Source organism: Burkholderia perseverans, from assembly GCF_022870505.1.
Taxonomy (GTDB): Bacteria; Pseudomonadota; Gammaproteobacteria; order Burkholderiales; family Burkholderiaceae; genus Burkholderia; species Burkholderia plantarii.
The window spans coordinates 57,672-980,417 of sequence record NZ_CP045093.1 but is presented as its reverse complement, the minus strand read 5'-3'; the positions used below and the strand labels follow the sequence as shown (position 1 = coordinate 980,417).

The window sequence follows — 922,746 nt, the reverse complement described above, 5'->3', positions numbered from 1 at the left end:
CCGAGCGGATCTTGGCGCGATTGCGCACGATGCCGGCATCGGCCATCAGGCGCTCGATGTCGGGCTCGCCGTATTCGGCGATGCGCCGGAAATCGAAATCGTCGAACGCCGCGCGGAAGTTCTCGCGCTTGCGCAGGATCGTGATCCAGGCCATGCCGGACTGGAAGCCTTCCAGGCAGATCTTCTCGAACAGCCGCCGTTCGTCGTCCACCGGCACGCCCCATTCGGCGTCGTGATAGTCGGGCATGTCCGGCTGCCAGTAGCAGCGCGGCACGCCATGCCGATCGAGAATCAGCCCCGGGTTGTCTTGCTCCACGCTCGTGTTCGTTCCGTTTTCCAGGTTGAGATGCCGGCGGCCGCCGGCGCCATCGCTAGCGCGCGGCCGCGCCCACCGCCCGCAGCGCGAACGTGAACACGGCCCCGCCGCGCGGATCGTCGACCAGCCGCGCCTCGCTGTCGTGCAGCTGCAGCATCCGTTGCACGAGCAACAAACCGAGCCCGCCGCGATGCGCCTCGCCCGCGCCCGGCGCGCCGTCCGAGCTGCTCACCGACGCCCCCACCGAGCGCCGGAACAGCCGCTCGCGCAGCGCCGCCGGCACGCCGGGCCCGGTGTCGCGCACCGTCACGCCGACCGCGCCGTCGTGCGCGGCCAGCTCCACCGCCACATGGCCGCCTTCCGGCGCGTGGCGCAGCGCATTGTCGAGCAGATTGGTCAGCACGCGCTCGATCATGCCGAAATCGGCATGCACGTTCGGCAGGCGCGGCTCGATCCGCGCGTCGAGCGTGACCTCGCGCGCCTTGGCCGTCAGCTCGAACTTGGCCAGCACGTCCTGCACCAGATCGACGAGCGAGCCGTCCTCGAGCGCCGGCTGCACCAGCCCCGATTCGAGCCGGGCCAGCTCGAACAGCGCGCGCGCGAGCCGCCCCACCTTGCCGCTCTGCGCGAGCGCGATCGACAGGTAGCGCTCGCGCTCGTCCGGCGTGAGCGTGGCGCCCTTCAGCGCGAGCGTCTCCAGGTAGCCGTGCAGCGAGGTCAGCGGCGTGCGCAGGTCGTGCGAGAGGTTCGCGATCAGCTCGCGGCGCTGGCGGTCCTGATGCTTGAGCGCGCGCCACTGCTCGCCGATGCGCGCGGCCATCTGCTCGAAGGTGGTTTCGAGCACGGCGATCTCGTCGCGCGCGCCGGCCGCCGACCAATGCGGCAGCGCCGGCTGCGCGTCGGGTTCGCCGTTCGCATCGAAGCGGCGCATCGCGTCGGAGAAGCGGCGCAGCGGCCGCGTGATCAGCGCGAACGCGGTCAGGCCGGCCAGCAGCCCGAGCAGCGCCACCAGCGCGATCGACCAGAGCGTGGTGCGCAGCACCGTGCTGGCCGCCACGCGCGCGGCCAGCTCGTCGTGCGCCTCGCCGAGCAGCACCACGTAGATGTAGCCCGACGGCGCGTGGCCCGGCAGCTGCAGCGGCGCGGCACTGAACACCTTGCGCGCGTCTAGGCTGCGCGGATCGTCGCCGAGGATCGGCAGCGGCTGGCCGGCGAGGAAGCGCTTGACCGGCGCGAGATCGACGCGATCGCGGCGCACCCGGCCCGGCGGCGCGTCGTCGCCGCGGATGCGCCCTTCGTTGTCGAGCAGGTAGACCTCGACGCTCGGATTCACGCCCATCAGCTGGCCGAACAGCTGGCGCACCGCGTCCTGGCGCAGGCCGTCGTCGTCCATCAGCATGGTGCTCTGCGCGATGTGGCCGGCCAGGTCGCGCGACAGCCGCTGCACCACCTCCTTCTCGTGCATGTCGCTGGAGCGGATCTGCAGCCACGCCGAGGCGCCGCAGCAGGCCAGCAGCAGCACCGAGAACACCAGCGACAGGCGCTGGGTGAGACTCAGGCGGCGCATCATGCGTGACTGCCCGCGTCGGCGGCCGGCCCCGGCGCGACCAGCTTGTAGCCGCGGCCCCAGACGGTCAGGATCCGCGCCGGCTGGGCTGGATCGGCCTCGATCTTGGCGCGCAGCCGGTTGATGTGGGTGTTCACGGTGTGCTCGTAGCCCTCGTGCTGGTAGCCCCACACGGCGTTGAGCAGATCGGTGCGCGAGAACGCCTTGCCGGGATGGCGCGCGAAGTGATAGAGCAGGTCGAATTCGCGCGGCGTCAGGTCGATCGCGGCGCCGTCCACGGCCGCCTCGCGCGTGAGCGGATCGAGCGTCAGGCCGCCCACGTCCACGCGCCCGGCCTCGGCGCGCGTGTCGCGCGAGAGCGCCTCGACGCGCCGCAGCAGCGCCTTCACGCGCGCCACCAGCTCCAGCATCGAGAACGGCTTGGCGAGATAATCGTCGGCGCCGAGTTCAAGGCCGAGGATCCGGTGAACCTCGCTCGAGCGCGCGCTGATGATGATGATCGGCGTGTAGCGCTCCATCGCCCGCGCGCGGCGGCAGATCTCGAGGCCGTCCACGCCGGGCAGCATCAGGTCGAGGATCAGCGCGTCCCAGTTGCCCTGCTCCAGGCGCCGCAGGCCGTCGTCGCCGTTCGCGCAGTGGACGACCTCGTAGCGCTCGTCGCGCAGGTGCAGCGCGAGCACGTTCGCGATGTCGGCATCGTCTTCGACGATCAGGATGCGTTTCAGTGGATCCATACGCGTGAAGGGAAGTGAAGGGTCGGGGCCGGCCTGCGCCGGCACCGTTCGGCATGGCCCGATTGTCGGGCATTCGCGGCGGCGAGTCGTCACGATTTCGTGATGTTTCGGCGGGGTTTCTGCGTGGCTCCAGCGTGGCTCCAGGTTGGCGCCAGCGTGGCCCCATGTCGCCCCGACGTGGCTCCGGCGCGAGCTTGCGGCGGCGCGGCATCGGTTGCGCCCGTGCCTCGCGCCGGTTGCACCGCCGTCGCCCGGCCGCTCGCCGCCGAGTTATCACGAAAACTTTAACTTTCCGTGAGGACTTCGCGACCGTGGGGTCCTTACGCTGTGCGGCAAGTCACCCACCGTCCGACAGGAGTCCACCATGACCAGCCGCCGACGTTTCCTGCTCACCGGCGCCGCGATCGCCGGCGCCGTCGCCGCGCTCACGCGCAACGGCGTGTTCGCGCAACAACCGCCCAAGCCCGCCGCTCCGGCCGAACTCACGCTCAGCGACGCCGAATGGCGCAAGCGCCTCACGCCGGCACAGTACACGGTCCTGCGCGAAGCGGGAACCGAGCGCCCGTACAGCAACCCGCTCAACGACGAACACCGCTCGGGCACCTTCGCCTGCGCCGGCTGCGCGCTGCCGCTGTTCTCGTCGGCCACCAAGTTCGACAGCCACACCGGCTGGCCGAGCTTCTGGGCGCCGCTCGACCACGCCGTGGTGACCTCGACCGACACCTCGTTCGGCATGGTCCGCGACGAGGTCCACTGCCGCCGCTGCGCGGGCCATCTCGGCCACGTCTTCGACGACGGCCCGAAACCGACCGGGCTGCGCTACTGCATGAACGGCACGGCGATGACGTTCCGCCCGTCGTCGGCCTGAACCCGCCCCACCGTCTTCCTACAGGAATTCCTACAAGGACTTCGCCATGTTGCTCGTGATCCTCGCTTATCTCGGCGGCGTGCTCACCATCGTGAGCCCGTGCATCCTGCCGGTGCTGCCGTTCGTGTTCGCCCGCGCGGACCGCCCGTTCGTGCGCAACGGCCTGCCGCTGCTGGCCGGCATGGCCGTGACGTTCGCGGCCGTGGCGACACTGGCCGCCGTCGGCGGCGGCTGGATCGCGCAGGCCAATCAGGCCGGCCGCTGGCTCGCGATCGCGATGGTCGGCGTGTTCGGCCTGACGCTGCTGTTCCCGAGCCTCGCCGAACACATGACGCGCCCGCTGGTGGCGCTCGGCAACCGGCTGACCGGCGTGGCCTCGACGGCCGACGGCGAGGGCCGCAGCAGCATCGGCGCATCGCTGCTGCTCGGCGTGGCCACCGGCCTGCTGTGGGCGCCGTGCGCGGGCCCGATCCTCGGCCTCGTGCTGACCGGCGCCGCGCTGCGCGGCGCGAGCGTGGGCACCACGCTGCTGCTGGTGGCCTACGCGGCCGGCGCGGCCACCTCGCTGGCCGCCGCGCTGCTGGTGGGCGGCAAGCTGTTCGCGGCGATGAAGCGCTCGCTCGGCGCCGGCGAATGGATTCGCCGCGGGCTCGGCGCGGCGATGCTGGCCGGCGTGGGCGCGATCGCGCTCGGCCTCGACACCGGCGTGCTCACGCAGGTCTCGACGATCGCCACGGGCGGCCTCGAGCAATCGCTCGTCGATCGCTTCGCGCCGCGCGGCAACGCCATGCATGGCGCCGCGGGCAGTGCCGTGGCCGATGCGAACGGCCCGGCCATGACGGCAACCAGCGCGGCGGCCGGCGATGGTCCGGCGATGATGGCGGCGGGCGATGCGATGCGCGCCGCCGCCAACGGCGCAGGCAACGACGCAGCCGCCGGCAATGGCCCCTCGATGATGGCCGCGGGCGACGCCATGCGCGCCGCCGCCAACGGCGTGGGCACCAACGCAGCCGCCGGCAATGGCCCCTCGATGATGGCCTCGGGCGACGCCATGCGCGCCGCCGCCGACGGCGCGCAGCACGACAGCGACGCCCCCGCCGCGAACGCGATGATGTCCGCGGCCACCAGCGCCGCGCGCCACGACGCGTCGATGCTGCGCGTGTCGGCCCCGGCGCTGCCCGTGGAAGGCACGCTGCCGCCGCTGTCGGGCGCAACCGAGTGGCTCAATTCGCCGCCGCTCACCAACGCCTCGCTGCGCGGCAAGGTGGTGCTGATCGACTTCTGGACCTACTCGTGCATCAATTGCCTGCGCACGCTGCCCTACGTGAAGGCCTGGGCGCGCAAGTACAGGAACGACGGCCTGGTGGTGATCGGCGTCCACGCGCCCGAATTCGCGTTCGAACGCGACATCGGCAACGTGAAGAAGGCCACCCGTGACCTCGGCGTCACCTACCCGGTGGCGATCGACAACGGCTACTCGATCTGGCGCGCGTTCAACAACGAATACTGGCCAGCGCACTACTTCGTCGACGCGCAGGGCCGGGTCCGCTACCACCACTTCGGCGAGGGCGACTATGTGCAATCGGAACGCGCGATCCAGCAGCTGCTCGTCGAGGCCGGCCATCCCGACGCGGCGCAGGTGCCGGTCGGCATCGACGGCCCGGCGGCGAGCGGCGCCCAGGCCGCCGCGGACAACGCCGACATGCGCTCGCCGGAAACCTACGTAGGCTACGCGCGCGCCGAGCACTTCGCGTCGCCGGGCGGCGAGCTGCACGACAGCGAGCACGACTACGCGGCGCCCGCGCAACCGGGCCTCGACGACTGGGGCCTGGCCGGCAGCTGGAAGGTGGGCGACGAGCAGGCCACGCTCGCCAAGCCGGGCGGCCGGATCGTCTACCGCTTCCATGCGCGCGACCTGCATCTGGTGCTCGGCCCGGGCAGGAACGGCGCGCCGGTGCGGTTCCGCGTGACGGTGGACGGCACCGCGCCGGGCGCCTCGCACGGCGCCGACGTGAGCGCCGACGGCACCGGCACCGTGATTGGCCAGCGTCTCTATCAACTGATCCGGCAGAGCGGCCCGATCGCCGATCACACGTTCTCGATCGAATTCCTCGACCCCGGCGTGCAGGCGTTCGCATTCACGTTCGGTTGAACACCGCACCACCCGATATCCGACTTGCGCAAGGAACCCACACCATGAACCCGATCCGACACGACGTTGCCACCTCCCCCCGCCGCCGCGGCTCGCGGGCCCGCCTGATCACGCGCCTGGCCGGCGGCGCCGCCGCGCTCGGCACGGTCGCCGCGGTGCTGCTCGGCTGGCAGCCGGCCGCGCTCGCCGAGGCGGCCAAGCCGCTGCCCGCGCCCACCCTCGACGAAAAACCCGGCGCCTCGCACACCGAGACGGCCGTGTTCTCGGGCGGCTGCTTCTGGGGCGTGCAGGGCGTGTTCGAGCACGTGGCCGGCGTCAGGCAGGTGGCCGCCGGCTACGCGGGCGGCGCGGCCTCGACGGCGCAGTACGAGACCGTCAGCGAGGGCGACACCGGCCACGCGGAATCGGTGCGCGTGGTCTACGATCCGACCCAGATCACCTATGGCCGGCTGCTGCAGATCTTCTTCTCGGTCGCGCACGATCCGACCGAACTGAACCGCCAGGGCCCCGACACCGGCACGCAGTACCGCTCGGCGATCTTCCCCGTCGACGCGCAGCAGAAGGCGATCGCGGGCGCCTACATCACGCAGCTGACCGACGCCCACGTGTTCTCCTCGCCGATCGTCACGAAGATCGAGGCCGACAAGAGCTTCTATCCGGCCGAGGGCTATCACCAGGATTTCCTGGTGCGGCACCCCGAATACCCGTACATCGTGATCAACGACCTGCCGAAGGTGGCCGCGCTGAAGGCCGGCTATCCGAAGCTGTACCTCAACACGCCGGTGCTGTACGCGAAGAACGGCGTCTGAGGCGCGCGGCGTGTAGGGCCATGTAGCATCGATCCGGCAATCACGGCCGGGGCGTGTCGATCGACGCGTTCCGGCCGCGTCGTTTCCGGCGTTCAATGCGCGGGGGCTCCGGCCACCGCCAGCGCGGGCAGTTCAGCCAGCAGCGCTTCGCGCGAACGCAGGCCGGCGTTCACGTCGTGCGGCGCGTCGTCCTGGATCAGGTTCGCGAACACGACGCTGCGGCCGCCGCGCGACGCCCAGCCGACGAACCACCCATACGCATGTGCGCGATCGAAGCGGCCGTCGCTGCCCGGCGAGCCGGTGCCGGTCTTGCCGTGCACGATCCAGCCGTCGGGCTGCGTGTCGATCAGCGTGATCCGGTCGGTCATCTCGAACGCGTGCGCGCTCACCGGCAGCGTGCGGTTCACGATCGCGCGCAGGAACGTGATCTGTTCGCGCGGCGCAATGCGCAGCGATCCGGTGTTCCAGGCGCCCTTCATGCCGGCGAATTCGCCGGGGCCGGGCGACACGTCCGCGTTGCCGTAGCCGAAGCGCTTCGTGTACCGCGCGAAGCGCGCCTGGCCGAGCCGCTGCGTGATCTGCTGCGAATACCAGAACACCGAATAGCGGATCCAGCGCGCCGGATCGGTGGGCTGGCGCCACGCGTCGCCGCCCCAGTCGGGGTAGCCGGCGCGAAACGGCAGCGTGGGCGCGTGTTCGTCGGCCAGCACGCCGGCGTCGAAACCCATCAGGCTCAGCGCGATCTTGAACGTCGAGGCCGAGGTCACGCGCGTCGCGCAGCCGTCACCGCGTTCGGTGAGCACGCTGCCCGCGCGGCCCGGCGTGGCGTCGGCGACGATCGTGCAGAGCGTGCGCGTGTCGGCACTGGCGGGGCGGCTCGCCAGCGCCGCGGCCAGCAACGTCAGCACACCGAGCACGCGAGCCGCGCCGGCGCGCGTCGGCCGCGCGCTCCGGAAATTCGATGGAAGCATCGAGGTTCTCTCTGTTGGTATGAGTGAGATGAGGAAGGCAGCGGGGAAGAAAAACGAAGAGGAAATCGCGCCTCGCGGCCGGCGCGCCGCCGTTCAGAACAGCGCCGGCTGCCGCGAACTCGCTTCGAGCGCGAGCAGCGCGGCCTTGCGGTCCTTGCCGCCGGCGAAGCCGGTCAGGTCGCCCGAGGTGCCGATCACGCGATGGCACGGCGCGACGATCGACAGCGGATTGCGGCCGTTGGCGGCGCCCACCGCGCGCGTGGCGCGATGGTTGCCGATCTGCACGGCGATGTCGCGATAGCTGCGCGTCTCGCCGAACGGGATCGTCAGCAGCGCATGCCAGACGCGCTTCTGGAATTCGGTGCCGTGGAATTCGAGGTCGATCTCGAACACGGTGCGCTCGCCGGCGAAGTATTCGCGCAGCTGGCGCGCCGTCTCGACGAGCGTGGGATTCGTGTCGTCGTCGCGCATCGCGCCGACCTTCACGCGCGTCGGCCGGTCGTTGTCCCAGAGGATCGCGACGAGCTTGCTGCCGCGCGCCACCAGCGTCAGTTCGCCGACCGGAGACGGCATCCGCATGCATACTTGAGACATCGCTTTCTCCTCGCTCGCTGTTCCCTGACTGACAGGCACCAGTGTAACGGCAAACGTGTGCGCCCCACCGTCCGGAACCTGCGCTTGCCTTCGCGGCGGCGGCCGGGCCATGCGGGCCGCGATTCCCGCTATTGGCGAGTGGCGGGACGACACACGAGCCTGCCATAATTCCCCGTTCCTCCCCACCCGCTCGCGCCTGCCGCGCGAGGCTTTCATCGCTTACACGAAGCACCGACACCCACGATGTCCCACGAACACGCTCCCCACGATCACGCCGTCGAACACGCCGCCCGCTCGGGCGACCCGCTCTCGCGCTGGGTCGCGGTATTCACCGCGATCCTCGCCGCGCTGGCCAGCCTGCTCCACTACGAGGAAGGCGTGCTGCAGACGCAGGCGCTGATGTACAAGAACGACGCCGTGCTGCTGCAGAGCAAGGCCAGCGACCAATGGAACCTCTATCAGGCGCAGTCGAACAAAGGCCACATGATGGAAGTCGCGGCCGAGCTGGCCGGCCCGGAAAAGCAGGCGCACTTCCGCGAGCAGATCGACAAGTACAACGCGCGCAAGAAGGACATCTCGGACAAGGCGAAGGACCTCGAGCGGCAGGTGGAGGAAGCGAACCACCAGTCGGAGAGCAAGGAACACCCGCAGCACCTGTTCGGGCAGGCGCTCGCGCTGATCAGCGCGGCGATCTCGCTGGCGGCGATCACCTCGCTGACGGGCAGCCGGCGGCTGTTCGTGCTGGTCGGCTTCGCGGGGCTGGCGGGCGTGGGCGTGTCGATCGCGGCGTTCCTGCATATCTAGGCGCGCGGCGCCCGCCCGCCTGCTTCAGGGCGGGCGCCGACGCATGCCGACTCCGGCCCTGCTGCGCCTCATGCGAACGAGGCCGGATCGGCGTTGCCGCCGCAGATGATCACGGCGATCCGCTCGCCGGGCGAACGCAGGTAGGCGCCCGACGCCAGGGCCGCGAACGCGGTCGCGCCGCCGGGCTCGGCGACGATCCTGAGCGTGTCCCACAGGCCGCGCTGCGCCTCGCGGATCTGCTCGTCCGTCACCAGCACCGCGTCGCTCACGGCCGGATGCAGCACCGCGAACGGCACGCCGCCCACGCGCCGGCAGCCGAGCGAATCGGCGGCGATGCCGCCCGTCTCGACGTCGACCGGCTCGCCCGCCCGCAACGCGCGATGGAGCGTCGGACAGCGCTCGGGCTCGACCGCCACCACCTTGACGCGTCCGGCGAACCACGCCGCGATGCCGCCGATGAACCCGCCGCCGCCGACCGCCACCAGCACCGTGTCGAGGTCCGGCAGCTGCGCCTCGAGTTCGAACGCGAGCGTGCCCTGCCCCGCCAGCGTGGCGGGATGGTCGAACGCGTGAACGTTCAGCGCGCCCGCTTCGGCGGCCCGCGCCTCGCTGGCCGCGAGCGCCTCGACATAGGTATCGCCGGACACCACGACCCGCGCGCCGAGATCGGTCAGCATCCGGCGCTTGAGCGCGGTCGCGAGGCTCGGCACATGGATCTCGGCCCGCACGCCGAGCTTCTGCGCCGCGTAGGCCACCGCGATGCCGTGGTTCCCGCCCGACGCCGCGATCACGCCCGCGGGCGGCAGCGGCTGGCCGAGCAGCCGGTTGAACGCGCCGCGCGGCTTGAACGAACCCGTGACCTGCAGCGATTCGAGCTTCAGGAACGTGTCGCCGGGCACCTCATGGCGGCCGGCTTCGAGCCGGATCACGGGCGTGGTGCGAAGGTACGGCGCGATACGCTGCGCGGCGAGGCGGATGTCGTCCTGCGTGATCATGAGCGCGCCTCCTGAACCGCTTCCGGCCCGCGCGCGGCGGACATCACCGTCACCGGCACCTGGCGACGCTCGTCGACCGTCAGGCGGAAGATGTCCGGGCGGCTGTAATGGCCCGTCACGTCGAAATCGAATTTGCCGCGCGCGATGTCCCGCAGGTCGACGGCCGCCGTCAGCACGGTTTCCTCGCCGAACGCGGGGCCGGCCAGGATGCGTCCGAACGGGTCGATGATGCAGCTTCCGCCCGCCTGCACTACCGCTTCACGGTCGTCACCGAGCACGCTCGGGTAGGCCTCGGGGAAATCGCCGCGCCGCAGGAACTGGTTGCTCGCGAGCACGTAGCAGCGGCCTTCCACGGCAACGTGCTGCATCGAGGCGACCCACGTCGGCCGGGAATCGGCCGTGGGCGCGCAGTAGAGCTGGATGCCCTTGGCATACATCGCGGTGCGCATCATCGGCATGTAGTTCTCCCAGCAGATCACGGCGCCGAGCTTGCCCAGCGCGGTGTCGAACACCGGCATGGTCGAGCCGTCGCCATAGCCCCAGACGAGACGTTCGGCGCCGGTCGGCATCAGCTTGCGGTGCTTGCCGAGGTAGGCCCCGTTCGGGCCGAAGAACAGCACGCAGCAATAGAGCGTGCCCGCCTCGCGCTCGATCACGCCGATCACCAGATGCACGCCGTGGCGCGCGGCGATCGCGGCCAGTTCGTCCACGCATGGCCCCGGCACGTCGATCGCCGCCTCCCAGTACTCGCGATAGGCGTCCCGCCCTTCGTCGCTGCGTCCGCCGACATACGAGCCGAACGCGTGCCCCTTCGGATAGCCGCTCACGAACGCCTCCGGAAACACCACCAGCCTCGCGTCGCGAGCGACGGCCGTGGCCACCAGGTCGTCGACCTTTTCCAGCGTCCGGCGCAGGTCGAAGGGCACCGGCGTTCCCTGCACCACCGCCGCGATCCACGGTGCCGCGATGTTCGAGTCATTCATTGTCGCCTCCTTGCGCATTCATTGTGTATCTATAGTGAACATGCTAGTATCAATAAAGAACATGATACGAGCTTGCCCGATGCCGGGCAAGCGGCGCGTGTTCGTCTTGGTTCAAGCGTCGGGAGAGAGGTGATGGGGGAAATCGCGACAGTCAATAGCGTCGAGCACGCGATTCGCCTGGTCGAGTTGCTGGCCGGCTCGGAGCAGGCGCTCGGCGTCAGCCAGCTGGCGCAGTCGCTCGAGCTGCCGCGCGCGACCGTCTACCGGCTGCTCAAGACGCTCGCGCAACGCGAGTGGATCATTCAGGACGACAAGACCTATCGGCTCAGCTTCCGGCTGGCGGGGCTGTTTCAGGGCGTCGGTGCCGGCGCCGAGGCGGCGCTGGCCGAGCGGATCGCGCCGCTCCTGCATCAGCTGGTGAGCGAGACCGGCGAGACGGCGCACTTCGCCGTGCTCGACGGCGATCGCGTCGTCTATCTCGCGAAGGTCGACTCCCCGCATCCGATCCGCATGTTCTCCGAGCACGGCTGGCGCGGGCCGCTGCATGCGACCGGCGCGGGCAAGATGCTGCTGGCTTCCGCCGAGGCGACGCTGCTGGCGCGCGTCTGCGACGCCGGACTCGAACGCTACACGGCGCGCACGATCGTCGACCCGGCGCGGCTGCAGGCGGAACTGGCGCGGATCCGCAAGCAGGGCTACGCACTCGATGCCGAGGAACTGATCGACGGCCTGACCTGCGTGGCGGTGCCGGTGATCAACGCGGGACAGGTGCGCGGCGCGATCTCGGTGGCCGGCCCGACGAGCCGGCTGGGCAAGCCCGAGGCGCTGGCCAAAATCCTGAAGGCGGCCTTGAAGCGCTTGCCGGCGGCGCTGTAGGCGCGGCGTTCGCGGCGGCGTTCACGATGCCGCGGATCGATTTGAAGATTCGTCACATGGCGCCGTTTCGCGCGAAATATACTGGCGGGCGGCCTTTCGAAGGCTGACGCGTGAACGCGTGCGAACCGCCCTCACACGCTTCACCAGGAACAGAACAGGAGATGCCACGCGCCACCCGCTTCGCAGTGTTTTGCCCTGTCTCGTCGCCGCGGCGGCGCTGGCCGCGATGCCGATCGCCGCGCTTGCCTGCACGCGCGTGGTCTATCTGGGCGCCAACGACGACGTCATCACGGCGCGCTCGATGGACTGGAAACAGGACATCGCCACCAATCTCTACGTCCTGCCGCGCGGCATCGCCCGCAACGGCGAGGCCGGCCCGAACTCGCTGACATGGGTCGCCAAGTACGGCAGCGTGGTGGCCACCGCCTACGACGTCGCCACCACCGACGGCATGAACGAAAAGGGTCTCGCCGCCGAGCTGCTCTGGCTCGTCGAATCGCAGTACCCGACGTTCGACCCGCGCTCGAAGCCGGGGCTCACCATCGCCGCCTGGGCGCAGTACGTGCTCGACAACTTCGCGACCGTGGCCGAGGCCGTGGACGCGCTTGGCAAGGAGCCGTTCACCGTCGTCACCGACAGCGTTCCCGGCGAACAGCGGCTGGCCACGCTGCACCTGTCGATGTCGGATGCCAGCGGCGACAGCGCCATCATCGAGTACATCGACGGCAGGCAGGTGATCCACCACGGCCGCCAGTACCAGGTCATGACGAACTCGCCCACCTTCGACGAACAGCTCGCGCTGAACGCCTACTGGCAGCGGATCGGCGGCACGGCCTGGCTGCCGGGCACCAATCGCGCGGCCGACCGCTTCGCGCGCGCCGCGTTCTACGTCAACGCGATCCCGAAGAGCGAGGATCCGACGATCGCGCTGGCCAGCGTCTTCAGCGTGATCCGCAACGTGTCCGTGCCGTATGGGATCAGCACCGAGAACGAGCCGAACATCTCGTCGACGCGCTGGCGCACCGTGGCCGACCACAAGCGCCGGCTCTACTTCTTCGAGTCGGCCCTGACGCCGAACACGTTCTGGGTCGACCTGAAGAAGCTCGACTTCGCCGCCGGCGCGCCCGTCAGGCGCCTGGACCTCGGTCGCGACCAGCGCAATACCTTCAGCGGGGAAGTGTCGGGCGAGTTCCGGGCCGCGCCGCCGTTCACGTTCCTGGGCCTCGGCGCCAGGAAGTCGCTCTGACGCGCGGTGTCCGGCTGCCGCGCGGTCGGACATCTCGACAAACCGATTGCCCGCCATGCAGTCAGACCAAAAAAATATATCTTAATGATCTGACTTTCCCTCGATCACCCTGCATGCCTGGCATCCGAGTGGCTCCGCGCCCGCCCATCCTGCCTGCAAATCCCGCAAAATCACACTAACCTCGGCCGATATGGCCGCCAACGCCCAAAGCCGCCCCCGTCTAGGCACAAACCCCACCCCACCCTGCGTTGCCTCCTCTCCCGTTCCCCGCTAAGATCGCAGCTGGCCCACTGGTCCGGCCAATTTCAGGTCGAACCGCAACCGGACACGAAACAGGAGACACGATGAGACTGGAAGGCAAGGTAGCCGTGGTCACGGCGGCAGGCGCCGGCATCGGGCAGGCGGCGGTGCATGCGCTGGCCCGCGACGGCGCGCAGGTCTGGGCGACCGACGTGAAGCCCGAACTGCTCAGCGCGTTCGACGGCGTCGCCAACGTGCGCACCGCCCCGCTCGACGTGATGAACCGCGCGGCGATCGACGCGTTCTTCGCCACGCTGCCGCGCGTGGACGTGCTGTTCAACTGCGCCGGCTTCGTCCACAACGGCACGATCCTCGAAGCCACCGACGAGGACTGGTCGTTCGCGTTCGACCTGAACGTGCGCTCGATGTTCTGGACCATCCGCGCCGCGCTGCCGGCCATGCTCAAGCACGGCGGCGGCAGCATCGTCAACATGGCCAGCGTGGCGAGCAGCATCCGCGGCCTGCCGAACCGCTTCGTGTACGGCGCCTCGAAGGCGGCCGTGATCGGCCTCACCAAGGCGGTGGCCGCCGACTACGTGCTGCAGGGCATCCGCTGCAACGCGATCTCGCCGGGCACCGTCGATACGCCCTCGCTGCAGCAGCGCATCAACGCCTACGACGATCCGGAGGCGGCCCGCAAGGCCTTCGTCGCGCGCCAGCCGATGGGCCGCATCGCGCGCGCCGAGGAAATCGCGCCGATCGTCACGTTCCTCGCCAGCGACGACGCCGCGTTCGTCACCGGCCAGACCTACTCGGTCGATGGCGGCATGACCATCTGACCTCGCCCTTCGTTTTCACCCGGATTCACCAGGAGCAGACTCAATGAAACTCGCCCGTTATGGCCAGCCCGGCCACGAAAAGCCGGCCCTCGTCGACCAGGACGGCAAGCTGCGCGACCTGAGCGGCGTGATCGCCGACATCACGCCGGCCACGCTCGATGCCGCCACGCTCGCGAAGCTGCGCGCGCTCGACGTCAACTCGCTGCCGCTCGTGGAAGGCTCGCCGCGCTACGGCTGCCCGATCAACGGCATCGGCAAGTTCCTCGCGATCGGCCTCAACTACTCCGACCACGCGGCCGAGACCGGCATGCCGGTGCCGAAGGAGCCGGTGGTGTTCACCAAGGCGATCTCGTGCATCCAGGGGCCGAACGATCCGGTGATGCTGCCGCGCGGCTCCGAGAAGACCGACTGGGAAGTGGAGCTGGGCGTGGTGATCGGGCGCGTCACGCGCTACGTCGAGCGCGACCAGGCGCTCGAGCACGTGGCCGGCTACTGCACGATCAACGACGTCAGCGAGCGCCACTTCCAGCTCGAACGCACGCCGCAATGGGACAAGGGCAAGGGCTGCGATACGTTCGGCCCGATCGGCCCGTGGCTCGTCACGCGCGATGAAGTGCCCGACGCGCAGAACCTGGCGATGTGGCTCGAGGTGAACGGCAAGCGCGTGCAGGACGGCTCGACGAAGACGATGATCTTCGACGTGGCCGAGATCGTCAGCCACCTGAGCCAGTTCATGACGCTGATGCCCGGCGACGTGATCACCACCGGCACGCCGCCCGGCGTCGGCATGGCCATGAACCCGCCGCAGTTCCTGCGCGACGGCGACGTGATCCGGCTCGGCATCGAAGGGCTCGGCGAGCAGCAGCAGACGGTCGTGCCGTTCAAGCTGTAAGCGCGCCCGCGCCGATCCAGGCGGCACGCACGCCCGTGCCCGGCGGCGGCCCGCATCGCGGGTTCGCCGCCGGGCGCCTGCCCTATAATGTGCGCCCACGCCCACCCGCGGCGCCCCGCAAGCCGGTCCACCCGACCACCCGAACCCTCCGACGAATCCCGCCATGCCCTTCCAGCCGATCGAAACGAAACGGCTCTACAGCCAGATCGCCGCGCAGATCACCGAACTGATCGAGGCGGGAGAATTCATCGTCGGCGAACGGCTGCCGGCCGAACGCGATCTCAGCGCGCGGCTCGGCGTGAGCCGCTCGTCGCTGCGCGAGGCGCTGATCGCGCTCGAGATCGAGGGCACGGTGGAAGTGCGCAGCGGCTCGGGCATCTTCGTCCGGCAGCGCGGCGCGAACGCGGCGGTGGCGGCTGCCGCTCCGGCACCGCAGCCGGCCGCCTCGGCAGCCGCGGCGCGCATGCACGCGGTGTCGCCGTTCGACGTGATCCGCGCGCGCGCCTACCTGGAGCCCGAGATCGCCGTGCAGGCGGTGCGGCATGCGTCCGACGCGCAGATCGAGACCGTGCTCGGCTGGCTCGACAAGCTGCGCGGCAGCAAGGTGGGCGATCCGCAACTGAACGAATACGACCGGCAGTTCCATCTGAGCCTGGCCGAGGCGTCGGGCAACAGCGCCTACGTGGTGCTGCTCGACCAGCTCTGGATCCATCGCACGACGCCGCTCTACATGACGCTCGAACAGCACTTCCTCAGCGCGCCGTGGTGGGCCGAATCGATGGAGGAACACGAGGAGATCTACGCCGCGCTCAACGAGCGCGACGTGCGCCGCATCAGCCTGGCGATGGGGCTGCACATGCAGCATGCCGAGCAGCGGCTCGCGGGACAGTTCAAGTAACCCGAGTCACGCAAGTCACGCGCGGGCGGTGGCGGGCAAGGCCGCCGCCGATCATGCCCGGCGGCACGCCGTTCACGACTCATGACGCCGGGCGCCATCCTGCCGCCCTTCTCGCCCTTCCCTTCTCGTCCTTCCCGACTCGCCACGCACCGGCCGCACGCGCCGCCGCGTCCCTCGCGACGGCACGCACCACCGGCCGCGTGCTCAGTGCGAATGCCGCGGGTTGCCGCGCGTCTCGATCACCTTCAGATACAGCGTGGCCGGCTCCAGGCAGCCGCCCGTCGAGAGCTGGCCGACCGTCTGCCGATACAGCTCCTGCCAGGGCGTCTGCGAAGGCGGCACCGAGAACCCGGCGGTCTCGCGGCGACGCGCGAGTTCGGCCTCGTCCACCAGCACGTCCACCTTGCGCGCGTTCAGGTCCACGCGGATCCGGTCGCCGGTGCGCAGCAGCGCGAGGCCGCCGCCCACCGCCGCCTCGGGCGACATGTTGAGGATCGACGGGCTCGCCGAGGTACCGCTCTGGCGGCCGTCGCCGAGCGTCGGCAGCGAGGTGATGCCGTCGCGCACGAGCGCGGCCGGCGGCGCCATGTTCACCACCTCGCCGCTGCCGGGATAGCCGACCGTGCCGGTGCCGCGAATCACCAGGATGCAGTGCTGGTCGATCTCGAGCGACGGATCGTTGATGCGCGCGTGATAGTCCTCGGGGCCGTCGAACACGATCGCGCGCGCCTCGAACGCGTTCTCGCTGCCCGGCTCGCTCAGGTAGGTCTGGCGGAACGCCTCGCCCACCACCGACATCTTCATGATCGCGCTGTCGAAGAAGTTGCCCGACAGCACCATGAAGCCGGCGCCGTGCTTGAGCGGCGTGTCGGTGGTGCGGATCACGTCGCGGTCCGAGGTGGCCGAGCGGTCGGCGATCCGGCCGATCGTGTCGCCCGACACGGTGCGGCAGTCGCGATGCACGAGGCCTGCTTTCGACAGCTCGTGGAACACGGCCGGCACGCCGCCCGCGCGGTGGAAGCTCTCGCCGAGATAGTCGCCGGCCGGCATGCAGTTGACGATCAGCGGCACCGCTTCGCCCACCCGCTGCCAGTCGTCGAGCGACAGCTCCACGCCGACGTGGCGCGCGATCGCGATCAGGTGCGGCGGGCAGTTGGTGGACGCGCCGAGCGCCGAGGCGATCACGATCGCGTTCTCGAAGGCCGGCTTGGTCATGATCTGCGACGGCCGCACGTCCTCGCGCACGAGATCGACGATCCGCTTGCCGGTGGCGTAGGCCATCTGGCCGCGCTCGCGGTAGGCGGCCGGAATGCTCGCGCAGCCCGGCAGCGACATGCCGAGCGCCTCGGCGAGGCTGTTCATCGACAGCGCGGTGCCCATCGTGTTGCAGTGGCCGATCGACGGCGAAGAGGCCGTGGTCAGCTCCATGAAGCCTTCGTAGTCGATCTCGCCGGCCGCGAGCAGGTTGCGCGCATGCCAGATCACGGTGCCCGAGCCGACCCGCTTGCCCTGGTGCCAGCCGTCGAGCATCGGGCCGCCGGACAGCACGATGGCCGGCATGTCCACGGTGGCGGCCGCCATCAGGCAGGCCGGGGTGGTCTTGTCGCAGCCGGTGGTCAGCACCACGCCGTCGAGCGGGAAGCCGTGCAGCACTTCCACGAGACCGAGATAGGCGAGGTTGCGGTCGAGCGCGGCGGTGGGCCGGCGGCTCTGCTCGGCGAGCGGATGCACGGGGAATTCCATCGGGATGCCGCCCGCGTCGCGGATGCCGGCCTTGGTGCGCTCGGCCAGCGCGATGTGGTGGCGGTTGCAGGGCGCGAGGTCGCTGCCCGTCTGCGCGATGCCGATGATCGGGCGGCCCGACTGGATTTCCTCGCGCGTCAGCCCGTAGTTCATGAAACGCTCGACGTACAGCGCCGTCATGTCGGCGTGCGCCGGATCGTCGAACCACTCCTGGCTGCGCAGCCGCCGCGTGGTGTTTTGCGTCATCTTGCCTTCTCCGTGTCCTGGTCGTTCCCGACGTCGCGGTGCCGCGCCGGCGCCCTGCCGCGACCGTCTCCTCTCGATATGTGTTCCGGCGCCGTCGGGTCGATTCCAGCAGGATCGACCTGGTCGGATCGGCTCATTTGGTTACCGGTAACCTCGACGCAGATGGTAGCACGCCTGAAGCGGGTTCGCGAGTGTTTGCAAATGGTTCGGGGGCCCCGGCGGCGGCCGATGCCCGCCGCGTTCACGCGCTTTCGCGCGGCACCACCGAATAGCGGATCTTGAAATGACGCGTGGCGGCGCTCGCCGCGGTGCCGCCCGCCATCGCCGCGCACAGCACCTCGCCCGTCATCAAGCCGATGCCGTGTGCATCGACCGTCACCGTGGTGATGCTCGGATGCGAGCATTCGGCCACCTCGAAATCGCCGAAGCCGGCCACCGCGATGTCCTCGGGCACGCGCATCCCGCGCCGGTGGCACTGCATGATCGCGCCGAACGCGGACATGTCGCTGACCGCCATCACCGCGTCGGTGTCGGGCCAGCGTTCGAGCAGCTGGTCGAGCGCCGGGCCGCCGTGGATCATGGTGGCCGGCGACTGCCCGAGCTGCACCACGCGCGGCTCGCCGAGGCCCAGCGCGCGCATGCCGAGCCGGTAGCCCTTGAGCCGCTCGGCGCCGCGGCGGTCGGCGTTGCTCGCGCCGCCGATGAAGCCGATCCGGCGATAGCCGCGCGCATGCAGATAGACCAGCATCTCGCGCGCCGCGCGCTGGTTCGAGAAGCCCACCGCCGCGTCGATCGGATCGGCAGGCAGGTCCCACATCTCGACGATCGGCACGCCCGCGCGCCGCAGCAGCGCGGTGGTGGCCTCGGTGTGGAACGCGCCCGTCAGCGCGACGCTGCGCGGCTGGTAGCGCAGCAGCGAACGCACGAGGCGCTCCTCGCGCTCGATGTCGTAATCGGTGTCGCCGATCAGCAGTTGCAGCCCTTTCGGCTCGAGCGCCGCCGACAGCCCGCGCACCGTGTCCGAGAAGTTCGAACTCGACAGCGACGGCACCAGCACCGCGACGAAATCCGAGCGCCCCGACGAGAGCGTGCCGGCTGCCGCGTCGGCGACGTAGCCGAGCGCCTCGATCGCGCGCAGCACGCGCTCGCGCGTCTCGGCCGCCACCACGGTATGGCCGGCGAGCACGCGCGACACCGTCATCTTCGATACGCCCGCGAGCTTCGCGACGTCGGACATGCGCGGCGGGCCGTCGGGGCGGATCAGATGCGCCGCGGGTACGGATTGACTGACATTGACCATGGATAGGAGTCCCGCAGGTTCGGGCGACGAGAAGGTCTGGGTGCTTAATTCGGCCGACATCATACGGGACTCGCTTCGACTCCGGGCCTGCCTGAGGCGAAATCGCACGGCGAACGCGCAATGGCCGCATTCGTCTGCTGATTCGCCCGTCACTCTCGACATCAACCGCGAATCGGTCGCGTCGATCATTGACGAAAACGATGGTAGAGGCGACCGCTTGCCGATCGGCCCCGCGATGGCGGATGGCGTCTCGAACGTGGTCGCGAACGCGGTGATGGACCTGATGGCGAGCGCGCTCGTGAAGGCATCACGGCCGGTTGGTTGCCGCGTGTCGATGCATGCGCCGAATGCAAATGAAAGCCTGTCATGGCAAGCTGCTCGCCGGCCGCCAACGGACGAGGCACGGGGCAGCCGCTGCGTCGTCGCACGACGCATCACGCACGAGAACAAAGCCGACCTCTTCACGGGAAATGTATGCGTAAAACAAAATGGCTTGCCTGCCTGCTGCTCTTTCTGTCGGCCGGCAATCAGCAGGCGTGGGCCGTCGCCCCCCCCGACATCAACCCCGCCACGATCGACGCGCTTCAGGCTCAGCGACAGCATTTCGGCGACGGCGCGCAGGTCGATCCGCAGCAGTTGGCGCGCGACGTGCAAGCCGCGATCGCGGACGCCGTGGCGCTCGATCGCGTCGGCAACGCCGCCGGTGCGATCGGTCGGCTGGAGCAACTGAAAAAATACGCGCCGCTCGATCAATTCCCCGACATCGACGTGCAGACGCTGTGCGGCGGCCTCTACCAGAAGCTGCTGAAGATCGATCTCGGCAACGCCTGTCACGATCGCGCCCAGGCGCTAGCCGAGATCCTGAAGAACCGTTCGGGCGGCGGTACCACGCCCGACGATCCGGTGCGCGTGGTGATGGTCCGCGAAATCGGCGAATGGGTGCGCCTGCGCCGCGGCACGGTCAAGGCCGTCGAGGCGCAGCAGAGCCGCGGCAACGAACTGCAGAAGGTGTCGTACTCGACGCCGGGCGCCGACGGCACGACCTCGGCCTACTTCCTGGTCGATCCGCGCGTGATGGCGGCCACCATGCGCCAGCGCTCGACCTTCGATCCGCTGCCGATCGATGCCGGCGCCGACAACCCGTACGCGAAGGCGCTACGGCAAGCCCACGAGCAGCGCCTCCAGTTCCTGGCCGATCGCAGCTTCGATTACCCGGTGCTGATGCAGCTGTGCCACGACACCGAAGCGCAGGCCATGAAACTCGCGCAGCAAGGCGACTTCGACGGCGCGCTGGCGACGATGCAGGCGATCGAAAAAATACGCCCGATCCGGCAGATCCCGAACTTCAACGTGATCTCCGTCTACAGTTACCTGCTCGGCAAGACCGGCCACCTGAGCGAGCAGGCCGAGATGCGGCTGTTCCTGTTCGGCATCACGCAGGACATCGCACACAGCGGCGACGGCCTGAGCACCGCGACGGCGATCCACGTGGTGTCGGACGACGAGGAATACACGTGGCTGGCCTCGCGCCATCTGCGCCTGACGAAGCAGGCGCTGCTCGAGAACGGTGCGTCGCGCTACGACGAGCTGAGCACCGTCGATGCCAACGGTCACGCCCAGCCGCCTTATTACTTCGAGGTCTCGCAGGCCTACGTCCGGCAGAGCCCGGTGCCGGTGCAATAAGTGGCGTGTCGCGGGCTGCGCAGACGACAAGGCCCGCGTCCACCGTCGGTGGCGCGCAGGCGAACGTCGCGGACAGCGTCGTGGTCACGATCGGCGGCAGCCCGGCCCGTTACCGGCACGCCGTCGTAGCCGGACGAGATGCCCGATGAACGCGTCCGTATGCGGTCATACGAACATGGATCTTCGGCCTTCGGCCAGTAACGAATATGCACGGTTCGACGGCGATTTCGATCTCGTCTATAGCGCAAGCCATCGCTACGCACGCAAAATTCCAAATACCTCTTAAAATCGCAAGCAAACACAATCTGACATCCGGATTATCGAAAAAATAATTCTCTTCTGGCCGCCGCAATATGAATGCGTAGCTATTCCTCCATACCGACCGCAAGAGACCGGCATCGGCGAGGGATATTTACACGAGGTACTTTCAAATGCCATTCGACTGGAGTAGCCTGTCGCTGCAATCTCGATCAGGAAAACGACGCGGCTTTCGATACCCACAAACGATCAGACCAAGAGACCATGAAAGCAAAATTCCTCGTACCAGTTAGCACGTTGGCTGCCGCCATGGCAACTCAACATGCCGGCGCGGCCATCGCGCCTCTCGAAAACGTCACTCCGGCTCCGCCGGCCGTGAACGATACGGCAACCAACGCGATTGCCGCTCTGGAACCGCAGCAATTGACCGTGCGAGCCGGTGACGATGCCTACGGCTTCGTGCTGAAGCGCACCGAGCATGGCCAACTGATGGCGTATCACAGCTCGCATTCGTCTCACTCTTCCCATAGCTCGCACTATTCACATCGATCCTCGTCGTCATGAGCACGGCTGGAAGCAGCTGCGAAATCCGCTTCGACAGGCAGGTCTATTCAGCAGACGCGGTACAGAAAGCGGCATACCGCTTCGCCGATCGCATGGCCGTGAATCTGCAGGTGACCGATACCTATGTGATTTGCGCGGCAACCATCGATTCCGGTGTTGCCGCGCCTGATGATGTGGTTCGCGATTTTCAGAAAGAAGTACTGGATCAAAATCTTCGTCTGAAGATTGCAGCGGAAACCGAGTCGATCAGACATCTCATACTTGCCCATGCTTTTTCAAAGACTGGGCTGACGTAGGAGTGGGGCGTGAGCAAGTTCCTCCCGCCGTCCGCTTACGCGGCGCACGGCGCGTATAGGCTGTTGCCGTTCAATTTCGGAAAATTAAACGATGAACACTATGTAGTCACCAATATGGTCGGCGAATATATCGTCGTTGATCGGCCAAATCTGGAGAGACTGGTCAACCATGATTTGCAGCCGGACGAGCCGCTTTTCCGCGATCTCCGGGCAAAACACTTCGTCGAAGTTGCGGGCGATCGCTCCCCGCGCGAGTTGCTGGCGCTGAAAACGCGGACACGCTATCAGCGACTTCCGAATTTCACGAATCTGCACATCTTCGTTGCCACGCTCCGCTGTGACCACAGCTGCCCTTACTGTCAGGTGTCGAGGCAGTCGGAAGACCGGTCGGCATACGATATGACGCGTGAAATCGCAGACCGGTCGCTGGACCTGATGTTTCGCTCGCCGTCCCGGGCGCTCAAGCTCGAATTCCAGGGCGGCGAACCTCTGTTGAATTTCGATCTGGTTCGCTACGTCGTAGAGAAAGCACAAGCGCGTGCCGCATCGGAATCGCGCGAGCTCGAGATCGTGATCGCGACGACGCTTTCGCTGGCAACCGACGAGATTCTCGAATACTGCAACGACCACCGGATATTGCTGTCGACCTCGCTCGACGGACCGGCCGATCTGCATAACCGCAACCGCCCGCGGCCAGGCAGGGACAGTTACCAGCGCTACATCGACGGGCTGCAACGTGCTCGAGAAAAAGTCGGTTTCGATCGAGTGTCGGCACTGATGACGACGACGCAGCATAGCCTGCCGCGCGTGCGCGAAATCATCGACGAATATGTCACCCACGGCTTTGATGGAATCTTCTTGCGGCCGCTGTCCCCTTACGGTTTCGCCATCAAGACGAAAACGATCGCCGGTTACGATCTGGCGCGCTGGCTGGATTTCTATTTTGAAGGGCTCGACTACATCCTCGAGTTGAATCGTGCGGGCACGCCGTTCCGGGAACACTACGCGGCGCTGGTCCTGCAGAAAATGCTGACGTCGAATGATCCAGGTTATGTTGACTTGATGAATCCGGCCGGCGCCGGCATCGCCGCCGTCGTGTTCAACTACGACGGTGGCGTCTTCGCGTCGAACGAAGCTCGGATGCTGGCCGAAATGGGCGACATGACGTTCAAGCTCGGTAACGTACTGGAACACGACTACAAGGAAATATTCCTTTCCGAGCAGTTGCTCACCGCGCTTGAAGATTCGTTCACCCTGTCGGCCCCGATGTGCTCCGAATGCGCCTTCGAACCGTTTTGCGGTGCCGATCCGGTTTATGCGCACGCGGTTCACGGCGACGTGCTCGGACGCAAGCCTGCCTCGGACTTCTGTCGGCGAAACATGGCGATATTTCGTCGGCTCATTTCAATGATGGAGTCCGATGCCGATGCCAAGAAAATTTTTCAGAGCTGGGTGGCGCGATGCTGAAACTGGGCGGGAAGGTCATTTCGATCACGCCGGTCGACGAGAGCACGACCATGCCGCGTGTGGCACAAGCCACGGCGCGACCGGGCGCGCTCTTGCCGATCGTCTCGGGTTCGCGCCCAGTTCCCGACGCAGTTCGCCGCACAAGCGCATATTTGCTGCGCGGTGCGGCGGAGCCGATGCGCTACGGCCATTACTTCGTGTTGAGACGCGACGCCCACATCGTATCGCCCGGCATGCTCGATGCGCCGCTGACGATCCTGCCCGACGAATTCGACTATCTTGATGACGGCGATATCGTGCGACTCAATGCCGGAAACGGTGACATCCGCGTGCTGTATCGTCGCAATAGCCCACACAATACGATCCTCGTTACCGAGCAATGCCAGCACTACTGTTTGATGTGTTCGCAACCCCCCAAGAACATCGACGATAGTTGGCTCGACGACGAGGCGAAGGCTTTGATCCGGTTGATGCCGCGATCGACGGAAGTTCTCGGCTTCACGGGGGGCGAGCCGACCCTTTTCGGGGATCGATTTCTCGATACGCTGCGTTTGACGAAAACGCTCCTGCCGCAGACGAAAATTCATATTCTCTCGAATGGCCGGCGGTTCGCGGATCGCGCATTCGCCAAACGTTACGCAGCGGTGGATCATCCCGATGTCACGATCGGCATTCCGCTGTACTCGGACGATCCGTCACTGCACGACTATATCGTGCAGTCAGCGGGAGCTTTCGACGAAACGGTGCGAGGCATCCTGAATCTCAAGGAGGCGCGGCAGAAAGTTGAGATTCGCATCGTGTTGCATGCATTGAGCGTGCCGAGGCTCGAGCAGCTTGCCACGTATATCGTGAGGAATTTGCTGTTCGTCGATCACATCGCGTTGATGGGCCTGGAGATCACCGGTTTCACGCGAGCGAATCTGGACGAACTCTGGATCGATCAGTCGGATTATCGAGACGTGCTGAGCCGAGCCGTTCGTATTTTCGAAGCATACGGAATGCATGTCTCGGTCTACAACCACCAGCTGTGTCTGGTAAACGACGATGTCGGACGGGCTTACCGGAAGTCGATCTCGGACTGGAAAAACGAGTATATCGACGCATGCGCGCCGTGTGAGAAGAAACATGAATGCGGAGGCTTCTTTTCATCCGCAGTTCAACACGAGAAATTCAGCGCACACATCAAGCCGATGACGACGTGACGGTCCTCGATGCGGCGACGCACGCCCCCGCCGCCGTCTCAGCAGGAAGCTCGGAGCCGAATCGCAGCCGCGAGGGGCTGCCTCACGCCCCTCAATCCCACCGCCGCCCCCCACGATAATGCCGCCCATGCCCATACCGCCCGCGCCGATCATCCTCCTGATACGAATTCGATCTCGACACATTTCCCCCCAACGCCGCTCCCGCCCCACCACCCAAGGCAGCCCCGATCAGCCCACCCGACCGCCCGCCCATCGCGTTCCCCGCAGCCGTCCCCGCCCCGCCACCCAACGCACCACCAATCACCGCCCCGGTCCGCTCACGCCGGCTCGACGTCACCGCCCCGCCCGCGCCACCACCCACCGCACCACCAATCACCGCGCCGGTGCTGCCGCCCACCGCGCCCCCAAGCGCCGCGCCGGCCACGCCACCGAGCGCGCCGCCCAGGGCATTGTTGAGATCGCCGCGTGCCAGCGCCGGCGTGGAAAGCGCGGCGCCGAGGGCCGCCACCGCAACGAGTCGGGTCAGTAAGTTGGTCATGGTCAACGCTCTTCTTTGATGGTCAGGACAGGATGTGAACAAAAGACGATGCGAGTGTAGCCAGGCAATGGAAAGGATTTCGTAACCACATCCACAGCAACCCGCAAGAGTTGTAACCAATTCACGCCCGATTCCCGAAAGCGCCCGCCTCGCCCCGCCGTCGCCCTCACTGCTGTAAAAACTACATCGCCGCGCCGACTTTGCATCGCGGCGCAACACGCCGGCCTCCCCACACCCACGCGGCACCACGCGCCCCCTGTCCCCATTACGCAAAAACAGCAGGCACGTACATTGCATTACCCATCGCCGTCAGCGGCCAAGGCCGCCCCATCCGCCTTATGGACGGTTAAATGGATTCCCCTTTCTCCCCGCATCTCTACTTCTGCGACGCCCGCTTCGTCGGCGCGCTCGACGCGTGGCCCGCCTGGTTCGAGCGCATCGCTGCAGGCGGCTTCGATCACGTGGTGATCGGCGCGTTCAACACGGCAGGCCGCGGCGGCCATCCGCGCGTGGTGGCCGATCACGATCGCCCCACCGAAGCGCTGGCCACCCAACTCGACACGGCCGACGCACTCGCCCACCTGGTCGAACAGGCGCGTGAATTCGACCTGAAGCTGATGCTCGACGTGACGCTGGACCGGATCGCGGTCGAGCATCCGCTGCGGCGCGCCTCGCCCGACTGGTACGTGGAGCGCCATCACGACGACGCGCGCATCGATCCGCGCACGGCGGGGTTCGAGCAGACGGTGGCCTATGCCGACCTCACCCACCCGGACGTGGCGGACGCGCTGTCGGGCTGGTGGCACGGCCGCTTCGCGACGCTCTCGGCGGCCGGCATCGCGGGCTTCCTGGTGGACGCCCCGCAGCGCCTGCCGGCCGAATGGTGGCGCACGTGGCTCGCCTCGCGCCACGGCGAGCTGCAGGACGTGCGCTGGCTGGCCGGCATCCCGGGCCATGCGCGCGACACGCTGGCGGCGTTCGAGGGCGCCGGCTTCGACGGCGTGTTCTCGTCGCTGCGCTGGTGGGACGGCCGCGCGCCCTGGCTGGTCGACGAACACGCGCTGCTGCGCCGGGTGGGCTCGCCGATCGCCTACCCGGACGCGTTCGAAGGCCCGCGCCTCGCCCATGATCTGCGCGGCGCGACGCGCGAGGCGCAGGAGCGCGGCTACCGGCGCGCGCTGGAAGCCGCGGCGGCGCTCGGCACGGGCTGGCTGGTGCCGATGGGCTTCGAGCGCGGCGTGGCGATCCCGCTGATGACGCCGCATGCGCAGCCGGGCGCGTTCCGCGACGCGTTCGAGGCCGCGCCGTTCGACCTCTCGGACGCGCTGGCCGAGGCGAACCGCCGGCGCCACGCCTCGCCGGTGTTCGCCTCGCGCGGCGAGCTGGCGGTGTTGAGCGGCGCCGACGCGGCGGCCACGGTGCTGCTGCGCGGCAGCGACGCCTCGCTCGAACAGGCCGACGACGCACTGCTGATCGCGCTGAACCCCGATCTCGACCACGCGGCGCGCGTCGATCCGGGCGCCTGCCTGGCCGGCGTGCCGGGCGCGTTCACGCGCTTCGCGCCGCTCGCGGCCGCGCGCCGCGCGAAGGCCGCGCCGCTCGACGCGTTCGAACTGCCGCCGGGCGGCCTGACGCTGCTGCGCGCCTCGCGCGCGAAGCCGGTCAAACCAGGCAAGGACGCCAAGGACACGAAAGACGCCAGGGACAGCAAGGACGCGAAGGGCAAGGCCGGCAAGGACACGCCCGACGACACCGCCGCCAACGGCAGCGCACGCCGCCGCGGCAAGCCGGGCGCGAACGCGCTCACGGCGGCGCTGGCGGCCGACCGCATCGCGATCGAGCGCGTGGAGCCGGCGGTGGACGGCGGCCGTTTCGCGGCCAAGCGCGTGGTGGGCGAGCGCGCGGTGGTCAGCGCGACGCTGATCGCGGACGGCCATGCGCGGCTCGGCGCGGTGGTGGCCTGGCGCGCGGCCGACGAAGCGGACTGGCACGAGGTGCCGCTCGCGCCGCTCGGCAACGATCGCTGGCAGGCCGCGATCCCGCTCGACCGGATCGGCCGCCACCTGTTCCGCGTGGTGGCCTGGCGCGACGACTGGGGCTCGCTGGTCGACGATATCGGCAAGAAGCACAAGGCCGGCCAGGACGTGGCGCTGGAGCTGCAGGAAGCGCGCGCGCTGCTGGCCGATGCGCTCGACGCGGCGAAGGGCACCCACGACGACGATTCGGTGGCCGACCTGCGCCGCCTCGCGGCCGAGTTCGATTCGGCGGACGCGGAGCGGCGGCTCGCGCTGGTGCTGGCGCCGCCGGCGGCGGCGGCCTACGCGGCGCTCGGCCGGCGCAGCGCGCAGACGCAGGACCCGACCGTCTATCCGATCGACGTCGAGCGCCGCGCGGCGCGCTTCGGCAGCTGGTACGAAATGTTCCCGCGCTCGGCGTCGGACGATCCGCAGCGCCACGGCACCTTCGAGGACGTCGTCCGCCATCTGCCGCGGGTGCGCGAGATGGGCTTCGACGTGCTTTATTTCCCGCCGATCCACCCGATCGGCCTGACGGCGCGCAAGGGCCGCAACAACAGCCTGCGCGCGGGGCCGGAGGACGTCGGCAGCCCCTACGCGATCGGCTCGCCGATCGGCGGCCACGCGGACGTCCACCCGAGTCTCGGCACGCTCGCCTCGTTCCGCGCGCTGGTGGCCGCGGCACACGCGCACGGCATCGAGATCGCGCTCGACTTCGCGGTGCAGTGCTCGCCCGATCACCCGTGGCTCGCGCAGCATCCGGGCTGGTTCGCCTGGCGCCCGGACGGCTCGCTGCGGTTCGCTGAGAACCCGCCGAAGCGCTACCAGGACATCGTCAATCCCGACTTCTACGCGGCCGACGCGATGCCGGACCTGTGGCTCGCGCTGCGCGACGTGGTGCTGCACTGGATCGAGGCGGGCGTGAAGCTGTTCCGCGTCGACAACCCTCACACCAAGCCGCTGCCGTTCTGGGCCTGGCTGATCGACGACATCCGCGCGCGCCACCCGGACGTGGTGTTCCTGTCGGAAGCGTTCACGCGCCCGGCGATGATGTACCGGCTCGCCAAGGTCGGCTTCTCGCAGTCGTACACCTACTTCACCTGGCGCGAGTCCAAGCACGAGCTGCGCGCCTATCTGCAGGAGCTGGCCGACGGCGCGCCGCGCGAGTTCTTCCGGCCGAACTTCTTCGTCAACACGCCCGACATCAACCCGCGCTACCTGCACAACGCGCCGCGCTCGCAGTTCGTGATCCGTGCGGCGCTGGCGGCGCTGCTGTCGGGCGTGTGGGGCATGTACAGCGGCTTCGAGATCGGCGAATCGGCGCCGCTCGACGAGGCCGGCGAGGAGTACCGCGACGCCGAGAAATACGAGCTGCGCGCGCGCGACTGGCGCCGGCCCGGCAACCTGGCCGGCGAGATCGCGCTGCTGAACCGCGTGCGGCGCACCCACCCGGCCCTGCAGACGCATCTCGGCATCACGTTCCTCGATTCGCCGAACGATTCGGTGCTGGTGTTCCGCAAGGCCACGCCGAACTTCGACAGCGTGATCGTGGCGGCCGTGAGCCTCGACCCGTGGGCGCCGCAGGCCACCGATTTCATGCTCGACGCGGCGCTCTACGCGGGCTGGGCCGTCCCCGAGGGCGCGGCGCTGCGCGTGACCGACCTCGCCACCGGCCACACCGGTCAGTGGCACGGCACGCGCCAGTACGTGAACCTCGACCCGCATGCGCTGCCGTTCGCGATCTGGCGCATCGCGCCCGACGCGCCGCATCTGCCCGCTCACGCCACGCAGCCGGCCGCGTCCGGCTCGGGAGACCCGCGATGATCCGCGAAGAACCGCTCGACCAGCTGCCGCTCGACCAGCTACCGCATGCCCCGTTCCAGCCGGCCGCCGGCAACCCGCGGCGCACCACGCGCCGCGCCGCCGCCTCGCGCACCGTCGATCCGGGCGCCGCGCCCGCCGATCCGCTCTGGTACAAGGACGCGATCATCTACCAGTTGCACGTGAAGTCGTTCTTCGATTCGAACGGCGACGGCATCGGCGACTTCCCGGGCCTGATCTCGAAGCTCGACTACATCGCCTCGCTCGGCGTGGACGCGCTGTGGCTGCTGCCGTTCTATCCGTCGCCGCGCCGCGACGACGGCTACGACATCGCCGACTACCGCAACGTCCACCCCGACTACGGCACGCTCGCCGACGTGCGCCGCTTCATCCGCGAGGCGCACGCGCGCGGCATCCGCGTGATCACCGAGCTGGTGATCAACCACACCTCGGACCAGCATCCGTGGTTCCAGCGCGCGCGCCGCGCCAAGCCCGGCTCGGTGCATCGCGACTACTACGTCTGGTCGGACAGCGACACGAAGTTCTCCGGCACGCGCATCATCTTCGTGGACAGCGAGCCGTCGAACTGGACCCACGACCCGGTGGCGGGCCAGTACTACTGGCACCGCTTCTATTCGCACCAGCCGGACCTGAACTTCGACAACCCGGCGGTGGTGCGCGAGGTGCTGCAGGTGATGCGCTTCTGGCTCGATCTCGGCATCGACGGGCTGCGGCTCGACGCGGTGCCGTACCTGGTCGAGCGCGAGGGCACCAGCAACGAGAACCTGCCCGAGACGCACGCGATCCTGAAGACGATCCGCGCGGCGATCGACGCCGAGTATCCGAACCGGATGCTGCTGGCCGAGGCGAACCAGTGGCCGGAAGACGTGCAGGAATACTTCGGCGACGAGGACGAATGCCACATGGCGTTCCACTTCCCGCTGATGCCGCGCATCTACATGTCGATCGCGAGCGAGGACCGCTTCCCGATCATCGACATCATGCGGCAGACGCCGGAACTCGCGCCGAGCAACCAGTGGGCGATCTTCCTGCGCAACCACGACGAGCTGACGCTGGAGATGGTCACCGATTCCGAGCGCGACCTGCTCTGGCAGACCTACGCGAGCGACCGCCGCGCGCGCCTGAACCTCGGCATCCGCCGCCGCCTCGCGCCGCTGATGGAACGCGACCGGCGCCGCATCGAGCTGATCAACTCGCTGCTGCTGTCGATGCCGGGCACGCCGGTGGTCTACTACGGCGACGAACTCGGGATGGGCGACAACATCCACCTCGGCGACCGCGACGGCGTGCGCACGCCGATGCAGTGGTCGGCCGACCGCAACGGCGGCTTCTCGCGCGCCGACCCCGAACAGCTGGTGCTGCCGCCCGTGATGGGCGCGCTGTACGGCTACGACGCGGTGAACGTCGAGGCGCAGTCGCGCGACCCGCATTCGCTGCTGAACTGGATGCGCCGGATCCTCGCCACGCGCCGCGCCACCCAGGTGTTCGGGCGCGGCACGCTGCGCTTCCTGCGCCCCGAGAACCGCAAGATCCTCGCCTACCTGCGCGAGCTGCCCGACGCCACGCCGGTGCTGTGCGTGGCGAACCTGTCGCGCGCCTCGCAGGCGGTCGAACTGGACCTGTCCGAGTTCGCCGGCCGCGTGCCGGTGGAGATGACCTCCGACTCGCCGTTCCCGGCGATCGGCGAGCTGCCCTACCTGCTGACCTTCCCGCCCTACGGCTTCCTGTGGTTCCAGCTGTCGGCCACCGGCAGCGAGCCGGGCTGGCACCGCCCGCACGCGGAGCCGCTGCCCGAGTACACCACGCTCGTGATGCGGCGCGGCGATACGCATCCGGCCGCCGAGCTGGTCGCCACGCTCGAGGCGGAAGTGCTGCCGTCGTGGCTCACGCGGCGCCGCTGGTTCGCCTCGAAGGACCGCTCGCTCGAAGCGGTGCGCCTCGACTGCGTGACGCCGATCCCGGGCGAGGCGTTCCAGTACGCCGAGCTGGTGGCCACCGTCGACGGCCGCGAGGATCGCTACGCGGTGCCGCTCGCGGCCGCCTGGGGCGACGAGACCTCGCATCCGCTGTTCATGCGGCTCGCGCTCGCGCGCGTGCGGCGCGGCCCGACGGTCGGCTACCTGACCGATGCGTTCGCGCTGCCGTGCTTCGCGCACGGCGTGCTGCGCCGGCTCGCGGACCCGCGCGACGTGCCGCTCGCGGACGGCGGCACGCTGGTGTTCACGCCGGAGCCGGAACCGGCGCTGGCGCAATACGCGCTCGGCGATGCGCCCGAGGTGCGCTGGCTGGCCGCCGAGCAGAGCAACAGCTCGCTCGTGATCGGCGAGGCGCTGGTGCTGAAGCTGGTGCGGCGCGTGGCGCCCGGCATCCATCCCGAGGCCGAGGTCAGCCGCCATCTCACGCGCGCCGGCTACCGCAACGCGCCGGCGCTGGTCGGCGAGGTGCGCCGCGTGGCCGCCGACGGCACGCCGCACACGGTCGCGATCGTGCAGAACTTCGTCGACAACCAGGGCGACGCCTGGGCGCGCTCGCTCGATTTCCTCAAGCGCGCGGTGAGCGATCTCGCGCTCGCGGCGGCGGCCACGCCCGACGCCGGCGAATCGGCGCAGGCGGCCGTCGAGCTCGACACCTACGCCGCGTTCGCCGGTGCGATCGGCACCCGGCTCGGCGAGCTGCACGTGGTGCTGGCCGCGCCGAGCGACGATCCGGCGTTCGCGCCCGAACCCGCCACGCCCGCGCACGTCGAAGGCTGGACCGCCGACGCGCTGGCCATGTTCGAGCGCGCCGCGGCCCTGCTCGCGCCGCGCCTGGACGAACTCGACGCCGACGCGCGCGAGGCCGCGGCCGCGCTGCTCGCCTCGCGCGAGGCGATCGCGCAGGCCGTCGGCACGCTGGTGCCGCGCGAGCTCACCGCCACCTGCATGCGGATTCACGGCGACTTCCACCTCGGCCAGGTACTGGAAGTCAACGGCGACGCGATGCTGATCGATTTCGAGGGCGAGCCGGCCCGGCCGCTCGAGGCGCGCCGCGCCAAGTCGCATCCGCTGCGCGACGTGGCCGGGCTGCTGCGCTCGCTGTCGTACGCGAGCGCGGCCGCGCAGTTCGCGATCGAGAAGGCGCCCGCGCCGACGGCCGACCTCAAGCGCACGCTGTTCGACCGCTTCGGGCAGGCCGCCGCCGACCGCTTCCTCGCCAACTACCGCGACGCCTGCGAAGCCGCCGCCGAGCCGTTCGTGGCGCCCGAGCACGCCGAACGGCTGCTGATGCTGTTCCTGATCGAGAAGGCCGCCTACGAGCTCGGCTACGAAGCCGCGAACCGCCCGGACTGGCTGCGCGTGCCGGTGGTCGGGCTCGCGGCGCTGGCCGCGCAGCTGCTCGGCCGCCCGCTCGCCGAGCCCCCTCATTCACCCGATCACCCTGCTGCACCGGAGAAAAAACAATGAGCGATACGCTCTTCGCCCCGGACGACATCGCCGCCCTGCTCGACGCGCGGCACCCGGACCCGTTCGCATGCCTGGGCCGGCATCGCGACGGCGAGCGCACGGTGGTGCGCGCGCTGTTTCCCGGCGCGCACGCCGTGCAGGTGGTCGCGCGCGACGGCGGCCGCGTGCTCGGCGAACTCGAGCGCGTGGCGCCGGCCGGCTGCTTCGCCGGCGAGATCGAGGCCGATGAGCCGTACCGGCTCGCGATCGACTGGATGACCGCCACCCAGGAGATCGAGGACATCTATGCGTTCGGGCCGCTGCTCGACGACGCGGCGCTCGCGCGTTTCGCCAACGGCGATCCGTTCGCCGTACTCGACTGCCTCGGCGCGCGACTCGCCGAGATCGACGGCGTGGCCGGCGTGATCTTCGCGGTCTGGGCGCCGGCCGCCGCGCGCGTGTCGGTGGTGGGCGACTTCAACGCCTGGGACGGCCGGCGCAACCCGATGCGGCTGCGCCGCCCGTGGGGCGTCTGGGAGCTGTTCATCCCGGCCGTGCATGCGGGCGCGCGCTACAAGTACGAGCTGCGCACGCGCGACGGCCGCGTGCTGCCGCTGAAGGCCGACCCGTGCGCCCGCGCCACCGAGGCGCCGCCGCTGACCGCCTCGGTGGTGGCCGACCACGCCGCGCGCGAACGCTTCGCCTGGCAGGACGGCGCCTGGCTCGCGCGCCGCGCCGAGACCCAGGCGGCCAACGCGCCGATGTCGGTCTACGAGGTGCATGCCGAATCGTGGCAGCGGCTCGGCGATCCGCCCGGGCGCACGCCGAGCTGGGACGAACTCGCCGACCGGCTGATCCCCTACGCGGCCGGCATGGGCTTCACGCACGTCGAGCTGATGCCGGTGGCCGAGTATCCGTTCGGCGGCTCGTGGGGCTACCAGCCGCTCTCGCCGTTCGCGCCGTCGGCGCGCTTCGGGCCGACCGAGGGCTTCGCGCGCTTCGTCGATCGCGCGCACGCGGCCGGGCTCGGCGTGATCGTCGACTGGGTGCCCGCTCACTTCCCGACCGACCAGCACGGCCTCGCACAGTTCGACGGCACCGCGCTCTACGAGCATGCCGATCCGCGCGAGGGCTTCCATCCCGACTGGAACACGCTGGTGTTCAACGTCGGCCGCCACGAGGTGAGCGCGTTCCTGATCGCCTCGGCGCTGGCCTGGGTGCGCGACCTTCACGTGGACGGGCTGCGCGTGGACGCGGTGGCCTCGATGCTCTATCGCGATTACTCGCGCGCCTCGGGCGAGTGGATTCCGAACCGCTACGGCGGGCGCGAGAACCTCGAATCGATCGCGTTCCTGCGCACGCTCAACGACACGCTGCACGGCGCCGGCGCGCCGCCCGGGGTGCTGACCATCGCCGAGGAATCGACCGCCTGGCCCGGCGTGACGGCGCCCGTCGCCGACGGCGGCCTCGGCTTCGACTTCAAGTGGAACATGGGCTGGATGCACGACACGCTGTCCTATCTGCACGAGGACCCCGTGCATCGCCGCTATCACCACGACCGCATGACGTTCGGCCTCGTCTACGCGTTCTCGGAGCGCTTCGTGCTGCCGCTCTCGCACGACGAGGTGGTCCACGGCAAGGGCTCGCTGGTCGCGAAGGTTCCGGGCGACCCGTGGCAGCGCTTCGCGACGCTGCGCGCCTACTACGCGTTCATGTGGGCGCACCCGGGCAAGAAGCTGCTGTTCATGGGCGGCGAGTTCGCCCAGCCCGGCGAGTTCGCGCACGACGCGCAACCGCCCTGGGAGCTGCTCGACTCGCCCGCGCATCGCGGCGTGCAGCGCCTGGTGCGCGACCTGAACCGGCAGCTGGCGGCCGAGCCCGCGCTGCACCGGCTCGACGCGAGCCCCGAGGGCTTCGGCTGGCTGATCGGCGACGACGCCGCCAACAGCGTCTACGCGTTCATCCGCCGCGACGGCGCCGGCCGCCTGCTGGTGGCCGTCTGCAACTTCACGCCGGTGCCGCGCGACGGCTATCGCATCGGGCTGCCCGCCGCCGGCCGCTGGACCGAGCTGCTGAACACCGACAGCGCGGCCTACGGCGGCACCAACCGCGGCAACGACGGCGCCGTGTTCGCGGAGGAAGCGCCGCTGCATGGCCAGCGCTGGTCGGCCTCGCTGCGCCTGCCGCCGCTCGCCACCGTCTGGCTGCGTCCGGACTGAACCGCGCCGGCGGCGTCCCGCGCCTGAAACATCGTCATCCGAAACAACACGCGACAACGAGGAGAACATCATCATGCGTGCTGCGACCGCCGACCGGCTCGAGCCGGGCAGGCCGTACCCGCTCGGTGCGAGCTGGAACGGCCTCGGCATCAATTTCGCGGTGTTTTCCGCGCACGCCACCCGCCTGCAGCTGTGCCTGTTCGAGCCGACCGGACGCAAGGAGATCGCCCGGCTCGACCTGCCTGAATGCACCGACGAGATCTGGCATGGCTACCTGCCGGGCGCGCATCCCGGCACCGTTTACGCGTTTCGCGCCGACGGCCCCTACCAGCCGCAGCATGGCCACCGCTTCAATTCCTCGAAGCTGCTGCTCGATCCCTACGCGCGCAAGCTGATCGGCCAGTTCCGCTGGTCCGACGCGCTGTTCGGCTACCGGCTCCACTCGAACCGCGCGGACCTGTCGATCGACCGCCGCGATTCGGCGCCGGCCATGCCCAAGTGCGTGGTGGTGGACGAATCGTTCGACTGGCACGGCGACCGCCGCCCCGAGGTGCCGTGGCAGGACACCGTGATCTACGAGACCCACGTGCGCGGCGTCTCGATGCGCCGCGACGGGTTGCGCACGCCGGAGCGCGGCACCTTCGCCGCGCTGGCCTCGCCCGAATTCATCGACCATCTGCTCAAGCTCGGCGTCACCACCGTCGAGCTGCTGCCGGTGCAGGCGTTCCTCGACAGCCGCGAGCTCGTCAATCGCGGGCTGCGCAACTACTGGGGCTACGACACGCTGGCGTATTTCGCGCCGCAGCCGTCGTATCTGGCCACGCGCCGGCTCGACGAGATGCGCATCGCGATCCGCCAACTGCACGCGGCCGGCATCGAGGTGCTGCTCGACGTGGTCTACAACCACACCTGCGAGGGCAACCAGCTCGGCCCGACACTGTCGTGGCGCGGCCTCGACAACGCCAGCTACTACCGCCTGCAGCCGAACGACCCGCGCTACCACATCGACGAGACCGGCTGCGGCAACACGCTGAACCTCTCGCATCCGCGCGTGCTGCAGATGGTGATGGACTCGCTGCGCTACTGGTGTACCGCGTTCAACATCGACGGTTTCCGCTTCGACCTCGGCGTCACGCTCGGCCGCGAGCCGCACGGCTACGACCGCGGCTCGGGCTTCTTCGACGCGCTGTGCCAGGACCCGGTGCTGGCCACCCGCAAGCTGATCTCCGAGCCGTGGGACCTCGGCCCCGGCGGCTACCAGCTCGGCAACCACCCGGCCGGCTTCGGCGAATGGAACGACAAGTTCCGCGACACGGTGCGCCGCTTCTGGCGCGGCGACGCCGGCATGCGGCCCGAGCTGGCCGCGCGGCTGGCCGGCTCGGCCGACCTGTTCAACCACCACCGGCGCAAGCCGTGGGCCTCGGTGAACTTCGTCTCGGCCCACGACGGCTTCACGCTGGCCGATCTCGTCTCGTACTCGTCGAAGCGCAACGAAGCCAACGGCGAGGAGAACCGCGACGGCCGCGACGACAACTGCAGCGCGAACTGGGGCGTGGAAGGCCCGACCGACGACGCCGGCATCCGCGAGGTGCGCGAGCGCGTGGCGCGCTCGATGCTGACCACGCTCTACGCGGCGCTCGGCACGCCGATGCTGCTCGGCGGCGACGAGTTCGGCCGCAGCCAGCAGGGCAACAACAACGCCTACTGCCAGGACACCGAACTGGCGTGGTTCGACTGGGAGGCCGCCGCCGGCGACGCCGGGCGCCAGCTGACCGGCTTCGTCGCGCGGCTTGCCGCGCTGCGCCGCGAACACCCGCTGCTGTCGGGGCCGGGCTACCCGTCGGGCGACCGCGAGGCGGCGCCGGGGCTGCGCGAGATCGACTGGTTCGACGAACGCGGCGGGGCGATCTCGATCCCCGCCTGGCAGAACCGCGAACTGCGCGCGCTGACGATGCGCCGCGTCGGCCCCGATCGCGACGGCGAGACCGAAGTGCTGCTGCTGATGCTGAACGGCTCGGCGCAGCCGCTCGTGTTCGTGCCGCCCGCGCCGCCACTCGAGTTCCGCGTGCTGGCCGACAGCGCGCGGCCCGACCTCGAGCCGCAAGCGCTGCCGGCCGAGGGCATCGAGCTGGCCGCGCACGCGGCCGTGATCGCGGCCGCGCGGCTGCCCGCCGGGCAGACCGCGAGCCTCGACCCCACGCGTGCCGACGCGGCCGACGACGCGCGCCACGAGGACGAGGGCGACGACGATCCGCACGGCGCTTCCAGCGGCAACCCGGACGACAACCGGAACGACAACCCGGACGGCGCGGACGACGGCGGCACCGAACCGCGAGCCGTGCCCGCGCCCGGCACGGAACCCGAGCCCGAGCCGACCGCCGGCGCGGTGCCGGCCCATGACGAACCCACGCCGGTGTCCTGAACCCGACACCGGCCCGCATCCGAGAACATCGCGATGACCGATTCCCTGACCTTTCCCGCCGGCCGCCACGCGTATCCGACCTCGTTCGGCGCCAGTTGCATCGATCCGCACCGCACCCACTTCCGGCTCTGGGCGCCCGCCTGCCAGGCGGTGAGCGTGGAGCTCGACGACGGCGAACGCCGCGCCAGCGTGGCCATGACGGCGCGCGACGGCGGCTGGTTCGACGCCACCGTGCCGTTCGGCCCCGACACGCGCTACCGCTACCGGCTCGACGGCGGCGAGGCCGTGCCCGATCCGGCCTCGCGCTTCCAGCCCGAGGGCGTCCACGGCCCGAGCCAGGTGGTCGACCCCGGCGCCTATCGCTGGCGCCAGGACGACTGGCGCGGCCGGCCCTGGCACGAGACCGTGCTCTACGAACTGCACGTGGGCGCGCTCGGCGGCTATCGCGGCGTGACGCAGCGGCTCGGCGACCTCGCCGCGCTCGGCGTGACCGCGATCGAGCTGATGCCGCTGGCCGAGTGCCCCGGCACGCGCAACTGGGGCTACGACGGCGTGCTGCCGTTCGCGCCGTCGTCGTCCTACGGGCGGCCCGAGGAACTGAAGGCGCTGGTGGACGCCGCGCACGAGCTGGGGCTGCAGGTGTTCGTCGACGTGGTCTACAACCACTTCGGCCCCGACGGCAACTGGCTCGCGCGCTACGCGCCGCCGTTCTTCCGCGAGGGCAAGACCACCGGCTGGGGGCCGGCGATCGACTTCCAGCGCGACGAGGTCGGGCGCTTCTTCATCGACAACGCGCTCTACTGGCTCGAGGAATACCGCATCGACGGGCTGCGCATCGACGCCGCCCATGCGATCGACGACGACCGCTGGCTCGGCGAGCTGGCCGCGCGCGTGCGCGCCTACGCGGGCAGCGAGCGGCACGTCCATCTGGTGCTCGAAAACGAGCGCAACAGCGCGCACCTGCTCGCCGACGTGGGCTTCGACGCGCAGTGGAACGACGATTTCCACAACAGCGCGCACGTGCTGCTGACGGGCGAGCGCGACGGCTATTACCGCGCCTACGCCGACGCGCCGCTGCAGCGCTTCGCACGCACCCTCGCCGAGGGCTTCGCGTACCAGGGCGAGCCCTCGCCGCTGCACGACGGCCGCCCGCGCGGCGAGCCCAGCGCGCACCTGCCGCCCACCGCGTTCGTGGCGTTCCTGCAGAACCACGACCAGATCGGCAATCGCGCGTTCGGCGAGCGGCTGCGCGCGATCGTCAACGACGAGGCGCTGCGCGCGGCCACCGCCGTGCTGCTGCTCGCGCCCTCGGTGCCGCTGCTGTTCATGGGCGAGGAAACCGGCTCGACGCAGCCGTTCCAGTTCTTCACCGATTACGAAGGCGAGCTGGCCGACGCCGTGCGCGAGGGCCGGCGCCGCGAGTTCGCCGCGTTCCCGGCGTTCGAGAATCCCGAGCGGCGTCATCTGATTCCCGACCCGAACGACCCGGCCACCTTCGCGCGCTCGTCGCTCGAAGCGGTGGATGCCGACCGCGAGAGCGACGATGCACGCAGCTGGCGCGCGTTCTATCGCGGCGCGCTGGCGGTGCGCAACGGCTTTGTCGTGCCGCATCTGCCGGGCACGCGCTCGGAGGGCGTGAGCCTGCTGGACGGCGGCGCGGACGCGGGCAGCAACGCCCCGGCCCACGACGATCCGCGCCACGGCGACCCCGGCATCGCGCCCGACCACTCGCGCCTGCTGCCGGACGACCCGGAGCAGCCGGCCGAACGCGCGGCGGCCGCGACGCTCGCCGAGGCGATCGAACGCGATCACGCGGACGGCAACGACGACGAAGCCGCCGGCACCGGCCGTGCGCCGCGCGCGGGCGCCGAGCCTCGTGCCCTGATCGCGCGCTGGCGGCTCGGCAACGGCGCGCGGCTCGCGATCGCGCTGAACCTCGACGACACGCCGATCGCGCTGGCCGAGCCGCCGCCCGGCAAGATCGTGTTCGAGACGCCGCCGCGCGTGCGCGACGCGCTCGCCGACGGGCGGCTCGGCCCGCACGCCTGCCTCGTCTGGCTCGACGCGCCGGCCGGCGCGCCGGCCGAGGGGCGTGGACGATGAGCACCGGACCCGACGCCTCGCTCGCCGCGCTGGCCCGCGCGGCCGGGCTCGAGCCCGAATGGACCGACGCGGCCGACCAGCCGCGGCGGGTCGGCGACGATGCGCTCGCGGTGCTGCTCGACGCGCTCGGCCTGCCCGCCGCCACGCTGGCCGATCGCGAATGGAGCCTGGCCGCGCTGACGACGCCGGCCGCGCCGCCGCCGCTGGTGACGGCCACGGCCGGCGAGGCCGTGCCGTGGCCCGCGGCGGCCGGCCGGGCCGGCGGCGGCTACACGCTCACGCTCGAGGACGGCGCCCGCGTCACGGGCCGGCTGGCGGCCGATCCGGCCGGCGGCGGCGCGCGGCTGCCCGCGATCGACGCGCCCGGCTATCACCTGGTGGAAACCGACGCGGCCAGCGTGACGGTGGCGGTGGCGCCCGCGCGCGGCTGGACCGTCGGCGACGCGGCGTTCGTGGCGGGCCGCCAGCGGCCGTGGGGGCTCGCCGCGCAGCTCTACGGGCTGCGCCGCGCCGGCGACTTCGGGATCGGCGACACCACCGCGCTCGCGGCCCTGGCCGGCAGCGCCGCGCGGCTCGGCGCCGACGCGCTCGCGATCAGCCCGACCCATGCCACGTTCCCGGCCCAGCCCGAGCGCGACAGCCCGTATTCGCCTTCCTCGCGCCGCTGGCACAACCTCGCCTATATCGATCCCGACGACGTGGCCGGCCCGCGGGCCACCGCCGCCGTGCTTGCCGAAACCGGGCTGGCCGACACCGCCGCCCGGCTCGCCGCCGCGCCGCTGGTGGACTGGCCGCTGGCGGTCCACACCAAGCTGCGCGTGCTGCGCGCGCTGTTCGAGCGCTGGCGCGCGCATCCGTCGCCCGATGCCGACGCGTTCGCGCGCTTCGTCGCCGACGGCGGCGCCGCGCTGCACGCGCATGCCTGCTTCGACGCGCTGCACGCGCAGGCGCTGGCCGACCGCCGCGAGCCCGACTGGCGGCGCTGGCCCGAGGCGCTGCGCGGCGGCCCCGACGCGCCCGGGGTGCGCGCGTTCGCGGCCGCGCACGCCGACGACGTGGCGTTCTTCTCGTTCGCGCAATGGCTCGCCGCGCGCGGGCTCGACGGCGCGCGCCGGGCCGCGCGCGGCGCCGGCATGTCGATCGGCACCATCGCCGATCTCGCCGTGGGCTGCGCACCCGACGGCAGCGACGCGTGGGCCGCGCCCGGCCTGATGCTGGGCAACGCCTCGATCGGCGCGCCGCCCGACCTGTTCAACGCCGACGGCCAGGCCTGGGGCGTCACCACCTGGACCCCGTCCGCGCTGCGCGCGAGCGGCTTCGCGCCGTTCATCGCGCTGCTGCGCGCCGCGTTCGCGCATGCCGGCGGCGTGCGCATCGACCACATCCTCGGCTTCGCGCGGCTCTGGATCGTGCGCGACGGCACCTCCGCGCGCGACGGCGCCTACCTGCGCTATCCGCTCGACGACCTGCTGCGGCTGGTCGCGCTCGAATCGTCGCGGCATCGCGCGATCGCGATCGGCGAGGATCTCGGCACCGTGCCCGACGGGCTGCGCGAGCGGCTCGCGGCGCGCGGCATCGCCGGGATGCGCGTGCTCTGGTTCGAGCGCGACGCCGATGGCGCATTTCGCCGGCCCGAGCGCTGGGACCGCGACGCGGTGGCGATGCCGTCCACGCACGATCTGCCGACGCTGGCGGGCTGGTGGCGCGGCGTCGATCTGGCCTGGCGGCGGCATGTGGCGGCGCCCGAAACTGGACGCGAGGGCGGCGACAAGGTTGCGGACGCATCGAGTGAGGCAGCGCCGGCGACCGATGTCGCGACGCCGTCCATGCCGCCCGACCGGCACGACGCGTTCGATGCGTTCGCCCCCTCACGCTCGCCCGCCGATCCGCCCGTCACCTGGCCGCCTTCGTCCGGTCCCGCGCCCTCCGCGGCAGCGTCGGCCCAGCCGCAGGCAGCGGCACCGCTCGCGCGCGATGCCGAAACCGCGATGCCGGCCGGCAGCAGCGATCAGCCGGCCGCCTCCACACCTTCAACTCATCCTCTATCCCGCGACATGAATCCATCGCCCCTTGACCACGCGCCCACCGCCGCGCCCCCATCGCTGCCGCCCGACCTGGCCGAGCGCGACGCCGACCGCGCCGCGCTCTGGCGCGCGCTCGTCGATGCGCGGGTGGTGCCGCCGCCGGCCTCGTCCACGCCGCCCGCGCCCGACGCGCCGCCGGTAGCCGCCGCGCTCGCGTTCGTCGCGCGCAGCGCCTCGGCGCTCGCGCTGGTGCCGCTCGAGGATCTGCTGGCGCTGCCCGCGCAGCCGAACCTGCCCGGGCCGCCGGTCGGCCATCCGAACTGGCGCCGCCGCATGCCGCGCGAGACCGCCGACCTGCTCGACGACGCCGCCGGCGCCACGCTCGCCGCCGTCGCGCTGGCGCGGCGCACCGGCACGGAGGCGCCATGAGCACGCCGCGCGCCACGCTGCGGCTGCAGCTGCACGCCGGCTTCACGTTCGACGACGCGGCGGCCCACGTCGATCTGTACGCGCAGCTCGGCATCAGCCATCTCTATCTGTCGCCGATCACGCAGGCCGAGCCGGGCTCGATGCACGGCTACGACACCGTCGACTACGGCCGCGTGAGCGAGGCGCTCGGCGGCGAGCACGGCCTCGTGCGGCTGGTCGGCGCGCTGCGCCGGCACGGCATCGGCACGCTCGTCGATTTCGTGCCGAACCACATGGGCGTGGCCGGCTCGTCGAACGGCTGGTGGAACGACGTGCTCGAATGGGGGCCGCGCAGCCGCTACGCGCGCCACTTCGACATCGACTGGCGCCCCGCCGACCCGCTGCTGCGCGACCGCGTGCTGCTGCCCTGCCTCGGCCGCCCGTATGGCGAGGCGCTCGCGGCCGGCGAGATCGTGCTCGGCTGCGACGCCGCCGCCGGCCGCTTCGTGATCGCCTGCTCGGGGCGCACGCTGCCCGTCGCGCTCGCCGCCTATCCCGACATCCTGCGCGCCGCGAAACAGCCCGGCCTCGACACGCTGGCCGCGCGCTTCGCGCCGCTGGTCGAGGCGGCGCCCGGCACCCCGCGCATCGACCTCGCGTTCGAGGCGCTGCGCGACTACGTTGCCGCCCACGGCGCGACCGCGCTCGACGGCGCGCTGCGCCACTACGCGAGCGACAGCGACGCCGGCCGCGCGCGGCTGCACGCGCTGCTGGAGCGCCAGGCCTATCGGCTCGCCTGGTGGCGCACCGCGCCCGACGAGATCAACTGGCGCCGCTTCTTCGATATCGACACGCTGGCCGGCATCCGCGTGGAGGACGACGCGGTGTTCGACGACGTCCACGCGCTGCTGTTCCGGCTCGTCGACGCGGGGCTGGTGGACGGCGTGCGGATCGATCACGTCGACGGCCTGGCCGATCCGCGCGGCTACTGCCGCAAGCTGCACGCGCGGCTCGCCGCGCTGCGCGACCCGGCGCCGTACCTGGTGGTGGAGAAGATCCTCGCGACCGGCGAGGCGCTGCCCGCCGACTGGCTCACCGACGGCACCACCGGCTACGACTTCATGAACGACGTGGGCGCGCTGCTGCACGATCCGGCCGGCGCCGAGCCGCTCGCGCAGCACTGGGCCGAGCTGTCGGGCAGCACCGCGACGTTCACCGACGAGGCGCTGGCCGGCAAGCGCGAGGCGGCCGCGCGGCAGCTTGCCGTGGAGGTCGAGCGCGTGACCGACGCGCTGCACGCGATCGCGCGCGCCGACCCGCGCACGCGCGACTTCGCGCGCAACCCGCTGCGCCGCGTGGTGGCCGAACTGGCCGCGCAGCTGCCCGTCTACCGGCTCTATCCCGTGGACGGCGAGCGCGCCGCCGAGCGTCCGTTCATCGAGGCCGCCAGCCAGGCCGCGCGTCGCGCGCTGCCGCGCACCGATCACGAGGCGCTCGACCGCGTGCTCGGCTGGCTCGGCTGGCCCGAACTCGCGCGCGGCGGATCGGGTGCGGAATCGGGGGCAGCCCCGGACGCCGAACCGGCGGCGGACGTGGATCCGGCGCTGGCCCGCCAGGCGCGCATCGCGTTCGCGCGGCTCAGCTCGCCGCTCGCGGCGAAGGGCGTGGAGGACACCGCCTGCTATCGCTACGGGCGCCTGCTGTCGCGCAACGAAGTCGGCGCCGACGCCGGGCAGTTCGCGCTCTCGCCCGACGCGTTCCACCTGCGCAATCTCGAACGCGCGGCACGCACGCCCCACACGCTGCTCGCCACGGCCACCCACGACCACAAGCGCGGCGAGGACGTGCGCGCGCGGCTCGCGGTGCTGAGCGAGGCGCCGGTGCCGTGGCGCGCGGCCGTCGACGCCTGGGCCGCGCGTCACGACGCGCAGCGCCGCGCGCCGGCCGAGGGCGCGCCGCCGGCGCCGGGCCGCGCGGTGGAGGCGATGCTGTACCAGACGCTGGTGGGCTGCTGGCCGCCCACGCTCGCGCCCGACGACGCCGAGGGCCTCGCCGCGCTGGCCGATCGCGTCGTGCAGTGGCAGACCAAGGCGCTGCGCGAGGCGAAGCGCGAGACCAGCTGGCTCGCGCCCGACGAAGGCTACGAAGCGGCCTGCGAGGCGTTCGTGCGCGAGCTGCTCACGCCGCGCGGCGAGGACGATTTCGCCCATGCGCTGCATGCGTTCGTCGCGCACATCGCGCCGGCCGGCGTGGTCAATTCGCTGCTGCAGGCGACGCTGCGCATCGCCTCGCCCGGCGTGCCCGATCTGTACCAGGGCACCGACCTGTGGGACTTCAGCCTCGTCGATCCCGACAACCGGCGCGAGGTGGACTTCGCCGAGCGCCGCGCCACGCCCGTCGGCGGCCCGCTGGCCGGCTATCTGCGGACCTGGCCCGACGGCCTCGTCAAGCGCGCGCTGGTCACGCGGATGCTGGCGCTGCGCGCCGAATACGCGGGGATCTTCACGCACGGCGCCTACCTGCCGCTCACGGTGGAAGGCGCGGCGCGCGACCACGCGATCGCGCTGCTGCGGCGCGATACGCGCACCGCCGTGCTGGTGGTCGGCAGCCGGCTCGCGCACGGCCGGCTCGCCACCGACGGCGCCGGCCCGCGCATCGACGCGGGCTTCTGGGGCGATACCGCGATCGTGCTGCCCGACGACGCGCCAGCCCAATGGCACGAGCGGCTCGGCGCGGAGCGCCGTGCGACGGCGACGAACGGGCGGCTGCGCGTGGCCGAACTGCTCGCCGAACTGCCGGTGGCGGCGCTGGTCGGCATGCCGTGAAGGGGAGGTACGGCGAGGCGCGCTCGCGCCTCGCCGGCATGTGGATGCCACGCGACGATCAACAGATAAAAATTCCGCGATCGATTATCGAATCAAGATGATCTTTCAAACAAAATAAAAAACTTCCAAAAACTCTCCCATTTACCCAAGCCGGAAAATTCTCCTTGATTCGGCCACGCGAACAAGGAAGTATTTGCGCATTCAGGAGAGCTGCATGGTGGCCTTCCCCAGTCGTTGCAGCATCGCGTGCCACCGCCCAACCGCAACCACCGAGGAAAGAAAATGGCCAACCTTGAAAATGGCATCAATGCGTGGATTTTCCTGGACGAGGACGAACCGCCCGACACCAACTACAACAGCCCCGCCAGCTGCTATCAATCGCTGATCAGTTCGCGGGTCTACGACAGCGCCAGCTTTCTCGGCATCGCTTTTTTCAAGGTGGTCCCCGCCGCGCAGGGCTCCACGATCCAGATCGGCGACAAATCCCATCCCGTATCGCCGTCGCAGAGCCTGTCCAATCAGGATTATCTGAATTTCGTGCTGCGCGACGGGCGTCAGGTCAATCCCGGCATCAAGTTCCTGGCCACCATGGTGTACTCCGGCGCCCACACCCTGGCGTCGATTTTCTCGGCAGGCGGCGACGCGCAAACCCAGGCCACCGATTTTGCAAACAACCTGGTCGCCTATCTCAAAGACAACGGGATGAATGGGCTGGACGTCGACTGGGAAGGTGATGTATCCGACGACATGACGCCGGCGCAATTCCAGATCCTGTTTTCCACGATTCGCGCGGTATTCGATCAACAACCGGTCAAGTATTACCTGTCGTTCACGCCGGCGTGGTCCTGGGGAAAAATCGATTACGCCACGCTCGATGGCCTGTTCGATTTCGTCTCGCCCCAGTTCTATGACGGCACATCGCTGGAGAGCTTCCTCGAGGCCAAGGTCCCGCCGGCCCTGATCGGTTACGGCGCGCAATTCGAGCCGGGCAATTCGGCGCCCAATAGCAGCGCGCAACAGGTCTGGAGCGCGGTGTCGGAAGGCTTTTCCTTCAACGGTACGCAATACGATTATCAGGACATCTTCATGTGGCGCCTCAACTCGGGCAATTTCCAGTTCGAGCAGGCGCAGTTCATGATTCTGGGCCAGCTCGGCAATCCGCCCACCGGCAACAGCTTCGACGACACGCCGATCATCCGCGCAGCGGGCAATCCGCAGCTGACGCAACTGACGATCCGCTCGGGTAACGTCCTCGACGCGATCCAGGCCGCCAACACCGGCACCGGCCCCTACAACTTCGGGACCGCGCCGGACGCGAAAACCGGCACGTTCACCTTGCTGCAACATGGGGGGAACGGCGGAAGCGGACAAACCATCCAGATCCCGCTCGACGATCCGATCGTGTCCGTGTCCGGCTACACGGGCGTGTGGTACGGCTGGCAATGCGTCCTGCAACTCACGCTGACCGGCAAGAGCGGCGCCACCTACGGCCCGTTCGGCAGCATGGCCGGCGCGACCCGCCGCGATCCGTTCGTGCAGGCGGCGCCCGCCGGACAAAGCGTGGCGGGCTTCAGCGGCACTACGGTGACGGTGCCGCTGGCGGGCGGCAGCCGGACGGCGATCATCGCCACGCTGAGCGCCGTGTTTGCCTGAAATATCCAATCAGACGTTTCGACACCGGCGGCACCCGTCGTCCAAGGCCATGCAGACGCATGGCCTTCTTTGCTGCCGGATCCATCAAGCCAACCGGCTGCCCGTTCGAATATTTCATTATTCAATCAATACCATTCAGATTACTTTCAATTGAAGCGAACCGCTGCGAATCGCGTGCGATAGCCGCGCAAGCAACTTGACATCGCCCTGCCGCGCGGCGACTATTTGGCGTTCGTTAAACGAAACGATGTTCTCATTACGAACATTCGAATAACAATAGGGCTGGCCGCCTTCCTCTCGCGTTCGATCCCGGATGCAGGGAAGGCGCGATATGAACCCGCTGTGCCGTGGCAATCGCCTCGTGTACGTGGAGGAGCGCCGCACCCTGATCCCGATCGCCTTCCGGCGGCCGCCCGGCCGCTCGCGCCCGGGCTCATCCGCACGCCGATCCGCCGCCCCGGCCAGCCAGCAGACACACGCTGAGCAACTGAACCACAGCATGAAAAGAGACAACCCCATCGCCCACGCCAACGACCGGCGCGGTGTCGTCGCCGCCCTCGTCTACCTATTCGAGCGCGTCATGCCCGACCCGTTCGTGCTGTCGATCGGCCTGACGGCCCTGGTCGCGGTGCTAGCGCTCGCGCTCGGCCCGCAGGGCAACCTCCCCACGCTGCTCGACTCCTGGTACACGGGCACCTTCGGCATCCTCGGCTTTGCGCTGCAGATGATCCTGATCCTCGCCACCGGCTACGCGATCGCCGAGGCGCCGGTGATCCAGCGCGGCCTGCGCGCGCTGGCCGCCCATGCACAGACGCCGACGCGCGCCGCGCTGCTGGTGTTCCCGGTGGTCGGCATCGCGGCCTGGCTGAACTGGGGCCTCGGCCTGATCGTCGGCGCGCTGCTCTCGCGTGAAATCGCGCGGCGCGTGAAGGTCGATTTCGCCTGGCTGGTGGCCGGCAGCTACTCGGCGTGGTCGGTCTGCAACAGCGGCCTGTCCAGCTCGATCGCGCTCTCGCAGGCCTCGCACGGCAACGCGCTGAACCTCGTCGAGAAGGCCACCGGCCAGGTGGTGCCGCTCGGCGCGACGGTGTTCGCGCCGTTCGTGTTCATCCCCACCGTGCTGGTGGTGGTGGTGATGACGGCGATCTTCATCCGCATGCATCCGCGCACCGAGGACGTGGTCGCGTTCAGCGAGGCGGCCGAAAGCGAAGCCGGCGGCGCGAGCGACGACCCGCACGCGCGCGTCGGTACCACGCCCACCTTCGCCACGCGCCTGGAAAACTCGATGCTCGGCACGCTGCTGCTGCTCGTGTTCGGCGTCGGCTATCTGGTGATGGAGTGGCGCGCGCACCGCTTCGACCTCGACATCAACACCACCATCCTGATCTTCCTGCTGATCGGCCTCGCGCTGCAGCGCACGCCGATCGCCTATGCCAACGCGATCCGCCGCGCCGCGCGCCAGACCGGCTCGATGCTGCTGCAATACCCGGTGTACGGCGGCATCATGGGCATGATGAAGGGCACCGGCCTGGCCTCGATGATCGCCAAGACCTTCGTGACGATCGCCACGCCGGCCTCGCTGCCGCTCTGGAGCTACCTCAGCTCGCTGATCATCACGCTGCTGGTGCCGAGCGCGGGCGGCCACTGGGCCGTGCAGGGACCGTTCGTGCTGCCCGCCGCGCTGAGCCTGCACGCCTCGGTGCCGCGCACCGCGATGGGCGTGGCGATGGCCGAGAACGTCTCCAACATGCTGCAGCCGTTCTGGGCCGTGCCGATCGTCGCGATCGCGGGCATCCGCATCCAGCGCGTGATGGGCTACACGGCCGTCACGTTCGCGGTGTCGCTGGTGATCTACGCGGTGGCGCTGTGGCTCGTGCCGTGAGGCGCGCCGGCCGCGCCTGAGGCCGGCCGGCACGATCCCGCCACGCGCGGCGGCGCTTCCCATGCCGCCGCGCGAATCGTTTCGACTCTCCCCCTTCGCCGTTCGTCAGCCGCGGGGCAGCCGGCGTTCAGATGCCGTCGGCATCCGCATCGTCCGGCCCCGAGAAATAGCGCAGAATCCGCGCCTTCTCGTCGGACGACACCACGCCCGGCATTGCCGCGGCCCCACTCGCCCCCATCTCCGGCTGCGCCGTTTCGGGCAGCGCCGCGCGCGGCGTGACTGACGGCATGCGCCCCTGCGCGTCGAGCGCCGCCACGAAGCCCTCGCCGGGCATGAAATGCAGGTCGTAGGGCTCGCCGCCCACGAACGCGATCTCGTCGGGCACCGCGTCCGGCTGCTCCGGCACGTTGGCGAGCGCATGCCGCATGAACTCGATCCAGACCGGCAGCGCATTGCGCGAACCATACTCGCGCGCGCCCATCGAGGCCGGCGTATCGAAACCCATCCAGACCACGGTGGCCAGCTCGCGCTGATAGCCGGCGAACCAGCCGTCGCGATAGCGGTTGGTGGTGCCCGTCTTGCCGGCCAGGTCGTGCCGCTTCAGCACGTTGGTGGCCGCGCCGGTGCCGTGCGCGGCGGCGGCACGCAGCATGTCCGTCATCAGGTAGCTGTTGGCGGCATCGATCACGCGCGGCGCGCCGGCGCCCGCGCGGGCCGGCGCGGCCTCGAACAGCACGCGGCCCGCGCCGTCCTCGATGCGGGCGATCAGGTACGGCTGCACGCGAAAGCCGCCGTTCGCGAACACCGCATAGGCCACCGCCATCTGCAGCGGCGTGACCGCGCCCGCGCCGAGCGCCATCGGCAGGTTCGGCACGATCAGGTCCTCGCGCAGGCCGAACGCGCCGACGATGAAGCGCTTCGCATAGGCGGGATCGATCGCGCGCAGCGTGCGGATCGCGACGAAGTTCTTCGAGCGCGCCACGCCCTCGCGCAACGTGATCGGGCCGAGCGGCACGCCGTCCTCGTGCGGGCGCCAGACCGGGCCGCCGGGATAGCTGGCGGGAATTTCGACGGGCAGGTCGTCGACCACGGTGGTCGGGCCGAAGCCGCGCGCCAGCGCCGCCGAATAGAGGAACGGCTTGAAGCTCGAACCGGGCTGGCGCCACGCCTGCGTCACGCGGTTCAGCTGGGTCGCCGTCATGCCGTTGCCGCCCACCAGCGCGCGGATCGCGCCGTCGTCGGGCGCGATCGCGACCAGCGCGGCCTGCACCGCGGGCAGTTCGGCGAGCGCCCAGTGGCCGCCATCGGCGCGCGTGACGCGCACGATCGCGCCCGGCGCCAGCCGCACCGGCGCGCGACGGCCCGCGGCGCGCAACCGGTCGAGGCCGTGCCCCGCGAGCACGACGTGCGTGCCGTCGGCGAGCCGCGCGTCCACGCGCGCGGCACTGCTCGCCACCACCACCGCGCACGGCAGCCCCGCCACCTCGGGCCGCTGCCGTATGGCCTCGATCACGGCGTCCGAAAGCCGCCCCGCCGCCGGCACCGGCAGCGCCACCGTGGCCTCCGGTCCCGCGTAGGCATGCCGGCGCGGGTAGGCCAGCACGCCGTGGCGCACCGCCTCGAACGCGGCGGCCTGATCGTCGAGCGCCACCGTGGTGGTGACCTTGAAGCCGCTCTCGTAGGCGGCCTCGCCGTAGCGCTCGACCATCATCTGCCGCACCAGTTCGCTGACCGAGCCGGCCGGTACCGAGTCGCGTCGCGCGGCGGGCCGCGCGTAGGCTGGCTCGTCCAGCGCGGCGCGATACTGCTCCGGCGTGATGAAGCCGACCTCGCGCATGCGCGCGAGCACGTAGCGCTGGCGCGCCAGCGCGCGCGCCGGATCGCTGACCGGGTTGAACGCGGACGGCGCCTTCGGCAGCCCGGCCAGCATCGCGGCCTGGCCGAGCGTCAGCGCATCGAGATCGCGGCCGTAGTAGGTGCGCGCCGCCGCGCCGAAGCCATACGAGCGCTCGCCGAGATAGATCTGGTTCATGTAGAGCTGCAGGATCCGGTCCTTCGGCAAGCTGCGTTCGATCTTGATCGCGAGCAGCACCTCGACGAGCTTGCGCGTGAAGGTCTTGTGGCGCGACAGGAAGAAGTTGCGCGCGAGCTGCATCGTGATGGTGCTGCCGCCCTGGGCCTTGCCGCCGCGCACGGCATCGACCAGCACGGCGCGCAGCAGGCCGCCCACGTCGATGCCGCGATGCTGGTAGAAGCCGGCGTCCTCGGCCGCCAGCAGCGCCTGCTTCATGCGCGTGGGGATCGCGTCGGCGTCGAGCGGGATGCGCCGCTCGATGCCGTATTCGGCGAGCTGGTGGCCATCCGACGAGTAGATGCGCAGCGGTTCGGCCGGCTGGTAATCGCCGAGCGCGGTCACGGGCGGCAGCGCCGGGTAGACGACGAACGCGATATAGGCCGCCGTGGCGCCGCCCGCGACGAGGCCGGCGCAGACGAGGCCGATCGCGATCGTGCCGAGCACGCGCCGGACGCCGCGACGGCGTGGCGGGCGCTTGCCGCCGGAGGGCTCGGGCCGGCCGGTGGGGTCGGAGGGAGGGAGATGGGAGGAGTCGGGCTTGCGCAGGAACATACGGGAAACGAACCGGAACGAGTGCAAATGCGAAGGCAGATGCGGGTGGGAAGCGGCGGTGCAAGGGCACCGTGTCCGCGCGTCGCACGGGCGGCCACATCGGCGAGGCGCGCGAGACGATCCGGCGCGCAGGCCGGATCCATCATGAGGAATCCGTAACGATCAAGGGCCGCGTGAGGCGGAGATCGCGAATCACGGGGCCAACGGAATCGGACAGCAGCGTTCGGGACAGGCCGATCGGGCCGGCGGCGGCTCACCGCTCACGCGGGGCCCGGCGCGGACATGGCGGGTACGCGGCCGTGCGATGGCGCGCGAGGTCCGCGTGCCGGGCGGAATGCGTCGGGAAACGCGAGCCGGGAGCGGCCCGGATCGGATCGGCCGACGCGCGGCTCAGGCCGCGCCGCCCCCGGCCTCGAACGCCGTGCGATAGGCGTAAAGCCCCGGCTGGCCGCCCGTCATCAGGAACAGCACATCGTCGCCGGGGCGGTACTTGCCCGCCTCCACGTCGGCCAGCAGCCCCGCGAACGCCTTGCCGCCATAAACCGGATCGAGCAGCAGCCCCTGCGTGCGCGCCATCAGCCGCACGGCGGCCAGCATGCCGTCGGTCGGCACGCCGTAGCCTTCGCCGCGCTGCGCGCCGTCCACGCGAACCGCGCCGGCGGGCGGCGGCGCCAGTTCCAGCAACGCGCAGGCCGCCTCGACCAGTTCCACCGTGACCGCCGCCGCGGCCGGCGCCGGCGCCAGCACGCCGTGCGCGAGCACGCGCTCGGGCCGCCGGCCCAGCGCGTGCAGGCCCGCCACCAGTCCGGCCTGGGTGCCGCCGCTGCCATTAGGACAGACGATGCCGGAGAACTCGATGCCGAGCGCCCGCTCCTGCTCGACGATCTCGGCCGCGCAGGCCGCGTAGCCGAGCGAGCCGAGCCCCGTCGAGCCGCCGGTCGGGATCACTCGCACCTTGCGGCCGGCCGCGCGCAGCTCGTCGGCGCGCGCCTGCGCGGCGTCGATCGCCGGCGTGCCGTCCGGCGCGATCCGCACCGTGGCGCCGAACAGCGCATCGAGCAGCAGGTTGCCGTTATGTTCGTAGTCGTCGTCGCTGCGCGGCACCGCGCGCGACAGCACCAGTTCGCAGCGCAGGCCGGCCAGCGCCGCCGCGGCGGCCGTGAGCCGCGCGTGATTCGATTGCAGGCCGCCCACCGTGATCACCGTGTCGGCGCCGTCCGCGAGCGCCTGGCCGAGGTGCAGTTCGAGCTTGCGCAGCTTGTTGCCGCCGCCGCCGAGCGCGAAGTGATCGTCGCGCTTCACATGCAGCCGCACGCCGTTGGCGCGCTCGCCGAGCGCCGCCTCCAGCCGCGCGAGCCGCTGGATCGGCGGGATCGCGTCGAGCAGCGCGAAGCGCGGAAAACGAACGCCATGGAGTTCCATCGTCGACATCGGTGCTTCTCCTTCCTCAGTGCCGCCGGCGCGAACGGTGCGCCGGCTCCGGTCATGGCGACACATTCTGGGCGCGCGGCCCGGCGCCGGCAAACGAGCATTTCTACCCGCAGCATTAGCGCAATTACTGCGACACCCAACCGGGTCGGCCGGCCATGCCGGCGCGCGCTCACTCGCCGTCGCGCGCGTCCTCTTCCTCGCGGCTCAGCGTCAGCCCGCCGGCCGGCAGCGGCAGCGCCGTGCGATAGCGCACCTGTTTCAACGCGAAGCTCGAGCGGATGTTCGACACGCCCGGGATCGTCGTCAGCTGATCGACGATGAAGCGTTCCAGCCCGTGCATGCTCGGCACCAGCACGCGCAGCAGGTAGTCGGCGTCGCCCGACATCAGGTAGCACTCCATCACCTCGGGCCGCTTGTCGATGGCCGCCTCGAAGCGGCGCAGCGCGTCCTCCTGCTGCTTCTCCAGGCTGACCTGGATGAACACGTTGATCTTCAGGCCGAGCGGCTCGGGATCGAGCAGCGTGACCTGCCGCCGGATCAGCCCGAGCTTCTCGAGCGCCTTGACGCGGTTGAAGCACGGCGTGGGCGACAGGTTCACGGCGCGCGCGAGTTCGGCATTGGTGATGCGCGCGTTCTGCTGGAGCTGGTTCAGGATCGCGATGTCGGTGCGGTCGAGGCGGGTCGGGTCGGCGGGCATGAATGTAACAATTCCGGAAATGGCGCGATTACCGGAATATTTATACTGAATCGCCGTCGCAACGCAATACAAAACAGACACACGTTCCGGAACCGCGCCAGTACGCTTGTCGGACCGCCGCGCCTACGATCGCGGCGCCCCCGCTCCCCCTTTTCCGGAACCGGATCATGACCGACCTGTCGAACGGCGTCCCGTCGATACTTGCCCAGCCCCTCAATCCGATCGACGACGATCCCGCGGAAACCGGCGAATGGCTCGCCGCGCTCGACGGCGTGGTCGAGCATGCCGGCCCCGAGCGCGCGCGCTACCTGCTCGAACGGCTCGCCAGCCACGCCGCCACGCAGGGGCTCGCGGCCCGGCGCGGACGCGCCACGCCCTACGCGAACACGATCGCACTCGACACGCAGCCGCCCTACCCCGGCGACCTCGAGATCGAGGCGCGGCTCGCCGCGGCGCTGCGCTGGAACGCGCTGGCGATGGTGGTGCGCGCCAACCGCGCCTACGGCGAGCTGGGCGGCCACATCGCCAGCTACGCGTCGGCCGCCGACCTGTTCGAGGTGGGCTTCAACCATTTCTTCCGCGCGGCCGGCGCCGGGCACGACGCCGATCTCGTCTATTTCCAGCCGCACTCGGCGCCGGGCGTCTACGCGCGCGCCTATCTGGAAGGATTCCTGAACGAATCGCAGCTCGATCACTTCCGCCGCGAGATCGACGGCCCGGGCCTCTGCTCGTATCCGCATCCGTGGCTGATGCCGGACTTCTGGCAGTTCCCCACCGGCTCGATGGGGATCGGGCCGATCAACGCGATCTACCAGGCGCGCTTCATGCGCTACCTCGCGCACCGCCAGCTGCTGGACACGGCCGGGCGCACCGTCTGGGGCTTCTTCGGCGACGGCGAGATGGACGAACCCGAGGCGATCGGCGCGCTCTCGCTGGCCGCGCGCGAGCAGCTCGACAACCTGGTGTTCGTGATCAACTGCAACCTGCAGCGGCTCGACGGCCCGGTGCGCGGCAACGGCCGCGTGATCGACGAACTCGAGACGCTGTTCGCCGGCGCCGGCTGGAACGTGATCAAGGTGCTGTGGGGCTCGGACTGGGACGCCCTGTTCGCGCGCGATCGCGACGGCGCGCTGCTGCGCGCGTTCGCCGATACCGTGGACGGCCAGTTCCAGACCTTCTCGGCCAACGACGGCGCCTACAACCGCGAGCACTTCTTCAGCCGCAACCCGCAGCTGGCGGCACTGGCCGCGCACCTGAGCAACGACGACATCGACCGGCTGCGCCGCGGCGGCCACGACGCGCGCAAGCTGCACGCGGCCTACGCGCAGGCGCTCGCGCATCGCGGCCAGCCCACCGTGATCCTGGCCAAGACCATGAAGGGCTACGGCATGGGCGCAATCGGCCAGGGCCGCATGACCACGCACCAGCAGAAGAAGCTCGGCCTCGACGACCTGAAGGCGTTCCGCGACCGCTTCGCGCTGCCGCTCTCGGACGACGAGGTGGCCGAGGTGACGTTCTACCGCCCCGCCGACGCCAGCCCCGAGATGCGCTACCTGCACGCGCGGCGGCAGGCGCTGGGCGGCTACCTGCCGCGCCGCCGCCGCGAGGCGAGCCGCGCGCTGACGGTGCCGCCCGTCAGCGCGTGGGGGCAGTTCGCGCTGGAGGCCGACGGCAAGGACATGTCGACCACCACCGCGCTGGTGCGCATGCTGGGCGGGCTGCTGAAGGCGCCCGGCTTCGGCGAGCGCGTGGTGCCGGTGGTGGCCGACGAGGCCCGCACCTTCGGCATGGCGAACCTGTTCCGGCAGGTCGGCATCTACTCGCCGCTCGGCCAGCGCTACGAGCCCGAGGATCTCGGCTCGATGCTCTACTACCGCGAGTCCACCACCGGGCAGATCCTCGAGGAAGGCATCTCGGAGGCCGGCGCGATCTCGTCGTGGATCGCCGCGGCCACCGCCTACAGCGTGCATGACCTGCCGATGCTGCCGTTCTACATCTACTACTCGATGTTCGGCTTCCAGCGCGTGGGCGACCTGATCTGGGCCGCCGCCGACCAGCGCGCGCGCGGCTTCCTGATCGGCGCGACCTCGGGCAAGACCACGCTCGGCGGCGAGGGGCTGCAGCACCAGGACGGCACGAGCCACCTGGCCGCCGCGATGATCCCGAACTGCCGCGCCTGGGATCCGGCGTTCGCCTGCGAGGCGGCCGTGATCGTCGAGCACGGCATGCGCGAGATGGCCGAGCAGCAGCGCGACGTGTTCTATTACCTGACCGTCACCAACGAGAACTACGCGCAGCCGTCGCTGCCCGAGGGCGCGCGCGAGGGCATCCTGCGCGGCCTCTATTCGCTCGATCCGGGCCGCCGCGACACGGCGCGCGTGCAACTGCTCGGCGCCGGCGCGATCATGACCGAGGTGCTGGCCGCCGCCGAGCTGCTGCGCGACGACTGGGGCATCGAGGCACAGGTCTGGAGCGTGACGAGCTTCACCGAGCTGCAGCGCGACGCGATCGAGGCCGAGCGCGCGGCACGGCTCGGCGGCGAGGCGCGCGAGCCGGCCGTCAGCGCCGCGCTGCGCGGCGCGCGCGGGCCCGTGATCGCGGCCACCGATTATGCGCGCGCGCTGCCGGAGCTGATCCGCGGCTACGTGCCGGCGCCCTACGTGACGCTCGGCACCGACGGCTTCGGGCGCAGCGACACGCGCCGCGCGCTGCGCGAGTTCTTCGAGGTCGATCGCGGCTCGATCGTGTTGGCCGCGCTGCATGCGTTGGCGCAGCAAGGCGAAATCGGCGAGGAGGTGGTGCGCGCGGCGCGCGAACGCTACCGCAAGGACGCCGGGCGCGCGGCTTCGTGGCGCGCTTGAGCGGGAGCGATTCAGCCAATATCCCAGCACCGGCGAAGCGTGCTCAGGCGCGCTTCGCTCCGGTTAGCGAACGCCGACATATTTCACCGCGCTTTCATGAAGCCCGGCATTTTGATTCAACGCCGCATGATGACATTTTCATAACAAAAACCACCCGCCGCGGCGCCATTTCATTCGGCTTCGCGACACCGGACGATGATCGACCGCACTCGCCTCGGCACACCGGCGATTGATCCACCGCGATTCATTCGAGCCTATTGATTTCCGCGCTCGCGGCCCGCCCCGCATGCCTCGGCGGGCACCCGCCGCGCACCGCCACGCACGCCGCTTCACGCCACTGTCATGCCACGGTAATCGGCGCGCCATTCGCGCCGGATTTCCCGATGGCAAAATTTTCTGAATCGGGATTGTCGTCGCGAGGCGTTTAACCTATGATCCCGGCAAACGGATTTTCCACGACGGAAAATCGACAAGCGCCAAGGCCGATCCGGGGTTTCCCTCCATGCCGTGCCGCGACGTTCCCACCGGAATCTCGCGGCGGCGTCACGCCTTGTGCCGGCCCCCCGCCCCATCCCATCGCGCGGGTCATCGTGGCCGGCGCAACAGCACGCGTGACAGGCACGGCGGCCGGCGGCCCCGTGCGAACCGGAACCGGCATGCCGGGCCGGACGGCGCGCAGCAACGGGCCACGCGCCCGCGGCCATCGCGTCGCGAGGTGCGGGGCCAGGCAACAGCGATGGCATCCATAGGCAAGCGGGGAATCGAATGACGGGCAAATTCCATATCGCCAACATCAGCGCCTCGGCCGCGACCTACTACGTCAACGACACGCGGGTCGGCGCGCCCGCACGCCCGATGAACGCCGCGACGGGCGCGCCCGACATCGTCACCGTGCTGCGTTCGCGCGAGCCGGACCCGTCCGGCACGTTCGCGGTGGGCGCCAACGCGTTTTCCGTGCGCTTCGAGGACACGATCCCGCCCGAGCCCGCGCGGATCGACTACGACATCGTGATCCCCGACAACGAGTCGCTCGACGACGACCTCTACCTCTACGTGTTCCGCGACTCGGCGATGCTGCTGTCGAGCCGCGGCGTGGTGCTGTCGAACGTGTCCTGAGCGCGCCGGCCAGCCCGCCAGCCGACACGTTCCGTCAGAACCCCAGCGAGTTGAGGAACTGATTCGTGTAGCCGAGCGTGCCGGCCTTGCCGTAGTTGTTGCAGGTGTCGGACGAGTCGTTGTCGGAGGTGGCCGGCGCGCAGTCGCGGTCGCGCGAGAACGCCCAGAAATGCACGCCGCCGAGCTGCTTCGACACCGCGTAGTTCGACACCGTGACGGCATCGGCCAGCGTGAACGTCTCGTCGATGCTGTCGTTGCCGCCGATCATCGGCGTCACCTCGATCTGGCTATACGGCACCTTCCAGTAGTTGTGCAGACTCTCGGCCGCGGCGATGGTCGACTTGCCCATGTCGCACGTGCCGCTGCTGTTCAACGTGCAGAGCGACGCGTCCTCGCCGCCCGAATCGGCGAAGTCCATCGTCATCAGGTTGATCGTGTAGTTCTTCAGCCCGTAGTTCCGGATCGCCGTCATCACCTTCACGCCGATGTCGCCGAGGTTCTGGCTCGGGTTGCCGCCCTCCGTCGCGATCGTGAAGCTGTAGCGCAGGTTCGGATAGGCGGCCTGCGCGTTCGCCACGCGCGCCACCAGGTTGTTGATGTCGCTTTGCGTCTGGCCGTTCTCGATGTCGAAGTCGATGCCGATCAGGTTCGCGCTGTAGTACGTCTGGATGAACTTCTGGAAATTCGCGTCGGACGTGCAGAGGAAGCTCGCGCCCGCGCCGCCGGTGGACACGATGTACTGCTTGCCCGCGGTCACGAAGCTCTGCACGTTCGCCTTCGCGAACGACGCGGCCGACACGCCGCTCCAGTCCTCGCTGCCGCAGTTGCCGGTCGCGAACGCCCAGGTCACCGCCTGCAGCCTGGCCGGCATCACGCTCAGCAGCGTCTTCGAGCTGCCCGTCACGGTGGTGTTGAGCTGCGTGCCGCCGAAATCGCCCGAGTAGAAGTACGGGCTGTAGACGAGTCCTGCCGGCGCGGCCACGGCCGATGCCGCGAACGCCACGCCGGCAAGACCGGCTACCAGACCGTTGATCAGTGTCGATGTCATGATGGTTTCCTGAGAGGGGAGACGAGCCGCGGGCAGCAGCATGCACCGCCCGCATGCGATGACGCCGGCCGCCGCATGCGTGACGTCACGGCCCCGCCTGCACGGCGGGACCGATGCCGGCAGGCAGCGGCCGGCGTTTCATTTCGTTGATCCGATTCATTCGCAGTGCGTAACGTCCAGGGCGTTTTTTTCGCGAATCCATCGAATCGTTCCGCTTGCCGATTTCGTTACGTCAATACCGGAACACGCGACGCCGCAAGGCCGGCGAATTCAGTTTCCACGATTTGGACAGCGTGTGACGCGCCGCTTTTTCATGGCGCGCGGCCAGTCATACGCGCGGCTTCTGAATCGCACGGGCACGGATTGGCACGGCGACGCGCTCAGAATCGCGCGGCCGGCATCGATGGAAGCGAAGGGAAAGCGGATCGGTTCGACGTTGTCGAACCGGCACCCGCACACGCGTCAGGTCGCGTCGGCCGGATCGGGCTCGGCCGGCCCGATCTCGAAGTGCGCGGCCGCGTAGCGGGCGCTGCAGTCCCACCGCACCTCGCCGTCGCGGCTGAAGGTGGCCCAGCCGTCCTTGACCACCATCCGTGCCTCGGGAAACACCGCACCGTATCCGTGCGCCGTCGCGGCATGCTGCGTGCGCTCACGACAGACGGCGCGATAGTCGCCGTCGGTCAGCACGCGTGCGTTGGGTTCGGTTGTCATCCTGCTGTCGATCCGTCGTTGCCATGAAACGGCCGCCAGTATGCCGCATCGGCGCGCGCCGGCCGGCGCCGTCGGGTAGCGGCCGGCCGGCGCGGGGCGCTTTTACTGCCCGGCCGCGTACACCTTGCTGCCGTTCACCCAGGTTTCGAGCACGTCGATGTCGCGCATGCCGGCAGCGTTCGGCGCCGTCCATTGCAGCGGGTTCTTCGCCAGGATCACGAGGTCGGCCTGCTTGCCCGGCAGCAGCGAACCGATCTGGTGATCGAGATGGCACTGCCAGGCCGCGTCGATGGTCACGGCGCGCAGCGCCTGGTAGACGTCGAGGCGCTCGCGCGGGTTGAGCACCTTGTCGGCCTCGCTCAGGTCGGGCACATCCTCGAGCGCTTCCATCACGCGTCCGATCGACTGCTCCATGCTGCGCAGCTGGCCGAGCGGCGTCACGAAGTGGTCGCTGTGCAGGCTGATCTTCAGGCCCGCCTTCAGCGCCGAGGCGCAGCGGTCGAGCAGCTGCGCGCGTTCGGCGCCGAGGATCGTGTTCTTGAACGCGGCGCCCCAGTAGCCGACGTGGCCGATCAGGAAGCTCGGCGAGATCGCCATGCGCCGCATCAGGCCGATCGCGTCGTCGTGCAGCAGCGAGGCATGCTCGATGCGATGCCGCTGCTCGGCCCAGGCCGGCGCGCTCGGGTACGGCTGCTTCGGCGGCGGCGGGGGCGGCACCGTGCTGAGCGCGGTCTGGTAGGCCGCCAGCACGTTGGTGATGCCTTCGTCGCCGTTGGCATGCGTGAGGATCGGCCAGCCGGCATCGGCCACCATCGCCATCACGTCGGCCAGCTTGCGCACCGGATCGAAGTTGAACAGGCCATAGGCACCGACGCCGGGCACCTTGTGCTCGTCGCAGCACAGGTACGGGCGGCTCTGGAAGCCGGTCAGCCCCTGGTTCGAGCCGTCGGCGATCAGCTTGATCGCGCGCAGCGTGAACAGCGAGTTCGCGTCGCTCTGCAGCTCGGGCTTGTAGCCCCGCAGCCAGGTCATCAGGTCGTTGCCGTTGCCGTACAGCGCGCCGCCCACCCGCACCGTCATCGACGGCGTCTTCGCCAGCCCCTTCATGATGGTGACTTCGTCCGGCCCCGCGATCAGCCCGACGCTCGCGTCGAACAGCGTGGTGATGCCGCGCTGGTTGGCCTGCTGGAACACGATCGCGAGGCCCGCGAAGATCTGCTGCGAGGTGACGGGCGGCATGGCGGCCAGCACCGCCGCCGACTGCTGCTCGGTCAGCACGCCGTCCGGATGGCTGCCGTCAAGGCCGGCCGCCTTCAGCGCGGGTGTGTTGGCATAGCTGATGTGGCCGGACGCGTTGAGCAGGAAGATCATGACTTCGGTGCTGACGTCGTCGAGGAAGCCGGCGTCGATGTCTTCCCAGACCGTCATCAACGACGGATCGACGCCGTAGCCCGTCACCCACTTGCGCGGCGGCGTCGCCGCGCGCGCCTCCGCGACGGCATCCTGCAGCCGCGTCGCGATCACCTGCCGGTCGTACCGCGTGTTCAGCTTCTGCTCGACGAACGGCGACAGGTCGGTCCAGGTCGTCATCAGCGCGCTCGACACCAGATGCGCATGCGGATCGATCATGCCCGGCAGCAGCGTCTCGTCGGCCGCGAGCGGTCGCTCGACCGGCGCGTATTCGGCCATCGCACGGCGCACGTCCGCCAGATCGCCGCTCTCGATCACCTGGCCGTTCGCGATGCCGAGCGCCTCGACGCACTGCTCGGGATGCTCGGGGTCCGGATGGATGTTGCCGCCATGGAAGATCACGGACTGCGACGGCCCCCGCACACCCGGTCGCGACGCGGCGCCCTCGAGCGCGGCCTGCCATTGGCGGTGATCGTGGCGGTAGGCCGGCAGCAGATGCGGGCTGCAACAGGCACAACCGAATTGAAGACGTTCCAACATAGGGGTTCCTCTTGGTTTTTTACCGCGGTCTCGGCAATGACGATCGATATCGCGGGGCACCATTTTCATTCGATTTTCCTGCCCGAACCGGCACGCCCGCTGATCGCGGCGCACGGCCATGCATGCCGGCCGCGCGCTTTCCCCGGGCGCGGCGCGGCTCAGTTCCGGCGCCGCGCTCGACTATAGCCGATGACCATGACGTTCACCAGATTCGATTAAATACCGTGAAATATTCGAGGAATATTCGATTAACGATCAATCATGCGGCGTGGAATCCGGCAATGCCGCAAGCGTGAATGGATTGCGCGACGGACGACGGCCGGCCGGGGGCGGCCGAAACGCGCGCGAGCGTGGTGGCCCGCCGGGCGCGCAGACTTAGCAAGGCTAATTCCCGTGCACGCCGCAATGAGCCGGAGCTCGGCACCGGTTTGCTAGAATCGCGCCAATTCCCGCGTATTTCCGTCGGTTCGCGGTGCCCGCCGAGTGCGGTGCCGGCTTATCCCACCCTTAGCCACACTGATGCAAAAGATCCTCGACTCCTCGCTGCTCGGCGCGCTGCGCTGCTTCGCCAGCGCCGGCCAGCTGCTGAGCTTCACGCGCGCGGCCGACGTGCTGAGCCTCACGCAGAGCGCCGTCAGCCAGCAGATCCGCCAGCTGGAAAACCGGCTCGGCTACGCGCTGTTCGTGCGCGAGCACCGGCGCCTGTCGCTGACGCGCGAGGGAACCATGCTGCTCGAAGGCGTGCGACGCGGCTTCGACGAGATCGAAACCACGCTGACGCGGATCGCGAGCGCCGACGATCCGGTGCGCGTCGGCTGCTGCCCGTCGTTCGCGATGCACTGGCTGGTGCCGCGCCTGTCCGATTTCCATCTGCAGTATTCGCGCAACCCGGTGCAGCTGAAGGCCGAATTCACGGCGCTCGGCCTGCCCGATCACGACACCACCGGCGTGGACGTGGCGATCCGCTATTCGGCCGACGCGCTCGACGAGGTCGACAACACCGACGCGCTGCTCGACGAATGGCTGCTGCCGGTGGCGACGCCCGCCTATCTGGAACGGCATCCGCAGCTGGCGGCGGGCAAGCTCGACCGCAAGGTGGCGTTCCTGCACGACGCGGCCGCGTGGACCGGCGCGTCGGATTCGGCCGAGTGGCGGGCCTGGCTGGAAGCGGTCAAGCCCGAGTGGCTGCCGCGCATCGACGGGCCGCGCTTCAACCTCGGCAGCATGGCGTTCAACGCCGCGCTCAATCATCAGGGCGTCGCGATCGGCCGCGTGTCGATGCTGCTCGACGAGCTGTGCGACGGCCGGCTGGTGCCGATCGTGCCGGTGGCCGTGCGCTCGCCCGCGCGCTACTGGATGGTGCGCCGTACCGACGGCGCGCCGTCGGTCGGTGCGTTTCGCGCCTGGGTGCGCCAGCAGTGCGGGCAATTCGCGCCGCGGCGCGCGCATGAAGTGGAGCGGCTCGGCGTGCGGCTCGGCTGCACGCGCGAAGCGCTGCACGACGCGGCCTGAAGCATCACGAGGCAGAAGCCACGGCAACCAGCGGGACAGCCAGCGGGACAGCAACCGGAGCGGCCCGCCTGCCGCCGCTCAGTCCGGCACGACCTCGGCCGCGAACGCCTCGACCTCGGCCACCAGCCCCTTCACGGCCTGCCGCACCAGCTCGCCGCCCTTCTCCGGCGAAGCCAGCTTCGGATTCGAACCCATCCGGCCGTCGGGGAAGCGCGCGCGAAACTCGAGCGCCTCGCGGATCGGCCCCATCGGCGCGATCTCGGGCGCGTAGTCGGCCTGCTTGATCGCGTGCGGCAGCGCCCATTGCGTGATCGCGATCTCCGACGGCGTGGCGTGGACGCCATGGCCGCTCGGAAACTGCCGCTGCGCGAGATCGGTCACGCCGTCCAGGTCCCACCAGTTGCGCAGCTTCAGCGCGAAGCCGCAGCGGCGCCGCGCGAAGCTGGCCTGCGCGTAGATCTCCGAGAACGCGGCCTCGATCGAGGCGACGTTGCCGCCGTGCCCGTTCAGGAACAGGATCTTCTCGAAGCCGTGCCCGGCCAGCGAGTGGACCCAGTCGCCGATCGCGGCGATGAAGGTGCTCGGGCGCAGCGAGATGGTGCCGGGAAAGCCGAGGTGGTGTTGCGCCATGCCGATGTTGAAGGTGGGCGCCACCAGCATGTCGGCCGATTGCTGCGCCTCGTGCGCGATGATCTCGGGGCAGAGCCAGTCGGTGCCGAGCAGGCCGGTGGGGCCGTGCTGCTCGTTCGAGCCGATCGGCACGACCACGATGCGGCGGCGCTTCAGGTAGCCCTCGATTTCGGCCCAGGTGGACAGGTGCAGGAGCATGATGATTTCCGTTGGCGGTGCGCGCGGCCCGCGCGACTGCGGGCCGGGGAACGCGCGAGTGGGGATCGGGGCGTCGCGAACGCGCGGCGGCGCGCCGGCCGGGGCCGGTCGCGCGCCATCGCGCTCATGCCGCTATCGTCCCACGCCAGACCTGCAATCGTCACGACGCAATCTTCCCGCCGGAGGGCGGGCCGGCCGGCGTCAGGCCGACGCGTCGAGCACGCCGGCCAGTTCCTCGCTGCCCGATGCTTCCCGTGTGACAGGCCGCGTGGCGGAAAATGTGGCGGGAAGCGTGGCGGAAATCGCGGCACACGGCGCGGCCACGTCGTGCGCCGTCACGGCTTCGGTTCGCACCACGCCGCCGCGATGCGCCAGGCCCGCCGGGGTCGCGCGATGCCAGAGCATGGCGACGATGTCGCGCGCCTCGCGGAAGCTCACCTCCGGCATGTCCTGCTGATCCATGGCCCTGCTCTCCTGATCCTGTTCCTGTTCCTGATTCCTGACAACGCGGGATGTTGCGCGCCCGGTCGCGAGCGATCGAACCGGGCGTGATCGGGGCTGGCGACGACGCGTCGTGTCGTGTCGTGTCGTGAGTACGCACGGGCAGCAGCGGCGTGAACGGCCGAGGCAGGGACCGCCAGACGGAATCGCCAACCCGCGCAGCCCGACTGCGGGGCACACCGCGTCACGCCGCTCGATCACCGCCATCGCTCGCCGCGCTCACGATTCGTCGAGCACCCATTTCACGAGGCCGTGACGCCCCTTGAAGCCGAGCTTGGCCGCCGCGCGCTTGATATACGTCTCGATCGTGCTGTGCTTGACGCCGAGCGCGTCCGCCATCTCGCGGAACGTGCTGCCGGTCAGCAGGCCGACGCACACCTCGATCTCGCGCTCGGACAGCACCACGGAGGCGCTCGTCAGCCGGCGCTCGAACTCGCGGCGCAGCGATTCGTGACGCGTGGTCGAATCGCCCGCGCTGTCCACCGACGCGGCCGGACGGCCCGGCATCGCGTAGCGGCGGTGCGAGGCATGCATCTCGACCAGCGGCATCAGCATCTCCGCGCAGCTCTTCAGGAACGTCATCTCCTGCAGCGTGAAGTCGTAGGCCTGGTCGGGCCGGTACAGCGAGATCACGTAGCGGCGGTTCGCCTTGCGCGACACCAGATGACACTGGAAGCCGAGGCGGCTCGGCTGGATCGCGTCGAACGCACCCTCGGCGGGGCGCGACGTGTTCATGTGGATCAGTTGCGTGTCGGACGCGGCCAGGATGCGCTTCGACAGCGGATCCTCGGCCATGCCGCGGTAGAGCTCGTCCTTCAGGACGGCCGGACGCGGCGTCTGATTGGGGCGGATGTCCTGATCGTGGGACGCGAACGCGCCCAGCAGATGGACGCCGACGATCTCGCCCTTCACCTCGTTGACGGACCAGGCGGTGATTCTGGTCGACTCTACGTTCACGGATCCGACGAGCAATGCGTGCAGATCCGAGGTAAAGCGCTCAGTACCGGTGCTGGATATGATTTTTCCAAGCTTGCCAAATATCTCGACCACGTCGTTTTCCTCGGAATGTGTTGTTGTTGAGCCCATGCGAGAAACAGCCGGTCATCGCCCACCCGCGGCAAAAACCGTTTCACGCCGGTGCCCGGCACCGGCCGCGGCGATCGTGGCCACGATCTCCACGGCTTGCGTCCGGCGCCGGGTACTGCTGCTGCCTGCCGCGCCGATCGGCCGGACCGCACGGCAAACGGTCCGGACCCACGCGGCAATCGATGCGGGACGCGCCGGGCCGGATCGCACCGGCCCATCACGTCCCTGTCGGGCGCCCCGCTCTCACGAGACGCGCCGGGAGGCCGCCCGGCCGCTCGTCTCGGCGGCCGGTCCGGCGCTCCTTCCGGTGGTTCCTCTCAAAACCTCCGGCCAAGAAAAAGGGTAGCCAGCCTCGCTCCGCCGCCACAACCGCGGCACACGAACCGTCGGCGCGAAACCCGAAGCCCGTTTCGCTTGGTGGTTCCGCCCCGGGCTGCACGCTACACGCCGGCAACCATCCAGGCCATGCCGTCCGTCCACCGGGACCGGGGCGGCTCGACCTGTACCGAGCCCGCTGGTATCAGGACTCCGGCATTGCGAATGTACTGGATTTTCGATGACACCGACGTTGCGATGAAAAGAATCCTGTTTGAATCATACCGTTATGCACCACGCGTGACAGCAAATGATCCGCGTACTGAAACAAAACGAAACTTTACAGAAGTCTGAACGTCGAGTTTTCGCGGTCGTGAATTGCCGGCATCAAATACCGGCAATCACGACGCGAGCGAATCGGCTAACGGCAAACGCCCGGTCAAACGGCGTTTCGGGGTAGCGAATTACGCGAGGAATGGAAAGGGGAAATCGGGGGTATAACCGGGTTGCGCCCTCCCGGCTCCGGCAGGACCGGCATCGATCGCGCGATCTCCGCCATGAATGGGGCGGTGACAATGCGAGTGCTACCAATTGATCCGAACCGGTGCATCCTGATTAAAACGGGTTGCACGATGCATTCCCGCGTGGTTTGACTCGTCACCGCTCGCATGCGCCGGCGGAAAGTCTAGCGTTCGCCGTGGTAATGCCGAAAAAATCTTGCGCTCTGCGTCGATACCGTTCGCGTTTGCGCACGACGTTTCGTTCGGCGGCCGGTTTACGAAAAACCGGCCCGGCCGATACGAAAGTCGTGGTATTACCCGGCTCCGGCGCCGCGTCAGTCCTGCCCCAGATCGGCGAGCGGATGCGCGTCGAGCTTCCACGGCGAGGACAGGAAGTGCCGCACGCGTTCGCTGCGCACCTCGGCGAGCGAGGCGGGCGCCCAGCGCGGCCGGCGATCCTTGTCGACCAGGTGCGCGCGCACGCCCTCGACGAAATCGCCGTCCTCGATCGCGCGCGTGCCGATCGCCAGTTCCATCCGGAACGACTCCGCGAGCGTCATCTGCCGGCCGCGCAGCAGCGCGTCGCGCGTGACCACCAGCATCGTCGGCGAGTGGCCGAGCAGCGCGTCGAGCGTGGCCTGCAGCCATTGCCGGTATTCGCGGCTGATGTCCTCGCGGTCCAGGTCGTGGCGCAGCGTGGCGACGATGCGCTCGATCCCCGAGCGCCGGTCGAAGTGGCGCACGATCCACGGCAGCTGGCCGTCCAGCACCGCGTGCGGGACGATGTTGCAGGGCGGCTCGAACACCGCGCGCAGTGCGCTCGAGACGTCGCCCGCCGCCCAGTCGATGCGCTCGAGCCGCTGCTCGAAGGTGTCGAGCCACGAGGCCGGCACGCACAGGTCGGCGAGCCGCGCGACCAGCGCGTCGGCGCCCGACAGCGTGACGCCGGTCAGCCCGATGTAGAGCGCGAGCTCGATCGGCAGCGCCGACAGGAAATGGGTGGCGCCCACGTCGGGCACGAAGCCGATGCGCGTCTCGGGCATCGCGATCTTGCTGCGCTCGGTCGCCACGCGCAGCGCGGCGCCCTGCGCGAGCCCCATGCCGCCGCCCATCGTGATGCCGTCCATCAGCGCGACGAGCGGCTTGGCGAACGTGTGCAGCGCGTAGTCGAGCCGGTACTCGTCGACGAAGAAGCCGAGCCAGTCGCGCGAGCCGGCCTTCGCGCCGTGATAGAGCGCGCGCACGTCGCCGCCCGCGCAGAAGCCCTTGCCGCCGGCGCCGCGCAGCACCACGGCGACGATCTCGTCGTCGCCGCGGCAGCGCTCCACCAGCACCGCCAGCTCGCGCACCATCGCGTGCGAGAGCGCGTTCAGCGCGGCCGGACGATCGAGCGTGATCACGGCGACGCGGTTGACCACGCGCATCGTCACGTCGGGTCCGGACGGCGCCTCGGCCTGCGCGGCGGCCTGGCCCGCGCCCGGGTTCGACGGCGGCGCGCCGGCGTCGGCCGACGCCCTCGGCAGCGTGCTCATCGCGTCTCTCCCTGGCCGCCGGCGCTCCAGTCCGGGCGCCGCTTGCCGAAGAACGCGGCCACGCCCTCGCGCGGCTCGCCGGTCTCGAACAGGTCGACGAAGCGCTCGCGCTCGATCGCCACCGCCGCGTCGAACGGCACGCCGTTGCGCGCCAGCCCGATCAGCCGCTTGCTTGACGCCACCGCGTGCGGCGCGAGCCCGGCCACGCGGCGCGCCAGCGCGAGCGCCGCGTCGCGCGCGCCGCCCGTCTCCACCACGTCCTCGACGAGGCCGATCCGCAGCGCGGTCTCGGCGTTCACGCGCTCGCCGGCCAGCACGATGCGCTTGGCCCAGCCCTCGCCGACCAGCGCCGGCAGCGTCTGGGTGCCGAGCCCGCACGGCAGCAGGCCGATCGACGGCTCGGGCAGCGCCATCTGCGCGTGCTGCTCGGCGATCCGCATGTCGCAGGCCAGCGCGCATTCGAGCCCGCCGCCCATCGCATAGCCGTTGATCGCGGCGATCGTCACGCAGCGCGCGGCGCGCAGCTTCGCGAATGCGGCGCCGAAGCGGGCCGCCATCTCGCGCGCCACGGCGCGGTCGCCGCTCGCGAAGGTGTCGAGATCGGCGCCGCCGCTGAAGAATTTCGGGCCGGCGCCGGTCACCACCAGCGCACGCACGCGCGGCGCGGCGTCGAGCTGCGCCACGGTGCGTTCGAGCGCGGCGAGGCCGTCGGCGCTGAACGCATTGGCGGGCGGCCGGGACAGGGTGACGAGCGCGATCGCGCCGTCGTCGTGTTCGCTCAGTTCGATCATCGCGGGGTCTCGTTCACAGGTTGCTGGTAGAGGCGGATCACCGCCGAAAAGTCGAGCTTGCCGTCGCCGCGGCTGCTCAGCGTCTGGTAGAGCTGCTGCGCGAGCGCGCCGAGATAGACGGGCTGGCGCGCCTGTTTCGCGGCGTCGCCGGCCAGGCCCAGGTCCTTCAGCATCAGGTCGGTGCCGAAGCCGCCGGTGTAGCCACGCGAGGCCGGCGCGGTCTCGATCACGCCCGGGTAGGGGTTGTAGGTGTCGGCGCTCCAGCAGCGCCCGGTGGAGGTGCTGAGGATGCCGCCGAGCACCTTCGGGTCGATGCCGAGCGCGGCGCCGAGCGCCATCGATTCGGCCACGCCCGCCATCGAGACGCCGAGCACGAGGTTGTTGCAGATCTTCGCGACCTGCCCCATCCCCACCGCGCCGCAATGCACGAGGTTCTTGCCCATCGCGCGCAGCACCGGGCCGACCCGCTCGAAATCGGCCGCGGGGCCGCCCACCATGAAGGTCAGCGTGCCGGCCGCCGCGCCGCCCGTGCCGCCCGACACCGGCGCGTCCACGAACGCGCCGCCGCGCGCGCGCACCAGCTCGCCGAACGCCTGCGCGCTGGCCGGATCGATGGTGCTCGAATCGATCACCGTCGCGCCGGGCGCGAGGCCGGCCAGCACGCCGTCGGCGGCCGTCAGCGCGGCACGCACGTGGGCCGCCGCCGGCAGCATGGTGATCACGAACGCGGCATCGGCGGCCGCCTCGCGCGCCGTGTGCGCCAGCGTGGCGCCGCCGTCGGCCACCAGCCGCAGCGCGTCGGCGTTCAGGTCGAACGCATGTACCTCGTGGCCGGCCTTCACGAGGTTCAGCGCCATCGGCGCCCCCATGTGGCCGAGGCCGATAAATCCGATCTTCATCGTGCGTCTCCGGGTTGGTTGGTCGTGAGGCTAGCGGCGCGCGCCGTCAGCCGAGCCGGATCGTGGTGTTGACCGCGCCGGCCGTCGCGTCGTCGTCGAACCAGCGCGCCGTCACGGTCTTGGTCTGGGTGTAGAACTGCACCACCTGCTTGCCGTAGGGGCCGAGGTCGCCGAGCTTCGAGCCGCGCGAGCCGGTGAAGCTGAAGTACGGCACCGGCACCGGGATCGGGATGTTGATGCCGACCTGGCCGATGTCGATCTCGCTCTGGAACTTGCGCGCCGCCGCGCCGCTCTGCGTGAACAGCCCCACGCCGTTGCCGAACGGGTTCGCGTTGACGAGCGCGATCGCCTCGTCGAGCGTGGCCGCCGTCAGCACCACCAGCACCGGCCCGAAGATCTCCTGCGTGTAGATCGACATGTCGGTGGTGACGTCGCTGAAGATGGTCGGGCCGACGAAGTTGCCGTGCTCGTAGCCCGCCACCGTCACGTCGCGGCCGTCCAGCGCGAGCGTCGCGCCGGCCGCGATGCCTTCCTCGATCAGCGACAGCACGCGCGCCCTGGCGGCCTTCGAGACCAGCGGGCCGACGTCGGTGCCGGCCTCCACGCCCGCGTTCACCTTCAGCGTCCTGGCCTTGGCGACGAGATCCGGCAGCCACTCGCGCGCGGCGCCCACCAGCACCACCGCCGAGGTGGCCATGCAGCGCTGGCCGGCCGCGCCGAAGCCGGCGCCGGCCAGCGCGTTGAGGGTCTGCTCGCGGTTCGCGTCGGGCAGCACCACCGCGTGGTTCTTCGCACCCATCATCGACTGCACGCGCTTGCCGTGCTCGCTGCCGAGCCGGTACACGTGGGTGCCCACGGCGGTCGAGCCGACGAACGAGATCGCCTTGACGAGCGGATGCGTGCAGATCGCGTCCACCACCTGCTTGCCGCCGTGGACCACGTTGAGCACGCCCTTCGGCACGCCGGCCTCGATCGCGAGCTTGACCAGTTCCATGGTGGAGAGCGGATCCTGCTCGGACGGCTTCAGCACGAAGGTGTTGCCGCAGACCAGCGCCATCGGGAACATCCAGAGCGGGATCATGGCGGGGAAGTTGAACGGCGTGATGCCGGCGCACACGCCGAGCGGCTGGCGCAGCGTGTAGGTGTCGACGCTGCCGGCCACGTTCTCGGCGAACTCGCCGAGCTGGAGCGTGCCGATCGAGCAGGCATGCTCGACCACTTCGAGCCCGCGGAAGATGTCGCCCTCGGCGTCGGGCAGCGTCTTGCCCTGTTCGGCGGTCAGCACGGCCGCGATGCGGGTCTGGTTCGCGCGGATCAGCTCCTGGTACTTGAGCATGATGCGCATGCGCGCGCCGATCGGGGTGGTCTTCCACTTCGCGAACGCCGCGTGCGCGGCGCGGGCGGCCGCGTCGACCTCGTCGACGGTGGCGAACGGCACGCGCGCGAGCACCTCCTGCGTGGCGGGATTGACGATGTCGCGCCACTCGCTCGTGCTCGACTCGACGAATTCGCCGTCGATCAGCAGCGGGACGGTCGGCACGGCTTGCGCGGCTCGGGGCAGCGGCGTTGCATTCATGGTTCGGCTCTCCTTGAAGGCCGCCGCGTCGCGCGCGGCCGGCCGGTGACTCGGAACCGCGCGCCGCGGCGCGCGGCAATCGATTACGACTGGCTCGGGAAATCCTCTTCCCAGTACTCGTCGGGCATGCGCGCGGCCGGATCGGCGTCGCGCTCGATCTCGCGGCGCCGCAGCTCCACGCGGCGGATCTTTCCCGAGATGGTCTTCGGCAGCTCCGCGAACTGCAGGCGGCGGATCCGCTTGTACGGCGCGAGCTTCTCGCGCGAGAAGCGGAAGATGTCGCGCGCGAGCGCCTCGCCCGGCTCGAAGCCGGCGCGCAGCGTGATGAAGGTCTTCGGCACCGCGAGCCGCAGCGGATCGGGACTCGGCACCACGGCCGCCTCGGCGATCGCCTCGTGCTCGATCAGCACGCTCTCGAGTTCGAACGGACTCAGCCGATAGTCGGACGACTTGAACACGTCGTCGGCGCGGCCGATGTAGAGGTAGTAGCCATCGTCGCGGCGCAGCGCGATGTCGGAGGTGCGGTAGTGGCCGTCGCGCATCGCCCAGGCGGTGGCGTCGGCGTGGTTCGCGTAGCGCGTCATCAGCCCGCCGGGGCGCTCGTCGTCGAGCGGCAGCGCGATCTCGCCCTCCGCCACCGGCGCGCCGTCGGGATCGAGCAGCGCGATCCGGTAGCCCGGCATCGGCCGCCCCATCGAACCGGCCACCACCGGCTGGCCCGGCGAGTTGCCGATCAGGCAGGTGGTTTCGGTCTGGCCGTAGCCGTCGCGGATCGTGACGCCCCAGGCGCGCCGCACGCGCTCGATGATCTCGGGATTGAGCGGCTCGCCCGCGCCGATGATCTCGCGCAGCTTGACCGCGTAGGACGCGAGCGGCTGCTGCACCAGCATGCGCCAGACCGTGGGCGGCGCGCACAGCGTGGTCACGCCGTAGCGCACCAGCGCCTCGAGCGCCTGCTGCGGATCGAAGCGCGAGTAGTTGAACGCGAACACGCAGGCGCCGGCGTTCCAGGGCGCGAACAAGCAGCTCCAGGCGTGCTTGGCCCAGCCCGGCGAGCTGATGTTCCAGTGGATGTCGCCGGGCTGCAGCCCGATCCAGTACATCGTCGAGAGGCTGCCGACCGGGTAGGTGAAGTGCGTGTGCTCGACCAGCTTCGGCTTCGAGGTGGTGCCTGACGTGAAGTAGAGCAGCAGCGTGTCGTGGACGTGGGTGGGCGCGTCGGGCGTGAATGCGGCGTCGGCCGCGTAGCCGTCCTCGTAGCGCAGCCAGCCGGCACGCTCGCCGCCCACGATCAGCCGCGCGAGATCGACGCCGGCCTGGTCGAACTTCTCGGCCTCGGCCGCGTCGACCACGGCGAAGCGCGCCTCGCCGACCATCACGCGATCGCGGATGTCTTCGGCCGACAGCTGCGTGGTGGCCGGCAGCACCACGGCGCCGAGCTTCATCGCGGCGAGCATGGTCTCCCACAGCTCGACGCGGTTCGGCAGCATCAGCAGGATGCGGTCGCCGCGGCCCACGCCAAGCACGCGCAGGTGGTTCGCGATCCGCGAGGACTGCTCCGACATGCGCGCGAACGACACCGGTTCGCCCTCGCCGGTGACGGCGTCGACGATCCACAGCGCGGGGCTCGCGTTGCCGCGCGCCATCACGTCGAAATGGTCGAGTGCCCAGTTGAACGTGTCCAGCTGCGGCCAGCGAAACTCGCGGTACGCCGTGTCGTAGTCGGTGCGGTGCCGCAGCAGGAAATCGCGGGCATCGAGGAAAGCCTGCGCCGTCATCGTCTCGTCTCCTTCCATCTCGCGCAGCGTGTGATCGTGCGTCGTGTGGGGGTGATCATAACGCCGGGCGGCCGCGCGCGGCGCCGCGGCACCTCATGCCAGCAGCTGCCGCGCGATCACCATGCGCTGCACTTCGCTCGTGCCTTCGTAGATCTGCGTGATGCGCGCGTCGCGGTAATGACGCTCCACCTCGTAGTCGGCCAGGTAGCCGTAGCCGCCGTGGATCTGGATCGCGGCGGTGCAGACCCTCTCCGACATCTCGGAGGCGAACAGCTTGGCCTGCGAGGCTTCCGACAGGCACGGCAGGCCCGCCGTGCGCAGCCGCGCGGCGTGGTGCACGAGCAGGCGCGCCGCGTTCAGCTCGGTGGCCATGTCGGCGAGCTTCTCGGCGATCGCCTGATGCTCGGCGATCGGCTTGCCGAACTGGGTGCGCTCGGCCGCGTAGCGGCGCGCCTTGTCGAACGCCGCGCGCGCGATGCCCACCGCCTGCGCGGCGATGCCGATGCGCCCGCCCTCGAGGTTCGACAGCGCGATCTTGAGGCCCTCGCCGCGCGCGCCGAGCAGGTTCTCCTCGGGGATCTCGCAGTGTTCGAGCGTGATCGGGCAGGTGTCCGAGGCGCGGATGCCGAGCTTCTTCTCGGGCTTGCCGACCTGGAAGCCCGGCGTGTCGGTGGGCACGATGAAGGCCGACAGGCCGCGCTTGCCCTGCTCGGGATCGGTCATGGCAAAAACGATCGCCACCGCGGCGCGCGACGCGTTCGAGATGAACTGCTTGCTGCCGTCGAGCACCCAGCGGCCGTCCTTCAGCACCGCGCGCGTGCGCAGGTTGTTGGCCTCCGAGCCGGCCTGCGGCTCGGTCAGGCAGAACGAACCGATCATGCGGCCCGAGGCCAGCCCGCGCAGCCAGCGATCGCGCTGCGCGTCGGTGCCGTAGCTGAGGATCGGGCCGCAGCAGACCGAGTTCTGCACGCTCATCAGCGTCGCGCACGAGGCGCAGCCGGCCGCGATTTCCTCCACCGCGAGCGCATAGGCGATGTAGTCGGTATAGGAGCCTTCCCACTCGGACGGCACCACCATGCCGAGCAGCCCGAGTTCGCCGAGCTGCGCGACCACGCTGTCGGGCAGCGCGCCGTCCTGGTCCCATTGCGCCGCGTTCGGCGCCAGCACTTCGGTGGAAAAATCCCGGACCGTATCGCGGATCATTCGCTGGTCTTCGGTATAGAGCGCATCCATGGCGGGCGTGTCTCCTGTCGGCGGCCCGGCGCCGCCATCGTGGGGCGGCGCGGCCTGATCGTTCGTGGCGCGGGTGCGCGGTGCTGCGATCCCGTCAGTGTAGGCAAGCGCGCGCGCCGTATCGATGCTCGCCGCACTCAATTACAATGATCGTTTTTGCCATACCGCGCTCGCGTCCGCGATCGCGCACCGCCACGCCGAGCCCCGCATGAAAGCCACCGACAAGGGAACCGTTTCCGCCCGCCTCGTCGAGACGAGCCTCGCGCTGGCGCACCGGCGCGGCGCCGATCGCGACCGGCTGCTCGCGCAGGCCGGCATCGCGGCGCCAGGGCTCGCGGCGCCCGACGCGCACGTGAGCGCGCGCCAGTACGGCGCGCTCTGGAATGCGATCGCACGCACGCTCGACGACGAGTTCTTCGGCCAGGATTCGCACCCGATGCGCAGCGGCACGTTCGTCGCGATGAGCCAGGCGGCGCTCGGCTCGCGCACCGGGCTCGGCGCACTGGCGCGCGCGATCGGCGTGATGCGCGGCGTGCTCGACGACCTGCACGCCGAACTCGACGCCGACGCCACGCGCGTGCGCCTGCGCTTCGTGCATCGCGAGCCCGCCGCCGCGCCGCCCGCGTTTACCTACGCCACCTATTTCATCCTCGTCTACGGGCTCACCTGCTGGCTGACCGGGCGCCGCATCCCGGTGCTGAGCGCGTGCCTGCGCAGCGCCGCGCCCGACGTCCCGCGCGACTATCGGCAGATCTTCTGCGACGACCTGCGCTTCGGCGAGGCCCACTCGCACGTCGATTTCGATCCGGCCTTCGCGACGCTGCCGGTGGTGCAGACGCCCGCCTCGCTGAAGACGTTCCTGCGCAACGCGCCGGGCAACTTCATCGTCAAGTACCGCAATCCCGATTCGCTGGCGAGCCGCGTGCGCGCGATGCTGCGCGCACTGCCGCCCGGTGACTGGCCCGACGCGGCCGGGCTGGCCGCGCGGCTGCACGTGGCCGAGGCGACGCTGCGGCGCAAGCTGCGCCACGAGGGGGCGTCGTATCAGGACATCAAGGATGCGTTGCGCTACGAGATCGCCTGCGAGGCGCTGGCCGATCCGGCGCTGACCGTGGCCGACGTGGCGACGGCCGCCGGCTTCGCGGAACCGAGCGCGTTCTACCGCGCGTTTCGCGGCTGGAGCGGACTGAGCCCGGCCGCGTGGCGCGAGCGGGAGACGGCGGCGGGACGCGGCTGAGCACGCGAGGAAAGCGCACGGCAGGACGCGCGCGGCTTGGGCGGTTGGAACCTCGGTAAGCGCTAAGCGGCACCTGCCGGCGCGGCACGTCCGCGATCGGACGGGCGCCGCGGCAGGCGCATCGCGGAGGCGACGCTCAGGTGCTGGTCGCGAGACGCGGGCCGTTCTGGCCGCGCGAGGACGGCGCGGCGGCGGGCGCCGCCGGCACCACGGACGTCGCGGCCACCCACGGCTCGATGCCCTGCTTCTGCACTTCTTCCAGGAACGAGACGCGCGTGCGCCAGTAATCGGACTGCAGCTTCGCGTCGATCACGCGCTGCTCGGCGGCGAACAGCTCCATGCGGGCCGTGACGAGCATCGAGCCGGCGGTTTTCTCGGGAGTGGGGGCTTGCCGCATTGCCCAACGACTGATCCAGTTCAACATGCTGACCTCCGTATCGACCGATGAATCGGAATGCGATGCCGGACCGCGCGGGTCCGGCGACTTACGGTTCTGCAAGCTGCGCGCTGTGTCGTGCCCGGGCCATCGAATGGTTCGACCCACGGTTCCATCCTAGAGTCCCGACCTCGTTTCGGCGATAGCACCTTGCAATCTTTTACATCCGGAACCCGATTTTTTCCGGGCGCCGGTTCGGCGAACCGCTCGCCGTCCTGCCTGCAAAGCCCCGTGGGGCGGCGCTGTACGAGCTTGGGCGGGGCTGCTGGATGCGGCACCGACATCTAAGAGGTGGCAGGAAGCATGCCAGGCGCGCCGCCGCTGCGTTGCACAAGCGCGGTGCAAGCTTCACGCGATGCTCGCGGCCCGGCGTTCACGAGCCCGGACGCACCGCCTGCGGGGCCGGCCAGCGGTAGCCGAGCAGCTGCGAGGCGTCGTAGGCCAGCTCGCGCACCGTGTCGAGCTGATTGCCGCCGAACAGCACGATGGCCTCGCCCTCATGGCGCAGATAGAAGCCGACATGGCCTTGCCAGCCGTCCGGCGCGCCGCGCGTCAGCACGACGATGCAGCCATGCACCGGCACGTCGAGCGGCCGGCCCCAGTCGAGCCACGAGCGCGCCAGCGCCGAGCCGGTGCCGCTGAACCCGGCCCGCGCCAGACACCAGTTGACGAACGACGAACACCACGCGACCGTGTCGTCGTAGCCGGCCAGACCGGCTGCGCCGTGGTATTCGACGATGCGCGGATTGCCGTGGCCCGGGCCGCCGCGCGCGACGCCGGCCTCCGCGAACGCGACCGGCATCCAGGGCGCGAGCGGCGTCATGCGGCGCGCCTCGCGCCGGCCGCGCGCGATCGATGCATGCGCAACGAGCGCCGAATCGAACGGCGGATTGATATTGATATCGCGGACAGCGGCGCGGCGCACGGTTCGGGTTGGCTCGGCATGATCTCGTGGCTTTTTTGGCGACTTATCGTAGTTGGATGGTAGTTGGATGCCGGCTCGGCTGGCAGGCCACGCGCAACACCGGCCCGCGGCGCTATCGTAGCGGTTCGGACGGCGCGCCGGTAGCAGCGTGCCGGGCGGCGCCGGCCTGCGCCGCATCAAGCGAACGCGGCGGCGGGCGCGACGCGGGGCAGCGCAACCGATAGGCGTGCGATCGCGCTGCGTTTACAATCCAGCCGCGCAATCCAGCCGCGCCACCGCCCTGCTTCGGATCCGAGGCCGTACCCGAAGCCGGTGGCCACGCACCACACACGAACGACGTCGCGCACCACGACCAACGACCGGAGAATGCCCTTCATGGACTCGATCAAACGGTATTTCGGCTTCGCCGAGGCCGGCACCGACCTGCGCACGGAGTTGCTCGCGGGCGTCACCACGTTCCTGACGATGGCCTACATCATCTTCGTGAACCCGGCGATCCTCGGCGACGCGGGCATGCCGAAGGAATCCGTGTTCGTCGCGACCTGCCTGGTGGCGGCGCTCGCCTCGCTGATCATGGGCCTCTACGCGAACTACCCGGTGGCCTGCGCGCCCGGCATGGGCCTGAACGCCTACTTCGCCTACGCGGTGGTCAAGGGCATGGGCTTCACCTGGCAGGCCGCGCTCGGCGCCGTGTTCATCTCGGGCTGCCTGTTCCTGGTGGTCACGCTGTTCCGCGTGCGCGAGGCGATCATCAACGGCATCCCGAAGACGCTGCGCGTGGCGATCACGGCCGGCATCGGCCTGTTCCTCGGCATCATCTCGCTGAAGACGGCCGGCGTGATCGTCGGCAGCCCGGCCACGCTCGTCACGCTCGGCAACCTGCACGCGCCCACCACGATCCTCGCCATCATCGGCTTCTTCACGATCGTCACGCTCGACGCGCTGCGCGTGCGCGGCGCGATCCTGATCGGCATCGTGGCGGTGACCGTGCTGTCGTTCTTCTTCGGCGGCAACCAGTTCCACGGCATCGTCTCCGCGCCGCCGTCGATCTCGCCCACGCTGTTCCAGCTCGACATCCATGCCGCGCTCGCCACCGGCGTGATCAACGTGATCCTGGTGTTCTTCCTGGTCGAGCTGTTCGACGCCACCGGCACGCTGATGGGCGTGGCCAACCGCGCGGGCCTGCTGGTGGACGGCAAGATGCATCGCCTGAACCGCGCGCTGCTGGCCGACAGCACCGCGATCGTGGCGGGCTCGGTGCTCGGCACCTCGTCGACCACCGCCTACATCGAAAGCGCCTCGGGCGTGCAGGCGGGCGGCCGCACCGGCATGACCGCGGTGACCGTGGCCGTGCTGTTCCTCGCCTGCCTGTTCATCGCGCCGCTGGCCGGCGTGGTGCCCGCCTATGCCACCGCGCCGGCACTGCTCTACGTGTCGTGCCTGATGCTGCGCGACATGGTGGACGTGCCGTGGGACGACGCCACCGAGGCCGTGCCCGCCGCGCTGACCGCGCTGCTGATGCCGTTCACCTATTCGATCGCCAACGGCGTGGCGTTCGGCTTCATCGCCTATGCCGGGCTCAAGCTGCTGACGGGCCGCCTGAAGGAAGTGAAGGCGGTGGTCTGGATCATCGCGATCGTGTTCCTGTTCCGCTACTTCTATCTGGGCGCCGACTGAGCCGCGCCGCCGGTCCGGACCGCGCCGTGCCGGTGCCGCGTTCGTCGTCCGTGCCGGCCCCGGGGTGGCTATACTATGCGCCCCGGTTGCGTTTCCCGAGACCCATGCGGCGCGTCCCCTGTTCGATCGTTCTCCTGCTCGTCTGCGCCTGCGCGGCGCCCGCTGCGTTCGCGGCGCTGGCCGATGCCGCCGCGCCCGTGCCTGCCGTCGCGGCATCGGCCACTGCATCGGATGCCATCGCCTCCGCGCCGCTCGCGCAGGCCGGCGCGCCGGCCAGGGGGCCGGTATCCACTTACCTGATCCGCAAGTTCGGCGTCGCGAAGCAGAAGGCCGAGCAGATCTCCGACGCCGTCTCGCTGGCCGCCGCGAAGTATTCGCTGCCGCCCGCCGTGCTGCTCGCGATCATCTCGATCGAATCGCGCTTTCGCGAGAAGGCGAAGGGCGCGAACGGCGCCACCGGGCTCATGCAGGTCGTGCCGTCCGTGCATCGCGGGCTGCTGCGCAACGTGAAGGATCTGACCGAGCCCACCGCCAACATCAACGCCGGCTCCGCGATCCTCTACGGCTACATGCAGGCCGCCAACGGCGACCTCGACACCGCCATGCGCCGCTACGGCGGCTCGCGGGCCTATGCGCAGAAGATCCGGCTGCGCGCCGAGGAGTTCGACAAGGACTTGCGGCCCGCCGTGCTGAACATACCCGACACGCCCGCCGCCTCCGACGCGGACCCGGGCGACCGGCGCGCGGCGATCTCGCGTTCGCGCGCGAAGTAAGCCGCGAAGCAGGCCCTGAAGCAGGCCGCCCGTGCCGGCCGGGCCAGCGCCGTCAATCCAGATTCGCCTCGTAGAACCTCACGTAGCCGCTGCGCAGCGTCACGCAGCGCGCCCGCGTGTCGGCGAGCAGCCGCCGGGCGGCGGCCTCGATGCGCGGCCGGTGTGTCGAGAACGCGCCCACCATGTCCTCGAAGCGCGGCGAGGCCGCGCCGAAATGCGCTTCGAGCGCCTCGGCCGTGATCTGGCACTGCACCCGTTCGCCATCGACCAGCGCCGTGAAGGCCAGCGTCAGTTCGCGCCCCGAATAGGCGGGAGCTTCGTTCGGGAAGTGGATCTGCATGGGTGCCGCCTTTGCCGTGACGAGAATGCAAACGGCCGCGCACACCGCTCGCGGCCTTGTCGGCCCGGTGTGCGCGGGACGGCCGGCGGGCGGCGCGCGCGGGCATGATCGCGCGGCCGGCGGCACCGGTTGTCTTCACTGTAGACGCTTTCGCCACGCACGCAAGGCGCGAAAAAAAATGAACCGGCGCGCCGCCGGAGGTGCCGTGCAAGCGTCGGGTTTTCTGCAAGCCCCCATGAAATGGCGGCTCGCGCGCCGTGCGCCGCCATGCGCAACGCCGGCATGTTGCGATGCGCAAGACGCGTTGCCCGAAGCCGCGAATACCGGCATGGGCGACGCGCGGGCGACGCCGCGGACCCACGGGCCACGGCCGGCGCTGCCAGAACACGGCCCACGCGCACGGCCCACGCGCGATGACTTTGGCCGATGCGCTCCCTCGCGGAATTGCGGTCGCGCGCGGCGCCGCGCGCTTGTATCATGACGCGTGCCGACGCGGGCGCTCCCGCGCCGAGCCACAATCGGAGTGCCGCCCACGGCTCCCCTGGAGACAGACATGCCGCAATCCACCGTGCTGCCCGCCGCCGACAACCGTCTCGACCTGCTCGCGCAGGCCCATGCGCGTTCGGCATCGGGCGGCCTGCGCGCCTCCGACCGCCCCGATTACGCACCGCTCTCGCCGCGCGCGATGCGCGAGCTGATCGACGGCAGCCGCTCGCTCTACACGCACGCGCGGCCCGTGATGGAAGCGCTGCACGCGCAGATCGCCGATACCCAGAGTCTGGTACTCCTGACCGATCACGACGGCATGATCCTGCACAGCATCGGCGACGCCGATTTCGTCGAGAAGGCGAACCGCGTGGCGCTGCGCCCCGGTGCGTCGTGGGCCGAGGGCGCGCGCGGCACCAATGCGATCGGCACCGCGCTGGTCGCGAACCAGGCAGTCACCGTGCATGGCGACGAGCATTTCCTGCGCGCGAACCATGTGCTGTCGTGTTCGTGCGTGCCGATCGCCGACCCGTTCGGCCGCCTGCTCGGCGCGCTCGACGTGAGCGGCGACCCGCGCGGCTTCGGCCCGCACACGCTCGCGCTCGTCAGGATGTCGGCGCAACTGATCGAGAACCACCTGTTCGCGAACGCCTGCGACGCCGCCCTGCGGGTGCGTTTCCACACGCACGCCGAGTTCGTCGATTCGCTGTTCGGCGGGCTCGTGGCGTTCCAGTCCGACGGCACGCTGCTGGCCGCGAACCGCAGCGCGCAGTTCCAGTTCGGCGCGACGCTCGACGCGCTGCAGGATCAAGGCTGCAACGCGCTGTTCGGCGTGCCGTTCGCGCGGCTCGCCGACCACGCCGCGCGCGACGCCGGCACGACGCTGCCGCTCACGCTCGCCACCGGCGTGCGCGTGTTCGCGCGCTGCGAGTATGCCGACTCGCCTCGTGCGGACTCCCCCCGTGCCGACGCGCCCCGCACCGGTGGCGCCGCGCGGCCGGCCGCGCCGGCGGCACGCCCGGCCGACACCGCGCCCACCCCGCCCGATGCCGGCGACGCCAACCCCGAGACGATCACGTTCGCCACGCTCGACACCGGCGACGCGCGGCTGGCCGCGGTCCTGCAGCGAGTCGGCAAGATTCGCGGACGCGATCTGCCGGTGCTGATCCTCGGCGAGACCGGCACCGGCAAGGAGTGGCTCGCGCGGGCACTGCATCATGCCTCGCCGCGCCGCGACGGGCCGTTCGTGGCCGTCAACTGCGCCGCGCTGCCCGATTCGCTGATCGAGGCCGAACTGTTCGGCTACGAGGACGGCGCGTTCACGGGCGCGCGGCGGCGCGGCAACCCGGGCCGGATCGTGCAGGCCGACGGCGGCACGCTGTTCCTCGACGAGATCGGCGACATGCCGCTCGCGCAGCAGGTGCGGCTGATGCGGGTGCTGCAGGAGCGCGCCGTGGTACCGCTCGGCGGCGGCCGGGCATTGCCGGTGGACATCCGGGTGGTGTGCGCCACGCACCGCGACCTGCGCGCGATGATCGCCGAACAGACGTTTCGCGAGGATCTCTACTATCGCATCAACGGGCTCGCCGTCACGCTGCCGGCGCTCGCGCAGCGCAGCGACCAGCCCGAGCTGGTGCGGCGCATGCTGGCCCGGCTCGCGCGCGGCGAGACGCTGCCGACGCGCGTGTCCGACGCCGTCCACGAGGCGTTCGCGCGCTGCCGCTGGCCCGGCAATCTGCGCCAGATGGCGAACGTGCTGCGCACCGCCGGCATGCTGGCCGACGACGCGCCCGAGATCGGCATCGAGCATTTGCCTGACGACTTCTGGCTCGATTGCCCCGGTGGACGCGCCGGCGAAACCGGCGCCACGCCGCATGCCGCCGCTTCCACATCGCCCGCCTCCACGTCACCCGCCGCCACCACGCTCGACGCGCACCAGGCCTCGCTGATCGACAGCACGCTCGCTCGCCATCACGGCAACGTGTCGGCCGCCGCGCGCGAGCTCGGGCTCGCGCGCAACACCGTCTACCGGCACCTGCGGCGGCGACGCGGCGAGGCCTGAGCCCCGAGGACAGCAGGCGCTTCGGGTATGCTGGCGGTCCCGCCGCCCTGCCCGGCACCATCCGTTGCCCCGCCCGCCGATGACCGCAGAAGCATCCGAACGCACCTACCGCGTCCGCGTCGAGCCGCTCGGCGCGAGCTTCGACGCGCCCGATTCGCTGTCGCTGCTCGAGGCCGCCGGCTTCGAGGGCGTGTCGCTGCCTCGCTCGTGCCGCAACGGCACCTGTCGCACCTGCCTGTGCCGGCTGCGCGAGGGCAGCGTGCGGTATCGGATCGAATGGCCCGGAGTCAGCGCGCAGGAGAAGCGCGAGGGGTGGATCCTGCCTTGCGTGGCGGTGGCGGAATCGGATCTCGTGATCGAGTACGAGGGGATGGAGGCGTTCTCGCGGTAGCGGGCCGCCCGGTCCGAAAATCAGGCCGGGCCGGGCGTGCGCGCCATCGACCCGCCACTCAGATCAGTTGCAGCGTCGCCCGATTCGTGGCGGCGAGCGGCGCGAAATTACCCGTCGACTGATTCCCCGGCTTGAGGTGATAGACCCTCAGATAAACGCCGCCATTGCCGTTGAGAAATCCATCGAGCACGCCGACGCACGATTTGCAGGGCGGCAGTTCCGTCAGCAGGTGCCAGACGCCGGAAGAGAGATGGCGCCGGTCGATTTCACGCTGCACGTAGTTCGCGAGCAGGTACTCGGAGTCATAGATTCTCCGTGCCGTGGCCGCCGGATAATATTCGTCGACCAGCGACGCGCTCTCCCCCTCGACCGGCTTGATCTCGTGCTCGTAAATGACGTAGCCGAGCGGATTGTCATCGTCGTCGGTGCCGGTGACCGCGTTCGTGACGATGGTGCAGCCCTCGGCGAAATCATCCCGCACCCCCTCCCGGATCGCGTCGTAGATCATGAAGCTCGCGCCGAACACGCGCTCGCCGAATACGTCGGCGCCAAACGAATACGGCGCATCCGGCGGCTGCGCGAAGCTGGTCGTCTCGTCGGGAACGAATCGGAACACGCCGATGTTGCCGGGGAATGCCGCATTGGCCGGAATGTATTGCCGGAAGCGAGCGAGGTCGGCGTTCAGGATCGAAGCGATCGTGTCCAAGTTCCGGCACTCCGTGGTCGGTTGGGATGGCATGGCGACATCGTTGTCGCGTCGGCTGCCACCGCATCATCGCATCACACGATGGACAACGGTACGCCGCCCATGCCGGGATCCGCGAGCGTGACGCATTCGCCCGCCGCCTTCCATCGAACGCCACGGGCGACCCAATCCGGGCCATCATCCTTTTGTCCGGCGCGCGAATCGGCGAGAATCCCCTTTCCACTCCCTCTTCGCCTCGCTCACGCCCATGGATTTCGACGTCATCGTCCTCGGCGCCGGCATCGTCGGCGTCAGCGTTGCAGTGCATCTCCAGGATCGCGGCCGGCGCGTCGCGCTCGTCGATCGCCAGGCGCCCGGCCTCGGCACGAGTTTCGGCAACGCGGGGCTGATCGAGCGTTCGTCGGTGATGCCCTACGCGTTCCCGCGCAGCCCCGGCGCGCTGCTGCGCTACGCGGCGAACCAGGCCACCGCGCTGTACTGGCATCCGCCCTCGCTGCCGTCGTTCGCGCCGTGGCTGCTGCGCTTTTGGCACGAATCGGCGCCGGCGCGCCACGCCGCGGCCGCACGCGACATGCGTCCGCTGATCGAGCGCAGCGTGATCGAGCACGACGCACTGACGGCACGCAGCGCCGAAGCGGCCGCCCTGGTGCAGGCGAGCGGCTGGATCGAGGCGTTCCGCTCGCCGCGCGCGTTCGAGCGGGGCGCAGCGCAGGCGGCCGCGCTGGCCCGCTCGCACGGCCTGCGCTACACGGCGCTCGACGCCGCCGCGCTGCGCGCGCAGCAGCCCTCGCTGCGCGACGGCTTCGCGGGCGGCATCCACTGGCTCGATCCGAAGGCGGTGTCGAACCCGGGCGCGCTGGTCGGCGCCTATGCATCGTTGTGTACGCAACTGGGCGGCACGCTGCTGACCGGCGACGCGACCACGCTCGCCCCGATCGGCGCCGCCCGGGACAGCGGCGGCAACAGCGGCTGGCGCGTGCGGACCGACCACGGCGAGGCGAGCGCGCGCGACGTCGTGATTGCACTCGGCCCGTGGTCCGACGCCGTGTTTGCCCGCTTCGGCTACCGCATTCCGCTGCGCGACAAGCGCGGCTATCACATGCACTACGCGCCGCCTCCGGACAAGCCGGGCCTCTCGGCACCCGTCATCGACATCGAGGAAGGCTACGCGATCGCACCGATGCAGCGCGGCCTGCGGCTGACCACCGGCGTCGAACTCGCCGCGCGCTCGCTGCCGCCCACCGGCATCCAGCTCGCGCGCGCCGAGCGCATCGCGCGGCCCACCTTCGGCCTGGGCGAGCGGCTCGACCCGGCGCCGTGGTTCGGCATGCGGCCCTGCACGCCCGACATGCGCCCGGTGCTCGGCGCCGCGCCGCGGCACCCGGGCATGTGGTTCGCATTCGGCCACAATCACCACGGCCTGACGCTCGGCCCGATCACGGGGCGGCTGCTCGCACAGGCGATCTGCGGCGAACCTCCCGACATCGATCTCGCACCGTTCGACGCGCGCCGCTTCGAATGCTGAGCGTATCGCCCTCGTGACGCTTGCCGGCCGTGCCGACATCGGCGCGACCGGCAACACGCTCCTCAGCTTTCCTATCTTTCGATTCCGCCTGGTGCGATTCACGGCGGAACCGGCGCCCGTCTCCCGGCACCGCGCGCCGCGGAAAACAACGGGCAAACAGACACGCCTGCCGATCCACGCCGGCACCGCCCCACCGCTTCCTGACAAAATTGCCATCTGCGCGTCACGCTCCCATCGGCTTGCGCATTGCATCATGACGCCTGTCCGGAGCAGTTCGGCCGGCGGTGCGAAACGGGCCTCAGGTCCGCCGCCCGCAGGCCGCCTTGCAGCTGCCGGCCATGACGAGCGTATCCGTCACGGCGCGCTGCAAGCCGGACAGGTGCATGACCTCGCCAGGCGGCCGAGGCAGGCGGGCGGAATCGACCGAATCCGCTCCCGCCCGTCGGCCGCGCGAGGCAGGACCGGCACCGACCGTCTCCAAGGGCGAGCGACTTCAAACACGGTCCTCACCCCAGATGCCTATGCGAGTAAGGCGTCTGCCGTGCGGCTCGCTCCTTTTCAACCCCGGATCCCCTCCGGGGTTTTTTCTTTGCGCGGCCGCGCGAAACGCCTCGATTGTTTCTGAATCGACAAAATGTAATTCGATCCAGACAGGATGTTTTTTCTTGCCGTGGGCGCTTACATTTAGCCCCAGATTCTTATTGGAAACCGCTACGGAATCGACAAAACGCAGTTGCAAATACTGCCTAGGCCGATACCGCACGAGCTTTGGGAAACGGCAAATGAAGTCCTCCAAATCAATGCCTGCGCTCGACTCCGACGATGTTCACGTCGAAATCCTCGAGCGCTCCGACACGTTGCTCGTCGTCCGCTGGGTCGAACCCGGCCGCTGCCACTACGGCGAGCAACGCTGGCGCCGGCGCTTCGCGCAACGCACCGGCACCTGCGCGCTGTCGCGCCAGGTGATCCAGCGCGGCGAGGAAGTGTTCCGCCCCGCCGAGCGCCCGGCCCCGGCCAACGCCAGCGCGATGATCTCCGCGGCACAGGTGCTCGGCCTGCAGGGCGGCAAGTAGGCCCCGTGACGACGCCGCGAGGATTCGCGGCGTTTTTCGTTGCACGCGGCGCCCTCGCGCGAGCGCGGCGGTGCCGCCGCGAACGCCTTGCACACGGCCGCTCGTGCCTGCCGGGGCGTGCCATGGGCGGTCCCGGCATCGGACTGCCGGACGCGCTTCCCTGACCCATCGTTAGCCATCACGGCCGCGCCGTCGCGTGCGCTCCGCGCGGATCTCCCAACCCGTCCGCTTCCTTCGACTCCCCCGCTCAAGCGGCGCCATGCCACTGGCGCACCGCATCCAGTGTTTCCGCTCCTCCCGCGTTTCGAATCTCAGTGTTGCACAAAGCGCATTCTTCCGATCATTGCTGCGCCGCGATTTTATCGATTTAAGCAACGATCTATGATCAAAACTAGTATTTACCCTAGGTCATCGGGCGACTACGATTCAGATCAACCGCTGACGACAAAGAGTCGCAGCGACAAACCAGACAAGATACGGAGGTCACCATGAAGTCGCTCATTACCGCAGTCGTTGCCGCAACCGCCCTGACCGCTTCGTTCGCCGCGTTCGCGCAAACGAACCAGCCGGTGACCCGCGCCCAGGTTCGCGCGGAACTGGTCCAGCTCGAGAAGGCCGGCTACCACCCGGGCGTCGCCAGCCCGTACTATCCGGATGACATCCAGGCAGCCGAAGCCCGCGTGGCCGGCCGTGACACCAGCGGCTACGGTCCGCAGGCAGCCCCGACGGTCCGTTCGGGCAGCCCGGGCGCCCCGGCACCGGTCGCCCACGATTCGATCTACTACGGTCATTGATCGGCGAGGCTGCCCCAGCGGCAGCGTCGTCAGGCGGTGAGCCCTCGCGGGCTCACGCGCCGTTTGCAGGCCCCAAACCTCCGCCGCCCCGTCAGGGACGGCTTAGCCCGGGCGCCTGGCGCCCGGGCCTTTTTTCGATCCAGGCGCAAACCGGAATAGCGGATGTCACGATCGAAACAGGCAAATAAATAGCGCGCGTTGCAACGCAGTGTTTCACGCAACGCGCTAATCCCGTGGATATGAATCAAGCCGCGGGATTGCAAAAAAACGGCGCGGCCTCTTACGAGGTCGCGCCGTTTTTTATTGGCTTGCCGATAACGACGCTTCGGACAATTCGTAATCGGCATTGCCACGCCGGTGCATGAACTTCATTGTGATATTCAATACCGGATGCATTCACGCCAATTGGCGATATCGGACTCGATTATTCGGATTTCCATGCGAATGAGCGCCCCCGGGGCCGCCTGCCCGCGCGGCCCGGGTGCGATTCGGCAGGGAGGCCGCGTCAGGCCAGCTGCTTCAGCGTGGCCGGATCGAAGTCGCGCAGGCCGGCCGTGTCGCCGGAACGGATCTTCTCGACCCACAGCGCGTCGCTGAGGATCGCGCGGCCCACCGCGATCAGGTCGAACTCGTCGCGCTCCATGCGCTCGACCAGGTTCGCGAGGCTCGCGGGCGCCGAGCGTTCGCCGTTGAAGGTGCTGAGCACGTCGCCCGACAGGCCCACCGAGCCCACGCTGATGGTGGCCGCGCCCGTGAGCTTCTTCGCCCAGCCCGCGAAATTGAGGCCGTGCTCGCCGTCGATCTCGGGGAACTCGGCTTCCCAGAAGCGCCGCTGCGAGCAATGCAGCACGTCCGCGCCCGCCTCGACGAGCGGCGCGAGCCATGCCGTTATCTCGTCGGGCGTGGTGGCGAGCCGCGCCGCGTAATCCTGCTGCTTCCACTGGCTGAGCCGCAGGATCACCGGCGTATTGGCGCCCACCGCCGCGCGCACGGCCTTCACCACTTCCACCGCGAAGCGCGAGCGCTCGCGGATCGACGCGCCGCCGAACGCATCGGTGCGCGTGTTGGTGCCGCTCCAGAAGAACTGGTCGAGCAGATAGCCGTGCGCGCCGTGGATCTCCACGGTGTCGAAGCCGAGCCGCTTCGCATCGGCCGCGGCCTTGCCGAACGCGGCGATGGCGTCGGCGATGTCGGCGTCGCTCATCGTTTTGCCGCGCGGCGTGCCCGGAGCGGCGAGACCCGACGGGCTCTCGATGCCGTCGCCCGGCGTCCACTCGGTCAGGAAGCTCTTCACCGAGCCGACGTGCCAGAGCTGCGGCGCCATCCGGCCGCCCGCCGCGTGGACGCCGTCGATCACGCGCTGCCAGCCCTGCAGCGCGCCGTCGCCATGGAAGAACGGAATGCCGGGATCGTTGCGCGAGGCCGGACGATCGATCGCCGTGCCCTCGGAAATGATCAGGCCGACGCCGGCCTGCGCGCGGCGCGCGTAATAGCTGGCCACATCCTCGCCGGGAATGCCTTCCGGCGAGAACGAGCGCGTCATCGGCGCCATCACGATCCGGTTTTTCAGGCTCAGTTGCTTCAGTTGGAACGGCTGGAACAGCACGTCGGTATGAGACGACATCATCGGCGCAATCCTCTTCGTTTTTGGGGCGAACCGATGGTATATCTTTTATACTTGATGTCAATCAGGCACCACGAAGCAACCAGGTAGCATCAAGGAAACCACCATGAAGTCATGTCGCCCTTCCGAGGACGTGCTGTCCGCCGCCGATTGTCCGAGCCGGCTCCTGCTGGACCAGATCGCCGACAAGTGGTCGGTGCTGATCATCGCGGCGCTGCACGACGGGCCGCTGCGCTTCAACGCGATCAAGCGGCGGCTCGAAGGCATCACGCAGAAGGCGCTGACGCAGAGCCTGCGCCGGCTCGAACGCAACGGCATCCTCGCGCGGCGCGTGATCACCGCGTCGCCGATCTCGGTCGAGTATGAACTCACGCGGCTCGGCCGCACGCTCGACAAGCCGTTCCAGGCGCTCTATGCCTGGACGGTCGAACACCTGCCCGAAGTGGAGCGCGCGCGCGAAACCTACGACCGGCGCGCCGAGGCCGACTGAGGCGCGGAACGGAGCGCGTCGGCGAGCGCCGCGATCTGTTCGCCGAACAGGCCGGGAAAGTGGTCGGGCCAGCGTTGCGGCGCGCGGCTCTCCACCTCGGTCATCACGGCGTCAAGCCATGCCTGCGCGAGCAGGCAGTCTTCGGAAGCCGTCGCGGGCAGCGTGTCCGCATGGGGCGCGGCCTCCCGCTCCCGGCACACATCCAGCAGGCGATAAACCAGTTCCTGGGTTGCGGCGACCGTCGCCGCCAGTCGGCGCGCGAGCGGCGGGTCGCGCCGCGGCGCGGGTGGCTCGGCTTCGAGCACCTGTTGCAGGACGATCGCGCGATGTTCCAGCTCGCGGCGCGCGGCGAACGCGTCGGGCGTCGCGACCTGACGATCCGCGAGGCCGCGTAGCACGCGTTGCGCGGCGCACAGTGTGCGCACCAGTTCGCCGCGAAGCGGACGGCGTGCCAAGCGCCGCCCCGTGAAAAAAAACACCGCCAGCGCGACCGCGCAGCCGATCACCGTGTCGAGCGCGCGCGCCGTGAACAGCGGTGTGACGGCCGGAAAACCGGCGCCGCCTGCCGCGATCGTCAGCGCGTTCGCGGTGATGAAGACCGCTGCGATCGCATACTGCTGCACCACCCAGATCTCGATGACGAACTGCAGCAGGCCCACGGTCAGCGCGATCCACAAACCTTGCGGATGCGCGGCCAGTACCCCCCACGCGACGATCAGCCCGGCGAGCGTGCCGGACACGCGATGACAGGCACGCCGGAAGGTACCGGACCAGCCTTGCGCCTGATTGAGCACGACGACCGTGGCCGCCATGCCCCAATAGGCGCGATCGAGTCCGAGCGCCAGGCCGATGCCGCCCGCGATCAGCGTCGCCACGCCCACGCGCGCCGCGAGCAGCAGCGAATCGGACCCGGGCACGAGATCTTGCCGCAGCGGCGCGACCACGCGCTGGGGGCGCGGCGGGGGCGGCGCGGCGACGGCGGGCACCGACGGCCGACGCGCATGACGCGCCTGCGCGCCGAGTTCGCGTGCTTCACGCGCCAGTTGCCGGCGCTGCGCGGCATGCCGATCCTGCGCGCCCGTCGCGGCCAGCAGTCGGGAAAACATCGAGTGAAGCCGGCGGTCCTGACACCGCAGCGCCTCGAGCACGGGATCGACCCGGGCGCGCGCGGGCTGCCGGATCATCAGCGACGACCAGGCGTCGTCGAGCGCGCTCGCGGCGCGATGGCGCGCCGCGTCGGCGCCCGGCGTGCCGATGGCTTCGGCGAACGCGGCGACCGCGTCGGCCGCCGCGGCGGTCACGGCACGCTCGGGGCCGCGCCGCTCGAGCAGCGCGCCGATCATGTGCGCCAGCCAGGAGACGATGCCGCCGCACAGCACGTACCCGCCGCTGCGCCACGGATCGGCCCCGCTCGCCGCCATGCCGGTGCCGCTCGCGCAGGCCAGCGCGAACATGTATGCGCCGGGCGGCCCGATGCGCAGCGAATCGCAGACCAGGGTGGCGAGCGCCGCGATCAGCGCGACGGTCACGACCGCGACAGGCTTGTGGGGCGCCACCCAGATGCCGAGCGCCACCACCGCCGCGAGCGCGACGGCAATGACGGCGAGATGCGCCGCGCGATTGCGGTAAGGCCGGTCACTGCCATACAGCGCGCTGAAGGAGCCGATGGTGGCAAGCAACCCCGCCTTGATATCGCCGGCGAAATAGCCGGCCATCACGGGAATGGCGCAGCACAGGCCGGCGCGCACCGCGAACGGGAAACGTCGTTTCGCGGCGGGCGACGCGAGCAGGGAAAACCGCGAGCGCGGCACGGAAAACAGCGCGGCGACGGGCTGTCTGAGCAGAGCGGCGAGGCTTGACGGAGAGGGAAGCTTCATGGAGTCGACCGTGTTCAGGCGTGCGCCGGATCCGGCCGGAGCGGCCTGACCGGCCGCCGCCACTCGCGGGTGCGCGCCGGTCAGGATACGACAGGAGCCCGGGGCGCGTTTGCCCCGCGCGCGTCACCGTTGTTCGGCATGCCCGGGCGGGTATGGCGAAGTCTGCGACGGATCGGGCGGATGACGGCGCGCGCCCGGAATGAACACGGCTCGCGTGAGCCCGGATGGCGCGCCCGCCTGACCCGGGGCAGGTTTTCGGTATCGAAACATCAGTGTCCTGATCGACGGGCATGCCGAGCTTCCGTGAATGCCACCGCAATCGCCGCCTCCGGTTTCGCCGAGTCCCGCGGCAACGCCACGGTTTGCGAACGGCGTCGCCAGTTCCGTCAGGCGCCTTTAAAAAATCAATCACCTCGATTCGCGAACAAGCCCGCTGTCGACATCGCCTTTTCATATATTCAATTCCACTCACATGATTGAATGCGAAGCGTCACGCGGATCCCGGCTCGGCTTTGATTAATCGCCGGCTCGACGCGATTCGCCTTGCGCCTGCAATGCGGGGCGAACGGTTGTGCCGAAGCGATGGCCGGCAGTCGGAAAAAATGGCCGCCAGCCGCCAGGCAAGCCGGTCGCAATTGCCGGGACTCCAATTCGGCAGCTAAATCTATAGACAATCGACGATCGCCAAGATATAACCCGCAACGAATATGAAAATGATTAACCACGTCAGGTGTCAATTGGAGAGGGGAATGAAAGCAATGAAAGCCTGGGCCAGCGTCGGGGCGTTTTCCTGTCTGGCTTGGTTGAGCGCATGTGGGGGTGGAGACGACGGCAGCGCGGCAACCGCCGGCACCGGAACCGGGACCAGTTCTTCAAGCACCGGAACCGGCGGCAGTAACGATACCCCGCCGTCGACGACCCCGACGTCCAACGTCAAACTGGCCGATTCGACAAATAATTTCGCCAACGTCAGGACCGCCTACGCAGCCGTGGACGCACTGACACAGGACGCGCTCGCGCAATACTCGACGTTCGTCACCGCGCTGGGAAGCCCGAGCTTGCTGGCGCAGGGGTCGAGGTCGTCGACTTACTCATGTGCAAGCGGCTCGGAAACCGTGACCATTACCGATACCGACAAGTCGCAATCGCTGTCGGCCGGAGATACGGTGCTGGCATCGTTCGATAACTGCCAGTTCACGACCGGCACGACCACGACAACTTATTTGTCCGGCAGCATCCTGCTGGTCGTCAATTCGCTCACCGGCACCTACGATTTAAGCACCACTCAGCCGTACCATCTCAATCTGGATGCCACGGCAAATCAATTGACATTCACGACCGCGCGCGGCACGACCGGAAAATTGAATGGCACGCTGTCGCTTGATGAAAACATCGATACGCAGACGCAGAGCGGTGGTACTGCCACGCTTAAAAATCTGACCTATACCAACACCTCGTCGTCCGGCAACGTGATTTCCCTTGCCACGCCCGGATTGGCGATTACTTCCAGTCTCGATTCGACCAATGGCCAGCAAATAGAATACGCCGGGCCGCTCAATGTGACTTTCAATAATGGTGCAAGCCAGCTGTATTTGACGGTGTCGACCCCGGCGCCCGTCAATTTATCGGAGCCGACCCGAGGTACCATCGCCCTGGCATCGGGTGACGAAACCGTCAACGCAACCTACACGCAAACGGGCACGGCAGCCAGCACCATCGACATCACCGGCGCTGCCACGCTCTCGACCGACGCGGAAAACATCGATCTCCTGCTGACGCAATAACCGGCGGCGGATCGATACGCCCGCCGCGCTCGCAACGCGGCGCCGCGAGCGCGGCGGAAAACCTCGCCCGACGACGTTCGACGAACCGCCGGCGCCGATTCGCCGCCGTCGTCATCGCGCCAGCCGCCCGCGCAGGAACCGGCACACCTCGGCATGCAGGCGCGCGGCGCCGGGGCTGACGTCGAGCGCGCGCCAGCAGCCATGCACGAGGCCCGCCGCCAGCAGGAAGCGCGCGTCGCCGCCGGCGGCGCGGATCCGTTCGACGTAGACGCGCGCGTCGTCGCGCAGCGGATCGTGCTCGGCGCCCACGGCCAGCAGCGGCGGCAGGCCGTCGAACCGCGCGGCGGCCAGCGGCACCGTGCCGGGCGGCGGCGCCGCGTCGTCGCGATCGCCCCAATAGAGGTGGCGGTAGGCGCGCACCTCGTCGAGCGTCAGCATCGGCGCCCGCGCCTCGGTCACGGCCGCCGGCGCCTGCGGTTCGAGGCCGAGCATCGGATAGACGAGCGCGACGGCCGCGAGCCGCGTGCCGAACGCGGCCGCGGTACTCGCGGCCAGCGTGCCGCCGGCGCTGTCGCCGGCCAGCGCGAGCGGCAGCGCAATGGAGCCGAACGGCAGCGTGCCGTCGAGCGCGGCGCGCGTCACGTCGCGCGCGTCGTCGTGCGCGGCCGGCGCGCGATGTTCGGGGGCCAGCCGGTAATCGACGGCGATCACGTCGAGGCCCGTATCGGCCGCGAGCCGCGCCGCGATCGAGGCATGGCTCGCGAGCGAGCCGAGCGCGAAACCGCCGCCGTGCAGGAACAGCACCGTGCCGCGCGGCGCGGCGCCGGCCCGCGCGAGCCGATAGCGGCGCAGCGCGATGCGGTGGCCGGCCGGCGCGACGAACGCGGCGTCCTCGCTGGCCACGCCCGCCGGCAGCTCGGGCGGCGCCCAGCGCGCGGCGAAGCGCTCGTAGCCGTCGCGCAGCGCCGCGATCGACAGCGCGCGCGGGTCGCCCCCGTCGCCGCCCTCGGCGGCCACGCGCGCCACGAAGCCGGCGATCTGCGCCTCGAGCGCCATCGCGCGCTCAGCGCGCCGTGCGCGGCGGCGGCAAGCCGATCACGCGGCCCGCATGGGCGGGCGCCGGCGCATCCCGCTGCGCGTCGACCAGATCGGCCAGACGCGCGGCCACGTCGGCATCGAACGGCGCGCCACGCGACACGCTCGTGTCGACGTGCATCAGCATCTGCTCGCTCGCGGCGACGGCGCCGTCGATGCCGTCCGCGAACATCTCCAGATACAGATGCACGCGCTTCGCATCCACCGCCAGCACCCTCGCGTCGACGCGCACCGCCGTGCCGAGCCGGATCTCGTGCAGGTAGTTCACGTGTGCCTCCAGCGTGTAGACGGAGCGCCGCCGCGCGAGCCGCGCCGCCTCGTCCAGGCCGATCCGCTCGATCAGCGCATCGGTCGCGAAGCTGAAGATCAGCAGATAGAACGCGTCGCGCAGGTGCCCGTTGTAGTCGACCCATTCGGCGCGCACGACGTCGCGATGGATCGTCAGGCCGGGACCCGGGTTGCCGGGCGTGTCGCAGGTGCCGGTGGCCATCGTCAGTCCTCGTAGCGCATGCCGTGGCGCGCCTTCACGCGCGTGATCGCGGCGATCACCTCGGTGATGCAGTCGTCGCGATAGCGTTCGAGCGCCTTGATGCTGCGCTCGCCCTGCTGCTCGGCGGTGCCGTCCACCACGCGGTCGATCAGCGCGTCGGTCAGCGTCGGCGCGACCAGCCTGGTCCAAGGCAGCTCCAGCGCCGGCCCGAACTGCTTCATGAAATGGCGCATGCCGGCCTCGCCGCCCGCGAGCGTGTAGGTCAGGAACGTGCCCATGAACGACCAGCGGATGCCGGCGCCGAAGCGGATCGCGTCGTCGATCTCGCCGGTGGTGGCCACGCCCTCGTTGACCAGATGCAGCGCCTCGCGCCATAGCGCTTCCAGCAGGCGGTCGGCGATGAAGCCCGGCACTTCCTTGCGCACCCTCAGCGGCCGCATGCCGAGCGCGGCGTAGATCGCGATCGCCGCGTCCACCGCCTCGGACGAGGTGCGTTCGCCGCCGAGCACCTCGACGAGCGGCAGCAGATAGACCGGATTGAACGGATGGCCGACCACGCAGCGCCCGGGATGCGTCGCGCGCGCGTAGAAATCGGTGGGCAGCAGGCCCGAGGTGGACGACGCGATGATCGCGCCGGGCTTCGCGGCGCGGCTGATCTGTTCGTGCAGTTCGAGCTTGAGCGCCTCGCGCTCGGGCGCGCTCTCCTGGATGAAGTCGGCGTCGGCCACGCAGGCCTCGATGGTCGCCACGAAGCGCAGCCGCTCGGGCGAGGCGCCGGGCTTCAGGCCCACGCGCTCGAGCGCGGGCCATGCGTTCGCCACGTTGGCGCGCAGCTGCGGCTCGGCGCCCGCGGCCGGGTCCCACACCACCACGTCGAGCCCGTTCGCGAGCGCGCGCGCCACCCAGCCGCTGCCGATCACGCCGGTGCCGATCGCGGCGAAGGTCTTGATGTCGGTAATCAAAGTCATGGCCTGTCCTTCGTTATCCTGATGATGATGGTGAACCTCATGCATAGTCGGCGATCGCGCGCCGTTCGAGCGCACGCTCGCCGCGCGGCGGCAGGCCCAGCTTCACGCGGCCCTCGGCCGGCGTCAGCACGCGGCCGCCGAGCCGCTCGACGATCTCGCGCGCGCGCTGCACCAGCGAGCCGTTCGAGGCCGGCACGCCGCGATCGAGCCAGAGGTTGTCCTCCAGGCCCACGCGCACGTGGCCGCCGAGCAGCATCGCCTGCGCCACCATCGGCATCTGCATGCGGCCGATGCCGAAGCCGGCCCAGTGCGCGCCGGGCGGCATGTTGTCGACCATCGCCTTCATGGTGCCGGTGTCGGCGGGCGCGCCCCACGGAATGCCGAGGCAGAGCTGGAACAGCGGCGGCGCGTCGAGCAGCCCTTCCTTCAGCATCTGCGAGGCAAACCACAGATGCCCGGTGTCGAAGATCTCGAGTTCCGGCTTCACGCCGAGCTGCTGGATGCGCTTCGCGCCGGCACGCAACTGTGCCGGCGTCGAGACGTAGATCGTGTCGCCGTCGCCAAAGTTGAGCGTGCCGCAATCGAGCGTGCAGATCTCGGGCAGCAGTTCCTCCACGTGGACCAGCCGCGTGAGGCCGCCCACCAGGTCGGTACCCTGCCCGAACTGCATCGGCGCCTCGCCCGCGCCGATCTCGAGATCGCCGCCCATGCCGGCCGTCAGGTTGATGATCACGTCGACCTCGGCCGAGCGGATCCGGTCCACCACCTCGCGGTACAGGTTCGGATCGCGGCTGCCGCGCCCGGTGCGCGGATCGCGCACGTGGCAGTGCGCGACCGTCGCGCCGGCCTTCGCGGCTTCGATCGCCGCCTCGGCGATCTGCTTCGGCGTGACCGGAATCGCCGGATGCCGGCCGACCGTGTCGCCGGCGCCCGTCACCGCGCAGGTCACTATCACTTCATGGTTCATGGTGTTCGCCTCGTGGATTGCCTGGACGCCGCGGCGTCCGTTCGATGGTTCGAAGATTCAATGGGTCGATGCGGGGAGCGCCAGCCCGCGTCACAGGCCGAGCGAGGCCTTCACGGTGGCGAGGCCATCCCTGCCGTCATAGCTCTTCACGCCGGCCAGCCAGCCGTCGAGCACCTGCGGATGCTTGCGGATGTAGTCCTTCGCCGCCTCGGCGGGCCGCGTCTTGTTCACCACGGCAAGCATCAGCTGGTTTTCCATGTCGGTCGTGAAGCGCAGGTTCGACACCAGCCGGCCCGCGTTCGGGCAGCGCGCGGCGAAGCCGTTCGCGGTCAGCGTGTAGACGCGCGCCTCGCCGTAGTTCGGGCCGAACGACGCGTCGCCGCCCGACAGGTAGTTCATCTGCAGCTGGATGTTTATCGGGTGCGGCTCCCAGCCGAGGAACACCACCCATTTCTTCTCGCGCACGGCGCGCTCCACCGTCACCAGCATGCCCGCCTCGCTCGACTCGACGAGCTTGAAGCCGGCCAGGCCGTACTGGTTGGTGTCGATCATCTTCTGGATCGTCGCGTTCGCGCTGCTGCCCGCCTCGATCCCGTAGATCCTGCCGTCGAGTTCGGCGCGATGCTTGGCGATGTCGTCGAAGCTCTTGAGCCCGCCCTGATAGGCATAGGCCGGCACCGCGAGCGTGGCCTTCGCGCCGGACAGGTTCGGCGGCTCGAGCACCGTGATCGACTTCGAATCGAGGAACGGCTGGATCTGCTTCTGCTGCACCGGCCACCAGTAGCCGAGCGAGACGTCGATCTGCTTCGACTTCAGGCCCGCGAACGAAATCGGCACCGAGGCGATGGTCGTGGTGGGCTGGTAGCCGAGCGCGTCGAACAGCATCGACGCGAGCGCCGTGGTGGACGTGATGTCGGTCCAGCCGATATCGGCGAACCGCACCGCGCGGCACGCGGCGGCATCCTGGGCAAACGACGGCGACGGCAGCGCGGCGGCCGCGGCCAGCGCCGCGACCAGCGCTAGGGTCTTGCACGACTTCATGGTGGCTCCCTGTTCGGCGGTTCCGGGCAGGCGCTTGTGAGGAGGGATGGCGTGGCCTGCACCGTACAAGCAAAATAACGGGCCATATTCGCCGCGAGGCGACCGGCCGCGACGTTTTATTGACTGTCAGCGACCTTGGGGGGAAACCATGAGGTTCGGCGCCGCGGCAGGCGGGACGGCGATCCGGGCAAGATCGCGGGCGCCGTGTGGTTGTCCCGCTGCGGCGTGGGCATGGCGTCGGGATCGACGTGGAAATCGACGTGGAAATCGACGTGGAAATCGACGTGGAAATCGCATCGAAATGGCGTGCCCGATACCCGCGCCCGGTGCCCGCGCCCCGATTTCCCGTAACATCGCCATGGCGGAACGCCGCGACGACCACGCGTTCCCCTTACCTTTCAACTTGCGAGACGAACACCATGGCAAAAGCATACTGGCTCAGCATCTACCGCAATATCTCCGACGCCGACAAGATGGCGGCCTACGCCAAGCTGGCCGCGCCGGCCGTGGCCGAAGCGGGCGGCCGCTACCTGGTCCGCAACACGCCGGCCGAAGTGTTCGAGAACGGCCTGCGCGAGCGCGCCGTCATCATCGAGTTCGACAGCCTCGAGGCGGCGCTCGCCGCGCGCCAGAGCCCGGCCTATCAGGAAGCGCTGAGGGTGCTCGACAACGGCGCGGACCGCGACTTCCGCGTGGTCGAAGGCGTCTGACGCCCGGGTAGAATCGGCCCCGACGCATACGGGGCCGACGCATCGGAACTGACACGTGCGGGACTGACACGTGCGGGGCCGGCATATGCGGGGCCGGCATCACGCGGCACGCACGGCCCTGCTGCCGTCCCGCTCTGCTTGCGCATCGGCACCGCCGTCGCCACGGCAGCCAGCCTCTATAATCGAGCGCGCCCCACCCCCACCGATTCGCCCGCTCATGCCGGAAACCTTCCACTTCCTGCTGCTCCCCGGCTTCTCCGCGCTCGGCTGCATGTCGGCGATCGAGCCGCTGCGCGTGGCCAACCGCTTCCGCCCCGAACTCTATCGCTGGCAGCTGCTCAGCATCGACGGCGCGCCGGTGACGGCCAGCAACGGCGTCGCGCTGAACGCCGACGCCGCGTTCGGCGAGGTCGGGCCGACCGGCACGGTGTTCGTGATCGCCGGCTTCGAGCCGCTCGCCTGCTACACGCGCACGCTCGGCGACTGGCTGCGCCGCCAGCATCACGGCGGCGCCACGATCGGCGCGATCGACACCGGCAGCTTCGTGCTGGCCGAGGCGGGCCTGTTCGATCCGGGCCATACGCTGACGCTGCACTGGGAGGCGCTGGCCGCGTTCCGCGAGCGCTATCCGCGCCTCACCGCCACGCAGGAGCTGTTCGAAACGGGCGAGCGGCGCATCACCTGCGCGGGCGGCACGGCCTCGATCGACATGATGCTGGACCTGATCGGCCGGCGTCACGGCGCGGACCTGGCGGCGAGCATCTCCGAGCAGTTCGTGGTGGGCCGCATCCGCCAGCACTCGGACCGCCAGCGGCTCGAGATCGCCGCGCGCTATGGCGTCCACAACCGCAAGCTGATCCAGGTGATCGGCGCGATGGAGCGCCATACGGAAACGCCGCTGTCGTCCTACGCGCTCGCGCAGGACGTGGGCATCACGCGGCGCCAGCTCGAACGCCTGTTCAGCGCGACGCTCGACGACACGCCCACGCGCTTCTACATGAACCTGCGGCTCGACCGCGCGCGCGAGCTGCTGCAGCAGACCGACATGACGATCACCGCGATCTGCGTGGCCTGCGGCTTCGAATCGCCGTCGCATTTCTCGCGCAGCTACCGCGTGCGCTTCGGCGCGAGCCCGCGCAACGACCGCCACGCGGTGCGCTGAAGCGAGCGGTCGCGGGACGGCGCGCGACGGCAGTCCGTCGAAAAAACAGGACGGGCCGGGCGGCACGCATCGCGCCACCCCGGCCCGCCGCTGCGAACCGCATGCCGTCGAGCAGGACGAAGCGCGCTGCGCCTCGCCCCGCCTGCCCGTGAATCAGAACGAATGCCGCATGCCGATCCGCACGTCCGCCTGGGTCGGCGTGGTGGACGGCGTGAAGCTGTAGCCGATCACGGCGTCCACGCCGTTCGAGGCGCGCAGGTAATCGCCCGAGAGATAGATGTCGGTGCGCTTGGACAGCAGGTAGTGCAGGCCGGCCGAGCCCTGGTTCCAGTGATGGCCCTCGAAGCGCGTGTGCTGGTAGCCGCCCACCAGGCTCAGCGCCGGCGTGAACTGGTAGGTCGCGCCGCCTTCGTAGACCTGCATGTGCGAGGACTGCCCGAAGCCCTTGATGGTGGTGTAGGTGAAGTTGCCGATCAGCGTGACCTTGCCGATCGCGTAGCTCGCGCCGGTGCCGAACGTGCCCTGCTTGTCGATGGCCATCGGCGTGCTCGCGAACAGGTCGGTGCGCGCGCCGGTGGCCGGATCGACGCTGACGGTGGGCTGGCCGAGGAAGGTCCTGGTGCCGATCATCGCGTAGGGATCGAACGCGTAGATGCCGCTCGGGTTGTTCAGCTGCGTGTAGGCGGCGCCGGCCGAGAAATCGCCGTGCGCGTAGCTCGCGCCGAGGCTGTAGGCGCTGTTGCGATGGAAGTTGCCGGCCACGTTGCCGAACGAGTACATGCCGCCGAACTTGAAGCCTCCGAACGTGTTCGAGAGGAACTTCACCGAGTTCGGCAGGCGGTCGCCGTTGAAGCGGTCGAAGTCGCCCTGGTGGATCGCGTAGCCGCTCGCCCAGGCCGACACGTTGGTCAGGTAGACCATCTCGTCGGTCATGTCGAGCTGGTCGCCGAACGACAGCGTGCCCCAATCGTTCTGCAGTCCGACATAAGCCTGGCGGCCGAACAGCGCGCCGCCGAAACCGAGCTGCCCGTTGCCGAGCCGGAAACCCGTCTCGAGCGCGAACACGGCCTTCAGGCCGCCGCCGAGATCCTCGGTGCCCTTGAAGCCGATCCGGTTGCCGTAGGACACGCCGTCGTCGAACTTGAAGACGTGCGCGCCGCCTGAATTGCTCGCGTAGGTGATACCGGCATCGATGATGCCGTACAGCGTCACGCTGCTTTGCGCGTGGGCGGCCGGCGCCGCGCCGGCCATCGTCAGCGCGGCGGCGCCCGCCGCGGCGAGCCTGATTTTCTTTTTCATCGTGGCAACCCCAAACCTGCATCGTTGTTGGAAGAATGACCCACGCGACGCGCGAGCCCGACGCCTTGCATGAAACGGGTACCGCCGGCAGGGCCGTTTCGATCCGGCTCACGATCGGCACCCGTCGAGCAAAAATACAAACCCAATTTATGGCCCACCCGTCTGCGAACGACGTCAAATGGTCTGTGTGCGACTGCTCTGGAAAACACCGGCAGCCTCACCCATGCCGCCGCGCCGGCGGCACGCGTCGTTCTGCAATCCGTAGCGACGCGGCGCTCAGTGCAGACCGAGCGCGGCCTTCGCGGCCGGCAGCGCGGGCGCGCCGCTGGTGGTGGTCACGCCGTCGAGCCAGCCGGTCAGCAGCTCCGGGTGGTCGTGCAGCGCGCGTTTCGCGGCGTCGGCGGGGGACTGCTTGTCGAGAAGCATCGAGGCGATCATCGCGTTCTCCAGATCGACGCTGAACGTGACCTGCCGGAACAGCCGCCCGAGGTTCGGGCACTGGCTCGCATAGCCGCTGCGCGCGACGGTGTTGACGGTCGCGCCGCCGTAGTCCGGGCCGAACCACGCGTCACCGCCCGACAGGTAGACCGGGTGGAACTTCGTGTTCATCAGGTGCGGCTCCCAGGCCAGGAACACGATCCACTTGTGGTCGCGCTCGGCGCGCTCGACCTGCGTGAGCATGCCGGTCTCGCTCGATTCCACCAGCGTCCAGCTGCCGTTGCCGAGCGCCTTGTCGGCGATCATGCGCCGGATGTTCTGGTTGGCCGGCGCGCCGGGCTCGATGCCGTAGATGCGGCCTTCGAAGCGGTCCGCGTACTTGCCGAGATCGGCAAACGAATGCACGCCGGCGGCGGCCACGTAGTCGGGCACCGCCAGCGTGAACTTGGCGTGGCTCAGGTTCGCGTGCAGCACCTCGACCGATTTGTCGTCGACGAACGGCTTCACGAGCGGCCCCTGCGCCGGCATCCAGTTGCCGAGAAACACGTCGATCTGCCCTTTCCTGAGCCCCTGGAACGTGATCGGCACCGACAGGTTCGAGACGTGCTGCCGGTAGCCGAGCGCGTCGAGCACGACGCCGGTCATCGCGTTGGTCGCGTCGATGTCGGTCCAGCCCGGCGCGGCCATCCGCACCTCGGTGCAGGCGGCCGGCTCGGCGGCGAACGCGGCCGGCGCGGTCAGCGTCACGGCCATCGTGGTCGATACAGCCATGACGGCCATCGCGGCCGATGCGAAAGCGGCGGAAACCATGCCGCGGCGCTCGCGATGCGCCGGCCGTGCGGTTCGGAAGAGTCGTTTCATCGAGGATTCCTGTGGTGGGGAGAAGGCCGGATTCACTGCGGGCGCGGGTAGCGCGCCATCGCTTCGAGCGCGTCGAGTTCGAGATGGTTGCGCATGTAGCGCTGGCTCGCGTCCTGCAACGGCTGCCAGTCCCACGAGGCGATGCGGCCCTGCGTGGTGGCCGCGAAATGGAAGCGCCGCCGCCGCTGGCTCGCGAGCACGTCGGCATGGATCGCGTCGAGCCGCCAGCGCCGGGCCACCTCGGCGCGAAACTCGGCAACCCGCGCGCCGAGCGCCGGATCGGCGGCCAGGTTGACGAGTTCGCGCGGGTCGTCGCGCAGGTTGAACAGCTGGTCCGGGTCGGCAGGCGAATGGATGAATTTCCAGTCGCCGCGCCGGATCATCACGATCGGCGCGATCGCGCCTTCGGCCAGATACTCGCCGAGCGCTTCGTCGTGGCCGCCGGTGCCGCTCAGATGCGGCACCAGGCTGCGACCGTCGACCGGGTCCGGCCATTCGTCGGGCGTGCCGCCGGTGGCGAACTCGACCAGCGTGGGCAGCAGGTCCACGTGAGAGACCGAGGCGGCCACCCGCGAGGCCGCGAAGCGCCCCGGCGCGTGGACGATCAGCGGCACGCGGCAGCCGCCCTCGAAGAACGTCATCTTGTACCAGAGCCCGCGCTCGCCGAGCATGTCGCCGTGGTCGGCGGTGACGATCACGATCGTGTCGTCGGCGAACCCGCAGGCCTCCAGCGCGTTCATCACGGCGCCGAACTGCGCGTCCGCATACGAGGTCGAGCCGTAGTAGGCGCGCCGCGCGGCCCGTACCTGCGCCTCGCTCAGCGGCGTGCGGTCGGTCTCGCTGACGGCGCGCAGCCGCCGCGAATGCGGATCGCTCTCGTCGAGGCCGAGCGTGACGGCCGGCATCGGGATGTCCTCGTCGCGATAGCGATCCCAGTACTCGCGCGTGATCGCATACGGATCGTGCGGATGCGTGAGCGACATCACGAGGCAGAACGGCCGCGTGTCGTGGCCGGCCGCCTTCTCGCGCGCGAGATCATAGAGCTTCTGGCGCGTGGCGAACGTCACCTCGTCGTCGAAATCGAGCTGGTTGGTGCGCACGCACGGGCCGGCGTCGAGTACCGAGCCCATGTTGTGATACCAGCTCGGCCGCTCGGCCGGTCTGGTCCAGTCCGGCACCCAGCCGAAATCGGCCGGATAGATGTCGGTGGTCAGCCGCTCCTCGAAACCGTGCAACTGGTCCGGTCCGCAGAAATGCATCTTGCCGGCCAGCGCCGTGCGATAGCCGGCGGCGCGCAGATAGTGCGCGAAGGTCAGCGTCTGCGCGGGCAGCTCGGCGGCGTTGTCGTAGGCGCCGATCGCGGCCGGCAGCTTGCCGGCCATGAACGAAAAGCGCGACGGCGCGCACAGCGGGCTCGCGCAGTACGCGGACTCGAACACCACACCGCCGGTGGCGAGGCGGTCGATGGTGGGCGTGATCGCGCCGCGGTGGCCATAGGCGGCGAGCGCGAACGGCGTCAGTTGATCCGCCATCAAGATAAGGATATTCGGCTTCGTGTTAAGCATCGCGAATTGACTGAATTAGAATCGACGGGATCGCGGCAACGCCGGGGAACCCGGGCTGGCCCTCCGGGGCGCGTCGCGGCTGCCGTCACTGTCGCCGGCCGCAATGGCGCGGGGAAGACGTCGATTGCTTATGAGCCATCAGAGGTGCTTATGGACAGACCCGACCGCTTGCCGCCGATGCAGGCGCTCTCCGCATTCGAATCGGCGGCGCGCCACGCGAGCTTCACGGCCGCCGCGCGCGAGCTGGGCTCGACGCAGCCGGCCGTCAGCCAGCGCGTGGTGCAGCTGGAGGAAGCGCTCGGCGCGCCGCTGTTCGAGCGCGGCCATCGCGGCGTGACGCTGACCGAGGACGGCGCGCGGCTCTTCGAGGCGGTGCGCCGGAGCCTCGACACGCTGCGCTGCGCCACGGCCGACATCCGCGAGCGCCGCGCGCGCGGCGCGCTCACGCTCGTCACCGACGTCGGCTTCGCCACCTACTGGCTGATGCCGCGCCTCGCGCAGCTGAAGCAGGAAATGCCCGACGTGGACGTGCGCGTCGTCACGGCCCAGCAGGCCGACCTGCTGCGCGACCCGGCCGACATCGCGATCCTGTTCGGCGACGGCGACTGGCCGTCCTGCACCTCCACGCGGCTGTTCGAGGAAGCGGTCACGCCGGTCTGCTCGCCGGCCTTCCTCGCGGCGCACCCGGGCATCGCCGGGCCGGCCGACCTGCTTGCGCTGCCGCTGCTGCACGTGCAGGCCACCCGGCCCGAGCGCTGGCTGGCCTGGCACGGCTGGTTCGGCGCGCACGGCCTGATCGCGCCGCCCGAGCCGCACGGGCTCACCTTCAACAGCTACGCGCTGGTGGTCCACGCGGCGTTGATGAACCAGGGCATCGCGCTGGGCTGGGCGCCGCTCGTCGACGAGCTGGTGGCCTCCGGGCAGCTGGTGCGCTGCGTCAACGCCACCGTGCTCACCGAGCGCGGCTACTTCGTGGTGCGCCCGCCCTCGCGCCCCGAGGCGCCCGCCGTCGGCCGCTTTCGCCGCTGGCTGTTCGACACCTGCCGCGCGCCGCTCGCGGCCTGAACGGAGAGCGGGTTTCGGCGGTCTGATTTCGTCGACGGCGTTCGCCGGGGCCGATGTCCGGGTCTACATTTATCGACGCCGTTTCCGGGTCTGGCGCACAGATACCAGCATCTCGGCGTTTCGATTCTATCCACCGGGGGGCACAGCTGGTCTACTGGGCACCGGCCGCTTCGGTGCGGCCGCGTGCGGCGCGCCGCGCCGCCGTGATCCGAGGAAAGCATGTCCGGCTCCGAACGCAACTCCCGATTCCTGCTGACGCTGTCGTGCCCGAGCGCCGCCGGCCAGGTGGCCGCCGTGGTCGGCGTGCTCGACCGCCACCAGTGCTACGTCGACGAACTGACCGTGTTCGACGACGACCTGAGCGGGCGCTTCTTCGTGCGCTGCGCGTTCCATCCGTCCGCCGAGGGCGATGCGCCCGACATCGACGCGCTGCGCGCCGAGTTCGCGCCGATCGCGGCGCGCTTCGACATGCAGTGGGCGATCCACGACGCCGGCGCGCGTCCGAAGGTGATGATCCTCGTCTCGAAGCTCGAGCACTGCCTCGCGGACCTGCTGTTCCGCTGGAAGATGGGCGAGCTGAAGATGGACATCGTCGCGATCGCCTCGAACCACGCCGATCTCGAACCGCTCGCGGCCCAGCACGGGCTGCCGTTCCGCCATTTCCCGATCACGCCCGAGACCAAGGCGCAGCAGGAAGCGCAGTGGCTCGACCTGTTCGAATCGAGCGGCGCCGAGCTGGTGGTCCTCGCGCGCTACATGCAGGTGCTGTCGCCCGGCACGAGCGCGCGGCTCGCCAACCGCGCGATCAACATCCACCACTCGTTCCTGCCCGGCTTCAAGGGTGCGAAGCCCTACCATCAGGCACACGCGCGCGGCGTGAAGCTGATCGGCGCCACCGCGCATTTCGTGACCGACGATCTCGACGAAGGCCCGATCATCGAGCAGGTGGTGGAGCGCGTCGATCACGCGTACCGGCCCGAGCAGCTGCTGACGGTGGGCCGCGACGTCGAATCGATCACGCTCGCGCGCGCCGTGAAGGCGTTCATCGAGCGCCGCGTGTTCCTGAACGGCGATCGCACCGTGGTGTTCGGGCAGTAAGGGCTCTCGCTTTCTCACATCGCGGGCTGGCCGCCGGCACGCGATGCATGGGATTTCCTCGTCTCTGACCTTGAAGGCCCGCGCGCAGCGATGCGAGCGGGTCTCTTTTTTTAAACGACAAGCATCAGGCGCCGCGTCAGCTGTAGGTGGCCGGACTCGCGAGCGCGGCGCCGCGGAACAGGCGGGCCAGCAGCGCGGCCACTGCCCGGCGCCCGACGGCCCGGTTCGCGGCCGCCAGCGCGGCGGCCTGCGTGACGACGCGCAGCGTCGGGCGGCCATCCGCATCGAGGCACGGCACCCACAGCGCCGTGACCTCGCCGTCCACCATCCAGGCGAAACCGGCGTCGGCGCCCAGCGCCACCGGTTCGCCGCGCGCGCTCGCGCGTACCGGCTCGCTCGTGTCGCCCACGCGCCGCATGCCGGCCAGCGCGTCGAGCACGGCCGCCTGATCCTGTGCCTCGATCGCGGCGCGCAGCCGCTCGACCTCCTGCCGCCGCCGCGCCAGATCGGCCGGCTGCATCGCCTGCCCGGCGCGGGCCAGCCTGCCGCGCGCGCGATGCACGAGCTGCCGGCAGTGCGCCTCGGAGCGTTCGAGCGCGGCGCCGATCGCGGCGTAATCGCAGTCGAACGCCTCGCGCAGCAGGAACGCCGCGCGCTCGTCGGGCGAGAGCCGTTCGAGCAGCAGCATCAGGCCATAGGACAGCTGGGCGCCGTCCAGCACGAGATCCTCGACGGACGGCGCGACCGGCGCGAGCCACGGCTCGGGCAGCCAGCCGTCCCGCCGCGCATCGCGTTCGGTGCGCAGCGCCCGCAGCCGGTCGATCGACAGCCGCGTGACCACCGTGGTCAGCCACGCCGCCGGCTCGCGCAGCGCGGCCGTGGCGCCGGCCTGCCAGCGCAGCCACGCGTCCTGCACGACGTCCTCGGCCTCCGCGTGGCTGCCGAGCATCCGGTAAGCGATCGACAGCAGGCGCCGACGCTGGAGAACGAAGAAATCGGGGAACGCGCCTGTACGCGGGTCAGGCTGAAAATCGGGCCGAGAGTCGGTCATGCGAGGTGCTCCATCCGGGGTGGGCCAGCGCTCGTAGTCTGCCAGAACGCCGGGGGTTGCGCGTATGACGGACGAGGGCCGCCCGGCGTGACAGGCCGCGCGAAAAAAATTTTCGTCACGCGCGCGCGCGCCGGCCCGTCATGGGCACGGAGCGCGACGCCGCCGCCAACCCGGGCGATCGTGCGCTCCCCTCGTCATTTTTTTCGCCAAAGGATGCGCCATGCCGCTTTCGCTTCAACCGTGGTCGTCGAGTCTCGGGCTCGTGCCGACCGTCATCGAACAATCGGGGCGCGGCGAACGCGCCTACGACATCTATTCCCGGCTGCTGCGCGAGCGGATCGTGTTCCTGGTCGGCCCCGTCAACGAACAATCGGCGAGCCTCGTGGTCGCCCAGCTGCTGTTCCTCGAATCGGAGAACCCCGACAAGGACATCTCGCTCTACATCAATTCGCCGGGCGGCTCGGTCTACGACGGGCTCGCGATCTACGACACCATGCAGTTCATCAAGCCGGCCGTCTCGACGCTCTGCACCGGCCTGGCCGCCAGCATGGGCACCTCGCTGCTGGCCGCCGGCCGCAAGGGCAAGCGCTACGCGCTGCCGAACGCGCGGATCATGATCCACCAGCCCTCGGGCGGCAGCCAGGGCACGGCCGCCGACATCGGCATCCAGGCGCGCGAGGTGCTGTACCTGCGCGAGCGGCTCAACGCCGTGATGGCCGACTGCACCGGGCAAAGCATCGCGCAGATCGAGCGCGACACCGACCGCGACCACTTCATGTCGGCCGAGGATGCGAAGCGCTACGGCCTGATCGACGAGGTGCTAACCACGCGGCACGCGCTGGCCTGACCCAACGTCGACGTGGCGGGCGCCGGCTCAACCCCAGGCCAGGTGATACGAGACCGCGATCGTCAGCGCCGCCGCGAGCAGCGCCGCATACGGCGCCGCGTCGTAGAGCCGGTGCCGGCGCGGCACGGCCAGCGCCATGTCGCGCTGCATCGGCTTCGGGAACCGGCCGCGATCCTGCCAGTAGTGGCGGTAGACGAACACCGGCACGATCAGCAGCATCGCGATCAGCCCGTTGCGCAGCGTGCCGTCGCCCTGCAGGTTCGCGCCCGCCCCGACATAGACGAGGTTCAGGTAGCCGCACACCGAGCCCGCCACCAGCAGCCAGGTCGGGCAGCGGAACGGCCGCTCCCAGCCGCCGCGATCCATGCGGTGGATCCAGCCCGACTGCAGGTTCAGGAACACGAAGATCATGTAGCAGACGTTCGAGATCGACAGCACCGTCATGTAGTCCGACATCATCAGCAGCACGAGGTTGAAGCCGAGGTCGGTCCACATCGCGCGCGTCGGCGAGCCGTGTTCGTTGACGTGCGAGAGGTACTTCGGCAGCCAGCCGTCCACCGAGGCCTGATAGAGCGTGCGCGACGAACCCATCATCGAGGTCATCACGATCAGCAGGATCGACAGCATCAGCATCACGACGAGCGCGTTGGCCACCCAGGCGCCGCCGCCCACCATGCGCGCCATCGCGGCGGCCACGCCGGTGCCGTCGCCGATCTTCGGGTCGAGCATCGCGCCGGTGCCGAGCGCGCCCTGGAACGCCATCGGCACGAGTGTCATCACCACCAGGCACAGCGCGCCGGACCAGAAGATCGCGCGGGCCGTGTCGCGGCGCGGGTCGCGGAATTCGCGCGTGTAGCAGACCGCCGTCTCGAAGCCGTAGGAGGCCCAGCCGGCCATGAACATCGCGCCGAGCGCCATCACCACGCCCTGCCCGTTCCAGGCGCCGAAGCGTTCGGCGGTGAGGTGGCCGTGCGCGTCGTGGCCGAGCGGCAGCAGTGGCAGCAAGTGGGACATCGGCACGTCGCCCGTGACGAACGGCACGATGCCGACGATCAAGAGCGGCGTGAGCGAGGCGATGCCGAGGATGCGCTGCGTGCGGGCCGCCTTCGAGGCGCCGCTGTGCTGCAGCCGGAACGTGATCAGCAGCAGCGCGGCCGCGATCACGAAGGTCGCGTTGATGCGCAGCGTGAGGCCGGGCTTGATGAAGCCGAGATTGGCGAGGGTCCACTGCCAGTGCTGGATCGCTGCGTCGGCGGGGAACAGCGAGGTCAGCGCGTAGCTCGCGGCGAGCCCGCAGCCGAGCGCGAGCATCGGCGACCAGGCGAGCCAGTTGCACCAGACCGACACCGGTGCGATCAGCTTGCCGTAGCGTACCCAGCCGATCGCGCCGTACACCGACGCGCCGCCCGACTTATGCGGAAACAGCCCCGAGATTTCCGCATAAGTCGCGCTCTGGATCAGGCCCATCGTGATCGCGCCGATCCAGACAGCCCACGCCGGCTGGCCGATGGTGGCGCACACGCCGCCGATCGTGAACAGCACGCCGGCCGGCACGCCGCTCGTCACCCAGAAGGCATCCTTCCAGCTGAGGCCGCGGTGCAGCGTGCGGCCTTCTTCTTCATGTGAGATGGTCGTATCGACCTCGCGGGTGCTGCGCGCGCGCAGTCCGGCTTCACTCATCCAGAACCTCCCGGCAGGTATCCGCACAAGGGTCGTAGTGTAACAACGCTTTCACAAAATACCCGTCAAAAGCGCGGATTTTCAGAAAAAAAGAAGCCCGTCCGACCAACGACCGGACGGGCATTCTTTACTTCGTTTTCCTCATCAACAGCGCAGTCGTACCGGCTTCGCGGCTTACTGCGCGCCGTCGGTCCAGGCCTTCACGCGGTCGCCATGGGCCGCGATCCACTGCCCCGCGGCCACGTCCGGCTTCGCGCCGCCCTGGATCGCGAGCATCACCGAATCGAGCTCGCCCGGCTTCCACTGGAACTTCTTCAGGAACGCCACCACCGGCTTGGCCTTGGTTTCCAGCGCCGGGTTCGCGACGCTGTCCACGTGCTCGGCCTCGCCGTAAATCTTCTTCGGGTCGTCGAGGAAGCGCAGGTCCCACTTCGCGAACATCCAGTGCGGCACCCAGCCGGTCACGATGATCGGCTTCTTCGCGTTCTCGGCGCGCGACAGCTCGGCCGTCATCGCGCTGCCCGAACTGGCCAGCAGCGTGTAGCTGAGGCCGTAGGCCTTGATCGCGTCGTCGGTCTTGCGCATCACGCCCGCGCCCGCGTCGATCCCGACGATGCGCCCGGCGAAGTCGGCCTTCTCGCCTTCGAGGTCGGCGATGCTCTTGGCCTTCACGTAGGTCGGCACGATCAGGCCGATCTTCGCGCCCGGGTAGTTCGCGCCGAGGTCGACCACCTTGGTCTTGAACTGATCCCAGTACGCGCCGTGCGTGACGGGCAGCCAGGCCGACAGCGTCGCGTCGAGATCGCCGCGCGCCACGCCCTGCCACATCACGCCCGCGGCCACCGGCACCAGCTGCACCGAATAGCCGAACTTCTTCTCGATGATCTGCGCGGCGACGTTGGTGGTCGCGACGCTGTCGTCCCAGCCTTCCACGTAGCCGATCTTCAGCGTCGGCTTGGTGTCGGCGGAAGCGGGGGCACAGACCGTCAGCAGCGCGGCGAACGCGCCGCACCAGGCCAGCTTTCCGATGAACTTCATGGTCGATCTCCTTGGGGTGGTCGTGGGCATGCCGAGGCATGTCTCATTTGGGGTCTCTCTAGGTTCCACAGCCACAATTCCCCGGTATCGTCGTTTTCCGACACGTCCTTGCTCATAAACGACGCGCCGGCACGGATTGTTTCACTTGTCGACCACCAGGTCCGACAGCGGCTTGCTGCAGCACAGCAGCACCATGCCGTTGTCGATCTCGCGCTGGCGGATGCCGCCGTTGTGCTTCATCTCCACCTGCCCCGACACGAGCTTGACCTTGCAGGTGCCGCACATGCCCTGCGAGCACGACGAGGGCAGCCGCACGCCGGCCTGGCGCGCCGCGTCGAGCACGTGCTGGTCGGCGCCGCAGCTGATCTCGCGGTGGCTCTTCGCGAACGAGACGGTGTAGTGCGTGGTGTCGGGCACCGGCACGCCTTCCTCGACCAGCGTCTCGACCACCTCGGGCGCGGCCTCGTCGAGCAGCGTCTCGAACGAGAAGCTTTCCTCGTGATACTGCTTGCGCTCGAAGCCGGCCTCGTCCAGCAGCTCGCGCACCGCCTTCATGTACGGCGCCGGCCCGCAGGTGAACACCTCGCGCTCCATGAAGTCCGGCGCGATCAGCTTCAGCAGCGGCAGCGACAGGTAGCCCGTCACGCCGTGCCAGTTGGTGCGCGCGCCGATCCGCTCGCAGACGAACGCGGTGCGGAAGTTGGCCTGGTTCGCGGCGATCAGGTCCAGCTCGCGCGCGAAGATGATGTCGTCGGGCGTGCGCGCGCTGTGGACGAACACGATGTCGCGATCCTCGGCCAGATCGTGGTGCGCGCGGCTCATCGACATCAGCGGCGTGACGCCCGAGCCGGCCGACAGGAACAGGTACTTGCGGGCCGGATGGCGCGCGCAGGTGAACTCGCCGGCCGGGCCGAGCACGCGCACCGCCGCGCCCGCCTGCAGGTTGTCGTGCAGCCAGTTGGACACGCGCCCGCCCGGCACGCGCTTGACCGTGATCGACAGCGTGTGCGGGCGCGCCGGCGATGACGAGATCGTGTAGCAGCGGTTGATCGTCTCGCCGTCGATCTCGAGTTCGAGCGTGACGAACTGGCCCGGCTCGAACGCGAACGCGCGGCCGGCGGGCGAGCGGAAGAAGAAGCTCTTCACGTCGTGTGTCTCCTGCCGCACATGGCAGCAGGTCAGCGTTTCCTCGACGTCGCTGGTCCAGCGCTCGGGCAGCGCGCGCCAGAAGTCGGGCTGCGTCACGCGGCTGTCCACCGGTTCGAAATGGGCGGCATCTCGCATCATGTCTCGCTCCGCGTCGCGTCAGGCGCCCAGATAGGCGGCCATGCGGCCGATGTACCAGGCCGAGAACTTCTCGACCAGCCCTTCCGTGTACGGCGAATACGGGCCCGGCTCGTAGGCGCTGCTGGCCGCGCCGCGCTGCGAGAATTCCACCAGCGCGCGATCCTGGTCGTTGGTGGCGTTCCAGACGGCCGTCAGGTTCTTCACGTCGTAGTCGATGCCTTCCTTCGCGTCCTTGTGGACCAGCCACTTGGTGCGCACCAGCGTCTTGCCGGCCGACAGCGGGATCACCGAGAACGTCACGATGTGGTCGCTCATGAAGTGGTGCCACGAGTTCGGCTGGGTCCAGAACGACAGGCCGCCGAGGTCGGCGCGCTCAAATTCGCCGAGCAGCTTCCTCGAGGCGACCTTCGCGTCGAGCGTCTGCGATTCGCCGCTGCGGTCGAGCGGCAGGCGCTGGGTGCGAAAGCCGGTGATGTCGAGCAGGCGCTCGACCTCCACCGACGGCAGCCCCATCTCGCCCCATTGCTGCTCGCGCTCCACGCAGGTGCGTTCGAACGCGGCCATGCCCTCGGCGGTGGCCGGCGACGGCTGGTAGCCGAAGCCGTATTCGTACAGCGAGATGGTCAGCTCCGGATGGTTCGCGACGCAGTGATAGCACTCGCGGTTGTTCTCCATCGTCAGCTTCCAGTTGCCTTCCTCGATGATGTCGATCTGCGCGGCGATCTTCGTGTTCGGCAGGTCGTGCGGCAGCAGGTACGGCTCCATCGCGGCGCGCAGCGTGGCGAAATCGGCGGGCGGCTCGTCGGCGAGGCAGACGAACAGCAGGCCGCCCAGGTTCTGCAGATGCACCGGCTTCAGGCTGTGCTTGCAGCGGTCGAACTTCTCGCCCATGTGCTCGGCGAACATCAGCGCGCCGCTCAGGTTGTAGGTCCAGCTGTGGTACGGGCAGACGATGTTGCCGACCGAGCCCTTGTCCTCGTTGCAGAGGCGCGCGCCGCGGTGGCGGCACACGTTGTGGAACGCGCGGATCGCCATGTCGTCGTCGCGCACGATCAGGATCGAGTCGCTGCCGAGCTCGACCGTCACGTAGTCGCCCGGCTCCGGCACGTCCGGCTCGATCGCGACCTGGATCCAGTGCCTGCGGAAGATCGCGTCCATGTCGAGCTGGAAGATCTCCTCGCTCAGATAGAACGGGGCTTCCAGGCTGTAACCCGCTTGGCGGCGCGCCACCAGCGCACGAATGTCTGCCGTTTGATTCATCGTTTGCTCCGGACTCTATCCTTGTTTCCTGCCGACCGGCACGGGCCGGATATCAGTAATCGATCAGTTGATGCTCGCGCAAATACGCCAGGATCACTTGTGCTTTTTCGACCGAACTCCCCTCAATTACGACGTTGCCGCCGCGGCTCTCGGTGGTGGTCGCGGACAGCATCCGCGCATGCCCCGAGCGCTTCTCGGCGGCCACCAGTTTGACGGGCTTGCGCTCGGCGGGCGCGCTGCGCCAGGCCTCGAAGTCGGCCGACGGCGAGACCGCCGCCGGGCGCGCCTCGATGCGGCCCTCGCGCAGCCGCGCGTAGGCGTAGCGAGGCTCGACGCCGGCCAGCGGATGCACGGCCACCACCGCCGGCAGCGTCACGGCCACCTTGCGGCGCAGGCCCTTGGGCAGGAACTGCCGGATCTCGGCGCAACCGTCGCGCAGCGCGACGTCCACGGCCGTGCCGGCCAGCCCGAAATCGAGCCGCGCCGCGATCTGGTACGGCAGCATGCCGGTGTCGAACGCGCCTTCGGCGCGCGTGCCGGTCAGCACCAGATCGCAGCCGGCCAGCCGCTCGGCGAGCGGGTCGATCGCGTCGTCGCCGGGCCGGCATTCGAGCACCTCCAGCTGGCTCGCGCCGAGCGCGAGATAGTCGGCCAGTGCCGGATTCGCGGGGTCGCCCGCGTGCAGCACTTCCAGCCGCGCGCCGTGTTCGGCGGCCAGCGCGCGGCCGATCTCGAGCGCGGCCGCGTCGTTGCGGCTGTAGCGCGGCGCGCCGCTCACGGGATGCCGGCCGACCGACACCAGCACGGCGATGCGCGACGGCTTGCGGGAGCTGTTCATGCGGCCACTCCTTCCAGATGCCGCGCGCCGGACGCGCCGGGCGCGTCGGCACGGCCGCGGGCCGCGCGCGCGGCGTTGACTTGTTCGATCAGCGCGGCGATGGTCGCCTGCGCGTCGCCCACCACGGTCAGGTTCGCGCGTTTGGCGATCGGCGCGCTCGCGTCGAGGTTCACGGCGATCACGTGCCGGCAGTCCTTGATGCCCTGCAGATGCTGGACCGCGCCCGAGATGCCGAACGCGATGTAGACGCTGGCCTCGACGGTCTTGCCGGTGGCGCCCACCTGCTTGTCGCGCGTGAAGTGGCCGTTGTCCACCGCCACGCGGCTCGCGCCGATCGCGGCGCCGAACACGCCGGCCAGCTGCTCGAACGCGCCGATGTCGGTCACGCCGTTGCCGGCCGAGACGATGAAGTCGGCCTCCTCGAGCGCGACCTGCGCCGCGTCGATTTCCTCCAGGCCGAGATCGCGGTAGCGGCCGCCGGCGGCCCGATTCACTGTGCCGGCCGTGCCGGCGGTGCCCGCCCGCACGTCGCCGCCGAGCGCGAACGACGGATCGAGCCGTTCGCCGGCGCCGACGAACGGCAGCTTCGGCTCCACCGTGTTCGGCGCGAGCAGCACCACGTCGGGCAGCGCGCGCGTGGCGAACCGGCGCTTCGCGTCGGCGTACACACCAACGTGTTTCGCGTCGATCTCGACCACGTTGGCGGCCACGCTCGCGCCGAGCGCGGCGGCGTAGCGGCGGCCGAGATCGCCGTCGCCGGTGGCGTTGTCGGGCACGAACACATGGCGCGGCGAAAGCGCGGCGGCGCAGCCGAGCAGCGCGTGCAGTTCGTCGTCGGGCGCGAACGCGCGGCGCTCGAAGCCGGGCAGCTCGATGAGCCGGTCGATGCCGAGCGCGGCCGGATCGTCCTTCAGCTCGCCGAACGCGAGCAGCGCGACGGCGGTGTGCGCGTCGGCGATCAGCGCCGCGGCGGCCACGGCCTGCCGCGCGTGGTCGTCGAGCGCGCCGCGTTCGGGATGCGCCACCACCAGCAGCACCTGGCCGGCCGCGTCGAGCGTGCGCCGCGGTTTCGCCGCGTCCCTGCCGTGCGCATGGCCGGTCCAGAGCGCGAGGCTGGCGCCCGCCACGGCCGTCTCGCCGAGCGTGATGCGCTTGAGTCCGGCCGCCGTGACCACGAACGGCCGGCGCGGATCGAGTCGTTTGATCGTGTTCATCGAATCACTCCAGCGAGGCGGCGACGAGTTCGGCGACGTCGAGCACGTCGGGGCGCGGTCCCACCACGCCTTCGAGCATCGCGGTGCAGTTCGGGCAGCCCACCGCGACGATCTCGGCGCCGATCGCGCGCGCGTCGGCGATGCGGATGTCGGGAATCCGCTGCTTGCCGGGGATGTCGGTGAGCGGCGCGCCGCCCCCGCCGCCGCAGCAGCGTCCGCGCATGCCGTTGCGCTCCATCTCCACCACCTGGATGCCGATCGTCTTCAGCAGCTTGCGCGGCGCCTCGGTCTCGCCGTTGTAGCGGCCGAGGTAGCAGGGATCGTGGTAGGTGATCTTCTTCTCGCGCAGCGCCTCGCTCGCCTTCGGCGCGATCCGGCCGGCCTCGGCCAGCTCGGCGACGAACGCCGTGTGATGCTTGACCGTGTAGCGCGCGCCGAGCGCGCGGTACTCGTTGCGCAGGCTGTGCATCACGTGCGGGTCGGCCGTCACGATCTGCTTGAACGACAGCGCGTCGAGCGTGGCGATCAGGCGTTTCGCCATCTGCTGGAAGGTGGCTTCGTCGCCGAGCCGGCGCGCGGTGTCGCCGGTGTCGGTCTCGACGCGGCCGAGCACGGCGTAGTCCACGCCGGCCTTGTTCAGCACCTTCACGAACGCGCGCAGCGTGCGCTGGTAGCGCATGTCGAAGGCACCCTCGCCGGCCACGATCAGCACGTCCACGGGGCGGCCCGGCTGCGCCACCGGCGCCTCGAGATCGACCGACCAGTCGTAGCGCGCGGCGGTGTCGAAGCCGCCCATCGTGCCGGTCTCGCGCAGGTTCGCGATCACTTCGGCGCCCTTGCCCGGCACCGTGCCGTGGACCAGCGTCTGGTTGCGGCGCATGTCGACGATCGCGTCCACGTGCTCGATCAGCATCGGGCACTCCTGCACGCAGGCGCGGCAGGTGGTGCAGGACCACAGCGTGTCGGCCTCGATCAGACCCGAGACGATCGGGCCGTCCGGCTGGCCGCCATGGCGGCCCACGGCGATGCCCGGCGTCGGGCTGCCCGCGTAGCCGGCATCGGTGCCGCCCGCCATGCCGGTCACGAGATCCTGGATCAGCTTCTTCGGGTTCAGCGGCTGGCCCGAGGCGAACGCGGGGCAGGCGGTCTCGCACTTGCCGCACTGCACGCAGGCGTCGAAGCTCAGCAGCTGGTTCCAGCGGAACTCCACCGGCTTGCCCGCACCGTACTCGCGCTGCTCGATGTCGGGCAGCTTCAGCGCGGTGGGCGGCACCGCCGTGCCGTTGCCGGTATAGCTCTCGCGGCTCGCCGCGAAGCGCTCCTGGCGCGGATGGAACGCCAGATGCAGCAGGCCGGCGATGGCGTGCTTCATCGGGCCGCCCCGGGCGGCGCCGAACGTCATCGCGAACGCGCCGACGGCGATCAGCAGCGCGCAGAGCACCGCGAACGCGCCCGACATCGCGCCGGCCGGCACCAGCGCGAACAGCACGAGGCCGAGCGCGAACGAGCCGAGCAGCCAGGGCAGCGTATTCCACGGCCCGCGCGACAGCCGTGCCGGCACGTCGCGCGCCGCGCGGCGGCGCCAGACGAACACCGCGCCCACCAGCATCGCCAGCGCGGCGAGGAAGATCAGCCGGTCGAGCCACGGCGAGTAGACCGCGAGGCCGTAGTTGACGAACACCAGCGCGAGCGCGGCGATCGCGCCGCCGGCGGTGGCCACGTGGGTCTTGGCGATGTACGGATCGCGCGCCACCACGTGGTGCAGGTCGACGAAATAGCGCTTCGGGATCGTGAACAGGTGGCCGATGCCGAACGCGCCCGGCGCCGTGGCGCGCCCGCCGCGCCAGTAGGCCGAGCGCTTCGCGACCGCGAACGCGAGCCCCGCCACCGACAGCCACAGCAGCGCGGTAATCAGGAAAGCCGGATTCATGGTCAGAAATCCTTCACGAGGCGCAGCGCGTCGTAGATCGCGCCGTGGATGTTGTGCATCGAGATGCAGTCGCCGACGCGGAACAGCAGGAAGCGGCCGTTGCCGAGTGCTTCGGACAGGCTCGGCTGCGGCTCGGCGGCGAACAGCTTGTGGACGTCCACCTGCCCGCGGTTGACCGATTCGGGCTTGAGCTTCCAGTACAGTTCGTCGTTCGGCGTCGAGCCGTTCTCGATCACCACCTGGTCGACCGCGCGCTCCTCCTGCTCCTCGGTGTACTCGTTGCGCAGCACGGCGATGGTCTTGCCGTCCTCTTCATAGACGCGATCGAGCCAGTAGTTCGGCGTGTGGATCACGCCCTGCGCGTAGAGCCGGCGATAGAAGATCGGGAACGTGGTGCCGCCGCAGTCGTCGGCCACCTTCACGTCGGGCGTGACGATCTCCACCTGCGAGCCGCGGCTCGAGATGAAATCGGCCACGCCCGCGCCGGCGTGTGTGCTCACGCCGTCGTAGATCAGCACGTTCTGCTTCGGCTCGACGCGGCCGGTGAGGATGTCCCACGCGCTGACCGCGAGGCCCTCGGCCACGCCCCATGCGGGTACCTGGCCCGTGAAGGCGGCGCCGCCGGTGGCCAGCACCACGATGTCGGGCTTCTCGGCCAGGATCAGCTTCTCGTCGGCGGCCACGCCGAGCCGGCGGTCCACGCCGAGCCGCTTCGTCTCCATGTCGAACCAGCGCACGATGCCGGCCATCTGCTCGCGCTGCGGCGCCTTGGCCGCGATCATGATCTGGCCGCCCACTTCGGTGTGCTTCTCGAACAGCACCACGTCGTGGCCGCGCAGTTTCGCCACGCGCGCGGCTTCGAGCCCGGCGGGGCCCGCGCCCACCACCACCACCTTGCGCTTCGGCCCGCGCGACTTCTCGATCACGTGCGGCATGGTCGCCTCGCGCGAGGTGGCCGCGTTCTGCACGCAGAGCACGTCGAGGCCGTTGTACTGGCGGTCGATGCAGTAGTTCGCGCCCACGCACTGCTTGATCTCGTCCTCGCGGCCGTCGCGGATCTTGATCACCATGTGCGGATCGGCGATCTGCGCGCGCGTCATGCCGACCAGGTCCACCATGCCGCTGGCGAGCAGCCGCTCGGCCTGGCCGGCGTCGCGGATGCTCTGCGCGTGCATCACCGGGATCTTCACCACCGACTTGATGCCGGCCGCGAGATGCACGAACGGCTCGGGCGGCAGCGCCATCGGCGGCATGCAGTTGGCGAGCGTGTTGTGGGTGTCGGCGCCCGAGCCGATCACGCCGAGGTAATCGATCAGGCCCGACTCGGACATCGCCTGCGCGATCTCCTTCAGCTGCTCGTGGTCGAGGCCGTCCTCGTGGAATTCGTCGCCGCACATGCGCAGGCCGACGCAGAAATCGGGCCCCACCGCCTCGCGCACCGCCTTCAGCACTTCCACGCCGAAGCGCAGGCGGTTCTCCAGGCTGCCGCCCCACTCGTCGGTGCGGAAGTTGGTGCGCGGGCTCCAGAACTGGTCGATCAGGTGCTGGTGCGCGGCCGAGATCTCGATGCCGTCCATGCCGGCGTCCTTCACGCGCTTCGCTGCGGCCGCGAAGTCGCCGATGATGCGGCGGATCTCCTCGACCTCGATGATCTTCGCGTTGCCGCGATGCACCGGCTCGCGCACGCCCGAGGGCGTCATCAGGTGCGGCCAGTGCTCGCCGTGGAATGCCGAGCGGCGACCCATGTGGGTGGCCTGGATCATGATCTTCGCGCCGTGCCGGTGCATCGCCTCGGCGAGCCGCGAAAGCGGATCGACGATCCTGTCGGTCGACAGGTTCACCGACTTCCACCAGCCCTGCGGGCTGTCGATCGACACCGGGCTCGAGCCGCCGCAGACGGCCAGGCCCACGCCGCCCCTGGCCTTCTCTTCGTAATAGCGGATGTACCGGTCGCCCGGCAGGCCGCCCGGCTCCGCATAGACCTCCGCGTGCGCGGTGCTGACGATGCGGTTGCGCAGCGTGAGCTGGTTGAGCGTCAAGGGCTTGAACAGGTTCGGATAACGCATCGCGGGCGACCTCTGGCGTGTTCTTGTCGTGTGGGGTATTGGGGAATCAGGCCGCGAGCGGCGACACGTCGAACACGCAGTGGCCGTGATGGCCGTGATGCTCGCCGGCGCACTGCGCCTCGGTGGAGAACGCGCGCGGCGCGCCCTGGCCTTCCGGCGTGGTGTCGTTGACCCAGTCCATCGCGCCGGCGAACCAGCCCGCAAACATGTAGCAGAGCTTGCCGAGCTGGTCCGGCTGCTGCAGCACGAACGACGAGTGGCGCAGCTCGATGCGCGCATGGGCGCGCTTCGGGTCGGCCTCGATGAGGCTGAACAGGCCCCAGCCGCGCTGCGAGAGGCGGTTCAGGTAATGCTCGAACACCGCCATGCCGCTGATGCCGTGCTGCGCCGCTTCCTTGTCGCACCAGTGGTAGGCGGACTTGTAGCCGGCCTTGTAGAGGATCTCCGCATAGGCTTGCCGGCCCAGCGCTTCCTCCACGGCCACGTGGTTGTTGGTGAAGAAGTGGCGCGGCACGTACAGCATCGGCAGCGCGTCGGTGGTCCAGACGCCGGTGTTCGGATCGACGTCGATCGGCAGTTGCGGTTGCATCGTTGACTCCAGGGAATGACGGGTTGCGCCGGTTGCCGGGCGCGACCCGGCCCGCGCGCCGCCGCTTCGGGGGCGTGTGGCGCGGACCGGATGACATGAAGGGAGCGGGCCGGCGGGCGGCCGCGGGTGCCGGGCGGCTCAGGCGCCCCAGACGTCCTTGAACACGCGCACCCAGTTCTCGCCCATGATCTTGCGGATGCGCGACGCCTTCCAGCCGGCGCGTTCCATCGCGGCGGTCAGGTTCGGGAACTCGCCGATGGTGCGGATGCCTTCCGGGTTCACCACCTTGCCGAAGTTGGTCAGGCGGCGGTAGCGGCCCTTGTCGTGCGTGAGCATGTCGAAGAACTCGGTGCTGTAGCCCTGCGTGAAGTCGGTACCGATGCCCACCGTGTCCTCGCCGATCAGGTTCACCACGTAGTCGATCGCCTCGATGTAGTCGTCGATGGTCGCGTCGATGCCGCGCTTGAGGAACGGCGCGAACATCGTCACGCCGACGAAGCCGCCCGCGTCCGCGATCTCGCGCAGCTGCGCGTCGCTCTTGTTGCGCGGGTGCTCCTTGAGGCCCGAGGGCAGGCAGTGCGAATAGGTGACCGGCTTCTTCGAGAACGCGATCGCCTCGGACGAGGTGTTGCCGCCCACGTGCGAGAGGTCGACCATGATGCCGACGCGGTTCATCTCGGTGATCACCTCGCGGCCGAAATCCGACAGGCCGCCGTCGCGCTCGTAGCAGCCGGTGCCGACCAGGTTCTGGGTGTTGTAGCAGAGCTGCACCACGCGCACGCCCATGTCGGCGAACGCCTCGATGTAGGACAGGTTGTCCTCGAACGCATGCGCGTTCTGGAAGCCGAGGATCACACCGGTCCTGCCTTCGCGCTTGGCGCGGGCGATGTCGTCGGTGGTGCGCACCAGCGTGAGCAGTTCGCTGTTCTCGCGGATCTGCTGCTTCATCGTGCCGATGTTGTCGACCGTCTTGATGAAGCTGTCCCACACCGACACCGTGCAGTTCGCGGCCGTCACGCCACCCTTGTGCATGTCCTCGAAGACCGACCGATCGAATTTCGAAATGTTCAGGCCATCGATGATGATGCTGTCCTGATGCAGCGTGCTCATGTGTTTCTCCAGAATGTCGCGTGGGGTGGGACGACCCGGTTCGAACCGGCAGGCGCCGTGGCCGCGAGACGCCCGCCCTGCAAGGCTTCGGGGCGAGTTTCACGGCGGCTTTGCCGACGGCTCTATTCTTGTCGTTCGGATTTTTCGCCGATTGATGAATTCAGACGCTTTCTTTGCCTTTTCCGACATGCGCGTCCGTTTTGTACAAGTCCGCCACGCGCGTCGTGGCGGCGCTCGCGGCGCAACGCGGGCGGTGCAACCGGCGCGTGTTCGAGGCCACGTCGCGGCGCCACCGATGCGCCGTCGATACACAACCACGACGCGACCGGCACCGGCGCGGTGCCGCCCGCGCGCGCGGCGGTGCAGGCCGGCCCCGCCACGGTGCGCCGCAGCATGGCGCGCGAGGCCCGAAGCACGGCGCGATCAGGGTTTAGCCGTATGGCATGCTTGTTGCGCGGGATTCCACAATAGTCGCGCCGTGTTCCCCGGCCGCACAGAGTCCCGATCCAAGGAACGCTCCCCATGTCACCCGACCGTACCGCGTCGTTGTCCCACTTCGCGTTCGTTCCTCTGCCCAATTTCACGATGATCGCGTTCACGAACGCGATCGAAGTGCTGAGGATGGCCAACTACCTGAGCGGCCAGCCGCTCTATCGCTGGTCGATCGTGACGCCGGGCGGCGGACCGGTGAGCGCGAGCAACGGCCTGAGCGTCGACACGGTGCCGGCCGACAGCATCGGCGCGCCCGACATGGTGTTCGTCTGCGGCGGCGTGGACGTGCAGCGCGCCACCACCGCCGATCATCTGTCCACGCTGCGCCGCTTCGCGCGCGCCGGCGTCGCGCTCGGCAGCCTCTGCACCGGCACCTATGCGCTCGCCAAGGCCGGCCTGCTGGCCGGCTACGCCTGCGCGATCCACTGGGAGAACATGTCGGCGCTGAAGGAGGAGTTCCCCGACACGCGCTTCCTGAAGGAGCTGTTCGTGATCGACCGCGATCGCGTGACCTGCACCGGCGGCGTCGCGCCGCTCGACATGATGCTGAACCTGATCGCGCCGCGCATCGGCACGGCGCGCGTCACGCAGATCGCCGAGCAGTTCATCGTCGAACACGTGCGCGACACCAGCGCCCAGCAACGCATGCCGCTGGTGGCGCGGCTCGGCTCCGCGAACAAGTCGCTGTTCGAGGTGATCGCGCTGATGGAGAACAACATCGAGGAGCCGCTCTCGCGCGAGGAACTGGCGCGGCTCGCGAACATGTCGCAACGCCAGCTGCAGCGGCTGTTCCGCGAGCACCTCGGCATGACGCCGACCCATTACTACCTGACGCTGCGGCTGCGCCGCGCGCGCGAGCTGCTGCTGCAGACCGACATGTCGATCATGCACATTACAATGGCATGCGGTTTCCAGTCGGCCTGCCACTTCAGCAAGAGCTACCGCGACGCGTTCGGCACCGCGCCGACCCGCGAACGTCGCAAGCAGGTCGCACCGCTCGCGCAACCGATGCTGCCGATCGGCGCATCGCAACCGGTGCTCGCGCTGCACGCCTGACGCTCCGCCGCGGCCGGACGCGGGCGCGCGGCACGGCGCCCAAGGACGACCGCACGTGTCAGACGACGCCGCGCTGGCGAGCGCCTATCTCGCCTACCTGACCACCCCGAACGACGACACGGGCTTCGCGCTCGCGCGCGGCCTGCGCGAGGCCGGCCATGCCGCCGCCGCGTCCGCGCAGGTCACGCGCTGCGCCGCCAGCGCGAGCACGCCGCTCGCGCTGGCGCTGGCCGGCATCGAGATGAATTATCTGGGCCGCTTCGCCGAGGCCGAGGCGCTGCTCGCGCGCGCCGAGGCCGGCCTCGCCGACGACCCGAACCGCTACGTGGTCCGCTTCGAGCAGACCATCGCGCGCTACGGCCAGGGCCGCTATCGCGACGCGCACCGGCTGTTCCGCGAGCTGCGCGACGCGCCGTATCGCGCGCGCGTGGTCGAGACGCTCTACCCGGGCCACGGCGGCAGCTTCGACTGGGCCGAGCGCAAGTTCCTCGGCCATCACGATCCGGTGGCCGGCAAGCGCGTGCTGGTGATGATGGAAGGCGGCGCCGGCGACCTGTTCATGCATTCGCGCTACCTCGCCTGCCTGCGCGAGGAAGGCGCGGCCTCGGTGGACGTGCAGGTCGGCGAACTCGCGCGCGGCGTGCTGCGCGAGGACGGCTTCGTGCGCGAGAGCGGCCCGCAGGTGGGCGCGCTGGCCGACCAGTGCGATTGCGTGACCTGGCTGTTCAACCTGTTCGCGCGCTACCAGACGAGCCCCTACCAGCCGCGCTTCGACACGCCCTACCTCGACACGCCGCCGCCCTCGGCGCTGCCCGACGCCGTGCGCGCCGCGCTCGACGCGCCGGGACTCACGCGCATCGGGCTGGTCTGGCGCAGCCAGTCGGGCGTGCGCCACGAGCCGTACCGTTCGCTCGCGCTGGGCGCGCTCGCGCCGCTCCTCGCGCAGCCGGGCTGCCGCTTCTACTCGCTGCAGGTGGGCGACGCCGGCGAGGCGCGACGCGAGGCCGAGCGCGCCGCGATCGCGGCGCACGGCATCGTCGATCTGGCGCCGGCGCTGCACCGCTTCGCCGACACGGCCGCGGTGCTCGGCCAGCTCGACCTGCTGGTCTCGATCGATACCGGCGCCGCGCATCTGGCCGCGGCGCTGGGCCGGCCGGTCTGGCTGCTGCTCTCGCAGGCGGGCGACAGCCGCTGGCTCAACCACGTCGATTTCACGCCGTGGTATCCCAGCATGCGGCTGTTCCGCCAGCCGGTGCTCGGCGACTGGCACACGCCGGTGGCCGCGGCCGCGGCGGCGCTGGCGGAGGGGGAACTGGCGGAGCGGGTAGCCTGAAGCCGCCCGACCTCGTCACCGAATGATCGGGCTGGTTGCGTCCGCAACAACATGACGACGGCCCGCGCACAGGCGCGGGCCGTCTGCGCAGGGCGGCCAGCTCAGGCCACCCCGAATCACGCTCCGACGCTCAGGCCGCGATCAACCCGTGCGGATCGATCACGAACTTGCGCGGCGCGCCGCCATCGAACTTGCGGTAGCCCTCCGGCGCCTGATCGAGCGAGATCACCGTGACGTTGACGATCTCGGCGATCGGCAGCCGGTCGAACAGGATCGCCTGCATCAGGTTGCGGTTGTACTTCAGCACCGGCGTCTGGCCGGTATGGAACGTATGCGACTTGGCCCAGCCCAGGCCGAAGCGGATGCTGAGGCTGCCGTGCTGCGCGGCGGCGTCCTTCGCGCCCGGATCGTCGGTCACGTAGAGGCCCGGGATGCCGATCGCGCCGGCCGGGCGCGTGATTTCCATCAGCGAGTTCAGCACCGTGGCGGGCGCCTCCTCGGCGTGGCCCGACGAGCCGTGGCCGTGCGCTTCGAAGCCGACGCAATCGACGGCGCAGTCGATCTCGGGGCGCCCGACGATGCGCGCGATCTGCTCGCCGAGCGGCGTGTCCTGCGAGAGGTCCACCGTCTCGAAGCCGACCTTGCGCGCGTGCGCGAGGCGCTCCGCGTTCATGTCGCCGACGATCGTCACCGCCGCGCCGAGCAGCCGCGCCGAGGCGGCCGCGGCCATCCCCACCGGGCCGGCGCCCGCGACGTAGACGGTCGAGCCCGGCTTCACGCCGGCCGTGACGGCGCCGTGATAGCCGGTGGGCAGGATGTCGGACAGGCAGGTCAGGTCGCGGATCTTGGCCATCGCCTGGTCGCGGTCCGGGAACTTGATCAGGTTGAAGTCGGCATACGGCACCAGCACGTACTCGGCCTGGCCGCCGATCCAGCCGCCCATGTCCACGTAGCCGTAGGCGCCGCCGGCGCGCGCCGGGTTCACGTTCAGGCACACGCCGGTGCTCTGCTCGCGGCACATCGGGCAGCGCCCGCAGGCCACGTTGAACGGTACCGTGACGATGTCGCCGATCCGCAGCGTCTCGACGTCGCCGCCGAGTTCGATCACCTCGCCGGTGATCTCGTGGCCGAGCACGAGGCCGACCGGCGCCGTGGTGCGGCCGCGCACCATGTGCTGGTCGGAGCCGCAGATGTTGGTGCTGACCACCTTCAGGATCACGCCGTGGCCGATCTTGCGCCCACTCGGGTCGACCATCCGCGGATAGTCGATCTTCTGCACCTCGACCTTGCCCGGCCCCTGATACACGACTCCTCGATTGCTGCTCATCGCTTCGTCTCCTGTCTGTCTGGCTTAGTGCTGCGCGTCGCCCGGCGCGGCCGCGCGCGGGTCGGGCAGCGAGCCCTCAGAGGGTAGTCCGCGAGGCGGGGCGCCGGATGTCCAAAACCCGACACGCGGTTGACTGCCGCCGACATGGGCGGTGCCCGGCAGCATCGTCATTTCGTTGCGAGCCGGCGGCGCGACGGCCCGCGCTCCCGCCGCGCCGCGCGGGGTAAGATCGGGCACCCTCGGTTCCCCGCCCCTGAAGGAGTGTCCACGAAGTGAGCGACATCACGTTCCTGTTCGACCTCGACGGCACGCTCGTCGACACCGACGCCCTGCACCTGAACGCCTACAACACGCTGCTCGCGCGCTGGCAGCGCACGATCGATCTCGATTACTACAAGACCCACGTGATGGGCTTTCCCGACGACATGATCTTCGGCGGCCTGTTCCCCGGCATGCCGGCCGCCGAGTTCACGGCGCTGGCGGCCGAGAAGGAGCAGCGGTTTCGCGATCAGCTCGGCGCGCGCCTCGCGCCGACGGCCGGCACCGAGGCGCTGCTGCGCCGCATCGAGCGCGCCGGCGCGCGCAGCGCCGTGGTCACCAACGCGCCGCGCGAGAACGCGCGGATGATGCTCGAGGCGCTCGGGCTCGCTACGCGCTTCGAGACGCTCGTGATCGGCGGCGAACTCGCGCACGGCAAGCCGCATCCGCTGCCCTACCTCACCGCGCTCGAGGTGCTCGGCGGCGACGCGGCGCGCGCGGTGGCGTTCGAGGATTCGGCCTCGGGCGTGCGCTCGGCCAGCGCGGCCGGTATCCACACCTTCGGCATGCGCACCGCGCTCGACGACGCGCGGCTGCGCGAGGCCGGCGCGCACGAGACGATCCGCGATTTCGAGGATCCGGCGCTCGAAGGGTGGCTCGCGCGAGCGGGCATCTGAGCCGGGCGATCCCCGCCACGACCCAGGCCCGATGAAAAACGCGCCGCGCCCGGCAAGGGACGCGGCGCGTTTCATTTTGATCCGCAGCGCGATCCGGACGGCCCCCGCCGTCCGGATCGGCGCGCCGCTCAGAGACCGAGCGCCGAGATGAAGCGGTTCGTGAAGCCGAGCGTGCCGGCCTGGCCGTAGCTGTTGCAGGTCGGCGAGGCATAGCTCTGCGTGCAATCGTTGTCGCGATCGAACGACCAGAAATGCACGCCGGCCAGCCCGTTCTGCTGCGCGAACGAGGTGACGACGTTGACGTCGGCCAGCGTGAACGTCTCGCCCTGCGTGTCGTTGCCGCCGATCATCGGGGTCAGCTCGATCTGGCTGTACGGCACGCCCCAGTAGTTGTGCAGGCTGTTGGCCGCGGCCACGGCCGACTGGCCCATCTCGCAGGCGCCGTTCACCACCGTGCAGTTGCTCGCGATCGCGCTGCCGTAGTCCATCACCATCAGGTTGATGATGTAGTTCTTGAGGCCGGCGGCCTGGATCGCGTTCATCACCGACACGCCCGTCGAGCCGAGGCTCTGGGCCGCGTTGCCGCCCAGCGTCGCGATCGTGAAGCTGAAGCGCAGGTTCGGGAAGCTGGCCTGCGCCGCCTTCACGCGCAGCACGAGGTTGTTGATGTCGGTCTGGCTCTGGCCAGCCTCGATGTCGAAATCGATGCCCTTCAGGTTCGCCGAGTTGTAGGTGTTGATGAACTTCGTGAAGTTCGCGTCCGAGCCGCAGGTGAACGAGCCGGCCGCGCCGCCCGTCGAGATGATGTAGCTGCGGCCCGCGTTCACCCAGTTCTGGACGTTCGCGCTCGCGACCTGCGCGGCGGTCAGGCCCGACCAGCTCTCGCTGCCGCATTCGCCGGTGGCGAACGCCCAGGTCACCGTCTTGTCCTTGGCCGGCAGCACGTTCAGCAGCGGCTGCAGCGAACCGGTCACGGCCGTCGAGATGACGTTGGTGTTCCAGTTCAGGCTGATCGTGATGTCCTTGTACGGGCTGAACACGAAGTTGGCCGGCAGCGCCGCGGCGGCGGCGGTGACGGCGGGCACCGCCTCCTGGGCCGCGCCGGCGGCCAGCGCATGGCCGGCGGCGCACAGCGTCATGACGGCACCGGAAAGCGCGGCGGCCAGGCCTTTTATAATCTTGGTTTTCAAAGTGAGCTCCTGAGATTAAGGGGAAATTCTTCCTTGATTATCGAATCGAGTTCCCGAACTGCAGGTAATTTCGCAAGGCGATGCGGCGTCATGATTTTGATATCGCCGGATTTACCGCATAAACATCTCAATCGGCATTGCTAAACACGGCACGCCGGATATTCCCGCCTTAATCACAAGGCAACTGTAATGAGTGAGATCAAGCGGGCGCGGCGGGCATGCACGGCACCCTCTCCGGCCGACCGCACGAGCCGTTTCGGCGTGGCGGGCGGCACGGGCGACGGCGCGGCACACCGGAAGCAAGCATAGTATTTTCGACAGGAAATACACCTGTCCATATTGATAGGTAATCCATAAATTTAAAATCGTTTGAATTTAATTCGGATTTATGTAGTTACACCAAAATACGTTTATCGAATCGAAATATCGAATCGCGACGAATGATTAACTGCAACGCCGCCGCGCGATTCGATTTTGCCGCACTGCGCAATGGCAAGCGCTTCGACGCGGCGCAGGCCGGACGAAAACCGAATCGAACGGAGAAAATCCGGCGGGCCGGACGGAGGGAGATGCCGGCGCGTTCGCGCGACGCGCCGGATACGGCCGCGCGCGCCGATTCGCGCGCGCCTGCTGCGTCTACTGCGCCTACTGATTCGCGCGGATCACCGCGGCGGCCGCCGCGTCGGCCTCGGCCACCACGTCGTCGTGGACGCGCGTGCTCTGCCCCGGCAGCGGCTGCTCGTTGTCGAGCAGGTGGCCGCCGCGCTGGTGCGTGTCCACCACCACGCGCATCGACAGCCCGATGCGCAGCGGATGCGCGGCCAGATCGGCCGCGTCGATCGACACCACCACCGGCACGCGCTGCACCACCTTGATCCAGTTGCCGGCCGCGTTCTGCGACGGCAGCATCGAGAACGCGCTGCCGGTGCCGGCCGAGAAGCCCTCGACGTGGCCGTGATAGACCACCTTCGCGCCGTAGATGTCCGACACGACGCTGACCGGCTGGCCGGCGCGCATGTTGCGGATCTGCGCTTCCTTGAAGTTCGCCTCGATCCACAGCGCGTTCAGCTGGATCAGCGACAGCAGCGGCACGCCGGGGCCGACCTGCGCGCCCACCTGCACCGAGCGCTGCGCCACCGTGCCCGCCACCGGCGCGACGATCGTGGTGCGCTTCAGGTTGCGCCAGGCGAGCTTGAACTGCGCGGCGGCCTGCACCACGGCGGGATTGTCCTCCACCGCGAGCCGGCTGCCGAGCACGCGCGCCGATTCGAGCTGCGCGCGCGCCGCGGCCAGCTGCGCCTGCGCGCCGACCATCTGCGCGCGCGCGCGCGCCAGTTCCTCGGGCGAGACCACCTCGACGCTGGCGTTGGCGCGTGCCGCGTAGGCGCGCCGCGCCACCTCGAGATCGGCCTCGCGCGCGCTGACGGCATCGGCATACATCGCGTTCGAGACGCGCGAGTTGGCGGCCTGGCGCACTGCCTGCGCGAGCTGCGCGCGGGCCTGCGCGAGCGCCACCGAGGCCTCGGCGTCGTCGAGGCGCGCGAGCGTCTGGCCCGCGCGCACGCGCTGCGTGTCGCTGACCAGCACGTCGATCACGGTGCCCGGCACCTGCGCGGCCACCTGCACGATGTTGCCGGCCACGTAGGCGTCGTCGGTCTCCTCGTGGTAGCGGCCGCTCAGGTACCAGTCGGTGGCCGCCGCGATCGCGGCCACCGCGACCACGCCGAAGAACAGCGCGAAATGGCGGCGGCGCGCGGCGCGCTTCGCCTGAAGCCGGCCAGCCTCGGGCGTGGCGCTCGCGCCGTGGCGCGGCGCCTCGTTGTTGTCGTCGTGCATGCGCTCAGTCGAAGTGCGAATCGGTCAGTCGGTCGTGGGCGGGAAAAACGAATCCGGAATGGGCGATGGCCGGCCCCGGCAGCTTGCTCGCATCGAAGCCGCCGCCGAGCGCGTCGATCAGCCCGATGCGCAGCGCGCGGCGCCGCGCGAGCAGGTCGATCATGCGGGTGCGCTCGTCGGCCAGCGTCAGGCGCGCGTTGTTGACGTCCTTCTCCATGCCGAAGCCGCGCCGGTGGCGCTCCTCGGCGATGTCGACGATGCGCTGCGCCGCGTCCACCGCCTGCTGCTGCCCGGCAAGCAAGGTATCCATGGTGCGCAGTTGCGTCAACTGGCGCGCGACCTGGCCGAGCGCCTCGTCCACGGTCTGGTTGTAGAGCGCGATGGTCAGGTCGGCGTTGGCCACGTCGCCGGCCAGCTTCGCCTTCAGCCGGCCGCGCTCGAAGATCGGCAGCGACACGGCCGGCCCGATCGAGCCGCCGAACGACTTGCCGCGCAGCAGCCCGGCCGGCGTCAGCGCGAACAGCCCGCCGATCGCGGAGAGGTTCAGGTTCGGATAGAAATCGGCGCGCGCGCCGTCCACCGAGGCGAACGCGGCCTGCACGCGCAGCCGCGCGGCGACGATGTCGGGGCGCCGGCCCAGCAGCTCGACGGGCAGCTGCGCCGGCAGCGGCGCGTCCACCAGTTCGCCCGGATGCGGGCGCGCGAGCGCGAGCCCGCGCTCGGGGCCCTTGCCCGTCATCACGCCGATCTGCACCTCGATCAGCCGGATCTGCTCGCCGGCCGAGGCGATCTGGGCCAGCAGCCGGCTGCGCTTGATGGCGGCGTCGCTGGCGTCGTAGGCGTTGTCGATGCCGCGCGCTGCGCGCTCGCGCAGCACCGCGTCGATCTGCTCGCTGGCCGTGCGCTTCTGCTCCAGCAGCTCGCGCTGCGCATAGACCTGGTCGAGTTCGCAGTAGAGCGTGACGAGCGAGACCGCCAGCGTGAGGCGCGCCTGCTCGGCGTCGACGCGCGCGGCGTCGCGGTTCGACAGGAAGCCGCGCGTGGCGGCGGCGTTGGCGCCCCACAGGTCGAGCTGGTAGTTGAGCCCGGCGTACAGCGACGACGACGAGATGCCCGGATCGCCGAACAGCTCGACCGGCACGTTGAAGCCGCCGGCATTGACGTTGGCCACGCCGTCGCTGCGCGGCACGCGCGCCTTGGTGACCGAGGCGCCGGCCGTGCCGACCAGGCCCGTCATCGCCGAGTACTGCTGCAGCTGCGCCTGCGCGATCGCGATGCGCGCCCTGGCCGCCTGCAGCGTCGGATTGTTCTCGTAGGCCTCGGCCACCAGCGCGTCGAGCTGCGCGTCGCCGAGCTGGCGCACCCAGTCGGGCGCGGGCCACGCGCCGCCCGCGGCCTGCGCGCCGGTCACGCCCGCCAGCGCGTTCGCGGCGGGCACGTGCGGCGCCACCGTGGTGTGGAAGCCGGCCGGCACGCAGCCGCCCAACAGCATGCCGCTCACGAGGATGCCGGCCGCGAGCATGCCGCCCGCCAGGGCCGCGCGCGCCGGCCGCGCCATACGAATCGGTCGGCTCATCCGTGGCGTACCCGCTTCGGCTGGACGCGCGCGGCCCAGCCCGGGCGCGCCTCGTCGAGCGGGCCGAGCCGGCCGAACAGGCCGTCGACCACGCCGAACGCGATGCCCTTGAGCTTGGCACGCTTGTCGTCCTCGCACAGCACGATCTGCACGATCTGCCACAGCGTGAGCAGGTTCGGCACGAGCGCCACCGGGAAGCGCAGGCCGTACTGCATGCCGAGCTGCACGGCGTTGCGCGCGCTGTAGTAGCGGCGATACCACGGGTGGTGCATCGCCGAGATCTCGAACGGCCCGATCCGGTGGCGCCGCTTCGAGCCGATCCGGTGCGCCAGCACCAGCGACGGCACCACGTACACGGGCACGCCGCGCGCGAGCGCGCGGAAGCAGTATTCGGTGTCGACGTGATCGATGAACAGCGTCTCGTCGAAGCGGCCGAGGCAGGCGAACGCCTCGCGCGAGATCACGCTGCCCGACGAGATCAGGAACGCGCAGCGCAGCGCCGGCGCATCGGGCGTGATCGACAGCCGCCGCACCGTCACGCCGTTGCTGGTCAGTTCGGGCAGGTAGCGCCGATCGTTCTCGTCGAAGATGCGCGGGCCGGCCAGGAACGGCTGCGCGCCGAAGCGCCCGCAGAGCGCGCGCATGGTCGGAAAGAACGGCTCGGGCACCGTCGAATCCTGGTCGAACAGCGCGACCGCGTCGACGCCGCGCGCGAACAGCGCGGCCAGCCCCGCGTTGTAGGCACCCGCGATGCCGCCGCGATTGCCGTGATGGATCAGCTCGACGCCGGCGTGCCGCGCCGCCTCGCGCGCGAGCGGGTCAGGGGCCGGCGTGTTGTCGACCAGCACCAGCGCGTCGCAGGCGCGCGCCACCTCGCCGATCCGCGCGAGCTGCTCGTCGCGCGCGTGATAGAGGATGATCAATGCCCCGAGCCTCATCGTCTTGCTCCGCATGCCGTGCCACCAGGGTTGGCCCGCGCGGCGGCGGGCGTGCGTGTCGGGAAGATTCGGCGGATCACGTCGCGGCCTCCCGTCTCAATGTCCGATCGTCATGGCCGCGCCGCGCTTCGGCCGCGTCAGCCACATCAGGCAGGCCAGCGTCAGGCAGGTCATGCTGGCCATGAAATACATGTCGCCGGTGGCCATCATGTAGGCCTGCTTCTGCACCACGTTGCTGAGCGAGGCCAGCTCGCGCGTGCCGGTCATGCCCATCGCGTGCAGCGCGTCGACGTAGCGCTGCGTGTTGCCGTCCGACTTCGTCACCGCCTGCGAGACCACGTCGTAGTGATAGGTGGCGCGGTTCTGCCATAGCGTCACGCTCATCGCGGTGCCGAACGCGGCCGACAGCGTGCGCAGGAAGTTCGACAGGCTGGAGGCCGCGGCGAGCTTGTCGTCGGGAATCCGCGACAGCGTGGCCGCCGTGAGCGGGATGAAGAAGCACGGCAGCCCCATGCCCTGGATCAGCCCCGGCGTGATGATCTGCGTGAACGTCATGGTCAGCGTGAAGTGGGCGTTGTTCCATTGCACGCCGGCGAACACGAGGAAGCCGAAGGTGGCCAGCACGCGCGCGTCGAAGCGGCTCGAATAGAGCCCCACCAGGATCGAGAACACGAACGCGAGGATGCCGAGCGGCGCGGCGGCGAGCCCGGAATGGAACGCGTTGTAGCCCATCACGGTCTGCAGCCAGAGCGGGAACACCACGCCCACCACCGAGAACGCCATCATGCCGAGCGAGATGATCAGCACGCAGAACGAGAACGTGCGGTCGCGGAACAGGCTCAGGTCCACCACCGGATGCGCCTCGCCGCGCTCCCAGATCAGCAGCGAGACGATCGCGAGGCCGGCCGTGATCGCCAGCGTGCGGATCAGCGTGGAATCGAACCAGCCGCGGTCGTGGCCGAGGTCGAGCATGGCCTGCAGCGCGCCCACGCCGATCACCAGCAGCACGATCCCCACCACGTCGATCGGGCCGGCGTGGCCGCCCTCGCGCGACGGCTTCAGCAGCGTCACGCAGACCGTGAACGAGAACAGCCCGATCGGCAGGTTGACGAGGAAGATCCACGGCCACGAATAGTTGTCGACGATCCAGCCGCCCGCCACCGGCCCGAGGATCGGCGCGAGCAGCACCGTCATCGCCCACAGTGCCAGCGCGAGCGTGCGCCGCTCGGACGGGAACGCGCGCATCAGGATGGTCTGCGAGAGCGGCACCATCGGCCCCGAGAACAGGCCCTGCAGCGCGCGGCACGCCACCAGCACGCGCAGGTCGCCGGCCAGCCCGCACAGCAGCGAGGTCAGCGTGAACAGCACGATCGAGGTGACGAACAGGCGCCGCTCGCCGACGCGGCGCGCGAGCCAGCCGGTGAGCGGCACCGCGATCGCGGCCGCCACCGAGTACGAGCTGATCACCCAGGTGCCCTGGCTGTTCGACACGCCGAGGCTGCCCGAGATCGACGGCACCGCGACGTTGGTCACGGTCGAATCGAGCACCTCGATGAAGGTGGCGAGCGACAGCGCGAACGTCAGCAGCGCGAGCCGCGCGCCGCGCATCGGCGGTGAGGCGTCGGCGGGCGGCGCGGGTTCGCCCTTGCCCCCGCCCTCACGCGAGGCATCGGGCGGCGGCACGGCCGCGCTCACGCCGCCGATGGCGCCGGTGGCGCCGGTGGCATCAGGCAGCGCTTCGGGCAGCGTCGCGTCGGCCAGCTGGGAGGCACTCATGCGCCCGACGCCTCCGGTGCCGCGAGACCGGGGCCGTCGGCGGCGCGGCGGCCAAGCGGCCCCGGCTCGCCGTCGATGCCGCCCGGCGCGAGCCGTCCGGCCGGTGTGGCTGGCGTAGCCGATGCCGGGACGAAGCGCTCGATGAAGCGCGCGGCCTCCTCGCAGCCGTCGGGCGCGGCCGCCACGGCGGCGGCGATCTGCGCGCAGCGCACCGCGATGCCCTCGTCGCCGAGCACGTAGCCGAGCGCCGCGGCCAGCGCCGCGCTCTCCACCGGCGCATCCAGGCGCACGCCGCAGCCGCTGTCGGCCACGCGCTGCGCGTTGTCGAACTGGTCGTGCGCCGACGGCATCACCACCTGCGCGATGCCGGCCTCGTAGGCGAGCGAGGCCGTGCCGATGCCGCCGTGATGCACCAGCGCGCGGCAGCGCGGCAGCAGCCGGCGCAGCGGCAGGTAGCGGCGCGTCAGCAGGCGCGGCATCGCGTGGGCCTGGCGTGGCGCATGTGGCTCGCTCGCATCGAGCGGCGCGGCGTCGGGCGTGATCAGGATGCCGCGCGTGCCGGTCGCCTGCATCGCCTCGGCGGTCGCGCGCGCGAAGCCGGCGCCGTCCACGCGCGTCGAGCCGGCCGTGAACACCACCGGCGGCTCGCCCGCCGCGAGGAACGCCTCGAGCCCCGGGTCCGACACCGGCTCGTCGACGTCGTTGAACAGCGGGAAGCCGGTCTGCCGATGGTTGGCCGGCCAGTCGGGCTGCGGCGCCGCGAACCAGTCGGGGAACAGGCACAGCACGCCGTCGGTGGAATGCAGCCAGCGGCCGAGGATGCGCCGCGCCGGGGCAAGCCCCAGTTCCGCGCGCAGCGCGTTCAGCGCCGGCCCGCAGACCTTGTCGAGCACGCCGCGCTCGATCAGCGTGATGAGCCCCGCCTTCAGCGCGAGCGGCAGCCGGCGCGGCACGGTCAGGCGCTTGTGGGTGGGCGGCGCATGCGCCGAGAGCAGCGTGGAGGGCGACACCTGCACCGATACGTAGGGCGTGCCGTGGCGCTCCTGCAACAGTCGCGCGGAGAACGCCCAGAGCGTGCCGATCAGCACCGTGTCGCCATCCACCAGCGCCGAGAGCCGCTCGAAATGCGGGCGCAGCGATGGCGCGATCACGCTCCAGAGCGTGCGGAACGAGGTGCGCGGATGCCACAGCGCCGGGTTCGCCATCGCCTGCGCGTACTCGTGCGCCGTGCCGATCGGCACGAACGCGAAGCCGCAGCGCAGTGCGCTCGCCTCGAACTGCGGATGCGTGCAGAACACCACCTGGTGCCCGCGGGCCGCGAGCGCGCGGCCGACACCGAGCAGCGGGTACACGTCGCCCGCCGACCCGATCGCCGTGATGATCATCTTCGACATCGATACCGCCTCTGATGGGCTCGAAAGGAATGGGCGCCGCGCCCCGCGCATGCGATGCACGCGGCACGCGCGGCAGGCGCGACGCGCGCCCCGTCATTAAGAGTGGGCTGCCGGGGCCGCACCTCGTGCCCGCGGCCCGGCGCGCCGCCGCGCAAATGGCTACGACGGCGCGGCTACGACAACACGGCTAGGACAGCAGCGGCATCGGCGACAGCGAATCGAACGAGCCGTCCGACGAGGACGCGCTGCGCGCCTCGTCGCAGAAGTAGCCGAGGATCGCCGCGCGCACGTTCTCCTGCTGCTGGCGCCCTTCGAGGTCGAGGAAGTGGCCGGCCTTGCCGATCGTCTCGAACTCGGCGCGCCGCACGTAGCTGCCGAGCCGGCGCACGTCGGCCGGGGTGGTGTATTCGTCGAGTTCGCCGTTGATGAACTTCACGCCGCACTGGATCTGCGTGAACTGGTCGAGATAGGCCTCTGGCTTCATCTCGAGGATCTGGTTCACGTGGAAGGCCACCTGGTCCTGCTCGTCGCGCGGCAGCTTGGTCAGGTAGCGGTAGTTGTAGAGCTTCATGATGCGCGGCAGATAGCGGCCCACGGTGTCGTTGAGCAGCTGCGCGGCATGCAGGTTCTCGCCCGCCGCGATGTGGTCGCGGGCGCGCGTGACGTAGTCGACCATCGCGTCGTTGAGGAACGGCGAGAACGAGGCCACCACCGCGCGGCGGATGCTCGTGCAGCCGCGCGAGAGCGCGAACAGCGACGCCACCCCGCCCCACGACACCGACAGCAGGTAGCTGGGCCGGAAGTGCTCGGTCAGGTGCAGCAGGACGTCGACTTCGTCGTCCTTGGTCAGCACGAACTTGCCGGGATTGTGCTGGCGCGACTGGCCCGCGTAGGGCAGGTCGAAGCAGAGGGAATTGAGCCGCTCGCCGAGGTAGCGCACGGTCTGGCCGAACGAGGCGGTGGTCGCGAGCGCACCGTTGACCAGGATGACCGTCTCGAACGACGGATCGTAGACGTGATGCTCGACGTAGACCTGCAAGCCATTCGGCAGCGGGACGACCTGTTTTTCGATAGGCATGGCGTACTCCGGCAATAACCCGGCAATCAATGCGATACACGCTCGCTCGCGCGAAGCGCTCCCCATAGCCTGCCCACGAGCCGACGCCCCCGTGGCGGCTATTCCCTGTGCCGGAATCCGTGCCCGTCTGCCGACGGATGCGGCCGCCATGGGTACGAGACGCAACGCGCTCCGTACACCCACCTCATGGCCCCCGGCGCCTCGTAAAAATGACTTCCGACGCTTGTCGTTATTTCCGATTTCACGCTTGCACCCGCACTGCCTGACACATCACGGCGCGCTTGCGCATGGGTATGAATACTAATACGCGGTATCGCGGAAACTCAACCAATTCGATTTAATTTCAACAGCAAAAATTCAGCTTGCCTTTTCACGAATCTTTAAAAATTGTCCTGGAAATGCTTATTGAAAAGCCGGCTTCACACCGGCGCCATGCATTCTGTGCTATGCCGCGCCGGCCGCCCTGTCAGTTCTATCAGGCGCAGCATGGCTGCCCGGATTCATCAGCGAAATTCCTTTTCCATCAACGATCTCGGCACATGTTGCATGACGGCAGCGCAATGCCCCACGCTGGTGCCGCGGCGCGCGACGCCAGCGCGGCCGCGTTCCCGAGCGGGGCACCGCCGCACCAGCGCGTTGCGCTTCCTTCATTCATAGCGTATTCAAAACGGAAAAAATGTGGAGCTTTAAAGACCTTAAACATAATTCACTGTTTTACAAACTTCACCGATTTTGATTGATGGAGCAACCACGGGTAATGCCGACCGGATTTCTGGTCGATCGCCCGGTAAGAATTTCACCATCCGCGCCGCCCGATCGTCGGCGGTGGCGCGCGGCGGCCGGCGCCGTCCGGAGCCACCCCGCCGCCGGCCGTCGCGCGGTTTTTTATTGATTGAACGTTCAATAAAAAACCGCTAACCTGCCCGCTTTCCCGCCCCCCGCCCCGGTGCCATGCCCAAACTCGGAATGCGCGAAGTGCGTCGCGCGCAGCTGATCGACGCGACGCTGCGCGCCATCGACGAAACCGGCCTGCCCGGCACGACGCTCGCGTCGGTCGCGCAGCGCGCGAACATCTCGACCGGCATCGTGAGCCACTACTTCGGCGACAAGGACGGCCTGCTCGAAGCCACCATGCGCCACGTGCTGCGCGACCTGTGGGCGGCCACCACGCGCCGCCGCGCCGCCGCGCGCAACGAGCCGCGCGCCCGGCTGCGCGCGATCGTGGCCGCGAACTTCGACGACACGCAGGTCAGCACGCCCGTGATGAAGACCTGGCTCGCGTTCTGGTCGCAGAGCATGCATGCGCCGGCGCTCGGCCGGCTGCAGCGCGTGAACACGCGGCGGCTGCACTCGAACCTGTGCGCCGAGTTCGCGCGTGTGCTGCCGCGCGAGCGCGCCCGGCACGCGGCGCTCGGCCTCGCCGCGCTGATCGACGGGCTCTGGCTGCGCGGCGCGCTGGCCGGCGCGCCGATCGACACGCGCACCGCGCAGCAGCTCGCCAACGAATACATCGACCTGCAGCTCGCGCCCGGCGCGGCTGGCGGCGCCACCGATTGATTGATCAGGAGGACTTCATGACGGTTTACGGTCTGCAACGGCTTTACATCGGCGGCGGCTACGTCGACGCGACGAGCGGCGCCAGCTTCGACAGCCTCGACCCCGCCACCGGCGAGCCCCTCGCCGTGATCCAGCAGGCCGCCGCGGCCGACGTCGATCGCGCCGTCGCGTCGGCGCGCGAGGGCCAGCGCGAGTGGGCCGCGCTGACGGCGATGCAGCGCTCGCGCATCCTGCGCCGCGCCGTCGAACTGCTGCGCGAGCGCAACGACGAACTCGCCGCGCTCGAGACGCGCGACACCGGCAAGCCGATCGCCGAGACGCGTGCGGTGGACATCGTCACCGGCGCCGACGTGATCGAGTATTACGCGGGGCTCGCCACCGCGATCGAGGGGCTGCAGATCCCGTTGCGCGAGGACTCGTTCGTCTACACGCGGCGCGAGCCGCTTGGCGTGTGCGCCGGGATCGGCGCCTGGAACTATCCGATCCAGATCGCCTGCTGGAAGAGCGCGCCCGCGCTCGCGGCCGGCAACGCGATGATCTTCAAGCCGAGCGAGGTCACGCCGCTCACCGCGCTGAAGCTCGCCGAGATCTACACCGAGGCCGGCGTGCCGGCCGGCGTGTTCAACGTGGTGCAGGGCAACGGCGTGGTGGGCGCGCTGCTGGCCGGCCATCCCGGCATCGCCAAGGTGTCGTTCACGGGCGGCGTGGAGACCGGCAAGAAGGTGATGTCGCTGGCGGGCGCGTCGTCGCTGAAGGAAGTGACGATGGAGCTGGGCGGCAAGTCGCCGTTGATCGTGTTCGCCGACGCCGATCTCGACCGCGCCGCCGACATCGCCGTGACCGCCAACTTCTTCAGCTCGGGCCAGGTCTGCACCAACGGCACGCGCGTGTTCGTGGAGCGCGCAGTGAAGGACGCGTTCGTCGCGCGCGTGCTCGAACGCGTGGCGCGGATCCGCGTGGGCAGCCCGGCCGATCCGGCCACCAACTTCGGCCCGCTCGCCAGCGCCGCGCAGCTCGACAAGGTGCTCGGCTTCATCGAGAGCGGCAAGGCCGAGGGCGCGAAGCTGCTGGCGGGCGGCACGCGGCTTTTGGACGGCCATTTCGCGCAAGGCCAGTACGTGGCGCCGACCGTGTTCGCCGACTGCCGCGACGAGATGCGCATCGTGCGCGAGGAGATCTTCGGGCCGGTGATGAGCATCCTCGATTTCGCCGGCGAGGACGAAGTGATCGCGCGCGCCAACGACACCGCCTTCGGGCTCGCGGCCGGCGTGGTCACCGAGAACCTGTCGCGCGCGCACCGCGTGATCCACCGGCTCGAGGCCGGCATCTGCTGGATCAATACCTGGGGCGAATCGCCGGCCGAGATGCCGGTGGGCGGCTACAAGCAGTCGGGCGTCGGCCGCGAGAACGGCATCACCACGCTCGAGCACTACACGCGCATCAAGTCGGTGCAGGTCGAACTCGGCCGCTACCACCCGGTGTTCTGAAGTCACGACGACAGGAGGCAAGGCGATGACGACCACGCACGAATACGACTACATCATCTGCGGCGCCGGCTCGGCCGGCAACGTGCTCGCCGCGCGGCTGACCGAGGACGCCGACGTGACCGTGCTGCTGCTCGAGGCGGGCGGCCCCGACTACCGCTTCGACTTCCGCACCCAGATGCCGGCCGCGCTCGCCTACCCGCTGCAGGGGCGCCGCTACAACTGGGCCTACGAGACCGATCCCGAGCCGCACATGGACAACCGCCGCATGGAATGCGGGCGCGGCAAGGGGCTCGGCGGCTCGTCGCTGATCAACGGCATGTGCTACATCCGCGGCAACGCGCTCGACTACGACAACTGGGCGAGCCACGCGGGGCTCGAGGACTGGACCTATCTCGACTGCCTGCCCTACTTCCGCCGTGCCGAGACGCGCGACGCCGGCGCCAACGACTACCACGGCGGCGACGGACCGGTGTCGGTCACCACCAGCAAGCCCGGCGTGAACCCGCTGTTCGAGGCGATGGTGGAAGCCGGCGTGCAGGCCGGCTACCCGCGCACCGACGACCTGAACGGCTACCAGCAGGAAGGCTTCGGCCCGATGGACCGCACCGTCACGCCGCGCGGGCGGCGCGCCTCGACCGCGCGCGGCTACCTCGACCAGGCGCGCGAGCGGCCGAACCTCGAGATCGTCACGCACGCCGTGGCCGACCGCGTGCTGTTTTCGGGCAAGCGCGCCACCGGCGTGGCCTACCTGCGCCGCGGCCAGCCCGTGACGGCGCACGCGCGCCGCGAGGTGCTGGTGTGCAGCGGCGCGATCGCCTCGCCGCAGCTGCTGCAGCGCTCGGGCGTCGGGCCCGGCCAGTGGCTGCGCGAGCTCGACATCGCCGTCGTCCACGAGCTGCCCGGCGTGGGCCAGAACCTGCAGGACCATCTGGAGATGTATATCCAGTACGCCTGCAAGGAGCCCGTGTCGCTGTATCCGGCGCTGAAGTGGTGGAACCAGCCGAAGATCGGCCTCGAATGGATGCTGAACGGCACCGGGCTCGGCGCGAGCAACCATTTCGAGGCGGGCGGCTTCATCCGCACGCGCGACGAGGATCGCTGGCCGAACATCCAGTATCACTTCCTGCCGGTGGCGATCAACTACAACGGCTCGAACGCGATCGAGATGCACGGCTTCCAGGCCCACGTCGGCTCGATGCGCTCGCCGAGCCGCGGCCGCGTGAAGCTGACCTCGCGCGATCCGAACGCGCATCCGAGCATCCTGTTCAACTACATGGCCGAGCCGCTCGACTGGCGCGAGTTCCGCGACGCGATCCGCGCCACGCGCGAGATCATGCGCCAGCCCGCGCTCGACCGCTTCCGCGGCCAGGAGTTGAACCCCGGCGCCGAGCTGAAGTCGGACGCGCAGCTCGACGCGTTCGTGCGCCAGCGCGCCGAGACGGCGTTCCATCCGTCGTGCTCGAACAAGATGGGCTACGACGCGATGGCGGTGGTCGACAACGAGGGGCGCGTCCACGGCCTGGACGGCCTGCGCGTGGTGGACGCGTCGATCATGCCGATCATCACGACCGGCAACCTCAACGCGCCGACCATCATGATCGCCGAGAAGATCGCCGACCGGATTCGCGGGCGCCGGCCGCTCGCACGATCGATGGCGAAGTACTTCGTCGCGAACGGGGCGCCGGCGCGCGCGGGCAAGCCGGTGCGGGAGGCGCAGACCGCCTGATCGTCGCCGCGGTGCGGCCCGCCCGACGCCGCACCGTGTGCTGGAAGCCGTTGCGCTTCTTCATCGAGTTGTTCCCGGTCCGCGGGCACGGCGGCATTCATCGATGTCGTTTCGCGTCGCCGGCTCGCGGCAATACGCGGCTCCCTCGCCTTTGCCAGCCGGTTTTACAGGCCGGCACCGGCCGCCCTGAAAAATCTACAAAAATGGACGAGCCGGCCGGCCATGGCCGCCGCGCCGCGGGCGCCCGCGAGCCCCACCGCACGAACGCCGGCCGCCCACTCCCGGCATGCGGCCCCACATGGCACGAAGCCTGCTTATAACAGCGCCGCCGACGTCGTCGGTCCGGCGCGCGAGACGAACCTCGCCGCGCCCCGGACCGACCGCGTCGAACCCGGCCCGGCGCACCCGCCCGGCAGCCGGCCTCAACGATTTGGAGAAGCCAGCTTGGCAGGTCTCGCCCAACAGTCACGCCACGAGTCGAACCACCGGGGCGTCATCAAGCTTCACCGCGATCAATCGCCCTGGATCGGAATTGTCGAAATGAACAAAGCTGCTGGAAACATCTTGCTGGTCGAAGATTCACCGCTGGACGCCGAACTGACCGAGACGGCGCTGTGGTCGATCGGCATGCACAACCCGCTCGTCACGGTCGGCGACGGCGAGGCCGCGCTCGACTACCTGCTGCGCCGCGGCGCGTGGTCCGAACGCGCGCCGGGCAACCCCGACTTCGTGCTGCTCGACCAGGGCCTGCCGAAGCTGGACGGCTTCGCGGTGCTCGCGGCGATCCGCGCCGAGCCTGCGCTCGACAGCCTGCCCGTGATCATGCTGACGGGCTCGACGAGCGAGCACGACCTGAACCGCTGCTTCGAACTGGGCGCCGACGCGCACATCGTCAAGCCGCTGAAGCTGTCGAACTTCCTGGCCGCGGTGGAATGCGTGAACGGCAAGCTGCAGCTGCCGAGCCAGCTGTTCCCGGCGTTTTTCGGCGGCAGCGCGGCCTGAGGCGCGCGCGAGCCACGCACAGCCGGGGCCGGCGGCGGCGATTCGCGCCATTTCACGAACAAATCATACGAATTCGCCAGAATTGTTCGCCGGCAGCCCATCCTGCCGCGCCCGGATCGCCCCGCGTCCCGCGCGCCTGACGGCCGCTGGCCGCATCGCTATCCTGTTTCACGCATATCGATAGCGCGATTGCTACCATAGCGTTCCCGAAACCGGCCGGCATCGGGGTGCCTCGCGGGCCGTCCCGCCGTGTTCCCGCCACCGCGCCGCCGCCACCGACCTCCCGACCCGTGACCCCAGAACCGATACTCACCGTTTCCCATCTGTCGAAAACCTACGCGTCGGGCTTCAAGTCGCTCGACGACGTGAACCTGTCGATCCGCCCCGGCGAGATCTTCGCGCTGCTCGGCCCGAACGGCGCCGGCAAGACCACGCTGATCAGCACCATCTGCGGCATCGTCACGCCCACCGAGGGCACCGTGACGGTGGGCGGCCACGACATCCACGGCGGCTTTCGCGCCGCGCGCGGGATGATCGGCCTGGTCCCGCAGGAGCTGACCACCGATTCGTTCGAATCGGTCTGGGCCACCGTCTCGTTCACCCGCGGCCTGTTCGGCAAGGCGCCGGATCCCGCCCACATCGAGAAGGTGCTGAAGGACCTCTCGCTCTGGGACAAGCGCGACAACAAGCTGATGACGCTGTCGGGCGGCATGAAGCGCCGCGTGCTGATCGCCAAGGCGCTCTCGCACGAGCCGCGCATCCTGTTCCTCGACGAGCCGACCGCCGGCGTGGACGTGGAACTGCGCCGCGACATGTGGAAGCTCGTCGACCAGCTGCGCACGAGCGGCGTGACGATCGTGCTGACCACGCACTACATCGAGGAGGCCGAGGAGATGGCCGACCGGATCGGCATCATCAACGGCGGCCGGATCGTGCTGGTGGAAGAGAAGACCGAGCTGATGCGCAAGCTCGGCCGCAAGCAGCTCACGCTGCAGCTCGACATGCCGCTCGCGGCGATCCCCGACGCGCTGGCCGGGTTCCGGCTCGAACTGGCCAAGGACGGCGCCGAACTCGTCTACACCTACGATGCCGAGCGCGAGCAGGCGATCGCCGCGCTGCTCGGCGCGCTGGCCGAGAACGGCATCCGCTTCCGCGACCTGCAGACCTCGCAGAGTTCGCTCGAGGAAATCTTCGTGAGCCTCATCGACGGCGGCCGCCCCGCCCCGACGAGCGCCGCTTCCGCCTGACCCGAGACAGGACACCGCATGTTCAACCTGCACGCAGTTCGCGCGATCTACCGCGCGGAAATGGCCCGCACCTGGCGCACCCTGACCCAGAGCATCATCGCGCCGGTGATCTCCACCTCGCTCTACTTCGTCGTGTTCGGCTCGGCGATCGGCTCGCGCATCAGCGCCGTGAACGGCATCAGCTACGGCTCGTTCATCGTGCCGGGCCTCGTGATGCTGTCGCTGCTGTCGCAAAGCATCTCGAACGCCTCGTTCGGCATCTACTTCCCGCGCTTCACCGGCACCATCTACGAGATCCTCGCGGCGCCGGTGTCGTACTGGGAGATCGTGCTCGCCTACGTGGGCGCGGCGGCCACCAAGTCGGTGCTGCTCGGCTTCATCATCCTCATCACGGCCAGCCTGTTCGTGCCGATGCATATCCTGCATCCGGTCTGGATGGTGCTGTTCCTGCTGCTCACCGCGATCACCTTCAGCCTGTTCGGCTTCGTGATCGGCATCTGGGCCGACAGCTTCGAGAAGCTCTCGCTGGTGCCGCTGCTGATCGTCACGCCGCTCACGTTCCTCGGCGGCAGCTTCTATTCGGTCGACATGCTGCCGCCGTTCTGGCGCGTGGTCACGCTGTTCAATCCGATCGTCTATCTCGTCAGCGGCTTCCGCTGGGCGTTCTTCGGGCTCGCCGACGTGCATATCGGCATCAGCCTCGCGATGACGGCGCTGTTCCTGATCGCGCTGCTGTTCGTGGTGGCGTGGATCTTCCGCACCGGCTACCGGCTCAAGAAGTGAAGACCTGAAGGAATCACCGGGGGCCAGCGCGGCGCCGGTCCCCATCCGCGCCCCGGCCCGCCGATGACGCGACTGTTCCAGCCTGATGCCGAATTCGTTCTATTGTGTCGATTAATGGTCACATCTACTGACCGGATACCGCCTCACCCCGAGGCCGGCCCTGCCAGAGAACGCCGTGTCCGCCGCCCCTTCCGCCTCCGCCGCACCCGCGAGCGCCGCCGCGCGCCTCGAACGCCTGCCGTTTTCCCGCTACCACGCGCTGATCTGCGCGGTCATCGCGATCGCGTTCTTTTTCGATTCGGTCGATCTCGGCACGATGACCTTCGTGCTCGGCTCGATCCGTAAGGAGTTCGGACTATCGACGGCGATGGCCGGCCTCGTGGCCAGCGCGAGCTTCTTCGGCATGGTGGCGGGCGCGGCGCTGGCGGGGCTGCTGGCCGACCGCTTCGGCCGCCGGCCGGTGTTCCAGTGGAGCATGGTGCTGTGGGGCGCCGCGTCCTATCTGTGCTCGACCGCGCAGAGCGTCGAGGCGCTGATCTTCTGGCGCGTGCTGCTCGGCCTCGGCATGGGCATGGAATTCCCGATCGCGCAGACGCTGCTGTCCGAGTTCGTGCCCGCCGCCAATCGCGGCCGGCTGATCGCGCTGATCGACGGCTTCTGGCCGCTCGGCTTCATCTGCGCCGGCGTGGTGTCGTACTTCGTGCTGCCGCCGCTCGGCTGGCGCGCCGTGTTCGCGCTGCTGGCGATCCCCGCCGTGTTCGTGCTGGTGGTGCGCCGCGTCGTGCCCGAATCGCCGCGCTGGCTCGAACACCACGGCCGTCGCGACGAGGCCGCGCGCGTGCTCGACCGGATCGAGGCGAAGGTGATGCGCTCGGCCGGCCTCGCCTCGCTGCCGGCGCCGTCGCGGCTCGCCGAGCCGGCCGTCACGCGCGGCCGCGGCGCGCTGCGCGAGATCTGGAGCGGCCCGTACCGGCGCCGCACGACGATGGTCTGGCTGCTCTGGTTCTTCGCGCTGCTCGGCTTCTACGGCCTCACCTCGTGGCTCGGCGCGCTGCTGCAGCAGGCCGGCTTCGCGGTCACGCAGTCGGTGCTCTACACCGTGCTGATCTCGCTGGGCGGCGTGCCGGGCTTCCTCTGCGCGGCCTGGCTGATCGAGCGCTGGGGCCGCAAGCCCACCACCATCGCCTCGCTGGTCGGCGGCGGCGCGATGGCCTACGTCTACGGGCAGACCGCGCTGCACGGCCAGAGCGTGGCGCTCCTGATCGGCACCGGGCTCGCGATGCAGTTCTTCCTGTTCGGCATGTGGGCCGCGCTCTATACCTACACGCCCGAGCTGTACGGCACCGGCGCGCGCGCGACCGGCTCCGGGTTCGCCTCGGCGATCGGCCGGGTCGGCTCGCTGATCGGCCCCTACGCGGTGGGCCTCGTGCTGCCGCGGTTCGGGCAGGGCGGCGTGTTCACGCTCGGCGCGCTGTCGTTCGTGGTCGCGGCGCTGGCGGTGGCGTGGCTCGGGATCGAGACGAAGGGGCGCGCGCTGGAGGAACTGACGGGCGACGAGGGCGAGGCCACCGGGCGACGCTTGGCGACGGGGGCGGCCGACTGAGTGCCGCGGGGATCGCGCTTGCCGGCGGCGCGGTTCCGGGTGTGATGTGAAGCGATCGGATGCGGCGGCCCGGCGGTCGATCTGAAACTTTCCGGCTCGCAGCGGCATGCGGGTGCGGCTGCCGCGAGCGTCCTTGCGCTGCTGCCGCTCGCCGCCCACCGGATTCCGCCGCTCGAAGCCGCCCCGGCAGGCTTTCGTCCTCGAAGTTGTCGTCCCTCCCTGCTGCCCGCCTTTCCACTCCGGCCTAAATCGCACGCCAACGCTCCGCGTTTACACCGACTTCCGTCCCTTTGCGATTGCGCCCGGCTTTCTCGAAGTTATATGATGACGTAACACTTATCCGGCCCGCGCCGCCATCCGCCGCGCCCGATGCCCGTTCCGGCGACGCCGCGGCACTCCGGCCGATGGCACGCCCCCGCCTCACGAACCGATCCGCGATCCCGATGACCACTCCGCTGTCTGCCTCCCACGTCGTCTACGTCTCGAACTCCGAGGACGGCGACCTTTCCGTCTACCATCTCGACGCCGCGCAAGGCCGGCTCGAGCCGTTCGCCCGCACGCCGGCCGGCAGCGTGGTGATGCCGCAGGCGCCCACTTATGACGGCAAGCGCCTCTACGTGGCCACGCGCGGCACGCAGCCGACCATCGTCGGCTACGACATCGGCGAACAAGGCGCGCTGACGCAGCGCTTCTCGACGCCGATCGACGCGAGCCTCGCCTATCTGTCGGTCGATCACGCCGCGCGCCTGCTGTTCGGCGCGTCCTACGGCGGCAACCGCCTGTTCGTGTTCGACGCGAAGCGGCTCGAGAACGGCGACGGCACGCCGCTGCAGTTCATCGACCGGATCCAGAACGCGCACTCGATCATCGTCTCCGACGACGACCGCTACGCCTACGCGGCCTCGCTCGGCCTCGACCGGATCTTCTTCTACGGCATCGCGCGCGCCGGCGACGAGGCGGCGCTGATCGCGCGCGGCGAAGTCGCGACGCCGGCCGGCTTCGGCCCGCGCCACCTGCGCCTCGCGCCGGACGGCGCGACGCTCTACGCGATCGGCGAATTCCACGGCACGGTGCTGGCGATCGCGCGCGATCCGGTGACGGGCGAACTCGGCGAGGCGACCGTGTCCGACCTCGCGCCGAGCATCGCGCACCTGCCGCACGGCGCGCCGCGTCCGCCCGCGCCGACGGCGCCCTGCGTCTGGGCCGCCGACCTGCAGGTGTCGCCGGACGGCCGCTTCGTCCACGCGACCGAGCGCACCGCGAGCCGCATCATCACGTTCCGCGTCGGCGAGAACCGCGCGCTGCACTACGCGAGCTGCATCGAAACCGAAAAGCAGCCGCGCGGCATCCGCCTTTCGCCCGACGGCACGCTGCTGGCCGCGAGCGGCGAGCTTTCGCCGTTCATCTCGCTGTACCGCGTCGATGCGGGCACCGGCGCGCTGACACGGGTGGCGCGCGTGGCGGGCGGCAACGGCTCGAACTGGATCGAGATCCTGCCGCTCGGCGACGCCTGACATAGCGAGGTCGGTGCCGGTGGCGCGCGCCGCCGGCCCGGGTCGCGCGTCGCAAGCGCCGCCAACATGGCGACACCCGACCGCCTCCGGCCACACACATCACACGCACCGGCACTGAAACCGCCCCCTGCATCGCAACGCACGACTCGCGCACCACCCTGGCGCGCCACGTCCGGCTCTTTTCCCGCCCCAACCCCACCCCGTCCCGCCCGCCGTTTGCGACAGCGCGGTGACAAATCCGTCACGCCCGCATGACATTCGCGGGCCGATCCGACGCCGCCACCCACGCCCCGACGCCAATCCCGCGCCCGGCGTCGCAAAGCAGGCGTCGCGGAATTTTTTTCCGATTTCTCTGTGATATCTGTCTGACGTAACGCGGCGCATCTGGCCCCGGCCCGGGCCTCCGATGCCGCGCACGACGTTCGTCGCGCGCGGCACGCGCCGCGTTTTCCCGTCCTCTCGTCCGGAGATCATCGCCATGTTCCAGCAACGCCTGCGCGCCGCCCTCGCCGCCGCGTGCCTCGCCGCCTTCGCGCCGGCCGGCCACGCGCAATACACGACCGACTGGATCGCGAACACCTACGGCACGATCGCCTCGCACGTCGGCAACGACGCGCGCTCGATGTGGGTGGCGCCGGAGGGCGTGATCTACACGGCGTCGTTCTGGGACGAGAACGCCGGCGCCGTGGGCGTCTACCAGAACGGCCGGACGCTCGGCTCGATCGGCACGCACGCGGAATTCCAGGGCGGCGCGATCACCGGCAACGCCACCTCGATCTTCACGCCGCTGCAGGGCAAGAACCTGAGCGGCACGGTGGGCCGCTACAACCGCGCGACCGGGCTGCGCGACCTGTCGATCAACGTCAGCGTCTGGAACGATATCAGCAAGGCCGACGTGATCACCGGCCTCGCCACGGCCGGCACGCTGCTCTACGCGAGCGACTTCTTCAGCAACCGCGTGCGCGTGTTCACCACCGACGGCGTCTGGCAGCGCGACATCACGGTGGCCGGCCCCGGCGCGCTCGCGCTCGACGCGTCCGGCAACCTGTGGGTCGCGCAGCAGGCCGCCGGCACGATCCTCGAATACAGCGCGGCCGGCGCGCTGCTGAACACGATCCGGATGGCCAGCGGCGCGCATCCGTCGGCGCTCTACTTCGACGCGCCGACCGGCCAGCTGCTGGTGGGCGACGAAGGCCCGGACATGAACATCAAGCGCTATTCGCTGAACGGCACGCCGACGCTCGCCGGCACCTTCGGCGTGCAGGGCGGCTACCTCGACACCACCACCGGCACCAAGGGGCAGGTGGGCGACAAGCGCTTCACGCGCGTGGTCGGCATCGGCCGCGACACGGCGGGCCTGCTCTACGTGCTGAACAATCCGTGGGGCGGCGGCTGGGATCTCGGCCGCAACGGCGCGACCGACCTGCAGGCCTACGACGGCAACGGCAACCTGGTCTGGAAGCTGCAGGCGCTGAACTTCGAGGCGGTGGCCGCGCCCGACCCGGTCACCGACGCCGCGCTCTACTACAGCGGCATGAACCTCTACTCGGGCAGCGCGGGCGGCACCTTCGTGGCCAACACTGTCGATCCGTTCACCTATCCGAACGACCCGCGCCTGTCGATGACCGACTACCAGCGCGGCCAGCACTTCGGCCAGCTGACCAGCGTGGGCGGCAACCGGATCCTGGTGGCCACCGGCCAGAACCCCGACATCTACAACTTCTATCACTTCAACCCGGCCGCGAGCGGCTACATCGCGATCCCCGACGGCTCGCTGCCGGGCAAGCTGTTCGGCACCTCGGCGATCGTCACGGGCGGCTTCTGCATCGACGAGAACGGCGATGTATGGGCCGGGCTCGACGGCTCCAGCCAGGTCACGCACTGGCCGTTCGCGGGCTTCGACGCGACCGGCACGCCGTCGTGGGGCAGCGGCACGGCGATGCCGGTGCCGGCCTCGGTGCAGCCGCGCGCGCGCGTGGTGTACCAGGCCTCGACCGACACCATGGTGCTGGCGCAGGGCATCGCCGGCTACTGGGACTGGACGGCGATGAACGGCCACATCGAGATCTATCACGGCTGGAAGGCCGGCAATCGCACGCCGGGCCCGGTCATCGACCTGCCGAGCCCGAACCCGAAATCGATCGCGGTGGCGGGCCGCTATCTGTTCGTCGGCTACGTCCACACGGTGCCGAACATCGACGTCTACGACCTCTCCACCGGCGGCCTCGTGACGACGCTGATCAACAGCAACCCGGGCACCGTGGACGTGGGCAACGACGTCGATTCGATGTTCGGCCTGCGCGCGTACCTGCGCTCGGACGGCGAGTACGTGGTGACCAAGGACAACTACAACGGCTCGAGCATCGTCGTCTATCACTGGACGCCGTGAGATGCATCGCGCTGTCTTTCATTCCGGTGATCGATGCGCGCGCAACCATGAAAAAACGCGCGCCGCATGACGCGGCGCGCGTTTTTCAATCCGTGACCGTCGCGCCGATCGCTCAGCCGGCGGCCGACACCAGCTCGCAGAACTTCTCGAGATCGATGTTGCCGCCGCTCACCAGCACGCCCACACGGCGCCCCTTCAGCTGCGCCTTCATCTGGCGCGCCGCCGCGAAGCCGAGGCAGCCGGTGGGCTCGACCAGCATCTTCATGCGCGAGGCGAAGAAGCGCATGCAGTCGACCAGTTCGGCGTCGCTCGCGGTCAGGATCGCGTTGACGTCGCGGCGGATGATCGGGAACGTCAGCTGGCCCAGATGCTGCGTCTGCGCGCCGTCGGCGATCGTCTTCGGCGTGTCGATGTGGACGATCGAACCCGACGCGAACGACTGCTGGCCGTCGTTGCCGGCCTCGGGCTCGACGCCGTAGAGTTCGGCGGACGGCGACAGCGCGCGCGTGGCGAGCGCGGTGCCCGACAGCAGCCCGCCGCCGCCGAGCGGCGCGAACATCACGTCGAGCGGGCCGACCTCGTTGAACAGTTCGGCCGCCGCGGTGCCCTGCCCCGCGATCACGTGCGGATGGTCATATGGCGGGATCAGCGTGAGGCCCTGCTGTTCGGCCAGCTCGCGGCCGATCTGCTCGCGGTCCTCGGTGTAGCGGTCGTAGATCACCACCTGGCCGCCATAGCCGCGCGTGGCCGCGACCTTCGCGGCCGGCGCGTCGTGCGGCATCACGATCGTGGCCGGCATGCCGAGCAGCTTCGCCGACAGCGCAATCGCCTGCGCGTGGTTGCCCGACGAGAACGCCACCACGCCGGCCTTGCGCTGCGCCGCGCTGAACTGCGAGAGCGCGTTGAACGCGCCGCGGAACTTGAACGCGCCCATGCGCTGGAAGTTCTCGCACTTGAAGAACACCTGCGCGCCCAGCGCCTCGTCGACCGTGCGCGATGTCAGCACGGGCGTGCGGTGGGCGTGGCCGGCGAGGCGCTCGGCGGCGGCGGCGACGTCGTCGTAGGTCGGAGGATTCGGCTGGCTCATCGTGGGCTCACTGGGACGGATCGGTTGGACGGGGCGGCGCGGCGCGCGAGAACCAGGAAACGCAGGGGCTTGGCGGCTCGGACCGGGATTGAGACATTGTGTCCAGAGCGATACAATTTGTCAAACCGGCCGGACGGCGCACTCGGGGGACAAGCCCGAGGTGCCGGACGCGCGATGTTCGCGGCCGGCGCTTCGCCGCTTCCGGTCCCCGCCCGGCGCCGCTCATTTTCCCGAAGGACACCGCCACGATGCCGCTCGACACCCTGCCCACCCCGTCGGCCCTGATCGACGTTCCGCGCATGATGCGCAACATCGAGCGCATGCAGCGGCGGCTCGATGCGCTCGGCGTGGCATTCCGCCCGCACGTGAAGACCACCAAATGCGAACCCGTGGTGCGCGCGCAGCTCGCGGCCGGCGCGCGCGGCATCACCGTCTCGACGCTGAAGGAGGCCGAGCAGTTCTTCGCGCGCGGCATCGACGACATCGTCTACGCGGTCGGCATGGTGGCCGGCAAGCTGCCGCAGGCGCTCGCGCTGCGGCAGCGCGGCTGCAACCTGAAGCTCACGGCCGACAGCCTCGCCGCGGCCGAGGCGATCGCGGCGTTCGGCCGTGAGCACGGCATGAACTTCGAGGTGTGGATCGAGATCGACGTCGACGGCCACCGCTCGGGCGTCGCGCCCGAGGACGCGCGGCTCGTCACGATCGGCCGCGCGCTGGCCGAGGGCGGCATGACGCTCGGCGGCGTGCTCGCGCACGCGGGATCGAGCTACGACTATCACCGCCACGACGAGCTGGTGCGGATCGCCGAGCAGGAGCGCGCGGGCGCCGTGCGGGCGGCCGAACGGCTGCGCGCGGCGGGGCTGCCGTGTCCGGTGGTCAGCATCGGCTCGACGCCGACCGCGCTTGCCGCCGAACGGCTCGACGGCGTGACCGAGGTGCGCGCCGGCGTGTACGTGCTGTTCGATCTGGTGATGCACAACGTCGGCGTCTGCACGACCGACGAGATCGCGCTCAGCGTGCTGACCACCGTGATCGGCCATCAGGAGGAAAAGGGCTGGGCGATCGTGGACGCCGGCTGGATGGCGATGAGCCGCGACCGCGGCACGCAGCGGCAGCCGCACGACTTCGGCTACGGGCTCGTGTGCGCCGAGGACGGCACGGTACTCGGCGACTATCTGCTCGGCGGCGCGAACCAGGAACACGGCATCCTGCAGCGCCGCGGCGAACCCGATCACGCGATCGCGACGCGCTTCCCGATCGGCACGCGGCTGCGGATCCTGCCGAACCATGCCTGCGCGACGGGCGCGCAGCATCCCGAGTATCAGGCCGTCGCGGCGGATGGCGAGGTCGAGACCTGGCCGCGGTTCTACGGTTGGTGAGCGCGCCTCGCGGTCGTTGAGGCGCAGGCCACCGGCTGGTCCGGCTTTGCCTGAGTCCGCCGGCGCGGCTATCGCGACTGCCGCTGCCCGATCGCGGCGGCATCGCGACGTGACGCGCTACGTAGATCGCATTGCCGTAGCGGATCTGCCGACACGCGGCTCGAATCATCCGCCGCCCCGCTGCGTCAGTACCAGCGGCCGCGCCGATCCGCCTACCTCACCACGGCCACGCCACGCGCGTGCCGAGCCGCGCCGCCTCGGCGCGCTCGAACAGCATGCGCGCCACCGTCAGGTCCTGCAGCGCGAGGCCCGTCATGTCGAACACGGTGATCTCGTCGCGCCCGCGCGCGATGCGCTCCGGCGCGGCCAGCAGTTCGCCGAGTTCGACGCAGTCGCGTTGCGGTGCCCACTGCGCCTCGCCGATCTGGCGCGCCTGCGCGCGATCGTCGACCACCAGCCGCACGCGTTCGAGCAGCCCCGCCGGCAGTTCGCGCTTGCCCTTCGTATCGGCGCCGACCGCATTGACGTGCGTGCCCGGCCGCACCGCGCCGGCCTCGAACAGCGCGCCGCCGCCCGGCGTCGCCGTGATCACGACGTCGCTGGCGGCCACCGCCGCGTCGGCGTCGCGCGCGTGCGAGATCGCGCAGCGTTCGCGGAACCGCGCCTCGAAGGCCGGATCGGGCGCGCCGCCGGCCGTCAGGTATCGCACCGTGTCGAGCGAGGGCAGCATGCGCAGCGCGAAGTCCAGCTGCACGCGCGCCTGCACGCCGCTGCCGAACAGCGCGAGGCGCCGGCTGTCCGGCCGCGCCAGCGCGCGCAGGCCGAGCCCGCCGGCGGCGCCGGTGCGCAGGGTGGTGATCGCGTTGCCGTCGATCACGCAGCGCGGGCGCCCGGTGGCCGGATCGACCAGCATCACGGTGGCCTGATGCGGCTCGCCGCCGAGGCCGCGATTCGCGGGCCAGAAGCCGGCCGCCTTGAAGCCGAGCAGCGCCTCGTTCTGCACGTCGCCGGCCTTGATGCCGAACACGCCGCCCGTGGCCAGCGGCTCGCGGATCACCGGAAACACGCGGCCCTCGCCGCGCCGGTGCAGGTCGAACGCCGCGGCCACGGCGTCCAGCACGTCGTCCGGGCTCAGCAGCGCGTCCACCACGTTCTTGTCGAGCAGCACCAGTTCGGCATCGTTTCTCATCGTCGTTCCGTTGTCGGGAGGCGGTTTCGGAACCCCGTCACGCCGACGCGGTCCGGACGGCGCAGCATGCGGGGCTGCTCGTCATTGTACATTTTTTCCAAATCGATATATTTCGTCCAAAACAAGACGACACCGCGGCAGGCCGCCCCAATGCAAAACGGCGCATCGGCCTCCCCTGCGGGACACCGATGCGCCGTTGGCGCAGCCGGCCGCGAACGGCACGGCTGCGGCGGGGCGAGACCGCCCCCGGTCGATCAGAACTTGTGGCGGATGCCCACGCGCGCGGCCACCTGGTTCGTCGCGCCGGTGCCCGACGGGCCGAAGAACGCCGTGCTCGAGCCGATCTGCGCCTGCACGTCCTGCGTGCCGTTGCGGCCCGACGCCTTCTGGTAGATCGCCAGCAGGTAGACGTCGGTGCGCTTGGAGAGCGCGTAGTCGAGGCTCGCGTCGAGCTGGTTCCAGTGGCCCGCGAACGCGTCGTGCATGCGCGTGTAGGTGTAGGCGAGGCCGCCCGCCAAGGCCGGCGTGAAGTTGTAGCGGCCACCCACGTCCACCGCGTCGAGCGCCGTGGTCGCGCCGTTCAGCGCCTCGATGCGCGTGTTCGTGTAGAGCGCGAACAGCGCGGCGTTCGCGAGCTGGTAGCGCGTGCCGATGCCGAACGTGCGCAGGTCCTTGCCGCCGTTGGTGCCGCCCGCCGCCACGTTGGCGAGCGAGGTCGGGAACGCCGGCACTTCGGCGGCCGGATACGTGATGTCGGTATAGGCCGCGCCGATCGAGAACGCGCCGAGCGCGTAGTTCAGGCCGAAGCTGTAGGCGCGCGACGAGCCGGGCTGGCCCGGCGTGCCCGCAACCGGCGCCGAGCCGGCGAACGCGCCCGCCTGGTTCGAGAAGCCGTACAGCGCGCCGAACGTCACGCCCGAGAAGTTCGCCGACGAGAACTTCACCGCGTTGTTGATGCGGCTGTTCACGAGCTGGTCGAAATCGTTGATGTGATACCCGTAGTTGCCGGCCAGCGTGTTGGTGCCGGCCGAGTACTGGTTGCCGAGCACGTCGGTCGAGAACGTGTACTGGCGGCCGAACGTCAGCGAGCCGACGCCGTTCTGCGTGAGGCCCACGAACGCCTGGCGGCCGAACATCGCGCCGCCCTGGTTGAGCGCGCCGGTGCCGGTGTTGAAGCCGTTCTCGAGCACGAAGATCGCCTTCAGGCCGGCGCCCAGGTCTTCCGAGCCGCGCAGGCCCCAGCGCGTGCCCTGCGCGACGCCGTCGTCGTACTTGAAGCGCTTGGCCGAGCCGGTGCCGGCGGCGGCGTGGTTGACGTAGCTGAGGCCGGTGTCGATCAGGCCGTAAAGCGTCACGCTGCTCTGGGCATGCGCGATGGAGCCGAAGGCAGCCAGGGCTGCGACGGCGGTGATTTTCTTGAGCAAGGTCGTCTCCTGCGAGCGGTGGCCTGCCAACGTGCCGGCGGGCACGACAGGGCCGCGCATGGTGCGGGTGAGTGTTATCGATTGAAACGCGGGTGCTGCGGGAGCCGGCCGACCGTCCGGGCACGGATCGCGCCGCGGTGGCTTCGGACGGCGTCCCGCCGAGGGTACCGGGGCGCAAGTTTACTGCGCGGCCGCGCCGTTCCCAAGCAAATCGTAAGCACGATGCAGGGTAGTGGCGAAATTGCATCGCGATGCGCGGGCGGGGCCGGCTGGCGCGGGTCAGCGGCTGGATTGGGGCGTCGATGCTGGGTGTGCCGGATCAATCGGGAGTTTCACCGAGCGGATGCGCGGCGGCGCTTGGCCATGGGAGCGGGCGTGGATGCTTCGCTCGCGGCGACGGTGCTTCGTATTGCGGCGCGGGGCGGGAAGGCCGAGGCGGGACGATCGGGCGAGAAAGCCGGAAGCGGGAGGCCAGGAACGGGCGGCCGAGTTCGGGATGACAAGAGCGATCGCCCAATGCCAGTTGCGGGAAGCGCCGCACGAGCGTGCCGCCTGCCCATCACCGCAGACAAGGCATGAGGGTTCACGCCGAAGCCGAACACCGCCTCCGGGCCACCGGCCAATCAGACGTCAGCAGCGTGACGAGCGACCGATCGCCAAAGTGCCGCGTGGCATGCTTGACGCACGGCATCGCGATGCGATCGCACGCTTCAGGCGAGGAACCCATCGCGGACACCGCGCGCGATCCACGCCGGAGCCGAATCGCCACCCGCTCAGGCGTCGAGCGGCGTAACCAGCGGCTCACCCGCAAAGTGCCGCGTGGCGTTCTCGATGAACAGCGTGACGGTGCGGTCGCGCGCCTCCGGCGAGGTGCCGGCCAGATGCGGCGTCAGCACGACCTGATCGAGGCCGATCAGCTCGGCGGGCGGGGCCGGCTCGCCCTCGTAGACGTCGAGGCCGGCGCCGGCGATGCGCCCGTCGCGCAGCGCGGCCGCGAGCGCCGCCGTATCGACGACGCTGCCGCGCGAGACGTTGACGACGAACCCGGCGGCGCCGAGCGCGTCGAGCACCGCGGCGTCGATCAGGTGATGCGTGCCGGCGCCGCCCGGTGTCGCGACCACGAGATAGTCGGCCCAGCGCGCGAGGTCGATCAGCGTGCCGAAATAGCGGCACGCCGCGCCGTCGCGCGGATGACGGCTGTGATAGCCGATTTCGAGGTCGAAGCCGGCCGCGCGGCGTGCGATCTTCGCGCCGATCCGGCCGAGCCCGACGATGCCGAGCCGCTTGCCCGAGAAGTTCGGCGGCATCGGCAGCGCGTCGCGCCAGACCCCGGCGCGGCAGGCGGCATCGAGCCGGACCACGCCGCGCACCGTCGCGAGCAGCAGTGCGAACGCATGATCGGCGACGCACTCGTCGTTCGCGCCGACGCCGTGCGCGAGCGCGATGCCGCGTGCGCGCGCGGCGGCGAGCGGCAGGTTCTCGTAGCCCGCGCCGAGCGCATGAATGAATTCCACGCGCGGCAGGGCCGCCAGTTCGGCATCGGAAAGCCCGATCGTGCCGTTGGTCAGCACGGCGCGCACGCTCGCGCCATGCATCTCGATGGCCCGGGTACGCGCGGCCTCGTCAGGGGCATAGACGAGTTGGAAGTGTGCGGCGAGCGCCTCGCGCGCGTCGTCTCGCAACAGGATCAGCACCAGCAGGGTCGGTTTCATCGTGGCGGAAAAGCGTCTGGCGAAGCGTTCCAGTCTAGCAAGCGGAAACTGACGCGTGGCTGGCGGGAAGCTGGCGGCGCGGGAGCCACCGCGCCCCGCTCCGTCCTGCGCGCCCTACCGTCAGCGATGCACGCCGGGTCCCGGCAGCCGGGCTTGCCTTCAGATCAGCAGATCCTCGTAGAACGCGCCGAACGGCCGCGTCGGATGCGCGATCTGGATCTCCAGCACCCACAGGCCGCCGGCCGGCACGCCGTCGAAATCGGCGAGCTTGCCGGCCTTGTAGATCGCGTGCGGGAAATCGCTGACGCGGTGGCCCTTCATCTCGACGTTGAGGCGCCAGCCATGCGCCTCGGCGCGCTCGGCCGCGTAGCGATAAAGCGCGATGCCGCCGCAGCCGGTGGTACGCCAGTGTCCGGCCACCTCGTCGTAGATGGTTTTCGCGGCCTGCGCGCAGGCCTGCATCGCCGCGTCGCCGCCGACTACGAAGGTCGCGCCCGCGTCGCCTTCATGGCGCCCCCACACCACGCCGAGGTCGACGAAGAAGATGTCGTCGTCGGCCAGCACGGGATCGGTTTCCGCGCGCTCGGCGAAGGTCTTCAGCGTGTTCTCGCCGAAGCGGATCAGCACCGGATGCCAGAGCCGGTCCATGCCCATTTCGCCCAGCAGCGTCTTGCAGCGCGCGTTCGCCTCCGATTCGCGCATGCCCGCCCGCACCTCGCCGCGCATCGCCTCCACCGCGCGCCACGTCATCTCGCGTGCATGCCGCATGGCGTCCATCGAAAAATGTTCGCCCACCGCTTCTCTACGATCTTCCATCGTTCCACTCGCTGTCGTCGGTCGTGTGCCGGAATTTTACGCTCGGGATATTTCTACCTCGTTATGTTCTACGGTATATTACGATAATTGTCCGGCAACCCGACTGACAGGATGGCGATGCCGACGCGGCGGCCCCGTGCCACCGTGCCGGCGGGCCAACAGGCGTATGAACAAGTCAACCCCATGGACGGACGACGCGGTCCGGCACGGCGAGCTATCCGCGCGCATCGTGCCGGTGCGGCGCCGCGAGGACACCGAGCGGGCGACGCTGATCGTCGACGTGGTGGACGCGTTCGCGCGGCTGCGCGGCAGCCTCGTGCGCTTCGTCGCGCTGTTCGCGGACGGCGCGGCCACCGGCAACGCCGCCGTGTCCGTGTCGCCCGCTTCGATCGACACGCGGCGCTTCGACATGCTGCTCGCCGCACTGGCGGCCGGCGCCGAGCGCGCGCGCTTTCGCCGCCTGCCAGATCTGCGCCGGCTGATCGACCGCGTCGCGCGCGCGGAGACGTTTCGCGACGTGATCTTCGCGCCGCCCCCGGTGGCCGGCCCGGCCGCGCTGCGCGAGGCGGCGCTGTCGCTGGAGCGGCTCGACGCCGAGCTGATCGGGATCTGCGTCGAGCACGTGCTGGAGAGCCGCGCACTCGACGCGCCGGGCCCCGCCCGCCCGCCGAAGCAGGCCGACGATGGCCCCCGCGCCGAACCGCCCCGCCGGGCCGCCCGCCGCAGTCCGGGCCGCACCGCGGACCTCGATCTCCATCTTGATCTCGATCGCGAGATTGCCGTGGTCGCCGGATCGCTGCTCTGAGCCCGCCATGATGCCCGCCGCCCCTCTTCCCCCCTCCGACGAACCGGCCCGGCTGCGGCACGCGCTGGCCGAGCGCGACGCGGCCGCGGTGCTGCTGGCCGGCCGCGCCGCCGCCGCCGAGGAACGGCTCGACGTCGAGCAGGCCCGTGTGCGGATGCTGCGCGAGCAGCTCGACGACGCGCTGCATGCGCTGAACGCGGCCAAGCGCGAGGCGGCGGTGCTCGAGCAGGCGTTCGCGGCCACGCCGGGCGGGCTCGATTTCGCGCGGCCGTCGCTGCGCGCGATGCGCGGCAGGCGGATCGTGTATGTCGGCGGGCGGGCGGGATCGAATGCGGCGCTCGAACGGCTGGTCGGCTCGGCGGGTGGATCGGTCGCGCTCCACGACGGCGCAAACATGAGCGACGAGCGCTGGGAGCGGCTCGTGGCCGGTGCGGATCTCGTCGTGTTCGCCGCCGACCGCGTCGATCGCGAGGCGGCCGCGAGGCTTGCGGCGGCATGCGAGGTGCGAGCGGTGCCGCTGCGGCGGCTCAAGGCCGCGAGCGCGGCCGGCGTGGTCGATGCGATCGCCGCCGAGGCGAACGCGGCGCGGCGTGCGTCGGGGATCGGGCTGGGGTGAGCGCGTGGGGCGGCCGGCGATCGTGGGCCGGCAACGAGGGGGCCATCTGCTCCCCCTCGCTTCGATACCAAGTGCCCTTATGCGGTCGGGGCCGTCGGGATCGCCAGCGCGCCCAAGCCGCTCGCGCCCAGGACCGAATTGATCGCGTTCCAGACGATTTTCACCACCGCATTCCATGCCGCCTCGATGGTGAGCAGTGTCTGCATGCAGAGCACCCGGCAAAAGTTCTCCGCATCGTCCTGCAGGTTTTTCAAGAGCCAGTCCCTGCGGCTTTGCGAAATAGTCCCGTTCGACACACCATTCGCGATCATCATCGATTGGCTTCCAAGGTAATCGGCCTCGGTCGCACACTGATCCTTCATCTTCGCGAAGCCGTCACCCAGTGCCTGCGAGAGGGCAGAGAGAATATCGGTAGAAATGTTCATCACTTACTCCGTAGCTAGTAGTTGAGGTTATCTACTTATCGCTTCAAGCTCGATTCAGCGATGAGTGCGAGCGACACCGCATGTTGATACGCACACTCTTCCGGCAGCACGCCAGCATTCTCTGTCGGCTTCACACCAGTAACCTTACCGGACGCACATGTTCCCGTTGCCGGTGCCGGCGCATAACCTTCGCTTTTGACCGTGGCTTGCACGTTCACCAGCGCATCAACGATGGTGTCGATTATCTTTGGTGTCGCATACACGCAATCCGAGGCTTTTTTGCAAATTTCACTAATCAGCCCTTCCACCCCATTGACGCTCTTGATTTTCTCGACGATGGCCTGACCGGCAGCAGGAATCGGCCGTGTACTTGCCTGCATACGCAAAGATCGATAGCTACCGATGATCTGGGAAAACTGCGCATCGTACTTTTGATGCTCATCGGCTCGCACGCCCTGCTCCAGTGCAGCAAAGAGCGCCAGGGCATTGGCGTTGACCTCGTTGAGCTGGCCAACAGTGGATTGGTCGTAGCTGGGAGCCAACTGGATCATGCAGCCGGACAGAAGACTGGCGGCAATCAGCACAGGCGCTGTGACGATCGATTTGCGAAGCTTGATTTTCATTTATGGTCTCTCATTGATGGGTCGTAGCAAGCGGAGATCTACTTGTTTTACCAAGTCCCCTATCAGAAACTCACCAGCCAACCTGCTCCGCGCATGACGTCGGTTTTTAAAAACACACTTCACAGTCGGGCCCAGAAACAGGCGATCCTCACCTTCATTCGTGTGATTAATATTCAAATCCTTTAATTAACCCACTCGAACGGAGAAGATGTTAATTACAAACCTTTCTACCGTAAATAGCAGATCGCGCGGCACGCATGGAATTTACAATTTTTCAAAGTCCCGACTTGGCACACCACTGGGGCCGCCACACATTCTTCACAGCCGCTTCACACAATCGACTCAACCCCGCAGGCCAGCGCCAAAACCGATTAATTCAATTCATCTGAATTAATCGATTATCGAGTGACTTGAAACGGGAGCGCGATGCCGCGAAGGCATCGGCGTGTCAGCGATGGTTTGGTGAGTCGAGGGGAGATACAGGAACTCAGCCGCTTGAACCCGGCCACGGATGAACCTTGGCAATCCTCGCGCGAAACACCGCGCCTCCCGCAGCGGCCGGCAAGCCCGGCCAACCCGACTCAAGGCTGCATCATCTCTGTCAGCGCGGCGATCTGCTTCGCGCAATGGCGTTGCGCCTCGTCCTCGATCTCGCGATAGAGCGCGACGATCGCTTCACCGACGGGCGTCAGCGTGCAGCCGCCGCCGCTCGCGCCACCCTGCTCCGAATGCGTGGCCGGCGAGCGCAGCGAGCGGTTCAATTCGTCGATGAGCAGCCACGCGCGCCGGTACGACATGCCGAGATGGCGCGCGGCCGCCGAGATCGATCCATGCTCATGCACGGCTTCGAGCAGCGTGACCTTGCCGGGGCCGAGCGCGACGGTGTCGCCGCGGCGGATGCGCATGCGGAAATGGACTTGGGGTGCGCCGACGGGCGCGGGCGGCGACGCGGTGGTGTCGGACGAAGAGGCGGCGGGCTTGGTCATGCGCGCAAGCATACACGAACGCCCTGGCGGCCAGACAGGCGCTCGCGCGCCGGGCTACCGTGTCGCACGGCTCACGCCGGCCGGCCGCCGTCGCCTGGAAAACACCGCCGGTAATCCTCGCAGCCGGGGCAACCGGGCGCGGGCGCCGGCTCGTCGCCGCGTGCCAGCGCGAGGTCGCGCGCGAGAAACTTCTTCCAGCGCAGGTTCGCGGTATTGCGCGCGACGAGCGCCGGGAAATACCGCGTCAGCATCGCCGACACGGCGTCGCGCCCCGACAGCCCGAGATCGCGCCACAGGTGATCGGGACGCAGGCAGGCGTGCGCGATGATCGTGGCGAGACAGCGCGCGTCGTCGGCGTCGACGGCGGGATTCGCGTCGCCCATCAGTCGCTCGCGCAGCGCGACGACGAACGCCGCGTGCGCGGCCGGCAATACCGGCGCGGCGGCGGGCAGCGCCGAAGCGCCGCCGAACCCATCCGGTGAATCCGCCACCCGCGCCGCGGCAACAAGCCGATGCCGTGCCACCAAACCGCCGAGCGCCTCGCGCGACAGCCCGAGCCAGGCCAGTTCACCGCGCGACGCCCGTGCGTCGATCAGCACCGCGAACAGCGCGGCATCGTCGAAATCCGCCATGGCGGTGTGCCCGCGCGCGCCGTCAGGGGACGATCACGCGCGCCACGAGCGAGGCGAGCCGCTTCACGTGGCGCGGCGCCGGCGAGAGATCCGCGCCCGAGAACAACAAGGGGCCGCCGCCCTCGGCGGTCAACGGCTGGCCGCCGCATTCGAAGGCGACGATCGCCTGCTCGCCGATCGCGGTGTTGAACAGTTCGTGCCACGAGAACGTGACGGCGTAGCCGTCGTGGCCGATCGCGAGAAAGACGGTGCGCTTGAAATCGCCGCTGGCCGGATCGTGCAGCCCGGCGCGCGTGAACAGCTCGGTCAGCCGCACGCCGCGATAGCGCTCGACGTCGCGAATGTAGCGCCCGCTCGTGAAGCAGCGCAACGCGAACGGCTCGCAGACCACCGACGGCAGTTCGGCCAGCTGCGCGAGCGACAGCGTGGCCGGGCGCAGCACGTCGCCGCCCACGTGGACCACGCCGGCGACGGGCGCGGCAGGTGCTTGCTCGATGGGAGCGGCGAGTCCGGGCGTGGTCATCGCGCGCCTCAGCCGTCGACGCCGATGATCACGCTCGAGGCCTTGAAGATCGCCGTGGCCGGCTGGCCGACGGCGAGCCCGAGCCGGTCGGCGCTGTCGTTGGTGATGATCGCCACCACCTGCGCGCCGCCCGCCGCCGTGATCGCGACCTCGGCGTTGACGGCACCCTTCGTCAGCGCCGACACCGTGCCGGCCACGCAGTTGCGCGCCGATACGCGGCTGGCGTCCACCTCCACCATCACCAGCACCGACGACGCCTTGACGAGCGCGAACGCCTCGACGCCGGCCGCGAGCCCGAGCGCCTCGGCGCTGCCGTGCGTGACGATCGCCACGATCTCGAGGCCGTCCGCCGCGCGCAGCGTCACCTCGTCGTTGACCGCGCCGGGCTTGACGTCGGCGATCCGTCCGACGAAATGATTACGGGCACTCGTGCGCATGCTCAATCTCCTGTCCGGTTGCCGCCGGCCGACGCGGCCGGCGCAGCTACGGCGCCAGTGTAAACGCAACGGATGGCCCGCGCGACCGCATGCAATCTCCCGAATCGCGCCGGACCACCGTAATATACCGACCTTCACAACGGTACGGAGAACACCATGTTTCGCAAGCTGCTGGTCACCGCCGCGGTCGTCGCGAGCGCTTTCGGCGCCACCGCGCAAGCCGCCGACAACGACACAGTGAACGTGCTGTACGCCGGCTCGCTCGTCAACCTGATGGAGCGCAGCGTCGGCCCGGCGTTCGAGAAGGAGACCGGTCTGCACTTCCGCGGCTACGCCGCGGGTTCGAACAAGATCGCCAACGAGATCAAGGGCAAGCTGCGCCGCGGCGACGTGTTCGTCAGCGCGAGCCCGAAGGTCAACACCAGCCTGATGGGCGAGCCGAACGGCAATTTCGTGACGTGGTACGTCAATTTCGCCGAATCGCCGCTGATGATCGGCTACAACCCGAAGAGCCGCTTCGCGAAGGAATTCAAGACGAAGCGCTGGGACCAGGTGCTGCAGGAGCCGGGCATCCGGATCGGCCGCACCGATCCGAAGCTCGACCCGAAGGGCGCGTTCACGGTGGAGATGATGACCAAGGCGGCCAGCTTCTATCACCAGCCCGATCTGGTGCAGAAGACGCTCGGCACGCCGGAGAACCCGGAACAGGTGCTGCCGGAGGAAACGCTGGTGGGCCGCCTGCAGTCGGGCCAGCTCGACGCCGGCTTCTTCTACTCGACCGAGACCTCGGACCTGAAGATCCCGGCCGTGGCGCCCGCGCCCGAACTGCAGGCCAAGGCGAGCTACACGCTGGCGATCCTGTCGGACGCGCCGAACCGGGACGGCGCGGCGCGCTTCGCGAACTTCCTGCTCAGCGCGAAGGGGCGTGAGCTGCTGAAGGAACACGGCGTGGACGTGGTCACGCCGAAGGTCTCCGGCAACGCGCAGGCGCTGCCGCCGTCGCTGCAAGCCGTCATCGACGCCGCGCAGTAATGGCGCGACGCGTCGCCGGGCCGCTGCGGCTGCTCGCGCTGCTGCTGGCCGCCTACCTGTGCGCGCCGTTCATCGCGAGCCTGCCGCAGATCGGCCAGGCCGACTGGGCCAGCGTCGACTGGGCGCAGACCTGGTCGGCGGTCGGCGTCTCGGCCGGCAGCGCGACGCTGGCCGCGCTCGTCACGCTGCTGGGCGGCGTGCCGCTCGGCTACTGGCTGGCGCGTTCGGGCTCGCGCCTTGCCGCGCCGCTCGGCTTCATCGTGCAGCTGCCGCTCGCGCTGCCGCCGCTCACCAGCGGCGTGCTGCTGCTGTTCCTGCTCGGCCCCTACAGCCCCGTCGGCCGGCTCACCGGCGGCGCGCTGACCGATTCGTTCGCCGGCATCGTGCTGGCCGAAACCTTCGTGGCCGCGCCGTTCCTGATCATCGCCGCGCGCTCCGCGTTCGCGGCGATCGATCCGGTGTTCGAGGACGTCGCCGCCACGCTCGGCCACCGCGCCGGCAGCCGCTTCTTCCGCGTCGCGCTGCCGGCCGCGTGGCCCTCGATCCGCGCCGGGCTCGCGCTGGCCTGGCTACGCGCGTTCGGCGAATTCGGCGCGACCGTGATGGTCGCGTATCACCCCTATTCCCTGCCCGTCTATACCTACGTCGTGTTCGGCGGCCAGGGGCTGCCGGCGATGATGCCGCTGCTGCTGCCGACGCTCGCGATCGCGGTGGCCTGCGCGGCGCTGTCGATCGTGCGGCTCGGCGCGCGCGACGACGCCGGGCCGCCGCCCGCCGCCGGCGGCGACGAGCCGCCGCTCGCGCCCACCGGCGCGGCGCCCGACGCGCTCGCGCCCGAGTCGCGCCTCGTGATCCGGCTGCGCCGGCAGCTCGGCGCGTTCCGGCTCGCGGTGGACTGGGCGCCGGCCTCGCGCCGGCTCGCGATCGTCGGGCCGTCGGGCTCGGGCAAGTCGCTCGCGCTGCGCCTGATCGCCGGACTCGAACCGGGCGACGACGGCAACGCGGTCACGCTCGGCGACACCGCCCTCGGCGCGCTGCCGCCCGAGCGGCGCCAGATCGGCTACATGCCGCAGGACTACGGCCTGTTCCCGCATATGACGGTGGCCGCGCAGCTCGCGTTTCCGGTCGACGCCGATCCGGCCGCCGCGCGCTACTGGGTCGAGCATCTGGGGCTCGGCGCGCTGACGCAGCGGCTGCCGCGCCAGCTGTCGCTCGGCCAGCGCCAGCGCGTCGCGCTCGCGCGCGCGCTGACGCGGCATAGCCATCTGCTGCTGTTCGACGAGCCGTTCTCGGCGCTCGACACGCCGCGCCGGCGGCAGTTGCGGCGCTCGCTGCGCGCGCTGCAGCGCGAGATCGGCGCCGTGACAGTGATCGTCACGCACGATCCCGACGAGGCCGCGCAGCTCGCCGACGACGTGCTCGTGATCGACCAGGGCGAAACGCTGCAGGCCGGCCCCGTCGCCGAGGTGTTCGCGCGGCCGGCGAGCCGGCGCGTGGCCGAACTGCTCGGGCTGCGCAACGTGGGCGAAGGCGTGATGCGGGACGGTACGGGCAACGGCGCGCGCGTCGAGATCGGCGGCGAGATCATGCTCGATGCGGCCGCCTCGGCCGGCTTGCCCGACGCGGGGCGCGCCGTGATGTGGCGCGTCGCGCCGCGCGCGATCCGGCTCGATGCCGACGGGCCGTTCGAAGCGCGGATCGAGTCGATCGACCTGCGCGACGGCGAACGTTGCGCGCGCATCGAAATCGGCGGGCAGGCGTTCGATGTCGCGATCGATGCAGCGCTGGCGGATGCGCCCGTGACTTGCCGGATCGCGATCGATCCGGCCGGTGTCACGGTGTGGGAAAGGGCTGGCCGATAGCGCCGCGCGTCGGCGCTTTTCACCGCGCGTTTCCAGGGCGCGACGCTCGGCGGGCTTCGCTCGATCGCCATGGTTTCACCGGCCGGATCGGATCGCGTGGCGCCGCCGGCCTTGCCCCTGCCCTGTCCTGTCCTGGAACGCGGTCCTCCTCACGGCAATGCGTCGGTCCGCGCCTTTATCGCGTCCAACGCGATAACGCCAGCGCTTTCCTCCCTCCTGCCAGGCCATCCGCCGCTCAACGCAATTCGGCGCGCAAGTCGCGAACGCCCTTGCCCAGTCGCTGCCGCAACAGCGTGCGCAGCGTCGCGCCATCCTCATAGCCGACCTCGGCCGCGATCGCCTCGAGATCGAGCCCGCTGCCGTGCAGCAGCGATTGCGCACGCTCGACGCGCAGATCCTGGAAATAGGCCAGCGGCGACTTGCCGAGCACCTCGCGGCAGCGGCGCTGCAGCGAGCGCGTGCTGGTGGCGAGCGCCTTCGCCGCGTCGTGCAGCGAGAACCCCGACTTGAGCTGCCCACGCGCCCATTGCTCGAAGCGCTGGATCAGCGGATCGGCCTGCGCCAGATGATTCGGGATGATGTAGGGCGCCTGCAGCGTGCGGATGTCGGCGAGCAGGTAGCGCGACACCAGCGACGACAGCTCCGGGCTCACCGTGCGGATCAGCCACAGCGCGAGATCGAGATGTCCCATCGCCGAGCCGGCCGTCACGCCGATGTCGGACGGAATCAGCATGCGCGACTCGTCGAGCCGGATGTTCGGATAGCGCTGCCGGAACAGCGGCGCGAGCGGCCAGTTGGTGGTGACCTGGCGGCCGTCGAGCAGGCCCGTTTCCGCGAGCAGGAACGTGCCGATGCACGAGGCGCCGATCTTCGCGCCCGCCTCGTGCCAGCGGATCAGCTGCGCCCTGGCCTCGCGCAGGTCGGCGCGGTCGAGCGAGGCCAGCAGTTCATCCGGCGAAGTCGTGTTCAGCGCCGGCACGATCACCCAGTCCGGCCGCGGCGTAGCGGCCACCGGCTGCACCGGGATCAGCAGCCCGTGCGAGGATTTCACGCGCTTGCGCATGCCGACGATCGACACCTCGAAATCGGGCGCGCGGCCCATCGCGCGAGCCGCGAGCTTGTTGGCGGCGCCGAGGGCGTCGAGGGTGACGGTGAGCCCCGTGTCGAACAGTCCGTCGAGTGCGAGTACGGCGATGCGCATGGCGTAAATGTCCCTAAAGATGGCATTTATGATCGTACCATCCGGTGCCGCCGCCGGCGCGGGAGATCGTCATGAACGTGTTCATGGCTGCCCCGCCGCATCGCGCGAGACCCTGCGCGCCCGCTCCCGCTCGAGGGATACGACGGCCGCGCGCTTGCGGCGTGATGACGATACCGGCCGTGTGTCCGCCCGCCTGCGCCGATTTGCCCGTGCGGCAATACCGGTGCGCAAGCGTTTATTCGCGCCGGGATGACTTCACATCAAATTTCATCGCCGTGAATTCGCCTAGATTCGAACCGGGCCGGCCAGGCAGGCCAGATCCTTCGCGTCCGGCGACGGCCGGCCAGCCGGACGCAACACGACAACGGCACACCGCGCGGCACAGGTTCGAATCCGTATCGATCCGCATCGGGACGCTTCGTCCTACTGATCGATGTCGGACGCCAATCGCACCTGATTCCGCCGTCGGCCTGACACGGGCCCGATTCGCGTGCCGCTTCCACGACGGTTGTTCCTCTTCCGACAGGAGGTCGAGATGAAGGCAGTCAGGTATATCGCGGCGGGCCAGGCGCCCGAGATCATCGAGGTTCCCACGCCGACGCCCGGCCCCGGCCAGGTGCTGGTGAAAATCGCGGGCGCGGGCGTGTGCCACTCCGATCTGCACGTGCTCGATCACGGCATCGGCATGCTCGGCGCGATCGGCCCGGGCCAGTTCACGCTCGGACACGAGAACGCGGGATGGATCGCCGCGCTGGGCGCGGGCGTCACGGGCTGGCAGGAAGGCGACGCGGTGGCGGTCTACGGGCCGTGGGGCTGCGGGCGCTGCCGCACCTGCCAGACCTCGGCCGAGAACTATTGCGAACATCACGCCGAGATTCCGACCTTCGGCGGCGGGCTCGGCTCGGACGGCGGCATGGCCGAATACATGATCGTGCCGTCCGCGCGCCTGCTCGTGCCGCTCGGCAAGCTCGATCCGGTGCAGGCCGCGCCGCTCAGCGACGCCGCGCTCACGCCCTACCACGCGATCCGGAAGGCGCTGCCGCTGCTGACGCCCGATGCCTGCGCGGTGGTGGTCGGTATCGGCGGGCTCGGGCACATGGCCGTGCAGATCCTGCGCGCGCTGACATCCGCCACGATCATCGGCTGCGACATCGATGATCTGCGGCTCGAACACGCGCGAAGCATGGGCATCGCGCATACGGTCAACACGCGCGACAGCACCCGCGCGGTGGAGGAGATTCGCGAGCTGGTGGGCACGCGCGGTGCCGCGGTTGCGTTCGACTTCGTCGGCGTACAGGCCACGGTCGATCTGTGCGCCGACGTGGTGGGCCGCGCGAGCCGGATCGAGATCGTGGGCCTGGGCGGCGGGACGCTGCACTATCGCGCCAACCGTCCGCCCTATGGCTGCGAGGTCCGCATCCCGTATTGGGGCACGCGCACGGAGTTGATCGAAGTGATCGCGCTGGCGACGTCGGGGAAGATCCGCGCGGAGGTGGAGACATTCCCGCTGGCGCAGGCGGCCGAAGTCTATCAGCGCTTGCGGGAAGGCAGGATTCGCGGGCGGGCGGTGTTGTTGCCGTGAGTGGGAGGAGCGTGGACCGCGCTGAGAATGGTTTCCTTTGAATGATCTCCTTCGTAGTCCTTCGTGGGGCCGGCAGATTGCTGCGAGCGGCCCCACGCATGTGCCCCTTTGGCCGAACCAGCAGCGATAACGGAAGTCTCCGCCGTCCGAGGCATGGCCCCGGAGGGCGGCCGGGTGTCACGCGCTCGCGCTATATCCGGCGCAGCGGTCGATCCGGCTCAAGCGTCACGCCGATGCGGCCGCATCGGCTGTGTCCGCTTTATCGGACTTATCGGCCGTGTCGCTCTTGTCAGGCGTTTGCACCGCCGGCATCGTGCAAGCCAGCGCGGCCACGCCACTGATCGCACCGGTGGTTGGCGCATTGAAGGTGTACGACAGCAGCCAGTAGGGCGCATTCTTGTCCGTACCGACCAGGCGCGTCACTACCGTGTAGCTATCGGCGCGGTTCGACATATAGCCCACCCCGTTCAAATTGTCGGCATGGATCTTGAACGACTGCTGGGTGTCCTGACCGATCGAATAGCCGAGATTGATATCGACAGCGAGTTTCAGGTCACCCGGTGTCGCTTCGGTCACCTGCGCCTTGACCGTTGCCGTATCGAGCTTGCCGGGGGCCGTGTTGCCGTTGATATCGACGGGGCGCGTCGCCGCTTCGAGCTGGCAGTCGAGGGGCGTATCGGGAGTCAGCGTTACATGCAGCGGTGTTCCGATCGCCCACATCCGCCCCTGGTTCCTGGTGTAGGTCGCCCCCGACGAATCGGTGCCGTCAGTCCAGCGGCCAATCGCGTATTGGCCGTTGCCGGCCAGATCGGTCACCGCCCCCTTCGTCAACTTGAACCCGTGATCCGCATCGAAGCCGGTGTAGGCGCCCGGCGCTGCCTCGGTCAAGGCCGAAGCAGCCAGCGTTGCCATCGAGAGTCCGGTTTCGGAGATTTCCCCGTATTTATTGTTGGGCATCGGCGGCGCCATCACGGAAACATTGCCCTTATTGTCGGCAGCCACCGTTTTCGACGTACCGTCCACCGTGATGCCCGTGTCCGCCGGTGTCTTCCCACCACCACCACCGCCAGCGGCCGGCGCCGGCGCCGGCGTGTCGTCGTCACCGCCGCCGCACGCGGCCAGCCCGAGCGCCACGAATGCCGTCATCGCGGCCACCGCCCCGGCCCGCCAAACCCGCCCCTCTCTTTTACGCTGCATGATTTCGCCTTCTCTCGTGAATGGTTCGATGTCCCGTCTCGTCAAGACGGAGAACTGAAACCGGATTGCCGTGCAAATGCGCAGTGGCCCGAAAATCAGTTCGTGCGACAGGACAGGCTGACAGGCGACGCCGATGCTCGACCAATGCGAAACACCGCTACGATCGCCTCGATGTCGGCAATCGCCGGGAACCAATCTTAAAGACGATTATTTTAGAGATTAATTGAAATGAAAGAATGTTAGCTTAAATCAAAATTAAATTGATATCGAATATCTCCGATAGCTATTTCCGAATATTTGATCATTTGGAATTCTCCGATCTCGCCTTGGCGGACTCACTCGCATTCGACGGCTCACGCTCTCGCCACGCCGCCCTGGATACGCCGACACAAGCGATAAAAACGGCACCGGCACATGACGATCAGGTCAATCGGCCAACCCACCGTTTAAAGACATTGGCAATGGCAACAGCATGCGATTCGGCACAATCAGAGTCGTATCGTTTTTTATCTGAAATTAAAACCTGTCATTCCAAACAGGCTTCCAAGATAATCGATTCACGCGAACGCGCAAACGCGCCATTCATCCCCGAAGTTCATCACCCGCATCCGGTCGATTCGCTCGCCGCCTTCACCCCTGCGCGGCCAGCGCCCGAATCCGCCCGGCCGTCTCCTCGTCGATCGGCGTATAGACGATCATGCCGAGATCCGGCCGGCCATCGACGGAAAACGCCGAGTATTCAAGCGCGATCGAGCCGAGCTTCGGATGCTCGAGGCGTTTCACGCCGTCGCCTTCGCCATGGTTCAGCACGTCGTTGTCGCGCCACAGCGCGGCGAACTCCGCGCTCGCGCCGCACAGCTCGTCCACCAGCGCAGCCGCCTCGGAGGCCAGCCCCGCGCGCGCCACGTCGGCGCGAAACGCCCCCACCACGAAGCGCGCCACGGCATTCCAGTCGTGCTGCTTGGCGCGCACGGCCGGATGGCGGAACAGGAAGCGCAGGATGTTGCGCTGGTCGCGCGGCAGCGTGTCGTAGTCGGTCAGCACGACGGCCGCGGCGCGGTTCCAGGCCACCACGTCCCAGGTCGGCGTCTTGACGATCGCGGGGCTCGCATCGAGCGAATCGAGCAGGCGCTGCAGCCTCGGGCTGACGCCGGCCACCAGCTTGTAGCGCACCTCGGGCGGCCGCCCGAGCCCGAGCATGAACAGGTGCTCGCGCTCGGCGTCGGTCAGCAGCAGCGCGCCGCAAATTCGCTCCAGCACCTCGGCCGACGGCGCGCCGCCGCGCCCCTGCTCGAGCCAGGTGTACCAGGTGGGACTGATATTGGCGCGCTGCGCGACCTCCTCGCGGCGCAGCCCCGGCGTGCGCCGGCGGCCGCTGAAACCGAAACTGGCCGGGTCGAGCCGGATGCGGCGGCTCTTCAGGAACTCGCCGAGCGAGGTAGCGGGATGAGTCGACATGGGAATCCTGTTAGTCGCTTTACCATGATGAACTCACTACTTTAACGGGATAACGAATCGTCGGATAGTGAGCGCGTGACGACCCAGGAGAGACTTCACATGCGTATTTTTCTGACGGGCGCGACCGGTTTCATCGGCTCGGCCCTCGTTCCCGAACTGATCGCGGCCGGCCATCAGGTGCTTGGCATGACGCGCTCGGATGCGGGCGCCCAGGCCCTCGCCGAGGCCGGCGCGGAGGTGTATCGCGGCACGCTGGAGGACCCGGAGAGCCTGCGGCGCGGCGCCGAGCAGGCCGACGGCGTGATCCATACGGCCTTCGATCACGATTTCTCGCGCTTCGCCGAGAACTGCGAGAAGGACAAGCGCGCGATCGCGGCACTCGGCGCGGCGCTGGCCGGCTCCGACCGGCCGCTGGTGATCACCTCGGGCACCGGCATGGGCAGCGGCGAGCCGGGCACGCTGGCCAGCGAGGACGTGTTCAACGACTCGCATCCAAACCCGCGCATCGCGTCCGAGCAGGCGGGCCACGCGCTGCTGGAGGCCGGCATCAACCTGTCGGTGGTGCGGCTGCCGCAGGTCCACGACCCGCGGCGGCAGGGCCTCATCACGCCGCTCGTCACCATCGCGCGCGAGAAAGGCAAGGTGGCCTACGTGGGCGAGGGCCGCAACCGCTGGCCGGCCGGCCATCTGTCGGATGCGGTGCGGCTCTATCGGCTCGCGCTGGAAGCCGGCGAGCGCGGCGCGCGCTATCACGCGGTGGGCGAGGAAGGCGTGAGCAGCCGCGAAATCGCCGAGGCGCTCGGGCGCGGCCTGAAGCTGCCGGCCGTCTCGATCTCGCCGGCCGAAGCCGCCGCGCATTTCGGCTGGATGGCGATGTTCGTCGGCCTCGACATGCCCGCCTCCAGCGCGCTGACGCAGGCCCGGCTCGGCTGGCGGCCGAGCGGCCCGACGCTGATCTCGGATCTGGAACAGGCGAAGTACGAGGCATAGGCGCACGCCGAAGCCACCGGCGCCGGCGGCGTGGGCAAGCCGCCGGCACGCGGCACGCGGCCAAGTCCGCAGCCGCGTGCGCTCATGCAAGACGGTGTGTGCCGGCTTGCATGCTCCATGTTTCGCATTCCTGAACGTCCAGCCGAAAATCAAGCCGCGAACGCTTCGCGATTGGCCTCGATGAAATCGCCGACGGTCTGCGGTGCCTGCCCGGTGATCCCGGCGATGACGGTATCCGCGCCGGAGAAAATGCCGTTGCGATAATCGATCGCGATCGCCAGAAAATGCTGGATCAGAAACTCGGGCAGCCCGTAGGACTCCAGGTGCGCGCGATACTGCTCGATCGTCGACGGACGATAGCGGATCTCGCGGCCCAGCACCTCGCCGATCTCGGCGGCGATCTGCGCCTGGCTCAGCTCGACCGGCCCGCACAGCGTGTAGGTCTTGCCGATGTGACCGGCGCGCTGCGTCAGCAAGGCGGCGATCATCCGCGCCTGGTCCTCGGCCGCGATCGGCGCGTGGCGCCCGTCGCCATACGGCAGCGTGATCTCGCCATCCTTCACGATCGTATCGCGCACCCACGGGAACACCATCCACTCCGAGAAGAACGTCGGGCGAATATGGACGACCGGGATGCCCGACCAGTCGAACACGCGCTCGGCAACCCAGTGGTCGCGCGCGGCATGGCTCTGCGAATCCTCGCGCGCGGAGATTTGCGACATCTCCACCACCACCTCCACGCCGGCACGGCGCGCCGCATCGGCGAAGTAGGCGCTCGCCTGGATGTAGCCGGGCAGCACCGGGTAGCACAGATAGGCGCCCGTCACGCCCTGCATCGCGCGAATCACGTCGTCGTGTTCGAGCAGGTCGCCGACGAAGATTTCGGCGCCGGCCTCGCGCAGCGCCTCGCTGCGCGCGTCCTCGCGATGCACGAACGCGCGAACCGCATGGCCGCCGTCGAGCAGGTGTCGAACCGTATGGACGCCGGTCTTGCCGGTGGCGCCGGTGATCAGGTATCGGTGTGCTTGCATGGTGAACTCCATTCGAAGGAAATCGGCTAGATCGCGCCGAGGTGGTGTTTGACATCGTCCAACAGCGTTGCCGAGGCATCGGCATCGCCGAGGATTCGAGACATCGTGACGGCGCCGATCATGGCGGCCAGCGCGAACCGGGCGTCGGCGCGCGCGGCGGCGGGCGGCGGCGCGCCGTCCGGGCGCTGCGCGAGACGCGCGGCCAGCGCGCCGACCAGTTCGTCGAAGCCGCGCGCCGCGGCCGCGCGCGTCTTGCCGCCCGCGTGGGCCAGTTCGCTGCCCATCGCGGCGAGCGGGCAGCCGCCGGTGGGCGTGTCGCGGTGCGCGACCGAGACGTAGGCGTCGACCATCGCCGTGAACGCGTCCTGGCGATCGGCGCCCGCAGCAGCGGAAGCGGCAATGGCCTCGAGCCCTTCGACGACTTCCGCCATCGCGGCCGAACAGGCTTCCGCGACCAGTTGATCCTTGGATTCGAAGTGGCGATAGAAACCGCCCTGCGTGAGGCCGGCGCTCGACATCACGTCGTTGAGCCCGGTGGCCTGGATGCCGTTGAGCCGGAATTCGCGCGCCGCGACCTCGACGATCCGGCGCCGCGTTTCAGCGGCTTCCGCCTTCGACTTCCTCATGGTTCGCTCCGTGACGATTTTTAGAGGGTGACTGCAATCTAATTTGGATGGTAGTTACCCTCTAAATGGAAGTCAAGCGCTGGCAGCATATAAAAAACCGGGATGGATGAGACGGGAGACAGCGCGCTGGACGGACAACGCTTCTGGCTACCCGCGTGCCGGGCCGGCGCCACTTGCTTCTTGCTCCGTGGCAAAAACCCGCGTAGCGTGCCAGGCCACCCGCCCCGCCCGGCGCCGGGACTTTCCGAGTTCGAGCTTCGACCATGACCCGTCTCCTTTCCCTCGCACTTCGTATCGCGTTCGCCGCCGCGGCCCTGCACGGCGCCGCGCAGGCGCGCGATCTCGACCGCGCCGATCCCGAACGCGCGCGGATTCTCGCGGCGGCGCACCGCACGCAGCACGTCGACGGACGCTTCGAGGTGCTCGATCTGTTCCGGGACGGCGACGCGGCGTTCTTCTGCGCCGTCGTGCGCGACGGCGACGGACGCATCGAGCGCACCGACGAGGCGAGCGACCTTTATCTGCTCGCCTTGCGGCAACGGCCCGACGGATGGGAGGTGTACGAAATGGGCGGCGGGCTCGGCAATTACCCGCCCACTGCCGCCGATTGCGCCGTCGCCGGACACGTGCTGAACACGCGCGCCGATATCGCGGCCGCGATCCGGCGCTGGGGTACGCCGGCGCGTTGAGGCGAGGTGGATCGCGCCGATGGGTGGCGGGACCGGATGCGCAAGGTCGAGGTATCGCCCCGCGCCTTCCGCTCCCGATCGCCTGGCGGACGAGGTCGGGCGGCGGCCACGCCGAACACCGCCCGACCTCGCGTCGCACGCCGCCGAAGCGGTCGGCGCGTTGCGCCGCTCAGCCGCCGCTCAGCCGCCGGGCCCGCAGCCGGGCCGGTCGAACAGCGCGCTCATCCCGCACGGCGCGGCGTAGATGCGGTAGCTCGAATGTCCGACGCCGGGCACTTCGATCAGGCGCTGTGCCGTGTGCGGGTCGAGCAGATGGAGATAGGCATAAAACGCCTTGCCGCGCGCGTAGCGCGTCGCCCCCTGCGCCTCGGCCGCGCAGGAGAGATCCTGCCCGTCCGCGTGCGGATCGTTGTCGGCCGTGCCCAGCAGATAGGTCACGTCGCGTTGCAGGTAGCGCGCACGGATCGCCGCCGGTGTAGCGGGCCGCGCCGGATAGGACGGCATCCCGGTTCGCAGCCCGTAGATCCAGTGGTCGAAGTCGGGGCACGAGGCCGCGTCGAACGGCCGGAAGCTGCCCTCGGCATCGGGACGCTCGTCGCTCAGGTACAGATAGCTGGCCGGGTTCGCGACCACATAGCGAACGTGGATCGGTGCGCCGCCGAGCACCGCCTCGCCCTGGCCGATCGCCACGTAGCGCTGCACGAACTGGCCGCCCGCCGAATGGCCGGCCAGCACGATGGTGCGCAGGTTCGGGAACACGCTGCGATCCGCGAGGCGCCGGAAGATCTGGTCGACGACCTCGAACGAGCCGAGGCCGGCCGCGTCGAGTGAAGGCGCTCCCTGCGGCCAGCCGTTGGCGCTCCAGCGCAGCGTCGTGGCGGACAGATGGTGCGCGGCCACGTCGGTCCCGGTCAGGAACTGCGGCGTGACGAGCAGCGTGCCGCGCGCCGCGGCGCCCGCCAGCATCGCGGCATGCTCGCCCGAGCGCAGGTCGCGGCGCGGCCAGCCGGGAATCACCACCACCGCGCGCGTCACGCCTGCCTGGCGGCGCGTCCAGTCGCGCGACACGGCGATCGGCAGCACGAACGGGCCGGCCCGCGACGCGATCGTCAGCCGGCCGGGCTGGACCGTCGGCACCGGCGTCGCGACGAGGTCGCGTTCGTGGCCCGCGACCGGCACCGACGCCGGCGGCGCGGACGCGGCGGCCGCCAGCGTAACGGCCGGCAGCGCGGACAGCGCCCAGGCAAGCGATAACCAGCGAGGCAGACGAGACAAGGCAGGGCTCCTTCAGGTCGTGGATCGGCCGCGTGGCGCCGCGGCCCGCCCGAGCGGCCACGCGCGCCATGCTCCTGCATAACGGCAACCCCCCGCTCCGCGATGACAGCCGCCGCGGCGCATCATGCCTCGTGATGTGCCGCGCTCACCACGGAATCGTCTCGTTCTCCCAGCGCGTGAACTTCCCGGTCGGACCGTCCCGGCCCAGCAGCGCGACGCGCACCGCCTCGCGCGCACCCTGCTCGACGGTATCGACGCCGGCATAGCCGTTGAGGTTGGTCTTCGTGAAGCCGGGCGAGATGGCATTGACCGGAATGCCCTCCGGCTCCAGCTCGATCGCCATCGCCACCGTCAGCGCGTTGAGCGCCGTCTTCGAGGCCGGGTAGACCGGGCCGAAGATACCGCGATACGGGAAAGCCGGATCGAGGTTGGTGGCGAGCGAGCCGACGCCGCTCGACACGTTGACGATGCGCGAGACGGGCGAGCGCCGCAGCAGCGGCAGCATCGCCTGATAGACGGCCAGCACGCCGAACACGTTGGTGTCCCACACCGCGCGCATTTCGTCGAGCGGGACGTTGCTCGGGCGCGTCTTGCGCGCGTGTTCCTCGAGGCCCTGGCTGGGCAGCCGGCCGGTGTGCGAGATCGCGGCGTTGTTGACGAGCAGGTCGAGGCGGCCGAATTCGTCGCGCACGCGCGCCGCCGCGGCGGCGATCGAGGCCGCGTCGGTCACGTCGAGCTGCAGCGCCCGCGCGTTCGGCCCGACCTCGCGGGCCGCGGCCTCGCCGCGGCCGGCGTTGCGCGAACCGACCAGCACCGTATAGCCGTGCGTGACGAGATCCTTGGCGATCTGGAGGCCGATGCCCTGATTGGCACCGGTGACGAGGGCGATGGGTTGATCCTGCATGGTGGTTTCCTTGTCGTGTGGCGCGATGGCGAGCGCCTCCCTTGCACGGGATGCGGCGCACGCCGTCGCGCGGCGTGAAACGGATTGAAACGGATGAACGGGAATGGCGACGGATCGCGGGCGGCCGCCGTGGATGGCAATGGGTAGTTGCAGGCCGGCGCGTATCGATCAGATCAATCGACCGGAATCGACTGAAGGTGACCGGAAGCGACCGCCATGCACCGGCCCGGGCCGGTCAGCGCGCCTCGGCGGCCCACGCCTCGGCGTCGGCGCCGGCCGGGATCCGCAGCGGCGCATCGGGGTCGGTCGCCGCGCGCCACACCGCGTCGGCCACGTCGCCGGCGTGCGTGATCGGCGCGGAGGCGTCGGTCAGCCGCGCGAACACGGCCTTCACGAGATCGGCATAAGCTTCGTGGTCGAAGCCGTGCATGTGGGCGCGCGCGTTGTCGCCGAAACGCGTGTCGGGCGCGCGGCCCGGCAGCACCAGCCGCACCCGCACGCCGAACGGTTCGAGTTCGAGCGCCATCGATTCGGTCAGCGCGTTGACGGCCGCCTTGCTGGCGCGATAGGCGCCGATCAGCGGCAAGGCCTTCAGCGTGACGCTCGACGTGACGTTAACGATCACGCCGGCCCGACGCTGGCGAAACTGCGGCAGCACGGCCTGCGCGACCGCGAGCGTGCCGAGCGTATTGGTCTCGAACAGCGCGCGCGCCGTGTCGAGCGGTACCAGTTCGGCCGGCGCCGCCGCGCCGAAGCCGGCGTTGTTGACCAGTACGTCGATCGGGCCGGCCGCGGCGACGGCCTGCTCGATGCTGTGCGGATCGGTGACGTCGAGCGGCAGCACCCGCAGCCGCTCCGACGCCGGCAGCAGGTCGGCCTGCGGTGTGCGCATGGTGGCGACCACGCGCCAGTCGCGCGCGAGGAAATGGCGCGCGATCTCGAGGCCGAAGCCGGACGAACAGCCGGTAATCAGCACGGTTTGCATGAGAACTCCTGTGGCGGTGATGGGGTATCACTACGATAGATCGCCACAGTCGTACTCGCTACAATCAACAATCCGAATTTCATTTGCAAGAGTCCGGCAATGATCGATCCCTTGGCGGAAGTCGTCACGCTGCTACAGCCGGGTGCCCGGTACTCCAAGCTGGTTCATGGCGCGAGCCCGTGGCGCGTCAACCGCTCGGACGCGGGCCAGCCGTTCTATTGCGTGATCCTGGAAGGCGGCTGCCGGCTCACGATCGACGCGCACGCGCCGATCGAGCTGCACTCGGGCGATTTCGTGCTGATCCCGGCCGCCTACGGCGTGGCGATGTCGAGCCTCGACGCGCCGCCGCCGGGTGCCGACACGCGCGCGCCGACGCCGCTCGGCGGCGGCGAATTCCGGCTCGGCCCGGCGGACCGGCCGATCGACACGCGCCTGATGGTGGGCCATTGCAGCTTCGGCTCGCCCGACGCGGCGCTGCTCGTCTCGCTGCTGCCGCAGATCGTCCACGTGCGCGGCGAGCAGCGTCTGGCCACGCTCGTGCAATTCGTGCGCGAGGAATCGCTCGAACAGCGGCCGGCACGCGAGGTGGTGCTGTCGCGGCTGATGGAGGTGCTGCTGATCGAGGCGCTGCGCTCGACGGCGGGCACCGAGGCGTCGCCGGGGCTGGTGCGCGGCCTGGCCGACGGCCGGCTCGCCGCCGCGATCCGCGGCATGCACGAGCGGCCGACGCACGGCTGGACCGTGGCCGAGCTGGCCCGCGAGGCGGCGCTGTCGCGCTCGACCTTCTTCGAGCGCTTCAATCGCGCGGTGGGCGTGGCGCCGATGGAATACCTGCTGGCCTGGCGCATGGCGCTCGCGAAGGACCTGCTGCGGCGCAACGACGGGCGGATCGCGGAAATCGCGCGGAAGGTGGGGTATAGCTCGGCGAGTACGTTCAGCGTGGCGTTCGCGCGGCATGTGGGCCGGCCGCCTACGCAGTATGCGCGCGAGGAGCAGGCGGAGGAGCGCACGCAGACGTAGGGGCGGCGGCTTCGGTGTGTCGTGCCGGGCGGGGTAAGCCGCGAGTGGTCGCCATGCTGTTGATCCTGGTGGCGCCATCACCGACGCGATCGGGAGCCATGCCTCCCGAATCCCGGTATGCGCGGAAGGAACAGGCGGAAGCACGCACGCGACCATAGCGGCACATGCCTCGGCGTGTCATGCCGGCCCGGCACACGCCACGAGCAGCCGCCGTGCCGGCGCTGTTGGCCCCGGCACCGCCGTCATCGAGGCGATCCGGAAGCCGCGCCTGCCAGATGCCGTCGTGGCCAGGGCTCGACGCGATCGACCCCGAGTCCGCCCTCGAACCGCACTGCCCGCGACCTGCACCGGCCAGCCAGCCTCATGGCTCCACGGCTTAAACCTGCTGCGCCGCCCCGGCCAGCAACGCCCGATGCCGCGCCTCGGTTTCGTCGTCCACCGGAAACAGGCATTCGAGACGCAGCTCCTGCGCCGCCACGTTACGCGGCGCCCCGACCGTCGTCACCATCGAGAAATAGCGCAGCACCACGCCGTCGCGAATGAACCCGAGCGGCACCATCGGCAGCGCCTCGGCCGGCGCGCGTTCGTGATGCGTCTTCCAGCCGCCCGGCACGTCGGGATAGGCGAGCAGTTCGCCGAGCAGCCGCCGCGTCCCCGCGTCGATCATCTGCCCCACCGATTCGCGATACAGGCGCTGCAGCAGGCTGCTCGCCACGCTTTCCCAATCGGCCAGGAACGGGCGCATGCCGTCCGGATCGAACATCAGGTGCAGCATGTTGCGCGGCCCGGCGCGTGCCGCCATGTCGATGAAGCAGTTGAAGAAACGCGGGGCCGCCGGGTTCGTCATCAGCACGTTCCAGTGGCGATCCATCACGATCGCCGGGAACGGCTCGTGCTGGCGCACGACGCGTTCGAGCGCGCGCGTCACGCCATCCATCTCGGCCGCGTTCCACGGCGCGTCCGAATACACGGGCGCGTAGCCGGCCGCGAGCAGCAGCGCGTTGCGCTCGCGCAGCGGCACGTCGAGCGTCTGCGCGAGCGTCAGCAGCGTGTCGCGACCCGGCACGCTGCGCCCGCTCTCGATGAAGCTGATCTGGCGCTGCGAGATGCCGGCTTCGAGCGACAGGTCGAGCTGGCTCACGCCGCGCAGATCGCGCCAGTAGCGCAGCAGATCACCGAGGTCGCTTGGCGGCGCCTTCCGGCTGGAACTCGTGGCGTTCATCGGTTTTCCCTATGGTGACGGTGCGATCCGGCGATGTCGGCGATGTCTGGCTGAAGCGGCCGCGCACGGCCCTTTCGCGCCGTTGCGAACCCGCCGCCCGAACGCCACCCGACGCCGTCCGGTGCCCCGGCAAGACGCGTACCCGCCGGATGCCGATCTCCCTCGCCGGGCCGACCAACGCAGACACCCGCCGGCAAGCGGCAAGCGGCAAGCGGCAAGCGGCAAGCGGCAAGCGGCAAGCGGCAAGCGGCAAGCGGTTCGCAGTATGGAGTCCGCCGCGGCGCGCGGCAATGACATCGGATGTCATTGCCGCATCCGCGGCCTTGCCGTCCCACGCCCCCCCGACCGCGCGAACGGGCGCGAGCCGGACGACGCCGCCACCCCGCCCCGATCACACCAACCGCCACATTCCCGCGCCCTGCCTGCGATCCGCTTCGGCGTTAGCATGCGAAGACTGTCGATCCGGCACCGCGCCGGGCCGCGCCGGGCCGCCGCCTCGCGGCCGCGCGATGCCGGCAGCCGCCCCCCTTCGCCCCGCCTACCCATGCCCAGGAAAAAAGCCAGCGTCTGGCTCAGCGGTCTCGATCTGCTCGCCAGGCTCGCGAAAGTCCGGCCGAAGCCGCCGCGCGCCGCGCGCAAGCCGAAGCCGAAGCTCACGCCCAAGCCCGCCAGGCCCGCCCCGAAGTCCCGCGCGCCCCGCACCACCGCGCCCGGCCCGCGCCACGCGCCGCCGGCGCGCGCGCCGGGCCGCTGGACCCGTTCGTTCCATTCCGCGCCGCCGCTGGCCGGCCAGCTCGTCAACCATCTTGCCTACGCGCTGTACCTGCCGGCCTCGGCGCCGTCGCCGGCGGGCCTGCCGCTCGTCGTGATGCTGCACGGCTGCCGGCAGACCGCGGAATCGTTCGCGGCCGGCACGCGCATCTGCCGGCTCGCCGAGCGCGCCGGCTTCGCGGTGCTGCTGCCCGAGCAGGCGAAGACGGCGCAGGCGCACCGCTGCTGGCACTGGCACCAGCCGGCCGCGCACTCCGAGGCGCCCGCCGTCGCGTCGCTGGTCGCGGCGATGATCCGCGAACACGGCTTCGACCACGAACGCGTCCACCTGGCCGGCATGTCGGCGGGCGCCGGCCTCGCGGCCGTGCTCGCGGTCCATCATCCGGCGCTGTTCGCCGCGGTGGGCCTGCACTCCGGGCCGGTGTTCGGCGCCGCGCAATCGACGATGAGCGCCATGCGCGTGATGCGCGACGGCAGCCGCGAGGACCCGCTGCGCCTGATCGAGGCGGCGGTCGACGTGGCCACCCACCCCGGCATGCCGGCGCTGGTGGTTCACGGCGAACTCGACGCGGTGGTCGCCAGCCGCAACGCCACGCAGCTCGGCACCGAATTCGCGCGGCTCAACCGCCTGCTCGACGCGCAAGGCGCGGTGTGTGCCGGCGAGCAACGCGCCTACCGGCGCGACGACGTCGACTACCTCGACCACCTGAAGGCGGGCCGGCTGGTGGTGCGGGTGGGCATCGTGCGCGGGCTCGGCCACGCCTGGAGCGGCGGCGATCCGCGCGAGCCGTTCCACGCCGACCGCGGCCCCGACGCGAGCCGCATGATGTGGAATTTCTTCCGCCATCAGCGCCGCGTCACGACCCCCGCGGCGCCTCCGCCATGACGGCGCGGCCCGTGCCGGCGCGGCAATCGCATCTCCCGCCGAACTATTTCCCGGTGGCCTTGACCCCCGTCATATCACTCGAACTATTACGATTGATGGTGAAGCGGCGCCTGTCTGATAGTGAAAATTTCCCTGAAATCCCCGGCTGCCGCGAGGCGGCCGGCGGCGGCCCGCGCGGCGCAACCGATCGACGCGCCGGAGCGCGGAGCCGCATTCATTCTGGCATGCGAAGAAATGACATCACAGAAACCTGTCCGCGCGGAAGACAAACGCGTCGTCAACGGCTCCGGCGACATCAACCAGCTCGCGCCGTTCCGCTACGTCTGGGCATGGGAGTGCTTCCTCTCGGCCAACAAGAACCACTGGACGCCGCTCGAGATCTCGATGAGCGACGACGTCCACGATTTCCACCATCGCCTGAGCCCGGCCGAAAAACACGTATTCGAGAACGTGCTCGCCTACCTGACCACCTCCGACATCCTCGCCATGCGCAACATCGGGCTGGCCGTGATGGAGAAGATGACGGCGCCCGAGCTGCAGATCTACCAGGCCCGGCAGGTCTATGAAGAAGCGCTGCACACCTGGACCTACCAGCACTGCATCGAAGTCCTCGGCCTCGACCAGCAGGAGATCTACAACCGCTACCGCGTCGTGCCGCAGATCCACGCGAAGATCGCGCTGTCGAACCGGCGCCTGAACCGGATGCTGGAGCCGGGCCTGGACCTGCGCAACCGCGACACGCTGCACGAGTTCGCGCTCGCCTACCTGTTCTTCGCGGCCGTGTTCGAGGGCACCTGGTTCTACAACGGCTTCTCGCCCGTGTTCGCGCTGCAGCGCCGCGGCCTGATGAAGGCCACCGCCCAGCAGTTCCAGTACATCATGCGCGACGAGGTGCTGCACTGCGGCTTCGGCATTCGCGTGATCCGGCAACTGCTCGAGGAAGAGAACCTGAGCCTCGACCCGCGCGCCGTGCAGGAGATCTGGGAGGAAGCCGAGGCCGCCGAGCGCGCCTACGCGCAATACATCCTGCGCGATCCGATCCTCGGCTATTCGGCGGACCTGCATTGCGAGCAGTTCCGCTTCATCGCCAATCGCCGCGCCACCCAGCTATCGATGCCGGCGCCGTTCCCCGGCGCGACCAACGCGCTGCCCTGGCTCGACGAACAGGCCAACCTGCGCAAGGAGAAGAACTTCTTCGAAACGCGCGTGACCGACTATCAATCGGGCGGCGCGCTGGACTGGCGCTGACGCACCGCGTCCCTCGGTCCCGCCAAGGTTCGTCGGCGTGGCGGCCGGATGCCGGCTTCGGCATCCGGCCGCGTTCATATCCGGCCGCTCATGTCGAGCCTGCGCTCACATCCCTATAATCTGGATCGGCGCCTGTCCTGTCCTTACACGCCGCCATCCGTGCCGCTCAACGATCCGAACGCAGGGAGAGTCCATTGAACATCGACCGGAAACGCCGCGCCTCGCTGCTGCGCCCCGCACTATGGCTGCTGCTCGGGATCGGCGCGAACGCGTTCGCGCAGGGCGGCGGGACCTCGGCCGAGCAGGTGTTCGCGGCCGTCTCGCCGAAGGTCTGGACGGTCAGGGCCGCGCAGCCGCAGGGCAACCAGTTCATGATCGGCAGCGCGGTGCTGATCGCGCCGGGCCGCTTCATCACCGCCTGCCACGTGGTCGAGAAGTCGGTCGACGTCGCGCTGACCAACGGCAACGCCACGTTGAAGGTGGACGAGGTGCTGCGCGATCCCGACAACCGCCGCGACATGTGCCTGCTGCGCGTGGCCGGCCGCTTCGACACGGCGCCGGTGCAGGTCGCGCCGATCAGCACGCTGAAGGTGGGCCAGCGCGTGTACGTGATCTCGAGTCCGCGCGGGCTCGAACTGTCGCTGACCGACGGGCTGATCTCGTCGCTGCGGCAGGAGCCCGAGAGCCAGGTGCCGATCATCCAGTCGTCCACGCCCGTCACCAGCGGCTCCAGCGGCGGCGGCCTGTTCGACGAACAGGGGCGGCTGGTGGGCGTGGTGCGCTCGGTGGCGACGGCCACCGAGAATTTCGCGTTTTCCTATCCGGCCGAATGGGTCGCCCAGCTGCCCGAGCGCTACGCGCACGAGATCGCCGCCTGGCAGAACGAGATGAAGGCGGCCGGCGTGCGCTTCTCCGGCGACGGCAACGTGGTGGGCAGCGGCTTCGCCGCGCTCGCCGACGCCAACGCGCTGCCGGTGCCGGCCGCGCAAAAGGAACCGGTCGCGCTGGCCTACAGGCAGTTCCTGCTGCTGGCCGCGCCGCGCGCGTTCGTGTTCACCAGCGACGGCAAATTCGGCACGTTTTCGAGTTCGACGGAATTCTCGAAGTTTCAGGACGAATGCCGGAAGAGCGGCGTGACGTTCAAGCTCTACGCGGTGGACAACGCGGTGGTGTGGCGGGCGGCCGGCGGCCAGGCCAAATGACGTCCGGGCGGCGCCCTTCGCGCGGCGTCATCCGCGCCGCGCGGCCTCGATCGCGGCGATGTCGATCCTGCCCATCGTCATCATGGCCTCGAAAGCGCGTTTGGCCGCCGCGCGATCGGGATCGGTGACCGCGGCCGTCAGCACGCGCGGCGTGATCTGCCACGACACGCCCCACTGGTCCCGGCACCAGCCGCACACGCTGGCCTCGCCGCCATTGCCGACGATCGCGTCCCACAGGCGGTCCGTTTCGGCCTGATCGTCGGTCGCCACCTGAAACGAGAACGCCTGGTTATGCCGGATCGCCGGGCCGCCGTTCAAGCCCAGGCAGGCGATGCCCGTCACCGTGAACTCGACCGTCAGCACGTCGCCCTGCTTGCCGGCGGGGTAATCGCCGGGGGCGCGATGCACGGCGCCCACGGCGCTGTCGGGGAACGTCACGGCGTAGAACGTGGCGGCCTCGAGCGCGGTGCCGTCGTACCAGAGGCAGATCGTGGTCTTGCTGGTCATGGGAGTGCTCCAGGACGAGAGGGGCGGGCCGCGCCGTCGGGTCGGATCCGGGCGCGGGCTCGACGCGGCGCGTCGGCACCGGTTTGGCGCCGCTGCGGCTTCCATGGAAGGCGAAGCGTTCCGCGAAATCCATTCACGCTTTCACCATGCCGCGAACGCTCGCGAAACGACGCCTCATGCCGGCGATATCCGCACGAGATCCGCCCCCGCTACCACCGCACCGGCAATCCGCACTCCGGCGCGTCCGACAGCGAGCGCTCGCGCACGCGCGCGAGCATCGCCTCGGTCGCGTCGCGCAGGCGGCTGCCGTAAGTCCTCGCGGTCGCCTGCACCGCCGCCACGCAGCGCAGCCGCACGTCCGAAGCCAGCGCCAGCGTCACGTACATCGCTTCGCGCGCGCCGGCCGCGTCGCCGTTCGCCGCCTCGATCGCGGCCAGCGTGGTCCAGTCGGCCGTGCGCCCGCTCTTGCCGTCGGCGCGCGGCACGGCCAGCGCGTACAGCGCGTAGAGGCGCGCCTCGCCGAAGCGTCCGGTCCGGTAGGCGTAGAGCGCGAGGTTGCCGGCCACCTCGCCGTCCAGCGGATCGGCTTCCAGCGCCTTGCGCTGGATCTCGTAGGCGGCCTGCGCGTCGCCGCGCCCGTTGAACGCGGCGATCGCGTCCTGGTTCAGCGCGCGCGCCGCCTTGCGGTCGCGCTGCCAGCGATATCGCGAGAAATCGACCGAACGCCCCGCCTGCCGCGCTGCCTCGGCGATCGCGGCCTGATCGCCGGTGCGGGCCAGCGCGAGCACGCGGGCGATGGCGGGGTCCGCGTCGCGCGCCACCGCCTCGATCGACGAAGGCTGGCGGGCGGCGTCCACGTGATTCGACCGAACCCGAGGCGCCGGCGCGACCGAAGCCGGACTGGCTGCCTGCCGCGGCGCCGGCCGCAGCGATGCCACGAACCGCCGGACTTCGACACCGCCGAACGAGGGCAAGTGCAGCGGCCGATGCGCGAGAAACCACGCCGCGGCGCCGATCACGATCAATGCGGCCAGCACCAGCAAGGTGGTCAGCAGCGCGCGCCAGGTCCGGCCGTTCAGCCGCGCCGCGAACCATCGCGCGCCGGCGCGTTCGGCGTCCCCGGCGCGCGCGGACGCGTCGTCGCCGACGGTTTTTCGGAGCGTTTCGAGGTCGATCGCCATTCAGTGTCGCCGGGTCGAAACCATGCCGCGCTCAGAACGGCGGCTGGCGAAACCCGGGCTCGCCGCAGCGGGGGCAGTCGGCGCGCCGCGTGGTCTGCAGCCAGAGCGACTGGAACGCGTACTGGCCGATGGCGTCGGCGTGCGTGTGCGGAAACAGGTAGTAATCGGGCTCCATGGCCAGCATCAGGTAATGCACGCCCTCGCGCAGCTTGCCGCGCATGAAGCGTCCGATGCCGCCGCCCTCGCCGCCGTCGTCATCCCCGCCGCACAGCATCGACAGCGCGATCTTCACGGCGGCATTGCAGACGAAGTGGATGTCGGAGCCGAGCGCGACCTGCGGCTTCAGCTTGTTGGTGCCGTAGTCGCGCTCGCGCTGCACCGGCGCGCCCGCCACCACGTCGCCGAGCGTCTCGCGCACGCCGCCGGTGGCGCAGCCCATGCACGGCGTATGCGCCGGGTCCACGGCGATCACCTCGCCGCCGCCCGCGCCGCGGTAGAGGCCGACGAACACGGCGGGCTTCAGCAGCGCGTAGCAGAAGCGATCGACGATGCCGGTCGCGGTCGGATCGTCGAGCGCCGAGACCACCAGATCGACGCCGCCCAGCAACTCGCGCAGCCGCGGGCGCAGCGCCTGCACCTCGCTCGCGCAGCCCTGCACGGCGATGTCGGGAAAGATGCCGCGCAGATGCCGGGCCAGCGCCTCGACCTTCGGCGCACCGACGTCGGCGTGACCGTATACGGTGCGCGTGAGGTTGCGCCACTCGACATGGTCGGGATCGATCAGCAGGAAATGGCCGACGCCGGCGCGCGCCAGTTCGTCGGCCACGAACGAGCCCACCGAGCCGCAGCCGACGATCGCCACGCGCTTGCCGGCGATGCCGCCGGGCACCACGCCGGCCAGGCGGTCGAACCAGCTCGGGTCGCGCCGCGGCGGCAGCGGTTCAGCCACGCCGGCCGCCGGTCGGCTTCAGCACCGCGTCGCCGGCGTAGGCCTCGCCTTCCTCGTTGTTCGCGGAGAACGGGAATTCCGAGGGCTGGCCGACCTCGCGCGAGCGGATCATCACGGCCATGCCCTCGGCCCACAGGCAGCTCTTCGCGAACGCCTCGCGCAACGTGCGGCGCGTGCGCATGGAGGCGCCGCCGAGGCAGATCACGCCGTCCGGAAAGATATGGCCGACGTGGATGTTCTGCCACGCCTTCTCGATGGTCGGCGAGACGAGCTGCGCGCAATAGCCGGGAATGTCCTCGTCCGCGCAGAAATACAGCGAGATCGTGAACACCACCTGCAGCTCGGTATCCTTCGTGAAGGTCCAGACGTCCTGCTCGCCGATCCGGTGGTAGACGGTATTGGTCGGAAGAAACCGGGCGACGTCCGCGCGGTCCTGTTCGTAGCGTGTCGACATGGGCTGGCTCCGGGCGCCGCCCTCAGGCGAACACTTCCGACGGCACGATGGTGGTGCGCTCGGCGGTGCGCGCATCGACCGGCATGATGACCTTGCCGTCGCGATCCACCACCACCTGGGCGGCGGGATTGATCGGCAGCGATTCGGTGCGGGTCTGATTCGCGAGCACCGTGGCGCGCAGTGCGTTCAGATCGGTTCCCATTTCGAACTCCCTCAGGTGGCATGTGACGGCTGGGCCGGCGCGGCGCGCGGCGGCTCGGAGCGTGGCGCCGGGCCGCTGGCGTCCGGACCACCCATCGCAGCGTACAGGAGCGCCGCTATTCGTTCAACGGACGCCTCGGCATCGGTAATGCCATCCCATTCGATCGCGAGACTGCGGGTGGCGCCCTCGTGCTGGTAAAGCACCAGCGGCGCGACGACCGGATAGCCGAGCCCGACGAAATACATGAACTCGCGCTGCGCCGGCCCGCTGCAGACGAGCCCGACCAGCTGCGAGCCGGCGATCTCCAGATGCTGCAGCTTGCGGTTGCAGGTGAGCGCGAGGCCGCCGCGCGCGAGGCCGGCGAGCAGCCGCTCGACGTGCGCGAGGATCGGCAGCACGTGCAGCGGCTCCTCGACGATCGTCACGGCGTCGCGCCGGACGTCGCCGGGACGCGCGGCGGCGGCGCCGCGTTCGGCGCGATACCAGTGGAGGAACGACGGCGCCGCGCCCGGATCCAGATCGGGCGACGGCACCGGCTCCGATTGCGGCGCCCGCGAGCGCGGCAGCGGCTGGACGATCGGCAGCGCGATCGCCGCGAACTGCGGGTTCTTCGCGAAGAAGCTCAGCACGGTCCGCTCGTCGCCGGCCGAGGGCCGCACGAGGCCGCGCGGATGGGAATGGACGATGCCCTTGAACTGCAGCCCGGCCTCGCGCTCGACCACCGCCACGTTGGCGATCAGCCGGTCCGACGGCACGTAGCTGACGGCGCTGGTCCGCGCGTCGAAGTCGTATTCGAAATGGGTGACCATCGGGTAATGGCGCGGCCCGTAGAGCGCGCCGCCGCGCTCGGGCCGATGGGAGGCGATGTGCTCCCGGATCTCCTGACAGACCAGATCGGTGACGATCATTGCGGCATACCTGCGAATGCGGTCGACATGAACAGCGGCATCGCGAACCCACGCGCCGCGACGAAGACCCCGCGCGACGCCCGGCGCGGTGCCGCCGAGCATACCGCCGCGCCGGCGGCGCTGTCCACCCGGCGCCGCGCCATTGATTCGCGAAACGGCGCGGAATCACGACGCCGGCGCGCGATTATCGCCATTCCCGCGCATGCCGGATCGTTAATTTCATAACAAAAAACCGCGAGCCCGCCCGACGCCTTGACCGCCCGCGCCGCGCTAACGTATCGTCGTGCGACGTTAAGGAAATGCGTCCCGATCCATGCACTCCCGCTTTGACCGCTTCCGCGCCACGCCGATCGGAAAGCAACTCGAAGCCCTGATCGACCTTCCCGAGCGCTACCCGGAATACGCGGCGCTGTCGCGCGTCGGCATGGCCGCGATCGCGGCGGTGGCCGACGAAATCGCCGGGAAATATCCCGAGATCGAAACCGATACGACCGCCCGCCAGTTCTGCGGCGCGATGGTGGCCGACGTCATGCGCCGCCACGGCCACGAACTGGTACAGGCGCGCGGGCGCGTGGGCGGCCGGCTGTTCAGCTACGGCGCCGTGTTCAGCGCGCGCCCGGTGGTGCTGCCGTTTCCGCGCGTGGTCGAGGAACTGGCCGCGATGCCGGGCCGGCTCGCCGAACACGCGGCGCGCATCCCGCGCGCGCAGTGGGCATGCCGCCCCGACGGCACCGGCTTCTCGTTCGTCGAGCACGTCTGCCATCTGCGCGATTTCGATGCGGTGTCCGCGCAGCGGATCGAGGCGATCCGGCGCGAGCGGCTGCCCGTGATCGCCGCGGTCGACGGCCTCGCCGTCGCGCAGGCGCGCCGCTACCTCGAGCAGAACCCGGGCGAGGCCTTCGAGGCGTTCCGTCAAGCGCGGCGGCGCCTGTGCCTGGCGCTGCGGCGGCTCGGCGCCGCGCAGCTCGAGCGCTGCGGGCTGCACGACGGAATCCGGCGCGTCAGCCTGGAGGAACTCGTGCGCGAGCTGCTCGACCACGACCGCACGCATTGCCTCGAACTCGACGAACTGCGCGAAGAACTGCGCGACGCACTCGGCGCCGAGCACGCCGCGTCCCTCCACCCTCATTCACCCGCGAGACGATCCGCATGAGCCACCGGCCCCCCGTCATCCTCGTCCAGGGCTTCATCGGCAGCCTCGATGCGATCGCCTTCGACACCCCCGAGCCGCTGCACGCCGCGCCGGACCTGCTCGGCTACGGCGCCTACCGGCACGTGCCGTTCGAGGCCATCTCGCTGCCCGAGCAGGTCGAGCACATCCGCGCGTTCATCGCCGCGCGCACCGACGCGCCCACCGTGGACCTGGTCGGCCACTCGACCGGCGGCGCGATCGCGATGCTGTTCGCGCATGCCTACCCCGACCGCGTGCGCCGGATCGTCAACGTGGAAGGCAACTTCACGCTCGACGACGCGTTCTGGTCCGCGCCGGTGGCGCACCTGACGCCGGACGAGGCCGACGCGCGGCTCGCGTCGCTGCGCGCCGATCCGGCCGGCTGGCTGCGCGGCGTGATCCGCGACGCGACGCCGGCGATGGTCGACACGGCCGCGCGCTGGCTCGACCACCAGCCGGCCTCGACGCTGCGCGCGATGGGGCAGTCGGTGATCGCGGTGACCGGTAACGCCGGCTACGCGCGCAAGCTCAGGCAGGTGTTCCAGCGCCACCCGGTGTACCTGCTGTCGGGCGAGCGTTCGCATGGCAACTGGCATCTGCCGGGCTGGGCCGTCGAGCTGTGCGCGGGCCGCGAAGCGCTCGCGGACTGCGGTCACCTGATGATGCTCGAGGCGCCCGCGGCGTTCGCGGCCGCGGTCGAGGGCTTCCTGAGCCGCCCCGAGGCCTGACGGCCCTGCGCCTCATGCCCGCCGCTTCACCTGCGCGCCGGGCGCGGACCGGGTTCAGAAGTTGAACTGGTCGATGTTCGACGCATCGAACGTGGTGGGCGGCCCGAGGATCACCTCGCCGCTCTTGCCGATGGTGCGGCGGCCGAGCTTGCCGGCCTCGAACGATTCGCCTTCCTTGCCGGTGATGGTGCCCGAGGCCAGGTTGGCGGCGGCATAGGCGGCCAGGTAGCCGAGCTGGCCCGGATCCCACAGCTGGAACGCCTTGACGGTGCCGTTCTTCACGAACGCGCGCATCTGGTTCGGCGTGCCGAGCCCCGTCACCGCCACCTTGCCCTTGCTCGACGAGGTCGAGATGTAGCGCGCGGCGGCCACGATCCCCACCGAGGTCGGCGCGACGATCGCCTTCAGGTTCGGATACGCCTGCAGCAGGCCCTGCGTCTCGACGAACGATTTCTGGTCGTCGTCGTTGCCGTAGGCGATCTTCACGAGCTTGAGCTTCGCGTACTCGGGCTTCTTCAGTTCCTCCTGCATCCAGCGGATCCAGGTGTTCTGGTTGGTCGCGTTCGGCGTGGCCGAGAGGATCGCGAACTCGCCCTCGCCGCCCGTCAGCTTCGCGAGCAGCTGGATCTGGCCGCGCCCGATGCTCTCGGCGTTGGCCTGGTTGACGAAGATCTGGCGGCCCTCGGGCGCCGTGTCCGAATCGAACGTGACGACCTTCACGCCCTGCGCCATCGCGCGCTTCAGGTACGGCACCAGCGCGTTCGGATCGTTGGCGGCGATCACGATCGCATTCTGCCGCTGGGTGGTGAGCGTGTTCACGTACTGCACCTGCGAGGACGCGCCCGCGTCGGACGGGCCGACCACCTTGCCCTGCCCGTTCAGCTCCTTGATCGCGGCCATCCCGCCTTCGTCGGCGATCACCTCGTAGGGGTTGTTGATCTGCTTGGGCACGAACGCGATCTTGAGATCGGGCTTGAGGCCGGCCGCGTGCGCCGTGCCGACCACGGCGAACGACGAGGCCAGCCCGGCCAGCGTGACGAACACCGCCGCCGTCGCGGTCCTGCGTAAGGGTCGATGCATGCTGCGTCTCCAGGTTGTGGGCCGGGGCGTGGGCCCGGCCGTGTTGATATGCGTGGATGCGTGGATGCGGGTGAGGCGTCGCGGTGCCTGCGTGCGTCGCGTTCAGCGCGCCATCGCGCGGCGCCGCAGCCGGCGCGCGTGCCACAGCGAGGCGAGGTTCGGGATCAGCACCGACGACAGCAGCAGCACGCCGGTGACGATCGTGAGCGCCTCGCTCGACACGTCCACCAGCGTCAGCGCGTTCTTCAGCACGCCGACGATCAACAGCGACAGCAGCACGCCGTACAGCGAGCCGCGCCCGCCGAAGATGCTCACGCCGCCGAACAGCACGGCCGCGATCACGGCCAGCTCGAAGCCCTCGCCGTTGTCGCCGCGCGCGCTGGTGAAGCGCAGCGTGTAGACCACCCCGGCCAGCGCGCTCATGAAGCCCGACATCACGAACAGGCGCAGCTTGATGCGCGCCACGGCGATGCCCGAGAACGTGGCGGCGGCCGGGTTCGAGCCGATCGCGTAGAGCGCGCGCCCGAACGCGCTGGCCTGCAGCAGCACGGTGCAGAGCACGGCCGCCACGATCACGATCACGAACGGCTGCGGCAGGAAGCTGCCCGCCACGGTGTCCATCCCGAACGCCGTGTAGCCGGGCGGGAAATCGGCGATCGCCTGGTCGCCGAGCAGCACGTAGGCGAGGCCGCGAAACAGCGCGAGCGTGCCGATCGTCACGGCCAGCGACGGCAGCTGCAGCCGCACGATCACCCAGCCGTTGAACAGCCCCGCGAGCGTGCCGGCCGCCAGCACCAGCGCGATCACGAGCGGCATCGGCAAGCCGAGATGCCAGAGCACGCCCATCAGCGCGCTCGACGCGCCGAGGATCGACGCCACCGACAGGTCGATCTCGCCCGTCACGATGATCAGCGTCATGGTCAGCGCCATCAGCGAGATCTCGCCGATGTCGAGCAGCATGTTGGCAAGGTTCGCCGTGTCGAGGAACACCGGCGAGAGCAGCCGCCCGAGTACCAGCGAGGCGATCAGGATCAGCACCAGCAACCCTTCCCAGCCCGGGGCGAACGCGCGCCGCGCCGGGGTCGATTTCGCGTCAGCCATGGTCGCGTTTCCTCATCATGCGTTTGGCGATCGAGCGGGCCAGCAGCGTGTCGGCCGCCACCGCGGCGACGATCAGCGCGCCCTGGATCGCCTGTTCCCAGAACGGCGAGACGTGCAGCACCGCCAGCGCGATGCTGATCACGCCGAGCACCAGCGCGCCGAGCGTGGCGCCGAGGATGGTGCCCACGCCGCCGTTGATGGCCACGCTGCCCACCACGGCCGCGGCCACCACCTGCAGCTCGATGCCCTTGCCGGTGCTCGCGTCGGCGGTGCCGAAGCGCGCCAGCCACAGCGCGCCGGCCAGCCCCGCGAGCGCGCCGGAGATCAGGAAGCCGGCCAGCACGCGGCGGTCGACGCGGATCCCGGCGAGCCGCGCGGCCTCCGGGTTCGAGCCGATCGCGTAGTGCTCGCGGCCGGCGCGGTAGCGCTTCAGGTAGACCGACAGGCCGGCCAGCAGCACCGCCGTGATCAGCACCAGCACCGGCACGCCGGCGAGCGAACCGGTGGCGAGCCGCGAATAGGCGTCGGGCAGGCTGGAGGCGGTGATCTGCCCGCCGTGGACCCAGGCGTAGTCGGCGCCGCGCAGGATGTAGAGCATCGCCAGCGTGGCGACCAGCGAGGGCACGCGCCCGTAGGCCACCAGCAGCCCGTTCACGCAGCCGGCGCCGAGCCCGATCGCGAGCCCGGCGGCCAGCGCGAGCGGCACCGGCAGCTGCGGGAACGCCACGTAGAGGCTGCCCACGCCGTAGGCGCCGAGCCCCACCACCGAGCCGATCGACAGGTCGATGTGGCGCATCAGCATCACGATCGTCATGCCGGCCGTGAGCAGGCTCACGATCGACACGTTCAGCAGCACGTCGCGCAGGTTCTGCAGGTTCAGGAACTGCGGGCGCGCGAGCGCGGTGCCGCCGATCAGCAGCAGCAGCACCACGGCGAGCGTCGTCTCGCGGCTCTTCGCGAGCGCGGCGAGCGCGGCCGCGCCCGCGTGCGGCTTGCGGGTGTCGTCGGCAGGATTCATCACGGGGGTTCCGGTGGTCATGCGGCACGCTCCATCGAGACGTCGTGGCCGCCGAGCGCGGCATGCATGATGCGTTCCTCGGTGGCCTCGGCGCGCGCGATGTCGGCGCGAATCCGCCCTTCGTGCATCACCAGCACGCGGTCGGCCATGCCGAGCACCTCGGGCAGCTCGCTCGAGATCATCAGCACCGCCATGCCCTGCCTGACGAGTCCGGCGAGCGCGCCGTACACCTCGGCCTTCGCGCCCACGTCGATGCCGCGCGTCGGCTCGTCGATGATCAACACGTCGGGGCCGGTGGCGAGCCACTTGCCGAGCACCACCTTCTGCTGGTTGCCGCCCGACAGCGTGCCGACCGGCGCGCGCAGGTCGCCCGCCTTGAGCCGCAGCCGCGCGCCCCATTCGCCGGCCAGCGCCAGCTCGCGCGCAGCCGACACGAGCCCGAAGCGCGCGAGGCGCCCCAGCACCGTCATCGAGGCGTTGCGCGCGATGCTCAGCTCGAGCGCGAGGCCCTGCTCGCGGCGGTCCTCGGGCACCATCGCGAGCCCGGCGCGCACCGCGGCGCCGGGGCGGCCCGGCGCGAGCCGCCTGCCGGACACCACGATCTCGCCCGCGTCGAGCGGATCGATGCCGAAGATCGCGCGCGCCACCTCGCTGCGCCCGGCGCCCACCAGCCCGGCCAGCGCGACGATCTCGCCCGCGTGGACCTCGAAGCCGACGTCCTTGAACACGCCGGTGCGCGTGAGGCCGCGCACCGCGAGCCGCACCGCGCCGCGCTCGACCTCGGCCTTCGGATAGAAGGTCTCGAGATCACGCCCCACCATGGTGGCGACGATGGTGGCGGTGTCGAGCGTGGCGGTGGGCGCATCGAACACCTTCGCGCCGTCGCGCATGATCGTGACGTGGCGCGTCAGCGCGAACACCTCCTCGAGCCGGTGCGTGATGAACAGCACCGCCGCGCCGCGTCCGGCCAGCGTGCGCACGATCGCGAACAGCCGCTCCACCTCGGGCCGCGACAGCGCGGCGGTGGGCTCGTCCATGACCAGCACGTTGGCCTCCAGCGACAGCGCCTTGGCGATCTCGATCACCTGCTGGTCGGCGATCGAGAGCCCGCGCACCGGCTGGCGCGGGTTCAGCTTCACGCCGAGCGAGCCGAGCAGCGCGGCGACGCTCGCGAACATCGCGTCGTAGTCGATGCGGCCGAGCCGGTCGAGCGGCTGGCGGCCCATGTAGATGTTCTCGGCGATCGACAGGTCGAAGAACAGCGTCGGCTCCTGGTAGATCACCGCGATGCCGGCCGCGCGCGCGTCGGACGGCGTGGCGAAGCGGCGCTCGCGGCCGTCCACGCACAGCAGGCCGGTGTCGGGCGCGTGGACGCCGGCCAGGATCTTCACGAGCGTCGACTTGCCGGCGCCGTTCTCGCCGAGCAGCGCGTGGACCTCGCCCGCGCGCAGCACGAGTTCGCCGCCGATCAGCGCGCGCACCGCGCCGAACGACTTGCTCGCGCCGCGCAATTCGAGGCGCGGCGCGGCCGCCTCCGCAGCCGCCTGTTCAGGTATCGCCAAGATCGTCTCCTTCCAGTTGTCGGAATCGGGGCCGCGCCGTCGGCCCGGCGCGCCGCGCATCGGGCGCGCCGCTAGATCCGGTAGAACCGTTCCGCGTTGCCGGCGAACAGCTGCCGGCGCTCGTCCTCGCTCACGCCGCCGACGATGCGCGCATAGGCGCGCCACAATTCGCCGTAGCCGCCGAACAGCCGGTCCACCGGGAAGTTCGACGCGAACATCGAACGCGCCACGCCGAACGTGTCGATCGTCTCGTGTACGTAGGGCCGCAGGCTCTCGACGGTCCACGCATGGTCGAACATCGCGAGGCCGCTGATCTTGACCGCCACGTTCGGGCACGCGGCCAGCTCGCGCAAGCCCTCGCGCCAGGCGCGGTAGCCGGCCGGCGCGTCGCGGTCGACGAACATGCCGGCATGGTTCAGCACGATCGCGACCTCGGGGTGCGCGCGCGCGAGCCGTGCCGCCTCGGGCATCTGCGACGGATACAGCTGCAGGTCGAACGACAGCCCGTAGCGCGCGAGCAGCGGGAACTGCCGCAGCCAGGCGGGATCGCGCAGATAGTGGCGGCCCACGTAGTCGTAATGCGGATCGGCGTGGACGTTGAGGATCTGGCGGATGCCGCGCACGTTCGCGAAGCCGGCGTGCGCGGCGAGCGTCGCCTCCACGTCGGGCGCCGACAGGTCGGCCGCCGCGACGATCGCATGCGGCCAGCCCGGCGCCGACTGCGCCAGCGACTGCAGCCAGCGCGTCTCGTCCACCGGCCGCGCGGGATCGAAATTGGCCTCGACGTGGACCACCTTCGCGATCTCGATGTCGCCGGCATCGCGCTGCAGGTCGGCCGGCAGGTAATCGTGCGCGAGTTCGCGCGCGTCGCCGACGAACGAGGTGCCGGGCTTCGCGAGCCACGGGTAATCACCGGTGCCGGGGCGCCAGAAATGGAGGTGCGGATCGACCACTCGCATCGTCGGCCTCCGGCTCAGGGCAGGTGGAACATCGGCGCGAGCGGCACCTGCTCGGGCGCGCCGTCGGCGCCGGTCGGCATCAGGTCGGCCATGTGATCCCACCATTTGCGCATCACCGCGTCGCTGGCGAGCTGCGCCATGCGGTGGTCCGGCTCGCGCTCGAGCACCGCGAACAGATGATGGGTGGCCTCGTCGAGGAAGATCCAGTAGTCGCGGATGCCGGCCGCGCGCAGCGTCGCGACCAGTTCCGGCCAGATCTCGCGATGGCGGCGCTCGTAGTCGTCGCGCCGGCCCGGATTGAGCCGCATCCGGAAAGCGATCGTCTCCATGATCCTGTCTCCGTCGTTCTCGGTATGTGTGTCGTCGCGGCCCGCACGACGAGATGCAGCGACTATAAACGGCTCCCGATAGCCAACCAATCCGTTATCATCATTGGGCGATCCAGAAAACGAATCACCCGCCCATGACCCTGCCCACCACGGCGTCGTCGCTCGTCAACCGGTTGAAGCTCAAGCACCTCGCGCTGCTCGTCGCGCTCGACGACTGCCGCAACGTGCATCAGGCCGCGAGCGAGATCAACGTCGCGCAGCCGAGCGCGAGCCGCATGCTCGGCGACATCGAGGACGCGTTCGGCTTCCGCCTGTTCGAAAGGAATGCGAAGGGTATGGCGCCCACCGCGCTCGGCCAGTCGGTGCTCGCCTATGCGCGGCGCGCGCTGTCCGACCTCATGCGCTTCGCCGAGGATCTCGACGTGAAGCGGCGCGGCGGCCACGGGCACCTGACGGTCGGCGCGATCATGGGCGCCGCGCCCGACGTGCTGGCGCTGGCGGTGGCCTCGCTGAAGACGGTGCGCCCGCTGCTGTCGGTGCGCATCCTCGGCGAGACCAGCGACCAGATCGTGCAATTGCTGTACCGCCGCGAAGTCGATCTCGCGCTCGGGCGCCTCACCAACGCACTGCAGCACAACGATTTCAGCTTCGAGCCGATCGCGGCCGAAACGCTCGTGCTGGTGGCGCGCGCGCAGCATCCGCTGGCCGCGCGCGAACGCGTCACGCTCGACGAACTCGCGCCGTGGCCATGGGTGGCGCAGCCGGTGTCGAGCCCGGCGCGCGTGCTGCTGGAGAGCGAATTCGCACGCGCGCGGCTCGCCACGCCGGCCAACCTGACCGAATGCGGCTCGATCTTCGCCACGCTGCAGCTGGTCGAGACCTTCGACGCGATCGCGATGCTGCCCGAATCGGTGGTGCGCGACCACGTGAAGGCAAAGCTGCTGGTGGCGCTGCCGATCGAGGTCGGCAAGCGGCTGCCCGGCTACGGCATCCTCACGCGCCGCGACGAGCCGCTTTCCGAGGCCGCCGAGTACTTCATCGGCCTGCTGCGGCGCTTCTCCGATCCGGCCGTGGACGCCGCTTCCGATGGCGCCATCGGTCCCGACTCCGCCACCACGCTCATTGCAGGTTGACGAACAGGCCGCCGTCCACCAGCAGCGCCGCGCCCGTCACGTAGCGCGCGCGGTCCGAGGCGAGGAACACCACGCAGTCGGCGACCTCGTCGGGCGCGCCGAGCCGGCCGAGCGGAATCCGCTTTTCCATGTAGGCGCGCTTGTCGGGATCGGCCAGATCGTCGGCGTTCAGGTCGGTGGCGATGGTGCCCGGCATCACCGAGTTGCAGCGGATGCCGTAAGGCCCGAGCGCAATCGCGCATGACTGCATCAGCGAATGCACGCCGGCCTTGGTCGGCGTGTAGTGGGTCTGCATGCCGCCGCCCACCAGCGCGCTGATCGAGCTGGTCGCCACGATCGCGCCGCCCGTGCCCTGCTCGCGCATCTGCCGCGCCACCGCCTGCGTCACGTAGAACGCGCCGTTCAGGTTCACGCCGACGGTGCGTTCCAGCACCGCCGGCGGCATGTCGAGAAACGCATGGAACGGGCAGATGCCGGCGTTGCTGGCCAGCACGTCCACGCGGCCGAACGCGCCCACCGCGCGCCGCACCAGCTCGGCGCCGGTGCCCGGCTGGGCCACGTTGCCCTCCACCGCGATCGCGCGCCGCCCGGCGCGCTCGACCTGGGCGATCACCTCGTCGACGGCCGAGCCCCGGCCGTAGGACGCATCGTTGTCGCCCCAGTAGTTGATCACGACGTGGGCGCCCTCGCGCGCGCTGGCCACGGCGATCGCGCGGCCGATGCCGCGCGAGCCGCCCGTGACGATCACCACCTTGTCCTCTAGCAGCACCTGAGCCTCCTGGTTCCTGTCATGCACCGGCGATGCACCGGCGATGCGCCGGCGCGCCCCGCGGCGCGGGCCGCCGGCATCCGCGCCCAATATAGGCGCAGCGTGCGCAGCCGAACAATCCGGAAACGGCATGGCGCGATCTGCATTCCGGATCGCCCGCGCTTCGATCCGGAAAACGTATCGCATGCATCGATTTTGGTATTGGTCACGCATCGCCGGGGTGATTACAGTGCTGCTAGCCGTTCGCGGCGTGGCGCTCGCCCGCTTCGCACCACGCCGCCGCGCACACAACGATGGAGACGATGGATGGACGACCCGGCAACCCCGCTCGGCGAGGCGATGGCGCGCGTGACGCGCCGCCTGCTGCCGTTCCTGCTGCTGATGTACGTGATGGCGTTCCTCGATCGCGCCAACGTCGGCTTCGCGAAGACGCAGTTCCAGCTCGACACGGGCCTGTCCGACGCGGCCTATGCGTTCGGCGCCGGGATCTTCTTCGTCGGCTACGCGCTGGTGGAAGTGCCGAGCAACCTGATGCTCGAACGCGTGGGCGCGCGGCGCTGGATGTGCCGGATCATGGTGAGCTGGGGCTTCGTCTCGGCCTGCACCGCGCTGGTCCACGGCAAGACCTCGTTCTACCTGCTGCGCCTGCTGCTCGGCATCGCCGAGGCGGGCTTCTTCCCCGGCGTGATCCTCTACCTCACCTACTGGTTTCCGCAGCGCGCGCGCGGCAAGGCGCTCGGCCTGTTCTACTTCGGCGCGCCGATCGCGTTCGTGGTGGGCTCGCCGCTGTCGGGGCTGCTGCTCGACCTGCACGGGCTGGGCGGCCTGCGCGGCTGGCAGTGGCTGTTCCTCGTCGAGGGCGGGCTGGCGAGCGCGGTGGGCGTGGCCGCCTGGTTCGTGCTCGACGACCGGCCGCGCGACGCGCGCTGGCTCGGCGCCGCGCAGCGCGAGGCGCTGGCCGCCGCGCTGGCCGCCGAGGACCAGGCGCGCGCCGCCCACGGCCCCGCCTCGATTCGCGGCGCGCTGGCCGACCGCCAGGTGTGGTACCTGAGCGCCGTGTACCTGCTGATCCAGATGAGCGTGTACGGCGTGGTGTTCTACCTGCCCTCGCAGGTCGCGCAGCTGATGGGCCGGCAGATCGGCTTCGCGGTGGGGCTGGTGGCCGCGCTGCCGTGGCTCGCCGCGATCGTCGCGGCGTGGCTGGTGCCGGCCTGGGCCGACCGCCATGGCCGCCATCGCGCGATCGCGGCCGTCACGCTGGCCGTCAGCGCGGCCGGCATCGCCGCCTCGGTGGCGAGCGCGTATCCGGCGCTCTCGCTCATCGCGCTCTGCTTCGCGGCGGCCGGCTTCATCGCCGTGCAGCCGGTGTTCTGGGTGCTGCCCGCCGCGACGCTGCGCGGCAGCGCGGCGGCGGCCGGCTTCGGCCTGATCAACTCGTTCGGCGCGCTCGGCGGCTTCGTCGCGCCGAACCTGAAGCACGCGGCCGAGGTCGCGTTCCATTCCTCGTCGGCCGGGCTCTACACGCTCGCGGCCACGACCCTGGTGGCCGCGCTGCTGATCGCGCGCGGCCGGCGCGAACCGCGCGGCGGGCGCCGCGCGCAGCCGCGCTACTCGTGAGCGCCGCGCTTCGTTCAATCCGTTCAATCCGTTCGCTTCGTTTCCCCCTTCCCCCTTCATGGAGAACGCCATCATGTCGGTGCCCATCATCAAGCAGATCCGTGCCTACACGCTTCGCGGCGGCGGCGCGGATTACCACGACCAGGGCGACGGCCACTGGATCGACGACCACATCGCCACGCCGATGGCGCGCTACCCCGAGTACCGCGCGAGCCGCCGCAGCTTCGGCATCAACGTGCTCGGCACGCTGGTGGTGGAGGTGGAGGCCAGCGACGGCAGCGTCGGCTTCGCGGTGACCACCGGCGGCGAGCCCGCCGCGTTCATCGTCGAGAAGCATCTGGCGCGCTTCGTGGAAGGTGCCAAGGTCACCGATCTCGAGAAGATCTGGGACCAGATGTATTTCGGCACGCTCTACTACGGCCGCAAGGGGCTCGTGATCAACGCGATCTCGGGCGTCGACCTGGCGTTGTGGGACCTGCTCGGCAAGGTCCGCGACGAGCCCGTGCACCAGCTGCTCGGCGGCGCCGTGCGCGACGAACTGCGGTTCTACGCCACCGGCGCGCGGCCCGATCTGGCCAAGGAAATGGGCTTCGTCGGCGGCAAGATGCCGTTGCACCATGGCCCGGCCGAGGGCGACGAGGGCTTTCGCAAGAACCTCGAGGAACTCGCGGCGATGCGCGAGCGCGTCGGCCCCGACTTCTGGCTGATGTGGGACTGCTGGATGAGCCTCGACCTCAACTACGCCACGCGGCTCGCGCATGCCGCGAAGGAATACGGCCTCAAGTGGATCGAGGAAGCGCTGCCGCCCGACGACTACTGGGGCTACGCCGCGCTGCGCAAGGCCGTGCCGCCCGGCATGCTGGTCAACACCGGCGAGCACGAGGCCACGCGCTGGGGCTTTCGCCTGCTGCTCGAGATGGGCTGCTGCGACGTGCTGCAGCCGGACGTGGGCTGGTGCGGCGGCGTGACCGAACTGCAGAAGATCTCGGCGCTGGCCGACGCGCACGGCGCGCTGGTGGTACCGCACGGCTCGTCGGTCTACAGTTACCACTTCGTGATCACGCGCCACAATAGCCCGTTCGCCGAGTTCCTGATGATGGCGCCGCAGGCCGACCAGGTCGTGCCGATGTTCCATCCGCAGCTGCTCGACGAGCCGGTGCCGGAGCGCGGGCGGATGCGCGCGTCGGCGCTCGACAAGCCCGGCTTCGGCGTGCGGCTCAACCCGGACTGCCAGCTCGAACGGCCGTACACGCACTGAGCATTGCGCGCCTGCCCGCACGTGCCGGCGGGCGCGAAACCTGCTCGGGCCGGCCGCCGCCGCGCGGTGCGTCTGCCACGCCGCGCCGCATCATGCCTTGCCGCGCCACGCCCCACGCGTGGCGCCCTGCCTTTTTCGGAGACGAATCGATGAACCCGCTGGACAACCCGTTCAAACGCGCGCTCGCCGGGCACACGCCGCAGCTCGGCACCTGGAACAGCTTCGCGAGCAGCTATGCGACCGAGATCATCGCGCAGACCGGCTACGACTGGATGCTGATCGACGGCGAACACGCGCCGAACTCGGTGGCCACCGTGCTGCAGCAGCTGCAGGCGGTCGCGCCGTACCGCACGCGCGCCGTGGTGCGCACCGTCAACCACGATCCGGCGCTGATCAAGCAGCTGCTCGACGTGGGCGCCACCACGCTGATGGTGCCGATGGTGGAGACGGCCGAGCAGGCCGCCGCGCTGGTGCGCGCGATGCGCTACCCGCCGCACGGGATTCGCGGCATCGGCGGCGCGCTCACGCGCGCCACGCGCTGGGGCCGCGTGGGCGACTACCTGGCGCGCGCCGACGAGGCGCTGTGCCTGACCGTGCAGATCGAATCGCGCGCCGGGCTCGAGAACGTCGAGGCGATCGCCGCGACCGCGGGCGTCCATGGCCTCTTCATCGGGCCGGCCGACCTGTCGATCGCGCTCGGCCATCCCGACGATGCCGGCCACCCCACCGTGCAGCAGGCGATCCGCCACATCATCGAGGTCTCGCGCGCGGCCGGCAAGGCCGCCGGCATCCTCGCGCCGGCCGAGGACGCGGCGCGCCGCTACCTCGAGTGGGGCGCGAGCTTCGTGGCCGTGGCGATCGACATCGTGCTGCTGCGCGACGCGCTCGACGGCGCGCTCGCGCGTTTTCGCGCGCCCTCGCCGGCCGGCGCCGATGACGCATCGTCCGCCTCATCGCCCGGCTATTGAGCCGGCCCGCGCCCGCGCAACCGTTCGCCCGTATTCTCGCCATGCTGTCACGCCACTGATTCGCAGCCCCCTCTCGCCGAACCCGGCCCAGGAGACGACCATGTCCAGCACTCCGACGCAATACCAGCAGTACATCGACGGTGAATTCACCAGCTCGTCCGAGCACTTCGAAGTCCGCAACCCGGCCACCGGCGCGCTGCTCTCGCACGCGCCGGTGGCGAGCGAGGCCGACCTCGGCCGCGCGATCGAGGCCGCGCGCCGCGCACAGGCCGGCTGGGCGCGCACCACGCCGGTGGAGCGCGCGAAGTTCCTGCACCAGATCGCCGACGCGCTGCGCGCCGACGTGGCACGGCTCGCCGACGTGATCGTCAACGAGGGCGGCAAGATCCGCGGCCTCGCCGAGGTCGAGGTCAACTTCACCGCCGACTATCTCGACTACATGGCCGAGTGGGCGCGCCGCATCGAAGGCGAGATCATCCCGAGCGACCGCGCCAACGAAACCATGCTGCTGTTCCGCAAGCCGATGGGCGTGGTGGCCGGCATCCTGCCGTGGAACTTCCCGTTCTTCCTGATCGCGCGCAAGATGGCGCCCGCGCTCGTGACCGGCAACACCATCGTGATCAAGCCGAGCGAGGAAACGCCGAACAACTGCTTCGAGTTCGCGAAGATCGTCGCGAAAACAGCGCTGCCGCGCGGCGTGTTCAACGTGGTGGCCGGGCGCGGCGACGTGGGCGCGAAGCTCAGCGCGCACGCCGGGGTGGACATGATCAGCTTCACCGGCAGCGTGGCCACCGGCCAGCGCATCATGGCCGCCGCCGCGCCGAACCTGACCAAGCTCAACCTCGAACTGGGCGGCAAGGCGCCCGCGATCGTGCTGGCCGACGCCGATCTCGACCTCGCCGTCACGGCGATCCGCAACTCGCGCGTGATCAACACGGGGCAGGTCTGCAACTGCGCCGAGCGCGTCTACGTGGAGCGGCCGATCGCCGAGGCGTTCATCGAGAAGATCAGCGCGGCGATGCGCGCCACGCGCTACGGCGACCCGGTGGCCGACGCGAATGTGGAGATGGGGCCGCTCATCAACCAGCTCGGCCTCGACAAGGTGGCCGCGAAGGTGAAGACGGCCGTCGAGCAGGGCGGCACGGTGGTGACGGGCGGCAAGCCGGCCGACCTCGGCCGCGGCTTCCACTACGAGCCGACCGTGATCGCCGGCTGCCGCGAGGACATGGCGATCATGCGCGAGGAGATTTTCGGGCCGGTGCTGCCGATCCAGATCGTCGACGATCTCGACCACGCGATTGCGCTCGCCAACGACTGCGAATACGGGCTCACCTCGTCGGTCTACACGAAGAGCCTGAACAGCGCGATGGCGGCGATCCGCGGGCTGTCGTTCGGCGAGACCTACGTCAATCGCGATAACTTCGAGGCGATGCAGGGCTTCCATGCCGGCGTGCGCAAGAGCGGCATCGGCGGCGCGGACGGCAAGCATGGCGTGTACGAGTACACGCACACGCAGGTCGTGTATCTGCAGACCTGAGGCGCGTCACGCCGGGGCGGCACGGCGATGCAATGGCGATGCGATGGCCCCTGCCCGCCCCGTTGCTCCGGCATTCGGTGCGCGCGAGCATCGGTGGATCGACGCGCCCGCGCGCGGCCGGCTTCCCGAGCGGCTGGACCGAGGTCCCGGACGCCTCGGCCGGCGCGGCGTGCGCGGCCTTGCCGAGGTTGGCGGTGTACGAGGCCGGCGGCGAGGCCGACCGTTTGATGGACGAGCGCCGCCGGCGCGCTCGGCTCAGTACGCGGGCTGCAGCGCACCCAGCCGCGCGACCGGCGCCGATGCGCCGCCCGGCTGGACGCCGAACGTCGCGCGGCCCGGGTGTTCGATGCGGAACACCGCCACCGCGTCGCTGAGGCGCCGCGCCTGATCCACCAGCGAGGCGGCGGCCGCCGCCGCTTCCTCGACCAGCGCCGCGTTCTGCTGCGTGACTTCGTCCATCTGCGCGATCGCGATGTTGATCTGGTCGATGCCGTTGCTCTGCTCGTTCGAGGCCACGGCGATCTCGTTCATGATCCCGCTCACGCGGCCGATCGCGGTGACGATCTCGTTCATGGTCGAGCCCGAGCGCTCGACGAGTTCGGCGCCCGTCTCCACGCGCTGCGTCGACTCCATGATCACCCCCTTGATCTCCTTGGCCGCCGTCGCGCTGCGCTGCGCGAGCGAACGCACCTCGCTGGCCACCACCGCGAAGCCGCGGCCCTGCTCGCCGGCGCGCGCCGCTTCCACCGCCGCGTTCAGCGCGAGGATGTTGGTCTGGAACGCGATGCCCTCGATCACGCCGACGATGTCGCCGATCCGGCGCGCGTTGTTGACGATGTCCTGCATGGTGCCGCCCACGTCGCGCGCGAGCTGGCCGCCCTGGTCCGCGAGGTCCGAGGCGCCGTTGGCGAGCGTGCTGGCCTGGCGCACGTTGTCGGCGGTCTGCTTGACCGTGGAGGTCAGCTCCTCGATGCTGGCCGCGGTTTCCTCCAGCGAGGCCGCCTGCCCTTCCGTGCGTTGCGACAGGTTGGTGTTGCCGGTGGCGATCTCGCCCACGCCAACGTTGATCGATTCGGTGCTGGCGCGCACCACGCCCACCGTCGAGATCAGCGACTCCTGCATCTTCAGCAGCGCCTCGCTGAGCTTGCCCATCTCGTTGCGGCTGCGCACCTCGACCTTGCCGGTGAGGTCGCCGTTGGCGATGCGGCCGAAGCTGTCGACGGCGGCATCCACCGGCTTCACGATCGCGTTGACGAGCCAGATCCGCCCGAACAGCGCGAGCGACAGCGCCAGCACGAGGCCCACCGCCACCGCCACGATCACCATCGAGAACTGGTGCTGCGCCGCCTCGTAGCGCGCCTCGCCGAGGCCCACCTGATGGTTCTCCAGCGCCAGCATCGCCTTTTCATAGGCCGAATAGAGCGGCGAGAGCTTGTGCCCCTGGATCTCGCCGAACGCGGCCTTGTCGCCCGCCTTGAGCGCGGCCATCGCCGGCTCGATCCCCTGGTGCAGGAAGTCGTCGCGCTTCTTCTGCATGTCGTCGATCAGCTCGCGCGCGGCGGCATCGTCGCCGACCTGCGCGAGATACGCCGAGAAGCGCTCGTTCGACAGCTTGATGTACTGGTCGGCGCGCTTGAACGCGGCCTGCGCGCCGTCGGTGTCGCCGATGTTCGTCAGCGAATCGTAGGTGGCCAGCGACAGACGCAGGCGCAGCAGCTGGCCCGAGCTGCCTTCGAGATTCGCCACGGCCGGCGTGTCGACCGTGTACATCTGCTTGAGATCGTGATTCGCCGAGTTCAACGACAGCACGCCGAGCAGGGCACCGGCGATCAGCGCGAAGCTGAACAGGCCGATGATCGCGTTCACACAATGACGAATCGAAAGATTTTTTAACATGTGATTTGATCGATGGTTCGAGCGAAACCCAGGCGCCTGTTCCGCACGATTCTCATTATTTGGACGTATATGTTCTGATATCCGGCTCGCCGTCTCCAAGTTCCGGCGCACGGTGTTTATTACGGCCGAAAAAAATCAGACTTTATTCACTCTCGGTACAAACGCCGATAAAAATATGAGACGCGCGGCACGGGCCATGGGCCGGAGCCGCGGTGGGAAAGGGAAAGCGCCATCCGACCGGGCGCGGCGGCGGGACTGAATCGGTAAAAACCCGAATCAGCGCCATTCGTCATTTCAAAATGAACCGACGGTTCGCGGTACCGGCCAGGTCATACGTTACCTATTGATATGAATCAATGGCGGCGCGCCAGTATCCGGGTTTCCATCTTGCGTTTTCAACGGACCATCTCAATCACGGAATGCGCGCGCGCGGCTGGCGGCGGGCGAATCGCTCGGATTCGGCGCCGCCCGCCGCGCAATCCTCACGCATTCGTCAAGCATCCGGCGCGGCATCGCGGGCCGCACGCAGGAAGCGCGCGACCTGCGCATTCGCCTCGTCCGCCAGTTCGCCGCCGAGCGAATTGAAGCCGTGGACGCCGCCCGGATAGACGGCGAGTGCCGACTCGCCGCCGGCGGCCTGCCAGCGCATGTGCATGAACAACGTATCGTCGACGAGCGGATCGATCGTTCCCACCGAGAACAGGGCCGGCGGCAGGCCGGCGAGATCGGCGTACAACGGCGAGAGCGCGGGATCGGTCGGCGCGGCGTCGCCGCGGAACGTCCGCACCATCGCCTCGACACCGGCGCGATCGATGAACGGCGTGCCCTCGGCGCGGCGCAGGCTCGGGCTCAGCGACAGGTCGTAGACGCCGAACATCAGGTTGGCCGCGCTGAACGCGCCGCCCTGGCCCGCGTCGCGCAGCCGGAGCAGCGTCGACGCCGCCAGATGCGCGCCGGCCGACTCCCCGCCGATCGCGAGCCAGGTGGCGCCGAAGCGGGCCCGCGCATGCTCGATCAACCAGCGCGCGGCCGCGACGCCATCGTCGATCGCAGCCGGAAACACATGCTCCGGCGCCAGCCGGTAGTCGATCGCCACCGCCACCAGCCCCGCCTCGCGGCCGATCAGTTCGAGCTGCGCGTCGAGCAGGTCGTTGGCGCCCAGCATCCAGCCGCCGCCGTGGAGGTGCAGATAGACGCCGCGCACCACCTCCGGCACCAGCACGCGCGCCGCGATCGCGCCGGCCGGCCCCGGAATCGCGAGCGCCTGCGCGCGCGGCGAGCGCGGCATCACCGGCAGCCCGAACGTGCCGTCGGCATAGGCTTCCCGCAGCTTCGCGAGCTCGTCCGGCAGCGAGCGCGCCGCCAGCGTGCGCGCCAGCCGTTCGTTCACGGCCTTCGTGTCGGCGGAAACCGCCTCGGGGCGAAACAGGTCCCGAAGCGACGGAGTGGAAGCGGATCGGTCGAGGATGGGCACGTGCAATCTCCTGGGATATATATCACAATGGGCATTCCATTATTCATCAGCCCCGGACTAATTTCAACAATGACCGATGTGATAAATGGCAGAAAGCGCGGCCGCCCCCTCGCCTTCGACCGGGACGACGCGCTGGCGCGCGCGATGGAAGTGTTCTGGGCGGCGGGCTACGAGGGCGCCTCGATCCCACTGCTGACGCAGGCCATGGGCATTTCGGCGCAAAGCCTCTATGCGGCGTTCACGTCGAAGGACGCGCTGTACCGCGAGGCGATCGAGCGCTACCGGAACACCGCCGGCGGCTTCGGCACGCGCGCGCTCGAAGCCGAGGCCGATGCGCTGGACGCCGTCGCGCGGCTGCTGCACGACGCGGCGATCACGTTCTCGCAAAACCCGGCGACGCCGGGCTGCATGATCACGATGGCCCCGGCCGGCACGGCGGACGAGCCGCTCGTGCGCTTCGGCCGGGCGCTGCGGGCCGAGGCGACGCGGCAGGTGGCCGAGCGGCTCGCGCGCGGCGTCGACAGCGGGCAGGTGCGCGCCGATACCGACTGCGCCGCGTGGGCGCATTACGTGGCGGGCGTGGTGCAGGGACTGTCGGTGCAGGCGCGCGACGCGATACCGGCGCCAGTGCTGATGGAGACCGCGCGGATCGCGGCGCGCGCGCTCGACGCGATTCGTGCGGACAAGCCGGGGCGGGGGCGTGGGGGCGCGCGCGGGTAGGTGCGCGGGGCGGGTCTTCTTGGTGGTGGAAAGGTGGGTTGCGTGGGTGCGGTGCTGCTAGGTCGATGCATCAGGGCCGATGCAGCAATGATTTTGCCTTTACCAACAGGAACGAAATTAAAAACCTACGCCTAAACCTACGCTCAGTCGCTCCAGCTTCAGATCAACGCGAGTGTCGAGGAGCCCAACACCGTAGTCCGAATCGCCCCTAGCTGCACAAAAAAATGGCCCGCATAAGCGGGCCAAGTTTATAGCTGATGCGTAGCGTTGAGTTAACGCTCTTCAGCACTAAGTGCTTCAAGCGCCGCACGGGCCAGGAAACCACTCCTTGTTTCATGCCGCGCACTCACATATTCGTCAATACGACTCAAAACAAACCGCGGCAGGCTAACGTTAATCCGTTCCGGTTTCGTATCAAACTGAGACGGATCAACACTGACGAACGCCCACACTGCACCAGCATAGTCCGGCTCCGCAGCCAGACCCTCTACCGTAGAACACTTGAGCTTCACCGGCTCGCCAAGCTCGACCAACGTGTTGATATGCCCGACAATTGCCTCTCGCGTGTTCTTGATTGCTTCGTCGATGGTATCACCCCACGAGTGAACCCCCGGAATATCCGGAACAATCACGCCGTAGGTACTCCCATCGTCCTTGTGAACTGCGATGGGAAATTCCATACGCCACTCCTTACTTCGATGCTTCGCGTTTTAAAAAATTATTAAGTATTATATAAAAACCACTTTTAAAAATTTCATCTTTGCATCCCCACTAACAATGCTATTGTTTTTTATGAACTCACCGCACCCCAATCCCTGGGAAAAAACCGCCGATCACTTCAGACCGGCGGTTTTTAGGATGCTTCGAGCTGTCCCAATCGGCAAGTCCTTCTTCGGGTGCGGTACCGTCACAAGTCCAAGCTTCTTGGGGTGTTTGAAGTGATGATGACTTCCGGTCACACGCACCTGAAACCAACCATCCTCCTCGAGCATCCGGATCAGCTTAGATGAGTTCATAGCTCCTCCGTATGTCTCGTGTGTAATTATACACACGAGACATACGATGGCAAATTTTTGTGTAGCCGTGTGTATTTTTTTGGCCACAGGTTACTTCATACGTGTGGCTGGTCAGAGTCGACAGACGGCCTCGGCATCGATGCCCTGGAACCCACCGCAGTACCTGTACCCTTCATTCCAATGATGCAGCAGTACCAGCGCTATCTAAAAGGGCCGGGCGCACAAAGCTACGCCACGACCTACGCTTGTCCACGCCGGAATCGGCAGTTACCGATCCACTTCGGCTATTGGTCCAGCGAATATTGAACCACACCGGATTTGGTGGAGGCTCCAACTCTTGAGAGAATGGAGCGATGAACAAGAAGCCAAGTAAGTTTTCCCCGGAAGTCCGGGAGCGCGCAGTGCGCCTGGTACGCGAGCAGCGTAGCGAACACCCGTCGATGTGGGCGGCAGTCGAATCGATTGCACCGATGATCGGCTGCACGCCGCAAACGCTGCTGGATTGGGTCAAACGCGAGGAGGTCGACCGTGGCGAGCGCGATGGCGTGAGCACGGCCGAGCGTGAACGTATCAAGGCGCTGGAACGGGAGGTCAAAGAACTGCGCCGGACCAACGAAATTCTCAAGCTGGCGAGCGCGTTTTTCGCCCAGGCGGAGCTCGACCGCCGTTTCAAGTCCTGAAGGCCTTCATTGATCAGCATCGCGACACCTTCGGGGTCGAGCCGATCTGCAAGGTCTTGCGGATTGCCCCGTCGGGCTACCGACGCCATGCGGCACAACTTCGCGATCCATCCAAACGCTGCGCCCGCGCGAAACGCGATGAGCTTTTGCAACCGGAGATCAAGCGCGTCTGGCAGGGTCACCGGGCACCAGCCTGCGCATCGCGGGCGCAATCTCATGGCTCAGCGCGGCAAAGCCGGGTTCGTCATCCGGCATGTCGAGGCAGACCCGCGTCGAGAACACACCCACGCCGTCGCCCGGCACCATCCGGTGGAAGTCGCGTTCGATCGCGGTATCGGTCGCGAGGCCGACCAGCCCGAGCCGCGCGGCGAAGCCGTAGGGCTCGCCGAGCGGCAGGTCCGGCAGCGGGAACAGCGGTTTCGGCGCGCTCATGTCGGCGACTCCGCAACAGGTATGGCTTGCACGAACGCAATGCAAGGCGCAACGCTCATGCTCATATCGGAAAAATAAATGATCGAAACGCGGCGGTTCGATCCGAAGCGTCCATGCTGTTCATCGTGCCGCCGGCGTGCCGGGCGGCGCCTCGTGACCGGCGGCCATCATTGGTCAACGCGCACGGCCGGGCAAGCGCGAAATTCTGCCGCAGTGTTAGAAAAACTTGCAACCGCGAAGCGGCCCACGCTCATGGCCCGTCTCATCGCGCGCCATTGCGGTGCATCCTGCGCTGGACAAGAAAAACTGATTCACGCATTAGAAAATGCCTCTACCTCGTTGCTGCGTTGCATCGATATCATTCGGCTAGGGATGGATCTCGCCGCCCCCGCGCACGACCGGCCGGTTCGGACACGAACGGCGCACCGGCGACGCGGCGCGCGGCGAGCGGGCTTGCGAGGCAGACCGCCGCCTCGTGACTTCGTCGCCAAATCGAGCAAGGGTATGCCGATGACTGATGCGCTGAGAAATGTGTCGCGTGGCCTGTTCGAAGCCGCGATGACACGGTGGGCGCGAGAGCAGGACACCGCGCTGTCGTTCGCGCGCGACGGCGCCGGCTGCTACGTGCAGCCGGAGGCGCGCGCGGCCTGGAACGGCTGGACCCAGGCCTATGTCGCCGTCGAGGCGCAGCTGCGCGAGCGCGAACAGGCGGCGGCGCGGCGCTTCGGCCGCGACATCGCGTTTTCGCACGCGTGCCTGCGCGACCTCGAAACCGCCTTCGCGTGGCATCGCCTGGGCGGCGAACCGCCCGGCCCGATGGCCCGGTACGATCGACACGACGACATGCGTGATTTGCACGACCTTCATGTCCTGCCGATGCTCGCGCAAAGCGCCCGGCAGGCGGCCGAGGCGCGTCCGCTCGCGCGCGAAGCCACCGAAGCGCCATGTCGCCCGCGGCCCGACGCGGGCCGGCCGGCGCGCGCCGACAGCCGCCCGGCCGCGCTGTCCGGCCTGCCGAAGGAAGCCGCCTGCGCCAGCCGCGCGAGGCCGTTCGAACGCGGTCTCGGCGCCGCCGTCGCCGCGCCGGCCGCGGTGCCGCACGAGATCCTCAGCGGCGACTGGATGACGGCCGAGCGCGCCGCGTTCGAGACGGCGATCGCCGTCGACGTGGTGTGCGGCTGGGCCGACCACGGCCACGTCGCGAGCCGCCGGATCGACGGCACGCTGATGCTCGAGGCGAAATCGGTGCGCGCGCGCGCCCATCAATTCTGGCGGCAGACGGAGCCACCCGACGCGCCGGGCGCGCCGGTTACCGAGGGCCGCGCATCATGACGGCGCCGGCCTCGCTGCCAGGCTCGCCGCGCGGCATCGCGGCCCGCCGCTCGGCATGGCGCTCGCCGCAGGAGCCGCCCGCGCCCAACGGCCATGCCAGCGTCGCGGTGCTGGCCGTGATCGACGACCCGCGCCTGCTCGGCGACGAGCCGCCGTTCGTCGACGTCGCCACCTACTGGCCCGCCACCGGCTGCTGGACCGTGACGCTGCAATGCCGCGGCTCGGACACCGCCACCGATTCGCCCGTGCGCGTGGCGCTCTGGCAGCCGCTGCCGGTGGTGCCGGCAGCGCTGCTCGGCACACCCGGGCGCAAGCGCTTCGGCGCGGCGAAGTCCACCTCGGCATAGCGTCGGCTCACGACCACCGGGGTCTCCTGCTCTGGAACGCACGAACCTCGTGGCTCCCCTTCGATGCAACGCCACCGGGAGCCACGCACCGCACTACGCCGTCGCCACTAAAACGGCGAAACCCCAGCAGCTAAACGACAACGGCTAAAATACCCGCGCGTCATTCGTCCGCGCGGCGTCTCTCGCCGCGCCTCCACCACCCCGCCCTTCCGAATCCAGAGCATGTCGTCAACGCCGGACGCCACCCCGAAATCCTTTCCGCTGGGCCGCTTCGAGATCGATCTCGCCGGCCGCGAGCTGCTGGAGAACGGCGCCTCGGTCCGGCTGGGCGCGCGCGCGTTCGCCATCCTCGAAATGCTGGTCGCGGCCGACGGCCGGCTGGTCACGAAGGACGCGCTGCTGGACGCGATCTGGCCCGACACGTTCGTCGAGGAAAACACGCTGCAGGTGCATCTGTCGGCGCTGCGTCGCGCGCTCGGCGAGGAACGCAACTGCATCATGACCGTGCCCGGGCGCGGCTACCGGCTGGTCCGCCGCGCGGCCGCCGAGCCGCCGCGCGCCACGGCCCATCGCGCCGCGCCGGCCGGCGGTGCCAGCCATGCCGCGCGCCTGCCGCGCCATCCGGACGTGATCGGCCGCGCGCACGCCGTCGCGGCCGTGCGCGCGGCGCTCGACCAGACGCGCGCGCTCACGCTGACCGGCGCCGGCGGCATCGGCAAGACCACGCTCTCGGTGGCCGTGGCGAACGCGATCGAGGCCGAGACGCCCGGCAGCGTCCATCTGGTCGAGCTGGCCTCGATGCAGGGCGCGGCCGAGATCGTCGCGGCCGTCGAGGGCGGGCTCGGCCTGCGGCTGCCGCATCCCGCGTCGGCGGGCGGCCCGCCGCCGGCGCCGGCCGGCGCGCCGCGGCTGCTGCTGCTCGACAACGCCGAACACATGGTCGTCGAGGTCGCGCGGGTGGTCGAATGCCTGCTCGCCGCCGTGCCGGCGCTGCGCATCCTCGTGACGAGCCGCGAGCCGCTGCGGATCGCCGCCGAGGCGGTGTTCGCGGTCGAACCGCTCGACGTGCCGGAGCGCGACGCCGACGACACCGCCATCCTGCGGCGCTCCGCCGTGCAGCTGTTCCTCGCGCGCGTGCAGGCGATGCGCGGCGGCCTTCACGGCAACGGCGGCGGCAACGGCGGCGGCACGGCCGAACTGCGGCTGATCGGCGAGATCTGCCGGCGCCTCGACGGCATTCCGCTCGCGATCGAGCTGGCCGCCGCGCGCGTCGTCAGCTTCGGCGTCGACGGCGTCCACCAGCGGCTGTCCGATCGGCTCTCGCTGCTGTCGGGCGGCTTTCGCACCGCGCTGCCGCGCCACCAGACGCTGCGCGCCGCGTTCGACTGGAGCTTCGCGCTGCTCGATGCCGAGAGCCGCGCGCTGTTCCGGCGGCTCGCGCCGTTCGGCGGCGCGTTCTCGCTCGAGGCGATGTGCGCCGTGGCCTGCGATCGCGAGCTGACGGTACGCGCCGTGGTGGACGGCATAGGCGAACTGGTGGCGAAATCGCTCGTCGGCGTGGAATTCGACGGCCCGGTGGCGCGCTACCGCCTGTCCGAATCGACGCGCGCCTATGCGCTGGAACAGCTGCACGCGGCCGGCGAGCAGCAGACGCTGGCCGCGCGCCACGCGCGCTACCTCGCCTCGCTGTTCCGCGGCGACGACGCTGCGTCCGGCTTCTCCGGCGTGGACGACGAACCCGACATGCAGCAGGCGCTGGCCGACGCGCGCGGCGCCGTCGACTGGGCCTTCTCGCCCGACGGCGACACGCTGCTCGGCGTCGAGCTGTCCGCCACGCTGGTGGTCTCGCTGCTGGAGAACGCGCAGATCGAGGAATGCGGCCGGCGCGCCGCGCAGGCGGTGGCCGCGCTCGAGGCGCTGCCGGCCGGATCGATCGCACCGGTCGACGAGGTGCGCCTCAAGCTCGCGCTCGCCGCGGTGCTGCCGAACCTGACCGGCCCGATCCAGCGCGCCGAGGATCTGTGGTTCGAGGTCCACGCGCACGCCGAGCGCACCGGCAACGACGCGCTGCTCGCGCGCACGTTCTGGGGGCTCTGGAACGTCATGCTGTCGGCCGGCAAGGTCCACGAGGCGCTGCATTACTCGCGGCGCTTCGAGCGCTTCGCGCGCGAGACCGGCAGCGTGCCGCAACACGTGCTCGCGACCCAGCTGACGGCCGTGGCCGAGCATTGCCGCGGCGACCACGAGATCGCGCGCGAGAAGCTGGAGCAGGGGCTGCGCCACATGGAAGCCCATCCCGAGGACGCCGAATCGATCCGGCGCTTCGCCGTGGACCCGCGCGCCATCGCCTGTTCGGGGCTCGCGCGCATCCACTGGCTGCAAGGCGACACCGACGAGGCCGCAAGGCTGACCAGCCTCGCGCTCGGCCTGATCCCGGCCGAAACCATGGAGCCGTGGTTCACGCACGTGCTCGGCGTCGTGGCGGTGCCGCTCGCGCTGATCTCGGGCGATCGCGCGCGCGCCGCGCATTACCTGTCGATCATGAAGTCGCAGACCACGCTGCACCGGCTCACCATCTGGCGCGAGTTCGGCGACTGCCTCGCCGGCATCTTCGCGATCCGCGAAGGCCGGCCCGACGCGAGCCTGCCGCAGCTCGAAAGCTCGCTCGACTCGCTGCAGGCGCGCGGCTTCCGGCGCCTGACCACGCCGCTCGTGGTCGAATGCGCGCTGGCGCTGATCGCCGCCGGCCGCGTCGACGACGCGCTCGCGCGGCTGCACGACGCGCAGGCGTCGTGCGAGAAGCACGGCGCGCTGTACTTCATGCCCGAGCTGCTGCGCGCGCTCGGCGTGGCGGCGCAGGCGCAGGCCGCCGCGCTGCCGGCCGGCAGCCCGGAACGCGCGCGCGGCACGGCACGCGCGCTGGCCTGCTTCTCGGATGCGATCGCCATGGCGCGTTCGCAAGGCGCCCGCATGTGGGAACTGCGGGCCGCGCTCGGCCTCGCGCGCCTGCCGCAGTCGCCCGAGGCGATGGCCGACGCGCGCGACGCGCTGCATGCGCTCGCGCCGCATTTCGATCGCCACAGCAGCGTGCCGGAGATCCGCGAACTCCATGCGGGGCTGCCCGCGGGGGCGTGAGCGCTTCGCATCCCGCCGCCTTGCGCCGCCGCTCCCGCATCAGTCGCGGCGTGCGTGCCAGTCCGGCAGCGGCGCCGCGCCGGCGAGCCGCGCGCGCTTGCTGCGCCGGCCGAGCGCCGGGGACAGGCGCGGCTGGTCGCACCAGATATCGGCCGCGCGGCGCACGGCGGCATCGAACGAGGCGTCCTCGACGGTATGGTGGCCGTCGATCGTCAGCTGCCAGCCGTCGCGCGTGCGCGTGCAGGCAATGCGGTCCTCTTCCATCAGGTCGGCGTACCAGCGCCAGACGCGCGCGTCGTCCAGGTTCGCGCGCACCGCCGCGGCCAGCCGGACCAGTTCAAGCTGCTGTTGCGTGCCCTGCTGTTGCTTGGCCATGTGGCTCCCCGTCGATGCCTGCGTTCACCAGCCGAATTTCGCCTCGACGCCGAGGTAGTCGCCATTGCGCGCGCCGAGCGCGCGCAGCGAATCGCCGACCTCGAAATGGACCGCCTCGAGCGCGAGCGCGAGATTGTCGTTCACGATCCAGTCGGCGCGCAGCTGCCCGTACATGCCGGTCCAGCGGCTGCCGTTGCCGGCCGTGCCCGGCACCACCGCCATGCCCTGCCCGTACACCGAGTCGGCCGTGGTCGCGCGCCACTGCAGGCCCAGCGCCGTCATCAGCGTCAGCGTCGGCGTGACATGGAACGTCACCGACGGCTTCACGTGGATCAGGTTGCTGTAGCCCGCGTAGCCGGCCAGCGTGAAGTAGTAGCCGTTCGGGAACAGCGGGTTGAAGGTGCCGACGTGGCCGTCGCCGGGGTGGCGGTCGCCCGAGGCGCCGTCCACCTGCAGGCCCACGCGCGGCGTGCCCGGCAGCGCGGCGAACGTGTAGCCGGCCAGCGCGCCGAACGCCCAGGCGCCCACCGTGGCGCCGCCGACGTGGCCGGTCTGCCCCATCGCCTCCACGTCCCAGTCGAACGGCGCCTGCTTGCCCGCATAGCGCGCGTCGAACACGTCGCGCCGCTCGGTGCCGCTCGCGTCGGCGAAGCGCGCGCCGTCGCGCTCGTAGCGCGACCAATACACTGACAGGTCGCCGGGGCCCGCGCCGCCGCGCTCCACGCGCACGCCGCTGAATTTCAGGTGACGGTTCGAGGTATCGTCGACATCGTCCACGTCGCGATACTGCACGGGCCGCGTGACGTAGCCGATGAAACGCCACTTGTCGATCTCATAGTCGGCCCAGATCGCGTCGAATGCCTGGCGCACGTTCGGGCCGTCGCGCACCGAGATGAAGCGCTGCAAGTCGAACGCCATCTCCTGCCGGCCGACGCGCGCCTTGAAGGTGCCGGGGCCGAGCGCGTGGACGTAAGCGACGAACGCCTGTTCGAGATCGAGCGGATTGCGATCGACGGGCGATACCGCGTCCTTGCCGAACGCGCGCGCGTCCTCGACCTGCGCGAACGCCTGCACGTGCTCGCCGAGATGCGCGTCCAGATGCAGCTCCGCGCGCTGGATCAGGTAGCTGTCGGGCCGCGTGGTGCCGAGCCCGAACAGCGGCGTGTGGTTCAACTCGAAGCGCTCGCGCAGGTTCGCACCGAGCGACAGATACCAGCTCGGGTCGCTGCCGAGCGGCAGGTACTTGAGGCCGTCCAGCGGCCGGCGCGGCAGGCACGGATCGGCCAGCGCGCCCCAGTTCTCCTGCCAGCGGTTGAACGAGGGAACCGGCCGCGCCGCCTTGCAGGCCGGCGCGGCGGCCGCCGCCGAGGTGGTCGCCGCTGCAGTCGCCGCGGCCGGTGCCGAGCCTTCGGCCGGCGCGGTTTCGGCGGCGGCGCTCACGCCCTGCAGCAGCGCGAACGCCGCCGCGCCGAGCGCGACGCGCCCCGTCCCCCAGCGCGCGCCACCGGCGGCGGCACGCGCGCGGCGGCGCCCTGCTCGCGGCATGCCGCGCATCGTCTCGGCTCGCATGGGCTCAGTTCGCCGCGGCGTTGTCGAACTGGTGCAGCTCGGCCACGTAGCCGCCCGGGAACTCGACCATCGCCGTGCGGCCTTCGGCGTTCGCCGCCGGCTCGACCAGCACCTTGACGTTCGCAGCGCGCGCCTTGGCCAGCGTCGCGTCGAGATCGGTCACGCGATAGCCGGTGGTTTCCAGCCCATAGGGATAGGGCAGCTTGCCGTCGGTCACGAACACCAGCATGTTGCCGAAGCCCGACTCGATGCGCACGCGGCGGATCGAGTCGCCCGGCTTGCCGAGTTCGGCGCCGTCGGCATGACGCGCGTCCGACACGATCCGGCCGTGCGAGAAGCGCACGAAGCGCTTGATGAAGTTCGATGCTTCGTACTTCGACACGTAGACGCGGTTGTCCGGCACCAGCGCGAGCGGCGCATACGACGGCGCCTTGGTGTGCCAGTAGAGCTGCATCGTCAGGCCGCCCGGCCACTGGATCACGGCGTCCTTGCCGATCGGGTCGTCGAACGGCTCGACCAGCACGTCGGCGCCGGCCGCGCGCGCGGCCCGCACGGCGCGGTCGATGTCGGTGACGAGGTAGCCGGTGCGTTCACTGCCGAATGGACGCGGAATCGGCGTCTGGAACGCGAACACCGACAGCATCCCCACCGGCGTCTGCACGTATTGCGAGGCGGTCTTGCTCGGCGTCGGCGTGACCGTGAACACGGCGCGCGGCGAGGCCTTGCCGCCGAAGGTCGCGACGAAGCTGTCGACGAACGCGTCGATGTCGGCGTTCGAGACGTACACATGGGTGGTGTCGTATTGCGGACCGACCGACACCACCGGCGCGTGGTCGGCCGACGACGCGTAGCGCGCCTCGTCCGCGAACGAGGAGGTGGTGGACAGCATCAGGCCGACGGCGGCGAGCGCGACGGCGAGCACGCGCGCCGGGCGCGGGAAGGCGGGGAAGTTCACGTAAGGCTCCTGTCTGAAGAAAGGGAAGGAAAAACGGATCGCCGGCCGGCCGCGCGGGCGGGCGGCCGGGGCTGGCGGCATGGCGTGCCGTGTCATCGGGCGGGCGCCGCTTCCGGCGCCGCGCCGCGCAGCGAGGCCAGCGCGAGCGCGACCAGCAGCACGAGCGGCACACCGAGCGCCCAGAACGACGCGGCGCGCCAGCCCAGCGCGCCGCCGCCGGCGCCGAGCGCGAACGCGGCGATCGGCGGCAGCATCCGCGCGAGGCGGCCGCGCGTCTCGCGGCGCTGCGCGGGCGTGCCGCCCGGCGCGACCAGCTCGTAGACGTCGAGCACGGCCTGCGTGACGTTGCCGGTCATCACGGTGTTGGCCGCGATGCCGCGCGTGGCGAGCTTCGCGTGCGCGTTCTGCACGCCCATCGCGGCCGCGCCGAGCAGCCCGCAGCCCATCGCGAGCGGCGCATCGATGCTGACGATCGGCGCGGCGGCCAGCCCCGCCAGCATGAACGCGGCGAGCAGCGCGAGCTGCAGGCCGTACAGCGCGCCCGCGTGCCGGGCGGCCGTGCCGCCTGTTGCCGGGTCCGCCACCGCGCCGGCCGTGAAGCGGGCGCCGACGATGCCGGCCACGAACGCCGGAAACGCGAGCAGCTTGACGAGCACGCCGCCGCCCGCGCCCGCGATGCCCGAGCCGATCAGGATGAAGTTGCCGGTGACGTGCGCGACGAACAGGCCGAACAGCGCGACGAAGCCGAGCGTATCGACATAGCCGGCCACGAACGCGAGCAGCACGTTCTCGTGGCGCAGCGCCATGCGCATCCAGCGCGCGCCGGAGGACGCGCTCATGGCTGGCGCCCGGCACGGTCCGGCGCGTCGGCCGACGCCACCCGCTCGTGGGTGGACACGGCGGCCGGTGCTGCGGGTGTCACGGGTTCCGCGCGCCGCGCATGCTGGGCCGGCTGCCCCCATTGCGCCTGCACGAACGGAATCGCGTGCTCGCCGATCACGATGCCGAGCAGCCCGGCCAGCGCGACCAGCGGCGGCGCCGGCGACTGCACGCGCGAGAAGTAATAGAGCAGCCCGACCACGATGCCGGCGCCCAGCGAAATCAGATACGACATGTCGATTCTCCTGGTCTGGCCGCGATCCCGCCGCGCGCCTCATGCGCCCGGCCCGGCCCGCGGCCGTCCTGTCCTGTGCTGTCCTGGGTTGCGCCGCCTCAGTCACGCCACGGCGAACCCAGGATCCGGCCGCAGAAATTCTCGCGGCAGTAGTCCGGATCGATCCGGTCGAGCACGTCGGCTCCGGTCGTGCCGGCCGTGGTGCGCGGCCGGTGCGCGAGGCCGCGGCCGAACGCGCCGATCACCGCCTCGCCGAACCCCGCGCCGCGCGGGTAGCGCGCCAGCACGCCGGCGCGCTCGCGGTGCGTATACGCGTAGTAGTGCGAACCGGTCAGGTCGGTGCTGACCGCCTGCGCCAGCACCCGCGCCAGCGGCGACACGCGCGCCGGCAGCCCCGGCGTGGTGTGCAGCGCGATCGCGAGCCACACCTCGTCGCGCAGCGGCTCGCTCGCGCCGTGCAGCCGCAGCAGAGCGCGCGCGGCGTCGGCGCTGTCGAGTTCGTAGCGCACCGTCGAGCGCGCGTAGGCCGCGCTCAAGCCCATGTTCGCGTACAGCGCGCCGACGAACAGCGCGCCGGCCTCGCAGGCCAGCCCGGCGCGCCGCGCATGCAGCGCCGCGAACACGAACACGCGGCACGCGTGGCCGAGCAGCACCGGCGGCAGCGCCGCGCGCGCGCTTTCGGCCGCGGCGACGGCCACCGGCGTGGTCGGAATGCATACGCCCGCCACCTCGCCGCCCACGCTCGACAACGCTGCCCGCATGACCCTCTCCCCGCAATATCGTTATGGTGTGCGCGGCGCCTGCCGTGCGTCCGGCTTCAGCGGCCGCCGCGCGCGCCCCATGGCAGCGCGACGCGGTAGCGCCCCGGCCCGCCGATCGCCACCGTGCCGAACAGGATCAGCAGCATCCAGGCGAACTGCCCCTGTTCGAGCGACCAGTCCGGATGGACCAGCGTCAGCGCGACCACCGTGATCACCAGGATCGGCACGGCCGCGAGCCGCGTGAAGACGCCGGCGATCATCAGCAGCGGGCACAGCACCTCGGCGAAGATCGCGAAGCCGAGCGTCAGCGGCGCACCCAGATGCAGCGGATCCTCGATCACGGCCAGCTGCGCGCTCACGTGCAGCGCCTTCGGCAGGCCATGCACGAACAGCAGCAGCAGGCTCGCGGCCACCCGCAGGAACAGCAGCGCCGCGGCGGTGGTATCGAGGCCGCCCGCCGCCACGGAACCGGCGGGCACGGCGGGCGAAGCGTGGGCGCCACGCATCTCGTCAGGCTTCATCGCGGCGCCTCCGTCAGAACGCGAAGCAGCTGCAACCGAGCGCGCCCCAGAACGCGTTCGTGTCGCCGGCCGGCACGTTGCGGCCCCAGGCCATCCCGTGCGCATGCTGGTGGACGCCGCACAGGTTCGCGCAGCCGTCCGCGCAGGCGCGTTCGAGCGAGGTCATGGGGCGATAGCGCGCGTAGCCGCCGAACTCCGCCACCGGCGACCAGCTCGGGCTGACCGGCAGCGCGGGCGGCCCGTAGGCGCCAAACTCGCCGTCGGCGTAGACCACGCGGCCGTTCACCACCGTCAGCACCGATTCCAGATGCTTGATCGCGTCTTCCTCGATCGTGAAGAAGTCGTCGGTCAGCACCGCGAAGTCGGCGTACTGGCCCGGCACGAGCGCGCCCTTCTTCGTCTCGTCGTTCGAGAACCAGGCGCTGCCCACCGTGTAGCGGCGCAGCGCTTCCATCCGTTCGAGCCGGTCGCGTGCCGCGTACATCGGCGTGCCGCCCACGGTGCGCCCGGACACCAGCCAGTACAGCGAGACGAACGGGTTGTAGCTGGCCACGCGCGTCGCGTCGGTGCCGGCGCCCACCGGCAGGCCGGCTTCGAGCATCTTGCGCACCGGCGGCGTCTGCGCGGCCGCCTCGGCGCCGTAGCGCGCGATGAAGTACTCGCCCTGGAAGGCCATGCGATGCTGCACGGCGATGCCGCCGCCGAGCGCCGCGATCCGGTCGATGTTGCGCTCCGAGATCGTCTCGCAGTGGTCGAAGAACCAGCGCAGGCCGTTGAACGGCGTGTCGGCGTTGACGCGCTCGAACACGTCGAGGAAGCGCGAGATCGATTCGTCATAGGTCGCGTGCAGGCGGAACGGCCAGCGGTTCGCGGCCAGCAGGCGCACCACGCCTTCCAGCTCCTTCTCCATCTCGTCGGGCAGGTCCGGGCGCGGCTCGAGGAAATCCTCGAAGTCGGCCGCCGAGAACACCAGCATCTCGCCCGCGCCGTTGACCTTGAGGAAATCGTCGCCGTCGCCGGGGTGGGTGGCCTTCACCCACTTCGCGAAGTCCTCGATCTCGCGCTTCGCGTTCTGCGTGAACAGGTTGTAGGCGATCCGGATCGACAGCTGGTCGCGCCTGGCCAGTTCCATGATCACGGCGTAGTCGTCGGGATAGGCCTGGTAGCCGCCGCCCGCGTCGATCGCGCTCGTCACGCCGAGCCGGTTCAGCTCGCGCATGAACTGCCGCGTCGAATTCATCTGGTCGTCGATCGCGAGCTTCGGCCCCTTGGCGAGCGTCGCGTAGAGCAGGCCCGCGTTCGGCCGCGCGATCAGCATGCCGGTGGGGTTGCCGCGCCGGTCGCGCTGGATCTCGCCGCCCGGCGGATTCGGCGTATCGCGGTCGTAGCCGACCGCGCGCAGCGCCGCCGCGTTGAGCAGCGCGCTGTCGTAGAGGTGCAGGAGGAACACCGGCGTGTCGGGCGCGATCGCGTTGATCTCGTCGAGCGTCGGGCCGCGCTTCTCGACGAACTGGAATTCGTTCCAGCCGCCCACCACGCGCACCCATTGCGGCGCCGGCGTGCGCGCCACCTGCGCGCGCAGCATCTCGAGCGCGTCGTGCAGCGAGGGCACGCCGTCCCAGCGCAGCTCCATGTTGAAGTTCAGGCCGCCGCGAATCACGTGAAGGTGCGAATCGTTGAGACCCGGAATCACGGTGCGGCCGTTCAGGTCGATGCGGCGCGCGTCGTCGCGGGCCCATTGCATCACGTCGCGGTCGCTGCCGGTCGCGACGATCTTGCCGCCGGCCGAGGCCAGCGCGGTGACGAACGAGCGGCGCTCGTCCTGCGTGGCGATCTTGCCGTTGTAGATCACCAGATCGGCGATGCGTGCCGGTTGCTCGGGGGTGCTCATCGTCGCCCTCCTTCAGGCTGTTCAGGCTGGATGGAATTCGCGTGCGGCGGGCGCGCCGCCGCCGGATTCGGTGGCCGCGCGGCGCGCGCCCGTCGGGGGCGCCGCCGCGGCCGGATCTGGCACGCGCGCGAGGCGCGTGCCGCGTGGGCTCAGCCCGCCTCGCTCGCGTGCTCGCCGAGGATCTGCTTGGCGTAGCGCACGCCGATGCCGTAGGCGCTGTGCGCCTTGAAGATCTCCATGCAGCCGTCGTAGGTCTCGCCGCGCGCCCAGTCGCGTTGCAGTTCGCACATGAACTGCAGCGAGGTGGTGGGCACCGCGCCGGCCTGGATCACGCGCTGCACGGCGCGCTCGTGCGCTTCTTCCGTGACGTCGCCGCAGGCATCGGTCGGCACGTAGATCTCGAAGCCTTCGGCCAGCATCTGCACGGTCGGGAACGCGACGCAGACTTCCGTCCACAGGCCCGCGATCACGATCTTCTTGCGACCGGTGGCCAGGATCGCCGCGCGAAAGCCCGCGTCTTCCCACGAGTTCATCGAGGTGCGGTCGATCGGCCTGGTGTCCGGGAACACCGACTGCACTTCGCTCAGCAGGTGGCCGCTGAAGGTCTCCGAGGCGATCGTCGTCAGCACGGTGGGCACCTTGAACAGGCGCGCCGCCTTCGCGAGGATCTGCACGTTGTGCAGCACCGTGGTGCGCTCGTGCGAGTGCGTGCCGAAGAACATCTGCGGCTGGTGGTCGATGAGCGCGAGCGCGCAGTTGTCGGGGGTCAGCAGTTCGTAGGCCATCGGAAGCTCCATTGAGGGTGGCGAAGAATCGGTTCGCGGTCCGCGAGGTGCGGGGCGCGTGGCATCTCGCGCTCCGCCCGGTGTTCGCGGTTGGCCTGCAGATTACGGAGGCGCGACCTGAAAGTCCTGACGTTGGCCTGAAGCGTGCTGAACGGCTTCGCCGGCGCGGGCAAACCGGCGTTGTGAATTACAAAAAAAGCCGCCCGGCCCCGGAGGGATCGAGCGGCTTCGCGCAACGTCGGGCGACCGGAGGCGGTGCGTACCGCCCGCCTCGATCGACTCGTCAGCCCTTCAGGAACGCCAGCAGGTCGGCGTTGACCTCGTCCACGTGCGTGCTGCACATGCCGTGCGGCGCGCCGGCATAGACCTTCAGCGTGGCCTGGCGCACCAGCTTCGCCGACAGGCGCGCCGAGTCGTCGATCGGCACGATCTGGTCATCGTCGCCGTGCAGGATCAGCGTGGGCACGCTGATCTTCTTCAGGTCCTCGGTGTAGTCGACTTCCGAGAACTGCTTGATGCACTCGTACTGGCCTTTGATCGAGCCGGCCATGCCTTGCCGCCAGAAGTCCTGCACGAGCCCCTGCGAGACCTTCGCGTTGGGCCGGTTGAAGCCGTAGAACGGCGTGGCGAGATCGAGGTAGAACTGCGAACGGTTCGCGGCCACGCCGGCGCGGATGCCGTCGAACACCGACATCGGCAGGCCGTGCGGGTTGGCGGCCGACTGCACCATCTGCGGGGGCACCGCGCCGATCAGCACGGCCTTCGCGACGCGCGCCTCGCCGTGGCGGCCGATGTAGTGCGCCACCTCGCCGCCGCCCGTCGAATGGCCGACCAGCATCGCGCCACGCACGTCGAGCGCGTCGAGCACGGCGGCCAGATCGTCGGCGTAGGTGTCCATGTCGTTGCCCGAGGACGGCTGGCCCGAGCGGCCGTGGCCGCGCCGGTCGTGCGCGATCACGCGGTAGCCCTGGTTGACGAGGAACAGCATCTGCGCGTCCCAGGCGTCGGCCGACAGCGGCCAGCCGTGCGAGAACACCACCGGCGTGCCGCTGCCCCAGTCCTTGTAGTAGATCGGCGTGCCGTCCTTGGCCGCCACGTAGCCGCCGCCGTCCGGGTGGCCCTTGGCGTGCGCGTGCGGGTGGGACGCCGCGGTCGTGCCGGCGGCGGCGGGCAGGCTCGACATCGCCGCCATCGCGCCGGCCACGCCCGCGCCGGCCGAAAGCAGGCGGCGGCGCGCGGCCGAGCGGCGCGTCATGAGGCTTTGCTGGGTCGTCATCTCTTCTCCTTCGATACTCGCCGCGGGGCGGCCGGGCGAGCGGTTGGCGTTGTGCTTGGATGGGATCGCCACCGGGCTGGAGCGCCATGCGCGTTGCGCGGATGCGCGCCGGTCCAGGACGCGAACGCAGCCTATCGGGGAGGAAAACGCCTGTCCTTTGGCAAACCTGAAAAGTTCTGAAGCGCGGGGGTGGGTTAGGGGTTCAGGTGGCTTCAGGTGGGGGGCGGGGCTGGCGAGCGTTTGTCGCCGTGGATCCGTGGGGGATGAGCGTGCGGGGGGCGCGGTGCGGATCACCACCGCCCATAAAAAATCCGGCCGCAGCCGGATGGGTGGTACCTCGATCTGGCCGCCGACCTCAGGTCGCGTCGGGCGCCCACGACGCCTGGTTGCGCGGCAGGTCGCCGGCCGGATCGTAGACATCGAGGCGGTCGTGCTCGTCCAGCTGGTCGTTGAACAGCGCCAGATTCGTGCCGTCCGGGTTCACGGTCGAGCGGAACAGGATTCTCCTGGCGCCGGCGGCGATCGCCTCGTCGCCGAGCACCCAGCTCGGCGGCTCGACACGCAGGTTGAACCAGTCGCGGCGCCAGTCGCAGAAGAACGACTCCCACAAGGGCGGCCAGCGATCGGCGCGATAGCCGCCCGTGAAATCGATCACGGGGTACGCCGTGATGCGGTAGCTCACCACCGTGGCGGGCCGCAGCAGCGATGAGAGTTGCCGATATTCGGCCACCGCGGTGAGCACGTCGAGCGCGAGGTACAGCGCCGGCGTTCCGATCCGGTTCACGCGGCCGCCGTGCAGCGCGGCACCGGCGCCGCTGGTGGGTGCATGCGCCCACATCGGCGCATGCACCCGGTAAGCAATGACGTCCCGCAACGCGGTCGTGATCATCCAGCGGCTCCCGCCTGGAGCGAGGCGACATAGCGCACCACGTCGTCCACGCGGCCCGCCGAAACCAGCGTTTCGGCTGTCTGGTAGTCGAACACGGCCAGCGGCTCGTTGCGGTACCAGAAAAGCGCGCGAGGCAGGTCGCCTGACAGGTCCGTCGCGGCGCGAATGACCCGCATCGCCTCGCGAAGGAATTGCTGAACCGTGGCCGACTGCGGCGCGCGCGCAACCGTATTGCGGTGAACGTGGGCCTGATCGGCCAGCGTCTGCAGATCGATGTTCAGCGCGGCCACATAGCGCCGCGCCGAGAGCACCGGCGCGAGCGTATCGGGCTCACGGAGGGAATTCAGGAAGGCTTCGAAGCTGGCCGGGACGACGCCAGGGGCCAGCGCATCGTGGTCGGCGTCCGGATCGAGCGAGAGATTGATCATGATATGGCGCTCCTTTCATGAACAAAATTTGCACAATTATAGCACTACGCATGGCGGGTCGTGCCTTCTGCAGCGGCCCGCCGTACCACCGGCGGGCGAGGCGGAGCGACGTCCGAGGCCATCTACCGTGCGATTTCGATACGTTCCGCTGCCCGGCACTCGCGTGGACTCACAAAAAACCCGGCCGGAGCCGGGTCGCGCGATGCGGGATGGACTTGTTGGGCACCGCCTGCTTGCCCGGCTTCCACGCCTGGGGTTCGCCGCCAGCGTGGCGGGCTTGGTGGCGGCGCCGGTCTCGTTTGTGGAATGTCCTGATGAATTGCCAGCGGGAGCATCACGGACAGCCGACAGTGCGTGGCCGGAAGAGAAAACCGAGCCGCCACCTACCGCCACCACCGGCCGCCCAAGCCCGCTCAAGCCGGCTCAGCAGCCTGCGCATCACACGCATGCAGCACCTCGAACAGCGCCGCCAGCCGCGCCGCCTCGGGCACGCGCACCGACATGCCGGTGCGCGCGAGCAGCGCGCGGAACGGCAGCAGCAGCTCGCGCATCTGCCCGTCGAAATCGGCCGCATCATGCAGCGACTCGCCAAGATCGAGCACCGCGCGCAATTCGAACAGATGCGCGCCCTGCTCGCGCGCCAGCACGCGCGCCTCGTGCAGGCGCCGCCGCCCCGCCGCCACCGCGCCCGGCGTGCCGTGGCGGCGCGCGCGTGCGATCTCCACCAGCCCGCGCGCGCGCAGCAGCTCGGCCGCGAACCCCTGGTCGCCATGGGCCTCGCCGTGGCGCTGCGTCTGGTCGAGCCACTCGCGCGCCGCCTCGAACCGGCCGGCCGCCGCGAGCGCCTCGGCGCAGGCCACCACCAGCGGCGCCATCAGCCGCTTCATGCCGCGCATCGCGAGCCGGCCGAGGCCCGCCTCCAGCCGCGCGAGCCCTTCGCGCGGCTGGCCCGTGTTCAGTTCGAGCAGGCCGGCCAGGCATTCGCCGTAGTCGCGCCAGCCGTCGAACCGGTTCAGCGCCGCCTGCGAGCGCAGCAGCGCGAGATGGCGCGTGGCCGCCTCGACTTCCCCGCAGGCGAGCGCAAGCGGCACCACCACCACCGCGAGCAGATGACAGAGCGAAGGCTCGGGCAGATCGGCGCGCACGAGGTTCAGCGCGCGCTCGGCCAGCCGCCACGCGAGCGCGGTCTCGCCCTGCAGCCAGGCGATGCGCGCCAGCGTGCCGGTGCCGAAGATGCGCGGATCGACGGCAAGCTCGCCCTCGGCGCGCTCGGACTCGCCCAGCGCGTCGAGCGCCGCGAGCAGCCGTTCGAGCCGCTCGCGCGCCTGCCGGTGTTCGCCGAAGCAATGCAGCGTGGCGGACAGCGTGGTGCCGGCGCACAGCACCTGCCAGCGCGAGCCGCTGGCCTGCGCGCGCGATTCGAAATGCGTCGCGTAGCGCAGCGAGGCATGGATGTCGCCCACCGCCATCGCCGCGTTCCAGAGGCCCCACAGCGCGCGCGTGGCGAACGCCTCGTTGCCCTGCGCCTCGGCGCGGGCCAGCACGCGGCGCCAGAGCGAGGCCGCCTCGCCGGCCGCGCCGCCCGTGAGCAGCAGCGCCGCCGCGTAGGCCGCGCACACGCGCATCTCGCAGACCGGATCGACGGTGTCCTTGGGCAGCGCGTCGAGCGTCGCGAGCGCACGCGCCGCGCGTTCGCGGCATTCGGCGACCAGCGATGCGTCGAGCAGCGTGCCGACCAGCGAGCCCGCCAGCGACACGCCGAGCACCGGATCGCCGTCGGCCGAGAACGCCCAGTCCCAGATGCTGCGCGCGGCGTCGAGCGGCGCCGGGCTGGCCGGACACGCGCCGGCGTGGGGCGCGTGGCAGCCCGAGTCGTCGCAGCGTCGTTCGCCGCCGCGCGATTCGTCGATATGGCGCTGCAGGTAGCGCAGGTGTCGGCGCGCGGCGCGCTGCACCTCGCCCTCGTCGCGCAGCTTCTCCATCGCATAGGCGCGCGTCGATTCGGTGAGCCGGTACAGCGCGATCGCGTCGTGGAACTCCACGGCGATCAGCGATTTCGCGCTCAGCTCGGCCAGCGCCTCGATCGCGGTGGCGATCGGCATGCCGGGCTCGGTCGCCACCGCGCAGACGGCGTCGAACGTGAAGCTGCCGGCGAAGAACGCGAGATGGCGGAACAGCGTGCGCGCGTCGTGATCGAGCAGCGCGTAGCTCCAGTCGAAGGTCGCGCGCAGCGTCTGGTGGCGCGGCAGCGCGAGCCGCAGGCCGCCGCTCAGCAGATCGAGGCGATCGTCGAGACGCGCGGCCACGCCGTCCACGCCGAGCGTGGCGACACGCGCGGCGGCCAGCTCGATCGCGAGCGGCAGGCCGTCGAGGCGGCGGCAGATGTCGGCGACGAGGCGCAGGCTCGCCGCGTCGCCGGCGCAGGCCGCCGCGCCGTCGGGCGCGCTGCCCGGCGAGATCGCGCGGGCGCGCTGCACGAACAGCGCCACGGCGCCGTAGTCGGTCAGCGTGGCCGTGCTCGCGTCGACGGGCGGCACGGCCAGCGGCTCGACGCGATGCACGGCCTCGGCGCGGATCGACAGCGGCTCGCGGCTCGTCACGAGGATGCGCAGGCCGGCCACCGCGCCCGCCAGCGTCTCCGCCAGCCAGGCCACCACGCCGATCACCTGCTCGGCGTTGTCGAGCACCAGCAGCGTGCCGTCGCCGAGGCCCGCGAGCAATTGCAGCGGATCGTGCAGGACCGGCTCGGCGGCCAGGTTCAGCGCCACCGCGAGCGTGGCGAGCACCGCCTCGCGCGAATCGGCCGACGCCAGCTCGACGAACACCACGCCGCGCACGCCCTGCTGCGAACCCGAATCGCGCAGGCATTGCGCGATGCGCAGCGCGAGCGCCGTCTTGCCGATGCCGCCCGCGCCCACCAGCGTGACGACGGACGACTGCGCGAGCCGCGCCAGCACGTCGTCGAGGTCGCCGTCGCGGCCGATCAGCCGGCCGGCCCCGGCAGGCAGTTCGCCCGAGGCGGGCAGCGACGGCGCCAGCGGATTCGCCGGGCCGGCCGACACCGCCAGCCGATAGCCGCGCCCGGTGATGGTGCGGATCAGCTCGCGGTCGGCACGCAGCGCCTTGCGCAGCGCCGCGACGTGAACCTGCAGCCGGTTTTCCTCGACGATCTGGTTCGGCCAGACCGCCTCGAGCAGCGCGTCCTTCGACACCACCGCGCCGTTCGCGCGGAACAGCACGTCGAGGATGTCGAACGCGCGCGCGCTCAGGCGCAGCCCTTCGCCGTGCCGCCTGACTTCACGCCGCTCGAAATCGACGTGCAGCGCGCCGATTTGGACCATGACCGTCTCCAGATGACGCCGGACCGCGGCGCGGGATGGACGCGCCCCGGGCGTGGCACGCGCGGGGGGCGAGGGATGAAGTGCGCGGATGGTAAGCGAACCGTAACATCGCGTCTTGAAGAAAAATACGCTCGGCGCGCCCGTGCTGCCCGCGCCAGCGGGTTTCCGCGCGGCTTTTGAACAAAAGGCGACCTCGCGTTCGCCCCGGTGATACGGGTGCTTCGGTTGCTTCTGCTATTTCTGCTGTTTTGGCTGTTTCGGCTGCCATCGCGCAGGCGGTGTCTGTCGCGTCGATGACATCCCGATGACACGAACCGCGAATCAGGCCGAATGATTCCTCGAACGCCTCGACGAAAGCCGGCGACCCGGCCCGCGTCCACGCCCGCATCGACGCATTCGGCCATTCATATTTGAATTCCCGTGAATGATACGGAGGCCTTTCGACTGATGAAATGCCGATTTTCGAATCGCTGGCTTTCCGGATTTTGCATCATGTTCAGCGGCTGGCTTTCATCCGGCTTGTCGCCCTGTTTTCGCGATGGTATAAACCGAACGCACCATGGCGGCCGCGTGCCGACGGTCGCCATGCCCGGACATTGCGCCATCGCGCGCCGCGCGGTACCTGTCACGCCCGTCACGCCGCGGCGCGAGCGGCCGTCATGCCCCGCCCCGTGCCATCCCTTTCTCCGGAGGAAACCGCCCATGTCGACCGTCGCCGATGCCGGTACCGCCAGCGCCGCCGTCCCGCCGGCGCCGAGGGACACGCTCGGCTGCATGTCGAGCAAGCTGCGCAAGAACCTGCAATGCAAGAGCGGCGATTTCACGTTCCATCGCAAATGCATGGACGCCCCGCAGCTCGAACGCGTGGCACTGCCGGCCAGCGACCGCGGGTTCCTGGTCGGCATTTCGCTGCGCGCGGGGCATCACCGCCGGATCTTCCGCGGCACGCGCGCGGAGGACTGCCATTTCGATCGGCATTCGATTTACATTCGCGATTTTTCAGAGAATTACGTCGCCGATCTTTACGGCAATTTCGACTTCCTGCTGCTCGAATTATCGTCGCGGTTTCTGGTGCGGCTCGGCGACGAGCACGACGCCCCCGCGATCGACGGCCTGCTCTGCGCGGCCGAGCAGGCCGACCCGGTGCTCGGCCACCTCGGCGCCGCGATCGCGGCCGGCATCGAGACGCCGGGCGAACTCGGCGCGCGCTTCGTCGAGCAGGTCGGGTTCGCGATCGGCCTGCATCTGGCGCAGCGTTACGGCAGCCTGCTGCCGCGCGAGGCGCGCCTCAAGGGCCGGCTCAGCGCCATGCACGAAGCGCGCGCGAAGGAACTGCTGCTGCTGCGCGACCACCACGGCTCGTCGCTCGCCGACATCGCGCGCGAGTGCAACCTGTCGCGCAGCTACTTCATCCGCGCGTTCGCCCGCACCACCGGCCGCACGCCGCATCAGTGGCTGCTGGAGCAGCGCACCGCGCAGGCGCGCGGCATGATCGAGAGCACGCGGCTGTCGCTGGCCGACATCGCGATCGCCTGCGGTTTCTCGGACCAGAGCCACCTGAGCCGCGTGTTCACGAAGACGCTCGGCGTGACGCCGGGCGCCTGGCGGCGCGGCGGCGGCAACTGACGCGGCCGGCGGCCAACGCCCCCCGACGCAGCGCCCCAGGCACGCCGGGCAACCGAAGCGGGCGAAGCGGCCGCGTCACTCGCGCCCCGTCTGTCCGACATTTCCCCGACAGCCGCTGCAACAAGCGCGCCCCGCCGCCGGCTTTCTCGGCGAAGATAGCGGCCACGCGCGGCCACGCCGACGCCCACGCGCCATCGATGCGCACATCCACACTGAACGGGGGAAGCAATCGTGTCGACCATACTGCCCAACGTGAAGCACATCGTCGTCGTGATGTTCGAGAATCGTTCGCTGGACACGATGCTCGGCTGGCTCTATCCGGAGGGCGCGGCGCCGCAGACCGTGCTGCCGCCCGGCAGTTCGCCCGCATTCAACGGCGTGAAGCCGGACATGTGGAATCCGTCGACGCACCGGGCAACGCCGCGCACGGCCGGCGCGCCGGACCAGCCGCAAGCGGGCCGGCCCAACGACGGCAAGCCGGTGTTCGTCACGCAGTCCGCCGCGAGCCGCTACGTCCCCGACCCCGATCCGAACGAGACGTTCATCAACATCACCGAGCAGATCCTCGGCCCGCAGAGCACCGACGAGATCGTGGAGCCGATGCACGGCTTCGTCCTGAACTACGAAACGACCTCGACGCACGACAGCACCCAGGTCATGCAGTGCCACAGCGAGCAGCAGCTGCCGGTGATGTTCGCGCTGGCGCGCGCCTACGCCGTCAGCGACGCCTGGTTCGCCTCGGTGCCGAGCCAGACCTGGCCGAACCGCGCGTTCGCCCAGGCCGGCACCTCGAACGGCAACGTCAACAACACCACGGCCAGGCCCGGCAGCACCGGCCTCGACCTGCCCGATCCGTTCCAGTGGGACGTGCGGACCATCTTCAACGTACTGCAGGACGTCGGCGAAAGCTGGGCCGTCTACCACGACACGCTGGTGGTGCCGCCGCTCACGCGCACCATGTTCCCGCAGCTGTGGGACGAGGCGCTGTCGCCGAATTTCCAGCATTTCTCGGCCTTCGAGGACGCCTGCGCGGCGGGCTCGCTGCCAAGGTTCTCGTTCATCGAGCCGAGCTTCGTGATCGAGCCGAACGACCAGCACCCGCCGCACGACGTGAAGGCCGGCGAGCATTTCCTGCACCGGATCTGGAAGGCGGTCAGCCGCTCGCCCGCCTGGAACGACACGCTGCTGCTGATCACGTTCGACGAGCACGGCGGCACCTTCGACCACGTGCTGCCGCCCGCCAACGCGGTGTCGCCCGACGCCGCGAGCGACCCCGGCGACGAGAACTTCCGCTTCGACCGCTTCGGCGTGCGCGTGCCGGCCATCCTGGTCTCGCCGTACATCGCGCCGGGCACCGTGTTCCGCTCGCCCATCGACACGCCCTACGACCACACCTCGATCCTCGCCACGCTGCGCGACTGGCTCGCGATCCCGAACGACAGCATGCTGCCGAGCACGCGCATCGCCGCGGCGCCCACCTTCGAGCAGGTGCTGACGCTGAGCGAGCCGCGCACGGAACTGCCCAAAATCAGCGAGCCGCTCCTCGACTTCATCCACCCGTCGCCGGACGCGCCGATCAACGACCTGCAGCTGAGCCTCGTGTCGGGCAGCGCGCACCGCTTCAATCTCGACGTCGGCGCGGTCACGGCCTCGGTCACCGCGCGCGCGCATGCGGTCACGTTCTTCACGGCGCTCAAGGATCAGGTCGAAGGCAAGGCGAAGCCGACGCCCTCGCCGTAAGCGTCTGGTCTTCCGGGCGGCACCGGCACCGGACATCGGTGCCCGCGTTCGGCAACGGCGCCGCCCTCCCGATCCTGCCATCCCGGCGAGACGTTCTCCGGTCCCGGCCGGCAGGTTTCATGCCGATCCGCATGGCCGAACCTTGCCGTCCTGCCGGTCCGGCATCCGGGCATACGATCCCGAAAGATAATCCTCGGAAGCGGTACCGCGCGCCGCGTCGACGCGGGTATATTTCCGGAAACCCAATTGCCTCCATCGCCAGACCGCGCCGTCGAGCCGGCGGCCAACCTCCCTTTGCATAGCGTGCGATGCAATCCACCCACCCCGATTCCGGCCCCGGCGCGATCGACATGATCGACGTGATCGCCGTCGAGGACGATCTCGCATTCCGCGGCGAGCTGTGCCGCGTCGTTCAGGCCGCGCCGGACCTGCGGCTGCGCGGCGTGGCCGGTACGCTGGCCGACGGGCTCGCGCTGTTGCAGGGGCCGCCCGCCGACGTCCTGCTGGTCGATCTCGGCCTGCCGGACGGCAGCGGCATCGATCTGATCGGCGCGACGGCGGCGCGATGGCCCCGCTGCAACATCATGGTCGCCACCCAGTTCGGCGACGAGGCCCACGTCATCCGCTCGATCGAGGCGGGCGCCGCCGGCTATCTGCTCAAGGACAGTTCACCGGCGCGCATGGTCGACGAAATCCGCAGCCTGGCCGGCGGCGGCAGCCCGATCAGCCCGATCATCGCGCGGCAGATCCTGACGCGGTTCCAGCAGAACCGCTCCGTCCTCCAGGCGGTGCCCGCGCCGGCAGCGGCTGCACCCTCGCCGCTGTCGGCCCGCGAAACCGAGGTGCTCGACTTCATCACCAAGGGCTTCACGACACTGGAAATATCGAAGCTGATGGTGTTGTCCCATTTCACGGTGCGCAGCTTCGTGCGGCGCATCTACGAGAAGCTGGAAGTCACCTCGAAGGCGGAAGCCATCTATGAAGCCAGATCGCTCGGCCTGCTGCGCGACCATTGAAACGGCGGCCGGCGGGTCGCCGCGTACCGCGAACCGCGCGAGGGCATCCGCATGAGCCGCCGCCGCGCATCGTTGCTGGCCGGCCTGCTGTTCGCCGTCTCGCTCGCGCTGCTCGCGGGCGCGGGCGTGTGGTACGTGTTCGGCGACGGGCCGCTGCAATGCGAGGCCTGCGAGCATCTCACGCAGGCGCAGTGGCAGGTCACGCCCGCGCACGGGATGACCGAGCCCGCCGCGACGCTTGACAGCCGCACGCTGCCCGACGCATGGCAGCGGGTCACGCTGCCGCGCGCCTTGCGGCAGCCCGACCCCGCCGGCACGCAGCGCGGCACGACCAACTCGATCGACACGATCGGCAAGATCGCCTGGATCCGCGTGCCGGTGGCCGGCGCGGCACTGCCCGCCGGCCCGCTTGCGCTGTACGGCAGCCGCGTCAAGACCGACGGCACCGTCGCCGTCTATGTCGACGGCCGGCTGGTCCACCGCGCGCAGCGCCAGGGGCCGTTGTGGAACAGCCTGTTCACGCCGCTCTGGGTCGAGCTGGAACGGCATGACGGCGCCCCGGTACGCGAGATCCTGATCCGCCTCGAACAGACGCCCGCCAACGAGGTGGCGCTGACCTCGCTGTGGCTCGGCGGCATCGACGCGCTGCGCGGCCGCTACTACCTGCGCCAGTGGCTGCAGCGCGAAGTGCCCGCCACGCTCAGCGCCGCGTTCCTGGTGGTGGGCGTGTTCGCCCTCTTCGTCTGGTTCCGGCGCCGCCACGAAACCGGCTACCTGCTGTTCTTCAACCTGGCGGCGACCTCGTTCGTGGCGCACCTGCACTACTACGTCGGCGTGCCGATCACCGACGACTGGTTCGCGTGGCTGACGCTCAACGGCCTGTTCTGGCTGATCACGGTCGTGCATTTCTTCCTGTGCCAGCTGCACGGCCGCCCGCTGCGCTGGCTCACGCGCGCGGTGGTGGGGGCGACCACGGCGATCGGCGTGCTGACGCTGCCGCCGGTGGCGATCCTGCCGGTACTGCCGAACGTCCCCGTGATCATTCCGATGATCTACGCCGTCGGGATCGTGATGGGCACGGTCGTCGGCCTGGTGGGCATCCTGGCCGCCTGGCGCCGCTCGTGGGAGGCAAGGCTGGTGGCCGCCGCCGTCGGCATCTGCACGCTGCTCGGCGTGGCGGACTGGCTGATGTACAACAACGTCGTGAGCCTCGAAGGCTGGTTTCTCGGCGCCTACATGAATGCCGTCACGTTCTGCGTGTTCGGCTTCCTGATCTATCGGCGCTACGTTCTCGCGATCGTCGAGATCGAGCAGATGAACGTGAGCCTCGCGCGCCGCCTGCGCGAGCGCGAAGCCGAACTCGAGGAGAGCCACCGGCTGCTGCGCGAGGCCGAGCGGCGCAGGACCATCAGCGACGAGCGCCGCCGGCTGATGCAGGACATGCACGATGGCCTCGGCTCGGCGCTGATCAGCGCGATCCGCTCCGTGGAGCACGGCACCGCCAGCGCCCCGCGCGTGTCGCAAATCCTCAAGGGCTGCCTCGACGACCTGAAGCTGACGATCGATTCCATGGAGCCGGTCGAGGCCGATCTGCTGATGCTGCTCGCCACGCTGCGTTTCCGGCTGGAACCGCGGCTGGAGGAAGCGGGTATCGCGCTGCGCTGGGACGTGCAGGCGCTGCCCACGCTGAACTGGCTGGATCCGTCCAGCGCGCTGCATATCCTGCGCATCGTGCAGGAGGGCATCGCCAACGTGCTGGCCCACACGCGGGCCGGCGAAATACGCGTCGCCACGGCGGCCGATCAGACGGGCGTGCAGGTCACCATCGAGGACGACGGCGAGGGCTTCGACGTCGAGCAGGCGCTCGGCAGCGGAACCGGGCACGGCCTGCACAACCAGCGGCGCCGGGCACGGGCGCTCGACGGCACGGTCGACTGGATCGTCGGGCCGAAAGGAACGCGCCTCGTCCTGTGGCTGCCGCTGGAACGCCACGCGGCACGAGCGGCGCAGGGGGCGCCGGCGGCGCCAGCGGATGCCGCGCTCGCGAACGGCGTTGTCATGACGCCACCGGTGTCGGGCGGCGCGCCGGCCTGAGCGGTTCGCGGGCCGCGCCGACAAAAAAACCGGGGCGGGAACCTGTCCCGCCCCGGCATCTTCACGCTTCAGCGCGCGTCAGCTCAGTGCTGAATCACTTCCATCGACACCGGCCGCGAGAAGTCGAGGTCCTCGCCGTTTTCGGCGCGCACCTTCAGCAGCTTGTCGTGATCGACGGTCCCGCTGAACGTGGCGACGCGGTCGTACGCGAAGTCGGGACGATCGGACAGCCGCACGGCCACGCCGGGATCGGCCTTCACGAACACGGCCTGCCCCTTGATCCACGCCGGCAGCTGCCGGACCGCCGGCTCGCCCGCCGGCAGGCAGTACGTCTGCGCGGAATCGAGGCTCACGATGCAGCCGAGCGGCTTGCTGTCCGGCGTCACGCGCATCGCGTTCGGCTTCGAGAAGTCGAGATACTCGCCGTCGTTCGCCTTGACGTGCTTGAGCCGGCCGGTGTCCGTCGTGCCGAAGAACTGCGCCGACTTCCGGATGCCGGCCGCATCCAGCCGCGGGCTCGTCGACAGTCGCACCGCCACGCCGTCGTCCGCCTGCACGCGCACGTCCCAGCCCGAGAACAGGACCGGCCACTTCCGGTCGCCGTTGTAGCTTTCCTCGCCCGCGGAGAGGCAGTATTGCGTGCCGAACTGCTCGTTGACGAGGCAGGCTCGCGGCTTGACCGCCGACAGGAAGCGCGCCTGCGGATAGACCGACTTGATCCAGCCCGCGAACTTCGACACGCGCACCGCCGCCGACAGGTTGAACTGCCCCGCGTCCGTGACCGCGACGATGGTCGGCCGCGTGCCATGGATCTGCCACCACGGCGCGCCGTCGTCGCCGGCGGTGGCCTGCGCCCAGTGCGAGGACGGGCCGGACGGCTGGTAGATGGCGCTGAGGCCGCCGCCGTCGGGCGATATCGTGTCGACCTGGGTGCGCCCGTACAGCCGGCCTGCGCCCAGATCCGGCCGATTCGAGAAACTGGTCCGGTTCTGACCGACGCCCCACCTGCCGTATCCGATCAGGATCGTGTCGCGGCCCGGTTCGTCCGCGACGTCGTTGAGGACCGGCGGCTCGATCGGGACCAGCCGCGAGCGCCCCTTGATGTCGTCAAGGCGCGGCAGCCTGACGATCGCCATCTGGCTCGACGCGGTATCGGCCAGCGCCTGCGGCCTCACCGGCACGCCGGGCCGCTGCTTGCCGTCCGGCACATAGGCCGTGCCGCTGCCGCCCGCGGCCACCTTGCCGCTCCAGTCCGTGAAGCGGGCCGAGACCGGCGTCTCGAGGCTGCCGCCGCGCAGGTCCAGGCAATGCGCCGCCGTCATGAAATAGGCCCAGTGGCCCTGGTTGCCGATCCAGGTCGCGGTGCAGGCGGCCCCGGGCCGGCCACCGGGCGCGCGCGTCAGTTCGAGCCGGCCGACGCTGAGCCATGCCGCCTCGTTGCTGAGATTGGTCAGCTTCCTGTTGGCCGCCTGGATGGTGCCGGCCACGTTCGACGGGTCGCCGCCGTTCTGCTCGAACGTGGCCGGATCGATCACGATCGCGTGTGCCGCCGACGCGGCCGTCAACGACAGGATGGCGGCAAGGTACAGACCCGGCCCGATTGGGCGAAGTTTATTTTCCATATTCGTCTCGATTGAAAATACATTTGGACTGCGAAATATCGATGCCTGAATGCCTCTATCTCTTCAAACGCTACCCTCCCTGGTCCGTCAAGCCCCGGCGCGGTGGCGACACGCGATCGGGAAACCGCTCAGCGCCGCGCCTTCAGCACGATCGTTCCGCGCCCGCCCGCTCCCTGCGTGAGACCACGCAGGCCAAGCTCACGAAACGCGGCATGCACCGTGTTCAGGTGGAAACCCAGTGAATCGGCGATGGCCTGTTGCGTGGGCAACTTGTCGCCCGGCCGGAATATGCCACCGCCAATGGCTTCTTCGATTTGATCGGCAATCGCCTTCGCGACGGGCCCGTTGATGCGGGAAAAATCCGGACGCCAGTGATGTCGGGCCTTTGCCATGAGAATCAGTCACAACGTGATGTGAAGTATTTTTTCAGGCGAAAACATAACAAGCCGACCCCGCGCGTGAAATAGCGATAGTTCTATTTTTACGATCCGGGAATGGCCGAAAGCGCGTCGAAAATATACTTTCGACAATCTCTCGATTCGGCGCGTTTTTTCGACGACTGATCGACTGGCAACATGACGTGGATTGCAGCGAAACAGCGGCGGGATAGCGTTCGCGCCGAGCCGGATTGGCCGGCAACGCGGGAAGGAGGCAGCGGGCACGAACGGTCCGCGAGGAGCAGGAAAAACGCCGCCCGGACCGGCGGCGTTCAGTGGAGGCGAGCGGCAGGCCCGGGCCGCGTGACCATGAAGCTGGTATCAGGCCGCGCTGGCGCGCTGCGCGCCGGCCGCGCGCGAACGCGGCGGCGGCAGCGGTTCGACCTTGCCGACCACCAACAGGTAGGACAGCGCCCCCACCACGCACAGCACGCCGGCCACCACCAGCGGCACGACGAACGAGCCGCGCGTGATCGACAGCATCAGCCCCGTGAACGTGGTGATGAAGATGCCGGCCAGATTGCCGGCGAAGTTCTGGATGCCGCCGATCGAGGCGACGTGGGCGGGCGTCGGCGCGACCTCGCCCACCAGCGTCCAGACGTTCGCGCCGGCGAACGACAGCCCCGCATACGACAGCGAGAACAGCGCGAGGCAGAGCCCGATGCTGTCGACGTAGGCCGACAGCGCGATCGACGACGACGCGAGCATGCCGCCCACGAGGCAGGTCTTGCGCGCGGCCGTGGCGCTCCAGCCGCGCCGGAACAGCGCGTCGGACACGTAGCCGCCGAGCCAGCCGCCCGGAATCGCGATCAGCGCGGGCAGCATGCCGAGCGTGCCGAGCGACGCGAGCGAGAAGCCGCGCGACTGCAGCAGGTAGCTCGGGAACCAGGTGATGAAAAAATAGATCGCGAAGTTCAGGCAGAACAGGCCGATCATCATCCCCCAGATGGTGCGGTAGCGGAACAGGTCGAGCCACGACACGCGCGGCGCGGCCTGCCCAGCCTCGGCCGGCAGCGACGGCGCCGCGCGTTCGGCCAGCAGCGCCTCGACGGCGGCCGGCGCGAGCGCGCGATAGCGCTCCGGATCGCGATAGATGAACCACCAGGCGAGCGCCCAGACGATGCCGAGCGAGCCCGTCACGGCGAACGAGCCGCGCCAGCCGAGCAGCGAGATCAGCCAGGCGACGAGCGGCAGCGACAGCGCCGAGCCCACCCGCGAGCCGCTGTCGAAGATGCTGCTGGCGAGCCCGCGCTCGCGGCGCGGGAACCAGTTGAACGCGACCTTCGCGAACGACGGGATCGCGGCGGCCTCGCCGGCGCCGAGCATCAGCCGCATGCCCACCAGCTGCCCGAGCCCGCGCGCGGCGCCGGTGGCGACCGTGAACACCGACCACCAGCCCACCGCCAGCGCCAGCGCGACGCGCACGCCCACCTTGTCGATGAACCAGCCGGCCGGCAGCTGCAGGAACGCGTAGGTCCAGAAGAACGCGCTGAGCACGAGGCCCATGCCCACGGCGTCGAGGCCGAGGTCGGCGCGGATGCTCGGCGCGGCGATCGCGAGATTGGCGCGATCGACGAAGTTGATGACGTTGGCGAGGAAGCACATCAGGATCATCGCCCATCGGATTTTCGGCATCGAAGGTCTCCGCTTCGCTGGATTGCCGCGCGCCGCCCGGGATGGGCGAGCGTCGTCGGTCGCACGTCGGGGTGCGAGTGGTGTCGTTATCGGTCTTGTGGTGCTTGAAGCGCGGCGCCCGCGCCGCTTCGGTCAGTCGAACTTCTCGAGCGCTTCCCAGATCCCGTTCAGGTAGACCGCGCCGAGCGCGCGGTCGTAGAGCCCGTAGCCGGGCTTGCCGGTTTCGCCCCAGATCATCCGGCCGTGGTCGGGCCGCGCGTAGCCGGTGAAGCCGGTGTCGTGATACGCCTTCACGATCGCGGCGATGTCGAGCGAGCCGCAGCTCGACAGGTGCGCCGCTTCCTCGAAGTCGCCCTCGGGCGTGATCTTGACGTTGCGGATGTGCGCGAAATGGATCCGCCCCATCGCGCCGAACTCGCGCACCAGCGCCTCGACGTCGTTCTGCGGCCCCGCGCCGAGCGAGCCCGAACACAGCGTCAGGCCGTTGGCCGGGTGGTCGACGGCCTGCAGGATCCGCGCGAGGTCGTCGCGGTTCTTGACGATGCGCGGCAGGCCGAAGATCGGGCGCGGCGGATCGTCGGGATGGATCGCCATGCGAATCCCGCACTCGGCCGCCACCGGCACGATCGCCTTCAGGAAGTATTCGAGGTTGGCCCACAGGCGCGCCTCGTCGATCTCGCGATACTCGGCCAGCAGCGCCTTCAGTTCCTCGGGCCGGTAGCTCGAATCCCAGCCCGGCAGCGAGATGCCCTGGTCCGGATCGATCCGCTCGACTTCCTCGGTGCTGAACGCGAGGCAGGTGGAGCCGTCCTCGAGCGTCTTCGCGAGCTCGGTGCGGGTCCAGTCGAACACCGGCATGAAGTTGTAGCAGACCACCTGGATGCCGGCCGCCGCCAGATGGCGCAGGGTCTGCTGGTAGTTCGCGATCAGCCGGTCGCGCGTGGGCTTGCCGAGCTTGATGTCCTCATGCACCGGCACCGACTCGACCACCTCGAAACGCAGCCCGGCCGCCTCGATCTTCGCCTTCAGCGCCTCGATCTTCGCAAGCGGCCAGACCTCGCCCACCGGCTCGTCGTAGACGGCCGAGACGATCTGCGTCACGCCCGGGATCTGCCGGATGTATTGCAGCGGCACCGGATCGGTATCGCCATACCAACGAAAAGACATCTTCACCGTCCACCCTCCTTCCGGAAAACTTCGCAACGGCGCAATGGCCGGACGACCCGGCCCCACCTGGTTGGACCAGATTCTCACTGGTCGACCAGTTAGGCGGAATAGTGGTTTACCAGTTGGGACAGGCCTGTCCACCGGACGGCGCGGCCCCGGCAGGCGGCGTTCCGCCCGTTTCGGCGGTACGCGTCGGGGCTCGCCCGCAAACTGGTGTACCATTTTCGCGATCCGCCGCCGGGCTCCGCCGCGCGGCCACGGATTGACCGATCGACCGATTTCACGAGCACACCGCATGGCCGAAGTTTTTTCCCCGTCCACGCCCGCCGGCCGCGCCGCCGATGCCGACGCGGCCGACCGTTCCTACGTCGGGCTGGCAAAGCAGATCTATGACCTGATCGCGTCGGGCGACGTCGGGCCGGGCGCGCGGCTGCCGTCGGAGCGCACGCTGGCCGAGCGTTTCGCGGTCAGCCGCACGCAGGTGCGCGAGGCGATCATCGCGCTCGAAGTGCGCGGCGTGGTGGAGGTGCGGGTCGGCTCGGGGATCTACGTGATGGAGACGCACGGCGCCGCGGCGCGCGAGGCACGCGCGACGCCGTTCGAGCTGCCGCGCGGGCCTGGGCCGATCGAGACGCTGCGCGCGCGGGCGCTGATCGAGTCGGAGATCGCCGCGCTCGCGGCCACCGAGCGCAAGGACGCCGATCTCGACCGGCTGTTCGCGGCGCTGCGCACGATGCGCGAGAACATGGACGACAAGGCCGCGAACGAAGCGGCCGACCGCGAATTCCATCTCGGCATCGCGGCCGCGACCGGCAACGCGGTGCTGCATCACATGGTGGCGGCGATGTGGGACAGCTCGCGCGCCGATCCGCTCTGGCGCAAGATCGAGGAACACTTCCACACCACGGCGCTGCGCGAGGCCTCGCAGGACGAGCACCAGCGCATCTTCTCGGCCATCATGGCGCGCGACGCGCAGGCCGCGCGCGAGGCGATGCAGCAGCATCTGGCGCGGGTGATCGGGGAATTCACGCAGGCGTGGCGGTAGCGGGCGGCGCGGGCGCTACCGGCTCCTCTTGCCGTGGCGGCAAGCCGAACCGGGGAAGACGGCGGGCGCGGGCTCAGCCCGCGTGCGGCGGCGGCGCGTCCGCGCCGTCGGACAGTTCGTCGTCCTCGGGCGGATGCGCGTCGAGCCAGGCGACGATCTGCTGGGACGCCTGCAGCGGCGTGACCGTCTCACCGGTTGCGAGTACATCGAACTTGTCGGGATCCATCCCGTCGAGGTTGTCGAGTTGCGCGATCGAGATGGTCCAGCGCCAGTCGATCTGATCGGCGATCGGCGAGGCGATGCCCTCGATGCAACAGCGGCAGCCGTCGATCTCGGCGACGAAACCCGTATGGGTCGGATCATAACTCGCGAACACGGCGGCTCCTCCGGTGACTGGCTCCGCGACGGCGGACCCCGGGCGAGTATCGCACGGCTCGGCGCGCGCGCCGCGAAAAGGCGCGCCGCCGGCCTCCATCTCGTTCCCTGAGCATGCCCGGCAGCAACAACCCGATGCTCACACGCGCCGGTCGGGCCAGTCCGAGTAGCCGGTCGAATCGCCGCCGTACCAGTATTGCTTCGGCGCCTCGGCAAGCGGCGCGCCCACGCGCAGGCGCTCGACCAGATCGGGATTGGCGATGAACGGCCGCCCGATGCTGAACAGGTCCGCGTCGCCGGCCGCCAGCGTCTGCTCGGCCAGCGCCAGCGTGTACTGGTTGTTCGCGATGTAGGCGCCGCCGAAGCGCCGGCGCAGCGCGCCGAAGCTGACCTCGCCGTCCGCCTCGCGGCTCAGCTGCGTCACGCCCTCGATGTCATGCACGTAGAGCAGCCCGAGCTTCGACAGCGCGTCGAGATAGGCGCCGAACGTCGCCATCGTGTCGCTGTCGAGCGGCGTCTCGCCCGGCGCCGTGGTGACGGGCGAGATGCGGATGCCGACGCGCTCGCTGCCCCACACGTCGATCACGGCCCGGACCACCGCGAGCGGGAAGCGCAGCCGGTTCTCGATCGAGCCGCCGTATTCGTCGTCGCGCCGGTTGGTGCTGTCGCGCACGAACTGTTCGAGCAGGTAGTTGTTGGCCGAATGCACCTCCACGCCGTCGAAGCCGGCGCGCTTCGCGTTCTGCGCGGCGCGGCGGTAGTCCTCGACGATGCCCGGGATCTCGGCGGCGTCGAGCGCGCGCGGCGTGACGAAATCCTTCATGCCGTCGTGGACCCGAATCTGGCCCTGCGGCTTGAGCGCGGAAGGGGCCACGGGCAGCGCGCCGTCGTGCAGGTCGGGATGGGACATGCGCCCGGTGTGCCACAGCTGCAGGAAGATCCTGCCCTCGCGGCGGTGGACCGCCTCGGTCACGCGCTGCCATGCCGCGACCTGCGCCTCGGTCCAGATGCCGGGCGTGCGCGGGTAGCCGCGCGCCTGGGCGGAGATGTTGGTCGCCTCGGTGATGATCAGGCCGGCGCCGGCGCGCTGCGCGTAGTAGTCGGCCGCGTAGTCGGGCGGCACGCCGGCATCGTCGGCGCGGCTGCGCGTCATCGGCGCCATCACGATGCGATTCTTCAGTTGCAGCGGGCCGAGCGTGACCGGCTGCAGGACGGGGCTGTCGGAACGGGTGTTCATGATTCGGATTCCTCTCTGATGCGATGATGGAGAACGGCGAGCGAGGCGGCCACCGCTCAATCGACGGTCTTGGCCCACACGGCCTGGGCATTGGTGAACTCGCGCAGGCCGAAGTGCGACAGCTCGCGTCCGTAGCCGCTTTTCTTCACGCCGCCCACCGGAATGCGCGGGTTCGAGGCGGAGAAGCCGTTGATGAACACGCCGCCCGTCTCGAGGCGTCGCGCGATGCGCTGGGCACGTGCGACGTCGCTGGTCCAGAGGCTGCCGCCGAGGCCGTAGTCGCTCGTGTTGGCCAGCTCGATCGCATGCTCGGCATCGTCGGCCACGGTGATCGCGGCGACCGGCCCGAAGGTTTCCTCGTCGAACGCGGCCATGCCGGGCGCGACGTCGGCGAGCACGGTCGGCTCGTAGTAGTTGCCGGCGCCTTCCACCTTCCGGCCGCCGAGCAGCAGCGTCGCGCCGGCCTCGATGGTGCGCTCCACCTGGCGATGCAGTTCGTCGCGCAGGTCGGCGCGCGCCATCGGCCCGATCGTGCTGGCCGGATCGAGCGGATCGCCGGCCTTGACGCGGCGCGCGGCGGCGACGAACTGCTCGATGAACGCCTCGGCGATCGGCCGTTCGAGGATGAAGCGCTTGGCCGCGAGGCACACCTGCCCGGCGTTCTGGAAGCGCGCCTCGATGGCGGCCTTGACGGCCAGTTCGAGGTTCGCGTCGGCCAGCACGATGAACGCGTCGGCACCGCCCAGTTCCAGCAGGCTCTTCTTCAACGCGCGGCCGGCGGTGGCCGCCACGGCCGAGCCGGCCCGCATGCTGCCCGTCAGCGTGACGGCCGCCACGCGCGGATCCTCGATCACGCGCGCCACCGTGTCGTTGTCGGCGTTCAGGTTGGTGAACAGCCCGGCCGGGAAGCCGGCGGCCTCGTAGGCGGCCTGCAGCGCGTAGGCCGAGCCCATCACGTTGGCCGCGTGCTTGAGGATGAAGCCGTTGCCCGACAGCATGATCGGCCCGGAGGCGCGAATCACCTGCCAGAGCGGGAAATTCCACGGCATCACCGCGAGGATCGAGCCGATCGGCAGGTAGGACACGTGGACCTGATCGTCACCGTCGACCGGCGCCGGCTCGTCGGCGAGGATCGCCGGGCCGTGTTCGGCGATCCAGTCGATCGTCGCCGCGCACTTCTCGACTTCCGCGTGCGCGGCGGCCAGGGTCTTGCCCATCTCGGCCGTGATCAGCGCCGCGAGCGTATCGGCGCGCTCGCGCAGCACGGCCGCCAGGCGCCGGTAGGTCGCCACGCGCACCGCCATCGGCGTGGCGCGCCAGAGCCGGTATGCCTCGGCGTTGCCATCGAGCATGCGCTCGACCTCGTCGGCGGTCTGGAACGGATAGTGGGCGATGAATTCGCCGGTGGCGGGATTGCGCGACGTGGCGCCGATCGTGAGGGGGGTGTTCGGGTTCGACATGCTGGCCTCGCTGAGGTTGAAAACAGTGGGAAAGTGCTGCACTGGGATCAACTTTAGGCACATCGGACCGGGTGAAGAAGGCGTCTTGTGATCCTATGAGTCGGAGTCACCGGCAGTGTGGCGCGGGAGGTAGGTCACGAGCGAGAGGTCGGGACGACCGGTGGGCGTGAGCGCCACGTAGGTGAACTCGATCAGGCCGCCCGCCGGGTTGCGCAGCCGCTTGTCGCCCTCGTCGAAGCCCTTCACGTCGACGTCCTGCCACCAGTCGCGAAACTCGGGGCTCAGCGCCGTCAGCTCGTCGATCAGGCTGTCGAACGGCGCCTGGTCCTGCGCCTGCGCGCGCGCGGCGCGAAACGCCGAGATCATGCCGCGCGTCATCTGCTCCCAGTCGAGGATCAGGCTGCGGTACGGCTTGTAGAGGAACAGCAGGCGCAGCGTGTTGCGCTCGTGCGGCTGCAGCGAGCCGTAGTCGACGAACAGGTCCGCGATGGCGTCGTTCCAGGCCAGGATGTCGAGCCGCGTGTTGCGCACGTAGGCCGGCACGTTGATCGAGCGCACCAGCAGTTCGAGCCCCTCGCTGACGCCGCCGCCGTCCGCGACGGCGGGCGCCACCTCGCGCGAGGACAGCGCGAACAGGTGCGCCGACTCCACCGCGTCGAGCCGCAGCACGCCGGCGATCCGGCGCAGCGCGTCGGCCGACGGCTGGATGTCGCGTCCCTGTTCGAGCCAGGTGTACCAGCTGACGCTGACGCCGGCGAGCACCGCCACTTCCTCGCGGCGCAGGCCCGGCGTGCGCCGCGCGCCCTCGGGCAGGCCGAACTCGGCGGGCTGCAGGCGCGCGCGGCGGCTGGACAGGAACGTGCCCAGCTCGCGCCGTTGTTCAGGAGAAGGTCGTCTCGACATGCGATGTCCGGGGAAGGAAAGCGAGGCATCCGCGAGGTGGCGGATGGCGGTGCCGTAGTGTAGCGCGACGGATTCGGCAGGCCGGCATCGGAAAGGGCCGCCGGCATGCAAGCCGGCGGTGTGATCGGGCGGCATCGCTGCATGCCGGCGAACCGGGTGCCGCGTTCGGCTCACTCAACGGCTCACTCAACGGATCGCCCGCCGGGAAAAGCCGGGGCGGGCGCGCTTCAGCGTGGCGTGCGCGGTTTGCCGGCGGCCTTGCCGCGCGGCTTGCGCACACTGAACGGGCTGCCATGGGTAGCGTCACCGGCCTCGCCCGCACGCGGCGGCGCCTTGGGCTTGCCCTGCGCTCCTCGTGCCCCTTGCGCACGCGGTTTCGCGCCAGCCGCCGGTGCGAAACCCGGCGCCGCTTGCGGCACCTTCGGCTTCTTGGGTTTTTTCGGCTTCTTGATCAGTTCGCCGGTGGTGCTGGTTTGCGGCACGCGGTGCTCGGCTTCGAAACCGGGTTCCTCCTCGCGCCGCAGCGTTTGCCGGATCAGCGCCTCGATCGCCGCCAGTTGCGGCGCCTCGTCGGCGCACACCAGCGACACCGCCACGCCGCTCGCGCCCGCGCGGCCGGTGCGGCCGATCCGATGCACGTAGTCCTGCGCCACGATCGGCAGATCGACGTTGATCACGAGCGGCAGGTCGTCGATGTCGAGCCCGCGCGCCGCCACGTCGGTGGCCACCAGCATCCGCACCTCGCCGCGCTTGAAGCGCTCCAGCGCCCGCAGGCGCGCGGGCTGCGGCTTGTCGCCGTGGATCGTATCGACCGCGTGGCCCGCTTCCTCGAGCCGGGCCGCCAGATAATCGACGCCGACGCGGGTCTTCGCGAACACCAGCGCGTGCTGCCAGCCGTTCTCGGCCAGCAGGTGCATGAAGAGTTCGGGCTTGTTGCGTTTGTCGACCGTCACCACCCACTGCCGGACCCGGCTGGCCGCGGCATTGGGCGCGCTGACGCTGATCTGCACGGGCTCGCGCAGCAGCTTCGCGGCCATCGCGCGAATCTCGTCGGAAAACGTCGCGGAGAACAGCAGCGTCTGGCGCTGCACGGGCAAGGCGGCGAACACGGCATCGAGTTCGCGCGCGAAGCCGAGGTCCAGCATGCGGTCGGCCTCGTCCAGCACCAGCGTGCGCACCTGATCGAACTGCACCGCGTTCTGCCGGTTCAGATCGAGCAGCCGGCCCGGGGTGGCCACCAGCACGTCCACGCCCTTGCGCAGCTTCATCATCTGCGGATTGATGCTGACGCCGCCGTAGGCGGCCAGCATCCGCAGCTCGAGGCCGCGGCCGTAATCGGCGAAGCTTTGCAGCACCTGTTCGGCCAGCTCGCGGGTGGGCACCAGCACCAGCACGCGGGCGCGATTGCTCGACACCGAGGGGCCCTGCTGCACCAGCCGCTGCAGCAGCGGCAGCGCGAAGCCGGCGGTCTTGCCGGTGCCGGTCTGCGCGCCGGCCATCACGTCCTTGCCGCCGAGCACGGCAGGAATCGCCTTGGCCTGCACCGGCGTGGGCTCCGCGTAATTGAGATCGCGCAAATTACGCAGCAACGGCTCGATCAGGCCAAGCGAGGCAAAGGACATGGACGTGTTCCGGACTAAAACCGCGATTCTAACGGTTGAACGGCCGGTGCGCGGATTGCGGCGCGCCGGCAAGCGGCCGGACGCGCTGGGTGCCGTCAGAACGTCTGGCTGGTCGGGCGCAGCACGATCTCGTTGATGTCGACGTCGTCGGGCTGCTCGATCGCGAACGCGATGGCGCGCGCCACCGAGGCGGCCGGAATCGCCTGCCGGTAGAACTCGAGCACGGTCTCCTGCGCGGTGCCGGAGGTGCTGAACTTGAGGTCGCTGTCCACCGCGCCGGGCTCGATCGAGGTGACGCGGATCCGCTCGCCCACCTCCTGCCGCAAGCCCTCGGAGATCGCCCGCACCGCGTACTTGGTGCCGGAGTACACCGTGCCGCCCGGCGCGAACACCTTGATGCCGGCCACCGAACTCAGGTTGATGACGTGGCCGCTGCCCTGCGCCAGGAAGCGCGGCAGCGCGGCGGCGATGCCGTAGAGCGTGCCCTTCAGGTTCACGTCGATCATCGCGTCCCACTCGTCGGTGTTCACCTCGGCCATCGGCCGGATCGGCATCAGCCCGGCGTTGTTGACGAGCACGTCGAGCCGGCCGAAATCGGCCACCACCGCCGCGGCCACCGCCTCCACCTGATGCTTGTCGGTGACGTCGAGCGCGTAGGCCCTCGCCTCGCCGCCCGCCGCCTCGATGGCGGCCACCACCTCGTCGAGCCTGTCCCGGCGGCGCGCCGCGACCGCCACCCGGGCGCCGCGCGCCGCCAGATGGCGCGCCGCCTCGGCGCCGATGCCGGTGCTGCCGCCCGTGATCAACACCACCTTGTTCTCGATTCCCTTGCTCATGACACCACCTCGTTCGACGATTGGAAACTGGATTGCGCGTACACCGGGTAATCGGTGAAGCCGGCCTCGCCGCCGCCATACAGCGTGGCGGGGTTCAGCGCGTTGAGCGGCCAGCCGTTCGCGATGCGCGCGGGCAGGTCCGGGTTCGCGATGAACGGACGGCCGAACGCGATCAGGTCCGCGAGGCCGGCCTCGACCAGCCGCGCGCCGCGTTCGGCCGTGTAGCGTCCCGCGTAGACGATGCGGCCGCTGAAGCTGCGCCGCACTTCGCGGCGGAACGCTTCCGGCAGGTCCGGCGCGCTGTCCCAGTCGGCCTCGGCGATCGACACATAGGCGGCGCCGGCCGCCTCCAGCACCTTGATCGCCTCGATATAGGTCTGCTGCGGGTCCGCTTCGACCAGGCCGATGTAGACGCGGTCCTGATCGGTGCTCGTGAAGAGCGGCGTGAAGCGCACGCCGAGCCGCTGCGGCCCGACCTCGGCGGCCACCGCCTCGACGATCTCGCGCAGGAAGCGCAGGCGGTTGTGCAGCGTGCCGCCGTAGGCGTCGTCACGCGTGTTGGCGTGCTCCGAGATGAACTGGTTCACCAGATAGCCGTTGGCCGCATGGATCTCGACGCCGTCGAAGCCGGCCCGCAGCGCGTTGCGGGCCGCCTGCGCATAGAGCCCGACCAGTTCGCCGATCTCGGCCACGGTGAGCGCGCGCGGCTCGGACGGCGCGACCAGCGTGCCGGTGCCAGGACCGGTCGCGATGAACGCCTTGGCCTGCCGGGCCGGAATCGCCGACGGCGCGAGCGGCGCCGCGCCACCCGGCTGCAGCGCCGTGTGCGAGACGCGGCCCACGTGCCACAGCTGCGCGAAGATCACACCGCCCTCGGCGTGGACCGCGTCGGTCACGCGGCGCCAGCCGTCGATCTGCGCGTCGCTGTAGATGCCCGGCGTCCATGCATAGCCCTGGCCGCGCGGCTCGATCTGCGTGCCTTCGCTGACCATGAAGCCGGCGCTCGCGCGCTGGCGGTAGTAGCGCGCGGCGAGTTCGGTCGGCACGTCGCCGGGCTGCGCGCTGCGCTGGCGCGTCAGCGGCGGCAGCACGATGCGGTTGCGCAGCGTGTGCCCGCCGAGTTCGACCGGCGTGAAGAGGGCGGGATGTTGCAAGGTCGGTTCGCTCATGAGGAATCCTTATCGATTGGAGGCGACCCGGCCGGCGGCCGGGCCGGCATGGGTCAGCGCGCGGCGAGCGCCGGGTGCTGCATCAGCGTGGCGGCGGCCGGCGCCGACGAGGCCGGGTTCTGCCCGGTGATCAGCAGGCCGTCGGTGACGACGTAAGGCGCCCAGTCGCCGGTGCTCGAATACACGCCGCCCTTGGCCTTCAGTTCGTCTTCAACGAGGAACGGCACGACGTCGGTCAGCCCGACCGCGGCCTCTTCGGAGTTGGTGAAGCCGGTGACCTGCCTGCCCTGGACCAGCGGCGCGCCGGCCGGCGTGCGGACGTGGCGCAGCGCGCCCGGTGCGTGGCAGACCAGCGCGACGGGCTTGCCGGCCGCGATGAACGCCTCGATCAGCGCGATCGAATTCCGGTCCTCGGCGAGATCCCACAGCGGGCCGTGGCCGCCGGGATAGAACACCGTGTCGAAGTCGGCCTGCGAGACGCTGTCCAGCCGCACCGTGGCGGCCAGCTGCGCGGTGGCCTGCGCATCCTGTTCGAAGCGGCGCGTCATGTCGGTCTGGTTGGCCGGCTCGTTGCTCTTCGGGTCGAGCGGCGGCTGGCCGCCCTTGGGCGACGCCAGCACGATTTCCGCGCCGGCGTCCTTGAACGCATAGAAGGGAGCGGCCAGCTCCTCGAGCCAGAAGCCCGTCTTGCGGCCGGTGTTGCCGAGTTCGTCGTGCGAGGTCAGAACCATCAGGACTTTCATGTCGTTTCTCCGTTGAGTTGAGCGGGTGAGTCAGTGTGAATCGATGAATCGGTCAGTGGGTGACCAGCCATTAGTAGACCAGTCGTCTATAAACAACGTCAAAAAAAGCACTTCCCGAGGAAGTGCGCCGGCTGCCCCGCTATGTCAGGGCGCCAGGTGAAGCATTTGCCGCGTGGTTCCCAACGCCATCTCGAAGGGCTGGACGTTGCGAACGATCTTGACCATGATGCTGGCGCCGAGCCACAGCTGGTAAAGGCTCTGCGCGACCTCGCGGGCCTCACCCTCGATCGACAGCGAACCCTCGGCGACGCCGGCCTCGATCGCCTGCGCCAGGCGGCTGACGATGCCCGCCGTGCCGCGGTTCAGCGTGGCGCGCATGGTTTCCGACATGTCCGCCACCTCAGCGCCGAGCTTGACCGCGAGGCACTTGCCCTGGCAGTCGTAGAACGACTGCGTTTCGCGCCAGACCCGCCAGTAGTCCATGAGCCGTTCGGCCATGTTCAGGCCCGGCTGCGACAGCGTGCGGTCTAGGTCGGCCAGGTAATCGTCGAAATAGCTTTCGAGCAATGCCACGCCAAACGCATCCTTCGAGCCGAAGTAGTGATAGAACGATCCCTTCGGCACGCCGGCTTCCGACAGCAACTCGTTCAAGCCGACGCCGGCAAAGCCTTTGGCGCCGATCAGACGCTGCCCGACAGCAATGATGTTGTCGCGGACGTCGCCGGATTGAGAGGGGTGTGCGTTAGCCATGGACGGACTATACGCACGAATAGACCAGTCGTCTAGAAGAAATTCAAAAAAATTTCGAGGCCACTGCAAGGTGGCTGTCGGGCTGTTCGCTTTCCATGTTTCATGCGCTTTCGCGTGCCCCGGACGCGCGCGCCGGGCATGGGGCTTGCCTTCGGGCGCCGGGCCCGGTCCGACATCGACGGTCGGGCCGCGCGACTCTAGCGTCCACCGCGCGCGCCCGGCGGGAAACGGATCCCGCCGGCAGCACGTTGTCGCGGACGCGATGCGAACCCGCGTGGGTCCACCCGAATTCGCCCCGCGCCGTTCGTTCCCCGTTCGCGCGGCGGCATCGTGAGGCCGTACAATCACGCCCACTCGCGCCGGCCCGTCCCGGCCGCCGCCCTGACCGCGCGCTTTCCGCTGCCCTCGCCATCGAACATGACGACGTCGAAGTACGCCAACCTGGATGCGATACGCGGCGTCGCCGCGATCCTGATCGTGTTTCGCCATACGCCGCTGGTGTTTGCGTCACCGCGCTTCCAGCAGAGCTATCTGGCCGTGGACCTGTTCTTCGCGATCAGCGGCTTTGTGGTGGCCAATGCCTATGAAGCGCGGCTGCGCACGGGCAGCCTGAGCTTCCCGGCATTCGCGAAGCTGCGCCTGATCCGCCTGTTCCCGCTGTACCTGATCGCCACCGCGGTGGGCCTGACGAGCTATTTCATCGCGCTCGCCCGCGCGCACGGCCATCAGGTTCCGTCGACGGCCGCCACCGCGACCTTCGTCGCGCTCTCGCTGCTGATGCTGCCGTCGCGCGCCGCACCGCTCTATCCGGTCAACAATCCGGCCTGGTCGCTGTTCTACGAGATCCTCGCCAACCTCGCCTATGCGCGTGCGCTCGCGAACGGCGGGCTGCGCGTCCTGCTCGGCTGCATGGTGCCGGCGGCGCTCGTGATCGGCGCGCATGCCTGGACGCACCACAATATCGACGCCGGCTGGGACCTGTCCGGCACCGTCATCGCGGTGGCGCGCGTGACGTTCTCGTTCGCGGCCGGCGTGCTGCTCTTCCGGCTGCGCGACCGCGCGCGACGCCCGGCCAGCGCGCCGTGGTCGCTGCTCGCGCTGGCCGTCACGGCGCTGCTGCTGTGCGCGCAGATTCCGGCGCGCTGGACCGGGCTGGCCGTGATCGCGGAAGTGCTGCTGGCGGTGCCGCTGATCGTGCGGCTCGCCACCTCGTTCGAGCCGCCGGCCGCGCTGCTGCCGGCGTTCGATTTCCTCGGCCGCACGTCCTACGGCCTCTATATCCTCCACGTGCCGATGCTCCTGCTGCTCGCGCGCCTGCCGGCCACGCAGGGCCATCACTACGGCAAGGGCGCGCTCGCCGTGTTCGTCGTCGCGATGCTCGTGCTGGTGGCGCTGCTCGACCGCTACGTGGATACGCCCGTGCGTGCAAGGCTCTCGCGCAGGGCGCCGCGCACGGCCGACCTGCCGATTCGCTCGCGCGTGTAGGTTCGCGCGCCACTTCGCCTTCCGCACACCGCTCGGCACGCCGCACCCGGCACTTCGCACGCCACTCGCCGCGCGGCGCTCCTGCGCGGTGTCTCATCGCGCGCCCGCATGCGGCACCGCACCGACCTTGTGTTGTGCCGTCACCGCATGACGGCCGGGGTATTTCGTCGCGCCGCCGGCTCGAAGCATTTCGAGAGCGTGTGCCGCCCGTCGAGCGCGGGTGCCCGCCGGGCGGCGCGCGCGCCGATCGCGGCATCCACACGAGCCCGCGCCGGGACATCGCCCGAAACAATCTATTCGCATCGTTCACGTTAATTCGCGCCGCGCCGGCTCCTACCATGCGCGCACGGAGGCGATGGCCAGACGGCCCACGCCGGCGCGCCACCAGCTCACCCGCCGCGCGCGCCGGCCGGACCCGGCCCGCGGCACCATCCGACCGCGCCGCCGGCCTCGTCTCCGTACTCGCACGCGTCACCGGTCCGCCTCGCGTCCCGGCCGGACGCCACAACGACAACCACGCTCGGATCAGACGATGAAAAAACACTTCGCCGCAGCCTCGCTGCTGCTCCCACTCGCCACCGCCGCCTGGGCACAAAGCTCGGTCACGCTCTACGGCATCGTCGATGCCGGCCTCACCTACCGCAGCAACGAACGAACCGGCACCGGGCCGGGCGCGGCCGGCCATTCGACTCTCGCGCTCGCGGGCGGCGCGCTGTCCGGCAGCCGCTGGGGCATCCGCGGCACCGAAATGCTGGGCGGCGGCTGGCGCGCGATCTTCGCGCTCGAGAACGGCTTCGAGATCGCCAACGGCACCTCGCAGCAGGGCAACCGCCTGTTCGGCCGGCAGGCCTTCGTCGGGCTCGGCAACGAACGCTACGGCACGCTGACGATGGGCCGCCAGTACACCTCGCTCGACGATTTCGTGAACGGCGTGTCGCCGGTGAAATTCTCGGGCGGCTACGCCGCGCACCCCGGCGACATCGACGATCTCGACCAGACCGTGCGCGTCGACAACGCGGTCAAGTACACCAGCGCCAACTACGACGGCCTCACGTTCGGCGCGATGTACGGCTTCGGCAACCAGGCCGGCAGCATGAAGCGGCGCAGCACCTGGAGCGTGGGCGCGGCCTACGCGAACGGGCCGCTCAAGCTCGGCGCCGGCTTCGAGCGCGCCGACAACGGCCGCGCCGGCCCGCTCGCGCCGGGCAGCGGCCGCTGGGACAGCAGCGACGACGGCACCTTCGGCTCGTCGATCAGCGAGGGCTTCGCGAGCGCGCAGACGCAGCAGATCCTCGCCACCGGCGCGACCTGGGATTTCGGCCCGGTGCTGGTGGGCGCCAACTACAGCAACGTGCAGTACCGCGCGGGCGGCAATTCGCTGTACCACGGCCACGCCACGTTCAACATCGCGGGCCTCTTCACGCAGTGGAAGGTGGCGCCCAACACGCGGCTGTTCGCGGGCTACAACTACATGCGCCGCGGCGACGTGGACGGCCTCGACGAAAGCGCGACCTACCACGACGCCTCGCTCGGCGCGTTCTACGACCTCTCGAAGCGCACCACGGTCTACCTGCTCGGCGCCTACCAGCACGCCTCGGGCATGACGCTCGACGCGTCCGGCCGGCCCACCGCCGCCACCGCGTCGGCGTCCGACAAGGCGAACGGCCATTCGGCGGCCACCCGCTCGCAGACCCTCGTCAGCATCGGCCTGCGCCAGCTCTTCTGACCCACGCGGGCCGCGCCGGCCTCGCGCCATCGCGCGCGCGGCGCGGCCGGGGCGGCCGGTGCAAGGCGGCCGGCCGGTGCCGTGCGTTTCGCCATTGGCCGCGCCGCGCGCCGTCGCTTACACTGCCCGCTCGACATCGATCGCGAGCGGAGGCTCCATGCTGCAGATTCTCGGCAAGACACCGTCCATCAACGTGCGCAAGGTGCTGTGGCTCTGCGCCGAGCTGCAGCTGCCGTTCGAGCGGGAGGACTGGGGCGCGGGCTTTCGCTCGACCGACACGCCCGAGTTCCTCGCGCTGAATCCGAACGGCCTGGTGCCGGTGATCCGCGACGGCGACTTCGTGCTGTGGGAATCGAACGCGATCCTGCGCTACCTGGCATCGAGCCACGGCGGCGAGGCGCTCTACCCGGCCGCGCCGCGCGAGCGCGCCCGCATCGACCAGTGGCTCGACTGGCAGGCCACCGACCTGAATCGCTCGTGGATCTACGCGTTCATGGGCCTCGGCCGGCGCTCGCCCGCGCATCAGGACCCGCAGGCGGTGGCCGCCTCGATCGCGAGCTGGACGCGCCAGATGCGCACGCTCGACGGCCGGCTGCGCGAGACCGGCGCGTTCGTGGCCGGCGCGCAGTATTCGATCGCCGACATCGCGATCGGCCTGTCGGTGCATCGCTGGTTCAACACGCCGTTCGAGCGCCCCGCGCTCGACGCCGTCGCCGCTTACTACCGCCGCCTGACGGCGCGCCCGGGCTTCACCGAATACTGCGTCGCCGGGGAGCCCTGAAGCGGGTCCCGAGCCGGCCGTGAATCTGATTTGACCTGAACCGGCCGGCCGCGCTCAGCGCGGCAGCGGCGCGCCCATCTGCTCGCGCCCGACCGGCGTCAGGTCGTCGGCCGTCGCGCGGCCGGTGAAGTCGGTCTCGAAGTGATCGGCGGGAAAATCGGGCGGGCTGCGACCCTCGACGAACTGCGGCCACTGCCGCCGCAGGTACGCGTCGTTCTTCGCGCAGCCCGGCGCCGACGCGATGTACATCACGTTGCTGTAGCCGCCGCCGCGGTGCTCGTCCTCGACCGCGTGGATCACGTCGCCGTGCCAGAACACGGTGTCGCCCGGCTGCATCGGCGGAATCGACGACAGCGCGTCGAACAGCGGCGCGTGGTACTCGGGCCGGATCGACAGCGCGCGGCCCGGCATCGCGCCGCACAGGTCGTCGTCGGCCACGTCGTCCTGCAGCGCGCGCAGCAGGAGGTAGGCCATCGCGTTGGCGATCGGCACCAGCTGCAGCGTGCCGTCGCCGGGACCTTGCGGCGTCAGCGCGGTCCAGCCCTGGAAAGTGCGGAACATCGAGCAGACGGCCGGCGAGGCGATCTCCTCCACCTCGGTGCGCCACGCGGCGTCGAACGGATCGTAGTCGCGCCAGTTGCCGGCGAACACGTGCCGGTAGACGCGCCGGAAATTCGCCTCGATCCAGCGCTCCACCGAGCCGCCGTCGCAATGCGCGGACAGCCCCAGCGAGGCCGAGCCGGGCGGGCGCCGGCGCAGGCGGTCGGCATAGGCCGGCACGCGCTCGGGATCGAAGTGGCGCTCGCCGCCCTCGCCCGTCGCGCGCCACAGCCGGTTCAGGAACACGCGCGCCCGCGTCAGCGCCGGCGACTGGCGCGCGGCCACCTGCGGCGCCGACCAGTACACGCCGTAGATCTGCGGCCGGCTCGACGCGAGCTGGCCGAAATACTTGTCCTCGGCGCGGTGCGCGAGCCGCGCGTCCAGATCGTTGCGCGCGACGTAATCAGCGATCTCGCGATCCCAGCGCTCGGCCTGCTCGCGCGCGAACACGCCGCGAATCACGCAGGCACCGCGCTGCTTCACGAGCGCGATCAGCCCGGCCTCGACTCGCCCGGCAGCGATGTCCTCGAAGCGGATCTCGGGAATCACGGCGGCGCCGCGATCGCGCAGCGCGGCGATCTCGCGCGCCGTCTCGCGCATCGCCGCCTCGACCTCGGCGAACACCTCGCGATGATTCGGCAGCGCCGCGCGCAGTTCGCGTTTGGCCGCGCGGATGGCGGCCGGCAAGTCGTCGATGTGCAGGGCCATGATGTCGTCTCCGGATGGTGGTGGGGTGCTGCAAATCGTATGCCGGCGCGCCCTGCGTCGGTGATACGATCCGGCCTTTGTCCCTGCGGATTCGGCCACATGAAGGCAGCCTACGAGCATGTCGATTTCGGCGCCGGCTGTTCGGTGCGGATCTATCACCGACGGCTGCTGCGGATCCCGTTCGAGTGGCACCACCACCCCGAGTACGAACTGACGCTGACGATGAACAGCCGCGGCAAGCGCTACATCGGCGACTCGGTGGCCGCCTACGGCGCCGACGATCTGGTGTTGGTGCCGCCCAACCTGCCGCACACCTGGGCGTCGAACCGCTCGATCGAGGCGGGCGGCCCGCAGGTGGCGATCGTGATCTGGTTCGACGGCGCCTGGCTACACCGGCTCGCCGACGTCTGCCCCGAACACAATGGCCTGCGCGACCTGCTGCGGCGCGCGGCCTGCGGGCTGCGCTTCGAGGACGGCGCCGGCACGCGCATGCGCGAGCGGCTCGACGCGCTGCTGGCCGACGCGCCGCGCGAGCGATTGAACGCGGTGCTCGAGGTGCTGCATGCGCTGGCCGCCACGCCGGCCGAGCCGCTCGCCACGCCGAGCGCGTTCGGCGCGGCGGCCGGCACGCTCGGCGGCCACGAGCCCGAGCGGCTCGCGCGCGTGCTCGCGCTGATCGACACGCAGTACGCCAGGCCGCTGCAGCTCGCCGCGCTCGCGAAGGCGGCCGGCCTGTCGGAACGCACGCTCACGCGCCAGTTCGCGCGACATCTCGGCGAGAGCGTGGGCCGCTACGTCACGCGCGTGCGGCTCGGCCATGCCTGCCGGCTGCTGGCCGACACGACGCTGCCGGTATCGGTGATCGCCGAGCGCTCGGGCTTTCCGGGCACCGCGCATTTCAACCGGCAGTTCAAGGCCGCGCGCGGCACCACGCCGGTGGCCTGGCGCCGGCAGTTCGCGCAGGCGCGGAACGCCGAGGCGGCGCAGCCGCCTGCGCGGGACGCTGCGCTCGCCACCTCATCCGCCGTATCCACCACGTCATCCGCCGCCTCGCCCGCGCTGACCGAGCGCTCGCCGTCGCTGCGCGACCGGCGCCCGGCGAAAGCCGCAGGCCCCCGCTGAACGCCGGAGCGACGCCTCTGCCCCGCGAGCGCAGGTCGTTTCGCATGTCCCCAAGCGCCGTGTAGGAATTACAAGTGCGCTCGCGTCGCGGGTGATATCGACCACGCGCGCGGCTCTCGTGCGTCGGCGCACATACGCCGCGCCTTCGTTCCCTCTCGCCTTTCCCCGAGTTTCTCGATCCCGCTCCGAGCCCCGCCCCGCATGGCCGCCGGGCGCATCGCCCAGCCGCCGTGCCGCGCCTCGCGGCGTCCCGCCGCGCGAACGGGCACGGGACCTGCTTGAAGGGAAGGCGCGCCGGCCCGTTCCATCCGGCCAGCGCCAGATCGACACGAATGCATCGAGGCGAATGCGTCGGGCGCCGCCCGGACGCCGCGCCCGGCGGCACACGATGCCGCCGAGGCCGCACCGGACGCCGGCCCGATTCTTCTTCGACGAACGAATAAAGAGGATTGCGATGACCCACAGCACGAAACTGACCGATGTCCAGACCCTGCGCGAACGCGCCCGCAAGCACGTCGACGACGGCGCCGTGACGGCCGGCTACGGCGCCGACCGCGACACCGTCCTGCGGTTGCTCAACGAGGCGCTCGCCACCGAAATCGTCTGCATGCTGCGCTACCGGCGCCATCACTACATGGCCAAGGGCATTCAGTCGTCGGCGATCGCCGACGAGTTCCTCACGCACTCGAACGAGGAACAGAGCCACGCCGACATGATCGCCGCGCGCATCGTCCAGCTCGGCGGCAGCCCCGACCTCGCGCCGGACGGGCTCGCGGCACGCAGCCATGCCGAATACGTGGAAGGCTCGTCGCTGGTCGACATGATCGTCGAGAACCTGGTCGCGGAGCGGATCGCGATCGACAGCTATCGCGACGCGATCCAGTACCTCGGCGACAAGGATCCGACCACGCGCCGCCTGTTCGAAACCATCCTCGCGGTGGAAGAGGAACACGCCGACGACATGTCGGACCTGATGCAGGGCCTGCCGCCCGAGCTGAAGAAGAAAGCCACCAACGGCCACATGAACTGAACTTCGCGGCCGCGCGCGGCAGCCCCGCGCGTGGCATGCAACGCACTGCGTCGTCTGGTTGCGCCCGCAGGCATTTCGTTACGCGCAATGCCCGCGTTCGCCGCGAGACGATTCATTCCCGTGACGGCGGGATTCGATCCGTCTGAAACGAGCACGACTTATGAGAGGAGGAAGATCATGAACAAGGACCACGTGAAGGGCACCGCCGAGCAAGTGAAGGGCAAGGTGAACGAGGCCGTCGGCAAGGCGACCGGCAACACGAAGCAGGAGGTCAAGGGTGATCTCCAGCAGGCGGCCGGCGAGGCACGCAAGGGCGTCGGCGACGCGAAGGACGCGCTGAAGAAGTAAGCGGCGCGCCCCGTCCGGAGCGCCGCCCGCCCCCGCCTCGCGGCGGGGCGGGCGGCGGTTCCGGCCCGGCTCGCCGCTCGCCGCGCAGCGCCGTTCGATGTCAAATCAGGAGTGTGTGTGATGAGTTCCACGTCCATCGACGGCGATCTGTCGGCCCTCGAACAACTGGTCGGCTGCCTCGCCAACGGCGAACCGGCGCCGCTCGCCTACTGGCGCGAGCGCCTCGAGGCGATCCTGGCCAGCGACGGCCTGCAGCCGGCGCAACGCGCGCAGCTGCACGGCATCGTCGCGCGCATCATCTCGCTCGAAGGCGAGCGCAGCGCGCTGCTCTCGCACTGAGCACGAGCGGGCGCTTCGCCCGCCTTCGATCGTTGAACGCCGCCGGCATCGGACACGACGCGGCATGCGCCACGCATCAATGCGTGGCCATCTCCCCATACCCGCCCATCGCCGCCGTGGCGAGCCCGCGTTCGCGCGCCGCCACGGCCGCGCGCCACGCCGCGTAATCGGCGCGGGTCCAGTCCAGCTGCACGCCGACGCGCCGTGTCCCGGGCCGGATCTTCGGCTTGTGCAGCGCGAGCGTGATCGATTCGAGCGCCGGCCATTCGTCGAACGACAGCGCGGCCAGCTCCACCACCAGCGTTTCGAGCAGCCGCGTGTGCGATTTGTGCGCGAGCCACGCCGCCACGCGCGCGCAATAGCCGTCGTAGTCGATGTAGCCGCTCGCGCCGTGCTCGGCCGGCTCGCACCGGTAGCCGAGCCGCGCGTCGATCACGACCGGCTGCGGCGCCTCGTGCTCGTGCGGATGGATGCCGATCCGCGCCGGCACCCGCAGCTCGTCGATGAACACGCTCCAGCCGCGCCCGCGCGGCGGTTCGAGCGAGCCGAACGGACCGTCGACCGGCTTCATGGCTGGAGCGGCGCCGCGGCGTCGAGCATGATGCGCACGAAGTAGTCGGCGAAGCTGCGGCGGATCACCAGTTCGTAGCGCTGCTCGCCGGTGGGCACCAGCGTCAGCGAGGCCTTGAAGTAATGGCTCTGCGCGCACTGGCCCACGCCGAAGCCGCGCGGATGCAGGTCGAGCGGACAGCCGCGCGAGATCACGTCGCGCACGCGCTCGCCGCTGATCTCGAGCACGGTGTAGCCGCTGCCGACGTCCACCGCCGCCGCGTAGCACCCGGCCAGCGCCGGCGCGAGCCGGCCTTCGAGCTGGCCGGCCACCACCGGGCCGTGCGAGCGCACCAGCCATTCGTCGGGGCCGAGCCACAGCACGTCGTAGTCAGCGCCGCGCGCCACCGTGTTCGGCTTGACGGGCGGCCGGCAGCCGACCACCTGCTCGAACGCGGCGACGAACGCCGGATCGCCCGCCTCGCCGCGCACGTTGACGAGATCGAGGAACGGCCGCTCGCGCAGCTGGAACTTCTGCGAAGCGCGGCCCTGATGCGGCTTCAGCACGTCCTGCGCGCCGACCAGCGGCGACTCGAGCCGCAGGCCCGCCGGTTGCACGGCCACCGAAGTCTGATTTCTCGTTTCATTCCACATTCTGACGTACCCCTTCGGTGTCGTAGAAAACCGGGCTCGTGATCTTCGCGACCACGCGCTTGCCGTTCGCGAGCGAGATCGCCACCGGCTGCCCCATCTTGTTCAGGCCGCCCTTCACCACCGCGAGCGCGATCGAGCGCTTCAGGATCGGGCTGTAGTAGCTCGACGTGACGTGGCCGATCATCGGCGTCAGGCCGTCGGCGTTCGCGCTCGCGTCGGGCGCCACGATCTGGCCGCCTTCCTCCAGCACGATCGCCGGGTCCTCGGTCAGCAGGCCGACGAACTGCTTGCGGTTCTCGCGCGTCGTGTCCGAGCGCGACAGCGAACGCCGGCCGAGGAAGTCCTTCGACTTCGCCACCAGGCCGCTCATGCCGAGATCGTGCGGCGTGACCGAGCCGTCGGTGTCCTGGCCGACGATGATGTAGCCCTTCTCGGCGCGCAGCACGTGCATCGTTTCGGTGCCGTAAGGCGTGATGTCGTACTCGGCGCCGGCCGCCATGATCGCTTCCCAGACCGCGCGGCCCGCGTTGGCCGGCACGTTGATTTCATAGGCCAGCTCGCCCGAGAAGCTGATCCGCATCACGCGCGATTTCACGCCGGCCACGGTGCCCTCGCGATAGCTCATGAACGGGAACGCGCCGTTCGCGAAGTCGATGTCCTGGCAGACCTTCTGCACCACCTTGCGGCTGTTCGGGCCGACCACGGCGAACGTCGCCCAGTGGTCGGTGACCGACGACAGGCGCACCTTCAGGTCGGGCCATTCGGTCTGCAGCCAGCGCTCCAGCCAGGTCAGCACGCGCGCCGCGCCGCCGGTGGTGGTGGTCATCATGTAGTGCTGCTCGGCGAGGCGCACCGTCACGCCGTCGTCGAACACCATGCCGTTCTCGTCGAGCATCAGGCCGTAGCGGCACTTTCCCACTTCCAGCTTGTTCCAGGGGTTCGTGTAGACCCAGTTCAGCAGCTTGACCGCGTCGGGGCCCTGGATGTCGATCTTGCCGAGCGTGGAGGCGTCGAGGATGCCGACGCTGTTGCGCACCGCCAGGCATTCGCGCGCCACGGCCGCGTGCAGATCCTCGCCGGGCTTCGGGAAATACCAGGGGCGCTTCCAGTTGCCGACGTCCTCGAACAGCGCGCCGTGCTCGACGTGCCATTCGTGGACGCAGGTCTTGCGGACCGGGTCGAGGAAGTCGCCCAGCTCGCGGCCCGCGAACGCGCCGAACGTGACCGGCGTGTAGTTCGGGCGATAGGTGGTGGTGCCGGTCTCGGGAATCGTCTTGCCGAGCGCCTGCGCGAGGATCGCCATGCCGTTGATGTTGCCGAGCTTGCCCTGGTCGGTGCCGAAGCCCATCGCGGTGTAGCGCTTGACGTGCTCGACCGACTCGAAGCCCTCGCGCGCGGCCAGCAGGATGTCGGCCGCGCCGACGTCGTTCTGGAAATCGACGAAGCGCTTCGGCCCGCGCGTGACCTGCTCGCCGCTGCCCACCAGCCAGAGCGGTTCGAGCGCGGCCTCGGCCAGATCGGTCGCCTGCGGCGCGACGGGGCGCTGCGCGCTGCCGAAGCCGGCGGCCCTGGCGGCCTCCACGCCGGCATCGACGGCCAGCCGCAGGCCGCGCGCCAGCGAGAACTCGCCGGCCGCCGCGCCCACGCTGGTCTCGCGCTGCACCGCCTTGCCCGGCACGAAACAGGCCTTCTCGTCGTGCCAGTGCGCCTTGCCGCCCGACTGCGCGAACAGGTGCAGCACCGGGCTGAAGCCGCCCGACATCGCCAGCAGATCGCAGCCGAGCGTGGCGGTGGTGGCGCCGGTCCTGCCGTTCGCGTAGGACGCGATCTCCACCGACTGCACGTGCTGCCGGCCGTTGGCGGTGGCCACCACCGAGCCGCTCATCACGGCCACGCCGTGCTTCTTCGCGGCGGCCGGCAGCGCGCCGTCCGCGCCCTTGCGCGAATCGACCACGGTCACCTTCGCGCCGTGCGCCTTCAGGTCGAGTGCGGTCTGGTAGCCGCGGTCGTTGTTGGTGAACACCACGGCGTTGCGGCCCGGCAGCACGCCGTAGCGATGGATGTAGGTGGACACCGCGCCCGCCAGCATCACGCCGGGCAGGTCGTTGTTGCCGAACACGATCGGCCGCTCCTGCGCGCCGGTGGCGAGGATCACGTGCTTCGCGCGGACCTTCCACAGCAGCTCGCGCGAGCCCTTGCGCATCGACACCGGCTGGTGCTCGGTCAGGCGCTGCGCGACCGTGACGAGGTTGTGGTCCTGATAGCCGAACGCGGTGCTGCGCGTGAGGATCCTCACGTCGGGCAGGCGTGCGAGTTCGGCCTCGATCTTCTCGACCCACTGCAGCGCCGGCCGGCCGTCGATCTCGGCGCGGCACGACAGCAGGCTGCCGCCGAGCTCGCGCTGGTCGTCCACCAGGATCACGCGCGCGCCCGAGACGGCCGCCGCGTGCGCGGCCGCCAGCCCGGTCGGCCCGCCGCCCACCACCAGCACGTCGCAATGCGCGAACTGCTTGTCGTAGCGGTCGGCGTCGAGCTGCTCGGGCGCCTTGCCGAGGCCCGCCGCCTCGCGGATCTTCTCCTCGTACTTCGGCCAGAACCTGCGCGGCCACATGAAGGTCTTGTAGTAGAAACCGGCCGGCATGAAGCGCGCGAACTTCTGGTTGATCGCCATGCGATCGTTCTCGAGCGACGGCACGGCGTTCACGCTGCTGGCCACCAGCCCCTGGTACAGCTCGATCTCGGTGGCGCGCGCGTTCGGCACCGTGTAGGCGCCCGTCTCCAGCTGCACGACGGCGTTCGGCTCGGCCACGTCGGCCGTCACGATGCCGCGCGGGCGGTGATACTTGAAACTGCGCGCGACGAAATGCACGCCGTTGGCGAGCAGCGCCGAGGCGAGCGTGTCGCCCTGGAAGCCCTGATAGGTGCGGCCGTTGAACGTGAAGGTCAGCGGAATCGCGCGGTTGACCCGGCCACCCGCGCTCAGGCGGTCTTTCTGGCTCATTTCGTGTTGCCCTCGTGTGCGTCTTGTGCGTCGTGTGCGGGCACGCCGAACGTCTCGTAGCCCTGGATGTCGTAGCTCACCGTGTCGCGCGTGGCCTTGAACCAGCGGCGGCAGCCCTGCGTATGCAGCCATTGCTCGCGATGCACGCCGCGCGGGTTCCTGCGCATGAACAGGTAGTCGCCCCACTCGCGGTCGGAGAGCGCGTCGGTGTCGAGCGGACGCATGATGTCGGCTTCCCCGCCGCACGAGAATTCGGATTCGGCGCGCGGCCCGCACCACGGGCATTCGATCAGCAGCATGTTGTGGTTCCTCGTGGCGTGGGTCAGTGGGCGACGGCGGCGGCGCCGTGCTCGTCGATCAGGTGGCCGCTGTAGAAGCGGTCGAGCGCGAACGGCGCGTTCAGCGGATGCGGTTCGTCGCGCGCGATGGTGTGCGCGTAGGTCCAGCCCGAGCCCGGGGTGGCCTTGAAGCCGCCCGTGCCCCAGCCGCAGTTGAAGTAGAGGCCCTTCACGTCGGTCTTGCTGATGATCGGGCAGGCGTCGGGCGAGACGTCGACGATGCCGCCCCACTGGCGGTTCATGCGCACGCGCGAGAACACCGGGAACATCTCGACGATCGCCTCCAGCGTGCCCTCGATGATCTGGAAGCTGCCGCGCTGGCCGAAGCCCGTGTATTGGTCGATGCCGGCGCCGATCACGAGGTCGCCCTTGTCGGACTGGCTGATGTAGGCATGCACGGCGTTCGACATCACCACCGTGTTGACCACCGGCTTGATCGGCTCGGACACCAGCGCCTGCAGCGGATGGCTCTCGATCGGCAGCCGCACGCCGGCCATGTCGGCCAGCGTCGAGGTGTTGCCGGCCGCCACCACCGCCACCTTCCTGGCCTTGATGAAGCCCTTCACGGTGTCCACGCCGGTCACGGCGTTGCCGTCGCGGCGGATGCCGATCACCTGGCAGTTCTGGATGATGTCCACGCCGGCGCGGTCGGCGCCGCGCGCGTAGCCCCAGGCCACCGCGTCGTGGCGCGCCACCCCGCCGCGGCGCTGGATCGAGGCGCCGAGCACCGGGTAGCGGCTGTTCAGGTTGATGGTCGGCTCGATCTCCTTGATCTGCGCCGGCGTGAGGAATTCGGCGTCCACCCCGTTGAGGCGGTTCGCGTTGACGCGACGCTGCGTGTCGCGCACGTCCTGCAGCGTGTGCGCGAGGTTCATCACGCCGCGCTGGCTGAACATCACGTTGTAGTTCAGATCCTGCGAGAGCCCTTCCCAGAGCTTCATCGCCTTCTCGTAGAGCCCGGCCGACTCATCCCACAGGTAGTTCGAGCGCACGATGGTGGTGTTGCGCGCGGTATTGCCGCCGCCGATCCAGCCCTTCTCGAGGATCGCCACGTTGGTGATGCCGTGCTCCTTCGCGAGGTAGTAGGCGGTGGCCAGCCCGTGCCCGCCGCCGCCGACGATCACGACGTCGTACTCCTTCTTCGGCTCGGGGCTCTTCCACTGTCGTTCCCAGTTCTCGTGGTACGACAGGCCGTTGCGGAACAGGCTGAATATCGAGTAGCGGCTCATTTGCAGTTACCTTGGTTTAGCATTCGATGACGTTCACGGCGAGGCCACCGCGCGACGTTTCCTTGTATTTCGTCTTCATGTCCGCGCCGGTCTCGCGCATCGTCTTGATCACCGAGTCGAGCGACACGTAGTGCTGGCCGTCGCCCTTCAGCGCCATGCGCGAGGCGTTCAGCGCCTTGATCGCGCCCATCGCGTTGCGCTCGATGCAGGGGATCTGCACGAGGCCGCCCACCGGGTCACAGGTCATGCCGAGGTTGTGCTCCATGCCGATCTCGGCGGCGTTCTCGACCTGGTCGGCGTTGCCGCCCATCACGGCGGCGAGCGCGGCGGCGGCCATCGAGCAGGCCACCCCCACCTCGCCCTGGCAGCCCACCTCGGCGCCCGAGATCGAGGCGGTTTCCTTGTAGATGATGCCGATCGCGGCGGCCGTCAGCAGGAACTCGACGATGCCCTGCTCGTTCGAGCCCGGCACGAATTTCACGTAGTAGTGCAGCACCGCCGGAATCACGCCGGCCGCGCCGTTGGTGGGCGCCGTCACGACCCGGCCGCCCGCCGCGTTCTCCTCGTTGACGGCCATCGCGTAGAGGTTGACCCAGTCGAGCATCGACAGCGGGTCGCGCAGCGATTCCTCGGAGCGGCTGCGCAGCCGGTTGCAGAGTTCGGCCGCGCGGCGCTTGACGCGCATCGGCCCGGGCAGCTCGCCCTCCACCTTGCAACCGCGCTCGACGCAGGCCGCCATGGTCTGCCAGATCGCCAGCAGCCCGGCGCGCACTTCCTCGGCCGGGCGCAGCGCGCATTCGTTGCGGAACGTCAGCTCGGCGATCGACAGGCCGCTCTCGCGGCAGGCGCGCAGCAGGTCGTCGCCGGTGCGGAACGGGTACGGCACCTCGGTGGCCGCGCGCACGCCGTTCACGCGGTCGCCGTCGCGGTTCACCACGAAGCCGCCGCCGATCGAGTAATACTCCTTTTCCACCAGCAGCTGGCCGTGCTCGTCGAACGCCTGGAAGCGCATGCCGTTCGGGTGGACGATGCCGGTGCCGGCCATCATGCGGCGGTAGAACCCCAGGTCTTCCTTCTCCTCGAAGCGCACCGTGTGCCGGCCGAGCAGGTTGAGGGTCTTCTCGGCGCGGATCGCCTTCAGGCGCGGCTCGATCAGGTCGGGATCGATCAGGTCCGGCAGGTGGCCCTCCAGCCCCAGCAGCACCGCCTTGTCGGTGCCGTGGCCCTTGCCCGTCGCGCCGAGCGAGCCGTACAGCTCCACCCGCACGCGGCGCACGAACGCCAGCAGGTTGGCGTCCTCCACGTGCGAGGCGAACCGGCAGGCCGCGATCATCGGACCGACCGTGTGCGAGCTCGACGGACCGATGCCGATCTTGAACAGATCGAAAACGCTGACGTTCATCTGACTGCTTCTCCGGTGGATACGCAACGGTTGGACATTGGGCGTCAGTACATCAAAGCGTAAAATCCGCCGATAGAACAAAAGCGGCATCGAAGTGGGATGCCGCCGCCACCGGGGCGGCGGCATCCCCGAAAACAGCGTTTTGACGATGATCGGCGACGGAAAAACGCAAGTCCGCCCCCGCTCGATCGGCGACGCTCGGTACGTGGGGCGCCGCCGTCCGGCGCTCTCCCGGTTTTCCCTGACTATGCTGCAATGACGCCCGACCTGCCCGCCTCGCTGCTGTCCGCCGACGCCGCCCCCACCCGGCTGCGCTTCGGCATCGTGCTGTTGCCGAATTTCACGCTCACCGCGTTTTCCGGTTTCGTCGACATGCTGCGGCTGTCGGCCGACGACGGCGACCACAGCAAGCCGGTGCGCTGCGCCTGGACCGTGATCGGCGACACGCTCGCGCCGGTGCGCGCGAGCTGCGGGATCCAGATCACGCCGTGGCAGCGCTTCGACGAAGCCGAGCCGTTCGACTACGTGGTGGTGGTGGGCGGGCTGCTGCATTCGGGGCCGCAGGCCGGCCCCGAGACGCTGCGCTTCATCCGCGCCGCGGCGCAGGCCGGCGCGAACGTGGTGGGGATCTGCACCGGCGTGTTCGCGCTGATGCGCGCGGGCGTGCTCGAGGCGCACCGGATCTGCGTGAGCTGGTTTCACTACTGGGATTTCATCGAGCGCTTTCCCGGCGTCGATACGGAGCTGCTGATCGCCGACCGGCTGTTCGTGGTCGACCGGCGCCGCATCACCTGCTCGGGCGGGCGCGCCTCGATCGACGTGGCCGCCGCGATCCTGCTGCGCCACTTCGATCACGCGACCGTGCAGAAGGCACTGCGCATCCTGCTGGTGGGCGAGATGCAGAAAGGCAACGCGCCGCAGCCGCATCCGCCCGGGCTCGAACCCGCCACGCATCCGAAGGTCAAGCGCGCGATCCTGCTGATGGAGCAGCATGTCGGGCGCGCGCTGCCGCTCGAGGAACTGGCCTGCAAGCTCGATCTGTCGGCGCGGCAGCTGGAGCGGCTGTTCAAGGCGGAGACGGGCAAGAGCCCGCAGGCCTATGCCAAGCAGGTGCGGCTGCGCACCGCCGCCTGGCTGCTGACGAGCTCGGACCGCACGGTGGCCGACATCGCGTCGAGCTGCGGCTTCGCCGACGCCTCGCACCTCGGGCGCGAGTTCCGCAAGCAGTTCGGCGCGACGCCGGCCGCGTATCGGGAAAAAGGCGGCGCCGCGGCGGCGGTGCCGGGCGAGACGGCCGAGGACGCCGAGGCGGGCGCGGACCGCGAGGGCGCCAGCGATGCCGGCGCGCCGGCAGGTCCGGCGGCGGCCGCCACCGCCGAGGCGCCCTACGACGGGCCGCCGCTGATCTGAGCCGATTCACGGGCCGGGCCGGCCCGGCGCCGCGCGTTCGACGCGTTCCGCGTGGCCGCGATGCGTCGCGCAGGTTGCGGCCGGGCGGCGCGTCCGGATACGCGCGCGCCGGCTCAAGCGTCGGAATCGGCGCGGCGCGACCGGCTTCGCTTTCGTCGTCCGTCCCCGACAAAGGCGACGGCGAGCGCTGCGTCAGCCGCGACAGCTGCGTCGACAAGGCGCTGAAGTCCAGCGCCGCGGCAGGGTGGCCGGCCGGCGTGATCGGCTTCGAATTCAGCGCCGATTGCGGCAGCGGCGTCGCCAGCAGCGATCCGACCGCGCGCGGCCACGAGTGGCTCGTTTCATGCGGCCGATATTGCGACCATAGCTCGGGGTCGCTTTCCCATGGCGCATCGGTCGGCTGCAGTTGGCTGTCGTAGAACTGCACGCTGTCGCGCAGGCGGTCCCGGTTGCGGTAGACATAGCGCAGCTCGGACGCGGTGAAATCCTTGTTGCCGTGCTGGCTGAAATTGCGCTTGTTGACGATGTTGCCCATCGACGCCTGCATGCCGCCGAGCAGGAAATGCACCGTCCCGCCCTGTTGCGCGGCGAAGTCGATGGCGAGCTTGCAGGCGCGGCGGATGCGATCGTCCTTGAGACGGAAATCGAAACGCTTGCCTCGCTCGCCTTCCTGTTCCGTCAGAAACGCGTGGAAGGCCCGATCGGCCGGATGGGCGGACGCGTCGGGCCGGAACGCCTGCAGCGAGCGGCCCGGCTGGTCCGGCCGATCCGGCAGCGACAGCCCCAGACGGTTGTTGAGGCGATCGACCGTCACGTCGCTGCTCGCTTCGGGCGGGTCGGCCGCCAGATGGTCCTCGAGGTGTTCCTGCACGTCCTCGCGCACGGTGTCGAGACCGTAGAGCCGGTCCAAGCCGGGCTTGAAAGCGTACTGCAACCGTTCGAGCGCGCCCGGTGCCGGCCCGCTCTTCGCCTGCGCGGCGTGGTCATCTTCGGCGCTGCGCTCGGCCTTGCGGCGCGGCGTGCGGACCGACAGGCCGGCCAGCGGCCCGCCCGGATGCTGCTGCGCCGACGGCCAAGTTCCGACGGCGGGCTCGGCCGGGCGCTCGGCGCTCGGCTCGCCGGAGTCCGGTGCCCGGACGGTCAATCCTGTAAGGTGGACCATTGTCGCCTCCCTCGTTCTGATAATGCGTCGGCTCGCCTGCGGTACGAGTCTGCACCGCGCACTATGAGGGGATTTCGGGCCGCGATGGCGCGGAAGGCGCAGTCCAGCCCGGAAAAACGAACGGGCGTGATCACGCCCGTTTATTGCGGGCGCGACGCGCGGCAGCGCCGCGGGTCAGCAGCGATCCGTCGTGCGCCGCCGACGCTGATCGAGCAGTTTCACCACGAAGTCCCAGGCCATCAACACCGCGCCGGCGGCAAACACGATATCTCCGGGCATGCGCATCCACTGCCAGAAGAGCGTGGTGTCGTAGAACGCGAGGCTGCGCGCGAACGCATAGCCGTGCGTGTAGACGGCTTCCAGCTGCGGCCAGCCGACCGGATAGAAATTCATCGTGATCCACATGACGAGGCCGATGTTGTAGAGCCAGAACGCCCATAGCCCGCAACGATCGCTCCACGGCCTGTCGCCGTGCAGATAGCGCAGGACCATGTACAGCAGGCCGATCGCCAGCAGGCCGAAGGCCCCGAACAACGACGTGTGGGCGTGATTGAGCGTGAGGAAGGTGCCGTGCTCGTAGTAATTGACGAGCGGCGCATTGAGCGTGCCGCCGCCGAACACGCCGGCCCCCACGAAATTCCAGAAGGCCGAGCCGAGGATGAAGAGATAGGCGAGCCGATACGGGAATCCCGTTTCGCTCCGGATGCGCCGCTGCTGCTCGATCGCCTCCAGCACCAGCAGAAAGAGCGGCAGGACCTCGATGAACGAAAACATGCTGCCGACCCCGATCCAGAGGTCGGGCTCGCCCGCCCAGTACATATGATGGCCGGTGCCAAGCACGCCGCCGATGAAAATCAGAATCCACTCGAACAACATCGCGCGCTCGGCCATCTGCCGCGACACGAGCCCGAGCGCCATCAGGAAGTAGCCGGTCACCGCCACCGTGAACAGCTCGAAGGCCAGCTCCACCCACAGATGCACGACCCACCAGCGCCAGAAGTCGGTAATCGAAAACGAGGGATTGGGCGAGGCCAGCGGGATCATGCCGAACACGTAGAGCACGGTGACACTGAGCGTGCTGACCCACAGCAGGTGCTCGAGACGGAACAGGCCGTAGAACGAGCCGCCGCCCTGTCTGAACAGCGACGTCAGGGTCGGCCAGAACGCGCGCAGCAATACCAGGCACCAGAGCGCCAGTCCGACGAAAAAGAGCATCTGCCAGAAGCGCCCGAGTTCGAGGTAGGACAGCCCCTGGTTGCCGAACCAGAACCAGTGCTTCCGGATCAGCCCCATCACGCCCAGATAATCGCCGAGCAAGGCGCCCGCCACGATCACCACCAGCACCCAGAAGATCAGATCGACCAGCCGCCGCTGCCCGGCCGGTTCGCGCTTGCCGATCAGCGGCGCCAGAAACAGGCCGGCGCCGATCCAGCTCACGCCGATCCAGACGATCGGCGCCTGGAGGTGGACGCTGCGCAGGAACGCGAACGGCAGCCATCGATCGATCGCGATGCCGTAGAAGCTGGCGCGGTCGGTGTAGTAATGGCCCATGATCGAGCCGGCGAGAATCTGCACCAGCAGGATGACAGCCACCAGGAAAAAGTATTTCCACAAGGCGCGCTGGCTCGGCGTCGGCCGATCGAAACCGCGCAGCGTCGACTCGAACGTTTCGTTGCCGGCCTTCGGCTCGATCCAGAGGCGAAACACGACCAGGATCGCGCCGATCGCGAAAAACACCAGCACGAACGAGACCCAGGTCCATACGAACGTCGCCGCGGTGGGGGTATTGCCGACGAGCGGCTCGGGCGGCCAGTTGACGGTCCATGAATAGTCCTTGCCTGGGCGCCGTGCGACCGTGGTCAGCGAAGAGTAGAGCAGGAAATCCGCCGTTTGCTGCGCGCTGGACGCATCGAGGCTGCGGGCGCCCGTATAGCCGCGAGCGAAATCGTCCTTGAGCAACGCGGTGGCGATCTGCTCGCGCAGCGATTGAATCGCCTGGGCCACGTCATCGGCAATCACGACCCGCGGCCGGCTCAGGTCGATCGCCTGAAGTTGCGCCTGCATGGCGCGTGTCACGCTCGCCTGCCGGTCGGCCGCAATCAGATCGAATGGTTCGCCATAACGCGCAAGCGCCAGATTGTTGCGCACGTCCTTGGCCAGCCGCACCAGATATTTGGCAGTGAAATCCTCACCGAAATAAGCACCCATTCCGTAAAGGCTGCCGTAATCCATCAAATCGGATTTTTGAAAACCGGATTTACCGGCAACGATATCGGCATAACGCATGATTACCGTGCCGTTCGAGGTGGCGATCTGCTGTGGCAGCGGTGCTGCCTGCCGATAGGTGGCGTGCGTCGCCACCACCATTCCGGCCCAGCAGAGCGCGGTAGTCACCACCAGAATCCAGACCAGGATACGACTCACCCGATCTTGCCGTGGATCATCGCCCGCAGGAGTCTTCGCATTCATGGTGGCATTCCCGTCTGGATGGTGGGTTCGCACCGCCCGGAGAATGGGCGTCGTTCGGCGGTTTGCCGATTCGACCTGACATTTACCGCGGACGGAACATGGCTTTCAAAACATGCGCCATTGTTGCATGAATAACGCCGCGCAGATTTACACTGCTTCAATCGATCGCACGATCAGCGATGGGATCGATTACTCTTGAATATTCAAACGAAACTCAGATAAAATTCACTGAATTATTTTAAATTACCGACATGAAAATCATATTTTTCTTGTCTTTTATTTTCATTTCGAATCAACACGAATCGGAATCTCATCGGCAATGGTTCCGCTTCGGCACGGTTCGCCGGCGAGGCGGCCTGACAAGTCAGCTCGTCGGGCTCGGTCGCGCGCGTGGCGCAAACAACAGCCCCGCTCGCGACGGGGCTGCCGGATACCCAGACGGCACTGCGTGCCAGCCGTCGCGCTATTTCTTCGGACTCGACGCGTTGAAGTATGCCTGCCGGACCGTTTGACCTCGGCCCGCATCCGGGCTTGATCTTTCTTCACGACGGCCGGTTCCACGCCTTGCGATGCGGCCAGCTTGCCGATGGCCTGTTCAATCACGGCCTGACGCTGCGCCGGCTTGCTCGGGAGGTCTTTGTTCATGTTGGCGACCTCCTGCGCAAGCGGCACGTTGCCCACCGTCTGGTGGAAATGCGCCGGCGCCGTCGAGGGTGGATAGTGGACAGCGTTGCCGCCCGTCGCCGAGTGTCCGCTGCCGGCATCCCCCTTGGCAAACAGTTCGTGCCAATGGCCCGACGGCATCATCCCATGCGTCGCGAAATCCACCTGATAGTGCAACCGACCTTCGCCATCGTAAAAATTGTTCTGAATCGCGGCGGGGCCTTTCATCTTGGTCAGCTGGGCATAGGGGCTCAAGGTTCCCGGCACGGCTTCGGACGCACTCGAGACGCCTTGCTCACCCGAGCCGTATTTGCGCACCTCCTCCAATGGCCCCATCAGCAGGCTTTTCTGCCGCTGCAATGTACGCGCGCTACGGAAGGCTTTTTGAATCTTGCTCGCTGCCGCGGTCCGCGCCTCCAGCGAGGGCGTTTCGAGCGGCGCAGTATGGTTGACAGGCTGAGACAGCTGCGGCTCTTCACGCGGCGCATGCCACCAACCTGCCGTTGCCCGGCGAGATCCATCGCGTGCGAGAGCAGCACCCAGGTTCCGCGGCGCGACGGATTCGCGGCCGCCGCGGCGCGGGACGGACCGACCGGAGCAGGCATGTCGTCCATGTCGGGCATGTCATTCATTTCGTCCGGGCGACGCCGCGCGTCGCCCGGATGACGTGCCGCCTAGTACGGCGTCAACGCGTTCTTGCGGAACGTGTAGACAGTCGTCGGCGCGCCCTTCAGGTTGCCGTTCGCGTCGAACGCATAGTGCCCGGCGATGCCGTCGTAGCTGATCCCGGCCAGATAGGCGCGGATCTTGGCGCGATCGGTGGTGGTGCCGGTGGCCTGCATCGCCTTCGCCACCATCATCACGCCGTCGTAGAAGTTCGCCGCGTAGACCAGCATGTCGACGTGATAGGCCGCCTGGTAGCGCTGGATGAACGCGCGGCCCGCCGCGGTCTTGTCGAGCGCCGAGCCGCCCTGCGCGCAGAACGCGTCGGCCGAGGCGTCGCCGGCCAGCTGCGGCAGTTCTGCCGAGCACATGCCGTCGCCGCCGAGCAGCTTGGCCGTAATCGCGGCCGAGTGCATCTGCTTGAGCATCGGGCCGGCCTGCGCCGAGTAGCCGCCGTAGAAGATCGCGTCAGGCGCCTTGGCCTTCAGGTTGGTCAGGATCGCGCGGAAATCGACCGCGTTCGAACTCGTGTACTCGCGCCCCACCACGCTCAGGCCGATCCGCTGCGCCTCGTTCAGGAATTCCTGCGCGATGCCCTGGCCGTAGGCGGTGCGATCGTCGATCACGGCCACCTTCTTCGCCTTCAGCACGTCGTGCGCGAAATCGGCCATCGAGCCGCCGAGCTGCGCGTCGCTCGCGCCGATCCGGAAGATCGTGTCGTAGCCCTGCGCCGTCAGCGCCGGGTTCGAGGCCACCGGCAGCACCGCCACGCCGGCGCTCTGGAAGATCCGCGCGGCCGGGATCGCGACGCCGGAATTGTTCGGCCCGAGGATCGCGAGCGCCGGGCTGTCGGCCAGCTTCTGCGCGATCTGCACGCCGACCTTCGGATCGCCCTGGTCGTCCTCCGAATCGAGCGCGAGCTTCACGGTCTGGCCGTTCACGGTCAGGCCGTGCTGGTTGATGTCGGCGATCGCGAGCTTCGCGCCGTTCTCGTTGTCCTTGCCGCTGCCGGCCTGCGGCCCCGTGAGCGGGCCGGAAAGTCCGAGAGTCACGGTCGTATCGGCCATTGCGAATGCCGACACCGCGCAAAGACTGCACGCGGCCACTAGCTTGGTCAGATGGTTCATGTGGTGTCCTACGGGTTGGTTCAACGACGGAAGATCGGAACGGCGGCGGCGCAGGGCGGCCCGGCCTGCCGACGCGCGGCGGGGCGGGGCGGGACGGCGGCACGCTGCGCCGGATGGCCGGATGGTGCGGAGCGACGGCCGCGCCGCGGCCGCGAGGCGACCACGGTGCGCCCGCTCGCGACTACTTGCGCGACTTGATCAGCTTGTCGTCGACCGCCTCCTGCCAGGTGTCGGACAGCGTGAAGCCGGTCTGGAAGCGATCGGTCGGATCGACGCCGACCTGCGAGATCGCGCTGATCCAGGCCTGCCCGGCCACCACCGGCACCACGGCGGGAACCTCGCCGAGCGTGGTGGTCGAGGCGATCCGGCTCTCGAACAGCGAGCCGATGATCGACTCGTGGACGAAGGTCTCGCCCACGCCGATCAGCCCCTTGGCATGCATCACGGCGAGCCGCGCTGAGGTGCCGGTGCCGCACGGCGAGCGATCGCAGCGGCCCGGCGAGACGATCACGGTGTTGCGCGAGGTCAGCACGCCGTTCTCGCGGCGCAGCGGCATCACGAACTCGGTCTGCGTGATGCCCTTGATCAGTTTGTTGAGCGGGTGCGGCGACGGCAGCTGCTCGGCCGCCGCGGCCTTGATCACCTGGCCCAGCTCGCAGAGTTCGCGCGCCTCGTCGGGCGTGATGCCGAAGCCGAGCGCCTCGGCGTCGACGATCACGTAGGTCATGCCGCCGTAGCCGACGTCCACCTTCAGCGTGCCCACCCCCGCCACCTCGATCATGCGGTCGAGATGATTGGCGAACGCGGGCTGGTTGGTGAACTCGACGCGCGTGACCTTGCCGTTCGCACATTCGCAGCGGATCGCGATCAGCCCGGCGGGCGACTCCAGCAGCAGGTTGGTGACCGGCTCGGCCATCGGCAGGATGCCGGTCTCGAGCAGCACGGTGGCCACGCACATGGTGTTGGAGCCCGACATCGCCGGATATTCGGTCGACTCGGCGATCACGTAGCCCATCTGCGCGCGCGGGTCGGTGGGCGGCAGGATGAAGTTCACGCTCTGGTTGGCCGAGCCGCGCGGCTCGAAGATCGCGATCCGGCGCAGCTCGTCGGCCTGCTCCTCCAGGTACATCATCTTCTCGAACATGCTGGCGCCGGGCACGTCGAACACGCCGCCCGTCACCACATTGCCCACCTCGCCCTCGGCGTGGCAGTTCACCACCGTAAATGTCCTGCTCCAGCGCATGGCCGCGTACCTCGTCGAATGAAGGGAAGGAACCGGCCGCCGCGGGCCGGTTCACGACATCGAATTATCCAGAAGATTGAACACTGTCGATTGTATCCAATATGCTGTACGCGTTTTTTGGTGTCAAGCACGAATGCGTCTGGCATGATCACGTCTGGATTCAGTCGATACGAACACGATGCAAGACCTGACCGACCCGCCCGGGTCCCACCCCGTCCGCTCGCCGTCCGGCAAGCTGGTGCGCGCCACCACCGTCGATCTCGCGCTGGAGGCGATTCGCGGCAAGATCCTGCGCGGCGAACTGGCGCCCGGCGCGCCGCTGCGCCAGGAGGCGCTGGCCGATGAACTCGGCGTGAGCCGCGTGCCGGTGCGCGAGGCGATCACGCGCCTGCAGGGCGAGGGCTTCGTCACGATCATTCCGCACAAGGGCGCCTACGTCTGCGCGATCTCGGCCGACGAGGTGCGCGAGACCTTCGAGATCCGCCTGCGGCTCGAGCCGTGGATCTACGGCCGCGCGATGCCGGCCTCCACCGAGGCCACGTTCGCGGCGGCGGCCGAGATCGTCGAGCAGATGGAGACGGCGGCCGAAACCAGCTGGGGCCAGCTGAACTGGCGCTTCCACGAAACGCTCTACGCGCCGTCGGGGCTCGATCTCGCGATCGAGACGCTGCGCCGGCTCAACGATCGCAACGAGCGCTACTTCCGCTTCCAGGTGGTGAACGTGCCGATTCGCGAGCACACGCGGCGCGAGCACCTGGAGATGATCGAGCTGAGCCGCGCGCGCGACGTCCGGCGCGGCGCCGCGCTGCTGCGCGAACACCTGCAGCACGCGATGCGCGACATCGTCGAGGTCGCGGAGAAATTGCTGGCGCAGCGGGAGGGGTGAGGCGGCCGAGCCGCGCGGCACGATGGCGAACGCGACGGGCGATAGCGGTGGCGCGCCGCGAAGCGTCGAGACGCGTGCGGATACCCATCGCCGAGACGCGCCACCGGCGTGGCAGGCGCGCAGCGCGAGAGCTCGCGCCATGGGCCGCGCGGAAGGCCGCGATGCGCGATTCAACGAGGCGGCCGAGCGGCCGCCCGCTTCAAGCCGGCTTCAGACCCGGCTCACTCGCCCCGATGCGCCTGACGGCGGGCGAATTGACGGCCGAGCGTCCTGCGCCTACGCGAAAGTGTTGACGTTGGCGCCCACGCTACCCGAGCTGCTCGACTTGGTCATCATCTGGTTGAGGGCGCTGATCGCCTCCACCAGCGCCCCTACCAGCGTCTCGATTATCTGCAGCGCCGCCGCGCGCTCCTCGTCGGTCGCTGCCCGCGACAGTTGCTTCTCGGCCTGCGCCAGTTGCTGCTCCAGCCGCTTGATGGTCTGTTCGAGCAGGTCCATCGCGCTGGGGCTCGAGTTTTGCCCCGACACGCTGCCGCCCGTCACGCTCGAGATAATCGATGCGCCCATCGCGGCCAAGGTGTCGGCACCGCTCGACGTGGACGACGACGCACCGCCCGAGTCGGCGCCGCCCGCCGTGCTCGCGCCCGACGTCGTGCCGGCAGCCGCGCTCGTCGCATCAGCGCTGGCCGCCGAATTCGCCACGGTCGAGGCACTCGACGCCGGCGATGCCTGCGATGCCCCGGTGGGGGTCTGGGAAGATGCCTGCGCGGTGCCTGTCCAGCCCGAGGCATCGGGCGCAGCGCGCTGCTGCCTGCCGCGATTGGCGCGGCCGGCGCCCGATGACGTCTCGTCCGGCGCGGAACTCGGCGCGCCGGCGGCTGGCGAAATGTTCATGCGATGTCTCCTGACGGTAGGCGAAGCGGCGAGCAGGAACGAGACGCAACGGTCGGGACATGCCCGCAACCGGTGCCGGGGTGTCGTGGTGGCCGGCGAATGAGTGCGCGCCGGCATGCCGATGCTTCGCGCGTTCGCGCCGGTCGTGGGCCGCATCTGCGCGCAAGCCATCCCGACCACCACCCTGCCCGATGCATTAACGGCAAGTTGTAAGGAAAATTGAGCCGTCCTGTCAGGCGCGATCGCATACCGCGCAAGGAGGCGACGCCGGGTTGCCGCCGGCGTCGGCGATCGGGCCGCACGCGCCGCCCCCCCCCTCGGGCAGTGTCGCGGATGCCGCAATGCGGCGCTGGCGCGCCGCCGTGGCTGGCCCCGGACGCGGGCCACCGGGCCGGGCACGCGCCTCGTGCTTCAACGCCTGCTTCAGGGCAACCGGGCGGCCGCCCCTCATCACTGATCGATCGGTGCGGCGGTGCCGGCGTCGATGCGATCCGCGCGTTCGCGACTCAGGCGTAGGTGTCGACGTTGGTGCCCACGCTGCCGGCGCCGCTCTGCTGGTTCGCCTGATTGAGTTCGCTGATGGCCTCCTGCAGCGAGCTGTTCAGCGCCTGCACCATCTGCGTGGCGGTCTGGCGCTGCGCATCGGTTTGCGCGCGCGCCAGTTGCTGCTCCGCCTGACTCAGTTGCTGCTCCAGACGCTTGATGGTCTGCTCGAGCAGATCGGCCGTGCTGGAGCTGGAGCTTTGCCCCGATGCACCGCCACCACCGCCACCGCCGCTCTTGCCGGCCCCCGCTGCGCCCGACGCGCTGGTGGTGGGCGACGTGCCGGAGGTGCTGGAGCTGCCCGATGCACTCGCCGCCGAGCTGCTGCTCGAAGCCGTGGCAGCGCTCGAAGCCGTGGCGCTGCCCGAGGCACTGGCAGCACCGGTCGCGCTCGCACTCCCCGCCGCGGCTGTCGCGCTTGCCGCGCCCGCCGCCTTCGAGGCGCCCGATGTGGCCGATACGCTCGACGCCGCGTTCGCCTGCGTGGCACCCGCGGCCTGCGACGCCTGAGCGGCGCCCGCCGCGGCCGAGGCGTCGGTCGTGGTGGAGCGCGAGTCCGAGCCTTGCTGCCTGTCGCGGTTGTTGCGTCCGGTCCCGGACGACGTCACGTCCAGCGCGGGGTTCGAAGCGCCGGATGCTGGCGAAATGTTCATGCGAATTCTCCTGACTGTTGAACGAGACGGCGACGGCGCGCGTGCCCCGGCCAGCGCGGCAATGCGCGATGCGCGAGCATCCGGCGTCACCTCGGGCCGGGCGTCGCGCCATCGTGACGCCGACCGGCACCGATCCGCCCCCCCGAAAAGCAACGGCCAATAGCCATGCCAAACGTATTAACGGCAGCGCCTGAGGAAAATTGAGCAAAAATCAGAAAATGGGCCGGTGGGTACGGCGGCAGGCCCGCCCCCGTGCCGCCCCCGCACGACGAGGCGGCAAGGCCGCCATCGGAATCCGACGATCGAAGCGCCGCCCATCATGCGCGCGGGCCGTGCGCATGATGGATCGACGCGGCCGCCCGGACCCGGCGCCGTTGCGGCACCGGCATGGTTCACGGCAAGCGGTTCAGTACCCCACCGCCGCGCCGGCCGGCCGACGCGGATCGTTCGCGCCGTAGATGAAGCCGGGCCGCACGATGTCCGACACCGACGAATCGTTGCCCGAACTCGCACGGCTCGCCACCTCGGTGCCGGGCAGTCCGACCAGCACCAGCTCGGCGGCGCCCCACGGCGTCTGCTCGACCATCCTGTAGCCCATCCCGTGCAGGATCGCGAGCGTGTCGGGCGACAGGCCGCGCGTTTCGTAATAGACCTCGTCGGGCAGCCACTGGTGATGGATGCGCGGCGCGTCCACGGCATCCTGCGGCGGCATCGCGTAGTCGATCACGTTCAGCGCGGTCTCGAGCGTGATCGTGATGATCCGCGAGCCGCCCGGCGAGCCGATCACCATGAACACCCTGCCGTCCTTCGTGACCACCGTCGGCGCCATCGACGAGAGCGGGCGCTTGCCCGGCGCGATCGCGTTGCGCGAGCCCTGCACGAGGCCGAACAGGTTCTGCGCGCCGACCTTGGTCGTGAAGTCGTCCATCTCGTCGTTGAGGAAGAAGCCGGTGCCCGGCGCGATCACCACGGCGCCGAAGCGGCCGTTCACCGTGTAGGTGGTGGACACCGCGTTGCCGTCGGCGTCGATGATCGAGTAATGCGTCGTCTCCGGCTTCTCGTGGACGCTGAAGCCCGGCACCACCTGCTTCGACGAGGCGGCCCGGTCGTCGCTGATGGTCTTGCGGATCTCGTCCGCGTAGGACTTGCTCATCAGCCGCTCGACCGGGTTGGCGACGAACGCCGGATCGCCGAGCAGCGTGTTGCGGTCGAGGTAGGCATGGCGCATCGCCTCGGTCATGTAGTGGACCGCCGCGGCCGAGTGATAGCCGAGCGCGCGCATGTCGTAGCCCTCGAGGATGTTCAGCGTCTCGCAGAGCGTGACGCCGCCCGAACTCGGCGGCGGCGCCGAAATGAACGTGTAGCCGCGATAGCTGCACTTGAGCGGCTCGGTGTCCTCGGCCCGGTAGGCCGCGAAATCGGCCGCCGTGATCACGCCGCCGCCGCGATTCGAGGCCGCTTCCACGGCCTGCGGAATCCGGCCGTGGTAGAACGCGTCGTCGCCGTGCCGCGCGATGCGCTCGAGCGTGGCGGCCAGATCCTTCTGCACCAGGCGGTCGCCGGGCTGCAGCGGCGTGCCGTCCTTGCGCAGGAACACGCGCGCCGCGTCGGGATCGTCGCGGAAGCGGTCGGTGGTGGTGTCGAGGATGTCGGTGTCGCCGCGCGTGAGGAGGTAGCCGTCGCGCGCGAGCCTGATCGCGGGCGCCATCACCTGGCGCAGCGTGAGCTTGCCGTACTTGCGCTCGGCCAGGTTCATGCCTGCCACCGTGCCCGGCACGCCGACGGCCAGATAGCCGTACAGGCTCGCGCCCTTGCGCAGGTTGCCGGCCTCGTCGAGATACATGTTCGCCGAGGCGCCGGCCGGCGCCTTCTCGCGGAAATCGATGAAGCGGTCGCGCCCGTCGGCCAGGTGCAGCGTCATGAACCCGCCGCCGCCGATGTTGCCGCAGCACGGGTTCGTGACGGCCTGCGCGTAGCCGACCGCCACCGCCGCGTCCACGGCGTTGCCGCCCTGCTTGAGGATCTGCACGCCGATCTCGGAGGCCAGATGCTGCGACGACACCACCATGCCGTGGCGCGCCTCCACCGCCGGTCCGGAGGCCGCGTGGGCGATCGGTTCAAGGCAGGCGGTCAATACGATTGCTGCGAGAAGGAAGCGCCTCATGTCGCGAACTCCTGGATGGGCGGTGGGAAGGAGATCCGCGGCGGCCGATGGCGCGCTTGAAGCGAGCCCGGATGAGGTCGGCACGCCAGCACGCCGCGACCCGGGCGATCGTAGCATGCATGGCCGCCGGCCGTAGGCACCCGCCGCGGCCGCCCATCAAGGCGATCCGATACCGCCGCACCGGGCTCGCGCGGGCCGGCTCGCGCGGCGGCGCCGCTCAGGCCACCGGCGAATCGGCGTCGAGATGAAGGCGCTTCAGCAGCGCCTGCCGCGAGGTTTCGAGGATCGACTCGCGCAGGTCGCCGTCGGCGAGCCGCGCGCTGATCAGCGCGCCGAACAGCTCCGAGCGCATCGAGCGCGCCAGCACGCCGGCATCCTCGCAGCCCATCCGCTCCAGCAGCCCGGCGATGCGCTGGTGCTGGCGCTCCATGCCGCGCACGAACGCCTCGCGCGCCTCCGCTTCGAGGCGCGGAATGTCCGAGCCGAGCGCGGCGATCGGGCAGCCGCCGTTGCGCGAGGTGCAGTGCGCGAGCGAGAGGTAGTAGTCGATATAGGCGGCCAGCGCCTCGCGCGGCGGCTTGCCCTCAATGCGCTTGTCGAAGCGCGCCACCACCTCGTCGAACATGTAGTCGATGCTGGCCGCGATCAGCGCGTTCTTCGACGCGAAATGCGCATAGAAGCCGCCGTGCGTGAGGCCGGCCTCGCCCATCACCGCCGCCACGCTGATTCCCTCCGGGCCTTGCTCGCGGATCGCCCGGGCGGCGGCGGCCAGCACGCGCCTGCGGCTCTCCTGTTTGTGCTCGGGGCTGTATCGCATCCGTTCACCTCGAAAAGTAAGCCAACAACATAACATGCAGCGCCGCCGGCCGACGCATCGCCCGGCGCGGGCCGGATATCACGTCACGCCCCGGCGCCGCCCGCGCCATGCAGGGCCGCGCTCACCGCGCCGCGCTCGCGAGAGCGGTGTCGTGCGGCCCGCCGTCGGGCGCCCAGCCGCCGCCGAGCGCGCGATAGGCGGCCACCGTCGCGCGCGCGCGATCGCCGCTCGCCAGCACCCACGCGCGGCGCGCCTCCAGCAGGCTGCGCCGGCGCCGCAACAGGTCGCCCTGCGCGGCGGTGCCCTGCGCGTAGCTGCGCTGCGCCGACTGCTCGGCGCGGCCGTCGGCGCCCACCACGGCGCGCCATTGCCGCGTGTTCTCGTCGGCCTCGGCGAGCGCGACGAGCGCGTTCTCGACGTCCTCGCTGGCGCGCAGGATCGCCTGCCGGTACTGCGCCAGCGCCTCGGCGCGCGCGCCCCTGGCCTGCGCGACCTCGGCGTCCACGCGGCCGAAGTCGAACAGCCGCCAGTGGATGCCCGCCAGCGCGGCCGGCTCGAACGCCTTCGCCGTGAACAGGCCGCCCGTGCTCATCCGGTCGAAGCCGAGCAGGCCCGACAGCGAGACATCCGGGTAATACTGCGCGAGCGCCGCGCCGATGCCGGCCGTGGACGCCGCCAGATGCCGCTCGGCCGCGATCACGTCGGGCCGGCGGCGCAGCAGGTCGGCCGGGCGGATCCCGGCCGGCACGCCGGGCGCCACCGTCATGTCGGGCGGCGTGTCGTCGATCGCGGCCGCGTTGGTGCCGGGCGCGTCGCCCATCAGCACGTCGAGCCGGTTGCGCTGCCGCGCCAGTTGCGTGCGCAACGACGGCAACAGCGCGCGGTCCCGGCCCAGTTGCGCATCGGCGTCGTCATGCTCGCGATCGAGCGCGACGCCGTGGCGGACCCGGTCGTCCACCACACGCAGCGCGGCCTCGTCGGTCTCGACCTGCTGGTTAAGCAGCACCAGCGCCGCCTGCGCGCTGCGCAGCTGGAAATACGCGTCGGCCGCCTCGGCGACGATCGACACGCGCGTGCCGAGCCGCGCCGCCTCGGCCGCGGCGGCCTCGTCGCGCAGGGCTTCGGCGCGCCGGTGCAGGCCGCCCGCGAGATCGAGTTCCCAGCTCGCGCCGGCATCGAGCTGCGCGACCGTGACGTTGCGCTGGTAGCCGGGGAACGCGCTCGCCACGCTGCCGAACGGGCTCACCAGCGACTGGTGCAGGCGCTCGACGCTGCCGTCGAGGCTGCCTTGCGGCAGCCATGCCGTATCGGCCTCGCCGGCCGCCGCGCGGGCCTGCGCGACGCGTGCCTGCGCGGCGGCGAGGTCGAGGTTCTGCGCCAGCACGCGCGCGACGATGCGCGAGAGCACCGGATCGTCGAAGCCGGTCCACCAGCGCGCGAGGTCGGTCGCGCCGTCGCCGGTGACGGCGCCGAGCGCGGCCTGCGCGTGATAGCGATCGGCCGTCGCCAGCTCGGGCCGCTGGTAGTCGGGGCCGACCATGCAGCCGGCGAGCGCGAGGCTCGCGAGCAGCGCCGGCGCAAGCCCGCGCGGCACGCGGGCCGCGCGGGTGGCGGGCGGGCGGCCGAGGCCAACACGAATGGGGCGAATGAAGCGGATCATCTGGGTAGTCCTGTTCAATGTCCTGCGTCGCTGCCCGGCCGTTGGGGCGGCGCGACCTTGCGCAACAGCGGCACCAGCACCACGGCGATCGCGAACGCGGCGCCGATCGCGAGAAACGCGTCCGCGTAGGCCATCGTCGATGCCTCGCGGAAGGCCAGCGCGCGCAGCTGCAGCAGCGTGGCCGTGCCGGCGTGGGCCAGGTCGCCGAACGCCTGTCCGAAGTTCGCCTGCGAGCCGGCGATCAGCGTCTGCACCGAGGCGTTGGCGCTCGTCAGCGTGCTGGCGATCCGCTCGAAATGAAAGTTGGTGCGGTTGTTGAGAATCGCCCCGCAGATCGCGATGCCCACCGCGCCGCCGAGGTTGCGCATCATGTTGAAGAGGCCGCTCGCGTATTTCACGCGCGCCATCGGCAGGCTGCCGAGCCCGAGCGTGACGGCGGGTGCCACCGCCAGCACCTGCGGAAAGCCGCGCACGATCTGCGGCCAGAACAGCTGGTCGCCGTCCCAGTCGCTCGTGATCTGCGCGAAGCTCAGCATCGACAACCCGAACAGCGCGAGCGCGGCCATCATGATCCAGCGCGTGTCGAAGCGGCGCGCGAGCATCATGTAGGCCGGCACGCCGAGGAAGCCGCCGAGCCCGGTGGCGCAGACCACCGTGCCGGTCTGCAGCGCCGAGAAGCCGCGCACGTAGCCGAGGAACAGCGGCAGCAGATAGATCGTGCTGAAGATGCCGATGCCGGTGATGAACGAGAGGATGCAGCCGACCGTGAAGTTGCGGTTGGCGAACGCGCGCAGATCGACCACCGGCCGCGCGAACGTGAGGCTGCGCCAGACGAACAGCACGCCCGCGATGCCCGAGATCCAGGCCGCGTGGCGGATGTCGGCGTCGTCGAACCAGTTCCAGCGCGAGCCTTCCTCGAGCACGTATTCGAGCAGGCCGAGGAACACCGCCAGCAGCGCGATGCCGGGATAGTCGGCGTCCTTGAGCAGCGCGAGGTCGGGCTCGTCGATGTCGACCATGGTCGCCACGCCGAGCGCGACCAGCAGGCCCGGCACCACGTTGATATAGAAGATCCAGCGCCACGACATCGTGTCGGTGATCCAGCCGCCGATCACCGGCCCGAGCGCGGGCGCCACCGACGCGATGGTGCCGATCACGGCGGCCGACATCTGCTGGCGCCGGCCCGTGAAATAGTGGAACGACGAGGTGAACACGGTGGGAATCATCGACGCGCCGATCATGCCCTGCAGCGCGCGGAACGCGATCATGCTGCCGATGCTCCAGGCCAGGCCGCAGAGCATGCTGGCCACCGTGAAGCCGAGCGCCGAGGCCACGAACAGCCAGCGCGTGGAGAACACGCGCGTGAGCCAGCCCGACAGCGGGATCGTGATGATCTCGGCGATCAGGTAGGCGGTCTGCAGCCAGCCGATCTGGTCCTGCCCGGCCGACAGCCCGCCGCCGATGTCCTGCAGCGAGGCCGCCACCACCTGGATGTCGAGCAGCGCCACGAACATGCCGACGCACATCACCGCGAACGGCAAGACCGGCGGATGGGCGGGTGCGGCGCCCTTCGCGGCCGCGTTCATTGCGCCGCCGCGCCGGTGCTCGCGCCGGTGCCGGTGCCGCTATCGGTACCGCTACCGGTGCCATTCCTCGCGCCGCCGGCCGAACGCGTATCGACCGTGGCGATCACCGACAGCCCGGCGCGCAGCGCGCCGACCGCCGACACCGCCGGGTCAAGCGCGATGCGTACCGGCACGCGCTGCACGATCTTCGTGAAGTTGCCGGTGGCGTTCTGCGCCGGGATCACGCTGAACACCGAGCCGGTGGCGGGCGCGAGGCTTTCCACGTGGCCGCGGATCGTCAGGCCGCTGTCGACGTCGGCCTCGATCTCGACGTCCTGCCCCTGGCGCATGTGGCGGATCTGGTCTTCCTTGAAGTTCGCGTCGATCCACAGGCCCCGGGCCGGCACCAGCGACATCAACTGCGTGCCGGCCGCGACGAACGTGCCCGGATGCGCGGAGCGGTTGCCGACGTAGCCGTCCACCGGCGCGTAGAGCGTGGTGTAGCCGGTGTCGAGCTTCGCGTTGCGCAGCGACGCCTCGGCCTGCTCGACGCGGGCGTTTGCCTCGTCCTTCTGCGCGTCGATCACCGCGAGCTGGCGCTGCTGCGCGACGACGGCGGCCTGCGAGGCGCGCACGCGGGCGCTGGCCTGGTCGAGCGTGGTCCGGGCGCGCTGCGAATCCTGCTGCGTGCCCGAATGCGATTCGGCGAGGTTCTCGTAGCGCTGCGCGTCGCGATCGGCGAACTGCTGCGCGGCGCGGTCGACGTCGGCCTGCGCCTGGGCCTGCGCGATCTGCGCTCCGATCAGCTCGTGCTGCGCGGCGAGCCGCACCAGCGCGGCCTTCGCGGCGTCCACCTCGGCCTGCGCCGCGTCGAACCGCGCCGTGAAATCGGCCGGATCGAGTTCGATGAGCGGCTGCCCGGCGTGGACGAGCGCGTTGTCCGCCGCCAGCACGCGCGCCACGTAGCCCGACACGCGCGGCGAGATCACCGTGACGTTGCCGCCCACGTAGGCGTCGTCGGTCGATTCGTAGAAGCGCCCGCTCAGCCACCAGTAAAGCCCGTAGCCCGCCGCGCCGAGTGCCACGATCGTCAGGATGACGAAAGGAATGAGGCGCCGCTTGCGAGGTGCGCCGCGCCCTGCCGCGGCCTCGTCGGCGGCGGCGTTGTTGTCTTGCATCGTTGACTCCTGTTGTCGGGGGTGCCTGCGGGCCGGGCGCGCCGCGCGGGCAGGCCCTGGCCGACGACGAGCGGCAGGCATGAACGAAACGCCATGCGCCGCCTTTGTATGACGACCATCATTCAACATGATATGACAGACATCATTCAATGAGCAAGCGTGACGCGAGCCCGCCGGGCCGGCGGCCCGCGCCTTCATTCGTCGGAACATAAGCCGCGCAGCACGAGCGGCGGATGCCGGCGCCGTCGCGCGCTCAGCGGTGCGTGCGCGGTGGCGGCAGGCCCGATTCGCGTGCGAGTTCGACGAACGCGCGGACAGACGCGTTCGACGATTTCCGGGATCCGAACCAGGTCGGCCTGGGCGTGTACGACGTCCACTCGTCGAGCATCCCGACCGGGCAGCAGATCGTCGGATTGGTGAAGAAGGCGGCCGAGCGCCTGTGGATCAACCCGGACTGCAGCCTGAAGACCCGCCAGTGGGCCGAGGTGATCCCGGGGCTGATCAACAAGGTGTCAGCGGCGAAGGCGCTGCGCAATCAGGTACGGTAAGGCGCCGTTTTTCATGCGCTTCGATTCACGAGCCCGACCACAAAGAACGCTGGCCCGCCGCCGGTTTCGCGGCGCCCCACGACGCGCCTTCCAGCGCGAGCAGCGTCTTCTTCGCGTCGATGCCGCCCGCGAAGCCCGTCAGGTCGCCCGACGCGCCGATGACGCGATGGCAGGGCGCGATGATCGAAATCGGATTGCGGCCGTTCGCGGCGCCGACGGCACGCACCGCGCGCGGGCTGCCGATCCGGCTCGCGATCTCGCTGTAAGTACGCGTCTCGCCGAACGGGATCTCGAGCAGCGCGCACCAGACCTTCTGCTGGAACGCCGTGCCACGAAAGCGGATCGGCACGTCGAAGCGGTTGCGCTGCCCGGCGAAATACTCGCCCAGCTGACGCGCCGCCTCCATCAGCACCGGCACATCCTCGCCGTCGTGCAGCGTGCCGAGCGGCACCCGGCCGTCGCGCTCCTTCTCCCAGAGAATCGCGACGAGTTCCGCCTCGCTCGCGACGAGCGTGAGCAGGCCGACCGGCGACGCAACGCGCTTGCCGAAAAACATCGCTGACGGGTTCTTTTCCATATCGAATCCGGCTCCGTTGATTCCTGTTAGCGATGGGTCACATGGAGTATAGAGCAGCCCCGCCGGGCGATGAAGGCTCGCCGTCCATTCTTATGATCCATTTTTAGATGATGCAATTCATCTTTATATGGGTGATGCTTTCGGTCGGGAACCGCACACGTCGTGCGGCCCCCAACCCACCACCGGAGCGCCATGAACATGAAGATCTGGAACATACGCGAAGGCAGCGCGCACGGCGCGCTGCTCGACGTCGTGACTTCGTCCGACGAGAAGACCGGTAAAGAGATCTGCGAGGCCTGGGTGCAATCCGCACAAGCCAGGTACATCGCGCACAAGCACGCGGTGGCCGTACTCGCACCGCATTTCGACTAGCCGGGGGACGCCCCCGCCCTTCACGCGAATCTCATCACGCCGCGTCCTCATCGACACTCGCCTCCGCATCCGCCCCGTGCCGCGCCGCGTGCGGCGGCCACGAACCGGCCAGATGCTGCTTCGTCTCGTCGAGGATGCGGCTCGCCAGCTTCGGATCATCGACGATGCGCGAGATCGTGACGGCGCCGAGGATCGTCGAGAACGCGAAGATCGCCGCTCCCTGGCTCGACATGCCCCGCGCGGCCATGCTGCCGATCAGCTCCAGATAGCCGCGCGTGGCCGCGCGCCGGGTGCCGAGGTCGGCGCGTGCGAGTTCGCTGCCCATCCCGATCAACGGACATTCGACAAGGCAGTCGCCACGGTTCGTGTCCCATAGATAGTTCTCGATGTGATCGACCACGGCCTGCCCGCCGCCCGCCTCGGGCGCGCCGATCGCGAGCAGCGTCGACTGCATGCCGGCCGCGCAGGCCTCGGCCACCAGGTGCTCCTTCGACGCGAAATGGCGATAGAAGCCGCCGTGCGTGAGGCCCGCGGCCGACATGATCTCCGCCACGCTGGTGGCCTGGATGCCGTTGCTCCTGAATGCCTGCGCGGCGGCCTGCACGATCCGCTTGCGCGTGAGCGCCGTCTCCGCTTTCGACTTCCTCATAGCCCTCCTCATCTGCGTTCCAGCGCCGGCCACGCCCGGCCGGCATGGTTCGCGCCACCCGCCACCGGCCGCTCGCGCGGCCCGGGACACGCAACCTCAAAATGGCGCCTTGACATTCTGGATTATACTCATTATCTTCGCATCGGGTAGTGAACATTGATCATCTAACTTAGTGCTGGGCGACGTCTCGACTACTCCGCCTCAGCCTGCTCACTTAACTGGATTCGTCATGAATGACCGTCTTGATCCGACCGGAATGGGAGTCGCCGCCCCCGTCAGCCCGGCCAGACCCCGCGTCACGCGGGGCGTCGGCAGAGCCGTCGCGCTTGCCGCCCTCGTCGTGGCCGCCGCGACCGTGTATTACGTGCATGGCTCGCGCTCCGCGGCTCCGGTGGCGCCGCCGCCCCCGCCGGTCGCGGTCAGCGTGCCGCTGCAGCGCGACATCGAGGGCCGGCTCGGCTTCCTCGGCCAGTTCTCGGCCGTGAACCGCGTCGAGCTGCGCGCCCAGGTGGGCGGCACGCTCACGCGAATCCTGTTCAAGGACGGCGACGTGGTCCACAAGGACGACCTGCTGTTCCAGATCGATCCCGAGCCTTACCAGATCAAGCTCAGCGAAGCGACGGCGCAGCTGGCCTCGGCACAGGCGCGGCTCACGCTGGCCAACCGCGAACTCGCACGGGCGCAGGAGCTGCAGCGCGCCGAGGCCGGCACGGCACAGAACGTCGACCAGCGCGTCGCCGAACAGCGCGCCGCCCAGGCCGCGCTCGACGATGCGAACGCGCAGGTTCGCGACGCGAAGTTCGATCTCGACCGCTGCGCGATCCGCGCGCCGTTCACGGGCCGCATGGGCACGCATCTCGTGTCGGTGGGCAACCTGATCTCGGGAAGCCGCGCCGCCAGCAGCCCGACCACGCTGCTGGCCACGATCGTCTCGCTCAATCCGATCTATCTCGACTTCGACATGAGCGAGAACGACTACGCGACCATCGAACTCGCGCGCCGCCAGCAGTCCGGCCCGCTGGCGAGCCGCGTCAGCCTCTCGCCGACCGGCGACGCCGGCTTCTCGCGGCAGGGCATCCTCAACTTCGTCGACAACACGCTCGACCGTTCGAGCGGCACGATCCACGCGCGCGCCACGATTCCGAACGACGATCTCGCACTGACGCCGGGCGGCTTCGCGCGCGTGCGGCTGGCGGTGTCCGCGCCGCGGCCGGCCCTGCTGCTGCCCGACGCGGCCGTGCTGGCCGACCAGACCGATCACGTCGTGTACGTGATCGACAAGGACGGCGTGGCCACGCCGCGGAAAGTGGAAGTGGGCGACCTGCGCGGCGGCCTGCGTGTGATCCAGGCCGGCCTCGCGCCGACCGACAAGGTGATCATCGACGGCATCCCGACCGTCCACCCCGGCGCGAAGGTCTCGCCGCACGACGGCGCGATCGTCTATGCGCCCGATTCGTCCGACTCGTCCACGTCGTCCGATTCCACCGGCGCGGCCGCGCAGGCCAACGGGAGCGCCCAATCATGAAACTGACGCATTTCTTCATCGAGCATCCGCGCTTCGCCGCGGTGCTGAACATCTTCGCCGTGCTGGTCGGCCTCGTGACGATGATCTCGTTGCCGGTCGCCCAATACCCGAACATCGTCCCCACCACGATCCAGATCGTCACGTCGTATCCGGGCGCCTCGGCCGACACCATCGCGCGCACCGTCGCCACGCCGATCGAGCAGTCGGTGAACGGCGTCGAGAACATGGACTACATCACGAGCCAGTCCACCGGCAACGGCCAGCTCACGATCACGGTGATCTTCAAGGTCGGCACCGATCCGAACGCCGCGCTGCTGCTCACGCGCAGCCGCGTGGAGGACACGCTCTCGCGCCTGCCGCAGGAAGTGCAGCTGCAGGGCGTGCAGGTCAAGAAGACCATCCAGGCGCTGCTGCTCGGCGTCCACGTCTATTCGCCGGACGGCTCGCGCAGCGCCGAGTACATGTCCAATTACATGATGCATATCCGCGATGAGGTCGCGCGGCTGCCCGGCGTATCCGAGTTCTGGATGCTCGGCGAGCGCCAGTACGCGATGCGCATCTGGATCGATCCGGACCGCGCCGCCTCGTATGGCATCAGCGCCAGCGAGATCCTGAACGCGCTGCGCGCGCAGAACGCGCAGGTGTCGGCCGGCGTGCTGAACCAGCCGCCCGTGTCGAGCAAGGGCGCCTACCAGATCAACGTCGAGGCGCTCGGCCGGCTCTCCACGCCCGCGCAGTTCGGCAACATCATCGTGAAGTCCGACCCGCAGGGCCGCGTCACGCGGATTCGCGACATCGGTCGCGTCGAACTCGGCTCGGTCGATTACGGCTCGAAGGCCTATGCGGACCGCGCCGTCTCGACGCCGTGGTGGGTGGTGGCCACGCCCGGCTCGAACGTGGTGCAGGTCGAGCAGTCGGTCTGGGCCAAGATGGCCGAGCTGAAGAAGCACTTCCCGCCCGGCATCGACTACATCCGGATCTACGACCCGACCACCTTCGTGAGCCAGTCGATCCACGAGGTGATCGAGACCATCGCGATCGCGGTGCTGCTGGTGGTGGGCGTGGTGTACCTGTTCCTGCAGAACTGGCGCGCGACGATCATCCCGGTGGTGGCGATTCCGATTTCGCTGGTCGGCACGTTCTCGATCCTCGCGCTGTTCGGCGCCTCGGTGAACAACCTCTCGCTGTTCGGGCTGGTGCTGGCGGTGGGGATCGTGGTGGACGACGCGATCGTGGTGGTGGAGAACGTCGAGCGCAACATGGCGCTCGGCATGTCGCCGCGCGAGGCGGCCCATCAGACCATGAACGAAGTCTCGACGGCGTTGATCGCGATCGCCCTGACGCTGTGCGCCGTGTTCGGCCCCGCCGCGCTGATGTCCGGCATCTCCGGGCTGTTCTTCAAGCAGTTCGCGATCACCATCGCGGCCTCGACGATCATCTCGTGCTTCGTGTCGCTGACGCTGAGCCCGGCCCTCTGCGCGGTGCTGCTCAAGCCGCACGCCCCGAAGGCGCACAACCCCGCGTCGCTGCCGGGACGCCTGCATCACGCCGTCTTCGGCCGCTTCAATACGCTTTTCAATTGGTTGTCCTCACGGTATGGCCACATCACCGGCCGCTTCGTGCGCAAGACCACGGTGATGCTGCTGGTCTACGCGGGGCTGATCGTGGCGACCGGCCTGCAGATGGCGCGGATGCCCTCCGGCTTCATTCCGGACCAGGACATCGGCTACCAGGCGGTGATCATCTTCCTGCCGCCGGGCTCGAGCCTCGAACGCACCGACAAGGTGGTGCGCGAAGTCAACGACATCGTGCTCGAAACGCCGGGCATCAAGGGCATCGGCCACACCTCGCCCGCCACCGGCTACGACGTGACCACCGGCACGGTCGCGCCGAACGTCGGCACGGTGTTCCTCGGCCTGCCCTCGCTGTACGGCAAGCACGTACCCGGCGTCAACGCCGCGACGATGCTGGTGACGCTGCGCAAGCGGCTGTCGGTGGTGAAGGACGGCGTGGTGGTGGTGGTCAACCCGCCGCCCGTGCAGGGGCTCGGCTCGGCCGGCGGCTTCAAGCTGATGCTCGAGGACCGTGCCGGCCTCGGCCCGCAGGCGCTCGCGAAGGCGGCCAACGCGCTGGTGGCCGCGGCCAACCAGGACAAGACGTTCGGCGGCGTGTTCACGCTCTACAACGCGGGCGCGCCCTCGGTGTTCGCCGACGTCGATCGCCTCAAGGCCGAAAAGCTCGGGCTCACCACCACCGACGTGTTCTCGACCATGGCGCTCTACCTCGGCTCGCAGTACGTGAACGACTTCAACTATCTGGGCCGCACCTACCAGGTGCGCGTGCAGGGCGACGAAGCGTTCCGCCGCACGCCCGAGGACATCGCGCGGCTGAAGGTGCGCAACGCGTCCGGCGAGATGGTGCCGATCGGCTCGGTCGCCACCTTCCACGACACCACCGAACCGTATCGCGTGCCGCGCTACAACCTCTATCCGGCGGCCGAGATCATGGGCGCGGCGGCACCGGACCAGTCGTCGGGCGATGCGATCAAGCGCATGGAGCAGCTCGCCGACCAGGTGCTGCCGAACGGCATCACCTACGAATGGACCGACCTCGCGCATCAGCAGAAGAACCAGACCACCTCGCCGCTGACGATCTTCGCGGCCTCGGCGCTGTTCGTGTTCCTCGTGCTCGCGGCCCAGTACGAGAGCTGGAAGACGCCGCTCGCGATCGTGTTGATCGTGCCGATGTGCCTGCTGGCGGCCGCGCTCGGCCTGAGCATGCGCGGCATGCCGATCGACATCCTCGCGCAGATCGGCTTCGTGGTGCTGGTGGGGCTGGCGGCCAAGAACGCGATCCTGATCGTGGAGTTCGCCAAGCAGCGGCAGGACGAGGACGGCGTGAGCGCCGAGCAGGCCGCCGTGCAGTCGGCGCAGGTGCGCCTGCGTCCGATCCTGATGACCTCGCTCGCCTTCATCGCCGGCGTGGCGCCGCTCGCGGTGGCCACCGGTGCCGGCTCGGAGATGCGCCAGTCGCTCGGCACCACGGTGTTCTTCGGCATGCTGGGGGTGACCGTGTTCGGTCTCGCCTTCACGCCGGCGTTCTATGCATTCGTGCGCAAGCTCGGCCTCAGGGACATGACGCCCCTGTCCCGGCAACTCGGCAGTGGAGAAGCCAAATGAAACTTTCGATCTCGAGAACCTCCCGCGCGATCGTCGGCGGCCTGATCGTGAGCGCGGCGCTGGCCGGCTGCGCGGTCGGCCCCGACTACGTCGCGCCGACCACCACCATGGTGCCGTTCCACAACACCGGCGCGGTCGCCGCGCGGCAGGCCGCGCTGCCGGCCCCGCAACTCGACAGCTGGTGGACCGGCTTCGACGATCCGATGCTGGTGAAAGTGGTGCGGCGCGCGCTCGACCAGAACCTCGACCTGCAGGCCGCGATCGCGCGCGTGAGCCAGGCACGCGCGGCGGCCCAGGCGGCCGGCGCGCAGCTGCTGCCGACCGCGAACGCCGGCGCGTCCTACACGGCCGAGCACCAGAGCACCACCAGCCCGCTCGGCGCGCTGGCCAGCGCGTTCCCGAACTACAGCCGCGACCAGAAGGAGTACGTGGTCGGCGCCACGGCCAGCTGGGAGATCGATCTCGCCGGCGGGCTGCGGCGCGCGCATGCCGCCGCGCGCGACGAGGAGCAGGCCGCGGAAGCCGCGCAGCTCGGCACCCGCGTCACCGTCGCCGCCGATGCCGCCGACGCCTATCTGCAGGTCCGCGGCCTGCAGGCAAGGCTCGCCGTCGCGCAGGACCAGATCGACACCGACGCGCATCTGCTCTCGCTGGTGCAGGCGCGCAAGCAGGCCGGCGCGGCCGACGAACGCGAGGTGGCGCAGGCCGAGGCGCTGCTGCGGCAGGCGCGGGCCAGCGTGCCCGCGCTGCGCGTCGGCCTGGAGGCGCAGCTGAACCGGCTCGACGTGCTGATGGGCGCGCAGCCCGGCACCTACGCGGCGGAGCTGGGCACCGATGCCGGCGTGATTCCGCGCGTGCCGGCGATCGGCACCGGCGACCAGCCGCTCGACGTGCTGCGCCGGCGCCCTGACATGATCGCCGCCGAGCGCCATCTGGCGGCGACCAGCGAGACGATCGGCGCCGCGATATCGGACTACTATCCGAAGATCTCGCTGTCCGGCGCGCTCGGTTTCGACAGCATCACGGGCAGCCACCTGTTCAGCGCGAAAACGTTCCAGCCGGTCGGCACGGGCGCGCTGCAATGGCGGCTGTTCGACTTCGGCAAGGTGGACGCCGAGGTCCGGCAGGCGCGCGGGGCGAACGCGGAAGCGCTCGCGCAGTACCGGGCGGCCGCGCTGAAGGCCACCGAGGACGTCGAGGATGCGTTCGTGACGCTCGCGCAGACGGAGCTGCGCGGCGGCGAACTCCGGCAGGAAGTCGCCGCGCTGACGCGGGCTCGCGATCTGTCGGAGAAGGCGTATCGGGCCGGCTCCATCACGCTGACCGACGTGCTCGACGCGGACCGCCAGCTGCTGGTGGCACGCGACGATCTCGACGCGACGCAGGCCGACGCGGCCCGCGCCGCGGTGCGTACCTTCCGCGCGCTGGGCGGCGGCTGGAACGCGCCGCGGCCGGCCGGCAAGACCGACCAGCAGGTGGCTTCAACGAAATGACCCGACCCGGGGCGTCGCATCGGCCGCCCGGCCCGCGACGCCCGTTCGCTGCCGGCCCGGCGAGTTCGGACCACGGGCCGGAATCCGAAGGGCGCCATCGCGCCCCGATGCTGCATCCACTTTTCGAAGACGAGACAAGCCATGTCAATCGCCAATGATTTCCGCAAGCTGCACGACAACACGACCCCGCTGCATCTGCCCAACGCGTGGGATGCCGGCAGCGCCCGGCTGGTCGAATCGCTGGGCGCGCGGGCTGTCGCCACCACCAGCGCCGGGTTTGCCTGGGCGCTCGGCTACCCGGACGGGCGCGTGCTGCCGTTCGACGAAGTCCGCGACGAGGTGCGCCGCATGGTGCGCGTGCTGAAGGTGCCGCTGTCGGTCGACATCGAGCACGGCTATGCCGACGATCCGGAGACGGTCGCCGACCAGGTGATGCAACTGGTCGATCTCGGCATTGCCGGCATCAATATCGAGGACGGCCGCGATCCGGCCTCGCTGCTCGCGGGCAAGATCGAGGCCATCCGCAATGCGCTGGCGAAGGCCGGCGCGGACCTGTTCGTCAACGCGCGCAGCGACGTGTTCCTGGCGAATCTGGTGGACCGCGAGCGGCAGGTGGACGAATCGATCGCGCGCGGCACGCTGTATGCGTCGGCCGGCGCGGACGGCCTGTTCCTGCCAGCGCTCAAGACGCTGCCCGAGATCGAACGCGTGACGGGCGCGATCGGGCTGCCGCTCAACGTGATGGCGCTGCCCGGCCTCGCCGACGGCGCGACGCTCGGCAAACACGGCGTGCGCCGGCTCAGCGCCGGCAGCGGCATCGCGCAGGTGCTGCTCGGCAAGGCGCAGGGGCTCGCCCGGGACTTCCTGCGCGACGGCCGTTCCGACGTACTCGACCAGGCCCTGCCATACTCCGAGATCCAGAATCTGTTCGTCGATCTCGCCGGCCAATGATGGATCGATGAATTGACCGGCCAATCGCTCGACACCATCGACCGACACCAGATTGCCTGAACACCGGCTGAAACCCGCCGGCCGCGCGCGGTCGGCTCCGCCCATGCAGCTTTGATTCGAGAGGAAACACGATGTCACGCTTTGCTTCCGCTTCCGCCGCGGGATCGTTCGCCATCGGCGGCGACGCCGTCGTCAACCGGCTCGGCTTCGGTGCCATGCGCATCACCGGGCGCGGCATCTGGGGGCCGCCCGACGATCACGACGCCGCGATCTCCACGCTCAAGCGCCTTCCCGACTTCGACATCAACTTCATCGACACCGCCGATTCCTACGGCCCCTACGACAGCGAATACCTGATCAAGGAAGCGCTCTACCCGTACCCGGGCATGCTGATCGCGACCAAGGGCGGCCTGACGCGGCACGGCCCCGACATCTGGGTGCCGCTCGGCCGGCCGGAATATCTGCGCCAGTGCGTGCTGACGAGCCTGCGGCGGCTCGGCATCGAGCGTTTCGATCTGTGGCAGCTGCACCGCGTCGATCCGAAGGTGCCGCGCGACGAGCAGTTCGACGCGATCGCCGCGATGCAGAAGGAAGGCCTGATCCGGCACGTCGGCCTGAGCGAGGTCGGCATCGACGACATCGAGGCCGCGCAACGGCACTTCAAGGTCGCGACCGTGCAGAACCAGTACAACCTGGTGGACCGCAAGAGCGAGGCCGTGCTCGACTTCTGCGAGCGGCACGAGATCGGCTTCATCCCGTGGCATCCGCTCGCGGCCGGCGAACTCGCGCGGCCGGGCGCGGTGGTGGACACGATCGCGCGCGAACACGGCGTGGCGACCGGCGCGATCGCGCTGGCCTGGCTGCTCAAGCGTTCGAAGGTGATGCTGCCGATCCCGGGCACCGGAAGCGTCGAGCATCTGGTCGAGAACGTGGCCGGCGCCGGCGTGCAACTGACCGACGCGCAGTTCGCCGAACTGGACCAGCAGGGCCGCAGCGCCGCGGCGCGCTGAAGGCGCGGCCCGGCCTCGCGCCGCCCTGCGGGGCGCCCGGTGCGGGGCCGGCTCGCCGAAGCGCGAACCCTGAAGCACGAATCGCGAATCTGGATTATCATTGCACTCCAGATAATCCGTTTCTCGGGAGAGACATCATGGGATATTCGCAGGCGGAGAAAGCCGAGTCGCATCAACGGATCGTGGACATCGCCGCGCGCCGCTTTCGCGAACTCGGGCTGGACGGCATCAGCGTGGCCGACGTGATGAAGGAAGCCGGCATGACGGTCGGCGGCTTCTACAAGCATTTCGCGACGCGCGACGACCTCGTCGCCGAAGCGATGGCCGCGGCGTGCGAGCAGATGAACGATTCCGTGCTGACGACGCAGCCGACGTTGAAGAAGAGCATCGAGGCCTACCTGTCGGAGTCGCATCGCGACGATCCGTCGACGGGCTGCCCGCTGACCGCGCTCGTCAACGACACGGCGCGCAGCACCGACAGCACGCGCCAGGCCTATACCGACCGCCTCGAAGCGAGCCTCGCGCTGCTGGCCGGCCAGTTGCCCGAAGGCACTCGCGACCAGCGCGCCAAGGCGCTGCTGATCTACAGCGCCTGTATCGGCGCGATGGGTCTGTCGCGCGCGGTGCCTGATGCCGCGCTGTCGAGCGAGATCCTCGACACCGTGGCGGCGGAGTTGATCGCACTGTTCCCGACGAAGAAGGAAAAAGCGGCCGCCTGATCGGGCGCCGCGCGTGCGACTCGGCGCTTACCCTTCACAGGCACACTACCAAGCGGGCGGATTCCTCACCGGGAATCCGCCCGTTTCGTTTCATATTGCCGGCGCTCAGCGCAGCGCGTAACGCGTGCCCGGCTGGCTCAGCGACAGTTGCGACACCAGCGCCGCGCGCGCGGCCTCGAACGCGTTCCAGCCGTCGAGCGTGGGCAGTGACGGCACGGTGGCGAATTCGCCCTGATCGAGCCCGGCCAGCGCCGCATCGACGAGATCGTCCACCGACATCACCATTTCCGCCGGGAGGCTGTCGACCGGCGTGCCCGCCACGTCCCAGAACTCGGTGCGCGTGACGCCGGGCAGCACCGCCTGGATCCGCACGCCCTTGTCGGCCAGCTCGTGCTTGAGCGACTGGCTCAGCGCGAGCACGAACGCCTTGGTCGCGCCGTACACGCCGTTCAGGAACTCCGGCGCCACCGCCACGCCGGACGAGATGTTGATGATGGTGCCCGCGCCGCGCGCCGCGAACGCGGGCGCCGCCGCATAGGTCAGCCGCGTCAGCGCGGTCACGTTCAGGTCGATCATTGCTTCCATCGCGTCGACGTCCGCCTGCAGCAGCGGCGCGGCACTGCCTACGCCCGCGTTGTTGACCAGCAGGCTGATGTCCGGCTCGCTGCGCAGCAGCGCTTCCACGCGGCGCAGGTCGGCCGCGTCGAGCAGATCGGCCGCCACGGTCCGCACCGCGCGGCCGGTGTCGTCGGCCAGCCGCTTCGCCAGTTGGTCCAGGCGGGCCTGGTTGCGTGCCACCAGCACGAGATCGTAGCCGCGGCGCGCCAGGCGGTCGGCATACACCGCCCCGATACCCGACGATGCGCCCGTGATCAGTGCCGTTCCCAGCTTCGCTGCGTGGTTCATCTTTCTCTCCGTAAGAGGCCGGCGTCATTGCCAGGCACTGGAGCGATATTAAGCGTGCACTCATACTCCACAAATGTCGCACTTCCGTCTTTTTAGGACATGAGGTCAATGATGCATCGCGTCGGTGTCGCGCTTTATCCCGGGTTCTCGTTCGTCAACCTCGGCGTCGTTTCGGTATTCGAGTTCGCCAACCTGAGCCTGGCGGAGCGCCGCTACGAGGTGCAGCTGCTGTCGGAGACGGGCGGGCTGGTCGCCTCGTCGGCGGGCGTCGAGGTCAATACCGCCGCGTTCGACGACAGCGTGCTCGACACGGTGATCGCCGTGGGCGACAACGACGCGGCCGCGCCGGCGCCGGCGCTGGTCGCGTTCCTGAAGCAGGCCGCCACGCGGTCGCGGCGCATCTGCGCGACCTGCACCGGCGCGTTCTACCTCGCCCAGGCCGGACTGGTCCACGGCAAGCGCGTGACCACTCACTGGTTCCATGCCGCGCGGCTGCGCAAGGAGTACCCGGCGGTGCGCGTCGAGGAAGACAGCATCTTCGTCAACGACGGCGCCATCTGGACTTCCGCCGGCGCCACCGCCTGCATCGATCTCGCGCTGGCCTTCGTCGAGCAGGATGCCGGCGCCGACATGGCGCGGCTGGTGGCGAAGAAGCTGGTGGTCTACCATCGCCGCGCGGGCGGCCAGACCCAGCATTCGGCGCTGCTCGACCTCCTGCCACGCTCGGACCGGATCCAGAAGGCGCTCGCCTACGCGCGCCAGCATCTGCACACCGGCCTGTCGGTCGAGGCGCTCGCAAGCGCCGCGAACCTGAGCCCGCGCCAGTTCAGCCGCGCGTTCCATGAGGAGACCGGCAGCACGCCGGCCAAGGCGATCGAGCAGATCCGGACCGAAACCGCCCGCCTGATGCTCGAATCGGGCCGCCATTCGATTGAGACCATCGCGCGCGACGTCGGCTTCGGCGATCCGGACCGGATGCGGCGCGCGTTCCTGCGTGCCTACGGGCAGCCGCCGCAGGTGATTCGCCGGGCCACGCGCTCGGCGCCGGTTTTGTCTCGCGGCCGGCAATCGCCCGAGGTCGCGGTGGAGCTGGCGGAAAGCGCGGCGGGTTAGCCGGGCATCGCGCTCTTCCGCTTTCGCACGGGCGCCTTTCACGCACGGCGCCGCGTGCGAGCGGCCGGCGGCCGGTGATTCACTCGCCGCAGCACGCGGCCCGGCCAGCGCTGCCTGACCTCGCGCCACCATCGGCGTGATGTTTCCCTCCCCGCTCCCTCCCTTCTCGCCTTTCCCACGGCCCCGACCGGCCGCCCGCCTCGCGCCCGACATGCCCGTCAAGAACGACGACGTGTACAGGGCGGGCGCTTTGAAATTCGCCGCGTGCTGTACATGGCGACGCTCACTGCAGCCCGCCACAACCAGGCCATCAAGGCGTTCTACCAACGCCTCAAAACCGCAGGGAAACTGCCCAAGGTCGCGCTGGTTGCCTGCATGCGCAAGCTCCTGACCATGCTCAATGCCATGGTCAAATCCAACACCCCCTGGGACGATTCGCTTCATCTCGCTTGACTCGAGACACGGTTACTCAGAACACCACGCGAATCCCGCCCATCACGGCCAGCTGGCGGCTTGAACCGCTGTTCTGCAGGTTCGGGATCTGCGCGTAGTTGACGCTGCGTCCGGTCGCGCCGTCATAGCCGAGCCCCGCGCCGCCCGAGACCTGCCCGATCGCCACGCCGTACAGCGCGGTGCGTTTCGACAGCGCGTAGGTGGTGCCGAGGTTCAGCTGGTGGATCAGCGTGGTGCCGCCGTCCGATACCTGCGCGCGATTGAAGATGTAGGCCGCGCCCACGCTCCAGTCGCTCGACAGCGCATAGGTGGCGTTCAGCTCCGCGCTGTCGAACACCACCGACCGGCCGTCGGGCCGCGCGGCGCTCGCGAAATACGCGCTGTCCTCCAGCTTCGTGTGCGTGTAGACCATCGCCACGTTGGCCTTGCCCATCGCGAGCGAGGCGCCGATGCCGGCGGCCTTGATGGTCGCCGCGTCCTGCAGCCGGCAGAACATCGCGCCGGCATTCGAGCAGGCCAGGTCGCCGAAGTAGCCGCTCTCGCCGCCCAGCACCGTGTTGCGCGGAGCGTTCTGCGTCATGTAGCCGGCGCCGATCGAGAACGGGCCGTGCGTGTACGCGGCCGCAACCGCATAGCCGCGCGCCGCCGCGAACTGCCCGGCCCGGCCGCCGAACGCGAAGGTGCCGCCGAACGTGAAGCCGCGCAGCGACGCGCTCGTGAACTTGACGGCGTTGTTCATGTTGAACGCCTCGTTCAGGTTGTCGATGTCGCCGAAGTGCGAGCCATACGGCGTCGACCAGCTGTTGCTCGAGGCATAGACGCCGAGGAAGTCCGAATACGAATCGTACTGGCGGCCGAAGCCGAGCGTGCCCCAACGGCTGTCGCTGAGGCCCACCCAGGCCTGGCGGTCGAACAGCGAGCCGGCCTGCAGCATCGCGCCGTTGCCGGTGAGGAACTGGTTTTCCAGCGCGAACACGGCCTTCAGGTTGCCGCCCAGCGGCTCGCTGCCCATCAGGCCCCAGCGCGAGGGCATCAGGTAGCCGCCGCCGACCTCCACGCCGTGGCCGCCGCCGGCGGGGTTTTGCTGATTGGTCGAATAGATCACGCCCGCGTCGACCGAGCCGTACAGCGTGACGCTGCCCTGCGCCGCCGCCGGCTGCGCGCCGGCCAGCAGCGCCGCGGCCATGGCGACGAGCGTGAGGGTAAGGATGAGCGCGCGGCGCCGGGAACAGGGCGAGGTATCCATGGCGCGCTCAGAACACGTTGCGCAGGCCGATGGCGAGGCCTGTCTGGTTGCTGCGGCCCGGGTAGTCGGCGCGATAGCTGCCGCTGCCATGGGTGAAGTCGACCGAGCCGTAGATTTCGGTGCGCCGGGACAGCGCGTACTCGGCGAGCAGCGTGGCCGAATAGTTGGTGCCGCTGCCGAGCGAGCCGTCGCGCCGCGCCGCGTTGCGCGCGTGGCCGCCGTAGCCGACCAGCGTGAACGCGAGCGGCGCGGTGGCCTGCCACTTCGCGCCGAGGTAGACGTTGTCGTCGATGCGGTTCGGGCTCACGCGCGGCAGCGCGGCGGCGCCCGGCTGCAGCGAGTCGGAATCGGTCAGGCCGGTGTTGTCCTGCGAATGCAGCCAGCCGGCCATCACGCGCAGCGTCGGCGTGAAGGTATAGATGGCGCTCACGTTGACGATCTGAAACTTCTTGCCGGCCACGTCGTTCTGCTCGAAGCCGACGTCCGTCGACAGCGCGCCGAACCCGTACTCCGCCGTCACGCCCACCATGCTGCCCTCGCCGGCGCGGCCCGGCACGCCGCCGAAGCCAACCATGCCCTCCACGTGCAGCGCGCCGAAGCGGCCGTCGTACTTCACCGAGCTGTTCGTGAACAGGTGCCGGCCGACCGCGTTGAACACCCAGCAGTCCTGCCAGTAGTCGGCGACGGTCAGCGGGTCGTACCCGCCGCCCATCATGTCGAAGAACGGGGTCTGCTGGCGGCCGAGCGTGATCGTGCCGTAGCGGTCGTTCGACAGCCCGACGAAGGCGCTGCGCTGGAACAGCAGGCCCGGCGTGGACAGCTGGCCGGTGGGCAGGTTGAACTGGCTTTCGAGCCGGAAGATCGCGCGGGTGCCGCCGCCCAGTTCCTCGGCGCCCTTCAGCCCCCAGCGGCTCGGCGTCACCACGCCTTCACGCATCGACACGAGGCCGCCGCCGTTCGCGTCGGCATGGGTCTGGTAGCGCACGGCGGTGTCGACGAGCCCGTACAGCGTCACCGAGCCCTGCGCCACGGCCGGTTGCGCCGAGGCGGCGAGCAGCGCCGCGCCGAGCGCGAGCATGGACTTTTTCATGAAACCCCCTTCCGGAATCGCGATCGATCGATTTTTCTTAAGAAAAACGTTGAAATATAAAATTTCGAAATATCGTAACGCTGTCGACGTTTTGTAAGCTGACCTGCATCAATGTCGCAAAAGACGCGCGGCGAAGCGTCATCCAGCGGAGGGGGCGGAAAAGCGAGCCGACGCAAGTAGGCCGACCAGGCGGGAAGATCACCGTTGCTGAAAATTAAGAGGTTGTTGCGGATTAATTTGCGCGAGATGACGACCCTGAGCGCGCCCGTCCTGCCCGGTCGGCGAATCCGAAAAATAGGCGAATTGCCGCATCTCGATAACCTGAACGGGGAACGACTCGCTCATCCGCGGCACGGTCAGCCTCGACCGATCGTCAGGCGCGCCACAACCGTGCGCCCCAAGGGCCAGCGGCCTCGCCGAGCCGTCCGTCGCTGGCCAAACGGAAGATCTGCGTCAATCGACCGCGCATCTGGCACCTGGTGCGCCCTCCTCGCCGCATCGCCCCGCCCCGCGCCGATTCCACCGCCCATGGCGGCTTCGGAACGTCCGCGCGCGCCGCCGGCAGGACGCCATTCCTTTCAAAAACTTGACAAAGATCATGCTCCGGATCGTTGAGGGGCCTATCCTTTTCCTGAATTTCGAAATTTTTGAAATTTACGTCCAAACATAAAAAATCGATGGAGTAAGGTAATGACGACAGATACCAAACCCCCCGCCAAGATCGGGGTTTTCACCTTCGTCATGATCACGGCCGCCGTGGTCGTCAGCGTCCGCACGCTGCCGATGACGGCCCAGCCCGGCATGACGACGCTTTTCCTGACGCTGGCCTCCGCACTGCTGTTCCTCGTGCCCACCGCGCTGGTCTCGGCCGAACTCGCGACCGCGTGGCCTCAGGACGGCGGCATCTTCATCTGGGTGCGCGAGGCGTTCGGCGAGCGGATCGGCTTCGTGGCCGTCTGGATGCAATGGATCCAGATGGTGTTCGGCATGACCTCGATCATCATGGTGATCGCGGCCACCTTCGCCTACGTGTTCGACCCGGCGCTCGCCAGCAACAAGTTCTACATGCTGGCGATGATCCTCGGCATCTGGTGGGGCTGCACGCTCGTCAACATGCGCGGCGTGAAGACGCTCGGCTGGGTCTCGACGGTCTGCGTGAGCCTCGGCGTGTTCCTGCCCGGCGTGCTGCTGATCGGCTGCGGCATTACCTACGTGCTGGCCGGCCATCCGATCATGACCGACGTCTCGTGGAGCTGGAGCAACCTGATCCCCAGCTTCAGCGACAGCGGCACGATGGGCCTCTTCATCGGCTTCGTGTTCGTCGTGATGGGCATGGAGGTCTCGGCCTCGAACGTGTCGTCCATCAAGGACGCGCGCCGCAACTATCCGATCGCCATCATCCTCGTGTCGATCGTCATGGTGCTGCTCTCCGTGATCGGCTCGGCCGCCATCTTCGTGGCGATCCCGAAGCAGCAGATCTCGATGACGGCCGGCCTGATGCAGGCCTTCGACCTCTACTTCCGCCAATGGGGCATGCCGTGGCTCGCGCCGGTGATGGCGCTCTGCGTCGGCCTCGGTCTGGTCGGGCAGGTCAACTCGTGGGTGCTCGGCCCGGTCCGCGGCCTGCAGGCCACCGCCAACTCCGGCGCGCTGCCCGCGTTCCTGCAGAAGTCCAACGCCCACGGCGTGCCGGTGACGCTGGTGCTGATCCAGGCATTCGCCATCACGCTGGTCGGTGTGCTGATCACGGTGATGCCGAACGTCGACAACTTCTACTTCATGTTGATGGGGCTGACCGGCCTGGTCTATCTGGTGGCCTATCTGTTCATGTTCGCGGCGGCCATCCATCTGCGCTACAAGCGCCCCGACGTGGTGCGCAGCTTCAAGGTGCCGGGCGGCAACCCCGGCATGTGGATCTGCGCCGGCCTCGGCCTCGCCGTCTCGCTGCTGGCCGGTTATCTCGGCTTCGTCCCGCCGGGCACGTTCCAGGGCGCGCGCAGCCAGTACGTGGAATTCCAGCTGATCGGCCTGCTGGTGATGCTGGTGATTCCATTCCTCGTCTATGCGTATGGCCGCAAGAGCCGGCGCAGCCGCCTCGCGGCACCGGCCATCCGGCCGGACGTGGCGCCCGCCCGTGTGGTGGTGCCCACGCGCCACCGCAAGTAAGCCGCCACGCAACCGCATTCGTCCGATCCCGTTTTATTAGCAAGGTGTCCAAAATGACTGACAAACAACAATCCAACCTCAACGTCGACGCGCTGTTCCTGGGTCCGAAGTCCGAAAACAACGTGTTTTTCAAGGAAATGGTGGACTACGCCGTGAGCGAGCACATGCACTGGCGCGCCGACTTCCATCCGGAAGATCCGGCGCTGGTCACGCCAGTCGAACAGCATGCGCCGGACTTCCGCCAGACCCTGTACCGCACCGAGGGCATCCTGCGCCAGCTCTCGTCGAAGCTGAAGAACACCTCGGTGCCGTGGTTCTCGCCGCGCTACCTCGGGCACATGAACGCCGACACGCTGATGGTTTCCAACCTCGCCTACGTGATGACGATGATGTACAACCCGAACAACTGCGCGCACGAGGCCTCGCCCACCACCACCGGGCTGGAGATCGAGGCCGGCAACGATCTGTGCCGGATGTTCGGCTACGACCCGAAGCGCGCCTGGGGGCACATCACCTCCGGCGGCACCGTGGCGAACTATGAAGGCGTGTGGGTGGCCCGCAACCTCAAGACGATGCCGCTCGCCATTGCGCAGCACGAGAAGGCGCGCGACCTGGTGGCCGGCCTGAGCGAGCGCGAGCTGCTCAACATGCGCCCCGCCGCGATCCTCGACCTGACCGACGAACTGAAGAAGCGCGGCCTGTTCGAGGAAGTACGCGCGCTGTCGTGCCGTGGCGCGGGCGTGAAGCCGGCCACGCTCGGCAAGATCCTGGTGCCGCAATCGAAGCACTACTCGTGGATGAAGGCGATGGACGTGCTCGGCATCGGCCAGGACCTGATCGTGCCGCTGCCGGTGGACGAGCACTACCGGACCGACGTGGCGAGGTTGCGTGAAATCGTGTTCGAGCTGATCGAGCAGGGCAGCCCGATCCTGGCCGTGGTGTCGGTGGTGGGCACCACCGAGGAAGGCTCGATCGACCGCGTCGACGAAGTGATCAAGCTGCGCGCCGAATGCGAGGCGCAGCACGGCGTGTCGTTCTACGTCCACGTGGACGCAGCCTACGGCGGCTACGTGCGTTCGATGTTCCTCGACGAGCAGGACCGGTTCATGGAATACGACGCGCTGATCGCCCGCTACCGCGCCGACGGCATCGTGCCGGACGGCGTGGTCTGGCCGAAGCGCGCCGTGTACGACGGCTTCAAGGCGATGGAAGAGGCCGATTCGATCACCGTCGATCCGCACAAGGTCGGCTACGTCCCCTACTCTGCCGGCGCGATCTGCATGAAGGACAAGCGCATCGTCGACCTGGTCTCGTACCACGCCGCCTACGTGTTCGAGGAAGTGGCCGAGGAAGCCGACACCGAAGCGCAGGTCGTGCTCGGCGCCTCGATCATGGAAGGCTCGAAGGCCGGCGCCACGGCCGCGGCGGTCTGGGCGGCCCACCGGCTGGTGCCGCTGAACATCTCCGGCTACGGCCGCGTGATCGCGCGCGGCATCGTCGCCGCCGACTGGCTCGCGCGGCGCCTCGCCAGCGCGCCCCCGTTCGTGATCGGCGAGCGCCGGTTCGAGGTGCGCCCGGTCATGCATCCCGACTTCCACATGGTCGACTTCACGTTCAAGGAAATCGGCAACGACAGCCTGGAAGACCACAACCGCCTGAACAAGCGCATGTACGAGATCTGCTCGTATGCGTCGGGCCGCACCTACGCGAACGACTTCCTCACGTCGTCCACTTCGCTGAGCGTCGAGGAATACGGCCACGCCCCGCTGCACTACGTGCTGGAACGCGGCTTCAGCCGCGCCGAGTGGGACGAGGTCGAGAGCGTCTACATCCTGCGCGCGGCCGTGATGACGCATTGCCTGGCCAAGCCCGATGACTTCGACGCGTACTGGGACGCACTGCGCGAGGTGTTCACGGCCAAGCTCCGGCAGATCGTCGACATGGAAGAGAAGGAGAACGCGCTCTTCAACTCGCCGCTGGTCCCGGCCTGAGGCCGCCTTGAACCCGGCCTGAGTTTCGTTCCGAGTTCGTTCCGAGTCCCCCCAACCGCTCCCGGGCACTGCGCCGGGGGCGGCTCCCCGGCCCGGCGCGCCGCCCGACGGGCGGGCCCGCCGCGCCTCACTTTTCTCCACCCCGCGCCACGGCGCGAGGCGGCCCAAGGATTCATCATGCCAATCGGCTTCAAGGCACTGGGCGCCACCCTGCTGCTCTCCGGCACCATGCTCGGCGCCGGCATGCTGGCTTTACCGCTGATGTCGGCAGGAATGGGTTTCGAATACGCGAGCATCGCGCTGCTCTTGATCTGGGCGCTGATGTGCTACACCGGCCTGATGCTGCTGGAGATCTGCCTGTCCTTTCCCGTCGGCTTCGGCTTCGACGCGATCGCCGAGCGGCTGTTCGGCGCGAAGGGCATGTATGTGATCAACGCCAGCCTGCTGTTGCTGCTCTATTCGCTGTCGTCGGCCTACATTTCCGGTGGCGGCTCCACCTACGCCTCCAACCTGCATCACTATCTCGGCATCTCGGCCTCGCCGACCCTGCTGTCATCCGCGTTCACCGTGCTGATCGGCTCGATCGTCTGCATCAGCACCGTCGCCGTCGATCGCGTCAACCGCCTGCTGTTCGCGCTGAACATCCTGATCTTCCTGCTGCTGAGCCTCACGATCCAGCCGTATGTGTCGAGCACCAACCTGCGCGCCGGCGACGACGCCGCGAAATACGTGCTCGCCGCGCTGCCGGTGTTCCTCACCGCGTTCGGCTTCCACAGCAGCGTGCCGAGCATGGTCAAGTATCTCGGCGCGCAGCGGCCGCGCCTGCTGCGCAACGTGTTCGTGACCGGCAGCCTGCTGCCGCTCGGCGTCTACCTGCTGTGGGTGTTCAACACGCTCGGCACGCTGCCGCGCTTCGGCGCGACCAGCTTCTCGGCGATCTCGCGCTGCCACGGCTCGGTCGGCATGTTCCTCGACCAGTTCCACCTGCTCGCGAACAGCCCGCACGTGCCCACGCTGCTCTCGGCGTTTTCGTCGATCGCGCTGTTCACGTCCTACCTGTGCGTCTCGCTGGGCCTGTTCGACGCGCTGGCCGGCAGCCTGCGGCGCGGCGACCAGCTGCGCGAGCGCATCCAGACGGCCTGCATCACCTACCTGCCGCCATTCGCGTTCGTGTTGCTGTTCCCCAAGGGTTTCGTCATGGCGCTCGGCGCCGCGGCGATATTCCTGACTATTCTGGCGGTGCTGTTCCCGGCCACCGCGCTCATCAAGCTGCGCCGCATGGACGGCACGCACCGCCGCCGGCTTGGCGCCTGCCAGCCCGCGTATCGCGTGATCGGCGGCGCCGCCGCGCACCGGCTCGTGGCAGCGGCCGGGCTCGGCATCATCGTGATCCAGATCCTCGTGATGCAGGGCCGCCTGCCGGTGTTCTGACGCCGGCCGGCGGCGGCACCCCACACCCCTCGCTCACCAGCCATCCTCAAGCGGAGAAACACACATGCGGCACGGAACACTGATCAAGGACATGCAGGCACGCGGGCTGATCTCGCAGGTGGCCTCGCCCGAGGCGCTCGACGCGCTGCTCGCGCGCGAGTCGATCACGCTGTATTGCGGATTCGATCCGACCGCCGACAGCCTGCACGTCGGGCATCTGGTACCGCTGCTGCTGCTGCGCCGCTTCCAGATGCATGGCCACCGGCCGATCGCGCTGGTCGGCGGCGCCACCGGCATGATCGGCGATCCCAGCTTCAAGACGAACGAGCGCAAGCTCAACACGAGCGAGGTGGTGGCCGGCTGGGTCGAGAAGATCCGCCGCCAGCTCGCGCCGTTCCTGTCGTTCGACGGCGCCAGCGCCGCACGCCTCGTCAACAATCACGACTGGTTCGCCCGAATGAGCGCGCTCGATTTCCTGCGCGACATCGGCAAGCACTTTTCCGTCAACGCGATGATCAAGAAGGAATCGGTGCAGCAGCGGATCGATCGCGACGAGGTCGGCATTTCGTTTACCGAGTTCGCCTACAGCCTGCTGCAGAGCCATGACTTCGTGGAACTGAACCGGCGCTTCGGCTGCGTGCTGCAGGTCGGTGGCTCCGACCAGTGGGGCAACATCACGGCCGGCATCGATCTGGTGCGGCGCGTGAACCAGGCACAGGCGTTCGGCCTGACGGTGCCGCTGATCACCAACAGCGACGGCACCAAGTTCGGCAAGAGCGAGGGCAACGCCGTGTGGCTCGATGCCGCCAAGTGCTCGCCGTATCGGTTCCATCAGTTCTGGCTCGGCGTGGCCGACGCCGACGTCTACCGCTTCCTGCGCTACTTCACGTTCCTCGACCTGGAAGAGATCGACGCGATCGAGGCCGCGGACCGCGTCGGCGATGGCAAGCCGCAGGGCCAGCGGGTGCTGGCCGAGCACGTCACGCGCCTGATCCACGGCGACGCCGCGCTCGCCGCCGCGCAACGGATCACGCAGAGCCTGTTCAGCAACGATGTCGCGTCGCTGTCGGCGGAGGATTTCGCGCAGCTCGCCCAGGATGGCCTGCCGCACGCGGCCTGCGAGGCAGCGCGGCTGGCGCTGCCCGAGGCCTTGTGCATGACGGGGCTGGCGGCGTCAAAAAGCGAGGCGCGCACGCTGATCGACAGCAGCGCGATCGGCGTCAACGGCGAGCGGGTGGAGCAGATGACAGGCATCGAACGAACGCTCGATGCGGGTGACCGGAAGTTCGGCCGCTATACGCTGCTCAAGCGCGGCCGGAAGCAGTACGCCTTGTTGTGCTGGCAACCATGATGCGGCCGCGCCGACGGGGCACGCCGGCACGAGGCCGCTCAGCCGCGGCCCGCGCCGGCCGTCTTCGTCTCGAACGATTCGGCGGTGAGGCTCTCGGCCACCGCCATCACATGGGAATAGTGCTGCGTCAGCAGCTCGAGCGTGCGGGCCACGTCGTGCGCCAGCACCGCCTGGAGGATCGCCTCGTGCTCGCCTTCATCGCTGTATTTCATGTCGACCGGCAGCTTCGGATCGAACCAGATGTGCCGGTAGCGTTCGAGCCGGTCGTATAGCGACTCCATCAGGTCGACGACCACCGGCGAGCGGCTGCCGTTCATGATCGCGATGTGGAAGGCGGTGTGCCGGTCGGCCCACTCCTGGAGATCGGTGGCCGGATTGCGCGGGTCCATGCGGCTCAGGCGATGGTACGCGGACAGCACCTCGAGCTCCCAGGCCTCGTCGCCCTGCTCGAGCGAGCGGCGCACCGCGTATTCGGCCAGCCCGCGCCGCACGATCAGCACCTCGCGCAGTTCGTCGAGCGAGACCGGCGCCACCCAGAAGCCGCGCTGCGGTTCCGTGACCACGTATTTTTTCCAGACCAGCTGCAGCAGCGCCTCGCGAATCGGCGAGCCGCCCACCGCGTAGCGCTGCTTCAGTTCGTTCAGCAGCAGCTTCTGCCCGGGCTTGTATATTCCGAGCAGAATATCGCGCCGCAGTTCGTTGAAGACCTTGTTCGACAGCGTCGAACTGGCATGGACCGATTCTTTATCCGGCTGAGACATCAAGCGCGTTCCGCTTTGTTATCGGCAGACTGGTTGGTTAAAAAGGTAGCGCATGTTACCCCAACTCGATTGCAAGGAGTTCGTCAGCATCGGGGCAAATCTGTCGCCGGCTTGCTTTTTTACAGGGATCCCGCGTGCTGCCGCCACCGCCGGCGCGCCGCTCGGCGGGACGCTTGCGTGACCTCGACGAGACAAGCGCGACGAACCGCCGCCAGCCCGCCCCGGCATGCCGCTCGCGCGCGGCGAGACGGATCGGCTAGGGCTTGCGCAGCACGATCACCGCGTACTTGCAGCTCGCCCGCCCGTCGTTGCGGAACACGCAGTCGCCCGGCGGCCCGACCTCGAGACAGTCGCCGGCGCGCAGCCGCTGCTGCTCGCCGCCCTCCACGAACACCAGCTCGCCGTCGAGCACCCAGATCAGCTGCTGCATGTGAAGATAGGCCGAGGCCGGCATCGGGATTTCCGCGCCGGGCGGCAGGTCGATCTCGACCAGCGTCAGCGGCGACACCGATTTCGGCGAGACGTGGCGGCGCACGTAGCCGCTTTGCGGATCGACCCAGACGGGTTGATCGTCGACGCGCAGCAGGCGCCCTTCAGCCAGCTCGGCCAGCGCCAGCAGCGCCGACATGCTCAGGTTGAACGCGCCGGCCAGCTTGGCCAGCGAGGTGGCGGTCGGGCTGCTCTCGCCGCGCTCGATCTTGTGGATCATCGCGCGCGACACGCCCGACTGCCGCGCCAGATCCGTCAGCGACCAGCCACGGCGCTCGCGCTCGGCCCGGATTCTCGCGCCGATGCGTTGATCGATGTCGTCTACTATCGTGTACACTCGTTTCAATTTAATGGACGGCCCGGGGAGGCTGGGATGGAAATTCGCGACGCGCGCCAGCAGGATATCGAAGGTATCACGGCAATCTACAACGACGCCGTGATGAACACGCTGGCGATCTGGAACGAGACGGCCGTGGACACGGCGAACCGCACCGCCTGGCTCGCCGATCGCGGCCGCGCCGGCTACCCGGTGCTGGTGGCCGTGGATGCTGCGCAGCAGGTACTCGGCTACGCGTCGTTCGGCGACTGGCGCCCGTTCGACGGCTTTCGCGCCACCGTCGAGCACTCGATCTACGTGCGTAGCGACCAGCGCGGCAACGGCATCGGCCGGCTGCTGATGACGGCGCTGATCGATCGCGCGCGCGCGATCGGCAAGCACGTGATGGTGGCCGGCATCGAGGCCAACAACGCCGGCTCGATCCGGCTGCACGAGACGCTCGGCTTCGAGAACACCGGCACGCTGCGGCAGGTCGGCATGAAGTTCGGCCAGTGGCTCGACCTGACGTTCATGCAATTGACGCTCGACACGCGGGCGACGCCGGACGCGAAGCGACCGTGATGTCGTGATGTCGTGATGTCGTGATGCCGTGATGCCGTGATGCGCCGGCGGACACCTTCCGCCGGCCGGATAATCCGCCCCCCTCCGCTCCGGGACCGCCCCCTCCCGCACGCCGCGCGCTCCGCGCCCGTGCCCCGCCTGCCCGCCCGCACCCGCGACGCATCGTCTTCCCCGGGTAATTCCCGATGCCGGCCCATCTTCCAAAATTTGTATGATGACCACATAACCTGACAAACCTGATCGATTATGTTCGAGAAAATCCCGGCGCGCGCGATGAGCGACACCGTCGCGCAGCAACTGCTCAAGCAGATCGAGATCGGCAGCTTCGCCGGCACCGGCAAGCTGCCGACCGAATCCGTGCTGGCGCAGCAGTTCGGCGTGAGCCGCACGGTGATTCGCGAGGCGATCTCGCGGCTCAAGAACGAAGGCGTGGTCGAGCCGCGCCAGGGCAGCGGCGTGTTCATCTCGCAGCACGGCGCGATCCGGCCGCTGCGGATCGACTACGCGGAGGCCGTGGAAGCGGGCTCGCTCGTGCATCTGCTCGCGGTGCGCCGCGCGATCGAGGCCGAGGTGGCCGCCGAGGCCGCGCAATGCCGCACCGACGCCGACCTGCGCCGCATCGACGAGGCGCTCGCGAAGATCGACGCGGCCGTGGCCGCGGGCCGCGACGGCGTGGCCGAGGACATCGCGTTCCACCGCACGATCGCCGCCGTCACCGGCAACCCCTATTTCCTGAAGACGCTGAGCTTCCTGAACCAGTACCTCGAAGCGGGCGTGATCGTCACGCGCCGCAACGAGGCGACGCGCGAGGATTTCTCGCGCCAGGTGCGCGAGGAGCACGCGGCGATCGCCGACGCGATCCGCGCCGGCGACGCGCTGGCCGCCAGCAACGCGGCCCGCATCCACCTGGTCAACGCCGCGCGGCGTCTCGCGCAGGCGGGCCTTTGCTGATCCATTCGCCCGGCCACCCGGGCATCCGTTCGATACGAGGATTCACATGTCACGACAAGTAGGCGTCATCGGGCTCGGCGCGATGGGGCTCGGCGTCGCACGCTCGCTGCTGCGCGCCGGGTTCCGCGTCCATGCATGCGACGTGCGCGACAGCGTGCTCGACGCATTCGCGGCCGAGGGCGGCATCCGCTGCGCCACGCCCGCCGAACTCGGCGCGCGGTGCGAGGTGGTGGTCACGCTGGTGGTCAACGCGGCGCAGACCGAAACCGTGCTGTTCGGCGAACACGGCGCGGTGCCGGCCATGCGGCCCGGCGCGGTGGTGATCTCGAGCGCCACGGTCGCGCCGGAATTCGCCGTGCAGCTCGGCGCGCGCATCGAGGCGGCCGGCCTGCTGATGCTCGACGCGCCGGCGTCCGGCGGCGCCGCGCGCGCGGCCTCGGGCGAGATGACGATGATGACCTCGGGGCCGGCCGCCGCCTACGCGGCCTGCGAGGACGTGCTCGCGGCGATCTCGGGCAAGGTCTACCGGCTCGGCGCCGAACACGGCGTGGGCTCGAAGGTCAAGATCATCAACCAGCTGCTGGCCGGCGTGCATATCGCGGCGGCCGCCGAGGCGATGGCGCTCGGCCTGCGCGAGGGCGTGGACGCCGACGCGCTCTACGAGGTGATCACGCACAGCGCCGGCAACTCCTGGATGTTCGAGAACCGCGTGCCGCACATCCTGAACGGCGACTACACGCCGCTCTCCGCCGTCGACATCTTCGTCAAGGACCTGGGCCTCGTGCTCGATACCGCGCGCCGCAGCAAGTTCCCGCTGCCGCTGTCGGCCACCGCGCACCAGATGTTCATGAACGCATCGAGCGCCGGCCACGGCGGCGAGGACGATTCCGCCGTGATCAAGACCTTCCCCGGCATCACGCTGCCGCCGGCCCGCTGAATCGCTGAACCGCGCTCCTCATCCTCATCGCCATGACCGATTCCCCGTCCCCCGCCCGTCCGCTGCTCGGCTGCATCGCCGACGATTTCACCGGCGCGACCGATCTCGCGAACATGCTCGTGAAGAGCGGCATGCGCACGGTGCAGACCATCGGCGTGCCCGAACCGGGCGCGCGGCTCGACGCCGATGCGATCATCGTCGCGCTGAAGTCGCGCACGATTCCCGCCGCCGACGCCGTCGCCCAGTCGCTCGCCGCGCTCGCGTGGCTGCGCGAGCAGGGCTGCCGCCAGTTCTATTTCAAGTACTGCTCGACCTTCGATTCGACCGACGCCGGCAACATCGGCCCGGTGGCCGACGCGCTCGCCCGCGCGCTCGGCGCCGACGATGCGCTCGCGATCGCCTGCCCCGCGTTCCCCGAGACGGGTCGCACGATCTATCGCGGCCACCTGTTCGTCGGCGACGCGCCGCTCGACGAATCGGGCATGGAGAACCATCCGCTCACGCCGATGAAGGACGCGAACCTGGTGCGCGTGCTGCAGCGGCAGACGCCGTCGAAGGTCGGCCTGGTGCGCTACGACACGATCGCGCGCGGCGCCGGCGCGGTGCGCGAGGCGTTCGCCGCGCTGCGCGCCGACGGCGTGCGCTACGCGATCACCGACGCGCTGTCCGACGCGGACCTGCACGCGGTGGGCGAGGCCTGCGCCGATCACGTACTCGTGACGGGCGGCTCGGGCATCGCGCTCGGCCTGCCGGCCAACTTCCGCCATGCGGGCCTGCTGCCCGAGCGCGGCGACGCGGCGGCGCTGCCGCGCGTCGCGGGCGGCGCCGTGGTGCTGGCCGGCAGCGCGTCGAAGGCGACCAACGCGCAGGTGGCCGAGTGGCGCGCGAGCCGCCCGGCGTTCCGCCTCGATCCGATCGCGATCGCGCACGGCGAGCCGGTGGTGGCCGACGCGCTCGCGTTCTTCGACGCGCATCCGGACGAGCCGGTGCTGATCTACGCCACCGCCACGCCCGACGAGGTCAAGGCGGTGCAGCAGCGGCTCGGCGCCGAGGCCGCGGGCGCGCTGGTCGAGCTGACGCTGGCCGAGATCGCGCGCGGGCTGCTCACGCGCGGCGTGCGCCGCTTCGTGGTGGCGGGCGGCGAAACCTCGGGCGCGGTAGTGCAGGCGCTCGGCGTGCGCGCGCTGCAGATCGGCGCGCAGATCGACCCCGGCGTGCCCGCCACCGCCACGCTCGACGGCAAGTTCGCGCTGGCGCTGAAGTCCGGCAATTTCGGCGCCGTCGATTTCTTCGCCAAAGCCCTGGCACGCCTGGAGAACCTTGCATGAAAACCGAACACCAACTGCGCGAAACCATTTGCGAAGTGGGCGCGAGCCTGTTCGCGCGCGGCCACGCGGTGGGCACCGCCGGCAACATCAGCGCGCGGCTCGACGACGGCTGGCTGATCACGCCGACCGACGCCTGCCTCGGCCGGCTCGACCCGGCGCGCATCGCCAAGGTCGATCTCGACGGCAACACCGTGTCCGGCGACAAGGCCTCGAAGACGCTCGCGCTGCATCGCGGCATCTACGCGCGCAATCCCGAATCGCGCGGCGTGGTCCACACGCACTCGACGCATCTCGTCGCGTTGACGCTCGCGGGCGTCTGGCGCGACGAGGACGTGCTGCCGCCGATCACGCCGTACTACGTGATGAAGGTCGGCCACGTGCCGCTGATCCGCTACCGGCGCCCCGGCGATCCGGAAGTCGCGGCCGAGGTGGCCGCGCTGGCCGACCGCGTGCGCGGCGTGCTGCTCGAACGGCTCGGGCCGGTGGTGTGGGCGCCGTCGGTCGAGCAGGCCTCGGCGGTGCTCGAGGAGCTGGAGGAAACCGCGCGGCTGTGGCTCATGACGAACCCGAAGCCGGCGCCACTCGACGAGCCCGCGCTCGACGAGCTGCACCGCAGCTTCGGCGCGCGCTGGTGAGAAGCGCCACCCGCACTACCTGCGTCACGCCCGGCCGGCCGGTCCGGCGCGCCACCGGCGCGACGACACCGCCGGCGTGACCCTCGCGCCGCACGCCGACGCGCCGCCCTGATTCACCGACGACGCGTCCACCATACGGCGCGCGCAACCTGCTGGAGACTACGATGACCCCGTACCAAGCCGCGGCTTCGCCCGCCACGACCCAAGCCGATCCGGCCGTGCTCGACGCCACCTACCGCAAGGTGTTCTGGCGCATCGTGCCGTTCCTGATGCTCTGCTACGTGGTGGCCTACCTGGACCGCGTCAACGTCGGCTTCGCGAAGCTGCAGATGTCGCAGGATCTGGCGTTCAGCGAAACGGTGTTCGGGCTCGGTGCGGGCATCTTCTTCGTCGGCTATTTCCTGTTCGAGCTGCCGAGCAACCTGCTGATGCACAAGATCGGCGCGAAGGTCTGGATCGCGCGGATCATGATCACCTGGGGCCTGCTGTCGGCCGCGTTCGTATTCGTCAGGACACCGACGCAGTTCTACGTGCTGCGCTTCCTGCTCGGCCTCGCCGAGGCGGGCTTCTACCCCGGCGTGATCCTCTACCTGACCTACTGGTTCCCCAGCCACCGGCGCGCGAAGATCATCGCGGTGTTCATGTCGGCGATCCCGGTCTCGGGGATCTTCGGCAATCCGCTGTCGGGCTGGATCATGCAGCAGTTCCACGGCGGCGCGGGCTTCCACGGCTGGCAGTGGATGTTCATGATCGAGGCGGTGCCGGCCGTGCTGGTGGGCGTGGCCACGCTGGTCTACCTCGACAACGGCATTCGCCAGGCGAAGTGGCTGGACGAGCGCGAGAAGCAGATGCTGATCGACGAGATCGACGCGCAGCCGCACATGAAATCGCACGAGACGCATTCGCTGCGCGCCGTGTTCGCCGATCCGCGCATGTGGTGGATGTCGCTGATCTACTTCACGTTCGTGACCGGCCAGTACGGCCTCACGTTCTGGATGCCGACGCTCGTGAAATCGACCGGCATCCAGGACACCTTCGTGATCGGGCTGCTCTCGGCGATCCCGTTCGCGGTGGCGATCGTCGTGATGAACCTGTTCGGCCACAGCTCGGACCGCCGCCGCGAGCGCCGCTGGCACCTGATCATCCCGTCGACGATGGGCACCGTGGGCTTCGCGGTGGCTGCGCTGTTCCCGCACAACACCGCCGTATCGATCGTGTTCCTGTCGATCGCGGCCGGCGGCGTGCTGACCTGCGCGCCGCTGTTCTGGTCGCTGCCCACCGCGTTCCTCGCCGGCAGCGCGGCCGCGGCCGGCATCGCCATCATCAACTCGGTCGGCAACCTGGCCGGCTTCGCGAGCCCCTACGTGATCGGCTACCTGCGCGACGCGACGCACAGCACCGCGTCCGGCATGTACCTGCTGGCCGGCATGCTCGTGATCGGCTCGATCGCCGTGTGGCTGACGCCCGCCAGGCTCGTGAACCGATGAGCCGCGCCGCGCTGCGCTGACCTTTCCCCGCCGCGCGCCGGGCACGCCCCGCGCGCGGCGCCGCTCCCTCCTTCTGATGGAACCGCCGCCATGCCACGCTTCGCCGCGAATCTTTCGATGATGTACAACGAGCAGCCGTTCCTCGAACGCTTCGCCGCCGCCGCGCGCGACGGCTTCCGGGCGGTCGAGTACCTGTTCCCCTACGAGTTCCCGGCCGCCGAGCTGAAGGCGCGGCTCGACGGTGCCGGACTCGTGCAGGCGCTGTTCAACGCGCCGCCCGGCGACTGGGCGGCCGGCGAACGCGGCATCGCCGCGCTGCCGGACCGCGAGGACGAATTCCGCCGCGCCGTGGACACCGCGCTCGACTACGCGCGCGTGATCGGCAACGACAAGCTGCACGTGATGGCCGGGCTGGTGGCCGCCGACGCCGACCGCGCGCGCCACCGCGACACCTATCTGCGCAATCTCGCCTATGCGGCGCAGGCCGCGCAGAGTGCCGGGCTGCAGGTGCTGATCGAGCCGATCAACCCGCGCGACATGCCCGGCTACTTCCTGAACCGCCAGGACGACGCGCAGGCGATCTGCCGCGAAGTGGGCGCGCCGAACCTGCGCGTGCAGTTCGACTGCTATCACTGCCAGATCGTCGAGGGCGACCTCGCGAAGAAGCTCGAACGCGACTTCGCCGGCATCGGCCACATCCAGGTGGCCGGCGTGCCCGAGCGGCACGAGCCGGACCTCGGCGAACTGAACTACCCGTACCTGTTCACGCTGATCGACCGGCTCGGCTACGACGGCTGGATCGGCTGCGAGTACCGGCCGAAGGCCGGCACCTCCGACGGCCTCGGCTGGCTGCGCCCGTACCTGTGAGCCGCCGCGCCCACGCTTCGCGCCTCGCTTCGCACCTTGTTGCGCGCCTCGTCGCGCGCCCCTCAACCGGACCACGCACACGCCCATGAAAGTCCTGATCACCGGCGGCGCCGGCTTCCTCGGCCGCCGCCTCGCCACCCAACTGCTCGCCCGCGGCGAACTCGCCGGCCCGAACGGCACGCCCGAGCGCATCGACGAACTGATGCTGCTCGACGTGGTCGAGGCCACCGGCTTCGACGACGCGCGCGTCACCACGCTGGTCGGCGACATCGCCGATCGCGCCGTGCTGGAGCGCGCGATCGACACGCGCACCGGCGCGATCTTCCACCTCGCGGCCATCGTCAGCGGCCAGGCCGAGGCCGATTTCGAACTCGGCATGCGCATCAACCTCGATGCGTCGCGCACGCTGCTGGACGTGTGTCGCGCGCGCGGCCACCGCCCGCGCGTGGTGTTCACGAGCTCGGTGGCCGTCTATGGCGGCGCGCTGCCCGAAGTCGTGCAGGACGACACCGCGCTCAATCCGCAATCGTCGTATGGCACGCAGAAGGCGATCGCCGAACTGCTGCTCTGCGACTACGCGCGGCGCGGCTTCGTGGATGGCCGCGTGCTGCGGCTGCCCACCATCAGCGTGCGGCCGGGGCGGCCCAACGCGGCGGCCTCGTCGTTCGCGAGCGGCATCATCCGCGAGCCGCTCAACGGCGAGGAATCGGTCTGCCCGGTGCCGCTCGACACGCGGCTCTGGCTGCTCTCGCCGCGCCGCGCGATCGACGCGCTGGTGGCCGGCTGCGAACTCGACGGCGAACAACTCGGCGGCCGCCGCATCGTCAACCTGCCGGGGATCTCGGTCAGCGTCGGCGAGATGATCGACGCGCTGCGCGAGGTGGCCGGCGATGCGCCGGTGGCGAAGATCCGCCATGCGGTGGACCCGCGCGTGGTGGCGATCGTCGGCAGCTGGCCGGGCCGCTGGGACGTGGCGCGCGCCGCGTCGCTCGGCCTCGTCGGCGACGCGACGTTCGCCGACGTGATCCGTGCCTATCTCGAGGACGAGCGCGGCTGATAGCGAGCCCGCGTTCCGTCGGCATTCGTCGCGCAAAAACAAAAACCTCGCCGCCGGGGCCTCCGGCGGCGAGGTTTTTTCATCACGCAGGGCAACGCCAACCCGCGCCCCTACACGGCAAAGCGCTCGCTCGCGAACTGCGCGTCGGGCACGCCGGCCGCGAGCGCGGTCTGCCGCACGGCCTGCACGAGCGGCGGCGGCCCGCACACGTAGAGATCGGGCGACGCGCCGGCCTGCGCGAGCGACGCGCCCAAGGCCTCGGCCGGCGTGCCGCGAAAGCCGGCCCACGCCTCACCGGCGCGCCACACGCACAGCTCGACGCGCAGCTGCGGCAGCTCGGCCCGAAGCCGCTCAAGCTCGTCGAGCATGAACAGCTCGCGCTCGTGGTTCACGCCGAAGAACAGCCGTGCATCGGCCAGTTCCTGATACTCGGCCATGCGCCGCAGCATCGACAGGATCGGCGCGAGGCCGGTGCCGCCGGCCACGAACCAGCGCGGGCGCAGGCTCTCGGCGAACAGGCCGAAGCCGCCCATCGGCATGTGGACGGTCAGCGCGTCGCCCGGCCGTGCCCGCTCGCGCAGGTAGGTCGAGAACCAGCCGCCCGCACGCAGCCGGATCAGGAATTCGAGCCGGCCGTCCCAGTTGCTGGTGTTGGCGAGCGAGTATGGCCGGCGCCGGCCGCTGCCCGGCACCTCCAGCTCCGCGAACTGGCCCGGCTCGAATTCCACGGCCGAACCGGACACGTCGTCGGGCACCACCTGCAGCTCGACGCGCAGCGTGTCGGCCGCGATCGCGTCGAGCGCCGCGATCGTCGCGGCACGCACCGGCACCGGATGAAGCAGCACCTTGGCCGCGTCATAGGGTGCCGTGAGCCGCAGATCGCCGAGCGGTACGGTCCGGCACAGCAGCACGGCGTCGGGCTGGCCGGCCGGCAGCGCGTCGGCGCTGTAGTCGCGCATCGCGTAGTCGCCGTCGACGGCATTCGCCTGGCACGCACCGCAGCTGCCGCGCCGGCACTGCGACGGCAGCGTGATGCTGGCCTCGGCCGCGGCCGCGAGCACGTCCTGATCAGGCTCGCAGCTGAAGTCGAAGCGCGCGCCGTCGCGGGTCGTCAGCTCGATTCGATAGCTCATCGCGCCGCCCCGCTCACGCGGCCGTGTGCGCCAGCGCCGCCGCCAGATCCTCGCCCGCTTCGCCGATCGGCCGGATACCGAACTGCTCCACCAGCACGGCCAGCGCGCCCGGCGTGAGGAACGCCGGCAGCGACGGCCCGAGGTGGATGTTGCGCAGGCCGAGCGCGAGCATCGTCAGCAGCACCGCCACCGCCTTCTGCTCGAACCACGACACCACGAACGACAGCGGCAGCTCGTTCACGCCGCAACCAAGTTCGCCGGCCAGCGCGGTCGCGATCCGGATCGCCGAGTAGCTGTCGTTGCACTGGCCGAGGTCGAGCAGGCGCGGAATGCCGCCGATCTCGCCGAACGCGTGCCGGTTGAAGCGGTACTTGTTGCAGCCGAGCGTCATCACGACCGTGTCGGCCGGCGTCTGCTGCGCGAACTCGGTGAAGTAGTTGCGGCCGGGCGCGGCGCCGTCGCAGCCGCCGATCAGGAAGAAGTGGCGGATCTGCCCGGCCTTGATCGCGGCCAGCACCTGATCGGCCACGCCGAGCACCGCGTGCCGGCCGAAGCCCACCGTGATGGTCTGCTCGGGCGCCGTGGCCGGGAAGCCGGGCAGCGCCTGCGCCGCGCGGATCAGCATCGAGAAGTCGTGATGCTCGAGGTGGCGCACGCCGGGCCAGCCCACCGGCCCGGTCGTGAAGATCCGCTGCCGGTATTGCGGCAGCGGCTCGATGATGCAGTTGGACGTCATCAGCACCGGCCCCGGGAAATGCGCGAAGTCGCTCTGCTGGTCCTGCCACGCGCCGCCGTAGTTGCCGGCCAGATGCGGGAACGCCTTCAGCATCGGATAGGCATGGGCCGGCAGCATCTCGCCGTGCGTGTAGACCTGGATGCCGGTGCCGGCCGTCTGTTCGAGCAGCGCGTGCAGATCGCCGAGATCGTGGCCGGACACGAGGATCGCCTTGCCCGCCACCGGCGAGACACGCACCGCCGTGGGCCGCTGCGTGCCGAAGCGGCCGGTGTTCGCGTTGTCGAGCAGCTCCAGCACCATCAGGTTCAGGCGGCCGAGTTCGAGCGCCTGGCCGAGCAGCGCGGTGATGTCGGTGGGTGCGGCCGCGAGCGACACCAGCGCTGCCTCCACGCCCGCGAACACTTCGTCGCGCTCGTAGCCGAGCACGCGCGCATGGTGGGCATAGGCGCAGACGCCCTTCAGGCCGTACAGCACCAGCGCGCGCAGGCCGATCACGTCCTCGCCCACCTCGTCCGCGCCGGCCTCGATGCCCACCGCCGCCGCCTGCGCCAGCAGGCCGGTTAGATCGTCGGCCGGCTGCCAGGCGGCCGGCCCCGGCAGCGCCGGCACGTCCTGCCCGGTTGCACGCGCCTTCGCTTCGCAGGCGGCCTTCACGCGATCGCGGATCTGCGCCGCTTCGCGCAGCATGGCGACGAAGCGTGCCGCATGAAAATTCACATTGGTCAGCGTCGTGAACATCGCGTACAGCACGAAGCGCTCGGCCTCGCGATCGGGCTCGCCGAGCCGGCGCGCGAGCGCGCCATACTGGGCGATGCCCTTCACCGCATGGACCAGCAGGTCCTGCAGGTCGGCCGTCGTCGCATCCTTGCCGCAGTTGCCTTTCGCCGACGCGCATCCGGGCCGCGCGCCGGTCCGGTCGGTCTGCTCGCATTGGTAGCAAAACACGTTGCTCTCCTTGTTCGATCGTGGGGTGCGGGTCGGCGCGAGCGGCGGCGAACGACGTGTCCGACCACCGGGGCGTCTCGCCCGCTTCAAGATGCGTGACCCATGCATCTTTTTTTATGATGTTTCGCGGTCGGGCTTGCCGTTTTGATGCAGATTAAGATTGATGTCGTTGCCTGATTCAGGCCCGGCCGCCGGTTTTCGCCACCTCATTGCGGCATTGATTCATTTATCTTTCAATAAAAATTCAAATACATTACCGATCGACATCACTCCGATTTAGCATAAAAAGTCTTGCGACTGAAAATGCGCTTTGTTAAATTGACGCGCGACAACAGCATGCAAAGGCAAGCGAATAATGCGGCAATCGGGGCTGGTAAAGCGGCAGGCGTATCGAGTCGGGAATAACAACGAATCCGGAGTGCCTCCGGTCCGGCGCCCTGGTCGCCGATCCGCGCGACGTTGCATCGCTACCTTTCGGTCTACGCGCCGTATTCCGCCTCGTCACGGGCCGTGCGCCCACCTCGCTGAGGAGCGACGACACATCGGCGACATATCATCGAATAACAATCCTCCATCGCATCGGCACGGCGATTTTCTTATCGCAATCCTTGACTGCCGGCCGAATGGGCATGCTTCATTGATTCATGTTTCGACGAGCAAGCATTTCCAAGCCTGCATTAGATTAACTTGACTGTACGACAGCCCTGTCCGGGCAGACCGCCAGTCTCTCCAATCGCGACACCACTCACCCGGATTCCGCTGCCTGCCAAATGATCCGGCACACCGCATCCGTGAACCACGACCCGCGCATCCGCTGACCCAGGACCCTTTCATGACTTCAGTAAACGCAGTCACCCAATCCGGCCTGAGCTTGATCAACCAATGGCTCTCCTCGGTGAGCAGCGGCGCGAACGTCGACGACGTCGCCAATCCGGGCATCGTCACCGCATCGGGTAACGGCGTGCAATTGACGGGAAACGCGCTGGACGGGCTCCAGTTGCTCTCGAACGTGCTCGGCAAGGCAGGAGATCTGGCAGAGGGCACCGCCTTGCTCGCCGATATCGGGCAGGCCGTGAGCGAGCAGACGGCAGGCGGTGTCGTGTCGAACAGCACGCTCGGCGCATTGGAGAGTGATGTCGCGGCACTGGTGAATGACGGGCTGCTGACCTCGCTGGCCGCGGCGCAGGCGAGCGGAGCGACCACGGTGACCGTCGGCGGCGCGAGCATCGCCACCTCGGATGCGTTGGCACTGGCCGCGGCCGTGGCCTCGGTGGCCGTGGTGTTGGGGAGCGCCGGCCTGCTGCCGGACGACGTCGGCTCGAGCATCACCGGTTCCGCCCAGTTGTTCACGGGCCTGAACCTCTCCGACCAGACCTCCGACCTCGCGTTGCCGGACGTCGCCGTCACCACCTCGTCGCAACCGGACGTCGTCACCCAGTCCTCCAGCGGCAAGATCGTGACGCAAAAGTGGGAGAGCGACACGGATGCCTACACGATGGTCACGGACTACACCAGCAGCGCGCAGACGGCGATCACCTCGCAGGTCGTCACCGACGTGAATTCGGCCACGGGTCAGACCACCGTCACCGCCATCAACGACACGGCCAACGGCACCGCCGTCTTCAATCAAAGCGTGAGCACGTCGGCGACGGGGGTCGTCGTCGGCAGTGCCAGCGGCACGGAAACGTCCGACGGCGTCATCCAGACGCTGACCCTCAGCGGCAGCGGCGTGAGCGCCACGGTGTCCGACGCGACGATCATCGCGCAGGGCAACACCACGGCCACCCTCAATGGCTCGTCGAATTCGGCGTCGGTCTTCGGAACCGGCAACGCGCTCAGCATCACGGGCGACGACAACGTCGCCTTCAGCTCGGCGGCCGGCAACACCTTCACGTTCGCCGGCTCCGGCAATCAGGCCAATGCGTCGGGCGACGCCATCCAGCTCGCGCAGGGCTCCGTGTCCGCCGAGGTCGTGGGTGACGACAACGCCGTGACCGACGTGACCGGCTCCGGATCGGTCGACATCGAAGGGTCGGGCAACACACTCGCCGCCGGCGCCGGCGTGGTCGCGACGCTGACGGGAAGCGGCAACAGCGCCACCATCGGCGCGGCCTCGGAGAGCGGCGATGAGGGCGGCCCCGCCAGCCAGGTGACGATCGGCGGCAACGGCCAGGCCGCGAGCGACGCCGATCTCGATTCGATCAGCTTTACCGACGGTGCGAACGGCACCGTCAACGTCGACAGCGACTCGCGCGTGGCGATCACCGGCAGCGGCCTGACGATCGACGCCGCCGGGCAGGACGCCATCAGCGCGACCGTCAGCGCCAGCACCCTCAACCTGAGCGGCGCCAGCAACAGCGTCGAGGTAGGCGGCAACGGCCAGGGCGCGGACCGCGCGAACCTCGACACCGTCAAGTTCGCCGCCGGCGCGACCGGCAGCGTCCAGCTCGACGACAACGCCAGCGTCGTGGTCGACGGCGGCGGCATCACCGTGCAGGTCGGCAGCCAGGACGATCTCGCGATCGACGGGGCCGACGACACCGTCAATGCATCCGGCAATGGCGACACGATCACGCTGACCGGCGCGGGCGGCGTGGTCAACGTGTCCGGGCAGAACGATAGGATCAACGCGTCGGGTGACATGATCACGGGTGCCGCCAATTCGTCGATCATCGTCAACGGCTTGAACGACACGATCGCCAACGGCGATGCCAGCACCACCACCGTGAACGGCAACGGCAATACGCTGACGCTCAGCGGCACGGGCAGCACCGTCCATGTCAGCGGACAGGACGACACCATCAACGGCTCGTCCGACTCGATCTCCGGCGCCGACGGCGCGTCGATCACCGTCAACGGCTCGACGAACACGATCGCCAACGGCAGCAACAGCACCACCAACATCGTCGGCGACGACGACACGCTCACGCTCAGCGGCACCGGCAGCATCGTCAACGTCAACGGCCAGAACGCCACCGTCAACGGCTCGTCCAGCACGATTCAGGACGACGCGAACCTGTCGCTCACCGTCACCGGTTCGGGCAACGCAATCGCCAACGGCGCCGGCAGCAGCACCACCATCACCGGCGACGGCAACACGCTCGCGCTCGCCGGCACCGGCGGCACCGTCAACGTCGACGGCCAGAACGCCACCATCAACGGCTCGTCCGACACGATCACGGGCGCCGACGGCGCGTCGATCACCGTCAACGGCTCGACGAACACGATCGCCAACGGCAGCAACAGCACCACCACCGTCGTCGGCGACAACGACACGATCACGCTCGCCGGCACCGGCGGCACCGTCAACGTCGACGGCCAGAACGCCACCGTCAACGGCTCGTCCAGCACGATTCAGGACGACGCGAATCTGACGCTTACCGTCACCGGTTCGGGCAACGCAATCGCCAACGGCGGCGGCAGCACCACCACCGTGACCGGCGACAACAACACGCTCACGCTCGCCGGCACCGGCAACACCGCCAACGTCAGCGGCCAGAACGATGTCGTTGCTGGAGACAACGACTCGATCTCCGGCGTCGATTCGTCGTCGCTCATCGTGGAAGGCTCGGGCAACATGATCGGCAACGGCAGCGACAGCGCGACCACTATCTACGGCACCAACGATCAGGTGACCCTCTCCGGCACCGGCAGTTCCGTCGGCATCGCCGGCCGGAACGACGTGGTCAACGGCTCCGGCGACTCGATCTCCGGTATCGACGGGTCGTCGATCATCGTCAATGGCTCGGACGACACGATCACCAATGCCGACAACAGCACCACCACGATCACCGGCAGCAACGACAAGGTGACCCTCACGGGCACCGGCACCGGCAGCGCCGTCCACGTCGACGGCCAGAACGATGTGATCGCCGCAGCCAATGCCTCGATCTTCGGGGCCGATTCGTCTTCGCTCATCGTGGAAGGTTCGGGCAACACGATCGCCGACGGTAACGGCAGCGCGATCACCATCTACGGCGCCAACGATACGCTGACCCTCTCCGGCACCGGCAGCACCGTCGGCATTGCCGGCCAGAACGACGTGATCAACGGCTCCGGCGATGCGATCGGCGGTATCGACGCATCGTCGATCACCGTCAACGGGTCGGGCAACACGATCGAGAACGGCAGCAACAGCGTGACCAGCGTCAACGGCAACGACAACACGCTCGCCATTTCCGGTACCGGAAGTACCATCAACATCACCGGCCAGAACGACAGCCTCACCGGCACCTCCGACACGATCTACGTGGACGCCGATTCGTCGCTCACCGTCTACGGCTCGAACAACACGATCACTGTCGCCGTCGGCAGCACGGTCATCGACAACGGGACCAACAACACGATCATTTACGCCACGGCCAGCCAATCGACCGCCAGCAACGTCGAGGACGCGGGCAATAGCGCCTCCGGCGTTCAGGCCGCCTCCCGCGCCGAGTCGATCAACACGGCGTCCGCCCCGGCCCAGGGTTCGGACACGTCGACAACGGGTGGGAGCCTCGATACCAGCGTCGCCAGCGCGGCCCACGACATCATGAACTACGATCTGATGTCCTCGAATCAAACGCTGGATCAAACGGATCTGCACGCCATCGGCACGCTGTATGGCGCGTCGGCACAGACCGCGGCACTGATCCAGGCGATGTCGGGCGGCACGGCGGACGGCGTCGGTTCGATCAGCGCGCCCGTCGATACGACCTCGCTGCACACGCAACTGATCGCGGCCTCCCACTAAGCACGCACCGCGTGGGCGCCGACACGCCCACGCAACCAGTCGGACCAGATCCGGCGGCGCCCCACCCGGGGCCCGCCCGGGCGGGAGACCGAGGTAACAAGAGATCGTAGTGAACGCTCCCGACAACAACACCGAAATCGAGCGCGCCGGGGACGACCCGGCCCTCGCCTGCCTCGTCGTCATCGCGCGATTTCACGGCATCGCCACCGATGCCGCCCAGCTTCGCCACGCCGCGGCCCGCGGCGACCAGCCGTTCGACAGCGAGGCCCTGATCCTCACCGCCCGCTCGATCGGCCTGAAGGCGCGCGTCGTGCCGTTCAACCTCGAGCGCATCGATCGCACGCCGCTGCCGGCGCTCTGCCTCGATCAGGACGGCCGGCATTTCATCGCCGCCCGCAAGGACGGCGAGGCGCTGCTGGCCTTCGAGGCCGGCTCGACCAAACCGGTGCTGCTGTCGGCCGACGACGTCGCGCGCCGCTCGACCGGCCGCATGCTCGTATTCGCCTCGCGCGCCTCGCTGACCGGCGCGCTCGCGAAATTCGACTTCTCCTGGTTCATCCCGGCCGTCGTCAAGTACCGCCGCCTGCTGCTGGAAGTCTTCGCGATCTCCCTCGTGCTGCAGGTGTTCGGCCTCGTGACGCCGCTGATGTTCCAGGTGATCATGGACAAGGTGCTGGTCAGCCGCACCTTCAACACGCTCGCCGTGGTCGGCATGACGCTGTTCGTCTGCTCGACGTTCGAGGTGATCCTCACGGCGCTGCGCAACTTCATCTTCTCGCACACCACCAATCGCATCGACGTCGAGCTCGGCGCACGATTGTTCCGCCACCTGATCGCGCTGCCGCTGCCCTATTTCGGCACGCGGCGCGTGGGCGCCACGATCGCGCGCGTGCGCGAGCTCGAGAACATCCGCAACTTCCTGACCGGCCAGGCGCTGACCGCCGTCATCGACCTGTTCTTCTCGATCGTGTTCATCGCCGTCATGTGCTTCTACAGCGTCTGGCTCACGCTCGTGGTGGTGGCGTCGCTGCCGTTGTATGCCGGCGTCTCGGCCGCGCTCGTGCCTGCCCTGCGGCAGCGCCTGAACGAGAAGTTCGCGCGCGGCGCGGACAATCAGTCGTTCCTCGTCGAGGCCGTGTCGGGCGTGGAAACCGTCAAGGCGATGTCGGTCGAGCCGCAGTTCGCGAAGAAATGGGAAATGCAGCTGGCCGCCTACGTGGCATCGGGTTTCCGCGTCACGCAACTGAGCAACATCGGCCAGCAGGTGATCCAGTACATCGGCAAGCTGGTGTCGCTCGCCACGCTGCTGCTGGGCGCCAGGCTCGTGATCGACGGCAGGCTGACGATCGGCGAACTGATCGCGTTCAACATGATGTCCCAGCGCGTGGCGGCGCCCGTGCTGCGGCTCGCGCAGCTCTGGCAGGATTTCCAGCAGGTCGGCATTTCGATGAGCCGGCTCGGTGACATCCTGAACACGCGCACCGAGCTGAGGCAGAGCACGCAGGCCATGCCGCCGCTCACGGGCCACATCCACTTCGAGCAGGTGCGGTTCCGCTATCGCCCAGACGGCAAGCCGATCCTCGACGATCTCTCGCTCGAGATCCGCGCCGGCCAGGTGATCGGCATCGTCGGGCGTTCGGGTTCGGGCAAGAGCACGCTCACCAAGCTGCTGCAGCGTCTCTACGTGCCGGAGCACGGCACCGTCCGGATCGACGGCATCGATCTCGCGCTGACTGATCCGGCATGGCTGCGGCGGCACATCGGCGTGGTGCTCCAGGAAAACTACCTGTTCAATCGCTCGGTTCGTGAAAACATCGCGCTCTCGGACCCGGGCGCGCCGATGGCGGCCGTGATCCAGGCGGCGAAGCTGGCGGGCGCGCATGATTTCATCTGCGAACTCCCCCAAGCCTACGATACCGAGATCGAGGAACACGGCGGCAACCTGTCCGGCGGCCAGCGCCAGCGCATCGCCATCGCGCGCGCATTGCTGACCAATCCGCGCATCCTGATCTTCGACGAGGCGACCAGCGCGCTCGACTTCGAAACCGAACGCGTCATCCAGAACAACATGCGCGCGATCTGCGCCGGACGCACCGTGATCATCATCGCGCACCGGCTCAGCACCGTCCGCCACGCGGACCAGATCTTCGCGATGGACAAGGGGCGCATCATCGAGCACGGCACCCACGACACGCTGCAGGCTTCGGGCGGCTACTACGCCCATCTGCTCTCGCTGCAACACGGATGAAACTCATGTCAATGCGCCTGCAGGCCCTGCTCGACCTGACGCGTCGCTACCGCGCCGTCTGGCAGGCAGCGTGGGATGTCCGCCGGCAACTGGATGGCCCGGCCAAGCTCGACTACGAACTCGCGTTTCAGCCGGCCCATCTCGAACTCGTCGAAACGCCGGTGCATCCCGCCCCGCGCTGGACGGCGCGCCTGATCATGCTGCTCGTGGTGATCGCGATCCTGATCGCCTGTTTCGCGAAGCTCGACATCGTCGCCACCGCGTCCGGCAAGCTCGTGCCGAACGCGCGGGTCAAGGTGATTCAACCGGCGCTGACCGGCGTGGTCAGGGAAATCGCGGTGCGCGACGGCCAGCGCGTGAAGGCCGGCGACCTGCTCGTGAAGCTCGACACCACGCAGGCCGCCGCCGACGAGGAGAACGCGAAATCGGCCCGCTTCGACGCCGCGTTCGCCGCCGCGCGCTCGCAGGCCCTGCTCGACGCCGTGCGGGACGACCGGGCGCCGGTGGTGTCGGGCATCGACGGCGCCTCGGCCAGCCGCCAGGCCGAAGCGCAGCATCTGGTCGACGGCCTCTACCGCGAATACGAGGACAAGCTGGCCTCCGCACGCGCCGAGCTGGCCAAGCGCGAGGCCGAACTCGACAGCACCCGGCAGGAGATCGCCAAGCTCGCCGCGACGGCGCCGCTCGCACGCGCCCAGGCGAACGACTACCAGGCGCTTTCCGTCGACAAGTACGTGGCGAAGAGCGACTACCTCGACAAGGAGCAGGCCGCGCTCAACCAGGAACACGAACTGGCCGCGCAGCGCAGCCACGCGCGCGAACTGGCCGCCGGCATCACCGAGCAGCAGTCGGATATCGCGCAGACGATCTCGCAGTTCCGTCGCGAGCGCCTGGACGATCTGGAGAAAGCCACCGAGCAGCTGACCCAGAGCAGCAACGACGAGACCAAGGCACGCACGCGCAAGGCGCTGCTGAGCCTGACGGCCCCCGTCGACGGCACGATCCAGCAGCTCGCCACGCATACGCTCGGCGGCGTCGTCACCACGGCACAGGCGTTGATGGAAATCGTGCCCGACGAGGCACTCGAAGTCGATGCGACGGTGGAAAACAAGGATGTCGGCTTCCTGAAGATCGGGCAGCACGCGACGGTCAAGCTCGATGCGTTCCCGTACACGCGCTACGGCACGCTCGAAGGCACCGTGGTCGATCTGTCGAACGACGCCGTGCAGGACCGGAAACTCGGGCTCGTGTTCACGGTGCGCGTGCGGCTGCAGGCGAACCGCATGCAGATCGACGATCGCTGGATCTCGCTCACGCCGGGCATGACGGTGAAAGCCGAAATCAAGACCGGCAAGCAAAGCGTTGCCCACTATCTGCTCGGCCCGCTCGTGGAAAGCATGCAGGGGAGCCTGCACGAGCGCTAGGCGCACCGCGCCGGTGCGCGGCATCGGTATCTTTTTCCTGCCGGCGGCTACCGCTCCTTCCCGGTGTTGGCGCCGGTGTCGGTGGCCGCGGCTTCGCCAGTCTCGGTGGTGGCGGCATCATCCTCGATGCCCCAGTCGCCGTAGCGATACCAGTCGTCGCCGAGCAGCTCGCACGGATGCTGGGTGCGGCTGGAACCGTTACCGCAGCGCATCGCGCTGGTGGGGCAATAGTTGTCGCATCCCCAGCAGACCCGTTCCGGGTGCAGGGGATGCAGGGGGAATTTCTTGGCCATGGTGAGTGTCGTCCGTGGTGGTCCGGCGGCATCTGGCGCGCCGCCCTCCGACTCTAGTCCACGAACCGCCCCGCGCCGATACGACATTCCTTCGCACCGCCGGCGCCGGCCGGCCGGCGCCAGTCACCTTTTCGTTAGCGGGCGTAACCTGACGTAACCCGATGTCCGCCCGGAATGGGGCAGTATGTCCGGGATTGCCCCGACGTTACAGGATCATGTCCGCCGTCTACGACTACGCCACCGATCTGCTTCGTTCGTTGTACGACCGCCACATCGAAAACGGCGCGGTGCTCGAGAGCGCCGCGTTCCCCGACGCGGCGCGCTTTGCCGGCGCATGGCGCGAGATTCGCGCGGAAGCGCTCGAGGTGGCGCGCGACCTGCCGCGCATCCCGCGCTTCCACGACATCATGAGCGAGCAGGCCGACATCTCCGCGAACGACAATCGCGACTGGCGCATGTTCATCATGCAAGCCTACGGCGTGCGCTTCGCGAAGAACCGCGCGCGCTGCCCGCGGATCACCGAGATCGTCGACGCTTCGCCCGACGTGCTGTCGGCCTCGCTGTCGTTCCTCGCGCCGGGCAAGCACATCCCGCCGCATCGCGGGCCGTTTCGCGGCGTGCTGCGCGGCTATCTGGTGCTGTCGATGCCGAAGCGCGACGACGGCACGCCCGCCGCCGTGCTGAAGGTGGACGGCCGCGATTACCGGCTCCACGACGGCCAGTTCCTGCTGTGGGACGACACCTTCGAACACGAGGTCTGGAACGACAGCGACAGCGTGCGGATCGTGCTGCTGCTCGACATCCGCCGCCGCGACCTGCCGCTGCGCCTGCAGTGGCTGTCGGCCGGCATCGTTCAGCTGATCCGGCTCGGGATCCGGTTGCGCGGCGGCTCGATCCCGGTCTGAGTCTGGACCAAGCCCCTGCGCGCCTCGGGGGACGCGCGCCGGGCCGCGCTCACTGCACGCCCAGATAGCGCTTCACGGCCGGCAGCCCCGGCTTGCCGTCGAACGTCGTCACGCCGGCCAGCCACTTGTCGAGCACCTGCGGATTCGCCTTCAGCCATGCGTTCGCGGCCTGGTTCGGATCCTCCTTGTTCATGATCGGCACCATCACGTGGTTCTCGATCTGGGTGCTGAACTGCAGGTTCGACACGAACTTAGCCACGTTCGGGCAGCGCGCCGCGTAGTCGGGCGGCGTGGCCGTCAGCACGCGCGCCTCGCCGAAGTTCGGACCGAACACGTCGTCGCCGCCCGTCAGGTAGTCCATCTTGAACTGCACGTTCATCGGATGCGGTTCCCAGCCGAGGAACACGATCCACTGCTTGTTGCGGATCGCGCGGTTCACCTCCACCAGCATGCCCGCCTCGCTCGACTCCACCAGCTTGAACTTGCCGAGCCCGTACTGGTTGCCGTCGATCATCTTGCGGATCAGCGCGTTGCCGTCGTTGCCGGGCTCGATGCCGTAGATCTTGCCATCAAGCTTGTCGGCGTACTTCTGGATGTCGGCGAACGATTTCAGGCCGCCCTGATAGACGTAGTCGGGCACCGCCAGCGTGTACTTGGCGCCGGTCAGGTTCGGCGTGGCCAGCACCTTGATCGTGCCGGCCCTGGTGAACGGCGCGATGATCGGGTCCATGGTCGGCGACCAGTAGCCGAGGAACACGTCGATCTGCTTGCTCTTGATCCCCGCGAACGTGATCGGCACCGAGGCGATGGTCTTGGTCGGCGTATAGCCGAGCCCGGCCAGCATCGTCGAGGCGAGCCCGGTGGTGGCCGCGATGTCGCTCCAGCCCACATCGGCGAAGCGCACCGTCTTGCAGGCCTGCGGATCGGCCGCGCGCGCGGCCGTCCACGGCGTCACGGCCATCCCGAGCCCGCAGGCCGCCGTGATCAGGAATCGTTTCATGTTCTTCTCTCCTCTCAGCTGGGTTCAATACACAAGACAAGACAGGGTGCGGTACAGAGCGGCGCGGCCCGGCGCCGGCGGTTGATTTCCCGCGGGCCGGTTTGCCTCGCCCGGCTCGATGCCCGGGTTTCAGCGCCCCGGCGTGCGGCGCTCGTAGCTCGGCGCGTGGCCGAACTGCGCGCGGTAGGCCTTGCTGAAATGGCACGGCGAGTGGAAGCCGCAGACGGCCGTCACGCGCGCGATCGACGCGTCGGTGGTGCGCAGCAGGTCGCGCGCGCGCTTGAGCCTCAGCGTCAGGTAATAGTGGGTGGGCGAGACGTTCAGGTAGATCTTGAACATGCGCTGCAGGTGCCGCTGCGAGAGCCGCACGAGGCGCGCGAGTTCGTCGAGCGAGAGCGGTTCCTCGATGTTGGCCTCCATCAGCCGCACCACCTCGACCAGTTCCGCGCGCGAGAAGCCGACGCGCGCGTCGACCGGGATCGGCTGCGGATCGCCCGCGCCGCGGATCCGTTCGAGGATGAACTGCTCGGAGACCTGCGCGGCCAGCGACTGGCCGAGCCGCGCGCCCACCAGGTTCAGCATCAGGTCGAGCGGCGCGGTGCCGCCGGTGCAGGTGAGCCGGTCGCGATCGACCACGAACAGCTCGTCGGCGAAGGCCACCTGCGGGAACTCCGCATGCAGCACCGAGAGGTTCTCCCAGTGGACCGTGCAGCGATAGCCGTCGAGCAGGCCGGCCGACATCAGCGCGTAGGCACCGGTGCAGATCCCGCCGAGCGGCACGCCGCGCGCGGCCAGCGCCGCCAGCGCCTCGCGCGTGCGCGCGTCCACCACGTCGCGAATCCGGATCCCGCCGCAGACGATCATCACGTCGGGCAGCGGGCCGTCGGGATCGAGCGGCTCGGTGGGCCGCACCGCGATGCCGTTGCTCGCCTGCACGGGGCCGCCATCGAGCGAATGGATCGACCAGCGGTAATGCTGGGCGCGGCCGACGTAGTTCGCCATCCGCAGCACCTCGACCGCGCTGGTGAACGCGATCATCGAGAAATGCGGCAGCGTCAGGAATCCGAAATGCGCGAGCGGCGGCACGGCCGCCGCTCGGGCGGCAGGCGCGGGCTCGACTGCGAGGCTACTCACGATCGCTCTCCCGACATGAGCAGGTTGCACGAAGCCGGTGCCGGCGGCACATGGCCGCCGGCACCGGCAACAGGAACGAAACGGATCAGGCGAGGCGGGCCGGCAGGCTCAAGGCTCAGGCCTGCACGGCGGCCTTGTTGCCGAACAGCTGCCGGAAGCCCGAGAACAGCGGCGCGCGCGCGGTACCGGGGGCGCGGCCGAAGCTTTCCGTGATGCGGTCGAGGATGATCGCGAGCAGCACCACCGACAGCCCGCTCTCGAAGCCGAGGCCGATGTCGAGACGCTGGATGCTGGCCAGCACGTCGTTGCCGAGGCCGCCCGCGCCCACCATCGAGGCGATGATCACCATCGACAGCGCCATCATGATGGTCTGGTTCACGCCTTGCATGATCGACGGCAGCGCGTTCGGGAACTGCACCTTGTAGAGCAGCTGCCACGGCGTGCAGCCGAACGCCTGGCCCGCCTCGACGATCTCGCGGTTGACGTGGCGGATGCCGAGGCTCGTCAGGCGCACCGCCGGCGGCATCGCGAAGATCACCGTGGAGAGGATCCCCGGCACGCGGCCGAGGCCGAACAGCATCGCGGCCGGAATCAGGTAGACGAACGCCGGCATGGTCTGCATCAGGTCGAGGATCGGCCGCACGATGGTGGACACCCACTTGCTCTTGGCCGCCCACACGCCGAGCGGAATGCCGAGCACGAGGCTGATGAGGGTGGACGACAGCGTCAGGCCCAGCGTGACCACCGTCTGGTCCCAGAAGCCGGTGGCGAAGATCAGCAGCATCGACAGCGTCGTGAAGATCGCGAAGCGCCAGCCCACGCGCCACAGCCCGATGCCGATGAAGATCGCCATCAGCAGCCACATCGGGATCGCCTGCAGGCCGTGCTCGACCAGCGCGGCGAGGCTTTCGATCGCCCGGCCGATCGCGTCGAACGTCTTCGCGTCGTGGTCGAGCAGGTAACGGACCGACTGGTCGACCCAGCTTCCGAGCGGAATCAGTTCAGACATGGGAACCTCGCGAACGCGTGATGGCCTTCAGGAGCACGGCCCGATCGACGGAGCCGCAGTAACAGCCGTCGCCATCGACGACGGGCAGCGCATTCGGGCTCGCGACGACACGCTCGACCACATGATCGAGTGTGGCGTCGTGAGGAATGCATTCGACGTGGCGCACGCTCGGCGCGCTCGCGCCGATCGCCTCGCGCGTGACGAAGCCGCGGATCTTGCGCGACTCGTCGAGCACGAACGCGTATTCGGCGCTGCCGTTCAGCGTGGCCGCGACGTTGGCCGCGTCCAGGCGCGACATGGTGGGCACCGCGCCCGTCTGCATCAGGTCGCTCGCCGTCAGGTAGCGGCTCGTGTCGATGCCTTCGAAGAACGCGCGCACGTAGTCGTCGGCCGGGTTCGCGATGATGTCCTGCGGCGTGCCCACCTGCACCAGCCGGCCGCCTTCCATGATCGCGATGCGCGTGCCGATGCGCAGCGCTTCCTCCAGGTCGTGCGAGACGAACATGATGGTGCGGCGCTGCTCCTTCTGCAACTGCAGCAGTACGTTCTGCATCTCCTTGCGCTTCAACGGATCGAGCGCCGAGAACGCCTCGTCCATGATCATCAGCGACGGGTTCACGGCCAGCGCGCGGGCCAGGCCGACGCGCTGCTGCATGCCGCCCGACAGCTCCGACGGCAGCTTCTTCGCGAACGCGGCGAGGCCGACCTGCTCGAGCACGTCCATCGCGCGGCGCTCGCGGTCCTTGCGGCCCACGCCGGCCACTTCCAGGCCGAACGCGGCGTTCGACAGCACCGTGCGCTGCGGCATCAGCGCGAACGACTGGAACACCATGCTCATGTCGGTACGGCGCAGCGCCGTCAGCTCCGCGCGGCGCACGGCGGCCACGTCGCGGCCGTCGATCAGCACCTTGCCGGCGGTCGGCTCGACCAGCCGGTTGACGAGGCGGATCAGCGTGGACTTGCCCGAACCGGACAGGCCCATCAGCACGAAGATCTCGCCTTCCTGCACCTCGAACGACACGTCGTGTACGCCGACCACCTGGCCGGTGCGCTTGAAAATCTCATCCTTCGTCGACCCGGCTGCGAGCAAGTCGAGCGCCTGCTTCGGGTTGTTTCCAAAAACCTTGCACAGACCTTCGACTACGACCTTGGGGGCATCCATCGAAACCTTCTCCTCGTGTAGCGGGGGCTCACACCATCAGAGCGTGCCTCAATGGTTGCCAGAAAAAACTGCCATGGGCCGACGAATTCCGACAGACGCTTGCGCAAATACGACACCGGCATTTGTCCTGCTCCGCCAGCACCGGCGCGGCTCGCCCGCCACCGCCACGCCCGTTGCGGCGGCGCATCACGCCAAAGCTGGCGACCGGCGCGGCTTTCGGTGTCGGATCATGCGCCGCGTCAACGCGCGAGGCGACGCCGGCGCGCGACGGAAAACCACAAAACGCGAAGTCGTAATTCGACAAGATCATGTCCGTTCGCCGATGCGTGCATGCGGGCCTTCGGCGCACGATCGTTCGCGGCCGTTGCGATGCCGGGCATGAAGCGAGGTGCAACCCGGTCGCACCGGCATCGGGCGGCGCGATGCACCGCCGCACGAGCAGGCCGCCGGCATGCCGGCGATATCGTTGCGCGTGCACGTGTCCGCTCGTTTTGTGAGGATTACCGATCGATCCGGATGGTGACGACGCGCGAAGGCACCCTGGCTCCGTAACGAAAAGACGCGCCGCGATCCCATCGACGTGCTCTGCCGATGCCGCCGAAGAGCGGGCCCAAGCTGTGCGACGCGCCCGCGGCCGCCGGTCTGCCGCCCCCGGCCCGGCGCCGCTTGCCGCGCCGGCGGGCATATCGATAGAACGAAAAGTCGTTTCCCGCCCCGCGTCGGCCTCGTTACCATGCCAGTTCGAGCCTGGAGATCAGGCACCGCATTCCCGGGAGCGCATCTTGACTGCATTCGACCAACATCGCCGGCCGTTCATCGTCGGTATCGGCGGGACGACCCGCGCGGCCTCGTCCACCGAACGCGCGCTGAACTTCGCGCTGCGCGGCGCCCAGGCCGCCGGGGCACGTACCCGGCTGTTCGACGGCCCGTTCCTGCATTCGCTGCCGCACTACGCGCCGGAACAGAACAGTCTCAGCGCCGCGCAGATCGAGCTGATCGAGGCCGTGCGCGACGCCGATGCCGTGATCATCGCGACGCCCGGCTACCACGGCGGCGTGTCCGGCCTCGTCAAGAACGCGCTCGACACGCTCGAGGAGCTGCGTGCCGACCCGCGCCCCTACCTCGACGGTCGTGCCGTCGGCTGCATCGTCACGGCCTACGGCTGGCAGGCAGCCGGCACGGTGCTGAGCTCGCTGCGCTCGATCGTCCACGCGCTGCGCGGCTGGCCCACGCCGTTCGGCGCCGCCGTCAACACGCTCGAAACGCGCTTCGATACCGCCGATACCTGCACCGACACCAAGGTGGCCGGCCAGCTGGAAACGGTCGGCGCGCAGGCGGCCGAATTCGCGCTCGCGTTCGCCTCGCACCGGGCCGCCACCGCCGTGGCCACCGGCGGCGACTTCGCGCCACCAGTGCTGAAATTCGCGTCGAACTGAGCCGCCGCTGAACCATTGAATCACCGGGCCGGGTGCCGTTTTCGCACCCGGCTGCTTCGTTGCTTTCGCCCATTCGCGCCCGTCGCCGATCCGCCTTGCCGGTTTGCCAACCCGTGCGATCCCCTTCCCTCCGCACCGAACGCATACAACCGCCTCGATTGCGCCGGCCGCATCGTTCGCATCGCATGCCGGCCGCGATATGCATTCGCCGATCGCCGCGCATATGCTTCGCCGGAAAGATTGGTTCCGCCGCGCGGCCGGCGCGCTTACGCTGCGAACTCCACGTTTTCCTTCACACGCCATGATTCGTCCGATCCGCTACAAAGGCTACGAAATGGCGCCCGCGGCCGCCCGGCAGCCGAACGGGCTGTTCGCCGCGAACCTGACGATCGAGAGGACGACGGCCGGGAAGCCCCGCGCCTATTCGTTCGACGCGATCGACTTCTTCTTCGACGAAGCGCACGCGCTCGCCTATGCCTCGCGCTGGGGACGCATCTGGATCGACGACCAGAGCTGAGCAACCCGTGCCGGACGGGAACGATCGACCTGGCCCGAAAAATACCGAAATCGACTGCCTATGCAACAATGGGCCGACCACGATTTCAGGCCAGACAGCAAGACGATTCTCATGTCCGACACGCTACAGCACGAGCAGGCGGCCGATCACGCCATGCGCAACTGGGCGCATGACAGCGCCGGCCCGATCCGCGCGGGCTCGGAAGCCCACAAGCAGATGTTCTGCCGGATGCTGCTCGACACCCACAACCCGTACAAGCCGGCCGTCATCGACTGGCCGCCGCTGTCCGCGGCCGAACTGAAGCGGCTCACCTCGCTGCCGATCTGGGACATCGCGGTGCAGACCGAAGGGCGCGCATCGATCCGCGTCGCCACCTTCGCGGCCACCCTCGACGATCCGCTGCTGCGTGCCGCGCTGACCATGGACGGCGAGGAAGAGGCGCGGCACAAGGTCGTGCTGTCGAAGCTGGTGGCCACCTACGGCATCGAGCTGGCCGCCGAGCCGCCCTACCCGCCGCCCGCCGATCCCGAATGGGCCTGGGTGCTGACCGGCTTCAGCGAGTGCATCGATAGCTTCTTCGCGTTCGGCCTGTTCCGCTCGGCCCAGCAGTCCGGCTTCTTCCCCGAGGCGCTCGTCGATACCTTCGAGCCGGTGATCCAGGAGGAAGGCCGCCACATCCTGTTCTTCGTGAACTGGTACGCGTGGTACTGGCGCAACCTGCCGTGGTGGAAGCGGCCGTGGTTCTTCCTGCGCGTCGCCGCCATCTGGATCACGCTGATTCGCGACCGTATCGGCATCGCGCGCGGCATCGACCCCGACGGCGTGGCCCGCGACGCGAACTTTCCGGCCAACGCCGCCACCACCGTGGGCGGCTCGCTGAAACCGCGCGACCTGATCGAGCTGTGCCTCGCCGAGAACGAGCGGCGCATGGCCGGCTACGATCCGCGCCTGCTGCGCCCGAAGTTCGTGCCGCGCATGGCGCGGCTCGCGCTGAAGTTCATCCGGAAGTGACCGCAACCGCGAAGCGGCACGGCATGCCTGGCACGCTGCCCGCTTCACGCCGGCGCCGGGTTCCCGGCGCCATGCACCGCCTGCCGACGCCGAACCGCCCCGGCGCGTAACGTCGAGGGCCCCTCACCCACGTCGGCGGCCTCGCCCCTCGCGTGCGGCGGCAGGATATCGCTGGTCTCCCCCTTCATGCGCCTCCGCGGCGGTGCCGCCGGCATTCGGCGCGCTTCTCGGGGCCTCCGCCAGCCGTGAATCCCGCTTGTCGTAGAGAAACGACACGGCCGGAAATGCGTGTCGGGTTTTCCCGGCAATTTCATAGGCATCCCGAAAATATCGCCCCTTTCGCGCCCGGTTTACCCGGAAATTTCGACGCATCCAAGATCTGATCGGGCATTAAATTCCAATTCAATCGATCCCCAATTGCTCATTTACAGCAAACCGTTCACATTAATTAAATTGATAATAAAATAGTTTCCGATTACATAACCCTCGAAAATACCAAGTATCCGGATTTATCATTTTTACAAACCCGGCAACCACACCATCACGTCCAAAACCGATGATTTGTCAAATGGCACCACGCCATCTTTTATGTAACAAATTTGTAAAGCACTGATAAAATCCTTTTATATCAATGCATAGCATGCTTTCTTCAGACGCTTCAGGGTTGCCTGATCGCCGCCCGGCAAGCGCCTGGCAGAAGCGTTGAACAAATTTAACACCCTGCCCAACCGCGATCGAACACAATGGTTTGCAGTTTCGAACTTCCAGTTTGCAGTTGTTTTCATTAGGTATTAGCCGCCTCCAATAAGATCTGCGCCATTGACCGATTTCCCCGCGCCTCATGAAGAAGCGCCAATGATTTCATGGCATGCGCGCGGCCCCGTGGAGAACCGCCATCATGAATCGTAACTACCGATCGATCTGGAATGAAGCTCTTGGCGCGTGGGTGGCCGCGTCGGAAATCGATTCAGCGAAGGGCAAGCCGAATAAATCGGCGGTGGCCAAGGCGGTAACGACCGCGGTGCTGGTGGCGGGTGCCGGCAACAACGCGGTGCAGGCGCAATACGCGACCGGCGGTGGCGCGACCACCAGCACTTCCGCGATCGCCATCGGCGGCAACGCGGCCGTGCTGGGCGTGTATACGCCCAGCAACACGATCGCCACCGGTACCGGCACGATCGCCATCGGTTCGAATTCGACCTCGACCGGGGCTGCCTCGATCACGCTCGGCTACGGATCGACGGCCACCGGCACCACCTCGATGGCGCTCGGCAACGGCGCGACCGCCACCGGCATCTACTCGACCGTGTTCGGTCACAATTCGTTCGCCACTGCCTCGAGCGCCGTCGCCCTCGGTTCCGGTTCCGGCGCGACCGGCCTGGGCTCCAGCGCGATCGGCAACGACACACGAGCGAGCGGCAGCAGTTCCATCGCCATCGGCGGCGGCGACAGTTCGGGCACCGGCGGTGCCACCGCGTCCGGCGCCACCTCGATCGCGATCGGGCGCTTCTCGGTGGCCACGGCCACCTCGTCGCTGACGGCCGGTGCCGGTGCGACCGCCTCGGCATCGTTCGCGACGGCCGTCGGCCCGAACGCCAGCGCACAGTACGCCAACAGCGTCGCACTCGGCGCCGGCAGCACCACTGCCGCCGCCGCGCCCACCACCGCCGGCTTCCTGACCGGCCAGGCCGCGCCGGGCTCCGAGGTGTCGGTCGGCTCGGCGTCCACGCTGCGCCGCATCACCAACGTCGCCGACGGTTCGGCCGCCACCGACGCCGTGACGGTCTCGCAGCTCAGCACCGGCCTGAGCACCACCACGAGTTCGATCACGAGCCTGTCGACGGTCACCTCGAGCGGCCTGTCGACCGCGAACAGCCGTGTGACGTCGATTTCCACCGGGCTGTCGACCACAGATAGTTCGGTGGCGTCGCTGTCGACGGGGGTGACTTCGATTTCGAGCGGGCTCAGCACGGCCAACAGCAATGTTGCTTCGTTGTCGTCCTCTACTTCGACGAGTGTGGGGTCGTTGTCAACGGGGCTGTCGACGACCAGCAGTACGGTGTCCTCGCTGTCGACCGGGGTGACATCGATTTCGAGTGGGCTGAGCACGACCAATAGCTCGGTGGCTTCGCTGTCGTCCTCAACGTCTACCAGTGTTGGGTCGCTTTCCACGGGGGCTGCTTCGTTGTCGAGCGGGCTCAGCACGGCAAACAGCAACGTTGCTTCGTTGTCGTCCTCCACATCGACGAGTGTGGGGTCGTTGTCTACCGGGCTGTCCAGCACCAACAGCACGGTTTCTTCGCTCTCGACTGGTGTCACTTCGATTTCGAGCGGGCTGAGTACGACCAATAGTTCGGTGGCTTCGCTTTCGACGGGTGCCACGTCGCTGTCCAGCGGGCTCAGCACGGCAAACAGCAACGTTGCTTCGTTGTCGTCCTCCACATCGACGAGTGTGGGGTCGTTGTCTACCGGGCTGTCCAGCACCAACAGCACGGTTTCTTCGCTCTCGACTGGTGTCACTTCGATTTCGAGCGGGCTGAGCACGACCAATAGTTCGGTGGCTTCGCTTTCGACGGGTGCCACGTCGCTGTCCAGCGGGCTCAGCACGGCAAACAGCAACGTTGCATCGTTGTCGTCCTCCACATCGACGAGTGTGGGGTCGTTGTCCACCGGGCTGTCGAGCACCAATAGCACGGTTTCTTCGCTCTCGACCGGAGTAACCTCGATCTCGAGCGGACTGTCCACGACAAACAGCAATGTCTCGTCGCTATCGTCTTCCGCCTCGACGAGCGTCAGTTCCTTGTCCACGGGCTTGTCGACGACCAACAGCAACGTCTCGTCGCTATCGTCATCGACCTCGACCAGCGTCGGTTCGCTGTCCACGGGACTTTCGACTACGAGTAGCTCGGTAAGCTCGCTGTCGACTGGCGCAGCGTCGCTCTCCAGCGGACTCAGCACGACCAACAGCAACGTCTCGTCGTTGTCGTCATCGACTTCGACCAGCGTCGGTTCGCTTTCCACTGGCTTGTCGACGACCAACAGCAATGTGGCGTCGCTTTCCTCCGGCATCTCCACGACGACCAGCTCCATTTCGTCGCTGTCGACAGGTGCCGCATCGTTGTCGAGCGGTCTCAGTACGACCAACAGCAATGTCTCTTCACTCTCGTCTTCAACGTCGACGAGCGTCGGTTCGCTTTCGACCGGGTTGTCGACGACGAACAGCTCCGTAACCTCGCTTTCTTCTGGGCTGTCGACCACGAACAGCAACGTCGGCTCGCTCTCCACTGGACTCTCGACTACCAACAGCACCGTTTCGTCGCTTTCGACCGGAGTGACATCGATTTCCAGTGGCTTGTCGACGACCAACAGTAATGTCTCGTCACTGTCGTCATCGACCTCGACCAGCGTGGGATCGCTGTCCACCGGACTCTCCACGACGAACAGCAACGTGGCATCGCTGTCCTCCGGCATCTCCACCACGACCAGTTCCATTTCCTCGCTGTCGACAGGTGCCGCATCCCTGTCCAGTGGGCTCAGCACGACCAACAGCAACGTTTCGTCGCTCTCGTCTTCGACCTCGACTAGCGTGGGGTCGCTGTCCACCGGACTCTCCACGACGAACAGCAACGTGGCATCGTTGTCTTCCGGCATCTCAACCACGACCAGTTCCATTTCCTCGCTGTCGACAGGTGCCGCATCCCTGTCCAGTGGGCTCAGCACGACCAATAGCAACGTCTCGTCGCTGTCGTCCTCGACTTCGACTAGCGTGGGGTCGCTATCCACCGGCCTGTCGACTACGAACAGCAACGTGACTTCGCTTTCGTCTGGCCTGTCGAGCACGAACAGCAGCGTCGGCTCGCTGTCGTCCTCGACCTCGACCAGTGTGGGTTCGCTGTCCACCGGTCTATCGACGACGAACAGCAACGTGGCGTCGCTGTCTTCCGGCATCTCCACCACGACCAGTTCCATTTCCTCGCTGTCGACAGGTGCCGCATCGCTCTCCAGTGGGCTCAGCACGACCAATAGCAACGTCTCGTCGCTGTCGTCCTCGACTTCGACCAGCGTGGGGTCGCTGTCCACCGGCCTGTCGACTGCGAACAGCAACGTGACTTCGCTTTCGTCCGGGCTGTCGAGCACCAACAGCAGCGTCGGTTCGCTGTCTTCCTCGACGTCAACCAGTGTCGGCTCGCTGTCAACCGGGTTGTCCACCACGAATAGTTCGGTGACTTCGCTTTCGTCTGGACTGTCGACTACCAACAGCAGCGTCGGCTCGTTGTCATCCTCTACTTCGACCAGCGTGGGGTCGCTCTCCACCGGACTCTCGACGACCAACAGCACTGTTTCGTCACTCTCGACCGGAGTGACCTCGATCTCCAGCGGATTGTCGACGACCAACAGCTCAGTCGCCTCGCTGTCGACTGGCGCCGCATCGCTGTCCAGCGGCCTCAGCACGACCAACAGCAACGTCTCGTCGCTCTCGTCTTCGACTTCGACTAGCGTGGGGTCGCTGTCCACCGGGCTGTCGACCACTAACAGTTCGGTGACTTCGCTTTCGTCCGGGCTGTCGACCACGAACAGCAACGTCGGTTCGCTGTCGTCCTCGACTTCGACCAGCGTGGGTTCGCTTTCCACCGGACTTTCGACCACCAACAGCGCTGTTTCGTCACTCTCGACTGGAGCGACCTCGATCTCCACCGGATTGTCGACGACCAACAGCTCGGTCGCCTCGCTGTCGACTGGCGCCGCATCGCTGTCCAGCGGCCTCAGCACGACCAACAGCAACGTCTCGTCGCTCTCGTCTTCGACTTCGACTAGCGTGGGGTCGCTGTCCACCGGGCTGTCGACCACTAACAGTTCGGTGACTTCGCTTTCGTCCGGGCTGTCGACCACGAACAGCAACGTCGGTTCGCTGTCGTCCTCGACTTCGACCAGCGTGGGTTCGCTCTCCACCGGACTTTCAACCACCAACAGCGCTGTCTCGTCACTCTCGACTGGAGTGACCTCGATCTCCAGCGGACTGTCGACGACTAACAGCTCGGTCGCTTCGCTATCGACTGGCGCCGCGTCGCTCTCCAGCGGCCTCAGCACCACCAACAGCAACGTCTCGTCGCTGTCGTCTTCGACCTCGACCAGCGTGGGCTCGCTCTCCACCGGGCTCTCGACAACCAACAGCACCGTTTCGTCGCTTTCGACTGGCGTGACGTCGATATCCAGTGGCTTGTCAACAACCAACAGCAATGTCTCATCGCTGTCGTCTTCGACTTCGACCAGCGTCGGGTCACTCTCCACGGGGCTGTCGACCACCAACAGCAACGTGACGTCGTTGTCGTCCGGGCTTTCCACGACGAATAGCAACGTCGCGTCGCTTTCCTCATCGACATCAACCAGTATCGGTTCGCTTTCCACCGGCGCTGCATCGTTGTCGAGTGGACTCAGCACCACCAACAGCAATGTCTCGTCGCTATCGTCTTCGGCTTCGACGAGTGTTGGTTCGCTGTCCACTGGCCTTTCCACGACGAATAGCAATGTTTCGTCGTTGTCTTCGTCGACCTCGACGAGTGTCGGCTCGCTCTCCACCGGCCTTTCGACGACCAACAGCAACGTGTCGTCGCTGTCGTCAGGGCTCTCCACGACGACCAGCTCGATTTCGTCATTGTCATCGGGTGTCACGTCGCTATCCAGCGGGCTCAGCACCACGAATAGCAATGTCTCTTCGTTGTCGTCGTCGACTTCGACCAGCGTGGGATCCCTGTCCACCGGCCTCTCGAGCACGAATAGCAACGTCACTTCACTGTCGTCTTCCGTGTCGACCGGTTTGTCGACGATAAACAGTAATGTTTCGTCGTTGTCGTCATCGACTTCGACCAGCGTTGGCTCCCTCTCCACCGGGCTATCGACGACGAATAGCAACGTTACCTCGCTGTCGTCTTCGGTATCGACTGGACTGTCGACCACCAACAGCAACGTTTCATCGCTGTCGTCCTCAACCTCGACGAGTGTCGGCTCACTGTCCACCGGCCTGGCCAGCACGAACAGCAACGTCGCTTCGCTGTCGTCGTCAACATCGACCGGCATCGGCTCTCTGTCCACTGGACTGTCGACCACAAACAGTAGTGTCACGTCGCTGTCGTCCGGACTCTCCTCGACAAACAGCAACGTTTCTTCACTGTCGTCCGGGCTCTCATCAGCAACCAGCGCTGTTTCGTCCTTGTCCTCTGGCGTCACATCGCTGTCGAGTGGACTCAGCACCACCAATAGCAACGTCTCGTCGCTCTCGTCTTCGACTTCGACAAGCGTTGGCTCGCTTTCCACCGGCCTTTCGACGACAAACAGCAACGTCTCGTCGTTGTCGTCAGGGCTGAGCACCACCAATAGCAATGTTTCGTCGCTCTCGTCTTCGACTTCGACCAGCGTCGGATCGCTGTCCACTGGCATTTCGACAACGAATAGCAATGTCACATCGTTGTCGTCATCGGTATCGACTGGACTGTCGACCACCAACAGTAATGTTTCGTCGCTGTCATCTTCGACCTCGACGAGCGTTGGTTCGCTCTCCACTGGCCTCTCGACGACAAACAGCAACGTCAGCTCGCTGTCGTCCTCCACGTCGACCGGAATCGGATCGCTTTCGACAGGCCTCAGTTCCACCAACAGCACGGTCTCGTCGCTGTCGTCTTCGACTTCGACCAGCGTCGGCTCACTGTCCACCGGGCTTTCGACCACGAACAGCAACGTCTCGTCACTGTCGTCGTCGACCTCGACCAGCGTCGGATCGCTCTCGACCGGACTCTCGACAGCCAACAGCAATGTTTCTTCGCTGTCGTCGGGACTGGGTACAACCAACAGCAACATCTCGTCGTTGTCCTCGTCAACATCTACAAGTGTCGGCTCGCTGTCCACCGGGCTTTCGACGACGAATAGCAACGTCACATCACTATCGTCCTCCACGTCGACTAGCGTCGGTTCGCTGTCGACTGGCCTCAGCTCCACCAACAGCACGGTCTCGTCGCTGTCGTCTTCGACTTCGACCAGCGTCGGCTTGCTCTCCACTGGTCTGTCGACAACCAATAGCAACGTCACCTCGCTGTCGTCCTCGGCATCGACCGGAATCAGTTCGCTCTCGACGAGCATCGGCTCCCTGTCGACCGGTGTCGGCTCTCTCTCGACGGGTATCGGCTCGCTATCGACCGGCCTCAGCTCCACCAACAGTACGGTCTCGTCGCTGTCGTCTTCGACTTCGACCAGCGTCGGTTCACTCTCCACGGGTCTGTCGACAACCAATAGCAACGTCTCGTCCTTATCGTCGGGATTGAGCACGACAAATAGCAACGTCGGCTCGCTGTCCACCGGACTCTCGACAGCGAACAGCAATGTCTCGTCGTTGTCGTCGGGTTTGAGCACGACAAATAGCAATGTCTCGTCGCTCTCGTCCTCGACTTCGGCCAGCGTTGGCTCACTGTCGACCGGCCTTTCGACAACGAACAGCAATGTCTCATCGTTGTCGTCGGGACTGAGTACGACCAACAGCAATGTCTCGTCGCTCTCGTCCTCGACTTCGACCAGCGTTGGCTCACTGTCAACCGGCCTTTCGACAACGAACAGCAATGTCTCATCGTTGTCGTCGGGACTGGGTACGACCAACAGCAATGTCTCGTCGCTCTCGTCCTCGACTTCGACCAGTGTCGGTTCACTCTCCACCGGGCTCTCGACGACGAACAGCAACGTCACATCATTGTCGAGTGGCTTGAGCACGACCAACAGTAACGTCGGCTCGCTGTCTTCATCCGTGTCGACGGGGCTGTCCACGGCCAATAGCAACGTTTCGTCGCTGTCGTCCGGCCTGAGCACCACAAACAGCAATGTCACCTCGCTGTCTTCGTCAGTGTCCACCGGACTGTCGACGACCAATAGCAACGTCTCGTCACTGTCGAGTGGCTTGAGTTCTACCAATAGCAATGTTGGTTCGCTCTCCACTGGCCTATCAACAACGAACAGCAATGTTTCGTCATTGTCGTCTTCGACGTCGACCAGCGTTGGCTCACTGTCCACTGGCCTTTCGACGACCAACAGCACCGTTACCTCTCTGTCGAGCGGGTTGAGCTCGACCAATAGCAGCGTTGGATCCCTGTCGACGGGCCTATCGTCCACAAACAGCAATGTGAGTTCGCTGTCCTCGTCGGTATCAAGCGGACTGTCGACGACCAACAGTAATGTCTCGTCGCTGTCGTCCTCGACTTCGACAAGCGTCGGTTCGTTGTCCACCGGTCTCTCGACGGCGAATAGCAACGTCACCTCGCTATCGAGCGGCTTGAGCACGACGAACAGCACCGTTGGTTCGCTGTCTACCGGGCTGTCCACAACGAATAGCAATGTCACTTCGTTGTCGTCGGGCTTGAGCACGACCAATAGCAATGTCACTTCGCTGTCCAGTGGCCTTAGCACCACCAACAGCAGCGTCTCGTCGCTCTCCACCGCGACTGGCTCACTCTCCACTGGCCTTTCGACCACGAACAGCAACGTCTCGTCGTTGTCATCCGGCCTCAGCAGCACCAACAGCAATGTTGGCTCGCTATCTACCGGACTTTCGACGACCAATAGCAATGTTTCCTCGCTGTCGAGTGGGTTGAGCACCACGAACAGCAGCGTCGGCTCGCTGTCTTCGTCGGTCTCCACTGGCCTGTCGACGACGAACAGTAATATCTCGTCACTGTCGTCCTCGACTTCGACCAGCGTTGGATCGCTCTCCACCGGGCTGTCTTCGACAAACAGCAATGTCAGTTCGCTGTCGTCCGGCTTGAGTACCACCAACAGTAGTGTTGGCTCCCTCTCGTCGGGTCTGTCCACGACGAACAGCAATGTGTCTTCGCTATCGAGTGGCCTGAGTACCACGAATAGCAATGTCGGATCGTTGTCGACTGGACTTTCGACCACAAACAGCAACGTCACCTCGCTGTCGAGCGGCCTCAGCAGCACCAACAGCAACGTCTCGTCGCTCTCCACCGCGACAGGCTCGCTGTCCACGGGGCTCTCTACGACCAATAGCAATGTGTCGTCGTTGTCCTCTGGCCTCAGCACCACGAATAGCAGCGTCGGCTCGCTGTCGTCGTCGGTATCGACCGGGTTGTCTACAACCAATAGCAACGTGTCCTCGCTGTCGTCCGGTCTGAGCACCACCAATAGCAATGTCGGTTCGTTGTCGACTGGACTTTCGACCACGAACAGCAACGTCACCTCGCTGTCGAGCGGCCTCAGCACCACCAACAGCAATGTTGGCTCGCTATCCACTGGACTCTCGACGACCAACAGCAACGTTTCTTCGCTGTCGAGTGGGTTGAGCACCACCAACAGCAGTGTCGGCTCGCTGTCTACCGGGCTGTCTACAACGAATAGCAATGTCACTTCGTTGTCGTCCGGCCTGAGCACGACCAACAGCAGCGTTGGTTCGTTGTCCACTGGCCTGTCCACGACGAACAGCAACGTCTCGTCACTTTCGTCCTCGACTTCGACCAGCGTCGGATCGCTCTCCACCGGGCTGTCTTCGACAAACAGCAACGTCTCGTCACTCTCCACGGCGACGGGCTCGCTCTCCACTGGACTCTCAACGACCAACAGCAACGTCAGTTCGCTGTCGTCCGGCTTGAGTACCACCAACAGTAGTGTTGGCTCCCTCTCGTCAGGTCTGTCCACGACGAACAGCAACGTGTCTTCGCTGTCGAGCGGCCTGAGTACCACGAATAGCAATGTCGGTTCGCTGTCGTCGTCGGTATCGACGGGGTTGTCGACAACCAACAGCAACGTGTCCTCGTTGTCGTCCGGTCTGAGCATCACCAATAGCAATGTCGGATCGTTGTCGACTGGACTTTCGACCACCAACAGCAACGTCACCTCACTGTCGAGTGGCCTCAGCACGACCAACAGCAACGTCTCGTCGCTCTCCACCGCGACGGGCTCGCTGTCCACGGGGCTCTCGACGACCAATAGCAATGTGTCGTCGTTGTCCTCTGGCCTCAGCACCACGAATAGCAGCGTCGGATCGTTGTCCACGGGTCTCTCGACAACAAATAGCAATGTCACATCATTGTCGAGCGGCCTCAGCACTACCAACAGCAGCGTCGGCTCACTATCTACCGGCCTTTCAGCGACGAACAGCAGTGTCACGTCGCTGTCGTCCGGCTTGAGCACTACCAACAGCAACGTGTCGTCGTTGTCGTCCGGCCTCAGCACGACCGACAGCAACGTCGGCTCGTTGTCGTCGTCGGTATCGACCGGGCTGTCAACGGCGAACAGCAACGTGTCTTCGCTGTCCACCGGACTGAGTACCACCAACAGCAATGTCTCGTCACTGTCGAGCGGACTCAGCACCACCAATAGCAGTGTCTCGTCGCTCTCCACCGCAACGGGTTCGCTGTCTACCGGACTCTCGACCACAAACAGCAACGTCTCGTCGTTGTCGTCTGGCCTCAGCACGACCGACAGCAACGTCGGCTCGTTGTCGTCGTCGGTATCGACCGGGCTGTCCACGACAAACAGCAACGTGTCTTCGCTGTCCACCGGACTCAGCACCACCAACAGCAATGTCTCGTCGCTGTCGAGCGGCCTCAGCACGACGAATAGCAGCGTCGGCTCCCTCTCGTCTGGTCTGTCGACGACGAATAGCAACGTTTCGTCGCTGTCGTCTTCGACTTCGACCAGCGTCGGCTCGCTGTCTACCGGTCTTTCCACCACGAATAGCAACGTCGCGTCGCTGTCGAGCGGCCTCAGCACAACCAATAGCAGCGTCTCGTCGCTCTCCACCGCAACGGGCTCGTTGTCCACTGGCCTCTCGACCACGAACAGCAACGTCTCGTCGCTGTCGTCTGGCCTCAGTACAACCAATAGCAGCGTCGGTTCGTTGTCGTCGTCGGTATCGACCGGGTTGTCCACGACCAACAGCAATGTCACATCGCTGTCGTCCTCGACTTCGACCAGCGTTGGATCACTGTCTACCGGCCTTTCGACCTCGAATAGCAACGTCACCTCGCTGTCGTCCGGCCTCAGTACTACCAACAGCAGCGTCTCGTCGCTCTCTACCGCGACTGGCTCGCTGTCTACGGGTCTTTCGACAACCAACAGCAACGTCGGCTCGCTGTCCACCGGCCTCAGCACCACCAACAGCAGTGTTGGCTCACTATCTACTGGTTTGTCTTCGACCAACAGCAATGTCTCGTCGCTGTCGAGCGGACTGAGCACCACCAACAGCAACGTGTCGTCGCTCTCCACCGCAACAGGATCGTTGTCTACCGGACTCTCGACCACAAACAGTAACGTCTCGTCGTTGTCGTCTGGGCTCAGCACAACCAACAGCAGCGTCGGGTCGTTGTCCACGGGTCTTTCGACCACCAACAGCAACGTCTCGTCGTTGTCGAGCGGCCTCAGCACCACGAATAGCAGCGTCGGCTCACTGTCCACTGGCCTTTCGACGACCAACAGTAACGTCAGCTCCTTGTCGTCCGGCCTCAGCACCACCAACAGCAGCGTCTCGTCGCTCTCCACCGCGACCGGCTCACTCTCCACCGGACTCTCGACGGCCAACAGCAACGTTTCGTCACTGTCGTCCTCGACCTCGACCAGTGTCGGCTCCCTGTCTACCGGCCTTTCCACCACGAACAGCAGTGTCACGTCGCTGTCGAGCGGATTGAACACCACTAACAGTAGCGTTGGCTCGCTGTCTACGGGTCTTTCGACAACCAACAGCAACGTCGGCTCGCTGTCTTCCGGCCTCAGCACCACCAACAGCAGTGTCTCGTCACTCTCCACCGCAACGGGCTCGCTGTCCACCGGCCTCTCGACCACGAACAGCAACGTTTCCTCGTTGTCGTCCGGCCTCAGCACCACCAACAGCAGCGTCTCGTCGCTCTCCACCGCAACGGGTTCGCTGTCCACCGGCCTCTCGACAACCAACAGCAACGTCACTTCACTGTCGTCCTCGACCTCCACCAGCGTCGGCTCGCTCTCCACCGGCCTGGCCACCACCAACAGCAACGTCGCCTCGCTCTCCACGGGCCTGTCGACCACCACCAGCAGCATCTCGTCGCTTTCCACCGTCACCGGCTCGCTCTCCACCGGCCTGGTAACGACGAACAGCAACCTGACGTCGTTGTCCACGTCCACGTCGTCCAGCGTCAGTTCGCTGTCCACCTCGGTCAGCTCGATCGCGAACTCGTCCGGCAAGGTCGGCAACGGCATGGCGGCCGCGCTCGGCGGCGGCGCGACCTACGATCCGGCCACCGGCACGATCACGCCGCCGAGCTACACGACATACAAGGCGAACGGCACCACGGCGAACGTCGACAATGTCGGCGCCGCGCTCGACAGCATCAATTCGAGCGGCGCCAGGTACTTCCACACCAACTCGGCGGGCCTGGATTCGATCGCCACCGGCGTGGACAGCGTCGCGATCGGCCCGAACGCGGTCGCCAACATCGACAACTCAGTGGCGATCGGCGGCGGCTCGGTCGCTACCGTGGCCACGCCGGTGAGTTCGGCCACGGTCGGCGGCATGACGTTCGGCAGCTTCGCGGGCAACAACCCGGTCGGCACGTTCAACATCGGCGGCCCGGGCTTCGAGCGCCAGTTGACGGGCCTCGCGGCGGGCCGCGTCTCCGCAACGAGCACCGACGCGGTGAACGGCAGCCAGCTGTTCCAGACCAACGCGGCGGTGGCTTCGCTGTCCACCAGCATCAACAACGCGGCAAACTCGATGTCGAGCTCGGTGGCCTCGCTGTCCACCTCGACGTCCGCGGCGATGAGTTCGCTGTCGTCGTCCACCTCGACGGCGGTCGGCTCGCTGTCCACCGGCGCCTCGGCCACCACCAGCAGCGTGGCGTCGCTGTCCACCTCGACTTCGACGACCACCGGCTCGCTGTCCACCGGCCTCTCCACGACGAGCAGCAGCGTGGCGTCGCTGTCGACCTCCACCTCCTCCGGCCTCGGCTCGCTGTCCACCAGCCTGTCGTCGACCAACACCTCGGTGGCGTCGCTGTCGTCGGGTCTCGGCACGGTCAGCACCGCGGTGGCCTCGCTGTCTTCGGCGGCCGACAACAACACCACGCGGTCGCTCAGCTCTGGCGGCTACGCGGCGGACATGTCGAAGGCGGGCGCCCAGGCACCGGCGGTCACGGCCGGCTCGAACTCGGTCGCACTCGGCCAGGGTTCGACCGACGACGGACGCTCGAACGTGGTGTCGGTGGGCAGCTCGGCGCAGCAGCGCCAGGTCACCAACGTGGCGCCGGGCACGGAAGGCACGGACGCGGTCAACGTCAACCAGTTGAGTGCGCTCTCGACTTCTATGTCACAATCGTTCGCCGGCCAGCAGAGCCAGATCAACACGCTGGGTACGCAGCTCACGCAGACCCAGCAGGCCCTGCAGCAGACGGACACGATGGCGCGCCAGGGGATCGCCGCGGCCACCGCGCTGACGATGCTGCCGCAGGTCGAACCGGGCAAGACGATCAACGTCGCGGTCGGCGTCGCGCGGTTCGCGGGCCAGTCGGGCATGGCGTTCGGCGCAAGCGCGCACGTGACAACCAACGGCATTCTGAAACTGGGCATCGGCGTCTCGGGCCAAAACAAGACGTATGGTGTCGGATATGGATACAGCTGGTGATCGATACTTCTCATGCCACGCCCCCCCATGGCAATGACAGACGCCTGACCGTCGGAATCTCGCTGTTCGCGAGGGACGGCCAGGCGATCTGGGAAAACGGCATCCATCAGAACATCGCGTTCCTCGCGATGATGCTCAAGCGGTCCGGACGCATCGCCCGGATCCTCTTCCTGAACGGCGGGGACGCGCAGCAGATCCCCGCCGGCCTCGATTTCTCCGATCTGGACATCGCGCTGGTGAACCCGCGCGACGTCTCGCACGAGCTCGACGTGGTGATCGAAATGGGCGCGCAGCTGCCGGTGGACTGGCTGCGCTACATGAAGACGCTCGGCAAGAAGCTGATCATGTGCTTCGTCGGCAACGTCTACGCGGGCCTCTGCGAAACGCCGATCTTCAACCAGCCCTCGGGCCACATCTTCAATGGCGGCCCCTACGACGAAGTCTGGATGCTGCCGAAGGACGACAAGACGGCCAAGCCGCTGCTGCGCACGCTGATGCGCGTGCCGGTCCATTCGATGCCGCACATCTGGTCGCCGCGCTTCATCGACCGGCGCATCGCGGCGCTCGCCGCCGAAGGCATCCGCTTCGGCTACCAGCCGGGCCGCGGCGCCTGGCGGCTGGCGATCCTCGAACCGAACATCTCGGTGGTCAAGAGCTGCCATTACCCGATGCTGGTGGCCGAGGAGTGCTATCGCGCGGAGCCGGCCTCGGTGCAGCATATGTACGTGATCAACACGATGCACATGAAGGACCATCGCACCTTCCTGCACTTCGCGAACAGCCTCGACCTGGTGCGCCACCACAAGGCCACCTTCGAGCCGCGCGTGGAAGTGCCGTCGTTCCTCTCGCAGCACGTGGACGCGGTGATCTCGCACCAGTGGGAGAACCCGCAGAACTACCTCTACTACGACGCGCTCTACGGCGGCTATCCGCTGATCCACAACTCGCCGATGCTCGGCGACGCCGGCTACTACTATCCGGAATTCGATTCGGCCACGGGCGGCCGCGTGCTGCTGGAAGCGTGGCGCGAACACGACGCGAATCTGGCCGGCTACCGCGAGAAGGCGGACGCGATGCTGCGGCGCGTCTCGATCGATAATCCGGCGAACCTCGACGCCTACGTCGAGCGCCTGTTTGCCTGACCGATTTCAGCGGAGAACCTGCATGTCCGATATCCCCGTCCGTGACGTCCAGAACGGCGGCAAGCGTCTCGTGGTGGGCGTCTCGCTGTACGTGCGCGGCGCCGGCCAGTCGCTGTGGGAAAACGGCATCTTCCAGAACTGCCTGCTGCTGGTGCTGCTGCTGCGGCAGTCGCCGCTGGTGGCCGAGGCGGTGATGGTGAACGGCGGCGGCACCGAGCCGGCCGATCCGCAGATGATGCTGGACGAATGGAACGTCCCGCTGGTCTCGATGGACGAGGCGATGGCGCGCTGCGACGTGCTGATCGAGATGAGCGCGCTGTTCAACGCCGACTGGCTCGCGGTGTTCCGCAAGCGCGGCGGCAAGGTGATCACGATGCGCGTGGGCAACGACTACGTGATCGACATCGAGCGCGCGATGTTCGACAAGCCGTCGGGCTTCCTGTTCTCGGGCGCGCGGTACGACGGCATCTGGACGATTCCGGAATTCGAGCACTCGTGCCGCCACTACCTCGAAACGGGGCTGCGCCAGAAGGTGACGATCGTCCCGCACATCTGGCATCCGATGCTGTTCGACAAGGCGCGCGACGCGCTCGAGGAAGGTCGCTCGTTCGGCTATCGCCCGGGCCGGTCGCGCTGGCGCATCGCGATGTTCGAGCCGAACATCTGCATGGTGAAGACGAGCATCATCCCGATGCTGGTGGCCGAAGAGGCCTATCGCGCACAGCCGTCGTTCGTGGAGTTCGTGCGCGTGTGCAACACGCTGCACCTGAAGGACCACACCACCTTCGTGCATTTTGCGCGCAGCCTCGACATCGTCAATCACAGCCTGGCGAGCTTCGAAGGCCGCTTCGCGATCTACGAGTTCATGTCGCAATACGGCGACGCGGTGGTCTCCCACACCTGGGAAAACGCGCAGAACTACCTCTACTACGAGCTGCTGTACGGCGGCTATCCGCTCGTCCACAACTCGCCCTACCTCGGCGAATGCGGCTACTACTATCCGGACTTCGATTGCCAGGAAGGCGGCCGGCAGCTGCTGCGCGCGTTTCGCGAGCACGACGCGAACCTCGATGCCTATCGCGGGCATGCCGCCCGCCTGCTGCATTCGGTCGACATCCATAACCCGGACAACGTCGCGGCCTACACCGAAGCGCTCGCCGCCGCCTATCGCTGACGCGCGGCCCCGCCGCCCCTCTCACTCCCTTCGAACGAGCCAGGAGGTCACTTGAAATCGATCCTGATACGATGCGCGGCCGCATGCGTGGCCGCCGGCGCGGCGAGCCTCGCGCAAGCCCAGACGCCGGCTCCGTCCCCCGCTGCGCCCGCCGCTCCGGTGCTCTCGCTGGCGCCCGTCAACTCCGGCACCTCGGCCGACGAGCTGCTGCGCGACGCCGACTACGCGCTGCAGCTGCTCGATGCGGGCCGCTATCAGGACCTGTGGAACGACGCCGCGCCGTTCGTCAAGCAGCGCTACGATCCGAAGCGCTTCGCGGACGACACGCGGATGTCGCGCGAAGCCGTGGGCGCGATCAAGAGCCGTGGCTGGGCCGCCGTCACGCGGATCATCTACAGCGGCGCGAAGGACGTGCCGGACGGCCTCTACGCGAACGTCGACTACGCGACCACGCAGACCTCGGGCAAGGTCGTCTACGAAAAGGTCAGCTTCCGGCTCGAGAGCGACGGCCGCTGGCACCTGACCGGCTACGTGCCGCGCGTCGCGCAAGGCACGATTCCGGGCAACTGACGGCACACGCGGCGGCCGGCGAAGCCTCCCGCCGCCCGCCGCGCTCCGATGCACCTCGCGCCCGGCACTCCGGCCTCGCGCGAGGCTGCCCGCGCCACCCCGGCGGCTCGTCACGCAGCAGGCAGGCAAAGCCGTTCTCGCGGCCGTCAGGCCCATGGTCCCCTCCCCTCGCATCCCGCCTCGCGGCACTTTCCGCTTGTCTCATCTCAAAAAGAAAACGATAATCATTCCCATTCTCAACAATCCCGGTTTCTGGCAGGCCCGTCCGCTGGATCGTGTACGGACTTCACAATCTCTTCCAGTGGTCGAACGTTACTACCGCGAACTCCTGCGCTTCCTTTCGCAACGCGTGAAGGACATCGACACGGCGTCGGACATCGCCCAGGAGAGCTACCTTCGCGTCCTCACGCTGCGTGGCTCCGGCACACCGATCAGCGATCCGCGCGGCCTGCTCTATCGCACCGCCCGCAATCTGGTCATCGATTCGTTCCGGCGCGCCGGCGTGCGCGACCAGCACGTGCAGCCGCTCGACGACGACTGCGACCGCCCCGCCGATCCGTCCAGCCAGCCCGAAAACGCATTCGAATCGTCGCAACGCACCGACATGCTGGTGGCGGCCATCGAAGCGCTGCCGCCGCGCTGTCGCGAGGCCTTCGTCCTGCACCGGTTCGAAGGCCTGAGCCATCTGGAGATCGCCGCGCGCATGGGCATTTCGCGCAACATGGTCGAAAAGCATGTGATCCGCGGCGTGCTGGCGTGCCGGCGGCAGCTGGCTGCGTGGGAAGGAACAGCCGACGAAACGCAAGCGGCCATCGATTGACTCGCGCGATCCCCGACTTCACGATGTCAGGTTTTTGCCTTGCCATGCGTCTTCCGGATCAGGCCCGCAGACGATACGACAATGAGACGACGCATTCATCCTCCCGATACGCCATCGGCCGCCAGCGAAGCCGAACAACAGGCCGCGACCTGGTTCGTCAGACAGCAGGACAACACCGGCGAGCGGGATGCCGCCGCCTTCGAACGCTGGCTCGCGCAGGACGCCGCGCACCGCGTGGCCTATGCAAGGATCGCCGAGGCATGGCGGACCCTCGACGCGTTGCCGGCGCATGACGTCGCCCGCCTGAAGGCCGGCGGCCCGCGCGCCGCGCCGTGGCCGGGCCGGCGCACCTTCGTGCCGCGCTTCGCGCTGGCCGGAGCGGCGCTGGCGATGGCGGGCGGCGGCGCGCTCGGCTGGCGGTGGCTGCACGAGGCATGGCTCGACACGCCGACCTTCGCGCAGCGCTACGACACGCGCCGCGGCGAGTTCCAGACCGTCTCGCTGCCCGACGCCAGCACCATGCAGCTCGACACCGACACGCACGTGCAGGCGCGGTTCTTTCCGCGCCGGCGCGAGGTGCAGGTGCATCGCGGGCAGGCGATGTTCGCGGTGCAATCGGACCCGCGGGCGCCGTTCCACGTGTTCGCGCGCGACGTGACGGTCACCGTGGTCGGCACGCGTTTCGCGGTCCGCTGCACGAACACGGGCCTCGAGCAGGGCAACGTGCGCGTCGACGTGGAAGAAGGGCGCGTGCGCGTCGCGTCGGCGGCGCAGCCCGGCATCGAACTGACCGCGGGCCAGAGCGTCGCCACCGACGATCGCGGCCGGCTCGAACGGATCGCCTCGATCGCGCCGGCCGATGTCGGCGCCTGGCGCGAAGGCCGCGTCCGCTTCGACGACACCACGCTCGCCCGCGCGCTGCAGGAGTTCGAACGCTACCTGCCGACGGGCGTCGCCATCCACGATCCGGCGGTGGCCGCGATGCACGTGACCGGCAGCTTCGACGTCAGGCAAGCGGCGAGCTTCGTTCGCGCCTTGCCCCGCGTGCTGCCGGTGCGCATCCGCCAGCGCGGCGACGTGACCGAGATCGTGCCGGCGGCCTGACGGCCCGCCGCAAAAAAACTTTTTCAGAACATGTCAGGCTTCGGCGCGCCGATGCGTCTTCTTCAGCAATCGCCTTTACTTGCTACTTGCTGGAGATGTCGTCATGCTGCACCCCCGCCTTCCGCTCGCCGTCATGACGGTGGCCGTGACCCTCGCCGTCGCGTCGCTCGGCGCCACCGACGCCCGGGCCCAGACTCCGCCTGCCTCGGCCCCGGCGCCACGGCTCGATTTTTCGATTCCGGCCCAGCCGCTGGGCAGCGCCCTGAACGAGCTGGCACGCCAGGCCCGGCTGCAGCTCCTGGTGGAACCGGCACTGGTGGCCGGACGCACCGCCCCCGCCGTCGACGGCCGGATGTCGGTCGACCAGGCGCTCGCGCGCCTGCTCGGCCCAAGCCGTCTGGCCGCCGATTCGCGCGACGGCACCGTGACCGTGCGCCGGGCGCAGGCGGCGCCGGCCGGAGCGCCGGAACTGGCGCTGCCGGCCGTGAACGTCACGGGCGGCGCCGACGGTCCGCAGCCCCCCACCGAAAAAACCGGCTCCTACACGATCCACTCGACCGCGGCGGCCAGCAAGATCGCGCTGCCGCCGAAGGAAACGCCGCAATCGGTGTCGGTGCTCACGCGTGCCGAGATGAACGACTTCCAGCTCAACAGCGTCAACGACGCGCTGCGCCACGTGACCGGCGTGACCGTCGAGCCCTACGACTCCTATGCGACCGACTTCACGTCGCGCGGATTCCACATCACCAACCTGCAGTTCGACGGCGTCGGCATGCCGCTGGAGTACACCGCGCAATACGGCGACATCGACATGGCCCTGTACGACCGCGTGGAAGTGCTGCGCGGCGCCGACGGCCTGAACGCCGAGACCGGCAACCCGTCCGCCACCGTCAATTTCATCCGCAAGCGCCCGACCTACCAGTTCCAGGCCTCCGGCGACGTGTCCTACGGATCGTGGGACACCAAGCGGATCGATGTGGATATATCAGGACCACTGAACAAATCGGGAACCGTGGCGGGCCGGCTCGTCGCGGTCCATCAGGACGGCGATTCCTTCACCGACCGCCTGAAGCCGAGCAAGGACATCGTCTACGGCGTGGTCGACGTCAACATCACGCCGAGCACGCTGGCCACGGTGGGCTTCAGCTACGAGATCAACCGTCTGAAGGGCGCCAGCTGGGGCGGGCTGCCATTTCTCGACGCCGCGGGCAACCCGCTCGCCTATGACGTGAGCGCCAGCATGGCGCCGAAATGGGCCTACTTCGACACGCAGGAGCAGCGGGCCTTCGCGGAACTGACGCAGCAGCTCGGCCGGCGCTGGACCTGGAAGACCTCGGTCAACTACAACGACATCTACAACAACGCCAAGTTCTTCTATCCCTACGGATCGCTGAATGCGGACGGCTCGGGCGTGAACGCCTACACGTCGTCGTATGTGTCGTCGAACCGCCAGCTGGTGCTCGATACCAGCGTAAGCGGCAAGCTCGACCTGTTCGGCCGAACGCACGACATCGTGCTGGGCGCCAATTTCTCGCGTTCCGAGTTCACCAATCCGTCCGCGGAAGGCGACGGCGACGGCGTGCCGGTGAGCTACGCCACGCTGCTCGCGGGCAGCTATCCGGAGCCGTCGTTCGGCGCGGCCACCTCGCACATCAACTATCTGGACGTAAGGCGTTCGCTCTACGCGTCGTCGCGCTGGAGCCTGACGGACCGCGCCCACCTGCTGCTCGGCATCAACTATACGCAGGCCGCCAGCAGCGGCAGCTCGGACGGCACCGGATACAACCAGCAATCGACCGGCTCGGCGCCCTATGTGGGCCTGACCTACGACCTGACGCGGCAGATCACGGCCTACGCCAGCTTCACCAAGATCTTCAATCCGCAATCGCAGCTCGACATCAATGGCCAGCTGCTCGGCCCCGCGCGCGGACGCAGCGAAGAAGCCGGCATCAAGGGCGCGTTCTTCGACAACCGGCTGAACACGGCGCTCACCGTCTACCGGGTCCACCAGTCGAACATCGCAACGGAGGCAGGCTTCGATCCGGGCACCGCCAACTATTACTACTCGGGCGGCGAAGCCACCTCGACCGGCATCGAGGCGGAAATCTCCGGACGGATCACGCATGACTGGAACGTCAGCGCCGGCGCGACCATCCTGCGCGTGCAGGACGGCAGCGGGCAGTCGACCCAGCTGTTCGTGCCGCGCAAGTCCGCGCACCTGTCCACCAGCTACCGCCTGCCCGTCTTCGATCACAAGCTGACGGTGGGCAGCAGCATCCGCTGGCAGAGCGCGACGAGCTACGTCGAGGCAGGCGTCGGCGCGGCCCATCAGGGCTCCTACGTCGACGTGGATCTGATGGCCCGATACGACGTGAACCGCCACCTCAGCATCACCGGGACGCTGAACAACGCGCTCGACCGGAAGTACTGGTCGACCATGGAATACAACTACGGCACCTATGGCGCCCCGCTCAACGGCAGCGTCAACCTGACCTGGCGTTATTGAGAGCAATACCGGTGCGGGCGCAACCATTTCGCCATGGTCCGCCCAACCGGCATTGCCCGCCGCGCTCGCGGCACCGGGCCGGCAGCGCCGGTCATGGGCACCGGGCCGGCAGCGCCGGTCATGAGACACCCGCCGCCGGCCACCCGCCAACGCGCCCGCGCCCCGTCGCGGCTCGGGTGCGCCGGCGTCTTTCCTACCGCGCCGGCGCCCGCCTCGCGCGGCAGCCCCACGCATCGTGGCGGGATCCCGCCGCCTCCGCTCGCGCCGCCAGCGAACACCGGACGCTCGCCGCACCGGTCACGGCGGCCACCATCCAGCGACGCGTCCCATCGCAACGGCACCGTCAAAACTGTCCCATCATTCGATGTAATCATCATACGGAATTCAAAAAACTGACGATATTCAATTCCCGATGTACCAATTAATACACAACAATGACAGGTGCTTTTTTGTGATTACCGATAACATTTCGCGCCGCACGCGACGATTTTCTTTTCGATATTGGAATATCGATAAGTTGGTTGCAAAGCGCTTGACAATACTTTTCTATTGATCAAACATTCATGCATATACATGCAAACTAAGTAGCCGAGCGTCGCAACACTTAAGCAACACGCTCAACTACCCGTTCCGAGCGGGAACCGGGGCACGCGGCTCGCTGGTGTCAGCGAACCACGCGTGTCCGCTTCATCCATTCGTGCGAGGAGCGCGGCCTGATACCCACTATAGCGCGCAGAAGCTTGAACGCGGCCGTTGTACCTGTCTGATCTGCTGTTGTGGCTTGACGAAAAAAAGCTGGGCTCATGACGCTGACGATCCTTCGCCGGATCGCCAGCGCTTTGCATCGCCGTGTCGGCGCTGCGGATGCCGGCCGGAATGGGCGAGGCTTGCCTGCCGAAACGAGCTCCCAAGGTAACCGGTTTGTTAATCGATTGCCAAATCGGGGAGTTTCATTAAGAAGAACGAGGGTTTCCATTTCCGTCTACGTAATCCTACGCAATTCGGAAATCGTACCCGTATTCGTTTTACTGGTTTGGAAATTCGATTTCAGTGGCACGGAGCGGTTCAGTGCGTTGCCGTGATTAGTTGGCGCGGCACGAATCGATGCAAAGCGTTACATGGAAAGGACGCCGACCCCATGATAGATCCCGAACTCGCCACGCCGGAGCGCCAAACGGCTCAGCCGCCGGCCGCCGGACCGCTCGCCGCCGATTCGCGCCACCGCGCGGGCGCGACGCTGGCCGATCACGCCGTCGACACGCTGGTCGACGTGCTGCGCCTGCGCGCCACGACGCTGCCGGACCAGACCGCCTTCATCCATCTGGTCGACGGCGAAACCGAAAGCCGTACCGTGACCTATGCGGAGCTGCAGCGGCAGGCCACCGCCATCGCGCGCCATCTCGCGTCGGTCGACGTGGCCGGCAAGCGCGTGCTGATGCTGTTCGAGGCCGGCGTCGACTACATCGCCGCGCTGTTCGGAGTCTGGATGGCGGGCGCGGTGGCGGTGCCTTCGTTCCCGCCGGTCGGCACGCGCGCGCTGGGCCGCCTCGGCGCGATCGCGCGCGATTCGCAGCCCGAGGTGATCCTCACCAACGCGCGCTTCTCGAAGCTGCGCGAGCGGGTGCTCGCGCTGCTGCCCGAGGGCTTCCCGGAGCAGGCCTGGACCGAAATCGACGAGCTTTTTCAAGCCGATATGCATGCATATGCATACAAATCGGACGGAGCGCCGGCAGCGCTGCCGGCGCTCGATCAAGGCGCCCTCGCGCTGCTCCAGTACACGTCCGGCTCGACCTCCGATCCGAAGGGCGTGATGCTCACGCACGGCAACCTGCTCAGCAACTGCCACGGCGCGAGCCGCTGGATGGGCGGCCGGCGCGAGCGGGTCGGTTGCACCTGGTTGCCGCCGTACCACGACATGGGCCTGATGGGCGGCATCCTGCAGCCGATCTACGAAGGCTTCCCCACCGTGATCCTGGCGCCGGGGCACTTCGTCCAGCAGCCGCTGCGCTGGCTCGCGGCGCTCTCGCAGTACCGCGTCACCACCACCATCGCGCCGAACTTCGCGTTCGACCTGTGTTGCAACTCGATCGGCGACGAGGTGCTGCCGCTGCTCGACCTGTCCTCGGTCGAGGCGGTCTACTGCGGCGCCGAGCCGGTGCGCCGGCGCACCTTCGAGCGTTTCGCCGAGCGCTTCGCGCCCTGCGGCTTCCGCGCCGACGCGTTCGGCCCCTGCTATGGGCTGGCCGAAGCCACCGTGTTCGTGTCGGGCAAGGTGGACGGCGTGCCGCCCGCCTTCCTCGAGGTCGATCAGGAGGCGCTGGCCCGCGGCGAGGTGCAGGAGATCGCGGCCGATCATCCGCAGGCCCGCACGCTCGCCTCGTGCGGTGCGCCGGCGCCCGGCCACGACGTCAGGATCGTCGGCCCCGACGGCCGTGCGCTGCCCGACGGCGCCATCGGCGAGATCTGGGTGGGCGGCCCGAACATCGGCATCGGCTACTGGAACCAGCCTCGGCACAGCGAGGAGACGTTCCAGGCGCGTCTGGCCGGCTCGCCACAACGCTACATGCGCACCGGCGATCTCGGCTTCCTGCGCGACGGCGAGCTCTACGTGACCGGCCGCATCAAGGATCTGATCATCCACGCGGGCCGCAATCTCTATCCTCAGGACATCGAACTGCTGGTCGAGGAGACCGACGCGCGCATCCGCCCGAACGGCGTGGCCGCGTTCTCGATCGACGACGGCCAGAGCGAGCGGATCGCCGTGGTGGCCGAGTTCCGGCGCGGCGAGCGGGTGGCCGAGAGCGAGCTGCAGTTGCTGCGCGAGGCGATCGTCGAGCGCGTTACGCGCCAGCTCGGCGCGGCGCCCCACCTGATCCACTTCGCGCCGATGGGCGCGATCCCCCTGACGACGAGCGGCAAGATCCAGCGCTATGCGACGCGCCAGGCGCTGCTTGCGCAGTCGTTGGCAAGCTACCCCAACGCACGCGCCTGAGCCCGCGAAGGACATCATGGACATCCAGACCCAAACCTCTTCCTCGCGGCCCGCGCCGACCGCCGACCGCACCGGCGCCACCGAGCGGCGCCTGGCCTGGCTAACGGTCGGCATCCCGGCCGTCGGCGCGGTCGCGGCCGTGACGCTGGCGATCGTCAACGGCATCGGCCGGCTCGAGATCGGCCTGCTCGCCGTCATGTACCTGGTCACGGCGCTCGGCGTCGAGGCCGGCCTGCACCGCTTCTTCTCGCATCAGGCGTTCAAGGCCGGCCCGATCGTCACGGCGCTGTTCGCGATCTGCGGCTCGATGGCCGCGCAGGGCCCGATCCTGTTCTGGGCCGCCACGCATCGCATGCATCACGCCTTCACCGACCAGGAGGGCGACCCGCATTCGCCGCGCCTGCACGGCGAGGATTTCTCCGGGCGCCTGCGCGGCATCTGGCATGCGCACGTCGGCTGGCTGTTCACGCTGCGCCGGCAGAACTGGAGCCAGTTCACGCCGGACCTGCTGCGCGATCGCTGGATCGTGCGCCTGAACCGCCTCTATTTCGTCTGGATCGGGCTCGGCCTCGCGCTGCCGACGCTGGCCGGCTGGCTGATCGGCGGCACGCCCTACGCGGCGCTGATGGGCCTGCTGTGGGGCGGCCTGCTGCGGATCTTCCTGGTCGACCAGGCCACCTGGGCGATCAACTCCTTCGCGCACAGCTTCGGGCCGCGCCCGAACACCACGCGCGACCAGAGCCGCAACGTGTTCTGGCTGGCGCTGCCGGCGGTGGGCGGCGGCTGGCACAACAACCATCACGCGTTCCCCGCCCTGGCCCGTACCAGCCAGCGCTTCTGGCAGCTCGACCTGTCGGGCGGGCTGATCGAACTGCTGGCCGTGTTCGGTCTGGTGTGGGACGTGCGGCGCCCCGCCCGCGGCCGCGCCGACGCCACCCAGTCCTGAGCGCCCTCGCAAGCTATCCGGAGAATTCTTCATGACGCACCTCGATCTCCCATCCGCACCGACCATCCCCGACGACCAGCCGGTGCGCGGCGTCAGCGTGCTCGACGCACGCGGCGCCCGCATCAAGGCGCGGACCGCGTTCGGCGTGATGACGATCCCGCTCGCCGGTACGCTGGCGGCCGCGTGGCTCGCCTGGGCCGGCTACGCCACGCGCGTCGACGCCTGGCTGTTCGGCGTGATGTACGTGCTGCACATGGCGGGCGTCTCGATCGGCTATCACCGCTTCCTCGCCCATCGCGCGTTCAAGACCTCGCCGCTGTTCCGCGCGCTGATCCTGATCTGCGGCTCGATGGCGGCACAGGGCCCGATCCTGTTCTGGGTCACCACGCATCGCCGCCACCACACCTACAGCGACCGCCCGGGCGATCCGCATTCGCCGAACCTGCTCGGCGACAGCCGCGGCGAACGCCTGCGCGGGCTGTGGCACGCCCACATGCCGTGGATGATGTCGCCCGAGATGTCGAGCTGGAGCTACTTCGCGCAGGACATCCTGAAGGACCGCACGCTGCTGTTCTTCAACCGCACCTACTTCTACTGGGTCCTGCTCGGCCTGCTGATCCCCGCGGTGGCCGGCGGCCTGCTCACCGCGAGCTGGATGGGCGCGCTGTGCGGGCTGATGTTCGGCGGCTTCGCGCGCATGTTCATCGCCAACCAGTTCGCCTGGTGCGTGGGCTCGATCTGCCATCGCTACGGCAGCCGCCCGTTCGAGACGCGCGACCACAGCACCAACAACTGGATCGTGGCCTTCCTGACCTTCGGCGAAGGCCTGCAGAACAACCATCACGCGTTTCCGGCCTGGTACCGGCACGGCGTGAACTGGTGGGAGCCCGACCTGTCGGGCTGGATGCTGACGCTGCTGGGCCGGCTCGGCATCGTCTCGGAGCTGCGCTCGCCCAGCCGCGAGGTGATCGAGCGCATCCGCAAGCGCGAGTCCGGCAACGCCTGAGCGGCCCCGCCGCCCGCGCCGCCACGGCCCGCACCGTTTCGTTTCACCCTTTCAACCCTGACGTGGGAGTACACATCATGGCGTTCATGTCGAGCCTGTTCAACAAGATCGGCTTCATGGAAGAAAAACGTTCGTCCACCCCGCTGACCGAAGCCGGCATCCACCAATGGCTGGTCGAACGGCTCGCCCGGCAGCTCAACGTGCCGGTCGCGCAGATCGACTCGGCCCGCACCTTCGAGTCCTACGGGCTCGATTCTCTGGTCGCGCTGCAAGTGGCCGGCGACCTCGAAAAGCTGCTCGAACAGCGCCTGTCGCCGGCGCTGCTGTTCGAACACCAGAACATCGACGACCTGGCGAGCTACCTCGCCACCGAACTCGCCGCCGGCGAGATCAAGGCCTGAGCGCCACGCCACCTAGGAGCGAACCGATGGCAACGATTCAACTACCGCAGCAGCAAACCCCGGGCTTTCGCGAGTACGTCCAGTCGCTGAAGTCGATCGAGGGCGAACGGCTGGCCGACGCGATTCCGCGCGAGCTTTACGAACCGCGCCTCGCGCGCGGCCTGCTCGGCTTCTTCGCGAGCACCGCGCTCTACGTGGGCGCCGTGGTCGGCGTCCATTACGCGCCGCACTGGTCGCTCTGGATCCCGCTCTGGCTGCTGGCCGGGCTGGGCGGCTGGGGGCTGTTCTGCATCGCGCACGACTGCGGGCACAACTCGTTCTCGAGGAGCCGGCGCTTCAACTTCGCGCTCGGCCAGATCGCGCTGTTCCCGCTGCTCTACCCGTTCCACGGCTGGCGCCACATGCACAACCTGCATCACGCCAACACCAACAGCCTGGAGATGGACACCGACTGGCGCCCCGTGCTGCCGGAGCAATACCGCCGCATGGGCCTGTGGGAGAAGTTCGTCTATCGCAGCACGCGCAGCTGGCTGTTCTGGCTCGGCACCGTGAACTACCAGCGCCACTCGGGCTTCAAGCCGAGCATGTTCCCGAAGCTCGAGGCCCGCAACGACGTGCGCCGCTCGGTGATCATCACGGTGCTGTTCGCGGCGGTCTACCTGCCCACGCTGATCTACTTCACCGGCTGGCAGGGCTTCCTGCTCTACTTCCTCGGCCCCTGGCTCGGCATCCACGCGTGGTTCAGCACCACCACGATGATGCATCACATCTCGGACGACATCCCGTTCCTCACGCGCGAGCACTGGAGCCTGAACGGCAGCCGGCTGATGATGACGACCGACTACGAGTATCCGAAGTGGCTGCACTTCTTCACGCACAACATCTCGGTCCATGCCGCCCACCACGTGGTGCCGGTGATCCCGTTCTACAACCTGCCCAAGGCGCGTGAGGCGCTCAAGCGCGCCTATCCCGGCGCGATCCGGCAGAAGCCGTTCACGCTCGGCGAAGTCTGGAAGGTGATTCGCGCCTGCCATCTCTACGATCCGGTGCATGGCTACTACCGCTCGTTCGAGGCCGTCGCGACGCCGCCCGCGCCCACCCCTCCGCGCGCCGACACGGCGATCTGACGAACCCATCGGCCACCCTGCCAGGAGACCGACGATGTCCAATACCTCCGAGTCATCCCTCCCGCACGGCACGGCGGCGGCAGCCGCCGCGTCCGCGCCGGCCCGCGCCGCGAGCGCGCCGATGTCGTTCGGCAAGCGCGTGCTGAAGGGCTATATCGGCACGCTCGGCGCGGTCTCGCCGGCGGCCGCCGCGCGCCGCGCCACCGACCTGTTCGGCTACACGCGCACGTTCCGCAAGACGCCGCCGAAGGACATGTCGCCGCTCGGCGCGCACCGCTTCGAGATCCGCGGCGTCGAGGGCGTCAAGCACGGGCATCTGTGGGGCAAGGGCGAACGCACCGTGCTGCTGGTGCATGGCTGGGGCGCCGACAGCGCCACCATGTTCTCGTTCGTGCCGAAGCTGCAGAAGGCGGGCTTCCGCGTGGCGGCGTTCGACGCGCCGGCGCACGGCGTCTCGCCCGGCACCGTCACCACCATGACGGCCTTCAAGAACGCCGTGAAGGGCGCGATCGAATCGCTGGGCGGCGTGCATGGCATCGTCTCGCACTCGCTGGGCAGCATCGCCTCGACCGGCGCGATCGCCGAACTCGGCCCGACCAGCGTGGACGGCATCGTGATGCTCGCGCCGCCCTGCACGCTGCCGGCCGTGATCGACCGCTGGTCGGGCGACTTCCTGCAGCTCACGCCGAACGTGATGGACGCGATGTACGCCGAACTGCATCGCCGCAACGGCGTGCCGCCCCAGCACTGGGACATCGGCGCGCTGGGCCGCGGGCTGCAGACGCGGATCTTCGTGATGCACGGGCCGAACGACAAGATCGTGCCGATCTGCGAATCGGAGAACATCGCGGCGGCGCTGCCGAACGTGCGTTTCGAGCGCGTCGAGAAGGTCGGCCACGTGCGGATCCTGTCGGACGCGCGCGTGATCGAAAGCGCCACGCAGTTCCTCGCGATCGGCGGCGAGCCGACGGCGCTGGCGCCGCTGCCCGGCCAGCCGGGCACCCACTGAGGAGCCGACCATCATGCTCTATCCCGAACTGTACCGAAGCCTGGAGCGCGCGCGCTGGGACATGCAGGACGACGTGGACTGGTCGCGCTTCGACGCCTCCCTGCTGTCCGACGAGCAGGCGCTGTCGATCAAGATGAACGCGATCACGGAATGGGCGGCGCTGCCGGCCACCGAGATGTTCCTGCGCGACAACGTCGACGACAGCGACTTCTCCGCGTTCATGTCGATCTGGTTCTACGAGGAGCAGAAGCACTCGCTGGTGCTGATCGAGTACCTGCGGCGCTTCCGGCCCGAACTCGCTCCGACCGAGGACGAGCTGCACGCGGTGCGCTTCCCGTTCGATCCGGCGCCGGCGCTCGAAACGCTGACGCTGCACTTCGGCGGCGAGATCCGTCTCAACCACTGGTATCGCTGCGCCGCGCACTGGCACACCGAGCCCGTGATCCGGCAGATCTACGAGCTGATCTCGCGCGACGAGGCGCGCCACGCCGCCGCCTACCTGAAGTACATGCGGCGCGCGCTGGAGCGGCACGGCGACGAGGCGCGGCTCGCGTTCGCCAAGATCGGCACGCTGATGGCGAGCGCGAACCGCGCCGCCAAGGCGATCCATCCGACCAACCTGCACGTGAACCGCGGCCTGTTCCCGAACGACACGGTGCAGAGCCGCCTGCCCGATCCCGAGTGGCTGGGCCGCTGGCTCGACTCGCAGATCTGCTTCGACCGCGCCTGGGAAAACCGCGTGGCCGAACGGATCCTGCACAACCTGTCGCTGCTGCTGGAGCGGCCGCTGCTGACCGTGAAGGACCTTCACAAGCTGCGCAAGCAGCTGCACCAGAGCCTGGAGGGCGCCGGCGCGGACGCGGCCGCCGCCCTGGAGCATTGATCCGGAGAACGCCCACGATGACCGAACTCACTGTCGAATACCGCACCTGGATGTGCCTGATCTGCGGCTACCTCTACGACGAACGCAGCGGCGATCCGAAGGCCGGCATCGCCGCCGGCACGCGCTGGGAAGACGTGCCCGAAGACTGGCGCTGCCCCGAATGCGACGTGCCGAAGCTCGACTTCGAAATGGTTTCGATCTGACCTTCGTTTCGCGGCAGCCCGGCTGCCATCTACTTAGAACCAAGGACTCCCCACCATGCAATACAGCGATCTTGCCACTCCAGAATTCCTGAAGAATCCGTATCCGGTGTTCGAGGCGATGCGCGCCGAGGGCCAGCTGGTCAAGCTCGCACCGAAGCTCTACGCGACCTCGCACTACGCGTTCGGCGAGAAGCTGCTGCTCGACCGCCGCTTCGGCAAGGGCATCGTCGAGGCCGTCAAGGCGCGCTACGGCGAAGGCGTGATCGACCAGCCGCCGTTCCGCACCTTCCGCTCGATGCTGCCGGGCCTGAACCCGCCCAAGCACACCAACCTGCGCGCGCTGCTGATGAAGTCGTTCAACGCGCGCCAGGTCGAGAAGTTCCGCGAGGCGTCCTACACCATCTCGAACCAGCTCATCGACAAGCTCGTGAAGGAACCGCAGGGCGACCTCGTCACCGGCTTCGCGTTCCTGCTGCCGATGCAGACGATGTGTACGATCCTCGGCGTGCCGCTGTCGGACGGCGCGATGTTCAAGCGCGCCGCCGACCGTGCCGCCGGCGCGCTCAACGTCACGCCGCTCAACGCCGAGCAGCTCGAGGAATCGCGCAAGTCGGCGATCGAACTCGAGACCTACTTCGCCAAGGTGCTGGCCGAGCGCCGCAAGGAGCCGGGCGACGACCTGATCTCGCAGATGATCCTGGCCGAGGAAGACGGCCAGCGCCTGACCGACGACGAGATCGTCGCCAACCTCTGCTTCCTGTTCGTGGCCGGCCACGAGACCACCGAGAACATGATCGGCAACACGCTGATCGCGCTGCAGCACCATCCCGAGCAGCGCGAGCGCGTCAAGGCCGACCTCTCGATCATGCCGAAGGTGGTCACCGAGGCGCTGCGCTACGACAGCTCGGTGCAGATCGCGCAGCGCGTCGCGCTCGAGGAAGTCGAACTCGAAGGCCAGACGATCCAGCGCGGCGACCTGATCTGCGTGTTCCTCGGCGGCGGCAACCGCGATCCGGAGAAGTTCGCGAACCCGAACGCGCTCGACATCGACCGCGAAAACGTACGCCCGCTCTCGTTCGGCGGCGGCCTGCACTACTGCCTCGGCGCGCGGCTCGCGCTGCTGGAGATCGCGGCCGCGCTGGAGACGGTCTACACGCGCCTGCCGAACCTGCACCTGACCAACCTCGACGCGCTGCCGTATCGCCGCAACAACGCGCTGCGCGGCGTCGATTCGCTGCTCGGGACCTGGTAAGCCGCGCGGCGCGAGCCGCCGCGCCATCCCGCGCTTCGTCGGGCGCCGCGCGCGATCGCGCCGGCCCGCGACGGCCGGCACGCCCGCGCCTCGGGCGTGCCGGAGCGCGCGCATTTCATATGACGGTGAGCATCTGAAACCGGCATGAATCGCGGCGAGCGGTGCCGATCGGCATCGATCGTCGCGCCCGCGATACCCGCACCACGCCACCCCGGCCCTCAATGCCAATGCGAAGGAGAACCTCAACTTGAGCGACAACCAATCGGGCGCGCCGGCGCTGCCGCCCACCGCCGACGCGAAACCGAAACGCAAGCGCAAGCCCGTGCTGCTGGTGCTGATCGTTCTGATCGTGGTGTTGCTGGGCTATGCGATCTACTGGTGGCTGCACGCGCGCTTCTACGAGAGCACCGACGACGCCTACGTGGGCGGCAACATCACCGTGATCTCACCGCACGTGGCCGGCTACGTGTCCGAGCTGCTGGTGGAGGACAACCAGCGCGTGCACGCCGGCCAGCCGCTGCTGCGCCTGCAGCCCGGCGACTTCGCGGCGGCGCTCGACGCGGCCAAGGCCAACGAGATCGCGATGCAGGCCGCGCGCGCGCAGCTGGTGGCGCGCCGTGCGCTGCAGCAGACCCTGATCGACCAGGCCAGCGCCGAAGTGGCCGGCAAATCGGCCGCCCTGGCGTTCGCGAGGATCGACGCCACGCGCTACCGCAACCTGCTCAACACCGAGGCCGGCACGCGCCAGAGCGAGGAACGTACCAGCGCGGCGCTCAAGCAGGCCCAGGCCCAGCTCGACGCGGCCACGGCGAAGCTGCGCGAGGCCCGCCAGCAGGTAGCGGTGCTCGACAGCGAGGTCGCCGGCGCCGACGCCACCATCCTGCAGGCCGCCGCGACGCGGCGCACGGCCGAGCTGAACAGCGGCTACACCGAGCTGCGCGCGCCGATCGACGGCTACGTCGGCAATCGCTCGATCCACGTCGGCAGCTACGTCACGCCGGGCACCCAGCTGATGTCGGTGGTGGCGGCCAGCGGCCTGTGGGTCGACGCCAACTTCAAGGAGGACCAGCTCGCGCGGATGCGCGCCGGCCAGAGCGCGAAGATCTGCGCCGACGTGCGCGCCTCGCAGTGCTTCCAGGGCCACGTCCACCTGCTCGCGCCGGCCACCGGCGCCGTGTTCAGCGTGATCCCGCCGCAGAACGCCACCGGCAACTTCACGCGCATCGTGCAGCGCGTGCCGGTACGGATCGCGTTCGACGCGGCCGACGGCGTGCTCGGCGTGCTGCGCCCCGGCCTCTCCACCACCGTGACGGTCGATACGCACGGGGCCGCGCAATGAGCGAACCCGTCAACGCCACGGCCGGCACGCCCGCGCCGGCCGCGCATCCGCCCGCCTGGCCGTTCGCCGTGATGTGCGTCGGCATGTTCATCGCGCTGCTCGACATCCAGATCGTGGCCTCGTCGCTGCAGGAGATCGGCGGCGGCCTGAGCGCGGCGCAGGACCAGATCGGCTGGGTGCAGACCGCCTACCTGATCGCCGAGATCACCGTGATCCCGATGTCGGGCTGGCTCACCCGCGTGTTCTCCACGCGGCGCCTGTTCACCGGCTCGGCGCTCGGCTTCACGGCCGCCAGCCTGATGTGCGGCTTCGCCTGGAACATCGAGAGCATGATCGTGTTCCGCGCGATCCAGGGCGTGCTCGGCGCGTCGATGGTGCCCACCGTGTTCACCTCGTCGTTCCACTACTTCGACGGCAAGCGGCGCGTGATCGCGGCCGCCGTGATCGGCACCATCGCCTCGCTCGCGCCGGCGCTCGGGCCGATCGTGGGCGGCTTCATCACCGACACCCTGAACTGGCGCTGGCTGTTCTACGTGAACCTGGTGCCGGGCCTGCTGGTCGCGTTCGGCGTGTCGCTGAGCGCCGACATCGACCGCCCCGACCTGTCGCTGCTCAAGGGCGCCGACTATCTCGGCATCGCGTTGATGGCGGTGTTCCTCGGCACGCTCGAATACGTGCTGGAGGAAGGCGCGCGCTGGAACTGGCTCGACGATCCGACGATCCGCCGCTGCGCCGTGATCTCGGCCTGCGCCGGCAGCGTGTTCATCGCGCGCTGCCTGAGCGTCGACAACCCGATCGTCGATCTGCGCGCGCTCGCCAACCGCAACTTCACGATCGGCTGCATCCTGTCGTTCCTGACCGGCGTGGGCGCGTTCTCGTCGATCTATCTGACGCCGCTGTTCCTCGGCTACGTGCGCGGCTACGACGCCTGGCAGACCGGCGTGGCGATGGTGCCCACCGGCATCGCCGCGCTGGTGGGCGTGCCGGTCTACGTGATCTTCGCGCGCAAGACCGACCTGCGCTGGCTGATGATGTTCGGCATGGCGATGTTCGGGCTGTCGATGTGGGACTTCCGCTTCATCACGCACGACTGGGGCAACCAGCAGCTGCTCTGGCCGCAGCTGATCCGCGGCTTCCCGCAGGTGTTCGCGATCGCGCCGGCGGTCACGCTCGGGCTCGGCAGCCTGCCGCCGGAACGGCTCAAGTACGCGAGCGGCCTGTTCAACATGATGCGCAATCTGGGCGGCGCGGTCGGCATCGCGATCGTCGGCGCGATTCTCAACAACCGCACCAACGAGCATTTCACCGACATCGCCTCGCGGCTCACCGCCGCCAACCAGCCGATGCAGAAGATGCTCGGCACGCTGCAGGCGCAGCTCGGTCCGACGCTCGGCTCCGCGCAGGCGGGCGCCGCCGCCTCGCTGCGCGAGCTGCACGACATCGCGTTTCGCGAGGCGCAGACCATGGCCTACGGCGACGCGCTGACCGTCATCATGATCGGCTTCATGTTCGCCACGCTGATCGTGCCGCTGATGCGCAAGGTCGTGCCGCCGCCGCCCCCCGACTCGTCGAAGCCAGCCAACTGAGGCGCCCACCATGTTCCGTAAGCTTTCCCTCTCCCCGAGCCGGCCGCTGCGCGCCGCGCGTTCGTGTACCGCGCTGCTGGCCGTGCCCGGCCTGCTCGCGCTGGGCGGCTGCACGGTCGGCCCGGACTATCACCCGGTCGCCTCGCCGCTCGCGCCCGCCTATGCGAGCCAGGACGCGCTGCACACCGTGCAGGCCCAGCCCGCGGGCGCGCCGGTCGCGCTCGACAGCTGGTGGCTCGGCTTCGACGATCCGGTGCTCACGCGGCTGATCGATCGCGTGCTCGCGCAGAACCTCGATCTGGCCGCCGCCGAGGCACGCGTGGCGCAGGCGCGCGCGACGGCCGCCGATGCCGGCGCGCAGGTGCTGCCGCGGCTCGACGTCAGCGGCACGGCCGCGCGCCAGCGGCAGTCGCTCGAATCGCCGCTCGGCCGGATCGGCTCGGCGCTGCCCGGCTACGAGCGCAACCAGAGCTATACGCAACTCGGGCTCGGCGCGAGCTGGGAGATCGACCTGGCGGGCGGCCTGCATCGCCGCGCGCAGGCCGCGAGCGCCGAGGCGCAGGCAGCCGAGGCGCTGCACGCGGGCTCGCGCGTGTCGGTGGCGGCCGAGGCGGCCGACGCGTATTTCCGGCTGCGCGGCCTGCAGGCGCGCCTCGCCATCGTCGACCAGCAGGTCGAGGCCGACGGCCGGCTCGCCTCGCTGGTGCGCGACCGCGTCCACAACGGCGTGGCGACGCGGCGCGAGCTGGCCGAGGCCGAGGCGCGGCTCGCCAAGACGCGCGCGCAGCGCCCGCCGCTCGTGGCCGAGCGCGCGCGCCAGACCAACCGGCTCGACATCCTGATGGGCGCCGCGCCCGGCACCTACTCCGCCGAACTGGCGGCGCCGGGCGCGCCTTTCGCGGTGCCGGGGCTGCCCGCCGACATCCTGCCCGAGGCGCTGCTGCGCCGCCGCCCCGACGTGGTGGCCGCCGAGCGGCGGCTCGCGGCCGGCAACGCCGGGATCGGCGAGGCGCTGGCCGAGTATTACCCCAAGGTGTCGCTGTCGGGCATCCTCGGCTTCGAGGCGCTCGACGGGCCGCTGTTCAAGTCGACCGCGTTCCAGCCCGGCGCGCTGTCGGGATTGCGCTGGCGGCTGTTCGATTTCGGGCGCGTCGACGCCGAGGTGGCACAGGCCAGGGGACGCTATGCCGAGATGCTCGCGTCGTACCGGCAGACCGTGCTGCGCGCGGCCGAGGACGTCGAGAACGCGGTGACCGACTGGGCGCAGATCGGCGCGCAGCGCACGGAAGTCGCGCGCCAGGTGCAGGCCGAGGCGCAGGCGCAGCGCGCCGCGCGCGACGCCTACGAGCAAGGCGACGCGAGCCTGGTAGAGGTATTGCTCGAAAACCAGCAGTGGCTCGAGGCACGCGGCGAGCAGGCCCGCCTCGATGCCGACTACGCGCGCGCGGCGGTGGCGACGTTCCGCTCGCTCGGCGGCGGCTGGAGCCCGCCCGAGGCGCAGCCAGCCGCGCTCGCCGCGGCGCCTCGCGAGGCCGCGAAGGCACCGTGAAAAAGCAGTCCAGACCGGTACCAGGTGGCTCGAAACCGTGATTTCTTGGGATTTTCCTTGTCATAGAATATGTTCAACATATTCCGCCCCCCATCCGACGAGGAAAGCAAGCCATGAGCCTGGGCCCGCTGAAACTGCCGTGCCATTGCGGCACCCTTCGACAGGCCGCGCGCGCGGTCACGTCGATCTACGACGCCCGGCTCGCGCCTCACGGCATCCGCATCACGCAGTTCACGATCCTGATGGCGCTGTACGGGGTCGAGGCGGTGTCGATGCGCGGCCTGTCGGATGCCCTGCTGCTCGACCAGACCACGCTCAGCCGCACGCTCGCCACGCTGCGCGCGCGCAAGCTGGTGCGCTCGCAGCCCGATCGCGAGGACAAGCGCGTGCGGCTGTGGAGCCTCACGCGCACCGGCGAGAAGCTCTACGAAGTCTGCCTGCCCGACTGGGAAGCGGCCCAGGGCGAGCTGGCGCGCCATAGCGGCAAGGGTGACCTGCAGGCGTTCAGCAACGAGGTCTATCAATTGACGGAGGCGCTGGCCGGCTGAATACCGCGCGCGTGACGGATCGCGCGGCCGGCGCGCCTCGGCAAGACGGAGAGGCGATGCGATACGATTCGGAGCACAAGGCAAGAACGCGCGCCCGCATCGAGGCGGTGGCCTCGGCGCGCTTTCGCCGCGAAGGCATCGACGCGGTCGGCGTGGCCAGCCTGATGGAAACGGCGGGCCTCACGCACGGCGGCTTCTACGCGCATTTCAAGTCGAAGGACACGCTGATCGCCGCGGCGATCGCGATCGGCTTCGACCAGACCACGCAACGGCTGCGCGAACGGATGGCCCGGCACGCCTCGCTGCCGAAGCCGGTCGCGTTCATGGCCGCCTACCTCAACGAGCGGCACCGCGATCACCCCGAAACCGGCTGCGCCGCGGCCACGCTCGGCGTCGAGATCGGCCGCGGCGATGCCGCCGTGCGGCGCGTCTTCACCGAGCATCTGGCCTCGCTGATCGACTGCGCGCAGTCCGCGACGGGCGACGCGGCGGGCGAGGTGCTGGCGGGCAAGGCGGGGGTGGACGAGGCCGTGGTGAACGACGAGACGGCCGACGTCGCGCGCCGGCACGACGCCGCGCTGGCCGCCGTGGCGCTGGCGGTGGGCTCGCTGGTGCTGGCCCGCGCGGTGGACGACCCGGCGCTCTCGCGGCACCTGCTCGAAGCCGGCGTCAAGGCCGCGTGGCGATTATCGGATTAGCCGGGCGCGATCCGATGTCGAGGATGCATACGCATGCATCCCTGCCCTGTCTTGATGCGGAACGAATCCATGCCGCGCCCGCCGCCCGGGCGGGCGCGCCGCCGGCTCAGGCCTCGGCGCCCTTCAGGTTCCGCTCGCAGTCTTCCCAGTAGCGCAACGGGTCCTGATGCTGCGGGAAATGGCCGTTGAGCCAGCCGGAAAGCCGCGCCCAGTCCGGATGATTGGCGCCCGACAGCGACGACCAGATCGACGAGCGCTCAAGAATTTGCCCGCTGGCGCGATCGCGGATCAGCAGGCTGCTCATGCCGGTCGAGCTGTTCGACTGGGTTTCGACCAGGTAGCGCGTCAGCAGCCGCAGTTCGGCGTCCTCGGCCCAGCCGTAGACGGCCCGCACCACGTTCGACGGGTCGCGCAGCTCGATCGGCCCGGTAGCGGGGCGCACCGCCTTCCATCCCTCGGGGAATTCCGCCACGATTTCGTGGCCGGCCTCCCGCACCCACCTCACGCGCCAGGCCTGCACGATCGCCCGGCTCAGCACGGCCAGCGACGCATAGGCGGCCGGCACCACGAACGCGATCGGCAGCGTGACGAGGTTGTCCTTCCACAGCGTGGTCTTCTCGTCGGCGCGACGCGTCATGTCGAACGGGCTGGCTTCGAACGGATTGACCGGCCGGCTCGCACTGCTGCCGCCCGCGGCCGGCAGTCCGGCGAACAGACGCTCGGCGTCCTGACGGGTAAGTTTCGGTTTCCCTTGCTTCATGAGACCTTTCACCAACACATTTCCTTGAAGCCGATCGGGTCGGCGCTGGTTGCCGGCATGGGCCGGCGTGGGTTTCTGTTCATTTGGGCGACGCCGCTCGCGGCGCATCATCGGGATGAATGCGCGCGTTCGAACGGCGATCGCCTCGACAATCGGCCTGGCGCAAACCACTGCAAGGCTGGCATTACCGGGTTGGCGCGGCGGACAGGCCACGGATTCTTACCGCCGATGTCCCGACATTCGAAACCGGATCGCGTTTGAAAATGGCGAAATCCCGCGGCGGTACAGGCTCGACGGCGATCGTTGGATCGCGTGCGATGGCCGCGCGGAATTCGGCGCAGGCCGCGCACACGCGCTCATACCCATCGGCGCATGCCTTTCGAGAAGCGGAATAAACCCTTGATTCCCGTATCCGGTCAATGAAAGCCGGTGAGGCTCGCTGCAGCTGCCGCTCCGGCGCCGCGCTTCGGCAAGCGAAGTTGCTTCGCCCGGCGATTCGAACCCGTGCGGGTTCGGCATTCGTCGCGCAATGATCCGTGAAACACGCCGATGTGGCAATTGCCGTTTCGACATGCCCGACTGCAACTGCTGGCTGCAGTCGGCACCGACACGGCGATGATACGCCCGTCCGCCGGACCGCGAGCGGCGGCAAACCATGATCGCCGCATTCGCAATCGGCCTGCCCGCATTATGCCGCCGGAAAATAACAGTCCATTCAAACCCGCGCCCTTTATCGCACCGCGCCGGCAGCGCATAGTACGCGATTCGTGGCCGGCGCCGTCGGCCCACCGACGGAGATCACGATGCGTTACAACCAGCTTGGCGACACCGGCCTCTTCGTGTCCGAGATCTGTCTCGGCACCATGACCTTCGGCCATGCCGAACAGGGCGGAATCTGGAGCGACATCGCGGGCGTGGACCAGCCGACGGCCGACACGATCGTGCGGCGCAGCCTGGCGGCCGGCGTCAATTTCATCGATACGGCCAATGTCTATTCGTTCGGCGAATCGGAGCGGATGCTCGGCCAGTCGCTGAAAAACCTGGCGGTGCCGCGCACCGACGTGGTGATCGCCACCAAGGTGTTCGCGCCGATGGGCAGCGGTCCGAACGATCGCGGTTCGTCGCGCGGCCACATTCTGGCATCGGTCGAGGCCAGCCTGCAACGCCTGCAGACTGATTACATCGATCTCTACCAGGTCCATGCGAACGACCCGGTCACGCCGATCGACGAAACGCTGCGCGCGCTCGACGATCTGGTCTCGCGCGGCCTGGTGCGCTACATCGGCGTGTCGAACTGGCAGGCCTGGCGCATCGCGAAGGCGCTCGGCATTGCCGAGCGGCGCGGCTTCGCGCGCTTCGAAACGGTGCAGGCCTACTACTCGATCGCCGGGCGCGACCTCGAACGCGAACTCGTGCCGATGATGAAGGAGGAAAAGGTCGGGCTGATGGTGTGGTCGCCGCTCGCGGGCGGCCTGCTGTCGGGCAAGTACGGCCCCGGCTCGACCGATGCCGGCGGGCGCCGCGCCACCTTCGACTTCCCGCCCGTCGACAAGGATCGCGCCTGGGCCTGCGTGGCGGCGATGCGGCCGATCGCCGAGAAGCACGGCGCGAGCGTGGCGGCCGTCGCGCTCGCCTACGTGCTCGCCAAGCCGTTCGTGACGACGGTGATCGTCGGCGGCAAGCGGCTCGAGCAGATCGAGCAGAACCTCGGCGCGGCCAACCTGAAGCTCGATGCCGACGATCTCGAGCAGCTCGACGCGGTCAGCGCGCTGGCGCCCGAGTACCCGGGCTGGATGCTGAGCCGCCAATCGGCCGGTCGCGTGCCGCAGCCGTTCGAGCCGAAGGCGTAGCAAGCCGCGCGCCGGCTATCGGCAGAAATCACGAGCGAAAGCGCCGGCAAAAAGCACGGGCCGGCATGCGCAAATCGCATGCCGGCCCGTTCGTGATGCTCCGGTGTCGTGCCTGATGCCAGTTCAGCCGTTCGGGAAATCCGTGCTGCAGGTCAGTGCCTTCCATTGCTCGACTTCGCCACGCAGCGAGTCGAGCTTGGTCTGCAGCAGCTGGTAGGCATCGGAGCCGAGCAGCAGGCGCAGCGGCGGCGCATCGGCTTCCACCACGCGGATGATCGCCGCCGCGCCGCGCGCCGGATCGCCCGGCTGCGTGCCCGAATAGGCGCGCGCCTGCTCGCGGCGCTTGCCGGCCGTCTCGGCATAGTCGTCGATGACGATCTTCGATTCGATCACCGAGCGCCCCGCCCAGTCGGTGCGGAAGCGCCCCGGCTCGACGATCGTCACGTGGATGCCGAGCGGCTTCACCTCGGCCGCCAGCGACTCCGAGAAGCCTTCCACGGCGTGTTTCGACGCGTGGTAATAGCCGGTGGCCGCGAACGCCATCAGCCCGCCGATCGACGACACGTTGATCACGTGCCCCTCGCGGCGCGCGCGCATGCCCGGCAGCACGTGGCGCGTCAGCGAGAACAGCCCGAACACGTTGGTCTCGAACTGGCGGCGGATTTCCTCGTCCTCGCCTTCCTCGATCGCCGAGAAATAGCCGTAGCCGGCGTTGTTGACGAGCACGTCGATGCGGCCGAAATGCGCTTCGGCATCGGCGATCGCCTTGCGGATCATCGCCTCGTCGGTCACGTCGAGCGGCAGCGCGAGCGCGCGGCCCGCGTGCGGCGCCACGAGCGCCGCCAGCTTGGCCGGGTCGCGCGCCGTCAGCACCGCGCGGTCGCCCTGCTCCAGCACCAGCCGCGCCAGTTCGTGGCCGAAGCCGGTCGAACATCCCGTGATAAACCAGACTCGCTCTTTCTTCATCGTCACTCCTCGGGAGAAATCGGTTCGGCAGCCCGGGCCGCGTGGCGGCCGCTGCTGCGTTGCCGATATTGTTGCGTCGCGGGATGACCCGGGCCAGCAACATCCCACCAAAGTTTTGCGCGATCCTGCCATTCTTCGGGCCGCGCCCCGGTGAAGACGACCATTCGATTGCACGATCCTGCCGCCTGCCCTAGGCTACGCGGGCGCGAGCGGCGGCCGGCCTTTTGCCCTCGCGCACCACCCGTATTCCTCTTTTCAGTCCAGCGGAGATGTCGATGCCTGCCCCTCTCGACCCGAACGGCGATGCCCTGCGCGACGCGATGCGCGACGTGATCGAGCGGCATTGCGCGGCGCCGTATCAACCTACCGCGATCGACGGCCTGACGCTGTTCCGGATCGCCAGCGCCGCGCCGCCCAATCACGCGCTCTACAATCCGCGCCTGGTGCTGGTGGTGCAGGGCGGCAAACAAGTGGGATTCGGCGATCTGGCGTTTCGCGTCACGACCGACAACTTCCTCGTGGTGACCGTCGACATCCCCGTCACCACCCAGATCGAGACCACGCCTGACGGCCGCCCGCACATGGCGCTGACGCTGAGCCTGGACCGCGCGCTGCTTGCCGAGGTGCTGCAGCGCGTGGTGGCCGAACCGGTGGCCACGGCCTCGCCGGCCGCGCTCGACGCCGCGCCGCTGACGGCCGGCCTGCTCGATCCGTTCGCGCGGCTGCTCCGGCTGCTCGACACGCCTGACGACATCGGCTTCGTCGCGCCGCTGATCGTGCGCGAACTCTACTACCGGCTGCTGACCGGCAGCGTCGGCCCGACGTTGACGCAATTCGCGCTGAACAGCTCGCACATCGCGAAGATCGGCCGCGTCACGGAGTGGATCAAGGCGCACTACGCCGAACCGATGAGCATCGACGCGCTGGCCGAACTGGCCGGCATGAGCCTGACCTCGTTCCATCGGCACTTCAAGAACCTGACCTCGATGACGCCGATCCAGTACCGCACCCAGGTCCGCCTGCGCGAGGCGCGCCGCATGCTGATCTCGGACGGCGAAGGCGCCGGCGCGATCGGGCTGAAGGTCGGGTATGAAAGCCAGTCGCAGTTCAGCCGCGACTACAAGCGCCTGTTCGGCGCGCCGCCGGCCAGTGATGCGGGGCGCGGGGCGAACGCCCGGGCTTGAGCAGAGGAAGGAAACGGACGCGGCATCGCCGCGGCGCCCCTCACCCCGCGCCGTTGACCAGATTCGCGATCAGCAGATCGTAGTCGGCCACCAGTGCCGGATTCTTCGACGTATAGCGGCGCAGCAGCTCGCGCTGCCGGCTCGTGTAGTGCTCCCAGTCGGCATCGTGTTCGCGCAGCACGCGCGCCAGCACGTTCGCGCCGGCCTGCACGTCGTTCTCGGGGTAGTAGTAGCCGATGTCGGGCACCAGATGCGCGTTGTGGACCAGCGGATAGCCCTGCCAGCAGACGTCGAAATAGAAATAATTGAGCGGGTTCTCCCACTGGTGCGAGACCACCACGTCGGTGAATTCCGACAGGAACACCGGCGTGTCGTAGCGGCCGACGAAGCTCGCCTTGCTGGCGCGCACGATCTCGAGGTAGTTCATCAGCAGCACGAACTCGCGGCTGTGATGCGCGAGGTGCTCCGCGTTCGTCACGTGCGCGAACGCGATCGCGTCGGGCTCGCGGCGGAACACTTCGTCGATGATCAGCATCGGATAGAGGCAGAACTTCACGACGTCGTGGTTCGGCTCCATCACGGTGAGCCGCTTGGCCGGCTGGCCGTTGGGGCGGTACTCGCCGTTCTCGCGCAGCGGCCGCGCGCGCTCGGTCAGGAACATCGGATCCCAGACGAACGGCACCACGCGGCCCGGGCAGCGCCGCAGCGATTGCAGGAACGGCAGCGAGGACGGCGCGATCTGCGGAATCGCCCAGATCTCGTCGTAGCCGCGGTTGATGAACAGCGTGTCCCACAGCTTGCGGCCGAACAGGATCGACTGCGTCGCGTGGATATATTCGAAGCCGCAGCAGTAGCTGACGATCTTCACGCCGCGCGATTTCAGGTAGGCCGTCTGTTCGCCGTCGATCTGGCCGCCCAGCTCGATCATCACGTCGAGCGAATCCTTCATCTCGGCGAACGGGCGCGTGTCGAAGATGCGGCGGTCCCACGGCAGCGCATCGGTGAGCGGCGTATCGGTGGTGTTGACGAGCGTCACGCGGTACGCGTGCGGCGACTTCATCAGCAGCTTCGCGAGGAACAGCGCGTTCTGCTTGATGCCGTTGATCCAGAGGCTTTCGTTCGGCTCGTGCAGGCCGAGGGTGATGCCGATACGCAGGCCGTTCAAATCGACAGGGGCAGTCATCGTGGGCTCACGCAAGGAAGAACCGGGAGAACACCAGGGCCGCGCCGCCGGAGCCAAGGCCGGCCGCGCGGACGGCATGAGTCATCGGCCGCAGTCTAACCGACCTGCCGCGCCGGAATTGTCATGGATGGTCACGCACGGCGCGCCGCACCCAGCCGCGCCGCGCGCCCGATTCAGTAGTGCCGGGTGCCGCGCACGCTGACGGCGGTATCGAACAATTCCTGTGCCCGCGCCAGCTCGTCGAGCGCGTGATCGAGCCGCGATTGCGCGGCCGCGCGCCCGGCGGAATCGACGCTCTCGTCATGGTCGCCGCGCACCGCGCGAAACGCGCGATCGACGTTGCGCGTCGCTTCGAAGAAACGCTGGGCGGCCAGCGCCTCGCGTGAATGACCGATGTTCGCCATGCACCTTCCTCCTCGGGCCTGCCTCCCGGCACGCCAGGGGCGGGCGTTCACGAAGGGAACGCCCGCGGACAAGAATCGCGTTCGCCGCCGCGCCGCATTACACGGCGACACGGCGAACGCCCTCCGAGCCGGGCCATGAGTCGATCGTGCGGCCAGCACGCCGCCCGACGCTACGGCAGCAGGCTGCCTTGCGGGTTGCCTGCCGTGCCGAGCGTCGGCACCGGCTCGGGCGCGGAAAGTTCGAACAGGTCGCGCGTGAAACCGCGCGCGTGTTCCGCGGGCGGGCGGCCACGCAGCCGCTTCACGAAATCCGTGTAGACGGCCACCGGCTCGACCGCCGGCAAGTCGAACAGGTCGCGCGTGAAGCCGCGCGACTGTGCGCCGGCCGAGCGCCCGCGCAGGCGTTCGACCAGCTCGACGTAGGTTTCGAAATCGCCCTCGCGCGCGGCCTTGCCGATCCGCGCGAGGTCGCGCAGCTTCAGCACCGACGGCTGCGCGAGCCGCACCGTGTAGGGCGCGTCGAGCTCGACGGCGAGCGCCACCGGATAGCTGCGCGCGCCCGGTTCCGCCGCGCGCGCCACGCAATCGACCACCACCGCCGCCTGGGCCGCGCCGAGCGGCCTGCCGGTGCCGGCGCTGCGCAGGTTCGCGGGCGTGACGCGCAGGCGCGTGCCCACGCCGAGCGGCGCCGGCGACGCGCAGACCAGCGCGTGGTGCTGCTCGCGCCGCCGCCCCGAGGGCAGCGTGGCGCGACTCGTGATGAACGTGTACGGCGGCAGCTGCCGCACCTGCCCGAGCGCATCCACCCAGGCGTTCCAGAGCAGCAGGCCGCGCGGGCCCGGCTCCATCGCGCGCGCGCGGCCGGCCAGCGGCGTGAACAGCGCCATCAGCGAACCGGCCCGGTGCGCCGCCACCTGCACGCTGCTGCCGAGCGACTGCCCGATGCCCCACAGGAACCGCCCGCCGCCGAGCCGCCGCTCCCACTCCTTGCGCAGCACGGTGGTCGACAGATCCTCGCCGGACTCGGCGCCGATCCTGGTCCAGCAAAACGTCGGGGGCAGGTGTTTCAGTGTCATCAACTCTCTCGGGTGCGGCCACCCGATCTTGCGAGGGGCATTTCAATAATCGCTACTGTATAGTTATAATGCATGACATGGAAGCCCCGAACGCCAATTTTTCGGTTCAGGACCTGCTCGACCGGCTGCGGGCAGACCCGCGCTCGTCCAGCGAAATCGCAAGGCTTTGTGGCATCAGCCAGCCCACCGTGTCGCGCCTTCGGCTGTCCGGCGGGCAGCGGCTCAGGCGCAGCGACCCATTCATCAAGCTATGCACTTTCTACGGAATGGAAGCCCCTGCCGCGGGTGCGCGCGGCGGCAGCTACGACGAGCGCCTGCGTGACGCGATCGTCGATGCCTGGGATGGCTCGGACGAACACGGCCGCGCGCTGATGGTGGTGATCCAGGGGCTCAAGGGCCTCAGCTCGAAGCCCGGGTGACGGCCGCGCGGCGGCACGAATTCAGGCGGTAAACGACAACGCGCCCGGGGGGACAACCCCGGGCGCGTTGTCGTTGGCGAAGCGGAACCGTAAACACATCGCGGGCGGCGCCCGCGCCGCCCTCAATGCGAGATCTTCTCGAGCGCGATGCCGCGCGTGCGCGGCCCCATCAGCCCGATCGACGCCATCACGATCAGCATCGCCGCCGAAATGAACGCGAACACGCCCGCCGTGCCAAAGCCGTTCAGCACCGAGGCGATCACGAACGACGTGAAGATCGCCGAGAAGCGGCTCCATGAATAGACGAAGCCGACCGCGCGCGCGCGGATCGCGGTGGGGAACAGCTCGGCCTGATAGGCGTGGAAGCTGTACGACATGATGTTGTTGGCGAGCGTGAGGCCGATGCCGAGCAGCACCAGCAGCGTGGCCGAGCCGCTGCGGCTGAACAGCAGCCCGCAGACGATCGCCGCGCCCGCCATCGCCACGATCACGCTCTTGCGCTCGAAGCGGTCGCCGATCGCGAGGCCGATCAGCGGCCCGACCGGCGCGGCCAGCGCGATCACGCTCGAATACATCAGGCTGGTGGTGATCGTGATGCCCTGCTTGATCAGCAGCGTCGGCACCCAGTTCGCGAAGCCGTAGAAGCCCACCGTCTGGAACACGTTGAAGATCGTCATCATCACGGTGCGCCTGCGGTACGGCGCCACCCACATGTCGGCGAAGCGGCCGCGCGCGGCCACCGGCTCGGCCGGCCCCGGCGGCGGCAGCGGCCGGCCGTATTCGGCGGCCACCCTGGCCTCGAGCGCGCGCATCACGCGGTCCGCCTCGTCGAGCCGGCCCTGCTGCGCGAGCCAGCGCGGGCTCTCCGGCAGCGTGCGGCGAATCCACCAGACGAAGATCGCGCCGTGCGCGCCGATCAGCACCACCCAGCGCCAGCCGTCGAGGCCGAACGGCGCGCGCGGCACCAGCAGGTAGGCGAGGAACGCGACCACCGGCACCGCGCAGAAGCCCACCGCCTGCTCGCAGGCGAACGCGCGGCCGCGGATCTCCTTGGGCACCAGCTCCGAGATGTACGTGCCGATCGTCACCATCTCGACGCCGAGCCCGAGGCCCACCACGAAGCGCCAGAAGTTGAGGCCGCCCGCCGTGTCCTGGAACGCCATCACGACGTTGGCCGCCGTGTACCAGAGCAGCGACCAGGTGAACACGCCGCGCCGCCCGAAGCGGTCGGCGAGGAACCCGCAGGCGAGCGTGCCGATGAACAGGCCCGCGAACAGCGCGGCGATGAAGCTCGCCACGCCGGTGGTGCCGAACAGCCCGTGCGTGGTCGAACTGAGGATGCCGCCCTTCACGAGGCCGGGCGCCACGTAGCCGCTGTAGAGCAGGTCGTAGAGTTCGAAGAAGAAGCCGAGGCTCAGCAGCACCACGAGCTTCCAGACGGTGCGGGTCGGCGGCAGGCGGTCGAGGCGCGCCGCGATCGCGCCGGCATCGGGCGGCGCGGCGTCGGCAACGGTCGTGAGTCGGTCTTCGATGGCCATGTCGGCTGTCTCCCTCGGTCTTGTCGTGGTGTGCTGTCGTGACGAAGCCGGCCGTCGCGCGGCACGGCGGCAGGTTCGTCGCGCATTGTACCGGGCCGGCCTGCGCCCGCCGCGCCGCTTTTGCGGCGCGGCGGGGCGCGGCCGCGATTTCATGGCTTCATGCGTGGCTTCGATGCGTTTCTATGAGCGGCTTCGATGCGCTTCGATGCGCTTTGTTTTCGCGCGGCTTGCGTCGCGATGTCGTTTCGCTTGTGCCGGCGTCTCGCACTCGCGTTGCGCCGCGAGCTTGCCGCCACGATGCCCATGCACTACCGCCGCCATTCCCGCGCGGAATGGCAGTTATCGCCCGGGGCCGGCTTCCGGGCGGGCGGCCCGGCGCCGATGATGGCGCATCCCTGACCCACTCGTGACACCATCGCCATGAACGCCCTTTTCACGCCCACCCGCGTCGGCCCCTATCCGCTCGAACACCGCGTCGTGCTCGCCCCGCTCACGCGCATGCGCACCGACGCGCACAACGTGCCCGGCGACCTGATGGTCGAGTACTACGCACAGCGCGCGACCGAAGGCGGCCTGCTGATCAGCGACGCCACCGCCGTCTCGCCGCTCGGCATCGCCTACGCCGGCGCGCCCGGCATCTTCAGCCACGCGCAGGTGCGCGGCTGGCAGCGCGTGACGGCGGCCGTCCACGCGAAGGGCGGGCGCGTCTTCCTGCAGCTCTGGCATGCGGGGCGCCAGGCGCATCCGGCCAACATCGGCGGCGCCGCGCCGGTGGCGCCGTCGGCGATCCGCGCCTATGAACAGGCGGCGATCCTCGACGCGCAAGGCAACGTGATCGACGCCGAACAGGTGATGCCGCGCGCGCTCACGCTCGACGAGATCCCCGCCGTGGTCGACGAGTTCCGGCGCGGCGCGGCACTCGCGCGGCTGGCCGGCTTCGACGGCGTCGAACTGCATGCGGCCAACGGCTACCTGCTCGACCAGTTCCTGCTCGACGGCTCGAACCATCGCACCGACCTCTACGGCGGCCCGATCGAGAATCGCGCGCGCTTCCTGTTCGACGTGCTCGACGCGGTGGTCGCCGAGTGGGGCGCGAATCGCGTGGGGGTGCGGCTCTCGCCGAGCGGCAGCTACGGCACCATGTCGGACAGCGATCCGCTCGCCACCTACGGCCACGTCGTGCGCCGGCTCGACCGCTACCGGCTCGCCTATCTGCACACGATCGAGCCGCGCATCCGCGGCAACGAGGATGCCGACGGCAGCGCCGCCGCGGTCTCGACCGCCGACGTGCGCGGCTGGTACACCGGCACGCTGATCGCCGCCGGCGGCTTCGACGCGCGCGGCGCGCAGCAGGCCGTGGCCGCGCGCGCGGCCGACCTGGTCGCGTTCGGCCGGCTGTTCATCTCGAACCCGGATTTGCCGGCGCGGCTGCGCCACGGCGTGCCGCTCAGCGGCTACGACCGCTCGACGTTCTATGGCGGCGACGCGCGCGGCTACACCGATTACGCGGCGCACGAGGCGGCCACGGCCGCCTGAGCCTCCCATGCCTCGCCCGTTGCCGTGCCTCAGACGTCGAACTTCACGCCCTGCGCGAGCGGCAGCTCGCGGCTGTAGTTGATGGTGTTGGTGGCGCGGCGCATGTAGTTCTTCCAGGCATCGGAGCCCGATTCGCGGCCGCCGCCCGTCTCCTTCTCGCCGCCGAACGCGCCGCCGATCTCGGCGCCGCTGGTGCCGATGTTGACGTTGACGATCCCGCAGTCGCTGCCGGCCGCCGACATGAACTGCTCGGCCTCGCGCAGGTCGTTGGTGAAGATCGACGACGAGAGCCCCTGCGGCACGCCGTTGTGCACCGCGATCGCGTCGTCGAGCGTGTCGTATTCGAGCACGTAGAGGATCGGCGCGAAGGTTTCGCGCGTCACCACCGCCGTCTGCGCCGGCATCCGCACGATCGCCGGACGCACGTAGAACGCGTCCGCGCCGCCGGTTTCCACGCGCTCGCCGCCCGTCACCGTGCCGCCCTGCGCGCGCGCGTCGGCCAGCGCGGCCTGCATCGCCTCGAACGCGGCGCGGTCGATCAGCGGACCGACCAGCGTGTCGGCTTCGAGCGGATCGCCGACCTTCACCGACGCGAACGCCTTCTCCAGGCGCGGCAGCAGCGCCGCGCTCACGCCGCGCTGCACGATCAGCCGGCGCAGCGTGGTGCAGCGCTGGCCGGCCGTGCCGACCGCCGCGAACGTGACGGCGCGCACCACCAGGTCGAGGTCCGCGCTCGGCGCGACGATCATGCCGTTGTTGCCGCCCAGCTCGAGGATGCCGCGCGCGAGCCGCGTGCCGAGCACCTTCGCCACCTCGACGCCCATCCGCACGCTGCCCGTCGCGCTGACGAGCGGCACCCGCGGCGACGCGGCCAGCGCCTCGCCCAGTTCGCGCCCGCCGATCAACAGCTGGTTCAGTTCGACCGGCGCCACGCCCGGATGGGCCGCGTCGAACGCGCGGATCGCCTTGGCGAGCAGCGCATCGCAGGCCAGCGCCGTGAGCGGCGTCTTCTCGGACGGCTTCCACACCACCGGATCGCCGCACACCAGCGCGAGCGCCGCGTTCCACGACCACACCGCCACCGGGAAATTGAACGCCGAGATCACGCCGCAGACGCCGAGCGGATGCCAGGTCTCCATCATCCGGTGGCCGGGGCGCTCGGACGCGATGGTCAGGCCGTAAAGCTGGCGCGACAGACCCACCGCGAAGTCGCAGATATCGATCATCTCCTGCACCTCGCCGAGCCCTTCCGAGGCGATCTTGCCGGCCTCCAGCGTGACGAGGCGGCCAAGCGCGGCCTTGTGCTCGCGCAGCACGTTGCCGAAGCCGCGCACCAGTTCGCCGCGCAGCGGCGCGGGCACCGTGCGCCAGCGCAGGAACGCGGCATGGGCGGCGTCGATCTTGCGCGCCGCGTCGGCGGCGCTGTCGGCGGCGAGCGTGGCCAGCACGGCGCCGTCGAGCGGCGAGCGCGCGGTGAGCGCCTCGCCGCGCCGGGCGGCCAGATCGACGCCGAGTTCGGCGAGCAGGGAGGAGACGGAATGCGCGGCAGTCGGCGTGGAATTCAGCGGGGAAGTCATGATGGGTCGGCCATGAATGAAGGTTCGCGAAGGACCGCGCGGCGCCGCCGATCGGGCGGCCGGCGCGCAACGCGGGACGGCGCGGGCGGCCGCGCGCGCCGCGGGATACGCGGCACGCCGCGCGGACGGCCCGGATGGCGCTGCATGTCGGCAGACGATACCAGAGCCGGCGCGATCGGGCCGAACCCGGGACCGGCGGGACCGGCGCGCGCCGTCGCACAGAACAAAAAGACGTTCGGCATCCCGAGGATCGCCTGCCGCCGCGCCGGGCCGGCACCGCTTTCGGCATGGCCTGCAACGCGACTTGCAACGCGGCTTCCGGCAGGCTTTCGGCGCGGCCGGCACACGCCGTCGCGGCGCCCGGAAGCCCCGGACCCGCATGCTAGAATGCGCCGATCCAGCCGCCGACACGACCCCATGAAACAAGGTAGCAACGCCGATGCGCCCGACGGCGCGACGCCGGCCCGAGGCAGCCGCCGCGACGAGTCGCGGCGCAAGTACGACCCGGAGCAGACCAAGCGCAACATCCTGGAGGTCGCGACCCAGGAGTTCTCCGCGATGGGCCTCGCGGGCGCGCGCGTCGATGCGATCGCCGAGCGCACCAACACCACCAAGCGGATGCTCTATTACTACTTCGACAGCAAGGAAGGGCTGTACGAAGCGGTGCTGGAGAAGGTCTACGGCGACATCCGCACGCTCGAACTCGAACTGAACATCGGTGAGCTGACGCCCACCGAGGGCATGCGCCGCCTCGTCGAGTTCACGTTCGACTACCACGACAAGCATCGCGACTTCGTGCGCCTCGTCTCGATCGAGAACATCCACGGTGCGAAATACCTCGAACAGCTGAAGTCGTTCAAGAACCGCAACGTCAGCATCATCAAGACGATCGAGGAACTGCTCGTGCGCGGCGCCGAGGCCGGCGAATTCCGCACCGACATCGACGCGTTCGACCTGCACCTGATGATCAGCTCGTTCTGCTTCCACCGCGTGTCGAACCGCTACACGTTCGGCGCCGCGTTCGGCCGCGATCCGTCGGCGCCGCGGCTGCGCGTGCGCCACCGGACCATGATCGCCGACAGCGTGCTCGGCTACATCGCGCGCTGAACGGCGCCGGGGCGGCACGCGCTTCGTCCGCCCGCCTTCCCGTCTCTGCGTCTTCTCGCTTCCTCAGGCCTGCGGCTCCGGCGTCGCCAGCGCGATGCGCGCCTTCTCCTCGGGGCTGCCCGCCACGAAATATTTCTTCGTCCAGCGCGAATCGGGCTGCAGCGCGAGCGTCGGATGCGCGTCGGCATCGACCTTGCCGCCGCGCGCGGCCTCGATCGCGAGCGCCCGCGCGCGATAGTGCTCGTAGAGCCGCAGGAACTCGGCGAGATAGGTGCCGGCCAGGCGCCGGTCGCGGATCTCGAGCAGGTTCTCGTCGTTGTCGTGCTCGGAATTCGCGCTCATGTTCGCCGAGCCCGTATAGACGATCGGGTTCTCGCCTTCCGCGTCGATCACGATGAACTTGTGGTGGATCACGACGGGCGGATACGACGGCGCGGGTTCGCCCGGAAACAGCCGCAGCTCCGGTTCGAAGCCCTTCGGCACGGTGGCCGGCGAGAAGTACTCGGCGTCGATCACGTCGCGGTTGTCGCGGCTGCGGTGATACAACTCGAGGTTCGCCAGCTGCGTGGTGTTGATCGGCTTGCCGTTGCGCTGGTCCGCGTCGGCCTGCTCGGCGCTCTTCACGCTGATCCGGTTCACCAGCCCGAACATCATGCGCCCCGCGTCGCCGGCCGCGAAGCAGGCGTCGCGCAGCGCCTGGTCGGTCGGCATGAACAGGCAGAACACCACCGAATGCCGGGCCGCCTGGATCGCCGCGACGATCGTGTCGATCTCGATGCGGGTCTTGCCGGGCTCGGGCGAGAACGCCACGCGCACGCTCGCGCTGCCGACCTGCGCCGGTTCCGACCAGCCGTTCGCGAGCTTCGCGGTGTCGGCGATCGACGGGTTCGCGGCCAGCGCGCGGGCGCGATCGTTGTAGAGCCCCGCGAGGATCGCCGAGTCGAAACTGTGCAGCACGTTGGCCTGCTCGGTGAGGCCCTCGGTCGTGAAGTTCGCCGAGCCCGTCAGCAGCACGGCCGGATGCGGATCGACGGCCTGGTCGTCGGTGACGATGAACTTGTCGTGCATGATCCGCGTGCGGTCGCGCGGCGCGAGCGTGGCGAGGCCCCGCAGCGCGTCCACGGCCGGCTGGTTCGGCGAGGGCAGCGGCGGCTTGCCGGTGCGCTTGGTCTCGTGCGAGTCGTAGACGATCGCGAGCGCATCGGCGCCGTGCCGCTTGCCGAACGCCTCGAAGGCCGGCAGCGCCCACAGCGTGTCGGTCAGGTGATAGACGGCCGACACCGCGCGCGTGGCCGGCCCGAGCACCAGGTCGAACACCTGCTGCAGGTCGTTGGCGAGCCAGGTGCGCAGCGCGAGCGCCTGCGCGGCGGTGGGCGTGTCGTGCGCGCCGATGCCGAACGCCGCCACCTGCCGCGCGAACGCCTGCGAGCTGACCACCGCGCGGTTGAACCAGGTGCCCACGCCGTCCACCACGTGATCGGGCAGCGTCAGCGCGCAATGGCCGGCCTCGGCGTCCAGTACCTGCAGCGAGTCGGGATGGCCGACCACCGGGAACACGTCGTAGCGGAACGACTGGCCGCGATCGGGCGGATCGATGCGCGCGTCCCACCACATGAACTTCTGGATCGGCGCCTGATCGGTGGGCGCGTCGCGCTGCGTGTCGGCCACCGGGCCGTCGAAGGTCAGCCGGTTCGGCAGCCAGCTGCTGGCCGCGCGCGTCTTGCCGTCGGCGCTGTGGAAGCCCGGCGTGCGGCGGATCGCGAAGCCGAGGAAATCGTCGCGGCTCGCGGCCGGTGGCCAGTCGAACGCCAGCAGGACCAGGGTCGGGGACAGGTAATTGCGCACGGTGACGGACATCGGCTCGCTCCTCGGCTCGGGTGGAGCGTCCAGTGTCGGCGGCGCGCTTGCCAGCGGGATGACGCGGATGTGACGTTTTCGTGTCGTCGACATGAAAGCGCATGGCGACTCGAGGCCCCGCAGCCATCGGTTGCGGACTCGCCGCGCGCCCGGTTCAGGCGCGTGGCAAGGTCGCCAGGACGGCTTGCCGGAGCCGTGGTCAGCCCCGCGTCCGGCGTATGAGGCTCACGCCTCGCAGACGATCAGCTCGATCCCGCGCGCGGCCACGGCGCGGCGCACCGCCTTCTCGGGCATGCGGTCGGTGACGAGGTAGCGCGTGTTCTCGGTGCCGTTGATGCGCACCGGCGTGACGCGGCCGAACTTCGAATGATCGGCCACCACCACCGCGGTCGCGGCCGACGCCAGCATCCGGCTGCGCACCTCGGCGGCGATCCGCGTGTAGTCGGTCAGGTCGCCGTCCTGCGTCACGCCGCCGGCGCCCACGAACGCGAAATCGACGTGGTATTGCGCGAGCTGCTGGATCGTGTCGAGGCCGAAGGTGGCGTCCTCGTCGTCGGACAGCTCGCCGCCCAGCAGCGTCACGCGGTTCTCGTTGCGGCGCGCGAGCGCGAACGCGATGCGCCAGTCGTTGGTGTAGATCGTGAGGCGGTGGCGGTCGGTCAGCGCCAGCGCGACGGCATGGGTCGTGCTGCCCGAATCGAGCAGCACCGACGCGCCGTCGGGCACCAGGTCGGCCGCGCGCCGGCCGATCGACTGCTTGGCGTCGGCGTTGGCGGCCTCGCGCTCGGACAGGCTCGGCTCGCGGCGGTCGGCGGCCAGCGCGCCGCCGTGGGTGGTGACGACCAGCCCGCGCGTGGCCAGCGCGTTCAGGTCGCGCCGGATGGTTTCACGCGACACGCCGAGCGTGCGCACGAGTTCGGCGACCGACAGGGCGCCCGAGCGGGAGAGTTCGGACAGGATGTACTGGTGACGTTGTTCTGCGAGCATGAAGCGATCCGGGGTGCATCGAAGGCACGGGCGGCCTATTGTAGTACGGCTACTTGACAGGACTGTGAGCGTTCAGCAAGGCGCCGCGCCTGCCCGCGACGCGCCGCGTAACGGTCTGTTGCACGCGCCGACGCGAATCGCGTGCCGCGCCGTTGCTACACTCGCGGCTCGTCAGCAACCGCAGCCGTGGAGCCCCGCGATGTCCGAAGCCAGTACCGCCCTCGAAATCCGCTTTTCCGCCAACCGCCTCAACGACGGCGCCGGCGATCCGTACTGGATCGACCTGACGCTCGACGAGGCGCGCCGGTTGCACGCGCAACTGGCCGCGCGGCTCGACGAGGCGGCCGGCCGCTTCGCGGCGGTGGCGTCGCGCGAAACCTTCATCCTGGGCTGAGGCGGGCGGTCCGACGCGGCCAGACGCGATGGGCTGGCGGCGCCGGCCCACGCCATCTCCTCACCCACGCCGCCGCGATGGCGCCGGCGCCTCGCCCCGGCGACACGCCACCGGGCCAGCGCGAGCGAGTGCAGGTTTTGACAAGACGCGCGGCGCCGCTGCCCCGATACTGCGCGCTTTCCCGTTGCGCCGCCGTCGCGGCCCGCCCCGCATGCCCGCCTTGCTCGCCGCCGCCGCGTTCGTCGCGCTCTGGTCCACCGGCTTCGTCGTCGCCCGCGCGATCCATCCCTACGCCGATCCCAATCTCTACCTGCTGGCCCGCTTCGGCGGCACCGCGCTGCTGTTCGGCGCGATCGCGCTCGCCACGCGCGCGCGCTGGCCCGTCGGCCGCGAGTGGGGCCGCCATCTGCTGGCGGGCGCGCTGCTGCAGGGCGTCTATCTCGGCGCGAGCTACTGGGCCGTCGCGCAGGGCCTGCCGGCCGGCGTGATGGCGCTGCTCGGCGCGCTGCAGCCGCTCGCCACCGCCGTGCTGGCGGTGCCGCTGTTCGGCGAGCGGCTGCCCGCGCGCGGCTGGGCCGGCATGGCGCTCGGCCTGGCCGGCGTCGCGCTGGTGCTCGCGCCGAAGCTGGCCGCGCCGGCCAGGGTGTCGGGGTTGTCGGCGCTCACGGTGCTGGTCGCGCTGCTGGCGATCGCCTCGATCACGGCCGGCTCGCTCTATCAGAAAACCGCCGTCGCGAAGACCGACCTGCGCACCACCGTGGCCGTGCAGAACGCCGGCGCGGCAGCCGTGGCGGCCGGCTTCGCGCTCGCGCTCGGCGAGACGCGCTGGATCGCCTCGCCCACGCTGTGGTTCTCGCTCGCCTGGGGCGTGGCGATGCTCTCGGGCAGCGCGATCGTGCTGCTGGTCTGGCTGCTGCGCCGCGGCGGCGCCGCGCGCGCGACCTCGCTGATGTTCCTCGCGCCGCCGCTGGCCGCGCTGCAAGGCTACCTGCTGTTCGGCGAGACGCTCGGCGCGCTGCAGCTGGCCGGCTTCGCCGTGGCGCTGGCCGGGGTCACGCTGGCGCGGGCGCGCTGAGCGGCGCGTTTGCGCTTATGATGCGCGATCTGACCTGATCCGTTCCGGAGCTACCCCGAGATGACCCGCCCTGACTACGCCGCGCGGCAACGCGCGATCGCCGCCGAACTGCTGGTGGCGCCGAGCTTCGACGCCGCCGCCGAGGCCGAGCGCCGCGTCGCCTTCCTGGCCGACTATCTGCGCTCGACCGGCCTGGCCACCTACGTGCTCGGCATCAGCGGCGGCGTCGATTCGTCGACGGCCGGCCGCCTCGCGCAGCTCGCCGTCGAGCGGCTGCGCGCGAGCGGCTACGACGCGCGCTTCATCGCCGTGCGACTGCCCTACGGCGTACAGCGCGACGAGGAAGACGCGCAGCGCGCGCTCGCCTTCGTCGCCGCCGACGAGAACCTGACGATCGACGTCAAGCCCGCCGCCGACGCGATGCTCGGCGCCGTGACGGCCGCCGGTCAGGCATTCCGCGACGAGGCGCAGCAGGATTTCGTCCACGGCAACGTCAAGGCGCGCGAGCGGATGATCGCGCAGTACGCGGTGGCCGGCGCACGGCGCGGCATCGTGATCGGCACCGATCACGCGGCCGAATCGGTGATGGGCTTCTTCACCAAGTTCGGCGACGGCGGCGCCGACATCCTGCCGCTCGCCGGCCTGACCAAGCGCCGCGTGCGCGCCGTGGCGCGCCACCTCGGCGGCGCGGAAGCGCTCGTGATGAAGGTGCCGACCGCCGACCTCGAGGCGCTGCGCCCGCTGCTGCCCGACGAAACCGCCTACGGCGTGACCTACGACCAGATCGACGATTTCCTCGAAGGCAAGCAGGTGGACGATCACGTCTACGAAACCGTGCTGCGCTTCTACGACATGACGCGCCACAAGCGCGCGCTGCCCTACACGCCGTTCGACTGGCCGCAGCAGCCAGGCGGCGTGGTATGAGCCCCGCACGGCTCGAGGGGGCGCCGTCATGCTGATCGACTGGCACGCGATCGTCGCCGTGTTGTCCGTGTACGTGGTCGGCGTGGTTGCGCCCGGGCCGAACTTCGTCGCCGTCGCGCACAAGGCCGCCTCGTCCACGCGCCCGGCCGCGCTCGCGCTGGTGGGCGGGATCGTCTCCGTCAACCTGTTCTGGGCCAGCTGCGCGATCCTCGGCGTCGGCATCGTGTTCACCGCGTTCCCGTGGATCGCGCTGGTGGTGAAGGTGGCCGGCGCCGGCTACCTGATCTGGTTCGGCTCGCGCCTGATCGTCAAGGCGAAGGCCGCGCCCGCTGTGGACCCCCTGGCCGCCAGCGCCACCGATACCAACCATCGCCGCGCCTACGTGCAGGGCGTGGCCACCAACATCGCCAACCCGAAGTCGATCGCGTTCTTCGCGGCCGTGTTCGCCTCGGCCACGCCCGCGCACGTTGCATGGCCCACCTTCGGCGTGATGCTGTCGGTGGTGCTGGTGGTGTCGTCGTCGTGGTACGGCTGCGTCGCGCTGGTGCTCTCGCACCCGGACGTGGCCGGCGCCTACCGGCGCGGCAAGGCCTGGATCGATCGCGTCTGCGGCGGCGTGATCATCGCGCTCGGCGTGCGCCAGCTGGTGCGCTGAAGGACGCGCCGCCCCGCTCGCGGGCGGCTTCCCGAGGGGCGGCCCGCGTGCCGCCCCGCCCGTTCTTGCGGCGCTGTGAGCCGCCCCCCTGCCCCTCCGCGAAGAAAAATCCGGCCGTCAAGGGCCGCGAAACATAAATACAACGCAACAATCGCGCCGGGCGTTTCCCCATTTCTCTCGAATTGCGCGCCACCGGGCGTGCCGCGTGCTCTTGCGAAGACCGGAACTCTGAATTTCACGGTTCCATCCCGACACGTTTTTCCCTCTACCTACACTCCGTCATCCGTCGCGTGACGGCCCCATAACGATCACCTTCAGGAAGGGAAAAACATGAAGACCACATCGCTCCAGCACACCGCGCTCGGCATCGTCGCCGCCGTTACCGCGCTGTTCGCCGGCGCCGCGCACGCGCAATCGAGCGTCACGCTCTACGGCCTGATCGACGAAGGCCTGAACTTCACGAGCAACGCCGGCGGCCACTCCGCCTACCAGCTCTCGAGCGGCGACACGGCGGGCAGCCGCTGGGGCCTGAAGGGCAACGAGGACCTGGGCGGCGGCAACCACGCCGTGTTCCTGCTCGAGAACGGCTTCAACATCAACAACGGCAAGCTCGGCCAGGACGGCAGCGAATTCGGCCGGCAGGCCTACGTCGGGCTCGCGAGCGACCGCTACGGCACCGTCACGCTGGGCCGCCAGTACGACATCACCGTCGATTCGCTCGGCTTCGCGTCGCTGACCGCCGCCGGCAACTGGGCCGGCGACGTCGCCACCGTGCCGTTCGACAACAACAACGAGGACTGGGATTTCCGCGTCAACAACTCGGTCAAGTACGTGAGCCCGACCTGGAACGGGCTGACCGTCGAGGCGATGTACGGCTTCTCGAACCAGACCGGTTTCTCGAACAACCGCCTGTGGGGCGCCACGGTCAACTACCAGAACGGCGGCCTGACGGCGGCGGCCTCGTACCTGCGCATGAACAACCAGGGCTCGACGGCGGGCGGCGCGGTCACGGCGGGCGACCTGTTCGACGGCACGTCGGAGCAGAACATCGGCGCGGCGGTGTCCTACCGCTTCACGAAGGTGCAGGTGGCGGCCTCGTATTCGCACGTGGACGTCTACAACCCGACCAGCAACGTCTGGCTCGCCAACAGCACGCCGTCGAACGGCGCGGCCTGGAACGCCTGGAAGTTCGACAACATCGAACTCAATTCGCAGTACTACTTCAACTCGGCGTTCTGGCTCGGCGCGTCGTACACGTTCACGATCGCGCACCTGCATTCACAGCAAGGCGATTACACGCCGAAGTACCACCAGCTCGCGCTGATGCTCGACTACGACCTCAGCAAGCGCACGTCGCTGTATATCCAGACGGCGTATCAGCATGCGGTCAGCGCGCATACGGGTACGAGCTTTGACGATGCGCAGATCATTGACGCGTCGGCGGGGGCTTCGTCGGGTGTGAACCAGACCGTGGTGCGGCTGGGGATGATGCACCGGTTCTGATAGTGCCAAGCCGCCGCGCGAGGCGCGGCGGGGTGCTTTGTGTTTGGGCGGGCGGTGCGGTGGTGGTGGTTGGCTGCCGCACTGCCGCCGGTTTGCGTCATCGCGCCTGGCGAGATGCCGGCCGAGGCCGCACCACGGTTGCCGTCGCACGTGCAGCCCTATTGCCAGATCCCAAAGCCGTCTCGCTATCGCGGCAAGGACGCGGGCCGGCCCGACGTCAAGCCGTCTCCCGCCTGGGCGATACCCAACTGGATGATGAGCATGTCCGTCAGCAGGTCCGCCTGCTGGATGAGTTCGACGCCGACTGTTCCGTCGTCGGTGGTTCTCTCCGCGAAGCTGGTCGTCAGCAGTACGGTGAATCGAACGATGAAATCGAGATCAGGCCTTCCTGCATCTCCAACCATACCCGCAATGTAGGTCCGAAACAGATCGGCGCCTTTCGATATGAGCATCTGAAACTCATCAGTTTCTCGCAAATCCACCGATGCAATCCGCAGCGCCCGACGAAGTTCGACCTCCGCCGCTTCGATCAGAAAGAACTCGCGGATGAACTCCCGGAGCCTTGCTCCAGGATCGCGCGCCGGGCCATCGAGAATAGGAGACAGCCGAGCCATCTGCCGCTCCCAAGTCAGCCTGACGACGTAAAAAAGCAGCGCCTCCTTATTCGGAAAGTACTGGTAGAACGACGCGATGTTCACCCCGGCTTTCTCTGCGACCTTGTTGGCAGTGAAGCCTCCCGCGCCTTCGCGAGCCAAAATGTAAGTCGCAGCGTCAGCCAGAGCCTGGACCGTGGCGATGGCACGCCGCTGTCTGGGTAGCTTCTTCGGGGCAAGATCGGATTTGCGAGCCACTGTCCGGGTGTCGGTCCAAATGTGATTAGAGAATATAAGCTTTAACTTATATTCTGTTTGCCATCACGTCAACGAGATCAAGGGTATGGCAAACAAAGAAAGGACGCCGGTCGTCATCATCGGTGCGGGTGTAGCGGGGCTTGCGCTTGCGACTTTGCTGAGTACGGCGGGCGTCGCAAGCATCGTGCTGGAGCGGCGCGACCGCGCGTTTGTTGAGACCCGGCAACGGGCCGGTGTGGTCGACGCCCGGAATGTACGCATGTTCGAGCGTTGGGGATTGGCAGACAGGCTGCTTGCCGGCGCAGTTGCGCAGACGATCGATTATCGGACCGACGGCATGAGCCGCGTGTTCGAAATCACCGGTGATTCCGAGAGCGAAGGTCGTTTCTGCACGCAGCAAATGCTGGTAAGCAATCTGTTGCGTGTGTTCATCGATGAAATGAACGGAGATGTCCGCTTCAATGTCGCGGACGTCACGATCCGCAATGAACCGGGCGTTTGTCCGCAGGTCGGATACACCGATGCCGACCGGATGATTGAAATTGCTTGTGACTACATCGTGGGTTGCGACGCCGATCGGGGCGTCAGTCGCGCATCGATCCCCGATGGCGTGCTGACCACCGTCACCCATGAGTATGGCTACGCGTGGCTCGCTGCACTGGTCGAGGCGCCGCTAAAAGACCATCCGATCATGGGTGTCAGCAAGCACGGCTTCGTTGCCCAACTGCCTCGCGGGCCGCATCGCAGTCGCTACTACCTGCAATGCGAGTTGAAGGATCGGGCCGGGGATTGGTCCGACGAGCGCATCTGGGACGAGATCCGGCTTCGTATGCATGACGAATCGATCGAAAACGCAGTCGTGCATAGCAAGGAGTTCGTTCCGCTGCGCTCGGTCGTTCACTCCCCCATGCAGTATGGTCGGTTATTCCTGGCCGGCGACGCGGCGCATCTGGTGCCCCCGACCGGTGCAAAGGGAATGAATCTCGCACTGTTCGACGTGGACGTGTTGGCGGGCGCCTTGGTCAACGCACTGGTCGACGGCGACGATGTTCCGCTGGCGAGTTACTCGAACACGGTGCTGCCCCACATCTGGCGGTACCAAGCGTTCAGCGCATGGATGACCGACACGATGCACGACGCGGGCGATCCGACGCTTCATGGCTCCTTCCGCCAGATGACCGCTCGCGCCCGGCTCGACCAGCTGTTCCGTTCCGCAGCGGCGAGACGCCTGCACAGTGACTATCAGCGAGGCATGGCTTAAAAGCTGAAGCACGTGGCGTGGCACTCGTCGATCAGCATCGGCCATCTGCTTGTCGCAAGCCATGGCGGGAGCGAACTGCATCCGGCAGCGGTCGAACTCGAAGCGGTCAACGGCAAAACGCAGATCGAGGGACCGCTCAAAGGTCGGAAGTCGCTGGTCGAGCCGCACCGGGCGCCGACTGGCGACTTCCGGCCATAAAGAGGCCTTCGACACCGCTGCCTCGATCGCCGACAATCAGCGCGAGCAACGCCGACGAACAAGGCCGCGGTCATGTCTGGTTCTTGGTCGTCCAGCCAAAGAGCCATCAAAACGGGATCTTCCGTTCCGAAAACCCACTACACGGTCGTGCATCCATGAAAGCCGAGCTTCCTGTTGCCCTTGTCACCGGTTCCACTTCGGGCATCGGCGCCGCCATTGCCCGGCGTCTGTCAAAAGACGGATTTTCAGTCGTCCTGCATTCACGGAGTTCGGCGGAGGTAGGGCACCTATTGGCCGGCGAACTTGGCTCAGCCGTCTACGTGCAAGCGGATCTGGCGAACGACTTGGACAGGGCCAGGCTGGTTCGCGAAGCGATTGCCGCATGGGGGCGACTCGATGTTCTCGTCAACAACGCCGGCATCAGCCGAGTCATCCCCCATGCAGATCTGGCCGCCGCCACACCGGAGGTGTGGCAGGAACTGCATGAGGTCAATGTTGTCGCTCCATTTCGCCTGGTAGCGGAAGCGGAATCGGCACTGCGTGAAGCGAAAGAGCGGGGGAAAGCAGGATGCGTAGTCAATGTGACTTCGCATGCCGGCGTGCGCCCCAAGGGCGCCTCCATTCCTTACGCTGCGACCAAGGCTGCCTTGAACCATGTGACCCGCCTGCTCGCGCTCTCGCTTGCCCCGGACATTCGCGTCAATGCCGTCGCTCCCGGCCTGGTCGATACGCCGCTGACAGCAGAATGGACGCAGGCGCAGCAGCTCTGGAAGGAGCGTTCGCCCATGCGGCGGGCCGCCAGTCCCGAGGATATTGCGCAGGCGGTTTCGCTATTGGTCGCATCAGACTATCTGACCGGCGAGATACTGCTCTCTGACGGCGGGTTGAATCTCACATGACCCAGGCCCGATGGCGTCCTGTCTTGCCCTCGATCCGAGTGACCGATTCCGGAAACTGTGACCGTCGTTGACGGATCGCCGGCGGTCGTTCGCCATTCCCTTCGTTTGCCGACAATCATCGGCCCCATCGCACCGACACCGATAGGCACTCGATACGCCTGACGCCAGATATACCGAACGATTTGCCGCTCCCCGCGCCAACCGGATCGCGGGCGGGCGCCTGCCCGGTCCGGCTGGAAAGAACGCCCCGCGCCTCGCGGCACCGAGAGATACGACACCGCGCTCGAGTTAGCCCCCGAACACGAATCGGCCGAAGCTCCGCCCCCCACATATTTTCTTAGCCCCCCGCGAATCTTGTATCCTCACCGCTCATGAATGATCTCCACGCCGCCCTCTTCGCCTCCCGCGATCCATCGCCCGCCGCGGCCCCCGGCGCCCGCGGCATCTCGCGAGCCGAAGCCGTCTACCAGCACCTCCGCGACGACATTTTCGAACTGCGCCTGCTGCCCGGGGAACGACTCACCGAAGGCACCATCGCGAAGCGCTTCGGCGTATCACGCACTCCCGCGCGCGAAGCCTTGCAGCGCCTGCAAAGCGACGGCCTGATGCAGGGCTACGTCCGCGGCGGATGGGAAGTCGTGCCGATCGACTTCAAGCGCTTCGACGATCTCTACGAAATGCGCGAACTGATCGAGACGTTTGCAATCCGCAAGCTCTGCACCGCACCACCCGACGACATGGCACGCCGCGCGATCGATGAACTGGACGCGATCTGGAAAGTCCCCCCCGCCGCGCGCGAACGCGACGGCCGCAAGGTGGCCGAGCTGGACGAGGCGTTTCACTACACGCTCGTCGCGGCGACCGGCAACGACGAGCTGTCCGCCGCGCTCGAACGCGTCACGGCGCGCATCCGCGTCGTGCGCTGGCTCGATCTCGTGCATGGCGATTGCCTCGATGAAACCTACGACGAACACGGCGTGATTCTCGACGCGATTCGCGCCGCCGACCTGCCCCTGGCGCTGACGCGCATGGAAGCGCACATCCAGGGAAGCCGCGCCGAAGTGCGCAAGCTCACCCTGCACCGCCTGCACAGCGTTCGCACCAAGTCAGCGATGTAATGCACCACGGCAACGTCGCCGGCCACGCTTCCTCCCCGCGTCCGCCGTTTTTCCTCCGCACCCCGCCTCCCCCGCCAACCCCTGCGCTGTAAAGGATCCCGCCCGGTATCACGTCATTTCGATCCAAATTGGCACGCTCCTTGCTTTTGTCGACAAGTACGTACACAAGTAATCGAGCGTAGCCCGGAGCGTGATGTCGACCACCCATTTGAACCCAGTACGAGGCACGCGCGGCATGGCCGTCGCGCCCCATGCGCTTGCCTCCCAGAGCGCCATGGCCGTGATGCGCGAGGGCGGCAACGCCGTCGAAGCCATGATCGCCGCCGCCGCGACCATCGCGGTCGTGTATCCCCACATGAACAGCATCGGCGGCGACGGCTTCTGGCTGATCTCGGCGCCCGGTCGTGAGCCGGTCGGCATCGAGGCATGCGGCGCGTCCGCGGCAGCCGCGTCGATCGATGCCTATCGCGAGCGCGGTCTCGCCTCGATTCCGTTTCGCGGGCCGCTCGCCGCCAACACGGTCGCGGGCACGATCTCGGGCTGGGAGTGCGCGCATCGATGGTCGCAGGAACAAGGTGGCCGCCTGCCGCTGTCGCGCCTGCTCGAAGACGCGATCCACTACGCGCGCCACGGCATCCCCGTGACGCGCAGCCAGGCGCGCTGCACCGCGCAGAAACGCGGCGAGCTGGCCGCGATCCCCGGTTTCGCGCGCACCTTCCTCGACGCCGAAACCGGTGAAGCGCCGCAAACCGGCGTGCTGTTCAGGCAGCCGAAGCTGGCCGCGACGTTCGAACAGCTCGCCGGCGCGGGCCTGCGCGACTTCTACGAAGGCGACCTCGCCAACCGCATCGCCGCGGATCTGCAGGCGCTCGGCAGCCTGGTCACGGCGAGCGACCTCGCACGCCACCAGGCACGCCTGCGCACGCCGCTCGCGCTCGCGCATTCGTTCGGCACCGTCTACAACATGCCGCCGCCGACGCAGGGGCTGGTTTCGCTGATGATCCTCGGCGTGCTGGACCGGTTGCTCGAGCCCGGCATGGACCCGGTCGGCGCCGATTTCGTGCACGCCTGCGTGGAGGCGACCAAGCTCGCCTTCGCGGTGCGCGACCGGCACATCACCGACCCCGACTACATGGACGTCGATGCCCGGAGCTTCCTCGAGCCGGCCGCGCTCGACGCGCTCGCGGCGAAGGTGGAGGGGTCGCGGGCCGCGCCCTGGGGCAACGGCCTCGGTCCGGCCGATACGGTCTGGATGGGCGCGATCGATCGCGACGGCCTGGCGGTGAGCTTCATCCAGAGCATCTATCACGAGTTCGGCAGCGGCGTGGTGCTGGAGCAGTCGGGCATCAACTGGCAGAACCGCGGCTGCAGCTTTTCGCTCGATCCGCGTTCGCGCAATCCCCTGATGCCGCTGCGCCGCCCGTTCCACACGCTGAATCCCGCCCTGGCCCGCTTCAACGACGGTCGCACGCTCGTGTACGGAAACATGGGCGGCGACGGCCAGCCGCAATCGCAAAGCGCGGTGTTTTCGCGTATCGCGCAGTTCGGCTGGAACCCGCAGGACGCCATCGCCGCGCCGCGCTGGCTGCTCGGCCGCACCTGGGGGGCGAGCAACGACACGCTCAAGCTGGAAGCGCGCTTTCCCGCCGGCACGATCGAGGCATTGCGCGCGCTCGGCCACGAAGTCGACGTGCTCGATGCCTACGACGAAGCGATGGGCCATGCCGGCGCGATCGTGCATCACGCGAACGGCACCTTCGAAGGCGGCAGCGACCCGCGCAGCGACGGCTCGGTGGCGAGCTGGTGACTTTCCCGCATTGCCCGAATTGCCCGCATTGATCGAATTGCCCGCAACACCCGCATGGCCCGCCGGCGCGCGCGCGGCGGGTGCCTCTCATCCCGGAGAACAGTAGATGAATACCTTGAACACCCCGTCGGCGCTGCCGATGGGCGTCGCGATGCGGCGCCGCTGGACGCAGCTGATTCTCGGCCTGGTCTGCATGATGTCGATCTCGAGTCCGCAATATGTCTGGACGCTGATGACCAAGCCCTTGATGGCGAAGCTCGGCGTGGCGCTCCCTGAACTGCAGGTGACGTTCTCGATCCTGGTGCTGTTGCAGGCGTTCTGCTCGCCGTTCCAGGGCGCGCTGATCGATCGCTTCGGCCCGCGCGTGCTGATCTCGATCGGCACGCTGCTCTCGGGCCTGAGCTGGATACTCGCCGCGCATGCGAACAGCGCGCCGATGCTCTACCTCACCTACGGCGGGGTGGGCGGCCTCGGCACCGGCATCGTCTACGTGGGCGTGGTGGGGCTGATGGTGCGCTGGTTCCCCGATCGCCGCGGTTTCGCGGCGGGCGTGGCGGCGGCCGGCTACGGCATGGGCGCGATCGTGACGACGTTTCCCATTTCGTCGGCGCTCGCGGCGCGCGGCATCGACGGCACGCTCGGCCTGTTCGGCCTCATTTTCGCCGTGGTCGGCTTCGCCGCTTCGCAGGGCCTGCGCGTGCCCGCGGCGAACGCGGCACGCGCCGGCGCCGCCGGCCACGCGTCGTCGGTGCCGGACTGGCGCCCGGCGCAGATGCTGCGCACGCCGCTGTTCTGGCTCATGTTCGTGATGATGACGATGATGGCGACCTCGGGCCTGATGGTCACCTCGCAGATGGCGAGCTTCGCGGCCGATTTCGGCGTGGGCAAGGTGCTCGTGTTCGGGCTTGCGGCGCTGCCGCTCGCGCTGACCATCAACCGCTTCACGAATGGCCTCACGCGGCCGCTGTTCGGCTGGGTATCCGACCACTTCGGCCGCGAGAAAACGATGACGTTCGCCTTCGCGCTGGAAGGCGTGGCGATGCTGCTGTGGCTGCTCACGCGTGACAACGTCGTGCTGTTCGTGCTGCTGTCGGGCGTGGTGTTCCTCGGTTGGGGCGAAATCTTCTCGCTGTTCCCCTCGACGCTCACCGACACCTTCGGCACGCGTTACGCCACCGCGAATTACGGCTGGCTGTACCTGTCGTTCGGCATCGGCTCGGTGTTCGGCGGCCCGCTCGCGGCGCTCCTGCATCAGCACACCGGCAGCTGGATCCCGGTCTTCACCTGCGCCATCGTGCTCGACCTCGCCACCGCGCTGCTGGCGATGTTCGTTCTCAAGCCCGCGCGAGCCCGCTTTCTCGCGGCCGGTACGCGGCCCTGAGTCCGGCGAAGGCCGCGCGCGAGCGTGCCTCGCCATGAAAAACACCCCGAACGCCGGATCGATGTCCGACGTTCGGGGTGCTGCCAACAAGAGGCGCGAGACACAAGGCCGGGTTCCCGGTTATCTCGTTCAGCCGCCCCGCTTCTTCGCCTGCAGCGCGCGAATCCGCATCACCGCGCCGGTATCGGCCACGGTCCGCTCGTAGAGCGCCGCGACGTCGTGCTTGAGCGCGGTGCGCGAGCCGCCGTCGAGATAGACCATGTGCCCGGACGGATAGAAGCGCGCCGACAGGTTCTTGCGCACGTTCGCATCCTCCAGCGGCATCTGCTGCAGGTCGAGCACGGTCTGGTAGAACGGCGTGACGAAGTCGTAGAAGCCGTTGGCCGACAGCACCTTCAGGTCGGGATTGAGCGCCATCACGGCGGCCAGGTCGCCGGCCGTGTAGAGGATCACGTTGCCCTTCTCGTCGAGGCCCACTTCCTTGCCGGTCGGGTCCGTGTGCTTGAAATCCCAGTTCGCGAACGCCTGGTCGTTCAAGTCCGTGAACGCCGAGTTCGAGGTGTATTTCAACTGCTCGTTCAGATACGAATTCCACATCGCCGTGTAGACGCCCGTCACGGCCGTCATGGTCGGATCGTTGCCGCCCGAGTTCGGATCGATGTTGCCGGCGATGCCGCTCGAGATCGCCGTGACGCGGCCGTCATACGAGCCGAGCGAGAGCCCTTGCGCACGCAGCAGCGTGGTCAGGAACACCGAGTTGCCGCGCGCGTCGTAGCTGGCCACGTCGAGGCTCCACGACAGCAGCGTGGTGGTGTCGATGCCGGTGTAGTCGGACAGCTTCTGCACCACCGCCGCGTCGGTCTGCGGGAACTTGCGCAGCGCGTCGAGATAGTCGGTGCGCGCGAACTGCGCGACGTCCTCGGAGAACGCGCCGAGATCGGTCGGCGTCGGCGTCACGCCGAGCCGCTTGTGGTACCAGGCGTCGGCCGCCGCGGTCGGCAGCGCGCCCACCGGGTTGCCGGCCTGCCGGTAGTCGAGGATCGACGACTGCAGCGTGATGCCGTTCAGGTCCACGCCGTCCTCGTGCAGCTTGTAGGCCAGCACGCAGCTGCGCGCCGTGCCGTAGGACTCGCCGTACAGGTACTTCGGCGAATTCCAGCGGTTGTTCTTCGTCAGGTAGCGCTTGATGAACTGCTTGAGCGAGTCGGCATCCTCGTCCACGCCCCAGAAGTTGCGGTTCTTGAACGGCGCCACCGCGGCCGAGTAGCCGGTGCCCACCGGATTCACGAACACCAGGTCGCTCTTGTCGAGCAGGCTGTCCGGGTTGTCCTCCATCTGGTACGGCGCGGGCGGCGTGAAGCTCGGCATCGAGGTGCGGATCCGGCGCGGCGCGAACGAGCCGAGCAGCACGAACACCGACGACGAGCCCGGCCCGCCGTTGTAGAAGAACGTGACGGGGCGCGCCTCCTCCTTCTGCCCGTCCTGCGTGAACGCTACGTAGAACAGCTTCGCGTTCGGCTGCGAGCTGCTCGCGTCCACCGTCACGAGATGGCCGGCGGTGGCCGTGTAGGCGATCCGCTTGCCGTCGATGGTGGTGGTGTGATGCGTGACGGCGGCGCTTTCCGTCGTGTCGCTGACCGAATCGTCGGGGCCGTTGCCGTAGGCGACCGGGTCGAAGAACGGCGCGTCGCGACCGTGCGCGAGCGCCACCGGATTGACGGTCGGCGGCACGCCGTGCGAATTGTGCGCGCCATGGTGCAGCGGGAACGTCCCGCCGCTTGCTGAGGAACCCGAATCGTTGCTCATCGTCCCGCTCCTTTGATTTTGTCTGATCTGCCTGAACGAACCACCACGAACCACCAAGAACCGCTCATCGCCATCCGCACTACCGCGAACCACATGGCGGTCACACACCGCGCGCCACCGGAAGCCGCCGGCCTCGCCCGGCACCGCCCGCCCGCGTCCGGCCGCCGGACACCCGGCGCCGCCTCGCGCCGGCATGCGGCCCGGTACGCTGCGGACCGGGCGCCGGACGCTTACTGCGCCGCGCCTTGCAGCGCGGCTTCGATCTTCGTGCCGTCGGGGCTGCCGAGGCCCGTGCAGGCGTCCCAGCCGGCGGCCGCCGCGTAGGCGCCGTTGTTGCCGCGCGTGATGTCGTGGAACGCCTGCGGCTGCGCGTACAGCTTCGGATTGGCCCAGCCGATCGGGCTGCCCGCCGCCGCGTTGATGCGCGCGATCAGCGCGGCCCACAGCGGCGCCACGGCGCTGGTGCCGCCCAGCACGGCCGTGGTGCCGGCCACCGAGATCTGATAGCCGGTGGTCGGCGAGGCGTCGCCGGCCACGTCGGGCACGCCGCGCTTCGTGAGCGGCGTGCTGCCGCCGCCCGTCAGCTTCGCCGACAGGCCCTTCTGGTACGACGGCGCGTCGAACACGGCGCTCACGCCGCCGCCGCCCGCGCCGCCGCTGGCCGCCTCGTCGTTCCACACCACCTCGCTGCGGATGCCCTGCCCGGCCTGCGCGTCGAGCGTGGTGCCGCCGCAGGCGAGCACGTAGGGGCTCGACGCCGGGAAATCGACGTGGTTCGCGCCGTCCTGCAGGCCGTCGCTGGAACCGCTGTCGCCGGAGGCCGCGCAGATCGTCACGCCGAGCGCGGCGGCCGATTTCAGCACGTTGTTGAAGGCCTGGATCGACTGCTGGGTCCAGCCGGCCTCGGGGCCGCCCCAGCTGATCGACACCACCGACGGATGGTTCTTGGTGTCGTGGATCGCCTGGTTCACGGCCTGGATGAAGCCCGAATCGCTGTTCGAGGCGAAATAGACGGCGATGGTGGCGCCGGGCACGATCGCGCCGGCCACCTCGATGTCGAGCGCGACTTCGCCGTCCGGGCCGTTCGGATCGTCGGTCGGCGCGTTGCTGCCGCCCGCCACGCCGATGTCGACGAGCGTCGGATGCGGCAGGCCGAGCTGGTCGAAGTAGCCGTTGATGTCGGCCTTGCGATAGCCGCCGCCCAGTTCGATCAGCGCGATGCACTGGCCCGCGCCGTCGCCGGCCGGGAAGTTGTAGACCGAGGCGAGCTGCAGCGGCGTGTAGGTGGTGCCGGTGGTGCCGCGCGCGGGCTGGAACGGCGGGCGGAAGCGGAAATGCGGATGCGCCTGCGGACGCGTGTCGAGGCCGAGCACCGCGGTGACGGCGTCGTGCAGTTCGTCGGGCAGCGCGATCGCGCCGGTGCGCGCGCGAAACGTGCCGACCGCGTGGTGCTCGTACTGCTGAAGCTTGACGCCGAACGCGCTCTCGAACTGCTCGATGGTGCCGGCCAGCACGACCACGCTCTCCACCGGATCGACGCGCTCGACGGTCAGGTGATGCTGGCGCGCGAACGCCTCGGTGTGCTTGACGTCGTCCTCGCGCGAGCCGAAGCGCTGGGCGAAATCCTCGCGCGACACCGGCTTCGCCGCCGGGTCGCCGCTCGCGAGCCGGTCGACGAGCGCGTCGAGCGCCTGTTCTCCTTCGCGTCGCAGCATCACCGTCACATGAATCCGCTCGGCGGGATCGCACGCGCCGACGCATCGGGATTCAGTGACGACCTTCGGCTCGCTGCCAGCGTGAAGATGCCTTGCCATGTTATGACCCTCCAAGTTACCGCGTGTACGGACTACGGAAAATCCGATCCGGCCGGCCAGGACGCCTGGATGGCGGGCCGCCGGCGTCGCTCTCAACGGCGCCGGATCGATCGATCTGAAGTAAACGGCCAGACGAGTGTAAAACAGCGGCGGCGATCGCGCGCGCGAGTTCGCGGCCGGTTCGGCTTGCGGAACGCAACATGTGCAACAAACCGTTGCGACGGGTTGGCGGCGATCCCGGCGACCGGAAAAACCGGCGCGCGCGGTCACGGCGGCGAGCCGGAAACGATGGCCGGGACGCGGCGCGTCAGGTGGAAATCGGGCGGGAAAACGACGTGGAACGATCGATTCGTTGCACGGTGCGCACGCAAAATATTTTTTGCACCGATTTGGGTCGGCCGCGCTCGCGCTCGCTCGATCACCGGCGCCGGAGGGCGATGAACGGCCGGCCGCCGGGCGAGCGGAATTGAAGATCGGAAATCGGCAAGCGCGAAGCCGCGTCGATCACCGCCCCGATGCGCGAGCCGCCGCGCACCGTCAGTCGATCGACAGCCGGCAGGCGAACGCGAACAGCGCGGCGGCGAAGGTCCAGCGCTGCAGCGTCTGCGCGAGCGGATGCGCGCGCATCCAGCCCGAGATCCGCGACGCGCCGATCACGTAGGCGGAATCGAACAGCGCGCCCGTCACCAGCAGCAGCACGCCGAGTTCGGTCACCTGCCAGCCCACCGCGCCCTCGGCCGGCCGCACGAACTGCGGCAGCAGCACCGAGCAGAACAGCAGCGCCTTCGGATTCAGCAGGCTGGTGAGCAGGCCCTTGGCGAAGTTCCGGCGCAGCGGGACACCGGCGCGCGCGGCCAGCGCGTCTCCCGCGACCGCGAACGGCGGCGAGCGGAACACCTGCCAGGCCACGTAGGCGAGATAGGCCGCGCCGCCGTAGCGCACCACGTCGTAGAGCCAGGGCGCGTTGCGCAGCAGCGCCGCGACACCGCAGGCCGACAGCGTGACGTGAACGGCCCGCGCGAGCGCGAGCCCTCCGGCCGCCGCGAAGCCGGGGCGCACGCCGCGGTTGATGCTGGTCTGCAGCAGCAGCGCCATGTCGGGGCCGGGCAGCGCGTAGACGGCGGCGAGCGCCGCGATGTAGAGGGCGAGCAGATGGGGCGAGATCATGGCGTGGACGGACGGAACGAGGATGAGGACGGGCGCGGCGAACAGGCTCGAAACGGGTGGCGACATCGCGGAAAGCGGGCTGGAAACCGGTTGAGAACACGCCCAGCGGCGACGCGGGAACCGGATCGCGCAACGGCGCGCGACAGGCTCCATATTGCCGAAGTTGCTGGAGCGCTTTTGAGCTATCTACCCATCCAGATCATACGAACCAAGCGGTAATCCTCTATATTTCCGTAACGAAAAAACGGAATCCGCCAACCATGTTTGATCTCGACAAGACCGACCGCGCGATCCTGGCCGCCGTGCAGCGCGACGGGCGCATCCCGATCGCGCGGCTCGCCGAATCGGTGGGCTTGAGCGAAACGCCGTGCGCGCGGCGCCTCAAGCGGCTGGAAAGCGAGGGCTACGTCGAGCGCTATCGCGGGCAGCTGTCGCGCAAGCGGCTCGGCTACGGCGTGGTGGCGTTCGTGCTGCTGCGCATCGCCGTCCACGACCGCACGCTCGCCGACCGCTTCGAGCGCGAGGTGCTGGCGATGCCGCGCGTGCTGTCGTGCCATAACGTATCGGGCTCGGCCGACTATCTGCTGCAGGTGATCGCGCGCGATCTCGACGACTACGGCAGCTTCGTGCGCGACGCGCTGCGCGTGCTGCCCGGCGTGACGTCGGTGGAGTCGGTGCTGTCGCTGCGCGAGGTGAAGGCCGACGCGGGCCTGCCGATGCCGTGACGGGGCGCCCCCCGGCGAAGTACACGAAGCCGGAGCACGGCGCGCGCCCGCGCCGCCGCCGCCGCGCGGCCAAAACTCAGCGCGCGGCCGGCACGCGCAGATGCGCGCTGGCGAGATCCTCGAGGAACGCGGCGACGATCGGATCCTTCTTCGCGCGGCGCGACACGACCATGTGGAACGTCACGTCGTAGTTCAGCAGCTCCGGGTTCAGCGGCGCGAGCAGCCCCTGCGCGACGTAGGGCGCCGCGAAATGCTCGGGCAGGTAGCCGAGGTGGTGGCCCGACAGGATCAAGAGCGCGACGGCCTCCATGTTGTCGGCCGTGCCCGTCACGCGGTCGGGCGAGGTGGACAGCTGCGCCTCGGGTAGCGGATAGGTGCGCCAGGCCCACTCGTGGCCGGCCGCGTCGGCGGCAGACAGGCCGCCCGCCCGCTCGAACAGCGGATGCCCGCGCCCGCAGTAGGCCACCTGCCGCTCGACAAACAGCGGCGTGTAGTCGAGCACCGGCACGCGATGCCAGAAATAGCCGACCGCGATCTGGATCTCGTCGCCGAGCAGCTTTTCCTCGAGGTCGCCGGGCGGGCGCACCGAGATCGAGAACTTCACCGCCTCGTCGCGCGTGCGGAACGCGGCGATCGCCTCGGCGATGCGCGCGTTCTGGCTGATCGGCGTGTGCCCGATCAGGCCGATGTTGAGCGTGCCCACCAGTTGCCGGTCCATGTGGCGCGCGGCACTGCCGAATTCGTCGAGCGCCACCAGCAGCTTGCGGCTCATGGCCTGGAAGCGCTCGCCCTTCGGCGTGAGGCGAAAGCCGCTGCGGCCGCGCTCGCAGAGCCGGTAGCCGAGCCGCGTCTCGAGCGACGACAGTTGCGCGCTGATGGTGGACTGCCCGACGTTGAGCACCGCCTGCGCGGCCGTCACGCCGCCCGCGTCGGCCACCGCCAGAAACACGCGGATCAGGCGCAGATCCAGCGTCGACAGATTCCCCAGCACTGATTGCACTCCCGTTGATTACATCGATTTCGATCGATGTTGACGTCGAAACCTTGGCATTTTTCCGGTCCGGCAAAACGCGTACAACTGTGCGTCCCGCCGCGTCGAATGATACGGCAACCGTTCCCCACGAAAGAGAATCATCGAGACGCCTCCATGAACGATCCCCGCTACTTCCAGCCGCTCGGCGGCAACGACATGCCGCGCAGCGGCGGCATCGCCACGATGATGCGCCTGCCCCACGTGCCGGACGCGGCCGGCCTCGACGCCTGCTTCGTCGGCGTGCCGTTCGACCTCGGCACCTCGAACCGCACCGGCGCGCGCTTCGGCCCGCGCCAGATCCGCGCCGAATCGGTGCTGCTGCGCCCGTACAACATGGCCACGCGCGCGGCGCCGTTCGATTCGCTGCGCATCGCCGACGTCGGCGACATCGCGATCAACCCGTACAACCTGCACGATTCGATCGCGCGCATCGAGGCCGGCTACGACGCGATCCTCGCGCACGGCTGCAAGCCGGTCACGCTCGGCGGCGACCACACCATCGCGCTGCCGATCCTGCGCGCGATCCACCGCAAACACGGCAAGGTCGCATTGATCCACGTCGACGCGCACGCCGACGTCAACGACACGATGATGGGCGAGAAGATCGCGCACGGCACGCCGTTCCGCCGCGCGGTGGAGGAAGGCCTGCTCGTGACCGACCGCGTCGTGCAGATCGGCCTGCGCGGCACCGGCTACGCGGCCGAGGATTTCGACTGGTGCCGCCAGCAGGGCTTTCGCGTGGTGCAGGCCGAGGCGTGCTGGAACCAGTCGCTCGCGCCGCTGATGCGCGAGGTGCGCGAGCAGATCGGCGACACGCCCGTCTACATCAGCTTCGACATCGACGGCATCGACCCGGCCTACGCGCCCGGCACCGGCACGCCCGAGATCGCCGGGCTGACCGTGCCGCAGGCGCTCGAGATCGTGCGCGGCACCTATGGCCTGAACATCGTCGGCGCCGACCTGGTGGAAGTCGCGCCGCCCTACGATCCGTTCGGCACCACCGCGCTGCTCGGCGCGAACCTCGCCTACGAGCTGCTGTGCGCGCTGCCCGGCGTGCGATACCGCGACTGACGCGGCGCCAGAACAAAACAACCAGGAGGAGATCCCGATGTCCAGCAAGATGCCGGTCAGGCAACCCCGGCGGGCCGCGCTCGCGTCGTTCGTCGGCACCACCATCGAGTGGTACGACTTCTACAGCTACGCGACCGCCGCGGCGATCGTGTTCGGCCCGCTGTTCTTTCCCGGAGAAAACCGCCTCGTCAGCCTGCTCGCGTCGTTCGGCTCGTTCGCGGTCGGCTTTCTCGCGCGGCCGCTCGGCGGCGTGCTGTTCGGCCATCTCGGCGACCGCTACGGCCGCAAGCGCTCGCTGCTCGCCACGCTGCTGCTGATGGCCTGCGCGACGGTGGCGATCGGCCTGCTGCCCACCTATGCGCAGGCCGGCGCGTGGGCGCCCGTGCTGCTGGTGCTGATGCGCGTGCTGCAGGGCATCGCGGTGGGCGGCGAATGGGGCGGCGCCGTGCTGCTGGCCGGCGAACACGCGCCGGCCGGGCGCCGCACGTTCTTCGCGTCGTTCGCGCAGCTGGGCAGCGCGAGCGGCCTGATCCTGTCGATGCTCGCATTCGGCGCGATCAGCGCGCTCTCGAAGGAAGACATGATGAGCTGGGGCTGGCGGCTGCCGTTCCTCGCCAGCGCGGTGCTGCTGGTGGTGGGCTTCGCGATCCGCGCGAGCGTATCCGAATCGCCGGAGTTCGCCGAGGTGAAGGCCAGCGGCGACACGCTCGCCAACCCGGTACGCGAGGCGCTGCGCCAATGGCCGCTGCTGCTGCTCGCGATCGGCGCGAACGTGTACGGGATCGCCGGCGTCTACTTCAGCAACATCTTCATGATCAGCTACGCCACGCAGTTCCTCGCGCTCGACCGCTCGATGGTGCTGCACTGCATGACGATCGTGGCGGTGCTGCAGTTCGTGGTGCAGCTCGGCGCGGCGTGGATCGCGCAGCGCTTCGGCACCACCCGCGTGCTGCTCGCCACGGCCGCCTGGGCCGCGATCGTGCCGTTCGTGATGCTGCCGCTCGTGCACGCCGGCACGCCGCTGTCGATCACGCTCGGCGTGGGTCTCGCGACCGTCGCCGAATCGGGTTACTACGCGGTGGTGGCCGGCTTCGTCAGCGGCATCTTCGCGGCGCGGATCCGCTATACGGCAATCTCGATCTCGTACCAGGCCTGCGGCGCGCTGGCGGGCGGCCTCACGCCGCTGGTCGCGACGCTGATCGCGCAGCGCAGCGCGCCGCACTGGTGGCCGCTCGCGCTGCAGTACACGGCGGCGGCCGTGCTGTCGGCGATCTGCGTGGTGCAGATCGCGCGCCGCAGCGACGCGGGGCGCCTCGATCGCGGCGTGCATGAGCCGCGTGATCCGCATCAGGCTCGCGCGAGGCGCGGTGCTGCCCGGGCGGCGGCGACGGGAGGCTGATGTCGCCCTCATGCGGTTGCGCTCGCGGTTACGGCTGAACCGCAAGCGTCGCGCCGGGTGAGTCCAATGGAAAACGCGGAATGCGGGCGATGGCCGGCATTCCGCGTTTTTCGTGGTGAGGTTGCGGCGTGGTTTCGCCGGTGCGGGCATGGATCACGCTCACAGCTCGCCGCTCGCGCCTGATGCGCGCGCCGCCGTGCTCAGCCGGCGGCGCGCTCCATCGCGCGCCGCAGCGCCGCGTAGACAGCCGGCCGGTTGCTCTGCGAGGCGTTGAATCGCAGGTAGCGCGTGGCCGTGCGCGAGACGCTGAATACGTTGCCGGGCGCGAGCACCACGCCGTCGTCCAACGCATGGCGCGCCACCATGGCCGCGTCGAGCCCCGCCGGCAGTTCGGCCCACAGGAACATCCCCGCGCGTGGACGGATCCGCACCGCGAGCCCGGCCGCCGTCAACTGCCGCAGCGTCTCGCCCACCGCATCGCCGAGCCGCGCGCGCAGGCCGTCGAGATGGCGCCGATAGCTGCCGTCCACCAGCAGCCGGTGGACCACCGCCGGGTTCAGCCCGCCGTTGCCGAAGGTGGTCGCGAGCTTCAGGTCGATCAGCGGATCGATCCACTCGCGCCGCGCCGCAAGGTAGCCGCAGCGCACGGCCGCCGACAGCGTCTTCGAGAAGCTGCCGATCGAGATCACGCGCTGCAGGCCGTCGAACGCCGCGAGCCGCGGCGCCGGTTCGGTTTCGAAGTCCGCGAAGATGTCGTCCTCCACGATCAGCATGTCGTGCTCGGCGGCCAGTGTCAGCACGCGGTGTGCGACGGCCGGCGCGAGCACCGCGCCGGTCGGATTGTGGATCGCCGAGTTCGTCACGTACAGGCGCGGCCGGTGTTCGGCCAGCACGCGCGCGAATTCGGCCGGGTCCGGCCCGTTCGCCGTGTAGCGCACGCCCACCAGCTGCACGCGATGCGCGCGCAGCAGCGCCTGGAAGTTGAAGTAGCAGGGATCGTCGACCACCACCGTGTCGCCGGGCTCCAGCAGCAGGCGGCAGACGAGATCAAGCGCGTGCGTGCCGCCGTCGGTCAGCAGGATCTGGTCGGGTGGCGCGTCGATGCCGTGCTGCGCGAGCCGCCAGCTCAGTTGCTGGCGCAGCGCCGGCAGGCCGCGCGGCGCGCCGTAGTCGGCCAGTTCGGCCTGCACGTCGCGCGCGACCGCGCGCAGCGCCCGGCGCATGCCGTCGTCAGGCAGCCAAGACGCGGGCAGCCAGCCGCAGCCGGGCTTCAGCGCGTCGCCGCCGCTTTCTAGCGACTGGCGCGTGAGCCACAGCGGATCGAGTTCGCGGTCGAGGCGCGGGCCGACCTCGGCGAGCGCGAACGGCGGCGCGTGGCCCGCCACGAAGAACCCCGAGCCGCGCCGCGCGGCCAGCGTGCCGTCGGCGACGAGCCGGTCGTAGGCATCGACCACGGTCGATTTCGACACGCCGCAGGTCTCGGCCATGGCCCGGATCGACGGCACGCGCGCACCCGGCCCGAGCGTGCGGCCCGCGATCCGGGCGCGCAGCGCCGCCATCACGCGCGCGACGCGCGTGCCGTCGACCTGCGCCGGAATCTCGCTAGCGTTTAGCGCCATCTGTACGGCTCCTGGTTCGGTACAGTTTGCTCGAATTGTGCTGCTCCGTAGCTTAACCCGCCGATGGCCGCATGCGATGCTCGGCCTTTCCCTCTCTTTTCGCCTCGGCCCACGCATCCATGCAGACCTCTACCCAAGGCTGGCTCAACGGTTTTCTCGGCGTCGTGATCTTCAGCGGCTCGCTGCCGGCCACGCGCATCGCCGTCCACGGCTTCGACCCGGTGTTCCTGACGGTCGCGCGCGCCGCGATCGCCGGGCTGCTGGCGATCGCGCTGCTGGCCGCGTTCCGCGAGCGGCGCCCGGCGCGCGCCGATCTGGTACCGCTCGCGATCGTCGCGCTCGGCGTGGTGGTCGGCTTCCCGCTGCTGACGGCGCTGGCGCTGCGGCACGTCACGTCGGCGCACGCGATCGTGTTCGTCGGGCTGCTGCCGCTCGCCACCGCGGCGTTCGGCGTGCTGCGCGGCGGCGAACGCCCGCGCGCCGCGTTCTGGCTGTTCTCCTCGCTCGGCAGCGCGGCGGTGGCCGCGTTCGCGTTGCGCGACGGCCTGCACGCGTCACCGCTCGGCGACCTGCTGATGCTGGCCGCGATCGTCGCCTGCGGGCTCGGCTATGCGGAAGGCGCACGGCTGTCACGCCGGCTCGGCGGCTGGCAGGTGATCTCGTGGGCGCTGGTGCTGTCGCTGCCGGTGATGCTGCCGCTCGCCCTCGCGGCCCGGCCCGCCTCGCTCGCGGCAATCGGCGCACCGGCCTGGTGGAGCCTCGCCTACGTGTCGCTGTTCAGCATGCTGCTCGGCTTCGTGTTCTGGTATCGCGGGCTCGCGCTCGGCGGCATTGCCAGCGTCGGCCAGCTTCAGCTGCTGCAGCCGTTCTTCGGGCTGCTGCTCGCCGCGTGGCTGCTGCACGAGCCGGTGCCGCCCGCGATGGTCGGCGTGACGGCGGCCGTGGTCGGCTGCGTGGCCTGCGCGCGGCGCTTCGCGGGGGCACCGGCCACGCGCGTGGCGCAGTGAGCGGGCTCGCGGCGAGCCGGGTTCGACGCGCTATGTCCCGGCCGGCCGGAGCGGCACGCCGGGCCGCCGACGGATCGCCGACGGGGCCATGACGACGCGCCGGTATGCCGCCGCGCGGGAACGCATGCTGCGCGTCGTCCGGAAGCACGCCGCGGCCGCCCGGCGGCTCACCGTAAGCGATTGGAAAGATTGCGGGCGGCATGCCGTCATGTCATCAAACTGCCTAAGTCGCGGCGCTAGGATCGGGCGATTGACTCCCCCACCACCCCTTCCCTGCCCGCCATGAACCAATCCGCGTCACCCACCGCAGATACCGGCCGCTCACGGCAATTCGGCCTGGTGGTCTTTCTCGTCGTACTCGTCGCCGGCGGCGCGTATGTGCTGAGCCACCTGATGGCCGACCTCGCGCCGGTCGGCGAGCATTCGGTGTTCCCCTACCTGCTGCTCGGCATCGCGCTGCTGATCGCGCTCGGTTTCGAGTTCGTCAACGGCTTCCACGATACGGCCAATGCGGTCGCCACCGTGATCTACACGCATTCGCTGACGCCGAACGTGGCCGTGGTCTGGTCCGGGCTCTGGAACTTCGCGGGCGTGCTGCTCTCGAGCGGCGCCGTCGCGTTCGGCATCCTGCAGCTGCTGCCCGTCGAACTGATCCTGCAGGTCGGCAGCGGCGCCGGCTTCGCGATGGTGTTCGCGCTGCTGATCGCCGCGATCGTCTGGAATCTCGCGACCTGGTACTTCGGCCTGCCGTCGTCGAGCTCGCACACGCTGATCGGCTCGATCATCGGCGTCGGCGTGATGAACCAACTGATGCACGGCGCGTCGGGCACGAGCGGCGTGGACTGGAGCCAGGCGCTCGGCGTCGGCAAGTCGCTGCTGTTTTCGCCGATCGTCGGCTTCGTGCTCTCCGGCCTGCTGTTGCTTCTGCTCAAGGGGCTCGTGAAGGTGCCGCAGCTCTATCAGGAGCCGCCGAAGGACAAGACGCCGCCGTTCTGGATCCGCTGCCTGCTGATCCTGACCTGCACCGGCGTGTCGTTCGCGCACGGCTCGAACGACGGGCAGAAGGGCATGGGCCTCATCATGCTGATCCTGATCGGCACGGTTCCCACCGCCTACGCGCTGAACAAGGCCGTCACGCCGGCCGAATCGCAGACCTTCATCGCCGTCGCGCATCAGGCGGCCGCCACCTTCGGCAAGTACACCAACGGCGTCGCGGCGCCCGCCAACTCGCGCCGCGTGGTCGAAACCTACGTGCAGACGCACCAGATGACGCCGGACACCGTGCCCGCCGTGCAGCAGCTGTCGAACTCGCTCGCGGCCGCGGTCGGCTCCACCGGCTCGATCGCGAGCACCCCGCAGGGCGATGTCGACAACCTGCGCAACACCATGTACCTGGAGTCGGAAGCGATCCGCCTGATGGACAAGGCCAAGCAGCCGGCGTTCTCCGCCGACGATCGCGCCGCGATCAACAACTATCGCGCGATGCTCGACCATGCCACCAAGTTCATCCCGACCTGGGTGAAGGTCGCCGTCGCGCTCGCGCTCGGCCTCGGCACGATGGTGGGCTGGAAACGGATCGTGGTCACCGTCGGCGAGAAGATCGGCAAGCAGCACCTGACCTACGGCCAGGGCGCCTCGGCCGAAGTCGTCGCGATGGTCACGATCGGCGCGGCCGACATGTACGGGCTGCCGGTCTCGACCACGCACGTGCTGTCGTCGGGCGTGGCCGGCACGATGGCCGCCAATGGCTCGGGCCTGCAATGGTCGACCGTGCGCAGCCTGGTGCTGGCCTGGGTGCTGACGCTGCCGGCCTCGATCGTGCTGGCCGGCGGACTCTACTGGGTATTCCACGCGCTGTTCTGAACCTGCCGCGGGCCGGGCCGATCCCGCATCGGTCCGGCCTGGAGTTGTCGCGCAAGAAACGGAGCGGCGTGCGTGCGTGGCGCCGTTACGATGGCCTCCTCATGCCGAATGCGGAGAGCCACGATGTCCCCCAGCCCCGAACGACGCGATGCCGCGCCGTCGTCCATCCCGCCGTCCCCCTGTCTTGACGACGCCGATGCGTTCGCCGGCGCGCTCGCGCCGGCCGCGCTCGACTGGCCGGCCATCTGCGAGGCGCTCACGCGTGACGGCGTGGCGGTGGTGAAGCGGCTGCTCGATCCCGACGCCTGCGATGCGCTGATCGCCGCCTACGACGACGAGGCGCGCTACCGGAGCCGGATCGTGATGGCGCGCCACGGCTTCGGCAGCGGCGAATATCGCTATTACGCCTATCCGCTGCCGCCCGGGCTCGCCGCGCTGCGCCGCGAACTGTATGCGCCGCTTGCGCCGATCGCGAACGACTGGAACCGCGCGATGGGCATCGAGACGCGCTACCCGGCCGATCACGACGCGTTCGTGCGCCGCTGCCACGAAGCCGGGCAACTTCGGCCGACACCGCTGATCCTTCGCTACCGTGAGGGCGACTACAACTGCCTGCACCAGGATCTGTACGGCGAGCATGTGTTTCCGCTGCAGGTCGCCGTGCTGCTGTCACGGCCCGGCGTCGATTTCACGGGAGGAGAATTCGCGCTGACCGAGCAGCGGCCGCGCATGCAGTCGCGCGTGGAAGTCGTGCCGCTGGAACGCGGCGATGCGGCGATCTTTGCCGTCCACACGAGGCCGGTGCAGGGTACGCGCGGGGTGTATCGCGTCAACCTGCGGCACGGCGTGAGCCGGTTGCGGTCAGGGCATCGGCATACGCTCGGCGTGATCTTTCACGACGCGCAGTGAGCGTGGCGCGACGGCGATCGGCGCGAACCGGCGCCACGCGCTGACGACGCCGCCCGCCATGCGCTCGCCTGGTGAATTTCGTTCGATGCGCGCGCAACGAAACGACGGTGCCGCTCAGCCCTTCGAGACGCTCGCGCGCAGCCGGTCGCCGGCATTCGCGGCGAGCCGCGCATAACCGGGCAGCGTCAGCAGGGCCAGCACGCCGGCCGCGAGAAACGCCCAGCGGAAGTCGGCCAGCACGTAATGCGTGCCGGCCGTGTCGCCGCGCAGCATCGACGCGAGCCGCAGCGACATCGCGCCGAACGCGATGCCCATGCCGATCGTCATCTGCTGCGCCGCGCTCGACAGCGTGCTGGCCGCGCTGGTCTGCGGCGGCGGGATGTCGGCGAACGCGAGCGTCGCCAGCGTCGAGAACTGCATCGAGCGCGACAGCCCGTAGACGAACACCACGAACAAGGTGATCACGAGCGGCGTCGAGGCGGTGAGCCAGCCGCATGCGATCGTCGCCACGCCAGCGATCGTCACGTCGACGAGCGCCACGCGGCGGAATCCGAAGCGATCGAGGATCCACGAGGTCAGCGCCTTCATCCCGAGGTTGCCGGTCGCGCTCGCGAGCAGCAGCAGCCCCGACTGGAACGGCGACATGCCGAAGCCGACCTGGAACAGCAGCGGCTGCAGGTACGGCACCGCGTTGATCGCCACGCGCGTGATCGAGCCGGTCAACACCGTGACCGAGAACGTCGGCACCTTCAGCGTCGTGAAATCGAGCAGCGGATGCGGCGTGCGTCGCGCATGCCAGAGCGCCGCGGCGCCGAACACGATCGCGGCCGCGATCAGCCCCAGCGCCTCCATGAAATGCGCGTCCTGCTGCCCGGCCGCTTCGGTGCCGCACAGCATGCAGGTCAGCGTCGCGCCCGTCAGCACGAAACCGAGCCAGTCGAGCGGGCGCGCCTGCTCGGCGCGCTCGTTCCTCACCAGCAGCAGCACGCAGACGAACGCGGCGATGCCGAGCGGGACGTTGAGCAGGAAGATCCAGCGCCACGATGCGTAGGTCGTGATGAAACCACCGACGGGCGGCCCGACCACCGGCGCCACGATGCCGGGCCAGGTGATCGTCGCGATCGCGCGCATCAGCTTCGCCTTGTCGGTGCTGCGCACCACGATCATCCGGCCGACCGGCACCATCATCGCGCCACCCACGCCCTGCAGCAGCCGCGCGGCGGTGAAGGTCCCGACGCCGCTCGACAGTCCGCACAGGACGGAGGCGATCGTGAAGATCGCGATCGCCGAACCGAACACGGTGCGCGAGCCGAAGCGGTCGGCAATCCAGCCGCTGATCGGGATGAACACCGCGAGCGCGAGCATGTAGGCGGTCATGCCGAGGCTCAGCGCGTTCGGGCCGACGCCGAACGATTTCGCCATCTGCGGCAGCGCGGTCGCGATGACCGTCGTGTCGAGATATTCCATGAAGAACGTCGCGGCCACGAGATACGGGAGGAAATCTGTCGTCGGACGACGATCGACGCGAGTGTCGGTCATACGGAATAGCGGGCGGAGAGAATCGGAGAGGTGCGAAAGCGGCAGGCCAACCGGCGCCGGCCGGCTGGCCGTCGGCGCCGCATGGCTGAGGCGACGATGGTACTCCGATTTATCGCCACTGCGGCACGATCGCCGTGCCGAGGCGGTTTTCGACGGTTGCCGGCAGTGAGATTGGAGGGATGAAGGGCGGCGCTCGATCCGGCGGCTGCCGCGTCGGGCACGGTTCAGGCGGTTGCCTGGCGGGCCAGCTCAGACTTCGGTGGCGAGCAGCGCGTCGCGCTGGTCGGCCGTCAGCGCCGCAATTTCGACGCTCGATTCGCCGTGGAAAATCATCGAACCATACACTTCAGCGAGACAACTGCTCGCGCTGTCGAGCGCGTAGTCATCGTCGATCGACGCGTGAATGTGAACTTCACGCCATGCGTTGATCGCGGATTCGATCCTCACGATGGAAATCGGCTGAGTCGTCTTATCGCTGGAAGTTGCAGTCATGATTCCTTGCTGGTGGTCCCGGGCAATTGCGGCAGTGGATGATCGAATACCGAATCCGCCGGGTCGATGAAATGACTGGAGCACACATGCCATTCGCTCCGCATCGGGGACGCGTAGCATACCATTCGATCAATCGAGTGACGCATTCAACCGGGCTTTCGATCGGGAAATTACCGGGACTCTTGAATCTCGATTAGAACGGGGCGAATTGATTGGGAAAATACTTGAGGCAGGATAAACAGGCATGTGTTTTTAAGTACATGCGTTCTTGCGTCTGGAAAAGACAAAACCCCCACTGCCTGGGCAGCGGGGGTTTCGAAGGAGGAAGCCTGACGATTACCTACTTTCACACGGGCAATCCGCACTATCATCGGCGTAGAGTCGTTTCACGGTCCTGTTCGGGATGGGAAGGGGTGGGACCGACTCGCTATGGTCATCAGGCTAAGAGGGATGTCGCGTCGCTGGTTGAGCGCCACGACCAATCTGGAAGAAGTAGTGTTGGGTTGTGCTTGTATGGCACGACATGTCGAGCATCCAACCGCTGCGCACCAAGGATGTTGGTGCAAAACAGACCGGTTATAGGATCAAGCCTTACGGGCAATTAGTATCAGTTAGCTGAACGCATTACTGCGCTTACACACCTGACCTATCAACGTCCTGGTCTCGAACGACCCTTCAAGGGGATCAAGTCCCCGGGGATATCTCATCTTAAGGCGAGTTTCCCGCTTAGATGCTTTCAGCGGTTATCTCTTCCGAACATAGCTACCCGGCGATGCCACTGGCGTGACAACCGGTACACCAGAGGTTCGTCCACTCCGGTCCTCTCGTACTAGGAGCAGCCCCCTTCAAATATCCAACGCCCACGGCAGATAGGGACCAAACTGTCTCACGACGTTTTAAACCCAGCTCACGTACCTCTTTAAATGGCGAACAGCCATACCCTTGGGACCGGCTACAGCCCCAGGATGAGATGAGCCGACATCGAGGTGCCAAACACCGCCGTCGATATGAACTCTTGGGCGGTATCAGCCTGTTATCCCCAGAGTACCTTTTATCCGTTGAGCGATGGCCCTTCCATACAGAACCACCGGATCACTATGACCTGCTTTCGCACCTGCTCGACTTGTCGGTCTCGCAGTTAAGCACGCTTATGCCATTGCACTATCAGCACGATTTCCGACCGTACCTAGCGTACCTTCGTACTCCTCCGTTACACTTTGGGAGGAGACCGCCCCAGTCAAACTGCCTACCATGCACTGTCCCCGACCCGGATCACGGGCCAAGGTTAGAACCTCAAACAAACCAGGGTGGTATTTCAAGGACGGCTCCACCGAAACTAGCGTTCCGGTTTCATAGCCTCCCACCTATCCTACACAGATCGGTTCAAAGTCCAATGCAAAGCTACAGTAAAGGTTCATGGGGTCTTTCCGTCTAGCCGCGGGGAGATTGCATCATCACAAACACTTCAACTTCGCTGAGTCTCGGGAGGAGACAGTGTGGCCATCGTTACGCCATTCGTGCAGGTCGGAACTTACCCGACAAGGAATTTCGCTACCTTAGGACCGTTATAGTTACGGCCGCCGTTTACCGGGACTTCAATCAAGAGCTTGCACCCCATCATTTAATCTTCCGGCACCGGGCAGGCGTCACACCCTATACGTCCACTTTCGTGTTTGCAGAGTGCTGTGTTTTTATTAAACAGTCGCAGCCACCAGTTTATTGCAACCCCTTCACCCTTCTGGCGCAGGCCAGTCAAGCTACAGGGGCGTACCTTATCCCGAAGTTACGGTACCAATTTGCCGAGTTCCTTCTCCCGAGTTCTCTCAAGCGCCTTAGAATACTCATCTCGCCCACCTGTGTCGGTTTGCGGTACGGTCACTGTTAAACTGAAGCTTAGAGGCTTTTCTTGGAACCACTTCCGATTGCTTCGCTTCCTAAGAAGCTCGCGCCACACCCTTGAATTCCGCGCCCGGATTTGCCTAAGCGCCTTCTCCAATGCAGCGACCGGGACTTCCAACACCCGGACAACCTTCCGCGATCCGTCCCCCCATCGCATTTAACAATGGTGCAGGAATATTGACCTGCTTCCCATCAGCTACGCATTTCTGCCTCGCCTTAGGGGCCGACTCACCCTACGCCGATGAACGTTGCGTAGGAAACCTTGGGCTTACGGCGAGGGGGCCTTTCACCCCCTTTATCGCTACTCATGTCAGCATTCGCACTTCCGATACCTCCAGCACACTTTACAATGCACCTTCGCAGGCTTACGGAACGCTCTCCTACCATGCGTGCAAGCACGCATCCGCAGCTTCGGTATATAGCTTAGCCCCGTTACATCTTCCGCGCAGGACGACTCGATCAGTGAGCTATTACGCTTTCTTTAAAGGGTGGCTGCTTCTAAGCCAACCTCCTGACTGTTTTAGCCTTCCCACTTCGTTTCCCACTTAGCTATATTTGGGGACCTTAGCTGGCGGTCTGGGTTGTTTCCCTCTTGACACCGGACGTTAGCACCCGATGTCTGTCTCCCGTGATTGCACTCTTCGGTATTCGGAGTTTGCTATGGCGGGGTAATCTGCAATAGACCCCCCAACCATGACAGTGCTCTACCCCCGAAGGTGAGACACGAGGCACTACCTAAATAGTTTTCGGAGAGAACCAGCTATTTCCAAGTTTGTTTAGCCTTTCACCCCTATCCACAGCTCATCCCCTAACTTTTCAACGTTAGTGGGTTCGGACCTCCAGTACGTGTTACCGCACCTTCATCCTGGCCATGGATAGATCACTTGGTTTCGGGTCTACGCCCAGCAACTGAACGCCCTATTCGGACTCGCTTTCGCTACGCCTGCCCTATTCGGTTAAGCTTGCTACTGAACGTAAGTCGCTGACCCATTATACAAAAGGTACGCCGTCACCCCTTACGAGGCTCCGACTGTTTGTATGCATGCGGTTTCAGGATCTATTTCACTCCCCTCCCGGGGTTCTTTTCACCTTTCCCTCACGGTACTGGTTCACTATCGGTCGATCACGAGTATTTAGCCTTGGAGGATGGTCCCCCCATCTTCAGACAGGATTTCACGTGTCCCGCCCTACTTGTCGTACACTTAGTTCTTTCATACTGTTTTCGCCTACAGGGCTATCACCTGCTATGGCCGCACTTTCCAGAGCGTTCGGCTAACAATACAAATAAAGAGTACAGGCTCTTCCCATTTCGCTCGCCACTACTTTGGGAATCTCGGTTGATTTCTTTTCCTGCGGTTACTTAGATGTTTCAGTTCACCGCGTTCGCTTCACATAGCCTATGTATTCAGCTATGGATACTCCAAAAGGAGTGGGTTTCCCCATTCGGACATCTACGGATCAAAGCTTGTTTGCCAGCTCCCCGTAGCTTTTCGCAGGCTACCGCGTCCTTCATCGCCTGTGATCGCCAAGGCATCCACCACATGCACTTGTTCGCTTGACCCTATAACGGGTCTGTCTCGCCTCCCGAGGGAGAGGACAGTCGTTACAGGTTGAGTTCTCGCATTTGTGCCGTATTCCAATCGAGCCGAACATTTAAGTTCGAATCATCTTGAGATACATCGATACAATCACAACCCGGATAGTTTCCACGCCCATCTCAAATAAGCGCTTCCGCTATCCAAATTACTACTTCTTCTAGATTGTTAAAGAACGACAGCCGATAAGTGCAACGTGTGACTTATCCTCTGACTGGCTCAATCGCCAATGAGGAAACCTCTCATTGAAGATTGGTGGAGGCAGACGGGATCGAACCGACGACCCCCTGCTTGCAAAGCAGGTGCTCTCCCAGCTGAGCTATGCCCCCATGTGTACAGAGACTTCTCAGGACTACCGCCAGACAATTGGTGGGTCTGGTTGGATTCGAACCAACGACCCCCGCCTTATCAAGACGGTGCTCTAACCGACTGAGCTACAGACCCCTGAGTCTGTCTTGATCAACAGCCGATAAGCGTGAACGCTCAATGTTTGCGGTATTAGCTCGAGAAAGGAGGTGATCCAGCCGCACCTTCCGATACGGCTACCTTGTTACGACTTCACCCCAGTCATGAATCCTACCGTGGTGACCGTCCTCCTTGCGGTTAGACTAGCCACTTCTGGTAAAACCCACTCCCATGGTGTGACGGGCGGTGTGTACAAGACCCGGGAACGTATTCACCGCGGCATGCTGATCCGCGATTACTAGCGATTCCAGCTTCATGCACTCGAGTTGCAGAGTGCAATCCGGACTACGATCGGTTTTCTGGGATTAGCTCCCCCTCGCGGGTTGGCGACCCTCTGTTCCGACCATTGTATGACGTGTGAAGCCCTACCCATAAGGGCCATGAGGACTTGACGTCATCCCCACCTTCCTCCGGTTTGTCACCGGCAGTCTCCTTAGAGTGCTCTTGCGTAGCAACTAAGGACAAGGGTTGCGCTCGTTGCGGGACTTAACCCAACATCTCACGACACGAGCTGACGACAGCCATGCAGCACCTGTGTATCGGTTCTCTTTCGAGCACTCCCGAGTCTCCTCAGGATTCCGACCATGTCAAGGGTAGGTAAGGTTTTTCGCGTTGCATCGAATTAATCCACATCATCCACCGCTTGTGCGGGTCCCCGTCAATTCCTTTGAGTTTTAATCTTGCGACCGTACTCCCCAGGCGGTCAACTTCACGCGTTAGCTACGTTACTAAGGAAATGAATCCCCAACAACTAGTTGACATCGTTTAGGGCGTGGACTACCAGGGTATCTAATCCTGTTTGCTCCCCACGCTTTCGTGCATGAGCGTCAGTATTGGCCCAGGGGGCTGCCTTCGCCATCGGTATTCCTCCACATCTCTACGCATTTCACTGCTACACGTGGAATTCTACCCCCCTCTGCCATACTCTAGCTTGCCAGTCACCAATGCAGTTCCCAGGTTGAGCCCGGGGATTTCACATCGGTCTTAACAAACCGCCTGCGCACGCTTTACGCCCAGTAATTCCGATTAACGCTTGCACCCTACGTATTACCGCGGCTGCTGGCACGTAGTTAGCCGGTGCTTATTCTTCCGGTACCGTCATCCCCGAAGGATATTAGCCCTCAGGATTTCTTTCCGGACAAAAGTGCTTTACAACCCGAAGGCCTTCTTCACACACGCGGCATTGCTGGATCAGGCTTTCGCCCATTGTCCAAAATTCCCCACTGCTGCCTCCCGTAGGAGTCTGGGCCGTGTCTCAGTCCCAGTGTGGCTGGTCGTCCTCTCAGACCAGCTACTGATCGTCGCCTTGGTGGGCCTTTACCCCACCAACTAGCTAATCAGCCATCGGCCAACCCTATAGCGCGAGGTCCGAAGATCCCCCGCTTTCATCCGTAGATCGTATGCGGTATTAATCCGGCTTTCGCCGGGCTATCCCCCACTACAGGACATGTTCCGATGTATTACTCACCCGTTCGCCACTCGCCACCAGGTGCAAGCACCCGTGCTGCCGTTCGACTTGCATGTGTAAGGCATGCCGCCAGCGTTCAATCTGAGCCAGGATCAAACTCTTCAGTTCAATACCTGTTACTGTTTTCGGTTCGGTTAAGAACCGGTCGCTCACTCAAAGCTGACAGGTTATGAATTGCTTCATGAACCTGACTTACTTTTGTGTGAGACTCTTGATACTTTTGCTGACCTGATCCGGAGATCAGGACCGCGTCGATCAAGCGTCCACACTTATCGGCTGTTAATTTTTAAAGAGCGTTTCCACCAAGCTGACCGGACTTGCCGGCTTTCTCAGCGGCGCTGCGTTTTCAGCAGCAGAGAAGCGAGATTATGATCAACGTTTCGCAGCGCGTCAACTACTTTTTTCTCGCTGCGATCAACAACCTTCGTTGATCACTTCCCTTCGACAGAACCAACAAGCGGCCAACTTTCGGCGCTGCGTTCGTCCTGCCTGACTTCCCCTTCCGCGCTGCGTTTCCGTTAGCGCGAAAGAGGCGTGATTCTAAGCACCGATCCCGCTTCCTGCAAGCCCTTTCGTGAAGAATCGGCAGAAAAAAACGGCCAAGGGCGCCGCTCACGCGGCGCCCTTGGCGACAAGCCGTTGATATCAAACGAAGAACGCGTGGCTACGGATGAAGACTCGCGCTACGCACGCGCATTGTCTGCCACTCGCGACGCGATTAGCATGAAGTGATCGAGTGGATGCGTGACGCCGCCGGCCAGCTTCGCGCCGTCGTCCCAGCGGCGCAGGCGCACCGCGTCGGCCGCATACGGGCGCAGCAGGAACGTGCGTGCCTCGTCCTCGTCGTAGGCACCGCCCTGCAGCGCCAGGCTGCGCACCGAATCCTCGGACAGCGCCTGTGCGTAGCCGGGTTCGATCGCGCAGAGGCAGCGCTTCGCGTCCACGTGCAGGCGGATCGGCTCGAGCACCGCGTCGGGAAACACGCCGCGCAAAAACGGCAGCGCGTAATACTGATGCAGATCGTCGATCCCGCGCGCGGTCGGCGTCTCGCCCTGCTCGTTCAGCAAATGGCCAAGGTCGTGCAGCAACGCCGCCGTGACCAGCGCGTCGCCGGCGCCCTCGTCCTCGGCCAGTTGCGCGCTCTGCAACGCGTGCTCGAGTTGCGTCACCGGCTCGCCACTGTAGGCGGTGTCGCCGCGCTGCTCGAACAGCGTGCGGATGTCTTCCAGCGTCAATGCCACGTCACCACTCCCTGCATCGGGCGTCCGCCGCGCGCACGCCTCATCGAAAAACCCGTCGCCGATCCAGCGCGACGCCCTTCACTGCGCATGCATCACCGGCCCCGATACGCGCCGCGTGCGCTCGAACGCGAAATCGTCGCCGCGCACCAGATGATTGAGCGCGAGATCGAACACGTCGAAATTGCGCCAGCGCCGCCCCGGATCGACCGCCACCACGCGCCGGTTGAACAGCAGCGGCACGGCCTGCTCGCCGAACCCGCCATGCGAGCGCAGCGGCGCCGTCAGCGCCGACAGGTCGTGCTCGCGTTCGCGCCGGCCGAGCACGGTGTCGTCGCGCGCGACCACCACGACGTCGCCGATCCGGTCCACCGGCAGCTCGAAGCAGGCGGCCGCTTCGTCGCGGGCCAGCGCCAGCGCGATGCCGTCGAGGCCGCGCAGCAGCGCGACCACGTCGTCCGCGGCAAGGCCGGCCGGCAGATGGATCGTCGCGAACGAACCGAGCGCGCCGTGATGCGCGACGTGCGGGTCCGCGATCGGCAGTACCACGCGCGTGCGCGGGAAATCGAGCCAGCCGTCGAGCGCGTCCTGCAGATAGACGACGTTCGGCGTGCCGGTGCGCGGATCGTGCTTCGCGCCCGTGCCATGATCGGCCGTCACGGCGACCACCCAGTCGAGCGCGTCGAGCTGGGCGAGGTGCCGGTCGATCGCCGCATAGAACGCGTTCGCCTGCATGCTGCCGGGCGCCCACTTGCGCTGCACGTAATCGTGCGTGGCCAGATACATCAGATCGACGCGGCGCGTCTTCGCGAGCCGCACGCCCGCGGCCAGCACGAACTCGGACAGCGCGGCGCCATAGACGTCGGGCGACGGCAGGCCGACGAAATCGAGCGCGTCGGCGATGCCGTTCTCGGCCAGCGAGGTCTGCCCGGCCTTCTCGGCCGAGAAGCAGATGCCGCGCAGGCCGGTGGCGAGCAGCCGGCGCAGCTTCTCGCGGGCCGTGACGACCGCGACCCGCGCCCCGGCGCGCGCCGCCGCGGCGAGCACGGTGTCCGCGCGCAGGTCGGCGGCCCGGTTCAGCGCGATATCGGCGCCATCGCCCTGTTGCGCGCCGGCGTCGTGAATCGTGTTGCCGCAAATGCCGTGCAGCGCGGGCGGTGCGCCGCAGACGATCGACAGCTGGTTCGCGTGGGTCAGCGACGGGATCACGCCGTCGGCGCCGAGCGCCGCGCCGTCACGCATCATGCGCGCCAGGAACGGCGCGACGCCGTCGGCGACCGCCGCCTCGAGATAGTCGGGCGATCCGCCGCTGAGGCAGACGATGGCGGTCCGCGCCGGCGGCAGGCGATAGTGGCGACCATTGATCTCGATCGTTTGGTTCGTCGGGTTCAGCATGATTCCTCCTGTTATCGCTCCGATTCGGCGCTCGCGGCCGCCGGTGCCGTCGCGCGATCCGACCCGACGGCCCGCGCCGCAAGTCGAATCCACGGGGCCGATCCACGAATCCAGCCCGTCAATCCCGTCTGTCGATCAACCCTCAATCAGCCTGTCAATCGTCCCATCAATCGGCCCGCCAATCAGCCCGCCAATCAGCGCCGCAGCCGCGGCACCCGCGCGGCGATCAGCATCAGCGCCGCGAGCGAGGCCACCAGCATCAGCAGCGAGAGCGCCGAGGCCGGCAGGTAATAGCCGCGCTCGACCTCGCCGATCACGACGATCGGCACGGTCGCGAAGCCGGGCGGATACACCGTCATCGTCGCGCCGAGCTCGCCGAGCGACAGCGCGAAGCCGAGCGCGAGGCTCGCGCGCAGCGCCGGCACGAGTTGCGGCAGCAGCACGCGGCGCAGCACCATCGACGGCGGCGCCCCGAGGCTCGCTGCGGCTTCGCGCAGCACCGTCAATTCGGGTCGCAGCGCGGCGGCCGCGCATCGATAACAAAACGGCAGGATCAGCGCGAGCTGCACGAGCACGACGATCGCGGCCGAACTCGAAAGGTCGACCGGCTTTTGATGATAGGCGATCAGCACCGCAAGCCCCAACACCACGCTCGGCACGCCGTTGGGCAGCATCACGAGCGCGTCGACGAGCGCGCCCGCGCGCCCCTGTACGCGCCCTTCCAGTGCGAGCGCGAGCCACAGCCCGAGCGCGGTGCCGATCACGGCCACGCCGAAGCCGATCTCGAGGCTGGTGGCGAGCGCGTCGAACTCAGGCTCGCCCAACCGCGAGAACCAGCGCAGGCTGTAGCCGGTCGGCAGGATCGTGCCGGACCAGTGGGTGGCGACGCTCGACAGCGCGACCACCACCACCGGCAGCACGAACAGCCAGAAGCAGGCGAACGCGGCCAGCGCCAGCGCGACGCGCGCGGCGTATTTCAATGCGGTGTCGGACCAGCCGGCGGCCTGCCGCGGCACCGGCGCGCCGGCCGGACCGGCGGGGCCACCATTCAGACGTACATCAGCGGACATCCCGCCCTCCCATCGCCCGGCGATTGATCCGGCGATAAAGCGCGTACAGCGACAGCGACATGGCGAGCATCACGACGGCGCCGGCCGCCGCGGTCGGCAGGTCGAGATCGACCGACGCGCTGGTGTAGATCGCGACCGGCAGCGTGACGAGCCGCGCGCTGCCGAGCACCAGCAGGATCCCGAACTCGTTGAGCGTGAGCAGGAAGCAGAGGATCGTGCCGGCCGCGATGCCAGGCCACGCGATCGGCAGGATCACGCGGCGCGCCAGCATCCAGCCGTTCGCGCCGAGGCTGCGCGCGGCCTCGACGAGCCGCAGGTCGAGCGTGGCGAACGAGGCGAGCGTGGGCCGCACCACGAACGGCGTGTAGAACACGGTCTGCGCCAGGATCACGCCGCCGATGCCGAACAGGAAATCGAGCGGCGGCGCATCGAGATGGAACAGCCGCTGCAGCGCGATGCTGATCGAGCCCTGCGAGCCGTACAGGAAGATCAGCGTGAACGCGACCAGGAACGACGGGAACGCCACGTAGAGTTCGAGGAAACGCGTGACGAGCGAAGCGCCCGGAAACGGCCGGAAGAACAGCAGCGCCGCGAGCAGCACGCCGAGCACGGAGGCGCTGCCGGCACTCACGCAGAGCACCCACAGCGTCGTGCCGAGCACGCCGCGCGTGTCGGGGTTGCCGAAGAACGTGCGATAGGCGGCCAGCGTGAAGCCGTGGTCGCCCGTCACGCTGAGCAGCAACAGGCGCGCGAGCGGATAGAGCACGAGCGGCCCGAGCACCACCAGCGCGAGCACCAGCAGGTGCAGCCGCGCACGGCGCGTCGCCCGGCGCGCCTCGCGCGCGTGGGCGGCCGTCGACGCCTCGCGGCGCGCGGCGGCGGCTGCGCCGTCGAGGTCAGGGCTCGATAAGGACGACATCATCCGCCTCGCGATGCAGGGAAACGCGCGCGCCGCGCGCCGGGGTCAGGCCGCGGCCGCGCTGCAGGGTGACCAGCACGGGCGCGTCGGCGGCCGCGTCGAGCATCACCGAGACCGACAGCTCGGAGCCGTGCCATTCGACCGACGCGATCGTGCCGTTCAGGCCGCCGCTGCCGGGCGGCTTCAGTGTGAAGCGCTCCGGCCGCACGCAGGCCACGCGGTCGCGCACGTCGTGCAGCGGATCGCCGATCGGGTAGACGACGTGCGGCGGCAGCAGGTTCGCGGCGCCGAGATAGCGAGCCACGAAGCCGTCGCGCGGCGTGTCGTAGAGCTGCTGCGGCGTGCCGATCTGCGCGATGTGGCCGTCGCGCATCAGCAGCGCGCGATCGGACAGCACCAGCGCGTCGTCGCGGTCGTGCGTGACGCAGACGATCGTCAGGTTCGGCAGCCGCTCGTGCAGCGCCTTCAATTCGGTGCGCACCGAGGCGCGCAGGTTGGCGTCGAGCGCCGACAGCGGCTCGTCGAGCAGCAGCACGTCCGGCTCGATCACGAGCGCGCGCGCCAGCGCCACGCGCTGCTGCATGCCGCCGGAAAGCTGGGCCGGCATCACGTGGCCGGCGTCGCCGAGCTGCACGAGCTTGAGCGCGTCGGCCACGCGCCGCGCGATCTCGCTCGAGCCCATGCGGCGCGCGCGCAGCCCGAACGCGACGTTCTCGAACACCGACAGGTGCGGGAACAGCGCGTAGTTCTGGAACAGCAGGCCGAGGTTGCGCTTGTGCGGCGGGGTATGCGTCAGGTCGCGGCCGGCCACCGTCAGCGTGCCGCTCAGGCCGTCGGCCTTCACGAAGCCGGCGATGAAACGCAGCAGGGTGGTCTTGCCGCAGCCGCTGCGGCCGAGCACGGTCAGCAGTTCGCCGGCGCCGATCGTGAGCGACAGATCGTCGAGCACGGTGCGCGCGCCGTAGCGCACGCTCAGGTGCTCGATCTGCACGCCACCCGGCGCGGCCGCACGCTGGTTCGCGTGCGAGCGCGCCGGGTCGAGGGCGCCGGGATGAGTCAGGCTGGCAATATTCACAGGCATCCCTCGCGGCCGATCACTTCGGCTTGACGACTTCGGTCTCCTTGCCGGAGCTGCCGATCACGTCCTTCTTCCAGCGCTCGGTCCAGCCGGCCTTCTTCGCCATCACGGCGTTCCAGTCCACCGGAATCAGCTTCACGCCCGCGATCGCGCGCTTGACCGCCTCGCCGTTCTTGCCGGTCAGCGGCACGTCGCTGCGGCCCGGGATGCCGTACATGTCGGGCACCTTGGCCTGCACGTCGGTCGACATCAGGTAGTCGATCAGCTTCTTGCCTTCGTCGGCGTTCGGGCCGCCCTTGATCAGGCCGATCGCATACGGCAGCTGGAACGTGGTGGGCGCCTCGCCGGCCTTCGCCGAGAGGAACACCGGCTTGACCGACAGGCCGCCGTGTTCGGCGTCGTCGAGGTCCATCTGCAGGTCGCCGTTGGCCACGCTGATCTCGTTGCGCGAGAGCAGCACGTTCAGGTAGCCGGTGCCCTTGGTGTGGAACTTCGCGCTGCGCTCGAGCTTCGCCAGGTAGTCGAACGCGGCGTCCTCGCCCATCAGCGTCGAGGTCAGGATGATCACGGCCATCCCGTCGCCGGCCGTGGCCGGGTTCGAGTAGGCGATCTTGCCGGCATAGTCGGGCGAGAGCAGATCGGCGAACGTCTTCGGCGGGTTCTTCACCACGTCCGGGTTCAGCGCGAACGAGAAGTAGTTGTTGACGAAGGTCGCCCACGAACCGTCGGCCGCCTTCGCGATCGCCGGCACGTTCTTGTAGTTGGCGCTCTGGTACGCCTGCAGCAGGCCCAGCTGGCCCGCCTGCTGGATGAACGGCGGCAGCGTGACGAGCACGTCGGCCTTCGGCGAACCCTTCTCGACGTTCGCGCGGTTCACCACCTCGCCGCTGCCGGCCGTGACGATGTTCACCTTCACGCCTTCCTTCTTCTCGAACGCGGGCAGCACGTCGCGATAGAGGTTCTCGAGGCCGTCTGCCGTATACAGCACGACCGCGCCGGCCGCGTGCGCCGGCATCGCGAGCGCCTGCAGCAGGCCGGCGGCGCACGCCGCGAGCGCCAGCTTGCGCATCGTCGTGCCGAACGAATTCTGGAATGTCATCTCGCTTCTCCGTAGGGCGGAAACATCTCGGGCCGGACTCGTGCCGGCGCCTGTCGTCTTCGGGGGCCTGCCTGCGGCCCGGCTTCACGCCGCGCGGCGCGTCCATCGCGCCGGCGGCAAGCGAAGGATCACAGCGTTCGATGACAACTCCATGACGTCACCACTTAATTACAACAAATGACACATTTTGCCACTACGATAGGCCGTGTCCGGTGCGCACCCGCCGCGCGCCGCCCTTCCCCCGCCCCGGAGGCAACGTGATTTCCGACAACGACCCGATTCTCCTGACGCCCGGCCCGCTGACCACCTCGCCGGCCACGCGCCGCGCCATGCAACGCGACTGGGGCTCGTGGGACACGGCCTTCAATCGCCTGACGCAGGACGTGTGCGCGGATCTGGTGCGCATCGCCGGCGGCGACGACACCTATTGCTGCGTGCCGCTGCAGGGCAGCGGCACGTTCGCGGTCGAGGCCGCGCTCGGCACGCTGGTGCCGCGCGACGGCGTGGTGCTGGTGCCGAATCACGGCGCTTACTGCGCGCGCATCGTGCGGATTCTCGAGCGGCTCGGCATCGAGACCATCGAACTGCCGTTCGCCGAGCACGAGGCTGCGAGCGCCGCGGCGATCGAGGCGCGGCTCGCCGCCGAGCCGCGCATCACGCACGTCGCGCTGGTCCATCTGGAAACCAGCGCCGGCATCCTCAATCCGCTCGCGGAGATCGCCGCGACCTGCGCGCGGCACGACGCGCGGCTGATCGTCGATGCGATGAGTTCGTTCGGCGCGCTGCCGGTGGAGGTGGCCGCGAACGGCATCGACGCGCTCGTCTCGGCGAGCGGCAAGTGCCTGGAAGGCGTGCCGGGGATGGGCTTCGTGATCGTGCGGCGTTCGCTGCTGGCGCAATGCGAGGGCCGTTCGCCGTCGCTCGCGCTCGACCTGCACGACCAGCAGGCCTACCTGCAGCGCACCGGGCAATGGCGCTTCACGCCGCCGACGCACGTGGTGGCGGCGCTGCACGAGGCGCTCGCGCAGTTCCACGCGCAGGGCGGCCAGCCGGCGCGCGGCGCGCGTTACGCCGCGAACTGCGCCGCGCTGCTCGACGGGATGCGCGCGCTCGGCTTCGCGCCGTTCCTCGCGGCCGAGGTGCAGGCGCCCGTGATCGTCACGTTCCATGCGCCGCGCGACCCCGCCTATGCATTCGCGCCGTTCTACGCGGCCGTGCGCGACGCCGGCTTCGTGCTGTATCCGGGCAAGCTCACGCAGGTCGAGACGTTTCGGGTCGGCTGCATCGGCGCGATCGATGCACAGCAGATCCGCCGCGCCGTCGCGGCGATCGACGGCGCGCTGCGCGGGCTCGGTATCGCGGTGCGCTGACGGCGTGCCCGCCGGGCCGGCGCGGCGGCGCCTGAACGCGCGCATGAAAAAGCCCGGCGCCGCGCGAAGCGGGCCGGGCCAGCGTTGCCGGTCGGGCGAGGCGGTTACAGCACGATGCGCTTGATGTCGCCGACCACGAAGATGTAGGACAGCGCGCCGATCAGCGCGATCACGCCGATGAAGGCCAGCGCGCCGACGAACGAGCCGGTGGCCGCGACGATCAGGCCGATCACGAGCGGCGTGATGATGCCGGCCAGGTTCGCGGCCAGGTTGAAGATCCCGCCCGTCACGCCGAGCAGCCCCTCCGGCGCGATGTCGGAGACCAGCGTCCAGCCCAGCGCGGCCATGCCCTGCGCGAAGAACGCCACCGACATGATGGCGATCACCGCCTCGTTGCTCTGCACGTAATTGGCCAGCACGATGGTCGAGGTGAGCAGCAGGCCGGCGATGATCGGCAGCTTGCGCGCGACGTTGGCCGATTTGCCGCGTCGCAGCAAATAATCGGAGAAAATGCCGCCGAACATCACGCCGATCGAGGCCGCGATGAACGGCAACACCGCGAAAAAGCCGATCTTCAGCCACGCCATGTGGCGTTCCGTGGCGAGATAGGTCGGAAACCACGTCAGGAAGAACACCAGCGTCGAGTTGCCGGCGAACTGGCCGAGACAGATGCCGGCGAGCTGGCGCTTCTTCAGCAGCCGGCCGGCCATGGCCCAGCTGAAGCGGGCCGGCGCGACCTTCGCCGCGCCGGCTTCGCTCGTGGCTTTCGCCGCGCCGGCCTCGCCGTCGATCAGGCCGCCGCCCTCGGCGATGTAGGCGAGTTCGGCCGCGTTCGCGCCCGGATGATCGCGCGGCTCGCGGTAGAACTTCAGCCAGGCCAGCCCGAACAGGATGCCGACGCCGCCCACCACCCAGAACAGCGAGCGCCAGCCGAACGCGCCCATCAGCGCGAACAGCACCGGGCTCAGGAACGCGAGGCCGACGTATTCGCCCACGGTGTAGGTGCCGGTGGCCATCGCGCGCTCCTTCTGCGGGAACCAGGTGGCCACCACGCGGCTGTTGGTCGGGAAGCACGGCGCCTCGCTGAAGCCGAGGCCGAGCCGGCAGGCCAGCAGCGTGCCGACGCCATGCACGAAGCCCTGCAGCAGCGTACACAGCGACCAGAGCGTCATCGACAGGTAGTAGGTGAGCTTGCTGCCGAAGCGGTCGAGGAACAGGCCGCCCGGCACCTGCGCGAGCACGTAGGTCCACGAGAACGACGAGAACATGATGCCCATCACCGCGGCGCCGATCCCGAGTTCCCTGGTGAGCGCCGGCGCGGCCACGCCGAGCACGGTGCGGTCGAGATAGTTGATCATCGTGCCGATCGCGAGCAGCGCGAGGATCCGGTAGCGCGCCGAGGAGCGGCGCGCGGTGCCGGCCGCCGACGCGGAGGCGGCGGCGGTCGCGGACGGTTGGGGCGAGTGCTGCATCGTAGTCTCCTGGTTATTGTGATGACGGCGGTGGCGGTGGCGGTCGCGGTGCAGGCGGGCTCAGCGCGCGACGAGCGTCTCGAAGTGCGCGAGCATGCGCTCGGCGTCGGGCTCGCGGCCGGTGAAGATCTCGAACGCGTCGACGGCCTGGAACACGGCCATCCCGCCGCCCGGCAGCGTCCGGCAGCCCGCCGCGCGCGCCACGCGCACCAGTTCGGTTTCCAGCGGGAAGTAGACGATGTCGGCCACCCACGGCCGCGCCGCGAGCAGATCGGCCGGCAGCGGCAGCCCGGGATGCTTGAGCATGCCGGTCGGCGTGGCGTGGATCAGGCCCGTGGCCGATGCCATCGCCGCGTCGAGCGCGCCGCCCGCCGTCACGCGCGCCGCCGGGAAGCGCGCCTGCAGTTCGGCCGCGAGCGCGGACGCGCGCGCGGGCTCGACGTCGAACAGCGTCAGCGCCTGCGCGCCGAGTATCAGCGCCGCGTGGGCCACCGCCGCGCCCGCGCCGCCGGCGCCGAGCTGCACGACGCGCTCCATCGGCGCGCCGGCCAGACCGCGCCGGAACGACTTCGCGAAGCCGGACCAGTCGGTGTTGTGGCCGCTGCGTTTGCCGCCCGCGAAGCGCACGGTGTTGACGGCGCCGAGCGCGCGCGCGTCGTCCGACAGCGTGTCGAGATGCGCGATCACGCGCTGCTTGCACGGATGCGTGATGTTCAGGCCGTCGTAGCCCATCCGCTCGGCGGCGTCGAGCAACTCGGGCAGTGCGTCCACGGTGAGGCCGAGCGCGTCGAGATCGAGACGCCGGTAAACATAGTTGAAGCCCTGCAGGCTGCCTTCCCGCTCGTGCATGGCCGGCGACAGCGAGCCGCCGATCCCCTGCCCGATCAGGCCGATCAGGAACGACGTACCGCTCATCGCGTCGTCTCCTTCAGCAGCGCCGCGAGCCGCTGCAGCGCGAACTCATAGCCTTGCGTGCCGCAGCCGCAGATCACGCCGCGCGCCACTGCCGACACATACGAATGATGGCGGAACGCCTCGCGCTGGTGGACGTTCGAGATGTGGACCTCGATCACCGGCTTGTCGATCGCCGCCAGCGCGTCGGCCAGCGCGACCGAGGTATGCGTGTAGGCGGCCGGATTGATCACCACGCCGTCGATGCGCGTGCGCGCTTCGTGCAGCCAGTCGATCAGCTGGTGCTCGGCGTTCGACTGGCGGCATTCGATCTCGAGGCCGAGCGCGGCCGCGGCGTCTGCGCAGCGGCGCTCGACGTCGGCCAGCGTCTCGGCGCCGTAGATATGGGGCTGGCGCGTGCCCAGCAGGTTGAGGTTCGGCCCGTTGAGCACCAGGACCTTCGATTTCGACATGACGCACGACTCCGGAAACAGGATCGACTGACGATGGCGCACCATCGCGCACGACTTTTTGACGTGGCGCAAGTTTGCACGCTCGGCGCGACGCTTGTCTTTCGGGGTTTATGCTTATTTGTACCATCTAGTTAGTTTGTATAATCCGGCTCCACGTCTCAATAAAATCGGGATGTTGCGCGATCCGCGAACGCGGCCGGATTAACCCGGTGGTTCGTGGCCGGCTCGCCAACGCCCCGATTCCTCGCAGGGATTCATCCATGAAGCGCTCGATCGCCACGGTGTCGCTGTCCGGCACGCTCGTCGAAAAACTCAACGCGATCGCCGCGGCCGGCTTCGACGGCGTCGAGATCTTCGAAAACGATCTGCTCTATTTCGACGGCTCGCCCGCCGACGTGCGGCGGATCGCGGCCGATCTCGGCCTCGAGATCGTGCTGTTCCAGCCGTTCCGCGATTTCGAGGGCGTCGATGCCGCGCAGCTCGCGCGTAATCTCGAGCGCGCGCGGCGCAAGTTCGACCTGATGCATGCGCTCGGCACCGACCGGATCCTGGTCTGCAGCAACGTCTCGCCGCAGACCCTCGCCGACGACGCGCTGCTGACCGACCAGCTCGGCGCGCTCGCCGAGGCCGCGCGCGGCGCGGGCGTGATCGCGGCCTACGAGGCGCTGGCCTGGGGCCGCGTGGTGAAGACCTACGGCCACGCGTGGCGGCTGGTGGACGCCGTGAACAGCCCGCACCTGGGCCTCGCGCTCGACAGCTTCCACACGCTCTCGCTCGCCGACGATCCCGACGGCATCGCCGCGATCCCGGGCGAGCGGATCGCGTTCGTGCAGATCGCCGATGCGCCGAAGCTCGCGATGGACGTGCTCGAATGGAGCCGCCACTACCGCTCGTTCCCGGGCCAGGGTGACTTCGACCTCGCGCGCTTCACGGCGCGCGTGATCGAATCGGGCTTCACGGGGCCGCTGTCGCTGGAGATCTTCAACGACGGCTTTCGCGCCGCGCCGACCGCGATCACGGCCGCCGACGGCCTGCGCTCGCTGCTCCATCTGGAAGACGTCACGCGCGCCCGGCTCGCCGCCGAGGGCCGCGCGCCGGCGGCCGGCCAGCCGCTGTTCGCGCCGCCCGCCGCGCCCGCGCACGTCGGCTTCAAGTTCATCGAGTTCGCGGTGGACGCGGCAGCGGCGGAGAAGGTGGCCGGCTGGCTCGGCCGGCTGCGCTTCCGGCTGGCGGGCCGGCACCGCTCGAAGCACGTCACGCTCTACCAGCACGGCGCCGCGTCGATCGTGCTGAACGCCGAGCCCGATTCGTTCGCGGACGCGTTCTTCCAGCGGCACGGGCTGTCGCTGTGCGCCTCGGCGTTCCAGGTGGACGACGCGAAGCTCGCGTTCGAGCGCGCGGCCAGCTTCGGCTTCGCGCCGTTCTCGGGGCGCATCGGGCCGAACGAGCGCGTGGTGCCGGGCGTGCAGGCGCCGGACGGCAGCCTGCACTATTTCGTCGACGAACGGCCCGACGCGCCGACGCTCTACGAATCGGATTTCGTGCTGACCGAGATGGACGGGCCGAGCGAGGTCGGGCCGCTGACCGGCATCGACCACGTCTGCCTCGCGCTGCCGGCCGACGCGCTCGACACCTGGGTGCTGTATCTGCGCACCGCGTTCGGCTTCGAGGCGGAAAAGAGCTGGCTGGTGCCGGACCCGTACGGGCTGATGCGCAGCCGCGCCGTGCGCAGCCCGGACGGCAGCGTGCGGATCGCGCTGAACGCATCGGTGGACCGCCATACGGCCGTGTTCGAATCGCTGGCCCGCTATCACGGCTCGGGGCTCAACCACGTCGCGTTCCGCACCGACGACATCGTCAAGGCAGTGGCCGAGGCGGTCGCGGACGGCGTGACGTTCCTGGCGATTCCGCGCAACTACTACGACGACCTGGCCGCGCGCTACGCGCTGCCGGACGCGTTCGTCGACACGCTGCGCCGCCATCACCTGCTGTACGACCGCGACGAACACGGCGGCGAATTCCTGCATGCGTATACGGAACTGGTGGACGAGCGCTTCTCGTTCGAGATCGTCGAGCGCCGCGGCGGCTACGACGGCTACGGCGCGGCCAACACGGCGGTGCGGCTGGCCGCGCAGGCGCAGCGCAGGAAGTGAGGCGGGCGGCGTTGGCGGGCTGATCGGGGAGCGACGGGGACGCTGGCCCGGGGACGCTCGGCGGATGCGTCTGCGGTGATCGCCGGCGCCTGGCCTTCACATCGGCGGGGCGCGTGCGTCGTGCCGTGTCACGTCGGCGCGCAGCAATTCCCGGACTAAAAAACGCGGTGCCATGGCCGGTCTCCCCGGCCCGCCAGCGGCCTACGCCGCACCGCGTCGCGGCATGCCGGACTGCCGCCTCCGCCCGCCGTTACAAGTCGTAACGCCGCGCCCCTCGGGCATTCCCGCACCCCGCCCGGTTTTAAGAATCGTTTAAGTCTCGATCGTCACACTTCGCCACCAATCGTTCTCAAGATCAAACAGGAGGTTTGCAATGAGCGCCAATGAAGCACCCGGCCGCCCGGCCAGCCCCCTTTCGCGTCCGAAGACGATGCTGCGGCGTCTGCTCAGCCATCATGAAATCGCGACGCTGCTCGTCCTGCTGCACGCGCCGATCGCCGCGAATGCCAAGCCCGAGCTGCCGGCCTTGCAGGAAGCGGGCCTCGTCGAAATGATCGGCAGCGATGCCGACGCGCCGACCTTCCGGCTGACGGCCGACGGCACGGCCGTGCTGAAGGGCCTCGGCTATCGCTGAAGCGCCGTCGTCGGCGCGTGTTCCCGTTTGCGGCACCGCCTCCGGCGCCGTTCCCCGCTGACTCGCCGCCCGGCGTGTTTTCCCGACTCGCTTCCCACCGGCTTTCCGTTCTTCCTCTTACCTGATCAGGAACAGGGTGCTCGCCGGGTGTCGGGTGGATTGACCGTTAGTTGCACTTTGTGGTTGCACTTTGTAGTTGCTCTCTTTGGTTGCACCCGATCACAGTTGGCCGACGCGCATCGCGCCCCAATCCGGCCGCGCGAGTCGCTCCGCTCGTCCTCTCGCCGTCCGCTCCGGAAGGCCCGCGCTTCAAGCGCCGCGTTCCGCCTGCAGCGTCATCCGGTATTCCGTCGGCGTGACGCCGACCGTCGCCTTGAACTGGCGCGAGAACGCGCTGTGGTCGGTGTAGCCGCACAGCGCGGCGACGTCGGTGACCTTGTCGTGCTTGACGAGCAGCGCGGTGGCCGCGTCGAGCCGCGTTTTCAGCAGCACCTGACGCGGCGTCAGGTGAAACACCTTGTGGAAATAGCGTTCGAGCTGCGCGACCGACATTCCGGCCATCTCCGCGAGCTGCTTCAGGTTCAGCGGCTGCACGTAATGCTCCTGGATGTATTGCACGACGTCGGCGAGCCGGCTGTAGGCCGGGTGCGAGCCCTCGTTGGCCTTCAGGTCGCGCGAGATCCCGGCCAGTCCCACCACGCGGCCGTCTGCCTCGCGCAGCGGCTCCTTGGTAGTCAGGCACCAGCCCGGCTGCCGGCCCGGATACAGGTGCAGTTCGAGCTGGTCGGTCAGTTGCTGGCCGGCGTGGATCGCGGCCATGTCCTGTTCGAGGTAGCTGCGCCCGAAGCGGCGCGGGAACACCTCTTCGGTGGTCTTGCCGTACAGCCCGCTCTTCTCCTTGAAGCCGCAGCGCTGCGCGAGCGTGCGGTTGGCCAGCACGTAGCGGCCCTGGACGTCCTTCACGAAGAACGCGACGTCGGGCAGCGCGTCGAGCACCGGCGCGAGCAGCGAGAAGTGCGCGAGCATCGCGTCGAGCCCCTGGGCCGCGCCGGGCGGCGGGCGCAGCGCGTCGGCGAGCGGCGAGGCGGTGGAGGAAGCGGCGGGAAGCGTCATCGCGATGGCGGAGTCGGGGGCGGCGAGTGCGTCGATTCTAGCGGAGCGTGCTGTCGGGGCGTGCTGTCGGGCCTGATATCGGAGCGGGCGGTCGACGCGTGAAAGTGAAGCGCCTTACCGGACCGCCTCGTCGGCGAGCGCCGCCAGCGTGCCGATCCGCACCGGCGCGAACGGCGGACGCGGCACGGCCTCCTGCCAGCCAAGCAGCACGCCGGCCGCCGCGCCGCAGACGCGGCCCTGGCAGGCGCCCATCCCGCAGCGCGTCAGCAGCTTCGCGTCGCGCGCGTCGGCGTGGGCACGCGCGGCGCCGATCGTCACGTCCTCGCAGCGGCACAGCAGCGTGTCGTCGGGCGGCAGCGCGCGCGCCGCGTCGCCGAGCGCGAACGCCGCCGCGACGCGCGCCGAGAAACCGCGCCAGACCTCGCGCTCACGCACCAGCGGCGCGAAGCGCGCGGCATCCGCGGCGACGCCGGCCGCCGCGAGCCCGGCGATGGCGCCTTCGACGCGAGCGAGTTCCATCCCGCCGATGCCGGTGCTTTCGCCGGCCGCGTACACCGCGTCGAGCGAGGTGCGCTGCCGCGCGTCGACCACCACCGCGCCGTCGCGGATCTCGCAGCCGAGCGCGCGCGCCAGCGTCAGGTTCGGCAGCAGCCCGTAGCCGCAGGCAATCCGGTCGCACTCGATCACGCGCGAGCGGCCGCCGGCCGTCTCGATTCGCACGGCTTCGACGCGCGTCTCGCCGTGCGCGGCGCGCACCACGCTGCCGGTCAGGTATTCGCTGCCGGCGAAACCGCGCGTGAGCTTCGCGGCCTGCCAGAGCTTCGACGGCGTGGCCAGCAGCGACAGCCCGAAGCGGCGCACGGCACGCGCCGGCGCCTGTTCGAGCACCGCGACCACGCGCGCGCCGGCCTCGCGCGCGGTCGCGTAGGCGGCGATCAGCAGCGGCCCGCTGCCGGCGATCACGATCCGCTCGCCGCGCACCGGCACGCCGCCCTTGATCAGCGCCTGCAGGCCGCCCGCGCCGGTCACGCCGGGCAGCGTCCAGCCCGAGAACGGCAGCAGCAGCTCGCGCGCGCCGGTGGCCGCCACCAGGCGCCCGTAGCGCAGCGTCGCGCCGCCCGAGGCGGTATCGACGAGCAGCGTGCGTTCGGGCAGCGCAGCCACCACGCGCGTGCCGGACATGAGGTCGACGCCGCTCGCGCGCAGCGCATCGAGCGCCTCCACCAGCGGCGCGGCGGCCGGAAAGATCGGCCCCTGGCGCCAGATCTGGCCGCCGGGGTGCGGATTGTCGTCGAGGACGGCGACGCGGGCGCCCTCGCCGGCGGCGGCCCGCGCGGCGGCGAGCCCCGCCGGCCCGGCGCCGACGATCGCCACGTCGTAATGCGGCTTCATGATGGGGAGTTCCAGGTCGTGTCGATCGTCATGCCCTCGCGGCACGGCGTCTGGCAGGCGAGCACGTGGGCGCGGCCGTCCACCGACACGCGGCATTCGTGGCAGATGCCCATGCCGCACAGCATCGTGCGCGGCTCGCCGCCGACCGACGTGCGCGTGCCGCGCACGCCTTCGACGAGCGTGAGCGCGGCCGCGACGGTGGCGCCCTCGGGCACGCGGCAGGCGCGCCCGTCGATGATCACGCCGATCGCGGCGGCGCCGGCGCGGGTTGTCTCGCGATCAGGCATGGGCGGCTCCGGCAAGCGGCCGGGACGGCCAGTAGGGTTCGGGGGGAATCGGCGGCTCGCCGCCCGTCAGCTGCGCGGCGATCAGCTCCGCCGTCGCCAGCGAGGTGGTCACGCCGAGCCCTTCGTGGCCGGTGGCGAGCCACACGCCGGGGCGCTCCGCCATCGGGCCGATCAGCGGCAGCCCGTCGGGCGTCGCGGCGCGAAAGCCGGTCCAGGCGCGCAGCGCGTTCAGGTCCGCGATACCCGGCAGGTACTGCTTCGCGCGCGCGAGCATGCGCGCCAGCACCGGCATCTCGACGGCCGGATCGGTGCTGTCGAACTGGCGCGACGAGCCGATCAGGATCTGCCCGGTGGGGCGCGGCTGCGCGTTGAACGCGACCGAGGTGCCCTGCGCATGGTGGGCGCTCTTGATATAGCCGAGTTCGAGCAACTGGTGCGTGATCGCGCCCGGATAGCGGTCGGTGATCAGCAGGTGGCCCTTCTTCGGCTGCAGCGCGACGCCGTCGACGAGCTGCGCCGCGGCGAGCCCGTTCGCGACCACCACCTGCGCGGCGGCCAGCGTCTCGCCATCGGCCAGCCGCACCGTCGTGCCGTCGAGCGCGACCACGGTGCTGCGCAGGCGCAGCCGGATCCGCGCGGCGCCGGGCGATTGCGTCAGCAGCCATTCGGCCGCCGACGGCGCATAGACGATCCCGTCACCGTCCACGAACAGCCCGCCCGCGAGCCCCGTCGCGAGCATCGGCTCGCGCGCGCGCAGCCCGGCCGCGTCGATCACCTCGGCCGACACGCCGGCCGCGGCATAGCCGTCGCGCATCGCGCGCGCGGCGTCCAGCTCCTCGTCGTCGGCGGCCACCCACAGCGTGCCGCAGCGCACGTAGGCGTCGCGCTCGCGCAGCTGCGGCGCGAGCGAGCGCCAGCGCGCGAGCGAGCGGCGCGACAGCGCGAGTTCGGCCGGCGTGTCGTTCATCACGACCAGATGGCCCATGCCCGCCGCGGTGGTGCCGCCGCCGATCCCGCCCGCGTCGATCACTTCCACGTCGAGGCCGCGCGCGGCCAGTTCGGCCGCGCACGCGGCACCGACGATGCCGGCGCCGATCACGATCACGTCCGCGCGTGCCATCAGCCGAGCCGGATCCCGTTCGCGAACGGATCGCGCGCGTCGAAGCAGAGCCGGCCCTCGGCCATCACGTGCGCCTGCCCCGTGAGGGTCGGCACGATCGCCGGCTCGCCTTCCACCGGTTCCGCGTGGCGCGCGTAACGCACTTCGAAGACGCTGCCGATCACGCTCTCCTGCAGCCAGGTTTCGCCTTCGGCAAGCTTGCCGTCGGCCGCGAGGCAGGCCGCCTTGGCGCTGGTGCCGGTGCCGCACGGCGAGCGGTCGTAGGCGTCGCCGGGGCACAGCACGAAGCTGCGGCTGTCGAGGTCCGGCCGCGACGGCGGCCCGAACAGCTCGATATGGTCGATCAGCGCGCCGTGCGCGCCGGTGATGCCGGCCGCGATCAGCGCGTCGCGCGTCGCGCCCGAGAACGCCGTCAGCGCCTTCAGCTGCGCGGGCTCGACGCGCTGCCGGTGCTCGCTCTCGGGCACCAGGAAGAACCAGTTGCCGCCCCAGGCGATGTCGCCCGTGAGCGGGCCGTGGCCGGGCACCTCGACCGTCACGTCGTGGCGGTAGCGATAGGCGGGCACGTTGCGCACCGACACCGAACCGTCCGGGTTCAGCGTGGCCTCGACGATGCCCACCGGCGTCTCGATCCGATGCACGCCCGGCCCGATCCGGCCCAGGTGCGCGAGCGAGACCACCAGCCCGATCGTGCCGTGGCCGCACATGCCGAGATAGCCGACGTTGTTGAAGAAGATCACGCCGGCCGCGCAGGTCGGATCGTCGCTCTCGCAGAGCAGCGCCCCCACCATCACGTCGGAGCCGCGCGGCTCGGTGACCACGGCCGCGCGCCAGTCGTCGTGATCGCGACGCAGGCGTTCGAGCCGTTCGGCGAGCGGACCGCGGCCGAGATCCGGCCCCCCGGACACGACGAGGCGGGTAGGCTCACCGCCCGTGTGCGAATCGATGAAGTCGAGTGTTTTCATGCCGCTATCGTAGGAACGCGCGGCGCCCCGCGTCTTGGCGTCATTACGCGCACGTAATGACGAAATCAGCACAGTCAGGGAAACCGCGCATATGCCGATTTCGTCATTTTGTGCGCACGTTACACGCAAGACTCCACCTTTTTCGCTACCTAGACTGCGCTGGAGTCGTTCGTTTCGCGGCAATTCCGGCCGGCCAGCCCGTGTCATGCGGCAAGCCCCGCGCCAATTCCGCGATTCGCCGATTTCAGCACAGTGGAGGGCAGCGGCACGCCGCCCTCACGCGATCGCCAACAAGCCGGCGCACGAGTGCCGGCCACAGCAGTCAAAGGGGAATCGAAAGTGAAGGTGAAGATCTCGCATATCGCGCTTGCCGCAACCGCCGCCCTCGTCGCCGCGGCCACGCCGGCCCTGGCCGCCGATGCCGTCAAGATCGGCTTCGCCGCGCCGCTGACCGGCACCCAGTCGAACTACGGCACCGACATGCAGAAGGGCGTGCAGCTCGCGATCGACGATTTCAACGCGACCAAGCCCGTGATCGGCGGCAAGCCCGTCACGTTCGTGCTCGAATCGCAGGACGACCAGGCCGACCCGCGCACCGGCACGACCGTGGCGCAGCGGCTGATCGACAGCAACGTCGCCGGGATCATCGGCCACTTCAACTCGGGCACCAGCATCCCGGCCTCGGACCTCTACGAGCGCGCGGGGCTGCCGCAGATCTCGATGGCCACCTCCCCGCAATACACGGCGCGCGGCTACAAGACCACCTTCCGGCTGCTGACGAGCGACGCGCAGGCCGGGCGCATCGTCGGCAACTACGTCGTCAACACGCTGCACTACAAGCGCGTGGCGATCATCGACGACCGCACCGCCTACGGCCAGGGCATCGCCGACGAATTCGCCGACGCCGTGCAGAAGGCCGGCGGCACCATCATCAAGCGAGACTTCACCAACGACAAGGCGCTCGACTTCTCGGCGATCCTGACCAACCTGAAGGGGATGAACCCCGACGCCGTGTTCTACGGCGGCGGCGACGCGCAATCGTCGCCGATGATCCGCAAGATGCGCCAGCTCGGCATCAAGGCCGCGTTCGTGACGGGCGAGATGTCGAAGTCGCCGACCTTCCTGAAGGTGGGCGGCACGGCGGCCGAAGGCGCGATCGTCTACATGGGCGGCCTGCCGAAGGAAAAGATGCCGGGCTTCGCCGGCTTCGAGACGCGCTACAAGGCACGCTTCCACGAAGACGTGGTGACCTACTCGCCGTACTCGTATGACGGCACGATCGCGCTGCTGACGGCGATGAAGAACGCGAACTCGACCGACCCGAAGGTGTACGGCCCGTATGTCGGCAAGGTGTCGGTGAAGGGCGTGTCGGCCCCGACCATCTCCTACGACTCGAAGGGCGACCTGCGCGACGCGCCGGTCACGATCTACCGCGTCGACCACGGCGCGTTCAAGGCCGTCGATACGATCGCCGGGAACTGAGATCGGGCGAGATGCCGCCGCGGGCCGGATGGCCCGGGCGGCACGGGCCGCCGCTCGCGGGCCTGTTTTTCCCTGACGTGATCCCCTGAAGTCGTCTTGCTGAAGTTGTGCCCGCCGTCGTTGTTCGTTGTTCGTCGTCCCTAGTCGTCAACCCCTGTCGCTGCTTCATGGAAGTTGTCGTCCACCGCAGTTGTCATCGCCTGACGTCGCCTGTCCGACACCCCCGAAGGACTCCTGACGTTGCCTCACCGCCGTTGCCGTCGCGTGCCGCGCGACCGGCAACGGCCCCGCCGCCGTCCACCGCCCTCCCGGTTTCATTTTGTTAGACGCTTCGCCCGCCGGTATTGGCTTTTCGGCCGGCACGCCCCGTCCCGCAACGCGCTGAGCCCCGTTTATTAACCATTCGGTTCACGCCGACCATGCGGTTTTCCCTGTGTCGGAACGCCGCGTTTCATCCTGTAGAATCCAGCGACCTGCCTGACAGTCGTCCCCGCGTGGCCTTGATCCACGGCCGCGCGGCCCGTGTCGCGCGCCGATCCGGCCCGCCGCCCGGGACGCTTGACGGCGCCGCGCGCCGCGCCCGCCGCAATACTCGAATATCGATCGTCCAGACCATGCAAGCATACGAAACGAGCCACGCGCAACCCGCTGCCGCCGAGCGCGCCCTCACGCGCAGCGACTACAAGACCCTCGGCCTCGCGGCGCTCGGCGGCGCCCTGGAGTTCTACGACTTCATCATCTTCGTGTTCTTCGCGCCGGCGATCGGGCAGCTGTTCTTCCCGCACGACATTCCCGACTGGCTGCGCCAGCTGCAGACCTTCGGCATCTTCGCGGCCGGCTATCTGGCGCGCCCGCTCGGCGGCATCATCATGGCGCACTTCGGCGACCTGGTCGGGCGCAAGCGTATGTTCACGCTGAGCGTGCTGCTGATGGCGATCCCGACGCTGCTGATGGGCCTGCTGCCCACCTTCGATTCGATCGGCATCCTCGCCCCGGTGCTGCTGCTGCTGTTCCGCATCCTGCAGGGCGCGGCGGTGGGCGGCGAAGTGCCGGGCGCCTGGGTGTTCGTGTCCGAGCACGTGCCGAGCAGCCGGATCGGCTATGCCTGCGGCACGCTCACGGCGGGCCTGACGGCCGGCATCCTGCTCGGCTCGCTGGTGGCCGCCAGCGTCACCGGGCACTTCTCGCAGCCCGAGATCACGGCCTACGCCTGGCGCATCCCGTTCCTGCTCGGCGGCGTGTTCGGCATGTTCTCGGTCTACCTGCGCCGCTGGCTGCACGAGACGCCGGTGTTCGCCGAACTGCAGGCGCGCAAGGCGCTGGCCGCCGAGATTCCGCTGAAGGCCGTGCTGCGCGACCACGGCCGCGCCGTGCTGGTCTCGATGGTGCTGACCTGGATGCTGTCGGCGGCGATCGTGGTGGTGATCCTGATGACGCCGACGCTGCTGCAAAAGCAGCTGCACATCCCCGCAGCCACCGCGCTGTTCGCCAACAGCATCGCCACGCTGTGCCTGACGATCGGCTGCGTGACGGCCGGCGCACTGGCCGACCGCTTCGGCGCGAAGGCGGTGCTGGTGGTGGGCTCGCTGCTGCTGGCCGCCTGCTTCTGCACGCTGTACGCGAAGGTGGCCGCCGATCCCTCGACGCTGCTGCCGCTCTACGCCGTCACGGGCTTCCTGGTGGGCACCGTCGGCGCGGTGCCGACGGCGATGGTGCGCAGCTTCCCGGCCGTGATCCGCTTCTCGGGGATCTCGTTCTCGTACAACGTCGCGTATGCGATTTTCGGCGGACTGTCGCCGGTGATCGTGTCGCTGATGATGAAGTCGAACCCGTTCGCCCCGACCGCCTATGTCGGCGCGGTCTGCGTGATCGGCGCGCTCGGCGCGCTTTGCGCGCGCAACGCACGCTGAGCGGCAGGAGGCACCGGCCGTTCCGGTGCCGTCGCTTCGTTGAGTTCGTGGTTCGGTCAGGGCGCCTCGCGGCGCCCTTTTTCATGGCCCGACGCCGTGCGCGGGAGCCGGCCGCGGCACGGCTGCGCTCAGCGCAGCAGCCCGTAGCCGTGCGGGCGCCGCATCGCGTCGATGCTCGCGCCGCCGGCGCCCGTCACGAACAGCAGCAGGAAGCCGCCCGCGATCGCGACGTTCTTCCAGAAGTGGACCACCAGGTCGTGCTGCGCGACGGAGTTCGTCGCGTCCCAGAAGTTGTGGCCGATCAAGGCGGTGAGGATCGTATAGGCCGCCAGCAGCAGCGCGACCGGCTTGACGCGATAGCCGACGATCAGCAGCAGCGCGCCGAGCCCCTCGACGGCGACCACCAGCGGCGCGGCGAACTGCGGAAACGGCACGTACAGATGCTTCAGATAAGCGACGAATTCGCCGTAGCCGAACAGCTTCATCACGCCGCCCCACAAGAACAGGGCCGCCATCAGCAGCCTCGCGATGAAGATCACGCCGGAATCGACGGAACGCGTCATATGTTTCTCCTCTGGATCGGGCGAATCGCGATTGCCTGCTGCCGCGATTCGCAAATTCGCCAGAATAAGAAGATTCCGAGTGGGGTTCCAAGCAAAAGGTTGTAGCAAATCTTTACGCGCGGTGCGCGATTGGCGGCCTGCTCAAAGCGGCCGGCCTGCCGGAAAGGCCCGTGGCAACGGCTCACGGGCGCGATTTACACCGCATTTGAATCGGGAATAATTCCCAGCCGCTCCCTAATAAAGAAAATATTGCGGATCATCTGACTCAATTCACATTAATACGGGTATTACCGAATTAAAACTCCGATTGAATTCAATCACCTTCTAGGCGGAGTAATTTTTTAAAAGAATCGGTAATAAAGTTGCTCGCCGCGCAGTCCCTGCAAATTTTGCCAATTCGCTGCCCCTGCTCAACATGCTCCTGAAAGACATCCTGCAGCGCGACAAGAACAACTTCGAACTGCTGCGTCTGATCGCGGCCAGCGTCGTGATCGTCGGCCATGCCTACCCGCTCTCCGGGGACACCAGCGGCCGCGACTTCGTTCTCGAGCATCTCCGTTTCGACTATTCCGGCGGTCTCGCGGTCAAGTTCTTCTTCCTGCTGAGCGGCCTCGTCGTCACCAACAGCCTGCTGGCCAACCCGGGCCTGCGCCGTTTCGCGGCCGCCCGCATCGCGCGGATCTTCCCGGCGCTGCTCGTGGTGATCCTGCTCACCACCTACGTGCTCGGCCCGCTGCTGACCACGCTGCCGGTCGACGCCTATCTGGGCAGTCACGAGACGCTGCTCTACGTGTGGCAGAACCTGAAGCTGCACAGCAATTACGTGCTGCCCGGCGTATTCGAGAACGCGCCCGACAAAGGCGTGAACGGCGCGATCTGGACCATCCCGGTGGAGTGCTTCTGCTACCTCGCGCTCGCGGCCGCCAGCCTGGTGGGGCTCGCGCGCAACCGCGTGCTGTTCTCGCTGGTGTGCGTCGCGTTCATCGCCGTGCTGATGCGCTATCCGCAGGTGGTCCCGCGGCTGCATCTGCCGCTCGCCTCGGCCTTGATCGTGATCTATTTCGCGGCCGGCGCGCTGCTCGCCACCTGGAAGGACCGCATCGCGCTGAACGGCCCGGTCGTGCTCGCGCTGCTCGTCGCCACGTACCTGTTCCGCGATACCGAAGCGCTGCGCTACTTCGCCTGCGCGACGCTGTTCCTCGGCGCGATCTGGCTCTCCACGCTGCCCGCCGTGCGCAAGCTGCGTCTGCCCGGCGACTTCTCGTATGGCACCTATCTGAGCGGCTGGATCATGCAGCAGCTTGTCCATGCCGCATTCCCGAGCATGGGTGCGACGGGCAACTGGATGCTGGCCGTGCCGCTCGCGATCGGCTTCGGCGCGATCTCGTGGTATCTGATCGAGCAGCCGGGCATGCGGCTCGGCAGGGCGATCGGCGCAGGCCAGCTGCGCGTCGCGCCGCCAGCGGCCCCGCCCGCCGCCGCAGACGACGACGGCATCATCACGCCGATCGCGCCGCTCTCGAGCTGATCGGCCGCTCGAACGACGAACGACGAACGACGAACGATGGCGGCCCGGCAAGGGCCGCACCGTTCGCGTCCGCGGTGCCGTTCAGCGGCTTCCGCGCGCCGTCACCGCCCTCATGCAGGCGCCCGACGCCGCGCCGCGCCCCTTCCGCGCAAAGAAATTTCCCGGACGCGACTAACGCCTCCCACACGACATGCGCGCCTGCTAGGCTTTCACTTCCCCTCTGGCCGGCGCTTCGCGTCCATGTCCGTGTCCCCGTCGAACGCCCTCGAAATCGCCCGGCTCGCCATCAGCGTCCTGACGCCGCTGTCGGTCACCGCGCTCGGCTGGCTGATCAGCCGCCGGCTCAAGCGGCTCGAACTCGTGCAGTGGACCAACCAGAAGCTGATCGAGAAGCGGCTCGCGATCTACGACGTCGTCGCCCCGCAACTGAACGCGCTGCTCTGTTTCTACACGTGGGTCGGCTACTGGAAGGACATCTCGCCCGACGACGTGATCCGCATCAAGCGCGATCTCGACCGCACGCTGCATGTGTATCGGCATCTGTTCGACGACGAGGTCTACCGCGCCTATCACGCGCTGATGCTCGCGCTGTTCGATACGCACTCGGGCGCCGGGCGCGACGCGCGGATCCGCTCGCTCGTGATCGGGCCGAACGGCGATCGCACCATGCATGGCAGCTACGCGTGGCACGCGAGCTGGGCCGAGCGCTTCACGATCGCGAACGTGCTGCCCGGCGACGAGATCCAGTCGCACTATTACCGCCTGATGGACGTGCTGCGCGGCTCACTCGGCGCGAACCGGTGAGCTGCCGCGAGACGGCTCGGCACGCCGCTCGCGTTGCGCGCGCGCCAATGAAAACGCCCGCCGGAGCGCGGCGGGCGTAACAGACGTGACGGCCGTGAAGCCATGCCAACGCGGCGGCCCGAGCGCGGCCATGCCGCGCCGGCCTCGACCGGTCAGGTCACCGGAGCCGGGTTGAACAGCGTCAGCGCGTTGGCCAGCTTCCACTGCTCGGCCCAGGTCTTGCGGCCGCTCGCGACGTCGAGCATCAGGCGGAACATCTGCCAGCCCATCTCCTCGATGGTCTTCTCGCCGGTGGCGATGCTGCCGGCGTCCACGTCCATCAGGTCGTGCCAGCGGCGCGCCAGGTCGCTGCGCGTGGCGACCTTGATCACGGGCACCTGGGCGAGGCCGTAAGGCGTGCCGCGGCCCGTCGTGAAGATGTGCAGGTTCATGCCGGCCGCGAGCTGCAGCGTGCCGCAGATGAAGTCGCTGGCCGGCGTGGCCGTGTAGAGCAGGCCCTTCTTGCCCCTGGCGCTCTCGCCCGGGCTCACCACGCCCGAGATCGCCGAGCTGCCCGACTTCACGATCGAACCCATCGCCTTTTCGACGATGTTCGACAGACCGCCCTTCTTGTTGCCCGGCGTGGTGTTCGCGCTGCGATCCACCTGGCCGCGCTGCAGATAGGCGTCGTACCAGGCCATCTCGCGGATGATCTCGCGCGCGACGTCCTCGTTCGCGGCGCGCGAGGTGAGCTGGGCCACGCCGTCGCGCACCTCGGTCACCTCCGAGAACATGATGGTCGCGCCGGCGCGCACCAGCAGGTCGGCCGCGAAGCCCACCGCCGGGTTCGCGGTCAGGCCCGAGAACGCGTCGCTGCCGCCGCACTGCACGCCCACCACCAGTTCCGAGGCCGGCACGGTCTCGCGGCGGCGCTGGTTCAGGCGCGCCAGATGTTGCTCGGCCATCGTCACGATCGAGTCGATCATCGACATGAAGCCGACGTGCGCCGCATCCTGCAGGCACACCACGCCGCCGTTGTCGGGCTTGTCCACCGCCACCGGGATCACGCCGGCCGGCAGCAGCCGCTCGGGCTGCAGCTTCTCGCAGCCGAGGCTCACCACCATCACCTCGCCGCCGAAGTTCGGATTCATGCTGATGTTGCGCAGCGTGCGGATCGGGATCTCGGCGCCGGGCGCCTCGATCGCGACGCCGCAGCCGTAGGTGTGCTCGAGGCCCACCACGCCGTCGACGTTCGGGTAGCGCGGCAGCAGCTCGCGCCGGATCCGCTCGACCGCGAACTCCACCACGCCCGATACGCACTGCACGGTGGTGGTGATCGCCAGGATGTTGCGCGTGCCGACCGTGCCGTCCGCGTTGCGGTAGCCCTCGAACGTGTAGCCTTCGAGCGGCGCCTGCTCCGGCGCCTTTTTGGTGGCGAGCGGCAGGTCGTCGAGGCCGGGCGGCTCGGGCATGCGCAGCGTGCGCTCGTTCACCCAGCTGCCGCGCGGCAGGTCCTTCGCCGCGTAGCCGATCAGGACGTGGTAGCGCAGCACCGGATCGCCTTCCTTCAGATCGACCAGCGCAACCTTGTGCCCTTGCGGGACGCCTTCGCAGAGCGTCAGCCCGTCGGCGAACTGCGAGCCGGCGGGCAGCCCGCCGTCGTTGACCACGATCGCGACGTTGTCGTCCGGGTGGACGCGGATGTAGAGAGGGGACTGGGACATCAGGGGAAATCCTCGTTGCAACGAGCCGTTAATTAACAGTCATCATACAACATAGGCGGCGCCGCCGTGATTGTGCGTAAACCCTGATGCCGAAAGGCAGAAATCGATCGGGGAAACGCCGGAGGGAGGCTTGCGCCGCCTAAAATGATGTTGTACGATGACATACAACACATCCGGTTAACGAATGAACCCGCGCCCGGCGCACCTAGGACGACCCAACATGACCACGCCTCAGGAACTCAAGCAGATCATTTCGGAAGGGCTGCTGTCCTTCCCCGTCACCGACTTCGACGCCGAGGGCAACTTCCGCCCCAGCACCTACATCGAACGCCTCGAATGGCTCGCCCCCTACGGCGCCTCGGCCCTGTTCGTGGCCGGCGGCACGGGCGAATTCTTCTCGCTCACGCGTGACGACTACTCGAACGTGGTGCGCACCGCCACCGAAACCTGCAAGGGCAAGGTGCCGATCCTGGCCGGCGCCGGCGGCCCCACGCGCGTGGCGATCGAATACGCGAAGGAAGCCCAGCGCCTGGGCGCCAACGGCATCCTGCTGATGCCGCACTACCTGACCGAAGCATCGCAGGAAGGCATCGCCGCGCACGCCGAGGAAGTCTGCAAGGCCGTGCCCGACATCGGCGTGATCATCTACAACCGCGCCAACTCGAAGCTCAACGCCGACATGCTCGAGCGTCTGGCCGAGCGCTGCCCGAACCTGATCGGCTTCAAGGACGGCGTGGGCGAGATCGAGGCGATGGTCACCATCCGCCGCCGCCTGGGCGAGCGCTTCGCGTACCTCGGCGGCCTGCCGACCGCGGAAGTCTACGCCGCGGCCTACAAGGCGCTGGGCGTGCCGGTGTACTCGTCGGCCGTGTTCAACTTCATCCCGAAGACGGCGATGGACTTCTACCACGCGATCGCGGCCGACGACCACGCAACGGTCGGCAAGCTGATCGATGACTTCTTCCTGCCGTACCTGAAGATCCGCAACCGCCGTGCCGGTTACGCGGTCAGCATCGTGAAGGCCGGCGCGAAGCTGGTCGGCCACGACGCGGGCCCGGTGCGCGCGCCGCTGACGGACCTGGACGAAGAAGAAGTGGCGCAACTCGACGCGCTGATCAAGAAGCTCGGCGCGCAGTAAGCGAAGCACGGCGTTGCGGGCTGGTCAGAGGATCGGCCGGCTTGCGGCAAGCGCTTGCGATAACCCCTCGCCTCCCCTCGGGAGCGGGGGGTTTTGTTTTTTTGGGGCGGCGTTGGGAGCAGGTGGAACGTGACGATGTGTAATGTACATCCATGATGTATTTTGCACATCTTGATGGCGTCGATCTCATGCTGTATTTTGCACATCCATGATGTTCAATACACATCGAGGCCTGCCATGAAAAACGCGATGCTCAGCGAACTGTTCGGCGGCACGCAGCGCTTCCTGCTGCTTCGCGCGCTGTATCAGGACCCGGCGCGCAGCCACACTCCGATCGAACTCGCGCGGATCGCCGGCGCGGATCGCGGCAACGTATCGAGGTGGCTGCGGAAATGGACCGAGGTGGGCCTCGCGACGCGGATCGAGCAAGGCCGGCACGTCGCCTACCGGGCCGGCGACGATCCCCTGCTGGCCGGACTCGTCGAGATCGCGCGGCGCAGCGACGAACTCCTCGACGACATCGCCGCCGCGCTGCCCGCCGAGGTCGAAGTGGCGGTGCTGTTCGGCTCGCGCGCGCGCGGGGAGGAATCGGCGCGCTCGGACGTCGACGTGCTGGTACTCGGCGAACGGCTGAGCAGCCTGAAGATCAACGCGGGGCTGAAACCGGTGGGGCGCAAGCACCATCGCGAGATTCATGCGACCGTGACTTCGCGCAAGGAATTCGAGCGCAAGCTCGCCGACGGAGAGGGTTTCGCCCGCAATGTCGTGTCCCAATCCGTCGTCCCGATCAAGGGGGAATTCAGCGATGTTGCGCGATCCGTTTTCCCTGTCCCGGGATGAGCCCGGCCTGGTTCGTCAGGAGCGCACGCGCAACCGGCAAACCATCCAGTCCCAGTTGCGCGCCGCGGTGCAGAAATACCAGGACGCGCTCAACACGAGCGTGTCGGGACCGACCCGGCTCGACGCCGCCTACGACGCCATCCTGTTTTCCGCCCTGGCTGTTTTCGCCGCGCAAGGCTATCGCATCACCGCCCAGGCCGACACCACCGGATCGCCATGGAAGGGCTCGCTGCTTCGCTCGGCATCGGCGAAGGCGCGCATGACGAACTCGACGCGCTGCTCGACCTGCGCAACAGCAAGTACGAAGGCTTCGAATCAGTGGACGAGCCGACGCTGGCCGACACGCTGCACCTGGCGAAACACCTCCTGACCACCGTATCGGCGTGGCTGCAACAGCATCATCCCGCCCTGATCGCGGCAAGCTGATCCACATTCCTCATCCCGATCGCCGCGTCATCGCCCCCGCCAAACGCGGCCTCCCGCATCCCCCCCTCTCGCCCGCCCGCCGCCCCGCCCCTACAATGGGCGCCTTCTCCACCCGCACCGATCCCCGCCGTGAGACGCAAGATGCCCGCGCTGAACGCGCTGAAAGCCTTCGAACTGGCCGGCCGGACCGGCAGCTTCACGCGCGCGGCGGCGCTGCTCAACGTCACCCAGAGCGCGGTCAGCCGGCAGGTGCGCCAGCTCGAAAGCCAGCTCGGCGAAGCGCTGCTCACGCGCCGCCATCACCAGCTCGAGCTGACCTCGGCCGGCCGCGTGCTGCTGCACGCGCTGCAGCAGTCGTTCGACAAGATCGAGCTGACCGTGCGCGGCCTGCAGGAGAAACAGCACCAGAACCGCCTGCGCGTGAACGTGCCGCCCACCTTCGCCGCGCGCTGGCTGATGCCGCGCCTGCCGCGGCTGCGCGAGGCCCACCCCGAATACGAACTGAGCCTGACCACGCGGCTCGCCGACAGCCTCGGCACCTCGCGGCTGCTCGACTGCGCGGTGCGCTTCGGCGACGGCGAATGGGACGGCTTCGACAACGTGCTGCTGATGCACGAGCAGCACATCGCGGTCTGCTCGCCGGCGCTCTACGCGCGCGTGCAGCACGACGGCCCGATCGACCTGAACCGCTTCACGCTGCTGCACGTGCTGGCGGCCGACGACCAGCGCTACCTGACCTGGCAGCACTGGCTCACGGCGGCCGGCATCGACGGCGTGGACACGCGCGGCGGCTACGAATTCGACCTGCTCGACCACGCGATCCGCGCGGCGATCGACGGGCTCGGCATCACGATCGCGGACCGCCACATGGTCGCGCGCGAGATCGCGGCGGGCCAACTGATGCAGGTGCTGAACGTCCACGTGGATGGCCGGCAGTCCTACTGGTTCGTGGCGCGCCCCGAGCAGGCGCACGAGCATCACATCGGACAGTTCCGCGAATGGCTCCGGCACGAGGTCTGGCTCTCCACGCACAACCTGCGCCCGTCGTCGTCGGCCGGCACGCTGCGGGAAGGCTGAGCCGCCCGCCCTGCATTTACCTCATATCTATCCCGCGTCACGCGGCCCGCCTCGGGATAAACCCGAACCCAGCATCGCCAGACCGGGCGGGCCTGTCAGCCGATCGACAGCGACCGCCCCCAGCCTGCGGCCTCGCTCCGCCCGCCCCCGAGTAACGTGAGTTTTTCGCAGGTTCGACGAGAAAAATCGTCGCTTGTCGCGCATCCGGCGCATGACAACAATGCAGTCCTGCCCGGCAGCGTGCCAGCGGGCGTCATCGACCTCGCCGCGCCACGCTGCCTTCCCGGCCCAGGAGGAATGCTGTCGATGCGTGACGAACACAACTACATCAACGGACGATTCGTGGAATCGGCGCAAGCCGGCTTCATCAGCGTCGTCGATCCGGCCAACGGCGAAACGATCGGCCGCGTGCGCGCGGCCTCGGAAGCCGACGCGGTCGCCGCGGTGGCCGCCGCGGTCGACGCGCAGCGCGCCTGGCGCGCGCTGCCGGCCGCGGCACGCGCGGCGCAGCTGCGCCGCTTCGCCGACGCGATCGTCGAGCGCGCGCCGCTGATCGGCGCGGCGCTCTCGCTCGAATCGGGCAAGAGCCTCGACGACGCGACCAACGAGGCGCGCTACGCGGCCGAGATCACGCGCTATCACGCCGAGTGGGCGCGCCGCATCGAAGGCGAGATCATCCCGAGCGACGCGCCGAACGAGAACCTGTTCCTGCACCGCGAGCCGATCGGCGTGGTGGCCGCGCTGATCCCGTTCAATTACCCGGTCTACACGCTGCTGCGCAAGATCGCGCCGGCGCTGATCGCGGGCAACGCGGTGGTGGTGCGCCCGAGCAACCACACGCCGTGCTCGGCCTTCGAGATCGCGCGCGCGGCCGATGCGGCCGGCCTGCCGGCGGGCCTCGTCAACATCCTGGCGATGGATCACGCCACGGCGGCCGTGCTCTGCACGCAACCCGGGGTCGGCATGATCACGCTGACGGGCAGCGTCGCGGCGGGCCGCACCGTGCTCGAATACTGCAAGACCCACATCGCCAAGCCCTCGCTCGAACTGGGCGGCAAGACGCCGGCCATCATCGAGCCGGACGCGGACCTCGAACAGGCCGCCGCCGCGCTGGTCGCCTCGAAGACCACCCACTGCGGCCAGCTCTGCACCGCGATCGAACGCGTCTACGTGCATGAGAGCGTCCACGACCGCTTCGTGGCGCTGCTGCGCGAGCGCATGGCCGCGGTGCGGATCGGCGACCGCCGTACCGACGCCGCGCTGATGGGGCCGCTCGCCAACGCGGCGGCGCAGAAGCGCGTCCACGCGATGGTGGCGCGCGCCGTCGCCGAGGGCGCGACGCTCGAGACCGGTGGCACGCTGCCGGCCGGCCCGGGCTTCTTCTACCCGGCCACGCTGCTGTCGAACTGCCGGCAGGACATGGAGATCGTGCGCGAGGAAAGCTTCGGCCCGGTGATGCCGGTGCTGCGCTACCGCGACCTCGACGAGGCGATCGCGCTCGCCAACGACCATCAGTTCGGCCTGTCGTCGGTGCTCTACACCGAGAACCATCGCGTCGCGCAGCGCGTGGCGAACGCGATCGAGGCGGGCGAACTGTACGTGAACCGCACGCCGGCCGACCCGTACCAGGGCTATCACGCGGGCTGGAAGCGCTCGGGCCTCGGCGGCGACGACGGCAAGCACGGCATGCTCGAATTCACGCAGACGCGGCTCGTCGTGATGCATTACTGATCGGCCGGCCCGGCATCGCTCCGGCGGCGGCATGCCCGACAGCACGCCGCCGCCCGCCCCGAACCACGCAACACCGAACCACGGCAGCACGCAGCACCACGACGCATCACAACAATATTCGGAGACGCGCAGCCCGGCAGGGCCGCTCTCCTCAGGAGAACTGATCATGTCGGCACAAACCACCTCGTCACCCGCGGCGCTCGCCGTGGAATCCGCCGCCCGCCAGGGCCGCGCGCAACGTTACCTGCAATTGCTGCTGCTGGTCGCGGCGGCCGGCGCGATCTACCCGATGCTGTATCTGCGGCAGGTGTACCAGCCGACGATGCTGGCCTTCTTCCATATCAACGACGTGCAGCTCGGCGTGCTCTATTCGTCGCTCGGCACGCTGTTCCTCGTCAGCTACCTGCCGAGCGGCTGGCTCGCCGACCGCATCTCGCCGCGCTACCTGATCGGCTTCTCGCTCGTCGCCACCGGCCTGCTCGGCTTCATCTACGCCACCGCGCCGTCATTCCCGCTGCTGGTGGCGGTGTTCTGCGGCTGGGGCATCTCGACCGGCCTGACGTTCTGGGCGGCCGTGATCAAGCGCGTCAACATGATCGCCGGCGCCGACGAGCAGGGCCGCTTCTTCGGCCTGCTCGACGGCGGACGCGGGCTGGTGGAGGCGCTGCTGGCCACCGTCGCGATCTCGATCTTCGCCTACACCACGCAGTCGCGCGGCGCCAGCGACGCGAGCGGCTTCAAGCTGGTGGTCCACATGTATGCGGTGATCTGCATCGCGCTCGGCGTGATGATCGGCTTCCTCCGCGATCCGCGCGGCGCCTCGGCCGCCACCGGAACGGCCGCGCGGCGCGGCGCGCTGCTGGCCGACCTGCGCACGCTGGCGGCCAACCCGTCGCTGTGGCTGGTGGCGGCGATCGTGTTCTGCGGCTATCAGGTGTTCTGGGCCACCTACAGCTTCTCGGCCTACCTGCACGAAGGCGGCTTCGGTCTCAGCACCACGGCGGCCGGCTTCATCACCACGCTCAAGCTCTGGATGCGCCCGGTGGGCGGCATCGGCGGCGGCTATCTGGGTGACCGCGTCTCGCGCATCTCGGTGCTGGCCGGCGCGCTGGTGCTCGCGGCGCTCTCGCTCGGCGGCCTCGCCGTGGTGCCGGCCCACAGCCCGCAAGTGTTGCTGGTGATGCTGGTGCTGTTCATCGGCATCCTGACCTACGCGGTGCGCGGCCTCTACTGGTCGCTGCTCGACGACTGCCGCGTGCCCGTGCATTGCTCGGGCCTCGCGATCGGCCTGATCTCGGTGCTCGGCTATTCGCCCGACGTGTTCCTGCCGCTGATCAACGGCTACGCGACCCAGAACTTCCCGGGCGCGACCGGCTACCAGATCTATTTCGGCTACATCGCGGCCGTGGCGCTGCTCGGCGCCGGCGCCGCGCTCATGCTCAAACGCCGCCTCGCGCGGCAAAACGGATAACCCGGACTCAAGGAAATCCCGATGAAAATCGTCTCACTCGAAACGTTCAGCGTCGCGGTGCCGCCACCGCACATCGGCGGCATGTACTGGCTGTTCGTCAAGCTCAGGACCGACGACGGCATCGAAGGCGTCGGCGAGATCTACGCGGCCACCTTCCATCCCGACGCGATGATCCCCGTGATCGAGGACGTCTTCGAGCGCCACCTGCTGGACCACGACCCGCATCACGTCGAGCGCTTCTTCCGCGCCTGCTACTCGAGCGGCTTCACGCAGCGCCCGGACCTGACGATGATGGGCGTGGCGAGCGGCCTGGAAATGGCGTGCTGGGACATCATCGGCAAGGCGGCCGGCAAGCCCGTGTACGAACTGCTGGGCGGCAGGGTACACGAGCGGCTGCGCTCGTACACCTATCTCTACCCGAAGAACGCGCGCGGCGAGTACGACTACGACGATCCCGACCTCGCTGCAGAATGCGCGGCCGAGAACGTCAGGCTCGGCTTCACGGCGGTCAAGTTCGATCCGGCCGGCCCCTACACCGCGTACTCGGGCCACCAGCTCTCGCTGGCCGTGCTCGAGCGCTGCGAAACGTTCTGCCGCAAGGTGCGCGAGGCGGTGGGCAGCCAGGCCGACCTGCTGTTCGGCACGCACGGCCAGATGGTGCCGTCCTCGGCGATCCGGCTCGCCAAGCGGCTCGAAAAATACGATCCGCTCTGGTTCGAGGAACCGGTGCCGCCGGGCCAGGAAGAGGCGATCGCCAGCGTCGCGCGCCATACCTCGATCCCGATCGCCACCGGCGAGCGGCTCACCACCAAGTACGAGTTCCACAAGCTGCTGCAGGCGGGCGGCGCCTCGATCCTGCAGATGAACGTGGGCCGCGTGGGCGGCCTGCTCGAGGCGAAGAAGATCGCCACGCTGGCCGAGGTCCATTACGCGCAGATCGCCCCGCACCTCTACAACGGCCCGGTCGGCGCGGCGGCCAGCATCCAGCTCGCGGCGGCCACGCCGAACTTCCTGATCCAGGAAAGCATCATGACCTGGGGCGGCTTCCACAGCGAGGTGGTGAAGACGCCGATCCGCTGGGAGGACGGCTACATCATCCCGTCGAACGAGCCGGGCCTCGGCATCGAACTCGACATGGACGTGGTGCGCGCCCACACGCCGTACACGGGCAAGCGGCTGCATCTGCAGATGGCCGGGCGGCCCGCCGACGTGAAGGACTTTTCGCCCGCGAAGGGCTGACCCCGGGCACCCGGACAGAACGGCGGCAGCCACGGAAGCAGGAAGCAAGACATGGAATACGACTACATCATCGTCGGCTCGGGTTCGGCCGGTGCGATCCTCGCGGACAGACTGTCGGCCGACGGCCAGCACACGGTGCTGGTGCTCGAGGCCGGCCAGCGCGACGACTCGTTCTGGTTCAAGGTGCCGGTGGGGTTCACCAAGACCTACTACAACCGCAAGTACAACTGGATGTACTACAGCGAGCGCGAGCCGGCGCTGGCCGACCGCCCGATCTACTGCCCGCGCGGCAAGGTGGTGGGCGGCTCGGGCGCGATCAACGCGATGGTCCACGTGCGCGGCCAGCGCGCCGACTACGACGACTGGGCGGCGGCCGGCAACCCGGGCTGGTCCTACGACGACGTGCTGCCGGTCTTCCGGCGCCTGGAAACGCATCCGTTCGCCCGGTCCGCGCCGCAGTGGCACGGCGGCAGCGGCCCGATCCACGTCACGCCGATGACGGACGACGTCCACCCGATCGTCCATGAGTTCCTGGCCGGCTGCGGCGAACTCGGGCTGCCGCGCAGCCAGGATTTCAATGGCGCGCAGTTCGAGGGCGCCGGCATCTACGAACTGAACACGAAACACGGCGAGCGCTGCTCGAGCGCGGTCGCCTACCTGCATCCGGCGCTCGCGCGGCCGAACCTGACGATGCTGACGAGCGCGCTGGTGCGCCGCGTCACGTTCGAGGGCCAGCGCGCGACCGGCATCGCCTACGCGCATGAAGGCCGCGAGCAGCACGTCACGGCGCGCCGCGAGGTGATCCTCTGCGCGGGCGCGGTGGACACGCCGAAGCTGCTGCAGCTGTCGGGCATCGGCGACCCGGTCAGGCTCGCCCGGCACGGCATCGCCACCGTGCAGGCGCTGCCGGCCGTGGGCCGCAACCTGCAGGACCACCTGTGCGTGAGCTTCTACTTCAAGGCGAACCGCCCGACGCTGAACGACGAGATGGGCACGCTGTTCGGCAAGATGAAGATCGGCCTGCGCTACCTGCTCCGGAAACGCGGGCCGCTCGCGATGAGCGTGAACCAGGCGGGCGGCTTCTTTCGCGGCGACGCCGCGCAGGACGTGCCGAACCTTCAGCTCTACTTCAACCCGCTCTCGTACCGCATTCCGAAGAGCGAGCGCGCCAGCATCAAGCCCGAGCCGTACTCGGGGTTCCTGATCGCGTTCAACCCGTGCCGGCCGTCGAGCCGCGGCTCGATCGAGCTGGCCTCGGCGCGCGCCGAGGACGCCGCGAAGATCCGCATCAACGCGCTGTCCACCGACAAGGATCTGGCCGAGGCCGTGCAGGGCAGCCGGCTGATCCGCCGGCTGATGACGGCGCCGTCGCTGCGCGCGATGACGATCGAGGAAATCTCGCCGGGGCCGGCCGTGCAGAGCGACGAGGCATTCCTGCAGTACTTCCGCGAGCAGTCGGGTTCGATCTACCACCTGTGCGGCTCCTGCGCGATGGGACCCGATCCGGCGACGGCCGTGGTCGATGCGCGCCTCAAGGTGCATGGCGTCGAGGCGCTGCGCGTGGTGGACGCCTCGGTGTTCCCGAACATCACCTCGGGCAACATCAACGCGCCGACCATGATGGTCGCCGAAAAGGGCGCGGACCTGATCCTCGAGGACGCGCGCGTCGCGCCGGCCTCGCAGGTACGGCGCGTTCCCGCCACCGTGGGCTGAACGCCGCCCCGCCTCCGCTTCACCAACCGCCTTACCACTCGTTTCACCGCCCGCCGCAGGAGACGACCGAGCGGGCCGCCATCAGGCGGCCCGCGCGGTGGCGGGCGATCGTTTGCCGGCGCTTGCCACGCCCGCATCCGGACCGGCCGCGATACCGGTCCGGCCCATGGCCCACGTTGCTTCGATTACACACAGAAAGATTTGGAGATCTAATGAAAAAGACCATCGCGGCAGCCGCCGTCACGGTATTCGCCGCCGCTTCCCCCGTGTTCGCGCAGAGCACCGTCACGCTGTACGGCGTGATCGACGAGGGGGTCAACTACACCAACAACGTCGGCAAGGGCGGCGTGGTCGAGATGGCGAGCGGCTATGCGCAGGGCAGCCGCTGGGGCCTCAAGGGCAGCGAGGATCTGGGCGGCGGCCTGGCCGCGGTGTTCCAGCTCGAGAACGGCTTCGACGTGAATTCGGGCAAGGCCCAGGAGGGCGGCCGGATGTTCGGCCGGCAGGCCTACGTCGGGCTGCAGGACAAGCGGCTCGGCACGCTCACGTTCGGGCGCCAGTACGACTCGGTGGTCGACTACTTCGCGCAGACCACCACCAACGGCAACTGGGCCGGCTACCTGCTCTCGCATCCCTACGACAACGACAACACCGACAACTCGTTCCGCCTCAACAACTCGGTGAAGTACGCGAGCCCGGACTTCGCCGGCCTGCGCTTCGGCGGCACCTACGCGTTCAGCAACGACACCGGCTTCGCCAACAACCGCACCTACAGCGTCGGCGCGCAATACACGCGCGGCGGCCTGCTGATCGCGGCCGCGTTCCTGCAGGCCGACAACCCGGGCGGCACCGCGGCCGGCGCGATCGCCGCGAACGACGCGAGCTTCATCGCCGAGCGCATGCGCATCTTCGGCGCCGGCGTGAACTACACGTTCGGCATCACCACGCTCGGCTTCGCCTATTCGAACTCGAACTACAAGAACCCGACCGGCAACATCTACCTCGGCACGCCGGGCGCGATCGTGGCGCCAGGCACCACGCTCAACGCGCTCAAGTTCCAGAACTTCGAGATCAACGGCATGCTGCAGCTCACGCCGTCGTTCTACGTGGGCGCGCAGTACGTGCTGACGCTCGAGCAGAACGATTCGTCGGCCGGCAACGTGAGCCCGAAGATCCATTCGGTCGGGCTGATGGCCGACTACAACCTGACCAAGCGCACCGACATCTACCTGCAGGGCGCCTATGAGAAGGTGACGGGCGACAAGACCCACTCGATCCTCGACTCGGGCTTCGTGCTCGGCACCGACGCGCCGTCGTCGTCGTCGAACCAGGTGGCCGTGCGGCTCGCGCTGCGCCACAAGTTCTGAGGAACGCGGCGGCTCGCGCCGCCGCTATCTGCCTCAGTACGCTGCGCCTCGGTACCTTGCTTCAGGCGCCCAGCTCGCCGGCCGCGGCGCGCCGTGCGGCCGCGTGCAGCTCGCGCACCGTGTCGAGCGAGAACGTGCCGAGCGCGGCGCGCACCTCGTCGAGCGTGGCCTGCGTGACGGCGCGCGCGCGCTCGGTGCCCTCGGCCAGCACCTCGATCACGTAGCCGGGATCGGCCGCGAGCCGCGCGCGCCGCTCGCGGATCGGCCCGACGAACGCCTGCAGCTTCTCTTCCAGCCGCCGCTTGACCACCATGTCGCCGAGCCCGCCCGCGCGATAGGCGGCCTTCAGGCGCTCGACCTCGGCCACGTCCTCGTCGAACGCGTCGAGATAGGTGAACACGACGTTGCCCTCGACGGTGCCGGGGTCCGACGCGCGCAGGTGGTTCGGATCGGTATACATCTGCCGGACAGCCGCGCGGATCGCGTCCTCGGGCGCGGCCAGCGCGATCGCGTTGCCGAGCGACTTGCTCATCTTCGCGGTGCCGTCGATGCCAGGCAGCCGGCCGAGCGTGGGGATCAGCGCCTCGACCTCGGGCAGCAGCTCGCGCCCGGTCTGGCGGTTCAGGCGCCGCACGATTTCGTTGGTCTGCTCGATCAGCGGCGCCTGATCCTCGCCCACCGGCACGACGTGCGCGCGAAAGCCGGTGATGTCGGCCGCCTGCGCGACCGGATAGCAGAGGAAGCCGGCCGGGATGTCGCGGCCGAAGCCGCGCGCGTGGATCTCGTCCTTGATGGTGGGGTTGCGCTCCAGCCGCGAGACGGTCACGAAGTTCAGATACAGCAGCGTCAGCTCGGCCAGCGCGGGCAGCGCCGACTGCACGGCGATCGTGCTCTTGGCCGGATCGATGCCGACCGCCAGATAGTCGAGCGCGACCTCGAGCACGTTGCGGCGCACCTTGTCGGGATCATGCGCGTTGTCGGTCATCGCCTGCGTGTCGGCGATCAGGATGGTCTGCTGGTGGGTGTCCTGCAGTTGCAGCCGCGTGCGCAGCGAGCCGACGTAATGGCCCAGATGCAGCGGGCCGGTGGGACGGTCGCCCGTCAGCACGACGGGCAGCGGGGTGGCGGGTGCCTGGAGGTCGGACATGGAAAGGCTCTCCGGAGAAAACCGCCGCGGCGCCCGGGGCAACGGATGTCCAGATCCGTGTCGGCCAAACCGCGGCGGACAGGGTCGTGACTCACACGAAACGATGCCGCGCCGTCAGGAGCGGCGCCAGCGGCAAGCGAGGCTGCGGGTGGTCGGAATCGTATGCATCGCGCTAGGGTGCCACAGAACGGCGCCGCGCGGCGCATCGCCCTGCGCGCGGCCCGGCATTGCGCAAGGATGGGCGCGATTTCCGCCGCGATGCTTCGGGCTGCGAATGAGGCTTGCAAGCGTCATGCGTCATGCGGCATACGTCGTGGCTCGATCGAACGCCGTCACGGGCGATTCATCGATGCAGGAAGACGGGAAGAATCGGGGGAGGTCGGGCGGATCGCGTCGTGACGACGGCATGCTGAGCGCAACCGCGCCGGACAGCCCATCACGCATGAGGCTGAATACAGGAGGCGCGCAAAAAGCGCCGGCTTCGACGCCGCCGCATCGAAGCCGGCGAAAAGCCGGACCGGCGCGACGCTCGCCTCGGAGAGCGTCGCCGCGCCGGTCCTAACCGGGTGACAGCCGGCTTACTCCGAACGGCCGTTGCGCAGGCGCGCGATGCCGAGCGGATTCGACTCGCGCAGGCTTTCCGGCAGCAGCGATTCCGGGAAGTCCTGGTAGCAGACCGGGCGCAGGAAACGATCGATCGCGGTCGCGCCGACCGAGGTCGTCATCGCGTTCGAGGTGGCCGGGAACGGGCCGCCGTGGACCATCGCGTCACACACCTCGACGCCGGTCGGGAAGCCGTTCACGAGCAGGCGGCCGGCCTTGCGTTCGAGGATCGGCAGCAGCTTGCGGGCCGCTTCCACGTCGGCGTCGTCGATCTGTAGCGTGGCCGTGAGCTGGCCTTCGAGCGATTCGAGCACGGTCGCGACTTCGTCGAAATCGCGGCAGCGCACGATCAGCGAGGCCGGGCCGAACACTTCATCGCGCAGCGCGTGCTCGCGCAGGAAGGTCTGCGCGTCCACGTCGAACAGCGCGCCCGACAGCGCGCAGCCGCCCTCGCCCGCGCCGCCGGTGCCGAGCTGGCGCACGCCGGCCGCTTCCTGCAGCTTCGCGCGGCCGGTGCGGTACGCGTCGGCGATGCCGCGCGTGAGCATGGTGCCGGCCGGCTTGCCGCCGAGCGCGGCGGACGCGGCCTGCGAGAACGCGTCGAGTTCGGGGCCGTCCACGGCGATCACGAGGCCCGGGTTCGTGCAGAACTGGCCCACGCCCATCGTCAGCGAATCGATGAAGCCCTGCGCGATCTTCTCGCCGCGCGCCGCGAGCGCGGCCGGGAACATCACGAACGGGTTGATGCTGCTCATTTCCGCGTAGACGGGAATCGGCTCGGGGCGCGCGTTCGCGAGGTTGACGAGCGCGAGGCCGCCCTGGCGCGAGCCGGTGAAGCCGACCGCCTTGATCGCCGGATGCTTGACGAGCGCGGCGCCGATCACGCGGCCCGGGCCCATCAGCAGCGAGAACACGCCGGCCGGCATGTTGCTGCGCGCCACGGCGCGCTGGATCGCGCGGCCGACCAGCTCGGAGGTGCCGAGGTGGGCTTCGTGCGCCTTGACGATCACCGGGCAGCCGGCCGCCAGCGCGGAGGCCGTGTCGCCGCCCGCCACCGAGAACGCGAGCGGGAAGTTGCTGGCGCCGAACACGGCCACCGGGCCGAGCGGCACCTTCTGCAGGCGCAGGTCGGCGCGCGGCAGCGGGGTGCGCTCCGGCATCGCCGGATCCACCGAGGCGCGCAGGAAATAACCGTCGCGCACCACGCGCGCGAACATCCGCAGCTGGCCGACCGTGCGGCCGCGCTCGCCCTGCAGGCGCGCGGCGGGCAGGCCCGTCTCGGCCTGCGCGCGCTCGATCAGCGCGTCGCCGAGTTCGAGGATCTCGTCGGCGATCGCCTCCAGGAACGCCGCGCGGCGCTCGAGCGGCTCGGCGCGGTACGCATCGAACGCCTGCTGCGCGAGCGCGCAGGCACGCTCGACTTCGGCCTCGCTACCGGTGCCGAAAGCCGGCTCGGCAATGGTTTCGCCGCGCGTCGGGTCGAACGCATGCACCGTGCCGGCCGTGCCCTTCACCGCTTCGGCGCCGATCAGCATCTCACCTGTCAATTGCATCGCTATGCTCCGTCAGTCGAAAAAAGATTCGTGTCGCGCATTGTAGCCCAACAGATACGATGACTGACTAGAAGAATCGCCACGGCCGGAGCGGGATCGATTCCGATCATTTCATTGAGTGAAAAGGGATTATTGCGACGGATAGAGCAGAGGGAAAACCCTGCTAGGCGCCTCGCGGCCACGGTCCTACACTTCCAAGTTGTACGACGACGTATCAGTCATGCGTCAGATCGATCGTACCCAGACAAATAAACAGATTCTTCTCGCGCTCTCGCCAGGACACTCATGGAAGCGACCCGCACCGCCAATCCGGCCACCACGGTCAAACGGACCGCCGTCCGCTACTGGATCCTGCTGATGATCTTCGTCGTGACGACGCTGAACTACGCGGATCGCGCGACGCTGTCGATCACCGGCACCTCGATGCGCAAGGAGTTCGGCATCGACGCGGTGCAGATGGGCTACATCTTCTCGTCGTTCAGCTGGGCCTACGTGCTCGCGCAGCTGCCGAGCGGCTGGCTGCTCGACCGCTTCGGCGCGCGCCGCGTGTACGCGGGCAGCATCTTCCTCTGGTCGCTGTTCACGCTGCTGCAGAGCACGATCGGCTTCGCCGGCAGCGCCACGCTGGCGGTGGCCGCGCTGTTCGTGCTGCGCTTCGCGGTGGGGATCGCCGAGGCGCCGGCGTTCCCGGCCAACGCCAAGGTGGTGGCGAGCTGGTTCCCGACCAGCGAGCGCGGCACCGCGTCGGCGATCTTCAACGCGGCGCAGTATTTCGCGGCCGTGCTGTTCACGCCGCTGATGGCCTGGCTCACGCACGCGTTCAGCTGGCACCAGGTGTATCTGTGGCTCGGCCTGGCCGGCATGGCGCTCGCGCTGCTGTGGATGCGCGTGGTGCGCAGCCCGGCCGATCATCCGCGCGTGAACCAGGCCGAGCGCGAGCACATCGAGCAGGGCGGCGGCGTGATCGAGACGAGCGGCAGGACGCCGGCCGGCGGCGCGCCCGAGCGGCTCGCGGGCTGGTTCTACGTGCGCCAGCTGCTCGGCAACCGGATGCTGATCGGCGTCTACCTCGGCCAGTACTGCATCAACGTGCTCACCTACTTCTTCCTGACCTGGTTCCCGATCTACCTCGTGCAGGCGCGTGGCATGTCGATCCTGAAGGCCGGCGTGCTGGCCTCGCTGCCGGCCATCTGCGGCTTCCTGGGCGGGGTGCTGGGCGGCATGCTGTCGGACGGCATGATCAGGCGCGGCGTGTCGCTGACGCGCGCGCGCAAGATCCCGATCATCGGCGGCATGCTGCTGTCGATGGCGATCATCGGCTGCAACTACGTGGACAGCGCCGCGCTCGTGATCGCGCTGATGGCGCTGTCGTTCTTCGGCAAGGGCATCGGCTCGCTCGGCTGGGCGGTGGTGGCCGACACGGCGCCGAAGGAGGCGATCGGCCTGTCGGGCAGCCTCTTCAACATGTTCGGCAACGCGGCCGGGATCGTCACGCCAATCGTGATCGGCTACCTGGTGGGCGCGAGCGGCTCGTTCAACGGCGCGCTGCTGTTCGTCGGGCTCAACGCGCTGGTGACGGTGCTCTGCTACCTCGTGATCGTGAAGGACATCACGCGCGTGACGCTGCGCAAGGCACCCGGGCGCTGACGCAATGATGAAGGGCCGGCGCGGCGGGGGCCGTGCGCCGGCAAGACTGCAGGCCGCGGTGGCAGGGGCGAATCGATGATTCGCGCTTGTCGCCGCGGCCTGCGTCGTTTGGGAGGCGGCGCGGCGTGCTCCGCTGTCGGAAGCGTGGAAGGCAACCTTCCCCGCGCGAAGCACCGCTCGAACCACCGTGTCCGCCTCGCGCTCTAACCGCCACCGCCACCGCCACCGCCACCGCCACCGCCACCGCCACCGCCACCACCGCCACCACCACCGACGGCCCGCACCCGCGTCGCGGATCGCGTTGTCGACGAGGTGGTTGACGAACACGCGCCGCGTGTCGGGATTGCCCGGCACCACCAGCATGCCGCCCCCACGGCGCGCCACTGGCGCCGCAGTCGGTCCACGCCCTGAGCCCGCGCGGCAGCGCCGCCGCGAATCGTCCTGGTCCCGTCGTCCTGTTTCGCAACACACGCGAACGACACCCCTCACGCGTTCTCGCCTTCGGCCGCCCGCCATCCCGCCTTGATTGTTTCGAGTGGATCAATACCGCATGCAATTTTTGAAAGCATTCGTTTACAAATCATTACAGCGTCACTAGAATCCAGAACGCAATCAAGAATCATTCTCACTAAGGCCGGCACTCGAGCCGAACAGTCGTTCGATTCGGCGATACCGCTTTCGATACCACCGCTCTCTCGCCCATGTCCAGACGCTTCCCTACCCGGCCCGGCCAGCTCGCGCCCGCGCTCGCCTGCTCCGTGTTCCTCGCCCCGCTCGTCGCGATCGCCCAGACGGCGCCCTCCGCCACGTCTCCTGATCAGGCATCGGCCGCCTCGCCTGCCGCCGCTTCTCGTTCGCACGACACTTCGCAGTCCTCTTCAATCCGCAACGGCAGGCTGCCGACGATCTCGGTGGACGCGCAGTCGGACATGCAGGTGCGCTCGCTGCCGTCCTACAAGTTCACGGCGCCGCTGCTCGACACGCCCCGCTCGGTCACGGTGATCCCCGAGGCCGTGATGCGCGAGAAGAACGTGACCACGTTCACCGACGCGCTGCGCACCGTGCCCGGCATCACCTTCATCGGCGGCGACGCCGCCGCGAACCCGTCGGCGGACCGCCCCGTGATCCGCGGCTTCGAATCGCGCAACTCGATCTTCGTGGACGGCATGCGCGACTCGGGCGTGCAGAACCGCGAGACCTTCGACATCGAGCAGATCAGCGTCATCAAGGGACCCGATTCGGTCTACGCGGGACGCGGCTCGGTGGGCGGCAGCATCGACATCGTCACGAAGGCGCCGAAGAACGACAACTTCACGAACGGCAGCATCGGCTTCGGCACCGACAGCTACAAGCGCGCCACGCTCGACGTGAACCGCAAGCTCAACGACACCACCGCCGTGCGCCTGAACGTGATGGGCAACGACGCCGACCAGGCGGGCCGCACCGACGTCTACAGCAAGCGCTGGGGGATCGCGCCGTCGGTCACGTTCGGCCTGAACACGCCCACCCAGGTCACCGTCAGCTACTACCACCTGAACACCTGGGACATGCCCGACTTCAGCGTGCCGTTCGGCAAGAGCGGCACGCCGATCCCGTCCGACCGCGGCCTGTTCTACGGACTCAACACGCGCGACTACCGCAACAGCCAGACCGACACGGCCGAAGTGCGCGTCGAGCACCGTCTCGACAGCGGCTGGAAGCTGCGCAACACCACGATGTTCGGCCGCTCGACGCTCGACTACGTCGGCACCAATCCGCAACTGAGCTCGAAGGAGCCGGGCATGATCAGCCTGCAGGCCAAGAGCGGCAAGTACGCGACCAACAGCATCGCCAACCAGACCGAGCTGACCGGCAAGGCCACGCTGTTCGGCATGGAGCACACGCTGACGGGCGGCATCGAGTTCAGCCATGAGCAGAGCCGCTACGAGGGCTACCTGGTAGCCGATGCGCAGGGCAACAACATCCGCACCGGCGGCCCCTGCACGGTCGCCTTCGACTGCACGCCGATCGGCAGCTGGAACCCGGACAACCCGTGGACCGGCAACCTGATCCTGAACGGCGACAAGGGCTTCCCCGGCCCGACCATCAACACGCGCACCGACATCGCATCGGCCTACCTGTTCGACACGGTGCGGCTCTCCGAGCGCTGGCGCTTCAACGCGGGCCTGCGCTTCGACCGCTACGACGTGCGCGCGCAGCAGGCCGGCACCGCCGACCTGACGAACACCTCGAACCTGTTCAGCTACCAGTTCGGCCTCGTCTTCAAGCCGATCGAGACCGTGAGCCTCTACACCTCCTACGGCACCTCGGCCAACCCGCCCGGCGCGAACGCCGGCCTCGGCGGCGGCAGCGACCAGATCAGCGTGAAGAACCAGAATCTTTCCCCCGAGCGGGCGCGCAACATCGAGGTGGGCGCGAAGTGGGACGTGCTCGACCAGCGCCTGTCGCTGACCACCGCGCTGTTCCAGACCGACAAGACCAACACGCAGGTTTCCGACGGCCTCGGCAACACCATCAACGCCGGCTCGCAGCGCGTGCGCGGCTTCGAGTTCGGCTTCGCCGGCGACGTCACGAGCAAGTGGCACCTGTTCGGCGGCTACTCGTACCTGAACGGCGTGACCACCAACGCCGGCGCCGGCAACCCGGGCGGCTCGGGCCTGCCGATGCTGATGGTGCCGAAGCACAACTTCACGCTGTGGACCAGCTACGACGTGATCCCGAAGCTGACGATCGGCGCGGGCGCGACGGTGTCGAGCCTGACCTACGCGTCGGTGTCGGCCACCGCGCGCAAGTGGACGCCCGGCTATGCCCGCTTCGACGCGGCGGCCACCTATCACGTGACGAAGTCGATCGACCTGCAGCTGAACGTGCAAAACCTGTTCGACAAGAAGTACTACGCGAGCGCCTACCCGATCTACGCGACCTGGGCACCGGGCCGCTCGGCGATGCTGACGCTGAACTTCTACGAGTAAACACGGCATGCCCGCCACCCGGCGGGCTCTCGCATCTCGCCTGCCTTCGCATGCGGGCCGCTCGGGGTACGCCCGGGGCGGCCCGGCTTCGTGACTGCTCGCCGCTTCGGAACCGGCAAGGCACGCGTGGTCGGCGTACCATGAGCGACGCCGCAACCGGCCGCGCGACGCCGCGCAGCGTCGTGCATCCACCCGCCCCGCCACAACGACGTCGCGCCGGACCGCCGGCTCGCGTGGTGCGCCATGCCTCGCCCGACAGGAACAGGAACCCGGAACATGACGGACGCTTCACGCCCGGCTTCGCCCTCCACCGATACGCGCTACGTGATCGGCATCGACGTCGGCACCGGCAGCGCGCGCGCCGGCATCTTCGACGCGGCCGGCCGCATGGCGGCCTCGGCGCAGCACGAGATCAGCGTGTTCCATGAGCCCGGCGCGATCGTCGAGCAGTCGAGCGGCGAGATCTGGCGCGCCGTCTGCGCGGCGGTGCGCTCGGCGCTCGCGCAGGCGGCGCTGTCGCCCGCGCAGGTCGCCGGCATCGGCTTCGACGCGACCTGCTCGCTGGTGGTGCTCGGCGACGGCGGACGGCCGCTGCCGGTCGGCCGGTCCGGGCAGGCCGGGCGCGACGTCATCGTCTGGATGGACCACCGCGCGCTCGCGCAGGCCGAGCGGATCAATGCGGGCGGCCACGCGGTGCTCGACTACGTCGGCGGCCGGATCTCGCCGGAGATGCAGACGCCGAAGCTGCTGTGGCTGCGCGAGCAGCGCCGGGCCGTGTTCGACGCCGCGTGGCAGTTCCTCGACCTGACCGACTTCCTGACCTGGCGCGCCACCGGCGACCTCGCGCGCTCGACCTGCACCGTCACCTGCAAGTGGACCTATCTCGCGCACGAGCGGCGCTGGGACGACGGCTATTTCCGCGCGATCGGCCTCGGCGTGCTGGCCGACGAAGGCTTCGCGCGGATCGGCGAGCGCGTGGTGGAGCCCGGCACGCCGCTCGGCGCCGGGCTCACCGCGCAGGCCGCGGCCGAACTCGGCCTCGCACCGGGGACGCCGGTGGCCGCCGGCCTGATCGACGCGCATGCGGGCGGCCTCGGCACGGTGGGCGCGGACGGCGAGCCCGAGGCCTGCCTCGCCTACGTGTTCGGCACCTCGTCCTGCACCATGACGACCACGCGCGAGCCGGTGTTCGTGCCCGGCGTCTGGGGGCCGTACTTCTCGGCGATGGTGCCCGCCGCATGGCTCAACGAGGGCGGCCAGTCGCTGGCCGGCGCCGCGATCGAGCGGCTGCTCGCGATGCATCCGGCCGCCCCGCAGGCGCAGCAGGCCGCCGCGCAGGCCGGGCAGTCGCTGCCGGAGTGGCTCGCGGCGCGGGCGGCGGAGGCAGCGGAGCTTGCCGAGGCGGCGGCTTCGGCTTCGGAAGGCGTGTCGGCCGCCGCGCGGCTGGCCGCCGGCCTGCACGTGGTGCCCGAGTTCCTCGGCAACCGCGCGCCGTTCGCCGATCCGCACGCGCGCGCCGTGATCGCCGGGCTCGGCATGGACACCGGCGTCGCGAGCCTCGTCGCGCTCTACGTGGCCGGCATCGCCAGCCTCGGCTACGGGCTGCGCCAGATCATCGAGGCGCAGGCGGCGGCCGGCGCGCCGGTGGCGCGGCTCGTGATCAGCGGCGGCGCGGGGCGGCTCGACCTGGTGCGCCAGCTGCTCGCCGACGCCACCGGCAAGCCGCTGCACGCCACCGAAGCCGGGGAGCCGGTGCTGCTCGGCGCCGCGATGCTGGGCGGCGTGGCCGGCGGCCTGCACGGCGACGTGCGCGCCGCGATGCGGGCGATGTCGCGGATCGGCCGCCGCTATACACCCGCCGGCGGCGACCTCGCGGCGCTGCACGCGGCGCGCTATCGCGCGTTCGAGCGGCTGCAGCAGGTCGCGCGCGAGATCCGCGAGATCGGGTAGGCCCGCGGACCGGCAAGCGGCGTGATCGAACGCGGCAAGCCGTCAGGCAGCGATCGCGAACAGCACGATGGCGGCGTGAAAAACCGCCCCGGAACCGCCGACACCACCGCCGCGCGCCGCGCCATCGTGCTGTCACACAAGGCGTGTCTGATTCCACCATCCCTTGCTGTCTCCTGCGTCGCGCACGGCCGGCTGTTCCCCGCGCGGCGTCCGTCCCGTCGTCGAGGCTCATCGAGATGAAAGAACGCCCGCTGCTCGAATTCGCGCAGCACCCCGTCGAGGACCGTCTGGTCCACGTCGACGAGTTCTGCCTCGACCTGCCGCTGCTGCGCGGCCTGGCGCGCTGCCCGCTCTGCTCGGGCGTGCTGCGCGTGGTGCAGCTGCGCGATCGCAGCCAGGCGCGCCGCTTCGTCCATGCGGCCGGGCCGTTCGCGCGCTGCCCGCTGGTCAGCGACGCGGTGTCCAATCCGCTCGCCGTCGGCGTCGGGCCGCCGCTGACCGAGCGCGCGCGGCAGCTGCGCGCGAGCTTCTTCCAGCAGTGGCAGCGGCATCTGCACACCATCCGGCAGACCGCGAGCGCGTTCCAGGTGGCGCGCTTCACCTGCGCGATCGAGCATGCCGACGTGCTGAAGCTGTGGGCGTGGCCGACGCTCGCGCAGCGCGACATCCCCTACGTGATGCTGGTGCTGACCGATTTCATCGCCGCGCCGCCGACCGAGAAGCAGGCGGCCTGGATCCGTTTCTGGTTCGATGCGTCGGTGCAGCAGATCGGCGACCTCGGCAAGCCGGGCCGGATGGTGCCGCGCCTGTTCCGGCTGCGCTACAAGCGGCCGCGCATGTCGAAATACCCGAGCGTGCGGCACCTGATCGACTGCCAGCAGGTGCCGATGGGCGCGCACGAGATCGCCGATCCGGCCGCGCTGCTGACGGGCGCCGACGACGTGTCCGCGTTCGAATCGTTCGCACAGCGCATGGCGCGGTTGCCGGGGGATTGAGCGGGCGCCGGCGGCGGCAGTGGATGGCGATACCGTCCAAATTCAAAATGATCGGCTCGATCGATTCGAACCGCGATTATTCCGCGCGCGCTTCAAAGCGCGTTCACCGAAGCCGGTGAGATAAAAATAAAACCCTGTCCCGGACAACTTGTTAATGTCTGATTCGATCCGGCATGGCAATGCCATCCGGATCGTCAATTCAAATTCAATATCGACTTCCGGGGCCATCATGACGAACAAGTTATTTCTATACAGCAACGACGCAGCCAACGCCGATACGCTGAGAATGTTCCGAAACAAGGGTTACGATGCCGTCGCGCTGACCAGCGACCCGGCCTTCTTCTGGCAGCAGATCGACAAGGTCGCTTCCGGCGGCTATCTCACCATCATGAGCCACGGCGACAGCAATGGCTTTCTGATGGTCGAGGGCACCAGCGGCAAGGACATGACCGACGCGGAAATCACGAGTTTCGGGGGGAAACTGAAAACCGCCAACGTGACGCTGTACCTATTGTCGTGTCACACCGGCAGCGATCCGTTCTGCGCGAAACTGACGAAAACCAGCTGCAAGTTCGCCGCGCCGAAGGGTTACGCATTGGCGAACGGCACTTCGCAATCGCTTTCGGTGTTGTCCGTCACCGATCCCAAAGCCTCGCCATTGACTTATCCGGGCTGGGGCGGCGATCCGGCGCTCTACCCGAACCGCCCCAACAAGGCGCTCGACATCAAGTAGCCATCGCGCCGTCGGCCGGCACGCCCGCTCAGGTATAGAGCGACGGCTCCGGCAGCTCGCCGGTCAGCGCGTGGCGGCCGAGGTCGCGCAGCCGGTAGTCGAGCGGATCGTGCAGCGTGTGCGTGCGCGCGTTGCGCCAGAAGCGGTCGAGCGCGAGCGGCGCGGCCGTGGCGCGCGCGCCGCAGGCATCGAACAGCGCCTCGCCCGACTCCAGCGCGGCCCGCTGCGCCACCACCTTCGCCTCCGACACGGCCAGCGAGACCTCGGCGCGCGCCTCGGCCGTCAGCGCCTGGCCGCGGTCCCAGGCGCCCTGCAGCGCGCGCGCGGCGCGATCGGCGAGCGCCTCGGCCGCCACCGCCTGCACCCGCATCTCGCCGAAGCGCTGCAGCGTGTACGGATCGTCCTGCGCCCGCTCGACGCCCGAATGGATCCACGGCCGGCCGCGCGTGCCCACGTACTCGCGCGCCTCGGCGAGCGCCCCCTCGGCCAGCCCGACGAACAGGTTGGTCAGCACCAGTTGCGAGACCAGCGTGCGCAGCGTCGCGCGCGGCGTGGGCGGCGCCTCCGAGCGATGCAGCACCTCGTCCGGCTCGATGCGCACGCTATTGAACGACACGCTGCCGCTGTCGGTCTGGCGCTGGCCGATCGGATCCCAGTCGTCGTGGACCGTGATGCCGTCGCGCGCGGTCGGCACCACCGCGAACACCGGCTTGCCGGCGGCCGGATCGTGTGCCGAGATCGTCATGCGCGACGAGCCGCGCGTGCCGGAGCAGAAGCTCTTGATGCCGTCGAGCCGGTAGCCGCCGTCGGCCTCCTGGCGCGCGACCAGCCGCGTGTCGAGCGAATTGACGGCGTTGCCCCACCACCAGCCCTGCTCGACCGTGCCGCGCAGATAGCGCTCGCGCTGCGCGTCGCTGCCCCATACCTCCACGCTGACGATCTGCAGCACCTGGAAGCCGACCAGATGCGCGAGCGCGCTGTCGACGCGCGCGAGCGCGCGAATCGTCTGATAGACGATCGGCCATTCGGCCTCCTGGCCGCCGAACGCGCGCGGCACCGCCAGTGTCTGCAGGCCCACGGCGGCCATCCACTGCTTCTCGCGCGCGGCATGGCCGCCGCGCCGGTCGCGCTCGGCCGCGCTCGCGCGCAGCGCGACGATCAGCTCGCCGAAGGTGCGCGGGGCGTCGGGATCGGCCGCCGCGGCGGTCGACGAATGGAGTTTACTCATCGGGTAACAGGCTCCCTGCCGTTGGATGCTGGACGTTTGAGGTCTGAGGAATCGGAACGATGGCGCACCGCCGCGCGAACCCGGTCGATCGGGCTCCCTATCGCCGGCGCGCTGTCGTAAACACCGATATTGCCGTGCCCGGGATGGCCGGAAAACCGGCGGCGGGCCCGCGGGCCGATGATAGACGCGAACACCGGGCCCGGTCCAACAAGCGATGCGTAAATGGAAATCGGCGAAAACGATAAGCGAGGCGGCCACGCTACGGCACGGTTTTTCATACTGTCAGCGATTTGCCGTTGCGTTTGAAAGCTGCTATCCATGAATGACCGGGATCGTCAAATCCGGCGCGGCAACCGACGGGGCGACGTACCCCATTACCAGACGCGGCGGGTGCCATCCCGCGGCGGCGAGTTCAGCAAGCGAGACCGACCATGACTCACGCATATGCTTCGACGTCCATTTCCCCTGCACTCCTGATCGATCGGCGCGCGAGGCCGCGCAGCGGCCGGGCGCCCGGCGCGTTTCGCCGCTTCGCGTCGGCCGCCTGCTCGCTGATGGCCTCGCTGCTGGTGGCAAGCGGCAGCGCCCACGCAACCGACCTCGTCGTGCCCGCGTATTTCTATCCATCCGGCTCGGGCGCGACCGCCTGGAACACGCTCGCGGCCAACGCGGCCTCGGTGCCGCTCACGGCCATCGTCAACCCGGACAGCGGCCCGGGCACGGCGGCCGACCCCGCCTACACCAGCGCGATCGCGAAGGTGCGCGCGGCGGGCGGCAAGGTGATCGCCTACGTCCATACCTCGTATGGCGCCCGTTCGCTGTCCGACGTGACGGCCGACATCAACAAGTACCTGGCGTTCTACGCGGTGGACGGCTTCTTCATCGACGAGATGGCCAACGACAGCACGAGCGCCCACGTCCAGTACTACCAGTCGCTCTACAACTACATCAAGGGGCTCTCGCCGGGCTATCAGGTGGTCAACAATCCCGGCACGAACCTGCCCGAGATCTACGCGAGCCTGCCGGTGGCGGACCGCTTCGTCGTCTACGAGGACAAGCAGGCCAACTACGCCGGCTTCGTGCCGGACGCCTGGCAGGCCGCCTACGGCGCGAACCGCTTCATCCATATCGTCTACAACGCGACCTCGTCGCAGCTGACCGGCGATCTGCAGCTCGCCGCGGCCAACGGCGCGGGCGGCGTCTACATCACCTCGCTGAAGCTGCCGAATCCGTACAACGGGCTGCCGTCGTACTGGTCGCAGGAAGTGTCGGCGGTCGCGGCGCTCAATCCGGCGCCTGCCGCCGCAGACGGCAAGCACACCCGGATCGCCTTGGCGCGGCCGGGCGGCAGGGGGCGCTGAAGCGCCGGGTGGCGGCACGGATGTAACAGCGTAAAGGCTGTATTTTATAAAAACAGCCTTTACGCTGTATGTTGTGACAACAGTCTTCAGGCTGTAGGATGTCACGATCCAACGTTCGCGCCGCGCGCCCTCATCGTGGACTATCCCGTCAAGACACCCGCCCAGTTGCGTCCCCTGCTGCAAGGCTTCCGCAAGACGGCGGGGCTCACGCAGGCCGCCATGGCCGAACGGCTCGGCGTCACACAGCAGACCTACGCGCGCCTCGAAGCCGATCCGACCCGCGCGAGCGTCGAACGGCTGTTCCGCGTGATGCGCGTGCTCGGCATCGAAATGAAGCTGAGCGGCGCGGCGCCGGAAGCGGCCGAACCGCACGCCGGCCATGACGTCACGCCGCCTTCGTCGGCCACCGGCGCCGAACCGGCCGCCCCCGCGGCCGGCGGCCGGCGCGGCAGCGATACGCCGCGCGAGGACTGGTAACCCCCATGCCACGCGCCTCTCACGCCACGCGCCTCGCGCTCTGGATGAACGGCATCGAGGTCGGCTACTGGGAGCGGATCCAGGGTGTCGACCGCCTCGCTTACGCGCCGGGCTGGCTCGACGATCCGCAGCGCCGCCCGCTGTCCCTGTCGCTGCCGTTCCGCCCCGGCAACCTGCCCTACCAGGGCGCCGCCGTGGCGAACTACTTCGACAACCTGCTGCCCGACAGCGACGCCATCCGCCGCCGCCTCGCGCAGCGCTACGCCGCGCGCGACACCACGCCGTTCGCGCTGCTCGAGGCGGTGGGGCGCGACTGCGTCGGCGCCCTGCAGTTGCTGCCGGAAGGCCAGCCCCCCACCGGTCTGAAACGGATCGCGGGCACGCCGCTCGACGAGGCCGCAATCGCGCAATGGCTGCGCGCGCTGCCGCTCGTCGCGGGCACCGGCCGCGACGCGGCCAGCCATGACCTGCGCCTGTCGATCGCCGGCGCGCAGGAGAAAACCGCGCTGCTCTGGCACGACGGCCAATGGCTGCGCCCCGAAGGCAGTACGCCCACCACGCACATTCTCAAGCTGCCGCTCGGCCTCGTGGCCGGCCTCGGCGCCGATCTGCGCACCTCGGTCGAGAACGAATGGCTCTGCGCGCTGCTGGTGGCCGCCTACGGGCTGCCCGTCGCGCCATGCGGCATCGGCCGGTTCGGGGATCAAAAGGCGCTCGTGGTCGAACGTTTCGATCGGCGCCCCTCGGCCGACGGCAACTGGCTCGTGCGCCTGCCGCAGGAGGATCTGTGCCAGGCCACCGGCACGTCGGGCCTGAACAAATACGAAGCCGATGGCGGCCCCGGCATCGACACGGTCATGGACATCCTGGCCGGCTCGATCGACGCGGCGCTCGACCGGCGCCGCTTCTTCACGACACAACTCGTGTTCTGGCTGCTCGCGGCCGCCGACGGCCACGGCAAGAATTTCAGCATCGCGCACCTGCCCGAAGCGCGCTACCGGGCCACGCCGCTCTACGACGTCCTGTCGTTTCATCCGATCCTGGGGCGCCGCGCCGGGCAGATCGCGCCGCAGCGCCTGCGCATGGCGATGGCCGTGCGCGGCACGCACAAGCATTACGGCTGGCAGGAAATCCGCACGCGCCACTGGATCGCGCAGGGGCGCCGCTGCGGTCTGGGCGAGCAGACGGTGCGTGCGCTGATCGGCGAACTCGTGGCCGCGACGCCGCGCGTGATCGACGAGGTCGCGGCGCTGCTGCCGGCCGACTTCCCCGGCGACCTCGCCGAGGCGATCTTCGGCGGCCTGCGCGCGCAGGCCCGCCAAATGGAAACGGGCCTCTGAAGGCCCGTTCCGATACTTCACCCACGCCAGTCATCGCGACGCGGCAGCCTGCATGAAACACACGCCGCCGCGCCCCGAGCCTCAGCGCTGCGCCACCGCCTGCGTGGCCGACGATGCAGCGGACGAAGCAGCCACCGGCGCCGCGGCCGCCTGCGGCGTCCCCCAGCCACCGCCGAGCGCGCGGATCAGGTTCACCGTCGAGACCGCCTGCGCGCCCGTCAGCTGGTTCGCCTGAAGCTGCGACTGCAGCACCGTGCGCTCGCTGTCGATCACGTCGAGATAGGCGATCTGCCCTTCCTGATACTGCGTGCGCGACAGCTTCGCCGCGCGCTGCGAGGCGCTCACGGCATCGCCCTGCGCCCGGATCTGGTCGTCGAGCAGGCGCAGGTCGGAGAGGTTGTCCTCGACCTCGCGGAACGCGACCAGCACCTGCTGCCGGTAGTTCGCGACCTGTTCCTCGTAGGACGCGCGCGCCTGCTGCACGCCGGCGCTGCGCCGGCCGCCGTCGAACAGCGGCAGCGTGAGCGCGGTACCGGCGAACGGCCCGAGCAGGAACGTGCGGCTCGACCACATGAACAGGTCGCCGAGCGTGGACGCCTCATAACCGAACGCGCCGGAGATGTTGAGCTTCGGGAAATACGCCGACTTCGCGAGGCCGATCCGCGCGTTGGCGGCGGCCATCGCGCGCTCGGCCGCGGCCACGTCGGGGCGCCGCTCCAGCAGCGCCGACGGCAGGCCCGGCGGGATCTTCAGCGTGACCGGCACGATCGGCGCCTCCTTGAAGCCGAAATCGGCCGGCGCCTTGCCGAGCAGGATCGCGAGCGCATGCTCGGAAGCCGCGCGGCGGCGCGCGACGCCGACCGCGTCGGCCTGCGCGCTGGCCAGCTCGTTCTTCGCGCGCGACACGTCGAGATCGTCGATGTCGCCCTCGCTGAAGCGCCGCTGCGTGAGCTTCAGCGATTCCTCGCGCAGCGCCACCGTGCGCCGGTACAGGTCTTGGTCCGAATCGAGCTGGCGCAGTTCGAAGTAGTTCTGCGCGACGTCGGCCTGCAGCGCGAGCCGCACCGACTGGAACAGCGCCTCGCTCTGCGCGGCGTCGGCGCGCGAGGCCTCGACGTTGCGGCTGACGCTGCCGAACAGGTCGGCCTCGTAGGACACCGTGCCCTGCGCGCGCCACAGCGTGGCGTTGATCGGCCCGGAGCCCTGCGGCTGGAACTGCGAGGCCGACGACACGCCTTCGCGCGTCGGCCCGAAGCCCGCGTCGAGCGACGGGAACCACGCCGAGCGCGCGGCGCGCGTGGCGGCGCGCGCTTCCTGCACGCGCGCGGCGGCGGCCTTCAGGTTCTGGTTCGCGTCGAGCGCCTGCTGTTCGAGCGCGTCGAGCGCCGGGTCGCCGAACACCTTCCACCATTCGCCGCGCTGCCCGGCGTCGGCCGGCTCGGCCGGCTTCCAGGTGCCGGCCTGCTCGCCGGCGGCGAGCGTCGGCGCTTCCTTGAACGCGGCGGGCGTGGCCGCCTCGGGCCGCTTGTAGTCGGGCCCGACCGCGCAGGCCGCGAGCAGCGCGGCCGTCAGCGTGCTCAGGCCGGCCAGCTTCGCGAGCCGCAGGATGGTCTTGTCGTTTTTCATGATCGATTCCTCAAGCGTCCGCGGCCGATACGTCGTACCGCGAATTGTCCTTCTGCGCGACGTGGATCTTGCCGCCGGCCAGCGTGCGCAGCACCACGTAGAACACCGGCGTCAGCATCAGCCCGAACAGCGTCACGCCGAGCATGCCGAAGAACACCGCCACGCCCATCGCATGACGCATCTCGGCACCGGCGCCGGTCGAGACCACCAGCGGCACCACGCCCATGATGAACGCGATCGAGGTCATCAGGATCGGGCGCAGCCGCAGTCGGCTCGCCTCGACGGCGGCCTGGAACGGCGTGCGGCCGTCGTGTTCGAGCTCGCGCGCGAACTCCACGATCAGGATCGCGTTCTTGGCCGACAGCCCCACCAGCACCATCAGGCCGATCTGCGTGAAGATGTTGTTGTCGCCCTGCGTGAGCCACACGCCGGTCAGCGCGGACAGCAGGCTCATCGGCACGATCAGGATCACCGCGAGCGGCAGCGTCAGGCTTTCATACAGCGCCGCGAGCACCAGGAACACCAGCAGCACGCTGATCGGGAAGATCACGAGCCCGGCGTTGCCGGCCAGGATCTGCTGGTACGTCAGGTCGGTCCATTCGAACTTCACGCCGCGCGGGAAGGTCTGCGCCGCGATCCGCTCCACCGCCGCCTGTGCCTGGCCCGACGAGTAGCCCGGGGCCGGGCCGCCGTTCACGTCGGCCGCCGTGTAGCCGTTGTAGCGCACCACCATTTCCGGCCCGAAGGTCGGCGTGACGGTGACGAGCGACGACAGCGGCACCATCTCGCCGGCGGCGTTGCGCGTCTTCAGCAGGCCGATGTCGTCGGGCTTCTGGCGATACTGCGCGTCGGCCTGCACGCGCACCTGATACACGCGTCCGAAGCGGTTGAAGTCGTTCACGTAGAGCGAGCCGAGATACACCTGCATCGTGTCGAACACGTCGGTCACGTTCACGCCGAGCTGCTTGGCCTTCACGCGGTCCAGGTCGACGTTGAGCTGCGGCACGTTGATCTGGTAGCTGGTGAACAGCGGGCCCAGTTCCGGCGCCTGCTGCGCGCGCTTGATGAAGTCCTGCGTGGCGTCGGCCAGCCGCGCGTAGCCCACCGCGCCGCGATCCTCGACCTGCATCTTGAAGCCGCCCAGCGTGCCGAGCCCGAGCACCGGCGGCGGCGGGAACACGGCGACGAACGAATCCTTGATGCCCGCGTACTGCTGGTTCAGCGCGCCCGCGATCGCGCCGGCCGACAGCGCCTTGCCGTGGCGCTGGTCGAACGGCTTGAGCGTGACGAACACGATGCCGGCGCTCGAGCTGTTGGTGAAGCCGTTCACCGACAGGCCCGGGAACGCCACCGCGCTCTGCACGCCCGGCTGCTTCAGCGCGATCGAGCCCATCTGGCGGATCACCTGCTCGGTGCGGTCGAGCGAGGCGCCGTTGGGCAGCTGCGCGAACGCGATCAGGTATTCCTTGTCCTGCGCCGGCACGAAGCCGCCCGGCACGATCCGGCCCATCAGCACCGCCGCGCCGAGCAGCACCGCGTAGACGCCGAGCATCAGCGTCTTTCTCGACAGCACGCCGCGCACGCCGCGCCCGTAGCTCTCGGCGCCGCGATGGAACACCGCGTTGAAGCGGCGGAAAAAGCCGCCGAGCACGCGGTTCATCACGCGCGTGAGCCAGTCCGGCTTCTCGTCGTGGCCCTTCAGCAGGATCGCCGAGAGCGCCGGCGAGAGCGTCAGCGAGTTGAACGCCGAGATCACCGTCGAGATCGCGATGGTCATCGCGAACTGCTTGTAGAACTGGCCGGTCAGGCCCGACATGAACGCGAGCGGCACGAACACGGCCACCAGCGTCAGCGCGATCGCGATGATCGGCCCGCTCACCTCGCGCATCGCCTTGTAGGTGGCTTCGCGCGCGCTGAGGCCGGCCTCGATGTTGCGCTCGACGTTCTCCACCACCACGATCGCGTCATCCACCACGATCCCGATCGCCAGCACCATCCCGAACAGCGACAGCGCGTTGATCGAATAGCCGAACATCAGCAGCAGCGAGAAGGTACCGATGATCGACACCGGCACCGCGATCAGCGGAATGATCGAGGCGCGCCAGGTCTGCAGGAACACGATCACGACGATCACCACCAGCGCGATCGCCTCCAGCAGCGTGTGGACCACCGCCTTGATCGACGACCGTACGAACTGCGTCGGGTCGTAGACGATCCGGTATTCGACGCCGGCCGGGAAGTCCTGCTTCAGCTCCTCCATGGTGGCGCGCACCTGGTCGGAGATCTGCAGCGAGTTCGCGCCCGGCGACTGGTTGATCGCCATCGCCACCGCCGGCTGGTTGTCGAGCAGCGAGCGCAGGCCGTATTCGGAGGCGTCCAGATCGACGCGGCCGAGGTCGCGCAGCCGCGTGACCGCGCCGTCCGGCGCCGTCTTCACGACGATGTTGCCGAACTCGTCCTCGGTCTGCAGGCGCCCGCGCGCGTTCACCGACAGCTGCAGCGGCGTGCCGGGGATCGACGGCGACGCGCCGATCACGCCGGCGGCCACCTGCACGTTCTGCTCGCGGATCGACCTGACCACGTCGTCGGCGGTCAGGCCGCGCTCGGCCACCTTCTGCGGATCGAGCCAGACGCGCATCGCGTAGTCGCCCGCGCCCCACAGCTGCACCTGGCCCACGCCCTGGATCCGCGACAGGCGGTCCTTCACGTTGATCAGCGCGTAGTTGCGCAGGTAGGTCATGTCGTAGCGGTTGTCCGGCGAGATCAGGTGGACCACCATGGTCAGCGTCGGCGAGCTCTTGACGGTCGTCACGCCGAGCCGCTGCACGTCCTCCGGCAGGCGCGGCAGCGCCTGGTTCACGCGGTTCTGCACGAGCTGCGTGGCCTTGTCCGGATCGGTGCCGAGCTTGAACGTGACGGTGATCGTCACGTTGCCGTCGCTGTTCGCCTGGGACTGCATGTAGAGCATGTCCTCGACGCCGTTGATCTGCTCCTCGATCGGCGAGGCCACCGTCTCGGCGATCACCTTCGGGTTCGCGCCCGGGTACTGCGCCTTGACGATCACCGACGGCGGCACGACTTCCGGATACTCGGAAATCGGCAGCATGAACATCGCGATGACGCCGCCCAGCAGGATCAGGACGGATAGGACTCCTGCAAAGATCGGACGATCAATGAAGAATTTGGATATGTTCATGAAAAACTCTGTTCTGGTTGTGCGCGAGTGTCAGGGGCTAACCGCGCCCCGTCACGACGCGGCGCTGCCGGCCGGCTGCGAAGCCGCCGCGACCGGCGCCGCCGCCGCGTCGTCGCCGCCCGTCATCGGCACCATATGGACCTTCACCGGTTCGCCCGGACGCACGCGCTGCGTGCCGTTCACCACTACCCGGTCGCTCGCCTGCAGGCCGCCCGCGATCACGCGCTGGTTGCCGTGCAGCCCGCCGATCTGCACCTCGCGGTAGGCGACCTTGCCCTGCGCGTCCACCACGAACACGAACTTCTTGTCCTGGTCGGTGTTGATCGCCGCGTCGTCCACCAGCAGGGCCGGATGCGGTGCGCTGCCGTCCACCTTGATGCGCGCGTAGAGGCCCGGCACCAGCGTGCCGTCGGCGTTGTCGAAGCGCGCGCGCACGCGGATCGTGCCCGACGAGGTGTCGAGCCGGTTGTCCACCGAGTCGATCACGCCGCTGCGCGAGTAGCCGCTCTCGTTGGCGAGGCCGAGATCCACCGGCGCGCGGTGGCCGTCTCGCACGGCGCCGATGTAGCGCAGATAGGTCTGCTCGTCGGCGTCGAACGAGGCGTAGATCGGCGACACCGAGACCAGCGTGGTCAGCGGCGCGGCCGAGGCGCCGGCCGACACCACGTTGCCGAGCGTGATCTCGGCGCGCGAGGCGCGGCCCGCGATCGGCGCGACGATGCGCGTGTAGCCGAGGTTGATCTGCGCGGCTTCCAGCGCGGCGGCCGCGGCCTTCACGTTGGCGCTCGCCTCGCGCGCGGCGTTCTGCTTCTCGTCGTAGTCGCGCCTGGCGATCGCGTTGTCGCCGATCAGGCGCTGCGCGCGCTGCCAGTCGGTCTGCGCGTTGCCGTCGCGCGCCTGCGCGGCGGCCAGCTGGGCCGCCGTGCGATCGACCTCGGCCTGGTACGGGCGCGGGTCGATCACGAACAGCACGTCGCCCTTCTTGACGAGCGCGCCGTCCTTGAAGTTGACCGACACGATGGTGCCCGACACGAGCGGGCGCACGTCGACGCGCTCGATCGCCTCGAGCCGGCCCGAGTAGGTCTGCCAGTCGGTGATCGTCTTCGACAGCACGGTCGCGACGTCCACTTCCTGCAGCGGCGCGGCCGGGGCCGCCGGGGCGCTCGCGCTGGCGCGGATCACGCCGAACGCGCCGCCGCCGACGGCGACGACGACGGCCAACGCGGCAACCGCGATGCGGGAGCGGGGAGTACGTAGGATGGACATGAAGATCTCCGGTTGCGTTGGAATGGTAGGAATCAGTCGTTGGCGTGGGCCTGGAACCGGCAGGTCAGGAAGCGCACGGCCTCCTGCAGCGCGGGGGCGTAGCCGGCCAGCTCGGCATGCGAGACGTCGGGATAGCGGATCACCTGGGTCAGCACGCCGGCCTCGATCAGGCGCGCGGCGTACTTCTCGGCCTCGACGTGCAGCACGTCGTTCTGGGCCGTGGCGATCAGCGTGGCGGGCAGCCGCGCGAGCCGCGCCGATTCGAGCGGCGCCGCGTAGGGGTGCATGCGCTGCGCCGGCTGGGGCAGGTAGGCGCGATAGCAGGCCGCGCACTCCTTCATGGTGATGTCGGAGGCGAGCTGGCGCTCGTCGCCGAGCCGCGTCATGCTCGGATCGAGCATCGGCCCGAACAGCGCCTGCGCGACGATCGTCACGTCGCCGCGGTCGCGCGCGATGAAGGCGAGGCAGTTGGCGAGCTGGCCGCCCGCGTCGTGGCCGGCCACCGCGATGCGGCGCGGGTTGCCGCCGAACGCGCGGGCGCGGGCCTCGACCCAGCGCGCGGCGCGGTAGGCGTCCTCGGGCGCGGCCGGAAACGGATGTTTCGGCGCCAGCGAATAATCGACCGACACCACCAGCGCCGGCACGCGCTCGGCGAGGAAGCGCGCGGCGAAGTCGGCGTCGGCGAGCGAACCGCGCACGAAGCCGCCGCCGTGGAAATAAAGCACTACTGGCAATCCGGTCTTGTCCGGCCGGCGATAGAGGCGCAGCACGATGTCCTGTGCATGACCCTCGATTTCGACGTCGGAGACCGCGAGCGACGTGCCCGCCAGCCCCGGCGCGGCCGTGGCGGTATTCAGCAGATTGCGAAAACCCGATGCATCCATGAGTGATGCGCGTAAGCGCGTCCATTGCGAGATGGAGCGCATTCTGGGTCCGGCAGACATGAGGATAAATGCCTATAATCCGGCAACACAATTCAGGGGCTTTGAACAATCGACGCACGGGCGTGCGAAAAGCGGCGTCCGACCGACTGATTGAGCCGATCAAACCCGGAGGTAAGCAGCGATGGACCGTCTTCAAGCGATGCAGGTATTCACGCGCGTCGTCGATACGAACAGCTTCACGAAGGCCGCGGAGACGCTGAGCCTTCCGCGCGCGTCCGTGACGACGATCATCCAGAACCTCGAGGCGTTCCTCGGTGTGCGACTGATGCACCGGACCACGCGGCGGCTGTCGCTGACGCCGGACGGCGCCGCCTACTACGAGCGCTGCGTGCGGATCCTGGCCGAGGTCGAGGAGACCGAGGCCAGCTTCCAGATCAACAATCGCAAGCCGCACGGCAAGCTGCGGGTGGACATGCCCGGCTCGCTCGGGCGGCTGGTGGTGATCCCGGCGCTGAACGAATTCCGCGAGCGCTTCCCCGACATCGACCTGCAGCTCGGGCTGTCGGACCGCCCGGTCGATCTGCTGCAGGAAGGCGTGGACTGCGTGATCCGGGTGGGCGCGCTGCAGGATTCGTCGCTCGTCGCGCGCCGCGTCGGCCTGTTCGAAGGCATCACGGCCGCCTCGCCCGCTTACCTGGCGCGCTACGGCGAGCCGCGCAGCATCGACGACCTGGCCGACCACCGCGCCGTCAATTATTTTTCGAGCCGCACCGGGCGCACCATGGACTGGGCGTTCCTGATCGAGGGCAGCGAGGTGGAGGTCAAGATGGAAGGCGTGGTGTCGGTCAACGACGCCGACGCCTACGTGACCTGCGGCATCGAGGGCTTCGGCCTGATCCAGCCGCCGCTGTTCATGGTGCTGCCGCAGCTGCGCTCGGGCGTACTCAAGGAAGTGCTGAAGGACCACAAGCCGCTGCCGATGCCGATTTCGGTGGTCTATCCGCACAGCCGGCACCTGTCGCCGAAGGTGCGCGTGTTCGTGGACTGGATCGCCGAGGTGTTCGATCGCTGCCCGCTGCTGAACGGCTCGGGCCGGCCGCCGCTCGACACGATCTGCAGCAAGCGCACGTTCGAGCAGGCCGAGAGCGCGCCGGTGCTCGATACGCCGGTGATCAGCGAGTGGGTGGCGTAAGCGGCCGGGAGGCGCGCGGCTGATTCGGGCTTGGCGCCGGCGTGGCCGGCGGCATCGGAAGGATCGTAGAAATCGGGCGGATCAGGCAAATCGGCCGGGCGGCCGGACCACCTGCCCGATCGCTATTCACATCGAGACCCACATCGCCGGCAATCCACCGCCGGCATACCGGGGCGGCCTCATGGCCGCCCCGTATTCTTTCCGGCGCCGCTCGCATTCGGCGGCACCTGCCTCCGCTCGATCGACGCTCAATCGAGCAAGGCCAGAATTTCCTCGTACAACGCGCGCGGCACCTTCACGCCATGCTCGCGGCTGCGCGCCCGCGCCGCGAAGCGCCGCTGCGAAGGCAGCCGCGCGCCCTGCGCGGCGATCTCGTCCAGCACGCGCTCGCCGCTCGCGCGGCCGGCCTCGCGCGCGTCGCCGGCGAACACCTCGGGGTCGAACGCCAGCAGCAGTTCGCCGTGATACGGCGAGGCGCCCGCGCCGCCGTCGTATTCGAGCGACTCGGCGCTCGTCAGGTCGCCGATCAGCGCGCCTGCCATCAGCTCCACCATGGTCGACAGCGCCGAGCCCTTGTGGCCGCCGAACGTGCGCATCGCGCCGCGCAGCGCCGCGTGCGGATCGGTGGTCGGCCGCCCCGCCTCGTCGAGTGCCCAGTCGTCGGGGATCGGCCGGTTCTGCCGCGCGTGCAGCTCGATGTCGCCGCGCGCGATCGCGCTGGTGGCGAAATCGAACACGTAGGGCGGCTGGCCGTCCGGGCGCGGCCACGCGAACGCGATCGGATTGGTGCCGAACACGGGCCGCGTGCCGCCCGCCGGCGCCACCCAGGCGTGGCTCGGGCACATCGCGATGCCCGTCAGCCCGTGCGCCGCGATCGCCTCCACCTCGGGCCAGAGCGCCGAGAAGTGATAGCAGTGGCGGATCGTCAGCGCCGCAAGCCCCTGCGCGCGCGCCGCCTCGACCAGCGCCGGCAGCCCCAGTTCGAACGCCGGCAGCGAGTAGCCGCCGTGCGCGTCGGCCTCGATCACGCTGCCGGCCACGCGCCGCAGCGTGGGCACCGCGCGCGGATCGACGCGGCCGCTGCGCAGCGAACGCACGCAGACGATCAGCCGGTAGAGACCGTGCGAATGGCACTCGTCGCGCTGGCCCTGCACGATCACGCCGGCGATCGCGCGCGCGTTCGCGTCGGACATGCCGTGGTGCGTCAGCACGCGGCACGCCAGCGTATCGACCTCGTCGAGCGAGAGGGTCACGTCGTCGGCAATACTCATCAATTCTCTCCAGGCCATGCGTCGGCCTCGTTCGCGCGCCGCGGCGGCCGCGGCGGATTGGCGGCGCGCCAGCAGCACGGCGCGCTCGAAAAAGAACCGCCGCGACGGCCGGAAGCGCCGTCGCGGCTGGCCCGGCAGCGCGGCGGGCAGGCTCATTCGTCGTCGTCGAGCCGCAGCCTGTCGGCGGGTACGCCGGTGGCGGCGCCCCAGTAGTAGATGACGATCGCGATCACGGCCACCACCACGGTATCGAGCGGATGCGTCAGCACGCCGATGCCGCCGAAGCTGCCCAGGTACGACGCGCCGATGATCAGCGCATAGAACGCGATCAGCCAGGCCGACGAGCGCACCTGCTCGCCGAGGCTCAGCTGGTCGGTGGGCACGAAGCGCCCGCAGGCGAGATAGACGAAGAACAGCACGATCTGCAGGCCGAGCAGCCAGGACACCGTGCCCCAGCCCGACCAGTAGACGATCAGCGCCGCGATGATGAACGACACCGGGCCGAGCACGCCGAGCGCGCTGGCGCGGAACGGCCGCGGCAGGTCCGGCGCGGTGCGGCGCAGCGCGGCCACCGACACCGGCGCGACCGCGTAGCTCAGCACCAGCGCGGCCGACACCACGTTGATCAGCACGTCCCACGACGGGAACGGCAGGGTCCAGAACACCGACAGCGCGAGCGTGAGCCACAGCCCCGCGCGCGGGATGCCGGTGGCCTCGTCGATCCGCGTGAACACGCGGAAGAACGTGCCGGTCTTGGCCCAGCCGTAGATCACGCGCGGCGTCGCGTTCATGTAGATGTTGCCGCAGCCGCTCGGCGAGATCATCGCGTCGGCCACCACCATGTAGGCCAGCCAGCCGACGCCGAGCACCGTGGCGATGTCGCGGTACGGCAGCGAGAACGCGTGGTCGATGCCGCCCCAGCCGTGCGCGAGCGTATCGGTGGGAATGCCGCCGAGGAACGCCAGCTGCAGCAGCACGTAGATCAGCGTGGACAGCAGCACCGAAAGGATCAGCGCGAACGGGATCGTGCGCTGCGGGTTGCGCACCTCGCTCGCCACCGAGATGATCGGCGTGAGGCCGAGATAGGCGAAGATCACGCCGCCCGCCGACACCGCCATCTCCACGCCCGACATGCCGAACGGCGCGAAGCCGGCCACCCGCAGGTTGTGCGGCTTGAAGAACACGAACAGCACGACGATCACCGAGATCGGCACGATGAACTTGAACAGGCTGATGATGTTGTTGGCCAGCGCGAAGGTCTTCACGCTCGAATAGTTGAGCCGGAAGAACAGGCAGAGCAGCGCGAACTGCAGCAGCCAGCCGATCGTGGTGGGCGCGTTCGAGCCCGGCACGGTCAGCGACGGGAACCAGGCGGCCGCGTACTGGCGCGCCGCTACCACCTCGATCGCGATCAGGCTCGAGAACGCGATCAGCGTGATGAGGCCCATCAGGTAGCCGAGCAGCGGGCCGTGCGAGAACACCGGGTAGCGCACCACGCCGCCCGCGCGCGGCAGCGCCGCGCCGAGTTCGCAATAGATGATGCCAAGCAGCAGCACCGCGAAGCCGCCGAGCACCCACGAGAACACGCCGGCCGGGCCGGCGATGCTGGCCACGTGGCTCGCGGCGAACAGCCAGCCCGAGCCGAAGATCGCGCCGAGGCCGATGAAGGTGAGATCCGTCAGCGACAGATTTTTCTGGAATTTGCCCTGGTTTTGCATCAGGCGTGTCTCCTGCCATGTTGGCCGTGCGCTCGCGGGCGCCGGCGGGTTGCCGCGGTGGACGTCGTCCGCGTGCCGTGCTACTTCGTGGCGAGCCGGGTCACGTACCGTGGACGGCGCCACGGCCGGGCCGCGATCGATGCGACCACACGCGGCTTGCCGTGAGAGGAACCGCGTCGGCCGGCTTGCGTTCGGTCGACGTCCGGCTGCGGCGGATCAGACGAAATGGGCGGCGCAACCTGTGGCCGCCCGGCTGTGCCGGCCCGGCGGTCGGAATTCGCCGGCGCCTGCGCCTCGATCCACGTCACCGGCTCCGGTACACGCGAATCGGGTCATGCTCGCCCCCTCCCGCGGGAAAGTCGGTTCGGTGAGCTGAAGTATCCGTCGGGCAAATCCTGTCCGGCTTGTGATTTTTTGCCGGCGACGGTGATGAAATCAGCACAGCAAGGAACTGTCCGAACCGGCTCACGGAGCGTGCTGAGCAAGGTAAATGGTGGTTCCATCGCCTATCTCCAAAATGCGCACGGAATGCCAGCCGGCTTCGTGCATCGGCGACGTGGCATGCCAACGGAACCGTCGGCGTCAGTCGTTTTACGATGCGACCCCGTCGCCATGCGATGTATTTTTGCAACGCAGCAAACGCGCAACGATTGATGATTCGTGCAGCATCACACTATTGCGCCGTTTGAACCAATGTTGCCGTGCGGCCCACCACGGAGTTCGGCCGTTTTCACTGAAAACCAAGACTGGCAAGGACTTTCTCTGACCCTATTCGCAGTACGGAATTTGATTGTTCCAGCATGGCGACAATTCAATTCGCGTCCATCCCATTTATTGATGCTGCGCTTGCACCTAAATTTCACTCCGTCGCGCAACCAATTGACTGCGCATCCGAATCGAAAAAGGAGTCGAACATGAACCGCATCGCCATCACCCTCGCCGCACTCGCCTTGTCCACCACTGCCGTGTCGGCGTTCGCCGACGGTGGCATCGGCCTGTCGGGCACCTACGGCGACCTGCCGCACGCCAGGAACACCAGCCCGCTGACCCGCGCGCAAGTGCGTGCCGAACTGGCCCAGGCCCAACGCGACGGCTCGCTCGCCGCGCTGCGCAAGACGAACTCGTACCCGCAAGGCGTCGAACTCGCGCAACGCCCGGCGCAATCGGAATCGGGCAGCCCGGCGAGCGAACTCGCCTCGGCCGAACACTGAAACCGGCGGGCCCGCGCGGCCCTGACGGAACCATTCACCGGAAGGAGGTCACGATCATGAACCCGAACGAGCCGAAACCGTCCCAACTCGACCAATGGGATCGCACCGTCCCGGTGTGGATTCCGTTCCGCGCGCAACCGCGCGAGCAGCGCGGCGCCTGAACCGGCGCCAACTCGCCAGCGCGCAGCTCACCGCGCGCCGTGCCGAAATCGAAACCGGCGGCCGCCGCATCGTCTTGATGCCGCGGCCGCCGGTTTTCGGCCGGTTTTCATTTAAGCGCCGGCATGCCGGCACGCCCCGCAACTAGGGTAGCGAGATCTGTTTCAGCTCCTTGGTTCGTTGTTCGGTCACGCTCTTCAAACACGACAACACGATCGCATCACGCAATGAGCCGCCGCTGAAAATGCGGTCCTGCACCTGACAGTCCGCATCCCTGAATTTGATCCATTGCTGTTGCGCCGCCACCAATGCGGTCCGCATCCCGGGCCGGTCGCTATCGGCACTCAGCATGCGGAGCGCCGCTTGGTAGGCCTCGTTCAACTGCGCGTCGGCGCGAACGAAATCGTCGTGCGCACAGACCGCAGCATCACGACCTGATCCATCGTTGCGACAGGGCTCCTCTTGCGCATTGGCAACCAGCGTGAGCGTCACTGCAGCGATACCCAGCAGCGTCGATAAGGCACGCATCTCCATCCGGGAACTCCGAAGAAAACAGCGGGTTTGTTGCGAAATCCATCTCGCCGGCCGGGCTTCGCATTGCATCGCGATCGGCGACGGCTACCGGCCGCGGCGCGGTGTACGCGGCACGCGCTGACCGATCAACCCGTCGAACGCATCAATCGGCCTTGTCGGCGGTGAGCCCCAGGAAGCGGAACGGCTGTGCCGGCTTGAAATCGGCCGACACTTCGCCGCTGAAGGTATTGCGCTGGTCGCGGCCCAGCTCGAGCCGCTCGACCGGCGCGCCGGCCGCAAAGTCCAGCTTCTTCAGATCCACCCAGAACGTGTTCGGCGTCAGCGCCGACTCGAAGAAGTACAGCATGCGCTTGTGATCGGCGACGGTGCGCCAGCGCGTCGACGAGATGTTGGGCTCGTCGTCGGTGGCGATGCCGTACGGCACCGAGACGTTGCGGATCACGCTGAACACGCTCGCGAGCGCGATGGCCGGATCCTCACTCTTCGGAATCGCGTTGATGTAGAACGAGGCGCGCGCGAAGCGATCGGCCGCGCGATTCGTGCCCGGCAGCCAGACCGTGCCGCCGATGCGCTTCCAGTAAGCGTTGAGCGCGAGCTGTTCGTCGAAGCTCGGCGAGTTGGTCATGACCTGGTATTGGCGTCCGTGGTGGATCACCTGCCGGCCGCCGATGTATTCGATGATCGCGCTGTCTCCGCTCGCATCCGACATCGACAGATGCAGCGTGGCGAGCCGCGTCTCGCCGGGCACGTTGTCGGTCACGATCGTGAACGGTTCCTTGCGCAAGGCGTCCACCGCTTCCGCGACGGTCGCGAAGTTGTCGAGCACGTACTGCGCCCAGGCCGCGAGCGTGAGCCCCGGCTTCGCGTGGGCATCGAACGCCGGGTATTGCGATTCGGCGAGCCACAGCAATTCGGCCGCGAGGCCTTTTTCGTTCATGCCGTCGGTGGTGGAAACGTCGTAGCCGGTGGCAACGACGCTGCCGTACTTCGCCACCCATTTCACCGAGTTCGGGCCGGCCTCGCCGGTGCGCGCGATGCCGCGCGGCAGGATGTAGAGATTCGTCGCGACGTCCTGCTTCCAGTCCATCGACCGGGCCGTGATCACGTCGCCGTTGTCGCCGAGATAGACGACACGCGTGCAGGCGAGCAGGTCGACCGGCGTGACCGCCAGGGCCACCGCGACTACGAGACAAGGTAAAACCGAATGGAAAGAGCAGCGCATGGACACTCCGAGGCACTGGCGCGCGAGTTCACGACGAGTTTCCAGCATACAACACGGAAGCAACGCCGAAGAGTCGCACTGTGCGGTGAATTGCTTACTCCGCCTTGACAGAGCCAAAATGAGCGAACTTCGCCCACAACTAGATAAACGCCCCACCCGCAAGGCTCTACCGTCTGGTGTGCATGATGCATGCGCGCCAGCACTTCATGGCCAATTCAGCAACAATCAGCATCACCATTGCCAGTTTTGCCACCCATCCTGGCCTGCGCATCGATCGAAAATGAGAGAGGCAAATCTTCCTCACTCATTTTCAAGAAATAATCAGCACAATCAACTTGACTAGCATTTCGTCGAAACATACATTGATTCGCTATCTCAGTGAAACGCAAAAACAAAATCAGGCACCCTGCTTATCATGGACCGACTCGCAAACGCCACTTACAAAAAAGAGGCCAGCATGCAGATATTTCAAGGAAAAATTGAATCACCAAACAGCGAATCCGGAGAGGAGATCACGATCCTCTTCCCGGACCTCGCGAAAATCAACGACCCCGTCACCATCATACGGAAGAGTCGCCCCATTCACCCCAGCCTGCCAGCTCCGCTCGCCAATCAAAAAGGAATAATCAAGAAAATAGAGACACTCGATCCGCTTACAACCATGGAATTCCACGTCGATGGCGATTATATTTTCAAGGCCGAGATCGACCACAGACAGCATCGGCTGATGCTCGAAATAAGCAATAGTCGGAGCCCTGCAGGCGGCTTCGCGCGGGTCAGCCTCGACGCAGTGGCGGGCGTCGACATAGGTTTTTCCGCAACCAGCACGATATTCAACGATACGAACAGCATCTACCATTGCACGCTATTTGATTCGGGCAGTGCCGTTGACGCGAAAACTCGCGTTTTTTATGCGCTTGGGCTGATTGCCGCCGTCGCTGGGGTCGCAACGCTAGGCGCGTCGAATGTCGTTGGCGGTACCGTGGCTGGGGCTGGTCTCGTGCTGGCGGCGGCGGGGGTGCTCGATGCAGAGCTCCCCAATGCCGCCAATCCGCTGCAGAGCATGCTGATCCCCGGCCGGGGACTTTCGCGAACCAGCTACAAGGCACCGCTACCGGACAATAGTGTTTCGATCATCAGCGTCGATTTGAATGACGGCCGCCACCTGGTCGTCAAGACGGCAACTTATGAGAACCTGGGGGAAAATCCAAGGCTCATGAGCGAAATTATTGGGAAGCTTGATCCCCAAAGCTGGTCTACTCTGATGGAGCTCGATTTGGGCTCCGACAAGGCCCGCTCGATGGAACCCTATTCGATTGTTGCCATCGACGGCATCCTGATTACGAACGACCAAGTGGGTATGGCTTACAACCCGATGCAGACGTACACTGGCTACCCTGGCGGGACAATGACCAGTTTTACCAAAAATGCACAACAAAACAGATATGATAATCCACGACGATACAATCCGTGGGGCAGCGGAAAAAAGCCTGAACTGAAGGCATTGAAATCCGGCACCGTCATTTTCATCAGCACCAACAGCTCGACGCTAACCTCCTCCGGCAGCAATATAAAAATTCTTGGCTCAGACTACAACACAAAAATGTGGGTGCCGGGAGGGTATCGAGTAAGCTCGGCATCGAATAGCGGAGTCAGGATCAGCGGAGTCACCACGATCGCGGCTTTCGAAAAAGCCATTCTCGACAATCCCAATTATTCAATCTACAGCTGGCACAATGGAAGCGATTATGCCATCGGATACACCGCGGACTCAGACGCACGAATCATCGATTCGAGCGACACGCGGGACAACGTTTACATCAAAATCACCGACGAGAAGGCTTTTTATAGAATAAAGTGACCTTCCTGCAGCGCCACGAGCCAAATTTTGGTCATTGCCGCACCGACGGATTCCTTTCCACCCAGCAAAAACCTCAACCCGACATCATGAAACGCTCATTATCGCTTGCGCTCTTCGTTATCGCGGCTGCCGCCAGTCTTTACGGCGCACCTACGGTTGCGGCGCCATCCAGCATCCTCAAAAAGATATGCTCGAATGCCAGTGGTTCGGTCATAGCGGAGACCGCGCCGACCACCTACGTGGAAAGCCTGACCTTGCAGGACATGAATGCGCAGGTGGCATTCAGCGACAATCAAAGCTTCATCATTCCCGCCAACGGCAATTCGCAGTCGCAGGGAGCACAAGCGGACATGGTTCGATATCTCGCCCGGTACGCCTACCTTACCGGCACACCGGTCAATCTTTGCGTCGGCTTGGGCACAATCTGGGCGGTGGAGATTGATAGTAGCGGCACTGGGGAGAACCGCAGCAGCCTCTTACTGGCGCCGCCTGACACAAATCGCCATCCAAAGTAGTCGCCTCGATCCATCTTCGCGTCACCTGCGCAGCGCACTTTGCGACCATTCCCGGCGGGTTTCGGGTGGATGGCAGCATCGATCCGATACAGGGATAGGGATTCGACCGTGTCGAACGGGCCAGCAGCCTGCCGCTGGCGCTCATCGCCCACGGCAGGAACTGTTTGGGGTGGCCCCGATCGGCACGCTGCCCGCCGGCAGGTCGGTGTGCGTCGCCAAGCAATGCGGCGGCATCGACGCGGCGCGGCCGAGCCATGCACCTCGGCGGGCACGCGCAGCGCCCTGAGCGGCACAATCCCGGCGCGGGCTTGCATGACCAGTTGCAACGCCGCGCCCCACGCCACCGGCTGCCGGCGCGACACCCGCGCGAGATGCACCAGGTAGCCGCGCGCGAGCGCGCGTCGTCGGACGATGAACGCGGTGCTGCGCGGCGCGGCGGCAGTACGGCGCCGCGGCACCGCGATGAACCAGCGGTGGCGCCGCTGGCGGGTCAGCATCAGCGGCGCGTGGAAGGCCATGATGCCGATGGCGGCCGGATGGCCGGCCCTGGCGCGTCGAATCAATCTGCGTTGGCATCCGTTTCGCGCCGGCGGTGGCCACGCCGACCGCCGCCGTTCAACGCGCCGGCACGCCGTCGCGCCACTCGCCCCAGTGCGTGACGATGTCCTGCACGAGCGGATTACCGGCGCGATAGAGATTCTCGGTCGCGATCGTGAAGCCGCCCTGATCCGCGTAGTTCAGCAGGTTGTCGGCACTGGTCTGGCCCGGGTACGGGCGATCGAAGTCCGAGCCCGTGCGCAGCAGCGCCACGCGCGAGAGATCGACGCGCTGCGTGGCCGCCGCGCGCGTGAGCGCCTCGTAGGTCGCGTTGTCCTCCTGCGCGGTCATGCAGTAGGTGCCCTTGCCGTCGGTCAGGATCTTCGTCCACTCGCGCGCGCGTTCGCCGATCTTCGTGCCCGAGAACCACGTATTGCCCGACGACGTATCGCAGCGCACCACCGCCGGCGGACGGTTGGCCGGCGCCGTATCGAACTTCGCGCGCGCCGCCTGCGCCTGCGCGTTGTCGGCCAGCACCACGTTGCGCGACAGCGCGTAGGCCGCGTCGGTCAGCTTCGGGTTCAGTTCGAACACCTCGGTCTTGTAGTCGAGCGGCGGCTTCTGGCTCGGGTTCTTCGTGTTGATGCCGAGATAGCCCGTGTGCCACCCGGCCGGGATCTCGCGCGCGTCGAGTTCCCATTGCAGGCTGAAGTCGACCAGGTAGTGCGACCACGCGGCCGAGCCGACCGTGCCCTGCGCCGGATCGACGCCGGCGATGCCGGAGATCAGGAAATAGGTGCGGCGCAGGTCGAATTGCGGCGAGAACGTCAGCGCCATGAGGGTGGCGGCCGCGTTCGCGTAACCCATGCCCGTCGTCACGACGCAGACGTCCTGGCGGTTGCACTGCACGTTCGGGTAATCGGGCGAGAGCCCCGGCACCTTCACCTGCGTCCACGGGCCGAGCCGGTCGGTCCAGGCCTGCCCTTCCGGGCCGAACATCGTGACGATCATCACCTTCGGCGCACGCGTGCCGGCGGGATGATCCGTGACGTCCTGCGAGGCCGCGTCCTGGGCGACGGACGGGGGCGTGGTACACGCGGCGAGCGAGAAAACGGCCAGCGTTAACAGCGAGCGAGTCAGCATCGTCGTTCCTTTTGAATGGAGTGGTGAGAACGGCTCACGGAGACTGCGGAACAGGCGCGCGATGCCAGGCCCGCCGGCACCGCGCGCAGCGAGTCCGCCGTGCCACGCGGAAGGGCACGGCGAGGACGGCGGCGCGCCATGGATGATGCGAGGTCGCGCCGCTGTCCGGTGACAAGCATAGCGAAAACGCAAGCCGGGGCGCCGGGATGCGCGCAGGCGTGGCTGCGGATACGACGGGGCGGGTTCGGGAAGATGGAGTGGCGGTGACGGCTACGCGATGGCTTGCGGCGGGCGACATGCCCCGCCGCCCTGCTCCGCTAGCTGCCCGACGCGATCGGCGACATCGCCGCCGGCGTGACCTCGACGGTCAGATGCGACAGGCCGTCGACGCCGGCCAGGCGCTGGTGGTAGAAGCGCGCATCGCGGCGCGCGCTACCCGTCACGACCGACAGCGCGGCGCTCAGATGCCCGGGGCCGAGGCGCCACAGGTGCAGATCGACCACGGCGTCGCCATCGCCCTCGATTCGCTCGCGGATGCGCGCCGCGAGCGCGGGATCGGGCGTCATGTCGAGCAGCGTCGCGCCGGTGTCGCGGATCAGCACGAACGACCAGTTCGCGATCACGAGCGCGCCGACGATGCCGGCCAGCGGATCCATCCAGTTCCAGCCGAACGCGCGCGCGGCGATCAGGCCCGCGATCGCGAGCACCGACACCACGGCATCGCCGATCACGTGCAGATACGCGGCGCGGAAATTGTGGTCGCGTGCGTGGAACGCTTCCTTGCCTTGGCCCGCGTGCGAGTCGGCATGCCCGGCCTGATGCGCGTGGTGCGCCGCGTCGTCTGCGTGCTCATGCTCATGATCGTGCTCGGCATGGGCATGCGGGTGATCCGCCGCGTGACCGTGATGGCCATGATGTCCGTGGTGGTCATGACCGTGATGCACGCCGCCGAGCAGCCACGCGCAGCCGAGATTGACGGCGAGCCCGAACACGGCGATCGGAATCGCCTCGCCGAACCGGATCGGCACCGGCTCGACCAGCCGCATGATCGCTTCATAGCCGATCAGCACCGCGATCAGCGCGAGCGCGACGGCGCTCGTGAAGCCGGCCAGATCGCCGAGCTTGCCGGTACCGAACGAGAAGCGCGGATCGTGCGCGTGGCGGCGCGCGTAGGTGTAGGCGAGCGCGGCGATCAGCATCGCGCCGGCATGCGTCGACATGTGCAGGCCGTCGGCAACGAGCGCGAGCGAACCGAAGCGCCAGCCGCCCGCGATCTCGGCCACCATCGTCAGCGCGCAAAGCACGATCACGAACCAGGTGCGCCGCTCGCGGCTCGCGTGCGCGGCGCCGAGAAACACATGCTCGTGCCGCGCCGGCCCGGACTGCCTGCTCAATGGTTCGTTCATCGCACTTCCCCCGCTCCTTACTTGAAATAACTGTGGACGACCTCGATCAGTTGCTCGGTCGCGCTACCGCCGGCCTCGTCGGGTTCGGACACCGGCGCATCCATCATATGGCCGCGAATATGCGACTCGAGTACGGCCGCGAGCAGTCCGTTCATCGCGCCGCGGCAACTTGTCAGTCGCTGCAGCACGTCGTTGCAGCCATGCTCTTCCTCGAGCGCGCGTTCGACGGCTTCCAGCTGCCCCTTGATCCGGCGAACCCGGTTCAGCAGCTTCTGCTTGTCCTTGACGGTGTGGCTCATGTTGGATGTTAATATACCATAGGGGGGTATACCTTCCAGTAAAACCCCGTTGTGAAAACGGGAACCCCGACAGGGTTCCCGAGCGAACTTCACGATGCCCACGGCGGTGCTGCCGCCACGGGCGAGACCGTCAGGCGACCTCGATCCGGGCCGGGCCGTCCACCAGTTCACCGATCACGGCGGCCTGCGCGAAACCGTCCGCGTGGAAGCAGGCCAGCACCGCGTCGACCGTGTCGGGCGCGCAGGCCACCAGCAGGCCGCCCGAGGTCTGCGGATCGGTCAGCAGCGCCTGCGCGGTGGCGGGCAGGCCGTCGCCGAGCCGCACGTCGGCGCCATAGGCGGCCCAGTTGCGCCCCGAGGCGCCCGTCACCACGCCGCCCGCGGCGAACGCTTCCACCCCGGCGAGCCAAGGCAGCGATGCATAGCGCACGCGCGCCGTGAGCCCCGCGCCGCGCGCCACCTCGAGCCCGTGCCCGAGCAGGCCGAAGCCCGTCACGTCGGTCATCGCGTGGACGCCCGGCAGCGCGGCCAGCTCGGCGCCGGGCCGGTTGAGCCGGGTGGTCGCGGCGATCATCGCGGCATAGCCCGCGTCGTCGAGCTGGCCTTTCTTCAACGCCGCCGACAGCACGCCGACGCCAAGCGGCTTGCCGAGCACCAGCAGGTCGCCCGCGCGAGCGCCGGCGTTGCGCTTGACACGCGACGGATGGACGATGCCGAGCGCCGCGAGCCCATAGATCGGCTCGACCGAGTCGATCGAATGGCCGCCCGCCACGGGAATCCCCGCCTCCGCACAGACCGCTTCGCCGCCCTTGAGCACGGCGGCGATCGTCTCGTGCGGCAGCACGTTGATCGGCATGCCGACCAGCGCGAGCGCGAGGATCGGCTTGCCGCCCATCGCGTAGACATCGGACAGCGCGTTGGTGGCGGCGATCCGGCCGAAGTCGTAGGGATCGTCGACGATCGGCATGAAGAAATCGGTGGTCGCGACGATCGCCTGTTCGTCGTTGAGCCGGTAGACGGCCGCGTCGTCGGAAGTTTCGGTGCCGACCAGCAGGTCGGGGAACAGCGCGGGCGGCGCGTTGCGCTTGAGCAGCTCGGCGAGCACGCCCGGCGCGATCTTGCAGCCGCAGCCGCCGCCGTGCGAGAGGCTGGTCAGACGCGGCGGATTCGATTGCGGAGTGGAATTCATGACGGCGATCCTGGTTGGCGAAGCGCCTATTATCGGCAATCCGCCGCGAACGCGCCCGCCCGCGCGCCCTGCCTCCGTAATCGGCGCTTGGCGAAACCGCCCCGGCGCCGGCATAATCCACGTCTTGCCGCATTTCGCCTCTCGTTGCCTCATTTCCGGTTCCAATTTCCGGTTCCATGTTTCCGTCCGGCGGGCATCGGGCGGCGCGTCGGCCCTCCGGTCTTGTTTTGCCGCTCATCGTGCGCGCCTCGTGCGCCGCCCCCACGCCATGGATCATCTGCTCGTCGCCCTCGTGCTGTTCTCCGCGCTGCTGCACGCGGTCTGGAACGCGTTCCTGCATGTCAGCGAGGATCGCGTGATCCAGCTCGGCACCATGGCGATTCCGTATCTGGTGGCGGGCGCGGCCGGCGCGCTGTGGCTGCCCCCACCGGCGCCCGGCGCATGGCCTTACATCGCCGCATCGGCGCTGCTCGAACTCGGCTATTGCCTCGCGCTGCTGCGCGCCTACCGCAGCGGCGAATTCAGTCAGATCTACCCGATCGCGCGCGGCAGTTCACCGCTGCTGGTCGCGCTGCTGGCGCTGCCCGCGCTCGGCGAGCGTCCGTCGGCCTGGGGCCTCGCCGGCATCGCGCTGGTCTCGCTCGGCATCATGTCGCTCGCGCTGCGGCGCGGCCTGCGGCTGTCCGGCGAGAGCGTGCCCTACGCGGTGCTCACCGGCGTGTTCATCGCCGCGTACTCGGTGGTGGACGGCATCGGCGTGCGGCTCGCCGGCAACTCGCTGTCGTATATCTGCTGGGTCTATCTGCTCTGGAACCTGCCGCAGTTCGCGCTCGTCTGCGCGCTGCGCGGCGGCCCGCGGCCGCTGGTGGCCTCACGTACCGTGCTCTGGCGCGGGGTGGGCGCCGGCACCTGCGCGCTCGGCGCCTATGCGATCGTCACGCTCGCCTACCGGCACCTGCCGGTGGCCACCGTGTCGGCGCTGCGCGAGACGAGTTCGATCTTCGCGATCGGCATCGGCTGGTTCGCGATGCGCGAGCGCCCGACCGCGCGGCGGCTCGCGGCCTGCGTGATGGTGGTGGCGGGGGCGGTGTTGATCCGGATGTGAGGTCCGGATGTGAGGCCCGGATGTGAGGCGTGGACGTGAGACGCGGCGGCAGGTGCCCGAGCTCGCTTGGGCGGGCCGGCCGGGGCATCGTCCGTCGGCGGTGACACGGGTGTCACCGGTGTTGCCGGTGTCGCGCGCGACGGGCACTGGCCCGCGTCGGGTTCGCCGGCCGCCACGGCCAATGTCGGACAGCCGACGCGCAGCGGCGAAGACGCTCGCCGGCACGCGCACGGTAGCGAAACGGTACGAAACTCGGGCAGGTCGCGCGCTCGTGGCCGGCCGTCCATCGGCCGTTTCGATCCGGTCGGCTCGATGCAATGACGACGCGCCCGACGTCGAAATGGGCCCGCGACCCGCACTCGACACGGGACCGTCGGTACGTTGCCGGTGGTACGGCCTCGCGGTTCGCCGTCGCCGTGATGCGTTCCATGCCGCCGCCTCAATCCCTCGCCCGCTTTTCGATCCCGATGCGCCGCTAATCGGCAAAGCCGCGCTCGTGACCAGCCACCGGCGTGATATCCGGCGTGATATCCGGCGCGATTGCTGGTGCGATTGCTGGTGCGATTGCCGGTGCGACGATCAGCGACTCGAGAGCGTCGTTTCCCCGATCCCGCGCGGCCTCGCGCCTCGGCTCATCTGCCCTCACCTTGGCGGCGTCGAACGGCGCCACGGAAAGTTCCTCGATCGGCACCGCGGGATTGCGGCGCGCGAGAGCGGTGCGTGAAGGCTGCCGCGCCGCATTCGAGTCCGCCAAGCGAGATCGCGGACATGCCCCCACGACATAGCACCGCGCGAATCGCTGCACGGCGGCTTCGGGCCGATGCTTCGGCAGGTGGCAGGCACGGTCGTGTCGGGCATGAAACGCGGGCTCCCGCTCGAACTCGGCCGGTTCGGGCCCGCTGCGCCCCCTCGGCACGAAGTCTGACCTGGATTTCGCCAACTGCCTGAGCACACCGGCCGGCGGCCGACGCACCGGACGGACACGACTCATCGACGCGCCCGATTTCGGCTTCGACGCCGCGCCGCTCCCTGGCGAGATCGGCGGAAATGCGCACGGCCGGGTTGCCGTGCCCGAAAGCGGCAGCGCACGCGACCCGGATCCCGCACGGTCACAACGCGCTTCCGGCAGCCTCGCGCCGGCCGCGGCCCGTTTCTTGCGCACTTTCACCAGGACTGGAGAACCGGTCTTTGCCGGCTGTCTGGAGCGTCTTCGCGACCCGAAGATGCCATCGGCCTGTAATTCTTACAGAAATCCGAGCGAACGGCATGCCGCCCGCAGCGGCGTTCGCATCCTGAAGCCCTCGCGCAAACAGGTGACTGCACATGACATTAGACGACCCGAGACACCGCCCTCCGCAACGAAGCCCGGGTTCCGCGCCGCCCGATGACGGATTGCCATCCTCCGGCATCGAGCCATTGGAAAACGTGGAGACGGGCGTGCCGGGCTTCGACGAGATCCTCGGCGGCGGCCTCGTGCGTGGCGGCCTTTATCTGATCGAGGGGATGGCCGGCGCGGGCAAGACCATCCTGTCGAGCCAGATCGGCTTCCATCGCGTGCGCCAGGGCGACCGCGTGCTCTACATGACGCTGATCGCCGAGTCCCATGACAAGCTGCTCGGCCATCTGCGCGCGCTCGATTTCTTCGATCCGGCCGCCGTCGCGCAGAAGATGATGTTCGTGTCGGGTTATCACGAACTGATGCAGGACGGCCTCGACGGCTTCCTGAAGCTGATCGCGGCGAGCCTCGCGAACTACCGGCCCGGCCTGCTGATCGTGGACGGCTTTCGCAGCGCGCGCGAGTTCAGCGAGACCGAGCTGTCGCTGTCGAAGTTCATCCATGAACTGAACGCGCTGGTGGCCGCGATGGGCTGCACCACGCTGCTGCTCGCGCCGCTGTCGGGCAACGAGCCGCATCCCGAGCACACGCTGGTGGACGGCCTGATCGAGCTGAACCGCTACACCGACGGCATGCGCCGCGCGCGCGAGATCGAAGTCCACAAGATGCGCGCGCGCAACCACCTGCTGGGCCGCCACTTCTTCCGGATCACCTCCGGCGGCCATGCAATGTACCCGCGCCTCGAGGCACACTCGGCGAGCCGGGAGGACGAGCGCGACCTGCGCGAGCGGCTCGACACCGGCCTGCCGAATCTCGACCACCTGCTCGGTGGCGGCTTCGTGCGCGGCTCGACCACCACGGTGATGGGGCCGTCCGGGGTCGGCAAGACGCTGCTGGCGCTGCAGTTCCTGCAGGCCGGCGTCGCGCACGGCGAGAAGGTGGTCTACCTCGGCTTCTACGAATCGCCGCAGCGGCTGATCGGCAAGGCTGAACAGGTGGGCATCCGGCTGCGCGACGCGTTCGCCGACGGCCGGCTCGCCATCCAGTGGCAGCCGGCCGTCGAGCTCGAGGTGGACGAGCTGGCCGCCGACACGCTCGCGCTGGTCCGCCGGCTCGGCGCGACGCGACTCGTGATCGACGGCGTGGAGGGTTTTCGCGATTCCGCGCTGCGTCCGGCGCGCTTCGGCCTGTTCCTGAACGCGTTCACCCATGCATTGCGCAACGCCGGCGTCACCATGCTGGTGATCGAGGAGCTGCCGCTCTATCCGGAACCGTCGAATGGCAGGAACGATCGGCTCTGCGCGCTGGCCGAAAACCTGATCGTGCTGCACTACGCCGACAGCGACGGCCGGTTGCGACGCACGTTATCGGTGGTCAAGCAGCGCGAGAGCGCCCACGATACATCGGTGCGCGAGCTTGCCATCACCTCGGAAGGTCTGAGCATCGCGGACGGACCAACGCTCTTCCCCATGCCCGGCGCATTCCCCGCGAAGGGGCGATGAGCCCGAATCGCCATGGAACGGACCCTAGCGACAGATGAAAACAATCCTGCTTGTAGACGACGAATTCGATGTGCTCGTGGTATGGCGCCTGCTCCTGACGCAGGCCGGCTATCGCGTGCTCACGGCGCCCAACGGCGCGGCGGCGCTCGAGGCGATCAGGGCGCAACGGCCGGATCTGGTCGTGACCGACTTCATGATGCCGGAGATGTCGGGAGCGGACGTGTGCGCCGCGCTGGCGGCCGAGCCGGCATGGCGCGACGTGCCGGTCATTCTCTGCAGTTCGCGCGACGATATCCCGCCGCAGCCGAATCCGTTGATTGCCTACGCACGCAAGCCGCTCGCGTTTGATCGACTTCTCAAGATGATAGGAGACCTGCTGGAAAGGAAGTCGTCGTGACGATTGGCGCGCCATGGCTACGCCGGGCGTAAGACACGGGTGTGGCGCCGCGGCCCGCGCCGGCGCGGTGCGAGGCGGCGCATGCCCGCTCGCGCCGCAAGACCGGCATCGGCCCGGGCACCGCCGCGCGGGGCTGGCGGAGCCGCGCGCGGCGGCGGAAAACCTTCGCCGCTATGGCGCCGTCTGCACGGCTTCCTGCCGCCGCCGGCTGCGCGGCCCGTCGACACGGTCCCATCGAGCGCGACGCGCATGGCTTGTCCGATTCACTTGATCGCGCGGGTCTTGGCGGCGATCCAGTCCATCCCCGCGAGCAGGACCGCGGACAACACGAAAGTCATATGCACCGCGATCCCCCAGACGATCGTCGTCAGCCCGACCTTGTCGAGCGACAGGAATCCACGCAGCACCTCGATCGCCGATATCGCCACGATCGACGCCATCAGCTTCAGCTTGATGTCGGTGAATCCGACATGGCCGATCCATTCCGGCGTGTCCTCATGACCACCGAGCTTCAGCCGGGACACAAAACTCTGATACCCGCCGAATATGATCATGAGCAGGAGGTTGGCCATCAGCGAGAGGTCGACGAGCGACAGCACCCCCAGGATGACGTCTTCGATCTCGCTGCCGAGCAGCGTCACGGCCAGATGCCAGAACTCCTGGCAAAACTTGATCAGCAACATGACCATCCCGAGCGCCAGGCCCGCGTAGATCGGTGCCAGCACCCAGCGGCTCGCGAACAGACCGTGTTCGAACAGCCTCTCGACGACATTCGACGCATGCCCTTCTGTTTTTTCCGTTGGTCGCATTATCTTCCTCGATACCGGCGTGCCGGCTGTTTCGTCGATGTCGGCGCGCCGACGTCTTCCCCTGCGGCCGGCCCGTCCCGCCGATGCGGTTCGACCGGGGACGCGTGCCCTGGCCCGGGTGGACTTCCAGGTCGAGCCGGACGCCCGGGCGGCCACCATGATCGGCACCGGCCCCGCCGCATCGAGCACGGCAACGGCTGCCGCGCGAGATGCAGGCAGCCCCGGAGGGGACGGCCCGGAAACGGTCGCTAGCTGGAAGGGTATACCGAGCGTGGTCGTCGTGGTCGATGAATTTGGAGCGACATGCCCCCGGCTTCTCGCAACCGGCGCCCGCGCGGTCCGGGAACGTTCCGGCATGCCGGGCTGGCCGGCGCGTGGACGCGTCTTCGACCCTATCGGCATGGGCGTGACGCGGCCCGCATGCCGGGCCAAGCCCCGCCGACGCGGAGCGTGGGCGAAGCGCGTCAGCGGGCCGCCACGTCCTGCAACGCGGCGCGGCTGCCCTGGCGCGGCGCGAGCGGGGCCACGGCCAGCGACACGGCCGGCTCGCCGTCGCCCGTGCCGAACGCGACAGCCCCGGGCGCGCCCGCTTCGCCGCCCTGCCCGGCCTCGGGCTCACCTTGCAGGTGCGCGATCGTCTCCGGGGTGATGTGATGCGGATACAGCGTCCATGCACAGGACAGGAACCATTCCGGCTTCAGCAGGGCGGCCAGGCCGAACACCAGAAACACCAGCGCCATGCAGAGCCAGAGCGTCTTCAATTCCATAGGAGTCCAAATTCAATGCATGTGCCGATACCGATGCACCGCGAGAAGCGGATACGCCGTTTCATCGACAGGATCGTGACGAAGCCGGAAACGTCGTGCCGCGCTGCGAGGCGCAGCGGCGCACGAGCCGGCATAACCGCGAAACGGGCAGCGCGCCGCCGGGCTTCGCCAGGCCGCCGTGGCACCGATGATGCACGGCGATGCCGCCGTGCGGGGCGGATCGATCAATCGTGATCCGCCGCGCCGCAAACCGTGCCACAAGCATAACGGCACGCAAGCGCCGCCCGCTTGACCTGGTTCGGGTCGACACCGGGCGCCAGGCCGGCAACGGCGGCCAACCGCACCGGAATTGCGCGGCGTCATCCATCGTCGACGGCATCGCGACGGGCGGATCGTTGCACGCGAAACCATCGCGCTCCGCTACCGGAAGACCGGTTTTCAGCACGGCCGGGCACACCGCCCTGCGTCACATCGATAAGCGCTGTCCGTCACGGAACACGCACGCCGCCAGGTTCATTCCATCGCAACAAGCCGGGAAACCGGCATGGCGATCCGCTCACCCGTCGCGCCGCGCGAACGCGACCGCGTCGATCGCCTGCGCGAGCGTGTCGAACGCCGCGCCGATCTCGTCCTCGTGGACGCAGGCGTAGCCGAGCAGCAGCCCCGGCGCCGCGCGCGACGCATCGGCGTAATAGCCGGACAGCGCGCGCACCACGATATTGCGTTCGAGCGCCGCGCGCGCGACCGCGCGATCATCGGCGCCGTCCGGCAGGCGCATCACGAGATGCAGCCCCGCGTCGCCGCCCATGGCCGGCAGCGCGTCGCCGTAGCGGCGCGCCAGCACGTCGAGCAGCGTCTGGCGGCGCAGCCCGTACAGCGCGCGCATCTTGCGGATATGCGACACGAAATGGCCTTCGGCGATGAACTCGGCCAGCACGGCCTGCTGCAGCAGCTGCCCTTCGCGATAGAGCTCGGCGCTCGCGGTGGCGAAGCTCTCGGCGAGCGGCTCCGGCGCAACCAGATAGCCGACGCGCAGCCCCGGGAACAGCGTCTTGCCGAAGCTGCCCACGTAGATCACCTGCCCGCTCGTGTCGAGCCCCTGCAGCGACGCGAGCGGCCGGCTGCCGTAGCGGAACTCGCTGTCGTAGTCGTCCTCGATGATCCAGGCGCCGTGCTGGCGCGCGTATTCGAGCAGCATGCGCCGCCGCGCGAGGCTCATCACCATGCCGAGCGGATACTGGTGCGAAGGCGTGACGAGCATCAGCTTCGGCGGCGCCGCGAGATCGGCGGCGTCGGGCGCGATGCCCTCGTCGTCGACGGCGATCGGCCGCGTGGTCAGCCCCGACACCTGCAGCACGCTGCGCATGCCCCAGTAGCACGGGTCCTCGGTCCAGATCGCGTCGCCGGGATCGGTCAGCAGCCGCACCGCCAGATCGATCGACTGGTGGATGCCGGTGGTGATCACGATATGTTCGGGCGTGCAGCGCACCGAGCGCGAGGTGCGCAGGTAATCGGCCAGCGCCTCGCGCAGCGAGGCGAGGCCGCCGCCCGGCGCGTAGGTCAGCAGGTCGGGGCGCAGGCGCCGCCAGTACTTGTTGTGCAGCCGCATCCAGACGCGCGCCGGGAAGCGCGACACGTCGGGCACGCCGGGCATGAACGCGCCGCCCTGCCGCTTCGACACGCCCGCGCCGGCCACCAGCCGCGCGCCGCGCGCGGACAGCGCCCCGGCCGCCGAGCGCACCGGCGGCGGCGCGGCCGGCAAACCGCCGGCGCCGCCCGAATTCGCCGCGACATCGGCCGCCGCCGTGCCCACCCCGCCGCGCCGCCGGGCGCCCGCCCCGCCGCCCTTCCCGTTCGCGCCGCCACCCGCCTCGTCCCGCTCGGCCACGCCGACGATCTCGTCCGGCGAACTGTCGGCCACGAACGTGCCGCGCCCGGTGGCCGAGGTCACGTAACCCTCCAGCACCAGCTGCTCGTAGACCTGCGTGACGGTGTTGCGCGCGATCCCGAGTTCGGCCGCGAGCAGCCGCGAGGACGGCACGCGGGTGCCGGCCGGCAGCTCGCGCGACAGGATCGCCTGCTGCAGCAGCCGGTGCAGCTGCCGGTAGATCGGCTGCGCGCCGCCGCCCCGCACGAGGCGCTGCGCCAGCCAGTCGGACAACACGCTCGCACGCAAAATTGGCTCCTATAGATTTACCAGAATGGCTCTGATTTCCAGAGCCAAATTTGATTATAGTCAAGTCCGTCGGAGGCCCCCGCGCCCCTCTTGTTTTGACCGAGTCGAACCGACCGGAAGGAGATATCCCGTGAAGAATGCCGATCTGCAAGCCCGCAAGAACGCCGCCACCCCGCGTGGCGTCGGCGTGATGTGCGATTTCTACGCCGCGCGCGCCGAGAACGCCGAACTGTGGGACGTCGAGGGCCGCCGCTTCATCGACTTCGCGGCCGGCATCGCGGTGATGAACACGGGCCATCGCCATCCGAAGCTCGTCAAGGCGATCGCGGCGCAGCTCGAGCAGTTCACGCACACCGCCTACCAGATCGTCCCCTACGCGTCCTATGTCGAGCTGGCCGAGAAGATCATCGCGCGCGCGCCGGGCAGCTTCGCGAAGAAGGCCGCGTTCTTCACGACCGGCGCCGAGGCCGTCGAGAACGCCGTCAAGATGGCGCGCGCGTTCACCGGCCGCCCCGGCGTGATCGCGTTCGCGGGCGGCTTCCACGGCCGCACCATGATGGGCATGGCGCTGACCGGCAAGGTCGCGCCATACAAGCTGAACTTCGGGCCGTTCCCCGGCGACGTGTTCCACGCGCCCTACCCGAACGCGCTGCACGGCGTGAGCGTGGCCGACTCGCTGAAGGCGATCGACCTGCTGTTCAAGGCCGACATCGATCCGAAGCGCGTGGCCGCGATCATCTTCGAGCCGGTGCAGGGCGAAGGCGGCTTCTACGCGGCGCCGGCCGATTTCGTGCGCGGCCTGCGCAGGATCTGCGACGAACACGGGATCGTGCTGATCGCCGACGAAGTGCAGACCGGCTTCGCGCGCACCGGCAAGCTGTTCGCGATGCAGCACTACGACGTGCTGCCCGACCTCACCACCATGGCCAAGAGCCTCGCGGGCGGCATGCCGCTGTCGGGCGTGGCCGGCCGCGCCGACGTGATGGACGCGGCGGCGCCGGGCGGCCTCGGCGGCACTTACGCGGGCAACCCGCTCGCGGTGGCCGCGGCGCACGCGGTGCTCGACATCATCGACGAGGAACGGCTCGAAGCGCGCGCCGTCACGCTCGGCGACAAGCTCAAGGCGAAGCTGCTGGCGCTGCAGCCCGAGGTGCCGCAGATCGTCGACGTGCGCGGCCCGGGCGCGATGGTGGCCGTGGAGTTCTTCAAGGCCGGCACGCGGGAACCGGATGCGGACTTCACCAGGCGCGTGCAGGCGCGCGCGCTCGAACGCGGGCTGCTGCTGCTGATCTGCGGCGTCCATTCGAACGTGATCCGCTTCCTGTTCCCGCTGACGATCCAGGACGCCGTGTTCGACGAGGCGCTCGGCATCCTCGAGGAAGTGCTGAAGGAAACCGTCGGCGTCGCCGCCTGACGCCAACCCACCCAGGGCGGATCACCCGCCCCGCCTCCGCCACGCCGCGTCCGTTGATTCGTTCGGGACGCGGCGTTTTGCATCGGTTTCACGGGATATCACATGAGCACCGCACTCACCTCCGCACTGAAGGATCCGTCGCTGTTCCGCCAGCAGATCTATTTCGCCGGCGAATGGCAGGACGCCGCGACCGGCGCCACGTTCGAGGTCCGCAACCCCGCCACCGGCGAGTTGCTCGGCACCGCGCCGCTGGCCGGCGCGGCCGAGACGCGCCGCGCGATCGAGGCGGCCAACGCCGCCTGGCCGGCCTGGCGCAAGCGCACCGCGAAGGAGCGCGCCGCGATCCTGCGCAAGTGGTACGAGCTGATGCTCGCGCACGCCGACGATCTCGCGCTGATCCTCACCACCGAGCAGGGCAAGCCGCTCGCCGAGGCGAAGGGCGAGATCCAGTACGCCGCGTCGTTCATCGAGTGGTTCGCCGAGGAGGGCAAGCGCGTGTACGGCGACACGATCCCGACGCCGGCCGGCGACAAGCGCATCGTGGTGGTCAAGGAGCCGGTGGGCGTCTGCGCCGCGATCACGCCGTGGAATTTCCCGGCCGCGATGATCACGCGCAAGGTCGGCCCGGCGCTCGCGGCCGGCTGCCCGATCGTGGTCAAGCCGGCCGAGGCCACGCCGTTCTCGGCGCTCGCGCTGGCCGTGCTGGCCGAGCGCGCGGGCGTGCCGGCCGGCGTGTTCAGCGTGGTGACGGGCGAGCCGAAGGCGATCGGCGGCGAGCTGACCGGCAATCCCACGGTGCGCAAGCTCTCGTTCACGGGCTCCACGCCGATCGGCCGGCTGCTGATGGCGCAGTGCGCGCCGACCGTCAAGAAGGTCTCGCTCGAACTGGGCGGCAATGCGCCGTTCATCGTGTTCGACGATGCCGACCTCGACGCGGCCGTGGCCGGCGCGATCGCCTCGAAGTACCGCAACAGCGGCCAGACCTGCGTCTGCACCAACCGCTTCTACGTCCACGACAAGGTCTACGACGCGTTCGCCGACAAGCTGCGCGCGGCCGTCGAGCAGCTCAAGGTCGGCCGCGGCACCGAGGCCGGCGTCGCGCAAGGCCCGCTGATCAACGAGGCGGCGGTGCTGAAGGTGGAGGCGCACATCGAGGACGCGCTCGCCAAGGGGGCGCGCGTGACCACCGGCGGCAAGCGCCACGCGCTCGGCCACGGCTTCTTCGAGCCGACCGTGCTGACCGGCGTCACGCCCGACATGAAGGTCGCGAAGGAGGAAACCTTCGGCCCGCTCGCGCCGCTGTTCCGCTTCGCCTCGGACGACGCGGTGGTGGCGCTCGCGAACGACACCGAGTTCGGCCTCGCCGCCTACTTCTACAGCCGCGACATCGGCCGCGTCTGGCGCGTGGCCGAGGCGCTCGAATACGGCATGGTGGGCATCAACACCGGGCTGATCTCGAACGAGGTCGCGCCGTTCGGCGGCGTCAAGCAGTCGGGAATGGGCCGCGAGGGCTCGCACTACGGGATCGACGACTACGTCGTGATCAAGTATCTGTGCCTGGGGGTGTAAGCCTCGGCATGTAAGCCGGCCGCCGATCGCTTCGCCACCGGAGCGATCAATACGAAACGCCTTCGCGCGGCAGGTCGCGAAGGCGTTTTTTCATGGCGCGCGCGCCGCGCCCGCTTCCTCGGCCGCGCTCGCGGCCACCGCGTGCAGCCAGCCGAAGTGGCGCATCGCCTCCTCGATCGCGGCGCGCCACTGCTCGGGGCACGACTTGATCCGGATCGAGGTGCGCCGGCTCTTCACCGGCAGTCCGTTCAGCTCCTTCACATGCGCGATCCAGGCGCTCTGCGCGTCGATGCCGTAGCGCTCCTTCACGAACGCCTGAATGTCCCGATAGGTTGCCATCCTCGTGTCCCCGGTGCGATGGCGCGAGCCGGCCGATCCGGCTGCGCGTGCAGCTTCAGCGGAACACGCCGACCGCGTCGACCAGCGAGGTGGCCTGCTGGCGCAGGCTCTCGGAGGCGGCCGCGCTCTGTTCGACGAGCGCCGCGTTCTGCTGCGTGATGTTGTCGAGGTCGATCACCGCGCGATCGACCTGCTCCACGCCCACGCTCTGTTCGGAGGTGGACGAGCTGATCTCGGCGATCAGGTCCGCCACGCGCTTGACCTGGACGACGAGGTCGTCCATCGCGCGGCCCGCGTCGTCCACGCGCCGCGCGCCCGAAGCCACGCGCTCGACGCTGTTCTCGATCAGCGTCTTGATCTCCTTGGCCGCGTTCGCGCTGCGCTGCGCGAGCGCGCGCACCTCGCCCGCCACCACCGCGAAGCCGCGCCCCTGCTCGCCGGCGCGCGCGGCTTCCACCGCCGCGTTCAGTGCCAGGATGTTGGTCTGGAACGCGATGCCGTCGATCACGCCGATGATGTCGGCGATGCGCCGCGAGCTGTCGGTGATCTCGTTCATGGTGCCGACGATCTCGCCCACCGAATGGCCGCCGCGCGCGGCCGCGTCGCTGGCCGACACCGCGAGCTGGTTGGCCTGCGCGGCGGTGGCCGCGTTGCTCGAGACGGTGGCCGTCATCTCGGCCATCGACGAGGCGGTCTGCTGCACGGCGGTGGCCGCCTGCTCGGTGCGCGCGCTCAGGTCGTTGTTGCCCTGCGCGATCTCGCTGCTCGCGCGCTGCACGTTCAGCACCTGCTCGCTGACGTCGTCCACCAGCCAGCGGAACATCAGCCCGAGCTGGTCGATCGTGCGCAGCGTCATGCCGATCTCGTCGACGCGCGTGACGGCCGGGCCGCTGCGGTTCTCGCCGGTCGCCACGTCCAGCGCGCGCTGCCGCACCGCGCGCAGCGGCTGCGCGATCTGCAGGTCGAGCCAGGCCGCGACGAGGCCCGCGGCCACCGCCGCGGAGCCGGCCACGCCGGCCAGCGCCGCGCCCGTCACGCCGCTCGCCCAGGCGCCGGCCGCCACCACCGGCACCAGCGCGACGAGCGGCCCATACATCCGCGTGCGCACCGACATCGTCTTCATCAGCGAGCCCAGGCGGCCGATCCCGCCGCGCACCACCAGCCCCTTGTAGAAACGCCGCCCGCGCGTGCGGCCCTCGCGGAAATCGGCGTAGAGCGCCTCGGCCCCCTCGATCTCCTCGCGCGACGCCCTGGTGCGCACCGACATGTAGCCGAGCGGCTGGCCGCCGCGCATCAGCGGCACCGCGTTCGCGCGCACCCAGTAGTGATCGCCGTTCTTGCGGCGGTTCTTGACCAGCGCCATCCACGGCTCGCCGCCCTGGATGGTGGCCCACATGTCCGCGAACGCCTCGCGCGGCATGTCGGGGTGGCGGACGACGTTGTGCGGCGCGCCGACGATCTCCTCGGCCGAATAGCCGCTGATCTGGACGAACGTCGCGTTCGCGTAGGTGATCGTGCCGTTGGCCGTGGTCGTCGACATCAGCGTCGAGTCTTCGGGGAATTCGTATTCGTGCTGCGTGACCGGCTGGTTATTGCGCATTCGCTGCTCCGGGGCACGGCGCTGGCGGCCGTGCCTGCTCTCTGGGTCGGTGTCGGGTCGGCCGCCCGCGCGCGCCTCATTGCGCTGCAGCAGCCACGGGCCTATCTTCTTTTTTGACGGCAGCCGGGGCCAAAACCTTACCCTTATCGGGCAAAAACATGTCAAAACTATCCTGCTTTTGATTCACATCAAGGAAATTTGATTTTTTGCAGGCAGCGGTTGCCTGCGCGGCCCGGATGCCGGGCCGGATTGTCAAGCTGGGCGCGAGATCCGGCCGCCGGCACGAAACCAAAAAAAACGGCAGCCGGACCGTGAGGGCGGGCTGCCGTCGAGCATCGCGCGGACGCGGACGAGGGGAAATCGACGAGAAGAAGGGGAGCGGGCGGCGGCGCCGCGCCCCCGGAGTTCAGACGCGCTCGATCGCGATCGCGATGCCCTGGCCGACGCCGATGCACATCGTGCAGAGCGCGAAGCGGCCATGGGTGCGGTGCAACTGATACATCGCCGTGGTCACGAGCCGCGCGCCCGAGGCGCCGAGCGGGTGGCCGAGCGCGATCGCGCCGCCGTTCGGGTTCACGCGCGGATCGTCGTCGCCCACGCCGAGCAGGCGCAGCACCGCGAGACCCTGCGAGGCGAACGCCTCGTTCAGCTCGATCACGTCGAACTGGTCGATCGTCATGCCGAGCCGCGCGAGCAGCTTCTGGGTGGCCGGCGCCGGGCCGATGCCCATCACGCGCGGCGCGACGCCCGCGGTGGCGATGCCGAGGATCCGCGCGCGCGGCACCAGGCCGTGGCGCTTCGCGTTCTCCTCGTTGGCCACCAGCAGCGCGCAGGCGCCGTCGTTGACGCCCGACGCGTTGCCGGCCGTCACGGTGCCGTCCGGGCGCACCACGCCCTTGAGCCTGGCGAGCGCTTCGAGCGAGGTTTCGCGCGGATGCTCGTCGCGCGAGACCACCAGCGGGTCACCCTTCTTCTGCGCGATCGTGACCGCGACGATTTCCTGCGCGAGCGAGCCGTCCTGCTGGGCGCGCGCGGCCTTCTGCTGGCTGCGCAGCGCGAACGCGTCCTGGTCGGCGCGGCTCACCGCGTAGTCGGTCGCGACGTTCTCGCCCGTCTCCGGCATCGAATCGACGCCGTATTGCTGCTTCATCAGCGGGTTCACGAAGCGCCAGCCGATGGTCGTGTCGAAGATCTCGGCCTGGCGCGAGAACGCGCTGCTCGCCTTGCCCATCACGAACGGCGCGCGGCTCATGCTCTCCACGCCGCCCGCGATCATCAGGCCGGCCTCGCCGGACTTGATGGCGCGCGCGGCGATGCCGATCGCGTCCATCCCCGAGCCGCACAGGCGGTTCACGGTCGAGCCCGGCACGGCCTGCGGCAGGCCCGCCAGCAGCGCCGACATGCGCGCCACGTTGCGGTTGTCCTCGCCGGCCTGGTTCGCGCAGCCGTAGATCACGTCGTCGATCGCGGCCCAGTCGACGTCGCGGTTGCGCTCGACGAGCGCCTTGATCGGCACCGCGCCGAGATCGTCGGCCCGGACGCCCGACAACGCGCCGCCGTATCGCCCGATCGGGGTGCGGATCGCGTCGCAGAGGAATGCATCGGTCATGGTTGTCTCCGGAACATCATCGGAAGGGGGCGCGCACCGGAAGGCTCGCGGCGGGGCGCCGGGGTTGCGTCAAAATGTTCTTTATACGAACATAAGATCGAATATCGAACGAGTGATGCGATCATAGGGAGCGGGCCGGGGGCATGTCAAGCTTGCGGATGGCGGCCGTGGATGTCGCCGCACATGCCGCCGCGGTTGGCGCGACCCGACCCCATGCGCTACTCTCTACCGTTGACGACCTTGCCCCGACTCATGAGCACCGACGACCTTCAGGCCAAACCCGGCGATTCCTATGTCCAATCGTTCGCGCGCGGCCTCGCCGTGATCCGCGCGTTCGACGCCGAACATCCCGAGCAGACGCTGACCGAGGTTGCCGCCGCCACCGGCCTCACGCGCGCCGGCGCGCGGCGCATCCTGCTGACGCTGCAGACGCTCGGCTACGTGGAGGCCGACGGCCGGCTGTTCCGGCTCACGCCGAAGATCCTCGATCTCGGCTTCGCGTACCTGACCTCGATGCCGTTCTGGAACCTCGCCGAGCCGGTGATGGAGCAGCTGTCCGCGCGCATCCACGAAAGCTGTTCGGCGGCCGTGCTCGACCGCACCGAGATCGTCTACGTGCTGCGCGTGCCGACCCACAAGATCATGACCATCAACCTGTCGATCGGCAGCCGGCTGCCCGCCTACTGCACGTCGATGGGGCGCGTGCTGCTGTCCTCGCTCGACGAGGCCGCGCTCGACGAACTGCTCGCGCAGAGCCCGATCGCGGCGCACACGCCGCGCACGCTGACCGATCCGGCCGCGCTGAAGGCCGAGATCGCCACCGTGCGCAAGCAGGGCTGGGCGATCGTCGACCAGGAACTCGAGGGCGGGCTGATCTCGCTGTCGGCGCCGATCCGCAACCGCCGCGGCAAGGTGATCGCGGCGATGAACATCAGCGGCAACGCGCAGCGGCACACGGCGAAACAGATGGTAAAGGAATTCCTCGAACCGCTGCTGGAAGCCTCGCAGATGGTGTCGGCGCTGGTGGCGCGGCGCGGCTAGGAAAGCGGCGCGGGCGGCGTCCGGCCGCCCGTTCCTCCTCACATTTCCCTCCTTCCGCCCTCGCGCAGATCCCACTCGTTTCCCCCAACCCGAAAATTTTCGGCGAAGTGGCCGCCCGCGCCACAATATTTCCCTTCCTGATTCGTCAACACGGGTATGGAACCGCTGCCCACCCCGCCCCCGCCGACCGCGCAGGACCGTGAAATCGCCGACGCCGTCGCCCGCGAGCGGCCGAGACTGCGCAATTTCATCCGCCGCCGCGTGCTCGACCAGGACGAGGCCGAGGACATCCTGCAGGACGTGTTCGAGGAGATGGTCGAGGCGTACCGGCTGCCGGAGTCGATCGAGCAGATCGGCGCGTGGCTGTTTCGGGTCGCGCGCAACCGGATCATCGACCGCTTCCGCAAGAAGAAGGAAGCGCCGCTGCCCGAACCCGCCGGCGACGACGACGAGGCCTACCGGCTCGACCTCGCGCTGCCCGCCTCGACCGACGGCCCGGAGGCCGCCTACGAACGCGCCGCGCTGCTCGACACGCTGCGCGCCGCGCTCGACGAGCTGCCGGCCGGCCAGCGCGAGGTGTTCATCGCCCACGAACTCGACGGGCGCAGTTTCAAGGAGCTGGCCGCGGCCACCGGCACGAGCGTGAACACGCTGCTGGCCCGCAAGCGGTACGCGGTGCTGCATCTGCGCAAGCGGCTGCAGCCCGTCTACGACGAATTCGGAAATTGAAGCGAAGGAGAACTGAATGATGAGATATCGACGCAAATTCCTCGCCAAGCTGCTGCTGCTCGTGGTGGTGGTGGCCGTGCTGGGGCGCATCGTGATGGGGCTGTGGAACTGGGTGGTGCCCGAACTCGTGGTGGGCGCGCACGCGATCGACTATCCGCACGCGATCGGCCTGCTGGTGCTGAGCCGGATTCTGTTCGGCGGCTTTCGCGGCCATGGCGGCTGCCGCGAGCGCAAGCACTGGCACCACTGGCAGCGCATGACGCAGGACGAACGCGACCGGCTGCGCGGCGCGATGGACGCAGCCGCACGCCGCGACGGGGAGACCGGCGCATGAGCCGCGACGCCGCCACCGCCACGGCCTGCAAGCAGCCGCCCGGCGTGATCGCGCCGTCGGTCAACTTCGCGCGCTGCGAAGGCAAGACCGACTGCGCCGTGGTCTGCCCGGAGGACGTGTTCGAGATCCGCCGCATCGACGACGCCGATTACCGGCAGCTCGGCCTGATGCAGCGCTTCAAGCTGCGCGTGCATGGCATGCGCGTGGCCTACACGCCGAACGCCGACGCGTGCCGCGGCTGCGGGCTGTGCGTGCCGGCCTGCCCCGAGCGCGCCATCACGCTCGTCAAGGTGCGCTGACGCGCCAGCCGCGCGTCAACGCCAAGGAATCGAGGAACCCGACCATGTTGAGTCCACACGAACTGGCCACGCTGATGCTGGTGCGCAACGCGCCCGACCAGCTCGACCCGGCCCGCACCGAACTGGAGACGCTGCGCGACCGCCAGCTGATCTCGCTCGAACCGTCCGCGGGCGAGGCGCGGCGGCCGATGCTGACGGCGGCCGGCGTCTCGCTGCTCGACGCCGCCGCGCGGCTCGCGCGCCGGCTCTACCGCGAGGCCGGCCCGCGCGCGGACGAGCATTTCGCGTATTGAGCGCCCGCGGCCGGCGCCGGCCACGCTGAACGCGCCCGGCCGCCTCTCTTGCACCGGCGCCATCCGGCGCAGGCACAATCCCCCTTGTCCGCCGCTTCCCAGGAAAATCCGTGTCAGACGCCGCTCCCCGTGCCGCCCGCCTCGGCCCGCTGTTCTCCCTGCTGCCGTTCATGCGCCCGTATGCCGGACGCTGGGCGCTCGCGTTCCTCGCGCTGGTCACCTCGGCCGGCGCGACGCTGGTGCTGCCGGTGGCGTTCAAGTACCTGATCGACCGCGGTTTCGCCGGCGGCGACCCGGCCCACGTCGATCGCTACTTCATCGCGCTGTTCGTGGTGGCGCTGGTGCTGGCCGGAGCCACGGCGCTGCGCTTCTATCTGGTCTCGTGGCTCGGCGAGCGCGTGACGGCGGACCTGCGGCGCGCCGTGTACGGCCACGTGGTGAGGATGAGCCCGCAGTTCTTCGAAACCACGCAGACCGGCGAGGTGCTGTCGCGGCTGACCACCGACACCACGCTGATCCAGACCGTGGTGGGCACCAGCCTGTCGCTCGGCATGCGCAACTTCTTCATGCTGCTGGGCGGCCTGGCAATGCTGGTGGTGACGAGCCCGGTGCTGTCCGGCTACATCATCGGCACGCTGGTGGTGGTGGTCGCGCCCGTCGTTATTTTTGGACGCCGCGTGCGGCGGCTGTCGCGCGCGAGCCAGGACAAGGTGGCGAACGCCAGTGCGCTGGCGGGCGAGGTGCTCAACGCGATGCCGACCGTGCAGTCTTACCGGCAGGAGGCATTCGAGGCCGGACGCTTCGGCGACGCGGTGGAAACCGCGTTCGACACGGCGCTGCGGCGCATCCGGGCGCGCGCCTGGCTGACGGGCGTGGTGATCGTGCTGGTGTTCAGCGCCATCGTGTTCGTGCTGTGGCTCGGCGCGCAGGCGGTGCTGGCCGGCACCATGAGCGCGGGGCAGCTCTCGCAGTTCATTCTCTACGCGGTACTGACGGCCGGCGCGGTGGGCGCGGTGGCCGAGGTATGGGGCGACCTGCAGCGCGCGGCCGGCGCCACCGAGCGGCTGTTGCAGCTGCTGGCGGCGCGCTCGCCGGTGCTGGAGGCCGGGCGCACCGTGCCGCTGCCGATGCAGGGCGCCGGCATCCGCTTCGAGGATGTCAGCTTCTCGTATCCGTCGCGGCCCGGCATCGACGCGCTGGCGGGGATCTCGCTCGACGTGCGCGAGGGCGAGCACGTGGCGCTGGTGGGGCCGTCCGGCGCCGGCAAGACCACGCTGTTCCAGCTGCTGCTGCGCTTCTACGATCCGCGCGCGGGACGCATCACGATCAACGGCGTCGCCACCCGCGAGGTGCCGCTCGATGCGCTGCGGCGGGCGGTCGGCGTGGTGCTGCAGGAGTCGGTGATCTTTTCCGGCAGCGTGCTCGACAACATCCGCTACGGGATGCCCGAGGCCACGCTCGACGACGTGAAGCGCGCCGCCGGGATGGCCGCGGCGGCCGCCTTCATCGAGGACCTGCCGCAAGGCTACGACACGTTCCTCGGCGAGCGCGGCGTGAGGCTGTCGGGCGGCCAGCGGCAGCGCATCGCGATCGCGCGGGCGATCCTGAAGAATCCGCCGATCCTGCTGCTGGACGAGGCGACCAGCGCGCTCGACGCGGCCAGCGAACGACTCGTGCAGCAGGCGCTCGACAACGCCGCGCAGAACCGCACGACGCTGGTGATCGCGCACCGGCTGGCCACCGTGCAGCAGGCCGACCGGATCGTCGTGCTCGAACATGGGCGCATCGTGGCGCAGGGCCGGCACGCGGAACTGCTGACGAGTTCGCCGCTCTACGCGCAGCTGGCCGCGCTGCAGTTCGGCGAAACGGTCCGCTGACGCGAAGGCGAAAGCGGCGGCCAAAGCGGCCCGCCATGCCGGTCACGCATGGATCGGCTTAGCGGCGGGCCGCCTCGAAACGCCTGCCGCGCCGGCATGGCGCCCGCTGCGGACCGACACCCGGAATCAATACGAAATTCGAATAAATAATCGCATTTCATTTCCGAAGAATCGCGCGAATAAACACCCACCCCGTCAACCATAAACAATAAAAAATATAATCGATGTCATGCATAACCCCCTCAAACCGCAATACCGACCGATAACCTCGGGCAGCCAGCAACAATGACACCGCGATTACCGAATTGTCATGAAAACCAGGACAAATACCGAAACACAATAAAAAATCCGACGGCACACATACACTGAATTCTCATAAACTCAATAAAATAATAGTTATGTAATGGTTTGGTCGATATGCCATGCCATGCATGGTCCCCGGCGCGCCCGGCCCCTACAATGCTCTGCCAGGCCGGCGGCAGCGATCGCCGGCACCGATGGCAGCGGGCCGGCCGGTTATTTGGGGCCAGCCCGACCATGCCGCCCCACGATCCCGAATTGAAATAGCGCTCGGCAAATCCGCCGGATCGAGCTAACTTTGTTATCACCCAGTCCCGTATCGATAAAAAATGTAAAACGATCCCTACCTCGATCTCGTCCCGCGGTGCTTCCGGCCATCCCGTTCGTAAAACGGCAGGCGTCCGTTTCTCACGATTCCAGGCAATCCGGCGCATCCCGGCCGTCGTGGAAACCGGCCCGTATTTCACCGGAAGCCAGGCATCGCCGTCCCGCCGCCGCCCGCGCGGCCGGTATCCCGATAACGATCAGGCCGCGACAGTGAATGCGAGGGTCAATCCACCATGCATGTCTTGGTTCCCAACTGGCTTGATGAATTCTCCCGATGCAAGAGCTACGACGAGGTGCTGGCGGTACTGACGCGCGCCGCCTCGGCATTGGGATTCGAGTACGCCGCGCACGGCATGCGCAAGCCGTTCCCGATCCACAACCGGCAGACCGTGATGATCTCGAACTACCCGGACACCTGGCGCGAGCGCTATGTCCACGCGCGCTACGTCGAGGTCGACCCGGTGGTGCGGGCCGCGCTCGGCAGCAACGAGCCGGTGGTCTGGTCGGCCGGCAGCGGCCTGTCCGCCGCCGAGTTCTGGGGCGAGGCGTCGTCGTTCGGGATCGTCGAGGGATGGTCGGCGGCCTCGCGCGGCGCGAACGGCACGGTCGGCCTGCTCACGCTGTCGCGCAGCGACGACCTGATCAGCGAGGCGGAACAGGCCAGCTACCGCGGCGTCGTGCTGTGGCTCGCGCAGACCGCGCATGCGGTGGTGGCGCCGTTCCTGCCGGGCGGCAACGTCGCCGGCTCGCCGCTGACGCAGCGCGAGGTCGACGTGCTCAAGTGGACCGCGGACGGCAAGACCGCGCACGAGATCTCGATGATCCTCAGCATCGCCGAGAGCACGGTCAATTTCCACGTCAAGAACATCGTGGCCAAGCTCGACGTGACGAACAAGATCCAGGCGGTGGCCAAGGCCGCGCTGACGGGTTTGCTGCGCTGAAGCACGCGCTGCCGCATCCTCCTGCGCGGCACGCGTGGCCTGCGCTTCCTCGTGCGCGCCGCTAGGCCCGGGCCGCGCGGTGCGGGCGCGCGGCGCGTTCGGCCGGCGGCGGCAGGCGGTTCGCGCCCGGCGGCGGGGCGAGATGCAGCGCCTCGGTGGTCTGCCGGTTGATCTCGATCCAGCAGGCGAAGATCGGCTTGCCGCCGATGCGCTGCGGCCGGCCCGCGCGATGCGCGTCGACGCCCATGCGCAGCAGCAGGCGCTCGATACCGAGCGGCGAGACGGTGACGAGCCGTTCGGCGCCGCACTCGGCCGCGAGCCTGACGCTCGCGCCGAGCATCGCGCGCGTCGCCGCGTCGACGTCGATGATCGCGCGGCCGGCATCGGCCGGATGCGTGACCGCGAAGCGCGACAGCTCCCAGACGCGGTCGTCGTGCGGCGGCGCGGCGCCGTCGAGCAGCGAGGCGAACACTTCGGAGAGCAGATAGGCGCCGCGGGTCGGCAGCAGCCGCGCGCAGCCGCAGATCGCGCCGGCCCCGTCGCGGCCGATCAGGTAGCGCGTGCCGGCGCCGTCGAACTGGTCGAGTTCGAGGCCGTCGCGCACCGCGAGCGGCCACCCCAGCTTCTCGACGAACACCGCGTGGCGGTATTCGGCCAGCGGACGGAACAGCTCCGCGAGATCGCCCCCGGTTCTACGTATCGTTGTCATCATGACGGCCTCCGTAGTGACCACGAGGCCGATTACACACGCCGGGCCGCGCGGGGAAAACTCGCAAAGTTGATAGTATCGCGCCGCCTCGCGCGGGCGCAGCATGGGCATGCCCGCCCGGCCGCCCGCGGCCCCTTTCGAGGAACCCCATGCCCGACGATGGACGCCTCCACCTGACCCGCGTCGAGCTGGAGCGGATCGCGCTGCAGCATCGCTGGTCGGCGCTCGACGACGAGGTGCGCGAGACGCTGGCCGCGCGCGGCGTCCCCTGCCTGCTGTGCGGCGTCACCGAGTGGCAGGGCCGGCATCCGGCCGGCCTCGTCTCGGTGGGCTGGGCCTGGCTGCTGAAGCCGATCGGCGAGGCCGAGCTCGCGCCGGGCTCGATCGGCAGCAACCTGATGCTGACCGGCGAGCATGGCGAGCCGCTCGGCCGGCGCGCCACCGACGCGCTGCTGCGCGCGCGGCTCGCCACCCTCGGCTGGCAGGCCGACGTGTACGTCGCGCTGGCGCGCCACTGGCCGCGCAAGCCGCTGCTGCAGTGAAGCACGCGGCGCGCCGGCCTCAGCGGCGCCGGCGCCACGTCATCCAGCGCTCCTTGCCGGCGAACGCGGGAATCGAGCCGGCCACGCCGTGTTCCTCGACCAGTTCGAAATGCGGCCCCAGCAGCGCCAGCAGCGCGTCGTGCCCGAGCCCGAACGGCGGCCCCGAGGGCGTGGCGCCGATCAGGAAGAAGCCCGCCAGCAGCGCGCCCGGCGTCAGCAGTTCGGCCATCCGCGCCGCGTAGTCGCGCTGGCGCGCGCGCGGCAGCGCGCACAGGAACGCGCGCTCGTAGATCCATCCCGGCACGAACGGCGGCTGGTAGCCGAAGAAGTCCGCCTGCTCGGCGCAGGCCCGATGCGCGCCGAGCCGGGCCTGCGCGGCGGCCGCGGCGGCGGCCGAGAAATCGATGGCGCGCACGCGCCAGCCGCGCTCGGCCAGCCAGAGCGCTTCGTGCGCGCTGCCGCAGCCGGGGATCAGCACCTCGAGCGGGCGCGGCTGGCGCGCCGCGAAGGCCTGGAACGCCGGCGGCGCGCCGCCCTGGTCCCATGGCGTGTGGCGGCGCTCGAAATGATCGTCCCAGTAGCGCGGGCTGGCCGCGTCGAGCGCGTCCAGCAAGTCCGGCTGCCCGGCCGCCCGTGCCGGCACCGCGTCCGCGCCCGGCTCCCCGTGTCCCGTCTCGTCGTGCTTCATGGCATTCCCCCCGGTCATGCATCGCGTCGCTACGCGCACTCGAACCAGTCGAACACGGGCAGGCTGGCCAGCCAGCGCGCCAGCCGCTCCTCGAAGGCATCCCAGTAGCGGGCGTCGAGCCGCTGCTCGCCGAGGCTCTCGATATCGGCGCAATGCTCGCCGGCCAGCCAGATCTCGCGCGCGATCATCAGCGCCGGCAGCGCGGCGCGGCTTGCCGCCGACAGCGGCAGCACCGATTCGTAGCCGCGCGCCATCGCGCCGAACAGGGCCCGCGCGCGCTCGTCGCCGAAGCGCTTGCGCGCATCCCACAGCCAGGTGGCCAGATCGTGCGCGTGCCAGCCCACCCCGCACAGATCGAAATCGAACAGCGTCGCGCGGCCTTCGAAGAAGTGATAGTTCGAGCCGTGGAAATCGCCGACGATCACGCCGTCGCCGCCCGCCGGCAGCGTGGCCAGCGCTGGCTCGACACGCTCGCGCGCCTCGGCCAGCAGCGCGTCGAGCCGCGGCCGCGCCCGCGGGCGCCAGACCGTGCCGATCCGCTCGATCGGCCGCAACAGCAGGAACCCGGCATCGAGCGCGAAGCGCGCGTGGCGCGAGGTGAAGTGCGTCCCGGCGCGATGCACGCCGGCCAGATGGCGGCCGATCCCGGCGCGCCGCGCCTCGCCGTCCTCGCCGTCCGGGAATGGATCGACGTCGCCTCGCACGTAGGAGAACATCGCCAGATAGCGCGTGCCTTCGGGGGCCGGCACCGGGCTCAGCACGTCGCCGTCGAGCGCGCGCAGCGGGTAGGCCACCGGCAGCCCCTGCGCGTGCAGATGCAGCAGGAAATCCAGCTCGAAGCGGTAGTCGGCCTCGCCGGTGCCCCAATGCTTGCTCGCCAGATAGACGCGCAGGAAGCGCGGCGCGCCGTCGTGATAGAGCATGTAGTTGTCGTTGTCGCCGATGGTCCACAGCCGCGTGCGCACCTCGCCGGCGAGCCCGTAGCGTTGCGCGGCCAGACGGCCGACGTCGTCCTGCTGCAGCAGCGATCGCGTCACGCGAATCCGGTGCGGGTCGTTCATCGTTGCAAGGCTCCCAGGAACAGGTTGCCGAGCGTGTCCTGCCCGGCGGCGGTGATGGCCCCGGCGTCGCATTCGAGCACCGCGCACGACGCGGCGCCGTCGCCGCGCAGCGCCACCGTCAGCGTGACCGGGAAATGGAAACAGCCGGTGGTGCCGCGCGCCGCGACCACGATCGCGGCGTCGTTCGCGGCGGCATCGCGCGGGAAGTCGGTGAAGTTCAGGCAGGCGTCGAGCAGCTCGGGCCGGCCTGCCAGACGCGCGATCGCGGGCAGCGGCAGGCCCGCGTGAGATTCGATCGCGGCCAGTTCGTCGAACGCGGCCTGCGCGCCGAGCCGCGCCTCGCTGCGATGGAACGGCACGAGGTTCCAGCACAGCCCGACCATGCCGAGCGGATTGCTCATGCGCGCGGAGCGGCCGTTCGAGACGATGCCGATCACCGGCCGCCGTTGCGGGCGCCATTCGCACAGCGCGCGGTGGAACGCGGCGACGAACAGGCTCTTGAGGCTCACGCCGAGCGCCGCCGCGCGCTGCCGCAGCGCCTGCAGCGTGGTGGCGTCGAGCGCGAGCATGTGCTGGCGCATCGGGCCTGGTGCGGCTTCGGGCCGAATCAGCGCGGCGGCTCCGGAAGCCTCCCCGTCCGCCTCGCCGTCGAGCGCCCAGCCCGCGCATCGCGCGCGCCAATATGCGACCAGTTCGGCTGAACCGAGTTGCTCGCGCTCCAGCGCCACGACCTCGCGATAGCTGGTGTCGGGCGGCTCCGGCGCGATCTCGCCGCGCGCCAGCAGCTGCGCGCCATAGGCGAGCAGGCGCGTCTCGATCTGCAGGTGGCTCCAGCCGTCGTCGAGTGCATGATGCTGCGACCAGATCAACTCGATCTCGCCGCCGCCCAGCTCGAACACGGCGGCGCGGCTCATCGGCACGAGCGAATCGGGCGCCGCGCCGACCGTGAACGGCCGCTCGCGGTCGGCGGCCAGATAGCCGGCCAGCCGCGCCTCCCGCGCGGCGCCGTGGAGCGCCGACAGATCCTCGATCACGAGCGGCATCGCCTCGGGCGCCAGCACGACCTGCACATAGCCGCCCGGCGCGTCGGGATCGCGCACGAAGGCGGTACGCAGCGCCGGGTAATGCGCGGCCACGGCAGCCACCGCCACGCCCGCCAGCGCGGCCGTGAGCCGCGGCGCGCGCAGCCGCCAGCTCGACTGGTTGTGATAGCTGGCCGGGTTGCGCTGCGACCAGTCAAGCATCGCGGCCTGCATCTGCGTGGCCGGATAGAGGTCGACCGCCTGCGCCGCGAGGCGCCGCCGCAGCGCCTCGCCGACCGGCGGCACCACCAGCGGCGCGGCCGTGCCGGCGTGGCCCGGCTGCAGGCAGGCGGCCATTTCGGCCAGGCGCGGCTGGCGATAGATGTCGGCCAGCGTCAGCCGCGCGTCGACGCGCGCGGCGGCGATCACGAGGCTGACCGCCTGCAGCGAATCGCCGCCGAGCCCGAAGAACGAACTCGACGCGTCGATCGCGCCCGGCTCGCGCAGCACCTCGCGCCACAGCTGCGCGAGCAGCGCCTCGCGCGGCGGCAGCGGCTGGCCGGCCTCGACGCCGGCCGCCGGCGCCTGCGATTCGAGCGCCTCCAGCTGCTTCACGGCCACCTTGCCGTTGACGTTCAAGGGCAGGCGCGCCAGCACCGTGATCGACTCGGGCACCGCGAAGAACGGCAGGTGCGCGGCCACGGCGGCGCGGATCGCCTCGGCGCGCGGCGCCGCCGCGCCGGTCACGAACGCCATCAGCCGGCCCGCGCCCGCATGCACGGCCACCACTGCCTGCGCCACGCCCGGCACCGCGCGCAGCGCCTGCTCGATCTCGACGCGATCGATCCGGTAGCCGCGCACCTTGAGCTGGTCGTCGTCGCGGCCGAGGAACGCGATGCTGCCGTCGGCGCGCCATGCGGCGCGATCGCGGGTGCGGAACACGCGCGCGCCGGGATGCGCCGGATCGGCGACGAAGCGCTCGCCGTCGGGCGACGGCCAGCCGAGATAGCCGCGCGCCACCGACGGGCCGGCCAGGCACAACTCGCCCGGCACGCCGATCGGCATCAGGTTGCCGGCCCGGTCGCAGATCCGCACCTCGACGTTGCTCATCGGCCGGCCCAGCGGCACGCGCTCGCCGGCGCCGTCGTGCAACGCCGGGGTCGCGGCGTCGGCCGCGGCCGGCTCGTAGCAGGTCGAATCGACGGTCGCCTCGGTGGTGCCGTAGCTGCCGATCAGGCGCGTGCCCACGGCCAGCCGGGCGCGCAGCGCGGCGAACTCGTCGAGCGTCCAGACGTCCGAGCCGACCACCAGCAGGCGCAGCCCGGCCGGCGCGGCACGTTCCTGGAAGTGGCTCGTCAGCAGGCGCGCCACGGCCGGCGTGATCTCGCAGACGTCGATCCGCTCGGCCTCCAGCAGCGCGGCGATCGCCGGCGGGCTCGCGCGCTCGACCTCGTCGGCAATCACCAGCGTGCCGCCGATCAGCAGCGAGCGACACAGGTCGCCCAGCGCGACGTCGAACGCATGGCCCGCGAGTTGCAGCACGCGCGGCCGGTCGAGCGCGTAATCGTGGCGCCAGACCTGGATCGCATTCGCGACGTTGCCGTGCTCGACCAGCACGCCCTTCGGCTGCCCGGTCGAGCCGGAGGTGAAGTAGCAATAGGCGAGCTGGTCGGGCTGCAAGGCCGGCGCGGCGGGCGGAGGCGGCGCGCCATTCGGACCATCCGGGTCCGCCTCGTCGTAGCAGAGCAGCGGCGCCCGATCGGCCGGCGCGCGCGAGGCCAGCGCGCGATCGGCGACGATCAGCACGCAGCCGCTCGCCTCCACGATCTGCCGCAGCCGCGCGTCGGGATGCTGCGCATCGAGCGGCAGGTACGCGTGGCCGGCGCGCCAGATCGCCAGCAGGCTCACGAAGAAGCGCTCCGAGCGCTCGACCAGGATGCCGACCAGCCGGTTCGGCGCGCCGGCCAGACGCCGGCCGATCGCGGCGGCCAGCGCGCTCACCTGCCGGTCGATCTCGGCGTAGCGCCAGTGCCGGCCGCGATGGACGATCGCGCTGCGATGCGGCTCGGCGCGCACCGTCGCGTCGAAACCGTCGAAAACGAGCGGCGCCGGCCCGGCGAGGCGCGGCGCCTGGAAGCGCCGTTCGAGGTCCGCGCGTTCGTGCGGCGGCAGCAGGTTCAGGCGCGCGAGCGGCAGGTCCGGATCGGCCAGCGCCGCATCGAGCAGGCAGCACCAGTGCGCGAACAGGCGCGTGATGCGCGCTTCGGTGAACAACGCATCGCTGTATTCGAGCAGGATTTGCAGCCCGTGCGGGCCGTCGACGAAATCGATGCTGAGGTCGAACTTGCTGCCGCTTTCGAGCGGCACGTGACGTTCGAGTTCGACGCCGTCCAGCGTCAGGCGCAGATCGTCGGCGCGCTGCCACGCGGCCATCACGTTGAACAGCGCGCCGTGCGCCGGGTCGCGCGCCGCATCGGACTGCTCGACCAGCAGTTCGAACGGGTAGTCGCTGTGCGCGTAGACCTGCGCGCATTCGTCGGCGACCTGTGCCAGCAGCGTGCGAAACGGCAGCGCCGCCGTCGGGCGCGTGCGCACGATCACGGTATTCACGAACATGCCGACCGCCTGCGCATCACGCGCGTCGTGGCGCTCGGTGACGGGCACGCCGACCACCAGATCGTCGCGCTCGGTATAGCGGTGCAGCAGCACCTTGAATACCGCCAGCACGAAGCTGAAGCGGCTCACGCCATGGTCGGCCGCCGCGCGCGCCAGGCGCTCGCCGAGCGACGCGTCGAGATCGAAGCGCAACACCTCGCCGCTGCTGCCGCGCCGCGCCGGGCGCGGGAAATCGGCGGGCAGCGCGAGCGGCTCGGGCAGGCCGGCGACGCGCGGCTGCCAGAAGCTGGCCAGCGTCGGCAGCCGCCGTTGCAGGCGCGCGGCCTGTCGCGCGATCAGTTGCCGGTAGTCGTAGACGGGCAGCGGCGGCGCGGCATCGGGCGCGCGATAGGCGTGGCCGAGATCGTCGAGGACGATGCCGAGCGAGGTGCCGTCGCAGACGATGTGATGGACCACGCACAGCAGCAGCGTGCGATCGGCATCGAGCCGCGCGACGGCCATGCGCAGCAGCGGGCCCTGGGCCGGATCGAACGGCGCGTCGGCGGCGGTGCGCGCGGCGTGAAGCGCGGCTTCGAGCGTCGCGTCGCGGTGCGCGGCGCCCTGCGCCTGACGCGCAAGATCCGGCGCCGGTACGCGCAGCGGCAGCAGGCCGATCGCGCCGTCGCGCGGCTGCTGGCAGGCGATGCCGTGATGCTCGACGATCGCCACGCGCAGCGCCGGATGGCGCCGCACGACCGCGTCCAGCGCCCGTTCGAGCCGGGCCGTGTCGAGCGGCCCGCGCAGCACGAACGCATGCGCGAGGTGATAGGCGCTCGATGCCGGCTCGATCTGTCCGAGCATCCAGAGCCGACGCTGCGCGGACGTCAGCGGCCATGGCGCGTCGGGATCGGTGGTGGCGTCGAGCGTGTCTTCGGCGGACTCGGAAGCCACCTCATCGGCCGGCAACGCGCGACGCGGCCGGCTTTCGAGCAGCGCTGCGTAATCGTCGAACGCGGGCGTGCGCAGCAAGTCCGCCACGCTCGTCTCGCAGCCGAGCCGGCGCTCGACCTCGGCCGTCACCCGCATGCCGATCAGGCTGTCGCCGCCGGCCGCGAAGAAATGGCTGCGCGGGCCATGATCGGGCAGCTTGAGCGCGCGCCGCCAGATCTCGGCGAGCTGCCGGCGGAACGGCGTCATCTCGACGGCGGATGAATCATCCTCGACATCACCCTGCCCCGCCGCCCCGGCCTCGGCACGCAGCGCCGCGAGCGCCTTCGTGTCGATCTTGCCGTTCGACGTGAGCGGAAACCGCGCGACCCAGCTCAGCGTCGCCGGGATCATGTAGGCGGGCAGCGACGCGGCGAGGCTCGCGCGCACGGCCGCCGTGGCGCCCGCGCCGGGCTCGCCCTGCAGGTAGGCATGCAGCGTCGCGTTGCGGCCGTCCGGCCCGGCGATGCGCTCCACCAGGCTGCGCGTGACGGCCGGATGCCGTTCCAGCGCGCGCTCGATCTCGGCCAGCTCGATCCGGTAGCCGCTGATCTTGACCTGCCGGTCCGCGCGGCCGGCGAAGAACAGCTCGCCGTCCTGCTCGCGCACCCGATCGCCGGTGCGATACCAGCGCACGGTGCGCCCTTCGCCATCATCGTCACAAGGCAGCTCGACGAACGCGCGCGCGGTCTTCTCGGGCTCGCCGACATAACCGAACGCGAGCCCGACGCCGCTCACCAGCAGCTCGCCGATCTCGCCGGGCGCGACCGGCCGCAGTTGCGCGTCGAACACCGCCAGCCGCATGTTGTCCACCGGCTGCCCGAGCGGCACGCCGCCGGCGTAGTCGCACCGTGGGTCGACGCGGTGATGGGCGCAGCAGATGGTGGCCTCGGTCGGCCCGTAGGTGCTGAAATAGGCGCAGCAGCCGGCGTAGTGGCGCGCGTCGGCCACCACCGGCGCGTCGCCGCCGGTATTGAGCAGCCGCACGCAGGCCGGCAGCGGCCGGCGCTCGAAGCGCGCCAGATACGCGGGCGGCAGCGACAGCACGCTCACGCCGGTCCGCTCGACGCGCGCCAGCAGGCGCTCCACGTCGCCGAGCGTCGCCTCGTCGGCCAGCACCAGCACCGCGCCGCAACAGAGCGGCATCAGGATCTGGAACAGCGCCGCGTCGAAGGCCGGCGACGAGAACTGCAGCACGCGATCGGCGCGGTTCAGCGCGAACGCGCGGAGATGATCTTCGATCACGTTGCGCAGCGCGGCGTGGCCGACCATCACGCCCTTCGGCGCGCCGGACGATCCCGAGGTGTAGATCACGTAGGCGAGCGCGTCGCCGCCGACGGGCTCGCACAATGGACCCACGTCGCGCGCGACTCCGGCCGTCACGCCGATCTCGCTCGGCACGACTTCGCCGCCGGCATCACGCGCGCCGCGCGGCTCGCAGCCGATCGTCAGCACGGCGCCGGACTGCACGCGGATCGCCTCGATGCGCGCGGCCGGGTAATCGTCCTTGACCGGCACGTAGACGCCGCCCACGCGCCAGATCGCCAGCAGCGCGACCACCGTGGGCGCGCCGCGCCCGGCCACGCACAGCGCGCGGTCGCCGGGGCGCAGCCCGGCCGCCAGCAGGCGCGCCGCCATCCGCTCGACGGCTTCCCACAGCGCCGCATACGACCAGTCGCGCGCCATGTCCGCGATCGCGAGCGCCTGCGGCGCGCGCAGCACCTGCGCCTCGATCGCGCCCAGCAGCGCGCTGGCGCCGCGCGCCGCGAACGGGGCGCCGGGCCGGCGCGGCGCCGCCCGGGCGGGGTCGGCCGCGGCCTGCGCCGGCATGGCCTGCATCGAACCTGTCGCGCTGCCGTTCATCGCGTCAGCCCCCCATGTCGACCGACGCGCTGTTGCCGTAGATCGCGCAGCCCGGCGCGCCCATCGGGCCGTAGCCCGAGAACGGCGGCAGGTTGTACTTGCGCCAGGTCTCGTACCAGGCGATGTCGGCCTGCACGAGGAAATCGAGCGGCGGCGGCGGATGCCCTTCCAGCCGCGAGCCCGGCTCGATGCACCAGGTGTCGAGATGCGGCACGACCCCGTGGGACATCAGCGTCTCGAAGCCCTCGCGCGCCGACGCCACCGCGTCCGGCACGGACTTGAAGCCCCACGGCTGGACCATCTCGATGCCGGACACCATGTTCGGGCTCACGTTGCCCTCGCCCATCACCGTCACCGCGTCGTAGAGGTTGTGCAGCCAGCGGTCGTAGCCGACGTATTTCTGCTTGCCCGGCGCGATCACCTCGAACAGCTCGCGGTCCCACACCTCCAGGTTCGCGTTGTGGCTCGTCACGCCGGCGCGGTGCAGCCGCCTGACCTGCTCGATCGGCTGCGATTCGGTGATCAGCACGATCGGCGTCTGGTTGCCGATCGCGGCGCGAATTCCTTCCACGTAGGGCAGGTTGAAGTCGGTCGGGTTGCCGGCGCCGCCGCGCACCTTGCGCAGGATCGAACCGCTCGTCATCAGCACCGTCACGAGCCGGAATTCGGGCGACGTCTCCTCGTACATCGCGCGGATCGCGGCCACTACCTTGTCCTGTTCCTTGACCGGCTCGGCCAGCACGTGGTCGCCCGACTGCCGGCGCAGCTGGCGCACGTGCTCGTTGATGTCGCAGAACTTGCACTCCTCCTTGTCGCCCCAGTAGTGGCAGACCCGGAACGTCGTCACGAACGCGTAGTGGTTGTAGAGCAGCGGCACCACCTGCTCGTAGCGCGTGCCGTCGTCGAACAGGTTGCCGTAGTAAGGCGGCTTCGACGGCAGCGCGACTTCGGCCAGCAGCTCGCCGTTCTCGCAGATCGCGAGCTTGCCGTCCGCCTCGCAGAGCTGGTACGGCGACTTCGCCGACAGCACCACGCGCACCGAGGTGCGCCGGAGCGCGAGCGGTCCGCCGAGGAACGAGATGTCCTCGGGCGCGAGCGCGCTGATGTCCTCGCCAAGCGCATCGACCGACGACATGTTGTACGAGAACAGGAAGTAGGCCTGCGTGCGGCAGCCGCGCAGCAGCGCGAGCGCGTCGCGGTTGATCTGCAGGCCGAGCCGCAGCAGGTCTTCCTTCAGGATCACTTCCGGCGGCACGTCCGGATAGCGGCGCGTGTAGCGAAACAGCGTGGGTTCCAGCGATTCGACTTGTACCTGCATGGTGTGGGTTCCTGTTGCCTGGGAAGTGTCGGGAACGCGCCGGCCGTGCCGCGCGGAAGAAGGGGCCGGGCCGGCTAGCCTGGCAGGCCCGTCGGTGGTGTCTCGAACGGCGATTCGAACGGCGTTTCAAGCGGTGTTTCGGACCGCGCCTCGCGCGGCGGCGCGCCGTGCAGCTCGCCCAGCAGGCGCCGGTAGGCCGGATCGCCGCGCCGCACCAGTTCGTCGTGGCTGCCGTCGGCGACGATGCGGCCTTCGCTGAACACGAGGATGCGATCGGCATGCCGGACCGTCGAGAGCCGATGCGCGACGATGATGCAGGTGCGCCCGGCCGCGAAGCGCTCGATCGCCGCCTGCGCGCGCGCCTCGGTGACGATGTCGAGGTTCGCGGTGGCCTCGTCGAAGATCAGCAGCCGGCGGTTCGACAGCAGCGCGCGCGCGATCGCCACGCGCTGCCGCTCGCCGCCCGACAGGCTCGCGCCGCGCTCGCCCACCATCGTCGCGTAGCCGTCGGGCAGCGACGCAACCAGCACGTCGAGCCCCACCGCGCGCACCACGGCGTCGATCGTCTTGCGGCGCACGTGGCCGATGCCGTAGGTCAGGTTCTCCAGCAGCGTGCGCTGGAACATCGGCGTGTCCTGCGCGACCAGCGCGATGTGCCGGCGCAGGCTGCCGCGCCGCATCTGCGCGACGTCCTGGCCGTCCACCGTCACGCGGCCCGCGCTCGCCACGTGGATGCCGAGAATCAGCTTCAGGAAGGTGGTCTTGCCGCTGCCGGAGCTGCCCACCACGCCGACCGTCTGGTTCGGTTCGATCGCCACGTCGAGCGCGCGCACCCCGCTCTCGCGGCGCCCCGGGTAATGGAAGTCCACCGCGTCGAAGCGGATCCGCATCTCGGCGGCGCGGAACGCCGCGAGTTCGCGCTGCGCGACGGCCGGTTGCGAGACGTTCAGCAGATCGACGTACTCGTGCAGGTCGGACAGCGAGGTGTGGACGTCGCGCACCGCCTTGCCGAACGTGCCGAGCGAGCTGCGCAGCACGAACGAGGCGCCCACCACCGTGGTGGCCGCGGCGATGTTGCCGTGCCGCGCCAGCAGCTCGGCGGCCACCACCGCGAGCGGCACCACCAGCGTCACCGCCGACAGCGCGTTCTGCAGCATCGCGTTGTCCACCAGCCGGCCCCAGGCCGGCGCGGTGCGCTCGCGCCAGCATTCGCTCAGGCGCTGCAGGCGGCCGGTCTCGTAGTGATGCGTGTCCCAGCTCGTCACCGTGGCGTGGTTGCCGAGCACGTCGGACAGCTCCGCCGAGAGCCGGCTGTCGAGCCGTGCCGACTCGCGCAGCAGCGGCGTGACGTGGCGCCGGCCGAACAGCGCGGTGGCGAACAGCATCGGCGTCAGGCAGACCAGCATCGCGAGCGCGCCGGGCCAGCTGTCGAGCGCGGTCACGCCGATCGCGAACGGGATGCCGAGCGCGGCGGGCAGCAGCGAGAAGTAGCAGCTGCTCACCAGCACGTCGTAGTTCTGGCGCGCGCGCAGGATCTTGCGCACGGTCGCGCCGCTGCGATCCTGGCCGGCCGGGCCGCCGAGCGCGCCGGCCTCGCTGCGGCTCTCCTCGGCGCGCTCGTAGCCCTGCTGCACGATCGCGCACGACACCGTGAGGATATGGTCCATCACCGCGCGATCGGCATAGCGGCGCACGCAGATGCCGAGCAGCAGCAGCGCGGCGATCAGCGCGAAGCGCGTACACAGCGCGCCGAGCGACTGGGCGCCGTGGCTGGCCGCCTCCATCGCGTTGCCGATCATGCGCGTGGTGGCCATCGCCACCAGCACGAACACGAGCTGGCCGGTGATCGCGCCGCTCAGCGGCCGCCATGCCTCCAGCAGCTGGCCGCGCAGGAAGCCGGCCACGCTCAGCGGCCCGGGCTCGCCGCGCGGCGGGCGGGCGTCGCGCGCCGGCCAGGCCAGGGGCGGATCGGTATCGCGCTGGTTCCGCTCCGGCATCGGGTCCGCTCCTTGAAGTGACGACACGCCGAAGCCCGCAGGCCGGCGGAAGGCTTCCAGAGTAGGACAGCGGCGGCGCGCCGTTCAACCTCTCAAGGTTTATAGGTGCGCGCGGCGCCCCGCTCGTGACACTCTTCGTCCGGTACTCGATCCGCGGATCGGACCGACAAGGAATGAACGACCATGGAAATGCATGCGCGATGGGCCGACGCGGCATCGAACCCGGTATCCACTGATATGGACTCCGATTCATCCGCACTGGAGCGGTTCGTGGCCGACGGCCATTGCACGTTCGACAGCCCGTTCAGCCCGCGCGAACTCGACACGCTGCGCGAGCACTATCTGGCGCTGCTCGACGCGAAGATGCGCCGCTTCGGCCTGCACGGCGTGGCCGCCGACCAGGCGCTGCTCGACCGCAACGACGCGGTGCTCAACGACTTCAAGCCCAAGGGCGGCAACCACGACCTGAACCGCTGGAACATGCACCTGCCGTCGCACGGGCCGCTGTTCGACGAGCGCCTGTTCAACGATCCGCGCGTGATGGCGATCGTCGACCGGCTGATCGGCCCCGACGCGGTCTGCTACCTGATCGCCTCCGACACGCCGCTGCCCGGCGCCGGCTTCCAGGGCGCGCACCAGGATTTCACGCGCTTCAGCATCGCGCTGAATGTCCCGCTGGTGGACGTCACCGAGCACAACGGGCCGACCGAGATCTGGCCCGGCACGCACTGCGGCGGCCGGTTCGACACGCAGCCGTGTTTCATTGCCGCCGACGAGGCGCGCCACATCTCGGCCACGCGCCGCTCGCAGCGGCTGACCAACCGCGCCGGCAGCTTCGTGCTGCGCGACCACCGGCTGCTGCATCGCGGCACCGCGAACCGCTCCGACGCGTCGCGGCCGATGCTCTCGCTCTATTACGTCCAGCCCGGGCCGGCGCCCCATGCATGGCTCGCGCGCGCCGGCGTCTGGCTCGCCGAGCGCGTGCGCAAGGCCGGGCGCGGCGCGAGCGGTGCGAGCGGCGGCGCGATCGCCAACCAGCGCCTGCTCAATCTCGGCAACCTGCTCGGCCGCATCGTCGAGGAAAGCGTGCAGAGCGACCGCGACTATCGGCGGCCGATCGAGCAGCACGTGTTCGACGCGCTGTCGCCGCGCGCGCGGCATCTGCTGCGCTACGCGCGCGTGGCCGGCAGCCACGGCTCGCGGGCGCTGGTGCGCGGCTCGTGGGCCGGCAGCCGGCGGTTCGTGCGGCGCTGGTTCGGCGCCTGCATCAGCTTCATCGGCCACGAACTGCGCCGCACGCCGCGCCAGCCGGACTGAGCCGGCGCCGCGCTTCGGGCCGCATTCCAGGCCGCATGCCGAGCCACGTTTCGCGCCGCATATCGATCCACCCATTTCAACCCGGAACCCCGCCATGACCGATCTCACCTTCCCGACCTTCGACCTCTATCGCCTCCTCGAAAGCTGCTTCGAGCCCGAGCCCGGCGAACGGCTCGCGATCCTGATCGACCTGCCCGACCCGTCGCTGGTCGAGAATTTCCGCTATCTCGGCGATCCCGCCTTCGAGCTGCAGGCGCTCGCGCACGACGAGTTCTACCAGCCGCTGCGCGCCGGCGTCGCCGAGCAGCTGAAGCTCGGCGCGGTCGACCTGTACGCCTACCGGACCGTGTCGGGCAGCAACGCCGAGCTGCCCGCGCAGGCCGTGACGCCGGACGGCCGCGTGGTCGATTTCGTCAAGGAGATCTGCGAGGGGCATTCGATCCTGCTGTGCCTGTCCACGCATTCGGCCACCGCGCCGCTGCTCGCGCTGGCGCGCCGGATCGGCTTTCGCGCCGCCACCATGCACGGCATCAACCGCGACGTGATGCAAAGCGGCCTGTGCCTCGACTACCGCAAGGTCGGCGAGGACACCAACCGGATTCGCGTCGCGCTCTCGCCAGCCGAGCGCGCCGAGATCGATTTCTTCTACGGCACGCAGCAGTTCCGGCTCGACATCGAGATCGGCGGGCGCCACGCCGGCAAGAGCTGCGGACGCTGCCCGCCGGGCCAGCGCAACGTCGAGAACCTGCCCGACGGCGAGGTGTATTTCCTGCCGAAGAGCGCGAGCGGCACCTTTCCGCACAAGTTCGAGGACGGCACGCTCGCCGCGCTGCGCGTGGTGGAAGGCAGCATCGTCGACGGCACGCTGCTCGACGGCAGCGCCGACACGCTGGCCGAGGGCCTGCAGCGCTTCCGCGACGATCCCGCCACCGCCGTGATCTGCGAGTTCGGTCTCGGCACCTCGCGGCTGCCCGTCACCGGCACCGGCATCCAGGACGAGAAGATCTTCGGCACCTTCCATCTCGCGACCGGGCGCTGCGACCACCTGGGCGGCTACATCGGCCCGGAGGCGTTCAAGCACGCGCGCAACGCCACCCACGACGATCACCTCTACAACCTCGGCAGGACGCCCGAGATCGGCGCGCAGGTGCGCCTGGTCCGCAAGGACCGCACCGATGTGCTGATCGAGAACTACGTCGCCTCGCCGCTGATGCTCGACCTGCTCGACAACCGCGCCGTCACGCAATGAAATTCCACTGGTTCGTCGAATTCACGTATCCGGGCCTCGCCGAGGAAGCGGGCGCCCGCGACGGCGGCATGTGGGTGACGCCGCCGCGCCGCCACTGCGATCCGGCCCGGGTCGCCGCGCTCTACGACGACACGCTGCGCGGCTACCGGCTCGCGAGCGAACTGGGCTTCGACGGACTGGTGGTCAACGAGCACCATCAATACGCCGGCTCGGTCAGCCCCTCGCCGAACCTGTTCGCGGCGATCCTCGCGCGCGAGACGCGCCGCGCCGCGATCGTGGTGCTCGGCAACAGCCTGCCGCTATACAACCCGCCCACGCGCGTGGCCGAGGAGCTGGCGGTGATCGACGTGCTGTCGAACGGCCGGCTGGTGGCCGGCTTCGTGTTCGGCACGCCGATGGATGCCTGCTTCGCGGGCGGCGTCGCGCCCGGCGAGCTGCGCGAGCGCTGGGCCGAGGCGCACCGGCTGATCCGCGCGGCCTGGGCCGCCGACGCGCCGTTCGCTTTCGCCGGCGCCTACACCCGGCTGGCCCACGTGAACCCGTGGCCGCGCCCGCTGCAGCAGCCGCGCCCGCCGATCTGGCTGCCCGGCACCGGCAGCCACGACACCTGGGCGATCGCCGCGCGCGAGGATTACTGCTACTGCTACCTGTCGTTCGGCGGCACGCAGAAGACGGTGGCGTTCCTCGACGGCTACTGGTCCGCCGTGCATGCCAACGGCTGGGACGACAACCCGTACCGGTTCGCGCTCGCGCAGGTGATCTGCGTGAGCGAGACCGACGCGTCGGCCGAGGCCGACTACGCCGAGGCCGTCGAGCATTTCTTCGGCACCGTCACCGCCGTCACGCCGATGTTCGCGCATGTACCGGTCAGCGACACGCCGGCGCCGAAGCCGTCCGCCGATGCAAAGCCCGATGCGCGAGCCGACTCGAAGCCCGAGCCGCGCGGCCCGCTGCGTTATGCCGACTACGTCGCGCGCGGCCAGGTGATCGCGGGCAGCCCGGCCACCGTGACGGCGGCGCTGCGCGACCTCGCCTCGCGCTGCCGGATCGGCCACCTGATCGGCATCCTGCAGGTCGGCACGCTGTCGGCCGAGCTGACCGAAAAGAACGCGCGGCTGTTCGCGACGCAGGTGATGCCGCAACTGCGCGACCTGCACGACGAGCATGAGGATCGCTGGACGCCGCGCGCGATCGCCGGAGCCCCCACGCCATGAGCTCGACTTCGTCCGCCCTCTCCACCGTGCCGCCGTCCCTCGCGGCGCGCTACCTCGGCGGCGCCGATCCGCTGGTGCCCGAACGCTTCCTGCATGCGCTGTCCTCGCGGCCGGTGCCGGTGATGGCCGCCGGCGAGCTGGCGATGCAGACGCAGGCCGGCGCCAACCCGCTGCTCGACGTGCTCGTCGCCTGCGCGCGCCAGCTGCGCCAGCTTCGCGACGAGGCTGCGGAGATGGCCACCACGCCCCCGCTCCTGATCGCGCACGGCCTCGGCGCGATGCTCGCGGCCGAACTGGCCTGCCTCGACGGCCTCGACTCGGCCCCTACCGCCCCGCTCGTACTGATCTCGCCGCTCGGCCTCTGGCTCGACGCGCAGCCGCTCGCCAACCTGCTCGCGCTCGGTCCGGCCGCGGCCACCGGCCTGCTCTGGCACGACCCGGCGCATCCCGACGCGCGGCGCATGCAGGCACATTGGCCGGCGCGCGGCATGAACGCGCTGAGCCGGATCGCCTGGCCGTTCGCCGAGCACGGCCTGCGCCACCGGCTGCCGCATCTGCAGCGGCGCGTGCTGGTGATCGCCGGCGCGCAGGACCGCTTCACGCCGCCCGCCTACGCGCAGGCCTTCGTCGAACGGCTGCCGGCCGGCCAGGCCGCGCTCGCGATCGTTCCCGACTGCGGCCACCTGCCGATGCACGAACGCCCCGACGCCACGGCCGCCGCCATCCACGCGTTCATCGCCGGGCTCACGCCCACCAACCGGAGTACCGAATGAACTTCGTCTCGTTCTATCTGGGCCGTCACGACAGCAACGTTGCCGCCTGGATCGACGGCCGCGTGCGTTATGCGAAGTCGGAGCGCGCCACCGGCATCAAGCATCACCGCGCCACGCTCGAATTCGTCGAGCGGACCTGCGCCGAATGGGGCCTCGACCGCGTCGATGCGGTGGCGTTCTCGGACGGCCAGCGCAACGGGCTCGGCAGCTGCGCGCCGAACCAGCTGTTCGAGCGCAGCCGCCCGGTGCTGCCGCGCTTCGGCGACACGCCGACCTGGTGCGTCGACCACCATTACGCGCACGTGCTGAGCGGCTGGCCGCTGCTGCCGGTGGCCGAGGCGGCGGTCGGCGTCGCGCTCGACGGCAACGGCGACAACGGCAATTCGCAATCGGTGATTCGCGCGCCCGGCTCGAAGACGCCCGAACTCGTGTTCAGCACCGGCAACCGCTCGTTCGGCATGCTGTTCGAAAAGATCGGCATGCTGATGAAGCTGTCCGGCGGCCTCGAGGATCTGGTCGGCAAGGTGATGGGCGCGCAGGCCTACGGCAGCGTCGATCACGATTACCTGAACGGCATCGACTTCGACGCGATCGCCGACCACGCGATCTACGACCTGATCCGCGCCGTGCCGTGGCGCGGCGCGATTCCCGAGGCGGACCCGCAGATCGTGGTCGATGCGGTCGCGCGGCGCTGGGTGCCGCGCGCCGGCAACGACTTCTTCTCGTTCGACAACCCCTCGTTCCGCGACTGGCTCGCCACCATCCATCACGGCGTGGCCGGATACGTGCTGCGCTTCTTCCAGCGCCACTGCCGCGCCGAGGACACCCTCCTCTACGCCGGCGGCTGCGCGCAGAACGTGGTCTGCAACGAGCTGCTGGCGCGCCACTTCCCGCTGCTCGCGATCCCGCCGCATGCCTACGACGGCGGCCTGTCGCTCGGCTGCCTGGAGCTGCTGCGCATCCAGCTCGACCAGCCGCTGTTCCCGACCGGCGGCTTCCCCTACTGGCAGGACGATCCGGTCGAGGCAACGCCGTCGCCGCACACCATCGAACGGGTGGCCGAGCTGCTCGCGGCCGGCAAGATCGTGGCCTGGCACCAGGGCCGCGGCGAACTCGGGCCGCGCGCGCTCGGCCATCGCTCGATCCTGATGGACCCGCGCATCGCCGACGCCAAGGAAATCCTCAACACGCGCGTGAAGCTGCGCGAGCGCTGGCGCCCGTATGCGCCGAGCGTGCTGGAAAGCCGGGCCGGCGAGTGGTTCGAGATGAGCGGCTCGAGCCGCTACATGCTGCGCGCCATCGACGTGCGGCCCGAGCGGCGCGAGCAGCTCGCCGCGATCGTCCACGAGGACGGCACCGCGCGCGTGCAGACCGTGGCCGACGGCCCCGGCACCGAGCACGAGCCGTTCGCCGCGCTGCTGCGCGCGTTCGAGGCGCGCACCGGCGTGCCGGTGCTGCTCAACACCTCGCTGAATGCCGGCGGCAGTCCGATTTTCTCCACCGCCGCGCAGAGCGAGGCGTTCTATCACGAGGTGGCGCTCGACGCGCTGTGCGTCGGCGACCGCCTGCTGATCAAGTCGACCTGACCGGGAATCCCATCATGTTCGTTGAATTCGATCTCCAGCGCGCCGTCGATTACGAAGGCGCGATGCGCGCCTCGCCGTATGCGCGCGCCGCCGAACTGGAAGCGGCGTGCTGGGCGCTGGCCGAGCGCCGCCGCCCGCCGGTGCGGCGCATCGTCGAGCTGGGCGCCGGCTCCGGCTTCGCCACGCCGGCCCTGCTCGAACAGCTCGCGCCCGGCGGCGAGTTGATCGCCTGCGATCCGTCGCCCCACATGCTCGCGCATCTGCAGCCGCTGGCCGGCATGCGCAAGCTGGTGGCCACGCCGTCGCAAATCGACCTGCCCGACGATTCGGTGGACCTGGTGTTCTCGATGGCGAGCTTCCACCACGTGCAGAACAAGAAGGTCGCTCTCGACGAAATCCGCCGCGTGCTGAAGCCGAACGCCGAGCTGCTGATCGTGGACGTCGATTTCGGCACGCCGGCGCAGCGCTTCTTCGACCACGTGGTCCAGCATCACTGTCGCACCGGCCACGAGGTCGAGTTCCTCGATCGCGCGTTCATGCAGTTGCTCTGCGATCGCGCCGGGATGCTCCACCGCTGGAGCCAGCGCCGCGCCACCGACTGGCAGTTCAGCGATGCGGGTGCCGCGCTCTCGTACATCATGCGACTGCTCGGGCTGGAGATCGGGCTGGCCGAGCTGGCGCCGCTGGTCGAGCACTGGCTGAGCCCCGTGCGCCACGCCGACGGCCGCGTCACCGTGCCGTGGAGCCTCGGCTTCCATCTGCTCGCCAAGCCGGCGGCGCGCGCCGCCTCGTGAGCCGCCGCATGGACCAACCGACGAGCCTGCCAGCAAGCCTTCCCGCGCCCCATGACGCGCCCGATGCCGGGCTGATGCCGGGCGCGCTCGCGTCGCTGGCCGAGGCGATCGGCGACACGCCGCTGGTGCGGCTCGCGCGGCTCGCACCGGCGCCGGAGCCGCACGCCAACCGCCTGCACGGCAAGTGCGAGTTCATGAATCCGGGCGGCTCGATCAAGGACCGGCTCGCGCGCACGCTGCTGACCGAAGCCGCGCGCCGCGGCCTGCTCGCGCCCGGCGGCACCGTGATCGAGACCACCTCGGGCAACACCGGCGTCGGGCTCGCCACGGTCGGCGCAATCCTCGGCTACCGCGTGGTGCTGGTGGTCGCGCGCACCACCACGCCCGACAAGATCAACCTGCTGCGCGCCTGCGGCGCCACCGTGCATCTGGTCAGCCCCGGCCTGCCCGCCGACCATCCCGAATCGGGCACCGCCACCGCGCGGCGCCTCGCTCGCGAGATCCCCGGCGGCTGGTTCGCGAACCAGTTCGGCAACCCGATGAACTGGCAGAGCGCCTATGCCGGGCTCGGCCGCGAACTATGGCGGCAAAGCGATGGCCGGATCGACGCGCTGGTGTGCGGCGCCGGCACCGGCGGCACGCTGCATGGCGTGGCGCGCTTTCTCAAGGAACAGAACCCCGGCGTCGAGATCGTGCTGGCCGAGCCGCCCGGCAGCGCGTTCTCGGCCGCATGGCACGCGCGCACGGCCGCGTTTCGCGGCAGCCTCGTGGAAGGCGTCGGCAACGACGAGGTGCCCGTGGTGGCGAGCCTCGCCGACGTCGACCGCGTGTTCGAGATCGCCGACGCCGAATCGCGCGCGGTCAGCCAGCGGCTGTTCGAGCGCGAGGGCATGCTCGCCGGGCCGTCGTCGGGCTGCATCGTGGCGGCGGCGCTGCGCTACTGCGCAACGGCGCCCGCCACCGCGCGCGGGCGCAACGTGGTCGCGCTGCTGCCCGACGGCGCGCGGCCGTACCTGAACACCTTCTTCGATCCGGCCTGGTGCGAGGCACGCGGGCTGACCGCTGACTGAGCGCCGACTGAGCACCGACTGAGCCGCGCAGGGAGACCTTCACATGCAAATCCATTTCCTCGGCCACGCCAGCCTGCTGATCGAAACCAGCGCCGGCAACATCCTGATGGACCCGGTGTTCGGCGCCTCGCACCAGGAGGGCCTGCTCGACGTGTTCCCGAAGCGCGCGCTGCGCGAACTCGACGCGCTGCGCTTCGAGCTGCTGGTGATCTCCCACCGCCATCTCGATCACTTCGACGTCGAGACGCTGGCCGGGCTGTCGCGCGAGTGCCGCGTGATCATCCCCGACGACGACCTGATCGCGCACGCGCTGCACGAACTCGGCTACCCGAACGTGGAGCGCGTGCATGATTTCGACGAGATCGGGTTCGGCGAGGTGCGCCTCACCATCACGCGCTCGGAGAACCGCGTGCCGGAATTCGGCCTGATCGTGCGCGACGGGCCGTGCCTGCTCTGGAACGCCGTCGACACTATCGTCAGCGAGGCGACCTCGTCGCGCATCGCCGCGCAGCTCGGCCAGGTGGATCTGCTGATCGCGCCATGGCAGCCGCTGCTGGAAAACAATTTCCCGCTGAACCGCTCGCTGGCGTTTCCGCACGAGCGCGTCGGCGCGATGCTCGAACAGATCGCCCGCATCGCGCCGCGCCATGTCGCGCCCGGCTCGTGCATGTTCGCCTACCTGCCGCCCGCCGCGTTCATGAACCAGCTGGTGTTCCCGCTCACGCTGAAGCGCTTCGTGCGCGCGCTCGGCGAGCGCTGCCCGGCGCTGGCCGCGTCCTGCCACGCGGTGCAGCCGTCCGACCTGCTGCGGCTCGACGCGCGCGCCGCAGCAGCCCCCGTCGTCACGCACGCGCCCGGCGCGAGCCGCTTCGCCGTGCGGCTCGCCGACGGCGGCCCCGAGCCGCGCTTCGACCCGGTGCGGTTCGGCGTGCCGTTCGAGCATCCGGCATCCGGCGCCGACGTGCCCGCCGAAGCGCTGCAATGGCGCGTGGCCGAGACCGAATGCACCGACGCGCTGCCGCGCCACATTCTCGGCATGGACCCGGCGCTGCGCGCCGCGCATCGCGAGTGGGACGTGATCTACCAGCTGAACGTGGTGTCGCCCACCCGCACGCAAAGCTGGCACTACCAGCTGGCCGACGCGGCGCCGCGCGCGCAGGGCGGGCCGTCCGACTACGCGAACCTCGAATCGACCATCACGCTCGCCGCGCTGCACGGCCTCGTCGAAGGCACGCTCGGCTGGGACCATGCCCTGCTGAGCGGCAGCTTCCGCAGCTTCGCCTCGATCTATCGCGTGGACCCGCAGGGGCTCACCTATCCCGCGCCGCGCGCCGTCGCCGAGCCGCTGCGCCGCCACTACACCTACGACGCGCAGCTCGAACGCATCGTCGGACGCCAGCTCGCGCGGCTGGGTCGCGCGGGCGCCCGCTGACGCCCGCGCGCCCATGACCGATCCCGTCTTCAAGCCCGACCTGGTGTCCGCGCTGACCGAACGCACCACGCGCGAGGCGCGGGCCGCGCTGTCCGGGCCGCGTCCCGGCCTGCGGCGGCTGATCGCCCTGAGCGGGCCGGCGGTGGTGGCCTCGATCGCCTACATGGACCCCGGCAACTTCGCCACCAACATCGAGGCCGGTGCGCGCTTCGGCTATTCGCTGCTATGGGTCGTGCTGCTGGCCAACCTGATCGGCATGCTGTTCCAGGCGCTGGCCGCGCGGCTCGGCTTCGTGACCGGCCTGAACCTCGCCGAACACTGCCGCCTGCGGCTGCCGCGCGCCGCCGTGTATGGCATGTGGCTGCTGAGCGAACTCGTGGCGATGGCGACCGAGCTCGCCGAGCTGGTCGGCGCCGCAATCGGCCTGCAGCTGCTGTGCGGCCTGCCGCTGCTGGTCGGGATGCTGGTGACGGCGGCCATCGTCAGCGCGCTGCTCGGCTTCGAGCGGCGCGGCTTCCGTCCGCTGGAGCTGATGATCGCCGCGCTGGTCGCGACGATCGGCGCCGCGTATCTGATCGAGCTGGTCATCGTGCCGGTCGCGTGGCCCGCCGTGTTCGCGCAGCTCGTGCCGACGCGGCTGCCGCGCGCCGACGCGCTGATGATCTCGGTCGCGATCGTCGGCGCCACCGTGATGCCTCACGCGCTGTTCCTGCATTCGGGGCTGACGCAGAACCGCGTGACGCCGCAGGGGCCGGCCGAGCTGCGGCGGCTGCTGACGTTCTCGAACCTCGAAGTGGTGGCCGCGCTCGGCGTGGCGGGGCTGATCAACCTGGCGATGGTGATCACCGCGGCCGGTGCGTTCCACGAGCGCTTCAGCGACATCGCGCGGATCGACACCGCCTATCACACGCTGCGCCCGCTGCTCGGCGAGATGGCCGCGCTGCTGTTCCTGACCGGCCTGATCGCGGCCGGCGTATCGAGTTCGGTGGTCGGCGCCATGGCGGGCCAGGTCATCATGCAGGGCTTCGTGAAAAGGCGGCTGCGGCTGTCGCTGCGACGCTTCGTGACGATGGCGCCGAGCTTCGTGGTGATCGCGCTCGGCATCGACGCGACGCGCGCGCTGGTGCTGAGCCAGGTGGTGCTCAGCTTCGCGCTGCCGCTGCCGATGTTCATGCTGATCCGGCTGACCGCGAGCCGCGCCGTGATGGGGCCGTTCCGCAACCGGCGCCTGACGACGGCGGCGGCGACGCTCGCGGCCGGCGTGGTGACGGCACTGAACGCCGTGCTGGTCTGGCAGGGCTGGGCCGGCGTGACGGGCTGAACCGCCCCCGCGCGGCCCGGATGCGCGGCCCTCGCATCGTGTATTTGCGCGCGTTGCCCACGGGACGCCGCGCTCGCCATGACTCCGAGATCCGATGCCGTCCTTTCCCTGTTCTCGGGAGCGGCCGGATTTTCCTACGGTTTCGCGGCGGCCGGGGACGCTTCGACGAAGCACTGCGTTTCCGGAGGACTGCCGGGCCTCGGGCTACCGGCCGGTGCTGCTGGTGCTCGACCCGACTCCGTCCGGCAAGCTGAAAGCGCTCACCCAGGCGTTCCGGAACGCGGGCGGCGAGGCCCACGTGGGCGAAGGACGTCCGGGCCCATGTGAAGCAGCGGTCCGGCGAGGAAATCACGCGGTTCGTGAAGCCCGACATCCGCGATCCGATTCTCCGCATCACCGGACACGCGAACGAACGCCATGACCTGAGCCTCGCCTGCCGCCCTGGCGGATCCAGTCAGGATGCGGGCAGGCTCGAGGTCGCCGTCGGCGGCCAATCGTGGCAGATCCGCCGGCCATCGCAGGAATCGGTTCAGGCGGCCGAAGAGGTGAGGAAAGCGAAGCGGGCCGGGAAGGAAGAGAAAGAAGAGAACGCCGGCAAGGCCGGGAAGACCAGGAAAGCCAGGAAAACCGACGAAGCAGCCGGGCCGGCGCGGGACTGACGGCCGGCGCCGTGCGCGCCCGAGGCCCGCACGGCACGCCGTCGGATCCGGATCTCAGCCGAGGATGTCGACCCAGCCGTGCGCATCGGCTTCGCGCCCGGTCTGGATGCCCACCAGCGTCTTCTTCAGACGCGTCGCCACCGGGCCGGCACCGCCGTCGCCGATCATGAAGCTGTGCTTGCGGCCCTTCACCTGCCCGATCGCCGTGACGACGGCCGCGGTCCCGCAGGCGAACGCCTCCACCAGCCGGCCGCTCTTCGCGTCCGCTTCCCACTGCTCGATCGAGTACGGCTCCTCGCGCACGGTGTAGCCCAGATCGCGCGCCAGTTCGATCAGCGAGGCACGCGTGATGCCGGGCAGGATCGTGCCGGTGAGCGGCGGCGTCTGCAGCGAGCCGTCGTCGAACACGAAGAACACGTTCATGCCGCCCAGCTCCTCGATCCAGCGCCGCTCGACCGCGTCGAGGAACACCACCTGATCGCAGCCCTCGCGCGTCGCCTCGGCCTGCGCGGCGAGGCTCGCCGCGTAGTTGCCGCCGCACTTCGCGTCGCCGGTGCCGCCGGGCGCCGCGCGCGTGTAGCTGTCCGACACCCAGATCGCCACGCCCTTCGACGCGTCGCCCTTGAAGTAGGCGCCCACCGGCGTGGCCACCACGCAGAACAGGTACTGCGCCGACGGCTTCACGCCGAGCACCACCTCGTCGGCGATCATGAACGGGCGCAGGTACAGCGCGCTGCCTTCCGCCGACGGAATCCAGTCGCGCTCCAGCTTCACGAGCTGGCGCACCGCTTCCACGAACAATTCTTCCGGCAGCTGCGCCATCGCCAGCCGCGCCGCCGAGTTCTGGAACCGGCGCGCGTTCTGCTCGGGGCGGAACAGCGCGACCTGGCCGTCGGGCAGCGGGTACGCCTTCATGCCTTCGAAGATTTCCTGCGCATAGTGCAGCACCAGCATGGCCGGATCGATCTGGAGCGCGTGGCGCGGCTCGATCTTCGCGTCGTGCCAGCCCTGGCCTTCCGTGTAGCGGATCGTCACCATGTAGTCGGTGAAAATCTTGCCGAAGCCGGGATTCTCGAGCAGTCGCGCGCGAGCTTCGGCGGAAGTCGGATTCGGATGACGCTCGATCGGGAAAGTCGGGGTGCTGCCGGTGCTCATTGTGGTCCGCTCCTGTTTTATTGGGGCGGCGGGAACGTCCCGCCGCCGCGCTGACCGAACACTGTAATCGACCTGAGCGTTCCGCGCATCCGGAAATCTCCGTGCAAAGCCCGCGAACGCCGCAACAAACCCGGCGCGCCACCGCGTCGGCGTAACGAAACGCGGGGAATTCGCGCATCGTCCGGGCCGCGGCCGCACGCGCCGCGCATGCTCGCGGGAATGCGCGGCAGCCGATGCGAAACGCGCCGGCTCGGTGAGTCGAAACGGGCCGGATGACGGTCGCCGCAGAGGGAAGACGGCCGAAAGGAAGCCGAAGCGGGCCGGAAAGAAGCGCTGAAAGGCATCCGCAACGAGCACGGCGCGGTGGGGCTGGCAGCCCGCGGCGCCCGCGCGCCACCCGCGCGTCGCGGGTCCGCGCCGCCGGCCATGCCGGGGCATGGACAATGTCGTGCCAGGCCGCACAGTGCCGGGCGCGCCGGGCCGGCCACCGGCACCGCCCGGCGCCGCCGCCGGCCTTGCGTCACCTCACGGCTTCGTTACCTCAGGCCGCGCCGATCGCGTCGAGTTCGCGCATCGCGTAGTCGGGCAGGTCGAGCTGCCCGGCGGCGAGGTTCTCGCGCAGATGCGTGACCGACGAGGTGCCCGGAATCAGCAGCACGTTCGGCGCGCGGCGCAGCAGCCACGCCAGCGCGACCTGCATCGGCGTGGCGCCGAGCCGCCCGGCCACGGCGGAAAGCTCCGACGATTGCAGCGGCGAGAACCCGCCGAGCGGGAAGAACGGCACGTAGGCCACGCCCTCGGCGGCCAGCGTGTCGATCAGCGCGTCGTCGTCGCGATGCGCGAGGTTGTACAGGTTCTGCACGCAGACGATCTCGCAGATGCGCCGCCCTTCCTCGATCTGCGCGCGCGTCACGTTGCTGAGCCCGATGTGGCGCACCAGCCCCTTGCGCTGCAGTTCGGCCAGCACGGCGAGCGGCGCCTCGATCGAGCCCTCGGCCGGCCCGTGCGTCGAGAACATCGCGCGCAGGTTCACCACGTCGAGCACGTCGCGGCCGAGATTGCGCAGGTTGTCGTGGACCGCGCTCTCCAGCTCGGCGGCGGAAAACGCCGGCAGCCAGGCACCGGCCGCGTCGCGGCGCGCGCCCACCTTGGTCACGATCACGAGATCGTCGCGGTACGGATGCAGCGCCTCGTGGATCAGCCGGTTCGTGACGTGCGGGCCGTAGAAGTCGCTGGTGTCGATATGGTCGACGCCGGCCTCCACGGCCGCGCGCAGCACCGCCAGCGCGGCGGCGTGATCCTTCGGCGGACCGAACACGCCGGGGCCGGCCAGCTGCATGGCGCCATAGCCGATGCGGTGGACCGAATGGCTGCCGAGCGGGAAAACCTGGGTCGGGGTTGATGCGTTCATGAAGCGCCTCCTGGTAGGGAAACCCGAGCTTACGCGCTGGCGATTCCATCGATAAGCCGCCATAATCCGCACGGCTTGTACGAAGGAGCGAACAATGAACGTCGATCTGTCGGACCTCAGCGCGTTCGTGGCGGTGGCGCGCGCGAACGGCTTTCGCGACGGCGCGCGCGCCACCGGCACCAGCGCGTCCGGACTCAGCGAGGCGGTGCGCAGGCTGGAGGCGCGGCTCGGCGTGCGGCTGCTGAACCGCACCACCCGCAGCGTGGTGCCGACCGAGGCCGGCGAACGTCTTCTGGCGCGGCTCGCGCCGGCGTTCGGCGAGGTGGAGGCGGCGCTCGACGAGGTCAACGGCTTTCGCGACCGGCCGGCCGGCACGCTGCGCCTGAACGTGCCGGTCAGCGTGGCGCGGCTGGTGCTGCCGTCGATCGTGCCGCGCTTCCTGGCGGCCTATCCCGAGATCCGGCTCGAAGTGTCGGCCGACGAGAATTTCGTCGACGTGCTGGCGGTGGGCTGCGACGCCGGCATCCGCTACGAGGAGCGGCTCGAGCAGGACATGATCGCGGTGCCGATCGGCCCGCGCCTGCAGCGCTTCGCGATGGCGGCCGCGCCCGCCTACCTGGACCGGCGCGGACGGCCCGCGCATCCGCGCGAGCTGCTCGACCACGACTGCATCCTCGGCCGCTTCCCGAGCGGCGCGATGCCGCCGTGGAGCTTCGAGCGCGACGGCGAGACGGTGCGCATCGAGCCGTCGGGGCAACTGCTCGTGCAGTTGGGCGCGGCGGTGGATCTGGCCGTCGACGCGGCGGTGGCCGGCACCGGCATCATCCGCCTGTTCGAGGACTGGCTGCGCCCGCACCTGGCGAGCGGCGCGCTCGAACCGGTGCTGGAAGGCTGGTGGGAGACGTTCTCGGGGCCGTTCCTCTACTACCCGGGGCGGCGGCTCGTGCCGGCGCCGCTGCGCGCGTTCATCGATTTCGTGCGCGCCGACGGCGAGGCGCAGGCCGGGGCGGCACCGCAGCCATCCGGCGCCGCGCCGTGATTCAGCGGCCGGCGCCGGCCGTGGTGCCGGTCAGGAACCAGACGGCGAACAGCGGCGTGGCCGCGGCGCGCATCGCATGCAGCTCGCCGCCGCGGTTATGCACGAGCGCGCCGGGGCCGGGCGCCCACCATGCGGTGCCGTCGCGCCACCACTCGCCGTCGGACATCACGACGTAGACCTCGTCGGGCGGATGCCGATGCACGGGATAGGCGACGCCGGGCGCGAGCAGCGACACGCCGACGATCATCGTGCCGAGCGTCGCGCGCCCCGCGCCGCCGATCACGATCGCGTTTGCGTGGCCCTGCTCGAATGCCGGATCGGGTTCGTCGGTCGGGCGCCGATACCAGCGCAGCGCCGGCGCCAGGCGCGCGAAGCCCATGGCCAGCGGCGCGAGCGCGGCGTCGGCGGCCGTGGCGCGATGCAGGGCATCGGCCAGCCAGGTCTCGACGACGTCGGACGTGTGCGGCGCCTCACGCGGCGCCACCGGTGCGGGCACGCCCTCGAGCGCGGCGCGTGCCGCGTCGAGCGCGTCGCGCCCGCCGTGTTCGGCGTCGAGATAAACAGACAGATCGCGCAGCCACGCGGTCAGGCCGATCGTGTCGAGGGAATCCGCCATGCGCGGCCTCCGGATGGAAAGGCAACCGGATCGATGCGGGCGGAGCCGTCACGCGCAACGCACGCGTGGTGAAGGCTCCGCCCTGCCGGTGCCTCGATCGCTCAGGCGTCCGAACGGCCGCCGTACACCGGGAACTGCTTCGTCAGCTCGGCCACCTGCGCGCGCACCCGCTCGATGGTCGCCGTGTCTTCCGGATGGTCGAGCACGTCGGCGATCAGGTTGCCGACGATCTCGGCTTCCTTCGTGCCGAAGCCGCGCGTCGTCATCGCCGGCGAGCCCAGGCGGATCCCGCTCGTCACGAACGGCTTCTCCGGATCGTTCGGGATCGCGTTCTTGTTCACCGTGATGTGCGCCGCGCCCAGCGCCGCTTCCGCCGCCTTGCCCGTGATCTTCTTCGCCTGCAGGTCCACCAGCATCACATGGCTTTCCGTGCGCCCCGACACGATCCGCAGCCCGCGCTTGACCAGCGTCTCCGCCAGCACCCGCGCGTTCTCCACCACCTGTTGCTGATACGCCTTGAACTCCGGCGACGCCGCTTCCTTGAACGCCACCGCCTTCGCCGCGATCACGTGCATCAGCGGGCCGCCCTGGATACCCGGGAAGATCGCCGAGTTGATCGGCTTCTCGTATTCGGCCCTCATCAGGATCACGCCGCCGCGCGGGCCGCGCAGGCTCTTGTGCGTGGTCGTCGTCACGAAGTCCGCATGCGGCACCGGGTTCGGATACACGCCCGCCGCGATCAGCCCCGCGTAGTGCGCCATGTCCACCATCAGGTACGCGCCCACCGACTTCGCGATCTTCGTCAGCCGCTCGAAGTCGATCTTCAGCGCGAACGCCGACGCGCCCGCCACGATCATCTTCGGCTTGTGTTCCTGCGCCAGCTTCTCGGCCGCTTCGTAGTCGATGTCCTCGCCTTCGTTCAGGCCGTAGCTCACCACGTTGAACCACTTGCCCGACATGTTCACCGGCGAGCCGTGCGTGAGGTGGCCGCCGTGCGCGAGGCTCATCCCCATGATCGTGTCGCCCGGCTTCAGCATCGCGAAGAACACGCCCTGGTTGGCCTGCGAGCCCGAGTTCGGCTGCACGTTGGCCGCGTCCGCGCCGAACAGCGCCTTGACGCGGTCGATCGCCAGCTGCTCGACCACGTCCACGTATTCGCAGCCGCCGTAGTAGCGCTTGCCGGGATAGCCCTCGGCATACTTGTTGGTCAACTGCGAGCCTTGCGCGGCCATCACGGCCGGGCTCGTATAGTTCTCGGAGGCGATCAGCTCGATGTGATCTTCCTGGCGCTGGTTTTCCTGCTGGATCGCCTGCCAGAGATCCGGATCGACCGCTTCGATGCTGCTGCTGGAATAGTTGAACATGATTTTCCCGACGTCCGTCATCAAAAGACTTACCCTGCGCCGCGCGCGGCGGCTCCCGGCACGGATCGGCGTCCGCCCGGCGCGCTTCGAACAAATTGCTTGATTCGGTGCGCTATTCAACCGGAAGCGCCGGCCGCCATCTAGAAGAATTGCGACAACGCAATGGGATGGAATCGGCGCGCGACCGGCGCGGTCCGGCCGATGTCGCGCGGCGACAGGTCGGTGACGCATGCTCAACACGGGGACAAAAAAACGACACCCCGGCAAGCCGTGAAGCCTGCCGGGGTGTCCGAGGCGCGCGGGCCGATGCTGCCGCCACCCGCCTGCCTCGATCCGGGGCTCAGCCCGCCGTGGCTTGCGAAGCCGGTGCCGCCGGAGCAGCCTTGCCGTAGTCGACCGGCGCATCGGCCTCGCGCGGCGTGTCGCCCGAATGCTCGATCCAGCCGCCGCCCAGCGCGCGGTACAGGTCCACCAGGTTCGTCCAGCGCGACAGCCGCGCCGAGATCAGCGACTGCTGCGCCGTGTACAGATCCGTCTGCGCCGTCAGCACTGTCAGGTAGTTGTCCACCCCGTTCTTGTAGCGCAGGTCCGACAGATCGTAGCGCCGCTGCTGCGCCTGCTCGTTGCGTTGCAGCGCCGCGATCTGCTGGTCGAACGTCCCCCGAGCAGCCAGCCCGTCCGACACTTCCTGGAACGCCGTCTGGATCGCCTTCTCGTAGTTCGCCACCTCGATGCGCTTCTGCACGTGCGCGAGATCGAGGTTCGCCAGGTTCGAGCCGCCCTCGAAGATCGGCAGCGTGATGTCCGGCGCGAACGACCAGGCCGCCGTCCCCGCCTTGAATAGCCCGCCCAGCGTCGGGCTCGCCGTGCCGAACGCGCCCGTCAGCGAGATGCGCGGGAAGAACGCCGCGCGCGCCGCCCCGATGTTCGCGTTGGCCGCGCGCAGCGTCTGCTCGGCCTCCATGATGTCGGGCCGGCGCGTGAGCAGGTCCGACGGCAGCCCCGCCGGGATGTCGGTGAGCAGGTCCTGCGAGTCGAGCGGCAGGCCCGCCGGCAGGTCGTCCGGCAGCGGCTCGCCCACCAGCACCACCAGCGCGTTGAGCGCCTGCGCCCGTGCGCGTGCCTGCGCCTGCTGGTTCGCCAGCGCCTGCTCGACCACCGTCTGCGCCTGACGCAGGTCCAGCTCCGAGCCGGTGCCGTTGTCGAACTGCAGCTTGGTCAGGTTGTACGAGGACTGCGCCGTCTTCAGCGTGTCTTCCGTCACCTTCAGCAGGTCGTCGGTGGACAGCACCGTCAGGTACTGGTCGGCCACCTGCGAGATCAGCGAGATCTCGGCGGCCTTGCGTGCCTGTGCCGTGGACAGGTATTGCGCGAGCGCCTGGTCCTTCAGGCTCTGGATCCGGCCGAACAGGTCCAGCTCCCACGACGCCGACAGCCCGACGTTGTAGACGTGCGTGACGAGCGGCGCCCCCGTGGTCGAGACGCCGGCCGGCAGCCGCTGGAGCGAGCCGGTGCCGGTGCCGCCCAGCGTGGGCAGCAGCTCGGCGCGCGTGATCTGGTACTGCGCGCGCGCCGCCTCCACGTTGAGCACCGACACGCGCAGGTCGCGGTTGTTCTTCAGCGCCAGCTCGATCAGCTGCTGCAGCCGCGGATCGGTGAAGAAGTTGCGCCAGCCGATGTCGCTGGCGGCCTGGCCGTTCGCGCTCTTGGTCGCGCTCGCGCCCGGCTGCGTCGCGTAGACGCCGTCGGACGGGAACGACCCCGAGACCGGCGCCGCCGGACGCTTGAAATGCGGTGCCAGCGTACAGCCGCTGGCCACCAGTGCGACCGCCATTGCAGTCAAAGCAAATTTTCGCATTGTCACTGTTCCTTGTTGCCGTCGCCGCCTTCCTGGGTCCGGTGCGCGTGTTCCTGCGCGAGACGCAGCGCTTCGTCGGCATCTTCCTTCTCGCCGCCGAAGATCGCCCGCACCTTCACGAAGAACATGGGGATCATGAAGATCGCGAGGAACGTCGCGGTCAACATCCCGCCGATCACGCCGGTGCCGATCGCGTGCTGGCTCGCCGAACCCGCGCCGTTGCTGATCGCGAGCGGCAGCACGCCGAGGATGAACGCGAGCGAGGTCATCAGGATCGGGCGCAGCCGCAGCCGCGCCGCTTCCAGCGCCGCCTCGACCGGCCCCATCTTCTCGCCGATCTGCAGCTCGCGCGCGAATTCCACGATCAGGATCGCGTTCTTCGCCGACAGCCCCACCGTGGTCAGCAGGCCGACCTGGAAGAACACGTCGTTCTCAAGCCCGCGCACCGTGGTGGCGATCAGCGCGCCGATCACGCCGAGCGGCACCACCATGATCACCGAGAACGGGATCGACCAGCTCTCATACAGCGCCGCCAGACACAGGAACACCACCAGGATCGAGATCGCGTAGAGGATCGGCGCCTGCGAGCCCGACTGCAGTTCCTGGAACGACAGGCCCGTCCACGAGTAGCCGATGCCGTTCGGCAGCTTCTGCGAGATCTTCTCCATCGCCGCCATCGCCTGGCCGGTACTGTTGCCCGGCGACGCCTGCCCCTGGATTTCCACCGACGAGATGCCGTTGTAGCGCTCCAGCTTCGGCGAACCGTAGGTCCAGTGGCCGGTCGCGAACGCGCTGAACGGCACCATCCCGCCCGCGCTGTTGCGCACGTACCAGATGTTCAGGTCTTCGGGCGTGACGCGGAACGGCGAGTCGGCCTGCACGTACACCTTCTTGATCCGGCCATCGGTATCGAGGAAGTTGTTGACGTACTGCGAGGCCCACGCGATCGAGAAGGTCTGGTCGATCGCGGCCGGCGTCACGCCGAGCGCGTTGGCCTTCTCGCGGTCGATGTCGACCTTGAACTGCGGCGTGTCGTTGAGGCCGTTCGGGCGCACCAGCGCCAGCGCCGGATCCTTCGCGGCCATCCCGAGCAGCTGGTTGCGCGCGGCCATCAGCGCATCGTGGCCAAGGCCGCCGTTGTCGGTCAACTCGAAGTCGAAGCCGGCGGCGGTGCCGAGTTCCGGAATCGACGGCGGATTGAACGGGATCACCACGGCGTCCTTGTAGGTCGCGTAGTGGCCCATGGTCCGCTTCAGCAGCGCCTGCACCTTGCGGTCGGCGCTGCGGCGCTCCTCGAACGGCTTGAGCTTGACGAACACGAGGCCGGCGTTCTGGCCGCGGCCCGCGAAGCTGAAGCCGTTCACGGTGAACACCGAATCCACCACGTCCTTTTCCTGCGTCGCCATGTGCGTGGTGATGTCGGCCAGCGTGCGCGCGGTGGTCTCCTGGGTCGAGCCCGGCGGCGTCTGCACGATCATGAACATGTAGCCCTGGTCCTCGTCCGGCAGGAACGACTTCGGCAGCCGCACGAACAGGAAGCCGACGCCGACGATCACCGCGAGGTAGATCACGAGCCAGCGGCTCGAGCGCTTGATCACGTGATGCACGCCCACGTGATACTTCTCGCGGCCCTTGTCGAAGTTGCGGTTGAACCAGCCGAAGAAGCCCTTCTTCTCCTCGTGATGGCCCTTCTCGACCGGCTTCAGGATGGTCGCGCACAGCGCCGGCGTGAGAATCAGCGCGACCAGCACCGACAGCACCATCGCCGATACGATCGTCAGCGAGAACTGCCGGTAGATCGCGCCCACCGAGCCGCCCGAGAACGCCACCGGCACGAACACCGCCGACAGCACCAGCGCCACGCCCACCAGCGCGCTGGTGATCTGGCCCATCGCCTTCTTCGTGGCTTCCTTCGGCGAAAGGCCGTCCTCCACCATCACGCGTTCGACGTTCTCCACCACCACGATCGCATCGTCCACCAGCAGGCCGATCGCGAGCACCAGGCCGAACATCGACAGCGTGTTGATCGAGAAGCCCGCCGCCGCCATGATCGCGAACGTGCCGAGCAGCACCACCGGCACCGCGATGGTCGGGATCAGCGTCGCGCGCAGGTTCTGCAGGAACAGGTACATCACGAGGAACACCAGCACGATGCCTTCCAGCAGCGTCTTGACCACTTCCTCGATCGACAGGCGCACGAACGGCGTCGTGTCATACGGGTAATGCACCACCATGCCGTGCGGGAAGTACTTCGACAGCTCCTGCACCTTGCCCTTGATCGCATCGACCGTGGCCAGCGCGTTGGCGCCGGTGGCCAGCTGGATGCCGAGGCCGGCCGTGGGCTGGCCCATGTACTTGGTGTCGAAGTTGTAGTTCTCCGCCCCGAGGTTCATGGTCGCCACGTCCTTCAGGCGCACCTGCGAGCCGTCCTGGTTCACCTTCAGCAGGATGTTGCCGAACTGCTCCGGCGTCTGCAGCAGCGTCTGCTCGGTGATGGTGGCCTGCAGCACCGTGCCCGGCTTGGCCGGCGTGCCGCCGATCTGGCCGCCCGCGATCTGCACGTTCTGCGCCGTGATCGCGGCCGTCACGTCGGACGGCGTCAGGCTGAAGTTGGTCAGCTTGTTCGGGTCGAGCCAGATCCGCATCGCGTACTGCGAGCCGAGCAGCAGCGTCTGACCGACGCCGTTCAGGCGGCTGATCGGATCGAGCACGTGCGAGGCGACGTAGTTCGTCAGGTCGTTGCGGCCCATGCTGCCGTCGTCGGAGTTGAACGCGATCCAGATCAGCCAGCTCGTGCTGGACTTCGTGACCTTCAGGCCGAGCTGCTGCACCACCTGGGGCAGGATCGGCGTGGCCAGCGACAGCTTGTTCTGCACCTGCACCTGCGCGATGTCCGGGTTGGTGCCCGGCGCGAACGAGATGGTGATGGTGGCGTTGCCCGAATCGTCACTGGTCGACGACATGTACAGGAAGTTGTCGAGGCCGCTCATCTGCTGCTCGATCACCTGCGTGACCGTGTCCTCGACCGTCTTCGCCGACGCGCCCGGATAGTTCGCCGTGATCTGCACCGCGGGCGGCGCGATCGTCGGGTACTGCGAGATCGGCAGCGTGAAGATCGATGCGACGCCCGCGAGCATCAGCACGATCGCGATCACCCACGCGAAGATCGGCCGATCGATAAAAAACTTTGCCATTTGAGACCCCTCGTTACTTCGCGGCGGATGCGCCCGCCGCGGATGCCGCCGCGCCCGATGCGCCCGATGCGGCACCGGCCGGTGCCTGCGCGGCGCCGGCGTCGGAAGCGGCGTTCGGATCGGCCGGCAGCTGCGCGGCCACCGGCTTGACGGTCATGCCCTGCTGCACCTTCGCCACGCCCTGCACGATTACGCGGTCGCCCGCCTGCAGGCCGCCCTCGACGATCCAGTCCTGGCCGTAGGTGCCGGCGGTCTTCAGCACATGGGTGGCGACCTTGTTGTCCTGGCCCACCACCAGCGCGGTCGGCTGGCCCTTCGGGTCGTGCTGCACGCCGATCTGCGGCACCAGGAACGCGTTGTCGTTGACGCCTTCCTCGATGCGCGCGCGCACGAACATGCCCGGCAGCAGCACGTGGTTCGGGTTCGGGAAGATCGCGCGGATCGTCACCGAGCCGGTGGTCTGGTCCACCGTCACGTCGGTGAACTGCAGCTTGCCTTCAGCCGAGTAGGTCTTGCCGTCCTCGAGCACCAGCGACACCTTCGCCGCGTTCGGGCCGGCCGTCTTCACGCGTCCGCTCTGGATGTCCTGGCGCAGCTTCAGGCCGTCGAGGCTCGACTGCGTGAGGTCGACGTACATCGGATCGAACTGCTGCACGGTCGACATCAGCGTCGCCGCGCTGGCTTGAACGTAGGCACCCGGCGTGACCTGCGAGATCCCCACGCGGCCCGAGATCGGCGACAGCACGTCGGTGTAGCCGAGGTTGATCTGCGCGGTGTCCACCGCCGCCTTGCCCGACGCGACGTCGGCCGCGGCCTGGCCGGCCGAGGCCACGGCGTTGTCGTAGTCCTGCTTGCTGACCGCGTTGGCGGCCACCAGCACCTTGTAGCGCGCGGCCTGCGCGTTGGTCGAGACCAGGTTCGCCTGGGCGCGCGCGAGCGTGGCCTTGGCACTGTCGAGCGTGGCGAGGTACGGCGCCGGATCGATCTTGTAGAGCCGCTGGCCGGCCTTCACGTCGGAGCCTTCGGTGAATTCGCGACGCAGCACGATGCCGTCGACGCGCGCCCGGACCTGTGCCATCAGGAACGCGTTGGTGCGGCCCGGCAGTTCGGTGATGACCGGCACCGCTTGCGGCTGGACCGTCACGACACCGACCTCGGGCGCCGGGGGCGGCGGCGCCGCGTCCTGCTTTCCGCAGGCGGCGAGCAGCGCGGCGGCTGCCGCGACAGGAAGAATGCGATAAGAAACCCGTTCGACGCGCATGGAGCGACCTCTGTAAGAATCAACGAAACGGCACCGGCCGGCAGTCCATCGCCGGAAACCGATGCGGCAAACACGGGAACGACCAGCACCGGCGCCGCGCTGGCGGCATCGGCCGGCGCCGCCGGTCGCCGGCCCGCAACAGGCGGCCACGACCTGACGACGCAACGAAGGCATCCGTGACGGACAACACTTCACGGACGAAAAACTTCACGGAAAAACCAGGAAGCCCGACGCGGCCGCCAAACCGGAACGCGCGGTTCCGGCAGGCGGCCTCAGCGGGCGAGCGAGCGGTGCCCGGGCTCACGCCCGGACACGCACCCGGATTCGATTACACCGCGCTGACAGGCGGACGGCGAAGCTATCACAAAATGGATGACGATTGCGTTGAACAAAACTCAATTCGTCACGGCGGCGGCCTGCGAGGCGGTGTTGCTGGCGGTGGCCACGCCGTCGTCGGCCTGCACGCGCACCGACGCGGCCTGCAGGTCGTCGACCCAGTGCGACGGGTTCTGGCGGGCCGGATTGAAGCCGGCGCGCTCGTAGCGGACCAGGTCGGCCCGCACCTGGGCGCGGCTCAGCGGGCCGCTGCCCTGTGCGAAGGAGATCGCGGGGATGACGAAAGCGGCCGCGACGCAGGCGGCCTTCCAGTACGACTTCATGATGTTCCGACTCCAGGGAGCTACGGCCTGCACGCCCCTGCGTGCAAACGTCCGTTGCGGCGTCGGCGGATTCCGTTGCGGGCGGCACGCATGGCGCGCCGCCGCGCTCGGGCCTCGACCGGCGCCCGTCTCCTGCGCCTTGCGGCGCCAGCCTCTTGATCCGGACATCGCACGGCCCGGCGGGCGGCGCGACGATGGCGGTGAACGCGTCATGCGGTGAACGTCGCGCGGCGGGTCGCGCCGCGCGGGCGGAGCCGGCGGCCGGTCGGCCGGGCAGGCTCCACGTTCGGCCCGGAAGGCGCGTTCCACTTCCGGGGAACCGCAATGTACCAGCGACGCAATTGTTTGATTAGACGCCCGAGCCGGCATGGCCTTATGAATGTGATTCATGAATCGGCCGGCGCGGCGCACGGCCCGCGCACGCCGCCGCCGTGCGGGCCGGCATCGCACGCCGATTTCGGGCCGATGGTACGATGCGCTCTCGATATTCCGTTATCCCCCGCCATCCGGCGGCGATCTACCGATGGCACGCGACAATTTCAGCGATCTCCTGGCCTTTCTCGCGGTCGCGCGCGAACGCAGCTTCACCAAGGCCGCCACCCAGCTCGGCGTGTCGCAATCGGCGCTGAGCCACACGATACGCGGGCTCGAGGCGCGGCTCGGCGTGCGGCTGCTGACGCGCACCACGCGCAGCGTCGCCACCACCGAGGCCGGCGAGCGGCTGATGCACGTGGCGGCGCCGCGCTTCGACGAGATCGAAACCGAGCTGAACGCGCTGTCCGAACTACGCGACAAGCCGGTCGGCCTGATCCGCATCACCGCCACCGACCATCCGGTCAACACGATCCTGTGGCCGCGCCTGAAGCCGCTGCTGGCCGATTATCCCGGCCTCAAGATCGAGATGTCGATCGACTACAACCTGTCCGACATCGTCGCGCAGCGCTACGACATCGGCGTGCGCTTCGGCGACCAGGTCGCCAACGACATGATCGCGGTGCGGATCGGCCCCGACGTGCGGATGATGATCGCCGGCTCGCCCGACTATCTCGCGCGCCATCCGGCGCCGAAGTGTCCGCAGGACCTGCTCGACCATGCCTGCATCAACCTGCGGCTGCCCACACGCGGCAGCCTCTACGCGTGGGAGCTGAAGAAGGGCAGGCACGACCTGCTGGTGCGTGTGGACGGGCAGCTGATCTTCAACAGCACGCCGCAGATGCTGGCCGCCGCGCTGGAAGGTTTCGGGCTCACCTACCTGCCCGAGGACGAACTGATGCCGCACGTGCGGGCCGGCAACCTGAAGTGCGTGCTGAAGGAATGGAGCGCGACGTTCCCCGGCTATCACGCCTATTACCCGAGCCGCCGGCAGTCGTCGCGCGCGCTGTCGCTCGTGATCGACGCGCTGAAGCATCGCGACTGAGCTTCGCGCGCGCTCGCGTGACCGCTGCCTCAGCCCGATTCGCCGGTCTTCGCGACCGCGATGTTCATGGTGTGCGGAATCGCGATGCCGTTCTTGACCGCCGTGACCTCGGCGAGGATCGACAGCGCGATCTCGGGCGGCGTGCGGCTGCCGATGTGCAGTCCCGCCGGCCCGTGCAGCCGCGCGAGCTGCGCGGCGTCCAGATCGAACTCGGCCAGCCGCTCGCGGCGCGCGGCGTTGTTGCGGCGCGAGCCGAGCGCGCCGACGTAGAACGCGGGCGTCTTCAGCGCCTCCATCAGCGCGAGGTCGTCGAGCTTCGGATCGTGCGTGAGCGCGATCACGCACGAGCGCGCGTCGAGCCGCATCTCCAGCACCGTGTCGTCGGGCATGGTCCGCACCAGCCGCGTGCCCGGCACGTCCCAGGCCTCGACCTGCTCCTCGCGCGGATCGCACACCGTCACCTGATAGTCGAGCCCGGTCGCGATCCGGCACAGGTAGCGCGACAGCTGCCCCGCGCCGATCACCAGCATCCGGTAGCGCGGCCCATGCACGGTGCGCAGGCTCGCGCCGTCGAACGTCACGCCGTCGGCCGCCGTCACCGCGTGATCGAGCGTCGCCGCGCCGGTGGCGAGCGTAAGCGTGCGCGCCACCAGCCGGCCCGCGTCGATGGCCTCGCACAGCGCCGCGATGCCGCTCGCGGCGCTGAGCGGCTCGAGCACGAGTTCGAGCGTGCCGCCGCACGGCAGGCCGAAGCGGTGCGCCTCGTCGGCGCTGATCCCGTAGCGGATCGTCTCGGGCCGCGCGTCGCACGTGATGCCGGCCTCGCGCACGCGCGCGATCAGGTCGTCCTCGATGCAGCCGCCCGACACCGAGCCGACCGCGCGGCCGTCGTCGCGCAGCGCGAGCAGCGCCCCCACCGGCCGCGGCGACGATCCCCAGGTGCGCACCACGGTGGCCAGCAGCACGCGCCGGCCGGCCGCCAGCCAGCGCGCGCTGGTGCGCAGCACGTCGAGATCGACGCTGTCCATCAGCGGGCCGCCGCCGTCGCGCGGCGCAGCTTCGCGACCTCGTCGGCGCTCACCGCCGGCGCGCCGTTGTTCCAGCCCGCGCGCACGAAGGTCAGCACGTCGGCGATCTGGCGGTCGGTCAGCACGTCGGCGAACTTCGGCATCGGATAGGCAGCCGGCACGCCCGCGATCACGAGATCGGCGGTGCCGTTCAGCGTCACGTTGATCAGCGACGCCGGGTTCGCCTCCAGCAGGTTCGGATTGCCGGCGAGCGGCGCGAGCAGCGGCGCGAACGCGCGGCCGTCGGTGCCGTGGCAGTGCATGCAGTACGCGGCGTAGACGGCCGCGCCCGGATCGCCCGCCGGATGCTTCAGCGCGGCCATGGTGCGCTGCGGATCGTAGCGATACGGCGGCGCGCCGGTGCCGCCCGCGGCCGGCAGCGACTTCAGGTAGCGCGCGATCGCGCTCAGGTCGTCGCCGCTCAGGTACTGCGTGCTGTGGTTGATCGCGTCGGTCATCGCGCCGAACGCGCTGGCATGCGCGTTCGCGCCGGTCTTCAGGAACTGCGCGACGTCGGCCTCGCTCCAGCGGCCGAGCCCGGTGTTGGCCTCGCCGGTCAGGTTCGAGGCGAACCAGTTGTCGAGCAGGCCGCCGGTCAGGAACGCGCTGCCGCGCTCGTCGAGCGCCTTCTCCTGGAAGCCGACGCCGCGCGGCGTGTGGCACGCGCCGCAGTGGCCGAGCCCCTGCACGAAGTAGGCGCCGCGATTCCAGACCGGGTCGTGGTCGGCCTTCGCCTGATAGCGCGTGCCGTCGAGGAACACGAGGTTCCAGAGCTTGAGCGGCCAGCGCATGTTGAGCGGCCAGCGGATCTCGCTGTCGCGGTTGGCCTGCGCGACGGGCGCCACGCCGTGCATGAAGTAGGCGTACATCGCGCGCACGTCGTCGTCGCTGACCTTTGCATACGACGGGTACGGCATCGCCGGATAAAGATTATGGCCGTCCTTCGCCACGCCCTCGCGCAGCGCACGCGCGAAGTCGGCCTCGCTGTAGCCGCCGATGCCGGTGGCCGCGTCGGGCGTGATGTTGGTCGTGTAGATCGCGCCCATCGGCGTGGACATCTTCAGCCCGCCCGCGAACGGCTTGCCCTTCGGCGCCGTATGGCAGGCGATGCAGTCGCCCGCGCGCGCCAGGTATTCGCCGCGCGCGACCAGCGCCGCGTCGTTGCTGCCGTCGGCCACCGCCGCGTGGGCGCCCGGCGCCGTGAACGCGGCGCAGGCCAGTGCCGCCGCGCCGAATGCCCGGCGCAGCCGGTTCGGAATCGTCATCGCCGTCTCCCTCATGCCGTTTTCAGTTGATCGCCCACGGGCAGCCGGTAAAGCCGCTTGCCCGTGGCCGCGTGGATCGCGTTGGCCACCGCCGCCGCGATCGCCGAGGTGCCCGGCTCGCCGATTCCGCCCGGCGCCTCCGCGCTCTTGACGATATGCACGTCGATCTTCGGCGTCTGGTTGATGCGCAGCATCCGGTAGTCGGTGAAGTTGCTCTGCTCGACGCGCCCGTCGCGGATCGTGATCTCGCCGTACAGCGCGGCGGTGATGCCGAACACGATGCCGCCCTGGATCTGCGCCTCGACCGTGTCGGGATTCACCACCATGCCGCAATCGACGGCACAGACCACGCGCTCGACGCTGACCTCGCCGTCGGCCACCGCCACGTCCACGATCATGCTGAAGAAGCTGCCGAACGCGTGCAGCACCGACACGCCGCGGCCGTGCCCGGCCGGCACCGCCTGCCCCCAGCCGGATTCGCGCGCGACCACGTCGAGCACGTTGCGCGCGCGCGGCGTGCGGCCCAGCAGCGAGCGTCGGTAGGCGACCGGGTCGGCCTTCGCGCGCACCGCCAGCTCGTCGATGAAGCTCTCCACCACGAACGCGCTGCGCGTCGGGCCGACGCCGCGCCAGAACGCGGTCGGCACGTGGCGCGGCTCCTGGCGCACGTATTCGATGCGCTGGTTCGGGATCTCGTAGGGCAGGTCGGCGGCCACTTCCACCGCGTCGCTGTCCACGCCGTTCTTCACCGCGCCGGGCGCGAAGCGCGCCATGATCGAGGAGCCGACGATGCGGTGCTGCCACGCCACCGGCTTGCCGTTCGCGTCGACGCCGGCCGAGATCCGGTCGTAGTAGTAAGGCCGATACAGGTCGTGGCGGATATCCTCCTCGCGCGTCCAGACCACCTTGACCGGCGCGTCCACCTGTTTGCCGACCTTCAGCGCCTGCGCGATCATGTCGGTCTCGAGCCGCCGCCCGAAGCCGCCGCCGAGCAGGTGGTTGTGCAGCACGATGCGGCTCTCGTCGAAGCCGGTCACGCGCTTCGCGGCGTCGACCGCGAACCCCGGCACCTGCGTGCCGACCCAGATCTCGCAGCCGTCGCCACGCACGTGGACCGTGCAGTTGACCGGCTCCATCGTGGCGTGCGCGAGGAACGGTTGCTGATACACCGAATCGATGCGCGCGCCGGCCGAGCCGAATGCCTTGGCCACGTCGCCGTCGTTGCGCGCCACGGCGCCGGGGCGCTCGGACTCGCGCGCGAGATCGCCGACGATGTCATCCATCGAGACGCGCGCGCCGTCGCCCTCATGCCATTCGATCACCAGCGCCGAGGCACCGCGCTTGGCGGCCCAGGTATGGTCGCCCACCACCGCCACCGCGTTGTCGACGCGCACCACCTGGCGCACGCCCGGCACGCGCTTCGCCGCGCTGTCGTCGACGCTCGCGACGGTGCCGCCGAACACCGGGCTGTTGACGATCGCCGCGTACAGCATGCCCGGCAGCCGCACGTCGAGCCCGAACTGCGCGGTGCCGTCCACCTTCTCGGGCGAATCGAGCCGCTTCACCGGCTTGCCGATCAGCGTGAACGCCTCGGGCTTCTTCAGCACCACGTCGGTCGGCACCGGCAGCTTCGCGGCCGCGTCGACCAGCGAGCCGTAGCCCGCGCGCCGGCCGCTCGGCGCATGCAGCACCTCGCCGTTCGCCGCGCTGCACGAGGCCGGATCGACCTTCCACTGCTGCGCGGCCGCCGCCACCAGCAGCGTGCGCGCGGTGGCGCCGGCGCGGCGCATCGGCTCCCACGCATAGCGGATCGAGGTTGAGCCGCCGGTCAGCTGGCCGCCGCCCAGCAGCGGGTCGCCGTAGCGCTTCGCGTCGGCCGGCGCATGGTCGAGCACCACGCTGTCGAGCGGTACCTCGAGTTCCTCCGCGATCAGCATCGGGATCGACGTGTAGACGCCCTGCCCCATCTCGACCTTCGGCATCACCAGCGTGACCTGCCCCGCGCGATCGACGCGCACGAACGCGTTCGGCGCGAACAGCCCGGCCGGCGCCTGGTCGGGCGCGTCGCCGCCGATCACCGACGGGCGCGTCGCCCCGCCCGAGGCCGGCACCGCGAAACCGAGCAGCAGGCCGCCGCCGGCCGCCGCGCCGAGCGTGAAGCCGGCCTGCAGGAAGCGGCGCCGCGAGATGCCTGCCGCGTTACCGTCGGCCGCGCTCGCGGCGCGGCTCGCTTCGATGATTCCCGAGGACATGGTCAGGCCTCCCGCGCGGCCAGCTTGATCGCCGCGCGAATCCGGTTGTAGGTGCCGCAGCGGCAGATGTTGCCCGCCATCGCCGCGTCGATGTCGGCGTCGTTCGGGTGCGGGTTCGAGGCCAGCAGCGAGGCGGCCGCCATCACCTGCCCCGACTGGCAGTAGCCGCACTGCACCACGTCGAGCTTGCGCCACGCCTGCTGGACCTTCGCGCCCACCGGCGTCATGCCGACCGCCTCGATCGTGGTGATCTTGCGGCCGGCCACGGCGGCCACCGGCAGCACGCACGAGCGCGCGGCCTCGCCGTCGAGGTGGACGGTGCAGGCGCCGCACTGGGCGATGCCGCAGCCGAATTTCGTGCCGGTCAGGCCGACGAGGTCGCGCAGTACCCAGAGCAGGGGCATGTCGTCGGGCGCGTCGACGCTGTGCGTCACGCCATTGATGTTCAACGTGGTCATCGAAAGCTCCCGGTTTTGTGGGGGAATGGTTGGAGCGTGTCGCGGCAAGGCTTGGGGCGGATCAGGCGTCGCAGTCGGTCAGATCTCGCTGCGGCTGCGGATGCGTAGCGGGCACCGCGTGGGATTGCGTGAAGCGGTTCAGTGCATGCGTTTCGAGTTCGAGCAGCGGCGGCACCACGCTGCGCAGGTGATCGATGAAGGTACGCACCTTCGCCTCGAGATGCCGGCGCGACGGATAGAGCGCGTGGATGCCGTGCGAGCGCAGCCGCCAGCCCGGCAGCACGCGCGCGAGCGTGCCGTCGCGCAGCCCGTCGAGCGCGGTCCACACCGGCAGCGGGCCGATCCCCATGCCCGAGCGCAGCGCGTCGGCCATCGCGTCGGCGATGTTGACGACGAACGGCCAGGGCTGCGCGGGCGTGAAGGTGGCGGACGACACCGGGCCTTCCAGCGCCCAGCTGCCGGCCGGCGCGTTCGGCACCACCAGTTGCAGGCAGGCATGATGGTCGAGGTCCGCCACCGAGGCCGGCACGCCGGCGCGCGCCAGATAGGCGGGCGCCGCGCACAGCACGCTGTGGCTGGTGCCGATGCGCTCGGCGATCAGCGTCGAATCGTCGAGTTCGTTGGCGACGACGAGCGCGAGATCGAAGCCTTCCTCGACCAGATCGGGCATGCGCTGTGCGAGCGTGAGGTCGATCGTGACTTCCGGATAGCACTCGCGGTAGCGCGAAAGACGCGGCACGAGATAGTGGCGGCCGAAGCCCGCGCTCGCATGCACGCGCAGGCGGCCCGACGCGCAGCGCACGGCGCCCGAGGCCTCCGCCTCGGCTTCATCGACCAGATCGAGAATCTGCCGGCAGTGGGCGAGATAGCGCTCGCCGGCTTCGGTCAGCGCCACGCGTCGCGTGGTGCGATTGAGCAGCCGCACGCGCAGCTGGGCTTCGAGGGACGAGATCGCGCGCGAGACCTGTGGCGTTGCAACAAAGGCCGACTGCGCGGCCTTCGTGAAGCTGCCTGTCTCGACCACCTTCACGAACAGGCGCATGTTCTCGAGCGTAGGCATTCGACGTCGCTCCGGAAAAGCAACCGGCGCAACGGGCCGGCAATGTCGCGTGGGGGTGCGACCAGACGGCGCATCATCGCACAGACATTGATGAATGGTCTTCATAAGAGCATGCCGAAAATGCGGCTTTTTTCGGATGAAAGCATTGAGTGACAATACGGCTATCAACACACCGCGCTATATTGTTTCCGCTATAGCGCTATCTCCGGCTACCGGGCGTCCTCCGTCGATGCGGAGGAATTGTTGCGCGTGCATCGATCTCGCGGTGCCGCCTCGTCGAGGACGAATCGGTTGCGCCTGGCGTCGATTTGCTGCGATTCAGCGTGGACCCCGTGGTCAGGCCGCAATCCCGCTGCAATACGCATCCGCGCGACGTCGTCTATATTGGCAATGACCGGGTCCTTCCTTCGTCGTCCTGCCCGGTCGCGGCGCGGCATGCCTGCCTCGCGCCGTGTCGCTGCATCGATCTTCAGAGCCTGAGAGCCGACATCGCCATGTCCCGCCCGTTGCAACGGCGGATCGCGTCGCGCCATCGGTGTTGTCCGTGCGCTTCACATTGCATCCCGTCTTCTCCGGAAAAAGGACCATTCCATGACGCCTTATCGCCCGAGATATCGATCGCGGCTGGCCACCGCGGTCTTCGATCTGCTCAATCCGATCCCGTATGGCCTGTTCGTCGGCACGCTGATCTTCGACATCCTCTACGCCAACACCGCGGACATCCTGTGGGCCAAAGGGGCCGCATGGCAGGTCAGCATCGGGCTCGTGATCGCGATCGTTCCGCGCCTGCTCAATCTCGGCCATGTCTGGCTGCCGTCGCGCCATCCCGTGCTGCGCGTCGAGCGCCTCGATTTCTGGCTGAACCTGGTGGGCATCATCGCCGCGATCGCCAACGCGTTCGTCCACAGCCGCGATGCCTATGCGATCGTGCCGGAGAACGTGATCCTGTCGGTCATCACGGTCGTGCTGCTCGGCCTCGCTCAACTCACGCTCGCGCTCGGCAAGTTCGCGGTGCAGGAGGTCGGCCATGAATAAGCGCATCGGAGCCGCCACCGCCCTCGCGTTCGCCATCGCCCTGCTGTTCGGCGCGTGCAGCGAGAAAGCCAGGTACGATCCCGAGCACCAGGCGGGCGCGAACCCGCCGCTGCCGGGCGCGCAAAACTTCATCGTGCCGCCGATCCAGGTGCCGAAGGGCGTCGGCTGGCAGGATGGTCAGGTGCCGAAGGTGGCGGCCGGGCTCGCCATCGAGAAGATCGCGGGCGGCCTCCAGCATCCGCGGCAGGTCTACGTGCTGCCGAACCAGGACATCCTCGTGGTCGAGGCGAACAGCCCGAGGACGGAGCCCGTGACCACACCGAAGCAGCTGATCGCCGGCATGGTGACGAGCCGCGCCGGCAAGGGCGCGCCGGGCGGCAACCGGATCACGCTGCTGCGCCGCAAGGCCGGCGGCGGCGGATGGGACAAGTACCTGTTCATCGACAAGCTGCATTCGCCGTTCGGCGTGCAGTTGATCGGCGACACGCTCTATGTCGCCGACACCGATGCGCTGCTGAAATTCCCGTATACGCCGGGCCAGACGACGATCGCCGCGCCCGGCGTCGAGCTGGCCGACCTGCCGAGCACCATCAACCATCACTGGACCAAGTCGCTGCTGGCGAGCCCCGACGGCAAGAAGCTCTATGTCGGTGTCGGCTCGAACAGCAACGTCGGGGAAAACGGCCTCGACGTGGAATACCGGCGCGCGGTCGTGCTCGAGGTCGACGTGGCCAGCGGCGCGAGCCGTGTGTTCGCCTCGGGCATCCGCAATCCGACCGGGCTGCAGTGGGAGCCGAAGACAGGCAAGCTCTGGGCCATCGCGAACGAGCGCGATGAAATCGGCGCGGACCTGGTGCCGGACTATCTGACGTCGGTGCAGGAGGGCGGCTTCTATGGCTGGCCGTACAGCTATTACGGACAGCATGTCGATTCACGCGTGATGCCGCAGCGGCCGGATCTGGTGGCCAAGGCGATCAGCCCCGACTATGCGATCGGCTCGCACGTCGCGCCGCTCGGCCTGTGGTTCTATACCGGCAACAACCTGCCGGCCGAGTACCGCGGCGGCGCCTTCATCGGCGAGCACGGCAGCTGGGACCGGTCGCCATTGAGCGGCTACGCGGTGGTCTACGTGCCGTTCGAGAATGGCAAGCCGACCGGCGCGCCGAAACCGGTGGTGACCGGCTTCGTCTCCGATGACGAAAAGCAGTTGCATGGTGCGCCAGTCGGGATCACGCAGGATGGCGATGGCGGCTTGATCATCGCCGACGACGTGGGCGATTCGGTATGGCGGGTGACGAAGGCGCGTTAGATCGCACCGAAGCCGGGCCATTGGTCCGGCGTTTTTGCGTCTGGAAAAGACAAAACCCCCACTGCCTGGGCAGCGGGGGTTTCGAAGAGGAAGCCTGACGATTACCTACTTTCACACGGGCAATCCGCACTATCATCGGCGTAGAGTCGTTTCACGGTCCTGTTCGGGATGGGAAGGGGTGGGACCGACTCGCTATGGTCATCAGGCTAAAGGGGTTGTCGCGTCGCTGGTTGAGCGCCACGACCAATCTGGAAGAAGTAGTGTTGGGTTGTGCTTGTATGGCACGACATGTCGAGCATCCAACCGCTGCGCACCAAGGATGTTGGTGCAAAACAGACCGGTTATAGGATCAAGCCTTACGGGCAATTAGTATCAGTTAGCTGAACGCATTACTGCGCTTACACACCTGACCTATCAACGTCCTGGTCTCGAACGACCCTTCAAGGGGATCAAGTCCCCGGGGATATCTCATCTTAAGGCGAGTTTCCCGCTTAGATGCTTTCAGCGGTTATCTCTTCCGAACATAGCTACCCGGCGATGCCACTGGCGTGACAACCGGTACACCAGAGGTTCGTCCACTCCGGTCCTCTCGTACTAGGAGCAGCCCCCTTCAAATATCCAACGCCCACGGCAGATAGGGACCAAACTGTCTCACGACGTTTTAAACCCAGCTCACGTACCTCTTTAAATGGCGAACAGCCATACCCTTGGGACCGGCTACAGCCCCAGGATGAGATGAGCCGACATCGAGGTGCCAAACACCGCCGTCGATATGAACTCTTGGGCGGTATCAGCCTGTTATCCCCAGAGTACCTTTTATCCGTTGAGCGATGGCCCTTCCATACAGAACCACCGGATCACTATGACCTGCTTTCGCACCTGCTCGACTTGTCGGTCTCGCAGTTAAGCACGCTTATGCCATTGCACTATCAGCACGATTTCCGACCGTACCTAGCGTACCTTCGTACTCCTCCGTTACACTTTGGGAGGAGACCGCCCCAGTCAAACTGCCTACCATGCACTGTCCCCGACCCGGATCACGGGCCAAGGTTAGAACCTCAAACAAACCAGGGTGGTATTTCAAGGACGGCTCCACCGAAACTAGCGTTCCGGTTTCATAGCCTCCCACCTATCCTACACAGATCGGTTCAAAGTCCAATGCAAAGCTACAGTAAAGGTTCATGGGGTCTTTCCGTCTAGCCGCGGGGAGATTGCATCATCACAAACACTTCAACTTCGCTGAGTCTCGGGAGGAGACAGTGTGGCCATCGTTACGCCATTCGTGCAGGTCGGAACTTACCCGACAAGGAATTTCGCTACCTTAGGACCGTTATAGTTACGGCCGCCGTTTACCGGGACTTCAATCAAGAGCTTGCACCCCATCATTTAATCTTCCGGCACCGGGCAGGCGTCACACCCTATACGTCCACTTTCGTGTTTGCAGAGTGCTGTGTTTTTATTAAACAGTCGCAGCCACCAGTTTATTGCAACCCCTTCACCCTTCTGGCGCAGGCCAGTCAAGCTACAGGGGCGTACCTTATCCCGAAGTTACGGTACCAATTTGCCGAGTTCCTTCTCCCGAGTTCTCTCAAGCGCCTTAGAATACTCATCTCGCCCACCTGTGTCGGTTTGCGGTACGGTCACTGTTAAACTGAAGCTTAGAGGCTTTTCTTGGAACCACTTCCGATTGCTTCGCTTCCTAAGAAGCTCGCGCCACACCCTTGAATTCCGCGCCCGGATTTGCCTAAGCGCCTTCTCCAATGCAGCGACCGGGACTTCCAACACCCGGACAACCTTCCGCGATCCGTCCCCCCATCGCATTTAACAATGGTGCAGGAATATTGACCTGCTTCCCATCAGCTACGCATTTCTGCCTCGCCTTAGGGGCCGACTCACCCTACGCCGATGAACGTTGCGTAGGAAACCTTGGGCTTACGGCGAGGGGGCCTTTCACCCCCTTTATCGCTACTCATGTCAGCATTCGCACTTCCGATACCTCCAGCACACTTTACAATGCACCTTCGCAGGCTTACGGAACGCTCTCCTACCATGCGTGCAAGCACGCATCCGCAGCTTCGGTATATAGCTTAGCCCCGTTACATCTTCCGCGCAGGACGACTCGATCAGTGAGCTATTACGCTTTCTTTAAAGGGTGGCTGCTTCTAAGCCAACCTCCTGACTGTTTTAGCCTTCCCACTTCGTTTCCCACTTAGCTATATTTGGGGACCTTAGCTGGCGGTCTGGGTTGTTTCCCTCTTGACACCGGACGTTAGCACCCGATGTCTGTCTCCCGTGATTGCACTCTTCGGTATTCGGAGTTTGCTATGGCGGGGTAATCTGCAATAGACCCCCCAACCATGACAGTGCTCTACCCCCGAAGGTGAGACACGAGGCACTACCTAAATAGTTTTCGGAGAGAACCAGCTATTTCCAAGTTTGTTTAGCCTTTCACCCCTATCCACAGCTCATCCCCTAACTTTTCAACGTTAGTGGGTTCGGACCTCCAGTACGTGTTACCGCACCTTCATCCTGGCCATGGATAGATCACTTGGTTTCGGGTCTACGCCCAGCAACTGAACGCCCTATTCGGACTCGCTTTCGCTACGCCTGCCCTATTCGGTTAAGCTTGCTACTGAACGTAAGTCGCTGACCCATTATACAAAAGGTACGCCGTCACCCCTTACGAGGCTCCGACTGTTTGTATGCATGCGGTTTCAGGATCTATTTCACTCCCCTCCCGGGGTTCTTTTCACCTTTCCCTCACGGTACTGGTTCACTATCGGTCGATCACGAGTATTTAGCCTTGGAGGATGGTCCCCCCATCTTCAGACAGGATTTCACGTGTCCCGCCCTACTTGTCGTACACTTAGTTCTTTCATACTGTTTTCGCCTACAGGGCTATCACCTGCTATGGCCGCACTTTCCAGAGCGTTCGGCTAACAATACAAATAAAGAGTACAGGCTCTTCCCATTTCGCTCGCCACTACTTTGGGAATCTCGGTTGATTTCTTTTCCTGCGGTTACTTAGATGTTTCAGTTCACCGCGTTCGCTTCACATAGCCTATGTATTCAGCTATGGATACTCCAAAAGGAGTGGGTTTCCCCATTCGGACATCTACGGATCAAAGCTTGTTTGCCAGCTCCCCGTAGCTTTTCGCAGGCTACCGCGTCCTTCATCGCCTGTGATCGCCAAGGCATCCACCACATGCACTTGTTCGCTTGACCCTATAACGGGTCTGTCTCGCCTCCCGAGGGAGAGGACAGTCGTTACAGGTTGAGTTCTCGCATTTGTGCCGTATTCCAATCGAGCCGAACATTTAAGTTCGAATCATCTTGAGATACATCGATACAATCACAACCCGGATAGTTTCCACGCCCATCTCAAATAAGCGCTTCCGCTATCCAAATTACTACTTCTTCTAGATTGTTAAAGAACGACAGCCGATAAGTGCAACGTGTGACTTATCCTCTGACTGGCTCAATCGCCAATAAGGAAACCTCGGGTCCAAGCATTCTTGGTCCAAGCCTTCTTTATTGAAGATTGGTGGAGGCAGACGGGATCGAACCGACGACCCCCTGCTTGCAAAGCAGGTGCTCTCCCAGCTGAGCTATGCCCCCATGTGTACAGAGACTTCTCAGGACTACCGCCAGACAATTGGTGGGTCTGGTTGGATTCGAACCAACGACCCCCGCCTTATCAAGACGGTGCTCTAACCGACTGAGCTACAGACCCCTGAGTCTGTCTTGATCAACAGCCGATAAGCGTGAACGCTCAATGTTTGCGGTATTAGCTCGAGAAAGGAGGTGATCCAGCCGCACCTTCCGATACGGCTACCTTGTTACGACTTCACCCCAGTCATGAATCCTACCGTGGTGACCGTCCTCCTTGCGGTTAGACTAGCCACTTCTGGTAAAACCCACTCCCATGGTGTGACGGGCGGTGTGTACAAGACCCGGGAACGTATTCACCGCGGCATGCTGATCCGCGATTACTAGCGATTCCAGCTTCATGCACTCGAGTTGCAGAGTGCAATCCGGACTACGATCGGTTTTCTGGGATTAGCTCCCCCTCGCGGGTTGGCGACCCTCTGTTCCGACCATTGTATGACGTGTGAAGCCCTACCCATAAGGGCCATGAGGACTTGACGTCATCCCCACCTTCCTCCGGTTTGTCACCGGCAGTCTCCTTAGAGTGCTCTTGCGTAGCAACTAAGGACAAGGGTTGCGCTCGTTGCGGGACTTAACCCAACATCTCACGACACGAGCTGACGACAGCCATGCAGCACCTGTGTATCGGTTCTCTTTCGAGCACTCCCGAGTCTCCTCAGGATTCCGACCATGTCAAGGGTAGGTAAGGTTTTTCGCGTTGCATCGAATTAATCCACATCATCCACCGCTTGTGCGGGTCCCCGTCAATTCCTTTGAGTTTTAATCTTGCGACCGTACTCCCCAGGCGGTCAACTTCACGCGTTAGCTACGTTACTAAGGAAATGAATCCCCAACAACTAGTTGACATCGTTTAGGGCGTGGACTACCAGGGTATCTAATCCTGTTTGCTCCCCACGCTTTCGTGCATGAGCGTCAGTATTGGCCCAGGGGGCTGCCTTCGCCATCGGTATTCCTCCACATCTCTACGCATTTCACTGCTACACGTGGAATTCTACCCCCCTCTGCCATACTCTAGCTTGCCAGTCACCAATGCAGTTCCCAGGTTGAGCCCGGGGATTTCACATCGGTCTTAACAAACCGCCTGCGCACGCTTTACGCCCAGTAATTCCGATTAACGCTTGCACCCTACGTATTACCGCGGCTGCTGGCACGTAGTTAGCCGGTGCTTATTCTTCCGGTACCGTCATCCCCGAAGGATATTAGCCCTCAGGATTTCTTTCCGGACAAAAGTGCTTTACAACCCGAAGGCCTTCTTCACACACGCGGCATTGCTGGATCAGGCTTTCGCCCATTGTCCAAAATTCCCCACTGCTGCCTCCCGTAGGAGTCTGGGCCGTGTCTCAGTCCCAGTGTGGCTGGTCGTCCTCTCAGACCAGCTACTGATCGTCGCCTTGGTGGGCCTTTACCCCACCAACTAGCTAATCAGCCATCGGCCAACCCTATAGCGCGAGGTCCGAAGATCCCCCGCTTTCATCCGTAGATCGTATGCGGTATTAATCCGGCTTTCGCCGGGCTATCCCCCACTACAGGACATGTTCCGATGTATTACTCACCCGTTCGCCACTCGCCACCAGGTGCAAGCACCCGTGCTGCCGTTCGACTTGCATGTGTAAGGCATGCCGCCAGCGTTCAATCTGAGCCAGGATCAAACTCTTCAGTTCAATACCTGTTACTGTTTTCGGTTCGGTTAAGAACCGGTCGCTCACTCAAAGCTGACAGGTTATGAATTGCTTCATGAACCTGACTTACTTTTGTGTGAGACTCTTGATACTTTTGCTGACCTGATCCGGAGATCAGGACCGCGTCGATCAAGCGTCCACACTTATCGGCTGTTAATTTTTAAAGAGCGTTTCCACCAAGCTGACCGGACTTGCCGGCTTTCTCAGCGGCGCTGCGTTTTCAGCAGCAGAGAAGCGAGATTATGATCAACATTTCGCAGCGCGTCAACTACTTTTTTCTCGCTGCGATCAACAACCCGCGTTGATCACTTCCCTTCGACAGAACCAACAAGCAGCCGACTTTCGGCGCTGCGTTTGTCCTGCCTAGCTTCCCCTTCCGCGCCGCGTTTCCGTTAGCGCGAAAGAGGCGTGATTCTAAGCACCGATCCCGCTTCCTGCAAGCCCTTTCGTGAAGAATCGGCAGAAAAAAACGGCCAAGGGCGCCGCTCACGCGGCGCCCTTGTCAACAAGCCTTTGATAGCAAAAGAAGAAATGCGGAAGGAGCGCGAAATCAGGTTGCGGATGCAACGATCACGATACCTGCACGACACCCCGAGCGACGTCCGCTTACGTTCATCGAGCGATCCAGTTCGCCGTCGACATTCATGCAATGCCTGGCGGCCGTTGCCTTCATCACCGCTTTCAGTTAGTGCGCTGTTCTCCCTGATAGAAACGCGCGAGATCGACCTTCATCGCGTGCAGCGCCGCGTCATCGAGATAGATCATGTGGCCGGTCGGGTAATGGCGGATCTCGACGTTGGCCTGCAGCGAACGCTCGATGCCGAGATGCGAGAGCGCATATTCGGTCGCGTAGAACGGCGTCGCCAGATCGAAATAGCCGTTCAGCGACATCACGCGCAGCTTCGGGTTCTGCCGCATCGCCTCGGCCAGATCGCCGGCCGCGTAGGGCACGGCCAGCCGCTCGCCCCACCACTCGCGATGCTTCCAGTCCCATTGCACCAGCGCCGCGTCGTTGAACACGCGATAGCGGTCGGCCGGACGGTAATCGAGACCGTTCGCCAGATGCTGATGCAGCGCCGCGTCGAACACGCTCGAAATGCTCGCCGCCGACGCATCGAAATCGGGATGCTCGCCGGCATCGTCGTAGTCGATGCCCTCGAAGCGAGCGTCGTAGCGGCCGAGGCTGCGCGACTCGCCGCGCAGCAACTGCTTGCGAAAACGCGTCGGCCCGACCCGCAATCTCGCCTCCTTGATGTATTGCGCGTCGACGCCGGTGTATTGGGCGATCCGCGCGGCGATCGCATCGCGCTCGGCGTCCGGCAGCGCGTCGCCCTGTGCGAGCGCCTGCTCATACGGGCCGCGCGCGAACGCCCGCACCTCGTCGAGGAAGGCGGGCAGGCTCGGCGGCTTCGGCCGCAGCCGGTCGTGATACCAGGCGATCGCCGCGAAGGTCGGCAAATAACTTTCGCTCTCGAAATCGGAGCCGGGCGAGAACGCCGCCGAATCGAGCACGGACGACATCAGGATCACGCCGTTCAGCGCGATGTTGCTCTGGTTCAGGCGGTAGGCCAGCATCGCGGCCCGCGCGGTGCCATACGACTCGCCGAGCAGATACTTCGGCGAATTCCAGCGCTGGTTGACGGTCAGGTAACGCTCGATGAAATGATCGAACGCGTCGAGATCGCCGTCGACGCTCCAGAACGCCTTGCCCGTCGCGTGGCCGACCGTGCGCGAGAAGCCGGCGCCGACGGCGTCGATGAACACCAGATCGGTCTGGCCGAGCAAGCTGTCGGGATTGTCGGCGAGATCGTAGGGCGCCGGCCCGCTGACGGCCGGGCTCGCGGTGCGCGCGCGCTTCGGGCCGAACGAGCCCATCATCAGGAACACGCTGCCTGCGCCCGGGCCGCCGTTGAACAGGAACGTCACGGGGCGTTCGCCGGGCCGCTTGCCGTTGGCCGTGTAAGCAATATAGAAGACGCTGGCCGTGGCCTGGCCGGCGTCGTCGCGCAGCAGCAGGTTGCCGGCCGTCGCGGTGTAGTCGAGCGTGCGGCCGTCGAGACGGATCGAATGGCGCGTGACCGACGCCGCCTCGGGCGGGACCGGCACGAACGCGCCATCGTTCTGCGCCGGATGGATGTCGTCGGGCCGGTGGGCATCGGGCGCGGCGGCTCGATGCGAGGCGTCCGCCTGCGAGGCCGGTGCCGGTGCGGACCGGGCGCGAGCCGGCGGCGGCACGCTGGATGCACGCGCGGGCTCGACCGCCGATGCCGCCGATGCCGCCGCCGGCCCGGCCGAATCCGCCGCGAACGCGGAGCCCGGCCCCGCCGTCGTCGCCAGGATTGCAATCAGCCAGCTCAAGCGACGCGACACGACATTCAGGCGAAACGACATGACGACCTCGATCGGCGGATGGTCTGCGGATTGTCGACAGATCGCGCACGGGCGTCAACGCGCGCGCGACCGCTGCCCCGGCTTTCCGCGCGCGCGGCATCGAACGTGGCATCCAACGCAAACGGGCGAGCCCTGCGGCCCGCCCGTCATCGTGTCTGTCGTTACGCCTGACGGCGCGCCGGCATTCACGCGCGCCGCCACCCCCTCACCGCCAGCGCCACGAGCGAGGTCGCCACGGCCATCACGACCACCGCCGTCCAGCCCCACTGCGCGAACAGCAGCGTGCCGAGCGCCGCGCCGCCCGACATGCCGATGAACATGCCGACGAACAGCACCGCGTTGAGCCGGCTGCGCGAGGCCGGGTCGATGCCGTAGACGATCGTCTGGTGCGCGATCAGCGTGGACTGGAAGCCGAGATCGAAGCCGACCGTACACAGCGCGATCAGCGCCAGTTGGCCCGACACCGGCATCAGCGGCGCGAGCCCCATCGCCGCGAACGACACGGTGGCCACGCCGATGCCGAGCCGCGTCACGGATTCCGCGCCGCGGCGGTCGGCCAGCCGGCCGGCGAGCGGCGCGGCCAGCGCGCCCGAGGCGCCGGCCAGGCCGAACGCACCGGCCGCCGCGCTGCCGAGATGGAACGGCGCGCCGTGCAGCATCACGGCAAGCGTGGTCCAGAACGCGCTGAAACCGATCGAGAGGATCCCCTGCGCGAACGCGGCGCGGCGCAGCGCCGGATGGCGGCGCCACAGATGGCCGAGCGAAGCGATCAGTTCGCGATACGGCAGCTGCGTGGTGGGCCGGAAGCTCGGCAGCCCGCGCGCGGCGGCCACGCCGATCACGGCGACGCTGAGCGCCGCGAACACGAAGGTCGCGCGCCAGCCGAGGCTGCCGGCCAGCACGCCGGCCACCACGCGCGAGAGCAGGATGCCGAGCAGCAGCCCCGTCATCACGGTGCCGACCACCTTGCCGCGATGCGCGTCGGGCGCAAGCGTCGCGCCGGCCGGCACCACGTCCTGCGCGAGCGTCGCCGCGAGCCCCACCGCGAAGCTCGCGGCGAGCAGGAAGCCGATCGACGGTGCGAGCGCGGCGAGCAGCAGCGCGCCAACCAGCACGGCGGCCTTGACGAGGATCACGCGGCGTCGGTCGTAGCGATCGCCGAGCGGCGCGAGCAGCAGGATGCCGAGCGCATAGCCGAGCTGCGTGAGCGTCGGCACGAATCCGACCGCACGCTCGGAGGCGCCGATGTCCGGCCCCAGCACGCCGAGCATCGGCTGGCTGTAATAGAGCGGCGCCACGCCGAGACCGGCGGCGGCGGCCAGCAGCAGCACGAGGCGCGGCGTCAGCACGGACGGCTGGCCGTGCGCGGCATGCGCATGCGCGGGTGCCGGTGCGGCGGGCTCGGCCGCGCGCGGCGCATAGGTCGCGGCGGCGGCCGGCAGCACCGCTTCGCAGCTGCCGCCGGCGGCGGAGTCGAGGTCACAGGTCGAGGTCATGGGTGCGGTTCCGGGTCGTCTTGAATCTGGAACGCGAGTGTGATTGGGGGCGTCCGATCCCGGTAGTAGCACCGCCCGCACATTTGTTATACGCTCAGCGCATGAGCGCCAAAACCCCTGTCACGCCGGCCCCGAGCGGCCGTTCCCGGGCACTGGAAGCGTCGCCCGGTGATGCTGGTTATCGTTTCCAGCTGATGGAAACCTTCGTTCGTATAGTGGAATCGGGCAGCCTGTCGGCGGCGGCGGCGCTGCTGCGGACCACCCAGCCCACCGTCAGCCGGCGCCTGCAGGCGCTCGAGCGCTCGCTCGGCGTGCGCCTGCTGCATCGCTCGACGCATACGATGCGGCTGACCGTGGACGGCGAGCGCGCCTTCAAGCGCGCGAAGGATCTGCTCGCGAGCTGGGCCTCGTTCGAGGCCGACCTGCGCGGCGCGCAGCAGGAGCCCGAAGGCCCGCTGCGGGTGACGGTGCCGCACGCGTTCGGCCAGGAGATCTTCGTCGAGCCGCTGATGCGCTTCCTGCGCGAGCATCCGCGCGTGACCGTCGAATGGCTGCTGCAGGACGAGGTCCGCGACTTCATCGGCAACGGCATCGACTGCGCGATCCAGATCGGCCGGCCGACCGATCCGTCGGTGGTCACGGTCAAGCTCGCCAACGTGTCGAGGATCGTGGTGGCCGCGCCGTCGATGCTCGCCGGCGGCCGCATCCCCGAGACCCCCGAGGAACTCGCCACGCTGACCTGGCTCTCGCTGCGCACCTATTACCGCAACGAGGTCGCGCTCACGCATCGCGGCACGGGCGAGACGCGGCGCTTCACGATCCAGCCGCGCATGAGCACCGACAATCTGTTCGCGATGCGCAGCGCGATGCTGCACGGGATGGGCATCGGCATCAGCTCCGCGTGGCTGCTCGCCGACGATCTCGCGGCGGGCCGCCTCGTCCACGTCGCGCCCGACTGGCAGGCCGCGCCGCTGCCGGCCTATCTGACCTATCCGCACGCGCGGTTCTATCCGTCGCGGCTGCTGCGCTTCGTGGCGGCGATGCGCGAGGCGGTGCCTGGGCTCGTGGCCGACGGGACGCAGACGCTGGGCTGAGGCGCGCTCGCGCCGCCTTTCTTCCCGCCCGCCCCGACATCACCATCACCCACCGCGCCACCCGATCCAGCACCGCCACCAACCCCGCCCCGCACCACCCGCTCGCGCCGCTTCGGATTCCCCGTCCGGCATTCGGATCGCGCCGAGCGGTAAACGGCACGCCTCGCGATGATCGCCTCGGCGCGGCGCCGGCATGCCACCACGCCACGCGCCCGCCTTCCAATCAAGACATCACAACATCACGAGGGATTTGGTCATGACGATTTCACGTCGTTCGATTCTGAAAAGCGGCGCGGCGGCACTCGCCGTCGGTGCGCTCGATGCGCGCGGCCTCACGCGCGCGCTGGCCGCGACGCGGCGCGCGGCGGCGAGTGGCGCCGGCGACGTCGTCGGCAAGGTGACGGTGGGCTACCAAGGCTGGTTCGCGGCGATCGGCGACGGCGCGCCGATCAACGGCTGGTGGCACTGGGCCGGCAACTGGGCCGCGGTGCCCTCGCCCGCCAACAACGCGATCAAGGCCTGGCCCGACATGCAGGGCTACACGCACACCTATCCGACGGCATTCAGCCCGCTCAACAGCGGCGCGCCGGCTACGCTGTTCTCGCAATACGACCTCGACACGGTCAACCTGCAATTCAGCTGGATGCAGCAGAACGAGATCGACACGGCCGCGCTGCAGCGCTTCAACCCGTTCTCGGGCGAGGGCGCCACGCGCGACGCGGCCGCCGCCCACGTGCGCCAGGCCGCCGAAACCTACGGCCGCAAGTTCTACATCATGTATGACGTGACTGGCTGGACCAGCATGCAGACGCAGATCAAGCAGGACTGGACCGCGAAGATGTCGGCCTACACGGCGTCGTCGGCCTACGCGCGCCAGAACGGCAAGCCGGTGGTCTGCATCTGGGGCTTCGGCTTCGACGACGCGAACCATCCGTTCGACGCCGCCGCCTGCGCCGACGTGATCCAGTGGTTCAAGAGCCAGGGCTGCTACGTGATCGGCGGCGTGCCCACGCGCTGGCGCACCGGCGAATCGGTGCGGCCGAACTTCCTCGACGTGTTCCATCAGTTCGACATGATCTCGCCGTGGATGATCGGCGCGATCGGCTCGATCGCCGACGCGAACGCGTTCGCGGTGGAAGTGGCCGCGGCCGACCAGGCCGATTGCGCCGCGCACGGCATCGACTACCAGCCCTGCGTGATGCCGGGCGACCTGTCGGTGCGCCAGCGCGCGCACGGCAACTATATGTGGCGGCAGTTCTACAACCTCGTGAACCTCGGCGTGTCGGGCCTCTACATCTCGATGTTCGACGAGTACAACGAGGGCAACCAGATCGTCAACACGGCCGCGACGCAGCAGGACGTGCCGGCCGGCTCGGGCTTCCTGAGCCTCGACGAGGACGGCACGCCCTGCTCGCCGGATTACTACCTGCGCCTCACGCGCGACGGCGGCCGCATGCTGAAGGGCTCGCTGGCGCTCACGCAGGTGCGGCCGACCGCGCCGGTGACGAACAGCACGACGGGCCTCGCCACTGTCATCAGCCTGCGCTCGCGCACCAACAGCCTCTACGTGACGGCCGAGAACGCGGGCAGCCAGCCGCTGATCGCGAACCGGACCGCGATCGGGCCGTGGGAACAGTTCGACCTGGTCGATGCGGGCGGCGGCGCGGTGGCGCTGCGCTCGCACGCCAACGGGCTTTACGTGACGGCCGAGAATGCCGGCGCCGCGGCGCTGATCGCGAACCGCGCGGCGGTCGGCCCGTGGGAGACCTTCGACCTGATCGTGCAGCCGTTCACGGGCGCCGCGGTGGCGCTGCGCGCGCATGCCAACGGGCTTTACGTGACGGCGGCGAACGCGGGCCAGGGCCAGCTGATCGCCGGTGCCGCGCAGGTGGGCGGGTGGGAGCAGTTCGACCTGGTGGTGTCGTGAGCGTCGGCTGAGAGCGCGCGGCGAGTTGATCGCCGGTGCTACACGGGTGGGTGGGGGGCGTTCAGGCCTGCTCGTGTCGTGAGCGTCGATTAAGGGCGCGCGCTGAGTTGATCACCGACGCTGCGCAGGTCGGTGGGGGTCGTTCGACATGTCGTTTTCGTGAGCGGCCGGCGGCCGGCCTGAAGCGACAAGCCCGGCCGGCCCTTCATGAATACGACCGGACCCACCCGCCACGCGCATCGCCCGCGGCGGGCCTTCCGGCGGCGCATCCGGCTTCCATTCACGCGCCGCGGCCGACCCGCGGCCGTCAGCCCTTCACGAGGCCGCCGTCGACGATCAGGTTCTGCCCCGTCACCGCGCGCGACCACGGCGACAAAAAGAACAGCACCGCGTCGGCGAATTCCTCGGGCGAGGTCACGCGGCGCAGCGGCGTGAAGCCGGCGATCATCTCGAACACGGCCTCGGGCGTGGCGCGGCTCGCGTCGGTGGCGCGCAGCAGGCCGCCCGACACCATGTTGACGGTGATGCCGTCGGGGCCGAGATCGTTCGCGGCGGTGCGCGTCAGCGACAGCAGCGCGGCCTTCGACGCCGTGTAGTCGTGATAGGGCACCACCGGATTCTGGAACAGGTTGGTGCCCACGTTGACGATCCGGCCGAAGCCGCGCTCGCGCATGCCGGGCAGCGCGGCCTGGATCGTGTTCAGCGCGCCCTTGAGCGCGCCTTCCAGTTGCTGCTGCATGCGCTGCCAGCTGATCTCGCCAAGCGTCGGACGCGCATCGCCATCAAAACGGAAACTCGCGAGCGCATTGTTGACGACCGCGTGTACCGGCTCGCCGGCGCGCTCGCTCGCCTCGGCGAACAGCCGGCCCACCGCCTGCGCATCGGTCACGTCGGCCTGCAGCGCGATCGCGCGCGGGCCGAGTTCGGCGGCCAGTTCGCGCGCCGCCGCCTCGCTGTGCAGATAGTTGATGACGACGCCCGCGCCCTCGCGCGCCAGCGCGCGCGTGATCGCAGCGCCGAGCCCGCGCGCGCCACCGGTAACGAGCACCCATTGTTCGGACAGCTTCATCGGCGAGACCTCCGGATCGAAAAGCGCGATTATCGCGCGCGACGGGCGATGGCGCGCGATCGTGTCGAAGCCAAACGGGTGCGCGATAGGCCGCGCCGCGCCGGGCTTCGCGAATCGGCCGGACGGCGGCCGCCCGCCACCGTCACCGCGCGCAACGCAAGCCGCATCGCCGGCCCGCGCACCTCAGTCGAGACCGGCGCGGCGCGCCACCCACGCCGCGAAATCAGCGACGATCGCCTCGCTCAGCTGGTGGCCGACCGGATAGCGGCGCGTGTCGTGCGGCACGCCCAGCCCGGTCAGCTTCGCGTCGGCGCGCTCGGCCCACGACACCGGCAGCTTGTCGTCGTCGTCGCCGTGCGCGATGAAGGCGTCGAGCGTCGCGAGCGCCTCGCGCGGGGCGAGATGCGCGTCGATCTCGGGCAGGATGCGGCCGCTCAGGATCGCGAAGCCGCGCACGTCGGCGGGCGAGCTGAGGCCCACGCTCGCGCTCATGATGCCGCCCTGGCTGAAGCCGCCGATCAGCGTCGGCAGCGGCGCGGCGCCGTCGGCGGCATGCAGCGCGCGGATCAGCCCGATCAGCGCGAGCCGGCTCGCATCGGCGCGCGCGGCGTCGATCGACGGACCGTTCGGCCCGAACTGCACCGGGAACCATGCGTATTGCCCGGGGCCAAGCGTGAGCGGGCCGCGCACGAAGCCCAGTTCGAGGCGCGGGTCGAGCGCCTCGGCCATCGCCATCAGATTGGTTTCGTTGCCGCCGACGCCGTGCAGCAGCAGCAGGCGCGCCCGTGGCGTGCCGTGCGCCGGGCGCAGCCGGTAGGCGAGCGTCGAGCTCGGTTCCTGGATCAGGTCGGGGGTCATCGCGTATCGCTCCGCACGGAAGATGGGGACAGCCGGCGCGGCACGGCCGCGCGACGCAGGATCGCCAGTCTGAAACAATCTCGTCAAGCAATAAATCAACATGAAGAAATGCATTAAATCCTATTTGGAACGAATGACGAGGCGAGGCCGCGTTCCTGTCGAGCGACCGGCGCCGTGGCCACGGTTTTGCAGCGCCCGCGGGCCGCGTAGCACAATGACGGCTTCCCTTGCCGACCGGTGCCGCGCCGCCGTCCGAATCGCCGATGACCACCCAGCCCGCCCCGATCCCCTCCGACGCGTCGCCCGTCGGCGTCTATGCGTGCGACGACGATGCCTGGCTCGTCAGCCATTCGGACCGCCCGCACCTGTTCCGCATCCAGCACCGCCGCGCGGACGGCGCGATCGACATCGACACCGTCGTCGATCCCGACAACCTCGACGCGAAGCTGCGCAAATGGCAGCGCGAAGGCTACACGCGCGGTGACGCGGATGCCACGGGCGCGCCGCCGCCGCATCGGGCCGGCTTCCTGCGCGAACTGCGCGCGGCGGCCCGCGCGACCGCGCAAGCGGCCAGGACACCGGCCACCGACGCGCCGCCCGGCGCGACGCTGGCCGGCGTCACGCTGCCGGCCGGTGCGGGCGGCCCGCTGGTGCCCGCGCGCAACCCCGCCTACCTGTTCGGCGCGCGCGCCGCGAACGTGCTGCGCGACATTGTCGAAAACCGCCGGCTGCTGCTGATCGGCCACACGGGTAGCGGCAAGACCAGCCTGATCGAGCAGACGGCCGCGCACTCCGGCCACGGCGTGCTGCGCGCGAACATGAACGGCCAGACCACGGTGGGCGACTTCGTCGGCTTCTGGACCGTCAAGGGCGGCGCGACGATCTGGGTAGACGGCGTGCTGCCGGGCGCGATGCGCCAGGGGCTCTGGCTGATCGTTGACGAGGTCGATTTCGCCGAGCCGGCGATCCTCGCCGTGCTGACCGCCGTGCTCGAACCGGGCGGCCGGCTGCTGCTGAAGGAGAAGGGCGACGAGATCGTCGCGCCGCATCCGTCGTTCCGCCTGTTCGCGACCGCCAACGCGGCCGGCGCGATGAGCCGCTTCCGCCATCTCTACCAGGGCGCGAACGTGATGAACGACGCGTTCCTGGATCGCTGGCGCGTCTACGAGATCGACTATCTGACGCCGGCCGACGAGGCCGCCGTGCTGCGCCGGACCTTCGGCGAGCGCGTCAGCCCGGCGATGGCCGACACGCTCGCCGCGATCGCGGCGGCCTGCCGGCGCGCGTTCGAGCGCGACGACCTGGCGAGCGCGTTCTCGACGCGGCGCCTGATCGACTGGACCGACCTGATGCTGCGCACCGGCGACCCGGAAGAGGCGGCCGGCCCGACCATCTACGCGAAGGTGAGCCTCGACGATGCCGCGCTGATCCGCGACATCATCCGCCACCACATCGATCTCGACGCGGCGTGACGGCCATGCGCGATCCCGCCGGCATGAACGCGAACGCCCCGGCCGGCACCGGCGACGATCCGGGCGAGCGGCTCGGCAAGCTCGCGCGCGTGCTGACCGGCGACGCCGCCGTGCAGGTGCGGATCTCGCACGACGGCCCGGCGCGGTTGCCGGGCGGCGAGCCGTCGGCGTCCACGCTGCTGGTGGTGCCGGCCAGCGCCGGCGGCGCGCCGCTGTCCGCCGACGAACTGGCGGGCTGGGTCGACCTGCTCGCCGCGCGGCTGCGCTTCGGCGAGCCGGCACGGCGCGCACGCGTCGCCTCGCACGTCACGCGCGCGCTCGCGGAGACGATCGACGACCACCGCGCCAGCCTCGCGCTGCTGGCCCGCTTCCCCGGCGCCGCGCCGCTGCTGGCGCGCCAGCGCGAGGCGGCAGCGCGCGAGACGGCCCTGCGCTGGCCGAAGCTCGGCTGGCGCGAGCGCTTCGTCTGGCGCGTCTCGCGCATGCTTCGCGGCGAGGCGCCACCGCCGGCCGAGCGCAGCGCCTCGCTCGACGCCACGCTGGCCGCCGCCTCGGCGCTGATCGACGCGGCACGCGCCTCGCGCTCCACGGCCGCCAGCATCGACGCGGCGGCGGCAATCGTCGAACGGGTCCGGGCGCTCGCGCGCGGTGACGCGAACAACATGATGATCGGCGTCGATCGCGAGACGACGCTCGATTCCCCGGCGAGCATGGCCGAGGTGGCGAACGACTTCGCCGCCGAAGACGAACCCGGCGCGCCCGATCCACTCGATGCGCGCGCAACCAATCCGGCGCAGCCCGGCGCGACGACGCTCGCCGACACCGCCCCGGCCGACCCCGACGCCGACGCTGCCGGCGACAGCGCCCCCGCGCCGCGCCCGGCCCGCGCCGACACCACACCGGCGCTGTCGATCCCGATCACCACCGCGTTCGACACGATCACCGACCTGACCGGCAGCGGCGACGCCACCGCGTGGCGCAAGCTGCGCGCCGCGGCCCGCGCGCAGACCGCACGCCTGAAGGCCCAGCTCGAGCGCGCGCTCGAAGCCGACGAACAGCTGCACTGGCGCGGCGAGCAGGAACGCGGCGAACTCGATCGCCGCGCGCTCGCGCGCCTCGCCACCTCGCCCGGCTATCGCACGCCGTTCCGCGTGCGGCGCGCGCGGGCCGGGCGCGACACGGCCGTCACGCTGCTGATCGACCGCAGCGGCTCGATGGCGGGCCGCAAGATCGAACTCGCGCGCCTGTGCGCCGCCGCGCTCTGCGATGCGCTCGCCCAGCTCGGTTTCGCCTGCGAGGCGCTCGGCTACAGTTCGATCGACGCGCCGGCGATGCGCGCCTGGCATCAGGCCTGGCTGGCCGCCGGCCACTCGCCGCGCGGCCACAACCGCTTCGTGGAGCGGCTCGACCTGGAGATCTACAAGCGCTTCGATTCGGACAATCCGAGCGGACTCGCGCGCATCGAATGCGGCCACGAGAACCCCGACGGCGAGGCGCTCGCCTGGGCCGCCGAACGGCTGCTCGCGCGCCGCGCGCGGCGGCGCATCCTGATGGTGCTGTCGGACGGCTATCCGGCCACCGGCGACGGCGACCCGGCCCGGCTGCGCGCCGACCTGCGCGCGCGCATCGCCGAAATCGGCGCGCGCGGCATCGAGCTGATCGGCGTGGGCATCCTCGACGACGCGGTGGAGGCGTTCTATCCGACCAGCACCGTGGTCGAACGGCTGGCCGATCTGCCGGCCGTCGCGTTCGCGGCGCTGGGGCGCGCGCTGCTCGGCGAGCGCGGCCGCGCGGGCTGGGTGCGCGGCGCGCGATGAGGGCAGCAATGGCGCACGCGTCTCCGGCGGCGGCCCCGTGGCGAAGCGCCGGCCGCCGGGGCCCGGCCGCGTGCCTATTTCAGGAACGTCAGCGAGGCGAGGCTGCGCGCCGTGGCGTCGTCGTCGCCGACGATGCCCTGCGTATCGGCCACCACCGCATGCCGGCCGTCGCCGACCACGGCCCACAAGCATTGGCCCGCAACGGCATGGAAACCGGTGTCCGGATCGCTGACCCCGCAGGCGACGCGTGCGCGCATGCCCTGCCAGCCGGTCCCGGTGAAACGCTCGACCTCGACCGGATCGCCGCGGCCGAAACTCGTCATCCACTTGCCGCCATCGTTGCGCACGAAGCCTGCTTCCTGCTGCGCGACGGCTTCGAGCGCGCCGTCCACGACGTTGAACTCGACCAGATAGTCGCTGTTCGCCATCTCGGCGCCGACCAGCGCGACGCAGCGCTTGCCGCCGGTGCCGGGGCACGGCGTGACGGGCCGGCGGTTCGATGGGTAATCGAACGCGATGCCGAGGGCCGGGTTCGAATAGCGGCGCCATTCGGCCGGCTTCGCCGCCCGCAGCGCCGCGAGCCGGGCGTGATAGGCCTGGTCGAGGCAGGCCGTGTCGGCGCAGCGGTTGCGCGCGGCGAGCCAGATGCGCTGCTCGCGGGCCAGCTCGCCGGCATCGTCGGCTTGCGCGAGCGCCGCGTGGTAGGCGTCGTTCAGCTGCGTGTCGAGCCGGCCGAGCGCGGCGTCGTCGCAAATCCGGTGCTCGACCGGCGAATGCGCGGCCTGACAATGGAAACTCGCGCCGTGTGCGGACGCGGCGGCGGCCAGTGCGATCAGCAGCGCGCCGGCGCCGATTCGAACCGTCATGATTGCCCCCGTGGCGGGCCGGCGGCAGGGCCGGCTTATGTTCGGAAATTGGATCGAAAATTGCCGGAACCCGAGCGGGTCCGCGCAGTCGCACAGCTTACCGCCGGCCGGATGGCAAAACGCGGAAAGTGGTGTCCGACGCGATATTCGCCGCGATATTCGACGCGATATCCGGGCGGCGCAGGACCCGCCGCGCCGGCCGTCGCGCCATCCGGCCATTGTTCACACGGCGGAAACGTACTGTTCAATCCCGCGACGATGATCGGCGCGCGGAAATCGCCGATACTTCCGCCTGTTCCAGTGCGACGTTTTATGTCGCCTTGATTTCATTGCAGAAAAAATTTCCCATGTCTCCCAGAACTCCGCTCATCGGCTTGATCGCGGCGGCCCTGACACTCTGGCTCGGCGCCTGTTCGAGCGCATCCGACGTCAGCGCGACCGACAAGCCGCACGTCTATACCGTCAACACCACGGCCCACGGCGCCGTGCTCTCGTGGGCCGCGGCCCACCGCAAGGCGATCGGCACCGCCGATGCCTACTGCGCGCAGCAGGGCATGCATGCGAGCCCCGGCGCCGAGCACGTCTCCGACAACGAGGCGAAGCTCACGTTCGAATGCCATCCGACGCTGGTGATGGACCACTGAGCTTCGCGCGGCGAACGCTCGCGCACCGGATCCGGTGCTTGATTGCCTGAGATATTGCCGTGTGTTAACGGCTTGTCGCTGATGCACCGCCCGTGCTGGTCGATGCGGCCGGTGCGCTTGAGTTTGCGCCGGCACGCATCGGCAGTCGCGGCCGAACCGGGCCGCAGTCCCGGCTCCGCCCGCTTCAGGCGTCCACCGCGTCCTGCGCGCTCGCCAGCACCGCGTGCAGCAGCACGTTCGCGCCCGCCTCGGCCCATTCCTGCGTGATCGCCTCGGCCTCGTTGTGGCTGAGCCCGTCGACGCAGGGCACGAAGATCATGCCGGTGGGGGCGACGCGCGCCAGATAACAGGCGTCGTGCCCGGCGCCGGAAACGATGTCCTGATGCGAGAGACCGAGCGCCAGCGCCGCGTCGCGCACGGTCTCGATGCAGCGCGGCGCGAACGGCACCGGCGCGTAGTCGAAGATCTGCTCGATGCGCGCGCCGAGCCCGGTCTCGCTCGCGATCCGCGCCACCTCGGCGCGCAGTTCGGCGTCCATCTCGGCGAGCACGGCCGCGTCGGGATGGCGGAACTCCACCGTGAAGAAGCATTCGCCCGGCACCGTGTTGCGCGAATTCGGCCGTGCCTCGATCAGGCCGACCGTGGCGCGCGCGTCGGGCGCCCGGCCGCGGCCCATCGCGTCGACGAAGCCGATCACGCGCGCGGCGCCCACCAGCGCATCACGGCGCGCGTCCATCGGCGTGGTGCCGGCGTGCGCGTCGACGCCCGTGAACGTCAGTTCGTACCAGCGCTGGCCCTGCCCGGCCGTCACCACGCCGATCGTGTTGCCGGCGCGTTCGAGGATCGGCCCCTGCTCGATATGCAGCTCGTAGGCCGCATGCACCGGGAAGCCGCCCACCGGCGCGTCGCCCGCGTAGCCGATCGCGGCGAGCGCCGCGCCGAGCGTGGTGCCCTGGCGGTCGGTGCGCGACAGGCCGTAGTCGAGCGTGAACGCGCCCGCGAACACGCCCGAGGACACCATCGCCGGCGCGAAGCGCGAGCCCTCCTCGTTGGTCCAGAGCACGACCTCGATCGGCCGCTCGGTCTGCACGCCCGCATCGTTGAGCGCGCGGATCACTTCGAGCCCGCCAAGCACGCCGTAGATGCCGTCGTAACGGCCGCCGGTGGGCTGCGTATCGGCATGCGAGCCGGTCAGCACCGGTGCCGCACCGGCATGGCGGCCCTCGCGGCGCGCGAACACGTTGCCCATCGCGTCGACGCGGATCGCGCAGCCGGCCTCGCGCGCCCAGGCCACGAACAGGTCGCGCGATTCGCGGTCGAGTTCGGTCAGCGCGAGGCGGCAGACGCCGCCCTTCGGCGTCGCGCCGATCCGCGCCATCCGGTCGAGCGACTCCCACAGGCGCGCGCTGTCCACGCGCACGGCGCGAGGCGTGCCGGCCGGCAGCGGTTTCGATTCATTCGTCATCGTGGTTCTCTCCGGTGGCGTGCGCCGCGTCGCGCATCCGGTAGCGGAAGTCGCAGCGCGAGGCGCCCTGCATGATGGTGGTGGTGCGCGTGAGCGCGACACGCGGATCGTAACCGCGAATAAAATACTCGTCGCGCGCGCAGCTCAGCAGATGGCCGATCTCGCCGAGCCCCATCGCGTGATACATCTCCGCATAGGCGCAGCGATGCACGTCGTAGTCGTAGTGCGCGCCGTCCTCGCGCTGCACCTCCACGTCGAGCGCGTCGTCCTTCTCCCACAGCACCTGCAGCGCGACGAACGACGCGATGCTGGTGCCGTCCGGCTCCTGCGCCGCGAACGACTGGCCGGCATCCACGGCCGCGCCGCGCACCGCCTCGGCGATCACGGCCTGCGCGCGCTCGGTGCCGAACTCGCGCTTCATGATTTCGTAGATCGGCTTGATGATCTCCGCCTCGATCCTGCGGCGCGCGAGGATGCCCAGGCGATGGTCGGCCGCGTCGCTCGACGCGGCGGACTGGGTCGGCTCGGTCATGGTGACTCCTGACTTGGGGGTTCGTCGTTATCGTGGGTGATCGGTGCAGTCTGGGTGCTGCCGGTCCTGCCGGGCGGCGCGCGCCGCCCGTCGTGCCGCTTACTGCTTCGCGCCGCCGCCGAGCACGTCGACGACGTTCCACTTGCCGTCCTGCACGCGATAGATCGTATAGGCCGGATCCTTCAGGTTGCCCTGCGCGTCGAACGCGATGCGCCCGGTCACGCCCTGCCGGTCGACGCGATGCAGCGCGGCCACCAGCGTGGCCGGATCGGTCGAGCCGGTCTGCTGCGCGACGGCGATCAGCGTGGCGGCCGCGTCGTAGGCGAACGGCGCGTGCAGCTCGATCGGCGCGTGGTAGCGCGCGCGGTACTGCGCGTCGAACGCGGCGCCGCCCGGCATCTTCGCGAGCGGCCGGCCCGGCTCGAGCGCGGTCACGCCGTCGCCGTCGGCGCCGGCCAGCGAGAGGAAGGTCTGGCTCACGAAGCCGCCCGCGCCAAGCAGCGTGGCGTGGATCCCGAGCTGCCGCATGCGGCGCGCGATCGGCGCGGCCTGCGCGTCGATCCCGCCGAAGAACACCACGTCCGGCTGTTTGGCCTTGATAGCCGTCAGCACGCCGCTGAAATCGACGGTCTTGTCGTTCACGTATTCGCGGTCGACGATCGTGCCGCCGTCGGCTTTCACGCCCTTCACGAACTGGTCGGCGAGGCCCGAGCCGAACGAGGTGCGATCGTCGAGCACGGCGATGCGGCGCGCGTGCAGCGTCTTCACGGCGTAGGCGCCGGTGTAGGCGCCGCCGTCGTCGTCGTGGCCCATGATGCGGAACGCGGTGGCGTAGCCCTGCTGCGTGTACTGATGGCCGGTGGAGGCCGGCGCGATCTCGGGGATGCCGGCGTCGCGATAGACGCGCGAGGCCGGCACGCTGCATCCGGTGTTCCAGTGGCCGACCACGCCGATCACGTGCTGCTCGACCAGCGACTGCGCGACCGTCACGGCGGTGCGCGGGTCGGACTGGTCGTCCACGGCCACCAGCTTGTAGACGACGGGCTTGCCGTCGAGCGTCGGATGGCGGCGGTTCGCGTCGTCGAGCGCGAGCTGCGCGCCGTTCTGCAGATCCTTGCCGATCCGCGCGGACGGCCCGGTCAGCGGCGCCGCGAGGCCGATCAGCACGGTTTGCGGCGCGGCGGCGCCGGCGGGCAGCGCGAACGTGGCGCCGGCGGCGATGGCGAGCGCGGCGGCGGTGAGGGAGACGGATTTTTTCATGGGTGACAGGCGTGTGGGCGATCGATTAAAACATGAAAAATATTAAACAGTCATGCGATCACAACCAAATACGCTTTGATTGAATGCTTATGCCCGGCCGGCAATATCGAACCAATTCCTTAGCCACAAAGGAATCTGGTGATTTTGCCGTCGTCCGGATTATTCGATAGAATTCAAAACATGAAAAATATCGAACAATTGTCAAACGATCCGCCGCTGCGCGCGGTGCGCGCCTTCGAGGCGTTCGCGCGGCTGGGCTCGGTCACGGCCGCGGCGGCCGAACTCGACATCACGCCGTCGGCGGTCAGCCATCAGCTGCAGTTGCTCGACGCGTTCATCCTGACGCCGCTGACGGTGCGCGAGGGCCGCGCGCTGGTGCTGACCGACGAAGGCCGCGACTACTACCGCTCGATCAGCGCGGCGTTCTCGGTGCTGCGCAGCGCGACCGGCTTCGTGCGCGATCGCTCGTCGCTGCGACAGATCACGATCAGCCTGATTCCGCTGTTCGGCATCGGCTGGTTCGTGCCGCGGCTGCACCGCTTCCTGGAGGCGAACACCGACGTCGACGTGACCGTGCTCTACGCGAACCACCGCAACTATCGCAGCGACGCGTCGGATCTCTCGATCCGCTTCGGCGCCGGCGACTGGGCCGGCTATCGCTGCGAGAAGCTGCTGCCGGGCGCGATGGTGCCGGTCTGCAGCGCGGGGTTCCGGCGCCGCTTCGGGCCGTTCCGCAAGCCGGCCGACCTCGCCGCGGTGCCGCTCGTGCATGACGAGGACCGCAGCACCTGGGTGAACTGGCTGCGCGGCGCGGGCGTGCGCAACGTGCCGCCGGTGGTCGGGCCGATGTTCGAGGACGGGCAGCTGACCCTGAGCGCGATTCGCGCGGGACTCGGCGCGGGGCTGATGCGCGCGCCGCTGATCGAGGCGGAGCTGGCGAGCGGCGAAGTGGTGCAGCTGTTCGACAGCGCGCTCGACGACGGCCGCGACTACTATCTGTGCAGCCGCATGGACGCGGACCTGCCGGACGGCGCGCGGCGCCTCGCCGAATGGCTGCGGGAGACGGCGGCCGAATCGATGCGGCGCCTCGCGGCGGCGGGGGACCGGCGTTGAGGGGGCCGGTTTGCGCTAGAAGGTATAGCAGGCGCTGGAGCGGACCACGATCGCGTCAGGCGCGCACCCGACCGGCCCCGAGCCCCCGCCTACCGATCCCCAAGAAAATGCTCGATCGCGAAGTTGAACGCCTCGGGATCCTGCAGCATCGCGAAATGGCTCGTCCCGGGCAGGATCTGCAGCCCCGCGCCCGGAATCGTCGCGGCGATGTATTCGGTGTGCTCGCGCTTGATCGCCTCGTCGTGATCGCCGTCCATCACGAGCACGGGCGTGGTGATCGCCTTCAGCTGCGCATCGCTCCAGTTCGGCTGCGACGCCCACATGTGGCTGATCTGCTCGACGAACGCGTCGTACTCCTTCGGCGTCGGCGACAGGCGGCGGTACTCGTCGCCGCCGCGCCGGATGAAGGCCGCGAACGTCGGGTTCTTCTCGACGTCGGGCATCACGCCGTCGGTCTTCGTGTTCGCGGCGAACGCCACCACCTTGCCGACCCGGTCCGGATGACGGATCGCCATGTCGATGCCGATGATCGCGCCGTCGCTCCAGCCGACGATGTCGGCCCGGCGCAGCTTGAGCGTGTCCATCAGCGCGACCACGTCGTTCGTCATCAGGTCATAGCCGAACGGCTGCGCGTCGCGCGAGCTGCGGCCGTGCCCGCGGCTGTCCACCACGATCACCTGATGGTGCTTCATCAGCGCCTTGACCTGATGGCCGAAGTAATCGGAATTCGACAGGCCGCCGTGCAGCAGGATAACCGGCGTGCCATGGCCGATCGTGGCGTAGTAGAGATGGATGCCGTGGACGTCGGCGATGCCGTGCCGCTCGCCCGCCACCGGCGCCGGTGTGGGCGGCAGCGTCTGCCAGCGGGGTTCGGCCTGCGCGTGCAGCGTGAACGCGGCGCAGGCGCAGAGGAACAGGCGCTGCAGCCGCAGCCGGTTTCGGTTCGGATTGGTGGACATGGGAAGGACCGTGGGCGTTCGAATCGGGAGCGGCCATTATAGGAGCGCGGCACGCGCGATTGCCCGGCTGTTTCGGAAGGCCGGCCGGCGGTTCGGCCCCGCGAACGCGGAACGTTGAGCATGGCTTGAGGAACGAAGCAACGGCGCTCGGGCATCGTCAGGAATCCGATGCGACTCCAACGTGAACCGCGAGACCCGGCCGGAATGCGACGCGGCCCGCTACCGGGCCGCGTCGATCGCTCGAATGAGGGCTCCGGCACGCAAGTGTCGGAGCGGTTGCCTGCCGCGCCACAGGCATGCGGCCGCAAGCTCTGCGGGTTTAGGCGTGATGATCCGGGCACTCGCGCAGTAATCCCGGCTCGACACCGGACGAAGGGGCGCCACGGTGTCTCGCTCTGGCATCCATCATCGCGTGTCCCGGCGCACCGGTACAGCAGCAGCCGCAAGGAAAACGTGCATAGCAGATGGCGCCGCGCAAACCTTCTGCACGCGGGGTTGTCGTTCGCTCGTCTGCTGCGCCGTTTTCGGCGCCATCTGCTGCTTGCCGGTGCGGCACCCGCGTCGTAACGTCGGCGCTTTCGGCACGTCCCGCCGCGCCTTTTCCCCACCACCATGTATCGATATACCGATTTCGACCGCGCGTTCGTGCGCAGTCGCGCCGCGCAATTCCGCGATCAGCTCGAACGCTGGCAGGACGGCCGGCTCAGCGAGGACGCGTTCCGCCCGCTGCGGCTGCAGAACGGCTGGTACGTGCAGCGCCACGCGCCGATGCTGCGCGTGGCGGTGCCCTATGGCGAGCTGTCGAGCGCCCAGCTGCGCGTGCTGGCCCGCGTGGCGCGCGACTACGACGTGCCCGAGCCCGAGGTCTACCGCCGGGCGCTCGACGCCCAGCGCGCGCTCGGCACCGTGCGGCTGCCCACGCGCCACGCGCATTTCACGACGCGCACCAACGTGCAGTTCAACTGGATCCCGCTCGACCGCTCGGCCGACGTGATGGACCTGCTCGCCAGCGTCGACATGCATGGTATCCAGACCAGCGGCAACTGCATCCGCAACATCTCGTGCGACGAACGCGCCGGCGTGGCGCCCGACGAGATCGCCGACCCGCGCCCGTTCGCCGAAATCATGCGGCAGTGGACGACGCTGCACCCCGAGTTCGCGTTCCTGCCGCGCAAGTTCAAGATCGCGATCACGGGCGCCGACGAGGACCGCGCGGCCACCGCCTGGCACGACGTCGGGCTGCGGCTCGTGCATGACGCCGCCGGCGAACTCGGCTTTCGCGTCACGGCGGGCGGCGGGATGGGCCGCACGCCCGTGATCGGAACGCCGATGCGCGAGTTCGTGCCGTGGCGGCACATCATGAATTACATCGAGGCGATCGTGCGCGTGTACAACCAGTACGGCCGTCGCGACAACAAGTACAAGGCTCGCATCAAGATCCTCGTGAAGGCCGAGGGGCAGCGCTTCATCGACGACGTCGAGGCCGAGTTCCAGCAGATCGTCGAGCACGACGGCGGCCCGCACACGATTCCCAATGCCGAACTGGCGCGCGTGCGCGCCTGCTTCGTGGTGCCCGACGCCGTCGCCGCGCGCCTCGCGGGCGCGATCGATGCGGGCGCCGCGGCCCGGCTCGCCGAGGCCGCTGCACGCACGCCGGCGCTGGCCGGCTGGCTCGCGCGCAACGTCGCGCCGCATCGTGATCCGGCGCTGCGGATCGTCACGCTGTCGTTCAAACGGACCCTGCAGGCGCCCGGCGACGCGTCGGCCGACCAGCTCGAACGCGTGGCCACGCTGGTCGATCGCTTCTCGGCCGGCGAGGCGCGCGTCACGCATGCGCAGAACGTGGTGCTGCCGTGGGTCCACGCCGACGATCTGCTCGCGCTCTGGGAAGCGGCGCGCGCCGAAGGGCTGGCGAGCGCGAACGTCCACCTGCTGACCGACATGATCGCGTGCCCGGGCGGCGATTTCTGCGCGCTCGCCAATGCACGCTCGCTGCCGATCGCCGATGCGATCGCCGAGCGCTACCAGGATCTCGACGAACTCGAGGACCTGGGCGAGATCGATCTGCATATCAGCGGCTGCATCAACTCGTGCGGCCATCACCATAGTGGCCACATCGGCATCCTCGGCGTCGACAAGGACGGCCGCGAGTGGTATCAGATCACGCTCGGCGGCGCCGACGGCTCCGCGCGCGGCGGCGAGGCGCGCGCGGGCAAGGTGATCGGGCCGTCGTTCTCGGCGCGCGAGGTGCCCGACGTGATCGACGCGGTACTGTCCACTTACGTCGCGCTGCGTGCCACGCCTGCCACGCCGGACACACCCGCCACGCGCCGCGAGACCTTCATCGAGACCGTGGCCCGGATCGGCATCGAGCCGTTCAAGGCCGCCGCGCAGGCCGCGCGCAGCGCCGAACCCGCCGAGGAGCAGCTCGCATGAACGCACCCGACCGACTTCGCCTGTTGACGGCCGACACGCACGCGGCCGAATCGCCGGACACGACCCACGCCGTGGTCACGCTCGGCAACGACGCCGACGTGATCGAGCATGCCGACGCGATCGCGCGGGCCGCGCGCGTCGAACTGCATTTCCCCTCGTTCACCGACGGCCGCGCCTATAGCCAGGCCTATCTGGTGCGGCGCCGGCTCGGCTTTCGCGGCGACCTGCGCGCGACGGGCGAGGTGCTCGCCGACCAGCTGATGCTGATGGAGCGCACCGGCTTTTCGAGCGCGGTGCTGGCCGACGGCGTCGCGCTCGACGACGCGCTGCGGCAGCTCGAACGGTTTCCGGCGTTCTATCAGGCCGACGTGCGGCAGGCCGCGCCGTTCCGGCGCGACGGGGACGGTTGAACGCGGGCAGCGCGGGCATTCAATCGGATCCCTCACCCTCAAGCGACACGATCCCCGCGCGCCGGCACCACAGTCCGCTCGATGGCCGCCGCGACGCGCGTAACCAGCACGTCGAGCGGCACCCCGGGCCCGAACACGTCCACCACGCCACGCGCGACCAGCGCCCGTGCATGCGCCTCGGGCACGATGCCGCCGACGATCACCGGCACCGCGAGCGCGCGCGCCGCCAGCGCGTCGAGCAGCGCCGGCACGGTCTCGCCATGCGCGCCCGACAGCGTCGAGACGCCGAGCAGATCGACGCTCGCCGTGAGCCGGCGCGTCGCGACGAGTTCGGCAACCGCCTCGGGCGACGTGAACAGCGGCGCGCGCAGCACCTCGAACCCGGCTTCCGCGAACGCCGTGGCCACCACCTCGGCGCCGCGATCGTGGCCGTCCTGCCCGAGCTTTGCGATCACGATGCCGGGCCGGCGGCCAAGCCGCGCCGCAAGCGCACGCACGCGCGCCAGCGCCGCCTGCCAGGCGGGATCGCCGCCGCGCTCGCTCGCGTAAGGCGCCGCGTTCACCACCTCCGCGCCAACCCCGCGCGCACCTTCGTCCGGCAAGCGGTAGCGCGGCCAGACGATTTCGAGCGCCGCCGTGCATTCGCCCACCGTCGCCCGCGCGCGCATGCAGTCGATCGCCAGCGCGAGCAGGTTCGCGCCGCCGTCGCGTGCCGCGTCGGTCAACGCGCGCAAGGCTGCCGCGACGCGCGCCGGATCGCGCCGCGCCCGCGTCTGCGCAAGCCGCGCGCATTGCATCGCGCGCACATGCCGGCCGTCGATCTCGCGGCAGTCGGGCGCGCCGCCCGCGTCGTCGGCCACGAAGCGGTTCACGCCCACCACCACCTGCCGCCCCGCATCGATGCGCGCCTGCGCGGCCCGGGCGCCCGCGCGGACGCGCTCGCACGCCCAGCCGCTGCCGATCACGGCGAGCATGCCGCCTTGCGCGTCGATCGCCCGCAGTTCCTCGCGCACGCGCTGCGCGATGCCGTCGGTCAGCGATTCCATCAGGTACGAGCCGGCCCACGGATCGACGCTGTCGCACAGCCCCATCTCGTGCTGCAGGATTCGCTGCGTGTTGCGCGCGAGCCGCGCGGCGCCGGCCGACGGCAGCGCGAGCGCCTCGTCCCAGGCATTCGTATGCAGCGACTGCGTGCCGCCGAACACGGCCGCCATCGCCTCCACGGTCACGCGCACGATGTTGTTCTCGGGCTCCTGCGCGCTCAGCGACCAGCCCGAGGTCTGGCAATGCGTGCGCAGCGCGCGGGCACGATCGCTGCGCGCCCCGCAGCCGGCCGCGATCTCGGCCCACAGCAGCCGCGCGGCGCGCAGCTTGGCGATCTCGGTATAGAAATCGGTGCCCACGCCGAAGAAGAAGCTCAGCCGCGCGCACACCGCGTCGGCGTCGAGCCCGGCCGCCGTCAGCCGCTCGACATAGGTGCGCGCGTTGGCCAGCGTCAGCGCGAGTTCGAGCACCGGGTCGGCACCCGCTTCCTGGAAGTGGTAGCCGGACACCGACAGCGCGTTGAAGCGCGGCGCATGCTCGGCCAGATACGCGGCCACCTCGGCGACGATCCGCAGCGACGGCTGCGGCGCATGAATCCAGGTATGGCGGACCAGATATTCCTTGAGGATGTCGTTCTGGATCGTGCCGGTCAGCTGCGCGGCCGGCACGCCGCGAGTCTCGGCCGCGACGATGAACGCCGCCAGCACCGGCAGCACCGCGCCGTTCATCGTCATCGACACCGACACGCGATCGAGCGCGATGCCGTCGAACAGCCGCTGCATGTCGTCGACGGTGTCGATCGCGACGCCTGCCAGACCGACCTCGGCCGCCGCCTCGCGGTGATCGGAATCGTAGCCGCGCTGGGTCGGCAGGTCGAACGCGACCGACAGGCCGTTCGCCTGCGCGTCCACGGCCGCGCGAAACGCGAGGTTGGTGTCGGCCGCGTCGGCGTGCCCCGTGTACTGGCGAATCGTCCAGGGGCGCCCGGTGTACATCGACGGATGCGGGCCGCGCACGAACGGCGCCTGCCCCGGCAGCGCGTCGAGATGCGCGATGCCGTGCAGATCCTCGCGCGTGTAGAGCGCGCGCAGCGGTACCGCGCGCTCGCGCGGCGGCACGGTGGCGTCGCTCATGCGGCCTCCCAGGTCTTTTCGGTGATCACGTCGGCGATCTTCATGCCGTCGGCGCCGCGCACGAGTTCGCACCAGTGGCGCAGCCGCGCGCCGTCGCGCTGCTCGGCGAGCGGCTGGACCCGCAGCGTGTCGCCGAGGTCGAGGTTGCCGTGGAAATGCAGCACGCGCGACACCAGCGCGGGCGGGCGCGCGAAGCGGTGGCGCTGCCACTCGGCGCGATCGACGAAGGCCTGGAAGCTCGCGAAATACAGCAGGTCGGCGCCGTTGAAATCGTTGTTCGGGCACGGCAGGAACTCGGCCGCCTCGATCGGGCCGGCGTCCGTGGCCGCGAGCGGCTGTGCCCACGCCGGCACGGCGGCCGGATCGCGCTCGCGCAGCGCGCGACCGCGCGAAGCCAGCGCCGCGACCGCCTCGGGCAGCGTGCCCGCCTCGTCCAGCGCGCCGCCGAGCGCGGCGAAGCGCGCCCGCGCCACCGAGCGGTTGCTGCCGGCCCGCTCGCGCGTGACGAAGGTGGAGAGCATCGTCACCGAACCCACCTCCACGCCGCCGCGCACGATGCGCTGCTCGCTCGCGTGCCGCACGGCGCCCACGCGGCGCAGCGTGAGCGCGATCTCGAACGCGTCGTTCTCGTCGATCGCGGAGGGCGCGGGCAGCACCACGCGAATCGCGACGAACGCCGCGTAGGCGCGCCGGCCGCGATCGTCGACGAAATCGGGCGCGTCGCGGCCCGCATGCGCGGCGAGCGCCTCCCAGTGCCGGTGCCCGCATTCCTTCAAGAGCCAGTTTTCCGCGAGGCCGGTGTAGCCCAGTTGCGGCATGCCGGCCCGGTAGCGGTGAAGCCTCGTCTGCATCGCGACCGCCCCGCCCGTCAGACCGCCGCGCCTTCGGCGACGCGCGCGGCGCCGGCCGCCGTCGAATCGGCTGCGCCTGCGGCCTCGCGAATCCGCGCGACCAGATACTCGGCGTCGCGCGCGATGCCCGAGAAGCGCCCCGAGCCCCAGGTATGCAGCCACGGCAGGCCGACGAAATAGAGGCCGTCCACGGCCGTCACGCCACGCGAGTGAGCCGGGTAGCCGCGCCCGTTGAACACCGGCAGGTCGATCCAGCTGAAGTCGGGCGTGAAGCCGATGCACCAGACGATCGAGCCGATGCCGCTCGTCTCCAGCGGCAGCGCGGCGCGTTCGGCGGCCGGCCGCCAGACCGGCTCGTAGCGCGTGGCGGGCGGCGCATCGATGCCGTGCTTCTCGATGAAGCCGTCGATGCTCGCGTTGATGCCGTTGTAGATCTCGTCGGCGCTGTCGAGGCAGGCGCCGAGGTTGGTCGCGAATTGCAGCGCGCCGTCGCGGTAGTCCTCGAGCCGGCCGTACAGCTCCATGCCCTCGGCCGCGAAGCGGCGCAGGTCGATGTCGCGGCCACCGTCGCGGCCCGTCACGTAGTGGTTGGTGTTGTCGCGCACGCCTTCGCGCAGCGGATGCTGCTCGACCGGCATCTCGTAGTAGCGCATGTCGGCGAGCCAGTCCACCACGTCGCGGCCGCGATGGAAACGCGCGCAGCGCGGCGCGTCGCCGACCGCCAGCGTCACGCGCCGGCCGGCCAGATGCAGATCCTCGGCGATCTGCGCGCCCGACTGCCCGGAGCCGACCACCAGCACGCCGCCCTCGGGCAGCATCGCGGCGTTGCGGTAGTCGGACGACTGCACCTGCACGATCGAGGCCGGCAGCCGCTCGGCCAGGCGCGGCACGATCGGCGTGTGATAACCGCCCGAGGCCACCACCACCTGGTCGGCCGTGAACGCGCCGCGCGAGGTGGCGACCCGATACCGCCCGTTAGCATCGCGCGAGACGCGCAGCACACGCGTGTGTTCGAGTACCGGCGCGTCGACCATCGCGACGAAGCCGTCCAGGTACGCGATGATCTCGTCCTTCGTCATGAAGCCGTGCGGATCGTCGCCGCGATAGGGCCAGCCGGGCAGCGCGCACTGCCAGTTCGGCGTGACGAGACAGAACGCGTCCCAGCGCTGGCCGCGCCAGGTGTGCGTGACGGTTTCCTTCTCGATCACCAGATGAGCGACGCCGGCCTGCTTCAGGTAATAGCTGACGGACAGCCCGGCCTGCCCGCCGCCGACGATGATCACGGGATGGTGCGGGACCGCGTCCGACGGGGCGGACGACGACGGGGAGGGGATCGACATGATGAAGCTCCTGTAGCGGAAATGGGGCGGGCGCGGCGCGTTCAGTCGAGCGCGAGCACCGTGACGGCGGCGTCGGGGACGGCGCCGAACTGCTCGGCCAGCGACTCGATGCGCGCGAGTTCGTCCATCGCGGCCGAGCAGGCGTAGCCGAACTTCGCGCGCACGCGTTCGGAGGCGATGCCGAGCGACTCGCGCGAGCGCGCGACGAAATCGTCGAGCGCGTAGTGCTGGCCCGGCGTGAAGTAGTCGGCCACGATGGTGGACGGCGAGTAGCAGCGGGTTTCGGAAGCGTCGGGCCAGCGGACCCGGAAGTGCATGACGGGCATGATCAGGTTTCCTGTGCGAAGGGAGAAAGTGAGCGGGCCGCGGCGCGCGACGCCAGCCATTCCCGGTAGAGGGCGACGTGCGTGGCGGCGCTCGCGGCCCAGCCGAAGCGCGCCAGCAGCGCGGGCACGGCGGCCGCGAAATCGGGCGCGCGGCGGCCGTCGAGCGCGTCGCCGAGCGCCGTGGCGATCGACGCGACATCGGCGGGATCGGCCCAGACGCAGGTGCGTTCGTCGAGATGCTCGGTGAACGGCGCGATCCGCGAGACCACCACCGGCCGGCCGGCCGCGAGCGCTTCGAGCACCACCAGCCCGAAGCCCTCGCGCAGCGACACCATCGAGACCACGCCGGCCGCGTGCAGCAGCGCGACGATCGCGTCGTCGTCGAGCGCGCCGGTCACGACCACCGGCGCGCCCGCGCCGATCGACAGGCCCAGCTCGGCCGCGCGCGCCACGAAGCGGCGCGTGCAGGCATCGTGATCGAGCAGGCTCGCGCCGCCGGCGATCACGAGCTGCGCCGTGGGCCGGGCCGCGCGCAGGCGCGCGAACGCATCGAGCAGCGCGAGCGTGTTCTTGCGCGCCTCGATGCCGCCGATCGCCAGCACCAGCGGGCCGTCGCCCAGGCCGAAGCGCCGCCGCAGCGCGGCCACGCCGCCGGCCGGCGCGCGGCGGAACCGCTCGACGTCGATGCCGTTCGCGATCTGGTGCGCATCGGCGCCATGTTCGTCGCGCATCCGCGCGGTCCATGCGGCGCTCACGCAGAACACGCGATCGGCATCGCGCCAGGCGCGCCGCTGCCACGCGTCGAGCGTCGGGTTCGTGAACGTGTCGAGATGGTGGACGGTACGCACGAAGCCCGGAATCGCGCCCTCGGCCTTCCACTCGGCGAGCGCGTTGCCGCTGATGCTGTCCTGCGCGTGCAGCACGTCGAAGCGCGCGAGCGCCTCGCGATCGAAGGCCGCGCGGATCGCGGCGATGCGCGTGGCGACCATGCCGACCGTATCGGCCGAATCGGTCGCGGCGTTGGCGGTGCGCGCGAGCACCACGCGATAGGCCGCGCCGCCAGCCGGCGCGGCATCGCGCCGGAACAGATCTTCGCCCGGCGCGGCCGGCGCGATCACCGTCACGTCGTGGCCGGCCGCGCCGAGCGCGCGCGCCAGTTCGAGCGTGTGGACCACGCCGCCGCGCGGATTCACCGAATGCGTGCAGAGGCCGATCCTCAGGGGCCGCGCCGGCATCATGGCGTGACCTCCGGCACGGCGCCGATGAACGGCGTCTCGCGCAGATCCCACAGCTGTGCCGCCGCGTCGCCCTCGGTCACGATCAGTTCGCGCGACGTGTCGAGCGTGCCGATCGCGGCGCAGGCCAGCCCGCGTGCAGTGAAGCGTGCGGTCACCGCATCCAGGTTGGCCTCGCTCACCGCGAGCAGAAATCCGTAGCTCGGAAACGCGCTGAGCCAGCGCTCGAAATCGACGCCGTCGGGGCGAGGCAGCGCGTCGAGCTCGATCCGCGCGCCGACGCCCGACGCTTCGAGCAGCATCAGCGCGGTGCCGAGCACGCCGGCCATGCTGATGTCCTTGGCTGCCTCGCAAAGGCCGTCCTCGGCCAGCGCCGGCAGCAGTTCGAGGTCGCCGCGCAGCCGCGCGGGCGGCGCGCCCACCGAGGCGTTCCAGAACGGATAGGGATCCTCGAAACGGCCGCGCAGGTCGACGGCCATCACCAGCCGGTCGCCGGACCGCGCCGCGAAGCTGGTCAGCAGCCGGCGCGCGCGGCCGAGGATCGCCACCGCGAGCTGCGAGCCATTCGCGCGTGCGTTGCTGTGGCCGCCCACGATCGGCACGCCGTAGGCGGCCGAGGCGGCGGCCATGCCGTCGAGCACCGCGCGCGCGCCGGCCATGCCGTCGCTCCAGAGCGCGTCCACCACCGCGAGCGGCCGGCCGCCCATCGCATAGACGTCGCTGACGTTGACCATCACGCCGCTGTAGCCGGCGAACCACGGCATCGCGGCGACGAAGTCGGCCACCAGGCCTTCGATCGCGAACAGCAGATAGCCGTCGCCGTCGGCGATCGCGGCACAGTCGTCGCCGACCGCCACCGCCTGCGCGAGATCGGCCGCGCCGTTCGGCAGCGCGCGCGCGAGTGTGCCGACCACGTCGGCGATGTCGGTCTTGTGGGCGAAGCCGCGGCTCGCGCGCAGGCGTTCGACGCGCGCGGCCAGCGCGGCGGCGGGAGACATGGCGGCGCCGGTGGTGAGATCGGGCGTGCCGTTCATCGCGCGCCTCCGGCCGGCAGCACGAAGCCCGCATACGGCGTCGTGCACGGCGGGTAATGCGCGAGATCGGCCTGCATGCGATGGTGCAGGCGCCCGTGCAGCAGCTCCTCGCCGAGCGAATCCCAGTGCAGGCGGCGGAACAGCGGCACGTTCTGCGCCTGCACGTGCGCATGGAACGTATGGCAGCCGAGCGCGTGGGCGCTGCGCACCGCCAGCATGATCAGCGTCGAGCCGATCCGGCCATGGTTGCGGAACGCCGCGTGGACGGCGAGCCGCGAGCCGAGCCATTCGCCCGGCGCGAACTCGTGGATCCGCACCGTGCCGACCACCTGGTCGGGCAGCCCGGCGCAGCCGCTGACGGCCACCAGCAGCTGCGCGTGCGTGTCGATCTCGTCGCGGTCGTCGCCGACGAACACGCCCTGCTCCATGCAGAACACCGCGCGGCGCAGCTGGTGCGCTTCCTCGATCTCCCACGGCAGCGCGGCCCACTTGATCCGGTATTCGGCGGGCCGGTAGGCGAGCGCCGCGCCGGCTTCCCACATCGCGTCGCAATCCATGGTCAGGCCTCGTAGGTGGACAGCGACGAGCAGGCGCCGCATTTCCCGCAGCCGGCCTTGATGTCGGCCGAGCGCAGGCCCGCCTCGCGCAGCATCGCGCCGAGCGGCGCGAGCACCTCGCGCATGAACTCGGGCGACGGCGCCGGATGGCTTTCGAGCGGCGTGCCGCTGATCGGCACGAACGGCACCACGAACGGATAGACGCCGCGCGCGATCAGCTGCGCCGACATCGCGAGGATCGCCTCGGCCGTGTCGCCGAGCCCGGCGAGGATGTAGGTGCTGACCTGGCCGCGCCCGAACACGGCCACCGCCGCGTCGAACGCGTCGAGGTAGCGCGCGATCGGCACGCTCGCCTTGCCCGGCATGATCCGCTCGCGCACGGCAGGCGTGACCGCCTCCAGATGCATGCCGAGCGTGTCGATGCCGCTCGCCTTCATGCGCGCGAACCAGGCGTCGTCGTCGGGCGGCTCGCACTGCCCCTGGATCGGCAGATCGACGGCGGCCTTGATCGCGAACGCGCTGTCGCACAGGATGCTCGCGCCGCGATCGCTCGCGGCCGGCGTGCCGGTGGTCAGCACCATGTGCTTCACGCCGTCGAGCAGCACCGCCGCGCGCGCCACCTCGGCCAGCTGCTCGGGCGTCTTGCGCGCGATGGTGCGGCCCGCCGCCAGCGATTGTCCGATCGAGCAGAACTGGCACATCTTGCGGCGGCTCTCGTAGCGGATGCAGGTCTGCAGCACCGTGGTGGCGAGCACGTCGGCACCGTGCAGCGTGGCGATCTGCGAATACGGCACGCCGTCGAGCGTCTGCAGCGCGTAGAAGCGCGGATTCGCCGGGAAGCGGATGTCGGCGATCGGGATCGTGCCGCGCGAGAGCGTGCTCGCGCCGCTCGCGTCGGGCGCGCCGGCCACGAACGGCGAATCCCAGGCGGTGCTGGTATGCACCGGCACCATCACCGTGACGCCGTCCACCGTCACCGCCTTGTGGTCGGACGGCCCGGCCCCGCCGCGCCGGCTCGCGGCGCCGGCCTTCGGATCGACGAGCCGCAGCCCGACCGATTGCAGCTCAGTGATCAGTTGCCGGCTCTGCGCCGACGGTTTCGCGCTGACGGGATTCATCGAAGGCTCCTTCGGAAGCGGGGACGGGGGAAAAGGCGCCGGCCGGCGCCATGGTCGTGACCGGCACGGCCGGGCGATCGTTGATCGCGAGGCTCAGCAGCTCGGGACGCGCGTAATGGCCGACCGAATCCATCATGCGTTTGCGCTTGGTGATCAGCGACATGTCGAGATCGGCGATCACGAGGCCCTCGCCGTCGCGCAGCGGCTCGGCCAGATGCTGGCCCTCCGGCGACACGATCGCGCTCAGGCAGCCGCCGCGCAGCGCCTTCTGCAGCTGCGGATCGGGCGTGATCGACTGCACCTGCGCGTCGCTGAGCCAACCCGTCGAATTGATCACGAAGCAGCCCGATTCGAGCGCGTGATGGCGGATCGTCACCTCGATCTGCTCGGCGAAGATCGGCCCCACCAGCGAGCCCGGGAACTGCGCGCAGTGGATCTCCTCGTGCTGCGCCATCAGCGCATAGCGCGCGAGCGGGTTGTAGTGCTCCCAGCAGGCCAGCGCGCCGACCCGGCCGACCGCCGTGTGCGCGACCTTCAGGCCCGCCGCGTCGCCCTGCCCCCAGATCATCCGTTCATGGAAGGTGGGCGTGAGCTTGCGGCGCTTCACGAGCAGCTGGCCGTCGGCATCGAACACCAGTTGCGTGTTGTAGAGGCTGCCGTGGTCGCGCTCGTTCACGCCGAGCACCACCACCATGCCGTGCCGGCGCGCCCGCCCGGCCACCGCCTGCGTGATCGGGCCGGGCACCACCACCGCTTCCTCGTAGAGCCGCATGTGGTCGGCGCCCGACAGCACGGGCGGCCGCACGAACGAGAAGTACGGGTAATACGACACGACAGTCTCGGGGAACACGATCAGCTGCACGCCTTCGCGCGCCGCCGCGTCGATCGCCGCGCAGACCTTGTCGAGCGTCGCCGCGGCCCGCTCCAGATCGGGTGCGATCTGGGCGGCGGCCGCGCGAACCATGCGTTTGTCGCTCATGTTGGCCCCCGCGGCGTGCTCAGACGGTCCAGGTGTGGATGATCAGCGCGTCGTCCTTCCGGTGCAGCAGCTGGAGGTCGAGCACGTCGAGCGGGTTGATCGGGCGGATGCCCTCGATCAGCGAGGCCTCGCCGTGGCCGTACAGCGCCTGCAGCGCGAAGCGGCACGCGTAGACCTTGCCGCCTTCCTCCATGAACTTCACCAGCTGCTTGTTGAAGTTCAGATGGCCCGGAAACGCCTCGTCGCCGAGCGTCGGGAAGCCGCGCTGCAGGCCCAGCGTCACGCCCGGACCGTAGAGCAGCACCGAGGTCTCGAAGCCCTTGCGCTGCAGGCGCGTGGCCTGCAGCAGGTTCACGAAGCCGATCGAGCCTTCGAACGCGACCGTGTGGAACGTGACCAGCGCCTTCTCGCCCGGCTCCGCCTTCACGTCCTCGAATACCTTCTCTTCGTAGTCGACCAGTACGTCGCCTTTCTGGTGCTGCGGGTGATTGACGGCGGGCATCGTGTTCTCCTTGATTCGTTGGGGGATCGGTGCGCCGGGCGAGCGCCGCCCGGACGCCTCGCTTCACGCAACAGCCATGCCGCCAAGGCGCGCGCCGATGCGATCACCCTCCGATCATTGCGCCCGTGCGATATCGAAATGGTCGTTCCCGCCGCCCGCGAACCGGCGCCGCGCCGGTGCCGGCGCCCCGCCGTCTGGCGCGCCGCGCACCGTGCTGGCGCAGCGCGATGCGCGCCGGCTGTGCGTCCATGCATCAAAACGATCTGTCACCCGATCAATGCAATCATTTTCGCTTCGGTATCCGATCCAGTTTTTTTTCGCACGGGTTCGCGTGTTAACGTGAATCGAGGCGAGTCGACAGGAATCGCCCCGGATCTCAAGGATGCTTCGATGGAACACTCGCTCGCCCACTGGACCCGGCGCCTCGCCGAGAGCCGCAAGCCCGCCTACCTGCTGATTCCGGACCTGATCGAGGAGGATCTGGCGGTGGGCCGGCTCAAGCCGCGCGACCGCATGCCCGGCCTGCGCGACCTGGCCGACGCGCTGCGGCTGAACTACACCACCGTGGCGCGCGCCTATGCCGAGGCACGCAAGCGCGGGCTGCTGGACAGCCGCGCCGGCAGCGGCACGTTCGTGCGCGGGCCGACGCAGACGCTGCCGCTGTCGGGCGGCGGCAGCGTGGAGATGTCGATGAACATGCCGCCCGAGCCGGCCGTGATGGCCGCGCGGCTCGCCGACTCGGCCGCCGCGCTGCATGCGCATGCCGATCCGTATCAGCTGCTGCGCTATCAGGATTTCGGCGGCGCGCCGGCCGATCGCGCGGCCGGGCGCCTGTGGCTCGGCCGGCGGCTGCCCGGCTGCAACGGCGAGGCGGTGCTGGTCTGCCCCGGCATCCACAGCGCGCTGGTGGCGCTCGTCTCGCTGCTGGTGCGGCCCGGCGAAATGCTGTGCGTGGACGCGCTCGCCTATCCCGGCATCAAGGCGATCGCCTCGCAGCTCGGCGCGCGCCTGCAGCCGCTGCCGCGCGACGAGGACGGCCCGCTGCCGCACGCGTTCGAATCGCTCTGCAAGAGCCACAAGCCGGCCGCGTTCTATTGCAACCCGACCTTGCAGAACCCCAGCACGCTGACGATTCCATACCGGCGCCGCGAGGCGCTGGCCGACGTCGCGCTGCGCTACAGCGTGCCGATCATCGAGGACGACGCCTACGCGATGCTGCCGCACAGCGCGCCGCCGCCGCTCGCGCTGCTGGCGCCGGAACTGACCCACTACGTGACGGGGATGTCGAAGAACTTCGGCGCGGGGCTGCGGATCGCCTACTTGCTCGCGCCGTCGGCGCGGCAGGCCCAGCGCATCGCCGGCGCGCTGCGCGCGACCACCGTGATGCCGAGCCCGTACACGATGCTGCTGGCGACGCAGTGGGTCCACGACGGCACCGCCGCCGCGATGCTCGAGGCGATCCGCGCCGAGGGCCACACGCGCCTCGCGATCGCCGCGCAGGTGCTGCGCGACTGGCCGTTCGACGCGCATCCTGACGGCTTTCATCTGTGGCTGCCGATTCCGGCCGACTGCCATCGCTATGCGCCCGATCTCGCGCAGCAGCTGCGCAATCGCGGCGTGGCGGCGGTGGCGGGCGCCGCGTTCTCCACCGACGGCAATCCGCCCAACGCGATGCGGATCTGCCTGGGCGGCCCGCAAACGCCCGAGGATTGCCGCGAGGCGCTGCGGCTCGTGGCCGATGCGCTGGGCGACCCGCATCATCTGGTGACGGCGGCGATCTGAGGAAGTCGGGCACAATGCGCGCGGCGCCCGATTCACGGGCGCCGCTTACCGCACGCTCATGAATCGCGAACAATTTCTGGTCCAACCCGACGTCGACGGCTTCGTCGAATGGCTCTCGTCGTTTTCCGCCACCGTCGTCGCCGATCTGAACATCGGCCGCTCCGCCTATGTCCCGCGCGCCATCATCGGGACCGTGCGCGGCCTCGATGCGATCCTCGACACCTACGCGTGGCGCGCCAGCTGGATCGACACCAACGGCGAGACGGTCGAGTCGCTGCACTGGGACAGCACGGCGCGCAGCCTCGACCGCCTGGGCCGCAGCCTGCGGGACGCGCTCGCGGCCGGCTCCGCCGACGGCGCGCGGCATGCCTGCGGGATGGTGTTCCGGTGGGGCGGCGAGCGCGATCCGAACAAGGGCGCGCGGCCATTCATCGAGCAGCAGTTCGCGGCGCGACGCCTCGTGACCTATCTCGACACGACGCGCGCCGCGTTCAACCTCGGCACGGGCGGGCTCGACCAGCTCGGCTGCGTCGAGGCGATGAATTCGATGCTGACCAAGGTTCACGCGCTCGCGTCCGGCGACGGCCTGCCGATCTACGACTCACGCGTGGCCGCCGCGATCGCGTCGCTGGTGGAGATCTTCCGGCTGCAGCGCAAGCCGCAATGGAAGACGATTCCCGACGAACTGCTGTTCCCGACCATGGCCAACGAAGCGCGCCGCAAGGTGGTGGCGTTGAATCCGCGGGCCATGGTGTCGACGCGGACCCTCATGCGCTACAACAGTTCGGGCATCGCGCGGACGTGGGCGAGCGCCAAGCTGCGGCTCGGCTGGATCATCGAGGCCGTGCTGGAACGCACGCCCGAACTGCTTCGACATCAGCCGCATTCGCGGCAGCATGCGTTCGAGGCCTCGCTGTTCATGCTCGGTTACGACGTCGGCTGTCTGAGCGGCAACCTGTGACGGCGGGCAGTGGGTAACGACGCTCACGCCGCGTCATGCGCGGCGATGTTGCAATATTGCCCCTTGAAATACAGCAGCGGCTGCGTGGCCACCGCGTCTTGCAGGTCCAGCGCCTTCACTTCGCCGATCACGATCAGGTGATCCCCGGCCACGTGTTCGGCATGGATTTCGCAATCGAGCCAGTGCAGGCTGCCGGCAATGATCGGGTTACCGAGCGGCGATGCCCGCCACTCGATGCCGTGCCATTTGTCGGTGCCGCGTCGGGCGAACTGGTCGGAAATCGCGACCTGCTCGTCCGACAGGATATTGACGACGAACCGGCCCGCCCGGCGAATGCCCGGGTAGCTGCCCGAGCTGGACATCACGCTGAACGACACCAGCGGCGGGCTCATCGATACGCTGTGGAACGACTGGCACGTGAAGCCGACCGGCTCGCCATCGACCTGCGAGGCAATCACCGTGATGGCGGATGCGTAATGCCCGAGCGCTTCGCGAAAGCGCAATGGCTCGATGGCGGTGCTGGAAAGTGACATGGTGGATGCGCAATGCCCGGGGCGGTTCGATCGGAAGCGACGAAGGCTTGTCAGTTCGCGAGTTCCCGCCGGATGATTTCCGCGCCCGCGCTCAACGCTTCCAGCTTGCCTCGCGCCACGGCACGCGACAGCGGAGCCATGCCGCAGTTGGTGCACGGATAGAGCTTGTCGGCATCCACGAACTGCAGCGCCTTGCGCAAGGTGCCGGCGACTTCCTCAGGCGTTTCGACGGTGTTGCTGGCCACGTCGATGGCGCCCACCATCACCTTCTTGCCGCGGATCAGTTCGATCAGTTCCATCGGCACGTGCGAGTTATGGCACTCCAGCGAAACCATGCCGATGCTCGACTGCTGCAGCTTCGGGAAGGCTTCCTCGTATTGCCGCCACTCGGACCCGAGCGTCTTCTTCCAGTCCGTATTGGCCTTGATGCCGTAGCCGTAGCAGATATGCACGGCCGTCTCGCACTTGAGGCCTTCGATCGCGCGCTCCAGCGTGGCCACGCCCCACTCGTTCACTTCGTCGAAGAACACGTTGAACGCGGGCTCGTCGAATTGAATGATGTCGACGCCGGCGGCCTCCAGTTCCCGCGCTTCCTGATTCAGGATCTTCGCGAACTCCCAGGCCAGCTTTTCGCGGCTCTTGTAGTGATCGTCGTACAGCGTGTCGATCATCGTCATGGGGCCGGGCAGCGCCCACTTGATCGGCTGCTTCGTCTGCCGGCGCAGGAACTTGGCGTCCTCGACGAACACCGGCCTTTGCCGGGCCACGTCGCCGACCACGGTCGGCACGCTCGCGTCATAGCGATCGCGAATCCGGACGGTCTTGCGGTTCTGGAAATCGACGCCGTCCAGGTGCTCGATGAACGTCGTCACGAAATGCTGACGCGTCTGCTCGCCGTCGCTGACGATATCGATCCCGGCATGTTGTTGCTCTTGCAACGACAGACGCAACGCATCCTGCTTGCCCTCGGCCAGCCCCTCGTCCTGCAGTTTCCACGGCGACCAGAGGGTCTCCGGTTGGGCAAGCCAGGAGGGTTTGGGCAGACTGCCGGCGGTCGAGGTGGGCAACAATTTTTTCACGTTGGATGGCCTTGTGTTTCTGATGGATCAAAGTGCGAAGTTGGCGGACCACTGCTCGAGAACCGCCCGGTGCGGCTTGATGAAATGCTCCTCGGCAAACCTGCCCTGCTCGACAGCCAGCCGGCTGCGTTCTTCCCGGTCGTAAACGATGCGGGTCAACGAGAAATCCTCGTGCTTCAGGCTCGGCTGGTAGGACGTCCCGGCCGCGGAATTCGCGTTGTAGATCTCGGGCCGGTAGATTTTCTGGAACGTGTCCATCGTGCTGATGGTGCCGATCAGCTCGAGATCGCTGTAGTCGCCGAGCAGGTCGCCGGAGAAATAAAACGCCAGCGGCGCAACGCTGTTCGGCGGCATGAAGTAGCGCACCTTCAGGCCCATTTTCCGGAAGTATTCGTCGGTCAGCGAATATTCGTCCTGCTGGTATTCGATGCCCAGCACCGGATGCTGGTTCGCGGTCCGGCGATAGGTCTTGCTGCTCGACACGCTCAGGCAGATCACGGGCGGCTTCTTGAAGTTGGCCTTGTAGGCGCTCGAATTCACGAAGCACTTGAACAGCTTGCCGTGCAGGTCGCCGAAATTCTCCGGCGTGCTGAATCCGGGCTGATGCTTCGTGTGCTCCAGCAGCAGGACGCTGAAGTCATAGTCCCGCACGTAGGACGAGAAGTTGTTCCCGACGATGCCTTCGATGCACTCGTTGGTCTTGCGATCGACGATGCTCGTCTTCAGGATTTCGATCAGGGGCAGGCCGGCGCGGCTGCTTTCTCCGTCGATATTCATTTCGACGGAAATGATGTCCAGCTTGACGCTGTAGCGATCGCCTGCCGGATTATCCCAATGCGCGAGGGCATTGAAACGGTTGTCGATCATCTTGAACGTGTTGCGCAGGTTCGCCTGACGGCTCGCTCCCCTGGCCAGGTTGGCAAAGTTGGTCGTGATGCGCGTGCTGTCCGACGGACGATAGTCTTCATCGAAGCCGATACGCTTGATGGTAAAGGTGAAATCTTTGCTCATGTGGATCCGCAACCCTGATTCCCGGGATGAACCGGCGTTCATCCTTGACGTTCAATATGCGCCGAATTTGCTTTCCGGTTTGTCCTCGGAAAGGTGCGCAGCATCGGCATTCGGGTCAAATTCTATGGCCGGCGATCCATGAAAAAAAGTGAATTTATCTCATAAAACCATTAGCCACGTTCATGTGTATCGAGTGTATCGAGGGGGCTCGTGGCGCGACCTTTCCGGCCGCGAGCGCAGCATTTTCAGGCCGTTTCGCCGGGCGATCCCGGCACGGGCGGCAGGATCAGGATTCGATCGCGGAGTCGTCGTCGCCGTGGAACTTCACGCCGGGCTGAACGCGCTCGCGGCCGCTTTCCTGCCGATGTCGATTGGCATCGCGCGGCGAGTGGACGCCGCCGCAATAGGCCTGCCGGTAGAAGTTTTCGCGCTTGCCGGCCTCGATCATGCGCGCCGAGCGGCCGCCTTTTCGCCGGTTGTATTCCCGATACGGCATGCCGGGATCATGCGAGGCCGCGCGCGCCGCGGCCGTTGACCTGTTGTAGGTTCTCCGCGACGGCTCAGGCCACTTCGGCGTGTTTCGCCTGTTCGATGAAGGCGCGCAGGTAATCGATGCCCACGTCCGCCTCGCGCGTCCCCAGAAAGATGTGCTTGGCGATCCCGTGCTTGCCGAGCCGCACCGGCACCACGTCCATCGCGTCCGCGTATTCCAGCACCAGCCAGCGCGGCAGCGCGGCCACGCCACGGCCGCTGGCCACCATCTGCAGCATGATGTCGGTGGTCTCGATCGCCTTGTGGCGCTTCGGCGTGATGCCGGCCGGCGCGAGAAACAGGCTGTAGATATCCAGGCGATCGACCGGCACCGGGTAGGTCACCAGGATCTCGTTGGTCAGCTGTTTGGGCGTGATGTATTCCTCCTTGGCCAGCCGGTGGTTGCCGGCCACCACCAGCACCTGCTCGTAGTCGAACACCGGTTCGAACACGAGGCCCGGCTTGTCGAGCGGATCGGGCGTGACCAGCAGGTCGATCTCGTAGCCGAACAGCGCGCCGATGCCGCCGAACTGGAATTTCTGCTTGACGTCGACATCCACGTCCGGCCATGCGGCCAGATATGGCGACACGACCTTCAGCAGCCACTGGTAACACGGATGGCATTCCATGCCGATGCGCAGCGCGCCTCGCTCGCCCTGAGCGAACTGCTGCAGGCGTTCCTCGGCCAGATTCAGTTGCGGCAGCACGCGGTTGGCCACCGCCAGCAGATATTGGCCGGCCTGGGTCAGGCGCAGGCTGCGGCCTTCGCGCAGCCAGATGTCGGTGCCGAGCTGCTGCTCCAGCTTCTTCATGCTGTGGCTCAGCGCCGATTGCGTCACGTGCAGGACGCCCGCGGCCGCAGTCAGCGAACCCTGCTTCTCCACTTCCTGCACGATGGCCAGATGAATACGATCAAGCATGGAAAATGAGTGAAATTCATGGAGTTTCGAGATAAGCCGATCTTACTTCATCGGTCGTGCCGCTTGCGATCCGTCCATGCAAAAAAACGGCGCGGCCCCATCCAGGCGCCGCGCCGCTTTCCTTCATGCCGGGCCGAAGCGCCCCGGCAACGCCGTCCTCAATCCTTCGCCAGCGCCCGCTCGACCGTGATGTGCGTCGGCATCATGTTGACGTTGGCGTTATGGATCACCCACAGCGACAGCCCGACGATCACGGCGATCAGGAAGCCCGTGCAGAGGAAGATGCCGGTGTTCGCGCGCTGGCTGCGCGCCGAGCCGATGTGCAGGAAGTAGATCAGCTGCACGATCAGCTGCGCGACGCAGGCCACCGTGATCGCGGCCAGCCCGAAGCGGCGCGGCACGACGTCGGTCATCACCGCGCCGAACGACACCAGCGTCAGCAGCACCGACAGGATCATGCCGATCACGTAGCTCTTCAGCGTGCCGTGCGAGGCGTCGTGCGCGGCATGCGCCGGCGAATGATGCGAATGCGAGCTGGGTTTCATACGAACTCCCGCAGATAAACGAAGGTGAACACGCAGATCCAGACCAGATCCAGGAAGTGCCAGAACATGCTGAGGCAGGCCAGACGGCGGCGCACCATGCCGGTCAGGCCGAACTTCCTGACCTGATGCATCATCACCGCGATCCACAGCAGGCCGCAGGTCACGTGCAGGCCGTGCGTGCCGACCAGCCCGAAATACGCGGACAGGAACGCGCTCGTGTGCGGCCCGGCGCCGTCGGCGACGAGCTTCGCGAACTCGTGGACTTCCATCGCGATGAAGCCCGCGCCGAACACGAAGGTCACCGCCAGCCACGGGATCACCGCGCCGCGCCGCCCGGCGTTCATCGCCAGCATCGCGAGGCCGAACGTGAAGCTGCTGACCAGCAGCAGCATGGTTTCGCCGAGCACGTAGTCGAGCTCGAACAGGCCCTGCCCGGTCGGCCCGCCGGCCGTGGCGTTGGCGAGCACGCCGAACGTCGCGAACAGCGTGGCGAAGATCAGGCAGTCGCTCATCAGGTAGATCCAGAAGCCGAGCGTGGTCTTGCTGCCGTCGTCGTGATGCGCGTGGCCGTGGCCGGCAGCGTGGTGGCCGTCATGGCCGGTTTGCGAGATAGTCTGCGCGCTCATCATGCGACCTCGGTTTCGTTGAGCGGCACGAGCGGCACGTGACGCTGCAGTTGCGCGAAGCGCGCGTTTTCGATCCGCTCGACCTCGGCGGCCGGCACCCAGTAATCGGTATCGGTGTTGTAGCTGCGGGCGACGAAGGTACCGACCATGCCGAGCAGCCCGATCACCACGAACGGCCACATGTGCCAGACGAACGCGAAGCCGAGCAGCATGCCGAACGCGGCGATGATCACGCCGGCCGCGGTGTTGCGCGGCATGTGGATGTCTTCGTAGTGCGTCGGCTGCACGTAGGCGCGGCCGGTTTCCTTGTCTTCCCAGTGCTGCTCGATCGAGGTGATGGTCGGCACGATCGCGAAGTTGTAGAACGGTGCCGGCGACGAGGTCGACCATTCGAGGCTGCGGCCGTTCCACGGATCGCCGGTGGCATCGCGCAGCGCATCGCGGCGGCGCACGCTCACGTAGATCTGCACCAGCATCGCGAGGATGCCGAGGCCGACGAACACCGCGCCCACCAGCGCCACCACCAGCCACGGATGCCACGACGGCACCGAGTAGTGGTTCATGCGGCGCGTCATGCCCTCGAAGCCGAGGATGTAGAGCGGCGTGAACGCGAGCCAGTAGCCGATCAACCAGCACCAGAACGAGACCTTGCCCCAGAACTCGTCGAGCGTGAAGCCGAACACCTTCGGGAACCAGAAGCTGATGCCGGCCAGGCAGCCGAACACCACGCCGCCGATGATCACGTTATGGAAGTGCGCGACCAGGAACAGGCTGTTGTGCAGCACGAAGTCGGCGCCCGGCACGGCCAGCAGCACGCCCGTCATGCCGCCCACGGCGAACGTCACCATGAAGCCGATGGTCCAGAGCGTCGAGCTGTGATAGCGGATCCGCCCGCGGTACATCGTGAACAGCCAGTTGAACAGCTTCACGCCGGTCGGGATCGAGATGATGGTGGTCATGATCCCGAAGAACGCGTTGACGTTCGCGCCCGAGCCCATCGTGAAGAAGTGGTGCAGCCAGACGAAGAACGACAGGATGCCGATCGACGAGGTCGCGTACACCATCGACTTGTAGCCGAACAGCGGCTTGCCCGAGAACGTCGCGATGATCTCCGAGAACGCGCCGAACGCCGGCAGGATCAGGATGTACACCTCGGGGTGGCCCCACACCCAGATCAGGTTGATGTACATCATCGCGTTGCCGCCGAGCTCGTTCGTGAAGAAGTGCATGCCGAGGTAGCGGTCGGCCGTCAGCAGCGCGAGCGTGCCCGTCAGCACCGGGAACACGGCGACGATCAGGATGTTGGTGATCAGCGCGGTCCAGACGAACACCGGCATCTGCATCAGCTTCTGCGTCGGCGCGCGCATGCGCAGGATCGTCACGATGAAGTTGATGCCGGTGAGCGTGGTGCCGAGGCCCGATATCTGCAGGGACCAGATGTAGTAATCCACCCCCACGGTCGGACTGTAGCCAAGCTCGGAGAGCGGCGGATAGGCCACCCAGCCGGTCGCCGCGAAATCGCCGACGAACATCGACACCATCACCAGCATCGCGCCCACCACGGCGAGCCAGAAGCTCAGCGAGTTCAGGAACGGATAGGCCACGTCGCGCGCGCCGATCTGCAGCGGCACCACCACGTTCATCAGCCCGAGGATCAGCGGCGTCGCCACGAAGAAGATCATGATCACGCCGTGCGCCGTGAAGATCTGGTCGTAGTGATGCGGCGGCAGGTAGCCGGCCGCGTCGTTGTTGGCGATGGCCTGCTGCGCGCGCATCATGATCGCGTCGGCGAAGCCGCGCAGCAGCATCACGATCGCGAGCGCGATGTACATCACGCCGATCTTCTTGTGGTCGACCGAGGTGAACCATTCACGCCACAGGTACGGCCATTTCCCCGCGTAGGTGATCGCGCCGAGCAGGGCCGCGCCAAGCACGAGCACCACGGCGAGCGTGCCCATGATGATGGGTTCGTGCCAGGGTATGGCATCGAGAGTGAGCTTTCCAAACATGATGTTTACCGGGTAGCGGAATTGGGCGCGTCGGCGCCGCCGGAAGAAAGGGAAACCGAGGCCAGGCGCGCCGGCGAGAGCGTCGACGACACCACGCCCGGCGAACTCGGCGTGCAGCTCGGGTTCGCCGAGCCGGCGCGCATCGCGGTTTCGAGCACGTTGTCGAACAGGTTCGGCACCACGCTCGCGTAGAGCGTCGGCGCGTTCTTCTCGCTGGGCTGCGCGAGGCGCGCGTAGGCGGCCGCGTCGAGCGTGACGCTCGCCTTGCGGGCGCGCGCGATCCAGGCGTCGAACTCGCCGCGGCTCGTCGCGTAGGTCTGGAAGTGCATGTCCGAGAAGCCCGGGCCGCTGAACGCCGAGGACTGGCCGAGATAGGTGCCCGGCTCGTCGGCGATCAGGTGCAGGCGCGTCTGCATGCTCGGCATCGCGTAGACCTGGCTGCCGAGCTGCGGGATGAAGAACGAGTTCATCAGCGATTCGGCCGTCAGCTTGAAATCGACCGGCGTGCCGACCGGCACCGCGAGTTCGTTGACCGAGGCGACGCCGTAGTCCGGATAGATGAACAGCCACTTCCAGTTCAGCGCGATCACTTCCACGCGCACCGGCTTCTCGCCGGATTCGATCGGCCGGTACGGATCGAGGCTCAGCGTGGTACGCCAGATCAGCACGCCGAGAATGATCACGATCACACACGGGATCGACCACACCACCACCTCGATCGCGGTCGAATGCGACCAGCGCGGCGCGTAGGTCGCGCGCGTGTTGCCGGCGCGGTAGCGCCACGCGAACCACAGCGTCAGCGCGATCACCGGGATCACGACCAGCAGCATCAGGCCGAGCGCGATCAGGATCAGGTTCTTTTCCTGCACGCCGATGTTGCCCTTCGGGTCCAGCAGCACGGCGTTGCAGCCGCCGAGCAGCAGCAGCGCGCTCACCGGCAGCAGGCGCGCGGCCGACGCCGCGCGATGCGCCAGCGAACGCGGGCCCGGGGATGAGGAGGAAAGCGACGACGGGGAATGCGGTGGACCCGATTCGACATCGGGCCGGCTTCGAAAAGAGGGAGTGCGCATGGGGGGATGTCCGTGGTGGCCATACGCGCAAATCCGTCCACTCGCATCGCTGCCCGTCCACGCCGGCCCCCGGAACGCGCGGCCGGCTGGCCGTGCATACAAAACAGAATATGTATGGATTTACGCGCTTCGATGTCGGATGGTAGAGTAAGACATTGCACATACATACCGCGACAGAATGACGCAAAAACTTTCCGGTGCCATCGATGTATGGAATGACGCACTGGCCGAGGGCCGAGGGCCGCGCTATCTGCAGATCGCCAGCTTCATCGAGCGCGCGATCGCCGACGGGCGCCTGCAGCCCGGCGATCGCGTGCCGCCGCAGCGGCAGCTCGCGCAGCGGCTCGGGGTGGACCTGACCACCGTCACGCGCGGCTTCAACGAGGCACGCCAGCGGCATCTGCTGGAGGCGCGCGGGCCGCTCGGCACGTTCGTCGCCGCGCCGAAGGCCGAACTCGCGCAGCGCGTCGACCTCAGCATGAACATCCCGCCGCCGCCGGCCGGTGTCGATCTCGAGCAGCTGCTGCGACGCGGCATGTCGCAAGTGCTGCTGCGCAGCGACATCGACCTGCTGATGACCTACCACGTGGGCGGCGGCAGCGAGGCCGACCGCACCACCGCGGCCGGCTGGCTGCGGCCGATGCTCGGCGAGGTGCCGCGCTCGCGCGTGGCGGTGAGCCCCGGCGCGCAGGCGGCGCTGGCCGCGCTGATCGTCGCGATGACGAGGCCCGGCGACACCATCGCCTGCGAGCCGCTCGTCTATCCGGGGCTGCCGCTCGCGGCCGGCCAGCTCGGCCGCATCGCGCGGCCGATCGAGACCGACGCGCACGGCATGCGGCCCGACGCGCTCGACGCGGCCTGCCGCGAGCCGGCCGGCGCCGGAGGCAGCGGCATCCGGCTGATCTACCTGAACCCGACGCTGCAGAATCCCACCGCCACCACCATGCCCGCGCCGCGCCGGCAGGAACTGCTGAAGGTGGCGCTGCGGCATCGGCTGCCCATCGTCGAGGACGATCCGTACTGGCTGTTCGCGCCCGACGCGCCGCCGCCGCTCGCGCGCATCGCGCCGGCCCAGGTGGCGTATCTGTCGACGCTGTCGAAATGCCTGTCGCCGGGGCTGCGCACCGCGTTCGTCGCGCTGCCCGACGAGCCCTCACGCGACGCGTTCCTGATCGCGCTGCGCTCGTTCTCGCTGATGTCGCCGCCGCTGACGAACTCGCTCGTCACGCAATGGATCAACGACGGCTCGGCCGCGCAGCTGCTCGACGGCGTGCGCGTGGAGGCGCGCGAGCGGCAGCGCGCCGCCGCGCAGGTGCTCGGCGCGGTGGCCGGCGACGGCGCCGGCATCCATCTCTGGTATCCGCTGCCGAGCTACTGGGCGCCCGGCGAACTGGCGGCCGCGGCCGGCGCCGAGGGGCTGGCCGTGGCGCCGTCCACGGCGTTCCATCTCGGCGGGCAGGCGCCGGGCGCGATCCGCATCTCGCTCGGCGCGACGCCCGATCGCACGCAGCTGCACGCGGCGCTCAGGCGGCTGTCGGTGCTGCTGGCGAGCGACGTGTCGAGCGGGCGCGGGATGATCGTCTGAGGGAGCGGCGAAGGGGAAACGCGGGGGGAAGGCGGGGAAATACAGGGAGGGCGGGAAGGACGGCCGCCGGGGCGGCCGGGGTTCGATGCGACGGCCCGGCTTCGGGTCTCGCCGGCCGCGCCCGGAAGCACGATCCGTGAGGCCCGAAGCCGGCGTTCGCTCAGATCTCCACGCCGGGATTGCGCGTGGCCGGCGCGACCGGCACCGGTGCCGGCGTGCGGGCCGGCGCCGCGGCGCGGGCGGGCGGCGCGACCGGCACGAGGTACAGCACCGGGCGCGGCGCCTGCATCACCACCACCGGCGGGCCGACGAACATCGCGTCGAATGGGCCGCCGGCGAAGCCGGGCATGCCGCCGAACGCGGCCTGCTGGAGCGCCTGCATCTGCACTTGCATGCGCGCCTGCAGCGTGGCCATCTCGGCCATCTGGGCACGCATCTGCGACTGCATGCGCGCCTGCATCTGCCGCATCATCGCGGGGGACATCGACGGCGCCGCGGGCGCGGCGCCGCCGCTGCTGCTGGTCTGCATCACGAAGCTGGCACCGCCGTCGGGGCTTTGCCAGCTCCAGGTCTTCACATGGGCCGGACCGGCGGCGGTCTGCACGATCCGGGACGTTTCGTGCGCGGCGACGGGCTGGCCGTCGACCTGCACGAATACCGGATCGGACGCCATCGCGAGGACCGGCGCCAGCACGAACGCGCCGGCGATGATCGCTGCATGAAGTCGCATCGGTTTCTTCTCCTGTCGTTATCGCTCGTCGGGACGGGCGGCGAAAATGTCGCGCGGAAATGTTCGGCGACGAGGCTTAAACGAGGCTTAAAAACGGAGCTCGCCGGCTCGAACCGCCGCTTTCCTGGCAATGCGCTCCACAGCGCACCACGGAGGCCTCCAATCAACCGCCCAAGCCACTCTCCACAATTTCAGAAAAAACCATTAACCACAATTAGTTACGCTACAATTTCGCATCCACCGAACCCTCCAGGCAACCGCCCATTCCGGCCTCCAAGGCTCGCCATGACCAGCATCGCCACATTTCAACCGCTATTCCCCGAGGAGCGCGTCCTGGAGGGCTCGATCGAGCGGGCCGCCGCGCTGATCGACAAGGCCCAACTGCTGTTGAAGGTCGATGGCACCCCGTTGGCCGCCGCGCTCGTGCCGCAGTTGCGCAGCATGAATTCGTACTACACGAACCGGATCGAAGGGCAGCACACGACACCGGCGCTGATCGAGGCGGCGCTTCACAAGCAGTATTCGCCCGATGTGGACGAGTATCGAAAACAGCGCATGGCGATCGCTCACATCGCGGCCGAAGCGGAGCTGGAAGCGGAGTGGCGCGATGCATCGGTATCCGATCTGTTCGAGCCGGCCCGGGTCCGGGAAATCCATGCCCGTTTTTTTGCGGCGATGCCCGAAGCGCTCCGGTTCACGCCGGAAGGGGACCCGATCATCCCGGGCGCGCTACGCGACAAGGAGGTGATCGTCGGGCGACACAAGGCGCCCGAGCTTGCCATGATCGAACCGCTGCTGGCGGCATGGGAGGCGCGCTATCGGCCGATTCGGGCGCGCGAATACCAATTGATCGCCATCGCCTGCGTCCACCATCGGCTGGCCTGGATTCATCCGTTTATCGACGGCAACGGCCGCGTCTGCCGCCTGCATTCGCATCTCGCCCTTCGCGCGGCCGGCTTGACCAATGGCCTCTGGTCGCCGCTGCGCGGCTTTGCCCGCACCCACGAGGCCTATGACACGCGGCTCGCCGATGCCGACATGACGCGCCGGAGCGATCTGGACGGACGGGGCAATCTTTCCCAGGAAGCCCTGGTCCGGTTCATCGACTATTTCCTCGATTGCTGTCTGGACCAGGTCAACTTCATGCTGAAGATGGTCGATTTCGACGGCGTCGCGCAGCGCCTGAAAGACCTGCTGCTTTATCTCGAGGCCAATCCATGGCGAACCGGCTCGGAAAAATCCGTGGTCAAGCCGGCACTCACGGCCATTCCGCTCGAATTCATCGCGCTGCGCCGTTCGCTGCCGCGTGCCGACTTTATCCGGATGCTCGGTGAAAGCGACAGCACGAGCCGCCGCATCATCCGCAGCCTGCTCGACTTCGGCATCCTGAAAGCAGCCTCCCATCGCGACGAACTCGCGTTCAATCTGCCGCTGAAAAGCCTGCGCTTCGTTTTCCCGAAACTCTGGCCCGAAGTCGATCCGGACTGATCCGGTGCCGGGCGTCATGCGTTCACGCCGCGCGCCCGCTCCCCCCGACATAAGCCAGCGCAAACGCCCGGAACCGCTCCACCGCCGGACTATTACGCTCCACGCGCCAGCCGAGATCGAGATCGGCGACCGCCTCGGGCGTCCATAGCGGCCGGAACACCACGTCGCGGATCCCGAGTTCGCGGGCCGAGGCCGGCACGATCGCCAGACCGATCCCGGCGCGCACCAGCGTCACCACGGTATGGGTCTGGTCGAGCTGCTGCACGGCGTCGACGTGGACGCCGGCCGCCGTCAGCAGCGCGACGATGCGATCGTGGAAATACCGGCCGCCATCGGCCGAATACATCACGAACGGCACGCCGTGCAGGTCCGCCGCGGCGATCGCCGTGCGCGCGGCCAGCGGATTCGCGGCCGGCACCACCGCCAGCAGCGGCTCGCGCGCGAGCCGCGCGACGCCGATCGCCGGATCCGCCGCCTGCGCGCGCAGGATGCCGATGTCGAGCGCGCGCGTCTTCAGCGCATCGAGCTGCGCCACCGACACCATCTCCTTCAGCACCAGCCGGATCCCCGGCAATTGCTCGCGCGCGGCCGCGAGCAGCTCGGGCACGAGCCGGTAGCCGGCCACCGCGGTAAAGCCGACCGTGACCTGCCCGGCATCGCCGCGCGCCACGCGCCGCGCCGCGTCGGCGGCCTCGTCGGTCAGCCGCAGGATGCGCCGCGCGTCGTCGTAATAGGCGCGCCCGGCGTCGGTCAGCTTCACGCTGCGGCTGTTGCGCTCGAACAGCAGCAGCCCGAGCGAATCCTCCAGCAGCTGGATCTGCCGGCTCAGCGGCGGCTGCGTCATGAACAGGCGCGCGGCGGCCCGGCCGAAATGCAGTTCCTCGGCCACGGCCACGAAACAACGCAGATGATTGAGTTCGACCATCATTCCAGTTTTTGTATTGATCGATGCGGAATATAGCTTAGACCTCGATCGATCGCCTGCCTATACTCGTTCGCACCCGGTCGCCGGGCCCGCGCGGCGGGCCTTGCCGGCGCACCACCGATTCATCGTTCGAGATCCCACACCGCATGCCGTCCGACATCCTGCTGATCAACCCCGTCCTGCCGTCGCTGGACCGCCAGCTCGCCGAGCGCTACACGCTGCACCGCCACTACGAGCAGGCCGATCCGGCCGCCCACCTGCGCGAGATCGGCGCGCGCATCGGCGGGGTGGTCACGGGCGGCGCGTCCGGCATCCGCAACGCGGTGATGGACCAGCTGCCGAACCTGAAGATCGTCGCGATCAACGGCATCGGCACCGACGCCGTCGATCTCGCCTACGCGCGCGACCGCGGCCTGCATGTCTCGACCACGCCCGGCGTGCTGACCGACGACGTCGCCGATCTCGCGATCGGCCTGCTGCTGTCGGTCTGCCGCGGGCTCTGCCACGGCGACGCGCAGGTGCGCGCGGGCCAATGGGGCAAGGCCGCCGCGCTGCCGCTCGCGCGCAAGTTCAGCGGAATGCGGATCGGCATCGTCGGGCTCGGCCGCGTGGGCCGCGCGATCGCCGCGCGCGCCGCCGCGTTCGGCTGCCCGATCGCCTATACCGACCTGCGCGAACTCGACGGCGTGCCGCACCGCTTCGTCGCCGACCTCGCGCAGCTCGCCGCCGACAGCGACGCGCTGGTGCTGGCCGCGTCGGCCGACAACGCCGAACGCATCATCGACGCGACGGTGCTCGACGCGCTCGGCCCCGACGGCTACCTGATCAACGTGGCGCGCGGCAAGCTCGTCGACGAGCCGGCGCTGGTGCGCGCGCTGATCGAGCGCCGCATCGCGGGCGCCGGGCTCGACGTGTTCGTGGACGAGCCGAACGTGCCGCCCGAACTGTTCGCCCTGCCGAACGTGGTGCTGCAGCCGCACCGCGCGAGCGCGACGGTGCAGACGCGCGAGGCGATGGGCGCGATCGTGCTCGACAGCCTCGCGGCCAGCTTCGCGGGGCAGCGCCCGGCCACCAGCGTCACGCCCTGACGCGGCGGGCGGCGGTTCCGGGCGGCAACTCGCCACCGGCGGCCCGCCCCGCTTCACCGCCCCGCTTCACCGCATCGCATCGAGCAACACCCGGCAGCACCGGACCTCGCGCACCCCGCCCGCGCGATGCCGACAGAACCAGAACCATCCCGTATCGCATGGGAGGAGACACATGAAAAGCATCGACATCACGCGTTCGAACGGCGCCGTCGCGAGCGGCCGGATCGGCCATTTCCGCTACTGGATCCTCGCGCTGATCTTCTCGGTTACCGTGCTCAACTACGCCGACCGCGCCACGCTGTCGATCGCCGGCACCTTCGTGTCGAAGGACCTCGGCCTCACGCCGGCCGCGCTCGGCGTGGTGTTCTCGGCGTTCGGCTGGGCCTACGCGATCGGCCAGATCCCGGGCGGCTGGCTGCTCGACCGCTACGGCGCGCGCCGCGTCTACGGCGCGAGCATCGTGCTGTGGTCGCTGTTCACGATCTCGCAGGGCACCGTCTCGCTGATCGGCAGCGCGGCCGGCGCCACCGCCGCTCTGTTCGTGATGCGCTTCATGCTGGGCCTGGTCGAATCGCCGGCGTTCCCCGGCAACGCGCGGATCGTCGCGACCTGGTTCCCCACCAACGAACGCGGCACCGCGAGCGCGCTGTTCAATTCGGCGCAGTATCTGGCCGTGGTGATCTTCACGCCGCTGATGGCGTGGCTGACCCACCGGCTCGGCTGGCACCACGTGTTCTTCTTCATGGGCGCGCTGGGGCTGGCGATGGCGGTGCTCTGGTTCGCCGTGCTGCGCGATCCGGCCTCGCATCCGCGCATGAGCCGCGCCGAATTCGAGCACATCGCCGCGAACGGTGCGCTGGTCGGCCTCGACGACGCGAAGGCCGGCCCCCGCCGCCGCTTCACCTCGCGCGAGATCGGCGCGCTGTTCACGAGCCGCACGCTGTGGGCCGTCTATATCGGCCAGTACTGCATCACCGCGCTCACCTACTTCTTCATCACCTGGTTCCCGATCTACCTCGTCAAGGCGCGCGGCATGAACATCATGACGGTCGGCTTCGTGGCCGCGCTGCCGGCGATCTGCGGCTTCAGCGGCGGCGTGCTGGGCGGCATGCTGTCGGACTTCCTGATCCGCCGCGGCGTATCCACCTCGGCCGCGCGCAAGACGCCGTTCCTGCTCGGCATGGTGCTCGCCACCTCGCTGATGCTCGCGCCGTGGGCCGGCTCGGATGCGGCGGTGATCGTGATCGTCTCGCTGGCGTTCTTCGGCAAGGGGCTCGGCGCGATCGGCTGGGCCGTGCTGGCCGACGTCGCGCCGCGCGACATGACGGGCCTGAGCGGCGGCATCTTCAACGGCATCGGCAACACGGCCGGGATCGTCACGCCGCTCGTGATCGGCTTCGTGGTGGCCACCACCGGCTCGTTCGACCGCGCGCTCTGGTTCGTGGGCGCGCACGGGATCGTCGCGATCCTTGCCTACGGCGTACTGGCCGGCAGGTTCGAGCGCGTGGCGCTGCCGGCCCCGGCCGCGTGCGGGTCGGGCGGCCGCTGAGCGCGCGCGCCGGCGCACGTCTTCACGCCCACGGTCGGTCAGCCGCTGCGTTTACCGGCCGGCGGATGCCGCGCGGCACCACGCCGGGCGGCGATTCGAGTTCGCGCATCCGGGGCGCCGCGCCGGACCGGGCCCTGGCGCCCGGTCATGACGAACACCGCGTCGTCATCGGCAGCGGCCTGCCGCCTGATCCACCGCGTTCCGCCCCGACGCGGGCCCTGGGCGTCGCGTCGATGCCGCGTGCCGCGGGGACGACCACGTTCACGCCACGCCCACGACCACCTTTCCGAAGTGCGCCCCCGACGCCAGATAGGCGTAGGCGTCCGCCGCGGCCTCGAACGGAAACACCCGGTCGACCACCGGCTCGATGCCCGCCTGCCCGACCGCTCGCACGGCGCCCGCCAGATCGCTGATCGACCCCGTCTGGCTGCCCAGGATGTTCAGCGTCTTCACCATCACGGGCAGCACCGGCATCGTCACCTCCATGCCGCCGATGAAGCCCACCACGTACACCGTGCCGCCGATCCCGGCCGCGTTGATCGAGCGTGCAAACGTGCCGCCCCCGACCGTCTCGACGACCAGGTCCGCCCCCCGGCCGCCGGTTGCCTCGAGCAGCGCTTCATCCCAGGCGGGCCGCGCGCGATAGTTGATCAGCACGTCGGCGCCGAGCTGTTTCGCCCGTTCGAGCTTGTCATCCGACGACGACGACACCACCACCCGCGCACCGGCGGCTTTCGCGAACTGCAGGGCAAACAGGCTCACCCCTCCCGTGCCCAGCAGCGCCACCGTCGACGCCGGCCCGATCCGGCTTTTCACGATGGCGTTCCAGGCGGTGGTGGCCGCGATCGGCAACGTGACCGCCCGCGTGTACGGCATGCCGTCGGGAATGCGCACCAGCGCGCTGGCCGGAACGACCGCATAGTCGGCGAGCGAGCCCGGCATGGTGACGCCGCGAATGCGCCGCGTGTTCGCTTCGGTAGGCAAACCCGCCGGCCAGTCGACCATCGACCCGGCGATCACGCGGTCCCCGATCGCCCAGCCACGCACGCGCTCCCCGATTTCAGCGATCTCGCCGGCGCCGTCCGTGCCGGGGACGAACGGCGCCGACGGGTCGCCCAGCCGCCCTCGCGCCACCATCAGGTCCAGATAATTCAGTCCGGCGGCATGCAGCCGGATCAGGACTTCGTCCGCCGCCGGCCGGGGCGTGGGCATCTCGCCTGGAAGGAGTTGCCAGGTGTCTCCGGGTATCAACTGGAAAGCGCGCATCGTCCGTCACTCCGTCATGGTTGTCGACCAGCCCATGCTAGCCGACGCCAATCTCTATAATCGATCCGGAAAACACGACATCCTTGCGTGGAGTGCATGAATGAACAGCGTGGAAGCGGACGAAATCGGCGCGTTGCTCGCCGTGCTCGAGACCGGCAGTTTCACGGCCGCGGCACGGCAGCTCGGGCGCGACAGCTCGGTCATCTCGCGACGCCTGAAGGCGCTGGAAACACGGCTCGGCACCCGGCTGGTCGAACGGACGACGCGCCGCCTGTCCGCCACGGAGGCCGGCGCGCGCCTGCGCGAACGCGTGCAGGAAGCCATGCAGTTGATCCGCGGCGGCGAGGAAGAAGCGCGCTCGTTGAGCGCGTCGCCGATCGGATTGCTGCGCCTGAGCCTGCCGGCCGGTTTTGGCCGGCGCTGGATCGCGCCCCGGCTGCCCTCGTTTCTCGCCCGTTATCCGGCGCTGGAAGTGGAAGCCGTATTCACCGACCGCTTTGTCGACCTGATCGCGGAGCGCTTCGACGCCGGCGTGCGCATCGGGCGGCTGGAAGACAACCGGCTCGTCGCGCGGCACGTGCGGACGATGCGCCGGCTGCTGTGTGCATCGCCCGCCTATCTCGACACGCATCCGCCCATCCGTCATCCGCGGGATCTGGTTCAGCACGCATGCATCGGGTTCACGCCGATGGCCTCGCATCCGGTCTGGCATCTTTCGCGGCACGGACAGCGCCACGCCGTGCGCACCCGTCCGCGGCTCGCCACCGACGATATCGATGCGTTGATGCACGCCGCGTTGCAGGGAACCGGCGTGGCCTATTGCGCCGACTGGATCGTCGCGAACGCTTTGCGCGAGCAACGCCTCGTCGAGGTATTGCCCGGATGGGAAGTGGCCGGTGACGAAACGATGCATGTGATCCGCGCGTCGGCCCACTTCACGCCGGCGAAGGTGCGCGCGTTCATCGACTGGGTAGCGGAGGAATTCGCGCATCCGCCGTGGGCCAGGCAAACCGGCGAGTCGCCGGGCGCACCGGATACGCGAGCGGGCTCGGCCTGACGCCGGATGACGAGCGTCGGCGAGCACGCCACGGCCGCCCGCATGCAGGTGCCGGGCAAAGCGGCCACGAGGCCGGAACGCCGCCGCGGACCGTTCCGGCAGCGGCGCCGGCGGTAAAAATACCGGCCGCGATCACGGCGGCGCCACCCCGGGACGCCCACCCGGCAATCCTTGCCGATCGCGTGCCGCCTATACCCGCGATCGGCTGCTTTCGCCTTGAGGTTTGTCATCGTCACTTAACAAGGCTCGCCGCACGGCGGCCACTTCGCGTAAACTGCGCCAGATCCTCCCTTCGCGCTTCGCCGCGTGGGTCGAAGCACCCGTAATGCCAGGAGATGCCCCGCATGCACGCAGTGCCCTTGTCGCAACCCGACGACGTGATTGAACCGACCGCCACCACGCCAGTGCGCGATCTGCGCCGCGTGCCCATTCACCCCGATTTCTGGTACCCGCTCGCCTGGTCGCGCGAACTGAAGCGCGGCAAGACGCTCGGCGTGCATTTCGCCGGCGATCCGATCGTGCTGTTCCGCGGCGAGTCGGGCACGGTATTTGCGCTCGAGGACCGCTGCGCGCACCGCCAGGTGCCACTGCATGCCGGCGTAGTGGACGGCGACGCACTGCGCTGCGGCTACCACGGCTGGACCTACGACTGCAGCGGCAAGTGCGTGGACGTGCCCTATCTTGGCAAGGAGCGGCTGCCCAACGGCGTGCGCTCGTATCCGTGCCGCGAGGTGCAGGGCCTGATCTTCGTGTTCACCGGCGATCCGGCGCTGGCCGACGAAAAGCCGCTGCCGGCGCTGCCCACCGTGTCCGATCCGAAGTACAAGACACGCCGTTTCGGCCGCCCGGTGAAGTGCCATTACTCGTTCATGCACGAGAACCTGATGGACATGAACCACCAGTTCCTGCATCGCCGCGAGATGGGGCAGATGAAGGCGCGCTCGCTGGGCCGCCGGCGCGGCGACGGCTGGGTGGAAGTGGACTACACGTTCTCGCGCGCCGAGGGCAAGCAGCCGATCGGCGAGGCGCTCGTGTTCGGTGCGAGCAAGAAGCCGCAGGATCAGAGCGACAAGAGCGTGATGACGATCCGCACCGAATACCCGTACCAGACGCTGAAGATCCTCTCCAGCGAAGGCACGCTGGTGATGGACCTGTGGATCGTCTACGTGCCGCTCGACAGGCAGCAGCGCACCAACCGCACGTTCGGCATGCTGTCGATCCGCAAGCCGTCGTTCCCGTTCGCGCTCGAGATGGCCTGGCCGCTGCTGGTGTGGTTCACCGAGCGGATCTTCAAGGAAGACCGCTGGATCGTCGAGCGCGAGCAGGAAGCGCACGACATGCAGGGCGAGGACTGGAACCACGAGGTGTTCCCCGTCATCAACGACCTGCGCGACGTGCTGCGCACCAACGGCGCGCGCACCGTGATCCCGATCCTCAATCTCGGCGCCGAACCGCGGCCGGCCGCCTGAGGCGGGCCGCGCTCGCTTCCCTCTTCCATGAGCAGCGGGCGCGACTCCGGTCGCGCCCGCGCTGTCTCCGCGCTCCGCTTTCCGCTCTTTCAGGCCGCGAACGCGCCGCGCATCAGCAGATGCTCGAAGTCCTTCAGCGCGGCGGCGGCCGTCGCCTGCGGGCTGGTGCGACCGATCGCGATCAGTTCGCCCATCGCATCGGTTTCGATCCGCACCGCCTTCATGCCGGCGCCCACCCGCGCGAACGGATGATCGGCCGCGTAGGTGCGCAGCTGCACCGCCGCGCCGACGCTGCCGTCGGCCTGCCGCTCGATGCGGCCGACCAGCTTCGGCACCAGGCCGGCCGCGCGCCAGCGCGCCAGATCCTCGCCGCTCACGCGCTCGATCCCCTCGCGCGCGATCGCATCGAGCGCGAGCCGCGCGCCGAAACCGGCGTTCGCGAGAATGCAGACCTTGCAGGCGGTGTCGGAGCCGTCGACGTCGAAGCTCGGGTCGGGCTCGGCCATGCCGAGCCGCTGCGCGTCGGCGAGCGCCTCGGCGAACCCGGCGCCGCCCGTCATCCGGTCGAGCACGTAGTTGGTGGTGGCCGTGAAGATGCCCTCCATCACGCGCACCTCGCAGCCGGCCGCGTTGTAGTCGAGCAGGTCGATGGTGGGCAGCGCGGCCGCGGTCGCGCCGCTGATCTTCAGCGCCACGCCGTTCGCGTCGGCCAGCGCGCGCAGCCCCGGATAATCGACCACCAGCGCGCCCTTCGAGATCGCGACGCCATGGATGCCGGCGCCGAGCGCGGCGCGCAGATAGCCGAGGCCCGCGCCGCCCGTGCGATAGTCGGTCGGCCCCGCCTCGATCAGCACCCGCGGGCGCGCGGCGGCCACGAACGCGGCGCCGGCCAGCGCCGGGTCGAGCGCCACGTCGGCCGCGAGCGCATCGGTGCCGGCGGGCAGCCCGTCCGGCGCGACGAGGCCGCCGCGCGACCGGCTGATGCCGGTCAGCCGCACGTCCACGCCGTAGTGCTCGCGATAGCGCGGCCGGCGCGCCTCGAGCAGCTGCGCAACCCTCCGGCCGATCGCGCCGAACCCCGAGATGGCGACGTTGCAGCGGCTCATGACGGCTCCCGGCGGCTCGCGCTCACTTCGCGAACAGCTTGCCGAGATCGGCGAACGCCTTGAATTCCAGCGCGTTGCCCGACGGATCGAGGAAGAACATCGTGGCCTGCTCGCCGGGCTCGCCCTTGAAGCGGATGTACGGCTCGATCACGAACTGCGTGCCGGCCGCGCGCAGCCGGTCGGCCAGCGCGTGCCACTGCTCCAGCGTCAGCAGCGCGCCGAAATGGCGGACCGGCACGCCATGGCCGTCCACGGCGTTGGTGCGCGCGATGCCCGTTTCGTCCGGCGCCAGATGCGCGACGATCTGATGGCCGTACAGGTTGAAATCGACCCACTCGGCCGAGCTGCGCCCTTCGGGACAGCCGAGCAGGTCGCCATAGAAGGCCCGCGCGGCCTCGAGGCTATGCACGGGAAACGCGATGTGGAACGGAAGCAGCGGGGCGGCGGATGCGCTCATGGATCGGGACTCTGAAGTTGGGGACGGGCGCCGCGCGGCTCTCGCACGGCAGGACGACGAACGCCATCTTACCGATGAGCTTTATCGATAAAAAACGATATTTTTCCGATCTGACAATCGATTTTTTTGATCAAACCGGCGGCCCGGCGAGGCCCGCCCCGGCGATGCCCAGCGCCATCACGCCCTTGCCGCCCGTCGCCATCGCGATGCAGGCCTTCGCGAGCACCTCGGTCGGATCGACCAGCACCGCCCGTGCGCCGTCCGGCGCGACGTAGTCGGCCATCGGCAGCAGCAGCGGCAGCTCCGTGCAGCCGAGCAGCACCACGGCGGCGCCGGCCTCGATCAGCGCGTCGAGCGCCGCGCCGATGTCCTCGCGGCAGCGGCCCTCGGTGAAGCCGGCCTTCACGCCGGCCTTGCCGTAGATCGCCGCCATCACGCGCGCCTGCAGCGCCGGCGGCGGCACGCGCTGCGCGAAGCCCTCGGCGGCCAGCGCGTCGCGGTAGACGCCGCTCGCGAGCGTGCCCGAGGTGGCCAGCACGCCGATCTCGCGCAGCGCCGGGAAGCGCTCGCGCAGATGGCGCGCCGTCACCGTCAGCATGTTGACGATCGGGATGCCCAGATGCGGCTGGATGCGCTCGACGAACGCATGCGCGGTATTGCACGGAATCGCCACCAGATCCGCGCCGCCCTGCTCCAGGCGCTTGCAGGTGGCGTAGAGCGAGACGGTGGGATCGGGGCCGTCGCCGATCAGATGCGCGGTGCGATCGGGAATCTGCGGGTTCTGCTCGACCAGCACCTTCAGGTGGTCCTGGTCGCGTGCGGCCGGCGTGTGGTCGACCAGCTTGCGCAGGAAATCGACGGTCGCGGCCGGCCCCACGCCGCCCACCACGCCGATCCGCATCGGCCCCGGCTCGGCCGCCGGTCCGCCGCCTCCCTCGCCGGCCCCGACGTCCAGCACGTAGTGCGCATAGACCGCGTTCGAATCGATCAGCGGCACCGGCAGCGGGCCGATCGCGTCGGCCGCGAGCGCGATCTCGGTCAGGCCCGGCATGATCAGGTCGGCGCCCTGCGCGACGAGCGACTCGCAGGCGCGCCGCAGCAGTTCGGCCGGGCGGCCGGCCGCGTAGCCGTCGCGAATCCCGTCGGCGCCGTAGACGGCCTCGGTCACCGCGTCGCCGCCGGCCACGTCCCCGGTCATATCCCCGTCCGCATCCTCGGCCGGATAGATCAGCGTGAACCCGGGCGCCGTGAAATACCGTTCGAACAGCCGCGCCTCGCGCGTCGCGGCCGAGGCCAGCACGCCGATGCGCCGCGCCGCCGGATAGGTGCGGCGCACGTGCTCGCGCACCGCCTCGACGATGTCGACGATCGCGAGCGGCGTGTTCGCGCGCAGTTCGTCGATGAAGGTATGGCTCAGGAAGCACGGCAGCACGACGGTGGTCACGCCGCGCCGCTCGAACTCGCGAATCCGGTCGAACACGTAGAGCTTGCGCTCGCTGGTGGCCACGCGGTCCGAGCCGGCGCCGCGCCACGGCCGCTGCTCCAGGATCGCGTCGAGCGGCGCGGCGCCGGGCTGCCCGAGCGCGGCGCGCATCAGCTTGCCGAACACGTCGGCGCCGGCCAGCGGCCCGAGGCCGCCGACGATGCCGTAACGCCGCGCGCCGGCGGCGGGTGCCGGGGCGGCCATCATTGCGCCTCGCCCGGCAGCCGGTCGAGTTCGAAGCGCGTCGCGTCCGCGGCCGGCGCGCCCGCCGCCGCGGCTGCCGCCTCGCGCCGCGCCTCCCATTTCGCGATCACGGCCGTCGCGACGCTGTTGCCGATCACGTTCGTCATGGTGCGGCCCATGTCGAGGATCTGGTCGATCGCGAGCACCAGCGCGACGCCGGCCGCCGGCAGATGGAACATCGGCGCGACCGCCGCGACCACCACCACCGAGCCGCGCGGCACGCCCGCCATGCCCTTGCTGCTCAGCATCAGCACCAGCAGCATCGCGAACTGCTGCGAGACCGGCATGTCGATGCCGAACGCCTGCGCGATGAAGATCGCCGCGAACGACTGGTACATCATCGAGCCGTCGAGATTGAACGCATAGCCGAGCGGCAGCGTGAAGCCGACCACCTTCTGCGGGATGCCGAAACGTTCCAGCTGCTCGATCAGGCGCGGATAGGCGGCTTCGCTGCTGGCCGTCGAGAACGCCAGCAGCGCCGGCTCGCGCACCGCCTTCAGCAGGCCCAGCACCTTGCGGCCGAGGAACAGGTAGCCGACGCCGGCCAGCAGCACCCACAGCAGCACCAGCGCGGCGTAGAACGCGCCGATCAGCTTGCCGTAGGTGAGGATCACGTCGAGCCCGCGCAGCGTGACGGCCGAGGCCACCGCGCCGAACACGCCGAGCGGCGCGGCCAGCATCACGTAGCCCGTCAGGCGCAGCATCACCGGCACCAGGCCGTCGACCGCGCCGACCAGCAGCGCGACGCGCGGGTCGCGTTTCAGCGCGCCGAGCCCGAGCCCGAAGAACACCGAGAACACCAGGATCTGCAGGATGTCGTTGCGCGCCATCGCGTCGAGCAGGCTGGTCGGGAACGCGTGCGTGAGCACGTCCTTCACGTTCAGCGCGGCGGTATTGAGGCCGGCCACGGTGTCGTCGGCGCCGGCCGTCAGGTGCAGGCCGGCACCGGGCTGCAGCAGGTTCGCGAACACCAGCCCGATCAGCAGCGAAACGAACGACGCGCAGAAGAACCACGCCACCGTGCGCGCGCCGATGCGCCCGACGTCGCGGCCGCCCTCCATGCCGGCGAGGCCCGAGACGAGCGTGGCGAACACCAGCGGCGCGATGATCATCTTGATCAGTCGCAGGAAGATGTCGGTCAGGATGCCGAAATAGCCGGCGATCGCCTTGGCCTGCGCGGCGTCGGCCGCGTTCGCATGGCACAGATAGCCGGCGACGCCGCCGAGCACGATGCCCGCGGCGATCCAGAAGGTAAGGCGTGATTTCATGTCCGTCCCCGGGAGGGTGCCGGGCGGGTGCGAGAAGCCGCGCGGCGCGTTGTGAAGGAAAAGTCGGATGACGACGGGCGCGAGGCCGGCATCGGCGCCGCCAGACCGTCAGCACGGATGGTAGGGATGACCAAAAAGGTGATGATGCGAGTGTGGCATGCGCGTATGCGGAATCCGCATGGTGCAGGAAAACACCGGGAGGGGAACCGGACCCGGTGACGCAGAGGAGGCGTCGGGTCCGTCGTGGAAAAGACGAGGATGGGCCGCCGGGCGCAACCGCGGCGCCCGGACGTCGACCAGGCAGTCAGGCCGTGATGCCGGCGCCGTCCGGCTTGCGCGCCTCGAGCAGCCGGCCCACCGCCTGCGCGATCCGTTCGACGCCGGGATTCTTGAAGGCCAGCGGGCCGGCCGCCGGCTCGCGATGGGCCAGCATCGTCGCGTTCGCCTCGAACACGAGCACGCGCCCGTCCGGCAGCAGCGAGAAATCGATCCCGGCGTAGTCGAGGCCGAGGCGCGCGCCGACGGCATCGAGCGCGGCCATCGCCCGCGCGCCGAGCGCCTCGGCCGGACTCGCGAGAAAGCGGCGCTCCTCGTCGAGTTTCCAGGCATGCTCGGTCATCTCGGCCGAGAAGTAATGCACCAGCCAGCGGCGCGAAATGGCCAGATGGTAGGCATGCGGCACGCCGCCGACATGGATCATGCGGTACTTGCGGTAGTGGCCGTCGGCGCCGCGCGAGTCATGGAACGCGGTCGCGTAGCAGGGGCCGGACAGCTCGCCCAGCGCGGCCCACAGCGCTTCGGGCGTGGCCTGCAGCGTGACCTGGTCGCCGCCGTGGCTCGCCGCGGGCCGCAGCAGCACCGGGAAGCCGACGCCGGCTTCGGCCAGCTCGCGCGCGAGCGCCGGCACGTTCGCGGGGCGCGCGGCCAGGCGCACGCAGGCCGGCACCACCAGATCGGCGATGTCGGCCAGCAGCGCGCCGATGCGGTCGCGGCGCGTGCGGGCCACCGCGTCCGGCGCGTTGAGGACGGGGCGCGGGCACGCCGCCATGAAATGCGCGAGCCGCTCGCCGAGCGGTTCGGCCACGTCGGCATCGCCGAGCGCGTTGAAGACGAGATCGTAGGGCGGCAGCTGGCTGTCCTCGGCCGCGTCGGCATAGTCGATCGCGTAACGGATGCGGCAGACGCGGGCCAGCGGCAGCAGGCCGCCGATCGGCACGTTGCCGTTGCCGCGTCCGCAGCCGAGGATCAGCAGGCGCAGCGGCGCCGGCCCCAGCGCCGGCTCGATGAACACACGCTGCAGCCGGTAGGCTTGCGAACGATGCGCGGCGGCCGCCTCGGGCTGGCCGTCCCCGTCGAGCAGCACCGCGAGGTTCTGGTGCGCCGCCGCGATGCCGGGCGCGATCGCCAGCGTGTGCCGGTACCAGTGGCGCGCGTCGGCGTGCCGGCCGTGCATCAGGTAGACGGTCGCGAGGTTGTAGAGCGCCAGCGCGCGCTGCTCGTCGGGCGCCGCGCCGAGCATGCGCAGCGCGGCCAGCGCCAGCTCGTGCGCGGCGGCGCCGGCCGTATCGCCGTGGGTGCGCAGCATCGCGAGCAGCCGCTCGTGCAGATCGGCGTCGAGCGGCGCGCGGTCGAGCCGCCGCGACAGGTCCGCGATCCCTTCCGGCACGACGGCCGCGGCGGCTGTGGTCGAAGCGGGCGACGGATTCGGCGCGGTCATCGGCATCGGCTCAGACGCGCGCGCGGCCGAAATCGGCCAGCGCCTCGCACAGCGCGGCCACCGCCTCGGGCGTGACGGCGTTGTAGAGCGAGGCGCGCAGCCCGCCCAGCGAGCGATGGCCTTCCAGGCCGAGCATGCCGAGCGCGCGCGCCTCGTCGATGAAGGCCTGGTCGAGCCGCGCGTCGCCGAACGTGAACGCCGCGTTCATCGTCGAACGCCAGCGGCGCCCGGCATGCACGGTGACCGCGTCGCCGAGCGCGTCGAGCGTTGCGTACAGGCGCTCGGCCTTGGCCGCGTTGCGCCGCGCCATCGCCGCGAGCCCGCCGATCTCGCGCGCCAGCCAGCGCACCACCAGCGTCAGCACATAGATCGCGAACACTGGCGGCGTGTTGTAGTTCGAGCGATGCGCGACGTGGGTGCGAAAGTCGAGGATCGACGGCAGGCCGTCGGGAATGCGCTCCAGCCAGTCGCGATCGATCAGCGCCACGGTCACGCCGGCCGGCCCGAGATTCTTCTGCGCATGGGCGTAGACCATCGCATGGCGGCTCACCTCGGCCGGCTTCGAAAGAAAGTCCGACGACATGTCGGCGATCAGCGGCGCCGCGATTTCGCCGTCTGGCGCGGCAAACTGCAGGCCCTCGACGGTTTCGTTCGAGACGTAGTGCAGATAGCGCGTATCGGCCGGCAGCGCCAGCGACGCCAGCTCGGGCAGGCTCCGGTAACCGCTTTCGCGGCCGTCCCACACCACGCGGCAGCCGCCCGCCCGGCGCGCCTCGGCGCTGGCCCGCGCGCTCCAGTAGCCGGCATCGACGTAGGCCGGCAGGCCGCGCCCCGCACCGGCGAAATTCATCGGAATCGTGGCGAACAGCAGGCTGCTGCCGCCCTGCAGGAAACAGATCGCGTAGCGCTCGTCCAGCCCCAGCAGCGCGCGCAGGGTCTGCTCGGCCTCGTCCACCAGTGCCAGGAACCAGTCGGACCGGTGGCTCATGCCGAGCACCGACACGCCCGTTTCCGGCAGCGCGAGGATCGCTTCGCGCGTCTCGCGCAGCACCGCGTCGGGCAGCGCGCCGGGGCCACCGGAGAAGTTCAGGACAGCAGGGCTATTCATGCTTGGTCGGCCGGTTGGAACGCATCGATCGAAGCATCGATGTGCCGACAGACTAGCAATCGCGCGGCGCGACCATGAGCGGAGCAGAAGGGAAATCGCCCGCTAATTTCGGTGAAAAGTTGTTGAAATGAAATCCCAAGGAACCGGAAATATTTCGAAATATACGATTCGTGAAATAGCCTGCCGCGTGATGTTCGAGCGAGGCGCTCAGGCCGAAACGCGCAGATGCTGCCACAGCGTGTCGACGAACGCATCGCGGCGCGTGGCGTCGCGATAGACGCGCAGCTCCACGTCCAGATGCCACGCGCTCGGGCCGGCCATGACGAGTTCGCCGGCCGCGAGTTCGTGCGCGACCGCGCTCCGCGGCAGCCACGCGAGCCCTTCGCCCTCGATCACGAGTTTCTTCAGCACCTCGGCCATGTCCGATTCGTAATGCAGCCGCAGTGTGGGCGCCGTGCGGGCGCGCGCGAGCAGCAGCGCCTGGCAGCGCCCGAAGTAGCTGGTGTCGGTGTAGGCGATCAGCGGCAGCGGCTGCTTCGCGGTGCCGGGCAGCCGGAACAGCGGCGCCGCGCGCGGCGTGGCCCGGCTGACGGGCAGCAGCGTGTCGATGCCCACCGTCAGGTGCTCGTAGCGGGCCGGGTCGAGATGGAGCGGCAGCTCGGGATGGTGATAGGCGAACATCAGCTCGCAGTTGCCGTTCACCAGCGCGAGGATCGAATCGTGGACGTTGGCCGGCACGACGCGCGCGCGCACTTCGCCGAAGCGCCGGGCCAGCGCCTTCAGCCAGCCGGGCAGGAAGTTCAGCGCGATGGTGTGGCCGGCGGCGATCTGCAGGCCGCGCCCGCCGATGCGCTGCTCGGTGCGGATGATCGCGCGCGTGTCGTTGAGCTTGTGCAGCACGTCCTCGGCGACTTCGCGAAACAACCGCCCGGCCGGCGTCAGCACCGGCGGAAAGCCGCTGCGGTCGATCAGCTCGGCGCCCACCCATTGTTCGAGCGACTGGATGCGCCGGCTGAAGCCGGACTGCGTGACGTTGCGGAACTCCGCCGCGCGCGAAAAGCTCTGGTATTGCGCGAGGGCCAGGAAGTCCTCGATCCACTTGATTTCCATACGGGGCGGCGGGTTGCCAAGAGAAGGCGATTCGGGCGCATTCTACGCCGCGAGCGAGCGCATCAGGACAGCGAATCGAGCAGCTTGATGAAATTGCGTTTGGCGCGGTGGGCGGTGCGTATCGCATCGAGTTCGGCCGAGAGTTCGGCGTGCTCCCCGTGTTGCAGCCGCAGGTCCGCGATCGCCTTCACGTACTCGAACGCCTGTTCGTAGCGCGCGCCGTAGGCGCCGCGCTCGATCGCCGACGGCAGCAGGCGGTGGTACAGCGCGATCGCGTCGTGCGGATGCGTTCGCGCACGCGCCGCCGCCATCGCCGGCCAGATACCGACACTCACCGCGCCTTCGTTGAACGTCTGCCAGGCGGCATCGGCATCGCCGATGATCAGCAATGCCTTGACGAGTTCGGTACGGTGCGCCTCCTGGTGGATGCCGCCGGGTTTGCCTGTCTGCGGTGCCATGCGGACGACGCCATCGCGCAGATGGTCCAGCGCACGTGTCCGCGTCGCCTCGACACTGCCCGTGCGCGCGGCGACTTGCATCAAGGCCTCGAATGCATCGGCCGTGGGCAGGCTGAGGAAGCGCTGCCATGCGACCGCATCCGCGTCGGCGACATCGCCGCGGCGCAGGTAGGCATCGATGCAGAAGGCGTGAAGCCGCGTGTCCGGGTGCGTCCCGGTTTCGGCCATGCCGCGCAGCGCCCAGGTGATCGCCTCGTCGTCGCGCCCGTATTGCGCGCACGCCTTGGCGACCTGCAGGAACCGATAGCCGCTGGACAGATCCTTCGCGAGGGCCGCGATCAGCGCGTCGACATCGCCGTCGAAGCGGGCCAGCGCCAGCTTGGCGGCTTCGAGCCGAAATCGCCTGCTGTCATGGGAGGCACGACGGCCGGGCCCCAGCGCTGGCAGCGCGTCCCACTGCGTATCGACCAGCTCGCGATAACGGCGCAGTCCTTCGTCGCCGAGCGGCTGCGCATAGTCGGGCAGCACGTCATCGAAAATGCGCCAGTCGTCCATCGACTGAAGATGGTGCAGCCGCTGCGCGAGCGAGACCGGCTCGGGCCGCGTCCGCAGGCAGGCATCGAGATGCACGGCCGCCAGTTCGCCGATCGCCGGCAACACCGCGCCGCCCGAATCATCGATGCGTTCGAGGCTCTCCACCGCGAGCTCGATCGCCAGCTCGGCCAGCTCGACCACCTGCCCGGCCAGCGCGCCATCGAGCCGTTCGCGCAGGCTGTCCGCCAGCGCCGTCAGGCCCGCCGCGTAATCGGCGGCTTCGCGCCAGTCCAGATGGCGGCTCGCGCGAGCGATCCCGCGCACCGCCGCCTTCAGGCCCGCCTTGTCGCCGCCGCTGGCGCGCGCAGCAAGCAGCAGCCTGTCGCGCAGACCGCGATCGTGTTGCGCCGCCTGGCGCAGCCAGCCGCGCAGCGAATCCGGGTCGAGCGTGGCGAGGAAATCGTCGATCAGTTCGGCGTGAGTCCGGCGCGGCTTCCGCGCAGTCTGGGGTTTCGCGGGCGCATCCGGCGGCGCGAACACCTCGGCCCCGGAATTCTCGAGCCATGAGAACGCGACGGCCACCGCATGCTTGCAGAACTGCGAGCGAGCGCCGACCGGGCAATCACAGGCATGGACCAGTTCCTGGTCGCGGCCTGCCCGCAATTCGACCGAATAGATCGCGCCGCCGCGCACCGTGGCATGCAGGCTCGCATCGTCGACATCGAGGCGAGACACGGCTCCGTCATGGAAATAAGCGAGACCGCGCGCGACGGTTTTTTCGTCGGCGAGCGCGAGCACGGCGGCGAGTGTCAGCGTATTGGCAAGTGTCTGGGTCATCGTCACAGCCGGAAACAAAAGAAGAGACGCCCGATATCGTAACGAATCCGTTCGGCCAGCGGCGGCACGCGCGCTAGACGCGTTCCAGCAACGCCTTCAGCAGCTTCGCGCCCGCCTTGCCCTTCGCGGCGCCGGTCCAGAGCCGGTCGATCATCCTGCGGTACATCGCGACCGCGTCGGCGGAGGTCGTGATCGTGGCGATGCCGGTGCGGACGTTCGGCAGCTCGCCGAGCCGGAACGGCGAGGCCGCCACGTGGACGCTCTCGCCGCTCTCGAAGATCTGGAAGGTTTCGCTCGGCAGGTTGTCGTTGACGATGCCGATCCGCACGCCGGCCGCGTCGTCCTCGAGCATGCCGACGATGCGCGCCACCTCGCGGCGCGCGGCGAGCTTGCGTTCGAGCTGCACGCCGGTCGGCAGGCCGAGGCGGCCCACCAGCCCGTGGTGCAGGAACTGCTCGATCTGGCGCAGCCCGATCAGGCTCGTCACGTTCGGCGGCGCCTGCCGGTAGGCGGCCTTGCGTTCGGCCAGGATCGCCATCACGTTGGTCAGCGTGCGCGGCCAGTCGGCATCGGCGGGCGCCGGCGGCGCGCTCTCCGCGAGCATCGTGCGCAGCCAGTCTTCGTAGTCATCCGAAGTGAGCAGGAACGAGAACGGATCGAAATGCGCGACGATGCGCTGCGCGCGGCTTTCGAGCTGGCGCATCCGCTCGAAATAGCTGACCGCCGAATCGTGATATTCCACCTCCACGCCGAGCAGGTTCGCGAGCGAGACGCCGAACAGCGCGGCAAGCCGCTCCAGCGTGTCGATCTTCACGATCTCGCCGCGTTCGAGCTTGTAGACGGCCGCACGCGAGATGGCCAGCCGCTCGGCCACGTCCTCGCTGCGCAGTTCGGCGGCCATCCGGTACGCGCGCAGACGTTCGCCGATGCTGGCGAAGTCGAAGCGCGCGCCGCGAAGACGCTTTTTTCGGGAACCGGCTACGGACATTCAGGACCTCGGGATCGCGGATGGGAATTCGGCACGATATTACGTGAAAGCGCGTGGCCCCAACCGGGCACGACGCGACACGCGTTGGCCGAACCGTGCCCGCACGCGCCGCTTGCAATCGGCCGGCGGCGCAGTTAGTCTAAATATTTAGACGACCGCGCGAGTCGTGACGCTTCTCGAAGCGACGCCATGGCTGTCACCGGACGTCACCGGATTCGCCGATCTCGACGCGTTCGCCGAACGCTGCCGCCGCGCGGCGGCGCGGGCCGACCATGAGGCAGCGGCGCTGGCGCTCATCGCGCAGGCTGCGGCTGCGTTCACCGGGCGGCATGAGGGCACGGCCTTGCCGGCCGGTGCAATGCGGACGGTTCTTGCCGCGCTGCATGAACAGGCGCGGCGGCTCGCCGATGCCGGCGCTCGCGGCAGCAACGCCTTGCTTGCGGCGCTCGATTGCGCCGCGCATCCGGCGGATGAGGCCGGATCCGATGCGGTATTCCGCCCGTCGGCCCCGCCTCGTTCCTGAATCGGGACATTGTTATCGACCAACGCCTGCCCGATAATCTATTTTTTTAGACAAACGGAATACAGCGCGCATTTTGATATCGCCCATCCTCCCTACCCCACCCGGACAACCATGCCAGTTCCCCGCCTCCCGTTCCGCTGCGCCGCGCCGGCCGAGCCGCTCGCGAGACCAGCACGCATGACGGCCAACCGATGGCTCGCCGCGGCGCTGCTCGTCGCGGGCGCCGCGGCCATCGCGCTGTCGGTCCTGTACGGCGTGGTGACCATAGCCGATGCGCGAATCGTCGCCATCGTCCTCGTCTGCATCGTGCTCTGGGCCACGGGCGCGGTGGCAAGCCTCAAGATCTCGCTGCTGTTCTTCGGCCTTGCCGCGGCCTGCACGCCGGTTCCGGTCACCACCCTGCTTGCCGGTTTCGGCTCGGGCGCGTTCTGGCTCGTGTTCAGCGGCGCGGCGATCGGCTTCGCACTGAAGGAAAGCGGGCTCGCGCAGCGGCTCGGCCTGCTGCTCGCGCGGCGCATCGGCGCTTCGTATCCGAACGGGCTGCTCGCGTTCGCCGCGCTCAGCTTCGCGCTCTCGCTCGTGATGCCGTCCACGTTCGGCCGCATCGCGATCCTGGTGCCGCTCGCGGCCGGCTACTGCGACGCGGTCGGGTTCGGCGCCGGGACCAATGGCCGGCGCGGCATCCTGCTGCTCGTGGTGGTCGGCTCGTATGAGCTGGCCGCCGCCGTGCTGCCGGCGAACCTGCCGAACGTGATCATGGCCGGCGTCCTGGAGCGATCGCTGGGCGTGCGGCTCGGCTTCTTCGAGTATCTGCTGCGGTTTTTCCTGGCCGGCGCGATCGTGCGCGGCGCGGTGCTCGTGTATGCCGCGCGGCGGCTGTTTCCGGACCAGGCACAGGCGGCTCGGGCGCCCGATGCGCCGCACTCGGCGCCGGGCCGCCGGGAATTGCATGCGGCGGCGCTGCTCGCGATCACGCTCGGGCTCTGGCTCACGGATTCGCTGCATCACGTCGCCCCGGGCCGCGTCGGGCTCGGCTTCGTGCTCGTCTATTTCGCGACGTCGCCGCCGGCGCAGTTCCGCCGCTTCGTGGCCACGCTGAAGCTCGATCTGCTCGCGTTTGTCGCGGCGATCATCGGGCTGACCGCGCTCGTCGACCGGCTCGATCCGCGCGCCTACGGCCTGCTCGTGCCCGACGCGCTGCGCGATCGCCCGCTGCTCGCGTATCTCGCGCTGACGGCCCTGTCGATCGTCCTTTGCTTCGCCGTCACCTCGAACGCGGAGCCGGCGCTCTACACGCCGTTCGCGGCGCATGCGTTAGCACACGGTTTGCCATTGAAGACGGCCTTGCTCGCGCAGGTCACCGGATACGCAACGACCGTGCTGCCGTACCAGTCGCCGCCGATCGTGTTCGGCAACGCGCTCGCGAAACTGGAACGATGCGCGGCGCGGCGCTATTGCCTCGTGACGGCCTTGCTGGGATTCGTGTTCGTGGTGCCGGCCAATGCGCTGTGGTGGCGCTTGCTGGGCTGGCTGTGAGCCGTGCCGGGCGGAAAGGAAGGAACATGACGGCGGGCGGCGCATGCCCGAAGGCACGACGCGATACGCGCGCCACCAAAGACAATTCCGTCGCAGTCGATGCGACGGAACGAATGGGATGACCGGTAAGCACGCGCCACGAATCAGGCGTTTCTCTGCCTGCTCGTTGCCGTCGCGGCCGATCGTCGAGCGGTTGCCGGGTTGCGGCGAATCCGGTTTCTGGATTCGCCCCGGCGGGACGATCGGCGACGCGAACGCGTTCGCGTGACCGGCAAAGGCACGCGGGTTTCAGCGTGCCGGAACCCTGCGCGGCGACTGCCGCCGGGTTCGATACGCGACATCGGCCGTCGGGGAGCCGGATGCGCCGTCGCAGCCTTCAGGCCGCGCCGCTCCGCATCATGGCACCGGCGGCCGTGCCGCCCGCCATTACATGCGGCGGTGCGCTTCGGCGATCAGTTCGCAGGTGCGGACGTGGATTTCCCACGCGCGCGCCAGACCGCTACGCAGTTGAGCAAACCATTGATTCACAACGGGAGTCGACGCAGTCGCAGCTTTCATGATGACCTCAGGGTTAGTGCCTAGGGGAAAACCCGTATTATACGGATCCATCGCTGCGGTGCAACAGGGATTGGGGTTTTCGCAACAGCGCGGCGCGATGCAGCCGAATGCGAGTCCACACTAAAGTCAGACGATCAAACGGCCGTTATCGATCTTGAGAGAACGATCCAAACGCGCCCTATTATTTCCCGCAGCGCCAATCCCCCTTCTTCCTCCTCACCGCCTCGACCGCGCGGACGCTGCCGTCCCGCGCCCGATCGGCGTTGCGACGCCGGGGCGATTGCCGAGCGATACGGAGACCCTGATGACCTCAATCACCATCCATCTGGACGATTACGATAACTCGACCAAAATCGAGCCCGATAATCTGGTTCACCGAAAAATCTACAAGGCGCTGACTGACGATATCGCGGCGTCGCTGTTGTCCCGGGCCAGCCGCGCTGAAGCCGGCGACTCGAAGGCATCGCGCCCCGACGAAGACCACTATCCGCCCGGCAGCGGCCTGATCCACTTCATCGACGGCTCGCGCGGTGCGGGGAAAACCACCTTCCTGCGCACGGTTTACGCCGATCTGCCGCGCGCCCTGTCGGAAGATCCGCCGGTCGGAAAGCGCGTCCAGGTGCAGCAGCTCGCCTACATCGATCCCACGCGCCTGGAAGGCAGCGAGATCATCCTGCTGAACGTGCTGCGCGCCCTCAAGCTGGTGGCCGACAAAGCCACACCCAGTCTCGACAACGAACGCCGTCGCGAGGATTTCCGGCGGCACTTCAAGCAGCTCGCGGGCGGCCTGAGCCTGTTCCGCAAGGAACACGATCCGCTCGCGCATCACGACCCCGAGCTGTTCTTCGACCGCGGCCTGGCTCGCGCGGCCGACAGCGACTCACTGCGCAACGGCCTGCACCTCGCGATCGACCTCGCCTGCAACATGCTCGGCGTCGACGCGCTGCTGCTCGCGTTCGACGACGCCGACACCAATTCACGCCATGCCTACAAGCTGCTGGAATGCTTTCGCAGCTACCTCGATACGCCGCGGCTCGTGATTCTCGTCACCGGCGACATGGAACTGTATTCCCTGTTGACGCGCCGCGCGTTCTCGCTGCAGTTGCCGACGGCCACCGACGAGCCGGGCGAAAGCCGACAGGCGCAGCGGATCCGCATGCTCGACCATCTTGAGGATCAATACCTGCTGAAGCTGTTCCCGCTGCGCCGCAGGTATCACCTCAAGAAACTGGGGCGCCTGCTCGACGAAGACGGCAAGAACAACACCTACCAATTCCGTTCGACCCGCTGGGACGAGGCTCCTCGCACGCCGATCTCGGTAATGGACGAAATCATCCGGCGTGGCTTGCGCGTGCGCTCCGCGTCCGACGTTTCTCTGTTTCGCGAGCATCTGCTCAAGCAGCCGCTGCGCTCGGTGCTGCAGGTCATGCAGGGCTGCGCACCGTTTCTGCACGAAACCGACGAACAGGCCAAGGACGACACGAGCTGGAGTCGCGATCTGTCCGATGCCGTGCGCGGATCGCTGCGCGCGATGGCGCAGGGCAGCCTCTACAAGAAAGGCATCATGGTCGACGATCTGGCGGCCAACTACCTGCCCACCTTGACCAAAGCCGTGTTCGAGCTGGCCTGCGAGGACGGCGACGTCGATACGGCCGCCTACCTGCGCCCGCAGGCCAGCGACGACGATCTCAACAACTGCTACATGTCGCTTGCCGCCGAGGTAGCGGGGTTGTGCGCCGAGAATCCGTCGAACGCACTGATCTACATGCTGGCCGGCCCCGGCAGCGTCTCGCTGTGGGGCAAGGAAACACGGCGCATGGCGTCGCGGATCAGCCCGGAGTTGTTGATGAAGCAGTTTCGCCAATACATGGCAGTGGGCCGCGTCGAGGACGCGCTGAACTGGGCGCGCCGAGCCACGGCCGTGCTCGCGGCGGCCCATCCGACCTCGCCGAGTTCATCGGTGGTGGACTTCGGCGTGATCGGCCTGAACAAGAGAAAACCGAGTCACGCGAAAAAGGAAGACTTCAAGGTCATCGACGACATCCTGCGCCTTCAGGCGTCGTCCCCGGAAGGACTGCCGACCATCGCGTACAGCATGCTCGACGTCTCGAACCAGAGCAGCCGCGGTTATGCGTCGATCTACAACATTCTCGGCCTGATCGAACGGCTGTTGAGCGCGGAGAGCCCTGCCATCGAGCGGCGCCTGAGCAGCACCTTTCCGCCGCTGACGATCAGCAGCCCGGACTGGGGCGAGAGCATCATCGCCTCGGGCAACGCCGGCGACACGGACAGCGACGAGCCCGATGGCGCCGACGACACTCCCCTCCCGGCAAACAGCGCGCATGGCAAGCTGGTCGAAGCCATGACAGCCTGGACCACCTCACTCGAAGGCATCTTCGAGAATTACGCTCCGTCATCGATCCTGCTCGGCAAGATCTGGGTGCGAACCTATTTCAGCCTCGAAAAGGCCTCGGACCTTGCCCGCAGCGCGAGCCGCGACGGCAACAAGCGTCTGGATGAAATCATGGCGCTCAGCGCAGCCTGCCTGATCAATGCGTTCCTCGTCGAGGAAGCCGACCACAGCCTGGGCAAATTCGAAGGCACCGTGGATCGCACCAATCCGGCCACTTCAGCGGCTTCCACGCTTAAGCACAAGACGGCGTTCCTGCAAGCCAATCGGACACAATTGCCGCTGACCGTCGCGATCGCGAGCTGCCCGCTCGTACTCGGGCTGCTCGGCACCAATGAGCGGAAAATCATGGTGAAGGCATTGGAACTCGGCCCGCTCGGCAATTTGATCCACAAGCTGCCAGAGGCCAGTATCGTCAAGAATGCATTCATCGCCGGCCAATGGCAGAAACATTCCGGATCGGCCAAATCCCAAGCATGAGCGGCCTGCCGATCTCCACTCCGTCGCTGCTCGCCTGTGCGCTGCTGTCGAGCCACCGCGTGCTGGCGCGCCTGCAGGCCGGCTCGCTGCAGGAACCACTGGCCGACGATGACCTGCGCGAAGCGCTCTACCTGACCCATCAGCCGTGGGCAGCGCGCGAGCCCGATCACGTCTTCCGGCGCGCCTGGGAAGCCTGGGATGCCTATCGGCAGCCAGGCGGCGGGCCGCCGCTGCTGGCCGCCATGCGCATCCTCGCCGAGGAGTTCCTGACCGCGCGGCACGGCGAACTGCACGTCAAGCTCGACCGCTTCGGCGTCTGGCAGCAGAGCGTGCTGAGCCGCATCAGCGGGCTGCCGCTGCAGGCCGCCGCCCACGTCTGGCCGCCCAAGGACTGCTTCCTGCAGCCGCTCCTCGCCGCCCCCAGCGCCACCAGCATGCAGGCACCGCGTCAGCCGCACACGCTGCTACTGCCCTACGATCCGCTCGTGGAGGAATATTTCCATCGTGAGGGACTGCACGAGACGCACCTGCACCTGAACGGCAGCACGCACGCCGAACTCTGCTGGCTGCGGGCGCTCGACGCGCCCGACCAGGAGACCGACGAATTCGAAATCAAGCTCGCATCCGGCACCCGCGAGGCGCATGGCCTGCGCGAGCTGGCTCGCTCGATCCAGCCGGATTTCACCATCGTCGAACTGAAGCGGCAGCTCTTCATCGCGCGGCAGTTGCGTGGCTATCTGCTGGCCGCCGCGTTCGACTGCCTGAGCAACGAGGCAGCGCTACCGGCCACGTTCGAGGTGCTCTACACCGAGGCGCTGAGCCTCACACCGCCGCCCCTGCTGCGCAATTCGCCCGACTACGGACGCCTGGCCCGGCGCGGCGCGATCAGCGTCACCACCGAGCGCGAATGGCTGTACCGGCTGCTCGTCCGGCTATCCGAGCGGCCCTCGGTAACGCTTACCAACATGCTGCACGGCTATCTGCTGCTGCAGAACCTCTACTACCGGCTACTGGTGCAGAGCGAGGACCAGTACGGCTTCGACCAGTTCCAGAAGCTGACCTGGACGGACCTGCGCGAGCCCGCGGAAAAGGACTACCTGGAACGCTTCCGCGCCATGCACGGCCCGCTGCCCACGCACAGCCGGATCGTCTACCTGGAAGGGCGTTTCGCGCCGAAACAGATCGATTCCAAGAATATCGAGCTGCTCGAACGCATCCTGCGCGGCTACTGGCGCTACCGGAACGGCGACGATCCACCGTCCGGTTTCACGAAGCTGCTGCGCGATTTCGATGCCAGGCTGGGCGAGCCGGCACAGGGACGCCATCTGCGGCTCGCGCTCGTCGCGCATTTCATCAAGTCGCCTGAAACCACCGACGACAAGCCCTACCGCTTCTACGTCCTGCGCAAGCGGCTCGTCGATCAGGCACATACGCTGTGCTCGATATTCAGTCTGTATCCGTCGCTGCGCCACTGGATACGCGGCATCGACGCCGCCGCGAACGAACTCGACGCCCCGCCCGAAGTCTTCGCCAGCACGTTCCGGATCTGTCGCGCGGCTGGCGTGACCCGGCGCAGCTATCACGCCGGGGAGGATTTCCACCATCTGATGAGCGGCATCCGGGCGATTCTCGATGCGGTGGAACTGCTCGACCTGCGCGACGGCGACCGCATCGGTCACGGCACGGCGATGGGCATCGACCCGGAACTCTGGTTGCAACGCATGCCGGGCCAGGTGCGCCTGCGCAAGGACGAATGGCTGCTGGATCTGCTGGCGGCCTGGCAATTGCTGCAGGCCAGCAACGAGACCGCGCTCGCCTATAAAGTCGAGCGCGAACTGACCGAACTTGGCGGCGAACTGTTCGGCAGCGAGATCAGCGCAGTGACGCTGGATCGCGCCATGCGCCTGCGCGGCCTGAACGTCGCCTATCTCGATCTGGTCTTCTCGCGCTCGACACACGACGAACTGGCCACGAACCGCCCGCGCAAGTCGACCGACATCGTCAGCCCGCTGCACGACGCCGAACGCGCCGAGGCCAAGCGCGTGGACGACGCGATCCGCACCCGCCCTGGCGACTGCAAGCTGCTGTGGCACTGGCTCAGCGACGACGCGCTGCGCGAACGCGGGCGCGAACTGATGCCGGTGGCGTGTGGGCATTTCTCCGCAAGCGAATACGTCACGCTGCAACAGGCATTGATGAGGATCGTGCAGCAGCGCCGCGTGCTGATCGAAACGCTGCCGTCGAGCAACGTCCGCATCAGCCAGTATCAGCACTTCGAGGAGCACCACGTGTTTCGCTGGATGCGCCTGCCCGGCGCATTGAAGGCGGGCGATCCGGAAATCATGGTGACGCTGGGGTCGGATGACCCTGGCATCTTCGCCGGGGAACTGGCAGGCGAGTTCTACCAGATCTATGCCGTGCTGCGAGAGCGCGGGCTGGCCGACAAGGAAGCACTATCGCTGGTGGCCGCCCTCAACGAACGCGGCCGCGAGTACCGTTTCCACGACTTCGCGCTCGGCTGACCGCCCAAAACGGGCGTGAGACCGCCGGCACCCGCTGCCGGCACCCTCACCCTTACCCCAGATACCCGCTGCGCCGCTCGTGGACGGCGAACATCGCGTCGACGTGGCTGCCCGAAATCTGCCGCGCCACGGCCTCGAGGTTGCCCGAATCGGGCTTGCCGATCAGCGCGTAGGACAGTTCGTTCTGCCGCCACGACACCACGGTCATGCCGTGCATCTCGCGTTGCGCGATCGACTGGTCGGGGCGCGCGTCCTTCATCACGCAGAGCGCGACGGGCGTGCCGTGTTCGGGCAGGTAGACGATCTGCACGAGCGGCTTGCCGTCGTAGCGCAGCCGATCGACGGCCTTGAACGTGAAACCGGCCATGCGCAGGTCCGGCACGCGCAGGCGGATGCCGTCGTCGCTGCGGATCGCGCCGACGATCGCCGAGGACACCGCAGGATCGGGCTGGAGGTTTGCGACCGTGTCGCGCGTGTAGAGTTGCTGATAATCGGCGGCCACGCTGATCCATGGCTTCTTCGCGCCGGCCGAGGCGAGCGTCGCGCCGCCGCCGGCCAGGCCTGACCCGAAGCCGCCGGCCGCGAACTGCTGGACCAGGCCCGCGCAGAACGCGCCGGCCACGAACGCTGCGGCGAGCCACAGCGCCGGCCGCGCGACCCGCCGCACCGGCAGCGCATGCACGTTGGCGGCCGCCGGCGATGCGGCTTCGCGCTCGGGTGTGCCCATGCTCGCGCCCGCCGCCGGCTCGCCGGCCGCCCGCGCCTGGGCGGCGCTCGCCATCGTCTCGATCCGCAGGCGCAACGCATCGGGCAGCTCGGGCAGCCGCTGCGCCGCGAACGCGTCGCGATACGGCAGACGCGAGGCACGCAGGCGCTCCACGCTCTGCCGCAACTCGGACGACTCGGCCAGCGCCTGCTCGACGCGCGCCGCGTCGGCGGCGTCGAGCTCGCCGTCGGCATAGGCGATCAGTGTGCTGTCGTCGGGTTTCATCAGGTCGATGGACTCACGAAAGGCGAAAGAGTAGCCGCGATGTGAACCGGTTGTTATCGGTATCGGCACTACCGAATCGCCGACCGAATTCGTCGTTCGTTAGCAAAGCCCTATGATAACCATAGTTCCGCTTTATGAGCAGATACAACATAAAGTGGAACAGTTTTCCGGCGCCATAGGTCGGGATGCGTCCCGCGCCGGGCAATCCTCTGCATAACCGATCAATTCGGCGCGCGCCCGGCCGCTCAATGCGCGTGCCGCCGTACCGCCGCTTCCTCCTGCATGCGGCGATCGAACGAGACGCGATACGCCGACGAGCGCGCGGCCAGCAGCGGGTCCCGGGACGGCGCGATGCCGTCGGGCAGGATGGTCGGATCGAACACGATATCGCGGCACGGTCCGTCGATCTGTGCCTGCGCGTGCTCGATCACCACCACCCCGGTGTCGATCCGCAGGCGGCGCGGCGAGCGTGCCCATTGCCGCGTGGAATCGTCGATCGGATCGCCCGGCATCGCGACCTCGACCACCAGATGCCAGCGCAGCGGGCCGTCGGCAAGCCGCATCATCAGGTCATAGGACAGGAAATCGGGATCGCGCTGCCCGCTCAAGTCGATCGGCCGGTACGGCGCATCGGGCACCGCCGCCCAGCGCACGAAGCGCCGCACGCCATGCTCGTCGGTGGTGCGGAACGTGCTGATGCCGTAGTACGACGCGTTGTCGTAGCGCGACGAGGACGGATGCGCCGCCACGTAATCGCGAAACGCGCGCGCCTCCGGATGACGCTCGAGGAACGCGTGCATCTTCGCGGGATCGGCCCGGCCGGTGCGCGGGTCGCGCGCGTCGGCGGCCAGTTGCTCGTAGAGCGCCTGCGGCGTGCGCACCGCGAAGATCGGCACCGAATTCATCGCGAGGCGCCAGTCCGCATCGTGCGGCAGCGCGATGCGCAGCGCGAAGCTGCGCACCATGCCGGCGTCGTCGGCCTCGCCGGGATCGCTGCCGGGCATCGAGAGCCGCCCGACCAGCGGATAGCGGCCGCGCACGAACACGCTCGCGCGCGACAGCAATGCGCCGCTGCCGCTGCTGTCGAAATGGCCGGTCACGCAGATGCCCTTGGCGTGGTTGCGGCGGAAGCCGGGATGCGCGGTGGTGGTGGCCTCGAACGCGTCGACGAGGCGCGGCGCGGTGAGTCGCGACGACAGCCAGCCGCCGCACCAGACGAACCACGCGACGAGCGTGGCCGGCGCGCCGAGCACGATGGCCCAGCGCCAGGCGAGCGAACGCCTGCTCGGGCGTGGCGCCGTGGCTGGAGAGCGCTCCGGCGGCCCGGGTGGATTATCGGTGGTCATCGACGGTGGCCGCCGCGCGATTCGCTCGGCGGCAGTGCCGGGTGCGGTGCCGAAGAATGGGACGAAGCAGCCAGCGAGCGCTCCGGCGCACGGCGCAGACGGTCGGGCGGGTTATCGGTTGTCATCGACGGCGGCCGGAGCCGGGTCCATGCAGCGGCGGCATGCCGTATCGGCCGGTCAGCGCCGTGGCCATCGTCCCGCCGCCCCGCATTGCGCGACCGGTCAGGCCCGACGGCCATGCCCGCCGGTGGGGTCGGTGGTGTCGGCCGCGCCGATCGTGGTCGGCACCTGGCCGTTGTAGAGCTGCTTGCCGAGCGCATCGAGATCGATGTCGCCGGGCGCGCCGATCAGCGCGTAGCCGAGTTGCCCGCGCCGCCACGCCACCACCGACATGCCGTCGACGCGATGGCCGGCCGGCGCCGCGTCGGCCTTCGCTTCCTTCAGCACGCACAGCGCGACCGGCTTGCCCTTCTCGGGCAGGTAGACGATCTGCACCAGCGGCTTGTCGTGGAAGCGCAGCCGCTGCACGCGCTTGAACGTGAGCCCCTGGCTGCGCAGGTCGGGAATCTGCAGCGCGAGATCGTCGACCTGATGGATGTCGGCCACGGTGGTGGCCGTCGCGCCCATGTCGGGCTGCAGCGCGGCGATGGTGTCGCGCGAATAGAGCTGCTGGTAGCCGGCCGCAGCCTTGATCCACGGCGTCATGCCGGCATCGTTCGAGGCGGCCAGAAAGCCGCCGCCCGACAGCCGCGGCGCGAACTGCAGCGCGAGCCCGCAGCAGAACGCGCCGGCCACGAACGCCACGGCCAGCTTCGGCCACGACACGGCCGGCAGCAGCCGGCGCGCGCGCGGCCGGAGCCGATGCACGTTGTCGCCGAGGGATGCATCGGACTGCGCATCGGGCGCTTCGGATTCCTCTTCGTCGGGCATGGCCTGCAGCGGCATGCCGGCGCGATGGCGGCGGATCAGCTCGTCGACGCTGCGCGCGAGCGATTCGGGCACGGGCGGCAGCGCCTGCTGCGCGAACGCCTCGCCATACGGCAGCTGCGAGGCGCGCAGCAGCGTCACGCGCGAGGCGAGTTCTTGCGAGGTGCCGATCGCGGTCTCGATCCGCGCACGGTCCTCGGGCGGCAGTTCGCCGTCCACATAGGCCAACAGGCTGGCGTCGTCGATCGTCATCGCGCGGCTCGCTGGGTGGAGGCGTCGCGCGCGGTGCCCGCGTCGCGCTGGCCGAACTGCGCGCCGATGGTCTGGCGCGCGCGCGAGAGCCGGCTCATCACGGTGCCGATCGGCACCTCGAGCACCTCGGCCGCCTCGGCGTAGCTGAGCCCTTCGACGGCCACCAGCAGCATCACGATGCGCTGCGCCTCGGGCAGGCGCTCGACGGCGGCGATCACCTCGCCGTTCATCACGGTTTCCTCGGGATTGCGCGCGCCCGGATCGGGCACGGTTTCGAGGAAGTTGTCGTCCCAGTCCATGCTCGAACGGCTGCGCACGTTGCGCGCGCGCAGTTCGTTGATCCAGGTGGAATGGACGATCGAGAACATCCAGCTCAGCGGCGAGGTGCCGGGCCGCAATTGATGGGCACGTTCGAGGCCTCGCACGCAGGCGCGCTGCAGCACGTCCTCGGCGTCGTGCTGGTTCCCGCACAGGCGCAGGGAGAACGCCCAGAGCCGTGGCAGCATGCCCGGCAGCAGATTGGGCAGACTCTCGACATCCGCTGTTGACATGGTTGACTGGCTGAAAGCAGGATCGCCGGCTGGCACACCGGGGAAAACTGGCCGTTGCCGGCAGGTTGAACGAGCTCGCGGATTGTACAACGTCCGAAAAACGTTTGCTGCCGCAAAAACGAAACGGCGAACGCCGCCAACATAGGCAGTTTTCGCACCGCCCGCAAGCGCCGATACGTTGCGTAACACCTGGCGCCCCGGCTTACCTGACGCGGCTGTCAGGGAACCCGGCGAGGCGCCGCGCACGGGTGCGCACGCCGATGGGTCGCGTGCGCTGTTTATGGCTACCTAAACGATTCGGCGTCAGCGCCGGCGAGCGGCTGCGGAGGCAGGCGGGCGGCGCTTCGCGCCGGGTCTCGCTTCGCGTGGCGGAACGCGTGTTCGCGCGCGGTTCGCGAGCATGCAGCGCGAACGCCCTGCCGCGTCACACGGCATCGCGGAATATTTTCGCCGCGCCGGGCGTTCTCCAGGGTGTCCCGCCCGATCGCTCCACGCACCCGCCAACATGCTGCCATCCGACCCGACCCTGCTGCTCGCCCCGATCGACGACACCGCGCCGACCGGCCCGAACCTCGAATACGACGCCGCCTTCACCGAACTCGAGCGCCTCGCGATGCCGACGCCCGAGCGCGCGATGGGCGACAGCCTGAAGGCCGCGCAGGAACCCGACTGGGACAAGGTGGCGGCCGCCGCCGAGGCGCTGTTCGCGCGTACCAAGGACCTGCGCGTGGCGGTCTACCTGACGGCGGCCTACACGCGCCGGCTGGGGCTGGCCGGCTGGGCCGCGGGCCTCGGCCTCGCGCGCGGCCTGCTCGAACGCTATTGGGACGAAGTCCATCCGCGGCTCGACGCCGACGACGACAACGATCCGACCGCGCGCGCCAATGCGCTGATGCCGCTCGGCGATCCGCAAAGCGTGCTCGGCTACTTCCGGCTGGTGCCGTTCGTGCAATCGCCGCGCCTGGGCCGCTTCTCGCTGCGCGACCTGCGCGTGGCGACCGGCGCGATCCAGGCCGCGCCGTCGGCCGACGGCGCGCCGCCGCCCACCCTCGTCGATCTCGACGCCTGCTGCCTCGACTGCGCCGAGCCGCAGTTGCCCGACGCCGCCGCGCAGCTGGCCGACGCGCAGACGCACGCGCAGGCGCTGGCCGCGCTGCTGCGCGAGCGGCTCGGCACGTCGAGCCCCGACTTCGTGCATTTGCTGGCCGATCTGGCCGAGCTGCGGAGATTCGTGGACGCGCAGGTGGTGCGGCGCTTTCCGGAGCGGGCGGCGGCAATGGCGGCCGATGAGGCCGGCGCCGCCGCCGATTCGCAAATCACGACAGCGGCCGACGTCGCCCCGCCACCGGCGCGCGGCAGGATCGCCGGCCACGACGACGTGATTCGCCGCCTCGACGAAATCTGCGAGTACTACCAACGAGTCGAGCCGTCCAGCCCGCTGCCGATCCTGCTCAGGCGCGCGCGGCGGCTGGTCGGCAAGAGCTTCGTGGAGGTGCTGAAGGACATCGCGCCGGGCGGTCTGTCGGAGTTGCAGACGCTGTCCGGGGCGGATGCCGACTGACGCCGATCGACGCCGATCGCGGCCGGCCGGGAGGAATCGCGGCCGGCTTCCTGGAAGCGCTGAAGAACATCGCATCGGGCGGCCTGTCGGAATTGCAGGCACTGTCCCGACCTGACACGGACTGACATCGATCGAAGCCGGCCGAGGAAATCGCGTTCGGCTCAACTCATCATCATGAACCAGCAGACGGCGGCGGCCCCCGCCGCCATGCCGAGCACTATGCAAAGGCAGGTCATCAGGCGGCCGCTCCCGCCGCCTCCGTCGTCTCGCAGGATCCGCGCTGCCTGCCAACCGCCCGCGCCATCATCGCTGCGCCGTCGCCCGGTCCCGGCCCCGTCCAGACCACGCCGCACCGTATCGCGCTCCGTCACGCCCGACGTATCGCCGAGCGCTTCGAGCAGCGCGCGGCGGCGCTGCCGGTAGGCATCGCGATCGAGCCGGCCCGATCGATGCATCTCGTCAAGCCCACGCAATGCGTCGTTGGCCTGCTGCTCGCGTAGGCTCATTGCCGTTCCCTCATCGTCGACCGCGCGCGGCGGCCTGTCGTTGGTTCGTGCGTATCGGTTCATGCCTTGCCGGATCGCGCCGCTCATCCGCCGCTGCCCACCACGCGCGGCTCGCCGCCGTCGGTGCCGTCGCCACCGTCCGCGCCGCTGCCCGCATCGGCACCGGACGCGCCGCCGGCCGTCGCGCGCAACTGGTCGAGCACGGCGCCGAGGCCGCCCGTCGGCAGCGGCGTGCTCGCGCCGAGATCGCGTTCGAGCTGCTGCATGCCGGCCGGATCGGCGGACTGCGCGACCGCGTAGCGCGCGTGCAGGTCCTGGAGGTCGGGGTCGGCGATCGGCTTGCCGCGCGCCGCCAGGATCGCCGCCGCCACGAGGTAGCGCTGCGCGGCGGCGCCGAGACGCGCATCGCCAGGCACCGCGTCGGCGCCCTGCGAGACGAGGCTCGCCGCCTCGGCCAGCTTGCCGCGTCGCGCCAGCGCGCGCGCGTTGGCGAGGTAGGCGGTGGCCACGAACTGCGGCCCCGCGCCGGTCAGCACCGCGCTGCCGGGCTGCAACGCGCGCAGCCGGTTCAGCGCCGCGAGCGCGCGCGGCCCGTCGCCGGCCGAGGCGGCCAGACGCAGCGCCTCGACCTGCGCGGTGGGATCGTCGCTCGCGATCTGCTGGTCGATCCGCTGCTGCTGCAACAGCATCAGCATCCGGTCGCGCTGCTCGGCGAGCCCGGGCGAATGCGGCGCGTAGCGCAAGCCGACCTCCACCAGATCGAGGTACTGATGCGCGAGCCCCGGATCGCCGACCTGCGCGGCCGCCGCGACGATGCCGTCGGCCAGCGTCTCGACGGCCTTGCCGGTCTCGGGCGCATCGTCGCCCTGCAGCGCGGCCATCGCGCCCGCCACACCGTCGAGCCAGGGCTTGCTGGTGGACGGACTGGCGGCCAGTTCGGTCAGCGCGCGGCGCGCGTCGTCGGCGCTCATCGCGCTGGCCGGCCGGGCGGGCCGCGCGGCGGCCGAGGCGATCTCGGCCGCGAGCTGGTCGCGGCGCCGCCGCAGCCGCGCCGAATCGGGGAACAGCTGCAGGCCGAGCGCGATCCGCGCGCGTGCCTCGTCGTACTTGCCGAGATCGATCGACTGGCCGATCGCCGCGTCGTACTTCAGTTCAAGCCGCGTGCCGCGCAGCAGCGCGCTGCCGGGATCGAGCAGGCGGATCCGCTGCAGGACGTCGGCCGCGCTGCCGGGCACGTCCTCGAACAGCGCGTCGCGATCGACCGCTTCGTCGAGCGCGCCGCCGAGCCTCGCGAGCATGTCGGTGCGCTCGTCCTCGATCTGCTTGCGGCGCGCGTCGAACTCCGGCGAAAACAGCTTGAGCCGCTCGCGCATCGCGAACACGCGCTGCACGGCCGCGTAGTCGAAACGGCCGAGCGGCGGGCTCCAGTACGCGTCGAGCCGCTGCGCGAGGAAATGCAGGATCACGTCGCTGCGCGCCAGCACCAGCCGTTCGCGCGCGTCGCTGCCGAGCGCGTCGAGCGCGGCCTGTGCCTGGGCCTCATTCGCGTAGCGATGCGCGTCGCCGTCGGCGAAGCGCGCGATGGTGAGATCGAGTTCGCGCTGGCGGTGGTGGCCGTGCAGCGCGAAGCCGCCGGCCACCACCACGGCCGCGGCCAACAGGCCGGCGAAATACGGCGCGAGCCGCTCGCCGCGGCGGCGCGGGCGCAGCCCCTCGACGAGCGCGCCGATGGTCTGCAGCCGATGCTCGCCGCGAAACGCCACCGCCTCGCAGAGCGCGCGGTACTGGCGGCGCGGCAGCCCCGGCACGGCCGGCGGCAGCGCGCCGCTCGCCAGCGCCACCTCGGCGCTGTGGCGCTCGAACGGATGATGGCCGGTCAGCAGCTCGAAGATCACGCAGCCGAGCGCGTAGACGTCGTCGCGCACCGCCGGGTCGGCACCCTGGATCATCTCCAGGCTCGCGTAGGCCGGCGTCAGCGCGCCGAGCGTGCCGGCGTCGAACACGGTCTGCTCGCCGGCCGCGCCGACGCGCGCGTTGCCGGCCCGCGCAATGCCGAAGTCGAACACCTTCGGCACGCCGTCGCGCGTGACCATCACGTTGCCGGGCTTGAAGTCGGAATGCACGATGCCGCTCGCGTGCGCGCGCTGCAACGCGCGCGCCATCCCGTCGATGAGCGGCCACGCCTCGCGCAGCGGCATCCCCGACGGACGCCCGCGGATCAGCGTGCGCAGGTCGATGCCGTCGATGTACTCCATCGTCATGAAGACGATCGTGCCGTCCTTGTCGAAATCGTAGACATGGACGATGTGGTCGTCGGCCAGCTTCTGCGCGCGCCGCGCCTCGCGCTGCAACGCGATCAGCGAATCGGGGTGGCGCCGGAACTCGTCGTTGAGCACCTTCACGGCCAGGTACGGATCGCGGTCGCGCGCCTCCACCTTGCGCTCGTCGCGCGCGAGGTAGACCACGCCCATGCCGCCGCGCCCCAGCTCGCGTTCGAGCAGGAAGCGGCCCTTCAGCAGCGTGCCGACCGTGGCGTGGTCGCCGCCCTGCGCACTGGCGATGCGCCGCCAGCTCTCGCGGCTCAGGCTGTCGGACTGCGTGCCGCCGCCACCGATGCGCGCGAGCGGGCGCGCCACCACGGTGGCGTCGTCGTCGCCGGGCGACGCGGTATGCGCGGCGGGCCGCGCCGTGGCGTCGTTCACGCCGGGCCGCGCGGCCTGCACGATCGTCAGATCGCCGTGGGTGGTCACCGCGCGCGCGGTGCGGTTCGTCGTGGCGGTGGCCGCGTTCGGCAGGCTGCCGTGAGCCGGTTGCGGGCCGCGCGAGGGACGGCGTGCGAGGCGGCTTGGGAGACGGCCGGCAAGGCGGTGCTCGACGCCGGCCAGGAGCCGCCGCCAGCGCAGGCGGCCCGCGTTCAGGAGTGCGTGGGGATCGTTCATCGGGAAGCGCTCAGGGAGCCTCGAGCCGCACGATCACGGCCGAGAGGTTGTCGCGCGCGCGACGCGCGAGCGACAGTTCGAACAGGTGGTCCACCAGCTGCCGGGGTTCGGCCGGCTGCCGCCGGAACGCGTCGGCCAGCTCGGCATCGCTCAGTTCCTTGTTGATGCCGTCCGAGCAGAGCAGGAACTGCACGCCGGGGCGGCTGCCGGCCACGGCCCAGTCGAGGAACAGCGCGTCCTCCACGCCCACCGCGCGCGTCAGCACGCCCGCGCCGGCAGCCGGCGGCGGCGCGCCGTTGAAGCCGTAGTGCGTGACGTCGACGGGCTGGCCGTGGACGTGGTCGCGCGTGAGCTGCGCGAGGCGGCCTTCCTCGTGGACGTAGACGCGGCTGTCGCCGACCCAGCCGCACAGCACGAAGGCCGGATCGTGGATCACCAGCGCCACGGTCGAGCCGATCACGTCCACCTGCCGCGCGCGCGCGGCGTCGCGCAGCTCGGCGTTCACCTGCTGCAGGCATTCCTCGACCGCGACGGCGAACGCGTAGACGTCGCCGTCGCGCGTCAGCGCGCCGAGCCGCTCGACGATCAGCGCGCTCGCGACATCGCCGGCCGCGTGGCCGCCGAGCCCGTCGGCCACGGCCCACAGGCCGAGGTCGTCGCGCACCAGGATCGCGTCTTCGTTGCGACGGCGCACCTTGCCCGTCTCGGTGTGGCCGGCGGAGCGGCAGCGCGTGTTCATGCATGGACTCCGAGGACCGCGAGCGGCCAATGGGCGGACGGCGCGGCGAGGCCGGCGTGCAGCGCGAGGTGAGCGCGGGCGTCGTCGCAGGTGGGCAGCGCGAGCGCGTCGGCGAGGCATTCGCGCGGCAGGCGCAGCAGCGCGCGCGTGGCGAGCAGCAGCAGGCGGTCGCCGGCTTCGAGGTGGAGCGTGGCCGCGTCGCGGTCGGGCTCGCCGGTCGTGCCGATGCCGGGCATCGCGAGCCACGCGTCGCCGAACAGCAGGTCGTCGAACTCGCCGCCGGCGCCGGCCGCGCGCTCGACGAACGGTGCCTGCAGCACGCCGCGCCGCCAGTGCCAGACGGCGGCCGCGCCGAAGCGCAGGAGGTGGACGGAAGCGCCGCTGAAACGGGCGACGAGGGCCGCGCCGTTTTCGGGCGGCGAGGTATCGCGGGCGGTGGCGCGCAGTTGGGCGTGCAGTGCGAGCAGCGCGCCGGGCAGGCTCGCGGGATCGGCCGCGTGCGCGGCGGCGGTCGCGCGGATCGCTCGCGCGGCGGTGCGGGGGGTGGTCGGGGTGGATGCGTCGTCGTCGGCGCTCAGTACCAGCGTGCGGCCGTGGTCGAGCCACAGCGCGCAGGCCGATTCGTCGTTGACGGCCGAGGCGTGTGGATCGGCAGGCGCTGGCATCGCGGTCGAATGCGGGGCATGGTCGCGATCGGCGGGCACGCCGCCGTCGCCGGCATCCGTCACCGTGCCGTCGATGCCCGCCTCGTCGTCGAGCCAATCGGCATGAATCGTGGCCGCTGCGGTATCGGTCGGGGCCGGCTTCGACGCATGCCGGGCGAGATCGGCGAGAAGGTCGCCGTTCGCAACCGCCTTCGCCGTGCCGCCGGCGTTCGCCTCGCCATCGAGCCAATCGGCGCGAATCGTGGCCGCTGCGGCATCGACCGGGGCCGAGGCATGCGAATCGACGCTCGCGGGCCGATCGCAGTTTGCAACCTCGTTCGCCATACCGTCAGCGCCTGCCTCGTCGCCGAGCCAATCCGCGCGAATCGTGGCCGCGATGGCATCGACCAGGGCCGACAAATGCGAATCGACATTCGTGAGCCGACCGTCACTCGCGATCTCCTTCGCCGTGCCGTCAGTGCTCGCTTCGTCGCTGAGCCAATCCGCGCGATTCCTCGCCGCTTGAACCTCGACCGAAGCCCTCGTACGCGAATCCACACCGGCGAACAGGTCGGCAAGATCATCATCGTGAGCGGTGCCACCCGGCCCCACCGGCTCCAGCAACGCCGCATGGCTGCGCGGCAGCCCGCGCGTCGCGAGCAGGCGCGTGGCACCCGCCGTCCACCACAGGCACCACGGCCCGGGCCGCAGGCAAAGCTGCCGCCACGCCTCGACCAGCATCACGCCGGCGGCCGCCGCGCCCGGCATGTCGAGCCGCCATTGCCCTGCATCCCACGGCAGCACGCGCCAGCGCGCCGACAGGTCCGCCCCGCCCGCCAGCGGCGGCGGCAGCACGGCCACGCGCGCGTCGAACGTCTCGACGCTGGCCGCGTCGGCCTGCGCGCTGCGATAGACGCGTTCGAGCGCGTCGAACCAGGCCGCGTTGCCGAGAATCCGCGCGACGTCGCCGGTGCAGGGCGCGGCGAGCACCATCGGGAACGCGCGGCCGAGCCGGTCGAGCGCCGGCCCCGCCAGCCCGCACCAGGCGCCGCTGCCGCATACCTGCGGCGGCAGCACGAAACGCCAGGCCGGCCCGTCGCGCCACGCAGCCGCCCAGCGTTCGCCCAGCTCGCGCCGGCCGGTCTCCATCGCGCGCTGGAAATGGCGATCCCAGCCCTCGATGAAATCAACCGGCAGCCGCCGCTTCACGAAATCGCCGGCGCCCGGCAGCTTGCCGTAGAAACCCACGCCGCCGCTCATCGCGGGCACCTGAAGCGTCGCACGGCGTCGTCGGCGAACGGATTGCGCAGGCTGGCCGGCTGGATCGGCAGCTTCACCTCGTGGCCGCCGAAAACGAAGCTCGCCACGAAACGCAACTCGCCCTGCTTCTGCAGCCGCCCCGCGTCGAGCGCATGGAACAGCGCCCAATCGCCATCGAACTTGTACGGCGTGCCGAGCGGATGATTCGAACCGTCGAACGCGCTGATCACCACGTGCCCCGGCTGCGGCCCGGGCCACGTCATCGCGCTCGACGCGGCGCTCGCGCCGTTCGCGGCGCTCGCGCCGTTCGCGGCGAACTCGTACTTCTGCCCGTCCACTTCCACCACCACGCGCGCGACCGCCGTGTCGAACTGCGGCGCGAGCAGCGTGAAGCCGACGCGCGGCTGCGCGCCGCTGCCGAAATAGTCCTGCCGGATCTGGTCGGCGAGTTGCGCGCCGGCCAGCACGCCGGCCGGCCCGGGCGGCAGGCCCGGCTTCCAGCGCCAGCTGCTCGCGCCGGTATCGACGCGCGCGGCCAGCGTGCTCTTGAAGAAGCCGTCGAAGCGCCCGCCGCCGCCGAACAGCTCGGCGAAGTTCTGCAGCGGGATGTCCGACGCGCCACCGGCCGCGAACGGATAGCGGCCATCGACGAAGTTCGCGCAGTCGTTGCCGGCCGCCGCGCGGAACTGCTCGGCCAGCGCGGCGCTGCCGCCGCTGGCCACCAGGTCGGCGCTCTTGCCGGTCAGGCCCGAGATCAGCCCCGCCACCTGCGGCGGCAGCTGCTGGGCCTCCTGCCGCGCCGACAGCAGCGCGGGATTGTTCTGCGCGGCGGGATCGCTCAGGTCGTTCATCGTCAGGAGCGTCCTGCCGAGCTGGTCGAGCACGCCGATCGTGTGATCGAGCGGCGTGGCGCCGGGCGTGCCGACGCTCAGCGCGTCGATCGACGCGAAGTGCTGCTCGATCGCGGCGCCGGGCGCGGTGCCCCCCGATGCGTTCGCGTTGCGGCCGGCCAGCGTCACGCCGTAGGGCAGCGGAGCGCCGGCGGTGCGCAGTTCGCCGGCCAGCTTCGTGTTCAGCGCGCGGCGCGCGGCCAGGTTCTCGCCGACGGCTTTCGCCTGCTGCGCGGCCTGATCGGCATCGGGTACAACGCCCGATGCGGCACCCGATGCCGTCGCGCCGTCCTGGCCGCGCAGCAGGTCGCTGGTGTTGTCGCGCACGAGGTTCAGCAGCGCCTTGAGCGGCGAACTCGGCCCGGACAGCTTGGCGGCCACCGTGCTCGCGTCGCGCAGGTTCGCCACTGGTTGCAGTTGCAGGTCGGCCAGCAGCGCGTCCCAGTTGCGGATGTAGTCCTGCTCGTAGAGCGTCAGCACCTGCTGCGCGTAGCGCGAGCGCGCGAGCGGATCGACGCGGCCGGTGTCGAACACCCAGTAGTCCCGGACGAAGCCGTCCACCGCGCGGTCGAGGCCGCCCGTGGCCTCGTAGGCGAAAACCGGCCGCGTAAACAGCACCGGCAGCGGCTGCGCGAGCGGCGTGCCGCTGCGGCGGCGGAACACGTCGCCGAGCAGCCCGAGCGCCGAGTCGAGGCGCAGCGGCGAGACGCCCGAGCGATCGGCGTCGAGCTTCACGCTGCCGTAGATCAGCGTGGCGAGATCGGCCGTCTTCAGCGTGGCGCGCGCCTGGTCGATCAGCGCGCTGTCGAGCGTGAGCGCGCGCGGCGCGGGCGCATCGTGCAGGCGCGCCGAGAAGTGCCGGTCGAGCGCGGCGCGGATCGCCGGATCGTCGGGGAACAGGCGCTGCCATTCGAGCCGCGCCAGCGCGGCCAGCTCGCTCGCGTCCAGATGCTGCGGCTGGCCCAGCATCAGATAGCCCTTCAGGTAGTCGTAGAGCGCCTGCGGATCGTTCGCGCTGGCGCCGAGCCCGTCGCGGAACCGCACGCCCACGCCGGGCAGCAGCGTGCCGTCGAGTTCGCGCAGATAGGCGTCGTGCGCCTGTGCCGTCAGCGCGCGACCCTGGAACAGGCCGAAGCGCATCGGCAGCGGCACGTGATCGCGATAGCGGCCGGCCGAGTCGAGTGTGCCGGCGATCACCTCGAGCCGCGCCAGCGCGCGCGCGAAATACGTGCGGATGTCGGGGACGTTGGCGAGCGTCTCGGCGCCGGGCAGATCCTTCAGCGTGGCCTGCACCTCGGCCACGTAGGCGCGGTTGCGCGCGTAGCTGGTGGCGAAACCGGCCACCATCAGTACCGTGAACAGCGCGATGCCCGCATAGGCGCCGATCTGCAGCAACAGCTTGCGCCGTTCGAGGCGCGGGTCGGTACCGGCCAGCCCCGATTCGCGGAACAGCACGTCCTTGAGCAGCCGCTCGACGAAGTAGGTGCGCCGCTGCGTGTTGCCCGGCTGCACGCGCGCCGCGTCCACGCCGAAGGTGCGCGCCACGGCGCTCAGCATCCGGTCGATCGGCGCGCCCTCCTGGGTGCCCGAGGTCAGGTAGGCACCGCGCAGCAGCGGCGGCGTGCCGTATTCGTTGCGCGCGAACGTGCCTTCCACGAACTGCCGCGCGATCTCGCGGAACGCGCCGAGCTGCTGCGGGAAGCCCAGCACCGCGGCGCGCCGGCCGCGATCGCGCTCGGCGTGCAGCCGCTCGATCAGGCGCGTGCCGAGCCGCTCCAGCAGCAGGTCGTACTCGCCGGCGAAGCGGCCGCAGGCGCTGCCGTCGAGGCTGGCCGCGAGCGGGAACGTGGTGCCCCACACCTGCGCGCGCAGCTCGGGGCCGAGATCGTCGAAGAACTCGCCGAAGCCGGCCACCAGATCGCACTTCGTGAACATCAGGTAGACCGGCACGGCCACCTTCAGGTGTTGCGTCAGCTCGTCGAGGCGCCGCCGCACGGCGCGGATGTGCTGCTGGCGCTGCGCGTCGTCGAAGCCGAGCAGGTCCGAGACGCTGATCGTCACGATCACGCCGTTCAGCGGCCGGCGCCGGCGGTAGCGGCGCAGCAGCGCGAGGAACGCCTGCCACGCCGACGCATCGGCCGCCGCGTCGGAATCCTGGGTGGTGTAGCGGCCGGCCGTGTCGAGGAACACGGCCTCGTCGGTGAACCACCAGTCGCAATCGCGCGTGCCGCCGATGCCGCGCAGCGCCTGGCTGCCGAAGCGCTCGGACAGCGGGAAGTCGAGCCCCGAGTTCTGCAGCAGCGTGCTCTTGCCCGAGCCGGGCGGCCCGATCACCACGTACCACGGCAGCGCGTAGAGGTTGCGGCCGTTGCGGCGCGTGCGACGCAGCGTGTCGATGGCCTCGCGAAAGCGCTGCTGCAGCTGCGCGCGTTCGGCGTCGCCGGGCTCGCCGGCCGCGAGCCGCGCCTCCTGCCCGGCCAGCTCGCCGGACAGCCGCGCCGTCTTGCGCCGCGCGCGCCATTGCAGCAATTGCTCGACCGCCAGCCACGCCAGCACGATCGCGAGGATCAGCGCGAGCCGCGCGGCGGCGCCGGCGAGCGGCTGGTGATCGCCGATGCCGAGGTAGGGGCCGCCGAGCCAGATCAGCACGGCGATCAGCGCGAGGCCGAGCGCCACCGCGAACCACCGGGAGCGCGCCCAGGTCTTCAGGCTGTTCATGGGTTCAGTGCTCCGGGAGATAGAGGATTTCCACGCGCCGGTTGCGCGCGCGGTTCTCGGGCAGGTTCGCCGGCGTGGCGAGCGGCTGCGAGGCGCCGGCGCCGTTCGCCTCGAGCCGGCGCGGATCGTCGAGCCCCTGCGCGAGGATCGCGAGCGTGTTGCGCGCGCGTGCCGTGGACAGCTCGAAGTTGTCCTTGAACTTCAGCGAGCGGATCGGCTGGTCGTCGGTATGGCCCACCACGATCACGCGGCCCTTCACGCGGTTCAGCGCGGCGGCCACCTGGCGCAGCAGCGGCGCCTCGCCCGGCGCGATCTCGGCGCCGCCCGACGGGAACAGCAGGCCGGCGGCAAGCCGCACGGTGGCGCGGCCGTCGGGCTGCTGGTCCACGCTCAGCGCGCCGGCCTGTTCGAGCGGCGCGAGCAACGCCTTCAGGTCGGGGCCGGCCGGCGCCGGCGCGGCGTTGCCTTGCGGCGGCGGCGCATGCTCGATACCGATCGCGGCCAGCTGCGCGCTGACCGGCTCGGCCAGGCCGTTCAGCTTCGTGAAGAAGTAGAGGAAGCTGGCCAGCAGGATCACGGCCGAGGCCGCCAGCGCGACCCACAGCGGCACGTGGCGCATCACCGGATTGCGGCGGTCCTCCACGCCGCGCCAGTGCGGCGCGAGTTCGGCCGCGGGCGCCTCGCGCAGGCCGCGAATCCGGCGGTACAGGTCGTCCTGGATGTCGGCGAGCCGGCCGAGCCCGCCCGGCTCGACCAGATAGCGGCCGCCGAAGCCGAGCGCGAGGCAGACGTACATCAGCTCGATCAGGTCCAGATGGCGCGAGAAATCCACGCCGAGGCGATCGAGGATCTGGAAGAACTTCGCGCCGCCGTAGGTCTCGCCATGGAACGTGACGAGCAGCGTCTGCTGCGCCCAGCCGCTCGCATCGCCCCACGGCGCGTTGTTGACGGCCTCGTCGAGCAGCGTGCAGAGCACGTAGCGCGCGGCCATGATGGTCTGCGTGTTGATGCCGGCGCCCTGCGCGTAGCGCTCGAAGCCGTGGACCTGCGCCACGGCCTGCTCGCGCAGCCGCGCGACGTCGGCCGGCGGCGCGACGCTGTGGCGAAGCTGCACCGTCAGTTGCAGCAGCGGGTTGGCCGCGCGCACCAGCGGGTTGGCCACGCCGGTCATGAAATCGGCAAGCTCGGCGCGCAGCGGCGTGCGCGCGGGAGCCGGGCCGGCGGCGCGTGACGCGGCGGCATCGAACGTCCCTCCGGCCTCGGCCGAAGGCGCGCGCGGCGCCATGATGCGCGTCGCGTCGTCGGCACCGGCGCTGCCCTGCGGGCGCAGCACGGTGGCGTCGATGCGCAGCGCGGCGGGCTCGCCACGGCCCGGTCGGCGGGTGTCGTCGTTCATGCGCGCACCGCCCAGAATTGCAGGTCGAGGCCCGCGAAGCCGCTACCGAAATGCATCGCGATGCCGCCCGAGGTCTTCAGCATTCGCCACATCGACGAGTTGCGGTCGCATTCGAAATAGAGGAAGCCCGAGGTGTACGGCAGCTGGCGCGGCGCGACCGCCATCGGCGAGACGCCGATGCCGGGCAGCTGCAGGTTGACGAGATCGCGGATCTTCTCGACCGGGCCGATCTTCGATTGCGTGGGCAGCTGCCGGCGCATGTCCTCGGCCTTCATGTCGGCCTTCGCGGCCAGCACGAAGGTGGCCGTGTCGAGCAGCGTCGGGTCCGGCACCACGCCCACCCACACGCCGTACTTGCGCTGCTGCAGCGGGATCGGCACGGCGCTCTGCTCCAGCACCGCGCTCAGCGCGATGCGCAGCGCGGCGATCACGGGCTCGAAGCTCTCGCGCAGCTGCTCGTGCCGGTACGGCGGGAACGCGGGCGCGCGCTTGCCCGGCGCCGTGAAGGTGGCGAGCTCGCCGGCCAGCCCAACCAGCACGCGGTACAGCGCCTCCGGATGCAGCAGCGGCGCGGCGGCCAGATGCGCGACCAGCGGCTGGCAGCGGTTGATCACCTGCAGCATCAGGAAATCGGCGATCTCGGCCGCGCCACCGCGATCGGTTTCGGCCACGCGCGCGGCCAGCGCCTCGCCGCGCTGATGCAGCAGGCCGAGCAGCTCGGAGAGGAACATCACGAGCCGGTCGGCCGCCTCGACGGCCTGCGCGCTCGGCATGAAGCCCTCGTCGAGCACCACGCGGCGGTCCGCGCGACACTCGATCACGCGCGCGAGCGGAATCCGCATCAGGCCCTCGGCGGGCTGCGCGTCGGGCACGAGGCGCGTACACATGCCGGCCACTTCGAGCGCGGTCAGCCCTTCCATGCTGCCCGAGGCGTCGCGCACCTCGGTCTCGCGCACCTGGAAGCGATGCAACGCATCGTCGCCGGGCTTGCCGGCATCGGCCCAGGCGCTGTCGGGCCGGGTGGGCGAGCGCAGCGGCAGCGTCAGGTGGATCACCTGATCGCGCCAGTTCGGCTCGATGTCGAGCGGCGGCGGCAGCGGATCGTCGCCCGGCATCGCGAACGGCGTGCCGTCCGGGAACACGCCGCGCGCGCGCTTGATGCCGAGCTTGCCGATCGCGAGCAGGTCGGTTTCGAGTTCGAGCGACTGGAAGCCCCAGGCGTGAGGGCTCAGCGCGCCGGCGCGCAGCTCCACGTAGCGCTCGAAATAGCGCTCCTGCTGCTGCATGTGCTGCGGCCGCAGAAACAGGCCTTCGCTCCAGATGACTTTGTTGCTTTGGGTCATGTCGTCAGGTCGATCAAGGGTTCGGGATGCGTCGCGTCGCGGCTGCGTGGGCAGCCCTGGCGGCGCGCGGGGTCGTGCGGATCGGGGCGCCGCGCCGGCTCAGCGGCGCGGCTTCAGGCGCGCGAGCTGTTCCTCGTAGGCGCGCGCGAACTCGTCGCCGAACAGGCGCCGGAAACATTCGTCGCGGTTTCTCGTCAGCGCCTCGAACTGCTCCTTGTAGCGCTCCCAGTGGCGCGGCCGGCCGCCAAGCGGCAAGCGTCGCGCGCCGCCCTCGGCGTCCTGCTCGATGCGGGCCGGATCGAACTGCGCGAGCAGCGAATCGAACGCCGAGCGCACGCCGGCCAGCATCGCCATCTGGTGATGGCGAATGTCGTCGGCCGCGTCGACGAGCGCGGCGTGGCCCGCCAGGAAACCGTCGTCGGGCGGCGCGAGCAGGCGCCGCACGGCCTCCTGCGCGGTGGGCGCGAACTTGAGCGGGTTGTTCTCGCTGCGCTGGATCAGCGTGGCGGGCAGGCGGAAGCTGTTCTTCAGCTCGGCGCGCGCGCGCAGCACGTCCATCATCGCGTCGACGGCGATCTCGAACAGGGCGGGCAGTTCGGTCGACGGCGTGGGTGGCGGCGGCGGCGTGGCGGGTCGGAGCGGTGCTTCGGGCGGTGCCGCCGGCAACGGCGCGGCGACCGGGGCCGGCGACGCGTCGTGGCGCGAGATCGAGCCGGGCTCGACGGACGGCGCCGGGCGCTTGGCGGGCTCGGTGTTCGTGTTGGGGTGCTGCGGTGCTGGTGCTGGTGCTGACGTTGGCGTTGGCGCCTCGCTCGCGTCGATGTCGTGCGTGACATCGGGCGCCGGCTCGGGCAGCCAGTCGGTCCATTGCGACGGCGACGGCAACGCGTGCGCGGCACCTGTGTCGGTAGCGGATGCGGAGGGCGACGACGGCGACGGCGACGGCGAATCAATAGCGGCCCCCGCCTCGTGACGCGGCGCATCGCTTTCGCGACCCTCGTCCCGCATCACGGGAGCCGGTGCCAACGACGCGTCATCGGCGTGCGCCCCGGCTTCGCGCGGCACCACCCGGCTGCCCGTCGCGTCCCAATCCTCGGGCAGCAGCGGCGCGCCGAGGCGCGCCGCCTCGACACGCGGCGGGCGGAACCGGTCGGCCTCGGCCGGCGTGTGGTTCCAGCCCGGCTGCGCGGGCGCGGCGGCCGGCGTCTCGTCGAAATAGGACGACGGCGCATCGAACAACGCGAGCGGATCGAGGCTCGCGCCCGGCACGGCCGCGTCGCGCGCGCCGGGGATCAGGCCATCCGGGCGCCCTGCATCGCCGACACGATCGCTCGACGACGCCAGCAGCGGGCCGAGATCGAGCGGATCGCGGTTCTCGCCGATCGAAGACAACGAGCCCGCGCCACCCGCATCACGCGGGGCCGCTGCGAGATCCGCCGCCGCCTCGCCGCGCCCGGCCGTATCCTCCCGCCGCCCGCTCGCCTCGCCGCCGAGCCGCACGTCGATCTCGAACGTATCGATCTGCAGCCGATCGCCGTGCCGCAGCGCGGCGGGGTCGCCCTTGCGCAGCGGCGCGCCGTTCAGCAGCATGCCGTTGGTGCTGCGGTCCTCGACGAAATACAGCCCGTTCAGGTAGCGCACCAGCGCATGCAGCCGCGACACGCCCTCGGCGCCGAGCACCCAGTCGCAGTCGTCGGCGCGGCCGATACTGCCGTCGCGGCAATCGAACACGCGCTCGCGCCGGCTGCCGAGCCGTTCGGCGCGCTCGCCCTGCACGGCCAGGATCAGGCTGGGTCCGCTGTTCATCGAAGTCCTCCGTCACCACCGTTGGGAATGCCGAGCAGGCCGAGCGCGTCGCGCACGAACGCCGCCCGTCGCGCGTCGAGCCGCTGCGGCGCGCGCGCCGCCAGATAGTTGAGGGCCGCCATCGCCGCCAGCGCGCTCAGATGCGCGGGCGGCGGCGTGGGCCGCTCGTGGCGCGGGTTCAGGTTGCCGCCGCTCCAGCCGGCCGCGGCGGCGGCCCAGGCGCCGATGCCGCGATAGCGGTGCGCGCTCGCGAACGCGGCGGCGGCCTCGCGGCGCGCCTCGTCGGGCTCGCGCACCCAGGCCTCGGCCAGTGCGAGCCCGGCGCGATCAGGCTCGGCCAGCGCCGCGACTCGATCGGCCGCATCGAGCGGATCGAGCGGATCACGGCTCGCGCACTGGCACACCCAGGCCACCGCGTAGCGATGCGGCAGCAGCCGCGCGAGCAGGCTCAGCGCATCGGCCGCGAGGCCCGCGTCGAGCAGCGTCGAGACGGCCGCGTGCGGCGTCATCGCGGCCTGCAGCCGCGCCATGGCGGGCGCGCCGAGCCGCATCTGGCGCGCGGCGTCGAACAGCGCGCTCACAGGATCATCGGCGCCGCGCCGCCGAGCACCGCGGTGGCCGTACCGATCAGTTGCAGGTTGGTGGACTGCACCAGGCAATCCGCCTCGGACAGGATCTCCATCGCCGCGATCGAACTGACGTTCAGGTTCGCCTTCGAGTTGATCTCCATCGCGAGGCCCGAACTCAGCGTCACGTTCAGGTTGCCGTTGATCGTCAGGTTGGTGCCCTCGATCGCGATCTCGCCGCTGCGGTTCATCGTGATGCTGGCGAGCCCCGTCACGAACCGGATCTGGTTGCCGGCGGTGAGCGTGTAGTTGCGGCCCACCTGCACGTCGTGATCATGCTCGGATTCCTCGCGCAGATCCTTCTGCGCGTGGATCAGCACCTGCTCGGCGCCCTTGCGGTCCTCGAAGCGCAGCTCGTTGTAGTCCTCGCTGCCGCCGCCCTGGTGGCTGCGGCTCTTCACGCCGCTCTGGGTCCGGTTGTCGGGCAGGCTGTAGGGCGGCATGTTGTCGGCGTTGTAGACGCTGCCGATCACGAGCGGGCGGTCGGGATTGCCGTCGAGGAAGCTCACCACCACTTCCTGCCCCACGCGCGGGATGAACTGCGCGCCCCAGCGCTTGCCGGCCCACATCTGCGCGACGCGCACCGGGCACGAGTTGTCGGCGTGCGGCTTGCCGGGGCGGCTCCAGAAGAACGTCAGCTGCACGCGTCCATATTTATCGACGGCGATGTCCTCGGGCGTGTCGCCGGCCACCACGGCCGTCTGCAGGCCGGCGATGCGCGGCCGCGGCGTGAGAGGCATGGCGCGGAACGGCTGGCGCGCGCGGATCGCGCGGAACGCGCAGTGGAACGGCGGCTCCGCGTCGTCGCCGCTGCCGCCGCCCGTCACGTAGTCGGGCTCGACGAGGCGCGTCTCGGTCTCGATCACGAGGTATTCCTGGTTCGCCTCGGCGAGCGGGAAATCCTTGAGCCGGAACAGCGCGCCGGTGGCGAGCCCGTAGGCATCGGTGTGGCCGTGGCTCGCGGCGAGCGGCACGTTCAGCGCGTCGGCGCGCACCTGCGCGTAGCGCTGGCCGTCGGCGAGCTTCTGGTCGTGGCCGACCGTGTCGTAGGACCAGTCGTAGCCGTCGAGGCCGTCCACGCCCGGCGCGTCGTCCTGGTCGGTCAGCGCCTCGGTGGCCACCAGCGAGGCCTTCGGCTTCAGGTAGTCGTAGTCGTCGAGCTGCACGCGCGTGGTGTTGACGGTGCGCGCGGTGTGCCAGTCGCTGATCGAGGCCTTCATGCGCTTGCCGCGCTCGGTGGGCGGCGCGTAGGGAATCTGCTCGAAGCCGGACACGCTCGCGTGCGCGCCGAGCGCGTCGGCCAGCACCATGGTGTGCGTGCCGTCGGCATGCGTGAAGAAGTAGTAGATGCCTTCCTGCTCCATCAGCCGGCTGATGAAATCGAAGTCGCTCTCACGGTACTGTACGCAATACTCGCGCGCCGGATAGCTGCCGCTCAGGCTCGGCTTCAGGTCGCCGTAGCCGATCTCGCCGAGCACCGACTGCACGATCTGCGGCACCGTCATGCCGCGATAGATGCGGCAGTCGCGGCGCCGCGTGGCAAGCCACGGCTTCGGCACCAGCGTGAACGCGTAGACGGCGTAGCGCACCCCGTCGATGTTGACGAAGCCGCGCTGCTCGGCGTCGCGCACGATGCCGTTGAAGTAGCGCGTATCGCCCTGCGGGCTCACCAGCCTGACCGTCATCGGCGTGGCCAGCAGCGCGCGCAGCTCGACCGTGGCGTTGCGGCTGATCGCTTCGAGCCGGTACGTGAACAGCCGGCCGAGCGCCTCGTCGGCGGTCAGGTTCGAAAACAGCAGGCTGCTGCCGAGATTGGAACTGAGCGTGATTGCGTGAGCCATGACGTGATCGCGGAACCTCGTTGCGTGGCGAAAGACCATTTTTCCGGCGCGAAAAACGCGCCCTTCGCCAGTCAGAACGCACGGGCGCCGCGATCTATTCCGTCGTCGCGCGCGAAAAGAATCGGGGACACGCGCGAGCCGGCAAGCGGCGCCTCACAGCCAGTCGTGGAAATAGCGGTCGCGCACGTGATGCATCGGGAAATACCAGTGATCGCGCAGGTCGAGCTTGCGCTGGTCGCTGAACGCGTCGCCGTCGTGCTTCGCGGCCTCGCGCGCGCGGTTGAAGCCGGTGCTGTCGGCGGCGGCGGTCGGCCCCGTCATCTGGATCGTGCTGGTGCGGATGCTCTCGAAGTAGGCGCCGCGCATCTCGTCGTCGCGCCTGAGCTTCGTGAAGTTGCCGGCGATCAGCTTGCGGTAGGCCTTGAGCCCCTTGCTGCCGGCATGGCCGGCGATGATCGAGTTGCTGATCTTCGGCGCCATCTGGCCGTTGAAGCGCTGCTTCCACCACGCGTCGCTGTTCCAGTCCTGCTCGGTGACGCCGTTGGCCCACAGCGCGCTGACGGCCGAGAAGCGCGGATATGACTGATGGCAGATCAGCTCGCCGAGCGCCGAGACGCAATCGACGTCGGTATCCACGTAGATGCCGCCGTACTGGAGCAGGATCTCGATGCGCAGGATGTCGCTGGCCGAGCCGAAGTTGGCGCCGCGATTGACGAGTTCCTGCCGGTAGATCGCCGCGTTCTTGCCCGTCTTCAGGTCGCGCTGCACCTCGCTGAGCGTGATGCCATTGGCGCGGCAGAAATCCATGATCGAGTTGACCTGCCTGAGACGCAGGCCTTGCAGCGCCTCGCCGCGCTGGTCGAAATGGTTCGCGAGGTAGCGGATCGTCTCCGCGTCGCCGCCGCTGCCGAGCCGCTCCGCCACCGCCTGCCACGCCTCCTTGCTCACGCTGCCGTTGTGCTGGGCCGTCACCTGGCGGCGGCGCTCGCCCGTGAGCAGCTGATTCGCGTCGATCCACAGCCGGATCGTCCAGTCGGGGTTGTGCCGCACGAAGGTCGTGATGCAGTCGCGGTTGCGTTGCGGGATATCGCCGCCGATCCAGATGATGTGGATCACCTTGGGAATGGCCTTCATGATGGGTTGCTCCTGATGCGAACGAACGGTCGGGCGGCGCCGGCCGCCGCCCATTAAAAAAAACAGACGTGCGTGGTATCAGCCGGCCGGCAGCGCGGCGGCCTCGGCGGCGGCCGTGGAGAGCGCGTCGTGCGCGTCGAAGCGATACGCGAAATCGCCGGCCTCGACGCCCACGCTCACACGCGCGATCTCGCCGCCGTCGATCATGCGCGTGAGGAAGGCGCGGCTGATGGCGGGCAGCATCGTGTTGGTGAGGATCGCGTCGATCATGCGGCCGCCCGATTCGCTCTCGGTGCAGCGGCTCACCACGCGCTGCACGACGGCCTCGTCGTAGTCGAACGGCACGCGATAGCGCTCCGCCACGCGCCGCCGGATTCGCTCCAGCTGCAGCGTGACGATGCGCGCGAGCATCGCCGGGTCCAGCGGGAAATACGGAATCGCGACCAGCCGGCCCAGCAGCGCGGGCGGGAACACGTCCAGCAGCGGCGCGCGCAGCGCCTGCGCGAGCGCCTCGGCATCGGGCAGCAGCTCCGGGTCGCGGCACAGCCCGGCGATCAGGTCGGTGCCGACGTTGGTGGTCAGCAGGATCAGCGTGTTGCGGAAGTTGATCGAGCGGCCCTCGCCGTCCTCCATCACGCCCTTGTCGAACACCTGGAAGAACAGCTCGTGGACGTCCGGGTGCGCCTTCTCCACCTCGTCGAGCAGCACCACCGAATACGGCTTGCGCCGCACCGCCTCGGTCAGCACGCCGCCCTCGCCGTAGCCGACGTAGCCGGGCGGCGCGCCCTTCAGCGTGGAGACGGTGTGCGCCTCCTGGAATTCGCTCATGTTGATCGTGATGAGGTTGTGCTCGCCGCCGTAGAGCGCCTCGGCCAGCGCCAGCGCCGTCTCGGTCTTGCCCACGCCCGAGGTGCCGGCCAGCAGGAACACGCCGATCGGGCGGTCCGGATTGTCGAGGCCGGCGCGCGAGGTCTGGATGCGCTTCGCGATCGCCTCCATCGCATGGTCCTGGCCGATCACGCGCGCACGCATCAGGCTCGCGAGGTTCATCACGGTCTGCAGCTCGCTGCGCACCATGCGCCCGACGGGCACGCCGGTCCAGTCCGCCACCACGGCCGCCACGGCCTGATGGTCGACGCTCGGCAGGATCAGCGGGCGCTCGCCCTGCAGGTCGGCCAGTTGGGTCTGCAAGTCGCGCAGCTCGACGAGTTGAGCGGCGTGGCCGGCGGCGTCGATATCGGTGGCATCTGCATCGACATCAGGCATCGCATCCACCGCCACCGCCTCGCCGCGCAGTTGCGCGCGCAACGACAGGATCCGCTCGACCAGCCCCTTCTCGCGCGCCCAGTCCGCTTCGAGCGCGGCGAGCCGGGCGTGCTGTGCGTCGAGCGCATCGGCCACGCGCGCCTCGCGCGCCGCCACCTCCACGCCCACGCGCTTCTCGCGCGCGATGATCGCGCGTTCGGTATCGAGCGCCTCGATCCGCTTGCGCGCGTCGTCGATCTCGGCCGGCACCGCGTGCTGGCTGATCGCCACGCGCGCGCAGGCCGTGTCGAGCAGGCTCACGGCCTTGTCCGGCAGCTGCCGCGCCGGGATGTAGCGATGCGAGAGCCGCACCGCGGCCTCCAGCGCCTCGTCGAGGATCTGCACGCGGTGGTGGCGCTCCATCACGGCCGCCACGCCGCGCAGCATCAGGACGGCCTTCGCCTCGTCGGGCTCGTCCACGGTCACGGTCTGGAAGCGCCGCGTCAGCGCCGGATCCTTCTCGATGTGCTTGCGGTACTCGGCCCAGGTGGTCGCGCCGATGGTGCGCAGGTTGCCGCGCGCGAGCGCCGGCTTCAGCAGGTTCGCGGCGTCGCCGGTGCCGGCCGCGCCGCCCGCGCCCACCAGCGTGTGGACCTCGTCGATGAACAGGATCACGGGCCGCGGCGAGGCCTGCACCTCGTCGATCACCTGCCGCAGCCGGTTCTCGAATTCGCCCTTCATGCTGGCGCCGGCCTGCAGCAGGCCGATATCGAGCGTGCGCACCTGCACCTCGCGCAGCGCGGGCGGGACGTCGCCGCGCGCGATGCGCAGCGCGAAGCCCTCCACCACCGCCGTCTTGCCGACGCCGGCCTCGCCCACCAGCATCGGATTGTTCTGGCGGCGCCGCATCAGGATGTCGACCACCTGGCGGATCTCGCCGTCGCGGCCGACGATCGGGTCGAGCCGGCCCTCGCGCGCCTGCTCGGTCAGGTCCACCGTGAACTGCCGCAACGCCTGCCCGCGCCCGAGCGGCGCCGGCGCCAGCGCGCCGCTCGCCTCGCCCGGCTCGGCGGCGTCGGCCCGGAAGCCGTCGGTCGCGCCGAGCGCGTCTTCGGGCGAGCCGGCCACGATCCGCGCGAACGCGTCGGCGAGCGCCTCGGCCTTCAGCTTCGCGAACTCGCCCGACACCGCGTGCAGCGCGTGGCGCAGATGCCGCGTGCGCAGCATCCCGACCAGCAGATAGCCGGTGCGCACCTGCGTCTCGCCGAACATCAGCGTGGCGAACACCCAGCCGCGCTCGACGGCCTCCTCCACCTCGGCCGACAGATCGGAAACCGCGCTGCTGCCGCGCGGCAGCTTCTCCAGCGAGGCGGTGAGGTCGCGGGCGAGCCGCGCCGGATCGACCTCGAAGTGGCGCACGATCCGATGCAGGTCCGAGTCCTGCAACTGCAGCAGCTGGTGAATCCAGTGCGTGAGTTCGACGTAGGGGTTGCCGCGCAGCTTGCAGAACACGGTGGCGCTTTCGATACCCCGATAGGCGAGCGCGTTGAGCTTGCCGAACAGGGCGCCGCGACTGATCTCGGCCATGATGTCAATCCTTTGCAGAGTGTGGCGGCCGCGGCGCGGCCACCGGTTCGAAACGAAACGACGCGCGAAATTTCGGGCGAAACGAGCCCGCCGTCGGCATGGCGACGGGGTTCATCCGAGCGGCGCCACCACCACCTGGTCCGCGTCGGCGGGCTTCGGATAGCGGCCCATCCAGCTGTTGAAGCCCATCCGCCCGGCGCGCCCCAGATGCATCGCCGGCACCTCCTGCCGCTTCAGCACGAGCTGCACGTCCCAGCCCTTCTCGTCGCCGGCATAGAGCCGGACCGCCGCGGCCAGCTCGTCCAGCGCCTCGCCGCCGGGCAGGAAGCGGTTGAACTCGCTGAGGCTCAACGGCCCCAGGCGCAGCCGGAAGCGCTGCTGGGCGCCGCGCACGTGGGCGCCGAGCGTGGCGTTGCGGCCCATCGCGGCCATCGCGCCGCCCATCTTCAGATGGGCATCGGCCGGCAGCGTCATCCAGCCGGGCACGAACTCGATCACGCTGACCGGCACGCCGAAGTAATGCTCGACGAAACCCTTCAGCCCCTCCGCGTTGCGCGCCTGCGGCACCAGCCGGCCGGCGAAGAAGCGCTTGTAGCGGTCCGGCAGCGCGTCGCGCGCCTCAAGCCGCGGCGCGGCGATGCCGATCAGCGCGCCGAGATAGGTGCGAAAGCGATCCTGCTCGGGCCGGTCGTGCTGCACGGTGGGCTGCGCCTCGGCCCAGGCGCGGTAGAACAGGCTCAGCATGCGGTGATGGAACACGTCCGCGAACGCCACCAGCGTGCCGTCCTTCGCGTTGCGCTGGCGGTCCACCGCGTGTTCGGTCAGGTGCAGCGGCAGCGGCCCGTTCGGCCCGAACAGCCCGAGAAAGAGGCCGTGCAGCCGGGCCGGCGCATCGCCCTCGCCCGGCTCGAAGCGCTCGATGCTGCGCGCCGGGAAGTCGAGCGAGGCCGCATGCGCGAGCCGCACCGCATCCTCGGCCGGGCGCGTCGACTGCCCGACGCGCGGGCGCTGCGGATACGCGCACTCGAGCCGCCGCATCGCCTCGAAGAACTCGAAATCGAACGGCCGCTCGCGCAGCGCCGCTTCGAGCGCGCGGGCCGCGGGCGGGCGCGGATCGGGGGCGGGCGCATCCGGGGCCGGCGCCGCTGCCGGCGATGTCGACGCCGCCGCCATCACAGGATCGGGCGCTTGCCGAGCGTCGCGGGCCATCGGGCCACCTCGTTGCGTTCGAGCGTGCGCAGCACCGTCTCCGTGAACGAATTCAGCGAGACGTAGCGCGCGAAGAAGTGTTGCAGCACCGAGCCGAGCAGGAACGCGCTGCTGCCCTCGAACGCGGCGTCCGCGCAGGTCAGCGCGATCTCGAGCCCGCGCCCGTAGGTGACTGGCCCCGGCACCGGCACGCGCCGCGTGACTGGCTTGGCCACCACCTGCCGGATGCCCTCGATCTGCCGGCGCGCGGCCGCGTCGAACTCGTCGTGATAGAGGCCGAGCATCTCGCGCAGCGAGGCCGCGCCCTGCTCGCCGTCCTCGCCGAGCAGCGACAGGTAGTTCAGCTGCAGATGGCTGATCAGCCGCCATGCCGTCTCGCCGGTGGCGGTGGGCGCGCGCGGCCGGGTGGGGCCGGCCACGCAGCGGATCGAGGCCACCGGCGCATCGGTGTCGAGCGTGAAGTCGGTGTAGGACTTGCCCACCGGCATGTGCAGCGGCAGGTCGCGATTGGTGCAGAGCAGCTTCAGGCCGAGCTGGCGCAGCGTGGTGGCATACGGCGCGTCGTGGCCGTCCACCAGCGCGATGAAGGTCTCGCTGCCGACGTAGCTCGAACGCGGGCCGCGCTGCTGCTGGCGCGTGGAGAGCAGGCGCGGCTCGCGGCGCAGCGTATAGAACGCGGCCTCGCCGCCGTGCCAGCTGCGCGAGGTGCTGTCGTAGAACGGCACGAAGCGCTGCTCTGGCTCCTGGCGGTCGCCGTAGCCCTGCACGTCGAGCACGCCGTGAACCTCGAAATCCATCGGCCGCGTGCGGTCGCCGAGCACGTGGTACTCGGTTCGGCCGGCCTGCAGGTGGATGCGATCGGCGCGCCGCTCGAACAGGTTCGCGGCCGGCGTGCAGAACAGCCGGAAGTTGCCCTTGTCGATCGCGTTGTGCAGCCGCGCGACGCTGCGATCGAGCCAGATCACGATCTCGAAGGCATGGCCGCGCGCGCGGGCGAGCGGCGCGCGCAGGCCGGTGAACTCGACGAAGCGGAACCGCTCGGGGCACGCGAAATATTCCTGCAGCAGCCGGTAGCCGCTGAACGAGCGGCCGCTGGCGGGCAGCATCGCCTCGTGCTCGTCGAAGCCGGGCGTGCGCAGCGCCGCCGCGTCGTAGTGGGTCTCGACGAATTCCCCTTCGGTGGCCGCCGCCGTGCGCACCGTGTAGCCGGTGCCGTTGGCGAGCAGCTGCTCGTGGAGCAGGCCCGGCAGCTCGTCGGCGCCGGCCAGGTGGATCGGCAGCGCGTCGAGCGCGAGCAGCTTCGCCTCGACGCCGGCCAGCGTGCGCAGCCGCAAGCGCAGGCCGGCGCGTGCGGTGCGCCCGCGCGGCGGCACGAGTCCGGCCGCGGCCAGTGCGGCCGGCGTCTCGAAGTAGCGCGCCTCGGCCAGCTCGATCGGCCAGAGCGTCAGCGCATGCGCGGTGCGGTATTCGCAGGCGGTGCGGTCGCCGAAGCCGGTCAGGCTGCGCAGCACGGTATGGCGCGCCACGGCGTGCCCGCCGGGCGGCAGGTCCTCGGTCGCGTCCGGCTGCATCTGCACCACCGCCATCGACGGGATCGGCGCGAGGTAATGCGGGTAGACCATCTCCAGCAGATGCTGGGTGAACACCGGGTATTGCGCATCGAGCTTCAGTTGCACGCGCGCGGCGAGAAACGCGAAGCCTTCCAACAGCCGCTCGACGTAGGGGTCCGCGCATTCGAAGCCTTCCAGGCCGAGCCGGCCGGCCACCTTCGGATACGCGCCGGCGAACTCGGCGCCCATTTCGCGCACGTGTTGCAGCTCGCGGTTGTAGTAGCGGAGCAGACGGGGATCCATGGCGATTCAACCCAACAGTGACGAGACGCGGAACTCGCCGGTCTCCAGATCGAGATCGGTGCGCAGATAGAGGCCGAGCGGCATCGGCTGCGCCCACATCTCGGCGTCGATGCGAAAGCTCAGCGCGCGGCTGTCCATCCGCGAGGCGTCGGCGCTGACCGTCACCTGCACGGTGTCGGCGATCAGGCGCGGCTCGAAATCGATCAGCGCGGCGCGGATCCGGCTTTGCAGCTCGCCCGCGTCGATGCCCGACAGCGCGCTGCCGGCCAGGTCGGGGATGCCGAAGTTCAGCACCGAGTTGCCAACCTCGTCGAGGCCCGCCAGCGCCTCGCCGTCCCACTGGCGCGTGCAGTTCAGCAACGCGGCGATGTCGCGCGTCACGCACTCGCGCAGCTTCGCGGCGGTGATCACGCGCTGCTCGCGGCTCTCCTCGGGCTCGGCCGGCGCGAGGTCGGTGAGCCGGTCGAGCAGCGACGGTTGCAGGCGTTCCTGCGGCGTCAGTTCGGCCATGGTGTCGGCGCTCCCGTCGGGGTCGGCGTCAGCGCGCGTCGATCGTGATCGAGCGCACGTCGAGCAGCGGATATTCGGCGCGGTCGGTCACCAGCATGCGCTGGCCGCGCCCGGTGAAGCAGTCCTCGCCGTGCTCGGTCCACGAGGTGCCGGCGGCCAGCGCGAGATCGGCGATGCCCGAGCGCTCGCTGCCGGCGTAGCGGCACGGCACGAAGCCGACCGATTCGGCGCCGCTGAGCCAGACGATCCGCACCGGCGCCCAGATCTTGTCGCGCAGATCGGCCGGCGCGTCGAACGTGAGCGAGCGCAGCTGCGAGAACGGCACCCAGACGTAGCCGCTCTTCAGGATCAGTTCGAGGCAAGGACCGAAGCGCGGATCGGCATCGGCGAGCCAGTCGAACGGCTCGCCGTCGATCGTGCCGGCCACCGTCTCGGCCGCGTCGAACGCGGCCGCGCGCAGCTCGAGCGCGGCTGTCACGCGCCGTTCGGTCAGCGCATGCAGCGACCGCAGCAGCGAGGCGTGCCAGGCGGCCGGCTCGCCGGCCAGCAGCGGGCTCTTCGCGCCGGCCAGCACGGCGTCGCGTTCGAGTTCGCCGCGCAGCGCGAACGCATAGGCGGTGGCCATCGGCGCGTTGCCCGCGTCGAGTTCGGCAGCCACCTTCAGCTGGTGGCCGGCACGCTCCCAGTCGCCGTGGACCGCCAGCAGCTGGAACAGGAACACGCGCAGCGCCGCGTCGGCGGGCCGGCTGCGCACCTCGGCCGACAGCGCGCGCAGCGCCTCGTCGAGTTGCCCGTTGGCAAGCAGCGCTGCCGGGCTGGTGATGGCGGGAGTCAGGTTCACGTCGGCGATTCCGTTCAACGGGGGCGCGGACCGGGCGCGGCCGGCGCCCGGCCTGCCCGGATGGGTGGCGCCAGCCAGCGGCGCCGGATGCGAGGCGAAGCGGCGCGCGGCAGGCAATGCCGTGCGGCGCGCGCCGCGCGTGGTGAGGCTCACTGCTTCGCGACCTGCTGGATGTCGTAGGTGAAGTCCTTGGTGCCGCCGTTGGCCTTGCCTTCGTCGTCCTGCGGCTGGAACGAATACTTGAACTTGCCGAAGTGCAGCGTGATGTTCTCGGTCAGGCGTTCGTCGCCGCCGGTGCCGCCGGTGGACACCGAGGTGATCAGCACGCCTTCGCTGAGTTCGATGGTCAGGAAGTCGGTCTGCTGGCCGGTGGCGTTGGTCACGTAGAGATAGGCGTTGTCGACGCGCGCGCCGGTGCAGCAGGCGTTCAGGATCGCGTTCGAGCAGCTGTCGATGTACTTCGTGATGGTGATGTCCTGGATGTTGGCCTTGCCGCCCGACGCGTAGCCGGCACCCGTGTGCAGGTTGCCGGTGTTGCTGACGCCCCACGACCACGCGATGATCGGCACTTCGTTCTTGTGCTTCGCGTGGTTGGACGCGCCCTGGATCGTGACCGAACCGGAGCCGAATTTCAGGTGCATGTCGAATGCCATAGTGACCTCTGATCGTTACTGATGAATGTGCTCGCCGATCCGACGAACGTTGGGAGCCGGAGCGCAGCCCGCTCCGGCGGAATCTCGCGTCAGGCCGCGCGCCCGGACGGCAGGCGCGACACGAGGCGCAGCGACACGGTCAGGCCTTCCAGCTGGTAGTGCGGCTTCAGGAAGAACTTCGAGGTGTAGTAGCCGGGGTTGTCCTCCACTTCCTCCACCACCACCTGCGCGGCGGCGAGCGGCTTGCGCGCCTTGGTTTCCTCGCTGGAGTTCACCGGGTCGCCGTCCACGTAGTTCATGACCCAGTTCGACAGCCAGTTCTCCATCTGCTCGCGCGTGCTGAACGAGCCGATCTTGTCGCGCACGATGCACTTCAGGTAGTGCGCGAAGCGGCAGCAGGCGAACATGTAGGGCAGCCGCGCCGACAGGTTCGAGTTCGCGGTGGCGGCCGGATCGTCGTATTCCTCGGGCCTGGCCACCGACTGCGCGCCGATGAACGCGGCCACGTCCGAGTTCTTGCGATGCACGAGCGGCATCAGGCCCATCTTGTCGAGTTCGGCCGAGCGGCGGTCGGTGATCGCGATCTCGGTGGGGCACTTCATGTCCACGCCGCCGTCGTCGCTCGGGAACGTATGCACGGGCAGGTTCTCCACCGCGCCGCCCGACTCCACGCCGCGAATCCGCGTACACCAGCCGTACAGCTTGAACGAGCGGTTGATGTTCACCGCCATCGAGTAGGCCGCGTTCTGCCACGTGTAGCGGGCCGAATCGGCGCCCTCGGTGTCTTCCTCGAAATCGAATTCCTCGACCGGGTCGGTCTTCGCGCCGTAGGGCAGGCGCGCCAGCGTGCGCGGCATGGTCAGCGCCAGATAGCGCGCGTCGTCCATCTCGCGCAGCGAGCGCCAGCCGGCATAGTCGGGCGTGGTGAAGATCATCGAGAGGTCGCGAGGGTTGGCCAGCTCGTTCCAGTTCTCCATGCCGAGCAGCGTCGAATCGGCCGCCGAGATGAACGGCGCGTGCGCCGCCGCGGCGACCTGCGAGATGCCGCGCAACAGTTCGACGTCCTGAGGACTGTGGTCGAAGTAATAATCGCCGATCAGGCAACCATACGGCTCGCCGCCGAGCTGGCCATATTCCTCTTCATAGATGCGCTTGAACACGGGGCTCTGGTCCCATGCCACGCCCTTGAAGCGCTTGAGGTTGCGGGCGAGCTCCTGCTTCGACACGTTCATCACGCGGATCTTCAGCATCGGATCCGTTTCCGAGTTCGTGACGAGGTGATGCAGCCCGCGCCAGGCGCCTTCGAGCTTCTGGAACTCGGCGTGGTGCATCACGCGGTTCAGCTGTTCGCTGAGCTTGCGGTCGATCTCGGCCACGTAGGCGTTGATGGTCTGCGCGACGTCGTCGGAGACGATGTTCGAATCACGCAGCACCTGCTCGGCGAGCGTGCGCACGGCCGCTTCGACTTCCTCCTTCGCGCGCTCGTTCTTCGGCCGGAACTCGCGGTTCAGCAGGGCCGCGAAATCGCCGGCTTCTGCTGTAGCGGCCTGGGCCATAGGGGCCTGCGCGGCCGGATCGAATTGCTGCTGGCTTGCCATGGTCTGCTCACTCCTGTCCGGGTTCGGTGTCGGCCGCCTTCGGCGCCGCGCTCAGCGACTGCAGCAGCGCCGGGTCCTTCAGTGCCTGCGCGATCAGCTTTTCCGCGCCCGACTTGCCGTCGAGATAGGTGCCGAGGTTGGCCAGCTGGGTGCGCGCCTCCAGCAGCTTCGCGAGCGAATCGACCTTGCGCGCGATCGCGGCCGGCGAGAAGTCGTCCATGCTCTCGAACGTGATGTCGACCTCGAGGCTGCCCTCGCCCGTCAGCGTGTTCGGCACCGTGAAGTTGACGCGCGGCTTCATCGACTGCATGCGGCTGTCGAAGTTGTCGACGTCCACCTCGAGCGCCTTGCGTTCCTCGATCGGCGGCAGCTCGCCCGCGTTCGCGCCGGACAGGTCCGACATCACGCCCATCACGAACGGGATCTGCACCTTCTTCTGCGCGCCGTACAGCTCCACGTCGTACTCGATCTGGACGCGTGGCGCACGATTGCGCGCAATGAATTTCTGACTGCTCTGCCTCGTTGCCATGCGCTGTTCCTCCGGGTGCATAGGGTTTTGGAAATCCGACGAGCCGCTGGACCGGTGCCGTCGCCGTCCACGACCACAAAACAGCGCGGTGTCGCGATCTATTCCATGGCGGCCGTGTTTTTCGCGGGGCCCGCGATGCCGGCAGCGGCTGCCGGTGCATCGGGTTCGTCATCGTCGTCGCAAGCCAGAACGGCTCGCGGCGCGCGAATATTCCGCGAGAGGCGGCACAAAAACGTTTTGTTACGAATTGGCGCGTGGCGGTGAGTGATGAGTGCGCTTCGGAGGACGTAGCAGTAGTGATACGTCGCGCGATTCGTGGACGACGCACGGAATAAACACGCGGCGCCGATCGTTCAGCAGGTATCCGATTCCTGTCCGGCGGCGGCTTGCCCGCCGATGCCTTGCACCGAATGACACGTTCAAGCCTTTCGATCCGCGTCCTTGTCTCGCGATGCGTCGCGTCGCTGGCCTTGCTCGCGCTTGCCGCGCAAACCGAGGCTCAAACACCGGCCGGCTGGACGCTGGTGCGCGCGACGGCGCCCGTCACGGCGATTCACGAGACGGCGCGCTCTCTGGCGCCCACGGGCCAGCGCTTCGCCGTGAACGACATCGTCGAGACCGCGCCGGCGGGCAGCGCGCAGTTGCAGGACGCGGACGGCAACGTGCTCGCGCTCGGCCCCGACACGCGCGTGCTGCTCGCGCGCGGCGCGCAGGTCGCGCTGCTGCGCGGCTGGCTCAAGCTGCTGTCCGCCTGCGATGGCGGTGCCGGCTGCGCACTGCCCGCCGTCGAGACCGAACGCACGCGCTTCGCGCCGGTCGCGCGCGGCGCGCTCGTGATCGCCGCCGCTCCGCCCGGCTACGACGCCGACGCCGCGTTCTGCGAGAGCGGTGCGGCACGCGTCGATGCGCTCGGCCGGCCCGCCCACGCGAAGCTCGATGCGCCGCGTTTCGCGCAGCGCGCCACCACGAACGAGACGATCGCCGTGCTGCCCGGCCCCGATCCGGCCTTCGTGGCCGCGATGCCGACGGCGTTCCGCGACGCCTTGCGCGCGCTGCCGGTGCCACCCGCTCAGCACGATGCGCCCGCCTCGCACCTGGTGGCCTACGGCGACGTCGCCGACTGGCTCACCAGCTCGCTCGCCGTGCGCACCGCCGCGCCGACGCGCTTCGCCGAGCGGTTCCGGCCGCGCCTGTCGGACCCCGCGTTCCGCCGCGACGTGCGGCAACACCTCGGCGCGCTGCCCGACTGGCGCGCGCTGCTGTTTCCGCCGCCGCGCCGCGTGCCGCCGCGCACCTCATCGGCCGCGCCGCTCGCGCCGCCCTCCGCCTATCCCTCGATCCTCGTGCGCCCATGAAACTGTCGCTCGCCATCAAGTTCAATCTCGTGTTCGTCGCGATCTTCGCGATCGGGCTGATCGCGGCCGGCGTCGTGGCCGACCGCGTGTTGCAGCGGCAGGCGCTCGACGAGACGCGCCACGACGCCGACGTGCTGATGCGCGCCGCCGAGGCGATGCAGGACTACACGGCGCAACACATCACGCCGCTGCTCGCCACGCAGATCCAGTATTCGTTCGTGCCCGAATCGGTGCCGGCGTTCTCGGCCATCGAGATGCTGAACACGCTGCAAAGCTCGTTCAGGAACTTCTCGTACCGCTCGACCATGCTGAACCCGACCAATCCGCGCGACCGGCCGACCGACTGGGAAACCGAGGTGATCGCGCATCTGCACGACCAGCCCGCGCTGAAGGAAATCACCGGGCAGCGGCGCACGCCGGGCGGCGAGCAGCTGCTGTTCCTCGCGCGCCCGAGCCGCATCACCGACGCCACCTGCATGCAGTGCCACAGCACGCCGTCGGCCGCGCCACGCACCATGCTCGAGAAGTACGGCCCCGCCAACGGCTTCGGCTGGGCCATGAACGACGTGATCGGCGCCGAGTTCGTGTCGGTACCGATGTCGGAATCGATCGCGCGCGGCCGGGCGCTCTGGCGCAGCTTCATGGAAGCGCTCGCGGTGGTGTTCGCGGTGGTGCTGGTGGTGCTCAACGTGATGGTGCATTTCCTCGTCACGCGGCGGTTGCAGGTGCTGTCGCGCGCGGCCGACGCGGTCAGCCTCGGCCAGCTCGACGACGTCGAGCTGCCCACTCGCGGCGGCGACGAGATCGCCTCGCTCGCGGTGTCGTTCGGCCGGATGCGCACCAGCCTCGTGACGGCCTTCGAGATCCTCGACGAAACCGGCGCGGCCGGCACCGCGCCGGGCGGATCGCGGCCATGACGCTCGCCGGGGCGCCGCCGGCCCGCATCGGCCGCTACACCGTGGAGCGCGTGCTCGGGCGCGGCGCGATGGGCACCGTCTATCTCGCCACCGATCCGCACATCCAGCGGCAGGTGGCGCTGAAGACGATCCGCGCCGAGCTGCTGCGCGACGCGCACGCGGGCGGCGACGCCGCCGATGCCGAGCTGCCCGCGCGCTTCATCAACGAGGCGCGCGCGGCCGGGCGCCTCGTGCATCCGCACATCGTCGGCGTGTTCGATTACGGCGAGGCCGACGGCGTCGCCTACCTCGCGCTCGAATACGTGCGCGGCGAGACGCTCGCGGCGCGGCTCGCCGCGCATGCCGGCAACGGCAGCACCATGCCGCTGCCGCGCGTGCTGGTGTGGTTCGCGCAGCTGCTCGACGCGCTGGCCTATGCGCACGAGGCCGGCGTGATTCATCGCGACATCAAGCCCGCGAACCTGCTGATCGCGCCGCGCGGCGACTGCAAGATCACCGACTTCGGCATCGCCCAGCTCGATACGGGCCGCCTCACGCAGGCCGGCATGCTGATCGGCACGCCGCGCTACATGTCGCCGGAGCAATATGCGGGCGCGCCCGTGGATGCGCGCAGCGACCTGTACTCGGCCGGCGTGGTGCTCTACGAGATGCTGACCGGGCAGTGCCCGTTCACGGGCTCGTCGGCCGCGGTGATGCGGCAGGTGCTGGACGAGCCGCCCGCGCCGCCGTCGAGCCGCGTGCCGGGCCTGCCCGCCACGCTCGACGCGCTGGTGCTGAAGGCGCTGGAAAAGGCGCCGGACGCGCGCTACGCGTCGGCGCAGGCGTGGCGCGGCGCCGTGCTGGCGCAGCTCGATACGCTCGCCGCGCCGCGCGATCCCGACGAGACCATCGTGGCCGCGCCGCTCGCGCGGCACGCGCTCGCGCCGCCGAATGAAGCCACCGAGGCGGGCACGCCGCCGGGCGGCTGGTCGGTGGAATTGCTCGCGCAGCTGGAGCGCCGGCTTGCCGGCCATGTCGGGCCGGTGGCGTCGCGGCTGGTCCGGCGTGCCGCCGCGCTGGCGAGCGATTCGCGTACGCTCGCGGCGGCGCTCGCGCGGCATTTGCCTGACGAGGCCGCGCGGCATGACGTCGACACGTTGCTGCAACGGCATGATGCGGCGGGGACAGCCATGACGGATGCGGCGCACACGGCGCGTGATGGCGGCGCGGCGGCGGAGACGGTCGCGAGCCCGGCGCTCGACCCGGCCCGGATCGATGCGGCCGCGCGGCGGCTCGCGATTCATCTCGGCCCGATCGCGCGGCTCGTCGCGCAGCGTGCGGCCGTCGGCGCCGATCTGGCCACGTTCCATGCGCGGCTCGCCGATGCGCTGCCGGCGTCGGTCGACAAGCTCGCGTTCCTGCGCGCGCTGGATGAGTGAGGGTGGTGAAGCGGCGGTAGCGCGGGAGGCTCGGGGATCGCGCGCCGCGTCGCCGCGAAGGCTCAGGTGGAGCGTGGCCGCGAGTCGGTTGCTTGAGTCGCTTGAGTCGCTTGAGTCGCTTGAGTCGCTTGAGTCGCTTGAGTTGCTCGGGGCGCCCGGAGGCTGGCGGCCGGCACGCCCAGCAACGCGGCGGCGCGCTGCGCGGCGCGTGCCCAGGCTTGCTCGTGACGCGCCGACGAGCGGCTCGCGCGCGACGCCAGCCATCGGCCCAACCAGCCCGTGCGTGACGGCGGCGCCGTCACGGGCGCGAGATCGGTCAGCAGCTCGCGCAACACGTCGTGCAGGGCGCGCTGGCGCTCGCGCATGACACCGAATGCATCGCGCAGCATCGTGCGCGACGCTTCGGCGTGAGCGCTCGCCAGCAACCGCGTCAGCGCGGCCTCGACGCTGGTGGCGTCGAGCAGCGGGTTCGGCGCCGCATCGCCCGGCACGGTGGCGCGGTCCGATGCGTGGCCGTGCATCGCCATCGCGCCTCCGATCGATTCGCGCAGCAGCACGCCGGCCAGGTGCGCGAACGCAAGCGCGTCACGCGGCGCGGGCGCGGTCGAAGCCATGCCGAGGCCGTCCTGTAGCGCGGCCAGCAGCGCGTCATTCGGCGTTGCTCCGGCTGCGTGGCCGGCTGTCGTGTGGCGCGTGGGCTCCGGCGTCGGAGTGCGCGGCGCGGTGGCGTCGGTGGCATCGACGCCGGCGGCATCGCTGACACCCATGGCGGCCGATGAAGGAAGCGCCGCGTCGCGTGAAGCGTCGATCGGCGGATTCGTCGGATGCGCGGCGTCCCATGCCGGACGCATCGCCGTGTCGGCGCGATCGGCGGCGGCATGCGCCGCTTCGGCGGCCCGCGCATCGGGCACGTGTCCCGCGTCGGCGTCGGGCATGCGTACCCTCGTCGGCACATCGAACGCCTCGTCTGTCCTCGGCGCTTCGTCACGTATCCGTGGCGCGATCGTATGGTCAGTGTGGCTGGTGGCCGGCGCCGCGCCCTCGTCCGCTTCGCGCCCCGGCACGCGCACCCTCGTCGGCGGGTCGAACCCGTCCTCGGGCGGCGCGGCTTCGTCGTCGGCGCCCACCGCCGGCAGCGCCGCAAACACCGTCGGCTCGTCGCCGGCCGACGCACCACGAATGCCGATCTCGATCCGGTATGCGTCGATGCTCAGCGTGTCCGCGTCGCGCAGCACCGCCTCGCGCGACACGCCGAGGATGTGGCCGTTGACGAGCGTCGGATTGCGGCCCGCGTCGGTCAGCCGGTAGTGGCCGTCGCGCCAGTCGATGCGCGCCTGCAGCCGCGAGATCGCGCGGCGCGGATCGGCCAGCACGACGTCGCATTCGGCGCCTCGGCCGATCGTGGCGCCGGCCTCGGGTACGTCGATCGTGCGGGTGGCCGACACGTCGTGGATGGTCAGGGTCAGGCCGGAAGCAGCGGACATATCGAGTTCCTCGCGGGTTCGGCGCCGCGTGGCCGTCGGCATCGCGGCGCGCCCGCCGTCCCGTCTCGCGCGGAGGGTGTCGCGAGACCCACGGGACGATGGCGGGCGTTCGTCGAACAGAACACGCGAGCGCGCGATTTATTCCGTCGGCGGCTCGTCCGGCGCGCGCCGCGGCTCGCGCGCCGCCGCGAACGGATCGTTGAACTCGACGCCTTCGGCAACGGGCTCCATGGTCGCCGCCCTGCCGCGAGGCTCGGCCGGCGGCGGACGATTGCGCGCGGCGAGCGCGAAGAAATCGTCGATCGCCATGCCGCCCCGGCCAACGCCGACGTCGCTCGCGGCGCGCGGCGCGGCCGGCTCGCGCCACGGCTGGCCAGGGCTGTCCGCCGAACCGCGCCGCGCGCCGCCGGGGTTGGCCGCCGCATCGCGCCACGCGTTGCCGAGGCTCGTCGCCGAACCGCGTCGCGGGCGGCCGTCGTTCCCGGCCACCTCGTTCCTGGCGTTCCCGTCGTCCGCCCCGTTCATCCCGGCACCGTCGCCGGAATCGCGCCGGCCCGTGCCCATGTCGATGCCGGAGTCGGCCATCTGCGCGGGGATATCGGCGCCCGAGCCGCGTCGCATGGCGCCGGCCTCCGCCGCCGAACCACGTTGCGACGCGTCGCGCTCGACCAGTGAGCCGCGCCGTGACGCGTCGATCTCGGCCAACGATACGCGCCGCGACGTGCCGATCTCGGCCAGCGACCCACGCCGCGACGCCGCGATATCGCCCAACGACCCACGCCGCGACGCATCGATCTCGGCCAACGACCCGCGACGCGATTCCGTCGCGTCCGCCAGCGACCCGCGCCGCGACGATTCCCGCGACGACGTCCCGCTCCCCTGGCTTCCGGTCCAGCCGCTCTTGCCGCGAATCCCGTGATCGCTGTAGAACCGGCTCAGCTCCGCCTCGGTGCGGATGATGCTCCACCTGCCGCGGTCGCACATCGCGACGGGCAGCGACGGCGCGGTCACGCGTTCGTCGATGCGCGCGCCCGGCTCCCGGTTGCGCATATGCGCGAGGTAGTTGTATTGCGGGCCGTGCTGGACGACGCCGAGCGCCGGCTGGTCGAACGGCCGGCGCGCATCGACGGCGCCCACCGCGCAGTTGATGCCCGAGATCAGGCTCAGCTCCTGCCCCTCGACGAGCGGCCCGCGCGTGCCGCTCAGGTTGATCGCGTCGTGCATGTCGTAGTCGCCCGTCACGAGCGCGCCGACGAAGTCGGGCGTGTGCTGCAGGCGCACGAGATCCTCGCGCAGGTGATCGTGGTCGAGCGGCAGGTACTTCCAGCCCGGCGCCTCGGGTGCGGGCTCGAGCGGCAGCGCCGACATGCCGGGCTGCGAGTGCTGCACGTAGAGGCCGTCGAGCCGCCCGTCGCGATAATGGCCGACGAAGCCGTCGATATCGTTGCGCCGCGCCTCGCGCATCCGCCGCGCCGCTTCGTCCTTGTCGCCGTACACCGTCTCGAGCGCATCGCGCTTGATGGTCTTGTCGGACAGCCCGTGCGGCTTGGGCAGCGCGCCGGCCTCGAGCCGCTTCAGCGTCTGCGCGCCGGCCGGGCGAAAGCTCACGGCAACGTTGAGGATTCGCGCCGCCTCTGCAATCGCAACCAGATGCCGAGGCAGCAGGTAGGTCTCGCCAATCTCGCGCTCCACCGCGTTCAGCGGCCGGTCCCGCATGCGCCGCGCGGCGGCCTCGATGCGCGTGGCCTTGTCGCTCGACAGCGCCGGCGAGAATGGCACGCCGCCGCGCCGTGACGCGCTGGCCGGGCCGCGGTGCCCGGCACCGTCGGACTGCACGGCGGCGCGCTGCAGGCCGGCCAGCGCGCCGAGCAGGCCGTTCTCCACACCGCGCGCTTCGGGGCCGCGTGGCGCGGAAAGCGGCGCTTCATGCGCGGCGGACGGCGCGGCGGCGGAATCGACACGGCTCGAAGGCGGACGGGTGACGCGTGATGCGGACATGGAACGCTCGACGAAATACACGGGCGAAGGGGAGGCGGCGCGATGCGATGCTGCATCGCGTCATGCACCGGGATTGTCGATACAAACCAGGACAGCGGTGTCGTTCACCGGAACCCTTCGTCGGGAATGCGAAGCGCGAGCCGCAGATGACAGCGCGGTGACAGCGGGCGCGCCATCGCGCATCGGCGATGGATCGCGCGCCCCTCGCGGCAGGCGCGAGCGCGCCCGCCCGCCGCCTGCCGTCAGGCCGGCCCGGCGCGCAGCACCTCGCGGATCGCCACGTCGAAGCGCGTGCGCCGGCCGATGCCGAGCGCCTCGAGCCGCGTCGAGTCGAGATGGCAGTCGTAGGGCCGCGGCGTCGCATCGCGCGGCTCGGTGATCGCGTTCAGCCGCGGCGCGAGGCCGAGCGCGGCGCCGATCCGCGCGGCGATCTCGTGCTTGGTCATCGGCTCGTCGCCGGACCACTGGCAGAGGCCCGCCACCGCCTCGCCGGCCGCGTGGCGCTCGATCAGTTGCGCGATCACGAAAGCGACGTCGGGCGTCCAGGTCGGATAGCGGATCGCCCAGGCGTCCATGTCGGCGCGCGCCGCGCCGGGCCGCGCCGACGCGACGACGGGCGGCACCAGGCTCGTGACGGCCGAATCGTCCCAATCGATCATTGGCCCGTACAGCAGCGGCAGGCGCAGCACGCAGGCGCGCGCGGAGGCGCCCAGCAGCGCCGCCTCGCCATCGGCCTTGCTGCGGCCGTAGGCGTTCAGCGGCGCGGGCGGATCGGTTTCGCGGTAGGGCGCGGCGCGGCCGTCGAACACGTAGTCGGTGGACATCGCGAGCGTCCAGGCGCCGAGCGCGTCGGCGCGTTCGGCCAGCGCGGCGAGCGCGCCGACGTTGATCGCGCGCGCGGCGGCCGGATCGTGCTCGCAGACGTCGGGCCGGCGCTCGGCCGCGCAGACGATCACGGCATCGGGCCGATGCTCGGCGAAGAAGCGGTCGAGCGCGTGCGCATCGAGCAGGTCGAGCCGCGTCAGCGCCTCGGGCGCAAGGCCCGCGATCCGCGCGGCCGCGCGCGCCGGCGCGCCGTGCGGATCGCGCACCGTCGCGACCAGCCGCCATTCGCGACGCGGCGCGAGCGCGGCGGCCACGGCGCGGCCGAGCAGGCCCGACGCGCCGATCAGGGCGAGATTCATGCAGGAGGTCTCCGGAAGACGCCCGGCAAGCGGGCAGGCCGCCATTGTGCCGCGTTCGGGCGCGGCGCCCGCGATTCGTCGGGGAGCCGGCTGCTGCGCATCGTCCCGCACGGTGAACGTCTGGCCGTCTCCGCATGGCGTGCGGGCCATGAATTCCTGGCAGGCCGATCTGGCGAGGTTACGCGTACTCATCCGAAAAGGAGGCCTTGGGCGCCGCCAGACTCGGGCGGCCATCGGCTTCGCCGGTGGTCAAGCGGATCATCCGGCCGATCGCGTCACGATCGGCTCAGGTCGGCCAGTGACGCGCCAGATCGAAGGAAAGCTGTCGATGATGGCGGATCGACAGCAGATGGATCGTGTCACCGATCCGGGCATACAGCAGCAGGTAATGCGTCGTCAGGTACTCGCGCAACTCGCCGCCTTCGGCAATGGCATTCAATTGCGCGGTCAACTCGGCCACACCGTTGCTCACCTCCACGGAGCGGATCGGGCGGTCGAGGAAGGCGCGCCCCATCCCGGCAAACGCTCGAGATTGGAAATGACCCGGTCGGTCAGTTCGTCCAGCAGCGCATCGAAGGCTTGCGGTGCTTCGGCTTCACGCAGGAACGCTTCGATATCGCCCGAGATTGCGTTCGAAGTTGGCGGTGAGCTTGACGGTATGGCGGGCTGTCACGGTGCGAACCGGCTGTTCGGCGGACGGCTTCAGTCCGCACCGCCGCCGGCACGCCGCCGCTTGATAGCGGAGATGGCATCACGCGCGTCCTTGACCTTGCCGGCCGCCACGTCGGCCAGGCCCGCGCCGGCATCGGCCTGCAACAGCAGGTGAATGCGCTCCCGCTCCGGTTGATGGTAGTAATCCAGCCGTTCGGCATCGATGATGGCCACGTAGCTTTCGCCGTTCTTCGTGACGATCTTCTCCGCGCCGGCCTTCGCCTGATCGGCCAGTTCGGACAAATTGGCCACGGCTTGGGACAACGAGATCACATCGCGGGCCGAGATCGGCATGGCGGCTCTTCAAGGGGTCGGTTTGTACCGAATAACGTACATGTTATCGCAGCTTGGTGGCGGTCGCTCCGGCCCCGACACGCGCGGCCGGGATCCGGCGACATGCGGTATCGCGCGCCGTAGCGCTTCCCCCAAGCCTTCCGGCAACGCCCAGCCGACGCGCGCCAAACGCGGCCAAACCCGCACCACTCCCGCCCCCCGCCCGCATTTTTGAGCGGCACCGCACCACAACAAGGCAAAATACGGGTTTTTCCGAGCCCGTGCCGGGCTCGCCCCGCCTGCCCGCCTCGTGCGCCGCCGCCAGCCGCGAGCGCCGTCGCGCCGGCAGGCCTGCTCGCGCCGTGCCGCGAGCCCACCGGAGTCGCATGACCATGCCTGAGTCGAATCTGTCGTTCGCTGGCCGCCTGTCGGTCGCCATCGGATCGTTCTTCGCCATCCTCGGCGACGGCAAGCTCGCCGCCGAAGTCCGCAACCTGCGCAACGGCGTGAGCGCGCCCGCCCCCGCGCCCGTGGCCCCCGCGCCCGTCGCACCGAAGCCGGCGCCGGCCCCCGCCCCGGCGGCAGCCCCCGCGCCGGCCATCCAGGCCGCGAGCCCCGACGCCGCGCTGCAGCTGCTCGGCCTGCTGCAGAAGAACGCGCGCTTCGTCGATTTCGTCGAGGAAGACATCGCGAGCTACGCCGACGCCGAGATCGGCGCGGCCGCGCGCCTCGTCCACGAAGGCTGCCGCGCCACGCTGCGCGAGCACTTCACGATCCGCCCGGTCCGCACCGAGGCCGAGGGCACGCGCGTGACGCTGGCCGAAGGCTTCGACGCGAGCGCGAACCGCCTGACCGGCAACGTGGTGGGCGCCGCGCCGTTCACCGGCACGCTGAGCCACCGCGGCTGGCGCGCCGCCGAGGTGAAGCTGCCGAAGCTGATCGGCACGCACGACGTGAGCGTGATCGCGCCGGCGGAGGTGGAGCTGTGAGCGAGCCGCGTTTCTCGATCGGTATCGACCTCGGTACCACGCACTGTGCTTTGTCCTATGTCGATCTCGCCGCGAGCGACGGCGACGCGCCGCAGCAGCAGGTGCTGCCGATCGCGCAGCTGACTTCGCCCGGCGCGATCGGCTCGCCGAGCCTGCTGCCGTCGTTCCTCTACCTGCCGCATCCGGGCGAACTCACGCCGGGCGACCTGACGCTGCCGTGGACCGCGACGCGCGACTACGCGGTGGGCGAGATGGCGCGCAGCCGCGGCGCCGGCACGCCGATCCGGCTCGTGTCGAGCGCGAAGAGCTGGCTCTGCCATCCGGGCGTCGACCGCCGCGCGGCGATCCTGCCCAACGACGCGCCGCCCGAAGTCGAACGCGTCTCGCCGCTCGAGGCCTCGGTGCGCTACCTCACGCATCTGCGCGAGACCTGGGACCACGCGCATCCGGACGCGCCGTTCGCCGCGCAGGACGTGACGGTGACGATCCCCGCCTCGTTCGACCCGGCCGCGCGCGAGCTGACGGCCGAGGCCGCGCAGGCCGCCGGCTACGCGCGCATGACGCTGCTGGAGGAGCCGCAGGCCGCGCTCTACAGCTGGATCCAGAAGAGCGGCGGCGGCTGGCGCAAGGACGTGAAGGTCGGCGACATCATCCTGGTGGTGGACGTGGGCGGCGGCACCACCGACCTCTCGCTGATCGCCGTGGTCGAGCGCGACGGCAACCTCGAACTGCACCGCGTGGCGGTGGGCGAGCACATCCTGCTCGGCGGCGACAACATGGACCTCGCGCTCGCGCACGTGGTCGCGCGCAAGCTGGCCGCGCAGGGCACCCAGGCCGATCCGTGGCAGCTGCGCGCGCTCACCTACGCATGCCGCGGTGCGAAGGAAACGCTGCTCGGCGACCGCACGCTCGACGCCGTGCCGCTGGTGGTGCCGAGCCGCGGCTCGAAGCTGATCGGCGGCTCGATCCGCACCGAACTCACGCGCGCCGAACTCACGCAGATCCTGCTCGACGGCTTCTTCCCGCAGGTGGACGCCGCCGCGCGGCCGGCGGTGCGCACGCGCGCCGGCCTCACCCAGCTCGGCCTGCCCTACGCGCAGGACGCCGGCATCACGCGCCACCTCGCCGCGTTCCTCGGCAAGCAGGTGGGCGCACTGGCCGACCTCGACGGGCTGCCGGCCGCGCCGGCCGAAGGCGCGAGCTTCCTGCATCCCACCGCCGTGCTGTTCAACGGCGGCGTGTTCAAGTCCGAGCTGCTGACCGAGCGCATCCTCACGATCCTGAACGGCTGGCTCTCGGCCGACGGCGCCGCGCCCGCGCGCCTGCTCGGCGGCGCCGACCTCGACCTCGCGGTGGCGCGCGGCGCGGCCTACTACGGCTACGTCAAGCGCGGCCGCGGCGTGCGGATTCGCGGCGGCACGGCGCGCGCCTACTACATCGCGATCGAATCGGCGATGCCGGCGATCCCCGGCATGGAGCCGCCCGTCTCGGCGCTCTGCGTGGCGCCGTTCGGCATGGAGGAAGGCTCCGACGCCGCGCTGCCCGAGCAGGAGTTCGGGCTGGTGGTGGGCGAGCCGGTGACGTTCCGCTTCTTCGGCTCGTCGGTGCGGCGCCAGGATCAGGTCGGCACCATGCTCGACTACTGGTCCGCCGACGAGCTGCAGGAACTCGAAGCGATCCAGGCCACGCTGCCCGCCGAGGGCCGCACGCCCGGCGAAGTGGTGGCCGTGCGGCTGCACGCGCACGTGACCGAAGCCGGCACGCTCGAACTCGAGGCGATGCCGCGCGGCAGCGGCGAGCGCTGGAAGGTCGAATTCGACGTGCGCGGCGGCGTGGACGCCTGATGGCGCAGGCGAAGGCGCGCTACGTCGTCGGGATCGATCTCGGCACCAGCAACACCGTGGTCGCCTATGTCGAGGCGGGCGGCACCGACATTCGCCTGTTCGAGATCGACCAGCTGGTGGGCCTCGGCGAACTGGGCGCGGCGCCGCTGCTGCCCTCGGCGCGCTACCACCCGGCCGAGGGCGAACTGGCCGCCGGCGCGCTCGCGCTGCCGTGGCGGCAAGGCGAAGCCGAAGGAAACAGAACGGCCGACAGCACCACGCCGCCTGCGATCATCGGCCGGCTCGCGCGTCAGCTCGGCGCGCAGGTACCGGGCCGGCTCGTCAGCAGCGCCAAGAGCTGGCTGTCGAACGCCTCGGTGGACCGGCTCGCGCCGATCCTGCCGTGGGGCGCGCCCGAGGGCACCGGCAAGGTCTCGCCGGTGGCCGCCAGCGCCAGCTATCTGGCGCACGTGCGCGACGCCTGGAACCACCGCTTTCCCGATGCGCCGCTGGCGCGGCAGGACGTGGTCCTGACCGTGCCCGCGTCGTTCGACGACGGCGCGCGCGCGCTCACGCTGGAAGCCGCGCGCGCGGCCGGCCTGCCCGCGCTGCGGCTGCTGGAGGAGCCGCAGGCGGCGTTCTACGACTGGCTCTACCAGCACCGCGAACGGCTGCGCGACGCGCTGGCCGGCACGCGGCTGGTGCTGGTCTGCGACGTGGGCGGCGGCACCACCGACCTCACGCTGATCCGCGTCGAACTCGACGCGCAGGGCGAGCCGACCCTCACGCGCGTGGGCGTCGGCAACCACCTGATGCTCGGCGGCGACAACATGGATCTCGCGCTCGCGCATCTGGCCGAGCGCCGACTCGCCGGTGATGGCAACGGCGGCGGCGGCGCGAAGCTGTCGGCGGCGAGCCTCTCGCAGCTGGTGGAGCGCTGCCGAGGCGCGAAGGAGCAACTGCTCGGCGACGACGCGCCCGAGGCGGTCCCCGTCACGCTGCTCGGCGCCGGCGCGAAGCTGATCGGCGGCGCGCGCAGCACGCGGCTCGAACGCGCCGAGGTCGAACGGATCGTGGTGGACGGCTTCTTCCCGGCCGGCCGCGCCGGCGAGCTGCCGCGCCGCTCGCGCGCGGCGCTCGTCGAGTTCGGGCTGCCCTACGCGGCCGATCCGGCGATCACGCGGCACATCGCGACGTTCCTCGCACGCTTCGCGTCGCAATCGTGCGACTCGCTCGCCGACGGTGCCCACGCGGCGAACGGCGAACTCGTTGCGTCCGCATCGAATCCGGCGGACGCCGCAACCGGCGACGCGCCGCCCGCGTTCGCGCTGCCCGACACGCTGCTGCTCAACGGCGGCGTGTTCCGTGCCCGCGCGCCGGCCGCGCGCCTCGCCGACACGCTCGGCGCCTGGCGCGGCGCGCCGCTCAAGGTGCTCAGCAACACCCAGCCCGACCTCGCCGTGGCGCGCGGCGCGGTGGCCTACGGGCTCGCGCGCGCCGGCCTCGCGCCGAAGATCGGAGGCGGCTCGCCGCGCAGCTATTTCCTCGTGCTCGACGGCGAGCGCGACGCGCAAGCAGCGGCCGGAGCCACGGACGAGACCAACACCCCGGCACCGCGCGGCGTCTGCGTGCTGCCGCGCGGCACGCCCGAGGACGAGCCGGTGCGGCTCGACGATCGCACGTTCGCGCTGCGGCTCGGCCATCCCGTGCAGTTCCGCCTCGTCTCGACGGTGGCCGACACGCCGTGGCGCCCCGGCGAGATCGCCGAGCTGGCCGGCGACGATTTCGTCTCGCTGCCGCCGCTGGCCACCGTGGTGCGGCGGCGCGACGGCGGCGCCGGCAAGGCCCGCGAGCGCGCGGTGCGGCTGACGGCGGCGCTGACCGAGGTCGGCACGCTGGAGATGCACTGCGTGGCCACCGACGACGACGCGCAGCGCTGGCAGCTCGAATTCCGGCTGCGCGGCGCGGATGAAACGGGTGCCGACGCGGCCGAGGGCGGCGGGCCCGCCGACGCCGCGCGCCATCCCGGCCTCGACGCCGCGATCGCACTGATCGAACGCGGCTTCGGCGCGCCGTCGGCACGCATCGATCCGAAGGAAGTGAAGCGCCTGCGCGCGCAGCTCGAACAGCGGCTCGGCCCGCGCGAGGGCTGGGATCTCGCGCTGTTGCGCGAACTGTTCGGCGCGCTGTGGGAGCGCGCCGCGCGGCGCCGCCGCTCGGCCGACCACGAGCGGCTGTGGCTCAATCTCGCCGGCTGGTGCATCCGTCCCGGCTTCGGCCAGGCGCTCGATGCATGGCGCGTCGAGCAGCTGTGGACGCTGTTCGACGACGGCATCCAGCACGTTCACGACGCACAGGTGTGGTCCGAATGGTGGACGCTCTGGCGCCGCGCGGCCGGCGGCCTGCCGGCCGAGGCGCAGCAGCAGGTCTGCGAGGCGCTGGCCTGGCTCGACGAAGCGGCCGCGCAGAAGCATCACGGCCTGCCGTTCGATCCGTCGAAGCTCGGCCAGGCCGACATGACGCGCCTCTACGCCTCGCTCGAACGGATCCCCGCCGAGCGCAAGATCGCGATCGCCGAGGCGCTGCTCGACCGGCTCGCGCGCGGCGCGGGCAACCGCCAGGACTGGTGGGCGATCGGCCGGATCGGCGCGCGGCTGCCGTTCTACGGCAGCACGCACGAGGTGGTGCCGCCCGAGGCGGCCACGCGCTGGCTCGACGCGATCCTCGCGCTCGACTGGAAGAAGATCGAACCGGCCATGTTCGCGGCCGCGCAGATCGCGCGCATGACGGGCGACCGCTCGCGCGACCTGCCCGACGCGGTGCGCGACGCGGTGCTGCGCCGGCTCGCGGCCGCACACGCGGCGCCGAGCTGGCTCGCGATGGTGCGCGAGGTCGTCACGCTCGACAGCGCCGACACCGGGCGCGTGTTCGGCGAGGCGCTGCCGGCCGGATTGACGTTGATCCGGTGAGATGAGCCGCGCGCGCAGCGCCTTCGATCAGGTCGCTGACCACGCGCGGCGGCGAGGCCGGCATCGCCCCGATTCACGCGGCCCCGATTCACGCGCTCTCGCCCTGGACGACACCAGCCGATAAGCGCCGCAATCGCACCGGAACCCCCACTGCAGGCTTCCCCCCCGCGCTCCATAATGGCCGTTCGCATACGAAGAGGAGCACGGCATGCAATACGAACTCTATTACTGGCCCACCATCCAGGGCCGCGGTGAATACGTTCGGCTGGCACTCGAAGCGGCCGGCGCGGACTACCTGGACGTCGCGCGCGAACACGGCGGCAAGGGCCACGGCGTGGCGGCGCTGATGGACCTGCTCGACAGCCGCTCGCTCGAAACGCCGCCGTTCGCGCCGCCGTTCCTGAAGGCAGGCGAGCAGATCATCGGCCAGACCCCGAACATCCTGCTGTTCCTCGGCGCCAAACATCAGCTCGCGCCGAAGGACGAAGCGGGCCGGCTCTGGGCACACCAATTGCAACTGACCGTGGCCGATTTCGTCACCGAGATCCACGACACCCACCACCCGATCGCCTCGGACCTCTATTACGAGGACCAGAAGGCCGAGGCGGCGATGCGCGCCGAGGATTTCATCAAGCACCGGCTGCCGAAGTTCCTCGGCTATTTCGACCGCGTGCGCGAGCAGAACCCGCACAAGGGCGGCTACATGGTGGGCAGCCACCTGAGCTACGTGGACCTGTCGATCTTCCAGCTGATCGAGGGCCTGCGCTACGCGTTCCCGAAGGCCACCGCGCGCGTCGAGAAGCAGCACGCGGGCCTCACCGCGATCCGCGATCGCGTGGCCGAGCATCCGCCGATCGCGCGCTACCTGGCCTCGGAGCGACGCATCCCGTTCAACAAGGAAGGGATCTTCCGGCACTACCCCGAACTCGACCGCTGACGGTTCGCGTCACCGCCGGCACGCCGCCCGGCGCGCCGGCACCCCTGATCTTTCAGGCCGCTTTCGCATTCGCAGATATTAGAAGTTCATCTTGCAAGTTGATCTTCCTTTAACTACGATAGCGGCCATGACCACCTCCACCGAATCCGACCGCGCGCTCGAAGCCGCCGTCGTGGACCTGACGCTCGCGATCGGTCAGCTCGTGCGCCGGGTTCGCGCCGAAGTCGATCCGAGCGACTACAACCTGTCCCAGCTGAGCGTGCTGGCGCGCCTCGAACATCGCAGCCCGATGACGATCGCCGAGCTGGCGCGCGCCGAATCGATGAAGCCGCAGTCGATGGGCACGCTGGTGCAGAGCCTGGAACAGGCCGGCCTGGTGGAGCGCCAGTCGCATCCCACCGACGGCCGCCAGTGGCTGATCGCGCTGACCGAGGCCGGCGCGGCCGAGCGCCGGCAGCGCCGCAGCGCGAAGCGCGCGTGGCTGCTCGAAGCGATCCGCGAACTCAGCGTGGAGGAGCGCCGCGCGCTGACCGCGGCCACCCCGCTGCTGCGCCGGCTCGCCGAGCGCTGAATCATGACCTGACGCGTGGCATGCACTGCGGCGTGCCCCGCAGCGCAACGCACGCTCCGTATCGATCCGCCGCGCGGCCGGCCACGGCCCGCACGACATCCGCACCCGCGCGCCGCCGGCCGGCGCGCGAGCTTCACGACTGCGCCCCCGGCCCGGGCGGCGCGGCCTCATCCCGGGCTTGCCCGGGCTCATTCCCGTCAACGGCCCCCGGCCCAAGGAGCTTTTCATGACCGTCACCACCCTCGATCCGAAAACCGCGCTGATCGTCGTCGACCTGCAGAAAGGCATCGTCGCGCTGCCCGTCGCGCACCAGCCCACCGCCATCGTCGAACAATCGGTGCGCCTGCTCGATGCGTTTCGCGAACGCGGCCTGCCCGTGGTGCTCGTCAACGTCACCGGCATGGCGCCAGGCCGCAACGAGCAGCCGCACCGCGGCGGCGAGCTGCCGCCCGACTGGGCCGACCTGCTGCCGGAACTGAAGCAGCAGGCGGACGATATCCTCGTCACCAAGCGCACCTGGTGCGGCTTCACCAACACCGATCTCGACGCGAAGCTGAAAGCGGCCGGCGTCACGCAGGTCGTGCTGTGCGGCATCGCCACCAGCATCGGCGTGGAATCGACCGCGCGCCTCGCCTACCAGCTCGGCTACCACGTCACGCTCGCCGTCGACGCGATGACGGACCTGAACGCCGACGCGCACGCCAACAGCATCGAGCGGATCTTCCCGCGCCTCGGCGAGACCGGCACCACCGACGACATCATCGCGCTGCTCGGCAAACGCAATGCCTGATCGTCCGCGCGACGACGGCGGCCTTCCGGGGGCCGGTGCTGCGGGCCATGCGGGCGATATGAATGACACGCCCGCGCCGGCGGACGCCGCGCAAGCCCCGCAAGCCGCCCAGGCATCGCCTGCTCGGCTCGACCGCTCGGTCTGGAAGATCGCCGGCGTGGCGACGCTCGGTTCGCTGCTCGCGCAGCTCGACGCGACCATCGTCAACGTCTCGCTGTCGAGCCTCGCCACGGCGCTGCATTGCAGCCTCTCGACGATCCAGTGGGTCACGAGCGGCTACCTGCTGGCCCTCACGCTGGCGCTGCCGCTGAACGGCTGGCTGGTGGACCGGATCGGCGCGAAGCGCGTGTACCTGCTCTGCTTCGCGGCGTTCACGCTCAGCTCCGCGCTGTGCGGGCTCGCCTGGTCGGCCGGCTCGCTGATCGCGTTCCGCGTGTTGCAGGGCATCAGCGGCGGCCTGCTCGCGCCGATGGCGCAGATGACGATCGCGCGCGTGGCCGGCGCCCAGATGGCGCGCGTGGTCGGCTATTCGGCGGTGCCGGTGCTGTTCGCGCCGATCCTCGGGCCGGTGCTGGCCGGCGCGCTGGTCGACTACGCGTCGTGGCGCTGGCTGTTCCTGATGAACCTGCCGATCGGCGCGCTCGGCCTCGCGCTCGCGCTGCGCGTGCTGCCGGCCGATCCGCCCGCGGCGGCGCGGCGCCGGCTCGACTGGATCGGCTTCGCGCAGCTGTCACCGGCGCTGGTGCTGTTGCTGTTCGGCTGCGAACGGATCGGGCAGGCCACGGGGCTCGCGGCCGCCGCGGCCGGCGCCGTGCTGCTCGCGTGGTTCGTGCATCGCGCGCGGCGCCGCGCCGACGCCGCACTGCTCGATCTCGCGTTGTTCCGACGGCCGGTGTTCGCGCTCGCCACGGCGATCCAGTTCGTCTGGAACGGCGCGCTGTTCGTCGGCCAGATGCTGGTGCCGCTCTACCTGATCGAGGACATCGGCCGCACGCCGGCCGAGATGGGCTGGCTGCTCGCGCCGACCGGGCTCGGCATGCTCGTCACCTATCCGTCGATGGGCGCGCTGACCGCGCGCTTCGGGCTGCGTCGCGTCTCGGCCGCGGGCTCGCTGCTGGCCTGCGTCGCGACGCTGCCGATGGTCTGGCTCGCGCTGCACGGCTTCGACCTCGGCGTGCTGCTCGTCACGCAGTTCCTGCGCGGGATGGGGCAGAGCGCGATCGGCGTGCCGACCATCTCGTCGGCCTATGCCTCGGTGCCGCGCGCCTCGCTGCCGATGGCCACCACCGCGCTGAACATCGTGCAGCGCCTGGGCGGCCCGGTGCTGACCACGCTCTGCACGACGCTCGTCGCGTGGCGGCTGGCGGTACCGGCCGCCGTCGGCGCGAACCACGGCGGCGCGTTCGCCTGGGGCTTCGCGATGCTGGCGGCGCTCTATGCGCTCACGTGCCTCGGCGCGATGCGGCTGCCGCACCGGATCGAGCCCGTGGCCGGCGCCACGGGCACCACGGCGCGCGGCTGAACGCGGCATGGCCGCCTCGCGACGAGCGGGGCGGCCACCGCCTCGCCCGTTCATCGCGCATGCGCCACGCGCCGATCGATTCGAGCTTGCCTCGCCGGCCACGGCACCTCGCGCGCACGCCCGCCCACACCGCGCGATAATCGCATCCGCCCTCTTCGCTCCCGGAGCTTTCGCGTGACCCCGATCGTCCTGATCCCCGGCCTGCTCTGCACGGCCGAAGTCTTCGCCCCGCAGATTCCCGCGCTGTGGCCGCACGGCCCGGTCATGGTCGCCTCGACGCTCGAAGGTGAGACGATACGGGAGCTGGCCGCGGTGATCCTCGCCAATGCGCCACCGCGTTTCGCGCTGGCCGGCTACTCGATGGGCGGCTACATCGCGCACGAGATCCTGCGTCAGGCACCCGCGCGCGTGACGCGGCTCGCGCTGCTGAGCACCTCGGCGCGCCCGGACCTGCCGATCCACGTCGAGATGCGTCGCGCGCTGGTCGATGCCGCCTGCCACGGCGATTTCGACACCGTGCTCGCGAACGTGTCGATGACCTCGGCCCATCCGTCGCGCCGCCACGATCCGGCGCTCGCGGCCATCAAGCGGCGCATGGCCGCCGCGATCGGCCGCGCCGGCTTCGCGCGCCAGAGCGAGGCCGTGATCGGCCGCGTCGATTCGCGCGCCGGCCTCGCGACGATCGCGGTCCCCACGCTGGTGCTGACCGGCGACAGCGACCCGCTCGCGCCGCCCGATCACGCGCGCGAGATGGCCGACGCGATTCCCGGCGCCACGCTCGTGATCGTGCCCGGGTGCGGCCACAACGCGACGCTCGAATGCACCGATGCCGTCAATGCCGCGCTGCTCGCGTGGCTCGCGGCCTGATTTATCACGAAGTGACATTTTTGGTGCCGCCGCGGCGGTTTTTTCGCCGAAGCGGCGCCGCTGGCGATGGCCAAGGGCAATGGCAGAACGAAACACGCGCCGCGCCGCGCCGCGCGGCCCGCGCGATAACGTTATGAACACCCGCGCGCCAACCCGGCGCGCATCGAACAACGGCGCGCGGGGCTCGTGTATCGTGAGGGCGTACCAGGCCATTCCGGAACATCGATGACCACGATCGATACGATATCGACGCCCCGCTCCAAGCTGTCCGCCGCCTCCCGCCGCCTCACTCCGAACCCGACGAACCCGGTGCCGGCCACCACGCGCCGGCCATCCGGCCCACGCGCGAAGCGGGCCGCCCATGCACTCGCCGTCGCGCTCGCCGGCGGCTTGATACCGATGGTCTGCCGCGCCGAGAGCGACGTGCTCGGCGGCTTCGGCGAACTCGGCGGCGCCGGCCGCATCGCCATCTACGCGCTCGCCGGCGGCTGGCTGCTGCTGACGCTGTTCCTGTTCACGATGCTGCGGCGGGTCCGGCCGCACACGCGCTACGCCGCGAGCGGCCTGTTCCTGGCCGCGCCGTTCCTCTGGCTCGCCATCACCTACGGCTGGTTCGCGATGACCGAGCCGCGCGAATTCACGCCGTCGACGCCCACCACCGCGATGCACACCACCGACACGCCGGTGGAGCTGGGCGGCGCGACCTTCCCGGCCGGCAGCCGCGTCGCCATGCTCGCGCCCGACGATCGCGGCGACGCCTCGCAGCCGGCCGCCGTCGAGGCCGATCGCCCGGTCGCGCTCGGCAAGCTGTCGATCCGCGCGATCCATCGCGTGGCCGGCGGCGCCGACGACACCTACGGCGCGCTGCTCGCGTTCGACCAGACCATCGAGGGCTGGCCCTGCGCGGCGATCGCCGACATGGACACGGTGCTGCGCGTGGAGAACCGCCACGCGCCCACGCCGCGCCTCGTGTCGTGCCAGCTCGCGAAGACCGTGACGATCGGCAGCGTCGCGTGGCCGCCCGCCACCGTCGTGCGGCGCGGCAAGGGCGGCGGCTGGACGCTGTTCTGGCAGGAGCAGACGTTCTCGCAGGTCGAGCGCGCGAAGGCGTTCGCGTTCGACGTCGATTCGATGTCGGGCGACTACGGCGCGGCGCGCCAGCTGCTGTCGTGGAGCGGCACGCTGCACGGCGACGGCGAGGTGAGCGTGGGGGACGTGAAGTTCGGCGGCGATCCCGCGCCGGCGCTCGCCTGGCAGAGCGACGGCGCGATTCGCGTGACGGGGCACGGCGTGGACCCCGGCGGCGCGCCGGCAAATTGCGTGACGGTGACGTTCACGCACACCGGGCCGGCGTATCGGCGCTGCGTGGCGCCGGTGGCGATGGAGGCGGGATCGGCGGTGAAGGGGGCGGGGAATTGAAGGGGGCGGCTGTGCTCGCACCAGGCGCTGGGAAATGGGCAACGAGCGTTACTGGGTCGGATTGACCTGCACCTCCCAGCAGACGGTCGGCGTGGTCGATTGATTGGAAGCATCCCGATTTAGGACGGCATCGTCGGGAAACCAGTTTTGATCGTCGATGCCCTTGACGACATGCCAGACGAAATCGACACGCATCACCTTTCGCGACGACAAGCGCGTCGCCGTGGGCCTAACGCTGGCCCGAAACGCGATACTGATCGGGGGTCATTCCCGTAAGCCTCTTGAACATCACGATAAACGCTGACGAGGTCGCGAATCCGAGCTCGTCAGCGATTCGCTGGACCTGTGCGCCGCCGTCCAAACTTTCTATCGCGCGCAAGAGCTTCAGCCGCTGTCGCCACTCATTGAGCGCCATCCCCAGTTCGAGCTGGCACTTCCGTTCCAATGTCCTCGCGGTGGTGTTCACATGAGCAGCCAATTCTGCATTCGATCGCCTGTCCGCTGGATTGCGGTGCAGTTCCTCCAGGACTATGTTCACCTGCATGGAGTTGCCCGACGGCAAGTACGTGTCGCCATAGGTCGCGCCGAGGATTTGGTCGATCGCGACCTCTGACATTCGCAAGTCAGCGGGACTGACCGGTGAACGAACATCGCGCGCGGCGAGATCGTCGAGGATTGCGCGTAATACGCTACCGACGCTGACCGAGCAAGGTTTGTCAGGCAGGTCTTGGCAGCGGGGGAGCGATAAATACACCGAGCGATAAACAGTCGCCATATTAGCGTAGGAAAAATGCTCTGCGAATGGGGGAATCCATATCGCATGCCGAGGTGGAGACAGGAAGTGTTGGCCATCTATCTCAATGTGCATAACTCCCTGAGAAACGAAGTTGAATTGACCCCAGGCATGCGAGTGCCTTTCCCACTCCCCACGAGCAAACTGCTCGTGACGATAGTAGATCTCCCCTGTAAAGCCGGTAGGGATGCCGTCCGGCAACTTCATTTTGTCGCTCCTCAAATATCGATTGTCGTTTTGGAAGGATACCATTCCTCAACGACATGATCTAAGCTGATATCTTTCAATCAGGCATGTGGCGCGACATCAATGAACTATGTTTTTCCGATCCTCTCCGCACTGTTGTGGGGGGGCAATACTTTGGTCGCCAAAACGGCGGCGTCCGCGATCGGCCCGGTCGAAATCGCCTTTATTCGCTGGTTGTTAGCTGCGATTCTGCTGCTTCCATTTGCAATCAAACCCCTGCGGCAATACCGCGAAACAATTGCGTCGAATTGGTGGAAGCTTGCGTTGCTAGGGATGGCGGGTGGTGTCGTATACCAAACGCTGGCCTATACGGCTGCTGCGTATACTTCCGCGATCAATATGGGAGTGATTCAGGCACTGGTGCCCATGGTCACCATCTTCATGGCAAGTGTCGCTTTTCGCACGGTGCCGACTACCAGTTCAATATTAGGTGCAATCGTGTCTCTCGCCGGCGTATTGCTTGTGATCTCAGGCGGGAGCTTACAGACCTTCATTGCCAACGGAGTGAATCGAGGCGACGCAATGATGCTTCTGGGGGTGTGTTCGATGGGTTTGTACAGCACATTGCTCAAACGGTGGCACCTAGAAATTCCTTTGATTGCCTCTATGTTCTGTCAAGCAGTGTGTGCGGCGACTATTCTACTTCCGTTTTACGTGACCTCTTCTAAACATGTATTAACGGTTGCGAATGGAAGCATGATCTTGTATGCAACGCTCGCCGCGTCGATCGTCGCACCGTTGAGTTGGATGGTCGGGACCAGGCGACTGGGGCCAGCGCGGGTTGCATTGTTTTTTAACCTGGTTCCGATCGTTACCGCCGCTCTTGCAGTCGTTGTCCTGGCAGAAAGATTCACATGGAATTTGCTGCTTGGGGGCGCGCTTGCGCTCATTGGGGTTGCAATCGTCGAAGTGATGAATTTACGACGCGCGGCAGCAAACAAGGAGCGGCTATCGCGGCAACCGCACGGCAAACAGCGCAATTCTGTCAGACCACGGCAACAGGTATAGCACGGGGCGGTAAGTTTTCGAAAGCAGAGAGAAACTCGTCGTTGATGGAACAAGACTCCAAAAGAAGCATTATACGCACCGACATTCACATCCACGAAAACGCCCAAATAAGTCGGCGTCTTATATATTGCGCAACCACAGGCAGACATAAATGCGGTGCATTGCGGTGCGACTGAATTGCAGTCGATGTGGCCTTGAATGACCTGCTACTGACCTTGTTTGAGCTTGCTCTTGCGATTTTCGAGTCACGCAAGCGATTAATTTCAAATGAAAGTCAGTGCGTCGGCAGAATAGATCGAGAGGCGTCGCCGGTCAGGTCGCCTTCGCCGACCTTGCGATTCCCATACATCGTCGCAACGAAATAACCGCAGACGCAGTTCCCGGCCTGAGTGAGCCGGGACAGGGAGAAAAAGTCGCCCTGCCCTCGCTGACATTGTTCGGCATAGGCGACGGACGCGCCTTCTCAGGCATATCTGAACGTCCATCTGCCGTCGAACGGCCCCGAGGCTTTCGCCGCGGCCAGGCCGCCGCGGCCAGTGCGATGACGAGTAATGCGGCTGCGGCGCGATGCCAACTCGGGGGACGTGGGGCCTGCGCATCGGGAGGGGCGGGGTTAGGTCAGTGGATTCTCTTTAAACGGCGGGGAGAAGTCCAGCGCTTGTTCATCGACTCAATCGGACCCGGGCTCACGCGCGCGGGAAGGGCAATCAGGGTGCGGCGCCACGCTTTGAAATAACCGCCTCGGCAAGCTCCGTCATGCCATGCCGAGTCAACGTGACCCAGCCTACGTTGAGCGAAGGCTGATTTTGAAAAGAGCGAGGCGATTGGCAAGTCGTAGGTGGCGGAACAACTTTTCCCTTTTACTGCTTCTATTTTTTTCAGGCACTCAAAAAGTAAAATCGGCAATCCGATGAATGATAGATTCAACCCGAAACAGTTACTCAAAACACCTAAATCGCTTACATTCACTAAGAAATTTCAGCGGCTATGCTCGAGCGACATCAGCTCTTCCGTCCTTATCGTGCAACGCACGGACGGGGAGCGCTGAAGCCACATCTTGGCAATGTCCCGCACGTTCCCAAGCTACTCGCGAGCCAACGACGTACATCCGGTTCTTCGCACGCGAAACCATCACATTCAGTATGTTAGGTGTCTCTCCGGCCCATCTCCGAGCACCTTGCTGAGCTGCCATGGGGGCTCCCATAACTGCGATAACGGCTTCAGCCTCTTTACCTTGAAACGTGTGGATCGTTCCGATCCGGTCCTTCAACCAATCCTTGGCATCAACGCCGAACTGCGCAAAAAGGTCATCGCGCTCGGACAGGAGGCGTCGCAATTCAGCGGCAACCAGACGGAATGGCGAGATGATGTAAATATCGGGCTGCCGCACATCGGCAGCAGCGAGTTTCTCTAGAAGAGCAACCACCAGTCTCCCTTCGTCCGGGCACCATTTCGATGAAGCAGTACCATTGACATCGAACCAGCTCGATTTGCCGAGTATCTTTGCAATCGCGCCTTCCGTCGCATTGCCAGCCGCATAGACCATCTGGCCATCGTACGCAATCTTGTTGGAGATTGAGAACATCGGCAGCTGACAGCGCCGGTGAACCAGGAGAGGGAAACCGACCTGCCGGTTACCAACATCTCCGCGGAACTGAGCCTGATACGGAGAAGCAGCATCCGCAATAGTTTGCACGGATGCTTGCGGCGCTGCCCATTCGGCGTGCGAAACCCGAAAGTAATCACAGATTCCCATTACGAGCCGCTCAGGCAGCGATACAACCGGCGGAATCTGCAACGGATCTCCTACAACAATTACCTTGCGAGTCCGCATCAGGGCACCTACTGCTGCCTGCGGCGTCGCTTGTCCCGCCTCATCAATAAGCAGGTATCCGAGGCTTGCTGGAGGCACATCTCCCAACATCCGGTCAACCGATGCGAATGTCGTCGACACAACGGGAACGACAAGAAATAACGTGGCCCATAGGTCCGGGAGCAATGCCTTCTTTTCATCACTCTTGAGGGCACCGGATTGCATCGCCCCCATCAGCGCCCCTAGATTATGCGAAATCTTTTGAGCCGCAACGTTCAAGAATGCCTGATGCACCTCCATCGCAATCGCGAACAACTCTTCGCGCTTCCGGTGCAGTGACGCCGGCACCCAGGGTGACGAAAGATTCCAATCATCGTGGCTTTGCTCGAAAAACGCGTCATCCACAAGGGATACACCGAGTCGATTTCGCTGGTCCGTCACCTGAGCCTCCAGCGTCGACACGGTCGTCGTGGCCTCACGATGCCGCGTTGTAGCACCCAACAAAGCCGTCGATGCGATATTCAAGGCATCGAAAGCGGCCCGATGTTCACGAGTTGCGTCCACCAATGCTTCGCTCGCAGCGTCTTTTGACTCCTCGATGGGTCGATAATTGGATAGCCATTTCTGGTAACGCTGCGTCTTTAGGATCCGTGCAAAAAAGTTTGGACGCTGGCTAAAGAAAGCCACGCGCGCTTGCTCCAGGTCTGCCAGGGCAGATTCGGCAGATTGCAACGCCACTTTTTTCTGTGCAACAGTCTGTTGACAGTCGAGGTCCACCGATGTGGCTATCTCCCATGCGGCCCTCACTGCAGCAGCTTTTTTTCGAGCCGCGGTCAACTCAAGGCAAAGTCTGCGAACACTTTCGAGTTCCGCTAGTTCCTTCAGAACGGATGCATGCAACGTCGAAAACGAATGACGTACTTTCTGCCACTGTTTTCTCGCGACTTCTGGCGTGGGAGGGTGCTCCTCCACCACGATTGTCGGGACTACCCTGGATACAACATTCCCGTCATCGTCCCGAATCTCCCGGAAGACTTGGTCTCCCCTCGCAGCCTTGAGGTAGAGCCGCAGGCTCTTGTCGTCATCCCACCAGATTGCCTGCTGAAAAAGGCCACGGTTCGTCGCATTGCCGAGAACAGCCGCGACCAATCCCCACGTCGGCTCACCTTCGATGAATTCACCGTCGTCCGATCGACTTGCTTGAAGGCGGTCTGAAACCGTTCGCAAGTATCGCAGGTCAGTTCCGACGGTTTTCCGGGATGGAAGCTCTTTGCTGACGTTTTCAACAGCCTTGTTGTTACTCGATGCGACGACTACCTCGTGTCCCCTCAGTGATTCCGCGACGCGATAGAGATTGAAAAATGCCCGCTCCCCCGCCGCGATTTTCTGTCCCGACGGACTGAACGCGGCAACCGGGTCGTCGAAAGCGACCATCGCCATCGCACGGTCCAGTACGCATCCGGCAACGATGTCGCGCAGAAGCGTGGTCTTGCCGGTACCAGGCGGCCCATTCACAGCAACGATTCCGTCGCTTGCGCCTCGGAGCGTACTCCGGATTCCGTTCACGGCTGCCTGCTGCAGGGTCACAAGCGGAAAGCCGCCCGGAGCGGGCCATTTTGCTGCGGGTATCGCTGCCGGAGCCAGCAACGCCTCCAGCGCGGGGCGATCACTCAGCAGGTCTGGCCCCTTGACGACCGCTCTCAAGCCCAGGAAGCGGGACAGTACTTCCCCGGACTGTCCCGACCCGACAAGTTTCGCAGCACGCCCCAGGTCAGTGAGGTAAAAGGAATTCAACAAATCAACTTCTGGCGAGGAGCGGGCTTTGAAATGGTGATAAACCCGTAGCGCAAATGATGGCGGCTCGATAAGGTCTTGCGGCAGTTTCAAACCGTCGACGAGCCATTGATATGCCTCGTTCATCATCTGCCACGTCAGCGGCATCGGTCGCCCCTCAGCATCGACTCTCCGAAGGCGCCTGGTAAGGCTTTCGACAAGCCTTGACTCGATATCGGTCCACTGGCCCATGCGTGCAAATTCACTGTCGAGCGCAACGGGTAATGCCCAGGCAAAACTTGAGACGGCCACGGATTTGTCCTCGAGCAGGATGCCGTTTCTGTCGACAAGCACTGCGGCAATGGCCGCTTTCTCACGATCGCGCGCGCTGCGTTCTTCATTCTCACCAAATGTCTCGACGAGTCTTTGCGTCGCCCTGTCCATCACAACGCTTCCCAAAACAATTTGGTAGAACAGTTGGTATTTGGGCCGGGACCGTTCGCCTTTCACCCACGGCAAGCTTTCCTGGTCCAGCGCTACAACACACCGTTGGTCACCACTTGCCAAGTCTGCGGGACGACGATAAGTTTGAGGCGATAATGCTTCCATCGCAATCCAGCTGGTCAGAATCGCCGCCGGCTCATCATTCGACCGTTCCAACCGGTGCCCGGAAATTTTGGAAGACACTTGTACTCTTTCCGCTCGCGAGTCGAAATCCTCTCGTTGAGTCCAGCCCGCTCTAGACGAATTTCCTTTGCTTGCGGCACGCTCGTCCGGGTTCTCACCTTCGTTGAGGCCACGGTCTGAAGTTTCGCGATTTTGCAGCGAGGATTCGATGCGTTGCAAAAGAGCTGCCGCACGCGCCGTGCTGCGATGGTTCAACTCGTCCCTGAGTAACCGCTTGAGCTTATCGTCAGCCTGTGCCGCGACAAACAACGCCTCCAGCTCAACGATACTTCGGTCGAAATAAGGTCTTTCCTCTGTCATGGCCCGGGGTAGGTAATGTTCCTTTTCCTAAATTCTAAGGGAAAGTTCGCGCCAGGCTTCCAGCAACGATTTATTTCATCCAATACCTGGCGATTCATATCGTGTTCATACCACCGGCTTGACCTATAGTAGGTCTACTATTTTTTCAACGTAATACAACCATTCCGGCAGCAGTTTTGCCCGCTGGCCGCGAATGGCAGCTTCCGGCTGGTTAACACTCTCCCCAAAGCAACCCACGCCAGCCTCCACTCCACCTCACAGCGCCCCCGCCACCTCCCCACCCCATCTCTTCTCTCCCACCTCCGCCAGCACCACGCAATTCCGCCCGTTGGCCTTCGCCGCGTAGAGCGCGGTATCCGCCCTCGCCATGACCTCGGCCAGCGTATCGCCGGCCCCGATCTCCTCCACGCCGGCGCTGAACGTGCAGGCGACGTCCCCCGCCGGCGCGCTCGCCACCGAGGCGGCGACGATCGCGCGCAACCGGTTCGTCAGGCGCGCGGCCTCCTCCCTGCCGGTGCGCGGCAGCAGCAGCGCGAACTCCTCGCCGCCGATCCGGCCCAGCACGTCGCCGTGCCGCGTCTCGTGCGCGATGGTCAGGGCGACGTGCGCCAGCGTCTGGTCGCCGGCCGCGTGCCCGTGGCGGTCGTTGATGCGCTTGAAGTCGTCGATGTCGAGGATCACGATGGACAGCGGCGATTGCGCGGCCCGCGCCGATTCGAGCAGCGCCTCGCCCCGCGCGATGAAGGCGCGCCGCCCGAGCAGGCCGGTCAGATCGTCGATGGTGGCGAGGCGCTCCATCCGCTCCATCAGCCGGTCGTGGGCCAGCATCACCATGCCCACCGACAGGCACGGCAAGCTCAGCGTGGCCATGCCGAGAAACGCGAGGTTGAGTGGCGTGGCCGTCAGGAACGCCGTTTCATGCACGACGCCGAAGCCGTAGGCCGCGCAGCGGATCGCGTGGACCAGCGCCCCGAGCACGGCGACCACCGACACGAAATCGTAGCTGTACCTGGGCCGGCCCGCCGGCCGGTGCCGTTGCGCGAGCCAGGCGATCGCGAACCGGACGTAGGCGAGGAAGCCCGACACCAGCGTGACGCGCGCGTCGACGTCGGGCGACAACCAGGTCCAGTAGGCGAGCCCGGCCAGCAGCAGACCGAACGCGCCGTACTCCCAGTTCACCGAGGCGCGCAGATGGAAGAAGCGCCGGAAGCCGTGCAGCGCGACGAGCGAGGCGGCCACCAGCAGCACGCTCGCGCCGGCCACCACGCTGTCCGAGCGGCGCAGCAGCAGCAACGCGGTGGCGGCGCCCAGCAGGCCCACCGCCACGCACCAGTGGCGCACGCCCGGGATTCGTGCCTGCAGCAGCGAGCCGAGAACGGCGGCGCTCATCAGGCAGAACAGGGTCGCTACGCCGATAAGCGCGGTCGGGGTGGACATGGCAGCGTGACGGAGGGATCCGATCCATGAAGGCCTCGGGCGTGACACGGGATCGTGCGCCTGCCTCCACGCAAAGCGCATATCGTACCGGAAGATATTTCAGTGCCGATGCATGCGCCGGGTAAAAATTTCGACGGAGTACACGGAAGGGGGCACGGTAAGCCCGCTGTCGGCGGGCGCGTCGCCGTGATGTGCGGACCTGGCCGGCGAACGGCATGAACGGCGGGGAATGTGGATGCAGATACGGATGCGGATGCGGCGGCGCACCGGCCGCCGCGTCCGCGTCAGTTCACGGCCAGCGCCGCGCCTTCGGTCACGCCGTGCTCCACCGCCTGCGAGAGCCGCCGGTAGCGCGCCAGCGCCCACAGCGGGAAGTACGCCGTGTAGCCGTGATATTTGAGGTAATAGATGCGCGGAAAGCCCGGCGCGTTGTGCGAACGGTGCCACCAGAAGCCGTCGCCCTGCTGCACCGACAGCAGATAGCGTATGCCGCGCTGCACCGATTCCGACTCCCAGTCGCCGAATGCCATCTGCGCGAGCAGCGCCCAGGCCGTGAAGTTCGACGCGCTCTCGCCGCCATTGGCGCCGGCCAGCGCCGGATCGAGGTAGCTGTCGTTGGTTTCGCCCCAGCCGCCGTCGGCGTTCTGGCAGGCGCGCAGCCACGCGATCGCGCGCGCGATGTAGGGCTGCGAGGCGCTCTCGCCGGCCAGCGCGAGGCCGGCCAGCACGCTCCAGGTGCCATAGATGTAGTTGGTGCCCCAGCGGCCCCACCAGCAGCCGTCGGCGCGCTGGGTGCGCTTCACGTAGTCGATCGCGCGCGCGAGCGCCGGCTTGTCCTCGTCGCGGCCGGTCACGCCGAAGCAGAGCAGCACGCGCCCCGACACGTCCTCGGTGGGCGGGTCGAGCAGCGCGCCGTGATCGGCGAACGGGATCAGGTTCAGGTAGAGCCGGTCGCAATCGGCGTCGAACGCGCCGAAGCCGCCGTTGCGCGATTGCAGCCCGCGCATCCAGTCGAGCCCGCGCGCGACCACCTGCGCATACGGATCGGTGCCGGTGGTGCGCGCGAGCAGCCGGCCGCGCTGGTGCAGCATCGCGGCCACCACGGCGCTGTCGTCGATGTCGGGGTAATACGGATTCTCGTACTGGAACGCCCAGCCGCCCGCCGGCGTGTCGGCCGGCGCGTTCTCGATCCAGTCGCCGCGCACCTGCGTCACCTGCTTGCCGGCGAGCCATTCGTAGGATGCCGCGATGCGCTGCTGCAGCTCCGCTTCGGAGACCTGAGGATCGCCGCGCGTGTCGGGCACCGCGCGCGCCTGTTCGAGCGCCATCGTGCTCCACGCCGTGTCCCACACCGGCGACAGGCACGGCTGGCAATAGACGCTGCCGTCGGGCCGCTCGACCAGCAGCTTCTCGAGCGCGTTCTCGCAGTCGTGGCGCAGCGGGTGGTCCTCGGGATAGCCGAGCACGTCCATCATCTGGTAGCTGTAGACGATCGGCGGGAAGATCCCGCCCATGCCGTCCTCGCCGTTCATGCGCTCGGCGCACCACGCCTCGGCATGGCGGATCGCGCGGCGGCGCAGCGCCGCCGGGATCAGCGCATCGACGGGGCGCAGCACGCGGTCGATGGTCAGGAACAGGTTGCGCACGAAACCACCGCGCGCGAAGTAGCGACGCTCCGCTTCGGGCGCAGTCACGAACAGCTCGCGGATCGACACGCCGTGCGGGTTCTTCGCGCGCGCCTTCAGCGAACAGAGCACCAGCAGCGGCACCATGGTCGTGCGCGCCCAGTAGGCGATCTTGTACATCGAGATCGGCACCCACTTCGGGAACAGCACGAACTCCACCGGCATGAACGGCGTGGCGCGCCACGGCACCTGGCCGAAGGTGGCGAGCAGGATCCGCGTGAACACGTTCGACTTCGCCGCGCCGCCGAGCGAGAGGATCGTCTCTCGCGCGCGCGCCATGTGCGGCGCGTCCTCGCTGTCGCCGGCCGCCTTCAGCGCGAAATAGGCCTTCACGCTGCACGACACGTCGGGCGCGCCGTCCACGTACAGGTCCCACGCGCCGTGCGTGGCGAGCCGCTGGATCTCGCGCAGGTAGCGCGCCATGCGTGCCTGCCGCGCCTCGTCGATCTTCCCCATGAAATGCATCATCAGGATGTATTCGGCGGTGATGGTGGCGTCGGATTCGAGCTCGAAGCACCAGCTGCCGTCGGCGCTCTGGCGCTGCGCGAGCGCATCGCGGCCGCGCAGGATCGCGGCGTCGAGCAGGGACGGGAGGGGAAGATCGGAATTTTTCATCGGCCGGATCATACCATCCGGCCGGATTGTTCTGCGTGCAGAAACGTCGATGGTAAGATGCGCGCATGAACGACACCCGGCCTCCCGCGCCCGGCATGCCGCCCGCCCCGGCGGACGCCGCGCCCGCCCCCCAGCAGTCCGCGCCGGATCCCGCGCCCGAGCGCGCCGGCGCGTCCGCTGCCGCCGGCGCCGCTTCTCCCTCCGATTCCGCCCACCCCGCCGACGACACGCGCGGCAGCCGCCGCAAGAAGGCGCCGGCCCACGTCCGCTCGGAATTGCTGCGGGCCGCCGCCGACATCGCCACCGAGCACGGCGTGCAGGCCGTCACGCTCGAGGCCGTGGCCGAGCGCGCCGGCGTCAGCAAGGGTGGCCTCCAGTACCATTTCCGCAGCAAGCAGGCGCTGTTCGACGCGCTGTTCGCGCAGACCCTCGAACGCTTCGAAGCCCAGATGAAGACCTCGATCGCCGCCGATCCGCATCCGGGCGGCGCGAACGCGCGCGCCTACCTGCACGCGGCGATGAACGAGACCACGCCGGCCGCGAGCACGAACCTGCTGCGCGTGCTGGTGTCGTCGATGATGACCGACCCCGACGCGCGCGAGCGCTGGGCCGCGCCGATGCGCGAGCTGTCGCGTCCCGATCCGCTGCCGCTCGAACAGGCGGCCACGCTGATGATCTGCCGGCTCGCCGCCGACGGGCTGTGGATTTCCGAGCTGCTCGGCTACCAGAACCTCTCGCCGGCGCTGCGCGACGAGATCGTGCGGCAGCTCGAGGGGATGACGGCGGGGCAATGATCGCGGGGAAAGGATCACGGCGGGGCGCCTGCCCCGCCTCCCGGGCCGCCTGCCGCGTGCGCTAATATTGTAGAAAATATGCGGGCACCCGCCCGGGCGCCCGCATCGTGATCGACCTTCCACTAATCGACAATGCAAAACAAGCGGCCCGGACTGGGTCATATGACGCGGGCGGAGGCGGCGGCTGACGAACTGAGGCGCAGGATTCTCGCCGGAGACATCGCCGAAGGCACCCAGCTCAAGCAGGACGCGCTCGCCGCCGAATTCGGCATCAGCCGCATTCCGCTGCGCGAGGCGCTGGTCCAGCTCGAAAGCGAAGGCCTCGTCCGGATCCTGCCGCACAAGGGCGCGATCGTCGCCGAGTTCTCGATCGACGAGATCACCGAACTGTTCGAACTGCGCGCGCTGCTCGAGCCGATGCTGCTGCGCAAGTCGGTACCCCACCTGGTCGCCGACGATTTCGCCGCGATCCAGCAGGTGCTCGACGCGTTCAGCGACGAGCTGCACGCGAACGCGCCGGCGCGCTGGGGCGAACTGAACACGCAGCTGCACCAGCTGCTGCTGTCGCGCGCGAACCAGCCGAGGACGGCCGGCATCGTCCATTCGCTGCTGCAGCAAACCGATCGCCACACGCGCGTGCAGCTTTCGCTGACCGCGCAAGGCGCGGATCGCGCCGAACGCGAACATGCCGAACTCGTCGAGCTCTGCCGGCAGCGCGATGCCGAGCGTGCCGCGGCCTTGCTGAAGGCGCATATCGAGCACGTCGGCGACGAACTGAAACGTTTTCTGGAATCACGGCGCGGCGCCTGAACGGCGCCGGCATCGGGACGCGGGGCGAAGGCGGGGCAGGCGTTCGCCGCCCCGCTCGTCCGGTCCGCCGGCTCACGGCGGCGGCCCTGCGTTCGGGCCGCGTCGCTCACCTTCATCTACCTCATCGCCTTCACATTGCGCGGCCGCCGGGCGACGGTCGCGCTGCCCACCCCGCGCGTCAGGCGCGTTCGAGATCGGCCGACCACGAGCGATACCACTCGCGGAACAGCGCGTACTGCTTCTCGGCGTAGTTGCGCTGCGCATCGCTGAGCACGTCGGTTTCGTTGAAGTGCAGCGTGTACTCGGTGTCGCCGTTCAGCACCATCAGGTACTTGTAGTACAGCACCAGGTCGGTGCCCTCGTCGAACGACGACAGCACGTTCAGCGCCGCTTCGAGCTCCTTCGCCTGACGGCGCGCGAGCGCATCGCCGGCCGCTGCCCGCTTGCTGAGCGCCACCAGTTGCAGGACCTCGCGCGGCAGCGCGTTGCCGATGCCGGTGATCGCGCCCGTCGCGCCGCAATTGACGAAGCCGTGGAACACCTGCGTGTCGACGCCGGCCATCAGGATCACGTTGTCGTCCTGCGAGGTGATGTGCTCGGCCGCGTAGCGCATGTCGGCCGCGCCGCCGAACTCCTTGAAGCCGACCAGATTCGGGAACTGCTGGCGCAGCGCGAAGAACAGGTCGGCGCGCGTGGCGAAGCCGTAGTACGGGCTGTTGTAGATCACCGCCGGCAGCGCCGGCGCGGCTGCCAGGATCGCCGAGAAGTGGGCCTTCTGGGCCGCCGGCGAGGAGCCGCGCGACAGCACGCGCGGAATCACCATCAGGCCGTGCGCCCCCACCTTCGCGGCGTGAGCGGCGTGCGACACGGCTTCCTTCGTGTTCACGGCACCCGTACCGACGATGGTCGGCACGCCGGCGGCCACCAGGCGCGCCACGCCTTCCTGGCGCTGCGCCTCGGTCAGGAGCGGCCAGTCGCCCATCGAGCCGCAATACACCACGGCGCGCATGCCGAGGTCGATGAGTTCGCGGCCCTTCCTGACCAACGCGTCGAAGTCGGGCGTGCGGTCCTGCTTGCAGGGGGTCATGAGGGCCGGAATGGTCCCTTCGAAAACGTTGGTGGTCATTACAGGTTCCTGAAAGTTCGGTCGGACGGATTGAACATCACACGAAACCAGCCTGGGACGAACCGCGCTCCGGGCGACTGAATTCGATGTACGTATATTTTATACAATGTCAAAAAAGCTGAGAAGCCCCTGATGCGAATCGGCTGGACATCGGCCCGGACATCGCCCGGCATGCCTGCCCGCCGCGCCTTCGCCGCCGCGCGAGTTCGGGTAAAGTCTTCGCTTTGCGCGCGGGCCGCCGCCGCTCGCGCGTCGCCTTCCCGCCTTCCCGCCTTACTGCCGCCTCCGGAGCCCGACGATGCCGCACCCGATCCCGTTCACCACGATCCGCGCGATCGCCTTCGATTTCGACGGCGTGATCCTCGATTCGGTCTGGATGAAGGTGAACCTGTTCCTCGAGTGCTACGAGGACTACGGCAGGCCGCTGATGCCGGCGCAGCGCGCCAAAATGCTCGCGCACCTGACGCATCACGGCGGCGTCGGCCGCGTCGCGAAGTTCGCCCACTACGAAAGCGCGATCTTCGGCCGCGAGCCCGATCCCGAGGTGGTGGCCACGCTCGCGCGGCGCTACAGCGAGCTGTTGATGCCGCGCATCGACGCCTGTCCCGAGCTGCCCGGCGCGCGCGCGTTCCTCGAACGGATGCAGGGCCGGCTGTCGCTGCACCTGATCTCCGGCACCACCGACGACGACCTGCGCCACATCACGCAGCGGCGCGACTTCGCGCGCTACTTCCGCACCATCGCGGGCTCGCCGACCACCAAGCCGGTCGCCTTCGCCGACGTGCTGCGCCTGGGCGGCTGGCAGCCGGCCGAGGTGCTGGCGATCGGCGATTCGTGGACGGAGTTCGACGCGGCGCGCGAACTGGGCATGCCGTTCGCGGGCATCGTGGCGCCGGGCGAGCCGAACCCGTTTCCGGATTCGGTGCCGGTGTATGCGGACAGGGCCGCGCTCGACGCGGCCTGGGAAGCGGCCGACGCGGCGGCGCGCTGAGGCCGGTCCTTTCGATGAAGGCGGCTGAGTCGATCAAGGCGTCGGGATCGCACCGGCGCTACGACGCGGCACGCTGACGATGCGGCGCATCACCCGCGCCGCCTCGTCCACAACGCGCGCCGCGTCGGGCCTCAGGCGCGCCGGGCGTCCGTGCGCGCCTCGATCGCGCGCACCACGGCGGCCATGTCCTCGCCGCCGTGCCCGAGCTTCAGCGTCTCGGTATACAGCTCGAAACAGGTGTCGAGCAGCGGCGAGGCGAGGTTCGCGTTGCGCGCGGCCTCGGCGGCGAGCCGGTTGTTCTTCAGCACGTCGGCGATCGACGCCTGCACCTCGAAATCCTCGCGCACCAGCTTGTCGATCTTCACGCGCGAGACGGCGCTCGCCATCGGCCCGGCGTCGAGCACGGTCTGGAACTGCTTCATGTCGAGCCCGTAGAAGCGCGCGAGGTGCGAGGCCTCGGCCACCGCGGTCACCATCGGGATCAGGAACGTGTTGACCGACAGCTTCATCAGCAGCCCCGTGGGCACCGGCCCGCAGACCACGGATTCATGGCACATCGGCTTGAGCAGCGGGCGCACTGCCTCGACGTCGGCCGGCTCGCCGGCCAGCATCGCCACCAGTTGCCCGGCCTCGGCCGGCTTGCGCGAGCCCGACACGGGCGCCTCCACGTAACGGCCGCCGGCCGCGCGGATATCGGCGTCGAGGCCGCGCGAATATTCGGCCGACACGGTGCCCATGTGGACGATCAGGTGGTCCGCCACGCGCCGCGCGAAATCGGGCGTGCCGCGGCCGAGCACGGCGTCGAGCGCCTCGTCGGTCGCCATCATCAGGATCACGGTGCGTGTGTCGCGATAGACCTCGTCGACCGATCCGGCGACTTGCGCGCCGGCCTCGGCCAGCGCCGCGCAGCGTTCCGGGGAACGATTCCAGACGACCAGCGCGGTGCCCGCGCGCGCGAGGTTGAGCGCCATGGGTTGCCCCATCACGCCGATGCCGATGAATCCGACTTTCATTGAGTGTCTCCGTATCTTCACCATCGCTCGTGGCGATGGCCAGGTGGGGATGGTTGCGGGTTCCGCTCACGATGACGCGCAACGGCAAACGGCGGGCGGCCGGGCGATGCGCCGGCCCGATGCTGTCGAGCCTGCGATCGCACGGCCGCCCGTGGCGGACCCGGTCCGGGCGGCGGCGATCGGCCGCGCGCGCCGCCCAGTGTATCTAAATCGCCGCCACCTGTGCGGCCGCCGCGTAGCGGCTCTCGCGGTACGGCAGCCCGAGGTGGTCGCGCAGCGTCGCGCCGCGCAGCACCGGGTCGAAGTAGCCGCGCGCGGTCAGCACCGGCAGCACGTGGCGGATCATGTCGTCGAGCCCGAAACCCACCACCGGCAGCCCGAGCATGAAGCCGTCGGCCGCGCCCTCCTCGACCCAGCGGATCATCTCGTCGGCCACGCGCTCCGGCGTGCCGATGAACGCTTCCGAGGTGCCGATGTTCGAGCGCCGCGTGGCCACTTCGTAGGCCACCTCGCGCAGCGTCAGCTTGCGCTCGCGCGCGAGCCGCTTGATGTTGTCGGTGGTCGAGCGGAACCCGTCGTTGCCGAGTTCGCCGATCTCGGGGAACGGCCCGTCGAGCGGATAGACGCTGAAATCGTGCTGCTGGAAGAAGTGCCCGAGATAGGCCAGCGCCTCCTTCGGCGAGAGCAGGTCGCGCACCTGGCGATAGCGCTCGTCGGCCTCGGCGTCGGTCGCGCCGACGATCGGCCCGATGCCGGGAAACACCTTCACGTGCTCCGGATCGCGGCCGGCCTGCGCGGCGGCTTCCTTGACGCGGCGGTAGAAGGTGCGCGCGTCGTCGAAGGTGCCGCCGTTCGAGAACACCGCGTCGGCATAGCGCCCGGCGAACTCGACGCCGTCGCCCGACGAGCCGGCCTGGAAGATCACCGGCTGGCCCTGCGGCGAGCGGCGGATGTTGAGCGGGCCGTCCACCGAGTAGTAGCGGCCGCGATGATCGAGCCGGTGCAGCCCGGCCGGATCGAAGAAGCGGCCGGTGGCGCGGTCGCGCACCAGCGCGTCGTCGTCCCAGCTGTCCCACAGGCCCTGCACCACGTCGATGTGCTCGGTGGCGATCTCGTAGCGCGCGGCGTGGTCGGGATGCTCGCGGCCGTAGTTGCGCGCGGTGCCCTCGAGCGAGGACGTCACCACGTTCCAGCCCGCGCGGCCGCGGCTGATCAGGTCGAGCGAGGCGAACTGGCGCGCCACGTTGAACGGCTCGGCATAGGGCGACGACACCGTGCCGACCAGCCCGATCTTCGTGGTCAGCGCGGCGAGCGCGGACAGCAGCGCGATCGGCTCGAAGCGGTTCAGGAAGTGCGGCGCCGATTTCTCGGTGATGAACAGGCCGTCGGCGATGAACGCGAACGCGATGCCGGCCGCCTCGGCCGTGCGCGTGCGCTCGGCGTAGAACTCGAAGTTGACGCTCGCGTCGGGCGGCACGCTCGGATGCTTCCAGGCGTTCATGTTCGCGCCCGGCCCCTGGATCAGCACGCCGAAATTGATGCGTTTCTTTTGCATGACGAAGCTTCCTCGCAAAGTGGGAAAGACCCGCGCGGGGCGCCCGGATGCCTGCCGGCGCCGCGCGGGAGAGGGTTCGATCCGGCGGCGGCGCCGCGCGGCGGCGGGGCACGCCGGGAAGGCGGGCTCGCGGCCCCGGCCCGCGCGGCGGCCATGCCTTGCCGCGCGGGCCTGCTCGGGCGGGTCGGACGCCGCGCGACGCGCCCGGGGGCCGCGCTTGCCTTCGCGCGTGCCTTCGCACCTGAACCCGCGCATGCAGCGGCCCGCGCGCGGCGTGCCACGGCCGCGCCCGGCCGCACGAGCGGCGCCAGATGCACCGCGCTCATGCGCCGAGCCCGCTCGCGGCGGCCGGCCCGCCGTTCTGCCACAACAGCGGCGCGACCGATTCGGCGGCCGTCACCGCGTCGACGCGCCCGATCACGAGATCGTGGCTGCCGTAGCCGTACATCACGTCCACCCGGCACAGCAGCGTGGCCTGCGCGCCGCTCAACACCGGCAGCCCGCGCGCCTCGCGCCACGCGCCGAACGCGAAGCGCGCCGCATGGTCGAGCTTGCCGCTGAACGGCGCGATCAGGTCGGCCTGGCGCGCCTGCAGCAGGTTCACCGAGAAGCGCCGCGTGCGCGCGAGCGGCAGGTAGACGCTCGCGTTGCGATTGATGCAGACCACGATCGCGGGCGGCTCGGTGCTGAGCGTGCTGAGCGCGGTGGCCGTCATGCCGTAGCGCGCGCCGTGCTCGCGCGTCGCCACGATCGACACCGCGGCGGTGAGCCGGCGCATCGCATGCCGGAACTGGCGCGCGAGTTCGGCCTCGTCCCGCGCGTCGCGCCCCGTGCCGGACGGCTCCGGCGCCGGGGCCTGCCGCGCGGCCGCGCCGTTCGCAGCGTGGTTGGCGTGGGCGGCATGCGCGACCTTGGCCGCATCGGCCGCCCCCACCGCGCCGGGCCGCGCGCGTCCCGGCGCCGGCGCGGCCACGGCCGCCTCGAGTGCGGCGCGTATCGCGCCGTCGGTTTTTGCGTTGCTCCATGGGCTGGCCATCGTGTCTCCTCGTCGTGTCGGTTGGTTGGAAGCGGCGCCGCGCCGCTCAGCTCTTGAGCACCGAGTACATCAGCGTGCCGGAGAACATCAGCAGCACCAGCGAGGCGCCGCGCAGCAGCGTCGAAGTGCGTTCGGCCCAGGCGCGCCGCGACGTGATCAGCCCGCCGAGGCACGACCAGCCGACGCCGATCGGCGCGAGCACGATCAGGAACAGCGCGAACGCGGTCAGGTAGACGTGGACCGAGCGGAACGCCTCGACCGGAAACAGCGTGCTCGCGAACAGCAGCGCCTTCGGGTTCATCAGCGTGGCGACGAACTGGTCGCGAAAGCTGATCGGCCTCACGTCGGCCACTTCCGCCAGCACGCGGCTGCGGGTCCACATCTTCAGCGCGAGGTAGAAGATATAGGCCGAGCTCGCGAGCTTGACGATGTCGTAGAGCCACGGCCGCGTCGCCGCGAACGTGCAGAGGAACAGCCCCCACACCGACACCGCCGCCAGGTAGCCGAGCGCCTCGGCGATCACGAGCGGCCAGGTCCCGCGCAGCCCGACCTTCAGGCCCGACGACAGCAGCAGCGTATTGGTGGGGCCGGGCACGACGAGCACCAGCGAGACGTACATCAGCATCCGTAACAACGCATCCTGGAGCGGCACGATGCCTCCTCGATCGGATCAGGATCAGATAACGGGTTGAAGGGTTGAAATAACGGGAGCGGCACCGCCGCGTCAGCCGCGCGCCGGCTCGGCCGGTTCGCGTTCGAAATAACGGTTGCCGTCCGGTTCGAGCCAGTCCGAGCGCGGCGGCGTGAAGATGTCGAGATCGACGGCATCCTCGAGGCACAGCGCGTTGTGCGGCAGGTTCGCGGGCAGATGCAGGATGCCGCCCGGGCCGACCTCGGCCTCGTGTTCGAGCCGCTCGCCGTAGCGGAACAGCAGGCGGCCCGACAGGATCACCGTGAACTGCTCGTTCGGATGCGAATGCGTCGCGACGAACGCCCCCTTCTTCATGAACAGCTTCGCCATCATCAGCGCGTCGCCGTTCACCACCTGCCGCTCGATGCGCGGCGTCAGCACCTCGCGCTCGATGCCGTCCCACGTGCCGTGGCCGTGTTCGTTGAGCCCTGCCATGTCGTCTCTCTCCCGGTTGGGGTGGATCGCTTGTCGAATGCCGGCGCCGCGCCGCTCAGGCGGACAGCTCGCGCGCGGTTTCCTGGCGCCGCGCGGCCTGCTGCGCGTCACGCGCGCGCGCGAGCCGGCTCGCCTCCTCGGTGATGATGTCTTCCTGCCCGGCCACCAGCTTGCGTTCCGCGAGCCGCCGGTACAGCTCGAACTCGTTCACGCCGAACTCGAGCGCGGCCTTCTGGATGTGCGGCACGTAGCCGGAAAAGAGACCGTAGAGGCCGCTGGCGATGTTGGCGGCCGGGATGTGCGGCGTCTTCGGGCTCAGGAACGCGTCGGACTCGCGCGCGAGCAGCGTCACGCGCTCGAAGCTGGTGTTGGCCGCGTGCCCCTCGCGTTCCATCGCGGCCACCAGCGTTTCGAGCTGCGTGTTGCCGGCGCCGGCGCCGAAGCCCTTCACGCAGGCATCGACGATGGTGGCGCCCTCCTCCAGCGCGACCAGGCTGTTGGCCACCGCGAGGCCGAGGTTGTTGTGGGCGTGGAAGCCCACCGCCACCTCCAGCTCGCCCACCAGCAGCCGCACCTTCTCGCGCACCAGCGAAGGCGTCGAATAGCCGGCGCTGTCCATCAGGATCACCGCCTGCGCGCCGTAGCCCTGCATCAGCCGCGCCTGCGCGAGCAGCACGTCGGCCGGCGCCATGTGCGACATCATCAGCACGCCGAACGCGGTGCGGCCGGCCTGGCGTGTCTGGTCGATGAAGCGCCGCGAGACGTTGGCCTCGGTGCAGTGGGTGGCCACGCGCACCACGTCCACGCCGGTCTCGATCGCCAGCTCGATGTCGGCCGACTTGCCGAGGCCCGGGATGAAGTGCACGCCGAGCCGGCTGGTGGTGAGCGCGGCGCGCGCGGTCTCGAGCATGGCGCGGTCGTCGATCGGGGTCTGGCCGAGCAGGCACGACGAGCCGCCCAGGCCGTTGCCGTGGCCCACTTCCACGATGTCGATGCCGGCCGCGTTGGCGGCGCGCGCGTAGTCGGCGATCTGGGCGCTGGTCAACTGGTGGCGGATCGCGTGATTGCCGTCCCGCAGCGTCGCATCACTGATGAGGTTCATTGCGTGGCTCCTGAGCGAAGGGTTGCATGGCGGTGCGTGGCTACCGCGAGCGCCGCGCAGTTGATGATGTCGAGGTTGCCCGCGTACTCGGGCAGGTAGTCGCCGCGCCCGCGCACGGTCAGGCTCACGGTGATGCGCCCCTGGCTTTCGAGCGGCTGCACCACCAGCTGATAACCGGGCACGTACTCGCGCACCTGCTCGGCCATCGCCTCGATGCGCGAGCGCACCCGGCCGAAGTCGCGGTAGCGCGCGTGCGCGTACAGCGTGGTCTGCATCTGGATGCCGGGCTCGGCCGGATTGATGTTGAGGATCGCCTTGGTGCGCTTCGCGCCGCTGAACTTCGCCAGCGCGTATTCGGTGGTGGTCTGGTATTCGTTGATGTTCTCGCGGGTGGCCATGCCGGCGCTGCGCGAGGCGATCGCCGAGACCACTTCCAGGTAGTCGATCTCGTCGACGGCCTGGCGCAGCGCGTAGGCGAGCGGCAGGCTCGCCTGGCCGCCGCAGGTGATCAGGTTGACGTTCTGCACCGCGTGCGTGTCGGGCAGGTTGATGCAGGGCACGCAGAGCCGGCCGACCTTGGCCGGCGTCAGGTCGATCGCGAACTTGCCGGCCTCGGCGAAGAAGCGGTTGTGCTGCGTGTGCGCGGCCGCCGAGGTGGCGTCGAACACGAGGTCGTAGGCGTCGGCGTTGGCCCGCAGGAAATCGAGCCCGTCGCTCGAGGTTGCCACATGGCATTCGCGCGCGAGCCGCAGCCCGTCGCTGTCCGCGTTGCGCCCGACCACGAACGCGAGATCGAACTGCTCGCACGCCTTCACCTTGAACATCAGGTCGATGCCGATGCTGCCCGAGCCGAGGATGGCGACACGGGTGCGTGCGGTGCCGGCGGCGCGGACCTGGCGCTCGGCACGGGTGGATCGGTTCTTCATCTGCCGTTCTCCTCGATCTGTTGGCGGGCGGCCGTGTGGCCGTGCTGCACGGACTGGTCCGCCGACACCTGCGCCAGCGCGCGGCGCAGTTCGGCCAGCACGTCCGGCTCCTCGCTGTGCAGGAAAAAATGGTTGCCGGGAAAGCGCACGTAATGGATCGGGCCGGTGGTCTCGGCGCGCCAGCCTTCCACGCCCTCGTCGCTGACTAGCCCGTCGTGGGTGCCGCGCAGCACCAGCAGCGGGCACGCGAGCGGCGCCTCCTCGGTGTAGTGGTAGAGCGCCGAGATGGTCAGGTCCGCGCGCAGCCGCGGCATCCACAGGTCGCGCATCGACGGCTCGTTGATCAGTTCCTCGGGCGTGCCGTTGTAGTCGCGCACGGTGGCGAGGAACACCTCGTCGGGCAGCGCCTGGATGCCGGCGTCGCGCCACAGGTAGCGCGGCGCGTTGCGCCCCGACGCGACGAACAGGGCCGGCTCGGCGTGGCCGCGCGCGCGCAGCAGGCGGGCCAGGTCGAACGCGATCAGCGCGCCCATGCTGTGGCCGAAGAACACGAACGGCAGGTCGAGCCAGTCGGGCACGCACTCGGCCAGCGCCTCGACGATCGGCGTCGCGCTCTCGAACAGCGGCTCGCCGAGCCGGTACTCGCGCCCCGGCAGCTGCACGGCCACCAGTTCGACCCAGTCGGGCAGGCCGCCGCGCCACGAGCGGAAGATCGAGGCCGTGGCGCCGGCGTAGTGGAAGCAGAACAGGCGCAGCCGCGCCGGCTGGCCGCTCGCCGCCGGATGCACGATCAGCCAGGGGGATTCGTCCACTTGCGCGCTCATGCCCGCACCTCGTCGCGCGACGGCACCGCCACCGGCACCGTGGTGAGCCAGTTCCACTTGTCGGCGTGAGTGCCGCGCACGATGCCGAAGTAGCGGTCCTGGATCGCCTTGGTGACCGGCCCGCGCGCGCCGTTGCCCACCGGCATGCGGTCGATCGAGCGCACCGGGCAGATCTCCACGGCCGTGCCGGTGAAGAAGATCTCGTCGGCGAGGTACAGCATCTCGCGCGGCAGGCTGGTCTCGGTGACGGTGTAGCCGAGGTCGCGCGCGATGCGCATCACGCACTGCCGCGTGATGCCGCTCAGGATGCTGCTGCCCACCGACGGCGTGAAGATCTCGTTGCGATGCACGAGGAACACGTTCTCGCCGCTGCCCTCGCTGATGAAGCCGTGCCCGTCGAGCGCGATGCCCTCGCTCAGGCCGTTCTCGCGCGCCTCCATCGCGATCGCCTGGCCGTTGATGTACTGGCCGCCGATCTTGGCCATGGTGCTGGCCGCGCCGGGGCCATGGCGCCGCCAGCTGCTGACCTGCACGTCCACCCCGCCGGTCAGCGCGGCCTCGCCCAGGTAGGCGCCCCACTTCGTGGTGGCCAGCAGCGCCTCGGCCGGATGCGAGCGCGCGTCGAGGCCGAGCGAATCGCCCGCGCCGCGATAGACGAGCGGCCGGATATAGGCCGCGCGATGGCCGTTCGCGCGCAGCGTCTCGGCGCTCACCTCCATCCACTGCCCGACCGTGAGCGGCGACGGAATGCGCGCCACCTTGCAGCTGAACAGCAGCCGCTCGTAGTGTTCGCGACCGCAGAGGATCGCCGCCTTGTCGCCGATCTCGTAGGCGCGGATGCCTTCGAACACGCTCGTGCCGTAGTGCAGCGCGTGGCTCATCACGTGCACCTGCGCCCGCTCCCACGGCAGCAGCTCGCCGTTCTTCCAGATGTATTTCGCGTTCATCGCCGCTCGTCTCCTCACATCACGCTGTATTCGTTGAAGGCATCCACCACGCTGCGCCCCGCCGCCACGGCATCGCGCACCTTGCGCTCGAGCCGGTTCTTGGCGATCGCGCGCGTGATCACCTCGTGCTCCACTTCGCGTGGAATCACGCACACCCCGTCGTTGTCGCCGAACACGAGGTCGCCGGGCCGCACCCGCACCTCGCCGATGCGGATCGAGCAGCGGAAATCCACCACGTTGTGGCGCCCCTGCAGCCCGTAGGCATGGGTGCCGTGCGCGAACACCGGCAGCCCCAGTTCGCCGATCGCGTTGGCGTCGCGCACGTGGGCGTTGAGCACCACGCCGGCCGCGCCGATCTTCTTCACGCGCGAGGCCAGCAAGTCGCCGATCCGCGCGGCGCCCACCGGGCCGCCGCTGGCGATGTACACCTCGCCCGGACGCAGCGCCTCGATCGATTCGAACAGCAAGCCGAACGGCTTCGCGTCGTAGCGCCTGAGGCCGCCGTGCGGCACCGGCGGATCGTCCTGCACCGGCATCGCGCGGCCGATCATCACCATCTCGGCGCGCAGCGGCCGGATCGCGGGCGGCAGCATCGGCGCGGCGAAACCGAGCTGTTCGAGCACGTCGCTGACGGGGCACGTCGCCAGCTCCTCGCGCATCAGCGCGAACAGTTCCTCATCCGTATTCCATTGGGCCATTGTCTTGTCATCCAGTCAGGGTGGAATCCGGCTCGCCGAGCAGCACGGCCAGCTCCCGGTTGATCTCGTCGAGCACGTCGGCCTGCTTCTCGTGGATGAAGAAGTGGCCGCCCTCGAAGTTGCGCAGCCGGAACCCGCCGCGCGTATGGCGCGCCCAGCCCGCGGCCCCCGCGTCGTCGACCATCGCGTCGGCGGTGCCCTGGAACACCACGATCGGGCAGTCGAGCGGCGGCTCGGCCTCGTAGCGGTAGGTCTCGAACACCTGGCCGTCGGCGCGGATCCTCGGCAGCAGCAGGTCGAGCAGCACCGGATCGTCGAGGATCGTGTCGGGCGTGCCCTCGCAGGCGCGCAGCACTTCCACGAACTGCGCGTCGTCGAGCGTGTAGCGGATCACCTCCGGCACCACGTCGGGCGCGTACTGCGCCGAGACGATCAGCACGCGCGGCAGCGCGAAGCCGGCGCGGCGCAGCCGGCGCGCCACGTCGAACGCGATCCGCGCCCCGGAGCTGTGCCCGAACATCACGTAGGGCCGGTCGAGCCAGGGCGCGAGCGCCTCGGCCACCGGCGCCCCGATCTCGTCCATGGCATGCAGCAGCGGTTCGTCGAGCCGGTTCTCGCGGCCCGGCAGCTGCACGGCGAGCAGTTCCACCTCGCCGGGCAGCTCCGCGGCCCACGGCGCGAACATCGATGCGCCGGTGCCCGCGTAGTGGAAGCAGACGAGCCGCACGCGCGCGTCGGACCTTGGACCGCCGGCGCCGAACAGGAGCCAGTCGGATTCGCGCGTCTCCAGATCGGCGCCGGTCATCGCTCAGGCCGTCGCCGTGGCCTTGGCGGCCAGCGGTTGCGAGACGCGGTTGTGGCCGTAGCGATCCTCACCGGCCACCAGCACCGTCGAGTAGCGGTCGAGCGGCAGCACTTCGCCGAAGTGGTGGAACGACTCCTGGCCCGCGTACACCTTCACGTGCGTCGGCACGTAGCGCGTGGCCCAGCCGAAGCGCACCGAATCCTTGGTCGAGTTCGGGTTCGAGCCGTGCATGCAGCGCGACGTGAAGATGAAGAACTGGCCCGGCTTCACTTCCATGTGGACGGCGCGGTCCTCGTCGGGCTTCCACTTCGGATCGAGCTTGAGCTTCTCGTAGTCGTAGCCGTAGAAGCCGGACTTCTGGCCGTCGTCGAGCACGCGCTGGTTGAAGTTCTCCGGCTCGAACGGGATGTTGCGCTTCTCGTCGAAGTACCAGGTGCGGTGGCTGCCGGGCATCAGCTTCAGGCAGCCGTTGGCCTTGGTGGCCTCGCTCATCGCGACCCAGGCAGTCAGCTCCCACGGGCGGCCTTCCTCGGCCGCGGTCGGTTCGAGCTTCTCGGTGCCCTCGAACTCGACGAAGCTTTCCGCCTGGTGCCAGTCGGTGCCTTCGTCGCCCGGATACTTCGGGAACCACTCGGTGCGCCAGCTCAGCACGTCCGGCCCGAGGATGCTCGAGATCCGGTCGACGATCGCCGGATGGCTGCTCATCCGGCTCAGGTTCGTCAGGTCGAGATGGCGGTCGTAGTTGAGCTTGCTGTCCGGGAACGGCGCGTTGGTGGCGTCGAGCAGATCCATGCGGACCTCCTCCCAGACGCGCGTCATCTCTTCCGGTTCGTACAGCGTGAACGGGCCGGCATAGCCGTTCTCGTAAAAGAACTTCTTCTCGTCCTCGGACAGGTGAAAACGCTTCTGCATCTCAGTTCTCCTAAATTTGCATGGAAGACCATGCGCGGGGTAACGACGGGTACTGCGGGGTTCCACCGCTCGCGCGGCGCCGGGGGCGGACGAATCTCGGGATCGACCGGGCAGCGGGCTCGCGCCCGCCGACGGTCAGCTCGCCGCGTCGGCCGTGTTGCGACTCGCCTCGCGCAGCGCGTCGGTGGCCGCCGCCAGCTCGGCGACGCTCGAACGCGTGCGGTCGAAGAACTGACGCGGCGGCGGCGTGATGCCCACCTTCGCCTTCATCTGCTTCAATACTTCGACGAGATTCAGCGAGTTGCCGCCGATATCCGGAAAACGCGTTTCGGGCGTCACGTTCTTCACGCCGATCACGTCTTCCAGAACCTGAATCAAGATGGCTTCGGTTTTCATGAATTGACTTCCTCCTGGTGGCTTGTATTGATGCGTTGCTGCAAAATCGACAGAAGCGCCTTGCGATCCGTCTTTCCCGACGACAACACCGGAAACTCGTCCAACACCGTCAGATAGCGCGGCACCATGTAGGCGGGCAGCTCGCCCGCGAGCCGCTGCCGGATCGCGGCGAGCTGCGACTCGGTATCCACCGCCTGCGCCTGTTCGAACAGCACGCCGGCCGCGAGCACCTTCTCGCCGAAGCGCGTGTCGAGCACGACGATTTCCGAGCCGTGGACGTGCGGCACGCTGTCGATCACGCGCCGTACCTCGTTCAGATGGATCCGGTAGCCGCCGAGCTTGACCTCGTTGTCGCGGCGGCCCATGTAGAACAGGCTGCCGTCGTCGAGCCAGCGGCACAGGTCACCGGTGCGATAGAACGGCACGCCGCCCACGTGGGTGAGCCGCGCGGCCGTTTCCTCGGGCAGGTGCCAGTAGCCCTGCATCACCTGGGTGCCGCCCACCATCAGCTCGCCGGGCGTGTCGGGCGTGTCGATCGCGCGGCCGTCGTCGCCCACCAGCAGCACCTTCACGTGCTCGAACGGCACGCCGATCGGATAGAGCGTGCGGCGCTCCGGCTCGATCTCGCGGATCACGTGCGCAGTGGACGCGCAGGTCGCCTCGGTCGGCCCGTAGGCGTTGATCACCTGCACGCCGGGGGTCTTGCGCATCCAGCGCTGGACCGTCTTGATGTCGGGCACGTCGGTGCCGGTCAGGATCTGCTTCAGATGCGGCAGCGGCGCCGTGGCGAAGTGCTCGGCCTGGGCGAGCAGGCCCAGCATCATCCCCCACGCGGAAAAGTGCGTGACGTCGTGCGCGCAGAGCGCGTCGAGCATGATGTCGGGCACCACCACGTCGTCGTGGACGTACAGATGCGCGCCCTGCGAGAGCGGGAACAGCATGTCCATCAGGAACACGTCGAAGTGCAGCGGCGAGAAGCTCGCGCAGCGCGACTGCGCCGTCACCTCGTAGACGCGGCGTGTGCCGTCGAAGAAATCGGCGATGCCGCGATGGGCGATCAGCACGCCCTTGGGGCGCCCGGTCGAACCCGAGGTGTAGATGCAGTAGGCGGTGGCCGAGGGGTCGAGATCGGGCAGCGGCAGCGCGCGCACGCAGGCGTCGCGCAGCGCCGAATCGTCGTCGTCGTGGAGCCGCTCGACGTCGCTCACGCGCAGCACCGGCGCCGCTTCGGGCAGCGCCCCGGCCACCAGTTCGGCGATCTCGTCGTCGGCGATCACGAGCGCCGGCGCGATGTCGGTGAGGATGTAGCGCAGCCGCTCGATCGGCATCTTCGGGTCGAGCGGCACGTGGATGCAGCCCGCCTTGAAGGTGCCGACCATGGTCGCGACCATCAGCGCGCAGCGGCTCGCCACCATCACCACCCGGTCGCCCGGCGCGCAGCCATACGACTGCAGGCGCAGCGCGAAACGCGTGCTGAAGACGTCGAGGTCGGCGTAGCTGAAATCGCCGCGTGAATCGGACAGCGCCGCGCGATACGGCGTGGCCTGCGCGTGCGTCTGGATGGCTTGAACGATGTGTCCGGACATCTCGATGACCCTCCTGCGATGTGTCTCTATGGGCACCTTCTGCAAGGCGGGCGACATGGCGCACCGATCCCTTGGGCGCATCGCGTGGTGCATGCAGGCAGGCATGCGCGATACGCTCGGCCGGGTTCGGCCCCTCGGTTTGGTCGGACGGCCGTTGGTGCGACGCCGCATCGGATGCGGCGTGCCCGCGGGCTGCGTCCCTCTCTCTCATTCGTGTTTCTTCTGCTCAATTCCTGAGATGCACATTAACGGGATAGCGACGGGGAATGACTTAGATCGTTTCCTGCATATGCATGGAATTTTTCATCATTCCTGGATATAACCGTCGCCGAGCAGCCCGAGCTGGCGCGCCTTGTTCGCGCTGACCTTGATGTGTTCGCTGTCCAGCTTGCGGTTGATCGCGGTGAACAGCTGGTAGGCCGCGCGTTCGGCGATGCCGAGTTCCGCGGCGACGTGGCGCGCGCTGCCGCCGCGCGCCACCAGCCGCAGCGCCTGCAGCTCGCGCGCCTCCAGCGAGAGCGTGGCGGCCAGCTCGCGGCGGCGCCGCAGCACCTGCCATTCGAGCAGCTCGTTGGCGAGGCCGCGCAGCGGGCGGCGGTGCGCCCACAGCACTTCCTCGCCGCCGGGCGGCTCGGCCGCCGTGCTGACGTGCAGCACGCCGATGGTCGCCACGTCTCGCCGGTGCGCCGGGTGGAACTGGTGGCTGCGCATGCCGTGCAGCGGGCCGTGCCGGTTCAGCCAGTGGCCGGGCGGCATCACCAGCGACGAGCCGCGCAGCGGCCGCGTGTCGTCGTGCGCGTGCGCGACGGCGGGATCGTTCAGGTACCAGTGGCGCTCCACGTACTGCTGCGCCCAGGCCGGATCGCCGCCGATCAGCAGGTGATGCGCGGCGACCTCGCCGCTGCGCTCGTCGTAGACGAACCAGTGGAAGAAGCACTGCACGGCGCCGCAGGCGCCCGTGATGCGCCGCATCAGCGTGATCAGCTCGGCATCGCTCTCGCATTCGGACGCGTAGGCGGGCAGCCGCTCCGGCGCGCGCGCGGCGGCCGGGGCGGGAGCACCGGGGGCGCCGGGCGTGCCTTGCGGACCTTGAACGCCGGGCGTGCCGGCCGCCGCCAGCGCATCGAGCACCGCGCGGTATTCGTCGCCGAGCTGCGCCGCGTAGGGATCCTGCGCGACGAACTCGGCCAGCGCCGCGCGATCGCGTGCGTCGATGCGCTGGATCGAGTGGGACTCGCCGGGCGCGCGCCGGTGCCGCTCCAGCACGAAGCCGTGCCGGGGGCTGCCGCGCGCCACGAGCGAGATCTGCTTGCCGCCCGTCACGCCGTGGCGGACTTGCAGGAGGTCGTCGTAACCGAATTCGGGGATAGGACGGGAAGGGGGAACGGAGTGTCGAGCCATGTGCGCCGGACCACGTGTCGAGTGAGTGGAGGCGATGGCGGTCCGTCCGGCCGCCGCGCTCGCCAATCGAACCGGCACGGCGACAGGAACGGATTGCGCACGGGACGTGAACGCAATGAACGACTGGGACGATCGACTGGATTGGCATGCCTCGCTCCGCGCCACGCGCACCGACGGCCATCGGTGGGATCGAGCGCGCGGCGGATGCGCCGCCGCGCGCCGGTGATCTCGAGCGACGAGAAACAGGCCCGGCCCGGAGCCAACATGGCCGGACGCGGCGCGCCGCCGAAGCGGGCACGCAGCAGCCGGCACGGCCGGGCGGTGGAAGCCGAAGTGACAGACGGACGAACGTGCGCGGCCGGCAAGGGCGGCGGCACGTGACGACGCGGCCGCGCCGCGTCGATGGACGCGGCGCGGCCGCCCGATGTGCGCGGAGCCGGGAGGCCCCGCACCGGGGTCGCGAACGCAGCGCGGCGGCGCAGCGTCGCGCACGGCACGCGACCCCGCTACGGCAGGCCTGGCCGCGGCGGACGGTGCCGGTTCGCTCGTGCGGCCCGAAGCCTCTCCTGGACTCGGGCCGGATTGCGGAGACGATGACGGCGGGTGCGGGAGCGGCCGCACCCGCGCTTGCCCGCGCCGTGCGCCCTCCCGCCCCGCCATTCCTTGTAGCTGAAACTCAGACTTCGTACTCTCTCGTCGTCGAATGCCTGATGGCCGGGTCCGTCGTGCGTCCCGGCCTTGTGTTGTTCATCGTTTGCCGCACGGGATGCCGCGCGTCCTGGCGCGCGGCATCCCGGTACCACCGGTCAGATATGCAGCGCGTGACCGAGCGCGCGCAGCGCCGCTTCCTGCACCGCCTCGCCGAGCGTCGGATGCGCGTGGATGGTGCCGCCCACGTCCTCGAGCCGCGCGCCCATCTCGAGCGACTGCGAGAACGCCGCCGCGAGTTCCGACACGCCGCGGCCCACCGCCTGCCAGCCGAGGATCCGATGATCGTCGCGCCGCGCCACCACGCGCACGAAGCCGTCGGTGCCTTCGATCGTCATCGCGCGACCGTTGGCCACCAGCGGGAAGCTGGCCACCAGCGCGTCGTCGGGCGCGGCGGGGTCGTGCGGCGCGAGCCCCACCGACACCACCTCGGGGTCGGTGAAGCAGATCGCCGGGATCGCGGCCGGCATGAAGCGCCGCCGCTTGCCCGAGACGATCTCGGCCACCATCTCGCCCTGCGCCATCGCGCGATGCGCGAGCATCGGCTCGCCCGCCAGGTCGCCGATCGCCCAGACGTTGCGCATCGAGGTCCGGCACTGGTCGTCGACCTTCAACGCGTTCCCGGCGCGATCGAGCTGCAGCGCCTCGAGCCCCCAGCCCTGGGTGCGCGGCCGGCGCCCCACCGCCACCAGCACGCGGTCGGCCGGCAGCGCCGTCTCGGCGCCGGCGGCATCCTGCACGCGCACCGCGTCGCCGGCCGGGCCCAGGCCCAGCACCTTGCGGCCGAGCTGCAGCGTGATGCCGAGCCGCGCGAGCGCGGCGGCCACCGGCTTGGTCAGCGCCGCGTCGTAGATCGGCAGGATGCGCTCCTGCGCCTCGACCACGCTCACCTCGGCGCCGAGCTTGCGGTAGGCGATCGCCAGCTCGAGCCCGATGTAGCCGGCGCCCACCACCACCAGCCGGCGCGGCAGCGTGGCGGGCGAGAGCGCCTCGGTGGACGACTGCACGATGCCGCCGAACGGCATCGACGGCAGCGCGACCGGCTCGGAGCCCGCCGCGAGCAGCAGGTGCTCGCAGCGGATCCGCACCGGGCCGGCGGCTTCGCGCATGACTTCCACGGTCTTGCCGTCGATCACGCGCGCGTCGCCGCGCACCAGCTCGACGCCGTGGCGCTTGAGCAGCGTGGCCACGCTGCCGGTCAGCTTCCCGACGATGCCGTCCTTCCAGGCGACGGTGCGCGCGATGTCGATCTCGGGCGAGGCCACGCGGATGCCGAGCGGCGAGTCGCCGTTGTAGTGACGGGCCTTGTCGAACTCGTCGGCCGCGTGGATCAGCGCCTTGGACGGAATGCAGCCGATGTTCAGGCAGGTGCCGCCCGGCTGCGCGCGCTCCACCACCACGGTGGGCACGCCCAGCTGCGCGGCGCGGATCGCGGCGACGTAGCCGCCCGGGCCGGCGCCGACGATGAGCAGCGTGGTTGTAATCGGTTCGTTCATCGGCTCAATCCACGAAAAGCAGGGCCGGCTGCTCCAGCAGCGCGCGCACGGCCTGAATGAATTCGGCGGCGTCCATGCCGTCCACCACGCGGTGATCGAACGACGAGGACAGGTTCATCAGCTTGCGCGCGACCACCAGCCCGTGGCGGATCATCGGCCGCTCGACGATGCGGTTCACGCCGACGATGCCCACCTCGGGATGGTTGATCACCGGCGTCGAGACCACGCCGCCCAGTGCGCCGAGGCTCGACAGCGTGATGGTCGAGCCGCTAAGCTCGTCGCGCGCCGCGCGGCCGCTGCGCACCGCCTCGGCCAGCCGCGCCACCTCGGCCGCGAGCGCCCAGACGTCGCGCGTCTCGGCATGGCGCACCACCGGCACCATCAGCCCGGCCTTGCTCTGCGTGGCCACGCCCAGATGCACCGCGCCGTGGCGCGTGACCACGCCGGCCTCGTCGTCGTAGCGCGCGTTGATCTGCGGGAAATCGGCCAGCGCGATCACCATCGCGCGCGCGATGAACGGCAGCATCGTCAGCTTGCCGCGCGTCTCGCCGTGGCGGCGGTTCAGCTCGGCGCGCAGCGTGTCGAGTTCGGTCACGTCGATCTCCTCGACGTAGCTGAAGTGCGGAATGCGCCGCTTCGACTCCTGCATCTTCTCGGCGATCCGGCGGCGCAGGCCGATCACCTGCACCGCCTCCTCGTCGTGGCGCTCGGCATAGCCGCTGCGCGCGGCGGGCGCGCCGCCGCCCGACATGCCGCCGCGGCCCTGCAGATAGGCGTCGAGATCCTCGTGCAGGATGCGCGCCGCCTCGCCCGTGCCGCGCACGAAACGCAGCTCGATGCCGAGATCCCAGGCGCGCTTGCGCACCGCCGGCGAGGCGAGCGGCCGCTCGCCGGGCTCGCGCGCGACGGGCAGCGCGGCCACGGCGTTCGCGGCCGCGCGTTCGCCGCGCCCGGCCACCGGCGCGAGCGTGGCCTGGGCATGGGCCGCTTCACGGGCCGGCTCGCGCGTGGCTTCCTGCACGGGTTCACGAACGGGTTCGTGCTTCGGCTCCTGCACCGCTTCGCGCACCGCCGCCGGCGCGGCCTGCTTCGCCTCGTTCGCGGCCACCGCCGCCTCGCCGCGATGGTTGCCGCTGCCGTCCACCTCGATGCGGATCAGCTCCGCGCCTACCGCCATCATGTCGCCGGCGCTGCCGCCGAGCGCGGCGACCACCCCGGCCACCGGCGACGGAATCTCCACCGACGCCTTGTCGGTCATCACGTCGGCCAGCGCCTGGTCCTCTTTCACGAGGTCGCCCACCTTCACGTGCCACAGCCCCAGTTCGACTTCCGCGATGCCTTCGCCGATGTCCGGCATCTTGATCACATGGATACCCATCTCAGCCCTCCATCACGCGTCGCATCGCCTCGCCCACGCGGCTCGGCCCCGGAAAATACGCCCACTCCTGCGCATGCGGATAAGGCGTGTCCCACCCGGTGACGCGCTCCACCGGCGCTTCGAGCCAGTGGAAGCAGTGCTCCTGGACGAGCGAGATCAGCTCGGCGCCGAACCCGCAGGTGCGGGTGGCTTCATGCACCACCACGCAGCGCCCGGTCTTGCGCACCGACGCGACGATCGCGTCGAGATCGAGCGGCCACAGGCTGCGCAGGTCGATCACCTCGGCGTCGATGCCGGTTTCCTGCGCGGCCGCGAGCGAGACGTGGACGGTGGTGCCGTAGGTCAGTACCGTCATCGCGTGGCCGGGCCGCACCACCGCGGCCGTTTCGAGCGGCACGGTGTAGTAGCCCTCGGGCACGAGGCTCGCCGGATGCTGGTTCCACGGCGTGACGGGACGCTCGTGGTGGCCGTCGAACGGGCCGTTGTAGAGCCGCTTCGGCTCGAGGAAGATCACCGGATCGTCGTTCTCGATCGCGGCGATCAGCAGGCCCTTCGCGTCATACGGGTTCGACGGCATCACCGTGCGCAGCCCGCAGACCTGCGTGAACATCGCCTCGGGGCTCTGGCTGTGGGTCTGGCCGCCGTAGATACCGCCACCGCACGGCATGCGGATGGTGAGCGGCGCGGTGAATTCGGCCGCCGAGCGGTAGCGCAGCCGCGCGGCCTCGGAGACGATCTGGTCGGAGGCCGGATAGAAGTAGTCGGCGAACTGGATCTCGCAGACGGGCCGCAGCCCGTAGGCGCCCATCCCCACCGCCACGCCGACGATGCCGCCCTCGGAGATCGGCGCGTCGAACACGCGCGAGCTGCCGAACTTCGCCTGCAGGCCCTCGGTGCAGCGGAACACGCCGCCGAAATAGCCGACGTCCTGGCCGAACACCACCACGTCGCCGCTGCGTTCGAGCATCACGTCCATCGCGGAGCGCAATGCCTGGATCATGGTCATGGTCGTGGCCGACTGACCCTTCGGTTGTGCTGTGGTCATCGGTCAGACTCCGAGTTGCTGGCGCTGGCGCCGCAGGTGTTCCGGCATGTCCTTGTAGACATCCTCGAAGAAGCTCGCCACGTCGGCGACGCGGTCGTCGCCGAGCGTGCCGAAGCGCTCCGCCTCCTTCTGCGCGGCGATCACCTCGGCCTCGAGCACGCCCTTCAGGTCGGCATGCTCCTGCTCGGACCAGATGCCCTCGCGGATCAGGTGGCGCTTGAAGCGCTCGATCGGATCGCCGAGCGGGAAATGGGTCCAGTCGTCGCCGGGGCGGTACTTCGACGGATCGTCCGAGGTCGAGTGCGGGCCGGCCCGGTAGGTGACCCATTCGATCAGCGTCGGGCCGAGGTTGCGCCGCGCGCGCTCGGCGGCCCAGCGCGAGGCGGCGTAGACCGCCAGGAAGTCGTTGCCGTCCACCCGCAGCGAGGCGATCCCGCAGCCCACGCCGCGCCCGGCGAAGGTCGCGCCCTCGCCGCCCGCGATCGCCTGGAACGTCGAGATCGCCCACTGGTTGTTGACCACGTTGAGGATCACCGGCGCGCGGTAGACGTGCGCGAAGGTCAGCGCGGTGTGGAAGTCGGCCTCGGCGGTGGCGCCGTCGCCGATCCAGGCCGACGCGATGCGCGTGTCGCCCTTGATCGCCGAGGCCATCGCCCAGCCCACCGCCTGGATGAACTGGGTGGCGAGGTTGCCCGAGATCGTGAAGAAGCCCGCCGCGCGGTTCGAGTACATCACCGGCAGCTGGCGGCCCTTCAGCGGATCGCGGTCGTTCGACATCAGCTGGCACATCAGCTCGACGAGCGGCACCTCGCGCGTGATCAGGATGCTCTGCTGGCGGTAGCTCGGAAAGCACATGTCGCCGTTGTCGAGCGCGAAGGTATGGGCGGTGCCGATCGCCTCCTCGCCCAGGCTCTGCATGTAGAACGAGATCTTGCGCTGGCGCTGCGCGATCAGCATCCGCGAATCGAACACGCGCGTCTTGAGCATGGCGTGCATGCCGGCGCGCAGCCGCTCGCGGTCGAGTTCGGGTGCCCAGGGGCCGACCGCGCGTCCGTCGTCGTCGAGCACCCGCACCAGGCCATGGGCCAGATCGCTGGTATCGACCGGCGTGACGTCGATTGGCGGCCTGCGCACCTTGCCGGCCGGGGAAAGTTGCAGATAAGAAAAGTCGGTTTTGCAGCCCGGTCGCCCGGTCGGCTCCGGTACATGCAATTTCAATGGCCCGTATTGGCTCATTTAATCATCTCCACGTTTGATTTTGTCGCCCGCTTCGGCGGTGATCGTAACAATTCGCCGCACGGAGTGATAGAGCCTTTCGTCCCGGAGTCATACCGATTTTCAAAATCTTTTTACGATGTTATTGAAAACCAAAAACAGCACGTAAAAAGTGGTATTTCCGATCACCGCCGGCGCGCGGAAAAGCAAGGCCCGGCGGGGCCGGAGCGCGAATCGGCCGGATTTTCCGGCCGGCGTGCGCGGCGCACCGTTTTTATTTCATCCGTAATCTTCGGGATTTATTCATTACGCGCGGGATTCGCGTGGTTTTTGAATTCGGCGGTGATATTGCGCGCGGCGCGCGACCTGTGCGGGGCTGTGCCGGGAAATCGGCGGCGCGCCGGTGTGAAAGATTGCGCGGGGCGCGGGCAGGCCGGCCGCGGACGTGGGGGAAATCGGAGGGCGGATCAGGAGGAAGCGGTGGAGCAATCCAGGGAGGGACCGGCCCCCCCGGTAATGGGACCGGTCCCCGGCTCGTCGGGCGTGGCGCCCGACGAGCGGGCCGGCGCTAGGCGTCCACCGCCTGGGACAGCAGGTTCCTGAAGTGATTCAGCAGTTGTTGCGCCATCTGCAGATGGGGATCCTCACCGGGCTCGCCCACCACGCCGAGCATCGTGTTCACGGCCGGCAGCATGTTCTGCGCCGGCAGGTGGACGATCTGCATCGTCAGGTTCTGGACGGCCTCGCCGCGGTCAGGACCGGCGAGCTTGTCGATGCGCGGCAGCAGTTCATCGAATGCCTCCTGCCGCTTACCCGGGTCCGGCAGCTGATGCACGCCCGCGGCCAGCGCCGTCAGTTCGGCCTTGCCTCCGCCGCCCGGCTCCAGATGCGAGATCGCGCCGTCGAACGCGGCCTGCCGCACGCCGGGATCGATCGCGTCGAGCCGGTACGCGATGCTGCTGATCGGCGCGCCGCGCGAGCCCGCCGGCAGCTTGCCGATCTGCGTCATCAGCCGCCCGACTTCGGCCTGCTGCCGCTCGGGCGTCAGGCCCGGCACCGAATAGGCGAGACCGGCCAGCATCTGCGCGTGCTCGCCCGGCGTGGCCTGGCCGCTGCTCACCACGTGCTCCATCGACGCGAACGTGTTCTGGAATGCGCGCGCGCGATCGGCCGGCTCGGGCAGCTCGCAGGCCTGGAAGCCGAGGCGGGCGAGCGGATGCGACTGGGCCGCCGGCGGCAGCTCGCCGACCGCGTTCGACACGGCCTGGAACGCTGCCGCGCGATCCTCCGAAGGCAGCGTCTCGATGCGGTTGGCCAGCGCCCCGAGCGGCTTCGCGTGCAGGCTGGGGTCGAGGCCGCCCAATTCGCCGAGCGCCGCCTGCAGGGCCGGCAGCGTCGTGATCGACTCGGCACCGGCGACCATGCGCGCCGACTCGGCGGGATCGGTCGAGCGGGCCGGCGCGGCCGTTTCGGCGCTGTGGGACGCGGCGCGGCTACGGCCGGTGCGGGCGCCTTCGGCGCCGCCCTCGCCGCGAGCGGACGCCGGCGACCGGGAACGCAGGCCGGCCAGTTGCGCCGGACCGCTCTGCGTGGCGGGCAGGCCGCGCCCGGGGCGCGCTTCGGCGCCGTCCGCCGTCCCCGGCGAAACGGGCGTGGACGGCGTGGTGATCGACGGCGACGGCGATGGCGAACGAATCGGAGACATGCGCTTTCCTGGCAAAACCTTGATGGGACCATCGCAGGCCGACGACGGGCCGACAACGGCGAATCGGGTTGCGGGAAAACGAACTGCTGCGGAGCGGCGGGGCCACGTGTGGGGCGCGCTCGGGTCGTGGGCCGGGCCGCGCGGGAGCGGGCATCTGCGCCGGTCGCGCCCGACATCAGGCGCCCGCTGGCCGCCCTCAGGCGCTCACGCCTTCGCGCGCGATACGCGCCTCGTAGGCCTTCAGGTGGTTGTAGGCGACGCGCAGCAGCGGCAGGCCGGCCGCGCCGGGCGCGGCGGCCGGCGCGCGCGCGAGCAGGTCGCCGATCACGTGGTCGGCTTCCACGCGCGAGCGGTTCTCGACGTCGCGCAGCATCGAGGCCGTCATCGGCGACGGCGTGAACAGCAGGCGCCGCGATCTCTCGTGGGTCGACGCGGGCGGCGGATAGCCATGATGCGCGGCGATCGCGCCGGTTTCGGCATAGAGTGCCTCGAGCAGCTGCCGGCCGTCCGGCGCCGCGAGGATGTCGCCGATCGCGGCGCGCATCAGCGTGGTGGCCGCCGCGAGCGTGGCGAGGAAGGTCCACTTGTCCCACATGCGGGCGACGATGTCGTCGCTCGGCAGCACGTCGAAGCCCGCGCCCGAGAACGTCCCGGCGATCGCCTGCACGCGCGCCGGCATGCCGCCGGCGAGATCGCCGAAGCCCACCGCCTGCGAGTCGTTCAGGTGGACGATGCGCTGTTCGGCGTCGAGCGTCGAGGCAATCATGCAGAGGCCGCCCAGCACACGCTCGCGGCCGAAGCGGGCCTGCAGCACGTCGATATGGCGCATGCCGTTGAGCACCGGCAGGATCAGCGTGTCGGGGCCGACGAACGGCGCGAACGAGTCGATCGCGTCGTCGAGGCCGTAGGCCTTGCAGCTCAGGAACACCAGGTCGAACGCGCCGGCGCGCGCGGCGTCGCCGGCCTGCACCGTGTTCACGCCGGCGAGCGTCAGGTCCCCGGCGTGCGGGCTGCGAATCACCAGGCCGTCGCGCGCCAGCGCACGGGCGCGGCCCTCGCGCACGAGAAACGTCACGTCACGGCCGGCCGCCGCCAGCCGTCCGCCGAAATAGCCGCCCGTCGCGCCCGCGCCCACCACCAGAATCCGCATCGCCATCTCCTTGCATTCGTCTTTCAAAGGGTTCGCCATTGATGCCCATGGCGCCGCGCGGGCGCCGGGGCGCGGTGACTGTAGCGGAATTCGGGGGAACGCGTCGGATGGGAGGGGGAGGCTGAGGGCCGCCGGGTGGCGGCGGCAGAGCCGGATTCGCGGCTGCGAACCGGATCGCGAGTGCGCGATGGTCTACGTTTGTCCACGGTCCATGGACCGTGGACAAATCAGGAAACCGAACCGATAACAACAGGCCACCGCAAGATAATCGCGACGGCCAGAAAACTACGCAGCCTCACGCTCCGTCTGCGCAATCGTCTCCGCATCCGGAATCGCTTCGGTTTCCTTCAGAAACGCCTTCAGATAGCGCCCGCGAATATAGCGGCACTCGTCGCGCAGCATCCCGTACAGGATGAAGTCGGTGCCGTCGCTGGCCGCGCCGCGCATCACGCCCTCGCGCACGAAGCCGAGATGCTCGTCGAGGCGCTGCGCGTCGAGGTTGTCCACGCGCACCAGCCCCGTCACGCGGCGGCAGCCGAGCATCGCGAACGGATAGAGGAACGCGGCGGCCACGAACGCCGCCGTGATCAGGTGGCGCGAGCCGTCGAGCGCGAAATGCATCAGCAGGTTCGGCCCGTTGTGCCCCTGGAACACCACGCCGGCCACCAGCTCGCCGTCCTTCGCGAGCCCGATCGCCTTGGCGTCGTCGTAGCGCTCCTCGCCGGTGCGCGCCGCGACGAAGTGCATGACTTCGTCGTGGCGGTCGAATACCAGATTGCGCATGGCGCCTCCGGGGATCAGGACGGCAGCGGAATACCGAACTGTTGCAGCGTCGGGTTGACGTTCGACGCGAACTTCTTCTGGTCGTTGTGCTTCTTCACGGCCTCGACGATCGCGAAGATGATGCCGGCCACGCCGACCACGGCCGCGCCCACCGCCATCACCGGTGCCGCCGCCGCGAGCGCGCCGCCGACCGCGCCGGCCACGCCCTCGGCCGCCGCCGCGCCGCCTTCGGCACCGGCCGCCGCGCCTTCGGCCGCCTCGGCACCCGCCGCCGCGCCCTCGGCCGCGCCTTCCGCGCCGCCCGACGCCGCCGCGCCGGCCGCTTCGGCCGCCGCGCTGTCGCCGCCCAGGCCCATGAAGCCGTCACCCTTGGCGAGATCGCTCAGCGTGTCGGTGACCGTCTTCGCGTCGCTCAGGCCGCGATGCACGTCGTCGATGGTCTGGCCGGCCGACTGGCCGTTGCCGCCGGTGGCCGTGGTGCCGTCGGTGCCGTCGTCGGCGCCGCTGCCGGCCGTGCTGATGCCGCCCGCCTGCTGGAACTCGCCCGACATCTGCTGCATCTCGGGCGGCACCGTCTTCTGCAGGTAGGCCGCCGTGTCCGGGTCGCTCGCCAGCTTCTGGATGTCCTGCTGGAGCGCGGCCACCGTCTTGTCGACGTTGCGCAGCTTGTCCGAGCCGCCGGCCTGCACGTCCACCAGCGTCTCCATCAGCTTCACCATCACCGCCGCCTTCTGTTGCGGCGAGTAGTTCTGCGGGTTCTGGATCACGTCGCCGTTGAGCTGGCTGATGTCGGTGTTGCCGGTGATGTTCTGCAGGCTCGCGTCCTGCAGGAACTGCTGCGAGCCGGCCTGGGTGGTCGGCGCGTCCTTCTTCAGGAAGTTGTCGATGTTGTTGGTCGAGTAGACCTGGTCGCGCTTGTTGGTGGCCTTGTCGTCGCCGCTGCGGTCCAGGTCGTCGAAGCCGCCGTCGGAGCCGAACGCCTGCGCGGCCGCCTTCAGCGACGAACTGAAGCCCGCGTCGTTCTGCAGGTCCTCGATCTGCTTCTGGGTGGTCAGGCCGCCGCCGCTCTTGCCGCCGTTCGTGTAGTTGTTGCCGTTCTTGCCGTGCGACTGGTGGCCCTCGGACTCGCCGGCGATCGCGTTGTAGGCCTTGAGCAGGCCCGCCGAACGCTCGACGTTCACCGAATCGGCATCCGCGTCGGGATGCTTCTTCATGTAGTCCTTGATGTCGGAGTCGGCCTGGTCGAGGTTGGTGCTGACCTGACCCATGAACTTGTCCATCTTCTTCGTGTCGACGGTGCCGTCGGACTTCAGCGCGCCGGTGTTCTGCAGCGCCGACTTCAGCGACGGGTTGTCGTTCACGAACTGCATCGCGGCGGCCTTCTGCGCGTCGGTCGGCGGCTGGCCGTCCGGGCCGGCCTTGCCGCTCAGGATCTGCATCGCCGCGAGCGGACGCTCGAGCGAGGCGCCCTGGTCGGGCGGCGCGAGATCGGCCCACTTCGAGAGATCGGACTGGTCGTTGGTCTGGCTGTAGCTGTCGAGCGCGGCGTACTTGCCGTCATCGGTCGCCGCGCCGCTCGCGGCACCCGCTCCCGCCCCCGCGCCCGTCGCGTCGGTACCGCCCGGCGTGCCGTCCTGCGGCAGCGAGGAGGCATCGGTTTGCGGCATCTGCAGGCCGCTCGACGGCGTCGCGTCGCTGCTGCCCGACGTGCCGCTGGCATCCTGCTGCTGCGCGGACGACACCAGCGCGCGCACCATCTGCTGCAGTTGCGAGTCGATCTGTTCGAGCTGCTGCATGCCGGCCTGCAGGCTGCTCGACGGGTCTGCCACGCCCGTCATCGACGGAGCGGCGACGGTCGGAGAAAACGAGAGCGTTGAGAGCGAGGTCATGGGAACGGAAGATAAGAATTCGAAAATGGAAACACGGAGCGGCGCCCGCCGCCCCGCGTGACGCCGATGCGAACGGCCCGCCGCCGAAGCCGCGGGCCGCCGGCATCAGACGTTGTCGTCGTCGTCCTGCGCCTTCGGCATCTGCAGGCCGCCCATGCCGCCCATGCCCATGCCGAAGCCGCCGGTCGAACCGAACGGGTTCATGGCCAGGCTCTGCATGTTCATCAGCATCTGCGGGTGGAAGCCCTCGATCGCCGGCGACTCGGATGCGGTGGCCGTCGAGGCCGGCATCTGCACTTCGCCCTGCGCGGCCTTGCCGAAGTTCGAGGCGGCGGACAGGCCGTCCGCGCCCGCCACGTCGGCGGTCTCGATGGCCTTGTAGGCTTCCGGGCTGGAGAGCAGCGCCTTGGCGGCGTTCTGCACGTCCGGCGGCGTGCCGGCCGGCGGGTTCATCGCCAGCTGGTACATCGCGTTCGGATCGACGGTCTGCGTGCCCTGTTGCTGGAAGTAGGCCGACAGCGCGCCGGCGGCCGACTGCAGCGTCATCGGCGAGCCGTCCGACATGGTCGGCGCGGACTGCGCGCTCTGCATGCTGTCGAGGCCACCCTGCGCGGCCCACTGCATGTCGCCCTGGCCCGCCACGCCGTCGCTGCCCGACACGTCGTGCGTCTCGATCGCCTGATAGACGTCCGGGTTCTGCAGCATGAACGCGGCGGCCTTCGAGACGTCCGGCGGCGTACCCGTGGGCGGGTTCATCGCCAGCTGATAGAGCTGGTTCGGCGACATCGAGCCGACGTTGTTCTCCTGCATGTACGCCGACAGCGCGCCCGCCGCCGATTGCGTGGTCATGCCCGAGGTGTCGACCTGGCCGATGCCGCCCGCGCCGATCGCGCCGTTGCCGGCCACGCCCTCGCCGGTGCCCGCCGTGTTCGGCAGGCCCGCGCCGCCCGTCGGCGCGCCGGCGCCGCCGGCTTCACCGGTCTGTCCGCCCGTGTTCGGGAACGCGCTTTCCAGCTGCTGCATCAGGCTCTGGATCTGCGACATGTACCCTTGCATCAGCGTGCTGACCGCCTGCTCCACCTGGCTCTGGACCTGCTGCATCGACGACTCGATCTGCGATGCCATGCCCGACACGCCGCCGAGGCTGCCGAGCGGTTGCTGGATCGGCTGGCTGATGCCAAGACCGCTGGGAAAATTCATGTATGGCCTCCTATGGTGTGTTCCAAGAAACGACGTCCCGAATGACTCGCCATACGCCGCCCGTCATAGGAGGCGCAATGCCGTTGCCAATACTAGACAAGGGCCGCACCTCGAAACTTCGTCGATCCGAATCGCTTGCCGGAAATGCGAAGCGGATGCGAACCATGCGCGGTGATCGGCGGCGCGGCGCCCCGGGTCGCTGCGCCTCGCCGCGCAGCGCTTCGTATCGCTGCGCGCGTGCGCCATCGGGTTACGGTCTGATGTTGGTTTACCGACTCTGCGTCTCGCGGCCATGCACGTGTTCTTGTTCGCCGACCGGCTCGCCTCCCGGCGGAAAGCGCCTTGCGCGCGCACACCCGACGGCGGCGCGCCGACGCGCCGCGACGCCGCGCTTCACGACACGGCGCCTCATGATGGAGCGCTTCACGGTGGAGCGCCCGGCGGCCTGCGTTCGCGCGCGGCGCTCGGCACCGGCGCGCTCGCGTTGCTGGCCGCGCTGGCCGGCTGCGCCACGCCGCCGCCCGGCCCGCCCGACGCGGCCGTGCCCGACGCGCTGCGCGGCGCGGCGCCCGAGCAATGGCAGGAAACGCTGAACGCCGGCGGCGACGAGGTGTACCGCTGCCGTCGCGTGGCGGCGCTCGACGCCGGCGCGCCGGGCGAAGCGGCCGGCCATACGCTGCGCTGGCGCGCCTACGGCCCCGAGGCCACGCTGGTGGATGCCCGCGGCCACAACGTCGGCTCGATCGTGCCGGGCCGCTACTTCCTCTCCTACGACGGCAGCTTCGCCGTCGCCGGCACCGAGACCGCCACCATCGTCGACGCGAGCGCGCTGCCGTGGGTGCGCTATCAGGTCCACGCGAGCACCAACGCGCGCGACGGCAGCGGCGGCCGCATGACCAACATCAGCACGGTGGTGCGCATCAACACCCACGGTGGTCTGCCGGCCACCGACCGCTGCCGCCTCGAGGGCGCCACGCTGTACGTGCCGTACTTCGCGACCTATCTGTTATATCGCCGCGCCGCGCTCGCCGAATAACACATCTTTTTGTTTTCCCGGTTAAATCGGCGCAATTCCGGATTTGAATTTCCGCTTACCCGTGGATGACGATCGATGCACGTCGTTTCACCATTGGCATTCCATTACTCACCAAATATCAGCAAACATTACAAATTGAAAAGTTTCTAAATGACATCGACTTTTACCTGTTTCCAGGTATCTGACGAACGCCTTACAAACTTGTCTGACGCAGCGCGCTTGAAGCTTACAAATACATATCGAAACATTTTGTTTAGGTTAAAAACTAAACATTGCATTCCATGATTCGAAAAACATGCCTCAATGGCACCGGAATCATGGCAATTTCTTTCCGGCGGTTAACAATAAGTTACACCCTTGGATTTTCGATGCCTGTACTTTCGCTCCGTGCCAGTAGCCTGCCGGTTCATTTCACGTCGGGACAAGTAGAGGAGGTTCAGGTTGAAGTTCGCCGTATTAACGCCCAACGTCAGCATGTTTGAACGACTGCGCCAGCATTTTCTCGATGCCTCCGTCGAATGCATTCAATTCGAGGACGACGTCGCGCTGGCGCGTGGCCTTTACCGAGATGATTACCGCGTGATTCTGGTCGACGCCGCCACCGGCATCGACGGCACGCGCACCGTATTCGCGCGCCGCGCGTTCTACGGCGGCCGACGGGCGCCGCTGCTGGTGGTCGGTACGTTTACCGATCGCGACAGCCTCGAGCGCGCCTTCGACGCGGGTGCCGACGACGTGGTGCTCGCTCCGTTCGACCGCAACGAGCTAGCGGCCCGCGCGTTCCGCGCCATGCGCCGCGTGGAGGCCGAACCCGCCCCGCGCGACGAGCAGCGCGTCACGCTCGGCGCCTATACGCTCGACCAGCAGGCCAGCACCGTGCAGATCGCGGGCCGCAACGTGCGCGTGACCACGCGCGAGTTCGCGATCGCCTGGCTGCTGTTCTCGCGCGCCGGCGAATACGTCACGCGCCGCCAGCTGGCGGGCGCGATCTGGGGCAGCACCGAGGATATCGTCGGCCGGCGGCTGGAGCAGCATATCTACAAGCTGCGCCGCAAGCTGGAACTGACGGGTGAGTCCGGCGTCGCGCTGCGCACGATGTATGCGCACGGCTACCGGATCGAACAGACCGACGGCATGGCGATCGACGCCGGCGTCGAGGCCGAGGCCGGTCCGCACGAGCTCGCCGACGCGCAGCTCGACAGCCTGGGCGTGCGCGCCGAAGCGCCCGCCACTTGCGCACCGCAAGCGCGCAGCACGGGGCTGACTTTGCCTGCCGATCGCGCAAACGTTGTCGCGCCCGGCGCGGGAGCCACGGTGCATGCGCGCCACAGCCTCACGGCCTCGCTCGCGCAGCCCTGGGCCTCGTATGCGAACCCGTGGCACATCGGCGCCACCATGATCGCGAAGGCCGTTCACGACGACGGCGCCGCGGCCGATCACCAGATCCGCATGCCGACGCTGTCGGGCTCGCGCAGCGACGGTTGAGTCCGCAACGATCGGGGCCGCCGGCCCCGTTGTCTCGCTACTGAAAACATCCCGCCGCCGGCGGGATGTTTTCGTTTACGGCGGCGGGTGAAGCGAAGTGCCGCCGAGGTTCCCGCTTACGCGCCCAGCTGCTGCGCGAACTGCGCCGCGTACTGGTTACGGTTCTGCATTTCCGGATCGGTCGCGCCTTCGAACTGCTGGCACCAGGTCGCCGCGGCGGCCTGCGGGGAGCCGGCGCTGTTCATCGCGTCCTTCAGCCCCGGCATGTTGTTGGCTTCCTGGATCATGAACTGCACCTGGGTGCCGAGATCGGTGACCGGCTTGCCCTGCTGCTGCGCGAACTGCTCGAGCGCTTCCTTGCGCGAGCCGCCCCACTGCGCGAGGCCGTAGCCGTGCGCGTTGTCGTCGGCGTTGTTCGACGACGGGCCGCCGGTCGCGCCGCCCTGGTTGACGTCGGGCTGCAGGCCGCTTTCCTGCTGCAGGTTGCCGAGGATGCCGGCGATCGCGGTGTTGTTGTAGCCCGCGTCCTTCAGCGCGCTGGCGATCTGGTTCGCGTTGTCGCCGCCGAGGCTCGTGATCGGCGAGCCGCTGCCGGCACCCGTGGTGCCCGACGAGGCATCGACCGGCGTGCCGCCGCCGGTGCCGCTGTCGGCCGCCGCGGGAATCCCGCCACCGCCGCCGCCACCTCCACCGCCTGCGGGAATCCCGCCGCCACCGCCACCACCACCCGCGGGCGAAGCCGCCAGGTTCTGCGCCATCGGGAACCCGCCGCCGCCTCCACCACCACCGCCGCCGCCGCTGCCGAGTCCGTTACCGTCGCCCTGCTGCGCGGCCAGCTTCAGCAGCTGCGCCATCTGGGCCATTTCCTGGATGATCTGCGTGATCATCTGCATGATCTGATTCATCTGCGAACTGCTGGCGCTGTCCGTGCCGCCCAGCGGATCGCTCGACGACAGCGCGTCGATGCCCGGGGGTTGGCTGGGACTGGAAATCATGAGCGACATGAGCGACTCCTGGTTGGAACGGCGGTTCGGCCGACTCCTCGCACTATAGGGAAGCGGCCGCAAGCGCCGCACACCCGGCACGAAGCCGGAGCCGGCGATGCGAAACGAGCGCGGGGCCGGCGCAGGCAGCGCCGGCCCCGTCAGGGAACCGCAACGACCGGATCGGATGCCGGCTCAGCTGCCGGCGTCGATGATGCGCGGCGTCAGCAGGAACACGGTTTCGTTGTGATCGTGCTCGTTGCTGTTGTCGCGGAACAGCGCGCCGAGCAGCGGGATCTTCGACAGGAACGGCACGCCCGTCACGCCGTTGGTGGTCTTGTCGGTCGTGAAGCCGGCGATCAGCAGGCTGTCGCCTTCGCCGACGAAGGCCTGCGTGTTGATCTGGCTGGTCGTGATCACCGGGATGTTGTCCACCTGCTGCTGGGTCAGCGAACCGTTCTCGATGTGGACGCTGAGCTTGATGCGCGTGCCGTCCTTGTCATGCACGATCAGCGGCAGCACGCGCAGCGAGACGCCGGTGGACACGCTGTAGAGGTCCGCCGAAGTGTAGCCCTGCACCCGCACGTAGAACTTGGTGGTGTTGTCCATGGTGGCCTCGACGTTGTCGAGCGTCGCGACCAGCGGGGTCGCGTCGATCTTCGCCTTCGAGTTGGACTGCAGCGCGTTCACGCTGGCCAGCAGGTAGCGCCCGGCGCCGCCCACCACGGCCGAGATCGCGGCGCCGGTGGGCGTGGCGTTGACGATGGTGTTGCCGGGGCCGGCCTGCTGCACCGAGCCGAAGGTCGGGTTCAACTGGCCGGTGGAGAACGAGTTCTGCGCGGCCTGCCCGTTGCCGGTCTGGAAGTCGAGATGGCTGCCGTGCGCGTGCCAGTCCACCCCGATCTGCTGCAGCGTGGTGTCATCCATCTCGATGATGTGGGCCTGGATCTCGACGATCTGCGGGCGCACGTCGAGCTGCCGGATCAGGTCCTCGTACTGGCCGACGCGGTCCGGCGTGTCGCGGATCAGCACCGAGTTGGTGATCGGGTCCGGCTGGATCACCGGCAGGCCGTCGCTGCCGTCGGTCACCGCCACGTCGTTGCTGTTCAGGTCGCCGAAGCCGCCGCCGCCACCGCCGCGCCGGCGCCGCGTGTAGCCGCCGCCGTTGTTGTCGTAGGCGCCGCCGAACGCCTGGCCCGCGTTGCCCACCGACTGCGAGCCCGTCATCGAGGGCGGCAGCGGCGGCGGCTGCATGCCGTTGCCGCCGCCGCCGATCGAGCCCGTCGACGAGCCCGACACGTCGTTCATCGACTGCACGCGCTGCATGTTCGGCGCGCTGCTCGGCTGGCCGCCGCCCGAGCCCGACTTCACGCTGTACATGTTGGCGAGGATGGTGGCCACGCCCGGCACGCTCACGCTGTTGCCGTCCACCTGCACGCTGTGGTCGGTGGCCCAGGCGTTCTTGAGCTTGTAGATGCGGATCACCGAGCCCGAGCGGTGGCCGGTGGTGGCGTCGAGCCGCGCGGCCACGTCGGCGATCATCTGCACGTATTGCGCGGGGCCGCTCACCAGCACGGTGCCCGAGGTCGAGTCATAGCTGAGCGGGAAGCGCGGATCGTCGAGGCCGATCTGCTTGAGCGTCGAGCGCAGCGCGCCGATCTCGCTGTGATCGAGCTGCAGCACCTGCCGCGTCACGTCGTTCGAGCTGCTGATCGACAGCACGTTGCCGTCGTAGAACCAGATGAAGCCGAAGGTCGAGGCGAGCGTGTCGAGGAACCGCTGCGGCGACAGGTCGAAGCGCCCCGTCACGGTGCCCTGCACGTTCTGCGCGATCGAGGCCGCGATGCCCTGGCTGGCCGCGAAATCGCGCAGCACGTCCTTCAGATCCTTGCCGTCGAGCTGGACGTGGACGGTGGCGCTGCGCCAGCGCACGGGAGCCGCGTCGGCCGCGCCGGGCAGGCAGGCGAAAATCGCCGCCGCGAGGCACGCGGCGGCAGCAAGCTGCTTCACTCTCATGGTGTCGAATCAGGAAGAAAGGTGGGGGAAGCGGGGTCAGCGTTCGAGCGTCTCGGAGGGCGCTTCGCGGAATTGCTTGCGGTAGCCGGTGACGAGCGTCGAGCGGCTCTGCACGCCCCAGCGGCGCGCGGTTTCGAGCACGCGCTGGTCGCCCGCGTCGGCGTGGTCGATCAGCGCCTCGCGGATCCGCTCCATGCGGCGCGTGCGGATCAGCTCGCTCGGCGAGAGGCCCAGGCAGCTCTTGAACGCGCTCTGCAGCGCGCGCTCGGTCACGCCGATCTGGGTGGCGATCTCGCGCACCGACAGGTCGGCGCGGTCGAGGTTGTCGAGCACGTAGCGATAGGCGCGCCGGTACTTGGCGGGCAGCCGCGCGCTGACGTCGTCGGGGGCGGCCTTCGGCTGGCGGTCGAGCGCCGGCGTGCGCACGTGCGAATCCTCGCGCAGGCACTGCATCGCCACCAGCGCGTAACGGCTGTACCACTGCAGCGATTCCTGCGCGCGGCCCTGGGTCTCGCGCAGCTTGGCCGCGCAGTAGAGATATTCGAGCTGGCGGTGGCCGGTGTCGGAGCCGCGCACGCCCTGGTGCAGCGGCTCGACGATGCTCTGCGCGACGTGCGGCGCGTCGCCGACGAACGTGGCCAGCGCGATCTCCAGGCGCACCGCGCGCTGGTAGTCGGCGAAGCCCTGCTCGCGAATCCGTTCGAGATAGGCGCAGACGTTGGCGATCGCGTCGCGGTCGCCGCTCGTCACGTTGCGCAGGTCGCGCAGGTAGGCCACGCGCGCGGCCAGCAGCGGCGCGCGCACGCCGGCCGCGGCCTGCAGCGCCTCGGCGAAGCCGATGCGCGGCGCCGGCACGTAGGCGGCCGGGCTCGCCAGCGCGGCCGAGCGCCAGTAGACGTGATCCTGCAGCGCGTTGGCGCAGCGCAGCTCGTGCTGCGCGACCAGGTCGAAGCGCAGCGCGGTGACCAGCTCGCGCCAGCGCGTGCTGGTGGCCACCACTTCGTCGAGCGCGTCGAGCGCTTCCCGCGTGCGGCCCAGTTCGTGCAGCGCGCAGGCGATGCCGATGCGCGCCTCGATGCGGCGCGCCGGGTGCGCCTCGGCCTCGTCGGCGGCGCGTGCGAAGCAGGCCAGCGCGGTACCGATGCGATGGCGGAACAGCGCCTGCCACGCGGCGTTGCGGCAGGTCGCGACGCGGATCTCGGCCTTCGAGGCACGCATCCGGCGCTGCGCGCGGCGGTAGGCATCCTCGGCCTCGGCATCGAAGCCGAGCACCAGTTGCAGATCGGCGTGCCACTGCAGATCCTGCGCGCTCACGCCTGCCGCCGACTCGTCGAGACGGCGGCCCGACTGCTGCACGGCGGCGGCGAATTCGCCGTCGAGGATCGAATCGACCGCACGGGCCGCGATGCCGGAACCGGCATCCTCGTCGGACGCGGCAAGCGCGGACACGACCGGGAAATAGAGCATCGAAAACATGAAGCGACTCTCCTTGCTGTTGCCTGGGCACCGGATCGCGGCGCAGTTCGAGCAATGTAGTCGGGGCCTCGTTTTCAAACTCTCAGTTTGGCTGAGCAATCTTCAGCAATGATGCCGATTTGAGATTTGCGCACGGCGTGGCGCGGCCTCGTGCGAGTCTCATGATTGCTCAGGCGAAGTTCTTGCCGGCGTGCCGAACGCACGCGGTAGTTTTGGCCCGTGAAAACTCATTTTGTGTGAGCGGCGCCGTCGCGCGCGGCGTCGGCCCAGGCCTGGAACTGCGAGGTGAACGCGGTCAGCGTGAGCTGGTCGCGCACCTGGTCGACGAACACGCCGACGAACAGCGCGAGCAGCAGCACCGCCACCGCGCCCTTCACGGGCTGGCTCAGGCCCATCAGTTCGAGCTTGCTGGCCGACTTCGCCGCGAACGCGAACGCGAAGTCGATCAATAACAAAATCATCACGGCCGGCGCGGCGAGCTTGGCCACCTGCTGCATCAGCGTGTCGGTCTCCTTCATCGCGAACGCCTCGAGCACGTTCGACACGTCGATGGTCGGCGAATTGAGCGGCCACCACTGATAGGACTGATAGAGCGTGCCGAGCAGGAAGGTCATGCCGCCGAGGCTCCAGAACGCCACCGTGGCCACCTGCTGCAGCAGCGTGGCGGTGGGCGTGGCCTGCTCGTTGCGCAGCGGGTTCTGCACCTGCGCGTTGTTGTAGCCGGTCAGGTCGTCGATGTAGTAGCCCGCGCATTCGGCCACCCAGAACACCGATGACGCCGCGAAGCCGAGCACCAGCCCGATCATCCCCTCGCGCAGGCCGATCTCGACCAGCGCCGCGCCGTGCAGCCCCTCGGCGAACGCGAGCGGCTGGCCGTAGGCCACGAAGGTGCTGAACAGCAGCACGATGGCGTTGCGCACCGGGCCTTGCAGCACGCCGTCGGCCGAGGGCGGGAAGATCGTCATGATCACGAACAGGCGCACCGACGAGACGCCGATCAGCGTCAGGTAACCCATCACGAGACGGGTCATGTCGGGCAAGACCTGCAGCGTCGGGCTCAAGCGGCCGCCTTGTCGCGCGCGCGGCGCGCCAGCACGCCGTCCTCGGCCTCGTCGTCGGCCGCGTCGTCCTCGGCGCGCTGGTAGCCGCGCCGCATCACCGCGATGCGCTGCTGGCAGGCGTCCACGCTGCCGAGATTGCGCGCGATCGCGCGGTTGGTTTCGGTGATCGCATTGGCCGCGTCGTCCACCGCCCGGCGTGCCGCCTCCACCTGCTCCTCGCTCGCGTAGAGCCGCTCGGTGGCGATCCCGAGCACGATCCTGCAGGCGTTGAAATCGTCGAGCACGAACGGCGCCGCGCCCGTCATCATCGCGTCGATCTGGTCGTTGATCGACTGCACGGCGGCCAGGTCGCGCTCCACCTGCTCGTGCGCGGCCACGAGTTCGGCCTCGCGCTGCGCGAGCGCGGCGCGCTGCGTGACGAGCTGCGCGCGCAGCGCGTCGTTCTGCTTGCGGCGGCGGTCGCTCGCGCGGTTCAGCGCGATCGCGCGGCGGTCGCGCGCGAGGCGCGCCTCGGCGCTCATGCGCTCACCCCGGACAGCTCGTGCAGATGCGCGCCGGTTTCCTCGTAGGGCGCGTAGTCGCTGGTGCGCTGGCACAGGAACGCGCGGATCGCGTCGGCCTTCTGGATCGCCTCGTCGGCGAGCGGGTTCTGGCCGGGCTGGTATTCGCCCACCTGCAGCAGCACTTCCACCTCGCGGTGCTTGGCCATCAGCTCGCGAATCCGCGAGGCCGCGCGCGTGTGCGCGTCGGGCACCACCAGCGACATCACGCGCGACAGGCTGCCGAGCACGTCGATCGCCGGATACTGGTTCTTCGCCGCAATCTCGCGCGACAGGATCATGTGGCCGTCCAGGATGCCTCGCACTTCCTCGGCCACCGGGTCGCCGCCCGTCTCGTCCTCGGCCAGCACCGTGTAGAGCGCCGTGATCGAGCCGGTCGCGCCCATCCCGGTGCGCTCCAAGAGGCGCGGCAGCTCGGCGAACACCGAGGGCGGGAAGCCGCGCCGCGCCGGCGGCTCGCCCGCGGCCAGGCCGATCTCGCGGCCGGCGCGCGCGAAACGCGTCAGCGAATCCATCATCAGCAGCACGCGCAGGCCGCGGTCGCGGAAGTATTCGGCGATCGCGGTGGCCGTGTGCGCGGCCTTGGCGCGCTCCATCGACGAGCGGTCCGAGGTCGCGCACACCACCACCGAGCGCGCCATGCCTTCCGGGCCGAGGATCAGCTCGATGAATTCGCGCACTTCGCGGCCCCGTTCGCCGATCAGCGCGATCACGTTGATGTCGCAGGCCGCGCCGCGCGCGAACATCCCCATCAGCGTCGATTTACCGACGCCGGCCGGCGCGAAGATGCCCATCCGCTGCCCTTCGCCGAGCGTCATCATCGCGTCGACCACGCGCACGCCGGTGGGCATCGGCGTATCCACCATGCGCCGCTTCATCGGGTCGGGCGGCTGCACGATCACCGGGCGCCAGTCGTCGGAATCGAGCGGCGGGCCCCCGTCGATCGGGTCGCCGAGGCCATCGAGCACGCGGCCGAGCAGCTGGTCGCCGACCTGGATCGACAACGGCCGGCCGAGGCCGATCACCTGCGTGGCGCGCGACACGTTCTCGAGCCGCGCGAACGGCGAGAGCAGCGCCACGTCGCGCGTGAAGCCCACCACCTCGGCACGCTGCAGCAGCGTGCCGTCGGGCGCGCGCAGCTCGCAGAGTTCGCCGAGCGTGACGTCGAGGCCGGACACCTTGATCACCGTGCCGACCACTTCCATGACCTTGCCGGTGCGCGCCACGGCGGGCACGGCGAGGATCTCGCGCTCGATCGCGTCGGTCAGCCGCTCGAAATCGTCGGTGCGCGACAGCCAGGAAACGTTCATCGGCCGCCTCCGCCGTGGGCCGGCGCGCGCGGCGCCGCGTAGGGATCGTCTTGCGCCGGGGCCGGCTGCGGATCGCGGTGGCGCGCGTCGGGCACGTAGCCCTGCGCGGCCGGTGGCGGGTCGCGATGACGCTCGTCGGGCACGTAGCCTTGCGCGGCCGGTGGCGGATCGCGATGGCGCGCGTCGGGCACGTAGCCCTGCGCCACATACGGATCGGCTGATGGGGCCGCGTACGGATCCGCATACGGATCCGCGCCGCCCGCGGGCGGATAGGCGTCCGACGCCGCGTAGGGATCGTCGCCGGCCGCCGGATACGCGCCGCCCTGCCCGTCGCCCTGCCCGCCATACGGATCGCCGCCGGCCGCGCCGTCCTCGGGCGCGGCGGCCTCGATCTCGACCAGCGTGCGCTTGAGCGCGCGCGACACCGCGCCGTGCATCGCGCGCAGCTGCGTGTCGAGGCTCGCGTCCACGGCGCCGAAATCGGATTCGCAGATGCAGCTGCCGGGCGCGAGCCGCTTGTCGCCCACCACCGACATCGGGATCGGCCGGCCCAGTTCGCGCCAGCGCGTGGCGAGCCGGTCGAAGGTGTCCTTGGCGCTGTCGAGATCGTCGGGATGCACGGCCACGCGCAGGTAGGTCGCGCCGTCCACGATCCGCTCGACCGAGGCCAGCGCGCGCTCGAACAGCGCCGCGCGGTTCTCGGTGCGCACGATCTGCTCGACGGCCGAGGCGACGATGTCGGCGAGCCGCTCGCGCATGCGCACCTGCAGCTGGTTCTGCGCGTGCGCGACGTCGGCGAGCCGGTCCATCCAGTCGCCGAGCGCGCGATCGTAGCCGTCGCGGTAGCCGGCGCGCGCGGCGTCGTCACGCTCGCGCTGCGCGGCGTCGAGGATCTCGCCGGCCTGCTCGCGGCCCGCGTCGACGATCCGCTCGGCCTCGTCGTGGGCCGCCTCGATCAGCGCGGCGCGATCGGCGGCGAGCGCCGCGTAGGCGTCCTCGAGCGACACCAGCGCGCCGAACATCTCGCGCGGCAGCACGTCGGCGGCCGCGCCCAGGCGCGCGTGCAGCACGCTCTCGTCGGGCTGGTGATGGGCGTCCTGCGGACGGCTCAACCAAATAGCCATGCAACCTCCGGCATCAGTTCGGGCATCCGCGCGAACAGGCGCACGGAACCGGCCGCGTCCAGCCCGCTCGCGGCCGGCAGCGAGGCCGGCGGCGCGAACGCGCGCGGCAGCGCGAGCCGCGTCAGCGACGGTGGACGCGACTCGGCCGCGCCGCCCGCGTCACGCGCGAGCAGCAGCCAGCCCTCGGCGGCCATCGCGGTCGCGTCGAGCCGCGCGAGCGGCGGCAGGCCGGTCTTCATCGTCAGGTGAGCCACGTCGGGCGCGTCGGCGGCGTGCGGGTCCTGCGCGATCGCGTCGGGGTGGACGCCGGTCCACTCGGCCAGCCGCGAACGCGTCTGCTTGTCGATCAGCCGGCGCACCTCGGCGCGCCGGAACGACAGCGAGCGCACGCGCAGCACGGCCAGCGCCTGCGCCATCGGCAGCGCGTCGAGCAGCGCCAGATTCGGTTTCGGGCCGATGCCGGGCGCGCTGCCGGCCAGGCCCAGCACGGCGGCCGTGGCGAACGCGCCGAACGGCGGCTCGCGCACCCCGGCCGCGCGCGCGAACGCATGCGAGCAGGCGCGGCGCGCGGCGGCCGAGGCGCGCGCGAGCGCGTCGCGCCAGCCGTGGTCGGGCAGCGCGGACCACGACGCGTCGGCCCACAGGGCCGCGCTGTCGAGGTTGTCGCGATAGCCGGTCAACGCGGCGACCACACGCTGCGGAGGATAGAACGCGGCGGACGCCATGCGGTTCGCGGCGCGCCGTTCAGTTCGCGGGACGCGGACGCAGCCGCGATGTCAGCGCGCCGAGCTTGCCGCGCAGGCCGCCGGCCGGCTCCTGCGCGTCGCCGCCCGCGGCCCCGCCGTTCTGGCCGTCGCCTTGCGGCAGCTTCCGGCGCAGCACCACCAGCAGCGCCGCCGCCACGATCAGCACCATGCCGGCCACGCCGCTCACGATCCACACCACCGGCAGGCCGCCCTGCGGCTGGCTCGGCTGGCGCGCGAGATCGGACGGATCGGCCGCCACGGCCGTCACGCTGACCTGGTCGTAGGTGAGCCCTTCCACGCTGTGCATGACGAGCGTCTTGATCTGCGGCACCAGCGCGCCGACGTCGGAATTGGGCCGGTACTTGATGAACACTGCCGCCGACGAGGGCTTGATGGTCTGCGCTAGCGGGTCGTTGTTCGGCAGCACGATCTGCACGCGCGCCACCAGCACGCCGTCGATCTTCGAGAGCGTGGACGACAGCTCCTGCGACATGCCGTAGATGAAGCGCACCCGCTCCTCGGTCGGCGTCGAGACCAGGCCGTCCTTCTTGAACAGGTCGCCGAGATTGTCGAAGCGGCTCTTGGGCAGGCCGCGCGAGCGCAGCGCTTCCATCGCGCGCACCATCTGGTCGCCGTCGACCTCGAGCGTCCAGGTCTTGCCGGCGTCGGGCGTCTCCTTGGACGCGTCGACGCCGTTCTCGAGCAGCGCCACGACCATCTCGTTGACGTCCTGCTCGGACAGGTTTCCGTACAGCTCCTTCTTGCAACCGGCGAGCAGCGCGCAGAGCGCGAACACGCCCGCGACGGACGCGCGCCGCCATCCGGACCGTGACTGTGACATGGCGTAATTTCCGCGACTGACCGCGCGGCGCTTGCGGGCGCCGCGGGTCACTGGTTTTTCATCAGCGTTTCGATCGACGACTTCGACGCGTTCACGACGCCCATCTTCGCTTCCATGTCGAGCTGCGTGCTGGCCAGCTCGTAGGTGAGGCGGATCGAACCGGCGTTCATCTCGTTGAGGTTCATCTCGGGGGCGCGCTGCATGAACTCGGCCGCGTCGGTGACGCTGCGCTGCAGTTCCGCGTCCTGCGCCGCCACCAGCTTCGAGGCGACCTCCAGCGAATGACTCTGCTCGGCGTGCGGCGGCGCCATCGACGGCTTTTCCATCAGCGCCTTGAACTTGTCGGCCGCGGCGGGCGAACCGCTCGCGGCTTCCGGCTTCGAGAGGGCTTCGAGCGACGCGCGCAGCGCCGCGGAATGGTCGATGGCGGTCATCGGCGTTCTCCGTGCGGGGAAGGAAAGGCGCTCAGGCGCGCAGCGCGACGCCGAACGGCAGCGATTCGATGCCGGCCGACGGCGGCTGGCTGACCGGCGCGACGTCGGGCTTGTCGCCGCGGGCGGCCAGTTCCTCGTTCAGTTCGTCGACCGAGGCCGGCGTGATGAAGGTGCTGCCGTTGCGGCTCGCCTGTACCGCGTTGACGAGTTCCTCGCGCGCATGCAGCGCCTTCACCAGCGAGACGGTATCGCGCGTCGGGTTGCCTTCGAGCACCTCGTTGGCCACCATCTTCCAGTCCGCGTCACCCTTGGTGGACAGGCAGAACGCCAGCAGCGCCTTCGCGTAGGCGAAGCGCGGCGCGCTCTCGCTGACCTCGCGCAGCACCAGGATCGCGTCGTCCCAATGGTTGCGGACCATGTGCAGGATGCCGTCGAGCATCTGGATTTCCGGCACCTTCGGGCGCAGCACGCGCAGCGCGTCGAGCATCAGCTCGATGTCGTAGGGATCGACCGACACCTTCGGGAAGGTCTGCAACAGCGCATCGGAGGCCGTCTCGATCAGTCCTCCGACGATCTCCGGGCTGCAGTTCAGGTAATCGGGTGTGGCGTTGGTCATCGCGCATTCTCCTGGCGGTATTCTTCGCGCCGCGCTCGGGGTCGATCGGACGCACGACGGAACCTTAGCAACCGGCCGTGACCCGCGCGGTGCGCGATGCGAAGCGAACGCACCGAAAACGAAGCCTCCCGAAAGGTGCCGGAGCGGCGCCGGGCGGGCACCGGCGCCCGCCGCCCGCGGCGCGCGCACAAAATCGGCACGAAATGCGCAAAGCCGCGCCGGGCAACGGTTTTGCCGCGCCGCGGCCGGCCCCGGCCGGGCCGCCATCGCGCCCCGGATCCGCGCCGCCGCGCGAGACTTCGCATGCGCAGCGCCCGATTCGCGTCGGGGGGCCTGCCGCCCCCCTCGCGCGGCTATCTTCGTCCGACCGGCCCGCTCCGTGCCGCGCCCAGCCGCGCGCGAGCGGCCACCCCGCCCACCCAGTCCGCCCCCGGGCCGACGCGTCTGCGACGAAGCACCGAGCGATGAGCGACGAAAAAACCGAAGAGCCAACCGACAAGAAGCTGCGCGACGCCCGCAAGGACGGCCAGGCGTCGAAGAGCTCGGACCTGGCGGACGCGATCTCGATGCTGGCCGCGATCGGCTTCGTGATCGCCGCGAGCGCCCACCTGCGCGACTCGATGCGCCAGCTGGTGGTCAGCGCGCTCGACTTCGTCACCACCGACCACGCGCTGCCCGACATGTTCGACCGGCTCTACCGGTTCGGCGGCATCGCGCTGCTGGCGGTGGTGCCGCTCGCGCTGGCCGCCGCGCTCGCGGGCGTGATGGGCTCGGCGATGCAGGTCGGGCTGCAGATCGCGTTCAAGCCGGTGATGCCGAACCTGAACGCGCTGAACCCGGGCGAGGGGCTCAAGAAGATCTTCTCGATGAAGACGGTGATCGAGACGGTCAAGATGGTCGTCAAGGCCTCGCTGATCTTCGCCGTGATGTGGGTGGTGGTGCGCGGCCTGATCCCGCTCGTCTCGGGCGCGATCTACCAGCCGCTCGCCGAGATCTCGGCGATGTACTGGGGCATCCTGCTCAAGCTGATGATGATCGCCGCGGTGATCTTCGTGCTGGTGGGCGCGGCCGACGTCAAGCTGCAGAAGATGCTGTTCATGAAGCAGATGAAGATGTCGAAGGACGAGATCAAGCGCGAGCACAAGAACGACGAGGGCGACCCGATGATCAAGGGCGAGCGCCGCCGCATCGCGCGCGAGATGGCCAACGCGCCGCCGCCGCGCATGGCGCGCGCCAACGTGGTGGTGGTCAACCCCACCCACTACGCGGTGGCGCTGCGCTACGCGCCCGACGAGCACCCGCTGCCGGTGGTGATCGCCAAGGGCATGGACGAGGCCGCCGCCGCGATCCGGCGCGCCGCCGCCGAGGCCGAGGTGCCGATCGTCGGCAACCCGCCGGTGGCGCGCGCGCTCTACAAGGTCGGGCTCGACGAGCCGATCCCCGACGCGCTGTTCGAGACCATCGCCGCGATCCTGCGCTGGGTCGATTCGATCGGCGCGGCCCGCAGCGACACGCAACACTGACCGCCGAGAGCCGGAGCCACGATGCTGAAGTCCCTGAAACTCCCCGCCGGCGGCGAAATCGGCATCGTCGCGCTGGTGGTGGCGATCATCTCGCTGATGATCCTGCCGCTGCCGCCGCTGCTGATCGACATGCTGCTCGGCCTGAACATCACCATCAGCGTGACGCTGCTGATGATCACGATGTACGTGCCCGACATCTCGGCGCTCTCGGCGTTCCCGTCGCTGCTGCTGTTCACCACGCTGTTCCGGCTCTCGCTGAACATCGCCTCGACCAAGTCGATCCTGCTGCATGCCGAGGCCGGCAACATCATCGAGAGCTTCGGCAAGCTGGTGGTGGGCGGCAACCTGGTGGTGGGTCTCGTGGTGTTCGCGATCATCACCACCGTGCAGTTCATCGTGATCGCCAAGGGCTCGGAGCGGGTGGCCGAAGTGGGCGCGCGCTTCACGCTCGACGCGCTGCCCGGCAAGCAGATGAGCATCGACGCCGACCTGCGCGCGAACCTGCTCACGCCCGAGGAAGCCAAGCGCAAGCGCGCCACGCTGGCGGTGGAAAGCCAGCTGCACGGCGGCATGGACGGCGCGATGAAGTTCGTGAAGGGCGACGCGATCGCGGGCCTCATCATCACGATGATCAACATCCTGGCCGGTATCGCGGTGGGCGTGGCCTACCACGGCATGTCGGCCGGCGACGCGGCGAACCGCTTCTCGGTGCTGTCGGTCGGTGACGCGATGGTCTCGCAGATCCCGTCGCTGCTGCTGTCGGTGGCCGCCGGCGTGATGATCACGCGGGTGGCCGACGAGCGCCAGACCAAGCAGCGCTCGCTCGGCGACGAGATCGGCCACCAGCTCGGCTCGAGCGCCCGCGCGCTGTTCTTCGCCGCGGTGCTGCTGCTCGGCTTCGCGATCGTGCCGGGCTTCCCGTCGCTGCTGTTCGTGCTGCTGGCCGCGGCGCTGTCGTTCGCCGGCTACCGGCTGTCGGTCAAGAAGCCCTCGTCGCGCGACAGCGAGCACGGCGGCGCCGAGACGCTCGCCTCGATGCAGCGCGTGGGCGCCAAGACCGAGGTGCCGCCGATCCTGCCGCGCGCGCCGCAGTTCGCCTGCGCGGTGGGCGTGCGGATCTCGCCGGACCTCGCCGCGAAGCTGGCCATGCCGGTCCTCGACGCCGCGTTCGAGGCCGAGCGCGCGGCGCTGCAGGAGGCGCTCGGGCTGCCGTTCCCCGGCATCACGATGTGGATCCACGCGGCGCTGCCGATCGCCACCTTCGAGATCCTGATCCACGACGTGCCGCACCTGATGGTGACGATCCCGACCGGCAAGGCGATGCTGCCCGACACGCGGCTGCTGCCGGCCGAGGTCGCGGCGGCCTCGGCCGACAAGCTGCAGGCACTCGCCGAGAAGACCGAGGACGGCCCGTCGCTCGACTCGGCGGGCACCCCCACGCGCTGGATCGACGAGCGCGGCGTGCCGGCCAAGACGCCGGTGTGGCGCGCCGAGCAGATCATCGCGCACGCCTGCGTGGCCGCCATGCGGCGCCACGCGACGCTGTTCCTCGGCATCCAGGAGGTGCAGTGGATCCTCGACCAGCTCAGCCACGACGCGCCGGGCCTGGTGGCCGAGGTGCAGAAGGTGCTGCCGCCGCAGCGGATCGCCGACGTGCTGCGCCGGCTGCTGGAGGAACAGGTGTCGATCCGCAACGTGCGCTCGATCATGGAGAGCCTGATCGCCTGGGGCGCCAAGGAAAAGGACATGCTGATGCTGACCGAGTACGTGCGCGGCGACCTCTCGCGCTTCCTCGCGCATCGCGCCGCCAAGGGCGAGCGGCAGCTCTCGGCGGTGCTGTTCGACATGCAGGCCGAGCAGCACATCCGCGCCGCGATCAAGCAGACGCCGACCGGCAACTTCCTCGCGCTGCCGCCCAACGACGCCGCGTTCCTGATCGACCGGATCCAGTCGTTCGTGGGCGCCGCGCCGCGTGAGGGCGTGGTGCTGGTCACCTCGATGGACATCCGCCGCTACGTGCGCCGCATGATCGAATCGCGGCTCGGCTGGCTGTCGGTCTATTCGTACCAGGAACTCGGCGAGCACGTCGAGCTGAAGCCCGTCGGCCGCGTGACGCTGACCGCATGACGAGCATCGATTCTCGCGCCGCGCGCATCATCCCCGGCACCGCCGCCGACGAGCCGGGCGGCGCGCGCGAGCGGCGCTTCGACTACGCGTCGCTGGCCGCGCGCCGCTCGCCGCACCGCCTGCCCGCGCGCGGCCAGCCGCAGCAGGGCGGCCGCGAGGCGCCCGACGACGAGCCGGCCGGCCAGGCCGAGATCGCGCTCTACTTCGACCCGCGCACGGCGCCCGACGAGAGCGCCGCCGCGCCGCCCGAGCCGCCCGCGGCCCCGCTGCCGCTCGCGACCGAGGACGCGCGCGACAGCCTGAGCTCCCGCGTCGAGCGCGCCGCCGTGCCGGTGGTGTCGGCCGTCTACATGCACCAGCAGCAGTACCTGAAGGTGCTCGGCGTGCTCACGCGCGAGATCGCCGCGTTCTGCGGCGACCCGGCCATCGCCAGTGCCGGCAACTGGGAAGCCCAGATGACGCTGGATCCCGCGCTGCTGCCGCATACGCGGCTCGCGCTGTCGCTTTCGCGTTTCAGTCTCCGACTTCGGTTCGACGCGCAGGACCCGGCCTCGCGCGACTTACTCTTGACCCACAGCACGATGCTTGAGCGCGAGCTCGCCGACACGCTGCGCGCGTGGGGCGAACTCCGCGACATCGAACTCACCGTCTGGTAATCCGATTCCCGCATGGCCGACTTTCTCACCGCGACGACCCGCGACGGCGACGCGAGCGCAGTTCCTGCCCGCGTGCCGACGGCGCCGGCCGCCCCCGCGGCGGGCCCGGCCGTGCCGACGCCCGCCGGCGGTGCGCCCGACAGGCCCGATGCGCCCGATGCACGCGCCGGCGGCATGCCGATCGCGCGCGCGGTGCCGCGCCGGATCGACAGCGCCACCGCGCGCCTCACGCAGACGCTGCACGACACGCGCTTCGGCGCGGCGGTGCTGGCCGCCACCGGCGCCACCGTGCTGCACGCGGCGCCGCTCGCCGGCCTCGCCGCCGCGCGGGCGGGCGCGGCGCCGGCCGCGCGCGATCCGGCCGTGATCGAGCTGTCGGTGGCCGCGCCGGGCGCCGCGCCGCGCCCGGTGTTCGTCGAGCTCGACCTCGACGCGCATCCGGCGCTCGCGATCGTCGCGTGGCCCGACCGCGCCGGCGCACCGGGCGGTCCGGCCATGCTCGCGCCGGGCGGCGCCGAACTCGCGCTGCGCCAGACCGTGGCCGGCGTGCTGCTCGATCCGCTCGCCGCCGCGCTCGCGCGGCTCGGCTTCGACGCGCCGCGCGTGATCTCGGTCACGCGCCGCCCGCTGGCCGACTGCGTGGCCGAGCTCGCCTTCGACGTGCCGCCCGCGGCGCTGTCGATCGGCTTCGGCGAAACCCGCATCGATTGCACCGTGGCCCTCGGCACCGCCGCGCTCGCGACCGTGGACGCGCTGATCGCGCGCACCCCGAGCGACGCCTGGCGCACGGCGTTCCCCGCGCTGACCCTACCGGGCAGCGCGATCGTCGGCACGCGAACCTTCGCGGTCGACACGCTCGCCGCGCTCGAACCCGGAGACGTGCTGCTGCGCTGTCTGTTCCCAACCTTCGACGCGGCGTCGCTGCAGGCCGGCGGCCGCGGCGACGGCGCGGGACCGCGCGTCGTCGCGACGTGGGGCGCGCGCGGCCATGCGCGCGTCCACGCGCAGGCGGTGCTCGACGGGCGGTCGCTTACCTTAAATCAGGAGTGGTACATGTCCGACGAACTCGATTCGACCCGCGCCGATCTCGGCCTAGCGACGGATCGCCCCGACGAAGCGATCACCGTCGGCAACATCGAGCTACCGGTGCAGTTCGAGATCGACACGGTCGCGCTGCCGCTCGACCAGCTGTCCTCGCTCGGGCCGGGCTACGTTGTCGAGCTGCCGGTGCCGGCCGCCGACGCGCAGCTGCGGCTGGTGGTACACGGCCAGACGGTCGGTTTCGGGGAGCTCGTGACGGTCGGCGAGCATCTTGGCGTTCGCATCATCAGGATGGCCCATCGGCATGGTTCAGTTCAGTGACATTACCGGGCTGCTGCTGGTCGTCATCGCGATCAGCCTGCTGCCCTTCGTGGCGATGGTGGTCACCTCCTACGCGAAGATCGTGGTGGTGCTCGGCCTGCTGCGCAACGCGCTCGGCGTGCAGCAGGTGCCGCCCAACATGGTGCTCAACGGCATCGCGATCCTGGTCTCGCTGTACGTGATGGCACCGATCGGCATGCAGGCGTCGAAGTCGCTGGAAGGCCAGCAGCTCGCCTCGCAGCCGTCGCAGGCGCTGATCCAGGCGTTCGGCGCGGCCAAGGAGCCGTTCCGCGCGTTCCTCGAGAAGCACACGCAGGAGCGCGAGAAGCGCTTCTTCCTGCGCTCGGCCGCCGTGGTGTGGCCCAAGGAGCAGGCCCAGCAGCTTTCCGAGCACGACCTGATCGTGCTGGCGCCGTCGTTCACGCTGTCCGAGCTGACCGACGCGTTCAAGATCGGCTTCCTGCTCTACATCGCGTTCATCGTGGTCGACCTGATCATCGCCAACGTGCTGCTCGCGCTGGGGCTGAACCAGGTCACGCCGACCAACGTCGCGATCCCGTTCAAGCTGCTGCTGTTCGTGGTGATGGACGGCTGGTCGACGCTGATCCACGGCCTCGTGATGACCTACAAGTAACCAGGAGCCTCGACGATGGATGTCGATTCGCTGATCCGCTTCACCACCGAGGGCATGCTGCTGTGCCTGACCGTGTCGCTGCCGCCCGTGATCGTCGCCGCCGTGGTCGGGCTCGGCGTGTCGTTCGTGCAGGCCATCACGTCGCTGCAGGACCAGACGCTGCCGCAGGTGCTCAAGCTGATCGCCGTGACCATCACGATCGTGATCGCCGCGCCGGTGTGCTGCGCGGCCGTGCTGCACTTCGCGAACCAGTTGATGCGCACCGCGGTGCCGCTGTAACGGCAAGGAGGATTCGATGGCAATCAATCGCGCACCGAGCAGCAACGCGCAGGCCAACGCCGCCGGTCAGGCGCGCCTGGCCGACGCGCAGCAGAACGCCGCCGGCAAGGAAGGCGCGCGCGCGGCGCAGCGCGCCACCAGCTACAACGGCACGCTGTTCACCAACACCAACCAGGCGCAGAACGGCAACCAGGCCGCGCAGCGCAAGTTCGCGAGCCTCGCACGCAACAAGAAGCGCGCCAACGTGGCGCGTGCCAAGCGCAACGCCGCGAGCGGCGCCGGCGACGACGAGGGCGGCGACGCGCAGGTCAAGCAGGACGACATGGATGCGCTGAACGGCGGCCGCGGCGGCGGCGGCGGGCGCCAGCAGCAGGAACAGAACGATCAGGCCGAAATCGGCGCGGCGGGCGGCGACAACGCGGCGCCGGACGTGCGGCCGGCCTCGGCGCAGGCCGCGCCGCCGAGCCAGCTCGACGCGATCGCGGCGAAGTTCGGCCCCGGCGACGAGGCGCAGCGCGCCGAGGCGGTGCGCAACGCGTGGCACGACTCGGTGCGCGAGCTGTTCCAGACCGCCGGCAACAGCGAGGCCGGGCCGTGGGCGATGCGCCTGTCCGCGCTGATGGTGGCGCTGCAGCAGATCGAGATGAAGATCGGCCCGGTGGGCGCGGGCGGCGTGGCCATGCTGCGCGAGATGCTGCAGCACCTCGGCAAGGGCGGCGGCAGCGAGTCGTTCCACCATATCCTGCCGCTCGCGATGCTGCGCGCCTCGTACAAGGCCGGCGGGCCGCCGAGCGAGGCGCCCGGCGCCGCGCCGCTGCGCGGCAAGGCAAGGCGCGAGCGCGGCGGGGCGATCCAGCAGAGCGTGGGAGCGGGGATGGCGGGGCGCGTCGCGAAGGCGGCCCAGGCGAAGAAGCCTTGAGCGGCCGGCCCGCGCCGGACCGCCGGGCCAACCCCGCTTACCGCCGAACCCTCACCCTAAGTTCGCGAGGCCGTTTTTCCGCACCGGTTGCAGCATGCGCGGCCCGGTTTCCTGTCGCCCTGCTCCCACTGCCGCACCGTGGAAACGGTGGTGTTGAGATAACGCGCGAACACGCGCTGGCCGACGTTCACGTCCTGGCGAATGCGGGCGATATCGGCCGGATTGAATTGCGGCGCCTTTTCGATACAGAGCGCGTCGCATTCGTGCATCGTCGTCTCGTCGATGCGCTTCGCGCGATGCAGGCCGGCGGCGGCGCCATGAATCGCCTCCAGCGCATCACGCTTGAAGCGGGTTCTGGCCATGCCGGATCTCCACGCGTTCCTTTGAATTCACCATCGCGCCCAGGTCGGCGGCCCTTGCCCGGCCGATGTCCCGGGCGAGCGTCCCCAGTGTCTCCCTCCGCTCGCCCCCACCCGCCCCCCGCCTCGACACGACTTCAATCCCCATTTTCCACACCGCTTCGCCCCCGCCAACCGGCGTCCGCCGGCCCGCCAATCCGCGCTCCGCGGCCCCTCCCCCACCGCCCGCATCTCCGTTCGCATACCGCGTTCTCGCTTCGCATTCGTCGCCCGCCGCCATCGGTCGACCGCCTACAGTAGCCGCAACGAAAGCTCAGGCTGTGACCAGATCGACGGACCCATGAAACTGCTGCGGATTCTGACCGGCACCCACGCAGGCGCGCAATTGCAGCTCGCGCCCGGCGCGCACCGCATCGGCACGGACGACGCGGCCGACATTCGCCTGACCGACTGGCGCGGGGCGGATCTGTGGCTGACCGTCAGCGATACGGGCGTGGTGTCGGCGCAGGCGGTCGCCTCGGCGACGGGCGCCGTCGATCCGGGCGCCACCAGCGGCCCGCTCGAACAGATCCTGCTGGTGGACTTCGTGCCGATGCAGTTCGAAGGCACGATCCTCTGCGTGGGCGACGAGAACGGCGTGTGGCCGTCCGACTACGAACTGCTCTCGACGCTGCTGGCCGCCAAGCCGGCCGCGAAGGCCTCGCCGCTGCGCCGCCGCTACCTCGGCATCGCGGCGGCCTGCTTCTGCGTCGGCGCGGTGATCGTCACGATCTCGGTGCTGTCCACCGCGCAGATGAGCCGCGCGGCGCTGCCGCCGAACGGCGACGACCACGCGCGCCGCGTCACCGAGGCGCTGGCCGCCGCGCACATCGACGGCCTGAATGCGCACGCGGTGGGCGACACGGTGGTGGTCACCGGCATGCTGGCCAGCTCGGCCGACGATTCGGCGGTGCGCCAGCTGCTGAACCGCCTCGCGATCGCGCAGGTGGCGCGCCAGTACGACGTGGCGCCCGAAGTGGCGCGCAGCATCGAGGATTCGCTCGGCGTGCCGGGCGCGCGCGTGCAGTACGGCGGCGCGGGCCGCTTCGTGATCAAGGGCTCGGTGGGCAACAAGAACGCGCTCGATTCGGCGATCGCGCGGATTCGCGCCGATCTCGACCCGAACGTGAAGGACATCGTGGCCGACGTGTCGGAGTCGTCGGGCGGCGCGAACGCCTCGGACGGCCTCGCCTACTCGGAAATGCTCTCGGCCGACGGCGTGCAGTACGCGCAGACGCCCGACGGCGTGAAGCACATCTACGCGTCGGACCTGCCCGACGCGTCCGGCGCGGCCGCGGTCGGCGCACCGCAGAACGCGGCCGCGGCAGATACGGCAGGCAACAACGCGGGCGGCACCGGCGCGAACCACGGCGTCGCCGCCCCGGCGAACGTCGCCGCGAACGGCGCGCCGAACGAGGCGGACGGCAACGGCGGCGCCGAAACGAACGCCGCAGCCGGCACCGGCGCCCGCAACGGTAATGGCAGCGGCAGCCGCGCCGCCGCGAAGCGCGCCGCGCCGCAGCCGCGCAAGACCGCCGACGAATTCGTGCCGCTGCCGCACGCGTTCGCGGCGCCACCGAATCCGCCGATGCTCGCATCGGCCAACGTTCCCGTCGCGCCCGAGGCGCGTCGGGCCGAACCATCGTCCCGGCCGCCGGCTTCGCCGATCGCGAGCTGAGCCCGGCACGTCATTCACAGGGATAGGCCATGTACGAATCGCTCGACCCGTACGCCAAGGATTTCAACGACATCCGCGCGCTGCTGAACGCGCCGGACGCCCAGGCGCGCGTGAACGCGCTGCGCGCGGCGCTCGACGCGACCGCCGAAAAGATCGGCGCGACCCCGTCGACCAACGAACTCGACCGCAGCAACCTCGCGAAGCTGTATCGCGGCTTCCTGGCCACCTCGCGCGCGCTCGCGAAGCTCCAGGAGCAGCGCGCGAACGCGTCGTAATCGATTCGCTGGCGGCCCGCCGCCTTCGAAAGCCGCCGGCTCCGCGCCACGGGCATGTGCCCGGGAAGGAACGGCACCTATCCGCAGTTGCAGTATCCATGTCCATCGCAACCGCTTTTTAAACAACGCGAGGTAATACCATGCCAAATCCCGTCAATAGCGCCAGCAGCGTCCTGGGCGGCGCCTCCAGCATCGCCAGCACGGCCGGTAACGCCATCGGCGGCGCAGCTGCCGCGGCTTCGGGCGGCGCGAGCGCGGCTTCGACGCAATCGCAGATGCAGGGCATCAGCGATCAGATGAACCAGATGACGCTCGCATCGGCCCAGATGCAGCTGCAACAGAGCATGGCCGCGGCCCTGTCGAACGTCATGAAAAGCGGCGCGAGCAACGTCAAAAGCGCATCGCAAGGCGGCTAATGACGCCACCCGGCGTCGCGTCATGCGACGCCATCGCGGCGGCCGTGCCCATCCCCGGGCGGCCGCCGTCCCCCGCCGTCCCGTTCACTTCGTACCTGATCCGCCCACCGCATGAGCTCCGACCGATATACCTGGCTGATCGAGGATCTCTGTGCCGTCATCGACCTGCCCGATGTCCAGAACGTGCTGACCACGCGCGCGATCGAGGTCGAGGGTTTCGACGTCCGCCTCGATTATTTCGACAACGACATCGACGCGATGTACGCGAATTTCCATTACGGCGCCGTCACGGCCGGCCGCACGCTGACGATCTTCCGCCTGATGCTGGAGGCGAACCTGCTGGTTTACGCGCAGGATCAGGCGCAAATGGGGATCGACACAGATACCGGGAACGTGGTACTGATACTGCGCATTCCGTTCGACAGCGGCGTGGACGGTGCGGAACTGGCCGACCTGCTCGCCCATTACGCGGAACACGGCCGCTACTGGCGGCGCAACATCATGGAATCGAGCGACGACATGTTCGACGGCATCGCCTCCGGGGAATACATCTGGCTGCGCGCATGACCGTCTAGGCGCCGCTCGGCCGATCAACCCGAGTCTGGCGTCACGCGCAGTTCCCGATGTCGAAATCCGCTTCTCCGCGTGCGCTCACCCGGCGGCACGCCACCGCGCCGTCCGACACCCCGGGCGGCCGCACGATCGCCTTTTCCCGCTTCTGGCTGCTGCGCGACGCGGGCCTGCTGATCGCCGACGGCGAGATCGTCTCGCTCGGCGCGCGCCCCCTCGCGATCCTGATCCGGCTGATCGACGCGAACGGCCGGGCCGTGTCGGTGGCCTCGCTGCGCGAGGCCGTCTGGCCCGGGCTCGAGGTCGACGCCAACACCGTCCAGTCGCAGATCTCGGCGCTGCGCCGCGCGCTCGGCGACGACCGCGACCTGATCGAGACCGTGCCGGCCCGCGGCTACCGCTTCGCGGGCGACCTGCGCGTGGTCGAGCATCCCGACGCCGACGGCGCCGAGCACGCCGCCGACCCGGCCGCGCCGGCCGCCGACCCGCTCCCGCCCGAACCCGTGCCGGCCGCCGCCGCGCCGCTCGCCCGCAACACGCTCGCGCAGGCCCAGCCGCACGACCCGGCGCCGTTCGTCGGCCGCCACGCCGAGCTGGCCGAACTGCTCGCGACGGTGCCCGCCGTGCGCACCCTCACGCTGACCGGCGCGGCCGGGATCGGCAAGACCCGGCTCGCGATCGAGGCCGCGCGCAGCCTCGCCCCGCAATTCCCCGACGGAGTGGCCTACGTGCCGCTCGCCACGCTGTCGGCGCCCGACCGGCTGGTCCACGCGATCGCCGACGCGCTCGAAGTCGACACGCGCGGCGGCGAGATCGACGCCGCCCAGCTCGCCGAGGCGCTCGGCGAACGGCGCCTGCTGATCGTGCTCGACCACGCGGCGCCGCTGCGCCACGCGGTGGCGCGCGCGGCCGAGCGGCTCACCGCCGCCACGCCCGGCGTCCACCTGCTGATCACCAGCGACACCGCGCTCGCGGTCGGCGGCGAGCGCGCGATGGCGGTGGCGCCGCTCGGCGTGTCGGCCGACGCGCACCAGCCCGACGACATCGGCAACAGCGACGCGCTCGCGCTGTTCTTCGCGGCGTTCGAGCGCCGCCAGCGCCGCGACGGCACCTCCGCGCCGGCGCGGCTGCCGGCCGACGCGCTGGCCGCGGCCGCCTCGATCTGCGCGAGCCTCGACGGCATGCCGCATCCGGTCGAACTGCTGGCGGCCGACATCGCCGCGACGCTGGCCTCGAACGGCGACGTGCGCGCGGCGTTCGTGGCCTGCGCGACCGAGCTCGACCGCTTCCTCGCCCAGCGCACCGGCTCGCGGCGCCGGCTGCTGCCGCACGCGGACCTGCAGCTGGCCAGCCTCGATTTCGTCTACGGCCGGCTCGACGCGGGCACCCGCACGGTGCTGCGCCGCCTCGGCCTGTTCCACGGCGCGTTCGAGGAAGGCGCGGCGGCCGAGCTGCTGGTGGCGTTCGATCGCGCGCTCGGCCTCGACGACACGCCCGCCGAGGCCACCCGCCGGCGGCTGCGCCAGCTGGTCGGCGCCGGGCTTGTCGAGGACGTCGAATGCGACGGCGAGATGCGGCTGCAGCTGCCGCCCTCGGTGCGCCGCTACGCGCTGGCCACGCTCGCGCGCACGCCCGAGCGCGCCACGCCCGGCGCGCTGCACGCGGCGCTGGTGGCGCGCATGGTCGCGCGCCGCTTCGGCGCCGGCCCGTTCCTCGCGCCGCCCACCGTGCGCCATGACCTGGCCGACCTGCGCGCCGCGCTCGAATGGACGATCGACGCCGGCAAGCCGGAACTCGGCGCGGACCTGCTCGACCACTCGGCGCCGCTCTGGGTGCGGCTCTCGCTCGGCGACGAATACGTGGGCTGGGCCCGGCGCGTGGCTGTCTGCGGCAACGGCGGCGAGGTCCGGCGGATTCGCCCGGAGATGCGGGTGGCCGCCGCGCTCGCCAACGCGCTCACCTGCAAGCGCAATGCCGCCAGCGAGGCGGCGCAGCAATGGCAGCGCGCCTACGAGATCGCCAGCGCCTGCGCCGACAATTCCACGCGGCTGCGCGCGCTGCTGCACCTGTTCTTCCGCGCCCAGATCCGCGGCGAGACCGACCGCGCGCGCGAGCTGGCCCGCAAGTACACCGAGATCGCCGACGCCGCGCGCTGGCCCGCCGCGCAGCACAACGCGCGGCTGATCGAAGGCCTGCTGCGCGCCTACACCGGCGACCTGCACATGGCGATCCCGCTGCTCGGCAGCGCCAACGGCGCGCATCCCGACGTGATCCGCGAGGCGCGCGCGCTGGCCACGCGCCACGGCCTGTCGCTGCACCTGATCGCGAGCGCGGCGCTGTCCACCGTGCAGTGGCTGGTGGGTGGCACCCCGCGCGACAGCGAGATTCCCGAGCTGGCCGCCACCGACAACGAGCCGATGTCGTGCTGCGTCGCGCTGCGCCATGCCTGCGCGCTCGCCGTGGTCGAGGACGACGCGCCGCGCGCCGAGGCCTACGCCGCCGCGCTGGTCGAGCTGGCCAGTTCGTCCGCGCCGCGCCGCTGGCTGCGCACCGGCCTCGACGTGCAGCGGTGGCTGCTCGGCCGGCAGGGCGACCATGCCACCGGCCTGCAGCTGGTGGAGGAAATCGCGCAACGCTTCGAATCGCACCGCGTGCCGCCCGTCGATCTCGCGTTCGTGACCACGCTGATGCCGTCGATCGACTTCACGCGCCACGACGCGCTCGCGGACACGCTCGTGCAGGGCATCACGCAGGCCGTGCGGCGCGCCGATCGCACCGGCGAGCGCTGGACCAAGCCGTGGCTGCTGCACCTGCAAGGGGTGCTGTCGCGCGCGCGCGGCGAGCCGCCGGAGTCCACGCGGCGCAGCCTCGCGCATGCGCTGCGCTGCGCGTCCCAACAGGGCGCCTATCGCATCGTCGAGCGGATTCGCGCCGATCTCGATGCGCTCGATGCAAGCATCGACAGCAATGATGCCGATTGAATCGACACCGGCCCGTTCGCTTCGGATTTCACGACATCGCTTCGCTCATGACTTCGGGTTTTACCTGATGGGTGTCACACACAGAAATTAATGTGAGGCTCCATCCAGCCCGTCGGGCGCGTGCGCCGAAAACGCACGCCCCGCGCGGAATCCCGGAGCCCAGATGTCGTTCAAGTCAGTCCTCGCCCGGGTGGGCGGCAGCAGCGCCGACGCGCGGCCGACCGCCGAGGCCCGGGGTATCCCCGGCGTCACGCACGCGGTGCCGACCCCGGCCGCGCAACCGGCGGCGCCGCTGCCGGCCCGGCGCGACGCGACGCATCCGCATCCGGGCGCGCCCGCCACGCGCCACGCGCAGCCCCATCCCGCGCCGGCGCATGGCCAGACCGATGCGGCCGCCGCCGAGGCGCGGCGCCGCCAGGGGACCGACCGGCTCAAGGCGATGTTCACGCGCGCCAGGCCCGACGCGCCCGGCACCGCGCCGAAGCCGCCGAGCCAGTCGCCGGGCACCCTCGCCAACGCCGTCGCGCACGTCAACGCGGCCGCCACCGACATCTCGACGCCGTTCTCGCAGCACTCGGACCGCCACCGTCCGCTCTCCGCGCAGCAGTACCGCACCGACGTCACGCGCTACGCCACCGACACCAAGGCCTCGCACGCGGCCGCGCTCGCGCGCAAGCAGCGCAAGCGCGTGGGCGACGCGCTCGGCGCGGCGATGCCGGCGATCCCCGAGGACGAACATCCCGACGCCGACGAAGCCGCGCTGCAGCTCGAATCACTCGACAGCCGCGCCGGCCTGAGCGTGCAGGTGCAGACCTGGTTTCCCGATCCGCACGCCGGCGCGCAGGCGAGCCGGCAGCTTGCCGACCGCCTCGCCGGACTCGGCGCGCCCGACCGCGCGCCCGCGATGCTGCGCGGCGTGCTCACGGCCAGCGCGCTGCGCGAGGCTGGCGTGAGCGACGCGGGGCAGGCGCGCGACGTGCTCGACGCGCTCGCCTCGCTCGACTTCGCGCGCATGGATACGCAGACCAGCGCGCTGCCGGCCGGCGCCGCGCACGAAGTCGACGCCACGCGCGCGCAGGCCTGGCTGGTGGCGCGCACGCTGTCGCGCACCGACGAAGGCTTCGACGCGCTGCGCACGCTGCGCGGGCCGGGCCACGAGCCGCCGCTCCAGCGGATGGCGCAGCGCATGATGCTGCAGGCCGCCGACCACGCCGACCCCGGTCCGCACGACACGTTCACCGCTGCCAGCGATCCGGCGCCGGGCGCGGTGCAGGCGCGGCTGCTGGCGGGGCCGGACGCCGCGGCGCTGCCCGCGCGCGCGTTTTCGGCGGCCGCGATCGCGAACACCCGCGGCGCGACGCAGATGCGGCTCGACCAGAAGGGCGATTTCTTCGCGTGGCGCCAGCATTTCCGCGACGACGGCGCGGGTACGCCGCTCGCGATGACGCGCGAGCGTCTGCACCGCTTCACCGGCAAGACCCTCGATCGCGCCGGCGAGAACCGCTGGAAGACCTTCGCCGCGCGCGCGGTCGGCAAGCACCGCTCGCCGCTCGCGGCCGTGCGCAACGGCACGCAGGACGTCACGCGGCTGACCATCGCCAAGGAGAAGAAGGCGCTCGGCGAACTCGCCGACCGGCGCGAGGCGCTGCTCGGCCTGCCGGCGATGCAGCCGGCCGCCACGCTCGGCCACGCGCAGCCCGCCCACTCGCTCGTCGAGCTGGCCGCGCTGCACGTCTGGTTCGACAGCGGCGGCTTCAAGACCGGCAAGCCCGACGCCGCGCAGATGAAGGCCATCGTCGCGAAGGCCAGGCAGATGCGCGGCGAGATCGCGGGGCAGCCCGCCTCGCCCGAGCGCGACGCGTTCCTGCACGACACCGAGGCCTGGGGCGGCCGGCACGCGCAGGATCACGCCGCGTTCGCGGGCGTGGGCAACGTGCCGTTCAATCTCGACCGCCTGGCCGGCTGGGCGCAGCGCGCGCAGGTGGAGGATCCGGCCTTCGTCGCCGAACTCGACGCGCAGATCGACGGCGAGCTGACCGCGCTGAAGGCCAGCGCGAAGAGCCTGCCGCGCGCGGTCGACACGCCCGATCGCGAGCACGTGGTGGACGCGCTCGGCGAGGTCGTCAAGCAACTGCCGTCGGGCGCGCGGCTGCGCGTGCAGGACGGCAACCGCGCCGGCATCAGCACGCGCGGGCTGTCGGCGAACTTCGGCAAGCTGCTCAACGCCACCGGCATCCCGCTCACCGCGCGCGTGGACGCGCGCTACAACAAGAACCGCTCGGCGCTCGTCGAGTTCGCGCGCAGCAACTACGGCGCCGAGATCTTCGCCGGCACCGCCGACGGCAGCAGCTGGCAGGCCGGCGCCGGCGTGCGGGTGGGCTACGACTTCGACGTCGGCCTGTCCTACGTGCGCGCCGGCGTGACCGCGCAGGGCGTGCTTTACCAGTCCGAGACCAACAACCCGCGCGGCGTGTCGCTGCGCGTCACGCGCCGCGTCAAGGAAGACGGCAGCAACTTCGACGACAAGATGCTCGAAACGAAATACGCCGGGCTCTTCAAGCATCTGGTCGACAGCTCGGCCGCGGCGCCGGACAAGAGCGCCGAGGGCACCTGGAACCACCTCGCCGAGCAATACCTCGAGGACGAGGACATCTCGGTGGGCTGGACCGACGGCACCGACAAGACCTCGCGCAGCGGCGCGACCTTCGACGTGGGCGTCTACGGCGGGATTCCGCACACGCCGCTGTCGGCCGGCGTGGGCGTGGGCGTCGGCTACACCTCCACGCACAATCACATCCGCGAGCAGCGCGACCACGGCGGCTCGCTGCAGCTCGAACAGCACCGCTCCGGCGGCGGCTCGCAGTGGGTGGGCCGCCTCACCGCCGGCCTGAGCGGCTCGGTGCCGATCGGCACGAAGCCGCACACGGTCGGGCTCGGCACCACTTCGGTGGATACCCCCTCCATCAACCTCGCGCTGCGCGACACCGGCATCGAATCGCGCGTGCAGATCGCGCGCGACAACGGCGTGCTGATGCCGCGCTCGTGCATCGTCGACGTCGAATACAAGTCGCCGGCGATGTTCACGCGCGCGATCGACGCGCAGCGCGGCGCCTGGCGCGACCTCTACGCGCTCGATTCGCTGAAGAAGCAGGGCGTGACGATCGAGACGGCCAGCCCCGAGCACTGGGCCACCGCGCACGCGCGCGCCGACGAGAAGATCGACAAGCTGCTCGGCGAGGTGCGCGGCAACTCGGCGCCGAACCAGACGTATTTCCATCGGTTCCGCCTGCGCGGCGACGCGGCCACGCGCATCGACGCGCTCACCGCCAGCGAAGTGGGCGGGCGGCCGAACCCGGCGGTCGCGCGCGAGATCAACCGGATCATGTCGGACCCGGCCTCGTGGATCGCGTCGGACCTGAAGGTCAAGGAAGTCAATTCGAGCGCCTCGCGCGCCGGCCTCAACGTGGCGCTGCACGTGACCGCCGTCACGCAGGTGTCGGGCGAGCACGAGATCGTCTCGGAGACGGCCGACTTCGCGCAGCTCGACGCGCTGGAACGGTATCAGGCCGATCGCGCGGCGGCGGCGGCGGCCGGCGTCGAGGATGATGAGGAGGAGGTAGTGGTGGCAGGCGAGGACGAGCCGATTACGGTCGTGCCGGCCGACCCCGCGCTCATGCGCGATGCGGGCGGCCCACCGGACCGGCCGGCGATCGAAGGCAACGATGCGGGCATCGACGGACGCCGACCGGTGACGACGCACGCGCCGCCGCCCCAGCCCCGGACGCCGAGGCCGGACCGGGCACCGTTGCCGCTGCCCACGCCGACGCCCAGGCCACTCGATGCCGCCGGCGGCGCGCGGCGCGCGAGCGGCGTCGCGGCGCTCGACAGGCTGCGCGAGCCGGCTGCGACGCCGCGGTTCGGTATGCCGGGTCCGGCGCTCGATGGGCGCCGCAATGCGCAGACGGCCTTTGACGCTACGCGTGAACCGGCTCCGGCGCCGCAATTCGGCGCGCTCGGCGCGGCGCTCGATGGCCGCGGGCCGACGACGACGCTTGATGCCGCGCGCGAACCGGCTCCGGCTCAGCGATTCGCCTCGCTCGGCGCGGCGCTTGATGGCGGCTGGCCGACACGGACAACGCTCGATGCCGCGCGCGAGCCGGCACCCGCCCAGCGATTCGCCTCGCTCGGCGCGGCGCTCGATGGCGGACAACAAACGCCGACGACGCCCGATACCGCGCGCGAGCCGGCACCCGCCCAGCGATTCGCCTCGCTCGGCGCGGCCCTCGACAGCGGCCGACCAACGCCGACGACGCTCGATGCCACGCGTGAGCCGGCTCCGGCTCAGCGATTCAGTTCGCTCGGCGCAGCGCTCGACGGCGGCCGACCACCACCGGCAACGCCCGATACCGCGCGCACGCCGGCTCCGGCGCCGCGATTCGCCTCGCTCGGCGTGGCGCTCAATGGCGAACAACAAACGCCGACGACGCTCGATGCCGCGCGCGAGCCGGCTCCGGCTCAGCGATTCAGTTCGCTCGGCGCGGCGCTCGACGGCGGCCGACCAACGCCGGCAACGCCCGATGCCGCGCGCACGCCGGCTCCGCAACGCGAATCGCTGGCCGCGACGCCCGACGGCCGCCGGCCGGTGCGCCCCGCGCAACCGGCAAGCCAGCCGTCGCGCGCGCCGCTCGGCACGCCGCGTTTCGGCTCGATCGACGCCATGCTCGACGATCGCCAGCTCGCCCGCGATGCGCAGCCGGGCATCGTGTCGGTACTGGAACGTGGCCGGACCGGAAGCACGTCGACACCCGCCGTGCCGGGCGGCAGCAACCCGTCCGCGCGCGCACCGCTCGACACGGCCGGCACGACAGCCGCCCGCCACACGGAGGAAACGCCCGACACGGACGACGACGAGGACGACGTCTTCCACGACGCACCGGAGTCGTTCGACAACCCGCCGCCGAGCGCCTGATCGCAGGTCACGAGCGCGCCGCGGCGAGCGGCGCGCCCCGGGCGCGCGATTGACCGCCCCGAGGCCGCTCGTTATCGTGGTCGGTCCCGTCAGCCCGGCGGGATCGACCACGACCGCGACCATGACCGACCTCTGCGACCGAATCTGGACCCTGCTCGAAGAAGGCGCCGGCGCCGGCCGCGAGCGCTCGCCGTTCACGATGCTGCAAGCGGCCACGCTCGGGCTCGACGGCGCGCCGAAGGTGCGCACCGTGGTGCTGCGCGGCGCGGACCGGCAGGCGCGCACGCTGATGTTCCACACCGACGCACGCTCCGCGAAGGTCGCCGAACTGGCGCGCGACGCGCGCATCGCGATGGTCGGCTGCGATCTCGCGAACGGCCTGCAGATCCGCGTCGAAGGCACGGCGACACCACGCGCCGACACCGCCGGGCGCCTCGCGATCTGGCAGGCCAGCCGGCCGCGCACGCTGATTCTCTATCGCGCGCCGCTGCCGCCCGGCACGCCGGTCACGACCCCGGCCGACGCGCAGCCGCCCGCCGCCGGGAACGACGCGCCGCTCGACGGCTTCGAGCATTTCGCCGTGATCGACGTGTGTGTGAACGCGATCGACTGGCTCGACCTCTCGGGCGACGGCCACCAGCGCGCACGGCTCGTGTTCGGCGCGAACCGCTGGCGGGCCGACTGGATCGCCCCCTGAACCGGCGGGCCGGGCCGCATCGGCAACCTGCCCGCTCCGCTTTCGCGCGCCGCCCCAACATCGACCGTCACGCCGCTCAAATCCGCAGCGCGCTGGTGCCGTACACGCGCCGGTCCTCGTCGCGCTGCGCGAACAGCCAGTCGCGCAGCGTGCGCCGCGCGTCGGACTCCACCGCCCCCTGCGGATACACGACGTAATAGCCGATCGACAGCGGAAACGAGAAGTCGAGCACGCGACGCAGCCGGCCGGCGGCGATGTCGCGCTCGACGAGCGGCTCGCTCATCAGCGCGATCCCCTGGCCGCCGATCGCCGCGTCGATCGCCAGCGACGACTGGTTGAAGCGCGGCCCCTTGGCCGGGTCGACGGCGCCGCCCGCCTGCAGCGCCTCCAGGAACTCGGGCCACAGGTCGTGCGCGTCGTGCAGCAGCGCATGCCCGGCGAGATCGGCGGCGCAGCGCACCGGCCGCGCGCCGTCGAGCAGCGCCGGCGCGGCCACCGCGAACACATCGAGCGGAAACAGCAGCTCGCCCGTCAGGCCCCTGCCGAACGGCGGCTTGCCGTAGCGAATCGCGATATCGACGCCGTCGCCGCGGAACGTCGAGAGCCGCTCGTCGGCGATCACGCGCACCTCCAGCTGCGGCAGCGCCTCGCGCAGCTGCGTGAGGCGCGGAATCAGCCACTTCGACGCGAACGACGGCGCGGTGCTGATGGTCAGGGTGGAAGGCCGGCGGTCCAGCGCGTCGGTTGCGTCCGCAACGATCGAGAAGGCGCGCTGCACGGCCGGGAAGTAGGCGCGGCCGTCGGCCGTGAGCGCGAGGCCGTGCGGCAGCCGCTCGAACAGCGGGCGCTGCAGGATGTCCTCGAGATGGCGGACCTGCTGCGCGACCGCGCCCTGCGTCACGCCGATTTCCTCGGCGGCGAGCCGGAAGTTGAGATGGCGCGCGGCGGCCTCGAACGCGCGCAGGGCGTTCAGCGGCGGCAGGCGGCGAGGTTTGGGAATACGGTTCATGGAATCGGTCGGGCGCGGCCGACAAGCGGGCGCGCCGGCGGCTCGCCCATCGAAGCGGGCATTCTAGCGCCGGGCCGCGAGACAGGCACGAAACGAACGCGGAACGGCCACGCAACGCTTCGGCAAGCGACGGCAACGACCATGACGGCGGCAACGCAAACCACGGCCCCGGTACGACCACCCGAGCCGAACCACGCCGCACGATCGTGCGCGCCACGCGGCGCAGCGCGCTTGCCGCCCGCCCCCACGACTGCGATCGCACGGGCGCGCAGCGCCGCCCCCGCCGCGCGACGCCACCCTCGCGCCGTTCGCCCTCCTCAGCATCGCCGCATTCACTCGCCCGCGCGCCCGCCCATTCACCCGCCCCGGCACACGACTGCCACAAATGGCAGGGCCGCCCCGAGCATGCCAACATAAACGCCTTCAGGCATTTTTAGGCGCGCCCGAGGCTGGTAGACTTGCGCACACGGCGCGATCCGCGCCACGCAGGCCAGGCGCGTCGCACCCGCGCGAACGTCGGAACCGTCCCGCAACGCAAGGACGGCAGGCCCCGACCGCAGGGCCTCGCATCGTGCGTGCCGCCCATGCCGTTCGCCGCATCATGCCTGCCCGATTCCCATAGTGCCGCCGGCGTGCGACGTGAGCCGGCCGCGACTCGACGAAGGTAGGCCAAGTGCAGAGCAGGACCGAAGTTTATTCGCTGCCTCGCGGCAGGCTGGCGACGTGGCTGACCGCGCCGGGCCAGGATGCGCCGCACGAAATCCGCGTCGCGCTGGTGGGCACCCTGTTCGGCACGCTGCCGATCTTCTTCGGCGGCGTCTTCAACACGATCGCCGTGGCCTGGGTGCTCGCAGCCCGCCATCCCACGGCGATGTTCCGCTTCTGGCTGATCGCCGAGATTCTGGTCTGCACCGTGCGCCTGATCGTGCTCGTGATATCGCGCCGCCGCGCGCTGCAGCATCGCCCCACGCCCACCGATCTCTACATCACGCTCGCGCCGCTATGGGGCGCGACGGTGGGCTACGGCGCGTTCGTCAGCGCGATCAGCGGCGACTGGGTGGCCGCCACGCTGTCGTTCCTGTCGGCCGCCGCGATGGTGGGCGGCATCTGCTTTCGCAACTTCGCGGCGCCGCGCCTGGTGGCGGCGATGATCGTGCTCTCGCTCGGCCCCTGCGCGATCGGCGCGCTGCTCTCGGGCGAGTACGTGCTGCTGCTCACGCTGGTGCAGATTCCGTTCTACCTGTTCGCGATGAGCGGCGCCGCGCGCCGGCTCAACGCGCTGCTGATCTCGACCATGAAGGCCGAGCGCGAGAACAGCCATCGCGCGCGCCACGACATGCTGACCGGCCTGCTCAATCGCGCGGGCCTGTTCAACGCGGCCAACGGCGACACGCGCGCGCGCATCCGCGCGGGCATGACGCTGCTCTACCTCGATCTCGACGGCTTCAAGCCGATCAACGACGCCTATGGCCACGAGGCCGGCGACCGCCTGCTGGTTCAGGTGGCCGAGCGGCTGCTGCGGCTGGCGGGCAGCGAGGCGCTGGTGGCGCGCATGGGCGGCGACGAATTCGTGGTGGTGGGCGACTGCCGCGACAGCGCGACGGCGCGCGAACTCGCCAACGCGATCGCGCGCGAGATCGCACGGCCGTTCGACCTCGCACCCGGCATTTCCGTGCATGTGGGCGCGAGCGTCGGCATCGCGCCCGTGTCGAGCGAAGATACCGACATCGACGCGCTGCTGCGCATCGCCGACGCGGCGATGTACGACGCCAAGCGCAACAAGAAGGGCGACCTGCCTCCCGCCCAGGCCGTGGCCTAGCCGCCGGTCCGCGTGACGGGTTGTTGCCACGGGTTTGTGCCACGGGTTTGTGCCATCATCGTGGCACCCCGATACGACAGGCGACGCCCACCATGAAGCAAGGCCAGTGGTTCTCGCGGTTCTCCAGCATGCTGTCGACGGCCACCGGCCGCCCCGCCACGTTCATCCTCGCCGGCGCGCTCGTGATCGTCTGGGCCGTCTCCGGCCCGATATTCCATTTCAGCGACACGTGGCAGCTGGTGATCAACACCTCCACCACCATCGTCACGTTCCTAATGGTGTTCCTGATCCAGAACACGCAGAACCGCGATACTGCGGCCATGCAGATCAAGCTCGACGAGCTGATCCGCGCCGTCAATGGCGCGCACAACGCGCTGCTCGATCTGGAGGAACTCGACGAAAAGGAACTCGAACGCTTTCGCAAGCATTACGAAGCGCTGGCCGAACGTGCACGCCACGCGCTGCGCGACGGCGCATCCGACACCGATTCGCCGTTCGTCGACACGGCCCGGCACGACGACGACGGGAAGGACGAGAACGACGAGCGGGGCAAAAAGGGTGAGAACGTCGAACGGCGGGATTGATCCGCCCGGGCACGGCGCTGGACGCTTACCTCGATCGGCGCCGACGACGACGCGCTCGCGCCGCGGGCGGCTCTCACCGCTCGCCGGCTGACGAAATGCTGACATTCGCACCGCCGTGCGGCCATCGCGCCCCATTGCGGTGCGCAACCGTCGCGAATCGCCGTTATATCAATGAAAACAACGCCCCGCGCGGCATAAGACGTTGCGACGATCACGATTCGATCAGCGAAAACGGCCCGGTTCAAGGTAATCTGTGCGTCTGATCCGAATCCCGACATATCGTCCGACGGATATTCCGTCCGCCGGAAGATGTGCCCATGAAACGCGGCCTCCGATTGCGGAGGGTGTCCGCCGGCCCGGGTGGGCAAAGGAAGTCCGACGCATGAGTACCAAGAAGCAGAACATCGTCGATACCGCCACACGCCTGTTCGCCGAGAACGGCTATCACGCGGTCGGCATCGATCGAATCATCAAGGAATCCGGCGTCGCGAAGATGACCTTGTTCCGTCACTTCGCGACCAAGAACGACCTGATCTCGGAAGTGCTGTCGCAGCGCGCCAGCCAGGCGCTGCAGTCGATGGCCGACGCGATCGCCACGCGGCCCACGCCCGACGAGCAGCTGCACGAGCTGTTCGAATGGCATCACCGCTGGTTCATGTCGAGCGACTTTTCCGGCTGCATGTTCGTCGGCGCGCTGTCCGAGTTCCATGCGGGCGCGGGCGAGATCGTGCGGATCTCGGTGTCGCAGAAGCAGGGGCTGCGCGGCTTCGTGCAGAACCTGCTGCGCGACCTGGTTTCGCCGACGATGGTCGAGCCGGTGGCGCGGCAGCTCGTGATGATCCTCGACGGCGCGATCATCGCGGCCACCAGCGGCGATCGCGATCACGCGGCCGGCGAGGCATGGGAAGCGGCCGAGCGGCTGCTGGCCGCCTATCGCCGCGCACCGGCCGAGCGCGAGGCCGCGGCGGCCTGAGCCCGGCTCGGCGGGTTCCGCAGCCGCGCGGCGCGCGGCTGGCTCGTCGACGCCTACGCGTGGCTGGCCGGCAGCGCCGTCAGCTTCGCGTAGAGCGAGTCGTAATACGCTTCGCAGGTCGTCATGCGCAGCGCGGCACCGAACAGGATGTCGTCGCCCACCGACGGCGTCTGCTCCACCACCGGCACGATCACGTCGGCCAGCCACCCTTCCGCATGGACGATGTCGATCGTCACGTGCTCCTCGTAGTAGGCAAGCTCGCCGCTCGCGCCGAAACCCACGCGCTTGCAGCCGCGCACGAGCTTTTCGTACTGCGAGGGATCGAGCAGCTCCGTCATCGCCATCACGCCCAGCAGCATGAAGTAGTGCTGGCGGTTCAGGCTCGTCAGCATGAACAGGTTGTAGCCGGCGTGGCCGTCCAGTTCGAGCTGGTTCGCGTGATTGTCGGGCGACTGGCCCACGCCCGCCACGTCGAGCAGGCGGCGGAACAGATTGACGTGGCTCAGGGCCGGGTTGCCGCGGCCCGATTCGTCCCACAGGTTCTGCACGAGCTCGCGGCGCACCTCGACGCGCGAACCGATCAGCGCATACAACAGCAGGTCGAAGAAGCGGATGTTCAGCGCGCTGTCGTTGCGGAAGAACGCGACGATCTGCTCGCGCGTGGCGTCCTTCTCGAGGAAATCGAACAGCGGATGCGACGCGGCGCGATGCCCGGACCAGATCGCCTTCAGCGCGCTCACCACCGCCGCGCTGTCGGTCACGCCGGTCTCGACCGACAGCCGCTCGCGCTCGCTGCCGAGCCAGGCGCGCTCGATCATGCGGCGCGCCTGCGTGAGCAGCGGATTGAACTGGTTGACCGCGCGCGGATCGGTGCCGTCGGCGACGTGCAGGTCGTACAGCGTGAACAACGCCGCGTGGACTTCGGCCAGCGCCGCCGCCTCGCGGGCGCCGAACGCGCGCGCCACCGTCTCGCGCAGCTTCGCGAGGAACGCCTCGCTCCAGCCCGGCGCGACGTCGAGCCATGCCTCGAGTTCGGGCTCGGCGCACAGCGCCGCCACCGCCGACCCGAGCGGCAGCGTCAGCACCGACGCGAGTGCTTCGTTGACCTGGGTTTCATTGACCGAATCGCGATCGAACGCGCGAAACGGGATCTCGTTTGCCACCGCTGCCATTTCGTGTCGCATGCTGTCCTGACTGTTTCGTTGTGGAGTGCGTCCGGCGGCGCCCATCGCCGAATCCGTCAACGCACTTGCCGGCATTCTACATAATCGAAATGACGATACGTGAGGGGCATCGCTGTCGTATTGGCGTGACCCGCATGTGTCATATCAATACCCGATCGAATGCAATCGCCGGCAGTGTACCGGCACACGCGCCGAATTGCCGGGGCACGCGTTTCCCGCACGCAATGATCGAAGCAATCAAAATCATTCTCCAGAATGCGGATATCGATCATGTGCAAACGCAGCAATTAGATTTCGCCGCGCGTTCGCCGCCACCGCGATCCATTCGCAAGCCGGGAAGAAACCGGGATAGACGGCCTGAAAGCCAGACGGGGCGGGGAGTTTCGCGAATCGGGGGGCATCGCCGTCAGGCGGATTCCAATACCTTGCATATTGGAATCCGCGTCTTTGCTCGACAGCCTCTCAGGTCCTCGTTATTCGACCGGATATGATTTTTTTCTGAATATCCGTCCCGCCTTCGGAATGTCGAATTCGGACGTACTACGCGATAGACCATCGGTATCAATAGACTATCGGTATCATTTTGATCCGCCTTTTTTGTCTCCAGATCAATCACGCCGTTGTCATTTCGCGGAGCATTTTGATATCGGCGAGACGAGACAGATCAGTATCGCGCAGAGAATACCTTGAGATTTTTCCCAATGCAACAATTGGCCGACACCGATTGCATCGAGCACGACGGACAGCGATTTCCGGCGAGGATTTTCGGCGGCATTTTCCGGCCGGCGTGTTCAGGCACCGCCCGCCAGCAGCTTGTCGAAGCGATAGCCGGGCTCGGCATCCTCGCCGAAATCGTGCGCGGCCAGCAGCCGGTAGCCGCTCGTCAGGTACAGCGAGATCGCCTCCGGCTGGCGCGGCCCGGTGCCGAGATAGACGCGCGTATAGCCCTGCCCGGCCGCGCGCCGCTCCAGTTCGGCCAGCACGCGGCGCGACAGGCCCTGCCGGCGGTGCGCGCGGTCCACCCAGATCCGCTTGAACTCGGTCGTGCCGGGATCCGCGTGGGGCATGAACGCGCCGCCCGCGATCGCGGTACCGCCGCGCAGCAGCAGGATGAACGCGCCCGCGGGCGGCACGAACAGCGCGGCCGGATAGCGGACCATCTCGTCGCGCAGCGCCGCGTCGTCGATCAGGCCGGCGTAGCGGCTGCGGTATTCGAACGCGAGCTCGTCGAACAGCGGATGCGCGCGCGGATCGTCGGCGGCGATCGACACGAACACGTCGGGCGCGGATGCCACGGCCGGCCCGGATGGCTTCAGTAATAGCGAACTCATAACACCTTCGACAGGAAATCGCGCGTGCGCGGATGCGCCGGATCGACCAGCACGCGCGACGGCGGCCCCGATTCGACGATACGCCCCTGGTCCATGAACACGATGGTATCGGCCACCTCGCGCGCGAAGCCGATCTCGTGCGTGACGATCACGAGCGTGGTGCCGGAGCGCGCGAGCTGGCGGATCACGTCGAGCACCTCGTTGACGAGCTCGGGATCGAGCGCCGACGTCGGCTCGTCGAACAGCAGCACCTTCGGCTTGAGCGCCAGCGCCCGCGCGATCGCCACGCGCTGCTGCTGGCCGCCCGACAGCTGGCGCGGCCAGGCCCGCGCCTTGTCGGCCAGGCCCACCCGCGCCAGCAGCGCGAGCGCCTCGTCGCGCGCCCGCGCGCGCGGCACGCCGGCGGCGAGCGGCGCCTCGAGCAGATTGTCGAGCACCGTCAGGTGCGGGAACAGGTTGAAGCTCTGGAACACCATGCCGACGTCGCCGCGCCGGCGCAGGATCTCCGTCTCCTTCAGCTCGTGGAGCACGCGGCCCGCGCGGCGGTAGCCGACCAGCTCGCCGTCCACCTCGATGAAGCCGTCGTCGATGCGCTCGAAGTGGTTGATCGAGCGCAGCAGCGTGGATTTGCCGGAGCCGGACTGGCCGAGGATCACCGTCACGCTGCCCGGCGCCGCCGCCAGCGAGAGGCGGTCGAGCACGACGTGCGCGCCGAAGCGCTTCGTCACGTTATGGATGCGCACCGCGCCGCCCGCGCGGCGCGCGGCCCAGCCCGCGTCGCCGGTCGCCTTGGCCGCCAATGCCGGCTCGGCGCGCCCGGCGCGTGCCGGCTCGGCCAGATGAGCTTCCCGGGCCGCCTCCGCGCCGCGTCGCGCGCGGCGCCACCACGCGCCGAGCCGCGACGGCGCCACGCCCTCGCGCGTCGCGCCGCGCGCGAAATGGCGTTCGACATGGACCTGCAGCGCCGACAGCGCGGTCAGGATGATCAGGTACCAGACCGTGGCGACCATCAGCAGCGGGATCACCTCGAGATTGCGGTGATAGATGATCTGCACCGTGTAGAACAGGTCCGGCATCGCGAGGATGTAGACCACCGAGGTGCTCTTGGCCAGCCCGATCACGTCGTTGAACGCGCCCGGCAGCAGCGCGCGCATCGCCTGCGGCAGCACGATGCGACGGATCTGCCGGCCGCGCGGCAGCCCGAGCGCGGCGGCCGCCTCGCGCTGGCCGTGATCGACCGACAGCAGTCCGCCGCGGATCGCCTCGGCCGAGAACGCGGCCTGGCTCAGCGACAGGCCGATCACGGCCGCGAGGAACGGCGTGATCAGCCCGGTGGTGGGCGCCTCGAACAGCACGCGCTGCGTGAACGGCACGCCGATCCGCACCGTCTCGTAGAGATAGCCGAGGTTGTTCAGCAACAGCAGCAGCACGATCAGCGGAATCGAGCGGAACAGCCAGATGTAGCCCCACGCGAGCGCGCGCAGCAGCGGCGAGGCCGACAGCCGCGCGAGCGCGACCGGCAGCGCCAGCGCGAAGCCGAACACGGCGCCCAGCAGCGTCAGCACCAGCGTCTGGCCGAGCCCGTCGAGCACCGGCGCCGCGAGGAACCACTTCGCGAACACGTCCCAGCCCCAGCGCGGGTTGCCGAGCACCGACTGGAGCCCGAGCGCGATCAGCGCGAGCGCGAGCACGGTGCCGGCCGTGCGCGCATGATGGCGGACCGGGACGATCCGCAGATGCCGGTAGTCGTCGGCCGGCGCGGCCTCGCCGGCGGCACCGAGCGGCGCGGCGGCGAGACGGGTGGTGTCGTTCATGATCTGGACTCCTGCACGAAACTGTCTGATGAAGCGGCGCGCCTCAGGCCACGGCGCGCGCGAGCGTGTAGCGGCTCTCGCGGCGCGGCAGGCCCAGGTGCTCGCGCAGCGTCGTGCCGGCCAGCTCGCGCGTGTAGCGCCCGCGCGCCTCCAGCACCGGAATCACGTACCGCGCGAAATCGTCGAAGCCCTGCGCCTGCACCGGGAAGCCGAGGATGAAGCCGTCGGCCGCGCCCACGTCGAACCAGTGGATCAGCGCGTCGGCGATCTCCTCGCCGGTGCCGATGAAGTGCGTCTTCGGCGTGGTCACGTCGAGCGCCACCTCGCGCAGCGTCGCGCCGCTCGCCTTCGCGGTCGCCTTGATGCGGTCGGTGGTCGAGCGGAAGCTGTTGCGGCCGATCTCGCCCAGCTCGGGGAACGGCGCGTCGAGCGGATACTGGCGGAAATCGTGATGGTCGAAGAAACGGCCGAGATAGGCGAGCGCCTCGTCGATCGAGACCAGCTCGCGGATCACGCGGTGCTTCTCCTCGGCCTCCTCGCGCGTGGCGCCCACGATCGGCCCGATGCCCGGGAACAGCTTCACCGCGTCGGGCGCGCGGCCATGCGCCACCGCGCTCGCTCGCACGCGCCCGGCGAACTCGCGGGTCTCGTCGAGCGACGGCGAATGCGTGAATACCGCGTCGGCATACTTGCCGGCCAGCGCGATGCCGGCGTCCGACGAGCCGGCCTGGAAGATCACCGGCTGGCCCTGCGGCGAACGCTGGATGTTGAGCGGCCCGGCCACCTCGAAGAAGCGGCCCTTGTGGTCGAGCGTATGCAGCTTGTCGCGATCGAAGAAGCGGCCGCTCGCGCGGTCGCGCACGAACGCGTCGTCGTCCCAGCTGTCCCACAGGCCCTGCACGACTTCGAGGTATTCGTCGGCGATCTCGTAGCGCAGCGCATGCTCGGGATGCGCGCCGCCGTAGTTCTTCGCCGAGCCCTCCAGCGGCGAGGTCACCACGTTCCAGCCGGCGCGCCCGCCGCTCAGCAGATCGAGCGAGGCGAACTGGCGCGCCACCGTGAACGGATGGCTGTACGACGTGGACAGCGTGCCGGCCAGGCCGATCCGGCTGGTGGCCGCGGCCAGCGCCGACAGCAGCGAGATCGGCTCGAAGCGGTTCAGGAAGTGCGGAATCGAGCGATCGTTGATGTAGAGGCCGTCCGCGACGAACGCGAACGCGATGCCGTTCGCCTCCGCCTCGCGCGCGATGCGCGTCATGAACGCGAGGTTGACGCTCGCGTCGGCCGGGCCGGCCGGGTGCCGCCAGGCGTTCATGTGGCTGCCGGCGCCTTGCAGCATGATGCCGAAGTTCAGGTTTTTCCGTGTCATGTCGAGATCCGCCAGAGAGTGGGCAATGACCGGCGCGGCCGACCGCGGCGCCGGGTTCGAACCGGCGTCAGGCCGGCTCCGTGAGCGCCGCGCCGGCGATCGCCTCGATCGAGGCGAGCCGTTTCGCGTAGTCGGCCACCGGCGTGTCGATCACGAATTCCTCGACGCCGAAGCGCCGGTGCAGCGCGTCGAGTTCGGCGCGGATCTCGTCGCCGCTGCCCGCGACCGCATGCGGGCGCAGCTCCTCGATCCGGTAGTCGGTGGCGCCGACCTGCGCCGCGTAGTCGGCCGCCGCCTCCGGGCTGCCGAGGTTCACGGCCTGCCCGTTGGCCAGTTGCAGCCGGAACAGGCGCAGCGCACCCGCCTCGCGGCGCGCGGCCTCGGCCGAATCGGCCGCGAACGCGTACAGCGCGAGCAGCGGCGCGCGGCCGGTGGCGTCGCGATAGGCCGCGAGCGAGCGCTCGAGGTTCGCCACGTCGCCGTTGAAGTGGCCCGCGTAGCAGAACTGCCAGCCGTGGCGCGCGGCCAGCGCCGCGCTCGCCGGGCTGCCGCCCAGCAGCACGCGCTGCGGCGGCTCGGGCGGCTCGGGCAGCGCGCGCGCGGCGGGCGGCGCGGCGGCATCGGTCACCGCCGCGGCATCGGCCGGCGCGACGAACGCGTCGAGTTCGGCCAGCAGCGCGTCGAACGACGGTTGCGCGGCGCCGGCGTGGCGGGCCTGCAGCGCGCGCGTCGTGGCGGGCAGGCCGCCCGGCGCCTTGCCCACGCCGAGATCGACGCGACCCGGCGCGAGCGCGGCGAGCAGCCGGAACGTCTCGGCCACCTTGAACGGGCTGTAGTGCTGCAGCATCACGCCGCCCGAACCGATGCGGATATGCGAGGTCACGGCCAGCAGGTGCGCGATCAGCACCTCGGGCGCGGAACTGGCCAGGCCCGGCGCGCCGTGATGCTCGGCCACCCAGAAGCGGCGATAGCCGAGCGCCTCGGCGCGGCGCGCGAGCCGCAGCGTGGCCTGCAGCGCGTCGGCGGCCGTCGTGCCGTCGGCGACGGGGCTCTTGTCCAGCAGCGAAACGGAATAGGTCATGGTTCGACTCGGTCGGCCGCGCCGGCGCGCGGGCCACGGTGAGGGAAGCGGCCCGACGCGGCGACGCGCCGGGTGCGGGCGGCAGCGGTGCGATGCCGGCCGGGGCGGGGCGCCCGGCGCGCGCAGGATGATCGGCGCGACATGGCTCAACTCTTCGGCAGGCCCGGCGGATTGGTGCGCGCCGCGTCGATCGCCTCGCTGCCGAGGTTCCAGCGGTCGAGCACCTGCCGATACTTGCCGTTGCGGATCAGGTCGTTGAGCAGCAGCGTGATCGGCGCGGCGAGCCCGCTGCCCTTGCGGGTGGTGATCGCCACCTCGGCCGTGACCGGCCAGCCGCCGCTCACGGTGCCCACCAGCCGCGTGTCGTGAGTGCGCGACTGCTGGTAGGCGAGGCCCGCATTGACGCTGAAGATCGCGTCCACGCGCCCCGATTGCAGCGCGACGTTGCGCACCGCGATGTCGTCGTAATAGACGATCTTCACGGGCTTCAGGCCCTTCGCGACGTTCTGCTTGTCCCAGGCGATCAGGATCGCCTCCTGGTTGGTGCCCGAATCGGTCACCACGCGCAGCCCGGCCACGTCCTTCGGCTCGCGGATCGCCTGGATCGGGCTGCCGTTGGTCACGTAGAAGCCGAGCACGTCGCGGCGGTAGGTCGAGAAGTCGAACTTCTCCTTGCGCTCCTCGGTGACGGTCACGTTCGACAGCACCGCGTCCACCTTGCCCGAGGCCACCGCGAGCGGCCAGTCCTCCCAGGCGAGCGGCACGATGCGCAGCTTGCGGCCGAGCCCGTCGGCCACTACCTGCGCGAGATCGGGGTCGTAGCCGACCAGCGTCTTCGCGTCGGTGGCGTAGGTGTCGAGCGGCGGCCACGACACGGCCATGCCCACCACCAGCTCGCCCTTCGACACGAACGGATAGTTGGCCGGAATCGCCGCGATCGCCGCGCTGTCCGGCGTGGCCCGCACGCGGTCGTGCTGGTCGGGGCTCAGGTTCAGGTCCGGCGCCGCCGCGTGGGCCGCCGTCGCGAGGCAGGCCGCGGCCGCGAGGAGCCATGCCGCCCATGTCGATTGTTTCGTCATGCTGAATGTCATCGGTTCTCGTTTCTTGAACATCGTCGGTGGGTGGCCGGCAGCGGGTGCCGTGCCTTCTTGTTCGTACCGTTCGTGCTGCTCGTGTCGTTCTTGCCGCGCGTTCAGCGCCGGCCGAGCGGCCCGGCGCGCCGCAGGTCGGCCAGCGAATCGGTGCGCCGCGGCGCGAACAGATCCTTGCCGAACGGCAGCCGCCAATGCACCTCGATCGGGATCGCCGGATCGTAGAGCCGCGCGTAACCGGCCGCGTCGTAGAGCCCGGCGGCCTCGGGCTGCCGGAAGCCGGTGGTCAGGTAGACGCGCCGGTAGCCCTGCGCGCGCGCCCGCGTCTCCAGCGCGTCGAGCACCTGCCGCGCCACGCCGCGCCGGCGCCAGTCGTCGTGGGTCCAGATCCGCTTCAGCTCGGCGGTATGCGCGTCGTAGCGCTGGAACGCGCCGCCGCCCACCGCCGTGCCTTCGTGCAGCAGCAGCACGAACGCGCCCGCCGGCGGCGCGAAGTGCGCGACCGGATAGGTGGCGAGCTCGTCGCGCGCCTCGGCGAGGCCGCCGGGCCGCACGTCGGCGTAGCGCGTCGCGTACTCCACGGCCAGCCCGTCGAGCAGCGGTGCCGCGATCGGATCGAGCGGCGTGGTATCGAGAATGTCGTAGGTGGGGCTCATGGCGAATGCGGATGCGCTGCCTGACATCGCGCGCGGCACGGCTTGCACGGCGCGATCGACGGCTTTGACGATAGCAGCGCGCCGACACGCGGCGAACCAAGCTTTCGGCAGAACCTTATGCACGCGGCGGCGGGTTCGCGCACGCGGCAGCGGCCGACCGCTGCCGCGTATCGCATAACGCCGCTCGTGCGCCGATGCGCGACGCCGCATGCCACGTGCCGGCGCTGCGCCGCCGCTGCTCGTTGCATGCGGGAGCGCCGGCGGCGTGGTTTTTCCTGTTCGCGCCCGATATTTTCCCGTGCCGGATTCCCGGTACCGCGCCTCGCCGCCACCTCCACCCGGCGGCCACGCCCGGCACCCGATCCGCCGCCGCGCCGCGCGTATCCGTTAGAATCGCGTCACGCGCGATCCCCGATCGCCCCACCTCACCCGCGCCTGCGCGCCCTACCCCCTGCCCGGCCGCGCCGCGAGCCGGATGCCGCCCACCGCGGCGCATGGCGCGCGAGCGCCCCGGCCGACCCGGGGCGCCCCCGAATCCCGTTGGAGAAGAACGTGTTCATTTGCAAAAACCAGAGCTGCGGCACGCCGTGGGAACTCAGCGAAGTCGTCATCAAGGACGAGGGACAGGGCGACCTGTTCCGCTGCACCGTGTGCGGCGCGCGCAACTATCTCGAGCGCTTCGAGGACGACGAAGGCAACGTCGTCTACGAGCAGATCGAAGGCCGCCCCTTCTGAGCCCGGAGCCCCGATGACCCAGCCCACGCCCGCCCGGCCGTTCAGCGCGCTGCCGCTCGCGCCCGCCGCGCTCGCCAACCTCACCCAGCTCGGCTATGTCGAGATGACGCCGATCCAGGCCGCCAGCCTGCCGGTGGCGCTCGCCGGCCAGGACCTGATCGCGCAGGCCAAGACCGGCAGCGGCAAGACCGCCGCGTTCTCGCTCGCGCTGCTCGCGCGGCTCGACGCGCGCCGCTTCGACGTGCAGGCGATGATCCTGTGCCCGACCCGCGAGCTCGCCGACCAGGTCACGCAGGAGATCCGGCGCCTCGCGCGCGCCGAGGAAAACGTCAAGGTGCTGACGCTCTGCGGCGGCACGCCGATGCGTCCGCAGACGGCCAGCCTCGAGCACGGCGCGCACATCGTGGTCGGCACGCCGGGCCGCATCATGGATCACCTCGAGCGCGGCAGCCTCGCGCTCGGCGCGCTCAACACGCTGGTGCTCGACGAAGCGGACCGCATGCTCGACATGGGCTTCTTCGACGACATCGCCACCGTCGTGCGCCAGTGCCCGACCGAGCGGCTCACGATGCTGTTCTCGGCCACCTACCCGGAAGGCATCACGAAACTGAGCCGCCAGTTCCTGCGCAATCCGAAGGAAATCCGGCTGGAGGAAACCCACGACGCCGGCAAGATCCGCCAGCGCTTCTACGAGGTGAGCGAGGACGAGCGCCTGCACGCGGTGGGCCTGCTGCTGAACCATTACCGGCCGGCCAGCACGATCGCGTTCTGCAACACCAAGCAGCAGTGCCGCGACCTGCTCGACGTGCTGACGGCGCAGGGCTTCCACGCGCTCGCGCTGCACGGCGAACTCGACCAGCGCGAGCGGGACCAGGTGCTGATCCAGTTCGCGAACCGCAGCTGCTCGGTGCTGGTGGCCACCGACGTGGCCGCGCGCGGGCTCGACATCGCGCAGCTGGAGGCCGTGATCAACGTGGACGTGACGCCGGACCCGGAAGTCCACGTCCACCGGATCGGCCGCACCGGCCGCGCCGACCGGGAAGGCTGGGCGCTGAGCCTCGCGAGCATGAACGAGATGGGGCGGGTGGGCGCGATCGAGCAGGCGCAGGGGCGCGACCTCGAATGGCAGCCGCTCGCCGCGCTCGCGCCGACCGGCGACGGCCCGCTGCTGCCGCCGATGGAGACGCTGCAGATCCTCGGCGGACGCAAGGAGAAGATCCGCCCCGGCGACGTGCTCGGCGCGCTGACCGGCGACGCCGGCTTCCAGAGCACGCAGATCGGCAAGATCAACGTGACCGAGTTCTCGACCTACGTGGCCGTCGAGCGCAGCGTCGCGCGCGACGCGCTGCGCCGCCTCAACGGCGGCAAGATCAAGGGCAAGAAGGTCAAGGTCCGGCTGATGACCGAGTGAGGTCGGGTTGATGGCGGGATGGCGGATCGATCGTTGATTCGCTGGTCGCTGGTCGCTGGTCGCTGGTCGCTGGTCGCTGGTCGCTGGTCGCTGGTCGCTGGTCGCTGGTCGCTGGTCGCTAAGCGGCCGGCGCGCCATGCGCGTGCCGGCCGCTATCTTTACCGGCACCGGCGGGACAGACCGTTAGTTGCATCAATCACTCGCCCTGCCGCTCACCACGGCAGCGTCGCACCGAAGCGGTCGACGAACCGCAGGCCCGCCCGGCCGCGCTGGCGCTCCACCATCTCCACCACGCGCGGAATGCTCTGCTCGATCGCGAGGCTCGCCTCGCTGCCGCCCATCTCGGTGCGCACCCAGCCCGGCGCGACCAGCAGCACGGCGCGGCGGTTGTCGGGCCGGTGCGCGAGATGGCATTTGACGAGCATGTTGAGCGCCGCCTTGCTCGACGCGTAGAGGTCCCAGGCGCCGTCGTTGCCGGCGATGCTCGCGAGTTCGGACGACATGATCGCGATCGTGCCGTCGGCGGCCACGCGATCCTCGAACATCTCGACCAGCCGCACCGGGCTGAACGCGTTGACCCGCATCATCTCGAGGAAATCGTGCTCGGGCGCCGTGGCCGGCGTCAGCGCGATCGAGCGCGCGATGCCGGCGTTCACGAACAGCAGGTCGAGCGTGCGGCCCGCGAGCCGGCCATGCAACGCGCGCAGGCTGGCCGGGTCGGCGATCTCGACGCCGGTCTCGATCTCGAGCCGCCCCGGATGGCGCGCGGCCAGCGCCGCGAGCGCGGCCGACTCGCCGCGCACGGTGGCGATCACGCGCCGGCCGAGCCGGCAATATTCCTCGGCGAGCGCGAGCCCCAGCCCGCGCGACGCGCCGACGACCAATACCGTGGATTCCGAAGTCATGTTGATGTCCTCCCGATGCAGGGCGACGGTGGCGCGTCGCCGGATTCGAACGAGGCCGTCGCGCGCCGCACGCGCCAAGCGATCTTCAAGATCCTCAAGACACGGCGGCCCGACAGCCGACCCGCCGATTGTCGAGGCGGCACGCCGGCGCAACCATGCCGCGCCCGTCATCACCGCGATGACGAATCCGCAGGCTCGCGCCGATCAGCAACCAAGGGAAATGCGGGGAGGCGGGGAGGTAAACGAAACACCGCCCCGTGCGTTGCGAGACGCAGGGGGCGGTGCGAAGGCGATGCGATCGGGCGGAGGAAACCCCGCCCGAACCGAACCGCATGCGGGCGGCGGCTCGCGCCGCGCCCGCAAGGACCATCAGAAGCGCGTGATGATACCGGCGCCGACAGCCACCTGGCTGCGCGACGACGACGGTGCGCTGTTCTGGCCGTCGCCGATGTCGGCCGTGGCGTTGATGATGCTGCCGCCGAGCGCGAGCGTCTGGCCGCCGGCGCGCTGGTACGCTTCGAGGGCGTAGAGGCCGGTGCGCTTCGACAGGCTGTAGTACTGCGACAGGTTGAACTGGTGGTAGTACGCAGCATGCTGGACGCCGTTGGCGAGCGTCGCGCGCGTGTAGCTGTAGCCTGCCGCCAGATCCCACGTCGGGGTCGGCTTGAAGTGCAGCACGCCGCCGAACGTGTTGAAGATCGCCGTGTTCGCGAACTTCGAACCCGTGCCCGGGATGTATTGCACGTTCGAGTACGACGCCGTCACGTCCCACTGCGAGTTGAACGTCCAGCCGGCCGTGGCCGCGAGACGCTGCTGCGCCGCCGCGAGCTGGTAGCCGTTGTTGATGCCCGACACGCTCGGCTCCGAGCCGCCGTTGCTGAGCGTCGAGTTCGCACCCCACGCGCCGCCGCCGACCGTCGAGTTGTTCACGCGCATGAAGCCGACCGCGATGCCCGCCGGGCCTGCCGCGTAACGGCCGCCCACGCTCCAGGTCGAGCCGTTGTTGACGCTGCCCGGCGTGCCGCCGAACGCATACGAACCGCCGAACGTGAAGCCGCCGTAGGTCGGCGACATGTAGACCAGCGAGTTGTTGACGCGGTACGTCGTATCCAGCGAGTCGATATCACCCGGGTGCGCGCCGTAGGCGCCCGTCAGCCACGTGGTCGGGCTGTACGGTGCGAGCAGCGTGTAGTACGCGGTGTACTGGCGGCCGGCCGTCAGCGCGCCGAAGCGGGCGTCCTGCAGACCGACGAACGCCTGACGGTTGAACGCCAGACCCGACACCGACTGCGCGCCGGTCGAGCTGTTGTAGCCTTCTTCCAACGTGAAGATCGCCTTCAGGCCACCGCCCAGATCCTCGCTGCCCTTCAGGCCGAAGCGGCTACCGGCCCAAATGCCGTTGACCATCTTCGTCACCGACTTGCCGCCGGTGGTCGAGCCGAGCGAGGTCTGGCTGCTTTGGTAGCCGATACCGGTATCGACGATGCCGTACAGCGTCACGCTGCTTTGTGCGTTCGCGACGCCGGCGGTCAGGCCGGTGAGCGTGGCGGCCGCCACCATGATGCGTTTCTTCATTGCGTCCCCTGTTCCAGAGCCTGCACCCCGCAGGCAATGAGTGATCCGTTTTTCAATCAGCCGACGCTTTGCGCGCCGGCCGGTCTCCAGGTGAGGTGTGATTTGTCTTGCTCGCCGAGCACCTCATCTAGTCAGACATCCTATAACAATGTTGCAAAATTCAGCATTAACAATTGCTCATCATTAGGGAAATCTCTGTGTCATTTATGTTGAAACCATCACTTGACAGCCCGACACCAATTTTCATCTCGTTGATTTTTATGAGCATTTTATTTCTTTCGTTTTCATTTCAAAAGCTTTCCATGCTCGGCATCGACCGGTATCCGTCCTCGGACAACAATCAGGCTTTCCAACATTGACCAGACAAATCATGAGATGTACGACCAGTTAAAGACCAGCCGAGCATTCACGGGATTGACAAGGGGATCGATGCGGGAACCGGGATCGCCGGCGGCGGACGCCACCGGCGTCTTACGGCACGATTGACGTCATTACGTAATGTTTACGACAGCTCCTTGCAATACTCGGTCGATCGGTGCCGTGGCGGGGCCGGCCCGCTCCGACCACCCGGCCGGAGGCAAGCGCGGCGCGGAATCCGTTTTCGCAACCGTGACCGGCGGCGGCGCCGCGCCGCTCAGCGCTGGTCGGCCGTTTCCGCCATCAGCATGTCGAGGAACGCGATGGGCGCCGGGTCGAGCAGGTCGGGCGCGTCGCCGACCGCCGAGGCCGCGTGCGTGACCACCAGCTCCCAGCACAGCTGGGTCTGTTCGAGCCGCACGCAGGCCAGCATGTCGGGGCGGCGCACCACGATGTCCTCGGGCAGCAGCGCGACGCCGAGCCCCTGGCAGACCAGATCGAGCAGCGTGTCGAGATCGCCGATCTCGAAGGCCACGCGCCGCTGCAGCCCGGCCTCGGCAAAGCCGCGATCGACGAGCCGGCGCGTGCCCTGCCCCGGCACGAAATCGACGAAGGCCTCCTTCGTGAGCCGCGACAGCGGCACCGGCCCCGAGGTGGCGAGCGGATGATCGCGTCCGCAGGCGAGCACCATCTCGTCGCAGGCGATCACATGCGATTCGAGCCGCTCGTTGCGCTCCTCGATCGGCAGGATCGCCAGATCGAGTTCGCGCGCGCTGACCTTTTCGTTCAGCTCGGTCGCGCCGCCCTGCACGAGCCGCACCTCGACGCCCGGATGCGCGTGGTAGAAACGCGACAGCAGCGCCGGCAGTTCGAGGAACTGCGGCAGGCTCTGCACCGTGCCGATCGACAGCTTGCCGCGCCGCACCGAGGTGATGTCGGCCACCTCCAGCCCGGCCCGGTCGAGGATGTCGAGCGCGCGCCGCGCGCTGTCGAGGAACACCGCGCCGGCCGCCGACAGGCTCACGCGGCGCGTGGTCCGCACCAGCAGCCGCGCGCCGAGTTCCTCCTCCAGCAGCCGGATCGAGGTGGACAGCGCCGACTGCACGATATGGCAGCGCTCGGCGGCCCGCGTGAAGTTCGCCTCCTCGGCGACGGCGACGAAATGGCGTAGTTGTCTCAGTTCCACTGCAATCCTCTGGTCATTCCTTGTTGTTGCCCTGCCTGCCTTGCTTGCCTTGCCTGCGCCCGCCTCGTCCTCGGCGGGTCCGGGGCATTCCCGGATAACGGCCGCCGCGGCCATCCGGTTCAGGTCAGGCCGCCTCCGCCGCGCCGAGCCCCTGCAGCACGAAGCCGATCAGGCGCGTGGCCTGCGCCTCGCTGGCCTCGCCCGGCTTCATGCGCCAGAGGAAACCGAGCAGCAGCAGCAGGTCGTCGGGATCGGTGCCGGGGCGAAACGCGCCGGCCCGCTCGCCCGCCTGCAGCAGCTGGCGCAGCGCGTCGACCATCGGGAAATAGGTGCTGCGGAAGATCGCCTCCGTCATCGCCGCGTGCAGCACCTCGGCGATGCCGTGCTTCAGCCGCCCGTAGCGGCCGAGCGCCTCGAGCCAGCAGCGCATCGCCTCGACCGGCGCGTCGGCGTGTTCCTCGAGCAGCGCCGGCGCGAGCGCCACCAGCTGCGCGATCTGCTCCTCGTAGACGGCCAGCACCAGCGCCTCGCGCGTGGGGAAATGCCGGTACAGCGTGCCGGGGCCGACGCCCGCGGCCTTCGCGATCGCGTTCAGCGAGACATCGGGGGACGCCGCGTATGCGTCGCGCGCCACCGCCAGCAGCCGCTCGCGATTGCGGGCGGCGTCGGATCGGGTCATCGATGGACATCCTGTGTTGACAAAACGGAGAGTTCTCCGTATTGTTCGCCGAAAACGGAGATATCTCCGATTAAAGGCGAATGATGGCAAATATTCTGGTGACCGGCGGTTCCGGTTATATCGGCAGCTGGTGCCTGCTGGCCCTGCTCGCGGCCGGTCACACCGTGCGCACGACGGTGCGCGATCTGTCCCGCGCGCCGTCGGTACGCGAGATGTTACGCCGTGGCGGCGCCGCGGACGCGGGCTCGGTGCGATTCTTCGCGGCCGATCTCGAACACGACGCGGGCTGGGACGCGGCCGTGGCCGGCTGCGACGCGATCCTGCACGTGGCCTCGCCCACGCTCGTGCGGATCCCGCGCGACGACGACGAGATGGTGCGGCCCGCGCGCGACGGCGTGCTGCGGGTGCTGCGCGCGGCGCACCGCGCCGGGGTGCGCCGGGTGGTGCTGACCTCGGCGTTCGGCGCGGTCGGCTACGGGCATCCGCCGCGCGCGACGCCGTTCACCGAGGCCGACTGGACCGACGTGGACGCCGGCATCCCGCCGTACCAGAAGTCGAAGACGCTGGCCGAGCGCGCGGCCTGGGACTTCGTGCGCGACGAGGCGCCCGGGCTGGAGCTGGTCGCGATCAATCCGGTCGGCGTGCTCGGGCCGCTGCTCGGGCCGGACTATTCGCCGTCGCTGACGCTGATCCGCCGCATGCTCGACGGCTCGATGCCGGCCATCCCGCGCTTCGCGATCGGCTTCGTCGACGTGCGCGACGTGGCCGACCTGCATCTGCGCGCGATCGACCATCCGGCCGCGGCCGGCGAGCGCTTCCTGGCCGTGTCGGGGCGCAGCCTGTGGATTCGCGAGATCGCCGCGCTGCTGCGCGAGCGGCTCGGCGCGCGCGCGAGCCGCGTGCCGACGCGCGAGCTGCCGATCTGGGCCGCGCGCGTGCTGGCGCTCGTGAACCCGGGCGTGAAGGTGCTGGTGCCGCACATGGGCAAGAACTTCGATGCGTCGGGCGAGAAGGCGATGCGGCTGCTCGGCTGGCAGCCGCGGCCGATCGACGGCACGATCGTCGAGACCGCCGAGGCGCTGCTCGCGCTGGCGGCGCAGCAGGCTGCCTGATGCGGGATCGCCTCCGGGCCGGGTACGCGATCCAATAATCAGGATAACGATCGATCACGGCGGTCGGCGGTCGGCGGTCGGCGGTCGGCGGTCGGCGGTCGGCGGTCGGCGGTCGGCGGTCGGCGGTCGGCGGTCGCCACCCTCGCTTCACCGCCACCACCACCCTCACAAAACCCCCGCACCACCACCGCCTCGCCCCAACCCCGCCGTTAGTTGCGACATCCCCGCCCGCGCCCGATCACACCAAGCCCTCCGCAAACCAAGCACGCACCTCGCGCAGGCGCTAAAATCCGCCGCCAGAGGCATCCCACGGCGAGCACACGTTTTGACTGATTTCGAGCAGGGTTTCATCCTGACCCGTCACTGGCGGGACACCGCGGCCGGCGTCGAGATCGAGTTCTGGCTCGCGACCGACGCCGGCGCGCGCCGCGTGCGGCTGCGTCCGCAGGAATCGGTCGCGTTCGTGCCGGCGGCGCAGCGCGAGGCCGCCGAGCGCGCGCTGGCGGGCGAAACCGGCGTCGAGCTGCGCCCGCTCGCGCTGCGCGATTTCCGCCAGCGCCCCGTGGCGGGTCTCTATTGCCGCCGCCACCGCCATCTCTCGACGCTGCAGAAGCGTCTCGCGCAGGCCGGCATCGACGTCTACGAAGCCGACGTGAGCCCGCCCGACCGCTACACGATGGAGCGCTTCATCACGGCGCCGGTGCGCTTTCGCGGCCAGCCGGCCGGCGCGGGCCTGCTGACCGACGGCGAACTCAAGCCCGACGACGCCTACCGCCCCACGCTGCGCTGCGTCTCGCTCGACATCGAGACGAGCGCGCGCGGCGAACTCTATTCGATCGCGCTCGAAGGCTGCGGCCAGCGCGACGTCTACATGCTCGGCCCGGCCAACGGCGGCATGCCCGACCCGAGCCTCACGCTGGTCTACTGCGAAAGCCGCGCCGAGCTGCTCGTGCAGCTGAACGACTGGTTCGCGCGCCACGACCCCGACGTGCTGATCGGCTGGAACCTGATCCAGTTCGACCTGCGCGTGCTGCACGCGCATTCGCAGCAGTTCGGCGTGCCGCTGCGGCTCGGCCGCGACGGCAGCGTGCTCGACTGGCGCGCGCACGGCGCGCAGCCCGACCACTTCTTCGCCGGCGCGGCCGGGCGGCTCGTGATCGACGGCATCGACGCGCTGAAGTCGGCCACCTGGAGCTTCCCGTCGTTCAGCCTCGAATACGTGGCGCAGACGCTGCTCGGCGAGGGCAAGGCCGTCGACAACCCGTATCAGCGCATGGACGAGATCCAGCGCCGCTTCGATCACGACAAGCCCGCGCTCGCGCACTACAACCTGAAGGACTGCGAGCTCGTCACGCGCATCTTCGCGAAGGCGGACCTGCTGTCGTTCATGCTCGAACGCGCGACCGTCACCGGGCTCGCGGCCGACCGCACCGGCGGCTCGGTGGCCGCGTTCACGCATCTGTACCTGCCGCGCATGCACCGGCTCGGCTACGTCGCGCCGAACCTCGGCGACGTGACGGGCCAGAACAGCCCCGGCGGCTTCGTGATGGACTCGCGCCCGGGGCTCTACGATTCGGTGCTGGTGCTCGACTACAAGAGCCTCTATCCGTCGATCATCCGCACCTTCCTGATCGATCCGGCCGGACTCGTCGAGGGCCTCGAGCGTCCCGACGACGCGCACTCGGTGCCCGGCTTCCTCGGCGCGCGCTTCTCGCGCACGCAGCACTGCCTGCCCGACATCGTGCGGCGCGTCTGGGAAGGCCGCGAGCTCGCCAAGCGCCAGCGCAACGCGCCGCTCTCGCAGGCGCTGAAGATCATCATGAACGCGTTCTACGGCGTGCTCGGCTCGTCGGGCTGCCGCTTCTTCGATCCGCGCCTCGCCTCGTCGATCACCATGCGCGGCCACGAGATCATGCACCGCACGCGCGAGCTGATCGAGGGGCTCGGCCACGAGGTGATCTACGGCGACACCGACTCGACCTTCGTCTGGCTGCGCGAGGCGCATCGCGACGAGGACGCCGCCGCCAAGGGCCGCGCGATCGTCGAGCACGTGAACGGCTGGTGGCGCGCCCACCTGCGCGAGCGCTTCGGCCTCGACAGCGCGCTCGAGCTGCAATACGAGCGGCACTACCTGCGCTTCCTGATGCCGACCGTGCGCGGCGCCGAGGAAGGCAGCAAGAAGCGCTACGCGGGCCTCGCGCGCGCGGCCGACGGCGGCGACGACGTGGTGTTCAAGGGCCTGGAGACGGTGCGCACCGACTGGACGCCGCTCGCGCAGCAGTTCCAGCGCGAGCTCTACACGCGCGTGTTCCGCCGCGAGCCCTACGGCGACTTCATTCGCGACACCGTGCGCAAGACGCTGGCCGGCGAACTCGACGCGCTGCTGGTGTACCGCAAGCGCGTGCGTCGGCCGCTCAGCGAATACCAGCGCAACGTGCCGCCGCACGTGCGCGCCGCGCGCACCGCCGACGAATTCAACCGCGAGCAGGGCCGCCCGCAGCAATACCAGCGCGGCGGCTGGATCAGCTACGTGATGACCACCGCCGGCCCCGAGCCGCTGGAGACGATGCGCTCGCCGATCGACTACGCGTTCTACCTGAGCCGCCAGCTGCAGCCGGTGGCCGACGCGATCCTGCCGTTCCTGAAGGACGATTTCGAATCGCTGATCTCGGGGCAGGGGCGGCTGTTCCCGGCCTGAACGCGGCGGAGCCGCCTCGTGTCGCGCGCCGTGATTGTCGCTCCCGTATCGCCAATCTGTTTCCGGCGTGGTGGTTTATCCGCCGCGGCACGCCCGCGATACTGTCGAACATCGCCCGTCAGGCGGCGCTCGACGCCGCCGGGGCCTTCTTCACGACCGATCATGACCTTACTGACGCGAGACGCGATCGAAAGCGGCGCGTACCGGAAACCGTTCGAAGCGATGCCGGAACTCTGGACGCCCGAGCGCATCGACGCTTCGCTGGCCGAGACGCTCGGCGCGCGGCCGCGAGGCGACGGCGACGTCTGGGTGTTCGCCTACGGCTCGCTGATCTGGAATCCCGCGATCGAATTCGCCGCGCGCCGCGTCGCGCATCTCGCGGGCTGGCATCGCAGCTTCTGCCTGCGCGTCACGGTCGGGCGCGGCTGCCCCGACCTGCCGGGCCGCATGCTCGCGCTCGAACCGGGCGGCGAGACGGCCGGCATCGCGCTGCGCCTGCACCGCGAGCGGCTCGAAGACGAGCTGCGGCTGGTGTGGCGCCGCGAGATGGTGCTCGGCTCGTACCTGCCGACCTGGGCCACCGTCACGTTCGACGACGGCGCGCGCGCCGACGCGATCGCGTTCACCGCCGACCCGCGGCGCGCGCAATACGAGCGCGACGCGTCGGTGGCCACGGCCGCGCCGCTGATCGCGCAGGCCGAGGGCCAGCTCGGCAGCAACGCCGACTACCTGTTCCGCCTGCACGCCTCGCTGCGCGGCCTCGGCCTCGACGATCCCTATGTCGACGCGCTGCACGAGGCGGTTGGACGCCGGCTGGCGTGGGTCGACGTCGATGCCGATGTCGGCACCGCCGCGCTGCCCGACTGAGCGCTCGCGCCCATGGACAAACTCCACGCGATGCAGGTGTTCACGCGCGTCGTCGAATCGAACAGCTTCGCCGGCGCCGCCGACACGCTGCAGATGACGCGCTCGACGGTCACCACCACGATCCAGAACCTCGAGGCGCACCTGAAGGTGCGGCTGCTGAACCGCACCACGCGGCGGTTGAGCGTGACGCCCGACGGCGCCGCGTTTTACGAGCGCTGCACGCGCATCCTCGCCGACGTCGACGAGGCCGAGAGCGTATTCTCCACGCGCGTCGCGCCGCGCGGGCGGCTCAAGACCGACATGCCCGGCTCGATCGCGCGGATGATCGTGGTGCCGGCGCTGGCCGATTTCCACGCGCGCTATCCCGACGTCGAGCTGATGCTCGGTATCGGCGACAAGGCCGTCGACCTGATCCAGGACGGCGTCGACTGCGCGATCCGGATCGGCCCGCTGCAGGATTCGACACTGGTGGCGCGGCGCGTCGGCCTGTCCGAATTCGTGACGGTGGCGAGCCCCGCCTATCTGGACGCGCACGGCGTGCCAACCACGCTCGCCGATCTCGAGCATCACTACGCGGTCAATTATTTTTCGAGCAGCAACGGCCGCATGATGCCGATCGACTTCGTGGTCGACGGCAAGCCGGTGACGGTGCGGATGCGCTCGCGGCTCGCCGCGAACGACGGCGACACCTATCTGCAATGCGCGCTGCAGGGGCTCGGGCTCGTGCAGCTCAACGACTACCTGGCGCGCCCGCACCTCGAATCGGGCGCGCTCGTCGAGGTGCTGGGCAAGTGGCGGCCGGCGCCGTTCCCGATCTCGGCGATCAGCCCGTACAACCGCCAGCTGTCGCTGCCGGCGCGCGCGTTCGTCGACTGGATCACCGAGCGCTTCGCGCAGAGCGCGCCGGGGCTCGCGCAGGCGCGCGTGGCATCGGACCCGGTGCGGCAGCCGGGCTGGCTGGCGCTGAGCGAATAACGACGGCGCACCCCCGGATTCAGATCATTCCGTGCTGCTTGGCCCAGTCGCGCAGCGCGTCGTTCATGCGCGTCTGCCAGCCGGCGCCCTGCGCCTTGTACGCCTCGATCACGTCGAGATCGATGCGCAGGTTCATCTGCGCCTTCGTGGCGCCGGGCGGCCGGCCACGGCCGCGCTTCACCAGCACGCCGCCGTGATGTTCGTCGGCCTGCTCGAAGAAGACATCGTCCAGCTCCGGGATGTCCTCGTAGTCGGCGCGCGTGGCGCCCCGTGCGTCAAGCTTCGTCAAGTCGCTGCGCAAAGCGTGCTTTTTCACGTTCATTGGCTTTCCTCATCGAGATGATGTGACGGGCGTTACCCGGCTCCGGGAGATGCAACAGCGGGGCGTTCTTTCAACGCGGCAAAGCCTCTCACGCGCGCGCCCCGCCCACCCCGCCGCCCGCCATTCGATTTCCCCGAATTGATAAATCGGTCCGGCGCGCTTTGTCCGCCGCGCCGGTGCCGCGACAATCGCTGCTCTCCGATGCGGCGCGGCGCCAGCAGGCACCCGCGCCGCGCCTGCCCGCGCTCGCCGCACTGTCGCTCGCGCGGAGACAAAGAAACCACCGGCGCCGGCTTTATCGCTCTCGGCGCCCACTCCATACTTCGTCCGACGCTGCGGCCCCGGACCCGCGCGCGGCAGCACCGGCGCGCGGCAGCGACACGACAGGCTCCGGACGCGACGACGTTTTCATCCTCCACGCCATTCGATAAGGAATCCTCTTCATGTTCATGCATACCAGGAAACGGCTCACGCTGGTGGCCGGCGCGGTGGCGGTCGCAGGCGCGGCCGCCGCGCTCGGCCTGCACCACCCGGCCGGCTCGCCGCTCGCCGACGCGCAAGCCGCGGACGCGCCGGCCCCGGCGGCCGACGTCGACGCCGCCGTCGTGATCTCGCGCACCATCACTGACTGGCAGCGCTATACCGGCCGGCTCGAAGCGATCGATCAGGTGGACGTGCGCCCGCAAGTGCCGGGCACGATCGTCGCCGTGCATTTCCGCGACGGCGCGCTGGTGCGCCAGGGCGACCTGCTGTTCACGATCGATCCGCGCCCGTACCAGGCCGAGGTCGATCGCGCCGCCGCCCAGCTCGCGGCGGCCGAGGCCCGCGCCGCCTACGCGAGCGCCGATGCCGCGCGCGCCGAACGGCTGATCGCCGACAACGCGATCGCCCGGCGCGACTACGACGAGAAGCACAACGCCGCGCGCGAAGCCGCCGCCGGCGTGAAGGCCGCGCAGGCCGCGCTCGAGGCGGCGCGCGTCAACCTCGGCTACACGCGCATCGTGGCGCCGGTGGCTGGCCGCGTCTCGCGCGCCGAACTGACGACGGGCAACAGCGTCAGCACCGGCGCCAACGCCCCGGTGCTGACCACGCTGGTCTCGGTGTCGCCGATCTACGTCGCGTTCGAGGTGGACGAGCAGACCTACCTGCGCTATCTCGGCCGCGACCGCAACGCTCGCGTGCCGGTCTCGCTCGGCCTGGCCGACGAATCCGGCTATTCGCGCGACGGCGCCGTCAGCTCGGTGGACAACCGGCTCGATCCGTCGTCGGGCACGGTGCGCGTGCGCGCGCGCTTCGACAACGCCGACGGCGCGCTGGTGCCGGGCCTCTACGCACGCGTGAAGGTGGGCGGCGGACGCGCCCATCCGGCGATCCTGATCGACGACGCGGCGGTCGGCACCGACCAGTCGAAGCAATACGTGCTGGTGGTGGACGCCGCGAATCGCGTGCAGTACCGCGAGGTCCGGCTCGGCGGCCTGCACGACGGCCTGCGCGAAGTCGAGGCGGGCCTCGCGGCCGGCGAGCGCATCGTCGTCAACGGCACCATGCGCGTGCGCCCCAACGACCTCGTGCGCGCCCGCATGGTGAGCATGGCGCCGGCGTCGACCGCAGCGGCCGCGTCAGCCACGGCGGCCGCCGCCAGTTCGGCGCAGGCGCCCGCCTGAGCCCGGAGATCCGATCATGAACCTGTCCCGCTTCTTCATCGACCGGCCGATCTTCGCCGGCGTGCTGTCGGTGCTGATCTTCCTGGCCGGCGCGATCGCGCTCGGCAAGCTGCCGACGGCCGAATATCCCGAAGTCGTGCCGCCCTCGGTGGTGGTGCGCGCGCAGTATCCCGGCGCCAACCCGAAGGTGATCGCCGAAACCGTGGCCTCGCCGATCGAGGAGCAGATCAACGGCGTCGAGAACATGCTCTACATGCAGTCGCAGGCCAACAGCGACGGCAACCTGACGACCACCGTCACGTTCAAGCTCGGCACCGATCCCGACAAGGCCCAGCAGCTCGTGCAGAACCGCGTCGCGCAGGCGCTGCCGCGGCTGCCCGAGGACGTGCAGCGGCTCGGCGTGAACACCGTGAAGAGTTCGCCGACGCTGACGATGGGCGTGAACCTGGTCTCGCCGAACGGCCGCTACGACCTCACCTATCTGCGCAACTACGCGCTGATCAACGTCAAGGACCGGCTCGCGCAGGTGGCCGGCGTGGGCGAGGTGGCGATGTGGGGCGCCGGCGACTACTCGATGCGGATCTGGCTCGATCCGACCAAGGTGGCGCGCCAGAACCTGACCGCCACCGACGTCATCAACGCGATCCGCGAGCAGAACGTGCAGGTGGCGGCCGGCATCGTCGGCGGCGCGCCGATGACCACGCGCGTGCCGCTGCAGCTGAGCGTGAACGCGCAGGGGCGCCTGAAGACCGCGGAGGAGTTCGGCAACATCGTCGTGAAGACCTCGCCGGACGGCGCGCTCACGCGTCTGCGCGACGTCGCGCGCGTCGAGATGGGCGCGGCCGAGTACGCACTGCGCGCGAGCCTGGACGGCAAGCCCGGCGTGCAGCTGATCATCTTCCAGCAGCCCAACGCGAACTCGCTGCAGATCTCCAGCGACGTGCGCAGGATCGTCGCCGGCCTGCAGAAGGACATGCCCGAGGGCGTGAAGGCCGAGATCGTCTACGATCCGACGCAGTTCGTGCGCGAGAGCATCGACGCGGTGGTCCACACGCTGATCGAGGCGATCGTGCTGGTGGTGATCGTCGTGATCCTGTTCCTGCAGACTTGGCGCGCCTCGCTGATCCCGCTGCTGGCGGTGCCGGTGTCGATCGTCGGCACCTTCTCGCTGATGCTCGCGTTCGGCTTCACGATCAACGCGCTGTCGCTGTTCGGCATGGTGCTGGCGATCGGCATCGTGGTGGACGACGCGATCGTGGTGGTGGAGAACGTCGAGCGCAACATCGCGGCCGGACTCTCGCCGCGCGAGGCCTCGTATGAGGCGATGCGCGAGGTGAGCGGGCCGATCATCGCGATCGCGCTGACGCTGACCGCCGTGTTCGTGCCGCTCGCGTTCATGTCGGGCCTAACCGGCCAGTTCTACAAGCAGTTCGCGATGACCATCGCGATCTCCACGGTGATCTCGGCGTTCAACTCGCTGACGCTCTCGCCGGCCCTCTCGGCCCTGCTGCTGAAGGACCACCACGCGCCGAAGGACACGCTCACGCGCGCCATGGACCGCGTGTTCGGCCCGTTCTTCCGCGTCTTCAACCGCGTGTTCCAGCGCGGCTCGCAGGCCTACGGCGGCGGCATCGGCAGCATCATCGGGCGCAAGGCCGCGATGATGATCATCTACGGCGTGCTGCTGGCCGCCACCGTGCTGCTCGGCCGGCTGGTGCCGGGCGGCTTCGTGCCAGCGCAGGACAAGGATTATCTGGTCAGCATCCTGCAGCTGCCGCCGGGCGCCTCGCTCGACCGCACCGCCGACGTGGTCGCGCAGATGGGCCGCATCGCGCGCGCCCAGCCGGGCGTGGTCCACACGCCGGAATTCCCGGGCCTGAACGTGACCGGCCTGATGAACTCGTCGAGCAGCGGGCTGGTGTTCCCGGTGATGAGCCCGTCGAAGCAGCGCGGCCCGCACGAAACGGCCGCCGCGATCGTGGCGAACCTCAACCGCGAGTATGCCGGCATCCGCGGCGCCGCGATCGCCACCTTCCCGCCGCCGCCGGTACAGGGGCTCGGCACGATCGGCGGCTTCAAGCTGCAGATCGAGGACCGCGGCGCGCTCGGCTACGAAGCACTCAACGACGCCGTGCGCACATTCCTCGCCGCCGCCGCGAAGGCGCCCGAACTCGGGCCGTCGTTCTCGAGCTACCAGATCAACGTGCCGCAGCTGAACGTGGACCTGGACCGCGAGAAGGCCAAGCAGCTCGGCGTGTCGGTCACCGACGTGTTCGACACCATGCAGATCTACCTCGGCTCGCTCTACGTGAACGACTTCAACCGCTTCGGCCGCGTCTACCAGGTGCGCGCGCAGGCCGACGCGCCGTTCCGCACCGACGCCGACAGCATCCTGCAGCTGAAGACGCGCAACGCGCGCGGCGAGATGGTGCCGCTCTCGTCGGTGCTGAAGGTCACGCCGACCTACGGGCCGGAAACGGTGATCCGCTACAACGGCTTCCTCGCGGCCGACATCAACGGCGGCCCGGCGCCGGGCTATTCGTCGGGGCAGGCGATGGCGGCCGTCGAACGGATCGCGGCGCAGACGCTGCCGCGCGGCATCCAGTTCGAATGGACCGACCTCACCTATCAGCAGATCCTGACCGGCGACACCGCGTTCTGGGTGTTCCCGATCAGCGTGCTGCTGGTGTTCCTGGTGCTGGCCGCGATGTACGAAAGCCTGACGCTGCCGCTGGCGATCCTGCTGATCGTGCCGATGGGGATCCTCTCCGCGCTGGCCGGCGTCTGGCTCACGCGCGGCGACAACAACATCTTCACGCAGATCGGCCTGATGGTGCTGGTGGGGCTCTCGGCGAAGAACGCGATCCTGATCGTCGAGTTCGCGCGCGAGCTGGAGATGCAGGGCCGCTCGATCGTGCAGGCCGCGATCGAGGCGTGCCGGCTGCGCCTGCGGCCGATCCTGATGACCTCGATCGCGTTCGTGATGGGCGTGGTGCCGCTGGTGATCTCGACCGGCGCCGGCTCCGAGATGCGCCGCGCGATGGGCATCGCCGTGTTCTTCGGCATGCTCGGCGTGACGCTGTTCGGGCTGCTGCTCACGCCGGTGTTCTACGTGCTGCTGCGCAAGCTCGCCGGCGGCAAGCCGCTCAGGAACCGCCACGCGCGCAATCGCCACGTGCATGGCCCGGACGAGACCGATCACGCCGCGCCGGCCGTCACGAAGGGAACGGTGGGCGCCGATGCACGCGAAACCGCGGCCCACGAATAAGGAGCCCATCATGAACGCAAACATGAACGCCATCCCGTCGACGCCGGGGCGCCGCGCGCTGCGCGCGCTCGGCATCCCGACGCTGCTCGGCGCGCTGCTGGTGCTGGCCGGCTGCTCGCTCGCGCCCGACTATCACGCGCCGGCCGCGCCCGTGAGCGCCGCCTACAGGGAAACCACGCCGGCCGACACCACGCTCGGCAGCTGGAAACCGGCGCAGCCGGCCGAGGGCGCCGCGCGCGGCGCATGGTGGAAGGTGTTCGCGGATCCGGCGCTGGACGCGCTGGAAACCCGCGCGCTGGCCGCCAACCAGGACATGAAGGCCGCCGCCGCGCGTCTGGCCGAGGCGCGCGCGCTGGACCGGCAGGCCCGCGCCGGGTTGTTCCCGACGCTCGACGCCGGCTTCGGCCCGACGCGCCAGCTGCAGTCGGCCGTCTCGCAGTTCCGGCCCGACGGCACGGCCATCCCGCAGCAGACGCTGTGGCGCGCGCAGGCGAGCGCCGCCTACGAGGTCGACCTGTTCGGCCGCGTCGCCTCGACGATCGACGCGGCGCATGCCGACACGCAGCGCGGCGAGGCGCTCTACCGCTCGGTGCTGCTCGCGCTGCAGGCCGACGTCGCGCAGCATTACTTCGCGCTGCGCGAACTCGACGCCGAGGCCGAGGTGTTCACGCAGGCCGTCGCGCTGCGCGAGCGGGCGCTGACGCTGATCACGCAGCGTTACGCGGCCGGCGACGTGACCGAGCTCGATCTCGCGCGCGCCCGCGCCGAGCTGGCCTCGGCGAAGGCCGACGCGCTGGCCGTCACGCGTTCGCGCGCCACGGCCGAGCACGCGCTCGCGGTACTGCTCGGCGAGCCGCCGGCGGCGTTCACGTTCGCGGCCGCGCCGCTGCGGCCCGTGGAGCTGCGGATTCCGCCGGGGCTGCCGTCGTCGCTGCTCGAACGGCGCCCCGACATCGCCGCGGCCGAGCGCGCGATGGCCGCCGCCAACGCACGGATCGGCGTGGCGCGGGCTGCGTTCTTCCCGTCGCTGGCGCTGACCGGCACGGCCGGCTTCGAGGCCGCGACGCTCGGCGACCTGTTCCGCTGGAGCAGCCGCGCGTTCCTGCTCGGGCCGCTGGCCGGCACCGCGCTCAACGTGCCGATCTTCGACGGCGGCGCGCGGCGCGGCAATCTCGAACGCTCGCGCGCGGCCTACGACGAGGCCGTCGCGCAATACCGGCAGCAGGTGCTGGGTGCGTTCCGCGAGGTCGAGGACGGGCTCTCCGACATGCGGCTGCTCGCGGACCAGACACGCGCCCAGGACGAGGCGGTGGCCGCCTCGCAGCGCGCGGCCGATCTCGCGCAGCGCCAGTACGCCGAGGGTGAGGTCAGCTATCTCGACGTGATCGACGCGCAGCGCGGCGTGTTGCAGGCGCGCCGCGCTGCCGCGCAGACGCGCGGCGTGCAGGCCGCCGCGACGGTGAGCCTGATCCGCGCGCTGGGCGGCGGCTGGGACGAGGCCGCGCCGGACGCTTCGGTCGCGGCGGCCGAGGCACCGCGGCTGGCCTCGCGCGGCGGCGCCATCGACTGATCGCGGCGCCGGGCTGCGCGGCCCGGTACGAGCGCCTGCATGACGAACGGCCCATCCGGCGTGACCGGATAGGCCGTTTCATTTTTCATACGACGATTGGCAGAACCGAACAGCGCGGCGGATCGTGCCTTTCATCCGGGTACAACAAGAGACACTCGTTGTGGATTAAGGTTGTTCGCACAACTATCTGGACGATCGAGGCCGCAGCAATACCATCCGGGCAATCCGGGAATTCGCGGGGGAAGCGATGAAAGAAACAGGCGGGAAAAAGAGTCGGGACGCCGCCACCTGGTGGCCTGCGCCCCTGGCCCCCGGGGTAACAACGGGAGGAGGTAAGGGGTTGAGACAAGCGTAACGGGTCGGCGTCGCGCTGAACAGCGGCTACGGATGAAATCTCAATTCGTTTCGCATGAACAACGCAACATCGCGCGGCGGCTTGCGGCTTCGTGCGTGCCGGCGGCGCTTCGCGAATCAGGCCGGCTCGTCGCGCAGCATCTCCGCCAGATGATTGACGACCGCGCGCGTCTTCGCGGCCATCTTCTGGCCGAGCGAGATGATCGCGTGAACGGGCGGCCCGTCCACCGCGTACTCGGGCAGCAGCTGCACGAGCCGGCCCGTGCGCAGATGGGGCAGCGCCACGCGGTCGTGGATCTGCGCGATGCCGAGGCCGCAGAGGGCCGCCTCGACGAGCGCCTGCCCGTCGGCCACCACCATCACCGGCTGCGTCGGCGCGTAGTCGCGCACCGTCGCGCCGTCGCGCAGCGACCACGGCCGCAGCCGTCCGCTCGGCCCGCGAAACACCAATGCGTCGTGCGCGGCCAGCGCCGCGATGTCGTTCACCGGCCCGCGCCGCGCGAGATAGTCGGGCGAGGCGTAGAGCCCGAGGCGCAGGTCGCAGAGCTTGCGCACGGTCAGTTCGCTGTCCTCGGGCAGCACGCCGATGCGCACCACCACGTCCCAGCCCTCGCCGACCGGATCGGACATGCGGTCGGTCAGCGCCAGTTCCAGCGTGATCTTCGGATGTTTCTCGCGCAGCAGCGCGAAGCTCGGCAGCAACAGCCGCCCGAAGCCGGCCGGCAGGTCGAGCCGCACGCGGCCCGACGGCTCGGCGCGCCGCGAGGCGAGCTGCTGCTCGGCCTCGCGCAGGCCTTCCAGCGCATCCTGCGCGGCCACCAGGTAGGTCTCGCCGTCCTCGGTCAGCCGCACGGCGCGTGTGGTGCGCTGGAACAGCCGCGTGCCGAGGCGCGCCTCGAGCCGCTGCACCGCCTTGCCGACGTTCGACTTGCTGCTGCCGATCTGCTCGGCCGCGCGCGTGAAGCTGCCGGTCTGCGCGACGGCCACGAACACGGCGATCTCGTTCAGCGGTGCGTCCATACGATCGTTCATCTTGCTGCCTCGTCTCCACGATGCGGGGTGGTCGGACAATGCGCGGCGGCGCGCATACGCTCGCGCATTGTAGATTGGCGCCGTGCGCCCGCGTGGGCGGGACCAGGGCCGGTGAACCTGCGGCGTCGGGTTTCGGGTTGCGTGCCCCGGGTCACGCGGTTCGCGCCGTGAGCGCTGCCCGGGAATGAAAGCAGCAGCGGCAGAACGAGGGAGGCCAGGATCGACGGCCCGAAGCCGGAAGCAGCGTTGGTCGGTGAGCAGGTTCGGGAGCCGGATGGCGCGCCGTCCCGGGTGCCCGGCGCGGAGGCGCCGGCGCGCGAGGAAGCCATTCTGCTGGCCGGCGGCGCGCCGATCAACGCCGCCGCGGTGCGCACAGCGTCTCCCGTCGCGCGACAATCGCGGCCGCGCGCAAGCCGGCGTCGGCTCGTCCCGCACGCCGCCCGTCGAGCGCTTCCGCGCACTTCGCACCGTTTGTCTCCCGTCACGCTACAGACTGGCGCCGCGTGCGGCGTTTATCGCCCGAACCATAATCGCGATACTGGTTTCCGTCAGCACCAAGCCGACCCGCGAGCCACCCGGCCGCGCTCGTCAACCTCATCCAGCAAGGCGGAAACCATGAAGCTCTATATCGCGAAAGCCACCTGTTCCCTCGCCGTCCAGGCCGTTGCCAACGAACTCGGCCTGTCGCCCGATCTCGTTCACTTCGACGTGTTCGGCAAGTCGATGTCGGAAGACGGCAACTTCGCCGACGTCAACGCGCTGCTCTACGTGCCGGTGCTCGAAACCGAACACGGCGATCATCTGACCGAAACCATCGTGATCACCTCGTACCTCGCCGACCAGCATCCGGAGTCGGGCCTGATCCCGCGCCTCGGCACGATCGAGCGCGTGAGGATGGACCAGTTGCTGACCTTCATCGCCACCGAGATCGCGCAGAAGCACATTCCGCTGATGCGCAAGCTGATGACGCCCGAGGGCATCGCGTTCCACACCGGCAAGCTGCTGAGCGCCTACGGCACGCTCGACGCGCGCCTCGCCGACGGCCGCGCCTATCTGACGGGCGAGCAGTTCACGGTGGCCGATGCCTACGTGTGGGCCACCATGTGGCACGAGCGGTCGGGCGTCAACCTCGACCATCTGACGCATCTGCAGGCCTACCTCGCGCGCATCGAGTCGCGTCCGGCCGTGCGCCGCGCGCTCGAGGACGAGGCGGCCGTGGTCGCGCGCCACGAGCAGCGGCTCGCGGCATGAGGCTTGCGGTGTGAGGCGCGCGGTGTGAGGCATGCAGCGCCCGGGTGCGGGCACCGTCGGGCGCTCGCGGCATGAAGCGGGCGAAGCCGGCGCGGCGCGAGCGGCGAACCGCGCCAGCGCCGCGCCTGGCTGAATCGGTGCCGCGCGCTCAGCGCACCGAGAAGCGCAGCACGGTTTCCTCGCGCAACGTGTCGCCGGGCTTCAGCACCGTGGTCGGGAACGCCGGATGGTTCGGCGAATCGGGGAAATGCTCGGCCTCGAGCGCGAACGCGTCGGTCTGCCGGTAGGCATGGCCGCTCGCGCCCACCGCGCTGCCGTCGAGCGAATTCGCCGAGTAGAACTGCAGGCCCGGCTGCGTGGTGTCGACGCTCAGCACGCGTCCGCTGTGCGGGTCGCGCACGCTGGCCGCGAACGCCGGCACGCGCTGGCCGCCGTGGTCGAGCACCCAGTTGTGGTCGTAGCCGCGCGCATACACCATCTGCTCGAAGTTCGAGCGCAGGTACTTGCCGATCGGCGTGGGCTGGCGCAGGTCGAGCGGCGTGCCCTCCACCGGCGCCAGTTCGCCGGTGGGGATCGAGGTGCGATCGGTGGGCGTGTAGCGCGAGGCGGCGATCCGGATCTCCTGCTGCTCCACGCTGCCGCTGCCCTCGCCGGCCAGGTTGAAGTAGGTGTGGTTGGTCAGGTTGACCACCGTGTCGCGGTCGGTGGTGGCCTCGTAGCGGATGTGCAGCGCGTTGTCGTCGGTCAGCAGGTAGGTGACGCGCGCCGTCAGCGTGCCGGGAAAGCCGTTCTCGCCATCGGGGCTCACGTAGGTCAGCTCCACGCCGGCGCCGTCCTTGCCGCTCGCGGGCTTCGCGCTCCACACCTTCGAATCGAAGCTGTCGGGGCCGCCGTGCAGCGTGTTCGGCGCGTTGTTGATGGGCAGCTGATAGGTCTTGCCGTCGAGCGTGAACTTGCCGCCGGCGATGCGGTTCGCGTAGCGGCCGATCAGGGCGCCAAAGTGGATGTCGCCGTTGTAGGCCTCGTAGTCCTTCAGCGACGCGAAGCCGAGCACGATGTTGGCGAACTTGCCGTGGCGGTCGGGCACCTCGATCGCGGTAATGCAGCCGCCGTAGTTGATCAGCCTGACGGTGGTGCCGCGCGCGTTCTTCAGCGTGTATTCGGTCACCGGCTTGCCGTCCTTGGTGGTGCCGTAGGGCGCCTCGGTCATGGTTGCCGACCAGGCGGGCGCCGCGGCCAGCCAGGCCGAGGCGGCGAGCGCGCAGGCGGCCAGCTTCAGGCCGGGGAAAAGACCGCGGCGGGCGGCATGAACAGCCGGGCGGGACATCGGCAGGGAAAGCGCTCTCATCGGATACCTGTTCCTTTCTGGCGAGGCTGGGAGGGTCGCCGGCCGGTGCGGCATGGCACGCTGCCACGCCGCGCACGCGCTGCGGTCTGGCCGGACGCTGCGTTCTGCATGCGCTCATGAGCGCCTTCGATTCTAGTCATCCGGGGTTGCATCGTCATTCCGGCCGGCGCCGGCACCATCGGCCACGGCGCATGCCGTGCCGCCCGCAGAGGTCCGACCGGGATGCGCCGAAACCGGCGCGCATCGGCCGTCGGACGGCCTGCGCGCGGCGATGGCAGGCGCGCCGGAATTGCCGCAGACTGACGGACCGGCCGGCGGCCCGGCTCGCCGCGCCGTGCCGCCACGGCGCATGGCGCGGCCGGGACGCAATTCCGGTGCCCGCTGCGCCGCCCATGCTTCGCCCCACGAACCCGAACCCGGCGCCCGCGCCACGACGGACCACCAAGGACACGACATGCCCCGCACCCCCGCCGAAAAACGCGCCGCCTTCCGTCAGCTCCACGAAAGCGGCTGCTTCCTGCTGCCGAACCCGTGGGACGTCGGCAGCGCGCGCTACCTCGCCTCGCTCGGCTTCCAGGCGCTCGCCACCACCAGTTCGGGCTACGCGTGGTCCACCGGCCACGCCGACAACACGGTGTCGCGCGCAGCCGTGCTCGCGCATCTGCGCGACATCGTCGGCGCCACCGACCTGCCCGTGAACGCCGATTTCGAAAACGGCTTCGGCGCGACCCCGGACGAGGTCGGCGAAAGCGTGCGGCTGGCGGTGGAGACCGGCATCGCCGGGCTCTCGATCGAGGACGCGACGGGCGACGCGGCTACCCCGCTGTTCCCGATCGACGAAGCGGTGGCGCGCATCGCCGCCGCGCGCCAGGCGATCGACGCGACCGGCGGCGACACGCTGCTGGTGGGCCGCGCCGAGAACTTCGTGGCCAACGTCCCCGATCTCGACGACGCGATCGCGCGGCTGCGCGCCTATTCGGCGGCCGGCGCCGACTGCCTCTACGCGCCCGGGATCCGCACGCGCGGGCAGATCGAGGCGGTGGTGGCCGCGCTCGCGCCGAAGCCGGTCAACCTGCTGGTGGGCGCGCCAAGCGAATTCACGCTGGCCGAGATCGCCGGGTTCGGGGTGCGCCGCGTGAGCGTGGGCGGAGCGCTCGCGCGCGCGGCCTGGGACGGCTTCATGAACGCCACGCTGGGCCTGCTCGACGGCAGCTTCGCGCGGCTGCCGACGCTGCCGGGCAAGCAGATCGACGCGCAGTTCTGAGCGTGCGGTGCGCGCGGCCGGGCGTCAGGTGTCCATGATCGGCCGCAGCAGCGCCTGGCCTTCGTAGAGGAAGCGCAGGTAGCGCTCGCGGATCTCGGCGAGCGACAGCGACGAGACTTGCGTGGTGAGGGTCAGGCTCGCGCGCATCTGGCCGTGGCGGTCGGTGAGCGGCACGCCGAGGATCCGCATGCCCACCTCGTATTCCTGGTCCAGCTCCGCGTAGCCCTGCTCGCGGATCCGCGCCACGATCGCCTTGATCGCGGCCACGTCGGTGCAGGTGTAGGGCGTGAGCGCCTGGCGGTCGACGCGCGCCAGGTAGGCGTCCACCTCGGCGTCGGGCAGCGAGGCGAGCCACAGCCGCCCGCTGCCGGTGCAGTACATCGGCAGGCGCCAGCCCTGCCGCATCGACAGCGACGACACGTTCATCACGCGGCTGCGCACGATGTGGACCACCTCGTCGCCGTCGCGCACGGCCACCGACACATGCTCGCGCGTCTCGGCCGCGACCTTCTCGACGATCGGCCGCATCATGCGCGGCAGCCGCGCCGATTCCACGTAGGCCTGGCCGATCCGCAGGTTCTTCGCGGTCAGCCAGTAGTAGCGGCCGTCGGTCTCCGCATAGCCGTCGTGGACCAGCGTGAGCAGGAAGCGCCGCGCCGCGCTGGGCGTGAGGCCCGCCAGCCGCGCCGCCTCGGGCACGGTCAGGCGCGGCGTCTGGTCGTTGAACAGCAGGATCAGCGCGAGCCCTTTCTGCAGGCCGGCAATCAGGTCGCGGTCGTGGATGACGGGGGTTTTCATCGGATCATTGGGGAGCACGGGAATCGCAGCGGCAGTGCGATTATCGCAATGCCGATCCGCTGATCGCAACGTTTTCATTTTTTTAGCGTTGTCCGCCGCCCGGCCCGGTCGCACCATAAGGCCATGTTCACAACGACATCCGGTGCGCCTCAATGATTCGCGGTACGACCGAACTGGTGGCCATCGTCGGCTCCCCCATCGCACAGGTGAAATCACCGCAGAACTTCAACGACTGGTTCGCGCGCCAGGGCCGCGACGCCTCGATGATTCCGATCGACCTCGACGGCGACTCGCTGGAGCCGTTCGTCGACGCGCTGCGCGCCTGGCGCAACCTGCGCGGCTGCGTCGTCACGGTGCCCTACAAGCAGCGCATGGCTGCGCGGCTCGACGCGCTCAGCGAACGCGCCGAGGCGCTGGCCTGCGTGAACGTGATCCGCCGCGAGCACGACGGCCGGCTGGTGGGCGACATCGTCGACGGCGACGGCTTCCTGAACGCGGCGCGCCAGCACGGCTTCGAAGCAGCCGGCGCACGCGCGCTGGTGGTGGGCGCGGGCGGGGTGGGCAGCGCGATCGCCTGGGCGCTCTGCGAGCAGGGCGCCGCGGCGCTGACCATTACCGATCTCGACGCCGCGCGCGCGGCGCGGCTGCGCGAGCTGCTGGCGCGGCGCTACCCGGCTACCGCGATCGACCCGCATTTCGACACGCTCGCGCCGTTCGACCTGGTGGTCAACGCGAGCCCGGCCGGCATGGACGGCTACGCCGCGCTGCCGCTGCCCGTGGCGATGCTCGCGACGCTGCGCGGCGGCACGCTCGCGGCCGACGTGGTGACGGCGCCCGAGGTCACGCGCTTCCTCGAACTGGCGCGCGGCGCCGGCTGCCGGATCCAGACCGGCGCCGAGATGGCGTTCGCGCAGTTCGGCAATCTGGGCGCGTTCATGAACGTCACGCCGCTGGAAGTGTAGGCACCGCGCGAGAAGCGAGAAGCGAGAAGCGGGAAGCGCGGGAGACAGGCATCGACGCGGCGGCCGGACCGCTGCGTGGCAGTTCCCATCCACGAGGATGGCATTCCAATATTATTCAGGAGACCCGATCGATGAACGACGGACAGGCAACCCCCACCCCGAGCGCGCAGCAGACGCGGCGCGCCACCGCCAGCGGCTGGATCGGCTCGGCGCTCGAATACTACGATTTCTTCATCTACGCGCAGGCCGCGGCGATGGTGTTCCCGCAGCTGTTCTTCCCGGCCGGCAACCCGAAGCTCGCGATCGTGGCGTCGCTCGCCACCTACGGCGTGGGCTACGTGGCGCGCCCGATCGGCGGCTTCCTGCTGGGCCGGCGCGGCGACACGCACGGCCGCAAGCACCTGCTGCTGCTCTGCATGTTCCTGATGGGTGGCTCGACGTTCGCGGTGGGCCTGCTGCCCACCTATCACCAGATCGGCATCCTCGCGCCGATCCTGCTGGTGCTGCTGCGGCTGATCCAGGGCTTCGCGGTGGCCGGCGAGATCTCGGGCGCCAGCTCGATGATCCTCGAACAGGCGCCGCCCGGCCGGCGCGGCTACTACGCGAGCTTCGCGCTGCAGGGCACGCAGGCCGGCCAGATCTTCGCGGCCGCGATCTTCATGCCGCTCGCCTACTGGATGCCGACCGCGTCGCTGGTGGCCTGGGGCTGGCGCATCCCGTTCCTGCTCAGCGCGCTGGTGCTGGTGGCCGGCATCGTGATCCGCCGCAACGTGTCGGAATCGGCCGCGTTCGTGAACGAGGACGCCAACGGCGCGATCCCCGCCTCGCCCGTCACCATCGCGCTGCGCGAGAGCTGGCGCGACATGATCCGCATCGCCGTGATGGCCACCGCCGCCGTGATCGCGATGGTCGCCACCATCTTCGGCGCGGCCTACGCGGTGCAGCCTTCGTATGGCATCGGCTTCCATCCGAACACCTATCTGGCGATCCCGCTGATCGGCAACATCGTGGCCGTGATCGTGATCCCGTATGTCGGCCGGCTGTCGGACCGGATCGGGCGGCGCATCCCGGTGGTGGTCGGCTCGCTCGGCGCGGGGCTGCTGTCCTACGTCTATCTCTACGCGATCAGCGTGAAGGACGCGCCGGTGGCGATCGTCACCTCGGTGCTGATGTGGGGGGTGATCTACCAGGGCTTCAACGCCGTGTTCCCGAGCTTCATGCCGGAGCTGTTCCCCACCCGCACGCGCGTCTCGGCGATGTCGATCGGGCAGAACATCGGCATGGCGCTCACCGCGCTGCTGCCCTCGCTGTTCGCGGCGATCGCGCCGCCGGGCACGCAGCACATCCCGCTTCTGATCGGCACCGCCACGCTCGCGATCACGGCGCTGGCCGCGCTCTCGGCGTGGACCGCGCGCGAAACCTACCGCACGCCGCTGCACGAGCTGGGCGGGCCGCGCGCGGGCAGCGGCACGGCGCGACGCCGCGTGGATCGGCAGGATGCCGCGGCGGGGCCGGCGGCGGGTGCGCGGTCGCGGTGAAGTGAGGGACGCGCCGGCGGTTGGGGGTTTGCCGAGGAATTCACGCCCCCGGCACCCACCGTCACACGCGCAACATGGCCTCGCTCAGCGTCCACAGCGCCTCCGCGCGCGCCGGGTCCACCGCATACGGCGCCACGCCCGTCAGCCGCAGCGCGTCGGCCATCACGATGCCGGCCGGCGGCTCGACACGCAGCGGCGCCACATCCACGTTCTCGCAATAGAGGCCGCCCAGGCCGTCGAGCCGCGGGCTCGTCGCGCACCAGACCTGGGTGGCCGCGCCCTGCTCCACCGTCTTCAGCTGCCGCGCCGGATCGCGCACCGGCCGGCCATCAGCGTCGAGCACGCCGGCCTCGATCAGCTGCTCGCGCGTGACGTGCTTGCCGAGCCCGGTTTCCACGATCGCGCCCGGATGCAGCGAGAACGCGCGCACGCCATTCGCCCGCTCGCGGCGGTCGAGCGCCACCGCGAACAGGATGTTGGCCGTCTTCGACTGGCCGTAGGCCGTGTACGGGTGATAGTCGCGCTGCGCGAAGTTCGGATCGTCGAGCCACACGTCCGAATAGCGGTGGCCGAGCGACGACACCGACACCACACGCGCGCCGCCCGCCGCGCGCAGCAGCGGCAGCAGTCGCGAGGTCAGCTGGAAGTGGCCGAGATGGTTGGTGGCGAACTGCAGTTCATAGCCGCGCGCGTCGAGCGTGCGTTCGGGCACGGCCATGATGCCGGCGCTGTTGACGAGCATATGCAGCGCCGGCACGCGAGCCGCGAGCGAGGCGGCGAACGCGTCGATCGAGGCCGGATCGAGCAGGTCCATCGGATGCACCTGCGCGTCGATGCCGGCGAGCGCGGCCTCGGCCCGCGCCACGTCGCGCGCCGGCACGATCACGGTGGCGCCGGCCGCGCGCAGCGCGCGCGCCGTCTCGCGGCCGAGCCCCGAATAGCCGCCCGTGACGACGGCGGTGCGGCCGGCGAGGTCGATGCCGGCGAGTACCTCGGCGGCGGTGGAAGCGGCGCCGAAACCGGAGCGCAGCGGCTGCTGGACCGGCGCGGTGGGCATGGCGGACGGGGCGGATGGCGTGGACGTGGAAGGCGACAGGTTCGGCATTGGCGGGGCCTCGTATAAGCGTGGCGGGGTAAGCGGTCGAACCAGTGTAGGCGCCAGTTCCTGTACGATGAATAAGCGAAAATTCAGGATCCTGTCGCATGCGTTCAGACCTTACCGACGATCTGCTGTCCGGCGTGCTGCGCCTCGTCAGCGCCTGCCCCGTGGTGGCCGGCGGCTTCTCGGCCGGCGGCCCGTGGGCGATCCGCTTCCCGCGTCCGTCGAAGCTCAAGTTCTTCGCGATCGTGAAGGGCCGCTGCTGGCTCGCGATCGACGGCTTCGCCGCGCCGCTGCGCGTCGAGGCCGGCGACATCTTCCTGCTGCGCGGCGAGCACGCGTTCGTGCTCGCGAGCGACCCGGCCGTGCCGCCCGTCGACGCGCTCACGCTGTTTTCCGGCAGCGCCCCCACGCGCTCGGCCGTGATCGGCGACGGTGGTGACTGCGTGCAGATCGGCGGGCACGTGCGGCTCGATCCCGCCAACGACACGCTGCTGCTGGAGATGCTCCCGCCGCTGATCCACGTCGACGGCCGCAGCGAGCAGGCGGCGGTGCTGCAATGGCTGCTCGCGCGGCTGGTGCGCGAGCTGGAGGTGGCCGGGCCCGGCAGCGCGCTGGCCTCGAACCACCTGTCGCAGATGATGTTCATCGAGATCCTGCGCGTCCATCTGGCCTCGCATGCGGCGCTCGCGCCGGGCTGGCTGCGCGCGATCGGCGATGCCCGGCTCGGGCCCGCGCTGAAGCGGATGCACGACGAGCCGGAGCGCAACTGGCGGCTCGACGAACTGGCCTCGGCCGCCGCGATGTCGCGCACCGCGTTCGCCGTGCATTTCCGCGAGGTGGCCGGCGTCGCGCCGCTGGCCTGGCTCACGCAGTGGCGCATGCATCTGGCCCGGCGCGCGCTGGCCGACGAGCATGCGAACGTCGCGGTGCTGGCCGCGCGGCTCGGCTATGCGTCGGAGAGTGCGTTCAGCAGCGCGTTCAAGCGCGTGACGGGGGTGGCGCCGAGCGCCTATCGGCGCGCGAGCCGGGCGGAGGCGGATCGGGGGGAGTTGGGCGAGCCAGCGGTTTAGTGCGGAAGCGCGCGGGCCGCGATGGCGAGCCCGCCCTGGCGCCCGGCATCGGCGGTACGCGCCGGCGCCTCGATCGAGGCACGATCGTCCGACTACGCGCCCGACATCGACGCGGGTCGACAAGCTTCGCGCAACCGACCGCGCTCACGCCGGGGCACGCTAAGCGCGATACCCACCGCCCCGGCGACCATGTCCAGGCATCGGCCACAAGCCTTGCGCTTCACGACCTGCGGCTCGACCGCCTCACGCCTCACGCCTCACGCCTCACGCCTCACGCCTCACGCCTCACGCCTCACGCATCCAGATCATTGGACAACGACAGCTCGCGCCATGCCTCCGCCTCGGCGCGCAAACGCTCGGCCCGGGCCACCATCACGCCGTAGGCCTCCGAGCCGGCGCCATAACGCACGGGCGGCTCCGGCGCGCGCACCAGCGTTACCACGGCGCGGCCGAGCTTGACCGGGTCGCCGGCCTGCTGGTGATTGCCGGCGTCGAGTTCGGCGCGGTTCTCGGCGGCGAACGCGTCGTAGTCGCCGATCGCCAGATCGCCGTGGCTGACGGAACTCGCGTCGAGGAAATCGGTGCGGAACCGGCCCGGCTCGATCAGCGTCGTGCGAATGCCGAAGCGCGCCACTTCCTGCCCCAGCGATTCGGACCAGCCTTCGAGCGCGAACTTGGTCGCGCAGTAGATCGACACGCCCTCGATGCCGATCAGCCCCGCGATCGACGAGAGCGTCACGACGTGCCCCGAGCGCTGCGCGCGCATCACCGGCAGCACCGCGCGCGTCACCTCGAACGCGCCGAACACGTTGGTGGCGAACTGGCGCTCGATCGCGGCCGGCGAGATCAGCTCGAACGGTCCGAGCTGGCCGTAGCCGGCGTTGTTGACGAGCACGTCGATGCCGCCGAAGCGTTGCCGGGCAAGCTCGACGGCCGCCGCGATCGAGGCCGCGTCGGTCACGTCGAGCCGCGTGGTGGCGAGGCGTTCGCCGAAGCCGTCGAGCGCGGCCGCGATCGGCGCCGGGTTGCGCGCCGTGGCCAGCACGCGGTCGCCCGCCTCGAGCGCGGCACGCGCGATTTCCATACCGAGGCCGCGGTTCGCGCCGGTGATCAGCCAGGTTGCCATGAGGGTTCTCCTTGGGTTGGGTTCGACTGCGCAACCGCGATGGCCGCCGGGCTTTTGTGCAGGCCGCGTTGGCGCATCGCGTCGTTGCATCGACTGTAGAACGCCCGAACGCACCGGCGGTAGCCCGATCCAGCATGGTTCTTGCCTGATCCGCCGGCAAGGCGCGCGCCGTCCGCCCCGCAGGGAAACAGGCAAGACATTCGCGGGATCAGGCAAGAACGCGCCGCCCGGCGGAGCGGGGCGCGCCGTATACTTTCCCGATGAACCGGGCGCGCGTCAGGCGGCGAGTCGAGGGATAGACGAGACCGGCAAGCCAGGCATCAGGCGACAGTTCCGGTCGCGAGTCAGGCGGCAGGTCGGGCGACATTGCGCACCGCAAACCGGCGTGCGCTCGCGGCCCGCGCCGCTCAACCGGAGGCGAAACAGAGCATGGACACGCACCCCACGAAGCCGGAAGACAGCGCCTCCACGGCGGCGGCCCGCACCGGGATCGCCGCGATCGTGGCGCGCCATCTCGGCGGCCGCAACGACGGCGCCACGCCGATCGCGGGCTTCACGATCCACGGCGTCCATGCGCCCACCGAGCCCGCCTCGTTTCTCTACGAGCCGTCGTTCGCGCTGATCGCGTGCGGCGCGAAGCGCGTGATGCTGGCCGGGCAGACCTACGTCTACGATGCCACGCGCTTCCTGCTCACGGCCGTCGGGCTGCCCACCGTGGTGCAGGTGCTCGACGCGAGCCCGAGCGCGCCGTATTACTCGATCAAGCTCGACATCGACCTGGCGCTGGCCGCCGACCTGATCGCCGAGGTCGACCAGCACGGCCCGCGCACGCCGTCGGCCGCCACCGGCATGGCGCTCGGCCCGGTCACGCCAGCCATCGCGCAGGCCGCGCTGCGCCTCGTGGCGCTGCTCGACGCGCCCCAGGACATCCCGATCCTGGCCCGCTCGATCGAGCGCGAACTGCTGTACCGCATCCTGACGAGCCCGGCCGGCGCGCGGCTGCGGCAGGCGGTGCAGCTCGGCACCCAGACCAACCGCGTGGCCGCCGCGATCCGCTGGCTTCGCGAGAACTTCTCGCGGCCGTTCAGCATCGGCGAGCTGGTGCGCGCGGCGGGCATGGCGGAATCGACGCTGCACCAGCACTTCCGCGCACTGACCGCGATGAGCCCGCTGCAATACCAGAAGCACCTGCGGCTGCACGAGGCGCGCCGGCTCATGCTGAACGAGCGGATCGACGCGGCCAGCGCCGCGCATCGTGTCGGCTACGAGAGCCCGACGCAGTTCAGCCGCGAATACAGCCGCCTGTTCGGCCAGCCGCCGAAACGCGACGTGCGCGCGATACGCGAGGCCGAGGCGGGCATGGAGACGGCGGCGCGGGCGGTGCCGGCCGAGTGAGCGTGGGAACGTGGGAACGTGGAGAGAGGAGGTGGGCGTGGCGCGCCACGCGCCGCGTCGTTCACTCGCCCGCGCCCGCGTCGATCTCCGCGAGCCGCAGCCCCCTGGTCTCCTGCACGCGCAGCAGGATCAGCATCGCGACGAACGCGGCCACCACGCTGAACGCGGCGATGCCGAGCGCGATCGTCATGTCGAGCGACTTCACCGTCGACAGCACGATGTACGGCGCGAGCCCGCCGCCGACCACGCCGACGTTGTAGAGGAAGCCGACGCCGGAGGCGCGCACGTCGCGCGGCAGGTTCTCGGTGAGGATGGTCCCCCAGATGCCCGACGAGCCGACCAGGAAGAACCCGCTCAGGAACGCGAACAGCTCGGCGAGCAGGAACTGGTGGACGCTGTAGACGAGCGCCGCCACGCACAGCGAGCCGATGCCGATCATCAGGCCGATGCCGAGCCGCCGCCCGATCCGCTCGGCGATGAAGCCCGAGGCGAAGAAGCCGAGCACCTGCCCGACGGCCGAGGTCATGGTCAGCCAGGTGACGAGCCCCGGCGCGAACGACAGCGATTTCAGGTAGGTCGGAAACAGCCCCTGGAACGGCCACGAACCGAAGCAGAGCACCAGCATCAGCAGCGCCAGATAGCCGACGCGCTTCGGATGGCGGCGGAACAGCACGACCGCCGGGTTGTCGCGCAGCGGCACGCGCACGCGCGCCCGGCCATGGCGGAACGCGTCCGACTCGGGCACGCAGAACAGGATGAACAGGCCGAGCACGATCGACGGCAGCACGCCGACGAAGAACATCGCGCGCCAGCCGAACGCCGGATAGACGAGATCGTAGGCCACCGCCGCGCCGATCGCGCCGAGCCCCCAGCCGGTGTCGAGGATGCCGATGCCGATCGAGCGATACTTCTCGGGCCACGATTCGGCCACCATCGTCGCGCCGAGCGAGAAGCCCGGCGCCATGCCGAAGCCGAGCAGCAGCCGGAACACGGCCAGCACCGTGAAGTCCCACGACAGCCCGGTCAGCACCGCGCCGCCCGTGAACCAGACGAGCGTGATGACGAGCGGGATCTTGCGGCCGATCCGGTCGCTGAGGCTGCCGAACAGCAGGCCGCCCAGCCAGCGCACGCCGTAGGTGGCGAACAGCAGCAGCGAGGCCACGTCGAGCCCGACGTGGAATTCGTTCGCGATGTCGCGCAGCACGAACGTGATGGCGAGGAAATCGACCGCGTCCATCACCCACACGCCCCATGCCGCGATCAGCACGCGCCACTGGCGCCAGGTGATGTCGCGATACCAGGCTATCCTCTTCATCACCGCGTGCTCCGTGGCTTCCGTCGTTCTCATGACGCACTCCTTCGCGGGCAAGGCCCGTCCGTTGCTCCGGCGGCTTGGCGCCGGGTCTCCATGTTTGGTACGACGAAGCCAATGCTGCCAGCGCGGCGTGGCTTCGTCGTGTCGTGGCACGTCGTGGCGCCGCGCCGCGTCCGATCACGCGGTCTCCCGCCGGCTTGCCCGATTGCCTTGCTTGTCTGCCCTACTTCACCCCGCGCGCGAACCGCGAATCCTCCCACGCGATCACGGTCTGCTTCTGCACGCCGAGCCCCTCGACGCCGAGTTCCATCACGTCGCCGGGCTTGAGATACTGCTCGGGCTGCATGCCGAGCCCGACGCCGGGCGGCGTGCCGGTGGTGATCACGTCGCCGGGCTGCAGCAGCACGTGGTGGCTCGCATACGAGACGATCCGCGCGAGGCTGAAGATCATGTCCGAGGTGGACGAATCCTGCAGGCGCCGGCCGTTCAGGTCGAGCCAGAGGCCGAGCCGCTGCGCGTCGCCGGCCTCGTCGGGCGTGACGAGCCACGGGCCGAGCGGCCCGAAGCTCGGGAACATCTTGCCCTTCACCCACTGGCCGCCGTGTTCGAGCTGCATCTCGCGCTCGGACACGTCGTTGCAGACGCAGTAGCCGGCCACGTGGTCGAGCGCGCTCGCCTCGTCGACGCAGAGCGCCGGCTCGCCGATCACGAGCGCGATCTCCACCTCCCAGTCGCACTTGCGCGAACCCTTCGGCAGCACCACCGGATCGTAGGGGCCGGACAGGCATGACGGCGCCTTGTTGAACAGGATCGGTTCGGCCGGGATCGGCGCATTGGTCTCGATCGCGTGCTGCACGTAGTTGAGCCCGATCGCGATGAAGTTGCCCGGCTGCGCGATGCACGCGCCGATGCGCGGCGTGCCTTCAACGCGCGGCAGCGTGTCGAGCGCCACGCCGCGCAGGCGCTCGATGCCGCCGGCGGCGAAGAAGGCCGGCGTGAAGTCGTCGCACAGCGACGACAGATCGCGAAGCTGGCCGTCGCGATCGAGCGCGCCGGGACGTTCCTGGCCGATGGGGCCGTATCTGAGCAGTTTCATTCGGGTTCCTCAATGTTGCGGATGCATGGGGTTCGGTGAGCGGGCCGCCTGGCTCAGGCGGCCGGCAGCCGGCAGATTTCGAGCGAGAAGATTCCGGCGCCGGCAGTCAGGCCCGGCCGCACCGCATCGCGGGTCATCTCGACGAGCCGGTCGAGCGCCGCCTGCGCGGCCGCCAGCGTCGAGGTCTCCACCATCAGCACGCGCGGCGGCACCACGAACGCACGCTCGCGCGATTCGGCCGTGTCGATGCGGCTCGCCGCGTCGTCGGCCGCGAGCAGATGCAGGGCCAGCACGCCGGTGGCGGCCGGCAGCGCGGCGAACGCGGCCTCGATGTCGAGGCCGGCGTCGGCGGGCAGCCGCAGCGTCAGCGCATGGCCGCCGGTGCTGCCGCCCGTGCTGCGCTCGACACGGCAGATCGAGCGCGCGGTATTGCGAAACGACTTCACGGTCTCGCGCGTGGCCGGCGTGGGATGGTCGAGCCGTTCGAGGTAGGCGGGACTCGTCAGCACGCCGAGATCGTCGGCCTCGTAGACGGTCAGCCAGGCCGGCTCGCCGCTGCCGCGGTAGCGCCGGCCGCGCCGGAAGCCGGGCAGCGCGAGCCGCTCGGGAATGTGTTCCTGGTCATGCCATTGATAAAAAGCGGTCTCGGCGCTGTCGAGTACGTCGTTCCAGATCAGCACCGCCGCCCGACCGAGCAGCGACATGAGCGTGTCTCCTGATGGGTTGATGGGGATGGCGTCAGCGCGGCACCGCGAAGAAATCGAGGATCGCGTCGACCTGCCCCGCATGCATGTCGCGGCCCGTCACGATGCGCGCGCCGGCCTGCCGCGCGCGCGCCACCAGCGCGGTGGGCGAGGCCTCGGGCCGCAGCACCACGTCGCCGACGATCGAGCGCGCCGTGAGCGGGCCGGGCTCGCCCGGCAGCGCGTCGCCGTCGCGCATGCCGACCGTGGAGGCATTGATCACGATGTCGTAGGCGCCGCCGTCGCGCTCGATGCCGGCCTGGCAGGCAGGGAAGTGTTGCGTCAGCTCGCCGGCCAGCCGCGCCGCGCGTGTGTGGTCCGGATCGAGCAGCGTGATCGCGCGCACGCCGTCGGCCGCCAGCTCGGCCGCGATCGCGGCGCCAGCGCCGCCGCAGCCGAACACCAGCGCGCGCAAGCCGGCCAGCGGCGCCACGCGCCGCGCCGCGGCCACGAAGCCGACGCCGTCGAACATCTCGCCGGACCAGCTGCCGTCGGGCTCGCGCCGCAGTGCGTTGACGGCGCCGACGATCGCCGCGCGCGGCGACAGCCGCGCGGCCAGCGGTGCCATGCGCGCCTTGTGCGGCGAGGTGACGAGCAGGCCGTCGAGATTGCCGAGCGCCATCAGGCCGCGCACCGCCTCGTCGAAACGCGCGTCGCGAATCTGCGCCGCGAACAGCAGCGCATTGCGCCCGGCGCGCGCGAACGCCTCGGTGTAGACGGCGGGCGAACGCACCTGCGCGACCGGATCGCCGACGATCGCATAGAGACGCGTGGCGCCGTCGATCGCGCAGCCGCTGGGCGCCCCGTCCACCGCGTTCGCCCCGTCCGCCCGGTTCGGCGCCCGCGGGCCGCTCATCGCCGCTGCTCCGCGTGCCAGGCCGCGAGCCGCGCCGAGCGGAAGCGCCGTTCGCGCGCGAGGATCTCGTCGCGCATGCCGATCGGCTCGGGCCGGAAGCAGCGCGCGTCCATCTCCTTCAGGTCGGGCGCGACGGCCGGGCGGAACGCCATCTGGCCGAACACGTCGCGTTCGAGGTCGATGCCGGGCGCGACTTCGGACAGCACGAGCCCCGCGTCGCCGACGCGGAACACCGCGCGCTCGGTCACGAACAGCACCTGGTGGCCGCGTGCGCGCGCGAGCTGCGCGCTGTAGCAGATCTGTTCGAGCGAGCGCACGAACTTGCGATGCCGGCCCTCGGTGCGGATCACGGTGCGGCCGTTCTCCCAGCCGATGTCGAGCCCGCCCGCCGTCAGCGTGCCGCTGAAGATCACGCATCTGGCGTTCTGGCTGATGTTCATGAAGCCGCCGACGCCGACGATCTTGTCGCCGAAGCGGCTGATGTTGACGTTGCCCTGCGCGTCCACCTCGGCGAACGACAGGAACGCGAGGTCGAGCCCGCCGCCGTCGTAGAAGTCGAACTGGGCCGGCTGGTCGATCATCGCCGCGAAGTTCTGCGCGCCGCCCGAGTCGCGGCCCGTGATCGGCGCGCCGCCGATCAGCCCTTGCTCGTTGGTCAGCACCACCGCGTCGAGCAGCCCCTCCTCGGCGGCCACCGTCGAGAGTCCGGTGGAAATCCCCGCGCCGAGGTTGCAGACGGCATCGGGATACAGCTCCATCGCCGCGCGCCGCACGATCACCTTGCGCGCGCCGAACGGCAGCGGCGTGATCTGCGAGAGCGGCACGCGCAGCTCGCCGGCATAGCTCGGGTCGTAGTCGGTGGCGTAGGTCTGGCGCTGCTCGGGCACCACCACCACGAAGTCCACCAGGATGCCGGGGATCTTCACCTGCTTCGGCGGCAGCGTGTTGCGGCGCGCCATGCGCTTGACCTGCACCACCACGATGCCGCCCGCGCGGCGCGTGGCTTGCGCCATCGCCAGCATCTCGCCGAACACGGCCTCCTGCTCCATCGTCACGTTGCCGTCCTCGTCGGCGGTGGTGCCGCGCAGGAACGCCACGTTCAGCGGCAGCGGCTTGAAGCGCAGCCATTCCTCGCCGTCCAGCTCCATCAGCTCGACGAAATCGGCCGGCGTGCGCGGGCTCTGCCGCGCGCCCTGCTGGCGCGGATCGACGAAGGTGCCGAGGCCCGTCTTCGTGATCAGGCCCGGGCGGCCGGCCGCCATGTCGCGCATCAGCTGCGAGAGCACGCCCTGCGGCAGCGTATAGGCTTCGATGCGATCCTCGGCGGCCAGCGTGACGAGGCCCGGCGAATCGACCAGCGCGCTCGTGATGGCGCGGCGCAGCAGCCCTTCCTGCGCCAGATGCGTGGCGCCGAGCGCGGCGCGGTCGCCCACCCCCACCACGCTGATCGAGGTGATGCCGCGCGGCTGCTGCACCTCGCGATAGCGCTCGCCGAGCGCGGCCAGCAGCGCCTCGGGCACCGAATGGCCGCCGCCCGAGCCGCCGATCAACACCGCGTCGCCGTCCTGCACCCATGCCGCGGCCTCGGCCGCCGTGATTGTCTCCATGTCGCCTTCCTGACTGATCGTTGCCTGCGCCGGGGGCGTCGCTCGCCCTACGTTCACGCTTTTGTGTAACCGGTTTCATTAGAGCGCACATCGATCATCATTTTACCTAGTGATTTCACGTATACGCAGTTTTTTTCGGTTTATCTCCGTGATCTGGTTTACTTCTTCAAGATGTAACCGGTATCATTTTTGACGGATGACGGACCGCCGCGAGGGTCGCGACGGCCGCTCATGGCAGGGACATCACCCGTTCAGGAGACAGACGATGGCAATCAAGGGCGTGGAAATCGGGCAGGAATTCCGCTTCGCGAAGACGGTCGGCGAGACCGACGTGACGCTGTTCGCGGGCCTCACCGGCGACTTCAGCGACACTCACGTCAACGAGCAGTACATGCAGGAGAAGTCGGCGATCGGCACGCGCATCGCGCATGGCGCGCTGCTGGTCGGCTACATGTCGACGGCCTCGACCATCAGCATCGCGCACATCATCCATCGCACCGATCTGGACGAGTTCCCGGTGTCGGCCGGCTACGACCGCATCCGATTCATCCGGCCGGTGCTGCTCGGCGACACGGTGACGGTGATCTACAAGGTCGCGGAAATCGATGAAGAGAAGCGCCGCAGCACCGCCGACATGGAGGTGATCAACCAGCGCGGCGAGGTGGTGGCCGCGGGGCGGCACCTGATGAAGTGGGCGAAGAAGCTGTCGAACCAGTGAGCGCGGCGCGGCCGCCGCCGCCGCTCATCGAAACCTGGAAGGCTCGGTCCCGTAGCGTTCGAAGAATTGCCGGCTGAAGCTCGCGAGCGAGCTGTAGCCGACGCGCGATGCCACCGTCTTGAGCGGCAGGCGCGACGTCATCAGCAAACGCAGCGCCTCGGCCGTTCTCGCGTCGGCGATCACGGCCCTGAGCGTGGTTTCCTCCTCGGCCATGCGCCGGCGCAGCGTCGGGCCGCTCAGGCCGGTGAGCGCCTCCAGCTCCGCCGAACTCCAGCCGTGAGCCGGATCCCGCGCGACGGCCCGGCGGATGGTGGTCGCGAGGCTGGGCGCGCGCGGATGCAGCAGCGTGATGTAGCCCGATTCGTACAGCGAAATCACGATCTCGAGCATCGCGAGCAGCGACAGCGTCCGGCGCCCCTGGCGCATCGCCTCGGCCCAGCGCATCAGCGGCGAGAGCACCGTGTCGAACGGCACGGCGGCGATCTCGTCGGTGCCGGTCGCAGGCGGCGGCGCCGCCAGCAACAGCCGCGCCGCCTCCAGCTGTTCGTCGAGCAGCCCGACGCTCAACGCGACGAACTCGCCCTCGTCGGGGTCGGGGATGTATCTGACGTCGATGTTGCGCGCGGTCGGCACCAGCAGGATGTCGCCCGGGCGCACCTCGCGCCAGCGATCCCGCTCGCGGTACCGGAAGCGTCCCAGCAGCGGGAACGACAGCGTCGCGCCGTCGGCATCGTACTGATTGACCTGATGCGCCTGCACGGAGCGCAGGCAATCGCACGGCAGCGCATCCGGGGACCGCGCCAGATCGAGCAGGCTGGCGAGCAGCGCGCTCGTCGATTGACGTTCCGGTTGGCGTTCCGATTCGTGTTCCATGTTGCTGCGCGGCTTCATTGATGATTCGCCGACGACTCAAACGGCGGGGGACCAGAGATCATAGCTGAGCCGATAGGCATTGCCGTCGCGGGCGATCGAGCCGGCCGCCGGAAGGTTGAAGTGCATGCCGGTGATCGACAGCTGGTCGGCGACCACGCGATCGAGCAGCCGGGCACGCGTGGCCGCGGCCTGCGTCGAGTCGCTGTCGAAGGCGATCGTGACCTCGGGCTGCGCCAGCTGCAGGTGCGGGAAATGCACGATGTCGCCCCAGATCAGCAGCGCGTCGCGCCCTTCGCCAAGCAGATAGCCGGTGTGCCCGGGCGTATGGCCGAACAGCGGCACGGCCTGGATGCCGGGCAGGATCGACTCCTGGCTGAACGGGACCAGCCTGTCCTCGTAGGCGCCGAACGCGTTGCGGGCCACCTCGAAGAACGGGCGGAAGCCGTCGGGCGCGTTCGAGTAGACGGTGTCGTCACGCCAGAACGCGAGCTCCCGTTCATGCACGAACAGCTGCTGCACGTTCCTGAAGATCGGCGATCGAAGCGGTGCCGCCAGGCCGCCGATATGGTCCGGGTGGGCATGGGTGAGCAACACCGTGTCGATCCGCAGCGGATCGATGCCGGCGGCGCTCAGCGCCACCTGCAGGCGGCCGCCCCAGCCATGGATGCCGCCCGCGCCGCTGTCCACGAGTATCGTGCGCTCCGCCGTCTCGATGACATAGGCATTGATGTTGAGCCTCGGCAGCGCCGGCGCGCCGTGCTGTTCGAGGATCGCGCCGGGTCGATGCCGTGGAGCACCTCGAACGACACGTCGAGATGGCCGTCGCTCAACATCGTGACGATCATGTCGCCGACCTGCTTTCGATTGATTGCCGGAGCCTGGAACACCGTAGGAAAGCGCATGAAAATCTCACTGACGAGGTTGAACGGGTTCGCCGCGCACGACGACGAAACGGAGGCGCAAGCTTAACGTTTGCCACCTTCGCGTTCCGTTCAGTTTGCTTCGTCAATCGCTCAATGCCGGCCGAAGCCCCGCCGGTATAATGTGCCCCTTTCCTCCTCCGGCAATCGACATGGCAAAAGGTGCGCGCAGCAGCAAGTCCGATGCGGCACCGGCCATCGCCAGCGCGCCGCGCGCCGGCGCCGCCACGCTGAAGGACGTCGCCGATTTCGCCTGCGTTTCGAAGGCCACGGTCTCGCGCTTCGTCAACAATCCGCAGATCGTCTCGCCGGCCGTGCGCGAGCGCATCCAGGTGGCCATCGACCACCTCGGCTGGGTGCCGCACGCGGCGGCCCGCGCGCTCGCCACGCAGCGCACCGGCACGATCGGCGCGGTGGTGCCCACGCTCGCCAACGAGCACTTCGCGAGCGCGATCCAGACGCTGCAGGACGAACTCGAGACCGAGGGCTACACGCTGCTGCTGGCCTGCTCCGAGTACGAACTCGAGCGCGAATACCGGCAGGTACGCAAGATGCTCGAACGCGGCGTGGACGCCGTGGTGATGGTCGGCGAAGGCCATCATCCCGATCTCTACCCGCTGCTCGAGCAGCGCCGCATCCCGTGCGTGAGCACCTTCACCTACCCGCCGCGGCACGGCACCGTCTGCGTGGGCGTGGACAACTACCGCGCCTTTTACGACTGCACCCACTACCTGCTCGACCTCGGCCACCGGCGCATCGCGATGATCGCCCAGAACGCCGACACCAACGACCGCGCCGCCGCGCGCCGGATGGGCGTGCGCGACGCGCTGGCCGAGCGCGGCATCGCGATCCATCCCGCGCACGAGGTGGAGGGCTACTGGAGCGTCAAGGAAGGGCGCCAGCTGCTGCGCCGGATCCTGGAGGCGCCGGTGGCGCGGCCCACGGCGATCGTCTGCGGCAACGGCTCGTTCGCGATGGGCGCGATGCTGGAGGCGATGGCGATCGGCATCGACGTACCGGGCGAGCTGAGCCTGATCGGCTTCGACGATTTCGAACTGATGGCCGAGCTGCCGATCCCGATCACGACGGTGCGCGTGCCGAGCGCCGAAATCGGCAAGCAGGCGGCGCGGCTGATCCTGGCGCAGCTCGACGGGCAGGCCGAGGTCGAGAGCGTGGGCTGGGCGGCCGAGCTGATGATCCGCGCGTCGTGCGCGGCGCCGCGAGGCGGGTCAAACTGATCACGCGGGGCGCCTTGCACCGCCCTCGCCCGTTTCCGCTACAGTGGCAGTCACGGCCCCGCTGCATGGCAGCGCGGGCCGCCCCTTTCCTCCAGCACCGGGAGTGACGATGAGTTCCCCGCAAGCCTATTCCGAGGATGCCCCGAGCCGCGCCGAGGTCGACGCGCTCGCCGGCACCACCGTGATCGAGTTCGGCGCCAACTGGTGCGGCATCTGCAAGGGCGCGCAGCCCGCGATCCGCGAGGCGTTCGCGGCCCACCCCGGGATCCGCCACCTGAAGATCGAGGACGGCCCCGGCCGGCCGCTCGGCCGTTCGTTCCGCGTCAAGCTGTGGCCGACGCTGGTGTTCCTGCGCGACGGCGCCGAAGTGGCGCGCGTGGTGCGGCCCACCGAGTCGGCGCAGATCGAGGCCGACGGCTTCGCCGCGCTGGCCTGAGCCGCACGCCGCCGATGAAACAGGCCATCCAGCACCTTGCCATCGAGACGCGTGGGCGCGGCCTCGTCGAATTCACCACGCGCGTGCGCGCGTTCATCGATCAGCAATCGGTGCGCGACGGGCTGCTGACGGTGTTCTGCCGGCACACCTCGGCGTCGCTGCTGATCCAGGAGAATGCCGATCCGTCGGTGCAGCGCGATCTCGAACGCTACTTCGAGGAGATCGCGCCCGAGGACGCCGCGCGCTACGAGCACGACGACGAGGGCCCCGACGACATGCCCGCGCATCTGCGCACGGCGCTCACGCAGGTGCAGCTGTCGATTCCGGTCGAGCACGGCCGCATGGTGCTCGGCACCTGGCAGGGCATCTACCTGTTCGAGCATCGCCGCGCCGCGCACCGGCGCGAGGTGGTGGTGCATCTGATCGGGGAATAAGCGCCGCGGCGGGACTGCGCCGCTCAGCCTGGCGGCGCGAAGTCGAGCAGCACCTTGCAGGTGTCCTTCGGGCTGTGCTCGGCCAGCTCGAACGCGCTGCCGACGTCGCGGAAATCCACCTTGTGCGTGACGATCGACTCCGGCGTCACGAGCCCGCGCTCGAGCCAGTCGATCACGGTCGGAAACATCGCGCAATTGAGGCGCGAGGCGGCCAGCGTCAATTCCTTCTTGGTCAACTCCTGCTGCGCGATCGCCGACGGCGCGGACGAAAAGCCGAGCAGCCCGATGCGGCCTGCCGGCGCCGCGAGCCGCACCGCCTCCTCGAGGATCGACGGATGGCCGACCGCGTCGAAGATCAGCGTCGGACCGCCGTCCACGCCGCGCGTTTGCAGCGCCTCGCCGATCTCCTCCTCGCCGGTGTTGATGGTCTCGTCGTCGGCCGCGCCGCAGCGGCGCGCCAGCGCGAGCCGCTCGTCCAGGCGGTCGGTGATGAACGCACGCACGCCATGCACGCGCTTGAGCACCTGCAGGATCGTCAGGCCCACGGTGCCGGCGCCGTAGATCAGCGCGACGTCGTCGGGCAGCACGCCGGTGCGCGCGGTCACGTTGGCGGCCACCGCGAACGGCTCGACAATGGCCGCGCAGCTGTCGGCGATGCCTTCGGGAATCCGGTAGGCGTTGGCGGCCGGCGCGCAGACGTATTCGCTGAAGCCGCCGTCGCGATGCACGCCGAGCACCACCAGCTTGCGGCACACGTTGCGCCGGCCGATCCGGCAGGCCTGGCACTGGCCGCAGCTGATCACGGGATCGACGGCCACCAGCTCGCCCAGGCGCGCGGCGTCCACGCCCTCGCCGAGCGCCTCGACGCGGCCCACGAACTCGTGGCCGATGATGCGCGGATACGAAACGAACGGGTTGTGCCCGCGATAGATGTGCAGGTCCGAGCCGCAGATGCCCGCGTAACGCACACGCACACGCACCTCGCCCGCGGCGGGCTGGGGCAGCGGCATTTCGCGCACGCTCAGGCTGTTGGGACGGTCGACGACGACGCTCAGCATGTCTGGTTCCTGATGTCTTGAAAGGGGTTGGAATGCGGCGCGCGCGGCGTCGCGGCGCGCACGCTCACCAGTTCCACATCGAGCCGTCGCGCAGCCGCGCGACCGGCAGATAGGCGCGCTCGTAGGGATACTTCGCGGCGAGCGCCTCGTCGATCTCCACGCCGAGCCCCGGCGCGTCGTCCATCACGAGGAAGCCCTTGTCGAAGCGGTAGGTGTGCGGGAACACCTCGTTGGTCAGCGCGTTGTGCGGCATCAGCTCCTGGATGCCGAAGTTCGGCGCCCACAGCCCGAAGTTCACGGCCGCCGCCATGCAGACCGGCGACAGGTCGGTGGCGCCGTGGAAGCCGGTGCGCACCTGGTACATCGCCGCGTAGTCGGCGATGCGCCGCGCGTGCGTGATGCCGCCCGCATGCACGATGGTGGAGCGGATGTAGTCGATCAGCTGCTCGCGGATCAGGTCCTTGCAATCCCAGATCGAATTGAACACCTCGCCCACCGCCAGCGGCGTGGTGGTGTGGCTGCGGATCAGCCGGAAGCTCTCCTGGTTCTCGGCCGGCGTCGCGTCTTCCAGCCAGAACAGCCGGTACGGCTCGAGATCGCGGCCGAGGCGCCCCGCCTCGATCGGCGTGAGGCGGTGGTGCGCGTCGTGCAGCAGATGCGGCCCGAAGCCCACCGCCTCGCGCACCTTGCGGAACAGCTCGGGCGTGTGGCGCAGGTAGAGCGCGGTGTCCCACGGCTCCTCGGGCGGCAGGCCCTTTTGCGCCGGCTCGTATTCTCCCGCCACCTTGCCCACGCCGTAGACCTTGTCGAGCCCCGGCACGCCCGACTGCACGCGGATCGCCTGATAGCCTTCCTCGATGTGCCTGTGTACCGCGTCCACGGCTTCCTCGTGGTCGCGGCCGTTGGCGTGGCCGTACACCATCAGGCCGTCGCGGCTCCTGCCGCCGAGCAGCCGGTACACCGGCATGCCGGCCAGCTTGCCGAGGATATCCCACAGCGCCATGTCGATCGCCGCGATCGCCGTCATCGTCACCGGGCCGCGCCGCCAGTAGGCGCCGCGATAGAGGTATTGCCAGATGTCCTCGATGTTGCGCGGATCGCGCCCGACGAGGCACGGGAACACGTGCTCCTCCAGGTACGCGCGCACCGCGAGTTCGCGCCCGTTCAGCGTGGCGTCGCCGAGGCCGTGGACGCCCTCGTCCGTGACGATCTTCACCGTCACGAAGTTGCGGCCCGGACAGGTCACGATGGTCTGCAACCGTTCGATCTTCACTGTGTTTCTCCCTCTGCATGCGGCCCGGGCGGCGCGGCGGCCGGCGGGCGGTTCGTGTGTGGAACGTGTGCGGCTCGCGTGTAGTGCCTGGATCAATCGATGAAATGGCTGGGCACGCGCCCGCGCACCTCGGGCAGGTGCGAGCCCACGCGGTCGATGTGGCTCGCCACCGTGGCGCCCAGCAGCGCGAAGTTGCGCGAGGCCAGCTGGGCGAGGATCAGCTCGTGCTCGTGCAGCGCGCGGCGCGCGTGGTCGGCCACGCGATCGAGCAGCAGCCAGCGCACGCGGTCGAACTGCCGCTTCATCGGCTGCAGCATCTCCCACACGTGGCCACGGCCCGCGAACTCGAACAGGCGCCGGTGCATGCGCTCGTCCAGATCGAAGAAGCGCTCGACGTCGCCGGCCTCCACGGCCTCGCGCTGCGCCGCGACGATCTGGCCGAACTCGGTCAGCTGCGCCGGCGTGATGGTCTGCGCGAGCTGCACGTGGTTCGCGCATTCGAGCGTGCTGCGCGCGAAGCGCCCTTCCTCCAGCTGCGAGACCGAGATCGGCGCGACGATCGTGCCGACCTTGCGGATGATGTTCACGAGATGCTCGTCGGCCAGCTGCGCGAGCGCCTCGCGCACCGGCGTGCGGCTGACCTCGAGCGCCTCGGCGATGGCGGCCTCGGACAGGCCCGTATGCGGCGGCAGCGCGCCGCGCACGATCGCGTCACGCAAGAAACGGTGGACCTGGGGGCGATAGGGTTGGTCGGCGTTCGCCTTGAAGCCGCGCAGGGCCGCGAGCGCGGTGTCTTCCTGCAGCACGGGGGCCATGTCGGTCATGAGCGTGGGTATGCGATGATTTGTACCATGGTAGCAGCGAGGTGCAACAAACCATTCGTAGCGTTTACACCGATAAAATCGGCGATACGCGCCGTTTAAGCTTGGCACACCGCGAACTCTACCATGGTAACAATCATCCCCACGATGGCGAAACTCCTGTGTACCGCGGCGCTGCCGGCGCTGGCCCCGACCACGCAACGTCCCATCTACGCACGCGACCGGCTGCGCCGCGGCATCGTCCATCTCGGGCTCGGCGCGTTCCATCGCGCGCACCAGGCCGTCTACACGGAGGCGCTGCTCGAACGCGGCGACGCGCGCTGGGGCACGCTCGGCGTGCATCTGCGCGAGCGCCGCATGGCCGACCGGCTCGCCGCGCAGGACACGCTCTACTCGGTCACCGAAAGCGACGGCGAGGCCGCGCGCAGCCGCGTGATCGGCGGCCTGCTCGGCGCGCTGCACGCGCCCTCGGCGTTGTCCGGCGTGCTCGACGCGATCGCCGATCCCGGCGTCGCGATCGTCAGCCTGACCGTGACCGAGAAGGGCTACGGCATCGCGCCGGCCAGCGGCGAACTCGACGAACACGATCCCGACATCCGCCACGACACGCTCGCGCCCGACGCGCCGCGCAGCACGCTCGGCGTGCTCGCCGCCGGCCTGCGCCGGCGCGCGGCCGGTGCGCCGCTGACGATCCTCTGTTGCGACAACATGGCCGCCAACGGCGACACGCTGCGCCGGCTGCTGATGCAATACGCGACGCTCACCGACGCCGCGCTCGCGCGCCGGATCGGCGACACCATCGCGTTTCCGAACACCATGGTCGACCGCATCGTGCCGGCCGCCACGCCCGCCACGCCCGCCTCGCTCGACGCGGCCGAGGCGCGCCTCGGGCTGCGCGACGAGGCCGCGATCGTCTGCGAGCCGTTCTCGCAATGGGTCATCGAGGATCGCTTCAGCGGGCCGCGGCCGGCCTGGGAGGACGCCGGCGCGCTGCTGACCGCGGACGTCCACCCCTACGAGGCGATGAAGCTGCGGCTGCTCAACGGCTCGCATTCGGCGATCGCCTATCTTGGCCAGCTGCGCGGGCGCGCCACCGTGGCCGACGCGATGGCCGACCCGGCGCTGGCCGGCTTCGTCCATCGGCTGATGACCGAGGATCTACTCGCCACCGTGGCGGCGCCGGCCGGCTTCGACGCCGGCGGCTATTGCCGCGACCTGCTCGCGCGCTTTCGCAATCCCACGCTCGCGCACCAGACGCGCCAGATCGCCACCGACGGCACCCAGAAGGTGCCCGTGCGCTGGCTGCCGGCGCTGCGCGAGAGCCTGGCCGCCGGCATCGAGCGGCCGCGGCTCGAACGCGCGCTGGCCGCCTGGCTGCATTACCTCGATAGCGCGCGCAGCGAGGCGGGCGAACCGCTCGTGATCGGCGACCCCGGCGCGGCAGCGCTGGCCGCGCGCCTGCATGCAGGCGCCGCGCCGCTCGACAAGGCGCGGGCTGCGCTCGGCCACGCCAGCGTGTTCGGCGACGCGCCGTGGCCGGAGCACTTCATCGCGCGGCTCGCGCGGCACCTCGATACCTTGCGCCGCGGCGGCACCGGCGCGCTGCTCGACGCGCCCGGCCACCGCTGAGCGCAGCACCCAGGCTCACCGCGGCGCCCGGCACGACAGCCGGCGCCGCCCGCCCCGGCACGCGCGACACCGGGGCCGGCCCACCGGCCGGACGCGCGAACCCGAATCAGGAGACATGGCATGAAGCAACGCACCATGGGCTGGATAACGGTGTTCCTGTTATTCCTCGTCTACGGCATCAACTACCTGGACCGCGTGGCGCTCTCGCTCACCGCGCCGCTGATCCAGCAGGACCTCGGCATCGATGCCGCGCAGATGGGCATCGTGTTCAGCAGCTTCTTCGTCGGCTACGCGCTGTTCAACTTCGTGGGCGGGCTGGCCAGCGACCGGCTCGGGCCCAAGCTCGTCTACGTGCTGGCCGTCGGGCTCTGGTCGCTGTTCTGCGGGCTGACGGCCGTGACAGTCGGCTTCGCGAGCCTGCTGGTGGTGCGCGTGCTGTTCGGCATGGCCGAGGGGCCGCTCTGCGCCGGCGCCAACAAGATGGTCAACAACTGGATGCCGCACGAGCGCGCCGCCACCGCGATGGGCCTGTTGAGCGCCGGCTCGCCGCTCGGCGGCGCGCTGGCCGGCCCGGTGGTGGGCCTGCTCGCCGTCAGCTTCGGCTGGCGTCCGGCGTTCTGGATCATCTGCGCGATCGGGCTGGTGTGGGTGGTGGCGTGGATCGCGCTGACCGCCGACGAGCCGGGCCGCAGCCGGCTCGTGACCGCAACCGGGGCGCAGCCGGCCGGCATCGACACGGCCAACGCGGCCGGCGCGCAAGGCAGCGCCCGTGCGGCGTTCGGCCCCGAAGCCGCGCGGCTGTCGCTGTGGGACTGGGTGCGCCAGCCGCTCATCATCGCAGCCGCGTTCGCGTTCTTCAGCTACAACTACGTGCTGTTCTTCTTCCTCAGCTGGTTCCCGAGCTATCTCGTGCAGGCCCATCACCTGAACCTGAAGGAGATGAGCCTCGCCACCGTGGCGCCGTGGCTGGTGGGCACGGTCGGGCTCGCCGCGGGCGGCGCGATCTCCGACGCGATCTTCCGCTGGACCGGCCGGCTGATGCTGTCGCGCAAGATCGTGCTGGTGGTGGCGCTGGTGGGCACCGGGCTCTGCGTCGGCGTGGCGGGCACCGTGCAGACGGCCGCCAGCGCCGTGACGCTGATGTCGGTGGCGCTGTTCCTGCTGTACGTGACGGGCGCGCTGTACTGGGCCGTGGTGCAGGACGTGGTGCATCCGGCGAAGGTGGGCAGCGTGAGCGGCTGCATGCACTGCGTGGGCAGCCTCTCCGGCGTGATCGGGCCGGCCGTGACCGGCCTGCTCGTGCAGCGCAGCGGCTCGTTCGCCACGGCGTTCCTGCTGGCGGGCGGCGTGGCGCTGGCCGGCGCGGTGCTGTCGGGCATCTTCATTCGCGAGCCGCGCGAGCGCGACGCAATTCACGGAAAACTGCTGCGCGAGAATACCGGGCATTGAGGAAAAGGCCGCTGAAAATCATCGGCCCAATTCGCTTTTTCTTTATGCAAACCCTTAAATCCGCCTTTTGCCAAATCTATTATGTAGAATAGCCCCGCCTAATTAGACAGGACCGCAAGGAATCAGACGATGGGGGCGCAGGATCTCGCGGCATCCATGGCCGCCGGCTTGATGCAGGACGACCGGTTGATCCGGCTCGACACGCCGCTCGGCGGCGACGTCCTGGTACCGCAACGCGTGGTCGGCCACGCACGCATCGGCCGCGACTACCGCTTCACGCTCGACGTGGTCTCGCTGCGCGAGGACGTCGAACTGAAGAAGCTGATCGCCCAGCCCGTCACGCTGTGGCTGCAGCAGGCCGACCAGTCGTACCGGCCGCGCCACGGCTACGTCCATACGGCGCGGCGGCTCGGTGCCGACGGCGCCCTGACCAGCTACCAGCTCGAATTCACCTCGTGGCTGCACTTCCTGCGGTTCCGCCACGACGCCCGGATCTGGCAGAACCAGAGCGCCGACGCGATCCTCGCCAGCGTGTTCGCGGCCCACCCGCAGGCGCGCGGCGCTTTCCGTTTCGCGATCAAGACAGCGCTGCCGCAGCGGTCGTTCTGCGTGCAATACGAAAGCGACTGGAATTTCTGCCAGCGGATTATGGAATCGGAAGGCCTGTTCAGTTATTTCGAACAAGCCGCGGATGGTAAATCGCATACGGTCGTTATTACCGATGATTTTGCCGCTCTACCGGTTTTAAATCCGCAATCGGTTGATTTTTACCGATCCGGCGTGAATGCCGAAACCGATGCGCTGGTGCAATGGAGCGGCACCCGCACGCTGCAGAGCACCACCCTCACCACCCGCACCTTCGATTACAAGTCACCCGCCCCGGCCGTCAATCCGAAGGGCACCTCGGTGCCCACGCTCGCCACCCAGGGCAGCCTGCCCCAGCAGGCCGAGGTGTACGAATACACCGGCGCCTACACCTACGGCGAGCAGCCGCGCGGCGACCAGCTCTCCGGGATCCGCATGCAGGAATGGGAGTCGCGCGCGAAGCGCTTCAGCGGCGCGGGCGCGGTGCGCCGGCTCGACGCGGGCGCCTGGTTCACGCTCGACGATCATCCCGTGCATGACACCGACGGCGCGCAGGATCGCGAGTTCGGCGTGATCGAGGCGAGCTGGTACATCGAGAACAACCTGCCGCTGCCGGCCACGCAGGCGTCACCGTTCCCGCACAGCCTGCGCGAGCGGCTCGCCGCGATCCGCGCCGAGCACCAGGGCACGGCCGGCGCGCTGACGGTGGCCGCCGCCGATGGCGGCGAAGGCTTCCTGCTCGTGAAGATCGAGGCGCAGCGCCGCAGCGTGCCGTTCCGCAGCCCGTTCGAACACGCGAAGCCGCCGATGAAGGCGCAGACCGCGATGGTGGTCGGGCCGTCCGGTCAGGAGGTCTATACCGACACGCTGAACCGCATCAAGGTGCGCTTCCACTGGGACCGCCTCAACGACGGCGACGAGAACGCGTCGTGCTGGGTGCGCGCGACCATGGCCGACACCGGCGACGGCTACGGCGGCGTGCATCTGCCGCGCGTCGGCGAGGAAGTGCTGATCGACTGGCTCGGCGGCGACTGCGATCGCCCGATCGTGACCGGGCGCGTCTACAACCGTTCGACCAGGCCGAACTGGCATTCGAACGGCATCCTGTCCGGCTTCCGCTCGAAGGAATACGGTGGCGCCGGCTACAACCAGCTCGTGATGGACGACGCCACCGGCCAGAACCGCGTGCAGCTGGCCAGCAGCAGCGCCAGCTCGCAGTTGCATCTCGGCTACCTGATCGCGCAGGACGGCAACGCGCGCGGCGCCTATCTCGGCAGCGGCTTCGACCTGAAGTCCGACGCGTTCGGCGCGGTGCGCGCCTCGCAGGGCCTTTACCTCGGTACCCACGCGAGCAAGGCGACGAGCCAGCAGCTCGACGTGACCGACGCGCGCGCGCAGCTCGCCAACGCGCAGGATCTGGTCGAGGCGGTCTCGCAGACGAGCGCGACGCATCAGGCCGAACCGCTGCAGGACGGCGCCGACGCGTTCAAGCAGTTCGTGGCCGCCACCCGGTCGAACGCGCAGGGCGCGGTAGCCGGCGGCGGCAACACGGCGGGCGGCGGCACCGGCAGCGCCAACGCGTTCGCCGAGCCCGTGATGCTGATCGGCAGCCCGGCCGGCATCGCGCTCTCCACGCAGCAGTCCGCGCACCTCGCCGCCGGCCGGCAGATCAACCTCGTCAGCGGCCAGAGCGTGAATCTGGCCACCGGCAAGTCGCTGCTCGCGGGCGTCGCGCAGAAGCTGAGCCTGTTCGTGCAGAACGCCGGCATGAAGCTGTTCGCCGGCAAGGGCAAGGTGGAGATCCAGGCGCACGACGACAACATCGAGCTGACCGCGCAGAAGACGCTGAAGCTGGTCGCCTCGACCGACCAGCTGCAGGCGATCGCCAAGGGCGAGCTGCTGCTGACCTCGGGCGGCGCCTACCTGCGCCTGAAGGACGGCAACATCGAGATCCACGCGCCGGGGACCATCGACGTGAAGGGCGCGCAGCACGGCTTCAGCGGCCCGGCGCGGCTCGACGAGAAATTCCCCGCGTGGGCCGGCAGCAACGGCGCCCGCTCGGTGGATTTCTCGGGCTGATGCGGCCCGCCGTCCACTCATTTTCCACTCCCGAATCGAACCGAGGCTAGCGCGTGGCGCAACAACCGGAACAACCGTCGAAAGTCGCGGGCTGGGCTTATCCGTTTCCGCTGAAACCCGCCACCGGCACCGCCGGCACCACCAGCGCGTCGAACGCCGGCCCCGACAGCTATCTGGCCGCGCTCGCCACCGCCGCCGACGGCTTCTATCCGCTCGGCGCCAACGGCCTGTGGCACGGCGGCATTCACTTCGGCGCGCAGACCGCCGCGAAATTCGACCAGGACGGCGGCGTCAAATGCATCGCCGACGGCGAGGTGGTGGCGTTCCGGCTCGATTCGAAGCTGCAGGAACTGGCCTATCCGGACGGCGGCAAGGCCGGGTATTCGCACGGCTTCACGCTGGTGCGGCACCGGCTCGTGCTGCCGCCGCCGCCCACCGCGCAACCGGCCGGCGGTAACGGGAATGCGCCTGCGCCGGCTCCAACGCCCGCGCCCGGTTCGACGCCGGCTCCGGCTCCCGGCGGCACGCCGGCCGCCGCCGACACGCTGACGTTCTTCAGCCTCTACATGCACACGCTGCCGCTCGACGGCTACGACGCGAGTCCGCCGCCGCAGGGCCATGCGAAGACGCTGCCCGCGTACTACGGCGCGACCGAGGTCCGCAGCGTCGGCACCGGCGCGTCCGATCCGCGGCTGACCACCGCCGGCGCCAGCCATGTCGACAACACGGCGCAGGGCCTGCGCGTGCGCGCGTCGGCGTCCGGGCATGCCAACGTGGTGGGATGGCTCGCGCGCGGCACGCAGCTGAAGATCGGGCAAACCCACGGCGCGTGGGGCAGGATCGACAGCTTCGTGTCGGGATCGATGCAGTCCTACGAGGAAGACAAGCCCGCCCCCGCCGCCGGCACCGTCGGCTGGGTCTATCTGGCGGAACTCGACAAGCAGTTGCTGCCGCCCACCGTCGATCAGGTCCACGTGCTGCCGAAGCCGCACAAGATCGCGGCCGGCGAGACCGTGGCCTATCTCGGCGAATACCAGCGCCTGGCCGAGGCGCGCGCGCACCACACGCTGCCGCCCAAGCTCGGCGAACGGCCGCTGCTGCATGTGGAGGTGTTCACCGGCGACGACCTGAACGCGTTCATCACGCGCAGCCGCGCGCGGGCGCAGCAGCTCGATCCGAAGGCGCGCAAGCTGCTGCTGATTTCGAAGGGCGCGAAGCTCGTGCAGCCCTCGGCCGCCGACACCTCGATCCCCGCCGGCACGGCCGTGAAGGCCGCCGCCGATTCGCCGGCCGCCGGCCCGTGGGCGAAGGTGGCGAAGGTCAACGCGGCGGGCCACCCGATCGCCGACCAACCCGCGCTGTGGATCGCGCGTGGCGACCTGCAGGCGAGCGGCGCGCGCCAGGCGTGGAGCCATTTCCCGCTCAGCATCGCGGCGGCCGGCGGCGCGGCCGCGGCCTGGACTCGCGTGATCGTCACGTTCGCGGCGCCGTCCTGCGTCGAGGCCGAGAACAAGACCTGGTACGCCGTCAGCATCGCCGACGAGAACAACGCGCAGGTGGACGGCTGGGCCTGCGACCACGGCCATCCGCTCGTCGAGCTGAAGAGTCCGTGGGACTGGCCGGGCTTCGATCTCGTGAGCCTCGACACGTCGGTGTCCGACATGTTCCAGCGCGCGCTGTTCGTCGCCGACAGCGGCACGCCCGACGAACTCGCGAGCTTCGAGGATTCGTTCAACAGCGCGCGCTCGGACGAGACCATCAAGAAACTCGAGGATGCGATCGACGGCCAGCAGCAGAAGGACGGCAAGATCAGCGCGCAGGAGCTGCAGCTGGCGCTCGGCAAACCATGGCTCGCCGATCGCATCGATCATCTCGTGGTGCGATACGAGAGCGAGTGGGGCGGCGAGATGAGCAAGTGGGACGCGCTCGATTCGCACATGCATGCGGGCTTGCCGGTGTGGCAGGCGGAGAAGAAGCGGATCGATGCGTTGCGGTTTTGGAGCGCAGTGAGGGGGGTCGACACGTTCCCGGCCTCGGCCACCGTCCACCATCTGCATCCGGTCGGCCTTGTTGGCAATTTCAAGGTCGGCTTCCGGTTCACCATCGAGCAGTTGAAGCATCTGTTCCCGAATGCCTCGCAACAGGACATCCAGGCCGTCGTCGACGAACTCAACGCCCATATCGATCTGTACAAACTCGACAAGCCGCTGCGGCGCTGCCATCTGTTCGCGCAGATCCAGCAGGAAGTGGGTGCGACGCTGAGCGTGCCGATAGAGGGCATGAATTACGCGTCGACGGCACTGAAGCAGCTGTTCAGCTATTTCATCCACAACCCTCAGGAAGCCGAGCTTTACGGCAGAACCCACGACCATCCTGCGAATCAGCAGGCGATCGCCAATCGCACCTACGCGGACTCCGACAGCAACGGCAATATCGAGAGCGGCGACGGCTGGAAGTATCGCGGGCGCGGCTATATCCAGCTGACGCACCGCGGCGGCTACCAACGCCTCACGACCTGGAACCGGAACAACCGGGCCGCCAACTGGCCATCCGAGGACGACATCGATTTCGAGGCCAACCCCGACCGCGTCGCCGAGGTTCGCTACGCGATCCGGTCTGCCTGTTTCTTCTGGGTGTCCAACAACCTTTACACGAAGGCGGATGCCGGAGCCACCTCCGACAACGTCGATTCGATCACCAGGGTCATCAACTCCGGCCTGTTTTCGCACCCGATCGACGCGAAAAAAATGGAAAGCATCCAGGGACGGCGTGACAATTTCACCAGAATCTACAACTGGGGCGGATTCAATGAGTAAACGCGTGAATTTCCCGATGACCGCGGCCGTGCTGGCCGCCTGCGCTGTCGCACAGAGCGCCCATGCCGCCGACCTCAGGCCGCGCTCGCTGTGCGGCAGCGACGAGACGATCTACTTCTCCTGCAAGATCGAGCACACCAGGGACTACGCCTCGGTCTGCGCCAAGGACAACACCGCCGCCGACGCCGGCTACGTCCAGTATCGCTACGGCCACGACGCGGCCTCGGCGTTCCGGTTTCCGGCCTCGAAGGTCGCGCCCGGCGACACGTTCCACATCCTCACCGTCAATCACTTCCGCGACGGCATCGGCAAGCACCTGACATTCAGCAACGGCGCCTACACCTACGTCGTCTCCAACGCGGTGCAGCCGCCCGAAATCGGCGTGTTCCGCAACGGCAAGTCCGTCGCGACCAAGACCTGCGAGTTCGACAACGGCTTCACGCCCATCAGCAACGATGCCGACTTCGGCATCAAGCCGGGCGAGAAATCCGGGCTCGACAGCTTCGACGGAAGCTGAACGCCGAAGACGAGGCTCAATACCGGTCGGCCTTCGTCGGCGGCGCCTGGTTGATGCCGTCGAACACCCGGTTGGCGAAGCTCTTGTATTGCGAGGCGCCGCACGCCTTGTCGAACACCACGCGCCCGTTCTTCACGACGTGGACGCCGCCCGGCGCAACCGAGGACACGACATAGGTGTACGGGCCTCTGGAAAATTTCAGATGCAGGCCGCGGATGCTTCCTTCGGAAACGTCGGTGATGCCGACCGCCCTCGCGGGCGGAACGCGCTCGCCGGGGATCGCGAACGCGTCGCCGCGGCTGCCGTATCGGTACTGCACGTAACCGCGATCGGGGCGCGTGTTGCCGCCTGCACAGACCGAAACGGTCTTTCCGTTCTCCAGCGGGCAACTGAAGTACACGTCCTCGCCGTCGTCGCAGAGCGTCGGCCCGTCTTTCGGCAAGCGGGACTGCGCGCTGGCCGCGTCGTGCCCGGCGAGCGCAATGAACAGAACCGCAAAAGCCGCTGCCATACGCATGGCATCCTCCTCCATGGAAAGGCCTGAAAACCTGTTTTTCGATCGATGGTGAGAGGCCCATCACCGTCGGCCCGCTCGCTCGCACCGCTCACCGCCATGATCGCTCGTCCATCCCTTTTCCGCATCCTGTCGCTGACACTGCTGGCGACGGCAGCGGCGGCCTCGCAGGCGAAATCCGCCGACGTCCAGACGATCAACTTCCCAAAAACAGCATACCTTCCTTGAGCGGCGCGAGCGCGTCGGCGCCAACCAGCGGCGCCACTCCCAGGCCACCCCACGCAAACCCTCCCCCCGCACCTTGCGATCGCGCAACGCCCACGCTTCGTGCTCCTGAAAATCCCCCACCTCATTACGCCATCGCAAGCCCGCCCGCCTTTACGCATCAAACCCGAATTCGCCCCTCCTCCCCACGCCGTACCGCTTGACCCGAGTCAATCCGGCCCGATCCTCACGGGTGTTTCATAGCTGTCGACCTACCAAAGGATCAGCAGCAAACCGAGGGGAACCCACATGCCGGCATCAAGACCTTCATCGCGCTCACGCAAGCGCCTCTTCATCGGCATCGCGGCCGCCGTCGTGCTCGGCGCGGGCGGTTTCCTGCTGCTCAGCTCGCCGTGGCTGTGGTCGCTGACGCATCCGACGCGCAACGTCGCGAGCCCCGGCCCGGCCAATCTCGTCAACGGCCGCGAGATCTTCGTGGCCGCCGACTGCGCGACCTGCCACGCGAGCCCGGCTCGCCACAACCTGCTGATGCTCGGCGGCGGCAAGGCGCTCGACACCGCGTTCGGCAAGTTCACCATGCCGAACATCTCGCCCGATCGCCGCGACGGGATCGGCCGCTGGACGCTGGCGCAATTCACGCGCGCGGTGCGCGAGGGCGTCGGCCCCGACGGCCGGAACCTCTACCCGGCGTTCCCCTACACCTCCTACCAGCGCCTGAGCGCCGACGACGTTCGCGACCTGTTCGCCTACCTGAAGACGCTGCCGCCGGTGCCGGGCAAGGCACCCGACCACCAGCTCGCGTTCCCGTACAACCTGCGGCGCGGCGTGGGCATCTGGCGGCTGGTGTTCCTCGACGGCAAACCGCTCGACGGCGGCGGCCCCGCGCCCGGCACGCCGCCGGTGCTCGGCAGCACGCCCTCGATCCACGACCAGCTGGTGGCGCGCGGCCGCTATCTGGTGGAAGGCCCGGCCCACTGCGCCGAATGCCATTCGCCGCGCAACGTGATGGGCGTGATCGAGCGCGGCCAGCGCTTCGCCGGCGGCCCGGCGCCGGACGGCAAGGGCTATTTCCCGAACATCACGCAGAGCGACACCGGCATCGACTTCTGGGCCCCCGCCTCGATCGTCAACTACCTGAAGACAGGCGTCAGCCCGCTCGGCAAGACGGCCGGCGGCGACATGGCCGAGGTCGTGCAGAACACGCGGCAGCTGCCCACGCGCGACCTCTGGGCGATGGCCACCTACCTGAAGACGATCCCGGGCGTGGACCGCCCGGCCCCGGGCCAGCCCGAGCCGAACCGCACCGACAAGGTGGTGATGATCCCGATCCGGCACGACGCTTCGCCGCTGCCGGCCTCGCCTCAGGCCGACGTCGCCCGCGCCGACACGCTCTACGTGACGGCCACCAAGCCGCTCTTCACCGAGACGGCGGCGGTCGGCCGCCCGGACGGCAGCCACGGCAAGCTGCTGGCCGCGGCCGCGCTGCACGTACTCAAGCGCGACGGCAACACGCTGCAGGTCGAGCTGGACGGCTGGCAGCCGGCCGGCGTGACCTCGGTGATCTACGCCCGCCGCGGCAAGCGGATCATGTCCGCGCTGCTCGACGACACGGCCACGGCCGGCCTCGAACGCGGCGCCGCCCAGGCCGACGCGGACACCGGCACCGAATGGACGCCGGTCAAGCTCACGGCCTGGATCGACGGCGCCGATCTCAACACCAGCCTCGCGAATCTCTGGCACTACTCGTCGGCGCTGCTGAACGGCACCTGCGCGGCCTGCCACTCGCTGCCGCAGCCGCAGCAGTTCTCGGCCAACCAGTGGGTCGGCACGCTCGGCGGCATGCGCCGCTACACGTCGCTCACCGACGACCAGTACCGCATGCTGCTCAGCTACGTGCAGAACCATGCCCGGGACACGGCGCCGGCCGCGGAGACAAAGCCATGAAGCCCGCCACCAACGGGCCGCCGGCCCGCACCGACGAACGCGAGGCGGCGGCGGCCGTGGCCGGCTGGTTCGGCCGCCTGCTGCTGGCGCCGCTCGATGTCGCGACGATCGAGATCCATCGCAACGACACGCTGCACCGCTTCCTGCTCGACCTCGGCAGCGCACTTGGCCGGCCGGCCGCGGCCGCGGCGCTCTCGCGCTTCCTGCGCGAGCCGCCGCCCGAGCACGCGGCGGCCCGCATGGGTCATCGCTTCGTGCGGCTGTTCGAGGGCGTGGCCGGCCCCGACACGATCCCGCTCTACGAGAGCGCGCACGCGGGCGAAGGCCCGGGCCTCCATCGCGCGCCGTTCGTGGAAATGCAGGCGATCCTGCGTGAGCTCGACGTCGCGGTGGACGACGCCTGCCGCGAGCCGCCCGACCATCTCGGGCTCGAACTCGCCGCGCTGGCCGAGGCGCTGCGCCAGCAAAAACCCGTGCTGGCCGATCAACTGGCGGCGCGCCTGCGCGGCTGGGTGCCGAATATCGCGCGTGCGCTGGCGGCGCGCCACGACACCGGCCCCTACGGCGATCTCGTCACCCTGCTGGACGCCTTCCTCTCATGCCTACCGCCGGCCGCGACGATGCACGGCGCGTCGGGCGAGCGCCCTTTCTAGGAGTATCCGATGTCTGCCGTCACGCCCAAGCCTCACCCGACTCTCGACCGGCGCGCCTTCATCAGGAGCGCCTCCGCCCTGGCCGCGCTCGGCGCGCTCGGCGCCTCGCCGTTCAGCCGCGGCGCGCAGGCCCGGGTGCCGGACCGCATGGTGCTGTCGGCCTGCCACTGGGGCATCTTCCGCGCGCGTGTGCGCGACGGCCGCTTCGACCGCGTCACGCCGTGGGAAGGCGACCCGCATCCCACCCCGATGCTGCAGGGCATGCGCGATTCGATTTATTCGCCGACCCGCATCAAGTACCCGATGGTGCGCCGCGCCTGGCTCGAACACGGCCCCGGCGCCGATCCGGACGGCCGCGGCACCGGCGATTTCGTGCGTGTGAGCTGGGAGCGCGCGATCGCGCTGGTGGCCGGCGAACTCGACCGCGTGCGCAAGGCGCACGGCAACCCGGCGATCTACGCGGGCTCCTACGGCTGGAAAAGCACCGGCAAGCTGCACAGCTGCCGCGTGCTGCTCTGGCGCATGCTCAAGCTGTACGGCGGCTTCACCAGTTCGCTCAGCAATTATTCGGACGCCGCCGCCTCGGCCGTGCTGCCCTACGTGGTGGGCTCGGCCGGCGTGGTCGATCAATGCACGACCTGGCCGGTGATCGCGAAGCACACGCAGGTGCTGGTGCTGTGGGGCTGCAACCCGCTCAATACCTGCCAGATCGGCTGGCTCGTGCCCGATCACCACTACTTCGACCTGATCAAGACGGCGAAGGCGGCCGGCATCAAGGTGATCTGCATCGACCCGATGCGCACCGAGACCTGCAAGCTGCTCGACGGCGAATGGATCGCGCCGCGCCCGCAGACCGACGTCGCGATGATGCTCGGCATCGCCCACGCGCTCTACACCGAGAAGCTGCACGACGCGGCGTTCCTGAAGCGCTACACCACCGGCTTCGATGCGTTCGCGGCCTACCTGACGGGCCGCGCCGACGGCACGCCGAAAACACCGGAATGGGCCGCGAAGATCTGCGGCATCGAGCCGGCCAAGCTGCGCGAGCTCGCGCACACGTTCGCCCAACACCGCACCATGCTCGCGCTCGGCTGGTCGACGCAGCGCCAGCACCACGGCGAGCAGGTGCCGTGGATGCTCGTCACGCTCGCCGCGATGCTGGGCCAGATCGGCCTGCCGGGCGGCGGCTTCGGCCACGCCTACCACTACAACGCCGGGGTGCCCACCCACACCTCGCCGAGCCTGCCCGGCATGACCGACGGCAGCACGATCAAGGAGCTGAAGCCCGGCTGCAGCCCGGGCAACACCTCGTCGTACTGCCTCGACGAGCAGGGCCCGGCGATTCCGGTCGCGCGCGTGGTGGAGATGCTGCGCAACCCGGGCATGACGATCGACTACAACGGCGGCAAGGTCACCTACCCGGACGTCAAGCTCGTCTACTGGGCGGGCGGCAATCCGTTCGCGCATCACCAGGACCGCAACGAGATGGTGCAGGCGTGGAAGAAGGTCGAGACCTTCATCGTCCACGATTTCCAGTGGACGGCCAGCGCGCGCCACGCCGACATCGTGCTGCCCGTCACCACCTCCTACGAGCGCAACGACATCGAGCAGGTGGGCGACTTCGCGCTGAGCCACATCGTGCCGATGAAGAAGGTGGTCGAGCCGCTCTTCGAGGCGCGCTCCGACTACGACATCTTCGCGGACATCTGCGCGAAGATCGACCGGCGCGACGCGTTCACGGAAGGCCTGACCGAGATGGACTGGATCCGCAGCTTCTACGAGAAAGGCCGGCTGGTGGCGCGCGCCAAGGGCATGGAGATGCCGGTGTTCGACGTGTTCTGGGAGAGCGACGCGCCGCTCGCGTTCCCGCTCGCCGAGGGGCCGACCGACTACGTCGCCTATGCCGACTTCCGCGCGGACCCGCTGCTCAACGCGCTCGGCACGGCGTCGGGCAGGTTCGAGATCTACTCGAAGACGATCGAGAAGATGCATTACGACGACTGCCCGCCGCATCCGACCTGGATGGAGCCGGTCGAGCGGCTCGGCGGCCCGAACGCGCGCTTTCCGCTGCACGTCGCGGCGATCCATCCGAACTACCGGCTGCACTCGCAGCTGTGCGGCACCGCGCTGCGCGAGGTCTACGCGGTGGGCGGGCGCGAGCCGTGCTGGATGAATCCGAAGGACGCCGCCGCGCGCGGCCTCAAGAGCGGCGACATCGCGCGCGCCCACAACGATCGCGGCCAGATCCTGGTCGGCATCCGCGTGACCGACGACATCATGCCCGGCGTGATCCGGATCAGCGAGGGCGGCTGGTACGATCCGGCCGATCCGCGCCGCGCGAACACGCTATGCCGCTACGGCGACGTCAACGTGCTGACCACCAGCATCGCGACCTCGAAGCTCGCGCAGGCCACTTCGGCGCAGACCGTGATCTGCGAAGTGGAGAAGTTCAGCGGCACGATCCCGCCGGTGCGCGTGTTCGACGAACCGGCCGCGCAGGCGTCGTTCCTCGGGCGCGGACGCAAGCGCTGAACGCCGCGGCAGGGCGCCGGACGGCACAGTCGGTCGATACCGGTTGCGCCGTCTTTTTTTATATCCGCCGCCGCCCGCCGCGCCCTCAGCGCGCAAAGAACCGGTTGTCGGGGCGCGGCAGCCCCAGATGCTCGCGCAGCGTCGTGCCTTCGTACTCGCGCCGGAAGATCCCGCGCCGCTGCAGTTCGGGCACGACCTTCAGCGCGACGTCGTCGAGGCCGCCCGGCAGGTACGGGAACATCACGTTGAAGCCGTCCGAGCCCTCTTCCTCGAGCCACTGCTGCATCTCGTCGGCAATCGTCGCGGGCGTGCCGACGAACTGCAGCCCCGAGTAGCCGCCCACGCGCCGCGCCAGCTCGCGCACCGTCAGCCCCTCGGCCGCCATCTCGAGCACGCGCTGCCGCGAGGTGTGGCTCGCGTTGCTCTCGGGCACGGCAGGCAGCGGCCCGTCCGGATCGAAGCCGGACACGTCGTGGCCGAGCGCGATCGACAGCGACGCGAACCCGCTGTCGTCGTGGACCAGCGTGTCGAGGAACGCGCGCTTCTCGCGCGCCTCGTCCACCGAATCGCCGACCACCACGAACGCGCCCGGCAGGATCTTCAGGTGCTCGCGCGGCCGCCCGAGCCGGTCGAGCCGGCCCTTCACGTCGGCATAGAAGCGCCGGCCCGCAGCCAGCGACGGCTGCGCCGTGAACACCGCCTCGGCGGTCTCGGCCGCGAGCTGGCGGCCCGCCTCGGACGAGCCCGCCTGCACCACCACCGGCCAGCCCTGCACGGGCCGCGCGATGTTGAGCGGCCCGCGCACCGAGAAGTGCTCGCCGCGATGGCCGAGCACGTGCAGCTTCTCGGGCTCGAAGTACAGGCCGCTCGCGGCGTCGCGCACGAACGCGTCGTCGGTCCAGCTGTCCCACAGCCCCGTCACCACGTCGAAGAACTCGCGCGCGCGGCGGTAGCGCGCGTCGTGCTCCATGTGTTCGTCGAGCCCGAAGTTCAGCGCGGCATCGGGGTTCGACGTCGTCACCAGATTCCAGCCCGCGCGGCCGCCGCTCAGGTGATCGAGCGAGGCGAAGCGGCGCGCCACGTGGTACGGCGCGTCGAACGTGGTGGAGGCGGTAGCGACCAGCCCGATCCGCTCGGTCGCCATCGCCAGCGCCGACAGCAGCGTGAGCGGCTCGAACGAGGTCGCCGTATGGCTGCGCTTGAGCGCGGCCGGGGACATGTTCAGCACCGCGAGATGGTCGGCCATGAAGAACGCGTCGAACTTCGCGTGCTCCAGCGTCTGCACGCTGCGCTTCAGGTGCGCGAGATTGAAGTTCGCGTCGGGCCACGCATCGGGGTGGCGCCACGCGCCGGTATGCAGGCTCACCGGCCGCATGAAGGCGCCCAGATGCAGTTGTCGGTTGCGGGTCATGGTCGATCGCCGCGCGCGCGGCGTGGGTTGGCGGAACGCTCACGATACCGCGCCGCCGCGAAGCTTGCCGGGCCGCGCCCTTATCAGCCGGCGCGCTTTCCAATCGATGATTTGTTGGTTAGCGAATCGCGTGCGGTTGCGTAGATTGAAAGGTCCACCCGATCATTTCGCGGCGCGACGCCGCCCCCCGGAGACCCACCGATGAAGCTGTCCTGGCCCCGCGTGCTGCATGTGCTACGTCACGCGGCCCTGAGCCTCGCCGCGCTCGCCACCGCCGCCGGCCTCGTCCCGATCCCCGCGCAGGCGGCCGAACCGGCCGCGCCCGCCGAGATTCGCGTCGACTACGCCTATTACTCGCCCGAAAGCCTCGTGATCCGCCATTTCGGCTGGCTCGACGATGCATTCAAGCCCGACCACACGGCGATCCGCTGGGTGCTGAGCCTCGGCAGCAATCGCGCGCTCGAATACCTGAACAGCGGCGCCGTCGATTTCGGCTCGACGGCCGGCCTCGCGACCGTGCTCGGCCGTGCCAACGGCAACCCGATCCGCGCCGTCTACGTGTTCTCGCGGCCCGAATGGACCGCGCTGGTGGTGCGCAAGGATTCGCCGATCCACACGCTTGCCGGGCTGAAGGGCAAGAAGATCGCCGCGACGCGCGGCACCGACCCGTTCCTGTTCACGCTGCGCGCGCTGCACACGGTGGGCCTCACGCGCGACGACGTCGAACTCGTGAACCTGCAGCATCCGGACGGGCGCACCGCGCTCGCCAACGGCCAGGTGGACGCCTGGGCCGGGCTCGATCCGCACATGGCCGCCGCGCAGGTGGACGACGGCGCGCGCCTGCTCTACCGCAACGTCGGCTTCAATACCTACGGCTTCCTGAACGTGCGCGAGGCGTTCGCGAGCCAGTACCCGCAGGCCGTCACGCGCGTGCTGAAGGTGTACGAGAAGGCGCGGCTGTGGATCGTCGCGCATCCGGACGACACCGCGCGGATCGTCGCCGACGAATCGAAGGTGTCGCTGCCGGTCGCGAAGCTGCAATTGCAGCGCAACGACTTCAGCGACCCGGTGCCGGGCGATACCCAGCGCGCCGCGCTGAAGGCCGCCGCGCCGGTGCTGACCGACGAGCAGCTCGTGAAGCCCGGCGTCGATCCGGCGAAGATCGTCGACGCGCTGATCGATCCGTCGTTCGCGCGCCCGCTGGTGGCGGCGTCGCACTGACGGCGGGCCGGCGGCGATGCGCGAATCGACCACCCGCGATGGGGCGCTCGCGGCTTCGGCGCACGGGTCGTTGCATGAATCTTTGCATGACCGTGCGGATGCGCCGGCACATGCGGCACGTCGCGACCCGCTGCGCGCCTGGCGCGTGGCCGGCATCGCGCTGCCGTTCGCGGCGCTCGCGCTGGTGGAACTCGCGGTGCGCGCCGGCTGGCTGCCCGATCACCTGGTGCCCGCGCCGAGCGAGATCCTCGCCACGCTCGAACGGATGGGCGCCGCGCGCCTGCTGCGCCACGTCGGCGCGAGCACGCTGCGCGTGGCGCTCGGCTTCGCGGCCGGCTCCGGGCTCGCGCTCGCGATCGGCGCGGCGATGGGCCTGAGCCGCCGCATCGACGCGCTGCTCGAACCGAGCTTCCAGGCGCTGCGCGCGATCCCGTCGCTGGCCTGGGTGCCGGTGCTGCTGCTCTGGCTCGGCATCGACGAGGCGCCGAAGATCACGCTGATCGCGATCGGCGCGTTCTTCCCCGTGCATCTAGCCGTGGTGGCCGGGATTCGCGGCGTGGACCGCAAGCTCGTCGAACTCGGCGCCGTCTACCGGCTCGGCCCGTTCGCGCTGTTCCGCCGGATCCTGCTGCCGGCCGCGCTGCCGCAGATCGTCACCGGCCTGCGCACCGGCCTGAGCCTCGCCTGGATGTTCATGGTGGCCGCCGAGCTGATCGCGGCCACGCGCGGGCTCGGCTTCCTGCTCAGCGACGGACGCGAGACCGGGCGGCCGGACCTCGTGTTCGGCGCGATCCTGCTGCTCGCGCTGCTCGGCAAGCTCAGCGACGGCGCGATGCGCCGCGTCGAGGCGCGCTGGCTCGACTGGCGCGACGGCTTCGACGGCGCAGCGCGCAAGGCGGCCCGATGAGCGCGGTGCCGCTGCTCGACGCGCGCGTGGCGCGCAAGCGCTACGGCGATCGCGTCGTGCTGGCCGACGTGGGCCTGCGCGTCGCGCGCGGCGAGATCGTCTGCGTGGTCGGCCCGAGCGGTTGCGGCAAGAGCACCCTGCTGCGGATCGTGGCCGGGCTCGACGCCGACCATCACGGCAGCGTCCGGTTCGACGGCGCGCCGCTGCACGGGCCGTCGGCGCGCATCGGCGTGATCTTCCAGGAGCCGCGGCTGCTGCCGTGGCTGTCGGTGGCCGACAACGTCGGCTTCGCGGCCGGCGCGCGCGGCGGACGCTCGCCGCAGGTGGCGCAACTGCTTGCCGAAGTCGGGCTCGATGGCGCGGCGCGCGCGCTGCCGGCCGCGCTGTCGGGCGGCATGGCGCAACGCGCCGCGATCGCACGCGGGCTGTTCGGCGAGCCGGACCTGCTGCTGCTCGACGAGCCGTTCAGCGCCGTCGATGCGCTCACGCGCATGCGGCTGCAGACGCTGCTGCTCGACGTCGTGCGGCGCCGCGCGATGGCGGCCGTGGTCGTCACGCACGATCTGGACGAGGCGCTGTATCTCGGCGATCGCGTGCTGCTGCTGGCCGCGAACCCGGGGCGCGTCGAGGATGCGTTCCCGGTTGACGTTGCCCGGCCGCGCGATCGCCGTGACCCGGCGCTGGCGGCGCTGCGTGCGCGTCTGCTCGGCGCGTTCCAGCGGTTTCAGGAGATGGATGCGGCCGGGGCGCGGTGAGGCGCGGGCGATGTCATGTGCGGGCTTTCACGATCCGCCGCCGCGCCCCGTCCCGCTCACGCCACCGGAATCGGATTCTCGACCACCGCCTGGTTGAACTGCGTGACGAACCCGTGCTCGTTCGGGCCGGCGTTGTCGCGGAACGCCTGCGCCGCCTCCACCACCACCTCGTGTTCGGCCGTCTCCAGCCGCACGAGCAGCTCGGCGATGAACGCGTCGAGCGGCATCGCGCGCGGGTCGCCGCTCTTGCGGACCAGGTCGGTATCCACCCACGGCGGCACGATCTCGAGCACCGTCACGCCCGTATCGCGCAACGCGAAACGCTGCGACAGCGTGTACGAATGGATCGCCGCCTTGGTCGCCGAATACAGCGCGGTCGGCGCGAGCGGCACGTAGGCCAGCACCGAACTGTTGTTGATCAGGTACGACGCCGGCTGGCGCTTCAGGTGCTCGACGAACGCCGCGCTCACGCGCACCGTGCCGAGCAGGTTGGTGTCGATGAGGCGCACCGCCTGCTCGTCGTCGAGCGCGCCGGCCGCGTCGTCGAACGGCATGATGCCGGCGTTGTTGATGACGACGTTCAGCGACGGATGGCGCTCGATCACCCGCTGCGCCGCGCGCCGGATGCCGGCCGCATCGCCGATGTCGAGTTCCACCGTGTCGATGCCGGGGTTGGCCCGCGCGATCTCGTCGAGCAGCGCACGGCGGCGCCCCGCGACGATCACCTGGTTGCCGCGCTGGTGGAACGCCTCGGCCAGCGCGCGCCCGATGCCCGACGTGCCGCCGGTGATGAAGATGGTGTTTCCGCTCAGTTTCATGATCAGTTGTCCTTGATGATTTCGATACGTCTTGATGGGAGAAAGCCTGCCGCCGCCCCGCCTCAGCGCGCCGCCGCGTAGCGCGGCGCGGGCACGTCGCTCGACAGGTGCGGCGCCATCGTCTGCCGCGCCGCCTCGTAGGCATCCCATTCCTCGCCCGCATGCAGCGACGGAATCGTCACCAGTTCGCCGCGCTCGAAGCCGACCAGCGCGGCATCGACCATCGCGTCGGCCGACATCACGATCTCCTTCGGCAGGTGCTCGACCGGCAGGCCGCCCGTGCGCCAGAAATCGGTGGCCGTCGCGCCCGGCAGCACCGCCTGCACGCGCACGCCCTTGTCGGCCAGCTCGTGATGCAGCGACTGGCTCAGCGCGAGCACGAACGCCTTGCTGCCGCCGTACACGCCGTTCAGCGTCTCCGGCGCGATCGCGACGATCGAGGCGATGTTGATCAGCGCGCCACGGCCACGCGCGACGAAGCCCGGCACGGCCGCGTAGGTCAGGCGCGTGAGCGCGGTGACGTTCAGCTCGATCATGCGCGTCATGTCGTCGACGTCGCTGTCGAGCAGCGGCTTGTGCGTGCCCACGCCGGCGTTGTTGACGAGCAGCGTGATGCTCGCGTCGCTTCGCAGCCGCTCTTCCACGGCCGCGAGGCCCGCGCGCTCGTTCAGATCGGCCGCGAGGATTTCCACGTTGCGCTGCGTCGCGTCGGTGATGCGGCGCGCGGCGTCGTTGAGCCGCTCGCGGCTGCGTGCAACCAGGATCAGGTCGTAGCCGAGCCGGGCGAGCCGTTCGGCGTAGACCGCGCCGATCCCCGAGGAAGCGCCCGTGATCAGTGCCGTGCCTTGATGGGTTTGCGTCATGATTTCTCTCCGTTTGTGGGTCAGGTGGTGATGCGGTGAGTGGATTCTGGCGCGGTTCCGCTTAGGCTCAAATGACGTATATGGTCATGTTTCGTGCCATTGGCATATTTCCGACCGCCGGCTTCACGGCGGCAACTTCCCCCCAAAAAAGCCTGTTGACGCGACGTGCCATCGTGCTTAGAGTGTCGACTAACAAACGTTAGGTATATAAAAACGACGCTGGCAACACGGCGCCGCATGGTGTCGTTTTTTTTGATTTCCATTAACTAACTAATGTTAGTTAAACACCAACCCGAACCTTGACCCACCACGCTCGTCCCTGCTCCAGGAGGCAACCCATGAATTCGGAACTCGTCCATCACGACGCAACCCGGCTGGCCGAACTGATCCGCACCCGCGAAGTCTCGCCGGTCGAGGTCATGCAGGCGCATCTCGACCGGATCGCCTCGGTCGACCCGCGCGTGAACGCGATCGTCACCGTGGCCGACGGCGCGCTCGAAGCCGCCCGCGCGGCGGAAGCGGCCGTGCTGGCCGGCCGCGCGCTCGGCCCGCTGCACGGCGTGCCGTTCACCGCCAAGGATTCGATCGACACGGCCGGCGTGGCGACCCAGCGCGGCTCGCCGATCTTCCAGGGCCGCGTGCCCGACGCCGACGCCACCAGCGTGGCGCGCCTGAAGCGGGCCGGCGCCATCCTGCTCGCCAAGACGAACCTGCCCGAGTTCTCGTACTGGATCGAAAGCGACAACCTGCTCACGGGCCGCTCGAACAACCCGTGGAATCTCGACCGCACGCCGGGCGGGTCGAGCGGCGGCGAATCGGCCGCCATCGCCGCCGGCATGTCGCCGCTCGGGCTCGGCACCGATCTGGCGATCTCCGTGCGCGGGCCGGCGGCGCAAACCGGCATCGTCGCGTTGAAGGCCACCCACGGCCGCGTGCCGATGACGGGCATCTGGCCGCGCGCGCCGCGCCGCTTCTGGCATGTGGGGCCGATGGCGCGCAGCGTGCGCGATCTCGCGCTCGCCTACTCGCAACTGGCCGGCGCCGATGGCCAGGATGCGTTCGCCACCAGTACCGCGCAGGCCGGCGCCGACCTCGAGCCCGGCCGCGTGCCGCGGCGCCCGCTGCGCGTGGGCTGGCTGGTCGAGCCCGGCTTCGGCCCGATCGACGCCGAGGTCGGCGCCACCGTGCAGGCCGCCGCCGCCGCGCTCGAAGGCCTCGGCTGCATCGTGGAGCCGGTGCGGATTCCCGCGCTCGAACGCGACTTCGCGCTCGACGTGTTCAATCGCCTGCACGTGATGGAGATGAAGCCGGCGTTCGTGGAAGCCACCGCCGGCCGCCGCGACGACGAGCTTTACCTGATGGCGAAGACCATGCTCGCCGCGCCGGAGACGTCGATGCGCGACTACATCGAGGCCGAGCAGGCGGCCGAACGGCTGCGCGACGGCTATGCCGATTACTTTTCGCGCTACGACGCGCTGCTCACGCCGGTGCTGCCGATCCCGGCGCACCGGCACGGCGAGGCCGAGTTCACCATCAACGGCCAGATCGTCGACGCGACCTACCTGCAGGGCGCCACGGTGCCGCTCAACCTGACGGGGCTGCCGGGCCTGTCGATGCGCTTCGGCACCAGCCGTGATGGCTTGCCGATCAACGTGCAGCTGGTGGGCAGCTGGCTGGCGGAGGCGACGATCCTGCATCTCGCCGCGCTGCTCGAGGACGTGAGCCCGGTGCGGGGGCTGCGGCCGGCGCTGTAACGAGCCGGCAGGCCGACGCCGCGATTCGATCACCGCATGATCGGCTGCCGATCGCGGCGCGGCCATTATCAGGCGGCGTCGCGAAACCTAAGATCCCTCCATCAGTCACGCGCCATGGCGCATACGCAGCGAGGGAGCATCACGATGGACATTTCCACCCGAGGCGCGCGGATCCACGTCCGCGTACAGGAGCAAGGGCAGGGGCAGGAACGGGACGAGCCGGTGCTCGTGTTCCTGCATTATTGGGGCGGCTCGTCACGCACCTGGTGCGGGGTGGCCGCCGAACTGTCGGCCCGGTATCGCACCGTGGCCCCCGATCATCGCGGCTGGGGTGATTCGTCCGCGCCGGCGCACGGCTATGCGATCGCCGACCTGGCCGACGACGCGGCCGACGTGATCGGGGCGCTCGGCCTGCGCGCGTTCGTCCTCGTCGGCCATTCGATGGGCGGCAAGGTCGCGCAACTGCTGGCCTCGCGCCGGCCGCGCGGATTGCGCGGCCTGGTGCTGGTGGCACCGTCGCCGCCCGTGGCGACGCACCTGCCCGACGCGGATCGCGCCGCGCTGCTGGCCGCCTACGACACGCGCGAATCGGTGGCGTGGGTGCTCGACCACGTCCTCACCGCCACCCGCCTCGCGCCCGCGCTGCGCGAGCAGGTGATCACCGACAGCCTGCGCGGCGCGGCGCCGGCCCGCGAGGCTTGGCCGAACGCCGCGATGCGCGAGGACTTGACGGCCGAGGTCGCGGCGATCGACGTGCCGGTGTGCGTGATCGTCGGCGAGCACGACCGCGTCGACCCGGTGGACGCGCTGCGCCAGGCGCTGCTTCCGTGGATTCCCGGCGCGCGCCTACAGGTGCTGCCGGGCGTCGGCCATCTGTCGCCGCTCGAAGCGCCGCGCGAGGTCGCGGCGGCGATCGGCCGGTTCGTCGAGGCGCTCGCACCGTCCGGCGACTCCAGCGATCCCGGTGATCCGGCCGCGTGCCGGACGCCCGAGCAAGTCCCCGTCGCCTTCGACGCCGCGTTCAATGCCGGCGATCTCGACCGCCTGCTCGATCTGTTCCGCGACGACGCGGTCATGCGCATGGCCGACGGCCGGACCGTCGCGCACGGGCGCGATGCGATCCGCGAGCAGTTCGCCGCGCTGCTGGAGGCCGGCGCCCCGCGGATCCGCAACCGCGCGCGGCCCGCGCTGGTGAGCGGCGACGTCGCGCTGGTCCTGCTCGACTGGACGATGCGCGTGACGCTGCCCGACGGGCGATGCACGGACAGCCGCGGCACGGCCACCCAGGTGATGCGGCGCGACGGTGACGGCGCATGGAAGCTGAGCATCTCGAACCCGCTCGGCGTGGCCCGATGAGCCGCCCGCTCAGCGCCGCCGCTTGACCGACGCACGCGCCGGACGCGCCGGCGTGGCGCGATCCCATGGTGGCGTTCCGCCCTCGCCGAACGCGCCGGCCAGATGGTCGAGCAGGTGGCGCACGCGCGCCGGCATCTGTCGCGCGCTCGGGAACACGGCCTGGATCGTCAGTTCGGCGGCCTGAAAGTCCGGCAGCAGTTCGACGAGTTCGCCGCGCGCGATCGGCTCGCCGAACACGAAGCTCGGCCCGTAGGCCACGCCGGCACCGGCGCGGGCCGCGGCGAGCAGCATTTGCGTGTTGTTGGCCGCCAGCCGGCACGGCCCGTCGATCACGTGCGTGCGCTGCCCCGCGTCGGTCAGCGTCCAGTCGCCCACCGACACCGCCTCGCTGAACGTCAGGCGCGGCGCCTGCCGCAGATCGTCGGGGCTGCGCGGCGTGCCGTGGCGTTCGAGGAACGCCGGTGCCGCGCAGATCACCATCCGGCACGGCGCGAGCCGGCGCGCGACGAGCCCCGAGTCGGGCAGCCGCCCGATCCGGATCGCGAGGTCCACGCCGGCTTCGAGCAGATCGACGTAGCGGTCGCTCAGCGACACCTCGAGATTGACGTGCGGATGCGCCTCCAGGTAGCGCGCCAGCACCTCGCCAAGATGCATCGCGCCGAACGTGACGGGCGCCGCGAGGCGAATCAGGCCGCGCGCCGTGCCGTGCGCGTCGCTGGCCTCGCGGTTGGCCTGCTCCCACGCGTCGAGGATGCGCCGGCACCGTTCGTAGTACACGCGTCCGGTGTCGGTCAGGCTCAGGCGTCGCGTGGTGCGCTGGAGCAGCCGCGCGTTCAGCTCATGCTCGATCGCGCTGACGTACTTGCCCGCCATCGCGGCCGACAATCCGAAGCGCCGCGCCGCGGCGGCCAGGCTGCCTTCGTCCACGGCGGCGACGAAGATGCCGATGCAGGTCAGGCGGTCCATGCGGGCTCCGATCGGTTCGGCGGGTTCCCGCGCAGGGCGCCGGCGCCGTATCGGCGGCGGCGCGGCGGCCGGCTCACGCTCATGCGCGCGACGCCACGGACGCCGGGTCCGCCCAGGCGATGAAGTGCGGATTGGCGAAATCGCTGTCGTCGGGCTGGTTGGTCTTGCCGTAGCCGAGCGCGGCGCCGTCCACGCGCACCACCGCCCCGCCGGCCGCGTTCAACACCGCATGGCCGGCCGCCGTGTCCCATTCCATGGTCCGGCCGAAGCGCGGGTAGACGTCCGCGCGGCCTTCCGCGAGCAGACAGAACTTCAGCGACGAGCCGGCGCTCGCCTGCTCGGTCACGCCATGATCGGCGAGGAACGCCTCGGTTTCGGGGCTGCCGTGGGAACGGCTGACCACGGCCGTCAGGCTCGCTCCGCGCGCGCGCGCGTGGATCGGCTCGCGTGTCTCGATGGTCTGGTCCGCGCCCAGCACGAGCTTCTCGGCATGGCCGTCGACAGCCACGTAGGCGCAGCGCAGCGCCGGCGCATGCACGATGCCGGCCACCGGCACGCCCCGCTCGATCAGCGCGATGTTGACGGTGAAGTCGTCGCGCCGGCCGATGAATTCCTTGGTCCCGTCCAGCGGATCGACCAGGAAGAACCGGCCGCCGCCGACGTCGGGCACGCGCCCCGCCGCCGCCGCCTCCTCGGCCACCACCGGGATGCCGGGAAACGCGGCGGCCAGCCCGCGCACGATGATCGCCTCGGCGCGCTCGTCGGCCTCGGTCACGGGCGAATGATCGTCCTTGTAAGCCACGTTGGGGCCGGCGCGGTACACGTCGAGGATCGCCGCGCCGGCGTCGAAGGCAATGCGTTCAAGCGAATCGCGAAAGGCAGTCATGGTCGGTTCGTGCGCTTGGCGGGGCGTGCCGTGATGCATGCGGGCGGGCCGGATCGCGTCGTGGTCGAGCGTGTCCGGCCGCCGTCGCGGCGCATCGGGCGCCTCGCGGGTGGGAATGGATGGCGTGCAGAGCGGCGGAGTGGCACCCGCGCCGCCGGCCACCATTGTGCCCGTTGCCGCCGTCGATTTCTCATGTTTGTGGACGACGGTGGCGCAGGCTGGCGCGGTGATCAGGCGGTCCCCCCGTCACGCGGCTTCGCCGGACACAGGTCGCGCAAAGCGGTGCGCCCACGAACCGTGGCGAGCCAGTGCCACGAGAAGCGGTGTGCCGCCCCAGGCCGCGCCATGAAGGAAGTCGTCAGGCCGTCCATCTCATCCCTCATAAGGGAGACGACGCCAACCGATGCGGCGACGGGCTATTGCCACGCGCAGGCAGCCGGCGCTGTCAGGCCTTCCGCTTCTGCAGCATCCGTCGATTCGCTTCGATGCGCACCCCGACATCGCGGGCAGTTCCTGGCCGAACCGGGTAGTTCGAGACGGCCCGGCGCCATGCTTGCGAATCGGCCTTTTGAAGGATTTCGTCGATAAGTTGCTCGGCCCGTGCCGGCGCGATCCCTCCCTCTCCAGCGGCATGAACGACGTGGTCCCGCCCGGGATTGCCGCCTTCTCCCGCGACGTCCATGAAGTGCTCGCCCTGGTAGCCCGGGCAGTACGTCAGGTCGTACGGTGGTGCCAGCTTCCACTGCCCCTGGGCATCCATCATGAAGGACACGTTCTTTGCGTGATCGTCGCGGTTGTTCATGAGGATGTTGAAGACGCAAATACGGACGGCGTTCTCGACTTCGCGGACGTCACGGGAAAGTTGCCGAGTCGCCCGGAAAAACATTCCGTATCCGACCGAGGGCACCCTGAAATCCGCGTGAAGCAATCCCGCCAGGGTATGGACGTGTAGACGCTGGCTGGCGATCAGGTCGAACCGCTTCGTTGCGAATGCACTGACACTGCCGAGATCGAAGAACTGGAACGGCATGAAGCCAAGTCCCGCCACCTGAGCCATCTCGGCATAAGCCGCTTCCAGCGCGCAGCTGTCGTCGGCATCGCCGTCGGCCGGAAACTTCACCAGCCAAGGCTCCGCGCCGGCCAGTGCAGCCTCGCTCGTCGTCATCTGCCTGTCGGATTCCCGGTACCACACCATCGCTTTCGGACGTGCGCCACCCGGGGACGCGCCGGCCTGGGCGATTTCCGGCAGGAGAATATGGCTCTCGTCGGTGATCAGCGCGTGGTAATCGTCAATCAGTTCGGCCAGCGACGCCCCCTGGATGTTCGCGGGATCCCCGGAGGCCGGCTCGAACGTCAATGCTCCCATCGTGCGCTCGCCGAGAAAGGCCAGCCGCTCGAGGGTGCTGGTCGTGGCGAAATCGACGTGGTGAGCCCGCATCCGGCTCGCCATGACACGGTAGCCCCACGCGTCAGGCAGCGCATCGTGGAGCAGCCCCGGTACGCGCTGCATCGACTCGTACTGATACTGCCGGTCGGGGTAGGCCTGGGGCCGCAATCGAAGGTTTATCGGGGAAAGCTCCAGACGGCGGGCCAGTGCCTGCGGCGTATATTCGAACAGGACGTTGCGGCCGTCGTCAGCCAGAATCGCGAGGTCGAACGGCTCGCTTCCCCCCCGATAGATCACGCGGAGTTCTTTCACGGATTCGTTCTCTTCCGATAGGCGCGCTTGCGCGTGCCGGCCGTGGCGCGTTCGCGCATTTCAGCGACAGATTGCACGGGCGCCGCCAGAACCGGCTGAAGATCCTCGATCGCACCGAGTGCCTCGAGTATCTTCACGAAGGTATCCAGCGTGCATTTCCCGGTCGCCTCGAAGCGAAGGACGGTGCGATGCGACACGCCAATCCGGGCAGCCAGTTCGGAGGCAGGCAGGTTCATGCCCACTCGACGGTCATGCACCCGTTGCCCCAATTCCCGACATATTTCGTCGGGAAGCGCCAATACGAAAGTTGACATATTTGTTCAGTAACCAGCCAAAAGACAGGCTATGTGTACAAATATTATCACAAATGACGAGGTCGATCGCTGCTTGGATACCGGCCGCATCTCGCCCAGCCACTCGAAACCCGCAGTATCGCGCAGCTTACGATAGGGCCCGCGAACCCGTCTTGCGGCAGCCGTCCGAAACGAACGCGCTCCGGACGTCGACGATCACTGCCGCTTCCCGTTGATGGATACCATGGCGTCGCGCCGCGTCGATCACGGCGCGCGCGGGTCAGAGCGTGTATTCGTAGACCGATGAAGCCTCGCAGGTCGGTCCGTTCCCGTCCGGATGCAGACCACACGGCGCGACGATATAGACGATCATCGCCTTGCCGTTGCGATTCACCACCGACTGGGCCTGGAAGGTGCCCCCGGTCCAGCCGGAGGCGATCACCGCCCCCCGCTGCCACCCGGCCTGGAAGTTGAAGCGGGCATAGGACAGCAAGTTGATGATGACCCCGGGAGCTTTCAAATCCGTCGTGCTGAAGGCGACGACGGCCTCGCCCGCCGCGTTCATCTCGATGCCGTCGAGGTCAATCAGAAACCCGCCCGGGCCATTCACGCCAAGCGATGCCAACAGATCGGCCGGCTCACTCCAGCCACCACCCGCCAGCGACTGACTCCACCAATAGCTCCATGCCTGGCCATTCGTGACGGCCCAGATCACGAGGGCGTTCCCCGCGTCGTCCATCAACAGTTTCGGGGGCTGGAGGGCGATCGCGCTCGAACCGAGCGCGTCGGTGCGGGTGTGCCAGCCGCCGTCCTCGCTGATCCGGGTCGCCATCAGCTGGCAGCGCCCCATGCCGTCCCCTTTGCCCCAAATGACCGCCGCATTCCGCGTGTCCGATGCCTTCGCCTCGACCCCGCAGCGACCACTGCTCACGGTGCCGACATTGGGGATATCGAGGCCGCGCGCTTCGCTCGTGTACAGGGCGCTCGGACTCACCTCCGCGCCGGCCACGCCCAGCGGGAAATAGTTGCCGGAAGTTCCCGAGGAATAGTCGCTCTCCCGCCAGAAGAAGTAGCCCCGGTTTTTAAAATCGTGCGAATCCTGACGCGGCATCACGAACGCGGCATCCTGCACGTGGGTAAAGGCATAGGGGTCGGGCTTGCCTTGATTGTCGATCCGGAACGTCGTGATCCCGGTGGCTTGCGCTCCGTCCGGTCGCAGGCGATACAACTCGGCTGGCACGGCGGTGCTGGTCAGGCCGCCTTTGAGGTCGTAGCCTTCCACGGCAAGCAGTGCGGTGCCATCGTCGGCGACGGTGAGATCCGATCTGCTGAGATACCCGCCTACCGGGTCCCGCTTCAACTGCACCGCGTCGGACCACCCGATCGAAGGCGTATAGAAAAATGCGACGTTGTGGTAATCGTTGGCGCCGTCATCGCCTCTCGCGGCCAGCAGAACACGTTGGCCGGCGGCATTGGTACGCTGCAAGTAGCCAAGCTCCATGCGGGTGGGCACCGGCAGCGACGTGGCCGCGGACCATTGCCCGCCGGGGCCGGTTACCGACGTCATGATCTGCATGGTCTGGGTGTTCTGCCACGATGCGAGCGCCACGCCGTGTTCGTCGAGACTGGCCTGCAGCCTCTGCGCACCGACATAATCGACACCCGGGCCGGCCTGCGTTCCCTGCCAGACCAGCCGGGTACCCGACATCTGGGTGAAGCTCGAACTCGACTGCGTCTGTCCGCCTCCTGCATTGCTTCCTGCATTGCTGCCCGCATCGGCGCCGCTCACCACCGTGCTGCCCGAATCCCCGCCGCCACCGCAGCCCGCGAACATCGCCACGCAGGCCAGGGTAATCGTCATCCGCTTGTTCATATCGTGTCGTTTTATTAATCAGGATGACTGAATCAATCGATCTCTCGTGTCATCCGCGGCCGAGGGTCCGGTCGGCCTGCTTTATTCATGCATGTCCGACACATCACCGACACAGTTCCCCGGCGTCGGCCGTCACGGCATGCGATTCCGGTCGTGAATCGCGGCGGCCTGCCCCGCGCACGAGCCGCGCCATTTTAGATGGCGGCGGAATATTACACAATATTTCCGCAAGCAGAAAGACAGGTGTCCGCAATCCAGTCGACACCCGACGCCTCGGCCGGAAAAAACCGGCGGCATCCGCAGGGCGCGTGATTTGAAAAGCTTGGGAAGGGACTCGCGCGCGGGCACCCGCACGTTCACCGGCGAATGCGCCGGCGCCCGGCGGGCGCCGCCTCGAGCGTCAGAAATCCCGCACGCGCGTCGCGTGCGGGCACACCACGCAAGCCGGCATGGCGCCGGCCTTCCTCACAGCCGGAAATCGGCCACCAGCGCCCGCAGCGCGCCCGCGTGCTCGGCCAGCTCGCTGCCGGCCGCCGCGTTCTGCTCGACCAGCGCCGCGTTCTGCTGCGTGACCTCGTCCATCTGCGAGACGGCCACGCCGACCTGCTCGATGCCCTGGCTCTGCTCGCGCGAGGCGGCCGCGATCTCGCCGATCAGCGTATCGACCTGCGAAGTCGCGGCGACGATCGCCTGCATCGAGACGTGGCTCTGCTCGACGAGTTCCGCGCCGGCGGTGATGCGCGCGTCCGACTGCGAGATCAGGCCGGCGATTTCCTTCGCGGCGGTCGCCGAGCGCTGCGCGAGCGTGCGCACCTCGCTCGCCACCACCGCGAAGCCGCGCCCCTGCTCGCCGGCCCGTGCCGCTTCCACGGCCGCGTTCAGCGCGAGGATGTTGGTCTGGAACGCGATCGACTCGATGGTGCCGATGATGTCCATCATCGCCGTGGAATTGGCGCGGATCTCGCGCATCGTGTCGGCCGCGCGCACGGCCGACTGCTCGGCGCGCACGCTGGCCTCGGTGGCGTTGCCGGCCAGCGTGCGCGCCTGGGTGGCGTTGGCGGCATTGCCATGCACGGTCTCGACCAGCTCCTGCATCGCGGCGGCGGTCTGCGCCAGCGACGAAGCCTGTTCCTCGGTGCGTTGCGACAGGTCGATATTGGCGTTGGCGATCTCCTGGGTGGTCAGCGACAGCGCGTCCGCGCCGCTGCGGATGCGCCGCAGCGTCGAGCGCAGCCGCCCCTGCATGGCGCCGAGGCCGGCCAGCAGCGCGCCCATCTCGTCGTCGCGACGGGCCTCGATGGTGGCGGTCAGGTCGCCGCGCGCAATCGACGCGAACTGCGCCATGGCCGAGCGCAGCGGCTCCACGATCGCGCGCCGCAGCGAGCGCCAGCCCGCGATCGTGACGATCAGCGCCAGCACCAGCACCACCGCGCTGACGATCCGGAACGCGCGGAACAGCGCGTTCGAACGGCGGCTCGACTGCAGCGCGTGATCGTCGAGATAGTCGGCGATCGCGGCCTGGCTCGCGTTCATCGCCGAATAGAGCCCGATCAGCTGCTTCGCGCGCGCCGCGTCCATCCAGCCGGTGTTGCCGGCGCGGATCGCCTCCATCAGCTGGTCGATACCCTGCTTGAACACGGCCTCGCGCTTGACGGCGAGATCGGCGCTCAAGGTTTCGAGCCGCGGCGTCTTCGGCAGCGCGCGGAATTCGGCCCACCAGCGGTCCGACTCCTGGAACAGCCGCCTGGAACGTTCGAGCTGGGCACCCAGTTCGGGCGACTGCGGGTTCGCGATCGCCCAGTCCAGCCCGAAGCGCGCTCGCGACATGGCCGCGTCGGACTTGCGCAGCGCGTTCACCGACAGGAAATGCAGGCGGTACGCCTCGTCCTGCGCGCGGTCGCCGAGCGTCATGCCCGCCAGCCCGATCGCGGCCACCAGCACCACCATCACCCCGAGGATCGCGACCGTGATGGCAAGCCGCGCGTTGATCGTTAAGCTTTTCATGTCCGGCTGCCTGCCTGTCGTAGCGTGTCGTTTGTGGCGTCGTGGGTGATGTCGCTCCGCCCGGGCACGCGCGAGCGCGGCCGGCGCGCCCTGCGGGCAGGGCGCGTGCCGAGACAGCGAAGCTGGAGGGAGGCTTACTTGCGTTCGGTCATGAACGCGCCTTCGGGCGCGTCGGCGCTTTTCTGGCGACGCGTATGGCCGTCGAGGCCGCCGTCGACGGCCCACTCGGCGAACACGGTCGGACCGGGCTCGAAATCGCGCGGCTGCCAGTCGGGCGTCAGCTGGTCCTCGTCCGCGTAGTACTCGATCAGCCCGCCGGCCGGATTCTTGAAGTACCAGAAGTAGGCCGACGACACCGGGTGCCGCCCCGGCCCGAGCTGGGTGGTCCATCCGCAGCGGCTGATGTGCAGCCCGCCGCCGAACACCTCGTGGATGTCGCGCACGGTGAACGCCACGTGGTTCAGGCCTTTCTTGCCGTTCGGCAGGGCCAGCAGGAAGATGTCGTGATGGCCGCCGTGCGGCGCGCAGCGCATGAACGCGCCGCGTTCCGGGTAGCGGTCCGACAGCTCGAAGCCGAGCCGCTCCTCGTAGAAGCGCTGCTGATCGGCGAGGCAGTTGGTGAAGAACACCACGTGCCCGACCTCGACCGGCTCGGCATGGTCGTACACCGGACTCGGCGTATCGACGCGCCGCGGCGCCTGCCCCCACACGTTGGACGGCGAGCCCTGCACGTCGATGGCGCGCCGCCGCGTGACTTCCACCCGCACCGCCATGCCGGCCGGATCGATGCAGCCCACGGCCGCGTCGGTCGCGTAGTAGCCCGGCGTGCCGGCCAGGCGCTCGCGGTAGACCGCGAGTGCGGCCGCGTCCGCCACGCCCCAGGTCACCTCGCGCAGCGTCGGGCCGGGCTCGAAGGCCGGCGGCAGCGACGGGTCGTCGGCGCGGACCGCCAGCACGGTGCAGCCGTTCAGCGTTTCGAAGCGCGCCCGGCCCGCATCGGGCGTAACCTCGTGCGCGACCTCGCGCATGCCCCAGTCGGAGAAGAACCGGCGGCAGGTGTCGAGATCGTCCACGCCGTAGGTGATCTGTTCGATGCCCAGAATCGTCATGTTGCCTGCCTCCTCAGTTCGCCCACGCCAGCGGCGCGTCGTTCAAGCCCCAGTACAGGCTCTTCTGCTGCATGTATTCGCGGATCCCGAGCCGCCCTTTCTCGCGGCCCATGCCACTGTCCTTCCAGCCCGAGAACGGCGTGGCGATCGAGAACAGCTTGTAGGTGTTGATCCACACCGTGCCCGCTTCGAGCGCGCGCGCCACGCGCCAGGCACGCTTGTAGTCGCGGGTCCAGATACCGGCCGCGAGGCCGAACACGCTGTCGTTGGCCTCGGCGAGCAGCGCGGCCTCGTCGTCGAACGGCATCGCCACCAGCACCGGCCCGAAGATCTCCTCCTGGCAGATCCGTGCGCCGTTGGTGAGGCCTTCGAGAATCGTAGGCTGATAAAAATAACCGTGCTCGCGCCCCTCGCCTACCGGCCGCTCGCCGCCGCACAGCAGGCGGCCGCCCTCCTCGAGCCCGAGCGCCACGTAGCGCTCGACCGATTCGCGGTGCCGGTCCGTGATCAGCGGCCCCATCTGCGTGGCCGGCTGCGCCGGATCGCCGACGCGCAGCTGGCGCGCCTTCTCCACCAGCCGCCGCATGAATTCATCATAGACCGGGCGCTCGACGAACAGCCGCGAGCCGGCGATGCAGGCCTCGCCCGACGAGCTGAAGATGCCGTACAGCACGCCGTTCACGGCATGGTCGAGATCGGCGTCGGCGAACACCAGGGTCGGCGACTTGCCGCCCAGTTCGAGCGACACCGGCATCAGCTTCTCGGCCGCGATGCGGGCGATGCCGCGGCCCACCTCGGTGCCACCCGTGAACGACACCTTCTTCACGAGCGGATGGCGCACCAGCACGTCGCCGATCACCGAGCCCTTGCCCGGCAGCACGCTCAGCACGCCGGGCGGCACGCCCGCTTCCTCGCAGATGCGGGCGAGCGCGAGCGACGCGAGCGGCGTGACCTCGGCCGGCTTGAGCACCACCGCGTTGCCGCCCGCCAGCGCCGGCGCGAGCTTCTGCGCATCCGAGGCGATCGGCGAATTCCACGGCGTGATCGCGGCGATCACGCCGATCGGCTCGTACACGCTCATCGTCAGGTAGTCGCCGCGCGAGGGCGTCAGCTCCTCGTCGAGCGTCTCGAGGCAGGCCGCGTAGTAGCGGAACGTGTTCGCGGCGCTGGCCACCAGCACGCGCGTCTCGCCGATCGGCTTGCCGTTGTCGCGCCGCTGCAGCTGCGCGAGCGCCTCGTGGCGCGCCATGATCAGGTCGGCGATCCGGTACAGCACGAGCGCGCGCTGGTGCGGCTTGAGCCCGGCCCAGTCGGCGCGGCGCCAGGCCAGATCGGCCGCTTCCACGGCCTCGCGCGCATCGTCGGCATCGGCGGTGGTGATTTCGGCGTTGACCGAGCCGTCGGCCGGATAGCGGCTCGCGAACACGGCGCCGCGGCCGCGCTTCCAGCGACCGCCGACGAAGATCTCGTCGGACGGCACGAGCGAAGCGATGATGTCCTTGTCTGACATGTCGTCCTTCCCTGATCAGATCACGCAATGCGCGGCGCGGTTGCGCAGCGCGCGAATCGCGCTGAACGCGGTCAGCGCGGACGTCTTCGGGTTGTCGGGCAGCGGCTTGCCGCTCATTTCCAGCGACATCTCGCCGAACGCGCCGGCCGCCACGATGCGATGCACGTTGCGCGTGACCTGCGGGTCGGCGATCAGGCGCACGCGCGTCTGGTCGAGCCCGAGGCCCGCCAGCGCGACGGTGGCCGCCACGTTCGCGTTCTTCGGGTAGAGCCGCGCGGCGTCGCGCGCGCTGCCTTCGAAGATCACGCGCGCCTCGCTCAGCGTATGCAGGTCGCAGATCGCCTCGGCCGGCGTGCCGAGCCAGCCGACCGGCGGCTTGCGGCCGATGTACTGCACCTCGTCGAGGCCGCCTTCGCGCGCCGACGCGAGCGCGTCGATGCCGCCGATCGCGCCCGACAGCAGCGACACGGTGGCGTTGCCCGCGGTGGCCGCCGCCTCGAGCGCCTCGAGCAGCGACAGGTCGGACAGCGCGCCGATCGACGCCACCGCGCAGTCGGTGCCGGCCTCGAGCAGCGGCACGACGTGATCGAGCAGCGCGCCATGCCCCGCGCATTCGAGCGCGAAACGCGGCCGGTTCGCGAGCGCCGCGACGGCACTGACGACGTCGACGTCGGGGCCGGCCAGCTCGCGCACCGTGTCCATCTGATGCCCGGGCACCACGATCTGCGTGACGCGCACGTGCGGATCGGCGGCGACCGCGCGATACACGGCCTGCCCGATCGCGCCGAAGCCGATCATCGCCACCTCGATGCGCCCGCCGGGCGCCATGGCGTGCTCACGCATGTTCGGGCTCCTGCTGCTTGACCGGCGGGCCGGCAAACGCGGTGGCGAACGAGCCGATCGACAGCATGTCCACCTCCACCATCACCGGGCCGCTGGCCGCCATGCCTTCGCGGATCACGGCCTCGGCCTGGTCGAGCGACGAGATCCGGTAGTGGGCCAGGCCGAAGCTCGCGCAGAACTGGGCGAATTCGGGCTGGTGCAGCTGCACGTAGCAGCGGCGGCCGCCGTACTGCGCGTCCTGGATGTTGCGGATCACGCCGTAGCACTGGTCGTTCATCAGCACGATCATCACGTTGGCGTTTTCCTGCACTGCCGTGACGAGTTCGCCGACGTTGACCATCAGGCCGCCATCGCCCACCAGGCAGACCGTCTTCGCGGCGGCGTTGGCCAGCGCGGCGCCGATCGCCATCTGCACGCCCTGGCCGATCCCGCCGCCCAGCGCGTGCACGCCCGCGCGCGGCTCGAAGATCTTCAGCATGCGGTTGCCCCAGGTGCTGTTCGAGATCGTCACGTCGCGCACCCAGTTGAAATCGCGGCCCACGGCCTGCTGCAACGCCTCGACGAGCTTGCGGTACGGGCCGAGGCCCTTGCCGGTCTCGCCCACCGCCACTTCGCGCACCGCGGCCAGATCCTGCGCGAAGGCCGGATCGACGCGCAGGCGGCCTTCGAGGAGATTGGCGAGCTGGTCGAGCGTCGCGGCCGCATCGCCATGCACGAACTGCGCGTTGGCGTAGCCGCGGTTGTCGGCCAGCGCGTCGGCGTCGATCCGGTACAGCGGCTGCGGCAGCGCCAGCTTGTACTTCAGCGTTTCGTTGCCGCGCAGCCGCGAGCCCACCACCAGCATCGCGTCGCAGGTCCGGTAGAACGCCTCGACGGTCGGCTGCACGTTGAACGCGCCGAGCGTGGCCGGATGATCTTCCGGCAGCACGCCGCGGCCCTGCACGCTGGTGACCACGCCGAAGCCGAGCCGCACCAGCCGCTCGACCTGCGCGCGTGCGTGGCGCGCGCCGCCGCCGAGCCACAGCAGCGGACGTTTGGCGGACGCGAGCGCGTCGGCCAGCTGCTCGACGCGCTGCGCGTCGTGGGTCGGCAGGCTCACGTGCGGCGCGCGCAGGTCGGCCGGCCACTCGACGCGGGCGGCCTGGATGTCGATCGGGATCTCGACGCTGACCGGGCCGCTCGGCGCGGTCTGCGCCACGCGCACGGCCTCGCGCACGGTGGCGAGCGCCGTCTCGACCGAGCGCACGCGGTAGGCGGCCTTCGAAATCGAGGCCAGCATGCTCAACTGGTCCGGTGCTTCGTGGATGTAGGCCAGATCCTGGTCGAGGTACTGCGTCTCGATCTGCCCGGTGACGTGCAGCAGCGCGGTGCCGGCGGTGAGCGCCTCGACCATCGCGCCGGCCGCGTTGCCGGCCGCCGTGCCGGTGCTGGTGAACGCCACGCCGAGGCCGCCCGACACGCGCGCGAGGCCGTCGGCCATGTTCAGCGCGCCGGCTTCGCCGCGCGCGCCGACGTAGCGGATCTTGCCGCGCGTGTGGATCGCGTCGAGGATCGGCATGTTGTGAATCGAGATCACGCCGAACGCGGTCTGCACGCCGCATTGTTCGAGAAAAGCGGCGATCAGTTCGCCGACCGTCGTGGTATTAGACATGACGTGCTACGCCTCCAGAGACATCGATATGGCTTCCCGTCGTGTACGACGACAGCGGTGTGGCCAGATAAAAAAGCGCTTGCGCGGCTTCTTCGGGGCGGCCGAAGCGGCCGAGCGGAATCTTCTTTTGGCGAGCCAGCTCGCCGGTCCAGTCCTGCCAGCTCTGGCCGGGCCGCGCCTGCGCCTGATAGCGGCGCCGCCACTGCCCCGACTCGACGATGCCGATCAGGATCGAGTTCACGCGCACGCGGCGCGGCGCGAGTTCCCCCGCCAGCGACTTGACCAGGTTCAGCACGCCGGCGCGCGCCGACGAGGTGGCCACCATGTGCGGCTCGGGCTGCAGCGCGAGCAGGGAATTGACGCAGACGATCGCGCCGCCCGCGCCGTCGCCGGCTTCGGCGGCGGCTTCCAGCATCGGCAGGAACGCGCGGGTCGGGCGGATGATGCTGAAATACTTGAGGTCCAGCTCCTCGCGCCAGGCCTCGTCGCTGGTGTCGGCGAAGGTCGACACGCGGCCCTGGCCGGCGTTGTTGACGAGCATGTCGACGCGGCCGAACGCGGTACCGACCGCCTCGGCGAAGCGCGCGACGTCGGCGGCATCGAGCACGTCGCAGCGCGCGGCCAGCAGCCGGGCCTCGGGGAACGCGTCGCGCAGCGCCTGCTCGGCGGCGGCCAGGCGGCCGGCATCGCGCCCGCAGATGGCCACCGAGGCGCCCGCCTGCAGGAACAGGCGCGCGGCGGCCAGCCCGATGCCGGACGAGCCGCCCGTCACCACGGCCACCTGCCCTGTGAGATCGATCTGAATCATTTAGATTTCCAAAGCATTCATGAAGCGGGTTTCCGCCGGCGGCCGGTAGTTGAGCCGCAGCGAGAGTTGAAACGCGGTCTCCCGCACCTTGTCGATCAGGTCGGCGGCGGGCAGCGTGGTGTCGAAATGCGCGCGCGGCACCGTGGCCGTGACCACCGCCACGATCCGCCCCGCGTCGCCGAACACCGGCGCGCTGACCACCGAAATGCCGTGTTCGAACGACGATTCGCTGATCGCGTGGCCCTGCTCGGCGTCGGCGCGCACGCGCTCGAACAGCTCGTCGACGGTACCGGGCGTGTGCCGCGTGAAGCGTTCCAGCGTGACGCCCGCGTACAGCGCGCGCAGTTCGTCGAGCGTCAGGTCGCCCATCAGCACGTGGCCGTGCGTGGTGGCGTGGGCGGGCAGCCGCGTGCCGACGTTCACCTTCACCGCGCTGAACGCGCTCGCGTGGCTCTGCGCCTTGGCGACGAACACCACGTCGCGGCCGTCGCGGATCACGATGTGGGTGGACAGGCCGGTGCTGTCGCGCAGCGCCTCGATCAGCGGCAGGCCCAGATCGGTCAGCTCCAGCGAGCTGAGGAATTCGAAGCCGAGCCGCAGCACCGCCACGCCGAGCCGGTAATTGCGCTCGCCGTTGGCGCGCTCGATGAAGCCGAGCGATTCGAGCGTCTGCAGCAGCCGGAACACCGTCGTGCGCGGAATGCCGAGCCGGCGCGACAGTTCGGGCGCGCCGAGGATCGGCTCGCGTGCCGAGAACTCGGTGAGGATGCGCAGCCCGCGATCGAGGCCGGGCACGAGATAGCTGATTTCGCCCTGCGCCGACGCGTCCGGTGCATCCGGCGCGGCGCGGTCGGTCGATGCCGGCGTCATGCGCTCGCCTCCGGGTGTTGCGTCTCGCAACGCCGCGCGAACGCGTCGATCAGCGCGTCATAGGCCGCCGGCGCCTCGATGTAGCCGGCGTGGCCGGCGTTCGGGATCGACTGCAGCGGCACGCCCGCCCCCTGCGCGAGACGCGCACAGGCTTCGGGCGGCGTGATGCCGTCGTGCTCGCCGACCGCCACCATCAGCGGCCCGCGATAGCCGGCCAGATCGGCGACCAGATCCGCGTTGGCCAGCAGGTGCGTGGCCTGCGCGTAGCCGGCCGGCACGACGCGCGCCATGTTCCAGCGCACCCATTGCCGGGCCGGCTCGCTCGCGGACGGCGACAGCATGTTCGCGCTGCGCTGCTCGGCGAGCCCTTGCGGGCCGAGTCCGGCCAGCATCGCGAGGCGCGTGTCGCGCTTGTGCGCGCGCACCGCTTCGCTCGCGGCGCCGTAGCCGGCCGCGGGCGACAGCAGCAGCAGGCCCGCGACGCGCGCGCCATGCGTGGCCGCGAAGCGGCCGGCGACGATCGCGCCGAGCGAATGCCCGACCAGCACGCAGCGCGCGATGCCGAGCGCGTCGAGCCAGCCCGCCAGCACGGCAGCGTAGTCGCCGGCCTGCGGGGAGGCCGGCGCGACCGGGCTCGATTCGCCGTAGCCCGGCGCGTCCCAGGCGAGCACGCGGCGCGCCGCGCCAAGCGTGTCGAGCTGTTGCACCCACGACGCCGCGCCGGAGCCGATGCCGTGCAGCAGCACGATCGGCAGGCCACTGACATCCGGGCCGACGGCCTCGCGATAGCCGACGGCGCGCGCCGGCGCCACGTCGATCCGCCGCGCGGGGAACGCCGCGAGCCGGGCGCCGAGGTCCGGCGCGCCGTCGGTCGGGCCGCCGTGGCTGGGGTGGTCGTGCATGGGCGGCCTCTTACTTCGCGAGTTCGCGCTTGATCTTCGCGAGCGGCGAATCGGGCGGATAGGTCGGCGTGACCGGCTTCGGCGAACCGAGCATCACGCACATCAGCGCGTCTTCCTCGCCGACGTTGATTTCCGTGCGGTATACGCCGGGCGGCACCGAGATCAGGTCACGCTCGCCGAGCACCGATTCCCAGGTTTCGCCGTCGCGTTCGCAGATCACCTTCATCCTGCCGCGCAGCACGAAGAAGATTTCTTCGACATCCATATGAATATGGCTCGGCCCGACGTTGCCGGCCGGGATCACCATGGTCGAGAACGTGAAGCCGCCAGCGGGCACCGTGTTGACGTCCTTCGCGACACCGGTGCCGCCGGTGCCGACGTAGCGCATCTGCGCGCGGCGGTACTTCGGGTCGTAGTCGGCCTGGAACTTCAGTGCGTCCCAGTCGTAGCGGCGCGTGGCGAAGCGCGCCACGCGCGCCTCCATCCATTGCTCGAAGCTCGCGTCGGCGGGCTGGTCCCACGATTTGCGTTCGATATCGGCATCGGCCATCTTCATTCTCCAGGTTGACTCGCTCGATGGCGAGAATCAGTTCATCACGAAGCCGCCGTTGACCGGCAGCACCTGTCCGGTCAGGTAGCGCGCCGCGTCGGACAGCAGGAACAGCACCGGCCCGGTGACGTCCGCCGGCAGCTGCGCGCGCGCGATGGCGCGGCCCTGCCGGTAGTAGGCGTGGCGCTCCGCCGGCACGTACTCGGTGGCGTCCACCTCGGTCAGCCCCGGCGCCACCGCGTTCACGGTGATGCCGTCGGCGCCGAACTCGCGCGCCAGCGAACGCGTCATCGAGATCACCGCGCCCTTGCTCGCGACGTAGGCCAGCAGCTTCGGCGCGCCCCACAGCGCGGTATCGGACGCGAGGTTCACCACCGCGGCGCACGACGACTGGCGCAGATGCGGCAGCGCCGCCACGCACATGCGCCAGGTGCCGCGCACGTTCACTTCCATCACGGCGTCCCAGGTATCGGTATCGAGCTGGTCGGCGAAGCGCCCGCCCGAATTCGTGATCGCGGCGTTGTTGACGAGCGCGTCCACGCCGCCGAGCCGCTCGGCTGCCGCGGCGACGAAGGCCTGGATGCTCGCCTCGTCGCGCAGGTCGAGCGGCGCGAAATGCACGCGCTCGCCGAGCCGCGCGGCCAACGCGCTGCCCGCGTCATGCAGCACGTCGCCGAACACGACCTGCGCGCCGGCCGCCGCCAGCGCCTCGACGAACGCGGCGCCGAGCCCGCGGGCGCCGCCGGTCACGATCACACGCCGGCCGTCCAGCCTTCCATCCGTGTCGCGGTACGTGGGGAGATTCATCCTGCCTCCGGCTAATTGTTCCATACAAGGAACGCTGATTTATATGTGGTCATTATAAGGTTGACCGGCACGGGTCAAAAAGAAAATTTCCCGGCTCAGGGAAAACACTGGCGCGTCCAGTGCGTGATCGCGTCGATGCCCTGTATGAAGGGGTCGCGGCGTTTCCGCAACATGCGCCGTCTGCGGGTAAGTCCGAACACCAAGCTTTTTTTGTCCACGCTTCCATCTCATTATAATTTCCATAGAAGATACGTCGTTCCTTATATGAAACAAACGACGCACTGACGAGCGGCGAACTTCGCGACCCGCCACACCGGCATTTCCACGCCGGCGGCGGGTCGGCCAAGCAGGCCCCACTGAACAACCACACATTAGGAGTACGTACTGTGAAGCGCATCATTGCTGCCGGGGTGGCAGGTCTTGTGGTTAGCGCGACGGCGTCGGCGCAGAGCAGCGTCACGCTGTACGGCAGCCTCGATGCGGGCGTTGCCTATATCAGCAACGTCGCGGGCAATTCGAAGTGGATGGAGGAGCAGGGCAACACGCAGCCCGATCGCTGGGGCCTGACCGGCACCGAGGACCTGGGCGGCGGCTGGCGCGCGGTGTTCAAGCTGGAGAACGGCTTCTACACGAACACCGGCAGCTTCGCGAAGGCGGGCACGCTGTTCAACCGCCAGTCGTTCGTCGGCCTGAGCCAGAGCCGGATCGGCACGCTGACGCTGGGCCACCAGACGCCGTTCAACTTCGACGTGCTCGGGCCGTTCAGCACGGCCTACCAGGCGCAGAGCTGGTTCACGTTCCACCCGGGCAACATCGACGAACTCGCCGACACCGGCATCGTGCCGTTCGACAACTCGGCCAAGTTCCGCTCGGTGGACTACTACGGCTTCACGGTCGGCGCGATGATGGGGCTCGGCAACACCACCAATTTCGCCACCGGCCGCAACACCAGTTTCACGCTGACCTACGCGCACGGGCCGCTGAAGGCGGGCGCGGTGTATTCGAACGAGAGCAACCGCACGCCGTCGATCGTCACCACCGGCATCACCAGCTTCCAGGGCGTGGCGGCGGCGAACTACACGGCGGCCAAGGTCGAGAACATGGGCGCAGGCCTCTCATACCAGATCGGCAAGCTGCTGCTGCACGGCGTGTATACGCACGTGAAGCTGGAATCGGCGGGCTACTCGGACATCTACCAGAGCTTCGACGTCGGCGCGAACTACCAGCTCACGCCGTTCAGCAACGTGGCGGGCGGCGCGTCCACCACCACGCTGTCGGGCCGGCGCTGGACCCAGGTCGAGATCGGCGACACCTATTCGCTCTCCAAGAGCACGCAGGTGTACGTGAACCTGATGTACGAGCACGCCAACAGCAACGCCAACGCGGCGTTCTTCACGGCGGGAGTATCGGGCGGGCGCAACCAGACCATCGTGCTGTCCGGCATCCACCACTCGTTCTGAGCCGGGCGGCTCGGGCGGCGCGGCGCGCGGCGGCACTCGAGGCCGGCGCGCGCCGCGTGATTCAGACGTGGGCGTAGGACAGCGTGGGATCGCCGACGCGCGGCCGGTAGTTCAGGCGCGCGGACAGGTCGAGCGCGGCCTGGCAGGTCCGCGCCACGAGCGGCGCGCGTTCGGCATCGCCGATGTCGGAGCGCGGCACCGTCACCGTCAGCGCGGCGACGATGCGGCCGGTGTGATCGCGCACCGGCGCGCTGATCGCGGAGATGCCGCGCTCGAACGACGCCTCGCTCAGCGCATAGCCCTGCGCGGCGGTGGCGCGGATGCGCTGGTAGAGATCGTCGACGGTGGCCGGCGTGCGCTCGGTGAAACGCGACAGCTCGCGCTCGGGATAGAGGCTGCGCAGGTCGGCCAGCGTCAGGTCGCCGAGCAGCACCTGGCCATGCACCGTGGCATGCGCGGGCAGCCGCGTGCCGACATGGACCTTCACGGAACTGAACATCGGGTCGCGCGTCTGCGCCTTGGCCACGAACACCACGTCGCGCTGGTCGCGGATCAGCAGATGGGTGCTGAAGCCCGTGTCGTCGCGCAGCCAGTCGAGCACCGGCTGGCCGAAGTCGGTCAGTTCGAGCGAGTTCAGGTATTCGAAGCCGAGCCGCAGGATCGCGACGCCGAGCCGGAAGCGGCGGTCGCCCGGCGCCCGCTCCAGGAAGCCGAGCGATTCGAGCGTCTGCAGCAGCCGGAACGTGGTGGTGCGCGGAATGCCGATGCGCTTGGACAGTTCGGGCGCGCCCAGCACCGGCTCGCGCGACGAGAATTCGGCCAGGATCCGCAGCCCGCGCTCGAGGCCCGGCACCGAATAGGACGAGCCGCTCGCCGTGCCGGCCTCGTCGCCGGCCTCCGCCGCGGGCTCGCCGCCGGCAACCGACGCATCCGGCGCGGACGCGGGCGCCTGGTCGGCGTCGGGCGCCTGTCCGGCGCGGGGCCGTTTTGCATTGCCAGTGGGGGTTGCTCGCGCCATGATCGGCAAGATTGTTGTGGAAAAGAACACCGATGATAGCGCGAAGGCATGGGCCGGTCGCGATTCTGGTCCTGATCCTTATCCTGATGCCGGTCACGGGTCGATCGTGGGCCGATCAGGCATCCGGCCGGCGGCGCGAGCGGGCCGCCGGCCGGGATCGCGTTACAGGTCGAGCACGAGCTTCTCGCCCTTGCAGCCCGACACGCAGATCATCATGACCTGGTTGCTGGCGCGCTCGGACGCGCTGAGCACCGAATCGCGATGGTCGGGGCAGCCCGACAGCACGCGCGTCTCGCACGAGCCGCAGATGCCTTCCATGCAGCTGTGGTCCACTTCCACGCCGGCCGCCAGCAGCGTATCGAGCAGCGACTGTCCGGCCGCCACCTCGAGCTGCCGCTTGCTGCGCGCGAGTTCGACCTGATAGCCGTGGCTCGCCGCCGGCTCGGCCGGTGGCGCCGCCGCGAAGCGCTCGACGTGCCGGTTCGCGATGCCGACCGCTTCGCAGGCCTGATCGAACGCGTCGAGCATCGGCGCGGGGCCGCAGCAGTAGACGTGCGCGTCGGCGGGTACCTCGGCCAGGTACGCCTTCAGGTCGGCCGGCCGGCCGTCGTGCTCGGCGTCGAAATGCACGTCGAGCGTGCCGCCGAAGCCGCGCAGCTCGTCGAGGAAGGCCGCGTGCTCGGCGCTGCGCGCGCAATACAGCATCCGCACCGGGCGCCCGAGTTCGACCAGGCGGCGGTACATGCAGAGGATCGGCGTGACGCCGATGCCGCCCGCGATCAGCACGCTGTGCGCGGCGCTCTCGTCGAGCGCGAACAGGTTGCGCGGCGCCGACAGGCCCACGCTCATCCCCACCCGGAAATTCTCGTGGATGAAGCGCGAGCCGCCGCGCCCCTTCTGGTCGATCTGCACGCCCACCACGTAGCGCTCGGTCTCGCCGCCCGGATTGAGCAGCGAATAGCTGCGCAGCAGCCCGCTCGACAGGTGCAGGTCGATGTGCGCGCCCGGCTCGAAGCTCGGGAAGCGCTCGCCGCGCGGCGGCACCAGTTCGATGCTCATGATGCCCGGCGCCTCGTGGCGCAGCGTGCGCACGAGCGCCGTGTAGGCTGGTTGATTGCTCATCTTCGCGTCTCTTTCTTCGCGTCTCTTTACTTGATCGTCGCCCTGGCGAGGTCGAGCCGCGCGCAGGCCTCGATCTCGACGCACAGTTCCGGGAACACCAGGCCCGACACCTGCACCAGCGTCGAGCACGGATACGGCGCGCCCTGCCCGACCCGCTCGGCGAAGAACTCGCGGCGCGCCCGGCCGACTTCCGCCTTGTCGGCGATGTCGGTCACGTACACCACCAGCTTGGTGATGCAGCCGACGTCGCCGCCGGCCGCCTCCACCAGCGCGCGGATCTTCTCCAGCACCACCCGCGTCTGCTCGTAGGCGGACAGGCCGCCCGCCGTCTCCCGCGTGGCCGGATGCGCGGTCATGCCCGACATCACGATTTCATCGCCCACCAAGAGCGCGTTGCTCCAGGTCGCGCCCGGCGCCTCCGGCACCGCCTCGCAATGCACCTGCACCGGCGCGAGCCGGGCCGGTTGAAGCGCGCTCATCGCGCCGCCCCGTTCTCGAGCTGCGCCTTGGCGAGATTGCGCAGATGGCGGCGCAGCCGCACCAGCCCCATGTCGTGCTGATAGAGGTGCTCGTTCCGGTTCGCGTCCGGTTCCATGTGTTCGAGGATCTCGCGATCCTGTTCGAGCACGGCCCAGTGGCGCGCTTCCAGCCGGTTGCGGTAGAGGAAGCGCCAGGTGTCGCGCTGCCAGCCTTCCACCTTGCGGCAGCGCCAGTGGAACACGGCGGCCAGCTGCGGCGTGATCGGCGTGTAGCTGCCGATGATGATGAAGTTGCCGCCGGGGCCGCCCGTCTTCGGATAGGGGATCTCCAGGCGCATCCAGTGCAGGCCCGTGTCGGCCCACTCGGTCCAGTCGAAGTTCACGTCGCGCTGGCCGACCTTCTCGAACACGAAGCCGCGCTCCGTGTCGCGAATCGTGAAGGTCGCGCTGATCTCGCCCTCGGCCATCGAATGCGACTGCTTGTGCAGATACGCGCCGTGCATCGGGTCCATCACGTTGTCGAGCACGTAGCGGTAGTCGCCCTTCCACTCGGTGTAGCAGAGGAACGACGAGAACTCCGCGCCGGTCAGCTCTTCCGGCAGCACCAGCGGCGGCGGTTCGTCGACGTTGTCGGCCGAGTTGTAGAGGAACAGCACGCCCGCCGCCTCGCGCACGTGGAACGAGCGCGCGCCGCGCGAACCTTCGAGCTTGCAGCCCGGGCTGCCCGGCACCGAGGTCACCACGCCGTCGCAGCGCACGTGGACGCCGTGATAGCCGCACTGGATGCGGTCGCCCAGCACCACGCCGCGCGAAAGCGGCGCGCCGCGGTGCGGGCAGTGATCCTCGAGCGCGTAGGGCGTGCCGTCCACGTCGCGCCAGAACACCAGCTTGCGTCCGAGGCGGCGCAGCGACATCGGCTCCTGCTTCACGAACGACGCCGGGCAGATCGGGTACCAGAGATTGTCCAGGCCGCGCTGCAGCGTGCTTTCGATGTCGTCCTTGTGATCCGTATTCATGGGGTTCTCCGAAGGGTTACTGCGCCAGACGCGCCATCTCGGTACGGAAGTTGTCTTCCGTCCAGACCTCGGCGTTCTGCGTGCGCGGCCCGAAATCGTTCAGGTAGGCCACCAGCGCCGGCAACGCCGTGATGCCCTGCGCGAAGGCGCGCTCGATCGCGTCGCCGAGCAGGTTCTCGTATTGCGTCGGGGGACGCTGCCGCGCCTGATGCGGCTCCAGATATCGGTCCATCATTTGCCTCCATTGCGAACCCGTTCGCGAATGCGCTCGCGAACCGGCAGAAAATCGTAGGTGGGATAGCACTCGGTGCTGAACACGCCCCAAGCCGAGCGCTCCAGCTCCAGGTTGACGAGCGGCAGGAGCCGCGGCGGCACTTCCAGCGTGACGATCTGGCCGAAGCCCATCGCCACCGTCCAGGACACGACACGCACGCCCTCCGGGGGAAAGCGCTCCCACCAGTCGGCTTCCTTGAGCCGGGTCTGGATCGCGTCGAGGTTGTTGGTCTGGTCGTGCCGCAGGAACACGGTGATCAGCACCGCGTCCTGCACGTTCTCGGAAGTCACCGGGTTGGCTCCTTGTTCCATGGGGGTGGGTCAGCTTTCGAGCTGTTCGAGCACCTGGCCCTTCGTCTCGATGCCGAGCCGGTGGATCACCAGCGCGGCCACCAGCAGCACCGCGCCGAACGCGTAGAACGCGACGCTGATGTTGGTGGTGATGGTCTTCGAGACGAGCGCGGGTGCCGCGATCGCGGCGATCTTGAGCCAGGCGCTGCCGACGCCGCAGCCCAGCGCGCGCACGCTGGTCGGGTACAGTTCCGGCGTGTAGACGTAGGCCGTGATGAAGCCGCAGCCGAGCAGGCCGAACGACAGCGCGCAGAACGTGCCGACCACGTAGACCGAACTGTCGTGGAATACCGCCGCGCCGAACAGCGCGATCGCGCAAAGCAGGAACGAGACGTTGATCACCGGCTTGCGGCCGACCTTGTCGACCACCAGCGCGCAGATCAGCGAGCCGATCACGCCGAGCACCGAGGCGCCCACCGTGAGGTTCAGCGCGAGCTGCAGCGGCGCGTGATAGACCGTCTTGTAGATGGTCGGCAGCCAGGTCAGCAGGCCGTACTGGATCACGCCGCAGGTCATCCACAGCATCGCCACCGAGATGGTGCGCTTCAGGTACAGCGGCCCGAACAGGTCGCGCAGGCCGCGCTTCGGATGCTTCGCCAGCCCTTCCGCCTGCGCGGCGGCCTCGCCCGACGGCAGCGGCGGCAGCGGCCCCTTCACGCTCGCCTCGAACGCGGCGAGCGACGCGGCGGCTTCCGTCATGCGCCCGCGCTGGCCGAGCCAGCGCGGCGACTCCGGCACCAGCCGGCGCAGCGTGAAGGCCAGGATCAGCGGCACGCCGCCCACGAAATAGATCACCTGCCAGCCAAGCACCGGCACCAGCCACGCGCCCAGCGCGTTCGACACCAGCAGGCCGATCGGGAAGATGATTTCGTACAGCAGCACGAAGCGGCCGCGGCCGTGCGCGCGCGTGATCTCGCTGATGTAGGCGGCCGCCACCGGCAGCTCGCCGCCGAGCCCCACGCCCTGCACCGCGCGCAGCACGACGAAACTCGCATACGATGGCGCGAAGCCGCAGGCAATGCTGGTGATGCCGACGATCCCCGAACTCCAGGCGATGGTGCGCACGCGCCCGTAGCGCTCCGCGAGCGCCGGAAACAGCAGCGCGCCGATCAACTGGCCCACCGAGCCGGCGGCGATCAGAAACGCGATCTGCGACGGCGCGAGGCCCCACTTCGCGATCAGCATCGGCAGCGTCGCGGCGATCGCGATCACGTCGAAACCGTCGAAGAACGTCGCGCAGCCGATCAGCACGCGCGCCCGGATCTGCATGGCGTTGCCGGGCAGCCGCTCCATGCGCGCCACGATGCCCCCGAGCGTCAGGCGATCCGACGCGCCGGCCTGGCCGGTCCCTGTTGCGTTGTCCACTGCGACCTTCATGTCCATAGGTTTACATCGCCAAGTTGCGGTTGAACGGTCATCGTGGTTTCCTGGGGCTGTTCGTTCCACTTACGGAACAACGATTCGTATGTGGTTAATTTTAAGCCAAGGCCTCCGCCAGAAAAAAATGTTTTCGAGATCACCAAGGGAAAATACCGACGCCCCGCGGCACGGCCCCGGCAGGCGGCCACGCCGCGATCGGCGCGCGCATTCCGGGCCATGAAAATGGCTTGCGGCCAAAATAAAAAGCTCGGACACTCCGTTTTGTTCAATTCTTTTACATCATGTTCATTTTTGAACGTATCGGAGTGCTTGGCATGTTGAAGATCGGGATTTCAGGTGGCGGCATCGGCGGGCTCGCGGCAGCGATCGCCCTGGAGCGGGCGGGGCATGAGGTCACCGTGTTCGAGCAGGCCGACGCATTCGGGCGCGTGGGCGCCGACATCAACCTGACGCCGAACGCGGTGCGCGCGCTCGACGGGCTCGGCATCGGCGAGCGGCTGCGCGAGACGGCCGCGCGCCCCAGCGCCCGCATCAGCCGCACCTGGGACACCGGCGAAGTCACCTCGCACCTGCCGATGTCCGACGAGGCCGAGCGCAAGTACGGCGCGCCGCAGCTGACGATGCACCGTGCCGACGTGGTCCACGCGCTGGTGCAGGCGATTCCCGCCGCGCGGCTGCGGCTCGGCGCGCGCGTGGCCGGCTTCGCGCGCGTTGAAGGTAGCGAGGCCGGCGCGTCGATCGACCTCGCCGACGGCAGCCGCCACGACTTCGACCTCGTGGTCGGCGCCGACGGCATCCATTCCCGCGTGCGCGAATTCATGTTCGGCGAGGACCGGCCGCAGTTCACCGGCGTGGTGTCGTATCGCGCGGTGGTGCCGGTCAAGCGCATCACCGGCAACGACGTCGGCGCGTTCGTGAAGTGGTGGGGGCCGACGCCCGAATCGCAGATCGTGACGTTCCCGCTCAATCGCGGCCGCGACGTGTTCATCTTCGCGACCACGGGCCAGACCGACTGGACCCACGAATCGTGGACCACGCCCGGCGATCCCGATGCGCTGCGCGACGCCTACCGCGCGTTCCACCAGGACGCGCGCGCGCTGCTGGCCGCTTGCGACAGCGTGCTCGCCTCCGCCCTCTACGTGCGCGATCCGCTGCCGCGCTGGAGCCGTCCCGGCTTCACGCTGCTCGGCGACGCCTGCCATCCGATGATGCCGTTCATGGCGCAGGGCGCCGGCATGGCGATCGAGGACGCGGTGGTGCTGGCGCGCGCGCTCGACGCGGCCGCGCCGGCCACGCTCGCGGCCTCGCTCGAACGCTACGAGGCCGCGCGCCGCGAGCGCACCGCGCGCATCCAGGTCGGCTCGCGCGGCAACGCCTGGCTCAAGGAAGGCGGCAATGCCGACTGGGTCTACGGCTACGATGCGTGGCGCGTTCCTCTGGCATGATGTCGTCCCGTCGCCACGCCCCTGAACCTGCCTCGCCATGACCGCCTCCCCGGAACGCCCCGCCGACGCATCGGGCGCAGTCGAACGCTCGCTGCGCCTGCTGCGCTTCATCGCCGAGGGCGGCAGCACGCGCAACATCAGCGAGGCGGCGCGCCGGATCGGCGTCAACCGCGTGACGCTGATGCGCCTGCTCGCCACGCTGGAGCAGGCCGGCATGCTGGTCGGCGAGGCCGAGGGGCACCGGCTCGGCGTGCCGTTCCTGACGCTCGCCGCCGCCGCGCTCGGCTCGTCGAGCCTGATCGCGCGCGCGCGCGAGGTGCTGCCCGGCGTGGCCGCCGCCACCCGCATGTCGACCTACCTCGTCGTGCGCGAGCATCACGAGATCGTCTACTCGCTCGCGGAAACGCCCGACACACCGCTCGTCAGCCAGATCCGCGTCGGCAGCCGCCTGCCCGCCTACCGCGCCACGCCGGGCCTCGCGATGCTCGCGCTCGCCGACCCCGACGAGGTCGCGCGGATGTGCGAATCGGCGTGGCGGGAAGCGGACGCGCCCGACTGGGCCACGCTGTCGGCGCGGCTGCAGCGGATTCGCGACGAGGGCTGCGCATGGAGCCACGCCGCGCTCGAAGCCGGCATCGATTCGTGCGCGGCGCCGATCGTCGGCGGCGACGGCCGCGCGATCGCGGCGCTCAGCATCGCCGGCCCCTCGCAGATGTTTTCCGGGCGGCCCGGCCATGCCGAGACGCTGGCCGGGCACCTGAAGGCCGCGGCACGGCAGATCGCGAAGCTGGTGGGGTAGGCGCGCGACGAAGGTGAAACGGTAAGAGCGCGAAACTCAGGATTGCCATCGAAGACGCGCGGGCCTGTTTATGTCGATGCCGCTTGCCGCCCTCCGCGGACACCTCCCCGGCCACCCGGCCACTCGTACCGGCGCCTTACTGCCAAACTGTACCGGTACCGTACCGATAACTGTCGCTACACTGCCTCTTCATCCACCCGCCATCCAGGCGACCCCGAAGAAAAGAGGCCACCCATGGACATCCTCACCCTGAGCGCCCTGCCCGCCGGCATGCTGTTCGCACTCGTCACCTCGATCACGCCCGGCCCGAACAACACCATGCTGCTCGCCTCGGGCGTCAACTTCGGCTTTCGCCGGACCATGCCGCACATGGTCGGCATCAGCAGCGGCGTGGCGATCATGATGCTCGCGATCGGCTTCGGCCTCGGCGAGGCGTTCTCGCGCGTGCCGCGACTCTATACCGTGCTGGAAATCGCCAGCATCGTCTATCTGCTCTATCTGGCCTGGCGCATCGGCACCTCCGGCGAAGTGAGCGCCAACCAGGGCAAGTCCCGGCCGATGACGTTCGTCGAGGCCGCGCTGTTCCAGTGGATCAACCCGAAGGCGTGGATGATGGTGCTGACCGCCGCGACCACCGTGCAGCTCTCGGCCAGCTACGGCGCGAATGCGGTGGGGATGGCCGTGGTGTTCATCCTGGTCGGCTTCCCCTGCATCAGCGTGTGGGCCGCGTTCGGCCAGGGCATGCGCGGCTTCCTGTCGAACCGGCGCCGGCTGCGCGCGTTCAACGTGACGATGGCGGTGCTACTGGTGGCCTCGCTGTACCCGATCGCGGCGAAGCTCGCGGCGGCTTGAGTGGCGACCTGAGCGGCGGCCCGGCGCCGAAGCAAGGTTGGGAGCGACGAGTCATGCTGGCCGTCCGCGTGTGAGCCGCCCCTCGCCGCCCGTTCGTGCCCCGCTTGCCCGCCGCCACGCCGGGGCGTAGGCTGACCGACCGGGTGCCGGCGCGCCGACGGCACGCCCGCCCGGCCGGGAGAGAGCCGATGAAGACAATCGTGAAGGCCGGCGACCGCATCGAGGGCCTGCGCTGGCGCGCCGAATATCACCCGAACACCCATCACATCCGCGTCACGCGCGAACGCAGCGAAGTCGGCACTTACGTCGCGCCGCGCACGCTGTTCGGCGACGAACATACGATGCGCGCGGCCACGCCGGCCGACCGGCGCGGCGTGGAGTCGGCGCTGCGCGCCTATCTGCGCCAGTTCGCGAAGCTCCACGATGCGCCGGAATGAACACGGGGCGCTTGTCGCGCGCATCACGCACGCGACAAGCGCCCCGCTTCGTCTCGATCGGCGCGGCGCCGCCAACGCACCGCGCCGCGTTCACCTCACGTCCCGCGCAAGCAGCCCGCGCTCACGACTCCGCGGCTGCAGCCGCGGCCGCGTCGTCTTCCTTGAAGATCCGGTCGGCCAGGTGGAACGCCGAGTTCGCCGCCGGCACGCCGCAATAGATCGCGGTCTGCATCAGCACTTCCTTGATCTCGTCGCGCGTCACGCCGTTGTTCTTCGCGGCGCGCAGATGCAGCGCGAGTTCCTCGCCACGGTTGAGCGCCACCATCATCGCGATCGTCAGCAGGCTGCGCGTATGGCGCGGCAGCCCCTCGCGGGTCCAGATCTCGCCCCAGGCATAGCGCGTGATGAAGTCCTGGAAATCGGTGGTCAGCTCGCTGCGGTTCGCGAGCGAACGCTCCACGTGGGCCTCGCCGAGCACCGCGCGGCGCACGCCGAGCCCGTCTTCGTAACGTTGCTGGTCGTCCATGCGTCGGCTCCTCGTCACGCGGTCAGGAAATCGAGCAGCGCGCGGTTGAAGCCGTCGGCGCATTCGATGTTGGAAATGTGCGCGGCGTCGAATTCCACGTGCCGCGCGCCCGGGATCGCGGCGGCCAGCGCGCGTCCGAGTTCGGGCGGCGTCGAGGTGTCGTGCGCGCCGGTCACCACCAGCACCGGCAGCGTGACGCCCTTCACGTCCTCGCGCAGGTCGGCCGTGTTCAGCGCGTCGCAGTTGGCCGCGTAGCCGTGCTTGTCGTGATGCACGAAGGTGTCGCGCACCACGTCGACGAGGCGCGGCTCGGCCGCGAAGAATTCCTTCTTGAACCAGCGCGGCAGCACCGCGTCGACCAGCGCGTGCATGCCTTCGTCGCGCGCCTTCGCGGCACGCGGCTCCCATACCTCGGGCGTGCCGATCTTCGCGCCGGTGTTGGCCAGCACGACGCGCCCGAGGCGCTGCGGATGGCGCGCGGCCAGCGCGGCGCCGGTCAGGCCGCCCATCGAGATGCCGCAGAAGTGGGCGCGCTCGATGCCGAGATGGTCGAGCAGGCCGATCACGTCACCGGCCAGCTGGTCGATCGTGTAGGGGCCGGGCGGCACGTCCGAGTGGCCGTGGCCGCGCGTGTCGTAGCGCAGCAGGTTGAAGCGCGCGCGCAGCGCCGCGATCTGCGCGGCCCACATCGACAGGTCCGCGCCGAGCGAATTCGAAAACACCAGCCACGGCGCGTCGGCGCTCGCGGCACGGTCGATCCGGTAATGCAGCTTCACACCGTTGACAGAAGCAAAGGGCATCGTTGGTTCTCCTTGGTTTAGGCGTGGCTCGCGTGGCGCGCGAGCACGGCATCGACGAACGCAGCGGCTTCGCCGACGTAATGAGCGGGGTCGAGCAGCTGGCGCAGCGCATCGGGCGTCAGGTGCGCGGTGACGGCCGGCTCGGCGGCCAGCACCTCGTGCAGCGTGCGGTTCGAACGCACCGCTTCCTTCGACGCCTGCTCGACGAGATGATGCGCGTCGAGCCGGCCGATCCGGTCGCCGAGCGCGAGCATCACGGCCTCGCCGAGCACCAGGCCGCGCGTGGCGTCGAGGTTGGCGGCGAGCCGGTCCGTATCCACGTTCAGGCCGCCGACGATCTGCGCGACGCCGGCCAGCGCGCCGCCCGCGAGCCGCGCGAGTTCGGGCAGCGCGTCCCATTCGGCCTGCCAGCCGCCGAGCGCGCGCTCGTGCTCCTGCACCATCCCGGCGAACACGGTGGCGACCAGCCCCGGCGCGCGCACGGCGGCGCTCAGCACGGCCGCGCAGCCCACCGGGTTGCGCTTGTGCGGCATGGTGGACGAGCCGCCCTTGCCGGCCGCGGCCGGCTCGGCCAGCTCGCCGATCTCGGTCTGCATCTGCAGGGAGATGTCGCGCGCGATCTTGCCGAGCGTGCCGATCACCATCGCGAAGAACGACGCCGTCTCGGCGATGCGGTCGCGCTGGGTATGCCACGGCAGGTCGGGCAGCGCGAGCGCGAGCTCGGCCGCGAGCGAGGCGGCCACGCGCGGTGCCGCCTCGCGCAGGCTCGCGAGCGTGCCGGCCGCGCCGCCGAACTGCAGCACCAGCACCTCGCCGCGCAGCGCGGCCAGACGCTGGCGGTGGCGGCCGAGCGCGTCGAGCCACTGCGCGAACTTCAGCCCCAGCGTGATCGGCAGCGCCTGCTGCAGCCAGGTGCGGCCGATCATCGGCGTGGCGCGGTGCGTGCGCGCGAGCGCGGCGAGCGAATTGCACAGCGTGTCGAGCAGCGGTTCGAGCGCGTCGAACGTGTCGCGCAGCTGCAGCACGAGGCCGGTGTCGAGGATGTCCTGGCTCGTCGCGCCCCAGTGGACGAACTTCGCCGCCTCGGCGTCGGCGTCCTTGACGCGCGCGGTCAGCTGCTTGACGAGCGGGATCGCGAGATTGCCGCCGAGCGCGGCGTCGCGCGCGAGCGCCTCGGCGTCGAGCCGTTCGGCGCGGCAGGCGGCCTCGATCGGCGCGACGGCCGCGGTGGGAATCACGCCGTGCGCGGCGAGCGAGCGCGCGAGCGCGGCCTCGACGTCGAGCATGCGCTGCAGCGTCGCCGCCGGCGACCAGATCCGGATCAGCGCGGCGTCGCCGCCGATCAGGGAAGTCAATCGGGCACTGTCTTCGTACATGGGAGGATCGGAAGGTCGGGAAGGGCCGGTAGCGCGTATTGTCCACCGAAGCGCGACGCCGTGCGCTGGCGGGCGGCGGCCGCGCGCGGCGCCGCGAGTGGGCGACCGCCGCTGGTGCCGCGCCGCTGCGCTGGCGTGGTGCCGGCGGGCGTCTCCTGATAGTCGCATGCTCCGGCGAACCTCGGCGGACCCGGCGGACCTTGCAACGGCCCGCGTCGGTGCCCGCGCGCGAGCCCGCCGGGCGCGCTGACTCGCCTACCCGCTTACGCGGTCGCGCGCTCGGTCGCGTCGACGAGCGGCACGCCCGTCAGCGTCTGCAGTTCGTCGAACGAGAGATCGGTGAAGATCTCGGTCACGGCGAGGCCCGTCGGCGTCACGTCGAGCACGGCCAGGTCGGTGTAGATGCGCGTCACGCAGCCGATGCCGGTAACGGGATACGAGCACTCGGCGACGATCTTGCTTTCGCCCTGCTTGGTCAGGTGCTCCATCATCACGAACACCTGCTTGGCGCCGATCGCGAGGTCCATCGCGCCGCCCACGGCGGGGATCGCGTCGGGCGCGCCGGTGTGCCAGTTGGCCAGGTCGCCGCGCGCCGACACCTGGAACGCGCCGAGCACGCAGTAGTCGAGGTGGCCGCCGCGCATCATCGCGAACGAATCGGCGTGGTGGAAGAACGCGCCGCCCGTCAGCAGCGTAACGTGCTGCTTGCCGGCGTTGATCAGCTCGTCGTCCTCGGCGCCGGCCTCGGGCGCGGGGCCCATGCCGAGCACGCCGTTCTCGCTGTGCAGGAAGATTTCCTTGTTCGCGTCGAGGTGGTTCGCCACCAGCGTCGGCACGCCGATGCCGAGGTTCACGTAGGCGCCTTCGGGAATGTCCCGGGCCACGCGTTGGGCCATCTCATCACGGGTCAGTCGTTTCATCGTGGGTTCTCCGGGTTCAGGCGGCCTGCGCGGCGAGTTCGGCCGCATGCACGGCTTGCGGCACTTCGACGACGCGCTGCACGAAGATGCCGGGCGTCACGATCTGTTCGGGATCGAGGCCGCCCAGCTCGACGACCTGCGAGACCTGCACGATCGTGGTCTTCGCGGCGGTGGCCATCACCGGCCCGAAGTTGCGCGCGGTCTTGCGATAGACGAGGTTGCCCCAGCGGTCGCCCTTGAACGCCTTCACGAGCGCGAAATCGGCATGGATCGGCGTCTCGAACACGTACTGCCTGCCGTCGATCTCGCGCGTTTCCTTGCCTTCGGCCAGCTTCGTGCCGTAGCCGGTGCGCGTGAAGAAGCCGCCGATGCCGGCGCCGGCCGCGCGGATCCGCTCGGCCAGGTTGCCCTGCGGCACCAGTTCCAGCTCGATCTCGCCGGAACGGTAGAGCGCGTCGAACACCTGCGAGTCGGACTGGCGCGGGAACGAGCAGATGATCTTGCGCACGCGCCTGGCCTTCAGCAGCGCGGCCAGGCCGGTTTCGCCGTTGCCGGCGTTGTTGTTGACGATCGTCAGATCGCGCGCGCCATGCGCGATCAGCGCGTCGATCAGCTCGGACGGCATGCCCGCCGTGCCGAAACCGCCGATCATGATGGTCGCGCCGTCATGGATGTCGGCCACCGCCGACTGCAGGGAATCGAAAATCTTGTTGACCATGGCTCTTCCTGAGGGAATCCGCGTCGCGCAGCGCGACGGCCGGCCAGCGCGCCGGATCACTCGGGCCGCGCCGCATCGGGCCGCCGGGCGACCCGTTTTGTTCGTCTATCGAACCTAGATTCGTTTAGCGAACGATGCGGCGATCATAGAATCTCGCTCGGCGCGTTGTCAAGGCGGGCTGACGCGGGGGTGGCGGCCGCGGCGGCATCGTCGAACGGCAGCCCGACGTAATTCTCGGCCAGCACCTGCGCGGCCGCGTGCGAACGCGTCACGTATTTCAGCTCGGCCAGCTTGAGGCGGTTCACGAACGGCGAATCGTCGGGCGACGGATGCAGCATGTTCGTCATGAAATAGGAGAAGTGCTCGGCGCGCCAGACGCGTTCGAGGCAGCGCTCCGAATAGCCGTCGAGCGGCGCCGCGTCGCCCGCGTAGTGAGCCGCGAGCGCGTGCGCCAGCGTCCGCACGTCGGCCACCGCCAGGTTCATCCCCTTCGCGCCGGTGGGCGGCACGATGTGCGCGGCGTCGCCGGCCAGCAGCAGGCGGCCGTGGCGCATCGTCTCGCAGACGAAGCTGCGCATCGGCGTCACGCCCTTCTGCACGATCGGCCCCTCGGTGGGCGTCCAGCCCGAGGCGTTCGCGAAGCGCGCGTGCAGCTCGTCCCAGATCCGCGCGTCGGACCACGCGGCGAGATCCTCGTCGGGGCGGCATTGCAGATAGAGGCGCGTGACCGTCGGCGAGCGCATCGAGAACAGCGCGAAGCCGCGCTCGTGGTGCGCGTAGACGAGTTCGTCGAGCGACGGCGCCGCCTGCGCGAGGATGCCGAGCCAGGCGTAGGGATAGACGCGCTCGAAGGTGCGTTGCAGCGCCTCGGGGATGGTCTGCCGCGCGATGCCGTGGAAGCCATCGCAGCCGGCGATGAAATCGCAGTCGATGCGCTCGGCGCGGCCGTCGCGGCGCCGGAACGTCACCGATGGGCGCCCGGACTCGACCTCGTGCAGCGCGACCTCGCTCACCTCCAAATGCATTTCGTGGCCGTGCGCGATGCCGGCCGCGATCAGGTCGCGCACCACCTCGTGCTGGCTGTAGACGGTGATCGCGCGCCCGCCGGTCAGCGCCGACAGGTCGAGGCGGTGGCGCTCGCCGCCGAACAGCAGCTCGATGCCGTGGTGGACCAGCCCCTCGCGGCGCATCCGCGTGCCGAGCCCGGCCTCGTGAAGCGTATCGACGGTGCCCTGCTCCAGCACGCCGGCGCGAATCCGGTTCTCGCAGTACTCGCGCGAACGCGCCTCGATCAGCACCGTGTCGATGCCGCGCAGGCGAAGCAGATGGGATAGCAGCAGCCCGGCGGGACCGGCGCCGATGATCGCGACCTGGGTACGCATTGTTCGTCTCCTGAACTTTGATTCGATGAATGAATCTTTTGTGGTCCGATTGTCGGGGCCGCGCCGACTATGCGGCAATGCCATTTTGGAGATATGTTTCATATCGAATTCCGATAATGGTCGCGCCATGCCCGAACTCGATTTCGAACTCGATCTGAACCTGATCCCCTACCTGGTGGCTCTCGACGAGGCGCGCCACGTGAGCCGCGCCGGCGACCTGCTCGGCGTGAGCCAGCCGCGCGTGAGCGCCGCGCTGGCACGGCTGCGCGAGCACTTCGGCGATCCGCTGTTCGTGCGCACCTCGCGCGGCATGGAGCCGACGCCGCGCGCGCTGGCGCTGGTGCCGGCTGCGCGCGACGCGCTCGCGCAGATCCGGCGCGGCCTCGCCACGCCGCATGCGTTCGATCCGGCCACCGCCACCGACACGTTCTCGATCGCGCTGTCCGACGTCGGCGAGATCGTGTTCCTGCCGCGGCTGCTGCAGGAGTTCGCGCGCCGGGCGCCGCGCGCGAACCTGCGCTCGGTGTCGCTGCCGCACACCGAGGTCGAGCGCGGGCTCGAAGCCGGCGCGGTCGATCTCGCGGTCGGCTATTTCCCCGATCTCGGCGGTAGCAACTTCTTCCAGCAGCGGCTGTTCACGCACCGCTTCATCTGCCTCGTGCGACGCGGGCATCCGCTCGCGGGCGGGCCGCTCACGCTCGAGCAGTACCTTGCCTGCGGCCACGCGGTGGTGCGCGCCGAAGGGCGCAGCCAGGAGGTGCTCGAACAGCATCTGGCGAAGGCGCGGCTGCATCGGCGCGCGGTGCTCGAGACCAGCCACTTCATGAGCCTGCCGTTCATCCTCGGCCGCACCGACCTGATCGCCACCGTGCCGCATGCGATCGGCTATGCCTATGCCGCCGAGCATGCGTCGATCACGCTGCTCGAACCGCCGCTCGCGCTGCCGCGTTTCGATCTTCGCCAGCACTGGCATCGGAAGTTCCACAACGACCCGCGCACCAGCTGGCTGCGCGGCGTGGTGGCGGGCCTCTTCAACGACGCGCTCGACGAATGGCCGAAATGAAGCGCTGCCCGACCGATGCGCGACACGGCCCGCGCCCCCTAGCGCGCAAAGCCCGCGTGAAGCCATCGTGAAGCCCGGAACGCAGCGGCGGGATCGTCAAAAGCATGAAACAATGGCCGGTCAGCCGCCCCGAGCGGCGCCAACAGGAGCCCGAAAGCATGTCAAAACGCAAGACCGCCAACAAGGCGGCGGAACCCGTCGCAGCCCCGACCACGGGCGATCTCGCGCGCCCGAGCCGCGCCGAAGCCGAAGATGCCGTGCGCGTGCTGCTGCGCTGGGCCGGCGACGATCCCTCCCGCGAGGGCCTGCTCGATACGCCGGCGCGCGTGGCGCGTGCCTATGAAGAGTTCTTCCGGGGCTACCAGCTCGAACCGCGCGAGATCCTCGCGCGCACCTTCAGCGAGGTGGACGGCTACGACGAAATGATCGTGCTGAAGGACATCCGTTTCGAGAGCTATTGCGAACACCACATGGTGCCGATCATCGGCCGCGCGCACGTGGCGTATCTGCCGAACCACCGCGTGGTGGGGATCTCGAAGCTCGCGCGGCTCGTCGATGCGTTCGCCAAGCGTCTGCAGATCCAGGAGAAGATGACGGTGCAGATCGCCGACACGCTGTTCGAGGTGCTGCAGCCGAAGGGCGTGGGCGTGATCCTCGAGGCCGCGCATCAATGCATCTCGACGCGCGGCGTCCACAAGCCCGGCGTCGAGATGGTCACCTCGCGCATGCTCGGCACGTTCCGCACCGATCCGGCCACGCGCCGCGAGTTCCTGTCGATCGTGGCGAATCCGTCGTCGGTCAACCTGACCAATACGTGATGGCGCAGCATGCTCCCGCCGCCGCATCGTCCGACGCCGCGCCGGTGGTGCTCGTGACGGGCGCCGCGCGCCGCGCGGGCCGCGCGTTCGCGCGCCGCTTCGGCGCACGCGGCTACCGCGTCGCCGTGCATTACGACCGCTCGGCCGACGCGGCCGACGCCACCGCGCGCGAGATCGACGCGGCCGGCGCGGCTGCGGTGGCGCTGCAGGCCGACCTGACCGACGCCGCGGCCTGCGCGGCGCTGGTCGACGCGGTGTACGCGCGCTTCGGGCGGCTCGACGTGCTGGTCAACAACGCGTCGGTGTTCTGGCAGGATCACTTCCCGAGCTTCGAGCTCGAGGCGCTCGACGCTGCCTGGCAGGTCAACTGCCGCGCGCCGCTGCTGCTCGCGCGGCGCTTTCACGACCGCGCGAAGGCGGCCGGCGCGCAGGGCGTGGTGATCAACGTGATCGACCAGAAGATCCGCGACAACTTCCATCGCGACCACTTCAGCTACACGGTCGCGAAGGCCGCGCTCGGCAACCTGACGCAGATGCTCGCGATGTCGGCCGCGCCGGTGCTGCGCGTGAACGCGGTGTTCCCGGGGCTGATGCTGCCCAGCGACGACCAGACCGAGGCCGATTTCGAGCACGCGAGCCATGCTTCGACACCGCTCGCGCGAATCGCCGGCCCCGACGACGTGGCCGACGCGATCCTGCTGCTGACGGGCAGTGCGTACCACGGCGTCGATTTCGTCGTCGATGCGGGGCAGAACCTGATCCGCGTCGATCAGGACGTGCTCTACAAGCATCGCTCGCCGGCCGAGTCGCGCTGAGCGGTCCTCGGTTGCCGATAGATAGCCGGCGGCGATGAAGCGCGCGAGGCTTGCGCGCGTCGCCGCTGTTTCGTTGTCCGTTTCGATGCGGCTGCGTTGTGCCATTCCGCTTCGGCCATCCATGCCGGATTACTCCCGTCCGTCAGTTATCCGAACGATCCGGATCGAATCCATATCGCCTCGGCGGCATTGCATCGCCGCCATTTTCAATCGACGTCCACCGCCCCCGAAAAACCTCACCTTGGCGGCGGCTCGCCGGCTGCCGGCATGCGTTGCGCCCGCATGCCGGCGTCGCGGGCGGCCCCGCGGCCCGAGCTCACGCGCCGCCGTCGCGCTCCGTGCGCTCGCCCTCGCGCACCTTGCCCTGCGCGACGCTGCTGCCCGCCGGCACGCTGTGCGTGAGCCAGACGTTGCCGCCGATCACCGAGCCCCGCCCGATCGTCACGCGGCCCAGGATCGTCGCGCCGGCATAGATCACCACGTCGTCCTCGACGATCGGATGCCGCGCGTTGCCCTTCACGAGCGCGCCGTCGCCGTCGGCCGGGAAGCTCTTCGCGCCGAGCGTGACGTGCTGGTAGACGCGCACGCGCTCGCCGATGATCGCGGTCTCACCGATCACCACGCCGGTGCCGTGGTCGATGAAGAAGCTCGGGCCGATCGTGGCGCCCGGATGGATGTCGATGCCGGTGGCCGAATGCGCGATCTCGTTGATGAAGCGCGCGAGCAGCGGCACGCCGAGCCGGTGCAGCGCATGCGCGAGGCGGTGGTGCATCATCGCCAGCACGCCGGGATAGCAGAGCAGGATCTCGGTGATGTGCTGCGCGGCCGGATCGCCCGCGTAGGCGGCCTGGATGTCGCTGACGAGCAGCGCGCGGATCGCCGGCAGCTGCCGGCCGAACGTGCGCGCGATCTCGAACGCGCGTTCGTCGAGTTCGGCGAAGCCGCTGTCCGCATACTCGGGCAGGAACCGCAGCGCGCGGCGCACCTGCTCGTGCAGCACGCGCAGCGTGGCTTCCAGCGTGTGGCCGACGTAGAAATCGACGCTCTCGTCGGTCAGGTCGGGCGCGCCGTAATGGGTGGGGAACAGCGAGGCGCGCAGGCCGGTCACGAACTTGCAGATGGCGTCGCGCGAGGGCAGCTCGCGGATGCCGCGCGGGTGGCGCGTGCGGTGCAGGGTTTCGCGCGACTCGCGCAGTTCGGCGACGATCTGTTCAAGGCCCCAGGAGCGGCCGGCGGACGAATTCGACATGGCAGGGGAAGCCGGCCGTGCGGAAACCCCACGGCCGTGCTGGAAGAATGAAGGATGACGAAGACGACAAGATTACCGCGTTTTGTATACGCACGCGAAATGCCGCCCCGCAACGACGCCCCTGCCGGCGCCTACACCGTCATGCTGCTCGCGTCGATCCAGCGCACGGCCCAGTCGCGCGCGTGCGCGACCGCCTCGCCTTCTTCGCAGAAATGGAGATCGGATGGAAAAAATCGATTCGCGACCAGCTCGCCGTCGCTCGATCGGGAGATGACCACGTAGGGTTGGAACGAACCGTCGCCGGCGCGGGCCGGCGCGCAATTCAGAAGATAGCCGCGATGGGTGAATGCCGTTGTCGTCGAATGCATGAGTCCGCCCCAGCTTGTGTCCCTTGTGTTTTTCTTCACTACCACCGTCTAAGGGTGCCGCGGTGCCCGTTGCGGGCAGAAGCGGCACGGCGGGCCGAGGCCGCCGTGCCCATCTCGTAGCGCATCATACTCTGTCGTTTCCCTGTCTTCTACCTGAAATAAATCCTGTCAGTGAGCAGGCGCCGCTCGCCGTTCCGCCATGCGGCAGGCGGCCAGGACGGGGTTTTCACGGATCGCGGCGAGCCGGACCCGAGGTCCGACGTCCGATGCTCGGCCCATGCGGCAACCACGTCCGGACGGCACCGGGCGGAGGCGGGGTGCGACATGATTGCACGGCGGCCCCGCGACGCTGCAAATCGCGAACCGATCGTATAACCTCCCTCGCAGCATCTTTTCAACGGCATCCGGCGTCGCCGGAGCGCCTTCATCCACCGCACCAGGGAGCCCTCATGTACCAGCGCATCTTCGTAGCAGTCGACGGCAGTGAAACGTCGCGTCACGCGTTCGATGCGGCCCTTGCCCTCTCGCAGTCCGAACACGCGACGCTGCGCGCGTTCTATGCGGTCGAGAACGCGGCCGTCTACTACAACGTGCCCGGCTACGACCCGTCCGTGCTGCGCGAGCAGCTCGTGGCGCAGGGCAGCGACCTCACGCGCGACTTCGCCCAGCGCATGCAGGACGCCGGCGTGACGGGCGACGTGCTGACCGGCGAGGCCGCCACGCTCGCAGACGTGTCGTCGCTGATCCTCGAAGCGGCAACCGAATACGGCGCCGACCTGCTCGTGCTCGGCACCCACGGCCGGCGCGGATTCAAACGCCTGATGCTCGGCAGCATCGCCGAGCAATGCGTCCGACAGGCTTGTCTGCCGGTGCTTTTGATCCCGTCTGCGGCATCGCATTCAAACGAAGCGTCGGAAAAAACTAAGGAAAGCTGATCACATTGCCATGGCGCAAAACGCGACGCATTCCGCGTCGCGGCGTTTTGCCGCTCAACTCATGGAAAACCCGGTGGGACAATAGTCACCGTTGCTTCTTCATAAGTGTGAGTACGCATCATGTTGATTCCTCTCCCCCAACGTTCCTCCCGCCCGGTCCGCTCCTCCAGCTCCTGGGCCCCCCATCCCGCCGCCCATTGCTCCACCTGTTCGATGCGGCACCTCTGCATGCCCCAAGGCCTCAATACCGAGGCCGTCGAGCGCCTCGAGTCGGTGATCTGCGCGGCGCGCCCCGTGCGCCGCGGCGAAGCGCTGTTCCGCGAAGGCGACGAGTTCGACAATCTCTACGCGGTGCGCTCCGGTTCGATCAAGACCATCGCCACGCGCCAGGACGGCCGCGAGCAGGTGGCGGGCCTCCATCTGGCCGGCGAGGCGCTCGGCTTCGACGGCATCTGCGACAGCCACCATCCGCGCACCGCCGTCGCGCTCGAGGACAGCACCGTCTGCGTGATCCCCTACGGCTCGCTGCGCTCGCTGTGCTCCGAGGCCAGCACGCTGCAGGCACGCGTGCTGAAGCTGATGAGCGAGCAGATCGTACGCGAGACCACGCAGGCCATCCTGCTCGGGTCGCTGAACGCCGACGAGCGTGTCGCCTCGTTCCTGCTCGACGTCTCGGCGCGCTACATGGTGCGCGGTTATTCGGCCACCGAGTTCAACCTGCGCATGACGCGCGAGGACATCGGCAGCTATCTGGGCATCACGCTCGAAACGGTCAGCCGCACGCTGTCGAAGTTCCAGCGGCAGGGCCTGCTCGTCATGCAGGGGCGCGTGGTTCGCGTGCTCGATTTCGACGGCCTGCGCGCAATCTGATGGTTCCGTTAGCCACGGGTCCGATGCGCGGCTCGATCCCGCCTTCGAATCAAGACCCCACTGCCACTCCCCATCGAGGCCCGACGCCTGTCGGCCCTGCGATCACAAAAGGCGCCTCCAGAGGCGCCTTTGTTTTTTGGTACGCACGACACCCTCGCGCCACGTTCAATCGAGCCATTGCGCGGCGCTCGTCTTCAGCACGCGGCTGAACTCGTCGAGCCAGCCGATCGATAGCCGCCAGCTCTGCCAGTAGAGCTCGATGTCGATGCTGCGCCCCTCCGACAGGTCCACCATCTCGCCCGAGGCGACCTGCCGCTCGATCATGCGCACCGGGCACATTCCCCAGCCGAGTCCCGTCTCGCAGGCGCGCAGATAGCCGGCCACGTGCGGAATCCAGTGCTTCGGCGGATCGAGATCGGTGCGCGTCGCGCGCCGGATGAAGCGCATCTGCAGGCCGTCCTTCGGGCTGAACATCACGCACGGCGCGCGCCGCAGCGCCTCGCGCGTGAGGCCGTCGGCGAAATAGCGCGCCTGGAACGCCGGCGAACAGACCGCGTGATAGCGAATCCGGCCGAGCCGCGTCGAGCGGCAGCCCTGGATCGGCTCGGCCTGGGCGGTGATCGCGCCCTGCACGCTGCCGTCACGAATCCGCTCGGCCGTGTAGTCCTGGTCGTCGATCACGAGGTCGAGCAGCGTGCCGCTCTGCGCGCAGAACGGCGCGACCGCGTCGACGAACCAGGTGGCCACGCTGTCGTCGTTCACGGCGATGCGCAGCGTCGGCCACGCGCCCACCGCGCCGGGCAGATGCGGCACCTGCCCGGACAGTTCGGCCTCGAGCAGCTGCACGCGCTCGGTATGCCGGCACAGCAGCGCGCCCGAGGTGGTCGCCACGCACGGCTGCCCGCGCTTGACGAGCACGCTGCCGACGCGTTCCTCGAGCAGCTTGATGCGCTGCGACACCGCCGACGGCGACACGTTGAGGTCCTTCGCCGCGCGTTCGAACGATCCGTGCCGGATCACCGCGGACAGCGCCTCCAGCAGCGCGTAGTCGAGCATTCAGTTTTCCTTCATTGAGATTAGGGAATTTAGCTTTTCTTATGACAATCGAACCCGCAGACTAGCCGCATACGTCGCCCAAGTCCACCGTCCCCCAAATTTCATGAACTGGATCGCCCTCTCTCATGGCGCCGCGCTCTGCGCGTCGCTGATCGTCACCATCGGCGCGCAGAACGCCTTCGTGCTGCGCCAGGGCATCATGCGCTCGCACATCGGCAAGATCGTCGTGCTCTGCGCGCTGTCCGACATGCTGCTGATCGCCGTCGGCGTGGGCGGCGCCTCGGCGCTGGTCGAGCGCTACCCCACCTTCATCCACGTGGTGCTCTACATCGGCCTCGCCTATCTGGCGTGGTTCGGCCTCAGCGCGCTGCTGCGCGCGCTGAAGCCCGGCCACGCCACGCTCGACGCCGCCTCGGGCCAGGTGGCGCCGCCCGCGCAGCGCGTGCTGCCGATCGTAATGATGACGCTCGCCTTCACCTGGCTCAATCCGCACGTCTACCTCGACACCTTCCTGCTGATCGGCACCGCTGGCGCGCGCGAGCCGGCCGGCGCGCGCGTGGCGTTCGCGATCGGCGCGATGACGGTCAGCGTGCTGTGGTTCATCGGCCTCGGCTACGGCGCGCGGCTGCTCGCGCCGCTGTTTCGCAAGGCGGTGGCGTGGCGCCTGCTGGACGGCGCCGTGGGCAGCATGGTGCTTTGCCTCGCGGCCACCCAGCTGCGCTGACGTTGCGTTGACGTTTGCGTTGAGCGCGAGGCGGCCGGGCCGCGCCCGGCGCGTTACAGCGCGCGGACGATGCCGCCGTCCACGCGCAGGTTCTGCCCGGTGATGTAGCCGGCGCCGTCCGACAGCAGGAACGCGACCGTCTTCGCGATCTCCCGGGTCCGGCCGAAGCGCCCGGCCGGAATCCGCGCCACGATCTCGGGGGTGGCCGGCCAGCTGTCGATGAAGCCCGGCAGCACCGCGTTGATCCGGATTCCCTCGCTCGCGTAGCGCTCCGCGTAGAGCCGCGTGTAGGCGCTCAGCGCCGCGCGCAGCGTCGACGACACCGGCATCGCCGGCTCCGGCGCATCGGCCGCGAAGCTCGAGATGTTGACCACCGCGCCGCCGCCCTGCGCCTGGAACACCGGCGTCACGCGCCGCAGCACGCGCGCCACGCTGAGCACGATCAGGTCGAGCCCGAGGTGCCACTGTCCGTTGTCGATCGCGAGCAGCTCGCCCTTGGGCGGATGGCCGGTGTTGTTGACCACCGCGTCGATGCGACCGTAGCGTTCGAGCGTGCCGGCCACCAGCCGCTCGACGTCGGCGTCCTCGGTGACCGAGCCCGCGATGCCGAAGCCGCCCAGCTCCGCGGCGAGGCGCTCGGCACTGCCCGATGGCGACATCAGCGCGACGCGATAGCCGTTCGCGGCCAGTTCGGTCGCGATGGCCGCGCCCATGCCCTTGCCCGCCGCCGTGACGAGCGCGACTTTTTCTGCAGTCATGTGTCCTCCTGGAGTGGAATCGCGAACCGGCAGGCCCGCCGGTCCCGCACCTTGGCCACTGTAGTGCCGGCCAGGCAGACGTGTCGAATCATCATTCCTGCTTTCTTTCCGTAGAATTTCTATTGGCTGACGGGGCGCCCCGGCTGGGTTGGCGCTGACTTGCCGGTCCAGGCCTTGGCGCTACCGACGGGTTTTCATCCGGACCCTTTAGACAGTAGTTTTTCTACTGTTTTCGAGCAAAATTCATGGCTTGTGACGGCGCCCCGCCGCCGCCACACTGGCCTGCCGTCCCTCCACGATCGCAGCGCCACCGCCATGAACCTCGCCTATCCCGCCTTCGCCGTGCTCGGCCTGATCTGGGGCACCAATTTCCTGATGATGAAGTGGGCGAGCCTGCTGATCACGCCGCTGCAGATCGTGTTCCTGCGCGTGCTGTTCGGCTTCGTCGCGATCCTCGCGTTCGCGCTGCTGCGGCGCGATCTGCACTGGCGGCAGGCACGGCAGATCCACCACTTTTTCGTGATGTCGCTGCTGGCCACCTCGGTCTACTACTTCGCGTTCGCCAAGGGCGCGTCGCTGCTCGCCTCGGGCGTGGCCGGCATGCTGAGCGGCGCGATCCCGCTGTTCTCGTTCGTCTGCGCGGCGCTGTTCCTCGACAGCGAACGACCGCGGCCGCGCAAGATCGCCGGCGTCGCGCTCGGCTTCGCGGGCGTGCTGCTGATCGCGCGGCCGTGGAACAGCGCGGCCAACGGCGTGAATCCGCTCGGCGTGCTGTTCATGCTGGCGGGCTCGGCCAGCGTGGGCGCGTCGTTCGTCTACGCGCGGCGCTTCCTGTCGGCGCATGCGTTCTCACCGTTCGCGCTGGCCACCTGGCAGATGGGGCTCGCGCTCGTCACGCTCGCGGCGGTGACCGACTTCCACGGCATCGCGCGCATCGCCACCGACCGCGCGACGTTCGCCGGCATGGTGTTCGGCCTTGGACTCGCCGGCACCGGCATCGCGTTCGTGCTGTATTACTTCATCGTGCATCGGCTCGGCGCCGTCGCGGCGTCGAGCGTCACCTACCTGCCGCCCGTGGTCGCGCTCGCGATCGGCTGCGTGTTCGCGGGCGAACCGCTGCATTCATGGGATCTCGGCGCGCTCGCGCTGATCCTGTGCGGTGTGTATCTGCTGCAGGCGCCGCGCGGAAAGCCGACCCCGCGTGATTCGCGGGCGCGAGTTGTTTGATGGGTGTGAGCGGTGGATGGGTTGCTGTTGCACCACGCGTCTGCGATGCACGCGATGCGCTGGGCATGCGGGTCACGGACGGCGCGATGCGGGCCGATGAGCTGCTCACGGCCCACAGCGCGCGATCTCGACCTTCGATTTTCGACGTTCGGCCCGCAGCCGCGGCCGCGGCTTCGGCTCAGGATTTCGGCCTTACGCGGTTCCGCATGGAAGCGCCGCCGCCCATGCGTCCCGACGGCACCGCGGAGCCGCTCGCGCGCACCACGGTCGCCCCCGTTCAACGCACCTCGCCGCGTGCCGACCAGCGCCGATATCGACGCACCTGACACGCGTTCGCGAGGCGCTGGCGCACCAGCGCGCCGATCGGCCAGACGTCAGGCTTCGTGCCGCGGCCGCGGCTCAGGCGCACCAGCTGGTACTTGACCATCGCCATGTTCGCCATTGCGCCGAGCGCCTTGTTCTTCAGCGTGACGGGGCGCAGCGCGGGCGCGAGCGCCTCGCCGGCACGCCAGCGGCGCGGCAGGTCCGGCGCGATCGACAGCGCAGTGGCGATCCCCGCCATCGCCACGCCGCTCGCGACCACCTGCTCGGCCACCGCGCGGCGCCGGATGCCGCCCGTCACCATCAGCGGCACGCGCGAGACCGCCGCGATGTCGCGCGCGAATTCGAGGAAATAGGCCTCGCGCGCGAGCGTGCGGCCGTCGCGCGCCTGCCCCTGCATCGCCGGCGCCTCGTAGCTGCCGCCCGACAGCTCGATCAGGTCCACCGGCAGCTCGCCCAGCATCGCGACCACCTGCCTCGCGTCGTCGGGCTCGAAGCCGCCGCGCTGGAAATCGGCCGAGTTGAGCTTCACCGACACCGCGAACCCGGCGCCGACCACCGCGCGTACGGCGGCCACCACCTCCAGCAGCAGACGCGCGCGGTTGGCGATCTGGCCGCCCCAGCGATCGTCGCGCCGGTTCGTCAGCGGCGAGAGGAACTGGCTCAGCAGATACCCGTGCGCCGCATGGATCTGCACGCCGTTGAAACCCGCCGCTTCGGCCAGCTGCGCGGCGCGCGCGAAACGCTGCACGAGTTCGGCGATCTGCGCGTCCGTGATCGCGGCGGGCACCCGGAACCGGTTCGAAAAGGCGCCCAGGTCCATCGCCACGGCCGACGGCGCGACGGTCGGCTGGCCCAGTTCGGCCGGCATCTGCCGGCCCGGATGGTTGATCTGCATCCATACCTGCGCGCCGCCCGAGCGCGCCACCTGTGCCCAGCGCGCGAAGCGCCCGAGATGCCGGTCGTCCTCCAGCACCACGCCGCCCGGCCCCGTCATGGCGCGCCGGTCGATCATCACGTTGCCGGTCAGCACCAGCCCGGCGCCGCCGTCGGCCCACGCGCGGTAGAGCCGCAACAGCGCCGCGGACGGCGCGTGGTCGGCATCGGCCAGGTTTTCCTCCATCGCGGCCTTGGCCAGACGGTTCGGGATGACGGTGCCGTTCGGCAGCGTCAGGGCGGTGAAAAGTGTCATGGGCGGCTCCCCGCATTGAATGCCACCGACGATAAGATTAAAGTTCGCTTCAATGTCAAGCGGGAGGAGCCGCGCATGAAAATCGGAGAACTGGCCCGGCGCACCGGACTCGCGCCGTCGCGCATCCGCTTCTACGAAGCCCGGGGCCTGCTGCGCACGGCGACGCGGCTGGCCAACGGCTACCGCGAATATGCGTCCGACGCCGAACTCGCGCTGGCCGTGATCGTGCATGCGCAGCAGGCCGGCTTCTCGCTCGACGAGATTCGCGACATGCTGCCCGAGGATCTGTCGGACTGGCGCCACGGCGAACTGCTGCCGAAGCTGCGGCGCAAGGTGGCCGACATCGAGCGCATGGAGCAGCAGCTCGCGCTCGGCAAGGCGCGGCTGCTCGCGCTGATCCGGCAGGTCGAGGAAAAACCCGACGAGATGGCCTGCGCCGAGAACGCCCGGCGCGTGCTGGACGGCCTGCTGGTCGCCCCGCTGCCGCGCGACGGTATTGCGTCGTGAGCATGGCGGCCGTGCCTTGCGCGCGCCGCCGCCTTTCCGTCAGATGCCGCGCCGCGGCCAGTTGCGGAACGCGACCACGGCGAAGCTGATCGCGATCGACCCCGCCGCCGCGCGCGGCGCGACCGGCGCCGCCGCGAACCGGCCGCGCGAGCGCTTGCCGACCGGCGACGCGGATTCGCCGGCTTCCGCATGACTTGCCGGTGCTCCATCGCCCGATGACGCGCGGGTGCAGTCGTCCACGAGCGAAGCGGGGTCGGGCGCGCGGCCATTCAGGTGTCGGTCGGGCATCGTGATTCCTTGAGGGCGGGACGAGCCCGTATTGAACGCGTCCGGCATCGATCCGTAAAATGAATGTTTTGATCGATCCGATAACGCCACGGAATGGAACTGAAACTGCTGCGGACCTTCCTGACCGTCACCGAGCTGCGCCATTTCGGCCGCGCGGCCGACGCGCTGCACATGAGCCAGCCCGCGCTCAGCAAGCAGATCGGCGCGCTCGAGGCGAGCCTCGGCGGGCGCCTGTTCGAGCGCGGCCGGCACGGTGCCGAACTCACGCCGTTCGGCGAGACCTTCGTGATCGACGCGCAGGCGCTCGTGCATGACGCCGACGAGATCCTGGCCCGCGCGCGCGAGTCGAGCAGCGGCCGGCGCGGGCACCTGCGCATCGGCATCTGCCTGTCGGTGCTGACGCTGGTGCCGCCGCTGATCGCCGAGTTCCGGCGCCGCAACCCGTCGGTGTCGGTCACGCTGAGCGACCTGTCGTCGGGCGAGCAGACGCGCCGCCTCGCGTCGGGCAAGCTCGAGGCCGGCTTCCTGCGGATGCCGGCGGCCGACGGCCTCGCGTCGTTCAAGGTGGTGGACGAAACACTCGCGCTGGCGCTGCCGCCGCAACTCGGTCATGCGCGCCTGCCGGCGCAGCTCGAGGTGCTCAACGAGATCGGCTTCATCGCGCTGCAGCGCTCGCGCGGCGCCGGGCTGGCCGCGCAGGTCGATCGCTGGTGCCTCGCGCATGATTTCGTGCCGAACGTGAGCCAGCAGGCCGAGGACGTGCAGTCGGTGCTGGCCTCGGTGGCGGCCGGCGCCGGCGTGGCCTTCATCCCGTCGCGCGCGCGCCATCTGCTGCGCGACGCCACCGTGCTGGAACTGCGCGACCGCACCGCGAAATGGCGCGTCGGGCTCGCATGGCCGACCGCGCGGCACCATGCGGTGACGGAGCATTTCGTGTCGTTCATGCGCACGGCGATCCGTGGCGCGAAAACGGCCTGAGCCTTCCCTGAGCCATGCGCCATGCCCGGGCCGTGCCGGTCTCGGGCGGCTGGCGCCGCCGTCCTAGCGCCCGGCGCCCGGGCCGGGCCACGCGCCGTGATAGCCGATGCGCGCCGAGATGGCCTGCCCCGCCTCGCGCAGCAGCGCGACGTAGTGCGTCTTCGTGTTCGCGCCGCAGCGCATGGTCGGAAACGAGATCGACAGCGCCGCGACCACGTTGCCGAAGCGGTTGAAGATCGGCGCCGCGAGGCAGCGCAGGCCCTCTTCCTGTTCCTCGTCGTCCTCGCCGTAGCCCTGCTCGCGCACGCGCGGCAGGATCGCCAGCAGCGCTTGCGCCGAGCCCAGCGTGCGCGCCGTGGACGGGCGGAACTCCACGCGCGCGAGGATCTCGCGCACTTCGTCGTCGGGCGTCCAGGCCAGCAGCACCTTGCCGATCGCGGTGCTGTGCAGCGGATTGCGGCGCCCGATGCGCGACTGCATGCGCAGGCCGTAGTCGGCGTCGATCTTGTGGATGTAGATGATCGCGTCGTCGTCGAGCGCGCCGAGGTGGATCGCTTCGCGCGTGGCGGCCGCGATGCGCCGCATCTCGAGATCGGCCTCGCGCACCAGGTCGACGCTCTCCAGCGCCTTCGCGCCCAGCTCGAACAGCTGCATCGTGAGCCGGTAGCGCTCCGGGTCGGGCTCGCGCGCGACGTAGCCGAGCGCGACGAGCGTCTGCAGCAGGCGCTGCACGCCCGGGCGCGACATGCCCAATTGCTGGGATAGCTCGGCCACGTCGATCGCGGTACCGGCCTGCCGCGCGCCGCTCGCGCCCATCGCGGCGAGGATCGTGAAGACCTTGCCGACCGCCGCGACCGATTCGGTCCGGTCGCCGCCCGCCTCGGCCGCCGGACCCGCCGCCGGATCGGCGAGGGCCGGGTCCGCCGGGTTCGGCGCGCCGCCGGCGCGTGACCTGGGCGTTGATTTCATGTCCGCGTGTCCATGTATCCGAAACCGCCAAGGATAACGTGTCGGCCCGCACGGCCGCCAATGGGCGATGCGGCCGCGCCACGCACGCCCCGAACGCGAACGGACCGGTCGCGCGCAAGACGCGACCGGTCCGTCGTGATCCGGCTTCCGGCACCGGCGGCGGAACCGGTGCGAACGTGGGTGCGGCCGAAGCCGCAACCCGCCGCTCAGTTCAGGCGCGACTTCAGCTCGCTCGCCATCGCCTTCATCGCGGCCTTGGTCGGCGCGTCCTCGGCCAGCGCGTTCAGCAGGCCGAAGTCGTGGATCGTGCCGTTGTAGCGCGTGGTGGTGGCCTCCACGCCGGCCGCGTCGAGCTTGCGGCCGTAGGCTTCACCCTCGTCACGCAGCACGTCGAACTGCGCGACCTGGATCAGCGCAGGCGGCAGGCCCTTCAGCTCGGCCGTCGAGGCGCGCAGCGGCGACGCGTAGATCTCGTTGCGCTGCGCTTCCTTCGTCGTGTACGCGTCCCAGAACCACTTCATCATCGGCCGCGTCAGGAAGTGATCCTTCTGGTAGGCCTGATACGAGCCGTCGTTGAAGTTGTGGTCCGTCACCGGCCAGAGCAGGCCCTGGAAACGGATCGCCGGGCCGCCCTTGTCCTTCGCCATCAGCGCGACGACCGCCGCCATGTTGCCGCCCACGCTGTTGCCGACCACCGCGAGGCGGCTGCCGTCCACGCCGATCTCGTCGCCGTGCGCGGCCACCCATCGGGTCGCCGCGTAGGCCTGGTTGATCGCCACCGGGTACTGCGCTTCCGGCGACGGCGTGTAGTTCACGAACACCGCCACCGCGCCCGACTGGACGACGAGGTCGCGCACCAGCCGCTCGTGGGTCGGGAAATCGCCGAGGATCCAGCCGCCGCCGTGAAAGAACATGAACACCGGCAGCGTGCCCTTCGCGCCCTGCGGACGCACGATCGTCACCGGCACGCTCAGGCCGTCCTGCTCGATGGTGCGCGTCGACACGTCGATGCCCGACAGATCCACCTTCACGCCGTTCTGCGCGTCCACCAGCACCTGGCGGGCCTTGGCCGGCGCCAGCGTTTCGAGGCCCGGCCCCTTCGTGCCGTTCAGCGCGGCGAGGAAGCGCGTGGTGGTGGCATCGGGCGTGGCCGGCGCGGTCGAGGTGGCCGCACCGGCGGCGAACGCGGAACTGGCGGCGACGATCGCGGATACGGCGGCGGCGATCAGCAGGGGCTTGACGATCTTCATGATGGACTCCTCAGCAATGGATGGCGATGACGAAAGACGGAATGGATGGCGAGCGGGCGATTAGACGATCGTGAGCGTGACGTCGATGTTGCCGCGCGTCGCGTTCGAGTACGGGCAGACGATGTGCGCCTTGTCGACCAGCGCCTGCGCCGCTTCGCGGTCCATGCCCGGCAGGGCGATGCGCAGCTCGACCTCGATGCCGAAGCCGTTCGGGATCGCGCCGATGCCGACGCTGCCGTCGATCGCCACGTCCGCCGGGATCGCGATCTTGTCGCGATGCGCGACGAACTTCATCGCACCGAGGAAACAGGCGCTGTAGCCGGCCGCGAACAGCTGCTCCGGGTTCGCGCCGGCACCGCCCGCGCCGCCGAGTTCACGCGGCGTGGTCAGCTTGAAATCCAGGTTGCCTTCGGGCACCACCGCACGGCCGTCACGGCCACCGGTTGCATGGGCCTGGGCGCGGTACAGCACTTTTTCGATCGACATGATTGACTCCTGTTGAATGAGGGAACGGCGTTTAACTATCGACTACTAGATAGACAACTTGATTCAAAAAACGCAGACGCATGACCGTCTGCCTTTCGACTATTTATCTATCAATAGATAGATAACAAATTCCAATAAAAAGGCGGGAGCCGCCCTTCCGTGTACTGCCACCTCCGCCGTCACGGCGTTTTTTTCCAGGCCCGTTCGACTTCGTCGAGGCGCCCTTTCGCCTGGAACAGCCGGCTCGCCAGCACCGCGCCCTGGTAGGCCGCGTAGAGCGTGCGGGCCGCATCCTCGGGCGCGCCGCTGAAGGCCAGCGTGCCGTCCTGGGCGCCCTGCGCGAGCAGCGCGGCGAGCCAGCGCTCGTTGACGCCGAAGAACGCCTGCACCGCCTGCCGGACCGAATCCGGCAAGGATTCGATGTCCGCCGCCAGCATCCCGCACAGGCAGATCCGGTGGCCGTCGCCGAGCACCGTGCCGAACAACTGCGTGTAGCGGCTCAGCTTCTGGTCCGCCGGCAGCGCCGGGTCGATGCTGTCGATGCCGGCCAGCACGTTCGCGCTGTAGGCCTCGACCGCTTCCAGCACCAGATCGTCCTTGGACGGAAAGTAGTAGTGGATGCTCGAGGTCTTGACGCCGACCCGTGCCGACAGGTCGCGGTAACTGAAACCGTTGTAGCCTCGCAGCATCATCAGCTCGATCGCATGTTCGAGCAGTTGTTCGCGGACGTTCGGTTTCGTTTCCATGGGTTGTACTTTATCTACTGGAAGATAGAGAGTCAAGCGGTTTTTTGAGAAATCTTTCGGGAGCGCGGCGGGGCCAGCCCGCCCGCCTGCCGATCGCAAGCGCGACACGCCATCAGGCCGGGCATCAGAACATCACGCGCACCGCTCACAACGTGTAGGCGTACACCGACGGCGACGTGCAGTTCGTCTTCGCGTCGCCGGGCACGAAGCACGGCGCGACCGTGTAGAGCACCACGGCCTTGCCGTTGCGATTGATGTCGACGGCGATGCCGAATCCCAAGTTGTAGTTGCCTTGGGCAATTTCCGTCTTGCCGCCCCATCCTGACTTGAAGTTGAAGCGCGCGTAGTTCAACTGGCCCGAGCGCAGATTCTGCAGTCGCGGCCCCTTCGTGGAAAACGCAATCACGGCTTCCCCTGCCGGACTCATCGCCATGGCAACCGAGTCGAGCGCGGTGTCGTCGACCCCAAGCGCCTTGGCGAGGCGGGCCGGCCGATCCCATTGATGACCGTTGCGCGCCTGGCTCCACCAGTACTCGGTGCTGCCCGTCGACCGATCGGTTTGCGACCACAGCAGCAGGGCGCTTCCGGCCTCGTTCGTCAGCAGCCGCACGTCACCCAGGTCGCCCGTGGCGATGGTGCCGGTCGTGATGCCCCAGCTGGAATCAGTCTCGGCGTAAAGAGACGGCACCAGCATGCATTCGCCCGACGACGTTCCCACGCCCAAGATGAATATCGCCGAGGGCGCGCTCAACGCTTTCCCGATCGGCAGGCCGGCCGTGTCGCAGGTGGCGGCGAACGGGCTGCCCGCCGGGAAATGCTCGTCGCTCAGGTGCAAACCAAACGCGCGATGCGGGAACGTGGTCTGAGCGCCGTCGATCGACGGACGGAGCACGCCGAGCGACGAATACTGCGGGAACGACAGGCTCACTTCCTGCCATAGAAAGTATCCCTGGATCGCCGCCACGTCCGGATCGCGAGGCGCCATCGCAAAGGCGGCGTGCCGGTGAGTCGACTGGCGCGGCGCAAGGATCAACCCGTTCTCGGCAATCGATACGCCGGCGAGGCCGACCGACGCCGCTCCGTCAGGACGCACGCGATACAGTTCGGCGGGCGCCGTGGTGTCCTGGGGGTTGGCGAGGGAGTCGTAGCCGAGCACGGAAACCAGCGCCGTGCCGTCGTCGGTCACCGTCAGATCGGAAGCGTTCGGCGAGTCCGCCGCCAGCTCCCGGGACAGGGGAACCGCGCCGGACCATCCGATCGACGGCGTAAAGAAAAAGGCATGGTTCACGGCGCTATCGGCGTATTCGCCCGATTGGCTCGAGAGCAGGACACGCTGTCCCGCGGCATTGGTCCGCTGCACATAGCTGCTATAGCCGGACGCAGTCCCGGCCGATCCCGCCAGTACCTGCGCGGCGGACCATTTGCCGTCGCCATCGGTGACCGAGGTCACCAGTTGCGACGGGCCGAGGAGATCCCGCCATGACGCGAGCGCCATGCCCCGGTCGTCGAGCGTAATTTGCGGATAGCTCGGCATGGCCGGCAAGTCCCCGCTCCCGATCGCGACGCCCTCCCAGATCCGCTGGGTTCCCTCTGCCTGGGTAAAGCTCGCGACGCGACTGGTCGGCTCGCTTCCCGCGTTGCCGCCTCCGGTCGTGCCCGCCACGACCGGCCCCGCATCCTCGCCGCCCCCGCAGCCGGCGAATACCGCCAGGCACGACAAAATAACCAGGTTTCGTTTGCTCATGTCACGAGATCGTTATGGGTATCGGGAAATGCCGGCGCGGGCATGCGGCCGTCGAGCGTCGATCCGACATCCCGCCCGCCCACGTCGGCGTACCGACGCGCGCGCCCGTCGAGACATCGTTTCCGGTGCCTCGAACAGCAGGTGAATCGAGTGGGAATGCCTGAGGATCGGCCCGATGTGTCACGCGTCCCGGCGGACGAACACCCCGCATCGCGCGGGTGCCGCGCGAGCCGCGGCACCTCAAGCGTTACGAAATATTTCGAAACGAGATTGTAAGCATCGTGAATGGGCCGGGCAAGCGATGAATACGGGGGGACTTTCCCGCTGGACGCCGGTTCGACGCGCAACGAGCGCGCCCCGTGTCGGGCATCAGCAGCCTCGGGGCGCAGAGAGAATCGCTGACGGGCAACGCGCCGGCCCGTCCGCTTTCCTCAACGCCGCGCCAGCGTCACTGCGAACAACGGCCGCCGCACGTCGAACCCGAGCTTTTCGTACAACCCGATCGCCCCCGCGTTGGTCTCGAACACATGCAGGAACGGCAACTCGCCGCGCGCCACGATCTGCTGCGCGGCGAACCCGACGAGCCGCCCGGCAAGGCGCCGGCCGCGATGATCGGGATGGACGCACACCGCGCTGATCTCGGTGAAGCCCGGCAGGTGCAGCCGCTCGCCCGCCATCGCCACCAGCTCGCCGTCGTGCCGGATGCCGTAGTAGCGGCCCATCTCGGGCGTGCGCGCCGCAAACGGCCCCGGCTGCGTCAGCGCCACCAGTTCGGCGATCTCGCGCGCGTGCGCGGCGTCGAGGCGCTCGATGCCGTCGCCGGTCTCGTCCTCGCGCGGCGCGCGCTGGATCATCTGGTTCAGCGTGCCTTGCCCCTTGATTTCGAACGTGTCAGCGGGCTGCCACGGCGTGGTGGCGAACATCTTCACGGTCTCGCCCGGCGCCATCAGCGCCGCGAACGCGCGCCATGCTTCGGGCGTGTCGGCGGCCAGCGCGCCGAACGGCGAGATCTCGGGCTGGAAGCGTCGTGCCAGCTCGCCGCCGACCGCGATGCCGGCCTGGCAGGTGATCAAGGCACGCCAGATCGGGTTGTCGAGATGAAGGCGTTCGGTGTCGGGAAAATGGAGTGTCATCGGTATCGGCTGTCGGCGAGGAAATGGCGCGCGGCGTTGCCCGCCATCTTAGCCACAACGGTCCGCGCGCGGGCGCTCATCCCTCCCCCCAGGCCGCGGTGCCACCGATCCCTGCGCCGCCCCCATCCCGACTACACCGGACCGGGCTCGACGCCGCGCCGCCCCTTCCACATCATCAGCAGGTGGTAATAGAGCCGCGGGCTGAGCCCGAACCGATACGCATAGAGATTGCCGAGCGCGATCGCGAGGCTCGTGCGCGGCTCGTGGTTGCGCGCATAGAGCGACACGACGATCGGCACCAGCCGCCGCAGCGCGAGCCGCCGCGCCGGTTCGAGCTCGGGCGGCAGCGCCAGCTCGTTGACGAAATGCCATGCCATCAGCGAGGCCGAGCGCATCGAGTGGCGCGTCGCGCGCGAGATCGACACGTCGGTTTCGCGGTAGCACGACACGTAGTCGTCCACGTAGCTGATGCGCCGCGCGGCGAGGCAGAGCCGCGTGTTGAACACGTAGTCGCAACACGAGCCGTAGCTGTCGTCGTAGCCGATCCGCTTGACGAGATCGGCTCGCGCGAGCCAGCCGTTGTTCGGGAACATCTGCACGAGCCCGACGCGGCCCGGCTGCGGCTGCAGGCCGGCCGCCGCGGGACGACGGTGGAACATCAGGTTGAGCCGGCGCGTGGCGGCCCGATCGATGCGGCTGCGCTGGTCGACGACGTACTGGTTGCCGAACGCCGCGTCGAGGTCGGGGTGGCGCTCCCATTGCGCGAGCAGCCGCGCGAGGCCGTCGCGCAGCAGGAAATCGTCGTCGTGGATCAACAGGATCTTGTCGCCGCTCGCACGCGCGAACAGGCTCGTCACGTTCGGCGCCTGGCCCAGCGAGGGCCGGTTGCGCGCATAGCGAATGCGCGGATCGCCGCCGTAACGCTCGCGGACCAGGCGTTCGGTGGCATCGCCCGCGGAGTCGTCGCCGATCACGATCTCGATGTCGGGGTGGCGCTGGGCCAGACACGAGTCGATGCACTCGCCGATCAGATGGGCGCGATTATGGGTCGGTATACAGATCGAGACCTTGCTGTTGGTACGCATCATGTCCATCCGCACGAAAGGAGAACGATGGAAATTTGAAAACAAGCTTTCCAGCGGATGACATCATCGGGAGAAAAAAATATAAAAAAATCGAAAATAATCGTCTGTAAGGGTAGGCCCCGATGCCACGCCGGGCGTGGGTTTCGGCCGAATGCGGGGCGCGGTCGAAGTGACCGGAAACGGTCGCGCGAGCGGACAGGACGAGCGCCGCCGGGCGGCAATTCCGACCGGACGGGAAGCGGGACAGGCGAGGGAAGCTGAACGCTGCGGCCGCGAAAACGGCGGCGGAAAACTCAAGCCATGCTCAAGAGATGCATGGTGCGCCGGAGGCGATCGGCAGCGCCTCCGGCGCCGCGCTTACATTACCTTGCCGAGTTCCTTCGACACCGAAGCCGGCGTCGCGTATTCGCGATCGGGAATGCGCTGCAGACTGTCGACGATGCGCGCGTTGACGTGGCCCTCGCGCGCGCTGCGCACCAGGTCGGCCCTGGCGGCCGGGTAATCGACGCCCTTCAGCGCCTTCTGGACGTCGAGCGGGCTCGGCGGCTTGTCCCGCCCGCCTTTCTCGTGGCCGCCTTGATGGCCGCCCTTGTCGTGGTCCTGCTGCGCGCGGCTGCCTTCGTGCGCGCGCGAATGGCTCAGTTCGTGGCCGGTATGCGAACGGTGGCTCGCTGTCATGGAACACCTCCGGATCTCGTGGTTCGGGAAAACGGCCGTCACCCGCTGGCGCGGCCGGGACGAACCCGATACCGCGCAACGCGCATGCCGCGCCGCCGGCTCGGCCAGTTGTTTCGACCGGCGACGCGATCGCGTCGCATGGTTGAACAGGCATGGCGCTTGCCGACCGCGGAGATGGGGTCGATCACCGCGCCGCCACGGCGGGATTCGCGCCTGGCCGCTTCGCTCTTCGCCTTTCAGCATGCCGACGCCGACGCCGCGACCGCGCGATACTGCCGCGACCGCGACGCCCTTCCCCCCGGCCGGCAATCCGCGCGCGTCGTGCCGCGCCGCCGGCCGCTTATCCGGAGCTTCGATGCCACATGAAACCGAGTGGTACCTGATCGTCGGCGGCGTGTTCATCGCGGTCGGCTTCGCCGGCTCGGCGCTGCGCCAGCTGCCATGCAGCACCGCGATGATCTATCTCGCGGTGGGCGCGCTGCTCGGGCCGGCCGGGATCGGCCTGATGCATCTCGACCTCGCGCGCGACGCGACGCTGCTGCGGCACGTGACCGAGATCGCGCTGCTGGTCTCGCTGTTCGCGATCGGGCTGCGCCTGCGGCTGCCGTCGCTCGACCGCCTCTGGCTGCTGCCGGTGCGGCTCGGCTTCGTGGCGATGCTCGTCACGGTGCCGCTGGTCGCGGCGGTCGCGACCGTCGCGCTCGGCCTCGGCTGGGGGCCGGCGCTGCTGCTGGCCGCGATGCTCTCGCCGACCGATCCGGTGCTTGCCCATGACGTGCAGGTGCGCAGCCCCGGCGACGTCGATCTGGTGCGCTTCGCGCTGTCGGGCGAGGGCGGCCTGAACGACGGCATCGCGCTGCCGTTCGTGCTGGCGGCGCTCGCGCTGTGCGGCGACACCGCCGCGACCGGCGGCGCGGCGCCCGGCTCCGCGGCGTTCCTCGGCCAGCTCGCCTGGGGCATCGCGGGCGCGCTCGCGATCGGCGCCGGGCTCGGCTGGATCACCACTCACGGCGTCGCCTGGCTGCGGACGCGCCATGCGCAGGCGCTCGGGCTGGAAGGCTTCTTCGCGCTCGGGCTGATCGTGATCGCGTTCGGCGTGGCGCAGTCCGCGCAAACCTTCGGCTTCCTGGCCGTGTTCGCGGCCGGCGTCGCGATGCGGCGCGTCGAACACCGCGCGAGCGGGCCGAGCGCGCCGCGCGAAGTGATCGGCACGATCGATTCGACCGACGTGAGCGCCACCGAGCGCGACCCCGCCAAGGCCCACGCCTACATGACCGAATCGGTGCTCGGCTTCACCATCGAACTGGAGCGGATCGCCGAGGCGGTGGTGATGACGCTGGTGGGCGGCGCGCTCGCCACGCTCTCGCCGGCCGCGTTCGGCTGGCCGATGCTGGCGCTGGCCGCCGCGCTGATGCTGCTGATCCGGCCGCTCGCGGTGGCGCTGTCGCTGGCCCGCTCGCCCACCACCGCGACGCAGCGCCGGCTGATCGGCTGGTTCGGGATCCGCGGCATCGGTTCGTTCTACTACCTGCTGTTCGCCATCGAGCATCGCCCCGACGCGGCGCTGCCGCTCGTGCCGGTGGTGCTCGGCATCGTGGCGCTGTCGGTGATCGTGCATGGCGTGTCGGCCACGCCGCTGATGAACTGGTATCACCGCTTCTCGCGCGCGGGGCGCTGAGTCCGGGGCGCGCCGCAACGAAAAACGGCGCGGTCCGGCATTCGAGCCGGCCGCGCCGTCGGTGGCATGGCCGCCGTCACGCACCGCCGAGGCGGCACGCGGCGGCGGCCTGGTTCAACGTCGCATCATGCCCATCACGAGCGTGACGATGAACACGATCAGGAAGATGAAGAACAGGATCTTGGCAATCGATGCGGCACCGGCGGCAATGCCACCGAACCCGAAGAATGCGGCAACGATTGCGATCACGAAAAATACGACGGCGTAGTAGAGCATGGTTACCTCCCTGTTCAAGTCATTCAAATCATGGATGCGCCGCGGATCAAGCGTCGTGCTTGTGTCGCGGCTTGCCCCGGGTCTTCGTATGGGCGAAGTCCTCGAGCTGCTTTTCACTCATCGAGTCGTACATCGATTTCGATGCCGGTTTCAACGAGCCCACCTTGGTCTGGCCGCGCTTGGCGGCCAGCGCGGCACCGGCCGCACGCTGCTGGGATTGGGACTTGGCTGGCATGTTCGTTCTCCTTGCAAGCGGCCGGTTCATGCAGGAGTGGCGGCCTGTCGAAGCCACCACGCCCACCTTCCGGCCCGCATTCTCATGCAAACCGCGTGCCAGGGGCTCCGAGCCCCGTCGGAGCGGGGTTTCGCGGAATCGGGCAAGGCGCGGTCTGGCGTATCTACCATGCGCTCGTAATAAGTGCATGGTCGGATCGGCGGCGTTTTACGTGATTGCCGCCGGCACCGGCGTTCGGGCTGCGCGGCAGGAACGCCCCGGCGATGGCGCGCGAGCCGGGTGCGATGCGCAGGCTCATGACCCGCCGCCTTGAATGGATGTCAGGCCGCGCACCGGCGCCGGTGGATCCCCCCCTGGCTGCTGGTACGGCTCGGGCACGTGCTCGGGCTGATGGCCGGGGCCGGGCGCGGGCTCCGGCACGGTTTCGGGGATCTCGGGCGCCTCGGGCGTACCGGGATCGGGCTGATGCAGGATCGGATCGGTTTTCATCGGAACTCCTGGTTTTGGGCGCCGCGCCGGACGGCGGATGTCGGGCCGGCCGCGCCTTCGCTACATGGCTTGAAGATTCCACCCGCCGGCACGCTCATGCCACGAACGCGGCCATCACGAGCCACAGCGAACGCTCGCCGTCGACGATCGGCGCCGCCAGCGCGTCGCGGTCGTCCGGCGCGCAGGCGCGGCGCAGCGCGCGCTGCGCGGCTTCGGCGCTGTCGAACACGGTGTCGTCGAGGCGCCGCACGCCGGCCTTGTCCTCGAACATGGTCCGCTGCGGGCTGTGCAGCAGCGGCTCGCGCTGCCAGACGGGGAAGCGGCCGCGCACCGATTCGAACGTGCCGCCGCATACGTTGACTTCGTAGTGGACCTGCCGGCCCCGGTCGTGGGTCATCATCACGCTCTCCTTGCTGCGGCGGCCCGTTCGGTACGGACGAGGGCCGCCGGTGAGTACCTGGACGCCGCATGGGCATCACGCGGCTTTCGCACACCGCCCCAGGGGCTCGCGCGCGCACCGTCATGCCGGATCATGCAAACGCCGTGCCGGTCGTTCCGACCTCGCGACACCGTTTGCCCGGCATGGGAATTGCGCGCCGGGCGATTCATGAACTCTCGCTCCGACGCCGCCGCCCGCCCCGGGCCGGGCGACATCCCGATGACCGGTCCGTCCAGGGTCCGCCGCGCCGACGCGCCGCCGTCGCGAGAACTCGGCGCGTGCCGGCGCTGCCCGCTGTGGGAACACGCGACGCAGGCGGTCCGCGGCGAGGGGCCGCGACGCGCGCTACTGATGCTGGTCGGCGAACAGCCCGGCGACCGCGACGACCTCAGCGGCCGACCGTTCGTCGGTTCGGCTGGCCATATCCTCGACCGCGCGCTGGCCGATGCCGACATCGCGCGCGCCGAGGTCTATCTGACCAATGCGGTCAAGCACTTCAAATGGGAACCGCGCGGCAAGCGCCGGCTGCACCGGCCGCCCGCGCAGCGCGAGGTGGAGGCATGCCGCCACTGGCTCGCGCGCGAACTCGACGCGGTCGGACCGCGCGTGATCGTGGCGCTGGGTGCCACCGCGCTACGCGCCGTGCTCGACGACCCGGCGGCGACGTTGCCGCGCACGCACCAGGCGGTCGCGCTGCCGGACGGGCGCTACGTGGTGGGCACCGATCATCCGTCGTTCGTGCTGCGCACGCGCGACGCGAATTCGCGCGAGCGCGCCTACGACGAACTGGTCGACGCCCTGCGCACGGCGCGGCGTCTCGTGCGATACGGACTCGCGCATCATGAGCCGGCGCCGGGTGCCGCCTGAGGGCGGATGTCGAGCCGGATCGCTGCGTCCGCATCGACCCGGTACCCGGTACCCGCTGACGGGTTCAGGCGCGCGGCCGCCACGGCGGCACACGCTCATTCGTCGCGCCGCCGCGGCGCCGGCTTCGGATTTCGCGTCCGGCCTCAGTACCCGTGCGCATCGCCGCTGCCCGCGCCGCCGCCCGAAGCGGCCCCGCGCGTCCCGCCCGCGGCGTCGCGATGCATCGTGCCGCCATTGGCGCCGCTGTCGTGATGCGAGCCGGTTCCGCGCGGCGAAAGCCCGCGCGCACCGGGCGAGACACCATGCGCGCCGGCACGGTCGGCCGCGCGATCGTCGGGCTGCAGGTGCGCGCCGGGATCGCGCGGCGGGTTCGGGCTCGCGTCGTGTTTCGACGCGGCGCCGGTCGGCAGCTGCGCGCTGCCCGGTGCCACCGGCACGATCGCCTGGGCGGACACGGCGAGCGACCAGCCGCCCGCCAGCACGGTCATGGCGGCCATCGCTGCCGCGCGCGCGAGACTGTGAAGCGTCGGGTTCATCGTCTGCATGTGATCCTCCGGAGTTCGGTCGATTTCTCATCGAGTCAGCAAACCGCGTTCCGCGCGCCGGCCGCACGGGGCGGCGCGATCGCGCCGGGCATGAGCGGGTTTGACAAGCGATTGCAAAAAGCGCCCTGCCGGGCAAGCCCCGCCGTCGGCGCAGCGCTCGACGGCCGCGCCCAGGCCATGCGCGCGACGCGGGCGCGACATTTGCATCGCGCCGTGCGTCCCACCGCAGCTCACGCAGTTCCTCCCCCGACCAGGAGCACCACATGGCACACACGAAACGCTCGATCGACGAACATCTCGACGAATGGCTGCGCGACGCGCATGCGATGGAAGAACAGGCCGGCACCATGCTCGCCGCGATGGCACGGCGCCTCGAACACTATCCCGACCTGAAGCAGCGCATCGAACAGCATCTGGGCGAGACGCGCGAGCAGGCGCGGCTGATCCGCGAATGCATCGGGCGGCGCGGCAGCGACGTGTCGGCGCTGAAGGATCTGGGCGCGCGCAGCCTTGCCACGCTGCAAGGCTTCACCGGCATGCTGGCGGCCGACGAGGTGGTCAAGAGCGCGATCGCGAGCTATGCGTTCGAGAACTTCGAGATCGCGACCTACCGCACGCTGATCACGGCCGCGCGCACGGCCGGCGACGCCGACACGCTCACCGTCTGCGAGCGGATCCTGCCGCAGGAAGTGGCGATGGCGAACTGGCTGGAACAGCATCTGCCGCAGGTGGTCAACGCGTTCCTGACGCGCAACCCCGAGAGCGAGGCAGCTTCGCGCTGATCCGTTCGCGCGGGGCGCCGCGCCGGCCGCCAGCCCGCGCCAGGCACGGTGCCGGGGCGACCGGCCACGCGGCCGCCCCGGCGCCGCCGGCTCGTGCCGGTTCTGGAGCCTATTCCTGATCCACCGCGAAGCGGCCGCGCTCGATGCCGGCGCGCACCGCCTCTTCCTCGGTCAGCCATTCGGGATCGACCGGCTCCGGCAGCGGCCGGCCCACGGGGGCGCCCTCGCGCGTCAACGTCACGCTCGGCACCCACGCGCCGCGCTCGTTGCGATGCGCCGTCACCGCGATCACATGGCCGCGGTAGCTGTCGCTCGTCACGGTTCTTTCAGATTCCTTCATCTCGCCTCCTGGATGCATGGGTGAGTCGAATCCTTCAAACGCAATGCAAAAACCGCGCACGCCGGACCTGTTGCCATGCCGGGTCGTGCCGACATCGGGCGCGCAACGGCCGTTCCCGTCGCGCGCCGCGCAGGCACGCCCGATGCTCGGTTTCCTCCACGCCCACTCCGGATACCCCCGATGCGCACCGACGATCTCGACAGCCGCGAACTCGACTACTGGACCGCGCGAGCGCTGGCCCGCGACGACCTGCCGATCGCCTTCGTCGCGCTCGAGCCCGCGCTCGTCGTGACGTTCTCGAACGGCACGGCGGCGCGCATGGATGCGCGGTTCGCGCCGTCCTCGCGATGGGCCGACGCGACCGACGTGCTCGACCGGCTGATCGACGTGCGCAGCACGCGAGACGCGCACGGCACGCTGAGCTGCGTGGCCACCTTCGACGCCGACGGCACCGCCTGCGCGGCCCGCGAGGGGCACGGCAGCGGGCCGGACCTGCGCACCGCGCTGCTGCGCGCGTTCGTGCGGGCGCGCTTCGGCGACGAGGTCGAGGCGATGCCGGGCGAGCCGCACGTCGTGCGGCACGGCAAGCTCACGCGGCATGCGCAGGGCGAACCGATACCGTCGCGCGGGCCGCGCGACGCCGAACCGGAACCGAACGCGATCGGCTCGCTGCCGCGCCAGTGAGGCCCGACGAACCGACGCCAACGCCGACGCCAGCGGCCTCGCCGCCTCGCGACCTCAACGGCATCGACGACATCAAGACCAGCCACGGAGACAGATCCATGACGGCAATCCAGGGCCCCGCGCGGGCCACGCGCCGCCGCCTCGGCGACTGGCTCGCGACCGAGGAACTGCGGATGACGGCCTACCGCCGCCAGCTCGCCCAGGACGCCTACGCGGTGGCCGGAAAACGGCCACGCACGGCGGTGGTGGCCGAGTTCGCGGCGCTGTTCGAACGCGACGCGGTGCTGCGCATGGGCCTCACGCGCGCGATCGGCGAAGCGGGCGAGGCCGGCTATGCGCTCGGCTACGCGACCATCGAGGACCTGATGGCGATCCTCGACCACGTGATGCGCTACGCGCCGCCATTCAGCGAGGAGAGCCTGATCGTCTGCCCGGTCAACGCGCTGCTCGACTGGCCGATGTGCATGCCGTCCGGCTATCCGCTGTTCCGCGACGCCACCGTCAATGCGCAACTGGGCCGCCTGCTGTCGGGCTGGTGCGATTTCCTGTCCGGCCCGCATTCGCGCGAGCATCTGCACGAGCGCGGTCCAAGCGGCTGGTTCAGCGAAGTGGCGCGCGAGCGCATGCGGCTCGACGAATTCGTCTGCCGCCGCGACGAACCGTGCTGGGGTTTCGACTCGTGGAATCACTTCTTCACGCGGCGCTTTCGCGACGGCGCGCGGCCGGTGGCCGAGCCGAACGACCCGCGCGTGGTGGTCAGCGCCTGCGAGGCGGCGCCGTACCAGATCGCCGCGCGCGTGCAGCGCCTCGACGAATTCTGGATCAAGTCGCAGCCCTATTCGATTCGCGACATGCTGACCCCGCAGCACGCGCTGCTGGCCGAGCGTTTCGTCGGCGGCGACATCTACCAGGCCTATCTGAGCGCCTACAACTACCATCGCTGGCACGCGCCGGTGGGCGGGATCGTCACGCACGCCTACCGCGTTCCCGGCACTTACTTCTCGGGCGCCGACGTCGAGGGGCTCGACCCGTCCGGGCTCAACGACTCGCAAGGCTACATGACGGCCGTGGCCACGCGCGCGGTGGTGGTGATCGACTGCGAAGACCCCGGCATGGGCACCGTGGCCTGCGTGTTCGTGGGGATGGGCGACGTGTCGTCGTGCGTGATCGACGCGCATCCGGGCCAGCGCCTGGCCAAGGGCGACGAGATCGGCTACTTCCAGTACGGCGGCTCGACGTTCTGCCTGCTGTTCGAGCCGGACGTGATCGAGCGTTTCGTGGTGGCGGGCGCGCCCGACGTCGAGTCGCCCGTGGTGCCCGTCAACGCGGCGATCGCGGTGTCGCGCTGAAGCCCGACGGCTGCAAGCCGGTGCCGGCGCGATGCCGGTGGTGACGGTAGCGCCCGCCGCGCGCGCGGCGGCGCCGGCGCCGGGGGCTTATTTGTCGTCGCGCGGCTTGCCGCCGGTGGCTTTCTCGCCCGGCGTGCCGATGCGGTTGTAGACCGTCTTCAGGCTGACGTCGAGGATCTCGGCCGCATGCGCCTTCACGCCGCCGCACTGTTCGAGCGTGCCGAGGATCAGCCGGCGGTCGACCTCCTCGAGCGGCGTGTCGAGCGGCACCGTCACGGCGCTGCCGCCCGTGCTGGCCATGCCCGATACTTCGTCCATGATCGGCGGCGGCAGCGTGTCGATCGCGTCGCCGTCGGCGAAGATGCTGGCGCGCTGCACGAAGTTGCGCAGCTCGCGCACGTTGCCGGGCCAGTCGTAGCGCGTCAGCGCGGCCTTCGCGGCATCGCTGAAGCGCATCGCGCGGCCGCTGTCCTCGTTGAGCCGGGCCAGGAACGCGTCGGCCAGCAGCACGATGTCGGCGCCGCGTTCACGCAGCGGCGGCATCGGGATCGGAAACACGTTGATGCGGTGGTAAAGGTCGGCGCGCAGCGTGCCGGCGGCGATCGCGGCCTCCGGATCGCGATTGGTGGCGGCGACGATGCGCACGTCGATCGAGGTCTCGCGCACCGAGCCGAGCCGCGTGACCTGCCCGGTCTCGAGCACGCGCAGCAGCTTGACCTGCAGCTCCACCGGCATCTCGGTGATCTCGTCGAGGAACAGCGTGCCGCCGTCGGCACGCTCGAAGAAGCCCTTGTGCTGGCGGTCCGCGCCCGTGAAGCTGCCGCGGTCGTGGCCGAACATCTCGCTCTCCACCAGGTTCGCCGGAATCGCGCCGCAGTTGATCGCGATGAACGGCCCGCGCCGCCGGAAGCTCAACTCGTGCAGCGTCTGCGCGGCCACTTCCTTGCCGGTGCCCGATTCGCCCGTCAGCAGCACCGACGCGTCGGTGGTGGCCACCCGCGCGAGCGCGTCGTACATCGTGCGCATCGGCGGCGAGTTGCCGAGCAGGCGGCCGAAGCGGCCGGCGCGCTCGAGTTCGTCGCGCATCGCGCCGATTTCTTCCTCGTGGACTTCCATCTGCGCGACGCGCGCGAAGATGCCGTCCAGCCGCTGCATGTTGAATGGCTTGACGAGGTAGTCGCTCGCGCCCTGCCGCAGCGCGTCGATCGCGGTGTCGAGCGTGGCGTGACCGGTGGCGAACACCAGTTCGCCGCGTTTGCCGCGCTGCGTGAAATCCTCGAACAGCTCGATGCCGTTGCCGTCGGGCAGCACCAGGTCGCAGAGCACCAGTTCGTAGCTCTGAGTCAGCATGCGCGACCGGGCCTCGGCCAGCGAGGCGGCGGTATCGCAGGCCAGCTGCCGGTTCTGCGCGAGCGCGGCGAGCATCTCGCGCGTGTCGCTGTCGTCATCGACGATCAAAATGCGTGGCATGCAGACTCCTTTCGACGATTGCGTCGCGCGCCCCTGATGCCACATTGGCGGCGGCGAGATGAGAGATGACGGAGTAGGCGATGCGGGGTTCGGCGCCGCGAGTTCCGAGTGGAGGGGCGGACGACCGACTACCTCTAGGAAAGCAGATATTACCGCTCGGCGCCATCGGATCTTTCTATCCATGTCGGCTGACTGCATTGCGAGATTCAATCCCCCGGTGCTCAGCACGCTCTGCGGCCATCTCAAAAAAAATGCATGATAAACGCTTGATTGATGGAATAGCTGACGCCATACATGTGTCCGACCCCCCAATGCTCGTTTTCTGTGTTCCATGGCACGGCTCGATAGCGATCCGCCGCGGCTGGCCGGCCAGTCTTCGTCGATCGAAGCGCTGCTCGCCAAGGTCAGCCGCGCCGCGCTTGCGCAGGCGAGCGTACTGATCGTCGGCGAGACCGGCTCGGGCAAGGACGTGGTCGCGCGGCTGCTGCACGCGCTCGGGCCGCGCGCGGCTCAGCCGTTCGTCGCGGTCAACTGCGGGGCGGTGGCGCGCGACGTGGCCGAATCGCAGCTGTTCGGCCATGAAAAAGGCAGCTTCACCGGCGCGGTCGCGCAGCATATCGGCTTCTTCGAGGCCGCGCGCGGCGGCACGCTGTTCCTCGACGAGATCGCCGACGCGCCGCCCGAGTTGCAGGTCAAGCTGCTGCGCGTGCTGGAGAGCGGCACCATCACGCGGGTAGGCGGCACCGAGCCGATTCCGGTAGACGTGCGCGTGGTCGCGGCCACCCACCACGATCCGGCCGCCGCGGTACGCGACGGCCGCTTTCGCGAGGATCTGTTCTACCGGATCGCCACCGTGCCGCTGCACGTGCCGCCGCTGCGCCAGCGCGAGGGCGACGCGGAGCAGCTCGCGCGCGAGCTGGTGGCGCATCTCAACGCGCGCCACGGTACCGCGAAGCGGCTCTCGGCACAGGCGCTGCGCGTGCTGAACACCCACAGCTGGCCCGGCAACGTGCGCGAGTTGCGCAACGTGGTCGAGCGCGGCTTCATCCTGGCCGACGAGCAGATCGAGCTGCACCCGCCGGCGCTGGCGCCGGCCGCCGCCAGCGTGCGCGACAACGTGATGACGCTGCAGGTCGGCGCGACGCTGGCGCAGTCGCAGCAGCACTTCATCGCCGCCTCGCTGCAATACTTCGACGGCAACAAGCCGCGCACCGCGAAATCGCTCGGCATCAGCCTGAAGACGCTCTACAACCGGCTCGCGCTGATGCGCGACGACGACGGCAAACCATCTCCCGGCTAGCCGGCCCGGCGCGCCGGTAACGCTTTCCATGCTTTGTAAATCACGGCACCCGCCGCGCCGCCGCGGCCCCGCCGGCCGCCATGCCGGCGCGCGCGGGGCCGCAAGCGCGGGCGTGGCACGCGCGTTGCGTCGATCGCCCCATCGATCCTCTTCATGATGGAGACAGACGATGCAACGAATTCGCCAGATCAGGTCGCCCGACGTCGTGCAAGTCGCGCCGGGCGATTCGATTCGTCATGCGTCGCAATGGATGGCGCGCCACGAGGTGGGCGCGCTGCCCGTGTACGACGGCCCGCGCGTGGCCGGCGGGGTGACCAATCGCGACATCGTCACGCGCGCGCAAGCCTCGGGCAAGGGCGGCGGCGCCACCGTGCGCGAGATCACCCCGGTGCCGATCGAATGGTGCGGCGAGGACGACGCGGTGCGCCGCAAGATGGCCAGCACGCAGGTGCGCCGGATCCCGGTGATGTCGCGCGAGCGACGGCTGGTGGGGAGGGTCTCGCTCGGCGACTTCGCGACGCGTTGCGGTGTGGCCGAGCGCGACGCCATCGGCGAGACGCTCGACTGTCTTTCGCCGCCGCGCTGAGGGCCGGCATCGCGTCGCCACGCGCATCAACACCGCATCAACACGATTCCCAGGGAGCCCACGATGCAATCGACCCCAGCCGGTGCCGCCGCCGGCGCCGCCCATCACACCGGCCGCGCGATGGTGCCGGCCCGCATGCTCGACGGCGCGCTCGCGCGCGCCACCGACGGCTACACGCTCGGCTACGTGAGCGAGGTGATGCTCGACCTGCGCACCGGCCGCATCGCCTACGCGCTGCTCGCGCTCGACGAGCGCATCCACGCGCGCCTGCTGACCGCCGTGCCGTGGCATTACGTGGCGCTCGACGCCGACGGCACCGGGCTGCGCGTCGCGCTGTCGGCGGCCACCGTGCGCGGCGCACCCGCGATCGACCTCGATGCCTGGCGGGTGGCGACCGATCCGGCCTGGGAAAGCGCCGTGATCCAGCATTACGACACCGAGGATGCGCCGCGCGAGTACAGCCTCGCCGAGGAACTCGGGCTGCGCTCGCCGGTGCGCCCGCGCGGGCCGGCCTGAAATGGATCTCTCCCCTGGCGGCTGCGCGCCGCCGCCTCGCATCCCGGATGGCTGTGAGGTCTTGAACGGGCGTCGGCAACGGCGCCCGCTTTTTGCGTGGGCGCCGGCGCATGATCCCGGCCCCGCGCTCCGCGTCTAGCGGCGCGCGCCGGAATCGCCGGCGGCCCGCGGCGGCTCCGCGTTGGACTCCTCTTGCGGCGCCGGACCGCCCCGGCATTCGGCGGCGCGCCGCATCATGCCCTGCTCCCGATAGGCTTCCGGCACGTGCCGCACCTCCGACGCACCGGTCGGCAAGGCGCCGGGCTCGCTCCACCAGTCGGGGCAAGCCACCGGATCGTGCGGATCGTGCGGATCGGGGGATGCCGGTTGCGGTGACGGCGCGGCGCGGCGCTCCGGCGCTTCGCGCGTGGTGGCCGGATCCTGCTGGTGTCGGGATTTCATCGCTTGCCTCCGTTTCGGTTCGCGCCGCGCCCGCGCGCGGCTCAAGAGCCCGAGGACTCACAGGCACTCATAGGCTCGAGCGAATATCGAGCAACGACCATTCCGCCCGCGCGTGCGCGGGCGCGCCCGGTGCGGCGACGACGCGGCCGGCGGATTCGACAAGGAACGTAAAAACGCCAGGCCGTCGATGCCGGCATGCCGACAGCGGCGCGTCGGCGCGGTCCGCGCAATTGTCGTTCGGCTCGCAACGCGCACGTCCGGACCCCGGTGGAGCGCACCGCCGATCACCGTCGAGCGGGCACGGGGCTTGCGAGGACGGTGTCATCGCCACCATCCCCGCCCGCGCTCCGATGCCGACCATGCCGCTCGTCCTCGACCACGCCGACCTGGCACTGCGCCTCGCCACCTGTCTCGTCGCCAGCGCAATCATCGGCTTCGATCGCGGCGGCGCGGGCAAGTCGGCCGGCCTGCGCACGACGATGCTGGTAGGCCTGGCGGCCTGCCTCGCGATGCTGCAGGTGAACCTGCTGCTGCCGCAGGCCGGCAAGGGCCCGCAGTCGTTCGCGACGCTCGACCTGATGCGGCTGCCGCTCGGCATCCTGTCCGGCGTCGGCTTTATCGGCGCCGGCGCGATCCTGCGCAAGGAAGGGCTGGTGCGCGGCCTGACCACGGCCGCGACGCTCTGGTTCGTGACCGTGATCGGGCTCTGCGCGGGCGGCGGCCAGCTGCTGCTGGCGGCGGTGGCGACCGTGCTCGGCGTGGCGATCCTGTCGGGCCTCAAGCCGGTCGAGCGACGCCTGCCGCAGCGGCGCCGCGCCCGGCTGCGCGTGATCCAGCACGCCGACGGGACGCCCGCGCCGGGCCTCGCCGACGCCCTCGCGCGGCTCGACGCGCTGCACTGCCGCGTGTCGCTGACGGGCATGGAGGCGCTGCCCGAGCGCGGCGCGATCCGCCGCCACTACGAGCTGAAATGGCACGCGCCGCGGCGCGACGACCCGGTCGAGCAGGCGATCGCCGCGCTGGTGAGCCACAGCGGCGGCGGCGTGAGCTGGTCGCTGCGGGAGTAGCCGCCGATGTCCGCCACGGTGCCGCGCGCCGTCTACTACGCGCTCGCCTCGAACCTGGCCGTGGCCGCCTGCAAGTATGCGGCGGCCGCCTACACGAACTCCGGCTCGGCGTTCGCCGAGGCGATCCATTCGAGCGCCGACTGCCTGAACCAGGTGTTGCTGCTGGTGGGCGGCCGCGCGGCCGCGGCGCGCGCCGACGCCGCGCATCCGCTCGGCTTCGGCCGCGTCACCTATTTCTACGCGATGCTGGTGGCCACGCAGATCTTCATCGTCGGCGGGCTGGCGTCAGCGGCCGTCGGCGGCCTGCGGCTCGTGCAGCGCGCACCGGTCGAGCATGGCGGCGTGGTGATCGCGGTGCTGCTGGTGTCGGGCGTGATCGAGACGTTCGCGCTGAGGGCCTCGATCGACACCATCGAGCGGCACGGCCGGCCGCTCGCGCTGCTGCGCTGGATGCGCGAGACCGGCCAGCCCGCGCTGCTGCTCGCCGTGATCGAGGACACCGCCGCGCTCGGCGGCATCCTCGTCTCGCTCGCCGCCGTGGGGCTCGCGCTCGCCACCGGCAATCCGGTGTTCGACGCGCTCGGCGGGGTCGCCGTCGGCCTGATCCTGATGGCGAGCGCGGCGTTCGCGATGGGCAAGATCAAGTCGCTGATCGTCGGCGAATCGGCGCACGAAACGGTGCGCCGCGAGATGGACGCGTGGCTGCGCGCGCGGCCCGAGGTCGTGCGCGTGATCTCGCTGGTGGTGCTGCGCTGGTCCGACGAGCACGTGGTCGCGATCCAGGCCGAACTGCGCCCGCATCCGAGCGCCGACGCGCTGGTGCGCACCATCAACACGATCGAACTCGCGTTGCAGGAGGCGTTTCCACGCGCGCGATGGATCTTCTTCGAACCGGAGCTGCGCGAGCACGGGCGCAATCCGGTTTGAGCCGGCGGGCGCGAATCAGGTCGGGCGAGGCGCCCGTGCGCGGTTCGCAAAGACGCGGCAGGGCCGGGCCCCCGCGATCAGTCGAACGGATGCGTCGCGGGCACGCGCGTAACCCGGGCCGGCGGGCGGGAGCCGGAAGGGCCGCCGCTCCGTTCGCCAGCGCGGCGGGCGCGTGGACCGGACCGGCGCTCCCGCGATCAACCGCGCGGATCGACAGCACGGATCGATCCGCGCGGCCTTGATGAACCCGCACGCGACTCAGCGCGCGTTCGCCACCTCGGCGCCGCCGACCGCCCGGCCCGCGTCGTCCGCGCCGCGCGAAGCCGGGGCGCCGTCATCCGCGGCGCGGTTCGCGGCCGGCGCCGCGTCCGGATCCCAGCCGCCGCCGAGCGCCTTGTACAGCGCGACCAGATCGGTGGTGGTCTGCAGCTCGCCCTGCACCGCCTGCTGCCGCGCCTGCGACCACTGCCGCTCGGCGTCGAGCACGTCGAGGAACGGCACGATGCCCTTGCGATAGCTGTCGCGTGCGAGATCGAGCGCGCCGCGTTCGGCCCGCACGGCGTCGTCGAGTTCGGCATGGCGCGTCTGGTCGGTGCGATAGACGGCGAGCGCGTTGTCGACGTCGCGCAGCGCCACCAGCACGGCGCCGCGATAGGCGAGCGCGGCCTCCTGCTGCTGCACCTTCGAGAGCCGCAGGTTCGACACCAGCGCGCCGCCCGAGAAGATCGGCAGCGAAATCGCCGGGCCGGCCGAGTAGAACAGATGCGACCACTGCGCGAGTTCGCGCACGTGCGTCGAGCGCAGGCCGATCTGCCCGGTCAGCGACACGTCGGGATAGAACTGCGCGACCGCCACGCCAACCTGCGCGGTGGCCGCGTGCAGCTCGAGTTCGGCGCGGCGCACGTCGGGCCGCCGCCGCGCCAGCGTGGACGGCAGGCCCACCGGCACCGTCGGCGGCAGCGCCGGCAGCGCGCCGGGCGCGTCGAGTTCGGCGTCGAGCGCGCCCGGCGCGCCGCCCACCAGATACGCGAGACCGTTGCGCAGCGTGGCGATCTGCTGGTCGTACTGCGGCAGCTGCGCGCGAAGCGTGGCGAGCTGCGCCTCGGCGCTGCGCACGTCGAGCTGGCTCGTCAGGCCGTGCGCGGCGCGATCGCGCGTGAGATCGGCCAGTTCGCCCTGCGACTGCGTGAGTTCCACCGCCAGCGCGCGCAGCGCCTGCGCGCCGCGATATTGCAGGTAGGTCTGCGCGACCTCGGCCTCGAGCGAGAGCAGCGCGTCGTCGCGGCCCGCCACGGCCGCGCCGGTCTCGGCGCCGGCCGCTTCCACCGAGCGCCGCACGCGGCCGAACAGGTCGAGTTCCCACGACGCGTCGAAGCCGGCCTGCCACAGATTGGTCGGCGACGAGATCGCATCGAGCGCCTTGCTCGCGCCCTGCTGGATCGCCGTGCTGCCGCCCGGCACCGCGTTGGCGAGCGCCGAGCCCGGCGCGCCGAGCCGGTTGATCTGGTCGTTGACGCCCTCGTCCTCGAGGATGCCCTTCACGCCCAGCTGCTCGCGCTGGTAGCTGGCGGTGGCGCGCACGTTCGGCAGGCCCTGCGCGGCGGCCTGGTGCAACTGCTCGCGCGCCTCGGCGATGCGCAGCACGGCCGTCTGCAGATCGAGG

Annotated in this window: 755 protein-coding genes, 4 tRNA genes, 6 rRNA genes, 5 pseudogenes and 1 other annotated feature (2 of these 771 running past the window's edge); of the genes and pseudogenes, 336 read left to right on the top strand and 434 right to left on the bottom strand. The window is 69.3% G+C overall.

The features are described from left to right. The 3 genes in view from BpN12_RS04075 to BpN12_RS04065 are tightly spaced (at most 55 nt apart) and all read right to left on the bottom strand, a layout consistent with a single transcriptional unit that may run on beyond the window. Positions 1-316: the 5' portion of a DNA-3-methyladenine glycosylase I gene (locus BpN12_RS04075; protein ID WP_246794032.1), read on the bottom strand. 320 nt of this gene lie to the left of the window's left edge; 316 of the gene's 636 nt are visible here — the first part of the coding sequence; the start codon lies at positions 314-316; the stop codon falls past the left edge of the window. 55 nt (positions 317-371) lie between these two features. Beyond that, positions 372-1,883: a sensor histidine kinase gene (locus BpN12_RS04070; protein WP_246794618.1), complete on the bottom strand. Its 1,512-nt coding sequence runs from the start codon at positions 1,881-1,883 to the stop codon at positions 372-374. Then, entirely contained in the window at positions 1,883-2,617 is a 735-nt protein-coding gene (locus BpN12_RS04065; protein ID WP_198254470.1) for a response regulator transcription factor, read from the bottom strand. Before BpN12_RS04065 ends, BpN12_RS04070 begins: the two co-directional genes overlap by 1 nt. 364 nt (positions 2,618-2,981) lie before the next feature. On the opposite strand from BpN12_RS04065, the gene msrB reads away from it, so the two are divergent. The 3 genes from msrB to msrA are packed head-to-tail and all read left to right on the top strand — an operon-like array spanning position 2,982 to position 6,446. Further along, positions 2,982-3,485, top strand: coding sequence for a peptide-methionine (R)-S-oxide reductase MsrB (gene msrB / locus BpN12_RS04060; RefSeq protein WP_246794031.1), 504 nt, complete (start codon positions 2,982-2,984; stop codon positions 3,483-3,485). A 46-nt stretch (positions 3,486-3,531) separates the two neighbouring features. Next, positions 3,532-5,637, top strand: a complete 2,106-nt coding sequence (locus tag BpN12_RS04055) for a cytochrome c biogenesis protein DipZ (protein ID WP_246794030.1) — start codon at positions 3,532-3,534, stop codon at positions 5,635-5,637. Between the two features lie 44 nt (positions 5,638-5,681). Continuing rightward, positions 5,682-6,446, top strand: coding sequence for a peptide-methionine (S)-S-oxide reductase MsrA (gene msrA / locus BpN12_RS04050; RefSeq protein WP_246794029.1), 765 nt, complete (start codon positions 5,682-5,684; stop codon positions 6,444-6,446). 92 nt (positions 6,447-6,538) lie between these two features. Here the strand turns inward: msrA and blaOXA are convergent, their stop codons facing one another. Together blaOXA and BpN12_RS04040 are read right to left on the bottom strand one after the other, a co-directional pair. Beyond that, on the bottom strand, positions 6,539-7,417 hold the full coding sequence (blaOXA, locus tag BpN12_RS04045) for a class D beta-lactamase (RefSeq protein WP_246794028.1): 879 nt from the start codon (positions 7,415-7,417) through the stop codon (positions 6,539-6,541). 93 nt (positions 7,418-7,510) lie between these two features. Next, positions 7,511-8,011, bottom strand: a complete 501-nt coding sequence (locus tag BpN12_RS04040) for a methylated-DNA--[protein]-cysteine S-methyltransferase (RefSeq protein WP_246794027.1) — start codon at positions 8,009-8,011, stop codon at positions 7,511-7,513. A 243-nt stretch (positions 8,012-8,254) separates the two neighbouring features. Here BpN12_RS04040 and BpN12_RS04035 point away from each other — a divergent pair, with 243 nt between their 5' ends. Then, a complete protein-coding gene (locus BpN12_RS04035; RefSeq protein WP_246794026.1) occupies positions 8,255-8,815 on the top strand; it encodes a DUF4337 domain-containing protein in 561 nt (186 codons plus the stop codon). Positions 8,816-8,883: 68 nt separating this feature from the next. Here the strand turns inward: BpN12_RS04035 and BpN12_RS04030 are convergent, their stop codons facing one another. Both BpN12_RS04030 and BpN12_RS04025 read right to left on the bottom strand, forming a co-directional pair. Then, positions 8,884-9,810 (bottom strand): threonine/serine dehydratase, encoded by a 927-nt coding sequence (locus BpN12_RS04030; protein WP_246794025.1) that lies wholly within the window; start codon positions 9,808-9,810, stop codon positions 8,884-8,886. Further along, the gene (locus BpN12_RS04025) at positions 9,807-10,793 is read right to left on the bottom strand and encodes a nitrilase-related carbon-nitrogen hydrolase (RefSeq protein ID WP_246794024.1); all 987 of its coding nucleotides are present in this window, start codon (positions 10,791-10,793) and stop codon (positions 9,807-9,809) included. Before BpN12_RS04025 ends, BpN12_RS04030 begins: the two co-directional genes overlap by 4 nt. Before the next feature lie 132 nt (positions 10,794-10,925). Here BpN12_RS04025 and BpN12_RS04020 point away from each other — a divergent pair, with 132 nt between their 5' ends. The 5 genes from BpN12_RS04020 to BpN12_RS04000 all read left to right on the top strand — a co-directional run bounded on the left by BpN12_RS04020 (position 10,926) and on the right by BpN12_RS04000 (position 15,784). Continuing rightward, positions 10,926-11,669: an IclR family transcriptional regulator gene (locus tag BpN12_RS04020; protein ID WP_246794023.1), complete on the top strand. Its 744-nt coding sequence runs from the start codon at positions 10,926-10,928 to the stop codon at positions 11,667-11,669. A 226-nt stretch (positions 11,670-11,895) separates the two neighbouring features. Further along, the gene (locus BpN12_RS04015) at positions 11,896-12,915 is read left to right on the top strand and encodes a linear amide C-N hydrolase (protein WP_246794617.1); all 1,020 of its coding nucleotides are present in this window, start codon (positions 11,896-11,898) and stop codon (positions 12,913-12,915) included. Between the two features lie 344 nt (positions 12,916-13,259). Beyond that, a complete protein-coding gene (locus BpN12_RS04010; protein ID WP_246794022.1) occupies positions 13,260-13,994 on the top strand; it encodes an SDR family oxidoreductase in 735 nt (244 codons plus the stop codon). 43 nt (positions 13,995-14,037) lie between these two features. Further along, positions 14,038-14,886 (top strand): fumarylacetoacetate hydrolase family protein, encoded by an 849-nt coding sequence (locus BpN12_RS04005; RefSeq protein ID WP_246794021.1) that lies wholly within the window; start codon positions 14,038-14,040, stop codon positions 14,884-14,886. Between the two features lie 163 nt (positions 14,887-15,049). Then, entirely contained in the window at positions 15,050-15,784 is a 735-nt protein-coding gene (locus tag BpN12_RS04000) for a FadR/GntR family transcriptional regulator (protein WP_246794020.1), read from the top strand. Positions 15,785-15,988: 204 nt separating this feature from the next. Here BpN12_RS04000 and BpN12_RS03995 read toward each other — a convergent pair whose 3' ends face one another. Both BpN12_RS03995 and BpN12_RS03990 read right to left on the bottom strand, forming a co-directional pair. Then, a complete protein-coding gene (locus BpN12_RS03995; protein ID WP_246794019.1) occupies positions 15,989-17,773 on the bottom strand; it encodes an IlvD/Edd family dehydratase in 1,785 nt (594 codons plus the stop codon). Positions 17,774-18,014: 241 nt separating this feature from the next. Further along, positions 18,015-19,073, bottom strand: a complete 1,059-nt coding sequence (locus tag BpN12_RS03990; RefSeq protein WP_246794018.1) for a LacI family DNA-binding transcriptional regulator — start codon at positions 19,071-19,073, stop codon at positions 18,015-18,017. A gap of 474 nt (positions 19,074-19,547) precedes the next feature. Here BpN12_RS03990 and BpN12_RS03985 point away from each other — a divergent pair, with 474 nt between their 5' ends. The 5 genes from BpN12_RS03985 (at position 19,548) to hxsC (ending at position 24,543) form a co-directional block, all read left to right on the top strand. Then, positions 19,548-20,756 carry a DUF4919 domain-containing protein gene (locus tag BpN12_RS03985; protein ID WP_246794017.1) on the top strand — a complete coding sequence of 403 codons (1,209 nt, stop codon included), beginning with the start codon at positions 19,548-19,550 and terminating at the stop codon, positions 20,754-20,756. Between the two features lie 522 nt (positions 20,757-21,278). Continuing rightward, the gene (gene hxsA2, locus BpN12_RS03980; protein ID WP_246794016.1) at positions 21,279-21,578 is read left to right on the top strand and encodes a His-Xaa-Ser repeat protein HxsA2; all 300 of its coding nucleotides are present in this window, start codon (positions 21,279-21,281) and stop codon (positions 21,576-21,578) included. Further along, positions 21,575-21,874 (top strand): His-Xaa-Ser system protein HxsD, encoded by a 300-nt coding sequence (gene hxsD / locus BpN12_RS03975; RefSeq protein ID WP_246794015.1) that lies wholly within the window; start codon positions 21,575-21,577, stop codon positions 21,872-21,874. The genes hxsA2 and hxsD overlap by 4 nt, the downstream gene beginning before the upstream one ends. A 9-nt stretch (positions 21,875-21,883) precedes the next feature. Then, positions 21,884-23,341: a His-Xaa-Ser system radical SAM maturase HxsB gene (gene hxsB, locus BpN12_RS03970; protein WP_246794014.1), complete on the top strand. Its 1,458-nt coding sequence runs from the start codon at positions 21,884-21,886 to the stop codon at positions 23,339-23,341. Next, entirely contained in the window at positions 23,335-24,543 is a 1,209-nt protein-coding gene (hxsC, locus tag BpN12_RS03965) for a His-Xaa-Ser system radical SAM maturase HxsC (RefSeq protein WP_246794013.1), read from the top strand. The genes hxsB and hxsC overlap by 7 nt, the downstream gene beginning before the upstream one ends. Before the next feature lie 91 nt (positions 24,544-24,634). Here the strand turns inward: hxsC and BpN12_RS03960 are convergent, their stop codons facing one another. Continuing rightward, complete coding sequence (locus tag BpN12_RS03960) at positions 24,635-25,081, bottom strand: hypothetical protein (protein WP_246794012.1); 447 nt, start codon at positions 25,079-25,081, stop codon at positions 24,635-24,637. A 350-nt stretch (positions 25,082-25,431) separates the two neighbouring features. On the opposite strand from BpN12_RS03960, the gene BpN12_RS03955 reads away from it, so the two are divergent. From BpN12_RS03955 to BpN12_RS03915, 9 genes and pseudogenes are all read left to right on the top strand, one after another. Continuing rightward, positions 25,432-28,920, top strand: coding sequence for a maltotransferase domain-containing protein (locus BpN12_RS03955; RefSeq protein WP_246794011.1), 3,489 nt, complete (start codon positions 25,432-25,434; stop codon positions 28,918-28,920). Further along, complete coding sequence (treS, locus tag BpN12_RS03950) at positions 28,917-32,381, top strand: maltose alpha-D-glucosyltransferase (RefSeq protein WP_246794010.1); 3,465 nt, start codon at positions 28,917-28,919, stop codon at positions 32,379-32,381. The genes BpN12_RS03955 and treS overlap by 4 nt, the downstream gene beginning before the upstream one ends. Next, positions 32,378-34,579 carry a 1,4-alpha-glucan branching protein GlgB gene (glgB, locus tag BpN12_RS03945; RefSeq protein WP_246794009.1) on the top strand — a complete coding sequence of 734 codons (2,202 nt, stop codon included), beginning with the start codon at positions 32,378-32,380 and terminating at the stop codon, positions 34,577-34,579. The genes treS and glgB overlap by 4 nt, the downstream gene beginning before the upstream one ends. Before the next feature lie 73 nt (positions 34,580-34,652). Continuing rightward, positions 34,653-37,001, top strand: coding sequence for a glycogen debranching protein GlgX (gene glgX / locus BpN12_RS03940; protein WP_246794008.1), 2,349 nt, complete (start codon positions 34,653-34,655; stop codon positions 36,999-37,001). A gap of 33 nt (positions 37,002-37,034) precedes the next feature. Next, positions 37,035-39,011 (top strand): annotated as a pseudogene (gene treZ / locus BpN12_RS03935) (malto-oligosyltrehalose trehalohydrolase); the annotation flags it as partial. 89 nt (positions 39,012-39,100) lie between these two features. Further along, the gene (gene malQ, locus BpN12_RS03930) at positions 39,101-41,557 is read left to right on the top strand and encodes a 4-alpha-glucanotransferase (RefSeq protein WP_246794006.1); all 2,457 of its coding nucleotides are present in this window, start codon (positions 39,101-39,103) and stop codon (positions 41,555-41,557) included. Beyond that, on the top strand, positions 41,554-44,361 hold the full coding sequence (treY, locus tag BpN12_RS03925; RefSeq protein WP_246794005.1) for a malto-oligosyltrehalose synthase: 2,808 nt from the start codon (positions 41,554-41,556) through the stop codon (positions 44,359-44,361). The genes malQ and treY overlap by 4 nt, the downstream gene beginning before the upstream one ends. Positions 44,362-44,643: 282 nt before the next feature. Then, entirely contained in the window at positions 44,644-46,014 is a 1,371-nt protein-coding gene (locus BpN12_RS03920; RefSeq protein ID WP_246794004.1) for a glycosyl hydrolase family 18 protein, read from the top strand. Between the two features lie 499 nt (positions 46,015-46,513). Then, positions 46,514-47,896: a short-chain fatty acid transporter gene (locus tag BpN12_RS03915; RefSeq protein WP_246794003.1), complete on the top strand. Its 1,383-nt coding sequence runs from the start codon at positions 46,514-46,516 to the stop codon at positions 47,894-47,896. Positions 47,897-48,023: 127 nt separating this feature from the next. Here BpN12_RS03915 and BpN12_RS03910 read toward each other — a convergent pair whose 3' ends face one another. The 3 genes from BpN12_RS03910 to BpN12_RS03900 all read right to left on the bottom strand — a co-directional run bounded on the left by BpN12_RS03910 (position 48,024) and on the right by BpN12_RS03900 (position 52,650). Next, complete coding sequence (locus BpN12_RS03910) at positions 48,024-50,414, bottom strand: penicillin-binding protein 1A (RefSeq protein WP_246794002.1); 2,391 nt, start codon at positions 50,412-50,414, stop codon at positions 48,024-48,026. Between the two features lie 498 nt (positions 50,415-50,912). Further along, complete coding sequence (locus tag BpN12_RS03905; RefSeq protein WP_246794001.1) at positions 50,913-51,953, bottom strand: D-cysteine desulfhydrase family protein; 1,041 nt, start codon at positions 51,951-51,953, stop codon at positions 50,913-50,915. A gap of 169 nt (positions 51,954-52,122) precedes the next feature. Further along, on the bottom strand, positions 52,123-52,650 hold the full coding sequence (locus BpN12_RS03900) for an Lrp/AsnC family transcriptional regulator (RefSeq protein WP_055140029.1): 528 nt from the start codon (positions 52,648-52,650) through the stop codon (positions 52,123-52,125). Between the two features lie 167 nt (positions 52,651-52,817). Here BpN12_RS03900 and mdeB point away from each other — a divergent pair, with 167 nt between their 5' ends. Together mdeB and BpN12_RS03890 are read left to right on the top strand one after the other, a co-directional pair. Beyond that, positions 52,818-55,511: an alpha-ketoglutarate dehydrogenase gene (mdeB, locus tag BpN12_RS03895; protein WP_246794000.1), complete on the top strand. Its 2,694-nt coding sequence runs from the start codon at positions 52,818-52,820 to the stop codon at positions 55,509-55,511. Positions 55,512-56,276: 765 nt separating this feature from the next. Beyond that, positions 56,277-56,627: a hypothetical protein gene (locus BpN12_RS03890; protein ID WP_246793999.1), complete on the top strand. Its 351-nt coding sequence runs from the start codon at positions 56,277-56,279 to the stop codon at positions 56,625-56,627. Positions 56,628-56,661: 34 nt separating this feature from the next. Here the strand turns inward: BpN12_RS03890 and BpN12_RS03885 are convergent, their stop codons facing one another. From BpN12_RS03885 to BpN12_RS03875, 3 genes are all read right to left on the bottom strand, one after another. Continuing rightward, positions 56,662-57,675 carry a glycoside hydrolase family 18 protein gene (locus tag BpN12_RS03885; RefSeq protein WP_246793998.1) on the bottom strand — a complete coding sequence of 338 codons (1,014 nt, stop codon included), beginning with the start codon at positions 57,673-57,675 and terminating at the stop codon, positions 56,662-56,664. Between the two features lie 462 nt (positions 57,676-58,137). Next, complete coding sequence (locus BpN12_RS03880) at positions 58,138-58,386, bottom strand: hypothetical protein (RefSeq protein ID WP_246793997.1); 249 nt, start codon at positions 58,384-58,386, stop codon at positions 58,138-58,140. A 102-nt stretch (positions 58,387-58,488) separates the two neighbouring features. Then, on the bottom strand, positions 58,489-60,336 hold the full coding sequence (locus BpN12_RS03875; protein ID WP_246793996.1) for an amidohydrolase: 1,848 nt from the start codon (positions 60,334-60,336) through the stop codon (positions 58,489-58,491). 519 nt (positions 60,337-60,855) lie between these two features. Here BpN12_RS03875 and BpN12_RS03870 point away from each other — a divergent pair. Next, positions 60,856-61,848, top strand: a complete 993-nt coding sequence (locus BpN12_RS03870) for a LysR family transcriptional regulator (RefSeq protein ID WP_246793995.1) — start codon at positions 60,856-60,858, stop codon at positions 61,846-61,848. A 78-nt stretch (positions 61,849-61,926) separates the two neighbouring features. On the opposite strand, the gene BpN12_RS03865 is transcribed toward BpN12_RS03870, so the two are convergent. The 9 genes from BpN12_RS03865 to BpN12_RS03825 all read right to left on the bottom strand — a co-directional run bounded on the left by BpN12_RS03865 (position 61,927) and on the right by BpN12_RS03825 (position 72,887). After that, the gene (locus tag BpN12_RS03865) at positions 61,927-62,676 is read right to left on the bottom strand and encodes a creatininase family protein (RefSeq protein WP_246793994.1); all 750 of its coding nucleotides are present in this window, start codon (positions 62,674-62,676) and stop codon (positions 61,927-61,929) included. Between the two features lie 201 nt (positions 62,677-62,877). Then, the gene (locus tag BpN12_RS03860; RefSeq protein WP_246793993.1) at positions 62,878-63,138 is read right to left on the bottom strand and encodes a hypothetical protein; all 261 of its coding nucleotides are present in this window, start codon (positions 63,136-63,138) and stop codon (positions 62,878-62,880) included. A gap of 258 nt (positions 63,139-63,396) precedes the next feature. After that, complete coding sequence (locus tag BpN12_RS03855) at positions 63,397-64,227, bottom strand: helix-turn-helix transcriptional regulator (protein WP_246793992.1); 831 nt, start codon at positions 64,225-64,227, stop codon at positions 63,397-63,399. 1,186 nt (positions 64,228-65,413) lie between these two features. After that, entirely contained in the window at positions 65,414-66,610 is a 1,197-nt protein-coding gene (locus tag BpN12_RS03850; RefSeq protein ID WP_280529126.1) for an enoyl-CoA hydratase/isomerase family protein, read from the bottom strand. Next, a complete protein-coding gene (locus BpN12_RS03845) occupies positions 66,607-67,401 on the bottom strand; it encodes an enoyl-CoA hydratase (protein WP_246793991.1) in 795 nt (264 codons plus the stop codon). Before BpN12_RS03845 ends, BpN12_RS03850 begins: the two co-directional genes overlap by 4 nt. Continuing rightward, the gene (gene mmsB / locus BpN12_RS03840) at positions 67,398-68,300 is read right to left on the bottom strand and encodes a 3-hydroxyisobutyrate dehydrogenase (RefSeq protein WP_246793990.1); all 903 of its coding nucleotides are present in this window, start codon (positions 68,298-68,300) and stop codon (positions 67,398-67,400) included. Before mmsB ends, BpN12_RS03845 begins: the two co-directional genes overlap by 4 nt. A gap of 46 nt (positions 68,301-68,346) precedes the next feature. Beyond that, positions 68,347-69,876: a CoA-acylating methylmalonate-semialdehyde dehydrogenase gene (locus BpN12_RS03835; RefSeq protein WP_246793989.1), complete on the bottom strand. Its 1,530-nt coding sequence runs from the start codon at positions 69,874-69,876 to the stop codon at positions 68,347-68,349. A gap of 83 nt (positions 69,877-69,959) precedes the next feature. Next, positions 69,960-71,654 (bottom strand): AMP-binding protein, encoded by a 1,695-nt coding sequence (locus BpN12_RS03830; RefSeq protein ID WP_246793988.1) that lies wholly within the window; start codon positions 71,652-71,654, stop codon positions 69,960-69,962. 93 nt (positions 71,655-71,747) lie between these two features. Next, entirely contained in the window at positions 71,748-72,887 is a 1,140-nt protein-coding gene (locus tag BpN12_RS03825) for an acyl-CoA dehydrogenase family protein (RefSeq protein WP_246793987.1), read from the bottom strand. A 124-nt stretch (positions 72,888-73,011) separates the two neighbouring features. Between BpN12_RS03825 and BpN12_RS03820 the strand changes: the two genes are divergently transcribed. Further along, complete coding sequence (locus BpN12_RS03820; protein ID WP_246793986.1) at positions 73,012-74,124, top strand: AraC family transcriptional regulator; 1,113 nt, start codon at positions 73,012-73,014, stop codon at positions 74,122-74,124. A 136-nt stretch (positions 74,125-74,260) separates the two neighbouring features. Here the strand turns inward: BpN12_RS03820 and BpN12_RS03815 are convergent, their stop codons facing one another. From BpN12_RS03815 to BpN12_RS03805, 3 genes are all read right to left on the bottom strand, one after another. After that, positions 74,261-74,548 carry a hypothetical protein gene (locus BpN12_RS03815; RefSeq protein WP_246793985.1) on the bottom strand — a complete coding sequence of 96 codons (288 nt, stop codon included), beginning with the start codon at positions 74,546-74,548 and terminating at the stop codon, positions 74,261-74,263. 385 nt (positions 74,549-74,933) lie between these two features. Continuing rightward, positions 74,934-75,383, bottom strand: a complete 450-nt coding sequence (locus BpN12_RS03810) for a TIGR02594 family protein (protein WP_246793984.1) — start codon at positions 75,381-75,383, stop codon at positions 74,934-74,936. A 278-nt stretch (positions 75,384-75,661) separates the two neighbouring features. Further along, the gene (locus tag BpN12_RS03805; RefSeq protein WP_246793983.1) at positions 75,662-75,862 is read right to left on the bottom strand and encodes a hypothetical protein; all 201 of its coding nucleotides are present in this window, start codon (positions 75,860-75,862) and stop codon (positions 75,662-75,664) included. Between BpN12_RS03805 and BpN12_RS03800 the strand changes: the two genes are divergently transcribed. After that, positions 75,861-77,162: an NCS2 family permease gene (locus BpN12_RS03800; RefSeq protein ID WP_246793982.1), complete on the top strand. Its 1,302-nt coding sequence runs from the start codon at positions 75,861-75,863 to the stop codon at positions 77,160-77,162. The genes BpN12_RS03805 and BpN12_RS03800 overlap by 2 nt on opposite strands. 104 nt (positions 77,163-77,266) lie before the next feature. Next, a complete protein-coding gene (locus tag BpN12_RS03795) occupies positions 77,267-77,935 on the top strand; it encodes a transglycosylase SLT domain-containing protein (protein WP_246793981.1) in 669 nt (222 codons plus the stop codon). A 52-nt stretch (positions 77,936-77,987) separates the two neighbouring features. Here BpN12_RS03795 and BpN12_RS03790 read toward each other — a convergent pair whose 3' ends face one another. Beyond that, positions 77,988-78,275 carry a DUF1488 family protein gene (locus BpN12_RS03790; protein ID WP_246793980.1) on the bottom strand — a complete coding sequence of 96 codons (288 nt, stop codon included), beginning with the start codon at positions 78,273-78,275 and terminating at the stop codon, positions 77,988-77,990. Positions 78,276-78,828: 553 nt separating this feature from the next. Between BpN12_RS03790 and BpN12_RS03785 the strand changes: the two genes are divergently transcribed. Both BpN12_RS03785 and BpN12_RS03780 read left to right on the top strand, forming a co-directional pair. Beyond that, a complete protein-coding gene (locus BpN12_RS03785; RefSeq protein ID WP_246793979.1) occupies positions 78,829-80,823 on the top strand; it encodes a sigma-54-dependent Fis family transcriptional regulator in 1,995 nt (664 codons plus the stop codon). Positions 80,824-80,902: 79 nt separating this feature from the next. Continuing rightward, a complete protein-coding gene (locus tag BpN12_RS03780; protein WP_042629320.1) occupies positions 80,903-81,214 on the top strand; it encodes a 2Fe-2S iron-sulfur cluster-binding protein in 312 nt (103 codons plus the stop codon). A gap of 58 nt (positions 81,215-81,272) precedes the next feature. Here the strand turns inward: BpN12_RS03780 and BpN12_RS03775 are convergent, their stop codons facing one another. Then, positions 81,273-81,920 carry a deaminase domain-containing protein gene (locus BpN12_RS03775; protein ID WP_246793978.1) on the bottom strand — a complete coding sequence of 216 codons (648 nt, stop codon included), beginning with the start codon at positions 81,918-81,920 and terminating at the stop codon, positions 81,273-81,275. A gap of 247 nt (positions 81,921-82,167) precedes the next feature. Here BpN12_RS03775 and BpN12_RS03770 point away from each other — a divergent pair, with 247 nt between their 5' ends. The 3 genes from BpN12_RS03770 to BpN12_RS03760 all read left to right on the top strand — a co-directional run bounded on the left by BpN12_RS03770 (position 82,168) and on the right by BpN12_RS03760 (position 85,312). Continuing rightward, positions 82,168-83,445, top strand: a complete 1,278-nt coding sequence (locus BpN12_RS03770; RefSeq protein ID WP_246793977.1) for an NAD(P)/FAD-dependent oxidoreductase — start codon at positions 82,168-82,170, stop codon at positions 83,443-83,445. A 782-nt stretch (positions 83,446-84,227) separates the two neighbouring features. After that, positions 84,228-84,518 carry a DUF3331 domain-containing protein gene (locus BpN12_RS03765; RefSeq protein WP_246793976.1) on the top strand — a complete coding sequence of 97 codons (291 nt, stop codon included), beginning with the start codon at positions 84,228-84,230 and terminating at the stop codon, positions 84,516-84,518. A gap of 488 nt (positions 84,519-85,006) precedes the next feature. Then, positions 85,007-85,312 carry a DUF4148 domain-containing protein gene (locus tag BpN12_RS03760; RefSeq protein WP_042627440.1) on the top strand — a complete coding sequence of 102 codons (306 nt, stop codon included), beginning with the start codon at positions 85,007-85,009 and terminating at the stop codon, positions 85,310-85,312. Between the two features lie 505 nt (positions 85,313-85,817). Here the strand turns inward: BpN12_RS03760 and BpN12_RS03755 are convergent. Next, positions 85,818-86,939: an NADH:flavin oxidoreductase gene (locus tag BpN12_RS03755; protein ID WP_246793975.1), complete on the bottom strand. Its 1,122-nt coding sequence runs from the start codon at positions 86,937-86,939 to the stop codon at positions 85,818-85,820. Positions 86,940-87,042: 103 nt separating this feature from the next. Between BpN12_RS03755 and BpN12_RS03750 the strand changes: the two genes are divergently transcribed. After that, positions 87,043-87,426 carry a winged helix-turn-helix transcriptional regulator gene (locus tag BpN12_RS03750; protein ID WP_246793974.1) on the top strand — a complete coding sequence of 128 codons (384 nt, stop codon included), beginning with the start codon at positions 87,043-87,045 and terminating at the stop codon, positions 87,424-87,426. Here the strand turns inward: BpN12_RS03750 and BpN12_RS03745 are convergent. Further along, positions 87,399-89,303 carry an FUSC family protein gene (locus tag BpN12_RS03745; protein ID WP_246793973.1) on the bottom strand — a complete coding sequence of 635 codons (1,905 nt, stop codon included), beginning with the start codon at positions 89,301-89,303 and terminating at the stop codon, positions 87,399-87,401. The two genes, BpN12_RS03750 and BpN12_RS03745, sit on opposite strands and share 28 nt — an antisense overlap. A 303-nt stretch (positions 89,304-89,606) precedes the next feature. Here BpN12_RS03745 and BpN12_RS03740 point away from each other — a divergent pair, with 303 nt between their 5' ends. Both BpN12_RS03740 and BpN12_RS03735 read left to right on the top strand, forming a co-directional pair. Next, the gene (locus tag BpN12_RS03740) at positions 89,607-89,783 is read left to right on the top strand and encodes a hypothetical protein (RefSeq protein ID WP_246793972.1); all 177 of its coding nucleotides are present in this window, start codon (positions 89,607-89,609) and stop codon (positions 89,781-89,783) included. A gap of 269 nt (positions 89,784-90,052) precedes the next feature. After that, positions 90,053-91,087 carry a hypothetical protein gene (locus BpN12_RS03735; RefSeq protein WP_246793971.1) on the top strand — a complete coding sequence of 345 codons (1,035 nt, stop codon included), beginning with the start codon at positions 90,053-90,055 and terminating at the stop codon, positions 91,085-91,087. Between the two features lie 111 nt (positions 91,088-91,198). On the opposite strand, the gene BpN12_RS03730 is transcribed toward BpN12_RS03735, so the two are convergent. The 5 genes from BpN12_RS03730 to BpN12_RS03710 all read right to left on the bottom strand — a co-directional run bounded on the left by BpN12_RS03730 (position 91,199) and on the right by BpN12_RS03710 (position 95,648). Next, positions 91,199-92,143, bottom strand: coding sequence for an alpha/beta hydrolase (locus tag BpN12_RS03730; RefSeq protein WP_246793970.1), 945 nt, complete (start codon positions 92,141-92,143; stop codon positions 91,199-91,201). A gap of 7 nt (positions 92,144-92,150) precedes the next feature. Next, complete coding sequence (locus tag BpN12_RS03725; RefSeq protein WP_246793969.1) at positions 92,151-92,672, bottom strand: thioesterase family protein; 522 nt, start codon at positions 92,670-92,672, stop codon at positions 92,151-92,153. Between the two features lie 2 nt (positions 92,673-92,674). After that, a complete protein-coding gene (locus BpN12_RS03720; RefSeq protein ID WP_246793968.1) occupies positions 92,675-93,640 on the bottom strand; it encodes an L-carnitine dehydrogenase in 966 nt (321 codons plus the stop codon). A gap of 37 nt (positions 93,641-93,677) precedes the next feature. Then, positions 93,678-94,607, bottom strand: coding sequence for a 3-dehydrocarnitine:acetyl-CoA trimethylamine transferase CdhC (cdhC, locus tag BpN12_RS03715; RefSeq protein ID WP_246793967.1), 930 nt, complete (start codon positions 94,605-94,607; stop codon positions 93,678-93,680). Between the two features lie 90 nt (positions 94,608-94,697). Continuing rightward, a complete protein-coding gene (locus tag BpN12_RS03710; protein WP_246793966.1) occupies positions 94,698-95,648 on the bottom strand; it encodes a choline ABC transporter substrate-binding protein in 951 nt (316 codons plus the stop codon). A 419-nt stretch (positions 95,649-96,067) separates the two neighbouring features. On the opposite strand from BpN12_RS03710, the gene BpN12_RS03705 reads away from it, so the two are divergent. After that, a complete protein-coding gene (locus tag BpN12_RS03705) occupies positions 96,068-96,358 on the top strand; it encodes a DUF1330 domain-containing protein (RefSeq protein ID WP_246793965.1) in 291 nt (96 codons plus the stop codon). Between the two features lie 217 nt (positions 96,359-96,575). Further along, positions 96,576-97,520 (top strand): GlxA family transcriptional regulator, encoded by a 945-nt coding sequence (locus BpN12_RS03700; protein WP_246793964.1) that lies wholly within the window; start codon positions 96,576-96,578, stop codon positions 97,518-97,520. Between the two features lie 153 nt (positions 97,521-97,673). Here the strand turns inward: BpN12_RS03700 and BpN12_RS03695 are convergent, their stop codons facing one another. From BpN12_RS03695 to betC, 3 genes are all read right to left on the bottom strand, one after another. Continuing rightward, complete coding sequence (locus BpN12_RS03695) at positions 97,674-98,819, bottom strand: porin (protein WP_246793963.1); 1,146 nt, start codon at positions 98,817-98,819, stop codon at positions 97,674-97,676. Between the two features lie 276 nt (positions 98,820-99,095). Continuing rightward, positions 99,096-100,037, bottom strand: coding sequence for a choline ABC transporter substrate-binding protein (gene choX / locus BpN12_RS03690; RefSeq protein WP_246793962.1), 942 nt, complete (start codon positions 100,035-100,037; stop codon positions 99,096-99,098). 113 nt (positions 100,038-100,150) lie between these two features. Continuing rightward, complete coding sequence (gene betC / locus BpN12_RS03685) at positions 100,151-101,683, bottom strand: choline-sulfatase (RefSeq protein ID WP_246793961.1); 1,533 nt, start codon at positions 101,681-101,683, stop codon at positions 100,151-100,153. Between the two features lie 177 nt (positions 101,684-101,860). On the opposite strand from betC, the gene BpN12_RS03680 reads away from it, so the two are divergent. After that, positions 101,861-102,748, top strand: a complete 888-nt coding sequence (locus BpN12_RS03680) for a choline sulfate utilization transcriptional regulator (RefSeq protein ID WP_246794615.1) — start codon at positions 101,861-101,863, stop codon at positions 102,746-102,748. A gap of 219 nt (positions 102,749-102,967) precedes the next feature. After that, the gene (gene purU / locus BpN12_RS03675) at positions 102,968-103,846 is read left to right on the top strand and encodes a formyltetrahydrofolate deformylase (RefSeq protein ID WP_246793960.1); all 879 of its coding nucleotides are present in this window, start codon (positions 102,968-102,970) and stop codon (positions 103,844-103,846) included. 136 nt (positions 103,847-103,982) lie between these two features. Here purU and BpN12_RS03670 read toward each other — a convergent pair whose 3' ends face one another. Then, entirely contained in the window at positions 103,983-104,897 is a 915-nt protein-coding gene (locus BpN12_RS03670) for a sigma-70 family RNA polymerase sigma factor (RefSeq protein ID WP_246793959.1), read from the bottom strand. 220 nt (positions 104,898-105,117) lie between these two features. Here BpN12_RS03670 and clpP point away from each other — a divergent pair, with 220 nt between their 5' ends. After that, positions 105,118-105,744, top strand: a complete 627-nt coding sequence (gene clpP, locus BpN12_RS03665; RefSeq protein WP_246793958.1) for an ATP-dependent Clp endopeptidase proteolytic subunit ClpP — start codon at positions 105,118-105,120, stop codon at positions 105,742-105,744. 27 nt (positions 105,745-105,771) lie between these two features. Here clpP and BpN12_RS03660 read toward each other — a convergent pair whose 3' ends face one another. From BpN12_RS03660 to BpN12_RS03615, 10 genes are all read right to left on the bottom strand, one after another. After that, positions 105,772-107,424, bottom strand: a complete 1,653-nt coding sequence (locus BpN12_RS03660) for a trimethylamine N-oxide permease (RefSeq protein ID WP_246793957.1) — start codon at positions 107,422-107,424, stop codon at positions 105,772-105,774. A gap of 174 nt (positions 107,425-107,598) precedes the next feature. Continuing rightward, positions 107,599-108,462, bottom strand: a complete 864-nt coding sequence (locus BpN12_RS03655; protein ID WP_246793956.1) for a glycine betaine ABC transporter substrate-binding protein — start codon at positions 108,460-108,462, stop codon at positions 107,599-107,601. A gap of 141 nt (positions 108,463-108,603) precedes the next feature. Next, positions 108,604-109,749 (bottom strand): FAD-binding oxidoreductase, encoded by a 1,146-nt coding sequence (locus tag BpN12_RS03650; RefSeq protein ID WP_246793955.1) that lies wholly within the window; start codon positions 109,747-109,749, stop codon positions 108,604-108,606. A gap of 18 nt (positions 109,750-109,767) precedes the next feature. Continuing rightward, positions 109,768-111,009 carry an aromatic ring-hydroxylating oxygenase subunit alpha gene (locus BpN12_RS03645; protein WP_246793954.1) on the bottom strand — a complete coding sequence of 414 codons (1,242 nt, stop codon included), beginning with the start codon at positions 111,007-111,009 and terminating at the stop codon, positions 109,768-109,770. Between the two features lie 52 nt (positions 111,010-111,061). Continuing rightward, entirely contained in the window at positions 111,062-111,847 is a 786-nt protein-coding gene (locus BpN12_RS03640; RefSeq protein ID WP_246793953.1) for an electron transfer flavoprotein subunit beta/FixA family protein, read from the bottom strand. Next, positions 111,844-113,061, bottom strand: a complete 1,218-nt coding sequence (locus BpN12_RS03635) for an electron transfer flavoprotein subunit alpha/FixB family protein (RefSeq protein WP_246793952.1) — start codon at positions 113,059-113,061, stop codon at positions 111,844-111,846. Before BpN12_RS03635 ends, BpN12_RS03640 begins: the two co-directional genes overlap by 4 nt. Before the next feature lie 4 nt (positions 113,062-113,065). Further along, a complete protein-coding gene (locus BpN12_RS03630; RefSeq protein ID WP_246793951.1) occupies positions 113,066-114,991 on the bottom strand; it encodes a (Fe-S)-binding protein in 1,926 nt (641 codons plus the stop codon). 2 nt (positions 114,992-114,993) lie between these two features. Further along, on the bottom strand, positions 114,994-117,057 hold the full coding sequence (locus tag BpN12_RS03625; RefSeq protein WP_246793950.1) for an NADH:flavin oxidoreductase: 2,064 nt from the start codon (positions 117,055-117,057) through the stop codon (positions 114,994-114,996). A gap of 46 nt (positions 117,058-117,103) precedes the next feature. Continuing rightward, positions 117,104-117,646, bottom strand: coding sequence for a DUF5943 domain-containing protein (locus tag BpN12_RS03620; RefSeq protein ID WP_246793949.1), 543 nt, complete (start codon positions 117,644-117,646; stop codon positions 117,104-117,106). Positions 117,647-117,784: 138 nt separating this feature from the next. After that, on the bottom strand, positions 117,785-118,756 hold the full coding sequence (locus BpN12_RS03615; protein WP_246793948.1) for a dipeptidase: 972 nt from the start codon (positions 118,754-118,756) through the stop codon (positions 117,785-117,787). Positions 118,757-119,278: 522 nt separating this feature from the next. Here BpN12_RS03615 and BpN12_RS03610 point away from each other — a divergent pair. Together BpN12_RS03610 and BpN12_RS03605 are read left to right on the top strand one after the other, a co-directional pair. Next, a complete protein-coding gene (locus tag BpN12_RS03610; protein WP_246793947.1) occupies positions 119,279-120,304 on the top strand; it encodes a GlxA family transcriptional regulator in 1,026 nt (341 codons plus the stop codon). 55 nt (positions 120,305-120,359) lie between these two features. Continuing rightward, a complete protein-coding gene (locus tag BpN12_RS03605) occupies positions 120,360-121,637 on the top strand; it encodes a glycosyltransferase family 9 protein (protein WP_246793946.1) in 1,278 nt (425 codons plus the stop codon). Between the two features lie 130 nt (positions 121,638-121,767). Here the strand turns inward: BpN12_RS03605 and fdhA are convergent, their stop codons facing one another. Then, positions 121,768-122,964 carry a formaldehyde dehydrogenase, glutathione-independent gene (gene fdhA / locus BpN12_RS03600; protein ID WP_246793945.1) on the bottom strand — a complete coding sequence of 399 codons (1,197 nt, stop codon included), beginning with the start codon at positions 122,962-122,964 and terminating at the stop codon, positions 121,768-121,770. Positions 122,965-123,236: 272 nt separating this feature from the next. On the opposite strand from fdhA, the gene BpN12_RS03595 reads away from it, so the two are divergent. Continuing rightward, positions 123,237-123,899, top strand: a complete 663-nt coding sequence (locus tag BpN12_RS03595; protein WP_246793944.1) for an HAD family hydrolase — start codon at positions 123,237-123,239, stop codon at positions 123,897-123,899. Between the two features lie 128 nt (positions 123,900-124,027). On the opposite strand, the gene BpN12_RS03590 is transcribed toward BpN12_RS03595, so the two are convergent. From BpN12_RS03590 to BpN12_RS03560, 7 genes are all read right to left on the bottom strand, one after another. Next, complete coding sequence (locus tag BpN12_RS03590) at positions 124,028-125,089, bottom strand: glycoside hydrolase family 18 protein (RefSeq protein ID WP_246793943.1); 1,062 nt, start codon at positions 125,087-125,089, stop codon at positions 124,028-124,030. A gap of 645 nt (positions 125,090-125,734) precedes the next feature. Continuing rightward, positions 125,735-126,925: an HlyD/EmrA/EmrK family protein gene (locus BpN12_RS03585; protein WP_246793942.1), complete on the bottom strand. Its 1,191-nt coding sequence runs from the start codon at positions 126,923-126,925 to the stop codon at positions 125,735-125,737. Positions 126,926-126,929: 4 nt separating this feature from the next. Further along, entirely contained in the window at positions 126,930-128,501 is a 1,572-nt protein-coding gene (locus BpN12_RS03580) for an efflux transporter outer membrane subunit (RefSeq protein WP_425306283.1), read from the bottom strand. Further along, entirely contained in the window at positions 128,498-129,439 is a 942-nt protein-coding gene (locus BpN12_RS03575; RefSeq protein ID WP_246793941.1) for a glycosyltransferase family 2 protein, read from the bottom strand. The genes BpN12_RS03580 and BpN12_RS03575 overlap by 4 nt, the downstream gene beginning before the upstream one ends. Before the next feature lie 96 nt (positions 129,440-129,535). After that, the gene (locus tag BpN12_RS03570) at positions 129,536-131,047 is read right to left on the bottom strand and encodes a DHA2 family efflux MFS transporter permease subunit (RefSeq protein ID WP_246794613.1); all 1,512 of its coding nucleotides are present in this window, start codon (positions 131,045-131,047) and stop codon (positions 129,536-129,538) included. Between the two features lie 164 nt (positions 131,048-131,211). Continuing rightward, positions 131,212-132,609, bottom strand: a complete 1,398-nt coding sequence (locus BpN12_RS03565; RefSeq protein WP_246793940.1) for a glycosyltransferase — start codon at positions 132,607-132,609, stop codon at positions 131,212-131,214. Between the two features lie 187 nt (positions 132,610-132,796). Next, positions 132,797-133,687: an alpha/beta fold hydrolase gene (locus tag BpN12_RS03560; RefSeq protein ID WP_246793939.1), complete on the bottom strand. Its 891-nt coding sequence runs from the start codon at positions 133,685-133,687 to the stop codon at positions 132,797-132,799. A gap of 951 nt (positions 133,688-134,638) precedes the next feature. Between BpN12_RS03560 and betI the strand changes: the two genes are divergently transcribed. The 9 genes from betI (at position 134,639) to BpN12_RS03515 (ending at position 146,995) form a co-directional block, all read left to right on the top strand. After that, complete coding sequence (gene betI / locus BpN12_RS03555; protein WP_246793938.1) at positions 134,639-135,244, top strand: transcriptional regulator BetI; 606 nt, start codon at positions 134,639-134,641, stop codon at positions 135,242-135,244. A gap of 17 nt (positions 135,245-135,261) precedes the next feature. Beyond that, positions 135,262-136,731 (top strand): betaine-aldehyde dehydrogenase, encoded by a 1,470-nt coding sequence (gene betB, locus BpN12_RS03550; protein ID WP_246793937.1) that lies wholly within the window; start codon positions 135,262-135,264, stop codon positions 136,729-136,731. A gap of 25 nt (positions 136,732-136,756) precedes the next feature. Further along, the gene (gene betA / locus BpN12_RS03545; RefSeq protein WP_246793936.1) at positions 136,757-138,457 is read left to right on the top strand and encodes a choline dehydrogenase; all 1,701 of its coding nucleotides are present in this window, start codon (positions 136,757-136,759) and stop codon (positions 138,455-138,457) included. A gap of 564 nt (positions 138,458-139,021) precedes the next feature. Beyond that, the gene (locus tag BpN12_RS03540; protein ID WP_246793935.1) at positions 139,022-139,459 is read left to right on the top strand and encodes a response regulator; all 438 of its coding nucleotides are present in this window, start codon (positions 139,022-139,024) and stop codon (positions 139,457-139,459) included. Positions 139,460-139,749: 290 nt separating this feature from the next. Beyond that, a complete protein-coding gene (locus BpN12_RS03535; protein ID WP_246793934.1) occupies positions 139,750-140,706 on the top strand; it encodes an ABC transporter ATP-binding protein in 957 nt (318 codons plus the stop codon). A gap of 18 nt (positions 140,707-140,724) precedes the next feature. Continuing rightward, positions 140,725-141,489 (top strand): ABC transporter permease, encoded by a 765-nt coding sequence (locus tag BpN12_RS03530; protein WP_055139989.1) that lies wholly within the window; start codon positions 140,725-140,727, stop codon positions 141,487-141,489. 160 nt (positions 141,490-141,649) lie between these two features. After that, positions 141,650-143,092: an MFS transporter gene (locus BpN12_RS03525; protein WP_425306300.1), complete on the top strand. Its 1,443-nt coding sequence runs from the start codon at positions 141,650-141,652 to the stop codon at positions 143,090-143,092. Between the two features lie 443 nt (positions 143,093-143,535). After that, complete coding sequence (locus BpN12_RS03520; RefSeq protein ID WP_246793932.1) at positions 143,536-144,606, top strand: lactonase family protein; 1,071 nt, start codon at positions 143,536-143,538, stop codon at positions 144,604-144,606. A 478-nt stretch (positions 144,607-145,084) separates the two neighbouring features. Continuing rightward, positions 145,085-146,995 (top strand): NHL repeat-containing protein, encoded by a 1,911-nt coding sequence (locus BpN12_RS03515; protein ID WP_246793931.1) that lies wholly within the window; start codon positions 145,085-145,087, stop codon positions 146,993-146,995. Between the two features lie 112 nt (positions 146,996-147,107). On the opposite strand, the gene BpN12_RS03510 is transcribed toward BpN12_RS03515, so the two are convergent. Further along, on the bottom strand, positions 147,108-148,082 hold the full coding sequence (locus BpN12_RS03510; RefSeq protein ID WP_246793930.1) for a threo-3-hydroxy-L-aspartate ammonia-lyase: 975 nt from the start codon (positions 148,080-148,082) through the stop codon (positions 147,108-147,110). Between the two features lie 248 nt (positions 148,083-148,330). Between BpN12_RS03510 and BpN12_RS03505 the strand changes: the two genes are divergently transcribed. Further along, positions 148,331-149,461 carry a DSD1 family PLP-dependent enzyme gene (locus BpN12_RS03505; RefSeq protein ID WP_246793929.1) on the top strand — a complete coding sequence of 377 codons (1,131 nt, stop codon included), beginning with the start codon at positions 148,331-148,333 and terminating at the stop codon, positions 149,459-149,461. Positions 149,462-149,678: 217 nt separating this feature from the next. On the opposite strand, the gene BpN12_RS03500 is transcribed toward BpN12_RS03505, so the two are convergent. The 4 genes from BpN12_RS03500 to BpN12_RS03485 form a co-directional block, all read right to left on the bottom strand. Then, entirely contained in the window at positions 149,679-150,650 is a 972-nt protein-coding gene (locus BpN12_RS03500; RefSeq protein ID WP_246793928.1) for an ornithine cyclodeaminase family protein, read from the bottom strand. Between the two features lie 254 nt (positions 150,651-150,904). Then, entirely contained in the window at positions 150,905-152,074 is a 1,170-nt protein-coding gene (locus tag BpN12_RS03495) for a porin (RefSeq protein ID WP_246793927.1), read from the bottom strand. A 773-nt stretch (positions 152,075-152,847) separates the two neighbouring features. Next, entirely contained in the window at positions 152,848-153,786 is a 939-nt protein-coding gene (locus BpN12_RS03490) for a 2-hydroxyacid dehydrogenase (protein ID WP_246793926.1), read from the bottom strand. A gap of 159 nt (positions 153,787-153,945) precedes the next feature. Next, positions 153,946-154,602, bottom strand: a complete 657-nt coding sequence (locus BpN12_RS03485) for a M24 family metallopeptidase (protein ID WP_246793925.1) — start codon at positions 154,600-154,602, stop codon at positions 153,946-153,948. A 166-nt stretch (positions 154,603-154,768) separates the two neighbouring features. Here BpN12_RS03485 and BpN12_RS03480 point away from each other — a divergent pair, with 166 nt between their 5' ends. Then, positions 154,769-155,407 carry a hypothetical protein gene (locus BpN12_RS03480; RefSeq protein WP_246793924.1) on the top strand — a complete coding sequence of 213 codons (639 nt, stop codon included), beginning with the start codon at positions 154,769-154,771 and terminating at the stop codon, positions 155,405-155,407. After that, positions 155,361-156,023, top strand: coding sequence for a DUF2325 domain-containing protein (locus BpN12_RS03475; RefSeq protein ID WP_246793923.1), 663 nt, complete (start codon positions 155,361-155,363; stop codon positions 156,021-156,023). The genes BpN12_RS03480 and BpN12_RS03475 overlap by 47 nt, the downstream gene beginning before the upstream one ends. Positions 156,024-156,100: 77 nt before the next feature. Here BpN12_RS03475 and BpN12_RS03470 read toward each other — a convergent pair whose 3' ends face one another. The 6 genes from BpN12_RS03470 to BpN12_RS03445 all read right to left on the bottom strand — a co-directional run bounded on the left by BpN12_RS03470 (position 156,101) and on the right by BpN12_RS03445 (position 159,649). Beyond that, positions 156,101-156,448: a hypothetical protein gene (locus tag BpN12_RS03470; RefSeq protein ID WP_246793922.1), complete on the bottom strand. Its 348-nt coding sequence runs from the start codon at positions 156,446-156,448 to the stop codon at positions 156,101-156,103. Positions 156,449-156,483: 35 nt separating this feature from the next. Beyond that, the gene (locus tag BpN12_RS03465; RefSeq protein ID WP_246793921.1) at positions 156,484-157,071 is read right to left on the bottom strand and encodes a hypothetical protein; all 588 of its coding nucleotides are present in this window, start codon (positions 157,069-157,071) and stop codon (positions 156,484-156,486) included. A 581-nt stretch (positions 157,072-157,652) separates the two neighbouring features. Continuing rightward, on the bottom strand, positions 157,653-158,069 hold the full coding sequence (locus BpN12_RS03460; protein WP_425306282.1) for a winged helix-turn-helix domain-containing protein: 417 nt from the start codon (positions 158,067-158,069) through the stop codon (positions 157,653-157,655). Positions 158,070-158,128: 59 nt separating this feature from the next. Next, complete coding sequence (locus tag BpN12_RS03455) at positions 158,129-158,689, bottom strand: nitrogen fixation protein NifQ (RefSeq protein WP_246793919.1); 561 nt, start codon at positions 158,687-158,689, stop codon at positions 158,129-158,131. 22 nt (positions 158,690-158,711) lie between these two features. Further along, positions 158,712-159,212: a molybdopterin-dependent oxidoreductase gene (locus BpN12_RS03450; protein ID WP_246793918.1), complete on the bottom strand. Its 501-nt coding sequence runs from the start codon at positions 159,210-159,212 to the stop codon at positions 158,712-158,714. 8 nt (positions 159,213-159,220) lie between these two features. Beyond that, positions 159,221-159,649 (bottom strand): TOBE domain-containing protein, encoded by a 429-nt coding sequence (locus tag BpN12_RS03445; protein WP_246793917.1) that lies wholly within the window; start codon positions 159,647-159,649, stop codon positions 159,221-159,223. A 156-nt stretch (positions 159,650-159,805) separates the two neighbouring features. Here BpN12_RS03445 and BpN12_RS03440 point away from each other — a divergent pair, with 156 nt between their 5' ends. Both BpN12_RS03440 and BpN12_RS03435 read left to right on the top strand, forming a co-directional pair. Next, positions 159,806-160,681 carry an extracellular solute-binding protein gene (locus tag BpN12_RS03440; protein ID WP_246793916.1) on the top strand — a complete coding sequence of 292 codons (876 nt, stop codon included), beginning with the start codon at positions 159,806-159,808 and terminating at the stop codon, positions 160,679-160,681. Then, complete coding sequence (locus BpN12_RS03435) at positions 160,681-162,543, top strand: ABC transporter ATP-binding protein/permease (RefSeq protein ID WP_246793915.1); 1,863 nt, start codon at positions 160,681-160,683, stop codon at positions 162,541-162,543. The genes BpN12_RS03440 and BpN12_RS03435 overlap by 1 nt, the downstream gene beginning before the upstream one ends. Positions 162,544-162,778: 235 nt before the next feature. On the opposite strand, the gene BpN12_RS03430 is transcribed toward BpN12_RS03435, so the two are convergent. Further along, complete coding sequence (locus tag BpN12_RS03430) at positions 162,779-163,744, bottom strand: GlxA family transcriptional regulator (RefSeq protein WP_246793914.1); 966 nt, start codon at positions 163,742-163,744, stop codon at positions 162,779-162,781. A 535-nt stretch (positions 163,745-164,279) separates the two neighbouring features. On the opposite strand from BpN12_RS03430, the gene BpN12_RS03425 reads away from it, so the two are divergent. Next, entirely contained in the window at positions 164,280-165,326 is a 1,047-nt protein-coding gene (locus BpN12_RS03425) for an NAD(P)-dependent alcohol dehydrogenase (RefSeq protein ID WP_246793913.1), read from the top strand. A 225-nt stretch (positions 165,327-165,551) separates the two neighbouring features. On the opposite strand, the gene BpN12_RS03420 is transcribed toward BpN12_RS03425, so the two are convergent. Further along, positions 165,552-166,523: a hypothetical protein gene (locus BpN12_RS03420; protein ID WP_246793912.1), complete on the bottom strand. Its 972-nt coding sequence runs from the start codon at positions 166,521-166,523 to the stop codon at positions 165,552-165,554. Between the two features lie 630 nt (positions 166,524-167,153). Beyond that, on the bottom strand, positions 167,154-167,981 hold the full coding sequence (locus BpN12_RS03415) for a helix-turn-helix transcriptional regulator (RefSeq protein ID WP_246793911.1): 828 nt from the start codon (positions 167,979-167,981) through the stop codon (positions 167,154-167,156). A 99-nt stretch (positions 167,982-168,080) separates the two neighbouring features. On the opposite strand from BpN12_RS03415, the gene BpN12_RS03410 reads away from it, so the two are divergent. Next, entirely contained in the window at positions 168,081-168,971 is an 891-nt protein-coding gene (locus BpN12_RS03410) for an SDR family oxidoreductase (protein WP_246793910.1), read from the top strand. A gap of 149 nt (positions 168,972-169,120) precedes the next feature. Here BpN12_RS03410 and BpN12_RS03405 read toward each other — a convergent pair whose 3' ends face one another. Both BpN12_RS03405 and BpN12_RS03400 read right to left on the bottom strand, forming a co-directional pair. Beyond that, on the bottom strand, positions 169,121-170,002 hold the full coding sequence (locus BpN12_RS03405; protein ID WP_246793909.1) for an NmrA family NAD(P)-binding protein: 882 nt from the start codon (positions 170,000-170,002) through the stop codon (positions 169,121-169,123). Positions 170,003-170,028: 26 nt separating this feature from the next. Then, positions 170,029-170,628, bottom strand: a complete 600-nt coding sequence (locus tag BpN12_RS03400) for a TetR/AcrR family transcriptional regulator (RefSeq protein WP_246793908.1) — start codon at positions 170,626-170,628, stop codon at positions 170,029-170,031. 263 nt (positions 170,629-170,891) lie between these two features. On the opposite strand from BpN12_RS03400, the gene BpN12_RS03395 reads away from it, so the two are divergent. Then, positions 170,892-171,317 carry a hypothetical protein gene (locus tag BpN12_RS03395; protein ID WP_246793907.1) on the top strand — a complete coding sequence of 142 codons (426 nt, stop codon included), beginning with the start codon at positions 170,892-170,894 and terminating at the stop codon, positions 171,315-171,317. Between the two features lie 180 nt (positions 171,318-171,497). On the opposite strand, the gene BpN12_RS03390 is transcribed toward BpN12_RS03395, so the two are convergent. The 3 genes from BpN12_RS03390 to BpN12_RS03380 form a co-directional block, all read right to left on the bottom strand. Beyond that, a complete protein-coding gene (locus BpN12_RS03390) occupies positions 171,498-172,592 on the bottom strand; it encodes an alpha/beta hydrolase (RefSeq protein WP_246793906.1) in 1,095 nt (364 codons plus the stop codon). A gap of 145 nt (positions 172,593-172,737) precedes the next feature. After that, the gene (locus BpN12_RS03385) at positions 172,738-173,496 is read right to left on the bottom strand and encodes an SDR family NAD(P)-dependent oxidoreductase (protein ID WP_246793905.1); all 759 of its coding nucleotides are present in this window, start codon (positions 173,494-173,496) and stop codon (positions 172,738-172,740) included. Positions 173,497-173,731: 235 nt separating this feature from the next. Continuing rightward, positions 173,732-174,481 (bottom strand): SDR family oxidoreductase, encoded by a 750-nt coding sequence (locus tag BpN12_RS03380; RefSeq protein ID WP_246793904.1) that lies wholly within the window; start codon positions 174,479-174,481, stop codon positions 173,732-173,734. 99 nt (positions 174,482-174,580) lie between these two features. Between BpN12_RS03380 and BpN12_RS03375 the strand changes: the two genes are divergently transcribed. Then, complete coding sequence (locus BpN12_RS03375; RefSeq protein WP_246793903.1) at positions 174,581-175,501, top strand: AraC family transcriptional regulator; 921 nt, start codon at positions 174,581-174,583, stop codon at positions 175,499-175,501. A 376-nt stretch (positions 175,502-175,877) separates the two neighbouring features. Here the strand turns inward: BpN12_RS03375 and BpN12_RS03370 are convergent, their stop codons facing one another. Next, entirely contained in the window at positions 175,878-176,723 is an 846-nt protein-coding gene (locus tag BpN12_RS03370; RefSeq protein WP_246793902.1) for a helix-turn-helix domain-containing protein, read from the bottom strand. 544 nt (positions 176,724-177,267) lie between these two features. On the opposite strand from BpN12_RS03370, the gene BpN12_RS03365 reads away from it, so the two are divergent. The 3 genes from BpN12_RS03365 to BpN12_RS03355 all read left to right on the top strand — a co-directional run bounded on the left by BpN12_RS03365 (position 177,268) and on the right by BpN12_RS03355 (position 180,830). Beyond that, positions 177,268-178,380, top strand: a complete 1,113-nt coding sequence (locus tag BpN12_RS03365) for an extracellular catalytic domain type 1 short-chain-length polyhydroxyalkanoate depolymerase (RefSeq protein WP_246793901.1) — start codon at positions 177,268-177,270, stop codon at positions 178,378-178,380. 234 nt (positions 178,381-178,614) lie between these two features. After that, entirely contained in the window at positions 178,615-179,628 is a 1,014-nt protein-coding gene (locus tag BpN12_RS03360; RefSeq protein WP_246793900.1) for a ribonucleotide-diphosphate reductase subunit beta, read from the top strand. 194 nt (positions 179,629-179,822) lie between these two features. Then, positions 179,823-180,830 carry a S1 family peptidase gene (locus tag BpN12_RS03355; RefSeq protein WP_246793898.1) on the top strand — a complete coding sequence of 336 codons (1,008 nt, stop codon included), beginning with the start codon at positions 179,823-179,825 and terminating at the stop codon, positions 180,828-180,830. 27 nt (positions 180,831-180,857) lie between these two features. On the opposite strand, the gene BpN12_RS03350 is transcribed toward BpN12_RS03355, so the two are convergent. The 6 genes from BpN12_RS03350 to BpN12_RS03325 form a co-directional block, all read right to left on the bottom strand. Further along, positions 180,858-181,337 carry a VOC family protein gene (locus tag BpN12_RS03350; RefSeq protein ID WP_246793897.1) on the bottom strand — a complete coding sequence of 160 codons (480 nt, stop codon included), beginning with the start codon at positions 181,335-181,337 and terminating at the stop codon, positions 180,858-180,860. 209 nt (positions 181,338-181,546) lie between these two features. After that, positions 181,547-182,518, bottom strand: a complete 972-nt coding sequence (locus tag BpN12_RS03345; RefSeq protein WP_246793896.1) for a tetratricopeptide repeat protein — start codon at positions 182,516-182,518, stop codon at positions 181,547-181,549. Positions 182,519-182,549: 31 nt separating this feature from the next. Next, complete coding sequence (locus BpN12_RS03340; protein ID WP_246793895.1) at positions 182,550-183,467, bottom strand: HesA/MoeB/ThiF family protein; 918 nt, start codon at positions 183,465-183,467, stop codon at positions 182,550-182,552. Then, entirely contained in the window at positions 183,460-183,921 is a 462-nt protein-coding gene (locus BpN12_RS03335; protein ID WP_246793894.1) for a hypothetical protein, read from the bottom strand. The genes BpN12_RS03340 and BpN12_RS03335 overlap by 8 nt, the downstream gene beginning before the upstream one ends. 22 nt (positions 183,922-183,943) lie before the next feature. Continuing rightward, the gene (locus BpN12_RS03330; RefSeq protein WP_246793893.1) at positions 183,944-184,123 is read right to left on the bottom strand and encodes a hypothetical protein; all 180 of its coding nucleotides are present in this window, start codon (positions 184,121-184,123) and stop codon (positions 183,944-183,946) included. 11 nt (positions 184,124-184,134) lie between these two features. Next, positions 184,135-185,031 carry a Mov34/MPN/PAD-1 family protein gene (locus BpN12_RS03325; RefSeq protein WP_246793891.1) on the bottom strand — a complete coding sequence of 299 codons (897 nt, stop codon included), beginning with the start codon at positions 185,029-185,031 and terminating at the stop codon, positions 184,135-184,137. A gap of 27 nt (positions 185,032-185,058) precedes the next feature. Between BpN12_RS03325 and BpN12_RS03320 the strand changes: the two genes are divergently transcribed. From BpN12_RS03320 to BpN12_RS03310, 3 genes are all read left to right on the top strand, one after another. Continuing rightward, a complete protein-coding gene (locus BpN12_RS03320; RefSeq protein ID WP_246793890.1) occupies positions 185,059-185,256 on the top strand; it encodes a hypothetical protein in 198 nt (65 codons plus the stop codon). An 88-nt stretch (positions 185,257-185,344) separates the two neighbouring features. Continuing rightward, positions 185,345-186,184, top strand: coding sequence for a DinB family protein (locus tag BpN12_RS03315; protein ID WP_246793889.1), 840 nt, complete (start codon positions 185,345-185,347; stop codon positions 186,182-186,184). Next, positions 186,181-186,930 carry an alpha/beta fold hydrolase gene (locus BpN12_RS03310; RefSeq protein WP_246793888.1) on the top strand — a complete coding sequence of 250 codons (750 nt, stop codon included), beginning with the start codon at positions 186,181-186,183 and terminating at the stop codon, positions 186,928-186,930. The genes BpN12_RS03315 and BpN12_RS03310 overlap by 4 nt, the downstream gene beginning before the upstream one ends. Positions 186,931-186,984: 54 nt before the next feature. Here the strand turns inward: BpN12_RS03310 and rhaS are convergent, their stop codons facing one another. The 6 genes from rhaS to BpN12_RS03280 form a co-directional block, all read right to left on the bottom strand. Continuing rightward, complete coding sequence (gene rhaS / locus BpN12_RS03305; protein ID WP_246793887.1) at positions 186,985-188,010, bottom strand: rhamnose ABC transporter substrate-binding protein; 1,026 nt, start codon at positions 188,008-188,010, stop codon at positions 186,985-186,987. A gap of 102 nt (positions 188,011-188,112) precedes the next feature. Beyond that, entirely contained in the window at positions 188,113-189,111 is a 999-nt protein-coding gene (locus BpN12_RS03300) for an ABC transporter permease (protein ID WP_246793886.1), read from the bottom strand. Next, positions 189,104-190,129 (bottom strand): ABC transporter permease, encoded by a 1,026-nt coding sequence (locus BpN12_RS03295; protein WP_246794612.1) that lies wholly within the window; start codon positions 190,127-190,129, stop codon positions 189,104-189,106. Before BpN12_RS03295 ends, BpN12_RS03300 begins: the two co-directional genes overlap by 8 nt. Before the next feature lie 17 nt (positions 190,130-190,146). After that, the gene (locus tag BpN12_RS03290) at positions 190,147-191,751 is read right to left on the bottom strand and encodes a sugar ABC transporter ATP-binding protein (protein ID WP_425306281.1); all 1,605 of its coding nucleotides are present in this window, start codon (positions 191,749-191,751) and stop codon (positions 190,147-190,149) included. An 11-nt stretch (positions 191,752-191,762) separates the two neighbouring features. Continuing rightward, complete coding sequence (locus BpN12_RS03285) at positions 191,763-192,650, bottom strand: amidohydrolase family protein (RefSeq protein WP_246793884.1); 888 nt, start codon at positions 192,648-192,650, stop codon at positions 191,763-191,765. A 14-nt stretch (positions 192,651-192,664) separates the two neighbouring features. After that, positions 192,665-192,979, bottom strand: coding sequence for an L-rhamnose mutarotase (locus BpN12_RS03280; protein ID WP_246793882.1), 315 nt, complete (start codon positions 192,977-192,979; stop codon positions 192,665-192,667). Positions 192,980-193,113: 134 nt separating this feature from the next. On the opposite strand from BpN12_RS03280, the gene BpN12_RS03275 reads away from it, so the two are divergent. Continuing rightward, a complete protein-coding gene (locus BpN12_RS03275) occupies positions 193,114-194,112 on the top strand; it encodes a LysR family transcriptional regulator (protein WP_246793880.1) in 999 nt (332 codons plus the stop codon). On the opposite strand, the gene lra1 is transcribed toward BpN12_RS03275, so the two are convergent. After that, positions 194,099-194,881 (bottom strand): L-rhamnose 1-dehydrogenase Lra1, encoded by a 783-nt coding sequence (lra1, locus tag BpN12_RS03270; RefSeq protein ID WP_246793878.1) that lies wholly within the window; start codon positions 194,879-194,881, stop codon positions 194,099-194,101. The two genes, BpN12_RS03275 and lra1, sit on opposite strands and share 14 nt — an antisense overlap. Before the next feature lie 306 nt (positions 194,882-195,187). On the opposite strand from lra1, the gene BpN12_RS03265 reads away from it, so the two are divergent. From BpN12_RS03265 to aldA (BpN12_RS03250), 4 genes are all read left to right on the top strand, one after another. After that, positions 195,188-196,498, top strand: coding sequence for an MFS transporter (locus BpN12_RS03265; RefSeq protein ID WP_246793876.1), 1,311 nt, complete (start codon positions 195,188-195,190; stop codon positions 196,496-196,498). Positions 196,499-196,571: 73 nt separating this feature from the next. Further along, positions 196,572-197,756 carry an L-rhamnonate dehydratase gene (gene rhmD / locus BpN12_RS03260; protein WP_246793874.1) on the top strand — a complete coding sequence of 395 codons (1,185 nt, stop codon included), beginning with the start codon at positions 196,572-196,574 and terminating at the stop codon, positions 197,754-197,756. A 149-nt stretch (positions 197,757-197,905) separates the two neighbouring features. Next, positions 197,906-198,724, top strand: a complete 819-nt coding sequence (locus BpN12_RS03255) for an HpcH/HpaI aldolase family protein (RefSeq protein WP_246793873.1) — start codon at positions 197,906-197,908, stop codon at positions 198,722-198,724. Between the two features lie 100 nt (positions 198,725-198,824). After that, on the top strand, positions 198,825-200,261 hold the full coding sequence (gene aldA, locus BpN12_RS03250; RefSeq protein ID WP_246793872.1) for an aldehyde dehydrogenase: 1,437 nt from the start codon (positions 198,825-198,827) through the stop codon (positions 200,259-200,261). 255 nt (positions 200,262-200,516) lie between these two features. Here aldA (BpN12_RS03250) and BpN12_RS03245 read toward each other — a convergent pair whose 3' ends face one another. Then, entirely contained in the window at positions 200,517-202,157 is a 1,641-nt protein-coding gene (locus tag BpN12_RS03245) for a methyl-accepting chemotaxis protein (RefSeq protein ID WP_246793871.1), read from the bottom strand. Positions 202,158-202,650: 493 nt separating this feature from the next. Continuing rightward, positions 202,651-203,631, bottom strand: coding sequence for an alpha/beta hydrolase (locus BpN12_RS03240; protein WP_246793870.1), 981 nt, complete (start codon positions 203,629-203,631; stop codon positions 202,651-202,653). Between the two features lie 27 nt (positions 203,632-203,658). Between BpN12_RS03240 and BpN12_RS03235 the strand changes: the two genes are divergently transcribed. Then, positions 203,659-204,351 (top strand): TetR/AcrR family transcriptional regulator, encoded by a 693-nt coding sequence (locus tag BpN12_RS03235; RefSeq protein WP_246793869.1) that lies wholly within the window; start codon positions 203,659-203,661, stop codon positions 204,349-204,351. Positions 204,352-204,623: 272 nt separating this feature from the next. Here BpN12_RS03235 and BpN12_RS03230 read toward each other — a convergent pair whose 3' ends face one another. Then, the gene (locus BpN12_RS03230) at positions 204,624-205,031 is read right to left on the bottom strand and encodes a type II toxin-antitoxin system HicB family antitoxin (RefSeq protein WP_246793868.1); all 408 of its coding nucleotides are present in this window, start codon (positions 205,029-205,031) and stop codon (positions 204,624-204,626) included. A 153-nt stretch (positions 205,032-205,184) separates the two neighbouring features. Then, positions 205,185-205,367, bottom strand: a complete 183-nt coding sequence (locus BpN12_RS03225) for a type II toxin-antitoxin system HicA family toxin (protein ID WP_246793866.1) — start codon at positions 205,365-205,367, stop codon at positions 205,185-205,187. Positions 205,368-205,720: 353 nt separating this feature from the next. Here BpN12_RS03225 and BpN12_RS03220 point away from each other — a divergent pair. After that, positions 205,721-206,229: pseudogene (locus BpN12_RS03220) on the top strand (transposase); the annotation flags it as partial. Next, positions 206,002-206,118 (top strand) — a sequence feature (AL1L pseudoknot). It overlaps the preceding pseudogene by 117 nt. Here BpN12_RS03220 and BpN12_RS03215 read toward each other — a convergent pair. After that, positions 206,207-206,479, bottom strand: a complete 273-nt coding sequence (locus BpN12_RS03215; protein ID WP_246794747.1) for a hypothetical protein — start codon at positions 206,477-206,479, stop codon at positions 206,207-206,209. The pseudogene BpN12_RS03220 and the gene BpN12_RS03215 overlap by 23 nt on opposite strands. A 252-nt stretch (positions 206,480-206,731) precedes the next feature. Here BpN12_RS03215 and BpN12_RS03210 point away from each other — a divergent pair, with 252 nt between their 5' ends. The 3 genes from BpN12_RS03210 to BpN12_RS03200 all read left to right on the top strand — a co-directional run bounded on the left by BpN12_RS03210 (position 206,732) and on the right by BpN12_RS03200 (position 211,293). Beyond that, positions 206,732-207,811 carry a hypothetical protein gene (locus BpN12_RS03210; RefSeq protein WP_246794746.1) on the top strand — a complete coding sequence of 360 codons (1,080 nt, stop codon included), beginning with the start codon at positions 206,732-206,734 and terminating at the stop codon, positions 207,809-207,811. Continuing rightward, positions 207,808-208,158, top strand: coding sequence for a hypothetical protein (locus BpN12_RS03205; protein ID WP_246793865.1), 351 nt, complete (start codon positions 207,808-207,810; stop codon positions 208,156-208,158). The genes BpN12_RS03210 and BpN12_RS03205 overlap by 4 nt, the downstream gene beginning before the upstream one ends. A 222-nt stretch (positions 208,159-208,380) precedes the next feature. Then, positions 208,381-211,293, top strand: coding sequence for an ATP-binding protein (locus BpN12_RS03200; protein ID WP_246793864.1), 2,913 nt, complete (start codon positions 208,381-208,383; stop codon positions 211,291-211,293). 39 nt (positions 211,294-211,332) lie between these two features. Here the strand turns inward: BpN12_RS03200 and BpN12_RS03195 are convergent, their stop codons facing one another. The 13 genes from BpN12_RS03195 to BpN12_RS03135 form a co-directional block, all read right to left on the bottom strand. Then, positions 211,333-211,668: a hypothetical protein gene (locus tag BpN12_RS03195; RefSeq protein ID WP_246793862.1), complete on the bottom strand. Its 336-nt coding sequence runs from the start codon at positions 211,666-211,668 to the stop codon at positions 211,333-211,335. Positions 211,669-211,692: 24 nt separating this feature from the next. Next, a complete protein-coding gene (locus BpN12_RS03190; protein ID WP_425306280.1) occupies positions 211,693-213,237 on the bottom strand; it encodes an alginate export family protein in 1,545 nt (514 codons plus the stop codon). 4 nt (positions 213,238-213,241) lie between these two features. Beyond that, on the bottom strand, positions 213,242-214,192 hold the full coding sequence (locus tag BpN12_RS03185; protein WP_246793860.1) for a VOC family protein: 951 nt from the start codon (positions 214,190-214,192) through the stop codon (positions 213,242-213,244). A 92-nt stretch (positions 214,193-214,284) separates the two neighbouring features. Beyond that, positions 214,285-215,031 (bottom strand): YoaK family protein, encoded by a 747-nt coding sequence (locus tag BpN12_RS03180; protein WP_246793859.1) that lies wholly within the window; start codon positions 215,029-215,031, stop codon positions 214,285-214,287. Further along, positions 215,028-215,306 (bottom strand): DUF1427 family protein, encoded by a 279-nt coding sequence (locus BpN12_RS03175; RefSeq protein ID WP_246793858.1) that lies wholly within the window; start codon positions 215,304-215,306, stop codon positions 215,028-215,030. The genes BpN12_RS03180 and BpN12_RS03175 overlap by 4 nt, the downstream gene beginning before the upstream one ends. A gap of 98 nt (positions 215,307-215,404) precedes the next feature. Further along, entirely contained in the window at positions 215,405-216,067 is a 663-nt protein-coding gene (locus BpN12_RS03170; RefSeq protein WP_246793857.1) for an HD domain-containing protein, read from the bottom strand. A gap of 56 nt (positions 216,068-216,123) precedes the next feature. After that, positions 216,124-216,531, bottom strand: coding sequence for a DoxX family protein (locus BpN12_RS03165; protein WP_246794610.1), 408 nt, complete (start codon positions 216,529-216,531; stop codon positions 216,124-216,126). 70 nt (positions 216,532-216,601) lie between these two features. Continuing rightward, positions 216,602-218,479 carry an amidohydrolase gene (locus BpN12_RS03160; protein ID WP_246793856.1) on the bottom strand — a complete coding sequence of 626 codons (1,878 nt, stop codon included), beginning with the start codon at positions 218,477-218,479 and terminating at the stop codon, positions 216,602-216,604. Positions 218,480-218,628: 149 nt separating this feature from the next. Then, positions 218,629-219,264 carry a hydrolase gene (locus tag BpN12_RS03155; protein WP_246793855.1) on the bottom strand — a complete coding sequence of 212 codons (636 nt, stop codon included), beginning with the start codon at positions 219,262-219,264 and terminating at the stop codon, positions 218,629-218,631. A gap of 283 nt (positions 219,265-219,547) precedes the next feature. Then, on the bottom strand, positions 219,548-220,540 hold the full coding sequence (locus BpN12_RS03150) for an alpha/beta fold hydrolase (protein WP_246793854.1): 993 nt from the start codon (positions 220,538-220,540) through the stop codon (positions 219,548-219,550). A 355-nt stretch (positions 220,541-220,895) separates the two neighbouring features. Next, a complete protein-coding gene (locus BpN12_RS03145; protein WP_246793853.1) occupies positions 220,896-221,429 on the bottom strand; it encodes an RES family NAD+ phosphorylase in 534 nt (177 codons plus the stop codon). Continuing rightward, positions 221,426-221,857 carry a DUF2384 domain-containing protein gene (locus BpN12_RS03140; protein WP_246793851.1) on the bottom strand — a complete coding sequence of 144 codons (432 nt, stop codon included), beginning with the start codon at positions 221,855-221,857 and terminating at the stop codon, positions 221,426-221,428. The genes BpN12_RS03145 and BpN12_RS03140 overlap by 4 nt, the downstream gene beginning before the upstream one ends. Before the next feature lie 413 nt (positions 221,858-222,270). Next, positions 222,271-225,198, bottom strand: coding sequence for an ATP-binding protein (locus tag BpN12_RS03135; protein WP_246793850.1), 2,928 nt, complete (start codon positions 225,196-225,198; stop codon positions 222,271-222,273). 702 nt (positions 225,199-225,900) lie between these two features. Here BpN12_RS03135 and BpN12_RS03130 point away from each other — a divergent pair. The 4 genes from BpN12_RS03130 (at position 225,901) to BpN12_RS03115 (ending at position 231,674) form a co-directional block, all read left to right on the top strand. Then, positions 225,901-226,824 carry a helix-turn-helix transcriptional regulator gene (locus BpN12_RS03130; protein WP_246793849.1) on the top strand — a complete coding sequence of 308 codons (924 nt, stop codon included), beginning with the start codon at positions 225,901-225,903 and terminating at the stop codon, positions 226,822-226,824. A 231-nt stretch (positions 226,825-227,055) separates the two neighbouring features. Next, a complete protein-coding gene (locus BpN12_RS03125) occupies positions 227,056-228,564 on the top strand; it encodes an alkaline phosphatase family protein (RefSeq protein WP_246793848.1) in 1,509 nt (502 codons plus the stop codon). 350 nt (positions 228,565-228,914) lie between these two features. Continuing rightward, positions 228,915-229,580, top strand: a complete 666-nt coding sequence (locus BpN12_RS03120) for a response regulator transcription factor (RefSeq protein ID WP_342346198.1) — start codon at positions 228,915-228,917, stop codon at positions 229,578-229,580. Between the two features lie 51 nt (positions 229,581-229,631). Next, positions 229,632-231,674 carry a sensor histidine kinase gene (locus BpN12_RS03115; protein WP_246793845.1) on the top strand — a complete coding sequence of 681 codons (2,043 nt, stop codon included), beginning with the start codon at positions 229,632-229,634 and terminating at the stop codon, positions 231,672-231,674. Between the two features lie 83 nt (positions 231,675-231,757). Here the strand turns inward: BpN12_RS03115 and BpN12_RS03110 are convergent, their stop codons facing one another. The 4 genes from BpN12_RS03110 to uxuA all read right to left on the bottom strand — a co-directional run bounded on the left by BpN12_RS03110 (position 231,758) and on the right by uxuA (position 236,541). Next, complete coding sequence (locus BpN12_RS03110; RefSeq protein WP_246793844.1) at positions 231,758-233,296, bottom strand: peptidase S1; 1,539 nt, start codon at positions 233,294-233,296, stop codon at positions 231,758-231,760. A gap of 128 nt (positions 233,297-233,424) precedes the next feature. Continuing rightward, positions 233,425-233,688: a winged helix-turn-helix domain-containing protein gene (locus BpN12_RS03105; protein ID WP_246793843.1), complete on the bottom strand. Its 264-nt coding sequence runs from the start codon at positions 233,686-233,688 to the stop codon at positions 233,425-233,427. A 366-nt stretch (positions 233,689-234,054) separates the two neighbouring features. Beyond that, positions 234,055-235,368: an MFS transporter gene (locus BpN12_RS03100; protein ID WP_246793841.1), complete on the bottom strand. Its 1,314-nt coding sequence runs from the start codon at positions 235,366-235,368 to the stop codon at positions 234,055-234,057. Between the two features lie 132 nt (positions 235,369-235,500). Further along, a complete protein-coding gene (gene uxuA / locus BpN12_RS03095; protein ID WP_246793839.1) occupies positions 235,501-236,541 on the bottom strand; it encodes a mannonate dehydratase in 1,041 nt (346 codons plus the stop codon). Positions 236,542-236,830: 289 nt separating this feature from the next. On the opposite strand from uxuA, the gene BpN12_RS03090 reads away from it, so the two are divergent. Next, entirely contained in the window at positions 236,831-237,580 is a 750-nt protein-coding gene (locus BpN12_RS03090) for a FadR/GntR family transcriptional regulator (RefSeq protein WP_246793837.1), read from the top strand. A gap of 73 nt (positions 237,581-237,653) precedes the next feature. Here BpN12_RS03090 and BpN12_RS03085 read toward each other — a convergent pair whose 3' ends face one another. The 9 genes from BpN12_RS03085 to BpN12_RS03045 all read right to left on the bottom strand — a co-directional run bounded on the left by BpN12_RS03085 (position 237,654) and on the right by BpN12_RS03045 (position 246,675). Continuing rightward, a complete protein-coding gene (locus BpN12_RS03085; RefSeq protein ID WP_246793836.1) occupies positions 237,654-237,956 on the bottom strand; it encodes a hypothetical protein in 303 nt (100 codons plus the stop codon). A gap of 138 nt (positions 237,957-238,094) precedes the next feature. Then, on the bottom strand, positions 238,095-239,192 hold the full coding sequence (locus BpN12_RS03080) for an alkene reductase (RefSeq protein WP_246793835.1): 1,098 nt from the start codon (positions 239,190-239,192) through the stop codon (positions 238,095-238,097). Positions 239,193-239,248: 56 nt separating this feature from the next. Further along, positions 239,249-240,652, bottom strand: coding sequence for an NAD-dependent succinate-semialdehyde dehydrogenase (locus tag BpN12_RS03075; protein WP_246793834.1), 1,404 nt, complete (start codon positions 240,650-240,652; stop codon positions 239,249-239,251). A gap of 93 nt (positions 240,653-240,745) precedes the next feature. Further along, positions 240,746-241,555: a helix-turn-helix transcriptional regulator gene (locus BpN12_RS03070; RefSeq protein WP_246793833.1), complete on the bottom strand. Its 810-nt coding sequence runs from the start codon at positions 241,553-241,555 to the stop codon at positions 240,746-240,748. 227 nt (positions 241,556-241,782) lie between these two features. Continuing rightward, a complete protein-coding gene (locus BpN12_RS03065; protein WP_246793832.1) occupies positions 241,783-243,177 on the bottom strand; it encodes a DEAD/DEAH box helicase in 1,395 nt (464 codons plus the stop codon). 95 nt (positions 243,178-243,272) lie between these two features. Next, positions 243,273-244,013, bottom strand: a complete 741-nt coding sequence (locus BpN12_RS03060; RefSeq protein ID WP_246793831.1) for an SDR family oxidoreductase — start codon at positions 244,011-244,013, stop codon at positions 243,273-243,275. After that, positions 244,010-245,182 (bottom strand): alkene reductase, encoded by a 1,173-nt coding sequence (locus BpN12_RS03055; RefSeq protein ID WP_246793830.1) that lies wholly within the window; start codon positions 245,180-245,182, stop codon positions 244,010-244,012. Before BpN12_RS03055 ends, BpN12_RS03060 begins: the two co-directional genes overlap by 4 nt. Positions 245,183-245,235: 53 nt before the next feature. Further along, positions 245,236-245,925 (bottom strand): type 1 glutamine amidotransferase domain-containing protein, encoded by a 690-nt coding sequence (locus tag BpN12_RS03050; RefSeq protein ID WP_246793828.1) that lies wholly within the window; start codon positions 245,923-245,925, stop codon positions 245,236-245,238. Positions 245,926-246,069: 144 nt separating this feature from the next. Continuing rightward, positions 246,070-246,675, bottom strand: coding sequence for a TetR/AcrR family transcriptional regulator (locus tag BpN12_RS03045; RefSeq protein WP_246793826.1), 606 nt, complete (start codon positions 246,673-246,675; stop codon positions 246,070-246,072). 417 nt (positions 246,676-247,092) lie between these two features. Here BpN12_RS03045 and BpN12_RS03040 point away from each other — a divergent pair, with 417 nt between their 5' ends. From BpN12_RS03040 to BpN12_RS03030, 3 genes are all read left to right on the top strand, one after another. Next, on the top strand, positions 247,093-248,160 hold the full coding sequence (locus BpN12_RS03040) for an acyltransferase family protein (protein ID WP_246793825.1): 1,068 nt from the start codon (positions 247,093-247,095) through the stop codon (positions 248,158-248,160). 532 nt (positions 248,161-248,692) lie between these two features. After that, positions 248,693-249,886: a porin gene (locus tag BpN12_RS03035; protein ID WP_246793824.1), complete on the top strand. Its 1,194-nt coding sequence runs from the start codon at positions 248,693-248,695 to the stop codon at positions 249,884-249,886. Positions 249,887-250,043: 157 nt separating this feature from the next. Beyond that, positions 250,044-250,667 (top strand): glutathione S-transferase family protein, encoded by a 624-nt coding sequence (locus tag BpN12_RS03030; protein WP_246793823.1) that lies wholly within the window; start codon positions 250,044-250,046, stop codon positions 250,665-250,667. A 54-nt stretch (positions 250,668-250,721) separates the two neighbouring features. Here BpN12_RS03030 and BpN12_RS03025 read toward each other — a convergent pair whose 3' ends face one another. Continuing rightward, positions 250,722-251,975, bottom strand: a complete 1,254-nt coding sequence (locus tag BpN12_RS03025) for a DUF1479 domain-containing protein (RefSeq protein WP_246793821.1) — start codon at positions 251,973-251,975, stop codon at positions 250,722-250,724. 99 nt (positions 251,976-252,074) lie between these two features. Between BpN12_RS03025 and BpN12_RS03020 the strand changes: the two genes are divergently transcribed. The 4 genes from BpN12_RS03020 to BpN12_RS03005 all read left to right on the top strand — a co-directional run bounded on the left by BpN12_RS03020 (position 252,075) and on the right by BpN12_RS03005 (position 254,814). Further along, positions 252,075-253,097, top strand: a complete 1,023-nt coding sequence (locus tag BpN12_RS03020; RefSeq protein ID WP_246793819.1) for a helix-turn-helix domain-containing protein — start codon at positions 252,075-252,077, stop codon at positions 253,095-253,097. 454 nt (positions 253,098-253,551) lie between these two features. Next, complete coding sequence (locus tag BpN12_RS03015; protein ID WP_246793817.1) at positions 253,552-254,127, top strand: ferritin-like domain-containing protein; 576 nt, start codon at positions 253,552-253,554, stop codon at positions 254,125-254,127. 177 nt (positions 254,128-254,304) lie between these two features. Continuing rightward, the gene (locus tag BpN12_RS03010; RefSeq protein ID WP_070106277.1) at positions 254,305-254,475 is read left to right on the top strand and encodes a CsbD family protein; all 171 of its coding nucleotides are present in this window, start codon (positions 254,305-254,307) and stop codon (positions 254,473-254,475) included. Between the two features lie 120 nt (positions 254,476-254,595). Continuing rightward, a complete protein-coding gene (locus BpN12_RS03005) occupies positions 254,596-254,814 on the top strand; it encodes a hypothetical protein (RefSeq protein WP_246793816.1) in 219 nt (72 codons plus the stop codon). Positions 254,815-254,890: 76 nt separating this feature from the next. Here BpN12_RS03005 and BpN12_RS03000 read toward each other — a convergent pair whose 3' ends face one another. Genes BpN12_RS03000 through BpN12_RS02975 form a run of 6 tightly spaced genes read right to left on the bottom strand, consistent with a single transcriptional unit; the run spans position 254,891 to position 261,987 of the window. Next, positions 254,891-255,385 (bottom strand): dihydroneopterin aldolase, encoded by a 495-nt coding sequence (locus BpN12_RS03000; protein ID WP_246793815.1) that lies wholly within the window; start codon positions 255,383-255,385, stop codon positions 254,891-254,893. Next, on the bottom strand, positions 255,382-256,017 hold the full coding sequence (locus BpN12_RS02995) for a sarcosine oxidase subunit gamma (RefSeq protein ID WP_246793814.1): 636 nt from the start codon (positions 256,015-256,017) through the stop codon (positions 255,382-255,384). Before BpN12_RS02995 ends, BpN12_RS03000 begins: the two co-directional genes overlap by 4 nt. Beyond that, a complete protein-coding gene (locus tag BpN12_RS02990; RefSeq protein WP_246793813.1) occupies positions 256,007-259,018 on the bottom strand; it encodes a sarcosine oxidase subunit alpha family protein in 3,012 nt (1,003 codons plus the stop codon). Before BpN12_RS02990 ends, BpN12_RS02995 begins: the two co-directional genes overlap by 11 nt. Then, positions 259,015-259,317, bottom strand: a complete 303-nt coding sequence (locus BpN12_RS02985; protein ID WP_246793812.1) for a sarcosine oxidase subunit delta — start codon at positions 259,315-259,317, stop codon at positions 259,015-259,017. Before BpN12_RS02985 ends, BpN12_RS02990 begins: the two co-directional genes overlap by 4 nt. A gap of 23 nt (positions 259,318-259,340) precedes the next feature. Further along, on the bottom strand, positions 259,341-260,585 hold the full coding sequence (locus BpN12_RS02980) for a sarcosine oxidase subunit beta family protein (protein WP_246793811.1): 1,245 nt from the start codon (positions 260,583-260,585) through the stop codon (positions 259,341-259,343). A gap of 16 nt (positions 260,586-260,601) precedes the next feature. Continuing rightward, positions 260,602-261,987, bottom strand: coding sequence for an L-serine ammonia-lyase (locus tag BpN12_RS02975; protein WP_246793810.1), 1,386 nt, complete (start codon positions 261,985-261,987; stop codon positions 260,602-260,604). Positions 261,988-262,242: 255 nt separating this feature from the next. On the opposite strand from BpN12_RS02975, the gene BpN12_RS02970 reads away from it, so the two are divergent. Next, positions 262,243-263,397: a GlxA family transcriptional regulator gene (locus BpN12_RS02970; protein WP_246793809.1), complete on the top strand. Its 1,155-nt coding sequence runs from the start codon at positions 262,243-262,245 to the stop codon at positions 263,395-263,397. A 1,336-nt stretch (positions 263,398-264,733) separates the two neighbouring features. On the opposite strand, the gene BpN12_RS02965 is transcribed toward BpN12_RS02970, so the two are convergent. The 4 genes from BpN12_RS02965 to BpN12_RS02950 all read right to left on the bottom strand — a co-directional run bounded on the left by BpN12_RS02965 (position 264,734) and on the right by BpN12_RS02950 (position 270,700). Next, positions 264,734-267,028, bottom strand: a complete 2,295-nt coding sequence (locus tag BpN12_RS02965; RefSeq protein ID WP_246793807.1) for a nitric-oxide reductase large subunit — start codon at positions 267,026-267,028, stop codon at positions 264,734-264,736. Between the two features lie 282 nt (positions 267,029-267,310). Next, positions 267,311-268,051 (bottom strand): hypothetical protein, encoded by a 741-nt coding sequence (locus tag BpN12_RS02960; RefSeq protein WP_246793806.1) that lies wholly within the window; start codon positions 268,049-268,051, stop codon positions 267,311-267,313. A 314-nt stretch (positions 268,052-268,365) separates the two neighbouring features. Beyond that, complete coding sequence (locus tag BpN12_RS02955) at positions 268,366-269,481, bottom strand: branched-chain amino acid ABC transporter substrate-binding protein (RefSeq protein WP_246793805.1); 1,116 nt, start codon at positions 269,479-269,481, stop codon at positions 268,366-268,368. 181 nt (positions 269,482-269,662) lie between these two features. Continuing rightward, positions 269,663-270,700: a proline racemase family protein gene (locus BpN12_RS02950; RefSeq protein ID WP_246793804.1), complete on the bottom strand. Its 1,038-nt coding sequence runs from the start codon at positions 270,698-270,700 to the stop codon at positions 269,663-269,665. A 202-nt stretch (positions 270,701-270,902) separates the two neighbouring features. On the opposite strand from BpN12_RS02950, the gene BpN12_RS02945 reads away from it, so the two are divergent. After that, complete coding sequence (locus BpN12_RS02945; RefSeq protein WP_246793802.1) at positions 270,903-271,610, top strand: GntR family transcriptional regulator; 708 nt, start codon at positions 270,903-270,905, stop codon at positions 271,608-271,610. A gap of 276 nt (positions 271,611-271,886) precedes the next feature. On the opposite strand, the gene BpN12_RS02940 is transcribed toward BpN12_RS02945, so the two are convergent. Further along, on the bottom strand, positions 271,887-272,177 hold the full coding sequence (locus BpN12_RS02940) for a hypothetical protein (RefSeq protein ID WP_246793800.1): 291 nt from the start codon (positions 272,175-272,177) through the stop codon (positions 271,887-271,889). A 28-nt stretch (positions 272,178-272,205) separates the two neighbouring features. On the opposite strand from BpN12_RS02940, the gene BpN12_RS02935 reads away from it, so the two are divergent. Beyond that, a complete protein-coding gene (locus tag BpN12_RS02935; RefSeq protein ID WP_246793798.1) occupies positions 272,206-272,607 on the top strand; it encodes a hypothetical protein in 402 nt (133 codons plus the stop codon). 403 nt (positions 272,608-273,010) lie between these two features. Here the strand turns inward: BpN12_RS02935 and BpN12_RS02930 are convergent, their stop codons facing one another. From BpN12_RS02930 to BpN12_RS02905, 6 genes are all read right to left on the bottom strand, one after another. Next, on the bottom strand, positions 273,011-273,700 hold the full coding sequence (locus BpN12_RS02930) for a hypothetical protein (RefSeq protein WP_246793796.1): 690 nt from the start codon (positions 273,698-273,700) through the stop codon (positions 273,011-273,013). A gap of 406 nt (positions 273,701-274,106) precedes the next feature. Then, positions 274,107-275,864 (bottom strand): gamma-glutamyltransferase, encoded by a 1,758-nt coding sequence (gene ggt / locus BpN12_RS02925; RefSeq protein WP_246793794.1) that lies wholly within the window; start codon positions 275,862-275,864, stop codon positions 274,107-274,109. A gap of 217 nt (positions 275,865-276,081) precedes the next feature. Continuing rightward, entirely contained in the window at positions 276,082-276,681 is a 600-nt protein-coding gene (locus BpN12_RS02920; protein ID WP_246793793.1) for a TetR/AcrR family transcriptional regulator, read from the bottom strand. A gap of 121 nt (positions 276,682-276,802) precedes the next feature. Continuing rightward, the gene (locus BpN12_RS02915) at positions 276,803-278,341 is read right to left on the bottom strand and encodes an efflux transporter outer membrane subunit (protein ID WP_246793791.1); all 1,539 of its coding nucleotides are present in this window, start codon (positions 278,339-278,341) and stop codon (positions 276,803-276,805) included. A gap of 14 nt (positions 278,342-278,355) precedes the next feature. Further along, the gene (locus tag BpN12_RS02910) at positions 278,356-279,927 is read right to left on the bottom strand and encodes a DHA2 family efflux MFS transporter permease subunit (RefSeq protein WP_246793789.1); all 1,572 of its coding nucleotides are present in this window, start codon (positions 279,925-279,927) and stop codon (positions 278,356-278,358) included. Then, positions 279,924-281,084, bottom strand: coding sequence for an HlyD family secretion protein (locus tag BpN12_RS02905; protein ID WP_246793787.1), 1,161 nt, complete (start codon positions 281,082-281,084; stop codon positions 279,924-279,926). Before BpN12_RS02905 ends, BpN12_RS02910 begins: the two co-directional genes overlap by 4 nt. A gap of 233 nt (positions 281,085-281,317) precedes the next feature. Here BpN12_RS02905 and BpN12_RS02900 point away from each other — a divergent pair, with 233 nt between their 5' ends. After that, positions 281,318-281,632, top strand: a complete 315-nt coding sequence (locus BpN12_RS02900) for a hypothetical protein (RefSeq protein ID WP_280529125.1) — start codon at positions 281,318-281,320, stop codon at positions 281,630-281,632. 25 nt (positions 281,633-281,657) lie between these two features. Here BpN12_RS02900 and BpN12_RS02895 read toward each other — a convergent pair whose 3' ends face one another. Then, positions 281,658-282,209 (bottom strand): methylated-DNA--[protein]-cysteine S-methyltransferase, encoded by a 552-nt coding sequence (locus BpN12_RS02895; RefSeq protein WP_342346197.1) that lies wholly within the window; start codon positions 282,207-282,209, stop codon positions 281,658-281,660. A 198-nt stretch (positions 282,210-282,407) separates the two neighbouring features. Between BpN12_RS02895 and BpN12_RS02890 the strand changes: the two genes are divergently transcribed. Then, positions 282,408-282,581 carry a hypothetical protein gene (locus BpN12_RS02890; protein ID WP_246793785.1) on the top strand — a complete coding sequence of 58 codons (174 nt, stop codon included), beginning with the start codon at positions 282,408-282,410 and terminating at the stop codon, positions 282,579-282,581. A 34-nt stretch (positions 282,582-282,615) separates the two neighbouring features. Here BpN12_RS02890 and BpN12_RS02885 read toward each other — a convergent pair whose 3' ends face one another. Further along, positions 282,616-283,230: a TetR/AcrR family transcriptional regulator gene (locus BpN12_RS02885; protein ID WP_246793783.1), complete on the bottom strand. Its 615-nt coding sequence runs from the start codon at positions 283,228-283,230 to the stop codon at positions 282,616-282,618. 391 nt (positions 283,231-283,621) lie between these two features. On the opposite strand from BpN12_RS02885, the gene BpN12_RS02880 reads away from it, so the two are divergent. From BpN12_RS02880 to BpN12_RS02855, 6 genes are all read left to right on the top strand, one after another. Beyond that, positions 283,622-284,755, top strand: coding sequence for an efflux RND transporter periplasmic adaptor subunit (locus BpN12_RS02880; protein WP_246793782.1), 1,134 nt, complete (start codon positions 283,622-283,624; stop codon positions 284,753-284,755). Then, positions 284,752-287,934 (top strand): efflux RND transporter permease subunit, encoded by a 3,183-nt coding sequence (locus tag BpN12_RS02875; RefSeq protein ID WP_246793780.1) that lies wholly within the window; start codon positions 284,752-284,754, stop codon positions 287,932-287,934. Before BpN12_RS02880 ends, BpN12_RS02875 begins: the two co-directional genes overlap by 4 nt. After that, positions 287,931-289,427 (top strand): efflux transporter outer membrane subunit, encoded by a 1,497-nt coding sequence (locus BpN12_RS02870; RefSeq protein WP_246793779.1) that lies wholly within the window; start codon positions 287,931-287,933, stop codon positions 289,425-289,427. Before BpN12_RS02875 ends, BpN12_RS02870 begins: the two co-directional genes overlap by 4 nt. 141 nt (positions 289,428-289,568) lie before the next feature. Beyond that, positions 289,569-290,378 carry an isocitrate lyase/PEP mutase family protein gene (locus BpN12_RS02865; RefSeq protein WP_246793778.1) on the top strand — a complete coding sequence of 270 codons (810 nt, stop codon included), beginning with the start codon at positions 289,569-289,571 and terminating at the stop codon, positions 290,376-290,378. Positions 290,379-290,509: 131 nt separating this feature from the next. Beyond that, positions 290,510-291,388, top strand: coding sequence for an aldo/keto reductase (locus BpN12_RS02860; protein WP_246793777.1), 879 nt, complete (start codon positions 290,510-290,512; stop codon positions 291,386-291,388). A 137-nt stretch (positions 291,389-291,525) separates the two neighbouring features. Next, a complete protein-coding gene (locus BpN12_RS02855; protein ID WP_246793776.1) occupies positions 291,526-292,107 on the top strand; it encodes a TetR/AcrR family transcriptional regulator in 582 nt (193 codons plus the stop codon). A gap of 105 nt (positions 292,108-292,212) precedes the next feature. On the opposite strand, the gene BpN12_RS02850 is transcribed toward BpN12_RS02855, so the two are convergent. Further along, positions 292,213-293,013, bottom strand: coding sequence for an SDR family NAD(P)-dependent oxidoreductase (locus tag BpN12_RS02850; protein WP_246793775.1), 801 nt, complete (start codon positions 293,011-293,013; stop codon positions 292,213-292,215). 111 nt (positions 293,014-293,124) lie between these two features. Here BpN12_RS02850 and BpN12_RS02845 point away from each other — a divergent pair, with 111 nt between their 5' ends. Both BpN12_RS02845 and BpN12_RS02840 read left to right on the top strand, forming a co-directional pair. Continuing rightward, entirely contained in the window at positions 293,125-294,126 is a 1,002-nt protein-coding gene (locus tag BpN12_RS02845; RefSeq protein WP_246794608.1) for a GlxA family transcriptional regulator, read from the top strand. A gap of 225 nt (positions 294,127-294,351) precedes the next feature. Further along, positions 294,352-294,579 (top strand): annotated as a pseudogene (locus tag BpN12_RS02840) (IS110 family transposase); the annotation flags it as partial. A gap of 16 nt (positions 294,580-294,595) precedes the next feature. Here the strand turns inward: BpN12_RS02840 and BpN12_RS02835 are convergent. Both BpN12_RS02835 and BpN12_RS02830 read right to left on the bottom strand, forming a co-directional pair. Further along, entirely contained in the window at positions 294,596-295,765 is a 1,170-nt protein-coding gene (locus BpN12_RS02835) for a porin (protein WP_246794607.1), read from the bottom strand. A gap of 67 nt (positions 295,766-295,832) precedes the next feature. After that, positions 295,833-296,915, bottom strand: coding sequence for a porin (locus BpN12_RS02830; protein ID WP_246793774.1), 1,083 nt, complete (start codon positions 296,913-296,915; stop codon positions 295,833-295,835). A 690-nt stretch (positions 296,916-297,605) separates the two neighbouring features. On the opposite strand from BpN12_RS02830, the gene BpN12_RS02825 reads away from it, so the two are divergent. The 4 genes from BpN12_RS02825 to tyrS all read left to right on the top strand — a co-directional run bounded on the left by BpN12_RS02825 (position 297,606) and on the right by tyrS (position 303,854). Next, a complete protein-coding gene (locus tag BpN12_RS02825) occupies positions 297,606-299,081 on the top strand; it encodes an APC family permease (RefSeq protein ID WP_246793773.1) in 1,476 nt (491 codons plus the stop codon). Between the two features lie 53 nt (positions 299,082-299,134). Beyond that, positions 299,135-301,072 (top strand): pyridoxal phosphate-dependent decarboxylase family protein, encoded by a 1,938-nt coding sequence (locus BpN12_RS02820; protein ID WP_246793772.1) that lies wholly within the window; start codon positions 299,135-299,137, stop codon positions 301,070-301,072. Between the two features lie 177 nt (positions 301,073-301,249). Next, positions 301,250-302,503, top strand: coding sequence for an amino acid permease (locus tag BpN12_RS02815; protein WP_246793771.1), 1,254 nt, complete (start codon positions 301,250-301,252; stop codon positions 302,501-302,503). A 64-nt stretch (positions 302,504-302,567) separates the two neighbouring features. Further along, positions 302,568-303,854 (top strand): tyrosine--tRNA ligase, encoded by a 1,287-nt coding sequence (tyrS, locus tag BpN12_RS02810; protein WP_246793770.1) that lies wholly within the window; start codon positions 302,568-302,570, stop codon positions 303,852-303,854. Positions 303,855-303,892: 38 nt separating this feature from the next. On the opposite strand, the gene BpN12_RS02805 is transcribed toward tyrS, so the two are convergent. Together BpN12_RS02805 and BpN12_RS02800 are read right to left on the bottom strand one after the other, a co-directional pair. Further along, the gene (locus tag BpN12_RS02805; protein ID WP_246793769.1) at positions 303,893-304,615 is read right to left on the bottom strand and encodes an FCD domain-containing protein; all 723 of its coding nucleotides are present in this window, start codon (positions 304,613-304,615) and stop codon (positions 303,893-303,895) included. Positions 304,616-304,871: 256 nt separating this feature from the next. Then, the gene (locus BpN12_RS02800; protein ID WP_246793768.1) at positions 304,872-305,441 is read right to left on the bottom strand and encodes a helix-turn-helix domain-containing protein; all 570 of its coding nucleotides are present in this window, start codon (positions 305,439-305,441) and stop codon (positions 304,872-304,874) included. 36 nt (positions 305,442-305,477) lie between these two features. Between BpN12_RS02800 and BpN12_RS02795 the strand changes: the two genes are divergently transcribed. From BpN12_RS02795 to denD, 8 genes are all read left to right on the top strand, one after another. Further along, positions 305,478-306,002: a GNAT family N-acetyltransferase gene (locus tag BpN12_RS02795; RefSeq protein WP_246793767.1), complete on the top strand. Its 525-nt coding sequence runs from the start codon at positions 305,478-305,480 to the stop codon at positions 306,000-306,002. Between the two features lie 246 nt (positions 306,003-306,248). Further along, entirely contained in the window at positions 306,249-306,953 is a 705-nt protein-coding gene (locus BpN12_RS02790; protein ID WP_246793766.1) for a FadR/GntR family transcriptional regulator, read from the top strand. 46 nt (positions 306,954-306,999) lie between these two features. Next, the gene (ltnD, locus tag BpN12_RS02785) at positions 307,000-307,890 is read left to right on the top strand and encodes an L-threonate dehydrogenase (RefSeq protein WP_246793765.1); all 891 of its coding nucleotides are present in this window, start codon (positions 307,000-307,002) and stop codon (positions 307,888-307,890) included. A gap of 32 nt (positions 307,891-307,922) precedes the next feature. Next, entirely contained in the window at positions 307,923-309,218 is a 1,296-nt protein-coding gene (gene otnK, locus BpN12_RS02780) for a 3-oxo-tetronate kinase (RefSeq protein ID WP_246793764.1), read from the top strand. Then, entirely contained in the window at positions 309,215-309,853 is a 639-nt protein-coding gene (gene otnC / locus BpN12_RS02775; protein WP_246793762.1) for a 3-oxo-tetronate 4-phosphate decarboxylase, read from the top strand. The genes otnK and otnC overlap by 4 nt, the downstream gene beginning before the upstream one ends. Positions 309,854-310,017: 164 nt before the next feature. Then, positions 310,018-311,340: an MFS transporter gene (locus BpN12_RS02770; RefSeq protein ID WP_246793760.1), complete on the top strand. Its 1,323-nt coding sequence runs from the start codon at positions 310,018-310,020 to the stop codon at positions 311,338-311,340. Positions 311,341-311,430: 90 nt separating this feature from the next. After that, positions 311,431-312,207 (top strand): 2-oxo-tetronate isomerase, encoded by a 777-nt coding sequence (otnI, locus tag BpN12_RS02765; RefSeq protein WP_246793759.1) that lies wholly within the window; start codon positions 311,431-311,433, stop codon positions 312,205-312,207. An 85-nt stretch (positions 312,208-312,292) separates the two neighbouring features. Further along, positions 312,293-313,264, top strand: coding sequence for a D-erythronate dehydrogenase (denD, locus tag BpN12_RS02760; protein ID WP_246793758.1), 972 nt, complete (start codon positions 312,293-312,295; stop codon positions 313,262-313,264). A gap of 110 nt (positions 313,265-313,374) precedes the next feature. On the opposite strand, the gene BpN12_RS02755 is transcribed toward denD, so the two are convergent. Beyond that, the gene (locus BpN12_RS02755) at positions 313,375-314,397 is read right to left on the bottom strand and encodes a 2Fe-2S iron-sulfur cluster-binding protein (protein ID WP_246793757.1); all 1,023 of its coding nucleotides are present in this window, start codon (positions 314,395-314,397) and stop codon (positions 313,375-313,377) included. 13 nt (positions 314,398-314,410) lie between these two features. Further along, positions 314,411-316,078 carry a hydroxylamine reductase gene (hcp, locus tag BpN12_RS02750; RefSeq protein WP_246793756.1) on the bottom strand — a complete coding sequence of 556 codons (1,668 nt, stop codon included), beginning with the start codon at positions 316,076-316,078 and terminating at the stop codon, positions 314,411-314,413. An 832-nt stretch (positions 316,079-316,910) separates the two neighbouring features. On the opposite strand from hcp, the gene BpN12_RS02745 reads away from it, so the two are divergent. From BpN12_RS02745 to BpN12_RS02735, 3 genes are all read left to right on the top strand, one after another. After that, positions 316,911-320,813 (top strand): beta strand repeat-containing protein, encoded by a 3,903-nt coding sequence (locus tag BpN12_RS02745; RefSeq protein WP_246793755.1) that lies wholly within the window; start codon positions 316,911-316,913, stop codon positions 320,811-320,813. 109 nt (positions 320,814-320,922) lie between these two features. After that, positions 320,923-323,061, top strand: a complete 2,139-nt coding sequence (locus BpN12_RS02740) for a type I secretion system permease/ATPase (RefSeq protein ID WP_246793754.1) — start codon at positions 320,923-320,925, stop codon at positions 323,059-323,061. A gap of 5 nt (positions 323,062-323,066) precedes the next feature. Then, positions 323,067-324,485, top strand: coding sequence for an HlyD family type I secretion periplasmic adaptor subunit (locus BpN12_RS02735; protein ID WP_246793753.1), 1,419 nt, complete (start codon positions 323,067-323,069; stop codon positions 324,483-324,485). Positions 324,486-324,532: 47 nt separating this feature from the next. On the opposite strand, the gene BpN12_RS02730 is transcribed toward BpN12_RS02735, so the two are convergent. Continuing rightward, complete coding sequence (locus tag BpN12_RS02730; RefSeq protein WP_246793752.1) at positions 324,533-324,778, bottom strand: DUF3079 domain-containing protein; 246 nt, start codon at positions 324,776-324,778, stop codon at positions 324,533-324,535. 215 nt (positions 324,779-324,993) lie between these two features. On the opposite strand from BpN12_RS02730, the gene BpN12_RS02725 reads away from it, so the two are divergent. After that, the gene (locus BpN12_RS02725; RefSeq protein WP_246793751.1) at positions 324,994-325,683 is read left to right on the top strand and encodes an aspartyl/asparaginyl beta-hydroxylase domain-containing protein; all 690 of its coding nucleotides are present in this window, start codon (positions 324,994-324,996) and stop codon (positions 325,681-325,683) included. 49 nt (positions 325,684-325,732) lie between these two features. Here BpN12_RS02725 and BpN12_RS02720 read toward each other — a convergent pair whose 3' ends face one another. From BpN12_RS02720 to BpN12_RS02705, 4 genes and pseudogenes are all read right to left on the bottom strand, one after another. Next, complete coding sequence (locus BpN12_RS02720; RefSeq protein WP_246793750.1) at positions 325,733-326,683, bottom strand: choline ABC transporter substrate-binding protein; 951 nt, start codon at positions 326,681-326,683, stop codon at positions 325,733-325,735. Positions 326,684-326,812: 129 nt separating this feature from the next. Continuing rightward, on the bottom strand, positions 326,813-327,817 hold the full coding sequence (locus BpN12_RS02715; RefSeq protein WP_425306279.1) for a GlxA family transcriptional regulator: 1,005 nt from the start codon (positions 327,815-327,817) through the stop codon (positions 326,813-326,815). A gap of 115 nt (positions 327,818-327,932) precedes the next feature. After that, positions 327,933-328,826, bottom strand: coding sequence for a choline ABC transporter permease subunit (gene choW / locus BpN12_RS02710; protein ID WP_246793749.1), 894 nt, complete (start codon positions 328,824-328,826; stop codon positions 327,933-327,935). Beyond that, positions 328,819-330,106: pseudogene (locus BpN12_RS02705) on the bottom strand (quaternary amine ABC transporter ATP-binding protein); the annotation flags it as partial. The pseudogene BpN12_RS02705 and the gene choW, both read right to left, overlap by 8 nt. 664 nt (positions 330,107-330,770) lie before the next feature. Here BpN12_RS02705 and BpN12_RS02700 point away from each other — a divergent pair. The 24 genes from BpN12_RS02700 (at position 330,771) to BpN12_RS02575 (ending at position 369,452) form a co-directional block, all read left to right on the top strand. Further along, positions 330,771-331,424 carry an NADPH-dependent FMN reductase gene (locus tag BpN12_RS02700; protein ID WP_246793748.1) on the top strand — a complete coding sequence of 218 codons (654 nt, stop codon included), beginning with the start codon at positions 330,771-330,773 and terminating at the stop codon, positions 331,422-331,424. A gap of 301 nt (positions 331,425-331,725) precedes the next feature. Then, on the top strand, positions 331,726-331,941 hold the full coding sequence (locus BpN12_RS02695) for a transcriptional regulator (RefSeq protein WP_246794605.1): 216 nt from the start codon (positions 331,726-331,728) through the stop codon (positions 331,939-331,941). Between the two features lie 111 nt (positions 331,942-332,052). Next, complete coding sequence (locus BpN12_RS02690) at positions 332,053-332,952, top strand: ferritin-like domain-containing protein (RefSeq protein WP_246793746.1); 900 nt, start codon at positions 332,053-332,055, stop codon at positions 332,950-332,952. 898 nt (positions 332,953-333,850) lie between these two features. Next, positions 333,851-346,597, top strand: a complete 12,747-nt coding sequence (locus tag BpN12_RS33425; protein ID WP_425306299.1) for an ESPR-type extended signal peptide-containing protein — start codon at positions 333,851-333,853, stop codon at positions 346,595-346,597. Continuing rightward, on the top strand, positions 346,594-347,739 hold the full coding sequence (locus BpN12_RS02670) for a DUF2827 domain-containing protein (RefSeq protein ID WP_246793739.1): 1,146 nt from the start codon (positions 346,594-346,596) through the stop codon (positions 347,737-347,739). Before BpN12_RS33425 ends, BpN12_RS02670 begins: the two co-directional genes overlap by 4 nt. A 22-nt stretch (positions 347,740-347,761) precedes the next feature. After that, entirely contained in the window at positions 347,762-348,913 is a 1,152-nt protein-coding gene (locus BpN12_RS02665; RefSeq protein WP_246793738.1) for a DUF2827 domain-containing protein, read from the top strand. A 51-nt stretch (positions 348,914-348,964) separates the two neighbouring features. After that, entirely contained in the window at positions 348,965-349,483 is a 519-nt protein-coding gene (locus BpN12_RS02660) for a DUF4019 domain-containing protein (RefSeq protein WP_246793736.1), read from the top strand. A gap of 196 nt (positions 349,484-349,679) precedes the next feature. After that, positions 349,680-350,303 (top strand): sigma-70 family RNA polymerase sigma factor, encoded by a 624-nt coding sequence (locus tag BpN12_RS02655; protein WP_342346196.1) that lies wholly within the window; start codon positions 349,680-349,682, stop codon positions 350,301-350,303. A gap of 81 nt (positions 350,304-350,384) precedes the next feature. After that, entirely contained in the window at positions 350,385-351,407 is a 1,023-nt protein-coding gene (locus BpN12_RS02650; protein ID WP_246793735.1) for a FecR family protein, read from the top strand. Positions 351,408-351,510: 103 nt separating this feature from the next. Then, the gene (locus BpN12_RS02645; protein ID WP_246793734.1) at positions 351,511-353,913 is read left to right on the top strand and encodes a TonB-dependent siderophore receptor; all 2,403 of its coding nucleotides are present in this window, start codon (positions 351,511-351,513) and stop codon (positions 353,911-353,913) included. 1,138 nt (positions 353,914-355,051) lie between these two features. Further along, the gene (locus BpN12_RS02640) at positions 355,052-356,905 is read left to right on the top strand and encodes a fatty acyl-AMP ligase (RefSeq protein WP_246793733.1); all 1,854 of its coding nucleotides are present in this window, start codon (positions 355,052-355,054) and stop codon (positions 356,903-356,905) included. A 16-nt stretch (positions 356,906-356,921) separates the two neighbouring features. Further along, positions 356,922-357,851, top strand: coding sequence for an acyl-CoA desaturase (locus BpN12_RS02635; RefSeq protein ID WP_246793732.1), 930 nt, complete (start codon positions 356,922-356,924; stop codon positions 357,849-357,851). Between the two features lie 31 nt (positions 357,852-357,882). Continuing rightward, the gene (locus BpN12_RS02630; RefSeq protein ID WP_246793731.1) at positions 357,883-358,857 is read left to right on the top strand and encodes an acyl-CoA desaturase; all 975 of its coding nucleotides are present in this window, start codon (positions 357,883-357,885) and stop codon (positions 358,855-358,857) included. Positions 358,858-358,934: 77 nt separating this feature from the next. After that, a complete protein-coding gene (locus tag BpN12_RS02625) occupies positions 358,935-359,258 on the top strand; it encodes an acyl carrier protein (protein WP_198254915.1) in 324 nt (107 codons plus the stop codon). A 26-nt stretch (positions 359,259-359,284) separates the two neighbouring features. After that, entirely contained in the window at positions 359,285-360,385 is a 1,101-nt protein-coding gene (locus BpN12_RS02620) for a fatty acid desaturase (RefSeq protein ID WP_246793729.1), read from the top strand. Between the two features lie 34 nt (positions 360,386-360,419). Beyond that, positions 360,420-361,394 carry an alpha/beta fold hydrolase gene (locus tag BpN12_RS02615; RefSeq protein WP_246793728.1) on the top strand — a complete coding sequence of 325 codons (975 nt, stop codon included), beginning with the start codon at positions 360,420-360,422 and terminating at the stop codon, positions 361,392-361,394. Between the two features lie 13 nt (positions 361,395-361,407). Further along, positions 361,408-362,277, top strand: a complete 870-nt coding sequence (locus BpN12_RS02610) for an acyl-ACP desaturase (protein ID WP_246793727.1) — start codon at positions 361,408-361,410, stop codon at positions 362,275-362,277. Between the two features lie 17 nt (positions 362,278-362,294). After that, on the top strand, positions 362,295-362,480 hold the full coding sequence (locus BpN12_RS02605; RefSeq protein ID WP_042627243.1) for a rubredoxin: 186 nt from the start codon (positions 362,295-362,297) through the stop codon (positions 362,478-362,480). A 55-nt stretch (positions 362,481-362,535) separates the two neighbouring features. Next, the gene (locus BpN12_RS02600) at positions 362,536-363,732 is read left to right on the top strand and encodes a cytochrome P450 (protein WP_246793726.1); all 1,197 of its coding nucleotides are present in this window, start codon (positions 362,536-362,538) and stop codon (positions 363,730-363,732) included. A 247-nt stretch (positions 363,733-363,979) separates the two neighbouring features. Further along, positions 363,980-365,071 (top strand): HlyD family secretion protein, encoded by a 1,092-nt coding sequence (locus BpN12_RS02595; RefSeq protein WP_246793725.1) that lies wholly within the window; start codon positions 363,980-363,982, stop codon positions 365,069-365,071. Beyond that, a complete protein-coding gene (locus tag BpN12_RS02590) occupies positions 365,068-366,657 on the top strand; it encodes a DHA2 family efflux MFS transporter permease subunit (protein ID WP_246793724.1) in 1,590 nt (529 codons plus the stop codon). Before BpN12_RS02595 ends, BpN12_RS02590 begins: the two co-directional genes overlap by 4 nt. 10 nt (positions 366,658-366,667) lie before the next feature. Continuing rightward, positions 366,668-368,206 carry an efflux transporter outer membrane subunit gene (locus tag BpN12_RS02585; protein WP_246793723.1) on the top strand — a complete coding sequence of 513 codons (1,539 nt, stop codon included), beginning with the start codon at positions 366,668-366,670 and terminating at the stop codon, positions 368,204-368,206. Between the two features lie 128 nt (positions 368,207-368,334). Then, the gene (locus tag BpN12_RS02580; RefSeq protein WP_198257219.1) at positions 368,335-368,754 is read left to right on the top strand and encodes a MarR family winged helix-turn-helix transcriptional regulator; all 420 of its coding nucleotides are present in this window, start codon (positions 368,335-368,337) and stop codon (positions 368,752-368,754) included. Positions 368,755-368,810: 56 nt separating this feature from the next. Continuing rightward, complete coding sequence (locus BpN12_RS02575; RefSeq protein ID WP_246793722.1) at positions 368,811-369,452, top strand: TetR/AcrR family transcriptional regulator; 642 nt, start codon at positions 368,811-368,813, stop codon at positions 369,450-369,452. Between the two features lie 106 nt (positions 369,453-369,558). Here BpN12_RS02575 and BpN12_RS02570 read toward each other — a convergent pair whose 3' ends face one another. Beyond that, the gene (locus BpN12_RS02570) at positions 369,559-370,212 is read right to left on the bottom strand and encodes a hypothetical protein (RefSeq protein WP_246793721.1); all 654 of its coding nucleotides are present in this window, start codon (positions 370,210-370,212) and stop codon (positions 369,559-369,561) included. Between the two features lie 803 nt (positions 370,213-371,015). Here BpN12_RS02570 and BpN12_RS02565 point away from each other — a divergent pair. Further along, positions 371,016-372,062 carry an aldo/keto reductase gene (locus tag BpN12_RS02565; protein ID WP_246793720.1) on the top strand — a complete coding sequence of 349 codons (1,047 nt, stop codon included), beginning with the start codon at positions 371,016-371,018 and terminating at the stop codon, positions 372,060-372,062. Between the two features lie 123 nt (positions 372,063-372,185). Here BpN12_RS02565 and BpN12_RS02560 read toward each other — a convergent pair whose 3' ends face one another. After that, positions 372,186-373,034, bottom strand: coding sequence for an oxidoreductase (locus BpN12_RS02560; protein ID WP_425306278.1), 849 nt, complete (start codon positions 373,032-373,034; stop codon positions 372,186-372,188). A gap of 269 nt (positions 373,035-373,303) precedes the next feature. Between BpN12_RS02560 and BpN12_RS02555 the strand changes: the two genes are divergently transcribed. Beyond that, positions 373,304-374,212: an AraC family transcriptional regulator gene (locus tag BpN12_RS02555; RefSeq protein WP_246793717.1), complete on the top strand. Its 909-nt coding sequence runs from the start codon at positions 373,304-373,306 to the stop codon at positions 374,210-374,212. Between the two features lie 40 nt (positions 374,213-374,252). On the opposite strand, the gene BpN12_RS02550 is transcribed toward BpN12_RS02555, so the two are convergent. From BpN12_RS02550 to BpN12_RS02540, 3 genes are all read right to left on the bottom strand, one after another. Then, entirely contained in the window at positions 374,253-375,395 is a 1,143-nt protein-coding gene (locus BpN12_RS02550; RefSeq protein ID WP_246793716.1) for a DUF2827 domain-containing protein, read from the bottom strand. A gap of 173 nt (positions 375,396-375,568) precedes the next feature. After that, the gene (locus BpN12_RS02545) at positions 375,569-375,799 is read right to left on the bottom strand and encodes a hypothetical protein (protein WP_198254945.1); all 231 of its coding nucleotides are present in this window, start codon (positions 375,797-375,799) and stop codon (positions 375,569-375,571) included. Between the two features lie 170 nt (positions 375,800-375,969). Continuing rightward, a complete protein-coding gene (locus tag BpN12_RS02540) occupies positions 375,970-376,875 on the bottom strand; it encodes a hypothetical protein (protein WP_246793715.1) in 906 nt (301 codons plus the stop codon). A 77-nt stretch (positions 376,876-376,952) separates the two neighbouring features. Here BpN12_RS02540 and BpN12_RS02535 point away from each other — a divergent pair, with 77 nt between their 5' ends. Next, a complete protein-coding gene (locus BpN12_RS02535; protein ID WP_246793714.1) occupies positions 376,953-377,294 on the top strand; it encodes an XRE family transcriptional regulator in 342 nt (113 codons plus the stop codon). Positions 377,295-377,416: 122 nt separating this feature from the next. Here BpN12_RS02535 and BpN12_RS02530 read toward each other — a convergent pair whose 3' ends face one another. Next, positions 377,417-378,832, bottom strand: a complete 1,416-nt coding sequence (locus tag BpN12_RS02530; protein WP_246793713.1) for an MFS transporter — start codon at positions 378,830-378,832, stop codon at positions 377,417-377,419. 420 nt (positions 378,833-379,252) lie between these two features. Here BpN12_RS02530 and BpN12_RS02525 point away from each other — a divergent pair, with 420 nt between their 5' ends. Continuing rightward, complete coding sequence (locus BpN12_RS02525; RefSeq protein WP_246793712.1) at positions 379,253-380,368, top strand: alkene reductase; 1,116 nt, start codon at positions 379,253-379,255, stop codon at positions 380,366-380,368. 29 nt (positions 380,369-380,397) lie between these two features. Here BpN12_RS02525 and amaB read toward each other — a convergent pair whose 3' ends face one another. After that, entirely contained in the window at positions 380,398-381,945 is a 1,548-nt protein-coding gene (gene amaB / locus BpN12_RS02520) for an L-piperidine-6-carboxylate dehydrogenase (protein ID WP_246793711.1), read from the bottom strand. A 417-nt stretch (positions 381,946-382,362) separates the two neighbouring features. Here amaB and BpN12_RS02515 point away from each other — a divergent pair, with 417 nt between their 5' ends. Further along, positions 382,363-383,052, top strand: a complete 690-nt coding sequence (locus tag BpN12_RS02515; protein ID WP_042627230.1) for a TetR/AcrR family transcriptional regulator — start codon at positions 382,363-382,365, stop codon at positions 383,050-383,052. Positions 383,053-383,115: 63 nt separating this feature from the next. Here the strand turns inward: BpN12_RS02515 and BpN12_RS02510 are convergent, their stop codons facing one another. Beyond that, positions 383,116-384,909 carry a phospholipase D-like domain-containing protein gene (locus BpN12_RS02510; RefSeq protein WP_246793709.1) on the bottom strand — a complete coding sequence of 598 codons (1,794 nt, stop codon included), beginning with the start codon at positions 384,907-384,909 and terminating at the stop codon, positions 383,116-383,118. Positions 384,910-385,134: 225 nt separating this feature from the next. Further along, positions 385,135-385,896 carry a DeoR/GlpR family DNA-binding transcription regulator gene (locus tag BpN12_RS02505; protein WP_246793708.1) on the bottom strand — a complete coding sequence of 254 codons (762 nt, stop codon included), beginning with the start codon at positions 385,894-385,896 and terminating at the stop codon, positions 385,135-385,137. A gap of 199 nt (positions 385,897-386,095) precedes the next feature. On the opposite strand from BpN12_RS02505, the gene BpN12_RS02500 reads away from it, so the two are divergent. From BpN12_RS02500 to BpN12_RS02480, 5 genes are all read left to right on the top strand, one after another. Next, complete coding sequence (locus tag BpN12_RS02500; RefSeq protein WP_246793707.1) at positions 386,096-386,290, top strand: hypothetical protein; 195 nt, start codon at positions 386,096-386,098, stop codon at positions 386,288-386,290. Positions 386,291-386,501: 211 nt separating this feature from the next. Continuing rightward, positions 386,502-387,365, top strand: a complete 864-nt coding sequence (locus BpN12_RS02495; RefSeq protein ID WP_246793706.1) for a DMT family transporter — start codon at positions 386,502-386,504, stop codon at positions 387,363-387,365. 60 nt (positions 387,366-387,425) lie between these two features. Beyond that, entirely contained in the window at positions 387,426-388,289 is an 864-nt protein-coding gene (nadE, locus tag BpN12_RS02490; RefSeq protein WP_246793705.1) for an ammonia-dependent NAD(+) synthetase, read from the top strand. Positions 388,290-388,317: 28 nt separating this feature from the next. Beyond that, complete coding sequence (locus BpN12_RS02485) at positions 388,318-388,944, top strand: LysE family translocator (protein WP_246793704.1); 627 nt, start codon at positions 388,318-388,320, stop codon at positions 388,942-388,944. 330 nt (positions 388,945-389,274) lie between these two features. Beyond that, positions 389,275-390,447: a porin gene (locus BpN12_RS02480; RefSeq protein WP_246793703.1), complete on the top strand. Its 1,173-nt coding sequence runs from the start codon at positions 389,275-389,277 to the stop codon at positions 390,445-390,447. Positions 390,448-390,632: 185 nt separating this feature from the next. Here the strand turns inward: BpN12_RS02480 and BpN12_RS02475 are convergent, their stop codons facing one another. After that, positions 390,633-391,298, bottom strand: a complete 666-nt coding sequence (locus tag BpN12_RS02475; protein ID WP_246793702.1) for a TetR/AcrR family transcriptional regulator — start codon at positions 391,296-391,298, stop codon at positions 390,633-390,635. Positions 391,299-391,383: 85 nt separating this feature from the next. Here BpN12_RS02475 and BpN12_RS02470 point away from each other — a divergent pair, with 85 nt between their 5' ends. From BpN12_RS02470 to oxlT, 5 genes are all read left to right on the top strand, one after another. Then, positions 391,384-392,559 (top strand): 4-hydroxybenzoate 3-monooxygenase, encoded by a 1,176-nt coding sequence (locus tag BpN12_RS02470; RefSeq protein ID WP_246793701.1) that lies wholly within the window; start codon positions 391,384-391,386, stop codon positions 392,557-392,559. A gap of 353 nt (positions 392,560-392,912) precedes the next feature. Beyond that, entirely contained in the window at positions 392,913-393,656 is a 744-nt protein-coding gene (locus BpN12_RS02465) for an SDR family NAD(P)-dependent oxidoreductase (RefSeq protein ID WP_246793700.1), read from the top strand. Between the two features lie 371 nt (positions 393,657-394,027). After that, positions 394,028-394,774, top strand: a complete 747-nt coding sequence (locus BpN12_RS02460; protein ID WP_246793699.1) for a GntR family transcriptional regulator — start codon at positions 394,028-394,030, stop codon at positions 394,772-394,774. Between the two features lie 235 nt (positions 394,775-395,009). Next, positions 395,010-396,581 carry a gamma-glutamyltransferase family protein gene (locus BpN12_RS02455; protein ID WP_246793698.1) on the top strand — a complete coding sequence of 524 codons (1,572 nt, stop codon included), beginning with the start codon at positions 395,010-395,012 and terminating at the stop codon, positions 396,579-396,581. A gap of 106 nt (positions 396,582-396,687) precedes the next feature. Beyond that, entirely contained in the window at positions 396,688-397,962 is a 1,275-nt protein-coding gene (gene oxlT / locus BpN12_RS02450; RefSeq protein ID WP_246793697.1) for an oxalate/formate MFS antiporter, read from the top strand. Positions 397,963-398,091: 129 nt separating this feature from the next. Here the strand turns inward: oxlT and BpN12_RS02445 are convergent, their stop codons facing one another. Together BpN12_RS02445 and BpN12_RS02440 are read right to left on the bottom strand one after the other, a co-directional pair. Beyond that, entirely contained in the window at positions 398,092-399,768 is a 1,677-nt protein-coding gene (locus tag BpN12_RS02445) for a S10 family peptidase (RefSeq protein ID WP_246793696.1), read from the bottom strand. A 230-nt stretch (positions 399,769-399,998) separates the two neighbouring features. Then, positions 399,999-401,582 carry a S53 family peptidase gene (locus BpN12_RS02440; protein WP_246793694.1) on the bottom strand — a complete coding sequence of 528 codons (1,584 nt, stop codon included), beginning with the start codon at positions 401,580-401,582 and terminating at the stop codon, positions 399,999-400,001. 200 nt (positions 401,583-401,782) lie between these two features. Between BpN12_RS02440 and BpN12_RS02435 the strand changes: the two genes are divergently transcribed. Next, on the top strand, positions 401,783-402,052 hold the full coding sequence (locus BpN12_RS02435; RefSeq protein ID WP_246793693.1) for a hypothetical protein: 270 nt from the start codon (positions 401,783-401,785) through the stop codon (positions 402,050-402,052). A gap of 67 nt (positions 402,053-402,119) precedes the next feature. Here BpN12_RS02435 and BpN12_RS02430 read toward each other — a convergent pair whose 3' ends face one another. Next, positions 402,120-402,749: a LysE family translocator gene (locus BpN12_RS02430; RefSeq protein ID WP_246794603.1), complete on the bottom strand. Its 630-nt coding sequence runs from the start codon at positions 402,747-402,749 to the stop codon at positions 402,120-402,122. 260 nt (positions 402,750-403,009) lie between these two features. On the opposite strand from BpN12_RS02430, the gene BpN12_RS02425 reads away from it, so the two are divergent. Continuing rightward, positions 403,010-403,474: an Lrp/AsnC family transcriptional regulator gene (locus BpN12_RS02425; RefSeq protein WP_198255055.1), complete on the top strand. Its 465-nt coding sequence runs from the start codon at positions 403,010-403,012 to the stop codon at positions 403,472-403,474. A 76-nt stretch (positions 403,475-403,550) separates the two neighbouring features. Here BpN12_RS02425 and BpN12_RS02420 read toward each other — a convergent pair whose 3' ends face one another. Next, the gene (locus BpN12_RS02420; RefSeq protein ID WP_246793692.1) at positions 403,551-404,465 is read right to left on the bottom strand and encodes a LysR family transcriptional regulator; all 915 of its coding nucleotides are present in this window, start codon (positions 404,463-404,465) and stop codon (positions 403,551-403,553) included. 156 nt (positions 404,466-404,621) lie between these two features. On the opposite strand from BpN12_RS02420, the gene speB reads away from it, so the two are divergent. Both speB and BpN12_RS02410 read left to right on the top strand, forming a co-directional pair. Further along, positions 404,622-405,578 carry an agmatinase gene (gene speB, locus BpN12_RS02415; protein ID WP_246793691.1) on the top strand — a complete coding sequence of 319 codons (957 nt, stop codon included), beginning with the start codon at positions 404,622-404,624 and terminating at the stop codon, positions 405,576-405,578. Between the two features lie 37 nt (positions 405,579-405,615). Next, the gene (locus tag BpN12_RS02410; RefSeq protein ID WP_246793690.1) at positions 405,616-406,977 is read left to right on the top strand and encodes an MFS transporter; all 1,362 of its coding nucleotides are present in this window, start codon (positions 405,616-405,618) and stop codon (positions 406,975-406,977) included. A 200-nt stretch (positions 406,978-407,177) separates the two neighbouring features. On the opposite strand, the gene BpN12_RS02405 is transcribed toward BpN12_RS02410, so the two are convergent. Further along, complete coding sequence (locus BpN12_RS02405; protein ID WP_246794602.1) at positions 407,178-408,536, bottom strand: aminotransferase-like domain-containing protein; 1,359 nt, start codon at positions 408,534-408,536, stop codon at positions 407,178-407,180. Between the two features lie 179 nt (positions 408,537-408,715). On the opposite strand from BpN12_RS02405, the gene BpN12_RS02400 reads away from it, so the two are divergent. The 3 genes from BpN12_RS02400 to BpN12_RS02390 all read left to right on the top strand — a co-directional run bounded on the left by BpN12_RS02400 (position 408,716) and on the right by BpN12_RS02390 (position 412,375). Next, positions 408,716-409,603: a DMT family transporter gene (locus BpN12_RS02400; RefSeq protein ID WP_246793689.1), complete on the top strand. Its 888-nt coding sequence runs from the start codon at positions 408,716-408,718 to the stop codon at positions 409,601-409,603. A gap of 282 nt (positions 409,604-409,885) precedes the next feature. Next, positions 409,886-411,466: an inorganic phosphate transporter gene (locus BpN12_RS02395; protein ID WP_246793688.1), complete on the top strand. Its 1,581-nt coding sequence runs from the start codon at positions 409,886-409,888 to the stop codon at positions 411,464-411,466. A 123-nt stretch (positions 411,467-411,589) separates the two neighbouring features. Further along, complete coding sequence (locus tag BpN12_RS02390; RefSeq protein ID WP_246793687.1) at positions 411,590-412,375, top strand: 2OG-Fe(II) oxygenase; 786 nt, start codon at positions 411,590-411,592, stop codon at positions 412,373-412,375. A gap of 114 nt (positions 412,376-412,489) precedes the next feature. Here BpN12_RS02390 and BpN12_RS02385 read toward each other — a convergent pair whose 3' ends face one another. The 13 genes from BpN12_RS02385 to phnS form a co-directional block, all read right to left on the bottom strand. Then, positions 412,490-413,914 carry a DHA2 family efflux MFS transporter permease subunit gene (locus BpN12_RS02385; RefSeq protein ID WP_246793686.1) on the bottom strand — a complete coding sequence of 475 codons (1,425 nt, stop codon included), beginning with the start codon at positions 413,912-413,914 and terminating at the stop codon, positions 412,490-412,492. Positions 413,915-414,163: 249 nt separating this feature from the next. Then, positions 414,164-414,406: a DUF3717 domain-containing protein gene (locus BpN12_RS02380; protein ID WP_042627193.1), complete on the bottom strand. Its 243-nt coding sequence runs from the start codon at positions 414,404-414,406 to the stop codon at positions 414,164-414,166. Positions 414,407-414,733: 327 nt separating this feature from the next. Further along, positions 414,734-414,847, bottom strand: a 5S ribosomal RNA gene (gene rrf, locus BpN12_RS02375). 139 nt (positions 414,848-414,986) lie between these two features. After that, positions 414,987-417,866: ribosomal RNA gene (locus tag BpN12_RS02370) — 23S ribosomal RNA — on the bottom strand. A gap of 287 nt (positions 417,867-418,153) precedes the next feature. After that, positions 418,154-418,229 (bottom strand) — tRNA-Ala (locus tag BpN12_RS02365). A gap of 38 nt (positions 418,230-418,267) precedes the next feature. Beyond that, positions 418,268-418,344 (bottom strand) — tRNA-Ile (locus tag BpN12_RS02360). 64 nt (positions 418,345-418,408) lie between these two features. After that, positions 418,409-419,941: ribosomal RNA gene (locus BpN12_RS02355) — 16S ribosomal RNA — on the bottom strand. Together the 16S, 23S and 5S rRNA genes with 2 tRNA genes alongside form the textbook arrangement of a ribosomal RNA operon. Positions 419,942-420,516: 575 nt before the next feature. After that, complete coding sequence (locus BpN12_RS02350) at positions 420,517-421,074, bottom strand: phosphonate degradation HD-domain oxygenase (RefSeq protein ID WP_246793685.1); 558 nt, start codon at positions 421,072-421,074, stop codon at positions 420,517-420,519. A 78-nt stretch (positions 421,075-421,152) separates the two neighbouring features. Then, positions 421,153-422,466: a phosphonoacetate hydrolase gene (phnA, locus tag BpN12_RS02345; protein ID WP_246793684.1), complete on the bottom strand. Its 1,314-nt coding sequence runs from the start codon at positions 422,464-422,466 to the stop codon at positions 421,153-421,155. Between the two features lie 194 nt (positions 422,467-422,660). Beyond that, a complete protein-coding gene (phnV, locus tag BpN12_RS02340) occupies positions 422,661-423,536 on the bottom strand; it encodes a 2-aminoethylphosphonate ABC transport system, membrane component PhnV (RefSeq protein WP_246793682.1) in 876 nt (291 codons plus the stop codon). After that, positions 423,526-424,455 carry a 2-aminoethylphosphonate ABC transporter permease subunit gene (gene phnU, locus BpN12_RS02335; RefSeq protein ID WP_246794601.1) on the bottom strand — a complete coding sequence of 310 codons (930 nt, stop codon included), beginning with the start codon at positions 424,453-424,455 and terminating at the stop codon, positions 423,526-423,528. The genes phnV and phnU overlap by 11 nt, the downstream gene beginning before the upstream one ends. After that, complete coding sequence (gene phnT / locus BpN12_RS02330) at positions 424,433-425,530, bottom strand: 2-aminoethylphosphonate ABC transport system ATP-binding subunit PhnT (protein ID WP_246793680.1); 1,098 nt, start codon at positions 425,528-425,530, stop codon at positions 424,433-424,435. Before phnT ends, phnU begins: the two co-directional genes overlap by 23 nt. A gap of 19 nt (positions 425,531-425,549) precedes the next feature. Beyond that, complete coding sequence (gene phnS / locus BpN12_RS02325; RefSeq protein ID WP_246793678.1) at positions 425,550-426,632, bottom strand: 2-aminoethylphosphonate ABC transporter substrate-binding protein; 1,083 nt, start codon at positions 426,630-426,632, stop codon at positions 425,550-425,552. A gap of 257 nt (positions 426,633-426,889) precedes the next feature. Here phnS and BpN12_RS02320 point away from each other — a divergent pair, with 257 nt between their 5' ends. Further along, on the top strand, positions 426,890-428,002 hold the full coding sequence (locus BpN12_RS02320) for a 2-aminoethylphosphonate--pyruvate transaminase (protein WP_246793676.1): 1,113 nt from the start codon (positions 426,890-426,892) through the stop codon (positions 428,000-428,002). Between the two features lie 104 nt (positions 428,003-428,106). Here the strand turns inward: BpN12_RS02320 and BpN12_RS02315 are convergent, their stop codons facing one another. From BpN12_RS02315 to aroQ, 3 genes are read right to left on the bottom strand one after another with little or no spacing between them, the layout of a single operon-like run. Next, complete coding sequence (locus BpN12_RS02315; protein ID WP_246793675.1) at positions 428,107-429,474, bottom strand: MFS transporter; 1,368 nt, start codon at positions 429,472-429,474, stop codon at positions 428,107-428,109. Between the two features lie 60 nt (positions 429,475-429,534). After that, positions 429,535-430,389: a shikimate dehydrogenase gene (locus BpN12_RS02310; RefSeq protein WP_246793673.1), complete on the bottom strand. Its 855-nt coding sequence runs from the start codon at positions 430,387-430,389 to the stop codon at positions 429,535-429,537. Then, positions 430,386-430,838: a type II 3-dehydroquinate dehydratase gene (gene aroQ / locus BpN12_RS02305; protein ID WP_246793671.1), complete on the bottom strand. Its 453-nt coding sequence runs from the start codon at positions 430,836-430,838 to the stop codon at positions 430,386-430,388. Before aroQ ends, BpN12_RS02310 begins: the two co-directional genes overlap by 4 nt. A 260-nt stretch (positions 430,839-431,098) precedes the next feature. Here aroQ and BpN12_RS02300 point away from each other — a divergent pair, with 260 nt between their 5' ends. After that, positions 431,099-432,991 carry a bifunctional sugar phosphate isomerase/epimerase/4-hydroxyphenylpyruvate dioxygenase family protein gene (locus BpN12_RS02300; RefSeq protein ID WP_246793670.1) on the top strand — a complete coding sequence of 631 codons (1,893 nt, stop codon included), beginning with the start codon at positions 431,099-431,101 and terminating at the stop codon, positions 432,989-432,991. A gap of 373 nt (positions 432,992-433,364) precedes the next feature. After that, positions 433,365-433,625 (top strand): hypothetical protein, encoded by a 261-nt coding sequence (locus tag BpN12_RS02295; RefSeq protein WP_246793669.1) that lies wholly within the window; start codon positions 433,365-433,367, stop codon positions 433,623-433,625. Positions 433,626-433,934: 309 nt separating this feature from the next. Here the strand turns inward: BpN12_RS02295 and BpN12_RS02290 are convergent, their stop codons facing one another. The 5 genes from BpN12_RS02290 to BpN12_RS02270 form a co-directional block, all read right to left on the bottom strand. Beyond that, positions 433,935-434,738: an AraC family transcriptional regulator gene (locus tag BpN12_RS02290; RefSeq protein WP_246793668.1), complete on the bottom strand. Its 804-nt coding sequence runs from the start codon at positions 434,736-434,738 to the stop codon at positions 433,935-433,937. Positions 434,739-434,852: 114 nt separating this feature from the next. Beyond that, positions 434,853-436,130, bottom strand: a complete 1,278-nt coding sequence (locus tag BpN12_RS02285; protein ID WP_246793667.1) for an NAD(P)/FAD-dependent oxidoreductase — start codon at positions 436,128-436,130, stop codon at positions 434,853-434,855. Further along, positions 436,127-436,417, bottom strand: a complete 291-nt coding sequence (locus BpN12_RS02280; protein WP_246793666.1) for a (2Fe-2S)-binding protein — start codon at positions 436,415-436,417, stop codon at positions 436,127-436,129. The genes BpN12_RS02285 and BpN12_RS02280 overlap by 4 nt, the downstream gene beginning before the upstream one ends. Then, positions 436,410-437,537, bottom strand: coding sequence for an NAD(P)/FAD-dependent oxidoreductase (locus BpN12_RS02275; protein ID WP_246793665.1), 1,128 nt, complete (start codon positions 437,535-437,537; stop codon positions 436,410-436,412). Before BpN12_RS02275 ends, BpN12_RS02280 begins: the two co-directional genes overlap by 8 nt. Beyond that, positions 437,537-438,502, bottom strand: coding sequence for a 4-hydroxyproline epimerase (locus BpN12_RS02270; protein WP_246793664.1), 966 nt, complete (start codon positions 438,500-438,502; stop codon positions 437,537-437,539). The genes BpN12_RS02275 and BpN12_RS02270 overlap by 1 nt, the downstream gene beginning before the upstream one ends. Positions 438,503-438,841: 339 nt before the next feature. On the opposite strand from BpN12_RS02270, the gene BpN12_RS02265 reads away from it, so the two are divergent. Both BpN12_RS02265 and BpN12_RS02260 read left to right on the top strand, forming a co-directional pair. Next, the gene (locus tag BpN12_RS02265) at positions 438,842-439,984 is read left to right on the top strand and encodes a branched-chain amino acid ABC transporter substrate-binding protein (protein ID WP_246793663.1); all 1,143 of its coding nucleotides are present in this window, start codon (positions 438,842-438,844) and stop codon (positions 439,982-439,984) included. Positions 439,985-440,598: 614 nt separating this feature from the next. Then, on the top strand, positions 440,599-441,894 hold the full coding sequence (locus BpN12_RS02260; RefSeq protein WP_246793662.1) for an MFS transporter: 1,296 nt from the start codon (positions 440,599-440,601) through the stop codon (positions 441,892-441,894). A gap of 128 nt (positions 441,895-442,022) precedes the next feature. Here BpN12_RS02260 and BpN12_RS02255 read toward each other — a convergent pair whose 3' ends face one another. Beyond that, positions 442,023-442,457, bottom strand: a complete 435-nt coding sequence (locus BpN12_RS02255; RefSeq protein ID WP_246793661.1) for a DoxX family protein — start codon at positions 442,455-442,457, stop codon at positions 442,023-442,025. Positions 442,458-442,872: 415 nt separating this feature from the next. Here BpN12_RS02255 and BpN12_RS02250 point away from each other — a divergent pair, with 415 nt between their 5' ends. Together BpN12_RS02250 and BpN12_RS02245 are read left to right on the top strand one after the other, a co-directional pair. After that, positions 442,873-443,985 carry an acyltransferase family protein gene (locus BpN12_RS02250; protein ID WP_246793660.1) on the top strand — a complete coding sequence of 371 codons (1,113 nt, stop codon included), beginning with the start codon at positions 442,873-442,875 and terminating at the stop codon, positions 443,983-443,985. A gap of 240 nt (positions 443,986-444,225) precedes the next feature. Beyond that, positions 444,226-444,789, top strand: coding sequence for a hypothetical protein (locus BpN12_RS02245; RefSeq protein ID WP_246793659.1), 564 nt, complete (start codon positions 444,226-444,228; stop codon positions 444,787-444,789). 152 nt (positions 444,790-444,941) lie between these two features. Here BpN12_RS02245 and garD read toward each other — a convergent pair whose 3' ends face one another. Beyond that, the gene (gene garD, locus BpN12_RS02240) at positions 444,942-446,492 is read right to left on the bottom strand and encodes a galactarate dehydratase (RefSeq protein ID WP_246793658.1); all 1,551 of its coding nucleotides are present in this window, start codon (positions 446,490-446,492) and stop codon (positions 444,942-444,944) included. 220 nt (positions 446,493-446,712) lie between these two features. Between garD and kdgD the strand changes: the two genes are divergently transcribed. From kdgD to BpN12_RS02195, 9 genes are all read left to right on the top strand, one after another. Then, positions 446,713-447,630, top strand: coding sequence for a 5-dehydro-4-deoxyglucarate dehydratase (kdgD, locus tag BpN12_RS02235; protein WP_246793656.1), 918 nt, complete (start codon positions 446,713-446,715; stop codon positions 447,628-447,630). 249 nt (positions 447,631-447,879) lie between these two features. Further along, a complete protein-coding gene (locus BpN12_RS02230) occupies positions 447,880-448,470 on the top strand; it encodes a nucleotidyltransferase domain-containing protein (protein WP_246793654.1) in 591 nt (196 codons plus the stop codon). Positions 448,471-448,686: 216 nt separating this feature from the next. Then, complete coding sequence (locus BpN12_RS02225) at positions 448,687-448,896, top strand: hypothetical protein (RefSeq protein ID WP_246793653.1); 210 nt, start codon at positions 448,687-448,689, stop codon at positions 448,894-448,896. Between the two features lie 141 nt (positions 448,897-449,037). Continuing rightward, a complete protein-coding gene (locus BpN12_RS02220; RefSeq protein ID WP_246794600.1) occupies positions 449,038-449,973 on the top strand; it encodes a LysR substrate-binding domain-containing protein in 936 nt (311 codons plus the stop codon). A gap of 306 nt (positions 449,974-450,279) precedes the next feature. Next, positions 450,280-451,704, top strand: a complete 1,425-nt coding sequence (aldA, locus tag BpN12_RS02215) for an aldehyde dehydrogenase (RefSeq protein ID WP_246793652.1) — start codon at positions 450,280-450,282, stop codon at positions 451,702-451,704. Positions 451,705-451,870: 166 nt separating this feature from the next. Continuing rightward, positions 451,871-453,175, top strand: a complete 1,305-nt coding sequence (locus BpN12_RS02210; RefSeq protein ID WP_246793651.1) for an MFS transporter — start codon at positions 451,871-451,873, stop codon at positions 453,173-453,175. Positions 453,176-453,196: 21 nt separating this feature from the next. After that, on the top strand, positions 453,197-454,414 hold the full coding sequence (locus tag BpN12_RS02205) for a mandelate racemase/muconate lactonizing enzyme family protein (RefSeq protein ID WP_246793650.1): 1,218 nt from the start codon (positions 453,197-453,199) through the stop codon (positions 454,412-454,414). Positions 454,415-454,465: 51 nt separating this feature from the next. After that, on the top strand, positions 454,466-456,127 hold the full coding sequence (locus BpN12_RS02200) for a GMC family oxidoreductase (RefSeq protein ID WP_246793649.1): 1,662 nt from the start codon (positions 454,466-454,468) through the stop codon (positions 456,125-456,127). Between the two features lie 212 nt (positions 456,128-456,339). Further along, complete coding sequence (locus BpN12_RS02195; protein WP_246793648.1) at positions 456,340-457,494, top strand: porin; 1,155 nt, start codon at positions 456,340-456,342, stop codon at positions 457,492-457,494. Between the two features lie 61 nt (positions 457,495-457,555). On the opposite strand, the gene trpS is transcribed toward BpN12_RS02195, so the two are convergent. After that, a complete protein-coding gene (gene trpS, locus BpN12_RS02190) occupies positions 457,556-458,641 on the bottom strand; it encodes a tryptophan--tRNA ligase (RefSeq protein ID WP_246793647.1) in 1,086 nt (361 codons plus the stop codon). 578 nt (positions 458,642-459,219) lie between these two features. Beyond that, positions 459,220-460,797, bottom strand: coding sequence for an aldehyde dehydrogenase (NADP(+)) (locus BpN12_RS02185; RefSeq protein ID WP_246793646.1), 1,578 nt, complete (start codon positions 460,795-460,797; stop codon positions 459,220-459,222). Positions 460,798-461,082: 285 nt separating this feature from the next. Here BpN12_RS02185 and BpN12_RS02180 point away from each other — a divergent pair, with 285 nt between their 5' ends. The 5 genes from BpN12_RS02180 (at position 461,083) to BpN12_RS02160 (ending at position 469,094) form a co-directional block, all read left to right on the top strand. Next, positions 461,083-462,444 (top strand): MFS transporter, encoded by a 1,362-nt coding sequence (locus tag BpN12_RS02180; RefSeq protein ID WP_246793645.1) that lies wholly within the window; start codon positions 461,083-461,085, stop codon positions 462,442-462,444. Positions 462,445-463,145: 701 nt separating this feature from the next. Beyond that, positions 463,146-465,416, top strand: coding sequence for a TonB-dependent receptor (locus BpN12_RS02175; RefSeq protein ID WP_246793644.1), 2,271 nt, complete (start codon positions 463,146-463,148; stop codon positions 465,414-465,416). Positions 465,417-465,692: 276 nt separating this feature from the next. Continuing rightward, positions 465,693-467,366 (top strand): FGGY-family carbohydrate kinase, encoded by a 1,674-nt coding sequence (locus tag BpN12_RS02170; RefSeq protein WP_246793643.1) that lies wholly within the window; start codon positions 465,693-465,695, stop codon positions 467,364-467,366. A 236-nt stretch (positions 467,367-467,602) separates the two neighbouring features. Continuing rightward, positions 467,603-468,361, top strand: coding sequence for a hypothetical protein (locus BpN12_RS02165; protein ID WP_246793642.1), 759 nt, complete (start codon positions 467,603-467,605; stop codon positions 468,359-468,361). A gap of 154 nt (positions 468,362-468,515) precedes the next feature. After that, positions 468,516-469,094, top strand: coding sequence for a hypothetical protein (locus tag BpN12_RS02160; protein ID WP_246793641.1), 579 nt, complete (start codon positions 468,516-468,518; stop codon positions 469,092-469,094). A gap of 28 nt (positions 469,095-469,122) precedes the next feature. Here the strand turns inward: BpN12_RS02160 and BpN12_RS02155 are convergent, their stop codons facing one another. Continuing rightward, the gene (locus tag BpN12_RS02155; RefSeq protein ID WP_246793640.1) at positions 469,123-470,322 is read right to left on the bottom strand and encodes an acyl-CoA dehydrogenase family protein; all 1,200 of its coding nucleotides are present in this window, start codon (positions 470,320-470,322) and stop codon (positions 469,123-469,125) included. Between the two features lie 431 nt (positions 470,323-470,753). Here BpN12_RS02155 and BpN12_RS02150 point away from each other — a divergent pair, with 431 nt between their 5' ends. The 3 genes from BpN12_RS02150 to BpN12_RS02140 all read left to right on the top strand — a co-directional run bounded on the left by BpN12_RS02150 (position 470,754) and on the right by BpN12_RS02140 (position 473,500). After that, positions 470,754-471,683 carry a spherulation-specific family 4 protein gene (locus tag BpN12_RS02150; protein ID WP_246793639.1) on the top strand — a complete coding sequence of 310 codons (930 nt, stop codon included), beginning with the start codon at positions 470,754-470,756 and terminating at the stop codon, positions 471,681-471,683. A gap of 135 nt (positions 471,684-471,818) precedes the next feature. Continuing rightward, positions 471,819-472,160 carry a helix-turn-helix transcriptional regulator gene (locus BpN12_RS02145; protein ID WP_246793638.1) on the top strand — a complete coding sequence of 114 codons (342 nt, stop codon included), beginning with the start codon at positions 471,819-471,821 and terminating at the stop codon, positions 472,158-472,160. A gap of 5 nt (positions 472,161-472,165) precedes the next feature. Next, positions 472,166-473,500: a type II toxin-antitoxin system HipA family toxin gene (locus tag BpN12_RS02140; RefSeq protein ID WP_246793636.1), complete on the top strand. Its 1,335-nt coding sequence runs from the start codon at positions 472,166-472,168 to the stop codon at positions 473,498-473,500. A gap of 81 nt (positions 473,501-473,581) precedes the next feature. Here the strand turns inward: BpN12_RS02140 and BpN12_RS02135 are convergent, their stop codons facing one another. The 4 genes from BpN12_RS02135 to BpN12_RS02120 are packed head-to-tail and all read right to left on the bottom strand — an operon-like array spanning position 473,582 to position 480,472. After that, the gene (locus tag BpN12_RS02135; protein ID WP_246793635.1) at positions 473,582-475,126 is read right to left on the bottom strand and encodes an efflux transporter outer membrane subunit; all 1,545 of its coding nucleotides are present in this window, start codon (positions 475,124-475,126) and stop codon (positions 473,582-473,584) included. Between the two features lie 10 nt (positions 475,127-475,136). Next, positions 475,137-478,322: an efflux RND transporter permease subunit gene (locus BpN12_RS02130; protein WP_246793634.1), complete on the bottom strand. Its 3,186-nt coding sequence runs from the start codon at positions 478,320-478,322 to the stop codon at positions 475,137-475,139. 51 nt (positions 478,323-478,373) lie between these two features. After that, the gene (locus BpN12_RS02125) at positions 478,374-479,588 is read right to left on the bottom strand and encodes an efflux RND transporter periplasmic adaptor subunit (protein ID WP_246793633.1); all 1,215 of its coding nucleotides are present in this window, start codon (positions 479,586-479,588) and stop codon (positions 478,374-478,376) included. A gap of 32 nt (positions 479,589-479,620) precedes the next feature. Then, positions 479,621-480,472, bottom strand: a complete 852-nt coding sequence (locus BpN12_RS02120; protein WP_042627149.1) for an alpha/beta hydrolase — start codon at positions 480,470-480,472, stop codon at positions 479,621-479,623. A 181-nt stretch (positions 480,473-480,653) separates the two neighbouring features. Between BpN12_RS02120 and BpN12_RS02115 the strand changes: the two genes are divergently transcribed. Further along, complete coding sequence (locus tag BpN12_RS02115) at positions 480,654-481,664, top strand: LysR family transcriptional regulator (RefSeq protein WP_246793632.1); 1,011 nt, start codon at positions 480,654-480,656, stop codon at positions 481,662-481,664. Between the two features lie 248 nt (positions 481,665-481,912). On the opposite strand, the gene BpN12_RS02110 is transcribed toward BpN12_RS02115, so the two are convergent. Together BpN12_RS02110 and BpN12_RS02105 are read right to left on the bottom strand one after the other, a co-directional pair. Next, positions 481,913-482,935 carry an Ldh family oxidoreductase gene (locus BpN12_RS02110; protein WP_246793631.1) on the bottom strand — a complete coding sequence of 341 codons (1,023 nt, stop codon included), beginning with the start codon at positions 482,933-482,935 and terminating at the stop codon, positions 481,913-481,915. 152 nt (positions 482,936-483,087) lie between these two features. After that, positions 483,088-484,653, bottom strand: a complete 1,566-nt coding sequence (locus BpN12_RS02105; RefSeq protein WP_246793630.1) for an APC family permease — start codon at positions 484,651-484,653, stop codon at positions 483,088-483,090. Between the two features lie 914 nt (positions 484,654-485,567). On the opposite strand from BpN12_RS02105, the gene BpN12_RS02100 reads away from it, so the two are divergent. Beyond that, the gene (locus BpN12_RS02100) at positions 485,568-485,864 is read left to right on the top strand and encodes a DUF4148 domain-containing protein (RefSeq protein ID WP_246793629.1); all 297 of its coding nucleotides are present in this window, start codon (positions 485,568-485,570) and stop codon (positions 485,862-485,864) included. Between the two features lie 303 nt (positions 485,865-486,167). Here the strand turns inward: BpN12_RS02100 and BpN12_RS02095 are convergent, their stop codons facing one another. Beyond that, the gene (locus BpN12_RS02095; protein WP_246793627.1) at positions 486,168-486,557 is read right to left on the bottom strand and encodes a lysozyme inhibitor LprI family protein; all 390 of its coding nucleotides are present in this window, start codon (positions 486,555-486,557) and stop codon (positions 486,168-486,170) included. Between the two features lie 142 nt (positions 486,558-486,699). Continuing rightward, positions 486,700-487,779 (bottom strand): linear amide C-N hydrolase, encoded by a 1,080-nt coding sequence (locus BpN12_RS02090; protein ID WP_246793626.1) that lies wholly within the window; start codon positions 487,777-487,779, stop codon positions 486,700-486,702. Between the two features lie 415 nt (positions 487,780-488,194). Between BpN12_RS02090 and BpN12_RS02085 the strand changes: the two genes are divergently transcribed. Continuing rightward, positions 488,195-489,640, top strand: coding sequence for a hypothetical protein (locus tag BpN12_RS02085; RefSeq protein WP_246793625.1), 1,446 nt, complete (start codon positions 488,195-488,197; stop codon positions 489,638-489,640). Then, positions 489,637-490,155 (top strand): hypothetical protein, encoded by a 519-nt coding sequence (locus BpN12_RS02080; protein ID WP_246793624.1) that lies wholly within the window; start codon positions 489,637-489,639, stop codon positions 490,153-490,155. The genes BpN12_RS02085 and BpN12_RS02080 overlap by 4 nt, the downstream gene beginning before the upstream one ends. 615 nt (positions 490,156-490,770) lie before the next feature. Here the strand turns inward: BpN12_RS02080 and BpN12_RS02075 are convergent. From BpN12_RS02075 to selD, 4 genes are all read right to left on the bottom strand, one after another. Continuing rightward, the gene (locus tag BpN12_RS02075; RefSeq protein ID WP_246793623.1) at positions 490,771-491,835 is read right to left on the bottom strand and encodes a purine-nucleoside phosphorylase; all 1,065 of its coding nucleotides are present in this window, start codon (positions 491,833-491,835) and stop codon (positions 490,771-490,773) included. 317 nt (positions 491,836-492,152) lie between these two features. Beyond that, a complete protein-coding gene (gene dmeF / locus BpN12_RS02070; protein ID WP_246793622.1) occupies positions 492,153-493,241 on the bottom strand; it encodes a CDF family Co(II)/Ni(II) efflux transporter DmeF in 1,089 nt (362 codons plus the stop codon). Between the two features lie 17 nt (positions 493,242-493,258). Beyond that, on the bottom strand, positions 493,259-493,540 hold the full coding sequence (locus BpN12_RS02065; RefSeq protein WP_042627143.1) for a metal/formaldehyde-sensitive transcriptional repressor: 282 nt from the start codon (positions 493,538-493,540) through the stop codon (positions 493,259-493,261). Positions 493,541-493,670: 130 nt separating this feature from the next. Beyond that, on the bottom strand, positions 493,671-494,729 hold the full coding sequence (gene selD / locus BpN12_RS02060; RefSeq protein WP_246793621.1) for a selenide, water dikinase SelD: 1,059 nt from the start codon (positions 494,727-494,729) through the stop codon (positions 493,671-493,673). Between the two features lie 268 nt (positions 494,730-494,997). Between selD and BpN12_RS02055 the strand changes: the two genes are divergently transcribed. After that, positions 494,998-495,834: a DMT family transporter gene (locus BpN12_RS02055; RefSeq protein ID WP_246793620.1), complete on the top strand. Its 837-nt coding sequence runs from the start codon at positions 494,998-495,000 to the stop codon at positions 495,832-495,834. Positions 495,835-496,309: 475 nt separating this feature from the next. Here BpN12_RS02055 and BpN12_RS02050 read toward each other — a convergent pair whose 3' ends face one another. Next, complete coding sequence (locus tag BpN12_RS02050) at positions 496,310-496,588, bottom strand: hypothetical protein (RefSeq protein WP_246793619.1); 279 nt, start codon at positions 496,586-496,588, stop codon at positions 496,310-496,312. A gap of 569 nt (positions 496,589-497,157) precedes the next feature. Here BpN12_RS02050 and BpN12_RS02045 point away from each other — a divergent pair. Then, entirely contained in the window at positions 497,158-498,672 is a 1,515-nt protein-coding gene (locus BpN12_RS02045; protein WP_246793618.1) for an ATPase domain-containing protein, read from the top strand. Positions 498,673-498,706: 34 nt separating this feature from the next. After that, positions 498,707-499,069, top strand: coding sequence for a response regulator (locus BpN12_RS02040; protein ID WP_246793617.1), 363 nt, complete (start codon positions 498,707-498,709; stop codon positions 499,067-499,069). A gap of 263 nt (positions 499,070-499,332) precedes the next feature. On the opposite strand, the gene BpN12_RS02035 is transcribed toward BpN12_RS02040, so the two are convergent. From BpN12_RS02035 to pdxR, 3 genes are all read right to left on the bottom strand, one after another. After that, positions 499,333-500,067, bottom strand: a complete 735-nt coding sequence (locus tag BpN12_RS02035) for a TIGR00645 family protein (RefSeq protein WP_246793616.1) — start codon at positions 500,065-500,067, stop codon at positions 499,333-499,335. Between the two features lie 275 nt (positions 500,068-500,342). Continuing rightward, entirely contained in the window at positions 500,343-500,645 is a 303-nt protein-coding gene (locus BpN12_RS02030) for a hypothetical protein (protein WP_246793615.1), read from the bottom strand. Between the two features lie 556 nt (positions 500,646-501,201). After that, positions 501,202-502,821 carry a MocR-like pyridoxine biosynthesis transcription factor PdxR gene (pdxR, locus tag BpN12_RS02025; protein WP_246793614.1) on the bottom strand — a complete coding sequence of 540 codons (1,620 nt, stop codon included), beginning with the start codon at positions 502,819-502,821 and terminating at the stop codon, positions 501,202-501,204. A 130-nt stretch (positions 502,822-502,951) separates the two neighbouring features. On the opposite strand from pdxR, the gene gabT reads away from it, so the two are divergent. Further along, complete coding sequence (gene gabT / locus BpN12_RS02020; protein ID WP_246793613.1) at positions 502,952-504,235, top strand: 4-aminobutyrate--2-oxoglutarate transaminase; 1,284 nt, start codon at positions 502,952-502,954, stop codon at positions 504,233-504,235. 102 nt (positions 504,236-504,337) lie between these two features. After that, complete coding sequence (gene gabD, locus BpN12_RS02015; RefSeq protein WP_246793612.1) at positions 504,338-505,804, top strand: NADP-dependent succinate-semialdehyde dehydrogenase; 1,467 nt, start codon at positions 504,338-504,340, stop codon at positions 505,802-505,804. 90 nt (positions 505,805-505,894) lie between these two features. Here gabD and BpN12_RS02010 read toward each other — a convergent pair whose 3' ends face one another. From BpN12_RS02010 to pcaF, 3 genes are all read right to left on the bottom strand, one after another. Further along, positions 505,895-506,143, bottom strand: coding sequence for a hypothetical protein (locus tag BpN12_RS02010; RefSeq protein WP_246793611.1), 249 nt, complete (start codon positions 506,141-506,143; stop codon positions 505,895-505,897). A 55-nt stretch (positions 506,144-506,198) separates the two neighbouring features. Then, entirely contained in the window at positions 506,199-507,743 is a 1,545-nt protein-coding gene (locus tag BpN12_RS02005) for a methyl-accepting chemotaxis protein (protein ID WP_246793610.1), read from the bottom strand. 406 nt (positions 507,744-508,149) lie between these two features. Then, on the bottom strand, positions 508,150-509,352 hold the full coding sequence (gene pcaF / locus BpN12_RS02000) for a 3-oxoadipyl-CoA thiolase (protein ID WP_246793609.1): 1,203 nt from the start codon (positions 509,350-509,352) through the stop codon (positions 508,150-508,152). A gap of 252 nt (positions 509,353-509,604) precedes the next feature. Between pcaF and BpN12_RS01995 the strand changes: the two genes are divergently transcribed. The 7 genes from BpN12_RS01995 (at position 509,605) to BpN12_RS01965 (ending at position 515,493) form a co-directional block, all read left to right on the top strand. After that, positions 509,605-510,393: an IclR family transcriptional regulator gene (locus BpN12_RS01995; protein WP_246793608.1), complete on the top strand. Its 789-nt coding sequence runs from the start codon at positions 509,605-509,607 to the stop codon at positions 510,391-510,393. A gap of 156 nt (positions 510,394-510,549) precedes the next feature. Beyond that, the gene (locus BpN12_RS01990; RefSeq protein WP_246793607.1) at positions 510,550-511,122 is read left to right on the top strand and encodes an RNA polymerase sigma factor; all 573 of its coding nucleotides are present in this window, start codon (positions 510,550-510,552) and stop codon (positions 511,120-511,122) included. A 16-nt stretch (positions 511,123-511,138) separates the two neighbouring features. Beyond that, positions 511,139-511,456 (top strand): hypothetical protein, encoded by a 318-nt coding sequence (locus BpN12_RS01985; RefSeq protein ID WP_246793606.1) that lies wholly within the window; start codon positions 511,139-511,141, stop codon positions 511,454-511,456. Next, complete coding sequence (locus BpN12_RS01980) at positions 511,453-511,755, top strand: 4Fe-4S binding protein (RefSeq protein ID WP_246793605.1); 303 nt, start codon at positions 511,453-511,455, stop codon at positions 511,753-511,755. Before BpN12_RS01985 ends, BpN12_RS01980 begins: the two co-directional genes overlap by 4 nt. Before the next feature lie 44 nt (positions 511,756-511,799). Further along, entirely contained in the window at positions 511,800-512,048 is a 249-nt protein-coding gene (locus BpN12_RS01975; RefSeq protein ID WP_246793604.1) for a hypothetical protein, read from the top strand. A 110-nt stretch (positions 512,049-512,158) separates the two neighbouring features. Then, a complete protein-coding gene (locus tag BpN12_RS01970; protein WP_280529124.1) occupies positions 512,159-513,925 on the top strand; it encodes an ABC transporter transmembrane domain-containing protein in 1,767 nt (588 codons plus the stop codon). Positions 513,926-514,785: 860 nt separating this feature from the next. Next, entirely contained in the window at positions 514,786-515,493 is a 708-nt protein-coding gene (locus tag BpN12_RS01965) for a LuxR family transcriptional regulator (protein WP_246793603.1), read from the top strand. Positions 515,494-515,554: 61 nt separating this feature from the next. Here the strand turns inward: BpN12_RS01965 and BpN12_RS01960 are convergent, their stop codons facing one another. Next, on the bottom strand, positions 515,555-516,202 hold the full coding sequence (locus tag BpN12_RS01960) for an acyl-homoserine-lactone synthase (protein ID WP_425306298.1): 648 nt from the start codon (positions 516,200-516,202) through the stop codon (positions 515,555-515,557). 149 nt (positions 516,203-516,351) lie between these two features. Between BpN12_RS01960 and BpN12_RS01955 the strand changes: the two genes are divergently transcribed. Beyond that, on the top strand, positions 516,352-516,744 hold the full coding sequence (locus BpN12_RS01955) for a DUF4902 domain-containing protein (RefSeq protein WP_246793601.1): 393 nt from the start codon (positions 516,352-516,354) through the stop codon (positions 516,742-516,744). A gap of 19 nt (positions 516,745-516,763) precedes the next feature. Here the strand turns inward: BpN12_RS01955 and BpN12_RS01950 are convergent, their stop codons facing one another. The 5 genes from BpN12_RS01950 to BpN12_RS01930 all read right to left on the bottom strand — a co-directional run bounded on the left by BpN12_RS01950 (position 516,764) and on the right by BpN12_RS01930 (position 528,275). Then, the gene (locus tag BpN12_RS01950; protein WP_246793600.1) at positions 516,764-517,432 is read right to left on the bottom strand and encodes a TPMT family class I SAM-dependent methyltransferase; all 669 of its coding nucleotides are present in this window, start codon (positions 517,430-517,432) and stop codon (positions 516,764-516,766) included. Between the two features lie 29 nt (positions 517,433-517,461). Then, positions 517,462-518,493 carry a phosphotransferase enzyme family protein gene (locus BpN12_RS01945; RefSeq protein ID WP_246793599.1) on the bottom strand — a complete coding sequence of 344 codons (1,032 nt, stop codon included), beginning with the start codon at positions 518,491-518,493 and terminating at the stop codon, positions 517,462-517,464. Beyond that, positions 518,490-524,936, bottom strand: a complete 6,447-nt coding sequence (locus BpN12_RS01940; protein ID WP_246793598.1) for a non-ribosomal peptide synthetase — start codon at positions 524,934-524,936, stop codon at positions 518,490-518,492. Before BpN12_RS01940 ends, BpN12_RS01945 begins: the two co-directional genes overlap by 4 nt. A gap of 28 nt (positions 524,937-524,964) precedes the next feature. Then, positions 524,965-526,278, bottom strand: a complete 1,314-nt coding sequence (locus BpN12_RS01935; RefSeq protein WP_246793597.1) for a radical SAM protein — start codon at positions 526,276-526,278, stop codon at positions 524,965-524,967. A 74-nt stretch (positions 526,279-526,352) separates the two neighbouring features. Next, positions 526,353-528,275 (bottom strand): ABC transporter ATP-binding protein, encoded by a 1,923-nt coding sequence (locus BpN12_RS01930; RefSeq protein ID WP_246793596.1) that lies wholly within the window; start codon positions 528,273-528,275, stop codon positions 526,353-526,355. A gap of 237 nt (positions 528,276-528,512) precedes the next feature. Between BpN12_RS01930 and BpN12_RS01925 the strand changes: the two genes are divergently transcribed. The 10 genes from BpN12_RS01925 to BpN12_RS01880 all read left to right on the top strand — a co-directional run bounded on the left by BpN12_RS01925 (position 528,513) and on the right by BpN12_RS01880 (position 539,690). Beyond that, positions 528,513-529,592, top strand: a complete 1,080-nt coding sequence (locus tag BpN12_RS01925) for a phytanoyl-CoA dioxygenase family protein (protein WP_246793595.1) — start codon at positions 528,513-528,515, stop codon at positions 529,590-529,592. A gap of 94 nt (positions 529,593-529,686) precedes the next feature. Next, the gene (locus BpN12_RS01920; protein WP_246793594.1) at positions 529,687-530,841 is read left to right on the top strand and encodes a M29 family metallopeptidase; all 1,155 of its coding nucleotides are present in this window, start codon (positions 529,687-529,689) and stop codon (positions 530,839-530,841) included. Beyond that, positions 530,838-532,055: an LLM class flavin-dependent oxidoreductase gene (locus BpN12_RS01915; protein ID WP_246793593.1), complete on the top strand. Its 1,218-nt coding sequence runs from the start codon at positions 530,838-530,840 to the stop codon at positions 532,053-532,055. Before BpN12_RS01920 ends, BpN12_RS01915 begins: the two co-directional genes overlap by 4 nt. Further along, positions 532,052-532,828, top strand: a complete 777-nt coding sequence (locus BpN12_RS01910; protein ID WP_246793592.1) for an alpha/beta fold hydrolase — start codon at positions 532,052-532,054, stop codon at positions 532,826-532,828. Before BpN12_RS01915 ends, BpN12_RS01910 begins: the two co-directional genes overlap by 4 nt. After that, complete coding sequence (locus BpN12_RS01905; protein WP_246793591.1) at positions 532,825-534,414, top strand: carbamoyltransferase C-terminal domain-containing protein; 1,590 nt, start codon at positions 532,825-532,827, stop codon at positions 534,412-534,414. Before BpN12_RS01910 ends, BpN12_RS01905 begins: the two co-directional genes overlap by 4 nt. A gap of 14 nt (positions 534,415-534,428) precedes the next feature. Further along, positions 534,429-535,208, top strand: coding sequence for a class I SAM-dependent methyltransferase (locus BpN12_RS01900; RefSeq protein ID WP_246793590.1), 780 nt, complete (start codon positions 534,429-534,431; stop codon positions 535,206-535,208). Positions 535,209-535,216: 8 nt separating this feature from the next. Then, positions 535,217-536,278 (top strand): PLP-dependent cysteine synthase family protein, encoded by a 1,062-nt coding sequence (locus BpN12_RS01895; protein ID WP_246793589.1) that lies wholly within the window; start codon positions 535,217-535,219, stop codon positions 536,276-536,278. Between the two features lie 43 nt (positions 536,279-536,321). Next, entirely contained in the window at positions 536,322-537,710 is a 1,389-nt protein-coding gene (locus tag BpN12_RS01890; RefSeq protein ID WP_246793588.1) for an MBL fold metallo-hydrolase, read from the top strand. A 13-nt stretch (positions 537,711-537,723) separates the two neighbouring features. Continuing rightward, positions 537,724-539,031, top strand: coding sequence for an Nramp family divalent metal transporter (locus BpN12_RS01885; protein WP_246793587.1), 1,308 nt, complete (start codon positions 537,724-537,726; stop codon positions 539,029-539,031). Between the two features lie 359 nt (positions 539,032-539,390). Next, complete coding sequence (locus tag BpN12_RS01880; protein WP_246793586.1) at positions 539,391-539,690, top strand: hypothetical protein; 300 nt, start codon at positions 539,391-539,393, stop codon at positions 539,688-539,690. Positions 539,691-539,744: 54 nt separating this feature from the next. Here the strand turns inward: BpN12_RS01880 and BpN12_RS01875 are convergent, their stop codons facing one another. Together BpN12_RS01875 and BpN12_RS01870 are read right to left on the bottom strand one after the other, a co-directional pair. Further along, a complete protein-coding gene (locus BpN12_RS01875) occupies positions 539,745-540,845 on the bottom strand; it encodes a branched-chain amino acid aminotransferase (protein WP_246793585.1) in 1,101 nt (366 codons plus the stop codon). 541 nt (positions 540,846-541,386) lie between these two features. Continuing rightward, positions 541,387-542,256, bottom strand: a complete 870-nt coding sequence (locus BpN12_RS01870) for an aldo/keto reductase family oxidoreductase (protein ID WP_246793584.1) — start codon at positions 542,254-542,256, stop codon at positions 541,387-541,389. Between the two features lie 94 nt (positions 542,257-542,350). On the opposite strand from BpN12_RS01870, the gene BpN12_RS01865 reads away from it, so the two are divergent. Further along, positions 542,351-543,295, top strand: coding sequence for a LysR family transcriptional regulator (locus BpN12_RS01865; protein WP_246793583.1), 945 nt, complete (start codon positions 542,351-542,353; stop codon positions 543,293-543,295). A gap of 1 nt (position 543,296) precedes the next feature. Here BpN12_RS01865 and BpN12_RS01860 read toward each other — a convergent pair whose 3' ends face one another. The 6 genes from BpN12_RS01860 to BpN12_RS01835 form a co-directional block, all read right to left on the bottom strand. Next, positions 543,297-543,911, bottom strand: coding sequence for a dimethylsulfonioproprionate lyase family protein (locus BpN12_RS01860; protein ID WP_246793582.1), 615 nt, complete (start codon positions 543,909-543,911; stop codon positions 543,297-543,299). 101 nt (positions 543,912-544,012) lie between these two features. Beyond that, positions 544,013-545,275, bottom strand: a complete 1,263-nt coding sequence (gene glyA / locus BpN12_RS01855) for a serine hydroxymethyltransferase (RefSeq protein ID WP_246793581.1) — start codon at positions 545,273-545,275, stop codon at positions 544,013-544,015. A gap of 340 nt (positions 545,276-545,615) precedes the next feature. Further along, complete coding sequence (locus tag BpN12_RS01850; RefSeq protein ID WP_246793580.1) at positions 545,616-547,133, bottom strand: efflux transporter outer membrane subunit; 1,518 nt, start codon at positions 547,131-547,133, stop codon at positions 545,616-545,618. Positions 547,134-547,135: 2 nt separating this feature from the next. Next, positions 547,136-550,327, bottom strand: a complete 3,192-nt coding sequence (locus tag BpN12_RS01845; protein ID WP_246793579.1) for an efflux RND transporter permease subunit — start codon at positions 550,325-550,327, stop codon at positions 547,136-547,138. Between the two features lie 13 nt (positions 550,328-550,340). After that, a complete protein-coding gene (locus tag BpN12_RS01840; RefSeq protein ID WP_246793578.1) occupies positions 550,341-551,588 on the bottom strand; it encodes an efflux RND transporter periplasmic adaptor subunit in 1,248 nt (415 codons plus the stop codon). Between the two features lie 395 nt (positions 551,589-551,983). Continuing rightward, positions 551,984-552,247 carry a DUF4148 domain-containing protein gene (locus tag BpN12_RS01835; RefSeq protein WP_246793577.1) on the bottom strand — a complete coding sequence of 88 codons (264 nt, stop codon included), beginning with the start codon at positions 552,245-552,247 and terminating at the stop codon, positions 551,984-551,986. 523 nt (positions 552,248-552,770) lie between these two features. Here BpN12_RS01835 and BpN12_RS01830 point away from each other — a divergent pair. Continuing rightward, positions 552,771-553,664, top strand: a complete 894-nt coding sequence (locus BpN12_RS01830; protein ID WP_042627101.1) for a LysR family transcriptional regulator — start codon at positions 552,771-552,773, stop codon at positions 553,662-553,664. Between the two features lie 29 nt (positions 553,665-553,693). Here BpN12_RS01830 and BpN12_RS01825 read toward each other — a convergent pair whose 3' ends face one another. From BpN12_RS01825 to BpN12_RS01800, 6 genes are all read right to left on the bottom strand, one after another. Continuing rightward, entirely contained in the window at positions 553,694-554,692 is a 999-nt protein-coding gene (locus BpN12_RS01825; protein ID WP_246793576.1) for an XdhC family protein, read from the bottom strand. After that, complete coding sequence (locus BpN12_RS01820) at positions 554,692-556,011, bottom strand: cytochrome c (RefSeq protein ID WP_246793575.1); 1,320 nt, start codon at positions 556,009-556,011, stop codon at positions 554,692-554,694. The genes BpN12_RS01825 and BpN12_RS01820 overlap by 1 nt, the downstream gene beginning before the upstream one ends. Then, positions 556,008-558,248, bottom strand: a complete 2,241-nt coding sequence (locus BpN12_RS01815; RefSeq protein ID WP_246793574.1) for a xanthine dehydrogenase family protein molybdopterin-binding subunit — start codon at positions 558,246-558,248, stop codon at positions 556,008-556,010. Before BpN12_RS01815 ends, BpN12_RS01820 begins: the two co-directional genes overlap by 4 nt. 2 nt (positions 558,249-558,250) lie before the next feature. Continuing rightward, the gene (locus BpN12_RS01810; protein ID WP_042627097.1) at positions 558,251-558,706 is read right to left on the bottom strand and encodes a (2Fe-2S)-binding protein; all 456 of its coding nucleotides are present in this window, start codon (positions 558,704-558,706) and stop codon (positions 558,251-558,253) included. 61 nt (positions 558,707-558,767) lie between these two features. Further along, positions 558,768-559,766, bottom strand: a complete 999-nt coding sequence (locus tag BpN12_RS01805; RefSeq protein ID WP_246793573.1) for a LysR family transcriptional regulator — start codon at positions 559,764-559,766, stop codon at positions 558,768-558,770. Between the two features lie 209 nt (positions 559,767-559,975). Next, the gene (locus BpN12_RS01800; RefSeq protein WP_246793572.1) at positions 559,976-560,299 is read right to left on the bottom strand and encodes a hypothetical protein; all 324 of its coding nucleotides are present in this window, start codon (positions 560,297-560,299) and stop codon (positions 559,976-559,978) included. 58 nt (positions 560,300-560,357) lie between these two features. On the opposite strand from BpN12_RS01800, the gene BpN12_RS01795 reads away from it, so the two are divergent. Together BpN12_RS01795 and BpN12_RS01790 are read left to right on the top strand one after the other, a co-directional pair. Next, positions 560,358-560,801, top strand: coding sequence for a DUF2231 domain-containing protein (locus BpN12_RS01795; RefSeq protein WP_246793571.1), 444 nt, complete (start codon positions 560,358-560,360; stop codon positions 560,799-560,801). After that, positions 560,794-562,110 (top strand): PQQ-dependent sugar dehydrogenase, encoded by a 1,317-nt coding sequence (locus tag BpN12_RS01790; RefSeq protein ID WP_246793570.1) that lies wholly within the window; start codon positions 560,794-560,796, stop codon positions 562,108-562,110. Before BpN12_RS01795 ends, BpN12_RS01790 begins: the two co-directional genes overlap by 8 nt. 92 nt (positions 562,111-562,202) lie before the next feature. On the opposite strand, the gene rrf (BpN12_RS01785) is transcribed toward BpN12_RS01790, so the two are convergent. From rrf (BpN12_RS01785) to BpN12_RS01755, 7 genes are all read right to left on the bottom strand, one after another. Further along, positions 562,203-562,316, bottom strand: a 5S ribosomal RNA gene (rrf, locus tag BpN12_RS01785). Positions 562,317-562,455: 139 nt separating this feature from the next. Next, positions 562,456-565,335: ribosomal RNA gene (locus BpN12_RS01780) — 23S ribosomal RNA — on the bottom strand. Between the two features lie 317 nt (positions 565,336-565,652). After that, positions 565,653-565,728, bottom strand: a tRNA-Ala gene (locus BpN12_RS01775). Positions 565,729-565,766: 38 nt separating this feature from the next. Beyond that, positions 565,767-565,843: transfer RNA gene (locus BpN12_RS01770), tRNA-Ile, on the bottom strand. Between the two features lie 64 nt (positions 565,844-565,907). Beyond that, a 16S ribosomal RNA gene (locus tag BpN12_RS01765) occupies positions 565,908-567,440 on the bottom strand. 699 nt (positions 567,441-568,139) lie between these two features. Beyond that, entirely contained in the window at positions 568,140-569,849 is a 1,710-nt protein-coding gene (locus BpN12_RS01760) for a S10 family peptidase (RefSeq protein WP_246793569.1), read from the bottom strand. A 185-nt stretch (positions 569,850-570,034) separates the two neighbouring features. Next, positions 570,035-571,345, bottom strand: coding sequence for an MFS transporter (locus BpN12_RS01755; protein ID WP_246793568.1), 1,311 nt, complete (start codon positions 571,343-571,345; stop codon positions 570,035-570,037). A gap of 101 nt (positions 571,346-571,446) precedes the next feature. Between BpN12_RS01755 and BpN12_RS01750 the strand changes: the two genes are divergently transcribed. Together BpN12_RS01750 and BpN12_RS01745 are read left to right on the top strand one after the other, a co-directional pair. Beyond that, a complete protein-coding gene (locus tag BpN12_RS01750; RefSeq protein WP_246793567.1) occupies positions 571,447-572,439 on the top strand; it encodes a LysR family transcriptional regulator in 993 nt (330 codons plus the stop codon). A gap of 256 nt (positions 572,440-572,695) precedes the next feature. Next, entirely contained in the window at positions 572,696-574,366 is a 1,671-nt protein-coding gene (locus tag BpN12_RS01745; protein ID WP_246793566.1) for a lectin, read from the top strand. 307 nt (positions 574,367-574,673) lie between these two features. Here BpN12_RS01745 and BpN12_RS01740 read toward each other — a convergent pair whose 3' ends face one another. Next, the gene (locus BpN12_RS01740; RefSeq protein ID WP_246793565.1) at positions 574,674-575,435 is read right to left on the bottom strand and encodes a 3-oxoacyl-ACP reductase; all 762 of its coding nucleotides are present in this window, start codon (positions 575,433-575,435) and stop codon (positions 574,674-574,676) included. A gap of 183 nt (positions 575,436-575,618) precedes the next feature. After that, the gene (locus BpN12_RS01735; RefSeq protein ID WP_246793564.1) at positions 575,619-576,293 is read right to left on the bottom strand and encodes an alpha/beta hydrolase; all 675 of its coding nucleotides are present in this window, start codon (positions 576,291-576,293) and stop codon (positions 575,619-575,621) included. Between the two features lie 263 nt (positions 576,294-576,556). On the opposite strand from BpN12_RS01735, the gene BpN12_RS01730 reads away from it, so the two are divergent. Beyond that, positions 576,557-577,765, top strand: a complete 1,209-nt coding sequence (locus BpN12_RS01730) for an AAA family ATPase (protein WP_246793563.1) — start codon at positions 576,557-576,559, stop codon at positions 577,763-577,765. A gap of 5 nt (positions 577,766-577,770) precedes the next feature. After that, positions 577,771-579,582: a cobaltochelatase CobT-related protein gene (locus tag BpN12_RS01725; protein ID WP_246793562.1), complete on the top strand. Its 1,812-nt coding sequence runs from the start codon at positions 577,771-577,773 to the stop codon at positions 579,580-579,582. A 74-nt stretch (positions 579,583-579,656) separates the two neighbouring features. Here the strand turns inward: BpN12_RS01725 and BpN12_RS01720 are convergent, their stop codons facing one another. Next, complete coding sequence (locus BpN12_RS01720) at positions 579,657-580,448, bottom strand: lysozyme inhibitor LprI family protein (protein WP_246793561.1); 792 nt, start codon at positions 580,446-580,448, stop codon at positions 579,657-579,659. A 347-nt stretch (positions 580,449-580,795) separates the two neighbouring features. Here BpN12_RS01720 and BpN12_RS01715 point away from each other — a divergent pair, with 347 nt between their 5' ends. Continuing rightward, positions 580,796-581,092: a hypothetical protein gene (locus tag BpN12_RS01715; RefSeq protein WP_246793560.1), complete on the top strand. Its 297-nt coding sequence runs from the start codon at positions 580,796-580,798 to the stop codon at positions 581,090-581,092. Between the two features lie 184 nt (positions 581,093-581,276). On the opposite strand, the gene BpN12_RS01710 is transcribed toward BpN12_RS01715, so the two are convergent. From BpN12_RS01710 to BpN12_RS01700, 3 genes are all read right to left on the bottom strand, one after another. Further along, entirely contained in the window at positions 581,277-582,557 is a 1,281-nt protein-coding gene (locus BpN12_RS01710; RefSeq protein WP_246793559.1) for a Zn-dependent hydrolase, read from the bottom strand. Beyond that, complete coding sequence (locus tag BpN12_RS01705; protein ID WP_246793558.1) at positions 582,547-583,089, bottom strand: L-2-amino-thiazoline-4-carboxylic acid hydrolase; 543 nt, start codon at positions 583,087-583,089, stop codon at positions 582,547-582,549. Before BpN12_RS01705 ends, BpN12_RS01710 begins: the two co-directional genes overlap by 11 nt. A gap of 99 nt (positions 583,090-583,188) precedes the next feature. Further along, on the bottom strand, positions 583,189-584,349 hold the full coding sequence (locus tag BpN12_RS01700) for a branched-chain amino acid ABC transporter substrate-binding protein (protein WP_246793557.1): 1,161 nt from the start codon (positions 584,347-584,349) through the stop codon (positions 583,189-583,191). A gap of 180 nt (positions 584,350-584,529) precedes the next feature. On the opposite strand from BpN12_RS01700, the gene BpN12_RS01695 reads away from it, so the two are divergent. Continuing rightward, positions 584,530-585,462 carry a LysR substrate-binding domain-containing protein gene (locus BpN12_RS01695; RefSeq protein WP_246793556.1) on the top strand — a complete coding sequence of 311 codons (933 nt, stop codon included), beginning with the start codon at positions 584,530-584,532 and terminating at the stop codon, positions 585,460-585,462. Between the two features lie 89 nt (positions 585,463-585,551). On the opposite strand, the gene BpN12_RS01690 is transcribed toward BpN12_RS01695, so the two are convergent. After that, complete coding sequence (locus BpN12_RS01690; RefSeq protein WP_246793555.1) at positions 585,552-586,421, bottom strand: alpha/beta fold hydrolase; 870 nt, start codon at positions 586,419-586,421, stop codon at positions 585,552-585,554. Positions 586,422-587,033: 612 nt separating this feature from the next. Here BpN12_RS01690 and BpN12_RS01685 point away from each other — a divergent pair. Both BpN12_RS01685 and BpN12_RS01680 read left to right on the top strand, forming a co-directional pair. Then, positions 587,034-588,857 carry a nitrite/sulfite reductase gene (locus BpN12_RS01685; protein ID WP_246793554.1) on the top strand — a complete coding sequence of 608 codons (1,824 nt, stop codon included), beginning with the start codon at positions 587,034-587,036 and terminating at the stop codon, positions 588,855-588,857. Then, on the top strand, positions 588,854-589,267 hold the full coding sequence (locus tag BpN12_RS01680) for a DUF934 domain-containing protein (RefSeq protein WP_246793553.1): 414 nt from the start codon (positions 588,854-588,856) through the stop codon (positions 589,265-589,267). The genes BpN12_RS01685 and BpN12_RS01680 overlap by 4 nt, the downstream gene beginning before the upstream one ends. Before the next feature lie 38 nt (positions 589,268-589,305). Here the strand turns inward: BpN12_RS01680 and scpA are convergent, their stop codons facing one another. The 10 genes from scpA to BpN12_RS01630 are packed head-to-tail and all read right to left on the bottom strand — an operon-like array spanning position 589,306 to position 599,386. Then, complete coding sequence (gene scpA, locus BpN12_RS01675) at positions 589,306-591,444, bottom strand: methylmalonyl-CoA mutase (RefSeq protein ID WP_246793552.1); 2,139 nt, start codon at positions 591,442-591,444, stop codon at positions 589,306-589,308. Then, complete coding sequence (locus BpN12_RS01670) at positions 591,441-592,295, bottom strand: Pnap_2097 family protein (RefSeq protein ID WP_246793551.1); 855 nt, start codon at positions 592,293-592,295, stop codon at positions 591,441-591,443. Before BpN12_RS01670 ends, scpA begins: the two co-directional genes overlap by 4 nt. A gap of 17 nt (positions 592,296-592,312) precedes the next feature. Continuing rightward, complete coding sequence (locus tag BpN12_RS01665) at positions 592,313-593,635, bottom strand: MSMEG_0569 family flavin-dependent oxidoreductase (RefSeq protein WP_246793550.1); 1,323 nt, start codon at positions 593,633-593,635, stop codon at positions 592,313-592,315. Between the two features lie 41 nt (positions 593,636-593,676). Next, entirely contained in the window at positions 593,677-593,961 is a 285-nt protein-coding gene (locus tag BpN12_RS01660) for an MSMEG_0570 family nitrogen starvation response protein (protein WP_042627076.1), read from the bottom strand. Between the two features lie 2 nt (positions 593,962-593,963). After that, on the bottom strand, positions 593,964-595,196 hold the full coding sequence (locus BpN12_RS01655; protein WP_246794743.1) for an MSMEG_0565 family glycosyltransferase: 1,233 nt from the start codon (positions 595,194-595,196) through the stop codon (positions 593,964-593,966). Beyond that, positions 595,196-596,194 carry a sll0787 family AIR synthase-like protein gene (locus BpN12_RS01650; protein ID WP_246794742.1) on the bottom strand — a complete coding sequence of 333 codons (999 nt, stop codon included), beginning with the start codon at positions 596,192-596,194 and terminating at the stop codon, positions 595,196-595,198. Before BpN12_RS01650 ends, BpN12_RS01655 begins: the two co-directional genes overlap by 1 nt. Before the next feature lie 32 nt (positions 596,195-596,226). Continuing rightward, on the bottom strand, positions 596,227-596,787 hold the full coding sequence (locus BpN12_RS01645) for an MSMEG_0567/Sll0786 family nitrogen starvation N-acetyltransferase (RefSeq protein ID WP_246793549.1): 561 nt from the start codon (positions 596,785-596,787) through the stop codon (positions 596,227-596,229). A gap of 2 nt (positions 596,788-596,789) precedes the next feature. Then, a complete protein-coding gene (locus BpN12_RS01640) occupies positions 596,790-597,905 on the bottom strand; it encodes an MSMEG_0568 family radical SAM protein (protein WP_246793548.1) in 1,116 nt (371 codons plus the stop codon). Further along, entirely contained in the window at positions 597,853-598,884 is a 1,032-nt protein-coding gene (locus BpN12_RS01635) for a Nit6803 family nitrilase (protein WP_246793547.1), read from the bottom strand. The genes BpN12_RS01640 and BpN12_RS01635 overlap by 53 nt, the downstream gene beginning before the upstream one ends. 19 nt (positions 598,885-598,903) lie before the next feature. Further along, complete coding sequence (locus BpN12_RS01630) at positions 598,904-599,386, bottom strand: MSMEG_0572/Sll0783 family nitrogen starvation response protein (RefSeq protein WP_042627072.1); 483 nt, start codon at positions 599,384-599,386, stop codon at positions 598,904-598,906. A 390-nt stretch (positions 599,387-599,776) separates the two neighbouring features. Here BpN12_RS01630 and BpN12_RS01625 point away from each other — a divergent pair, with 390 nt between their 5' ends. Next, positions 599,777-601,168 (top strand): aminotransferase-like domain-containing protein, encoded by a 1,392-nt coding sequence (locus tag BpN12_RS01625; protein WP_246793546.1) that lies wholly within the window; start codon positions 599,777-599,779, stop codon positions 601,166-601,168. 58 nt (positions 601,169-601,226) lie between these two features. Beyond that, positions 601,227-602,129, top strand: a complete 903-nt coding sequence (locus tag BpN12_RS01620; protein WP_246793545.1) for a hypothetical protein — start codon at positions 601,227-601,229, stop codon at positions 602,127-602,129. Between the two features lie 23 nt (positions 602,130-602,152). Here BpN12_RS01620 and BpN12_RS01615 read toward each other — a convergent pair whose 3' ends face one another. The 9 genes from BpN12_RS01615 to cyoA form a co-directional block, all read right to left on the bottom strand. Further along, positions 602,153-602,662, bottom strand: a complete 510-nt coding sequence (locus tag BpN12_RS01615) for a flavin reductase family protein (protein ID WP_246793544.1) — start codon at positions 602,660-602,662, stop codon at positions 602,153-602,155. A 50-nt stretch (positions 602,663-602,712) separates the two neighbouring features. Then, the gene (locus BpN12_RS01610) at positions 602,713-603,741 is read right to left on the bottom strand and encodes a methionine synthase (RefSeq protein WP_246793543.1); all 1,029 of its coding nucleotides are present in this window, start codon (positions 603,739-603,741) and stop codon (positions 602,713-602,715) included. A 27-nt stretch (positions 603,742-603,768) separates the two neighbouring features. Next, positions 603,769-604,752, bottom strand: coding sequence for a DUF1852 domain-containing protein (locus BpN12_RS01605; RefSeq protein WP_246793542.1), 984 nt, complete (start codon positions 604,750-604,752; stop codon positions 603,769-603,771). A gap of 286 nt (positions 604,753-605,038) precedes the next feature. After that, on the bottom strand, positions 605,039-605,248 hold the full coding sequence (locus BpN12_RS01600) for a hypothetical protein (RefSeq protein WP_425306277.1): 210 nt from the start codon (positions 605,246-605,248) through the stop codon (positions 605,039-605,041). 64 nt (positions 605,249-605,312) lie between these two features. Next, on the bottom strand, positions 605,313-606,203 hold the full coding sequence (locus BpN12_RS01595) for a LysR family transcriptional regulator (RefSeq protein ID WP_246793541.1): 891 nt from the start codon (positions 606,201-606,203) through the stop codon (positions 605,313-605,315). Positions 606,204-606,361: 158 nt separating this feature from the next. Continuing rightward, positions 606,362-606,748, bottom strand: coding sequence for a cytochrome o ubiquinol oxidase subunit IV (cyoD, locus tag BpN12_RS01590; protein ID WP_246793540.1), 387 nt, complete (start codon positions 606,746-606,748; stop codon positions 606,362-606,364). Continuing rightward, entirely contained in the window at positions 606,745-607,377 is a 633-nt protein-coding gene (gene cyoC / locus BpN12_RS01585; protein WP_246793539.1) for a cytochrome o ubiquinol oxidase subunit III, read from the bottom strand. The genes cyoD and cyoC overlap by 4 nt, the downstream gene beginning before the upstream one ends. Beyond that, entirely contained in the window at positions 607,374-609,383 is a 2,010-nt protein-coding gene (gene cyoB / locus BpN12_RS01580; protein ID WP_246793538.1) for a cytochrome o ubiquinol oxidase subunit I, read from the bottom strand. The genes cyoC and cyoB overlap by 4 nt, the downstream gene beginning before the upstream one ends. 5 nt (positions 609,384-609,388) lie before the next feature. Then, a complete protein-coding gene (cyoA, locus tag BpN12_RS01575; protein ID WP_246793537.1) occupies positions 609,389-610,453 on the bottom strand; it encodes a ubiquinol oxidase subunit II in 1,065 nt (354 codons plus the stop codon). Positions 610,454-610,631: 178 nt separating this feature from the next. Here cyoA and BpN12_RS01570 point away from each other — a divergent pair, with 178 nt between their 5' ends. Further along, complete coding sequence (locus BpN12_RS01570) at positions 610,632-612,038, top strand: aminotransferase-like domain-containing protein (RefSeq protein ID WP_246793536.1); 1,407 nt, start codon at positions 610,632-610,634, stop codon at positions 612,036-612,038. 160 nt (positions 612,039-612,198) lie between these two features. On the opposite strand, the gene BpN12_RS01565 is transcribed toward BpN12_RS01570, so the two are convergent. After that, positions 612,199-612,768 (bottom strand): YdgA family protein, encoded by a 570-nt coding sequence (locus BpN12_RS01565; RefSeq protein ID WP_246793535.1) that lies wholly within the window; start codon positions 612,766-612,768, stop codon positions 612,199-612,201. Positions 612,769-613,053: 285 nt separating this feature from the next. Here BpN12_RS01565 and BpN12_RS01560 point away from each other — a divergent pair, with 285 nt between their 5' ends. After that, on the top strand, positions 613,054-614,256 hold the full coding sequence (locus BpN12_RS01560; RefSeq protein WP_246793534.1) for a Fic family protein: 1,203 nt from the start codon (positions 613,054-613,056) through the stop codon (positions 614,254-614,256). Between the two features lie 22 nt (positions 614,257-614,278). Here the strand turns inward: BpN12_RS01560 and BpN12_RS01555 are convergent, their stop codons facing one another. Continuing rightward, positions 614,279-615,184, bottom strand: coding sequence for a LysR family transcriptional regulator (locus BpN12_RS01555; protein WP_246793533.1), 906 nt, complete (start codon positions 615,182-615,184; stop codon positions 614,279-614,281). Between the two features lie 143 nt (positions 615,185-615,327). On the opposite strand from BpN12_RS01555, the gene BpN12_RS01550 reads away from it, so the two are divergent. Then, complete coding sequence (locus tag BpN12_RS01550; RefSeq protein ID WP_246793532.1) at positions 615,328-616,269, top strand: 2-hydroxyacid dehydrogenase; 942 nt, start codon at positions 615,328-615,330, stop codon at positions 616,267-616,269. A 172-nt stretch (positions 616,270-616,441) separates the two neighbouring features. After that, positions 616,442-617,818, top strand: a complete 1,377-nt coding sequence (locus BpN12_RS01545; protein ID WP_246793531.1) for an MFS transporter — start codon at positions 616,442-616,444, stop codon at positions 617,816-617,818. A 261-nt stretch (positions 617,819-618,079) separates the two neighbouring features. On the opposite strand, the gene BpN12_RS01540 is transcribed toward BpN12_RS01545, so the two are convergent. Then, the gene (locus tag BpN12_RS01540) at positions 618,080-619,084 is read right to left on the bottom strand and encodes a zinc-dependent alcohol dehydrogenase family protein (protein ID WP_246793530.1); all 1,005 of its coding nucleotides are present in this window, start codon (positions 619,082-619,084) and stop codon (positions 618,080-618,082) included. A 100-nt stretch (positions 619,085-619,184) separates the two neighbouring features. Between BpN12_RS01540 and BpN12_RS01535 the strand changes: the two genes are divergently transcribed. Both BpN12_RS01535 and BpN12_RS01530 read left to right on the top strand, forming a co-directional pair. Further along, on the top strand, positions 619,185-620,141 hold the full coding sequence (locus BpN12_RS01535; protein ID WP_246793529.1) for a LysR family transcriptional regulator: 957 nt from the start codon (positions 619,185-619,187) through the stop codon (positions 620,139-620,141). A 344-nt stretch (positions 620,142-620,485) separates the two neighbouring features. Further along, positions 620,486-621,610 (top strand): aromatic ring-hydroxylating oxygenase subunit alpha, encoded by a 1,125-nt coding sequence (locus BpN12_RS01530; RefSeq protein WP_246793528.1) that lies wholly within the window; start codon positions 620,486-620,488, stop codon positions 621,608-621,610. A gap of 89 nt (positions 621,611-621,699) precedes the next feature. Here the strand turns inward: BpN12_RS01530 and BpN12_RS01525 are convergent, their stop codons facing one another. From BpN12_RS01525 to BpN12_RS01485, 9 genes are all read right to left on the bottom strand, one after another. Further along, positions 621,700-622,716, bottom strand: a complete 1,017-nt coding sequence (locus BpN12_RS01525; RefSeq protein ID WP_246793527.1) for a homoserine dehydrogenase — start codon at positions 622,714-622,716, stop codon at positions 621,700-621,702. A 22-nt stretch (positions 622,717-622,738) separates the two neighbouring features. After that, positions 622,739-623,173, bottom strand: coding sequence for a VOC family protein (locus BpN12_RS01520; RefSeq protein ID WP_042627056.1), 435 nt, complete (start codon positions 623,171-623,173; stop codon positions 622,739-622,741). A 130-nt stretch (positions 623,174-623,303) separates the two neighbouring features. After that, the gene (gene cuyB / locus BpN12_RS01515; protein ID WP_246793526.1) at positions 623,304-624,863 is read right to left on the bottom strand and encodes a cysteate racemase; all 1,560 of its coding nucleotides are present in this window, start codon (positions 624,861-624,863) and stop codon (positions 623,304-623,306) included. Continuing rightward, the gene (locus BpN12_RS01510) at positions 624,860-626,167 is read right to left on the bottom strand and encodes a dicarboxylate/amino acid:cation symporter (protein ID WP_246793525.1); all 1,308 of its coding nucleotides are present in this window, start codon (positions 626,165-626,167) and stop codon (positions 624,860-624,862) included. The genes cuyB and BpN12_RS01510 overlap by 4 nt, the downstream gene beginning before the upstream one ends. A gap of 304 nt (positions 626,168-626,471) precedes the next feature. Further along, positions 626,472-627,884 (bottom strand): ATP-grasp domain-containing protein, encoded by a 1,413-nt coding sequence (locus tag BpN12_RS01505; protein ID WP_246793524.1) that lies wholly within the window; start codon positions 627,882-627,884, stop codon positions 626,472-626,474. A gap of 10 nt (positions 627,885-627,894) precedes the next feature. After that, positions 627,895-628,992 (bottom strand): 3-phosphoserine/phosphohydroxythreonine transaminase, encoded by a 1,098-nt coding sequence (gene serC, locus BpN12_RS01500; protein ID WP_246793523.1) that lies wholly within the window; start codon positions 628,990-628,992, stop codon positions 627,895-627,897. Positions 628,993-629,199: 207 nt separating this feature from the next. Next, a complete protein-coding gene (locus tag BpN12_RS01495; RefSeq protein WP_246793522.1) occupies positions 629,200-630,102 on the bottom strand; it encodes a LysR substrate-binding domain-containing protein in 903 nt (300 codons plus the stop codon). Positions 630,103-630,164: 62 nt separating this feature from the next. Continuing rightward, positions 630,165-631,931 (bottom strand): SWIM zinc finger family protein, encoded by a 1,767-nt coding sequence (locus BpN12_RS01490; protein ID WP_246793521.1) that lies wholly within the window; start codon positions 631,929-631,931, stop codon positions 630,165-630,167. Positions 631,932-632,004: 73 nt separating this feature from the next. Further along, positions 632,005-632,919, bottom strand: coding sequence for a helix-turn-helix domain-containing protein (locus BpN12_RS01485; protein WP_246793520.1), 915 nt, complete (start codon positions 632,917-632,919; stop codon positions 632,005-632,007). A gap of 166 nt (positions 632,920-633,085) precedes the next feature. On the opposite strand from BpN12_RS01485, the gene BpN12_RS01480 reads away from it, so the two are divergent. Together BpN12_RS01480 and BpN12_RS01475 are read left to right on the top strand one after the other, a co-directional pair. Beyond that, positions 633,086-633,442 carry a hypothetical protein gene (locus BpN12_RS01480; RefSeq protein WP_246793519.1) on the top strand — a complete coding sequence of 119 codons (357 nt, stop codon included), beginning with the start codon at positions 633,086-633,088 and terminating at the stop codon, positions 633,440-633,442. Positions 633,443-633,619: 177 nt separating this feature from the next. Then, on the top strand, positions 633,620-634,978 hold the full coding sequence (locus tag BpN12_RS01475; protein WP_246793518.1) for an SLC13 family permease: 1,359 nt from the start codon (positions 633,620-633,622) through the stop codon (positions 634,976-634,978). 426 nt (positions 634,979-635,404) lie between these two features. Here the strand turns inward: BpN12_RS01475 and BpN12_RS33280 are convergent, their stop codons facing one another. Then, a complete protein-coding gene (locus tag BpN12_RS33280) occupies positions 635,405-635,536 on the bottom strand; it encodes a hypothetical protein (protein ID WP_275472439.1) in 132 nt (43 codons plus the stop codon). 304 nt (positions 635,537-635,840) lie between these two features. Between BpN12_RS33280 and BpN12_RS01470 the strand changes: the two genes are divergently transcribed. Continuing rightward, positions 635,841-638,426 (top strand): hypothetical protein, encoded by a 2,586-nt coding sequence (locus BpN12_RS01470; RefSeq protein WP_246793517.1) that lies wholly within the window; start codon positions 635,841-635,843, stop codon positions 638,424-638,426. Continuing rightward, positions 638,423-640,948, top strand: coding sequence for a hypothetical protein (locus BpN12_RS01465; protein ID WP_246793516.1), 2,526 nt, complete (start codon positions 638,423-638,425; stop codon positions 640,946-640,948). Before BpN12_RS01470 ends, BpN12_RS01465 begins: the two co-directional genes overlap by 4 nt. Before the next feature lie 52 nt (positions 640,949-641,000). On the opposite strand, the gene BpN12_RS01460 is transcribed toward BpN12_RS01465, so the two are convergent. The 4 genes from BpN12_RS01460 to BpN12_RS01445 all read right to left on the bottom strand — a co-directional run bounded on the left by BpN12_RS01460 (position 641,001) and on the right by BpN12_RS01445 (position 645,015). Then, positions 641,001-641,939, bottom strand: a complete 939-nt coding sequence (locus BpN12_RS01460) for an anti-sigma factor (protein WP_246793515.1) — start codon at positions 641,937-641,939, stop codon at positions 641,001-641,003. 245 nt (positions 641,940-642,184) lie between these two features. Then, complete coding sequence (locus BpN12_RS01455) at positions 642,185-643,285, bottom strand: catalase family peroxidase (protein ID WP_246793514.1); 1,101 nt, start codon at positions 643,283-643,285, stop codon at positions 642,185-642,187. A 222-nt stretch (positions 643,286-643,507) separates the two neighbouring features. Further along, on the bottom strand, positions 643,508-644,464 hold the full coding sequence (locus BpN12_RS01450) for an anti-sigma factor family protein (RefSeq protein WP_246793513.1): 957 nt from the start codon (positions 644,462-644,464) through the stop codon (positions 643,508-643,510). After that, positions 644,461-645,015, bottom strand: a complete 555-nt coding sequence (locus tag BpN12_RS01445; protein WP_246793512.1) for an RNA polymerase sigma factor — start codon at positions 645,013-645,015, stop codon at positions 644,461-644,463. The genes BpN12_RS01450 and BpN12_RS01445 overlap by 4 nt, the downstream gene beginning before the upstream one ends. 505 nt (positions 645,016-645,520) lie before the next feature. Here BpN12_RS01445 and tssA point away from each other — a divergent pair. Beyond that, positions 645,521-646,576: a type VI secretion system protein TssA gene (tssA, locus tag BpN12_RS01440; protein ID WP_246793511.1), complete on the top strand. Its 1,056-nt coding sequence runs from the start codon at positions 645,521-645,523 to the stop codon at positions 646,574-646,576. A gap of 161 nt (positions 646,577-646,737) precedes the next feature. Here the strand turns inward: tssA and BpN12_RS01435 are convergent, their stop codons facing one another. From BpN12_RS01435 to tssB, 19 genes are all read right to left on the bottom strand, one after another. After that, positions 646,738-647,169, bottom strand: coding sequence for a hypothetical protein (locus tag BpN12_RS01435; RefSeq protein ID WP_246793510.1), 432 nt, complete (start codon positions 647,167-647,169; stop codon positions 646,738-646,740). After that, on the bottom strand, positions 647,166-650,021 hold the full coding sequence (locus BpN12_RS01430) for a serine/threonine-protein kinase (protein ID WP_246793509.1): 2,856 nt from the start codon (positions 650,019-650,021) through the stop codon (positions 647,166-647,168). The genes BpN12_RS01435 and BpN12_RS01430 overlap by 4 nt, the downstream gene beginning before the upstream one ends. A gap of 10 nt (positions 650,022-650,031) precedes the next feature. Next, positions 650,032-650,760 carry a PP2C family protein-serine/threonine phosphatase gene (locus tag BpN12_RS01425; RefSeq protein ID WP_246793508.1) on the bottom strand — a complete coding sequence of 243 codons (729 nt, stop codon included), beginning with the start codon at positions 650,758-650,760 and terminating at the stop codon, positions 650,032-650,034. After that, positions 650,757-652,664, bottom strand: coding sequence for a type VI secretion system-associated protein TagF (gene tagF, locus BpN12_RS01420; RefSeq protein WP_246793507.1), 1,908 nt, complete (start codon positions 652,662-652,664; stop codon positions 650,757-650,759). Before tagF ends, BpN12_RS01425 begins: the two co-directional genes overlap by 4 nt. After that, positions 652,661-656,272, bottom strand: coding sequence for a type VI secretion system membrane subunit TssM (gene tssM / locus BpN12_RS01415; RefSeq protein ID WP_246793506.1), 3,612 nt, complete (start codon positions 656,270-656,272; stop codon positions 652,661-652,663). Before tssM ends, tagF begins: the two co-directional genes overlap by 4 nt. A 4-nt stretch (positions 656,273-656,276) precedes the next feature. Continuing rightward, on the bottom strand, positions 656,277-657,668 hold the full coding sequence (gene icmH, locus BpN12_RS01410; RefSeq protein WP_246793505.1) for a type IVB secretion system protein IcmH/DotU: 1,392 nt from the start codon (positions 657,666-657,668) through the stop codon (positions 656,277-656,279). Continuing rightward, the gene (gene tssK / locus BpN12_RS01405; RefSeq protein ID WP_246793504.1) at positions 657,665-659,011 is read right to left on the bottom strand and encodes a type VI secretion system baseplate subunit TssK; all 1,347 of its coding nucleotides are present in this window, start codon (positions 659,009-659,011) and stop codon (positions 657,665-657,667) included. Before tssK ends, icmH begins: the two co-directional genes overlap by 4 nt. A 99-nt stretch (positions 659,012-659,110) precedes the next feature. Continuing rightward, positions 659,111-660,817 carry a type VI secretion system-associated FHA domain protein TagH gene (tagH, locus tag BpN12_RS01400; RefSeq protein ID WP_246793503.1) on the bottom strand — a complete coding sequence of 569 codons (1,707 nt, stop codon included), beginning with the start codon at positions 660,815-660,817 and terminating at the stop codon, positions 659,111-659,113. Continuing rightward, entirely contained in the window at positions 660,814-661,398 is a 585-nt protein-coding gene (locus BpN12_RS01395; RefSeq protein ID WP_246793502.1) for a DUF6931 family protein, read from the bottom strand. The genes tagH and BpN12_RS01395 overlap by 4 nt, the downstream gene beginning before the upstream one ends. Next, positions 661,395-663,284: a type VI secretion system tip protein TssI/VgrG gene (gene tssI / locus BpN12_RS01390; protein ID WP_246793501.1), complete on the bottom strand. Its 1,890-nt coding sequence runs from the start codon at positions 663,282-663,284 to the stop codon at positions 661,395-661,397. The genes BpN12_RS01395 and tssI overlap by 4 nt, the downstream gene beginning before the upstream one ends. 153 nt (positions 663,285-663,437) lie before the next feature. Beyond that, positions 663,438-664,418, bottom strand: a complete 981-nt coding sequence (locus BpN12_RS01385) for a TcdA/TcdB catalytic glycosyltransferase domain-containing protein (RefSeq protein WP_246793500.1) — start codon at positions 664,416-664,418, stop codon at positions 663,438-663,440. Between the two features lie 78 nt (positions 664,419-664,496). Then, a complete protein-coding gene (tssH, locus tag BpN12_RS01380; RefSeq protein ID WP_246793499.1) occupies positions 664,497-667,250 on the bottom strand; it encodes a type VI secretion system ATPase TssH in 2,754 nt (917 codons plus the stop codon). A 111-nt stretch (positions 667,251-667,361) separates the two neighbouring features. After that, positions 667,362-668,423: a type VI secretion system baseplate subunit TssG gene (tssG, locus tag BpN12_RS01375; RefSeq protein ID WP_246793498.1), complete on the bottom strand. Its 1,062-nt coding sequence runs from the start codon at positions 668,421-668,423 to the stop codon at positions 667,362-667,364. Then, positions 668,423-670,312, bottom strand: a complete 1,890-nt coding sequence (tssF, locus tag BpN12_RS01370; protein WP_246793497.1) for a type VI secretion system baseplate subunit TssF — start codon at positions 670,310-670,312, stop codon at positions 668,423-668,425. The genes tssG and tssF overlap by 1 nt, the downstream gene beginning before the upstream one ends. Positions 670,313-670,318: 6 nt before the next feature. After that, positions 670,319-670,822: a type VI secretion system baseplate subunit TssE gene (gene tssE / locus BpN12_RS01365; protein ID WP_246793496.1), complete on the bottom strand. Its 504-nt coding sequence runs from the start codon at positions 670,820-670,822 to the stop codon at positions 670,319-670,321. Between the two features lie 28 nt (positions 670,823-670,850). Then, on the bottom strand, positions 670,851-671,663 hold the full coding sequence (locus BpN12_RS01360) for a type VI secretion system accessory protein TagJ (protein WP_246793495.1): 813 nt from the start codon (positions 671,661-671,663) through the stop codon (positions 670,851-670,853). A 149-nt stretch (positions 671,664-671,812) separates the two neighbouring features. Further along, positions 671,813-672,304: an Hcp family type VI secretion system effector gene (locus BpN12_RS01355; RefSeq protein WP_244127293.1), complete on the bottom strand. Its 492-nt coding sequence runs from the start codon at positions 672,302-672,304 to the stop codon at positions 671,813-671,815. A gap of 101 nt (positions 672,305-672,405) precedes the next feature. Further along, positions 672,406-673,914, bottom strand: coding sequence for a type VI secretion system contractile sheath large subunit (gene tssC / locus BpN12_RS01350; protein WP_425306276.1), 1,509 nt, complete (start codon positions 673,912-673,914; stop codon positions 672,406-672,408). A 7-nt stretch (positions 673,915-673,921) separates the two neighbouring features. Next, entirely contained in the window at positions 673,922-674,443 is a 522-nt protein-coding gene (tssB, locus tag BpN12_RS01345) for a type VI secretion system contractile sheath small subunit (RefSeq protein WP_042629222.1), read from the bottom strand. Between the two features lie 410 nt (positions 674,444-674,853). Between tssB and BpN12_RS01340 the strand changes: the two genes are divergently transcribed. The 3 genes from BpN12_RS01340 to BpN12_RS01330 are packed head-to-tail and all read left to right on the top strand — an operon-like array spanning position 674,854 to position 678,133. Continuing rightward, a complete protein-coding gene (locus BpN12_RS01340) occupies positions 674,854-675,798 on the top strand; it encodes a hypothetical protein (protein ID WP_246793494.1) in 945 nt (314 codons plus the stop codon). Next, a complete protein-coding gene (locus tag BpN12_RS01335) occupies positions 675,795-676,715 on the top strand; it encodes a c-type heme family protein (RefSeq protein WP_246793493.1) in 921 nt (306 codons plus the stop codon). The genes BpN12_RS01340 and BpN12_RS01335 overlap by 4 nt, the downstream gene beginning before the upstream one ends. Then, the gene (locus tag BpN12_RS01330; RefSeq protein ID WP_246793492.1) at positions 676,712-678,133 is read left to right on the top strand and encodes a serine/threonine-protein kinase; all 1,422 of its coding nucleotides are present in this window, start codon (positions 676,712-676,714) and stop codon (positions 678,131-678,133) included. The genes BpN12_RS01335 and BpN12_RS01330 overlap by 4 nt, the downstream gene beginning before the upstream one ends. A gap of 62 nt (positions 678,134-678,195) precedes the next feature. Here the strand turns inward: BpN12_RS01330 and BpN12_RS01325 are convergent, their stop codons facing one another. The 5 genes and pseudogenes from BpN12_RS01325 to BpN12_RS01305 form a co-directional block, all read right to left on the bottom strand. Continuing rightward, the gene (locus BpN12_RS01325; protein WP_246793491.1) at positions 678,196-679,617 is read right to left on the bottom strand and encodes a type VI secretion system-associated FHA domain protein; all 1,422 of its coding nucleotides are present in this window, start codon (positions 679,615-679,617) and stop codon (positions 678,196-678,198) included. Between the two features lie 138 nt (positions 679,618-679,755). Further along, complete coding sequence (locus tag BpN12_RS01320; RefSeq protein WP_246793490.1) at positions 679,756-681,615, bottom strand: hypothetical protein; 1,860 nt, start codon at positions 681,613-681,615, stop codon at positions 679,756-679,758. A 242-nt stretch (positions 681,616-681,857) separates the two neighbouring features. Beyond that, positions 681,858-682,799, bottom strand: a complete 942-nt coding sequence (locus BpN12_RS01315) for a dTDP-4-dehydrorhamnose reductase family protein (protein WP_246793489.1) — start codon at positions 682,797-682,799, stop codon at positions 681,858-681,860. 286 nt (positions 682,800-683,085) lie between these two features. Further along, positions 683,086-683,472, bottom strand: a pseudogene (locus BpN12_RS01310) (type II toxin-antitoxin system RelE/ParE family toxin). Positions 683,473-683,501: 29 nt separating this feature from the next. Further along, positions 683,502-683,804: a type II toxin-antitoxin system prevent-host-death family antitoxin gene (locus tag BpN12_RS01305; protein ID WP_246793488.1), complete on the bottom strand. Its 303-nt coding sequence runs from the start codon at positions 683,802-683,804 to the stop codon at positions 683,502-683,504. Positions 683,805-684,175: 371 nt separating this feature from the next. On the opposite strand from BpN12_RS01305, the gene BpN12_RS01300 reads away from it, so the two are divergent. The 9 genes from BpN12_RS01300 to BpN12_RS01260 all read left to right on the top strand — a co-directional run bounded on the left by BpN12_RS01300 (position 684,176) and on the right by BpN12_RS01260 (position 695,670). Beyond that, complete coding sequence (locus BpN12_RS01300; protein WP_246793487.1) at positions 684,176-684,772, top strand: DUF2760 domain-containing protein; 597 nt, start codon at positions 684,176-684,178, stop codon at positions 684,770-684,772. Beyond that, a complete protein-coding gene (locus BpN12_RS01295) occupies positions 684,769-686,616 on the top strand; it encodes an Hsp70 family protein (protein ID WP_246793486.1) in 1,848 nt (615 codons plus the stop codon). The genes BpN12_RS01300 and BpN12_RS01295 overlap by 4 nt, the downstream gene beginning before the upstream one ends. Further along, a complete protein-coding gene (locus tag BpN12_RS01290) occupies positions 686,616-689,564 on the top strand; it encodes an Hsp70 family protein (RefSeq protein ID WP_246793485.1) in 2,949 nt (982 codons plus the stop codon). The genes BpN12_RS01295 and BpN12_RS01290 overlap by 1 nt, the downstream gene beginning before the upstream one ends. 208 nt (positions 689,565-689,772) lie before the next feature. Then, positions 689,773-690,501: a glutathione S-transferase gene (locus tag BpN12_RS01285; protein ID WP_246793484.1), complete on the top strand. Its 729-nt coding sequence runs from the start codon at positions 689,773-689,775 to the stop codon at positions 690,499-690,501. 127 nt (positions 690,502-690,628) lie between these two features. After that, positions 690,629-691,072 (top strand): MarR family winged helix-turn-helix transcriptional regulator, encoded by a 444-nt coding sequence (locus tag BpN12_RS01280; RefSeq protein WP_246793483.1) that lies wholly within the window; start codon positions 690,629-690,631, stop codon positions 691,070-691,072. Positions 691,073-691,298: 226 nt separating this feature from the next. Next, positions 691,299-691,862 carry an isochorismatase family protein gene (locus BpN12_RS01275; RefSeq protein ID WP_246793482.1) on the top strand — a complete coding sequence of 188 codons (564 nt, stop codon included), beginning with the start codon at positions 691,299-691,301 and terminating at the stop codon, positions 691,860-691,862. Between the two features lie 58 nt (positions 691,863-691,920). Then, on the top strand, positions 691,921-693,384 hold the full coding sequence (locus tag BpN12_RS01270; RefSeq protein WP_246793481.1) for a DHA2 family efflux MFS transporter permease subunit: 1,464 nt from the start codon (positions 691,921-691,923) through the stop codon (positions 693,382-693,384). Between the two features lie 174 nt (positions 693,385-693,558). Then, entirely contained in the window at positions 693,559-694,251 is a 693-nt protein-coding gene (locus BpN12_RS01265) for an alpha/beta fold hydrolase (protein ID WP_246793480.1), read from the top strand. Between the two features lie 225 nt (positions 694,252-694,476). After that, positions 694,477-695,670: a hypothetical protein gene (locus tag BpN12_RS01260; protein WP_246793479.1), complete on the top strand. Its 1,194-nt coding sequence runs from the start codon at positions 694,477-694,479 to the stop codon at positions 695,668-695,670. Positions 695,671-695,718: 48 nt separating this feature from the next. Here the strand turns inward: BpN12_RS01260 and BpN12_RS01255 are convergent, their stop codons facing one another. After that, a complete protein-coding gene (locus tag BpN12_RS01255) occupies positions 695,719-695,883 on the bottom strand; it encodes a hypothetical protein (RefSeq protein WP_246793478.1) in 165 nt (54 codons plus the stop codon). 16 nt (positions 695,884-695,899) lie between these two features. Further along, the gene (locus BpN12_RS01250) at positions 695,900-696,670 is read right to left on the bottom strand and encodes an AraC family transcriptional regulator (protein WP_246793477.1); all 771 of its coding nucleotides are present in this window, start codon (positions 696,668-696,670) and stop codon (positions 695,900-695,902) included. A gap of 102 nt (positions 696,671-696,772) precedes the next feature. Between BpN12_RS01250 and BpN12_RS01245 the strand changes: the two genes are divergently transcribed. Beyond that, positions 696,773-697,717, top strand: coding sequence for a DMT family transporter (locus BpN12_RS01245; RefSeq protein ID WP_246793476.1), 945 nt, complete (start codon positions 696,773-696,775; stop codon positions 697,715-697,717). Positions 697,718-698,702: 985 nt separating this feature from the next. On the opposite strand, the gene BpN12_RS01240 is transcribed toward BpN12_RS01245, so the two are convergent. From BpN12_RS01240 to shc, 3 genes are all read right to left on the bottom strand, one after another. Then, positions 698,703-702,290 (bottom strand): DEAD/DEAH box helicase, encoded by a 3,588-nt coding sequence (locus tag BpN12_RS01240; RefSeq protein ID WP_246793475.1) that lies wholly within the window; start codon positions 702,288-702,290, stop codon positions 698,703-698,705. Positions 702,291-702,545: 255 nt separating this feature from the next. Beyond that, positions 702,546-703,727, bottom strand: coding sequence for a GGDEF domain-containing protein (locus BpN12_RS01235; protein WP_246793474.1), 1,182 nt, complete (start codon positions 703,725-703,727; stop codon positions 702,546-702,548). A gap of 284 nt (positions 703,728-704,011) precedes the next feature. Further along, positions 704,012-706,039 carry a squalene--hopene cyclase gene (gene shc, locus BpN12_RS01230; RefSeq protein ID WP_246793473.1) on the bottom strand — a complete coding sequence of 676 codons (2,028 nt, stop codon included), beginning with the start codon at positions 706,037-706,039 and terminating at the stop codon, positions 704,012-704,014. A 53-nt stretch (positions 706,040-706,092) separates the two neighbouring features. Between shc and BpN12_RS01225 the strand changes: the two genes are divergently transcribed. Both BpN12_RS01225 and BpN12_RS01220 read left to right on the top strand, forming a co-directional pair. Then, positions 706,093-706,821 (top strand): TetR/AcrR family transcriptional regulator, encoded by a 729-nt coding sequence (locus tag BpN12_RS01225; RefSeq protein WP_246793472.1) that lies wholly within the window; start codon positions 706,093-706,095, stop codon positions 706,819-706,821. Positions 706,822-706,953: 132 nt separating this feature from the next. Next, positions 706,954-707,631, top strand: a complete 678-nt coding sequence (locus BpN12_RS01220; RefSeq protein ID WP_246793471.1) for a GntR family transcriptional regulator — start codon at positions 706,954-706,956, stop codon at positions 707,629-707,631. Positions 707,632-707,809: 178 nt separating this feature from the next. Here BpN12_RS01220 and BpN12_RS01215 read toward each other — a convergent pair whose 3' ends face one another. Continuing rightward, on the bottom strand, positions 707,810-708,757 hold the full coding sequence (locus tag BpN12_RS01215) for a dihydrodipicolinate synthase family protein (protein ID WP_246793470.1): 948 nt from the start codon (positions 708,755-708,757) through the stop codon (positions 707,810-707,812). 298 nt (positions 708,758-709,055) lie between these two features. On the opposite strand from BpN12_RS01215, the gene BpN12_RS01210 reads away from it, so the two are divergent. Continuing rightward, positions 709,056-709,748, top strand: a complete 693-nt coding sequence (locus BpN12_RS01210; protein ID WP_246793469.1) for an HAD family hydrolase — start codon at positions 709,056-709,058, stop codon at positions 709,746-709,748. A 131-nt stretch (positions 709,749-709,879) separates the two neighbouring features. On the opposite strand, the gene BpN12_RS01205 is transcribed toward BpN12_RS01210, so the two are convergent. From BpN12_RS01205 to BpN12_RS01115, 19 genes are all read right to left on the bottom strand, one after another. Further along, a complete protein-coding gene (locus BpN12_RS01205) occupies positions 709,880-710,812 on the bottom strand; it encodes an NAD(P)-dependent oxidoreductase (protein WP_280529136.1) in 933 nt (310 codons plus the stop codon). 154 nt (positions 710,813-710,966) lie between these two features. Further along, a complete protein-coding gene (locus tag BpN12_RS01200) occupies positions 710,967-712,316 on the bottom strand; it encodes an LLM class flavin-dependent oxidoreductase (RefSeq protein ID WP_246793467.1) in 1,350 nt (449 codons plus the stop codon). 322 nt (positions 712,317-712,638) lie between these two features. Continuing rightward, positions 712,639-713,352: a flavin reductase family protein gene (locus BpN12_RS01195; protein ID WP_246793466.1), complete on the bottom strand. Its 714-nt coding sequence runs from the start codon at positions 713,350-713,352 to the stop codon at positions 712,639-712,641. A gap of 46 nt (positions 713,353-713,398) precedes the next feature. Continuing rightward, positions 713,399-713,977, bottom strand: coding sequence for a LysE family translocator (locus BpN12_RS01190; RefSeq protein ID WP_425306320.1), 579 nt, complete (start codon positions 713,975-713,977; stop codon positions 713,399-713,401). Positions 713,978-714,076: 99 nt separating this feature from the next. After that, entirely contained in the window at positions 714,077-714,478 is a 402-nt protein-coding gene (locus BpN12_RS01185) for a cupin domain-containing protein (RefSeq protein WP_246793464.1), read from the bottom strand. A gap of 55 nt (positions 714,479-714,533) precedes the next feature. Beyond that, the gene (dmpG, locus tag BpN12_RS01180; RefSeq protein WP_246793463.1) at positions 714,534-715,580 is read right to left on the bottom strand and encodes a 4-hydroxy-2-oxovalerate aldolase; all 1,047 of its coding nucleotides are present in this window, start codon (positions 715,578-715,580) and stop codon (positions 714,534-714,536) included. Then, positions 715,577-716,506 carry an acetaldehyde dehydrogenase (acetylating) gene (locus BpN12_RS01175; protein ID WP_246793462.1) on the bottom strand — a complete coding sequence of 310 codons (930 nt, stop codon included), beginning with the start codon at positions 716,504-716,506 and terminating at the stop codon, positions 715,577-715,579. Before BpN12_RS01175 ends, dmpG begins: the two co-directional genes overlap by 4 nt. Next, positions 716,503-717,330 (bottom strand): thioesterase II family protein, encoded by an 828-nt coding sequence (locus BpN12_RS01170; RefSeq protein WP_246793461.1) that lies wholly within the window; start codon positions 717,328-717,330, stop codon positions 716,503-716,505. The genes BpN12_RS01175 and BpN12_RS01170 overlap by 4 nt, the downstream gene beginning before the upstream one ends. Continuing rightward, positions 717,327-718,277, bottom strand: coding sequence for a branched-chain amino acid transaminase (locus tag BpN12_RS01165; protein WP_198255757.1), 951 nt, complete (start codon positions 718,275-718,277; stop codon positions 717,327-717,329). Before BpN12_RS01165 ends, BpN12_RS01170 begins: the two co-directional genes overlap by 4 nt. A gap of 14 nt (positions 718,278-718,291) precedes the next feature. Beyond that, positions 718,292-718,975 carry an RraA family protein gene (locus BpN12_RS01160; RefSeq protein WP_246793460.1) on the bottom strand — a complete coding sequence of 228 codons (684 nt, stop codon included), beginning with the start codon at positions 718,973-718,975 and terminating at the stop codon, positions 718,292-718,294. Between the two features lie 7 nt (positions 718,976-718,982). Continuing rightward, on the bottom strand, positions 718,983-719,780 hold the full coding sequence (locus tag BpN12_RS01155) for a thioesterase II family protein (protein ID WP_246793459.1): 798 nt from the start codon (positions 719,778-719,780) through the stop codon (positions 718,983-718,985). 3 nt (positions 719,781-719,783) lie between these two features. After that, entirely contained in the window at positions 719,784-720,692 is a 909-nt protein-coding gene (locus BpN12_RS01150) for a chlorinating enzyme (RefSeq protein WP_246793458.1), read from the bottom strand. A gap of 135 nt (positions 720,693-720,827) precedes the next feature. Beyond that, positions 720,828-721,088 (bottom strand): acyl carrier protein, encoded by a 261-nt coding sequence (locus BpN12_RS01145; protein ID WP_042626999.1) that lies wholly within the window; start codon positions 721,086-721,088, stop codon positions 720,828-720,830. Beyond that, positions 721,085-722,674: an amino acid adenylation domain-containing protein gene (locus tag BpN12_RS01140; protein WP_246793457.1), complete on the bottom strand. Its 1,590-nt coding sequence runs from the start codon at positions 722,672-722,674 to the stop codon at positions 721,085-721,087. Before BpN12_RS01140 ends, BpN12_RS01145 begins: the two co-directional genes overlap by 4 nt. A 306-nt stretch (positions 722,675-722,980) precedes the next feature. Beyond that, positions 722,981-724,075, bottom strand: a complete 1,095-nt coding sequence (locus tag BpN12_RS01135) for a helix-turn-helix transcriptional regulator (RefSeq protein WP_246793456.1) — start codon at positions 724,073-724,075, stop codon at positions 722,981-722,983. 806 nt (positions 724,076-724,881) lie between these two features. Continuing rightward, entirely contained in the window at positions 724,882-726,279 is a 1,398-nt protein-coding gene (lpdA, locus tag BpN12_RS01130; protein WP_246793455.1) for a dihydrolipoyl dehydrogenase, read from the bottom strand. Between the two features lie 4 nt (positions 726,280-726,283). Beyond that, complete coding sequence (locus BpN12_RS01125; protein ID WP_246793454.1) at positions 726,284-727,657, bottom strand: dihydrolipoamide acetyltransferase family protein; 1,374 nt, start codon at positions 727,655-727,657, stop codon at positions 726,284-726,286. Between the two features lies 1 nt (position 727,658). After that, positions 727,659-728,702, bottom strand: a complete 1,044-nt coding sequence (locus BpN12_RS01120) for an alpha-ketoacid dehydrogenase subunit beta (protein WP_246793453.1) — start codon at positions 728,700-728,702, stop codon at positions 727,659-727,661. Between the two features lie 3 nt (positions 728,703-728,705). Beyond that, on the bottom strand, positions 728,706-729,938 hold the full coding sequence (locus BpN12_RS01115) for a 3-methyl-2-oxobutanoate dehydrogenase (2-methylpropanoyl-transferring) subunit alpha (protein WP_246793452.1): 1,233 nt from the start codon (positions 729,936-729,938) through the stop codon (positions 728,706-728,708). Between BpN12_RS01115 and BpN12_RS01110 the strand changes: the two genes are divergently transcribed. After that, positions 729,909-730,520, top strand: a complete 612-nt coding sequence (locus tag BpN12_RS01110; RefSeq protein ID WP_246793451.1) for a hypothetical protein — start codon at positions 729,909-729,911, stop codon at positions 730,518-730,520. The two genes, BpN12_RS01115 and BpN12_RS01110, sit on opposite strands and share 30 nt — an antisense overlap. Here the strand turns inward: BpN12_RS01110 and BpN12_RS01105 are convergent. From BpN12_RS01105 to BpN12_RS01085, 5 genes are all read right to left on the bottom strand, one after another. After that, entirely contained in the window at positions 730,486-731,622 is a 1,137-nt protein-coding gene (locus tag BpN12_RS01105) for a hypothetical protein (RefSeq protein WP_246793450.1), read from the bottom strand. The genes BpN12_RS01110 and BpN12_RS01105 overlap by 35 nt on opposite strands. Positions 731,623-731,818: 196 nt before the next feature. Beyond that, a complete protein-coding gene (panE, locus tag BpN12_RS01100; protein WP_246794740.1) occupies positions 731,819-732,772 on the bottom strand; it encodes a 2-dehydropantoate 2-reductase in 954 nt (317 codons plus the stop codon). Positions 732,773-733,057: 285 nt separating this feature from the next. Then, a complete protein-coding gene (locus BpN12_RS01095) occupies positions 733,058-733,555 on the bottom strand; it encodes a GNAT family N-acetyltransferase (protein WP_246793449.1) in 498 nt (165 codons plus the stop codon). A 14-nt stretch (positions 733,556-733,569) separates the two neighbouring features. Then, a complete protein-coding gene (locus BpN12_RS01090; RefSeq protein ID WP_246793448.1) occupies positions 733,570-735,393 on the bottom strand; it encodes a type III effector HrpK domain-containing protein in 1,824 nt (607 codons plus the stop codon). Between the two features lie 156 nt (positions 735,394-735,549). After that, positions 735,550-736,644 (bottom strand): hypothetical protein, encoded by a 1,095-nt coding sequence (locus tag BpN12_RS01085; RefSeq protein WP_246793447.1) that lies wholly within the window; start codon positions 736,642-736,644, stop codon positions 735,550-735,552. 484 nt (positions 736,645-737,128) lie between these two features. Here BpN12_RS01085 and BpN12_RS01080 point away from each other — a divergent pair, with 484 nt between their 5' ends. Together BpN12_RS01080 and BpN12_RS01075 are read left to right on the top strand one after the other, a co-directional pair. After that, entirely contained in the window at positions 737,129-737,680 is a 552-nt protein-coding gene (locus tag BpN12_RS01080) for a DUF3455 domain-containing protein (protein WP_246793446.1), read from the top strand. Between the two features lie 474 nt (positions 737,681-738,154). Beyond that, complete coding sequence (locus BpN12_RS01075; RefSeq protein ID WP_246793445.1) at positions 738,155-739,165, top strand: response regulator transcription factor; 1,011 nt, start codon at positions 738,155-738,157, stop codon at positions 739,163-739,165. Between the two features lie 116 nt (positions 739,166-739,281). On the opposite strand, the gene BpN12_RS01070 is transcribed toward BpN12_RS01075, so the two are convergent. From BpN12_RS01070 to BpN12_RS01020, 11 genes are all read right to left on the bottom strand, one after another. Further along, positions 739,282-740,169, bottom strand: a complete 888-nt coding sequence (locus BpN12_RS01070; RefSeq protein ID WP_246793444.1) for a phage tail tip lysozyme — start codon at positions 740,167-740,169, stop codon at positions 739,282-739,284. Positions 740,170-740,343: 174 nt separating this feature from the next. Further along, positions 740,344-742,164, bottom strand: coding sequence for a type III secretion system outer membrane ring subunit SctC (sctC, locus tag BpN12_RS01065; protein WP_246793443.1), 1,821 nt, complete (start codon positions 742,162-742,164; stop codon positions 740,344-740,346). 36 nt (positions 742,165-742,200) lie between these two features. Then, on the bottom strand, positions 742,201-743,640 hold the full coding sequence (locus BpN12_RS01060) for a helix-turn-helix transcriptional regulator (protein ID WP_246793442.1): 1,440 nt from the start codon (positions 743,638-743,640) through the stop codon (positions 742,201-742,203). 227 nt (positions 743,641-743,867) lie between these two features. Continuing rightward, entirely contained in the window at positions 743,868-744,701 is an 834-nt protein-coding gene (sctT, locus tag BpN12_RS01055; RefSeq protein WP_425306275.1) for a type III secretion system export apparatus subunit SctT, read from the bottom strand. Then, the gene (locus BpN12_RS01050; protein WP_246793440.1) at positions 744,698-745,222 is read right to left on the bottom strand and encodes a type III secretion protein; all 525 of its coding nucleotides are present in this window, start codon (positions 745,220-745,222) and stop codon (positions 744,698-744,700) included. Before BpN12_RS01050 ends, sctT begins: the two co-directional genes overlap by 4 nt. Then, positions 745,219-746,571 (bottom strand): type III secretion system ATPase SctN, encoded by a 1,353-nt coding sequence (sctN, locus tag BpN12_RS01045; protein WP_246793439.1) that lies wholly within the window; start codon positions 746,569-746,571, stop codon positions 745,219-745,221. Before sctN ends, BpN12_RS01050 begins: the two co-directional genes overlap by 4 nt. Then, the gene (gene sctL / locus BpN12_RS01040) at positions 746,568-747,695 is read right to left on the bottom strand and encodes a type III secretion system stator protein SctL (protein WP_246793438.1); all 1,128 of its coding nucleotides are present in this window, start codon (positions 747,693-747,695) and stop codon (positions 746,568-746,570) included. The genes sctN and sctL overlap by 4 nt, the downstream gene beginning before the upstream one ends. After that, entirely contained in the window at positions 747,680-748,420 is a 741-nt protein-coding gene (locus BpN12_RS01035; RefSeq protein ID WP_246793437.1) for a type III secretion protein HrpB4, read from the bottom strand. The genes sctL and BpN12_RS01035 overlap by 16 nt, the downstream gene beginning before the upstream one ends. A gap of 19 nt (positions 748,421-748,439) precedes the next feature. Beyond that, positions 748,440-749,282, bottom strand: a complete 843-nt coding sequence (gene sctJ, locus BpN12_RS01030; RefSeq protein WP_246793436.1) for a type III secretion system inner membrane ring lipoprotein SctJ — start codon at positions 749,280-749,282, stop codon at positions 748,440-748,442. A 47-nt stretch (positions 749,283-749,329) separates the two neighbouring features. After that, positions 749,330-749,716 carry a type III secretion protein HrpB2 gene (locus BpN12_RS01025; RefSeq protein WP_246793435.1) on the bottom strand — a complete coding sequence of 129 codons (387 nt, stop codon included), beginning with the start codon at positions 749,714-749,716 and terminating at the stop codon, positions 749,330-749,332. Positions 749,717-749,747: 31 nt separating this feature from the next. After that, positions 749,748-750,332, bottom strand: a complete 585-nt coding sequence (locus BpN12_RS01020; RefSeq protein ID WP_246793434.1) for an HrpB1 family type III secretion system apparatus protein — start codon at positions 750,330-750,332, stop codon at positions 749,748-749,750. Between the two features lie 464 nt (positions 750,333-750,796). Between BpN12_RS01020 and sctU the strand changes: the two genes are divergently transcribed. The 7 genes from sctU to BpN12_RS00985 are packed head-to-tail and all read left to right on the top strand — an operon-like array spanning position 750,797 to position 757,832. Continuing rightward, a complete protein-coding gene (gene sctU, locus BpN12_RS01015) occupies positions 750,797-751,855 on the top strand; it encodes a type III secretion system export apparatus subunit SctU (RefSeq protein ID WP_246793433.1) in 1,059 nt (352 codons plus the stop codon). A 21-nt stretch (positions 751,856-751,876) separates the two neighbouring features. Beyond that, positions 751,877-753,982, top strand: a complete 2,106-nt coding sequence (sctV, locus tag BpN12_RS01010) for a type III secretion system export apparatus subunit SctV (protein ID WP_246793432.1) — start codon at positions 751,877-751,879, stop codon at positions 753,980-753,982. Next, positions 753,979-754,638: a type III secretion system protein SctP gene (gene sctP / locus BpN12_RS01005; RefSeq protein ID WP_246793431.1), complete on the top strand. Its 660-nt coding sequence runs from the start codon at positions 753,979-753,981 to the stop codon at positions 754,636-754,638. The genes sctV and sctP overlap by 4 nt, the downstream gene beginning before the upstream one ends. Positions 754,639-754,650: 12 nt before the next feature. Beyond that, complete coding sequence (sctQ, locus tag BpN12_RS01000) at positions 754,651-756,000, top strand: type III secretion system cytoplasmic ring protein SctQ (protein WP_246793430.1); 1,350 nt, start codon at positions 754,651-754,653, stop codon at positions 755,998-756,000. Then, complete coding sequence (gene sctR, locus BpN12_RS00995) at positions 755,984-756,634, top strand: type III secretion system export apparatus subunit SctR (RefSeq protein WP_042626974.1); 651 nt, start codon at positions 755,984-755,986, stop codon at positions 756,632-756,634. The genes sctQ and sctR overlap by 17 nt, the downstream gene beginning before the upstream one ends. 15 nt (positions 756,635-756,649) lie before the next feature. Continuing rightward, on the top strand, positions 756,650-756,913 hold the full coding sequence (sctS, locus tag BpN12_RS00990) for a type III secretion system export apparatus subunit SctS (RefSeq protein WP_042626973.1): 264 nt from the start codon (positions 756,650-756,652) through the stop codon (positions 756,911-756,913). A 16-nt stretch (positions 756,914-756,929) separates the two neighbouring features. Then, on the top strand, positions 756,930-757,832 hold the full coding sequence (locus BpN12_RS00985) for a hypothetical protein (RefSeq protein WP_246793429.1): 903 nt from the start codon (positions 756,930-756,932) through the stop codon (positions 757,830-757,832). 56 nt (positions 757,833-757,888) lie between these two features. Here BpN12_RS00985 and BpN12_RS00980 read toward each other — a convergent pair whose 3' ends face one another. Further along, positions 757,889-758,194 (bottom strand): helix-turn-helix domain-containing protein, encoded by a 306-nt coding sequence (locus tag BpN12_RS00980; RefSeq protein ID WP_425306274.1) that lies wholly within the window; start codon positions 758,192-758,194, stop codon positions 757,889-757,891. Positions 758,195-758,531: 337 nt separating this feature from the next. On the opposite strand from BpN12_RS00980, the gene BpN12_RS00975 reads away from it, so the two are divergent. The 7 genes from BpN12_RS00975 (at position 758,532) to BpN12_RS00945 (ending at position 769,816) form a co-directional block, all read left to right on the top strand. Beyond that, positions 758,532-759,908: a type III secretion protein gene (locus BpN12_RS00975; RefSeq protein WP_246793428.1), complete on the top strand. Its 1,377-nt coding sequence runs from the start codon at positions 758,532-758,534 to the stop codon at positions 759,906-759,908. A 29-nt stretch (positions 759,909-759,937) separates the two neighbouring features. After that, positions 759,938-760,183, top strand: a complete 246-nt coding sequence (locus BpN12_RS00970; RefSeq protein WP_246793427.1) for a type III secretion protein — start codon at positions 759,938-759,940, stop codon at positions 760,181-760,183. 140 nt (positions 760,184-760,323) lie between these two features. Beyond that, positions 760,324-760,599 carry a hypothetical protein gene (locus BpN12_RS00965; protein WP_246793426.1) on the top strand — a complete coding sequence of 92 codons (276 nt, stop codon included), beginning with the start codon at positions 760,324-760,326 and terminating at the stop codon, positions 760,597-760,599. A gap of 111 nt (positions 760,600-760,710) precedes the next feature. Next, positions 760,711-761,166 carry a CesT family type III secretion system chaperone gene (locus BpN12_RS00960; RefSeq protein ID WP_246793425.1) on the top strand — a complete coding sequence of 152 codons (456 nt, stop codon included), beginning with the start codon at positions 760,711-760,713 and terminating at the stop codon, positions 761,164-761,166. 56 nt (positions 761,167-761,222) lie between these two features. Continuing rightward, on the top strand, positions 761,223-764,150 hold the full coding sequence (locus BpN12_RS00955) for an ATP-binding protein (protein WP_246793424.1): 2,928 nt from the start codon (positions 761,223-761,225) through the stop codon (positions 764,148-764,150). A gap of 163 nt (positions 764,151-764,313) precedes the next feature. Further along, the gene (locus BpN12_RS00950) at positions 764,314-769,119 is read left to right on the top strand and encodes an autotransporter (protein ID WP_246793423.1); all 4,806 of its coding nucleotides are present in this window, start codon (positions 764,314-764,316) and stop codon (positions 769,117-769,119) included. 121 nt (positions 769,120-769,240) lie between these two features. Next, positions 769,241-769,816 carry a pyridoxamine 5'-phosphate oxidase family protein gene (locus tag BpN12_RS00945; RefSeq protein ID WP_246793422.1) on the top strand — a complete coding sequence of 192 codons (576 nt, stop codon included), beginning with the start codon at positions 769,241-769,243 and terminating at the stop codon, positions 769,814-769,816. 76 nt (positions 769,817-769,892) lie between these two features. On the opposite strand, the gene gcvA is transcribed toward BpN12_RS00945, so the two are convergent. Beyond that, the gene (gcvA, locus tag BpN12_RS00940) at positions 769,893-770,825 is read right to left on the bottom strand and encodes a transcriptional regulator GcvA (protein ID WP_246793421.1); all 933 of its coding nucleotides are present in this window, start codon (positions 770,823-770,825) and stop codon (positions 769,893-769,895) included. A 673-nt stretch (positions 770,826-771,498) separates the two neighbouring features. On the opposite strand from gcvA, the gene BpN12_RS00935 reads away from it, so the two are divergent. From BpN12_RS00935 to BpN12_RS00925, 3 genes are all read left to right on the top strand, one after another. After that, a complete protein-coding gene (locus BpN12_RS00935) occupies positions 771,499-772,644 on the top strand; it encodes a GGDEF domain-containing protein (protein ID WP_246793420.1) in 1,146 nt (381 codons plus the stop codon). 92 nt (positions 772,645-772,736) lie between these two features. Continuing rightward, complete coding sequence (locus BpN12_RS00930) at positions 772,737-773,228, top strand: low affinity iron permease family protein (RefSeq protein WP_246793419.1); 492 nt, start codon at positions 772,737-772,739, stop codon at positions 773,226-773,228. A gap of 382 nt (positions 773,229-773,610) precedes the next feature. Further along, entirely contained in the window at positions 773,611-774,201 is a 591-nt protein-coding gene (locus tag BpN12_RS00925) for a TetR/AcrR family transcriptional regulator (protein ID WP_246793418.1), read from the top strand. 53 nt (positions 774,202-774,254) lie between these two features. On the opposite strand, the gene BpN12_RS00920 is transcribed toward BpN12_RS00925, so the two are convergent. From BpN12_RS00920 to BpN12_RS00885, 7 genes are all read right to left on the bottom strand, one after another. Beyond that, a complete protein-coding gene (locus BpN12_RS00920) occupies positions 774,255-775,373 on the bottom strand; it encodes an iron-containing redox enzyme family protein (protein WP_246793417.1) in 1,119 nt (372 codons plus the stop codon). Positions 775,374-776,176: 803 nt separating this feature from the next. Further along, positions 776,177-776,716: a GNAT family N-acetyltransferase gene (locus tag BpN12_RS00915; protein WP_246793416.1), complete on the bottom strand. Its 540-nt coding sequence runs from the start codon at positions 776,714-776,716 to the stop codon at positions 776,177-776,179. Further along, the gene (locus tag BpN12_RS33275; protein WP_280529122.1) at positions 776,713-778,530 is read right to left on the bottom strand and encodes an amino acid ABC transporter permease/ATP-binding protein; all 1,818 of its coding nucleotides are present in this window, start codon (positions 778,528-778,530) and stop codon (positions 776,713-776,715) included. The genes BpN12_RS00915 and BpN12_RS33275 overlap by 4 nt, the downstream gene beginning before the upstream one ends. A gap of 43 nt (positions 778,531-778,573) precedes the next feature. Next, positions 778,574-779,899, bottom strand: coding sequence for an LLM class flavin-dependent oxidoreductase (locus BpN12_RS00900; RefSeq protein WP_246793415.1), 1,326 nt, complete (start codon positions 779,897-779,899; stop codon positions 778,574-778,576). A gap of 67 nt (positions 779,900-779,966) precedes the next feature. Then, the gene (locus BpN12_RS00895; protein WP_246793414.1) at positions 779,967-780,980 is read right to left on the bottom strand and encodes an MsnO8 family LLM class oxidoreductase; all 1,014 of its coding nucleotides are present in this window, start codon (positions 780,978-780,980) and stop codon (positions 779,967-779,969) included. Between the two features lie 146 nt (positions 780,981-781,126). Then, positions 781,127-782,071 (bottom strand): ABC transporter substrate-binding protein, encoded by a 945-nt coding sequence (locus tag BpN12_RS00890; RefSeq protein WP_246793413.1) that lies wholly within the window; start codon positions 782,069-782,071, stop codon positions 781,127-781,129. Positions 782,072-782,172: 101 nt separating this feature from the next. After that, positions 782,173-782,727, bottom strand: a complete 555-nt coding sequence (locus BpN12_RS00885) for a GNAT family N-acetyltransferase (protein ID WP_246793412.1) — start codon at positions 782,725-782,727, stop codon at positions 782,173-782,175. Positions 782,728-783,279: 552 nt separating this feature from the next. On the opposite strand from BpN12_RS00885, the gene BpN12_RS00880 reads away from it, so the two are divergent. Both BpN12_RS00880 and dbpA read left to right on the top strand, forming a co-directional pair. Further along, positions 783,280-783,462 (top strand): hypothetical protein, encoded by a 183-nt coding sequence (locus BpN12_RS00880; RefSeq protein ID WP_012733074.1) that lies wholly within the window; start codon positions 783,280-783,282, stop codon positions 783,460-783,462. A gap of 13 nt (positions 783,463-783,475) precedes the next feature. Then, complete coding sequence (gene dbpA / locus BpN12_RS00875; RefSeq protein ID WP_246793411.1) at positions 783,476-784,873, top strand: ATP-dependent RNA helicase DbpA; 1,398 nt, start codon at positions 783,476-783,478, stop codon at positions 784,871-784,873. A gap of 212 nt (positions 784,874-785,085) precedes the next feature. Here dbpA and BpN12_RS00870 read toward each other — a convergent pair whose 3' ends face one another. The 4 genes from BpN12_RS00870 to BpN12_RS00855 all read right to left on the bottom strand — a co-directional run bounded on the left by BpN12_RS00870 (position 785,086) and on the right by BpN12_RS00855 (position 789,575). Then, positions 785,086-785,778, bottom strand: a complete 693-nt coding sequence (locus BpN12_RS00870) for an SDR family NAD(P)-dependent oxidoreductase (protein WP_246793410.1) — start codon at positions 785,776-785,778, stop codon at positions 785,086-785,088. 369 nt (positions 785,779-786,147) lie between these two features. Then, a complete protein-coding gene (locus BpN12_RS00865) occupies positions 786,148-787,353 on the bottom strand; it encodes a porin (RefSeq protein WP_246793409.1) in 1,206 nt (401 codons plus the stop codon). Positions 787,354-787,987: 634 nt separating this feature from the next. Then, positions 787,988-788,896: a LysR family transcriptional regulator gene (locus BpN12_RS00860; RefSeq protein WP_246793408.1), complete on the bottom strand. Its 909-nt coding sequence runs from the start codon at positions 788,894-788,896 to the stop codon at positions 787,988-787,990. A 124-nt stretch (positions 788,897-789,020) separates the two neighbouring features. Next, on the bottom strand, positions 789,021-789,575 hold the full coding sequence (locus tag BpN12_RS00855; protein ID WP_246793407.1) for a TetR/AcrR family transcriptional regulator: 555 nt from the start codon (positions 789,573-789,575) through the stop codon (positions 789,021-789,023). A gap of 80 nt (positions 789,576-789,655) precedes the next feature. Between BpN12_RS00855 and BpN12_RS00850 the strand changes: the two genes are divergently transcribed. From BpN12_RS00850 to BpN12_RS00835, 4 genes are all read left to right on the top strand, one after another. Beyond that, positions 789,656-790,687 carry an SDR family oxidoreductase gene (locus BpN12_RS00850; protein WP_342346195.1) on the top strand — a complete coding sequence of 344 codons (1,032 nt, stop codon included), beginning with the start codon at positions 789,656-789,658 and terminating at the stop codon, positions 790,685-790,687. Between the two features lie 325 nt (positions 790,688-791,012). After that, positions 791,013-793,385 (top strand): DNA polymerase II, encoded by a 2,373-nt coding sequence (locus BpN12_RS00845; protein ID WP_246793406.1) that lies wholly within the window; start codon positions 791,013-791,015, stop codon positions 793,383-793,385. Between the two features lie 162 nt (positions 793,386-793,547). Continuing rightward, a complete protein-coding gene (locus BpN12_RS00840; RefSeq protein WP_246793405.1) occupies positions 793,548-794,252 on the top strand; it encodes a gamma-glutamylcyclotransferase in 705 nt (234 codons plus the stop codon). 12 nt (positions 794,253-794,264) lie between these two features. After that, the gene (locus BpN12_RS00835; protein ID WP_246793404.1) at positions 794,265-795,227 is read left to right on the top strand and encodes a LysR family transcriptional regulator; all 963 of its coding nucleotides are present in this window, start codon (positions 794,265-794,267) and stop codon (positions 795,225-795,227) included. Between the two features lie 19 nt (positions 795,228-795,246). Here the strand turns inward: BpN12_RS00835 and BpN12_RS00830 are convergent, their stop codons facing one another. Continuing rightward, positions 795,247-795,549 carry a BrnA antitoxin family protein gene (locus tag BpN12_RS00830; protein WP_246793403.1) on the bottom strand — a complete coding sequence of 101 codons (303 nt, stop codon included), beginning with the start codon at positions 795,547-795,549 and terminating at the stop codon, positions 795,247-795,249. 443 nt (positions 795,550-795,992) lie between these two features. Here BpN12_RS00830 and BpN12_RS00825 point away from each other — a divergent pair, with 443 nt between their 5' ends. Genes BpN12_RS00825 through BpN12_RS00815 form a run of 3 tightly spaced genes read left to right on the top strand, consistent with a single transcriptional unit; the run spans position 795,993 to position 802,051 of the window. Continuing rightward, positions 795,993-797,213, top strand: coding sequence for an efflux RND transporter periplasmic adaptor subunit (locus BpN12_RS00825; RefSeq protein WP_425306273.1), 1,221 nt, complete (start codon positions 795,993-795,995; stop codon positions 797,211-797,213). Between the two features lie 16 nt (positions 797,214-797,229). After that, the gene (locus BpN12_RS00820) at positions 797,230-800,481 is read left to right on the top strand and encodes an efflux RND transporter permease subunit (RefSeq protein ID WP_246793402.1); all 3,252 of its coding nucleotides are present in this window, start codon (positions 797,230-797,232) and stop codon (positions 800,479-800,481) included. 22 nt (positions 800,482-800,503) lie between these two features. Continuing rightward, positions 800,504-802,051: an efflux transporter outer membrane subunit gene (locus BpN12_RS00815; protein ID WP_246794736.1), complete on the top strand. Its 1,548-nt coding sequence runs from the start codon at positions 800,504-800,506 to the stop codon at positions 802,049-802,051. A gap of 471 nt (positions 802,052-802,522) precedes the next feature. On the opposite strand, the gene BpN12_RS00810 is transcribed toward BpN12_RS00815, so the two are convergent. Further along, on the bottom strand, positions 802,523-803,437 hold the full coding sequence (locus BpN12_RS00810) for a LysR family transcriptional regulator (RefSeq protein WP_246793401.1): 915 nt from the start codon (positions 803,435-803,437) through the stop codon (positions 802,523-802,525). Between the two features lie 615 nt (positions 803,438-804,052). Between BpN12_RS00810 and BpN12_RS00805 the strand changes: the two genes are divergently transcribed. Further along, the gene (locus BpN12_RS00805) at positions 804,053-804,688 is read left to right on the top strand and encodes a glutathione S-transferase family protein (protein WP_246793400.1); all 636 of its coding nucleotides are present in this window, start codon (positions 804,053-804,055) and stop codon (positions 804,686-804,688) included. A gap of 148 nt (positions 804,689-804,836) precedes the next feature. Here BpN12_RS00805 and BpN12_RS00800 read toward each other — a convergent pair whose 3' ends face one another. Continuing rightward, a complete protein-coding gene (locus BpN12_RS00800; protein WP_246793399.1) occupies positions 804,837-806,036 on the bottom strand; it encodes an aldose epimerase family protein in 1,200 nt (399 codons plus the stop codon). A gap of 454 nt (positions 806,037-806,490) precedes the next feature. On the opposite strand from BpN12_RS00800, the gene BpN12_RS00795 reads away from it, so the two are divergent. Next, positions 806,491-807,300: an isocitrate lyase/PEP mutase family protein gene (locus tag BpN12_RS00795; protein ID WP_246793398.1), complete on the top strand. Its 810-nt coding sequence runs from the start codon at positions 806,491-806,493 to the stop codon at positions 807,298-807,300. Between the two features lie 24 nt (positions 807,301-807,324). On the opposite strand, the gene BpN12_RS00790 is transcribed toward BpN12_RS00795, so the two are convergent. Then, the gene (locus BpN12_RS00790) at positions 807,325-808,098 is read right to left on the bottom strand and encodes an IclR family transcriptional regulator domain-containing protein (protein WP_246793397.1); all 774 of its coding nucleotides are present in this window, start codon (positions 808,096-808,098) and stop codon (positions 807,325-807,327) included. Positions 808,099-808,250: 152 nt separating this feature from the next. On the opposite strand from BpN12_RS00790, the gene BpN12_RS00785 reads away from it, so the two are divergent. Both BpN12_RS00785 and BpN12_RS00780 read left to right on the top strand, forming a co-directional pair. Then, on the top strand, positions 808,251-809,060 hold the full coding sequence (locus BpN12_RS00785) for a shikimate dehydrogenase family protein (RefSeq protein ID WP_246793396.1): 810 nt from the start codon (positions 808,251-808,253) through the stop codon (positions 809,058-809,060). A 131-nt stretch (positions 809,061-809,191) separates the two neighbouring features. Continuing rightward, positions 809,192-810,598 carry an MFS transporter gene (locus BpN12_RS00780; RefSeq protein ID WP_246793395.1) on the top strand — a complete coding sequence of 469 codons (1,407 nt, stop codon included), beginning with the start codon at positions 809,192-809,194 and terminating at the stop codon, positions 810,596-810,598. Positions 810,599-810,659: 61 nt separating this feature from the next. Here BpN12_RS00780 and BpN12_RS00775 read toward each other — a convergent pair whose 3' ends face one another. Continuing rightward, positions 810,660-811,655, bottom strand: a complete 996-nt coding sequence (locus BpN12_RS00775) for an SDR family NAD(P)-dependent oxidoreductase (RefSeq protein ID WP_246794735.1) — start codon at positions 811,653-811,655, stop codon at positions 810,660-810,662. Positions 811,656-811,801: 146 nt separating this feature from the next. Between BpN12_RS00775 and BpN12_RS00770 the strand changes: the two genes are divergently transcribed. After that, complete coding sequence (locus BpN12_RS00770) at positions 811,802-812,770, top strand: AraC family transcriptional regulator (RefSeq protein WP_246793394.1); 969 nt, start codon at positions 811,802-811,804, stop codon at positions 812,768-812,770. 292 nt (positions 812,771-813,062) lie between these two features. On the opposite strand, the gene BpN12_RS00765 is transcribed toward BpN12_RS00770, so the two are convergent. After that, a complete protein-coding gene (locus BpN12_RS00765) occupies positions 813,063-813,896 on the bottom strand; it encodes an SDR family NAD(P)-dependent oxidoreductase (RefSeq protein WP_246793393.1) in 834 nt (277 codons plus the stop codon). A gap of 429 nt (positions 813,897-814,325) precedes the next feature. Between BpN12_RS00765 and BpN12_RS00760 the strand changes: the two genes are divergently transcribed. Further along, positions 814,326-815,291 carry an AraC family transcriptional regulator gene (locus BpN12_RS00760; RefSeq protein WP_246793392.1) on the top strand — a complete coding sequence of 322 codons (966 nt, stop codon included), beginning with the start codon at positions 814,326-814,328 and terminating at the stop codon, positions 815,289-815,291. 61 nt (positions 815,292-815,352) lie between these two features. On the opposite strand, the gene BpN12_RS00755 is transcribed toward BpN12_RS00760, so the two are convergent. From BpN12_RS00755 to BpN12_RS00735, 5 genes are all read right to left on the bottom strand, one after another. Then, positions 815,353-816,606 (bottom strand): MFS transporter, encoded by a 1,254-nt coding sequence (locus BpN12_RS00755; RefSeq protein WP_246793391.1) that lies wholly within the window; start codon positions 816,604-816,606, stop codon positions 815,353-815,355. A gap of 223 nt (positions 816,607-816,829) precedes the next feature. Continuing rightward, positions 816,830-817,702 carry a fumarylacetoacetate hydrolase family protein gene (locus tag BpN12_RS00750; RefSeq protein ID WP_246793390.1) on the bottom strand — a complete coding sequence of 291 codons (873 nt, stop codon included), beginning with the start codon at positions 817,700-817,702 and terminating at the stop codon, positions 816,830-816,832. Between the two features lie 53 nt (positions 817,703-817,755). Continuing rightward, complete coding sequence (locus tag BpN12_RS00745) at positions 817,756-818,406, bottom strand: DUF4286 family protein (RefSeq protein WP_246793389.1); 651 nt, start codon at positions 818,404-818,406, stop codon at positions 817,756-817,758. A 34-nt stretch (positions 818,407-818,440) separates the two neighbouring features. Then, a complete protein-coding gene (locus BpN12_RS00740) occupies positions 818,441-819,301 on the bottom strand; it encodes a shikimate dehydrogenase family protein (protein ID WP_246793388.1) in 861 nt (286 codons plus the stop codon). Beyond that, entirely contained in the window at positions 819,298-820,908 is a 1,611-nt protein-coding gene (locus BpN12_RS00735; RefSeq protein ID WP_246793387.1) for an acyl CoA:acetate/3-ketoacid CoA transferase, read from the bottom strand. Before BpN12_RS00735 ends, BpN12_RS00740 begins: the two co-directional genes overlap by 4 nt. Before the next feature lie 265 nt (positions 820,909-821,173). Between BpN12_RS00735 and BpN12_RS00730 the strand changes: the two genes are divergently transcribed. Next, a complete protein-coding gene (locus BpN12_RS00730; protein WP_246793386.1) occupies positions 821,174-821,626 on the top strand; it encodes a MaoC family dehydratase in 453 nt (150 codons plus the stop codon). A 24-nt stretch (positions 821,627-821,650) separates the two neighbouring features. On the opposite strand, the gene BpN12_RS00725 is transcribed toward BpN12_RS00730, so the two are convergent. After that, positions 821,651-822,517, bottom strand: a complete 867-nt coding sequence (locus BpN12_RS00725) for a helix-turn-helix transcriptional regulator (protein WP_246793385.1) — start codon at positions 822,515-822,517, stop codon at positions 821,651-821,653. 18 nt (positions 822,518-822,535) lie between these two features. Then, the gene (locus BpN12_RS00720) at positions 822,536-823,186 is read right to left on the bottom strand and encodes an MBL fold metallo-hydrolase (protein WP_246793384.1); all 651 of its coding nucleotides are present in this window, start codon (positions 823,184-823,186) and stop codon (positions 822,536-822,538) included. Between BpN12_RS00720 and BpN12_RS00715 the strand changes: the two genes are divergently transcribed. From BpN12_RS00715 to BpN12_RS00700, 4 genes are all read left to right on the top strand, one after another. Next, positions 823,160-823,468 (top strand): hypothetical protein, encoded by a 309-nt coding sequence (locus BpN12_RS00715; protein ID WP_246793383.1) that lies wholly within the window; start codon positions 823,160-823,162, stop codon positions 823,466-823,468. The two genes, BpN12_RS00720 and BpN12_RS00715, sit on opposite strands and share 27 nt — an antisense overlap. Before the next feature lie 103 nt (positions 823,469-823,571). After that, a complete protein-coding gene (locus tag BpN12_RS00710) occupies positions 823,572-824,657 on the top strand; it encodes a LacI family DNA-binding transcriptional regulator (protein WP_246793382.1) in 1,086 nt (361 codons plus the stop codon). Between the two features lie 109 nt (positions 824,658-824,766). Then, positions 824,767-825,093: a thioredoxin family protein gene (locus tag BpN12_RS00705; RefSeq protein ID WP_246793381.1), complete on the top strand. Its 327-nt coding sequence runs from the start codon at positions 824,767-824,769 to the stop codon at positions 825,091-825,093. A gap of 14 nt (positions 825,094-825,107) precedes the next feature. Beyond that, positions 825,108-825,527: a secondary thiamine-phosphate synthase enzyme YjbQ gene (locus BpN12_RS00700; RefSeq protein WP_246793380.1), complete on the top strand. Its 420-nt coding sequence runs from the start codon at positions 825,108-825,110 to the stop codon at positions 825,525-825,527. A 23-nt stretch (positions 825,528-825,550) separates the two neighbouring features. Here the strand turns inward: BpN12_RS00700 and BpN12_RS00695 are convergent, their stop codons facing one another. From BpN12_RS00695 to BpN12_RS00685, 3 genes are all read right to left on the bottom strand, one after another. Next, entirely contained in the window at positions 825,551-826,585 is a 1,035-nt protein-coding gene (locus BpN12_RS00695) for a Zn-dependent oxidoreductase (RefSeq protein WP_246793379.1), read from the bottom strand. Between the two features lie 64 nt (positions 826,586-826,649). Then, a complete protein-coding gene (gene manD, locus BpN12_RS00690; RefSeq protein ID WP_246793378.1) occupies positions 826,650-827,858 on the bottom strand; it encodes a D-mannonate dehydratase ManD in 1,209 nt (402 codons plus the stop codon). A 92-nt stretch (positions 827,859-827,950) separates the two neighbouring features. Then, a complete protein-coding gene (locus BpN12_RS00685; RefSeq protein WP_246793377.1) occupies positions 827,951-828,682 on the bottom strand; it encodes a GntR family transcriptional regulator in 732 nt (243 codons plus the stop codon). A gap of 144 nt (positions 828,683-828,826) precedes the next feature. On the opposite strand from BpN12_RS00685, the gene BpN12_RS00680 reads away from it, so the two are divergent. The 5 genes from BpN12_RS00680 to BpN12_RS00660 all read left to right on the top strand — a co-directional run bounded on the left by BpN12_RS00680 (position 828,827) and on the right by BpN12_RS00660 (position 837,754). Then, the gene (locus BpN12_RS00680; RefSeq protein ID WP_246793376.1) at positions 828,827-830,308 is read left to right on the top strand and encodes a mannitol dehydrogenase family protein; all 1,482 of its coding nucleotides are present in this window, start codon (positions 828,827-828,829) and stop codon (positions 830,306-830,308) included. Positions 830,309-830,428: 120 nt separating this feature from the next. Continuing rightward, entirely contained in the window at positions 830,429-831,757 is a 1,329-nt protein-coding gene (locus BpN12_RS00675; RefSeq protein WP_246793375.1) for an MFS transporter, read from the top strand. A 129-nt stretch (positions 831,758-831,886) separates the two neighbouring features. Further along, positions 831,887-834,421, top strand: a complete 2,535-nt coding sequence (locus BpN12_RS00670; protein ID WP_246793374.1) for a type VI secretion system Vgr family protein — start codon at positions 831,887-831,889, stop codon at positions 834,419-834,421. A gap of 53 nt (positions 834,422-834,474) precedes the next feature. Beyond that, a complete protein-coding gene (locus tag BpN12_RS00665) occupies positions 834,475-837,237 on the top strand; it encodes a hypothetical protein (protein WP_246793373.1) in 2,763 nt (920 codons plus the stop codon). A 4-nt stretch (positions 837,238-837,241) separates the two neighbouring features. Next, positions 837,242-837,754, top strand: coding sequence for a hypothetical protein (locus BpN12_RS00660; RefSeq protein ID WP_246793372.1), 513 nt, complete (start codon positions 837,242-837,244; stop codon positions 837,752-837,754). A 16-nt stretch (positions 837,755-837,770) separates the two neighbouring features. On the opposite strand, the gene BpN12_RS00655 is transcribed toward BpN12_RS00660, so the two are convergent. Further along, positions 837,771-838,271, bottom strand: a complete 501-nt coding sequence (locus BpN12_RS00655) for a hypothetical protein (RefSeq protein WP_246793371.1) — start codon at positions 838,269-838,271, stop codon at positions 837,771-837,773. Between the two features lie 510 nt (positions 838,272-838,781). On the opposite strand from BpN12_RS00655, the gene BpN12_RS00650 reads away from it, so the two are divergent. The 3 genes from BpN12_RS00650 to torA are packed head-to-tail and all read left to right on the top strand — an operon-like array spanning position 838,782 to position 843,622. Next, positions 838,782-840,437: a c-type cytochrome gene (locus BpN12_RS00650; protein WP_246793370.1), complete on the top strand. Its 1,656-nt coding sequence runs from the start codon at positions 838,782-838,784 to the stop codon at positions 840,435-840,437. After that, a complete protein-coding gene (locus tag BpN12_RS00645) occupies positions 840,434-841,090 on the top strand; it encodes a TorD/DmsD family molecular chaperone (protein ID WP_246793369.1) in 657 nt (218 codons plus the stop codon). The genes BpN12_RS00650 and BpN12_RS00645 overlap by 4 nt, the downstream gene beginning before the upstream one ends. Positions 841,091-841,099: 9 nt before the next feature. Next, positions 841,100-843,622 (top strand): trimethylamine-N-oxide reductase TorA, encoded by a 2,523-nt coding sequence (gene torA / locus BpN12_RS00640; RefSeq protein WP_246793368.1) that lies wholly within the window; start codon positions 841,100-841,102, stop codon positions 843,620-843,622. A gap of 85 nt (positions 843,623-843,707) precedes the next feature. Here torA and BpN12_RS00635 read toward each other — a convergent pair whose 3' ends face one another. After that, on the bottom strand, positions 843,708-845,033 hold the full coding sequence (locus BpN12_RS00635; RefSeq protein WP_246793367.1) for an LLM class flavin-dependent oxidoreductase: 1,326 nt from the start codon (positions 845,031-845,033) through the stop codon (positions 843,708-843,710). A gap of 201 nt (positions 845,034-845,234) precedes the next feature. Here BpN12_RS00635 and BpN12_RS00630 point away from each other — a divergent pair, with 201 nt between their 5' ends. Genes BpN12_RS00630 through BpN12_RS00620 form a run of 3 tightly spaced genes read left to right on the top strand, consistent with a single transcriptional unit; the run spans position 845,235 to position 847,916 of the window. Then, complete coding sequence (locus BpN12_RS00630; protein WP_246793366.1) at positions 845,235-846,254, top strand: aliphatic sulfonate ABC transporter substrate-binding protein; 1,020 nt, start codon at positions 845,235-845,237, stop codon at positions 846,252-846,254. 16 nt (positions 846,255-846,270) lie between these two features. Continuing rightward, positions 846,271-847,161 (top strand): ABC transporter permease, encoded by an 891-nt coding sequence (locus BpN12_RS00625; protein ID WP_246793365.1) that lies wholly within the window; start codon positions 846,271-846,273, stop codon positions 847,159-847,161. Beyond that, positions 847,158-847,916, top strand: coding sequence for an ABC transporter ATP-binding protein (locus tag BpN12_RS00620; RefSeq protein WP_246793364.1), 759 nt, complete (start codon positions 847,158-847,160; stop codon positions 847,914-847,916). Before BpN12_RS00625 ends, BpN12_RS00620 begins: the two co-directional genes overlap by 4 nt. 56 nt (positions 847,917-847,972) lie before the next feature. Here the strand turns inward: BpN12_RS00620 and BpN12_RS00615 are convergent, their stop codons facing one another. Beyond that, positions 847,973-848,734 (bottom strand): SDR family oxidoreductase, encoded by a 762-nt coding sequence (locus BpN12_RS00615; protein WP_246793363.1) that lies wholly within the window; start codon positions 848,732-848,734, stop codon positions 847,973-847,975. Between the two features lie 62 nt (positions 848,735-848,796). Then, positions 848,797-849,597 (bottom strand): SDR family NAD(P)-dependent oxidoreductase, encoded by an 801-nt coding sequence (locus BpN12_RS00610; protein WP_246793362.1) that lies wholly within the window; start codon positions 849,595-849,597, stop codon positions 848,797-848,799. A gap of 338 nt (positions 849,598-849,935) precedes the next feature. Between BpN12_RS00610 and BpN12_RS00605 the strand changes: the two genes are divergently transcribed. Together BpN12_RS00605 and BpN12_RS00600 are read left to right on the top strand one after the other, a co-directional pair. After that, positions 849,936-851,351 carry an amidase gene (locus tag BpN12_RS00605; RefSeq protein WP_246793361.1) on the top strand — a complete coding sequence of 472 codons (1,416 nt, stop codon included), beginning with the start codon at positions 849,936-849,938 and terminating at the stop codon, positions 851,349-851,351. Positions 851,352-851,387: 36 nt separating this feature from the next. Next, positions 851,388-852,707 carry an alpha/beta fold hydrolase gene (locus tag BpN12_RS00600; protein ID WP_246793360.1) on the top strand — a complete coding sequence of 440 codons (1,320 nt, stop codon included), beginning with the start codon at positions 851,388-851,390 and terminating at the stop codon, positions 852,705-852,707. Between the two features lie 9 nt (positions 852,708-852,716). Here BpN12_RS00600 and BpN12_RS00595 read toward each other — a convergent pair whose 3' ends face one another. From BpN12_RS00595 to BpN12_RS00525, 15 genes are all read right to left on the bottom strand, one after another. After that, positions 852,717-853,673, bottom strand: coding sequence for a LysR family transcriptional regulator (locus BpN12_RS00595; RefSeq protein WP_246793359.1), 957 nt, complete (start codon positions 853,671-853,673; stop codon positions 852,717-852,719). A 79-nt stretch (positions 853,674-853,752) separates the two neighbouring features. Beyond that, on the bottom strand, positions 853,753-854,559 hold the full coding sequence (gene cysQ / locus BpN12_RS00590; RefSeq protein WP_246793358.1) for a 3'(2'),5'-bisphosphate nucleotidase CysQ: 807 nt from the start codon (positions 854,557-854,559) through the stop codon (positions 853,753-853,755). A gap of 445 nt (positions 854,560-855,004) precedes the next feature. Further along, positions 855,005-856,258, bottom strand: a complete 1,254-nt coding sequence (locus BpN12_RS00585) for a type II toxin-antitoxin system HipA family toxin (RefSeq protein WP_246793357.1) — start codon at positions 856,256-856,258, stop codon at positions 855,005-855,007. After that, on the bottom strand, positions 856,255-856,494 hold the full coding sequence (locus BpN12_RS00580; RefSeq protein ID WP_246793356.1) for a helix-turn-helix domain-containing protein: 240 nt from the start codon (positions 856,492-856,494) through the stop codon (positions 856,255-856,257). Before BpN12_RS00580 ends, BpN12_RS00585 begins: the two co-directional genes overlap by 4 nt. 337 nt (positions 856,495-856,831) lie before the next feature. After that, the gene (locus BpN12_RS00575; RefSeq protein ID WP_246793355.1) at positions 856,832-858,412 is read right to left on the bottom strand and encodes a hypothetical protein; all 1,581 of its coding nucleotides are present in this window, start codon (positions 858,410-858,412) and stop codon (positions 856,832-856,834) included. A gap of 477 nt (positions 858,413-858,889) precedes the next feature. Further along, complete coding sequence (locus tag BpN12_RS00570; protein ID WP_246793354.1) at positions 858,890-860,428, bottom strand: methyl-accepting chemotaxis protein; 1,539 nt, start codon at positions 860,426-860,428, stop codon at positions 858,890-858,892. A gap of 134 nt (positions 860,429-860,562) precedes the next feature. Then, positions 860,563-861,537: a VOC family protein gene (locus BpN12_RS00565; protein WP_246793353.1), complete on the bottom strand. Its 975-nt coding sequence runs from the start codon at positions 861,535-861,537 to the stop codon at positions 860,563-860,565. 13 nt (positions 861,538-861,550) lie between these two features. Beyond that, positions 861,551-863,047 (bottom strand): aldehyde dehydrogenase, encoded by a 1,497-nt coding sequence (locus BpN12_RS00560; RefSeq protein WP_246793352.1) that lies wholly within the window; start codon positions 863,045-863,047, stop codon positions 861,551-861,553. Between the two features lie 15 nt (positions 863,048-863,062). Continuing rightward, complete coding sequence (locus BpN12_RS00555; RefSeq protein WP_246793351.1) at positions 863,063-863,890, bottom strand: aspartate dehydrogenase; 828 nt, start codon at positions 863,888-863,890, stop codon at positions 863,063-863,065. Continuing rightward, positions 863,883-865,541, bottom strand: a complete 1,659-nt coding sequence (locus tag BpN12_RS00550; protein WP_246793350.1) for a thiamine pyrophosphate-binding protein — start codon at positions 865,539-865,541, stop codon at positions 863,883-863,885. Before BpN12_RS00550 ends, BpN12_RS00555 begins: the two co-directional genes overlap by 8 nt. Further along, positions 865,534-866,349: an SDR family oxidoreductase gene (locus tag BpN12_RS00545; protein ID WP_246793349.1), complete on the bottom strand. Its 816-nt coding sequence runs from the start codon at positions 866,347-866,349 to the stop codon at positions 865,534-865,536. The genes BpN12_RS00550 and BpN12_RS00545 overlap by 8 nt, the downstream gene beginning before the upstream one ends. Beyond that, positions 866,350-867,219 (bottom strand): IclR family transcriptional regulator, encoded by an 870-nt coding sequence (locus BpN12_RS00540; RefSeq protein ID WP_246793348.1) that lies wholly within the window; start codon positions 867,217-867,219, stop codon positions 866,350-866,352. Continuing rightward, a complete protein-coding gene (locus BpN12_RS00535) occupies positions 867,216-868,121 on the bottom strand; it encodes an alpha/beta fold hydrolase (protein WP_246793347.1) in 906 nt (301 codons plus the stop codon). Before BpN12_RS00535 ends, BpN12_RS00540 begins: the two co-directional genes overlap by 4 nt. A 10-nt stretch (positions 868,122-868,131) precedes the next feature. Further along, the gene (locus BpN12_RS00530; RefSeq protein ID WP_246793346.1) at positions 868,132-868,671 is read right to left on the bottom strand and encodes a cupin domain-containing protein; all 540 of its coding nucleotides are present in this window, start codon (positions 868,669-868,671) and stop codon (positions 868,132-868,134) included. Between the two features lie 36 nt (positions 868,672-868,707). Further along, entirely contained in the window at positions 868,708-869,478 is a 771-nt protein-coding gene (locus BpN12_RS00525; protein ID WP_246793345.1) for an SDR family oxidoreductase, read from the bottom strand. Between the two features lie 386 nt (positions 869,479-869,864). Here BpN12_RS00525 and BpN12_RS00520 point away from each other — a divergent pair, with 386 nt between their 5' ends. Next, positions 869,865-870,938 carry a porin gene (locus tag BpN12_RS00520; protein WP_246793344.1) on the top strand — a complete coding sequence of 358 codons (1,074 nt, stop codon included), beginning with the start codon at positions 869,865-869,867 and terminating at the stop codon, positions 870,936-870,938. Between the two features lie 61 nt (positions 870,939-870,999). On the opposite strand, the gene BpN12_RS00515 is transcribed toward BpN12_RS00520, so the two are convergent. From BpN12_RS00515 to BpN12_RS00485, 7 genes are all read right to left on the bottom strand, one after another. Beyond that, the gene (locus BpN12_RS00515) at positions 871,000-871,956 is read right to left on the bottom strand and encodes an IclR family transcriptional regulator (RefSeq protein ID WP_246793343.1); all 957 of its coding nucleotides are present in this window, start codon (positions 871,954-871,956) and stop codon (positions 871,000-871,002) included. A gap of 162 nt (positions 871,957-872,118) precedes the next feature. Then, the gene (locus tag BpN12_RS00510) at positions 872,119-873,078 is read right to left on the bottom strand and encodes a PDR/VanB family oxidoreductase (protein WP_246793342.1); all 960 of its coding nucleotides are present in this window, start codon (positions 873,076-873,078) and stop codon (positions 872,119-872,121) included. Between the two features lie 26 nt (positions 873,079-873,104). Then, entirely contained in the window at positions 873,105-873,557 is a 453-nt protein-coding gene (locus tag BpN12_RS00505; protein WP_246793341.1) for a RidA family protein, read from the bottom strand. Beyond that, positions 873,554-874,573, bottom strand: a complete 1,020-nt coding sequence (locus BpN12_RS00500; RefSeq protein WP_246793340.1) for an aromatic ring-hydroxylating oxygenase subunit alpha — start codon at positions 874,571-874,573, stop codon at positions 873,554-873,556. Before BpN12_RS00500 ends, BpN12_RS00505 begins: the two co-directional genes overlap by 4 nt. Before the next feature lie 16 nt (positions 874,574-874,589). Beyond that, on the bottom strand, positions 874,590-874,805 hold the full coding sequence (locus tag BpN12_RS00495; protein WP_425306319.1) for a recombinase-like helix-turn-helix domain-containing protein: 216 nt from the start codon (positions 874,803-874,805) through the stop codon (positions 874,590-874,592). After that, complete coding sequence (locus BpN12_RS00490; RefSeq protein WP_246793338.1) at positions 874,805-875,158, bottom strand: hypothetical protein; 354 nt, start codon at positions 875,156-875,158, stop codon at positions 874,805-874,807. Before BpN12_RS00490 ends, BpN12_RS00495 begins: the two co-directional genes overlap by 1 nt. A gap of 9 nt (positions 875,159-875,167) precedes the next feature. Next, positions 875,168-876,574, bottom strand: a complete 1,407-nt coding sequence (locus BpN12_RS00485) for an MFS transporter (protein ID WP_246794734.1) — start codon at positions 876,572-876,574, stop codon at positions 875,168-875,170. 317 nt (positions 876,575-876,891) lie between these two features. Between BpN12_RS00485 and BpN12_RS00480 the strand changes: the two genes are divergently transcribed. The 4 genes from BpN12_RS00480 (at position 876,892) to BpN12_RS00465 (ending at position 880,110) form a co-directional block, all read left to right on the top strand. Further along, entirely contained in the window at positions 876,892-878,022 is a 1,131-nt protein-coding gene (locus BpN12_RS00480; protein ID WP_246793337.1) for an FAD-dependent monooxygenase, read from the top strand. 37 nt (positions 878,023-878,059) lie between these two features. Next, a complete protein-coding gene (locus BpN12_RS00475; RefSeq protein WP_246793336.1) occupies positions 878,060-878,821 on the top strand; it encodes an IclR family transcriptional regulator in 762 nt (253 codons plus the stop codon). 234 nt (positions 878,822-879,055) lie between these two features. After that, positions 879,056-879,673 carry a LysE family translocator gene (locus tag BpN12_RS00470; protein WP_246793335.1) on the top strand — a complete coding sequence of 206 codons (618 nt, stop codon included), beginning with the start codon at positions 879,056-879,058 and terminating at the stop codon, positions 879,671-879,673. Positions 879,674-879,861: 188 nt separating this feature from the next. After that, on the top strand, positions 879,862-880,110 hold the full coding sequence (locus tag BpN12_RS00465; RefSeq protein ID WP_198256126.1) for a hypothetical protein: 249 nt from the start codon (positions 879,862-879,864) through the stop codon (positions 880,108-880,110). A gap of 121 nt (positions 880,111-880,231) precedes the next feature. Here the strand turns inward: BpN12_RS00465 and pcaC are convergent, their stop codons facing one another. From pcaC to BpN12_RS00435, 6 genes are all read right to left on the bottom strand, one after another. Next, entirely contained in the window at positions 880,232-880,636 is a 405-nt protein-coding gene (gene pcaC / locus BpN12_RS00460) for a 4-carboxymuconolactone decarboxylase (RefSeq protein ID WP_246793334.1), read from the bottom strand. A gap of 14 nt (positions 880,637-880,650) precedes the next feature. Further along, a complete protein-coding gene (gene pcaD, locus BpN12_RS00455; protein ID WP_246793333.1) occupies positions 880,651-881,436 on the bottom strand; it encodes a 3-oxoadipate enol-lactonase in 786 nt (261 codons plus the stop codon). Between the two features lie 17 nt (positions 881,437-881,453). Beyond that, positions 881,454-882,812: a 3-carboxy-cis,cis-muconate cycloisomerase gene (locus BpN12_RS00450; RefSeq protein ID WP_246793332.1), complete on the bottom strand. Its 1,359-nt coding sequence runs from the start codon at positions 882,810-882,812 to the stop codon at positions 881,454-881,456. 263 nt (positions 882,813-883,075) lie between these two features. Continuing rightward, a complete protein-coding gene (locus tag BpN12_RS00445) occupies positions 883,076-883,732 on the bottom strand; it encodes a 3-oxoacid CoA-transferase subunit B (protein WP_246793331.1) in 657 nt (218 codons plus the stop codon). A gap of 16 nt (positions 883,733-883,748) precedes the next feature. Beyond that, the gene (locus BpN12_RS00440; protein WP_246793330.1) at positions 883,749-884,450 is read right to left on the bottom strand and encodes a 3-oxoacid CoA-transferase subunit A; all 702 of its coding nucleotides are present in this window, start codon (positions 884,448-884,450) and stop codon (positions 883,749-883,751) included. A gap of 143 nt (positions 884,451-884,593) precedes the next feature. Beyond that, positions 884,594-885,832, bottom strand: coding sequence for a 4-hydroxybenzoate 3-monooxygenase (locus tag BpN12_RS00435; RefSeq protein WP_246793329.1), 1,239 nt, complete (start codon positions 885,830-885,832; stop codon positions 884,594-884,596). Between the two features lie 127 nt (positions 885,833-885,959). On the opposite strand from BpN12_RS00435, the gene BpN12_RS00430 reads away from it, so the two are divergent. The 3 genes from BpN12_RS00430 to BpN12_RS00420 all read left to right on the top strand — a co-directional run bounded on the left by BpN12_RS00430 (position 885,960) and on the right by BpN12_RS00420 (position 888,528). Beyond that, complete coding sequence (locus BpN12_RS00430) at positions 885,960-886,895, top strand: LysR family transcriptional regulator (protein WP_246793328.1); 936 nt, start codon at positions 885,960-885,962, stop codon at positions 886,893-886,895. A 158-nt stretch (positions 886,896-887,053) separates the two neighbouring features. Further along, the gene (gene folE, locus BpN12_RS00425) at positions 887,054-887,713 is read left to right on the top strand and encodes a GTP cyclohydrolase I FolE (RefSeq protein WP_246793327.1); all 660 of its coding nucleotides are present in this window, start codon (positions 887,054-887,056) and stop codon (positions 887,711-887,713) included. Next, complete coding sequence (locus tag BpN12_RS00420) at positions 887,713-888,528, top strand: SDR family oxidoreductase (protein WP_246793326.1); 816 nt, start codon at positions 887,713-887,715, stop codon at positions 888,526-888,528. Before folE ends, BpN12_RS00420 begins: the two co-directional genes overlap by 1 nt. 316 nt (positions 888,529-888,844) lie before the next feature. Here BpN12_RS00420 and epsC read toward each other — a convergent pair whose 3' ends face one another. Next, positions 888,845-889,777, bottom strand: a complete 933-nt coding sequence (gene epsC, locus BpN12_RS00415; protein ID WP_246793325.1) for a serine O-acetyltransferase EpsC — start codon at positions 889,775-889,777, stop codon at positions 888,845-888,847. Between the two features lie 131 nt (positions 889,778-889,908). Then, positions 889,909-890,145 (bottom strand): hypothetical protein, encoded by a 237-nt coding sequence (locus tag BpN12_RS00410; protein WP_042626861.1) that lies wholly within the window; start codon positions 890,143-890,145, stop codon positions 889,909-889,911. Positions 890,146-890,594: 449 nt separating this feature from the next. On the opposite strand from BpN12_RS00410, the gene BpN12_RS00405 reads away from it, so the two are divergent. Further along, a complete protein-coding gene (locus BpN12_RS00405; RefSeq protein WP_246793324.1) occupies positions 890,595-891,080 on the top strand; it encodes a universal stress protein in 486 nt (161 codons plus the stop codon). 120 nt (positions 891,081-891,200) lie between these two features. Next, entirely contained in the window at positions 891,201-891,950 is a 750-nt protein-coding gene (gene fnr, locus BpN12_RS00400) for a fumarate/nitrate reduction transcriptional regulator Fnr (RefSeq protein ID WP_042626859.1), read from the top strand. 165 nt (positions 891,951-892,115) lie between these two features. Here the strand turns inward: fnr and BpN12_RS00395 are convergent, their stop codons facing one another. Continuing rightward, positions 892,116-893,006, bottom strand: a complete 891-nt coding sequence (locus BpN12_RS00395; protein WP_246793323.1) for a LysR family transcriptional regulator ArgP — start codon at positions 893,004-893,006, stop codon at positions 892,116-892,118. A 103-nt stretch (positions 893,007-893,109) separates the two neighbouring features. On the opposite strand from BpN12_RS00395, the gene BpN12_RS00390 reads away from it, so the two are divergent. Next, a complete protein-coding gene (locus BpN12_RS00390; protein ID WP_246793322.1) occupies positions 893,110-893,730 on the top strand; it encodes a LysE/ArgO family amino acid transporter in 621 nt (206 codons plus the stop codon). 53 nt (positions 893,731-893,783) lie between these two features. Here the strand turns inward: BpN12_RS00390 and BpN12_RS00385 are convergent, their stop codons facing one another. Beyond that, positions 893,784-894,488: an SDR family oxidoreductase gene (locus BpN12_RS00385; protein WP_246793321.1), complete on the bottom strand. Its 705-nt coding sequence runs from the start codon at positions 894,486-894,488 to the stop codon at positions 893,784-893,786. Positions 894,489-894,803: 315 nt separating this feature from the next. Here BpN12_RS00385 and BpN12_RS00380 point away from each other — a divergent pair, with 315 nt between their 5' ends. Next, on the top strand, positions 894,804-895,715 hold the full coding sequence (locus BpN12_RS00380) for a DMT family transporter (protein ID WP_246793320.1): 912 nt from the start codon (positions 894,804-894,806) through the stop codon (positions 895,713-895,715). 277 nt (positions 895,716-895,992) lie between these two features. Here the strand turns inward: BpN12_RS00380 and BpN12_RS00375 are convergent, their stop codons facing one another. After that, the gene (locus BpN12_RS00375) at positions 895,993-897,228 is read right to left on the bottom strand and encodes an NADH:flavin oxidoreductase/NADH oxidase family protein (RefSeq protein ID WP_246793319.1); all 1,236 of its coding nucleotides are present in this window, start codon (positions 897,226-897,228) and stop codon (positions 895,993-895,995) included. A 75-nt stretch (positions 897,229-897,303) separates the two neighbouring features. On the opposite strand from BpN12_RS00375, the gene BpN12_RS00370 reads away from it, so the two are divergent. Continuing rightward, the gene (locus BpN12_RS00370; protein WP_246793318.1) at positions 897,304-897,735 is read left to right on the top strand and encodes a MerR family transcriptional regulator; all 432 of its coding nucleotides are present in this window, start codon (positions 897,304-897,306) and stop codon (positions 897,733-897,735) included. A 39-nt stretch (positions 897,736-897,774) separates the two neighbouring features. Here the strand turns inward: BpN12_RS00370 and BpN12_RS00365 are convergent, their stop codons facing one another. Further along, positions 897,775-898,071 (bottom strand): hypothetical protein, encoded by a 297-nt coding sequence (locus BpN12_RS00365; RefSeq protein ID WP_246793317.1) that lies wholly within the window; start codon positions 898,069-898,071, stop codon positions 897,775-897,777. A gap of 45 nt (positions 898,072-898,116) precedes the next feature. On the opposite strand from BpN12_RS00365, the gene BpN12_RS00360 reads away from it, so the two are divergent. Continuing rightward, on the top strand, positions 898,117-899,001 hold the full coding sequence (locus BpN12_RS00360; protein ID WP_246793316.1) for a LysR family transcriptional regulator: 885 nt from the start codon (positions 898,117-898,119) through the stop codon (positions 898,999-899,001). 63 nt (positions 899,002-899,064) lie between these two features. On the opposite strand, the gene kdgR is transcribed toward BpN12_RS00360, so the two are convergent. The 8 genes from kdgR to BpN12_RS00320 form a co-directional block, all read right to left on the bottom strand. After that, positions 899,065-899,970, bottom strand: a complete 906-nt coding sequence (gene kdgR / locus BpN12_RS00355) for a DNA-binding transcriptional regulator KdgR (RefSeq protein ID WP_246793315.1) — start codon at positions 899,968-899,970, stop codon at positions 899,065-899,067. A gap of 206 nt (positions 899,971-900,176) precedes the next feature. Beyond that, positions 900,177-901,220 carry an alpha/beta hydrolase gene (locus BpN12_RS00350; protein ID WP_246793314.1) on the bottom strand — a complete coding sequence of 348 codons (1,044 nt, stop codon included), beginning with the start codon at positions 901,218-901,220 and terminating at the stop codon, positions 900,177-900,179. Between the two features lie 60 nt (positions 901,221-901,280). Further along, complete coding sequence (locus BpN12_RS00345; protein WP_198256161.1) at positions 901,281-901,706, bottom strand: organic hydroperoxide resistance protein; 426 nt, start codon at positions 901,704-901,706, stop codon at positions 901,281-901,283. A 179-nt stretch (positions 901,707-901,885) separates the two neighbouring features. Next, on the bottom strand, positions 901,886-902,452 hold the full coding sequence (locus BpN12_RS00340) for a TetR/AcrR family transcriptional regulator (RefSeq protein WP_246793313.1): 567 nt from the start codon (positions 902,450-902,452) through the stop codon (positions 901,886-901,888). A gap of 145 nt (positions 902,453-902,597) precedes the next feature. After that, positions 902,598-904,196, bottom strand: a complete 1,599-nt coding sequence (locus BpN12_RS00335) for an SMP-30/gluconolactonase/LRE family protein (RefSeq protein ID WP_246793312.1) — start codon at positions 904,194-904,196, stop codon at positions 902,598-902,600. A 431-nt stretch (positions 904,197-904,627) separates the two neighbouring features. Further along, positions 904,628-905,329: a GNAT family N-acetyltransferase gene (locus BpN12_RS00330; RefSeq protein WP_246793311.1), complete on the bottom strand. Its 702-nt coding sequence runs from the start codon at positions 905,327-905,329 to the stop codon at positions 904,628-904,630. Positions 905,330-905,460: 131 nt separating this feature from the next. Beyond that, positions 905,461-906,417, bottom strand: a complete 957-nt coding sequence (locus BpN12_RS00325; RefSeq protein ID WP_246793310.1) for a glycosyltransferase family 2 protein — start codon at positions 906,415-906,417, stop codon at positions 905,461-905,463. 354 nt (positions 906,418-906,771) lie between these two features. Then, the gene (locus BpN12_RS00320; protein WP_246793309.1) at positions 906,772-907,092 is read right to left on the bottom strand and encodes a DUF2795 domain-containing protein; all 321 of its coding nucleotides are present in this window, start codon (positions 907,090-907,092) and stop codon (positions 906,772-906,774) included. Positions 907,093-907,230: 138 nt separating this feature from the next. Between BpN12_RS00320 and BpN12_RS00315 the strand changes: the two genes are divergently transcribed. Next, positions 907,231-907,458 (top strand): hypothetical protein, encoded by a 228-nt coding sequence (locus BpN12_RS00315; RefSeq protein WP_246793308.1) that lies wholly within the window; start codon positions 907,231-907,233, stop codon positions 907,456-907,458. Beyond that, the gene (locus BpN12_RS00310) at positions 907,448-908,770 is read left to right on the top strand and encodes a cation:proton antiporter (protein ID WP_246793307.1); all 1,323 of its coding nucleotides are present in this window, start codon (positions 907,448-907,450) and stop codon (positions 908,768-908,770) included. The genes BpN12_RS00315 and BpN12_RS00310 overlap by 11 nt, the downstream gene beginning before the upstream one ends. Positions 908,771-908,884: 114 nt before the next feature. Here the strand turns inward: BpN12_RS00310 and BpN12_RS00305 are convergent, their stop codons facing one another. The 4 genes from BpN12_RS00305 to BpN12_RS00290 form a co-directional block, all read right to left on the bottom strand. Then, on the bottom strand, positions 908,885-909,046 hold the full coding sequence (locus BpN12_RS00305) for a DUF1328 domain-containing protein (RefSeq protein WP_198256169.1): 162 nt from the start codon (positions 909,044-909,046) through the stop codon (positions 908,885-908,887). A gap of 46 nt (positions 909,047-909,092) precedes the next feature. Continuing rightward, positions 909,093-909,281 carry a DUF3008 family protein gene (locus BpN12_RS00300; protein WP_042629191.1) on the bottom strand — a complete coding sequence of 63 codons (189 nt, stop codon included), beginning with the start codon at positions 909,279-909,281 and terminating at the stop codon, positions 909,093-909,095. Between the two features lie 294 nt (positions 909,282-909,575). Beyond that, a complete protein-coding gene (locus tag BpN12_RS00295) occupies positions 909,576-909,770 on the bottom strand; it encodes a hypothetical protein (protein WP_246793306.1) in 195 nt (64 codons plus the stop codon). Between the two features lie 94 nt (positions 909,771-909,864). Next, on the bottom strand, positions 909,865-910,170 hold the full coding sequence (locus tag BpN12_RS00290) for a hypothetical protein (RefSeq protein WP_246793305.1): 306 nt from the start codon (positions 910,168-910,170) through the stop codon (positions 909,865-909,867). A 258-nt stretch (positions 910,171-910,428) separates the two neighbouring features. Between BpN12_RS00290 and BpN12_RS00285 the strand changes: the two genes are divergently transcribed. Further along, complete coding sequence (locus tag BpN12_RS00285; protein WP_246794733.1) at positions 910,429-911,076, top strand: UdgX family uracil-DNA binding protein; 648 nt, start codon at positions 910,429-910,431, stop codon at positions 911,074-911,076. A 143-nt stretch (positions 911,077-911,219) separates the two neighbouring features. Here the strand turns inward: BpN12_RS00285 and BpN12_RS00280 are convergent, their stop codons facing one another. After that, positions 911,220-911,621 (bottom strand): hypothetical protein, encoded by a 402-nt coding sequence (locus tag BpN12_RS00280; RefSeq protein WP_246793304.1) that lies wholly within the window; start codon positions 911,619-911,621, stop codon positions 911,220-911,222. Between the two features lie 263 nt (positions 911,622-911,884). Between BpN12_RS00280 and BpN12_RS00275 the strand changes: the two genes are divergently transcribed. Beyond that, positions 911,885-912,403, top strand: a complete 519-nt coding sequence (locus tag BpN12_RS00275; RefSeq protein WP_246793303.1) for a ferritin-like domain-containing protein — start codon at positions 911,885-911,887, stop codon at positions 912,401-912,403. A 109-nt stretch (positions 912,404-912,512) separates the two neighbouring features. Here the strand turns inward: BpN12_RS00275 and BpN12_RS00270 are convergent, their stop codons facing one another. Next, positions 912,513-912,743 carry a DUF6566 family protein gene (locus BpN12_RS00270; RefSeq protein WP_246793302.1) on the bottom strand — a complete coding sequence of 77 codons (231 nt, stop codon included), beginning with the start codon at positions 912,741-912,743 and terminating at the stop codon, positions 912,513-912,515. A gap of 180 nt (positions 912,744-912,923) precedes the next feature. Here BpN12_RS00270 and BpN12_RS00265 point away from each other — a divergent pair, with 180 nt between their 5' ends. Next, positions 912,924-913,427, top strand: a complete 504-nt coding sequence (locus BpN12_RS00265; protein WP_246793301.1) for a phage protein NinX family protein — start codon at positions 912,924-912,926, stop codon at positions 913,425-913,427. Between the two features lie 98 nt (positions 913,428-913,525). After that, positions 913,526-914,776, top strand: a complete 1,251-nt coding sequence (locus tag BpN12_RS00260; RefSeq protein ID WP_246793300.1) for a phosphatidylserine decarboxylase family protein — start codon at positions 913,526-913,528, stop codon at positions 914,774-914,776. An 87-nt stretch (positions 914,777-914,863) separates the two neighbouring features. Here BpN12_RS00260 and BpN12_RS00255 read toward each other — a convergent pair whose 3' ends face one another. Next, positions 914,864-916,246 carry a sigma-54-dependent transcriptional regulator gene (locus BpN12_RS00255; RefSeq protein ID WP_246793299.1) on the bottom strand — a complete coding sequence of 461 codons (1,383 nt, stop codon included), beginning with the start codon at positions 916,244-916,246 and terminating at the stop codon, positions 914,864-914,866. Between the two features lie 331 nt (positions 916,247-916,577). Between BpN12_RS00255 and BpN12_RS00250 the strand changes: the two genes are divergently transcribed. The 3 genes from BpN12_RS00250 (at position 916,578) to BpN12_RS00240 (ending at position 918,648) form a co-directional block, all read left to right on the top strand. Beyond that, positions 916,578-917,546 carry a sigma-54 interaction domain-containing protein gene (locus BpN12_RS00250; protein ID WP_246793298.1) on the top strand — a complete coding sequence of 323 codons (969 nt, stop codon included), beginning with the start codon at positions 916,578-916,580 and terminating at the stop codon, positions 917,544-917,546. Positions 917,547-917,715: 169 nt separating this feature from the next. Continuing rightward, a complete protein-coding gene (locus BpN12_RS00245; RefSeq protein WP_246793297.1) occupies positions 917,716-918,132 on the top strand; it encodes a CBS domain-containing protein in 417 nt (138 codons plus the stop codon). A gap of 63 nt (positions 918,133-918,195) precedes the next feature. Further along, entirely contained in the window at positions 918,196-918,648 is a 453-nt protein-coding gene (locus tag BpN12_RS00240; RefSeq protein WP_246793296.1) for a PRC-barrel domain-containing protein, read from the top strand. Positions 918,649-918,783: 135 nt separating this feature from the next. On the opposite strand, the gene BpN12_RS00235 is transcribed toward BpN12_RS00240, so the two are convergent. After that, on the bottom strand, positions 918,784-919,089 hold the full coding sequence (locus BpN12_RS00235; RefSeq protein WP_246793295.1) for a hypothetical protein: 306 nt from the start codon (positions 919,087-919,089) through the stop codon (positions 918,784-918,786). 350 nt (positions 919,090-919,439) lie between these two features. Between BpN12_RS00235 and BpN12_RS00230 the strand changes: the two genes are divergently transcribed. Next, positions 919,440-920,156, top strand: coding sequence for an MgtC/SapB family protein (locus tag BpN12_RS00230; protein ID WP_246793294.1), 717 nt, complete (start codon positions 919,440-919,442; stop codon positions 920,154-920,156). A gap of 6 nt (positions 920,157-920,162) precedes the next feature. Next, complete coding sequence (locus BpN12_RS00225; protein WP_246793293.1) at positions 920,163-921,083, top strand: cation diffusion facilitator family transporter; 921 nt, start codon at positions 920,163-920,165, stop codon at positions 921,081-921,083. Positions 921,084-921,341: 258 nt separating this feature from the next. On the opposite strand, the gene BpN12_RS00220 is transcribed toward BpN12_RS00225, so the two are convergent. Then, a protein-coding gene (locus BpN12_RS00220) for an efflux transporter outer membrane subunit (RefSeq protein ID WP_246793292.1) crosses the window boundary here: on the bottom strand, positions 921,342-922,746 show its 3' portion. It continues 380 nt past the right edge of the window; the window shows 1,405 of its 1,785 coding nt (coding positions 381-1,785); the start codon falls outside the window, past its right edge — the gene reads right to left on this strand; the stop codon is at positions 921,342-921,344.

Excerpts from the sequence above, each read along its gene's own strand:
- BpN12_RS02875 (WP_246793780.1), top strand. The coding sequence starts at position 284,752 with ATGAAACTGACGCATTTCTTCATCGAGCATCCGCGCTTCGCCGCGGTG.
- BpN12_RS04030 (WP_246794025.1), bottom strand. The coding sequence starts at position 9,810 with ATGATCACGCAGGACGACATCCGCCTCGCCGCGCAGCGTATCGCGCCG.
- BpN12_RS03170 (WP_246793857.1), bottom strand. The coding sequence starts at position 216,067 with ATGCGGGCAGCGTTGTCGAGCGTGGGCGGCGAGGTGGCGGGCGTATGC.
- BpN12_RS02910 (WP_246793789.1), bottom strand. The coding sequence starts at position 279,927 with ATGAACGCGGCCGCGAAGGGCGCCGCACCCGCCCATCCGCCGGTCTTG.
- BpN12_RS03830 (WP_246793988.1), bottom strand. The coding sequence starts at position 71,654 with ATGACGGCGCAGGCTTTCCTCGATGCCCGCGATTTCCTGCTGCGGCAC.
- BpN12_RS02690 (WP_246793746.1), top strand. The coding sequence starts at position 332,053 with ATGTCCGACACGCTACAGCACGAGCAGGCGGCCGATCACGCCATGCGC.
- BpN12_RS02140 (WP_246793636.1), top strand. The coding sequence starts at position 472,166 with ATGCCACGCGCCTCTCACGCCACGCGCCTCGCGCTCTGGATGAACGGC.
- BpN12_RS01920 (WP_246793594.1), top strand. The coding sequence starts at position 529,687 with ATGACCGATCTCACCTTCCCGACCTTCGACCTCTATCGCCTCCTCGAA.
- BpN12_RS02460 (WP_246793699.1), top strand. The coding sequence starts at position 394,028 with ATGAATGATCTCCACGCCGCCCTCTTCGCCTCCCGCGATCCATCGCCC.
- otnI (WP_246793759.1), top strand. The coding sequence starts at position 311,431 with ATGCCACGCTTCGCCGCGAATCTTTCGATGATGTACAACGAGCAGCCG.
- BpN12_RS03810 (WP_246793984.1), bottom strand. The coding sequence starts at position 75,383 with ATGACGCCGCTCGCGCCCTGGATGCCGGTCGCGTTCGCGGAGGCCGGC.
- tssI (WP_246793501.1), bottom strand. The coding sequence starts at position 663,284 with ATGGCTCACGCAATCACGCTCAGTTCCAATCTCGGCAGCAGCCTGCTG.
- BpN12_RS00550 (WP_246793350.1), bottom strand. The coding sequence starts at position 865,541 with ATGTCTAATACCACGACGGTCGGCGAACTGATCGCCGCTTTTCTCGAA.
- selD (WP_246793621.1), bottom strand. The coding sequence starts at position 494,729 with ATGAATTCCACTCCGCAATCGAATCCGCCGCGTCTGACCAGCCTCTCG.
- BpN12_RS00575 (WP_246793355.1), bottom strand. The coding sequence starts at position 858,412 with ATGACGATTACCCTGGCCTGCGTGGCGATGTTCGCGGGCTGCGGTGGC.
- BpN12_RS00985 (WP_246793429.1), top strand. The coding sequence starts at position 756,930 with ATGGCAATCAATCGCGCACCGAGCAGCAACGCGCAGGCCAACGCCGCC.
- BpN12_RS00830 (WP_246793403.1), bottom strand. The coding sequence starts at position 795,549 with ATGAACGTGAAAAAGCACGCTTTGCGCAGCGACTTGACGAAGCTTGAC.
- BpN12_RS02225 (WP_246793653.1), top strand. The coding sequence starts at position 448,687 with ATGGAAGGGCTCGCTGCTTCGCTCGGCATCGGCGAAGGCGCGCATGAC.
- BpN12_RS00420 (WP_246793326.1), top strand. The coding sequence starts at position 887,713 with ATGGCGCAGCATGCTCCCGCCGCCGCATCGTCCGACGCCGCGCCGGTG.
- tssH (WP_246793499.1), bottom strand. The coding sequence starts at position 667,250 with ATGGCCGAGATCAGTCGCGGCGCCCTGTTCGGCAAGCTCAACGCGCTC.
- BpN12_RS00500 (WP_246793340.1), bottom strand. The coding sequence starts at position 874,573 with ATGAATACGGATCACAAGGACGACATCGAAAGCACGCTGCAGCGCGGC.
- BpN12_RS02385 (WP_246793686.1), bottom strand. The coding sequence starts at position 413,914 with ATGACCGACACTCGCGTCGATCGTCGTCCGACGACAGATTTCCTCCCG.
- BpN12_RS03160 (WP_246793856.1), bottom strand. The coding sequence starts at position 218,479 with ATGAGCACCCCCGAGCAACCGGCACGCATCGCCGATCTGGTGATCTAC.
- BpN12_RS00650 (WP_246793370.1), top strand. The coding sequence starts at position 838,782 with ATGCCGGCATCAAGACCTTCATCGCGCTCACGCAAGCGCCTCTTCATC.
- BpN12_RS01720 (WP_246793561.1), bottom strand. The coding sequence starts at position 580,448 with ATGACGGTTCGAATCGGCGCCGGCGCGCTGCTGATCGCACTGGCCGCC.
- BpN12_RS03330 (WP_246793893.1), bottom strand. The coding sequence starts at position 184,123 with ATGGGAACCGATCTGAACGCACTGCGCGCCACGGTGCTCGCGAATCAG.
- BpN12_RS02915 (WP_246793791.1), bottom strand. The coding sequence starts at position 278,341 with ATGATCCGCTTCATTCGCCCCATTCGTGTTGGCCTCGGCCGCCCGCCC.
- BpN12_RS02590 (WP_246793724.1), top strand. The coding sequence starts at position 365,068 with ATGAGCGAACCCGTCAACGCCACGGCCGGCACGCCCGCGCCGGCCGCG.
- BpN12_RS01835 (WP_246793577.1), bottom strand. The coding sequence starts at position 552,247 with ATGAAGTCGTACTGGAAGGCCGCCTGCGTCGCGGCCGCTTTCGTCATC.
- BpN12_RS01690 (WP_246793555.1), bottom strand. The coding sequence starts at position 586,421 with ATGTCCACCAATCCGAACCGAAACCGGCTGCGGCTGCAGCGCCTGTTC.
- purU (WP_246793960.1), top strand. The coding sequence starts at position 102,968 with ATGTCCGGCTCCGAACGCAACTCCCGATTCCTGCTGACGCTGTCGTGC.
- BpN12_RS03820 (WP_246793986.1), top strand. The coding sequence starts at position 73,012 with ATGCTCGCCGCACTCAATTACAATGATCGTTTTTGCCATACCGCGCTC.
- BpN12_RS02200 (WP_246793649.1), top strand. The coding sequence starts at position 454,466 with ATGGAATACGACTACATCATCGTCGGCTCGGGTTCGGCCGGTGCGATC.
- BpN12_RS00700 (WP_246793380.1), top strand. The coding sequence starts at position 825,108 with ATGAAACAGGCCATCCAGCACCTTGCCATCGAGACGCGTGGGCGCGGC.
- BpN12_RS03120 (WP_342346198.1), top strand. The coding sequence starts at position 228,915 with ATGATCGACGTGATCGCCGTCGAGGACGATCTCGCATTCCGCGGCGAG.
- BpN12_RS01215 (WP_246793470.1), bottom strand. The coding sequence starts at position 708,757 with ATGACCACCAACGTTTTCGAAGGGACCATTCCGGCCCTCATGACCCCC.
- BpN12_RS01555 (WP_246793533.1), bottom strand. The coding sequence starts at position 615,184 with ATGATGGTCGAACTCAATCATCTGCGTTGTTTCGTGGCCGTGGCCGAG.
- BpN12_RS03230 (WP_246793868.1), bottom strand. The coding sequence starts at position 205,031 with ATGGAATTTCCCATCGCAGTTCACAAGGACGATGGGAGTACCTACGGC.
- BpN12_RS00945 (WP_246793422.1), top strand. The coding sequence starts at position 769,241 with ATGACCGACCTCTGCGACCGAATCTGGACCCTGCTCGAAGAAGGCGCC.
- BpN12_RS02275 (WP_246793665.1), bottom strand. The coding sequence starts at position 437,537 with ATGGCACGCGCGGACGTGATCGTGATCGGCGCCGGCATCGTCGGTGCC.
- BpN12_RS02850 (WP_246793775.1), bottom strand. The coding sequence starts at position 293,013 with ATGAACCACGCAGCGAAGCTGGGAACGGCACTGATCACGGGCGCATCG.
- BpN12_RS03835 (WP_246793989.1), bottom strand. The coding sequence starts at position 69,876 with ATGAATGCAACGCCGCTGCCCCGAGCCGCGCAAGCCGTGCCGACCGTC.
- BpN12_RS03000 (WP_246793815.1), bottom strand. The coding sequence starts at position 255,385 with ATGAAGCCGGTCGACGGTCCGTTCGGCTCGCTCGAACCGCCGCGCGGG.
- BpN12_RS03630 (WP_246793951.1), bottom strand. The coding sequence starts at position 114,991 with ATGAATCCGGCTTTCCTGATTACCGCGCTGCTGTGGCTGTCGGTGGCG.
- fnr (WP_042626859.1), top strand. The coding sequence starts at position 891,201 with ATGTTGATTCCTCTCCCCCAACGTTCCTCCCGCCCGGTCCGCTCCTCC.
- BpN12_RS01250 (WP_246793477.1), bottom strand. The coding sequence starts at position 696,670 with ATGAAGTTGCCGGACGGCATCCCTACCGGCTTTACAGGGGAGATCTAC.
- BpN12_RS01150 (WP_246793458.1), bottom strand. The coding sequence starts at position 720,692 with ATGCAGAAGCGTTTTCACCTGTCCGAGGACGAGAAGAAGTTCTTTTAC.
- BpN12_RS01695 (WP_246793556.1), top strand. The coding sequence starts at position 584,530 with ATGAAAAATATCGAACAATTGTCAAACGATCCGCCGCTGCGCGCGGTG.
- BpN12_RS02585 (WP_246793723.1), top strand. The coding sequence starts at position 366,668 with ATGTTCCGTAAGCTTTCCCTCTCCCCGAGCCGGCCGCTGCGCGCCGCG.
- BpN12_RS02695 (WP_246794605.1), top strand. The coding sequence starts at position 331,726 with ATGATTCGTCCGATCCGCTACAAAGGCTACGAAATGGCGCCCGCGGCC.
- BpN12_RS02890 (WP_246793785.1), top strand. The coding sequence starts at position 282,408 with ATGAAGATCTGGAACATACGCGAAGGCAGCGCGCACGGCGCGCTGCTC.
- BpN12_RS02635 (WP_246793732.1), top strand. The coding sequence starts at position 356,922 with ATGGACATCCAGACCCAAACCTCTTCCTCGCGGCCCGCGCCGACCGCC.
- BpN12_RS01730 (WP_246793563.1), top strand. The coding sequence starts at position 576,557 with ATGACCACCCAGCCCGCCCCGATCCCCTCCGACGCGTCGCCCGTCGGC.
- BpN12_RS03420 (WP_246793912.1), bottom strand. The coding sequence starts at position 166,523 with ATGCAGCGTAAAAGAGAGGGGCGGGTTTGGCGGGCCGGGGCGGTGGCC.
- BpN12_RS00595 (WP_246793359.1), bottom strand. The coding sequence starts at position 853,673 with ATGGACCGCCTGACCTGCATCGGCATCTTCGTCGCCGCCGTGGACGAA.
- BpN12_RS00840 (WP_246793405.1), top strand. The coding sequence starts at position 793,548 with ATGACCTTACTGACGCGAGACGCGATCGAAAGCGGCGCGTACCGGAAA.
- BpN12_RS01445 (WP_246793512.1), bottom strand. The coding sequence starts at position 645,015 with ATGTCAACAGCGGATGTCGAGAGTCTGCCCAATCTGCTGCCGGGCATG.
- BpN12_RS04065 (WP_198254470.1), bottom strand. The coding sequence starts at position 2,617 with ATGGATCCACTGAAACGCATCCTGATCGTCGAAGACGATGCCGACATC.
- BpN12_RS02790 (WP_246793766.1), top strand. The coding sequence starts at position 306,249 with ATGTTCGAGAAAATCCCGGCGCGCGCGATGAGCGACACCGTCGCGCAG.
- BpN12_RS02005 (WP_246793610.1), bottom strand. The coding sequence starts at position 507,743 with ATGCGCAATAACCAGCCGGTCACGCAGCACGAATACGAATTCCCCGAA.
- BpN12_RS01470 (WP_246793517.1), top strand. The coding sequence starts at position 635,841 with ATGACCTCAATCACCATCCATCTGGACGATTACGATAACTCGACCAAA.
- BpN12_RS00580 (WP_246793356.1), bottom strand. The coding sequence starts at position 856,494 with ATGAACCTGCCTGCCTCCGAACTGGCTGCCCGGATTGGCGTGTCGCAT.
- BpN12_RS01735 (WP_246793564.1), bottom strand. The coding sequence starts at position 576,293 with ATGACCCCCGACCTGATCCAGGAACCGAGCTCGACGCTCGCCTACCGG.
- BpN12_RS02150 (WP_246793639.1), top strand. The coding sequence starts at position 470,754 with ATGACTCACGCATATGCTTCGACGTCCATTTCCCCTGCACTCCTGATC.
- BpN12_RS02745 (WP_246793755.1), top strand. The coding sequence starts at position 316,911 with ATGACTTCAGTAAACGCAGTCACCCAATCCGGCCTGAGCTTGATCAAC.
- BpN12_RS01625 (WP_246793546.1), top strand. The coding sequence starts at position 599,777 with ATGGAACACTCGCTCGCCCACTGGACCCGGCGCCTCGCCGAGAGCCGC.
- BpN12_RS00315 (WP_246793308.1), top strand. The coding sequence starts at position 907,231 with ATGGTTGAACAGGCATGGCGCTTGCCGACCGCGGAGATGGGGTCGATC.
- BpN12_RS03800 (WP_246793982.1), top strand. The coding sequence starts at position 75,861 with ATGGACTCGATCAAACGGTATTTCGGCTTCGCCGAGGCCGGCACCGAC.
- oxlT (WP_246793697.1), top strand. The coding sequence starts at position 396,688 with ATGAATACCTTGAACACCCCGTCGGCGCTGCCGATGGGCGTCGCGATG.
- dbpA (WP_246793411.1), top strand. The coding sequence starts at position 783,476 with ATGACCCAGCCCACGCCCGCCCGGCCGTTCAGCGCGCTGCCGCTCGCG.
- BpN12_RS03500 (WP_246793928.1), bottom strand. The coding sequence starts at position 150,650 with ATGAGAAACGATGCCGAACTGGTGCTGCTCGACAAGAACGTGGTGGAC.
- BpN12_RS02995 (WP_246793814.1), bottom strand. The coding sequence starts at position 256,017 with ATGTGGAATGAAACGAGAAATCAGACTTCGGTGGCCGTGCAACCGGCG.
- BpN12_RS03450 (WP_246793918.1), bottom strand. The coding sequence starts at position 159,212 with ATGACCACGCCCGGACTCGCCGCTCCCATCGAGCAAGCACCTGCCGCG.
- BpN12_RS03780 (WP_042629320.1), top strand. The coding sequence starts at position 80,903 with ATGACCGCAGAAGCATCCGAACGCACCTACCGCGTCCGCGTCGAGCCG.
- BpN12_RS01075 (WP_246793445.1), top strand. The coding sequence starts at position 738,155 with ATGTTTGAACGACTGCGCCAGCATTTTCTCGATGCCTCCGTCGAATGC.
- BpN12_RS03625 (WP_246793950.1), bottom strand. The coding sequence starts at position 117,057 with ATGCGTTATCCGAACCTGTTCAAGCCCTTGACGCTCAACCAGCTCACG.
- BpN12_RS02500 (WP_246793707.1), top strand. The coding sequence starts at position 386,096 with ATGTCCGAAGCCAGTACCGCCCTCGAAATCCGCTTTTCCGCCAACCGC.
- BpN12_RS03770 (WP_246793977.1), top strand. The coding sequence starts at position 82,168 with ATGGATTTCGACGTCATCGTCCTCGGCGCCGGCATCGTCGGCGTCAGC.
- BpN12_RS00290 (WP_246793305.1), bottom strand. The coding sequence starts at position 910,170 with ATGATGACCCACGACCGGGGCCGGCAGGTCCACTACGAAGTCAACGTA.
- BpN12_RS00635 (WP_246793367.1), bottom strand. The coding sequence starts at position 845,033 with ATGACCCGCAACCGACAACTGCATCTGGGCGCCTTCATGCGGCCGGTG.
- BpN12_RS01895 (WP_246793589.1), top strand. The coding sequence starts at position 535,217 with ATGGACCAACCGACGAGCCTGCCAGCAAGCCTTCCCGCGCCCCATGAC.
- BpN12_RS00625 (WP_246793365.1), top strand. The coding sequence starts at position 846,271 with ATGCGCGAATCGACCACCCGCGATGGGGCGCTCGCGGCTTCGGCGCAC.
- BpN12_RS00795 (WP_246793398.1), top strand. The coding sequence starts at position 806,491 with ATGCCCCGCACCCCCGCCGAAAAACGCGCCGCCTTCCGTCAGCTCCAC.
- BpN12_RS00815 (WP_246794736.1), top strand. The coding sequence starts at position 800,504 with ATGAACGCCATCCCGTCGACGCCGGGGCGCCGCGCGCTGCGCGCGCTC.
- BpN12_RS01620 (WP_246793545.1), top strand. The coding sequence starts at position 601,227 with ATGAATCGCGAACAATTTCTGGTCCAACCCGACGTCGACGGCTTCGTC.
- BpN12_RS02630 (WP_246793731.1), top strand. The coding sequence starts at position 357,883 with ATGACGCACCTCGATCTCCCATCCGCACCGACCATCCCCGACGACCAG.
- glgB (WP_246794009.1), top strand. The coding sequence starts at position 32,378 with ATGAGCGATACGCTCTTCGCCCCGGACGACATCGCCGCCCTGCTCGAC.
- otnK (WP_246793764.1), top strand. The coding sequence starts at position 307,923 with ATGACCGATTCCCCGTCCCCCGCCCGTCCGCTGCTCGGCTGCATCGCC.
- folE (WP_246793327.1), top strand. The coding sequence starts at position 887,054 with ATGTCAAAACGCAAGACCGCCAACAAGGCGGCGGAACCCGTCGCAGCC.
- BpN12_RS01300 (WP_246793487.1), top strand. The coding sequence starts at position 684,176 with ATGCCTGAGTCGAATCTGTCGTTCGCTGGCCGCCTGTCGGTCGCCATC.
- BpN12_RS00885 (WP_246793412.1), bottom strand. The coding sequence starts at position 782,727 with ATGAGCCCCACCTACGACATTCTCGATACCACGCCGCTCGATCCGATC.
- BpN12_RS01915 (WP_246793593.1), top strand. The coding sequence starts at position 530,838 with ATGAAATTCCACTGGTTCGTCGAATTCACGTATCCGGGCCTCGCCGAG.
- BpN12_RS03880 (WP_246793997.1), bottom strand. The coding sequence starts at position 58,386 with ATGACAACCGAACCCAACGCACGCGTGCTGACCGACGGCGACTATCGC.
- tssC (WP_425306276.1), bottom strand. The coding sequence starts at position 673,914 with ATGGCAAGCCAGCAGCAATTCGATCCGGCCGCGCAGGCCCCTATGGCC.
- BpN12_RS02825 (WP_246793773.1), top strand. The coding sequence starts at position 297,606 with ATGACGACAGATACCAAACCCCCCGCCAAGATCGGGGTTTTCACCTTC.
- BpN12_RS00510 (WP_246793342.1), bottom strand. The coding sequence starts at position 873,078 with ATGAGCAATCAACCAGCCTACACGGCGCTCGTGCGCACGCTGCGCCAC.
- BpN12_RS00735 (WP_246793387.1), bottom strand. The coding sequence starts at position 820,908 with ATGGAGACAATCACGGCGGCCGAGGCCGCGGCATGGGTGCAGGACGGC.
- BpN12_RS01750 (WP_246793567.1), top strand. The coding sequence starts at position 571,447 with ATGAGCGCCAAAACCCCTGTCACGCCGGCCCCGAGCGGCCGTTCCCGG.
- BpN12_RS01270 (WP_246793481.1), top strand. The coding sequence starts at position 691,921 with ATGAATGACACGCCCGCGCCGGCGGACGCCGCGCAAGCCCCGCAAGCC.
- cuyB (WP_246793526.1), bottom strand. The coding sequence starts at position 624,863 with ATGATGGCCGCCCCGGCACCCGCCGCCGGCGCGCGGCGTTACGGCATC.
- BpN12_RS03575 (WP_246793941.1), bottom strand. The coding sequence starts at position 129,439 with ATGAGGCTCGGGGCATTGATCATCCTCTATCACGCGCGCGACGAGCAG.
- BpN12_RS03640 (WP_246793953.1), bottom strand. The coding sequence starts at position 111,847 with ATGAACAGCTCCCGCAAGCCGTCGCGCATCGCCGTGCTGGTGTCGGTC.
- BpN12_RS03505 (WP_246793929.1), top strand. The coding sequence starts at position 148,331 with ATGCCGCTCGACACCCTGCCCACCCCGTCGGCCCTGATCGACGTTCCG.
- BpN12_RS01550 (WP_246793532.1), top strand. The coding sequence starts at position 615,328 with ATGCCGTCCGACATCCTGCTGATCAACCCCGTCCTGCCGTCGCTGGAC.
- BpN12_RS00955 (WP_246793424.1), top strand. The coding sequence starts at position 761,223 with ATGTCGAAATCCGCTTCTCCGCGTGCGCTCACCCGGCGGCACGCCACC.
- rhmD (WP_246793874.1), top strand. The coding sequence starts at position 196,572 with ATGTCGGTGCCCATCATCAAGCAGATCCGTGCCTACACGCTTCGCGGC.
- BpN12_RS02545 (WP_198254945.1), bottom strand. The coding sequence starts at position 375,799 with ATGGCGAACATCGGTCATTCACGCGAGGCGCTGGCCGCCCAGCGTTTC.
- BpN12_RS00250 (WP_246793298.1), top strand. The coding sequence starts at position 916,578 with ATGGCACGGCTCGATAGCGATCCGCCGCGGCTGGCCGGCCAGTCTTCG.
- BpN12_RS00850 (WP_342346195.1), top strand. The coding sequence starts at position 789,656 with ATGATGGCAAATATTCTGGTGACCGGCGGTTCCGGTTATATCGGCAGC.
- BpN12_RS03325 (WP_246793891.1), bottom strand. The coding sequence starts at position 185,031 with ATGATCGTCACCGATCTGGTCTGTCAGGAGATCCGGGAGCACATCGCC.
- BpN12_RS02295 (WP_246793669.1), top strand. The coding sequence starts at position 433,365 with ATGAGCGCCAATGAAGCACCCGGCCGCCCGGCCAGCCCCCTTTCGCGT.
- BpN12_RS01820 (WP_246793575.1), bottom strand. The coding sequence starts at position 556,011 with ATGAGGGAGACGGCGATGACGATTCCGAACCGGCTGCGCCGGGCATTC.
- BpN12_RS00435 (WP_246793329.1), bottom strand. The coding sequence starts at position 885,832 with ATGCGTACCCAGGTCGCGATCATCGGCGCCGGTCCCGCCGGGCTGCTG.
- BpN12_RS03285 (WP_246793884.1), bottom strand. The coding sequence starts at position 192,650 with ATGCGAGTGGTCGATCCGCACCTCCATTTCTGGCGCCCCGGCACCGGT.
- BpN12_RS03755 (WP_246793975.1), bottom strand. The coding sequence starts at position 86,939 with ATGATGTCGTCTCATACCGACGTGCTGTTCCAGCCGTTCCAACTGAAG.
- BpN12_RS01830 (WP_042627101.1), top strand. The coding sequence starts at position 552,771 with ATGGCACGCGACAATTTCAGCGATCTCCTGGCCTTTCTCGCGGTCGCG.
- BpN12_RS02555 (WP_246793717.1), top strand. The coding sequence starts at position 373,304 with ATGCCTGCCCCTCTCGACCCGAACGGCGATGCCCTGCGCGACGCGATG.
- tyrS (WP_246793770.1), top strand. The coding sequence starts at position 302,568 with ATGCGGCACGGAACACTGATCAAGGACATGCAGGCACGCGGGCTGATC.
- BpN12_RS01805 (WP_246793573.1), bottom strand. The coding sequence starts at position 559,766 with ATGCCTACGCTCGAGAACATGCGCCTGTTCGTGAAGGTGGTCGAGACA.
- BpN12_RS03845 (WP_246793991.1), bottom strand. The coding sequence starts at position 67,401 with ATGATCGAACTGAGCGAACACGACGACGGCGCGATCGCGCTCGTCACC.
- BpN12_RS01570 (WP_246793536.1), top strand. The coding sequence starts at position 610,632 with ATGACGCAAAAACTTTCCGGTGCCATCGATGTATGGAATGACGCACTG.
- BpN12_RS02100 (WP_246793629.1), top strand. The coding sequence starts at position 485,568 with ATGAACCGCATCGCCATCACCCTCGCCGCACTCGCCTTGTCCACCACT.
- BpN12_RS00630 (WP_246793366.1), top strand. The coding sequence starts at position 845,235 with ATGAAGCTGTCCTGGCCCCGCGTGCTGCATGTGCTACGTCACGCGGCC.
- BpN12_RS01175 (WP_246793462.1), bottom strand. The coding sequence starts at position 716,506 with ATGAAGAACCGATCCACCCGTGCCGAGCGCCAGGTCCGCGCCGCCGGC.
- sctC (WP_246793443.1), bottom strand. The coding sequence starts at position 742,164 with ATGAGAGTGAAGCAGCTTGCTGCCGCCGCGTGCCTCGCGGCGGCGATT.
- BpN12_RS03365 (WP_246793901.1), top strand. The coding sequence starts at position 177,268 with ATGCCCAGGAAAAAAGCCAGCGTCTGGCTCAGCGGTCTCGATCTGCTC.
- BpN12_RS01865 (WP_246793583.1), top strand. The coding sequence starts at position 542,351 with ATGAACGTCGATCTGTCGGACCTCAGCGCGTTCGTGGCGGTGGCGCGC.
- BpN12_RS03670 (WP_246793959.1), bottom strand. The coding sequence starts at position 104,897 with ATGACCGACTCTCGGCCCGATTTTCAGCCTGACCCGCGTACAGGCGCG.
- BpN12_RS00235 (WP_246793295.1), bottom strand. The coding sequence starts at position 919,089 with ATGAAATCCCGACACCAGCAGGATCCGGCCACCACGCGCGAAGCGCCG.
- BpN12_RS01605 (WP_246793542.1), bottom strand. The coding sequence starts at position 604,752 with ATGAGCAAAGATTTCACCTTTACCATCAAGCGTATCGGCTTCGATGAA.
- aldA (WP_246793872.1), top strand. The coding sequence starts at position 198,825 with ATGTCCAGCACTCCGACGCAATACCAGCAGTACATCGACGGTGAATTC.
- BpN12_RS01850 (WP_246793580.1), bottom strand. The coding sequence starts at position 547,133 with ATGCGAAAATTTGCTTTGACTGCAATGGCGGTCGCACTGGTGGCCAGC.
- BpN12_RS01495 (WP_246793522.1), bottom strand. The coding sequence starts at position 630,102 with ATGGAAATCAAGTGGATCGAGGACTTCCTGGCCCTCGCGCAATACCAG.
- BpN12_RS02625 (WP_198254915.1), top strand. The coding sequence starts at position 358,935 with ATGGCGTTCATGTCGAGCCTGTTCAACAAGATCGGCTTCATGGAAGAA.
- tssF (WP_246793497.1), bottom strand. The coding sequence starts at position 670,312 with ATGGATCCCCGTCTGCTCCGCTACTACAACCGCGAGCTGCAACACGTG.
- BpN12_RS02120 (WP_042627149.1), bottom strand. The coding sequence starts at position 480,472 with ATGGATGCATCGGGTTTTCGCAATCTGCTGAATACCGCCACGGCCGCG.
- pcaD (WP_246793333.1), bottom strand. The coding sequence starts at position 881,436 with ATGCCCTTTGCTTCTGTCAACGGTGTGAAGCTGCATTACCGGATCGAC.
- BpN12_RS02090 (WP_246793626.1), bottom strand. The coding sequence starts at position 487,779 with ATGCGCTGCTCTTTCCATTCGGTTTTACCTTGTCTCGTAGTCGCGGTG.
- BpN12_RS01340 (WP_246793494.1), top strand. The coding sequence starts at position 674,854 with ATGACACGTTCAAGCCTTTCGATCCGCGTCCTTGTCTCGCGATGCGTC.
- BpN12_RS03110 (WP_246793844.1), bottom strand. The coding sequence starts at position 233,296 with ATGGAAAATAAACTTCGCCCAATCGGGCCGGGTCTGTACCTTGCCGCC.
- treY (WP_246794005.1), top strand. The coding sequence starts at position 41,554 with ATGAGCACGCCGCGCGCCACGCTGCGGCTGCAGCTGCACGCCGGCTTC.
- BpN12_RS04025 (WP_246794024.1), bottom strand. The coding sequence starts at position 10,793 with ATGAATGACTCGAACATCGCGGCACCGTGGATCGCGGCGGTGGTGCAG.
- BpN12_RS01430 (WP_246793509.1), bottom strand. The coding sequence starts at position 650,021 with ATGAACGATCCCCACGCACTCCTGAACGCGGGCCGCCTGCGCTGGCGG.
- BpN12_RS02260 (WP_246793662.1), top strand. The coding sequence starts at position 440,599 with ATGCAAGCATACGAAACGAGCCACGCGCAACCCGCTGCCGCCGAGCGC.
- BpN12_RS01385 (WP_246793500.1), bottom strand. The coding sequence starts at position 664,418 with ATGAAGGCCATTCCCAAGGTGATCCACATCATCTGGATCGGCGGCGAT.
- BpN12_RS02095 (WP_246793627.1), bottom strand. The coding sequence starts at position 486,557 with ATGGAGATGCGTGCCTTATCGACGCTGCTGGGTATCGCTGCAGTGACG.
- BpN12_RS03280 (WP_246793882.1), bottom strand. The coding sequence starts at position 192,979 with ATGGAGACGATCGCTTTCCGGATGCGGCTCAATCCGGGCCGGCGCGAC.
- BpN12_RS00600 (WP_246793360.1), top strand. The coding sequence starts at position 851,388 with ATGATCGGCTGCCGATCGCGGCGCGGCCATTATCAGGCGGCGTCGCGA.
- BpN12_RS00340 (WP_246793313.1), bottom strand. The coding sequence starts at position 902,452 with ATGGAAACGAAACCGAACGTCCGCGAACAACTGCTCGAACATGCGATC.
- BpN12_RS01940 (WP_246793598.1), bottom strand. The coding sequence starts at position 524,936 with ATGCAGGCCATGCCGGCGCAGGCCGCGGCCGACCCCGCCCGGGCGGCG.
- BpN12_RS01210 (WP_246793469.1), top strand. The coding sequence starts at position 709,056 with ATGCCGCACCCGATCCCGTTCACCACGATCCGCGCGATCGCCTTCGAT.
- tssM (WP_246793506.1), bottom strand. The coding sequence starts at position 656,272 with ATGAACAGCCTGAAGACCTGGGCGCGCTCCCGGTGGTTCGCGGTGGCG.
- BpN12_RS03645 (WP_246793954.1), bottom strand. The coding sequence starts at position 111,009 with ATGAATCAAACGGCAGACATTCGTGCGCTGGTGGCGCGCCGCCAAGCG.
- BpN12_RS02600 (WP_246793726.1), top strand. The coding sequence starts at position 362,536 with ATGCAATACAGCGATCTTGCCACTCCAGAATTCCTGAAGAATCCGTAT.
- BpN12_RS00855 (WP_246793407.1), bottom strand. The coding sequence starts at position 789,575 with ATGACCCGATCCGACGCCGCCCGCAATCGCGAGCGGCTGCTGGCGGTG.
- BpN12_RS01290 (WP_246793485.1), top strand. The coding sequence starts at position 686,616 with ATGGCGCAGGCGAAGGCGCGCTACGTCGTCGGGATCGATCTCGGCACC.
- BpN12_RS03350 (WP_246793897.1), bottom strand. The coding sequence starts at position 181,337 with ATGACCAGCAAGACCACGATCTGCCTCTGGTACGACGGCACCGCGCTC.
- BpN12_RS00495 (WP_425306319.1), bottom strand. The coding sequence starts at position 874,805 with ATGGACCGATATCTGGAGCCGCATCAGGCGCGGCAGCGTCCCCCGACG.
- BpN12_RS01220 (WP_246793471.1), top strand. The coding sequence starts at position 706,954 with ATGCAAAACAAGCGGCCCGGACTGGGTCATATGACGCGGGCGGAGGCG.
- BpN12_RS00265 (WP_246793301.1), top strand. The coding sequence starts at position 912,924 with ATGCGCACCGACGATCTCGACAGCCGCGAACTCGACTACTGGACCGCG.
- BpN12_RS00685 (WP_246793377.1), bottom strand. The coding sequence starts at position 828,682 with ATGACCGACATGGCCCCCGTGCTGCAGGAAGACACCGCGCTCGCGGCC.
- BpN12_RS02220 (WP_246794600.1), top strand. The coding sequence starts at position 449,038 with ATGCCCGCGCTGAACGCGCTGAAAGCCTTCGAACTGGCCGGCCGGACC.
- BpN12_RS02515 (WP_042627230.1), top strand. The coding sequence starts at position 382,363 with ATGAAACAAGGTAGCAACGCCGATGCGCCCGACGGCGCGACGCCGGCC.
- BpN12_RS00835 (WP_246793404.1), top strand. The coding sequence starts at position 794,265 with ATGGACAAACTCCACGCGATGCAGGTGTTCACGCGCGTCGTCGAATCG.
- BpN12_RS03135 (WP_246793850.1), bottom strand. The coding sequence starts at position 225,198 with ATGGTCCAAATCGGCGCGCTGCACGTCGATTTCGAGCGGCGTGAAGTC.
- BpN12_RS01125 (WP_246793454.1), bottom strand. The coding sequence starts at position 727,657 with ATGGGTATCCATGTGATCAAGATGCCGGACATCGGCGAAGGCATCGCG.
- BpN12_RS00710 (WP_246793382.1), top strand. The coding sequence starts at position 823,572 with ATGGCAAAAGGTGCGCGCAGCAGCAAGTCCGATGCGGCACCGGCCATC.
- BpN12_RS03725 (WP_246793969.1), bottom strand. The coding sequence starts at position 92,672 with ATGGCCACCGGCACCTGCGACACGCCCGGCAACCCGGGTCCCGGCCTG.
- BpN12_RS03105 (WP_246793843.1), bottom strand. The coding sequence starts at position 233,688 with ATGGCAAAGGCCCGACATCACTGGCGTCCGGATTTTTCCCGCATCAAC.
- BpN12_RS01655 (WP_246794743.1), bottom strand. The coding sequence starts at position 595,196 with ATGCCGGCGCGGCCCCTGAGGATCGGCCTCTGCACGCATTCGGTGAAT.
- BpN12_RS01845 (WP_246793579.1), bottom strand. The coding sequence starts at position 550,327 with ATGGCAAAGTTTTTTATCGATCGGCCGATCTTCGCGTGGGTGATCGCG.
- BpN12_RS01460 (WP_246793515.1), bottom strand. The coding sequence starts at position 641,939 with ATGAAACCCGACGACAGCACACTGATCGCCTATGCCGACGGCGAGCTC.
- BpN12_RS02105 (WP_246793630.1), bottom strand. The coding sequence starts at position 484,653 with ATGCAAAACCAGGGCAAATTCCAGAAAAATCTGTCGCTGACGGATCTC.
- BpN12_RS02160 (WP_246793641.1), top strand. The coding sequence starts at position 468,516 with ATGTCTGATTCGATCCGGCATGGCAATGCCATCCGGATCGTCAATTCA.
- BpN12_RS03795 (WP_246793981.1), top strand. The coding sequence starts at position 77,267 with ATGCGGCGCGTCCCCTGTTCGATCGTTCTCCTGCTCGTCTGCGCCTGC.
- BpN12_RS02865 (WP_246793778.1), top strand. The coding sequence starts at position 289,569 with ATGTCAATCGCCAATGATTTCCGCAAGCTGCACGACAACACGACCCCG.
- BpN12_RS01875 (WP_246793585.1), bottom strand. The coding sequence starts at position 540,845 with ATGAGCACCGGCAGCACCCCGACTTTCCCGATCGAGCGTCATCCGAAT.
- BpN12_RS03470 (WP_246793922.1), bottom strand. The coding sequence starts at position 156,448 with ATGAACATTTCTACCGATATTCTCTCTGCCCTCTCGCAGGCACTGGGT.
- BpN12_RS02815 (WP_246793771.1), top strand. The coding sequence starts at position 301,250 with ATGCCAATCGGCTTCAAGGCACTGGGCGCCACCCTGCTGCTCTCCGGC.
- BpN12_RS00320 (WP_246793309.1), bottom strand. The coding sequence starts at position 907,092 with ATGACAGCGAGCCACCGTTCGCATACCGGCCACGAACTGAGCCATTCG.
- BpN12_RS00765 (WP_246793393.1), bottom strand. The coding sequence starts at position 813,896 with ATGGCAACCTGGCTGATCACCGGCGCGAACCGCGGCCTCGGTATGGAA.
- speB (WP_246793691.1), top strand. The coding sequence starts at position 404,622 with ATGAACGATCCCCGCTACTTCCAGCCGCTCGGCGGCAACGACATGCCG.
- BpN12_RS00800 (WP_246793399.1), bottom strand. The coding sequence starts at position 806,036 with ATGAGAGCGCTTTCCCTGCCGATGTCCCGCCCGGCTGTTCATGCCGCC.
- BpN12_RS00770 (WP_246793394.1), top strand. The coding sequence starts at position 811,802 with ATGCGTTCAGACCTTACCGACGATCTGCTGTCCGGCGTGCTGCGCCTC.
- BpN12_RS03490 (WP_246793926.1), bottom strand. The coding sequence starts at position 153,786 with ATGAAACCGACCCTGCTGGTGCTGATCCTGTTGCGAGACGACGCGCGC.
- BpN12_RS00570 (WP_246793354.1), bottom strand. The coding sequence starts at position 860,428 with ATGAAAAGCTTAACGATCAACGCGCGGCTTGCCATCACGGTCGCGATC.
- BpN12_RS01450 (WP_246793513.1), bottom strand. The coding sequence starts at position 644,464 with ATGACGATCGACGACGCCAGCCTGTTGGCCTATGTGGACGGCGAACTG.
- BpN12_RS03380 (WP_246793904.1), bottom strand. The coding sequence starts at position 174,481 with ATGCAAACCGTGCTGATTACCGGCTGTTCGTCCGGCTTCGGCCTCGAG.
- BpN12_RS02795 (WP_246793767.1), top strand. The coding sequence starts at position 305,478 with ATGGAAATTCGCGACGCGCGCCAGCAGGATATCGAAGGTATCACGGCA.
- BpN12_RS01800 (WP_246793572.1), bottom strand. The coding sequence starts at position 560,299 with ATGGCGCGACGCGATCCGCCGTTGCAACGGGCGGGACATGGCGATGTC.
- BpN12_RS00410 (WP_042626861.1), bottom strand. The coding sequence starts at position 890,145 with ATGCATTCGACGACAACGGCATTCACCCATCGCGGCTATCTTCTGAAT.
- dmeF (WP_246793622.1), bottom strand. The coding sequence starts at position 493,241 with ATGAACGAACCATTGAGCAGGCAGTCCGGGCCGGCGCGGCACGAGCAT.
- BpN12_RS01615 (WP_246793544.1), bottom strand. The coding sequence starts at position 602,662 with ATGTCACTTTCCAGCACCGCCATCGAGCCATTGCGCTTTCGCGAAGCG.
- BpN12_RS02505 (WP_246793708.1), bottom strand. The coding sequence starts at position 385,896 with ATGCTCGCAGAACAACGTCACCAGTACATCCTGTCCGAACTCTCCCGC.
- BpN12_RS00440 (WP_246793330.1), bottom strand. The coding sequence starts at position 884,450 with ATGGTCAACAAGATTTTCGATTCCCTGCAGTCGGCGGTGGCCGACATC.
- BpN12_RS02725 (WP_246793751.1), top strand. The coding sequence starts at position 324,994 with ATGTCCGCCGTCTACGACTACGCCACCGATCTGCTTCGTTCGTTGTAC.
- BpN12_RS00390 (WP_246793322.1), top strand. The coding sequence starts at position 893,110 with ATGAACTGGATCGCCCTCTCTCATGGCGCCGCGCTCTGCGCGTCGCTG.
- BpN12_RS03235 (WP_246793869.1), top strand. The coding sequence starts at position 203,659 with ATGGGCATTCCATTATTCATCAGCCCCGGACTAATTTCAACAATGACC.
- BpN12_RS02180 (WP_246793645.1), top strand. The coding sequence starts at position 461,083 with ATGGAAGCGACCCGCACCGCCAATCCGGCCACCACGGTCAAACGGACC.
- BpN12_RS01840 (WP_246793578.1), bottom strand. The coding sequence starts at position 551,588 with ATGCGCGTCGAACGGGTTTCTTATCGCATTCTTCCTGTCGCGGCAGCC.
- BpN12_RS03655 (WP_246793956.1), bottom strand. The coding sequence starts at position 108,462 with ATGAAGTTCATCGGAAAGCTGGCCTGGTGCGGCGCGTTCGCCGCGCTG.
- BpN12_RS03130 (WP_246793849.1), top strand. The coding sequence starts at position 225,901 with ATGTCGACCGTCGCCGATGCCGGTACCGCCAGCGCCGCCGTCCCGCCG.
- BpN12_RS01070 (WP_246793444.1), bottom strand. The coding sequence starts at position 740,169 with ATGTCGCTCATGATTTCCAGTCCCAGCCAACCCCCGGGCATCGACGCG.
- sctU (WP_246793433.1), top strand. The coding sequence starts at position 750,797 with ATGAGCGACGAAAAAACCGAAGAGCCAACCGACAAGAAGCTGCGCGAC.
- BpN12_RS00450 (WP_246793332.1), bottom strand. The coding sequence starts at position 882,812 with ATGTACGAAGACAGTGCCCGATTGACTTCCCTGATCGGCGGCGACGCC.
- BpN12_RS00445 (WP_246793331.1), bottom strand. The coding sequence starts at position 883,732 with ATGAAACGACTGACCCGTGATGAGATGGCCCAACGCGTGGCCCGGGAC.
- BpN12_RS01105 (WP_246793450.1), bottom strand. The coding sequence starts at position 731,622 with ATGTCTCCGATTCGTTCGCCATCGCCGTCGCCGTCGATCACCACGCCG.
- BpN12_RS01760 (WP_246793569.1), bottom strand. The coding sequence starts at position 569,849 with ATGTCGTTTCGCCTGAATGTCGTGTCGCGTCGCTTGAGCTGGCTGATT.
- BpN12_RS01955 (WP_246793601.1), top strand. The coding sequence starts at position 516,352 with ATGCCCGACGATGGACGCCTCCACCTGACCCGCGTCGAGCTGGAGCGG.
- BpN12_RS00345 (WP_198256161.1), bottom strand. The coding sequence starts at position 901,706 with ATGTCGATCGAAAAAGTGCTGTACCGCGCCCAGGCCCATGCAACCGGT.
- BpN12_RS02570 (WP_246793721.1), bottom strand. The coding sequence starts at position 370,212 with ATGAAGCAAGGGAAACCGAAACTTACCCGTCAGGACGCCGAGCGTCTG.
- BpN12_RS01535 (WP_246793529.1), top strand. The coding sequence starts at position 619,185 with ATGAACAGCGTGGAAGCGGACGAAATCGGCGCGTTGCTCGCCGTGCTC.
- BpN12_RS03200 (WP_246793864.1), top strand. The coding sequence starts at position 208,381 with ATGTCGTCAACGCCGGACGCCACCCCGAAATCCTTTCCGCTGGGCCGC.
- BpN12_RS01790 (WP_246793570.1), top strand. The coding sequence starts at position 560,794 with ATGAATAAGCGCATCGGAGCCGCCACCGCCCTCGCGTTCGCCATCGCC.
- BpN12_RS01525 (WP_246793527.1), bottom strand. The coding sequence starts at position 622,716 with ATGAGCCGCTGCAACGTCGCCATCTCGGGGTTCGGCGCGATCGGCCGG.
- BpN12_RS01635 (WP_246793547.1), bottom strand. The coding sequence starts at position 598,884 with ATGAGCGACAAACGCATGGTTCGCGCGGCCGCCGCCCAGATCGCACCC.
- BpN12_RS02605 (WP_042627243.1), top strand. The coding sequence starts at position 362,295 with ATGACCGAACTCACTGTCGAATACCGCACCTGGATGTGCCTGATCTGC.
- BpN12_RS03765 (WP_246793976.1), top strand. The coding sequence starts at position 84,228 with ATGAAGTCCTCCAAATCAATGCCTGCGCTCGACTCCGACGATGTTCAC.
- cyoD (WP_246793540.1), bottom strand. The coding sequence starts at position 606,748 with ATGAAACCCAGCTCGCATTCGCATCATTCGCCGGCGCATGCCGCGCAC.
- BpN12_RS02470 (WP_246793701.1), top strand. The coding sequence starts at position 391,384 with ATGGCAAACAAAGAAAGGACGCCGGTCGTCATCATCGGTGCGGGTGTA.
- BpN12_RS04070 (WP_246794618.1), bottom strand. The coding sequence starts at position 1,883 with ATGCGCCGCCTGAGTCTCACCCAGCGCCTGTCGCTGGTGTTCTCGGTG.
- BpN12_RS02975 (WP_246793810.1), bottom strand. The coding sequence starts at position 261,987 with ATGAACGTCAGCGTTTTCGATCTGTTCAAGATCGGCATCGGTCCGTCG.
- BpN12_RS02770 (WP_246793760.1), top strand. The coding sequence starts at position 310,018 with ATGACCCCGTACCAAGCCGCGGCTTCGCCCGCCACGACCCAAGCCGAT.
- BpN12_RS02130 (WP_246793634.1), bottom strand. The coding sequence starts at position 478,322 with ATGAACATATCCAAATTCTTCATTGATCGTCCGATCTTTGCAGGAGTC.
- BpN12_RS02085 (WP_246793625.1), top strand. The coding sequence starts at position 488,195 with ATGGACCGACTCGCAAACGCCACTTACAAAAAAGAGGCCAGCATGCAG.
- rhaS (WP_246793887.1), bottom strand. The coding sequence starts at position 188,010 with ATGCATCGACCCTTACGCAGGACCGCGACGGCGGCGGTGTTCGTCACG.
- BpN12_RS02075 (WP_246793623.1), bottom strand. The coding sequence starts at position 491,835 with ATGCTGACTCGCTCGCTGTTAACGCTGGCCGTTTTCTCGCTCGCCGCG.
- BpN12_RS01870 (WP_246793584.1), bottom strand. The coding sequence starts at position 542,256 with ATGAACGCATCAACCCCGACCCAGGTTTTCCCGCTCGGCAGCCATTCG.
- BpN12_RS02315 (WP_246793675.1), bottom strand. The coding sequence starts at position 429,474 with ATGCAGCACTCGCCCCAACCGTCCGCGACCGCCGCCGCCTCCGCGTCG.
- BpN12_RS01985 (WP_246793606.1), top strand. The coding sequence starts at position 511,139 with ATGATGAGATATCGACGCAAATTCCTCGCCAAGCTGCTGCTGCTCGTG.
- BpN12_RS02645 (WP_246793734.1), top strand. The coding sequence starts at position 351,511 with ATGCTGCACCCCCGCCTTCCGCTCGCCGTCATGACGGTGGCCGTGACC.
- BpN12_RS02455 (WP_246793698.1), top strand. The coding sequence starts at position 395,010 with ATGGCCGTCGCGCCCCATGCGCTTGCCTCCCAGAGCGCCATGGCCGTG.
- BpN12_RS03335 (WP_246793894.1), bottom strand. The coding sequence starts at position 183,921 with ATGTCGACACGCTACGAACAGGACCGCGCGGACGTCGCCCGGTTTCTT.
- BpN12_RS02845 (WP_246794608.1), top strand. The coding sequence starts at position 293,125 with ATGCATCGCGTCGGTGTCGCGCTTTATCCCGGGTTCTCGTTCGTCAAC.
- BpN12_RS01185 (WP_246793464.1), bottom strand. The coding sequence starts at position 714,478 with ATGGCAGGGCTCAACGAACACGGCCACGGCACGTGGGACGGCATCGAG.
- BpN12_RS04000 (WP_246794020.1), top strand. The coding sequence starts at position 15,050 with ATGCCCTTCCAGCCGATCGAAACGAAACGGCTCTACAGCCAGATCGCC.
- BpN12_RS01665 (WP_246793550.1), bottom strand. The coding sequence starts at position 593,635 with ATGTCGATCCCCTCCCCGTCGTCGTCCGCCCCGTCGGACGCGGTCCCG.
- BpN12_RS02040 (WP_246793617.1), top strand. The coding sequence starts at position 498,707 with ATGAAAACAATCCTGCTTGTAGACGACGAATTCGATGTGCTCGTGGTA.
- scpA (WP_246793552.1), bottom strand. The coding sequence starts at position 591,444 with ATGAGCGACGCCACCGTGCCGCCGCGCGAGCGCGCGGTACCGCTGCGC.
- BpN12_RS00745 (WP_246793389.1), bottom strand. The coding sequence starts at position 818,406 with ATGTCGCTGCTCGGTCGGGCGGCGGTGCTGATCTGGAACGACGTACTC.
- BpN12_RS00900 (WP_246793415.1), bottom strand. The coding sequence starts at position 779,899 with ATGACACGGAAAAACCTGAACTTCGGCATCATGCTGCAAGGCGCCGGC.
- BpN12_RS02620 (WP_246793729.1), top strand. The coding sequence starts at position 359,285 with ATGGCAACGATTCAACTACCGCAGCAGCAAACCCCGGGCTTTCGCGAG.
- tssB (WP_042629222.1), bottom strand. The coding sequence starts at position 674,443 with ATGGCAACGAGGCAGAGCAGTCAGAAATTCATTGCGCGCAATCGTGCG.
- BpN12_RS00790 (WP_246793397.1), bottom strand. The coding sequence starts at position 808,098 with ATGAAAACCCCCGTCATCCACGACCGCGACCTGATTGCCGGCCTGCAG.
- BpN12_RS02410 (WP_246793690.1), top strand. The coding sequence starts at position 405,616 with ATGTCCAGCAAGATGCCGGTCAGGCAACCCCGGCGGGCCGCGCTCGCG.
- BpN12_RS03055 (WP_246793830.1), bottom strand. The coding sequence starts at position 245,182 with ATGAGCGAACCGACCTTGCAACATCCCGCCCTCTTCACGCCGGTCGAA.
- BpN12_RS02285 (WP_246793667.1), bottom strand. The coding sequence starts at position 436,130 with ATGAAGCCGCATTACGACGTGGCGATCGTCGGCGCCGGGCCGGCGGGG.
- BpN12_RS00750 (WP_246793390.1), bottom strand. The coding sequence starts at position 817,702 with ATGAAACTGCTCAGATACGGCCCCATCGGCCAGGAACGTCCCGGCGCG.
- BpN12_RS00925 (WP_246793418.1), top strand. The coding sequence starts at position 773,611 with ATGAGTACCAAGAAGCAGAACATCGTCGATACCGCCACACGCCTGTTC.
- gcvA (WP_246793421.1), bottom strand. The coding sequence starts at position 770,825 with ATGAACCGTATTCCCAAACCTCGCCGCCTGCCGCCGCTGAACGCCCTG.
- BpN12_RS01235 (WP_246793474.1), bottom strand. The coding sequence starts at position 703,727 with ATGTCCACCCCGACCGCGCTTATCGGCGTAGCGACCCTGTTCTGCCTG.
- BpN12_RS02045 (WP_246793618.1), top strand. The coding sequence starts at position 497,158 with ATGACATTAGACGACCCGAGACACCGCCCTCCGCAACGAAGCCCGGGT.
- BpN12_RS03785 (WP_246793979.1), top strand. The coding sequence starts at position 78,829 with ATGCCGCAATCCACCGTGCTGCCCGCCGCCGACAACCGTCTCGACCTG.
- BpN12_RS03580 (WP_425306283.1), bottom strand. The coding sequence starts at position 128,501 with ATGAGCCGACCGATTCGTATGGCGCGGCCGGCGCGCGCGGCCCTGGCG.
- shc (WP_246793473.1), bottom strand. The coding sequence starts at position 706,039 with ATGATCCGGCCGATGAAAAATTCCGATCTTCCCCTCCCGTCCCTGCTC.
- BpN12_RS00255 (WP_246793299.1), bottom strand. The coding sequence starts at position 916,246 with ATGCCACGCATTTTGATCGTCGATGACGACAGCGACACGCGCGAGATG.
- cyoA (WP_246793537.1), bottom strand. The coding sequence starts at position 610,453 with ATGCGCACTCCCTCTTTTCGAAGCCGGCCCGATGTCGAATCGGGTCCA.
- BpN12_RS03070 (WP_246793833.1), bottom strand. The coding sequence starts at position 241,555 with ATGTCGAGACGACCTTCTCCTGAACAACGGCGCGAGCTGGGCACGTTC.
- BpN12_RS01660 (WP_042627076.1), bottom strand. The coding sequence starts at position 593,961 with ATGCCCGTCATGCACTTCCGGGTCCGCTGGCCCGACGCTTCCGAAACC.
- serC (WP_246793523.1), bottom strand. The coding sequence starts at position 628,992 with ATGAATAGCCCTGCTGTCCTGAACTTCTCCGGTGGCCCCGGCGCGCTG.
- BpN12_RS03145 (WP_246793853.1), bottom strand. The coding sequence starts at position 221,429 with ATGATCACGACCGCGTTGCGGGACGTCATTGCTTACCGGGTGCATGCG.
- BpN12_RS01825 (WP_246793576.1), bottom strand. The coding sequence starts at position 554,692 with ATGGACAGCGTCGATCTCGACGTGCTGCGCACCAGCGCGCGCTGGCTG.
- BpN12_RS00705 (WP_246793381.1), top strand. The coding sequence starts at position 824,767 with ATGAGTTCCCCGCAAGCCTATTCCGAGGATGCCCCGAGCCGCGCCGAG.
- BpN12_RS02310 (WP_246793673.1), bottom strand. The coding sequence starts at position 430,389 with ATGAGCGGTACGTCGTTCCTGATCGGCCTGATCGGGCAGGGGATCGGC.
- BpN12_RS03300 (WP_246793886.1), bottom strand. The coding sequence starts at position 189,111 with ATGGCTGACGCGAAATCGACCCCGGCGCGGCGCGCGTTCGCCCCGGGC.
- BpN12_RS01020 (WP_246793434.1), bottom strand. The coding sequence starts at position 750,332 with ATGACCAACGCCACACCCGATTACCTGAACTGCAGCCCGGAGATCGTC.
- BpN12_RS03155 (WP_246793855.1), bottom strand. The coding sequence starts at position 219,264 with ATGGCCTACGAACTGCTGACCCCCGACAACTGCGCGCTCGCGCTCATC.
- lpdA (WP_246793455.1), bottom strand. The coding sequence starts at position 726,279 with ATGAACGAACCGATTACAACCACGCTGCTCATCGTCGGCGCCGGCCCG.
- BpN12_RS01710 (WP_246793559.1), bottom strand. The coding sequence starts at position 582,557 with ATGACGAATGAATCGAAACCGCTGCCGGCCGGCACGCCTCGCGCCGTG.
- BpN12_RS03430 (WP_246793914.1), bottom strand. The coding sequence starts at position 163,744 with ATGCGCATCGCCGTACTCGCACTCGACGGACTGTTCGACACGGGGCTC.
- BpN12_RS01995 (WP_246793608.1), top strand. The coding sequence starts at position 509,605 with ATGAGCACCGACGACCTTCAGGCCAAACCCGGCGATTCCTATGTCCAA.
- BpN12_RS03190 (WP_425306280.1), bottom strand. The coding sequence starts at position 213,237 with ATGCGAGCCGAGACGATGCGCGGCATGCCGCGAGCAGGGCGCCGCCGC.
- BpN12_RS02610 (WP_246793727.1), top strand. The coding sequence starts at position 361,408 with ATGCTCTATCCCGAACTGTACCGAAGCCTGGAGCGCGCGCGCTGGGAC.
- BpN12_RS04010 (WP_246794022.1), top strand. The coding sequence starts at position 13,260 with ATGAGACTGGAAGGCAAGGTAGCCGTGGTCACGGCGGCAGGCGCCGGC.
- BpN12_RS00485 (WP_246794734.1), bottom strand. The coding sequence starts at position 876,574 with ATGAAGGTCGCAGTGGACAACGCAACAGGGACCGGCCAGGCCGGCGCG.
- BpN12_RS01200 (WP_246793467.1), bottom strand. The coding sequence starts at position 712,316 with ATGCAAAAGAAACGCATCAATTTCGGCGTGCTGATCCAGGGGCCGGGC.
- BpN12_RS01810 (WP_042627097.1), bottom strand. The coding sequence starts at position 558,706 with ATGACCACGTTGAACATCAATGGCGTGACGCACAGCGTCGACGCGCCC.
- BpN12_RS03050 (WP_246793828.1), bottom strand. The coding sequence starts at position 245,925 with ATGAAAGTCCTGATGGTTCTGACCTCGCACGACGAACTCGGCAACACC.
- BpN12_RS03890 (WP_246793999.1), top strand. The coding sequence starts at position 56,277 with ATGACGGGCAAATTCCATATCGCCAACATCAGCGCCTCGGCCGCGACC.
- BpN12_RS01260 (WP_246793479.1), top strand. The coding sequence starts at position 694,477 with ATGACCACGATCGATACGATATCGACGCCCCGCTCCAAGCTGTCCGCC.
- BpN12_RS01700 (WP_246793557.1), bottom strand. The coding sequence starts at position 584,349 with ATGAAAAAATCCGTCTCCCTCACCGCCGCCGCGCTCGCCATCGCCGCC.
- sctV (WP_246793432.1), top strand. The coding sequence starts at position 751,877 with ATGCTGAAGTCCCTGAAACTCCCCGCCGGCGGCGAAATCGGCATCGTC.
- BpN12_RS03090 (WP_246793837.1), top strand. The coding sequence starts at position 236,831 with ATGGCCGAAGTTTTTTCCCCGTCCACGCCCGCCGGCCGCGCCGCCGAT.
- phnU (WP_246794601.1), bottom strand. The coding sequence starts at position 424,455 with ATGTCGTCCTTATCGAGCCCTGACCTCGACGGCGCAGCCGCCGCCGCG.
- BpN12_RS03900 (WP_055140029.1), bottom strand. The coding sequence starts at position 52,650 with ATGCCCGCCGACCCGACCCGCCTCGACCGCACCGACATCGCGATCCTG.
- BpN12_RS02895 (WP_342346197.1), bottom strand. The coding sequence starts at position 282,209 with ATGGAAAAGAACCCGTCAGCGATGTTTTTCGGCAAGCGCGTTGCGTCG.
- BpN12_RS03400 (WP_246793908.1), bottom strand. The coding sequence starts at position 170,628 with ATGAGGAAGTCGAAGGCGGAAGCCGCTGAAACGCGGCGCCGGATCGTC.
- BpN12_RS03005 (WP_246793816.1), top strand. The coding sequence starts at position 254,596 with ATGAGTTCCACGTCCATCGACGGCGATCTGTCGGCCCTCGAACAACTG.
- BpN12_RS01025 (WP_246793435.1), bottom strand. The coding sequence starts at position 749,716 with ATGACCGCCATCGACCATTCCGCGGCGCTGCGCGCGTCGCTCGAAGCC.
- BpN12_RS01685 (WP_246793554.1), top strand. The coding sequence starts at position 587,034 with ATGTATCGATATACCGATTTCGACCGCGCGTTCGTGCGCAGTCGCGCC.
- BpN12_RS01050 (WP_246793440.1), bottom strand. The coding sequence starts at position 745,222 with ATGAGCGCCGAGGCGCGCCTCGCGCGCGACCGCCGCGCGATCGCGCTG.
- BpN12_RS01095 (WP_246793449.1), bottom strand. The coding sequence starts at position 733,555 with ATGCGCAATCTGGTATTCGACCGCCACGACGAAGTCATGCACTTCGTC.
- BpN12_RS00540 (WP_246793348.1), bottom strand. The coding sequence starts at position 867,219 with ATGACGCCGGCATCGACCGACCGCGCCGCGCCGGATGCACCGGACGCG.
- BpN12_RS03320 (WP_246793890.1), top strand. The coding sequence starts at position 185,059 with ATGAACAGCGGCATCGCGAACCCACGCGCCGCGACGAAGACCCCGCGC.
- mdeB (WP_246794000.1), top strand. The coding sequence starts at position 52,818 with ATGACCGACCTGTCGAACGGCGTCCCGTCGATACTTGCCCAGCCCCTC.
- BpN12_RS03030 (WP_246793823.1), top strand. The coding sequence starts at position 250,044 with ATGCTGCAGATTCTCGGCAAGACACCGTCCATCAACGTGCGCAAGGTG.
- BpN12_RS00565 (WP_246793353.1), bottom strand. The coding sequence starts at position 861,537 with ATGACGATTCTGGGCATCGAACAGATCACCTACGGCGTGGACGATCTC.
- BpN12_RS01195 (WP_246793466.1), bottom strand. The coding sequence starts at position 713,352 with ATGGCCAGCCCATGGAGCAACGCAAAAACCGACGGCGCGATACGCGCC.
- clpP (WP_246793958.1), top strand. The coding sequence starts at position 105,118 with ATGCCGCTTTCGCTTCAACCGTGGTCGTCGAGTCTCGGGCTCGTGCCG.
- BpN12_RS03425 (WP_246793913.1), top strand. The coding sequence starts at position 164,280 with ATGAAGGCAGTCAGGTATATCGCGGCGGGCCAGGCGCCCGAGATCATC.
- BpN12_RS03585 (WP_246793942.1), bottom strand. The coding sequence starts at position 126,925 with ATGCACGACGACAACAACGAGGCGCCGCGCCACGGCGCGAGCGCCACG.
- BpN12_RS02540 (WP_246793715.1), bottom strand. The coding sequence starts at position 376,875 with ATGACACTGAAACACCTGCCCCCGACGTTTTGCTGGACCAGGATCGGC.
- BpN12_RS02440 (WP_246793694.1), bottom strand. The coding sequence starts at position 401,582 with ATGGCAAGGCATCTTCACGCTGGCAGCGAGCCGAAGGTCGTCACTGAA.
- BpN12_RS02940 (WP_246793800.1), bottom strand. The coding sequence starts at position 272,177 with ATGGGCGCATCGATTATCTCGAGCGTGACGGGCGGCAGCGTGTCGGGG.
- BpN12_RS00980 (WP_425306274.1), bottom strand. The coding sequence starts at position 758,194 with ATGGCCAGAACCCGCTTCAAGCGTGATGCGCTGGAGGCGATTCATGGC.
- BpN12_RS04015 (WP_246794617.1), top strand. The coding sequence starts at position 11,896 with ATGCCGATCGCCGCGCTTGCCTGCACGCGCGTGGTCTATCTGGGCGCC.
- BpN12_RS01135 (WP_246793456.1), bottom strand. The coding sequence starts at position 724,075 with ATGGCTCGACACTCCGTTCCCCCTTCCCGTCCTATCCCCGAATTCGGT.
- BpN12_RS03850 (WP_280529126.1), bottom strand. The coding sequence starts at position 66,610 with ATGAGCACGCTGCCGAGGGCGTCGGCCGACGCCGGCGCGCCGCCGTCG.
- kdgD (WP_246793656.1), top strand. The coding sequence starts at position 446,713 with ATGACCACGCCTCAGGAACTCAAGCAGATCATTTCGGAAGGGCTGCTG.
- BpN12_RS01320 (WP_246793490.1), bottom strand. The coding sequence starts at position 681,615 with ATGTCCGCATCACGCGTCACCCGTCCGCCTTCGAGCCGTGTCGATTCC.
- BpN12_RS00680 (WP_246793376.1), top strand. The coding sequence starts at position 828,827 with ATGGCGAAACTCCTGTGTACCGCGGCGCTGCCGGCGCTGGCCCCGACC.
- BpN12_RS01145 (WP_042626999.1), bottom strand. The coding sequence starts at position 721,088 with ATGAAAACCGAAGCCATCTTGATTCAGGTTCTGGAAGACGTGATCGGC.
- BpN12_RS00785 (WP_246793396.1), top strand. The coding sequence starts at position 808,251 with ATGATTCGCGGTACGACCGAACTGGTGGCCATCGTCGGCTCCCCCATC.
- BpN12_RS00380 (WP_246793320.1), top strand. The coding sequence starts at position 894,804 with ATGAACCTCGCCTATCCCGCCTTCGCCGTGCTCGGCCTGATCTGGGGC.
- BpN12_RS03480 (WP_246793924.1), top strand. The coding sequence starts at position 154,769 with ATGAACAAGTCAACCCCATGGACGGACGACGCGGTCCGGCACGGCGAG.
- BpN12_RS03660 (WP_246793957.1), bottom strand. The coding sequence starts at position 107,424 with ATGAGTGAAGCCGGACTGCGCGCGCGCAGCACCCGCGAGGTCGATACG.
- BpN12_RS02290 (WP_246793668.1), bottom strand. The coding sequence starts at position 434,738 with ATGACGCTTCCCGCCGCTTCCTCCACCGCCTCGCCGCTCGCCGACGCG.
- BpN12_RS03360 (WP_246793900.1), top strand. The coding sequence starts at position 178,615 with ATGACATCACAGAAACCTGTCCGCGCGGAAGACAAACGCGTCGTCAAC.
- sctJ (WP_246793436.1), bottom strand. The coding sequence starts at position 749,282 with ATGTCACAGTCACGGTCCGGATGGCGGCGCGCGTCCGTCGCGGGCGTG.
- BpN12_RS01680 (WP_246793553.1), top strand. The coding sequence starts at position 588,854 with ATGAACGCACCCGACCGACTTCGCCTGTTGACGGCCGACACGCACGCG.
- BpN12_RS01155 (WP_246793459.1), bottom strand. The coding sequence starts at position 719,780 with ATGACCGGCGCCGATCTGGAGACGCGCGAATCCGACTGGCTCCTGTTC.
- cyoC (WP_246793539.1), bottom strand. The coding sequence starts at position 607,377 with ATGATGAGCGCGCAGACTATCTCGCAAACCGGCCATGACGGCCACCAC.
- BpN12_RS01815 (WP_246793574.1), bottom strand. The coding sequence starts at position 558,248 with ATGTCCTCGGGAATCATCGAAGCGAGCCGCGCCGCGAGCGCGGCCGAC.
- BpN12_RS03875 (WP_246793996.1), bottom strand. The coding sequence starts at position 60,336 with ATGTTGGAACGTCTTCAATTCGGTTGTGCCTGTTGCAGCCCGCATCTG.
- BpN12_RS02300 (WP_246793670.1), top strand. The coding sequence starts at position 431,099 with ATGAAGCGCTCGATCGCCACGGTGTCGCTGTCCGGCACGCTCGTCGAA.
- BpN12_RS02380 (WP_042627193.1), bottom strand. The coding sequence starts at position 414,406 with ATGACTGCAACTTCCAGCGATAAGACGACTCAGCCGATTTCCATCGTG.
- BpN12_RS00285 (WP_246794733.1), top strand. The coding sequence starts at position 910,429 with ATGACCGGTCCGTCCAGGGTCCGCCGCGCCGACGCGCCGCCGTCGCGA.
- BpN12_RS00930 (WP_246793419.1), top strand. The coding sequence starts at position 772,737 with ATGAAGCAAGGCCAGTGGTTCTCGCGGTTCTCCAGCATGCTGTCGACG.
- BpN12_RS02575 (WP_246793722.1), top strand. The coding sequence starts at position 368,811 with ATGCGATACGATTCGGAGCACAAGGCAAGAACGCGCGCCCGCATCGAG.
- BpN12_RS02990 (WP_246793813.1), bottom strand. The coding sequence starts at position 259,018 with ATGAGCCAGAAAGACCGCCTGAGCGCGGGTGGCCGGGTCAACCGCGCG.
- BpN12_RS02485 (WP_246793704.1), top strand. The coding sequence starts at position 388,318 with ATGCTGATCGACTGGCACGCGATCGTCGCCGTGTTGTCCGTGTACGTG.
- BpN12_RS01885 (WP_246793587.1), top strand. The coding sequence starts at position 537,724 with ATGACCGATCCCGTCTTCAAGCCCGACCTGGTGTCCGCGCTGACCGAA.
- BpN12_RS02280 (WP_246793666.1), bottom strand. The coding sequence starts at position 436,417 with ATGCCTGATCGCGAGACAACCCGCGCCGGCGCCGCCGCGATCGGCGTG.
- BpN12_RS01165 (WP_198255757.1), bottom strand. The coding sequence starts at position 718,277 with ATGAACGCGAAATACATCTGGAAGAACGGCGAGCTGCTGCCGTGGGAG.
- BpN12_RS01900 (WP_246793590.1), top strand. The coding sequence starts at position 534,429 with ATGTTCGTTGAATTCGATCTCCAGCGCGCCGTCGATTACGAAGGCGCG.
- BpN12_RS01035 (WP_246793437.1), bottom strand. The coding sequence starts at position 748,420 with ATGGCGTCCGCCGCGTTCTATCCTCCGCAGCGTGTGGTCGCCGCGTTG.
- BpN12_RS02510 (WP_246793709.1), bottom strand. The coding sequence starts at position 384,909 with ATGTCCGTCACCGTGCGCAATTACCTGTCCCCGACCCTGGTCCTGCTG.
- BpN12_RS00740 (WP_246793388.1), bottom strand. The coding sequence starts at position 819,301 with ATGAGCGGCCCGCGGGCGCCGAACCGGGCGGACGGGGCGAACGCGGTG.
- BpN12_RS03870 (WP_246793995.1), top strand. The coding sequence starts at position 60,856 with ATGCAAAAGATCCTCGACTCCTCGCTGCTCGGCGCGCTGCGCTGCTTC.
- BpN12_RS04020 (WP_246794023.1), top strand. The coding sequence starts at position 10,926 with ATGGGGGAAATCGCGACAGTCAATAGCGTCGAGCACGCGATTCGCCTG.
- BpN12_RS00330 (WP_246793311.1), bottom strand. The coding sequence starts at position 905,329 with ATGACACTCCATTTTCCCGACACCGAACGCCTTCATCTCGACAACCCG.
- BpN12_RS01485 (WP_246793520.1), bottom strand. The coding sequence starts at position 632,919 with ATGTCCGTAGCCGGTTCCCGAAAAAAGCGTCTTCGCGGCGCGCGCTTC.
- BpN12_RS03885 (WP_246793998.1), bottom strand. The coding sequence starts at position 57,675 with ATGACATCGACACTGATCAACGGTCTGGTAGCCGGTCTTGCCGGCGTG.
- BpN12_RS01315 (WP_246793489.1), bottom strand. The coding sequence starts at position 682,799 with ATGAATCTCGCCCTGATCGGCGCGTCGGGCCTGCTCGGCCGCGCCGTG.
- BpN12_RS03215 (WP_246794747.1), bottom strand. The coding sequence starts at position 206,479 with ATGAGCGCGCCGAAACCGCTGTTCCCGCTGCCGGACCTGCCGCTCGGC.
- BpN12_RS03035 (WP_246793824.1), top strand. The coding sequence starts at position 248,693 with ATGAAAAAACACTTCGCCGCAGCCTCGCTGCTGCTCCCACTCGCCACC.
- BpN12_RS01630 (WP_042627072.1), bottom strand. The coding sequence starts at position 599,386 with ATGCCCGCCGTCAATCACCCGCAGCACCAGAAAGGCGACGTACTGGTC.
- BpN12_RS02870 (WP_246793779.1), top strand. The coding sequence starts at position 287,931 with ATGAAACTTTCGATCTCGAGAACCTCCCGCGCGATCGTCGGCGGCCTG.
- BpN12_RS03520 (WP_246793932.1), top strand. The coding sequence starts at position 143,536 with ATGACCACTCCGCTGTCTGCCTCCCACGTCGTCTACGTCTCGAACTCC.
- BpN12_RS03410 (WP_246793910.1), top strand. The coding sequence starts at position 168,081 with ATGCGTATTTTTCTGACGGGCGCGACCGGTTTCATCGGCTCGGCCCTC.
- BpN12_RS02730 (WP_246793752.1), bottom strand. The coding sequence starts at position 324,778 with ATGGCCAAGAAATTCCCCCTGCATCCCCTGCACCCGGAACGGGTCTGC.
- BpN12_RS03440 (WP_246793916.1), top strand. The coding sequence starts at position 159,806 with ATGTTTCGCAAGCTGCTGGTCACCGCCGCGGTCGTCGCGAGCGCTTTC.
- sctS (WP_042626973.1), top strand. The coding sequence starts at position 756,650 with ATGGATGTCGATTCGCTGATCCGCTTCACCACCGAGGGCATGCTGCTG.
- BpN12_RS03395 (WP_246793907.1), top strand. The coding sequence starts at position 170,892 with ATGACCCGTCTCCTTTCCCTCGCACTTCGTATCGCGTTCGCCGCCGCG.
- nadE (WP_246793705.1), top strand. The coding sequence starts at position 387,426 with ATGACCCGCCCTGACTACGCCGCGCGGCAACGCGCGATCGCCGCCGAA.
- BpN12_RS01115 (WP_246793452.1), bottom strand. The coding sequence starts at position 729,938 with ATGAGCCAATACGGGCCATTGAAATTGCATGTACCGGAGCCGACCGGG.
- BpN12_RS01740 (WP_246793565.1), bottom strand. The coding sequence starts at position 575,435 with ATGAAGCTGTCCGAACAATGGGTGCTCGTTACCGGTGGCGCGCGCGGG.
- glyA (WP_246793581.1), bottom strand. The coding sequence starts at position 545,275 with ATGTTCAACTATTCCAGCAGCAGCATCGAAGCGGTCGATCCGGATCTC.
- BpN12_RS00730 (WP_246793386.1), top strand. The coding sequence starts at position 821,174 with ATGGCAATCAAGGGCGTGGAAATCGGGCAGGAATTCCGCTTCGCGAAG.
- mmsB (WP_246793990.1), bottom strand. The coding sequence starts at position 68,300 with ATGAAGATCGGATTTATCGGCCTCGGCCACATGGGGGCGCCGATGGCG.
- BpN12_RS00305 (WP_198256169.1), bottom strand. The coding sequence starts at position 909,046 with ATGCTCTACTACGCCGTCGTATTTTTCGTGATCGCAATCGTTGCCGCA.
- BpN12_RS01560 (WP_246793534.1), top strand. The coding sequence starts at position 613,054 with ATGACCAGCATCGCCACATTTCAACCGCTATTCCCCGAGGAGCGCGTC.
- BpN12_RS00805 (WP_246793400.1), top strand. The coding sequence starts at position 804,053 with ATGAAGCTCTATATCGCGAAAGCCACCTGTTCCCTCGCCGTCCAGGCC.
- BpN12_RS00530 (WP_246793346.1), bottom strand. The coding sequence starts at position 868,671 with ATGGCCGATGCCGATATCGAACGCAAATCGTGGGACCAGCCCGCCGAC.
- BpN12_RS00505 (WP_246793341.1), bottom strand. The coding sequence starts at position 873,557 with ATGAGCGCGCTTCAACCGGCCCGGCTCGCGCCGGTGCAGGTGCATTGC.
- amaB (WP_246793711.1), bottom strand. The coding sequence starts at position 381,945 with ATGACTTCCCCGCTGAATTCCACGCCGACTGCCGCGCATTCCGTCTCC.
- BpN12_RS01490 (WP_246793521.1), bottom strand. The coding sequence starts at position 631,931 with ATGACCCAGACACTTGCCAATACGCTGACACTCGCCGCCGTGCTCGCG.
- BpN12_RS03075 (WP_246793834.1), bottom strand. The coding sequence starts at position 240,652 with ATGTCGAACCCGAACACCCCCCTCACGATCGGCGCCACGTCGCGCAAT.
- BpN12_RS01705 (WP_246793558.1), bottom strand. The coding sequence starts at position 583,089 with ATGACCGAGCCGACCCAGTCCGCCGCGTCGAGCGACGCGGCCGACCAT.
- BpN12_RS03990 (WP_246794018.1), bottom strand. The coding sequence starts at position 19,073 with ATGGTCAATGTCAGTCAATCCGTACCCGCGGCGCATCTGATCCGCCCC.
- BpN12_RS00780 (WP_246793395.1), top strand. The coding sequence starts at position 809,192 with ATGAACGACGGACAGGCAACCCCCACCCCGAGCGCGCAGCAGACGCGG.
- BpN12_RS01435 (WP_246793510.1), bottom strand. The coding sequence starts at position 647,169 with ATGAGCGGCGCGATCCGGCAAGGCATGAACCGATACGCACGAACCAAC.
- pcaF (WP_246793609.1), bottom strand. The coding sequence starts at position 509,352 with ATGACCGATGCATTCCTCTGCGACGCGATCCGCACCCCGATCGGGCGA.
- BpN12_RS00820 (WP_246793402.1), top strand. The coding sequence starts at position 797,230 with ATGAACCTGTCCCGCTTCTTCATCGACCGGCCGATCTTCGCCGGCGTG.
- BpN12_RS00555 (WP_246793351.1), bottom strand. The coding sequence starts at position 863,890 with ATGCGTGAGCACGCCATGGCGCCCGGCGGGCGCATCGAGGTGGCGATG.
- BpN12_RS02640 (WP_246793733.1), top strand. The coding sequence starts at position 355,052 with ATGATAGATCCCGAACTCGCCACGCCGGAGCGCCAAACGGCTCAGCCG.
- BpN12_RS02535 (WP_246793714.1), top strand. The coding sequence starts at position 376,953 with ATGGAAGCCCCGAACGCCAATTTTTCGGTTCAGGACCTGCTCGACCGG.
- BpN12_RS03040 (WP_246793825.1), top strand. The coding sequence starts at position 247,093 with ATGACGACGTCGAAGTACGCCAACCTGGATGCGATACGCGGCGTCGCC.
- BpN12_RS00645 (WP_246793369.1), top strand. The coding sequence starts at position 840,434 with ATGAAGCCCGCCACCAACGGGCCGCCGGCCCGCACCGACGAACGCGAG.
- BpN12_RS02165 (WP_246793642.1), top strand. The coding sequence starts at position 467,603 with ATGAAAGAACGCCCGCTGCTCGAATTCGCGCAGCACCCCGTCGAGGAC.
- BpN12_RS00950 (WP_246793423.1), top strand. The coding sequence starts at position 764,314 with ATGTCGTTCAAGTCAGTCCTCGCCCGGGTGGGCGGCAGCAGCGCCGAC.
- BpN12_RS02255 (WP_246793661.1), bottom strand. The coding sequence starts at position 442,457 with ATGACGCGTTCCGTCGATTCCGGCGTGATCTTCATCGCGAGGCTGCTG.
- BpN12_RS02115 (WP_246793632.1), top strand. The coding sequence starts at position 480,654 with ATGGACCGTCTTCAAGCGATGCAGGTATTCACGCGCGTCGTCGATACG.
- BpN12_RS03635 (WP_246793952.1), bottom strand. The coding sequence starts at position 113,061 with ATGAACACGATCAAACGACTCGATCCGCGCCGGCCGTTCGTGGTCACG.
- BpN12_RS03025 (WP_246793821.1), bottom strand. The coding sequence starts at position 251,975 with ATGGCCCTGCACATCGACGACTTGCCGGCCGCCATCCGCGCGGCCAAA.
- BpN12_RS00325 (WP_246793310.1), bottom strand. The coding sequence starts at position 906,417 with ATGATGCGTACCAACAGCAAGGTCTCGATCTGTATACCGACCCATAAT.
- BpN12_RS01355 (WP_244127293.1), bottom strand. The coding sequence starts at position 672,304 with ATGCACCTGAAATTCGGCTCCGGTTCGGTCACGATCCAGGGCGCGTCC.
- BpN12_RS00365 (WP_246793317.1), bottom strand. The coding sequence starts at position 898,071 with ATGCCGGACGCGTTCAATACGGGCTCGTCCCGCCCTCAAGGAATCACG.
- BpN12_RS01335 (WP_246793493.1), top strand. The coding sequence starts at position 675,795 with ATGAAACTGTCGCTCGCCATCAAGTTCAATCTCGTGTTCGTCGCGATC.
- BpN12_RS02480 (WP_246793703.1), top strand. The coding sequence starts at position 389,275 with ATGAAGACCACATCGCTCCAGCACACCGCGCTCGGCATCGTCGCCGCC.
- BpN12_RS03570 (WP_246794613.1), bottom strand. The coding sequence starts at position 131,047 with ATGCGCGGCGCGCGGCTCGCGCTGCTGACGTTCGCGCTGTCGCTCGCC.
- BpN12_RS01285 (WP_246793484.1), top strand. The coding sequence starts at position 689,773 with ATGCAATACGAACTCTATTACTGGCCCACCATCCAGGGCCGCGGTGAA.
- trpS (WP_246793647.1), bottom strand. The coding sequence starts at position 458,641 with ATGTCCGACCTCCAGGCACCCGCCACCCCGCTGCCCGTCGTGCTGACG.
- dmpG (WP_246793463.1), bottom strand. The coding sequence starts at position 715,580 with ATGAACCTCATCAGTGATGCGACGCTGCGGGACGGCAATCACGCGATC.
- BpN12_RS02175 (WP_246793644.1), top strand. The coding sequence starts at position 463,146 with ATGTCCAGACGCTTCCCTACCCGGCCCGGCCAGCTCGCGCCCGCGCTC.
- epsC (WP_246793325.1), bottom strand. The coding sequence starts at position 889,777 with ATGTCGAATTCGTCCGCCGGCCGCTCCTGGGGCCTTGAACAGATCGTC.
- BpN12_RS01545 (WP_246793531.1), top strand. The coding sequence starts at position 616,442 with ATGAAAAGCATCGACATCACGCGTTCGAACGGCGCCGTCGCGAGCGGC.
- BpN12_RS03790 (WP_246793980.1), bottom strand. The coding sequence starts at position 78,275 with ATGCAGATCCACTTCCCGAACGAAGCTCCCGCCTATTCGGGGCGCGAA.
- hxsD (WP_246794015.1), top strand. The coding sequence starts at position 21,575 with ATGAGCACGGCTGGAAGCAGCTGCGAAATCCGCTTCGACAGGCAGGTC.
- BpN12_RS02835 (WP_246794607.1), bottom strand. The coding sequence starts at position 295,765 with ATGGCCGCGGCGCTGCTGGCCGGCGCGCAGCCGGCGGCGGCGCAGGGC.
- BpN12_RS02665 (WP_246793738.1), top strand. The coding sequence starts at position 347,762 with ATGTCCGATATCCCCGTCCGTGACGTCCAGAACGGCGGCAAGCGTCTC.
- BpN12_RS02110 (WP_246793631.1), bottom strand. The coding sequence starts at position 482,935 with ATGAGTATTGCCGACGACGTGACCCTCTCGCTCGACGAGGTCGATACG.
- cysQ (WP_246793358.1), bottom strand. The coding sequence starts at position 854,559 with ATGACTGCCTTTCGCGATTCGCTTGAACGCATTGCCTTCGACGCCGGC.
- BpN12_RS03405 (WP_246793909.1), bottom strand. The coding sequence starts at position 170,002 with ATGCAAGCACACCGATACCTGATCACCGGCGCCACCGGCAAGACCGGC.
- BpN12_RS03560 (WP_246793939.1), bottom strand. The coding sequence starts at position 133,687 with ATGCCTATCGAAAAACAGGTCGTCCCGCTGCCGAATGGCTTGCAGGTC.
- hxsA2 (WP_246794016.1), top strand. The coding sequence starts at position 21,279 with ATGAAAGCAAAATTCCTCGTACCAGTTAGCACGTTGGCTGCCGCCATG.
- BpN12_RS00755 (WP_246793391.1), bottom strand. The coding sequence starts at position 816,606 with ATGAAGAGGATAGCCTGGTATCGCGACATCACCTGGCGCCAGTGGCGC.
- BpN12_RS03700 (WP_246793964.1), top strand. The coding sequence starts at position 96,576 with ATGCCGGAAACCTTCCACTTCCTGCTGCTCCCCGGCTTCTCCGCGCTC.
- BpN12_RS02905 (WP_246793787.1), bottom strand. The coding sequence starts at position 281,084 with ATGCAAGACAACAACGCCGCCGCCGACGAGGCCGCGGCAGGGCGCGGC.
- BpN12_RS01725 (WP_246793562.1), top strand. The coding sequence starts at position 577,771 with ATGCGCGATCCCGCCGGCATGAACGCGAACGCCCCGGCCGGCACCGGC.
- BpN12_RS00295 (WP_246793306.1), bottom strand. The coding sequence starts at position 909,770 with ATGAAAACCGATCCGATCCTGCATCAGCCCGATCCCGGTACGCCCGAG.
- BpN12_RS02830 (WP_246793774.1), bottom strand. The coding sequence starts at position 296,915 with ATGAAAAAGTCCATGCTCGCGCTCGGCGCGGCGCTGCTCGCCGCCTCG.
- BpN12_RS00525 (WP_246793345.1), bottom strand. The coding sequence starts at position 869,478 with ATGAATCTCCCCACGTACCGCGACACGGATGGAAGGCTGGACGGCCGG.
- otnC (WP_246793762.1), top strand. The coding sequence starts at position 309,215 with ATGAAAACCGAACACCAACTGCGCGAAACCATTTGCGAAGTGGGCGCG.
- BpN12_RS02030 (WP_246793615.1), bottom strand. The coding sequence starts at position 500,645 with ATGGAATTGAAGACGCTCTGGCTCTGCATGGCGCTGGTGTTTCTGGTG.
- BpN12_RS02720 (WP_246793750.1), bottom strand. The coding sequence starts at position 326,683 with ATGAAACGATTCCTGATCACGGCGGCCTGCGGGCTCGGGATGGCCGTG.
- cdhC (WP_246793967.1), bottom strand. The coding sequence starts at position 94,607 with ATGAACCATGAAGTGATAGTGACCTGCGCGGTGACGGGCGCCGGCGAC.
- BpN12_RS02055 (WP_246793620.1), top strand. The coding sequence starts at position 494,998 with ATGGATCATCTGCTCGTCGCCCTCGTGCTGTTCTCCGCGCTGCTGCAC.
- treS (WP_246794010.1), top strand. The coding sequence starts at position 28,917 with ATGATCCGCGAAGAACCGCTCGACCAGCTGCCGCTCGACCAGCTACCG.
- BpN12_RS03140 (WP_246793851.1), bottom strand. The coding sequence starts at position 221,857 with ATGATCAATCTCTCGCTCGATCCGGACGCCGACCACGATGCGCTGGCC.
- BpN12_RS00775 (WP_246794735.1), bottom strand. The coding sequence starts at position 811,655 with ATGCCCACCGCGCCGGTCCAGCAGCCGCTGCGCTCCGGTTTCGGCGCC.
- BpN12_RS01795 (WP_246793571.1), top strand. The coding sequence starts at position 560,358 with ATGACGCCTTATCGCCCGAGATATCGATCGCGGCTGGCCACCGCGGTC.
- BpN12_RS03290 (WP_425306281.1), bottom strand. The coding sequence starts at position 191,751 with ATGCGCGGCGCGCCGGGCCGACGGCGCGGCCCCGATTCCGACAACTGG.
- BpN12_RS03175 (WP_246793858.1), bottom strand. The coding sequence starts at position 215,306 with ATGTCGTATCTGATTTCGCTGGGCGCCGGCATCGTGGTCGGGCTGCTC.
- BpN12_RS01640 (WP_246793548.1), bottom strand. The coding sequence starts at position 597,905 with ATGAATCCCGTCAGCGCGAAACCGTCGGCGCAGAGCCGGCAACTGATC.
- BpN12_RS03080 (WP_246793835.1), bottom strand. The coding sequence starts at position 239,192 with ATGAACACCCGTTCCGACAGCCCCGTCCTGCAGCCGGTCACGCTCGGC.
- BpN12_RS02615 (WP_246793728.1), top strand. The coding sequence starts at position 360,420 with ATGTCCAATACCTCCGAGTCATCCCTCCCGCACGGCACGGCGGCGGCA.
- BpN12_RS01860 (WP_246793582.1), bottom strand. The coding sequence starts at position 543,911 with ATGGCGGATTCCCTCGACACGATCGGCCTGACCGCGTGGCTGCGCGAT.
- BpN12_RS02250 (WP_246793660.1), top strand. The coding sequence starts at position 442,873 with ATGCTCCTGAAAGACATCCTGCAGCGCGACAAGAACAACTTCGAACTG.
- BpN12_RS00480 (WP_246793337.1), top strand. The coding sequence starts at position 876,892 with ATGTTGAAGATCGGGATTTCAGGTGGCGGCATCGGCGGGCTCGCGGCA.
- BpN12_RS03045 (WP_246793826.1), bottom strand. The coding sequence starts at position 246,675 with ATGGCTAACGCACACCCCTCTCAATCCGGCGACGTCCGCGACAACATC.
- BpN12_RS03465 (WP_246793921.1), bottom strand. The coding sequence starts at position 157,071 with ATGAAAATCAAGCTTCGCAAATCGATCGTCACAGCGCCTGTGCTGATT.
- BpN12_RS02860 (WP_246793777.1), top strand. The coding sequence starts at position 290,510 with ATGTCACGCTTTGCTTCCGCTTCCGCCGCGGGATCGTTCGCCATCGGC.
- BpN12_RS02920 (WP_246793793.1), bottom strand. The coding sequence starts at position 276,681 with ATGCGATACAGCCCCGAGCACAAACAGGAGAGCCGCAGGCGCGTGCTG.
- BpN12_RS00310 (WP_246793307.1), top strand. The coding sequence starts at position 907,448 with ATGCCACATGAAACCGAGTGGTACCTGATCGTCGGCGGCGTGTTCATC.
- BpN12_RS01085 (WP_246793447.1), bottom strand. The coding sequence starts at position 736,644 with ATGAATTTTCCCAGCGGTCTTGGCATCAGCCAGCCGATCCAGCAACCG.
- torA (WP_246793368.1), top strand. The coding sequence starts at position 841,100 with ATGTCTGCCGTCACGCCCAAGCCTCACCCGACTCTCGACCGGCGCGCC.
- BpN12_RS00895 (WP_246793414.1), bottom strand. The coding sequence starts at position 780,980 with ATGACCTATTCCGTTTCGCTGCTGGACAAGAGCCCCGTCGCCGACGGC.
- BpN12_RS00965 (WP_246793426.1), top strand. The coding sequence starts at position 760,324 with ATGCCAAATCCCGTCAATAGCGCCAGCAGCGTCCTGGGCGGCGCCTCC.
- tssE (WP_246793496.1), bottom strand. The coding sequence starts at position 670,822 with ATGGCCGAACTGACGCCGCAGGAACGCCTGCAACCGTCGCTGCTCGAC.
- BpN12_RS03815 (WP_246793985.1), bottom strand. The coding sequence starts at position 74,548 with ATGTTGAACTGGATCAGTCGTTGGGCAATGCGGCAAGCCCCCACTCCC.
- BpN12_RS02525 (WP_246793712.1), top strand. The coding sequence starts at position 379,253 with ATGAACGCCCTTTTCACGCCCACCCGCGTCGGCCCCTATCCGCTCGAA.
- BpN12_RS01425 (WP_246793508.1), bottom strand. The coding sequence starts at position 650,760 with ATGAACACGCGCTGCCGCTCCGCCGGCCACACCGAGACGGGCAAGGTG.
- BpN12_RS01060 (WP_246793442.1), bottom strand. The coding sequence starts at position 743,640 with ATGTTTTCGATGCTCTATTTCCCGGTCGTGTCCGCGCTTGCCGCGTCC.
- malQ (WP_246794006.1), top strand. The coding sequence starts at position 39,101 with ATGAGCACCGGACCCGACGCCTCGCTCGCCGCGCTGGCCCGCGCGGCC.
- BpN12_RS33425 (WP_425306299.1), top strand. The coding sequence starts at position 333,851 with ATGAATCGTAACTACCGATCGATCTGGAATGAAGCTCTTGGCGCGTGG.
- BpN12_RS02970 (WP_246793809.1), top strand. The coding sequence starts at position 262,243 with ATGACGCCCGACCTGCCCGCCTCGCTGCTGTCCGCCGACGCCGCCCCC.
- BpN12_RS01190 (WP_425306320.1), bottom strand. The coding sequence starts at position 713,977 with ATGCTGATGTACGTCTCGCTGGTGCTCGTCGTGCCCGGCCCCACCAAT.
- BpN12_RS02495 (WP_246793706.1), top strand. The coding sequence starts at position 386,502 with ATGCCCGCCTTGCTCGCCGCCGCCGCGTTCGTCGCGCTCTGGTCCACC.
- BpN12_RS01305 (WP_246793488.1), bottom strand. The coding sequence starts at position 683,804 with ATGCCGATCTCGGCCCGCGATGTGATCTCGTTGTCCCAAGCCGTGGCC.
- BpN12_RS02465 (WP_246793700.1), top strand. The coding sequence starts at position 392,913 with ATGAAAGCCGAGCTTCCTGTTGCCCTTGTCACCGGTTCCACTTCGGGC.
- phnS (WP_246793678.1), bottom strand. The coding sequence starts at position 426,632 with ATGACATTCCAGAATTCGTTCGGCACGACGATGCGCAAGCTGGCGCTC.
- BpN12_RS01120 (WP_246793453.1), bottom strand. The coding sequence starts at position 728,702 with ATGACCACAGCACAACCGAAGGGTCAGTCGGCCACGACCATGACCATG.
- BpN12_RS02650 (WP_246793735.1), top strand. The coding sequence starts at position 350,385 with ATGAGACGACGCATTCATCCTCCCGATACGCCATCGGCCGCCAGCGAA.
- BpN12_RS02550 (WP_246793716.1), bottom strand. The coding sequence starts at position 375,395 with ATGACTGCCCCTGTCGATTTGAACGGCCTGCGTATCGGCATCACCCTC.
- tagH (WP_246793503.1), bottom strand. The coding sequence starts at position 660,817 with ATGAACAGCGGACCCAGCCTGATCCTGGCCGTGCAGGGCGAGCGCGCC.
- BpN12_RS03995 (WP_246794019.1), bottom strand. The coding sequence starts at position 17,773 with ATGACGCAAAACACCACGCGGCGGCTGCGCAGCCAGGAGTGGTTCGAC.
- BpN12_RS03905 (WP_246794001.1), bottom strand. The coding sequence starts at position 51,953 with ATGTCGACGATGGAACTCCATGGCGTTCGTTTTCCGCGCTTCGCGCTG.
- BpN12_RS01905 (WP_246793591.1), top strand. The coding sequence starts at position 532,825 with ATGAACTTCGTCTCGTTCTATCTGGGCCGTCACGACAGCAACGTTGCC.
- BpN12_RS00465 (WP_198256126.1), top strand. The coding sequence starts at position 879,862 with ATGAAGACAATCGTGAAGGCCGGCGACCGCATCGAGGGCCTGCGCTGG.
- BpN12_RS03985 (WP_246794017.1), top strand. The coding sequence starts at position 19,548 with ATGCGTAAAACAAAATGGCTTGCCTGCCTGCTGCTCTTTCTGTCGGCC.
- BpN12_RS02980 (WP_246793811.1), bottom strand. The coding sequence starts at position 260,585 with ATGAGCCGCTACTCGATATTCAGCCTGTTCCGCAACGGCCTGTCGTAC.
- cyoB (WP_246793538.1), bottom strand. The coding sequence starts at position 609,383 with ATGTTTGGAAAGCTCACTCTCGATGCCATACCCTGGCACGAACCCATC.
- BpN12_RS03955 (WP_246794011.1), top strand. The coding sequence starts at position 25,432 with ATGGATTCCCCTTTCTCCCCGCATCTCTACTTCTGCGACGCCCGCTTC.
- BpN12_RS00270 (WP_246793302.1), bottom strand. The coding sequence starts at position 912,743 with ATGAAGGAATCTGAAAGAACCGTGACGAGCGACAGCTACCGCGGCCAT.
- BpN12_RS00605 (WP_246793361.1), top strand. The coding sequence starts at position 849,936 with ATGAATTCGGAACTCGTCCATCACGACGCAACCCGGCTGGCCGAACTG.
- BpN12_RS03150 (WP_246793854.1), bottom strand. The coding sequence starts at position 220,540 with ATGACGACCCAGCAAAGCCTCATGACGCGCCGCTCGGCCGCGCGCCGC.
- BpN12_RS02400 (WP_246793689.1), top strand. The coding sequence starts at position 408,716 with ATGCAGACCTCTACCCAAGGCTGGCTCAACGGTTTTCTCGGCGTCGTG.
- choX (WP_246793962.1), bottom strand. The coding sequence starts at position 100,037 with ATGGCCGTCATGGCTGTATCGACCACGATGGCCGTGACGCTGACCGCG.
- BpN12_RS00470 (WP_246793335.1), top strand. The coding sequence starts at position 879,056 with ATGGACATCCTCACCCTGAGCGCCCTGCCCGCCGGCATGCTGTTCGCA.
- tssK (WP_246793504.1), bottom strand. The coding sequence starts at position 659,011 with ATGACCCAAAGCAACAAAGTCATCTGGAGCGAAGGCCTGTTTCTGCGG.
- BpN12_RS01645 (WP_246793549.1), bottom strand. The coding sequence starts at position 596,787 with ATGGATTGCGACGCGATGTGGGAAGCCGGCGCGGCGCTCGCCTACCGG.
- BpN12_RS03730 (WP_246793970.1), bottom strand. The coding sequence starts at position 92,143 with ATGGCGCTCGAGGCGCAGATCGCCGGCTTCGTGGCGCGCGTGGCCGCC.
- BpN12_RS01110 (WP_246793451.1), top strand. The coding sequence starts at position 729,909 with ATGCAATTTCAATGGCCCGTATTGGCTCATTTAATCATCTCCACGTTT.
- BpN12_RS03315 (WP_246793889.1), top strand. The coding sequence starts at position 185,345 with ATGCACTCCCGCTTTGACCGCTTCCGCGCCACGCCGATCGGAAAGCAA.
- BpN12_RS03225 (WP_246793866.1), bottom strand. The coding sequence starts at position 205,367 with ATGAACTCATCTAAGCTGATCCGGATGCTCGAGGAGGATGGTTGGTTT.
- garD (WP_246793658.1), bottom strand. The coding sequence starts at position 446,492 with ATGTCCCAGTCCCCTCTCTACATCCGCGTCCACCCGGACGACAACGTC.
- BpN12_RS03825 (WP_246793987.1), bottom strand. The coding sequence starts at position 72,887 with ATGGATGCGCTCTATACCGAAGACCAGCGAATGATCCGCGATACGGTC.
- BpN12_RS00375 (WP_246793319.1), bottom strand. The coding sequence starts at position 897,228 with ATGACACTTTTCACCGCCCTGACGCTGCCGAACGGCACCGTCATCCCG.
- BpN12_RS01910 (WP_246793592.1), top strand. The coding sequence starts at position 532,052 with ATGAGCTCGACTTCGTCCGCCCTCTCCACCGTGCCGCCGTCCCTCGCG.
- BpN12_RS00610 (WP_246793362.1), bottom strand. The coding sequence starts at position 849,597 with ATGACGCAAACCCATCAAGGCACGGCACTGATCACGGGCGCTTCCTCG.
- BpN12_RS03620 (WP_246793949.1), bottom strand. The coding sequence starts at position 117,646 with ATGCAACCGCAACTGCCGATCGACGTCGATCCGAACACCGGCGTCTGG.
- BpN12_RS03255 (WP_246793873.1), top strand. The coding sequence starts at position 197,906 with ATGAACCCGCTGGACAACCCGTTCAAACGCGCGCTCGCCGGGCACACG.
- BpN12_RS00475 (WP_246793336.1), top strand. The coding sequence starts at position 878,060 with ATGACCGCCTCCCCGGAACGCCCCGCCGACGCATCGGGCGCAGTCGAA.
- BpN12_RS03695 (WP_246793963.1), bottom strand. The coding sequence starts at position 98,819 with ATGAAAAAGAAAATCAGGCTCGCCGCGGCGGGCGCCGCCGCGCTGACG.
- BpN12_RS03710 (WP_246793966.1), bottom strand. The coding sequence starts at position 95,648 with ATGAAGTCGTGCAAGACCCTAGCGCTGGTCGCGGCGCTGGCCGCGGCC.
- msrB (WP_246794031.1), top strand. The coding sequence starts at position 2,982 with ATGACCAGCCGCCGACGTTTCCTGCTCACCGGCGCCGCGATCGCCGGC.
- BpN12_RS00560 (WP_246793352.1), bottom strand. The coding sequence starts at position 863,047 with ATGTCAGACAAGGACATCATCGCTTCGCTCGTGCCGTCCGACGAGATC.
- BpN12_RS33275 (WP_280529122.1), bottom strand. The coding sequence starts at position 778,530 with ATGAACGACACCACCCGTCTCGCCGCCGCGCCGCTCGGTGCCGCCGGC.
- BpN12_RS01945 (WP_246793599.1), bottom strand. The coding sequence starts at position 518,493 with ATGAACGACCCGCACCGGATTCGCGTGACGCGATCGCTGCTGCAGCAG.
- BpN12_RS01670 (WP_246793551.1), bottom strand. The coding sequence starts at position 592,295 with ATGCAGACGAGGCTTCACCGCTACCGGGCCGGCATGCCGCAACTGGGC.
- BpN12_RS02435 (WP_246793693.1), top strand. The coding sequence starts at position 401,783 with ATGTGCAACAAACCGTTGCGACGGGTTGGCGGCGATCCCGGCGACCGG.
- BpN12_RS02135 (WP_246793635.1), bottom strand. The coding sequence starts at position 475,126 with ATGAAAAACGACAAGACCATCCTGCGGCTCGCGAAGCTGGCCGGCCTG.
- BpN12_RS00920 (WP_246793417.1), bottom strand. The coding sequence starts at position 775,373 with ATGGCAGCGGTGGCAAACGAGATCCCGTTTCGCGCGTTCGATCGCGAT.
- BpN12_RS03860 (WP_246793993.1), bottom strand. The coding sequence starts at position 63,138 with ATGGATCAGCAGGACATGCCGGAGGTGAGCTTCCGCGAGGCGCGCGAC.
- BpN12_RS01990 (WP_246793607.1), top strand. The coding sequence starts at position 510,550 with ATGGAACCGCTGCCCACCCCGCCCCCGCCGACCGCGCAGGACCGTGAA.
- BpN12_RS03370 (WP_246793902.1), bottom strand. The coding sequence starts at position 176,723 with ATGAACGCCACGAGTTCCAGCCGGAAGGCGCCGCCAAGCGACCTCGGT.
- BpN12_RS02390 (WP_246793687.1), top strand. The coding sequence starts at position 411,590 with ATGTCCCCCAGCCCCGAACGACGCGATGCCGCGCCGTCGTCCATCCCG.
- BpN12_RS03295 (WP_246794612.1), bottom strand. The coding sequence starts at position 190,129 with ATGAATCCTGCCGACGACACCCGCAAGCCGCACGCGGGCGCGGCCGCG.
- BpN12_RS03745 (WP_246793973.1), bottom strand. The coding sequence starts at position 89,303 with ATGAAGCTTCCCTCTCCGTCAAGCCTCGCCGCTCTGCTCAGACAGCCC.
- BpN12_RS02430 (WP_246794603.1), bottom strand. The coding sequence starts at position 402,749 with ATGATCTCGCCCCATCTGCTCGCCCTCTACATCGCGGCGCTCGCCGCC.
- BpN12_RS03960 (WP_246794012.1), bottom strand. The coding sequence starts at position 25,081 with ATGACCAACTTACTGACCCGACTCGTTGCGGTGGCGGCCCTCGGCGCC.
- sctL (WP_246793438.1), bottom strand. The coding sequence starts at position 747,695 with ATGGCTATTTGGTTGAGCCGTCCGCAGGACGCCCATCACCAGCCCGAC.
- BpN12_RS00405 (WP_246793324.1), top strand. The coding sequence starts at position 890,595 with ATGTACCAGCGCATCTTCGTAGCAGTCGACGGCAGTGAAACGTCGCGT.
- BpN12_RS00810 (WP_246793401.1), bottom strand. The coding sequence starts at position 803,437 with ATGAACGATCGTATGGACGCACCGCTGAACGAGATCGCCGTGTTCGTG.
- BpN12_RS02885 (WP_246793783.1), bottom strand. The coding sequence starts at position 283,230 with ATGAGGAAGTCGAAAGCGGAGACGGCGCTCACGCGCAAGCGGATCGTG.
- BpN12_RS00245 (WP_246793297.1), top strand. The coding sequence starts at position 917,716 with ATGCAACGAATTCGCCAGATCAGGTCGCCCGACGTCGTGCAAGTCGCG.
- BpN12_RS01170 (WP_246793461.1), bottom strand. The coding sequence starts at position 717,330 with ATGAGCGCGCAAGTGGACGAATCCCCCTGGCTGATCGTGCATCCGGCG.
- BpN12_RS33280 (WP_275472439.1), bottom strand. The coding sequence starts at position 635,536 with ATGAAAGCTGCGACTGCGTCGACTCCCGTTGTGAATCAATGGTTTGCT.
- gabD (WP_246793612.1), top strand. The coding sequence starts at position 504,338 with ATGAGCACCGCACTCACCTCCGCACTGAAGGATCCGTCGCTGTTCCGC.
- BpN12_RS01330 (WP_246793492.1), top strand. The coding sequence starts at position 676,712 with ATGACGCTCGCCGGGGCGCCGCCGGCCCGCATCGGCCGCTACACCGTG.
- BpN12_RS03020 (WP_246793819.1), top strand. The coding sequence starts at position 252,075 with ATGAAGGCAGCCTACGAGCATGTCGATTTCGGCGCCGGCTGTTCGGTG.
- BpN12_RS02155 (WP_246793640.1), bottom strand. The coding sequence starts at position 470,322 with ATGAGTAAACTCCATTCGTCGACCGCCGCGGCGGCCGATCCCGACGCC.
- sctP (WP_246793431.1), top strand. The coding sequence starts at position 753,979 with ATGACGAGCATCGATTCTCGCGCCGCGCGCATCATCCCCGGCACCGCC.
- BpN12_RS03010 (WP_070106277.1), top strand. The coding sequence starts at position 254,305 with ATGAACAAGGACCACGTGAAGGGCACCGCCGAGCAAGTGAAGGGCAAG.
- BpN12_RS02065 (WP_042627143.1), bottom strand. The coding sequence starts at position 493,540 with ATGAGCCACACCGTCAAGGACAAGCAGAAGCTGCTGAACCGGGTTCGC.
- BpN12_RS03180 (WP_246793859.1), bottom strand. The coding sequence starts at position 215,031 with ATGAGCGCGTCCTCCGGCGCGCGCTGGATGCGCATGGCGCTGCGCCAC.
- panE (WP_246794740.1), bottom strand. The coding sequence starts at position 732,772 with ATGCGGATTCTGGTGGTGGGCGCGGGCGCGACGGGCGGCTATTTCGGC.
- BpN12_RS02205 (WP_246793650.1), top strand. The coding sequence starts at position 453,197 with ATGAAAATCGTCTCACTCGAAACGTTCAGCGTCGCGGTGCCGCCACCG.
- BpN12_RS02955 (WP_246793805.1), bottom strand. The coding sequence starts at position 269,481 with ATGAACCATCTGACCAAGCTAGTGGCCGCGTGCAGTCTTTGCGCGGTG.
- BpN12_RS03115 (WP_246793845.1), top strand. The coding sequence starts at position 229,632 with ATGAGCCGCCGCCGCGCATCGTTGCTGGCCGGCCTGCTGTTCGCCGTC.
- hxsC (WP_246794013.1), top strand. The coding sequence starts at position 23,335 with ATGCTGAAACTGGGCGGGAAGGTCATTTCGATCACGCCGGTCGACGAG.
- choW (WP_246793749.1), bottom strand. The coding sequence starts at position 328,826 with ATGTCTGAACTGATTCCGCTCGGAAGCTGGGTCGACCAGTCGGTCCGT.
- blaOXA (WP_246794028.1), bottom strand. The coding sequence starts at position 7,417 with ATGCTTCCATCGAATTTCCGGAGCGCGCGGCCGACGCGCGCCGGCGCG.
- BpN12_RS00300 (WP_042629191.1), bottom strand. The coding sequence starts at position 909,281 with ATGCCAGCCAAGTCCCAATCCCAGCAGCGTGCGGCCGGTGCCGCGCTG.
- sctN (WP_246793439.1), bottom strand. The coding sequence starts at position 746,571 with ATGAACGTTTCCTGGCTGTCGCGCACCGACGATTTCGAGCGGCTGACC.
- BpN12_RS03865 (WP_246793994.1), bottom strand. The coding sequence starts at position 62,676 with ATGCTCCTGCACCTGTCCACCTGGGCCGAAATCGAGGGCTACCTGAAG.
- BpN12_RS03565 (WP_246793940.1), bottom strand. The coding sequence starts at position 132,609 with ATGTCGAAGATGATCATCACGGCGATCGGGTCGGCGGGCGACGTGTAC.
- BpN12_RS01465 (WP_246793516.1), top strand. The coding sequence starts at position 638,423 with ATGAGCGGCCTGCCGATCTCCACTCCGTCGCTGCTCGCCTGTGCGCTG.
- BpN12_RS01280 (WP_246793483.1), top strand. The coding sequence starts at position 690,629 with ATGACCACCTCCACCGAATCCGACCGCGCGCTCGAAGCCGCCGTCGTG.
- BpN12_RS02565 (WP_246793720.1), top strand. The coding sequence starts at position 371,016 with ATGCGTTACAACCAGCTTGGCGACACCGGCCTCTTCGTGTCCGAGATC.
- fdhA (WP_246793945.1), bottom strand. The coding sequence starts at position 122,964 with ATGAGCAGCAATCGAGGAGTCGTGTATCAGGGGCCGGGCAAGGTCGAG.
- BpN12_RS00335 (WP_246793312.1), bottom strand. The coding sequence starts at position 904,196 with ATGAGCAAACGAAACCTGGTTATTTTGTCGTGCCTGGCGGTATTCGCC.
- BpN12_RS04040 (WP_246794027.1), bottom strand. The coding sequence starts at position 8,011 with ATGTCTCAAGTATGCATGCGGATGCCGTCTCCGGTCGGCGAACTGACG.
- BpN12_RS03310 (WP_246793888.1), top strand. The coding sequence starts at position 186,181 with ATGAGCCACCGGCCCCCCGTCATCCTCGTCCAGGGCTTCATCGGCAGC.
- BpN12_RS00715 (WP_246793383.1), top strand. The coding sequence starts at position 823,160 with ATGGATGCCGCCCGCGCCGCTGTCCACGAGTATCGTGCGCTCCGCCGT.
- BpN12_RS04005 (WP_246794021.1), top strand. The coding sequence starts at position 14,038 with ATGAAACTCGCCCGTTATGGCCAGCCCGGCCACGAAAAGCCGGCCCTC.
- BpN12_RS00960 (WP_246793425.1), top strand. The coding sequence starts at position 760,711 with ATGAGCTCCGACCGATATACCTGGCTGATCGAGGATCTCTGTGCCGTC.
- BpN12_RS00225 (WP_246793293.1), top strand. The coding sequence starts at position 920,163 with ATGTCCGCCACGGTGCCGCGCGCCGTCTACTACGCGCTCGCCTCGAAC.
- BpN12_RS03915 (WP_246794003.1), top strand. The coding sequence starts at position 46,514 with ATGAAAAGAGACAACCCCATCGCCCACGCCAACGACCGGCGCGGTGTC.
- BpN12_RS03735 (WP_246793971.1), top strand. The coding sequence starts at position 90,053 with ATGAAAGCAATGAAAGCCTGGGCCAGCGTCGGGGCGTTTTCCTGTCTG.
- BpN12_RS00725 (WP_246793385.1), bottom strand. The coding sequence starts at position 822,517 with ATGAAGCCGCGCAGCAACATGGAACACGAATCGGAACGCCAACCGGAA.
- BpN12_RS00430 (WP_246793328.1), top strand. The coding sequence starts at position 885,960 with ATGCCCGAACTCGATTTCGAACTCGATCTGAACCTGATCCCCTACCTG.
- BpN12_RS01240 (WP_246793475.1), bottom strand. The coding sequence starts at position 702,290 with ATGACAGAGGAAAGACCTTATTTCGACCGAAGTATCGTTGAGCTGGAG.
- BpN12_RS01475 (WP_246793518.1), top strand. The coding sequence starts at position 633,620 with ATGACGGCCAACCGATGGCTCGCCGCGGCGCTGCTCGTCGCGGGCGCC.
- BpN12_RS00825 (WP_425306273.1), top strand. The coding sequence starts at position 795,993 with ATGTTCATGCATACCAGGAAACGGCTCACGCTGGTGGCCGGCGCGGTG.
- BpN12_RS03615 (WP_246793948.1), bottom strand. The coding sequence starts at position 118,756 with ATGAGCACGCTGCATCAGGACAGCATCATCATCGATGGCCTGAACATT.
- aroQ (WP_246793671.1), bottom strand. The coding sequence starts at position 430,838 with ATGTCGAAATCGAAGGTCCTGGTGCTCAACGGGCCGAACCTCAACCTG.
- BpN12_RS02900 (WP_280529125.1), top strand. The coding sequence starts at position 281,318 with ATGCCGGCGCCGTCGCGCGCTCAGCGGTGCGTGCGCGGTGGCGGCAGG.
- BpN12_RS02805 (WP_246793769.1), bottom strand. The coding sequence starts at position 304,615 with ATGTCTCAGCCGGATAAAGAATCGGTCCATGCCAGTTCGACGCTGTCG.
- tagF (WP_246793507.1), bottom strand. The coding sequence starts at position 652,664 with ATGAGCGGCGGCGTGGGTTTCTACGGCAAGCTGCCGGGCGCCGGCGAT.
- BpN12_RS01935 (WP_246793597.1), bottom strand. The coding sequence starts at position 526,278 with ATGCAGGTACAAGTCGAATCGCTGGAACCCACGCTGTTTCGCTACACG.
- BpN12_RS01595 (WP_246793541.1), bottom strand. The coding sequence starts at position 606,203 with ATGCTTGATCGTATTCATCTGGCCATCGTGCAGGAAGTGGAGAAGCAG.
- BpN12_RS03515 (WP_246793931.1), top strand. The coding sequence starts at position 145,085 with ATGTTCCAGCAACGCCTGCGCGCCGCCCTCGCCGCCGCGTGCCTCGCC.
- BpN12_RS02530 (WP_246793713.1), bottom strand. The coding sequence starts at position 378,832 with ATGGCCATCGAAGACCGACTCACGACCGTTGCCGACGCCGCGCCGCCC.
- BpN12_RS02945 (WP_246793802.1), top strand. The coding sequence starts at position 270,903 with ATGCAAGACCTGACCGACCCGCCCGGGTCCCACCCCGTCCGCTCGCCG.
- BpN12_RS01510 (WP_246793525.1), bottom strand. The coding sequence starts at position 626,167 with ATGAAATCACGCCTTACCTTCTGGATCGCCGCGGGCATCGTGCTCGGC.
- BpN12_RS00970 (WP_246793427.1), top strand. The coding sequence starts at position 759,938 with ATGTACGAATCGCTCGACCCGTACGCCAAGGATTTCAACGACATCCGC.
- BpN12_RS02965 (WP_246793807.1), bottom strand. The coding sequence starts at position 267,028 with ATGAATGCGAAGACTCCTGCGGGCGATGATCCACGGCAAGATCGGGTG.
- BpN12_RS01890 (WP_246793588.1), top strand. The coding sequence starts at position 536,322 with ATGCAAATCCATTTCCTCGGCCACGCCAGCCTGCTGATCGAAACCAGC.
- BpN12_RS03065 (WP_246793832.1), bottom strand. The coding sequence starts at position 243,177 with ATGTCCTTTGCCTCGCTTGGCCTGATCGAGCCGTTGCTGCGTAATTTG.
- BpN12_RS03720 (WP_246793968.1), bottom strand. The coding sequence starts at position 93,640 with ATGACTTTGATTACCGACATCAAGACCTTCGCCGCGATCGGCACCGGC.
- BpN12_RS00515 (WP_246793343.1), bottom strand. The coding sequence starts at position 871,956 with ATGGCGCGAGCAACCCCCACTGGCAATGCAAAACGGCCCCGCGCCGGA.
- BpN12_RS03265 (WP_246793876.1), top strand. The coding sequence starts at position 195,188 with ATGGACGACCCGGCAACCCCGCTCGGCGAGGCGATGGCGCGCGTGACG.
- BpN12_RS02245 (WP_246793659.1), top strand. The coding sequence starts at position 444,226 with ATGTCCGTGTCCCCGTCGAACGCCCTCGAAATCGCCCGGCTCGCCATC.
- BpN12_RS02425 (WP_198255055.1), top strand. The coding sequence starts at position 403,010 with ATGTTTGATCTCGACAAGACCGACCGCGCGATCCTGGCCGCCGTGCAG.
- BpN12_RS03650 (WP_246793955.1), bottom strand. The coding sequence starts at position 109,749 with ATGATGCGAGATGCCGCCCATTTCGAACCGGTGGACAGCCGCGTGACG.
- BpN12_RS02405 (WP_246794602.1), bottom strand. The coding sequence starts at position 408,536 with ATGGCGGCGCTGCGCGCCCGGATCGCGGGCCGCACGCTCGGGCCGGGT.
- BpN12_RS03610 (WP_246793947.1), top strand. The coding sequence starts at position 119,279 with ATGTCACCCGACCGTACCGCGTCGTTGTCCCACTTCGCGTTCGTTCCT.
- ltnD (WP_246793765.1), top strand. The coding sequence starts at position 307,000 with ATGTCACGACAAGTAGGCGTCATCGGGCTCGGCGCGATGGGGCTCGGC.
- BpN12_RS00675 (WP_246793375.1), top strand. The coding sequence starts at position 830,429 with ATGAAGCAACGCACCATGGGCTGGATAACGGTGTTCCTGTTATTCCTC.
- BpN12_RS03015 (WP_246793817.1), top strand. The coding sequence starts at position 253,552 with ATGACCCACAGCACGAAACTGACCGATGTCCAGACCCTGCGCGAACGC.
- BpN12_RS00350 (WP_246793314.1), bottom strand. The coding sequence starts at position 901,220 with ATGAAGATCGTCAAGCCCCTGCTGATCGCCGCCGCCGTATCCGCGATC.
- BpN12_RS03920 (WP_246794004.1), top strand. The coding sequence starts at position 44,644 with ATGGCCAACCTTGAAAATGGCATCAATGCGTGGATTTTCCTGGACGAG.
- BpN12_RS00395 (WP_246793323.1), bottom strand. The coding sequence starts at position 893,006 with ATGCTCGACTACGCGCTGCTGGAGGCGCTGTCCGCGGTGATCCGGCAC.
- BpN12_RS02170 (WP_246793643.1), top strand. The coding sequence starts at position 465,693 with ATGACGGACGCTTCACGCCCGGCTTCGCCCTCCACCGATACGCGCTAC.
- BpN12_RS01745 (WP_246793566.1), top strand. The coding sequence starts at position 572,696 with ATGACGATTTCACGTCGTTCGATTCTGAAAAGCGGCGCGGCGGCACTC.
- icmH (WP_246793505.1), bottom strand. The coding sequence starts at position 657,668 with ATGAACGACGACACCCGCCGACCGGGCCGTGGCGAGCCCGCCGCGCTG.
- BpN12_RS01965 (WP_246793603.1), top strand. The coding sequence starts at position 514,786 with ATGCATGTCTTGGTTCCCAACTGGCTTGATGAATTCTCCCGATGCAAG.
- betB (WP_246793937.1), top strand. The coding sequence starts at position 135,262 with ATGACGGTTTACGGTCTGCAACGGCTTTACATCGGCGGCGGCTACGTC.
- BpN12_RS00760 (WP_246793392.1), top strand. The coding sequence starts at position 814,326 with ATGGACACGCACCCCACGAAGCCGGAAGACAGCGCCTCCACGGCGGCG.
- BpN12_RS01755 (WP_246793568.1), bottom strand. The coding sequence starts at position 571,345 with ATGACCTCGACCTGTGACCTCGACTCCGCCGCCGGCGGCAGCTGCGAA.
- betA (WP_246793936.1), top strand. The coding sequence starts at position 136,757 with ATGACGACCACGCACGAATACGACTACATCATCTGCGGCGCCGGCTCG.
- BpN12_RS01715 (WP_246793560.1), top strand. The coding sequence starts at position 580,796 with ATGTCTCCCAGAACTCCGCTCATCGGCTTGATCGCGGCGGCCCTGACA.
- BpN12_RS03455 (WP_246793919.1), bottom strand. The coding sequence starts at position 158,689 with ATGGCGGATTTCGACGATGCCGCGCTGTTCGCGGTGCTGATCGACGCA.
- BpN12_RS01980 (WP_246793605.1), top strand. The coding sequence starts at position 511,453 with ATGAGCCGCGACGCCGCCACCGCCACGGCCTGCAAGCAGCCGCCCGGC.
- BpN12_RS02125 (WP_246793633.1), bottom strand. The coding sequence starts at position 479,588 with ATGTCCATCCTACGTACTCCCCGCTCCCGCATCGCGGTTGCCGCGTTG.
- BpN12_RS03275 (WP_246793880.1), top strand. The coding sequence starts at position 193,114 with ATGACCCTGCCCACCACGGCGTCGTCGCTCGTCAACCGGTTGAAGCTC.
- BpN12_RS00230 (WP_246793294.1), top strand. The coding sequence starts at position 919,440 with ATGCCGACCATGCCGCTCGTCCTCGACCACGCCGACCTGGCACTGCGC.
- BpN12_RS02185 (WP_246793646.1), bottom strand. The coding sequence starts at position 460,797 with ATGCAATTGACAGGTGAGATGCTGATCGGCGCCGAAGCGGTGAAGGGC.
- BpN12_RS01950 (WP_246793600.1), bottom strand. The coding sequence starts at position 517,432 with ATGAAGCACGACGAGACGGGACACGGGGAGCCGGGCGCGGACGCGGTG.
- phnV (WP_246793682.1), bottom strand. The coding sequence starts at position 423,536 with ATGTCCGCTGATGTACGTCTGAATGGTGGCCCCGCCGGTCCGGCCGGC.
- BpN12_RS02985 (WP_246793812.1), bottom strand. The coding sequence starts at position 259,317 with ATGCTGCTGATCGAATGCCCGTGGTGCGGGCCGCGCGCCGAATCCGAA.
- BpN12_RS00615 (WP_246793363.1), bottom strand. The coding sequence starts at position 848,734 with ATGAAACTGAGCGGAAACACCATCTTCATCACCGGCGGCACGTCGGGC.
- BpN12_RS00490 (WP_246793338.1), bottom strand. The coding sequence starts at position 875,158 with ATGGAACAAGGAGCCAACCCGGTGACTTCCGAGAACGTGCAGGACGCG.
- BpN12_RS02735 (WP_246793753.1), top strand. The coding sequence starts at position 323,067 with ATGTCAATGCGCCTGCAGGCCCTGCTCGACCTGACGCGTCGCTACCGC.
- BpN12_RS01540 (WP_246793530.1), bottom strand. The coding sequence starts at position 619,084 with ATGCGCGCTTTCCAGTTGATACCCGGAGACACCTGGCAACTCCTTCCA.
- tssG (WP_246793498.1), bottom strand. The coding sequence starts at position 668,423 with ATGGCGGCGGCGTCGACATCGCCGGCAGCGGCGCCGGCCCCGGATGCG.
- BpN12_RS03195 (WP_246793862.1), bottom strand. The coding sequence starts at position 211,668 with ATGGCCAAGCAACAGCAGGGCACGCAACAGCAGCTTGAACTGGTCCGG.
- BpN12_RS04035 (WP_246794026.1), top strand. The coding sequence starts at position 8,255 with ATGTCCCACGAACACGCTCCCCACGATCACGCCGTCGAACACGCCGCC.
- BpN12_RS02270 (WP_246793664.1), bottom strand. The coding sequence starts at position 438,502 with ATGAAAACACTCGACTTCATCGATTCGCACACGGGCGGTGAGCCTACC.
- BpN12_RS02820 (WP_246793772.1), top strand. The coding sequence starts at position 299,135 with ATGACTGACAAACAACAATCCAACCTCAACGTCGACGCGCTGTTCCTG.
- BpN12_RS01930 (WP_246793596.1), bottom strand. The coding sequence starts at position 528,275 with ATGCCGGAGCGGAACCAGCGCGATACCGATCCGCCCCTGGCCTGGCCG.
- betC (WP_246793961.1), bottom strand. The coding sequence starts at position 101,683 with ATGCTTAACACGAAGCCGAATATCCTTATCTTGATGGCGGATCAACTG.
- pcaC (WP_246793334.1), bottom strand. The coding sequence starts at position 880,636 with ATGGACGACCAGCAACGTTACGAAGACGGGCTCGGCGTGCGCCGCGCG.
- BpN12_RS03415 (WP_246793911.1), bottom strand. The coding sequence starts at position 167,981 with ATGTCGACTCATCCCGCTACCTCGCTCGGCGAGTTCCTGAAGAGCCGC.
- BpN12_RS03210 (WP_246794746.1), top strand. The coding sequence starts at position 206,732 with ATGGCCCGTCTCATCGCGCGCCATTGCGGTGCATCCTGCGCTGGACAA.
- BpN12_RS00260 (WP_246793300.1), top strand. The coding sequence starts at position 913,526 with ATGACGGCAATCCAGGGCCCCGCGCGGGCCACGCGCCGCCGCCTCGGC.
- BpN12_RS02230 (WP_246793654.1), top strand. The coding sequence starts at position 447,880 with ATGCTCAGCGAACTGTTCGGCGGCACGCAGCGCTTCCTGCTGCTTCGC.
- BpN12_RS01160 (WP_246793460.1), bottom strand. The coding sequence starts at position 718,975 with ATGGCCCAATGGAATACGGATGAGGAACTGTTCGCGCTGATGCGCGAG.
- BpN12_RS01090 (WP_246793448.1), bottom strand. The coding sequence starts at position 735,393 with ATGACGGGCGTGGCAGACCCGTCGAGCAGCCTGCAGGCCGGCATGCAG.
- BpN12_RS01505 (WP_246793524.1), bottom strand. The coding sequence starts at position 627,884 with ATGACCGCGCCGAATCCGTCGCCCGCTTCGACCACAGCCGCCGCGGCC.
- BpN12_RS00695 (WP_246793379.1), bottom strand. The coding sequence starts at position 826,585 with ATGCTGAGCGTCGTCGTCGACCGTCCCAACAGCCTGAGCGTGCGCGAA.
- BpN12_RS02445 (WP_246793696.1), bottom strand. The coding sequence starts at position 399,768 with ATGAGCAACGATTCGGGTTCCTCAGCAAGCGGCGGGACGTTCCCGCTG.
- BpN12_RS04055 (WP_246794030.1), top strand. The coding sequence starts at position 3,532 with ATGTTGCTCGTGATCCTCGCTTATCTCGGCGGCGTGCTCACCATCGTG.
- BpN12_RS01520 (WP_042627056.1), bottom strand. The coding sequence starts at position 623,173 with ATGAGCGCATCCGCCGCCCCGCTGCTTCCGTTCCACATCGCGTTTCCC.
- BpN12_RS00385 (WP_246793321.1), bottom strand. The coding sequence starts at position 894,488 with ATGACTGCAGAAAAAGTCGCGCTCGTCACGGCGGCGGGCAAGGGCATG.
- BpN12_RS00360 (WP_246793316.1), top strand. The coding sequence starts at position 898,117 with ATGGAACTGAAACTGCTGCGGACCTTCCTGACCGTCACCGAGCTGCGC.
- BpN12_RS03530 (WP_055139989.1), top strand. The coding sequence starts at position 140,725 with ATGTTCAACCTGCACGCAGTTCGCGCGATCTACCGCGCGGAAATGGCC.
- BpN12_RS03485 (WP_246793925.1), bottom strand. The coding sequence starts at position 154,602 with ATGGAAGATCGTAGAGAAGCGGTGGGCGAACATTTTTCGATGGACGCC.
- BpN12_RS03460 (WP_425306282.1), bottom strand. The coding sequence starts at position 158,069 with ATGCTTGCGCGCATGACCAAGCCCGCCGCCTCTTCGTCCGACACCACC.
- BpN12_RS03435 (WP_246793915.1), top strand. The coding sequence starts at position 160,681 with ATGGCGCGACGCGTCGCCGGGCCGCTGCGGCTGCTCGCGCTGCTGCTG.
- BpN12_RS03510 (WP_246793930.1), bottom strand. The coding sequence starts at position 148,082 with ATGAGCCAGCCGAATCCTCCGACCTACGACGACGTCGCCGCCGCCGCC.
- BpN12_RS03245 (WP_246793871.1), bottom strand. The coding sequence starts at position 202,157 with ATGTTAAAAAATCTTTCGATTCGTCATTGTGTGAACGCGATCATCGGC.
- BpN12_RS01565 (WP_246793535.1), bottom strand. The coding sequence starts at position 612,768 with ATGCGACTTCATGCAGCGATCATCGCCGGCGCGTTCGTGCTGGCGCCG.
- BpN12_RS00535 (WP_246793347.1), bottom strand. The coding sequence starts at position 868,121 with ATGCACGACCACCCCAGCCACGGCGGCCCGACCGACGGCGCGCCGGAC.
- BpN12_RS03805 (WP_246793983.1), bottom strand. The coding sequence starts at position 75,862 with ATGAAGGGCATTCTCCGGTCGTTGGTCGTGGTGCGCGACGTCGTTCGT.
- sctR (WP_042626974.1), top strand. The coding sequence starts at position 755,984 with ATGGTTCAGTTCAGTGACATTACCGGGCTGCTGCTGGTCGTCATCGCG.
- BpN12_RS01960 (WP_425306298.1), bottom strand. The coding sequence starts at position 516,202 with ATGACAACGATACGTAGAACCGGGGGCGATCTCGCGGAGCTGTTCCGT.
- aldA (WP_246793652.1), top strand. The coding sequence starts at position 450,280 with ATGCGTGACGAACACAACTACATCAACGGACGATTCGTGGAATCGGCG.
- BpN12_RS03445 (WP_246793917.1), bottom strand. The coding sequence starts at position 159,649 with ATGCGCACGAGTGCCCGTAATCATTTCGTCGGACGGATCGCCGACGTC.
- BpN12_RS00655 (WP_246793371.1), bottom strand. The coding sequence starts at position 838,271 with ATGCGTATGGCAGCGGCTTTTGCGGTTCTGTTCATTGCGCTCGCCGGG.
- BpN12_RS03205 (WP_246793865.1), top strand. The coding sequence starts at position 207,808 with ATGACGGCGCCGGCCTCGCTGCCAGGCTCGCCGCGCGGCATCGCGGCC.
- phnA (WP_246793684.1), bottom strand. The coding sequence starts at position 422,466 with ATGCTGAACCCGACGAACCAAACGATCGAGATCAATGGTCGCCACTAT.
- kdgR (WP_246793315.1), bottom strand. The coding sequence starts at position 899,970 with ATGAAATCAACGCCCAGGTCACGCGCCGGCGGCGCGCCGAACCCGGCG.
- sctQ (WP_246793430.1), top strand. The coding sequence starts at position 754,651 with ATGGCCGACTTTCTCACCGCGACGACCCGCGACGGCGACGCGAGCGCA.
- BpN12_RS03760 (WP_042627440.1), top strand. The coding sequence starts at position 85,007 with ATGAAGTCGCTCATTACCGCAGTCGTTGCCGCAACCGCCCTGACCGCT.
- BpN12_RS03345 (WP_246793896.1), bottom strand. The coding sequence starts at position 182,518 with ATGGCGATCGACCTCGAAACGCTCCGAAAAACCGTCGGCGACGACGCG.
- BpN12_RS00890 (WP_246793413.1), bottom strand. The coding sequence starts at position 782,071 with ATGACATTCAGCATGACGAAACAATCGACATGGGCGGCATGGCTCCTC.
- betI (WP_246793938.1), top strand. The coding sequence starts at position 134,639 with ATGCCCAAACTCGGAATGCGCGAAGTGCGTCGCGCGCAGCTGATCGAC.
- BpN12_RS02195 (WP_246793648.1), top strand. The coding sequence starts at position 456,340 with ATGAAAAAGACCATCGCGGCAGCCGCCGTCACGGTATTCGCCGCCGCT.
- glgX (WP_246794008.1), top strand. The coding sequence starts at position 34,653 with ATGCGTGCTGCGACCGCCGACCGGCTCGAGCCGGGCAGGCCGTACCCG.
- BpN12_RS03680 (WP_246794615.1), top strand. The coding sequence starts at position 101,861 with ATGCAGGCGCTCTCCGCATTCGAATCGGCGGCGCGCCACGCGAGCTTC.
- BpN12_RS01925 (WP_246793595.1), top strand. The coding sequence starts at position 528,513 with ATGGACTCCGATTCATCCGCACTGGAGCGGTTCGTGGCCGACGGCCAT.
- BpN12_RS01275 (WP_246793482.1), top strand. The coding sequence starts at position 691,299 with ATGACCGTCACCACCCTCGATCCGAAAACCGCGCTGATCGTCGTCGAC.
- BpN12_RS00275 (WP_246793303.1), top strand. The coding sequence starts at position 911,885 with ATGGCACACACGAAACGCTCGATCGACGAACATCTCGACGAATGGCTG.
- BpN12_RS00370 (WP_246793318.1), top strand. The coding sequence starts at position 897,304 with ATGAAAATCGGAGAACTGGCCCGGCGCACCGGACTCGCGCCGTCGCGC.
- BpN12_RS00280 (WP_246793304.1), bottom strand. The coding sequence starts at position 911,621 with ATGCAGACGATGAACCCGACGCTTCACAGTCTCGCGCGCGCGGCAGCG.
- BpN12_RS01325 (WP_246793491.1), bottom strand. The coding sequence starts at position 679,617 with ATGTCCGCTGCTTCCGGCCTGACCCTGACCATCCACGACGTGTCGGCC.
- BpN12_RS03385 (WP_246793905.1), bottom strand. The coding sequence starts at position 173,496 with ATGCAGGATCAACCCATCGCCCTCGTCACCGGTGCCAATCAGGGCATC.
- BpN12_RS01650 (WP_246794742.1), bottom strand. The coding sequence starts at position 596,194 with ATGTCTCCCGCCGCCGCGCTGGCCGCGCGCGTCGAACGCCTGCGCGCG.
- BpN12_RS01530 (WP_246793528.1), top strand. The coding sequence starts at position 620,486 with ATGCACGCAGTGCCCTTGTCGCAACCCGACGACGTGATTGAACCGACC.
- tssA (WP_246793511.1), top strand. The coding sequence starts at position 645,521 with ATGCTGCCATCCGACCCGACCCTGCTGCTCGCCCCGATCGACGACACC.
- BpN12_RS00975 (WP_246793428.1), top strand. The coding sequence starts at position 758,532 with ATGAAACTGCTGCGGATTCTGACCGGCACCCACGCAGGCGCGCAATTG.
- BpN12_RS03060 (WP_246793831.1), bottom strand. The coding sequence starts at position 244,013 with ATGAGCAAGGGAATCGAGAACAAGGTGGTGTTGATCACGGGCGGCAGC.
- BpN12_RS00545 (WP_246793349.1), bottom strand. The coding sequence starts at position 866,349 with ATGATTCAGATCGATCTCACAGGGCAGGTGGCCGTGGTGACGGGCGGC.
- BpN12_RS01245 (WP_246793476.1), top strand. The coding sequence starts at position 696,773 with ATGAACTATGTTTTTCCGATCCTCTCCGCACTGTTGTGGGGGGGCAAT.
- BpN12_RS02855 (WP_246793776.1), top strand. The coding sequence starts at position 291,526 with ATGGGATATTCGCAGGCGGAGAAAGCCGAGTCGCATCAACGGATCGTG.
- BpN12_RS01225 (WP_246793472.1), top strand. The coding sequence starts at position 706,093 with ATGAACGACACCCGGCCTCCCGCGCCCGGCATGCCGCCCGCCCCGGCG.
- denD (WP_246793758.1), top strand. The coding sequence starts at position 312,293 with ATGAAAGTCCTGATCACCGGCGGCGCCGGCTTCCTCGGCCGCCGCCTC.
- BpN12_RS01140 (WP_246793457.1), bottom strand. The coding sequence starts at position 722,674 with ATGTCCGGACACATCGTTCAAGCCATCCAGACGCACGCGCAGGCCACG.
- BpN12_RS02210 (WP_246793651.1), top strand. The coding sequence starts at position 451,871 with ATGTCGGCACAAACCACCTCGTCACCCGCGGCGCTCGCCGTGGAATCC.
- BpN12_RS00865 (WP_246793409.1), bottom strand. The coding sequence starts at position 787,353 with ATGAAGAAACGCATCATGGTGGCGGCCGCCACGCTCACCGGCCTGACC.
- BpN12_RS01600 (WP_425306277.1), bottom strand. The coding sequence starts at position 605,248 with ATGCCGTATCGGGAATACAACCGGCGAAAAGGCGGCCGCTCGGCGCGC.
- BpN12_RS02010 (WP_246793611.1), bottom strand. The coding sequence starts at position 506,143 with ATGGCAACCTATCGGGACATTCAGGCGTTCGTGAAGGAGCGCTACGGC.
- BpN12_RS03100 (WP_246793841.1), bottom strand. The coding sequence starts at position 235,368 with ATGCCGAAAATCCGATGGGCGATGATCCTGATGTGCTTCCTCGCCAAC.
- BpN12_RS01455 (WP_246793514.1), bottom strand. The coding sequence starts at position 643,285 with ATGACCACCGATAATCCACCCGGGCCGCCGGAGCGCTCTCCAGCCACG.
- BpN12_RS00240 (WP_246793296.1), top strand. The coding sequence starts at position 918,196 with ATGCAATCGACCCCAGCCGGTGCCGCCGCCGGCGCCGCCCATCACACC.
- BpN12_RS00915 (WP_246793416.1), bottom strand. The coding sequence starts at position 776,716 with ATGAGTTCGCTATTACTGAAGCCATCCGGGCCGGCCGTGGCATCCGCG.
- BpN12_RS02395 (WP_246793688.1), top strand. The coding sequence starts at position 409,886 with ATGAACCAATCCGCGTCACCCACCGCAGATACCGGCCGCTCACGGCAA.
- BpN12_RS00870 (WP_246793410.1), bottom strand. The coding sequence starts at position 785,778 with ATGACTTCGGAATCCACGGTATTGGTCGTCGGCGCGTCGCGCGGGCTG.
- ggt (WP_246793794.1), bottom strand. The coding sequence starts at position 275,864 with ATGAGGCGCTTCCTTCTCGCAGCAATCGTATTGACCGCCTGCCTTGAA.
- BpN12_RS03750 (WP_246793974.1), top strand. The coding sequence starts at position 87,043 with ATGAAGTCATGTCGCCCTTCCGAGGACGTGCTGTCCGCCGCCGATTGT.
- BpN12_RS03705 (WP_246793965.1), top strand. The coding sequence starts at position 96,068 with ATGGCAAAAGCATACTGGCTCAGCATCTACCGCAATATCTCCGACGCC.
- BpN12_RS03375 (WP_246793903.1), top strand. The coding sequence starts at position 174,581 with ATGATCGATCCCTTGGCGGAAGTCGTCACGCTGCTACAGCCGGGTGCC.
- msrA (WP_246794029.1), top strand. The coding sequence starts at position 5,682 with ATGAACCCGATCCGACACGACGTTGCCACCTCCCCCCGCCGCCGCGGC.
- BpN12_RS01975 (WP_246793604.1), top strand. The coding sequence starts at position 511,800 with ATGTTGAGTCCACACGAACTGGCCACGCTGATGCTGGTGCGCAACGCG.
- BpN12_RS02755 (WP_246793757.1), bottom strand. The coding sequence starts at position 314,397 with ATGAGCTATCGAATCGAGCTGACGACCCGCGACGGCGCGCGCTTCGAC.
- BpN12_RS02930 (WP_246793796.1), bottom strand. The coding sequence starts at position 273,700 with ATGAACATTTCGCCAGCATCCGGCGCTTCGAACCCCGCGCTGGACGTG.
- BpN12_RS00620 (WP_246793364.1), top strand. The coding sequence starts at position 847,158 with ATGAGCGCGGTGCCGCTGCTCGACGCGCGCGTGGCGCGCAAGCGCTAC.
- BpN12_RS00670 (WP_246793374.1), top strand. The coding sequence starts at position 831,887 with ATGGGGGCGCAGGATCTCGCGGCATCCATGGCCGCCGGCTTGATGCAG.